This is a genomic window from Rhodopseudomonas julia (genome assembly GCF_030813515.1).
Taxonomy (GTDB): Bacteria; Pseudomonadota; Alphaproteobacteria; order Rhizobiales; family Afifellaceae; genus Afifella; species Afifella julia.
In genome coordinates, this window is the sequence record NZ_JAUSUK010000002.1 from 1 (window position 1) to 903774 (window position 903774).

860 protein-coding genes, 6 tRNA genes, 1 rRNA gene, 3 other RNA genes, 3 pseudogenes, 1 CRISPR repeat array and 3 riboswitches (1 of these 877 only partly in view) are annotated in these 903774 nt (G+C 63.3%); of the genes and pseudogenes, 517 read left to right on the forward strand and 356 right to left on the reverse strand.

Going from position 1 to position 903774, the window contains the following annotated elements; translation table 11 throughout:
* Nucleotides 1-145: 145 nt before the first annotated feature.
* From rrf to J2R99_RS09100, 6 genes and pseudogenes are all read left to right on the forward strand, one after another.
* Nucleotides 146-261: ribosomal RNA gene (gene rrf, locus J2R99_RS09075) — 5S ribosomal RNA — on the forward strand.
* A 95-nt stretch (nucleotides 262-356) separates the two neighbouring features.
* Nucleotides 357-433 (forward strand) — tRNA-Met (locus J2R99_RS09080).
* A 201-nt stretch (nucleotides 434-634) separates the two neighbouring features.
* Nucleotides 635-1795, forward strand: a complete 1161-nt coding sequence (locus tag J2R99_RS09085; RefSeq protein WP_307154193.1) for an efflux RND transporter periplasmic adaptor subunit — start codon at nucleotides 635-637, stop codon at nucleotides 1793-1795.
* Between the two features lie 12 nt (nucleotides 1796-1807).
* The gene (locus tag J2R99_RS09090) at nucleotides 1808-4900 is read left to right on the forward strand and encodes a multidrug efflux RND transporter permease subunit (RefSeq protein ID WP_307154194.1); all 3093 of its coding nucleotides are present in this window, start codon (nucleotides 1808-1810) and stop codon (nucleotides 4898-4900) included.
* A 62-nt stretch (nucleotides 4901-4962) separates the two neighbouring features.
* A pseudogene (locus J2R99_RS09095) lies at nucleotides 4963-5659 on the forward strand (response regulator).
* Complete coding sequence (locus tag J2R99_RS09100) at nucleotides 5652-6722, forward strand: ATP-binding protein (RefSeq protein WP_307154195.1); 1071 nt, start codon at nucleotides 5652-5654, stop codon at nucleotides 6720-6722. Before J2R99_RS09095 ends, J2R99_RS09100 begins: the two are co-directional and overlap by 8 nt.
* A gap of 167 nt (nucleotides 6723-6889) precedes the next feature.
* On the opposite strand, the gene J2R99_RS09105 is transcribed toward J2R99_RS09100, so the two are convergent.
* Nucleotides 6890-8410: an MFS transporter gene (locus J2R99_RS09105; protein WP_307154196.1), complete on the reverse strand. Its 1521-nt coding sequence runs from the start codon at nucleotides 8408-8410 to the stop codon at nucleotides 6890-6892.
* A 91-nt stretch (nucleotides 8411-8501) separates the two neighbouring features.
* On the opposite strand from J2R99_RS09105, the gene J2R99_RS09110 reads away from it, so the two are divergent.
* A complete protein-coding gene (locus J2R99_RS09110) occupies nucleotides 8502-9035 on the forward strand; it encodes a TetR/AcrR family transcriptional regulator (RefSeq protein ID WP_307154197.1) in 534 nt (177 codons plus the stop codon).
* Nucleotides 9036-9076: 41 nt separating this feature from the next.
* Here the strand turns inward: J2R99_RS09110 and J2R99_RS09115 are convergent, their stop codons facing one another.
* Nucleotides 9077-10201, reverse strand: coding sequence for a YbfB/YjiJ family MFS transporter (locus J2R99_RS09115; RefSeq protein WP_307154198.1), 1125 nt, complete (start codon nucleotides 10199-10201; stop codon nucleotides 9077-9079).
* Nucleotides 10188-11087 carry a LysR substrate-binding domain-containing protein gene (locus tag J2R99_RS09120; RefSeq protein ID WP_307154199.1) on the reverse strand — a complete coding sequence of 300 codons (900 nt, stop codon included), beginning with the start codon at nucleotides 11085-11087 and terminating at the stop codon, nucleotides 10188-10190. The genes J2R99_RS09115 and J2R99_RS09120 overlap by 14 nt, the downstream gene beginning before the upstream one ends.
* A 156-nt stretch (nucleotides 11088-11243) precedes the next feature.
* On the opposite strand from J2R99_RS09120, the gene J2R99_RS09125 reads away from it, so the two are divergent.
* A complete protein-coding gene (locus J2R99_RS09125) occupies nucleotides 11244-12419 on the forward strand; it encodes a winged helix-turn-helix domain-containing protein (RefSeq protein WP_307154200.1) in 1176 nt (391 codons plus the stop codon).
* 35 nt (nucleotides 12420-12454) lie between these two features.
* On the opposite strand, the gene J2R99_RS09130 is transcribed toward J2R99_RS09125, so the two are convergent.
* Entirely contained in the window at nucleotides 12455-12997 is a 543-nt protein-coding gene (locus J2R99_RS09130; protein ID WP_307154201.1) for a GNAT family N-acetyltransferase, read from the reverse strand.
* 131 nt (nucleotides 12998-13128) lie between these two features.
* The gene (locus J2R99_RS09135; RefSeq protein WP_307154202.1) at nucleotides 13129-14226 is read right to left on the reverse strand and encodes an N-acetylglucosamine-6-phosphate deacetylase; all 1098 of its coding nucleotides are present in this window, start codon (nucleotides 14224-14226) and stop codon (nucleotides 13129-13131) included.
* Nucleotides 14227-14693: 467 nt separating this feature from the next.
* Between J2R99_RS09135 and J2R99_RS09140 the strand changes: the two genes are divergently transcribed.
* The 11 genes from J2R99_RS09140 to J2R99_RS09190 all read left to right on the forward strand — a co-directional run bounded on the left by J2R99_RS09140 (nucleotide 14694) and on the right by J2R99_RS09190 (nucleotide 24923).
* Entirely contained in the window at nucleotides 14694-16262 is a 1569-nt protein-coding gene (locus J2R99_RS09140) for a DEAD/DEAH box helicase (RefSeq protein ID WP_307154203.1), read from the forward strand.
* A 163-nt stretch (nucleotides 16263-16425) separates the two neighbouring features.
* A riboswitch (cobalamin riboswitch) is annotated at nucleotides 16426-16638 on the forward strand.
* A 159-nt stretch (nucleotides 16639-16797) separates the two neighbouring features.
* Nucleotides 16798-17595 (forward strand): DUF4198 domain-containing protein, encoded by a 798-nt coding sequence (locus tag J2R99_RS09145; protein WP_307154204.1) that lies wholly within the window; start codon nucleotides 16798-16800, stop codon nucleotides 17593-17595.
* A gap of 15 nt (nucleotides 17596-17610) precedes the next feature.
* Nucleotides 17611-18243, forward strand: a complete 633-nt coding sequence (gene cbiM, locus J2R99_RS09150) for a cobalt transporter CbiM (RefSeq protein WP_128290943.1) — start codon at nucleotides 17611-17613, stop codon at nucleotides 18241-18243.
* Nucleotides 18240-18872, forward strand: coding sequence for a NikL family nickel/cobalt ECF transporter subunit (locus tag J2R99_RS09155; protein WP_307154205.1), 633 nt, complete (start codon nucleotides 18240-18242; stop codon nucleotides 18870-18872). Before cbiM ends, J2R99_RS09155 begins: the two co-directional genes overlap by 4 nt.
* Nucleotides 18873-18874: 2 nt before the next feature.
* Nucleotides 18875-19657, forward strand: coding sequence for a cobalt ECF transporter T component CbiQ (gene cbiQ, locus J2R99_RS09160; protein ID WP_307154206.1), 783 nt, complete (start codon nucleotides 18875-18877; stop codon nucleotides 19655-19657).
* 11 nt (nucleotides 19658-19668) lie between these two features.
* Nucleotides 19669-20355, forward strand: a complete 687-nt coding sequence (locus J2R99_RS09165; protein WP_307154207.1) for an energy-coupling factor ABC transporter ATP-binding protein — start codon at nucleotides 19669-19671, stop codon at nucleotides 20353-20355.
* Nucleotides 20356-20529: 174 nt separating this feature from the next.
* The gene (locus tag J2R99_RS09170; protein WP_307154208.1) at nucleotides 20530-20793 is read left to right on the forward strand and encodes a metal-sensing transcriptional repressor; all 264 of its coding nucleotides are present in this window, start codon (nucleotides 20530-20532) and stop codon (nucleotides 20791-20793) included.
* 10 nt (nucleotides 20794-20803) lie between these two features.
* Nucleotides 20804-21688, forward strand: a complete 885-nt coding sequence (locus J2R99_RS09175) for a nickel/cobalt efflux transporter (protein ID WP_307154209.1) — start codon at nucleotides 20804-20806, stop codon at nucleotides 21686-21688.
* Between the two features lie 116 nt (nucleotides 21689-21804).
* Entirely contained in the window at nucleotides 21805-23115 is a 1311-nt protein-coding gene (locus J2R99_RS09180; protein ID WP_307154210.1) for a threonine/serine exporter family protein, read from the forward strand.
* Nucleotides 23116-23271: 156 nt separating this feature from the next.
* Nucleotides 23272-24507: an MFS transporter gene (locus J2R99_RS09185; protein ID WP_307154211.1), complete on the forward strand. Its 1236-nt coding sequence runs from the start codon at nucleotides 23272-23274 to the stop codon at nucleotides 24505-24507.
* Between the two features lie 44 nt (nucleotides 24508-24551).
* Nucleotides 24552-24923, forward strand: a complete 372-nt coding sequence (locus J2R99_RS09190) for a TraR/DksA family transcriptional regulator (RefSeq protein WP_307154212.1) — start codon at nucleotides 24552-24554, stop codon at nucleotides 24921-24923.
* Between the two features lie 57 nt (nucleotides 24924-24980).
* Here the strand turns inward: J2R99_RS09190 and J2R99_RS09195 are convergent, their stop codons facing one another.
* Nucleotides 24981-25523 carry a cytochrome b/b6 domain-containing protein gene (locus J2R99_RS09195; protein WP_307154213.1) on the reverse strand — a complete coding sequence of 181 codons (543 nt, stop codon included), beginning with the start codon at nucleotides 25521-25523 and terminating at the stop codon, nucleotides 24981-24983.
* A gap of 1 nt (nucleotide 25524) precedes the next feature.
* Nucleotides 25525-25809, reverse strand: a complete 285-nt coding sequence (locus J2R99_RS09200; RefSeq protein WP_307154214.1) for a PepSY domain-containing protein — start codon at nucleotides 25807-25809, stop codon at nucleotides 25525-25527.
* A gap of 175 nt (nucleotides 25810-25984) precedes the next feature.
* On the opposite strand from J2R99_RS09200, the gene J2R99_RS09205 reads away from it, so the two are divergent.
* Complete coding sequence (locus J2R99_RS09205; RefSeq protein WP_307154215.1) at nucleotides 25985-26641, forward strand: response regulator; 657 nt, start codon at nucleotides 25985-25987, stop codon at nucleotides 26639-26641.
* On the forward strand, nucleotides 26638-27978 hold the full coding sequence (locus tag J2R99_RS09210) for an ATP-binding protein (protein WP_307154216.1): 1341 nt from the start codon (nucleotides 26638-26640) through the stop codon (nucleotides 27976-27978). Before J2R99_RS09205 ends, J2R99_RS09210 begins: the two co-directional genes overlap by 4 nt.
* Before the next feature lie 17 nt (nucleotides 27979-27995).
* Here the strand turns inward: J2R99_RS09210 and J2R99_RS09215 are convergent, their stop codons facing one another.
* Nucleotides 27996-29522 carry a UbiD family decarboxylase gene (locus J2R99_RS09215; protein ID WP_307154217.1) on the reverse strand — a complete coding sequence of 509 codons (1527 nt, stop codon included), beginning with the start codon at nucleotides 29520-29522 and terminating at the stop codon, nucleotides 27996-27998.
* A 97-nt stretch (nucleotides 29523-29619) separates the two neighbouring features.
* Here J2R99_RS09215 and ubiT point away from each other — a divergent pair, with 97 nt between their 5' ends.
* The 3 genes from ubiT to ubiV are packed head-to-tail and all read left to right on the forward strand — an operon-like array spanning nucleotide 29620 to nucleotide 32127.
* Nucleotides 29620-30180: a ubiquinone anaerobic biosynthesis accessory factor UbiT gene (gene ubiT, locus J2R99_RS09220; protein ID WP_307155664.1), complete on the forward strand. Its 561-nt coding sequence runs from the start codon at nucleotides 29620-29622 to the stop codon at nucleotides 30178-30180.
* On the forward strand, nucleotides 30177-31163 hold the full coding sequence (gene ubiU, locus J2R99_RS09225; protein ID WP_307154218.1) for a ubiquinone anaerobic biosynthesis protein UbiU: 987 nt from the start codon (nucleotides 30177-30179) through the stop codon (nucleotides 31161-31163). Before ubiT ends, ubiU begins: the two co-directional genes overlap by 4 nt.
* Nucleotides 31164-31197: 34 nt before the next feature.
* Nucleotides 31198-32127: a ubiquinone anaerobic biosynthesis protein UbiV gene (ubiV, locus tag J2R99_RS09230; protein ID WP_307154219.1), complete on the forward strand. Its 930-nt coding sequence runs from the start codon at nucleotides 31198-31200 to the stop codon at nucleotides 32125-32127.
* 32 nt (nucleotides 32128-32159) lie between these two features.
* On the opposite strand, the gene J2R99_RS09235 is transcribed toward ubiV, so the two are convergent.
* The 4 genes from J2R99_RS09235 to J2R99_RS09250 form a co-directional block, all read right to left on the reverse strand.
* Nucleotides 32160-32534, reverse strand: a complete 375-nt coding sequence (locus J2R99_RS09235) for a HigA family addiction module antitoxin (protein WP_307154220.1) — start codon at nucleotides 32532-32534, stop codon at nucleotides 32160-32162.
* Entirely contained in the window at nucleotides 32531-32704 is a 174-nt protein-coding gene (locus J2R99_RS09240) for a hypothetical protein (RefSeq protein ID WP_307154221.1), read from the reverse strand. The genes J2R99_RS09235 and J2R99_RS09240 overlap by 4 nt, the downstream gene beginning before the upstream one ends.
* 145 nt (nucleotides 32705-32849) lie before the next feature.
* A complete protein-coding gene (locus tag J2R99_RS09245) occupies nucleotides 32850-33332 on the reverse strand; it encodes a hypothetical protein (RefSeq protein WP_307154222.1) in 483 nt (160 codons plus the stop codon).
* Nucleotides 33333-33412: 80 nt separating this feature from the next.
* Complete coding sequence (locus J2R99_RS09250) at nucleotides 33413-34297, reverse strand: HTD2 family dehydratase (protein ID WP_307154223.1); 885 nt, start codon at nucleotides 34295-34297, stop codon at nucleotides 33413-33415.
* A 425-nt stretch (nucleotides 34298-34722) separates the two neighbouring features.
* Between J2R99_RS09250 and J2R99_RS09255 the strand changes: the two genes are divergently transcribed.
* Nucleotides 34723-35499, forward strand: a complete 777-nt coding sequence (locus J2R99_RS09255; protein WP_307154224.1) for a GntR family transcriptional regulator — start codon at nucleotides 34723-34725, stop codon at nucleotides 35497-35499.
* 33 nt (nucleotides 35500-35532) lie between these two features.
* On the opposite strand, the gene J2R99_RS09260 is transcribed toward J2R99_RS09255, so the two are convergent.
* The 10 genes from J2R99_RS09260 to tkt form a co-directional block, all read right to left on the reverse strand.
* On the reverse strand, nucleotides 35533-36363 hold the full coding sequence (locus tag J2R99_RS09260; RefSeq protein WP_307154225.1) for a tetratricopeptide repeat protein: 831 nt from the start codon (nucleotides 36361-36363) through the stop codon (nucleotides 35533-35535).
* Nucleotides 36364-36426: 63 nt separating this feature from the next.
* Nucleotides 36427-36711, reverse strand: a complete 285-nt coding sequence (rpsU, locus tag J2R99_RS09265) for a 30S ribosomal protein S21 (protein ID WP_370642386.1) — start codon at nucleotides 36709-36711, stop codon at nucleotides 36427-36429.
* A gap of 176 nt (nucleotides 36712-36887) precedes the next feature.
* On the reverse strand, nucleotides 36888-38162 hold the full coding sequence (locus tag J2R99_RS09270; RefSeq protein ID WP_307154226.1) for a tetratricopeptide repeat protein: 1275 nt from the start codon (nucleotides 38160-38162) through the stop codon (nucleotides 36888-36890).
* A complete protein-coding gene (locus tag J2R99_RS09275; RefSeq protein WP_307154227.1) occupies nucleotides 38159-38845 on the reverse strand; it encodes a thiamine phosphate synthase in 687 nt (228 codons plus the stop codon). Before J2R99_RS09275 ends, J2R99_RS09270 begins: the two co-directional genes overlap by 4 nt.
* 76 nt (nucleotides 38846-38921) lie before the next feature.
* Nucleotides 38922-39950, reverse strand: coding sequence for a class I fructose-bisphosphate aldolase (locus J2R99_RS09280; protein ID WP_307154228.1), 1029 nt, complete (start codon nucleotides 39948-39950; stop codon nucleotides 38922-38924).
* A 59-nt stretch (nucleotides 39951-40009) separates the two neighbouring features.
* Nucleotides 40010-41209, reverse strand: a complete 1200-nt coding sequence (locus J2R99_RS09285) for a phosphoglycerate kinase (protein ID WP_307154229.1) — start codon at nucleotides 41207-41209, stop codon at nucleotides 40010-40012.
* A gap of 69 nt (nucleotides 41210-41278) precedes the next feature.
* On the reverse strand, nucleotides 41279-43219 hold the full coding sequence (locus J2R99_RS09290; protein ID WP_370872338.1) for a potassium/proton antiporter: 1941 nt from the start codon (nucleotides 43217-43219) through the stop codon (nucleotides 41279-41281).
* Nucleotides 43220-43275: 56 nt separating this feature from the next.
* Nucleotides 43276-43860: a putative glycolipid-binding domain-containing protein gene (locus J2R99_RS09295; protein ID WP_307154230.1), complete on the reverse strand. Its 585-nt coding sequence runs from the start codon at nucleotides 43858-43860 to the stop codon at nucleotides 43276-43278.
* Between the two features lie 13 nt (nucleotides 43861-43873).
* Complete coding sequence (gene gap / locus J2R99_RS09300; protein WP_307154231.1) at nucleotides 43874-44878, reverse strand: type I glyceraldehyde-3-phosphate dehydrogenase; 1005 nt, start codon at nucleotides 44876-44878, stop codon at nucleotides 43874-43876.
* Between the two features lie 9 nt (nucleotides 44879-44887).
* A complete protein-coding gene (gene tkt, locus J2R99_RS09305; RefSeq protein ID WP_307154232.1) occupies nucleotides 44888-46888 on the reverse strand; it encodes a transketolase in 2001 nt (666 codons plus the stop codon).
* A gap of 255 nt (nucleotides 46889-47143) precedes the next feature.
* Here tkt and J2R99_RS09310 point away from each other — a divergent pair, with 255 nt between their 5' ends.
* The 3 genes from J2R99_RS09310 (at nucleotide 47144) to J2R99_RS09320 (ending at nucleotide 48647) form a co-directional block, all read left to right on the forward strand.
* Nucleotides 47144-47455, forward strand: coding sequence for a DUF4164 family protein (locus J2R99_RS09310; RefSeq protein WP_307154233.1), 312 nt, complete (start codon nucleotides 47144-47146; stop codon nucleotides 47453-47455).
* 4 nt (nucleotides 47456-47459) lie between these two features.
* Nucleotides 47460-47840, forward strand: a complete 381-nt coding sequence (locus tag J2R99_RS09315; protein WP_307154234.1) for a cell division protein ZapA — start codon at nucleotides 47460-47462, stop codon at nucleotides 47838-47840.
* A 63-nt stretch (nucleotides 47841-47903) separates the two neighbouring features.
* A complete protein-coding gene (locus J2R99_RS09320; RefSeq protein WP_307154235.1) occupies nucleotides 47904-48647 on the forward strand; it encodes a sulfite exporter TauE/SafE family protein in 744 nt (247 codons plus the stop codon).
* A gap of 27 nt (nucleotides 48648-48674) precedes the next feature.
* Here the strand turns inward: J2R99_RS09320 and J2R99_RS09325 are convergent, their stop codons facing one another.
* Nucleotides 48675-49409 carry a sulfite exporter TauE/SafE family protein gene (locus tag J2R99_RS09325; protein ID WP_307154236.1) on the reverse strand — a complete coding sequence of 245 codons (735 nt, stop codon included), beginning with the start codon at nucleotides 49407-49409 and terminating at the stop codon, nucleotides 48675-48677.
* 208 nt (nucleotides 49410-49617) lie between these two features.
* Here J2R99_RS09325 and J2R99_RS09330 point away from each other — a divergent pair, with 208 nt between their 5' ends.
* From J2R99_RS09330 to J2R99_RS09340, 3 genes are all read left to right on the forward strand, one after another.
* Nucleotides 49618-51906 (forward strand): putative bifunctional diguanylate cyclase/phosphodiesterase, encoded by a 2289-nt coding sequence (locus J2R99_RS09330; RefSeq protein WP_307154237.1) that lies wholly within the window; start codon nucleotides 49618-49620, stop codon nucleotides 51904-51906.
* 190 nt (nucleotides 51907-52096) lie between these two features.
* Complete coding sequence (locus tag J2R99_RS09335) at nucleotides 52097-53095, forward strand: crotonase/enoyl-CoA hydratase family protein (RefSeq protein ID WP_307154238.1); 999 nt, start codon at nucleotides 52097-52099, stop codon at nucleotides 53093-53095.
* A 9-nt stretch (nucleotides 53096-53104) separates the two neighbouring features.
* Nucleotides 53105-53629 (forward strand): tautomerase family protein, encoded by a 525-nt coding sequence (locus J2R99_RS09340; protein ID WP_307154239.1) that lies wholly within the window; start codon nucleotides 53105-53107, stop codon nucleotides 53627-53629.
* 451 nt (nucleotides 53630-54080) lie between these two features.
* Here the strand turns inward: J2R99_RS09340 and J2R99_RS09345 are convergent, their stop codons facing one another.
* Nucleotides 54081-54263: a YdcH family protein gene (locus J2R99_RS09345; protein ID WP_307154240.1), complete on the reverse strand. Its 183-nt coding sequence runs from the start codon at nucleotides 54261-54263 to the stop codon at nucleotides 54081-54083.
* Between the two features lie 212 nt (nucleotides 54264-54475).
* Here J2R99_RS09345 and J2R99_RS09350 point away from each other — a divergent pair, with 212 nt between their 5' ends.
* The 9 genes from J2R99_RS09350 (at nucleotide 54476) to J2R99_RS09390 (ending at nucleotide 61425) form a co-directional block, all read left to right on the forward strand.
* Entirely contained in the window at nucleotides 54476-54703 is a 228-nt protein-coding gene (locus tag J2R99_RS09350) for a YdcH family protein (RefSeq protein WP_370872416.1), read from the forward strand.
* A 193-nt stretch (nucleotides 54704-54896) separates the two neighbouring features.
* A complete protein-coding gene (gene purE, locus J2R99_RS09355; RefSeq protein WP_307155666.1) occupies nucleotides 54897-55361 on the forward strand; it encodes a 5-(carboxyamino)imidazole ribonucleotide mutase in 465 nt (154 codons plus the stop codon).
* Nucleotides 55351-56460, forward strand: a complete 1110-nt coding sequence (locus J2R99_RS09360; protein WP_307154242.1) for a 5-(carboxyamino)imidazole ribonucleotide synthase — start codon at nucleotides 55351-55353, stop codon at nucleotides 56458-56460. Before purE ends, J2R99_RS09360 begins: the two co-directional genes overlap by 11 nt.
* A gap of 49 nt (nucleotides 56461-56509) precedes the next feature.
* Nucleotides 56510-57073: an elongation factor P gene (gene efp, locus J2R99_RS09365; RefSeq protein ID WP_092816444.1), complete on the forward strand. Its 564-nt coding sequence runs from the start codon at nucleotides 56510-56512 to the stop codon at nucleotides 57071-57073.
* Between the two features lie 16 nt (nucleotides 57074-57089).
* Nucleotides 57090-57884, forward strand: a complete 795-nt coding sequence (locus J2R99_RS09370) for an inositol monophosphatase family protein (RefSeq protein WP_307154243.1) — start codon at nucleotides 57090-57092, stop codon at nucleotides 57882-57884.
* An 83-nt stretch (nucleotides 57885-57967) separates the two neighbouring features.
* Nucleotides 57968-59032, forward strand: a complete 1065-nt coding sequence (locus J2R99_RS09375) for a flagellar motor protein MotA (RefSeq protein WP_307154244.1) — start codon at nucleotides 57968-57970, stop codon at nucleotides 59030-59032.
* 3 nt (nucleotides 59033-59035) lie between these two features.
* A complete protein-coding gene (locus tag J2R99_RS09380; protein WP_307154245.1) occupies nucleotides 59036-60064 on the forward strand; it encodes a peptidoglycan -binding protein in 1029 nt (342 codons plus the stop codon).
* A gap of 38 nt (nucleotides 60065-60102) precedes the next feature.
* Complete coding sequence (locus tag J2R99_RS09385; protein ID WP_307154246.1) at nucleotides 60103-60237, forward strand: hypothetical protein; 135 nt, start codon at nucleotides 60103-60105, stop codon at nucleotides 60235-60237.
* An 84-nt stretch (nucleotides 60238-60321) separates the two neighbouring features.
* Nucleotides 60322-61425 (forward strand): Acg family FMN-binding oxidoreductase, encoded by a 1104-nt coding sequence (locus tag J2R99_RS09390; protein ID WP_307154247.1) that lies wholly within the window; start codon nucleotides 60322-60324, stop codon nucleotides 61423-61425.
* Between the two features lie 3 nt (nucleotides 61426-61428).
* Here the strand turns inward: J2R99_RS09390 and J2R99_RS09395 are convergent, their stop codons facing one another.
* Nucleotides 61429-62238: a DUF2189 domain-containing protein gene (locus J2R99_RS09395; RefSeq protein WP_307155667.1), complete on the reverse strand. Its 810-nt coding sequence runs from the start codon at nucleotides 62236-62238 to the stop codon at nucleotides 61429-61431.
* A gap of 276 nt (nucleotides 62239-62514) precedes the next feature.
* On the opposite strand from J2R99_RS09395, the gene efeU reads away from it, so the two are divergent.
* From efeU to efeO (J2R99_RS09415), 4 genes are read left to right on the forward strand one after another with little or no spacing between them, the layout of a single operon-like run.
* Nucleotides 62515-63381: an iron uptake transporter permease EfeU gene (gene efeU, locus J2R99_RS09400; RefSeq protein WP_307154248.1), complete on the forward strand. Its 867-nt coding sequence runs from the start codon at nucleotides 62515-62517 to the stop codon at nucleotides 63379-63381.
* A 31-nt stretch (nucleotides 63382-63412) separates the two neighbouring features.
* A complete protein-coding gene (gene efeO, locus J2R99_RS09405) occupies nucleotides 63413-64555 on the forward strand; it encodes an iron uptake system protein EfeO (RefSeq protein WP_307154249.1) in 1143 nt (380 codons plus the stop codon).
* Between the two features lies 1 nt (nucleotide 64556).
* Nucleotides 64557-65888, forward strand: a complete 1332-nt coding sequence (gene efeB / locus J2R99_RS09410) for an iron uptake transporter deferrochelatase/peroxidase subunit (protein ID WP_307154250.1) — start codon at nucleotides 64557-64559, stop codon at nucleotides 65886-65888.
* Between the two features lie 29 nt (nucleotides 65889-65917).
* Nucleotides 65918-66754: an iron uptake system protein EfeO gene (gene efeO / locus J2R99_RS09415; protein WP_307154251.1), complete on the forward strand. Its 837-nt coding sequence runs from the start codon at nucleotides 65918-65920 to the stop codon at nucleotides 66752-66754.
* Nucleotides 66755-66880: 126 nt separating this feature from the next.
* Here efeO (J2R99_RS09415) and J2R99_RS09420 read toward each other — a convergent pair whose 3' ends face one another.
* Complete coding sequence (locus J2R99_RS09420; protein ID WP_307154252.1) at nucleotides 66881-68689, reverse strand: ABC transporter transmembrane domain-containing protein; 1809 nt, start codon at nucleotides 68687-68689, stop codon at nucleotides 66881-66883.
* A gap of 209 nt (nucleotides 68690-68898) precedes the next feature.
* On the opposite strand from J2R99_RS09420, the gene rpmE reads away from it, so the two are divergent.
* Nucleotides 68899-69120, forward strand: coding sequence for a 50S ribosomal protein L31 (gene rpmE, locus J2R99_RS09425; protein WP_307154253.1), 222 nt, complete (start codon nucleotides 68899-68901; stop codon nucleotides 69118-69120).
* Nucleotides 69121-69436: 316 nt separating this feature from the next.
* Here rpmE and rcdA read toward each other — a convergent pair whose 3' ends face one another.
* On the reverse strand, nucleotides 69437-69961 hold the full coding sequence (rcdA, locus tag J2R99_RS09430; protein ID WP_307154254.1) for a protease adaptor protein RcdA: 525 nt from the start codon (nucleotides 69959-69961) through the stop codon (nucleotides 69437-69439).
* A gap of 319 nt (nucleotides 69962-70280) precedes the next feature.
* The gene (locus J2R99_RS09435) at nucleotides 70281-70469 is read right to left on the reverse strand and encodes a DUF1192 domain-containing protein (protein WP_128290982.1); all 189 of its coding nucleotides are present in this window, start codon (nucleotides 70467-70469) and stop codon (nucleotides 70281-70283) included.
* A 139-nt stretch (nucleotides 70470-70608) separates the two neighbouring features.
* Here J2R99_RS09435 and J2R99_RS09440 point away from each other — a divergent pair, with 139 nt between their 5' ends.
* The 3 genes from J2R99_RS09440 to J2R99_RS09450 all read left to right on the forward strand — a co-directional run bounded on the left by J2R99_RS09440 (nucleotide 70609) and on the right by J2R99_RS09450 (nucleotide 73247).
* Nucleotides 70609-71613 carry an NAD(P)H-quinone oxidoreductase gene (locus J2R99_RS09440; RefSeq protein ID WP_307154255.1) on the forward strand — a complete coding sequence of 335 codons (1005 nt, stop codon included), beginning with the start codon at nucleotides 70609-70611 and terminating at the stop codon, nucleotides 71611-71613.
* Between the two features lie 139 nt (nucleotides 71614-71752).
* A complete protein-coding gene (locus tag J2R99_RS09445; protein WP_092815458.1) occupies nucleotides 71753-72439 on the forward strand; it encodes a DUF1013 domain-containing protein in 687 nt (228 codons plus the stop codon).
* Nucleotides 72440-72482: 43 nt separating this feature from the next.
* Nucleotides 72483-73247: a TSUP family transporter gene (locus J2R99_RS09450; protein ID WP_307154256.1), complete on the forward strand. Its 765-nt coding sequence runs from the start codon at nucleotides 72483-72485 to the stop codon at nucleotides 73245-73247.
* 93 nt (nucleotides 73248-73340) lie between these two features.
* Here J2R99_RS09450 and J2R99_RS09455 read toward each other — a convergent pair whose 3' ends face one another.
* On the reverse strand, nucleotides 73341-74090 hold the full coding sequence (locus J2R99_RS09455) for a YebC/PmpR family DNA-binding transcriptional regulator (RefSeq protein ID WP_092815465.1): 750 nt from the start codon (nucleotides 74088-74090) through the stop codon (nucleotides 73341-73343).
* Nucleotides 74091-74311: 221 nt separating this feature from the next.
* Nucleotides 74312-74440 carry a hypothetical protein gene (locus J2R99_RS09460; RefSeq protein ID WP_307154257.1) on the reverse strand — a complete coding sequence of 43 codons (129 nt, stop codon included), beginning with the start codon at nucleotides 74438-74440 and terminating at the stop codon, nucleotides 74312-74314.
* Here J2R99_RS09460 and J2R99_RS09465 point away from each other — a divergent pair.
* Complete coding sequence (locus tag J2R99_RS09465; RefSeq protein ID WP_128290985.1) at nucleotides 74439-74696, forward strand: YjhX family toxin; 258 nt, start codon at nucleotides 74439-74441, stop codon at nucleotides 74694-74696. The two genes, J2R99_RS09460 and J2R99_RS09465, sit on opposite strands and share 2 nt — an antisense overlap.
* A gap of 99 nt (nucleotides 74697-74795) precedes the next feature.
* Here the strand turns inward: J2R99_RS09465 and J2R99_RS09470 are convergent, their stop codons facing one another.
* From J2R99_RS09470 to J2R99_RS09485, 4 genes are all read right to left on the reverse strand, one after another.
* Entirely contained in the window at nucleotides 74796-75815 is a 1020-nt protein-coding gene (locus J2R99_RS09470) for a response regulator (RefSeq protein ID WP_307154258.1), read from the reverse strand.
* A gap of 24 nt (nucleotides 75816-75839) precedes the next feature.
* Nucleotides 75840-76259 (reverse strand): response regulator, encoded by a 420-nt coding sequence (locus tag J2R99_RS09475; protein ID WP_307155668.1) that lies wholly within the window; start codon nucleotides 76257-76259, stop codon nucleotides 75840-75842.
* A 39-nt stretch (nucleotides 76260-76298) separates the two neighbouring features.
* The gene (locus tag J2R99_RS09480; protein ID WP_307154259.1) at nucleotides 76299-77771 is read right to left on the reverse strand and encodes a sensor histidine kinase; all 1473 of its coding nucleotides are present in this window, start codon (nucleotides 77769-77771) and stop codon (nucleotides 76299-76301) included.
* A gap of 195 nt (nucleotides 77772-77966) precedes the next feature.
* Nucleotides 77967-78728 (reverse strand): Crp/Fnr family transcriptional regulator, encoded by a 762-nt coding sequence (locus J2R99_RS09485; RefSeq protein ID WP_092815480.1) that lies wholly within the window; start codon nucleotides 78726-78728, stop codon nucleotides 77967-77969.
* 396 nt (nucleotides 78729-79124) lie between these two features.
* On the opposite strand from J2R99_RS09485, the gene J2R99_RS09490 reads away from it, so the two are divergent.
* Nucleotides 79125-79703: a biliverdin-producing heme oxygenase gene (locus J2R99_RS09490; RefSeq protein ID WP_307154260.1), complete on the forward strand. Its 579-nt coding sequence runs from the start codon at nucleotides 79125-79127 to the stop codon at nucleotides 79701-79703.
* Nucleotides 79696-82245: an HWE histidine kinase domain-containing protein gene (locus J2R99_RS09495; protein WP_307154261.1), complete on the forward strand. Its 2550-nt coding sequence runs from the start codon at nucleotides 79696-79698 to the stop codon at nucleotides 82243-82245. Before J2R99_RS09490 ends, J2R99_RS09495 begins: the two co-directional genes overlap by 8 nt.
* 2 nt (nucleotides 82246-82247) lie before the next feature.
* Here the strand turns inward: J2R99_RS09495 and J2R99_RS09500 are convergent, their stop codons facing one another.
* From J2R99_RS09500 to ssrS, 9 genes are all read right to left on the reverse strand, one after another.
* A complete protein-coding gene (locus J2R99_RS09500) occupies nucleotides 82248-82769 on the reverse strand; it encodes a GNAT family N-acetyltransferase (protein ID WP_307154262.1) in 522 nt (173 codons plus the stop codon).
* A 124-nt stretch (nucleotides 82770-82893) separates the two neighbouring features.
* The gene (locus tag J2R99_RS09505; protein ID WP_307154263.1) at nucleotides 82894-83442 is read right to left on the reverse strand and encodes an NADPH-dependent FMN reductase; all 549 of its coding nucleotides are present in this window, start codon (nucleotides 83440-83442) and stop codon (nucleotides 82894-82896) included.
* A 3-nt stretch (nucleotides 83443-83445) separates the two neighbouring features.
* The gene (locus J2R99_RS09510; RefSeq protein WP_307154264.1) at nucleotides 83446-84477 is read right to left on the reverse strand and encodes an aldo/keto reductase; all 1032 of its coding nucleotides are present in this window, start codon (nucleotides 84475-84477) and stop codon (nucleotides 83446-83448) included.
* A 95-nt stretch (nucleotides 84478-84572) separates the two neighbouring features.
* On the reverse strand, nucleotides 84573-85394 hold the full coding sequence (locus J2R99_RS09515; protein WP_307154265.1) for a transglutaminase-like domain-containing protein: 822 nt from the start codon (nucleotides 85392-85394) through the stop codon (nucleotides 84573-84575).
* 64 nt (nucleotides 85395-85458) lie between these two features.
* Nucleotides 85459-86352, reverse strand: coding sequence for a transglutaminase family protein (locus J2R99_RS09520; RefSeq protein ID WP_307154266.1), 894 nt, complete (start codon nucleotides 86350-86352; stop codon nucleotides 85459-85461).
* 153 nt (nucleotides 86353-86505) lie between these two features.
* Entirely contained in the window at nucleotides 86506-86931 is a 426-nt protein-coding gene (locus tag J2R99_RS09525) for a GFA family protein (RefSeq protein ID WP_307154267.1), read from the reverse strand.
* A gap of 63 nt (nucleotides 86932-86994) precedes the next feature.
* Complete coding sequence (locus tag J2R99_RS09530) at nucleotides 86995-87825, reverse strand: TIGR00282 family metallophosphoesterase (RefSeq protein WP_307154268.1); 831 nt, start codon at nucleotides 87823-87825, stop codon at nucleotides 86995-86997.
* The gene (locus J2R99_RS09535) at nucleotides 87822-88409 is read right to left on the reverse strand and encodes a 5-formyltetrahydrofolate cyclo-ligase (protein ID WP_307154269.1); all 588 of its coding nucleotides are present in this window, start codon (nucleotides 88407-88409) and stop codon (nucleotides 87822-87824) included. Before J2R99_RS09535 ends, J2R99_RS09530 begins: the two co-directional genes overlap by 4 nt.
* A gap of 29 nt (nucleotides 88410-88438) precedes the next feature.
* Nucleotides 88439-88597, reverse strand: a non-coding RNA gene (gene ssrS / locus J2R99_RS09540) — 6S RNA.
* A gap of 170 nt (nucleotides 88598-88767) precedes the next feature.
* Here ssrS and J2R99_RS09545 point away from each other — a divergent pair.
* A pseudogene (locus tag J2R99_RS09545) lies at nucleotides 88768-89025 on the forward strand (transposase); the annotation flags it as partial.
* Between the two features lie 172 nt (nucleotides 89026-89197).
* Here the strand turns inward: J2R99_RS09545 and J2R99_RS09550 are convergent.
* Nucleotides 89198-90067: a calcium-binding protein gene (locus tag J2R99_RS09550; protein ID WP_307154270.1), complete on the reverse strand. Its 870-nt coding sequence runs from the start codon at nucleotides 90065-90067 to the stop codon at nucleotides 89198-89200.
* A 275-nt stretch (nucleotides 90068-90342) separates the two neighbouring features.
* Here J2R99_RS09550 and J2R99_RS09555 point away from each other — a divergent pair, with 275 nt between their 5' ends.
* Both J2R99_RS09555 and J2R99_RS09560 read left to right on the forward strand, forming a co-directional pair.
* Complete coding sequence (locus J2R99_RS09555; protein WP_307154271.1) at nucleotides 90343-90756, forward strand: universal stress protein; 414 nt, start codon at nucleotides 90343-90345, stop codon at nucleotides 90754-90756.
* A 99-nt stretch (nucleotides 90757-90855) separates the two neighbouring features.
* The gene (locus J2R99_RS09560) at nucleotides 90856-92769 is read left to right on the forward strand and encodes a propionyl-CoA synthetase (protein WP_307154272.1); all 1914 of its coding nucleotides are present in this window, start codon (nucleotides 90856-90858) and stop codon (nucleotides 92767-92769) included.
* Between the two features lie 120 nt (nucleotides 92770-92889).
* On the opposite strand, the gene J2R99_RS09565 is transcribed toward J2R99_RS09560, so the two are convergent.
* Complete coding sequence (locus J2R99_RS09565; RefSeq protein ID WP_307154273.1) at nucleotides 92890-94317, reverse strand: MATE family efflux transporter; 1428 nt, start codon at nucleotides 94315-94317, stop codon at nucleotides 92890-92892.
* A 179-nt stretch (nucleotides 94318-94496) separates the two neighbouring features.
* Between J2R99_RS09565 and J2R99_RS09570 the strand changes: the two genes are divergently transcribed.
* The 9 genes and pseudogenes from J2R99_RS09570 to ybgC all read left to right on the forward strand — a co-directional run bounded on the left by J2R99_RS09570 (nucleotide 94497) and on the right by ybgC (nucleotide 101675).
* Nucleotides 94497-96311 (forward strand): glycoside hydrolase family 15 protein, encoded by a 1815-nt coding sequence (locus J2R99_RS09570; RefSeq protein WP_307154274.1) that lies wholly within the window; start codon nucleotides 94497-94499, stop codon nucleotides 96309-96311.
* A gap of 193 nt (nucleotides 96312-96504) precedes the next feature.
* Nucleotides 96505-97314, forward strand: a complete 810-nt coding sequence (locus J2R99_RS09575) for an SDR family oxidoreductase (RefSeq protein WP_307154275.1) — start codon at nucleotides 96505-96507, stop codon at nucleotides 97312-97314.
* Nucleotides 97315-97366: 52 nt separating this feature from the next.
* A complete protein-coding gene (locus tag J2R99_RS09580; RefSeq protein WP_307154276.1) occupies nucleotides 97367-98155 on the forward strand; it encodes an SDR family NAD(P)-dependent oxidoreductase in 789 nt (262 codons plus the stop codon).
* 38 nt (nucleotides 98156-98193) lie between these two features.
* Nucleotides 98194-98685, forward strand: a pseudogene (gene ruvC / locus J2R99_RS09585) (crossover junction endodeoxyribonuclease RuvC); the annotation flags it as partial.
* A gap of 221 nt (nucleotides 98686-98906) precedes the next feature.
* Nucleotides 98907-99155, forward strand: coding sequence for an AbrB/MazE/SpoVT family DNA-binding domain-containing protein (locus tag J2R99_RS09590; protein WP_092815531.1), 249 nt, complete (start codon nucleotides 98907-98909; stop codon nucleotides 99153-99155).
* Nucleotides 99148-99564, forward strand: coding sequence for a type II toxin-antitoxin system VapC family toxin (locus J2R99_RS09595; RefSeq protein WP_092815534.1), 417 nt, complete (start codon nucleotides 99148-99150; stop codon nucleotides 99562-99564). The genes J2R99_RS09590 and J2R99_RS09595 overlap by 8 nt, the downstream gene beginning before the upstream one ends.
* Complete coding sequence (gene ruvA / locus J2R99_RS09600; protein ID WP_234629033.1) at nucleotides 99561-100187, forward strand: Holliday junction branch migration protein RuvA; 627 nt, start codon at nucleotides 99561-99563, stop codon at nucleotides 100185-100187. Before J2R99_RS09595 ends, ruvA begins: the two co-directional genes overlap by 4 nt.
* A complete protein-coding gene (ruvB, locus tag J2R99_RS09605; RefSeq protein WP_307154277.1) occupies nucleotides 100184-101233 on the forward strand; it encodes a Holliday junction branch migration DNA helicase RuvB in 1050 nt (349 codons plus the stop codon). The genes ruvA and ruvB overlap by 4 nt, the downstream gene beginning before the upstream one ends.
* Entirely contained in the window at nucleotides 101217-101675 is a 459-nt protein-coding gene (gene ybgC / locus J2R99_RS09610) for a tol-pal system-associated acyl-CoA thioesterase (protein ID WP_307154278.1), read from the forward strand. The genes ruvB and ybgC overlap by 17 nt, the downstream gene beginning before the upstream one ends.
* Nucleotides 101676-101679: 4 nt before the next feature.
* On the opposite strand, the gene J2R99_RS09615 is transcribed toward ybgC, so the two are convergent.
* Complete coding sequence (locus J2R99_RS09615) at nucleotides 101680-101817, reverse strand: hypothetical protein (protein WP_307154279.1); 138 nt, start codon at nucleotides 101815-101817, stop codon at nucleotides 101680-101682.
* Between the two features lie 245 nt (nucleotides 101818-102062).
* Here J2R99_RS09615 and tolQ point away from each other — a divergent pair, with 245 nt between their 5' ends.
* The 16 genes from tolQ (at nucleotide 102063) to J2R99_RS09695 (ending at nucleotide 118223) form a co-directional block, all read left to right on the forward strand.
* On the forward strand, nucleotides 102063-102776 hold the full coding sequence (gene tolQ / locus J2R99_RS09620) for a protein TolQ (RefSeq protein WP_092815542.1): 714 nt from the start codon (nucleotides 102063-102065) through the stop codon (nucleotides 102774-102776).
* Nucleotides 102776-103228 (forward strand): protein TolR, encoded by a 453-nt coding sequence (gene tolR, locus J2R99_RS09625; RefSeq protein ID WP_370872339.1) that lies wholly within the window; start codon nucleotides 102776-102778, stop codon nucleotides 103226-103228. The genes tolQ and tolR overlap by 1 nt, the downstream gene beginning before the upstream one ends.
* 3 nt (nucleotides 103229-103231) lie before the next feature.
* A complete protein-coding gene (gene tolA / locus J2R99_RS09630; RefSeq protein ID WP_307154280.1) occupies nucleotides 103232-104242 on the forward strand; it encodes a cell envelope integrity protein TolA in 1011 nt (336 codons plus the stop codon).
* A gap of 22 nt (nucleotides 104243-104264) precedes the next feature.
* A complete protein-coding gene (gene tolB / locus J2R99_RS09635; RefSeq protein WP_307154281.1) occupies nucleotides 104265-105611 on the forward strand; it encodes a Tol-Pal system beta propeller repeat protein TolB in 1347 nt (448 codons plus the stop codon).
* Nucleotides 105612-105647: 36 nt separating this feature from the next.
* Nucleotides 105648-106436: a class I SAM-dependent methyltransferase gene (locus J2R99_RS09640; RefSeq protein WP_307154282.1), complete on the forward strand. Its 789-nt coding sequence runs from the start codon at nucleotides 105648-105650 to the stop codon at nucleotides 106434-106436.
* A gap of 225 nt (nucleotides 106437-106661) precedes the next feature.
* Nucleotides 106662-107165: a peptidoglycan-associated lipoprotein Pal gene (pal, locus tag J2R99_RS09645; RefSeq protein WP_307154283.1), complete on the forward strand. Its 504-nt coding sequence runs from the start codon at nucleotides 106662-106664 to the stop codon at nucleotides 107163-107165.
* Between the two features lie 140 nt (nucleotides 107166-107305).
* Nucleotides 107306-108283: a tol-pal system protein YbgF gene (gene ybgF, locus J2R99_RS09650; protein ID WP_307154284.1), complete on the forward strand. Its 978-nt coding sequence runs from the start codon at nucleotides 107306-107308 to the stop codon at nucleotides 108281-108283.
* A complete protein-coding gene (gene tilS / locus J2R99_RS09655; protein ID WP_307154285.1) occupies nucleotides 108234-109634 on the forward strand; it encodes a tRNA lysidine(34) synthetase TilS in 1401 nt (466 codons plus the stop codon). The genes ybgF and tilS overlap by 50 nt, the downstream gene beginning before the upstream one ends.
* A gap of 161 nt (nucleotides 109635-109795) precedes the next feature.
* Entirely contained in the window at nucleotides 109796-111712 is a 1917-nt protein-coding gene (ftsH, locus tag J2R99_RS09660; RefSeq protein ID WP_307154286.1) for an ATP-dependent zinc metalloprotease FtsH, read from the forward strand.
* Nucleotides 111713-111905: 193 nt separating this feature from the next.
* On the forward strand, nucleotides 111906-113246 hold the full coding sequence (glmM, locus tag J2R99_RS09665) for a phosphoglucosamine mutase (RefSeq protein ID WP_307154287.1): 1341 nt from the start codon (nucleotides 111906-111908) through the stop codon (nucleotides 113244-113246).
* Nucleotides 113247-113352: 106 nt separating this feature from the next.
* Complete coding sequence (gene ispG / locus J2R99_RS09670; RefSeq protein WP_307154288.1) at nucleotides 113353-114633, forward strand: flavodoxin-dependent (E)-4-hydroxy-3-methylbut-2-enyl-diphosphate synthase; 1281 nt, start codon at nucleotides 113353-113355, stop codon at nucleotides 114631-114633.
* The gene (locus J2R99_RS09675; RefSeq protein ID WP_307154289.1) at nucleotides 114623-115222 is read left to right on the forward strand and encodes a cytidine/deoxycytidylate deaminase family protein; all 600 of its coding nucleotides are present in this window, start codon (nucleotides 114623-114625) and stop codon (nucleotides 115220-115222) included. The genes ispG and J2R99_RS09675 overlap by 11 nt, the downstream gene beginning before the upstream one ends.
* A gap of 18 nt (nucleotides 115223-115240) precedes the next feature.
* On the forward strand, nucleotides 115241-116203 hold the full coding sequence (locus tag J2R99_RS09680; RefSeq protein ID WP_307154290.1) for a transglycosylase SLT domain-containing protein: 963 nt from the start codon (nucleotides 115241-115243) through the stop codon (nucleotides 116201-116203).
* On the forward strand, nucleotides 116200-116847 hold the full coding sequence (locus J2R99_RS09685; protein ID WP_307154291.1) for a DNA-3-methyladenine glycosylase family protein: 648 nt from the start codon (nucleotides 116200-116202) through the stop codon (nucleotides 116845-116847). The genes J2R99_RS09680 and J2R99_RS09685 overlap by 4 nt, the downstream gene beginning before the upstream one ends.
* The gene (locus J2R99_RS09690; RefSeq protein ID WP_307154292.1) at nucleotides 116847-117509 is read left to right on the forward strand and encodes an alpha/beta hydrolase; all 663 of its coding nucleotides are present in this window, start codon (nucleotides 116847-116849) and stop codon (nucleotides 117507-117509) included. The genes J2R99_RS09685 and J2R99_RS09690 overlap by 1 nt, the downstream gene beginning before the upstream one ends.
* A gap of 156 nt (nucleotides 117510-117665) precedes the next feature.
* Nucleotides 117666-118223, forward strand: coding sequence for an HNH endonuclease (locus J2R99_RS09695; protein WP_234629020.1), 558 nt, complete (start codon nucleotides 117666-117668; stop codon nucleotides 118221-118223).
* A gap of 28 nt (nucleotides 118224-118251) precedes the next feature.
* Here the strand turns inward: J2R99_RS09695 and J2R99_RS09700 are convergent, their stop codons facing one another.
* Entirely contained in the window at nucleotides 118252-118764 is a 513-nt protein-coding gene (locus J2R99_RS09700; protein WP_307154293.1) for a disulfide bond formation protein B, read from the reverse strand.
* A complete protein-coding gene (locus tag J2R99_RS09705; protein ID WP_307154294.1) occupies nucleotides 118764-119357 on the reverse strand; it encodes a YqaA family protein in 594 nt (197 codons plus the stop codon). The genes J2R99_RS09700 and J2R99_RS09705 overlap by 1 nt, the downstream gene beginning before the upstream one ends.
* A gap of 266 nt (nucleotides 119358-119623) precedes the next feature.
* On the opposite strand from J2R99_RS09705, the gene J2R99_RS09710 reads away from it, so the two are divergent.
* Together J2R99_RS09710 and J2R99_RS09715 are read left to right on the forward strand one after the other, a co-directional pair.
* A tRNA-Leu gene (locus J2R99_RS09710) sits at nucleotides 119624-119710 on the forward strand.
* Nucleotides 119711-119862: 152 nt separating this feature from the next.
* Complete coding sequence (locus J2R99_RS09715) at nucleotides 119863-120564, forward strand: Crp/Fnr family transcriptional regulator (protein WP_307154295.1); 702 nt, start codon at nucleotides 119863-119865, stop codon at nucleotides 120562-120564.
* Between the two features lie 41 nt (nucleotides 120565-120605).
* On the opposite strand, the gene J2R99_RS09720 is transcribed toward J2R99_RS09715, so the two are convergent.
* The 7 genes from J2R99_RS09720 to J2R99_RS09750 form a co-directional block, all read right to left on the reverse strand.
* Nucleotides 120606-120920, reverse strand: a complete 315-nt coding sequence (locus J2R99_RS09720; RefSeq protein ID WP_307154296.1) for a DUF6522 family protein — start codon at nucleotides 120918-120920, stop codon at nucleotides 120606-120608.
* Between the two features lie 5 nt (nucleotides 120921-120925).
* Nucleotides 120926-121195: a DUF1858 domain-containing protein gene (locus J2R99_RS09725; RefSeq protein ID WP_307154297.1), complete on the reverse strand. Its 270-nt coding sequence runs from the start codon at nucleotides 121193-121195 to the stop codon at nucleotides 120926-120928.
* 171 nt (nucleotides 121196-121366) lie between these two features.
* Nucleotides 121367-122143: a MetQ/NlpA family ABC transporter substrate-binding protein gene (locus J2R99_RS09730; protein ID WP_307155670.1), complete on the reverse strand. Its 777-nt coding sequence runs from the start codon at nucleotides 122141-122143 to the stop codon at nucleotides 121367-121369.
* A gap of 41 nt (nucleotides 122144-122184) precedes the next feature.
* Complete coding sequence (locus J2R99_RS09735; RefSeq protein ID WP_234629007.1) at nucleotides 122185-122850, reverse strand: methionine ABC transporter permease; 666 nt, start codon at nucleotides 122848-122850, stop codon at nucleotides 122185-122187.
* Nucleotides 122840-123937 carry a methionine ABC transporter ATP-binding protein gene (locus tag J2R99_RS09740; RefSeq protein ID WP_307154298.1) on the reverse strand — a complete coding sequence of 366 codons (1098 nt, stop codon included), beginning with the start codon at nucleotides 123935-123937 and terminating at the stop codon, nucleotides 122840-122842. Before J2R99_RS09740 ends, J2R99_RS09735 begins: the two co-directional genes overlap by 11 nt.
* A gap of 176 nt (nucleotides 123938-124113) precedes the next feature.
* Nucleotides 124114-124377 (reverse strand): cytochrome C oxidase subunit IV family protein, encoded by a 264-nt coding sequence (locus J2R99_RS09745; protein WP_307154299.1) that lies wholly within the window; start codon nucleotides 124375-124377, stop codon nucleotides 124114-124116.
* A gap of 5 nt (nucleotides 124378-124382) precedes the next feature.
* Nucleotides 124383-124949 (reverse strand): cytochrome c oxidase subunit 3 family protein, encoded by a 567-nt coding sequence (locus J2R99_RS09750; protein WP_307154300.1) that lies wholly within the window; start codon nucleotides 124947-124949, stop codon nucleotides 124383-124385.
* Between the two features lie 259 nt (nucleotides 124950-125208).
* Here J2R99_RS09750 and J2R99_RS09755 point away from each other — a divergent pair, with 259 nt between their 5' ends.
* The 7 genes from J2R99_RS09755 (at nucleotide 125209) to choV (ending at nucleotide 132790) form a co-directional block, all read left to right on the forward strand.
* Nucleotides 125209-125661: a c-type cytochrome gene (locus tag J2R99_RS09755; RefSeq protein WP_234629003.1), complete on the forward strand. Its 453-nt coding sequence runs from the start codon at nucleotides 125209-125211 to the stop codon at nucleotides 125659-125661.
* Nucleotides 125662-125674: 13 nt separating this feature from the next.
* Nucleotides 125675-127021 carry a cbb3-type cytochrome c oxidase subunit I gene (locus J2R99_RS09760; protein ID WP_307154301.1) on the forward strand — a complete coding sequence of 449 codons (1347 nt, stop codon included), beginning with the start codon at nucleotides 125675-125677 and terminating at the stop codon, nucleotides 127019-127021.
* An 83-nt stretch (nucleotides 127022-127104) separates the two neighbouring features.
* Complete coding sequence (locus J2R99_RS09765) at nucleotides 127105-127914, forward strand: CbbQ/NirQ/NorQ/GpvN family protein (RefSeq protein WP_307154302.1); 810 nt, start codon at nucleotides 127105-127107, stop codon at nucleotides 127912-127914.
* 5 nt (nucleotides 127915-127919) lie between these two features.
* Nucleotides 127920-129827: a nitric oxide reductase activation protein NorD gene (locus J2R99_RS09770; RefSeq protein ID WP_307154303.1), complete on the forward strand. Its 1908-nt coding sequence runs from the start codon at nucleotides 127920-127922 to the stop codon at nucleotides 129825-129827.
* Nucleotides 129828-129953: 126 nt separating this feature from the next.
* Complete coding sequence (locus tag J2R99_RS09775; protein ID WP_307155671.1) at nucleotides 129954-130424, forward strand: pseudoazurin; 471 nt, start codon at nucleotides 129954-129956, stop codon at nucleotides 130422-130424.
* Nucleotides 130425-130754: 330 nt separating this feature from the next.
* On the forward strand, nucleotides 130755-131597 hold the full coding sequence (gene choW / locus J2R99_RS09780) for a choline ABC transporter permease subunit (protein ID WP_307154304.1): 843 nt from the start codon (nucleotides 130755-130757) through the stop codon (nucleotides 131595-131597).
* Complete coding sequence (choV, locus tag J2R99_RS09785; RefSeq protein ID WP_307154305.1) at nucleotides 131594-132790, forward strand: choline ABC transporter ATP-binding protein; 1197 nt, start codon at nucleotides 131594-131596, stop codon at nucleotides 132788-132790. The genes choW and choV overlap by 4 nt, the downstream gene beginning before the upstream one ends.
* Here the strand turns inward: choV and J2R99_RS09790 are convergent.
* Entirely contained in the window at nucleotides 132778-133215 is a 438-nt protein-coding gene (locus J2R99_RS09790; protein WP_307154306.1) for an EamA family transporter, read from the reverse strand. The two genes, choV and J2R99_RS09790, sit on opposite strands and share 13 nt — an antisense overlap.
* A 186-nt stretch (nucleotides 133216-133401) precedes the next feature.
* Between J2R99_RS09790 and ykgO the strand changes: the two genes are divergently transcribed.
* Nucleotides 133402-133527, forward strand: coding sequence for a type B 50S ribosomal protein L36 (ykgO, locus tag J2R99_RS09795; protein WP_092815928.1), 126 nt, complete (start codon nucleotides 133402-133404; stop codon nucleotides 133525-133527).
* Between the two features lie 136 nt (nucleotides 133528-133663).
* The gene (locus tag J2R99_RS09800) at nucleotides 133664-134257 is read left to right on the forward strand and encodes a tetratricopeptide repeat protein (RefSeq protein WP_307154307.1); all 594 of its coding nucleotides are present in this window, start codon (nucleotides 133664-133666) and stop codon (nucleotides 134255-134257) included.
* Between the two features lie 127 nt (nucleotides 134258-134384).
* Here the strand turns inward: J2R99_RS09800 and pyk are convergent, their stop codons facing one another.
* The 3 genes from pyk to J2R99_RS09815 all read right to left on the reverse strand — a co-directional run bounded on the left by pyk (nucleotide 134385) and on the right by J2R99_RS09815 (nucleotide 137324).
* Nucleotides 134385-135821, reverse strand: coding sequence for a pyruvate kinase (gene pyk, locus J2R99_RS09805; RefSeq protein ID WP_307154308.1), 1437 nt, complete (start codon nucleotides 135819-135821; stop codon nucleotides 134385-134387).
* Nucleotides 135818-136234, reverse strand: a complete 417-nt coding sequence (locus tag J2R99_RS09810) for a DUF1036 domain-containing protein (RefSeq protein ID WP_307155672.1) — start codon at nucleotides 136232-136234, stop codon at nucleotides 135818-135820. Before J2R99_RS09810 ends, pyk begins: the two co-directional genes overlap by 4 nt.
* A 163-nt stretch (nucleotides 136235-136397) precedes the next feature.
* On the reverse strand, nucleotides 136398-137324 hold the full coding sequence (locus tag J2R99_RS09815; RefSeq protein ID WP_307154309.1) for a DMT family transporter: 927 nt from the start codon (nucleotides 137322-137324) through the stop codon (nucleotides 136398-136400).
* Nucleotides 137325-137423: 99 nt separating this feature from the next.
* On the opposite strand from J2R99_RS09815, the gene J2R99_RS09820 reads away from it, so the two are divergent.
* From J2R99_RS09820 to glpD, 4 genes are all read left to right on the forward strand, one after another.
* Nucleotides 137424-138248 carry an N-formylglutamate amidohydrolase gene (locus J2R99_RS09820; protein ID WP_307154310.1) on the forward strand — a complete coding sequence of 275 codons (825 nt, stop codon included), beginning with the start codon at nucleotides 137424-137426 and terminating at the stop codon, nucleotides 138246-138248.
* Nucleotides 138249-138259: 11 nt separating this feature from the next.
* Nucleotides 138260-138559: a DUF1244 domain-containing protein gene (locus J2R99_RS09825; protein ID WP_307154311.1), complete on the forward strand. Its 300-nt coding sequence runs from the start codon at nucleotides 138260-138262 to the stop codon at nucleotides 138557-138559.
* Nucleotides 138560-138670: 111 nt separating this feature from the next.
* Nucleotides 138671-138958 carry a DUF2312 domain-containing protein gene (locus tag J2R99_RS09830; RefSeq protein ID WP_307154312.1) on the forward strand — a complete coding sequence of 96 codons (288 nt, stop codon included), beginning with the start codon at nucleotides 138671-138673 and terminating at the stop codon, nucleotides 138956-138958.
* Nucleotides 138959-139070: 112 nt separating this feature from the next.
* Nucleotides 139071-140594 (forward strand): glycerol-3-phosphate dehydrogenase, encoded by a 1524-nt coding sequence (gene glpD, locus J2R99_RS09835; protein WP_307154313.1) that lies wholly within the window; start codon nucleotides 139071-139073, stop codon nucleotides 140592-140594.
* A 96-nt stretch (nucleotides 140595-140690) separates the two neighbouring features.
* Here glpD and J2R99_RS09840 read toward each other — a convergent pair whose 3' ends face one another.
* From J2R99_RS09840 to J2R99_RS09850, 3 genes are all read right to left on the reverse strand, one after another.
* Nucleotides 140691-142508, reverse strand: coding sequence for a peptidoglycan L,D-endopeptidase MepK (locus J2R99_RS09840; RefSeq protein ID WP_307154314.1), 1818 nt, complete (start codon nucleotides 142506-142508; stop codon nucleotides 140691-140693).
* Nucleotides 142509-142661: 153 nt separating this feature from the next.
* Nucleotides 142662-144494, reverse strand: coding sequence for a L,D-transpeptidase family protein (locus tag J2R99_RS09845; RefSeq protein ID WP_307154315.1), 1833 nt, complete (start codon nucleotides 144492-144494; stop codon nucleotides 142662-142664).
* 39 nt (nucleotides 144495-144533) lie between these two features.
* Nucleotides 144534-146075, reverse strand: a complete 1542-nt coding sequence (locus J2R99_RS09850; protein ID WP_307154316.1) for a sigma-54-dependent transcriptional regulator — start codon at nucleotides 146073-146075, stop codon at nucleotides 144534-144536.
* A gap of 243 nt (nucleotides 146076-146318) precedes the next feature.
* On the opposite strand from J2R99_RS09850, the gene J2R99_RS09855 reads away from it, so the two are divergent.
* The 8 genes from J2R99_RS09855 to J2R99_RS09890 all read left to right on the forward strand — a co-directional run bounded on the left by J2R99_RS09855 (nucleotide 146319) and on the right by J2R99_RS09890 (nucleotide 155590).
* Nucleotides 146319-148181, forward strand: a complete 1863-nt coding sequence (locus J2R99_RS09855) for a M3 family oligoendopeptidase (RefSeq protein WP_307154318.1) — start codon at nucleotides 146319-146321, stop codon at nucleotides 148179-148181.
* Between the two features lie 495 nt (nucleotides 148182-148676).
* A complete protein-coding gene (locus J2R99_RS09860) occupies nucleotides 148677-150080 on the forward strand; it encodes an ABC1 kinase family protein (protein ID WP_307154319.1) in 1404 nt (467 codons plus the stop codon).
* Nucleotides 150081-150108: 28 nt separating this feature from the next.
* On the forward strand, nucleotides 150109-150459 hold the full coding sequence (locus J2R99_RS09865; protein WP_092815666.1) for an Omp10 family outer membrane lipoprotein: 351 nt from the start codon (nucleotides 150109-150111) through the stop codon (nucleotides 150457-150459).
* 176 nt (nucleotides 150460-150635) lie between these two features.
* Nucleotides 150636-150923 (forward strand): aa3-type cytochrome c oxidase subunit IV, encoded by a 288-nt coding sequence (locus J2R99_RS09870; RefSeq protein WP_307154320.1) that lies wholly within the window; start codon nucleotides 150636-150638, stop codon nucleotides 150921-150923.
* Between the two features lie 11 nt (nucleotides 150924-150934).
* Complete coding sequence (locus J2R99_RS09875) at nucleotides 150935-152086, forward strand: Re/Si-specific NAD(P)(+) transhydrogenase subunit alpha (protein ID WP_307154321.1); 1152 nt, start codon at nucleotides 150935-150937, stop codon at nucleotides 152084-152086.
* A 10-nt stretch (nucleotides 152087-152096) separates the two neighbouring features.
* Nucleotides 152097-152537 (forward strand): NAD(P) transhydrogenase subunit alpha part 2, encoded by a 441-nt coding sequence (locus J2R99_RS09880; protein WP_307154322.1) that lies wholly within the window; start codon nucleotides 152097-152099, stop codon nucleotides 152535-152537.
* A 60-nt stretch (nucleotides 152538-152597) separates the two neighbouring features.
* Nucleotides 152598-153995 (forward strand): NAD(P)(+) transhydrogenase (Re/Si-specific) subunit beta, encoded by a 1398-nt coding sequence (locus J2R99_RS09885; RefSeq protein WP_307154323.1) that lies wholly within the window; start codon nucleotides 152598-152600, stop codon nucleotides 153993-153995.
* Nucleotides 153996-154255: 260 nt separating this feature from the next.
* A complete protein-coding gene (locus tag J2R99_RS09890; RefSeq protein ID WP_307154324.1) occupies nucleotides 154256-155590 on the forward strand; it encodes a GGDEF domain-containing protein in 1335 nt (444 codons plus the stop codon).
* A gap of 268 nt (nucleotides 155591-155858) precedes the next feature.
* On the opposite strand, the gene J2R99_RS09895 is transcribed toward J2R99_RS09890, so the two are convergent.
* The gene (locus J2R99_RS09895) at nucleotides 155859-156371 is read right to left on the reverse strand and encodes a hypothetical protein (protein ID WP_307154325.1); all 513 of its coding nucleotides are present in this window, start codon (nucleotides 156369-156371) and stop codon (nucleotides 155859-155861) included.
* Between the two features lie 487 nt (nucleotides 156372-156858).
* Here J2R99_RS09895 and J2R99_RS09900 point away from each other — a divergent pair, with 487 nt between their 5' ends.
* Nucleotides 156859-157716 carry an outer membrane protein gene (locus J2R99_RS09900; RefSeq protein WP_307154326.1) on the forward strand — a complete coding sequence of 286 codons (858 nt, stop codon included), beginning with the start codon at nucleotides 156859-156861 and terminating at the stop codon, nucleotides 157714-157716.
* 108 nt (nucleotides 157717-157824) lie between these two features.
* Here J2R99_RS09900 and J2R99_RS09905 read toward each other — a convergent pair whose 3' ends face one another.
* The gene (locus tag J2R99_RS09905) at nucleotides 157825-158217 is read right to left on the reverse strand and encodes a hypothetical protein (RefSeq protein WP_307154327.1); all 393 of its coding nucleotides are present in this window, start codon (nucleotides 158215-158217) and stop codon (nucleotides 157825-157827) included.
* A 230-nt stretch (nucleotides 158218-158447) separates the two neighbouring features.
* Here J2R99_RS09905 and J2R99_RS09910 point away from each other — a divergent pair, with 230 nt between their 5' ends.
* The 4 genes from J2R99_RS09910 (at nucleotide 158448) to J2R99_RS09925 (ending at nucleotide 164588) form a co-directional block, all read left to right on the forward strand.
* Nucleotides 158448-159623: a phosphoserine transaminase gene (locus J2R99_RS09910; RefSeq protein ID WP_307154328.1), complete on the forward strand. Its 1176-nt coding sequence runs from the start codon at nucleotides 158448-158450 to the stop codon at nucleotides 159621-159623.
* A gap of 118 nt (nucleotides 159624-159741) precedes the next feature.
* The gene (gene serA, locus J2R99_RS09915; RefSeq protein WP_307154329.1) at nucleotides 159742-161331 is read left to right on the forward strand and encodes a phosphoglycerate dehydrogenase; all 1590 of its coding nucleotides are present in this window, start codon (nucleotides 159742-159744) and stop codon (nucleotides 161329-161331) included.
* A 240-nt stretch (nucleotides 161332-161571) separates the two neighbouring features.
* Nucleotides 161572-162867 (forward strand): adenylosuccinate synthase, encoded by a 1296-nt coding sequence (locus tag J2R99_RS09920; protein ID WP_307154330.1) that lies wholly within the window; start codon nucleotides 161572-161574, stop codon nucleotides 162865-162867.
* A 41-nt stretch (nucleotides 162868-162908) separates the two neighbouring features.
* A complete protein-coding gene (locus J2R99_RS09925; protein WP_307154331.1) occupies nucleotides 162909-164588 on the forward strand; it encodes a hypothetical protein in 1680 nt (559 codons plus the stop codon).
* 36 nt (nucleotides 164589-164624) lie between these two features.
* On the opposite strand, the gene J2R99_RS09930 is transcribed toward J2R99_RS09925, so the two are convergent.
* Together J2R99_RS09930 and J2R99_RS09935 are read right to left on the reverse strand one after the other, a co-directional pair.
* Nucleotides 164625-165569 (reverse strand): ABC transporter substrate-binding protein, encoded by a 945-nt coding sequence (locus J2R99_RS09930; protein ID WP_370872340.1) that lies wholly within the window; start codon nucleotides 165567-165569, stop codon nucleotides 164625-164627.
* A 40-nt stretch (nucleotides 165570-165609) separates the two neighbouring features.
* Nucleotides 165610-166368: an ABC transporter permease gene (locus tag J2R99_RS09935; protein WP_307154332.1), complete on the reverse strand. Its 759-nt coding sequence runs from the start codon at nucleotides 166366-166368 to the stop codon at nucleotides 165610-165612.
* A 32-nt stretch (nucleotides 166369-166400) separates the two neighbouring features.
* A riboswitch (TPP riboswitch) is annotated at nucleotides 166401-166512 on the reverse strand.
* Between the two features lie 109 nt (nucleotides 166513-166621).
* Here J2R99_RS09935 and J2R99_RS09940 point away from each other — a divergent pair.
* Together J2R99_RS09940 and J2R99_RS09945 are read left to right on the forward strand one after the other, a co-directional pair.
* Nucleotides 166622-167566, forward strand: coding sequence for a DMT family transporter (locus tag J2R99_RS09940; RefSeq protein WP_307154333.1), 945 nt, complete (start codon nucleotides 166622-166624; stop codon nucleotides 167564-167566).
* 10 nt (nucleotides 167567-167576) lie between these two features.
* The gene (locus tag J2R99_RS09945; protein WP_307154334.1) at nucleotides 167577-168524 is read left to right on the forward strand and encodes a DMT family transporter; all 948 of its coding nucleotides are present in this window, start codon (nucleotides 167577-167579) and stop codon (nucleotides 168522-168524) included.
* Nucleotides 168525-168580: 56 nt separating this feature from the next.
* Here the strand turns inward: J2R99_RS09945 and rpoH are convergent, their stop codons facing one another.
* On the reverse strand, nucleotides 168581-169495 hold the full coding sequence (rpoH, locus tag J2R99_RS09950) for an RNA polymerase sigma factor RpoH (RefSeq protein ID WP_307154335.1): 915 nt from the start codon (nucleotides 169493-169495) through the stop codon (nucleotides 168581-168583).
* A 163-nt stretch (nucleotides 169496-169658) separates the two neighbouring features.
* A complete protein-coding gene (locus J2R99_RS09955) occupies nucleotides 169659-170669 on the reverse strand; it encodes an RluA family pseudouridine synthase (protein WP_307154336.1) in 1011 nt (336 codons plus the stop codon).
* Here J2R99_RS09955 and J2R99_RS09960 point away from each other — a divergent pair.
* The 8 genes from J2R99_RS09960 to allS all read left to right on the forward strand — a co-directional run bounded on the left by J2R99_RS09960 (nucleotide 170668) and on the right by allS (nucleotide 179541).
* Complete coding sequence (locus J2R99_RS09960) at nucleotides 170668-171078, forward strand: hypothetical protein (protein WP_307154337.1); 411 nt, start codon at nucleotides 170668-170670, stop codon at nucleotides 171076-171078. The two genes, J2R99_RS09955 and J2R99_RS09960, sit on opposite strands and share 2 nt — an antisense overlap.
* Nucleotides 171079-171498: 420 nt before the next feature.
* Nucleotides 171499-171574 (forward strand) — tRNA-Glu (locus tag J2R99_RS09965).
* Nucleotides 171575-172124: 550 nt separating this feature from the next.
* Nucleotides 172125-173393: an MFS transporter gene (locus tag J2R99_RS09970; RefSeq protein ID WP_307154338.1), complete on the forward strand. Its 1269-nt coding sequence runs from the start codon at nucleotides 172125-172127 to the stop codon at nucleotides 173391-173393.
* Nucleotide 173394: 1 nt separating this feature from the next.
* On the forward strand, nucleotides 173395-175059 hold the full coding sequence (gene fdrA / locus J2R99_RS09975; protein ID WP_307154339.1) for an acyl-CoA synthetase FdrA: 1665 nt from the start codon (nucleotides 173395-173397) through the stop codon (nucleotides 175057-175059).
* A 16-nt stretch (nucleotides 175060-175075) separates the two neighbouring features.
* Nucleotides 175076-176335 (forward strand): YlbE family protein, encoded by a 1260-nt coding sequence (locus J2R99_RS09980; protein WP_307154340.1) that lies wholly within the window; start codon nucleotides 175076-175078, stop codon nucleotides 176333-176335.
* 158 nt (nucleotides 176336-176493) lie between these two features.
* Entirely contained in the window at nucleotides 176494-177459 is a 966-nt protein-coding gene (locus tag J2R99_RS09985) for a carbamate kinase (protein WP_307154341.1), read from the forward strand.
* A gap of 17 nt (nucleotides 177460-177476) precedes the next feature.
* Nucleotides 177477-178442 (forward strand): oxamate carbamoyltransferase subunit AllH family protein, encoded by a 966-nt coding sequence (locus J2R99_RS09990; protein ID WP_307154342.1) that lies wholly within the window; start codon nucleotides 177477-177479, stop codon nucleotides 178440-178442.
* Nucleotides 178443-178542: 100 nt separating this feature from the next.
* Nucleotides 178543-179541 (forward strand): HTH-type transcriptional activator AllS, encoded by a 999-nt coding sequence (gene allS / locus J2R99_RS09995; RefSeq protein WP_307154343.1) that lies wholly within the window; start codon nucleotides 178543-178545, stop codon nucleotides 179539-179541.
* Nucleotides 179542-179636: 95 nt separating this feature from the next.
* Here allS and J2R99_RS10000 read toward each other — a convergent pair whose 3' ends face one another.
* Nucleotides 179637-180158, reverse strand: a complete 522-nt coding sequence (locus J2R99_RS10000) for a hypothetical protein (protein ID WP_307154344.1) — start codon at nucleotides 180156-180158, stop codon at nucleotides 179637-179639.
* Nucleotides 180159-180696: 538 nt separating this feature from the next.
* On the opposite strand from J2R99_RS10000, the gene J2R99_RS10005 reads away from it, so the two are divergent.
* The 3 genes from J2R99_RS10005 to J2R99_RS10015 are packed head-to-tail and all read left to right on the forward strand — an operon-like array spanning nucleotide 180697 to nucleotide 183244.
* On the forward strand, nucleotides 180697-181197 hold the full coding sequence (locus J2R99_RS10005) for an ECF transporter S component (RefSeq protein WP_307154345.1): 501 nt from the start codon (nucleotides 180697-180699) through the stop codon (nucleotides 181195-181197).
* A gap of 11 nt (nucleotides 181198-181208) precedes the next feature.
* Complete coding sequence (locus J2R99_RS10010) at nucleotides 181209-182540, forward strand: ABC transporter ATP-binding protein (RefSeq protein WP_307154346.1); 1332 nt, start codon at nucleotides 181209-181211, stop codon at nucleotides 182538-182540.
* Entirely contained in the window at nucleotides 182537-183244 is a 708-nt protein-coding gene (locus J2R99_RS10015; RefSeq protein WP_307154347.1) for a hypothetical protein, read from the forward strand. Before J2R99_RS10010 ends, J2R99_RS10015 begins: the two co-directional genes overlap by 4 nt.
* A gap of 33 nt (nucleotides 183245-183277) precedes the next feature.
* Here J2R99_RS10015 and J2R99_RS10020 read toward each other — a convergent pair whose 3' ends face one another.
* The 3 genes from J2R99_RS10020 to J2R99_RS10030 form a co-directional block, all read right to left on the reverse strand.
* Nucleotides 183278-183991 carry a response regulator gene (locus J2R99_RS10020; RefSeq protein ID WP_307154348.1) on the reverse strand — a complete coding sequence of 238 codons (714 nt, stop codon included), beginning with the start codon at nucleotides 183989-183991 and terminating at the stop codon, nucleotides 183278-183280.
* Nucleotides 183984-184649 (reverse strand): hypothetical protein, encoded by a 666-nt coding sequence (locus J2R99_RS10025; protein WP_307154349.1) that lies wholly within the window; start codon nucleotides 184647-184649, stop codon nucleotides 183984-183986. The genes J2R99_RS10020 and J2R99_RS10025 overlap by 8 nt, the downstream gene beginning before the upstream one ends.
* Before the next feature lie 128 nt (nucleotides 184650-184777).
* Entirely contained in the window at nucleotides 184778-185407 is a 630-nt protein-coding gene (locus J2R99_RS10030) for a hypothetical protein (RefSeq protein WP_307154350.1), read from the reverse strand.
* A gap of 351 nt (nucleotides 185408-185758) precedes the next feature.
* Here J2R99_RS10030 and J2R99_RS10035 point away from each other — a divergent pair, with 351 nt between their 5' ends.
* The 5 genes from J2R99_RS10035 to J2R99_RS10055 all read left to right on the forward strand — a co-directional run bounded on the left by J2R99_RS10035 (nucleotide 185759) and on the right by J2R99_RS10055 (nucleotide 193560).
* Nucleotides 185759-186673, forward strand: coding sequence for a hypothetical protein (locus J2R99_RS10035; RefSeq protein WP_307154352.1), 915 nt, complete (start codon nucleotides 185759-185761; stop codon nucleotides 186671-186673).
* A 113-nt stretch (nucleotides 186674-186786) separates the two neighbouring features.
* Complete coding sequence (locus J2R99_RS10040; RefSeq protein WP_307154353.1) at nucleotides 186787-187731, forward strand: hypothetical protein; 945 nt, start codon at nucleotides 186787-186789, stop codon at nucleotides 187729-187731.
* Between the two features lie 127 nt (nucleotides 187732-187858).
* The gene (locus J2R99_RS10045) at nucleotides 187859-189856 is read left to right on the forward strand and encodes a hypothetical protein (RefSeq protein WP_307154354.1); all 1998 of its coding nucleotides are present in this window, start codon (nucleotides 187859-187861) and stop codon (nucleotides 189854-189856) included.
* Nucleotides 189857-190225: 369 nt separating this feature from the next.
* A complete protein-coding gene (locus J2R99_RS10050; protein WP_370872341.1) occupies nucleotides 190226-192220 on the forward strand; it encodes a type I secretion system permease/ATPase in 1995 nt (664 codons plus the stop codon).
* Nucleotides 192217-193560, forward strand: coding sequence for an HlyD family type I secretion periplasmic adaptor subunit (locus tag J2R99_RS10055; protein ID WP_307154356.1), 1344 nt, complete (start codon nucleotides 192217-192219; stop codon nucleotides 193558-193560). The genes J2R99_RS10050 and J2R99_RS10055 overlap by 4 nt, the downstream gene beginning before the upstream one ends.
* Nucleotides 193561-193711: 151 nt before the next feature.
* On the opposite strand, the gene cydX is transcribed toward J2R99_RS10055, so the two are convergent.
* From cydX to J2R99_RS10090, 7 genes are all read right to left on the reverse strand, one after another.
* Nucleotides 193712-193858, reverse strand: a complete 147-nt coding sequence (gene cydX, locus J2R99_RS10060) for a cytochrome bd-I oxidase subunit CydX (protein WP_307154357.1) — start codon at nucleotides 193856-193858, stop codon at nucleotides 193712-193714.
* A gap of 19 nt (nucleotides 193859-193877) precedes the next feature.
* Nucleotides 193878-195032 carry a cytochrome d ubiquinol oxidase subunit II gene (gene cydB / locus J2R99_RS10065; RefSeq protein ID WP_307154358.1) on the reverse strand — a complete coding sequence of 385 codons (1155 nt, stop codon included), beginning with the start codon at nucleotides 195030-195032 and terminating at the stop codon, nucleotides 193878-193880.
* A gap of 5 nt (nucleotides 195033-195037) precedes the next feature.
* The gene (locus J2R99_RS10070; RefSeq protein WP_307154359.1) at nucleotides 195038-196615 is read right to left on the reverse strand and encodes a cytochrome ubiquinol oxidase subunit I; all 1578 of its coding nucleotides are present in this window, start codon (nucleotides 196613-196615) and stop codon (nucleotides 195038-195040) included.
* Between the two features lie 81 nt (nucleotides 196616-196696).
* Nucleotides 196697-198394 (reverse strand): amino acid ABC transporter ATP-binding/permease protein, encoded by a 1698-nt coding sequence (locus J2R99_RS10075; RefSeq protein WP_307154361.1) that lies wholly within the window; start codon nucleotides 198392-198394, stop codon nucleotides 196697-196699.
* The gene (gene cydD / locus J2R99_RS10080) at nucleotides 198391-200109 is read right to left on the reverse strand and encodes a thiol reductant ABC exporter subunit CydD (RefSeq protein ID WP_307154362.1); all 1719 of its coding nucleotides are present in this window, start codon (nucleotides 200107-200109) and stop codon (nucleotides 198391-198393) included. The genes J2R99_RS10075 and cydD overlap by 4 nt, the downstream gene beginning before the upstream one ends.
* Before the next feature lie 29 nt (nucleotides 200110-200138).
* The gene (locus tag J2R99_RS10085; RefSeq protein WP_128291818.1) at nucleotides 200139-200663 is read right to left on the reverse strand and encodes a GbsR/MarR family transcriptional regulator; all 525 of its coding nucleotides are present in this window, start codon (nucleotides 200661-200663) and stop codon (nucleotides 200139-200141) included.
* A gap of 310 nt (nucleotides 200664-200973) precedes the next feature.
* Nucleotides 200974-201930 carry a LysR family transcriptional regulator gene (locus tag J2R99_RS10090; protein ID WP_307154363.1) on the reverse strand — a complete coding sequence of 319 codons (957 nt, stop codon included), beginning with the start codon at nucleotides 201928-201930 and terminating at the stop codon, nucleotides 200974-200976.
* A gap of 177 nt (nucleotides 201931-202107) precedes the next feature.
* On the opposite strand from J2R99_RS10090, the gene J2R99_RS10095 reads away from it, so the two are divergent.
* From J2R99_RS10095 to J2R99_RS10110, 4 genes are read left to right on the forward strand one after another with little or no spacing between them, the layout of a single operon-like run.
* Complete coding sequence (locus J2R99_RS10095; protein WP_307154364.1) at nucleotides 202108-203286, forward strand: CaiB/BaiF CoA transferase family protein; 1179 nt, start codon at nucleotides 202108-202110, stop codon at nucleotides 203284-203286.
* Nucleotide 203287: 1 nt separating this feature from the next.
* Nucleotides 203288-204448, forward strand: a complete 1161-nt coding sequence (locus tag J2R99_RS10100; RefSeq protein WP_307154365.1) for an acyl-CoA dehydrogenase family protein — start codon at nucleotides 203288-203290, stop codon at nucleotides 204446-204448.
* An 8-nt stretch (nucleotides 204449-204456) separates the two neighbouring features.
* Nucleotides 204457-205872 (forward strand): MmgE/PrpD family protein, encoded by a 1416-nt coding sequence (locus tag J2R99_RS10105; RefSeq protein ID WP_307154366.1) that lies wholly within the window; start codon nucleotides 204457-204459, stop codon nucleotides 205870-205872.
* A complete protein-coding gene (locus J2R99_RS10110) occupies nucleotides 205865-206719 on the forward strand; it encodes an HpcH/HpaI aldolase/citrate lyase family protein (RefSeq protein ID WP_307154367.1) in 855 nt (284 codons plus the stop codon). Before J2R99_RS10105 ends, J2R99_RS10110 begins: the two co-directional genes overlap by 8 nt.
* Nucleotides 206720-206744: 25 nt before the next feature.
* Here the strand turns inward: J2R99_RS10110 and J2R99_RS10115 are convergent, their stop codons facing one another.
* The 5 genes from J2R99_RS10115 to J2R99_RS10135 all read right to left on the reverse strand — a co-directional run bounded on the left by J2R99_RS10115 (nucleotide 206745) and on the right by J2R99_RS10135 (nucleotide 211962).
* Complete coding sequence (locus tag J2R99_RS10115; protein ID WP_307154368.1) at nucleotides 206745-207506, reverse strand: ABC transporter permease; 762 nt, start codon at nucleotides 207504-207506, stop codon at nucleotides 206745-206747.
* Nucleotides 207503-208429, reverse strand: a complete 927-nt coding sequence (locus J2R99_RS10120) for an ABC transporter ATP-binding protein (protein WP_307154369.1) — start codon at nucleotides 208427-208429, stop codon at nucleotides 207503-207505. Before J2R99_RS10120 ends, J2R99_RS10115 begins: the two co-directional genes overlap by 4 nt.
* A 136-nt stretch (nucleotides 208430-208565) precedes the next feature.
* Nucleotides 208566-209042, reverse strand: coding sequence for a homoprotocatechuate degradation operon regulator HpaR (hpaR, locus tag J2R99_RS10125; protein WP_307154370.1), 477 nt, complete (start codon nucleotides 209040-209042; stop codon nucleotides 208566-208568).
* 300 nt (nucleotides 209043-209342) lie between these two features.
* Complete coding sequence (locus J2R99_RS10130; protein WP_307154371.1) at nucleotides 209343-210593, reverse strand: NAD(P)/FAD-dependent oxidoreductase; 1251 nt, start codon at nucleotides 210591-210593, stop codon at nucleotides 209343-209345.
* A gap of 247 nt (nucleotides 210594-210840) precedes the next feature.
* Nucleotides 210841-211962, reverse strand: a complete 1122-nt coding sequence (locus tag J2R99_RS10135; protein WP_307154372.1) for a 5-methyltetrahydropteroyltriglutamate--homocysteine S-methyltransferase — start codon at nucleotides 211960-211962, stop codon at nucleotides 210841-210843.
* A 187-nt stretch (nucleotides 211963-212149) separates the two neighbouring features.
* Between J2R99_RS10135 and J2R99_RS10140 the strand changes: the two genes are divergently transcribed.
* Nucleotides 212150-213451: an O-antigen ligase family protein gene (locus J2R99_RS10140; protein WP_307154373.1), complete on the forward strand. Its 1302-nt coding sequence runs from the start codon at nucleotides 212150-212152 to the stop codon at nucleotides 213449-213451.
* Here the strand turns inward: J2R99_RS10140 and J2R99_RS10145 are convergent.
* The 4 genes from J2R99_RS10145 to J2R99_RS10160 form a co-directional block, all read right to left on the reverse strand.
* Nucleotides 213378-214403, reverse strand: coding sequence for an MraY family glycosyltransferase (locus J2R99_RS10145; RefSeq protein WP_307154374.1), 1026 nt, complete (start codon nucleotides 214401-214403; stop codon nucleotides 213378-213380). The two genes, J2R99_RS10140 and J2R99_RS10145, sit on opposite strands and share 74 nt — an antisense overlap.
* 8 nt (nucleotides 214404-214411) lie before the next feature.
* The gene (locus J2R99_RS10150; RefSeq protein ID WP_307154375.1) at nucleotides 214412-216346 is read right to left on the reverse strand and encodes an SDR family NAD(P)-dependent oxidoreductase; all 1935 of its coding nucleotides are present in this window, start codon (nucleotides 216344-216346) and stop codon (nucleotides 214412-214414) included.
* A 166-nt stretch (nucleotides 216347-216512) separates the two neighbouring features.
* Nucleotides 216513-217568, reverse strand: a complete 1056-nt coding sequence (locus J2R99_RS10155) for a coiled-coil domain-containing protein (RefSeq protein ID WP_307154376.1) — start codon at nucleotides 217566-217568, stop codon at nucleotides 216513-216515.
* Nucleotides 217569-217707: 139 nt separating this feature from the next.
* A complete protein-coding gene (locus tag J2R99_RS10160) occupies nucleotides 217708-218328 on the reverse strand; it encodes a DUF1134 domain-containing protein (protein WP_307154377.1) in 621 nt (206 codons plus the stop codon).
* A gap of 182 nt (nucleotides 218329-218510) precedes the next feature.
* On the opposite strand from J2R99_RS10160, the gene chpT reads away from it, so the two are divergent.
* Entirely contained in the window at nucleotides 218511-219155 is a 645-nt protein-coding gene (gene chpT, locus J2R99_RS10165) for a histidine phosphotransferase ChpT (RefSeq protein WP_307154378.1), read from the forward strand.
* Nucleotides 219156-219274: 119 nt separating this feature from the next.
* On the opposite strand, the gene ctrA is transcribed toward chpT, so the two are convergent.
* Nucleotides 219275-219976 carry a response regulator transcription factor CtrA gene (gene ctrA / locus J2R99_RS10170; RefSeq protein ID WP_092815812.1) on the reverse strand — a complete coding sequence of 234 codons (702 nt, stop codon included), beginning with the start codon at nucleotides 219974-219976 and terminating at the stop codon, nucleotides 219275-219277.
* Between the two features lie 354 nt (nucleotides 219977-220330).
* Between ctrA and J2R99_RS10175 the strand changes: the two genes are divergently transcribed.
* Entirely contained in the window at nucleotides 220331-220741 is a 411-nt protein-coding gene (locus J2R99_RS10175; RefSeq protein WP_307154379.1) for a flagellar export protein FliJ, read from the forward strand.
* 42 nt (nucleotides 220742-220783) lie between these two features.
* Here the strand turns inward: J2R99_RS10175 and J2R99_RS10180 are convergent, their stop codons facing one another.
* From J2R99_RS10180 to sciP, 3 genes are all read right to left on the reverse strand, one after another.
* On the reverse strand, nucleotides 220784-221548 hold the full coding sequence (locus tag J2R99_RS10180) for a sulfotransferase-like domain-containing protein (RefSeq protein WP_307154380.1): 765 nt from the start codon (nucleotides 221546-221548) through the stop codon (nucleotides 220784-220786).
* A gap of 188 nt (nucleotides 221549-221736) precedes the next feature.
* Nucleotides 221737-222663: an aminotransferase class IV gene (locus tag J2R99_RS10185; RefSeq protein WP_307154381.1), complete on the reverse strand. Its 927-nt coding sequence runs from the start codon at nucleotides 222661-222663 to the stop codon at nucleotides 221737-221739.
* Nucleotides 222664-222769: 106 nt separating this feature from the next.
* On the reverse strand, nucleotides 222770-223045 hold the full coding sequence (gene sciP, locus J2R99_RS10190) for a CtrA inhibitor SciP (protein WP_092815821.1): 276 nt from the start codon (nucleotides 223043-223045) through the stop codon (nucleotides 222770-222772).
* 160 nt (nucleotides 223046-223205) lie between these two features.
* Here sciP and mnmA point away from each other — a divergent pair, with 160 nt between their 5' ends.
* The 3 genes from mnmA to J2R99_RS10205 all read left to right on the forward strand — a co-directional run bounded on the left by mnmA (nucleotide 223206) and on the right by J2R99_RS10205 (nucleotide 225291).
* Complete coding sequence (gene mnmA, locus J2R99_RS10195) at nucleotides 223206-224357, forward strand: tRNA 2-thiouridine(34) synthase MnmA (protein ID WP_307154382.1); 1152 nt, start codon at nucleotides 223206-223208, stop codon at nucleotides 224355-224357.
* A 134-nt stretch (nucleotides 224358-224491) separates the two neighbouring features.
* On the forward strand, nucleotides 224492-224857 hold the full coding sequence (locus J2R99_RS10200) for an ElaB/YgaM/YqjD family protein (RefSeq protein ID WP_128291105.1): 366 nt from the start codon (nucleotides 224492-224494) through the stop codon (nucleotides 224855-224857).
* 5 nt (nucleotides 224858-224862) lie between these two features.
* A complete protein-coding gene (locus J2R99_RS10205; protein ID WP_307154383.1) occupies nucleotides 224863-225291 on the forward strand; it encodes a phage holin family protein in 429 nt (142 codons plus the stop codon).
* 104 nt (nucleotides 225292-225395) lie between these two features.
* Here the strand turns inward: J2R99_RS10205 and J2R99_RS10210 are convergent, their stop codons facing one another.
* On the reverse strand, nucleotides 225396-226070 hold the full coding sequence (locus J2R99_RS10210) for a YjbE family putative metal transport protein (protein ID WP_307154384.1): 675 nt from the start codon (nucleotides 226068-226070) through the stop codon (nucleotides 225396-225398).
* Nucleotides 226071-226456: 386 nt separating this feature from the next.
* Between J2R99_RS10210 and J2R99_RS10215 the strand changes: the two genes are divergently transcribed.
* The 4 genes from J2R99_RS10215 to J2R99_RS10230 all read left to right on the forward strand — a co-directional run bounded on the left by J2R99_RS10215 (nucleotide 226457) and on the right by J2R99_RS10230 (nucleotide 228735).
* A complete protein-coding gene (locus J2R99_RS10215) occupies nucleotides 226457-226939 on the forward strand; it encodes a PilZ domain-containing protein (protein ID WP_307154385.1) in 483 nt (160 codons plus the stop codon).
* Between the two features lie 424 nt (nucleotides 226940-227363).
* Nucleotides 227364-227864: a hypothetical protein gene (locus J2R99_RS10220; protein ID WP_307154386.1), complete on the forward strand. Its 501-nt coding sequence runs from the start codon at nucleotides 227364-227366 to the stop codon at nucleotides 227862-227864.
* A 75-nt stretch (nucleotides 227865-227939) separates the two neighbouring features.
* Complete coding sequence (locus J2R99_RS10225) at nucleotides 227940-228419, forward strand: Dps family protein (RefSeq protein ID WP_307154387.1); 480 nt, start codon at nucleotides 227940-227942, stop codon at nucleotides 228417-228419.
* 121 nt (nucleotides 228420-228540) lie between these two features.
* Entirely contained in the window at nucleotides 228541-228735 is a 195-nt protein-coding gene (locus J2R99_RS10230; protein ID WP_307154388.1) for a hypothetical protein, read from the forward strand.
* Nucleotides 228736-228822: 87 nt separating this feature from the next.
* Here the strand turns inward: J2R99_RS10230 and J2R99_RS10235 are convergent, their stop codons facing one another.
* On the reverse strand, nucleotides 228823-229161 hold the full coding sequence (locus J2R99_RS10235; protein ID WP_307154389.1) for a DUF1289 domain-containing protein: 339 nt from the start codon (nucleotides 229159-229161) through the stop codon (nucleotides 228823-228825).
* A 173-nt stretch (nucleotides 229162-229334) separates the two neighbouring features.
* Here J2R99_RS10235 and J2R99_RS10240 point away from each other — a divergent pair, with 173 nt between their 5' ends.
* The 3 genes from J2R99_RS10240 to J2R99_RS10250 all read left to right on the forward strand — a co-directional run bounded on the left by J2R99_RS10240 (nucleotide 229335) and on the right by J2R99_RS10250 (nucleotide 236107).
* Nucleotides 229335-231797 (forward strand): PAS domain S-box protein, encoded by a 2463-nt coding sequence (locus tag J2R99_RS10240; RefSeq protein ID WP_307154390.1) that lies wholly within the window; start codon nucleotides 229335-229337, stop codon nucleotides 231795-231797.
* Nucleotides 231798-231917: 120 nt separating this feature from the next.
* Nucleotides 231918-233018, forward strand: a complete 1101-nt coding sequence (locus J2R99_RS10245; RefSeq protein ID WP_307155674.1) for an efflux RND transporter periplasmic adaptor subunit — start codon at nucleotides 231918-231920, stop codon at nucleotides 233016-233018.
* Nucleotides 233015-236107 (forward strand): efflux RND transporter permease subunit, encoded by a 3093-nt coding sequence (locus tag J2R99_RS10250; protein ID WP_307154391.1) that lies wholly within the window; start codon nucleotides 233015-233017, stop codon nucleotides 236105-236107. Before J2R99_RS10245 ends, J2R99_RS10250 begins: the two co-directional genes overlap by 4 nt.
* A gap of 38 nt (nucleotides 236108-236145) precedes the next feature.
* Here the strand turns inward: J2R99_RS10250 and J2R99_RS10255 are convergent, their stop codons facing one another.
* From J2R99_RS10255 to J2R99_RS10265, 3 genes are all read right to left on the reverse strand, one after another.
* Nucleotides 236146-236622 carry an RrF2 family transcriptional regulator gene (locus J2R99_RS10255; RefSeq protein ID WP_307154392.1) on the reverse strand — a complete coding sequence of 159 codons (477 nt, stop codon included), beginning with the start codon at nucleotides 236620-236622 and terminating at the stop codon, nucleotides 236146-236148.
* A gap of 135 nt (nucleotides 236623-236757) precedes the next feature.
* Nucleotides 236758-237267, reverse strand: coding sequence for a MarR family winged helix-turn-helix transcriptional regulator (locus tag J2R99_RS10260; RefSeq protein ID WP_307154393.1), 510 nt, complete (start codon nucleotides 237265-237267; stop codon nucleotides 236758-236760).
* A 64-nt stretch (nucleotides 237268-237331) separates the two neighbouring features.
* Complete coding sequence (locus J2R99_RS10265; protein ID WP_307154394.1) at nucleotides 237332-238030, reverse strand: Crp/Fnr family transcriptional regulator; 699 nt, start codon at nucleotides 238028-238030, stop codon at nucleotides 237332-237334.
* Between the two features lie 317 nt (nucleotides 238031-238347).
* Between J2R99_RS10265 and J2R99_RS10270 the strand changes: the two genes are divergently transcribed.
* Both J2R99_RS10270 and J2R99_RS10275 read left to right on the forward strand, forming a co-directional pair.
* Complete coding sequence (locus J2R99_RS10270; RefSeq protein WP_307154395.1) at nucleotides 238348-240558, forward strand: HWE histidine kinase domain-containing protein; 2211 nt, start codon at nucleotides 238348-238350, stop codon at nucleotides 240556-240558.
* A gap of 155 nt (nucleotides 240559-240713) precedes the next feature.
* Entirely contained in the window at nucleotides 240714-241097 is a 384-nt protein-coding gene (locus tag J2R99_RS10275; RefSeq protein ID WP_370872417.1) for a response regulator, read from the forward strand.
* 49 nt (nucleotides 241098-241146) lie between these two features.
* Here the strand turns inward: J2R99_RS10275 and J2R99_RS10280 are convergent, their stop codons facing one another.
* Nucleotides 241147-242301, reverse strand: a complete 1155-nt coding sequence (locus J2R99_RS10280) for a PQQ-dependent sugar dehydrogenase (RefSeq protein ID WP_307154397.1) — start codon at nucleotides 242299-242301, stop codon at nucleotides 241147-241149.
* A 504-nt stretch (nucleotides 242302-242805) separates the two neighbouring features.
* Between J2R99_RS10280 and J2R99_RS10285 the strand changes: the two genes are divergently transcribed.
* From J2R99_RS10285 to J2R99_RS10300, 4 genes are all read left to right on the forward strand, one after another.
* The gene (locus tag J2R99_RS10285) at nucleotides 242806-244581 is read left to right on the forward strand and encodes an N-acetylglutaminylglutamine amidotransferase (protein ID WP_307154398.1); all 1776 of its coding nucleotides are present in this window, start codon (nucleotides 242806-242808) and stop codon (nucleotides 244579-244581) included.
* A gap of 12 nt (nucleotides 244582-244593) precedes the next feature.
* The gene (gene ngg, locus J2R99_RS10290; RefSeq protein ID WP_307154399.1) at nucleotides 244594-246384 is read left to right on the forward strand and encodes an N-acetylglutaminylglutamine synthetase; all 1791 of its coding nucleotides are present in this window, start codon (nucleotides 244594-244596) and stop codon (nucleotides 246382-246384) included.
* The gene (locus J2R99_RS10295; RefSeq protein ID WP_307155675.1) at nucleotides 246384-247538 is read left to right on the forward strand and encodes an osmoprotectant NAGGN system M42 family peptidase; all 1155 of its coding nucleotides are present in this window, start codon (nucleotides 246384-246386) and stop codon (nucleotides 247536-247538) included. The genes ngg and J2R99_RS10295 overlap by 1 nt, the downstream gene beginning before the upstream one ends.
* Before the next feature lie 98 nt (nucleotides 247539-247636).
* Entirely contained in the window at nucleotides 247637-247849 is a 213-nt protein-coding gene (locus J2R99_RS10300; RefSeq protein ID WP_307154400.1) for a hypothetical protein, read from the forward strand.
* Between the two features lie 168 nt (nucleotides 247850-248017).
* Here J2R99_RS10300 and J2R99_RS10305 read toward each other — a convergent pair whose 3' ends face one another.
* On the reverse strand, nucleotides 248018-248857 hold the full coding sequence (locus tag J2R99_RS10305) for a universal stress protein (protein WP_307154401.1): 840 nt from the start codon (nucleotides 248855-248857) through the stop codon (nucleotides 248018-248020).
* 238 nt (nucleotides 248858-249095) lie between these two features.
* On the opposite strand from J2R99_RS10305, the gene J2R99_RS10310 reads away from it, so the two are divergent.
* Nucleotides 249096-249737, forward strand: a complete 642-nt coding sequence (locus tag J2R99_RS10310) for a Crp/Fnr family transcriptional regulator (protein ID WP_307154402.1) — start codon at nucleotides 249096-249098, stop codon at nucleotides 249735-249737.
* A 129-nt stretch (nucleotides 249738-249866) separates the two neighbouring features.
* On the opposite strand, the gene J2R99_RS10315 is transcribed toward J2R99_RS10310, so the two are convergent.
* Nucleotides 249867-250523: a hemerythrin domain-containing protein gene (locus J2R99_RS10315; RefSeq protein ID WP_307154403.1), complete on the reverse strand. Its 657-nt coding sequence runs from the start codon at nucleotides 250521-250523 to the stop codon at nucleotides 249867-249869.
* Between the two features lie 175 nt (nucleotides 250524-250698).
* Here J2R99_RS10315 and ccoN point away from each other — a divergent pair, with 175 nt between their 5' ends.
* From ccoN to mtnK, 11 genes are all read left to right on the forward strand, one after another.
* The gene (ccoN, locus tag J2R99_RS10320; protein WP_307155676.1) at nucleotides 250699-252300 is read left to right on the forward strand and encodes a cytochrome-c oxidase, cbb3-type subunit I; all 1602 of its coding nucleotides are present in this window, start codon (nucleotides 250699-250701) and stop codon (nucleotides 252298-252300) included.
* Nucleotides 252301-252337: 37 nt separating this feature from the next.
* Nucleotides 252338-253069 carry a cytochrome-c oxidase, cbb3-type subunit II gene (ccoO, locus tag J2R99_RS10325; RefSeq protein WP_307155677.1) on the forward strand — a complete coding sequence of 244 codons (732 nt, stop codon included), beginning with the start codon at nucleotides 252338-252340 and terminating at the stop codon, nucleotides 253067-253069.
* A 4-nt stretch (nucleotides 253070-253073) separates the two neighbouring features.
* Entirely contained in the window at nucleotides 253074-253280 is a 207-nt protein-coding gene (locus J2R99_RS10330) for a cbb3-type cytochrome c oxidase subunit 3 (RefSeq protein WP_307154404.1), read from the forward strand.
* Nucleotides 253281-253282: 2 nt separating this feature from the next.
* Entirely contained in the window at nucleotides 253283-254215 is a 933-nt protein-coding gene (gene ccoP, locus J2R99_RS10335; protein ID WP_307154405.1) for a cytochrome-c oxidase, cbb3-type subunit III, read from the forward strand.
* 355 nt (nucleotides 254216-254570) lie between these two features.
* Nucleotides 254571-256103 (forward strand): cytochrome c oxidase accessory protein CcoG, encoded by a 1533-nt coding sequence (gene ccoG / locus J2R99_RS10340; protein ID WP_307154406.1) that lies wholly within the window; start codon nucleotides 254571-254573, stop codon nucleotides 256101-256103.
* Between the two features lie 8 nt (nucleotides 256104-256111).
* A complete protein-coding gene (locus J2R99_RS10345) occupies nucleotides 256112-256609 on the forward strand; it encodes a FixH family protein (protein ID WP_307154407.1) in 498 nt (165 codons plus the stop codon).
* Nucleotides 256606-258912, forward strand: coding sequence for a heavy metal translocating P-type ATPase (locus J2R99_RS10350; RefSeq protein WP_307154408.1), 2307 nt, complete (start codon nucleotides 256606-256608; stop codon nucleotides 258910-258912). Before J2R99_RS10345 ends, J2R99_RS10350 begins: the two co-directional genes overlap by 4 nt.
* A complete protein-coding gene (ccoS, locus tag J2R99_RS10355) occupies nucleotides 258909-259109 on the forward strand; it encodes a cbb3-type cytochrome oxidase assembly protein CcoS (RefSeq protein WP_307154409.1) in 201 nt (66 codons plus the stop codon). The genes J2R99_RS10350 and ccoS overlap by 4 nt, the downstream gene beginning before the upstream one ends.
* A complete protein-coding gene (locus J2R99_RS10360; RefSeq protein ID WP_307154410.1) occupies nucleotides 259102-259533 on the forward strand; it encodes a hypothetical protein in 432 nt (143 codons plus the stop codon). The genes ccoS and J2R99_RS10360 overlap by 8 nt, the downstream gene beginning before the upstream one ends.
* Nucleotides 259534-259658: 125 nt before the next feature.
* A complete protein-coding gene (locus tag J2R99_RS10365; protein WP_307154411.1) occupies nucleotides 259659-260351 on the forward strand; it encodes a glutathione S-transferase N-terminal domain-containing protein in 693 nt (230 codons plus the stop codon).
* A gap of 92 nt (nucleotides 260352-260443) precedes the next feature.
* Nucleotides 260444-261739 (forward strand): S-methyl-5-thioribose kinase, encoded by a 1296-nt coding sequence (gene mtnK / locus J2R99_RS10370; RefSeq protein ID WP_307154412.1) that lies wholly within the window; start codon nucleotides 260444-260446, stop codon nucleotides 261737-261739.
* Between the two features lie 128 nt (nucleotides 261740-261867).
* Here the strand turns inward: mtnK and J2R99_RS10375 are convergent, their stop codons facing one another.
* Both J2R99_RS10375 and J2R99_RS10380 read right to left on the reverse strand, forming a co-directional pair.
* Nucleotides 261868-262233: a cupin domain-containing protein gene (locus J2R99_RS10375; RefSeq protein ID WP_307154413.1), complete on the reverse strand. Its 366-nt coding sequence runs from the start codon at nucleotides 262231-262233 to the stop codon at nucleotides 261868-261870.
* Nucleotides 262234-262376: 143 nt separating this feature from the next.
* Complete coding sequence (locus J2R99_RS10380) at nucleotides 262377-263114, reverse strand: NAD-dependent epimerase/dehydratase family protein (protein ID WP_307154414.1); 738 nt, start codon at nucleotides 263112-263114, stop codon at nucleotides 262377-262379.
* 69 nt (nucleotides 263115-263183) lie between these two features.
* On the opposite strand from J2R99_RS10380, the gene J2R99_RS10385 reads away from it, so the two are divergent.
* A complete protein-coding gene (locus J2R99_RS10385) occupies nucleotides 263184-263657 on the forward strand; it encodes a MarR family winged helix-turn-helix transcriptional regulator (RefSeq protein WP_307154415.1) in 474 nt (157 codons plus the stop codon).
* A 15-nt stretch (nucleotides 263658-263672) separates the two neighbouring features.
* Here J2R99_RS10385 and mtnA read toward each other — a convergent pair whose 3' ends face one another.
* Complete coding sequence (mtnA, locus tag J2R99_RS10390; RefSeq protein ID WP_307154416.1) at nucleotides 263673-264779, reverse strand: S-methyl-5-thioribose-1-phosphate isomerase; 1107 nt, start codon at nucleotides 264777-264779, stop codon at nucleotides 263673-263675.
* Between the two features lie 140 nt (nucleotides 264780-264919).
* Between mtnA and J2R99_RS10395 the strand changes: the two genes are divergently transcribed.
* Entirely contained in the window at nucleotides 264920-265591 is a 672-nt protein-coding gene (locus J2R99_RS10395) for a class II aldolase/adducin family protein (protein ID WP_307154417.1), read from the forward strand.
* A gap of 46 nt (nucleotides 265592-265637) precedes the next feature.
* On the opposite strand, the gene J2R99_RS10400 is transcribed toward J2R99_RS10395, so the two are convergent.
* The 4 genes from J2R99_RS10400 to J2R99_RS10415 all read right to left on the reverse strand — a co-directional run bounded on the left by J2R99_RS10400 (nucleotide 265638) and on the right by J2R99_RS10415 (nucleotide 271076).
* Nucleotides 265638-267296: an ABC transporter ATP-binding protein gene (locus J2R99_RS10400; RefSeq protein WP_307154418.1), complete on the reverse strand. Its 1659-nt coding sequence runs from the start codon at nucleotides 267294-267296 to the stop codon at nucleotides 265638-265640.
* A gap of 1 nt (nucleotide 267297) precedes the next feature.
* Nucleotides 267298-268431 (reverse strand): ABC transporter permease, encoded by a 1134-nt coding sequence (locus J2R99_RS10405; protein WP_307154419.1) that lies wholly within the window; start codon nucleotides 268429-268431, stop codon nucleotides 267298-267300.
* A gap of 8 nt (nucleotides 268432-268439) precedes the next feature.
* The gene (gene oppB / locus J2R99_RS10410; RefSeq protein WP_307154420.1) at nucleotides 268440-269363 is read right to left on the reverse strand and encodes an oligopeptide ABC transporter permease OppB; all 924 of its coding nucleotides are present in this window, start codon (nucleotides 269361-269363) and stop codon (nucleotides 268440-268442) included.
* 126 nt (nucleotides 269364-269489) lie between these two features.
* Nucleotides 269490-271076 (reverse strand): peptide ABC transporter substrate-binding protein, encoded by a 1587-nt coding sequence (locus J2R99_RS10415; protein ID WP_307154421.1) that lies wholly within the window; start codon nucleotides 271074-271076, stop codon nucleotides 269490-269492.
* A 162-nt stretch (nucleotides 271077-271238) separates the two neighbouring features.
* Here J2R99_RS10415 and J2R99_RS10420 point away from each other — a divergent pair, with 162 nt between their 5' ends.
* Complete coding sequence (locus J2R99_RS10420) at nucleotides 271239-271955, forward strand: fumarylacetoacetate hydrolase family protein (protein ID WP_307154422.1); 717 nt, start codon at nucleotides 271239-271241, stop codon at nucleotides 271953-271955.
* Nucleotides 271956-271964: 9 nt separating this feature from the next.
* On the opposite strand, the gene J2R99_RS10425 is transcribed toward J2R99_RS10420, so the two are convergent.
* Complete coding sequence (locus tag J2R99_RS10425) at nucleotides 271965-272975, reverse strand: NAD-dependent epimerase (RefSeq protein WP_307154423.1); 1011 nt, start codon at nucleotides 272973-272975, stop codon at nucleotides 271965-271967.
* Nucleotides 272976-273369: 394 nt separating this feature from the next.
* Between J2R99_RS10425 and bchE the strand changes: the two genes are divergently transcribed.
* Both bchE and bchJ read left to right on the forward strand, forming a co-directional pair.
* A complete protein-coding gene (bchE, locus tag J2R99_RS10430; RefSeq protein WP_307154424.1) occupies nucleotides 273370-275139 on the forward strand; it encodes a magnesium-protoporphyrin IX monomethyl ester anaerobic oxidative cyclase in 1770 nt (589 codons plus the stop codon).
* Nucleotides 275140-275148: 9 nt separating this feature from the next.
* A complete protein-coding gene (bchJ, locus tag J2R99_RS10435) occupies nucleotides 275149-275817 on the forward strand; it encodes a bacteriochlorophyll 4-vinyl reductase (protein WP_307154425.1) in 669 nt (222 codons plus the stop codon).
* Between the two features lie 84 nt (nucleotides 275818-275901).
* Here the strand turns inward: bchJ and J2R99_RS10440 are convergent, their stop codons facing one another.
* Nucleotides 275902-278661, reverse strand: coding sequence for a bifunctional acetate--CoA ligase family protein/GNAT family N-acetyltransferase (locus J2R99_RS10440; protein WP_307154426.1), 2760 nt, complete (start codon nucleotides 278659-278661; stop codon nucleotides 275902-275904).
* A gap of 149 nt (nucleotides 278662-278810) precedes the next feature.
* Here J2R99_RS10440 and J2R99_RS10445 point away from each other — a divergent pair, with 149 nt between their 5' ends.
* Complete coding sequence (locus J2R99_RS10445; protein ID WP_307155678.1) at nucleotides 278811-279794, forward strand: zinc-dependent alcohol dehydrogenase family protein; 984 nt, start codon at nucleotides 278811-278813, stop codon at nucleotides 279792-279794.
* 8 nt (nucleotides 279795-279802) lie between these two features.
* On the opposite strand, the gene J2R99_RS10450 is transcribed toward J2R99_RS10445, so the two are convergent.
* On the reverse strand, nucleotides 279803-281374 hold the full coding sequence (locus tag J2R99_RS10450) for a bifunctional aminoglycoside phosphotransferase/ATP-binding protein (protein WP_307154427.1): 1572 nt from the start codon (nucleotides 281372-281374) through the stop codon (nucleotides 279803-279805).
* Between the two features lie 262 nt (nucleotides 281375-281636).
* On the opposite strand from J2R99_RS10450, the gene mgrA reads away from it, so the two are divergent.
* Entirely contained in the window at nucleotides 281637-282674 is a 1038-nt protein-coding gene (mgrA, locus tag J2R99_RS10455) for an L-glyceraldehyde 3-phosphate reductase (RefSeq protein ID WP_307154428.1), read from the forward strand.
* Between the two features lie 10 nt (nucleotides 282675-282684).
* Here the strand turns inward: mgrA and J2R99_RS10460 are convergent, their stop codons facing one another.
* Together J2R99_RS10460 and J2R99_RS10465 are read right to left on the reverse strand one after the other, a co-directional pair.
* A complete protein-coding gene (locus tag J2R99_RS10460) occupies nucleotides 282685-283401 on the reverse strand; it encodes a D-lyxose/D-mannose family sugar isomerase (protein WP_307154429.1) in 717 nt (238 codons plus the stop codon).
* A 29-nt stretch (nucleotides 283402-283430) separates the two neighbouring features.
* On the reverse strand, nucleotides 283431-284513 hold the full coding sequence (locus J2R99_RS10465; RefSeq protein ID WP_307154430.1) for a LacI family transcriptional regulator: 1083 nt from the start codon (nucleotides 284511-284513) through the stop codon (nucleotides 283431-283433).
* A gap of 179 nt (nucleotides 284514-284692) precedes the next feature.
* Between J2R99_RS10465 and J2R99_RS10470 the strand changes: the two genes are divergently transcribed.
* From J2R99_RS10470 to J2R99_RS10500, 7 genes are all read left to right on the forward strand, one after another.
* Entirely contained in the window at nucleotides 284693-285955 is a 1263-nt protein-coding gene (locus J2R99_RS10470; protein ID WP_307154431.1) for an ABC transporter substrate-binding protein, read from the forward strand.
* A 108-nt stretch (nucleotides 285956-286063) separates the two neighbouring features.
* Complete coding sequence (locus J2R99_RS10475; protein ID WP_307155679.1) at nucleotides 286064-286963, forward strand: carbohydrate ABC transporter permease; 900 nt, start codon at nucleotides 286064-286066, stop codon at nucleotides 286961-286963.
* Nucleotides 286960-287844: a carbohydrate ABC transporter permease gene (locus tag J2R99_RS10480; RefSeq protein WP_307154432.1), complete on the forward strand. Its 885-nt coding sequence runs from the start codon at nucleotides 286960-286962 to the stop codon at nucleotides 287842-287844. The genes J2R99_RS10475 and J2R99_RS10480 overlap by 4 nt, the downstream gene beginning before the upstream one ends.
* A 2-nt stretch (nucleotides 287845-287846) precedes the next feature.
* Complete coding sequence (locus J2R99_RS10485; RefSeq protein WP_307154433.1) at nucleotides 287847-288965, forward strand: ABC transporter ATP-binding protein; 1119 nt, start codon at nucleotides 287847-287849, stop codon at nucleotides 288963-288965.
* A gap of 183 nt (nucleotides 288966-289148) precedes the next feature.
* Nucleotides 289149-290057 (forward strand): LysR family transcriptional regulator, encoded by a 909-nt coding sequence (locus J2R99_RS10490; protein ID WP_307155680.1) that lies wholly within the window; start codon nucleotides 289149-289151, stop codon nucleotides 290055-290057.
* Nucleotides 290058-290339: 282 nt separating this feature from the next.
* The gene (locus J2R99_RS10495; RefSeq protein ID WP_307154434.1) at nucleotides 290340-291173 is read left to right on the forward strand and encodes an IclR family transcriptional regulator; all 834 of its coding nucleotides are present in this window, start codon (nucleotides 290340-290342) and stop codon (nucleotides 291171-291173) included.
* 113 nt (nucleotides 291174-291286) lie between these two features.
* Complete coding sequence (locus J2R99_RS10500) at nucleotides 291287-292186, forward strand: CehA/McbA family metallohydrolase (protein ID WP_307154435.1); 900 nt, start codon at nucleotides 291287-291289, stop codon at nucleotides 292184-292186.
* A gap of 19 nt (nucleotides 292187-292205) precedes the next feature.
* Here J2R99_RS10500 and galE read toward each other — a convergent pair whose 3' ends face one another.
* Together galE and J2R99_RS10510 are read right to left on the reverse strand one after the other, a co-directional pair.
* On the reverse strand, nucleotides 292206-293243 hold the full coding sequence (galE, locus tag J2R99_RS10505; RefSeq protein WP_307154436.1) for a UDP-glucose 4-epimerase GalE: 1038 nt from the start codon (nucleotides 293241-293243) through the stop codon (nucleotides 292206-292208).
* Nucleotides 293244-293477: 234 nt separating this feature from the next.
* On the reverse strand, nucleotides 293478-294485 hold the full coding sequence (locus tag J2R99_RS10510) for an SDR family oxidoreductase (protein ID WP_307154437.1): 1008 nt from the start codon (nucleotides 294483-294485) through the stop codon (nucleotides 293478-293480).
* 339 nt (nucleotides 294486-294824) lie between these two features.
* On the opposite strand from J2R99_RS10510, the gene J2R99_RS10515 reads away from it, so the two are divergent.
* The 3 genes from J2R99_RS10515 (at nucleotide 294825) to J2R99_RS10525 (ending at nucleotide 296557) form a co-directional block, all read left to right on the forward strand.
* Nucleotides 294825-295043 carry a cytochrome c oxidase subunit 3 family protein gene (locus J2R99_RS10515; RefSeq protein WP_307154438.1) on the forward strand — a complete coding sequence of 73 codons (219 nt, stop codon included), beginning with the start codon at nucleotides 294825-294827 and terminating at the stop codon, nucleotides 295041-295043.
* Nucleotides 295040-295168 (forward strand): hypothetical protein, encoded by a 129-nt coding sequence (locus J2R99_RS10520; protein ID WP_307154439.1) that lies wholly within the window; start codon nucleotides 295040-295042, stop codon nucleotides 295166-295168. The genes J2R99_RS10515 and J2R99_RS10520 overlap by 4 nt, the downstream gene beginning before the upstream one ends.
* Nucleotides 295169-295303: 135 nt before the next feature.
* Complete coding sequence (locus tag J2R99_RS10525) at nucleotides 295304-296557, forward strand: glycerophosphodiester phosphodiesterase family protein (RefSeq protein WP_307154440.1); 1254 nt, start codon at nucleotides 295304-295306, stop codon at nucleotides 296555-296557.
* A 6-nt stretch (nucleotides 296558-296563) separates the two neighbouring features.
* Here J2R99_RS10525 and J2R99_RS10530 read toward each other — a convergent pair whose 3' ends face one another.
* Entirely contained in the window at nucleotides 296564-297658 is a 1095-nt protein-coding gene (locus tag J2R99_RS10530) for a class I SAM-dependent methyltransferase (protein WP_307154441.1), read from the reverse strand.
* A 175-nt stretch (nucleotides 297659-297833) separates the two neighbouring features.
* Nucleotides 297834-298601 (reverse strand): phosphonate metabolism transcriptional regulator PhnF, encoded by a 768-nt coding sequence (gene phnF / locus J2R99_RS10535; RefSeq protein ID WP_307154442.1) that lies wholly within the window; start codon nucleotides 298599-298601, stop codon nucleotides 297834-297836.
* 74 nt (nucleotides 298602-298675) lie between these two features.
* Here phnF and phnG point away from each other — a divergent pair, with 74 nt between their 5' ends.
* The 17 genes from phnG (at nucleotide 298676) to J2R99_RS10620 (ending at nucleotide 314204) form a co-directional block, all read left to right on the forward strand.
* Nucleotides 298676-299191, forward strand: coding sequence for a phosphonate C-P lyase system protein PhnG (phnG, locus tag J2R99_RS10540; protein ID WP_307154443.1), 516 nt, complete (start codon nucleotides 298676-298678; stop codon nucleotides 299189-299191).
* Nucleotides 299191-299790, forward strand: a complete 600-nt coding sequence (phnH, locus tag J2R99_RS10545; RefSeq protein WP_307154444.1) for a phosphonate C-P lyase system protein PhnH — start codon at nucleotides 299191-299193, stop codon at nucleotides 299788-299790. Before phnG ends, phnH begins: the two co-directional genes overlap by 1 nt.
* A complete protein-coding gene (locus J2R99_RS10550; RefSeq protein WP_307154445.1) occupies nucleotides 299790-300902 on the forward strand; it encodes a carbon-phosphorus lyase complex subunit in 1113 nt (370 codons plus the stop codon). Before phnH ends, J2R99_RS10550 begins: the two co-directional genes overlap by 1 nt.
* On the forward strand, nucleotides 300899-301783 hold the full coding sequence (locus J2R99_RS10555; protein WP_307154446.1) for an alpha-D-ribose 1-methylphosphonate 5-phosphate C-P-lyase PhnJ: 885 nt from the start codon (nucleotides 300899-300901) through the stop codon (nucleotides 301781-301783). The genes J2R99_RS10550 and J2R99_RS10555 overlap by 4 nt, the downstream gene beginning before the upstream one ends.
* Nucleotides 301780-302568: a phosphonate C-P lyase system protein PhnK gene (phnK, locus tag J2R99_RS10560; protein WP_307154447.1), complete on the forward strand. Its 789-nt coding sequence runs from the start codon at nucleotides 301780-301782 to the stop codon at nucleotides 302566-302568. The genes J2R99_RS10555 and phnK overlap by 4 nt, the downstream gene beginning before the upstream one ends.
* A gap of 3 nt (nucleotides 302569-302571) precedes the next feature.
* Nucleotides 302572-303276 carry a phosphonate C-P lyase system protein PhnL gene (gene phnL, locus J2R99_RS10565; protein ID WP_307154448.1) on the forward strand — a complete coding sequence of 235 codons (705 nt, stop codon included), beginning with the start codon at nucleotides 302572-302574 and terminating at the stop codon, nucleotides 303274-303276.
* A complete protein-coding gene (locus J2R99_RS10570) occupies nucleotides 303273-303896 on the forward strand; it encodes a DapH/DapD/GlmU-related protein (RefSeq protein WP_307154449.1) in 624 nt (207 codons plus the stop codon). The genes phnL and J2R99_RS10570 overlap by 4 nt, the downstream gene beginning before the upstream one ends.
* Before the next feature lie 132 nt (nucleotides 303897-304028).
* Nucleotides 304029-304907, forward strand: a complete 879-nt coding sequence (gene phnC, locus J2R99_RS10575; RefSeq protein WP_307154450.1) for a phosphonate ABC transporter ATP-binding protein — start codon at nucleotides 304029-304031, stop codon at nucleotides 304905-304907.
* A 57-nt stretch (nucleotides 304908-304964) separates the two neighbouring features.
* Nucleotides 304965-305972, forward strand: coding sequence for a phosphonate ABC transporter substrate-binding protein (phnD, locus tag J2R99_RS10580; RefSeq protein ID WP_307154451.1), 1008 nt, complete (start codon nucleotides 304965-304967; stop codon nucleotides 305970-305972).
* 63 nt (nucleotides 305973-306035) lie between these two features.
* The gene (gene phnE / locus J2R99_RS10585; protein ID WP_307154452.1) at nucleotides 306036-306845 is read left to right on the forward strand and encodes a phosphonate ABC transporter, permease protein PhnE; all 810 of its coding nucleotides are present in this window, start codon (nucleotides 306036-306038) and stop codon (nucleotides 306843-306845) included.
* 23 nt (nucleotides 306846-306868) lie between these two features.
* Nucleotides 306869-307576: a DUF1045 domain-containing protein gene (locus J2R99_RS10590; RefSeq protein ID WP_307154453.1), complete on the forward strand. Its 708-nt coding sequence runs from the start codon at nucleotides 306869-306871 to the stop codon at nucleotides 307574-307576.
* Complete coding sequence (locus J2R99_RS10595) at nucleotides 307573-308712, forward strand: alpha-D-ribose 1-methylphosphonate 5-triphosphate diphosphatase (protein WP_307154454.1); 1140 nt, start codon at nucleotides 307573-307575, stop codon at nucleotides 308710-308712. The genes J2R99_RS10590 and J2R99_RS10595 overlap by 4 nt, the downstream gene beginning before the upstream one ends.
* Nucleotides 308697-309293 (forward strand): phosphonate metabolism protein/1,5-bisphosphokinase (PRPP-forming) PhnN, encoded by a 597-nt coding sequence (gene phnN, locus J2R99_RS10600; RefSeq protein ID WP_307154455.1) that lies wholly within the window; start codon nucleotides 308697-308699, stop codon nucleotides 309291-309293. The genes J2R99_RS10595 and phnN overlap by 16 nt, the downstream gene beginning before the upstream one ends.
* A 70-nt stretch (nucleotides 309294-309363) precedes the next feature.
* The gene (locus J2R99_RS10605) at nucleotides 309364-310353 is read left to right on the forward strand and encodes an ABC transporter substrate-binding protein (protein ID WP_307154456.1); all 990 of its coding nucleotides are present in this window, start codon (nucleotides 309364-309366) and stop codon (nucleotides 310351-310353) included.
* A 40-nt stretch (nucleotides 310354-310393) separates the two neighbouring features.
* Complete coding sequence (locus J2R99_RS10610; protein WP_307154457.1) at nucleotides 310394-312082, forward strand: ABC transporter permease; 1689 nt, start codon at nucleotides 310394-310396, stop codon at nucleotides 312080-312082.
* Nucleotides 312070-313122: an ABC transporter ATP-binding protein gene (locus tag J2R99_RS10615; RefSeq protein ID WP_307154458.1), complete on the forward strand. Its 1053-nt coding sequence runs from the start codon at nucleotides 312070-312072 to the stop codon at nucleotides 313120-313122. Before J2R99_RS10610 ends, J2R99_RS10615 begins: the two co-directional genes overlap by 13 nt.
* Nucleotides 313122-314204: an MBL fold metallo-hydrolase gene (locus J2R99_RS10620; RefSeq protein WP_307154459.1), complete on the forward strand. Its 1083-nt coding sequence runs from the start codon at nucleotides 313122-313124 to the stop codon at nucleotides 314202-314204. Before J2R99_RS10615 ends, J2R99_RS10620 begins: the two co-directional genes overlap by 1 nt.
* Nucleotides 314205-314207: 3 nt before the next feature.
* Here J2R99_RS10620 and J2R99_RS10625 read toward each other — a convergent pair whose 3' ends face one another.
* From J2R99_RS10625 to J2R99_RS10765, 29 genes are all read right to left on the reverse strand, one after another.
* On the reverse strand, nucleotides 314208-315329 hold the full coding sequence (locus J2R99_RS10625; protein WP_307154460.1) for an ABC transporter permease: 1122 nt from the start codon (nucleotides 315327-315329) through the stop codon (nucleotides 314208-314210).
* A 1-nt stretch (nucleotide 315330) separates the two neighbouring features.
* A complete protein-coding gene (gene rbbA, locus J2R99_RS10630; RefSeq protein WP_307154461.1) occupies nucleotides 315331-318102 on the reverse strand; it encodes a ribosome-associated ATPase/putative transporter RbbA in 2772 nt (923 codons plus the stop codon).
* Complete coding sequence (locus tag J2R99_RS10635; protein ID WP_370872344.1) at nucleotides 318099-319223, reverse strand: HlyD family secretion protein; 1125 nt, start codon at nucleotides 319221-319223, stop codon at nucleotides 318099-318101. Before J2R99_RS10635 ends, rbbA begins: the two co-directional genes overlap by 4 nt.
* A gap of 210 nt (nucleotides 319224-319433) precedes the next feature.
* The gene (locus J2R99_RS10640) at nucleotides 319434-320270 is read right to left on the reverse strand and encodes a CheR family methyltransferase (RefSeq protein ID WP_307154462.1); all 837 of its coding nucleotides are present in this window, start codon (nucleotides 320268-320270) and stop codon (nucleotides 319434-319436) included.
* Nucleotides 320267-321382, reverse strand: a complete 1116-nt coding sequence (locus J2R99_RS10645; protein ID WP_307155682.1) for a protein-glutamate methylesterase/protein-glutamine glutaminase — start codon at nucleotides 321380-321382, stop codon at nucleotides 320267-320269. Before J2R99_RS10645 ends, J2R99_RS10640 begins: the two co-directional genes overlap by 4 nt.
* 74 nt (nucleotides 321383-321456) lie before the next feature.
* A complete protein-coding gene (locus J2R99_RS10650) occupies nucleotides 321457-321834 on the reverse strand; it encodes a response regulator (protein ID WP_092810289.1) in 378 nt (125 codons plus the stop codon).
* A gap of 27 nt (nucleotides 321835-321861) precedes the next feature.
* Nucleotides 321862-322332: a chemotaxis protein CheW gene (locus J2R99_RS10655; protein WP_234628815.1), complete on the reverse strand. Its 471-nt coding sequence runs from the start codon at nucleotides 322330-322332 to the stop codon at nucleotides 321862-321864.
* A complete protein-coding gene (locus J2R99_RS10660) occupies nucleotides 322329-325088 on the reverse strand; it encodes a hybrid sensor histidine kinase/response regulator (RefSeq protein WP_307154463.1) in 2760 nt (919 codons plus the stop codon). The genes J2R99_RS10655 and J2R99_RS10660 overlap by 4 nt, the downstream gene beginning before the upstream one ends.
* A 36-nt stretch (nucleotides 325089-325124) precedes the next feature.
* The gene (locus tag J2R99_RS10665; RefSeq protein ID WP_307154464.1) at nucleotides 325125-326804 is read right to left on the reverse strand and encodes a methyl-accepting chemotaxis protein; all 1680 of its coding nucleotides are present in this window, start codon (nucleotides 326802-326804) and stop codon (nucleotides 325125-325127) included.
* A gap of 113 nt (nucleotides 326805-326917) precedes the next feature.
* On the reverse strand, nucleotides 326918-328405 hold the full coding sequence (locus J2R99_RS10670) for a HAMP domain-containing methyl-accepting chemotaxis protein (RefSeq protein ID WP_307154465.1): 1488 nt from the start codon (nucleotides 328403-328405) through the stop codon (nucleotides 326918-326920).
* A gap of 224 nt (nucleotides 328406-328629) precedes the next feature.
* Nucleotides 328630-330306 carry a methyl-accepting chemotaxis protein gene (locus J2R99_RS10675; RefSeq protein ID WP_307154466.1) on the reverse strand — a complete coding sequence of 559 codons (1677 nt, stop codon included), beginning with the start codon at nucleotides 330304-330306 and terminating at the stop codon, nucleotides 328630-328632.
* Nucleotides 330307-330386: 80 nt separating this feature from the next.
* Complete coding sequence (locus tag J2R99_RS10680) at nucleotides 330387-332069, reverse strand: methyl-accepting chemotaxis protein (protein ID WP_307154467.1); 1683 nt, start codon at nucleotides 332067-332069, stop codon at nucleotides 330387-330389.
* Between the two features lie 65 nt (nucleotides 332070-332134).
* Nucleotides 332135-333811: a methyl-accepting chemotaxis protein gene (locus tag J2R99_RS10685; protein WP_307154468.1), complete on the reverse strand. Its 1677-nt coding sequence runs from the start codon at nucleotides 333809-333811 to the stop codon at nucleotides 332135-332137.
* A gap of 41 nt (nucleotides 333812-333852) precedes the next feature.
* Nucleotides 333853-334308 (reverse strand): hypothetical protein, encoded by a 456-nt coding sequence (locus J2R99_RS10690; protein ID WP_307154469.1) that lies wholly within the window; start codon nucleotides 334306-334308, stop codon nucleotides 333853-333855.
* The gene (locus tag J2R99_RS10695) at nucleotides 334308-334685 is read right to left on the reverse strand and encodes a flagellar protein FlgN (protein ID WP_307154470.1); all 378 of its coding nucleotides are present in this window, start codon (nucleotides 334683-334685) and stop codon (nucleotides 334308-334310) included. The genes J2R99_RS10690 and J2R99_RS10695 overlap by 1 nt, the downstream gene beginning before the upstream one ends.
* Before the next feature lie 13 nt (nucleotides 334686-334698).
* The gene (locus J2R99_RS10700) at nucleotides 334699-335262 is read right to left on the reverse strand and encodes a rod-binding protein (RefSeq protein ID WP_307154471.1); all 564 of its coding nucleotides are present in this window, start codon (nucleotides 335260-335262) and stop codon (nucleotides 334699-334701) included.
* 49 nt (nucleotides 335263-335311) lie between these two features.
* The gene (locus J2R99_RS10705; protein WP_307154472.1) at nucleotides 335312-335710 is read right to left on the reverse strand and encodes a hypothetical protein; all 399 of its coding nucleotides are present in this window, start codon (nucleotides 335708-335710) and stop codon (nucleotides 335312-335314) included.
* Between the two features lie 4 nt (nucleotides 335711-335714).
* Entirely contained in the window at nucleotides 335715-336470 is a 756-nt protein-coding gene (gene fliR, locus J2R99_RS10710) for a flagellar biosynthesis protein FliR (protein WP_307154473.1), read from the reverse strand.
* Entirely contained in the window at nucleotides 336467-338557 is a 2091-nt protein-coding gene (gene flhA / locus J2R99_RS10715) for a flagellar biosynthesis protein FlhA (RefSeq protein WP_307154474.1), read from the reverse strand. The genes fliR and flhA overlap by 4 nt, the downstream gene beginning before the upstream one ends.
* A gap of 42 nt (nucleotides 338558-338599) precedes the next feature.
* Nucleotides 338600-338866, reverse strand: a complete 267-nt coding sequence (gene fliQ / locus J2R99_RS10720) for a flagellar biosynthesis protein FliQ (protein ID WP_128291196.1) — start codon at nucleotides 338864-338866, stop codon at nucleotides 338600-338602.
* 1 nt (nucleotide 338867) lies between these two features.
* The gene (gene flgD, locus J2R99_RS10725; RefSeq protein WP_307154475.1) at nucleotides 338868-339269 is read right to left on the reverse strand and encodes a flagellar hook assembly protein FlgD; all 402 of its coding nucleotides are present in this window, start codon (nucleotides 339267-339269) and stop codon (nucleotides 338868-338870) included.
* A gap of 69 nt (nucleotides 339270-339338) precedes the next feature.
* Nucleotides 339339-339749, reverse strand: coding sequence for a flagellar biosynthesis repressor FlbT (gene flbT / locus J2R99_RS10730; protein ID WP_370872346.1), 411 nt, complete (start codon nucleotides 339747-339749; stop codon nucleotides 339339-339341).
* Nucleotides 339746-340093: a flagellar biosynthesis regulator FlaF gene (flaF, locus tag J2R99_RS10735; protein ID WP_234628801.1), complete on the reverse strand. Its 348-nt coding sequence runs from the start codon at nucleotides 340091-340093 to the stop codon at nucleotides 339746-339748. Before flaF ends, flbT begins: the two co-directional genes overlap by 4 nt.
* A gap of 23 nt (nucleotides 340094-340116) precedes the next feature.
* Nucleotides 340117-341157 (reverse strand): flagellar hook-associated family protein, encoded by a 1041-nt coding sequence (locus J2R99_RS10740; RefSeq protein WP_307154476.1) that lies wholly within the window; start codon nucleotides 341155-341157, stop codon nucleotides 340117-340119.
* 4 nt (nucleotides 341158-341161) lie between these two features.
* The gene (gene flgK / locus J2R99_RS10745; RefSeq protein WP_307154477.1) at nucleotides 341162-342628 is read right to left on the reverse strand and encodes a flagellar hook-associated protein FlgK; all 1467 of its coding nucleotides are present in this window, start codon (nucleotides 342626-342628) and stop codon (nucleotides 341162-341164) included.
* A 34-nt stretch (nucleotides 342629-342662) separates the two neighbouring features.
* Entirely contained in the window at nucleotides 342663-343919 is a 1257-nt protein-coding gene (locus J2R99_RS10750; protein ID WP_307154478.1) for a flagellar hook protein FlgE, read from the reverse strand.
* Nucleotides 343920-343993: 74 nt separating this feature from the next.
* Nucleotides 343994-345316, reverse strand: a complete 1323-nt coding sequence (gene fliI, locus J2R99_RS10755; RefSeq protein ID WP_307154479.1) for a flagellar protein export ATPase FliI — start codon at nucleotides 345314-345316, stop codon at nucleotides 343994-343996.
* Between the two features lie 44 nt (nucleotides 345317-345360).
* On the reverse strand, nucleotides 345361-346083 hold the full coding sequence (gene flgF / locus J2R99_RS10760; RefSeq protein ID WP_307154480.1) for a flagellar basal-body rod protein FlgF: 723 nt from the start codon (nucleotides 346081-346083) through the stop codon (nucleotides 345361-345363).
* 3 nt (nucleotides 346084-346086) lie between these two features.
* Entirely contained in the window at nucleotides 346087-346866 is a 780-nt protein-coding gene (locus J2R99_RS10765) for a DUF1217 domain-containing protein (RefSeq protein ID WP_307154481.1), read from the reverse strand.
* Between the two features lie 164 nt (nucleotides 346867-347030).
* Here J2R99_RS10765 and motA point away from each other — a divergent pair, with 164 nt between their 5' ends.
* From motA to J2R99_RS10870, 21 genes are all read left to right on the forward strand, one after another.
* Nucleotides 347031-347921 carry a flagellar motor stator protein MotA gene (motA, locus tag J2R99_RS10770; RefSeq protein ID WP_307154482.1) on the forward strand — a complete coding sequence of 297 codons (891 nt, stop codon included), beginning with the start codon at nucleotides 347031-347033 and terminating at the stop codon, nucleotides 347919-347921.
* A 3-nt stretch (nucleotides 347922-347924) separates the two neighbouring features.
* The gene (locus J2R99_RS10775) at nucleotides 347925-348854 is read left to right on the forward strand and encodes a flagellar motor switch protein FliM (RefSeq protein ID WP_307154483.1); all 930 of its coding nucleotides are present in this window, start codon (nucleotides 347925-347927) and stop codon (nucleotides 348852-348854) included.
* Nucleotides 348855-349048: 194 nt separating this feature from the next.
* A complete protein-coding gene (fliN, locus tag J2R99_RS10780) occupies nucleotides 349049-349426 on the forward strand; it encodes a flagellar motor switch protein FliN (protein WP_307154484.1) in 378 nt (125 codons plus the stop codon).
* Between the two features lie 10 nt (nucleotides 349427-349436).
* Nucleotides 349437-350465 carry a flagellar motor switch protein FliG gene (locus J2R99_RS10785; protein ID WP_307154485.1) on the forward strand — a complete coding sequence of 343 codons (1029 nt, stop codon included), beginning with the start codon at nucleotides 349437-349439 and terminating at the stop codon, nucleotides 350463-350465.
* Between the two features lie 11 nt (nucleotides 350466-350476).
* Complete coding sequence (flhB, locus tag J2R99_RS10790) at nucleotides 350477-351562, forward strand: flagellar biosynthesis protein FlhB (protein ID WP_307154486.1); 1086 nt, start codon at nucleotides 350477-350479, stop codon at nucleotides 351560-351562.
* A complete protein-coding gene (locus J2R99_RS10795) occupies nucleotides 351540-351992 on the forward strand; it encodes a BspJ family T4SS effector nucleomodulin (protein WP_307154487.1) in 453 nt (150 codons plus the stop codon). The genes flhB and J2R99_RS10795 overlap by 23 nt, the downstream gene beginning before the upstream one ends.
* 103 nt (nucleotides 351993-352095) lie before the next feature.
* Nucleotides 352096-352479 (forward strand): flagellar basal body rod protein FlgB, encoded by a 384-nt coding sequence (gene flgB / locus J2R99_RS10800; RefSeq protein WP_307154488.1) that lies wholly within the window; start codon nucleotides 352096-352098, stop codon nucleotides 352477-352479.
* Complete coding sequence (gene flgC / locus J2R99_RS10805) at nucleotides 352479-352898, forward strand: flagellar basal body rod protein FlgC (RefSeq protein ID WP_307154489.1); 420 nt, start codon at nucleotides 352479-352481, stop codon at nucleotides 352896-352898. Before flgB ends, flgC begins: the two co-directional genes overlap by 1 nt.
* Nucleotides 352898-353221, forward strand: a complete 324-nt coding sequence (fliE, locus tag J2R99_RS10810; RefSeq protein WP_307154490.1) for a flagellar hook-basal body complex protein FliE — start codon at nucleotides 352898-352900, stop codon at nucleotides 353219-353221. The genes flgC and fliE overlap by 1 nt, the downstream gene beginning before the upstream one ends.
* A 10-nt stretch (nucleotides 353222-353231) precedes the next feature.
* Nucleotides 353232-354020, forward strand: coding sequence for a flagellar basal-body rod protein FlgG (gene flgG, locus J2R99_RS10815; protein WP_307154491.1), 789 nt, complete (start codon nucleotides 353232-353234; stop codon nucleotides 354018-354020).
* A gap of 8 nt (nucleotides 354021-354028) precedes the next feature.
* Nucleotides 354029-354559, forward strand: coding sequence for a flagellar basal body P-ring formation chaperone FlgA (gene flgA / locus J2R99_RS10820; RefSeq protein WP_307154492.1), 531 nt, complete (start codon nucleotides 354029-354031; stop codon nucleotides 354557-354559).
* The gene (flgI, locus tag J2R99_RS10825; RefSeq protein WP_307154493.1) at nucleotides 354556-355755 is read left to right on the forward strand and encodes a flagellar basal body P-ring protein FlgI; all 1200 of its coding nucleotides are present in this window, start codon (nucleotides 354556-354558) and stop codon (nucleotides 355753-355755) included. Before flgA ends, flgI begins: the two co-directional genes overlap by 4 nt.
* Before the next feature lie 65 nt (nucleotides 355756-355820).
* Entirely contained in the window at nucleotides 355821-356486 is a 666-nt protein-coding gene (locus J2R99_RS10830; RefSeq protein WP_307154494.1) for a MotE family protein, read from the forward strand.
* The gene (flgH, locus tag J2R99_RS10835; RefSeq protein ID WP_307154495.1) at nucleotides 356483-357193 is read left to right on the forward strand and encodes a flagellar basal body L-ring protein FlgH; all 711 of its coding nucleotides are present in this window, start codon (nucleotides 356483-356485) and stop codon (nucleotides 357191-357193) included. The genes J2R99_RS10830 and flgH overlap by 4 nt, the downstream gene beginning before the upstream one ends.
* Nucleotides 357193-357702, forward strand: coding sequence for a flagellar basal body-associated FliL family protein (locus J2R99_RS10840; RefSeq protein ID WP_307154496.1), 510 nt, complete (start codon nucleotides 357193-357195; stop codon nucleotides 357700-357702). The genes flgH and J2R99_RS10840 overlap by 1 nt, the downstream gene beginning before the upstream one ends.
* A 39-nt stretch (nucleotides 357703-357741) precedes the next feature.
* Nucleotides 357742-358521: a flagellar type III secretion system pore protein FliP gene (gene fliP, locus J2R99_RS10845; RefSeq protein WP_307154497.1), complete on the forward strand. Its 780-nt coding sequence runs from the start codon at nucleotides 357742-357744 to the stop codon at nucleotides 358519-358521.
* Nucleotides 358522-358685: 164 nt separating this feature from the next.
* On the forward strand, nucleotides 358686-360380 hold the full coding sequence (locus J2R99_RS10850; protein ID WP_307154498.1) for a methyl-accepting chemotaxis protein: 1695 nt from the start codon (nucleotides 358686-358688) through the stop codon (nucleotides 360378-360380).
* A gap of 302 nt (nucleotides 360381-360682) precedes the next feature.
* Nucleotides 360683-361966, forward strand: coding sequence for a flagellin N-terminal helical domain-containing protein (locus J2R99_RS10855; RefSeq protein ID WP_255701295.1), 1284 nt, complete (start codon nucleotides 360683-360685; stop codon nucleotides 361964-361966).
* 187 nt (nucleotides 361967-362153) lie between these two features.
* Nucleotides 362154-363806 (forward strand): flagellar basal-body MS-ring/collar protein FliF, encoded by a 1653-nt coding sequence (gene fliF, locus J2R99_RS10860; protein WP_307154499.1) that lies wholly within the window; start codon nucleotides 362154-362156, stop codon nucleotides 363804-363806.
* A complete protein-coding gene (locus J2R99_RS10865; RefSeq protein WP_307154500.1) occupies nucleotides 363803-364477 on the forward strand; it encodes a FliH/SctL family protein in 675 nt (224 codons plus the stop codon). Before fliF ends, J2R99_RS10865 begins: the two co-directional genes overlap by 4 nt.
* Nucleotides 364470-365750 carry a flagellar motor protein MotB gene (locus J2R99_RS10870; protein WP_307154501.1) on the forward strand — a complete coding sequence of 427 codons (1281 nt, stop codon included), beginning with the start codon at nucleotides 364470-364472 and terminating at the stop codon, nucleotides 365748-365750. Before J2R99_RS10865 ends, J2R99_RS10870 begins: the two co-directional genes overlap by 8 nt.
* A 1091-nt stretch (nucleotides 365751-366841) precedes the next feature.
* Here the strand turns inward: J2R99_RS10870 and J2R99_RS10875 are convergent.
* A complete protein-coding gene (locus J2R99_RS10875; RefSeq protein WP_307154502.1) occupies nucleotides 366842-367171 on the reverse strand; it encodes a hypothetical protein in 330 nt (109 codons plus the stop codon).
* 27 nt (nucleotides 367172-367198) lie between these two features.
* Between J2R99_RS10875 and J2R99_RS10880 the strand changes: the two genes are divergently transcribed.
* Genes J2R99_RS10880 through J2R99_RS10890 form a run of 3 tightly spaced genes read left to right on the forward strand, consistent with a single transcriptional unit; the run spans nucleotide 367199 to nucleotide 370576 of the window.
* On the forward strand, nucleotides 367199-368374 hold the full coding sequence (locus J2R99_RS10880; protein WP_307154503.1) for a MotC family chemotaxis protein: 1176 nt from the start codon (nucleotides 367199-367201) through the stop codon (nucleotides 368372-368374).
* A 2-nt stretch (nucleotides 368375-368376) separates the two neighbouring features.
* A complete protein-coding gene (locus J2R99_RS10885; RefSeq protein ID WP_307154504.1) occupies nucleotides 368377-369993 on the forward strand; it encodes a flagellar hook-length control protein FliK in 1617 nt (538 codons plus the stop codon).
* On the forward strand, nucleotides 369944-370576 hold the full coding sequence (locus tag J2R99_RS10890; protein ID WP_370872349.1) for a transglycosylase SLT domain-containing protein: 633 nt from the start codon (nucleotides 369944-369946) through the stop codon (nucleotides 370574-370576). Before J2R99_RS10885 ends, J2R99_RS10890 begins: the two co-directional genes overlap by 50 nt.
* A gap of 89 nt (nucleotides 370577-370665) precedes the next feature.
* On the opposite strand, the gene J2R99_RS10895 is transcribed toward J2R99_RS10890, so the two are convergent.
* Entirely contained in the window at nucleotides 370666-371523 is an 858-nt protein-coding gene (locus J2R99_RS10895; protein WP_307154505.1) for a DNA adenine methylase, read from the reverse strand.
* Entirely contained in the window at nucleotides 371523-372932 is a 1410-nt protein-coding gene (locus tag J2R99_RS10900; RefSeq protein ID WP_307154506.1) for a hypothetical protein, read from the reverse strand. Before J2R99_RS10900 ends, J2R99_RS10895 begins: the two co-directional genes overlap by 1 nt.
* A gap of 1243 nt (nucleotides 372933-374175) precedes the next feature.
* Here J2R99_RS10900 and J2R99_RS10905 point away from each other — a divergent pair.
* On the forward strand, nucleotides 374176-376791 hold the full coding sequence (locus tag J2R99_RS10905) for a putative bifunctional diguanylate cyclase/phosphodiesterase (RefSeq protein WP_307154507.1): 2616 nt from the start codon (nucleotides 374176-374178) through the stop codon (nucleotides 376789-376791).
* A 10-nt stretch (nucleotides 376792-376801) separates the two neighbouring features.
* Here the strand turns inward: J2R99_RS10905 and J2R99_RS10910 are convergent, their stop codons facing one another.
* Entirely contained in the window at nucleotides 376802-377251 is a 450-nt protein-coding gene (locus tag J2R99_RS10910) for a GNAT family N-acetyltransferase (RefSeq protein ID WP_307154508.1), read from the reverse strand.
* A gap of 158 nt (nucleotides 377252-377409) precedes the next feature.
* A complete protein-coding gene (locus J2R99_RS10915; protein WP_307154509.1) occupies nucleotides 377410-378207 on the reverse strand; it encodes a helix-turn-helix domain-containing protein in 798 nt (265 codons plus the stop codon).
* Between the two features lie 155 nt (nucleotides 378208-378362).
* Here J2R99_RS10915 and J2R99_RS10920 point away from each other — a divergent pair, with 155 nt between their 5' ends.
* From J2R99_RS10920 to J2R99_RS10930, 3 genes are all read left to right on the forward strand, one after another.
* The gene (locus J2R99_RS10920; RefSeq protein WP_307154510.1) at nucleotides 378363-379334 is read left to right on the forward strand and encodes a threonine dehydratase; all 972 of its coding nucleotides are present in this window, start codon (nucleotides 378363-378365) and stop codon (nucleotides 379332-379334) included.
* A gap of 292 nt (nucleotides 379335-379626) precedes the next feature.
* A complete protein-coding gene (locus tag J2R99_RS10925; RefSeq protein ID WP_307154511.1) occupies nucleotides 379627-380253 on the forward strand; it encodes a hypothetical protein in 627 nt (208 codons plus the stop codon).
* Between the two features lie 64 nt (nucleotides 380254-380317).
* Complete coding sequence (locus tag J2R99_RS10930) at nucleotides 380318-380977, forward strand: DUF2971 domain-containing protein (RefSeq protein ID WP_307154512.1); 660 nt, start codon at nucleotides 380318-380320, stop codon at nucleotides 380975-380977.
* Nucleotides 380978-381247: 270 nt separating this feature from the next.
* Here J2R99_RS10930 and J2R99_RS10935 read toward each other — a convergent pair whose 3' ends face one another.
* Together J2R99_RS10935 and J2R99_RS10940 are read right to left on the reverse strand one after the other, a co-directional pair.
* Nucleotides 381248-381619 (reverse strand): SecDF P1 head subdomain-containing protein, encoded by a 372-nt coding sequence (locus J2R99_RS10935; RefSeq protein ID WP_307154513.1) that lies wholly within the window; start codon nucleotides 381617-381619, stop codon nucleotides 381248-381250.
* Nucleotides 381620-381720: 101 nt separating this feature from the next.
* A complete protein-coding gene (locus J2R99_RS10940; protein ID WP_307154514.1) occupies nucleotides 381721-382389 on the reverse strand; it encodes a hypothetical protein in 669 nt (222 codons plus the stop codon).
* 179 nt (nucleotides 382390-382568) lie between these two features.
* Here J2R99_RS10940 and J2R99_RS10945 point away from each other — a divergent pair, with 179 nt between their 5' ends.
* A complete protein-coding gene (locus J2R99_RS10945) occupies nucleotides 382569-382982 on the forward strand; it encodes an ASCH domain-containing protein (protein ID WP_307154515.1) in 414 nt (137 codons plus the stop codon).
* A 10-nt stretch (nucleotides 382983-382992) separates the two neighbouring features.
* On the opposite strand, the gene J2R99_RS10950 is transcribed toward J2R99_RS10945, so the two are convergent.
* A complete protein-coding gene (locus J2R99_RS10950; protein ID WP_307154516.1) occupies nucleotides 382993-383820 on the reverse strand; it encodes an arylamine N-acetyltransferase family protein in 828 nt (275 codons plus the stop codon).
* A 174-nt stretch (nucleotides 383821-383994) separates the two neighbouring features.
* Between J2R99_RS10950 and J2R99_RS10955 the strand changes: the two genes are divergently transcribed.
* Together J2R99_RS10955 and J2R99_RS10960 are read left to right on the forward strand one after the other, a co-directional pair.
* Nucleotides 383995-384465 (forward strand): pyridoxamine 5'-phosphate oxidase family protein, encoded by a 471-nt coding sequence (locus J2R99_RS10955; RefSeq protein ID WP_307154517.1) that lies wholly within the window; start codon nucleotides 383995-383997, stop codon nucleotides 384463-384465.
* Nucleotides 384462-385829 carry a pyridoxamine 5'-phosphate oxidase family protein gene (locus J2R99_RS10960; protein WP_307154518.1) on the forward strand — a complete coding sequence of 456 codons (1368 nt, stop codon included), beginning with the start codon at nucleotides 384462-384464 and terminating at the stop codon, nucleotides 385827-385829. Before J2R99_RS10955 ends, J2R99_RS10960 begins: the two co-directional genes overlap by 4 nt.
* A gap of 190 nt (nucleotides 385830-386019) precedes the next feature.
* Here J2R99_RS10960 and ptsP read toward each other — a convergent pair whose 3' ends face one another.
* Genes ptsP through dhaK form a run of 3 tightly spaced genes read right to left on the reverse strand, consistent with a single transcriptional unit; the run spans nucleotide 386020 to nucleotide 390286 of the window.
* Nucleotides 386020-388560 (reverse strand): phosphoenolpyruvate--protein phosphotransferase, encoded by a 2541-nt coding sequence (gene ptsP / locus J2R99_RS10965; protein ID WP_307154519.1) that lies wholly within the window; start codon nucleotides 388558-388560, stop codon nucleotides 386020-386022.
* Entirely contained in the window at nucleotides 388557-389216 is a 660-nt protein-coding gene (dhaL, locus tag J2R99_RS10970) for a dihydroxyacetone kinase subunit DhaL (protein WP_307154521.1), read from the reverse strand. The genes ptsP and dhaL overlap by 4 nt, the downstream gene beginning before the upstream one ends.
* Before the next feature lie 2 nt (nucleotides 389217-389218).
* Nucleotides 389219-390286: a dihydroxyacetone kinase subunit DhaK gene (gene dhaK, locus J2R99_RS10975; RefSeq protein WP_307154522.1), complete on the reverse strand. Its 1068-nt coding sequence runs from the start codon at nucleotides 390284-390286 to the stop codon at nucleotides 389219-389221.
* A 712-nt stretch (nucleotides 390287-390998) separates the two neighbouring features.
* Between dhaK and J2R99_RS10980 the strand changes: the two genes are divergently transcribed.
* Nucleotides 390999-391622, forward strand: a complete 624-nt coding sequence (locus J2R99_RS10980; protein ID WP_307154523.1) for a hypothetical protein — start codon at nucleotides 390999-391001, stop codon at nucleotides 391620-391622.
* Nucleotides 391623-391694: 72 nt separating this feature from the next.
* Here the strand turns inward: J2R99_RS10980 and J2R99_RS10985 are convergent, their stop codons facing one another.
* From J2R99_RS10985 to J2R99_RS10995, 3 genes are all read right to left on the reverse strand, one after another.
* Entirely contained in the window at nucleotides 391695-392357 is a 663-nt protein-coding gene (locus J2R99_RS10985; protein ID WP_307154524.1) for a cytochrome b/b6 domain-containing protein, read from the reverse strand.
* Nucleotides 392358-392451: 94 nt separating this feature from the next.
* On the reverse strand, nucleotides 392452-392910 hold the full coding sequence (locus J2R99_RS10990; protein WP_307154525.1) for a c-type cytochrome: 459 nt from the start codon (nucleotides 392908-392910) through the stop codon (nucleotides 392452-392454).
* Between the two features lie 325 nt (nucleotides 392911-393235).
* Entirely contained in the window at nucleotides 393236-393922 is a 687-nt protein-coding gene (locus tag J2R99_RS10995; protein WP_307154526.1) for a protein phosphatase CheZ, read from the reverse strand.
* A 172-nt stretch (nucleotides 393923-394094) separates the two neighbouring features.
* Between J2R99_RS10995 and J2R99_RS11000 the strand changes: the two genes are divergently transcribed.
* Both J2R99_RS11000 and J2R99_RS11005 read left to right on the forward strand, forming a co-directional pair.
* Complete coding sequence (locus J2R99_RS11000) at nucleotides 394095-394478, forward strand: response regulator (protein ID WP_234628742.1); 384 nt, start codon at nucleotides 394095-394097, stop codon at nucleotides 394476-394478.
* A gap of 664 nt (nucleotides 394479-395142) precedes the next feature.
* Entirely contained in the window at nucleotides 395143-395811 is a 669-nt protein-coding gene (locus tag J2R99_RS11005; RefSeq protein ID WP_307154527.1) for a response regulator transcription factor, read from the forward strand.
* Nucleotides 395812-395877: 66 nt separating this feature from the next.
* Here the strand turns inward: J2R99_RS11005 and J2R99_RS11010 are convergent, their stop codons facing one another.
* The 6 genes from J2R99_RS11010 to J2R99_RS11035 all read right to left on the reverse strand — a co-directional run bounded on the left by J2R99_RS11010 (nucleotide 395878) and on the right by J2R99_RS11035 (nucleotide 401582).
* A complete protein-coding gene (locus J2R99_RS11010; RefSeq protein ID WP_307154528.1) occupies nucleotides 395878-396681 on the reverse strand; it encodes a response regulator in 804 nt (267 codons plus the stop codon).
* 340 nt (nucleotides 396682-397021) lie between these two features.
* The gene (locus J2R99_RS11015; RefSeq protein ID WP_307154529.1) at nucleotides 397022-397447 is read right to left on the reverse strand and encodes a response regulator; all 426 of its coding nucleotides are present in this window, start codon (nucleotides 397445-397447) and stop codon (nucleotides 397022-397024) included.
* The gene (locus tag J2R99_RS11020) at nucleotides 397447-399195 is read right to left on the reverse strand and encodes a sensor histidine kinase (RefSeq protein ID WP_307154530.1); all 1749 of its coding nucleotides are present in this window, start codon (nucleotides 399193-399195) and stop codon (nucleotides 397447-397449) included. Before J2R99_RS11020 ends, J2R99_RS11015 begins: the two co-directional genes overlap by 1 nt.
* The gene (locus J2R99_RS11025; RefSeq protein ID WP_307154531.1) at nucleotides 399185-399547 is read right to left on the reverse strand and encodes a putative pterin-binding protein; all 363 of its coding nucleotides are present in this window, start codon (nucleotides 399545-399547) and stop codon (nucleotides 399185-399187) included. Before J2R99_RS11025 ends, J2R99_RS11020 begins: the two co-directional genes overlap by 11 nt.
* Before the next feature lie 689 nt (nucleotides 399548-400236).
* Entirely contained in the window at nucleotides 400237-400782 is a 546-nt protein-coding gene (locus J2R99_RS11030; protein ID WP_307154532.1) for a hypothetical protein, read from the reverse strand.
* A gap of 98 nt (nucleotides 400783-400880) precedes the next feature.
* Nucleotides 400881-401582, reverse strand: a complete 702-nt coding sequence (locus J2R99_RS11035; protein WP_307154533.1) for a GntR family transcriptional regulator — start codon at nucleotides 401580-401582, stop codon at nucleotides 400881-400883.
* 158 nt (nucleotides 401583-401740) lie between these two features.
* Between J2R99_RS11035 and J2R99_RS11040 the strand changes: the two genes are divergently transcribed.
* Nucleotides 401741-402154 (forward strand): DUF3830 family protein, encoded by a 414-nt coding sequence (locus J2R99_RS11040; RefSeq protein WP_307154534.1) that lies wholly within the window; start codon nucleotides 401741-401743, stop codon nucleotides 402152-402154.
* 91 nt (nucleotides 402155-402245) lie between these two features.
* On the opposite strand, the gene J2R99_RS11045 is transcribed toward J2R99_RS11040, so the two are convergent.
* Complete coding sequence (locus J2R99_RS11045) at nucleotides 402246-403232, reverse strand: aldo/keto reductase (protein WP_307154535.1); 987 nt, start codon at nucleotides 403230-403232, stop codon at nucleotides 402246-402248.
* A 438-nt stretch (nucleotides 403233-403670) separates the two neighbouring features.
* Here J2R99_RS11045 and J2R99_RS11050 point away from each other — a divergent pair, with 438 nt between their 5' ends.
* From J2R99_RS11050 to J2R99_RS11065, 4 genes are read left to right on the forward strand one after another with little or no spacing between them, the layout of a single operon-like run.
* Nucleotides 403671-405077, forward strand: coding sequence for an arylsulfotransferase family protein (locus J2R99_RS11050; protein ID WP_307154536.1), 1407 nt, complete (start codon nucleotides 403671-403673; stop codon nucleotides 405075-405077).
* Entirely contained in the window at nucleotides 405074-405370 is a 297-nt protein-coding gene (locus J2R99_RS11055; protein WP_307154537.1) for a hypothetical protein, read from the forward strand. Before J2R99_RS11050 ends, J2R99_RS11055 begins: the two co-directional genes overlap by 4 nt.
* Nucleotides 405357-406073, forward strand: coding sequence for a hypothetical protein (locus J2R99_RS11060; RefSeq protein WP_092810442.1), 717 nt, complete (start codon nucleotides 405357-405359; stop codon nucleotides 406071-406073). Before J2R99_RS11055 ends, J2R99_RS11060 begins: the two co-directional genes overlap by 14 nt.
* 19 nt (nucleotides 406074-406092) lie before the next feature.
* Nucleotides 406093-407244 carry a sulfotransferase gene (locus J2R99_RS11065; protein ID WP_307154538.1) on the forward strand — a complete coding sequence of 384 codons (1152 nt, stop codon included), beginning with the start codon at nucleotides 406093-406095 and terminating at the stop codon, nucleotides 407242-407244.
* Nucleotides 407245-407280: 36 nt separating this feature from the next.
* Here J2R99_RS11065 and J2R99_RS11070 read toward each other — a convergent pair whose 3' ends face one another.
* Entirely contained in the window at nucleotides 407281-408219 is a 939-nt protein-coding gene (locus tag J2R99_RS11070) for a ring-cleaving dioxygenase (protein ID WP_307154539.1), read from the reverse strand.
* 191 nt (nucleotides 408220-408410) lie between these two features.
* On the opposite strand from J2R99_RS11070, the gene J2R99_RS11075 reads away from it, so the two are divergent.
* From J2R99_RS11075 to J2R99_RS11120, 10 genes are all read left to right on the forward strand, one after another.
* The gene (locus J2R99_RS11075; protein WP_307154540.1) at nucleotides 408411-408848 is read left to right on the forward strand and encodes a DoxX family protein; all 438 of its coding nucleotides are present in this window, start codon (nucleotides 408411-408413) and stop codon (nucleotides 408846-408848) included.
* Nucleotides 408849-408924: 76 nt separating this feature from the next.
* Nucleotides 408925-409872 carry a LysR family transcriptional regulator gene (locus tag J2R99_RS11080; protein WP_307154541.1) on the forward strand — a complete coding sequence of 316 codons (948 nt, stop codon included), beginning with the start codon at nucleotides 408925-408927 and terminating at the stop codon, nucleotides 409870-409872.
* A 134-nt stretch (nucleotides 409873-410006) separates the two neighbouring features.
* Nucleotides 410007-411242 carry an extracellular catalytic domain type 1 short-chain-length polyhydroxyalkanoate depolymerase gene (locus J2R99_RS11085; protein ID WP_307154542.1) on the forward strand — a complete coding sequence of 412 codons (1236 nt, stop codon included), beginning with the start codon at nucleotides 410007-410009 and terminating at the stop codon, nucleotides 411240-411242.
* Nucleotides 411243-411329: 87 nt separating this feature from the next.
* Entirely contained in the window at nucleotides 411330-412427 is a 1098-nt protein-coding gene (locus J2R99_RS11090) for a T6SS phospholipase effector Tle1-like catalytic domain-containing protein (protein WP_307154543.1), read from the forward strand.
* A gap of 257 nt (nucleotides 412428-412684) precedes the next feature.
* On the forward strand, nucleotides 412685-413080 hold the full coding sequence (locus tag J2R99_RS11095; protein WP_307154544.1) for a carboxymuconolactone decarboxylase family protein: 396 nt from the start codon (nucleotides 412685-412687) through the stop codon (nucleotides 413078-413080).
* Nucleotides 413081-413180: 100 nt separating this feature from the next.
* Nucleotides 413181-414056, forward strand: a complete 876-nt coding sequence (locus J2R99_RS11100; protein ID WP_307154545.1) for a DUF1028 domain-containing protein — start codon at nucleotides 413181-413183, stop codon at nucleotides 414054-414056.
* A gap of 76 nt (nucleotides 414057-414132) precedes the next feature.
* Nucleotides 414133-414525, forward strand: coding sequence for an MbcA/ParS/Xre antitoxin family protein (locus J2R99_RS11105; protein ID WP_307154546.1), 393 nt, complete (start codon nucleotides 414133-414135; stop codon nucleotides 414523-414525).
* Entirely contained in the window at nucleotides 414522-415229 is a 708-nt protein-coding gene (locus tag J2R99_RS11110) for an RES family NAD+ phosphorylase (protein ID WP_307154547.1), read from the forward strand. The genes J2R99_RS11105 and J2R99_RS11110 overlap by 4 nt, the downstream gene beginning before the upstream one ends.
* A gap of 235 nt (nucleotides 415230-415464) precedes the next feature.
* Entirely contained in the window at nucleotides 415465-416085 is a 621-nt protein-coding gene (locus J2R99_RS11115; RefSeq protein WP_307154548.1) for a hypothetical protein, read from the forward strand.
* A gap of 14 nt (nucleotides 416086-416099) precedes the next feature.
* Nucleotides 416100-417779 carry a methyl-accepting chemotaxis protein gene (locus J2R99_RS11120; protein ID WP_307154549.1) on the forward strand — a complete coding sequence of 560 codons (1680 nt, stop codon included), beginning with the start codon at nucleotides 416100-416102 and terminating at the stop codon, nucleotides 417777-417779.
* A gap of 241 nt (nucleotides 417780-418020) precedes the next feature.
* Here J2R99_RS11120 and J2R99_RS11125 read toward each other — a convergent pair whose 3' ends face one another.
* From J2R99_RS11125 to J2R99_RS11145, 5 genes are all read right to left on the reverse strand, one after another.
* Nucleotides 418021-418992 (reverse strand): branched-chain amino acid ABC transporter permease, encoded by a 972-nt coding sequence (locus J2R99_RS11125; RefSeq protein ID WP_307154550.1) that lies wholly within the window; start codon nucleotides 418990-418992, stop codon nucleotides 418021-418023.
* Entirely contained in the window at nucleotides 418989-419879 is an 891-nt protein-coding gene (locus tag J2R99_RS11130; RefSeq protein ID WP_307154551.1) for a branched-chain amino acid ABC transporter permease, read from the reverse strand. The genes J2R99_RS11125 and J2R99_RS11130 overlap by 4 nt, the downstream gene beginning before the upstream one ends.
* Nucleotides 419880-419961: 82 nt before the next feature.
* Entirely contained in the window at nucleotides 419962-421176 is a 1215-nt protein-coding gene (locus tag J2R99_RS11135) for an ABC transporter substrate-binding protein (RefSeq protein ID WP_370872418.1), read from the reverse strand.
* A gap of 57 nt (nucleotides 421177-421233) precedes the next feature.
* The gene (locus J2R99_RS11140) at nucleotides 421234-421947 is read right to left on the reverse strand and encodes an ABC transporter ATP-binding protein (RefSeq protein WP_092810471.1); all 714 of its coding nucleotides are present in this window, start codon (nucleotides 421945-421947) and stop codon (nucleotides 421234-421236) included.
* Nucleotides 421944-422705 (reverse strand): ABC transporter ATP-binding protein, encoded by a 762-nt coding sequence (locus J2R99_RS11145; RefSeq protein ID WP_307154554.1) that lies wholly within the window; start codon nucleotides 422703-422705, stop codon nucleotides 421944-421946. Before J2R99_RS11145 ends, J2R99_RS11140 begins: the two co-directional genes overlap by 4 nt.
* Before the next feature lie 350 nt (nucleotides 422706-423055).
* Between J2R99_RS11145 and J2R99_RS11150 the strand changes: the two genes are divergently transcribed.
* Nucleotides 423056-423451, forward strand: coding sequence for a VOC family protein (locus tag J2R99_RS11150; protein ID WP_307154555.1), 396 nt, complete (start codon nucleotides 423056-423058; stop codon nucleotides 423449-423451).
* An 88-nt stretch (nucleotides 423452-423539) separates the two neighbouring features.
* On the opposite strand, the gene J2R99_RS11155 is transcribed toward J2R99_RS11150, so the two are convergent.
* The 10 genes from J2R99_RS11155 to J2R99_RS11200 form a co-directional block, all read right to left on the reverse strand.
* Nucleotides 423540-423767 (reverse strand): formate dehydrogenase subunit delta, encoded by a 228-nt coding sequence (locus tag J2R99_RS11155; RefSeq protein WP_307154556.1) that lies wholly within the window; start codon nucleotides 423765-423767, stop codon nucleotides 423540-423542.
* On the reverse strand, nucleotides 423757-424596 hold the full coding sequence (gene fdhD / locus J2R99_RS11160) for a formate dehydrogenase accessory sulfurtransferase FdhD (RefSeq protein WP_307154557.1): 840 nt from the start codon (nucleotides 424594-424596) through the stop codon (nucleotides 423757-423759). The genes J2R99_RS11155 and fdhD overlap by 11 nt, the downstream gene beginning before the upstream one ends.
* 26 nt (nucleotides 424597-424622) lie before the next feature.
* On the reverse strand, nucleotides 424623-427502 hold the full coding sequence (fdhF, locus tag J2R99_RS11165; protein WP_307154558.1) for a formate dehydrogenase subunit alpha: 2880 nt from the start codon (nucleotides 427500-427502) through the stop codon (nucleotides 424623-424625).
* Between the two features lie 17 nt (nucleotides 427503-427519).
* On the reverse strand, nucleotides 427520-429094 hold the full coding sequence (locus J2R99_RS11170) for a formate dehydrogenase beta subunit (RefSeq protein ID WP_307154559.1): 1575 nt from the start codon (nucleotides 429092-429094) through the stop codon (nucleotides 427520-427522).
* Entirely contained in the window at nucleotides 429091-429570 is a 480-nt protein-coding gene (locus tag J2R99_RS11175; protein WP_307154560.1) for a formate dehydrogenase subunit gamma, read from the reverse strand. The genes J2R99_RS11170 and J2R99_RS11175 overlap by 4 nt, the downstream gene beginning before the upstream one ends.
* Before the next feature lie 121 nt (nucleotides 429571-429691).
* Nucleotides 429692-430603: a LysR family transcriptional regulator gene (locus tag J2R99_RS11180; protein ID WP_307154561.1), complete on the reverse strand. Its 912-nt coding sequence runs from the start codon at nucleotides 430601-430603 to the stop codon at nucleotides 429692-429694.
* Nucleotides 430604-430786: 183 nt separating this feature from the next.
* Nucleotides 430787-432517: an OFA family MFS transporter gene (locus J2R99_RS11185; RefSeq protein ID WP_307154562.1), complete on the reverse strand. Its 1731-nt coding sequence runs from the start codon at nucleotides 432515-432517 to the stop codon at nucleotides 430787-430789.
* Between the two features lie 310 nt (nucleotides 432518-432827).
* Nucleotides 432828-434903 carry a sensor histidine kinase gene (locus J2R99_RS11190; protein WP_307154563.1) on the reverse strand — a complete coding sequence of 692 codons (2076 nt, stop codon included), beginning with the start codon at nucleotides 434901-434903 and terminating at the stop codon, nucleotides 432828-432830.
* 15 nt (nucleotides 434904-434918) lie between these two features.
* A complete protein-coding gene (locus J2R99_RS11195; protein ID WP_307154564.1) occupies nucleotides 434919-436337 on the reverse strand; it encodes a sigma-54-dependent transcriptional regulator in 1419 nt (472 codons plus the stop codon).
* 150 nt (nucleotides 436338-436487) lie between these two features.
* Nucleotides 436488-437711 (reverse strand): ROK family transcriptional regulator, encoded by a 1224-nt coding sequence (locus J2R99_RS11200; RefSeq protein WP_307154565.1) that lies wholly within the window; start codon nucleotides 437709-437711, stop codon nucleotides 436488-436490.
* Nucleotides 437712-438088: 377 nt separating this feature from the next.
* Between J2R99_RS11200 and J2R99_RS11205 the strand changes: the two genes are divergently transcribed.
* Entirely contained in the window at nucleotides 438089-439033 is a 945-nt protein-coding gene (locus tag J2R99_RS11205; RefSeq protein ID WP_307154566.1) for a carbohydrate kinase family protein, read from the forward strand.
* A 65-nt stretch (nucleotides 439034-439098) separates the two neighbouring features.
* Here the strand turns inward: J2R99_RS11205 and J2R99_RS11210 are convergent, their stop codons facing one another.
* On the reverse strand, nucleotides 439099-439350 hold the full coding sequence (locus tag J2R99_RS11210; protein WP_307154567.1) for a DUF1127 domain-containing protein: 252 nt from the start codon (nucleotides 439348-439350) through the stop codon (nucleotides 439099-439101).
* 294 nt (nucleotides 439351-439644) lie between these two features.
* Here J2R99_RS11210 and J2R99_RS11215 point away from each other — a divergent pair, with 294 nt between their 5' ends.
* The 18 genes from J2R99_RS11215 to J2R99_RS11300 all read left to right on the forward strand — a co-directional run bounded on the left by J2R99_RS11215 (nucleotide 439645) and on the right by J2R99_RS11300 (nucleotide 459280).
* Complete coding sequence (locus J2R99_RS11215; protein WP_307154568.1) at nucleotides 439645-440556, forward strand: LysR family transcriptional regulator; 912 nt, start codon at nucleotides 439645-439647, stop codon at nucleotides 440554-440556.
* Nucleotides 440557-440937: 381 nt separating this feature from the next.
* Nucleotides 440938-442251 (forward strand): ABC transporter substrate-binding protein, encoded by a 1314-nt coding sequence (locus J2R99_RS11220; protein WP_307154569.1) that lies wholly within the window; start codon nucleotides 440938-440940, stop codon nucleotides 442249-442251.
* A gap of 165 nt (nucleotides 442252-442416) precedes the next feature.
* Nucleotides 442417-443289, forward strand: coding sequence for a carbohydrate ABC transporter permease (locus J2R99_RS11225; RefSeq protein WP_307154570.1), 873 nt, complete (start codon nucleotides 442417-442419; stop codon nucleotides 443287-443289).
* A gap of 3 nt (nucleotides 443290-443292) precedes the next feature.
* Nucleotides 443293-444123: a carbohydrate ABC transporter permease gene (locus J2R99_RS11230; RefSeq protein WP_307154571.1), complete on the forward strand. Its 831-nt coding sequence runs from the start codon at nucleotides 443293-443295 to the stop codon at nucleotides 444121-444123.
* Between the two features lie 83 nt (nucleotides 444124-444206).
* Nucleotides 444207-445208, forward strand: a complete 1002-nt coding sequence (locus tag J2R99_RS11235) for an ABC transporter ATP-binding protein (RefSeq protein ID WP_307154572.1) — start codon at nucleotides 444207-444209, stop codon at nucleotides 445206-445208.
* Nucleotides 445205-445978 carry an L-iditol 2-dehydrogenase gene (locus J2R99_RS11240; protein WP_307154573.1) on the forward strand — a complete coding sequence of 258 codons (774 nt, stop codon included), beginning with the start codon at nucleotides 445205-445207 and terminating at the stop codon, nucleotides 445976-445978. The genes J2R99_RS11235 and J2R99_RS11240 overlap by 4 nt, the downstream gene beginning before the upstream one ends.
* 222 nt (nucleotides 445979-446200) lie before the next feature.
* Nucleotides 446201-447676 carry a mannitol dehydrogenase family protein gene (locus tag J2R99_RS11245; RefSeq protein WP_307154574.1) on the forward strand — a complete coding sequence of 492 codons (1476 nt, stop codon included), beginning with the start codon at nucleotides 446201-446203 and terminating at the stop codon, nucleotides 447674-447676.
* A 268-nt stretch (nucleotides 447677-447944) separates the two neighbouring features.
* The gene (locus J2R99_RS11250) at nucleotides 447945-449744 is read left to right on the forward strand and encodes an IlvD/Edd family dehydratase (protein ID WP_307154575.1); all 1800 of its coding nucleotides are present in this window, start codon (nucleotides 447945-447947) and stop codon (nucleotides 449742-449744) included.
* A 147-nt stretch (nucleotides 449745-449891) separates the two neighbouring features.
* Nucleotides 449892-450644 (forward strand): SDR family oxidoreductase, encoded by a 753-nt coding sequence (locus tag J2R99_RS11255; protein WP_307154576.1) that lies wholly within the window; start codon nucleotides 449892-449894, stop codon nucleotides 450642-450644.
* 34 nt (nucleotides 450645-450678) lie between these two features.
* Nucleotides 450679-451671 (forward strand): D-erythronate dehydrogenase, encoded by a 993-nt coding sequence (gene denD, locus J2R99_RS11260; protein ID WP_307154577.1) that lies wholly within the window; start codon nucleotides 450679-450681, stop codon nucleotides 451669-451671.
* Nucleotides 451671-452570, forward strand: coding sequence for an NAD(P)-dependent oxidoreductase (locus J2R99_RS11265; RefSeq protein WP_307155685.1), 900 nt, complete (start codon nucleotides 451671-451673; stop codon nucleotides 452568-452570). The genes denD and J2R99_RS11265 overlap by 1 nt, the downstream gene beginning before the upstream one ends.
* Nucleotides 452554-453345 carry a GntR family transcriptional regulator gene (locus J2R99_RS11270; protein ID WP_307154578.1) on the forward strand — a complete coding sequence of 264 codons (792 nt, stop codon included), beginning with the start codon at nucleotides 452554-452556 and terminating at the stop codon, nucleotides 453343-453345. Before J2R99_RS11265 ends, J2R99_RS11270 begins: the two co-directional genes overlap by 17 nt.
* An 83-nt stretch (nucleotides 453346-453428) precedes the next feature.
* Nucleotides 453429-454175, forward strand: coding sequence for an SDR family oxidoreductase (locus tag J2R99_RS11275; RefSeq protein WP_307154579.1), 747 nt, complete (start codon nucleotides 453429-453431; stop codon nucleotides 454173-454175).
* A gap of 40 nt (nucleotides 454176-454215) precedes the next feature.
* On the forward strand, nucleotides 454216-455058 hold the full coding sequence (locus J2R99_RS11280; RefSeq protein WP_307154580.1) for a fumarylacetoacetate hydrolase family protein: 843 nt from the start codon (nucleotides 454216-454218) through the stop codon (nucleotides 455056-455058).
* Between the two features lie 214 nt (nucleotides 455059-455272).
* On the forward strand, nucleotides 455273-456259 hold the full coding sequence (locus tag J2R99_RS11285) for a tripartite tricarboxylate transporter substrate binding protein (protein WP_307154581.1): 987 nt from the start codon (nucleotides 455273-455275) through the stop codon (nucleotides 456257-456259).
* Nucleotides 456260-456307: 48 nt separating this feature from the next.
* Nucleotides 456308-456781: a tripartite tricarboxylate transporter TctB family protein gene (locus J2R99_RS11290; RefSeq protein WP_307154582.1), complete on the forward strand. Its 474-nt coding sequence runs from the start codon at nucleotides 456308-456310 to the stop codon at nucleotides 456779-456781.
* Nucleotides 456782-456786: 5 nt separating this feature from the next.
* Nucleotides 456787-458307, forward strand: a complete 1521-nt coding sequence (locus J2R99_RS11295) for a tripartite tricarboxylate transporter permease (protein WP_307154583.1) — start codon at nucleotides 456787-456789, stop codon at nucleotides 458305-458307.
* Nucleotides 458308-458338: 31 nt separating this feature from the next.
* On the forward strand, nucleotides 458339-459280 hold the full coding sequence (locus J2R99_RS11300) for a 2-hydroxyacid dehydrogenase (RefSeq protein WP_307154584.1): 942 nt from the start codon (nucleotides 458339-458341) through the stop codon (nucleotides 459278-459280).
* Between the two features lie 270 nt (nucleotides 459281-459550).
* On the opposite strand, the gene J2R99_RS11305 is transcribed toward J2R99_RS11300, so the two are convergent.
* The 7 genes from J2R99_RS11305 to J2R99_RS11335 all read right to left on the reverse strand — a co-directional run bounded on the left by J2R99_RS11305 (nucleotide 459551) and on the right by J2R99_RS11335 (nucleotide 466539).
* Complete coding sequence (locus J2R99_RS11305) at nucleotides 459551-459751, reverse strand: hypothetical protein (protein WP_307154585.1); 201 nt, start codon at nucleotides 459749-459751, stop codon at nucleotides 459551-459553.
* Between the two features lie 231 nt (nucleotides 459752-459982).
* Nucleotides 459983-460699, reverse strand: coding sequence for an aspartate/glutamate racemase family protein (locus tag J2R99_RS11310; RefSeq protein WP_307154586.1), 717 nt, complete (start codon nucleotides 460697-460699; stop codon nucleotides 459983-459985).
* A 34-nt stretch (nucleotides 460700-460733) separates the two neighbouring features.
* Complete coding sequence (locus J2R99_RS11315; protein WP_370872352.1) at nucleotides 460734-461633, reverse strand: carbohydrate ABC transporter permease; 900 nt, start codon at nucleotides 461631-461633, stop codon at nucleotides 460734-460736.
* An 11-nt stretch (nucleotides 461634-461644) separates the two neighbouring features.
* Complete coding sequence (locus J2R99_RS11320; RefSeq protein WP_307154587.1) at nucleotides 461645-462574, reverse strand: carbohydrate ABC transporter permease; 930 nt, start codon at nucleotides 462572-462574, stop codon at nucleotides 461645-461647.
* A gap of 118 nt (nucleotides 462575-462692) precedes the next feature.
* Nucleotides 462693-464009, reverse strand: coding sequence for an ABC transporter substrate-binding protein (locus J2R99_RS11325; RefSeq protein ID WP_307154588.1), 1317 nt, complete (start codon nucleotides 464007-464009; stop codon nucleotides 462693-462695).
* Nucleotides 464010-464144: 135 nt separating this feature from the next.
* Nucleotides 464145-465209 carry an ABC transporter ATP-binding protein gene (locus J2R99_RS11330; protein WP_307154589.1) on the reverse strand — a complete coding sequence of 355 codons (1065 nt, stop codon included), beginning with the start codon at nucleotides 465207-465209 and terminating at the stop codon, nucleotides 464145-464147.
* Between the two features lie 244 nt (nucleotides 465210-465453).
* On the reverse strand, nucleotides 465454-466539 hold the full coding sequence (locus J2R99_RS11335; RefSeq protein ID WP_307154590.1) for a S1C family serine protease: 1086 nt from the start codon (nucleotides 466537-466539) through the stop codon (nucleotides 465454-465456).
* Between the two features lie 216 nt (nucleotides 466540-466755).
* Here J2R99_RS11335 and modA point away from each other — a divergent pair, with 216 nt between their 5' ends.
* The 15 genes from modA (at nucleotide 466756) to J2R99_RS11410 (ending at nucleotide 483171) form a co-directional block, all read left to right on the forward strand.
* Complete coding sequence (gene modA / locus J2R99_RS11340; protein ID WP_307154591.1) at nucleotides 466756-467532, forward strand: molybdate ABC transporter substrate-binding protein; 777 nt, start codon at nucleotides 466756-466758, stop codon at nucleotides 467530-467532.
* The gene (locus J2R99_RS11345) at nucleotides 467529-468323 is read left to right on the forward strand and encodes an ABC transporter permease (RefSeq protein WP_307154592.1); all 795 of its coding nucleotides are present in this window, start codon (nucleotides 467529-467531) and stop codon (nucleotides 468321-468323) included. The genes modA and J2R99_RS11345 overlap by 4 nt, the downstream gene beginning before the upstream one ends.
* Entirely contained in the window at nucleotides 468320-469912 is a 1593-nt protein-coding gene (gene modD / locus J2R99_RS11350) for a ModD protein (RefSeq protein WP_307154593.1), read from the forward strand. Before J2R99_RS11345 ends, modD begins: the two co-directional genes overlap by 4 nt.
* Before the next feature lie 137 nt (nucleotides 469913-470049).
* Nucleotides 470050-471069 (forward strand): NAD(P)H-binding protein, encoded by a 1020-nt coding sequence (locus J2R99_RS11355; protein ID WP_307154594.1) that lies wholly within the window; start codon nucleotides 470050-470052, stop codon nucleotides 471067-471069.
* A 144-nt stretch (nucleotides 471070-471213) separates the two neighbouring features.
* Nucleotides 471214-472500 (forward strand): glycosyltransferase, encoded by a 1287-nt coding sequence (locus J2R99_RS11360; RefSeq protein ID WP_307154595.1) that lies wholly within the window; start codon nucleotides 471214-471216, stop codon nucleotides 472498-472500.
* Between the two features lie 258 nt (nucleotides 472501-472758).
* Entirely contained in the window at nucleotides 472759-473076 is a 318-nt protein-coding gene (locus J2R99_RS11365; protein ID WP_307154596.1) for a DMT family transporter, read from the forward strand.
* Nucleotides 473077-473395: 319 nt separating this feature from the next.
* Nucleotides 473396-474379, forward strand: coding sequence for a LysR family transcriptional regulator (locus tag J2R99_RS11370; protein ID WP_307154597.1), 984 nt, complete (start codon nucleotides 473396-473398; stop codon nucleotides 474377-474379).
* 720 nt (nucleotides 474380-475099) lie between these two features.
* Nucleotides 475100-476407, forward strand: coding sequence for a CitMHS family transporter (locus tag J2R99_RS11375; protein WP_307154598.1), 1308 nt, complete (start codon nucleotides 475100-475102; stop codon nucleotides 476405-476407).
* Between the two features lie 48 nt (nucleotides 476408-476455).
* Entirely contained in the window at nucleotides 476456-477796 is a 1341-nt protein-coding gene (locus J2R99_RS11380; protein ID WP_307154599.1) for an acyclic terpene utilization AtuA family protein, read from the forward strand.
* Nucleotides 477793-478107 (forward strand): AtuA-related protein, encoded by a 315-nt coding sequence (locus tag J2R99_RS11385; protein WP_128291323.1) that lies wholly within the window; start codon nucleotides 477793-477795, stop codon nucleotides 478105-478107. Before J2R99_RS11380 ends, J2R99_RS11385 begins: the two co-directional genes overlap by 4 nt.
* A 96-nt stretch (nucleotides 478108-478203) precedes the next feature.
* A complete protein-coding gene (locus J2R99_RS11390) occupies nucleotides 478204-478866 on the forward strand; it encodes a CoA transferase subunit A (protein WP_307154600.1) in 663 nt (220 codons plus the stop codon).
* A complete protein-coding gene (locus J2R99_RS11395) occupies nucleotides 478859-479515 on the forward strand; it encodes a 3-oxoacid CoA-transferase subunit B (RefSeq protein ID WP_128291325.1) in 657 nt (218 codons plus the stop codon). The genes J2R99_RS11390 and J2R99_RS11395 overlap by 8 nt, the downstream gene beginning before the upstream one ends.
* Nucleotides 479516-479630: 115 nt before the next feature.
* Entirely contained in the window at nucleotides 479631-480806 is a 1176-nt protein-coding gene (locus J2R99_RS11400; protein WP_307154601.1) for an acetyl-CoA C-acetyltransferase, read from the forward strand.
* Nucleotides 480807-481001: 195 nt separating this feature from the next.
* Nucleotides 481002-481943, forward strand: a complete 942-nt coding sequence (locus tag J2R99_RS11405; RefSeq protein ID WP_261214573.1) for a bifunctional enoyl-CoA hydratase/phosphate acetyltransferase — start codon at nucleotides 481002-481004, stop codon at nucleotides 481941-481943.
* 13 nt (nucleotides 481944-481956) lie between these two features.
* Entirely contained in the window at nucleotides 481957-483171 is a 1215-nt protein-coding gene (locus J2R99_RS11410; protein WP_307154602.1) for an acetate/propionate family kinase, read from the forward strand.
* A 276-nt stretch (nucleotides 483172-483447) separates the two neighbouring features.
* Nucleotides 483448-485005: direct repeats of the CRISPR family, unit length 32 nt; unit sequence GTCGCCCCTCACGCAGGGGCGTGGATCGAAAC.
* A 56-nt stretch (nucleotides 485006-485061) separates the two neighbouring features.
* Here J2R99_RS11410 and J2R99_RS11415 read toward each other — a convergent pair.
* On the reverse strand, nucleotides 485062-485949 hold the full coding sequence (locus tag J2R99_RS11415) for an AraC family transcriptional regulator (RefSeq protein WP_307154603.1): 888 nt from the start codon (nucleotides 485947-485949) through the stop codon (nucleotides 485062-485064).
* 131 nt (nucleotides 485950-486080) lie between these two features.
* Here J2R99_RS11415 and J2R99_RS11420 point away from each other — a divergent pair, with 131 nt between their 5' ends.
* The gene (locus J2R99_RS11420; protein ID WP_307155686.1) at nucleotides 486081-486788 is read left to right on the forward strand and encodes an SDR family oxidoreductase; all 708 of its coding nucleotides are present in this window, start codon (nucleotides 486081-486083) and stop codon (nucleotides 486786-486788) included.
* A gap of 39 nt (nucleotides 486789-486827) precedes the next feature.
* Here J2R99_RS11420 and J2R99_RS11425 read toward each other — a convergent pair whose 3' ends face one another.
* A complete protein-coding gene (locus J2R99_RS11425) occupies nucleotides 486828-487865 on the reverse strand; it encodes a zinc-dependent alcohol dehydrogenase family protein (RefSeq protein WP_307154604.1) in 1038 nt (345 codons plus the stop codon).
* Between the two features lie 179 nt (nucleotides 487866-488044).
* Between J2R99_RS11425 and J2R99_RS11430 the strand changes: the two genes are divergently transcribed.
* From J2R99_RS11430 to J2R99_RS11440, 3 genes are read left to right on the forward strand one after another with little or no spacing between them, the layout of a single operon-like run.
* Nucleotides 488045-488299 (forward strand): FitA-like ribbon-helix-helix domain-containing protein, encoded by a 255-nt coding sequence (locus tag J2R99_RS11430; protein WP_307154605.1) that lies wholly within the window; start codon nucleotides 488045-488047, stop codon nucleotides 488297-488299.
* A complete protein-coding gene (locus J2R99_RS11435; RefSeq protein ID WP_307154606.1) occupies nucleotides 488296-488718 on the forward strand; it encodes a type II toxin-antitoxin system VapC family toxin in 423 nt (140 codons plus the stop codon). The genes J2R99_RS11430 and J2R99_RS11435 overlap by 4 nt, the downstream gene beginning before the upstream one ends.
* Nucleotides 488700-489596 carry an SDR family oxidoreductase gene (locus tag J2R99_RS11440; protein ID WP_307154607.1) on the forward strand — a complete coding sequence of 299 codons (897 nt, stop codon included), beginning with the start codon at nucleotides 488700-488702 and terminating at the stop codon, nucleotides 489594-489596. The genes J2R99_RS11435 and J2R99_RS11440 overlap by 19 nt, the downstream gene beginning before the upstream one ends.
* 441 nt (nucleotides 489597-490037) lie before the next feature.
* Here the strand turns inward: J2R99_RS11440 and J2R99_RS11445 are convergent.
* Nucleotides 490038-490127 (reverse strand) — tRNA-Ser (locus J2R99_RS11445).
* 533 nt (nucleotides 490128-490660) lie between these two features.
* On the opposite strand from J2R99_RS11445, the gene J2R99_RS11450 reads away from it, so the two are divergent.
* The 15 genes from J2R99_RS11450 to J2R99_RS11520 all read left to right on the forward strand — a co-directional run bounded on the left by J2R99_RS11450 (nucleotide 490661) and on the right by J2R99_RS11520 (nucleotide 503355).
* Entirely contained in the window at nucleotides 490661-491365 is a 705-nt protein-coding gene (locus J2R99_RS11450) for a 50S ribosomal protein L21 (RefSeq protein ID WP_307154608.1), read from the forward strand.
* Between the two features lie 2 nt (nucleotides 491366-491367).
* Nucleotides 491368-491637, forward strand: a complete 270-nt coding sequence (gene rpmA, locus J2R99_RS11455) for a 50S ribosomal protein L27 (protein WP_307154609.1) — start codon at nucleotides 491368-491370, stop codon at nucleotides 491635-491637.
* A gap of 179 nt (nucleotides 491638-491816) precedes the next feature.
* A complete protein-coding gene (locus tag J2R99_RS11460) occupies nucleotides 491817-492407 on the forward strand; it encodes a GNAT family N-acetyltransferase (protein ID WP_307154610.1) in 591 nt (196 codons plus the stop codon).
* Nucleotides 492404-493435, forward strand: coding sequence for a GTPase ObgE (obgE, locus tag J2R99_RS11465; protein ID WP_307154611.1), 1032 nt, complete (start codon nucleotides 492404-492406; stop codon nucleotides 493433-493435). Before J2R99_RS11460 ends, obgE begins: the two co-directional genes overlap by 4 nt.
* A 96-nt stretch (nucleotides 493436-493531) precedes the next feature.
* Nucleotides 493532-494647: a glutamate 5-kinase gene (gene proB / locus J2R99_RS11470; protein WP_092810597.1), complete on the forward strand. Its 1116-nt coding sequence runs from the start codon at nucleotides 493532-493534 to the stop codon at nucleotides 494645-494647.
* Between the two features lie 96 nt (nucleotides 494648-494743).
* Nucleotides 494744-494956, forward strand: coding sequence for a hypothetical protein (locus tag J2R99_RS11475; RefSeq protein WP_307154612.1), 213 nt, complete (start codon nucleotides 494744-494746; stop codon nucleotides 494954-494956).
* A 34-nt stretch (nucleotides 494957-494990) separates the two neighbouring features.
* On the forward strand, nucleotides 494991-495599 hold the full coding sequence (locus J2R99_RS11480) for a Fic family protein (protein WP_307154613.1): 609 nt from the start codon (nucleotides 494991-494993) through the stop codon (nucleotides 495597-495599).
* 74 nt (nucleotides 495600-495673) lie between these two features.
* The gene (locus J2R99_RS11485) at nucleotides 495674-496960 is read left to right on the forward strand and encodes a glutamate-5-semialdehyde dehydrogenase (protein WP_307154614.1); all 1287 of its coding nucleotides are present in this window, start codon (nucleotides 495674-495676) and stop codon (nucleotides 496958-496960) included.
* Nucleotides 496961-497011: 51 nt separating this feature from the next.
* Entirely contained in the window at nucleotides 497012-497608 is a 597-nt protein-coding gene (locus J2R99_RS11490; protein ID WP_307155687.1) for a nicotinate-nucleotide adenylyltransferase, read from the forward strand.
* Between the two features lie 227 nt (nucleotides 497609-497835).
* Nucleotides 497836-498222: a ribosome silencing factor gene (gene rsfS / locus J2R99_RS11495; protein ID WP_092810605.1), complete on the forward strand. Its 387-nt coding sequence runs from the start codon at nucleotides 497836-497838 to the stop codon at nucleotides 498220-498222.
* A gap of 19 nt (nucleotides 498223-498241) precedes the next feature.
* Nucleotides 498242-498721: a 23S rRNA (pseudouridine(1915)-N(3))-methyltransferase RlmH gene (gene rlmH / locus J2R99_RS11500; protein WP_307154615.1), complete on the forward strand. Its 480-nt coding sequence runs from the start codon at nucleotides 498242-498244 to the stop codon at nucleotides 498719-498721.
* Between the two features lie 43 nt (nucleotides 498722-498764).
* The gene (locus J2R99_RS11505; RefSeq protein ID WP_307154616.1) at nucleotides 498765-500237 is read left to right on the forward strand and encodes a murein hydrolase activator EnvC family protein; all 1473 of its coding nucleotides are present in this window, start codon (nucleotides 498765-498767) and stop codon (nucleotides 500235-500237) included.
* Nucleotides 500234-501562 (forward strand): S41 family peptidase, encoded by a 1329-nt coding sequence (locus J2R99_RS11510; protein WP_307154617.1) that lies wholly within the window; start codon nucleotides 500234-500236, stop codon nucleotides 501560-501562. The genes J2R99_RS11505 and J2R99_RS11510 overlap by 4 nt, the downstream gene beginning before the upstream one ends.
* A 51-nt stretch (nucleotides 501563-501613) precedes the next feature.
* On the forward strand, nucleotides 501614-502831 hold the full coding sequence (locus J2R99_RS11515; RefSeq protein WP_307154618.1) for a divergent polysaccharide deacetylase family protein: 1218 nt from the start codon (nucleotides 501614-501616) through the stop codon (nucleotides 502829-502831).
* Between the two features lie 8 nt (nucleotides 502832-502839).
* Nucleotides 502840-503355, forward strand: a complete 516-nt coding sequence (locus tag J2R99_RS11520; RefSeq protein ID WP_307154619.1) for an RNA pyrophosphohydrolase — start codon at nucleotides 502840-502842, stop codon at nucleotides 503353-503355.
* A 49-nt stretch (nucleotides 503356-503404) separates the two neighbouring features.
* On the opposite strand, the gene J2R99_RS11525 is transcribed toward J2R99_RS11520, so the two are convergent.
* The 7 genes from J2R99_RS11525 to J2R99_RS11555 form a co-directional block, all read right to left on the reverse strand.
* Complete coding sequence (locus tag J2R99_RS11525) at nucleotides 503405-504856, reverse strand: M48 family metalloprotease (RefSeq protein ID WP_307154620.1); 1452 nt, start codon at nucleotides 504854-504856, stop codon at nucleotides 503405-503407.
* A gap of 76 nt (nucleotides 504857-504932) precedes the next feature.
* Nucleotides 504933-505724: a thermonuclease family protein gene (locus tag J2R99_RS11530; protein WP_307154621.1), complete on the reverse strand. Its 792-nt coding sequence runs from the start codon at nucleotides 505722-505724 to the stop codon at nucleotides 504933-504935.
* Nucleotides 505725-505732: 8 nt separating this feature from the next.
* Nucleotides 505733-505939 (reverse strand): hypothetical protein, encoded by a 207-nt coding sequence (locus J2R99_RS11535; RefSeq protein WP_307154622.1) that lies wholly within the window; start codon nucleotides 505937-505939, stop codon nucleotides 505733-505735.
* Complete coding sequence (locus tag J2R99_RS11540) at nucleotides 505936-507288, reverse strand: amidase (protein WP_307154623.1); 1353 nt, start codon at nucleotides 507286-507288, stop codon at nucleotides 505936-505938. Before J2R99_RS11540 ends, J2R99_RS11535 begins: the two co-directional genes overlap by 4 nt.
* A gap of 18 nt (nucleotides 507289-507306) precedes the next feature.
* Complete coding sequence (locus J2R99_RS11545) at nucleotides 507307-508728, reverse strand: TRAP transporter large permease (protein WP_307154624.1); 1422 nt, start codon at nucleotides 508726-508728, stop codon at nucleotides 507307-507309.
* Nucleotides 508725-509429: a TRAP transporter small permease subunit gene (locus J2R99_RS11550; protein WP_307154625.1), complete on the reverse strand. Its 705-nt coding sequence runs from the start codon at nucleotides 509427-509429 to the stop codon at nucleotides 508725-508727. The genes J2R99_RS11545 and J2R99_RS11550 overlap by 4 nt, the downstream gene beginning before the upstream one ends.
* Before the next feature lie 70 nt (nucleotides 509430-509499).
* Nucleotides 509500-510633: a TRAP transporter substrate-binding protein gene (locus tag J2R99_RS11555; protein ID WP_307154626.1), complete on the reverse strand. Its 1134-nt coding sequence runs from the start codon at nucleotides 510631-510633 to the stop codon at nucleotides 509500-509502.
* Between the two features lie 409 nt (nucleotides 510634-511042).
* Between J2R99_RS11555 and J2R99_RS11560 the strand changes: the two genes are divergently transcribed.
* The 3 genes from J2R99_RS11560 (at nucleotide 511043) to J2R99_RS11570 (ending at nucleotide 512211) form a co-directional block, all read left to right on the forward strand.
* Nucleotides 511043-511119: transfer RNA gene (locus J2R99_RS11560), tRNA-Arg, on the forward strand.
* 196 nt (nucleotides 511120-511315) lie between these two features.
* On the forward strand, nucleotides 511316-511750 hold the full coding sequence (locus J2R99_RS11565; RefSeq protein WP_307154627.1) for an Xre family toxin-antitoxin system antitoxin: 435 nt from the start codon (nucleotides 511316-511318) through the stop codon (nucleotides 511748-511750).
* Entirely contained in the window at nucleotides 511750-512211 is a 462-nt protein-coding gene (locus J2R99_RS11570; RefSeq protein WP_307154628.1) for an RES family NAD+ phosphorylase, read from the forward strand. Before J2R99_RS11565 ends, J2R99_RS11570 begins: the two co-directional genes overlap by 1 nt.
* Before the next feature lie 35 nt (nucleotides 512212-512246).
* Here J2R99_RS11570 and J2R99_RS11575 read toward each other — a convergent pair whose 3' ends face one another.
* A complete protein-coding gene (locus J2R99_RS11575) occupies nucleotides 512247-512627 on the reverse strand; it encodes a tautomerase family protein (protein ID WP_307154629.1) in 381 nt (126 codons plus the stop codon).
* 97 nt (nucleotides 512628-512724) lie between these two features.
* On the opposite strand from J2R99_RS11575, the gene J2R99_RS11580 reads away from it, so the two are divergent.
* A complete protein-coding gene (locus J2R99_RS11580) occupies nucleotides 512725-513603 on the forward strand; it encodes a LysR substrate-binding domain-containing protein (protein WP_307154630.1) in 879 nt (292 codons plus the stop codon).
* On the opposite strand, the gene J2R99_RS11585 is transcribed toward J2R99_RS11580, so the two are convergent.
* Nucleotides 513596-513997: a DUF2177 family protein gene (locus J2R99_RS11585; RefSeq protein ID WP_307154631.1), complete on the reverse strand. Its 402-nt coding sequence runs from the start codon at nucleotides 513995-513997 to the stop codon at nucleotides 513596-513598. The two genes, J2R99_RS11580 and J2R99_RS11585, sit on opposite strands and share 8 nt — an antisense overlap.
* Nucleotides 513998-514190: 193 nt before the next feature.
* On the opposite strand from J2R99_RS11585, the gene J2R99_RS11590 reads away from it, so the two are divergent.
* The 3 genes from J2R99_RS11590 to J2R99_RS11600 are packed head-to-tail and all read left to right on the forward strand — an operon-like array spanning nucleotide 514191 to nucleotide 517593.
* On the forward strand, nucleotides 514191-515579 hold the full coding sequence (locus tag J2R99_RS11590; protein WP_307154632.1) for an NAD(P)/FAD-dependent oxidoreductase: 1389 nt from the start codon (nucleotides 514191-514193) through the stop codon (nucleotides 515577-515579).
* Entirely contained in the window at nucleotides 515576-516379 is an 804-nt protein-coding gene (locus J2R99_RS11595; RefSeq protein ID WP_307154633.1) for a DUF1365 domain-containing protein, read from the forward strand. Before J2R99_RS11590 ends, J2R99_RS11595 begins: the two co-directional genes overlap by 4 nt.
* The gene (locus tag J2R99_RS11600) at nucleotides 516376-517593 is read left to right on the forward strand and encodes a class I SAM-dependent methyltransferase (protein ID WP_307154634.1); all 1218 of its coding nucleotides are present in this window, start codon (nucleotides 516376-516378) and stop codon (nucleotides 517591-517593) included. Before J2R99_RS11595 ends, J2R99_RS11600 begins: the two co-directional genes overlap by 4 nt.
* 3 nt (nucleotides 517594-517596) lie before the next feature.
* Here J2R99_RS11600 and J2R99_RS11605 read toward each other — a convergent pair whose 3' ends face one another.
* The 8 genes from J2R99_RS11605 to J2R99_RS11640 all read right to left on the reverse strand — a co-directional run bounded on the left by J2R99_RS11605 (nucleotide 517597) and on the right by J2R99_RS11640 (nucleotide 526382).
* Nucleotides 517597-518382, reverse strand: coding sequence for an SDR family NAD(P)-dependent oxidoreductase (locus tag J2R99_RS11605; RefSeq protein ID WP_307154635.1), 786 nt, complete (start codon nucleotides 518380-518382; stop codon nucleotides 517597-517599).
* A gap of 110 nt (nucleotides 518383-518492) precedes the next feature.
* The gene (locus tag J2R99_RS11610) at nucleotides 518493-518984 is read right to left on the reverse strand and encodes a TlpA family protein disulfide reductase (protein ID WP_307154636.1); all 492 of its coding nucleotides are present in this window, start codon (nucleotides 518982-518984) and stop codon (nucleotides 518493-518495) included.
* Nucleotides 518984-519709: an ABC transporter ATP-binding protein gene (locus J2R99_RS11615; protein WP_307154637.1), complete on the reverse strand. Its 726-nt coding sequence runs from the start codon at nucleotides 519707-519709 to the stop codon at nucleotides 518984-518986. The genes J2R99_RS11610 and J2R99_RS11615 overlap by 1 nt, the downstream gene beginning before the upstream one ends.
* A gap of 3 nt (nucleotides 519710-519712) precedes the next feature.
* Entirely contained in the window at nucleotides 519713-520885 is a 1173-nt protein-coding gene (locus J2R99_RS11620) for an ABC transporter permease (protein ID WP_307154638.1), read from the reverse strand.
* Nucleotides 520872-522164, reverse strand: a complete 1293-nt coding sequence (locus tag J2R99_RS11625) for an ABC transporter permease (RefSeq protein ID WP_307154639.1) — start codon at nucleotides 522162-522164, stop codon at nucleotides 520872-520874. The genes J2R99_RS11620 and J2R99_RS11625 overlap by 14 nt, the downstream gene beginning before the upstream one ends.
* A gap of 2 nt (nucleotides 522165-522166) precedes the next feature.
* Nucleotides 522167-523654: a Fe-S-containing protein gene (locus J2R99_RS11630; protein ID WP_307154640.1), complete on the reverse strand. Its 1488-nt coding sequence runs from the start codon at nucleotides 523652-523654 to the stop codon at nucleotides 522167-522169.
* A gap of 69 nt (nucleotides 523655-523723) precedes the next feature.
* Nucleotides 523724-524257 (reverse strand): iron transporter, encoded by a 534-nt coding sequence (locus J2R99_RS11635; protein WP_128291362.1) that lies wholly within the window; start codon nucleotides 524255-524257, stop codon nucleotides 523724-523726.
* A gap of 82 nt (nucleotides 524258-524339) precedes the next feature.
* Nucleotides 524340-526382, reverse strand: coding sequence for an FTR1 family iron permease (locus J2R99_RS11640; protein WP_307154641.1), 2043 nt, complete (start codon nucleotides 526380-526382; stop codon nucleotides 524340-524342).
* A 131-nt stretch (nucleotides 526383-526513) separates the two neighbouring features.
* Between J2R99_RS11640 and J2R99_RS11645 the strand changes: the two genes are divergently transcribed.
* Nucleotides 526514-527287, forward strand: coding sequence for a HugZ family pyridoxamine 5'-phosphate oxidase (locus J2R99_RS11645; protein ID WP_307154642.1), 774 nt, complete (start codon nucleotides 526514-526516; stop codon nucleotides 527285-527287).
* Between the two features lie 12 nt (nucleotides 527288-527299).
* Here the strand turns inward: J2R99_RS11645 and J2R99_RS11650 are convergent, their stop codons facing one another.
* From J2R99_RS11650 to J2R99_RS11660, 3 genes are read right to left on the reverse strand one after another with little or no spacing between them, the layout of a single operon-like run.
* Nucleotides 527300-527692: a Fur family transcriptional regulator gene (locus tag J2R99_RS11650; protein ID WP_307154643.1), complete on the reverse strand. Its 393-nt coding sequence runs from the start codon at nucleotides 527690-527692 to the stop codon at nucleotides 527300-527302.
* A 4-nt stretch (nucleotides 527693-527696) separates the two neighbouring features.
* Nucleotides 527697-528524 (reverse strand): zinc ABC transporter permease subunit ZnuB, encoded by an 828-nt coding sequence (gene znuB / locus J2R99_RS11655; RefSeq protein WP_307154644.1) that lies wholly within the window; start codon nucleotides 528522-528524, stop codon nucleotides 527697-527699.
* Nucleotides 528517-529359 carry an ATP-binding cassette domain-containing protein gene (locus J2R99_RS11660; protein WP_307154645.1) on the reverse strand — a complete coding sequence of 281 codons (843 nt, stop codon included), beginning with the start codon at nucleotides 529357-529359 and terminating at the stop codon, nucleotides 528517-528519. The genes znuB and J2R99_RS11660 overlap by 8 nt, the downstream gene beginning before the upstream one ends.
* Nucleotides 529360-529456: 97 nt before the next feature.
* Here J2R99_RS11660 and znuA point away from each other — a divergent pair, with 97 nt between their 5' ends.
* Nucleotides 529457-530458, forward strand: a complete 1002-nt coding sequence (gene znuA / locus J2R99_RS11665) for a zinc ABC transporter substrate-binding protein ZnuA (protein WP_307154646.1) — start codon at nucleotides 529457-529459, stop codon at nucleotides 530456-530458.
* Nucleotides 530459-530509: 51 nt separating this feature from the next.
* On the forward strand, nucleotides 530510-531433 hold the full coding sequence (locus J2R99_RS11670; protein ID WP_307154647.1) for an alpha/beta fold hydrolase: 924 nt from the start codon (nucleotides 530510-530512) through the stop codon (nucleotides 531431-531433).
* A 392-nt stretch (nucleotides 531434-531825) separates the two neighbouring features.
* Here J2R99_RS11670 and J2R99_RS11675 read toward each other — a convergent pair whose 3' ends face one another.
* The 3 genes from J2R99_RS11675 to J2R99_RS11685 form a co-directional block, all read right to left on the reverse strand.
* Nucleotides 531826-533031 (reverse strand): porin, encoded by a 1206-nt coding sequence (locus tag J2R99_RS11675; protein ID WP_307154648.1) that lies wholly within the window; start codon nucleotides 533029-533031, stop codon nucleotides 531826-531828.
* 366 nt (nucleotides 533032-533397) lie between these two features.
* A complete protein-coding gene (locus tag J2R99_RS11680) occupies nucleotides 533398-535962 on the reverse strand; it encodes a sensor domain-containing protein (RefSeq protein WP_307154649.1) in 2565 nt (854 codons plus the stop codon).
* Between the two features lie 326 nt (nucleotides 535963-536288).
* The gene (locus J2R99_RS11685) at nucleotides 536289-538823 is read right to left on the reverse strand and encodes a transglycosylase SLT domain-containing protein (RefSeq protein ID WP_307154650.1); all 2535 of its coding nucleotides are present in this window, start codon (nucleotides 538821-538823) and stop codon (nucleotides 536289-536291) included.
* 116 nt (nucleotides 538824-538939) lie between these two features.
* On the opposite strand from J2R99_RS11685, the gene dapA reads away from it, so the two are divergent.
* Both dapA and smpB read left to right on the forward strand, forming a co-directional pair.
* On the forward strand, nucleotides 538940-539818 hold the full coding sequence (dapA, locus tag J2R99_RS11690; protein WP_307155689.1) for a 4-hydroxy-tetrahydrodipicolinate synthase: 879 nt from the start codon (nucleotides 538940-538942) through the stop codon (nucleotides 539816-539818).
* A 23-nt stretch (nucleotides 539819-539841) separates the two neighbouring features.
* Nucleotides 539842-540315: an SsrA-binding protein SmpB gene (gene smpB / locus J2R99_RS11695; protein ID WP_128291372.1), complete on the forward strand. Its 474-nt coding sequence runs from the start codon at nucleotides 539842-539844 to the stop codon at nucleotides 540313-540315.
* A gap of 18 nt (nucleotides 540316-540333) precedes the next feature.
* Here smpB and J2R99_RS11700 read toward each other — a convergent pair whose 3' ends face one another.
* From J2R99_RS11700 to J2R99_RS11710, 3 genes are all read right to left on the reverse strand, one after another.
* Nucleotides 540334-540693, reverse strand: a complete 360-nt coding sequence (locus J2R99_RS11700) for a hypothetical protein (protein ID WP_307154651.1) — start codon at nucleotides 540691-540693, stop codon at nucleotides 540334-540336.
* 103 nt (nucleotides 540694-540796) lie between these two features.
* Nucleotides 540797-541489 carry a uracil-DNA glycosylase gene (locus J2R99_RS11705; protein WP_307154652.1) on the reverse strand — a complete coding sequence of 231 codons (693 nt, stop codon included), beginning with the start codon at nucleotides 541487-541489 and terminating at the stop codon, nucleotides 540797-540799.
* Nucleotides 541486-542124, reverse strand: coding sequence for a LabA-like NYN domain-containing protein (locus J2R99_RS11710; RefSeq protein WP_307154653.1), 639 nt, complete (start codon nucleotides 542122-542124; stop codon nucleotides 541486-541488). Before J2R99_RS11710 ends, J2R99_RS11705 begins: the two co-directional genes overlap by 4 nt.
* Before the next feature lie 185 nt (nucleotides 542125-542309).
* Here J2R99_RS11710 and rpoZ point away from each other — a divergent pair, with 185 nt between their 5' ends.
* From rpoZ to J2R99_RS11785, 15 genes are all read left to right on the forward strand, one after another.
* Nucleotides 542310-542681: a DNA-directed RNA polymerase subunit omega gene (rpoZ, locus tag J2R99_RS11715; protein ID WP_092810689.1), complete on the forward strand. Its 372-nt coding sequence runs from the start codon at nucleotides 542310-542312 to the stop codon at nucleotides 542679-542681.
* 181 nt (nucleotides 542682-542862) lie between these two features.
* Nucleotides 542863-545061, forward strand: coding sequence for a RelA/SpoT family protein (locus tag J2R99_RS11720; RefSeq protein ID WP_307154654.1), 2199 nt, complete (start codon nucleotides 542863-542865; stop codon nucleotides 545059-545061).
* Between the two features lie 94 nt (nucleotides 545062-545155).
* A complete protein-coding gene (locus J2R99_RS11725) occupies nucleotides 545156-545704 on the forward strand; it encodes a DUF2062 domain-containing protein (RefSeq protein WP_307154655.1) in 549 nt (182 codons plus the stop codon).
* Nucleotides 545701-546462: a pyridoxine 5'-phosphate synthase gene (locus J2R99_RS11730; protein WP_307154656.1), complete on the forward strand. Its 762-nt coding sequence runs from the start codon at nucleotides 545701-545703 to the stop codon at nucleotides 546460-546462. Before J2R99_RS11725 ends, J2R99_RS11730 begins: the two co-directional genes overlap by 4 nt.
* Nucleotides 546459-546860, forward strand: coding sequence for a holo-ACP synthase (gene acpS / locus J2R99_RS11735; RefSeq protein WP_307154657.1), 402 nt, complete (start codon nucleotides 546459-546461; stop codon nucleotides 546858-546860). The genes J2R99_RS11730 and acpS overlap by 4 nt, the downstream gene beginning before the upstream one ends.
* Nucleotides 546861-546976: 116 nt before the next feature.
* Nucleotides 546977-547747, forward strand: coding sequence for a signal peptidase I (gene lepB / locus J2R99_RS11740; RefSeq protein ID WP_307154658.1), 771 nt, complete (start codon nucleotides 546977-546979; stop codon nucleotides 547745-547747).
* A complete protein-coding gene (gene rnc, locus J2R99_RS11745; RefSeq protein ID WP_307154659.1) occupies nucleotides 547744-548445 on the forward strand; it encodes a ribonuclease III in 702 nt (233 codons plus the stop codon). The genes lepB and rnc overlap by 4 nt, the downstream gene beginning before the upstream one ends.
* The gene (era, locus tag J2R99_RS11750) at nucleotides 548436-549386 is read left to right on the forward strand and encodes a GTPase Era (RefSeq protein WP_307154660.1); all 951 of its coding nucleotides are present in this window, start codon (nucleotides 548436-548438) and stop codon (nucleotides 549384-549386) included. The genes rnc and era overlap by 10 nt, the downstream gene beginning before the upstream one ends.
* Nucleotides 549387-549682: 296 nt before the next feature.
* Complete coding sequence (ppa, locus tag J2R99_RS11755) at nucleotides 549683-550225, forward strand: inorganic diphosphatase (protein WP_307154662.1); 543 nt, start codon at nucleotides 549683-549685, stop codon at nucleotides 550223-550225.
* Nucleotides 550226-550373: 148 nt separating this feature from the next.
* Nucleotides 550374-551114, forward strand: coding sequence for a DNA repair protein RecO (gene recO, locus J2R99_RS11760; protein ID WP_307154663.1), 741 nt, complete (start codon nucleotides 550374-550376; stop codon nucleotides 551112-551114).
* Between the two features lie 89 nt (nucleotides 551115-551203).
* The gene (locus J2R99_RS11765) at nucleotides 551204-551908 is read left to right on the forward strand and encodes a metal-dependent hydrolase (RefSeq protein ID WP_307154664.1); all 705 of its coding nucleotides are present in this window, start codon (nucleotides 551204-551206) and stop codon (nucleotides 551906-551908) included.
* 155 nt (nucleotides 551909-552063) lie between these two features.
* The gene (gene gatC / locus J2R99_RS11770; RefSeq protein WP_307154665.1) at nucleotides 552064-552351 is read left to right on the forward strand and encodes an Asp-tRNA(Asn)/Glu-tRNA(Gln) amidotransferase subunit GatC; all 288 of its coding nucleotides are present in this window, start codon (nucleotides 552064-552066) and stop codon (nucleotides 552349-552351) included.
* A gap of 3 nt (nucleotides 552352-552354) precedes the next feature.
* Entirely contained in the window at nucleotides 552355-552834 is a 480-nt protein-coding gene (locus tag J2R99_RS11775; protein WP_307154666.1) for a GNAT family N-acetyltransferase, read from the forward strand.
* 10 nt (nucleotides 552835-552844) lie between these two features.
* Nucleotides 552845-554326, forward strand: coding sequence for an Asp-tRNA(Asn)/Glu-tRNA(Gln) amidotransferase subunit GatA (gene gatA, locus J2R99_RS11780; protein WP_307154667.1), 1482 nt, complete (start codon nucleotides 552845-552847; stop codon nucleotides 554324-554326).
* Nucleotides 554323-554712, forward strand: a complete 390-nt coding sequence (locus tag J2R99_RS11785) for a RidA family protein (protein ID WP_307154668.1) — start codon at nucleotides 554323-554325, stop codon at nucleotides 554710-554712. Before gatA ends, J2R99_RS11785 begins: the two co-directional genes overlap by 4 nt.
* 9 nt (nucleotides 554713-554721) lie before the next feature.
* On the opposite strand, the gene J2R99_RS11790 is transcribed toward J2R99_RS11785, so the two are convergent.
* Together J2R99_RS11790 and J2R99_RS11795 are read right to left on the reverse strand one after the other, a co-directional pair.
* Nucleotides 554722-556143 carry an MFS transporter gene (locus J2R99_RS11790; RefSeq protein WP_307154669.1) on the reverse strand — a complete coding sequence of 474 codons (1422 nt, stop codon included), beginning with the start codon at nucleotides 556141-556143 and terminating at the stop codon, nucleotides 554722-554724.
* Nucleotides 556144-556621: 478 nt separating this feature from the next.
* Nucleotides 556622-556963, reverse strand: coding sequence for a DUF6455 family protein (locus J2R99_RS11795; protein WP_307154670.1), 342 nt, complete (start codon nucleotides 556961-556963; stop codon nucleotides 556622-556624).
* Between the two features lie 213 nt (nucleotides 556964-557176).
* Between J2R99_RS11795 and J2R99_RS11800 the strand changes: the two genes are divergently transcribed.
* The 8 genes from J2R99_RS11800 to J2R99_RS11835 all read left to right on the forward strand — a co-directional run bounded on the left by J2R99_RS11800 (nucleotide 557177) and on the right by J2R99_RS11835 (nucleotide 565005).
* Nucleotides 557177-557485, forward strand: coding sequence for a hypothetical protein (locus tag J2R99_RS11800; protein ID WP_307154671.1), 309 nt, complete (start codon nucleotides 557177-557179; stop codon nucleotides 557483-557485).
* Between the two features lie 267 nt (nucleotides 557486-557752).
* Nucleotides 557753-559249: an Asp-tRNA(Asn)/Glu-tRNA(Gln) amidotransferase subunit GatB gene (gatB, locus tag J2R99_RS11805; protein ID WP_307154672.1), complete on the forward strand. Its 1497-nt coding sequence runs from the start codon at nucleotides 557753-557755 to the stop codon at nucleotides 559247-559249.
* Nucleotides 559250-559317: 68 nt separating this feature from the next.
* A complete protein-coding gene (locus J2R99_RS11810) occupies nucleotides 559318-559668 on the forward strand; it encodes a hypothetical protein (protein WP_307154673.1) in 351 nt (116 codons plus the stop codon).
* A gap of 159 nt (nucleotides 559669-559827) precedes the next feature.
* A complete protein-coding gene (locus J2R99_RS11815) occupies nucleotides 559828-560184 on the forward strand; it encodes a hypothetical protein (protein ID WP_307154674.1) in 357 nt (118 codons plus the stop codon).
* A gap of 392 nt (nucleotides 560185-560576) precedes the next feature.
* Nucleotides 560577-561038 carry a GNAT family N-acetyltransferase gene (locus J2R99_RS11820; protein WP_307154675.1) on the forward strand — a complete coding sequence of 154 codons (462 nt, stop codon included), beginning with the start codon at nucleotides 560577-560579 and terminating at the stop codon, nucleotides 561036-561038.
* Between the two features lie 58 nt (nucleotides 561039-561096).
* Nucleotides 561097-562680, forward strand: a complete 1584-nt coding sequence (guaA, locus tag J2R99_RS11825; RefSeq protein WP_307154676.1) for a glutamine-hydrolyzing GMP synthase — start codon at nucleotides 561097-561099, stop codon at nucleotides 562678-562680.
* Between the two features lie 38 nt (nucleotides 562681-562718).
* Nucleotides 562719-563384 carry a transglycosylase domain-containing protein gene (locus J2R99_RS11830; RefSeq protein WP_307154677.1) on the forward strand — a complete coding sequence of 222 codons (666 nt, stop codon included), beginning with the start codon at nucleotides 562719-562721 and terminating at the stop codon, nucleotides 563382-563384.
* 289 nt (nucleotides 563385-563673) lie between these two features.
* Complete coding sequence (locus J2R99_RS11835; protein ID WP_307154678.1) at nucleotides 563674-565005, forward strand: sodium-dependent transporter; 1332 nt, start codon at nucleotides 563674-563676, stop codon at nucleotides 565003-565005.
* Between the two features lie 144 nt (nucleotides 565006-565149).
* Here the strand turns inward: J2R99_RS11835 and J2R99_RS11840 are convergent, their stop codons facing one another.
* Nucleotides 565150-565650, reverse strand: a complete 501-nt coding sequence (locus J2R99_RS11840; protein WP_307154679.1) for an Lrp/AsnC family transcriptional regulator — start codon at nucleotides 565648-565650, stop codon at nucleotides 565150-565152.
* A gap of 99 nt (nucleotides 565651-565749) precedes the next feature.
* On the opposite strand from J2R99_RS11840, the gene J2R99_RS11845 reads away from it, so the two are divergent.
* Nucleotides 565750-566157, forward strand: a complete 408-nt coding sequence (locus J2R99_RS11845) for a DUF2000 family protein (protein WP_307154680.1) — start codon at nucleotides 565750-565752, stop codon at nucleotides 566155-566157.
* Nucleotides 566158-566368: 211 nt separating this feature from the next.
* On the opposite strand, the gene J2R99_RS11850 is transcribed toward J2R99_RS11845, so the two are convergent.
* Entirely contained in the window at nucleotides 566369-567268 is a 900-nt protein-coding gene (locus J2R99_RS11850; RefSeq protein WP_307154681.1) for an SDR family oxidoreductase, read from the reverse strand.
* Nucleotides 567269-567365: 97 nt separating this feature from the next.
* Between J2R99_RS11850 and J2R99_RS11855 the strand changes: the two genes are divergently transcribed.
* Both J2R99_RS11855 and J2R99_RS11860 read left to right on the forward strand, forming a co-directional pair.
* Nucleotides 567366-568202: a helix-turn-helix transcriptional regulator gene (locus tag J2R99_RS11855; protein ID WP_307154682.1), complete on the forward strand. Its 837-nt coding sequence runs from the start codon at nucleotides 567366-567368 to the stop codon at nucleotides 568200-568202.
* 391 nt (nucleotides 568203-568593) lie between these two features.
* Complete coding sequence (locus J2R99_RS11860; protein WP_307154683.1) at nucleotides 568594-569436, forward strand: hypothetical protein; 843 nt, start codon at nucleotides 568594-568596, stop codon at nucleotides 569434-569436.
* 16 nt (nucleotides 569437-569452) lie between these two features.
* Here the strand turns inward: J2R99_RS11860 and J2R99_RS11865 are convergent, their stop codons facing one another.
* The gene (locus tag J2R99_RS11865) at nucleotides 569453-570265 is read right to left on the reverse strand and encodes an IclR family transcriptional regulator (protein ID WP_307154684.1); all 813 of its coding nucleotides are present in this window, start codon (nucleotides 570263-570265) and stop codon (nucleotides 569453-569455) included.
* A gap of 98 nt (nucleotides 570266-570363) precedes the next feature.
* On the opposite strand from J2R99_RS11865, the gene J2R99_RS11870 reads away from it, so the two are divergent.
* The 12 genes from J2R99_RS11870 to J2R99_RS11925 all read left to right on the forward strand — a co-directional run bounded on the left by J2R99_RS11870 (nucleotide 570364) and on the right by J2R99_RS11925 (nucleotide 586608).
* Nucleotides 570364-571944 (forward strand): M81 family metallopeptidase, encoded by a 1581-nt coding sequence (locus J2R99_RS11870; RefSeq protein WP_307154685.1) that lies wholly within the window; start codon nucleotides 570364-570366, stop codon nucleotides 571942-571944.
* A gap of 66 nt (nucleotides 571945-572010) precedes the next feature.
* On the forward strand, nucleotides 572011-573594 hold the full coding sequence (locus J2R99_RS11875) for an ABC transporter substrate-binding protein (protein WP_307155690.1): 1584 nt from the start codon (nucleotides 572011-572013) through the stop codon (nucleotides 573592-573594).
* Nucleotides 573595-573691: 97 nt separating this feature from the next.
* Nucleotides 573692-574633 (forward strand): ABC transporter permease, encoded by a 942-nt coding sequence (locus J2R99_RS11880; RefSeq protein WP_307154686.1) that lies wholly within the window; start codon nucleotides 573692-573694, stop codon nucleotides 574631-574633.
* 94 nt (nucleotides 574634-574727) lie between these two features.
* The gene (locus J2R99_RS11885) at nucleotides 574728-575522 is read left to right on the forward strand and encodes an ABC transporter permease (RefSeq protein WP_307155691.1); all 795 of its coding nucleotides are present in this window, start codon (nucleotides 574728-574730) and stop codon (nucleotides 575520-575522) included.
* 1 nt (nucleotide 575523) lies between these two features.
* Nucleotides 575524-577209, forward strand: coding sequence for an ABC transporter ATP-binding protein (locus J2R99_RS11890; RefSeq protein WP_307154687.1), 1686 nt, complete (start codon nucleotides 575524-575526; stop codon nucleotides 577207-577209).
* On the forward strand, nucleotides 577206-578375 hold the full coding sequence (locus J2R99_RS11895; RefSeq protein ID WP_307154688.1) for a M20 aminoacylase family protein: 1170 nt from the start codon (nucleotides 577206-577208) through the stop codon (nucleotides 578373-578375). The genes J2R99_RS11890 and J2R99_RS11895 overlap by 4 nt, the downstream gene beginning before the upstream one ends.
* Nucleotides 578376-578456: 81 nt before the next feature.
* Nucleotides 578457-579593, forward strand: coding sequence for a M20/M25/M40 family metallo-hydrolase (locus J2R99_RS11900; protein WP_307155692.1), 1137 nt, complete (start codon nucleotides 578457-578459; stop codon nucleotides 579591-579593).
* Nucleotides 579593-581158 (forward strand): gamma-glutamyltransferase, encoded by a 1566-nt coding sequence (locus tag J2R99_RS11905; protein ID WP_307154689.1) that lies wholly within the window; start codon nucleotides 579593-579595, stop codon nucleotides 581156-581158. Before J2R99_RS11900 ends, J2R99_RS11905 begins: the two co-directional genes overlap by 1 nt.
* Before the next feature lie 3 nt (nucleotides 581159-581161).
* Nucleotides 581162-582685 (forward strand): amidase, encoded by a 1524-nt coding sequence (locus J2R99_RS11910; protein ID WP_307154690.1) that lies wholly within the window; start codon nucleotides 581162-581164, stop codon nucleotides 582683-582685.
* 166 nt (nucleotides 582686-582851) lie between these two features.
* Nucleotides 582852-583472, forward strand: coding sequence for a biliverdin-producing heme oxygenase (locus J2R99_RS11915; protein WP_307154691.1), 621 nt, complete (start codon nucleotides 582852-582854; stop codon nucleotides 583470-583472).
* Between the two features lie 296 nt (nucleotides 583473-583768).
* Complete coding sequence (locus J2R99_RS11920) at nucleotides 583769-586243, forward strand: ATP-binding protein (RefSeq protein WP_307154692.1); 2475 nt, start codon at nucleotides 583769-583771, stop codon at nucleotides 586241-586243.
* Entirely contained in the window at nucleotides 586240-586608 is a 369-nt protein-coding gene (locus J2R99_RS11925) for a response regulator (RefSeq protein WP_307154693.1), read from the forward strand. The genes J2R99_RS11920 and J2R99_RS11925 overlap by 4 nt, the downstream gene beginning before the upstream one ends.
* 25 nt (nucleotides 586609-586633) lie before the next feature.
* Here the strand turns inward: J2R99_RS11925 and J2R99_RS11930 are convergent, their stop codons facing one another.
* The 3 genes from J2R99_RS11930 to J2R99_RS11940 form a co-directional block, all read right to left on the reverse strand.
* Entirely contained in the window at nucleotides 586634-586933 is a 300-nt protein-coding gene (locus tag J2R99_RS11930; RefSeq protein ID WP_307154694.1) for an Hpt domain-containing protein, read from the reverse strand.
* Between the two features lie 244 nt (nucleotides 586934-587177).
* The gene (locus tag J2R99_RS11935) at nucleotides 587178-587888 is read right to left on the reverse strand and encodes an HAD family hydrolase (protein WP_307155693.1); all 711 of its coding nucleotides are present in this window, start codon (nucleotides 587886-587888) and stop codon (nucleotides 587178-587180) included.
* 36 nt (nucleotides 587889-587924) lie between these two features.
* A complete protein-coding gene (locus tag J2R99_RS11940) occupies nucleotides 587925-588962 on the reverse strand; it encodes a LacI family DNA-binding transcriptional regulator (protein WP_307154695.1) in 1038 nt (345 codons plus the stop codon).
* Between the two features lie 511 nt (nucleotides 588963-589473).
* Between J2R99_RS11940 and J2R99_RS11945 the strand changes: the two genes are divergently transcribed.
* The 5 genes from J2R99_RS11945 to J2R99_RS11965 all read left to right on the forward strand — a co-directional run bounded on the left by J2R99_RS11945 (nucleotide 589474) and on the right by J2R99_RS11965 (nucleotide 595236).
* Nucleotides 589474-590379: a substrate-binding domain-containing protein gene (locus J2R99_RS11945; RefSeq protein WP_307154696.1), complete on the forward strand. Its 906-nt coding sequence runs from the start codon at nucleotides 589474-589476 to the stop codon at nucleotides 590377-590379.
* Between the two features lie 132 nt (nucleotides 590380-590511).
* Nucleotides 590512-592029: a sugar ABC transporter ATP-binding protein gene (locus J2R99_RS11950; protein WP_307154697.1), complete on the forward strand. Its 1518-nt coding sequence runs from the start codon at nucleotides 590512-590514 to the stop codon at nucleotides 592027-592029.
* Nucleotides 592026-592985 carry an ABC transporter permease gene (locus tag J2R99_RS11955; protein WP_307154698.1) on the forward strand — a complete coding sequence of 320 codons (960 nt, stop codon included), beginning with the start codon at nucleotides 592026-592028 and terminating at the stop codon, nucleotides 592983-592985. The genes J2R99_RS11950 and J2R99_RS11955 overlap by 4 nt, the downstream gene beginning before the upstream one ends.
* Before the next feature lie 14 nt (nucleotides 592986-592999).
* Nucleotides 593000-593950, forward strand: coding sequence for a tagatose kinase (locus tag J2R99_RS11960; RefSeq protein WP_307154699.1), 951 nt, complete (start codon nucleotides 593000-593002; stop codon nucleotides 593948-593950).
* A complete protein-coding gene (locus J2R99_RS11965) occupies nucleotides 593947-595236 on the forward strand; it encodes a D-tagatose-bisphosphate aldolase, class II, non-catalytic subunit (protein ID WP_307154700.1) in 1290 nt (429 codons plus the stop codon). Before J2R99_RS11960 ends, J2R99_RS11965 begins: the two co-directional genes overlap by 4 nt.
* A gap of 98 nt (nucleotides 595237-595334) precedes the next feature.
* On the opposite strand, the gene curA is transcribed toward J2R99_RS11965, so the two are convergent.
* A complete protein-coding gene (gene curA, locus J2R99_RS11970; protein WP_307154701.1) occupies nucleotides 595335-596348 on the reverse strand; it encodes an NADPH-dependent curcumin/dihydrocurcumin reductase in 1014 nt (337 codons plus the stop codon).
* 134 nt (nucleotides 596349-596482) lie between these two features.
* Between curA and J2R99_RS11975 the strand changes: the two genes are divergently transcribed.
* From J2R99_RS11975 to J2R99_RS11990, 4 genes are all read left to right on the forward strand, one after another.
* The gene (locus tag J2R99_RS11975; RefSeq protein WP_307154702.1) at nucleotides 596483-597040 is read left to right on the forward strand and encodes a flavin reductase family protein; all 558 of its coding nucleotides are present in this window, start codon (nucleotides 596483-596485) and stop codon (nucleotides 597038-597040) included.
* A gap of 4 nt (nucleotides 597041-597044) precedes the next feature.
* Nucleotides 597045-597617 carry an HD domain-containing protein gene (locus J2R99_RS11980; RefSeq protein ID WP_307154703.1) on the forward strand — a complete coding sequence of 191 codons (573 nt, stop codon included), beginning with the start codon at nucleotides 597045-597047 and terminating at the stop codon, nucleotides 597615-597617.
* Nucleotides 597618-597728: 111 nt separating this feature from the next.
* Nucleotides 597729-598940 (forward strand): putative DNA modification/repair radical SAM protein, encoded by a 1212-nt coding sequence (locus tag J2R99_RS11985; RefSeq protein ID WP_307154704.1) that lies wholly within the window; start codon nucleotides 597729-597731, stop codon nucleotides 598938-598940.
* Nucleotides 598940-600403, forward strand: a complete 1464-nt coding sequence (locus J2R99_RS11990; RefSeq protein WP_307154705.1) for a UdgX family uracil-DNA binding protein — start codon at nucleotides 598940-598942, stop codon at nucleotides 600401-600403. The genes J2R99_RS11985 and J2R99_RS11990 overlap by 1 nt, the downstream gene beginning before the upstream one ends.
* A 22-nt stretch (nucleotides 600404-600425) precedes the next feature.
* Here J2R99_RS11990 and J2R99_RS11995 read toward each other — a convergent pair whose 3' ends face one another.
* Nucleotides 600426-601133, reverse strand: a complete 708-nt coding sequence (locus J2R99_RS11995; protein WP_307154706.1) for an LrgB family protein — start codon at nucleotides 601131-601133, stop codon at nucleotides 600426-600428.
* Complete coding sequence (locus J2R99_RS12000; protein WP_307154707.1) at nucleotides 601117-601539, reverse strand: CidA/LrgA family protein; 423 nt, start codon at nucleotides 601537-601539, stop codon at nucleotides 601117-601119. The genes J2R99_RS11995 and J2R99_RS12000 overlap by 17 nt, the downstream gene beginning before the upstream one ends.
* A gap of 91 nt (nucleotides 601540-601630) precedes the next feature.
* On the opposite strand from J2R99_RS12000, the gene J2R99_RS12005 reads away from it, so the two are divergent.
* The 6 genes from J2R99_RS12005 to J2R99_RS12030 all read left to right on the forward strand — a co-directional run bounded on the left by J2R99_RS12005 (nucleotide 601631) and on the right by J2R99_RS12030 (nucleotide 607037).
* Complete coding sequence (locus J2R99_RS12005) at nucleotides 601631-602539, forward strand: LysR family transcriptional regulator (protein ID WP_307155694.1); 909 nt, start codon at nucleotides 601631-601633, stop codon at nucleotides 602537-602539.
* Between the two features lie 100 nt (nucleotides 602540-602639).
* The gene (locus J2R99_RS12010; protein ID WP_307154708.1) at nucleotides 602640-603095 is read left to right on the forward strand and encodes an RrF2 family transcriptional regulator; all 456 of its coding nucleotides are present in this window, start codon (nucleotides 602640-602642) and stop codon (nucleotides 603093-603095) included.
* A gap of 105 nt (nucleotides 603096-603200) precedes the next feature.
* Nucleotides 603201-604217 carry a sulfate ABC transporter substrate-binding protein gene (locus J2R99_RS12015; RefSeq protein WP_307154709.1) on the forward strand — a complete coding sequence of 339 codons (1017 nt, stop codon included), beginning with the start codon at nucleotides 603201-603203 and terminating at the stop codon, nucleotides 604215-604217.
* Nucleotides 604218-604230: 13 nt separating this feature from the next.
* Nucleotides 604231-605079: a sulfate ABC transporter permease subunit CysT gene (gene cysT, locus J2R99_RS12020; RefSeq protein WP_307154710.1), complete on the forward strand. Its 849-nt coding sequence runs from the start codon at nucleotides 604231-604233 to the stop codon at nucleotides 605077-605079.
* The gene (gene cysW / locus J2R99_RS12025; protein ID WP_307154711.1) at nucleotides 605069-605962 is read left to right on the forward strand and encodes a sulfate ABC transporter permease subunit CysW; all 894 of its coding nucleotides are present in this window, start codon (nucleotides 605069-605071) and stop codon (nucleotides 605960-605962) included. The genes cysT and cysW overlap by 11 nt, the downstream gene beginning before the upstream one ends.
* A gap of 7 nt (nucleotides 605963-605969) precedes the next feature.
* Complete coding sequence (locus J2R99_RS12030) at nucleotides 605970-607037, forward strand: sulfate/molybdate ABC transporter ATP-binding protein (protein WP_307154712.1); 1068 nt, start codon at nucleotides 605970-605972, stop codon at nucleotides 607035-607037.
* Between the two features lie 177 nt (nucleotides 607038-607214).
* Here J2R99_RS12030 and J2R99_RS12035 read toward each other — a convergent pair whose 3' ends face one another.
* The 5 genes from J2R99_RS12035 to J2R99_RS12055 form a co-directional block, all read right to left on the reverse strand.
* Nucleotides 607215-608375 carry an HlyD family secretion protein gene (locus J2R99_RS12035; protein WP_307154713.1) on the reverse strand — a complete coding sequence of 387 codons (1161 nt, stop codon included), beginning with the start codon at nucleotides 608373-608375 and terminating at the stop codon, nucleotides 607215-607217.
* A gap of 5 nt (nucleotides 608376-608380) precedes the next feature.
* Entirely contained in the window at nucleotides 608381-609970 is a 1590-nt protein-coding gene (locus J2R99_RS12040) for an MFS transporter (RefSeq protein ID WP_307155695.1), read from the reverse strand.
* A gap of 300 nt (nucleotides 609971-610270) precedes the next feature.
* Entirely contained in the window at nucleotides 610271-610717 is a 447-nt protein-coding gene (locus J2R99_RS12045; protein WP_307154714.1) for a MarR family winged helix-turn-helix transcriptional regulator, read from the reverse strand.
* Nucleotides 610718-610864: 147 nt separating this feature from the next.
* Nucleotides 610865-611323 (reverse strand): MarR family winged helix-turn-helix transcriptional regulator, encoded by a 459-nt coding sequence (locus J2R99_RS12050; protein ID WP_307155696.1) that lies wholly within the window; start codon nucleotides 611321-611323, stop codon nucleotides 610865-610867.
* 29 nt (nucleotides 611324-611352) lie between these two features.
* On the reverse strand, nucleotides 611353-611772 hold the full coding sequence (locus J2R99_RS12055) for an organic hydroperoxide resistance protein (protein WP_370872357.1): 420 nt from the start codon (nucleotides 611770-611772) through the stop codon (nucleotides 611353-611355).
* Nucleotides 611773-611898: 126 nt separating this feature from the next.
* Here J2R99_RS12055 and J2R99_RS12060 point away from each other — a divergent pair, with 126 nt between their 5' ends.
* Nucleotides 611899-612375, forward strand: a complete 477-nt coding sequence (locus J2R99_RS12060) for a MarR family winged helix-turn-helix transcriptional regulator (RefSeq protein WP_307154715.1) — start codon at nucleotides 611899-611901, stop codon at nucleotides 612373-612375.
* Complete coding sequence (locus tag J2R99_RS12065) at nucleotides 612372-612818, forward strand: hypothetical protein (protein WP_307154716.1); 447 nt, start codon at nucleotides 612372-612374, stop codon at nucleotides 612816-612818. The genes J2R99_RS12060 and J2R99_RS12065 overlap by 4 nt, the downstream gene beginning before the upstream one ends.
* Nucleotides 612819-612905: 87 nt before the next feature.
* On the opposite strand, the gene J2R99_RS12070 is transcribed toward J2R99_RS12065, so the two are convergent.
* The 4 genes from J2R99_RS12070 to J2R99_RS12085 form a co-directional block, all read right to left on the reverse strand.
* Nucleotides 612906-614390, reverse strand: coding sequence for a methyl-accepting chemotaxis protein (locus tag J2R99_RS12070; protein WP_307154717.1), 1485 nt, complete (start codon nucleotides 614388-614390; stop codon nucleotides 612906-612908).
* Nucleotides 614391-614498: 108 nt separating this feature from the next.
* A complete protein-coding gene (locus J2R99_RS12075; RefSeq protein WP_307154718.1) occupies nucleotides 614499-615494 on the reverse strand; it encodes a CAP domain-containing protein in 996 nt (331 codons plus the stop codon).
* A gap of 145 nt (nucleotides 615495-615639) precedes the next feature.
* Nucleotides 615640-616023 carry an EF-hand domain-containing protein gene (locus J2R99_RS12080; RefSeq protein ID WP_307154719.1) on the reverse strand — a complete coding sequence of 128 codons (384 nt, stop codon included), beginning with the start codon at nucleotides 616021-616023 and terminating at the stop codon, nucleotides 615640-615642.
* Nucleotides 616024-616378: 355 nt separating this feature from the next.
* Nucleotides 616379-616918, reverse strand: coding sequence for a cytochrome b (locus J2R99_RS12085; RefSeq protein ID WP_307154720.1), 540 nt, complete (start codon nucleotides 616916-616918; stop codon nucleotides 616379-616381).
* Between the two features lie 182 nt (nucleotides 616919-617100).
* On the opposite strand from J2R99_RS12085, the gene J2R99_RS12090 reads away from it, so the two are divergent.
* A complete protein-coding gene (locus J2R99_RS12090) occupies nucleotides 617101-617469 on the forward strand; it encodes a PH domain-containing protein (protein ID WP_307154721.1) in 369 nt (122 codons plus the stop codon).
* A gap of 272 nt (nucleotides 617470-617741) precedes the next feature.
* Here J2R99_RS12090 and J2R99_RS12095 read toward each other — a convergent pair whose 3' ends face one another.
* Both J2R99_RS12095 and J2R99_RS12100 read right to left on the reverse strand, forming a co-directional pair.
* Nucleotides 617742-617915, reverse strand: coding sequence for a hypothetical protein (locus J2R99_RS12095; RefSeq protein ID WP_307154722.1), 174 nt, complete (start codon nucleotides 617913-617915; stop codon nucleotides 617742-617744).
* Nucleotides 617916-617973: 58 nt separating this feature from the next.
* Complete coding sequence (locus tag J2R99_RS12100) at nucleotides 617974-618348, reverse strand: Plus-3 domain-containing protein (protein WP_307154723.1); 375 nt, start codon at nucleotides 618346-618348, stop codon at nucleotides 617974-617976.
* Nucleotides 618349-618500: 152 nt separating this feature from the next.
* Between J2R99_RS12100 and J2R99_RS12105 the strand changes: the two genes are divergently transcribed.
* Nucleotides 618501-618992, forward strand: a complete 492-nt coding sequence (locus J2R99_RS12105; RefSeq protein ID WP_307154724.1) for a class I SAM-dependent methyltransferase — start codon at nucleotides 618501-618503, stop codon at nucleotides 618990-618992.
* 84 nt (nucleotides 618993-619076) lie between these two features.
* Here J2R99_RS12105 and J2R99_RS12110 read toward each other — a convergent pair whose 3' ends face one another.
* Entirely contained in the window at nucleotides 619077-619565 is a 489-nt protein-coding gene (locus J2R99_RS12110) for a YciE/YciF ferroxidase family protein (RefSeq protein ID WP_307154725.1), read from the reverse strand.
* A gap of 411 nt (nucleotides 619566-619976) precedes the next feature.
* On the opposite strand from J2R99_RS12110, the gene J2R99_RS12115 reads away from it, so the two are divergent.
* The 5 genes from J2R99_RS12115 to der all read left to right on the forward strand — a co-directional run bounded on the left by J2R99_RS12115 (nucleotide 619977) and on the right by der (nucleotide 625153).
* Complete coding sequence (locus J2R99_RS12115) at nucleotides 619977-620552, forward strand: NnrU family protein (RefSeq protein WP_307154726.1); 576 nt, start codon at nucleotides 619977-619979, stop codon at nucleotides 620550-620552.
* A 64-nt stretch (nucleotides 620553-620616) separates the two neighbouring features.
* Nucleotides 620617-621444 carry a 3-methyl-2-oxobutanoate hydroxymethyltransferase gene (gene panB / locus J2R99_RS12120; protein WP_307154727.1) on the forward strand — a complete coding sequence of 276 codons (828 nt, stop codon included), beginning with the start codon at nucleotides 620617-620619 and terminating at the stop codon, nucleotides 621442-621444.
* A 125-nt stretch (nucleotides 621445-621569) separates the two neighbouring features.
* Nucleotides 621570-622373 carry a tetratricopeptide repeat protein gene (locus J2R99_RS12125; protein WP_307154728.1) on the forward strand — a complete coding sequence of 268 codons (804 nt, stop codon included), beginning with the start codon at nucleotides 621570-621572 and terminating at the stop codon, nucleotides 622371-622373.
* 36 nt (nucleotides 622374-622409) lie between these two features.
* Nucleotides 622410-623726 (forward strand): PQQ-binding-like beta-propeller repeat protein, encoded by a 1317-nt coding sequence (locus J2R99_RS12130; RefSeq protein ID WP_307154729.1) that lies wholly within the window; start codon nucleotides 622410-622412, stop codon nucleotides 623724-623726.
* A 20-nt stretch (nucleotides 623727-623746) separates the two neighbouring features.
* On the forward strand, nucleotides 623747-625153 hold the full coding sequence (gene der, locus J2R99_RS12135; protein WP_307154730.1) for a ribosome biogenesis GTPase Der: 1407 nt from the start codon (nucleotides 623747-623749) through the stop codon (nucleotides 625151-625153).
* 37 nt (nucleotides 625154-625190) lie between these two features.
* On the opposite strand, the gene J2R99_RS12140 is transcribed toward der, so the two are convergent.
* From J2R99_RS12140 to rpsF, 9 genes are all read right to left on the reverse strand, one after another.
* A complete protein-coding gene (locus tag J2R99_RS12140) occupies nucleotides 625191-625937 on the reverse strand; it encodes an SDR family NAD(P)-dependent oxidoreductase (RefSeq protein WP_307154731.1) in 747 nt (248 codons plus the stop codon).
* A gap of 2 nt (nucleotides 625938-625939) precedes the next feature.
* The gene (purF, locus tag J2R99_RS12145; protein WP_307154732.1) at nucleotides 625940-627409 is read right to left on the reverse strand and encodes an amidophosphoribosyltransferase; all 1470 of its coding nucleotides are present in this window, start codon (nucleotides 627407-627409) and stop codon (nucleotides 625940-625942) included.
* Nucleotides 627410-627412: 3 nt separating this feature from the next.
* Nucleotides 627413-628036: a CvpA family protein gene (locus J2R99_RS12150; RefSeq protein WP_307154733.1), complete on the reverse strand. Its 624-nt coding sequence runs from the start codon at nucleotides 628034-628036 to the stop codon at nucleotides 627413-627415.
* Between the two features lie 55 nt (nucleotides 628037-628091).
* Nucleotides 628092-629483, reverse strand: a complete 1392-nt coding sequence (gene radA, locus J2R99_RS12155; protein ID WP_307154734.1) for a DNA repair protein RadA — start codon at nucleotides 629481-629483, stop codon at nucleotides 628092-628094.
* Entirely contained in the window at nucleotides 629483-630613 is a 1131-nt protein-coding gene (alr, locus tag J2R99_RS12160; RefSeq protein WP_307154735.1) for an alanine racemase, read from the reverse strand. The genes radA and alr overlap by 1 nt, the downstream gene beginning before the upstream one ends.
* 35 nt (nucleotides 630614-630648) lie before the next feature.
* Nucleotides 630649-632136, reverse strand: coding sequence for a replicative DNA helicase (locus J2R99_RS12165; protein ID WP_307154736.1), 1488 nt, complete (start codon nucleotides 632134-632136; stop codon nucleotides 630649-630651).
* 228 nt (nucleotides 632137-632364) lie between these two features.
* The gene (gene rplI, locus J2R99_RS12170) at nucleotides 632365-632979 is read right to left on the reverse strand and encodes a 50S ribosomal protein L9 (protein ID WP_307154737.1); all 615 of its coding nucleotides are present in this window, start codon (nucleotides 632977-632979) and stop codon (nucleotides 632365-632367) included.
* A gap of 79 nt (nucleotides 632980-633058) precedes the next feature.
* Nucleotides 633059-633307 (reverse strand): 30S ribosomal protein S18, encoded by a 249-nt coding sequence (rpsR, locus tag J2R99_RS12175; protein WP_026379016.1) that lies wholly within the window; start codon nucleotides 633305-633307, stop codon nucleotides 633059-633061.
* A 4-nt stretch (nucleotides 633308-633311) separates the two neighbouring features.
* On the reverse strand, nucleotides 633312-633689 hold the full coding sequence (gene rpsF / locus J2R99_RS12180; protein WP_307154738.1) for a 30S ribosomal protein S6: 378 nt from the start codon (nucleotides 633687-633689) through the stop codon (nucleotides 633312-633314).
* A gap of 390 nt (nucleotides 633690-634079) precedes the next feature.
* Between rpsF and J2R99_RS12185 the strand changes: the two genes are divergently transcribed.
* The 8 genes from J2R99_RS12185 to gmk all read left to right on the forward strand — a co-directional run bounded on the left by J2R99_RS12185 (nucleotide 634080) and on the right by gmk (nucleotide 643439).
* Nucleotides 634080-636866 (forward strand): mechanosensitive ion channel domain-containing protein, encoded by a 2787-nt coding sequence (locus J2R99_RS12185; protein WP_307154739.1) that lies wholly within the window; start codon nucleotides 634080-634082, stop codon nucleotides 636864-636866.
* Between the two features lie 132 nt (nucleotides 636867-636998).
* Nucleotides 636999-637952 (forward strand): ACP S-malonyltransferase, encoded by a 954-nt coding sequence (gene fabD / locus J2R99_RS12190; RefSeq protein ID WP_307154740.1) that lies wholly within the window; start codon nucleotides 636999-637001, stop codon nucleotides 637950-637952.
* Nucleotides 637953-637994: 42 nt separating this feature from the next.
* Nucleotides 637995-638732, forward strand: coding sequence for a 3-oxoacyl-[acyl-carrier-protein] reductase (gene fabG / locus J2R99_RS12195; RefSeq protein WP_307154741.1), 738 nt, complete (start codon nucleotides 637995-637997; stop codon nucleotides 638730-638732).
* 179 nt (nucleotides 638733-638911) lie between these two features.
* Complete coding sequence (locus J2R99_RS12200; RefSeq protein WP_092810884.1) at nucleotides 638912-639154, forward strand: acyl carrier protein; 243 nt, start codon at nucleotides 638912-638914, stop codon at nucleotides 639152-639154.
* Between the two features lie 29 nt (nucleotides 639155-639183).
* Entirely contained in the window at nucleotides 639184-640446 is a 1263-nt protein-coding gene (gene fabF, locus J2R99_RS12205) for a beta-ketoacyl-ACP synthase II (RefSeq protein WP_307154742.1), read from the forward strand.
* A gap of 79 nt (nucleotides 640447-640525) precedes the next feature.
* Complete coding sequence (gene mltG, locus J2R99_RS12210; RefSeq protein WP_307154743.1) at nucleotides 640526-641794, forward strand: endolytic transglycosylase MltG; 1269 nt, start codon at nucleotides 640526-640528, stop codon at nucleotides 641792-641794.
* A 68-nt stretch (nucleotides 641795-641862) separates the two neighbouring features.
* Nucleotides 641863-642744, forward strand: coding sequence for a YicC/YloC family endoribonuclease (locus J2R99_RS12215; RefSeq protein WP_307154744.1), 882 nt, complete (start codon nucleotides 641863-641865; stop codon nucleotides 642742-642744).
* Nucleotides 642741-643439, forward strand: coding sequence for a guanylate kinase (gene gmk, locus J2R99_RS12220; protein ID WP_307154745.1), 699 nt, complete (start codon nucleotides 642741-642743; stop codon nucleotides 643437-643439). Before J2R99_RS12215 ends, gmk begins: the two co-directional genes overlap by 4 nt.
* Here the strand turns inward: gmk and rsmA are convergent.
* The 6 genes from rsmA to lptF form a co-directional block, all read right to left on the reverse strand.
* A complete protein-coding gene (gene rsmA, locus J2R99_RS12225) occupies nucleotides 643409-644263 on the reverse strand; it encodes a 16S rRNA (adenine(1518)-N(6)/adenine(1519)-N(6))-dimethyltransferase RsmA (protein WP_370872419.1) in 855 nt (284 codons plus the stop codon). The two genes, gmk and rsmA, sit on opposite strands and share 31 nt — an antisense overlap.
* 8 nt (nucleotides 644264-644271) lie before the next feature.
* Complete coding sequence (pdxA, locus tag J2R99_RS12230) at nucleotides 644272-645279, reverse strand: 4-hydroxythreonine-4-phosphate dehydrogenase PdxA (RefSeq protein ID WP_307154747.1); 1008 nt, start codon at nucleotides 645277-645279, stop codon at nucleotides 644272-644274.
* A gap of 6 nt (nucleotides 645280-645285) precedes the next feature.
* Nucleotides 645286-646227 carry a SurA N-terminal domain-containing protein gene (locus J2R99_RS12235; protein ID WP_307154748.1) on the reverse strand — a complete coding sequence of 314 codons (942 nt, stop codon included), beginning with the start codon at nucleotides 646225-646227 and terminating at the stop codon, nucleotides 645286-645288.
* A gap of 66 nt (nucleotides 646228-646293) precedes the next feature.
* Nucleotides 646294-648699: an LPS-assembly protein LptD gene (locus tag J2R99_RS12240; RefSeq protein WP_307154749.1), complete on the reverse strand. Its 2406-nt coding sequence runs from the start codon at nucleotides 648697-648699 to the stop codon at nucleotides 646294-646296.
* Between the two features lie 23 nt (nucleotides 648700-648722).
* Nucleotides 648723-649796, reverse strand: a complete 1074-nt coding sequence (gene lptG, locus J2R99_RS12245) for an LPS export ABC transporter permease LptG (RefSeq protein ID WP_307154750.1) — start codon at nucleotides 649794-649796, stop codon at nucleotides 648723-648725.
* Entirely contained in the window at nucleotides 649793-651007 is a 1215-nt protein-coding gene (lptF, locus tag J2R99_RS12250; protein WP_307154751.1) for an LPS export ABC transporter permease LptF, read from the reverse strand. The genes lptG and lptF overlap by 4 nt, the downstream gene beginning before the upstream one ends.
* 172 nt (nucleotides 651008-651179) lie before the next feature.
* Between lptF and J2R99_RS12255 the strand changes: the two genes are divergently transcribed.
* Nucleotides 651180-652673, forward strand: a complete 1494-nt coding sequence (locus tag J2R99_RS12255; RefSeq protein WP_307154752.1) for a leucyl aminopeptidase — start codon at nucleotides 651180-651182, stop codon at nucleotides 652671-652673.
* 29 nt (nucleotides 652674-652702) lie between these two features.
* Entirely contained in the window at nucleotides 652703-653152 is a 450-nt protein-coding gene (locus tag J2R99_RS12260) for a DNA polymerase III subunit chi (RefSeq protein ID WP_307154753.1), read from the forward strand.
* Nucleotides 653153-653181: 29 nt separating this feature from the next.
* Here J2R99_RS12260 and J2R99_RS12265 read toward each other — a convergent pair whose 3' ends face one another.
* Together J2R99_RS12265 and J2R99_RS12270 are read right to left on the reverse strand one after the other, a co-directional pair.
* Nucleotides 653182-654144 (reverse strand): CHAD domain-containing protein, encoded by a 963-nt coding sequence (locus J2R99_RS12265; protein ID WP_307154754.1) that lies wholly within the window; start codon nucleotides 654142-654144, stop codon nucleotides 653182-653184.
* A gap of 36 nt (nucleotides 654145-654180) precedes the next feature.
* Nucleotides 654181-654651: a CYTH domain-containing protein gene (locus J2R99_RS12270; protein ID WP_307154755.1), complete on the reverse strand. Its 471-nt coding sequence runs from the start codon at nucleotides 654649-654651 to the stop codon at nucleotides 654181-654183.
* A 183-nt stretch (nucleotides 654652-654834) separates the two neighbouring features.
* Between J2R99_RS12270 and J2R99_RS12275 the strand changes: the two genes are divergently transcribed.
* The gene (locus tag J2R99_RS12275; RefSeq protein WP_307154756.1) at nucleotides 654835-655629 is read left to right on the forward strand and encodes a bestrophin-like domain; all 795 of its coding nucleotides are present in this window, start codon (nucleotides 654835-654837) and stop codon (nucleotides 655627-655629) included.
* The gene (locus tag J2R99_RS12280; protein ID WP_307154757.1) at nucleotides 655626-656225 is read left to right on the forward strand and encodes a LysE/ArgO family amino acid transporter; all 600 of its coding nucleotides are present in this window, start codon (nucleotides 655626-655628) and stop codon (nucleotides 656223-656225) included. Before J2R99_RS12275 ends, J2R99_RS12280 begins: the two co-directional genes overlap by 4 nt.
* 131 nt (nucleotides 656226-656356) lie before the next feature.
* Here the strand turns inward: J2R99_RS12280 and J2R99_RS12285 are convergent, their stop codons facing one another.
* The 4 genes from J2R99_RS12285 to J2R99_RS12300 form a co-directional block, all read right to left on the reverse strand.
* The gene (locus tag J2R99_RS12285; protein ID WP_307154758.1) at nucleotides 656357-656635 is read right to left on the reverse strand and encodes a high-potential iron-sulfur protein; all 279 of its coding nucleotides are present in this window, start codon (nucleotides 656633-656635) and stop codon (nucleotides 656357-656359) included.
* Between the two features lie 72 nt (nucleotides 656636-656707).
* Nucleotides 656708-659029 carry an MtrB/PioB family decaheme-associated outer membrane protein gene (locus tag J2R99_RS12290; RefSeq protein ID WP_307154759.1) on the reverse strand — a complete coding sequence of 774 codons (2322 nt, stop codon included), beginning with the start codon at nucleotides 659027-659029 and terminating at the stop codon, nucleotides 656708-656710.
* A 133-nt stretch (nucleotides 659030-659162) separates the two neighbouring features.
* Nucleotides 659163-660092, reverse strand: a complete 930-nt coding sequence (locus J2R99_RS12295; protein WP_307154760.1) for a DmsE family decaheme c-type cytochrome — start codon at nucleotides 660090-660092, stop codon at nucleotides 659163-659165.
* Nucleotides 660093-660863: 771 nt separating this feature from the next.
* Nucleotides 660864-662750 carry an ABC-F family ATP-binding cassette domain-containing protein gene (locus J2R99_RS12300; protein WP_307155698.1) on the reverse strand — a complete coding sequence of 629 codons (1887 nt, stop codon included), beginning with the start codon at nucleotides 662748-662750 and terminating at the stop codon, nucleotides 660864-660866.
* A gap of 100 nt (nucleotides 662751-662850) precedes the next feature.
* On the opposite strand from J2R99_RS12300, the gene J2R99_RS12305 reads away from it, so the two are divergent.
* Entirely contained in the window at nucleotides 662851-663630 is a 780-nt protein-coding gene (locus tag J2R99_RS12305) for a dimethylarginine dimethylaminohydrolase family protein (RefSeq protein ID WP_307154761.1), read from the forward strand.
* A 46-nt stretch (nucleotides 663631-663676) separates the two neighbouring features.
* Here the strand turns inward: J2R99_RS12305 and speB are convergent, their stop codons facing one another.
* The 5 genes from speB to J2R99_RS12330 form a co-directional block, all read right to left on the reverse strand.
* Nucleotides 663677-664630, reverse strand: a complete 954-nt coding sequence (gene speB / locus J2R99_RS12310) for an agmatinase (RefSeq protein WP_307154762.1) — start codon at nucleotides 664628-664630, stop codon at nucleotides 663677-663679.
* A gap of 239 nt (nucleotides 664631-664869) precedes the next feature.
* Nucleotides 664870-665109: a hypothetical protein gene (locus J2R99_RS12315; protein ID WP_307154763.1), complete on the reverse strand. Its 240-nt coding sequence runs from the start codon at nucleotides 665107-665109 to the stop codon at nucleotides 664870-664872.
* A 114-nt stretch (nucleotides 665110-665223) separates the two neighbouring features.
* Entirely contained in the window at nucleotides 665224-665703 is a 480-nt protein-coding gene (gene rpsI, locus J2R99_RS12320) for a 30S ribosomal protein S9 (protein WP_307154764.1), read from the reverse strand.
* Complete coding sequence (gene rplM / locus J2R99_RS12325; protein WP_092810924.1) at nucleotides 665704-666168, reverse strand: 50S ribosomal protein L13; 465 nt, start codon at nucleotides 666166-666168, stop codon at nucleotides 665704-665706.
* A gap of 175 nt (nucleotides 666169-666343) precedes the next feature.
* Nucleotides 666344-666781: a PaaI family thioesterase gene (locus J2R99_RS12330; protein ID WP_307154765.1), complete on the reverse strand. Its 438-nt coding sequence runs from the start codon at nucleotides 666779-666781 to the stop codon at nucleotides 666344-666346.
* A gap of 203 nt (nucleotides 666782-666984) precedes the next feature.
* On the opposite strand from J2R99_RS12330, the gene J2R99_RS12335 reads away from it, so the two are divergent.
* Nucleotides 666985-667413, forward strand: a complete 429-nt coding sequence (locus J2R99_RS12335; RefSeq protein WP_307154766.1) for a CoA-binding protein — start codon at nucleotides 666985-666987, stop codon at nucleotides 667411-667413.
* 22 nt (nucleotides 667414-667435) lie between these two features.
* On the opposite strand, the gene J2R99_RS12340 is transcribed toward J2R99_RS12335, so the two are convergent.
* Nucleotides 667436-667918: a GNAT family N-acetyltransferase gene (locus tag J2R99_RS12340; protein ID WP_307154767.1), complete on the reverse strand. Its 483-nt coding sequence runs from the start codon at nucleotides 667916-667918 to the stop codon at nucleotides 667436-667438.
* 147 nt (nucleotides 667919-668065) lie between these two features.
* Here J2R99_RS12340 and J2R99_RS12345 point away from each other — a divergent pair, with 147 nt between their 5' ends.
* Nucleotides 668066-669346: an O-acetylhomoserine aminocarboxypropyltransferase gene (locus J2R99_RS12345; protein WP_307154768.1), complete on the forward strand. Its 1281-nt coding sequence runs from the start codon at nucleotides 668066-668068 to the stop codon at nucleotides 669344-669346.
* A gap of 81 nt (nucleotides 669347-669427) precedes the next feature.
* On the opposite strand, the gene ndk is transcribed toward J2R99_RS12345, so the two are convergent.
* The 7 genes from ndk to J2R99_RS12380 all read right to left on the reverse strand — a co-directional run bounded on the left by ndk (nucleotide 669428) and on the right by J2R99_RS12380 (nucleotide 677472).
* Nucleotides 669428-669850, reverse strand: coding sequence for a nucleoside-diphosphate kinase (gene ndk, locus J2R99_RS12350; RefSeq protein WP_092810934.1), 423 nt, complete (start codon nucleotides 669848-669850; stop codon nucleotides 669428-669430).
* Between the two features lie 69 nt (nucleotides 669851-669919).
* Nucleotides 669920-670837: a hydrogen peroxide-inducible genes activator gene (locus J2R99_RS12355; protein WP_307154769.1), complete on the reverse strand. Its 918-nt coding sequence runs from the start codon at nucleotides 670835-670837 to the stop codon at nucleotides 669920-669922.
* A 224-nt stretch (nucleotides 670838-671061) separates the two neighbouring features.
* Nucleotides 671062-672177 (reverse strand): AbrB family transcriptional regulator, encoded by a 1116-nt coding sequence (locus tag J2R99_RS12360; protein ID WP_307154770.1) that lies wholly within the window; start codon nucleotides 672175-672177, stop codon nucleotides 671062-671064.
* Nucleotides 672178-672339: 162 nt separating this feature from the next.
* Entirely contained in the window at nucleotides 672340-673407 is a 1068-nt protein-coding gene (locus J2R99_RS12365) for an NAD(P)H-dependent flavin oxidoreductase (protein ID WP_307154771.1), read from the reverse strand.
* Between the two features lie 41 nt (nucleotides 673408-673448).
* Nucleotides 673449-673901 carry a BLUF domain-containing protein gene (locus J2R99_RS12370; protein WP_307154772.1) on the reverse strand — a complete coding sequence of 151 codons (453 nt, stop codon included), beginning with the start codon at nucleotides 673899-673901 and terminating at the stop codon, nucleotides 673449-673451.
* Complete coding sequence (locus J2R99_RS12375; RefSeq protein ID WP_307154773.1) at nucleotides 673898-675511, reverse strand: putative bifunctional diguanylate cyclase/phosphodiesterase; 1614 nt, start codon at nucleotides 675509-675511, stop codon at nucleotides 673898-673900. Before J2R99_RS12375 ends, J2R99_RS12370 begins: the two co-directional genes overlap by 4 nt.
* A gap of 197 nt (nucleotides 675512-675708) precedes the next feature.
* Entirely contained in the window at nucleotides 675709-677472 is a 1764-nt protein-coding gene (locus J2R99_RS12380; protein ID WP_307154774.1) for a SulP family inorganic anion transporter, read from the reverse strand.
* A 308-nt stretch (nucleotides 677473-677780) separates the two neighbouring features.
* Between J2R99_RS12380 and J2R99_RS12385 the strand changes: the two genes are divergently transcribed.
* Nucleotides 677781-678773: a KpsF/GutQ family sugar-phosphate isomerase gene (locus J2R99_RS12385; RefSeq protein WP_307154775.1), complete on the forward strand. Its 993-nt coding sequence runs from the start codon at nucleotides 677781-677783 to the stop codon at nucleotides 678771-678773.
* Nucleotides 678774-678812: 39 nt separating this feature from the next.
* On the opposite strand, the gene J2R99_RS12390 is transcribed toward J2R99_RS12385, so the two are convergent.
* The 3 genes from J2R99_RS12390 to J2R99_RS12400 all read right to left on the reverse strand — a co-directional run bounded on the left by J2R99_RS12390 (nucleotide 678813) and on the right by J2R99_RS12400 (nucleotide 684421).
* Nucleotides 678813-680606, reverse strand: coding sequence for an SLC13 family permease (locus J2R99_RS12390; protein ID WP_307154776.1), 1794 nt, complete (start codon nucleotides 680604-680606; stop codon nucleotides 678813-678815).
* A 96-nt stretch (nucleotides 680607-680702) separates the two neighbouring features.
* Nucleotides 680703-682859 (reverse strand): glucans biosynthesis glucosyltransferase MdoH, encoded by a 2157-nt coding sequence (gene mdoH / locus J2R99_RS12395; RefSeq protein WP_307154777.1) that lies wholly within the window; start codon nucleotides 682857-682859, stop codon nucleotides 680703-680705.
* Nucleotides 682856-684421: an OpgD/OpgG family glucan biosynthesis protein gene (locus J2R99_RS12400; RefSeq protein ID WP_307154778.1), complete on the reverse strand. Its 1566-nt coding sequence runs from the start codon at nucleotides 684419-684421 to the stop codon at nucleotides 682856-682858. Before J2R99_RS12400 ends, mdoH begins: the two co-directional genes overlap by 4 nt.
* A 281-nt stretch (nucleotides 684422-684702) precedes the next feature.
* Between J2R99_RS12400 and ettA the strand changes: the two genes are divergently transcribed.
* Nucleotides 684703-686361 carry an energy-dependent translational throttle protein EttA gene (gene ettA, locus J2R99_RS12405; protein ID WP_307154779.1) on the forward strand — a complete coding sequence of 553 codons (1659 nt, stop codon included), beginning with the start codon at nucleotides 684703-684705 and terminating at the stop codon, nucleotides 686359-686361.
* Between the two features lie 60 nt (nucleotides 686362-686421).
* On the opposite strand, the gene J2R99_RS12410 is transcribed toward ettA, so the two are convergent.
* Together J2R99_RS12410 and J2R99_RS12415 are read right to left on the reverse strand one after the other, a co-directional pair.
* Nucleotides 686422-687741, reverse strand: coding sequence for an APC family permease (locus J2R99_RS12410; protein WP_307154780.1), 1320 nt, complete (start codon nucleotides 687739-687741; stop codon nucleotides 686422-686424).
* Between the two features lie 106 nt (nucleotides 687742-687847).
* Entirely contained in the window at nucleotides 687848-688825 is a 978-nt protein-coding gene (locus J2R99_RS12415; RefSeq protein ID WP_307154781.1) for an MBL fold metallo-hydrolase, read from the reverse strand.
* A 232-nt stretch (nucleotides 688826-689057) separates the two neighbouring features.
* Here J2R99_RS12415 and J2R99_RS12420 point away from each other — a divergent pair, with 232 nt between their 5' ends.
* From J2R99_RS12420 to J2R99_RS12430, 3 genes are all read left to right on the forward strand, one after another.
* Nucleotides 689058-690164, forward strand: coding sequence for an alkene reductase (locus J2R99_RS12420; RefSeq protein ID WP_307154782.1), 1107 nt, complete (start codon nucleotides 689058-689060; stop codon nucleotides 690162-690164).
* A gap of 106 nt (nucleotides 690165-690270) precedes the next feature.
* Nucleotides 690271-691452 (forward strand): lytic murein transglycosylase, encoded by a 1182-nt coding sequence (locus tag J2R99_RS12425; RefSeq protein WP_307154783.1) that lies wholly within the window; start codon nucleotides 690271-690273, stop codon nucleotides 691450-691452.
* Nucleotides 691453-691592: 140 nt separating this feature from the next.
* Nucleotides 691593-692273, forward strand: a complete 681-nt coding sequence (locus J2R99_RS12430) for a hypothetical protein (RefSeq protein WP_307154784.1) — start codon at nucleotides 691593-691595, stop codon at nucleotides 692271-692273.
* A 69-nt stretch (nucleotides 692274-692342) separates the two neighbouring features.
* Here the strand turns inward: J2R99_RS12430 and J2R99_RS12435 are convergent, their stop codons facing one another.
* On the reverse strand, nucleotides 692343-692966 hold the full coding sequence (locus J2R99_RS12435) for an ATP-binding protein (protein ID WP_307154785.1): 624 nt from the start codon (nucleotides 692964-692966) through the stop codon (nucleotides 692343-692345).
* 213 nt (nucleotides 692967-693179) lie between these two features.
* On the opposite strand from J2R99_RS12435, the gene J2R99_RS12440 reads away from it, so the two are divergent.
* The 3 genes from J2R99_RS12440 to J2R99_RS12450 are packed head-to-tail and all read left to right on the forward strand — an operon-like array spanning nucleotide 693180 to nucleotide 695886.
* Nucleotides 693180-694157, forward strand: a complete 978-nt coding sequence (locus J2R99_RS12440) for an ABC transporter substrate-binding protein (protein WP_307154786.1) — start codon at nucleotides 693180-693182, stop codon at nucleotides 694155-694157.
* Nucleotides 694158-694159: 2 nt separating this feature from the next.
* Nucleotides 694160-695089: an ABC transporter permease gene (locus tag J2R99_RS12445; RefSeq protein WP_234628484.1), complete on the forward strand. Its 930-nt coding sequence runs from the start codon at nucleotides 694160-694162 to the stop codon at nucleotides 695087-695089.
* Entirely contained in the window at nucleotides 695089-695886 is a 798-nt protein-coding gene (locus J2R99_RS12450; RefSeq protein ID WP_234628483.1) for an ABC transporter ATP-binding protein, read from the forward strand. The genes J2R99_RS12445 and J2R99_RS12450 overlap by 1 nt, the downstream gene beginning before the upstream one ends.
* A gap of 123 nt (nucleotides 695887-696009) precedes the next feature.
* On the opposite strand, the gene J2R99_RS12455 is transcribed toward J2R99_RS12450, so the two are convergent.
* From J2R99_RS12455 to J2R99_RS12470, 4 genes are all read right to left on the reverse strand, one after another.
* A complete protein-coding gene (locus tag J2R99_RS12455; RefSeq protein WP_370872359.1) occupies nucleotides 696010-697191 on the reverse strand; it encodes an alanine racemase in 1182 nt (393 codons plus the stop codon).
* Nucleotides 697192-697358: 167 nt separating this feature from the next.
* On the reverse strand, nucleotides 697359-697733 hold the full coding sequence (locus J2R99_RS12460) for a hypothetical protein (protein ID WP_307154787.1): 375 nt from the start codon (nucleotides 697731-697733) through the stop codon (nucleotides 697359-697361).
* 419 nt (nucleotides 697734-698152) lie between these two features.
* Nucleotides 698153-699046: a methylenetetrahydrofolate reductase [NAD(P)H] gene (gene metF / locus J2R99_RS12465; protein WP_307154788.1), complete on the reverse strand. Its 894-nt coding sequence runs from the start codon at nucleotides 699044-699046 to the stop codon at nucleotides 698153-698155.
* A complete protein-coding gene (locus J2R99_RS12470) occupies nucleotides 699043-700053 on the reverse strand; it encodes an ArsR/SmtB family transcription factor (protein ID WP_307154789.1) in 1011 nt (336 codons plus the stop codon). The genes metF and J2R99_RS12470 overlap by 4 nt, the downstream gene beginning before the upstream one ends.
* Nucleotides 700054-700259: 206 nt before the next feature.
* On the opposite strand from J2R99_RS12470, the gene J2R99_RS12475 reads away from it, so the two are divergent.
* Entirely contained in the window at nucleotides 700260-700838 is a 579-nt protein-coding gene (locus J2R99_RS12475) for a TrmO family methyltransferase domain-containing protein (protein ID WP_307154790.1), read from the forward strand.
* A gap of 242 nt (nucleotides 700839-701080) precedes the next feature.
* On the forward strand, nucleotides 701081-701284 hold the full coding sequence (locus J2R99_RS12480; protein ID WP_092810980.1) for a cold-shock protein: 204 nt from the start codon (nucleotides 701081-701083) through the stop codon (nucleotides 701282-701284).
* A gap of 94 nt (nucleotides 701285-701378) precedes the next feature.
* On the opposite strand, the gene J2R99_RS12485 is transcribed toward J2R99_RS12480, so the two are convergent.
* A complete protein-coding gene (locus J2R99_RS12485) occupies nucleotides 701379-701699 on the reverse strand; it encodes a c-type cytochrome (protein ID WP_307154791.1) in 321 nt (106 codons plus the stop codon).
* Between the two features lie 124 nt (nucleotides 701700-701823).
* Between J2R99_RS12485 and J2R99_RS12490 the strand changes: the two genes are divergently transcribed.
* A complete protein-coding gene (locus J2R99_RS12490; RefSeq protein ID WP_307154792.1) occupies nucleotides 701824-702057 on the forward strand; it encodes a KTSC domain-containing protein in 234 nt (77 codons plus the stop codon).
* On the opposite strand, the gene J2R99_RS12495 is transcribed toward J2R99_RS12490, so the two are convergent.
* The 3 genes from J2R99_RS12495 to msrB form a co-directional block, all read right to left on the reverse strand.
* Entirely contained in the window at nucleotides 701996-702538 is a 543-nt protein-coding gene (locus J2R99_RS12495; RefSeq protein WP_307154793.1) for a hypothetical protein, read from the reverse strand. The genes J2R99_RS12490 and J2R99_RS12495 overlap by 62 nt on opposite strands.
* A 123-nt stretch (nucleotides 702539-702661) precedes the next feature.
* Complete coding sequence (locus tag J2R99_RS12500) at nucleotides 702662-702862, reverse strand: DUF2905 domain-containing protein (RefSeq protein ID WP_307154794.1); 201 nt, start codon at nucleotides 702860-702862, stop codon at nucleotides 702662-702664.
* Between the two features lie 29 nt (nucleotides 702863-702891).
* Nucleotides 702892-703344, reverse strand: a complete 453-nt coding sequence (gene msrB, locus J2R99_RS12505; protein ID WP_307154795.1) for a peptide-methionine (R)-S-oxide reductase MsrB — start codon at nucleotides 703342-703344, stop codon at nucleotides 702892-702894.
* A gap of 209 nt (nucleotides 703345-703553) precedes the next feature.
* Between msrB and J2R99_RS12510 the strand changes: the two genes are divergently transcribed.
* Nucleotides 703554-703742: a hypothetical protein gene (locus J2R99_RS12510; RefSeq protein WP_128291516.1), complete on the forward strand. Its 189-nt coding sequence runs from the start codon at nucleotides 703554-703556 to the stop codon at nucleotides 703740-703742.
* A 63-nt stretch (nucleotides 703743-703805) separates the two neighbouring features.
* Here the strand turns inward: J2R99_RS12510 and J2R99_RS12515 are convergent, their stop codons facing one another.
* The gene (locus J2R99_RS12515; protein WP_370872360.1) at nucleotides 703806-707522 is read right to left on the reverse strand and encodes a hydantoinase B/oxoprolinase family protein; all 3717 of its coding nucleotides are present in this window, start codon (nucleotides 707520-707522) and stop codon (nucleotides 703806-703808) included.
* 113 nt (nucleotides 707523-707635) lie between these two features.
* Between J2R99_RS12515 and J2R99_RS12520 the strand changes: the two genes are divergently transcribed.
* The 5 genes from J2R99_RS12520 to rnpB all read left to right on the forward strand — a co-directional run bounded on the left by J2R99_RS12520 (nucleotide 707636) and on the right by rnpB (nucleotide 711559).
* Nucleotides 707636-708622, forward strand: coding sequence for a TRAP transporter substrate-binding protein (locus tag J2R99_RS12520; protein WP_307154797.1), 987 nt, complete (start codon nucleotides 707636-707638; stop codon nucleotides 708620-708622).
* Between the two features lie 57 nt (nucleotides 708623-708679).
* Complete coding sequence (locus J2R99_RS12525) at nucleotides 708680-709237, forward strand: TRAP transporter small permease (protein WP_307154798.1); 558 nt, start codon at nucleotides 708680-708682, stop codon at nucleotides 709235-709237.
* Nucleotides 709237-710541: a TRAP transporter large permease gene (locus J2R99_RS12530; RefSeq protein ID WP_307154799.1), complete on the forward strand. Its 1305-nt coding sequence runs from the start codon at nucleotides 709237-709239 to the stop codon at nucleotides 710539-710541. Before J2R99_RS12525 ends, J2R99_RS12530 begins: the two co-directional genes overlap by 1 nt.
* Nucleotides 710542-710544: 3 nt before the next feature.
* The gene (locus tag J2R99_RS12535) at nucleotides 710545-711075 is read left to right on the forward strand and encodes a winged helix DNA-binding protein (protein ID WP_307154800.1); all 531 of its coding nucleotides are present in this window, start codon (nucleotides 710545-710547) and stop codon (nucleotides 711073-711075) included.
* 50 nt (nucleotides 711076-711125) lie between these two features.
* Nucleotides 711126-711559: RNase P RNA component class A (rnpB, locus tag J2R99_RS12540), an RNA gene on the forward strand.
* A 14-nt stretch (nucleotides 711560-711573) separates the two neighbouring features.
* Here rnpB and J2R99_RS12545 read toward each other — a convergent pair.
* From J2R99_RS12545 to J2R99_RS12555, 3 genes are all read right to left on the reverse strand, one after another.
* Complete coding sequence (locus tag J2R99_RS12545; protein ID WP_307154801.1) at nucleotides 711574-712275, reverse strand: lytic transglycosylase domain-containing protein; 702 nt, start codon at nucleotides 712273-712275, stop codon at nucleotides 711574-711576.
* A gap of 129 nt (nucleotides 712276-712404) precedes the next feature.
* Nucleotides 712405-713163 (reverse strand): peptidoglycan recognition protein family protein, encoded by a 759-nt coding sequence (locus tag J2R99_RS12550; protein WP_307154802.1) that lies wholly within the window; start codon nucleotides 713161-713163, stop codon nucleotides 712405-712407.
* Nucleotides 713160-713876 carry a TerB family tellurite resistance protein gene (locus tag J2R99_RS12555; RefSeq protein WP_307154803.1) on the reverse strand — a complete coding sequence of 239 codons (717 nt, stop codon included), beginning with the start codon at nucleotides 713874-713876 and terminating at the stop codon, nucleotides 713160-713162. The genes J2R99_RS12550 and J2R99_RS12555 overlap by 4 nt, the downstream gene beginning before the upstream one ends.
* Before the next feature lie 627 nt (nucleotides 713877-714503).
* On the opposite strand from J2R99_RS12555, the gene J2R99_RS12560 reads away from it, so the two are divergent.
* The 20 genes from J2R99_RS12560 (at nucleotide 714504) to ligA (ending at nucleotide 739480) form a co-directional block, all read left to right on the forward strand.
* Nucleotides 714504-714959, forward strand: coding sequence for a division/cell wall cluster transcriptional repressor MraZ (locus J2R99_RS12560; RefSeq protein WP_246008381.1), 456 nt, complete (start codon nucleotides 714504-714506; stop codon nucleotides 714957-714959).
* Nucleotides 714959-715981, forward strand: coding sequence for a 16S rRNA (cytosine(1402)-N(4))-methyltransferase RsmH (gene rsmH / locus J2R99_RS12565; protein WP_307154804.1), 1023 nt, complete (start codon nucleotides 714959-714961; stop codon nucleotides 715979-715981). Before J2R99_RS12560 ends, rsmH begins: the two co-directional genes overlap by 1 nt.
* A complete protein-coding gene (ftsL, locus tag J2R99_RS12570; protein WP_307154805.1) occupies nucleotides 715978-716334 on the forward strand; it encodes a cell division protein FtsL in 357 nt (118 codons plus the stop codon). Before rsmH ends, ftsL begins: the two co-directional genes overlap by 4 nt.
* 137 nt (nucleotides 716335-716471) lie before the next feature.
* Entirely contained in the window at nucleotides 716472-718085 is a 1614-nt protein-coding gene (locus J2R99_RS12575; protein ID WP_307155700.1) for a peptidoglycan D,D-transpeptidase FtsI family protein, read from the forward strand.
* Nucleotides 718086-718096: 11 nt separating this feature from the next.
* Nucleotides 718097-719611: a UDP-N-acetylmuramoyl-L-alanyl-D-glutamate--2,6-diaminopimelate ligase gene (locus J2R99_RS12580; protein WP_307154806.1), complete on the forward strand. Its 1515-nt coding sequence runs from the start codon at nucleotides 718097-718099 to the stop codon at nucleotides 719609-719611.
* Entirely contained in the window at nucleotides 719608-721083 is a 1476-nt protein-coding gene (locus J2R99_RS12585; protein ID WP_307154807.1) for a UDP-N-acetylmuramoylalanyl-D-glutamyl-2,6-diaminopimelate--D-alanyl-D-alanine ligase, read from the forward strand. The genes J2R99_RS12580 and J2R99_RS12585 overlap by 4 nt, the downstream gene beginning before the upstream one ends.
* A 5-nt stretch (nucleotides 721084-721088) precedes the next feature.
* Nucleotides 721089-722171: a phospho-N-acetylmuramoyl-pentapeptide-transferase gene (mraY, locus tag J2R99_RS12590; protein ID WP_307154808.1), complete on the forward strand. Its 1083-nt coding sequence runs from the start codon at nucleotides 721089-721091 to the stop codon at nucleotides 722169-722171.
* Nucleotides 722172-722178: 7 nt separating this feature from the next.
* Complete coding sequence (murD, locus tag J2R99_RS12595; protein ID WP_307154809.1) at nucleotides 722179-723600, forward strand: UDP-N-acetylmuramoyl-L-alanine--D-glutamate ligase; 1422 nt, start codon at nucleotides 722179-722181, stop codon at nucleotides 723598-723600.
* Nucleotides 723597-724745, forward strand: coding sequence for a putative lipid II flippase FtsW (gene ftsW, locus J2R99_RS12600; RefSeq protein WP_307154810.1), 1149 nt, complete (start codon nucleotides 723597-723599; stop codon nucleotides 724743-724745). Before murD ends, ftsW begins: the two co-directional genes overlap by 4 nt.
* Nucleotides 724742-725860, forward strand: a complete 1119-nt coding sequence (gene murG / locus J2R99_RS12605; protein WP_307154811.1) for an undecaprenyldiphospho-muramoylpentapeptide beta-N-acetylglucosaminyltransferase — start codon at nucleotides 724742-724744, stop codon at nucleotides 725858-725860. The genes ftsW and murG overlap by 4 nt, the downstream gene beginning before the upstream one ends.
* The gene (gene murC, locus J2R99_RS12610; RefSeq protein WP_307154812.1) at nucleotides 725857-727269 is read left to right on the forward strand and encodes a UDP-N-acetylmuramate--L-alanine ligase; all 1413 of its coding nucleotides are present in this window, start codon (nucleotides 725857-725859) and stop codon (nucleotides 727267-727269) included. Before murG ends, murC begins: the two co-directional genes overlap by 4 nt.
* Before the next feature lie 28 nt (nucleotides 727270-727297).
* Complete coding sequence (gene murB / locus J2R99_RS12615) at nucleotides 727298-728239, forward strand: UDP-N-acetylmuramate dehydrogenase (protein ID WP_307154813.1); 942 nt, start codon at nucleotides 727298-727300, stop codon at nucleotides 728237-728239.
* A 133-nt stretch (nucleotides 728240-728372) separates the two neighbouring features.
* A complete protein-coding gene (locus J2R99_RS12620) occupies nucleotides 728373-729305 on the forward strand; it encodes a D-alanine--D-alanine ligase (RefSeq protein ID WP_307154814.1) in 933 nt (310 codons plus the stop codon).
* Nucleotides 729293-730207, forward strand: a complete 915-nt coding sequence (locus J2R99_RS12625) for a cell division protein FtsQ/DivIB (protein ID WP_307154815.1) — start codon at nucleotides 729293-729295, stop codon at nucleotides 730205-730207. Before J2R99_RS12620 ends, J2R99_RS12625 begins: the two co-directional genes overlap by 13 nt.
* The gene (gene ftsA / locus J2R99_RS12630; protein ID WP_370872361.1) at nucleotides 730204-731529 is read left to right on the forward strand and encodes a cell division protein FtsA; all 1326 of its coding nucleotides are present in this window, start codon (nucleotides 730204-730206) and stop codon (nucleotides 731527-731529) included. Before J2R99_RS12625 ends, ftsA begins: the two co-directional genes overlap by 4 nt.
* An 85-nt stretch (nucleotides 731530-731614) precedes the next feature.
* Nucleotides 731615-733375, forward strand: coding sequence for a cell division protein FtsZ (ftsZ, locus tag J2R99_RS12635; RefSeq protein WP_307154816.1), 1761 nt, complete (start codon nucleotides 731615-731617; stop codon nucleotides 733373-733375).
* A gap of 243 nt (nucleotides 733376-733618) precedes the next feature.
* Nucleotides 733619-734575, forward strand: a complete 957-nt coding sequence (lpxC, locus tag J2R99_RS12640; protein WP_307154817.1) for a UDP-3-O-acyl-N-acetylglucosamine deacetylase — start codon at nucleotides 733619-733621, stop codon at nucleotides 734573-734575.
* A 144-nt stretch (nucleotides 734576-734719) separates the two neighbouring features.
* A complete protein-coding gene (locus tag J2R99_RS12645; RefSeq protein WP_307154818.1) occupies nucleotides 734720-735580 on the forward strand; it encodes an outer membrane protein assembly factor BamD in 861 nt (286 codons plus the stop codon).
* A gap of 15 nt (nucleotides 735581-735595) precedes the next feature.
* Nucleotides 735596-737275, forward strand: coding sequence for a DNA repair protein RecN (gene recN, locus J2R99_RS12650; protein WP_307154819.1), 1680 nt, complete (start codon nucleotides 735596-735598; stop codon nucleotides 737273-737275).
* 30 nt (nucleotides 737276-737305) lie between these two features.
* Complete coding sequence (gene ligA, locus J2R99_RS12655) at nucleotides 737306-739480, forward strand: NAD-dependent DNA ligase LigA (protein WP_307154820.1); 2175 nt, start codon at nucleotides 737306-737308, stop codon at nucleotides 739478-739480.
* A 77-nt stretch (nucleotides 739481-739557) separates the two neighbouring features.
* Here the strand turns inward: ligA and J2R99_RS12660 are convergent, their stop codons facing one another.
* A complete protein-coding gene (locus J2R99_RS12660; protein ID WP_307154821.1) occupies nucleotides 739558-739815 on the reverse strand; it encodes a DUF1127 domain-containing protein in 258 nt (85 codons plus the stop codon).
* Nucleotides 739816-739951: 136 nt separating this feature from the next.
* Here J2R99_RS12660 and J2R99_RS12665 point away from each other — a divergent pair, with 136 nt between their 5' ends.
* A complete protein-coding gene (locus J2R99_RS12665) occupies nucleotides 739952-740878 on the forward strand; it encodes a LysR substrate-binding domain-containing protein (RefSeq protein WP_307154822.1) in 927 nt (308 codons plus the stop codon).
* On the opposite strand, the gene J2R99_RS12670 is transcribed toward J2R99_RS12665, so the two are convergent.
* Nucleotides 740875-742725 (reverse strand): aminopeptidase P family protein, encoded by a 1851-nt coding sequence (locus J2R99_RS12670; RefSeq protein WP_307154823.1) that lies wholly within the window; start codon nucleotides 742723-742725, stop codon nucleotides 740875-740877. The genes J2R99_RS12665 and J2R99_RS12670 overlap by 4 nt on opposite strands.
* Before the next feature lie 144 nt (nucleotides 742726-742869).
* Here J2R99_RS12670 and J2R99_RS12675 point away from each other — a divergent pair, with 144 nt between their 5' ends.
* Nucleotides 742870-743085, forward strand: a complete 216-nt coding sequence (locus tag J2R99_RS12675) for a hypothetical protein (RefSeq protein ID WP_111328822.1) — start codon at nucleotides 742870-742872, stop codon at nucleotides 743083-743085.
* Between the two features lie 36 nt (nucleotides 743086-743121).
* Here J2R99_RS12675 and J2R99_RS12680 read toward each other — a convergent pair whose 3' ends face one another.
* The 3 genes from J2R99_RS12680 to J2R99_RS12690 all read right to left on the reverse strand — a co-directional run bounded on the left by J2R99_RS12680 (nucleotide 743122) and on the right by J2R99_RS12690 (nucleotide 748382).
* Nucleotides 743122-743985 carry a 50S ribosomal protein L11 methyltransferase gene (locus J2R99_RS12680; RefSeq protein WP_307154824.1) on the reverse strand — a complete coding sequence of 288 codons (864 nt, stop codon included), beginning with the start codon at nucleotides 743983-743985 and terminating at the stop codon, nucleotides 743122-743124.
* On the reverse strand, nucleotides 743982-745847 hold the full coding sequence (locus J2R99_RS12685) for a cation:proton antiporter (RefSeq protein WP_092811048.1): 1866 nt from the start codon (nucleotides 745845-745847) through the stop codon (nucleotides 743982-743984). The genes J2R99_RS12680 and J2R99_RS12685 overlap by 4 nt, the downstream gene beginning before the upstream one ends.
* 126 nt (nucleotides 745848-745973) lie before the next feature.
* Nucleotides 745974-748382, reverse strand: coding sequence for an ATP-dependent helicase (locus tag J2R99_RS12690; protein ID WP_307154825.1), 2409 nt, complete (start codon nucleotides 748380-748382; stop codon nucleotides 745974-745976).
* 259 nt (nucleotides 748383-748641) lie between these two features.
* Here J2R99_RS12690 and J2R99_RS12695 point away from each other — a divergent pair, with 259 nt between their 5' ends.
* Complete coding sequence (locus tag J2R99_RS12695; RefSeq protein ID WP_307154826.1) at nucleotides 748642-749115, forward strand: GFA family protein; 474 nt, start codon at nucleotides 748642-748644, stop codon at nucleotides 749113-749115.
* 59 nt (nucleotides 749116-749174) lie between these two features.
* On the forward strand, nucleotides 749175-749840 hold the full coding sequence (locus J2R99_RS12700; protein ID WP_307154827.1) for a cupin domain-containing protein: 666 nt from the start codon (nucleotides 749175-749177) through the stop codon (nucleotides 749838-749840).
* A gap of 117 nt (nucleotides 749841-749957) precedes the next feature.
* Here the strand turns inward: J2R99_RS12700 and J2R99_RS12705 are convergent, their stop codons facing one another.
* The gene (locus J2R99_RS12705) at nucleotides 749958-750590 is read right to left on the reverse strand and encodes a PRC-barrel domain-containing protein (protein WP_307154828.1); all 633 of its coding nucleotides are present in this window, start codon (nucleotides 750588-750590) and stop codon (nucleotides 749958-749960) included.
* Nucleotides 750591-751011: 421 nt separating this feature from the next.
* On the opposite strand from J2R99_RS12705, the gene J2R99_RS12710 reads away from it, so the two are divergent.
* On the forward strand, nucleotides 751012-752847 hold the full coding sequence (locus J2R99_RS12710) for a chloride channel protein (protein WP_307154829.1): 1836 nt from the start codon (nucleotides 751012-751014) through the stop codon (nucleotides 752845-752847).
* Nucleotides 752848-752893: 46 nt separating this feature from the next.
* Here the strand turns inward: J2R99_RS12710 and J2R99_RS12715 are convergent, their stop codons facing one another.
* Nucleotides 752894-753382 (reverse strand): thioesterase family protein, encoded by a 489-nt coding sequence (locus tag J2R99_RS12715; protein WP_307154830.1) that lies wholly within the window; start codon nucleotides 753380-753382, stop codon nucleotides 752894-752896.
* Nucleotides 753383-753494: 112 nt separating this feature from the next.
* Here J2R99_RS12715 and J2R99_RS12720 point away from each other — a divergent pair, with 112 nt between their 5' ends.
* Together J2R99_RS12720 and J2R99_RS12725 are read left to right on the forward strand one after the other, a co-directional pair.
* Nucleotides 753495-754898: an FAD-binding oxidoreductase gene (locus tag J2R99_RS12720; RefSeq protein ID WP_307154831.1), complete on the forward strand. Its 1404-nt coding sequence runs from the start codon at nucleotides 753495-753497 to the stop codon at nucleotides 754896-754898.
* A 67-nt stretch (nucleotides 754899-754965) separates the two neighbouring features.
* The gene (locus J2R99_RS12725; RefSeq protein ID WP_307155702.1) at nucleotides 754966-758748 is read left to right on the forward strand and encodes an AsmA family protein; all 3783 of its coding nucleotides are present in this window, start codon (nucleotides 754966-754968) and stop codon (nucleotides 758746-758748) included.
* Between the two features lie 3 nt (nucleotides 758749-758751).
* Here the strand turns inward: J2R99_RS12725 and J2R99_RS12730 are convergent, their stop codons facing one another.
* The 8 genes from J2R99_RS12730 to J2R99_RS12765 form a co-directional block, all read right to left on the reverse strand.
* Nucleotides 758752-758970, reverse strand: coding sequence for a ribbon-helix-helix domain-containing protein (locus J2R99_RS12730; RefSeq protein WP_307154832.1), 219 nt, complete (start codon nucleotides 758968-758970; stop codon nucleotides 758752-758754).
* 30 nt (nucleotides 758971-759000) lie between these two features.
* Nucleotides 759001-759783 (reverse strand): hypothetical protein, encoded by a 783-nt coding sequence (locus tag J2R99_RS12735; protein WP_307154833.1) that lies wholly within the window; start codon nucleotides 759781-759783, stop codon nucleotides 759001-759003.
* 7 nt (nucleotides 759784-759790) lie between these two features.
* Nucleotides 759791-759991, reverse strand: coding sequence for a DUF4169 family protein (locus J2R99_RS12740; RefSeq protein ID WP_307154834.1), 201 nt, complete (start codon nucleotides 759989-759991; stop codon nucleotides 759791-759793).
* Nucleotides 759992-760001: 10 nt separating this feature from the next.
* Nucleotides 760002-761396: a class II fumarate hydratase gene (gene fumC / locus J2R99_RS12745; protein ID WP_307154835.1), complete on the reverse strand. Its 1395-nt coding sequence runs from the start codon at nucleotides 761394-761396 to the stop codon at nucleotides 760002-760004.
* Between the two features lie 111 nt (nucleotides 761397-761507).
* On the reverse strand, nucleotides 761508-762086 hold the full coding sequence (locus J2R99_RS12750; protein WP_307154836.1) for an SspB family protein: 579 nt from the start codon (nucleotides 762084-762086) through the stop codon (nucleotides 761508-761510).
* A gap of 92 nt (nucleotides 762087-762178) precedes the next feature.
* Nucleotides 762179-762570, reverse strand: a transfer-messenger RNA (tmRNA) gene (ssrA, locus tag J2R99_RS12755).
* A 68-nt stretch (nucleotides 762571-762638) separates the two neighbouring features.
* On the reverse strand, nucleotides 762639-763280 hold the full coding sequence (gene rrtA, locus J2R99_RS12760; protein ID WP_307154837.1) for a rhombosortase: 642 nt from the start codon (nucleotides 763278-763280) through the stop codon (nucleotides 762639-762641).
* Nucleotides 763280-765397 (reverse strand): VIT and vWA domain-containing protein, encoded by a 2118-nt coding sequence (locus J2R99_RS12765; protein ID WP_307154838.1) that lies wholly within the window; start codon nucleotides 765395-765397, stop codon nucleotides 763280-763282. Before J2R99_RS12765 ends, rrtA begins: the two co-directional genes overlap by 1 nt.
* Before the next feature lie 176 nt (nucleotides 765398-765573).
* On the opposite strand from J2R99_RS12765, the gene J2R99_RS12770 reads away from it, so the two are divergent.
* From J2R99_RS12770 to J2R99_RS12800, 7 genes are all read left to right on the forward strand, one after another.
* The gene (locus tag J2R99_RS12770; protein ID WP_307154839.1) at nucleotides 765574-766167 is read left to right on the forward strand and encodes a TetR/AcrR family transcriptional regulator; all 594 of its coding nucleotides are present in this window, start codon (nucleotides 765574-765576) and stop codon (nucleotides 766165-766167) included.
* 83 nt (nucleotides 766168-766250) lie between these two features.
* Nucleotides 766251-767045 (forward strand): thymidylate synthase, encoded by a 795-nt coding sequence (locus tag J2R99_RS12775; RefSeq protein WP_307154840.1) that lies wholly within the window; start codon nucleotides 766251-766253, stop codon nucleotides 767043-767045.
* The gene (locus J2R99_RS12780) at nucleotides 767042-767554 is read left to right on the forward strand and encodes a dihydrofolate reductase (RefSeq protein ID WP_307154841.1); all 513 of its coding nucleotides are present in this window, start codon (nucleotides 767042-767044) and stop codon (nucleotides 767552-767554) included. Before J2R99_RS12775 ends, J2R99_RS12780 begins: the two co-directional genes overlap by 4 nt.
* 223 nt (nucleotides 767555-767777) lie before the next feature.
* Nucleotides 767778-768920, forward strand: coding sequence for an FtsH protease activity modulator HflK (gene hflK / locus J2R99_RS12785; RefSeq protein ID WP_307154842.1), 1143 nt, complete (start codon nucleotides 767778-767780; stop codon nucleotides 768918-768920).
* A complete protein-coding gene (gene hflC / locus J2R99_RS12790) occupies nucleotides 768917-770098 on the forward strand; it encodes an SPFH domain-containing protein (RefSeq protein WP_307154843.1) in 1182 nt (393 codons plus the stop codon). The genes hflK and hflC overlap by 4 nt, the downstream gene beginning before the upstream one ends.
* Nucleotides 770095-770280, forward strand: coding sequence for a DUF2065 domain-containing protein (locus J2R99_RS12795; protein WP_307154844.1), 186 nt, complete (start codon nucleotides 770095-770097; stop codon nucleotides 770278-770280). Before hflC ends, J2R99_RS12795 begins: the two co-directional genes overlap by 4 nt.
* 44 nt (nucleotides 770281-770324) lie before the next feature.
* Nucleotides 770325-771845, forward strand: coding sequence for a DegQ family serine endoprotease (locus tag J2R99_RS12800; protein ID WP_370872363.1), 1521 nt, complete (start codon nucleotides 770325-770327; stop codon nucleotides 771843-771845).
* A gap of 3 nt (nucleotides 771846-771848) precedes the next feature.
* Here the strand turns inward: J2R99_RS12800 and J2R99_RS12805 are convergent, their stop codons facing one another.
* Together J2R99_RS12805 and serB are read right to left on the reverse strand one after the other, a co-directional pair.
* Nucleotides 771849-772415: a GNAT family N-acetyltransferase gene (locus J2R99_RS12805; protein ID WP_307154845.1), complete on the reverse strand. Its 567-nt coding sequence runs from the start codon at nucleotides 772413-772415 to the stop codon at nucleotides 771849-771851.
* Complete coding sequence (serB, locus tag J2R99_RS12810; RefSeq protein WP_307154846.1) at nucleotides 772412-773326, reverse strand: phosphoserine phosphatase SerB; 915 nt, start codon at nucleotides 773324-773326, stop codon at nucleotides 772412-772414. The genes J2R99_RS12805 and serB overlap by 4 nt, the downstream gene beginning before the upstream one ends.
* Between serB and miaA the strand changes: the two genes are divergently transcribed.
* Nucleotides 773325-774239 carry a tRNA (adenosine(37)-N6)-dimethylallyltransferase MiaA gene (gene miaA, locus J2R99_RS12815; protein WP_307154847.1) on the forward strand — a complete coding sequence of 305 codons (915 nt, stop codon included), beginning with the start codon at nucleotides 773325-773327 and terminating at the stop codon, nucleotides 774237-774239. The two genes, serB and miaA, sit on opposite strands and share 2 nt — an antisense overlap.
* Nucleotides 774240-774248: 9 nt before the next feature.
* Here miaA and J2R99_RS12820 read toward each other — a convergent pair whose 3' ends face one another.
* Nucleotides 774249-775691: a sensor histidine kinase gene (locus J2R99_RS12820; RefSeq protein ID WP_307154848.1), complete on the reverse strand. Its 1443-nt coding sequence runs from the start codon at nucleotides 775689-775691 to the stop codon at nucleotides 774249-774251.
* Between the two features lie 119 nt (nucleotides 775692-775810).
* Here J2R99_RS12820 and J2R99_RS12825 point away from each other — a divergent pair, with 119 nt between their 5' ends.
* The 6 genes from J2R99_RS12825 (at nucleotide 775811) to J2R99_RS12850 (ending at nucleotide 781389) form a co-directional block, all read left to right on the forward strand.
* The gene (locus J2R99_RS12825; RefSeq protein WP_307154849.1) at nucleotides 775811-776212 is read left to right on the forward strand and encodes a response regulator; all 402 of its coding nucleotides are present in this window, start codon (nucleotides 775811-775813) and stop codon (nucleotides 776210-776212) included.
* A 207-nt stretch (nucleotides 776213-776419) separates the two neighbouring features.
* The gene (locus J2R99_RS12830) at nucleotides 776420-778177 is read left to right on the forward strand and encodes an acetolactate synthase 3 large subunit (protein WP_307154850.1); all 1758 of its coding nucleotides are present in this window, start codon (nucleotides 776420-776422) and stop codon (nucleotides 778175-778177) included.
* Nucleotides 778178-778354: 177 nt separating this feature from the next.
* Nucleotides 778355-778915: an acetolactate synthase small subunit gene (gene ilvN, locus J2R99_RS12835; RefSeq protein ID WP_307155704.1), complete on the forward strand. Its 561-nt coding sequence runs from the start codon at nucleotides 778355-778357 to the stop codon at nucleotides 778913-778915.
* 56 nt (nucleotides 778916-778971) lie between these two features.
* Complete coding sequence (locus J2R99_RS12840; RefSeq protein WP_307154851.1) at nucleotides 778972-779565, forward strand: LysE family translocator; 594 nt, start codon at nucleotides 778972-778974, stop codon at nucleotides 779563-779565.
* A 93-nt stretch (nucleotides 779566-779658) separates the two neighbouring features.
* Entirely contained in the window at nucleotides 779659-780108 is a 450-nt protein-coding gene (locus J2R99_RS12845; protein ID WP_307154852.1) for a hypothetical protein, read from the forward strand.
* A 144-nt stretch (nucleotides 780109-780252) separates the two neighbouring features.
* The gene (locus J2R99_RS12850; RefSeq protein WP_307154853.1) at nucleotides 780253-781389 is read left to right on the forward strand and encodes an ATP-dependent DNA helicase; all 1137 of its coding nucleotides are present in this window, start codon (nucleotides 780253-780255) and stop codon (nucleotides 781387-781389) included.
* A 72-nt stretch (nucleotides 781390-781461) separates the two neighbouring features.
* On the opposite strand, the gene J2R99_RS12855 is transcribed toward J2R99_RS12850, so the two are convergent.
* The 3 genes from J2R99_RS12855 to J2R99_RS12865 all read right to left on the reverse strand — a co-directional run bounded on the left by J2R99_RS12855 (nucleotide 781462) and on the right by J2R99_RS12865 (nucleotide 783342).
* On the reverse strand, nucleotides 781462-781704 hold the full coding sequence (locus J2R99_RS12855) for a hypothetical protein (protein WP_307154854.1): 243 nt from the start codon (nucleotides 781702-781704) through the stop codon (nucleotides 781462-781464).
* A 70-nt stretch (nucleotides 781705-781774) separates the two neighbouring features.
* A complete protein-coding gene (locus tag J2R99_RS12860) occupies nucleotides 781775-783004 on the reverse strand; it encodes a S8 family peptidase (RefSeq protein ID WP_307154855.1) in 1230 nt (409 codons plus the stop codon).
* 74 nt (nucleotides 783005-783078) lie between these two features.
* Entirely contained in the window at nucleotides 783079-783342 is a 264-nt protein-coding gene (locus tag J2R99_RS12865) for a hypothetical protein (RefSeq protein WP_307154856.1), read from the reverse strand.
* Nucleotides 783343-783515: 173 nt separating this feature from the next.
* On the opposite strand from J2R99_RS12865, the gene crcB reads away from it, so the two are divergent.
* The 4 genes from crcB (at nucleotide 783516) to ilvC (ending at nucleotide 785927) form a co-directional block, all read left to right on the forward strand.
* Complete coding sequence (crcB, locus tag J2R99_RS12870) at nucleotides 783516-783929, forward strand: fluoride efflux transporter CrcB (RefSeq protein WP_307154857.1); 414 nt, start codon at nucleotides 783516-783518, stop codon at nucleotides 783927-783929.
* A gap of 4 nt (nucleotides 783930-783933) precedes the next feature.
* On the forward strand, nucleotides 783934-784344 hold the full coding sequence (locus tag J2R99_RS12875; protein WP_307154858.1) for a fluoride efflux transporter FluC: 411 nt from the start codon (nucleotides 783934-783936) through the stop codon (nucleotides 784342-784344).
* Between the two features lie 3 nt (nucleotides 784345-784347).
* A complete protein-coding gene (locus J2R99_RS12880; protein ID WP_307154859.1) occupies nucleotides 784348-784692 on the forward strand; it encodes a DUF190 domain-containing protein in 345 nt (114 codons plus the stop codon).
* A gap of 215 nt (nucleotides 784693-784907) precedes the next feature.
* Nucleotides 784908-785927 carry a ketol-acid reductoisomerase gene (ilvC, locus tag J2R99_RS12885; RefSeq protein ID WP_307154860.1) on the forward strand — a complete coding sequence of 340 codons (1020 nt, stop codon included), beginning with the start codon at nucleotides 784908-784910 and terminating at the stop codon, nucleotides 785925-785927.
* Between the two features lie 101 nt (nucleotides 785928-786028).
* Here ilvC and J2R99_RS12890 read toward each other — a convergent pair whose 3' ends face one another.
* The gene (locus J2R99_RS12890; protein WP_307154861.1) at nucleotides 786029-786283 is read right to left on the reverse strand and encodes a PilZ domain-containing protein; all 255 of its coding nucleotides are present in this window, start codon (nucleotides 786281-786283) and stop codon (nucleotides 786029-786031) included.
* Nucleotides 786284-786417: 134 nt separating this feature from the next.
* Between J2R99_RS12890 and J2R99_RS12895 the strand changes: the two genes are divergently transcribed.
* From J2R99_RS12895 to J2R99_RS12910, 4 genes are all read left to right on the forward strand, one after another.
* The gene (locus J2R99_RS12895; RefSeq protein WP_307154862.1) at nucleotides 786418-787662 is read left to right on the forward strand and encodes a cation:proton antiporter; all 1245 of its coding nucleotides are present in this window, start codon (nucleotides 786418-786420) and stop codon (nucleotides 787660-787662) included.
* An 8-nt stretch (nucleotides 787663-787670) separates the two neighbouring features.
* On the forward strand, nucleotides 787671-788573 hold the full coding sequence (locus J2R99_RS12900) for a PhzF family phenazine biosynthesis protein (RefSeq protein ID WP_307154863.1): 903 nt from the start codon (nucleotides 787671-787673) through the stop codon (nucleotides 788571-788573).
* A gap of 363 nt (nucleotides 788574-788936) precedes the next feature.
* On the forward strand, nucleotides 788937-790499 hold the full coding sequence (locus J2R99_RS12905; RefSeq protein ID WP_307154864.1) for a 2-isopropylmalate synthase: 1563 nt from the start codon (nucleotides 788937-788939) through the stop codon (nucleotides 790497-790499).
* Between the two features lie 11 nt (nucleotides 790500-790510).
* Nucleotides 790511-791365 carry an acetyltransferase domain-containing protein gene (locus tag J2R99_RS12910; protein ID WP_307154865.1) on the forward strand — a complete coding sequence of 285 codons (855 nt, stop codon included), beginning with the start codon at nucleotides 790511-790513 and terminating at the stop codon, nucleotides 791363-791365.
* A 117-nt stretch (nucleotides 791366-791482) separates the two neighbouring features.
* On the opposite strand, the gene recQ is transcribed toward J2R99_RS12910, so the two are convergent.
* Both recQ and betB read right to left on the reverse strand, forming a co-directional pair.
* The gene (gene recQ / locus J2R99_RS12915; RefSeq protein WP_307154866.1) at nucleotides 791483-793294 is read right to left on the reverse strand and encodes a DNA helicase RecQ; all 1812 of its coding nucleotides are present in this window, start codon (nucleotides 793292-793294) and stop codon (nucleotides 791483-791485) included.
* Between the two features lie 89 nt (nucleotides 793295-793383).
* A complete protein-coding gene (gene betB, locus J2R99_RS12920) occupies nucleotides 793384-794838 on the reverse strand; it encodes a betaine-aldehyde dehydrogenase (RefSeq protein WP_307155705.1) in 1455 nt (484 codons plus the stop codon).
* 199 nt (nucleotides 794839-795037) lie between these two features.
* Here betB and J2R99_RS12925 point away from each other — a divergent pair.
* Nucleotides 795038-795113 (forward strand) — tRNA-Lys (locus tag J2R99_RS12925).
* Nucleotides 795114-795230: 117 nt separating this feature from the next.
* Here J2R99_RS12925 and J2R99_RS12930 read toward each other — a convergent pair.
* Entirely contained in the window at nucleotides 795231-796199 is a 969-nt protein-coding gene (locus J2R99_RS12930; protein ID WP_307154867.1) for a bile acid:sodium symporter family protein, read from the reverse strand.
* A gap of 557 nt (nucleotides 796200-796756) precedes the next feature.
* Here J2R99_RS12930 and nifA point away from each other — a divergent pair.
* The 25 genes from nifA to J2R99_RS13055 all read left to right on the forward strand — a co-directional run bounded on the left by nifA (nucleotide 796757) and on the right by J2R99_RS13055 (nucleotide 819453).
* The gene (gene nifA / locus J2R99_RS12935; RefSeq protein ID WP_307154868.1) at nucleotides 796757-798478 is read left to right on the forward strand and encodes a nif-specific transcriptional activator NifA; all 1722 of its coding nucleotides are present in this window, start codon (nucleotides 796757-796759) and stop codon (nucleotides 798476-798478) included.
* Between the two features lie 230 nt (nucleotides 798479-798708).
* The gene (gene nifB, locus J2R99_RS12940; protein WP_307155706.1) at nucleotides 798709-800133 is read left to right on the forward strand and encodes a nitrogenase cofactor biosynthesis protein NifB; all 1425 of its coding nucleotides are present in this window, start codon (nucleotides 798709-798711) and stop codon (nucleotides 800131-800133) included.
* A gap of 17 nt (nucleotides 800134-800150) precedes the next feature.
* The gene (locus J2R99_RS12945; RefSeq protein WP_092811139.1) at nucleotides 800151-800345 is read left to right on the forward strand and encodes a 4Fe-4S dicluster domain-containing protein; all 195 of its coding nucleotides are present in this window, start codon (nucleotides 800151-800153) and stop codon (nucleotides 800343-800345) included.
* A 107-nt stretch (nucleotides 800346-800452) separates the two neighbouring features.
* Nucleotides 800453-800788, forward strand: a complete 336-nt coding sequence (locus J2R99_RS12950; protein WP_307154869.1) for a nitrogen fixation protein NifZ — start codon at nucleotides 800453-800455, stop codon at nucleotides 800786-800788.
* Complete coding sequence (nifT, locus tag J2R99_RS12955) at nucleotides 800785-801000, forward strand: putative nitrogen fixation protein NifT (protein ID WP_092811143.1); 216 nt, start codon at nucleotides 800785-800787, stop codon at nucleotides 800998-801000. The genes J2R99_RS12950 and nifT overlap by 4 nt, the downstream gene beginning before the upstream one ends.
* Entirely contained in the window at nucleotides 800997-801872 is an 876-nt protein-coding gene (locus tag J2R99_RS12960; RefSeq protein WP_307154870.1) for an SIR2 family NAD-dependent protein deacylase, read from the forward strand. The genes nifT and J2R99_RS12960 overlap by 4 nt, the downstream gene beginning before the upstream one ends.
* 325 nt (nucleotides 801873-802197) lie before the next feature.
* Complete coding sequence (nifH, locus tag J2R99_RS12965; protein WP_092811147.1) at nucleotides 802198-803097, forward strand: nitrogenase iron protein; 900 nt, start codon at nucleotides 802198-802200, stop codon at nucleotides 803095-803097.
* Nucleotides 803098-803167: 70 nt separating this feature from the next.
* Complete coding sequence (gene nifD / locus J2R99_RS12970) at nucleotides 803168-804667, forward strand: nitrogenase molybdenum-iron protein alpha chain (RefSeq protein ID WP_307154871.1); 1500 nt, start codon at nucleotides 803168-803170, stop codon at nucleotides 804665-804667.
* Between the two features lie 33 nt (nucleotides 804668-804700).
* The gene (gene nifK / locus J2R99_RS12975; protein WP_307154872.1) at nucleotides 804701-806236 is read left to right on the forward strand and encodes a nitrogenase molybdenum-iron protein subunit beta; all 1536 of its coding nucleotides are present in this window, start codon (nucleotides 804701-804703) and stop codon (nucleotides 806234-806236) included.
* Between the two features lie 26 nt (nucleotides 806237-806262).
* The gene (nifE, locus tag J2R99_RS12980; protein WP_307154873.1) at nucleotides 806263-807708 is read left to right on the forward strand and encodes a nitrogenase iron-molybdenum cofactor biosynthesis protein NifE; all 1446 of its coding nucleotides are present in this window, start codon (nucleotides 806263-806265) and stop codon (nucleotides 807706-807708) included.
* Nucleotides 807709-809106: a nitrogenase iron-molybdenum cofactor biosynthesis protein NifN gene (gene nifN / locus J2R99_RS12985; protein WP_307154874.1), complete on the forward strand. Its 1398-nt coding sequence runs from the start codon at nucleotides 807709-807711 to the stop codon at nucleotides 809104-809106.
* The gene (gene nifX, locus J2R99_RS12990) at nucleotides 809078-809572 is read left to right on the forward strand and encodes a nitrogen fixation protein NifX (protein WP_370872364.1); all 495 of its coding nucleotides are present in this window, start codon (nucleotides 809078-809080) and stop codon (nucleotides 809570-809572) included. The genes nifN and nifX overlap by 29 nt, the downstream gene beginning before the upstream one ends.
* A gap of 2 nt (nucleotides 809573-809574) precedes the next feature.
* Nucleotides 809575-810051, forward strand: a complete 477-nt coding sequence (locus J2R99_RS12995; RefSeq protein ID WP_307154875.1) for a NifX-associated nitrogen fixation protein — start codon at nucleotides 809575-809577, stop codon at nucleotides 810049-810051.
* Nucleotides 810052-810094: 43 nt separating this feature from the next.
* Nucleotides 810095-810391 (forward strand): ferredoxin III, nif-specific, encoded by a 297-nt coding sequence (fdxB, locus tag J2R99_RS13000; protein WP_128291599.1) that lies wholly within the window; start codon nucleotides 810095-810097, stop codon nucleotides 810389-810391.
* A gap of 4 nt (nucleotides 810392-810395) precedes the next feature.
* A complete protein-coding gene (locus J2R99_RS13005; protein WP_307154876.1) occupies nucleotides 810396-811016 on the forward strand; it encodes a nitrogen fixation protein NifQ in 621 nt (206 codons plus the stop codon).
* A gap of 156 nt (nucleotides 811017-811172) precedes the next feature.
* Entirely contained in the window at nucleotides 811173-811493 is a 321-nt protein-coding gene (locus J2R99_RS13010) for a HesB/IscA family protein (RefSeq protein ID WP_128291600.1), read from the forward strand.
* 11 nt (nucleotides 811494-811504) lie between these two features.
* The gene (locus J2R99_RS13015) at nucleotides 811505-811975 is read left to right on the forward strand and encodes a NifU family protein (RefSeq protein WP_307154877.1); all 471 of its coding nucleotides are present in this window, start codon (nucleotides 811505-811507) and stop codon (nucleotides 811973-811975) included.
* 10 nt (nucleotides 811976-811985) lie between these two features.
* Nucleotides 811986-813188, forward strand: a complete 1203-nt coding sequence (gene nifS / locus J2R99_RS13020) for a cysteine desulfurase NifS (protein WP_307154878.1) — start codon at nucleotides 811986-811988, stop codon at nucleotides 813186-813188.
* Nucleotides 813181-814335, forward strand: coding sequence for a homocitrate synthase (gene nifV / locus J2R99_RS13025; RefSeq protein WP_307154879.1), 1155 nt, complete (start codon nucleotides 813181-813183; stop codon nucleotides 814333-814335). The genes nifS and nifV overlap by 8 nt, the downstream gene beginning before the upstream one ends.
* Nucleotides 814336-814383: 48 nt before the next feature.
* Nucleotides 814384-814725 carry a nitrogenase stabilizing/protective protein NifW gene (nifW, locus tag J2R99_RS13030; protein WP_307155708.1) on the forward strand — a complete coding sequence of 114 codons (342 nt, stop codon included), beginning with the start codon at nucleotides 814384-814386 and terminating at the stop codon, nucleotides 814723-814725.
* 204 nt (nucleotides 814726-814929) lie between these two features.
* Nucleotides 814930-815784, forward strand: a complete 855-nt coding sequence (locus tag J2R99_RS13035; protein ID WP_307154880.1) for an electron transfer flavoprotein subunit beta/FixA family protein — start codon at nucleotides 814930-814932, stop codon at nucleotides 815782-815784.
* Between the two features lie 12 nt (nucleotides 815785-815796).
* Nucleotides 815797-816897: an electron transfer flavoprotein subunit alpha/FixB family protein gene (locus J2R99_RS13040; protein WP_128291606.1), complete on the forward strand. Its 1101-nt coding sequence runs from the start codon at nucleotides 815797-815799 to the stop codon at nucleotides 816895-816897.
* Between the two features lie 10 nt (nucleotides 816898-816907).
* A complete protein-coding gene (locus J2R99_RS13045) occupies nucleotides 816908-818215 on the forward strand; it encodes an FAD-dependent oxidoreductase (RefSeq protein WP_307154881.1) in 1308 nt (435 codons plus the stop codon).
* The gene (locus tag J2R99_RS13050) at nucleotides 818212-818511 is read left to right on the forward strand and encodes a ferredoxin family protein (protein WP_307154882.1); all 300 of its coding nucleotides are present in this window, start codon (nucleotides 818212-818214) and stop codon (nucleotides 818509-818511) included. The genes J2R99_RS13045 and J2R99_RS13050 overlap by 4 nt, the downstream gene beginning before the upstream one ends.
* Nucleotides 818512-818667: 156 nt before the next feature.
* Nucleotides 818668-819453 (forward strand): metallophosphoesterase family protein, encoded by a 786-nt coding sequence (locus tag J2R99_RS13055; RefSeq protein ID WP_307154883.1) that lies wholly within the window; start codon nucleotides 818668-818670, stop codon nucleotides 819451-819453.
* On the opposite strand, the gene menA is transcribed toward J2R99_RS13055, so the two are convergent.
* The 6 genes from menA to J2R99_RS13085 form a co-directional block, all read right to left on the reverse strand.
* Entirely contained in the window at nucleotides 819440-820366 is a 927-nt protein-coding gene (gene menA / locus J2R99_RS13060) for a 1,4-dihydroxy-2-naphthoate octaprenyltransferase (protein ID WP_307154884.1), read from the reverse strand. The genes J2R99_RS13055 and menA overlap by 14 nt on opposite strands.
* 139 nt (nucleotides 820367-820505) lie before the next feature.
* The gene (gene cysN / locus J2R99_RS13065) at nucleotides 820506-822404 is read right to left on the reverse strand and encodes a sulfate adenylyltransferase subunit CysN (protein WP_370872365.1); all 1899 of its coding nucleotides are present in this window, start codon (nucleotides 822402-822404) and stop codon (nucleotides 820506-820508) included.
* Nucleotides 822404-823306 (reverse strand): sulfate adenylyltransferase subunit CysD, encoded by a 903-nt coding sequence (cysD, locus tag J2R99_RS13070; RefSeq protein ID WP_307154885.1) that lies wholly within the window; start codon nucleotides 823304-823306, stop codon nucleotides 822404-822406. Before cysD ends, cysN begins: the two co-directional genes overlap by 1 nt.
* A 22-nt stretch (nucleotides 823307-823328) precedes the next feature.
* Nucleotides 823329-824678: a UDP-glucose dehydrogenase family protein gene (locus tag J2R99_RS13075; protein WP_307154886.1), complete on the reverse strand. Its 1350-nt coding sequence runs from the start codon at nucleotides 824676-824678 to the stop codon at nucleotides 823329-823331.
* Between the two features lie 125 nt (nucleotides 824679-824803).
* Nucleotides 824804-825001 carry a CsbD family protein gene (locus tag J2R99_RS13080; RefSeq protein WP_307154887.1) on the reverse strand — a complete coding sequence of 66 codons (198 nt, stop codon included), beginning with the start codon at nucleotides 824999-825001 and terminating at the stop codon, nucleotides 824804-824806.
* Nucleotides 825002-825110: 109 nt separating this feature from the next.
* Nucleotides 825111-825995: a formate/nitrite transporter family protein gene (locus J2R99_RS13085; RefSeq protein WP_307154888.1), complete on the reverse strand. Its 885-nt coding sequence runs from the start codon at nucleotides 825993-825995 to the stop codon at nucleotides 825111-825113.
* A 178-nt stretch (nucleotides 825996-826173) separates the two neighbouring features.
* Between J2R99_RS13085 and J2R99_RS13090 the strand changes: the two genes are divergently transcribed.
* The 3 genes from J2R99_RS13090 (at nucleotide 826174) to J2R99_RS13100 (ending at nucleotide 827878) form a co-directional block, all read left to right on the forward strand.
* Complete coding sequence (locus J2R99_RS13090; protein WP_307154889.1) at nucleotides 826174-826578, forward strand: hypothetical protein; 405 nt, start codon at nucleotides 826174-826176, stop codon at nucleotides 826576-826578.
* The gene (locus J2R99_RS13095) at nucleotides 826575-826847 is read left to right on the forward strand and encodes a hypervirulence associated TUDOR domain-containing protein (RefSeq protein ID WP_307154890.1); all 273 of its coding nucleotides are present in this window, start codon (nucleotides 826575-826577) and stop codon (nucleotides 826845-826847) included. The genes J2R99_RS13090 and J2R99_RS13095 overlap by 4 nt, the downstream gene beginning before the upstream one ends.
* 119 nt (nucleotides 826848-826966) lie before the next feature.
* Nucleotides 826967-827878: a diacylglycerol/lipid kinase family protein gene (locus J2R99_RS13100; protein ID WP_307154891.1), complete on the forward strand. Its 912-nt coding sequence runs from the start codon at nucleotides 826967-826969 to the stop codon at nucleotides 827876-827878.
* On the opposite strand, the gene J2R99_RS13105 is transcribed toward J2R99_RS13100, so the two are convergent.
* On the reverse strand, nucleotides 827872-829032 hold the full coding sequence (locus J2R99_RS13105; protein ID WP_307154892.1) for a baeRF3 domain-containing protein: 1161 nt from the start codon (nucleotides 829030-829032) through the stop codon (nucleotides 827872-827874). The two genes, J2R99_RS13100 and J2R99_RS13105, sit on opposite strands and share 7 nt — an antisense overlap.
* Before the next feature lie 148 nt (nucleotides 829033-829180).
* Between J2R99_RS13105 and J2R99_RS13110 the strand changes: the two genes are divergently transcribed.
* From J2R99_RS13110 to J2R99_RS13125, 4 genes are all read left to right on the forward strand, one after another.
* On the forward strand, nucleotides 829181-829444 hold the full coding sequence (locus J2R99_RS13110; protein ID WP_307154893.1) for a DUF7218 family protein: 264 nt from the start codon (nucleotides 829181-829183) through the stop codon (nucleotides 829442-829444).
* A gap of 78 nt (nucleotides 829445-829522) precedes the next feature.
* The gene (locus J2R99_RS13115; protein ID WP_307154894.1) at nucleotides 829523-829660 is read left to right on the forward strand and encodes a hypothetical protein; all 138 of its coding nucleotides are present in this window, start codon (nucleotides 829523-829525) and stop codon (nucleotides 829658-829660) included.
* Between the two features lie 323 nt (nucleotides 829661-829983).
* Nucleotides 829984-830205, forward strand: coding sequence for a NepR family anti-sigma factor (locus J2R99_RS13120; RefSeq protein WP_307154895.1), 222 nt, complete (start codon nucleotides 829984-829986; stop codon nucleotides 830203-830205).
* Between the two features lie 11 nt (nucleotides 830206-830216).
* Nucleotides 830217-830765, forward strand: coding sequence for a sigma-70 family RNA polymerase sigma factor (locus J2R99_RS13125; protein ID WP_092811201.1), 549 nt, complete (start codon nucleotides 830217-830219; stop codon nucleotides 830763-830765).
* A 74-nt stretch (nucleotides 830766-830839) separates the two neighbouring features.
* On the opposite strand, the gene J2R99_RS13130 is transcribed toward J2R99_RS13125, so the two are convergent.
* The 3 genes from J2R99_RS13130 to J2R99_RS13140 all read right to left on the reverse strand — a co-directional run bounded on the left by J2R99_RS13130 (nucleotide 830840) and on the right by J2R99_RS13140 (nucleotide 833492).
* A complete protein-coding gene (locus J2R99_RS13130; protein ID WP_307154896.1) occupies nucleotides 830840-831319 on the reverse strand; it encodes a pyridoxamine 5'-phosphate oxidase family protein in 480 nt (159 codons plus the stop codon).
* 28 nt (nucleotides 831320-831347) lie between these two features.
* Nucleotides 831348-832412 carry a DNA topoisomerase IB gene (locus J2R99_RS13135; RefSeq protein ID WP_307154897.1) on the reverse strand — a complete coding sequence of 355 codons (1065 nt, stop codon included), beginning with the start codon at nucleotides 832410-832412 and terminating at the stop codon, nucleotides 831348-831350.
* 126 nt (nucleotides 832413-832538) lie between these two features.
* Complete coding sequence (locus tag J2R99_RS13140) at nucleotides 832539-833492, reverse strand: DMT family transporter (RefSeq protein ID WP_307154898.1); 954 nt, start codon at nucleotides 833490-833492, stop codon at nucleotides 832539-832541.
* A 118-nt stretch (nucleotides 833493-833610) separates the two neighbouring features.
* Here J2R99_RS13140 and J2R99_RS13145 point away from each other — a divergent pair, with 118 nt between their 5' ends.
* Both J2R99_RS13145 and J2R99_RS13150 read left to right on the forward strand, forming a co-directional pair.
* A complete protein-coding gene (locus tag J2R99_RS13145; RefSeq protein ID WP_307154899.1) occupies nucleotides 833611-835932 on the forward strand; it encodes a xanthine dehydrogenase family protein molybdopterin-binding subunit in 2322 nt (773 codons plus the stop codon).
* A 63-nt stretch (nucleotides 835933-835995) separates the two neighbouring features.
* Nucleotides 835996-836922 (forward strand): DMT family transporter, encoded by a 927-nt coding sequence (locus J2R99_RS13150; RefSeq protein WP_307154900.1) that lies wholly within the window; start codon nucleotides 835996-835998, stop codon nucleotides 836920-836922.
* A gap of 12 nt (nucleotides 836923-836934) precedes the next feature.
* Here the strand turns inward: J2R99_RS13150 and J2R99_RS13155 are convergent, their stop codons facing one another.
* The gene (locus J2R99_RS13155) at nucleotides 836935-837171 is read right to left on the reverse strand and encodes an Lrp/AsnC ligand binding domain-containing protein (protein WP_092811211.1); all 237 of its coding nucleotides are present in this window, start codon (nucleotides 837169-837171) and stop codon (nucleotides 836935-836937) included.
* Nucleotides 837172-837270: 99 nt separating this feature from the next.
* Nucleotides 837271-837381: riboswitch (TPP riboswitch) on the forward strand.
* Nucleotides 837382-837436: 55 nt separating this feature from the next.
* On the opposite strand from J2R99_RS13155, the gene thiM reads away from it, so the two are divergent.
* The 4 genes from thiM to J2R99_RS13175 are packed head-to-tail and all read left to right on the forward strand — an operon-like array spanning nucleotide 837437 to nucleotide 840793.
* Nucleotides 837437-838258, forward strand: coding sequence for a hydroxyethylthiazole kinase (gene thiM / locus J2R99_RS13160; RefSeq protein WP_307154901.1), 822 nt, complete (start codon nucleotides 837437-837439; stop codon nucleotides 838256-838258).
* On the forward strand, nucleotides 838255-838908 hold the full coding sequence (gene thiE / locus J2R99_RS13165; RefSeq protein ID WP_370872368.1) for a thiamine phosphate synthase: 654 nt from the start codon (nucleotides 838255-838257) through the stop codon (nucleotides 838906-838908). Before thiM ends, thiE begins: the two co-directional genes overlap by 4 nt.
* Nucleotides 838905-839711, forward strand: a complete 807-nt coding sequence (thiD, locus tag J2R99_RS13170; RefSeq protein WP_307154902.1) for a bifunctional hydroxymethylpyrimidine kinase/phosphomethylpyrimidine kinase — start codon at nucleotides 838905-838907, stop codon at nucleotides 839709-839711. The genes thiE and thiD overlap by 4 nt, the downstream gene beginning before the upstream one ends.
* Nucleotides 839708-840793, forward strand: a complete 1086-nt coding sequence (locus J2R99_RS13175) for a TRAP transporter substrate-binding protein (protein WP_307154903.1) — start codon at nucleotides 839708-839710, stop codon at nucleotides 840791-840793. Before thiD ends, J2R99_RS13175 begins: the two co-directional genes overlap by 4 nt.
* Before the next feature lies 1 nt (nucleotide 840794).
* On the opposite strand, the gene J2R99_RS13180 is transcribed toward J2R99_RS13175, so the two are convergent.
* From J2R99_RS13180 to J2R99_RS13190, 3 genes are read right to left on the reverse strand one after another with little or no spacing between them, the layout of a single operon-like run.
* Nucleotides 840795-840944, reverse strand: coding sequence for a hypothetical protein (locus tag J2R99_RS13180; protein WP_307154904.1), 150 nt, complete (start codon nucleotides 840942-840944; stop codon nucleotides 840795-840797).
* A gap of 7 nt (nucleotides 840945-840951) precedes the next feature.
* Complete coding sequence (locus tag J2R99_RS13185) at nucleotides 840952-842154, reverse strand: YeeE/YedE family protein (RefSeq protein WP_307154905.1); 1203 nt, start codon at nucleotides 842152-842154, stop codon at nucleotides 840952-840954.
* A gap of 40 nt (nucleotides 842155-842194) precedes the next feature.
* Nucleotides 842195-843196 carry a sulfurtransferase gene (locus J2R99_RS13190; RefSeq protein ID WP_307154906.1) on the reverse strand — a complete coding sequence of 334 codons (1002 nt, stop codon included), beginning with the start codon at nucleotides 843194-843196 and terminating at the stop codon, nucleotides 842195-842197.
* Nucleotides 843197-843693: 497 nt separating this feature from the next.
* On the opposite strand from J2R99_RS13190, the gene J2R99_RS13195 reads away from it, so the two are divergent.
* Nucleotides 843694-844959, forward strand: coding sequence for an OmpP1/FadL family transporter (locus J2R99_RS13195; RefSeq protein WP_307154907.1), 1266 nt, complete (start codon nucleotides 843694-843696; stop codon nucleotides 844957-844959).
* A 143-nt stretch (nucleotides 844960-845102) separates the two neighbouring features.
* On the opposite strand, the gene J2R99_RS13200 is transcribed toward J2R99_RS13195, so the two are convergent.
* Complete coding sequence (locus J2R99_RS13200; RefSeq protein ID WP_307154908.1) at nucleotides 845103-845879, reverse strand: SDR family oxidoreductase; 777 nt, start codon at nucleotides 845877-845879, stop codon at nucleotides 845103-845105.
* A gap of 150 nt (nucleotides 845880-846029) precedes the next feature.
* Between J2R99_RS13200 and J2R99_RS13205 the strand changes: the two genes are divergently transcribed.
* The 3 genes from J2R99_RS13205 to J2R99_RS13215 all read left to right on the forward strand — a co-directional run bounded on the left by J2R99_RS13205 (nucleotide 846030) and on the right by J2R99_RS13215 (nucleotide 848924).
* Nucleotides 846030-846830 carry a UDP-2,3-diacylglucosamine diphosphatase gene (locus tag J2R99_RS13205; protein WP_307154909.1) on the forward strand — a complete coding sequence of 267 codons (801 nt, stop codon included), beginning with the start codon at nucleotides 846030-846032 and terminating at the stop codon, nucleotides 846828-846830.
* Between the two features lie 10 nt (nucleotides 846831-846840).
* A complete protein-coding gene (locus J2R99_RS13210) occupies nucleotides 846841-847863 on the forward strand; it encodes a glycosyltransferase family 4 protein (RefSeq protein WP_307154910.1) in 1023 nt (340 codons plus the stop codon).
* A 134-nt stretch (nucleotides 847864-847997) separates the two neighbouring features.
* Nucleotides 847998-848924, forward strand: a complete 927-nt coding sequence (locus tag J2R99_RS13215) for a threonine ammonia-lyase (protein WP_307154911.1) — start codon at nucleotides 847998-848000, stop codon at nucleotides 848922-848924.
* Here the strand turns inward: J2R99_RS13215 and J2R99_RS13220 are convergent.
* Complete coding sequence (locus J2R99_RS13220; RefSeq protein ID WP_307154912.1) at nucleotides 848921-849349, reverse strand: hypothetical protein; 429 nt, start codon at nucleotides 849347-849349, stop codon at nucleotides 848921-848923. The two genes, J2R99_RS13215 and J2R99_RS13220, sit on opposite strands and share 4 nt — an antisense overlap.
* A 29-nt stretch (nucleotides 849350-849378) precedes the next feature.
* Here J2R99_RS13220 and J2R99_RS13225 point away from each other — a divergent pair, with 29 nt between their 5' ends.
* Nucleotides 849379-850575: an MFS transporter gene (locus J2R99_RS13225; RefSeq protein WP_307154913.1), complete on the forward strand. Its 1197-nt coding sequence runs from the start codon at nucleotides 849379-849381 to the stop codon at nucleotides 850573-850575.
* A gap of 42 nt (nucleotides 850576-850617) precedes the next feature.
* Here the strand turns inward: J2R99_RS13225 and dgcA are convergent, their stop codons facing one another.
* Both dgcA and dgcN read right to left on the reverse strand, forming a co-directional pair.
* Entirely contained in the window at nucleotides 850618-851592 is a 975-nt protein-coding gene (dgcA, locus tag J2R99_RS13230; RefSeq protein WP_307154914.1) for an N-acetyl-D-Glu racemase DgcA, read from the reverse strand.
* A complete protein-coding gene (gene dgcN, locus J2R99_RS13235; protein WP_307154915.1) occupies nucleotides 851589-852596 on the reverse strand; it encodes an N-acetyltransferase DgcN in 1008 nt (335 codons plus the stop codon). Before dgcN ends, dgcA begins: the two co-directional genes overlap by 4 nt.
* 124 nt (nucleotides 852597-852720) lie before the next feature.
* Here dgcN and J2R99_RS13240 point away from each other — a divergent pair, with 124 nt between their 5' ends.
* From J2R99_RS13240 to map, 5 genes are all read left to right on the forward strand, one after another.
* Nucleotides 852721-853848, forward strand: a complete 1128-nt coding sequence (locus tag J2R99_RS13240) for an ABC transporter permease (RefSeq protein WP_307154916.1) — start codon at nucleotides 852721-852723, stop codon at nucleotides 853846-853848.
* A gap of 7 nt (nucleotides 853849-853855) precedes the next feature.
* Nucleotides 853856-854677 carry an ABC transporter ATP-binding protein gene (locus J2R99_RS13245; RefSeq protein ID WP_307154917.1) on the forward strand — a complete coding sequence of 274 codons (822 nt, stop codon included), beginning with the start codon at nucleotides 853856-853858 and terminating at the stop codon, nucleotides 854675-854677.
* Nucleotides 854678-854679: 2 nt separating this feature from the next.
* Entirely contained in the window at nucleotides 854680-856542 is a 1863-nt protein-coding gene (locus J2R99_RS13250) for an MlaD family protein (protein ID WP_307154918.1), read from the forward strand.
* A 65-nt stretch (nucleotides 856543-856607) separates the two neighbouring features.
* Complete coding sequence (locus J2R99_RS13255; protein WP_307154919.1) at nucleotides 856608-857237, forward strand: ABC-type transport auxiliary lipoprotein family protein; 630 nt, start codon at nucleotides 856608-856610, stop codon at nucleotides 857235-857237.
* A gap of 82 nt (nucleotides 857238-857319) precedes the next feature.
* A complete protein-coding gene (gene map, locus J2R99_RS13260; RefSeq protein WP_092811243.1) occupies nucleotides 857320-858069 on the forward strand; it encodes a type I methionyl aminopeptidase in 750 nt (249 codons plus the stop codon).
* A 192-nt stretch (nucleotides 858070-858261) separates the two neighbouring features.
* Here the strand turns inward: map and J2R99_RS13265 are convergent, their stop codons facing one another.
* Nucleotides 858262-864528 carry an apolipoprotein A-IV repeat region-like domain-containing protein gene (locus tag J2R99_RS13265; RefSeq protein ID WP_307154920.1) on the reverse strand — a complete coding sequence of 2089 codons (6267 nt, stop codon included), beginning with the start codon at nucleotides 864526-864528 and terminating at the stop codon, nucleotides 858262-858264.
* A 412-nt stretch (nucleotides 864529-864940) separates the two neighbouring features.
* Here J2R99_RS13265 and J2R99_RS13270 point away from each other — a divergent pair, with 412 nt between their 5' ends.
* The 3 genes from J2R99_RS13270 to J2R99_RS13280 all read left to right on the forward strand — a co-directional run bounded on the left by J2R99_RS13270 (nucleotide 864941) and on the right by J2R99_RS13280 (nucleotide 866701).
* Nucleotides 864941-865258: an Hpt domain-containing protein gene (locus J2R99_RS13270; RefSeq protein ID WP_307154921.1), complete on the forward strand. Its 318-nt coding sequence runs from the start codon at nucleotides 864941-864943 to the stop codon at nucleotides 865256-865258.
* Nucleotides 865259-865355: 97 nt separating this feature from the next.
* Nucleotides 865356-865676 (forward strand): 2Fe-2S iron-sulfur cluster-binding protein, encoded by a 321-nt coding sequence (locus tag J2R99_RS13275; protein ID WP_307154922.1) that lies wholly within the window; start codon nucleotides 865356-865358, stop codon nucleotides 865674-865676.
* On the forward strand, nucleotides 865673-866701 hold the full coding sequence (locus J2R99_RS13280) for an NAD(P)/FAD-dependent oxidoreductase (protein ID WP_307154923.1): 1029 nt from the start codon (nucleotides 865673-865675) through the stop codon (nucleotides 866699-866701). Before J2R99_RS13275 ends, J2R99_RS13280 begins: the two co-directional genes overlap by 4 nt.
* A 136-nt stretch (nucleotides 866702-866837) precedes the next feature.
* On the opposite strand, the gene J2R99_RS13285 is transcribed toward J2R99_RS13280, so the two are convergent.
* From J2R99_RS13285 to J2R99_RS13315, 7 genes are all read right to left on the reverse strand, one after another.
* Nucleotides 866838-868055 (reverse strand): GNAT family N-acetyltransferase, encoded by a 1218-nt coding sequence (locus tag J2R99_RS13285; RefSeq protein WP_307154924.1) that lies wholly within the window; start codon nucleotides 868053-868055, stop codon nucleotides 866838-866840.
* A 73-nt stretch (nucleotides 868056-868128) separates the two neighbouring features.
* Nucleotides 868129-868707, reverse strand: a complete 579-nt coding sequence (locus J2R99_RS13290) for a hypothetical protein (RefSeq protein WP_307154925.1) — start codon at nucleotides 868705-868707, stop codon at nucleotides 868129-868131.
* A gap of 59 nt (nucleotides 868708-868766) precedes the next feature.
* On the reverse strand, nucleotides 868767-869816 hold the full coding sequence (locus tag J2R99_RS13295; RefSeq protein ID WP_307154926.1) for a YcjF family protein: 1050 nt from the start codon (nucleotides 869814-869816) through the stop codon (nucleotides 868767-868769).
* Nucleotides 869813-871309, reverse strand: coding sequence for a YcjX family GTP-binding protein (locus J2R99_RS13300; RefSeq protein WP_370872369.1), 1497 nt, complete (start codon nucleotides 871307-871309; stop codon nucleotides 869813-869815). Before J2R99_RS13300 ends, J2R99_RS13295 begins: the two co-directional genes overlap by 4 nt.
* 64 nt (nucleotides 871310-871373) lie before the next feature.
* Nucleotides 871374-871892: a SixA phosphatase family protein gene (locus tag J2R99_RS13305; protein WP_307154927.1), complete on the reverse strand. Its 519-nt coding sequence runs from the start codon at nucleotides 871890-871892 to the stop codon at nucleotides 871374-871376.
* A 59-nt stretch (nucleotides 871893-871951) separates the two neighbouring features.
* Nucleotides 871952-872839, reverse strand: a complete 888-nt coding sequence (locus J2R99_RS13310; RefSeq protein ID WP_307154928.1) for a COG3904 family protein — start codon at nucleotides 872837-872839, stop codon at nucleotides 871952-871954.
* Nucleotides 872826-874142 (reverse strand): hypothetical protein, encoded by a 1317-nt coding sequence (locus J2R99_RS13315; RefSeq protein ID WP_307154929.1) that lies wholly within the window; start codon nucleotides 874140-874142, stop codon nucleotides 872826-872828. Before J2R99_RS13315 ends, J2R99_RS13310 begins: the two co-directional genes overlap by 14 nt.
* A gap of 301 nt (nucleotides 874143-874443) precedes the next feature.
* On the opposite strand from J2R99_RS13315, the gene J2R99_RS13320 reads away from it, so the two are divergent.
* Nucleotides 874444-875778, forward strand: coding sequence for an NAD(P)/FAD-dependent oxidoreductase (locus tag J2R99_RS13320; protein WP_307154930.1), 1335 nt, complete (start codon nucleotides 874444-874446; stop codon nucleotides 875776-875778).
* A gap of 5 nt (nucleotides 875779-875783) precedes the next feature.
* On the opposite strand, the gene J2R99_RS13325 is transcribed toward J2R99_RS13320, so the two are convergent.
* The gene (locus J2R99_RS13325; protein WP_307154931.1) at nucleotides 875784-876137 is read right to left on the reverse strand and encodes a hypothetical protein; all 354 of its coding nucleotides are present in this window, start codon (nucleotides 876135-876137) and stop codon (nucleotides 875784-875786) included.
* 213 nt (nucleotides 876138-876350) lie between these two features.
* Here J2R99_RS13325 and dksA point away from each other — a divergent pair, with 213 nt between their 5' ends.
* Nucleotides 876351-876767 (forward strand): RNA polymerase-binding protein DksA, encoded by a 417-nt coding sequence (gene dksA / locus J2R99_RS13330; RefSeq protein ID WP_092811269.1) that lies wholly within the window; start codon nucleotides 876351-876353, stop codon nucleotides 876765-876767.
* 117 nt (nucleotides 876768-876884) lie between these two features.
* Here dksA and J2R99_RS13335 read toward each other — a convergent pair whose 3' ends face one another.
* Nucleotides 876885-878801 carry a flagellar biosynthetic protein FliO gene (locus J2R99_RS13335; protein WP_307154932.1) on the reverse strand — a complete coding sequence of 639 codons (1917 nt, stop codon included), beginning with the start codon at nucleotides 878799-878801 and terminating at the stop codon, nucleotides 876885-876887.
* A 201-nt stretch (nucleotides 878802-879002) separates the two neighbouring features.
* Between J2R99_RS13335 and cckA the strand changes: the two genes are divergently transcribed.
* The 4 genes from cckA to alaS all read left to right on the forward strand — a co-directional run bounded on the left by cckA (nucleotide 879003) and on the right by alaS (nucleotide 886750).
* On the forward strand, nucleotides 879003-881504 hold the full coding sequence (gene cckA, locus J2R99_RS13340) for a cell cycle histidine kinase CckA (RefSeq protein ID WP_307154933.1): 2502 nt from the start codon (nucleotides 879003-879005) through the stop codon (nucleotides 881502-881504).
* A 119-nt stretch (nucleotides 881505-881623) separates the two neighbouring features.
* Entirely contained in the window at nucleotides 881624-882277 is a 654-nt protein-coding gene (locus tag J2R99_RS13345) for a carbonic anhydrase (RefSeq protein WP_307154934.1), read from the forward strand.
* Nucleotides 882278-882403: 126 nt separating this feature from the next.
* Nucleotides 882404-883492, forward strand: coding sequence for a recombinase RecA (gene recA, locus J2R99_RS13350; RefSeq protein WP_307154935.1), 1089 nt, complete (start codon nucleotides 882404-882406; stop codon nucleotides 883490-883492).
* Between the two features lie 588 nt (nucleotides 883493-884080).
* Nucleotides 884081-886750, forward strand: coding sequence for an alanine--tRNA ligase (gene alaS, locus J2R99_RS13355; RefSeq protein ID WP_307155712.1), 2670 nt, complete (start codon nucleotides 884081-884083; stop codon nucleotides 886748-886750).
* Between the two features lie 85 nt (nucleotides 886751-886835).
* On the opposite strand, the gene J2R99_RS13360 is transcribed toward alaS, so the two are convergent.
* From J2R99_RS13360 to J2R99_RS13370, 3 genes are all read right to left on the reverse strand, one after another.
* Entirely contained in the window at nucleotides 886836-887537 is a 702-nt protein-coding gene (locus J2R99_RS13360) for a Crp/Fnr family transcriptional regulator (RefSeq protein WP_307154936.1), read from the reverse strand.
* A gap of 148 nt (nucleotides 887538-887685) precedes the next feature.
* Nucleotides 887686-888996 carry an NnrS family protein gene (locus J2R99_RS13365; protein WP_307154937.1) on the reverse strand — a complete coding sequence of 437 codons (1311 nt, stop codon included), beginning with the start codon at nucleotides 888994-888996 and terminating at the stop codon, nucleotides 887686-887688.
* 100 nt (nucleotides 888997-889096) lie between these two features.
* Nucleotides 889097-889894 (reverse strand): AraC family transcriptional regulator, encoded by a 798-nt coding sequence (locus J2R99_RS13370; RefSeq protein ID WP_307154938.1) that lies wholly within the window; start codon nucleotides 889892-889894, stop codon nucleotides 889097-889099.
* A 125-nt stretch (nucleotides 889895-890019) separates the two neighbouring features.
* On the opposite strand from J2R99_RS13370, the gene J2R99_RS13375 reads away from it, so the two are divergent.
* Nucleotides 890020-891264, forward strand: a complete 1245-nt coding sequence (locus J2R99_RS13375; RefSeq protein WP_307154939.1) for an MFS transporter — start codon at nucleotides 890020-890022, stop codon at nucleotides 891262-891264.
* Nucleotides 891265-891327: 63 nt separating this feature from the next.
* Here the strand turns inward: J2R99_RS13375 and J2R99_RS13380 are convergent, their stop codons facing one another.
* Entirely contained in the window at nucleotides 891328-892542 is a 1215-nt protein-coding gene (locus tag J2R99_RS13380; protein ID WP_307154940.1) for an NADP-dependent isocitrate dehydrogenase, read from the reverse strand.
* Between the two features lie 476 nt (nucleotides 892543-893018).
* Between J2R99_RS13380 and J2R99_RS13385 the strand changes: the two genes are divergently transcribed.
* Together J2R99_RS13385 and murI are read left to right on the forward strand one after the other, a co-directional pair.
* Nucleotides 893019-893828, forward strand: a complete 810-nt coding sequence (locus J2R99_RS13385; protein WP_307154941.1) for an RNA methyltransferase — start codon at nucleotides 893019-893021, stop codon at nucleotides 893826-893828.
* 5 nt (nucleotides 893829-893833) lie between these two features.
* The gene (gene murI, locus J2R99_RS13390; protein ID WP_307155713.1) at nucleotides 893834-894616 is read left to right on the forward strand and encodes a glutamate racemase; all 783 of its coding nucleotides are present in this window, start codon (nucleotides 893834-893836) and stop codon (nucleotides 894614-894616) included.
* An 82-nt stretch (nucleotides 894617-894698) separates the two neighbouring features.
* Here murI and J2R99_RS13395 read toward each other — a convergent pair whose 3' ends face one another.
* Complete coding sequence (locus J2R99_RS13395; RefSeq protein ID WP_370872370.1) at nucleotides 894699-896051, reverse strand: esterase-like activity of phytase family protein; 1353 nt, start codon at nucleotides 896049-896051, stop codon at nucleotides 894699-894701.
* 351 nt (nucleotides 896052-896402) lie between these two features.
* On the opposite strand from J2R99_RS13395, the gene rpsD reads away from it, so the two are divergent.
* Together rpsD and ttcA are read left to right on the forward strand one after the other, a co-directional pair.
* Nucleotides 896403-897023: a 30S ribosomal protein S4 gene (gene rpsD / locus J2R99_RS13400; RefSeq protein ID WP_307154942.1), complete on the forward strand. Its 621-nt coding sequence runs from the start codon at nucleotides 896403-896405 to the stop codon at nucleotides 897021-897023.
* Nucleotides 897024-897121: 98 nt separating this feature from the next.
* A complete protein-coding gene (gene ttcA / locus J2R99_RS13405; RefSeq protein WP_307154943.1) occupies nucleotides 897122-897997 on the forward strand; it encodes a tRNA 2-thiocytidine(32) synthetase TtcA in 876 nt (291 codons plus the stop codon).
* 70 nt (nucleotides 897998-898067) lie between these two features.
* Here ttcA and J2R99_RS13410 read toward each other — a convergent pair whose 3' ends face one another.
* The 4 genes from J2R99_RS13410 to purL form a co-directional block, all read right to left on the reverse strand.
* A complete protein-coding gene (locus J2R99_RS13410; RefSeq protein ID WP_307154944.1) occupies nucleotides 898068-899303 on the reverse strand; it encodes a multidrug effflux MFS transporter in 1236 nt (411 codons plus the stop codon).
* Nucleotides 899304-899594: 291 nt separating this feature from the next.
* Nucleotides 899595-899924: a Grx4 family monothiol glutaredoxin gene (gene grxD, locus J2R99_RS13415; RefSeq protein ID WP_092816324.1), complete on the reverse strand. Its 330-nt coding sequence runs from the start codon at nucleotides 899922-899924 to the stop codon at nucleotides 899595-899597.
* A 47-nt stretch (nucleotides 899925-899971) separates the two neighbouring features.
* Nucleotides 899972-900205, reverse strand: coding sequence for a BolA family protein (locus J2R99_RS13420; protein ID WP_092816322.1), 234 nt, complete (start codon nucleotides 900203-900205; stop codon nucleotides 899972-899974).
* A gap of 109 nt (nucleotides 900206-900314) precedes the next feature.
* On the reverse strand, nucleotides 900315-902546 hold the full coding sequence (purL, locus tag J2R99_RS13425; protein ID WP_307154945.1) for a phosphoribosylformylglycinamidine synthase subunit PurL: 2232 nt from the start codon (nucleotides 902544-902546) through the stop codon (nucleotides 900315-900317).
* 192 nt (nucleotides 902547-902738) lie between these two features.
* Between purL and J2R99_RS13430 the strand changes: the two genes are divergently transcribed.
* Nucleotides 902739-903197 carry an Rrf2 family transcriptional regulator gene (locus J2R99_RS13430; RefSeq protein ID WP_307154946.1) on the forward strand — a complete coding sequence of 153 codons (459 nt, stop codon included), beginning with the start codon at nucleotides 902739-902741 and terminating at the stop codon, nucleotides 903195-903197.
* On the forward strand, nucleotides 903187-903774 hold the 5' portion of the coding sequence (locus tag J2R99_RS13435) for a class I SAM-dependent methyltransferase (protein ID WP_307154947.1). Its footprint extends 114 nt past the window's final position; only the first 588 of its 702 coding nucleotides appear in the window; it begins with the start codon at nucleotides 903187-903189; its stop codon lies off the right edge, out of view. Before J2R99_RS13430 ends, J2R99_RS13435 begins: the two co-directional genes overlap by 11 nt.

Consider the following 903774-nt stretch of genomic DNA (forward strand, 5'->3'; position numbering starts at 1 on the left):
ACTAATCGCTCGATCGGCTTGATCGTTCTCATTAATCAATGCCCGCCTGATAACTCAGGCTTGAATACCAGTGTCACATGAGCCTCCGGGCAGCATTCCTCACCGAAACCGCTGCCCCAAGGCTCTCAGTTCTGCAATTCGCCGGCCTGGTGGTCCTAGCGAGAGGCATAAAACCCGATCCCATTCCGAACTCGGCCGTTAAACCTCTCAGCGCCGATGGTACTTCGTCTTAAGACGCGGGAGAGTAGGTCGCTGCCAGGCCTGCCAATTGCAGAGCACACGAGATCCCCTTCTCTTCAACGATCGTCCCCCGACCCGCGCAACACGCGCCTCTCAATGGTCGGTACTCACCTCTCCGCGGGGTGGAGCAGTCTGGTAGCTCGTCAGGCTCATAACCTGAAGGTCAGAGGTTCAAATCCTCTCCCCGCAACCATCTCTATACAGATACTCAAAAGCCCCGCTCCCGCGGGGCTTTTTGCGTTTGGGGGCTACCCTGGCCTCCCGTTGACAGATCGCCCAGATGCCAGATCAGCGGACGTCGGGCAGCGTCTCCATGAAATCTCCACCAATTCTCGACGCTGCGTCGAAGGGCGCATGTCAGTGAGGGGATCCGATCCCCAAACGGACACCCTCCATGTCGCCGCGTCTTTCGATCATCGCCTTCATCCTTTGCGCCGCCGGGCTGGCGTTGTTTCTGACGTTTCGAGGCGAGGCGGTCTCCGAGCAGGAAGGTGCGCCGTCTGAGGCGCAAGGTCCGGCGCAGGTCACCACGATGACGGCGGCGCCGGAGCGCGTCGTCTTGATCGACGAATTGCCTGGACGCGTGGCCGCCTATCGAAGGGTCGAGATACGGCCGCAGGTCGGCGGCATCATCAAGAAGCGTTTTGCGGAAGGCGGGACACAGGTCGAGGCCGGCGAAATCCTGTTTGAAATCGACCCGGCCCTGCTGCTGGCCGATCTCGAGACGGCGCGGGCGGGCGTGACGCGTGCCGAAGGGGCGTTGGAGCATGCGCGAAGCGGCCTGAAGCGGGCCGAAAAGCTCGTGGCGAGCAAGGCGACGAGCCGCAAGGATTACGAAGACGCCCGCAATGAGCTGACCATGGCGCAGGCCAATCTCGCCGAGGCGCGTGCGGTCTTCCATCGCCGCCAGCTCGATCTTGATTTTGCGACGATAAGGTCGCCGATCAAAGGTTATGTCGGGCGTACGCTCGCCGACGAGGGGGCTCTTGCATCCACCTCCAGTCAGACAGAGCTCGCCGTGGTGCAGGAACTGGACCGCGTTTATGTCGATCTGCGCCTGCCCGCAACCAAGCTCGACGGCTTGCAGTCTGCTGCAAGGCAAGGATTGGGGCCGGTCGAGATCCTGGACGCGGAGGGCAAGCGACATCCCCGTCCCGGCAAGCTGGCGCTGTCGGATGTGACGGTCGATGCGGGGACCGGCAACACGACGGTCCGGGTGGAGGTGGAGAATCCCGGCTTGCGGCTTCTGCCGGGCATGTATGTGCGCGCCAGGATACCGCGCGGGCTCCTGCCCGATGCGCTGCTCGTGCCCGAGGAGGCCGTCGTCCGCAACGGTGCCGGCGAGGCGCAGATCGTGGTCGTCGACGATGACGGGCGCGCCTGGCGGCGGGACGTGGTCCTTGGCGACGCCATCGGCAGGCGTCTTGTCGTCACGTCCGGCCTGAAGGCGGGCGAAGCGATCGTCATTCGCGGTCAGGACCGCGTGCAGGACGGGATGCGGGTGACCCGGGTCACCGCCGCGCAAGCTGCCCTGCCGGCAGCCGACAAGCTCTAGAGATCCGATTCCATGCCACAATTTTTCATCGATCGCCCGGTCTTTGCCTGGGTCATTGCGATCTTCATCGCGCTGGCTGGACTTGTCGCCATTCCGCAGCTGCCGGTGGCACGGTTTCCCGTCATCGCGCCGCCGAGTATCAGCATTTTCGCGACCTATACCGGCGCGACGGTTCAAACCGTCAATGACAGTGTGGTGACGCCCATCGAGAAGGAGCTCTCGAGCGTCAAGAACGTGCTCTATTACGAATCCACGGCCGATTCGACCGGCGGGGCCAGCATCACGGTCACGTTCAAACCCGGAACCAACCCGGAATTGGCCCAGGTGGATGTTCAGAACCGTCTGAAAAATGCCGAGCCGCGCCTCCCGGAGGTCGTCCGGCGCGGTGGCGTCAGTGTCGAGGCCGCAGAAACCGGCTTTCTGATGGTCATCACATTGAAGTCGCGCAGTGGTGAGACCGAGGAACTCGCTCTCGGCGACTATCTGACCCGCAACATCAGCGAGGAATTGAAGCGCGTGCCGGGCGTCGGCCGTGTCCAGCAGTTCGGCTCCGAACGCGCCATGCGTGTCTGGGTCGATCCGGCGAAGCTGGCCGCCTACGACCTCACCATGGCCGACGTCACGGAGGCCATCACGCGCGAGAATGCACAGGTTTCGCCCGGCCGGGTCGGAGACGAGCCGACCGTCCCGGGGACGAAGATCTCCACGCCGCTGACGGTGCATGGCCAGTTGACCACGCCGGAAGAGTTCGCCGCGATACCCCTCAGGGCGCAACTCGACGGTTCGCGTCTTCTTCTGTCGGATGTCGCGCGGGTGGAACTCGGCGCTCAGACCCTTGCCTTCAGTGTCAGCAGCAATGGCAAGCCCGCAGCCGCCGCCGCGATCCAGATGACGCCCGGCGCCAATGCGGTGAGCACCGCGGCTGCGATCGAAAAGCGCCTGGCCGAACTGCGGCCCTCAATGCCCAGGGATATGGCGATCACGGTCTCCTACAACACCGCCCCCTTCGTGAAGGTGTCGATCAGCAAAGTCGTCCAGACGCTGATCGAGGCGATGGTGCTGGTCTTCCTGGTCATTTTGCTGTTCCTGCAGAAGATCCGCTACACGCTGATCCCAACCATCGTCGCGCCCATCGCGCTTCTGGGCACCTTCGCGGTGATGTTCGTCGCGGGCTATTCGATCAACGTCTTGACCATGTTCGGCATGGTGCTCGCGATTGGCATCATCGTCGACGATGCCATCGTCGTCGTCGAAAATGTCGAGCGGATCATGTCCCGGCAAGGCCTCTCGCCGAGGGATGCCACCCGCCAGGCCATGCGCGAGATCTCAGGCGCCATCATCGGGATCACGCTGGTCCTGGCCGCCGTCTTCATTCCAATGGGCATGGCTGGCGGTTCCGTCGGTGCGATCTATCGCCAGTTCACCTTATCGATGTCGGTGTCGATCCTGTTCTCCGCCTTTCTTGCGCTGACACTGACACCCGCACTCTGCGCGACGATCCTGAAGCCCTCGAACGAGCATGCCACACGCGGATTCTTCGGCTGGTTCAACCGAAAGTTCGATGCCCTGAGCACCGGCTACACCGGTGTCGTCGGCTGGATGCTGCGGCGTGGTGGGCGGGTGCTGGTCATCTATGCCGTGCTGCTGGGGGCGCTCGGCATCGGCTATTCGCGGGTGCCAACGTCGTTCGTGCCGGAAGAGGATCAGGGAAACTTCATGGCGATGTTCGAGCTGCCGGCCGGCGCCACCGCCGAACGCACACGCGAGATCGTCGCAAAATATGAAGCGCACACCGCCTCACGTCCCGATATTGTCGAGAGCATCGTGATTTTGGGCTTCGGCTTTTCCGGCTCCGGTCCCAATGCGGCGCAAGCCTTCACCAGCCTGAAGGATTGGAGCGAGCGCACAACCACGGTGAGCGAAGAGATCGCGGCCGCCGAGGCGGCGATGGCGGATATTCCCGAAGGCACGGCGATGATCATGAAGCCTCCAGCCATCGAATCTCTCGGCACCACGTCCGGTTTCGCTCTCCGGCTCGAGGACCGTGCCAATTCCGGTCCGACAGCGCTGAAGGCGGCCGAAGATCAGCTGATCGCGCTCGCATCGGAAAGCAAGCTGCTGACCGACGTGATGACGGAGGGCCTGCCCGATGGCCAAAGCATTGCGCTCAGGATCGATCGTCAGAAAGCGCTGGCGCTTGGCGTCTCCTTCTCGGCAATCAGCGACATGATTTCGACGGCGATCGGATCAAGCTACGTCAACGACTTTCCCAACAAAGGCCAGCTTCAGCAGGTGGTGGTGCAGGCGGATGCGCCGGCCCGGATGCATGTGGAGGATGTCCTGCGTCTGCAGGTTCGCAACATCGAGGGCGGCATGGTGGCGTTGTCGGAAGTCGTCGAACCCGTCTGGGAAACGTCGCCCCTGCAATTGGAGCGTTACAACGGCTACCCGGCTGCGCGCATCTCGGGCTCGGCCGCGCCGGGGGTGTCGAGCGGCGCGGCGATGACCGAGATGGAGCGTCTGGCGCAACAATTGCCAAAGGGCTTTGCGCTCGAATGGACCGGGCAATCGCTGCAGGAAAGGCAATCGGCGACGCAGGCTCCGATGCTCCTGGCCGCCTCGATGCTGGTCGTATTCCTCGTGCTTGCGGCCCTTTACGAAAGCTGGTCGATCCCGCTGGCGGTCATGCTGGTCGTGCCCCTCGGCGTCTTAGGCGCGGTCGTGGCCGTCCTGGCGCGCGGGATGGAGAATGACGTGTTCTTCAAGGTGGGCCTGATCACCATCATCGGACTTTCCGCCAAGAACGCCATTCTCTTGGTCGAGTACGCCCGACATCTCAGGAACGAAGGAATGAGCCTCTATCGGGCGGTGCTGCGGGCATCTCGGCTGCGGCTTCGGCCTATCGTGATGACCTCGCTCGCTTTCATCCTCGGTGTCGTACCGTTGATGATCGCACATGGCGCCGGTTCCGAAATCCAGAATGCCATCGGGACCGGTGTGTTTGGCGGGATGTTGTCCGCGACGGTGCTGGCGGTTTTCTTCGTGCCGGTGCTTTACGTTGCCGTCAGCAAATTGCGGATGCCGAAATCGTGGAGAAAAACCTGAAAAAACACGGTCCCGGACAAGTGAACATGCAGGCGGCGTGCTTCGGGGTTTGAAAAGTGGCCATGAACAATGCGTTGATTCTTATTGTTGAAGACGAGCCCGAGATTGCTGAAATCATCGCGACCTACATGTCGCGGGAGGGTTTCCGGACCATCACCGCAGGCGATGGGCGGGTCGCGCTCGAGCATCACCTGCGCTTGCGACCCGATCTTGTGGTGCTCGACATCAAGCTGCCAGGGCAGGACGGGTATGAGGTGCTGGCGGCGATCCGTCGGCGCGGCGATACGCCGGTCATCATGGTCACGGCGCTGGCAGAGGATCTCGACAAGCTCCAGGCTTTGCGCATCGGTGCCGACGATTATGTCGTCAAACCGTTCAACCCCCTCGAGGTCGTGGCCCGCGCCAAGGGCCGTCTTGCGACGAACCATGGGGCGCGGCAGCGAGCAGGTGCTGCGCGTCGGGCCGCTCACGATCAATCCCCAGGCATATCGCGCGGAGGTTCAAAGCCCGACGGGAGCCGTGACGCTCGATCTGACGCGGACCGAATTTCGCATTCTCGCTCATATGGCCGCGAGCCAGGGCAGGGCGTTCGAGCGCTCGGAGCTGGTCGATGCCTGCCTGCCGGAAGGCGAGGCCCTCGACCGCACGGTGGACAGCCATGTCAGCAATCTGCGCCGCAAGCTGGCGGCGGCTGGAGCGGATGGCATGCTCACCGCTGTCCGTGGCGTGGGCTACCGGCTGGACAACACCTGTGGCTAAGAACCTGAATTCCCTGATCGTCCGCGCGATGATCGCGTTGACCCTCTTGGCCTTCGCCGTCGTCTATTTCGGGCTGACCGCGTATTTCTTCTTCATCTACGAATGGCTCTATCCGGAGTTCACCGACGACGATTTTCTGCGCACCGGCGATGTCGTTACGTTGGGCCTGCTTCTGGGGATCGGCATATCGACCGCCTCATTGCTCGGCTGGATCCTCGCACGACGGATTGTGGAACCGTTGAAATCGGTTGCCGGGGCCGCGCGCCGGGTCGCGGAAGGGGATTTCTCCGCGCGCGCCTCCTTGCGTCGGGGCAATTTCGGCGAGGCCAGCGATCTGGTCGATGACTTCAACCAGATGGCGGAACGGTTGCAGCGCGCCGAGGCCGAGCTGCAATATTCGAATTCGGCGGTTGCGCATGAACTGCGCACCCCTTTGACCATCCTGCGCGGGCGGTTGCAGGGCTTGCTCGATGGCGCCTTCACCCCGAGCGCCGCGCTCTATGGACGGCTCATCGAGCATGTGGACGATCTGTCGGCGATCGTGGAGGAATTGCGCACCTTGGCGCTGAGCAATGCCGGCCAGCTCGATGTGCAATGCTCGCGTCTCGATCTGGCGGTGGAGGCGGAGGCGGCGCTGACTTCGCTCGAGGATCAGCTCGGCAAGGCCGGGATCGCCACGACCGTGGCGTTGAGCAGCGCCGTCACGAGCGCCGACCGCTCGCGCGTGCGACAGGCCTTTGTCGCACTTCTCGAAAATTGCTGCCGCTACGCGCCGCAAAGCGCAGTGCATGTCGAGACCGGCGTTGCCGCACAGCACGTCTTCTTCCGCTGCACCGACACAGGACCCGGCCTTTCCGACGAAAACCGCATGCGCGCTTTCGAACGGTTCTGGCGTGCCGACGATTCGCGGGGGCGCAGCGGCGGCGGTTCCGGTCTCGGCCTGCCGATCGTCAAGGCGATCGCGCAGGCGCATGGAGGCGACGCGCTGATCCTTTCATCCGATGGCCCTGGCCTTGCCGTCGAAATCCGGCTGCCGCGCCGGGAGCAGCCCGCTTCCATCTGAACGTATCAAGGCGTGCTCCGCCGGGATTTCGATGATTGTGACGGGCTTGCCGCGCGGCATGTCTGCGGGAGGAACCGGGGAACGCTCTCTTCGGAACCATCTGCCATCGCTCAATGCCGTCACAACATCTGGCGCTGTCGCTGAGGCGAGATGCGCGACCGGTCCGATCAATGCGCGGACTTGCCGGTCGGGTGATAGCTCGCCAACAGGATGTAGACGGCAATGGCCAAAGAGGCGATCACCGTGGCGGCCACATAAAGCAAGGTGACGTGGGCGGCGCTGAAGGCGAGCTTGCCGGCTGCGATGAGGGCTGCACCTTGTTCGGCCGAGAGCTGGGCGGCCACCAGATAGGTGTCCCCGATCGACTGGCTCGCCTGTCGGGCCAACGGCAATGCCAGGTCCGGAGGCAGCTCCAACGCGCGGCTGAACACGACAGCCATGAACACGCCGAAAAGGGTGATGCCGAGGCCGCTGCCAAGTTCGTAGCCCGTGCCTTCCAGCGAGCCGGCCGCGCCGCCTTTTTCAGGCTCCACAGACCCCATGATGGCGATCGATGACGCCGTCAATCCGATGCTGAGGGTGAGCCCGGCAACGGCCAGTGCGGCCGGGACGACGAAACCTGGGAAATGAAAGTCGGCGTTGCCAAGACAGGCCAACGACGCGGCGCCGATCAGCAGCGACATCGTCGCCACCAGACGCAGCCCAAACAGGTTCGACAACCAGCCAGCGACGGGGCCGCCGATTGCTGCCGCAGCCATGATCGGGACCATGAAGACGCCCGCTTCGAGAGGTGTCTTGCCGAAGACGTATTGCAGTTCCTGGGCCAAAGTGAGCTCGACGCCCGCCAAAGCGCCGGTCGCGACGAGCGCCATGATGATGCCGGCCACAATCGCGGGATGAGAGAACAAGGAGAGGTCCAGCATCGGATTGTCCGTCCGGAACTGCTTTCTCACGAAGAGCGACAGCATCACGATGCCGAACGATGCGATGGCAAGAGCGATCGAGAGCGGCTGGCCGCCGCCAATTCCTGCCTTGATGCCGTAGACGAGCGAAATCATCCCGGCGATCAGCAGCAGAGCCTGGCCGAAAGCCCACTTGCCAGGCGTTGTGATTTCCTTGCGAGGCAAGAGAAAATAGCATGCGGGGGCGACCACCAGCATGATCGGAACGTTGATGAGGAACACCGAACCCCACCAGAAATGTTCCAGAAGGCCGCCACCGATGAGTGGGCCAACCGCGGCGCCAGCCGATCCAACAGTGCCCCACAATCCAAGCGCAATCGCACGCTCGCCATCGTCCTCGAAGGCCCGGCGAATGATCCCGAGCACGCAGGGCACGATCATCGAACCACCGAACGCGAGCAGGATGCGCGCTCCAATCAGCATCGCTGCACTTTGAGAAAAGGCGGCAACAACAGAGGCGACGCCGAAGATCGCCAGGCCCGACAGGAGCACCTTCCGATTTCCAACCCGGTCGGCCAAGGTGCCCATGGGGACGAGCAGGCCCGCCATGAGGAGGGGATAGATGTCGATGATCCAAAGCACTTCAGTGCTGGATGCCCCGAGAGACTGCGTCAGTCTCGGGATCGCCACATGGAGCACGGTCATATCAATGATGACGGGGAGGAAGGCGAGCGTGACGGCGACGAGGACGAGCCACCGCGTCGGATCGCGAAATTGGGCAGACATGGATGCTCCGGGGAAAACCGTGACGTGCTCTATATAAATACATACGTATGGATTTCATCTGTGGCGCTTGCGTGTTCACAAAGGACGGGGAATGGGCAGGAAACCGACGATCAGCCGTGACCGGCTTTTGACGATCGCCGAAGATATCGTGAATGCAGAGGGGCCTCAGGCACTTACGATCGACGCCCTGGCAAAGGCGGCGGGCATATCCAAGGGCGGCGTTCAATATTCATTTTTGTCGAAAGACGAACTGGTGAAGGCGTTGGTCGATCGCTGGACCGCCCAATTTGACGCCCTGGTCGTCGATATCGAGAGTGCGGGGCCGCTCGGTTTCGTGCGCAGTTACATCGCCGCCATGCGCTCGTCGCAAGGGGCCATCGACGCCAAGCTGGCGGGCCTCATGATCGCTTACATGCAAAACCCGCAGAACCGCATGAACACAGCGGATTGGTACCGCTCGATCCTCTCCAGAATGGACGGTTCCGCAGAGGCGCGCGCGGCCAGAACCGCTTTTCTCGCTGTAGAGGGGTTGGTGACGTTGCGTATCTGGGGCGTCGAAGACGGCGTGGATTGGCAATCGCAGTTGGATGATATCGAGGCGGTGTTACTCGCCGAGATCGCCTGACAGATGGCGGCGTATGAGCGTCATCATCTTTCGGGCGTCGCTCATTTCATGGAGATCAGTGCGGCGATGAAGAGCGCGGCGCTTGCGATCAGGAGCGACGCGTCGAAGGAGTGGCTCTGCCGATAGAGCGCATTGGTGACGAGTGGCCCGACGATCTGGCCGACACCGTAGGATGCCGTCATCACCGCCAGGATGTTGAAGCGTGCTTTTGCTGCGATCTTGCGGGCGGCGGGCATGGCGATGGTCACGGTCCCCATAAAGGTTCCCCCGACGAGAAGCGCGCTCGCGATCGAGGCTGCCGGCATATGAATGACGGGCAGGCCGACGCCGACGGCCTGGACCAGCAGATTGGCGACGAGGCTCTTTCCGGTTCCGAGCCGGCGATGAAGGCGGTGCCAGAAGAAGCAGGACGGCACGGCGCCAAGTCCGAAGACGGCCCAGATATGCAAAGGGTCGACGCTCTCGAACGAGGTGCGCACGAGGAGCGGCAGGTAGGTCGCTGTGATGATGTAGCCGAAGCCCGCGAGCCCGTAGATGAGAACGAGGCGGGCTGCTCCGAGAGAGGTCGAGGCATCGCCATCAGCCGCATGCGGTACCGTTGCAGGCTTTGAGCCGTCGACGCGGCGCTGCAGGAATAAGGTGACGATCGTGAGCGCCAGTGCCGCAGCCGCAAGAACCAGCCAGATGGCAGGGCTTTGCAGAGCCAGAAGATCGCCTGCGGCGATGATTTCGGCGGAGACGAGGATGCCGATGCCGACGCCGGCGAAGAGGGCGGGGGCGCCGTCGTGATGCCCGCGTTCATGGATCAGCCAATGGGAGGCGGCGACCATGGCGACGGCGCTGAAGACGCCGGCGAAGCCGCGCACGGTGACGATCAGCCATTCCGGCAGCGGCAGGCCGAGCGCCGCCAGCGAGGCGACCGTCGCGATGGCGGAAAAGGCACAGAGCTTGCGGCCGGCTGCGCCCGTCACGAGGCCGAGAAGCAGCGCTCCGATGAGATAACCCGCATAATTGGCCGAAGCGGCATAGGAGCCGCCTTCGACGGAGATCTGGCCGTCACCGACCATCAGCGGGTAGAGACCGGTGAAGGCGAAGCGGCCGAAGCCCATCCCGATGACGAGTACGAGTGCGGCGGCGATCCCCGCCAGCCGTTCATTGCGTGGCATCGTCGACGTCTGCGATGTCGGAGAAAGCGTGCAGCGTTTCGCGAAATTTCAGGAAGGCAGGCGTCCTGAAACCCGGCCTCGTGGCCAACGAGGTATCGACCGTCATCAACGGCTTGAGCGTGAAACGGCCGGCATCCGGGACGAGATCGAGAACGCTGCGCGGCAGCAGCGAGAAGCAGGTCCCGGCCGCGGTTAGGGCGATCATGGCGTGGTAGGACCTGACCTCCTGGAACTGGAGCCGGGCGGTTCTGGACCCGTAGCCCGTCAGCCATTCCTCGGCGAGCAGCCGATAGGTGCAACCGGGCGCGAATGCGGCGAGGGCACGGGGCCTGATTTCTTCAGGGCCCTGGATCTCCGGGTGCCCGGGCGGCAGCAGGAGGACGAGCTCTTCGCGGAAGAGCCGTGTCGTCGCCACCGCATCGGCGGCAAACCACATTTCGTCGGGCGGCACGGCGACCAAGGCGCAGTCGATGCGGTGGGCGAGCAGGGCGTCGATGAGCTGGCGCGTCGGCGCCGTCGAAAGATCGACCGTCACGTCCGGCCATTGCGCATTGAACTCAGACAACGGCAGGGGCAATCGGGCGGCGACGGTCGATTCCATCGAACCGACGCGCAGAGTGCCTGCGGGCTCCCCCGGACGGACGACCTGCTGCGCTTCCTCGGCGAGATTGAGGATGCGGTCGGCATAGTCCAGATAAGTCACGCCCTCGGCCGTGAGCGTCATGCTTTTCCTGTCGCGCTGAAACAGCGGCACTCCGATCTCGGCCTCGAGTTGCTGAATGCGCGTGGTGACGTTGGAAGGCACCCGCCCGAGGAGGTGAGCGGCGCGGGTGATGCTCTCTTGCCTGGCGACGGTGCGAAAAATGGCAAGCGATGCCAGGTCCAAGAAAATTCTCCAAAGCGAAATATGACGGCCCTTTTATTCGTGAATCGAGAATAGGAGTCAACGGCATTTTCCGAAAAGAGAATGTCTCCCGCCACCGCTGGACAGGTGAGCCGGTCTGCTAGATGTCAGGAAAGAAAAGAACGCTGCGGGAACGGAATGAGTCGTTTGGACAGGATCAGCATGGCCGAGGCGCGCCGGATTGCGCTCGCGGCACAGGGATTTGGCGGAACCCGCTCGGCCAATCCGACCTCGGCCAGTCTGCGCCGGGTGCTTGATCGGGTTCAGCTTCACCAGATCGACAGCGTCAATGTTCTGGCGCGGGCGCACTATCTTCCGGCCTTTTCTCGGCTGGGCGCCTACGACCGCAGTCTTCTCGACAAGCTTGCCTGGGGACCGAAGCGGCAGCGCAAATTGTTCGAATACTGGGCGCACGAAGCCTCGCTCGTGCCGTTCGAGATTCAGCCTTTGCTGCGCTGGCGCATGGCGCAGGCCGATCGCGGCGAGGCGGGCTGGACCTCGATGCGCCGATTTGCGCGCGAGCATCGTGCGGAGGCCATGGCGGTGCTTCAGCGGATCCGCGAGGAGGGGCCGCTGTCCGTCTCCGACTTCGATGCGCATAAGGGGCGTCCGGGCTGGTGGGAATGGAGCGGAACCAAGCGGGCGCTCGAATGGCTCTTCTGGGCCGGTCACCTGACGACGGCGACGCGGCGCGGAAACTTCCAGCGGGTCTACGACCTTCCCGAGCGCGTGCTACCCGCCTCTATCCTCGATCAGCCGACGCCTTCGGAGGCGGATGCGCATCGCGCCTTGATCGAACGTGCCGCACGGGCGCACGGCATCGCGACGGATCGGGAATTGCGGGATTATTTCCGGCAACCGCCGGGGCCGGCACAGGAGGCGATATCCTCGCTCGCCGAGGAGGGCGTTCTTTTGCCGGTGAGCGTGCCGGGCTGGCGGCATGCCTGGCTCTACCGCGATGCCCGCCGCCCGCGCCGGATCAATGCGACGGCTCTCCTCGCCCCGTTCGATCCGCTCGTCTGGGAGAGAGATCGTGCCGAGCGGCTCTTCGGCTTCCGCTATCGGATCGAGATCTATGTCCCGGCGGACAAGCGACAGTACGGCTATTACGTGCTGCCATTCCTGTTCGGCGACCGGTTGGTGGCGCGCGTCGATCTCAAGGCCGATCGACCGAACGCACGGCTTCTCGTGCAGTCGGTGCATTTCGAGGAGGATGCGCCAGACGAAAGCCGCGACGCACTCTCCGGCGAACTCGAAAAGATGGCGGCCTGGCTCGGGCTCGAGGAGGTGTCGTTGCCTTCCGGATGGTCGTGACGGCAGGGCGCCGGAGGGTGGTCCCGCCCGCTGTGTCAGAGCCCGGCCTTGCTCTCCCATTCCTTGCGCAGGATCGCGTATTGCATGGTGTTTTCGAAGATCGGATTGCCGGCCTCGTCGTTCATGAACGAGATGTATTCGATGAAAAGCCCCTCCTGGCGCATGCCGAGGCGCTCGCAGAGACGCTGTGAGGGAAGATTGGTGTCCTCCACATAGGCATAGAGACGGCGCGCCCCTTCTTTCGTGAAGAGATGGGCAAAGAGGGCCCTCGCGGCCTCCGTCGCAAATCCCGCTCCGGAGAAGGCCTTGTTGAAATTCCAGCCAAGCGTGTAGGTGTCGTCGCCTTCCCGGACGGCGAAGAGATCGCCGATCAGCTCTCCCGTGTCGCGCAGGCAGACGGCGATCTCGCTGTCGCTTTCGGCGCGCTTTTTCACCTCTTCTTCCGCCGCCGCGAGGTCGGCGAGCCGCATGGAGAAAAAGCAGCTCACGGCTGGTTCCTTCAAATAGGCCAGGAGACCGGGGGCGTCGCGCATCTCAAAACGCCTGAGGATCAACCGGTCCGTCTCGATAGGCTGCATTCGTCTCTCTCTGCGTGGTTCGCTCGATGCCTCGATGAAAACGAGGCTTGGCGCGCGATCATGTCAGCGGTGGGGCAGCCCGATCGGTCGAGATGTCCGCTCGCACGGAGGTTTGGGGAGGACGTCGTTTGTCAGATTTCGATGCGGTTGAGATCCGCGTCGAGGGCAAGGACTTCGTTGACGGGGCGGCCGGGCTCGACCTCCGGGGGGATGAGCCGCATCGCCGCGTTCGGAATGTCGGTTGCCATCGCGACGGCCTCTTCGAGCGGCAGGCCGACATGGAAGACGGCGTTCCTGAGGCAGGTGAGAAGGTCGACATGGGCGCCGGCAAGGGCGCCGGCCGCGTTGACGAGGGCGCCGTCGCGGACGCGGATCTCCTCGCCATAGAGGACGAAATGGTCGGGGCCGCCGACCGTCGCCATGGCGTCGGAGACGAGGAAGGTCCGGTTCTTGACGGGGCGGGCGCGGCAGGCGATCGCGACCATCGGCCAGGCGACATGATGGCCGTCGACGATGATGCCCGCAAAGGCATCGCTTGCGAGTGCCGTGCCGAGGATGCCGGGCGCGCGCGAGGTCATCGGCGGCATGGCGTTATAAAGATGCGTGAAGCAACTGATGCCGGCGGCAAGGCACGTCTCTGTCTCCGCGGCGTCGGCGGCGCTGTGGCCGGCTGAGACGACCACGCCCATCGCCGCGATCTCACGAACGAGATCCGGCGGGACGATTTCGGGCGCGAGCGTCAGCATGACCGGGATATCCGCCGCGCGAAGGCGCTCCAAAATCGACAATGTGTCGCGATCCATGGGCCGCATATGGGTGGCGTCGTGAGTGCCCTTGCGCTCCGGGTTGAGATGCGGGCCTTCCAGATGCAGGCCGAGGAGACCCGGCATGCCCCAGGCCTCGATGATCGCCTCGGCGGTCGCTCGCATGCGCTCGGCCGTCGTGGTGATGAGCGTCGGCATAAGGAAGCTGGTGCCGAGTTCGCGTTGGGCCGCAATGATCGTCTCGATCGCGGCGGGGCTCGCATCGGAATTGAGCATGATTCCACCACTGCCGTTGACCTGAAGATCGGTGAGGGCAGGGATGAGGAGATGCGGGGCGAGATCGGGCGTCTCGTGGGCGGCAAGCGGCCGGATGCGACCGATCGCGCCCGCCTTGATCTCCACGGCGAGGCCGCTCTCAAAGCGGCCATCCTTCCATAGACGGGTCGGAGCGATCAGGCGGGTCACGAAACGAGATCCTCTGAGAGACCAGGGCGGACGCATGTTGCAGTGGCGCCGAGGTTGCGAAAGGCTGTGGCTCGCGCGCCGCTTCGGGCGAGAGCGTGCGAACAGACCCCGAGATACGCGCGCCGGCCGGTGCCGGCAAGAGAGCGGGCAAGACGGGGCCGGGGATCGCTGCGGCTGTTTGCAAGCTCGGATCCACAAATCAGGCCGCCTTGAGCGCCTCCTTTCAGGGGCAGGGAACGCGATTGCGGTTGCTAATTGCCGCCAGGCGTGGTTCAAGGGCGTGATGACCCCGCGCGTAGAGGCGTTCGTCGCCGTCGGTGGTCACAAGCAACTTTCCGTATCGATCGTTGCCCTGAAGGCGCCTTTTGAGGCGCAAGCTCCCGGCAGCTGATCTACGCAGGCTTCCAAAACCAAGTGACATAGCTCGCGCCGGCCGTCTCAGGCTGGCCGCGACGAGAAAGCTCATATTGACACTTTTCAATGAACTCGGCCTGGCCGAGCCCATCCTTCGTGCCGTTGCCGCCGAAGGCTATACCAATCCGACTCCGATTCAGGAGCAGGTCATCCCGACCATGCTTGCCGGCCGCGATCTCCTCGGCACGGCGCAGACGGGAACCGGGAAGACGGCTTCCTTCGTGCTGCCGGTTCTCGATAAGCTCAGCCGCACCATGGTTCCGGCCGCACCGCGGACCTGCCATGCCCTCATCGTCGTGCCGACGCGCGAGCTTGCCCAGCAGGTCGCCGACAGCGTGCGCAATTACGGGCGCTTCGTGAACATGTCGTCGGCGGTCGTCATCGGCGGCGCCCGGCCCGGACCGCAGGTGAAGGCGCTTTCACGCGGCGTCGATTTCGTCATCGCAACGCCTGGGCGGCTTCTCGACCATATGCAGACCGGTGCCATCAGGCTCGATCAGACCGACGTCGTCGTGCTCGACGAGGCCGATCAGATGCTCGATCTCGGTTTCATGCCGGCGATCCGCAAGATCCTGGCGAAGATGCCGCGTGAGCGTCAGACGGTTCTCCTGTCGGCGACGATGCCGCCGGCGATCCGCAAGCTTGCGGGCGATTTTCTCCGTCAGCCGGCGGAAATCTCCGTCGCTCCGGTGTCTCGTCCGATCGAGCAGATCGCACAAAGCGTCATCAACGTTGCGAGCGCCGCCAAGCGTGACATGCTCGTCGATATTCTCGGCGCATCCGATATGGAGCGTGCGATCGTCTTCACGCGCACCAAGCGCGGTGCCGACCGGGTGAGCCAGCATCTCGACAAGGCCGGCCTGCGCTCTGCGGCGATCCACGGGAATAAGAGCCAGAATCAGCGTGAGAAGGCGCTTGGTGCCTTCCGCAACGGTCGTGTGGCTGTCCTGGTCGCCACCGATATCGCGGCGCGCGGCATCGACATCGACGACGTTTCGCATGTCGTCAACTTCGAGCTGCCGAACGTGCCGGAGGCGTATGTGCACCGCATCGGGCGGACCGCGCGCGCCGGCAAGAGCGGTATTGCGATCTCGCTGTGCGATCATTCCGAGCGGGGTCTTCTGCGCGATATCGAGAAGCTGATCGGCAAGAGGATCGATGCGCATGGCGCGGCACCTCGTAGCGAGGCCCGCGGCGAGGCGATTGCGAACCAGGTTGCGGGCGGCGAGCCGGTCGGCGAAGCCGACGAGGCTCCGGCCGCAAGCGTGCGCCAGCAGGCGGGCGAGCGGCGCGACGAAAGATCACGCCAGCCCGGCAAGCGCAATTCTCCCTCACGCAATCGCAGGCGCTCGGGCAAACCGGTCGCCTTCGAGGCGCGCAGTGAAGGCCGGAATGGCGATGCCCCGAAAGAGGGTCGCAACCGCAGGCCGGAAGGTGCGGAGGCAGGCCGTTCGGCGAAGCGGACGGAAGCCGGCGCGCATAAGAGCCGCAATGGTGGCGCGAATGGCCGGCGAGATGCGGGCCGCGGCAACGAGGGCGCTCAGGCCGGTCTGGAACGGATGCTGCGTAAGAGCAGCAAGCCAAAAGCCGGAATGGGCGAGAAGCGGATGGCCGCGCGCTGAACGCAGCCACGCTGCGCAAGTTTGAGAGGGCCGGCCGCTATATGCGGTCGGCCTTTTTTTATGCCGTAGGGCGCTCTTCGACCGAACATGATGCCGGCAAAGGGAAGCCATGCCCAGCATAGCTGCCAGCACTGCACGGCATTGACAATTGTGGCCATTCGCCGGCAGATGGGGTGTCAACGGTTTCCGGACGCAAAGCGACCGGATTAAAAGGGAACACGGTGAGGCGTACCCAGCAGGGACCGAAACCGTGGCTGCCCCCGCAACTGTGAGCGGCGAGCAGGGCTTCAACATGTCACTGGCGCATCTGCGCTGGGAAGACGAAGCCACGCTGTGACCCGCAAGCCAGGAGACCTGCCGCTGACGCGCGACGCCGGGCCACCGGTGCCGCACCGCAACGGACGCCGGGGTGAGCGTCTGGCGGTGGAACGGCGCCATGAATCCCTTTTGCGCCCAATCCTCGCCAAAACCCCGATCGTCCTTTCCGCATCACTGTCGCGGTTCTCCCGCAACAGTCATTGGAGAGACGATACGAATGAAATTTCGTAAGTTTGCCTGTGCCGCCCTCACATCGGCGGCGTTCCTTCTTCCCGCCGCAGCCGAAGCGCATTTTCAGCTGATCTACACGCCCGAGGTGAACCTCGCCGAGCCGGGCGATGTGCCGCTGAAGCTCATCTTCTGGCACCCGTTCGAGAACGGCCATGTCATGGATATGGGCGCGCCGGAAGAGTTCTACGCCGTCTTCCGCGGCAAGAAGATCGATCTCAAGGACAGCCTCAAGCCGATCACCTTCGAGGGGCTCGAAAACAGCGCCCAAGCCTTCGATGCCACGCTGCCGGCCAAGCGTGCCGGCGATTACACGCTCGTCGTCGTGCCTCAGCCCTATTACGAGGAGAGCGAGGACATCTACATCCAGCAGATCGCCAAGGCCTATCTCAACCGGGCGCAATTGCCGACCGATTGGGCCGAGCCCAAAGGGCTTGCGACGGAAATCGTGCCGCTCGATCGCCCGACCAACATTCTGGCCGGTTCCAGCTTTACGGGCCGGGTGCTGTCGGAGGGCAAGCCTGTCGCGGGTGCCGAGATCGAAGTCGAATACATGGCGGCCGAACCCTCCATGGACGACAACAAGCCCTCTGAGCCCAAAGCCTCGCCGATGCCGGGCGGTGCCGTCGTCGCGATGAGCGACGAGAACGGCTACTTCACCTTCGGCGTTCCGAAGGCCGGTTTCTGGGGCTTTGCCGCGCTCGGCACGGGCCCGCAGACGGAGTTCGAGGGCAAAGAGCTCTCGCAGGACGCCGTCATCTGGGTGCGCGCTTACGACGTCGAATGACGGCAGGAGGGATCGATGCATATTGTCGACGGTGCGCTCGCCAATGACGTCGTCATCGGGGGTGCGGTGCTCGCGGCCGGGGGCATCGCGCTCGGCCTTAAATCGCTGACGGCGGAAAAGATGCCGGCAGCCGGGGTGTTGAGCGCGACGTTCTTCGTCGCCTCGCTCATCCATGTCCCGATCGGTCCCTCCAGCGTCCATCTCATCATGAACGGTCTGGCCGGGCTGGTGCTCGGCTGGGCCGCCTTTCCGGCGCTTTTCGTCGGGCTTCTCCTGCAAGCGGTGTTCTTCGGTTTCGGAGGGCTCACCGTGCTCGGGGTCAATACGCTCAACATCGCGCTGCCGGCGGTGATCGTCTATTATCTGTGCCGACGCGGGATCGCCTCCAATTCGCTGACGGTTGCCGCGATTTCAGGCGCCATCGGCGGGGGGCTCGCGATCGCGCTGACGACGGCGTTTGTCGCGATCGCTCTCGCACTTTCGGGCGACGAATTCATTCCGGCCGCCAAGCTCGTCTTCTTCGCCCATATCCCGATCATGATCATCGAAGCCCTGGTGACGGGGGCGGCCGTGGTTCTCGCCCGACGCGTCAAGCCGGAGCTTTTCGCCACCTTCAATCGATCCGCCGCCGAGGAGGTCGCATTATGAAAAAACTCTGCGCAGCCCTCGTTTTCCTGGCTCTTCTGCCCGCACCGCAGGCTCTCGCCCACAAGGTCATCGCCTCCGTCTATGCGTCCGGCGATGTCGTGGAAGGCGAGGTCGGCTTTTCCAACGGCGATATGGCGAGCGATGCGACGGTCGAGGTTTTCGACGACAACGGCAACAAGCTCGGCGAGACGGTAACCGACGAGACCGGAGCCTTCACCTACAAGCCCGAAAAGGCGGTGCCGCTCGTCTTCAAGGCCAATCTGGGTGCCGGCCATGTCGCGCAGGTGCGGATGTCGGCCGAGGAGCTGCCGGAGATCGGCGGTGCGGAGGCCTCATCGCCGGCGCTGGTCGCTGCCGAAGCTGCGGCCGGTGCCGCCGAGCCGGCGTCTTCCGGGACTGTGGGGGCGACCGCCCAAAGCTCCGGCGTCGATCTCGCCGCGCTTCTTGAAGCGCAGCACAAGATGATCACCGAGGCGGTGCAGAAACAGGTGATCCCGCTCAGGCGCGATATCGACGCCTATAAGGAGAAGCACGACATGCAGAGCATCCTCGGTGGGATCGGCTATATCTTCGGCATCTTCGGCGTCGCGTTCTATATCGCGGCCCGGCGCAAGATGACGGCGGCCTGACGATGAGCCACGTTCTCTCAGCCGGACGGCGCGCGCTCACCGATACGGGCGAGGCCCGGGGCACGCTGATCGATGGCATCGACGTGCGCACCCGCATCGTGGTTGCTGTCGCCTTCGCCATCGTGATGGTGAGCCTGCAGGATCTCGCCGTGCTGACGACGGGGCTTTTGGCCGCGTTCTTTCTGATGCTGTCGGCGCGGCTGCCTGTTGCGCGGACGCTCAAACGCATGGCGATGATGGACAGCTTCATCATCTTCCTGATCGCCATGCTGCCGTTCACCGTGCCGGGCGATGCGATGTTCACCGTCTTCGGCTTCGCGGCGAGCTGGCAGGGGCTGCGGCAGGCGGCTGAGATCGCGCTGACGGCGAACGCCGTGATCCTCGCCTTGATGGCGCTCGTCGGCTCCACCGAGCCGGTGACGCTCGGCCATGCGCTCAGGCGTTTGATGGTGCCGGAAAAGCTCATCTACCTCCTGATGTTCACCGTGCGCTATGTCGACGTGCTCCAGCAGGAATATCAGCGCTTGCGCATGGCGATGAAGGCTCGCGGATTTCGCCCCTCGAACAACCGGCACACCTATCGCTCCGTCGGTTATCTCGTCGGAATGATGCTGGTGCGGGCGATCGAGCGGTCGGAGCGCATTCTCGGCGCCATGAAATGCCGGGGCTTTACCGGCCGGATGCCGCTGTTCGACACGCTCGCATTCACTTACCGCGACGTTGTGTTTGCCACCGGCGTGACGGTCTTCCTCGCCTGTCTCATCGGCGCGCAGGCGATGCGCTGAGGGAAGAACACATGTCTGAGCTGATCGCCCTGTCAGATATCCATTTCGCCTATCCTTCGGGACCGCCGGTCCTCAAGGGCGTCGATATGTGTCTGATGCCGGGCGAGAGGCTTTGCATCGGCGGGCATAACGGTGCGGGCAAGTCGACGCTCCTGCACATCATCGTCGGGCTGTTGCGGCCGTCGCGCGGCCGCATCACCGCCTTCGGAGCTCCGCGGCGCGACGAGAAGGATTTCCACGAGGTGCGCTGTCGCGCGGGCTTCGTCTTCCAGGATCCGGACGATCAGCTCTTCTGCCCAACGGTGGCGGAGGATATCGCCTTCGGGCCGCTCAATCTCGGCAAGAGCCGCGACGAGGCGATGGCGATCGTCGACGATGTGCTCGAGCGTCTCGATCTCGTCAGTTTCCGCGACCGCATCACCCACAAGCTCTCGGGCGGCGAGAAGCGGCTCGTGACGCTCGCCGCCGTTCTGGCGATGGAGCCGGAGGTCCTGCTTCTCGACGAGCCGACCAATGCGCTCGACGTCGACAACAAGGCGCGGCTGAAAGAGATCCTCCTGTCGCTGCCGCAGGCGATGATCCTCGTCTCCCACGACCATCGTTTTCGGGGCGATGTCTCCACTCGCACCGTCGTCATGTCGCATGGCCGGCTGGTGGAGCGCGACATGCATTGCACGGCAACGGACGAGACCGGCTAGAACGTCAAGTTGAGGCGAGAAGCGACGATCGCGACGTCTGACGCCTGCGTGCTTTTCATCGCGGCTTCGGCCTTTCTCCCGGCATCACCATTCCATTCATGAGTTCCCAGACCGACGACGGCCGCTGAGATTTTTGAATTGCCTATATCCCCTCCCGGGGGATAGGATTGTCGGATGAAGCACAGTTCACACGGCGATGTCGTCAAGCGGCTGAAACGGGCCGAGGGGCATCTCAGGCATACGATCGCGATGATCGAGGAGGGGCGGCCTTGCCCCGATGTGGCGCAGCAGCTGCACGCCGTCTCCAGGGCGATCGAACAGGCCAAGCGCCTCTACATCCACGACCATATCGATCACTGCCTCGACGGCAGCATCGAAGACGGGGCGGATCGTGCGAGCCTCGTCGAAGAGTTCAAGGAAATCTCGAAGTACTTGTGAGGGAATCGCCATGGATATGAGCGGGATGATCGCCGCGGGCGGCAGCAATCCGGTCCTGCTTGCGGCCATGGCGCTCGTTCTCGGCGCGCTGCACGGGCTGGAGCCTGGGCATTCCAAGACAATGATCGCCGCCTATATCGTTGCCATCCGCGGCACGGTGGGGCAGGCGGCCCTTCTCGGCGTCGCGGCGGCGCTTTCCCATTCGCTCATCGTCTGGGTTCTGGCGATCCTCGGCATGCGCTTCGGCTCCGAGATGATCGGCGAACAGACAGAACCCTTCTTCGTGATGATTTCGGGGGCGATCATCCTGGCGATCGCCATGTGGATGCTGTGGCAGACGCAGCGGGCCACCAGGACGGCCAAGACACATCCGCTTGGGACACATCCGAATGGGGCGCATGACCACATGCACGGGCACGATCATCCGCATCCGCACGAGCGCCCGCATCCTGATCCCCATGAGCACCCGCACAGCCATGGACACGCGCATGGTCACGATCATGGGGCGCTCGATGCGCATGCCGCCGCGCATGCGCGCGATCTGGAGGCGCGGATCGGGGCGGGCAAGACCTCGACATGGCAGACGATCCTGTTCGGGCTGTCCGGCGGGCTCATCCCCTGTGCCGCGGCGATCACCGTGCTGCTTCTCTGCCTGCAGATCGGCAAGTTCTGGCTCGGCATCACGCTGGTCGCCGCTTTCAGCACCGGCCTTGCCTTGATGCTCGTCGCCGTCGGTGCTGTCGCCGCGCTCGGCATCGGCTTCATCTCCGCCCGCTCGTCGCGCTTCGATGCGGTGATGGCGAAGGCGCCTTATCTTTCGGCCATGCTGGTGGCCGCGATCGGCGTCTTCATGATCGTCTCCGGCTGGAGCCACGCAGATATGCACCTCCTCTGAGAAAATTTTCCGTCTTCGTCATCAGCGATCTCAATCCTGCGCCATCTTGTGCTAGGCGGCAGGCGTGGGAGGGCGCCTTCGGATCAATCCGCCTTGTGGCGGACACAGGAGACGAAATGACGGACAGAAACGATCCGGTCGTGATGCGCCACAGGAATTTGGAAAAGATCGCCATGACGGCATTGGCTGTCGGGCGGACGCTCGTCGAAACCGGGGCCAAGACGGATGTGGTGCGCCAGGGCATGACGATGGTGGCCGAGGGGCTCGGCGCGGATCAGATCCACGCGCGCATCGGCTTTGCCTCGCTGTCGCTGACGGTAACGAGCGGCGAGAACACCATCACGCGTATGCGCACGGTCGGGGCGCATGGCGTCAATCTGCGCCTGAACCACGGCGTGCGCCGTCTGTGCACGCAGGTGAAGCATCATGACATGACGGTCGCCTCGACCATCGAGGCGCTGACACATCTCATCGCCAAGACGCCGCGGCATCCCTGGTATCTGGTGGCGCTCGCCGTCGGGCTCGCCTGCGCCTCCTTCGGGCGCCTTCTGGGCATCGACTGGTCGGCCTTCATGCCGGTCCTCGTCGGCGGAGCGCTCGGCCAGGCGGTGCGGCATTTCCTGCTCAAGGCGCACACCAACCCCTTCGTGGTCGCGGCGATCGTCGCCTGCGTCGCCGCCACCACGGCCGGCTTCGGCTCGGAGCTCATGGCAAGCCCGATGCTGCAGACGGCGATGTTCTCCTCCGTGCTTCTCCTCGTGCCGGGCGTGCCCGTGCTCAATGCGCAGACGGACATCATGGAGGGCTATCCGACGATGGGCAGCGCCCGCGCCATGACGGTCCTGATGATCCTCGTCTTCGTCACTGTCGGTGTCTGGGCCGCGCAGATGGCGCTCGGCGTCGGCGGGCCGAAGACGCCACCGATCATGCACGGCGTTCTTCATCAGGCGCTCTTCGGAGCAACCGCGGCCTTCGGCTTCGGCATTCTCTTCAATTTCGGCTGGCGGACGCTGTTCTGGGCGGCGCTGGCCGGCGGGCTGGCGCTCAGCGTGCGCACGGTCGGGCTCGAGCTCGGCTGGAGCCTTGCCGCCGCCTCGTTCATGGCGGCCGCCGCCGTCGGCGTCGCCGTGCGGCTCCTCAATCTTCTGCCGGACCGGTTCGGGCCCGCCGGAAACGTTCTGGCCGTCGCCGGCTGCATCCCGATGGTGCCGGGAAGTGCCGCATCGCAGGGAATCATGGGGCTCATGGAATTGACGGCACAGGCGCCGGTCGATGCCCATGCGACGCTGCTCTTCACGGTGGAATACACCTTGCGTGCCATCTTCACGATGGGCGCGATTGGGGCGGGGCTCACCATCGTGACCTCGGTGCTGCGGCGGCCCGATTTTCCCGCCTGGAGCGAGAACGTCGGCCTCGGCGCGCGGTGAGGGGAGCAAGACTCGCCGGTGCCAGGGGTTGGCTGCGGCGGAAATTGGTTTAGGTCGTTGAGTGGCGGTGGCCGGAAGCGGTCGCCGCCCGCTTAGCCTTATGCTCTTCTCCTAGTATTTCCCGGTGCTCCGGGCCGCCCTCTCTTTCCGGATCTCATGCTTTCCAGACATCTGCAATTGTTTCGCGCCGAGCCGCGCATTCTCGCTTTCGGGGCCTCCGCGGCCTTTCTGTCGAGTCCGGGGCAGACTTTCTTCATTGCGCTCTTCGTGGCGCCGATCGCCGCGAGCCTCAGCTATTCGAGCGCCGAGATGGGCGGGATCTATCTCGCCGCGACGCTGACGTCTGCGAGCCTGTTGCCGGCGGTCGGGCATTGGATCGATAGGGTCGATCTCCGGCTTTACGTGACGATCGTGCTCGCCGGCCTCGCCGCCGCCTGCCTGTCCGCATCGATGGCGGAAAACGGCCTCATGCTCTTCGTCTCGTTCCTGTTTTTGAGGATGTGCGGGCAGGGGCTGATGACGCATATCCAGGCGACCTCGGTGGCACGCTACTTCGTCAATCGCCGTGGGCTGGCACTGTCGATCACGGCGATGGGGCTGCCGCTCGCCATCGCCGTCACGCCCAATCTCGCCGCCTTTCTGATCGGCGAGATCGGCTGGCGCGCGGCCTATGTGGTCGTCGGCGTCTTCCTCATCGCCGTCGCCCTGCCATGGCTTTTGTGGCTGACGCGCCACCAATCGCGCTTCACGACGCCGCTTGCGCGTGCGGCGGGTACGCCCGCACCGCGGGTTCTCGACGGGCTCAAGATCGTCGCCACGACGCGGTATTTCTGGCTGGCGCTGCCGATCCTCGTCTACATGCCGTTCACGGCGACCGCGCTCACCTTCCACATCGTACCCATCGGCGAGGCGCAGGGATGGCCGGGCGGATTGATCGCGACCGGTTTCACACTCATGGCCTTGGGCGATCTCTGCGGCCTCATCGTCTCCGGTTTCATCGTCGACAGGCTGACGGCGCGGCGCATGGTGCCGCTGATGAACCTGCCGTTGTTCGTCGGGATCGCCGTGATGGGATCGTCGTCGAGCACGCTTGCGCTCATCACCTTCTTTGTCTGTCTCGGTTTGTCGTCAGGCCTCGTGCAGACGACCTTCGGCTCGGTCTGGGCGGAGGTCTATGGCGTTGCCCGGCTTGGGACGGTGCGGAGTTTTGCGGCGATGCTGATGGTGGCGGGGACGGCCGCGGGGCCCGCGGCGCTCGGCCTGGCGCTCGACAGCGGCCTGTCTATCGCTACGATCGCGACGGGCTTCGTCGCACTCGGTCTCGCCGCGGCGCTGCTTTCTGCCTTCGGCGTGTCTCAGAAAGTGGTGCTGCCGGCCGAGGACATTGTCTGAGGCCGCGCGGCAAAACTTTCGATACGAAGAGTTCCGGGGGAAGCATGGACGATCTCGATCCGACACAGATCGCCGAATTGCGCCAGCGCATCGAGAACGAGCTCGCAGAGCTCGAGGCTCTGTCGCAGGCGAGTGCGGAGGGAAGCCGGCCGGTCGAACTCGACCAGCAGAGCGTCGGGCGAATTTCGCGCATGGATGCGATGCAGGTGCAGGCAATGGCGCTCGCGTCGCAGAAACGCCGGACCGCCCGCATCGACGGGCTGAAAGCGGCGCTCAGGCGGCTGTCTGACGGGCGCCTGTCTCAAGGAGAATACGGCTATTGCGCGAGCTGTGATGAGCCGATTGCCTTCGGGCGCCTGAAGGCCGATCCGATGGCACGGCTTTGCCTTGCCTGTGCGCGTCTTGGAGAAACCTGAACACGGCGAGAGACATGAAAACGGCGCCCCGGCAAGGCCGGGGCGCCGCAACGCTCATCAAGCAATGTCGGCGGGGCGGGGGGCACGTTTGCTGCCGCCGATCATGGCTTTGACGAGGTTCTCTTTGTGGCGATAGCTCTCAAAGAGCACGCCGGCGATATGAGCGAGCACCAGGGCCAGCATGATGTTGGCCAAGGCCTCATGGGCTTCTTCCACCCATTCCACACCCCAATAGGCATCGAGCGTCATCATCCAGCCGGTGGCGGCCGTCGCGGCCATGGCGAGGATGAGGGTCAAAACCATCAGGGCGCCGATCGGGTTGTGGCCGATGTAGCGGGGCTCTTCGCCACCGAATGCGGCCTTCAGGTAGCGCACCACGTTGCCGGGCGAGCGGACGAACTGGCCGAAGCGGGCATATTTCGGGCCGACGAGACCCCACATGACGCGGAAGGCGACGAGGGCGCCGGCCGCATATCCCGCCCATTCATGCACCGACATCAATTCGTCGCCGGTCAACCAGGCGATCGTGAAGCTCGCCACCAGGCTCCAGTGAAAGAGCCTGACGAGGGGGTCCCAGACCTTGATCGTCGGTTCATCCATCTCAGTCGCGATCCCCGCGGCCCTGGCGGACCATCTCAAGGGTCTTAGGATCGAAATAGGCTTCGACGCGCTTGCCCTGGTCGTCGATCGCATAGGCTTCGTAGCAGCCGTCTTCGGTCTTGATCTGGCGCACTTCCCAGCCCTTGCCCTCAAGCTGCTCCTGCAGCGCTTCGCGCGGCTGCCATTCCGCCATCGGGGCGTTGCAGCGTGCGTCGTCGCTCGCAAAAGCGGTGCCGGCGGTCATCGCGCCGAGGGCCAGAACGGTGACGGTCATCAGCTTCTTCATCTTGCTCTCCAGTTGGATCGGCCTGTTCGCATCGGCCATGGGAGCAAGATGGGGGTGGTGCCTGAAGCCAGCCTGAAGCAGGATCGCTCAAGCTTCAGGTTGACTTCAGCTTCCCCGCTTATCGAGGGAAGTTTCGCGCATAAGGAAGCTTCGCGCACAAAGTTCGGGGGCGGCGATGCGGGTTCTGCTCGTGGAAGACGATCGGCTTCTCGGCGATGCCGTGCATGAACACATTGCCGATGAGGGACACGCGATCGACTGGGTCGAAGGGATTGCGGATGCGGAAGCGGCGATCCATTCGACGCCTTACGATCTCGTGCTTCTCGATTTGATGCTGCCGGACGGGCCGGGACTCGGATTGCTGCGTCGGCTGCGCAGCGGCGGAGACGTGACGCCCGTCATCATCCTGACGGCGCGGGACCAGATTTCCGACCGGATCGCCGGGCTCAATTCCGGGGCCGACGATTATCTCGTCAAGCCGTTCAATCTGTCGGAGCTGTCGGCGCGGCTTGCCGCCGTGTCGCGGCGCTATGCCGGCAATCCCAATCCGCTCGTGACGCTCGGCGACATCGAATTCGATCTCGCCGGCCGCTGTGTCTACCGCAGCGGGCGCCCGGTGGAGGTGACGGCGCGCGAATGGGCGCTGCTCGAAGGCCTTCTCCAGCATCCCGGAACGCTCCTGTCGAAGACGCAGCTCGAAGAGCGGCTTTATCCCTTCGGGGCGGAGGTGGAGAGCAACACGATCGAGGTGCATATCAGCCGCCTGCGCAAGAAGCTCGGTCATGACAGGATCGAGACCGTGCGCGGCATGGGCTACCGGCTGAAACGATGATGCAGCGGATATGGACGGGTGCACCCAGCCTGCAGCGCCGCTTGAGCCTCGGTCTGGCGATCGGCGTCACGGCGATGTGGCTGGCGGCAGCGGTCGCGGCCGGCCTCGTGATCCGCGAAGAGCTGGACGAGGCCTATGACAGCGCGCTGCAGGAGACCGCGCAACGGCTGTTGCCGCTCGCCGTCCTCGATATCGTGGAAAGAAGCGCAGGGGCGGGTGGGCGCCGGGTCACGCCAATCGGCGAGCACAAGGAGTTTTTGACCTATCTCGTGCGCGATTCGAAGGGCCGGATTCTGATGCAATCGCACGATGCCGTCCCGGCCGACTTCCCCGACACGCCGGCGCACGGTTTCCGCACGACGAAGACGCATCGCATCTATGGCGAGAAGGCGGTGAGCGGCACGATCATCATGGAGGTTGCCGAAACGCTCGAGCATCGCCGCGAGGCGGCGATCGAGGCCGCGGGGACGCTGTTCCTGCCGCTCCTCGGGCTCATCCCGGCAAGTCTTTTTGGTGTGTGGTGGTTCGTGCGGATCAGCATTCGGCCGATCCGGTCTCTCCGTGGTGCGATCGAAGCGCGTGGCGAGGGCGATCTGTCGCCGATCGCGGCCTCAGGATTGCCGGCAGAGATCGAACCGATCGCCGATGCCGTGAACCGGCTGATGGAGCGGCTGCGGCGGGCGCTCGAAGCGGAGCGGAGCTTCACGGCGAACAGCGCCCATGAGCTGCGCACCCCGATTGCTGCGGCACTCGCCCACACGCAGCGGCTCATCGCCGTCAGCAAGGATGAGGCAGTGCGCGAACGCGGTCGCCACATCGAGGCGGGGCTGACGCGGCTGTCGTCCTTGTCGGAAAAGCTGATGCAGCTCGCGCGCGCCGAAGGCGCCGGGCTGATCGCCGAGGCCGAGCAGGATCTGACGACGGTTCTGGAGCATCTCGTCGAAGAATTCCGGCGCGCCGAGCCTGAAAACGCGCGCCTCCGGCTTACGGCGGCCGGCAGCCTCGTCTCGCATATGGATGCCGACGCCTTTGCGATCCTTCTGCGCAATCTGATCGAGAATGCGCTGAAGCACGGCGATCCGGAGGGGGTGATCGAGATCGATGTTTCGAGCGACAATGTCGTGCGGGTCGTCAATGGTGGCGCCGTCGTCGGCACCGACGAACTAAAGCGTCTGCGCGGGCGCTTCGAGCGCGGTGCGACGCGCGCCAAGGGCGCAGGGCTCGGCCTCGCCATCGCGCAGGCGATCGCGGCAGGTTCGGGCGCGGAGCTCACGCTTTCCTCGCCGGCGACGGGCCGCGAGGACGGGTTCGAGGCGAAGCTTCGATTGCCGGAGTAGCGAGAGGCCTTCTGCCCTCAGCCCGTCCTGCGCAAGGACCGGATCTGGTCGAGGCCCGAAAGGCCGAGTTTCGGCCACATCTGATCGACGCGCGCCTTCACCTCCGGCGACATGTCGAGAACCGTGCCCCATTCGCGGTGAGTCTCTGCGCCGATCTTGTTGGTCGCATCGATGCCGAGCTTGCCGCCGAGACCGAATTCCGGTGATGCGAAATCGAGATAGTCGATGGGGGTCGATTCCAGCTGCACGAGGTCGCGTGAAGGGTCCATGCGCGTCGACAGGGCCCACAGGACGTCGGCGCCGTTATGGACGTCGATGTCGTCGTCAACCACGACGATGCCCTTGGTGTAGCTGAATTGCGGCAGCATCCCCCACATGCCCATCATGACGCGGCGCGCCTGGCCCGGATAGCGCTTCTTGATGGAGACGATGGCGAGCCGGTAGGAGCAGGCGTCCGGCGGCAGCCAGACATCGGAGATTTCCGGCATCTGCTGAATGATGAGCGGCTTGGCGAGGTAGTTGAGAGCCTCGCCCATGACGGAAGGCTCGTCCGGCGGCCGCCCCGTAAAGGTCGACAGATACAAGGGATCGCGGCGATGGGTGATCGCCGTCACGCGCATCACCGGGAAGGGCTCGACGGCGTTGTAATAGCCAGTGTGGTCGCCGTAAGGCCCCTCGGGTGCCGTCTCTTCGGCCGACACATAGCCCTCGATGACGATCTCCGCTTCCGAAGGCACGGGGAGGGGGACGGTCAGCCCCTGCACCACTTTCGGTCGTTCGCCTCGGATGAGACCGGCGAAATCGAGCTCCGACAGGGTCTCGGGGATCGGCATCACGGCCGAGAGGATGGTGGCGGGATCGGCGCCGATGACGATCGCCACCGGCATGTCTTTGCCCTGTTTCGCCCAGGCCCGATGATGGGCGGCGGCACCGCGGTGCGCGAGCCAGCGGGTGATGAGATGCGTGTCGTCGAGAACCTGCAGCCGGTAGACGCCAACATTGAGCGAGCCGTTGTCGGGCGGGCGGGTGATGACGAGCGGCCAGGAGATGAGCGGTGCCGGCTCGCCCGGCCAGCAGGTCTGGATCGGCAGGCGGGAGAGTTTTGCATCCGCTCCGCGCAGCACTTCCGCCTGACAGGGTGCGTTGCGCACGGTGTCGGGGCGCGTGTTGAGCGCCGCCTTCAGCATCGGCAGATGTGCGATCGCATCGCGCAGGCCGCTCGGCGGCTGTGGCGAGCGCAGCGACGCCATCATCTCACCGAGCTCCCCGAGGCGCTCCTTCTTCACGCCGAAGCCCGCTGCCACGCGCTCGACCGTGCCGAAGAGATTGACGACGACCGGCATCGAGGCCGGCTCGCCGGCCGCGTCTCGCGCATTGTCGAGCTGCAGCGCCGGTCCGCCGGCCTGCAAGACGCGGCGGTGGATCTCCGTGACTTCGTGCACCATGGAAACCGGCGCCGAAATGTGCCGGAAGTCTCCCGCGCCTTCGAGATGCCTCAGGAAGTCTCGCAGATTGCGGAAATGTGGCAGGTCTCGAAAGGTCACCGGCGCCTCCTCTGTGGCTCGATGCGGCAGGGGCAGGACGGCTGCTTTGAGCTAGATCAAGGACGTTCCCGTTTGTTTGTCGCTGGATTGGACGGTGATGCAAACTTCCCCCAATATCGTCGCAGTGCCGGCGCCCGTGCGCCTGCTCATGCGTCCTTTGCCGCTTCTGCCGTTGCGGCTCATGCTGGAAAGACTGGTTTCCGGGCTGATTCGTCGTCGCCCGGGGCTGTTTCTGCGGCTCGATCATCATGCCGAGAAGGTGTTTTTGATCGATCCGACGGACCTGCCCTTCGTCTTTCGCCTGAAGCCCGATCCGGAGCATCCGACCGTGGAGCCGCTGCGGCGTGAGCGGGCAGGCGCCTGGGATGGCCGAATCGCCGGGCCGCTCGGCGCGCTGATGGGCATGATCCACGGCACCTTCGATGGCGACGCGCTGTTCTTCTCGCGCGATATCATCATCGAGGGCGACACGGAGGCGGTGCTGGCGCTGCGCAATGCGCTCGACGACGCCGAGATCGACCTGATGGAGGAGGCGGCAATCGCCTTCGGACCGTTCCGTCCCGCGATCGAGCCGTTTCTGCGCGGTGTGACACCCGTTGCCGCCCGGATCACCGGGCTTCCCCTTTCCCGCAGCGATGAGAACGAGGTCTTTACGTGAACCCCCTTGAGCTCGTCTGCCCGGCCGGCACCCCGGCCGCGCTTCGTGCCGCCGTCGAGGCGGGCGCCGACACCGTTTATTGCGGCTTCCGCGACGAAACCAATGCGCGCAACTTCCCCGGCCTGAATTTCTCACGGACCGAGATGGAAGAATCGATCGACTACGCGCATCGGCGCGGCTCGAAGGTTCTCGTCGCCATCAATACCTTTCCCCGCGCCGGCGCGCCCGAACTCTGGCGGGCGGCCGTTGACGATGCGGCCCGGTTCGGCGCCGACGCGGTGATCCTTGCCGATGTCGGGCTGCTCGATTACGCCGCCAACCACCAGCCGGGGCTGCGCCGGCATCTTTCGGTGCAGGCGGCGGCGGCCAATCCCGACGCGATCAATTTCTATGCGGAGACCTTCGGCGTGCGGCGCGTTGTGCTGCCGCGTGTTTTGACCGTTCAGGAGATCGCCGCGATCAATCGCGAGATCGAATGCGAGACGGAGGTGTTCGTGTTCGGCGGGCTGTGCGTGATGGCGGAGGGGCGCTGCGCGCTGTCGGCCTATGCGACCGGGCGCTCGCCCAACATGAACGGCGCCTGTTCGCCGGCAAGCCACGTGCATTACAAGGAAGAGGGCAGCGAGCTCGTCTGCGGGCTTGGCGATTTCACCATCAACCGGGTGAAGAAGGACGCGCCGGCACCTTATCCGACATTGTGCAAGGGCTGCTTCCAGGCCGGCGATTATCAGGGGCATGTGTTCGAGGATCCGGCAAGCCTCGATGCGGCGACGCTGATCACCGAATTCGCCTCCGCCGGCGTGACGGCGCTCAAGATCGAGGGCCGGCAGCGCAGCCGCTCCTATACGAAGGCCGTGGTGCACACCTTCCGCAAGGCGGTGGAGGCGCAGGCGAAGGGCCTGCCGATCATGGCGAACGAACTCAAGCGGCTGACGGAGGGCCAGACGACGACCTCCGGCGCTTACAGCAAGACCTGGCGCTGAGCGCCGGTCTCACAAAACGATAAGAGGTGTAACCGTGGCCGGACAAGCATTGCTCACGCTCGGACCCGTCCTGTTCAACTGGCCGGTGGAGAAATGGGCGGACTTTTACGCCCGCATCGCCGACGAAGCGCCGGTCGATCGTGTCTGTCTCGGCGAAGTCGTCTGCTCCAAACGGCTGCCGTTCTACAACGACGTCATCAGCGAAGCGGTGGAGCGGCTGGAGGCGGCGGGCAAAGAGGTGGTCCTGTCGTCGCTGGCGCTCATCACGCTGCCGCGCGAGCGCAAGGCGGGCGCCGGGCTCGCCAAAGACGAGGAGCATGTGATCGAGGTCAACGACCTCACCATGCTGCGCTATCTGGAACCGGGGCGGAAGATTGCCGTCGGTCCGCTGGTCAACGTCTACAATGAGGGCACCCTGTCCTGGCTCGCCGGGCGCGGGGCCAAGCATGTCTGCCTGCCGCCGGAGCTGCCGATCGCCTCGGTGGAGAGCCTGGCGAAGGCCGGCGCGGCCCTCGATCTCGACACGGAAGTGTGGGCCTTCGGGCGCGTTCCGCTCGCCATTTCCGGGCGCTGTTATCACGCGCGCATCCATAAAGTGTCGAAGGATTCCTGCCAGTTCGTCTGTGGCCTCGATGCCGACGGGCTGCCGGTGAAGACGCTCGACGGCGGGGATTTCCTTGCCATCAACGGCGTGCAGACGCTGTCGTTCGCCTATGGCAGCGCACTCGGCGAACTCGATATCCTGACTCAGGCCGGCGTCAATTCCTTCCGCCTGTCGCCGCATGATTGCGACATGGTGGCGGTGGCGGAGCTCTATCGCCAGCGCCTCGACCGCAAGATTTCGGGAGACGAGGCGCAGGCGAATCTCGCCGCGCTGTTGCCGGAAGCGGAATTCGCCAACGGCTTCCTCTTCGGCGATTACGGTGCGGAAATGGTGAAAAAGGCCGAGCGTCAGGTCGCCTGACGCATCAAAGAGCTTTTTCGGTCGGCTGCCTTTTATGCACAGGCGGCCGATTTCGCGCGGCGTCGCTCGCGCTCGCGCCAGAGATCGTAGACCATCTGGGCGCGCAGCCAGAACTCCGGCTCATTCTTTGCCGCTTCCGCAAGCCCGAGCGCCGTGCGCGCCGTGATCGGCGCGTCGCCGCGCAGAATCCGGTGCAGCATCTCGCGGGAGATGCCGGCAAGACGGGCAACGTCAACGACCTTAAGATTGCGCCGCTCCATCACCCAAATGCGGTAAAGTTCGCCCGGATGCATCGGGGTGACGTCGTCTGCAGAGCGGTAATCGGCAAGAATGTCCTCGACGTCCTGCGCCGAGATCTCTTTCAGATCGGCCTCTCGGGCAGGGCTGATGTCTGTCTCGGCATTCATTTGATGTCTCCGCATACGAACTCCGCATTCTCGATGTAGGGATCGTTCCACCTGAAACGCAGAGAAGCGTTCTTTCCCACGCTCACGTAATAACCGTCCGCCTGGCCTTTGATCGGGCGAGCATCCAAGGTCGCAAGCGAGCCCCTTTGCAGGAGGATGTTGATCGCCACCTCAAGCTCAATGTCGACGCAGCCGTTGCAACGTTGGCACGCCGCTCGCCAAGTGCCAAAGTCCGGAACTTGTCTCAACTTCACGATATCAACGTACCGGCTGATGTGTCAACTAATGGTTGACAGATTGGTTCCATCCGACATCTCAATGGTGGTCTCCCCGAACCGCTTTGCTGGTTCGCATCTCTGCCAGCAGCCTCTCGATCTCGGCACGTCTCGGCTTGATTGTGTCGCGCAGATCCGCGCGTAGCGCGAGATTGAGGACGAGCGCGGCGAGTATCGGCAGGAAGCCTGAGACACAGATCCAAAACGCAAGAAGGTTGGGAATCTCCAATTGGGCAAAAAACGTCGCAACAAGCAGGAATGCGACATATAAACCGACCGTGACGGCGCACGCCGCAGCGACGGTTTCGTCTTTGTCCCGAAAACGGCCGATCCGATCTTGCATAAGGCCGGTCGCATCATTGATCCTGGCGCCGATGTCCAGTGACCGCGGAGACATGCTGTCCCAAATTTGGGAAAGCTCCCGCAGCGCATCTTCCTCGTGGCGGACTGCAGGCGTGCGGATCTCGTGTAGACCCAGATAGATCGTGTTCATTGCAGCGGCCAATTGAATGACCGACTGCATATCGCCCCATTGCAACGCCGCCCCCGCAGTTGAATATTTGAGTTTACTGCGGGAGGGCGCGTTTCGGCAAACGATATTGCCTACCAGGCGGCGGTGGCCTGCATGGTGGGGGCGCCGTCTGCGGCGACCCAGAGGGAAAGGCCGTCGTCCTTTTTCGTGGCGTTGAGGGTCGCCGGAATGCCGTCGAAGAACGGCTTGACACCGCGGAAATCGAAGGTTTTCGGGAGCTTTCCTTTGAGCTCGGCGGCGTAATGCAGAAGCCAGGTCGCCTGCAGGGGACCGTGCACGACGAGGCCCGGATAGCCTTCCTCTTCGATGCAATAGCGGCGATCGTAATGGATGCGGTGGCCGTTGAAGGTGAGCGCCGAATAGCGGAAGAGGCGCACAGAATCCGCGGTGACCGGCTTTTGCTCGTCCGATTGCGGAGCCTCTTGCGAGGCCTTTGCCGCAGCCCCCTCGGGGCCACGTGAAGTCGAGGCAGTCTTCGGGGCGGCCTCGCGATATACGAGATCCTGGCGCTCGCGGATGGCGCGCCCGCGGCTTGTCGAGATCTCGTGGTCGACCGTGACGAAACAGAGTTCGCCGGTGCGGCCTTCTTTGCGCACGACGTCGCGCACGAGCGAGCGGCGCTCGACCTCGTCGCCGACGAGAAGCGGACCTTCCAATTCGAGGCGACCGCCGGCCCACATGCGGCGCGGCAGCGGCACAGGCGGCAGAAAGCCTCCGCGGCTTGGATGTCCGTCCGGACCAAGTCCGGACATCGGCACAGTGGCCGGCGCCAGGCACCAGTGAATCGCGGCTGGAGCCTCATCGCCCGGTTTCGGGGTGCCGGGCTCCACATCCAACGTGGCGCGGAAGGCGGCGACGAGATGCGGCGTGACGATGTCGCGCACTGTCTCGCTGCGACCGATCCATTCGCGAAGATGCTCAAGATCGAGCGTTCCTGCGGCAGTCGATGGGGGCATGAGAGAACCTTTCAGGCGTTTCCTTTTATGATGAGGCTGTCTAGCGGAAAGGCGACGCGAGCTGAACGGCCTTTGGAATTTATTCTGCGTTCACTCGTCCGATTAAGATTCAATCCGCCAATGGTCGCAGGCGGTAATCAATCAGGAATATTGATCCAGTCATTCAGCAGCAGTAAAAGGCTTATTGCGGCGGGACATAGAAATACAAAAACGCTCCAGGGGGATATGACCTTCCTTCCAAAGAGCCGGCAGGCGTCAGCGGCTCCCGCATTCTATGGAGCAGGCCGACTGCGGGCCTGTTCCGACGTATCACTTCATCGATTGGGCACGTGCAGGATTGCTGGTGCCGGCGTTGTCTCGAAGCGAGCGAAAGAGACAGTTGTACTGCCGTGGCGACGTGTCGGTCGCAGCGCGGGGGGGGCCCTATGCTGACGAGAATCGTCTCCGACGTCGCCTCCGCGACGCCGCTGCGCGCGCGGCTGACGGAGCGGTTGCGTGAGGCCATCGCCTCGGGCGAGCTTCCTCCGGGCACGCCCTTGCGCGAGCGCCATCTCTGCCAGACCCTCGGGATCAGCCGAACCTCGCTGCGCGAGGCCCTGCGCGCGCTCGAGAGCGAGGGGCTCGCCGTCTCGGTGCCGCACAAGGGGGCGATCGTCGCGCCCTGCGGCCGGAAGGAAGCGGAAGATATTTATGCGACCCGCGCGGTTTTGGAGGGCCTCGTTGCGGCGCAGTTCGCCGACAAGGCCAGCAAGAGGGCTCGCGTCGAACTCCGCCACATCGTCGAAGAGCTCGCCGATATCGAGCCGCCCCTCGATGGGCCGGGCTTTTTCGAAATCAGCGGCCGCTTCTGCGCGATCATCATGGAGGGAGCCGGCAATCAGCTCGCGGGCAGTGCGCTGCGGTCCATCTATCTGCGGCAGCGGCAGTTGCGCGCGGCAGGCGTGGGCGGCGAACGCTATATCGAGGAATGCCGGAGCGGGATGGTGGAAATCTCTGCGGCGATCGGCAGACGCGACGCCATTGCGGCGGAGGCTGCCTGCCACCGCCATTGCGCGAGCCTTCTCAAGATCGCGCTTTCCTGTCTCGCGGAGAAGAGCGGCAGTCGTCACGTCTCGTCTGAGAATTCGAGAACGCTTTCAACAAGCGATGCCTGCCAGGCAAGCCTGCCGGCGGATCATTCGGATGTCGATGAAGTCGTCTGAATTCGGATCAACGAGACGACGAAAGGCCGCGGCTCAGGTCGAGCTGGTGCGGTGCATACCCTCTTTGGCGGGCTGATAGCGCGGATTGAGGGTCGATGCGCGGGCGAAAGAGTTGAACGCCTTCTTGCGGTCGCCGAGGGCTTCCAACGCCTGACCCTGATTCGTCCAGGCGATATAAGAATTGCGGTCGCGCTTCACGGCTTCATCGAAATCGTCGAGCGCCGTTTTGTAATCACCGATGGCCATATAGCTCTGACCGCGGCCGTTGAAGGGCTCGGAGGCGAGAGGCGAGAGGCCGATCGCCTTGGTGAAGGCTTCGATCGCCGCCGTGTGGTTGCCCGATGCCTGATAGGCGAGGCCTTGATTGTGGAAGGCCTGGGGGTCCGTCGGATCGAGGCGCACGGCCGTGCTGTAATCCGACAGAGCCTCGTTGAGGCGACCCTGCTGGCGATAGATCGTGCCGCGTCCGACATAGGCCGTGGCATAATTCGGGTCGGCTTGAATCGCCCGGCTGTAATCGTTGAATGCCTCTTGGGTGTCGCCGCGCAGGCGGTGAATCAGACCCCGATTGGCATAGGCCGGCGCAAAATTCGGATCGAGCTGCAAAGCGGTGTTGAAGTCGTCCAACGCCCGCTTGTATTCGCCCGCCTTGCCGTACGCTGCGCCGCGCACATTGTAAGCCGCCGGATCGCGCGGATTGCGCTCGATGACCGAAGTCAGCGATCCGATATTGGCTTCCGACCCCGTATCGGGATCGACCGACATGTTCGACAGCCCGTTATTGCCGAGCGACTGACAGCCGGCCACGGCCAGTGCAAGAGCACCGGCGGCCAGCCAAGAACGCAAAGAGGATGCTTTCCCCATGGAAGCGGTGTTCCTCAAGTCGCGAGCCCAAAGCGAATAAGGGCGGATGTGTCGAAGAGAAGCTTAGCGGCCGCGCCGCTTGCCGGGAATAAGGCCCTCACGCTGCGCCCGCTTGCGGGCCAGCTTGCGCGCCCGACGGATCGCCTCGGCCTTCTCGCGCGCCTTTTTCTCTGACGGCTTTTCGTAGAAATTACGCAGCTTCATTTCGCGGAAGATGCCTTCACGCTGCATCTTCTTCTTCAGCGCTTTCAGCGCCTGATCGACATTGTTGTCTCTGACGACGACTTGCACGTTGATCCCGTTCCTTTCGTCTCTTTCACTTGCCACAGAAACCCGCGGCGGAAGTATCGGGCAGGTGACGGACCGCGTCCGCCGCCGCATATGCCCAAAGAATAACAGTTGGAGTGCCCGCTGCCGCCGTACGACCGGGCGGACGCGATATAGCCCTATTCGCCTGGCTTGTCCACAGTGGCTCCCGTTTCCTCAGGAGGCTGCGTCACTTTCGGCGGAACCGCCGTCGGCAGTTAGTCAGGCTGCCTGGAGCCGGGGCCGTCACTCCCGCTTGGAGAACCGGTCGCTGCCGGTTCGGGTTCCATTTTTCCTCGTGCCTCTGGGTCTTGGGGACCTTGGCGGTTTGCTGCGGCGGCACCCGCCGAGGCGGAGGCGGGCTGCGGGGTCGGCACGCCCGGCCACGTGGCGACCCGGGCGTCGGCTTCCTTGCGGATGCCGGAGGGAAGCCCCATCAGCCAGCCTTCCATGAACGGCTCCTTGAGGCCGTGCGAGCGGGCGATGAGATACCAGCGTGCAGCTTCGACCTCGTCCTTTTCGACGCCGCGCCCATCCTTCAGGAGCTTGGCGTAGCGCAATTCGCCCACCGGATTGTCGGCAAGAGCGGCCTGACGAAACCATTGCGCGGCCGTCTTCTCGTCTTTTCGCAGGCCCTCGCCGTTGAAAAGCATGATGGCGTATTCGATCTGCGAGGCGATATGGCCGTTGCGGGCGGCCGTCGCGTACCAGCGCGCGGCTTCGGCCGGATTGCCGACGACGCCCACGCCCTCGCGGTAAAGGCCGGCCAAGGCGTATTGCGCATCGCTGTCGCCGGCGCGCGCGGCATTGCGCAAATGCGCCGCGGCAAGCATCGGTTTTTTCTCAACGCCCTTGCCCTGCAAGAGGAGATAGGCGAGCTCGCGCTCGGCGACCGACTGTCCGAGATCCGCCGCGCGCTGGAAATAGGTGGCTGCCTTGGCATCGTCCTGCTCGACACCGCGTCCGTCGAGATAAAGCCGGCCGAGGGCGTAGAGCGCCTCGCGGTCTCCGGCCTTCGCCGCAAGTTCGTACCAGCCCGCGGCTTCCTTGTAGTCCGTCTTGACGCCGAGACCGCGTGACAGGAGTTCGCCGAGGAGGGTCTGGGCCGCCGTTCTGCCGGCTTCCGCCTGCCGCAGGGCAATCGCGAAGGCTGTCAGAAAATGACCGCGCTGGAACGCGCCATAGGCCGGATCGACATCGCTGTCGGGGACGAGACCGGCATCCTTCAGAGACTGGTCGATGCGGTTTTCGAGCTGGCGGCTGTCGATCTCTTCCGACGGGATCTGTGCGCCGAGGCCTCCAACCGTCGGGGTGCCAGGGGCCTTGGGTGGAATGGGCGAAGGCAGCGTTCCGCCGGAGCTTCCAGGTGCCTGCGCGTCGGTTGCGCCGGGTGGTGTCAGCGGCGTGCCGCTTTGAGCGAATGACGACGGCGCAAAGCCGGTCGAAAGAAGCGTTGCGGCCACGAAAAGGGCAGGGACTGCGACTGGCTTCATGCCGGCACCGACCGCCGCAGGACGATGTCGGAGACCCGTCGCATGGCTTCCGTCGGGCCTTCCGGGGCTTCCCAAACGGCGCGGCGAAGGGCGACAAATTCCGCCCCCGTCGCCAGGGCCTCCGGCAGGGTCTCAAGGCTCGCGCCGGCCATGATCACGGCCGGAACCTCCATCATGCTCGCCCACCATTCGGCAAGGGCGAGCGCTTTCGGATGCGGCTCGTCGTGGCTGTCGCCGTCGGGTTCGCCGAAGAAGAGATAATCGACGTCGAGTTCACCGGCGAGCATGGCGATGTCGCGCGTCTTGAGCTTGCCGGCGCCGACGATGCGCTGCGGGCGAAAGTTCTCCGCGGCGATGACGAGATTCTGGTGGCCGTTTGCTATATGCACGCCGTCGGCGCCCACATGGCCCGCCGCACGGGTGAAATTCTCAAGGATTGCTGCAGCGCCTGCCGCCTGGATCACCGGCACGAGGCGGCGGGCGCGCGCTTCCGTCTCGGTCTCGCTCGCCGAGGCGGTGATGAGAACGGCCGCCACGGGCGCGACGGAAAGAGCGGCTTCGAGCGCCTCGACGTCTTTCGTATCGTCGCCGGAAGACGGCGCGACCAAAAATAGTTGTGGTGGAAGCGCCTCGTCGTCCGCGGCCCGGGGCGTCATCTGATCGGCATGGGTTTTCTGGGTCATCGTCCTGGCACATAAACGAAAGGAGGCGTCACCGCCTCCTCAACGTCGCAAATTCGGCGATTGTTTGAGAGAGGCCTCAGGCGGCCTTCTTCTCCTCCGTTTCGCTCCACCGGCCCGTCGCCGCAAGCGAATTCATGCGCGCACGGTGGTTGAAGGCGCGCTGAGCGGCGGCCTCGTTCTCCATCTTGCCACCCCAGGCGTTGAGAGCCGCCGTCTGCAGGGCGCGGCCATAGGAGAAGGTGAGCTTCCACGGAAGCGGGCCCATGGCGTTCATGGCAGAGAGATGCGCCGTCGCCTCTTCGTCCGACTGGCCGCCGGAGAGGAAGGCGATGCCCGGAACGGCCGGCGGCACGCAGGATTTGAGGCAACGCAGCGTCTTCTCCGCGACCTCTTCGACGCTCGCCTTCTGGCCGGAATGGTCGCCTGGGACGATCATATTCGGCTTCAAGATCATGCCCTCAAGCATGACATTGGCGTCGTAGAGTTCCGTAAAGACCGTCTTCAAGGTCCACTCCGTGACCTCATAGCAGCGGTCGATGTCGTGTTTGGCGCGGTCGCCATCCATCAGCACTTCCGGCTCGACGATCGGGACGATGCCGTTTTCCTGGCAGAGCGCCGCATAGCGGGCGAGCGCATGGGCGTTCGCCTTGACGCAATTCCAGGAGGGCAGCGGGCCGTCGATGGTGATGACGGCGCGCCATTTGGCGAAACGCGCGCCGAGCTCGTGATATTCCTTGAGACGGCCGCGCAGACCCGTCAGGCCTTCCGTGACCTTCTCGCCCGGCGAGAGCGCCATGTCCTTGGCGCCCTGATCGACCTTGATGCCGGGCACCGCGCCCGCATCCTGGATGATCTTGGAAAACGGCGTGCCGTCGCGCGCCGCCTGACGGAGGGTTTCGTCGAAGAGAATGACGCCGGAAATGTAGTCCTTCATCGCGTCGGCACGGAACAGCATTTCGCGATAGTCGCGGCGCGATTCCTCCGTCGAGGCGAGGCTGATCGTATCGAAGCGCTTCTTGATGGTGCCGGTGCTTTCGTCGGCGGCAAGGATGCCCTTGCCTTCGGCTACCATCTTGTTGGCGATGTCTTCGAGGCGTTCCGTCATTCAATCCTCCGTTCCAAGCGCCCGCAGAATGCAGGCCGGTGTGGCCAATGTTGGGCCGATCAGGCCTTCTTCAAGGCCGTAACACCCGGCAGTTCCTTGCCTTCCATCCATTCCAGGAAGGCCCCGCCGGCCGTGGAGACGTAGGAAAAATCGTCCGCGACGCCCGCCTGATGCAGTGCGGAGACGGTGTCGCCGCCGCCGGCGACCGAGATGAGCGAACCGGCCTTGGTGGCCTCCGCGGCATGGCGGGCGCAGGCGACCGTCGCCTTGTCGAAGGGCTTTGTCTCGAAAGCGCCGAGCGGGCCGTTCCAGACGAGGGTTTCGGCCTTGTCGATCCATTCGTTGACGGCGGCGATGCTCTCAGGCCCGACGTCGAGGATCATGCCGTCGTCGGGCACCTTGTCGAGGGGAAGCGTTTCGCAGGCCGCGTTCTCTTTGAATTCCTTGGCGACCACGACGTCCTGCGGCAGCACGATGGCACAGGCGGAAGAGGCGGCTTCCGTCATGATGCGGCGAGCGGTTTCGGCAAGATCCGCCTCACATAGCGACTTGCCGACGGCGACGCCCTTGGCATGCAGAAACGTATTCGCCATGCCGCCGCCGATGACGAGTGCGTCCACCTTCTTCACGAGATTGGCGAGAAGATCGATCTTGGTGGAAACTTTGGCGCCGCCGACGATGGCGAGAACCGGACGCTTCGGACGGCCGAGCGCCTTCTCGAGAGCCTCAAGCTCCTCCTGCATGGCGCGGCCTGCAAAGGCCGGCATGTGGTGGGCGAGGCCTTCGGTGGAGGCGTGGGCGCGGTGGGCGGCCGAAAAGGCATCGTTGACATAGATGTCGCCGTTCTTGGCGAGTTCGGCGGTGAAGTCCGGGTCGTTCTTTTCCTCGCCCGCATAGAAGCGGGTGTTTTCCAGAAGCACGATGCCGCCATTGCCGAGGCTGTCGATGGCGTGGGCCGCCTTGTCGCCGATGCAATCCTCGCAGAACTCCACGGGCTTGCCGAGCACTTCGGCCACATCGCCGGCGATCTGGCCGAGCGACATTTCCGGCACGGGCTTGCCTTTGGGACGGCCGAAATGGGCGAGAAGGGCAACGCGCGCGCCCTTGTCGGAGAGCTCGCGAATGGTGCCCGCCACCCGCTCGATGCGGGTGCGGTCGGTGACGCGCCCGTCATGCACCGGCACGTTGAGATCGACACGCAGCAGGACGCGCTTGCCGGTGATGTCACCGGCATCGTCGAGTGTGCGGAAACTGGCCATGAATTCTCCCCCATCGCATTGAGATTTGCCCGGGAACATACAGGCAGGACAGGCGAAGGCAAGCGGCGCTCAAGCTTCCTCGGCGGGGGCTGCGCGCGTGGGTCGCGCCTCTTTCTGCAGGCTGTCGAGATGGGCCTTCTTGCGCGTCTTCTCCTCGCCTTTGCTGCGGCGAAAGGGAGTGGTGAGCCAGTGCCAGATGCCGCCGAAGCTCAACATCGTCACGATGCTCTCAGATGGTTTCGGCGGGTCGAGGGATACGCCGACAGAGACGATGCGGCCCTCCGGATTGGCGTCGCGGACGATCAGCTCGATGTCGCCGAAAACGACGCGGTCGCCGTATTCGGGGGCGCCGCCGACGCGCGCCGAAATGAGTTCCGCGATCGTCCAATCCGCTTCTTCCGCGGCCAGTTTCAGCTCATAGGCTTCGGCCAGTTCGCGCGCCGGGCGTTGCGGATCGAGGGTGAAGTCGCCGAAGAATTCGACGTCCTGTGGGTCGAGTTCGGCGCGGCTGGCGAAAAGCCGGTCGAGAAGATGCGGGAAGGCGCCGGGGATGACGATGTAGACGTAGTCGCCCGGTTGCAGCCGACCGGCATCCTGGAAGGAAAGCGAGCGGCCGTTGCGCAGAACGAGCGAGGGGCGCGCCCAGCGCGGAATGCGCTCGCCGCGTGCGACCGGGCTGTCGGCGATGACGCGGTAGGTCAGGAGTTCGTGATGGCGCGTGCCTGGAAGGTCGAGGGTGATCTTCTCCAGCGGGCCGAGGCGCGGCGGCAGAACAAGGCCGAGGCGGCGCGCGACCTTGCCCACCGTCCAGCCCTGCACGATGAGCGAGACGAGCACGATGATGAAGGCGAAGTTGAAAAGGGCGCGGCCGTTCGGGATCTCCGAGATGAGGGGCGTGATCGCGAGCAGGATGGAAACGGCGCCGCGCAGGCCAACCCAGGAGACGAACGCCGTCTCCGCCCGGGGAAAGCGAAAGGGGATCAGACACAGTGCGACGGCGAGGGGGCGGCCGATGAAGATCAGAAAAAGTCCGATGGCGACGGCGTCGCCGACGATGATCGGAAATTGCGAGGGCGTGGCGAAAAGCCCGAGGACCAGGAACATGATGATCTGGGCGAGCCAGGTCATGCCGTCCTGGAAGCGCAAGAGGCTCGCGGCGGCGCGCAGCCGTGCATTGCCGGCAATCAGCCCGGCGATATAGACGGCAAGGAAGCCGGAGCCGCCGATCGCGCCGGCGGCCGCGAAGACCATCAGGGACAGCGCCAGAACGAAGATCGGCATCAGGCCGCGGTCGAGGTCGAGCTTTTCGACGAGCCACAGGATGAGCCGCCCACCGACGAGGCCGCCGGCGACGCCAAGCCCCATCTGCACGAGGAAGCCGGTGAGGACGTCGCCCGCGAGCTGTTGCGGCTTGATCGCCTCGCCGGTGGCGAGAACCGAGACGAGCGTCAGCGTGAGGAAGATGGCGATCGGGTCGTTGGAGCCGGATTCGACCTCAAGCGTGGAGCGCACGCGGTCGCGGATCGAGATGTTGCCGACGCGCAGAAGAAAGAAGACGGCCGCCGCGTCGGTCGAGGCGACGATGGAGCCGAGAAGGAAGGATTCCAGCCAGGAAAAATCGGTGAGATAATGCGTGCACACCCCGACGAGGCCTGCCGTCAGAACGACGCCCAAAGTGGCGAGCGACAAGGCCGGCAGAGCTGCCTGTTTGAAGGCGGCGAGGGGGGTTCGGAAACCGGAATCGAACAAGACGACGGCAAGCGCGAGCGAGCCGACGAAATAGGCGACGGGCGCATTGTCGAAATCGAGGCCGAGCCCGTCCGTGCCGGCGGCGAGGCCGATCAGGAGAAAGATGAGCAGGAGGGGTGCGCCGAAGCGGAAGGCGATGAGGCTCGAAAACGCCGCGACCAGCACGAGTGCCGTGCCGATCAGGATGACGAGATAAATTCCCTGCTCGTAGATGCCGCCCTCCCTGCCATTGCGCGCCGTGAACCGATACGGCCGATACACCCCACTCCTTGTTGCGGGAGGGTGTGGCAAAGGCAAGGCCTTGTGGTGTTCACACTTTACGAAATGTCGACGGAAATTCGCCTGAACAAGGTCGGGTAATCGAGAACGAGACCGTCGTCATCGACGGGAAGCTCGGCCTCGAAGGAGCGATCGGCGGCTTCGTAGCGATAGAGCGATCCCGCCGTCAGGCAGGTGTAGATCTGGTGGTCGGACACCGGCTTGAACGTGTCGAAGGGCACGTAGACCATGGCGAGGGTGCCGGAGCATTCGCCTTCGGCGAGCTTCAGACGGCGGATCGGCAGGGTGTTGGTGAAGGCGGAACCGGCGAGATCGATATCGATGGCACCGTCGAGATCATCAAGCGGGCGTCCGCCCGCTTCGTGCCAATGGCCTTGGCGATCGGAACGGATGTCGATGCTGCGGCCGGAGGTTGCGTTAAGGATCAAGGAGCGCGTGCGCCAGGCTTCGTCGCAGCTGATGCGGTAGAAGACGCCGTACGGAATCCCACCGCGCTCGCCGATAATGGTGCCACGGATCAGAAATCCGGTTGGGGCCGGCCCCAAGCTCACATGCTCAAGGCCGATCCCCTGTTCGGGTTGCCAGCGCGCGGCGCGCGCCGGCAAAGAGCGGAAGCCGCCCATGGCAGGGGTTGGCTTAGATGGTCTTCGCCATGGCAACCGCCGTGTCGTTCATGCGGTTGGAGAAGCCCCATTCGTTGTCGTACCAGGACATAACCCGGCACAGCGAGCCTTCCATGACCTTCGTCTGATCCATGTGGAAGACGGAGGAATGGCTGTCATGGTTGAAGTCGGAGGAGACGAGCTTCTCGTCCGTATAACCAAGGATGCCCTTGAGATCGCCATCGGCGGCGGCGCGGATCGCGTCCTGGATCTCTTCGACCGAGGTGGAGCGCGACGGCACGAACTTGAAGTCGACGACGGAGACGTTCGGCGTCGGCACGCGGATGGCGACACCGTCGAGCTTGCCGTTGAGCTCCGGCAGGACGAGGCCGACGGCTTTCGCCGCGCCCGTCGAGGTCGGGATCATGGAGAGCGCCGCGGCGCGGCCGCGGTAGAGATCCTTGTGGAGCGTGTCCAGCGTCGGCTGGTCGCCCGTATAGGAATGGATCGTCGTCATGAAGCCCTTCTCGATGCCGATGGCGTTGTTGAGCACATAGGCGACCGGGGCGAGGCAGTTGGTGGTGCAGGAGGCGTTGGAGACGACGACGTGGTCCGACGTCAGCTTGTCGTGGTTGACGCCGTAGACGACCGTGAGGTCAGCGCCGCTTGCCGGGGCGGAGACGAGGACGCGCTTGGCGCCGCCTTCCAGATGCAGCGCCGCCTTGTCGCGGGCGGTGAAGATGCCCGTGCATTCCATGACGATGTCGACGCCGAGCTCGCCATGGGGAAGCTTCGTCGGATCGCGCTCGGCCGTCACCTTGATCGGGCCGCGGCCGACATCGATCGTGTCGCCGGAGACCTTCACTTCGCCCGGGAAGCGGCCATGGACGCTGTCATAGCGCATCAAATGGGCGTTGGTTTCGACCGGGCCAAGGTCGTTGATGGCCACGACCTCGACGTCGGTGCGGCCAGATTCGATGATGGAGCGCAGAACATTGCGCCCGATGCGGCCAAATCCGTTGATGGCAACCTTAACCATTTGCGTCTCCTAATTCGTCTCTTCTGGTTCAAGCCGGGCAATTGCCTTTTCGCAGATCGCCTCGGCGGTAATCCCGAAATGCCGATATAGCTCCTGATAGGGGCCGCTCGCGCCGAAGCCCGTCATGCCAACGAAAAGGCCGTGTTCCCCGATGATCGCGTCCCATCCCTGGCGAATGGCGGCCTCGACGCCGATGCGCAAGGGGGCGGTCCCGATTATTTCCTGACGGTAGACATCGCTTTGCTGCGCAAAGAGATCGAAGGAAGGGATCGAGACGACACGGGCCGGATGGCCGCGCTCGTCAAGCAGATCCTTGGCGGCCACAGCGATTGCGACTTCCGAACCTGTGGCGAAAAGGCTCACCTCGGCGTCCCCGCTGCAATCTGCGATGACATAGGCGCCGCGGCGGCAGAGATTGTCTTCCTCATACTCACCGCGCAGGGGCGTAAGGTCCTGTCGCGTCAAAACGATGACGCTCGGCCCGGTCGCCGTGGAGAGCGCAAGCTGCCAGCATTCGGCCGTTTCCACGGCATCGGCCGGGCGCAGGACCGTCAGGTTCGGGATTGCCCGCAACGCCGCCAGATGCTCGACCGGTTGATGAGTGGGGCCATCTTCGCCGAGGCCGATGGAATCGTGCGTCATGACGAAGATGACGCGCTGACGCATCAGGGCGGCCAGGCGGATCGCCGGACGGCAATAATCGGAGAAGGTCAGAAAGGTCCCGGAGAAGGGGATCAGGCCCTTGTGCAGAGCCATGCCGTTCATGGCTGCCGCCATGCCGTGCTCGCGGATACCCCAGTGAATGAAGCGGCCGGAGAAATCGCCCGGCGCCACCGCCTTCATCTCGCTGGTGCGCGTGTTGTTGGAGCCGGTCAGATCGCCCGAACCGCCGATCATTTCTGGGACGACGGGAACGATGCATTCCAGCACCGCCTGCGAGGCCTTGCGGCTTGCGAGCGTCGGCGGCTCGCCTGCGTAGTCCCGCTTCAGCTCGGCAATGGCGCGGTCGAGCCGCGGCGGAAGGTCGCCTGCCATGGTGCGGGCGAATTCTCCGCGCAATTCCGCGTCGAGACCTTCAAAGCGCTCCTGCCAGGCTTTGCGGCGGGGGCGGGCTCTGAGGCCGGTGATGCGCCAAGCATCGAGGATGTCGGCGGGAATATGGAAGGGCTCATAGGGCCAGTCGAGCCGCTCGCGCGCCTCCTGCACTTCCTTTTCACCGAGCGGGCTGCCATGGGCCGAGGATTTGCCGGCCTTGTTGGGGGCGCCGAAGCCGATGGTGGTGCGCGCGGCGATCAGGGTCGGCCGATCCGACTGCCGCGCATCCGTCAGCGCCCGGTCGATCTGCTCGGGGTCGTGGCCGTCGATGCGCACGGCATTCCAGCCCGAGGCCTCCACACGCGCCACCTGATCGGTGGAATCCGACAACGAGATGTCGCCGTCGATGGTGATGTGGTTGTCGTCGAAGATGACGACCAGGCGGCTGAGCTTCAAATGGCCGGCGAGCGCGATGGCTTCCTGGCTGATGCCTTCCATGAGGTCGCCATCGGAGCACAGGACGTAGGTGTGATGATCGACGATGCCGTCGCCGAAACGCGCATTCAGCATGCGCTCGGCGAGCGCCATGCCGACGGCATTGGCGATGCCCTGACCGAGCGGGCCGGTGGTCGTCTCGATGCCTGGTGCTTCGCCGACTTCCGGATGCCCGGCCGTCTTGGAGCCGAGCTGGCGGAAATTCTTCAGCTCCTCAATCGTCATCTCGTCGTAGCCGAGAAGATAGAGGAGCGAATAGAGAAGCATCGAGCCGTGCCCCGCGGACAACACGAAACGGTCGCGGTCGGGCCAGTTCGGATCGGTGGGATCGAACTTCAAATGTCGGGTAAACAGGACGGTGGCAATGTCGGCCGCACCCATCGGCAGGCCGGGATGCCCCGATTTTGCTGCCTCCACCGCGTCCATGGCGAGCGCCCGGATCGCATTGGCCATGGATGCGTGCTTTTCGGCCTCTGGCATGGAAAACTTCCGAGATCGTGCCGGACATCAGGCCGTTCAGGCGCTGACCCGCGCTTCTTATCGTCCGGCGGGCGCGGCGAGACATACACGGCTCTCAAGGCGAGTCAACGCCGCAGCCATCAAGCCGCCGCGTATCATGCATCTTGAGCAGTTGACTGCTCTTTCAAGCGCTGCATAACCTCTCGGCCCCAATCCGTTGATTTTTGACGGCTCGGGGGTGAACCTTTGGCTCAAAGACGTGCATAGTGTGGTGCCATGGATCCTGCTTCCCCAGCCAATTCGACGACCGGCCATACGCCGAGCCGTTTCGCGCAAGCGACGGAGCTTTTCGAGAAAGCGATGAGCGAGCTCGAGCTTGCGGTGGAACGCAGCGAATCGCGCGGCGGCCATCACGAGACGCTCGTGCAGCAGCTTCACGATTCCGAACAGGACAGGGCGCGGCTCGCCGAGGAGCTGGATGCGGCGGGTGACCGCTGTGTCAGGCTGGAGCGGGCCAATCACGAAGTGGGCCAGCGGCTCGACCGTGCCATCACCCAGCTGAAATCGGCTCTCGGAGAGGATTTCTGACATTATGGCGACCGTAACGGTCAGCATCGGCGGACGGCGTTTCCGGCTCGCATGCGAGGACGGCGAAGAAGAGCACGTCATCGAACTCGGCGAGCGGTTGGATCAGACCGTCACAGAACTGCGCGCCAATGTCGGCGAGATCGGCGACCAGCGCCTGACCGTCATGGCGGCGATGCTGATGACCGACCGTCTCAGTGAGGCGGAAGGCCGCATCGCCGGGCTTGAAAGCGAAATCTCCGAATTGCGCGAAAGCCGCAACGAGGCGCTCGATCGCTTCGAGGCGCTGGAGAGCGAGGCGAGCGAGGCGATGGAGCGGGCCGGCCGACGCATTGCGCGGCTCGCACGCGCGTTGCGCGGCGGCTCAGCCAGCAGCGAAGAGGAGTGACGTGGCGCGGGCGAGCCTGACCCTGCGAATTCCTGCGTGATTGAAGATCCGTTTTTTTATCTGGTGGCTGTCCCGGCCGTCATCATGATCGGCCTTTCCAAGGGCGGGATCGGCGGTGCCGGGGCGATGCTCGGTGTGCCGCTCGTCACGCTCGCCATCGATCCGGTGCGCGCGGCCGCCATTCTGCTGCCGATTCTCGTCGCCATGGATCTCGTCAGTCTCTACGCCTGGCGCGGGGTCTATCAGACGAAGAGCCTCGCCATTCTCCTGCCGGGCGCGGTCCTTGGTGTCGGCATCGGTTGGATGCTCGCCGGGTCGATCGGGGAAGAGGAGATCCGCCTCATCGTCGGCGGGATCGGCCTCGTCTTTTCTCTCGACCATTATCTCGGGCATTATTTCGGCGGAGAAGCGCGGCGGGCACCGCGCTCGCATCAGCCGGCGAAAGGCGTGGTCTGGGGCTCCGTCGCGGGCTTCACGAGCTTCGTCGCTCATGCCGGCGGGCCGCCATTTCAGATGTATATGCTGCCGCTTCGGCTGCCGCCGCCGCTCTATGCCGGCACGTCCGTGATCTTCTTTGCGGTCGTCAATGCTCTCAAGCTCGTGCCTTATTTCATGCTCGGGCAATTCTCGGCGGCAAACCTCGAAACCTCGCTCGTTCTGATGCCGTTGGTGCCCGCCGCGACCTTGACCGGCGCCTGGCTGGTGAAGGTGGTGTCGCCGAAATTCTTCTATGCGCTGAGCTACGCGCTGGTCCTTCTGGTGTCGCTCAAGCTCATCTTCGATGCGGTCATGGCGCTGATCGTCTGAGACGCCGGCTCGGGGGCATCGGCGATCTCAAAGCAGGGCGTCTGCGAACAGCTTGACGGTGATGATTGCGAGGATCGTCAAAATCAAGCGATCGAAGCTGCCGGGTTTCATGTCTCGGCCGAGCCATTGGCCGAGACGCATGCCGAGGAATACCGGCACCAGGGCTGCGGCGCTGAGCATGAGGCGCTCCCAGGTGAGAATGCCGGCGAACGCGAGCGATGGCAGCTGTGCGGCGGCAAAGCTCGTGAAGAGAACGGACACCGCGAAGACGAATTTCGGCCGCTCCAGACGCAGGGCGTTCATGAAGGTAACGCTGACCGGGGCGGAGATGCCGGTCGCGCCTTGAAGGGTGCCTGCCAGGAAACCGATCGCCGGGGCGATTGCCGTGGCGCGTGCCATTGCGAGCTTGACCTGCGGGTGCAGGAGGCGGAGCGCGATATAGGCGAGCATGACGAGCGCGAGCCCGAGGGACAGGAGCCGGGCGGGCAGGCTCGTCAGGAGAAAGGTACCGGCAGCAATGCCGATGAGGCTCATCACAACAAGTCGCGGCAGGAAGGGGAGGTCGGCGCTGTGCGCGCGGAACCGCCAGACCTGGGAAAGGTTGGCCGTCAGGATCGGGATGGTCAGGATGGCGATCGCGTAAGGAACGCCGAGAAAAGCCGCAATGCCGGGTATCGCAACGAGCGGCAGTCCCATGCCGGCAACGCCTTTGATGGTGCCGCCTGCCGCAAGGCACAAGAAGATGATAAGAAGTTCGTTCAACGTGGGTCGCTCTCGATGAGTTGTCTTTGCCCTGTCGAATGGGTCGAAGGCGTCACCGCTGTCGCCCCACTTGCCTGATGGGCTGCCTGCATGGCGGGAAATCTTAGAAGTGTTGCCGGCCGGGATATGGTCTGACAAAATCGAGCGAGCTTAGCGGTTTTTTCATCCTCCCGTCCGATCGTTAGCATGAGAGCGTCCGACAGCCAGGATGATGGAGCACGGTTCACACATATATATCGATCGCCGCGCCGAGCCGGATATCTATGTCTCGCTGGTCAATTCCCTCTACAGCTCGATGCGATCTCTGGTCGCAGGGGCCATCGGGGGGACGGCGGCCGTCCTTGTCACGGCGATCCAGATCGGCGGATCGCCTCTCTATGTGTGCGCTGCTGTCATTGCCGTCGTCGGTTTCGTGCGCGTGGCCGTGGCCTTCGCCTTTCGCAGGCGTGGCGGCGACACGCTGCCGGTGGAGAGGCCGGTGCTGTGGGACGTGCTCTACGGCATCGGGGCATGCGCGTTCTCCTTTCTCCTCGGCGTCTGGTGCTACATCTGTCTGACGTTCTATGACGATGTCACCGCGCAGCTCGTCGCCGTGTCGGTGACGATCGGTTATTCCGCCGGCATCGCCGGACGCAATGCGGGTCGTCCGCAGCTCGTTTCTCTCCAAATCCTGTTTGCCTGTCTGCCGCTCGTCACCGGTTTCGTGGTGCATGGCGAGACGCCTTATCTGGCCCTCGGCATGCTGCTCGCCTTCTTCTTCTGGAGTATGCGCGGCGTTTCGATTTCCATCAGCGAGACGCTGCTTGCGGCGTTGCGGGCCGAAAAGGTGATGACGCTGCTTGCGGGACGCCTGGAAGCGGCGCTCTCAAGCATGTCGCATGGTGTGCTGATGATCGATGCGGACCAGAAGCTGCGGGTCTACAATCAGCGTGCTCTCAGCCTCCTCGGGCTTCACCCCGAAGCCATCCGGCATGGCATGCCGATCGGCGAGCTGGTCCAGGCCTGCGTCCGCGAGGGCGTCTTCTCGCGCTCGGAGCTGAAGCGGCTGCAGGAGGAGTTCACGGTCGGGCGCACCTTGCAGATCGTGACCAACGACCGGCGCACCATTTCTCTCACCAGCGAGCCCGCGAAGGACGGCGGCGTCGTCATCGTCGCGGAGGACGTGACGGAGCGCAAACGCACCGAAGCGCGCATCTCCTATATGGCGCATCACGACGACGTCACCGGCCTGCCCAATCGCGTCCGCCTGAAAGAGGAGCTGGAGCAGTTCCTGCGCAAGAGCGCGGAGACGAGCTCGGCCTTTGCGGTTTTCTGCGTCGATCTCGATCACTTCAAGAGCGTCAACGATACGCTCGGTCATCCGGTCGGCGACAGCCTGTTGCGCGCGACGGCGCGGAGGCTCGCCTCCATGACGCGCAAGAGCGACCTTCTCGCCCGCTTCGGCGGTGACGAATTCGTGCTTCTCGCCTCGGGCGTCACCGACGCCGAACAGGCCGAGCAGTTCGCGACGCGGATCATTACCGCCTTGTCGCGTCCTTATGCGCTCAACGGCCACAGCATCGTTGCTGGTGCAAGCGTTGGCGTGGCCTTCGCACCGAAGGACGGTTCGAACGCCGATGCCCTCATCAAGAATGCCGACATGGCGCTCTACCGGGCCAAGGCGAACGGACGCGGCACGTTCTGCGTCTTCCAGCCGGAGATGGATGTGCGGGCACAGGAGCGCCGCTCGCTCGAGATGGAATTGCGCAGCGCCTTCGCCAACGAGGAGCTGCAGCTCTATTATCAGCCGCTTCTCAATGTGCGCAGCCGGACGATCTCCACCTGCGAGGCGCTGTTGCGCTGGCCGCGTGCGGGGCGGGGGATCGTTTCGCCCGGCGAGTTCATCCCGCTCGCCGAAGAGATGGGGCTGATCGTCGAGATCGGCGATTGGACGCTGGTGCAGGCCTGCCGTCAGGCCGTGCAATGGCCGGAAGAGATCCGCGTCGCCGTCAATGTCTCGCCGATGCATTTTCGGCGCGGGGACATCGTTCGCTCCGTCGAAGCGGCCTTGCAGGATTCAGGACTTCCGGCCGACCGGCTGGAGATCGAGGTCACGGAATCGGTGCTGCTCGAGCAGACCGAGCGCACGCGTCAGGCGCTCGGAGAGCTCGCCGAGATGGGGATCCGCATCTCGCTCGATGATTTCGGCACCGGCTATTCGAGCCTCGCCTATCTGCAAAATTACCCGTTCCACAAGGTCAAGATCGACCGCTCCTTCCTCTCCGGGCTCGATGCCGATCCGCAGCGCCTCATCATGTTGCGCGGCGTGGCGCGTCTTTCCGCAGAGCTCGGCCTGGCCGTCACGCTGGAAGGGGTGGAGCGCGACGACCAACTCGCCATCGTCATGGCGGACGGATATGTCGACGAGGTGCAGGGCTTTCTGATCAGCTGCCCGGTGCCGGCGGAGAAGCTTGGCAGGCTTTTTGCATCGCGAAAAGAAAAGCAGGCGGCGGCGTAGGTTCAGCCACTCGCCGGCGGGAGGGTCTCAGCCAAATCGTAGTTTGCGGTGCAGCATGGGTTTTCATTTCACAGGTTAAATGTTAACCTTAACAAAATGCTGCAAGCTTGCTGCTACCCTAAAGTTTATATTAACGTCATGAAGAGTTTTGTAATAAGTGTCAGTGTTCCTCTGCGGCGGGGGGTGGAATATGGCCAGATTTGACGCAACGGCGTGCGACGTGCGCGGCGAAGATATTGTCGGCGATGAGCGGAGGACGGCTGGACCTGGTGCAGTTGGCGTCGCAATGCCGGCGAAGGGCTCCGTGGAAAGTGTTCGTTCCGCGGTTGCTGAGATTGCCGAGGATGTGCGGGAGGTCGTTCTTTCTTTTGAGGCCGAGACCGCGACCTTGTGGTCGACCATGGTGCCGCCAGGCCGACCGTGTTTTACGCGGCGGCTTGTCAGCGAATACATCCATCTGTTTCAGTCGCTGAATGCGCGCTTCGCAGATGCGGAATCGCTTGCGCTCAAATACATCGTCTATCAATCCGGGACGCCGTCCATCTTCAGCCTCGGGGGCGATCTCGACTTGTTCTCGCGGCTGATCAGGGCGCGCGACGATGAGGGATTGCGCGATTATGCGCATGCCTGCGCCAAGATGACCTACCTCAATTCCGTCAGCGCCGATCTGCCGATCGTGACCATCGCGCTGGTGCAGGGGCAGGCGCTTGGAGGCGGGCTGGAATCGGCACTGTCCTGCAACCTCATCATCGCCGAAAAAAGCGCCACCTTCGGGCTGCCGGAGGTGCTCTTCAATCTCTTCCCCGGCATGGGCGCCTATTCGTATCTGAGCCGCAAGGTGTCGAGCCGGGTCGCGGAAAAGCTGATGCTATCCGGGCGCACCTATTCGGCTGACGAAATGCTTGAGGCCGGCGTCATCGACGAGGTGGTGGAAGACGGCACCGGCGAACAGGCCGTGCGCGACCTGATCGAGCGCTCGCAGCGACGTCACAACGCGCAGGTCGGCGTCTATCGCACCCGCCGCCGCGTCATGCCGCTCAGCTACGAGGAATTGCGTGATGTCACGGATATCTGGGTCGAGTGTGCGCTCGGCATTACGGATCTCGATCTGCGCAAGATGGAGAAGCTGGTGAAAGCCCAGGACCGGCTCAAAGGCGCTGTGGCCATGCCCGCAGCCGCGCATTCATGAGGATGATCCATGCCTCTTGCTGAATTGAGACTGACGCGCGGGGCGCTGTCGGACGCGAAGCTGGATATTCTGGCGCGCGACCTGACGGCGATCCTTCTGGAGCACCAGGGCGCGCGGCCGGGCAGTGCCGTGGCGCGCTCGATCACGCGCCTGGAAGTGACGGAGTTCGAACCGCGCCGCACCTATGTCGGCGGCAACCTCTCCAATGCGCCGTGCTACCGGCTCTCCTACACGGTGCCGCTCGGCGCCTTGAACGAGGACAAGAAGCGCTCGCTCGTCGAGAAATCGACGAATGCCATCCTCGCGGCGGAAGGCACGCCTTTCACCGAGGACGACGCTTACCGGGTCTGGTGTTTGATCGACGAGGTGCCTGACGGAAACTGGGCGAGCGCGGGCAAAATCTGGCGCTGGCGCGATATCATGCGCTGGGTCGCCCGACGCGAGATCGCCGCACGACGCCAGGAGCGCGACAACGGCGGAGGGCAGCTTCCGGAGCGGGAACGCAAGACCGGCAGAGCCGGGATCGCCGCCTGATCGCCGGGAAGCTGAAGCTTCCCGAAGCCCAGCTCAGGGCGCGAAAGGTGCCGTGAGGCTCAAGACACCAAGGCTGCATCGCCGCCTCCGGCGACGCAGATCGATGCGACCAGCACATCGTGCATGGGCCGTTTCAGGCGCACTGAAAGGGTCGAGCCTGCGGGTCGAGCAGATTGCCGTGCATCGGCCCTTTCGGCACCTGTTTCGTGCAAGGCGGCTCGTTGCACAAGTCGATGCGAGCCAAGTCGACCCGCAACGAGGCACGGCCCAAAGTGGGAGCCTCAAAGCGAAACCGGCTATCGAAGGGAAAGGGGATGCGGGCGACTGACGACGTTCGGAACATCCTGGACAGGAGGAGCGTCGGCGGGTCATCGCGGCCTCGCGCCCGGCGGGCCATTTTCAGCCCTTCCGGCCGAGAGCCGGAAGGACCTGTCAAGCGTTTGAGAAGGCTCTAGAGAGCACCTTCCTGCTGACCTTTCAGACGCGCAATCTCGTCCTTGAGTTGCAGCTTGCGCCGCTTCAGCTCAGCGACTTCAAGATCGTCGCTGGCCGGGTGGGCCACGGCTTCCTCGATCTCTTTTTCGAGTGCCTCATGGCGCCGCTCGAGCTCGGCAAGGCGCGCTTCAAGGGGCATATGCGTCTCCATCTATGGTGGGGGAGTTAAAGTGTGACATAGCTTCACCGCTCTGTCTAACGGAGCGGCAGGGTCCGTTAATATCCGCTGATCATTTGATCACGCATTTTTTTCGCTTCAAGCTGCGGCTTTTCGAACCGCACCCTGGCATCCGCGGCCGATAGGCTGCATGAGACAATTCCTCGTGATAGATTGCCGCCCTGGAGGTGATGATGGATGGTAGCGACAACGTCGTGGAGTTGACGCAGAAGGAAATCAGGGCGGAACTCGCTCTCCTGCGTCAGGAACACCGCGATCTCGATCATGCCATCGAAGCCATTCATACGGCCTCTCCCCAGCCCGATTACCTGCAATTGCAGCGCCTGAAGCGAAAGAAGCTCGCTTTGAAGGATCGCATTCTGGCGCTCGAAGACAGGCTTCTGCCGGATATCATCGCGTGAGACCTGCTCCCGGGCGACCCTTCGTGGTGGCGTGTCGGCCTCGCCGCTCTCTCGCTGCCTGATATTTGGGCCTGAAGGTCGTCTTGCGGGAGGCTCCTGCATTCGTTAATCCGGCGTCTTCCCGGTTTTCTTTCCCTGCCAAGCGGACATTGTCACCTTGACCGCATCATCTTCCGTTCCTGTCGCGCTCGTCATGGGCAGCCGTTCCGACTGGGCCACCATGCAGCGGGCTGCCGAAAAGCTCGACGAGCTCGCCATCGGCTATGAGGCGCGCATCGTCTCTGCGCACCGCACTCCGGAGCGGCTCTACGAATTCGCCAAAGGGGCCGAAACGAGCGGCTTCAAGGTGATCATCGCGGGTGCCGGAGGGGCGGCGCATCTGCCGGGCATGGTCGCCTCCCTGACGCGACTGCCGGTGCTCGGCGTGCCCGTGCAATCGCGGGCCTTGTCGGGGCAGGATTCGCTTTATTCGATCGTGCAGATGCCGGCCGGCATTCCGGTTGCGACCTTTGCGATCGGCGAAGCCGGGGCGGCCAACGCCGCGCTCTTCGCCGCGTCCATCCTGTCGCTTGGCGATGCGGCTCTGGCGGAGCGGCTCGCAACCTTCCGGTTGCGGCAGAGCGATGCGGTCGGCGAGGATCCGCGCGATGCCGGCTGATCGCACAGGAGCACTCGCGCCGGGCGCCACCATCGGCATTCTGGGCGGCGGGCAGCTCGGCCGGATGCTGGCGGTTGCCGCCGCACAGCTCGGCCTTTCGACGCATGTCTTCTGCCCGGATCCCGACAGTCCGGCCTTCGACGTGTCGGCACATTACACGGTCGCTCCATACGACGATCTGCGCGCTCTCGAAGCTTTTGCGGCCGACGTCGACGTCGTCACCTACGAATTTGAGAACATCACGGTCGATGCCGTCGAATTGCTTGCCGCGACCTGCCCGGTGCGGCCGGGGCCGCGCGCGCTGGAAGTGGCGCAGGACCGGTTCAACGAGAAGAGTTTTTTGACCGGGGCCGGCGTGCCGGTCGGCCCTTATGCCGCGATCGACGATCTGGATGATCTAAAAGCCGCGCTGCAACGCCTGAAGACGCCGGCGATCCTGAAGACGCGTCGCTTCGGCTATGACGGCAAGGGCCAGGTGCGTATCGATGACGCCAAAGATGCGGAGGCGGCCTATGAGGCGATCGCGTGTGCGCCGGCGGTTCTGGAAGCCTTCGTGCCGTTCTCGCGCGAAGTCTCCGTGATTGCGGTGCGCGGGGTGAACGGCGAGACGGCGGTCTACGACGTGCCGGAAAACGTCCACCGCAACCATATCCTCCACACCTCCACCGTGCCGGCCAATATCGCGCTTGCGACGCGGCAGAAGGCTGCGGAAATCGCCGCCACCATCGTCGATGGTCTCGACTATATTGGTGTCATCGGCGTGGAGCTCTTCGTCGTCGAGGAGGGGGGCGTGGAGCGGCTCGTCGTCAACGAGATTGCGCCGCGCGTGCACAATTCCGGCCATTGGACGCGCGATGCCTGCGTCTGCTCGCAATTCGAAAATCATATCCGGGCGATCGCCGGCTGGCCGCTCGGTTCCGTTTCCCGCCACAGCGATGCGGTGATGACCAACCTGATCGGCGAAGAGGCCGAGCATTGGCAGGCACTTGCGGGCGAGAACAATTGTTGTCTGACCCTCTACGGCAAGCGCGAAATCCGGCCCGGCCGCAAGATGGGGCATGTGACGCGGCTTCAGCCGCTTACCAAGGCGCCTTGCTAAGCCCCGCAAAGTGTGGTGCAAGGCCGCCGATCTCTCGACAGGATTAGCGATGAAAATCAGCGGTAACGACATCCGCCCGGGCAATGTCATCGAATATGACGGCACGCTCTGGGTGGCGGTGAAAACCAATAAGGTGAAACCCGGCAAGGGGCCGGCCTACAATCAGGTCGAACTCAAGAACCTGATCGACGGGCGCAAGCTCAACAATCGCTTCGGTTCCGACGAAAAGGTCGAGCGCGCCCGCATCGAGACCAAGGATTTCCAGTTTCTCTACAAGGATGGAGATGTGCTGGTGTTCATGGATTCTGAGAGCTACGAGCAGATCAATCTCGCCGAGGAATTTGTGGGTGAGCGCGCCGCCTTTCTGCAGGACGGCATGACCGTGACCCTCGAAATGCATGAGGAAAAGCCGATCGGCATCGCGCTTCCGGACCAGGTGGTGCTCGCCATCACCGAGACGGAGCCGACGATCAAAGGCCAGACGGCCGCCTCCTCCTACAAGCCGGCGATGCTGGAAAACGGTGTGCGCGTGATGGTGCCGCCCTTCATCACCGCCGGTGAGAGGATCGTCGTCGACACCAACGAGATCGCTTACATCAAGCGGGCCGAGTAGGTACGGCTCACACGACATGGCAAGATCGGCAATTCTCAATGTGATGGTGCGCGCCGCCACCAAAGCGGGGCGCGTGCTCGCCCGCGACTTCGGCGAGGTCGAGCATCTTCAGGTGTCCCGCAAGGGACCGGCGGATTTCGTCAGCGCTGCCGACCGGCGCGCGGAGGAGATCATCCGCGAGGAACTGGAGCGCGCGCGGCCCGGCTATTCCTTCCTGATGGAGGAATCCGGCGAGAAGATCGGCGAGGATCCGCAGCACCGATGGATCGTCGATCCGCTCGACGGCACCACGAACTTCCTGCACGGCATTCCGATGTTCGCCGTCTCGATTGCGCTCGAGCGCCAGGGGCGGCTGGCGGCGGGTGTCATCTACAATCCTGTCACGGACGAGCTCTATACCGCGGAACGTGGTTCGGGGGCCTTCTTCAACGATCGACGCCTGCGCGTCGCCCAGCGCCGGGTCTTTGCGGAAACGGTCATCGCAACCGGCATTCCGCATTTCGGTCGTGGCGAGCATGGACCGTATCTGCGCCAGATGGCTGCGGTCATGGCGGAGGCTGCGGGTATCCGGCGCTTCGGTGCGGCTGCGCTCGATCTCGCCTGGGTCGCCTCCGGCCGCTTCGACGGCTTCTGGGAGAGCCATCTGTCGCCCTGGGACATGGCGGCGGGCATTCTCCTCATCCGCGAGGCGGGCGGCTTCGTCACCGACATCAAGGGCGGTGAGGCCATGCTTGCCTCCGGCACCATCGTCGCCGGCAACGAGGCGGTGCACCAGCATCTCGCCGGACTGCTCAAGGGTGCAGGCGGATAATTCGCCGGAATCGGCCGCGACTGTTTCGTCCTTCCGGCAAATCACGCTAGATTGGACCAGAGCGCGGCCGAACCCTGGATAATATGGCGAAAGAATACGACCCCTACCGGCTTTCTTCGCCCCGAATCTTTCTGGTTCGGATGCTGATCTTTCTGGTGATTGCGGCCTTCGTGCCGCTCATCCTGTATCGCCAGATCGCCGTCGGCTTCATGTCCAATCCGGGCCTCAACGGGCTCATCATCGGTGTGCTTCTGATCGGCGTGCTGCTCGCCTTCCGCAGCGTCGTCATGCTGATGCCGGAAGTGCATTGGGTGAATTCCTTCCGCCGGCAGGAAGCCGGCTTTTCCGAGGATTCGCCCAGGCTTCTCGCGCCGATGGCGACGCTTCTGCGCGACCGGCGCGAGGCGATGCTGTCGACCTCCACCTGGCGTTCGATCCTCGATTCCATTGCCACGCGTCTCGACGAAAACCGCGAAATCCTGCGCTATCTGACCGGGCTTCTCGTCTTTCTCGGGCTTCTCGGCACGTTTTGGGGGCTGTTGCGCACGGTCGGCTCCGTCAGCGAGACGATCCAGTCCTTGCGGGTCGATTCCGGCGAGGCGGGCGTCATCTTCGAGGATTTGAAGGCCGGGCTCGAAGCGCCGCTTTCCGGCATGGGCATCGCCTTTTCGTCCTCGCTCTTCGGCCTTGCCTCCTCGCTCGTCCTCGGCTTTCTCGATCTGCAGGCCGGGCAGGCGCAGAACCGCTTCTATACCGAGCTCGAAGACTGGCTTTCGACGATGACCGACCTTGAGGATTTCGACCTCGAGGATGCTGAGACCGGCAATACGGTTCAGGAGATCCGGCTCGCGGTGGAGCGTCTGTCGCGTAATATGGAGGGCGGAGGACGGCCTTCGATCGCAGCGATGGCCAATCTCGCCGAAGGCATCCAGGGTCTCGTCCAGCATATGCGCAACGAACAGCAGATGGTGCGCGACTGGATGGAGGGGCAGGCCGAACAGCGCGAATATCTGCAGAACACGCTCGATGCCATCGCCGAGCGGCTCGGCCATGACGGTGCCGAGGAGAAGACGCGGCGGATGCGTGAGGCGGAGAAGCCTTATCCGCAGCGCATGCCGGGCCTGACGGAAACCGGCAGGGAGCGCTGATCCATGGCGCTCGCACGCGCAAGGCGCATGCAGCGCACGGATTACTGGCCGGGCTTCGTCGACGCCATGGCGACGCTGCTTTTGGTCTTCGTTTTCCTGCTGACCGTCTTCTTCATCGCGCAGTTCTTCCTCTCGCAGGAGATTTCCGGGCGCGACGAAGTCTTGAACCGGCTCAATGCGCAGATCGCCGAGCTGACCGAGCTTCTCGCGCTGGAGCGCACCGACAATCGCGACATGACGGAGACGATCGCCTCGCTGCAGGCGAGCCTTTCAAGCGCTGAAGGCGAGCGCGACCGGTTGCAGGGGCTGTTGTCGTCCTCATCTGGTGCCGCCGGCGAGGCGGAGGAGCGCATCTCCGGCCTCACGAGCGATCTCGCCAACGAAAAGGAAGTGAGCCAGCGCGCGCTGGCGCAGGTAGAGCTTCTGAACCAGCAGCTTTCCGCGCTTCGCCGCCAGATCGCGGCACTGGAAGATGCGCTCGAAGCCTCCGAAACGCGCGATCGGCAGAGCCAGACCAAGATCGCCGATCTCGGGCGGCGGCTCAACGTGGCGCTCGCCCAGCGGGTTCAGGAGTTGTCGCGCTACCGTTCCGACTTTTTCGGGCGGCTGCGCGAAATTCTCGCCGGGCGCTCCGACATCGAGGTGGTGGGCGACCGTTTTGTGCTGCCTGCCTCCGTGCTCTTCCCGACGGGGACGGACGAGATCACCGATTCCTTCAAACCCGATCTCAATGAGCTCGCAGACGCCATCAAGGAGCTCGAGGCGGAGATCCCGAAAGAGATCAATTGGGTGATCCGGGTGGACGGCCACACCGACAAACGCCCGGTTTCCGGCACGGGACGTTTCCAATCAAACTGGGATCTGTCGGCGGCACGCGCCATTTCTGTCGTGCGCTATCTGATCGACCAGGGGGTTTCGCCGCAACATCTCGTTGCTGCCGGCTTCGGCGAATATCAGCCGCTCGACGAGGGCGACACGGAAGCCGCCTATCGCAGAAATCGGCGCATCGAGTTGAAGCTGACGGAGCGGTGAGGGGTGATCGAGCGGCTCGACCTGGAGGATTATCACTGATGGCGATCTATTTCGAAAAAGCCTTTGGCGTCAACGCCGAGACCTTGCTTCGCATTCAGGCGGCGCATGACCTCGCCGGGGCGCGGCTGCGCGACGACGAGATCAAGGTGGAGCTTCTCACTCGGGCGGCCTGAGGCATTCCCGGCTGCTTGACCCGCATCAAGGCTCAGCCGCCCGCTGCCTGTTAGCCTCCGCTGTGAAGCTCGCGGAGGCATACGATGCTTTCGAGGCGCAATATCATCGTCGGTTCCGGTGTGGTCCTCGCTGGGGCGGGCATTGGCTATTCTCTCTGGCCGGGCACCGACCCGGCCTATGCCGCAGCGGTGGACGCCTCTCGCCGGAGGCTCGACGTCGAAGCTGCGGGAGCCGGCTCCGGTGAGGCATTTTCCGGCCTCATCCGCTACGCCACCCTTGCCGCGAACAGCCACAACACGCAACCCTGGCTCTTCGGCGTCTCCGGCCGCGAGATCCGCATCACGCCGGATTTTTCGCGCCGCTGCCCCGCGGTCGATCCCGAGGACAGGCATCTCTTCGCTTCGCTCGGCTGCGCTGCCGAGAACCTCATGCTGGCAGCCGGCGCGGTGGGCTTTGCCGCGGAGGCGCGCTTCGACGACGATGCCCAGGCGGCCGTCATCTCGCTGACCCCCGCAGCTGCGCATAGCTTGCCGGCGTTCGAGGCTATCCCGCGCCGCCAATCGACCCGCGCGCCTTTCGATGCCTCGCCCCTCTCCGTCGAAGAGCTTCACGCCCTGGAGGGGGCGACCGACCGGCCCGGCGTGCGCACGCGGTTCCTGACCGCCCGAACCGAGCTCGACGAGCTGAAAGACTTCGTCGTTTGGGGCAACACGGCGCAATGCGGGGACGCGGCCTTCGTCGAGGAGCTTCGGAGCTGGGTGCGCTTCAACGAGAGCGACGCGGTGCGTCGGCGCGACGGACTCTTTGCCGGCGCCTCGGGCAATCCGGTGACGCCGTGCTGGCTTGGGCGAGCGATCTTTCCTTATGTCTTCACTGCCGCAGCGGAGAACCCGAAATATGTCGCCCAGATCGACGGGGCGGCCGGTGCGCTCGTTCTTTTCGCCGAGAAGAACGATGCGGCTGGCCTCTTCGCGGTCGGGCGCGCCGCGCAGCGCTTCATGCTGGAGGCGGAGGCGCGCGACATCCGCACGAGCTTCGTCAACCAGCCGGTGGAGGTCGCCTCGGTGCGGCGCGCCTTCGCGTCCTGGCTCGGCGAGGGGCTGAGGCCGGCGCTCGTCCTCCGCTTCGGCCGGGGCGCGAAAGTGCCGATGTCGCTCAGAAGACCCGTCGCCGCTGTGACGGTGTGAGGCTCAGGTCGTCGCCGGCCCTCCCATCCTGGAGCCGACGACCTTTTCGAAGAGATGCCAGGTGGCGTGGCCCAAGACCGGCAGGACGATAAAGAGACCGAGGAAGGCCGGCGCGAGCGCGAGGAGGGTGAGCGCACCGACGATGACGCCCCAGGCGAGCATCGGGCGCGGATTCTTGCGCACCGTCTTAAAGCTCACGATCATCGCCGAAACGAAGTCGAGCTCGCGGTCCAGGAGGAGCGGCATTGCGATCACCGTCGACGAGAAGAGGACGAGCGCCAGAAAGGCCCCGACGGCGCTGCCCACGAGGAGGAAGCCGAGCCCTTCCGGCGTCGTCGTGACGACACTGAAAAAGTCGGCAAGGCTCGAAAAGCTCTTGAAGCCGAGGAAGAGGGCGAGAAGCAGTCGCACCTGATAGATCCAGATCCAGAAGATGAAGAGGATGACGAAGGCCATCCAGCTCATCTGCCGCTGGCGCTGGCGGGAGACGGTTGTCAGCACGCGCCGCCATCCCGGCCTCTCGCCGCGGGCGCGGCAGCGGCTCACCTCGTAGAGCCCGGCGGCCACGAAAGGACCCAGCAAGGGGAAGCCCACACCGAAGGGCAGGATCATCCAGGGCATGTCGAGAGCGATGAGGAGGCCTAAGACGATGAAGCCGCCGGCCACGAAAATCGCTGCAAAAAACAGGCCGTAGAGAGGCTCGGCGAGGAAATCGGCAAGCCCGTCTTTGAGCGCGCTCTTGAGGTCGGCAAAGCCGATCTCGCGGACATCCGGCATGCGCGGCACCGCGGAGGCCCGCGGTTCTTCCGTCATCGTCACAGCGTCCCTCCCAGGACAGTATGGACTGTTCTCAGCGGCCGTTCCGGCTCGTCTTCCTGAAAAATCTAGAGCGGTTCGCGTTCTGGCGGAAGCTCTCCTGTGCTGCGCGATACGGGCGGAGCCAGTCGTGAGGCTGTGAACCGACGGCTCCCGAAGGCGCGCCGGGGGCGGGTATGCGCCCTCCTTCGCGAGCCGGCAGTTTCGAAATTTAATTATTGCATTTTAAAGTCGGATTTTTTAGCTGTGCCCGTGATCTTCCAAAGGACGGGTATGCTCGCTTCCTTCCTCATCATGCTGCGCGAGGGCCTCGAAGCCGCTCTGGTGACCGGCATCATCGCCACTTATCTGCGTCAGACGGGGCGTTCCGCATGGATGCCGCTCGTCTGGGTCGGGATTTTTCTCGCTGTCGCTCTGTCGCTTTTCGTCGGCGCCGCCCTGCAATGGGTGAGCGCGGAGTTCCCGCAGAAATACCAGGAGCTGTTCGAGGCCTGCGTCGGTCTCGTCGCCGTCGTCATCCTGACCTCGATGGTCTTCTGGATGCGCAAGGCTGCGCGCTCCATCAAGACGGAATTGCACGATTCCATCGATGCGGCTTTTTCCGCCCCCAAAGGCGCCGCCTGGGCGCTGATCGCCATGGTCTTCTTCGCGGTGGCGCGGGAAGGCCTTGAATCGATCTTCTTCCTTCTCGCCATTTTTCAGCAGAGTTCCGGCCCCGGCGTGCCGCTTGCAGCGCTTGCCGGCGTGCTCGTCTCCGTCGCTGCGGGCTTTGCGATCTATGTGGGCGGGCTCAGGCTCAATCTCCGCCGCTTCTTCCGTTGGACGGGCGTCTTCATCCTCTTCGTCGCCGCCGGCATCCTGGCGAGCGCCCTCGGCAATATGCACGAGGCGGGGCTGTGGAACGAGCTGCAGACGCCGGCCTATGATCTGAGCCGCGTTTTGCCGGTTTCCAGCGTCGTCGGCACCATCCTGTCCGGTATCCTCGGCTACCAGGAGAGCCCGAGCGTCGGAGAGATCCTTCTCTATGTCATCTTCCTCGGCGGGAGCCTTTTCTTCTTTCTGAAGCCTGCACGGCCAGAGAAGGAGGCGAGCGTCTACGCGCCGAGCCCAACCGCGGAGCGTCCCAATGCCGGCGCCTGAGCCTCAGCCCAAAACGCCTCGTTCGGGGCTCATGTCCCTTGCCATCGCCGGCGCAGCGCTTCTCGCCATCGCCGGCGGCGCGGCCTTCTATTATGCGAGCCAGCATGCCGCGGGGCGGGCAGACACAACCGATCAGTTCCGCGTCGCCGTCAGCGCCACGGCCTGCGAGCCGAACGAAATCACGGTGCCCGGCGGCAAGCGCTCGTTTGAGATCCTCAACACATCCGAGCGGCCGATCGAATGGGAAATCCTCGACGGCGTCATGGTCGTGGCGGAGCGCGAGAACATCGCGCCGGGCTTCAAACAGACGCTGACGGCGCAGCTTCGCCCGGGCGATTACGAGATCACCTGCGGCCTTCTCTCCAATCCGCGCGGCGTCCTGCATGTGACGGAATCGGAAGAGGCGCGGACGGCGGCGAGCACGGTCGGCCTCAGGAATTTCCTCGGGGCCTTGTCGGAATACAAGGTCTACCTCGTGCAGCAGGGGATGGCTGCGGTTGCCGCCAGTGAAGCGCTCGCTGCGGCGATCAAGGCCGGCGATCTTCAAGAGGCGCAGGATCTGTGGGTGGCCGCGCGGCTTCCCTATAAGCGCGTGGAGCCGGTCGCCTACCGCCTGTCGGATCTCGAAAACGCCATCGATCCGGTCGCGGATTATCTGGAAAAGCGCGAGGCCGACCCGGCGTTCACCGGCTTCCATCGTCTCGAATACGGGCTCTTTTCGGAAGAGACGACCGAGGGGCTGGCGCCGGTCGCCGACGAACTCGTCGCCAATATGGGCGAACTCAAATCGCGCCTCGGCAAGCTCAAGCTCGATCCGGCGCTGTTGATGGCGATCCCGGGCGATATGGCGCGGCAGCTGTCGGACGGGAAAATCAAGGCGGGCGAAGACCATTACGCCCACACCGATCTTGCCGATTTTGCCGCGAATTTCGAGGGCATCGCCAAGATCACGGGGCTTTTGCAGGCCGTCGTGGAGCCGGTCGATCCGGCTCTCGAGAAGGAGATCGATGCGAAGTTGAAGGCGGTGGAGATGAAGCTCTCAGAGCTTTCCGGGCCGGATGGCTACCCGTCCTACGACAGCGTCGACGAGGCCGCGCGCGCCTCCCTCTCTGCGGCCTTCCAGGAACTCGCCGACGTCCTCGACCGGCTCGACCAGGTGATCGGAGTGAGCTGAGATGACAGATAGGATCAAGGACAACACGGCGCGTTTGGGCTTCGGCTGCCCGTTTGCGAGCCGCCGCCAAGTGCTCCTCGGGCTCGGTGGCGCCGGCAGTGCGCTTGCCTTGGGAGCGGTCCCGGCACTGGCCGAAGAGGGCGACGGGCATCAGGTCACCGATGCGCCGACGGGTCTCAACAGCACGTCGGAGCGGGTGCCGTTCTATGGCAAGCATCAGGCGGGGATCGTCACGCCGCGACCGGCGACCGGCATCATGGCGGCTTTCGATGTCGTCGCACGCACGCCGGACGACCTGGAGACGATGCTGCGCAAATTGACGGAGCGCATCGTCTTTCTGACACAAGGCGGCGAGGTGCCGGAGCTCGATCCGAAGCTGCCGCCGCCGGATTCCGGGATTCTGGGGCCGGTGGTGGCCCCGGACAATCTGACCATCACCGTCGGGCTCGGCGCCTCCTTGTTTGAACGCCGGGAGTTTTTGACCCCTCTGAAGCCGCGCACGCTTCAGCGCATGACGCAGTTCCCGAACGACGCGCTCGATGCGGAGCGCTGTCATGGCGATCTTTCGCTGCAGTTCTGCGCCAATCTGCAGGACACCAATATTCACGCGCTGCGCGACATCGTGAAGAACCTGCCGGAATATCTGGTGCTGCGCTGGATGCAGGAAGGCGATGTCCCGGTCATTCCGCCAAAGCCCGACGGGGAGACGGAAAGCGCGCGCAATTTCCTCGGCTTTCGCGACGGCTCCGCCAACCCGGATTCCAACGATCGCGACCTCATGCAGAAGGTCGTGTGGGTCGGCGAGGGCGATGACGAGCCGCAATGGGCCCATGGCGGCACCTATCAGGCGGTGCGCATCATCCGCAATTTCGTCGAGCGCTGGGATCGCACGCCGCTCAAGGAGCAGGAAGAGATATTCGGGCGCAAGAAGGACAGCGGCGCGCCCTTCGGCGGGACGCGCGAAAGCGATGTGCCGGATTACACGCGCGATCCACAGGGCGAGCTGACGCCGCTCGATTCCCATATCCGGCTCGCCAATCCGCGCACGCCGGAGGCCGACGACAATCTCATCCTGAGGCGACCGTTCAATTATTCGAACGGCGTCACGAAGTCCGGCCAGCTCGACCAGGGGCTCTTGTTCATCGCCTACCAGGCGGATCTGGAGAAGGGCTTCATCGCCGTCCAGACGAAGCTCAATGGCGAACCGCTGGAGGAATACATCAAGCCCGTCGGCGGCGGGTACTTCTTCGTCCTGCCCGGGGTCTCAAGCCCCGATCGATATCTCGGACAGGACCTCATCGAAGCGGTTTCGACCGCCGATACCCCCATCTGAACCGACCTAGGGAAAGGAAAGATACCCTTATGAACTTCACCCGACATCTGCGCGCAGGCGCCCTGGCATTCGCTCTCAGCACCACGGCTCTCACCGGGGCCATGGCGCAAGACGCCTCGCTCGACCTCGTTGAGCCGCTTGCCCAGTACAAGATCTACGTGGCCGAAAACACCGCAGAGCTGGTGAAGGACACGCAAGCTTTCGTCGCAGCGATCAAGGCCGGCGATGTGGAGAAGGCGAAGGAGCTCTTCGCGCCGACGCGCACGAGCTACGAGGCTGTGGAGCCGATCGCCGAGCTCTTCTCCGACCTCGACGTCTCCATCGACGCCCGCGCCGACGATTACGAAAAGGGCGAACAGGACCCGACTTTCACCGGCTTCCACCGCCTTGAATATGGCCTGTGGGAAGAGGGTTCCACGGACGGGCTCGACGAATACGCCGATCAGCTTTTGTCGGACGTGAAAGACCTCAACAGCCGTATCAACGAGCTGACCTTCCCGCCGGAAGTGGTCGTCGGCGGCGCGGCCGCGCTCATGGAAGAGGTTGCGGCAACAAAAATCTCGGGCGAGGAAGACCGCTACAGCCGCACCGATCTTTGGGACTTCAAGGCGAATTTCGACGGCGCCTACAAGATCTTCGATCTCTTGAAGCCGGTCCTGGAAGAGAAGGATTCGGAGGAGTTCCTCAAGACGGTCCAGGGCAATTTCGACGATGTCTATGAGGTGCTCGAAGAGTACGAGACCGACGAGGGCGGCTACGTCTCCTACACGAAGCTCAGCGATGAAGATCGCAATCTCCTCTCCACCAAGGTGAATACGCTGGCGGAAGATCTTTCCACGCTGCGCGGCAAGCTCGGCCTCGGCTGAGCCCTCTGCGAAGAGTTGGGAAGGCCGTCTCTGACGGCAACACGCGTGAAACAGGAAGCCCCGCTGCGGTTGGTCCGCAGCGGGGCTTTTTCGATGCGTGCCTCGGAAGCGGTGTGACGCGCCGTCCTATTCGGCGGCGGCAGATTCCGGCTCGCGGGCGCCGTCATTGAACTGCAGCTCGGCGAGACGCGCATAAAGGCCGCTCTTGGAAATGAGCGCCTGATGCGTGCCTTCCTCGACGAGCGCGCCGTTCTCCATCACCAGGATGCGATCGGCATTGCGCACGGTCGCCAGCCTGTGGGCGATGACGAGGCTGGTGCGGTCCTTCATCAAGGTTTCGAGAGCGGCCTGGACGGCGACTTCGCTTTCGGCGTCGAGCGAACTCGTCGCCTCGTCGAGGAGCAGGATCGGGGCGTCTTTCAAAAGCGCGCGGGCAATGGCGATGCGTTGTTTCTGACCGCCGGAAAGCGTGATGCCGCGTTCTCCGAGCACCGTGTCGTAACCTTCCGGGAGCGCGCGGATGAATTCGTCGGCATTGGCAGCCCGGGCCGCCGCCTCCACGTCCTCGCGGCTCGCGGCCTCGTTGCCAAAGCGAATATTTTCGAAGGCTGTGGCGGCAAAGATCGCCACGTCCTGCGGAACGAGCGCGATGCGGCGGCGGACCTCTTCCGGATCTGCCTTGGTGATGGGAACGCCATCCACCACGACCGAACCCGTCTGCGGGTCGTAAAAGCGCATCAGGAGCGCGAAGACCGTCGATTTGCCGGCGCCCGAAGGCCCGACAATCGCCACGCGTTCGCCCGCCTTTATGTCGAAGACGACGTTGTGGAGCACCGGCCCTGAACCTTGCGGATACGCGAAGGAGACGTCGTCGAAGCGCACCTCGCCGCGGGCCGGGGTGGGCAGGGCCACAGGATTTTGCGGCTTCTTGATTTCGGGTTCCGTCTCCAGAAGCTCGACGATCCGCTCGGTGGCGCCGGCGGCCTGGCTGATCTCACCCCAGACCTGGCCGATCTCGCCGAGGCCCGCGGCTGCAAACACCGAATACAGCACGAACTGGCTGAGCCGACCGCCCGTCATGGTGCCGTCGACGACTGCCTGCGCGCCCCACCAGAGGACCACGACGACGCTCGCAAAGACGATGAAAATGGCAAAGGCGGTGAGGGCCGCGCGCGCCGCCGTGGCGCTGCGGGCGGCCTGGAAAGCATCCTCGATGCGCACGCCGAAATAGCGCCGCGCCGGGGTCTCCTGATTGAAAGCCTGGACCGTGCGCACGCCCGAAATCGCTTCCGAGGCATAGGCGGATGCTTCCGCCAGACGATCCTGGGCGAAGCGCGAACGCTGGCGCACGCGGCGACCGAACCACAGGATCGGTACGACGATGAAGGGGATCGCAGCCAGAACCAGCGCCGACAGGCCGGGGCTCGTCACAACCATCATCACGACCGAGCCGAGGAACATCATGATGTTTCTGAGCGCGACGGAGGCGGCGAAGCTGATCGCCGCGCGGATCTGCGTCGTGTCGGCAGTGAGGCGCGACAGAATCTCGCCCGAACGCGCCGTATCGTAGAAGCCCGCGGAAAGCTGCATCATCCGCGTGAAGAGTGCGTCGCGCAGGTCTGCGACGATGCGCTCGCCAAGCGTGGTGACGAGATAAAAGCGCGCAGCGCTCGCCCCCGCCAGGACGCCCACCACCACGAGCAGCATGGTGAAGTAACTGTCGATGAAGCCGACGTTGTCGGCGGAGAAGCCGAAATCGACGACGCGCCTCACCGCCATCGGGATCGCGAGTGTTGCCAGTGTCGCAAGGATCAACGCGGCAAGCGTTGCTGCGACACGTCCGCGATATCTGGCGAAATAGGGGACAAGCGCCTTGAGAGGGCGCAACGACGAGCGGCCGGCCTTGCGGGGCCTTTTAGAAGAGCGATCGGTCATTTGTTTTTGCAGGGAGCACGATTGGACATGTGGTGCAAGGGTTGCGGCACGGACTTGATAGCGCATGCCGGCTTCTGTATATCGCCGACGACAATTGCCTTTCTGCGCGGCGACAGCCGTGGCGTGACGATGGGCGCAGCGACGAAGGGCACGGGCCTTGGGCGAGAGAGCCGAAGGCAGGCGGGCCGCTCCAACCGACGAGACGAGACATGAAGAAAGACATCCATCCGGATTATCATCCGGTCAAGGTCGTGATGACCGATGGCACGGAATACTGGACGCGTTCGACCTATGGCGAGGATGGTGCCTCGCTGCAGCTCGACATCGATCCTTCGACGCATCCGGCCTGGACCGGCGGCGGCCAGCACCTCATCGACCGCGGCGGACGCCTGTCGCGCTTCAAGAACAAATACGCCGGCTTCCTCAGCTAAGTCGCGTTGCCCGCTCCTGTCGGAGCGACAAGACGCGGCCGCTGACAAACGCCGCCAGCGTTCGTGGAACGCCAGAATCGAAAAGGCCGCTCCGAAGGGGCGGCCTTTTTTGTTGCGGCGCGCTTGGTCGGCGCTGTTTTTGCGGGCGGTGTCTTTGCAGATGGTGTCTTCGCAAGCGCTGGTTGGGGCACACGCCCGTAATCTCGGTGCCTCGGACGAGACGTCGTCTTTCCGCGAGATTGCGCCCATCCGTAAGATTGCGGCTGGCCGAGATGTCGCTGTGGGGGCGCTTCGCGCCGGCTTTTGCCCGTGGGCCTCAGCCGACACGTTTCTCGAAGGCGTCCTGGAGGACGGCAAGCTGGCTTGCCACCGGGCTTGGAGCTTCTTCCAGGGTCGAGCGTCCGTCGTCGAAAAGCGCCGTGTCGATCATCTGCACCCGCTTCTGCAGGGAAACGGAGCGGTTGATCAGTGCCTTGAAATCTTCCGGCAGTTCGTCCCAGCCTGGCCCTCGCATGGAGGTCAGAGCTTGATCGAGGCGGATCTTGTGCTTTTCTTCCGCCGCCTGGTCGAGTGTCATCTCGCCTTCGTTCACCGCACGATGCAGAAGGAGCCAGGAGGCGAGCTGCATCAGCCGCGTGGTGAGGCGCATGGATTCGGTTGCGTAGACGATGGAAGCGGGTCGATTGAGCCCGGACGCGGCGACGCGACCTTCTCCATCGAGATAGGCTGCCGTCTCCTCGACGAGCTGCATGCCCGCCTGGAACAATTCGCTGAATGTCTGCGAATGCGCATAAGCGCGCCCGAAAGACAGTGGCTCTTCGCGGCTACCCGTTTGACGCATGGACTTGATCCCTTTTGGCTATTCAATGCCGAGGGCCGCGCCTCGGCAAGTGCGGGAGCCGGGTTCTCCACCGGCTTCTCGATCGCGGAGCCATTTCGACACTCCGACGAGGTCGAATTCAAACGGATTGTAATCAAATAGTAAAGATCGCGACGCGGCCCAAAAAAAGAGCCGCTGGGCGGCTCTTAGGCTGATACAGGGAGGCGTCAAACAGAGTGAACAGGATCACTCAGATCCAAACCTGATTGGATAGCGTCATTAGAAATTAGAAAGGTTAATTCGCAGTTAAGCGTCGAGCGACAAGCTTAGCGATCGCCGACTAGCGCTTGAAAACAGCATCGGCCGCGGCGCGCCCGCCTTTTTTGCGCGTCAGCTCCTGTTGGATGCGCGCGATTTCCGCCTCGCACAGCGCGATGCGCTCCTCGAGCTCGTGTTCTGAAAGGAGCGAAAGATCCTCTCCCACCGTATGGACCGGCTTTTTGACCGGCCTGTCGTCGTCAGCAAACATCGTCGCCCATCTGGTTTCGGCCTTTGGCGCGAAGGATAACGCTGCATCCGCTGGCTGTCAGCGTTTCATTGCCGGTGCTTCACCCATTCAAAATCCGACTTTCACGCGCTAGGTTCACTGCAGATTGTGGGGAGGATGCATGAACATTCCGCAGACGATGGAAGCCGTCGCCATCACCGAGCCGGGCGGGCCGGAGGTGCTGGCTCTCGAAGAGCGCGCTGTGCCGCAGCCGGGAGAAGGCGAGCTTCTCGTCAAGGTCGCGGCGGCGGGCATCAACCGGCCTGACGTTTTGCAGCGGCTCGGTCGTTATCCAGTGCCGAAGGGAGCCTCCGACATTCCGGGGCTCGAAATTTCCGGCCATGTGGTGGCGGCGGGCGAGGGCGCGGAACGTTTCAGCGTCGGCGACGCGGTCGTGGCGCTTCTGCCCGGCGGCGGCTACGCCGAATATGCGACCGTGGCGGAAACGAACGCTCTGCCTCTGCCCCAGGGGTTGTCGCTTATCGAAGGCGCGGCCTTGCCGGAAACGACTTTTACGGTCTGGCACAATGTCTTCGAACGGGGCTCGCTCAGGCCCGGCGAGACGCTTCTCGTTCATGGCGGCACGTCCGGCATCGGCACGACGGCAATTCAGCTCGCCAAGGCGTTCAACGCGCATGTTCTGGTGACGGCAGGCTCGGATGAGCGCTGCGAGGCGGCGAGGCGCATCGGCGCTGACCGGGCGATCAACTACAACAGCGAAGATTTCGTCGAGGTGGTGCGCGAGTTTACCGGCGGCGAGGGCGCCGACGTCATCCTCGATATGGTCGGCGGCAGCTATACCCAGCGCAATTTGCAGGCGGCGGCGGTCGACGGACGGATCGTGCAGATCGCCTTCCTCAAGGGGCAGCGCGCGGAGGTCGATCTCGCGCTGATCATGCAGAAGCGGCTCATTCTGACGGGCTCGACCTTGCGGCCGCAATCGGTGGAAGCGAAGGCGGAACTCGCGCGTATGCTGGAGGAAACGGTGTGGCCGGCGATCGCGGCTGGACGCTACACGCCGGTCATTCACGCGGTGGTGCCATTTGCCGATGTCGTGGAAGCACACCAGATGATTGATGCTGAACATGTCGGCAAGATCGTCTTGAAAGTCGATCCGCGCGCATAGCTTTGCGACCTCAAGCTTATCGCAACGGCGCATTGCGTGCTTCGTCGGGTGCCCGTATATGTCGGGCAACTTCCCGTCCACCGACGTGAATCACGCTCTGCCGGAGACCCTCCGGCAGAGAACACAGGAGGATCATGCCATGGCGTCAACGCCTCTGATGCCGAAAGCGACCGCCGTATGGCTGGTCGACAATACTTCGCTCACCTTCGAGCAGATCGCACATTTCTGCCGGCTGCACCCTCTCGAAGTCAAAGCGATCGCCGATGGTGACGCCGCCCAGGGTATCAAGGGTATCGATCCGGTGATCGGCGGACAGCTGGCGCGCGATGAGATCGAAAAGGCCGAGCGCGATCCGACCTATCGGATGAAGATCCTGGTCTCCAAAGTGCGCGTGCCGGAGACGAAGCGGCGCGGACCGCGCTATACGCCCGTTTCCAAGCGGCAGGACCGGCCGAACGCCATTTTGTGGCTGGTGCGCAATCATCCGGAACTGAAGGATTCGCAGATCATCCGTCTCGTCGGCACCACCAAGCCGACCATCGAGGCGATCCGCGAGCGCACGCATTGGAACTCGGCGAACCTGCAGCCGGCCGACCCTGTCACTCTCGGCTTGTGCTCGCAGCTCGAACTCGACCTCGAAGTCCGCAAGGCGGCGAAAAACGCCCCCGCCGTGGAAGAGGAAGGCGCACGCCTTCTGTCCGCGGAAGAGACGACACGCCGTCCGCAGCCTTCCGAAAGCGATACGGGACACGAGCGCGAGCCCGACATCGATCCGGATTCGGTTTTCGCCAAGCTGAAGAATTTGAAGTCGAGCGACGTCACCTGATCTCGCGTGAGCTCAGTTGAGAGCAGCTGAGTTTTCGGGAGGCATGGTGGAAAAATTTCTGACGGTGGCGGGTGATCCCGCCACCCTCTCTTTGACCCTGGTGGTGCTCGTTGCCGGCACCGTCAGAGGCTTTGCCGGGTTCGGCGCCGGCCTCGTCTTCGTCCCCTTTGCGGGATCTCTGATCGGACCTCGCGCCGCGGTCATCGTCTTGTGGGCGATCGATTCCCTGCCGACGCTTCCCATCCTTATTCCAGCTTTGCGCGTGTGCAATTACCGCTCCGTCCTGCCGGCAGCCGGCGGCGTGGCACTGTGCGCGCCTTTCGGTGCCTATCTCCTTGCGACGGCGGACCCGCTTGTCTTGCGCTGGGGCATGTCGGGGGTGGTTCTCGCGCTCGTCGTCCTGCTCGGCTCCGGCCTGCGCTTCACCGGGCCACGGCGCCCCGCCTCCGCCTTCGGCGTCGGCATGCTGTCGGGGCTTCTCGGCGGTGCGACGCAGCTCTCCGGGCCGCCGGTCGTCGTGTATTGGATGAGCGGGCACGAGGCGGCGGCGGAAATCCGCGCCAATCTCATCGTCTTCTTCGCGCTGTCGACGGTGATCACGGGGCTGTCGTTCTGGGCGAACGGCATCTTCAGCGAGGCGGCTCTGATGCGCGCAGCGATCGCCGCGCCCGTCTATTTCGTCGCGCTCATTCTCGGACAGAAGATGTTCGGTTTTGCCTCCGAAAAGGTGTTCCGGAGGGTGGCACTCGGCCTCATCGTGGCAGCCGCCATCATGGCCTCGCCCGCCTTCGACGGGGTGCTGCGGTAGGCGTGGGAGGCAGCCGGCCGGATGCCGGCTGCCCGTTTTCCGTGGGCTTTTTCGTCTGCGCGATCTTCGCGTCGACGGGCTCTTTCCGAAGGCTCAGGCGGCGGAGAGCCGCTCCATGACCTCGGCATCGACGTCGAAGTTCGCATAGACGTTCTGCACGTCGTCATCGTCTTCGAGCGTCGCGATGAGCTTCATCAGCGTACCGGCTTTCTCTTCATCGACCGGCGTCAGGGTCTGCGGCTTCCAGATGGCGCGCACGGATTCCGCGTCGCCCAGCGTCTCGGCAAGCGCGGAGGAGACGTCGCCCAGATCCTCGAACTCGGTGAGGATGGTGTGGCCTTCCTCGTCGCTTTCGACGTCGCTGGCGCCGGCCTCGATCGCGGCTTCGAGTACCTTTTCCGGATCGCCGGTGGAGGCCGGGTAATAGATCTCGCCGACGCGCTCGAACATGAAGGCGACGGAGCCGGTCTCGCCGAGGGAGCCGCCGTTCTTGGCGAAATAGGAGCGCACCGCGCCGGCCGTGCGGTTGCGGTTGTCGGTCATCGCCTCGACGATGAAAGCAACGCCGCCCGGGCCATAGCCTTCGTAGCGGATCTCTTCGTAATTGTCGCTGTCGCCGCCGCTCGCCTTCTGGATCGCACGCTCGATGTTGTCCTTCGGCATCGACTGCGCTTTGGCATTCTGCACGGCCAGGCGCAGGCGCGGATTGGTGTTGGGATCAGGGTCGCCGACCTTGGCGGCGACGGTGATCTCCTTCGACAATTTGGAGAACAGCTTGGAGCGGGCCGCATCCTGGCGGCCCTTGCGGTGCATGATGTTCTTGAACTGTGAATGGCCCGCCATTGCGGTTTTACCTGCGTCTTGTCGTGAATGTCTCTGGGGAACGGAGGATATAATGGGGAGTGGCGAAGGCGTCTAGGTGGGGAAGGAGACGATCGACTGTTGCCCCGCCGCATTTTGCGCCTGCGGCATAGCGGTCACTTGCCGCAATTGATGCCGGTGAGTAGGTGCTGAGGCAACGCGCGGGGTTTTGCCGCGCGATGGAGCCTTGATGCTGGAGATTGTCAGAGCCCTCTGAGGCTCCCCTGGTCGTTGATCCAGGTGGAGACGCGAAGCGGCAGAACGAACGGGCGCGGCCTGAGGGCGGCGCGTGCGCTCTGCCCCGTGCTTTCTCCGATCCAGGCGTTTTCCATGAATATCTCGAAGTTCGAGCAGCGCGTGTTGCACGCGCTCGCTCAGGGCGGACGCATCCGTCATGAACGAAGCGGTGGTCGCAAGATCACCCACGTCACCTGTTTCACCCGCGACGGTTTCGTGCTCTCCGATTGCACCTTGCCGGTCTTTTCCCGGCTTCTGTCGAAGGGGCTGATCGAATCGCGCGGCGGCGCGCCCTATCAGATTTCTGAACGGGGCCGCCGCAGCGTGCGGGCACAGCTCGACAATCGGTGAAGACCCGCGGGCGGTGAAGACCCGCGGGCGGTGAAGACCCGTGGGCGGTGAAGACCCGTGGGCGGTGAAAAAAATCGGCCGGCGAGGCGCTTTCAGGCGCTACGCCGTTTTGACCAGCATAATGCGGGTCGGCGGCCCGCCTTCATAAGACATCTCGGCATTCAGGCTCCTCGCCATTGCGGTGACAAGCTTGGTGCCGAGACCCGTGCCGGTGGGGGTCGCTGCGCCGTTGAAGCCCTTGCCGTCGTCCTCGACGCTGAGGCGGAAGCCGCCAGGCAGGGTCGTGAGGTCGACGCGGATGTCGCCGTCCTCTTCCTCGCCGTAAGCGTATTTGCAGGCATTGGAGACGAGCTCGTTGACGACGACGCCAAGCGAGACGGCCTGATCGGTGGTGAGGCGCAGCCCGTCGGTGGTGAGATGGACGCGGCGCGCCGCGGTCTCGCTCGACCAAGTCTCTTCCAGGCCGGCGGTGAGCGCGCTCAGATAATCGCCCATCTCGACGCTGTTGATATCCTGCGAGGTGTAGAGCCGGCGATGCACCTGACCAATCGCATAAACGCGCTGCTGCGTGTCCTTGAGTGCGATCTTCGCCTCTTCCGCTTCGACGGCGTTGGCTTGCATCTGGATGAAGGAGGAGACGATCTGCAGCGAATTGGCGACGCGGTGATTGGCCTCCCGCAGAAGCGCCGTGAGGCGCTCGTTGGAGGCTTTGAGCGCATGCTCCGCCTCATACTGTGCTGCGACCAGACGCTGATGTTCGAGTGTCGTGGTGAAGGAGGAGGCCAGAAGGTCGAAGAATTCCTCACCGACCGTCTTCACCACGTAATCGCGGGCGCCCGCCTTGAGGGCTGCCACCGCAACGGAGCTTTCCTCCGAACCCGTGACATAGACGACCGGGGGAGGCGAGGGCAGCGCGTTGATGAGAGGAAGCGCGTCGAGCCCCGTCTTGCCGGGCATGTAATGGTCGATGGCGACGAGGTCGAACGTGTCTTTCTGAAGAAGGGCGAGCCCTTCGTCGGCGCTGGCGGCGGTGGTGAGTTCGTAACCGCGGCGGGCAAGCGCGCGGCGTGTCAGGCGCCGTAGCCCCTCGTCGTCGTCGATATAGAGAATGCGCGGCATTTCATCCGGTTCTTCAAGGGGTAATCAGGCTTCGATCTCGGGTTCGGGAACCTGGATAACCGAAATGAACAGGCCGAGCTGACGGATCGCCTGGGCGAAGGATTCGTACTCGACGGGCTTGGTAATATAGACGTTGGCGCCGAGATCGTAGCAGCGCTCGATCTCCATCTTGTCGTCGGTGGTCGTCAGAACCACGACGGGCGTGCGGCGCAGCGGGCTGTTCTCCTCTTTCATCCTTATCAGGATGTCGGTGCCGCTCATGTCGGGCAGGTTGAGGTCGAGAAGCACCAGTGCCGGGCCATTATGGGTCGGGCCCTCGGGGCTGTTGAAGAGGAATTCGACCGCGGCCGTTCCCTCGACGAAATGGCGGACCGGGTTGTTGACGCCGGCGCGCCGGATGTTCTTTTCGATGAGACGCGCATGCCCCTCATCGTCTTCGATCATGATGATGGTGACCGGTTGATGGCTCGACACGACGGGTCCCTACGCTTTCTGCAATTCCGGCGGCATTGAAAGGCGGAAGGTGGCGCCTTCGTCAAGCGTCGAATCGCACTCGATCGTTCCACCAAGGCGGTAGGCCAAAGCACGGACATGTGCGAGGCCTATGCCCTCGCCCGGCTGATCTTGCGATCCGGAACGGCGGAAGAGGTCGAAGATGCGTTCGTGATCCCTCGGATCGATGCCGCGACCGTTGTCTTCAACTTCGATGATGATGCGCCCGGAATGCTGACGGCCACGCACCTTGATCAGGCCGGGGCGCCCCGGTTTCAGGTATTTGACGCTGTTCTCCACAAGATTGGAGATGATCTGCTCGATGGCCAGGCGATCGGTCACCAGGGTCGGGATCGGTTCGATGCGGATTTCCGCGTCGAGCTCCTGAAGGCGATGCTGCAGCGTGTCGGCGATGCCGGCGACGAGGGCGTTCATGTCGAGCTTCTCGGGCGAGAGAACGCGGCGCCCGGCCCGCGACAGATGCAGGATGGCGTTGATCAGGCGGTCCATCTTCTGCGTCGACGAGCGGATGAAGCCGATGGCTTCGGGAAGATCCTCTTCGATCGTCAGTCGCACCTCTTCGGTGACGAGATCGGGCGCCTCTTCACGGGCTTTTTCGATCAGCTCGGTGAGCGGCTTCGTCGCCACCTCCAGCTCGCTGGTGAAGCCCATGACATTGACGAGCGGCGAGCGCAGGTCGTGGGAGACGATGTAGGCGAAGCGCTGGATCTCGTCATTGGCGCGCTGCAATTCCGTCGTGCGCTCGGCCACAGCCGATTCCAGATCCTCGTTGAGAAGCTGCAAACGCGCACCGGCCGTCGCCAGCGCATGGACGTTGCGGCGCGTCGCCCAAATCGTACCCGCCGCGAGCGCCACGAACACGAGGCCCGACAATGCCAGCACGACATAGGATAGCTGCACGTTGCGGAATTGGCGGGCGCGCCGCTCGACGAGCAGAGCCTCTTCCGCCTTCAGCATTTCGGCTGCCGCGGCACGGGCCCGGCGAATGACGTCGACGTCGTCGCGGTCGAACGTCATCTTGGGGGTCGCGTCGTCTCTCGCCCGGCGGCGGTTCTGAAGCGTGTCGCGGGCATAGGCGAGGTGGGTGGCGACGAGTTGCCGCAATTCCGCGAGGCGTTTCTGCTGGTCGCTGTTGTCGGTGATGCGGGCATCGACCGCATCCATGCGCGTCTCGATCTCGCCGGCGAGCTGTTCGAAGGCATTGGCGAAACGCTCGTCCGCCGAGAGGAGATAGCCGCGCCGCGCCGTCTCCGAACGTTCAATCGCGGCACCCAGTTCGGCAAGGCTCGCAGCGACTTCCTGTGTATGCGCCACCCATTCCGCGCTGACCTGGGTCTGGCGCAGCACGACCAGGAAGCTGACACCTACGGCAAGCAGCATGAGAAAGCCGCCGACGATTGCAGCCAAGATGAAGCGGCTGATGCGCCGTTCCGAATTTTTCATGGTTCTGGGTCACCCGGCAGGAAGAGAAGAGGCCATAGCCCGCTTGCAGGCGCGGCTCAATCGGTGGGAGGGACGCCGGCTAAGTTGCGCGCCTGATCGATCCAGGGCGGCGCGGGCGAAGGATCGGTGGCGGGCTCGTCCTCTCATCGCCGGTTTGGGTGCAGTGACCACTTCGTGCGGCCAGGCCGGTCGCCCTCAATGGACGTCCTGGTCGGGCTCCGGATAGACGTCTTTGAGCACGGCGTCGAAATGATGTTTCACGGCATCGTTGCACTTGCACGAGCGGGCATGGAGTGCGGAATGATCGCGCACCAGCAGCGAGCCGCGCTGTGTTTCCAGAATGCCTTCCGCCTTGAAGGTCTGCATGACGCGGCTCGTATAGGAGCGGCCGACGCCAAGCATGCGGGCGAGCTGCTCATGCGTCAGAGGAACGGTGTGATCACCGGTCCGCTCCATCGTGGCGATGATCCATTTCGCGGCCCGCTGATCGACGGAATGGATGGCGTTGCAGGTGATCGACTGCAGCATCTGCGCGACGAGGCAATCGGCGTAGCGCGCAAAGAGCTGCCGCACAGCCCGCGATTTCTGCTTCGCCGCCTCCAGCTCCGTGAGCTTCAGGCCGACGAACGGGCCTTCGAATTTGACGATGATACGCGAAAACGCCGGGAGACGACCGGCGCTGACGATGCCGCCGACGGCGCCTTCGCGGCCGATCAGAATGGTCTCGGTATCCTCACCGTCCTCGTTGGCGACGAGAAACGAAGCAAGCGCCGGTCCGCAAGGAAAGTAGACGTTGTCGACGTTGTCGCCCGGATTGTACATGACATGGTCGCTGTTGCGGTGCAGCAGCTGGAAATGCGGTTCAAGGAGGCCGTAATCCTCGTCCTTCAGGACCCTCAAGAGATTGTTGAGGGGGCGCGTCTCTGCCGGATGCTCCCGGGCAGGATTGTGTAACATGGGCGCTCGTCCCGCACGTGTGGTCAGTCTCCGCTTTTATGTGCTGTAGTGAACACAGCGCAACCCGTGATCTGTGGCGATTGTGCCGCACTCCGTCGCCTCCAGAAGGACGAGTTTGTCGCCTCATTGCGCAGGGCTGCCGGGGACATCGTGAACCGCGTGGAATGGTCGAAACCGGCAAAAGGCCGGTTTTCCGGCCGTTTGCACGCAAAATCGGCAACTTCGCTCATTCCTGTGTTCACAAGTGAACAGACAGGGGCGCGGAGTTCGTGCTTGCTAGCCATTCAGAGCTGGCTGAATTCATGCATCAGATTCGGCCCGCTGACCGCATCTGGGCGTAAGGCCAGTGGCACGTGAATGCGGTTGCACCCGACCGTTCATTAGGAAATTCTTTCATTGAGGTCTGTCCGCGCTCTTTTGCACGCCGCTACGGCCGAGCTTCATGCCGAGGTCGAAGCGCGTCTCAATCCCATGCTCGTGCAAGGCGAGACGGGCTACGCGTCGTTTCTGCGGGCGAATGCGGCCGCGATCGTGCCCGTGGAGGAGACGCTGGAGGTGGCCGGCATCGCAGCGCTGCTCTCGGACTGGGATATGCGGCGGCGGAGTTCGGCCCTGCTTGACGACATTGAGGCTTTGGGGGCGGAGCGCCCGCAGCCCGTCTCTTCGCCCGACATGCAAGGGGAAGCCTTCATGCTGGGCGCGGCCTATGTGCTGGAAGGCTCGCGCCTCGGTGCGAAGATCCTGACCCGTGACATCCTCGCCGATGCGGGGCCGCGCATGAGAGTGGCCTCCCGGTTTCTTCGTCATGGCGAGGGCCAGCAATTGTGGCCGAGCTTCGTCGTCAGGCTGGAAGGATCGCAGGCCGTGCAGGACGCGCCGGACGAGGCCGTGAAGGGCGCCGAAACAGTTTTCGCTCTTTTCGATGCGGCCGCGCGAAGCGTTGCACAGGCCGATGGGGTGCTCACCCATGTCTGATCCGACCCAATTCGAAGTCGACCTGACGAATTGCGATCGCGAGCCGATCCATCTGCTCGGTGCGGTGCAGCCGTTCGGATTCCTTGTGGCCGTGTCCCGTTCAAGCTGGGTGGTGACGCGGGTGTCGCGCAACGCGGCGGAGTGGCTCGGGCGTCCGGGTGAGGATCTTCTCGGCCTGCCGATCGACCACGTCTTTCTCGGGCAGGCCGTGCACACGATCCGCAACCATTTGCAGGGCGCGGTGATGGGCGAGACGGTGGCGCGCGCCTTCGGCGTGACGGTGACGGAAGCGGGCCTCCTCTGCGACATCGCGGTGCATCTGTCCGGCGACGAGGTGGTGGTGGAATGTGAGCGGTCGGTCGCCGAGCCCGCCGCCAATGCGGCCGCCATGGTGCGAGGCATGGTGGCGCGGCTGCAGCGCACGGATGATCTCAGAAATTTCTATCGCATCGCCGCGCGCGAAATGCAGGCTTTGACCGGCTTCGACCGGGTGATGATCTATCGTTTCGATCATGACGGGTCGGGCGAGGTGATCGCAGAATCGGCGCGCTCCGGCATCGGCTCGTTTCTCGGCTTGCACTATCCGGCGACCGATATTCCGCGCCAGGCCCGCATTCTCTACGAGAAGAACTGGCTGCGGATCATACCGGACATTTCTGCGGAGCCGTCGCCCGTCGAGCCGGCGCTCGATCACAACGGTCAGCCGCTCGATCTGTCGATGAGCATTCTGCGCAGCGTTTCGCCCATCCATATCGAGTATCTGCAGAATATGGGGGTCGATGCCTCCATGTCGGTGTCGATCCTGCGCGAGGGGCGGCTATGGGGGCTCTTCGCCTGCCATCATTACACGCCGCATCACGTCACCTTCGAGCGGCGGACGGCCGCCGAACTCTTCGGTCAGATGTTCTCGCTCCTGGTGGAAAATCGTGAACGCCAGACCGAAGCGGAATACGAGGAACGCTCCAATACGCTGCACAATAAGCTCGTTGCCGTGATGGCGGCCGAGGCGACGCGGTTTGAGAGCATCGTCGATCATCTCGACGAGATCGCCGATCTTCTCGTCTGCGACGGGATCGGGCTGTGGGTGGAGGGACGTGCCACCTTGAAAGGTCTGACGCCGAACGAAACCGATTTCGCCGGACTTGCGGGGCATCTGCGTGAAAAAGGCGTCGGCGAAGTCTATGCCCAGCACGAAATCGGCGCAGAATATGAAGCCGGACGTGCTTTTGCCGATCGTGCCGCCGGTATGCTCGTCGTGCCGCTGTCGCGGCAGCCAGGCGATTATCTGATCTTCTTCCGCAAGGAGGTGACGCGCAGCGTCAACTGGGCGGGCAATCCGGAGAAACCCGTGAGCGTCGGACCGCTCGGGGCCCGGCTCACCCCGCGCAAGAGCTTCGACATCTGGAAGGAAACGGTGAGCGGTCAGTCGATGCCGTGGTCTCCCGTGGAGGAACGGATTGCCGAGGGTCTGCGCGTCAGTCTTCTGGAAGTGATCCTGCAGCTGTCCAATCTGACGGAGGCGGAGCGCCGCCGCGCGCAGGAGCGTCAAAAGCTCCTCATCGCGGAACTCAACCATCGCGTCCGCAATATCCTGAGCCTCATTCGCGGCGTCATCAACCAGAGCAAGGATGCGACCAGCATCGAAGCCTTCACCGAAGTCGTGGGCGGACGCATCCAGGCGCTCGCACGCGCACACGACCAGATCACCTCGGACGATTGGAGCCCCGCCTCCTTCCGCAATCTGGTGACGACGGAGGCGGGCGCCTATCTCGGCGGCAAGGCCGACCGGGTCGTGCTGACCGGCTCCGACGTGCTCGTGCAGCCGGAGGCGTTCACGACCGTCGCTCTCGTGATCCACGAACTCATCACCAATTCAGCGAAATACGGTGCTCTCTCCGACAGCCGTGGCCAGATCGACATCATGACCGATTTCGATACGCTCGGCCGCCTCACGATCGATTGGGGCGAGCGCGGCGGCCCGCCGGTCAAGCCGCCGAAGCGTTACGGCTTCGGCTCCACGGTGATCGAGCAATCGATCGTGCACGATCTCGGCGGCGAGGCGAAGGTCGATTACGAGCTGACCGGCCTCAAGGCGCGCTTCGTCATTCCACCCAAACACTTTCATCGCAGCGAGATCGTCGTGGACAGATTGAATGAGGCCCCGAGGCTCGACGAGGCAGGCGACGCCTTGCCCGCTGACGTTCTCGTCGTGGAAGACAACATGATCATCGCGCTCGACACCGAGCAGATGCTTCTGTCGCTCGGTGTCGGAAATGTCCGCACCGCGAGCGGCGTGAGCGATGCACTCAAGGAGATCGAGCGTCAGGCGCCGGATTTCGCGCTTCTCGACGTCAATCTCGGCGCGGAAACGAGCCTCGAAATCGCCGAACGGCTGGCGGAGATGGATGTGCCATTCGCCTTCGCGACCGGCTATGGCGAGCAGGCGGCCCTGCCTGCGCCCTTCGATGCCACGCACAAAGTGCGAAAGCCCTACAGCGCGCAGTCGCTGCAGGCGGCGATGCTCGAGACCGAGCGCGCGTAGTTCTAGGAGGTCGCCTGAAAGGCCTCGTCAAAGACGATTTCGCCTGCCGGCAGGGTGTCGGTGAAGGGGAGGGCGAGCAGGTTTTCCGCCGGTATGCCCGGCACTCTCAGCTGCGGAGACTTCTCGAAGCCGAAGCGCTCGTAGTATGCGGGATCGCCGACGAGCACGCAGCCCGCGCTGCCGAGCGCACGCAGCTTCGTCAAGCCTACTTCCATGAGCACCGAGCCGACGCCTTTTCTCTGCACCTCGGGTAAGACGGCGATGGGGCCGAGCCCGTGCCAGCCCGTCGTCACCTGACCGTCGTCGCCGGTAATGGTGACAGGCGAGAAAGCGGCCTGGCCGAGGATATGGCCATCGGCTTCGGCGACGAGGGCAATCGTCGCCTTGCCGCGCCTCCATAGAGCATCGATGAGGAAGGCTTCTGTGCCCGTCGCGTAGGGCTTATGAAGGAAGGCCTGCCGCACCAGTTCCTTGACGGCCGTGCGGTCCGCCTCGTTTTGATCCCGGATCTGCAGCTCGCCCATTGTCCTCATCCGCCAGACAGCGCTCGGGGCAGATAAAGGCAATTATTTCAACGTGCAAGCGGGCGCGTGGCCGCGGGGGGAGGGCGGTCAGAGGGAGCGCCTTGCGACGCCCCTCGATATGGGTTCAGCCTGCGATCACGGCTTGCAGGCGTTTGAGGCCATCGCGGGCGAAATCGAGGATGGCAGGATCGACGAGACGGCCATCCCGCACCTTGTCACCGACATTGCCGATGACGATCTGCGGCCCGCCGACGAGGCGGCATTCTGCAGCGTGGAGCGTCTCGTTGAGCTGTGCCTGCGCGCGCACGCCGCCGGTGAAGGCGGGGGAGGCGGAAATGACCAGAACCGGTTTGCCCATGAGCGACGACGAGCCGCGCGGACGCGAGGCCCAATCGAGTGCATTTTTCAAGACGCCCGGAATGCCGTGATTGTATTCCGGCGTGGCAATGACGAGGCCGTCGCTTGCCGCTATCGCCTGGCGCAGTTCCTGGACTGGCGCGGGGGCGTCTTCGCCGTCGAGATCGGCATTGTAGAGCGGCAGGTCGATATGGCCGATCTCAAGCTCGACGGTGTCATCGTCCTCAGCGGCAAGGCCCTCTAGAACGGCGCGGGAATAGCTCTCGCGGCGAAGGCTCCCCGGCAGGCCGAGGAGTTTCGTCTTGTCGGATGGCATCGCTCAGACCCTCGGCATGGCCGGACCGTTGCCGGCCCCGGTTGTTTCGATGGCTTTGGCGATGTCAGCGAGATCGTCCTTGGTCAGTTCGAGCGTTGCCGCATCGATCCAGCCATCGACCTGACCCGGATTGCGGGCGCCGACGATGGCGCCGGTGACGCTCGGCCAGGCGAGGGTCCAGGCGACGGCGACGGCGGGCACCGTGGTGCCGTGCTTTTCTGCGATCGGCTTCAGGCTATCGGCAAGGGCGAGGTTCTTTTCAAGCTTTTCGCCGGTGTAGTCAGGATTTCTGGAGCGCCAGTCATCCTCTGGCAGGGCCCGTGCCCGCTCGACGCTGAAGCGGCCGCTCAGAAGGCCCGACTGCATCGGCGAATAGACGATGACGCCCGTCTCATGCGCGTCGCACCAGGGCAGTTCCTTCTCCGCCACCTCGCGTTTGATCGCCGAAAACGGCGGCTGCAGCGTGTCGACATGGCCGACGGTCTCCGCTTTTTGCAGCTGCTCGGCATTGTGGTTGGAGAGGCCGGCGGCGCGGATCTTGCCTTCCTTCTTCAGCTCCAGCAGCGTCTGCCAGTATTCTTCCACCGGCGTGCCGTCATTGGCGGGCCAGTGCATCTGATAAAGATCGATGCGCTCCACGCCGAGGCGCTTCAGCGAGGCTTCCACCTCGCGGCGCAGGCTGTCGGCAGCGCCGATGCGCGCCGGCATCTTCTTGCGGTCGTTTTCGTCCCAGACGAGACCGCATTTGGTGAAGACGTAAGGGCGTTCGCTGGCCGGGACATCGGCGAGCGCCTTCTTCACCACCTCCTCGGAATGGCCGAGACCATAGACGGCGGCGGTGTCGACCCAGTTGATGCCGCGGGACACGGCGTGACGGATGGCGGCAACGGATTCCGCATCATCCTGTGCGCCCCAGCCGACGGCCCAGTCGGGACCGCCGATCGCCCAGGCGCCGAAGCCGACACGGGTGATCTGCATATCTGTGCGGCCGAAGCGTTTCGTCGGCAGATTCGTCGTCGCTGGTGTGTCGAGCATGAAGAACTCCCGTTGTTTCCGTTGCGGTGCACATAAGGTCGGAACGGGATTCTTCAAAGCGGGAGGCTGGATTGCATGACCGGCTGGTGCGGCTTTCAGGCCGCGGCCTTTCCAACGATTTCGTCGGTGATCACCTTGAAGCCCGCAAGACGCGAGGCGCCGAAACTCGTGGAGATCGCCACGTCGGTCGCATCACGTCCGCGCGCCATCAGAATGCGCCCGATGCGCGGGTGATTGTGGCGTGCGTCGAAGGTGTACCAGCGGCCGTCGAGATAGGCCTCAAACCAGGCGCTGAAATCCATCGGGTTGACGTCTTCGGGAACGCCGATATCGCCGAGATAACCCGTGCAGTAGCGCGCGGGAATATTCATGCAACGGCACAGGGCGACGGCGAGATGGGCGAAATCGCGGCAGACACCCGTCTGTTCGTAATTGCCGTTCACGGCGCTGCGCATCGGATCGGCCTTCATGTAGTCGAAGGTGATGCGCTCATGGGCGTAGTCGCAGATGGCCGCGACCATCTTCCAGCCCTGCGGCACATGACCGAAGAGCGACCAGGCGAGATCGGTCAGCCGGTCCGTCTCGCAGTAGCGACTGCCGAGCAGGAAGAGAAGCACGTCGTCGGGAAGTTCGTCGACCGGCGTCTGGCGCGCATCCGGCGCCACCTCGTCGGGGAGGCCCTCGTCGCGGATGGTGAATTCCGTCGACATGCGCAACAGCCCGGCGGGGGCCACGATGCGCGTGCAGATATTGCCGAAATCGTCACGATAGTCGCGCGACGGGATCTCCGGTTCGAACGTGATGTGATGTGGCGTTTCAAGGTCGCGCAGCCGCGAGGGATGCACCGATAGGGCAAGCAGCATCGGCGTCGGCTGCTGGCACTCATATTCGATTTCGAAACCGGCTCTGATCTTCATTTTCTCTCAAGTGCTTGGAGGGGCGGGCGGTTCCCTCCGAAACACGAGGAATTTTAGGAAAACCTCACCTTTCCTCCTCGCGCACGACCTTGACCATCACCTCCATGCCGAGATCGTCGTCCGGCATGCCGATATATGAGCCGGACAACGGCAGGACTTCGCTCGGCTCGCGGGCGACGGCGATGCGGATCAAGCCTTCATTGCCGAGGATGGCATTCGTCGGGTCGATGTCGACCCAGCCTGCGCCGGGGAGATAGACCTGCACCCAGGCATGGGTGGCGCCGCCGCCGTGAATGTCGTGGCTGTCGCGCGCCGGCACATAGAGATAGCCGGAGACGAAGCGCGCCGGCAGGCCGAGGGCGCGCAAGGCTTCAATCATCAGTTCGGTGAAATCGCGACAGGTGCCGCTGCGCAGTGTGAGCGTTTCGGCGGGATCCTGGATACCGTGGTCGCGGCGAATATAGGCATGGTCGTGCCGGATCGCGTGGATCATCGCGGTCAGCAGCTCGAAGGTCGGAAGCGGCTCCGAAGGGTCGAGAAAGCTCTCCGCCCAGCGCAACAATGTGCCGTCGGGGTCGGGATAGCGCCGGAAAAGGAAGGGACGAAGATCCTCTTTTTCCTCATCGCTGAGCGAGACCGGCAGGAAGCGCGCCTCCTCGTCCAGATTGATGCCGGCGGGATGCGAGCGGAAATGCGCGACGCGGATGACGCTTTCGAAAACGAGCGATGTGGCCAGGACCGAATTGCTGCCGCCACTGAAGCGCGCGACGCCGACGCGGTTGCCGAGCGCATCGTCGTGCCAGCGCAGGCTGACCGGCTCCGGCGTGATGGTGAGGGTGGAGGAGAGCAGGTGCTGGTCGTGCCCCTCGCGCGGCAGGAACATCATGCGATGCTCCCCGAAGCCGACCCGTTTCTGGTACCGATAGGTCGTGACGTGTGTGACTGTGTAGATCGGCACGACGGTGCGATTACCTCTCCTGAAGCGTTTCCGGCCGGGTGTCGGCGGGCGCTTCGGTTCCTGCATCCCCCACCATAGACCTAAAACGCTTGCGCCGGCGTGGAGATCGCAGCGAACCGCACACTCCGTGCGACAGGTGCCGAGGATGCGGCGTCAGGGGTGGGGCACGTCCGGCCGGTGGCGGGTGTCGTCGTCGTACTTTGCCAGAGTGTCGTCGAGATGCAGCCAGAAGAGTTTGGCCGTCACATAGGCGTGCCTGTCCGGCACGAGACGATCGGCTTCGTCGAAAAGCCCAGCATGGATGTAGATTTCGCCCGGGAGGCGGGAATCCAGATAGGTCAAGGGCGTGCCGCAATCGGGGCAGAAGGAGCGGGTGACGCCCGGAGAGGATTGCCGATCTTTCGGTGCGCCGTGCCAGGCGACGAGATCGCCCGGAAAGCCGGCCCAGACGACGGCCGGCGCGCCCGTCTGACGACGGCAATCGCGGCAATGGCACCAGGAGACCTGAAGAGGTTCGCTTTTCGCCTCAAAGCGAATGGCGCCGCAAAAGCAGCGCCCGTGCAAAGGCAGGTCGACCATTTCACGCGCCTTTCTCTCGACGTCCATTCCGGGGCGGCGAGTGCTCGCTCAGTCTTCGGCGGCTCAGTCGTCGTCGGTCCAGAAGGTCGGGACGGATCTTTCCAGATGCGGTCCGACCCTCACGGCCGCGACCTTCCTCGCCAGCCCGGTCGCATCATCGACGTCAACGGCGATCCCCGACAAGGTCGCTTCTTCCATTGCGGGCCCGAGACGACCGGAAGAGATTTTCGTCACAGCGCGATGCAGAGGTTCGTCTTTCTGCATGCCGATGATGGAATCGTAATCGCCGCACATGCCGATGTCGGTCATCATGGCCGTGCCGCCCGGCTGAATGCGGTAATCGGCGGTCGGCACGTGCGTGTGCGTGCCGACGACGAGGCTTGCTTTGCCGTCCAGAAAAGCCGCCATGACCTGCTTTTCGCTCGTCGCCTCGGCGTGGAAATCGACGATGATGGCGTCGCAGTCGCGGCCGAGCGGCATCGCGGAGATTTCTCTTTCCACGGATGCGATCGGATCATCGAGGGCCGTCATGAAGAGCTGCCCCATCACATTGATGACGAGGACGCGGGCACCGGACCGGGCCGTGTAGATGTTGGCGCCGCGGCCCGGCGTTTGCGGCGGATAGTTGAGCGGGCGCAGAAACCGTTCCTGCCGTTCGGCAAAAACGAGCGCCTCCTTCTGGTCGAAGGCGTGGTTGCCTGTCGTGATGCAATCGGCGCCGGCGTCGAGGAGCTCCTGGAAGATCTTTTCGGTGATACCGAAGCCACCGGCGGCGTTCTCGCCGTTGATGACGACGAAATCGAGCTTCCAGCGCTCGACCATGGAGGGGAGGTTGTGTCTGACCGACTTGCGGCCGGAGCGGCCGACGACGTCACCGAGAAACAGGATCCTCACAGGGCCTCCGTAGGCTTGGCGGTGGTGTCGATGAGCTCGTCTTCGGTGGCGATGAGGGGGAGGGGGATATCGTGATCTTCCATGGGAACAATATCGACCTCCTGACACGAGAAGGCGAGCCCCACAAGACGGGGTACGTGGCCGCGCGCCCGAAGCTCCGCCACCGCGGTGTCGTAATAGCCGCGACCATAGCCGATGCGCCCACCCGCGCGATCGAAGGCGGCAAGCGGCGCAACGATCAGATCGGGCGTCGCTTCGCCGTGATGAGGCGAGGGGTGACGGGTGCCGAAGGTGCCGGCCTCCAGGCTTTCCTCATCGAGAAAATGGCGGAAGACGAGGCGGTGGTCGACGATTGCCGGCAAAGCCGCTGTGCCGTCCTGTGCCGCGATGAGCGGCAGGAGCGGCCGGGGATCGATCTCGTCGCGGATCGGCCAGAAAAGCGCCACCGTCTCTCCTCGTCGCAGGAGCTTTTCGATGTGGCGGACAGCGTGGGCGGAGCGCAGGCGCCGCTCGCTCTCGCCGAGGGCTGCGCGCCGCAGCAATGCCTGCGTGCGAAGCTTGGCCTTGGCTGAGGAGACGTCCATGAGAAAGATCGACGAGGAAGGGGGTTGAGAGCGCGGCCGCCATGGCCGGTGGAGTGTACGATCCCGGGAAACCTACAAAGTAGGTGGGCGCCGTTTTGGTCAAGCCCACGGGCAAGACCAGGGACAGCTCCCTTCGAGATCGATAAGGCCCCGGGGAATGTGACTCCTGTCGAACCGGGCAGCCGCGCGAAGGCGAGATATAGGGAGCACCTGGAGCCTCGGCAAACGAAACCTGACAGACAGGTTTCGATATCCTCCAAAGAACCCCGAACGCAATCATGGGGTGTAACATCGCAAGGTTTGCACGTGTGACGGGGGCGGGGCATCATGCCGCGCCAGCGCGATCGGGCAGCACCCGTCAGAACCGACGGCGAACCAGTTGCGCCTATTCCTGCATGTTGGCGCCTACTGGCTGATGTGGGGCCTGCGCGCCGCGATGCCAAAGCGCTCGCACCTCGCCGTCGCGCAGTTCGACACCTTGCGTCTGCGCCTCATCAAAATCGCCGCTCGAGTTGTCGGATTGAAGACGCATATCCGCCTGCACATGCCGACATCCTGCCAGGACCAGAGCATCCTGCGTGTCGTCCTGGGCCGGATGCCGCGCCTCATCGCCTGATCGACGGGGCCGCGACGCCCCCGAACCAACCCTCGACCGCAACCTGTAAACCTCGTCTCTCCGCCACGCAGGGGCATCCCCGGCGAAGAGAAAGCCATGTCGAACTGCGATCCCAGAAAGACAAATTCACTGGTTCAGAGCACCCAAACCCGATCGCTATGAATTAAACAGGCTAGAAGATAAATGTTATGTCATTGATATCTTCTAGTTCCATGTCGTCGATCTCGATCGTTGAGCCTCCGCCTAGATTGATGACGACGTTCGTATGGTAGGTTGTCTGAACCTCATGCGCCCGAGCGCTCACCGCGCTGTTCGAGCTGAAACCGTAGGCGCTGATATCTATTCGGTCTTGGTCGATGTCGAAAAGATAGATGGTGTCGGCCCCCGAGCCATTTACGAACGCCATCGTCGTCGGGCCAAAGCCTTTTGAACTGCCGTAGAGCCAGTCGTCTCCGGCACCACCCCACAACGTTGTGTTGCCATTCCCGGTAAAGAGGACGTCGCTTCCGTCTCCTCCGAAGAGGATGTCGTTGCCGTCTCCAGCGTAGAGGAAGTCGTTGCCCGCGCCCGCATAGATTGTATCGTTGCCGGCACCTGCGTAAAGCGTATCGTTGCCGGCATCCCGCCCGCCGAAGAACACGTCGTTGCCACCGCCACCCTCAATGTAGTCGTTCCCGTCGCCGCCGCCGAGGAAGTCGGAGCCCTCTGCGGGCGCGATACGGTCGTCGCCGGCGCCGCCAAAGACGTGGTTCACGTTGGCCGCCGTGTCGGGGATGTCTTCACCAGAAACTGCACCATCTGGATCAAGCTCGTCGGCCCCGTCACCGCCGAAAATCGTGTCGTTGCCCGACCCGCCGCGAAGATCATCATCGCCGAGCTTGCCAAAGATAAGGTCATCTCCGGCGCCCCCGAAGATGTTGTCATCACCGGTATCGCCTGGGCCGGCGAAAATCGTGTCCGCGCCACCATAGGCCAGCGCACGGTCGTTCCCCGGCCCAAGGACCATCGTCTCGGAATTTTCGGTTCCGTAAAATGTCGCCATCACACGCTCCCAGAGATCGGCAAGCCGGAATTTCAGTTCGCAAGTCGCAATAATCTCGCCTTCTTAGGACGATGCGTTACCGCTACATTTATATTCAAATGTAATATTTTTCACTGTTCAAGCTAAAAAAATTAGCGCAACCCGCTTTTCTAGCTAGAGAAATGCATTCTCCCGCTACGGTCGTATCCGTTTTCGCTCTCGACTGCGGAGCCCGCAGGTTTGGCAGTCGATATTTTGGGCTAGGCTTACGGACAACCACGACCAGGGAGGCTTAGATGTTTCGAACCATTCTCGTGCCAGCGGATCTTGCCCATGCGGACAAGCTCGAGAGAGCCCTGGAGGCGGCTGCGAGCCTTGCCAAGCAACATGGCTCGCGCCTCATCCTCGTCGGGGTCTCGGCGGCTCTTCCCAGCTCTCTTTCCCATAATCCGGCCGAGTTCGCCGAAAGACTTAATGAATTCGCAGCCCGGCAGAGCGATAAGCACGGCGTTACATTTGAAGCCAAGGCGGTGACGAGCCACGATCCGACGCGAGATCTAGATCAGACGTTGAGCGAACAGGTTCATGAGACGGGCGCCGATCTCGTCGTCATGTCTTCCCATGTGCCCGGTTTCGCCGAACACGTTTTTTCGTCACGTGCCGGCTATCTTGCGACGCACAGCGAGGTTTCCGTCTTCGTCGTTCGCTGACCGAGGGGCGGAGGCAAGGGCGCGGCGAAGCTGGAGCTACCTGGAGGTGATTGCCGACCGGGCCTGCTGAATGTACCAATTATCGGGGAGGAAACACATATGACGAGCCGTTATCACGAGGTTTACAAGTCCTGGGAAGAGGATCCGGAAGCCTTCTGGGCCAAAGCCGGCGAAGAGATCGACTGGTCGAAGCCTGCCGAGAAGATCTTCGATCCCGAAATGGGCATGTATGGGCGCTGGTTCGCCGGCGCCGAAACCAACACCTGTTACAATTGCGTCGATCGCCATGTGGAGCGAGGCCGTCCCGGCCAGCCGGCGATCATCTACGACAGCCCCATCACCGGTGCGAAGCGTACGATCACCTACCAGGAGCTTCTCTCCGAGGTGGAGGCTCTGGCCGCGGTGTTGCGCGAGAAGGGCATCGAGAAGGGCGACCGCGTCATCGTCTATATGCCGATGGTGCCCGAGGCGCTTTTCGCCATGCTCGCCTGCGCCAGGCTCGGCGCCGTGCATTCGGTGGTCTTCGGCGGGTTCGCGGCAAACGAGCTTGCGACGCGCGTCAACGATTGTGAGCCGAAGGCGATCATCTCCGCCTCCTGTGGCATCGAGCCGAATCGGGTCGTGAAATACAAGCCCCTTCTCGATCAGGCCCTCGACATCGCCCGCCACCAGCCGGAATTCTGCCTGGTCGTGCAGCGCGAGCAGGGGCCGTGCGAGCTGACGGAGGGGCGCGACTACGATTATCTGGAGCTCGTCGAAGCGGCCAAGAATGCCGGCACGAAGGTGCCGCCGGTGCCGGTTGCGGCGACCGACCCGCTCTACATTCTCTACACCTCCGGCACGACCGGACGGCCGAAGGGCGTCGTGCGCGACAATGGCGGGCACATGGTGGCGCTCAAATGGTCGATGAAGGCGATCTACGACATCGATCCGGGCGAGGTTTTTTGGGCCGCATCCGATGTCGGTTGGGTCGTCGGCCATTCCTACATCGTCTACGCGCCGCTTCTGCACGGCTGCACGACGATCGTCTTCGAAGGCAAGCCGGTCGGCACACCCGATGCCGGCGTCTTCTGGCGCGTCATCGAGGAGCACAAGGTTTCCGCCCTCTTCACGGCACCGACGGCCTTCCGCGCGATCAAGAAGGAAGATCCGCAGGGCGAGCATGTCGGCCGCTACGATCTCAGCCAAATGCGTACGCTGTTTTTGGCGGGCGAGCGCGCCGATCCAGATACGATCCGCTGGGCGCAGGATCAGCTCGGCGTGCCGGTGGTCGACCATTGGTGGCAGACGGAAACGGCCTGGGCGATCGCTGCCAATCCGGCAGGTCTCGGCCTGTTGCCGGTCAAGTACGGCTCGCCGACGGTTGCAATGCCGGGCTACAAGATCGAGATCCTCGACGATGCCGGCCATCCGGTCGGCCCGAATACGCTCGGCAATATCGTCGTCAAACTGCCGCTGCCGCCTGCGTGCCTGCCCACTTTGTGGAACGCCGATGAGCGCTTCAAGGAGAGTTATCTCCTGGAGTTCCCGGGTTACTACAAGACGGCCGATGCCGGCATGCTCGACGACGAAGGCTATGTCTACGTCATGTCGCGCACCGACGACATCATCAACGTCGCTGGCCATCGCCTGTCGACGGGCGCGATGGAAGAAGTTCTTTCCAACCATCCGGACGTTGCCGAATGCGCCGTCATCGGCGCCGCCGATGCGCTCAAGGGCCAGATGCCGATGGGCTTCGTCGTCTTGAAATCCGGCCGCGACCGCGATCCGCTGGAGATCCAGAAGGAGTGCATCCGTCTGGTGCGCGAGGAGATCGGGCCGGTGGCCGCCTTCAAGACGGTGCATGTCGTGCATCGCCTGCCGAAGACGCGCTCGGGCAAGATCCTGCGCGCCACGATGCGCCACATCGTCGATCACGAGGATTTCCGCATGCCGGCGACGATCGACGATCCGGCGATCCTCGACGAGATCAAGGGCGTCGTGGAACATGTCGATCAGATGCGGGTGAGCTGAGAGCTGAGAGGGCCGCCAGGGTTTGCGGCGGCCTCTATGGGTTCTTCGTCGCTTGAATGACGTCGAAGCGGCCGCTTTCTGGCGGCCGCTTTTTCTTCGCCTGCCGTGCCGTGCGCCTCGTCACGCCGGCTCGAAGCCGACGAGGCCATAGCGCTCGCGGCGCAGATAGCGCGCCGTCAGAAGCACGGCTGCGGCCGCAAGCCCCGCAGCCAGGCCCCACCAGACCCCGACACCACCCCAGTTCAGGACGAAGCCGAGGACATAGGCGGTCGGCGTGCCGATCACCCAGTAGCTGACGATCGCGATGATCATCGGCACCCGCGTGTCCTTGAGGCCGCGCAGGATGCCGGCAGCCACCGCCTGCAGCGAATCGACGATCTGGAACACACCGGCTACCAGGAGCAGCGGCACCGCATAGGCGAGAACTTCGTCGGCATTGACGTTGGCGGGGTCGAGATAGAGCCCGATCAGCTCCTCCGGCAGCAAGCGGAAGGTGGTCGCGGCGCCAACCGCGATCGCCGCACCCATCACCAGGGCGACCGTGCCGGCCCGACCGAGCCCGATCCGGTCGCCGCGCCCGGCCGCCAGGCCAACGCGGACGGTGGCCGCACTCGCCAGCCCAAGCGGAACCATGAAGGTGATCGAGGAGATCTGCAGGGCAATCCCGTGGGCGGCCAGCGGCACGGCGCCGAGCCAGCCGATCATCACCGAGGCGGCGGCGAACAGTCCGACTTCGGCGATGATCGTGGCGCCGATCGGCCAGCCCAGCCGCACGATCTCGCGAAAGCCGTACCAGTCGGGGCGCCAGAACCGGACATAGAGTTCATAGCGGCGCAACCCTGTCGCCCGCGCCGTATAGGCCGCAAGCAGGCCCGCCATCAGAAGATTGGACACCAAAGTTGCGATCGCCGCGCCCACCAGGCCAAGGGCGGGGGCGCCGAGATGGCCGAAGATCAGCACGTAGTTCAAAAGCGCGTTGGCGAGTGCTCCGACGATGATGACGGCGAGCACCAGATAGGCGCGGCCCACGACCGTCAGATAGGAGCGCAGGCCCATGATCAGGAGGGCAGGAAACATCGACCACTGCGCCACATGCATGTAATCGGCCGCCATCGCGGCCAGATCCGGCTCCTGACCGAAGGCGACGAGGATCGCCTCGATCTCCCACAGCGGGAACATCATCGCTGCGCCGTAGAGCCAAAGAACCCAGAGGCTCATCCGGACCGAGCGGCGCACGCCGCGCACGTCGTTGCGGCCCTCGGCATTGGCGGCCAGCGGCAGCGCGGCCTGGGCGAAACCGACGCCGAACATGAAGCACAGGAAGAAGGCCTGGGTGGCGAGCACCGCCGCGGCCAGCTCGCGCGCGCCCAGCCAGCCGACCATGACCGTGTCGGTGACGTTCATCGTCACCTGCGCGAGCTGGGTGCCGATCAACGGCAAGGCCAAGACGACGGTCGCGCCGGCGTGGCCTGGCCACGACAGCCTGCCACCGCCGGGGACATCGGTCGGGACTTCGCGTTGGGAACGGAAACGATTCAAGGGCTGCATGATTCACCACCAGGAGCCGGGGGAGTACATGGCGAGACCCGTGAAAGCCAACCGCCTTTCGGTTGCACGGAAAGGCCGTCTTCAGCGTATCCGTCGGAGAATGCCTTTCCGCCCTGGACGGTGGGAAGGCGAGCGCTAGGCTAGTAAGCCGGCTCTTCGTCCTTCACATATCATCCCTCATGACAGACAAAACCTTCACGCCGATCGAAGATCACGCCATCATTGGCGACATGCAGACGGCGGCGCTCGTCGCGCTCGACGGCACGATCGACTTTTTCTGCTATCCGAATTTCGATTCGCCCACGGTGTTCGCTTCGCTTCTCGACCGGGAGAAGGGCGGACATTTCAAGTTGAGTGCAGCGTGCGACGGGTTGCGTTCGCGCCAACTCTATCTGCCCGACACCAATATTCTGATCACCCGCTTCCAGGGCGAGGAGAGCGTTGCGGAGGTTTCCGACTTCATGCCGCTCGACGGGTCGGGGCGGATCGTGCGGCGGGCGAAGGCGATTCAGGGCGAGGTCGATTTCACGCTCTCCTGCGCACCACGCTTCGATTACGCGCGCGGCACGACGAGCGCGGAGGCGATCCCCTACGGGGTCAAGTTCTCAGACGGGGAGAGGCATCTCTTTCTCTACAGTCACGTCCAGCTCGGCATATCGGAAGGGGCCGCAGAGGCACGTTTCCGCTTGAAGGAAGGCGAACATGCCTTCGTCGTCCTCTGTCCGGGACGCGCCGACGCCCCGCCGATCGATGCCGATTACGTTTCCAGGAGTTTCATCGAAACGAGCGATTTCTGGCACGATTGGGTGGCGAACGGCCATTATCCCTCGCGCTGGCGCGACGTCGTGGTGCGCTCCGGGCTGGTCCTGAAACTCCTCTCCTCGCAGAAACACGGCTCGATTGCCGCGGCGGCGACCTTTGGCCTGCCGGAGGTGGCCGGAAACAGTCGCAACTGGGATTACCGCTATTGCTGGGTCCGCGACGCGGCATTTTCCGTCTACGCCTTCACCCGTCTCGGCCGTTACGAGGAAGCGCATCAGTTTACGACCTTCCTTCTCGGTCTGACCGAGGGACGCGACGATGGTGAGATGCAGATCATGTACGCCATGGACGGGCGCCACGATCTCGAAGAAGTCTCGCTCGACCATCTGGAAGGCTGGAAGAACTCGCAGCCCGTCAGGATCGGCAACGCGGCCTACGAGCAATTGCAGCTCGACATTTATGGCGAGCTTCTGGACACGATCTATGTGGCGGCAAAATCGCTCGGCCAGCCATCGGTCCGAGCCTGGCGAGAAATCGTCAAGATGCTCGACTGGCTCAAGGAGAATTGGCACCGGCCGGACGAGGGCATCTGGGAGGTGCGTGGGCCGCGCCGGGAGTTTCTGTCTTCGCGGCTGATGTCATGGGTGGCTTTCGACCGCGCGGCCCGCATGGCGGTGAAATATTCTCTGGCGGGGCCGGTGGAAGCCTGGCGGGCCGAGCGCGACACCATCTATCGTTCCATTATGGAGGAGTTCTGGGACGAGGAGATCGGCGCCTTCGTGCAGTATAAGGGCTCCAAGACGGTGGATGCCTCCGTCCTCTTGATGCCTCTCGTGCGCTTCATCAATCCCCGCGACCGCTATTGGCTCAGAACGATGCGTGCCGTGGAGCACCGTCTCGTCAAGGATTGCCTCGTCCTGCGTTACGACGACGAGGCGGAGGGCGCCGAAGACGTCGACGGGCTTTCCGGGCGCGAAGGTGCCTTCACCACCTGCGCCTTCTGGTATGTGGAGGCGCTGGCACGGACAGGCGATCTGCCGCGGGCGCGGCTCATGTTCGAAAAACTGCTCTCTTACGCCAACCATGTCGGCCTCTATGCGGAGGAGCTCAGCCCGTCCGGGGCGCATCTTGGGAACTTCCCGCAAGCGCTCACGCATCTCTCTCTGATTTCGGCCGCCCACTGGCTGGAACGGGCTCTCGACGGCGATGAGGGAACCCGGTTCGCAGCCTGACGTTCGCCACCCAGGGACACAGTCTCAGTGACACGTTTCATAGGGGGAGACGTTCTAGAGAGACGCTCCAAAGGGACGCAGGACGGTGCAGGGTGCCGGTGGCTTCTCTTCAGGCGATACGCCTTCGACGCGAAAGGCCGCTCGGCCGACATCGCTTGCGTCCTTCCACCCATTCACGCTCAGGAGGGGCTCAGTGGCAGCTCAAAACGGACTAAGCCTGGAAGGACAGAACGCCGTCGTGACGGGGGCGAGCTCGGGCATCGGAGCGGCCGTCGCCGCGGGCTTGGCGAAGGCGGGGGCCGATGTCGTCATCAACTACCATTCCGACGAGGAAGGGGCGGCCAAGACACTCACCGCTGTCGAACGAGCCGGAAGCCGAGGCGTCATCATCGGCGGCGATGTCGGGTGCGAGAGCGATGTCCACAAGCTTTTCGATTGCTGCGAGGCGGAGCTCGGTCCGGTCGATATCGTCTTCTCCAATGCCGGCATCCAGCGCGACTGTGCCTTCGGGGAGATGTCGCTTGCCGATTGGGAAGCGGTCATCTCCACCAATCTCACCGGCGCCTTTCTGGTCTCCCGCGAGGCCGTCAAACGTTTCCGCAAGAAGGGACTGCGCGAAGAGGTGAGCCCGGCACTCGGCAAGATCGTCTTCAATTCCTCCGTCCATGAGCGCATTCCCTGGGCCGGGCGGGTCAATTATGCGGCCTCCAAGGGGGGCGTTTCCCTCCTCATGCAATCGCTCGCCCAGGAGGTGGGCCATGAGAAAATCCGGGTGAACTCCGTGGGGCCCGGCGCCATCGCCACCGACATCAACGCCGATGAGCGTGCCGACGATGCGGATGCGATCCGCAGCCTCATCCCCTATGGCCGGATCGGCGAACCGGAGGATATCGCTCAGGCCGTCGTCTGGCTCGTGTCGGACGCCGCCGATTATGTGCACGGCCATTGTCTGTTTGCCGATGGAGGCATGACGCTTTATCCCGGCTTCATCGGCAACGGCTGAGGCGACTCGGTCTCCGCCGTTCGGGCCGGACGGGCCAAAAGGGAAGATGCCAATGTCGCTGGAAAACAAGGTCGCCATCGTGACCGGTGGAGCGAAGGGAATTGGGCGTGCCGTCGCCAAGCGCTTCCTGTCTGAGGGGGCGCGGGTGGTCCTCGCCGATATCGACGACGATGCGGGCAGCGCTTCGGTGGAGGCGCTCGGCGATCTCGGGCCTGTGCGTTTCGTGCATTGCGACGTCGCCGAAAAGCTCTCGGTACGCAATCTCCTGGCGACGACGGTCGACGCCTATGGCGACATCGACGTCCTCGTCTCCTGTGCTGCTATCGCGCTCAAGGCGGATTTCCTGGCGTTGACGGAGGATGAATTCGACCGCGTCCTCAATGTCAATCTCAAGGGGGCGTTTCTCGTCGGCCAGGCCGTCGCCAAGCGCATGGTCAAACAGATCGAAGCGGGCGGCGATCCGGGCGTCATCATCCATATGAGCTCGGTCAATGCCGTCGTCGCGATCCCCGACCAGGTGCCGTACACGATCTCCAAGGGTGGCGTGAACCAGCTCACCAAGGTGATGGCGCTGGCGCTCGCGCCGCATGGCATCCGCGTCAACGCGATCGGGCCGGGCTCCATCATGACCGACATGCTGGGGCATGTCGCCGACGATGCCGAAGCCCGCCAGCGCATTTTGACACGCACGCCGCTGCGCCGCATCGGCGAGCCGAGCGAGGTGGCCGCGGTCGCAGCCTTCCTCGCCTCCGACGATGCGAGCTACATGACCGGGCAGACTGTCTATGTCGACGGCGGGCGCCTGCCGCTCAATTTCACGGTTTCGACCGAGGATTCGTAAGCTGCGCTGTTTCTCCCGGTCTTCGCTATGATCGGCCGATGAAGCAGACGATTCGCATCATCGGCATCGATCCCGGCCTGCGCCGCACCGGCTGGGGCGTCGTCGATATGTCCGGGACACGGCTCGCCTTCGTCGCGGCCGGCACGGTGCGCTCCGACGAAAAAGACGCGCTGTGTGACCGGCTCGCCGCGCTCTATGACGGGCTCGTCGCCGTGATTTCCGAACACAGCCCCGGCGAAGCGGCGGTGGAAAACACCTTCGTCAACCGCGATGCGGGCGCCACTTTGAAGCTCGGGCAGGCGCGCGGCATTGCCCTTCTGGCGCCGGCGAAGGCGGGGCTCGAAGTGGCGGAATACGCCCCCAACATGGTGAAGAAGTCGGTCGTGGGCGCCGGCCACGCGCAGAAGGGGCAGATCCGCACGATGGTCTCCATCCTGATGCCGAAGGCGACCTTCGACAGCGACGATGCCGCCGACGCGCTCGCCATCGCCATCTGCCACGCGCATCACCGCGGCAGCGCCGTGGCCCAGGCGGGGACAAACCCTGCGGTCGAGGCGAAGAGCCGGCGTGGCGGTCGGGGGATCGAGGTGATCAAAGGCTCGCGCACCGCGAACGAACATCTTTCGTCGGACGAACTCATGCGGTTGGTGCGCGGGCGGGGGTGAAGCCCAGGAGAATGCGCCTCGTCGCCTTGCCGACGTTTCTGTAATGTTCTATTTCTTACCTGGGTAGCATTACAAGGGTGGCTCCGATGCGCATGACCTCGAAGGGGCAGGTTACCGTGCCCAAGCACTTACGCGATCTCGCCGGCTTGCGACCGGGCAGCGAGGTTCGCTTCAGCTTTGAGGAAGGCAGAGTTACTCTGAGCAGAGCAGATGCTGAGGAGCGCCCGGGCAAAACGCGCGGCGACCGGGCTGTAGAAGCGATCGTTGGCACCAGGACGGTCAATCGTGGGCTCTCGACCGACGAGATCATGCGGCTCATGCGCGGCGATGCGTGACACGCTCGTCGATACGAATGTCCTTCTCGATATTTCGGAGGCGAACCAAGTCTGGTTCGGATGGTCTTCGATGGCGCTGCGCGATGCAGCCAACCGAGGTGAGCTTGTCGTCAATCCGGTGGTCTATTCGGAGCTTGCCAGCGGATATGCACGGCGGGAGGAGCTCGAGGCGATGCTGATGCATGCCAGCATCCGCAAGGAAGAACTCCCCTGGGATGCCGCTTTCATGGCCGGTTTGGTTTACAGGACCTATCGGGGAAAAGGCGGCGAACGGACACGGCCTCTTCCAGATTTTTATATCGGCGCGCATGCTTCGGTCCGAGGCTACCGGCTTCTTACGCGCGACCGCGGCTATTATCGCGGTTATTTCCCAACGATCGAGATCATCTCGCCGGACACCCATCCATGATTGGCAAACTCAAAGGGCGCATCGATTCCTACGGACCCGACTGGGTCATCGTCGATGTCGGCGGCGTCGGCTATGTCGTGCATTGCTCGACGCAGACGCTGCAGGCGCTGCCGTCGCCCGGAGAGGCGGCGACGCTTTCGATCGAGACTTATGTGCGCGAGGACCAGATCCGGCTTTTCGGTTTCGCCTCGGATGTGGAGCGCGAATGGTTCCGGCTGTTGAATTCGGTGCAGGGGGTGGGCACGCGGATGGCGCTGGGCGTGCTCGGCACGCTGCGGCCGGCCGATCTTTCCTCCGCGATCGCGCTGCAGGACAAGGCGATGATCGCGCGTTCGCCCGGCGTCGGGCCGAAGCTTGCCGGGCGCATCTGTTCGGAGCTCAAGGACAAGGCGCCGGCGCTCGGCAGTGGCATCGGTGGCGATCCGTCGCTGTCGCGCCTGCAATCGGATCTCGGCGATCAGGTCGCGCCGCAGCCGATCGCCGATGCGGTTTCCGCCCTCGTCAATCTCGGCTATGCCCAGGCACAGGCCTCGGCCGCGATCGCCAAAGCGATGCGTGATGCGGGCGAGGGGGCCGAAACCGCGAAATTGATCAGGCTCGGCCTGAAGGAGCTCAGCCAGTGAGCACAGACCGTCTCGTCAGCGCCGATGCGCGCGTCGAGGACAGCGATCCCGACGCCTCGTTCCGGCCGGAGCGGCTCGCCGATTTCGTCGGCCAGGAGAAGGCGCGGGGCAATCTCAAAGTCTTCATCGAGGCGGCGCGGTCGCGCTCGGAGGCGCTCGATCATGTGCTTTTCGTCGGGCCGCCAGGGCTCGGCAAGACGACGCTCGCCCAGATCGTGGCGCGCGAGCTCGGCGTCAATTTCCGTTCCACGTCGGGACCGGTCATCGCCAAAGCGGGCGATCTCGCAGCCCTTCTCACCAATCTCGACGAGCGCGACGTGCTCTTCATCGACGAGATCCACCGCCTCAATCCGGCGGTGGAAGAAATTCTCTATCCGGCAATGGAAGATTTCGAGCTCGATCTCATCATCGGTGAGGGGCCGGCGGCGCGCTCGGTGAAGATCGATCTCGCGCCCTTCACCCTGATCGGCGCGACCACGCGGCTCGGGCTTTTGACGACGCCTCTGCGCGACCGCTTCGGCATTCCCGTGCGGCTTGATTTCTATACCGAGGCGGAGCTTGAAAAGATCGTGCGCCGGGGGGCGCGCATTCTGGGGGCGCCGATTTCCGATGAAGGGGCGAGCGAAATTGCCCGGCGCGCGCGCGGCACGCCACGGGTCGCCGGCCGGCTGTTGCGGCGCGTGCGCGATTTTGCGGCCGTGGACGGAGCGGAGCGTATCGAACGGTCTCTCGCAGACAAGGCGCTTCTGGCGCTCGAGGTCGACGCCCGCGGGCTCGATCTCCTCGACAGGCGCTATCTCGTGATGATCGCCGAGAATTTCGGTGGCGGGCCGGTCGGAATCGAAACGATTTCGGCAGCCCTATCGGAGCCGCGCGACGCCATCGAAGACATCGTCGAGCCCTATCTCATCCAGCAGGGATTTATCCAAAGAACACCGCGCGGGCGCCTGTTGACGCCAAGGGCCTTCCAGCATCTGGGCCTCGCCGTGCCGACGCAGGACCGGGCCGCGCAGATGGGGCTTTTTCTGAATGACGACGACAGCTGACGCGCCCGCCGAACTTTCCGGCCGGCTGACGGCGGACGGGCATATCCTGCATCAGCGGGTTTATTTCGAAGACACGGATTTTTCGGGCCTCGTCTATCACGCCCGCTACCTGCATTTTCTGGAGAGGGGTCGCTCGGATTTCCTACGCCTTCTCGGCGTGCATCATCGTGTGCTCGCCGAGGACGGCCTTGCCTTTGCCGTGCGGCGGATGACGATCGAGTTCGAAAAGCCGGCGCGCATCGACGATATCGTGACCGTCCTCACGAGGCCCGAGAAAGTGGGCGGGGCGCGGGTGACGTTGACGCAGGAGCTGCGCTGCGGCGAAACTCTTCTGGTCAAGGCTGTCGTGGAAGCGGCGTTGCTGACCACTGAAGGTCGTCCGGCGCGCCTGCCGGGAACCGTGCGAGAGGCCTTGAGCGCCTCTTTCAGACAAAGTCCGTAAAAATTTAAGCGGCAAGTCCGCCAAGAGCGACCAGGAACACGGAGAGGCCAAGTGCAGAAACGACCAAGGCGTCGGTGAAGCGCGAGTCGGTCTCGGTCGGTTGATCTGCAGTCTGATCAAGGCGGGCGTCGAAGCGCGACATGGGATTCCTCTTGGCCTCAACGGCCTGCTGTTTGGAATATCAAACGCCTTCCGACTCCAACGGTTCCAATCGTTTATGGCGAACAAGAAAAGTTCGCTATGAGGACCCGCTCCTAACGGTTCGTTAACCGTGATGATCTCTCATCCTTTAGACTGGTTTCATCGGGGCAGGCTCTCTCAGGCCGTGCTTTTGTCACATTCGGCGGTCAAGAGCCGCCAAGATCGAACAAAGAGCGATCTCATTCCATGGATCAAGTTGCCCAGACAGCGCTCGCCGATCCGGCGGGTGGCTTTTCCCTGCTATCTCTATTCTGGCAGGCGCATATCGTCGTGAAGATCGTCATGCTTGGCCTGCTCGGAGCTTCCGTGTGGTGCTGGGCGATCATCATCGACAAGACGCTGCTCTACCGCCGGATGAAGGGCCAGCTCGACAAGTTCGAAGATACGTTCTGGTCGGGCCAGTCCCTCGAACAGCTCTATAACCAGGTGTCGGCGCGTGAAGCGCACGGCATGGCGGCCCTCTTCGTTGCCGCCATGAAGGAGTGGAAGCGCACCTATGAGGGGGGCGCGAAATCGCTCGCAGGCCTCGGCCAGCGCATCGACCGGGTGATGGATGTCACGATCGCACGCGAGGTCGACCGGCTCGAACGGCGGCTTCTGGTGCTCGCGACTGTCGGCTCGGCCGGCCCCTTCATCGGCCTTTTCGGCACGGTGTGGGGCATCATGACCTCGTTTCAGGCGATCGCGGCCTCGAAGAACACCAATCTCGCCGTCGTGGCGCCGGGCATCGCCGAAGCGCTTCTTGCGACGGCGTTCGGCCTCTTCGCGGCCATTCCGGCGGTCATGTTCTACAATAAATTCGCCAGCCAGGTGTCCCGGCTCGCGACCCGGATGGAGGGCTTTGCCGACGAGTTCGCGGCAATCCTGTCACGCCAGATCGACGAGCGGAGAGCGGCCTGATGGGTGCTGGGATGATCGCACCGAGCAGGGGCGGCAGCAGCCGCCATCGTCTGCGCCGCCGCCATGCGCTGGTGGCGGAGATCAACGTCACGCCTTTCGTCGACGTCATGCTGGTGTTGCTGATCATCTTCATGGTGGCGGCGCCGCTTCTCACCGTCGGCGTGCCGATCGACCTACCGGAAACGCAGGCCAAGGCGATGGATGCCGACACGGAGCCCTTGACGGTGTCGGTCAATGCCGATGGGTCGATCTATCTGCAGGAGGAGGAGATCTCGTCCGACAAGCTCGTGGCGACGCTGCAGGCGCTTGCCAAAAACGGGCTCAACGAGCGCATTTTCGTGCGCGGTGATCGCAATGCCGATTACGGCACGATTATGCGGGTGATGGGCCGTCTCAATGCGGCCGGCTATCGCCGGATCGGTCTCGTCACCCTGCAAGAGACTGATGGGTAAGGAATGCGTGTCGGCCTCGGCGTTTCACTTGCGGCTCACCTGGCGCTGATCTCGCTCGGGCTCTTCGCGTTTCCGGACGCGAAGCCTTTCAGCGTGGATCACACGGAGGCCTTGCCTGTCGATCTCGTGCCGATTTCCGAGGTGACCGATCTCCTCGCCGGCTCCAAGACGGCGAAGCCGAAGCCTGACGAAAAGCCTCAGCCCAAGCTGCAGGCCAAGGCCGATCGGCCGGACCCGAAGCCGGCGGAAAAGCCGGCGCCGAAGCCCGTTCAATCGGTGAAGGAACCGACGCCGCGGCCGACGCCGAAGGTCGAAGAAAAGCCGAAGCCGGAAGAGACCAAGGTCGCCGCCGTGCCGCCGGAACCAGAGCCCGAGCCGGAGCCTGCTCCGCGTCCCGACGCGCAACCGGAGAAGGCGCCGGAGGCCACGCCGCAAGAGGCGGCGCCTGCGCTCGACACCCTGCCGAAGATGCGCCCGACGCCACCCAAGGACATCAAACCGCCGAAGCCTGCAGAGACGAAGCCGGCGCAAGAAAAGCCCGTGCCGGAAAAGCCGAAGGTGACGCAAAAGCCTGAGCCGAAGCGGGATTTCCGGCCCGACGACATCGCGGCACTTCTCGACAAGCGCGATCCGACGGGCGGCGGGGACCCTGATCCGTCACCCGATCCTCAGACGTTCGGCGCGCGCGAGGGCAAGGCCGAGGCGGCGATGACGCAAAGCGAGATCGAGGCTCTGAAAGCACGGCTTTATCAGTGCTGGAACCCGCCGATCGGCGTACGTCAGGCGGGCGGGCTCCGGGTGACGGTCGCCATCAGCCTGCAGCCCGACGGAACGCTTGCCGCCCCGCCCCGCCCGGTCGGCGGCGGTTTCGACGAGCTTTCACGGGTCGCGATGGAGAGCGCCATCCGCGCCGTCCACGAATGCGCGCCTTACGACATACTACCGCCAGAGAAATACTCCTTGTGGCGGGATATCGAATTCACCTTCGACCCGAGCGAAATGCTCGGCGGATGAGATTTGACGGAGCTTCACGCCCATGTCCTTTACCGACCGCTTGAGAAGTCGGGCCTTCCCCTTCGCCATCGCCGCGGCGCTCGCCCAGTTTGCGCTGATCGGTGCTCTTGTCGGCAGCGCATCGGCGCAGCTGCGCGTCGACATCACGCGTGGCACGATCCAGCCGATGCCGATCGCCATTCCGTCCTTCGTCGGGACGGGCGGGCAGCCCGATCAGCTCAGCCAGCAGATTTCCGACGTGATCACCGCGGATTTGAAGAATTCGGGGCTGTTCGCCCCGGTCGATCCGGCCGCCTTCATCCAGCCGACGATTCCGCCGGACGTGACGCCCGATTTCGCCAATTGGCGGCCGCTCAACGCGCAGGCCCTCGTGTCCGGGCGGGTCGAAGCGACTGCGGACGGGCGGGTGCAGGCGGAATTCCGGCTGTGGGATATCTTTGCCGGCCGGCAGCTGACGGGTCAGCAATTCGTCGCAAGCCCCGACAATTGGCGGCGGGTGGCGCATATCATCGCCGATGCGATCTATGAGCGCCTGACCGGCGAGAAGGGCTATTTCGACACGCGCATCGTCTTCGTCGACGAATCCGGTTCCAAGGAACGGCGCATCAAGCGGCTCGCCCTGATGGATCAGGACGGCGCCAATGTGCGCTATCTGACCGACGGCAGCGATCTCGTGCTGACCCCGCGCTTCTCGCCCACGCGGCAGGAAATCACCTATGCGGCTCTCTCGGGCGATCAGTGGCAGGTGTTTCTCCTCAATACAGAGAACGGGCAGCGGGAGAAGATCGGCAATTTCTCCAACATGACCTTCTCGCCGCGCTTTTCTCCGGACGGGCAGAAGGTCGTCCTCTCGCTCGCCCAGGGCGGCAATTCCAACATCTATCTGCTTGATCTCAGGAACCGGCAGATGACGCGGCTGACCGATTCGCCGTCGATCGATACGGCACCGTCGTTTTCGCCGGACGGACAGCGCATCGTCTTCGAATCCGACCGGGGTGGCACGCAGCAGCTTTATGTGATGGGCGCCAATGGCGGCCCGGCACAGCGGATCTCCTTCGGACAGGGGCGCTATGCGACCCCCGTATGGTCGCCGCGCGGCGATCTCATCGCCTTCACCAAGCAGGAAGGCGGCCGCTTCGGCATCGGCGTGATGACGCCGGACGGATCCGGCGAGCGCGTCATTACGGAAGGTTTCCACAATGAGGGTCCGACCTGGGCGCCCAACGGCCGCGTCTTGATGTTCTTCCGCGACCAGTCCGGCGGCGCCGGCCCGCAGCTTCTTTCCGTCGACATCACCGGCTACAACGAGCGGGTCGTGCCGACGCCGAATTATGCCTCCGATCCGGCGTGGAGCCCGCTCCTCGATTGATGCTGACAGGCCGGTCCCGGAGGGCAGGCGAATTCCATGAGCTCATATTGCGATGAACGCCTGGCGAGCCTTTACGACCTGCTCAATCCGCCAGGCGAGGATACGCGCTTCTATATTCAGCTCGCCGGGCAGCTGAGAGGGCAGCTCGCCGAGCAGTCCCCGGCTCTGCCTGAAGGGGAGACTGGCGGGCGTGAGGCGGCTCTGGCGATCCTCGACATCGGCTGCGGTACGGGAGCGCTGGCGCGTGCGCTCGCTCGGCGCGGGCACACAGTGACGGCGGCCGATCCGGCGCCGGCGATGCTGGCCGTGGCACGGCGCGGCGCGGGAGCGGAGCGCGTCGATTGGGTGGAGGGTGATGCCACCACCCGTCATACGTCGGCGCCTTTCGACCTTATCCTGATGACCGGACACAGCTTCCAGTGCCTGTTGAGCGACGAGGTCATCGAAGCCACGCTCCAAGCGGTGCGTGCGCAGCTTTCACCGGGCGGCCGGTTCGCTTTCGAAAGCCGCAATCCGGTCGTCGAGGGGTGGCGGCAATGGACGCCCGGGCGCAGCCGTCGCCTCATTCGTCCGATCGGCAGCGCGAGCGTGGAAACCTATCTGTCGCTGGTCTCGGCGGAAGACGACATCATCGCCTACCGCACGCATCTGCGCTTTCCCGGTGAAGAGGAAGTCATCCTGGAAGATCAGTTGCGCTTTACGTCGTGCGATCTTCTCAAGGAGAAGCTCGCTGAGGCCGGTTTTTCGGAGGTGAGCCTCTACGGCTCCTTTGACCGCAGCGACTTCGGCCCGAAGAGCCCGGAGATCATCGTCATCGCCGGATAAGGCCTCGCCAATCGGAAATTGAGGCCTCACGGCTTCGCTTTTGTGGCCGAAAAGGTGCGGTCCCGCCAAGCTTCCGCCGCATTCGGTGGCCACCGCTCTCTTCGGACTTTTTGTTTTGCGTCGCCCGTCTGTCTGCGTTCACGCCTTCTTAACCCTAATCGTTCACTAGGCCTTAACCCTGTCAGGGTTATCAAAGCCCTTCGATTCCACCAGGAGCTTGCGGCGATGAGCTTTCGCCTGAATATCCGCATTCTAGCTGCCGCGTTTGGCGCAGCCCTTCTTCTGACGGCTGGCGGTTGCGCCAACCAGCAAAAGGCGTTGGATCTTGCCGGTTCTGGAGCAGGGGCAGGGGCGGCGACGCCCGGCAGCCCGCAGGACTTCCAGGTCAATGTCGGCGACCGCGTCTTCTTCATCGTCGATTCCTCGTCGCTGACGCCGGAAGCACGGGCGACGCTCGACCGCCAGGCGGCGTGGCTGAACCAGTATCCGAATTACACCGTCACGGTCGAAGGCCATGCCGACGAGCGCGGCACGCGCGAATACAACCTCGCCCTCGGCGCTCGGCGCGCGGCCGCAACCCGCGATTATCTCGCCTCGCGCGGCATCAATCCCGGCCGCATGCGCACGATTTCCTACGGCAAGGAGCGTCCGGTCGCGGTCTGCGATGCGGCCTCGTGCTGGAACCAGAATCGCCGAGCGGTGACGGTGGTGGGCGGCGCCGGCAGCTGATCGCCGTCGCAACCCTGCCACAGAGGTTAAGAAAAGGCGGCCCCGGCCGCCTTTTTTGCGTTCTTGTCACAAGTGTCGAAGTTTGGCCGAATTGATCTGGAGGTGGTGGAGCCTCACTCAGTCATGCTAGCGACCTTGTCATGAGCGGACGTATTCTTTTTGTTTTTGCCGGCCTTCTCCTTTTCCCGGGTCTTGCCCAGGCACAGAGCCCGCAGGAGATCGGCCAGATGCGGCTCTACATCCAGCAGCTGGAAGAGCGGGTGCGCCAGCTGACCGGCGAGGTGGAGCAGCTTCAGCACGAGCTTCAGGTCACCCGCCGCCAGGCCGGCATCGCCGGTCCGCCGCAAGGCGGCGAAGATGCCCCAATGGATCAGAGCTTCGGCTGGAACGACGGCCAAGCCGGCGCGCAGCCGAATGGCGGCCAGCAATTCGGAACGGGCATCGGCAATGCCGGCCCCACGTATGGCGGAGCCGTGGGCGGCAGCGTCAATCCTTCGAACAATTCCAGCAGCGTGGCGGGCGCGCCACCCCAGGATCTCGGGACGTTCGGCATCTCGCCGGATGATCCGCGTATTGCGCAGGATGGCGCGGGCGGCTTCGATGCCGGCGCTCCGATCGACCTGTCGACGCTTGCGGGCGGCGGCCCGGAGGGGCCTGCCCCGGCAGTCGGTCCGACCAATGACATGGGCACCGGGGCCGAACAGCCTCAGGGGCCGGCGCTTGCCTCCCTGTCCGGCGATCCGCGGCAGGATTACGATTTCGCCTATGGCTATATCCTGACCGGCGATTATTCCGAGGCGGAGCGGAGTTTCGCCGCCTGGCTGGAGCGTTTCCCCAACGAGGCTCAGGCAAACGACGCACGCTTCTGGCTGGGCGAAAGTCAGCTGCAGCAGAACAAGGACAGGGCGGCGGCCAATACGTTCCTGGAGCTTTACAAGACCGCTCCAAAGAGCCGAAAGGCGCCGGACGCTCTGATGAAGCTCGGCATCGCTCTTGCCGCGCTCGGCGAAAAGGACGCTGCCTGTGCCACCTTCGACGAAGTCGGCCGCAAATATCCGGACGCGTCCGGTGCGCTCACCAACCGCGTTGCAGCAGAAGCTAAGCGCGCCGGCTGCTGAGGACGCGATCGATGCGGCCGAGGCCGAGCCGCTTCTTCGCGAATGGCTCGATCGGGGAGCGCTGATCGCGGTCTCCGGCGGTCCGGATTCGATGGCGCTCATGGCGCTCGCGGCAGAGATCGCCGCGCATCGCGGGGCCCCGGCGCCGCAGGTCTTCACCTTCGACCACGGCCTGCGGGCCGAGAGCGCGGCCGAAGCGACGATGGTGGGGGAGGTGTGCGCTCGGCTTCACCTCCGGCACCATGTGCACCGCTGGCCGGAGGCGGAACGGCCGCACAGCGGGATTGCGGCAGCCGCTCGACTGGCACGCTATGCGGCGGCCATCGACGTGGCGATGAGGACGGGCTGCCGTGCCATCCTGACGGCCCATCACGCCGACGATCAGGCCGAGACGGTGCTGATGCGCATGGCACGTACCGCAGAGCCGCGCGCGCTCAAGGGGATCGAACCGGAATTGAGGCGCGAGGGCTGGCCGACGATCGCGCGACCGTTTCTGCAGGTGTCGAAAGCCCGGCTGCGTGTGAGCGCGAAGGCTCTCAAGCTGCCGTTTTGTGATGATCCGACGAATTCTGATCCCGCACAGGAGCGGGCGCGGGTACGCATTGCCGCGCCGGAGCTTTGTGCGATCGGGCTGACAGCGGAACGACTTTCCGCCTTCGCCGCGCGTGAAGGGGACATCCACGCGGTTTTCGAGCGCGTGGCCCTGCAGGCTGCCGAAAACGCCCAGGTGAGCGAGGCCGGCGTAATCACGATTTTGCGACCGGTTTCGGTGCGCCGGGGGATGGATTTCGAAGCCTGGCTGGCTTTGCTGCGGCGCCTTTTGATGGCCGCCTCGGGAAGCGTGGCGACGCCCTCGCGAGAGGCCCTCGTTTCGCTCGAGGAAAGGACGACAGACGGCGCGATGGGGGCGCGCGGGCGCCCGCTCGCGGTGACGCTGCACGGGGCGCGCCTGCGTTTCAGCGACGATCGTCTTGTCGTCAGCCGCGAATGGGGTCGGCAGGGGCCGGCGGATCGCGCCCTCAAAGCCGGGCGCGATGTCGTCTTCGACGGGCGCTATATCGTCGCGCCGCATGCGTTCGCCGGGGAAGGCGTGCGTCTTCGCGGCTTCGGATGGTGCGGCCGCGGCAATGAGTTCGAGCGCGCATTGCCGGCACTCTTTGCGCAGGAAACCTGCGTCGCCGTTCCGGCTCACCTTGCGGCCAAGGCGGATGCCGGATGCCGCACAGATCTCGGCATTCGACAAATTGTCGAAGAACGGCTCTGCGATCCCCATATTGGAGGTCTCTACGATCGGCTGATGGTGGAAAACCGCTTGCCGCCAAGACCGGCCGAGATGCACAATATCAATTAGTTGAGCGGCGAAAGGCCACGTCGCCTTGCCGGAAGCTGGCGTTTGCGGGCCGCGCTCCGTTTCTGTGCCTTCACATCAACCCCCTCGCAACCTATCTAGGGGATGTTTGACGGGACGCCCTCACGGATCCGGCGCCGGAAGCGCCATCGGGGAAAGCCAGAATGAACCAGAATTTCCGGAATTTCGCGCTGTGGATCGTGATCCTGCTCCTCTTGGTGGCGCTCTTTAACTTGTTTCAGAGCCCGTCTCGCCAGGGGACGACGCAGGAAATCACATATTCGCAGTTCCGCAGCGAAGCGATCGACGGCAACATCAAGAACGTCACGATCAGCGGCCAGCAGATTACTGGCACCTATAGCGACGGCAAGCGCTTTACCACTTACGCGCCGGACAACTCAGAATATGTGACGCTGCTTGAAGAAAAGGGTGTCACGATCAAAGCCGAGCCAGACGAGAACGAGATGTCGTTCTTCTCGGTGCTGATTTCCTGGTTCCCGATGCTGCTCCTCATCGCCGTGTGGATCTTCTTCATGCGACAGATGCAAGGCGCTGGCGGAAGAGCCATGGGCTTCGGCAAGTCCAAGGCAAAGCTTCTGACGGAAGCGCATGGCCGCGTGACCTTCGAGGACGTGGCTGGCGTCGACGAAGCCAAGGAGGATCTGGAGGAGATCGTGGAATTTCTGCGCGATCCGCAGAAATTCCAGCGGCTCGGTGGCCGTATTCCCCGTGGCGTTCTGCTCGTCGGACCTCCGGGAACCGGTAAGACGCTGATCGCCCGCGCCGTGGCGGGTGAGGCGGGCGTTCCCTTCTTCACCATCTCGGGTTCCGACTTCGTCGAGATGTTCGTGGGCGTCGGCGCGAGCCGCGTGCGCGACATGTTCGAACAGGCGAAGAAGAATGCGCCTTGCATCATCTTCATCGACGAAATCGACGCCGTTGGCCGGCACCGTGGCGCAGGTCTCGGCGGCGGCAACGACGAGCGCGAGCAGACGCTCAACCAGCTCCTCGTCGAGATGGACGGCTTCGAGGCGAACGAAGGCATCATTCTGATCGCCGCGACGAACCGTCCGGACGTGCTCGACCCCGCGCTCCTGCGGCCGGGCCGCTTCGACCGCCAGGTCGTGGTGCCGAACCCGGATGTCGTCGGCCGCGAGAAGATCCTGAAGGTGCATGCGCGCAAAGTGCCGCTCGCACCGGACGTGAACCTCAAGACGGTGGCGCGCGGTACGCCGGGCTTCTCCGGTGCCGATCTCATGAACCTCGTGAACGAGGCGGCGCTGCTTGCGGCACGACGCGGCAAGCGGCTCGTGACGATGCTCGAGTTTGAAGACGCCAAGGACAAGGTGATGATGGGTGCCGAACGGCGCACGCTCGTCATGACCGAGGACGAGAAGCGGCTGACGGCCTATCACGAGGGCGGCCACGCCATCGTGGCGCTCAACGTGCCGTCGACCGATCCCGTGCATAAGGCGACGATCATCCCGCGCGGACGTGCGCTCGGCATGGTCATGCAGCTGCCGGAGCGCGATCAGCTCTCCATGACCTACCAGCAGATGACCTCGCGGCTCGCCATCATGATGGGCGGTCGCGTGGCCGAGGAGATCACCTTCGGGCATGACCGGGTCACCTCGGGCGCTGCCTCCGATATCGAGCAGGCGACGAAGCTTGCGCGAGCGATGGTGACACGCTGGGGTTTCTCCGACGAGCTCGGTCGCGTCGCTTACGGCGACAATCAGGAAGAGGTGTTTCTCGGCCATTCCGTGGCGCGGCAGCAGAACATCTCCGAGCAGACGGCGCAGAAGATCGACCGCGAGGTTCGCCGTCTCGTCGACGAAGGTTACGACAAGGCGCGGGAGATCCTGACCACGCAACACGACCAGCTGGAAACGCTGGCGCAGGGGCTCTTGGAGTTCGAAACCCTGTCGGGCGAAGAAATCCGCGCACTCCTCAATGGCAAGCGTCCGGTGCGCGAAGATCCAAGCGACGATCTTCCGCCGGCGAAGGGCTCGGCCGTGCCCACCACGGGTTCACGGCCGCGTCCGGGCAGCGATGGTGGCCTGGAGCCGCAGCCCACGTGATGCGTTCACCGCCCTTTGCAGTCATGCTTCAGAGGCGCTGACACATTCGTATACACAAAGTGAGGCCCGGAGAACGCTCCGGGCCTTTATTGTTCCTTGAGAAAAATGCTGCACCCTGCCGTCTTTAGGCCGGTGCAGACCGACGAGCCGGAGCGCGAGCGACCGCGCAGCGCAGGAGAGGGCGCAGGCAAGAATGACACGAAGCTATTTCGGAACGGACGGCATCCGCGGCACAGCGAATGCCTTCCCGATGACGCCGGAGATCGCCATGAAAGTGGCGCAGGCGATCGGTCTCTATTACCGCAACGGCCATCGTCAGCGCGTCGTCATCGGCAAGGATACGAGGCTCTCCGGCTATATGCTGGAAAATGCGCTGGTCGCGGGCTTCACGTCTGTCGGCGTCGACGTGTTTCTGCTCGGGCCGATCCCGACGCCGGCCGTTGCCATGCTGACGCGCTCCATGCGCGCCGATTACGGCGTCATGATCTCCGCTTCGCACAATCCCTTCGACGACAACGGCATCAAGATTTTCGGGCCGGAAGGTTTCAAGCTCTCCGACGAGGTCGAAGTCGCAATCGAAGAGCTCGTCGAATCCGATCTGTCGCGCCGGCTTGCCGGCCCGCGTGAACTCGGCCGCGCCAAGCGCGTCGACGGGGTGGTCGACCGCTATATCGAATTCGCCAAGCGCACGCTGCCGCGCCACCTCGACTTCGACGGGCTGCGGGTGGTCATCGATTGCGCCAACGGTGCCGCCTACAAATCCGCTCCGAACGTTCTGTGGGAACTCGGCGCGGAAGTCATCCCGATCGGCATCGAGCCGGACGGCTTCAACATCAACCGCGATGTCGGCTCCACCGCGCCGGCGGCGCTCGCCCGCAAGGTGCACGAGGTCCGCGCCGATCTCGGCATCGCGCTCGACGGCGATGCAGACCGCGTCGTCATCGTCGATGAAAAGGGCAACGAGGTCGACGGCGACCAGCTGATGGCCGTCGTGGCGTCGTACTGGCAGGCTGAGGAACGGCTGGCCGGGAACGGCATCGTCGCCACCATCATGTCCAATCTCGGCCTGGAACGCTTTCTCGGAGGGCTCGGCCTGTCGCTGGCGCGCACGCCGGTCGGTGACCGCTATGTCTCGGAATATATGCGCCAGCACGGCTTCAATGTCGGCGGCGAGCAATCCGGCCATATCATCCTGTCGGATTATACGACGACGGGCGACGGCCTGGTGGCCGCGCTGCAGGTTCTCGCCGTCGTCTGCAAGGAGGCCAAGCCGGTCAGCGAAGTCTGCCATCGTTTCGAGCCCGTACCCCAGGTGAAGAAGAACATCCGCTACAAGGGCAATCTGCCGCTGGAGCAGGAGCAGGTGCAGAAGCTCATCATCGCGGCGCAGACGAAGCTCGGAAATTCCGGGCGTCTCGTCATTCGCCCCTCGGGCACGGAGCCCGTGATCCGTGTGATGGGCGAGGGCGATGACCGCGATGTCGTCAACTCCGTGGTCGACGATATCGTCTCCGTGTTGCAGACTGCGGCCTGAGCGCGCAATTCTTGCAAAGCTGCCATTCCCTTATGGCTTGCGACACAAGGACGGCGCGACGCAAACGACGTTGACTTCCAGGAACGATTTCGCCACGAGTTCGCGCATGCAAGAACGTCCGAGCCTTAGCGATTTCGCGCTGCCCGCAGGCCCCGCTCAGCGGCGCCAGTCGGTTGCCGTCAACGTCGGCGGTGTGATGGTCGGAAGCGATCATCCGATCGCCGTCCAATCCATGACCAACACCGATACGGCCGATATCGATGCGACCGTTGCACAGGTGATAGCGCTGGCCAGGGCCGGCTCCGAACTGGTGCGGGTCACCGTCGATCGCGAGGAGGCGGCCGCGGCCGTCCCGCATATTCGCGACAAGGTGCGCGCGGCCGGCATCGACGTGCCTTTGATCGGCGATTTCCATTATATCGGCCACAAGCTTCTGGCCGAATATCCGGGCTGCGCCGAGGCGCTCGACAAATACCGCATCAATCCGGGCAATGTCGGCTTCCGCAAGAAGCGGGTGAGCCAGTTCGATGCGATCATCGAGACGGCGCTGCGCTACGACAAGCCGGTTCGGATCGGCGTCAATTGGGGCTCGCTCGACCAGGAGCTTCTGACGCTCCTCATGGATGAGAACGGCCGCCAGGCGCATCCGATCTCCGCCACTGCGGTGATGCGCGAGGCGATGGTGCGGTCCGCGCTTCTGTCCGCCGGGCGTGCCGAAGAGATCGGCATGCCGCGCGACAAGATCATTCTGTCGGCGAAAGTCTCCGACGTTCAGCAGCTCATCACCGTCTACCGCATGCTGGCGCAGCGCTGCGATTACGCGCTGCATCTCGGCCTGACGGAAGCCGGCATGAGCTCCAAGGGACTGATCGCCTCCTCGGCCGCCATGGGCATCCTGCTGCAGGAAGGCATCGGCGACACGATCCGCTATTCGCTGACGCCGGAGCCGGGCGGCGACCGCTCGCTCGAGGTGAAAGCGTGCCAGGAGCTCCTGCAGAGCATGGGCTTCCGCCAGTTCCTGCCGATCGTCTCGGCATGCCCCGGATGCGGGCGCACGACCTCATCGCTCTTCCAGGAGCTTGCACGCGACATCCAAAACCACATCGCCGCGCGCATGCCCGTCTGGAAAGAGACTTATCCGGGCGTTGAGGCCATGTCGGTTGCCGTGATGGGCTGTGTGGTCAACGGACCGGGTGAATCCAAGCACGCCGATATCGGGATCTCGTTGCCGGGCACGGGCGAGCAGCCGGCCGCGCCGGTCTTCATCGACGGCGAGAAGGCGACAACCTTGCGCGGGCCGAAGCTTGCGGAAGATTTCACCGCGCTCGTCGAAGACTATGTTGCGCGCCGCTATGGCGGTGCCGCCCGGCAGGACGATGCGGCCTGAGGCGGAGCGCCTCGCGGATCGTTTTCTCGAGGTCATCGAGACCGATATCCTGCCGTTGACGGAGGCGGGGGTCGCCGCCGGCAACAAAGTGTTCGGCGCGGCGATCCTCAAGAAATCCGATTATTCTCTGGTCGTTGCCGCCTCCAACCAGGAGCGGACGAACCCGCTCTTTCATGGCGAGGTGGCAGCCCTCAACGCCTTCTACCGATTGCCGGATGCGACGCGTCCGGCGACCGCCGATTGCCTGTTTCTCGCCACGCACGAGCCCTGTTCGCTGTGTCTTTCGGCGATCACCTGGGCGGGCTTCGACAATTTCACCTATCTCTTTCCCTACGAGGTGACGCGCGACGCCTTTGCGATCCCGCACGACCTCGCCATCCTCAAGGAAGTCTTCGGGATCAAGGACGGGGCCTATCGCGGCACCAATGCCTTCTGGACCGCGACGGCGCTCGTCGAACTGATCGATGCCTCATCCGATGATGCGCAGGTCGCCTTCGCCGAGCGGGTCGCGCGGATCAAAGACGCGTATCAGCGGCTTTCGAGCGCCTATCAGGCGGAAAAGTTGGGCTCCGGTATCGCGCTTTCCTGAAAGAGGCCTCCGGCGCCCTTGCGCGCGGCAGACGACGGTCCAAATTTCCGCCCGGATCCGGTTGAAGATTTCGGGGCGATGCGGCATTTCGGCAAAACACTTCTGGCTTTCGCGATCGTGGGGCTTTCGGCACCACGGGCGATCGCGTGGGAGGAAGGTGCCGTCGTCGGCATAGGGCCGCCGGCGAAGGTGCCGCCCGCCTTCGAAAAAGTTGCAGCCGAACCGGAGGCCATCTGCGCGTCGATCGAGTTGCAGGCAAAACGTTTCGGGCTCGATGCCGCTTATTTCGCCCGGCTCATCTTCAAGGAAAGCCGGTTTGACGCCGGGGCCGTCAGCCCGAAAGGCGCTGAAGGCATCGCCCAATTCATGCCGGCGACGGCGCGGGCGCGCGGCCTTGTCGATTCCTTCGACATTGCCCCGGCGCTCTATCATTCGGCCTCGTATCTGCGCGAAAACTGGAGCCTCTTCGGCAATTGGGGATTGGCGGCGGCGGCCTACAATGCCGGGCCCAACCGTGTGAGAAGCTGGCTTGCGGGTGACAGCGGCCTTCCTTTCGAGACGCAGAACTTCGTTCTCTCAATCACCGGCGAGCCGGCTGAACGCTGGAAGGAGAGAGCGGCAGAGCTCGGTGATCTCAGCCTCGACCCGGATCTCTCCTTCCTGGAGGCGTGTCGGAAGCTGCCGGCGGCGCGCACCAGCCCGCGCATGGCGATCGCCTCCGGCGATTGGAAACCCTGGGGCGCACAGGTCGCGGGGAGTTTCTCTCAGGCGGCGGCTCTGTCGCAATTTCAAAGGCTGAAGGGGCGCTATGCTTCGCTCTTCGGCGACGAGCCGCCTATGGTCGTGCGGGCGAAGACGCCGGCGCGCGGCCGTGCCTCGATCTATGCCGTGAGGCTCGGAGCCGACAGCAAGGCGGAGGCGAGCCGGATTTGCGACCGACTTCGTGCCAAGGGAGGGGCCTGCGTGGTGATGAAGAATTGAGCCGCATCGACAGCGCCGAGGATATCGCCGAAGGCCTCGCCCAACTCACCCGCATCGACGAACGGCTGGTGCCGGTGGTGGCACTTGCCGGCGACGTGCCGTTGCGCCGCCATCACGGCGGCTATGAAGGGCTCGCCTCCATCATCGTGGCGCAGCAGGTCTCCAAGGCGGCAGCCGATAGCATCTGGCGACGTCTTGCCGACAAGCTTCAGGAGGTCGGGCCGCACACGGTGCTCGCCGCCGACGAGGAAGAGCTACGGCTTTGCGGCCTGTCGCGGCCGAAGATCCGCACGCTGCGGCGGCTTGCCGAGAGCTGTATCGCCGATTTCCGCTTCGAGGGGCTGGAAGACCTGCCGGCGGAGGAGGCGATCGCCGAGATGACGGCGCTTCACGGCGTCGGGCGCTGGACGGCCGAGGTCTATCTGCTCTTCTGCTGCGGCCATCGGGACATCTTCCCAGCCGGCGACATTGCGTTGCAAAATGCCGTGCGTCACGCCTTTGCGGCGGCGGAGCGGCCGTCGGAAAAGGAATTGCGGGGGATCGCTGAAGCCTGGTCGCCCTGGCGCGGCGTCGCCGCCCGCCTGTTCTGGCGCTACTACGCCGTCACTACCAAAAAAGACGTACTTCCTCTCGGAGATTCCTGATGCCTTTAACCCTTCTCGACGGACCGCGAATCGCCCCAGCCTCGGGAGGCGCGGCAAAAAGTCTCGTCGTCTTCCTTCATGGCTTCGGCGCGGACGGCAACGACCTCATCGCGATCGGTCGCGAATGGGCGCGGGTTCTGCCCGATACCGCCTTCGTCGCCCCGCACGCGCCGGAGCCGTGCGCGGCCGCGCCGATGGGTCGGCAATGGTTCGACCTCACCCGCCAGAACCCGGAAGTCTATAAACTCGGTGTGGCAGAGGCGGCGCCTTCGCTCGACCGTTTCCTCGATCAGGAAATGCAGCGGGTCGGCGTCGACGAGACGAAGACGGCGCTCGTTGGCTTTTCGCAGGGCACGATGATGGCGCTCCATGTCGGGCCGCTGCGTCCGAAAAAGCTAGCTGGTATCGTGGGTTTCTCCGGTCTTCTCGCCGACAAGGCGGCGATCGCGGCGCCCGAGGCGCAGAAGCCGCCGGTGCTTCTCGTGCATGGCGATAGCGACCAGCTCATCCCGGTGCAGGCGCTCTTCATGGCGAATGAGGGGCTGACGGAAGCGAAGATCCCCGTCGAATGGCATATCAGCCAGGGGATCGGCCACGGTATCGGGCCGGACGGGCTCAGCCTGGCGCAGCAGTTCCTGCAGCGGGTGCTCGGCGCCGCCTGAGCCGCTCCCAACACGCAAGCGCTGCCTCTTCGCGGCGCTTGCGCGATCCTTATTCGCCGACGTGACAGATGAGCTTCACAAGCGTGTCACAGAGCGTATAGACTATGCGCGCGACTAAGAGGAGGCCGTTGAATTCGATGGCATTAGCGCAGCGCCATGACGATACACGTCTCGCCTAACGCGCATCCCGCACTCGTTCTGAACGCCGATTACCGGCCGCTCAGCTATTACCCTTTGTCGCTCTGGTCGTGGCAGGACGCCATCAAGGCGGTGTTTCTCGATCGGGTGAACATCGTCTCCGAATACGACTTTCAGATCCGAAGTCCGAGCTTCTCCATGAAGCTTCCTTCCGTCGTATCCTTGAAGACCTACATCAAGCCTTCCCGAAATCCCGCCTTCACACGCTTCAACGTCTTTCTCCGCGACCGCTTCGAATGCGCCTATTGCGGGTCGCCCGACGATCTCACCTTCGACCATGTGATCCCGCGCTCGAAGGGCGGCCAGACCACCTGGACCAATGTCATCACCGCCTGCGCGCCGTGCAATCTGAAGAAGAGCAACAAGAGCTGCGAAGAGATCAAGATCTGGCCGCGGCATATGCCGTTCGAGCCGACGACCTACGATCTGCATCGCAACGGCCGGCTCTTCCCGCCGAACTACCTGCACGAAAGCTGGATGGATTATCTCTACTGGGATACCGAGCTGGAGCCGTAAGCCGCTTCGGCGTTCGATCGTTCCTGCCTCAGCGTCGCGCCGCCAGCGTCCGGTAAAGCGCGTAAACCGTCAGCGCGACAAGGAACAGCGAGGCGACCGCATTCCAGCCAGCGAAGGAGAGGCCGAAGAGGTGCCACAGCGCCTCGTCACAGCTCGGCCCCGACACGCCGCCCTGCAGGGAATTGAACATCGACGCGGCATCGCCCGGACCGCCCGTCTGCACGCAGGTGTCCGGCCCTTTCCACCAGTGATATTCGACGCCGGCATGGTGCACGCCGAGCCCTAAGCTGACGGCCCAGATGACTGCGAGAACGCCGAAAAGAGCCGCGAGGAGGCCGCGGGGCGCGCTCCGCCAGGCCGCCAGCACCGTCACCAGCGTGATCGGCAGAGCGACGTAATAGGGCAGGCGCTCGCGCAGGCAGAGCGCACAGGGCTGATAGCCCGCGATATGTTCAAAGCCGAGTGCGGTCAAAATGGTGGCGCCCGCCGCCAGAAAGAGGAGGAGGGCCAGAAGGCGCAGGGTGCGATCGTTTGCAGCCATCAATGTGAGCCTGGCAGGATGTATTTGATGATGATGAAGCCTCCCACCAAGAGCAGCAGGAAGACGGTGAAGACGAGCCCGAGCCGCTTTTCGATGAAGGTTCTGATCGGCGGCCCGAAGGCATAAAGGAGCCCGGCGACGGCGAAGAAGCGGATGCCGCGGGCGATGACGCTCGCCACCATGAAGACGACGAGCGACAAATGTGTGGCGCCCGAGGCGATGGTGATCACTTTGTAAGGAAAGGGCGTGACACCGGCGATCAAGACGGCCCAGGCGCCCCATTCGTTGTACTTGGCGGCAAATGCCTCGAAGGCATCGCCATAGCCGTAGAAGGCGAGAATGGGCGCCGCGACGGCCTGATAGAGAAAGGCGCCGATGAGATAGCCGAAGAGGCCGCCGATGACGGAGGCGAGGGTCGCGACGGTCGCGTAATACCAGGCCTTGGACCGGTCGGCGAGGATCATCGGGATGAGAAGCGCGTCCGGCGGTATCGGAAAAATCGAGCTCTCGACGAAGGAGACACCGGCGAGCGCGGCCGTCGCATGGCGGCTCGCGGCGAGGTTCATCGTCCAATCATAGAGGGCGCGAAGCATGGATTTGACCGGTCGGGGAGTGACGAGCGCCCAGCCTTATCACCTTCCGCTACGGCGCGCTCAAGCCCTAACTTGGGGATGGCGAATTTCGAGCCGATGCCTTCACGCTGCTGAGACAGGGACACCGCCCGTTTGGTTTTCCCGGCATCACTTTCTTTGCCGTTCCGGGCGCGATCATGTGGAAGACCATCTTGCGCTGACGGCCGGCAACGCCTAAGCATCTGCGCGGATTTCCGGATGCCCTTCGCGGGTCGGCCGGAACCCTTGCGGGCGTGGCGGAACTGGTAGACGCGCTGGACTCAAAATCCAGTTCTGGTGACAGAGTGTCGGTTCGATTCCGACCGCCCGCACCATCCTCTCTCTCTCAGACCCTCAGAGCTTTGTCGCGCCGCCTGGCGCCGATGCGGATGAACCATCTGGCGCGGCACGACTTTTTACCGTGCAACGAAGCTCGCGATAAGCTCTGGTGATGTCTGTCGCGGCGCACGCCGATGCCGGAGGAAGAATGCCCGCCCCACATCTCGATCGCTCGCTGGTGAAAGATCTCGGCGTCTTTGCAACGCTTTCAGACGAGGATCTCGATGCGGTCCTCGCCTCGGCCACGACGCGGCGGATTCCGATCAACACCGCGGTCTTCAATCAGGGCGATCCGGCGGGAGAGTTTTTTGCCCTCTTGCATGGGCGCCTCAAGGTGACGCAGTCGACGCCCGACGGGCAGCAGATCGTCGTGCGCCACGTCAATCCGGGCGATATTTTCGGCATCGCCAAGGCCATCCGCCGGGCGGATTATCCGGGAACGGCGACGGCGGTGGCCGACAGCCTGACGCTCGCCTGGCCGATGAGCCAGTGGGAGATGCTCGTGGCGCGCTGTCCGGCGCTTGCCGTCAATGCGCTGGCGACGGTCGGGCAACGGCTCCAGGACGCTCATACGCGCATCCGCGAACTTTCCACCGAAGAGGTGGAGCGGCGCGTCGCACATGCCCTTCTGCGCCTCGTCAAGCAGGCGGGCCGCAAGACGGATGAAGGCGTTCTGATCGACTTTCCGATCACCCGGCAGGACGTGGCGGAAATGACCGGCACGACGCTGCACACGGTGAGCCGGCTTTTGAGCGCCTGGGAGGCGAAGGGCCTCGTCTCGAGCGGCCGCAAGAAGATCGTGGTGTGCGATCCGCATGCCCTCGTCGTCATCGCCGAGGGGACCGAATAGCGCCGAGGACGCCGAATAGCGGGGACGAAACCCGCCTCGTCTTATTGAGGTGCCCTGGGGCTGTGGGCCGCCGCGAGGTCGGTGAGCGTGAAGCAGGTCCGGCGGAGGAGATGTCCGTCCTCGTCGACCACGAAGGTCGCGCGCCGGTCGTGATGGAAGAAGACGAGCCGGAAGGTGCCGGCGTCGCGGTCCTGGCCACGTTCGAGCCGGCTCTTGATCTCGCCCTGGCGCATGAGCGTGCGCACCTCTTCGACGTCGAGCGCGAAGGCATCGGCGAGAAGGCCGGCATCGATGTCGAAGCCCTGATCGGTGCGTGTGATCGTCTTGCCGGTCTCGGCGTGATTTCTCGTGTGCATGGGATTCAAGGCCCCTCCTTTCGCGGCTCGGCCGTCTTGGCCCGGTGCTCCGGGCGCTCATGCGGCGTCACGTGGTCTGCAAGCTCGCGCAGAAGCGGTTCCGGCTCGATCCCGTGCTCGGTGCAGGCATCACGCACGGAGTGCATGTGGCCGAAGGGGCAGCCGATGCACAAGAGCCGGCGACGCATGAAGACCGGGATGGCGTTTTTGTAACGGGTGAGGAACTCGTCGACAGCCATGTCGGCGAAGTTCAACGACAAAGGCGGTGCGGGCATTGGTGTCTCCTCTCGAACCGAAAGGATCCTATGCCGGGTCGCGGTCGCTCTTCTTTGTCGGGCGACAATCTCGAGGGCGGCTTTTGGGCTTGCGTCGCAGAGGTCGCAGGAGATTGCCGACGCGGCGCTGAACGCTCCGCGTCGGCGATTCTCAGAGATGACGGCTCAGCCTCACCAGGAGGCGATGACGGCACCATTGAAACGCTCGTTGATGAAGTCGCGGATTGCCTCGTCGTGATAGGCTTTGACGAACCGCTTCACCCACTCCGCGTCCTTGTCTTCGCTGCGCACGGCGATGACGTTCACGTAAGGCGATTTCGCCGATTCCTTGGCGATGGCATCGGCGCGCGGGTCGAGGCCGGCTTCCAGCGCATAATTGGTGTTGATGGCGGCCGCATCGACATCGGGCAGGGAGCGGGGCAGCTGCGCCGCGTCGAGCTCGATGATGTCGATGTTCTTCGGGTTGTCGGTGACGTCGAGCGGCGTCGCCTTCAAGCCGGCATCCGGATCAAGCGTGATGAGGCCGGCATCCTGAAGGAGGAGAAGCGCGCGGCCGCCATTGGTCGGATCGTTCGGGATGGCGACCTTGGCACCTTCCGGAAGGTCGTCGATCTTTTCGACCTTGTTGGAATAGACGCCCATCGGCGTGTTGATCGTCGGCGCGACGGCGACGATGTCGAAGCCGCGATCGGCGATCTGGGCGTCGAGATAGGGCTGATGCTGGAAGGCGTTGGCGTCGAGCTCGCCGTCGGCCAGCGCCTGGTTCGGAACGACGTAGTCTGAGAATTCCAAGACCTTGATGTCGAGGCCGTCTTTGGCGGCGATTTCCTGGACCTTTTCCATGATCTCGCCCTGCTCGCCGGGCGTCACGCCGACGGTGATGGTTTCTGCGAGAGCGGGAACGGCGAGGCCGAGGGCCAGCGAACCTGCGAGGAGGAGTGTTTTCAAAGCCATGACGATACTTTCCGTTTTGAGAGGGTCTTTGAAGCTCAGTTGCTGCGGCTGCGCTTGTCGAAATGACGGGCGAGCTTGTCGCCCGTCGACTGCACGGCCTGAACGAGGACGATGAGGACGACGACCACTGCCAGCATCATCTCGGGCATGAAGCGCTGATAGCCGTAGCGGATGCCGAGGTCGCCGAGGCCGCCGCCACCGACGGCGCCGACCATGGCGGAATAGCCGATGAGGCTGACGACGGTGAGGGTGAGCCCGAGGGTGATGGAGGGCCGCGCTTCCGGCACCAGCACTTTGAGGACGATCTGCAGCGGGCTCGCGCCCATGGCCCGCGCCGCCTCGATCAGCCCCGGATCGACCTCGCGGATGGAGGATTCGATGAGGCGCGCGACGAAGGGGAAGGTCGCCACCGTCAACGGCACGATCGCCGCGGTGGTGCCGATCGAGGTGCCGGTCAGAAGCCGCGTGAAGGGGATGATCGCCACCACCAGGATGATGAAGGGCGTGGAGCGCACAGCGTTCACGATCGCGCCGAGGATGCGGTTGACGGCGGGGGCGGCGAAGAGCTCGCCCTTGCGGCTGGTGGCGAGAAAGATGCCGAGCGGCGCGCCGATGGCGACGCCGATGAGGGCGGAGACGGCGACCATGAAAAGCGTGTCGAGCGTCGCCGACCAGAGCAGCCAGAACATGTTAGCGGACATAGCCGAGGACCTCCGAGGTCAGGCCGCGCTCTTCGATGAGCGCCTGCGCCGGTGCGAGCGCCGCCTGGTCGAGCGCGACGACGAGTGTGCCGAACGGCTTGCCGGCGATTTCATCGACTGCGCCGGCCAGAATGTTGACGTCGGTCGCGAGCGTCTTGCCGATTTCGGCGAGGATCGGATCGGTCGCGGTCGGGCCGGTGAAGACGATTTTGACGACTGCCTCGGCGTCTGGCTCCGGTTCGCTCGTCATCTTTTCCGTGACGAAGGCGGGCAGACGCACGCCCGTCACGCCTTCCAGGAAGGTGCGCGTGACCGGATGCTGCGGCCGGGCGAAGACCGAATAGGTGTCACCCTTCTCCACGATGCGGCCGCGGTCGAGAACGGCGACATGATCGGCGATCTCGCGCACCACCTGCATTTCGTGGGTGATGAGCAGGACGGTGAGGCCGAGCTCGCGGTTGACCTGTTTCAGGAGTGCCAGAACCGAGCGGGTCGTCTCCGGATCGAGCGCACTCGTCGCTTCGTCCGACAGGAGAACCTTGGGGTTGGTGGCGAGCGCGCGGGCGATGCCGACGCGCTGCTTCTGGCCGCCCGACATTTCGGCCGGGTAACGGTCGCGCTTGTCGGCGATGCCGACGAGCTCGAGGAGCGGCGTGACGCGTTTGGCGATCTCGGCCTTAGAGACGCCCGCAATTTCCAAAGGCAGCGCCACATTGGCATAGGCCGTTCGCGCCGAGAGCAGGTTGAAATGCTGAAAGATCATGCCGACCGACCGCCGCAGCGTGCGCATCTTGCGCTCGTCCATCGCCGCCACGTCGATGCCATCGACGATGACATGCCCGGAGCTCGGCCGTTCCAGGCCGTTGACCATGCGGATGAGTGTCGATTTGCCGGCACCGGAGCGCCCGATGATGCCGGTGATGCTGCCTTCAGAAACGGTGAGATCGATGTCTTCGAGGGCGACGAATTCGGCGCCACCGTCCGGTGCCGCAAAACGCTTGCCGGCCGAGGCGAAGCGCACGATGGCAGCGTCGTCTGCGGACCCGCCGGGCGCGTCTCTATCTGAATGTGGGGAAAGCTGAAGCATAAGATCTCGGCTATTAGCAGCGCAGCGGCCGGTTAAGGAAGCGGCCTCGACCGCAGCGCCCGCACCTTTTGTGCGCGAAAGCCTGCGCGCACAAGGAATGGCTTTTCACGAGCGGAACCAGGCTTTCGAAAAACTTGCCGCAGAGCCGAGAATTTTGAGACCTCGGCGTGCGGGCTTCATCCCGCCTCGGCAAATTGACCCGCGATCACGAAGATGCCGGCGATGGTGCTGCAGATGGCGACGACGTAGAAGTCGAGCAGGAGCCTCCAGCCTCGGGATGCCTCACCGCTCTCCAGAAACCAGCGCAGCACCGCCATCGCCTTGGCCGCGGCAAGGGCGAGGATGAGGGCTGCCGACACGGCACCGGCGGTGCTGCTGGTGCCGAGCGACAACAGCGTCAGCGCGACGAGCGCGAGCCATGCCAGATCGATATCCCGCATTGCCCTCACCGCAGCAGATAAAGGGTCGGGAAGATGAGGATCCAGACGAGATCCACCATGTGCCAGAACGCGGTCCCGGTTTCGATGTTCTCGGCACTGTTCTGCCACGCGACGATGGCGAGCACGATGATGCCCATCACCACGTGGAGCGCATGGAAGCCGGTGATCAGAAAATAGAGGGTGAAGAAGGTGTCGGTCTCGATGCCAATGCCGGCCGCAAACTCCCGGCCGTATTCGATGCCCTTCAGGACCAGGAAGCCGCTGCCGATCAGCATCGCCGCGACAAGCTGCGGGCGCCCGCTCTCTCCGCGCCGGACGCAGTGAAGCGCATGAGCTGCAAGCCAGCCGCTGGTGACGAGCGTGATCGTGGCGAGGCCGGCGAGGAGTGGGTCGAGATGCGCCTGCGAGGCCGCGAACTCCGCGGGATGAAGCGCTCTCGCAATGCTGAAGCCGGCGAGGAGAATGGCGAAGACCAGCATTTCTCCCAGGATCAGGATCCACATCATCGGATTGCCGGGCAAGCCGTCGAGCGGGCCCCAGCCTTCCGCAATCTCCTCTGCCGCATCCGTCATCGCCGCCTCCGTCATCGCCGAAGTCCTCTGATGTTCCGTAAGGGCGGGTAGCAGGGGCGAGCGCGCGCGACTTTGCGCAAACACAAGCTCGTGGCCCCGCCGCATATGGCGCCGTTCCGAGCACGAAACTCCTGCCGCTTCCAAAGTTTGCGTTTCTGCAAAGAGCGCCGGGGCGTGGCTGCGTAAGTCGTCTGCCCATCGACACGAGTGCCTGCAGCAAGAGGAACGCCATGCCTGCCTGTCACCGGAGCCACGCGCGATGAGCGAGCGCTTCACCAAATCCGCGGCCCGCAACATCTTCTATGGCGGGTCGATCTTCTTTTTCGTCGCCTTCGTCGGCCTGACGGCGGAGAGCCATTGGCACATCGTGAGCCAATCGACCGATACGGCGACGCTCACGCCGGCCGTCGCGCATGGCAAGAGGGTGTGGGAAAAGAACGCCTGCATCGACTGCCACACGCTCCTCGGCGAAGGCGCCTATTTCGCGCCCGAGCTCGGCAATGTCTGGGTGCGCTACGGCGGGCGCGACGATCCGGAGATCGCGCGCGAAGGCCTCAAAGCCTGGATCCGCTCCATGCCGACCGGCATCGAAGGACGCCGGCAGATGCCGCACTTCGATCTCAGCGAAAAAGAACTGAACGATCTCATCGACTTCCTGGAATGGACCAGCCGCATCGACACGCAGGACTGGCCGCCGAACGACGCCGGCTGAAGGAACAAAGCCCATGAAATACGCATCGCAAAGAGTGGCGTACTGGTACTTCGCCGGTGCCATGAGCCTCTTCGCCGTCCAGCTTCTCGCCGGCGGGCTGGCTGGGACCGTCTACGTCCTGCCGAACTTCCTGTCGGAATTGCTGCCGTTCAACATCATCCGGATGATTCACACCAACGCGCTGATCGTCTGGCTTTTGATGGGCTTCTTCGGCTGTGCCTATTACCTCGTGCCGGAAGAGGCGGAGCGGGATATCGAAAGCCCGTTCCTCGCCTATGTGCAGCTCGGGCTCTTGATGTTCGGGGCGCTGTCGGCCGTCGCCGGCTACACGGTCGGTATCCATGAGGGCCGCGAGTTCCTGGAACAGCCTTTGTGGATCAAGGTGGCGATCGCCGTCGTCGCGGTGATCTTCCTCTACAATATTTCGATGACGGTGCTGCGCGGTCGCAAGACGGCGGTCACCAATGTCCTGCTTCTGGGCCTCTGGGGCATCGCCGTCTTCTGGCTGTTCGCCTTCTACGAGCCCACCAACATCTCCCTCGACAAGGTCTATTGGTGGTACATCGTCCATCTGTGGGTCGAAGGCGTGTGGGAATTGGTGATGGCCTCCGTCCTCGCCTTCCTGATGATCAAGATGACCGGCGTCGATCGCGAAGTGATCGAAAAGTGGCTCTATTCGATCGTCGGACTGGCGCTGTTTTCGGGGCTTCTGGGCACCGGCCACCATTATTACTGGATCGGTGCGCCGGGCTACTGGCAGTGGGTTGGCTCGATCTTCTCAGCGCTCGAAGTCGCGCCCTTCTTCGCCATGGTGATCTTCGCCTTCTCGATGGCCTGGCGCGGTCGGCGGGATCATCCGAACAAGGCCGCAATGCTGTGGTCTCTCGGCTGCACGGTGGGTGCCTTCTTCGGCGCGGGCGTGTGGGGCTTCCTGCACACCCTGTCCTTCGTGAACTATTACAGCCACGGCACGCAGCTCACCGCAGCTCACGGGCATCTCGCCTTCTTCGGCGCCTATGTGATGCTGAACCTTGCGCTCATCACCTATGCGATGCCGTATCTGCGCGGCCACAAGCCCTACAACCAGTCGCTCAACATCCTCTCCTTCTGGATCATGACGACGGCGATGACGGTGATGACCTTCGCGCTCACCTTCGCGGGCATCGTCCAGATCCAGCTGCAACGCGTGATGGGCGAAAGCTATATGGAGGTGCAGGACCAGCTCGGGCTGTTTTACTGGATCCGCCTCGGCTCCGGCGCCTTGGTGGCCGTGGCCGCGATCCTTTATCTCTATTCGATCTTCGGGCCCGTGCGTGAGCGCAAGGCACGCCCTGCGCCGGTGATGCAGCCCGCCGAATAGATCATACCTGTGCCGGGCGGCGTGCTCCGCCCGGCATCTCTTCCCGAGCAGCCGAAATCTCCCGAACACTCGCCGGAGCCATCATGTCCGCGCTGATCAACACAGCCCCGTCCGAAACCGAGCTTCCGTTCTATGCGCCCTCGGGCTCTGAATGTCTTCTGTTCGAGCATGCGTATCGCAACCAGCTGCCGGTGCTTCTGAAAGGGCCGACCGGCTGCGGAAAGACCCGCTTCGTCGCCCATATGGCCGAAAAGCTCGGGCGGAAGCTCTACACCGTCTCCTGCCATGACGACCTCACCTCGGCGGATCTCACCGGGCGCTATCTTCTGAAGGGCGGGGAGACGGTCTGGGTCGACGGACCGCTGACGCGGGCGGTGCGCGAAGGCGCGATCGTCTATCTCGACGAGGTGGTGGAGGCCCGCAAGGACGTGACCGTCGTGTTGCATCCTGTTACCGACGACCGGCGCCTCCTGCCGCTTGAACGTACCGGCGAGCTGATTGCGGCCCCGCCGGAGTTCATGCTCGTCGTCTCGTACAATCCCGGCTACCAGAATGTCCTGAAATCCTTGAAGCCGAGCACGCGCCAGCGTTTTGTGGCGCTTGAGTTCGGCTTTCCGGCACCTGAGAAAGAGGCGCGCATCGTCGCCAGCGAAAGCGGTTTGCCGCGCGAGCGCTGCGTGCCGCTCGTGCGGGTCGCCAATGCGCTTCGCGAACTCACGGGCCAGGACATCGAGGAAGGCGCCTCGACGCGTCTCGTCATCCATTGCGCCAGCCTGATCGCAAGCGGCATCAAGCCGGAGATCGCGATCGAGGCGGCGTTGTTGCAGCCCCTGACCGACGATCCCGAGGTGATGATGGCGCTTGCCCGCATCGCCGAGATCGCGCTCGGCTGACGGCGATGTCGATCTTCGAGCCTGAGGAGACGGTCGGGGTTTTCTGGCACCGGCTTGTGGGCGGCGTCAGCACCTATCGGCATTATTCGGAGGCTGCCGTCCGTCTCGACGAGGGGCGCAGGCGGCTCGGCGTCATGTTTCGTGCCTTCGGCGGCAGCGGTGCCGTCCGCATCACGGAAGGGGCGGCAAGCGTCTCCGGGCATCGGCTGCCTCTCCTGCAAAAGGTTGGGCTCGGAGCGGAAAAGATGCCCCAGGCAATCCTCGATGCTGAGACGTTGCGGCTGCCGGAGGTCCTCGACGTTTTTCCGGCCCGCGCCGACAACGAGGCGCTTTATGAATGGCTTGCGGCCTGGTTCGCGCATGCCGGCGCGACACCGATGGCCGCCGATCCGCTCGTTGCGGACGTCTTGCGGCTGCGGGCGGCGGTCGCTGCCATTCGTGCGACGCTTGTTGCCTGGCCCGGATTGAGGGTGACCTATCAGCGCTTGCGGCAGGCGACGCTCGAAGTGCGTCCGCGCCGGGCTCTCTCCGGCACTGAGGCCGAGATCGAGGCTGCGATCGTGAGCCTTCTGGGTGGCCGCCGGGCCGATGGCGGACGGTTTCTGGCACTGATCGAGGACCCGCATGTTGCCATTGCCGGCCTCTCAGCCCCGCGGGGTTACCGGCCGTTTCTGCCGGTGCCGCTCTGGGGCGAGGTGATGGCCGGCGACGGGTTGGCCCGCGCGGAGGAGGGCGACGAGCCGGGCGGGGAATCCGTCACGGTCGATGCCAAGCGCCGGCGGGCCTCGCGCCACGAGAGCGAGCAGAGCGACCGCGGCGATCCTCTGATCCTGCACCGGTTCGAGACGATCTTCAGCGTTGCGGAAATGGTCAACGTCAACCGCAAGGTCGAAGACGACGACGAGGATGGCGCAAGGCAGGCGGCCGACGATTTGCCCGAACTCAGCATCGGCTCGAACCGGCAGCGCGCCGCAAGTCGGGTCAAAATGGATCTCGATCTGGCGCCGGCAGCGGTCGAAGGGGAGGTGCTTTCTGCGAGCCTCACCTATCCCGAATGGGACTTTAAGCGGCAGAGCTATCGCCGCAATCATTGCCGGGTGATCGCGGGACCAGCGGCCGAAGAGGGCGAGGACTGGACGCCCGACGCGGAGATGCAACGGCGCATTCGCCAGGTCCGGCGGCAGTTCGAGGCGCTCCGTCCGAAACGCCAGATCTTTTATGGCGAGCCGGACGGCGAGGAGATCGATCTCGCCGCCATCGTCCGCGATGTCGCCGAGCGCCGCGCCGGTGGGGCGGGGTCGGAGCGGGTCTTCACCACTGCGCGCGCCAACGAGCGCGACCTCTCCTTGGCCGTCCTCATGGATGTGTCGCTGTCGACGGATGCGTGGCTTGGCGGCCACCGCGTGCTCGACGTGGAAAAGAGCGCGCTCCTCGCCCTGACGCATGGGCTCACCGCCTGTGGCGACGAGCATGCGATCTTCACCTTCACCTCCAGGCGCCGGACATCTGTGAGCGTTGCAAGCGTCAAGGATTACACCGAACCTCTCAATGCACACGTGATCCGGCGGATCGAGGCGCTCAGACCCGGCCAGTATACGAGGATGGGTGCTGCCATCCGGCATGTTGCCGCCGGCCTCAAAGAGCGGCCGCAGCGGCACCGGCTGCTCCTGCTTTTGACCGACGGCAAGCCGAACGACATCGATTATTACGAGGGTCGCTACGGCATCGAGGATACGCGCATGGCGATCCGGGAGGCGCGCAAGGAAGGCATTCGGGTCTTCGGCGTCACCGTCGATGAGGCGGCGCGCGATTACTTCCCCTATCTCTTCGGCCGCGGCGCCTATGCGATCGTCCCCTATGGCGAGCGGCTGCCGGCGGCGCTGCCGGCGATCTATCGCCATCTCACCGCCTGAGAGACGGGCCAGTGGCGCCACGTCAAAGGTCCAAGTGTTTGTGATTGCACAAAGTTCGTCGGTCGGAAGGGCTCTATCAAGACGCCATGGCGCACCCCCGGGCGCCGCAACGACAGGACCATGATCATGACCCTCGCCAAGACCTCTCTCGCCGCTTTCGCCGCCAGCCTCGCGCTCGCATCCTTTGCGCTCCCGGCTCAGGCGGACGAGTTCGATGTGAAGATGCTCAACAAGGGCGAAAAGGGCGTCATGGTCTTCGAACCGGATTTCGTGCGGGCGCAGCCGGGCGACACGATCAATTTCATCGCCGCCAATCCTGGGCACAACGCCGAAACCATGAAGGGCATGCTCCCGGAGGGTGCTGAAGCCTTCAAGAGCAAGACGAGCAAGGACTTCTCCGTGACGCTCGATAAGGAAGGCGTCTACGGCGTTCGCTGCACACCGCATTTCGCCATGGGGATGGTGGCGCTCATCGTCGTCGGCGATCCCTCGAGCAATCTCGAAGAGGCCAAGGCCGTGAAGACGCCCGGCATGGCGAAGAAGAAGTTCAGTGCGCTCTTCGATCAGGCGGCCGAGCATGACGTCGCGGCCAAATAAGCCGCGCCCGAGAGAGACTGGCTCGGAGGGACGCCGCCCCTCCGTCCGCTCGGCCCTCGCCGGCGAAATCTACCCCCGACGAGGCGTCGCCTCTGTGACAAAGCCGCGCTGTGGAAATCGGGCGTTCCCGTCTTGGCCAGAAAGCGAGGTTTCGAGCGACTTCACGGCCGCGTGAAGAGGTGTTTTCGACGTCCGGGCGCCACGCCTGAAGACGGTACGAGGCGGGGCCAGTCGTGCGATTGCACTTGGAAGTCGCCGAGGAGTCTGGTTTCTTGCGCCCCCATGGCCGGCGCTGTTTCGCACGGCGAAGCAAGGGGGAACGAAGAGCGTATGGAGTGGCTGACAGAGCACAAACTGCCGATCGGCGCATTGGCGCGCGACGGTGTCGACTGGCTGACAGCCAACGCCTCCGGCTTCTTCGATAGTATCTCTTTCGCCCTCAGCTATGTGATCGACGCGATTTTGTTCGCCCTGCAAAAGCCACCTGCTTTTGCAGTGATCGCATTCACAGCGCTGCTGGCTTTTTTCCTGCGGCGCTCGCTGGCTTTTGCGATCTTCGTGGCGGCAGGTCTCCTGCTCATCGTCAATCAGGGCTATTGGGAAGAAACGACGGAAACGCTCGCTCTCGTTCTTTCCTCCGCCATTATCTGCATGGTGATCGGTGTGCCGATCGGCATTGCGGCGGCGCGTCGGCCCTGGCTGATGCAGGGGCTGCGGCCAATCCTCGATCTCATGCAGACGATCCCGACCTTCGTCTATCTCATTCCGGCGCTCATTCTCTTCGGGCTCGGCATGGTGCCGGGCCTCATCGCAACCGTCGTCTTTGCCATTCCCGCGCCCATACGCCTGACGCAGCTTGGCATCGTGTCGACGCCGAAGCCTTTGATCGAAGCGGCCGATTCTTTCGGGGCCACCTCCTGGCAGCGGCTCTTCAAGGTGGAGCTTCCCTATGCCCTGCCGCAGATCATGGCAGGGCTGACGCAGACCATCATGCTGTCGCTCTCCATGGTGGTGATTGCCGCCCTCGTCGGCGCTGACGGGCTCGGGGTGCCGACGCTGAGAGCGCTCAACCAGGTCAACATCGCCCGCGGCTTCGAAGTGGGCGTGGCGATCGTCCTCGTCGCGATCATCCTCGATCGCCTATGCCGCGGCCAGACGGACAAAAAGGCATGAGCGCGACATCCTCACGCCAGCCGGTCGTCCGCTTCAAAGGCGTCGACATCGTCTTCGGCGACAATCCGGCGAAAGCGCTGCCTCTGATCGATGCCGGTAAGAGCCGCGCCGAGATCCAGGACGAGACCAACCAGATCGTCGGCGTCAAGAACGCCGATCTCGACGTATATGACGGCGAGGTCGTGGTTCTGATGGGGCTTTCGGGCTCCGGCAAGTCGACGCTGCTGCGCGCCGTCAACGGCCTCAATCCGGTGACGCGCGGCGAAGTCTTCGTGCATGACGGCGAGAGCGACGTGCCGGTGCATTCCTGCGGAACGCGCCAATTGCGCAAACTCCGGCGCAACCGCGTCTCCATGGTGTTCCAGCAATTCGCGCTGCTGCCGTGGCGGACGGTGCGCGAAAACGTGGCGCTCGGCCTTGAACTCTCGCATGTCGGGCGCCGGCGGCGGCGCAAGGATGTCGAGCGCCAGCTCGAGCTCGTCGGTCTCGGCGGCTGGGGCGACAAGCGCGTGGAGGAATTGTCGGGCGGCATGCAGCAGCGCGTCGGGCTTGCCCGCGCGCTTGCCAACGATGCGCCCATTCTTCTCATGGACGAGCCGTTTTCGGCCCTCGACCCTTTGATCCGCGACCGCCTGCAGGACGAGCTTCTCGATCTGCAGCGCCGGCTCGAGCGCACCATCATCTTCGTCAGCCACGATCTCGACGAGGCTTTGAAGCTCGGCAACCGCATCGCCATCATGGAAGGCGGCATCATCGTTCAGGTGGGCACGCCGCAGGAGATCGTGCTGTCGCCAGCCAGCGAATATGTGCGCGCCTTCGTCTCGCATATGAACCCGCTCAACGTCCTGCGGGCGCAGGAGGTGATGCGGCCTGTCCACACGAATGGGGGTGGCGCGACGGCTGCGGGCGAGAGGGCCGGCGGTGACAGCTTCGAGCTCGTCTCGGACGGGATCGTCCGCAACGGCGAGACGCTGCCGCTCATCGAGCTGCAAAATCTCCGCTCCGGTTCTCTGGCGCCTGGCAGCCTGGTGCGGGTCGGCCGCGAGACCGGGTTGCGCGATCTGATCGATGCGCGGCTCATGCATCGCGGGGATTTCATCGTGGTCGGCGACGACGGCGTCAAAGGCGTGATCGGCGACGAGGAGCTCTTCGGGGCGCTCATTCGCGGCCGCAGCGAGCTTCAGGCGCGATAGGCGACGAGGAAGGTGCCGCCGGCAATGGCGGCGATGCCGAGCCAGTTCAGGGCGCTCAGCTTCTCTCCGAGGAAGGTGACGCCGAAGATTGCGACCAGAAGCACGCTCAATTTGTCGATCGGGGCCACCTGTGAGGCGTTTCCGAGCTGGAGCGCGCGGAAATAGCAGAGCCAGGATGCTCCCGTGGCGAGGCCCGACAGAACGAGAAAGGCGTAACTGCGTGCCGGTATCTCCGGCAACGTGCGAAATTCGCCGAGCGCGATGAGGATCCCGCCCAGAGCCACCAGGATGACCACCGTGCGGATGAAGGTGGCGAGATCGGAATTGACGTTTTCGACGCCGATTTTGGCGAAGACCGCTGTGAGCGCGGCGAAAACGGCGGCAAGAAGCGCCCAGACCTGCCAGGAGAGAATGGGTGAAGGCATGTCGGTTCTCCTGGCATGTTGCAGGGGCGGCACCAAAGAGGGTGAGCATAGGTGGTGGCGAGGCGTGCGTCATGCCCGCAAGGTGTTGTTTCTCCCGCCCGCGGATTGACAAAAGGCGCTGCCCGCGCCTATCTCACCGCCGAAAACGAGCACGGGCGCGCGCCTGAAGGGCGCTGCGAGAGATCAATGAAAATTCGCAATTCGCTGAAGACGCTGAAGAACCGTCACCGCGAGAACCGCATGGTTCGTCGCAAGGGACGTATCTACATCATCAACAAGACGCAGAAGAAGTTCAAAGTCCGCCAGGGCTGAACCCTTCCGGTGGCCGTCTTCGTACGGCCTCTTGTTGCATTTCCCCTTTGACGCCGATGTCGGCAGGCTCTAGCTTTCCGGCATGAGGAATCTTTTGTGCCTGAGTGCCGGCTGCGCCGCGCTCCTTGCAGCTCTCATGATCCCGTCTCAGGGCGGGGCGCAGGAGCTGCCTCGGGCCAGCCCGTCTCCTGGCCATCCTTCTGCGGGCCATCCTTCTTCCATCATGCGCCATGAGGCGCCTGCGCTGCGCGATCTCTCGCAAGATGAACTCTTCGAGATGCTCAAGGTCGCGCCGAACGAGGCATCCGCCAAGCCGGCGGAACGAGAGCTTCTGCGCCGTTTCCGCGATTCCGACAGCGACACCATCGATCTGTTCATGGGTTGGGCGAGCCAGGCGATGAACGGCGAGGAATGGGGCGCCGCTCTCGACGTGCTGGATCGGGTGGTGATTCTGGATCCAGGTTTTGCCGAAGGTTGGAACAAGCGGGCGACGGCGCATTTCGCGCAGAAGGAATACGGCAAGTCGATCGCCGATATCGAGCGCACATTGCAGATCGAGCCGCGTCATTTCGGGGCGCTCGTGGGGCTCGGTATGATCCTGCGCGAGCTCGACGAGAAGGACGAGGCGATCGCCGCGTTCAAGGCCGCTCTTGCCATTCATCCCCAACTCACAGAAGCACGCGAGGCGCTCGAAGAGCTGGAGAAGGAACAGGCCGGCCAGGACATCTGACCGCCGGCGGATCGTTTGCGGCGCCAGATTTCTGCTGTGCCAGGTGTCTGCTGCGTTTGCCCGGTAATAAGGCGCCGAAGAGTTCGGCGCCTTTTGTCTCTCCGTATGCCGGCGTTCAATGCCGAGCTTACATGCCTGAATGGCCGTCCGGGCTGACGAAAGCGAGGCGCAGGAGATTGGTCGAACCGGGCGTGCCGAACGGAACGCCGGCCGTCGTGATGATCCGCTCTCCAGGAGCTGCGAAGCCCTCATTGTGGGCGACGGAGCAGGCACGGTCGACCATTTCGTCGATGTTCATGACGTCGTCGCTGACGACGCAATGCAGCCCCCAGACGAGCGAGAGCCGGCGGGCGGTTTCGCGCACGGGCGACAAGGCCAGGATCGGCACAGTCGGGCGTTCGCGCGAGGCGCGCATACTCGTCGAACCTGATGACGTGAAGCAGACGATGGCCGCAAGCGACAGGGTCTCGGCGATCTGGCGCGCCGCGGCGGTAATGGCATCGGCGCCGGTTGCCAGCGGTTCGGCCCGCTGGGCGTTGATGATCATCGGATAATATTGATCGCGTTCGACCGCTTCGGCGATGGAATTCATCACGCGCACGGCATCGACGGGATGCTCGCCTGACGCCGATTCGGCCGACAACATGACGGCATCGGCACCTTCGAAGACGGCGCCTGCCACGTCCGAGACCTCGGCGCGCGTCGGGGTCGCCGCGCCGATCATCGATTCCAGCATCTGCGTCGCCACGACGACCGGCTTGCCGGCGGCCCGGCCGGCCCGCGTGATGCGCTTTTGAATGCCCGGCACCTGCTCGAGCGGGATTTCGACGCCGAGATCGCCGCGCGCCACCATGATGGCATCGGCGAGTTCGATGATCTCGTCGAGCTGTTCGACGGCCTGGGGTTTTTCGATCTTGGCGAGCACGCCGACACGCCCGCGCGCCAACTTGCGCACTTCGGCGATGTCGTCCGGGCGCTGAATGAAGGACATTGCCACCCAATCGATCGGCTCCTCGAGCGCGGCTTCGAGATCGCGCCGGTCCTTCGGCGTGAGGGCGGAGGTCTTGAGCGTCGTGTCCGGCAGGCTGACGCCCTTGCGGTTGGAAAGCTGCGAGCCGGCAATCACCTCGGTCACCGCCTGGTCGGGAGCGTTTGAGACAACGCGCAGTTGGACGCGGCCGTCATCGAGGAGAACACGGGCGCCGGGGCGCAGGGATTCCATCACGTCGCGATGCGGCAGCTGCACGCGATTCTTGTCGCCAGGGGTCGGATCGCTGTCGAGGATGAGTTTCTGGCCGACTTCGAGCGCGATACGGCCTTCGGCGAATTCGCCGATTCTGAGCTTCGGGCCCTGCAGATCGACAAGAATGCCGATCGGGCGGCCGTGCTCGGCCTCTACGTCGCGAATGAGGCGCACCAGACGGCGCATTTCCTCATGGGTGGCGTGGCTCATATTGATGCGAAAGATATCCGCTCCGGCCACGAAGAGCGCGCTGATCGTTTCAGCGGTGTTCGAGGCAGGACCCAGAGTTGCCAGGATCTTGACCTTGCGATTGCGCCTCATTGGCTATCCACGCCCCCGCTCGTCTGTTCTGTCAATTGTACTGTCCAGCTTGCCTGTTCGCCGGTGTCGACCTCGAAAAAGCCCGTTCTTTGGAAGCCGCGGGCTACGCAGTCGCCAACACTGGTGATGGTGAATTCCTTGTCCCGCGTGCACATGAAGGCCTTGCCGCCCCATTCGCCACCGCGGTCGTAGTCGACGGCGTAGATGTAATAGTAGCGGGCTGAGAGGGCCCCGGCGAGAAGCGTTTCGCATACGCCGGGATCAATGTTCCACCAGCCTTCCGTCTGCCAGTCGTCGGCTCCTTTGTAGCCGATTGCAACCCCGACGCGGCTCGAGGTCTTATTGCACAACCGGAGGTCGGCCAAAGCAGTTCCGGCTGTTGCGGCAAGGAAGGCGGTTAGTGTGGTGACCATCAGCCCGAGACGTACTGGCGTCATAAGGTCTCTCGACGTTCTCACATTCTCGGCTGCCCCAGCGCGGGTTTTGCGCAGTGAGCGCGGCTTGTCAACGAGGTGGTGCGGCAAAGTCGTTGCTGGAAAGGCGAGATTTTGGGCAGAGGCGGTTGCGGTGGAGCACTCAGAGCGGCTTGGTGACCGGGCGATGCGTGCGGGGCCTGGCAAAGACGACGCCGGCAAAGATCGCTGCGGCACCGACGGCCTGGAGGGCCCCGAGCGATTCGTCGAAGACGAGATAGCCAAGGAGAGCCGCGGCAACTCCCTCCAAAAAGATCACCAGTGCCGAGAAGGCGGCCGGCAGATGGCCGAGGGCGAAAGCGAGGAGCCCCTGGCCGCCGGAATGGCTTATGATGGCTAGCGACAGGAGCGCGCCGATCGCAGCGCCGCTCTGCGGCCAGAGCTGCGTTTCCATCGAGAGGGCTTCCACCGCAAGAACGGACGCGGTGACGATCGAGGAAAGAAACAGGGTCCGGCCGCCGCCGAGGACCCGCCGGGCACGGCGAACGGCGATGAAATACCCCCCGAAGAAGAGCGAAGTGATGAGGCCGTAGATATCGCCGACGAGATTCTCCGGCGAGACGGAGAGGCTTTCGCCGATGAGGAAGCCGCCACCGAGGAGACACAGACCCAGTCCGACGACAAGCCGGCGGTCCACCGGCTCGCCCAGGAAAAGACCGGAGCCGAGCGCCACCCAGACCGGTGCGAGCGTCGCCATGAAGGTGGCGTTTGCGACCGTCGTGTTGAGAACGGCGAGATGCCAGAAGGTGAGGTCACCGGCAAAGAAGATGCCGGCAAGCGCGAGCGATCCGGCGACCGGCCGCCAGGAGGGGGCGGTACGGCCGGAAGGGGTTTCGAGCCTCGCCCAGATCCACAACAGTGGCAGGGCCAGCGCCACGCGCCAAAAGGCGCTCGTCAAAGGGCCGACTTCGGCAAAACGGACAAAGATCGGAGAGGCGCCCATGGCAAAGGCGCCAAGCACCAGGGCCGACATCGGTACGATATCCGGCATTGCGGTCACGAGACCGCTACGTTCACCAGCTTCGCTCAAGACAATCTCCGGCACGCCTTGGCCTCGAAGCCCGGCGGCGTTATGGATGGCTGGCCCTATCATGGCCGGGCCCCTTGCGAAACTGCTTCACACGGACAGATGAACGATACGAATGCGGCGCGGGCCGTGACCGAGACCGCGCCCGCCGATTCCTACAAGGTTGTCCCAGGTGATCCGGGCGGCGGAATTCTGATCCTCTGCGATCACGCTTCGCGGCGCATGCCTCCGGAATATCGTGATCTCGGCATGCCGGCGTCGGAGCTTGAACGCCACATCGCCTACGATATCGGTGCCGGTGCGTTGAGCGAGGAGCTCGCCGAACGCCTGGATGCGCCGGCGGTTCTCACGCAATTCTCCAGATTGCTGATCGACCCCAATCGCGGCGAGGACGATCCGACCCTCGTCATGCGGATTTCGGACGGGGCGGTGGTGCCCGGCAATGCCCGCATCGGAGCCGATGAGCGCGCGCGGCGTCTTGAGCGCTTTTATCGGCCGTACCATCAGAAGGTGTCGGAGACGATCGATCAGATGATCGAGGCGGGGCGCCCGCCGGTCATCTTTTCCGTGCACTCCTTCACGCCCGACTGGAAGGGAACGCGCCGGCCCTGGCATGCGGGTATTTTGTGGGACAAGGATCCCCGCCTGCCGCTGCCGCTCTTGGAGGCGCTCCGGGGCGAGCACGGTCTCAGGATCGGCGACAACGAGCCTTACACGGGGGCTCTCGCCGGCGACACGCTTTACCGGCACGGGACTTTGCGCGGTCTCGCGCATGCCCTCGTCGAAGTCCGCAACGACCTTATCTCCACCGCTTCCGGCATTGCGGAATGGGCGGAGCGCCTGGAAGCGCTTCTGCGCCCACTTCTCGCCAATGAAGAGCTCTACGAGATCCGCCATTACGGCTCGCATGCCGATGCGCAAGCGTGAAAGGAGAGACAGTGAGCGAAGACAGGGAGCGTAGCGAGATCGAGGCGGCCGTCTTCCGCCGTCTTGTCGAGCATTTGCGCGCACGCAGCGACGTGCAGAATATCGACCTCATGAACCTCGCCGGATTTTGCCGCAACTGCCTGTCGAACTGGTATCAGGAGGCGGCGGAGGAGAGGGGCCTTGCTCTCAGCAAGGCCGAAAGCCGCGAGATCGTCTACGGCATGCCGTACGAGGAGTGGAAGAGCCGCCACCAGACGCCGGCGAACGCCGAGCAGCAAGCCGATTTCGACAAGAACAAGCCACAACATTGAGGGCGAGCCGGCCCCGCCGCGTGGAAAACGTGGATGAGGCCTTTCCGGCATTGACCGAAGCGGGCATCACCTGCACGCGAAACCCAAGAATTTGAATCTCAGGAGAAAATCATGGCCGAAGAGGCATCCGGACCGGGCGGGGTGGCCGCCGGCCAGCTGCGCGCCTTCATCGAGCGTATCGAGCGGCTGGAGGAAGAAAAGAAGACCCTGTCTGAGGATATCCGCGAGGTTTATGCGGAGGCCAAAGGCAATGGCTTCGACACCAAGGTGATGCGCCAGGTCGTGCGTCTCAGGAAGCAGGACGCGGCCGAGCGGCAGGAGCAGGAGGCGATCCTCGACCTCTATATGCACGCGCTTGGCATGGCGCCCGCGGCGCTCGATGACGACGAGGCCGCCTGATCCGTCCAATGAACGAGCATTGCTGCACGCCCGTGTCTGAGACGCGCGACGAGAGATGGGCGCGACCGACCGTTCTCTCCCGCAACTTTCTTCGCCCGCCGCAGGAGCTTCTATGACGACGCCGAGCTACGATATTCTTGTCATCGGAGGCGGCGTCAATGGCTGCGGCGTCGCGCGGGATGCTGCCGGGCGGGGCTGGTCGGTTCTCCTATGCGAGATGAACGATCTCGCGAGCGGCACCTCGTCCTGGTCGACGAAGCTCATTCATGGCGGTCTGCGCTATCTCGAATATTATGAGTTCCGCCTGGTGCGCGAAGCGCTGATGGAGCGCGAGCGGTTGTGGGCAATCGCGCCGCATATCATCCATCCCTTACGTTTTGTGCTGCCGCATCATCGCGGATTGCGGCCTGCCTGGTTTCTGCGGCTCGGACTTTTCCTCTACGACCATTTGGGCGGGCGCAGGCGCCTGCCGCCGACGAAGACGCTCGATCTCAGGCACGATCCGGCCGGTGAGCCGCTTGCCGGCGATTATCGCCGCGGCTTCGAATATTCCGACTGCTCCGTCGACGACGCGCGTCTTGTGGCGCTTAACGCCTGCGATGCCCGTGACCGGGGAGCTGCGGTGGCGACGCGGACCAAGGTCGTCAGGCTGGAGCGCGTCGTGGACGGGTGGAAGGCCACCCTGCGCAAGCCAGACGGCGAGGAGAGTGACGTTCTCGCCCGGCTCGTGGTCAACGCCGCCGGACCCTGGGTCGATGACGTGCTGGAAACGGCCGCGGATGCGAAGCAGCAGCCGATCCGTCTCGTGCAGGGCAGCCACATCGTCGTGCCGAAACTCTACGAACACGACCGTGCCTATATCTTCCAGAATGCCGACGGGCGCATCGTCTTCGCCATCCCCTATGAGGGCGAGTTTACGCTGATCGGCACGACCGATCGCGATTACGATGGCGATCCCGCCAAAGTCCGTATCACGCCCGAAGAGACCTCCTATCTCTGCGAGGCGATCAGCGCCTATTTCCGCCGGACAGTGCGTCCGGAGGAGGTGGTGTGGTCGTTCTCCGGCGTCCGCCCGCTTGTCGACGAGGGGAGCGGATCGGCACAGGAAGCGACCCGCGATTACGTCATCAAGGTCGACGGCGGCGATGGCCGCGCGGCGCTTGTCAATGTTCTTGGCGGCAAGCTGACCACCTACCGGCGTCTCGCCGAGACGGTTCTCTTGCGCATCGAGGCGGCGCTTCACGAAAAGCGGGGGGCTCCCTGGACGGCCGATGCGCCACTGCCGGGCGGCGATTTTCCCGTCGACGGTCTCCTCGCGCTCGAAGAGAAGGTGGCCGGCGCGCATCCAGACCTGCCTCGTCCGCTGATCGCCCGGCTTGTGCGTGCCTATGGCACGAAGACGTTCGAGTTACTGGAAGGGGTGGCCTCGCCCGCCGATCTCGGACAGCATTTCGGCGCCGACCTCTATCAGAAGGAGGTCGAGTATCTTCGCCGTGCGGAGTTCGCAGTGAGTGCGGAGGACATCCTCAACCGCCGTTCAAAGCTCTGCCTGCACGTTTCGGAGGAGGAACGAGAGGCGCTCGATCGCTATCTCGCCGAGAACGGCGCGAACGCGGTCGCGGCGTCCACCTCTTGAGCCGAGGCGCCCACGCTCACCGTTGAGTGTACTCCGGGGTCCAGCGCACTCCGGGTTCGAGCGCGCTGTCGGGACGAGTGAGCTCTGGGATCTGCGTCAGTCGAGCGATGCGACGAGAAGATAGACCTGATCGGGTTCGTCGATGAAGGCGAGATCGTCCTTCGTGGCGAAGCGATCGGTGCGCAGCTGCTCTGCCTTGCTGATTGCCCGGGCAACGCCCTCATTCACCGGAATGGCGAAGAACTCGACGGCGCCGGAAGGCCGCGGGGCCTGCAAAAGGGCGAAGATGAAGGTCCGTGTCGTATCCTTGCCCATCAGTCGTGACAGGTCGCCGGCATCGGGCTTTTGCGTGATGAGCCGGGCGACAGGTGCAGCCGGTGCCTGCATTTCCACGGTTGCAGCGAGGCTCAGCGGCGTCTCTTGGGGTATGGCGAAGCCGGCGGCTTCTTCGAGTGCGGCCGGTGCCTCAAGCCGTTCTTGAGGCGAGGCATATGCGAGCGTCTCGTCCTCTTCGGCGGTGATCCCGGTCTTCGATCCGGCGAGACCTGCCGCGGCGTCGATGGCGTCAAAACCCTGCGGCTCGGAGCCGAGCGAGGCCGTCACGATCGGGCGGGCAGCAGGAAGAGTGATTTCTCTGGTGCTGTTGGACGGCGTCATCACGGCATTCGCCAGGACAAGGCCGGCCGTTGCCTGCGCATCGCGCGGGGAGGCCGTGGCCGGGTCGGCGTTCGCAAGGGCACGTTCATAAAGGGCCGTCAATTCGGTGGCGTCCTCAGCCGTGGCCAAGCGTGCCGTCCCTGCCATCTCAGGCGATGACGTCCCGGGCATTGCGGCTGGCAGACCATCGGGACGGGCCTGTGGCATTGTCGCGTAGGCGAGAAGACCGACAGTGTCCTGCTCGGCGATCTGAGGCGCCGCAGATGCCGTCGGGTCCGCCGTTTCCGTCCGGGTCGCAACTGCGATCGCCCGGATGGCGGAAGGAGCGGCGCGCGGCAGCATCTCCGGAGGAGACAGCTCTTGCGGCGCAACGCTTGCGACCTGAATTTCCTGAGGTGCGGAGCGTGCCGTCTGGACCGGGGCAAGGGCCCGCGCCGGAGCCGTCTTGGAGCGCATCGGGCGGGACTGATCGCCCTCATCCTCGTCGCCGTCGAAGACATTCTTCAGCCAGGCGACGACGGTCGCTTTCTCGTTCGAACTGGATGACCCGCGGGAGGTGCCAAGCGTCTCCTTCTTGCCGCTGCGGCCATATTCGGCGAGCACGATCTTGTAGCCCGGCAAAGGCTTGCCGTCGGATGGGATGTGCAGCGTCTTGCCGTCCGGGAAGAGCGCCAGAAGCTGCTGGCGCGTCATGCGCGGCCAGTGGCGGACGCTGCCGACATCGAGATGCACGAAAGGCGAGCCGGAGGTCGGATAGTAACCGACGCCGCCGACCTGCTTCCTCAATGCGATTTTCCGGAGTTTTTCGAGAGGCACACCCGGGATGAAGAAATCCATCGCCTTGCCGGCGGTGTGCTGGCTGCGCTTGGCGACGCCGGAGGAGCGCTTGCGCAGCATATTGTTGGTCTTCAGGGAGCGGAAAGCGGAGACGACCGTGACCGGGTTCTGCGCGCCGACCTCTTGGTAGACCTCCCAGACGAGGTCGAAGAGGCGCGGATCCATATCGGTCGGCTCGTCGGCACGCCAGTCGCGCAGGAAGTAGTTGAGGCGCTTCAGCTCGCGCTGGTCGTAGCGGCCATTGCGGCGGAACGTGAACTCGCCGTGTTCGCCGGTATGGGCGAAATAGAGTTTTAGGGTTCGGTCGCCGGAACGCGAAAGAGACGGATCGGAACCTCCGAGAAGGAGGGCGAAGGCCAGCGTCAGGCACATCATTGGGCCGCGCAGGCGCGAGAGTTTGGACTCGGCCGGTATCAGCAAGCGTGATCGCCTTCTCTTGAGGGAAGCCCCTTCCCCATCCCCAGGCACGAGAGCGAATTCTCGCTTCTCTTGCTTAACGCTCAATTACAAAATGGAAAGCTATGGCGAAAATGCGACTGAGGCGCCATTTTCTCGCCTCAGCCCATGTCATGGTTACAGATTCAGTAATTTAGCTAGCTTCTCGTCATAGCCATAAACGTCGGGAACGGTCTTCAAGCTTCCGTCCGCTTCTGGGATCATCGTGAAGTACGCAAGAAAAACCGGCAGTTTCCGCTGCAGATTGATGCGCACTTCCTGGTTCGAAAACATTCTTTTCAGCCGCTTGGAATTCCATTGGTCATCATCGGCCAGAATGGCGTCCGCGAACGCCATCGGGTCTTGCACGCGCACGCAGCCGTGAGAAAAAGCCCTAGAGGATCGCGTAAACAGGCTCTTTGCGGGCGTGTCGTGCAGGTAGACGGCATGACGGTTCGGGAACATGAACTTGATGCGGCCGAGCGCATTGCGGTCGCCCGGCGGCTGGCGAATACGAAGCTGTCGCGTGTCGACCGCGTACCAGTCGATCAGCGTCGGATCGAGCCGGTACGTCTTGCCACGAATGTCGGCGAGGAGCTGGTAACCGGTCGAGGCGAAGTATCCATAGGGATCCTGCCGGATCTTGGGCAGCATTTCCGCGGTGACGATCGAGTTCGGCACGTTCCAGTACGGATTGAGGATGAGATGGTCCATCTGATCGCCGAACAGCGGCGTCGGATGCGCCCGCTGGCCGACGACGACGCGCGCCTCGTGGTTGAGCGCACCGTCGCGGTAAACGCGGACCATGAATTCCGGCACATTGACGAAGATATAGTCGTCGCTGAATTCGCGCGGCATCCAGCGCCACCGCTCCATATTCACGACGACTGTCTTGATGCGGTTCTCGCGGCTCGCGCCGTTCAGGGTCTGAAGCGTCTGCGGACCGACCATGCCGTCGACCGAAAGGCCGTTTTCGCGCTGGAAGGCTTCGACGGCGGCGACGACCGTGTCGTCGTAGAGCATCGCGTCGTTGCCGGCGCGAAAGGCAGCCGGCGTCGGATCGAGCTTCAGATCGGCGCTGTAATCGTGCGCTTTCTCCAGGAACCCTGCCGGGGGCTGTGACCTCGAGGCCTCATCCATCTTGCTGGAGGAAACGCTCTGCGCCAGCGAGCCCGTCGTCTTCGGCTCCGGCATATCCGCGGCGGGGGCGAACACCGCTTTCTGCGGCGCTTCCGGGATCTCGATGCCAAGGCGCTCGCGCAATGTGACGACGCGCGGATCGCGCTGGCCGGCCTTCAGGGTCGGTCCCTCGGCGATGTGCGGCAAAGGCTTGCCGTCGCTCTCGCGCAGTTTCGCGAGCTTCGCCTTCAACGCCTGATATTGCGGATGCGGGGGCGCAAAGGCGGAGATCGTGGCGTCGACATCCTTCGCCATGGTCGTCTTGGCCAGGGCTTCGCCGAGATCCGGCAGTGCCGGGGTGTAATAGACTTCCTTGTCGACCGATTTCGGCAGAACCCGGCCGATCGCAAGATGCGTGATGAAGCGGGCCGCGTTCTCGCTGAGTGCCACATCCTTCGCCGCGATGGCGTCGGTATCGGTGAGCGCGTCTTGCGGCAGCTCGATCGCCTCGTAGTCGGAAGGAGCAAGACCGTCTTCGGCCGCCCGCGCCATGCGGTCGAGCAGAGCACGGGCCTGCGCTGTCGCTTCGCCGTTGTGAATCCACACGGGCGCAAAAGACCGCTCCTCGTAGAAACTGCGCACCGCCGCGGCGATGTCTTTGGCGCGAGGATCGGCAAATTGCGGCTGATGGGCGAGAGCGGCCCGGATCGCTGCGGCCTCTGTGGTGATGGCCGGTGACGACGTCTCGGCGGCGTCTTCGACGCCGATCGTGGCAACCGTTAGGGCAGGTGCCGCTGCGACAGGTGTCGCCGCCATCAACGCCAGGAAAACCGCCGTACCTCTCAACCGCATCAAACTCTCCAGCTTGTCATTCTTCGGCGAACCTGCGCCTCAGGCCGCATCGGCGGCGGCCGTCTCGATCCCGTAGTCTTTCAGCTTCCGATAAAGCGTCGAGCGGCCGATGTGCAGGCGCCTTGCCACTTCGCTCATCCGGCCGCCGTAATGCTCGACAGCAAAGCGCACAGCTGCCTCCTCGAGCGCATCGAGCGCCCGCATCTCACCGTCCCGATCCAGAAGATGCAGGAGACCATAAAGGGGGGGCGAGATTTTGTCAGCCGATGCAAAGGACTTGTCAGGTGTTTCCCTCTCGCGATGGTGCGCGCGTGCAACATGGCCCGTTCCGGACGCCCGTGTGCGGGCTGCGGCTGCACCTTCGTTTTGCCAGGCTTTGACCAGTTCGGGGATGGCGCCGGCGTCGAGAGCTGTCTGGATCTGCGGGAAATCCCAAGGGCGCAGAAACTCTCCCTCGCACAGGATGACGGCGCGGTAGACGGCGTTTTCGAGCTGGCGAATATTGTCGGGCCAGTGGAAGGCGGCGAGAAGCGCTTCCGTCTCTGGTGCGAGGCCCTTGAGCCGGGGACGGCCCTCTTCGGCGGCGAAGCGGGCGAGGAAGGTGGCCGCGAGCGGGAGAAGATCCTCGACACGGTCGCGCAGTGGCGGCAGCCAGATCGGGAAGACGTTCAGCCGGTAAAACAGGTCCTCGCGGAAGACGCCCTCGGCCACGCGGTCGACGAGCCTGCGGTCGGTCGTGGCGATGAGGCGAAAGTCGCAGCGCGTCGCACGTTCGCCGCTGAGACGGGGGAGGGTGCCCTCCTCGAGAACGGCGGCAAGGCGCGCCTGCACACTGGCCGGCAGATCCGCGATCTGCCGCAAAAGCAGTGTGCCGCCCTGAGCTTCGTGGATGCGGCCGCGAAGGGCCGGTGACGTGCCTGTCGCGGGACGGCCGAAGAGAAGGACCTCGATATCGTCGGCGGGGACGGCGCCGCAATCGACGCTGACGAAGGGCCTCGCCCGGCGGGCACTCTCGCCATGGATGGCGTGCGCAAACCATTCCTTGCCGGTGCCGGCCTCGCCCTCGATGAGGACGGAAATGGTAGAACGTGCCGCACGCTGGCCGAGCTCCATGGTGCGCATCATCGCCGGCGCGGATGCGATCATGTCGTCGAAGGAGACTGTTTCTTCGCGCCGGTGGCGCAGGCGCTGCACCTCTCCCTGGAGCGCCGAGAGTTTGAGTGCGTTGGAGATCGATACGCGCAGGCGTTCAGGAGCTGCCGGCTTGACCAGGAAGTCGAAGGCGCCGGCACGCATCGCCGAGACGGCAGTGTCGATGCCGCCTTGCGCCGTCTGGACGATGACCGCCGGAGGCGCGGGCCTTTTCTTCAATTCCTCAAGCACCATCATTCCGTCGACATCGGGCATGACGAGGTCGAGGATCACGACATCGATGGGGGCAGAGGAGGTGTCGTTGATGCGGTCCAGAGCGGCCTGACCGCCGGAAACCGATTCCGACAGATAGCCGAAGGATTGCATCATGCCTGCGAGCAGACGCAGGGTGATCGGGTCGTCATCGACCAGAAGCATACGAGCTGGCATCAAGCGTCTTCGTGGGCACGAGAGCGTTTCATTTCGCACCAAGCTGCCCCGACTCAGGTTAAGGGGTTGTTACCCATGACGCCGGACCGGCGGAAATCTTGCGTTCCGCGATCACTTTCGCGGCGCGGGAATTCTCGGCCACGCTCGTGAGGCGCGCCCACAAAGCTTGCTCTTGCCGCACAAATTGCCAGATGAGAGGCTGAGCGTTACGTCGTCTGCACCAGCTATCAAGGAGAGTTATTGATGCGCACCGAGCAGAGTTTGCTGCAGTTCCAGCCTGGCTTCGATGTGACGAAGGAGGGTGCGCAGGTCGCAGACGAGGGCCTCGGCGCCCTGCCGGAATGGGATCTGTCCGACCTCTACCCGTCGATGGATGCGCCGGAAGTGGCCGCCGACATCGCCAAGGTCGACGAAAAGGCGACGGCTTTCGAGGGCGCCTATAAAGGCAAGCTCGCCGAGATCGCGCAAAGTCCCGAAGGCGGCAGCCGCCTTGCCGGGGTGATCGAGGAATTTCAGGCGATCGAAGAGATCATCGGTCGGCTGATGAGCTATGCGGGGCTCGTCTATGCCGGCGATACGAGCGACCCTAAGCGGGCAAAATTCAATGGCGATCTGCAGGACAAGCTGACCGGGGTTTCGACCAAGCTCTTGTTCTTCCCGCTGGAGCTCAACCGGATCGACGATGCGGTGCTCGACAAGGCCATGGCGAGCCCGGAGCTTGCGCATTGGAAGCCGTGGCTCGACGATCTGCGCGAAGAGCGCCCGTATCAGCTTTCAGATGAGATCGAGCGGCTTTTCCATGAGAAGTCGCTGACAGGCCGGGGCGCCTGGAACCGGCTCTTCAACGAGACGATGGCGGCGCTCCGCTTCAAGGTGAACGGGAAGGATCTCACCCTGGAGCCGACGCTCAATCTTCTGACCGACCATGACGAGGCGCAGCGCAAGGCCGCCGCAACCGCGCTTGCCGACACGTTTCGTGAGAATCTCCGCACGTTCTCCCTGATCACCAATGTGCTTGCGAAGGACAAGGCGATCTCCGACAGCTGGCGCGGCTTCACGGATGTGGCTTCGGCGCGCCATCTCGCCAACCGGGTGGAGCCGGAGGTGGTCGATGCGCTGGTGCAGGCCGTTGCGACCTCCTATCCGAAGCTGTCGCACCGCTACTACGCCATGAAGGCGAAATGGCTCGGCAAGGACAAGCTCGACCATTGGGACCGCAATGCGCCCCTGCCTGAGACGTTGAAGCGGACGATCGACTGGCAGGAAGCGAAAGAGACGGTGCTTTCCGCCTATGGCAGTTTCGATCCGCGCATGGCGGAGATTGCCGAGCACTTCTTCGACAAGAGCTGGATCGATGCGCCGACGCGTTCGGGCAAGGCGCCAGGCGCCTTCGCGCATCCGACGGTGCCGAGCGCGCATCCCTATGTGCTCCTCAATTATCAGGGCAAGGCACGGGATGTGATGACGCTCGCCCACGAGCTCGGGCATGGCGTGCATCAGGTCCTCGCCGGGGAGCAGGGGCTTTTGATGGCGCAGACGCCGCTGACCTTGGCGGAAACGGCGAGCGTTTTCGGCGAGATGCTGACCTTCCGCTCCATGCTCGACAATGCCGCGACGCCGAAGGAGCGGAAAATCCTTCTCGCCGGCAAGGTGGAGGACATGCTCAACACGGTCGTGCGCCAGATCGCCTTCTATCAGTTCGAGCGCCGCGTCCACACGGCGCGCCGCGACGGCGAATTGCCAGCGGAGGCGATCGGAGAGATTTGGATGGAGGTGCAGAAGGAGAGCCTAGGCCCCTCGATCCGGCTCGGCGAAGGGTACGAAGTGTTCTGGGCCTATATCCCGCATTTCGTGCATTCACCCTTCTACGTCTACGCTTATGCCTTCGGCGATTGCCTGGTGAACTCGCTCTATGCCGTCTATCGCGATGCCGAGACCGGTTTCCAGGACCGCTATTTCGACATGCTGAAAGCCGGCGGCACCAAGCGCCACAAAGAGCTTCTGGCCCCCTTCGGGCTCGATGCCTCCGATCCCGCCTTCTGGATGCAGGGCCTTTCGGTTGTCGAAGGGCTGATCGACGAATTGGAGAGCGTGCAGGCAGCATGATCTGCAGCAAACAGCGCGTATGAGCGCTTTTTCATCGGGCCTAGAAAATTTGCGGACCCTGCAAATTTTGCGCTTGCCAAGCGGTCGCTTGATGAAGAAACTCAGAATCGGTCGAAACAGCTTGAAAGGAGGTGATCCAGTGTCGAGTGAGAATGGATGGGGTATTTGCCTGATCGGTCTCGGGACGGTGGAGCAACCTCTGTCGCTTTCGTGAACGAGTAAATTCTGGGCAAATTGCCCGCTTCTCGCGGAGGGCCGCCAATCTGGCGGCCCTTTTCCTTTTTGGCGATCCGTTTTGCAAAGCGCTCCGGAGTGCCTCTGCGGGGCAGCCTTGGCGTGGCGGCCCGCCCGCCGAAGAGCGCCTGCACTTTCTCGTCGCTGTGCCGGAGAAGTTTCAGCCTGGCGATGTGCGATTGGCGGATGAAGGTCAGCCTCAGGCACCCTATCTAGCGCATACGACGATCCCGCTTGCCGTATGACGTGAAGGTTATCTCGATGCCTGTTGATCCGCCTCGTGACGATGAACGCAACCGTTTTACCGGCCGTATGACGCGATATGCGCGTGTGGGTGCGGGAATGGGTGGCATCGCGGCCCGCATGGTTGGTTCGCGTGCATTGGGTCGCGAGATCGATCCGAGCCGCAACGCGCAGGAGCTGGCGCAGGCGCTGGGCGGGCTCAAAGGTCCGATCATGAAGGTGGCCCAGCTCATGGCCACGATCCCCGACGTGCTGCCGCCGGAATATGCCGCCGAACTCACGCAGCTTCAGTCCGACGCGCCGCCGATGGGCTGGGCGTTCGTCAAGCGGCGCATGACGGCGGAGCTCGGGGCGGGCTGGCAAAGCCGCTTCAAGGAGTTCGAGCATCAGCCGGCCGCCGCCGCCTCGCTCGGCCAGGTGCACCGTGCCGTCGATCACGACGGGACGAAGCTTGCCTGCAAACTGCAATATCCGGAGATGGCGAGCGCGGTCGAAGCCGATCTCGGTCAGCTTTCCGTTCTGTTCTCGCTGCACCGGCGGATGGATACGGCGATCGATACGCGCGAGATGGCCGAAGAGATCGCCGCGCGGGTGCGCGAAGAGCTCGATTACGAGCGCGAGGCCAAGCATATGGCTCTCTACGACGCGGTCCTTGCCGACGAGCCGCGGGTGCGCGTGCCGAAATTGCGGCCTGAGCTCTCCACCCGCCGGCTTCTCACCATGACCTGGCTCGAGGGTAAGAAGCTCCTCGACTACCGTGACCATTCACTGGAGGAGCGCAATCATCTCGCCGCCTCCATGTTCAAGGCGTGGTGGCAGCCTTTCAGCCATCAGGCGATCATCCACGGCGATCCGCATCTCGGCAATTACACGGTCTTTGAGGAGGAGGGGCGCCCCGCCGGCATCAATCTCCTCGACTATGGCTGCGTGCGCATCTTCCCGCCGCATTTCGTGGAAGGCGTGATCGAGCTCTATCGCGGGCTGCAGAGCGACGACCGCGAGCGTATCGTCAGCGCTTACGAGACCTGGGGCTTTCGCGGGCTTTCCAACGAGCTCATCGATATCCTCAACATCTGGGCGCGCTTCATCTATGGGCCGCTTCTCGACGATCGGACGCGGGCGATCGCCGACGGCATCTCGCCGGCGCAGTACGGACGGGGCGAAGCCTACCGGGTCCATATGGCGCTCAAGGAGAAGGGGCCGGTCACCGTGCCGCGCGAATTCGTATTTATGGATCGTGCGGCGATCGGTCTCGGCGGGGTCTTCCTGCATCTGCGCGCGGAGATGAATTTTCACCGTCTCTTCAACGACGAAATCGACGGATTTTCCGTCGACACGGTCGCCCGCAACCAGGCGGCGGCGCTTCAAGCCGCGAACCTTGTCGTGGAATCTGCGGGATCAAATTCGCGGCAAGGGCATTAAAGCAGCAACGAACTGCTGGAGGCTCAATTTGCATACCCGTTACATTACCGCTGCCGTCCTTCTTTCCGCGGCCTTCCTCGCCGGCTGTCAAACAGGCATCGGGGGACGAGAGATTTCCTCGCCTGTCGAGGGTCGCTGGATGTCGAGCGACCGGGTCTTCGTCTCGACCTTCTCGAACGGCGCCATGACCACCGAAGACGCCAAGACGGGCGCTCAGCTCGCCACCGGCAGCTACAACATGGCCGGTCCGCAGACGGTCGAGATCAGCTGGTACTCCATCGCCACGAAGCAGCAGCGCGCGGCCACCTGCACGCTAGCAGGCTCGAGCAGCATGACCTGCCGCCAGCCGGGGGCGTCCTTCACCCTGCACCGCGTCTGAGATATCACCTCTGATCTTCCTTACGACGGCGCCCAAGTGGCGCCGTCTTCGCATTCTCTTTCGCCTCTCTTTGGGGCCCCTGCGGCATTTGGAGGTTTACCCGCCGTTGCCCTTGTCTAAGATGGCGTGGTAAGGCCGGCGATATATCCCGCCAATCTATGCAAGGGCAGTAGCGCATGGCTGAACAGGTGATGGCGTCGGCAGGTTCCGCAATGGATTACGAGCACCACGAGAAGACGTACGACAGATTTCTGTCGCTGCTTATCTTGGGCATCATACATGTCGTCACGATCGTCCTGATCGTCGCTATTTTCGGCCTCGGGGGTGCCCTATGGCTCGGCTCTATCGCGCTCGCGCTGACGATTGGCACGCTGTTCTACGGCCTGTTCAGGCAGAGCAGATGGGGGCCCTCCGCGGTCGTCCTCGGGATTACTTTCGTCTTCTTCCTCTTCGCAGTGGCCTGAGCTAAATCATTATGCGCATTGCAGTTCTTAAGGAACCGCGGGACGACGAGCCGCGTGTCGCGGCAACTCCCGAATCGATCAAGAAGTTCAAAACCCTCGGCGCCGATGTCGTCGTGGAGAGCGGGGCCGGGGCAGGCTCTTCGCTTGCCGACGAGGTCTTCGCCGAGGCAGGCGCGGAGATCGCGCAAAACCGGCAGGCGGCGCTTCAAGCTGCCGACGTCGTTCTCACGGTCCGCCGTCCGGAAGATTTTTCCGGCTTTCCGCAAGGCGCGGCTGTCGTCGCCCTCATGGATCCTTACGGCCATGAGGAGGCGCTGAAGAAGATGGCGGACGCGAAGCTTTCAGGCTTTGCGCTCGAACTTATTCCGCGCATCACCCGCGCCCAGTCGATGGACGTCCTCTCCTCGCAGGCGAACCTTGCGGGCTACCGCGCCGTCATCGAGGCTGCGGAAACTTACGGGCGCGCCTTGCCGATGATGATGACGGCTGCCGGCACGGTGCCGGCCGCCCGCGTCTTCGTCATGGGGGCTGGCGTCGCCGGCCTACAGGCGATCGCCACCGCCAAGCGCCTCGGCGCCGTGGTCACGGCGACGGATGTGCGCCCGGCCGCCAAGGAGCAGGTGGAATCCTTGGGCGGCAAATTCATCGCGGTCGAGGACGAAGAGTTCAAGGCGGCGGAAACGGCCGGCGGTTACGCCAAGGAGATGTCGGCGGAGTATCGTGCCAAGCAGGCCGAGCTGGTGCGCGAGCACATCGCCAAGCAGGACATCGTCATCACCACGGCGCTCATTCCGGGCCGTCCGGCCCCGAAGCTCGTCGATGCGGAGATGGTGAAGTCGATGAAGGACGGTTCCGTCATCGTCGACCTCGCCGTGGAACGCGGCGGCAATGTCGAGGGCGTGGAAGCCGACAAGCAGGTCGTCAAGGACAACGTCACGCTCATCGGCATCGTCAATATGGCGGGGCAGATCGCAGCGTCCGCTTCGGCGCTTCTTGCCCGTAACATCTATGCCTTCGTCGAGCCGATGGTCGACAAGGAGACGAAGGCGCTTTCCATCAACCGTGAAGACCAGATCGTGGCGGCGACGCTGCTCACCCATGGCGGGGCCGTCGTGCACCCGCAGTTCGGTGGCGAGCCGGTGAACGCGCCGAACGAGAAATAGGGGATAGCCGATGGCTGAAGAAACAGTAAGGCAGGCTGTCGAACAGGCACAGTCGGCCGCCGAGGCGGCGCGGGAAGCCGCCTCACAGGCGCTCAATGCGCTGGGAGACGGGGAGGCCGTGGGTCAGCTCGCGCATGCGGCGAGCGGCGGCATGATCGACCCGTTCGTCTTCCGCTTCTCGATTTTCGTGCTGGCGATTTTCGTCGGCTATTACGTCGTCTGGTCCGTGACTCCGGCGCTGCACACGCCGCTCATGTCCGTGACCAATGCGATCTCGTCGGTGATCGTGGTCGGTGCGCTTCTCGCCGTCGGCGTAGATCTCGTCGCGGCCGGGTCGAGCACGGCGCGTTGGTTCGGATTCTTCGCGGTGATGCTGGCGAGCGTCAATATTTTCGGCGGCTTTCTCGTCACACACCGCATGCTGTCCATGTACAAGCGGAAAGAGCGGTAAAATGAGCCAGTTTTCCAAGGCTCGGGCGGCAGGCGCCGCCGGTGAGGGAGTGCGCGCCTGATGTCTGCCAGCGTCACAGCCTTTCTTTATCTGATCGCGGGTGTCCTTTTCATTCTGGCACTGCGCGGTCTTTCACACCCGGAAACCAGCCGCCAGGGCAACCAGTTCGGCATGGCCGGCATGGTCATTGCCGTGCTCACCACCCTGATCGGGCATCCCCCGGCCAGCTTCGGATCCTGGGGTCTCATCATCCTGGCGATCGCCATCGGCGGCGGCGTCGGCGCGGTGATCGCCAAGCGCATCGCCATGACGGCGATGCCGCAGCTCGTCGCTGCCTTCCATTCGCTCGTCGGCCTTGCCGCCGTGCTGGTGGCCGCCGCCGCGCTTTATGCGCCGCAGGCCTTCGGCATCGGCGATACCGGATCGATCCACGGGGCGAGCCTCATCGAGATGTCGCTCGGCGTGGCGATCGGCGCGATCACCTTCACCGGCTCGATCATTGCGTTTTTGAAGCTCGACGGACGCATGAGCGGCAAGCCGATCATGCTGCCGATGCGCCATCAGGTGAATATCGGCCTCGGCGTCTTCCTGCTGCTGTGCATCATCATCTTCGCCGCCACGGAAAGCCACACGGCCTTCTGGCTGATCACCATCGTCAGCCTGGCGCTGGGTGTCTTGATCATCGTCCCAATCGGCGGGGCGGACATGCCCGTCGTCGTGTCGATGCTGAACTCCTATTCGGGGTGGGCGGCCGCCGGCATCGGCTTCACGCTCGGCAACACCGCGCTCATCATCACCGGTGCCCTCGTCGGTTCCTCGGGTGCGATCCTGTCCTACATCATGTGTAAGGGCATGAACCGCTCCTTCATCTCCGTCATCCTCGGCGGTTTCGGCGGCGAGACCACGGCTGCGAGCGGCGGTGCCGACGATCGTCCGGTCAAGCAGGGCTCGGCGGAAGATGCGGCCTTCCTGATGAAGAACGCCTCCAAGGTCATCATCGTGCCGGGTTACGGCATGGCGGTGGCGCAGGCGCAGCACGCGCTTCACGAAATGGCGGCGGCTCTGAAAAAGGAAGGCGTGGAAGTGAAATACGCCATCCATCCGGTCGCTGGTCGTATGCCTGGCCATATGAACGTGCTGCTCGCCGAAGCGAATGTGCCGTATGATGAGGTCTTCGAACTCGAAGATATCAACTCCGAGTTCAGCCAGGCCGATGTCGCCTATGTCATCGGCGCCAACGACGTCACCAATCCGGCCGCGCGCGACGATCCGCAATCGCCGATCTACGGCATGCCGATCCTCGACGTCGACAAGGCGGGCACGGTGCTCTTTGTCAAACGCTCCATGTCCTCGGGCTATGCCGGCATTCAGAACGAGCTCTTCTTCCTCGACAAGACGATGATGCTGTTCGGCGACGCCAAGAAAATGACCGAAGCGATCGTCAAATCGCTCGGCTAGGTTCGATGGATTTCGTTTGTTCTGACGGCCGCAGCTCGCGCTGCGGCCGTTTTTTTATTGTCTGACAAAACTGCCGGCCGGCGCGCGAACACGCGGACAATCCGACAAGATTGCTCATGTTTTAATCAAGTTTTTCACTTGGTTTGATCCCGCACATCGGATTTATGGGCTCACTAAGGGTCGACGAGCCGCCGTCCCCTCTGGTCTCGGTGTGAAGCGCCCGGCCCGAGGGGCGGACGGCACCATTGAGGGATCGCCTCATGGATTTGATGAATGTTCTTCTGCTGGTTCTGGAACTGACCGTCTATTTTTCGGTCATGGCCGGTCTCTTCAGGCTGCGCCATCGGCTCGGGATCGGCATCTTCTTCTGTGCCCTCGGCACGATGCATTTCCTGGAGACCTATCTCGCGGCGATCCTTTATGTGCCCTTCGCGGAGGGGACGGCAATTTCTCCGGGTTCGACGGTCCTGTTTGCCGGCAAGCTCGTCCTCCTTCTCCTCGTTTATATCCGCGAAGACGCCTCCACCGTTCGCCAGCCGATCTACGGCCTTCTCATCGGCAATTTCCTGACCGTCGCTCTCGTCTTCCTGGCGCGCCATCACATCGTCGCGCCGGCCACGGGGCAGTTGCCCGATTTCAGCTTCATGAACGACATGGGCTGGCTGATGGTGTGGGGAACGGTGCTTCTGTTCGTGGACAGCATCCTCATCATCCTGCTTTACGAGCGGCTCGGTCGGATCATGCGGCAGAGCGTTGGTCTGCGCATCGCGCTCTGCGCCATGGCCATCCTCACCTTCGACCAGATCGGCTTCTATTCGGCGCTCTGGGCGCTTCTCGATGCGCCGACGAACGTGCTGATCGGCGGCTGGCTCGCCAAGATGGTGACGGCCTGCATCTACGGCGTGCTTGCGTGGATTTATCTGCGCTATCTCGAGCGCCCACCGCTCGTCGCGCCTCGGCAGAAGCGGATCTCCGACATCTTCGACGTCCTCACCTATCGTGAAAAATACGAGGATCTCCTGAAGCGTGTCGGGCGCGACGAGCTGACCGGTGTCTTTGATCGCAGTCGGTTGCCGGGCGAAGGCAAGGATACGCTCAATTGCACGCCGGAGGCCGGGAGGCCGTTCAGCGTGCTCATCGTCGACATCGACGAATTCAAGGCGATCAATGACGATTTCGGCCATGCGTGCGGGGATCTCGTTCTCAAAGAGATGGCCGCGACGATGCAGGGCGTCCTGCGCAAGGATGACGTCCTGGTGCGTTATGGGGGAGACGAGTTCGTCATCTGTTGCAACGATCTCGACCGCTGGGAGGCGACCTCGCTCGGCGACCGGCTGATGCGGCGGGTGGCGGCGTTGCAATTGCCCCCGCTCGGCCGACCCGTGACGATCAGCATCGGCCACGCGACATCGCCCGATGAAGGACGGACGTTCGAAGAATTGTTCGCGGCCGCCGATCGCTCGCTTTATCGGGTGAAGCGAAGGCGTCATGGGGAAAGCTCGAGGCTGCGGGCGGAAGGAGATCTGGCGCAAGACCCCGGCACGCAGGCCAGCGGCGCTCAGGATCCCGAGGGCATCGGGACCGAGCTCGTCTGAGCCCTAGAAGTCGCTGTCATCTGTGAGTGGCTGGCTCGTGAGTGGCGCTCTTTTGCCGGCAGGCGGCCACGCTGTCCGGCCCGCTCGATGCGCGGCACGCCGGCGCCTCGGTGCTTTTGATCCAGGCATCGATGCTGATCACGGTCGGCAGGGGGAGATGATTGAAACTCGCGTGGGCATAGCCCGCGACCGACGCCAACGTCAGCGCAGTGGCAGCCAGAATTCGAATCAACATTTGGAGCTCTGTTCGCTCGCCTTCCGAAAAGGCTCAATGGTAGGTGCGGGTGATCTGTCGCTCAGATTCCGGCGGCTCGATCAGGCCCCGGACCACTTCGCAGGGGACCGACATCAGTCGCTGGCCATGTGACTCGAGCGCCGACGCGAAGCCGAGCGCCGCTTCCAACGGTTCGCGATGATCGGCAAAGCCGCAAAAGCGCTCCAGACAATAATCGAGGCAGGAGCCGTCTCGATGCTGACAGGCGGCGATCATTGCCACGGCCAGGCATTCGTCGCGACAGATGTGGGGGCAGCCGGAGCTGAAGCACTGGATCGGATCCGTTCGCCACAGAAAGACGGAGCGCACCCAATGGGCCAGCTGGGTGACGGAATGGCGTGCCGGGCCGTGACCGAATTTCTCGGAGAAGAGGGTCCAGGCCTCGCTCCAATGCTCGATGTCGCCCGTCTGATAGCCCGCGACCCACAGCCTGAAGCCGTTGACCACGAGAGCTTCCGGAGGACGCTTGAGATAGCCGCAGGCCCCGGCGAAAGGACATTCGTGCATGGCTATTCCCGCTCTCGAAGATTTGGATTTGAAGCTTGGAGATGCGACGCACGCCTCGGTTCCGGGCCCTGGGCCGAACCGTCCGCGTGAAGGAGGGGCGGATGCGCCTGATCCGCTGCGGTCGCGCAGAAAAATCTCATTCATTTCCTCCAATCGAAAGGGTTCAAGGCCCTGACATCAAAGGACGTTGCGACGGGTGCCGCGACTTTGCGAACGAACCAGAAGGCCGGCGCAAAATCAAATACTATGTTCTGGATCTATTCTAAAGAAAGCCACGCCCGTCCGGCCTTCGGTGCGGATGGCCCTGGCGCGGTGGGGCGGCTCCAAAACGTTGCTGATCTCATTGCTCTCGGTAGTCTTTTGTTAAGGTTTAGAGGTGTGGTTAAGCTTCATAGTTAAGCCCTTCTTAAGTGATCGTGGCTAAACCTTGTCAGCATCAGTGGGTGATTTCGGGCTGCCGGATGCGCCGCAAAAGACGAGGACCACTATGTTGAAACGCGCCACTCTCGCGCTTGCTGCCAGCGTGACGGCCTTGACCACGGCACCGGCAGCCTTTGCCGCCGATCTACCGCTTCCTCCTATCGTCGAGCCGGAACCGCTGCCGCCGGCCGCGCCTTCCTTCAGCGGCTGGTATTTGCGTGGTGACATCGGCATCACCAATCAGCAGGTCGACAAGATCACGAGCAGCCTCATCGATCAGGCGGTGGCGAATGGCGATACCGTCAGCTTCGTCAACGATCCGGAATTCGACAGTGGCGGCTTCGCTGGCATCGGTATCGGCTATCAGATCAATCCCTGGGCCCGTGTCGACCTGACCGGCGAATATCGTGGCAAGACGAGCTTCTCCGCTTTCGACACCTATGTCGGCGCCGATCCGGCTTTCATCGGTTCGAACGAATATGAGGCGATGAAGTCGGAATGGCTGTTCCTGGCGAACGCCTATGTCGATCTCGGCAGCTGGCACGGCTTCTCGCCCTATGTCGGCGCGGGCATCGGCGCGTCGCGCAACACGATCAGCGGCATGCGCGATATCAACACCCCGAACGCTTACGCCTCCTATGGCGGGGATCACAGCGAGTGGAACCTCGCCTGGGCGCTGCATGCCGGTGTCGCCTATCAGGTGACACCCAATCTCGCGCTCGATCTCGGCTATCGCTACGTCAACCTCGGTGACGCGGAATCCGGCGACATGGTCGGTTACGACGGCAACAACGAGAATGTGAACCCGATCAAGTTCAAGGACATCGATTCGCACGATGTGAAGCTCGGCGTGCGCTACACGTTCGGGGGGCCGGCCGCGGAACCCGACCTGTATTACGGCGAGCCTGCGGTCGTTAAGTACTGAGCCTCTCTCTGGCTCTGCTCCAGGAACGGGTCGGCTTTGCCGGCCCGTTTCGCGTTCTGAGCCCGTTTTTCATCCCGCACGGTAGAGGCCGTGATGCGCAGGCCATCTTCAGCCCGGGGAGGGCGGCAGGCGGCTCGGGGACAGGAACGCCGCGAGGCGCCATGCCGCCAGCGTCGACAGGCCGGCGACGGCTGAACAAGCCCGCACGATCGACCACGTCTCGATTGCGTGAAGCGGCATTTGCAGCGCGACCAGAGGCGAAATCGCGAAAAAGACGATGGCAGGGGCGAGAAGTCCCAAAAGGCCGAAGGCGAGTGCCAGTTTTGCCAGAAGGCTCGCCAAAAGAACTAGAAATACGACGATCAGGACAAGCGCGATGAGCCGCTCGGTGAGGGGCGGCGTGCGCCATTTCCAGCTTACCGGATCATGCAGTTCCGCCACTGCGGCGCCGCATGCCAATGCGGCGGCCGAATAAAGCAGGAGCGTCACGCCGCTCGACATCTCGTCTTCCCCAACCCGCGTCTCTGCCACCTCGACATGGTGAGATCGACGCTTCCCCGACGACCGTCTTTTGAAAACTCATTCTCAATATTGAGGCAAGCGCGCAACAGGCATAGCTGGTCTCCGTCTGCCCACAATAAGTCGGTTGCGTTGGGGTACCCATTTCTGTAAAGGCGGCGGCGGGACACTCCGCCCCAACGCGGAGCGCCTATCTGAAAGGGTAGACTGACATGACAATGATCTCGCAGCCGGCAGAGCGCCCGGCCAATCCCCGCTTTTCTTCTGGCCCGACTGCCAAGCGCCCCGGTTGGACGCTTGATGCACTTTCCGACGCCTTCCTCGGCCGTTCGCACCGCTCCAAGGGCGGCAAGGCCAAGTTGAAGCAGGCGATCGAAGAAACCCGCGAAATTCTCGGCGTTCCCGCCGACTATAAGATCGGCATCGTGCCGGCCTCCGATACCGGCGCCGTGGAAATGGCGCTGTGGTCGATGCTGGGTGCGCGTGGCGTCGACGTTCTTGCCTGGGAGAGCTTCGGCTCCGGCTGGGTGACGGACGTCGTCAAGCAGCTGAAGCTTGAAGATACGCGCACGCTCAAGGCCGAGTATGGCGCGCTCGTCGACCTCGGCGAGGTCGATTTCGCGCGTGACGTGGTCTTCACCTGGAACGGCACGACGTCTGGTGTGCGCGTGCCCGATGGCGAATGGATCCCGGCCGACCGCGAGGGGCTGACGATCTGCGACGCCACCTCCGCCGCCTTTGCGCAGAAGCTGCCGTTCGACAAGCTCGATGTGGTCACCTTCTCCTGGCAGAAGGTTCTGGGCGGCGAGGCGCAGCACGGCATGCTGATCCTGTCGCCGCGCGCGGTGGAGCGGCTCGAGAGCTATACGCCCGCCTGGCCGATGCCAAAGATCTTCCGCATGGTGAAGGGCGGCAAGCTCAACGCCGAGATTTTTGAGGGTGCGACGATCAACACGCCCTCGATGCTTGCCGTGGAAGATTATCTCGACGGGCTCGCCTGGGCCCGTTCCGTCGGTGGCCTCAACGGCCTCGTCTCGCGTGCCAACGCAAATTTCGCCGTCATCTCCGACTGGGTGGCCAAGACCCCCTGGGTCGATTTCCTGGCGCATGAGCCGGCGATCCGCTCCAACACCTCCGTCTGTCTCGTCATCGTCGACGACGAGGTGAAGGCGCTCTCCGAGGCCGAGCAGGCAGCCTTTGCCAAGGCGCTCACTGCCCGTCTCGACAAGGAAGGCGTCGCCTTCGACATCGGCGCCTATCGCGATGCGCCGGCCGGCCTCAGAATCTGGTGCGGCGGCACGGTCGAAAAGGCCGATCTGGAAAAGCTGACGCCCTGGCTCGATTGGGCCTTCGCGACGGAAAAGAGCGCGCTCAAGAAAGCCGCCTGAACCTTTCTTCGCCTGCGGGACAAGCGCCCGCGGGCGCTTCCCCGATGTTTCACGAATTTACCGGCCTTCCGGCGTGGCGAAATAACCACCGCTGCAGGCCTCGACGAGGATTTTCGCCATGAGCAAACCCCGCGTACTCATTTCCGATGCCCTTTCCGAAACCGCCGTCGCCATCTTCCGCGACCGCGGGGTAGAGGTCGATTTTCAACCCGCCCTCGGCAAGGACAAGGATGCTCTTATCGCCGCCATCGGCGAATATGACGGTCTCGCCATTCGCTCCGCCACGAAGGTGACCGACAAGGTGATCGCCGCCGCCAACAAGCTGCGGGTCATCGGACGCGCCGGCATCGGTGTCGACAATGTCGACATCCCGGCGGCGACCGCCAAGGGCATCATCGTGATGAACACGCCTTTCGGCAATTCCATCACCACGGCCGAGCATGCGATCGCCATGATGTTCGCCTGCGCCCGGCAGATCCCGAAGGCCGACGCCTCGACCCAGGCCGGCAAATGGGAGAAGTCGAAATTCATGGGCGTCGAGATCACCGGCAAGACGCTCGGCATCATCGGCTGCGGCAATATCGGCTCCGTCGTGGCACGACGCGCGCTCGGGCTTTCCATGCGTGTCGTGGCCTACGATCCGTTCCTGTCGGAAGATCGGGCGGCCGATCTCGGCGTGGAAAAGGTCGAACTCGACGAGCTTTTCCGGCGTGCCGATTTCATCACCCTGCATACGCCGCTCACCGACCGGACGCGCAACGTCATCAGTGCCGAGGCGATTGCCAAGATGCGCGACGGTGTACGCATCATCAATTGCGCGCGCGGCGGGCTGATCGACGAGCAGGCACTGCGCGATGCGCTGGACAGCGGCAAGGTCGCGGCGGCCGGCGTCGACGTGTTCGCCCAGGAGCCGGCGAAGGAAAACGTCCTCTTCGGCGCACCCAACGTCGTGTGCACGCCGCATCTTGGAGCTTCCACAATGGAGGCGCAGGAGAATGTGGCGCTGCAAGTCGCCGAGCAGATGGCCGATTACCTGACGACCGGCGCGGTGACGAATGCTCTCAACATGCCGTCGATTTCGGCTGAAGAGGCGCCGCGGCTCACGCCCTTCGTCAAGCTTGCCGAGCAGCTCGGCTCTTTCGCCGGTCAGCTGACAGAAACGGGCGTGCGCCGGATCCGCATCGAATATGAAGGCACCGTCGCTGGGATGAACACCAAGGCGCTGACCTCGGCGGCGCTGACGGGCTTCCTGCAGCCGCTCCTGCAGACCGTCAACATGGTCTCCGCGCCGGCCGCCGCCAAGGAGCGCGGCATCCAGGTGGAAGAGACGCGGCGCGAGCAGCACGGCGCCTACGAGACCTATATCCGCCTCACCGTCGTGACCGACAAACAAGAGCGCTCCGTCGCCGGTACCGTCTTCGCCGACGGGAAGCCCCGCATCATCCAGATCAAGGGCATCAATATGGAGGCGGAGCTGTCGGAGCGGATGCTCTACATCACCAACAACGACAAGCCGGGCTTCATCGGCCGGATCGGTTCGCTTCTCGGAGAGAACGGCATCAACATCGCCCGCATGCAGTTTGGCCGCGACTTCGAGGGTGGCAACGCGATTGCCCTCGTCTCTGTCGACCACGCGATTTCGCCGGAGCTGATGGAGGCGATCAACCGGATCGAGAACGTGCAGCAGGTGAAGCCGCTCGTCTTCTGACGAGCTTCCATGATCGATCGGCGGTCGGCTCGGCCGGCCGCCGTCATTCAGAGCCGGCGCCGCGATGCGGGGTCCGGCTCTTTTGTTGACCGCAGGCCCCCGTCGCGGGCGGCGCTCGTCGCCATGCCCTGCACCTCAGACAGGGCCGCCATCCGCTGCGACGCTTGACGGAAGGGGCCAAAGCAGGGCACTCGCGATAGGAATTCCTGAAAGACGCTGGACGCAGAAAGGCCTCGTGTCATGGCCAATGTGGTGGTTGTCGGCTCGCAATGGGGCGACGAAGGTAAGGGCAAGATCGTTGATTGGCTGTCGGAGCGCGCCGATGTGGTGGTGCGGTTTCAAGGCGGCCACAATGCCGGTCATACGCTCGTCATCGATGGGGTGTCGTTCAAGCTGAGCCTGTTGCCCTCCGGAGTGGTGCGGCCGGGCAAGCTTGCCGTCATCGGCAATGGCGTGGTGCTCGACCCGCACGCCTTGATTGCCGAGATCGATCGGCTCGCCGAACAAGGCGTGACCGTCACACCCGAGACGCTTCGCATCGCCGACAATGCGGCACTCATCCTGTCGCTGCATCGCCGCCTCGACGGGCTCCGGGAAAACGCCGCGGCGCCTGAGGCCAAAATCGGCACGACGCAGCGCGGCATCGGGCCGGCCTATGAGGACAAGGTCGGCCGGCGCTCGATCCGGGTCATGGATCTTGCCGAACCGGAGACGCTGCCGGCCAAGATCGACAGACTTCTCGTCCACCACAACGCCCTTTTGAAAGGTCTCGGCGAACCGGAAGTGTCGCGCGAAGACATTCTCGCCGAGCTCGAGGAAGTGCGCGAACGGGTCATCCCGTTCTGCGATACCGTGTGGGCACTGCTCGATAAGCGGCGCAAGGCCGGCGACCGCATCCTTTTCGAAGGCGCGCAGGGTGCGCTCCTCGACATCGACCATGGCACCTATCCCTATGTCACCTCCTCGAACACGGTGGCAGGACAGGCCTCGGCCGGTTCCGGTATCGGGCCTTCGGCTCTCGACTATGTGCTTGGAATCACGAAGGCCTACACGACCAGGGTCGGGGAGGGGCCGTTCCCGACCGAAGACAAAGGCGAGATCGGCAATTTCCTTGGCGAGCGCGGCCGTGAATTCGGCACCGTCACGGGCCGCAAGCGGCGTTGCGGCTGGTTCGATGCGGCGCTCGTGCGCCAGACGGTCAAGGTTTCCGGCATCGACGGCATCGCCTTGACGAAGCTCGACGTGCTCGACGGCCTCAACGAGATCAAAGTCTGTGTGGGCTACGAGGTGGATGGCCGCCGCGTGTCTTGGCTGCCGGCGGGCGCTGCGGCGCAGGCGCGGCTGAAGCCGATCTACGAAAGCCTCGAAGGCTGGCAGGAATCGACAGCCGGCGCACGAAGCTGGGTCGATCTTCCGGCTCAGGCGGTGAAATACGTCCGGCGCATCGAAGAACTTATCGAAGCTCCGGTCGCTCTTCTGTCGACGAGTCCAGAACGAGCCGATACCATCCTTGTCCGTGACCCATTTCAGGACTAAGCCTTGCCGTTAATCCACGGTTACACAGTTCTTCAAGCGTTATGCCCGATTACGTAGCGATCCTTAAACGCTCCATCGCCAGTCTTCCCGACGACGGGCCGGACATGCGCCAGGCGGTCTATGACCGCGCCCGCTCTGCGTTGGCGCGCCAGCTCACCGCCGTGGAACCTCCGCTGCCTCCGGAAGATATCGAAGGGCATCATGCGGCGCTCGAAGACGCGATCGCCGTCGTGGAGGAGGATTTCGCGGCCGAGAGTGCCGGTGTGCAGGAGCCCGACGAGGAGCCGGCACCACCGCCGCCTCCACCCCCTCCGCCACCACCTCCTCCTCCGCCGCCACCTCCGCCCCCGCCTCCTGCAAAAGAGGCGCCTCGGGCGGAGCCGCCGCACGCCCGGGCTGTGCCCCAGTATGGGGAGCGTGACCTTCGCGGTGGCGATTCTGTGGGAGGCGATTCTTCGGCAAGCCGGGAGCCGAAGCGACCGGATGCTGCGGCCGGGGCCGGTCCAGCTGGCGCGCCCGTGCCGAATGTGACGTCAGAGGGCAAAGACACTCACGCCCAGGACGCTCGAATTCAGGACGGCGATACTGAGGATGCGGCACCTTCTGCCCGCACGTCGCGGTGGAAGAAGGAGAAGAAGCCGAAAGCCAGGGACGAGGCCGTGGTGACACCGCGGCATGACGACGGCTCGGAGAAGGTGCGGACGTCGCGCGCGCCGGCGATGATCGCGACCATTCTGGTTTTGTTGATCGCGCTCGGCATCGGGGCGGTCGTCTATTCGCAATGGGATACGATCGTCACTGCGTATGACGATATCTCCGGTCAGGTTTCCTCCGACGAAACGGCACAGGGCACGGCCCCGGGAAGCGCTGAGGACGACACATCCTCGTCGCCTCTGACGGGTCTCATCGAGAGCCAGGGCGAGCGCGTGGAAGGCAAGGACGAGGATCGTCTCCTCTCCGGACCGGAAGCCGATACGCCGGGTGCTGGGCCTTCCACGAGCCAGGAAGAGCCGATGGATGCGCCTCTCGACGGCGCGCCGAGCGATGAAGGTCTGCCTGACGACACGGGCGAAGCAGACGGTGCTGGCCTGCCGGCCGACGAGACGCCGCCGGCGACGCCAGGGACGCCGGACGAACTCTCCGAGACGGCGCCGTCCAACGGTGATGCCGCGGGACAGGCCGCGAGCGGTTCGCTCGTCGGGCAAAGGGCGATCTTCTACGAGCAGGGAGCCGACGGTGCCGCCGGCAAGGCGGTGAACGGTGCCGTGTCGTGGTCGACAGTCCAGCGCGATGACGGCGGTTCTGCCATCCAGGCGAAGATCGACGTGCCGGAGCGTGACGCCGAGGTGACGATCACCATCTCCAAGAACAACGACGTCGCTCTGCCGGCGAGCCATCTCATCGAGATCGCCTTCTCCGGTGCGCTCGATGACACTGCGGCCGTGCAACGTGTGCCGGCTTTGGTGATGAAGCCGAACGAGCAGGCACGCGGGCAGCCGCTCGCGGGTGCTGCCGTCGACGTGACCGGTGATCTCTACTGGATCGCGCTGTCCGACACGCCCGATCAGGTGGAGCGCAATCTGGAGCTTCTGCGCAGCGGTTCCTGGTTCGACCTGCCGATCCTGTTCGAGGGCGGCAAGCGGGCCCTGATCACCTTCGAGAAGGGCATTCCGGGCGACAAGGTGTTCGAGAACGTGATGCAGAGCTGGGGCGATTCCTGATCGCCCCAGCCTGCCTGGTCGTTACCGAACGGGCCTTTACCGAACGGCCTGGGCGTAGCTTTCCAGCTCCGGCACAGTCTCGATCAGTCCCTGGTCCTTCATGAATTCCGCGAACCGCTGATAGCGGCCGGCGTCGAACGCCCCGGGGCTTTTCGAAAAGCGCGCCACCGTGTCCATGAAGGCGCGGCGGTTGAGCTCGTCACCGAGATCGGGATGCGCCTTCGCGAAGATCTCGAGAGCTTCCTCGGGATGGTTGGTGAGATAGAGCGTGGCGCGCTCAATCGCCTTCAGGAAGCGCGGCAGCCTGTCGTCGTCGAGCTTGTCGGAACGCGCGATGAAGATGAGTTCATCATAGGGCGGCACGCCGTGCTCTTCGGGATAGAAGGCGCGGCCGGGCTTGCCTTCGATGTCGAGCTGATTGAGTTCGACATTGCGGAACGCGCCGATGACGGCATCGACGCGCCCGGCGAGCAGGGCCGGCGACAGAGCGAAGTTGACGTTGACGAGCTCGACATCGTCGAGGGTCACGCCGCTTTCTCCGAGCATCATCTTGAGGAGCACGTCCTCGAAGCCTCCGACCGAGAAACCGACCGTCTTGCCTTTGAGGTCGGCGAGCGTCGTCACATCGCTGTCTTCCAGAACCACGAGCGAGTTGAGCGGCGTTTCGACGAGCGTTCCGAAGCGCGTGAGCGGCAATCCCTCGGCAACCTGAAGATAGAGGTTGGGCTGGTAGGAAATGGCGATGTCGCCTTCACCCGCCGCCACGAGACGGGGCGGAGCGCTCGGATCGGCCGGCGGGATCATTTCCACATCGAGGTCCTCCTCGGCGAAATAGCCTTTTTCTTGTGCGACGACGAGCGGTGCGTGATCGGGGTTCACGAACCAATCGAGCAGCACCGTCAGGTGGTCTGCAGCCGCGGCGGGGGAGGCGGTCAAGATGAGCGCCAGAAGCGTCAGGCGCAGGCGGTCGAACATGCTCATTTCCTCTCTTTTGGGATCGTCTCGGGTTTTGGGGATCGTCTCAGGCTGCGCGGGCTTCTCCCGGCACCCAGCCGAGGAGGCGGCGCAGGATGAGATCGATGAGCGCACGCAGCAGGATCGCCATCGCGGCGAGAAGGAAGAGGCCGACGAAGACGCGGTCGGTCTGCATGCGGGCATTGGCCTGCAGCATGACGAAGCCGAGGCCGGCGGACGCGCCGACCCATTCTCCGACAACGGCGCCGATCGGGGCGATCGCCGCGGCGACCCTGAGCCCGGAGGCAAGGGCAGGCAGGGCTGCGGGAATGCGGATGTAGCGGAAGGTGTCGCGACGCGAGGCGCGGTTGAGCCTTGCGAGGGCGAGAAGGCCCGGATCTGTGCGCTTCAAACCGTCGGCAAAAGAGGTGGCAACCGGAAAATAGATGATGAGCCCGGCCATCACGACTTTGGACGCCATGCCGAAGCCAAACCAGATGACGAGAAGCGGCGCGATGGCGAAGACAGGAAGCGCCTGGCTCGCCGCCAGAAGCGGCATGGCGAGCCTTTCAAGCGCCGGTGACGCGACGACCAGGATTGCCGTCAGCGCGCCGACCAGCGCCCCGACGATGAGCCCGATGACGATTTCCGTCGCGGTGACGGCGGCGTTGCCGAGATAGTAAAAGGGGAGGGCGGAGAAGGCCGCCACGAGGTCGCTCGGCGCTGGCAGGATAAAGCGCGGCACGCCGGTTGCGCGTACGAGGCCTTCCCAGACGGCCAGAAGCGCGATCGCGATTGCAACACGGATTGCGAGAATGCCCAGCACGCGCCCCTTTCATGGCAGAGATCATGCGTGCTGGAGAGACTGAGGCCCGTCCCTTCGCCGGCATGATCCGGATCAGGTTCAAAGGGTTCGGCCGCCATCACGGCCATCTCAGCGCGGTTTGTCCGCACACCCCTCGGAAAGGTCCACCATAACTCTCCGGCCGATGCTTGCAAGCCGTCTAACCGTCGTCCCATGGTCGTCTGTGGGGCCCCAATGGGTGACAAGTTTGCCGCGGAGGGATAGAGGCGGGGAAATGCGTGTCCTCTTTGCCCCTTTTCGTTGGCTCTTCGATCAACCTTACCTGCTCTTGACGCTGACCTCGCTCTTCTGGGCCGGCAATGCCGTGGTCGCGAGGGCGGTGATTGATGATTTCTCACCAATTCTCTTGGCGCAGCTGCGCTGGGGCGGCGCGGCGCTGTTGATCCTGCCGTTCGCGATGAAGACCCTGCGCGCGGATTGGCCGGTGATCCGCCGTCATCTCGGCGTTCTGACGCTGATGGCTTTGTGTGGCATCACGCTCTTCAACACGCTGCTCTACTGGGCTCTTGAATATACGACGGCGCTCAACGTCGTGCTTCTTCAGGCGACGACGCCGCTTGCCATCGCCTTCGTCGTTTTCATGCTTTTCCGCGAGCGGCTCACCTTCGGCCAGCTTGCCGGGATCGTCGTTTCCCTCATCGGCGTGGTGGTCATCGTTTCGCGCGGCCAATTGCAGGTGCTGGCGCATCTGCGGCTCAATCCGGGCGACGTGATCATGCTGATCGACGTCGTCATCTATGCCACCTATTCCGCCCTCTTGAAGCGGCGGCCGCCGCTTCACTGGCTGAGCTTTCTGGCGATTACGGTGGGGTGGGGGGCCATCATGCTCCTGCCGGCAAGTGCGCTCGATCTCATGCGCGGCGGCCATGTCGACATCAATGCGGCGAGCCTTGCGGCACTCTTCTACGTCGCCGTCTTCCCCTCGGTGCTCGCCTATATCTGCTTCAACAGGGGTGTCGATCTCATCGGTCCGAACCGTGCGGGCCCCTTTTTCCATCTGGTGCCGCTCTTCGGCGCCATTCTCGCCGTCTTCGCCCTCGGGGAGAGTTTTACCTACGCCCACGCCTTCGGCGGCGTGTGCATTCTCGGCGGCGTCTTCCTGGCGAGCCGCAGGCAGCGCCTCAAGAAACGGGTGGAGCCGGAGAGAAGCCTCCCCTAGAGCTCGTCAGATGAAAGCCGAAACCCTCCCTGCAGGATCTTCTCCTGCCGCGTCCGCTGAGACCTCTCTCGACCTTGGCAGCCTGACGCTTCTCGTCCTTTTGTCGATCCTCTGGGGCGGGTCGTTCCTGTTCATGCGCGTCGCTGGAGCGGAAATTCCGGTCTTCACGCTCGTGCTCCTGCGCGTCGGTATCGCCGCTGCCGCGCTCTGGGTCGTCATCATCGCTTCGGGCCGGCGTCTGCCGAGCCGGGGTGGGATTTATCTGCGCGCGCTTTTGATGGGGTTTCTCAACAACGCCGTGCCGTTTTCGCTGATCACCTTCGCGACGGTCGAAATCGGTGCGGGTGCCGCCTCCATCCTCAATGCGACGACGCCGATCTTCACCGTTCTCATCGCGCATCTTCTGACGGCGGACGAGAAGATGACGACGAACAAGGTCGCTGGCGTCGTTCTGGGCTTCCTGGGTGTCGCGGTGATGATCGGCCTGCCGGCCCTGCGCGGCCTGTCGGCCGACTTTCTGGCCGTTCTGGCGATGCTTGCCGCGGCGACGTCTTACGGGTTTTCAGCGGTCGTCGGAAAGGGATTTCGGGCGACCGATCCTGTCGTTTCGGCTGCCCTGCAGCTGTCCGCATCGACCCTTCTCATGGTGCCGGTGGCGTTCCTGGTCGACCGCCCCTTCGCCATGGCGATGCCGGACATGGCCGCGATCCTTTCGATCCTCGGCCTGGCACTCCTGTCGACGGCCTTCGCCTATGTGCTGTTTTTCCGGATTCTGGCGCGTGCCGGCGGGACGAACGCGATGCTCGTCACGCTTCTCGTGCCGGTGAGCGCGGTGACGCTCGGCGTCGCACTTCTTGGGGAAAGCCTGTCGGCGGGGCAGTTCGCCGGCATGGCCATGATCGGCGCAGGGCTCGTCGTCCTGGACGGGCGGGCCCTGCGGCGGCTGCGGCGCGGTTAGAGCGTCTCATCTTTTGAGCGAAACATTTTTGTTTCGCGTCGGAGGGGAGCTGCGCCTCAAGCGTCGGCGAGGAGGCGTTGCTGGGCGCCGCGGTCGCGTTCCTTGGAGGCGCGGATCATCGCCTTCTGCACCTTTTCGAAGGCTCTGACCTCGAGCTGGCGCACACGCTCGCGCGAGACGCCGAACTCGCCCGAAAGTTCTTCGAGTGTCAGCGGCTCGTCGGAGAGACGACGCGCCTCGAAGATCCGCCGTTCACGCTCGTCGAGCACCTCGATCGCGTCCTTCAGCATGGCGCGGCGCTGATCGAGCTCGTCCTGGGCAATGAGGTTCGTCTCCTGGCTTTCCGTCTCATCGTCGGACAACCAGTCCTGCCATTCGCCGCCTTCGCCTTCATTGGCGCGGATCGGGGCGTTGAGTGAGGCATCGCCGGACAACCGCCGGTTCATGGAGATGACCTCCTCCTCGCTGACATTGAGCCGCTTGGCGATATGTGCCACCTGTTCGGGCTTCAGGTCGCCTTCCTCGAGCGCCGAAATCTGGCTCTTCGCCTTGCGCAGGTTGAAGAACAACCGCTTCTGATTGGCGGTCGTGCCCATCTTCACGAGCGACCAGGAGCGCAGGATATATTCCTGGATCGCGGCGCGGATCCACCACATCGCATAGGTGGCGAGACGAAAGCCCTTGTCCGGCTCGAAGCGCTTGACGGCCTGCATCAGGCCGACATTGCCTTCCGAAATGACCTCGCCGATCGGCAGGCCATAGCCGCGGTAGCCCATGGCGATCTTGGCGACGAGACGCAGATGGCTCGTCACCAGACGATGCGCTGCATCGCGGTCGTCATGCTCCTGATAGCGCTTGGCGAGGATGTATTCCTCTTGCGGCTCGAGCATGGGGAATTTGCGGATCTCGTCGAGATAACGAGACAAACCGCCTTCGGCGGTGGATACGACGGGGATGTTGCCTGTGGCCATCGGGATTGCCTGTCATCAGAAGAGTCGACACCGGGAGGCGCCGCGGAGCGGCCGCATCCTGTGCACTCGTGGATTGTCTTGGAGCAGAGCTTTCGACCCCGCCTGTCTAACTTTTGTCACGTCCTGGCTTGCGTCAAGCCTATCACGCCTCTCGCAATGCTGCCTAATTACGGCCTTGTAAGGCTTCAGAAGGCTTTCTTAAGGCGCTCAGAAGTGTCTCGAAGTCGCTCGGCAGTGCCGAATGGAAGAGCACGGTCTCGCCAGTTTCGGGATGACGAAAGCCGAGCGTGCGGGCATGCAACGCCTGGCGGGCGAGGCTGCCAAGGGCCTCGGCCGCATCCGCGGGAAGCTTCACCACCTTCGACTGAAAGCCCGAGCCGTAAAGTCCGTCGCCCAGAAGCGGATGGCCGATATGCGCCATATGCACGCGGATTTGATGGGTGCGTCCGGTCTCGAGGCGGCAGGTGACGAGGCTTACGAGCCCGTCCTGGAATATTTCTTCCACCCGGTAATGCGTGACGGCATGGCGGCCGCCGCGGCGGACGGCGCGTTTTTCACGGTTTTTCGTATCGCGGTCGAGAGGAGCGTCGACCGACCCGGCGCGCAATTGCGGCACACCCCAGACGAGAGCCCAATATTCCCGCTTCAGCGGGCCCTCGCGGCCGTGATCGGCAAATTGTGCCGAGAGATCGCGATGCGCGACATCGTTCTTGGCGATCACCAACAGGCCGCTCGTGTCCTTGTCGAGGCGATGGACGATGCCCGGACGGCGAATACCACCGATGCCGGAAAGCGTGTCGCCGCAATGGTGGAGGAGGGCGTTGACGAGTGTCCCGTTGTGAGCGCCGGGCGCGGGATGAACGACCATGCCCGCCGGCTTGTCGACGACGACGAGATCATCATCCTCGTAGACGATCGCAAGCGGGATCTCTTCCGGCCGCGGGGTGGCTTCTTCCGGCTCCGGTAGGCCCACTTCGATGGTCTCTCCGGGTTTGACCCGGTAGTTCGGCTCGTCTAATTTCCGCGCGCCGACGCGGACATGGCCGTCCTTGATCAAAGCCTTGAGGCGGCTGCGCGACAGACGATCGGCGCGGGCAGCCAGAAAGGCATCGAGGCGCAGGCCGGTTTCGTCCGGCTCCACAGTGTAATCCAACACGCTTTCGTGATCCTTCATGACGCCTCACGCATCCGCCAAAGAGCGCCCCGGAAAACTGCCGCCGGTTGGCGACGACGACGAAAAGCCTCTCGATCCGGCCGCAGAAAGAGTGCGCCGGCGGCTCGTCCGCCTGTTGATCGTTTCGTTCGGGACCATGGTTTTGGGCTTTGTCGCCGTGTTCGGCGCAATAGTCTACAAGCTCGGTCTCTTTGGCTCCCCGCCAGGAACCGGGCCGAGCATTGCCGAGGTGCGGCTGCCGGTGGGATCCACCGTCACGTCTGCCGCGCTTGACGGCGACAACATCCTTCTGCGGATCAGCGAAGCGACGCGGGGCGACGGCCAGGAGGGTCGGGGCGAAGAGCTTCTCGTCCTCGATGCGGCGAGCGGCGAAATCCTGCACCGTGTCAAATTGCTCCCGGGCGACTGATCGAGAGTCTGCGAGAGCGGTTGGCTGGGGGCAGGGGCTACGTTTGCCGGAATAGGCGGCAAGAACTGCAGGTGGCAGAAACCACACGCGCCAAGCCCCAATGGCGCGCCGCGGCTCCTGCGCCTTGCCGTGCCGTTGTTGTTTTGCTCCTGGCGCTGCTTTGAGTGTTTCGCACCTTGGGGCGCGTTGAGTGTGTCGCACCTTGCAGCGTTGGCGGGGGAGCGAGCCTTTTGCCGTGATTTGCGGCATTCTATGTGGCGCCTCGTCCGCACAACGGGCCGGGTGGATCGGACGCTGTCCGGCTCGCATGCGGGATTTTGATTTCTCGTCTTCTCGCCTCTTGCATCGCCGCGCGGGTCATGCCACATAGCGCCTCCGATGCTTCGTGCGGGCGCTTTCGTCTGCCAGGCTGACGCCGCTGCTCCCTTCGTCTAGCGGTCTAGGACGCCGCCCTCTCACGGCGGAAACAGGGGTTCGATTCCCCTAGGGAGTACCAGCGCCGCAATCAGCTTTGATGCGGGTGGTTGTTGTCGGCTTTCGCCTCGACAATCAGAGCTTTGCCAATCAGAGTTTTGCGCCGTCAGTTCGGATTTTCGGACCTCAGGCCACCCTTTCCCTTACGACGTTCATGCGCCTTCGAATCTGGCTTGTGCTTCATGAGCTGAGCTGGGTGCGAGGCCGCAGAGGTGGCGGCTTCACCGGAGAGCGCATCATGGTTTCCGGAACGGTCTCCGGGACTGCGCGCCCGGTGCTTTGCCCCGGGATCCGCCCGGCGTGAGCTGGCTGTGTGCGGCGGTGCGGCACGTGGGGAGGCGCGGACGGCCTTGCTCCCTTCAACAATCGAGCGACGACTGTTTGAAAGAGTGCCGTTCGAGCGTCGTCGCAGACGCGGCCTTCACAAGTCTGGCGGCCCAGCTTTCCAGGGTTTGTCAGGCCTTTCGCCTCTGTCCGCGGCACGCTCTGTTGGAAAGTTTCGTAAAATCCGGCTTCGAAAAATCACTAGGGTCTCAGGAGTGAAACGAACTCCTTGAAGGGTGAGACCTCGGATGAACGAGCAAGTCCCGATTGATGACCGCAACTCGGCTTCAGCGTCGACAGCGGCCTCCGGAAAAGGTGGAATCCCCGGCTGGTGGATCACCATTTTCCTCTTCTGGCTCGGTTGGGTGTTCATGTACGCCGACCGAACCGTCCTCAGCCCAGTGATGCAGGACATACAGAACGAATTCGGCCTAAATGGGACCGAATTGGGCCTGATCAGTTCCCTGTTCTTTCTGGCTTATGCCGCCCTGCAAATCCCGGCCGGCATCCTCGGCGACCGGATCGGTCGCAAGAAGGTTCTCGTACCAGGCTTTCTGCTCTTCGGCGTCTTCACCGCCGTCAGCGGTATGGTCAAGACGTTCCCGCAGCTCATCGCCGCACGGATCATCACCGGGGTGGGCGAGGGGACCTATTACGGCCCGCAATACGGTATCTCTTCCGAGCAGATCCCGCAGAAATTCCGCTCCCTCGGCAGCGCCATCATCAATTCCGGCATGGCCTTCGGCATTGCGCTCGGACTGATGATGTCGAGCTGGGTGGCTTACACGCTCGATCTCGGCTGGCGCATGCCGTTTTATGTGCTCGCCGTCCTGACCCTGATCACGGGCGTGTTGATCTGGATTCTGGTCAAGGAGCGTCCCCGCGCCGCCAGCGCCGAGGGCAAGTCGCAAGGTTCGTCCTTCAAGTCGCTGATCAAGAACCGCAACCTCCTGCTTACCTATCTGATGGTGTTCTGTTCGCTGTTCGGGTTCTTCATGATCCTGACCTGGCTGCCGTACTACCTGCAGACAGAGCGTGGCATTCCAGCCGAAAACATCGGCAACATCGCCTCGCTCGTGGCCTGGGTGTCGATCCCCGGGGGCCTGCTTTTCGCCCACATCTCCGACCGGCTCGGCAAGCGTCGTCCGCTGGTTCTCGTTCTCGTCCCGATCGCGGCCATCAGCCTCGTCTCGATCGCCTTCCTCGACGATGTGAACCAGATGATCGCGGCGATCTGCGTCTACGGCTTCTTCGGCAAGCTGGCGCTCGATCCGGTGCTGATCGCGAACGTCGCCGACAATGCCTCGAAGGAATCCTACGGAACGGCCTTCGGCATCTTCAACTTCGTCGGCATGTCCTCCTCGATCCTCGCTCCGACGATCGCCGGCATGATCGCCGACGCCACCGGCAGCCTTGCCGCCAACTTCTATCTCTCAGCCGTCATCCTGATCGTGGGCATGCTCGGCATGATGTTCATGAAAGACGTCCGCAACTCTGCGGTCGAAAAGGAAAGTTGAGATGCTCAGTGCTCGACTGATCAAGGGAAACTTCCAGGATTCCGTGACCTTGATGGTTCTCTCCAGGGATCTTTCGTCCCTTGCGGATGTGAACCGGGTCTCGGTGATGATGGGAACCTCCGCCAACAAGGACGTCTTCCGCGAAACCGGCATGTGGCATGACGATCTGGCGGAGGCCACGCCGAACGATCTGTGCATCGTCATCGATGCGGAAGGAGAGGATGCGGGCGTTGCCGACCGCATCGCCGCCCAGGTGGAAGAACGGCTTGCCGCCATGGCCAAGGGTGGGTCGAAGGCCCGCTATCCGGTGGCACGCAGCTTCCGGCGCGCTTGCGACCAGCTTCCGAAAGCCGATCTCGCGCTGATCTCCGTGGCCGGCCAGTACGCCCACGGCCTGGCGAAGGAGGCGCTCGATGCCGGCCTCAACGTGATGATCTTCTCCGACAATGTCAGCGTCGAGGAAGAGCGTGACCTGAAGGAGACGGCGCGTGAGCGCGGGCTCCTGGTCATGGGGCCGGATTGCGGCACGGCGATCGTCGGCAAGGCGCCTCTCGCCTTCGCCAACCGCATTCCGCAGGGGCCGATCGCGGTGGTCGGCGCCTCCGGCACCGGCCTCCAGGAGGTGACCTGCCAGATCGCCCGCGGTGGCATGGGTATCAGCCATGCCCTGGGCCTCGGGGGTCGCGACCTCTCAGAGACGATCGGCGGGCTGTCCGCGGAGACCGCGCTTGATTTCGTGGCGGCCGATGAGGCCTCGAAGGTCGTCGTCTTTGTTTCCAAACCCCCCGCGGCGGCCGTGCGGGCCGCGCTTCTCGACAAGCTGAAGCGCCTTGGCAAGCCGGCCGTCGCCCTCTTTCTGGGCGATCATCCCGACCGTCGGGATTTTGGCGACCTGCACCTGACCCGCACGCTCGACGAGGCGGCAGCCTTGGCCGTCGATCTCGCCAAGGTCGAGGAGCAGGCGGCGAGTGTGCCGGCCCTCACGGCGAAGGGGATCCGTGGCCTCTACACCGGTGGCACCTTGGCTGGAGAGGCGGCGCAACTTCTCGCCGAGGCTCTCGATCTGTCGGCGGATGCCGCCCATGACGAAGGCTTCATGCTGCGCACGGCGGAGCATCGCATCATCGATCTGGGCGATGATCTCTACACCAGAGGTCGACCGCATCCGATGATCGATCCCTTCGGGCGCAACGAGATGATCCACGCGCTCGCCGGGGACGCCGATGCCGGCATCCTGCTGGTCGACGTGGTGCTCGGCTTCGGCAGCCATGCCGATCCTGCCGGCGAACTTGCCCGGGCGGTGGAAGAGATGCGGGCGGCGCGCGGCGACAAGGCGCCGATCACCGTCATCGCCAATCTTACCGGCGTGAGCGAGGATCCACAGGATTACGCCGCGCAGGCGAAGACGCTCGAGGATGCCGGCATCCTCATCGCAGACAGCGTGCGCATGGCCGTCCTCCTGGCGCTTCGGCTGATCACGCCGGCCAAGGTCGAAACGGCGACCCTCTCGCCGCTTCTGAGCGAACCGCCTGCCGTCATCAATATCGGGCTTCGCGGCTTTGCCGACGATCTCGCCAGCAACGACGTCGATGTCGTCCACCTCAAATGGGAACCGGTCTCCGACAAGACCGAGAAGCTGCGCCGCATGGCCGCGTCCCTGATCTGACTCTGGAGTTTTCAAAATGTACGCAACGATCAACGAAGCCAATGCGGCCGTTCTCGACGAAATGCGCAGCGCGCGGCCCTATCTCGTCGATGTCCGCCCGGCGCATGAATGCATCCCGGCGCTCGCCGAGGGGCATGTCCTGATGCATGCCGGCCCGCCCATCGAATGGGCGGCGATGACCGGTCCGATGAAGGGGGCCGTCCTCGGCGCCTGCCTCTTTGAGGGCTGGGCCAAGACGACCGAAGAGGCCGAGGCCTTCGCACAAAAGAGCGTCCGCTTCGTGCCGTGCCATGATCAGTCGGCCGTCGGCCCGATGGGCGGCATCACCTCGGCCAATATGCCGGTTCTCGTCGTGCGCAACGCCAATCAGGGGAACGTCGCCTATTGCAACCTCAACGAGGGCATCGGCAAGGTGATGCGCTTCGGTGCCTTCGAAGGCGAAGTGCAGACGCGTCTTGCATGGATGCGCGACGTGCTGGCCCCGGTCCTGTCGGAGGCCTTGAAGCGCAATTCCGAGGGATTGGAGCTGACAGCCCTTATGGCCCAGGCCATCACGATGGGCGACGAGTTCCACCAGCGCAACATCGCCGCCTCGGCGCTTCTGTTGAAGGCGCTTGCTGCCGACATCGCAATCGGCAGTGCGGCGGCCGCCGACAAGGAAGAGGTTCTGCGCTTCCTGGAGCGGACCGACCAGTTCTTCCTGAATGTGGCCATGGCCTATTGCAAATGCGTCATGGATGCCGGGCACGCCGTTGGCGAGGGCAGCATCGTTACGGCGATGACCCGCAACGGCCGCGATTTCGGGATCCGCGTCTCCGGCCTCGGCAAGCAATGGTTCACGGCGCCGGTCAACACGCCGGTTGGCCTCTTCTTCACCGGCTATTCGCAGGATGACGCCAATCCCGATATCGGCGACAGCGCCATCACCGAGACGTTCGGTGTCGGCGGTGCGGCGATGGTCGCGGCACCCGGTGTCACCCGCTTCGTCGGATCGGGCGGCTTCAGCGACGCGCTGGAGACCTCTGAAGAGATGCGCGAGATCTACGTCGAAGCCAACACGACGCTGCAGATCCCGACCTGGGATTTCCAGGGCGCCTGCATGGGTCTCGATGTACGGCGTGTGGTGGAAAGCGGCATCACGCCGGTGATCAACACCGGTATCGCGCACCGCGAGCCGGGCATCGGCCAGGTCGGCGCCGGTGTCGTGCGCCCGCCGCTCGAATGCTTCGAACAGGCGTTCGAGGCTCTCGTGGAAGCGCGTTCCAAGACCGCCTAGGCCGCATCGGCTGAGACGGGGCGGGCGCTTTAAGGGGCCCGCCCCGTTCTTTTCGAGCCGTCTTTCCAATCGGGTTTTCCCTCGTCCGCTGTCGCGGCCGGGAACGGGCCCGGATTGTTTCAAGTCCAAGCAAATCTTCATACAACCAGGAGGTCGAGATGACCGAGGGTATCCCTCCGCGCCTGCTGATTGCCATTGGCGGAAACGCCACCCATCCCGAAGGAATTCGCGGAACCCCAGAGGAACAGTTCGAGGTGGGCGCGCGTCTGGCGACAACGCTCTTGCCCTTGATGGAGCTCAACACCGAGCTCGTCCTCACCCATGGCAACGGGCCAGTGGCGGGAAAAATCCTGATGCGCAACGCGATCGCGCGCGACCGCGTCACGCCGATGTCGCTCGACATCTGCGGCGGCCACAGCCAGGGCGGCATCGGCTATGTCCTCATGCAGTCGTTTGAGAACGCGCTCAGGCGCGCCGGGATTGCGCGCGAAGTCGTCTATATGCTGACGCAGGTGGTGGTCGATGCCGATGATCCCGCCTTCGACAATCCGACGAAGCCCATCGGTTACTTCTATGACGAGGAAGAAGCGCAGGCTCTGACACGGGAAATGGGTTGGGAGATGCGCGAGGATTCCGGGCGCGGCTGGCGCCATGTCGTGCCGTCGCCCGAGCCGCGTCACATCGTGGAGACGGCGATGATCGGCACGGCGGCTGCGGCGGGTGCCGTCGTAATCGCCGGCGGCGGTGGCGGGATTCCAGTTGTGCGAGACGCAGAAGGCGATCTCCACGGCGTGGAGGCGGTGATCGACAAGGACAGGACGTCCGTCCTCATGGCGAACCTTCTAGGCATTGACGATTTGATGATCCTGACGCCGGTGCCGCGGGTGGCGGTCGATTTCGGCAAGCCGACACAGCGGCCGCTTAAGCAGGTCACTCTGTCTGAGATCCGCCGTCACCGGGCCGACGGACAGTTTCCTCCAGGAAGCATGGGGCCGAAGATCGATGCGGCCATCACATTCCTGGAAAACGGCGGCAAGCGCGTCCTCATCGGGCGCATCGAAGATGCTCTCGCCATGCTGCGGGGCGAGGCTGGAACGTCCGTTACTGCGGACGATCCCGCCTAGGAAAGGAACCGGCGGTGATGCGTCTCTTTCCGGTCACGACGGCGGGTGCCGGGGCCGCCCGTGTTCTCCCAGCGGGCGGCGAGGGGCGGATCATCGCCGTGTTCCGTCGCAGCTTCTACGCAGCTTTCGACGCGGGCCTTGTCTGCGTCGGGCCACCGGGTTTCGGCCCGGGGCCTCTGCATCTACTAGCCCCGATGGCCGGCATCGTGTCGTGGCAGGCCTGGCTTGACGTCGGGCAGAGAGCTGAGGCCGAGGCGGGCAGGCTCTTCGTCGGCGATCTCTGCTTCGATGCGCGGAGTGTCAGGCCATGGCGGGCTTCTCCGCCCTGGCTCATTCCCGCGGACAGCCTTGCCCGCGGCCTTGCCCGGCTGTCAGCCGCGGCGAATGAGGCCCGCCCCACAGGTTTCGCCCGCCCGACAGGTTTCGGTAGATTGATTGCGCCTTTGAGCGGGTCTGTATCGGCAGTCACGGTCGCCGCGGAAGATCCCGTCATCGCAAAGGCGCTGCCGATCATCGACGCCCTGATGGCGTGGGCGGGTCGTGCGGAGATCGCCAGGGATGCGCCGGTGCCTCCCGTGACGGGGATGCTCGGCCTCGGGCCCGGCCTGACGCCCTCCGGCGACGATCTTCTTGCGGGTTTTCTGGTCGGCCTCCAGCGCCTCGGCGCCTCGCACCTCGCCGACCGGCTCGCCGCCTCCGTTCTGCCGCTCGCCGCAACGGAAACCAACGCGATCAGCGCCGCCTATCTGGCCTGGGCCGCGAAAGGCGAGGCTGCGGCAAGCCTCATCGATGCCTTTACCGAAATCTGTGCCGGTGGAGACAATCTCGCCCCGCATCTCGCGCGTATTGCGGAGATCGGCCACAGTTCCGGATGGGATTGCCTTGCCGGAATGACGTTTGCCGCACGCGCGATGCTGCCGGCATTGGTTTGCCGCGACCAAAAAGTTGCGGAGGCATTTGGTCGCGATGCGGGTGCGCTTTAAGCATTCCCGAGCTAATCTTTTTGCCGCTTGCGGCGCGGATCGCTACAGTCTTCTGAGATTGTTCTTTCCGCCGCATTTTGCGCAAAGAGATGCTGCCACCATGAACTCTGGTCTGCCCAATCTCGATCTTGAGGCCATTCGCACATTCGTGGCGGTGGCCCGGCTGAAGAGCTTTTCGGCCGCGGCTCAGCACCTGCATCGCACGACGTCCGCGATCAGCTATCGGATCAAGGCGCTGGAAGATCGCGTCGGCACGCCGCTTTTCGTGCGCACGACCCGTCAGGTGACGTTGACTTCGGCCGGCGTGGTCCTCCTGGAGAAAGCCACGCAGATTTTCGAGTGGCTCGAAGAACTGCCCGATGAATTGCGGCAGGTTGGCAACAATGTCGAGCCGCATTTCAAGCTCGTGATCAACAATCTCCTCTACGATGCCGGCGCGGCTGCGGCGTTGCTCGACAATTTGAGCCGCGCCTTCCCTTATACGGAGTTCGAATTCAGGCTCGCCGTCTATATGGGGGTGTGGGACGAGTTGCTGCACAATGGAGGGCATATGGCCCTCGGCGCGCCAGGCTTTCATACGATCAACGATGATTTCGCCACGCATGCGCTCGGAACGATCCACTGGATTTTCGTGGTGTCGCCGGACCATCCGCTCACGCAGGTTCCAGAGCCGCTGAGCGATGACGACTTGCGGCGCTTTCCCGCGATCAACGTCCAGGATACGGCGATCCGGCTGGTGAAGCGTGTCGCTTGGAAATTGTCGGGTCAGAAAGAACTGCTCGTACCCGATCTCCAGACCAAGCTTCTCGGGCATCTGACCGGAGCCGGCATCGGCTTTCTGCCTGAGGTGATGGTGCGGGAGCATCTGCGGGCCGGGCGCCTGGTCGCGCGCCGCGTGGTGCATCCGCGGTCGTCCTCGCCCCTGTCGCTGGTGTGGCGCCAAGGAACGACCGGCCGGGTGTGCTCGCACCTGCAGGAGCTCTTCGTGCGCAAGGCCGATGTCGTGATGCCACTTCTGAGAAATGTGGACGTTGAGGACGCTGGCGAAATCCCGCAGGCGAGCGACCAGAGCCTTCGTCTTGCGACGGTTCTCGATTGAGCGGTGATATCGCTTCCGGAGCCCTCACTCGGGCCGACAGTGGAGCTGGGGACAGTTGCACCGGAGGTCTTGAGCGCGACGGCCGGCGCTGATCCTCACGGGAAGAAGTTGATGTGGACGATGCCGGGTTGGATGCCCGTGGTCATCGGTGCGGCGATGATCTGTCCGCCTTGGTAGGGAACGGCGTATCCGCCTTCGCCGTAATCGGCGAAGGGCTCGACGGAGGAGATGCTTGGGCCGGTCTCGCCGGCGAAATGGTCTGCCAACGCCTTGCTCAAGGCCATGGCGTCTCCCGCTCCTATGACGATGATGCTGCAATGATCGGCGATGCTCGAGAAGCCGATTTTGACCGAGGCGTTGATGCCGTCAGGGCCAGTGAAGCTTGCATATGTGATCCTTCCGGCGTTCGTGCCGGATTGATTTCCGAAAGTCTTGGAGCCCGCGAAGGCCGCGATCGCCTGCGCGAGGTTTCCGCCGTTCGTGAGGCAATACTGCTCGAAATAGGCGGCGGCCTGAGCGGGGCGGCCGCTCAGTGCGGGAGAGGCGGCTGCATTTGCAGAAGAGATCGTTCCAGCCAGGAACAGGCCGGCCAGGCCCAAGGCGATCTTTTGCATCATGAATTCACTCTCAGTCGGGCTGGGTATGGCAGTTTGAGCGTCGCCGTTCGGGTGAGCGATTTCGGCGGGCTCGTGGCGCGGTGCAGGACGTCATCGATCCGCCTCCGCCGCGAGAGATCGCGCCATCGGGTTTGGGTTGCCGGGCGTCTGGCGCGAGCGGTTGCCCTCGGGCGAGGGCTTTCCCTGAAAGGATGTTAGGCGGCTCGCCGGCCTTGGGGCAAGGGAGAGACGCCATCGCGCCGGGTCTTGCCGGGCAATCCTTGTGGAAATTCGAGCCTTGTGGAAATCCGAGGCAATCACGGCTTGGGCGCCACGATGTCCCGACCGTCGCAGCGCCGTTCCGCTTCCACCACGGCCATGCGCGCGGGTGAGCGCTGGTGGGTCCAAAAGACCGGTTCTTTCCATGCGGCGTTGGCGGCTATGCAGGTCGCGCGGCTTGACGTGCGGAAAATGTTCGGCAAACCCTTCCGCCCGCATCCGAAATCGGCTTTCGCCGCTTGCCGTGCGTTTCCTCCCTCCAAGGCTCCCGGTGCCTTTCATGCGTTCCTCTCTTCCCCGCTCCCTGATCATCGTCGCCGTCTTCTCGCTTTTGTCGTTTCTCCTCGGCTTCGTGAAATTCGGCGGTGCGAGCTCCATCGCCCTCGACGCCTTTCCCTCCTATTTCGTCGCCGGCTTTTACGGACCGCTTCTCGGCGCGCCGGTCGCCGCCGTGGCGCATCTTCTCTCAGCCGTCTCGGGCGGCTTTCCCTTTTCGGTGCCTGTGCATCTCTTCATCGCGGCGGAACAGGCGCTCTGGGCGTATCTGTTCGGCGCCATCCTGCGCTATTCCAACAATGTGTGGTTCCTGATCGTCGCCATCCCGGCCGGCATCGTCTGCAACGGCTATGTCGGGCCGAAGCTGATCGGGTGGGTGTTTCCGGCTCTGGAGGTGCCGGTGAGCGGCCTCATCCCGGTTCTGCTGGTGGCGAGCGCCGTCAATGTCGTGCTGGCAGCGGCGGCGATCCTCGCCCTGCGCAAGACGCCGATTGGCCATATGTGACGCCGTCGGGGATGCACCTTCGTATCCAAGCCGGCACGGCCGAGATTGCCGGTCACGCCTTCTCGGTGCCGCAAGACATCGACTGGGAGACGGGCGACATCGTCTATCTCGATGCCGTGTCGTGCGAGCGTCCCTCCTTGTTCCTCGAGCTCTTGTCGGGGCTTGCGCGCTTTTCCAATTATTCGCAGCCCGTCGAAGGGCGGGCGATGGTGCGGCGTCCGTTTCCGGTGCGCGGGCTTGAGCTCTTTTCTTACGACCTCTCGGACGGTTCGCGTTTCGAGCTCACCATGTCGGACGCGGATTGTCCGGCGGGTCTCGATTTTCGTCTTCACCGCGCACAGACGATCGGCTTCGTCTTTGGCGAGCCGAAGCAGTACAGCGTTGGGCGCAACGTCGCCGAGGAGATCCGATACTCGTTCGCCGCTCTCGGGCGGGAGGCGCCTTCGGATCTTTCCGCCTTCGACAAATACGGTCTGACGAAGATCCTCGCCCATCCGACGCAGTCGCTCTCCGGCGGCGAAAGCCACCGCCTCAATATCGCTTGCGCGGTGGAAACCGGCTCGCCGTTTCTGATCCTGGATTTGAGCGCCGCCAACCTCGATCGCGATTTCAAGGCATTCCTGAAGGGGCTGCTGCAAGAGATCCGGGAGACTCGCATCGTGCTCATCTATGATGGTGGGCGGGGGGATTTCGTCGATCTGTGCCGCCGGGCAGCGAGGATTTCGAGCGGAAGGGTCGAAGCTGCCGACGCGGCAAGCGTGCAACACGCACGCGCCTCACGCGCGGCGCTCCTCCTCACCGATCCAGCCCGCGACGATGCCGCGCCCGTTCTTGTCGCCGAGGGGTTTTCTCATGCGGGCCTGGCGCATCCGTTTTCGGCCGCCTTGCGGGAGGGCGAGCACGCGCTTTTTCTGGCCCCGAACGGAACGGGTAAGACGTCGCTCGCCCGCGGCCTCGTCGGCATCAATGCGGCCCATAGCGGTCGGCTGTGGCGACGGGAGGGAAGCCGGATCGCTGCGACCTTCCAATATCCCGACCGTCTGCCGGTGCATCTTACAGTGGGCGAGCTCGACCGGGGCGGGGTCTTCCGTTTCCATTTTCCCGAGCTTGGGCGGGATGCGTGCGTCGCTGATCTTCCCCTTTCCCGGAAGAAGCTTCTCTATGTGCTCGCCTTCCTCGCGATGCCGCTCGACATTCTCGTCCTCGACGAGCCGTTCGCCGGGCTCGACCGGCCCGAGATGGAAATCCTGCTTGCGCAGATCAACGCGGCAACCGGGCTGTCGGCGATGATTTTCAGTCACGAGGCGGAGATCGACGCCGAGACGATGCGCCATCTCATATGATCTTCTTCCTCGCACTTGCTTTCGCCTGCGGCGCGGCCACCGATCTTGGCGACTTCGTTTTGCCGGCGCTCGGCGTGGTCGTGCGAAGCCTCTATTGGCGCAAGAGCTTCAGGTTGCCGGCCTATGCGCTCCTGCTTCCGGCGATTTCCGCTTGCGTCCTCGTCGCATCGGCTTTCGGCGTGTCGGTTGTCCGAGGTGCCACGCCGGGCGCCGCCTTCCACATGCTCGCGGGAGACTTCCTGTTTCTTCGTATTCCCTGCGCGATGCTGCTTCTCCTCGTCTTCGTGCACAACAACCGCGACGAGCTCGTCGATTTTCTCGGCCGTGTGCCGATCGTCAATTACGTCGTGCATTTCATGGAGAGGGCTCAGGACGTTCTGGCCGAGGCCATGCGAGAGACGAGCTACACAGCCGATGCGCTGGAGGCGGCAATGCCCGCCGGTCGCGGCCGTGGACCGGTCTCGGCGCTGCAGCGCCTGTCGCGTCGTATCGATACGCTGATGGTGTTCCTGGTGATCTATGTGGAACGGGTGACGACGGTGATCGAGGCGCGGGGGGCGCTGCCGCCCATGCTCCGCTGGCGCGACTATGGGGGCGGTGCTGAAATCGTTGCCGATTGTCTCGTCTGCGGCGCCTATCTCGCCTGGATCTGGGGGCCAGATGCGCTCCGGCATTTGGTCGGGGCGGGCGGCCTTGCGGGCTGATGGGACGTGGCGCCCAATCCTCGCACCGCGATGTCAGAAGACCGAGCGTCCGCGATGCGAGGTTGAGGCTCCCGCGGAGCCGGCGATCCACGCATCCGGCTTGCGATCGAGCGCGGAGAGGTGTGAGCGGTCGAGGTCCAGCCAGCCGCGATCGATCGCGAAACGGACGATATCGGCCCGGCTTTGCAGAGAGAGCTTTTGCGCGGCGCGACGTTTATAGGTCTCGACCGATTTCGGACTGACGCAGAGCTTTCCGGCGATCTCCTTGATGCTGAAGCCGAAGGCCGTGAGCTTCAACGTCTCTTCTTCGCGCCGGGTGATCTCGGTCTCCTCGCTGTCATTCTCAGCCTCGCCGACATAGGGCAGCAGCTCAGTGGCGAGGCAGGGGTCGATGTAGCGCCTGCCGGAGAGAACGAGACGCAACGCGTCGATGAGATGGCGCGCTTCGGAGCTCTTGAGCACGTATCCGGTGACTCCCAGGGCGAACACACGCTGAAGAATGCGCGCATCCGCATGCATGGTGTAGGCGAGGATCGGGAGAGACGGTGCCCTTGCGATCGCCTCTTGAAGCCAGGCACCTTCTGCGCCGCCAGGAAGAGTGAGATCGGCGACGAGCGCATCGAGGGTGCCGCTTTCCGCGAGCGCCAAAGCCTGCGCGGCTGTGCGCGCCTCACCGGAAAATTCAAACCCCTCTTCATATTCCAGGGCGGCACGGATGCCTGCGATCACGCAGGGATGATCATCCACGACGCCTATTCGGTACGCTTTCGTAGCTGCTTGCATCGTCTTTTGCCTCCAGGGAGATGGAGAACCGAGCATTCTGCCCATTCACGGGTCGGATCTCGACTCTGAGTGGTGAGAATTCTTCTCTTGTCTTCTGTATGGCGGTCGAAAAAACGAAGTCTTCTAAAGAGCCTTCCGGATTTTCCCATCCATCATTAGCTTTTGCTTCAATATGCGCTGCAACTTTAAATCGGTCCACCGCTGACAGGCTGACTGCGACAAAAGCATCGTCATGCGTGAGACAGCGTGCAGCAGCGACGACCCGCTCGATCGCGGAGGCGACGACAAGGCAGAAGGGCAGTCGGAAAAAGCCGGCGCTTTGTTTTGATGAAAGAACATAGATCTGCAAATGGTGGCGGGCAGCGATGATCGGCGCCATCGCCCGCACGAATTCGTCAAGGGATATGGCGCAGGCGTGCGAAAGTTGCGCGGCAGAATAGATGCGGTGGATGAGTGGGGAAAGTTGATCGACATCCCGGCCGAGGCCTGCGATCAGTTCGTCATCGGTGTATTTGTGCGTCAGCTGCAGAAGCTTGAGATTGAGCGAGCTCAGAGACGCGCCGACGATGTCGTGCAGCAGCGATATCTCTTCACACAGCGCGCATTCCTGTTCCGCTTGCATGCTTCCCCCTGAGCAGAGGCACGTTCTGCGTGTGCCTTTCACACTCCATAAGTAGAGATTATTCTAATTAAAAATTAGAATCTATATGTTTTTACAAGTTTATTTGTATCTTCGGTCGTTTCGTATTGTCATTTGTCGGCTGAGGGAGGGCGCCCGCCGGAATCTTTTCGCCTGTTTGCGCGCAAATGGCGCTCGAGCTCGGGCAGGAATTGCCAGATGTCGCGGTTGAGTTCGGTCATCTCGCGCGCCGTTTCGTTCATCTCTTCCAGGCGCCGGTCATCAAGCGGGCGCTCGCGTCCAAAGCAGATGCGGCCCCGCTTCTCTTCGATCCGCATCAGGTTGGTGTGGGTGATCTCGCCGAGCTGGTCGACTGCAAACATGGAATGGTTGAGCTCGTTGCGCAGCTTTGTCGCCGCCTCGAAGCGTTTCACGAGAAGCTTCAATCTCCTGGCGATGGCCTCATCACGAAGCTTGGCCTTGGCCAGCCGGTTGACGAGATCGAGCCTCGCCCGAGTGGTGTTGAGTGTTCCGAAAACGATGACAGAGGTCGGATGATCGGTTTCCATCAGCAGCATGAGGACATGGACGAACAGGCTCTCGTTGTTCGACCAGTTGAGCACGAGGTTGCCGATGGTGGCGAAGATGCGCATCCGCCGTTCCTGCAGACCGCGAGTCGGGGCGGAGAACGGCTCGAACGAGGGGGGATCCGGTAGGTTCGAATCAGCAACGGCAATGTCGTGCGGATGCGTATCGTCCACCGGTCGACCCTCCTTGAGTTTATCTCTCGGAGGCTAAAGTCGGCGCCTTCCAGATTCAAAGTCAATGTAGCAGAAACAGCGTTACGTCAGGTTATTCCTGACAAGCATTCGGGTAATACCTGTTTTCGGTATGGGAAAAACTCTGTCATGTCAGGATTTTTTACGAGGAAACGGGGAATTTCCTGAGAGACAATTTGCCTTTGTGTCGACCACCATTGGCGCAGTTGCTGGATGTTCCGGCAACCGGGCTCGCAAGGGCTCCGACCAACGCGAGAGGCCGCTGAAGCCGTTCAATCCGCGTAGATGACGGGTTGCGGTCACCCATCGGTTTCTCGACCAGAGGAAGTGAAAATGGCTACTGACCGTAACAATCTGGCATTTGCCAATGCCGGCGTCGCCGGCGCGTTCCAGGACAGCTGGGGTAACGGCGTCGATGCGTCCGTGACGAACCAGGATTTCGACGTTCTCAGCAACAACGATGCGAGCGACGACGACAACCTTGATCTCGACGATCAGGACGTGGTCGACATCGACGACAACGACGGTGGCGACGACATCGACGTCGCGGTGCTGGGTTCCGGCAATTCGAGCACGACCGATATCGACACCGACGAATCCTACTTCAGCGGGAATGAATCGACCTACACGTCGGACACGACCGTCGACGTCTCCAATGTCGGCAACGAATCGTTCTCGTCGGACATCAGCTCGGACGTCTCCTCGACCAACACGTTCAACTACTCCGACGATGACGTGAACACGACAGGCAGCAACAACACTGCCAATGTCAGCGTTACCGACAGCTTCAACGAGAAGATCGACAACGTCGGCAACTGGTCGGACACCGATATCCATACCAAGATGGAGCAGATCGGCGACGGTGACCTCGTCGATATCGATGGCCTTTGCGGCAATGTCGATGATCTTTTGTCGCTCGGTGGAGACGGCAACGTCTTCGCGCTCGACCAGGTCCAGACGATGATGGATAGCGATTTCATCGCCAATCCGACCGTCGCCAACAACGGTTATCTCGGCCAGTCCGCGTACAACGTCGATGGCGGTGCCGCAGACGCGACGTCTGGTGTCGGGAATGTCGACGGTGCCAGCGATGTCGGCGGCAATGCCAATGCCGGCGCGGACGCGCTCGCGGACCTCAGCGGCTTCGACCAGAGCATCAGCATGGGCGGCAACATTCAGTACGCCAGCATGAATCTCGATGTGGTCGGCGGCAGCGCGGATTCCGACATCATGGGCGACGACACCTGACCGCATGCTCACGGCTTCGGCCGGACACGCATTCTTTCAACATGCGCTTGCGGGCATTGCCCTGAACGCTCCGGCTTTGCCTGTGCGAGCGACGACTTTCAAAGGAATACGCTATGTTTAACTTCAATCCGGCTCCTCCGGCGGCCGAAGAAAACAACACCGGCAGCACCAGCGCCGGCGTTGTGGGTGCCTTCCAGGACAGCAACAACAATTTCGTCGACGGCTCCGAGAGCAATCTGAGCTCCTCGTTTATGAGCGGCAACGATCTGTCGGATGACGACAACCAGGACATCGACGATCAGGACGTGGTCGACATCGACGACAACGATGCTGGTGACGACATCGACGTGGCGGTGGTCGATTCCCTCAACACCTCCTCGTTCTCGGTGGACAAGGACGTGTCGGTCGGCAGCGACAACACCAATACGGTGTCGAAAACGGTCGATATCGATGTGGAGGATTCAGGAAATTCTTCGGTCAATATCGAGAAGTCCCTGGACTACACGGAAGAGAACACGATCAATTGGTCGGACGACGATGTGAACACGACGAACAGCGGGAACACGCTCAACGTCAGCATCGACGATGTCGGCAACAAGACGCTGACCGATTCCTTCAATGCGAGCTCGCATACCGAAACCTTCAACGAGTACTGCATTGACGACAGCGATCTGGTCGACCTCGACGGTCTCCAGGGCCGCATCGACGACATTCTGAGCGTCGGCGGAAGCGGCAACGTCCTCAGCGGTCTGCAGGATCAGCTCCTCACCGACAACGATCTGGTGATGAGCCCGTCCGTGTCAAATGGCCATTGGGCTTCCGTCAGCCAGGATGCCGGTTGCATCGACGGCGGCTTGGCCGATTCCGACGCAACCGTCGGAAATGTCGGCGGCGACAGCGATGTCGGAGCAAATGCGACGGCCTCTGCGGATGCTTCGGCCAATCTCTCTGCGTTCGGCCAGACGATCGAGACCGGCCTCAACACGCAGTATGCCCGCATCGATACGAGCGTCGTGGGCGGTTCCGACGACGGCGATATCTCGGGCGACGACGCCTGAGCAGCCGAGCCAGCTGATGGTGTTCGAAGGCTGAGGAGACTCGAACTTCGAGCAACACTGACACTGAGAGCCGCGCCATGTCGCGGCTCTCTCTGCCTCAACTCGGTCAGAATCTCGGAGCCAGGCCGTGCGTGCCAATGCCGTCGCAGAAGCCATATCCAGATTCATGGGGTTCTTCGAGCCGGTCGAGGAGACCGCGAAGTTCCGCATCGCGCATCCAGATTTCGATTTCGAAAGCCGGCCTGTCGCGCTGACGCCGGATGCGCCGGGAACGCCGCCCAGCGTGGCCCCCGAAGATGGACTTGCGGGTGGGGGAGGCGTTTCGCTTCGCCTCGGCGGATATCCTTCCGTGTCGGTGGACCCCGCCGGACATCACCCGGCGCCCATGCCGTCGGGAGGTGGGCATGAGCCCGTCTTTCTGAACGATAGCGGTGCGCTCCTCGTGCGCGCCGGCCAATCCGCCGGCGTCAGTGCGCCGGGCACTTTCATCGAGCCGGACGTGCGGGTGGTCTATGACGAGGCCGTCGGCTCGAGCTTCGGGGTTATCCGTCAGCACGGTCTGCTTCAGGATGGCGACAAGCTCTCGCTGGTCGATGGGGTGGAGCCTGTCTCGCTCGTCCCCGATGCGGATGAGAACCTCCAGACGATGGTCGATGCCGCGCAGACATGGCGCGAGGAGCTCTGGCGCGCGGAAATACCCGGCGGGGACGCATCGCAGCAAATCTGGAACGGCGAGACCGGCGGGCTGCACAACCCCGCGGAGATCCGCCAAGCGCTTCTCACCTCGGCCCATCACGATCCGGAAAGCGCCGGGCCAGTGACTGGCCATGACGGCGCTTATGTGAACGGGCAGGCATCCCTCGATTACCCGAGGGCCAATGAGATTTTCGATCGGCTCGGTCTCGGTGAGGACGATGCGGACGAAGCCCCGAAGGATCCCCTCGATGCGGCGGTGACGGCGGAGATCGACCTCGGCCACAACACCGTCGTCAACGAGGCGACGGTCCTGCAGGCCGACACCTTCGCCCGCACGACGATCGTCCTGGGCGATTATTACGAGACGAATGCGATCAACCAGCTGACCGTGCATCTCGATCTCGACGAGCGGCCCGGCGGGGCCAGTTTCGATGGCGCCGGCAGCTCTTACACCGACGCCTACAACGTCGCCGTTTTCGATCGCAGCGAAGGTGTGACCCCAGGGCCCGCCGATCCCGCCAACTACTTCGTGCCTTACGACTACGAGGTGGATGTCATCCACGGCGACCTCGTCACCTCCCGCTTCATCGAGCAGATCCGTGTCGTCCTGGACAACGATCAGGTCGTTCTCACGTCGGTCAGCGAGGATACGGCGATCGAAACGGGCGGCAACGTTTCATACAGCTCCGTCGATTTCACGGCTCTCCAGGATTTCTACGATGTCATCATCTTCGGAGGCAGCGTCTACGAAGGTAACTATATCGATCAGGTCAGTATCCTTCTCGACAATGATTACATCGCGCCCGAGGCGGCGGCCGGCGGCAGCGTCGCGAGCTCGGGAAATCTCCTTTATAACTTTGCATCCATCAACAATATCGGCGGAACCGATTTTCGTCCGGTGTCGGAGGCGATGACGGATCTCGTCTCTGCCTTCAGTCGCGGCGAGGAGACCTTCGATCGTTCGCTCGGCGAGCCGCTCGACTTTCTCGGCAGCTCGCATCTGCGCATCCTCTACGTGACCGGCGACCGGGTCGAGCTCACCCATCTCAAGCAGACGACCATCCTCTCGGATGCGGATACCGTCGATTATGCGCGGAAGACGGCGGCGGAGCTTGTGACGAAATCCGGCCCGGACGCACCCTGGCATATCGAGACCGGTGGCAACGCCGTCGTCAATGCGGGTCAGATCATCGACTACGACACGGCCGGTTCGGTGCGCTTCCTCGGCGGCGACTACTACTCCGATTCCATTCTCGCGCAGGCTGATCTCGTTCCGAGAGGCAACATGTCCGTCTTCGACACGGCGACGCTTGCGCCGGAAGTGATCGCCTTCACGAGCACCGACATGGACGTGCCTGACGAGGAGGGCGGTTTTGCAATCCACTCATACGACCTGCCTGGCGATGGCCTGGCGAGCTTTTTCGGGTGAACCATGAAGTTGATGTCTACGGAAATGTCAGGTGGGGGCGGCACCGGCGATCTCGGCGAGGATGCTTTGAGCGAGCGCAAGCGCGCGTCTGTGCAACAGCCGCGGGCTGCGGCACCTGCCGCAACTGAGGCCACCCGAGCCCGCAGTCTTCAGATGACGCCCGAAGCCAAAGCGGCGATCGCGCGGATGGAGGAGGACATTTTTCGTGAGGTTGCGGTGGCCGCAAGGACGCCGCGGTTGAGCGGGCAGGCGAGAGAGCCCAGAGCTTCGTGGCGAGGTCTGCCGAGAGCGGTGCAGCTCGACGATTTTGCTCCGGCTTCCGCAGCCAAAGCCGGTCACCCATTTCCTCGCGAAGAGCCCAAGAAGGCTATGCCTTCATCAGTGCCGCGGTCGCAAGAAGGGGCAGACCGCAGCCGCGGAAAGCTCGACGAAGTCAGTCCGGCGAAGTTCCGGGAGCCGGAACCTGCAAAGGCGAAATCTCCGCCCTTTGCGCCTGTGATCGAGATCGAGAAGAACGACCGCACCGAGTTGCCCGTGCAAAAGGGAGGCGGCGGCAAGCCGCCGACGCCTTCGGGCAGCGGTGGGGGTGGCGGCGGCGGTTCAGATGGCCGGCCGAAGATGCAGGAGCGCGTCTCGCAGCCGAATTTCCGCCAGGCGCTCGCGCTGACGGTCGCGAAAGTGAAGATGAACATGCTCGTCGTGTTCGTCTTTACGATTGCGATGAACGTTCTCGTTCTCGCCGTGCCGATCTATCTCTTCCAGATCGCCGACCGCGTTCTGACCAGCCGCTCAGTGGACACGCTCGTCATGCTGACGCTGATCACGGCGGGCGCGATCGTGGGGCAGGTGCTTCTCGACGTCTTTCGCCGCCGCATTCTGATGCGCACCGCCTCGGAGATCGAGACGCGGCTGAGTTCGCCGATCTTGAGCGCGGCCGCGCGGTCAGCGCTCGGGGGAAGCGGCCGCGATTATCAGGTGCTGGGGGATCTCCAGCATATCCGCAACTTCGTCACTGGCGGCACGCTTCTGGCGATGCTCGACGCGCCGCTTGCGCCGATCTTCATCCTGGCGGTTTTCCTCGTCCACCCACATCTCGGTTTCATCGTCTGCACGTCAATTCTGCTGTTGATGGTCGTTGCCTTCGTCAACCGCCAGATCACGGCCAAGCCTTTCGCCGAAGCCAATGCGCATCTGACGATGGCCAACCTCAATCTGGAATCTCTGTCGCGCAATTCTCAGATCATCAATGCGCTCGGTATGATCCCTGAGGCCGTGCGCATGTGGGGGCGTGCCAACGCCAACTCGCTCCGCCACCAGGTAACCGCGCAGGATCGCAACGTCTTCTTCACCGGCGTGTCGAAGGGGGTTCGCCTCTTTGCCCAGATCGCCATGCTCGGCTGGGGCGCGCATCTCGCTCTCGACGGGCGGCTGACGGGCGGCATGGTGATTGCCTCCTCGATTATTGCGAGCCGCGCGCTCGCACCGGTCGAAGGCACGATCGAGGGATGGCGCACCTATATCCAGTCCCGCGCGGCCTATGACCGGATCGCCAACTTGCTGCGGACTTCACCGCTCAATGTGGAACGCCTCAGACTGCCGCAACCGACGGGCCGCCTCGACGTGGAGCGCGTGCTCTTCGTGCCGCCGCCCAACAAGCGGGTCATTCTGAACGGCGTCACCTTCAGCCTGGAGCCCGGTGAGACCCTGGCGATCATCGGGGATTCCGGCGCCGGCAAGTCGACTTTGGGCAAAATGCTGGTCGGATCGATCGTGCCGACGGCCGGAAGCGTGCGGCTCGATCTCATGGAACTGAAGAACTGGGATCCGCGGCAGCTCGGCGAGAATATCGGCTATCTTCCGCAGGACATTCAGCTGTTTCCTGCCTCCATCAAGGCGAACATCGCTCGCATGCGCGAGGATGTGACCGACGAGATGATTTTCGAGGCCGCCTCCCTCGCCGGGGTGCACAAGCTGATTGCCTCGCTCCCGCAGGGCTATGAGACCATGATCGCAGGCGATGGCGCGCCGCTGTCCGGCGGCCAGAAGCAGCGCATCGGTCTGGCCCGCGCTTTCTTCGGAAATCCGCGCCTGGTCATCCTGGACGAGCCGAACTCCAATCTCGACACGGCCGGTGAGCAGGCTCTCGCTCAGGCAATCGAGAAGGCAAAGACGGTCGGCACGACCGTCATCGCAATTACCCAGCGCACGGCACTCCTGCGTTGCGTCGACAAGATCATGGTCATGAAGGACGGCACCGTGCAGGCGATCGGTGAGCGGCAGGCGATGCTTCAGGCGCTTGCCGGTCCCAAAAAGCCCGGGCCCGGGGGTGCGCCCGGCGGTGAGGCTAGGGGAGAACAGGCATGAGCAAGAAAGCTGGCGGAGACTACCTGCTGGAGGAATGGTATGCGCCCGTTCCTCGCTCAATCGCGTCGGCCTCTCTTGCCGGCGCCCTTGTGATCGGGCTCGCATTCGCCGGCTTCGGGGGCTGGGCCGCTACGGCACCGCTCGCCGCGGCGGTCGTGGCGAGCGGCACCTTCGTGTCCACCGGCCAGAACAAGCTCGTGCAGCATCTCGAAGGCGGCATTATCCGGGAAATCCGGGCGCGAGAGGGTGATCGGGTCGATGCCGGCCAAACCTTGCTCGTGCTCGATTCGGTTGCTCCGCGTGCCAATGCACGGCGCCTGTCGATCCGGCTGGCGCGTCTGCAGGCGGCCAGCGACCGGCTCTCGGCACAGGCGGCCGGGCGTGAAGCCCTGATCTTCCGCGATGTGCGTTTGAACGATGCGGATAACGAGGAGATCCAACAGATCCAGGATATGCAAAGACGCTTGTTTGATGCCGCTCTGGCGCAGCTGAAGGGCAATGAGCACATCGTCGAAGGCAGCATCCAGGCGCTTCGCGAACGGCTGAAGGGCGTGGAAGCGCAAAAGGCCGCCGTTTCCGAGCAGCTGCGTCTCATTCTCAAGGAGCGCGAAGGCAAGGCGACGCTTCAGCAGAAAGGGCTGCTGCCGCTGAGCCGTCTGTTCGAGATGGACCGGGTGATTGCCGAAGCGCGGGGTATGGTCGGCAAACTCGAGGGGGATGAAGGCGACCTCAAAAGCCAGATCGCCCGCCATCAGGCGGAGATTGCCCAGCTCCGCCAGGAAACGCGGCAGCGGGCGGGCGACGAGTTGCAGACCGTCAACAGCGATCTCGACGATATCCGCGAACAGCTGGCCGCGGCTTCGGACGTGCTCGGTCGCGTTGAGATCCGCTCGCCGGTTGCCGGCATCATCGTCAAGTTCAACTACAATACGATCGGCGGCGTTATCGAAAGCGGCAAAGACATTCTGGAGATCCTGCCAGAGAACGAGGATCTCATCATCGAGGCGCCGGTGAAACCGTCCGACATTGACGATGTGGCGCTCGGGCAAGCAGCGACCGTCAACCTGACGAGCTTCAACCGCAGGACGACGCCGGCCTTCACCGGCACGGTGATCTATGTCTCCGCCGATACGATCCGCGGCAAAGATCGCGACAATCCTAAAGACGTCTATCTTGTTCGCGTTCTGCTTGACGACAAGCATCTGGCACAGGCGCAGGAGCTGCACATCACGCCGGGCATGCCGGCCGAGATCTTCATCGAGACGGCCTCGCGCACGTTCCTCGATTACATCACGAAGCCGGTGAGAGACAGTATGGGCCGCGCCTTTCGGGAAAGCTGAGCCCCGGAGAGCCGAGCCGCCGCCGGAGGGGCTGAGCCGGCGGTCCCCTTCGCATTGCGTCGTCTCAGGGGGATCCGGCGCGTGCGTGTTGGGATGATGGCTGGCAGGAGGGGGTGTCCTCCCGGCGGTTTGCCGCCGGGAGGACTCGATTTCAGGCCGTCGGTTGTTCGGTGGCCGGCTTTTGAGGCGAACGCGCCTCGTGGCGCTCATCATCCTCCATGAGTTCGAACCACATGGCGTTGAGGACGGCAAAGGCGGCTGCCAGCGGCAGGCCGAGAAGCCAGGCGAAATACCACATCTCAATCTCCTCCTGTCGCTTAATAGGCGTGGCTCTTGCCGCCGCTGATTTCGTCCTCGTCGACCTTGCCCCACAGCACCCGGTAGACCCAGGTGGTGTAGACAAGGATGATCGGCACGAAGATCCCTGTGACGACGAGCATGATGAAGAGTGTGAGATGGCTCGAAGAGGCATCCCAGACGGTGAGGCTCGCCTTTGGCATAAGCGACGATGGCAGGATGAAGGGAAACATCGACGCACCGACGGTTGAAATGATGCCGACGATCGAAAGACCGCTGACGATCACGGTCAGGCCTTCGAGGCGAACCCTGAGCAGGATGAACGCCAGGAAGGCCGCGACGATGCCGAGGATCGGGGCCGCCATCATCCAGGGATAGGTCTGGTAATTGCCGAGCCAGATGCCTTCGCCCATCTCGACCGATTTCACGAGCGGATTTGAAGGACCGGTCGGATCGATCGAGCCGACGATCCGGTAGCCGTCGACGAATGCCCAGATATAGGCGCCCGCAAGCACGAAGAGAGCGATCGTCGCGATCGCGGCGATGCTTCCATAGTTGCGGGCGCGCTCACGCACGTCACCTTGCGTCTTCAAGACGAGCCAGGCGCCGCCGTGCATGATGAGCATCGAGACGGAGACGAGACCGCACAAAAGCGCGAAGGGGTTGAGCAGTCCGAAGAACGTGCCTTCGTAGAAGATGCGCAGATCACTGTCGAAGTGGAAGGGGACGCCCTGAAGGACGTTGCCGACGGCGACACCGAAAATGAGCGCCGGCACGAACGAGCCGATGAAAAGTGCCCAATCCCAGTTCCGACGCCATGCGACGCCGTCACGTTTGGAGCGATATTTGAAGCCCACCGGCCGCAAGATGAGCGCGAACAGGATCGCGAACATGGCGAGATAGAAGCCGGAGAAGGAGACCGCATAAAGCGGCGGCCAGGCGGCGAAGATCGCACCGCCTCCGAGGATCAGCCAGACCTGGTTGCCTTCCCAGACCGGGCCGATGGAGTTGATGACGACGCGTCGTTCCAGATCGTTCCTGGCGACGAAAGGCAATAACGTGCCCGTGCCAAGATCGAAGCCGTCGGTGACGGCAAAGCCGATCAACAAGATGCCAAGAAGCCCCCACCAGATGAGGCGAAGGACATCGTAGGAGATGAGTTCGTGAAGGATCATAGCTGTCACTCCGCCGGTACGACGTGGGAGGAGATGGCCGGGCTCTCCGGCTCTTCCTCGGGATCGGGCCCCTTGCGGATCGCCGCCACCATCAGGCCCATCTCGATGATGAAGAGGGTCGTGTAGATCAGGACGAAGCCGATGATGGTCATCAAGACCGTGCCGGCACCGAGATCCGAGACGGCTGCGGCGGTCGGCAGCACACCCTCGATGATCCAAGGCTGACGCCCGAATTCGGCGACGAACCAGCCGCTTTCGGCCGCGATCCATGGCAGCGGGATGGAAAAGACCGCGACCCAAAGGAGCCAGCGGCGCTTCTCCAGCGTGTGCTGGGCCGACAAGACGAAAAAGACGCCCATCAGCAGGATGAAGAAGAAGCCGAGGCCCACCATGATGCGGAAGGTCCAGAAGAGCGGCATGACGCCTGGAACCGTGTCCCACGCCGCCTTGGTGATCTCGTCTTCGCTGGCATTGCGCGGATCTTCGACATAGCGCTTCAGGAGAAGCGCGTAGCCGAGCTCGTGACCGTTGTCTTCGAAGGTCTTGCGGAGGTTGCCCGGAACCGTTTCACCCGGCGGCAGGCTGCGGATCTGCTGCAAAGCGTCGAAGGCCGTAATGCCTTGCCGGATGCGTACCTTTGCGAGTTCGACGAGCTCCTCGATACCGGGGATCTCGGTGTTGATCGAGCGCGTGCCGATGAGGCCCATCACCCACGGAATATGCACGGCGTAGTGGGTTTCGCGATCTTCCTGGTCTGGGATGCCGACAACGGTAAAGGCCGCGGGAGCGGGCTCGGTGTGCCACATGGCCTCGATCGCCGCGAGCTTCATTTTCTGATGTTCGGTCGACAGGTAGCCGCTCTCATCGCCCAGAACGACGACGGAGAGGGCGGAGGCGAGGCCGAAGGAGGCCGCGACCGCCATGGAGCGCTTGGCAAGCGCGATGTGGCGGCCCTTCAAGAGGTACCAGGCGGAGACGCCGAGCACGAAGACGGCCGCCGTCACATAGCCGGCGGAGACGGTGTGAACGAATTTTGCCTGCGCCACCGGGTTGAAAAGGACGGCAGAGAAATCCGTCACCTCCATGCGCATCGTGTCAAAGTTGAAGGCCGAACCCACCGGGTTCTGCATCCAGCCATTGGCGATGAGGATCCACAAGGCGGAGAGGTTCGAACCGATCGCCACCGCCCAGGTTGCGGTGAGGTGGCCGCGCTTCGACATCTTGTCCCAGCCGAAGAAGAAGAGGCCGACGAAGGTCGCTTCCAGGAAGAAGGCCATCAGGCCTTCGATGGCGAGAGGCGCGCCAAAGATGTCGCCGACATAGTGGCTGTAATAGCTCCAGTTCATACCGAACTGGAATTCCATGACGATGCCGGTCGCCACGCCGACGACGAAGTTGATGCCGAAGAGCACGCCCCAGAACTTCGTCATCTGCCGCCAGATCGGGCGGTCGGTCATGACGTAGACCGTCTCCATGATGGCAAGCATGATGGAGAGGCCGAGGGTCAGGGGCACGAAAAGGAAGTGGTAAAGCGCCGTCAACGCAAATTGCAGGCGCGATAGATCTACAATGTCGAGTTCCATCGGCGGTAACCGGTTTGCCCGGTCTCCTTTCTCTGCCGGCCCCCATCGGGTGCGAGGCCGGCGGTTGATCCCGCGTCGCTCCTAATCGGGACGGAGGGCTTCGAGCGCCTGCTCAAAACCCGGTTCGTTGCGCCGCGGGGCCGCAACGATCTGCCCCTGTTCGAGGATGACGAGACGGTCGGCGATCTCCGCCTCCCGCCGCAAATGCGTGCTGATGACGAGGCTGCGGCCACGTCTCTGGCTTTTGAGACGCCGCATGATTTCGCGTGCAGTCGGTCCGTCGAGGCCTTCGGTCGGCTCGTCGATGAGCCAAAGAGGCGTGCCGCGAAGGAAAAGACGCGCCAGCGAGAGGCGCCGTGCCTGCCCGCCGGAAAGGCCGAGCCCGCCTTCGCCGAGCCGGGTTTCAAGCCCTGCAGGGAGAGTTTCGACGTCCGCGCGAAGCCCAGCGGCCTCGAGTGCGCGCCAGAGCCTCACCGCGCTCGCGTCGGGATCGGCAATCTGAAGATTGCCGGCGAGGGTGTCCTGAAAGAGCTCGGTGCGTTGCGTCAAAAGCGTGGCAGGAGAATGGGTGACGTCGCCGGCCTCAGGTGTGGCTTCGTCGGCCAGGAGAGCGAGCAACGTCGATTTGCCGGCGCCGCTCGGGCCTACGATCGCGAGGATTTCGCCTTCCGTGAGGGTGAGTGAGATATCGCTCAGGCAAAGTCTTTTCGCATCGGGATAACGGAAATCGACGGCGCTGAGGCGCACCGCTTCCCCCTCGGTCGGCATGGATGGAGATCGTGCCGGTTGCGCGGGGCGTATCTTGAGGCGCGGTGCGAGACGGCGTGCCGCGAGCCGTGTACGGCCAAGCTCGACGGCACCGCGTTTGAGGGCCGCGAAGGGTTCGACGGCCGCAAAGACGACGAGAATTGCAAGAGCCGCAGCTGGCGCGCCGATCTCGTTCGCCTCGGCGAGGTGCGCCGCGACATAGAGCGTGCCGGCAAGAAGCAGGCTACCGGCTACGCCGAAAGCGATGGAGGCTCTCGTCTCGATGCGGTTCAGGCGGTCATCAGTGGCGACAAGACGCTGGTCCGTACGTTCGATCGCACGGCGCTCTGCCGTGAGACGAGCGGCCATTGCGAGTTCGGTCTGGCCGGCGACGAGATCGATGGTGCGGGCGCGCAACGCTTCCGTCAGATGCGCGCGCCGAAGGCCCGGAGCGAGCGCGGCTGCGGCCGTGCGAAGGGGAATGACGAGGCCGAGGACGGCAAGCCATAGAAAGGCGGCGAGGCCGAGCCAGGGGTTGAGGACGGTAAGGACGAGCCCGGTCGCCGTTGCCACTGCAAAAGCCGCAAGGAAGGGCACCAGGATGCGCAGATAAAGGGAATCGAGCGCGTCGATGTCGGCCGTCAGGCGGAAGAGAAGCCGTGCCGGGCGCTCCAGAAGGTGCCGTGCCGCGCCGGGCGGGGCCCAACCGCGAAAGAGTTTCTCGCGCAAGGCGGCAAGCGCGCTCAGTGTCGCTTCATGCGTCGTCAGCCGCTCGCCGTAGCGGCCGGCGGTGCGGGCGATCGCCAGGAAACGGATGGCGGCGGCGGGGGCGAAGACGTCGAAGGCGAGGGCCGTGGCCGTCGAAAGGCCGGCGATCGCCGTTGCGGTGATGAACCAGCCGGAAAGGCCGAGAAGGCCGACGCCTGCCAGAACCGTCACGGCGGCAAGGGCAGCACCCGCCGCCAGCATTGGCCGGCGCTCGGCGAGGAGAACCGCGAGAACGGGACGAAAATCCTGCCAGGCGGTCCTCATGCCACCGCCCTCATGGCCGATTTCGGCAGATAGACAATGCGGTCCATGCGATGCGCCAGAAGCGGGTCGTGCGTTGCGACGATCAGGGTGCGGCCTTTGGCGAAGGCGAGGAGATGGTCGGCGATGTCTTTGGCGGTTTGGCTGTCGAGATGAGCGGTCGGCTCGTCGGCGAGAATGAGCGAGATGCGGGGATCGGCCGTGAGCCGCGCCAGCGCCACGCGCAGGGCTTCTCCGCCGGACAGGCCCGAGCCGCCTTCACCGAGATGGCCGTCGCGGCCTTCAAGGATATGGGAGAGGCCTGCCGCGGCGAGAGCCCTCTGTGCATTGTCGGCACCGATCCAGGGGCGGTGAAGCGTGACGTTGGAAATGAGGTCGCCGGCGAAGATGTGCGGTGTCTGGCCGATCCAGGCGATCTGACGGCGCAGCGATCCGGCGTTGGTCTCATCCAGAGATTGCTCTGAGATGCGGACGCAGCCGCGATCGGCGGGCGCAAGCCCGGCGATCAGAGCGAGGAGCGTCGACTTGCCAGATCCGCTCGGCCCAAAAAAGGCGATTTTTTCGCCGGCCTCGATGGAGAGAGAGAATTCCTCGATGGCAGCCTGCTCCGCTCCGGCATGGGCGAAGGCGAGATTTTCGAGCCGCACGGCCGGTGCGGGCGCGCGCGCGCCTTTTCGCTGGTCATCGGCATCCGCGTTCAGGACGGCCACATCCATTGCGGAGAGGTCATCGAGCGCCTTCAAGGCGGCTTCGCCGGCGGCCCGATCGTGCCAGATGCTGGACAGATCGCGCAAAGGTTCAAAGAAGGCGGGCGCCAGAAGGAGCACGAAGAGCCCTTCGCCGAGACTGAGCCGGCCGCCCCAGGCGCCGAAGGGGAGCTGGCCGAGCAGGTGGAAACCGATATAGACGGCGACCATGGCGACGCCGAGCGCGGCGAAGAGCTCCAGAACGGCGGAGGAGAGAAAGGCGATCCTGAGAACCGCCATGGTGCGCGTTCGCAGGGTTTCAGCCTCCTGGCGTAGACGTTTGGCGGTGCGATCGACCGCGCCCATCGCTCGGATGGTTGCAAGGCCGCGCAGCCGGTCGAGGAGAAAGCCGTTCATGCTGCCGAGCCCGGCAAGCTGGGCTTCGCTCGCCGCCTGCGCGCGCCAGCCGATCAACGCCATGAAGACCGGGATGAGAGGGGCTGCGATCAAAAGAACGATCGCCGCCGCCCATGAGACCGGGAAGACGGCAAGGACGATCGCAAGCGGCACGATCACGGCTTTGAGGCGCGCCGGGCGATAGCGAGAGAGGTAGGGCACGATCGCCTCGCCCTGTTCGCCCAGAATGCTGGCCGCCACGCCTGAGGCTGGACGCCCGGAATCGAGTGGCGAGCGTGCGGCGAGGGCTTTTGCGGCCTTGGCTCGCCGCTCGGAGAGGATTTGACGCGCGCGGCGGAAGCAAAGCCGGCCGGCATAGCCATCGAGAAGTGCCCGGACGATGCCGAGGATGGCGACGGCCAAAGCGGACGTCGCGGCGTTCAGCCCGAAATCCTCAGGCGCGCGCCCCTGACCGGCCAGATCGCCGATGACGAGGGCGATCAACGCGGCCTGGGGGAGCCAAAGCAGCGCAGCGAGCACCTGCAACCCCGCACCAAGGCGCATCGGCGGCAGAGGCTCGGTCCGCGCCTTGCGGGGGCGGGAGCGTGGGCTTCTTGCGACCGAGCTCTCTCGCATATGCGGACTTTCGTGCGTCGCCTGGCGGATCACGTCTTCCGGCCATTCCTTTTAGAGGAGCCGAGGGCGACAATCTTGTCCTTGGTCTCCAACAATTTCGTGACCCGGGCGCCGAGCGCGAGCAACGTTGCGAGACGCTCCGTTTCGAGCGTCTTCACGTCGTCGTACCAGCCGGTGAGCTGCTCGATGAGGGCATGCATATCGCGCATTTTCGCCTGCGCATGCGCTTCCGCCTCATTGGCGGGCGGCTCCATCAATGCCTCGCGCAGAAAGGTCAGGGTGGGATCGATCTCGCGGCGCTTGCGGCCTTCGGCCAGGGTTCTGAGGATCTCCCAGACATCGTCGGGCGTCGTGAAGAAATCGCGCCGGTCGTCCGGCAGATGGCGCAGCAGGACGAGGTTCCAGCTCTGCAATTCGCGCAGGCTCATGGAAACGTTTGAGCGCGAAACGCCGAGAGCATCGACGATGTCGTCGGCGCAGAGCGGTCGCGGCGAGATGTAGAGAAGCGCGTAGATCTGCCCGACCGTCCGGTTGATGCCCCACCGGCTGCCCATCTCGCCAAAATGCAAGATGAAGGACTGGACCGGAGGCGAAAGGTCTGGGTGCAAGGTGATTTCTCCAGTTAGTTCAGAAATCTTTGAAATTCATAAAGACGAATTCGTTCGGCGGCAACGCGGGCAGGACGAAGGGGATATGCGTGATCATTGGGCGCCCGCGCGACCGATCAAGCCCCAGGCGCACGGAAAGGTGCAAATATTAGAATTACTTCAGGCTGCCGCATCACGCTTCGCGAGGGCTTTCCTCAGGGAGCTATGCAGAAACCTATGGGCTGATATGAGCGGGCAAACGGACTTCGCCGGCGTCTCAAGCCCGAGCAGACGGAGAGTTGGGGTGCGGGCGTGCCTGACCCGCCCGCCATGCGGCAAGCCGGTTGTCCTGTGGTGAGGAGACCGCATCGGCAAGGCGCCGAACCAGATTCGACACGGGCCGATCGCGCGGCAGGCAGATGACGAGATCGCGCTGCGACCAGTCGTCGGAGATGGCGATGACCTTGGCACCCTTTTCCAAGGTTTCCGCCGGGATGACGCTCGCCGGCACGATCGACACGCCGGCACCGGCGGCCACCATGCGGCAGACGCTACCGAAGCTTCTGACCCGGATGCGGATGGTCAATTCGCGGCCGAGCCGGTGTGCATGCTTTTTCAGATGCGCGGAAATCGCCGAGCGGGTGTCGAGCGTGATGAAGCTCTCGTCGAGGAGATCCGTGAAGGTGACGGCGCTGCGCTGCGCCAGGGGATGCCCGGCCGGGGCGATGAAGACAAGGCGGTCGGAGAGGATCGGAATGGTCTCGATGCCATCGAGCTGAGCGTTTTCCGCCGCGATGCCGATATCGGCTTCGCCGGAACGCACCGCGGTGGCGATCTCATCGGAGGTGTCTTCCTCCAGATCGACGATCACATCCGGATGGCGGGCCAGAAAACTCGCCAGCACGTCGGGCAGAAAGCTGGTGATGGCATTCGAATTGGCACGAAGCTTGATGAGGCCGCTTTCGCGCTGCTTCCAGGCTTCCACTGCGCCGTCGAGGCGTTCCGCTTGCAACAGGACGGCGCGGGCGTGGCCGGCGACCATGAGCCCGGCGCGCGTCGGTTTCGAGCCTCTGGCGGTACGCACCAGCAGGGGCACCCCGGCGCGGCTCTCCAGAATCTTCATGCGCTCGTGCAGAGCGGAGACGGAGATGTGATGGAGACGTGCCGCCTCCGCCATGCTGCCGAGCTCGCTCACCGCCACGAAGAGCCTGAGATCGGTCAGGTCGAAATGCATCCGGCTTTCTCCATTGCCGAAAGCAGCATCCAGAGAATACGACTGGTCCGCAAGCTCTTTCCTGTCGTAGGCGGCATGGATTGTCCTGAGCCCGCCGCAGAATGCGGGCCGGCGACGCCCCTGCGAGGAGAGGAAAGCGAACCATGAGAGGCTGCGTATGAGAGGCGAGGCGACGCCGTGACGAGGCCGCTCGATGGAATTCTCGTTGTCAGCATCGAGCAGGCGATCGCCGCGCCCTACGCGACGCGGCTCCTGGCCGATCTCGGGGCACGCGTCATCAAGGTGGAGCGGCCTGATGGCGGCGATTTCGCCCGCGAATACGACAAGCGGGCGCGCGAGATGGCGAGCCATTTCGTCTGGACGAACCGCTCCAAGGAAAGCCTCACGCTCGATCTGAAGCGCGAAGAGGGCGTTGCCGTCCTGAAGCGGCTTTTGAAGAAGGCCGACGTCTTCGTGCAAAATCTCGCGCCGGGGGCCGCCGAGAGGCTCGGTCTCGGAGACGAGACGCTGCGGGCGGAAAACGAGAGGCTGATCACCTGCGCCATTTCCGGCTACGGAGAAGGCGGGCCTTACGGCAAGAAGAAAGCCTATGATCTTCTGATCCAGGCCGAGGCCGGCTTTGTTTCGGTGACGGGCTCGCCCGGCCAGCCCGCCAAGGCCGGCATTTCGATCGCCGATATCGCCGCGGGCGTCTCCGCCTACAACACCATCCTGGCAGCGCTTCTCAACCGCCACAAAACCGAGCGCGGCGACCATATCGAGATCTCCATGTTGGAGGCGATGGCCGAATGGATGGGCTATCCGATGTATTTTGCGACCGATGGGGCGCCGCCGCCGCCGCTTGCCGGCGCGGGACACGCCACGATCTTCCCCTACGGGCCCTATCGCACGGCCGACGGCACGGTGATTTTCGGCCTGCAGAACGACCGCGAATGGGCGGCCTTCTGCCTGACGGTTCTGCAGCGGGAGGATCTCGCCGGCGATGCCCGCTTCAAGGGCAATGCCGGGCGTGCGGCGCATATGGATGAGATCAACGAGGCCATCAATGGCGTCCTCTCCCGCCTGACCACAGCCGAGGCGATGGCGCGGCTCGAGAAAGCCAATATCGGTACGGCGAGCCTCAACGACATGGCGGCGCTCTGGGCGCATCCGCAGCTTGCCGCCCGCAATCGCTGGCAGGAAATCGCCATTCCGACGGGGACGATTCCGGCCCTTCGTCCGATCTCCGGCGCGGCCTGGCAGCCACGGCTCGATCCGGTGCCCGCGCTCGGCGAACATACCCGCGCCATCCTGGATGAACTAGGAATCACACAAGAGGAGGCTGTGGCGCTCGCGGCCTCCGGAAAAGACGAGTGACATGATTGCAGACGAGGAAGACCACCGCGATCTGCGCGACGCGCTGCGCGCGCTCTGCGCCGAATTCCCGGCCGAATACCACCGCAAGCATGGGGCTGCGGAAACCTATCCGGAAGAGTTCATCACGGCTCTGACGGAGGCGGGCTGGCTCGCCGCCATGATCCCCGAGGAATATGGCGGCTCCGGGCTCGGGCTGACGGAAGCCTCCATCATCATGGAGGAGATCAACCGCTCGGGCGGCAATGCCGGCCATTGCCACGGCCAGATGTACAATATGGGCACGCTGTTGCGGCACGGCTCGGAGGCGCAGAAGAAAGAGTTTCTGCCGAAGATCGCGTCGGGTGAGCTCCGGCTGCAGTCGATGGGCGTGACGGAGCCGACGACGGGCACCGACACGACGAAATTGAAGACGACGGCGGTCAAGAAAGGCGACCGTTATGTCGTCAACGGCCAGAAGGTCTGGATTTCGCGCATCCAGCATTCCGACCTGATGATCCTCCTCGCACGCACCACGCCGCTTGCCGAAGTGCAGCGGAAATCGCAGGGCCTGTCGATCTTTCTGGTCGATCTCAAGGAGGCAATCGGCAACGGCCTTTCGGTGACACCCATTCGCAACATGGTGGGTCACGAGACCAACGAGCTCTTCTTCGACGATCTGGAAATTCCGGCTGCGAGCCTCATCGGCGAAGAGGGCCGAGGCTTCAAATATATCCTCGACGGGCTCAACGCCGAGCGTACGCTGATCGCCGCCGAATGCATCGGCGACGGCTATTGGTTCGTCGACAAGATGGTCGCCTATGCCAATGAGCGCACCGTCTTCGAACGCCCGATCGGTCAGAACCAGGGCGTGCAATTCCCGATCGCGCGCGCCTATGTCGATATCGAGGCGGCCAATCTCATGCGTTTCAAGGCGGCTCGAAAGTTCGACGCACATGCCGATTGCGGTGCGGAAGCGAATATGGCGAAGCTTCTCGCCGCCGATGCCTCCTGGCAGGCGGCCAATGCCTGTCTGCAGACTTTCGGTGGTTTCGGTTTCGCCGAAGAATACGACGTGGAACGCAAGTTCCGGGAGACACGGCTCTACCAGGTGGCGCCGATCTCCACCAACTTCATCCTCTCCTATGTCGCCGAGCATGTTCTCGGTCTGCCGCGCTCCTTCTGAGGTTCCGAATGGCTGATGCCGGACAGCGCAACCCGCTTTTGAAACAGGCGACGGGCCGGGAAAGTGCCGAGCTCGCGGCCTTCGCTGCCGGCCTCGATCTCGACACCGTGCCCGAAGAGGTGGTGGCGCGAGCCGTCGATTTCTTCGTCGACTGGGCGGGCTCGGCTCTCTCCGGGCGCGGGCATCGCGCCATCGGCGTTCTGGAGCGCTATGCCGAGATGATGGGCCCCGCCGACGGGTGCGCTGAAATTCTCACGAATCGACGTGCTACGTCTCCCGTCTTCGCCGCGATCGTGAATGCGGCGGCGAGCCATATCTCCGAGCAGGACGACGTTCACAACGGCTCCGTCTTCCACCCGGCAACCGTCGTCTTCTCGCCGGCTCTGGCCGTGGCGCAGACGATCGGCGCCTCAGGTCGCGACTTTCTGGCGGCAGCGATCGCCGGCTATGAGGTCGGTATCCGGGTCGGCGAGTTTCTCGGCCGCTCGCATTACACGGTCTTTCATACGACCGGAACGGCCGGAACTTTTGCGGCGGCAGCGGCCGTCGGCCGTCTTCTCGGGCTTTCTGCCTCCGAGATGGGCGAGGCCTTCGGTTCCGCCGGCACGCAATCGGCGGGGCTTTGGGAATTCTTGCGCGATGCCGCCGATTCCAAGCAGCTGCATACGGCGAAGGCGGCTGAAAACGGTCTGATGGCTGCCTATCTGGCGCGCGACGGGTTCACCGGCGCAAAACGGATCCTGGAAGGAAAGCAGGGGCTTGCCGCGGGGGCGTCATCAGATGCCGATCCGGCGAAGCTTGTCGACCGGCTTGGTGAGCGCTGGGCGCTCGCCGAGACATCGTTCAAGTTTCACGCCTCGTGCCGGCACACGCATCCGGCGGCCGACGCGTTTTTGAAGGTTGTCGTCGAGCATGATCTGGCCCCAGGCGATATCGCCGCCGTCACAACCCATGTGCATCAAGGCGCGATCGATGTTCTGGGCGCCGTCACACAGCCGCAAAGCGTGCATCAGGCGAAGTTTTCCATGGGCGCCACGCTCGGCCTCATCGCCACACATCGCAAAGCGGGGCTTTCGGAGTTTGCCGGCGTGCTCGACGATCGCAGTGCGCTGTCCTTCATCGACAAGGTGGAAATGGTGCTCGATGCGGAAGTCGATCAGGCCTATCCGGGACGCTGGATCGGCAAGGTTACGGTGACGACGTGCGATGACAGGCGGCTCGAAGGGCGTGTCGACGTGCCGAAGGGTGATCCCGGCAACACGCTGAGCTGGGCCGAAATTACCGAGAAGGCGCGGGCGCTGGCATTGTCGTCCGGTGCGGTTGAGCGAGGCGAGCTGGACCCACTGATGGACCGGCTTTGGTCCATCCCTGAGGCCGAGAAGATTGGTTTTCTTCTTCCTCGAAGGAGAAGCGAGGATGGGTGACACGCGTTTTCCGTTCCTGCCGCTCTTCGTTCCGGCCGACCGGCCGGAGCGTTTCGGCAAGGCTGTCGCGTCTGGCGCCGACGCCGTCATCATCGATCTCGAAGATGCCGTTGCGCCTGCGGCCAAGGCGGCGGCGCGGGACGGGATTGCACAGGGTCTCGCGGGGCTCAAGCCGGGTGATACGGAGATCTATATCCGCGTCAACGGCGCCGATACGGGATATTTCGCCGACGATCTGGAAACCGTTGCCGCTTTGCCGCTGACGGGTATCGTTTTGCCCAAAGCCGAAGATCCCGCCATCCTGCGCATCGCCAGAGAGACGTTCGGGACAAATGTTCGCGTTATCGCTCTCGTGGAAACGCCGCTCGGCATCGTTCGGGCGCGCGAACTGGCGCAGGTCGCCGACCGCCTCGCTTTCGGCTCTCTCGATTATGCCGTCGCGATCGGCGCGCGCCATGTCCGGTACGCGCTGGAAGCGGCCCGTCAGGAGCTCGTCCTCGCCTCTGCCTCTGCGGGGCTGTCTGGCCCGATCGACGGGGTGACCACGACCTACAGGGATGAGCAGGCTGTCGTGGATGATGCCGCTTACGCAGCCGATCTCGGCTTTGGCGGCAAGCTTCTCATCCATCCGGCGCAGATCGGACCGGCCATCCGTGGCTTTTCGCCGACGGACGAAGAAATTGGCAGGGCAGACAAGATCCTTTCGGCTCTCGGGGATGGGGGTGCCGTGGCTCTCGATGGAGCGATGGTGGACGCGCCCGTCGTGAAATGGGCGAAAACCGTCAAATTTCGGGCGCTTCGGCTTCAGTCATTGCAGACGGACGGCGAAGCGGGCGCCGAGGCCTGAGCTTAGGCACAAAGGCCCGAGATGTTCAGCTCTTCAGGCGCCAGCCCGTCTTGAAGATCCACCAGATCGCCGCCAGGCAGACGAGGAGGAAGATTGCGGTCATGATCAGGCTGACGGTGACCGAGACGTCGGCGATACCGTAAAAACTCCAGCGGAAGCCGGAGATCAGATAGACGACCGGGTTGAACAGCGTCACCTTCTGCCAAAAGGGCGGCAGCATATCGATCGAATAGAAGCTGCCGCCGAGGAAGGTCAGAGGCGTGATGATGAGAAGCGGCACGATCTGCAGCTTCTCGAAGCCATCGGCCCAGATGCCGATGATGAACCCGAACATGGAGAAGGTGACGGCGGTCAGCACCAGAAACGTCACCATCCACAGCGGATGTTCGATCCTGAGCGGCACGAAAAGCGTGGCGGTCGCGAGAATGATGACCCCCAGGATGACCGATTTCGTGGCCGCAGCACCGACATAGGCGATGACGATCTCGAGGAAGGAGACCGGTGCCGACAGGTGCTCGAAGATCGTTCCGGTGAACTTCGGAAAATAAATGCCGAAGGCGGCGTTCGTCACGCTCTGCGTCAGAAGCGAGAGCATGACGAGGCCCGGGACGATGAAGGCGCCGTAGCTGACGCCCCCCACTTCGTCGATGCGCGAGCCGATGGCGGAGCCGAAGACGACGAAATAGAGCGTCGTCGACAAGACCGGCGCCAGAATGCTCTGCATCAGCGTGCGGGCGGTGCGGGCCATCTCGAACTTGTAGATGGCGCGAATGGCGTAAATGTTCATGCCGCCTCGTGGACCAGACTGACGAAGATTTCTTCGAGTGTGCTCTCGCGTGTCTCGATGTCGCTGAAACGGATGCCCGCCTCGGTCAGATCGTGCAGCAGGGACGTGATCCCTTTGCGGTTCTGAGCCGTCTCGTAGGTGTAGGTGAGGTAGCTGCCGTCTGCGGAAAGCTCCAGCTCGTAAGATGCGAGCGATTCCGGCACAGCGTCGAGGGGATGCTGCAGACACAGGCGGAGCTGCTTGCGGCCAAGCTTGCGCATCAGCTCCTTCTTCTCCTCAACGAGAACGATCTCGCCATGATTGATGACGCCCACGCGGTCGGCCATCTCTTCGGCCTCCTCGATGTAGTGCGTCGTCAAGATGACGGTGACGCCCGTCTCCCTCAGGGAACTGATCAGCCGCCACATGTCGCGGCGCAGCTCCACGTCGACGCCGGCCGTCGGCTCGTCGAGGAAGAGGATTTCAGGTTCATGTGACAGCGCCTTGGCGATGAGGACGCGCCGCTTCATGCCGCCTGACAGCGTGATGATCTTGGAATTGCGCTTTTCCCAGAGAGAAAGATCGCGCAGCACACGCTCCAGATGGGCCGGGTCGGGCTTCTTTCCGAAGAGGCCGCGTGAAAAAGAGACGGTCGCCCAGACGGTTTCGAATGCGTCGGTCGAAAGTTCCTGCGGCACGAGCCCGATCTTGGAACGGGCGGCCCGGTAATCGGAGATGATGTCGTGGCCGTCGACGATGACGGTGCCCGTGGTCGGATTGACGATGCCGCAGATGATGCCGATGAGCGTCGTCTTGCCGGCGCCGTTCGGACCGAGGAGCGCAAAGAGCTCTCCCTTTTCGATCTCAAGATCGATGTTTTTCAAAGCCTGAAAGCCGCTGTCATAGGTTTTGGACAGGCCGGAAACGGAAAGGACGTTCGACATGGGGTGCGGGCGACATCCGGAAAGGAAGGATTGGTAAGCCGGCATTTAGGCCGCCGGCGACAAAGGGCCAGAGCAGAAAGGCGCAAGGAGCGACGATCAATCTCGCCCCAATGCGCAATCAAGGCGAAACGCCGCCTCAGGCGACGGCTTTGCGCAGTTCGTCCGGGCGATGTTGAAATTCGGCGGCGTGGCCATCCATGGCCAGTTCCTCCAGCATATCGAGCAGCATTTCCATCCTTTCTTCGCCGAAGGCTGCTTCCATGCGCCTGTAGACGTCTTCGATATCGGGCGAGGCGAGCCTGATGAGACTGCGGCCATTCTCCGTAATGTCGATCTTCAAGCGGCGGCTGTCCTGACCGTCCTGGCAGCGGGTGATGAGGTCGCGTTCTTCCAGGGCTTTCAGGATTCGGGTCATGGAGGGGGTGAGAAGACACGCCCGAGCCGAAAGGGCCGTCGCATCGAAGGGGCCGGCTTCGTCGAGAATTCGTAGAACGCGCCATTGCTGCTCGGTGCAGCCATATTCGGCGATGATCGGCCGCAGATGCATCATGAAAGCTTCGCGGGCGCGTAGAAGTGCCACCGGCACGGAACGACCTGTCTGGCGTAGGGTCATGATGGCGACGTCTCCCGGCGATCGTTTCCGCCATTGTAGCGGGAAGTCGTCGTGGGCCAAGGGTGCGGCCTTCTCAAGCTTCCGCCGTGGCAAGGGGCACGGGCGTCGGACGGCTCCGCCGGCATACTACCAGATTGTCGGTGTCTCGTGCTGCGACGCTTCGGCGTTCCCTCTGCGCCGGCTCTCGCGGACTTATCCGATCCGGATGGAGGGGAGGCAAGATGCGCCTGCCGACAGCCCTTCAGAGTGTTCCTCTGAAGGGGCGGGTCTGATCTGCAGAGATCCCGCTGGAGGCGGGCCTCAGGCCTGTGCGGCGGCTTTGCGCTGGGCCTGGGTGAAGGCACGAAGATCGAAATCGGGATCTTCGACCTGATGGGCGCGGATTTCGACACCGAGTTTCATCAAGGTTCGCACGGCCATATGGTCGGCCGGTCGATTGACCGATTCCACTGCGATCAGGCGCCCTTCCTTGAAGCAGAAGACGGAAAAGGTTTCGGCTTCCGGATCGCCGCGCAGGATCGTCTGATCCGTACCAAAGGGAAGTCCGACCATCTGCAGCTTCAGGTTCGCCTGATCGCTCCAGAACCAGGGAACGTCGCAATAGGCGGCCGGTTTGCCGACAAGGCGAGCGGCAAGACAGCGGGCCTGATCGACGGCGTTTTGCACCGATTCAAGCCGCATGGGGGTCCCCGCCTGCACGTTGGGGTGGTTGGCCACGTCGCCGATCGCGGAAATGGCAGGATCGGAGGTGGCGAGAAACTCATCGACGACGATGCCGTCCTTCACCTCCAGACCGGCGGCTTCGGCGAGCTCGGAATTGGCGAGGACGCCGATGCCATAGAGGACCAGATCGGCGGCGATGTTGCGCCCATCGGCAAGCACCACGCTGGTGACGTGGTCGTTTTCACCTTCGAGCCGCTGGACGCGCGCATCCGTGATGATATGGACGCCGCGGCGACGATGGGCGTTTTCGAAGAATTCCGACATTTTCGGCGTAACGACGCGCGCCATGACACGCGGAGCGAGTTCCACGACCGTCACGTTCTTGCCAAGCTTGGCCGCGACGGCGGCAAGTTCCAGACCGATGAAGCCGCCGCCGACCACGACAAGATCGGATGCCGCGTCCATACGTTCGCGCAAACGGTTGGAATCGGCGAGCCCGCGCACGGCGAAGACGCCGTCGAGCTCGGCGCCCGGCACCGGCAGCGGACGATTGCGAACGCCGAGCGCCAGCGTCAAGTGATCGTAGCGCAGGCGCCGTCCCGATTGCAGCTCGACCTCGCGAGCCGCGCGGTCGATGGTCGTGACCGCTTCGCCGAGAATGAGCTCGATGTTGCGGTCCTCATAGAATTTCTCGCCGCGGAGAAGCAGTCCGTCCGCACTGACGGAGCCGATCAGATAGCCTTTCGACAGGGGCGGCCGCTGATAGGGCAGATCGGTTTCTTCGCCGATCAGAACGATGCGCCCGGTGAAGCCAAGCTCGCGCAGCGAGGCGGCGAGCTGGACGCCCGCATGGCCGGTACCAACGATGATCTGGGTTTCTTCGGACATTTCGAACATTCCTTTCGGCGCTGCTTTTGGCGCACCGTCTGGCGAAGCGCAACGATGCCGTTCTGGTCTCTCCTCAAATAGGGAGGTCTAAGAGGCAATCGCGGGCCATAAGGCGGATCGGCGGCAGGGGGAACCGATACGGTGTCGCGGGCAACGGCGCGCGAAACACGACGGGTGCCGACGTTGGGGGGGCGCGCCGACGTGCTGGTCCGCCCATCGTTCGTCGATCAGGCGGAGGTCTCGTCTCTCACGCGTGATAGTTCCAGACATCGCGAGCAATCTCGACGCAGCGGTCGAGTTTGCGCCACTGGTCATCCTCGCTGAGGTCGTTGCCATGGGCGGTGGAGGAGAAGCCGCATTGGTGGCTGAGGGCGCATTGTTCCAGGGGGATGTATTGCGTCGCTTCCTCCAGGCGTTGCTTGATGAGATCGGCTGGTTCGACGGCGGCGTGCTTTGAACTCATCAAACCGAGGACCACGGTCTTGCCCCTGGGCACGAAGCGCAGCGGTGCGAAATCGCCCGAACGTTCGTCGTCATACTCCAGGAAGAAGCCGTCGATATTCATTTCGTTGAAGAGGATGTCGGCGACCGGCTCATATCCGCCGGCGGCGACCCAGGCGCTTTTGAAATTGCCTCGGCACAGATGCACGCAGACGACCATGTCGTCGGGGCGATCCTTGATCGATTCATTGACCAGACGGCAATAGAGCCTGGTCAGATCGTCGGGGTCATCGCCACGGCTGCGGGCCGTTTCGCGGATCGTCGGGTCGCAAAGATAGGCGAGATTGGTGTCGTCCATCTGCAGATAGCGGCAACCGCGGTTTGCCAGGTCTTCGATTTCCGCGCGGTAGGCCGCGCTCAGATCTTTGTAGAACTCCTCAAGATCCGGATAGACCTCCGAACTGATTGCGTTCCGCCCGCCTCGGAAATGCAGCATCGAGGGGGATGGGATCGAAACTTTTGGCGTGCGTTCGACGACGGATTGCAGGAATTCGTAATCCTCGCCTTGAATGGTGTGGGCGTGGCTGATCTTGCTGCCGACATGCATGACGGGAGGGCGAAAGCCGACCTCTTTTCCATCCTGCTTACGAAACTTGGCGGCAAAATCACCGTAGGTGACGCTCACGCCATTGAGCTTTTGCAGAAAGTCGATGTGGAAGAAGGTGCGGCGGAATTCGCCGTCGGTGATCGCGCGAAGACCGATCGCTTCCTGTTTGCGCACAACTTCGAGAATGCACTCGTCCTCGATTTCGCGCAGTGCCTCATCACTGAGATCGCCTTCGATATGGCGCTTGCGTGCCGCGATAAGACGTTGTGGCCGCAAGAAGCTGCCGACATGGTCGGCCTTGAAGGGCCCCGCTTTCGCCATCTTGGCTCCCCTTTCCTAAGAACACTCTAGAGTTTTGTAGCCGACGCTGGGGGTGGCGCAAGGCGGGAGCTTGCTGGCGCGGTTGTGTTTGTGCCATCTCCCTTTCGGGATCGGCTCCAGATCGCATGGTGGTTTCTGGAGCCTGCGGATCTTGCCGCGGCAGCCCGGCGGCCGAAGGGGGCCTTGATTGCAAAGAAAACGTGTCCTGTCCGCGAAACGCCCTTCGATCGCTTCCTTCATCGGTCTCGCTCTCGCCTTCGTCTTCGTGCCGTTCATCACCTTTCTGTCGACGCGTTCGGCGCCCGCGGTGTTGAGCTTTGCGACGCTTTTTTTGCTCCTCGGGGCCTATTGGCGATCAGAGTCGTGGCAGGATTTCGCGGGCCGCTTCACCGCCGTGGCGCGCCAGCCTTTGGCGATCGCGATCGCTTCTTTTGTGCTTGCCGCTTTTGCGAGTGTCTCATGGTCGGTCGAGCCGGTCATGAGCCTTCAATATGCGTTCCGCCTCTTGGGGAACTGCCTGCTTGGTTTCTCTTTCGTCGTCGTCATTGCTGATGAGCCCCGACGCAAAATCATGAAATTCCTGGTGGTCGGGCTCGTGATCACGCTGCCGCTTCTCGCTAACGAGCTGCACGGGCCTTTCCAACTCCGGCAACCCTTCTCCGATACGCTCGGCTCAGAATCGCTCAACCGGGCGGTTCTCGTGACGAGCATCCTGGCTGCGCTCTTCCTGGCCCTCGCATGTTCTGAGAAATGGCTGTGCTGGTTGGCGCTTTTTCTCTCGATCGTGGCGGCTGTCGTCGCGGTCCTCTCCTCGTCGCAGTCCTCCGTCCTCTTTTGGGGCGTGGTGGCGATCGCCTGGCCGCTTGCGATTTACGCGCCGCGGGCAACCGCACGTGCCGTCACCGTGGCGGCCTTTGCGTGTCTCGTCCTCTTTCCATTCTTCGCCATGCTCTACACGCCTTGGATGCGCGAGCTGCTCGGTGGCGTTCCAGAGGATGTCGTTCACGCGACGAGTGCAGAAATCCGTCTTTCCATCTGGGAGAATTTTGCCGAGCTCATCCCGCATGAGCCTCTTCTCGGCTGGGGCTATTATGCCGAACGCGCCATGAGCAAGGGGCTTGCCGGCCCCGCCGCTTCAGCCGTGATCGGCAGCGCCCATCCGCATGACGTCGCGATCCAATTGTGGGTCGATTTCGGTCTTCTGGGCGTCTTCGTCGCCGGTCTTATCGGTTTTGCCTGGCTGCGGCGTCTTTTGCAGGCAGACACTGCCGTTCTGTCGGCTGCAAGCGCTTTGACCGCGGGTGTCTTCGCTGTGTGGATGGTGAGCCACGGCGCCTGGCAGGAATGGTGGCTGGCGATGATGTCGCTCGTCTTCGCAACGCTTCTGCGCAGCGCTCCAGGGAAAGGGGGCGAGGCTATTTCCTTCTGGCGGAAAGCCGAAACGCCAGCGCATCGAACATCCCAAAACGTAACGCCACCCAAAACGTGAGCGAACTCGCATAGGCCATGGTGAAAGCCGCGTACGGGGCTCTCGTCGAGATGAGGGCGAGCGCGATGCAGACGCCGCTGTTGAGGGCGAGGGCGAGCACCACCTGATCGTGCCGCCATCCGCGGCGCACGGCCTTCTGGTAGGCGTGTTCGCTATGGGCGAGCCAGATGCGCTCGCCACGGCGCGCGCGAATGAAGAGGGTGAGGCCGGTGTCTGTCAGATAATAGGCCGGCAGAATGAGGGCCGCGGCAAGCTCCCCATCAAGGGCGAGTGCGACCAAGAGAGAGCCCACACAAAAGCCGGCGAAGACACTTCCCGCATCGCCCAGAAAGATCTTCGCGGGATGCCAGTTGTGGAGGAGAAAACCGAGGCTCGCTGCGATGAGAAGGCAGGGCAGGAGCGGCAGGTGGCCCGCCGGAGCGGCGATGAGCAGAAACCCGATCGCGATCGCAATCGTCGTTACGCCCGTGATGCCGTCGATGCCGTCCATGAAGTTGTACGCATTGACGAAGCTGAGCAGGAAGAACCACAGGACGATGCGTTCGACGAGAAGAGGCAGTTCGGGGCTAAGGCTGAGCGAGAGCGGCAGCGACGCGACCGCAGCCGCCACAAGGCCCGCCTGGGCGATAAAGCGCGTGGCGGCCCTCAGTCCGATCAAATCGTCAAAGGCGGAGACGATCGCCAGCGCAACGGCGATCGCGAGGAATGACATCTCGCTTGCCGCTGGAAGGCCGGTCGGCAGCCCGAACACGAGGCCGATCGAAAGGCAGAGTGCAACGACCGGAAAGAGTGCGAATCCCGCACCCCGGGGGATCGGAGTTTTATGATTGCGGCGTGCGTCTGGCAGGTCGAGAAGGGCGCGGCGGATGAGCGCCGGGATGAGACTGCGGATGCCAGCCCACGTGACAGCGAAGGCCGCAACCGACAGCCCCAAGGCAATGATCGGATCCATCGTGCGGCTCAGCCGGGGGCTCTGTCCATCAGAGAGCGCACATTGTTGGTCGGTCTGGTGCTCAACTCGGTGACGCCGCTGCGCAAGAGGGTCACGCAGCCGGCATTGTCGCCGCGCATCGCGGCGGTTTGGAGATCTGTCAGATAGATGTCGAGACGCTCGGGCAGGATCGCGGGTGCGCTGGCGAGGAGGACACCCGCAACGGGCGTATGCGTGACCGTCTCGTTCTCGCTGACGAGATCTTCATGCAGCTTCTCGCCCGGACGCAGGCCGGTGAAGACGACCGGCACGTCGACGTCTGGCTTCCTGCCGGCAAGGCGAATGAGGTTTTTTGCAAGATCGGCGATGCGCACCGGCTCGCCCATGTCGAGAAGGTAGATCTTGCCGCCTCCTTCGGGGTGGGCGACGCCATAGGCGGATGCCTGCAGAACGAGCTGTGCCGCTTCGCTCGGCGTCATGAAATAGCGCGTGACATCGGCATGAGTGACCGTCAAAGGCCCGCCGTTTTTGAGCTGCTCTTCGAACAGCGGGAGGACGGAGCCCCGCGAGCCCAGAACGTTGCCGAAGCGCACGATCATGAAGCGCGTGCCTTTCTGCTCGCGGTCGAGCTTTTGGCAGTAGCGTTCGGCGAGTCCCTTGGTCAGACCGAGGATGTTCTTGGCGTTGGCAGCCTTGTCGGTCGAGATCATGATGAAGGCGCTGGCGCCGGAGGCACAGGCGGCGTCTGCCGCGTTCTTGGTACCAAAGACGTTGGAAAGAACCGCCTCGACGGGATTTCTCTCCACGATCGGCACATGCTTAAGCGCCGCGGCATGGAAGACGAGTTCCGGCCTCTCGCGCATGAACAGCGCCTTCAGCGCTTCGCGGTCGCGGATATCGCAGAGGATCGGGACCACCTGCGCCTGAATGCTCGGATTCTTCCGGATCCGGCGATCGATCTCATAAAGATTGTGCTCGCTGTTCTCCACCAGGATGAGACGCGATGCGCCGAAACGCACGACCTGCTTGACGATTTCGGAGCCGACCGAGCCACCGGCACCCGTGATGAGGACGCTGCGCCCGGCGATCAGACGGTTGATTCCCTCCTCGTCGAGAACCACGGGCTGACGGCCGAGCAGGTCTTCGATCTTGACCGCTTCCGGCTCCACATTCTGCTGGGACCCCTGCAGATCCTGAATGTTCGGCAGCCGGTTGACGGTCAGCCCGACCTGTGAGGCGGCGTCGACGAGCTCGTTCAGGACATCGCGCGGCGTGTTCACGCGCGCGACAATGATCTGCGTCGGGGGCGTTGAAGTGCGCCTCAGCTGCGTGACCTGCCGCGCCATGCCCTCGATCGTGCTCAAGACCGGAACACCATGAAGCTGGCGCCCGACGTGCCGGGGGTTTGTCTCGATGATGCCGACGATGAGGAAGCGGGATTTGCGGTCGCGCTTCACGGCGCGGATGAAGACGTCGGCTTCGTCATTGAAGCCGAAAAGCAGCACCGGCTCGAGCGGGTTGCGCGGGTCATGGCTGGAGCGGCCGATGAGGCTGTCGCGATAGAGCCGGTAGGCCATGCGGGGGGCACCCAGCATGACGGTCAGGACGAACCACTCGATGACGAGAACGGAGCGGGGCAGGGCACCACCGCGCTGGATAAGGAAAATCACCAGCAGAAAGATGAAGATGGAAGCGGTGACCGCTTTGGAGATCGCATAGATGTCGCGCACGGACGCATAGCGCCAGGAACCGCTGTGCAGGCGAAACATCGGAAAGACGAGCACGCAGACGAGCGTGAAGATGCCGATCAGGCTCACCACCTCGCCGGGAGCGAATGTCGGTTCTGTTCCCGTGCGCAGATAATAGGAAAGACCAAGAGAGATCGCTGCGGCCGAAAAATCATAGCCGTAGATTATCCAGCTGCGCATGCGCCGGGAGATGCGTCTGACCACCTGATCGATCACGTCCGGCTCCCGGTTTGATGCTGAGGCGCATAAAGCGATGGCAGGTCAAAATCGCTGCCCTGTCGCGCGTTCCCATGCGAGGTCTCGCACGGATCATACAATCTCGAAGCTATGTCAAAGCTATGGCAGAAGCGCATACCGTTTCTTGCCGCCCCCTCTCGGAAAGCTACTCGGCCGGGGTCTTGGTCGAGTGCTGTTTCAACTGGCGGATGTCGGCAAGGGCTTGAAAGAAGCGGTCTTCGGCCGCCCTTGGCTTTTCCTCTGAGGAACCGTCCGAGGCATCCGAAGAGGCCTCTGTGCGGGCCGAAGCATGACCGTTCTTCGCTTCGGCGTTGCCGTCCGTCTGTGTGCCGTTCTTGTTTGTGAAGCCGTTGGCGCCCGCAGGCTGCATCGGTCGGTCGGCAGCCATGCGGCGAATGTCTTCGGCGATGCGTGCCACTTCCTCGGCGCCGATCGGCTCCGCGTCTTTGGCTGTGTCTCTGGAATTTTGATTTCGAGGAAGATGGCGGGCAGCCTGCGTGCGGTGGCCGGGCGCGCGGCGCGCCTCGCTGCGACGCTGCGCGGCTTTCGCCTCTTTCCGGCTGGGCCTCTTGCTCTCTTCCGGAGCCTCGGCGTTTTCCGTTGAAGGCTCGCGTTTGCCGGCCTCCGGCTCCGCCTCAGAGGCGGCATCACCGATGACGGAGCGAAGGTAATCGATTTCCGCGCGCATGCCGATCAGATCGACGCGGCGATCCTCCGCCAAGCTCTTCAAATCCTGGATCTCATCTTGCAGAGCGAGCCGGCGCTCCATCTCTGCTTCCAATGCGTTGCGGCCGGCGCGAAGCGCCGTGCCGGTTTCTGCCAGGCGCTTCTTGGTTTCGATGAGTTCGGAGTTCGTCTGTTCGAGGCGCGTGCCAAGCTCGCCGATTTCTTCGTCTCGGGACGCGAGATCGCTTCGCAACGCCGCGATCTCCTGCGTCTTGAGGTCGGAATCGAGGCGATAGGCGGTGACGCGGTCGCGAAAGGTGCTCGCGTCACGCTCCAGCCGGCGTATGGCGATCGCATTGCGGGCGCGCATCTCGTCGCGCTCCGTATCGAAATCGGCTCTCGTTATCGCCAGGCTCGCCTTCAGACGCTGTTCCGTCACGCGCCGGATGCGGCGAGCAAGGACCGTGAAAAACGCAAGACAGAACAATCCGCTCGCAAATGCGCCAAGGGCGAACAGCATAGCCGCTTGTATCATCACCGGCTCCGTCCGCGGCAGGCCCTTAGAAATAGAGGCAGGTTGCGCAGACGGCAACAAGAGCTTGGCCGGGGCGTGCGCGTGTCGGCAATACTATCGCAAAAATGTCACGGCCTGTTCAAGCTTTGCGTCGGCTTGCTCAGAACGGATTCCAGGTCGGCCTGGAGGTGAACTTGAGATAGCCGAGATTGACGCCCAGCCGGGCGCCGACGCCGGTGCGGATCGGCACGACATAGATCGGGTCGTGCACCCCGGTGTGAGAGAGAACCGTCATGCCGAGGCCGCCGACCATATAAGCGGAGCCGTTCACGCCTGCGAAGCGCTGGTAAATGGAGTTGTAGCTCGGCAGGTTGTAGACGAGCATCATCGTGCGATTGCCGTCACCGCCGAAATCCCAGCCGACCGAGGGGCCTTGCCAGAAGATGTGGCTGGGCGGTGCGAGTTTGGTGTAAATCGTGCCCTCGCCGTAGCGCAGGCCGCCGATCAGGGCACCGGAGCCTTCCTGGCCGATGATATAGCCGTTGGGAAGGCCGTAACGCTGGATGGCCTTTTCCACGAGGGTCGCCAGGCCGCCGGAGGCTGCGCCAAAGACGTGGTGGCCCGCTTCCACGACCTCAGCCGCCGTGTAATTGATGCTGCCCGGTTCTCCGGCCTGAGCCGATGCCGGCTGGACCGCACCCGCCGGAGTGGCGAAAGCGGCTGGAGCGACAGCGATCTGAACTGCCAGCGCGCCGGCGGCAAGAAGTCTGGCTATGGGCATGGGCCCTCCTGCGACGGCTTGTTAATGAACTCGATTGGTCCACAGGAAACGGCAGAATGGTAAATGTCGGGTAAACCCCCGAGAAATGGGGCGCGGCGGCTGGTCCGCGGCAGGCGCGGTCGATACGATGCACCACCCATGAGCGACGAATCGCTTTCTGACCCACTTTCGGATTTCAGCCGATGACCAGCCTTAAAATTGCGCCAGTCGACCTCGCCGCCTTGATCGCGAGCCGGGTCTGCCATGACGTCATCAGCCCTGTCGGCGCCATTGCGAACGGACTCGAAGTCCTCGACGAGGAAACCGATCCGAGCATGCGCGACTTCGCGATGGATCTCATTCGCAAGAGCTCCCGTCAGGCCTCGGTGAAGCTGCAATTTTCGCGCTTGGCCTTCGGCGCTTCGGGCGGCGCGGGTGCGCAGATCGATATGGCCGATGCGGGCCGGTGTGCGGGCGAGTTCCTGGAGCGTGAGAAAGCCAATCTCGACTGGCAGGTCGAGGCGCAGCTGCTGCCGAAAGCCGAGGCGAAGATCCTGCTCAATCTTCTGCTTCTCGGGGCCAACACGATTGCCCGGGGCGGCACTTTGACGGTCGGCGCCACGCAGGCGGAGAACGGGGTGACGATCAGCGTGGTGGCGGCCGGCGACCGCGCCCGTCTTTCCGACAGTGTGCGTACGGTGCTTCTCTCGGGCGAAGTTCCCGAGCAGCTCGATGCGCATTCGGTGCAGCCGCTTTATGCGGTCATGCTCGCCGAAGAGGTCGGTCTCGCTTTCGAGATCGCCGAAGAGGAGGGGAAGGTCTCTTTCCTCGCTCGCCCAAGGGCCTGAGCGAGGGTCCTCGCGCACAGGTGGACGCACGCCTTCCGCGTGCTACGGAAAGTCCGCGCGCAACGAAAAGCCCCGCGACCTTGCGGTGCGGGGCGATCGAAGGGAATTGAAAAGAGACTTCAGGCGCTTTCGCGGAATTCTTCCTGATCGGGCTCGCGCAGCACGTAACCGCGTCCCCATACCGTCTCGATATAATTCTCGCCGTCGGTTGCAGCCGCGAGCTTCTTTCTGAGCTTGCAGATGAACACGTCGATGATTTTGAGCTCCGGCTCGTCCATGCCGCCGTAGAGATGGTTGAGGAACATCTCCTTGGTCAGCGTCGTGCCCTTTCTGAGGGAGAGGAGTTCCAGCATCTGGTACTCCTTGCCGGTCAGATGCACACGCTGGCCGGCCACTTCCACCGTTTTGGTGTCGAGGTTGACCCGGAGATTGCCGGTCTGGATGACCGATTCCGCATGCCCCTTGGAACGACGGACGACGGCGTTGATGCGCGCGACCAGCTCGTCCTTGTGGAAGGGCTTGGTCATATAATCGTCGGCGCCGAAGCCCAGGCCGCGGACTTTGTCCTCGATGCCGCCCAAGCCTGAAAGGATCAGGATCGGCGTCTTAACTTTGGCGACACGGAGCTGCTTCAAGACATCGTAGCCGGTCATATCCGGCAAGTTGAGGTCGAGAAGGATAATGTCGTAGTCGTAGAGCTTGCCGAGGTCGACACCTTCCTCACCGAGGTCGGTCGTATAGACGTTGAAGCTTTCCGACTTCAGCATCAATTCGATCGACTGTGCGGTGGCGCTGTCGTCCTCGATCAGAAGAACACGCATGCCAATCCCCTCCTAGCCCTTTTCGTGCCGCTCGAGTGATGTGTGGCCCGAGCCGACTGAGCAGGCAAAACCGCAGCCACATTTACGTCGGAATGGTTAACAGAGTCTGACTCCAACCAGCAAGCCCATAACGTCAGCTGCTTAAAATAGAGTCTTGATTCCATTCCGATTCCGCTGCGTCACCTGCATCGAGAAACGTTGTGGTGCCGATGCGGCTGGACGCCTTCGCGCCGGCGCCGAACCGGCCAACTCAAAGCAAACGGCATCAAGCGATTTACCGTGCCTTAAGTCCTCGTCCCTATCATTAACGTCAGTCGTAAACGAACGGTTACCGCCGCCCGTTGCCGGTGTCATGTGGAGCGGGTGGACCCTCGGGGCTGGGGAGTATTGAGTATGAAGTCGCGAGACGCATCCATCCGGCAAAAACGCTTTAAAGTTGAAGATTGCGAGCGGCGGCTCGGCCAAATCGACGCCATGATCGAAGAATTCAGCCGGATGGCGGCTGATCTAGAGCATGAGATAGCGGCTGAAAAGCGGCGGACGGGGATCGAAGACGAAAAGCATTTCGCCTATTCGACCTTTGCGCGTGCCGCAGGCCAGCGGCGGAGCAATCTGCTCGCTTCGGTTGATGATTTGAACAGGCAGCGCGAAGCCGCCCAGGCTGCGCTGGAAACCGCGCGTGCCGAGCTTCAGCGCGAAGAGGGACGGCTCGGCCGTGAAAACCCGAGCGCAGCTTCTTCCGGCCACGGTCGTCTGGCGAGCTGAAATTTCATCCGGCGCCCTCGGCCACGCCGGGGGCGCCGCCGATCAGGGCCTCAGCTTTTGTCGGGCGAGTTGCTCGTAGATCGGCAAAGCCTCGGCTTCCACTTCCTTGAGCCCGTGATCTTCCAGTTCTGGCAGCGGAGCCGGCGGCTGAAAGCCGGTCGAGCGGTGCACCGCATCGTACCAGTGAGCGGCCCAAACACCGTCGCTGTCGCGGGGTCCGGCGGGCCAGGCGAGCATCGCGGGTGAAAAATCGATCCGCAGCGCCGCGCAAAGGGCGCGCAACATCGCTTCCGGGTCGGCGAGAAGATCGTCGGCATCGATGACGGGCGGGACGCTCCCGCTCGCTTCTGTCGCGAGGCGAAAGAGCTCTTCCTGTTCGACAAATCCGATATCCGACAGGCTCGGGCCGGCGCGCTTGCGGGCATAGGAAACGAGTACGCGCGCCGGATGGCGGATCAGGAATGCGTGCCGACAGCTGCGCATCCAATCGCGGCCGATCTCCGCGATCATGTGATGCGTCATGTGCTTCTGGTAGAAAATGCGGCTGCCGAAGGGCGGCGCTCCGGCAAGCCGTTCCGCCACCTTTTGCCAATCGGCTTCATGGGTGGCACAGATTTCCTCGCGCATCGGATGATCGATGCCGGTCACCTTCAGCCATGCAGCATAGAACGGCTCGTCCCACACTTCGGTGTCGGGGCGGTTCTCGAAGGCGCGCATCATCGCGGTCGAGATGTTGCGGGGTCCGGACCACATGGCGATGCGGATCGTCTCGTCGCTCATGGCGGGAGAATGGATCTCAGGCGCCATCACGGCACCGGCAATGCTGGGAAAATGGAGACCTGACCGCGGACTCGAACCGCAGATCTTTGACGCTGCACCGCCAACGGGTACCCGTTCCCCCATCAGGTCGATGAGAGCTTAGGCGAACACGAATGCGTGAGAAATCCATCACGTGCCGATGTGGTTAAAATCTTAGTCTTTGCCTGAGAGGCGGTTCAAGACAAGGGCGTGGCGAAGCTGCGGATGCGCTCGCGGTAGAGCTGCGTCAGTCTCGGCAGGAGCTTCGGCCTTTCGGGATGAAGTGTGCCGATCTCCCGTCCGTCGACGGAGCGAACCGGAACCAGCCCGGCAAACGTACCCGTGATGAAGGCCTCGTCGGCCCCGTAGACGTCGGTCAGTGAGAAGCGTCTTTCATGCGCCGGGATTCCGGCCTCCCGGGCAGCCTTCAGCACCTGTCCGCGGGTGACGCCGCCGAGACAGTAATCACCTGTCGAGGTCCAAAGCTCGCCGTTGCGAATGATGAAGAAATGCGTGGAATTGCAGGTGGCGACGAAGCCCGCCGGATCGAGCATTAGCCCTTCGTCCGCGCCCGCCTTTGCCGCTTGAATGCAAGCGAGGATGCAGTTGAGCTTGGAATGGGAATTGATCTTCTGGTCCTGCTCGGCGGGCCCGGTGCGTCGCACATGGACGGTGAAAAGCGTGACGCCTTCGCTTGCGATTTCAGGCTTCGGGTTCTTGTATTCGGGAATGACGACGATGGTGGGCGCGCCGATCGTCATGCGCGGATCCTGATAAGGGGTGCGCTTCACGCCGCGCGTGATCATCAAGCGCACATGCACCCCGTCGCGCATCTGATTGGCCGCCAGGCACTCCATCACCCGTGCGGTGAGACCAGCCCGGTCGAGCCCGATATCCATGTCGAGCGCGGCTGCACCCTCGAAGAGACGGTCGAGATGCTCGTCCAGAAAGGCGATGCCGCCCTCGGTGACGCGCAAACCCTCCCAGACGCCATCGCCCAGAATGAAACCGGAATCGAAGACGGAGACGACCGCCTTGTCACGCGGCAAGAGCTCGCCGTTGACCGAAATCAGGATTTCGGCATTGCGCGGATCGTCTTCGTATTCGTGGGTGCCTGTCGCCATTTTGCCGCCCGATCATTGGAAATTTCCATGAAACGATTCCGGCAAAGCCGGGGCGCGGGCGGCTGTCAAGGGCAGGGGATGGCGAAGCCCCGCGCGAGGCGGGACATCAATTGCGGTATTGCTGAATGCGGGTCGTGCGGAGCCCCGCAAGACCGTGAGACTCGATCGACATCTGCCAGGAGAGAAACTCCTCGACTGTCAGGGTATAGCGCGAGCAAGCTTCATCGAGGCTCAATAAGCCGCCGCGGACGGCAGCAACAACCTCAGCCTTGCGGCGGATCACCCAGCGTTTGGTATTGGGGGGTGGAAGATCAGCAATCGTGAGCGGGCTTCCATCCGGTCCGATAACGTATTTCACTCGTGGTCGGACATGCTCGGCCATGGCAGACTCTTATACAAACTCACCAACTGAGCTCGTTATAAGGTGGCACGGCTTAACAAGCGTCTAACCATCCGTAACGGAAATCTTAAGCGCGACCGGAGCATTTTTTTAGAAACAGCAGGCGCTTGACAGAAGGTCGCAAGCGCTGCAACCAAAGCCCATGCTGGACATCGATCTTGAGCTGCCAGGTCCGCGCAGCAAAGCCCGCGTCCTCGTCGCTATGTCCGGCGGGGTCGATTCCTCCGTTGCTGCCGCGCTTGTCAACGCGGCTGGCTACGAAACCATCGGCGTGACCCTGCAACTCTATGATCACGGGGCGGCGACCCATCGCTCTGGGGCTTGCTGTGCGGGGCAGGACATTCATGATGCCAAACGCGTGGCGCAGGCGCTCGGCATTGCCCATTACGTTCTCGATTATGAAAGCCGTTTCCGCGAGGCGGTGATCGAACCTTTTGCGGCGAGCTATCTGTCGGGCGAGACGCCGGTGCCTTGCGTCGCCTGCAATCAATCGGTGAAATTCCTTGACCTCTTAGACACGGCCCGCCAGCTCGGGGCCGCTGCCATGGTGACCGGTCATTATGTGCGCACGCGCTCCGTCGGGGCCCGACGTGCGCTTTTCCGACCCGTCGATGCAGATCGCGACCAAAGCTACTTCCTTTATGCCACGACGGCCGAGCAGCTCGACTTCCTGCGCTTCCCTCTGGGCGATTTCACCAAGCCCGAGGTGAGGGCTCTGGCGGCCGAGATCGGTTTGAGCGTGGCGGAGAAGAGCGACAGTCAGGACATCTGCTTCGTGCCGCAGGGGCGCTACAGCGACGTGATCGAAAAGCTGAAGCCCAATGCGGCCGACGAGGGCGATATCGTACATATCGACGGGCGGGTGCTCGGTCGCCACCGAGGGATCATGCATTACACGGTCGGACAGCGGCGCGGGCTCGGCATTTCGGCTGCCGAGCCGCTGTTCGTCGTGCGGCTGGATGCCGCAGCAAAGCGCGTCATCGTCGGTCCCCGCGAGGCTTTGGCGACGCGCCGTTTCCGGCTGCGCGACCTGAACTGGCTCGGCGACAGCGACCCCTCCACCTGGACGGATGGGCAGGATGTCTATGCCCGGGTGCGCTCCACGCGCCCGCCGGTCAAAGCGTCACTTTCCGTGCAAGCCGGTGAAGCTTCTGTCATTCTCGACGATAGCGAGATGGGTGTGGCGCCGGGGCAGGCCTGCGTCTTCTACGATCGAGATGCCTCCGATGCGCGTGTTCTGGGCGGCGGCGTGATCGCCCAGGAGACGACGAACGAACAAGCCTGCGCCGCCTGAGCGGATCGTTTGGCGGCTCCAGGCTGGCGCACGCGGCCCGACTGTGCCGCCAAAACCCCCGTTTCTGCTTGGAACTCCGCTCGCAGCGCCACGTTACCTGAGCGACCCACCCAATCGATAGAAGGAGGCATCCCATGGCAGAAACGAATGTGCCCGGCGGCAAGAGCGAGACGGAACGCAAGGCCGATGAGACCAAGCGCAAAGCCGAAGACGTTCGCCACGATCTCAACGCCGAATTCGAGATTTTGAAGGCGGATGTCGCCGAACTCAGCACCCGGATATCAGATTTGCTGCGCACCGGCGCCCGCGAAGGAAAAGACATGTTGAACGAACGCGCCGATTATTACCGCCGCGAAGGTCGCAGGCGTGCCGATGCAGCCATGTCCGAAGCCGAGGCTCTGTCTGATGATCTGAGCCAGTCGATCAGTCGCAATCCCTTCACTGCCGTTCTTGTGGCGTTGGGGCTGGGCTTTCTCGTCGGCGCCATTTCCCGGCGCTAGTTTTCATGCTCAGGCTGCTTTCTTCGATCAGCTTTGCCTACGGCGCTGCAAATCTGCGGCGCCGTATCCGTGTCATGGCGCGACAGGCCATTCTCATGGCGATCGGCGCCGTCATTCTGCTTTACGCGCTCGGTTTCGGGCTGGTGACACTTCATATCTGGCTCTCCAGCCTGTGGGGTTCGCTTGTGTCCGCGGGCGTGATCGGCGCCGTGCTTTTCGTCATCGGGCTTATCGTGCTTCTTCTGGCGCTGAGGCCTCACCGGGAGCAGGCGCGTTCCGTTGAACAGCCTCTCAGCCAGATGAGCGCAACCGCGCATGATACCTATGACCGGATGCAGCGCTCGCTTCGGCAAAGCGGTTCGCCGCTCGCCAACCCGGTCGTGCAGGCGGCGGGCATCGCCCTCATCATCGGCGTCCTTCTCGGCCGCCGCTAACCTTCGCGCAATTGTGCCGGCTTGTGCTGGTCACACTCACACATGTTTGGGCCGCTCGTCTCTCGTTGAGGCGGGCGGCCTTTACAGTTTCGTGCTTTGAAAATTCACGGTCGATGCAGCAGCAGAACGAGATCGCCGAAATCTGAAAGTTCATCCGCCAGTGGCAGATGCGCCGCCGTCGCAAGATCGATACCGCCCTCCCAGATCATTCCACCTGCCACATAGACCAGGAAGACGAGGCCCACATAGGAGATCCAGCGGTGGCGAACGAGAAGCTTCACAATGAGGCTTGCTGCGAGCGCCATCAGCGCGATCGAGAGCACGAGACCAAAGACGAGGAGAAGCGCGTTGCCCCGGGAGATCGAGGCGACTGCGAAAACATTGTCGATGGACATGGAGACGTCCGCAACGGCGATGGAGACGAGCGCCTGCATGATCCCGGCTCCGTCTGCTTGCCGCTCGTTTTCCGTCGTTTTGGCGTTGGCCATCTCTGCTCCTGTCGGGCCCTTCTCGCCGACGTCGCGGTAGAGCCGCCAACAAACCCATAAGAGGAGCAAACCGCCGGCCAGCACGATGCCTGGTATGCCGAGGAGATAGGTGAAGAGGATCGCGCCGAGGATTCGGATGGTGGCCGCCAGACCGATGCCGCAGAGGATGGCGGGTCGCCGCAATTGCGGCGGAAGTGCCGAGGCCGCAAGGCCGATGACGAGTGCATTGTCCCCGGACAGGACGACATCGAGCCAGACGATCGACAAAAGCGCGAGGAGGCCTTCCCACATCAGCTCATCCCCTCAACTGTGTTCGCAGGGGGCATTGCCGCTGTGGTTGTTCGCGGCTCTTGAGGTGTGCGCAATCGGACGGGCGCATCGGGCGACGAAGGCAAAGGGTGAGGGAAGGCTATCAAAGCCTCTCTCCGACATCGTGGCGGCGGGCTCCGATTTCCAGTGGGTGCGCCCCAATGAAGCATTAGGGAAGCATTTGAGGTCGCAGCGACAATCTAGCCGTGTCCGGATGCTGCGCTTGGCTCCGCGGGAGAACCGCCAAAATGCTTTCCGATCTCTTTCCGCCTCCGAGATAGCCGGGTTCTGCGCGGTAACCTTCCTCTCATTTTCTCGCGCTATAGTCCTCCTGCAGGCCGTGCTCAGCCCGGTCCGGAGGGGATACGATGCTTCACTCGAAGGCGCTGCCTGGCAGCGCGTCCGATGTGCCAATCGCAGAAAATCCAGCCGATGCTCGGTTGGAGGGATCCCGCTTTGGGCGGCACACCCAATTGCAGCGGGAGGATGGTGCGCCACGTGAGGCGGAGACACGCGCCGCGGAGACGCCCAATGCCGTTGCCGACAAGGTGACGGATCTTCTCGACTTTCGCCGCCGGGGAGCCGTGCGGCTGCAGACGGCGATCGACGCCCATCTGGTGTTTGCGGAAAACAGCGTCTCGCGCTGCATCATCCGCGACCTTTCCACCGCCGGGGCGCAGCTCGAGGTCGAGGAGGGCGTCAAGCCGGACAGCGAGATGATCCTCGCAGTGCCTCAGGTGAATATCGCGATCGTTTGCGAGCTCGCCTGGCGGCGCGGCAAACGCATGGGCGTTCAGTTCTGCCGCGGGCGTATTCCATCCGACAAGATCGCCGAGATGATGAAGCTCTGACAGGGACGATCGCGCATCACGCGTTCGTCCGTGCGGTTCTTCCTTCAGCCAACAGGATCGTCGGACTGGTTTAAGCCGCCCCTTGAGAGCCAGCAGCGCCGGGATCCAGCTGTTGTCGGCACACCGGCCGTCGCACGAATTCCACCCGGCCACCGAGACGCACAAACCTCGCACTTGCGGCAGACAACGGGTGCAAGGGGCGCAGGATCGTCGCCTCGGCATACCCCGCAATCTGTCTGGCAAAAGCGTGACGCAGAAGCGTTAGGTCTCGTTCGTCCAGACGATTGACGCCTCAGGCTTCGGATTGCGGTGCGGTGAAACGCGTTGTGCCGCCGAATGCCTTTGAAAACCGGAGTCTTATTGTCTACTTTATGTCCGTTCAAAAGTGCGATCCTATTGTCAGGCGCTTGCGCAGAGAGGTTTCATGGCACTGAGGCACGGGCAGGGTAGTGAAGCTGCGGAGATGGTCCCCGCTGAACGGGAGACGAATATCGTCGCCTTTCCCGCCTGCGAAGCCTTCGGGCCGAGGGCATCGGATGCGCGCGGTCTGACGCAAGCGGAAGAGATCGAACTCGACCGTCTGCGCTGGTTCGTCCTCAAAAGCCTGTTGTCGTCTCAAACCGATCTCGAGCGAGCCTGTTTCGTGCTTGCCGCCGAACCGGATGCGTCGCTCGAGCGCTTCGCGATCGCCTTCTTTCGGGCGATGTCTTCAAAGGCGCGCCGGCAGCTCGTTTTCTATCGACCGGGCACGCGCAATTTCTCCACGGATGAAGCCTGGCTTCTGCGACTAATGGGGGCATGGCGCTCAGGCGACGAAATGAGCGTTCGCGCGTTAATCGCCTGGAGGGTCAAACCCGAAGGGCATCGCTGGCTGCGTTTCTTGTCGCGCGGGCTGGCATTTGCTCTCGTTGCGGAAACCCCTTGAAGCTGGAAAGCAGCTGGTCTAGTTTAGAGGTATTCTAATTTAGGCAGACGCCGAATCGTACCGATGGAGGGCATAATGGGTCTGGTGGCAGCAAAGATCGAACCGAGCGCGAAACAGGATATCGTCGAGGGTCTCACGCAGAGTCTCGCCGAGACCGCTGTGGAAATGACAAAGGCGCAGAATTTCCACTGGAACGTCACCGGCATGGCTTTTGGCCCGCTGCACGAGCTGTTCCAGAAAATGTATGAGGACCACTTCGAAGCGATGGACGTCCTCGCCGAGCGGGTCAAGGCGCTCGATGCGCATGCGGAAGGCCGCTATTCGAAGTATCTGGAACGCAGCGCCGTGGAAGAGCATGACGGCCATGCGACCGATCGCGAGATGGTTGCAGCACTCCTGGCCGACCAGGAAACGCTGTCGTCGACGCTTTCGGCTCTCTGCAGCGTTTCAGAAAAGCACGGCGATTGGGCGACCAACGACCTCGCGACCGAGCGCGTCGCTGCGCACGACAAGTTCGCCTGGATGCTGCGGTCTCATCTCGGCGAAAACGCCTGATCTTCTTCTGAGTTCGAGGGGGGCGTCAGTCCCCGCTTACTGTTCTTCGTCAGGGGCTGGTGCGAACGCGCCGGCCCCTGATGCGTTTATTTGTCCCGTGATGCAAGCGAAGGAGGCTCGAATGAGCAGCCAGGGGTTTTATGGGCATGCTGGCCGGCCACCAGCCGAAGTGTTCCCGGTGGCGCGAGAAAGCGACAAGGCGCGGCTCGCCGCGGAAAGGCTTGAGAGGGAGCTCGAGGAAGGGCTTGAGGAGACATTCCCCGCAAGCGACCCGCCGGCCCCGACGCAGCCGCACAAGAAGGTCGACGAGGATTGATTCATGCCAAGCGGCGGCGGGGCTCAGGACGTGCCGATCCGAAGACGCGTCCTTGCCTCACGCCTCGAAGCCTCACGCCTCCAGGCCTCACGCGTCGACGGTGAGCTTGTCGAGCGGGCAGGGGACACCCTGCTTTTCGCATTTTCGACGATAGGCGGTTGCCCAAAAGGGAAGGCCGCCCTGTTCCTTCAGTCTCTCAACCAGTGCCGTCAGGAAGGCCTTCTTGTCGTCCTTGCTGTCGAGCCGCTTGAATGAAGCCTTGTCCTCCCGCGACATGCTGCAGCCGATGCAGCGGCCTTTGCGCTTAAATTTGCACACGTCAATGCACGGCGAAGGTGCATTCTTCCACGTCTTGGTCATGCGGCCCTGGCGGTCTCGGTCAATCAATGAGGGACATCTCGCAATCCTGCGAGCAGCCTGAAACATTTGTCGAGCGGCTGCCTACGTCAAGTGGGGACAATTGTCCTGCGCAACCGTTTTAACGGCCTTGCTTGCGCGCTATCCCTTCCGTTGGCAGGTTGACGCGAGAGGCCAAGCGACAAGCGGGCCCATCACGGCAGATTTGTCGACGCAAGATTCCGGGAAGGCAGAAGCTACAAGTGGTCGTTGCAGAAAGTGAAGCCAGATTCAGAAGGATTGCCGACAGCGCCCCGGCCATGATCTGGGTGACCGACGCAGAAGGCCGCGTCATCTTCGCCAATCGCTACTATGAGACGGTTCTGGGCGCTCCTGCTGTGACAATGCTTGGCGATGGCTGGCAGCGTGCGGTGCTGCCGGAGGATCTGCCGAGCTTCTATGCCGCCTTCATGACCGCCTTTGCTGCTCGACAGTCGTTTCGCGTCGAGATCCGCTTCATCGACAAGCATGGCCAGGCCAGATGGTACCGCTGCGCGGGTGCGCCGCGATATGATTCCCTTGAGCGCTTCCTCGGTTTCACCGGCTGCAACCTCGATATTTCTGAGGGCAAGCGCGCCGCTGAAGAATCGCGCCGCAACGAGTTGCGCTTCAGGGCCATCGCGGAATCGATGCCGCAGATTGTCTGGTCGGCCCTGCCGGACGGGCGCCTCGATTACTTCAATCAGCGCTGGACGGAATATACCGGCCAAACGGGTGCGGACGCCGTCGAGAACTGGCCGCAGATCATTCATGCGGACGACAGGGACCGCACCGGGCGGACCTGGGAGGCGTCGCTTAACACCGGGGAAACCTACGAGATCGAATACCGCTTGCGTCGCCATGACGGCGTCTACCGGTGGTCGCTCGCCCGGGCACTGCCGGTCTATGACGAGGCGACCGGGGAGATCCTGCGCTGGTTCGGCACCTGCACCGACATCGAAGATCAGGTGGCGGCACGCCAGGCTCTCGCCCGCTCGCAGGAAGAGCTGGAAAAGGTCGTCAGCGAGCGGACCGCCGCTCTTCAATCTGCCAATGAGCAATTGCGCAAGGAGATCATCGAGCGCGAGCATGCGGAAGAGGCCTTGCGCCAGGCCCAGAAGATGGAGGCGATCGGCCAGCTCACGGGTGGCGTCGCGCACGATTTCAACAATCTTCTGACGGTGATTTCCGGCAATCTGGAGCGGCTTCTGCGGCGTCTCGACGACGACGCGCCCGATCTCGGGCGCATCCGGCTTGCGGCAGAACACGCCATGCGGGGTTCGAAAAGGGCGGCCGAGCTCACCGAAAGGCTCCTCTCGTTTGCCCGCCGGCAGCCGCTCAGACCGAAGCCTGTCGACGCGACGCAATTGGTCATGGGCATGGCGGATCTTCTCGAACGCACGCTCGGCGAGCAGATCGAATTGAAAACCGAGGTCGATGATGATGTGTGGCCGGCTACGGTCGATGCCAATCACCTCGAAAGTGCCATCCTCAATCTGGCCGTCAATGCACGCGATGCCATGCCGGGGGGCGGGGTCCTGACGATCTCGTTGAGCAACCAGGCTGTTGAGGCTAAGGGCTCCGCCGATGTCGATCCTGATATGCTGCCGGGCGATTACGTGCGCCTGTGCATCTCCGATACGGGCACCGGGATGAGCCAGGAGACGCGCGCCCATGCCTTCGATCCGTTTTTCACGACCAAAGAGATCGGTGCAGGAACCGGCCTTGGCCTGTCGCAGGTCTATGGCTTCTTGAAGCAATCGGGCGGTGGCATCACGCTCAACTCGGAAATGGGCGAAGGAACGGAGATCTGCCTGTTCCTGCCGCGCTCCAGTGAGAACCTGCAGAATATCTTGGGTGAGAGCCTTGCTGCGACGACGGCGCTTTCTGCAAAAGCCGGCGAAGGAACCATCCTTGTCGTCGAGGACGACGACGATGTTCGTCGCCATTCCACCAGCCTTCTGGCCGAGTTGGGCTATCGCGTTTTAGAGGCAGGGGACGGAGAGAGGGCTCTTGCGCTCTTGCGCGACAACGCGGACGTCGACCTGCTCTTCACCGATGTCGGGCTTCCCGGCGGCTTGAACGGTCGCGCGCTTGCCGAAAGGGCGCTTGCGGAAAGGCCAGATATCCGCGTGCTTTTCACCTCCGCTTATGCGCATGAGGTGTTCAAGAGCGAAGACAATCTGGGCAAAAGGGCTGAGATCCTGGCAAAACCTTTCGACAGCGCACTCCTGGCGGGGCGGCTTACAGCGCTTCTTTCCGAAGAGCCGCCGGCCGGAAAGCCTGGCGATCCGGCACACGAGCCCGTCATCTTGCTCGTCGAGGACGAAATGCTGATCTCGATGCTGGCAACGGAGCTGCTTGAGGAACTCGGCCTCGGGGTCGAAACTGCGACCAGCGCGGCCCAGGCGATGGGGGTGCTTTCGCAAGATCCCGCGCGGTTTGATGTTGTGATGATCGATATCGGGCTGCCGGACCGCAACGGTGATGAGCTGGCGGACGACGTGCGCGCTCTTCGTCCTGAGGTGCCGATCATCTTTGCGTCCGGCCGTTCCTCCTCCGAGCTGGAGGAGACCTACCGCCACGACCGAAAGATTCGGGTCGTCTCAAAGCCTTATGATGGTCGGGCCTTGGCCGCGAAGCTCTCCGAGCTTGGCGTTTGCGTGCGCCCTGCGGCGCCCTTCTGACAGAAATTTAAGTCGCTCTTCCTGCTTGCGGCGCGGTAACATGAAATCTCTTTATGTGCCTGGTCGGCCCCCGCGTCGGCTGTTTAAAGGTCGCGACAGCGGAGCGCCTCTTTGTCCTTTGTGAAGCAGGTCATTGTCGTCGCTTTGATCGGAGCGACCGCGCTCGCAGGCTATGCAGCCTTCGATACATGGTTCAATGGGAGCCGCGGCAGCGAGGAGGCGCGGGCCGCGCGCGGGCCTGCGACCATCGCTGTAGAAGTCGCAGATGCCAAGGCGCAAACAATCGAGCGCAGCTTCGATGCGGTCGGCTCCACGCGTGCCCGCCGTTCCGTCGAGATCGTGCCCCTCGCTTCGGGCCGGATTACCGAGCTTTTCTTCGAAGCGGGCCAGAAGATCGAGGCGGGCGCGCCGCTGTTGACGCTCGACGACGATATCGAGGCAGCTGACGTCAAGGAGGCGGAGGCGAAACTGCGTGAGGCTGAGCTTGCGCTGGAGCGAGCTCGTTCGTTGCATCAGTCGAACACGGTCACGGCTGCGACCGTGGACAGTCTCACGGCGGCACGTGTGACAGCGGAGGCTGAGCTGGAGCGAGCGCGGCGCCGGTTTGCGGACCGCACGGTGCGGGCGCCGTTTTCCGGCATTGCGGGATTGCGTCGGATCGACCTTGGCGCACGGGCTGACGACCAGACCGTGATCACCACACTTGACGATCTCTCCTCCGTGGAAGTCGAGTTCGGTCTGCCGGAAACCGCCTTCGGCGAGGTCAAGAGCGGGTTGCCGGTTTTTGCACGTAGCGCGGCTTTCCCCGACAAGACCTTTTCTGGTGAGATCATCGCCATCGATAGCCGCATCGATCCGGCTTCGCGCGCCTTCAAGGTCCGGGCGTCCATTCCCAATGAAGATTTCGTTCTGCCGGCCGGTATGTTCATGACGCTCTCGGTGGTCCTCGATCAGCGCATCGGGGTGATGGTGCCGGAAGAGGCGGTGATGGTGGAGGGCGATGGCGCCTATCTGTTCGTGGCAGAGGGTGAGACGGCGCGGCGGCGTGCCGTTCAACTGGGCCAGCGCCAGAGAGGCGCGGTGGAAATTTCGAAGGGGCTCGCGGACGGTGAAGCCGTCATCGTGCGCGGCGTGCAACGCCTGCGCGACGGGTCCCAAATCCGCATCGTCGAAGATGCCGATGACAGCAAGGCGGCGGCGGACGCTGACGGTATCGGATGATTCTCTCCGATATCAGCATCAAGCGGCCGGTTCTCGCCGCAGTCGCCTCGATCCTGATTGTGGTCTTCGGGCTTGCGGCGATCTTGAGCATTCCGATCCGAGAACTGCCGGACGTCGATACCGCCGTCGTCACCGTCACCACGTCTTATGCCGGGGCGGCGCCTGAAATCGTCGATACGGATATCACCGAGACGATCGAGGGGGCGGTGGCCGGCATCAGCGGCGTCAAATCGATCAGCTCCGAAAGCCGTCGCGGCCGCAGCCGCACCACAATCGAATTCGTCATCGGCCGCAACATCGACGAGGCGGCGAACGATGTCCGGAGCGCTGTTGCGCGCGTGCGCGGCGACCTGCCGGATGATGTCGACGAACCGCAGGTGGTCAAGAACGACGCCGATGCGGACCCCGTCATCCGCCTTGCGGTGACCGACCCCCATATGTCGTCGGCGCAGATCACCGACTATCTGCAGCGCTATCTCGTCGACAGGCTGGCGACGCTCGATGGGGTCGCCAATGTCGAAATTTTCGGCGAGCGCAGCTATGCGATCCGCATCTGGCTCAATCGCGAAGCGATGGCGGCGCGCAATCTGACCGTTGCCGATGTGGAAGATGCGATCCGCCGCAACAATGTCGAATTGCCGGCCGGAGATCTGGAATCCTCGCGTCGTCAGCTCGCCGTGCGGGTCGACAGTCGCGTCGCCGGCGTGGACGCCTTCTCCAATATCGTCGTCGATCGTATCGCCGGTTTTCCGGTTCGGCTGAAGGATATCGCGCGGGTTGAACTCGGCGTGGAAGATGACACGACGCTCGTTCGCCTCAACGGCGTTGAGGCGGTCGGTCTCGGCATTTCGCGTCAGTCCCAGGCCAATACGATCGCCATCTCGCGTGCCGTTGCCGGCGAGCTGGAGCGTATCCGCCCGACTCTGCCCGAAGGGATGGAAATCACCGTCGGCTCCGATGATGCCGTCTTCATCCAGGCCTCAATCCGGGAAGTTCTGACGGCGCTTGTGATCTCGCTTGTCCTCGTCGTGCTCGTCATTCTGGCGTTTCTGCTTTCCGTGCGCGCGACGCTGGTGCCGGCCGTCACCATCCCGGTGTCCTTGATCGGCTGCTTCATTCTCATTTCGGCGCTCGGTTTTTCCATCAATGTGTTGACGCTGCTCGCGCTCATTCTTGCGATCGGGCTCGTTGTCGACGACGCGATCGTGGTGCTGGAGAACATCCAGCGCCGCATTGATGAGGGGGAGACGCCGATGGTGGCGGCATTCCTCGGCTCCCGGCAGGTGACGTTTGCCGTTCTCGCAACCTCGCTCACTTTGATCGCCGTCTTCATCCCGATCTCTTTTCTGCAGGGACAGGCGGGACGGCTCTTCACCGAATTCGGCTTCGTCATGGCGAGTGCCGTGGCGATCTCCACCTTCGTCGCTTTGACGCTGTGCCCCGTGCTCGCGTCGCGGCTCTTGAAGCGGCACCGACATCCGGCGGGCCAGGACGACAGCGGTCGGCCATCGCGGTTCCGACGTGGGTATGAAGCGCTGCTGAAGCGTGCGCTCAACATGCCCCTTGTGGTGATCTCTGTCGCTCTCGTCGTCGCGGCAGGCGGCATTCTTCTTTATCAGGAGCTGCCGCGCGAGCTGACGCCCAAAGAGGATCGTGGCGTCATCTTCATTCCGCTGACCACGCCGCAGGGATCCACCACCGCCTATACCGACGGCGAAGTGCGCGTGCTGGAGCGGGAGCTCGAGCCGCTTCTTCAAGGCGCGGACGTGCGTTCGGTTTATTCGATCGTCGGCTCCTGGGGCCGACCGTATCGGGCTTTCGTGCTGGTGCGCCTGGCGCCCTGGGAGGAGCGCGAGCGGGGGCAGGCGGAGGTGCAGCGCGACATCGTTCCGGCCGTCGGCAAGGTGATCGGAGCGACCGGATTTCCGGTAACTCCTGCGGGCCTTGGGCTTCGCGGTAGCAGCACGCCTCTGCGTGTGGTGGTCGGCGGCCCCGACTTCGAAAGCGTGAAGGAATGGGCCAATGCGCTCTTGGACAAGGCGCGGCAGAATGAGGGGCTGCGCAACGCCGAGCTCGATTTCGAAGAAAATCAGCCGCAGGCCGACATTCGCATCGACCGCGAGCGCCTGGACGATCTCGGTGTCAGCGTTCAGACGGTCGCGCAGACGTTGCAGACCATGTTCGCCTCGCGCGAAATCTCCGACTGGGTCGACCGCGGGCGCGAATATCCGGTGATCCTGCAGGCGCGCGAGGAAGACCGCCGTGTGCCTTCCGATATCGGCAACATCTTCATGCGCGCCGGTGACGGGGAGAACCTCTTCCCCTTGTCATCCGTCGTGAGCGTCAAGGAGGCCGCGGCCGCACCAGAGCTGCGCCGCTACAATCGCCTGCCGTCCATCACATTGGAGGCGGCGCTCGCAGAGAACTACGATCTCGGCTCCGCCATCGATTTCATCCGCGAGGCGGCCGCCGAAAGCCTGCCGCCGGAAGCTCAGATCGCGTTTGCCGGCCAGTCGCAGCAATATCTCGAAACGTCGAGCGGCGTTGCCGTCACTTTCGGCCTTGCAATCCTGATCGTATTTTTGGTGCTGGCGGCGCAGTTCGAGAGCTTCATCCATCCGCTCGTGATCATGCTCTCGGTGCCGCTCGCCTTCGCAGGTGCCATCTATGCGCTCTATTTTGCCGGGCTTTCGCTCAATATCTACAGCCAGATCGGCATCATCCTGCTGGTCGGTCTGATGGCGAAGAACGGTATTTTGATCGTCGAATTCGCCAATCAGCTGCGCGACGAAGGCATGGAGGTGCGCGAGGCGGTGATCGAAGCGTCGATCCTGCGCTTTCGCCCGATCATCATGACGGTGATTTCGACGGTGCTGGGGGCCGTGCCGCTGGTGCTCGCCTCCGGCGCCGGAGCCGAAAGCCGAAGCGCGATCGGCGTCGTCATCGTCGGGGGGCTGATGCTCGCGTCGCTGCTGACGCTCGTCGTGACGCCCGTGCTCTACGATCTTCTGGCGCGGTTCACCGAGCCGAGGGGCGCGGTTGAAAAGCGGCTTGCGGCCGAACTGCCGCCCAGCGGGCGCCGTACATAACGCCCGCTCGGAGCTGCGAAACGAGAGAGATGCAGCTTCTAGGTTGACATCATCCGGGGGATTTCGACCCCCATCGTCAAACGATCGATCTCGTCACCTGCGTCGCCGCTGTGCCCTGGATTGCGCACCATCAGGTCTTCGAGTGTGTGCTGGTCGAGCACTTCCGTGAAGGCACCAAGAGCCTGGCTGAAGATACGGTTGACCGGGGAGAGCGGCCGGATGGAGCAATCGATCGTTTCGCCGAAGCAATCCGCCTCCACGCTCGTCGCCTCGGTGAGGCGCACGACATCGCCGAGATGGATTTCAGCCGGCGCGCAGGCGAGACGCACGCCGCCTGTGCGGCCGCGCATGGTCTTCAAGAAGCCGCCCTGCACCAGGAGTGCGACGAGCTTGGCGACGTTGTGCTCCGTGATGAGGGTCGCGCGCGCGATCTCTCCGGCATTCGTCTGGCGTCCGAGACGCGCGCAATGCAGCAAAATCCGCAGCGCCTGACTGGTCTGTTTCGTGAGCCGCATGGGATTGCGCTCCTAAATGTTCGGCATGTCCGGATTCGGGACGGACACGCTCCTGTCTGCAATATGCCTTCGGCCCGAAGAGCGTCAACGGGTGCGTCAAAATACCGTGCCGGTAAGTTGTGAAAACAGCAGGCTTTAGCGCAGACGATGCAGCGCCGTTGCGAGGTTCTCTTCCATTTGCTCCAGAACGGCGGCGGCGCTTCTGAGGGCTTCCGGCGAGAAGTCGCGCGTGGCGATCTCCGCGAGTCTCCTCCAGACGGCATCGATGGAGCCGAGCCTCGCTTCGCCGTCGCGGCTCAAGCGCACGACGCTTCTCCGGTGATCGGAGCGGTGGCTGTCGCGCTCGATCAGGCCGACCGCCTCGAGTCGTTCCAGCATCTTGCTGATTGTCGGGGGGCGCACGCGCAACTCCCGGGAAAGCGAGGAGGGCGAGTGTTCGCCATTCTCATATAAGGCGCGCAGCAGCTTGTCCTGGCCGGGATGGATGCCGATCTCGGCCAATTCGATGCCGAGAAGGGCACGGCAGAGTTTGGCGGCTTCGACGAGCATTGTAACCGCGTCGAGACGGAGTTCGTCGCAACCGAGGACGGCGGTGGAACTGGAAGCCGTCTCTCGAGGATTGCCGTCAGGATCGGATGGATTCATTCACGCTCAGAGTTATCGTGTGCCGCGTCATCCTCGGTGATGTCGCGGCGGCGGCTGGCGCGCATTAAAGTGCTTTAATTCGCTGTTCGCCTCCTGCGCCCTGAGGGCCGGGGAACCAGCTCGTGTCGATCTCATAATAATGGTCTGCGAAATCTATCAGCGTCATTGCGCGCTCTTCGCTCGGAAACGAGATCCAGCGTCCCTGGCGAGCGACGAGGCCATCCTCTTTGAGCTGCTTCAGGGCATTGCTGACGGAAATGTTGCTGAGACCGATCATGTCGCCGATCACATCCTGCTGCAGAGGCAGCTCGAATGCGTCGGCATATGAGGGCTCCATGATCCGCAGGCGCGCCCGACATTGCAGAAGAACCAGGAGGACCCGAAGGGCGGCTGGCATGCGGCCGGTGGCCCGCAGGCGGTCGAGAACCGCTGCATGGTCGATCATGGCAAAGGTGTAGAAGAGCGCCGTGAGCTTCGAAGATTTCGAGAAGACGCCACGGAGACCCGATTTGGGGAACGGACAGATCACCCCATCGGTCGCGGCCGCGATGCCACAGGTGCTCTCGGCGAAGGCGATCTGATTGGTGCCGACGATGTCGCCCGGGAAATGCAGGTCGAGGATCTGACGGCGGCCGTCGGGGGTATGAATGAAGGTGTAGACCCAGCCAGAATCGAGAACGAAGAGACGGTTCGGCTCGCCTTCGTCGACCAATGTCTCGTGCCGCCTTACCGTGCGGCTTTCGCGTTCTAATTCGCTGAGCAAGCGTTTCTCGGCGTCACTCAGGACGACGTAATGGGATATCTTGCGAGCGAGGCAGCTTTCGTCCCCATGCATGGTGCCTGTTCCGTTCCCCCTGCCAGGCGATCGAGGCAAGGCAAAGCCCCGGAGGCTCCTGGTCACATGAAGTTGGTCAAGCCGCCGAAATCCACCGAGCCGTGGAAGCTTCAAACCAGCGACAAACGCTCTAAAACTATTCTATGGACGATTCTTCTAGCATGATTTGATGTTTCCCGCCCAATCGTACAATCCTGGAAGAGTCTGCCCCTTCGTCTCCCGCCCGCCCCATAGGTGACGCCAGCGTGCCGCTTTCCAGGCTTTTGTACGAACCGCCGGCTTCCCAAGAGCCGCCACCGTCCCCGCCGAGCCCTTCGCTCGCCCGCACGGCTGCGCTCGTCGGTGTCCTCGGGGCATTCATCGTTCTCGCTGCCGTCGCATCGATCTCCTACCTGCAGTGGCGCGATCTGACGGAGAATATGCGTAGCTCCACGGCCAGCTCGGCGTTTTTTCTGGCTGACCATGCGGCGAGGCTTTTCGAAGTCTCCGATCTCGCGCTTCGCAAGGCGGCGGACGCCATCGGTGAGCGCGATTGGGACGAGATCGAAGCCTCGCGTTCCCTTCAGGACGAGCTCGTCGCCCTGCGTGCCGACCTTCCCTATGTCGATGAATTGTGGGTCAATGACAGTACGGGAGAGTTGCGTCTCACCACCTTTCGCTTCCCGGCCCCCAAGGCCAATCTCTCCGACCGCGATGTGTTTCAGGCCCACCGCACGCAGGATGCGGGTCTCTTCGTCGGCCAGCCGATTATCGGGCGGGTGACGGAAAGGCCGACATTTCTTGTCAGTCGCCGGCTCGGCGGGGAGGAGTTCAAAGGCATCGTTTCGGCGAGCCTGGCACTCGACTATTTCAACACCTTCTGGAAGCGGATCCCGTTGCCACCCGATGCGAGGGTCGCGCTCTTCAGAAAGAGCGATCAGTCGGTTTTGGCAAGTTTCCCACAGGCGCCCTCCGACGCGGCGCCGATCCCTTTCAATGCGGCGCTCGAGGGGATGATCGCCCAAGATCCGGTGGAGGGAAGCTACACCAACCTCGCGCAGGAAAAGGACGTCAGGTTCGGTTCCTATCACCAGGTTGGCACTCTGCCCCTTTATGTTCGTGTCAGCGTGCCGCGGCAGGCGCTCTTTTCGTTCTGGGTGCGGCAGGCCCGACCGAACGCGTTTTTCGCTCTCGCGGCGATTTTGTCGCTTATCGCTCTTACGGTTTTCGCCCGCCATCAGGCTCGGCGCGAGGATGAAAGCCGCACCTTCCTCAAGGACGAGGTCGCCCGACAAACGGTGGCATTACGGGAGGAAACCCAGGCTCTCGAGGCGCTCAACGGCGCAAGCCGCATCCTTTCCGCCGAACTTGACCCCAGCCGCGCGATCCGCACCATCGTCCAGGCGAGCGTGGTGATGAGCGGGGCGCGCGCCGGCGCCTTTTTGCCGGCAGATCAGAAGCGGGCGGAGAGAAACGAGAGCGACCGTATCGTTGTCCGAAACGAGGATTTTCGGGCTGGTTTTCTCCGCTTTGTCGATGATCATCGTGGCGAGCTTCTGCGTTCCGGCCACAATATTTTGCGGGTGGACGAGACGCGCGAATGGACGGCGGAGGACGAGGCATCCGTTGTCGGCAGCTTCTTGGCCGTGCCGATCATCTCACGCTCGGGCGAAGTGCACGGCGAGCTCTTCCTTGCCCATTCGAGCCCGCATGCCTTCGGGGCGCGCGCGGAACGGTTGTCGGTCGGGCTTGCCGCTCAGGCCGCGATTGCGATCGACAATGCCAATCTTTTCGAGGCCGCGCAGAAGGAAATCGCGGCCCGCAAGGAAACCCAGGTCAAGCAGGAGCTCCTCATCCGTGAACTCCACCATCGGGTGAAGAACACGTTGGCGATCGTCCAGGCGATCGCCGGCATGACGGCACGTTCGGCCGAGAATATGGGCGCCTTCAACGATGCCTTCGCGGGCCGGTTGTCGTCGCTTGCCTCCACACATACCCTTTTGACGGAATGGGCCTGGCAGAAAGCGCCTCTGGGGGATCTCATCCGCGGGCAGCTCGAGCCCTATCTGGAGCGGGTTCAGCTTGAGGGCCCGAACCTGGAGGTTGGCGCTGCTCAGGCTGTCCCGATCGGCATGGCCATTCATGAGCTCGCGACCAATGCGATCAAATATGGCGCGCTTTCGCAGGCCGAGGGCCATCTCTCCGTCGTCTGGCGCGTCGATGATGATGCAAGCGGAGAAACGCTCGGAACGTTGTTTCTGGAATGGCGCGAAAGCGGGGGACCTCCCGCCGAACCTCCGACGCGTCGCGGCTTCGGCTCGCGGCTGTTGCGGGATGTCCTGAGGGTGCAGCTTCGCGCCCGCACGGAGATCCGCTTCGAACCGAAAGGTCTGGTTTTCGAGCTCGAAGTCCCCATTGCACCGATCGTCGTGACCGACTACCCTGGCGGAGCCGTCGAGGAGAGTGCTCATTCGTGACCGAACACGGTCCGATGTGCGCAATAAAGAACGGTCTTCCGAAAAAATATCTTCTCGCCGGAACCACTTTCGTTCCGTGGCGTTAAAAACGAGCTGCGTATTGCCGTTTGCCAGCAGAAGACTTTTTTGCAGGAGAAATAGCCCGTATGCCCGCCATGTGTGCAGGAGAGACAGCGGCACCTCTCCGCGATTGCCAGATCTTATTGGTAGAAGACGAAGCTTTGGTTGCAATGGACCTCGCCTACGAGCTCGAGAAGGCCGGGGCCGAGGTGACTTTTGCGTCGACGCTCGCGGAGGCGCTCGCCATCGCCAACAGCGACGATCCTCCTCATTCCGCGGCTGTGCTTGATATCAATCTGCGGGGTGAAGAGGTTTATCCGGCGGCCGAAAGGCTCGCCGAAACAGGCGTTCCCTTTCTGTTTTGTACAGGGCACGGCAAGCTGGAAGATGTCGCACCGCGCTTTCCAGACGCGCCGGTGCTGAACAAGCCGATCATCGGACGCCAGCTCGTTTGCGCCCTCGCGGCACTGCTCCCTTAAGAGGCTTGTCGGTCTAGCGCTCTTTCGCGCGTTGTCCCTCTCGATGTGCTCAGCTGGCCTTGGCCTTGTGCACCCGCCAAATGGCTCCGTTCGCTTCGTCCGTCAGGAGGTAGAGAGCTCCATCCGGCCCTTCGACGACGTCACGGATGCGTTGCGCGCGGTCGTGCAGGAGACGCTCCTCATGGCTCACTTCCTCGCCGTCCAGTTCGAGGCGAACGAGGGCCTTTGAGGCGAGGCCGCCGACGAAGATGTCCCCCTGCCATTCGGGAAACATGTCACCCTCGTAAAAGACCATGCCGGAGGGGGCGATGACCGGTGTCCACTGATAAAGCGGATCGACCATGCCTTCGGCCTGCGCCTTGCCGGAGCCGACGGGCGTGCCGTCATAATTGACGCCATAGGAGATGACGGGCCAGCCGTAATTCTTGCCGGGGCGGGCGATGTTGAGTTCGTCGCCACCCTTCGGGCCGTGCTCGATCTCCCAAAGCTCACCCGTCTCGGGATTGAGTGCGGCAGCCTGGACGTTGCGATGGCCGTAGGACCAGATCTCCGGCCGTGCGCCATCTCGGCCGACATACGGGTTGTCGTCTGGAACGGTGCCGTCCGGATTGAGGCGCACGATCTTGCCGAGATCTGAATCAAGCTCTTGCGCCTGCCCGCGGAAAGCGTCTGCAAATCGTTCGCCGAGTGTCACGAAGAGATGGCCGTCGCCGTCGAAGACGAGGCGCGAGCCGTAATGCGCGGTGCTTGCGACCTTCGGCTCTTGCGAGAAGATCACCTCCACATTCTGCATCGCCGTCCGGTCGTCGGAAAGTTTGCCGCGGGCGACCGCCGTCGACGTCGTGCCGCCGTCACCGGCTTCGGCATAGCTCCAATAGACGAGCCCGTTTTCTTCAAAGGCGGGATCGAGGGCGACGTCCAGAAGCCCGCCCTGACTGCGGTTGTCGACCTCGGGCAGGCCTGAAATCGGCTCCGATACGTCTCCGGCGGGCGTGACATGGCGCAGGTTTCCGGACCGCTCCGTCACCAGCATCGAACGATCGGGCAGGAAGGCGAGGCCCCAGGGGTGGGAAAGACCCTCCGCCACGGTTTCCACGGCGATCTGCGGCCCCTCGGTGGTGATCGTTTCCTGGGCAAGGCTGGTGTTGGCGAGAAGCGTCGCGGCGAGAACTCCGCCCGTCCGCAAAAACATGCCTTTGATCATGCTGATCCTCCGAAACTTCGCGGCGGGTGCGCGTCCGCCTTTGCGAACCAATCGGCGGAGAAGCCCCCAGTTCCCGTGGGTATGCCGGGAGCGGGATAACGTTCGCTTGAATGCCGGCGGCAAGCGTCGCCCTTACGGCCTTGTGCGCGGCTGGTTCATGCAGGACTGGCGCGATGCGCAACGACGTCGCGGGTCGGCCGGCGCATTTCAGCTTCTCGCATCGCCACCGGCGACCCGCCGGCGCTGAAGCCTGCAGGGGGCGGGGATGAAACTCAACGTATCTCTGTGAAATGCAAAAGATTTTCCGGCCGGCCTCGGCGAATTTCGTGCCGCTTTGCGACGTGAGCCGAAGGCATTCTGCGCCAGCGATCGGGAAAGCCGATTGAGGTCTGAAGGAAGACGATCAGGCCAAGCGCCGTCGCTGCCGTTTTGACCTTTGCGCCAGGTTCTCTAAAACCAGAGGCAACGTTTCATTCTCATTCCTCAACCAGCAGAGATAATTTCATGTGCGGCATTTGCGGCGAAGTGAGCTTCACCGGCTCGCAGGCCGATCCCTCAGCAATCGGGCGTATGCTCGATGTCCTCTCCGCCCGTGGCCCCGATTCCTCCGGGGCCGTCATCCGAGGCCGCGTCGGCCTCGGTCATCGCCGGCTCAAGATCATCGATCTGTCGGCGCGCTCCGAACAGCCTCTCGTGGATTCCGATCTCGGGCTCTCGATCGTCTTCAACGGCTGCATCTACAATTACCAGGAGCTGCGGACCGAGCTCGAGGCGAAAGGCTACCGGTTCTTCTCCACCGGCGACACGGAAGTGATCCTGAAGGCCTGGCATGCCTGGGGCGAGGATTGCGTCAACCGCTTCCACGGTATGTTCGCCTTCGCCATTCATGAGCGCGAAAGCGGCCGCGTGGTGCTGGCGCGCGACCGTTTCGGCATCAAGCCGCTCTATTTGTCGGAGACCGCGGGGACATTGCGTTTTGCCTCGTCGCTTCCGGCTCTCGTCAAGGCTGGCGGTGTCGACACCACGATCGATCCCGTGGCGCTGCAATTCTACATGTCGTTTCATGCGGTGGTGCCCGCGCCCTACACCATCCTCAAGGGCGTGCGGAAACTGCCGCCGGCCACGATCCGCGTGATCGAGGCCGACGGGACGAGCCGTGAAAAGGTCTACTGGGATCCGCGCTATGAGCGCACGAGCGAAGAGGTGACGCGCTCGTTTGGCGAATGGCAGGAGATGGTGCTCGATGCGCTGCGGACGGCCGTCGACCGCCGTATGGTCGCCGACGTGCCCGTCGGCGTGCTTCTTTCAGGCGGTGTCGATTCCTCGCTGATCGTCGGGCTTCTCGCCGAGGCCGGACAGAAGGATCTGATGACCTTTTCGATCGGCTTTGAGGAGGCGCATGGCGAGAAGGGTGACGAATTCGTCTATTCCGACATCATCGCCAAGCATTTCAACACCGATCATCACAAGCTGTTCGTGCCGTCGTCCGACCTCCTGAAGGAGCTTCCGGGCGCGATTTCGGCGATGTCGGAACCGATGGTGTCCTACGACAATATCGGCTTCTATCTGTTGTCGCGGGAAGTCGCGAAGCACATCAAGGTCGTTCAGTCCGGGCAGGGCGCGGATGAGGTTTTTGGCGGCTATCACTGGTATCCGCCGCTCGCGCATTCGAACAACCCGGCTGCTGATTACGCCAAGGTCTTCTTCGACCGCGATCACGACAAGCTGGGGCAGCATCTCTCTCCCGACTGGATGGCGGCCAAGGACGAGGCGCGTGCCTTCGTGGAGGCGCAATTCAACAAAGCCGGGGCAGAGGATCCGGTCGACAAGGCGCTTCGGCTCGATTCCACCATCATGCTCGTCGACGATCCGGTGAAGCGGGTCGACAACATGACGATGGCCTGGGGGCTGGAAGCCCGCGTTCCGTTCCTCGACCACGAGCTTGCCGAGCTTGCCGCGCGCATTCCGCCGGAGCACAAGCTTGCCGACGGTGGCAAGGGCATCCTGAAGGCCGTGGCGCGCGAGGTCGTGCCGAAAGAGGTGGTGGATCGCGAAAAGGGCTATTTCCCGGTTCCGGCGCTCAAATACATCGCCGGCGACACGCTCGACATGGTGCGCGATACGCTGACGAGCCAAGCCGCGCGCGAGCGCGGTCTCTTCCGAGAAGACTATCTCAACGCGCTCTTCGATGATCCGAGCGCTCATATCACGCCGTTGCGAGGGTCGGAGCTATGGCAGGTGGGGCTCCTGGAGCTCTGGTTGCAGAACCACGAGCTTTGATAGGGGGCTCTCATGGCACGCCGACCGGACAAGAAGGGCCAGGGCAAACGCGCCAATGTCGTTGGCCACAGGCTATTGCGCATGCGCGAGCAGGGCACGCGGCCGCATCTCGAGCAGGATAGCGACCGGCCGCACCCCAATGCGGTGATCGATTGCGGCTGGGGACGCGTCCTCTTCACGCAGACATTCGAGACGAGCGAGGCGATGATCGACAAGCTCGGGGCGGAGGGGCCGGACAGGCGCGACATCGCCTTTTACGTGCGCGATCCGCATGTCGTGCTGGCTGCTGCCCCGAACGAGCTCTTCCTCGATCCCTCCCACACCTACCGGCTCGATCTCACCACGTACCGCGCGAAATGGCGCAAGCTGCCTGGATTTTTCGTGCGGCGGCTGACGTCGCTGGCCGATGCGGAGACGGTCAACCGCATCTATGCGAGCCGCAACATGGTGCAGGTGGACCCGGAGTTCTTCTGGTCGAACCGAGACAGCCGGGCGCTCACATATTTCGTTGCCGAGGACGAGACGACGGGGGAGGTGATCGCCACCGTCACCGGCGTCGATCATCAGCGCGCCTTCAATGATCCGGAGCGGGGATCCTCGCTGTGGTGTCTCGCCGTTGATCCGCAGGCGCGTTATCCGGGCATCGGTGAAGCGATGGTGCGCCGGCTTGCGGAGCATTATCAGGCGCGCGGGGCCGCCTTCATGGATCTCTCGGTCCTGCACGACAACGACAAGGCGATCAATCTCTACGAAAAGCTCGGTTTCCGGCGCATTCCCATCTTTGCGGTGAAGCGCAAGAACCCCATCAACGAAAAGCTCTTTTCCGGTCCCGACCCGGCGGAAAACCTCAATCCCTACGCTCGGATCATCGTTGACGAAGCGCGGAGGCGGGGCATCGATGTGGAGGTGATCGACGATCAGGCGGGGTTCTTCCGCCTCTCATCCGGCGGTCGATCGGTGCGGTGTCGCGAAAGCCTGTCGGAGCTCACGAGCGCTGTCGCCATGTCGCTTTGCGATGACAAGGCGGCGACGCGTCGGATCGTGGAAAGGGCGGGGGTGAAGGTTCCTGCCCAGATGGAGGTCGGTGACGACAAAGAGCTCGAAGCCTTCCTCGCCGAGCACAAGAGCGTGGTGGTCAAGCCCGCGCGCGGTGAGCAGGGGCGGGGTGTCGCCGTCGATCTCGACACGCTCGATGACGTCAAGGCCGCGATCGAAGAAGCCAAAAAATCGGCCGATCGCGTGGTGCTCGAATCGTATTTCTCCGGCACCGATCTCAGACTGATCGTGATCAATTTTCGGCTTGTCGCGGCAGCGATTCGCGTGCCCGCGCAGGTGGTGGGCGACGGCAAGAGCTGCGTGCGCGATCTGATCGCCAAGCAGAGCCGGCGCCGTGAAGCGGCCACCGGCGGAGAATCGAAGATCCCGCTCGATGGAGAGACCGAACGCTCCGTCGGGCGCGCGGGCTATTCGCTCGATTCCGTTCTGCCCGAGGGCGAGTCGCTTCAGGTCAGGAAATCTGCCAATCTTCACACCGGCGGCACCATTCACGACGTCACGGCCGCGGTTCATCCGACGCTCGTCGAGGCCGCGATCTCGGCGGCACGTGCCATCGACATTCCTGTGGTCGGCATCGATCTGATGGTGACGGCACCGCATCTGCCAGAATATGTGTTCATCGAGGCGAATGAGCGACCGGGCCTTGCCAATCACGAACCGCAGCCGACCGCGCAGCGCTTCGTCGATCTCCTGTTTCCGCTCTCGATGCCCGCCTCCGTCAGGATGGCGCAGGAAAGGAAGGGATGATGACGCGGCTCGCGATCGATACGGACTACCTGGCCGACTGGCTGGCGCGACTTCTCGCGACGCCGAGCCCGACCGGATACACCGACACGATCGTGCGCGATTGCTGTGCGGAGCTGGAGAGGCTCGGGGTCGGCTACGAGATCACCCGCCGTGGCGCCATTCGTGCCATCTATCAGGGCTCTCGGCGCAAGGCGGCCCGCGCCATCGTCGCCCATCTCGATACGCTCGGCGCGCAGGTGAAGGGGCTCAAGGAGAACGGACGTCTTGAACTCGTGCCTGTCGGCCATTGGTCGGCGCGGTTCGCCGAAGGCGCGCGGGCGACGATTTTTACCGATCACGGTTCCTATCGCGGCACGATTCTGCCGCTGAAAGCTTCGGGCCATACCTTCGCCGATGAGGTCGACACCCTGCCGGTCGGTTGGGATTACGTGGAGCTTCGCATCGACGCGCCGGCGACCGACAAGCTGTCTTTGGAAAAGCTCGGTGTGGAGGTCGGCGATATGGTGGCGATCGATCCGCAGCCGGAATTCGTCGAGAACGGCTTCATCGTTTCCCGCCATCTCGACAACAAGGCGGGCGTGGCCGTCATGTTCGCCGCGTTGGACGCGATGGTGAAGGAAGGTGCGATCACGCCGGTCGATATCCATTTCCTTCTGACCATTGCCGAAGAGGTGGGGGTCGGTGCCTCTGCCATCCTCTCCCACGACGTCGCCTCGATGGTGGCGGTCGACAATGGCACGACGGCTCCCGGCCAGAATTCTTCGGAATTTGGTGTGACCGTCGCCATGGCCGACCAGACCGGTCCGTTCGACTACCACCTGACCCGTAAGCTCGCCCGTCTCTGCCTGGAAAACGATATTCGCTACCAGAAGGACGTCTTCCGCCATTACCGCTCCGATTCCGCTTCTGCGATCGAATCGGGGGCGGATGTCCGCACGGCACTCATCACCTTCGGCGTCGATGCGAGCCACGGCTATGAGCGCATCCACATGCATGCGTTGCGGTCTCTCGCAGAACTCATCACCGCCTATGTGACAAGCCCCGTCGAAATCCAGCGCGACAGCAAAGAGCTCGGCAGCCTCCAGGGCTTCACGACCCAGCCGACCGAGGACGAGGCGGCTGAGGAGGCAAAGGACGAACCCGTCGTGCTGTGACACTTTGCGCCGGCCGGCTGCTTCTTAGTCTGGCTTCTCGCGCTTGACCCGCTTCCATGTGGAGGCGCGATATCGCGTCCTTTAGGAAGGGACGTGACATGACAGAAAAACCCCACGACGCCGAGACTGTAGAAGATCGCTGCTGCCAGGATCAGGCCGCAGGTGAGCGGGAGGGCTGCGGCTGTGGTGGCAAAGGCCACGGCAAGCACAAGGATCATGAGCACGGGGGCCACAAGCATGGCTCGTGCGGCTGCGGCGGCCACGGCCACAAGCACGCGCATGGCGCGGGCGGTTGCGGCGGCGATCACTGAAGATTTCGAGCTAGATCACTCCGCGCGACAAAGCCTGGACTGGGGTGAGCGCCGCATCCTGAGGCGGCGTCCTAGAGACAAATTAAAAAAGGCGGGCGCCGGTTCTTCTGCCGGCTGCCCGCACATCAGACGCCCCGCCAAGCGGGGCGCGCCCTCAACCTCGTCGATTCAGTGCGACATCAAGATCGGGACCGTCATCTGGTCCATGATCGATTGCGTGGCGCCGCCGAAGACGGTCTCGCGCAGGCGCGAATGGCCGTAGCAGCCCATGACAATCAGATCCGCGCCGAGGTCGGAGGCGCGGTTCAGGATCTCTCCGCCGACCGAGGTGCGGTCGGGCCGCGACGTCATGTTTTCCACGTCGAGCCCGTGACGCGAAAGCGTGCGTGCCAGAGCGTCGCCCGGTACCAATCCCTTGCCGGGTTCGTTATGGCCGGCCTCGACACAGAGGATGTGGACCTTGGCACCCTTCTGGATGAGCGGAAGGGCGTCGAAAGCCGCCCGGGCTGCCTCGCGACTGCCGTTCCAGGCGATCAGCACCGTATGACCCACATCGGTGTAATTGCCCGAGGTCGGCACGACGAGGACAGGCCGGCCCGCACCGAGCACCAGATCCTCCGGCCGGTAATAGGAGGGGAGCTCTTCGGAGGCCTGCGCCGTCACCACCAGATCTGCATTGCGGCAGGTGCGGCAGGCGAGCTGGGTGGCGTTGACGTCGCGCGCATCGAGCTGAAGCCAGGAATTCGAGATCGTTTCCGCAGCGGCCGCGCGATTGAAGGCCGCCCCGACTTCTTCCGCCAGCTGGTTGTCGCGTTCCATCTGCATCGACAACCATTCCCCACCGAGGGGGTCGACGACGTCGGGCGGAATACGCGGGATCAAATGCAGGCCGACGATGTGAGCAGAATGATCGCGCGCAATCGGTACCGCGACGTTCATGAGGCGCGGGATGACATCCACCGTCGGGAGGTGGATCATAATCGTTCCGAGAGGATAACGGCTGCTCACGGCTCTTTCCTTTCAAACGTGTGGAGGAAGGCAGGGGCAGGGTTTAACCAACAGTCTATTATAGACCCTAGCGCCGAATTGCCGCGTTGATCAGGATCAAGCCCCCCTGGAAGTGACGCGGTTTCATCGCTAAGACTGCGGTATGATGAAGCTGGTGCCAATCGCCCCCCTTGAGACGGATCCCGTGCCCGATCTTTGTCGGGCTTGCAAGGCTCGAAACAGGGGGATCTGCGGCGCGTTGAACGCATCGCAGCTTTCGGAGCTGACCCGTCGCTCCCATAGACAGGTGGTCGAGCCGGGCAAGACCCTGCTCGATGCCGAACAGCCGACGTCCACCTATTCCAATGTGCTTGCGGGCGTTGTGAAGCTGTCAAAAATGCTGCCGGACGGTCGGCAGCAGATCGTCGGTCTCCAGTTTGCGCCAGATTTTGTCGGCCGGCCGTTCTCGCCGGAGAGTTCGCTCAAGGCCGAGGCGGTGACGAGCACGGTTCTGTGCACATTTCCCCGGCAGCTTCTGGAGCGGATGATCAGCGAATCACCGGAGCTGGAGCACAAGCTCTATCTTCAGGCGCTCGACGAACTCGATGATGCCCGCGATCTTCTCTTGACGCTCGGCCGCAAGACGGCGCGCGAACGTGTCGCGACGTTTCTTCTGATGATCGCCCGCCATTCTCCGCATGCGGAGGGCAGCGAGGATGGTGGCACCGGTTTCGAACTGCCGCTGACACGCGCCGAAATTGCCGATTTCCTCGGGCTCACCATTGAAACCGTAAGCCGGCAATTGACCAAGCTGAAGGGCTCCGACGTGATCCGCGTGGAACAGAATCGGCGCATTCGTGTCCCCGATATGGAGCTCCTCGAAGCGGAGACAGGCGACTGAGGTCCGGCGTCTGACAGCGCTGCTCGGTCTTAAAACCGCGGGTCGCGCTTCAAGAAGCTTCGGCCCGAGGCTTTTCGACCCCGTAACTCTCGGCGGCACAGCTTTCGTCCGTCTGGGATGAACCGCCGGTCAGCCGGCCTGTGCCTGGCGACCGTCCTTGCTCGGGGAACGTCGTGCGACGATTCGAGCCTCGCCAGCCAGTAGGATGGCGAGAGGCTGGCTGTCGCAGCGCATGCGGTGGCGGAGCAGCGCAGCTGCGAGATCCGCCCGTGCCGATGGCGAGAAGCAAGAGCGAGCCATGGGGAAGACCACCGTCTCCTCCCAGGCGATATGTCGGCGCTGCGATTCGAAGAATGAACGCAGAAGATAGCCGAGAGCCTCGGCCTCGCGGTAGCCACCTTCCTCATCATGCGCGTCGAGGGCGTCCGCCAGCTCCAGTGCCGCCTGTTCGTCGGCATCATGCTCTGAGCGGGCGAGGGCGATCGCTTCGCGGATGCCGCGATCGGCCCGGCAGGGCGCGGCGAGAGCCGGAAACAGGATGTCGTTTTCCAGCCGGACATGGGCGGGAAAGTAAAAGCGCAGCGTCAAAGCCGCAGCGCGCGCCGTCTCCTGGATGACGTCTCTCGGGAGTGCATCGGCGATCGCTTCCAGAAGATCGCACAGACGCTCCTGCAGGGCATGCTCGTAAGCGATCAGCTGGAAGGGGTCTTCCCGAATCATTTCTGCCGTGGGCGCGTCCGCCGCGCAGGCGAGCAGCGCCTCAAGATGGCGTCTCTGCGGCCGCATCTTGGGAAATCCTTCCCAACCGTTCCCCTTGATTTACTAAGTGTGCCGGAACTCCCCCCTTTCCAACTTGATCTGAATCAAGGATCAGTTTCCCCTAAAGTCGATAGCTACTTTGGAAGCCTTCTAGCGCGTCGCTTGGGCGCACTTGGCAAGTTTATAGGAGATGGCCATGGGGATGGCACAAGCCGGCATCCTGTTTCTGATCGCGCTGGTTGCCGTCATAGCCTCTGTGAAGGCTCATGACATGCAGTTCGCGGTCCATATGGGACTGGTTGCCTTGATCGCACTCGGCGCTGCCATCTGGCGGCTGCGCACCATGGATGTCTCGGGCAAACGCGTTCCGGTTCGCGATCGTCCCGACGGCTACATGGACGAGGTGATTCGCTACGGCGCCGTGGCCACAGTCGGCTGGGGGGTCGTCGGCTTCCTGGTCGGTGTTTTCATCGCGTTCCAGCTCGCCTTTCCCCACCTTAATATCGAGCCTTATTTCAACTTCGCGCGTCTGCGCCCGCTGCACACCTCTGCGGTGATCTTCGCCTTCGGCGGCAACGCGCTCATCTGCACCTCGTTCTATGTGGTGCAGCGGACCACCGGCGCCCGCCTCTTCGGTGGAGGCCTGCCGTGGTTCGTCTTCTGGGGCTATCAGCTTTTCATCGTGCTTGCCGCCACCGGTTATCTCCTCGGTGTCACGCAGTCGAAGGAATATGCCGAGCCGGAATGGTACATTGATCTTTGGCTGACGATCGTCTGGGTCGCCTATCTCGTCGTCTTCGTCGGCACCATCGCCAAGCGCAAAGAACCCCACATCTACGTGGCGAACTGGTTCTATCTGGCGTTCATCGTCACGATCGCGATGCTCCACGTCATCAACAACCTCGCCGTGCCGGTCTCCTTCCTCGGTTCGAAGAGCTACTCGGCCTTCTCCGGCGTGCAGGATGCGCTCACGCAGTGGTGGTACGGCCATAACGCCGTCGGCTTCTTCCTCACGGCCGGCTTCCTCGGCATGATGTATTACTTCATTCCGAAGCAGGCCGAGCGGCCGGTCTATTCCTACCGGCTTTCCATCGTCCATTTCTGGTCGCTGATCTTTCTCTACATCTGGGCCGGCCCGCACCATCTGCATTACACGGCGCTGCCCGACTGGGCGCAGACGCTCGGCATGGTGTTCTCGGTGATGCTGTGGATGCCGTCGTGGGGTGGCATGATCAACGGCCTGATGACGCTCTCGGGCGCCTGGGACAAGCTTCGGACCGACCCGATCATCCGCATGATGGTGATCGCCGTCGCCTTCTACGGCATGTCGACCTTCGAGGGTCCGATGATGTCCATCAAGGCGGTCAACTCGCTGTCGCACTACACCGACTGGACCATCGGCCACGTTCATTCCGGCGCGCTCGGCTGGGTCGGCATGATCTCCTTCGGCGCGATCTACTACCTGGTGCCGAAGCTGTGGTTCCGGCCGCGGCTCTATTCGGTGCGGCTCGTGTCCTGGCACTTCTGGCTCGCCACGATCGGTATCGTCCTCTACGCCGCCTCCATGTGGGTTTCCGGCATCATGCAGGGCCTGATGTGGCGTGAGTACAACCAGGAAGGCTTCCTCGTTTACTCCTTCGTGGAAACCGTCGCGGCCATGCATCCCTACTACATCATCCGCGCTCTCGGCGGCACGCTCTACCTCGCCGGCGGGCTGATCATGGCGTTCAACATCTACAAGACGATCCGCGGTGATCTCCGTCAGGAGACCCCGATCGGCGCTGCCGTAGAACCGGCCGAGTGATAGGAGACACAACGTGCTCGACCCGTTTACGAAATTCATCCTGCGCAACCATGACAGGGTGGAACGGAACATCACCGTTCTGTTCGTGCTCTCCTTCATCGTCGTTTCGATCGGCGGCCTCGTCGAAATCGTGCCTCTGTTTTACGTGCAGAACACGATCGAGAAGGTCGAAGGGATGCGGCCCTATACGCCGCTGGAGCTTGCCGGCCGCAACATCTACATCCGCGAGGGGTGCTATCTGTGCCACTCGCAGATGATCCGTCCGATGCGCGACGAAGTTGAGCGTTACGGCCATTATTCGCTCGCCGCGGAATCCATGTACGATCACCCCTTCCAATGGGGCTCTAAGCGGACGGGACCGGATCTGGCGCGTGTCGGCGGGCGTTATTCCGATGCGTGGCACGTGGAGCATCTGACCGATCCGCGCTCCGTCGTGCCGGAATCGATCATGCCCACCTACGGCTTCCTCGCGAAAACACCGCTCAAGGCCGATGACATCGCCGAGCATCTCAAGGTGAATGCCGTCGTCGGCGTGCCCTATTCTGAGGACATGATCTCCAATGCGCAGGCGGATCTGCGGGCGCAGGTCGATCCCGACGGCGATCCGAGCGGATTGGAAGAGCGCTACCCGAAGGTGAAGGTGCGCGACTTTGACGGCAATCCGTCAGAGATCACGGAGATGGACGCTTTGGTGGCCTATCTTCAGATGCTCGGCACGTTGGTGGACTTCACCACTTACGAGCCGCTCACCGAAGACAATCTCAGGTGAGGCCATGAGCACCTACGATACCCTGCGCCATTTCGCGGACAAATGGGGGCTTCTCTTCATGCTCCTGGTCTTCGCTGCGGCGGTGCTGTGGGTCTATCGCCCTGGCGCCCGCGCATCCTACCGCAGCCAAGGCGATATTCCCTTTAAACATGAAGAGCGGCCGGCTCAGGAGCAGCCACCGCGTGACCAGACTCCTGGACGTGGAGAGTAATGATGGCCACCAACAAAGATGGCGCTTCGAACGAGCCGCGAGGCCATGGCGTCGAGATCGACAAGGTCACCGGAACGGAAACGACCGGTCACGAATGGGACGGGATCAAGGAACTCAACAATCCTTTGCCGCAGTGGTGGCTCTACATCTTCTACGGCTGCACGATCTTCGCCCTTGTCTATGTCGTGCTCTATCCGGCGATCCCGCTGATCAAAAGCGGCACCGACGGCCTTCTCGGCTGGCATTCTCGCTCAGCGATTGCGCGTGAGCTGACCGCAGTGGAGCAAAGCCGCCAGGCGGTGATGAACCAGATCCGTGACACGCCTCTGGAAGAGATCCGCACCAACAACGAGCTGATGCAGGTTGCCTTCCGCGGCGGTGAATCGGCGTTCAAGGTCAATTGCGTGCAGTGCCACGGCTCCGGTGCCGAGGGCGGCTATGGCTATCCGAACCTCAACGATGATGCCTGGATCTGGGGCGGAACGTTAGAGGATATCCACACCACGCTCCAGCACGGCGTCCGCTACGAACAGGACGATGAAACCCGGATCTCCGAGATGCCGGCCTTCGGGCGAGACGGGCTTCTCGATTCAAGCCAGATCGAACAGGTGGCCAATTACGTCCGCTCGCTGTCCGGGCTCGAGCACGACGATGCTCTCGCCCAAGAGGGCGCACAGGTCTTCGCCGACAATTGCGCTGTCTGTCATGGCGAAAACGGGCAAGGCCAGCACATGCTGGGAGCGCCCGCGCTCAACGATCAGGTGTGGCTCTACAGTCCCGATCTCGAGCAGATCGAATCGCAGGTGAACAATCCCAAGCACGGCGTCATGCCGGCCTGGTCCGGCCGCCTCGATGAAGTCACCATCAAGCAGCTGGCGCTTTATGTGTGGTCGCTGGGCGGCGGTCAGAACGTGGAAGCGACCGCCTCCAACTGAGGGGCCTGCACCATCTGAAGTGTTTGAAACGGGCGGCCGGTGGCTGCCCGTTTCTTTATATCGCGGTTCCCTGATATGATCCTTCGAACGGGACGGTTTGCCGGTCTATTCGTCATCGACGCAGGCGCGACTTTCTGGCATCCAGGTCTTGTCGTAATCACGATCTGCTGGGTTGAACCGGCCGGAATGTGCGCATGGCTGCGTCGCGTGTCGCTTTGGCGTCTCAGCCGTCTATTGTCGCATGCGGCGAATGCGCTCAGTCCGCTCCGGCAGCCTGGATTGACTTGGGTCAAACGGATTAGACCGTTTCCAAGCTATCCACGACGCATGCTGTCGCGGCAGCAATGGAATTTACATGGCCAAGATGAATCAGGACACCTACGCGGGGGGCGGGGTTGTCGACCAGGTCGAGGCCGATCCGGTCAATAGCCGAAACGAACGGTCGCTTTATGCGGCGCGTCTCAAAATTTTCCCTCAGAAAGTCTCCGGTGCCTTCCGGCGGCTGAAGTGGCTGATCATGTTCGTCACCCTTGGTATTTACTGGGTGACGCCATGGATTCGCTGGGACCGGGGGCCGAACGCGCCCGACCAGGCGGTGCTCGTCGATCTCGCCAGCCGCCGCTTCTATTTCTTCTCGATCGAAATCTGGCCGCAGGAATTCTACTATGTGGCGGGCTTGCTCATCATGGCGGGCCTCGGCCTCTTCCTGATCACGTCGGTCGTGGGGCGTGCCTGGTGTGGCTACACCTGTCCTCAGACGGTGTGGACCGACCTCTACATGGCGGTCGAACGGCGGATCATCGGCGACCGAAACGCCCAGATGCGCCTCGACAAGGCGCCCTGGGGCTTCGCCAAGATCCGCAAGATCGCCACCGTTCATGCGATCTGGCTCCTCATCGCGATCGCGACCGGCGGTGCCTGGGTGTTTTATTTTGCCGACGCTCCGGGGCTCGCCGTTGATCTCGTGATGCTGAAGGCGCCGCCCGCCGCCTATGTGACGATCGCGGTTCTGACTTTCACGACCTATGTCTTCGCCGGCTTTATGCGCGAGCAGGTGTGCACCTATATGTGCCCGTGGCCGCGCATCCAGGGCGCCATGCTCGACGAAGATTCGCTCATCGTCACCTACAATGACTGGCGTGGCGAGCCGCGCTCGCGCCACCGCAAGAAGAGCGAACAGCAGGGGCTCGATACCGGCGATTGCGTGGATTGCAACGCCTGCGTCGCAGTCTGCCCGATGGGTATCGACATTCGCGACGGTCAGCAGCTGGAATGCATCACCTGCGCTTTGTGCATCGATGCCTGCAACAACATCATGGACAAGGTGAACCAGCCGCGCGGGCTCATTTCCTATTCGACCCTGCAGGATTACCAGGTGCATGCCGCCGCCGCGACGAGCAAGGGCCGCGAAGTGGCGAAGGAAGAGCAGCGTCGCTTTTCTGTGTCCCATATCGTGCGTCCGCGCACGATGATCTACTTCACCTTGTGGTCGCTCATCGGCGTTGCCATGCTCGTCACGCTCGCCATGCGCGACCGTCTCGACATCAATGTTCTGCACGAGCGCAATCCGCTCTTCGTGACGCTTTCTGACGGTTCTGTGCGCAACACCTATACGGTGAAGCTTCTCAACATGCTGCCGGAGCTCAAGACCTTCTCGGTGACGCTCGACGGGCTGCCCGGGGCGGAGATGTGGTACGCCGGCGCCGAAGAGGAAAAGAGCCGGAACCTGATCATCGAAGTGCAGCCGGACCGCGTGCGCGACCTGCGCGTCTTCGTGGTGATGCCGGAAGGCGCTCACGGGTCGCAGAGTTTCGATTTCGTTGTCACGGACCCCGAGACGGGTCAAAGTTCTTCGGCTGACTCGCAATTCCATGGGCCGACGCCATGAGACGGGTGATGACTGCTTTCTGGCCGAATGAGGATAATCCCCTCAACGGCTGGCATTTCTTCGGCATCATCTCGCTGTTTTTCGGCACCATCATCATCGTGAATTTCACGATGGCCTTCTTCGCGACGTCGACCTTTCCGGGGCTCGTCGTCGAGAATTCTTACGTCGCGAGCCAGAACTACAACAAATGGCTGGAGGCGAGCCGGGCGCAGGACGCGCGCGGCTGGGATGCGAAGTTCGATACGAGCGACGGTATTCTGACCGTCGATCTGCGCGACAAAAGCGGGTCGCGGATCACAGGTCTCGATGTCTCCGCCATCATCGGGCGCGCGTCGGACTGGAACGAGGATCGCCTTGTGAACCTGCAGCAGGTCGCTGACGGCTATCGCGCCGACGAGCCCTTGGGCCCGGGGCGCTGGATGGTGGAACTCAAGGTTCGCTCGGGCGAGGATCTCGTCTTTCGCACGACCGAGCCGGTGATGGTTGCGAGCGGACCAGCCTCATGAGCTGCTGCGGGGAAGGCGCCTCGCTTGCCGCGATCGAGCTTGCCCGATCGCAACCCGACCCTGTTGATGATCACGTCGATCCGGCTTTCCTGCGCGAAGCAAAAGATGGCGCCACCGAGCTCACGCTGATCGTGCCGGACATGCATTGTGCCGGCTGCCTGTCGAAGGTGGAGAAAGCCCTCCACTCGGTTGCGGGCGTTTCGCGGGCGCGCGCCAATCTGACGGCCCACAAGGCGGTCGTCGGTTTCGATCCGCAGACGGCAGAGCCAGAAGAGCTGATCGCGGCCGTCCGGGCCGCCGGTTATGCAGCAAGGCCCGTCGATCCGGCCGTGTTCAACAATGTCGCCGACGAGGAGGCGGGCGCGGAGCTGTTGCGCTCACTCGCCGTTGCCGGATTTGCCGCCGGCAATGTCATGCTCTTGTCCGTTTCCGTCTGGTCCGGTGCCGACGAAGCGACGCGCAATCTCTTTCACTGGATTTCGGCGATGATCGCGCTGCCGGCGATCGCCTATGCCGGGCGGCCCTTCTTCCGCTCTGCGGCGCGGGCGCTTTCTGCCCGCAGTCTCAATATGGACGTGCCGATCTCGCTCGCGGTCGTGCTGGCGGCGTTGATGAGCCTGCACGAGACCATCATCGGCGCACCGCATGCCTGGTTCGATGCGTCGATCACGCTGCTTTTCTTTCTCCTGATCGGCCGGGTGCTCGATTTCCGCATGCGTGGCGTGGCGCGGGCCGCGGCGACGCGGCTGTTGTCTCTGTCGGCCGACAGTGCGCGGCTCGTCGGCGAGGATGGCCGTATCACCCTGGTGCGGGCGGGGACGGTCAAGCCCGGAGATGTCGTGGAAGTGGCGGCCGGGGAGCGTGTGCCGCTCGACGGGACCGTCATTTCCGGCTGGAGCGACGTCGACAAATCGCCGTTGACGGGCGAGCCCTTGCCCGAAGCGGTCAGCGACGGGAGCGCCGTCTTCGCCGGCACACTCAACGTCACCGGCCCTATCCGCCTCAAGGTGGAGAAGGGGGCGGGCGACAGCCTCCTTGCCGACATCATTCGACTGATGGAAGGGGCAGAAGCGGGACGCGGCCGTTTTGTCGGGCTCGCCGACCGTGCTGCGCGCATCTACGCGCCTGCCGTCCACATCCTTGCCGCTCTCGCCTTCTTCGGCTGGCTTCTCGTCGGCATCGGCTGGCACGATTCCCTGATGATCGCCATTGCCGTTCTCATCATCACGTGTCCCTGCGCGCTCGGCCTTGCCGTTCCCGCAACCCAGATCGTGGCGAGCGGGCGACTTTTGAGGGAAGGCATCATCGTCAAGGACGGTGCTGCGCTCGAACGCCTTGCCGGCGTCGATACCGTTGTCTTCGACAAAACCGGCACCTTGACCGGCGGGGATCCCCGTTTGGCCGAGGAGCCGGAGGTGGACGACAGGAGCTGGGCGCTGGCCGCTGCCCTCGCCAGCAAGAGCCGCCATCCGCTCGCCAAGGCCCTTGCCGCGGCGGCTCAAGACCGCGGGGTCACGCCTCTTTCCGTTGAGGCTGTGCGCGAGGAGCCGGGTGCGGGCATGGAAGCGCGCTTCGAAGGCCGTCGCGTGCGTCTGGGGCGACGGGAATGGGTTGCGGAGACTGCGCCGGTCGAAAACCGCGGTGCTTTTTCGGAAATCTGGCTCGAGATCCCGGATGCGGCTCCGAAGCCCTTCCGCTTCGTCGATCGGTTGCGGCCCGATGCAGCCCCGCTCGTAGCCCGTCTCAAGGGGATGGGCTTCGGTGTGCATCTTCTCTCAGGCGATCGGCCGGAGGCGGTCGCGGCAGCCGCTCGCGGCCTTGGCATTGCCGAATGGAAGGGTGGGGTGACGCCCGCCGACAAGGTCGCCGAAGTGGAGCGTCTGCAGGCGGAGGGCCGGCATGTGCTGATGGTCGGCGACGGCATCAACGATGCGCCGGCGCTCGCGGCTGCGTCGGCTTCGATTTCTCCTGCGACCGGGTCCGATATTTCGCAGGTCGCGGCCGATTTCGTCCTCTCGTCCGGAGCTCTCTCGCCGGTCGCCGAAGGCATCGTCGTCGCGCGCCGGTCGAGGCGTATCATCCTGGAGAATTTTGGGATCGCGCTCGCCTACAATGCGATTGCCGTGCCGGTGGCGCTCGCCGGGCTTGCGACCCCGTTGATTGCCGCGGTCGCCATGTCGAGTTCGTCCATCCTGGTCACGGCCAATGCGCTCCGCCTGTCTTTCGGTGCTGGCAAGCGTGCGGCCGCAAAGCCGCAACCGCGCAATGTGCTCGCCGATACCGGTCGGGAAGCCGCGGCGTGACCATCCTCGTCATTCTCATTCCAGCGGCGTTGTTTCTGGGCGCGCTTGGCCTTGCCGCGTTTCTATGGTCTCTAAAGAGCGGACAATACGACGACCTCGACGGTGCAGCCGCCCGCATTCTCCTCGACGATGAGCCTGCGGATGGGGAACGCCGAAAAGAGGCGCGCGAGGAAGAGGACGCAGCCCAACATGTATGAAATTCTGCGCATGGCGCATCTGATCATGATGGCGATGGTCACCGGCATGGCTGTCTCCCATTACGTTATGCTGCGCGCCAGCGCCGGCCGCGAAGGTGAAGGCGGGCGGGCACTGGCCCTTGCCCGACGCACGCTCGGCAATTTCACCACCATGGTTCTCGCCTTCGTCTGGCTCACCGGCGTTCTGCTTCTGTGGAGCCATTACGGCATGACGGAGCGGGAGGTGAGCGCCTGGTTTTACGTGAAGATCCTCTTCGTGGTCGTTTTGACTGTCGCTCATATCGCCCAGCGCGTTACCGCCGGCGGCATGCGCGGCATCACGGTCGAAGGTCGCAGGATCATCGAGCGCTACGTCTCGATCGTCTGGCTGGCGGCGCTTCTCTCCATCTGCTTTGCCGTGATCTCGTTCACGCCGTCGCAGTAATGCCCTCGAAGTAACCCCGCCGCGTGTCGCCGCTTCCTCGCGGCGTTGCGTCCGTCTTCCTAGAAAATCGGAACGACGTTAACCTTCGCCGGCTTTCCAACGCGCCGGTTTTCGAGGGGAGAACAATGACGCGAAGGCTTTTCGATCTGTGCGGGCGAGACCGCAATCTGCGCTTCAGCCCGTATTGCTGGCGCGCGAAAATGGCACTCGCCCATAAAGGCCTTGAATTCGAGACCGTGCCGACGCCGTTTCTCGGCGTCGCGGCGATCGAGCCCGACGTGGTGCGCACGGTGCCCGTGCTCGACGACCATGGCGTGCGGGTGCGCGATTCCTTCGAGATCGCGGTCCATCTGGAACATGCCTATCCGGACCGGGCGCCGCTTTTTGCCGCCGCGGATGGGATCGCGGCAGCGCGTTTCATGGAAAGCGCCACATTCGCCACGCTGCATCCGCCGATCCTGCGCATGATCGTGAAGGATATCCACGATCAGCTCGACGATGCCGATCAGGCGTACTTCCGCGAAAGCCGAGAAAGCCGGCTCGGCCTGCCTCTCGAAGAAGCGCAGCAGGATGTCGGGCTCGTCAGCCCCGAACTCGATAAGGCGCTGGCGCCGCTCCGCCGGACGCTGGAATTCCATCCCTGGCTCGCGGGCGAGCAGCCGGGCTTTGTCGATTATATCCCATTCGGAACGCTGATGTGGCTGGCCGTCATCCATGGCGGGTTGCCGATCGATCCCGACGATGCCGTTGCCGACTGGTTCGGTCGCTGCCTCGATCTCCATGATGGCCTGGCGCGCGGCGCACGCTTCGCCGCCTGAGGCAACGCGCGGTCTTGCGGGACGTGCCGCAAGGGCGTTGCATCTCCTGACATGAGGTCGAGCCCCCGCCGCACGGGGGCGGGGAGGATGAGATGACCGCACCCTTGCAAGTCCCGCCGGGCTATCGCGCCCATGATCCGGAAAGCCTTCGGGGCTATCTCGCCGAGATTTCCGCCGTGCGTGACCGGCTCGGCGGAGATCCCGCTGCCTGGACGATCGAAGAGGTCGGTGACGGCAATCTCAATCTCGTTTTCAAGGTTCGCGGGCCGGCGATGGGTGTCGCGGTCAAACAGGCGCTGCCCTATCTCCGTCTCGTCGGCGAAGGCTGGCCGCTGCCGCTCGAACGCGCGCATTTTGAACATATGGCCCTCAGCCACGAAGCGCGGCATGCGCGCGGCCTCGTTCCGGAGATCTACCATTACGACGAGACGCTGGCGCTCATCGCCATGGAGCTTCTGGAGCCGCATATCATCATGCGGCACGGCATGATCGCCGGCACGGTCTATCCGAAATTCGCCGACGATCTCTCCACTTTCGCCGCCAATACGCTCTTCTTCACCTCCGATCTCGCGCTCAAGGCCGCAGAGAAGAAGGCGATGGTGGCGGCCTTTGCTGGCAACACCGAGCTCTGCAAGATCACCGAGGATCTGATTTTCACCGAGCCCTATATGGTGGCGGAGCGCAACCGCTGGACGGCGCCCTATCTCGATCCGCTTGCCGCCTCGATCCGCGACGACGGCGACCTCAAGGTCGCGGTCTCCCGCCTCAAGGTGAAGTTCATGTGCGATGCGGAGGCGATGCTGCATGGCGATCTCCACACCGGCTCCGTAATGCTGACGCCGCAGGAGACCCGCGTCATCGATCCGGAATTCGCTTTCATGGGGCCGATGGGCTTCGATACCGGTGCGGTGATCGCGAACCTTCTGATCGCCTATTTCTCGCAGGTGGGCCACGAGAGCGCGCCGGGCGGGCGCGACGATTATCGTGCCTGGGTGCTTCAGGCGACCACCGATTTCTGGAACGGCTTTCGCGCGAAGTTCAAAAAACTCTGGGAGGAGAACGGGACAGGCGACGCCTATCCCGCGCCGCTGTTCGCCTCCGAGGCGGGCCAGAAGCGGCTCGCGGCAGAACGCGAAGCCTATCTCGACCGGCTTTTCGCCGACACGCTCGGCTTTGCTGCCGCCAAGATCATCCGCCGCATTCTTGGGCTCGCCCACAACATCGATCTGGAAAAGATCACCGACGAGCGCGTGCGGGCCACCGCGGAGGCCCGCTGCCTGCGGCTCGCGCGCGACATGATGGTGAATACGGGCGCCTATGGCTCGATCGAGGCCGTCTGCGGCCAGGCCGAGCGACTGAATGGTTGGGAGCCGAAGCTTGGGGGGTAGGGCTGATTGTCGAAAAAGGCGCGAGCAGGCCGACCGGCGGTGCTTGCATTGCCTCGTCGAGAGGCGCCGGATGCGCTGATTTTGCATGTGGTAAGTGGCTCTTCCGTCCCTTCCACGTCTAAAGACGGCTACCTGAAAATGGTCAGTGGACCGCAATTGTCATCCGCAATGAAGATCGCCAAGAGATCCGCTGTTTTGGTCGAGCTGGCGTTCTCCGCAAAAAGATGGATGGCACCTGGAGGCTCGAACCAAGTCTCGCCGGCGGCGTAGGTGCCGGTGCTTTCTCCGGCCAGTCGGGAACGAATGGTGCCGTCAAGAACATAGGCCGTGACCGAGCCGGGATGTTGATGCTCGGGTGTGAAGGCGTTTGGCGGGAAATGCACGAACGCCGTCGTGATCGACTTGCCTTCGACGTCTGGCAAAGACGTGCATGCCACGATCCTCGTGGAAGTCTTGGGGCGCGCCGATGCGCCGGGCTCGGCCGTGTTGCTCATCTCGTTCATCTGGTGAAAGCGAAACTGGGGCGGGGGGTAGAGGGAGGCCGCAGCAGCGGCAGCGAGGAGGATACCCACGGTCCAACTCCGACCGGGCGACGTGGAACGCTCCAAGGGGCGGTCATGGGACCGAAGCATCAAGCTCATATCGGGGTTTCCCCCATACGCAAGTCGGCGGACCAGGCGAGGTTATGCCTCGCCTTCTCGCTGAGAACCGTGCCGTCGTCCTCGGCGATGTTGTAGATGCCTGCTTCGCCCCGATCGGCGGCGAGAAGAGCAGCATATGCCGCCGCGTCGACATGCACGGGCGCTGCCCCGGCCGCTTTGGCGATGCCGGTTCCGGGGCCGTAAAGCCGCCCGTAGCGTAGGATCACACCTTCGAACGGACTCGTGAGGACCTGCCTTTCCAAACTTGCCACGCCGCGCGCGGAAATGCCCGCCCGGCCTGATGCCTCGATCGCAAGCGCATCGCCCTCCCGGTGAGGCAAAGGTCCATCTGCGTAGGCGAAGGCAACGCTTTGCGCGATGAAGCGCTGAACGTGTCCCGCCGTCGCGGCGGCGACGAGATTGCGCGTGCCCTCGTCGCGGATCCGGGCATTTCGTGCGGTCGCCTCTTCCATCTCCGCCGGATCGATGCCGGGCGGAAGGTCGGTCAGTTGATGGATGACGATGTCGGGCCTTGCGTGCGTAACGGCTTCTTCGAGGCATGCCGCGTCGAACACGTCGCCGACGACAGGCTCAGCCCCAAGTGCTGCAAGCTCTGCACATTTCTCTTTATGGCGTGTCAGACCAACGACCCGCCAACCTTGAGCTATGAGCATCGGAACCAGTCGGCGCCCGACCGCGCCGCTTGCTCCCGCCACAAAAACCTTTCCCGCCATACCGCACACCCTTTCGTCTCGCCCGGATCTTAATTATCATAGCTCTGATAATATATCAGGGTACTGATAATGAGCAAGAGTGCCGATCAAGCGAAATTGCCCGAGACTGGTGAAGGCAAACGCGGTGAGGACGGATATCTTGGCTATCTGCTGCGACAGGCCGCTGCGGCTCATCGCTTGCGCATGGATCGCGCCTTGGCCGACCTTGAGGTCACGCCGCCACAATTTGCGGTGATGACGATGGTGAAGGCGTATCCGGGCCAGTCCAACGCCGACATCGCGCGTATGGCCCTCCTTACGCCCCAGACGACGAATGTGATCGTGGCGAACCTGGAGCGCGCCGGACATATCCAGCGCCGGCCGCACGAGGTGCACCGCAGGATTCTGCGGATCGACCTGACCCCATCTGGGCACGACCTACTGCAAGCGTGCCGTTCGCGCGTGCAGGCGGTGGAGGCGGAACTTGCTCAAGGCTTCAGCGAGGAAACCACAGCCGAAATCCGCCGCTGGTTGGTCGCCGTATCGCGGCTGAATGCGGGTTGACGGTGGGATCGCCGCTCAAGCCGCCACCCGCACTCTTTCCGGGAACGCTGCGGCGATCGCCTCGGCTGTCGGCTCGATGACGCCGCGTTCGGTCACGAGGCCGGTGACGAGGCGGGCGGGTGTCACGTCGAAGGCGTAATTGGCAACCGGTGAGCCGTCCGGGATGATGGTGACGGTTTCGATTTCGCCCGCCGCCGTGCGCCCGGTGATTTTCGCCACTTCGTCGCCGGAGCGTTCTTCGATCGGGATTTCTTTGACGCCGTCATGGACGCGAAAATCGATCGTCGGCGAGGGCAGGCCGACATAAAACGGCACGGCATTGTCGCGCGCGGCGAGCGCTTTCAAATAGGTGCCGATCTTGTTGCAGACGTCGCCCGAAGCCGTCGTGCGGTCGGTGCCGACGATCACCATGTCGACCAGCCCATGCTGCATGAGATGGCCGCCGGTGTTGTCGGCAATCACCGTATGCGGCACGCCGTGATGGCCGAGTTCCCAGGCGGTCAGTGAGGCGCCCTGGTTGCGGGGCCGCGTCTCGTCGACCCAGACATGGACGGGAATGCCCGCCTCATGCGCCATATAAATCGGCGCCGTCGCCGTGCCCCAATCGACGGTCGCCAGCCAGCCGGCATTGCAATGGGTGAGGATGTTGACCGTCTCGCCCGGCCGCTTGCCCGCGCAGATCGCCTCGATGATGGGAAGACCGGCGCGACCGATACCGCGGTTGATCTCGACATCCTCGTCGGCGATTTCGGCGGCACGCTCGTAGGCGCGCGCCGGTCGCTCGCTCGGCGATAGCGGCGACAGGGCCTGCATCATCTCGTCGAGCGCCCAGCGGAGATTGATGGCCGTCGGGCGGGTCGCATGAAGTTGGTTGTAGGCGGTGGAGAGTGCATGGTTGGAGGGATCGCTGCGGGCCGCGAGCGCCATGCCGTAGGCGGCGGTGGCCCCGATCAGGGGGGCGCCGCGCACCAGCATGTCCTTGATGGCGGTTGCCGCGTCCTCCATCGTCTCAAGGCGTGCGATCTCGAAACGATGCGGCAGCTTCGTCTGGTCGATGATCTCGACGGTCTCACCGTCGTCACCCAGCCAGATGGTGCGATAGGGCGTGCCATCGACCTGCATCTCGTCCTCCTGCAGAATACACCGAACATGGTCGGAGCGCCGCGCCGGCCTGTCAATGAGGCGCAGATGCAGGGCGCATCCCTGCGCGCCGCATGGCGGGGCATGCGTGTCCGTGCTAGCCACCGGATCGGAGGTGGGAGATGAGCAAGACAGAGAAAGCGCTGAGGAAGGCGATCATCGCCGCCTGTCGCGAGATGAATGCAAGCGGCCTCAATCAGGGCACGGCCGGCAATATTTCGGCACGCTACAAAGACCGGCTGTTGATCACGCCGAGCGGCATTCCCTATGACGAGCTGGAGCCGGAGATGATCGCGGCCCTGCCTCTTAATGGCGAATACGGCGCCTTTGAGGGGCCGAATAAGCCGTCGAGCGAGTGGCGGTTTCATCTCGACATTGCCAAGGCACGGCCGGAGATCGGCGCCACCGTGCACACGCATGCACCCTATGCGACCACGCTCGCGATCGCGCGGCGCGAGATCCCGGCCTGCCACTACATGGTGACCGCCTTCGGCGGGGCGGAGATCCGCTGCGCCCCCTATCGCAAATTCGGCTCTAAGGAATTGTCCGAGGTCGCGCTCGAAGCTCTTCAGGGCCGAAAAGGCTGCCTTCTCGCCAATCACGGCATGATCGCGATCGGCGCCGATCTGGAGCGGGCGATGTGGCTTGCCGTCGAGCTCGAAGCGCTCGCCCGGCACTACTATCAGGCACTTCTGATCGGCGGCCCGGTGCTTCTCTCTCAAGAAGAGATTGCCGAAGCGGGCGAGCTCATGTCCGGCTACGGGCTTGCCGTGGAGCAGGCGCGCGACGCCTGAGACGCCGCGCGCAAATATCACTCACGGAACCAGGGGTGGGGGAGGCTTAGGACGCCTCCGCCTCTTGCGTTGCAGCGGCTGCCTGTTCCGCCTCTCTGCGGGCTTCCTGGCTCATGAAAGCCGCGGCCATCAGCTCTTTGGTGTAGTCCTTCTTCGGGCGGGCGAAGACGTCTTCCGTCAGCCCTTCTTCCACGACCTTGCCTTCCTTCATGACGATGACGGTATCGGCAAGCGCCCGCACCACCGAGAGATCGTGGCTGATGAAGAGATAGGAGAGGTTGTGCTCGCGCTGCAATTTGCGCAACAGGTCGACGATCTCCTTCTGCACCGAGCGATCGAGCGCCGAGGTCGGCTCATCGAGGACGAGCACTTTCGGCTTCAAGATCATGGCGCGGGCGATCGCGATCCTCTGCCGCTGGCCGCCGGAGAATTCGTGTGGATAGCGGTTGCGCATCGCCGGATCGAGCTGCACTTCCTTGAGCGCCTCCACGGCGCGGCGGTCGCGTTCTTTGCGGCCGAGCTCCGGCTCGTGGACGAGAAGCCCTTCGGTGATGATCTGGCCGACCGTGAGGCGCGGCGACAGCGAACCGTAAGGGTCCTGGAAGACGATCTGCAATTGTCGGCGCAAAGGTCGATCACGGCGAAGATCCGCGCCGGTCAGATCCTGACCTTCGAAAATGATGTCGCCGCGGCTTGAAATGAGGCGCAACAGCGCGCGCCCGAGCGTCGATTTGCCGGAGCCCGATTCGCCGACGATGCCGATCGTCTGCCCCTGCCTCAAGGTCAAAGACAGGTTGTCGACGGCTTTCAATTCGAAGGAATTCTTGCCGAAGAGGCCTTCCTTGATCTTAAAGGAGACGGAGACGCCGCGCCCCTGAAGGAGCACGGGGGCGGTATCGGGGACCGGCTCTTTGTGTCCCTCCGGCTCTGCGGCGAGGAGCATTTTCGTATAGGGGTGCTGCGGACGTACGAAGATCTCGCTGACGGCGCCCTGTTCCACCACTTCGCCTGCGCGCATGACATAGACGCGGTCGGCGAAGCGGCGAACGATGCCGAGATCGTGGGTGATGAAAACGATCGCCATGCCGAGACGATCCTGAAGATCCTTCAGAAGCCTGAGGATTTCCGCCTGGATCGTTACGTCGAGGGCGGTCGTCGGTTCGTCTGCGATGAGGATGTCGGGATCGTTGGCGAGTGCCATGGCGATCATGACGCGCTGGCGCTGGCCGCCGGACATTTCATGCGGATAGGCGTCGAGACGGCGTTCGGCATTCGGAATGCGCACGAGTTTCAGAAGTTCGAGCGCTTTTGCCCGCGCCGCCTTGGCGCTCAGCCCTCCGTGATGGATCATCGGTTCGGCGATCTGCCGGCCGATCCGATAGAGCGGGTCGAGCGAAGACATCGGCTCCTGGAAGATCATGGTGATCTTGTCGCCGCGGATGCGGTTGAGCCGGCGCGGGGAGAGGCGCAGAAGGTCCTCGCCGCGATAGAGCGCCTCGCCACTGGCCCGGCCGTTTGAGGCCAGAAGCCCCATCAGCGACATGACGGTCTGGCTCTTGCCGGAGCCGGATTCGCCGACGATGGCGACGGTTTCGCCAGAGGCGACATCGAAATTGACGCCGCGCACGGCATCGACCTGACCGTCGGCGAGCTTGAAGCTCACCTTGAGATCGCGGACGGACAGCACGTTTTCATTGGTGCTCATGTCAGCGGTCCTTTGGATCGAGCGCGTCGCGCAGGCCATCGCCAATGAAGTTCAGCGAAAACAGGATGAGGGCAAGCGCGATCGAGGGATAAATGAGGAGCCAGCTTGCCCCTTGCATGTTCTTGGCGCCTTCGGAAATGAGCACGCCGAGGCTTGTCAGAGGCTCCTGGACGCCGAGACCGAGGAAGGAGAGGAAACTCTCCAGGAGGATCACCTTCGGCACCAGGAGCGTCATGTAGACGGCGACCGGACCCAAAACGTTCGGGATGATGTGGCGGCGCACGATACCTGCGTTGGAGACGCCCAACGCCTCCGCCGCCTCGACGAATTCACGTCGTTTCAGGCTCAGCGTCTGACCACGCACGATACGCGCCATGTCGAGCCATTCGATGGCGCCGACTGCGATGAACATCAGCACGAAATTGCGCCCGAAGAAGACCACGAGCAGGATGACGAAGAAGATGAAGGGCAGCGAATAGAGCACATCGACGAGGCGCATCATGACGTTGTCGACGCGCCCGCCCAGATATCCGGCGGTGGCGCCGTAGGCGACCCCGATCACCAGGGCGACAACCGTCGCCAGAAGTCCGATGGCGAGCGAGATGCGGATCGCCATGAAGATACGCGCCAGGAGATCGCGCCCGTTGCCGTCGGTGCCAGCAATGAAATAAAGCCGCGCGACGTCGGCTTCGAGCACCGCGGAACGGCCATTGGCCGACGTCTCCGTGATCTGGGCGTTGGAGAAGAGGTCGGAGCGGTCGACATAGCGCGTGATGCGCGGATCGACTTCGTCCTCATCGGTGATCTCGGCGCGCACTTTGTCGCCTTCGACCTCGACGGAGGCGACGTCGACACGGGCGCGGGCAAGCGAGCGTTCCATCTCCGGCACGATGCGCTCTTCATGCGGGTAAGCTTCAAGGCTCGCCGGCACGCGCACATATTCCGAATAGACGCGGTCATAAGGATGCGGCCACACGAGAGGCCCGACAATGGAGGCGGCTGCCATGACGACGAGAATGAACAGGCTCGTCATCGCCGCCTTGTTGCGCCTGAGGCGCACCAGCGCGTCCTGCCACAGCGAGCGGCCGGAGATCGTCGGCTCGTCGAGTGTGATGGGTTCTTCAGCGATCGACATGTTCTGGCTCAATCGTAGCGGACGCGCGGATCGAGCCACGCGTAGACAAGGTCGACGATCATGTTGAACACGACCACGAAGATGGAGACGACCACGACGGTGCCCATGACGAGCGTGTAGTCGCGATTGAGTGCCGCCTGGACGAAATAGCGACCGATGCCCGGAATGCCGAAAATCGTTTCCACGACAATGGAGCCGGTCAGGAGTGCCGCAGCGGCGGGCCCGAGATAGGAGACGACCGGCAGAATGGCCGCCCGGAGGGCATGCACCATGACGACAACCCGGGTCGGCAGGCCATAGGCTCGCACCGTGCGCACGTGATCTGAGCGCAAGGCCTCGATCATGGCGCCACGGATGAGGCGCGCGACGATGGCGATCTGCGGCAGAGCGAGCGTCACGATGGGCAGGATCTTGTTGGGAAAAGCGCCATTGCCCCAGCCGCCGGCCGGGAGCCAGCCGAGCGACACGCCGAAAATCAAGGAAAGCACGGGCGCAACGACGAAGGGCGGAATGGTGATGCCGAACGTGGCGACGCCGACGACGAGATAATCGATCGTGGAATTCTGTTTGAGCGCGGCGATGGAGCCCAAGACCGTGCCGATGATGAGGGCGAGCGTCAGCGCCGATGCACCGAGCTGGATCGATACCGGCAGACCTGCTGCGAAAAGATCTCCGACGGAGAAATCACGATAGACAAAGCTCGGCCCGAGATCTCCGTGCAACAGGTTGTTCAAGTAAAGCAGATATTGTCGCCAGAGCGGTTCGTTGAGGTGATAGATGCGGTTCAGATTTTCCATCACCTTGGCTTCGAGGGGACGTTCCAGATTGAACGGTCCGCCCGGCGCCACGCGCATCAGGAAAAACGACATCGTTATGATCACGAAGAGCGTCGGAATGGCTGTCGCCAACCGGCGCAAAACATAGCTCAGCATCGCCGCTCCGTCGGTGGAAGGCGAAGCCTGCCTATCGTTCAGGCAGCTTCTATGATTTCAGAAAAAACCAGACGAGGCTCGAGGTTCCCGCCCATCCTGTGCACGGGAACCTCTGCGTCAGTCCAATTACTGCTCGAGGGACATCCACCGCGTTCCGTGGACATTGACGAGGTTGTCCTCCCAACCCTGCAGCTTGTCTGAAACCAGGCTGAGGGAAGAATAATAGAGGATGGGGATAAAGGGCAGGTCACGCATGAAGATCGCCTCGGCCTGCTTCAGGACTTCTGCGCGTTTTTCGAGATCGCTGATCCCCTCGGCCTTCTCCATCAACGCGTCGTATTCCGGGTTTTCGTAGTTCGCGTAATTGAACCCCGGATTGTTGCTTTCCACCAGGAACAAGAAGTTCTGTGGGTCGGAATAATCGCCGATCCAGCCGGCACGCGCGATATCGAAGTCGCCCTTGTCACGCAGATAGGCGTAGTGGGTGGCGCCATCGGCGTTCACGAACGTCGTCTTCACACCTATATTCTTCCACATATCGGCGATCGCCGTCGCCGTGTTCTGGTGGTTTTCGCCGGTGTTGTAGCGGATCTCGATGCTCAGCGGGTTGTCCTGCCCGTAGCCTGCCTCTTCCAGCAGCTCGATGGCTTTGTCTTCCCGGTCGAGCGGATCCATGTCCTTGTAATCGGCATAGGCCGGTTCGTCGTAATTGCCGATGCCCGGGGGGACCAGCGAATAGGCAGGCAGCATGGTGCCGGCCCAGATCTCGTCGGCGATGAATTCGCGATCGATGGCCATCGACAGGGCCTGGCGGACGCGCACATCGGAGAGTTTCTCCTTGTCGGTCCTCACGGCATAATAATAGGTGCCGAGATAAGGCGCGACGTGGACCTTGTCGCCCAGTGTGTCCTTCACATACTTCATCTGCTCGGTCGGAATGTCGGAGCAGGATTGCACTTCGCCAGCCTCGAAGCGCCGCAGGCAGGCTGAGCGATCCTCGAAGGGAATGTAGATCACCTTGTCGATGGCGACGTTGTCGGCATCATGGAAATTCTTATTCTTGACGAGGACGATGCGCGAGTTCGGCGTGAATTCCTGAAGCGTATAGGCGCCGTTCGACACCATGTTCTCCGGCTGCACGAAATCGGTGCCGAACTCCTTCACCGCCGGCGGATAGACGGGCAGGCTGGTCTGATGGGTCAGCAGCTCGAGGAAGTAGGGCGTCTGGTTTTCCAGGGTGAACTGGAGGGTGTGCTCGTCGAGCGCCTTAACGCCAATCTCTTCGGGCGGAACCTTGCCGGAATTGGCCGCTTCGGCGTTTTTGATCGGATAGAGGATGTTGGCGTATTTGGCGCCGGTCTCCGGGTTGATGATCCTCTGATAAGAGAAGACGAAATCTTCCGCCGTCAGAGGTTCGCCGTTCGACCATTTGGCATCGTCGCGCAGGTGGAAGGTCCAGGTCAGACCGTCATCGGATGTCTCCCAGCTCTCCGCCACGCCGGGAACGACTTTGGCTGAAGAGCTATAGACGACGAGGCCTTCATAAAGGTCACGTAGGACATTCGCTTCCGAAATGGTCGACGTTTTGTGCTGATCGAGCGTCTCGGGGTCGGCGTCGTTGCCGCGCGTGTAAGTGACCTCGGCACTGGCGCTCGCGGCCATCAATGCTACCGCGGCTGCGCCCAGAACGAACCTGGACAACAATCTGCGCATTCCTGATCCTCCTTGAGAGGGCGGACTTCAAAAGCCCAGCCTAACGTGCGGGGACACTACGCGCGGAATCGTTTGTATGGCAACTTGCCGCCACGGAAGCGTCGAAATCCTGTGCGGCGGTGTCCACAGGCCTGTCGCCGCACGCGCAAAGGAGACCCCCTTATGAGCTCATCGGAGGCAAAGCCGCACTTCGTTTTCCCGCCGCCCTCTCCGGTGGGGGTGCCGATCGCGACATCTGTGGCGACCTTCCCCGTGCGGCGGATTTTCTGCGTTGGTCGCAATTATGCGGACCATGCACGGGAAATGGGCGCCGAGGTCGACCGCGAGGCACCGTTTTATTTCACCAAGCCCGCCGATGCGGTCGCCCTGTCGGGAGCGACGATCGCCTATCCACCGGGCACGCAGGATTGCCATTACGAAGGAGAGTTCGTGGTGGCGCTCGGCGGTTCTGCCTTTCGGGTCCCGCCGGACGAGGCGATGGGTTGCGTCTTCGGCTATGCCGCCGGCATCGATTTGACGCGGCGCGACCTGCAGGGCGCGGCAAAGGCCAAAGGCCGCCCGTGGGATCTCGGCAAGGCGTTCGAGAATTCTGCCCTGATCTCGCCGATTACCCCGGCTTCTGATTTCGGTGGGATCGGCGAGCAGACGCTTATGACGCGCGTCAATGGCGAGGTGCGGCAGCAGGCGAGACTGTCGGACATGGTCTGGAGCGTGCCGGAGCTGATCGCTCATCTGTCACGCTATTATCACCTGGAGCCCGGCGATCTTCTCTATACGGGCACGCCCGCCGGTGTCGCGGCGGTGAAGCCGGGCGACAAATTGTCCGTCAAGATCGAGGGGCTCGAGGAGCTGGCTATCGCGATCGGGCCGGCGGAGTGACAGCGCCGCTCAGGCTTGGCTGTAAAAATCCCGGTACCAGGCGATGAAGCGGGCGATGCCTTCCTTGATGGGCGTCTTCGGCCGATAGCCGAGATCGTCGGCGAGCGCGTCGATATCGGCGTAGGTGGTCGGCACATCGCCCGGCTGCATCGGCAGGAAGACCTTTTCCGCCATGCGGCCGAGCGCCTCTTCGATCGCGGCGATGAAATCCATGAGCTCGACCGGCTGGTTGTTGCCGATGTTGTAGAGCCGGTAGGGCGCCGAAGAAGAGGCGGGGTTCGGCGCGGTGCCGTCCCATTTTTCGTCCGGCGCGGCCGTGTGATCGAGCACCCGCACCACGCCTTCGACGATGTCGTCGATATAGGTGAAATCGCGGGAATGATGGCCGTTGTTGAAGACTTCGATCGGCTCGCCCGCGAGGATTTTTCGAGTGAACAGAAAGAGCGACATATCCGGGCGGCCCCACGGCCCGTAGACCGTGAAGAAGCGCAAGCCCGTCACCGGCAGGCGGTAGAGATGCGCATAGGAATGCGCCATCAGCTCATTCGCCTTTTTCGTCGCCGCATAAAGGCTGAGCGGATGATCGACGTTCTGCGCGACGCTGAACGGCATCGCCGTGTTGGCGCCATAGACTGAGCTCGACGAGGCGTAGGCGAGGTGGACGACGCCATTGTGGCGGCAGCCTTCGAGGACGTTCAGGAAACCGACGAGATTGGCGTCGGCATAGGCGTGCGGATTGGTGATGCCGTAACGCACGCCCGCCTGGGCCGCGAGATGGATGACGCGGTCCGGCCGCTCCTCGGCGAAGAGCACGGCACTGCCTTCGCGATCGGCGAGATCGAGGCGGCGAAAGTGAAAGTCGGGCATGGATTGAAGGCGGGCAAGCCGCGCCTCTTTCAGTGTCACGTCGTAATAATCGTTGAGATTGTCGACGCCGATCACCGTGTCGCCGCGGGCCAGAAGGCGGCTTGCCGTGTGAAAGCCTATGAAGCCCGCTGCGCCGGTGACGAGAACCTTCATCGCACTCTCCTCCGGTCGGTAGCCGGCCGGGCCGGGGCGGCTGCGAAAACGTGGCCTTGGGTCGGGACACAGAAAAGCATGGGACGGGTCTTCGATCGCGGGTGCCGGGAGCTCCGGCTCCTACCACCCGGCATGCGACAGGCAAAGAGCTGCGGGTGGCGGACATGGTTCTATGCGCGGCGACTTACCGCAACGCTGCGGCGCTTCTGCCTCTCGCGCCGCCGCCGAAACAGTGTCAATTCCGCGCGACAGATACGTGCGACCACGTCCAGGCCGACGTTTAAGTGGGTGCAAGAAAGCCCGCTCTGCGTGTCATTTGATCGACATCAAAGTGAAGTGTCACGCAGACCTTACAATGGAAACTGTCAAGCGACCTCTCCCGGAGACGGAATCGATGCGCATTCTCATGATTCATCCGAACTACCATTCTGGTGGTGCGGAGATCGCAGGTAACTGGCCACCCGCATGGGTTGCTTATCTGGCGGGCGCTCTGAAAACGGCCGGTTTTACCGATGTCCGTTTCATTGACGCGATGACCGACCGCATCGAAGATGAGGAGCTCAGACGGATCATCCGTGAAGAGAAGCCGGATGTCGTCGGTGCCACCTCGATCACGCCGTCCATCTATAAGGCCGAGCGTGTCCTTCAGATCGCGAAGGAAGAGCATCCGAACGCGTTGACCATTATCGGCGGCGTGCATGCGAGCTTCATGTATCGCCAGGTTCTGACCGAGGCGCCATGGATCGACGCCATCATCCGAGGCGAGGGCGAAGCCGTCATCGTCAATGTGATGAAGGCGCTTCAAAGCGGCGACTGGAAAGAAGCGCGGTCGAAGGTTCTCGGCATCGCCTACAGCGAGGATGATCAGGTCGTGGCCACGCCGGCCGAGCCGCCGATTGCCGATGTCGACACGATCAAGCCGGACTGGAGCGTGCTCGACTGGGAAAAGTATATCTATATCCCGCTCAACACGCGCGTCGCTGTGCCGAATTTTGCGCGCGGCTGTCCCTTCACCTGCTCCTTCTGCTCGCAGTGGAAGTTCTGGAGAAACTACCGCGTCCGCGATCCGCTCAAAGTCGTCGACGAGATCGAGGATCTGGTTCGCAACCACGGGGTTGGCTTCTTCATCCTCGCCGACGAAGAGCCCACCATTCACCGCAAGAAGTTCATCCGCTTCTGCGAAGAGATGGTGAAGCGCGACCTGCCGGTTTTGTGGGGCATCAACACCCGTGTCACCGACGTCATTCGCGACGAAAAGCTTTTGCCGCTTTATCGCAAGGCCGGCCTCATTCACGTGTCGCTCGGCACGGAAGCCGCTGCGCAGCTGAAGCTCGATCTCTTCAATAAGGAGACGACGGTCGCTCAGAACAAGCGTGCCGTTCAGCTTCTGAAGAAGAACGGCATCATGGCTGAGGCCCAGTTCATCGTAGGTCTCGACAACGAGACGCCGGAGACGCTGGAAGAAACCTATCGCATGGTGATCGACTGGGGCGCGGAGATGGCCAACTGGTCCATGTACACGCCGTGGCCGTTTGCCGACCTCTTCCAGGAGCTCGGCGACAAGGTCGAGATCTTCGACTACGAGAAGTACAATTTCGTCACGCCGATCGTGAAGCCGGCGGCGATGGATCGGGCTACCTTGCTCGATCGTGTCATGCACAATTATCGCCGCTTCTACATGCGCAAGATGCTGTTCCATTATCCGTGGATCCGCGACAAGACCTTGCGGCGTTACATGATGGGCTGCCTCAAGGCCTTCATGCGCTCCGGCATGCGGCGTGAGTTCTATGACCTTGGTCGTGTGAACTATTGGGGTCCGCAATCGAAGAAGAAGGTCGACTTCGGTTTCGACGAGACCCGCACGCTCGATCGGCGCCAGCTTGCCGATCTGAAGAGCGCGCCGCCGCCGCGCAAGCTGAAGAAGAAGCGGGTTCCCGCAGAGATTGCCGCCAACGGTGTGAACGGGGCCAATGGCGCAAACGGTCATGCCGAGGAAATCGACGAGGGCGATCAGTACGACGAGGCGGTGATGACGCCTGCCGCCGTCAGCGCTTGCGGTGCTCCGAAGGGACTGCCGGAGGATGGAGACGATTATGATGAGGCGATCACCTCATCCAATCCCGCTCCGGCCGAGACGGAGAAGCCTCGGGCGACAGTGCATTAGGGCGCGGCTATGGCCGTGACCGACGAGCCGACGCGAGTCGGGGGGCGAGAGCGGGACGTGGACGTGGTTTCGGCCGCGGATCACGTCCCGTCTCAACCGGCCGCGCGAATTGGACCAAATGCCATCATCCGCATGGGTGAGGCGTTGAACTCAATTGTGGGGCGAGAGGCCTGCCAGAGCGTGTTCGCTCAGGCGGGCCTTTTGCATTATCTCGGCACTCCGCCCAGCAAAATGGTCGATGAGCGGGAGGTGATGCGGCTCCATGATGCGGCGCTTGCCGTGCTGGCCCCGCAAGAGGCCGAGGACGCCGCCTTCAGGGCCGGCGAACTCACCGCGACCTATCTTCTGGCGCACCGAATTCCGAAGCCTTTCCAGCGCGTCATGCCGTTTCTGCCGCCCTGGCTCAGGGCGCGCCTATTCCTGGCGGCGATCCGGCGCCATGCCTGGACCTTCGTCGGCAGCGGTACCGTCACCTTCGTGCCGAGCCATCCGGTCGTGGTGTCGATTGCGGGTGGGCCGGTGCGGGGAACGCCGACCGACGCCGTGCTCCTTGCCTATTACAGCGGCTGTTTCCAGGAGCTTTTCCGCAGTCTCGTCCACCGCGCGACGCAGGCCGTCGTTCGGCGCGAGGGCGAGGGTTTCCAGCCGCGCGTCGTCTTCGATCTGCGCTGGCGTTAGCTGTTCGAGAGCCAATTGGATTGGTCTGGATCGTAACGGGCGCCTTTCAGGGGCGCCCGTTTTTCTTGGGCTTTGAAGCGCCGCTTAGGACGGGATCAACCGTGGGCGCTGGGAGCCCACGGAAGCTTCCGCCTCTTCTTCGGAGGCGGGCGGCTCCAGATGAATGACGACATGGCGAAGGCCATCGGCTTCGGGGCTCGAGACGGCCACGAAACCAAGCTCCCGGCACATCGACAGCATCGTGTGGTTCTCCGGCAGGATGACGCCGTAAAGCCGTTCGATGCCATCGGCAGCCGCATATTCGATGATCTGCTTCATCAAAAGCCAGCCGATGCCGCGACCCTTCATGTCGCTTCGGACGGTCACGGCATATTCCGCCTCGACATGGTCGGGATCGGCGGCAAGACGCGAGACGCCGAGAAGCTCGCCCGATTCCGGATCGAGAGCGACGAAGGCCATATCGCGCGCATAGTCGATCTGGGTGAGCCGCGCGACCATCTCTTCCGGCAGCGTCTTCAACGGCGCGAGGAAGCGCATGCGGATGTCTTCGGGCGACAATTTGCCGAGGAATTCCGGATAAAGATGCACATCCGTCGGCATCAGAGGCCGTAGGATCACACTTGCACCGCTGGCGAGGTCCGCCGTGCTGTCCCAGCCGCTCGGATAGGGCCGGATCGCCATGTCGCGGTTGGGTCCGGATTTGTGCACCTGCTTCGGATCGAAAGCGACGCGCGCATCGAGCGCCACCACGCCGTCGCTCGAAGCGAGAAGCGGGTTGATGTCGAGCGACGTGATCGAAGGCAGGTCGACCGCCATCTGCGAGAGGCGGATGAGGCTCAGCTCCAGCGCATTCATGTCGGCGGGGGGAATGTCCCGGTAACCGTCGAGAAGGCGCGAGATGCGGGTCTGCTCGATGAGATCACGGGCCAGGTTGCGATCGAGAGGCGGCAGGCCCGTGGCGCTGTCGGCGATGACTTCGACTGCCGTCCCGCCAGCGCCGAAGACGATCGTCGGGCCGAACAGGGGATCGTTGCCGATGCCGACGATCAGCTCGTGGGCGGCGGTGCGGCGGATCATCGGCTGGACGGTGAAACCTTCAATATGCGCGTCGGGTCGGCTGCGTTCCACCCGCTTGGTGATGATGCGCACGGCGTTGACGGCTTCTTCGGGCGTCGAAAGGTTGAGAACGACGCCGCCGACATCGGATTTGTGCGTGATTTCCGCCGACAAGAGCTTCACGACGACCGCCTTGTGGTCGCGCAGGAGCTCCCGTGCCGTCTCTTCGACCTCTTCGATCGTGCGGGCGATCACCGTTTTGACGATCGGAATGCCGAAAGCCGCGAGAACCTCCTTGGCCTCGGGCTCCGTCAGGACGCTTCGGCCTTCTTCGGCCGCCTTCACCATGACGGCACGGGCGCGCTCGGCATCCCAGGTGAAATCATCCGGCAAGCTCGGCGGCGTGCGCATCAACAGGGCCTGAGCCTTGTGCCAGTCGGTCAGATAGCCGACGCTGCGGATCGCATCCGAGGGGCTCAGGAAGGTCGCGACGCCTGCTGCTCGCAGTCGCTCACGTGCCTTCATCACCGTCTCGCCGCCGAGCCAGCAGGTCAGAACCGGCTTCGGGTAGGGATGGCGGGCACGGTCGGCCTTGACGGTCGAGATGACGGCTTCGGCCGCGCCATCGGCAGAGGAAAGCGCCGTCGGGCAATTGAGCACGAGAAGCGCGTCGACATTCGGGTCGGCAAGGGCTGCTTCCGTCGCCGCCACATAGCGCTCGGGAGGGGCGTCGCCGATCAGGTCCATCGGGTTGGTGCGCGACCAGGTCGGCGGCATCACTTTGTCGAGTTCTTCGATCGTCTCCGGGGACAATTCGGCGAGGACGCCACCCTCATCCATCAGCTGGTCGACGGCGAGCACGCCCACACCACCGCCGTTCGTAACGATGGCGACACGGCGGCTCTTGGTTGGTTTGAGGCGCGTCAGCGTTTCGGCGGCGTCAAAGAGCTGTTCGATTTGCCCGACCCGCAGAAGACCGGCACGTCGGAAGGCGGCATCGGCAACCGCATCGGCGCCGGAGATCGCTCCGGTGTGGGTGAGGGCGGCCTTGGCTGCGGCCGCGTGACGGCCGGCCTTGACGACGACGATTGGCTTGGCGCGCGAGGCCGCGCGGGCGGCGGACATGAATTTCCGACCGTGCGGCACGGTCTCCAGATACATCAGGATCGCCGTCGTATCGCGATCCGTCGCGAGCTGGTTGAGGCAGTCGCCGACATCGACATCGCCCATATTTCCGAGCGTGATGATCTTCGAGAAGCCGATGGCGTGATTGCCCGCCCAGTCGATGATGGAGGAGGCGATGGCACCGGATTGCGACAATAGAGCAAGGCGGCCTGGGCGCGGAGAAATGTGGGAGAAGCTGGCGTTGAGCCCGATATGCGGCAGGAAGATGCCGAAGCAATTCGGGCCGATGATGCGCAGCGTATAAGGCCGAGCCGCGTCGAGCATGGCCTGCATCAGGCCGTTGCCTTCCTCGATGCCAGCCGTCAGCACAACGGCGGCGCGGGTGCCTTTTTCTCCCAGCTCTCCGATCAAGCCAGGCACAGCCTCCGGCGGCGTGGCGATGATGGCGAGGTCGGGTGCGTCAGGCAGATCCTTGATCGAGGGGAAGCAGCGTTCGCCGTCGATCGAGGGATATTTCGGATTGACGGTCCAGATCGGGCCCTTGAAGCCAGCGCTGTGGAGATTGGCGAGCACTTTGGCCCCGACGGAGCCGGGGCGGGGCGTTGCACCGATAAGAGCGACGGAAGTCGGTGCGAAGGCCTTGTCCAGGTTGCGGATGGTCATGGAAATGTTCCTTGCGGATGCGCTGCCGTTCTATGCTCCTAACGAGGCGCGGCTTTGACCGGCGTCAAGCCAGAGAGTGGCAACAACGTGAAATTTACCGCGGTGCAGCATTTTCCACCGGATGGCGGAGGGTGATCATGACGGCGACGATGCGCGCAATGGTTCTGGAGCGCCCCGGCGCTCCTCTTCTTCTAAAGGATGTTACCCGCACAAGGCCAGGACCTGGAGAGGTGTTGATTGCTGTTTCCGCCTGCGGCGTCTGCCGGACGGATCTGCACGTGGTCGACGGAGAGCTTGAAAATCCCAAGCTGCCGCTCATTCCCGGCCACGAGATCGTCGGGCGCGTCGCGGCCTGCGGGCCGGGCGTCAGAGTGCTCCGCGAGGGCGACCGTGTGGGGGTGCCCTGGCTCGGCCATACCTGTGGGAATTGCGCTTATTGCCGCTCGGGACAGGAGAATCTCTGCGACCGGCCGGGCTTCACAGGCTACACGATCGACGGCGGTTATGCGGAATTCTGCGTCGCCGATGCGCATTTCGTCTTCGCTCTCGGGGAGACAGGATCAGATGCCGAAATGGCGCCCCTTCTGTGTGCCGGGCTGATCGGTCATCGTTGTCTCCGGATGGCGGGGGAGGCCGAACGTCTTGGCCTTTATGGCTTCGGGGCGGCGGCGCATATCGTGGCGCAGGTGGCCCGTCATCAGGGACGCTCGGTCTATGCCTTCACTCGGCGGGGAGACCTTCAAGCGCAGGCCTTTGCTCGCGAGCTCGGCGCCGTTTGGGTCGGCGATTCCTCCGATCAGCCGCCAGACGAACTCGATGCGGCCATCATCTTCGCCCCTGTGGGCGCGCTCGTTCCGGCAGCCTTGAAGGCGGTGAAGAAAGGCGGGGTCGTCGTTTGCGGCGGCATCCATATGAGCGACATTCCGAGCTTTCCCTACGAGCTCTTGTGGGGCGAACGCGTCGTTCGCTCGGTCGCCAATCTCACGCGAGCCGATGGTGAGGAATTCCTGACGTTGGCGCCGGAAGTGCCGGTGCAGACGACGACGGTTTCCTATCCCTTGGACAAGGCCAATGAAGCCCTTGCGGACCTACGCTCGGGGGCGCTCACGGGAGCTGCCGTCCTGATCCCTTGAGCGGCGCGTTATCGATCGGAGGAGAAGCCGAGCGTTTCCAGTGCTTGGGCAACGGAATCGTCCACGCTTCCCGTCACGGTGATCTGCGGCCAGGCGATCTCGCCGATCTCGTAGCCCGTCTGGCGGCGGACGATTTCGGCGGTGGCGTCGGAGGCATCGTTGCTGCGGTGGCGCACGCGGTCGATCAGGGTCTCGATCGGCGCCTCGAGCCAGAGGCCCGCGAAATCGGCGCCATTGTCTCGGGCGACAATCTCCACCTGTCGCCGCTCTTCCGGCGTTGCGTGGACGGCATCGACGATGACGCTCGCACCGGCCTTCAGTGCCCGCTCCGCCTTGTGCCGGAGGGTGTCGAAGACGCGGGCGGTGAAATCCGACGAATACGCGCTATCCGGCAGACGCTCCGTCTCGCCGACACCGGCGAGGCGCTTGCGCTCGATATCGCTTCGCAGATGCACCGCGCCCGGCGCGCGGCCGAATTCCGGCGCGATGCGAGCCGCAAGCGTCGTCTTGCCGGAGCCTGAAAGACCGCCGATCGCGACAAGGCGTGGCCGTACCGGCTGAAGGAACGCTTCTGCGGCAGCAAAATACCGGCGGGCTTCGGCTGCCTTTGCCGCTTTTTCCTCCCCGTCGAGGTGAGGAAGCGCGGCGGCGATGACCTTGGAACGGATGGTGGCGCGGATGGAGAGAAACAGGGGTAGGGCGGCGAGCCCGTCGATGTCGGTCGCGTCACTCCCCCACAAATAGCGATTCAAGATGGTGTTCGCCTCGCGGTGGAGCCCGCGCTCCCATAAATCCATGAGCAGGAAGGCGAGGTCGTAGAGGACGTCTCCCGTCGCAATCGCTTCGTCGAATTCGACAGCATCGAAGATCGTCGGCCTGCCTGCAATCAGGACGATGTTGCGCAGATGCAGATCGCCGTGACAACGCCGCACGAAGCCGGCCTCTCCGCGTGCCTGGAGGAGCGGCCTGAGCGCGGCGAGAGCCGTCTTCGAGGCCTCGGTCAGAGCGGCGGCGCGGTCCTGCGGATAGAGCTCGGGGTTTTCGGCGTAAGCCTCGCTGTTCTGCTCGAGATAGGAGGCGAGGGAGGCGATCGCCGGACCGGCGTCGCGTTGCGGTGCCCGATTGTGGGCGGCGAGGATCGCTGTCACGAGGGACTTCAACAGCTCCTGAGCGAGCCCCTCTTTTTCGGCGATGAGATCGAGCGTTTTCGTCTCGTCGAAGCGGCGCATATGAACCGCCCATTCGATGGGCTCGCCCTCGCCGCCAAGCTTCAGAGCCTCTCCATCCCGGGTGATCGCCACGACGCCGAGATAGATGTCCGGCGCAGCTTCCTTGTTGACTGCGATTTCCCGCTCGCAGGCGATCTTACGCAATGCGCGCGTGGAGTAATCCATGAAGGGGAATTTGACGGCGCGCTTCAGCTTGTAGACGTCCTCGCCGGCGAGAAAAACGACTGCGCCATGCGTGTCGATGCGTTTGACCTCGCCCTCAAGGCCATGCGTGGCGGGATCGTCGAGGAAGGCGAAGACGGCGCTTTGGTCTTCCACGACATGCGCGGGCAGGCCGTTGCTCTTGTTCATTCTATTCCCGTGCTTTGCTTTCCATCAGGCGCAGCCCGTGAGGCTCCGATCGTTCCGGCACCTTCATATCGCGGGGTTTCCGTTGGGTCATCCTTCAGCCCCCAACCTTTTGCGAGAAAGCCATGGCCGTGCGCCGGACGAGCTGCGGGTGTCGTCCGCTCGAACCATGCGCTATGTCCTTCTCCACAATCAGCGTGGATGCTCCGAGCCGATGAGGCTTTTCGGAGGGTATTCGCGGGCTGGAGAAACGAGGGGAGAGGTGATGACGAGCGCTAGCTATCGGCCCGCGCCGAACCGCTACGAAGACATGACATATAATCGCTGTGGTAAGAGCGGGCTTCTATTGCCTGCCCTGTCGCTCGGCCTTTGGCACAATTTCGGCGAAGACGCGCGCGAGGACGTGGCGCGGGCGATCTGCCGGACGGCCTTCGACCAGGGCATCACTCATTTCGATCTTGCCAACAATTATGGCCCGCCGCCGGGTTCTGCGGAAGTGTTCTTCGGGCGGATGCTGAAAAGCGATTTCGCGGCGCACCGCCACGAGCTCGTCATCTCCACAAAGGCGGGCTATCGCATGTGGCCGGGGCCTTATGGCGAATGGGGGAGCCGCAAATACCTCCTGTCGAGCCTTGATCAGAGCCTGAAGCGCCTCGGTCTCGACTATGTCGATATCTTCTACTCGCACCGTTTCGATTCCGAAACACCGCTTGAAGAGACGATGGGGGCGCTCGCCTCGGCCGTGCAGCAGGGCAAAGCGCTCTATGTCGGGCTTTCCTCCTACAATTCCGAGCGTACGCGTCAGGCGGTCGCCATCCTGCGCGAGATGCGCGTGCCCTGCCTCATCCACCAACCGAGCTACTCGCTCATCAACCGCTGGATCGAGGAGGACGGGCTTCTTGATACACTGCAGGGAGAGGGCATGGGTACGATCGTCTTCTCGCCGCTCGCCCAAGGCATGCTGACCAACAAATATCTTGGCGGGGTGCCGAAGGAGAGCCGTGCCGCGCAAGACAAGACGCTCTCCTCCGACTTCTTGAGCGAAGACAATCTCAGCCGTATCCGCGGGCTCAACACCATCGCGCAGCGCCGCGGCCAGAGCCTGGCGCAAATGGCGATCTCCTGGGTTTTGCGCGACCCGCGGGTGACGACGGCGCTGATCGGCGCCAGCCGTCCCGAACAGGTGAGCGAGCTCGTCGACGCGCTCGAGAAACGCAAATTCTCGCAACAGGAACTCGCCGAAATCGACCGCTACGCCGTCGAGGGCGGGGTCAATTTGTGGGCACGTTCCGCGGAGCGGTGAGAGGCTGCGCTTACGAGCTGGCGGCCGTCCGGCCCGAAGAATTTTCCAGCCAGGCCGGATAATCGGAGACGAGGAGGTGAAGCGGCTCCTCGTCCTCCTCGATCGTTGAAAAGCGGCTGACGGGATCGCGGAAAATGTTGTCCGTCAGGTCGTCGTTGACGGTGGAGACTTCGCCGATGAGCGTGTCTTTGCCCTCCGCCCAGAAGGCGTGCCACATGCCAGGCCGCAGGGTGACGCTTTCGCCCGGCTGCAGCAGCAAGGTGCCGCCCGCCGGCAGATGCCGCCAGAGCCCGTCCGTGGCCACCAGCACGTCGGCTTCCTGGTCGATGTTGCCCTCCGGGTCGGAGGTGAACAGCTCGAGGGCCAGGGTGCCACCGCCGCGGTTGATAATGTCTTCCGCCTTGATCACATGGCGATGCATCGGAGAGATCTGATCGCGCCGCGAGATCATGATCTTCTCCGCATAAAGCATGCCGCAACCGCGGGCGAGATCGGCCGTGTCGCCGTTTCTGACGGTGAAAAGGAAAAGCCCGAGCTTGTCGAAATCGCCGCCGCCGTAATCTGTGATGTCCCAGCCGAGGCGGCCGGAAACGATGCCTTCGATCTCGCTCAACCGCGCCTGCGTCTCCTCCGGGCGCCAATAGGCAAAGGGCGGGAGTAGAAAGCCGAAAGAGCGGATGAATTCGTCCGATTGTTTGATGATGGCGTTGATGTCTGAACGTCGCATGGGTGCCTCTGAGAAGTGCTTAGGCTGGATCAAACGGTGCGCTTCCAGACACAGGGATGGCCGGTGCGCTGGCGGAAGCCCGGAGTTGCGAGGGAGGTGAGGGTGTCCACCGGTGCTCCGCGCATACGCGCGAGCAGAAAGCTCGCAAGCTCCTTGCCGGCGAGGACGAGGTCTTCGCAAAAGGAATCGATCGGCGGCCAGACATTGTCGAGAAGATCCGACGTTTCCTTGGCGATCACATCGACGTCGCGGCCGACGATGCGTCCGGCATCCTTGAGGCCCGCCATCAGCGCGACCGAGCGGGTTTCGCTGGCGCAGATGAAGCCGTCGAAGGGATGTTCCTCCTCGCCAAGCCGCATTGCCGCCTTGCGGAAGGCCTGCGATCGCGAATCGAGATCGAGACCCGGCATCAGGTCATGTTCGACCTGGGCGCGGCTCGCGGCTTCGCGGAAGCCTTTCAGCATGAATTCCGCATAGGTGAATTCCGGGCGCGGCGTGACGAGCGCGAGACGTTTGCGGCCGCGCGAGACGAGGTGCTCCACAGCGAGGCGGGCGAAGGTCTCGTTGTCGAAATCGTGGAAGGGGTGCGGATGCCCGAGCCGGGTGCGGCCGTGGGTCACAAAGGGGATGCCGCGCTCGAGCAGGAGCTTCCCCCGCGGGTCTTGCGGCCGCGTATGGGTGAAGATCACGCCATCAGCGGCTACCGTCTCAGCGATATATGTGATCGGCTCCATCGGGTCGCTGCCCATCACCTGTGGAAAGACGACAAGGTGATAGGGCGTGTCGCGCAATATCTCCGAAATACCGAAGATCATGCGGCGGGCGAATTCGGCAATGGCGTCGCTTTGATCGAGGACGAGGGCGATGACGAGGGTCTTGCCGGTGCGCAGACGAATCCCCGCCCGGTCCGGCCTGTAGCCGATCTCCTCAGCCAGGGCGCGCACCCTTGCCTTGGTTTCAACCGAAAGCTCCGGAGCGTCCTTTAAGGCGCGCGACACCGTCGTGACACCAAGCCCCGTCAGCTCCGCCAAAGTGCGCAAGGTAGGGCGCGCAAAGCTGTCTTGTTTCTTGTTATCGCTGCTCTTTTGGAACTCGGGCCGCTTCGGCGGCATGTCGTCACCTCCTCATGGGGGGTGGCATCCTATGCCGCGCATTCCCGCTTCTGCAAACGGCTTGTAGCGTTTGACTTGCGGCGATCTGTAACGTTACAGATTGGACTACCGCCGCGGTCGGTTCGAGTAATCGGCCGGAAGCCACACGACGGTGGATTATTCGGGAGGTTTTCCAACTCATGTACAAGAAATTCGTATCGACGTTCGCTGGCCTTGCTACTGGCGCGGCGTTGTTTGTGGGAAGTGCTGCGGCACAAGAGACCGTCGAAGTGCTGCATTGGTGGACTGCCGGCGGTGAAGCTGCGGCGCTCAACGTTCTGAAGAAACAGCTCGAAGACGAAGGTGTCATCTGGGAAGACATGCCTGTGGCCGGTGGTTCGGGCGTTCAGGCGATGACGGTGCTGCGCTCGCGGGTGACTTCGGGCAATGCGCCGACAGCCGTGCAGATGCTTGGCTACGACATTACCGAATGGGCAGACCAGGACGTGGTCGCCGATCTCTCCGATCTGGCATCCAAGGAAAACTGGGACAACGTCGTTCCGAAGGCGCTGCAGAAGTTCTCCAAGAACAGCGAAGGGCAGTGGATCGCAGCCCCCGTTAACGTCCATTCGACCAACTGGATGTGGGCCAACAAGAAGATCTTCGACGAGGTTGGCGTCGAAGGTGACATTAAGGACTGGGATCAGCTGATCGAGGTTCTCGATAAGATCAAGGAAGCCGGCTACACCCCGATCGCTTACGGCGGCCAGCCCTGGCAGGATGCGACTGTGTTTGAAGCCGTCGTGCTCGCCACTGGCGGGCCGGACTTTTACCAGAAGGCGCTCAACGATTTCGACGAAGAGGCGCTCGGATCCGATACGATGAAGCAGGCCTTCGACCGGATGTCGAAGCTTCACGATTATGTTGATCCCAACTTCTCCGGCCGCGATTGGAACCTTGCCACCGCCATGGTCATCAACGGCAAGGCTGCGGTGCAGTTCATGGGCGATTGGGCGAAGGGCGAATTCCTGCGCGCCGACATGAAGCCGGGCGAGGACTTCGTCTGCCAGCGCTTTCCTGGCACGGAAGGCTCGGTTCTCTTCAACTCCGACCAGTTCGTGATGTTCAAGGTCGGCGAAGACAAGCGCGACGCGCAGCTGAAGCTCGCTTCCGCCGTCATGTCGCCGGAGTTCCAGATCGCCTTCAACAAGGTGAAGGGTTCGGTGCCGGCGCGCACCGACGTGGCTCCGGACGAGTTCGATGCCTGCGCTCAGAAGGGTATGAAGCAGCTCGCCGAGGCCAACGAGAACAACCACCTCTATGGCTCGCTTGCGCATGGTTATGGCGCGCCGTCGGCCGTGAAAAACGCGGTCTTTGACGTCGTCACGGCGCACTTCAACGGCGAGTACACGTCCGAGGAGGCCGTCCAGGCTCTCGTCGACGCCGTCGCGTCGGCCCGCTGACGCTTCTGATGATCTCGCCCCGGCCGCCTCAGGCCGGGGCTTCCCATCATCTTCAGCGTTGAGGGCGCCCCAGTGACCGCGACTTCCACCACCGCCACGGAGCCGCTTGTGCGTCCGCGCCGATCGAGCGCGTTCCGACGCGGCCTGCAGGACTGGCTGCCGCGCATCGTTCTTGCGCCGAGCTTTGCCGTCATCGTTCTCTTCGTCTACGGCTTCATCATCTTCACCGTCTATCTGTCGATGACGAGCTCGACGCTTCTGCCGCGCTTCGACTTCATCGGCCTCGGCAATTACGTCAAACTCTTCGATCTGCCGAACTGGTGGATCGCGCTCAAGAATCTGGCGATCTTCGGGTCTCTCTACATCGTCATCTGCTGCGTGCTCGGCCTGCTGCTCGCCATTCTTCTCGACCAGAAGATACGCGGCGAGGGCGTTTTGCGGCCGATCTATCTCTATCCGATGGCGCTCTCCTTCATCGTCACCGGCACGGCCTGGAAATGGTTTCTCGATCCCGGAATCGGGCTCGACCACACCATGCATGCGCTCGGCTGGACGAGTTTCCATTTCGGCTGGATCAAGGACCGCGAAATGGCGATCTACACCGTCGTGATTGCGGCCGTCTGGCAATCTTCGGGCTTCGTCATGGCGATGTTCCTGGCGGGCCTCCGGGGGATCGACACGGAAATCATGCGTGCCGCCCAGATCGACGGGGCGGGGCCCTGGCAGCTCTATCGGCGGATCATCATTCCGATGCTGCGGCCGGCCTTTCTGTCGGCCTTCGTCGTCCTCGCGCATATGGCGATCAAATCCTACGACCTCGTCATCGCGCTCACCAATGGCGGGCCGGGACGTGCGACCGAGCTGCCGGCGACATTCATGTATTCCTACACCTTCACGCGCAGCCAGATGGCCGTCGGTGCGGCCTCCGCGGTGGTGATGCTGATGATGGTCGCGTCCATCATCGTGCCTTACCTCTATAGCGAGCTGTCGACGGAGCGAGAGCAATGAGTACGGCAACCGAAGGCCCGCAGCTGGGGTCGGGCTCTGTCGTCGGAAGGGCGATCCTCTATGCGGTGCTGATCGTCTTTGCGGTCTACTATCTCCTGCCGCTCGTCATCATGCTTTTGAATTCGGTCAAGCCGCTCGAGGAGATCCGCTCCGGCAATCTCATCGCACCGCCGCAGCACTGGACGCTTCAGCCCTGGCTTTCAGCATGGAGCGAGGCGCAGGTCGGCGTGCAGGCGACGGGCCTCAAACCCTATTTCGTCAATTCGTTCCTGATGGTGATTCCGGCCGTCACCATTTCCATGGTGCTCGGTGCGATCAACGGCTACGTGCTGACGAAGTACCGGTTCAAGGGCGATTCCATCGTCTTCGGGCTGATGCTTTTCTCCTGCTTCATCCCGTTCCAGATTGTTCTCATTCCGATGGCGAAGGTGCTTGGCACACTCGGCATCGCCGGCACGGTGCCGGGCCTCGTTCTCGTGCATGTGGTCTACGGGCTCGGCTTCACGACGCTCTTCTTCCGCAATTATTACGCGGCGTTCCCGACGGAGCTCATCCGCTCCGCTCAGGTCGACGGGGCCGGCTTCTTCCGCATCTTCTGGCGCATTCTCCTGCCGAGTTCCGGGCCGATCATCGTCGTCACCATCATCTGGCAGTTCACCAATATCTGGAACGACTTCCTCTTTGGAGCTTCGTTCTCCGACTTCGATTCGCAACCGATGACGGTGGCGCTCAACAACCTCGTCAGCTCGTCCACCGGCGTGAAGGAATACAATGTCCATTTCGCCGGGGCCGTGCTGGCCGCTCTGCCGACGCTCGTCGTCTACATCGTGTCGGGGCGTTATTTCGTGCGCGGGCTGATGGCCGGCGCTGTGAAGGGCTGAACATGGCGTTTCTTGAAATCGACGGTCTTTATAAATCCTTCGGCCAGACCGACGTTCTGAAGGGTATCGATCTCGCTGTGGAGGAGGGCGACTTCCTCGTGCTTGTCGGCCCCTCGGGCTGCGGAAAGTCGACGCTCCTCAATACGATTGCCGGGCTTGAAAGCGTGACGAAGGGCGAGATCCGCATCGCCGGCGAGCGCGTCAACGAGCTGAAGCCTTCGGAGCGGGACATCGCCATGGTGTTCCAGTCCTATGCGCTCTACCCGAACATGTCGGTGGCGAAAAACCTTGCTTTCGGGCTTGAGATGCGTGGGGTGCCCAAAGAGGAACGCGATCGGGCGATCCAGGAAGTGGCGGAGATGCTGCAGATCGAGAAGCTTCTCAATCGCCGTCCGGGCCAGCTTTCCGGCGGCCAGCGCCAGCGTGTCGCCATGGGGCGGGCGCTGGTGCGCAAGCCGCAGGTCTTCCTGTTCGATGAACCGCTGTCGAACCTCGACGCCAAGCTGCGCGTCGACATGCGCATGGAGATCAAACGGCTCCACGCTTCGCTCGGCACCACCATTGTTTATGTGACGCACGATCAGATCGAGGCGATGACGCTTGCGAGTACGATTGCGATCCTGAAGGACGGCATCCTGCAGCAATTCGGCTCGCCGGATGAGGTCTACAACAATCCGTCCAATCTCTTCGTTGCCGATTTCATGGGCTCGCCGGCGATGAACCTCGTTCCCGCCGAAGTGCAGAAACAGGACGGGGCGATCGGCGTCGCATTGAAACAGCGCTCCAACGGGGCGCTTTTCCTGCCTGTGCGGGAAGGCGTGGCCGATCAGCTCGGCGATTGGGTGGGCCGCACCATCACCTTCGGCATCCGCCCCGAAGCTGTCACGGATCCCGATGCGGCCGACCAGAAAGAGGGCCAGCTCGTCGAGGCGACCTGCCGGGCGGAAATGGTGGAGCCCACGGGTGCCGACACCTATGTCGTCACGCATCTCGGCGGCAAGGAGTTCACGGCGCGTCTTCGGGCCAACAGTCCGATCGAGGAAGACGGGCATGTGAAGCTCGCCTTCAACATGACGCGTTCCGTGTTTTTCGATCCGCAGGACGGCACGCGGATCGCCTGACATAACGGGTCGCCGGGGCGGAGACCCGCCGCCTTCGGCCGGGATTTCTGGCGTCGTTCCGCAGCCATTTTGTGACTGCGGATCGTACCCATCGCGATGTTGGATGAACGGCGCCGGCGCTCCAATTCATCGAAATTTCAGATGCGTGTTGCCCGACCGAGCATTTTCGTCGATCGTTGCGGCATGACCCTCGATCAATTGCGCGTCTTCGTGGCCGTCGCCGAGCGGCGGCATGTCACCCGGGCGGCGGCCGCCCTCGGGCTGACCCAGTCGGCCGCCTCTGCGGCGATCGCTGCCCTGGAGAAGCGCTACGGTGCGCGGCTGTTCGACCGGGTCGGGCGCGGCATCGAGCTCACGGATACGGGAGAGCGGTTTTTGCCGGAGGCGCGGGCGGTGCTCAAGCAAGTGGCCTCGGCGCTGAATGTGCTCGAGGAAATCGCCGACCCCGCCCACGGCAGCGTGGCCATCGCGGCCAGCCAGACGATCGCCAATTACTGGCTCCCGCGCCGCCTTGCAGCCTTTCAGGAGGCCTTTCCGGGCGTCCGCCTCGACGTCGTCATCGGCAATACGCGTCAGGTGGAGGATGCTGTCGCCGAAGGGCGGGCGGATCTCGGTCTCGTCGAAGGGCCGATCCGACATACCGAGCTCATTCGCCGCCTCGTCGACCGAGACAGACTGGTCCTCGTCGTGGCCGCCGGTCATCCTCTGCCCTCTGCAAAGGAGGCGGGCCGGGTGGATTTGAGATCCGTCTCCTGGGTCATTCGGGAAGCGGGCTCCGGGACGCGTGCCGTGCTGGAAGAACTCGCCCTGCGGGATGGCATCAAGGTCGACGATCTCGCGATCTCGCTCGTCCTGCCGAGCAACGAAGCCGTGCGCGAAGCTGTCGAGGCCGGGGCCGGCGCAACCATTATCTCCGAGCATGTCGTTGCGGCATCACTCGGCTCGGGACGGCTTCAATCCGTCCCGATCGATCTGCCTCGGCGGGATTTTTCCCTGTTGCGCCATCCGGACCGCTATGCCAGCAGCGCGGCTCGCACCCTGACCGAGCGATTGACCGATCGGTCAAGGGATGTTCTTTTGTCGCACAATTGAGCATTTTGTGACGAAAACGCGCATCTGCCGCGGTGCTGGAGGGAAAAACTAACCTTCAGGTCAGCCTCGACCTAGTCAGATTGCATCAATTTCACCATCTGATACTTGAAATTTGATCAGAAGAATGGCTCATTCCTCCTCGTCTTTGCTGGTGGCCGGGCTGTGTGGCTGCGTTTGCAAGGGCGAATGCGCGTGCAGCCGTCCATGCGAGACTGCATGAACGGCGCGATGATTGGCCTATGAGGGTGCCGACTTCCTGCGGCACGTGTCGGGATTGAGAAAATGAGCGGTGTCACGGCGGATCAACTCAAGGGCGACGAAAGTGCCGGAAACGGGCGTACTTCGTCGGGATCTTCCATCCAGGTCCTGCATCGCTCGCTCGGTATCCTGGAAGTGCTGGCCGCGGCCGAAGAGCCGCTTTCCCTAACGGAAATCAGCCGCAATGTCGGGCTGCATAAAAGTACTGTTTTGCGCATTTTGCGCAGTTTGGCCGATGGCGGCTATGCGCTGTGGCGGCCGAAGATGCGCACCTGGAGTATCGGGCCGAGCCTGGCGCGTCTGCAGCCGGGTGCCCAGTCGCGCGGCGAGCTGACGAGCCTCGCGCGCCCTGTCATGCGCGATCTGTGCGCCACGATCGGTCAGACGGTCCAAATCGCGACGCTGGTCGATGGCCAGATCTGCTATCTGGAAAAGGCGGAGCCGCAGGGACGCCTTCCATCCCACACGCTGAGCCATCGCCCCGCCCATTGCACCGCGCTCGGCAAGGTGCTGCTCGCGGGGCTTTCACCGGCCGCTCTAGACGCGCTTCTGGCGCGCGTGGAGATTCGCTCCTACACGGACAACACCATCACCGACGAGGCGAGATTGCGTCGTGAGATCGCTGCCGTCGCCGTGCAGGGCTATGCCGTCGACGACCGCGAATTTCGTCCGGCGACGGTGTGCACCGCGGCGCCGATCCGCGATGCGAGCGGCAATGTGCTCGGAGGGCTTGGTGTTTCGGTCGCCGGTATGGATGCGCGCGGTGCTGCTTTCGCCGCCATCATCCAGCGCAACATGGCCGCGGCCCGGCAGATTTCGAGCCAGCTCGGCTGGAATTTGACGAGCGAAGCCGCCTGAAGCGGCGCTCGCTGAAGCTGATTTCATTGGCGCTCGTGCCGATCCTCCGCCTGTCATTGCCTTGCCACGGACGCGCCATATCGCTTCTCCTCAACTGAGCGAGAGGTTTCCTCATGGGTATGCGGGCATTTCAGGCGCCGGGCCGTTTCTGGCGGGGCAATCTTCACACACATTCCAACCGCTCGGACGGGGCGCTGTCGCCGGAGGCGGTCTGCGCCCACTACCGCGACGCCGGCTACGACTTTCTCTGCCTGTCGGATCATTTTCTCGCCCGTTTTGATTTTCCCGTCACCGATACGCGGCCGTTTCGCAGCGCGGGTTTCACGACGCTTCTCGGCGCGGAACTGCATGCCGATGCGACCAGCCATGGCGAGCTGTGGCATATTCTGGCTGTCGGCCTGCCTGAGGATTTCGAGGCGACCGGCAGTGCCGAGGACGGGCTGGCGCTCGCGAAAAGGGCCCGCGAGGCGGGCGCCTTCGTCGGCATCGCCCATCCGCAATGGTCCGGACTTACGATCGAAGATGGTCGTGCGATGGCGGCGCATGCCCATTCCGTCGAGATCTACAATTACACCTGCGATCTCGAAACCGCGCGTGCAGACGGGACCTATCTTCTCGATGAGCTTCTGAACGAAGGTTATGCGCTCTCCGCCTATGCGGCCGACGATACGCATTTCAAATATGAGGAAGGGCTCGCAGCCTGGGTGATGGTGAAGGCGGAGGAGAGCACACCCGAAACGCTTTTGGAGGCACTGAAGGCCGGCCTTTTCTATTCCAGCCAGGGTCCTGTGATCGAAGGGTTTTCCATCGCCGATGGTGAGGTCGCGGTGGAATGCTCGCCCGCGGTCAATGTCGCCCTTGTCGGTCGTGGCGCGAAATCGGAGAACCAATGGGGGCGGGACCTGACGCGCGTCCGCCTCTCGAGTGAGCGTTTCGAAGGTGATTGGTTCCGCCTCATCGTTGCCGATGCGGCCGGGCGTCTTGCGTGGTCGAATCCGGTCCGGCTCGATTGAGCGTCTTCTGCATTCAGGCTCATTCTTCCGTGTAGCCGTTCGGGTTCTGGCTCTGCCACCGCCAGTGATCGCGGCACATGGCGTCGAGGTCGAGATCGGCCTGCCAGCCGAGAAGTTCGGCTGCGAGCTTCGGGTCGGCGTAGCAGGTGGCGATGTCGCCGGGACGGCGTTCCACAATCTCGTAGGGGATCGGCCGGTTGGTGGCTCGCCGCCACGCTTTCACGGTGTCGAGCACGCTGTAGCCGCGGCCGGTGCCGAGATTGATCGGCTGGTGCGTCCCCGCAGCGATGCTGTCGGCAAGAAGGGCTTCCGTTGCCTTCACATGTGCCCGTGCGAGGTCGACGACGTGGATGTAGTCGCGCACGCCGGTGCCGTCATGGGTCGGATAATCGCCGCCGAAGACGCGCAGATGTTCCCGCCGGCCGACCGCGACCTGGGCGATATAGGGAAAGAGATTGTTCGGAATGCCCATCGGGTCTTCACCGATGAGCGCGCTCTCATGGGCTCCGACAGGATTGAAATAACGCAGGCTGATTGCCTGCCAGGCCCGGTCGGCGGCGACCGTGTCGGTGATGATCTCCTCGATCATCATCTTGGTTCGGCCATAGGGGTTGGTGACGCCGCCCACCGGAAAGCTCTCGTCGATCGGCACCGTCTGCGGGTCGCCATAGACGGTGGCGGAGGAGGAAAAGACGAGGCGCGTCGCCGCGTGGCGGGCCATCGCCTCAAACAGCGAGACGGCACCCCCGACATTGACGTCGTAATAGGCGAGCGGCTTCTCCACCGATTCACCCACCGCTTTGAGCCCTGCAAGGTGGATGACGACGTCGATTTTGTTCTCGCAGAAAACCCGATCGAGAAAAGAGGTGTCGCGAATGTCACCGACGAGGAGTGGGATCTCCGTCCCGGCGATTTGGCCGACACGGCGCGCGGCCTCGGGATGCGAATTGGTGAGATTGTCGACGATGACGGGTCGGTAGCCCGCCCGCGTCAGCTCGACGACGACATGGCTGCCGATATAGCCGTTTCCGCCAGCGACCAGAACCGTGGCCTGCATGCCCCCTCCCTAAGAAGCTTGTTCTTGCGGCGCTTTCCCTAACAGCAAACGCTTAGGTTTGTATTTCGCTGTCTCAAAGCTCTCCGCGCTGCGCGCCCTGATTTGCCGCCATAGCGGCGGCCTGTCGAAATCGGGCAGACTCAGCCATTCGAAGGCGTTCCGAAGACGAGGAACGCCGTACAGCCGCCGCCGATCAAGCCTCCGTCGTTGATGGAAGGTGTTCAGGCCGTGCTGTCAGCGTCTCGACAACAGCATTCGTCCGATGAACCAGCCGAGCGCACCCGCAGCAGCGATGCCCGCACCTTTGCCGATTGCCTCGCGGTGTTCCGTTGCCCAGAGAGCAGGTGCCGTATTCTGGGCCCTGCTGTCGAACCGGCCATGTGCAGCGTAGGAGCCGGTGACGGGCTCGAAGAGGTTGTCGGGCCGCTCGGTCTCCGCCTCGGCGGCCATCTGCCCGCCATAGGCTTTTTCGGCCATCATCCTGTCGAGCAGGCCGGGCGCCACCCTTTGCCCCAGGATCGCCTGATAGGCGGAACGGCCGACCCAGAGTTCGCGACGCGGATGGTGGGCGGCGAAATAGATGCCGTCGGCGGCTACTTCCGGTTGGAAGATCGGCGGCAGCGGTTGCGCCCGACGCGGCATCTTGTTGCGCGCCCAGTCGAATTGCGGCGTGTTCAGGCCCGGCAGATGCACGACGGTGAGCTTGATGGCGGAATTGTCGTGGATGAGCTCGCTGCGCAGCGAATCCGTGAACCCGACGAGCGCGTGCTTGGCTGCGCAATAGGGCGCCTGCAGTGGGATCGAGCGATAAGCGAGCGCCGAGCCCGTCTGGACGATGGTGCCGTAATTGCGCGGCTGCATGCGCTTGAGGGCGGCCAGTGTTCCGTGCACGCAGCCGAGATAGGTGACTTCGGTCACGCGGCGGAATTCCTCCGGCGTCGTCTTCGCGACCGGCGCCATAACCGTCACCATCGCGACGTTGATCCAGATGTCGATCGGGCCGAAACGCGCTTCCACCTCTTCGGCAGCCATATCGACCTTCTCGGCATCCGCCACGTCGATTGGAAAGATCATTGCTTCGCCGCCGAGGACGCGCACCTCTTCGGCCGTTTCCTCCAGGCGTCCACGATCGCGCGCGATCAGCCCTATGCGCGCGCCATCTCGTGCGAAACGCCTTGTCACGGCGCGCCCGACACCGGCTGAGGCTCCCGTGATGACGACCGTCTTCTCGGTTCTGGCCAAGTCTGTTTCCTCTTTGTCGTGATTGGTCACGCACCTTCAACACGGTGCGGGAAAAAAGGTTCGACGCGGGGACTGGCCTCGCTCTGGCGTGATCTTTGAGCGGAGGCGCGACATAGAAACATCGAGCTTGCCGGCCGAAATGCGCTCCGTCGTCATGCTCTGACGTCGTGGCCTGCATCCTCACAGCCGGAGGCTCTCTGCCGGGGGCGCGATCGGACGAGATCACGGGGTTCATGCGCGCTGTGGCCCTTGCTGAGGCTTTAGGGCTACGAACACCACCACGACATCGAGAGCCTTTTCGTGCCGGGCGGTCCGCTCTTTCGCCTCTCGGAGCATGCGGTGATCTTCGTTTCGTTCTACTGGGCCATGACCGGCATCCACGCCATCCATACGGCGATCGGGCTCGGTACCTGGGCGGTCGTGGCGCTTCTCGTCCATCGCGGGCGCGTCATTCCCGACAAGACCGGGAGGATCGAGGTCGCAGGCCTCTGCTGGCATTTCGCCGATACGATCTGGATCATCCTCTCCCCACTTCTCTACCTCGTGGGACGGTCATGAGGGCGTCGACGCGGAGCGGTCGGTGTGCTCCCGGCTTTTGTGAGCTTCTCTTTCCGGAGGTCGTCGTCTGGGCGGCGCTGATGGCGCTCTTCGTCCTCACCTTCAGCGATTATTCTACGCGTTGAAGGTTGCCGCGCGACGGCGCTGGCCTCGATGCTTCATACTTCTGTCATGGCGGCGACACTGCGCTTTTGTGCCGGGCGCTTATGCGAGGCATCGGCGCTGTGCCGCCCGCTCTGTCATCGAGGAAGGTTCCGCCTATGAAGCACATTCTCGTTCGTTCAGCTGTCGCTGCCGGCGCCCTCCTTGGCGCAGCCTGCGGCTTTGCAGCCGATGCGCTTGCCCAGGATGCGCGGCCACAGGCCGAGCTCGGCCCGCGGCCCTTCTATCTCGTCAACGACATGGACGAGGGAGAACTCAAAGACGCCCTGAAAGCCTGTGAGGAGGGGCCCTTCTACCGCACAGCCTTTTCCATCGGCCATCGGGGTGCGCCGATGCAGTTCCCCGAACATACCCGCCAGTCCTATCAGGCGGCGGCCGTGATGGGGGCGGGTGTCATCGAATGCGACGTCGCCTTCACCAAGGATCGCGAGCTGGTCTGCCGGCATTCGCAATGCGATCTCGCCACGACCACCGACATTCTCGCCCATGACGATCTTGCCGCGAAATGCACGACGCCGTTCAGCCCGGCCTCCGGCGATAAGAAGGCGGAGGTGACATGCTGCACGTCCGATCTGACGCTCGCCGAGTTCAAGTCACTCAAGGGCAAGATGGATGCCGGCAATCCGGATGCGACGACGGTCGAGGAATTCATGGATGCGACGCCATCCTGGCGCACGGACCTCTACGCCACGAATGGCGAGTTGATGTCGCACAAGGAATCGATCGCGCTGTTCAAGGATCTCGGGGTCAAGTTCACCCCCGAGCTCAAGGCGCCGAGCGTCGAGATGCCGTTCGAGGGCGATTACACCCAGGACGATTACGCCCAGCAGCTGATCGATGAATATAAAGAGGCGGGCGTCGATGCGAGCGACGTCTATCCGCAATCGTTTCAGCTCCGCGACATTCTCTACTGGATCAAAAACGAGCCGGAATTCGGCAAGCAGGGTGTCTTCCTCGACGATCGCGACGAGACGCTCGAAGGCTTTGATGCCAACAATCCGGAGACATTTGAGCCGTCGATGCAGGATCTCGCCGAGGATGGCGTGAAGATCATCGCACCGCCGAGCCATATGCTTCTCACCCTCGACGAGGCGGGAGAGATCGTGCCCTCCGCCTATGCGAAAGAGGCGAAAAAGGCCGGACTCCAGATCATCACCTGGTCGCTCGAGCGTTCCGGCACGCTCACCGACGGCGGCGGCTATTACTATCAGTCGGTCAAGGATGCGATCTCCCATCCCGGTGACGAATACGAGGTGATCGACGTTCTCGCTCAGGATGTCGGCGTCATTGGCATGTTCTCCGACTGGCCGGCGACGGTCACCTATTACGCCAATTGCATGGGCCTGGAGTGATCCGACCTAGCCGCGCCGCGGCAGCCAGCTTCGGGCCACCCGACGAAGGCTGCTGCGGTGTGGTCCTGTGCTGCTGGCGGCACGTTGGGACGAGGATTTCCGCACGACGCATCCGTCTAATCGCCCGGCTGTAGCCGCTGGCGTGAAGCGCACGAGCTCCAGGCCGGGAGGGAGAATGTGCTGCTGCAGGTACTCGGTCGTCATGAACATGAGCCCCCAATCCTCCGTGGTGGCACCTTCGAGCTTCCCGAGGTCGCCCTGCGTGCGCACCGTGGTGTAGGGCCGGAAGAAATGCCCGTCTCCGCGCAGGCCGGCGATGACGGCTTCCAGGAAAGACACCTTGTCCGGAAACTCGCCGTTGGCGATGTTCGGGTATCGTGGCCTTGGAAAGTCGAAGACGAGCCTGTTTGCCACGTCGTGCGGGCCATGGATCGTGAAGAAGAAATGGCCGCCGGGCTTCAAGATCCGCGTGATCTCTTCCATCCATGCGCGTGCCGCCCTCGGTGAAAAGTGCGTCCAGATGCTCTTGGCATAGGCGAGATCGAAGCTTGCCTCGTCATAGGGGAGGGGCGGCTCCTGCTGCGAGACGGCAAACTCGGCGCCTGGGACGTTCTCCTTCGCCCATTCGATCGATGAGGGGACCGGATCGGCTCCGAAAACCTCCAGACGATCCAGGCCGGCGCGGGTGATGACGGCAGTATTGCGTCCACTGCTGCAGCCGAAATCGAGGATACGGCCTTGCAGCTCGGCGCCGGCGAGCTGCAATTCGGTGAGCGTTCTGTCGGTGTTGACGAAGTCGTAGAATAGGTTGTCACCTCCATCGACGAAATGGACGCCTTGCGGGGGCGTAAGATCCAGCTTCGCCTTACGGAGCCGATCTTTATCCGCTGTCTCAACGAAGGCCTTGAGCCGGGTATAGGCGTCGAGAGCGCTTACCACGCCTGCGCCTGGCTCAAGCGAGCGGAGGATGGGTAGGGTTGCGATCGGCTTCCAATCCGGCCCCTCCATAGTCAGGTGGCCTTGGTCGTCCAAGTGAATGCGGTCGGCGAATTTCGAAATCAGTGCGACAAGCAATTGTCGCTCGACATCAACCACTTCCATTTATCTTCTCGGGCGGTGCTTGGGCTTTCTCAACGTTGATCGACCCGCTGGATGGGAATGCGCCGGCAGCGAGGGATCTTTGGATGATGCCTCAGCGGAGCATGTTCTTCCAGTGTGACGAGAGGGCAGGATCATGCGGGCGATGAGGTTGCCGGGCAGGATCCCTACGACTCTCCTAGAGGTCGTCCGCCTCGATGACGATCTCCATGCGTTCGGCGGCGAAGCTCGTCAGCGACAGGTGCAGAGGCATGCCGTTCGGTTCGACGTTGAGCGATTCCGTCACGAGGACGGTCGCCCCGCGCGGCAGGGCGAGCTTCTCGTTTTCGGCGGGCTCTGCGGGCCGTGCACGTACCTTGGTCCAGCGGCGCACATAATCTTCGACGCCGTGATGAGTGAGTGCCCGGGTGATCGATCCGGTCTCGGCGTAGATCGCCACGAGATTGGGAAAGCGTTTGGCAGAAAACCAGCTTCTTGCCGTTGAGATCGGCACCCCGTCGGCCACGCTCAAGGTTTCGAGCGTGATGAGCGGCGTGCCTTGCGCGAGTTTCAGATGGTCGGCGAGCCAGAGGGGTGCCGGCTCGATGCGGCTTGCGATCAGGCGGCCGCCCGGCGCGCGCGCCTGACGGCTGACGATCTCGGAAAAGCGGGTGCGCCGCGAGATCGGATAGGCGAGGCGCTCCGACGTGACGAAGGTGCCGCGGCCCTGGTCGGAGCGCACCAGCCCCTCTGCGGCAAGAGCCGCAAGCGCGCGGCGGAGCGTGTGGCGGTTCACGCCAAAACGCTCCGACAAAGCGGTTTCGGAGGGCAGGGCCGTGTCGGACGGCCAGCGGCCCGAAAGCACCTCGCCGCGTAACAGATCTGCGATCTGGCGCCACAGCGAGACGCCGGCTCCGCGATGCACATTCTCCATCGTCGTTTTCGTCTCCAGGCGTGCGACCGTCATCGTTGTGTCAAACTTGTGCGCGTATTGTATGCTTGTATATAACACTAGACAAGTCGAACCTTGAGGATCACGCAATGGCATACAGCGCCGGTGCAACTCTCGATCCGGACGCGGCCATTGCCGAGGACGCGAAGGTCGCCGCGGAAAAGCTCAAAAGCCGGCGGCGCGACGTGCTCTCCATCCTCGTGCGCGCCCGTGCCGACGAACTCGACGGGGCCTTGAACGCACTTGAGCCAGCGCCTGAGTTCGAAGTGCTGCGGGCCCCGGAATTCGGTCTTGCCATGACGCGCGGGCGGATCGGCGGCGGTGGCGCAGCTTTCAATCTGGGCGAGGTGACGGTGACGCGGACGGTCGTTCGGCTTGCGAGCGGCGAGGTGGGCTATGGTCACATCCTCGGGCGCGATCGCAAGCGGGCGCATCTCGTCGCCGTCTTCGACGCTCTTTGGCAGAGCGGGGCGACGCGCACCTTCGTCGAAGATCGACTGGTAGCCCCAGTTACGGCGCGCGCCGCCGAAGAGGATCGTTTTGTACAAGCGAAAACGGCGGCGACCCGGGTGAATTTCTTCACGATGGTGAGGGGAGAAGATTGATGGCAGACGCGCTCGGCGGTGGTTTCAAGGATCCGGTTTTCGCATCGCAGGCGGTGTTTCGGCGGCTTCTCGATGCTCTCTCGCGGCCTGGCCGCGTGGTCGACATGCCCCAGCTTGTGGGACCTCCGCATCCCTTAAAGCCGGCGGCAGCCGCCGTTCTCTCGGCGCTTGCCGATGCTGATACTCCGGTCTTTCTCGACAAGGTGCTGAACGCGAGCGGCGAGGTGCGCGGATGGGTCGGCTTCCATATCGGCGCGCCGATCGTGGTGGTGCCGGCGCGCGCGCTCTTTGCCGTAATCGCCGATCCTGAAAAGATGCCGGCGCTCTCCGAGTTCGGGCTCGGGACCGAGCAATATCCAGACCGCTCCACAACGCTCATTGTGCAGGTCGCCGGCTTCTCCCGTGGCCGAAATCTCTGGCTCTCCGGTCCAGGCATCGAGGATGTGGCGGGCGTACAGGTCGAGGGCCTGCCGGAAAGGCTCGTCGAAGAATTCCGCTCCAATCGTGCGCTCTTTCCTCGCGGCGTCGATCTCGTGCTCGCCGCGCCTTCGGCGATCCTTGGATTGCCCCGCTCCACTCGGATCATGGGAGAGGCCTGATGTATGTCGCGGTGAAGGGCGGCGAGGCGGCGATCGCCAATGCGCACCGCCTTCTGGCTGAGAAGCGGCGTGGCGACCCGAATGTCCCATCGCTCACGGTTGCGCAGATCCTGGAACAGCTGTCGCTCGCGGTCGACCGGGTGATGAGTGAAGGCTCGCTCTATGACCGCCGGCTTGCGGCGCTTGCGATCAAGCAGGCGCGTGGCGATCTCGTCGAAGCGATCTTTCTTGTGCGCGCCTACCGCACAACGCTGCCGCGCTTTGGTTCGACACGGCCGATCGAGACGGACACGATGCTTGTCGAACGGCGCATTTCGGCGACCTTCAAGGATCTGCCGGGTGGGCAGCTTCTTGGGCCCACCTTCGATTATACGCACCGACTTCTCGATCCAACCCTTGAGGAGGACGAAACGGTCGAGGAGGCGGTGAGCGCCGAGGATCCGGGAACGGAGGCGATGCCCCGGGTTACCGATCTTCTCGGCCAGGCCGGGCTGATCGAGCCCGATCCCGAGGGCGAAGATGAGCCTTCCGATCTCACGCGCGAGCCCCTGTCGTTTCCGGCCGGCCGCGATCTCCGCCTGCAGGCGCTCGCCCGCGGCGATGAAGGCTTTCTCTTGGCGCTCGGCTATTCCACGCAGCGTGGCTTTGCCCGCTCGCACCCTTTCGCGGCGGAGATCCGCATGGGCGAGGTGGATGTCGAGATCGACGTGCCGGGCCTCGATTTTCCGGTGCCCGTCGGACGCATCAAGGTGACGGAGTGCCAGATGGTCAATCAGTTCAAGGGCAGTGCTGAAGCGCCGCCGCAATTCACGCGTGGCTACGGCCTCGTCTTCGGACATGCGGAGCGCAAGGCGATGGCGATGGCGCTTTGCGACCGGGCACTTCGGGCGCGCGAACTCGGCGAAGATCAGACGGCAGCGGCGCAGGACGAGGAATTCGTGCTGTCGCATGCCGACAACGTCCAGGCGACGGGCTTCGTGGAACATCTGAAGCTGCCGCATTACGTCGACTTCCAGGCCGAACTGGAGCTGATCCGGCGGCTGCGAGCGGAGTTCGAGGCGGGGCGTGGCGTCGTCACGGACGGGCAGGAAGATCGGGAGGCGGCGGAATGAACGCCCCTGCCGACTCCCCCTACAATTTCGCCTATCTCGACGAGCAGACGAAGCGGATGATCCGCCGTGCCATCCTGAAGGCCGTGGCGATCCCGGGCTATCAGGTGCCGTTTGCGAGCCGCGAAATGCCGATGCCCTATGGCTGGGGCACCGGCGGCGTGCAGGTGACGGCCTCCGTTCTCGGCCCCAACGACGTCCTGAAAGTCATCGATCAGGGCGCCGACGACACCACCAATGCCGTCTCCATTCGCGCCTTCTTCGCCAAGGTCGCGGGCGTCGCCACCACAACCCATACGGCCGACGCGACCATCATCCAGACACGCCACCGCGTGCCGGAAACGCCGCTCGAAGCCGGGCAGATCCTCGTCTTCCAGGTGCCGATCCCGGAGCCTTTGCGCTTTCTCGAACCCCGCGAGACGGAAACGCGCGTCATGCACGCGCTCGAAGAATATGGCCTCATGCATGTGAAGCTCTACGAGGACATCGCCCGGCATGGCCATATCGCCACGACCTATGCCTATCCGGTGAAGGTCGAGGACCGCTACGTCATGGACCCTTCGCCCATTCCGAAATTCGACAATCCCAAACTGACCCATTCGCCGGCCCTGCAGCTTTACGGCGCTGGGCGGGAGAAGCGCATTTATGCGATCCCGCCCTTCACCCGGGTTGAGAGCTTGGATTTCGAGGATCATCCCTTCGAGGTGCAGCATTTTTCCGAACCTTGCGGGCTTTGCGGTGCGGAGGGCGTCTATCTCGACGAGGTGATTTTGGACGACCAGGGCGGGCGCATGTTCGTCTGTTCCGACACCGATTTTTGCGAAGGCCGACGTGAGGAAGGGCATCGCGGTCCTCTCGGCGCGGCGCTGGAGGAGGCCGAATGAGCGCGTTGTCGGGCGATGCGCCGCTACTCACCGTCGATGGGCTGACGCGCTTCTACGGGCCGCGCGTCGGCTGCCGCGACGTCTCCTTTGACCTCTATCCGGGTGAAGTGCTTGCGGTCGTCGGTGAATCCGGTTCCGGCAAGACGACTCTGTTGAACTGCCTTGCCGGACGTTTGCCGCTCTCCTCGGGCAAAGTTTCCTACCGCATGCGCGACGGCGTCGTGCGCGATCTCGCGGCGCTCGGCGAGGCGGAGCGGCGCTTTTTGATGCGCACCGATTGGGGCTTCGTGCACCAGAACCCGGCCGACGGCCTGCGCATGAACGTCTCAGCTGGTGCCAATGTCGGCGAGCGGCTTATGGCGATCGGCGACCGAAATTACGGCAACATCCGCGGCTCGGCGCTCTCCTGGCTCGAACGCGTGGAAGTGCCCGCCGACCGCATCGACGACGATCCGCGCGGCTTTTCCGGCGGCATGCGCCAGCGCCTGCAGATTGCCCGCAACCTCGTCACGGCGCCACGGCTCGTCTTCATGGATGAGCCGACGGGCGGGCTCGACGTTTCCGTGCAGGCGAGACTCCTCGATCTCATCCGCGCGCTCGTTGCCGATCTCGGCATGGCGGCGCTCGTCGTCACGCACGACCTCGCCGTCGCCCGGCTCCTCTCCCACCGCATCATGGTGATGAAGGCGGGGGAGGTGGTCGAGGAGGGGCTGACCGATCGTGTCCTCGACGATCCGCATGCGCCCTATACGCAGCTTCTCGTCTCTTCGATCTTGCAGGTGTGAGCGATGCAGCCCCGTCTTGAACTTGCCGACGTTGCCAAGAGCTTCACGATGCATTTGCGCGGCGGCATCCATATCCCCGTGGTGGAGAACGTCTCCTTCACCCTGATGCCCGGCGAATGCGTTGTGCTCGGCGGGCCGTCCGGTGCCGGCAAGAGCTCCATCCTCAAGATGATCTATGGCAATTATTCAGCCGATCGCGGCACGATCCGTGTCGCCGGCGAGGGGGATGTGACCGACATCGCCGTTGCCGATCCGCGGCGTGTGCTGGCGGTTCGTCGCGACACGCTCGGCTATGTCAGTCAATTCCTGCGTGTCGTGCCGCGCGTCGCCTCGCGCGATCTCGTCGCCGAACCGCTCGTGGAGCGCGGCGCGTCCCGTGAGGAGGCGCTCGCCAACGCCGACGCGCTTCTTGCCCGCCTCAACCTGCCGGAACGGCTCTGGCACCTGCCACCCGCCACGTTTTCCGGCGGCGAGCAGCAGCGGGTGAACATCGCCCGGGGCTTCATCGCCGGCCATCCGCTCCTGCTTCTCGACGAACCGACGGCCTCGCTCGATGCCAAAAACCGCGATGTGGTGGTTGCCTTGATTGCGGAGGGAAAGGCGGCGGGGCGCAGCTTCCTCGGCATCTTTCATGATGGCGAGATGCGTGCCGCCGTGGCCGATCGTGAGATCGACGTGAGCGCGTTCTCTCCCGGGCTCGCCGCATGACGAAGCTTTCGGAAACGCCGCTGATCGCGCCGGATGCGGTGGTGAAGGACAGTCGCCTCGGGCGCTATACGGCGATAGGCGCGCGCACGCAGTTCCAGAACTCAAACCTCGGCGATTATTCCTACATCACCGAGGACGGCAACGTGGCACGCGCGACGATCGGCAAGTTCTGCTCGATTGCTCAGAACGTGCGTATCAACGCCTCCAACCATCCGGTGTGGCGGGCAAGCCAGCATCATTTCACCTATCGCTCCGACGATTATTTCGAGGATGCCGAGCCGGACGAGGACTTTTTCGCCTGGCGTGGCGACAATTCGGTCGTCATCGGTCATGACGTGTGGATCGGCCATGGGGCCATCCTTCTACCCGGTGTGAGGGTCGGCGATGGGGCGATCATCGCGGCCGGCGCGGTCGTCTCCCGACCTGTCGGCGCCTATGAAATCGCGGCGGGCGTGCCTGCGCGCCTCATCAAGCGGCGATTTCCCGAAGAGGTCGCGGCCCGGCTCCAGGGACTTGCGTGGTGGGACTGGCCGCATGCGCGACTTCGTGTGGCACTTGCCGATTTCCGGGCGCTTTCGGTCGAAGCATTTCTGACAAAGTACGAAGAAAACGGAATTTGATCAGTCTCTTGGCACTTCATCTCGGGGGCTTTCCCACCGACTTCGAAATGTCATGAAAGCGAAATCGGAGCGATAAGGTCGGCTGTTAGGGAACGGTTATCGATCAGCCCGGCAGGCGGGCAGGTGAGGCCGATGCCCGTAACCGCTTCTTTGAATGTCCCTGCAGTCCGTGTTGAGAAGCTGTCGAAGCGCTACGGCAAGACGCTCGCCTTGCGCAATGTCAGTATCGATGTCGCACCGGGTGAGATGGTGGCGCTGATCGGCGCTTCCGGCTCCGGCAAATCCACGCTTATCCGCCATATCGCCGGTCTTGAGCGGGGCAGCGGAGACGCCTGCCGCGTGACTGTGCTCGACCAGGTGATGCAGTCGGAGGGCCGGCTTTCGCGCGATGCACGCCGCATCCGTCGCGAGATCGGCGTCATTTTTCAACAGTTCAATCTGGTCGGGCGTCTGTCTGTCCTGACCAATGTGCTTGTCGGCTGTCTCGGCAGCGTGCCGGCCTGGCGCGGCACATTCGGCCTGTTCACTAAAGCCGAACAGCAAGAGGCGATGCGCGCCCTTGCCCGCGTCGGCATTGCCGAGACGGTGCGGCAGCGTTCTTCCACGCTGTCCGGCGGCCAGCAGCAGCGGGCCGCGATCGCCCGCGCTCTCGTTCAGGGTGCCAAGGTCATTCTTGCCGATGAGCCGATCGCCTCGCTCGATCCATCGTCCGCGCGGCGCGTGATGGAAGCGCTCGGCGAGATCAACCGCGCCGACGGCATCACCGTTATCGTCTCGCTGCACCAGGTGGAATATGCGCGCCTTTATTGCCCGCGCACCCTGGCTTTGCGGAATGGCGAGGTCGCTTTCGACGGGCCGTCCGCGGCTCTCACCAACGATTTCCTGCGCGAGATCTATGGCGATGCGAGCGAGGAGCTCGTTCTGCCGGGCGCGCCGGCCGAACAGCCGCAGCCAGCGAAGCGCCCCGAGCCTGCTGTCGCCAAGATAGCCCGCCAATTGGCTGTGACTTGATCCGCCACGAGGCGGTGAACTCCCGCCCCCCGCGGCGGAGCAATCGAGGAGTGAGACATGAATCGACTGACGAAAGGTATTGCCGCCGCTGCCCTCCTGGCTGCGTTCGGCACCTCCGGCGCCTTTGCGCAGGACCAGAAGGAACTGAACTTCGGCATCATCTCGACGGAATCGAGCCAGAACCTGAAGACGGTCTGGGATCCGTTCCTGGAGAATATGTCCGAACAGACGGGCCTCAAGGTGAACGCCTTCTTCGCCTCTGATTATGCGGGCGTCATCGAAGGCATGCGCTTCGGCAAGGTCGACGTTGCCTGGTACGGCAACAAATCCGCGATGGAAGCGGTCGATCGCGCCAATGGCGAGATCTTCGCGCAGACCGTCGATGTGGAAGGCAACCCCGGCTATTGGTCGGTTCTCATCACGCAGGCCGACAACGACAAGATCAACTCGCTCGACGATGTGCTGAAATGCGACAAGTCGCTCGATTTCGGCATCGGCGATCCGAATTCCACCTCCGGCTTCCTGGTGCCGACTACCTTCATCTTCGCCAAGAACAGCGTGACGCCGCAGGATTGCTTCAAGACGGTGCGCAACGCCAATCATGAGGCGAACGCCATGGCGACCGCCAACGGTCAGGTCGATGTCGCCGCCAACAACACGGAAAATCTCCGTCGCCTGGAAGTGACGGCGCCGGAAGCGCGCAAGAAGATCAAGGTGATCTGGCAGTCGCCGCTGATCCCGTCCGATCCGCTCGTCTGGCGCAAGGATCTCGACGAGGAGACCAAGCGCAGAGTCTACACTTTCATCATGAGCTATGGCCGTCTCGGCTCGCCGGAAGAAGTCGCCGGTGCGCGCGAAGTCCTCGAGGGCCTGGGCTGGGCGCCGTTCAAGCCGTCTTCCGATGCGCAGCTTTATCCGATCCGCATCATGGAGATCACCAAGCAGGAAGCGAAGATCGAGGCCGCCGACACGATGTCGGACGATGAGAAGAAGAGCGAACTTGAAAAGCTCGATTCCGAGAAGGCCGAGATCGAAAAGCTGATGGACAAGGTTCCGCAGGCCTGAGGCTGAAACCTTTGTTGATCTGGCGCCGGACCCTGGGTCCGGCGCTTTTCACTGGAGAGACGAATGGCGATAGCCACACAGGCTGAGAAGACGGTTTCGGTCCCCCCGCGCAGTTTCACCGACCGGCTCTACAGCTATCTCGTCTGGGGCGGCATCGTCCTGGTGCTGATCTGGAGCTGGGGACCTGCCGAGATGGTGCGCTTCCTCAACCTCTTCACCGATGCCGGCAATATGGCCGACTACGCTGGCGGTTTTCTCTCACCGAACTTCCGTGACTGGCATTATTACGTCGAGGAGATGATCCTCACCGTGCAGATCGCTGTCTGGGGCACGGTGCTTGCGATCTTCTTCGGCATCCCTTTCGCGCTTCTGTCGTCGTCGAATATCGCGCCGATCTGGATTGTGCAGCCGGTGCGCCGCCTGATGGATGCGACCCGCGCCATCAACGAACTCGTCTTCGCCGTTCTCTTCGTCACGGCCGTCGGGCTTGGCCCCTTTGCCGGGGTGATGGCGCTTTTTGTGCATAATACAGGTATTATCGCGAAGCTCTTCTCAGAGGCCGTGGAGGCGATCGATCCGAGACCCGTCGAAGGCATCCGTGCCACCGGGGCGAGCCGATTGCAGGAAATCGTCTTCGGTGTCGTGCCGCAGGTGGCGCCTTTGTGGATCTCGTTTTCGCTCTACCGGTTCGAGACGAATGTGCGCCAGGCAACGGTGCTCGGCATCGTCGGGGCGGGCGGTATCGGCCAGGTGCTGTTTGAATCGATCCGCTCTTTCCTCTACGCGGAGACCGCGGCGATCATCCTGATCGTCATCGTCACCGTCTCCATCGTGGACATCCTTTCGGCACAATTGCGCAAAGTGGTGATCTGAGGAGATACCAACGAAAGATCCCCATGCGCGTCGCCCTTTATTTCACCCCGGCCCTCGATCATCCGGTCACGCAGGCCGCCAATGACTGGATCGGCCGCGACCTTTCCGATGGTCCGGTCGAGCAAAAGGCCGTGGGTGCCTTGAGCGCCGAGGAGGTGCGGGCCGTCACCGATGCGCCCCGGCGTTACGGCTTCCACGCCACTTTGAAGCCGCCTTTCGCCCTTCACGACGGCGTCTCGCCGGAGGATGTGGAGCAGGCGTTGCGCAGCTTCTGCGCCGAACATGGCGTTATCGAACTCGGGCCGCTCGAAATCCGCGCCATCGGGCCTTTCTTTGCGCTCGTGCCGCAGGAGGACGTCCCCGCCGTTCGAGCGCTCGCGGATGCTGCGGTGGAGGCGTTTGAGCCGTTCCGCGCGCCCTTGAGCGATGACGATCGCGCACGCCGCCGGCCGGAGGAGCTCACCGAACGCCAGCGCGAATATCTCGATCGCTGGGGCTATCCTTATGTCTTCGATGAATTTCGCTTCCACATGACACTGACCGGTCCGGTCTCAGAGGAGCGACGCTCTATCGTGGAGGGCGCGCTTCACCAGCATTTCGGCTCCGTCATCGAAACCTCGCTCGCGCTCGACGGCGTTTCGCTTCTCACCGAGCCGGAGCGCGGCGCCTTTTTTCAAATTCACGCCCGCTGCAATCTGCGCGGGCCTAGCGAGAGAAAATCCATCCCATGAGCGAAATCGTTTTTCGCAACGCACGTATGGTTCTTGCCGATTCCGTTGAGGACGGCGATCTGATGGTCGCCGGAGAGACGATCCGTGAGATCGGTCATCCCGGAATCGGGTCTGGTGGTATCGATCTCGAAGGTGACTGGCTGTTGCCGGGGCTTGTGGAACTCCACACCGATCATCTCGAAGGCCATTTCGCACCGCGCCCTGGGGTCCGGTGGAATCCGGCCGTTGCCGTGCAAGCTCATGATGCGCAGGTCGCGACCTCCGGCATCACAACGGTCCTCGATGCGCTTCGTGTCGGTGCGGATGAAGATGCCCGCGTCCAGGTCCAGGAAATGCGCGGGCTCGCCGATGCGATCGAGGAGAGCCAGGACAAGGGCCGGCTCAGAGCCGAGCATTTCGTGCATCTCAGATGCGAAGTCTCTGCTTCCGACGTGATGGACGGTTTCGCGCTTTTCGAGAACGATCCACGGCTCAAGCTCGTCTCGCTGATGGATCACACGCCCGGACAGCGGCAGTTTGCGAGCTTTGACGCCTACAAGATCTATTACCAGGGCAAGACCGGTATGGATGACGAAGCTTTTCAGAGCTTCGTCGATCGCCGAATGGCGGAGGGAGGGCGCTGGTCTGCCGAGCACCGCAAGCTCATCTCCGACCTTTGTCGTGAGCGTGGTATCCGGCTGGCAAGCCATGACGATGCGACGGAGGCCCATGTCGCCGAGGCCGTCGAGTTCGGTGTGCATGTGGCGGAGTTTCCGACCACGGTCGCGGCGGCTCGTGCCTCCAAAGAGGCGGGCATGCAGGTCTTGATGGGGGCGCCCAACATCGTGCGCGGCGGTTCGCATTCCGGCAATGTCGCCGCAGCCGAACTCGCCGCGGAGAACCTCCTCGACGTGCTTTCTTCGGATTACGTGCCTTTCAGCCTCATCCAGGCGGTGTTCGCGATATCGGAGATCGTCGAGGGTGTGGATCTGCCGCAAGCGGTCGCCATGGTTTCGGCCAATCCGGCAAAGGCGGTCGGGCTCGACGACCGCGGCGTGATTGCACCTGGCAAGCGCGCCGATTTCGTTCAGGTGCGTTTCGACGATGGCGTGCCCGTCGTGCGGTCGGTCTGGCGCCAGGGGTGTCGCGTCGCGTGAATGGTCCACAGCCTTTTCGCTCCGGCACCTTGGTGCTGGTCGTCGGTCCGAGCGGGGCCGGCAAGGACAGTCTGATCGACTATGCGCGGCAGAGGCTTCTGGATGTGCCTTACATGGTCTTCCCCCGTCGCACCGTGACGCGGAGCGAAAGTGATTTTGAAGACAATCTCACCTTGAGCGAAGCGGAGTTCGACGAAGCCGCCGCAGCGGGTGCCTTCGCCCTGTCCTGGCGGGCGCATGGGCTCGCCTATGGCATCCCGAGGGCGATCGAGGCGGATCTTGCCGGCGGCGCCTCCGTCGTCGTCAATGTCTCGCGCATGGCGATTGAGCCGGCGCGCACAAAATACCGGCCGCTGCGCGTCGTCGTGGTGACGGCGCGCCGAGACGTTCTTTTTGAAAGACTGAACGCGCGCGGGCGCGAGAGCTCGGAGGAAATCGCGCGCCGTCTCGATCGGGCCGATCTCGTCTCGGTCACCGGCGACGACGTCACCGTCATCGACAATTCAGGTCCGCTCGAAGCGGCCGGGGAGGCGTTTGTGTCGCTCTTGCAAGGCTGTATCGGAGGCCGGCAAGAGCGTTAGACAAGTGTCACATGCCTCTGTTAGCCGGTGGCGGGTTTTCGCTCGCCTCTACCTCAAAAGGACGTCCAACATGATTAAGCCAATCCTCGGGCTTGCGGCTGCGGCCTTTGCCCTCGGTCTTGCCGACAGTGCAGCCGCCGAGCCCTCCGGCACGCTCACGGTCTACACCTCGCAGCCGAGCGAGCAGATGCAGAGCGTGATCGAGGCCTTCAACAAAGACTATCCGGACGTTCAAGTGGAGCTCTTTCGCTCCGGCACGACCGAGGTGATGAACAAGCTGCTCGCGGAATTCGCTGCAGGTTCCTCGCCCGCCGATGTCGTGCTCATCGCCGATGCCGTCGCCATGACGCAGCTCAAGAACGACGACCGGCTGATGACCTATGACGATGCGCCGATCGCCGATATTCCCGATGCGCTCATCGATCCCGACCACACCTTCTTCGGCACCAAGCTCATCACCACCGGCATCGTCTACAACACCAATCTCGTCGATGAGGCGCCGACCTCCTGGGCGGACCTGAAGGCTGAAGACGTCGCGTCCAAGACGACCATGCCGTCGCCGCTTTATTCGGGTGCCGCCGTCATCCATGTCGGCACGATGGTGCAGCAGCCCGAGTTCGGCTGGGATTATTACGAGGCGCTCGCCGATAACGGTGCGATCGCCGGTCAGGGCAATGGCTCCGTCATCGAAGCCGTCGCCCGCGGCGAGAAGGCCTATGGCATCATGATCGAATACATGGCCTTCAACGCCAAGAAGAAGGGCTCGCCGGTCGAGTTCGTGTTTCCGCAAGAGGGCGTGACCGCGATCTCGCAACCCGTGGCGATCCTGAAGTCGACCGACAATGCGGAAGCCGCCAAAGCCTTCGTCGACTGGCAGCTTTCCAGGAAAGCGCAGGAACAGTCCGTGGCTCAGGGCTATTTCCCGATCTTCGACGATGTGACGCCGCCCGAGGGCTATCCGAAGGTGGGCAGCCTCAAGATCCTGCCGACAGACGCCGAGACGCTGCTTGAAAACGACCAGGCCAACAAGGAGAATTTCGCTGAGCTCTTCGGCGGTTGATGCCGGTGCCGCGGGCGCGGCCTCCTCGCGCCTGCCCCTCATGCGCTTGTTTGAGCGCCATTTCCTCCTCGTTCTCGTTGCCCTTTATCTCGCGGCCTTCGCTTTGTGGCCGCTTGGACAACTCTTCGCCGAGGCACTGGCGCCCAACAAGGACGGTGTGCTGTTCGGCACGTTCTTCGATCAGTGGGAAAGCCGTTCAGCGATCCGCGCCCTGAGCCATACGCTCGAGGCGTCGTTTCTCTCCACGCTTGTTTCCGTCGTCATCGGGGCCGTCGCCGCCACGCTCCTCGTTCTCACCGATATGCGGTGGAAGGGCGCGATCGTCTTCATGCTGCTTTTGCCGCTCCTGATCCCGTCGCAGATCATGGCACTCGCCTGGATCGAGCTCACGGGACCGACGAGCCCGATCCTGGCGCCGCTCGGACTTGCACCCGAGCCCGGCACGACCAACCCGCTTTATTCCAAATGGGGTATCGTCGTCGTCATGGGCGTGGAGCATGCGGCTCTCGTCTTTCTGACGGTGCGCGCGGCGCTTTCTTCGTTGCCCATGGATATCGTCGAAGCGGCGCGGCTTGCCGGCGCCAAGCCTCTTCGCATCGTCACGCGCATCTTGATGCCTCTCGCCTTTCCCTCCGTCCTGAGCGGGGCTGCGCTCGCTTTCGTCGCTTCGATCGGCAATTTCGGCGTGCCGGCACTTCTCGGCATCCCCGGCCGCTACACGATGCTGACGACGCTCATCTATCAGCGCCTGCAAGGTTTTGGGCCGCAGGTACTTGGTCAGGTCGCAGCACTTGCCGTCATTCTGACGCTGATCGCCGCTGCCGGTCTTCTCCTGCGGAGCCTGATCGCACGGCGTTTCGGGGCTGCCATCGAACGCTCCAGCTCACCGCTCGTGCCATTCCCGCTCGGCCGCACGCGTTTGCCGATCGAGGGTGCGTTTCTCGCCTTCCTGGCCGTCATCGCCATCCTGCCGCTCTTCGCCCTCGTCGGCACCTCGCTGTTGCCGGCGCTTGGCGTGCCACTGTCGCTCGAGACGCTGACGCTGGAGAATTACCGCTTCGTGCTTTTCGGCTACGAGGCCGCGCAGCGGGCTTTTATCAACAGTTTTGCTCTCGCGCTTTCGGCCGCGATGATCAGCGCGGCGGTGGCCCTGCCTCTCGCCTATCTTTCGGTGATCGAGCGGCGTCCGCTTGCGCGCCTTCTCGACCTTTTTGCCGATGCGCCCTATGCCATTCCCGGCACGGTGCTCGCCATCGCCATCATCGTCGTCTTCCTGCCGCCGCTGCCTGGCCTCGGCGTCAGCCTCTACAACACCGGCTGGATCATCTTGGTCGCCTATCTCGCCCGTTTTCTCGCTCTCGTTCTGCGCCCGACGGTCGCCGCCATGAAAAGCCTCGATCCGGGCATGGACGAGGCGGCGCGCGCTGCGGGTGCCGGTATGCTCACGCGCCTCAAGTCGGTCCTCGCGCCGCTTCTTGCCCCGACGCTTGCGGCCGGTGGGCTTCTCATTTTCATGCAGGCCTTCAACGAACTCACCGTCTCGGCCCTTCTGTGGTCGAGCGGCTGGGAGACGCTCGGCGTCATGGTCTTCTTCCTGCATCGGGAAGGAAACACCACTGCTGCCGCCGCGCTTGCGACGCTCGCCTTGATCGCGGCCCTCGGGCTTGCCGGCATTGCGGCGCTCTTTGCCCGCAGACTGCCTTCCGGAGTTGTGCCATGGCGGGGATGACAGCTTTCGGGCTCGGCAAGCGTTTTGGCGAGACGGACGCCCTGCGTGCGGTCGACCTTGCCATCGAAAATGGAGAGTTCCTGGCGCTTCTCGGGCCTTCCGGTTGCGGCAAGACCACGCTTTTGCGCTTGATCGCCGGCTTTGAAGTGCCGGATGCGGGCGAATTGCACCTCGGTGACGCGGTGGTGGCCCGGGCGGGCTGGGCGTTGCCGCCGGAAGAGCGCAATGTCGGCATGGTGTTTCAGTCCTATGCGCTCTGGCCGCACATGTCGGTCGCCGACAATATCGGGTTCGCACTCAAGGTGCGCGGTCTAGAGGCTGGTGAATGCCGGCGGCGGATCGAGGATGCGCTTCAACTCGTCGGACTTGGCGGCCTCGCCAAGCGCAAGCCGGCGGAGCTCTCAGGCGGACAGAAACAGCGTGTCGCGCTTGCCCGCTGTCTCGCCATGCAGCCCTCTGTTGTGCTTCTCGATGAACCGCTCGCCAATCTCGACGCGCATCTGCGCGAGGCGATGCAGATCGAATTTCGCCGCTTTCACCGTGAGATCGGCGCCACCTTCGTCTACGTGACGCATGACCAGAGCGAGGCGATGGCGCTTGCCGACCGGGTCGCGGTGATGGATCGCGGCGCCTTGCAACAGATCGCCGCGCCGCGGGAGCTCTACGCGGAGCCTGCAACCGAGATGGTGGCGCGGTTCGTCGGACGCGGCATGGTCCTGCCGGTCACGGTGATCGGGCAGGAGGATGGGATCGTCGTCGCGGAGGCTTTTGGTGCGCAGATGCGGGTGAGGGGGCAGGCGGCGGCTGGTGAAGAGCGCCTTCTCTGCGTACGCCCCGCCGATCTTGCGCTCGACGGTACCGGTATGGAAGCGCGCGTCACCGCAGCAGCTTTTCAAGGAGCGGCGACCATCGTGTCGGCGCAAATCGACCAAGGAGAACATGTTTTGAGGCTCGAATGCCATGGCTTGCCGCCTGAGGAAGGCGCTGCCGTCCGGATTTCCGTGCGTGATGGTTGGTTGCTGCCGGCGGGGCGCGCCTGATGGGATTGACGTTCAAGGCGCTCTCAGGGCTCGGCCCGAAACAGCCGGCGACATTTCTCGTCGAGGCAGAGGGGCGACGCATCATCTTCGATCTCGGAGAGGAGAAGGCGACCGGCCGACGTGCCGATCTCTCGAGCGTCGGCAAGATCGATGCCGTCGTTATCAGCCATGGCCATTTCGATCATATCGGCGCGCTCGACGGCCTGGAGGCACTCGGCCATCCGGCGCTTTATGCGAGCGGATCGGTGCTTGCCCGTATCGACCGGCCGGCCAACGCGCATGAGCTGCCCGCCCATGGTGCGACGGAAATCGCCGGTCTTCGCGCGAAGACCGGGCGCGACGGACATGCGATCGGCGGGGTGTGGACCTTCCTCGATGTCGCCGGCGGCTTCATCTATATGGGCGACCATACGGATGAATCGAACGTCTTCGCCTTCGATCCGCCGCCGCAAGCGGCGACGATTGTGCTCGACGCCTCCTATGGCGATGCGAACGAGCCGCGGTCGGCTCAAATCGGCGACGTTCTGGAGCTCACTGCAAAGGGGCGTGTGCTCATCCCTGTCCCTCCGGACGGGCGCGGCATCGAGATGGCGCTGATTGCCGACGAGGCCGGTCGCAAGATTGCGGTCGACGAGAACGTGCGGAGATATCTTCGGCGCATCGCCGGTCCCGATAGCGAGTTTGCCGCGCCGGGCGTTGCGGAACGCGCCGGGCACCTTGCCGAAAACGCGGGTGATGCGGGCGATCCCGGGGCCAAGGCCGACGTCTTTCTCGCCGCTGACGCTGATGGTGATTCTGGCGTGAGCGGGGAGATTATCGATCGCCATATGCGCGATCTCTCCGTGGTTTTTACCGGTCATCTCCCAAAAACGACGCGCGCGTACAAAATGGTGAAAGACGGGGAGGCGGCCTTCCGCCGTTACAACGTCCATCCGACATTGCCGCAGAACGTGCGTCTGGCTCGTGCCGTGAACGCCACCACAGTCGTTCCGGCCTTTGCCGATCCGGGGCATCTCTCAGTCTTCGAGACCGCCTTCGCGACGGCCCGTGTCGATCTCTCCGGCGCGTTTACGACTGGTTGAGGCTCAGGCCATTTCCGTGATCGTCTTGCGAAAGCGGGTCAGCGCCAGGGTGAAGAGGACCGCTCCGATCGCTGCGATCGCCAGGAATTGCGGCCACACGACGCTGAATCCCGCGCCGCGATAAAGGATTGCCTGCGCCAGCATGACAAAATGCGTGTTTGGTGCCGCGAGCATGATCGTCTGGACGATATCGGGCATGCTTTCGCGCGGTGTCATGCCGCCCGACAGCATTTCGAGAGGCAGAAGGACGAGGATCAGCAAAAGCCCGAATTGCGGCATCGATCGTGCCAGCGTTGCCAGGAAGATGCCGATCGAGGTCGAGGCGAAGACGTGCAGTGCGGCGCCGACCAGGAAAAGAGCGATCGAGCCTTCGATCGGCACCGACAGAAGCCCCTCGATGATGACGGTGAGCGACAGGAAGCAGGATACGACGACGACGAGGCCCATCGCCCAGATCTTCGCTGCCATGATCTCAAACGGCGTCACGGGCATGACGAGGAGATGCTCGACCGTGCCATGCTCCCGCTCGCGGATGAGGGCCGCTCCGGTCAAGACGATCGACAGAAGCGTGATGTTGTTGATGACTTCCATGATGGAGCCGAACCAGGCGCGGTCGAGGAGCGGATTGAAGCGGGCACGCAGCTCCAATTCGACCGGGAGCTGGTCGATGGCGCGGTAGTGGCGGGCGAAATCCTCCACCTCGCCGAGGACGATCGATTGGATATAGCCTGATCCCGTGAAGGCCTGGGTGACGAGCGTCGCATCGACATTGAGCTGCAAAGTGGGTGTGCGTCCGGCCAGCATGTCGCGTTGGAAATCGGGCGGAATGACCAGCGCGAAGGTGTCGAGGCCAGCATCCATCCGTTGGTCCATTTCCGACGCGGTGATCATCTTCGGAGGAACGAAATAGGGCGGATAGAAGTCTGAGACGATGCGCGTCGAGAGCGGCGATCGATCTTCATCGACGATGCTGATGGTGGCCCGATTGAGGCTTTCCGGCATCGACGTGGCTGCCGCGTAGACGCCAAGCGTGAAGGCATAGACGATGAGGACGAGCATCATCGGGTCGCGCACCAGGCTGCGGAGTTCCTTCACCCCGAGATTGCCGATATTGGCGAGCCGCATCTCACCGCTCCTGTTTTTTGAGGAGAAGCGTGGTGGCGGCAAGGAGGACCGGGGTCGCAAGCGCCAACGGCAGGAAAGCTCCGCTCAGTTCCGAGAATCCGAGGCTTTTTGAGAAGGTGCCGCGCGCGATCGTGAGGAAATGCGCCGTCGGATAGATCTCCCCGACCAATCTGCCGATGCCTTCGAGTGCCGAGACCGGGTCTGTCAGCCCGGAAAAGTTGACGGCCGGCAGGATCGTGAGGATCGCCACGCCGAAAATCGAGGCGATCTGGCTTTTCATGAAGGTCGACATGAAAAGGCCGAGGGCCGTGGCCGAGCAGACGTAAAGGAAGGCGGCAGTCGCAAGGGCGAGAAAACTGCCTTTGAAGGGGACGGCGAAAACCGTCACGGCGAGTGCCGTCAGAAGCAGAAAGCTCAACCAGCCGAGAACGATATAGGGGATCTGCTTGCCGATCAGGAACTCCAGCTTCGTCGTCGGCGTCACGTAGAAATTGACGATGGAGCCGAGCTCTTTTTCGCGCACGACGCTCAAGGCGGCGAGCATCGCCGGGATCAGCATCAACAGGATCGGGATCACCGCAGGTACCATGGCGACGATGCTCTTTACGTCCGGATTATAGCGGAAGCGGGTCTCGAGATCGACGAGACTGGCAAGCGCGGTCGAGCGGCCGGTTTCCTTCGCCTTGGCGAGCAGCCACTGGGTGTGCATCCCTTGCACGTAGCCTTTGATCGTCTCTGCCCGTGTTGGCATGGCGCCATCGATCCAAGCACCAATCTCGACATTGTCGCCGCGCGCGACATCCCGGGCGAATCCTGGCGGAATTTCGATCGCCAGGCCGATTTCGCCGGCGCGCATACGCTGATCGAGGTCTTCGTAACTCGTGATCGGCGGTTTCTCGATGAAGTAGCGTGAACCGGAGATGTTGAAGGCATAATCCCGCGACAGGCCGGTCTGGTCGCGGTCGAGGACGGCGAAGCTCAAATCCTCCACGTCGAGGCTGATGCCGTAGCCCATGATGAACATCAAAATTACGCTGCCGATGATGGCGAGCGTCAGACGGATCGGGTCGCGGCGCACCTCCTGGCTTTCGCGGCGCGAATAGCTCGCCATGCGGCGCAGATCGAAGAAGCGGCGCGGGGGTCGCATCTCGGGGGCCGGCCTCTGGGCGATGAGAGCGGTTTTCTTTGGGGCCTGTTCCTCGTCGGCGCCCGCCTCTTCCAGATAGGAGATGAAGGCATCTTCGAGGGAAGCGGCACCGCGCTTTTCGACCAGGTCTTTAGGCCTGTCGGTGACGAGCACCTTGCCGGCATGCATGAGTGAGATGCGGTCACAGCGTGCCGCCTCGTTCATGAAGTGCGTCGAGATGAAGATCGTCACCCCGTCGCGGCGCGACAGCTCCACGATCATCCGCCAGAACGCGTCCCGGGCGACGAGATCGACGCCGGAGGTGGGCTCGTCGAGAATGAGCATCTCCGGCTTGTGGATCATGGCGACCGCGAGCGACAGGCGCTGGCGGTGCCCGAGCGGCAGCGAATCGGGAAATTCATCGATGATGTCGGCAAGCTCGAAACGCTCCACCATCTCGCGGATACGCGCCAGAATATCCGCCTCCGGAACACGAAAGAGACGGGCGTGGAGCTCGAGATTCTGTTTCACCGAAAGCTCGGTGTAGAGCGAGAAGGCTTGCGACATGTATCCCACCCGTTCGCGGGTGGCGAGGTCTCGCGGGTCGACCTCTTCGCCGAACAGAAAGGCTTTGCCTTCTGAGGAGGCGAGCAGGCCGGTCAGCATCTTCATCGTCGTGGTCTTGCCGCAGCCATTGGAGCCGAGGAAGCCGAAGATCTCGCCGCGCGGAATGCGGAAGCTCACATGGTCGACGGCGGTGAAGGTGCCGAAGCGCATGGTCAGCCCTTCCGCCTGGATGGCGGGGACGCCGCCGTCCTCTTGTGCCTGCGGCGGGATGACGACGGGCTGATATCCAGCCTGTTTTTCTGCAGGCAAGAGCGCGATGAAGGCGGCCTCCAGCGTCGCGGTCCCGGTTTTCGCGAGAAGCTCGTCCGCCGTCCCCGTTGCCAGGATGTGGCCGCCATCCATGGCGACGAGCCAGTCGAAACGTGCGGCCTCCTCCATATAGGCGGTGGCGACGACGACGCTCATATGCGGGCGGTCAGCCCGGATCTGGTCAATCAGCTCCCAGAATTGACGGCGCGAGAGGGGATCGACGCCGGTCGTCGGCTCATCAAGGAGAAGGAGGTCGGGATCGTGAATGAGCGCGCAGCAAAGACCGAGCTTTTGCTTCATGCCGCCCGATAATTTGCCTGCCGGCCGCGTCAGGAAGGGGGCGAGGCCGGTGGCTTCGGTCAGCTCGTGGATGCGGCGTTCGCGCTCCGCCTTTGCATGGCCGAAGAGGCGGGCAAAGAAATCGAGATTCTCGAAGACCGATAGTGTCGGATAGAGGTTCTTGCCGAGCCCTTGAGGCATGTAGGCGATGCGCGGACAGATTGCGGCGCGGTGGCCGGCATCCTTCATGCTGCCGCCGAGAACCCGGACCTCGCCTTTCTGGACGCGACGGGCTCCGGAGATGAGAGAAAAGAGGCTCGATTTGCCGACGCCATCGGGCCCGATGAGCGCAACGGCGCGTCCGGCCGGTATGTCGAGCGTGATATCGTCGAGTGCCTGCGTGGCACCAAACCGCAATCCCACATGCGCGAGGGTTGCGACGGGTGGATGCGTCTCGCTCTCTGGGGGAAAGGTCGGCAGGGGCGGCTTCATTCTGCGCCCGTCAGCGCTCCCCCGGGCTCAGGCTCGGGCGCGCCCTTTTTCGGCACATTGACCTTGAGGTCATCCGGCCAGTCGGCACTGCCGTCCGTTTTCACATAGGCCATCCCCGGCAGACCCGTTTTCACGTAGCGGATATGCTCCTTGAGAAGCTCGGCAGGGATTTGCGCTTTGATACGGAACATCAGCTTCTGCCGCTCTTCGACCGTCTCCACGGTCTTCGGCGTGAACTGGGCGACATCGGCCACGTAGGAAATGGTCGCCGGGATCACATATTGCGGGGCGGCGTCAAGCACGATGCGGGCTTCGGCACCCAGTGCCACACGACCCGCCTGAAGTGTCGGCAGGAAGAACGTCATATAGACGTCCGAGAGGTCGACGAGGTTCAAAATCGCGCTGCCGGCATTGACGACTTCACCGGGCTCGGCGATGCGATACTGCACGCGGCCCATCCGTGGCGAGGTGAGCGTGCTGTCGTCGAGATCGGTCTTGATCCGCTCGACCGTGGCGCGCATCGCGTCCACCTGCGCTTCCGCTTTGACGACGCCCGAGCGTGCATAGCCGAGAGCCGCATCAGCGGCCGCCACCTTGGCCTTTGCCGCGGCAAGGGCTGCCTTCGCACCTTCGTAAGCGGCCTTGTCGTCGTCGTATTGCTGAACGGAACCGGTGCCTCGTTCCTGCAAGGTCTGGCTGCGGGTGAGGCGTTTTTCAGCGCCTTCCAGCGTGGCCTCCTGTTGCGCCACGGTGGCTTCGGCCGCCTCCTTTTCCGCCTGGCGCTGCGTGACCTGGCTGTTTGCCGTCTCGATACCGATCTCGGCAGAGCGCAATTGTGCCTGGGCCTCGCGCAGCTGCGCCGCGAGCGAGGCGGTGTCCATCTTGGCGAGTTTTTCGCCGGCGGCGACGTAGTCGCCTTCCCGGACATAAACCTCCTGCAGGCGGCCGGCCGTCTTGCTGGCGATGTCGATCTCGACCGCTTCGATCCGACCGTTGCTCGAGGCGATTGCGGCGTTCTCGTTCCCGCCCGTCACCATGGCCTTGATCTTAGGCCAATAGGAATAGCCGACGCCGACGAGGAGTGCCGCGACGATGAGGACGAGCAGGAGCTTTCTTGGCATGGAGACAGGCCGGTCTTAGCTGGCGGCGTTGGGGGTCGCGACAGATGCCGCAGCTTTGCCGCTTCGCCTAAAAGGTACTCTAGCGGACCTATCCTGGCAAGCTGAAGCTTGAGTTCCTCATACGCCTTGATCGCTTATAGATCAGCCGATCTGACGACGGGATGCACGTCAAAAAAATGCCGCTCCGCCTTGGCGCGGAGCGGCTTTCGATTAGGCCGCGACGACAGCCGATTGGCTGCCCGCGAGGCCGTAAAGGTTGCGCTGGCCGGGAACGAGCGTGAACTTGCTGCTCACGCCAACCACCGTCTCGGCGCCGCCGAGCACGAGATAGCCGTCCGGCCGCAAATTGCGCGAGACCCGATCGAGAATGTCGCCTTTCGTGGCCGCGTCGAAGTAGATCAGCACATTGCGGCAGAAGACGATGTCGAGCATTCCGAGGGTCGTGAAGGAATGCAACAGGTTGAGATTTCGGAACGTCACCATGCGTCGGATGTCTTCGGAAATCTGCCAGTTTTCCCCATTCTTCCTGAAGTATTTGAGGAGGAGCTGGACCGGGAGTCCGCGCTGAACCTCAAACTGCGTGTAGATACCAGCGCTCGCTCGTTTCAACATGTCGTCGGAAATGTCGGTCGCAACGATTTCGATTTTGCGTCCGGCGACGATTCCCACTTTCTCGCGAAGGATCATGGCGAGAGAATAGGGCTCCTGACCGGACGAGGCCGCCGCGCACCAAATGCGCAATGGCTGCGTGACCGGACGATTGCGCAAAAGCGTCGGCAGCATCACGTCGCTGAACAAATCGAACGGCGTTTTGTCCCGGAAGAAAAAGGATTCGTTGGTCGTCATCGCGTCGACGACCGCCTTGCCGATCTCCATGGAACCCTGCCGCAGTTTTGCGGCAAGTGCTGCGATGCTCGGTAGCCCGAAATGCGTGGCCACCGGAAGAAGGCGTGACTCGAGCAGATAGGTCTTACCCTCCTGCAGCACCAGGCCCGATTGCGCCTTCAGATATCTCTGGAAGAACTCGTAGTCCGCAGGTGTGATCATGAGCGTCCCCCTGAGATTCGTCGAACCACGCGGGGCCCGATTTCCGTTATCGGTAGAATTTCGGAGCAGGCTCCGACCTCTGCGGTCGCGCCTGGCATGCCCCAGACCACGCTCGAAGCTTCGTCCTGCGCGATGACGGCACCGCCGCCGTCGGCGATGATGGTCGCCCCCTTGGCTCCGTCGGATCCCATGCCGGTGAGAACGAGAGCAAGGGTGGCGCTGCCATAGATGTCAGCGATCGATTGAAACATCGGATCCACTGCCGGCTTGCAGAAGTTGACGGGCGGTGCATCCGAGAGCTTGATCACCGTCGTGCCATTCGATTTTGCCACCAGCATGTGCTTGCCACCGGGAGCCACGTAGATGTGACCGGGACGCACGGGCTCGCCATCGATCCCCTCGGCGGCCGGCCGGCCCGAAGCCTTGGCGATGTGCTCGGCGAGGATCGTGGTGAAGGTCGGCGGCATGTGCTGTGTCACGAACACCGGGATGGTTGTCAGTGCACTGCCGGCATCGGTGAAGAAGCGGGTCAGCGCCTGCGGACCGCCCGTGGAGCTACCGATCGCCAGGGCACGCACTGCACTCATTGAAGCGGGGCGCAAACGCACCTTGGGCTTGGCTGCGGCGGGAATCGCTGCCGCACGTGCGGTAGTCGGCGCGGATGTGCCCGGAGACTGCCGGGCCGTGGCCGGAGCAGGCGTGCGGAAGCTCTTGCCGCGACGCACCCCGGCACCAAGGCTGCGCACCTTGGAAATGAGGTCATGGCGGAAGTCCGCCGCCGCAAGCAGTCCGTTGGTGGAATCGGGCTTCGGAACGTAGTCGGCAGCCCCCAAGGTCAGAGCACGAATGCTGACCTCGGCGCCGCGACGCGTGAGCGTCGAGGCCATGATGACGGCTGTGCCCGGCCGCTTTTCGAGAATGAGCGGCAGAGCCTGCAGCCCGTCCATCTCTGGCATCTCGATGTCGAGAATGGCCACATCGGGCTGCGAACGGATGACGTCATCCACCGCGCGCCGCCCGTTGGGGTGGGAGGCGATGAGAGTGAGGTCCGGCTCTTCTGAGATCCAGCGGGCGAGGATGCCGCGAATGAAAGCGGAATCATCGACCACCATAACGCGGATGGGTTCGTCGCTCTTCGGGCGGACCGCCGCGGGACGGGCGCCGGGTGGAGGTGCGGCGATCGCGTTCATGTCGCCCTCGCCAGAATGCCGACGGACTCCAGCTTTTCGCGCAGGATTTCGGCGTCGTAGGGCTTCATGATGTACTCGTCGGCACCATCCTCGATGGCGCGCGCGATGTGATCGAGATCATTCTCTGTCGTGCAGAAGATCACGCGCGGTGCTTCTCCGTCCGGCCGCTTGCGCAGAGCCCGGAGGAAGTGCGGACCGTCGGTGACCGGCATGTTCCAATCCAGAAGGATTGCGTCTGGCATCGCTTCCTGGCACCGCTCCATCGCGGTCTCGCCATTGTCGGCCTCGCGCACTTGGAAGCTCATCTCCTCCAGCATGCGCCGGGCCACCTTTCGAACAACGGAGGAATCATCCACCACAAGACAGGTTTTCATCGCGGGCTCCTTGGAAAGCTGCTTGTGTCAGGCAGCAAGAGCGACAGTTACGCGGGCAAGGGCTGCTTCGACGTCCAGGATCAGCATGAGTTCGCCCGAGACGTGATAGACACCCTTGACGATCTCGGCCCAGCGCGGATCGAGGTTCGGAGGGCAGGGCTCGAGTGTCTCCTCCAGGTGCATGACCTCGCCGACCTCATCGATGATGAGGCCGAAGGATTCGCTCTTGTACTCGATGCCGACGGCCATCTTTTCCTTCGCATCGCTTGGCGGGAAGCCGAGCAGCTGACGAAGGTCGATGGTGGTGACGATGCGTCCACGCAGATTGAGGACGCCTTCCACTTCCTTGGGCGCGAGGGGAACACGTGTCACCTGTTCGGGGACGAACACCTCGTGGACCGCTGCGATCGGCAGGCCGAAGCGCTGGCCACCGATGCGGACGGTGACGTACTGATTTGCGGCCGACGTCCGCACGTCGTGAACGTTATGCTGGCTCATGCTGCTTCTCCATAGATCGGGGCGCATTGCTTGATCGCCGCGATGAGTTCGCTGCGATCGACCTTGGTGGCGATGCGATCGAAGCCAATGAGGTTTTCCTCACCCGGGCGGACCCGAGACTTCGCGCTGCCGAGCGCCATCAAGGGGACATGCTGCATGTCCGTCTGGCTGCGAACGGCGGCCGCGAAGGCGGCCGGGTCCATCGCCGGAGTGTCGAGGTCGGTGACCACGAGGTCGAAGCGGTGCCCTTCCGTAATCTGAGCAAGTGCATCTTCCGCGTTCGAGGCTAGAGACACCCGATATCCGGCACTGCGCAGGATCGGCTCGACCATGTTGCGGTAGAAGACGTTGCCGCCGACGAAGAGAAGCTTCTTGCCTTTGCGTTCGGCCTGTTCGGGAGCGTCCCGGAAGGCGATCTCGAGGAAGTGCGAAATGTCGACGATATCCGTCGCCTTGCCGCCGAGCACAGCGCTGCCGAGAAGCCCCGGCGTTTCGGAGGGAAGCTCGATGTTGAGCGGCTCCTGGACGATGTCGACGATTTCGTCGACCACGAGGCCCATCGTATTGCCGTTGTCGGAGAAGACGAGCATCGGCTGGGTTCCCGTCGTGCGCTGTTCCACCTCGTGGTTGACGTAGACGAGCGGGATGAGCGCACCGCGGTAGTTGAGGATCGGCTGACCGCCGGCCCATTCGACCTTTTCCGTCTCGAATTCCTCAAGGCGCGTGACGAGTGAAAGCGGCACCGCTTTCGGCTCGCGGCCACCCGCTCGGAAGACGAGCATGGAAACGGCGTCGTTCGATTCCTCCTGCTCTTCGGCGTCGGCGGTGGCGGCGGCGATCGTCTGATCGATGCTGCTCGCCGCCTGCTGGGCGACACCGTTCGGATCGACGATCATGATCACGCGTCCATCGCCAAGGATTGTCGAGCCGGAGAACATGCCGATGTGGCGCAGCATGGACGACATCGGCTTCACCACGATTTCCTCCGTGTGGAAGACCGCGTCGACGATGACGCCGAAGATCTGATTGCCGACCTGCATGACGGCAATGAAGCCGCTCTCCTGGTCTGCGACCTCGTCCTTGACGCTTCCAAGAAGCGCACCGAGATGGACGATCGGCAGGAGCTTGTCACGCAGGCGAAGGACAGGAGCGTCCTTCAGACGTTCGATCTTGTGCTCTGAATCCGGCTGGATGCGGACGAGCTCGACCACGGCCAGCTGCGGCACCGCAAAGCGCTCACCGGCAACTTCCACGATCAGGGCCGGCACGATCGCCAGGGTGAGCGGGATCTTGATGACGAAGGTCGAACCCTTGCCCTGGGTGGAGCGCACGTCGACATTGCCACCGATGATTTCGATGTTGGAGCGCACGACATCCATGCCGACGCCACGGCCCGACACGCTCGTCACCTTCTCTGCCGTCGAGAAGCCGGCGTGGAAGATGAAGCGATGGATCTGGGCATCCGACATCTTGGCCAGTTCGGCTTCCGTCGCCAGCCGGTTTTCCAGCGCTTTTTCGCGGATGCGGTCCGTGTTGAGGCCGCGACCATCATCCGAGATCTCGATGATGATGTGGCCGCCCTCATGGAAGGCGGAAAGCCGCACCAGGCCCTTCTCGGGCTTGCCAACGAGGCGTCGCTCTTCCGTCGTCTCCAGACCGTGATCGGCCGAGTTGCGCACCATATGTGTGAGCGGATCCTTGATCAGGTCGAGGACCTGGCGGTCAAGCTCGGTCTCCGCGCCAACCATCTCCAGCTCGATCTGCTTGCCCAGATCCTGCGCGAGGTCGCGCACGATGCGGGGCAGCTTCTGCCACGCATGGCCGATCGGCTGCATGCGCGTGCGCATGACGCCTTCCTGAAGCTCTGCTGTCACCGTCGACAGGCGCTGCAGCGACACCTTGAAGTCGGAATCTTCCTGGCGACGCGCGATCTCCATGAGCTGGTTGCGGGTCAGAACCAGCTCCGAGACCATCGTCATCAGATGCTCAAGAGCATCGAGATTGACCCGGATCGACTGGGAAGAGACGCTCGAGCTGTTATTGTTGTTGGCGCTCGGCTGCTCTTCGGCAGGTTTTTTCACCGCAGCCTCGGCCGCCTTGGCGACCGGTGCCTTTGCCGCAGGCTCTTCCTTCTTCACCGGCGCGGGCGCGGGAGAAGGCTTCTCCTCGCTCGAAGATGCCTTTTCTTTGGCTTTGGCCGGGGCCTTTTTCGCCTTTGTCTTCCCCTTGGCTGCGGGGTTTTCCACTTCCGTCTCGCGGAAGATCCGCTCCAATTCGTCGAGTGGGATCTCGCCCGGCATCAGCGGACGTTCCAGGACCTGGTCGACGATGGTGCCGACGGTCACCTCGGCCTCTTCGACGACCTCCTCTGAAACTGCTTCGCCTGCCGCCATCTTTTCCAGAAGCTCGATGAGGTCTGCGTCGCTTCCTTCGGGCTCCTGCCCACCATTCTCTTCGAGCTTCGCCAGGATCTCCTTGATCCTGTCGATGGTCTTGAGCACCAGGCTCACCGCTGCCGGCGTGACGGGCACGCCCTCGCGGAACTTGTCCATCAACGTCTCAGCCGCATGAGCAAGCTTCGCCAGGCGAGGCAGGCCGATAAAGCCGCAGGTGCCCTTGATCGTGTGCACGAGACGGAAGATGTTGTTGAGAATGGCGGCGTTGTTTGGTTCCTGCTCGAACTTCACGAGCTCGACGTCGGCGACGTCCAGGCTCTCGTTCGTCTCAGTCAGGAACTCGCGAAGCAGTTCATCCATTGCGGGGGCTCCGATTGGCTTTCGGGTGGGAGGGGCCTAAGCGGCCCGCACCCTGTCGATGAAGGTGTCGACCTGCTGACGCAGGTTCGCAGCCTGGTTGTCGAGGTCGTTGGCGGCATGGACGATCTCGCTCGAGACGCGTCCGGTGTCATTGGCTGCAGTCGTGACGGCGACGATGTTGGAGGACACCTCCTGCGTGCCCTGCGCGGCCTGCTGGACGTTCTGGGCGATCTCGCCGGTGGCCGAGCCCTGCTCTTCCACCGAGGAGGCGATCGTCGAGGAAATTTCGTCGATCTGCTTGATCGTGCCGGTGATCGATTCGATCGCCTTGACGACCTCGCTGGTGGCTTCCTGCACGGCCGTGATCTGCTGCGAGATCTCGCCGGTGGCCTTGGAGGTCTGTTCTGCGAGCGTTTTCACTTCCATGGCGACGACCGCAAAGCCCTTACCGGCCTCGCCGGCGCGGGCTGCCTCGATGGTGGCGTTCAGGGCCAACAGATTGGTCTGCGAGGCGATATCGGTGATGAGGTTGACGACCTGGCCGATGCGCTGGGCACTGGCGGCAAGACCGCGAACCACTTCGCCGGTGTTGGAGGCCTGACCGTTCGCCTGTCCGGCGACATTGGCGGCCATCGACACCTGCTGACCGATCTCGCGGACCGAGGCGGCAAGTTCTTCAGCGGCCGAGGCAACCGTCTGGACGTTGGTCGTCGCCTGTTCGGCAGCGGCCGCGACGACTGTCGACTGACGATTGGTTTCTTCAGCGGACGAACTCATCGTGGAAGCCGACTGCTTCAATTGCGTGACGGCGGAGACAACCGAGCGAACAACGCTTGAGACTTCCCGTTCGAAGTCGTCCGCCATGGCGTGCATGGCCTTGCGCTTGTCTTCTTCGGCACGAGCCGCATTCTCTTCCTGTTCGCCGCGCAGGCGTTCAGCCTCGGCGAGACCATCGCGGAAGACAGCGATCGCCTTCGACATTTCGCCAATCTCGTTCTGCTTCTCTGCATACGGGATCTCGGTGTCGAGCTTGCCAGCGCTCAAATCGGTCATGACGCTGGTGATGCGGCCGATCGGGCGGATCACGCCGGTGGAGACGTAGACCATTGCAGCGCCGGCGATGATGACGCCGAAGGCGATGGCTATGAACATCTGCAGGCGCGCAGAATTGTAGGCCGACACCGATTTTGCGTAGTCGCTTGCAGCGCCGTCGTTGTTGATCTGGACGGCGCTCATCAGGTCGTTGGAGAAGGAATCGAAGATCCGCTTCATCTGACCGCGAAGCAGGTCGTTGGCTTCCGTGGTCTGTCCGGCTGTGATGAGGCGGGCGACCTGCGGCTCGAGGCTGAGATACTCGGTGAACTTGGCGGAGAAATCCTGATAGAGCTTGCGCTCTTCATCGGAGGAAATCAGCGGCTCGTACTTCGCGCGAAGCGTGGCGATTTCTCCGATATTTTCCGCGATTGCAGCTTTCAGAGTCTGCTGGTCCTGCGGGTCGGTGGCCAGGAGATTGGCAATCTGTGCGATGCGCAGGTCAGAGGTGGCGGTGTTGATCTTATTGATCGTGTCGATGCTCGGGACCCAGTTGGTTGCCTCGTTCTCGACGTTCGCCTGAATCTGGGCGAGTTTGCTGACGGACGTCCATCCGAGGGCGACCATAAGGACGACCAGGACGCCGAAAATTGCCGTCAGCGTTGATTTCAAATTCAGCTTCATCACGTTCTCCGTTGCCGGCTTGCCCTGCATCTAGCTTTCAAAGCTTGCTCGTGGCTGGCCGCTGATTGCTTGCCTGTTGGTGCGTTGGGGCGCCCCTGCGGGCGCCCGGGTGTTCATGCTGCCCGCACGCTCTGGATGAAGGTGTCGACCTGCTGGCGGAGCATGGAAGCCTGGCCGTCGAGATCTCCGGCGGCCTGGACGATCTCCTGCGACGCCCGACCGGTGTCGTTGGCGGCCTGCGAAACCGAGCCGATATTGTGGGAGACTTCCTGCGTGCCTTGAGCCGCCTGCTGGACGTTCTGGGCGATCTCGCCGGTTGCCGCGCCCTGCTCCTCGACGGAGGAGGCGATGGTCGTGGAGATCTGGTCGATCTGCTTGATCGTCCCGGTGATCGCCTCGATCGCCTTCACGACCTCTGTCGTCGATTCCTGGACGGCTGCGATCTGCTGCGAGATGTCGCCCGTGGCCTTCGAGGTCTGCTCGGCGAGCGTCTTCACTTCCATGGCGACGACCGCAAATCCTTTGCCGGCCTCGCCAGCGCGAGCGGCTTCGATGGTGGCGTTCAGGGCCAGAAGGTTCGTCTGTGAGGCGATGTCGGTGATGAGGTTGACGACCTGACCGATGCGCTGCGCGCTTGAGGCCAGACTGCGCACGATCTCGCCGGTGTTGACGGCCTGCGTGCTCGCCTGGCCGGCGATCGTGTTGGCAATCGCAACCTGCTGGCCGATCTCCCGAACCGAGGTCGCAAGCTCCTCCGCTGCAGAGGCGACCGTCTGGACATTCGATGTTGCCTGCTCGGCCGCGGATGCGACTGCCGTCGACTGGCGGCTGGTTTCCTCGGCCGACGAACTCATGGTGGACGCCGATTGGTTCAACTGGGTCACCGCCGACGCCACGGATTTCACGACGCTTGAAACCTCATCGTCGAAGCGGTCTGCGAGCTCGTGCATCAGCCTGCGCCGTTCTTTGTTGGCGCGGAAGGAAACCCAGAAGCCTGCGAGAGCGATGAGGATTCCGAAGAGAATGCCCGCAATCATTTCCAGGCGCGTGAAGGAGTAGGCGTCCGTTGCGTCGCGGAAGTTCTGGTCCGCCCCGGCATTGACGCGGACCACATCCGCTTCGAGGTCATCCGAGATGGCCGAGAACTGCTCTGCCATGCGGCCGGTGAAAAGGGCCATGGCAGCGTCGGTCCGACCGGATGTGGAGAGATTGATCACCCGCTCGTGGGAGGCGAGGTATTCCGCGAGATCCGCCTGAAACCTATCATAAGCGGCACGCTCTTCATCGTTGGTGATGAGGGAGCGGTACTTCTCGCTGTTGTCTGCGATGCGGGAAAGCGTCGTGGCGATCTTCGTCTCTGCGAGTTCGCGCTGTTGCTCTGTTTCCGCCGTCAGGTAATTCCACTCACCAAGCCGCAGATTGGAGACGTTGGTGTTGATGTGATTGATGGCATCGACACTCGGCAGCCAATGCGTCGCTTCGCTTTTCACGTCGCGATAGATCGCCCCGATATTCCAAAGGGCGAGGACACCTTCTGCTACGATGACAATCATCAGAAGGGCGATGAGCGCAGGCAGAGATGCCTTCATTTTGGGGCGCATAATGGACCTCTTGCGGTTTCGCGTGGCGGCACGAAACCACTCGATCCTTGCGTGTAGCTGGGATTTATCTCTCGTTTTGAATGTAAAATTCGACTGTGGTCTTGATGCCGAACTGGGCGTGAAGGCGGCTCCAAAATGCGAACAGGCTCGCCTTGCGACGAGCCTGCCGGAGCTGCTGCCCGGGCCGTGCTGGCCCAGGCTCGAGATGTGTTGAAGTGATGCTGTCAGGCAGCGCGCACGCGGCCGATGAAAGCATCGACTTGGGCACGGAGATTCTCCGCCTGGCTGTCGAGATCGCCTGCCGCTTGAACGATCTCTCCGGAAACCCGTCCGGTCTCGTTGGCTGCCCGTGACACCGAGACGATGCTCGTGGACACCTCCTGCGTGCCCTGCGCGGCCTGCTGGACGTTCTGGGCGATCTCGCCGGTGGCCGAGCCCTGCTCTTCCACCGAGGAGGCGATCGTCGAGGAAATTTCGTCGATCTGCTTGATCGTGCCGGTGATCGATTCGATCGCCTTGACGACCTCGCTGGTGGCTTCCTGCACGGCCGTGATCTGCTGCGAGATCTCGCCGGTGGCCTTGGAGGTCTGTTCTGCGAGCGTCTTCACTTCCATGGCGACGACCGCAAAGCCCTTACCAGCCTCGCCGGCGCGGGCTGCCTCGATGGTGGCGTTCAGGGCCAACAGATTGGTCTGCGAGGCGATATCGGTGATGAGGTTGACGACCTGGCCGATGCGCTGGGCACTGGCGGCAAGACCGCGAACGACTTCGCCGGTGTTGGAGGCCTGACCGTTTGCCTGGTCGGCGACGCTGGCGGCCATCGACACCTGCTGACCGATCTCGCGGACCGAGGCGGCAAGTTCTTCAGCGGCCGAGGCAACCGTCTGGACGTTGGTCGTCGCCTGTTCGGCAGCGGCCGCGACGACCGTCGATTGCTGGTTCGTCTCTTGGGCCGATGCCCCCATCGTGGAGGCAGATTGCTTAAGCTGTGCGGCGGCTGACACGACCGAGCGAACGACGCCTGAGACTTCCCGTTCGAAGTCGTCAGCGAGCGCGTTCATCATCTGGCGCTTCTTCTCTTCCGCGTGCGCTTCCGCCTGTTGCTGTTCAGCGCGCAGACGTTCGTTCTCACGCAATTCCTGAAGGAAGTGCTCCGTTGTGCCCCACAGCTCGCCGATCTCGTCGGAGGAGCGGTTCTGCTCGATTGTGACGTCGAGATCGCCAGCTGCCATGCGCTTCAGCGTGCTGCTGACGCGGGTGAGCGGACGGCTGATCTGGCGGGTGCCGATCCACACGGCGATCGCAGCGCCTGCTGCGAGCCCGATCAGCATGGTGGCCACGATCAGAAGCGTCATGCGCTCACCGAGGGTGGCCATCTCAGCGAGGATCGGCTTGAGCTCGTGTTGAAGATCGGCTCTCACCTCGTCGACGTCGGTTTGCAGAGCCTTGCGGTTCGCGCGGTTTTCTTCGTTGTTGCCTTGTGCATTGGCTGCATCCGGCGAGACTTCGAGGCCGAGACGGGCGGTTTCTGTGCGGTAGTCGCGGAATTCGGCGATTCCGGCGAGAACCTCGTCGAATGCTTTGGCTCTCTCCGGGGTCCTGACGTAACTCCGCGCTTCGGCGGCAGCGGCGTCGAGTTCGTCGAGGCTCTGCATGAGGCCCGCGGCGAATGCTTTTGTCTTTTCCGGTGTCTTACTCACATAGATGCCGCGTGAATCCATCACGACTTTGGAGATAAGCCCGTTAACCCGTTCCATGCGGATCGTCATTTCCGCATTGCGCGCGTAGCGTTCGGCCAAATTTTCGCTACGCTTCAAAGCATAAAGACCCATTCCCCCGACGAAGATGCTTGCAACGCCTAGGACGCCCAGCATCATATATATTTTATGACTTATTTTCATTTTCCGAACTCCTGCAAGGGTCGCGCCGGCCCCTACGGGCCGACGCAAGTCAAAAAGGCGAGCATTGCAATGCTCTGTTATTAGGCAGCCCGTACGCGGCCGATGAAGGCATCGACCTGGCTGCGTAAGTTCTCGGCCTGGCTGTCAAGGTCACCGGCAGCCTGCACGATCTCACTCGAGACGCGTCCGGTCTCGTTGGCCGCCCGTGATACCGAGACGATGCTCGTCGACACTTCCTGGGTGCCTTCGGCAGCCTGCTGAACGTTCTGGGCGATCTCGCCGGTGGCCGAGCCCTGCTCTTCCACCGAGGAGGCGATCGTCGAAGAGATCTCGTCGATCTGCTTGATCGTCCCGGTGATGGATTCGATGGCCTTGACGACCTCGTTGGTGGCTTCCTGTACGGCCGTGATCTGCTGCGAGATCTCGCCCGTGGCCTTGGAAGTCTGCTCGGCGAGCGTCTTCACTTCCATGGCTACGACCGCGAAGCCCCTGCCGGCTTCACCGGCGCGGGCTGCCTCGATCGTCGCGTTCAAAGCCAGGAGATTTGTCTGCGCCGCAATGTCGGTGATGAGGTTGACGACCTGGCCGATGCGCTGGGCACTGGCGGCAAGACCGCGAACCACTTCGCCGGTGTTGGAGGCCTGGCCGTTTGCCTGACCGGCGATCGTGGCCGACATCGCTACCTGCTGACCAATCTCGCGGACCGAGGCGGCAAGTTCTTCAGCGGCCGAGGCAACCGTCTGCACATTCACGGTCGCCTGTTCGGCCGCGGCTGCGACCACCGTCGACTGATGGTTCGTCTCATCAGCAGATGCGCCCATCGTCGAAGCCGATTGTTTCAGTTGCATTGCCGCGGAGACGACCGAGCGGACGACGCTTGAGACTTCGTGCTCGAAATCGTCGGCGAGCGCATTCATCATCCGGCGCTTGTCCGCCTCGGCACGCTCTTCGGCTTGCTGCTGCTGCTCGCGCAGCGTCTCCGTCTCCTTGAGCGCGACGACAAAATGCTCCGTCGCTTCCCAGATTTCGCCGATCTCGTCACCGGAGCGCTTCTGCTCGATAGAGACGTTGAGATCGCCGTTGCCCATACGCTTCAGTGTGCCGGTGAGGCGGACGAGGGGACGGCTGATCTGACGGGTGCCAATCCACATGGCGATGCCGACGCCGATGAACAGGCCAACCGCGATGACGGAGCAGATCAGGATCAGCATGCTCTCGTTGAGAGACAGCATGTGGGCACGGAGCGGATCGAGGCGTGCAGCGACATTCTCGACACCCGCTGCCAGGCTCGCTTGCAAGCCTTTGCGCCCGCCGCGAACTTCATCGCTGGTGCCGTAGGCGCGCGCCGCATCCGGACTGATTTCGACACCGCGACGCACCAACTCCGTCCGTTCCGCGCGGTAATTGGCGAGGTTCTTACCGAGCTCCTCGACCACGGGCATGTCTTCGACAGGCGTAAGGTTCTCCAGCTGGCCAAAGGCGGCGTCGATTTCATCGAGCGCGGCCATGACCTCCTTGCCGTATTTGGCGGCATCGGCCGAGCCTTCGGCGAGGTAGACCCCGCTCGATGACTTGCTCGCCTGGATGACCTGGGTGCCGATCTGCTGCATCAGGAGTGCCCGTGAGGATGTTCTGTCGAACTCCTCGGCGGTGCTGTGCATTGCATTGATCGCATAAATGGCGATGGCGCCGACACCTATGGTTACGATGCCGAGTATGGCCACGATGGCGTTGATCTTGCCGGTAATTCTCATGGGTCTCATTCCGTTTCCGGCCCTGAGGCCGACGTCAGTTGGGGGGGAGGGGGCCCTTTGAGGGCGGCTTGCGATCAGGCTGCTCGCACCCGTTCGATGAAGATATCGACTTGCTGGCGTAGGCCTGCGGCACGGCTGTCGAGGTCGTTCGCGGCGCGCACGATCTCGCTTGAAACACGTCCGGTATCGTCTGAGGCCGCCGTGACGGCCATGATGTTGGAGGAAACTTCCTGAGTCCCTTGAGCAGCTTGCTGGACGTTCTGAGCGATTTCGCCTGTTGCGGAACCTTGTTCTTCCACTGAGGAAGCGATCGTCGATGCGATCTCGTCGATTTGCTGGATGGTCGTGCTGATCGACCCGATCGCCTCGACAACCTCGTTGGTGGCTTCCTGCACGGCCGTGATCTGCTGCGAGATCTCGCCCGTTGCTTTGGAAGTCTGCTCGGCGAGCGTCTTCACTTCCATGGCGACGACGGCAAATCCCTTGCCCGCTTCGCCAGCTCGCGCTGCTTCGATAGTGGCATTCAAGGCGAGCAAGTTCGTCTGTGCCGCAATGTCGGTGATGAGGTTGACGACCTGCCCGATGCGCTGGGCGCTGGAGGCGAGACCGCGGACGATCTCCGTGGTGTTGACTGCCTGGCCGTTCGCCTGCCCGGCGATGCTTGCGGACAATTCGACTTGCTGGCCGATCTCGCGGATGGAGGCCGCCAGCTCTTCGGCCGCGGAGGCGACCGTCTGGACGTTGTGCGTCGCCTCCTCGGCCGCAGAGGCGACAACGGTCGCCTGGTGGTTCGTCTTCTCGGCCGATGAGCTCATCGTCGAAGCCGATTGCTTGAGCTGGGTGACGGCGGAAACGACGGATCTCACTACGCCTGAGACCTCCAGCTCGAACTCGTCCGCCAGAGCGTGCATGGCCTTGCGCTTGTCTTCTTCCGCCCTTGCGGCAAGCTCTGCCTGTTCGCCGCGAAGGCGTTCGGTTTCGCGAAGCTCGGCGAGGAAGCGTTCGGTCGTCGCCCAGATCTCGCCGATCTCGTCGTTGGAGCGCCCGGTCTCAATCTCGACGTCGAGTTCGCCAGCCGCCATACGCTTCAGAGCATTCGTTACGCGGATGAGCGGGCGGCTAATCTTGCGGGTACCGATGAAGATTGCGATCGCGACACCGATGAGAAGTCCGGCGGCCGCCGCGGCGATGATGGTGGTCATCATCCGGCTATCGGCGGTTGCTATTTCGTGTTTGATTTCTTCCACCTGCGCTCGTCGCGCATCGATGAAGCCGTCAATGTCGGCCTGCAGGGCAAGCCGGTTGGCCGTATTTACCTCGTTGTTTCCGACGGTTTTGGCCGTCATCGGCGAGATGCGGGTTGCGAGCTGCACGAGGCTTACGCGGAAGTCTTTGAAAACCTCGAACTCTTCCTTGAGACTGTCGAGCTGCTCGAGGCTCTGCGGGTCGAGGAGCAGCGGGCGTGTTTCCGCGAGGAGGACGTCGAGTTCGGCGAGACTTTGGTTGATTGCTTGGCCGAAGGCTTCGACGGCCGCGTCGTCGTCGGCGGAGTAAATTCCACGCGAATCCATGACGACTGCGGTGATCAGCCGGTTCATCTTCTGGCCATTGATCGCGGCTTCGGCGAGCCGTTCCAGGTCGACCGTCCGCTCCGCGCTTTGTTTCAGCGCGAAAGTCGCCATGGCGGCCACGAGGACGGTGGCAAGGCCGAGTACCGCCACGATCGTGTAGATCTTTCCGCTGATTTTCATTTCGCGTCCTCTTTAACCTCCAGTGTTAATTCTATGAGGTTTTAGGATTGACCCATGCTCCGTCGATCGACGTAGTTTATTTCTTCCACAAGGATATCTTGTATGAATCCGGGCCCTAGTCGTTTGTTGGTGTTTTCTTTGATGTTGTTGATCAAACGATCGAGATTGTATTTTGCCAGGCGACCGAATTCGACTTTGCCGTTGTTGTAGAACTCGCGAAATGCTTCGTCAGTGACGAAAGGGGCCGGATCCATAGAGAGCTTGCTCATCGCGCCGGCATCGGCGGTGAATACGAGGCGGGCGAGGATGTAACCTTGCAAAACGCCGTCCTGAATGACGGGCACGGTCATCGGTTCGAGCTTGCGGTGCTCCAGTCCGACAAGGGCCGGACCCTCATCGGGAGCAGGCTTCACATCCGCCTTCCATTGCGCGGCAAAGAAGCTTGCAAGCAGCGCGACGACGCATGCCCACATGCCGATACCGAGGGTCTTGACCATCAGACGCGGGCTCCAAGCGGAGCCGAATAGGTGCCATCGGACTCTGCGTCCGACATCGCCTGGGCGATCAATCCGGCCACCGTCTGCACGGCGCTGATATGGGTCTTGAGCAGTGCCTGATTGCGCTCGAGCTTTTCGCGCAGGCGGATAATGCCGATCCGGGCGTCGGTGCTGATGTTCTCGGTTGGAACCGTGCGTGCCATGCGCGACAGCTCCAGAAGTGCGCGGCTCTTGCGGTGGTTGAATTCTTGAAGATCGATCGTCTGATTGTGGCTGAGCGCCTCGCTCTCCTGGTCGACAAGCTCCTCAAGACGTCCGATGCAGGTCGTCAGGGCGCGGCTTGCGGCCGGATTGGCCGAACGTGACATCGCATTCATGGCTGGCTCCTCTCTAGATCAGGCCATTCGCGTTTTCGGGTAGGGCAGGGGTGGTCTCGGCGGTGCGCACGGTCTCGGCGATGCCGATGCCGCCGGCCGCGGCCATCTGCGTGGCGATTTGCTGGGCGAGCATCGAACGCCACATCTCGCCGGCCTGGCCGCCGCCGAACATCGCATCCGAGCTCGCCGGGAGCATCGTCTGCACGAAGGTCGACAAGAACATCGCCTCGAAGCCGGTCATTGGGTCGTTGCCCACCTTGGAAGACGACAGGCTGGAATGGGCGAGTGAGGTGCTCGTCTTCAATCGCGACAGGGCCTGCGCGGAATCGAAGGGCATCTGGATGACCGGCGAAATCGGCTGCTCCGCCGTCTTCGTTTCCCCCGGCCCCGTTGCGCCAGGTTTCGTGACCTGGTCGAAGACGTCTTCAAAGGCGTCGTTGGCCGCGGTGTATGCGGCCGGGGTAGTGCCGGATGAAGGAGAAAGGCGTGTCAGCCGCGCCGCGGCCTCTTGATAGCGGGTCGGGCTTGCGGCGCGGGCAACGTCCAGAACGATGTCGGATGGCGGGCTGATCGACATAAGTCACCTGCGACAGATTAAGTCTTCGCAGGCTTATTGCGGTTTTTCCTTACGCGGGGCTTGCATCCGTCGGACGTGCGAACGCCTCTAAAAGGAGCTGAAAACTGCGGCGTTCTTCGGCTTTGCGGGTCTCGCGTTCAAGCTTGCCGGAGAGCCGTTCGGTGGTCTTCAGGCGGCGCGCCTGAGCGAGCACCTGAGCGGTCTGCTCGGCCTGCCGACGGGCCAGCTGATCGGCCTCGCTGCTGAGGCGTGACAGACGTTTGACCTTGGCGTCCACGAACAGGCCGTGGAAGGTGTCATCGTCGTTCAAGGCTTCGATCAGCGCACGGCGCTCCTGATCGAGGGCGCTGCCTTGCCGCGAAATATCGGCAAGCTCCCATTCTGCCACTTCGTGCATTTTCTTTTGCACTTGCAGAATGCGCTCGATCTTCTTGCTGCGGTCTTTCATTGGATTAGCCTCCCACCAGCCAGATGCCGAAGGCATCGATGAAATTCGCCAGGAACTCGTGCGCAACCGTCATCAGGAGGATGAGGCCGCCCGCCGTTACGAACGGCATGGAAATGAAATACACCGGGATCTGCGGGCTCAGCTTGTTGGTGATGCCGATCGCGAGATTGATGACGATTGAGTAGACGAGAAATGGGCTGCCGATCCGCAAGACGAGAAAGAACACCGCCGAAAGCTGATCGGTCAGATTGATGAGCGCGCCTTGCGCGTCGAAGCCCTGCGCCGCCGGTAAGGTGTGGTAGGAATCGATCAGCCCCGACAACAGCAGCCAGTGCTGATCGGTGATGAACATGATGGTGATTGCCGTCAGCGAGAAGAGCGACGCGACGGTCGGCAGCTGGGAATCTTCCTCGACCGCAATGCCGGGCATGGCCGAGAGGCCGATCGACTGACTGACCGCCACGGCAATCGTTTGCAAGCCCAGGAAAAAGACGCGGCCGACGAGCCCGATCAAGACGCCGATCAGAAGCTCCGAAACGATCGCCTGCAGCATCGCGGAAGGTGTGCCGTCGCCCACCAGCGGGCGGGTGTAGCCGATCAGCATCGGCGACAAGGTGAGCGTGATCGCCACGGCAATGAAGAGTCGGAACTGCACCGGTATGCGCGAACTCGAAAAGCCCGGCATCAGCATCAGGCAGCCGCCAATCCGGCAAAAGATGAGGAAGACGGCGAGCACCGTCTCCGAGGCGAGCTCGCTCACGAGATCGATCCGAGCGACTTAATCTCAATGCCACGGGCGATCTCCAGATGTGAGAGGACCGCAAGCGAAGGAAACATGCGTTCGATGATCATGCGCACGTAGATCCGTGCTTCCGGCGCGGTCACCAGAACGATGCTTTCGTTTTCCGCAAGGCGTGCACGCAACACCTCAGATGCCTCGGCGGCGAATTCCTCCACCAGGCGCGGATCGATGTCGAACTCGATGACCTCGCCCTTGGCATCGCGCTTTAGGCTCTGATGGAATGCGAGATCCCAGCGGTTGCCTAGTCTGAGAACGTTGAGCACACCGCCCTGGGCAAGGTCGCCGCAGATCTGCTGCGCCATGCGCATGCGTACATGCTCGGCGATCTGTTCGGAGCGGCGGGCATGCGGGACGATCTCCGCCAGTGCTTCCAGAATGAGATGCAGGTTGCGGATGGACACGCGTTCCGTGAGCAGGAGCTTCAAAACTGCCTGAAGCCCCGAATAGGTGATGTGGCTCGGGCAGATGTCGTCGACCAGGCGCTTGTATTCCGGCTCCAGCCGGTCGAGCAGCATACGCACATCCTTGTAGGACAGGAGCTGCGCCAGGTTGTTGCGAATGACCTCGCTCACATGGGTGAGCACCACGGAGAGATTGTCGATCGGCGTATAGCCTTCGCGGCGGACTTCTGTGGCGAAGGCGTCGGAGATCCACATCGCCTGCATGCCGAAGGCGGGTTCGCGGACGACATCGCCGGGGACGTCGGGTCTCGCATTGTCGCCGGTGACGACGAGCAACTCGCCGATGCGCATTTCGCAGGTCGCAAAGACCGTGCCGTGGATACGGATCTCATAGCTCTTGGAGGGGACGTTGAGGCTTTCCGTCAATTTTATCTCGGGCACCACGAAGCCGTATTGCTGCGCGAACTTGCGCCGCATGCGGCTGACGCGATGAGCGATCTCGGGCATGTTGGAGAGGATTTGCGTCGCGAGTTGCTTGCCGATGCACAGCTCGATCTCGCAAGTGCGCAGCGATTCCTTGACGGAATTGCGCGCTTCCACCTCTGCAGCTTCCTTCTTCTTTTTTTCCTTCGTCTCCGCTTCCTGACGTTTTGCCTCCTGCTGCCGGGGAATGGTGTAAGCGACGAAAGCAAGAAACCCGCCGAGCGCCCCGAAAGGCAGGAGCGGCAGACCGGGCATCAAGGCGAAGACGAACATGAGCGCAGCCGCGACGCCGAGTGCTTTCGGATAGGCGCCGAGCTGGCCGAAGACGGCCTTTTCTGCCGAACCGCGCGTGCCGCCCTTGGAAACGAGCAGGCCTGCTGCGAGGGAGACGACGAGAGCCGGAATCTGCGCCACCAGACCGTCGCCCACCGACAGCCGCGTGAAGACGTCAGCGGCCTCGTCGAGAGGCATGCCGTAGCGAGTGGTAGCGATGATGATGCCGCCGAAAATGTTGACGGCGATGGTGATGAGGCTGGCGATCGCCTCGCCGCGAACAAACTTCGACGCGCCGTCCATGGAGCCGAAGAAGGAGCTTTCCTCCTCCAATTCGCGCCGACGCAGCTGGGCTTCCTTGTCGTCGATGAGGCCGGCATTGAGATCGGCGTCGATCGCCATCTGCTTGCCGGGAATGGCGTCGAGCGTGAAACGTGCTCCGACTTCGGCGATACGCGTTGCGCCCTTGGTGATGACGAGGAAGTTCACCGTCACGAGAATGAGGAAGACGACGATGCCGATGACAAAGTCGCCGCCCATGACGAACATGGAAAAGCCGTTGATGATGTTGCCCGCCGCCGTCACACCTTCATTGCCATGGGCGAGGATGAGGCGGGTCGTCGCCACACCGAGCGCCAGGCGCAGCACGGTCGCGATCAAGAGCACGGTCGGGAAGGAGGAGAATTCGAGCGGCTTCTGAATCCACAGCGCCACCATCAGGATCAGCACCGAGAAGGCGATCGACAAGGCAAGACCGAAATCGATCAGAAAAGTGGGGATCGGCAGGAACAGGATGACCAGCATGCCGATGATCAGGGTGGCGAAGCCGATATCTCGTTTCGACTTCTTTTCGAGCCCGTCGCCCGCAGTAAGCAGCATCTCCGACATGATCAATTCTTCCCCGGATATGGTCCGTCGTGAGAAGGCGCGCTAAAAGCCGGTGGCAATGCGCCCGTAAACCTCGTTTGTGAAGGCGAAGATCTGAGCGCCGATGAAAGGCGCGCTGATCGCTGTCATGAGCAGGATCACAATGATCTTCGGAATGAAGGTCAGGGTGACTTCCTGGATCTGAGTGAGCGCCTGGAACAGTGCGATGCCAATGCCAACGAGCATGGCTGCGCCGACGGCTGGCCCCGCGGCGATGATGATCGTCCAGATCGCCTGGCGGACGACCTCAAAAGCGTCGGCTTCGTTCATCTCAGGCGACTGTCACGCCGGCGCCGATCAGCATCTCCGTGCCATCATCGAGGTTGGCGACGAGGCCGTTGGAGGTGATGCGCACGGAAGCGACGGTGCCCGTGGCGCTGCCGTCGGGCGAGGTCACGGTGCGTCCGATGAGTTCGTTGGCCTGGCCGATGGCCGAAGAGGTCAAGATCTCGTCGAGCTTGTTGTTGGTCTGGATCGTTTGCTCGACCTGCGAAAAGCTTGCGAGCTGGGCCATGTACTGGGTGGTTTCCATGGGCGAGGTCGGGTCCTGGTTTTTCAACTGCGTGACCAGGAGCTTCAGGAAGGTGTCGTAGTCGACCGTCGAGCCGGACTTGTTGGTATTGCTGTTTGCGGCCGCAGTCGTGCCTGCGCCGACGCCAGAGGTGGAATTCATGTCAGATCTCCAGATGTTCGCCGGGCCCCGCTCAGAAAAGCGGGACTGCTCTCGCTCGTGCGGGCCGCCTCAGGCGGCGCGGGCCGACTGCTCGGAGCTCTCCAGGATGCGGCTCTCCGCTTCGAAGAGGTTGCGCAGAGTGCGCAGCGCCTCGAAGCTACGACCGCCATTGACGAGCCCTGCAACCCCCTCCAGATCCTCCAAGATCGCATCGTTCTTGAAGGTCGTCTTCAAACGCATATGCATGTCGTCGAAGAGGCGACGGGCCGCTGCGGCTCCGTCAGGGTCGATCAGCATCGTCTGGATCACGAAATAGAGTTGCCGAAGCGGCGTCGTCGTCTCGTGAGCCTGGAGGATGTGGTTGTCGAGCAGGAAGGTCGCGTCGTTGAGGAGTGTGAACGTGACCTTGCGGTCAACGCGGATCACAGCTCCATTCAAGAACAGTCTCTGCCCGGGCCGGAGCGAGATCCGCATGGTCATTTGAGACCGTCCCGGATCGTCTGGTTGACCTCGATGAGCGCGGCGAAGTTGCGCGATGGATCGACGAGGACGTTTTCTGCCTCGCGGATGATCCAAAGTCCCACCGAGATGAGATCACGGCGAAGCTCCTGACCGAGCCCGTTTTGCGGGCTGGCGAGATCGCGGATCATGAAGTTCCAGAGCTTGTTCACATAGCCAAGCGCCTCGGCGGCTTCTGGGCTGCCCGAGCCACGGATCTCGGCCACGTGCAGGAGCTCCAGGGCGTGATCGAGAGCCATCTGCTCGCGAGCACGCGATTCCCCGCCGGAATCATCGAGGATCTCCGCGTAAGAGAATTTGTACATTTGAACCTCCACCCACGCCTGAATCAGGCGTACTTCAAAATGCTCAAGTTCATGATCTTCGTTGTCAGTGCGTAGGACATCTCGATCTGTGTCGTGAGCGTATCGAAGCGAACTTTCGCTTCGGCCGGATCGACATTCTCCAGTGACTGAATGCCCTTGGAGATGAGATCTTTTTCGGCTGTCATCCTCTCAGTCGCCGCTGTCACACGCTGCTGTGTGAAGCCAATTGCGCTTTGCATGTCGGTGAGCTGAGGCAGAGCACCGCCGATCAGCTCACGGGCCTTATCGACGACCACCTGGATGGTTTCCGGTCCAAGTTCTGTCGTTCCGAGTTCGGCTACCATCGTATAGGCCATGGCGAGGTTGCGCAGAGCTTGCGTGTTGCCGTTCACGGAGGTGGTCAGCTCTTCGTGTGGAGAGATCCGGCTCGTGATGTTGGTGTCGGAGGCGTTCGACCAAGTCGTCCCCCATGACGGGTCGTCGAAAAGTGCCGCGAAGTCGCCGTCCAGGAAGGTCTGCATGTCGCTCGCAGTGATGTTGGCGACCGCCGGATCGCTCTGCGAGAAGCCGAAGAAGGTAGCGAAAGCGCCATCGACTGCGGCCTTCGGACCGCCGGCATCATAATCGTTGAAAGGTGCCGCGCCGGTGTTGATCCCGGAAAAGAGATACTGGCCGTCAGCGGCCGTGTTGCCGAGGGAAATGAGCCCGGAGAGCGCGGCTTTCGCCGAGGCCTGGAACTCTTCGGAAGCAACATAGGGATCTGACACGGAGACGAAGACTGCGAGGGTCTTGTTCGCCGTGTCCGCGATCCCATCCATCGTGATCTGCGTACGTTGCAGCTGAGAAGAGAGAAGGCCATTGGTGGCGATGAAGGATTCCGCCTGCGTAAAATCGTGGCGGAACGACAAGGTTCGAGCCGTCGAATAGCCAAGGGTGAGCCCGACATCGGCGTGCCGGCTCGTAGCCATCTCGACGCCGGCCTTTGCAAGCTCTGACTGCATGCGCGGAACGCTCGAGCGCAGGTTGTTGGCGAGAGCGTACGTGGAGACGAAGGTCGTTTTCATGGCGTCAGCGCGCGTTCATGAGCAGGGTGTCGAAAAGCTCGTTGATCACCGACAGAACCTTGGCGGATGCCGCGTAGCTTTGTTCCAGCTGCAGCTGCAGTGCATATTCGTCGTCGAGATTGACCCCCGTCGCGTTGGAAAGCGCGTCGGAGCTGTGAGCAACGAGCGTGTTCTGGTATTCCACCTCGGCGGTCGCCGCCTGGCGCCTGCCCTCCAGCCAGCCGGAGGAGGACGTGGTGAAATCGATCAGGCTCTGGCTGTCCTCGAGCTGCGTTGCAGGATCGAAGCTGCGTGCCGTGCCCATACCGGTCACGAGCGCATCGAGCCGGTCCGAGAAGGCGGCCGCGCCGGTCGAATTGTAGGCGTAGGCCGCCCCGTTGACGCCACCGTCGCGCAACCGCGACAGCGTTCCGCCCTGCAAGGGATCAATGGCCGAGTTGACGGTAATCGAAGCAGCGAGGCCGGATACTGCCGTACCGCTTGCCGGAACTCCGGGACCGCCAGGATAGGTGAAAAGCCCGGCCTGATCGGGGGCGCCGCCGCCCGTTTGATCGGATTCCGCAAACACCTCGATGAGGCCACGGGCGACTTCGTCGAGCTGGTTTTGATAGGTGAGGGCGACGTCGTCGCGCAGTGTCGTCAGACCGACGAGAGCGCCGCCGTGAAGCGGCATGGTGGCGTTCGGACCAGTCACCGGGACGCCGTCGACGAAGACCGCATTGCCGGGCGAGCCAGCCGTCAGGGCAGGCGAGGCGGCAAAGGTGACGCTCCGGGCCGTCGTTTCGAACAAGGTGGCGCCGCTATCGGTATAGAGCACCATATCGTTGTTGGCGCGCGTGACCACCGAGACACCCATCTGCTCGGAGATCTGGGCGAGCACGGCATCGCGTTTGTCGAGGGGATCGGTGACGTCGGCTCCCGCGAAGGAGCCCTGGACGACGAGATTGTTCAGGGTCTCGAACTTGTCGAGAAGGCTGTTGAGGTTGCTGACCGCATTGGCGATATCGGCATCGGCGTCCTGACGGACTTCTGCGATCGTCTCCGCCGCTGATTGGAGCTTCGTTGTCAGCGCGTTGGCGCGGGTGACGACATTCTGCGAGAGAATAGAATCGTCCGGCCGATTGGAATATTCCTGCAGCGTGATTTGCAGCTGGCTGAGCTGTGCTGCCGGCGAATACTCCGATTCTGGATCGCCGATCGTTGCCGACAGCCGGTTGAGACCGGCGACGAGAGCATCTTCGCTCGCGGCGCGCGATGTCGCGCCGAGCATGGTCGTATAGAGCGCGCGGTCTGTTGCGCGGCTCGTGGTGACGACGCGCACGGCGCCATCGGGCGTCGTCACGGACGGCGCCAGCTTGCGTGAATAGGTCGGATCGCCCGCCCCGGAGACATTCTTGGCAGAGACAGAGATCTGTGCCGCGGTTGCCTGCAAGGAGGAACGCGCCGTCGTCAGCGCGGCCTGAAGGCTCATGGCTAAACTGCCCTTTCAGTGGGAGAGGACGCGATTAACGCTTGAGGTTCATCAGGACGTCCAGAAGCTCTGAGCCTGTCTGGAAGACCTTGGAATTGGCTGAATAATCCCGCTGAGCGACGATCATGTCGGTGAGCTCGGAGGCCATGTCGACATTCGATTGCTCAAGAGCCCCGGACACGATCGCGCCGCGTGATCCTTCCGTCGGGAAGCCGACCTCGACCGCACCCGATTCCAGCGTCACCGAAAAGACGTTGCCGGACAGGGCTTCGAGCTTGTCGGGGCTCGGCACGTCGGCGAGCGGCAGGCGGAAGGCTGGGGTCATCGCGCCATTGGTGTAATTGGCGTAGACTGTCCCATCCTCGGAGATCGTCACATCCTTGATCGTCGCCGGCGCGTTGCCGTTCACGACCGCCGTCATCGGCGTGTATTCGGCGGCAAGATGCGTCGTGCCGGTGAGATCGAGCGTGATCGCTTCACCGCCCGGCACTGTCAGTGCGATTTCGGCAGGTGTGCTCGTCAGGGCTCCAGCGTCATCGAAGGTCACTGTCTGGGTCGACAACGCGGCTGATGCGTAAGGAAAGCCACCGTCGGTGGCGCCGGCGTGATCGTAGACCGTGTATTCCCATTCCGCCGGGCTGTCGCTCGTCTTCGACATGTAGATGTCGAGCGTCACTTCGTTGCCGACCTTGTCGAAGACGGTAATGGACGACTTGGCGGTATAGGCTGAATCCGCCGCGTTGGCGGACGGCAGGTTGCCTGTCACGACCTCTGCGCTCTCGGGCAGGTTGACCTTAAAGACGCCGCTGGTGGTCGGATTGGCGGTCATGTTCATGCCGCCGAAATTGACGGGCTGAAGTCCCGTGAGGCCGTTCAGGACAACACCCGGATCGCCGCCGCTGATGTCGTAGCCCATCAGTGTGAAGCCGGCCGTGTTGACGAGATTGCCGGTGTTGCCGTCGAGGGTGAAGGCGCCTGCCCGGGTCAGATACGGATTGCCGTTCGGGTCGTTGACCACGAAGAAGCCGTTGCCCTGGACGGCGAGGTCGGTGTTCGACGTCGTGTAGGTCAGCGGTCCGCGATCGCTGATGGCATGACGGATATCCGTCTTCACCGCACCTGGATTGTAACTGCCTTTGCCGCTGTTCAGGAGCAGCGATGAGAACTGGGTGTCAGCGCGCTTGTAACCGATTGTACCGCTGTTGGCGATGTTGTCGGAGACCGTGCCAAGCAGGTTCGATTGGGCATTCATGCCCGAAACGCCGGTGCGGAGCATCCCATAGAGGCTCATCAGCTTAATCCTTTTCCTCAACCCTTGTGTGGCCTGTTTGGCCCGGTGAGCTTGCGTGAAGCTGTCGGCGGCGGCTACTGACGCAACAAGACAGCGAGGTCTGCAAAGGCGTCCTGGGCAAGCGGGCTCGAGGGGTCCTGGCGCAGCGCATCATAGACGCGTGGCACGAGCTGAACGGCCCGGTCGAGCTCAGCGTCGGCACCCTGGTGGTAGCCGCCCATGAGCCTCAAATCGCGTGTGTCTTCGAAACGAGAGATCAAGGTGCGAAGCTTGCGCACCAACTCGCGCTGGTCAGACGTCCAAACGATCTGCGCCAGTCGCGAAATCGATCCGAGCACGTTGATGGCCGGGTAGCGGCCTTGATCGGCAATGGAGCGATCGAGAACGATATGACCGTCCAGCGTGCCGCGGATGGCATCGGCAACGGGATCGTTATGGTCGTCACCGTCGATCAGGACGGCGAAGATGCCGGTGATCGATCCGGCTCCTTCCTCGCCGGGGCCTGCGCGCTCCAAAAGTTTTGGCAGATCGGAAAACACGCTCGGCGCATAACCGCGCGCCACTGCCGGTTCGCCGGCGGCGAGAGCGATATCACGTGCCGCATGCGCGTAACGCGTGACGGAATCGACGATGAGCAGAACGGAATCGCCCTGATCACGAAAATATTCGGCGATTGCCATGGCCGAGAGCGGGGCGAGACGGCGCATCATAGGACCTTCGTCGCCAGTCGCCACGACCGTTACGGCGCGGGCACGATTGCCGTTGAGCGCACCTTCGATGAATTCCCGGACTTCGCGGCCGCGCTCACCAACCAACGCCACGACGACGGTGTCGAAGCCCTGCGAATGGGCGATCATCGATAGAAGAGTGGACTTGCCGACGCCGGAGCCGGCGAAAATGCCGATGCGTTGTCCCTCGCAGATCGGCGTGAAAATATCGATCGCCCGCACGCCCGTCGTCAGAGGCCGGTGCAAGCGCGCGCGGGTCATTGCAGGCGGGGGCTCGGCGTCGACGTTCATCATGCGCTCGCCGTGGGCAAGGGGACCGAGACCGTCCACCGGCTCGCCCATGGCATTGATGACGCGGCCTTTCCATTCGTCGCGGGGAGCAAGCCCGATCGCGCCGATACGATGCGCCTCGGTGCCGATGCCGAAAGGCATTCGCGTCTCGAACGGTTTGACGATCACGTCACGCCCGTCGATGCGCACGACTTCGCCAAGCGCGCTCAGCTTGTCCCACGAGAAACGCACTCGCTCGCCGAGCCGCACGAAGGGCGAAAGGCCGGCGACGCGGCAATAAGTGGGGGCTACCTCCGTCACAAGGCCGCCCACACGCACTGGGGGGATTTCAACGGCCGCACTGTCGATCGCGGATTTGAGACGCGCGAGAGCGGTCATTCAGCCATCCCCCATGATGCCGGATCTTCTGCTTTCCTGATGGATCAGGACGGGCCGAGCGAGCGGATCGCTTCTTGCTGCGTAGATTCGCTCTTTTCCACGGCCGAAGCCGCACTGTCGAAGGCGCGTTGCAGCATGATCAGCTTGCTGATCTCAGAGATCGGATTAACGTTGGCGCCTTCGACATAGCCCTGACGCAGGCCATTGACGGTCATATCCTCAACCGGCTGGGCTGCTTCGCTCGGGACTACCCCAGAGTTTTCATAGCGGCTCAGCTTGGCTGTTTCGGGGATCGAGAACAGTCCGATCGCGCCAACCTGGTTGCCACCCTGGGAAATGGTGCCATCCGCCGCGATGGAGACCTCGCCCCCGCGCGGATCGAGAAGGATCCCTGCTTCGCCCGGATCGAGAACGGGATAGCCGGCGGTGCTCAGGAGCTCGCCGGTTGCGGTCATCTGCAGACGACCGTCGCGGGTGTAGACCGTGCCGTCTGGTGTGGAAAGCGCGAGCCAGCTTTCTCCCTGCACGGCAACGTCGAGTGGGTTGCCCGTGTAGGAAACGGCGCCGGGGCTGCGTGAAATGTAGGTGTCGCCGGGCGACGAGAAGGCGACCTTCTCGGGACCGGTCCGCGTCATCACGGCATCGAACTTCACCTCTTCGGCACGAAAGCCCGCTGTGTTCATATTGGCGACGTTGTTGGCGATCGTCGTCAAGCGTCGGTCGAGTGCCACCTGCGCGGAAAGTGCGACGTAAGTACTTGTCGGCATGTCTCAAGTTCCGCCGTGCTTCAGCTGGTTCAAAGTTAGGAGGAGATCGGCGCTGACTGATGTCGAGCGACTGTTGGAGAAGAGATTGAGGATCGGATCCGCTGCCACGTTCTCCGTTGCGTCCCACATGATCGTGAAGCGCTGGACAAGCTTGGCGAGTTTTTCGGGGTCCTTCAGATCCTCAATGTTCAGACGCTGTTCGACGGCCTTGGCCTGCTTTTCGATGTCGGCATTCGCCATTTCGGCTGGAAAGCCGAAGGTCGTTCTGACGACAGCCCACAACGCATCATCCGCGAGGAGGCCGTAGGCGGACTTCACCTCGGGAGCGGCGCGCTGGAAATACAATGCGAGCCGGACGCCCTCATTATCGTCGCCGGCTCTCTCTTCGAGTGTCTGACGAGTATAGAGATCGACGACGCCCTGCTGCGCCTCTTTTGCGGCTGTGGTCGTCTCGCCGTTCTCAGCGAAATTGAAAACGGTCGCGAATTCCACGAAACGATCGTCCGACATCCGATTGGCAAAGCTCTTCGGGTCGCTCACGCCCTCTTCCAAAACTTTGCGGATCAAGCCCTTCGCGTAGGCCATATCCTCAAGGCCGAAGGCCTTCATCGCGTAGTTGTAGACGCGGCGATCTTCAAAGAATTCGTCGATCGATGTGATCTTGCCGATATTGGCGAGGTAATAATTGGTTTCCCGTGTCACCGTCCGGTCGCTGGAGACGCGGTTCAGGGACTTGTCCATGTCGGCGGCGATGCGCTGATAGCTGATAGATGTCGAGATCACTGCGGCCTCACAATTGAGATGAGGCTCTAGGTCGGCAAGCTTGTGTGAAGCTGGCTATATCTTGCCGTTATCGGCCTCTTGGCGATGCGCCCGATGCTCCAGCTTCGCGCAAGCCAAATCGAACAGTGAGGGCTCCTAACGAAATCACTTCATGGAGCAAGCTCTTGGCTATCCTACTCGGCTTGGTGATCGGCATCGGTTCGATGCTCGGCGGCTTCATGGCAATGGGCGGCCATGTGGGCGTCATCTGGCAGCCTTTCGAATACGTGATCATCGTCGGCATCGCTCTTGGCACTTTCATCATCGCCAATCCGATGGCGATCATCAAAGATGCCGGGGCCGGTATCTTCGAGGCGATGAAGGGCACGGCTCCGAAGCGGAGCGATTATCTCAGCATTCTGAGCCTGCTGTTCGCGTTGATGCGAGATCTCAGAACGCGGCCTCGCAACGAGGTCGAAGCACATATCGACGATCCGGCGAATTCGGTGCTTTTTCAGCACTTTCCGTCGATCCTGAAGGACAAGGAACTCACGGCTTATATCTGTGACTATGTCCGTCTGATCATCATCGGTAACGCGCGTTCGCACGAGATCGAGGGGCTGATGGAGCAGGAGATCTCGACGATCAAAAAGCACAAGCTGAAGTCCGCCGGTGCATTGGGGACAGTCGCTGAAGCGCTCCCGGCGATCGGCATTTGCGCCGCAGTGCTGGGGATCGTGAAGGCGATGGGCGCCATTGATCAGTCGCCGGAAATCCTTGGTCACTACATCGCCTCGGCGCTGATCGGCACGTTCGTCGGTATCTTCCTGTCCTACGCAGTGCTTTCGCCCGTCGCGGGCAAGATCAAGATTTTGCGCGAGAAGCAGTGCCAGCCTTTTGTCATCGTCAAGCAGACGCTCATTGCCTTCATGAACGGTGCGCTGCCTCAGGTTGCGCTCGAGCATGGCCGTAAGACGATTTCTTCCAAAGAGCGCCCGACCATCGACGAGGTGGAAAACGAGGCGATTTCCAACACTCCGAGCTCCTCGGCAGCTCCCATGCAGCAGGCGGCCTAATCCATGTCCGAAGCACAAAAAGGCACTGATATCCGTGACATGCTGCTCGATGCAGCGGGTCTGTCGGTTGATAAGCTGCCGATGCTGCAGATCATCTTCGACCGCATGGCGACCTTCTGTGCCGACAGCCTGCGCACGCTGGCCGCATCTCAGGCCTACTACTCTCTGAGCCATGTGGAGAGCGGTCGTATCGGTGACATCCTGGAGATGTATGAGGCGAATGCCGTCGCCGGCATTTTCCATGCTCCGACCTGGGACAACCACATCATCGTCGGTTTCGACCGTGATTTCATCTTCTCGATGGTGGAAGTGCTCTTCGGTGCAGACGGTTCGGAACCGCCTTTCGATGACGAGAGGAACTTCTCGACCATCGAAAATCGCATCGCGCAGATGCTGTTCGAGCAGGCGGGCAAAGCGCTGCAGGCTTCTTTCGCGCTTGTCTCGGACACCCCGTTCAAATTTGAACGTCAAGAGACCCGCATGGACTTCGCCGTCATCGGGCGGCGCAACAACATGGCGGTCGCGGCGAAGTTTCTGCTGCAGGCGCTCGGACGCGGCGGCGAGATGTTCGTGATCATCCCACAATCGGCGCTGACTCCGATGCGGCAGGTTTTGTCGCGCGTGATTTCCGGCGAGTCGAATGCCGGTGATCCCAATTGGTCGCGCCAAATTCGTACCGAGGTGAAGAAGGCGAGTGTGCCTCTCCGTGCCGTGCTCGAAGAGCGCAGCATCATGCTCGACGAAGTCGCTCACTTCAAAGTGGGCCAGGTGTTGGAACTGCAGGCCACGCCCGCGAGCCGTGTCAAGCTCGAGGCCAATGAGCAACCGCTCTTCTGGTGTCAGCTGGGTCAGACGGAAGGCTCGTACAAGCTCCGTGTGGAAGAGGTCTTCGATCCCGAAAAGGAGTTCATCAATGACCTTCTTACTAGCTGATCTGGCGGTTCTGTCCGCCTTTGCTGGGGCGAGCGCAGCTGCGATCGCTTTGCAGGTTTGCGAGCGACGTGAAGAAGCCGTCGCGAGGATTGACGCATCGCGCCGCAGGGAACTGGCGCGCCGGCGCTGAAGGGGGCTGGTCCATCGCAGGAGAGCGTTAGGGCCCGCAGGATTGAATCGAGAGGAGCGTTTTCATGTCTGGAGATCCTTTGAAGGATATGCAGGAAAAGTTGAACGAAACTTCCACGCACGAGGATGACTTTACTGCGGATATAAAGGTTGGCCAGGGCGAGACTTTCGGTACCGGTCGCAATCTTGAATCCGTGATGCGGATTCCGGTGCTGATGCAGGTCGTACTCGGCTCCGCCCGTATGCCCGTTGCCAATCTCATGAAGCTTGGTCGAGGAGCCATCGTGCCGCTGGACCACCGAGTCGGCGAACCGGTCGAAGTAGTGGTCAACGGTCGCGTCATTGCGCGCGGCGAAGTGGTGGTCGTCGAAGACGACAATTCTCGCTTTGGTGTGTCGCTGACCGAGATTGTTGGTCCGGCTGGCGCTGAGCTGACAAACTAAGCAGGGCGAGATGGCAGCCACCGCAAACAAGCCGCCTGCGATGCGGCCCCTCCAGGGGCCGGACCGGGTTGCCGCGCTGCTCATGGCGATGGGCAAGCCTGCAGCTGCCCGCGTGATGAAGCATTTTGATCCTGACGAGATCAAAGTCATTACGCGCTCCGTTGCGACGCTCAAATCGGTTCCGCCGCAGCAGATCGAACAGCTGATCGAGGAGTTCGCCTCAAATTTCCTGAACGGCGCGCAACTTGTGGGCACGACGGGAGAGGTTGAAAAGCTCCTGGAGGGCGTTCTGCCTCCCGATCAGATCGGCGAGATCATGGCCGACGTTATGGGCAATGCCAGCCGTTCCATTTGGGACCGGATGTCCAACGTCTCAGAGAACCTGATCGCTGCCTACATCATGAAGGAGCATCCGCAAACGGCGGCCCTTATCCTCTCGAAGGTGAAGCCAACTTGCGCGGCGAAGGTCATGGGCCATTTGCCGCCTGATCGCCGAAATGAGGTCATGCGGCGTATGCTCGGCTTCAAACCTATGGTGGACGAGACGATGCGCATCATTGAGCGCGTTGTGCACGAAGACTTCATGACCAATCTCTCTCGGAATCAGGGTGCGGATCCGCACGCCAAGATGGCCGATATCGTCAACAAGATGGAGCGCGATCACATGGAAGACGTGCTCAATAGTCTGTCGGAATCTCGTCCGAAATCGGCGGAAATTTTGAAGAGCCTTTTGTTCACCTTCGACGATATCTCGAAGCTCACGCCGAAGGCCCGGACCACCCTCTTCGATCGCGCGCCGACCGACAAGGTGGTGATGTCGCTCAAAGGCACCGATGCTGAATTCCGCGAGATCATTCTATCCTCTCTGTCCTCGCGCGTGCGGCGCATGGTCGAGCAGGAACTCAGTAGCAGCGAGCCGGCGCCACATCGCGAGGTGACCGACGCTCGCCGTGTCATCACCGACATGGCGCTCGATATGGCAGGAAAGGGTGAAATCGACCTCAATTCGGACAACGAGGAAGACGCCTACGTCATGTAGGCGCACTCGCTATGTCGGAGAAGCCGGACAAGGACAGCCAAACCGAGGAGCCGACAGAGAAGAAAATCTCGGACGCGGTGGAGAAAGGCAATACGCCGCATTCGCGTGAAGCGGCGATCTTTACCTCTATCCTCGCGATCCTCATCATCATGACGCTGCTCATCCAGGGCGCAGCCCGCGATCTCAGCGCCATCCTGATTCATTTCATCGACAATCCGGGAGGCTTTTCCCTGTCGAACGGGACCGAAGCGACGCTGTTCCTTTGGCGCGTCGCCTGGGACTGCGGGCGGCTCCTCCTGCCGGCCATCTTTGTTTTGGCGCTCTTCGGCATCGCCGCGTCGCTCTTTCAGAATGTGCCGAGCCTGGTTCTGGAGCGCATCCGGCCGCAATGGTCGCGCATCTCCCCTGCTGCCGGATGGAAGAAGATTTTCGGTAAGCAGGGCGCTGTCGAGTTTCTGAAAGCGCTTTTCAAAGTCACAGCTGTAGGCATCACGTGCCTGCTCGTTATCAACGCGGATCAGAACGCCCTCATGAGCGCCATGTACAGCGACCCGACCCTGGTTCCGCAGTTGATCCTGTCGATCTCCGTGCGCCTTGTTTCCACCATCTGTGTGGCCACTATTGTGCTTGTCGGCGCAGATATCGTTTGGTCTCGCGTGCGCTGGCGCAACGATCTCAGGATGACACGTCAGGAGCTCAAGGAGGAATTCAAACAGGCGGAAGGAGATCCGATCGTGAAGGGGCGTCTGCGTGCCATCGCGCGCGAACGCGCCAAGCGCAGGATGATGGCGGAAGTGCCACGCGCCACGCTCATCATTGCCAATCCGACTCATTTCGCCATTGCTATTCGCTACGAGCGTGCCGAGGGCGGGGCGCCTTTGGTCCTCGCAAAGGGAGCCGATTTGGTGGCGCTAAAGATTCGCGAAATCGCAACTGAGCACGATGTCCCCATCATCGAGGACAAGCCATTGGCCCGCGCAATGTACGATGCTGTGGAAGTCAACCAGTTCATTCCGGCAGAGTTTTACGTCGCCGTCGCTAAACTCCTCCATTATATCTATTCGCGTGAGAGTAATGCACATCACCACTCAGCGTAGAGTGATCGAACGGTGCCCGGAGAACGAGCAGGACTTCCTTGCCTGTGAGAAAGTCCTCGCGGAAGCGCTGAAGCCGTTCATGGCGGAATTCTACCTCATCAACGCCGGCGTGATGGCCTATTACATCTACGCAGAGCGTGAGGCGAATATTCGCGATATCGTCGATTCCTCGGCTGAAATGCTGCGGCGGCCGGAGCTTTTGCGCTATGCAAGGCAGGCGGCTGTGCAGTTCGACTGGCACAATGCTTTCGCTATCGCCCTGCGAATGGAGTTCGTCCACGACAAGGTCACGGCCTTGTTCGATCTCGTATTCAATACAGATTATGTTGGCCTCGATATCCTCTCCATTGTTTTCCACGGAGAAGGTGAGGAGGATTTCTATGAGCGTTTCCGGCAGGCTGTCGCCGATCTGACCCGAACCGACGCCTGACGAGAGGCGGGTGCCCACCGCCATTCCCTTTCGCTTCCCACGCCAGCTTCGGGCAAGGCTCGATGTCTAGCTAGGGTCGCGTAGAGCGAAAGGGAGGTTCCTCTTGCAGCCCGTTCATTTGTTTGATCTCGCTGCCCGTCAGGCGCAATGGGCGTCCGTCCGGCAGTCGCTGATCGCTGGCAATATTGCCAATGCCAATACGCCGGGATACGTCGCCAGGGATATCGAGCCTTTCTCCAAGATCTTGGATTCCACGCATCTTGATATGACGCGTACCGCGTCGGGGCACATCGATACTTCCGGAACGTCTCTCGGGACAGGCAAGATCAAGTCCGAAGATAGCTGGGATGTCAGCTTCTCGGGCAATTCCGTGAGCGTTGATCAGGAACTGGTCAAGGCCGGCGCGACCGATCGCGCCTTCCAGCTCAATGCCAGCCTCGTGAAGGCTTTCCATCGCATGTTCCTGATGAGCGTGAGGTCGAGCTGATGATCGATCCGCTTGCCAGCGCCTCCCAGATCGCGGCCTCGGGGCTCAGAGCCCAGTCGACGCGCCTCAGGATCGTCGCGGAAAACCTCGCCAATGCGCAGTCGACGGGTACGACACCCGGCGCAGATCCTTACGTACGCAAGACCGTTTCTTTCGAGAGCGTGCTCGATCGCACCATCGACGCCGCCAGCGTCAAGGTGAAAGCGCTCGGTGTCGACAACGCTCCGTTTCGACTGGAGCATGATCCGAGCCATCCGGCGGCCGATGAAAACGGCAACGTGAAGATGCCGAACGTCAACCCGATCATCGAGATGGCGGACCTTCGCGAGACGACGCGCTCCTACGAAGCGAACCTGCAGGTGATGAAGCAGGTGCGCAACATGTTCTCCACCACGATCGATCTCTTGAGGAATAGCTGATGGTTTCTCCGGTTCAGTCGCTGTCCTTTATGGTCGACAGCACGGCGTCTTTGAGCGCCACGCGCTCCACAGCCGCGACGTCTCAAGTCGCCGGTGCAGCGGGGGAAGCCGATTTCGGCGCCGTCCTCGCCAATATTTCGGGTGAGGCGCTCAATACTTTGAAGGCCGGCGAAGCTGCGGCGATCACCGGCATCAACGGCGCGATGCCTGTCCAGGACGTGGTCCAGGCCGTGATGGCGGCCGAGCAGACCCTGCAGGCATCTCTGGCGATCCGCGACAAGGTCGTGGCGGCTTACCAGGAAATCAGCCGGATGCAGATCTAAGGAGATTGAGATGAGAGCGCTCGCAATCGCAGCGACCGGCATGGCGGCTCAGCAGATGAATGTCGAGGTCATCGCCAATAACGTCGCGAACATCAACACCACCTCGTTCAAGCGCGCCCGCGCCGAATTTTCCGATCTTCTGTACCAGACGGAACGGACGGCGGGTGTGCCCAATGCGGGCGGCGGCAACCCTGTTCCGGAAGGCGCCCGTATCGGGCTCGGCACGCGCACGATCGGCGTGCGCAACCTTCATATCCAAGGACCGCTCGGCCAGACCGGCAATCCGCTTGATCTTGCAATTAACGGCGGCGGCTGGTTCCAGATTACCAACCCAGCAGGCGAGACACTCTACACGCGCGCCGGCTCCTTCAACAAAGGTCCAAACGGCGAGCTCGTGACGATCGACGGTTACACCGTCGAGCCGGCGATGACCTTTCCCGCTGATACAGTCGACATCACCGTGAACGAGTCTGGCGAAGTCTATGCGACCGTCGCAGGACAGGCCGATCCGCAGCTTCTTGGTCAGCTGACCCTTGTGAATTTTGCCAATGACGCGGGTCTTGAGCCTCTCGGCAGCAATCTCTACCGCGAGACGACTGCTTCAGGTCAGCCGACCACGGGCGTTGCGACCGATCCGGGATTCGGCAAGATCAATCAGGGATATCTTGAAGGCTCCAACGTCGATCCGGTGAAAGAGATCACCGAGCTGATCGCTGCCCAACGTGCCTATGAGATGAACTCCAAGGTGATCCAGGCAGCCGACGACATGTCGGGCACGGTCTCCAAGGGCATTCGCTGAGCAAGCCGATGATGGGGAGGAACTTCATCGGCCTTCGGCGTAAGGCAACGAACGCACTCGTGCGCGTCGTTCCCGTCCGACGCATTCTCGCCGCCTGCGCATTTGTGTTCGCGGCGAGTGTACCGGCTGCCGCTCAGCAGCAGGCTCAATCCTACGATCTCCTGCCTGTTCCCTCCGTTACCGTTTATCCGGGCGATGTGATCGATCGGGACATGCTGAAGGAGATGAACTTTCTTCCGAATACGCGTTCGCGCTATCCGGTGGTCGACAATATCGACGCCCTCGTCGGCAAAGTGGCGCGCCGGACTCTCGTGCCGGAGCGACTCATCCCGTCGAACGCGGTGGAGGAGCCGGAAATCATTGCACGTGGCTCGCTCACTCGGGCCGTCTACCAGTCCGGCGGACTGTCGATGACGGCAGGCGTCCTTGCTCTTGAAGCAGGTTCGCTTGGAGATGTCATCCGGGTTCGCAATGTCGATTCCGGTCAGGTGATTGCAGGCGTCGTACAGGCGGACGGAAGCGTGAAGGTGGGACAATGAAACGGCTTGCCGCCCTTCTTTGCGCTGTCGCGCTCGTTGCCGCCGACACGGTTTGGGCCGCAGATCTCGTTGGCGCAGATCTCGTTGGCGCAGATCTCGTTGGCAATGTACCTATCGGCGATCCCAATCAGATTGCTGGTATCGATCCGTCCTCCGGGGCGCGCATCAAGGACATCACCACGGTTCAAGGTGTGCGCGAGAACCAGCTGATCGGGTATGGCCTGGTCATCGGCCTGCAGGGCACGGGCGATTCCATGCGCAATTCGCCCTTTACCGGCCAGGCCCTGGAATCGATGCTCGACCGCCTCGGCATCAATGTGAGTGGCGCTGCCCTTCGTGCACGCAACGTCGCGGGCGTGACGGTGACTGCCAATCTCCCGCCCTTCGTCGGGCGCGGTAGCGAGATTGATGTGAATGTCGCTTCTATCGGCGATGCGACCTCCCTTAAGGGCGGCACGCTTTTGATGACGCCGCTCTCTGCCGGCGATGGCGAGATTTACGCCGTTGCGCAGGGACCGGTTGCCGTCTCCGGCCTCAGTGTGGGTGGGGAGGCAGAAACAGTGACCCAAGGTGTTCCGACTGTCGGACGTATTCCGAACGGGGCGATTGTGGAGCGTGAGGTTGCCGGCTCGATGGAAGACCTGGGCGAGCTCGTCCTGGTGCTTAACAATCCGGATTTCAAAACGGCCGCGATTATGGCGGATGCGGTCAATGCCTATACGAGCCGCCAATTCGGGCGCCCGCTCGCCGTTGAACGGGATCTGAGAAGCGTCGCCGTTCGAAAGCCCGCCGGCGTCACCTCGGCTCGCTTCATGGCTGCGATTGGCCAGTTAAGGGTCGCACCGGATACCCCTGCACGTGTCGTCGTCGATCAGCGCACAGGTACGGTCGTCATCGGCTCCAATGTGCAGATCTCGCAGGTCGCTTTGACCCATGGCAATCTCACGGTGCGGGTCACTGAGATGCCGCAGGTGTCTCAGCCGGAGCCCTTTAGCGACGGACAGACTGTTGTCACGCCGTTGACCCAGGTCGACGCGACTGAGGAAGACGGTCATCTCGCCATCATTGGCGGGACCGACCTGAAAACCCTCGTGCACGGGCTTAACCAGATCGGACTGAAACCGAGCGACATCATCGCGATCCTTCAGGCGATCAAGACTTCCGGCGCGCTTCAGGGCGAACTCGTCGTTCAATAGCACAGCCCGCCTGGCTTTGAGCCGGACCCGGCCCCTGAGAATAATCTGGAGAAAGGCAGCCGAAGATGAGCACGCCTGTCCGAGAAATTCGTCTATCGCTCGCCTGTCTGCTCGCAACGAGCGCCTTCATTTTGGCGCCCGCTCTTGCCGAGGCGCAGACGTCGAGTGCAGCACAGCAGGCGCAGGATATCGCCAATGTCCTGCCCATCCCGTTGGATGCGGAACCGCCTTCGACCGGAGCGGTCGCAGGCGAAGACGATGCTGCCTCCGTTTTACAGAATGAGCCTGAACCTATTCCCGCGCAGAGCGCGGCTGCCGTGCAGTCTGAGAATGCGCGGCAATACTGCAGTAACATCACCGACGAGGCCACGGATGCGCGTTATGCGCGCCAAGTCGCCGCGCTGAAGAAGCTCGAAGAAGACGTCAATGGACGCATTGAAGCTCTCGAAACGAAGCGAGCGGAGTATGAGGAGTGGCTAAAACGTCGCGAGGACTTCCTGCGCAAGGCTGAGGAAAGCGTCGTGGCGATATTCACGCAAATGCGCCCGGATGCGGCCTCTCAACAGATGGCCGTCATGGCACCGGCCGCTGCGGCCGCAATACTGGTCAAGCTCAAGCCGCGCATTGCAAGCGCGATCTTGAACGAGATGGAGCCAATCAAGGCGGCGCAGCTCACGACCACAATGGCAGGGCTCGCAAGGGCGAGCGATGAGGCGAAAAACCCAGGATGAAAAAGATCTGCACAATCGCGGTGATGCTCGTCATGGGCGGCTGCGCAGCACGTGACAATATCATCACAGGTCCCGAGCTGAGCCCGGTGGGTGAAGGGATCGTTGTTAACCGCCAACCTCTGCCCGTCAGCTTTGTCGAGCCGGAGCCGAAAACATTCCAGTCGCTTTGGAGTGGAAACAAGCAAGTCCTCTTCACCGATCGTAAGGCACGGCAGGTGGGCGATGTCATCACGGTCAATATCCAGATCAACGACAAGGCTCAATTCGACAACCAAAGTGACCGGTCGCGGGATTCAAAGTCCGATCTTAGCTTCGGCGGGTTCTTAGGATTCGGCGGCTTTAACGTCGAAAAGGAATCGGGTGAGGGCTCCGGTGGCCTCAATATTGCGTCGAAAACTTCGACCAAAGGCGAGGGCTCGATCGATCGTTCGGAAAAGCTGCGCTTGTCAATTGCGGCGCTTGTCACCGAGGAATTGCCGAACGGCAATCTGATGATCAGCGGATCACAGGAGGTGAAGGTCAATAACGAGGTCCGCGTGCTCAACATCGCAGGCATTGTCAGACTTTCCGACATCTCCACGGACAATTCTGTCTCCTATGACAAGATCGCTGAGGCGCGCATCTCGTATGGCGGCCGCGGCCGTATTTCCGACGTACAGCAGCCGGCCTGGGGCCAGCGGATTTACGACAAGGTGGTGCCCTTCTGATGAGCGACGTATCTGCGGCTTCAGTTGACGAAGAGGCGAAGCCCAAGAAAAAGGGCTCCTTCTTGATAGGCCTTCTTGGTGTGCTGGCCGTGACGGTGATTGCCGGCGGGGCTGGTGCGGGTATCGGGATCTATCTGGCTGGCGCTATCGAGGCGACGGTCACCGAAAAACTCAAGGAGAAACCGAAAGAGGAGCCACAGCTGCTCTATTCGGGCGACATGGTCTTGCAGCCGGTCGGGCCTGTCGTGGTCAATGTGGCCGATCCGGCGGATGTTTGGGTTCGCCTCGAAACGGCGATCGTGTTTCCGAACGGCGCCCTTGAAAACCCCGAAGTCACGGCTGGCGAGATCCGCGAGGACATCATGGCCTTCGTACGGACCATGCCCCTGTCGCAGTTCCAGGGTCCGAGCGCCTTGCAGCACCTGCGCGATGATCTCAACGACCGCGCCGCTGTAAGGACCAACGGCAAGGTGAGCGAGCTGATCATCGAGACGATGGTTGTTCAATAAACACCAATGGCGGTCCCCCCGCCTCGTGAGACAGTTTTGATGAAGCGCTTGTTCTTCGCCCTTCTGCTGGTGCCCTTCCTTGCCGTTGCGGCCCATGCACAAGTGCCCGATCTGGGAAGTCTCATTCCCTCTGGTGATGCGGCGGCGACCGGCCGCATCGTGCAGCTCGTTGCCATTTTGACAGTTCTGTCGATCGCGCCGGGCCTTCTCATCATGGTTACGAGCTTCACGCGTTTCATCATCGCTCTCTCGTTTTTGCGCTCCGGCCTCGGCCTGCAGGGCACTCCCGGCAATCTCGTCTTGATTAGCTTGTCCCTCTTCATGACCTTTTATGTGATGGGGCCGACCCTTGATCGTGCCTGGACCGAAGGGCTTAAGCCGCTCACAGACAACGAAATCACCGAACAAGAAGCGTTCGAACGGATCACTGATCCGTTTCACGACTTTATGCTGACGCAGGTCCGGCCGAAGGATCTCCAACTTTTCGCCGATCTTGCCGCCAGCAAGCCGGGTGCCGAAGAAACGACGGAGCTTGTTTTGCCGGATACGGGAGCCAATGCGACGCAAGCGGAATCCGTGCCGTTGCGTGTTCTCATTCCAGCTTTCATGATCTCAGAACTGCGGCGCGGTTTTGAGATCGGTTTCTTGATTGTTCTACCATTCCTGGTGATCGATATGATCGTCGCCACTCTCGTCATGTCCATGGGCATGATGATGATGCCGCCAGCGGTTATCGCTCTGCCCTTTAAGATCCTGTTTTTTGTTTTGATCGACGGCTGGAATCTTTTGGTCGGCGGCTTGGTGCGTTCATTCTTCTGACGTTCCGAGCGTTGGCGTCGTCTCAAATCCGTCGGAAAATTAACCGCAACTTCGATCAAGCCGCTCTGACGCTTCCGTGAACGTCAGAGGAAGTTTGACGCAAGCCCGGTGCAAGCTGACTGAAGCCTTGTGTGCTCACGTAACGTCACTAGGGGGCACACTCAATGAAAAGAGGACTTCGTCTGAAGCTGGGGCACAAGATCTATGCGGTCCTTGCTGTCGGCTTTATAGGTTTTTCTGCTATCTCTGGGTTTCAGCTGCTTGAGCTGGGCCACGCGCTCGAAGATCAGAAAGGCCGCGAGCTTTCGCACCTGACGGAACTCGCGCTCGACATTGCCAAGGAAGAAGAAGCATCAGTCGCTAGAGGTTCTCGTTCGCTTCAAGAGGCGCAGGCGGATGCGGCTCGCCGTATCGGAGCGCTACGTTATGGCGACAATGAGTATTTCTGGATCAAGGACCGCAATGCCCGCATGGTCATGCATCCGATCAAGCCGGAGCTCAATGGCACGGATCTGACCTCCATCACGGACCCCTCCGGTAAGCATCTCTTTGTCGAGATGCTCGATCTGGTCGCTAAAGAGGGCAGAGGTTTCGTCCGTTATGAATGGCCGAAACCTGGCTCAGTCGAGCCGCAACCGAAGCTCTCGTATGTCGATGAATTTGCACCCTGGGGCTGGGTGATCGGCACTGGCGTTTACATTGATGATTTGCGCGCGCAGACATGGGCAACGGCAAAAACCGTCCTCATGATTGGCGGTCTGGTGCTCCTCGTCGTGGCGGTAATTTGCGGTTTCGTTGCAAGGCGTATCTCGCAGGCAATGCATGCGACCACGGCGGCCATGAACGAGCTTGCAGGCGGCAATTTCGAGATCGTGTTGCCTGGGCTCGATCGCGGCGATGAAGTGGGCGAGATTGCTCGAGCCGTTGAAGTGTTCAAACAAAAAGCCATCGAAAAGGCACGGCTCGAAGCCGAAGAACGTGAAAACAAGGCGCGCCAGGCAGAGGCAGAGAGGCGCCATGAAATGCAGCGTCTGGCGGACATGTTCGAAAATGCCGTTGGCGAAGTCACCGAGGGCGTGTCGTCCGCGGCGACGGAACTTGAAGCGGCCGCCGGCTCTATGACGGAAACTGCGGAACGCACCGAGAGCCTCTCCAGCACTGTCGCGAGCATTTCCGGTCAGACCTCGTCCAACGTGCAGTCTGTCGCCTCGGCGTCGGAGGAACTCGGAGCTTCGGTAGGAGAGATCAGCCGTCGAGTTCAGGAGAGTGCGAAGATTGCCGGTGAAGCGGTGGAACAGGCAGGCAGCGCCAATCGACGGGTCATCGATCTCGCCGACGCCGCCCGTCGCGTGGGTGCGGTCGTGAACCTGATCACGGCGATTGCCGAGCAGACCAACCTGCTTGCCCTCAATGCCACCATAGAGGCAGCCCGCGCCGGTGATGCTGGAAAGGGCTTCGCGGTTGTCGCCATGGAAGTAAAAACCCTCGCTGCCCAGACGGCGAAGGCGACAGAAGAAATCGTTGGTCAGATCACCTCGATGCAGAAGGCGACAGGCGAGGCGGAGACTTCGATCCGTTCCATTACCGAGACTATCGCGCGCATGTCTGAGATTTCCGCGGCGGTCGCCGATGCTGCCGAGCAGCAATATGTAGCGACCCGCGAGATCGCCGAGAACATCCAGGAAGCGGCGCATGGCACGGCGCAGGTCGCAACCAATATCCTCGATGTGCAGGAGGGTGCGGGCGCGACTGGTGCTGCCTCCTCACAGGTTCTGGCTTCGGCGCGCTCTCTGTCTCAGGAAAGCCACCGCCTCAAGCAGGAAGTGCAGAGCTTCCTGGCCACGGTGCGTGCCGCGTGAGGTCGCGACAATCCTTTTTGACCCTTTGCGGCGGGGGCTTCCCCGCCGTTTTGTTTTGAGAATCGGCTGCGACCAGAGACTTTTTCGCGCAGCCGTTCGAAAAACCGGCGCGCCTGCAAGCCTCGCGCAAGCTTGCGCTGCTACACCTTCATGCATGGCAGGTTGGTTGCTCGACACGGGCAGCAGATACGGAAGCCGAGTGCTCCGTCCCACCAAAGGCATGATGCCGCCCTGCCATGCCGGTGAAAGCCCGGCATGTCCCCATCAATATCTCTGACACTTAGTCTGAAGGGACATCAATTATGTCTAGCCTTATCACCAATACCTCCGCAATGGTCGCCCTGCAGACCCTGCGTTCGATCAACTCCAACCTGGACGAGACGAACAACCGGGTTTCCACCGGCCTGCGGGTGAACACCGCTTCCGACAACGCCGCCTACTGGTCCATCGCCACGACCATGCGTTCCGACAATCAGGCCATGTCGGCCGTGAAGGACGCTCTTGGCATGGGCTCGGCCACCGTCGATGCGGCGTATACCGGCCTCTCCAAGGCTGAAGAAGTCCTGACCAAAATCAAGGCGAGCCTTGGTGCTGCGACGGGCGAAGGTGTCGACCGGGCGAAGGTTCAGGAGCAGATTTCGGCTTACCAGGACCAGCTGAAGACGATTGCGGAATCCGCTTCGTTCTCCGGCCAGAACTGGCTGAGCACGGGCTCCAGCACGGCCTTCAACAAGGAGATCGTGTCGTCTCTGTCGCGTGATGCCAACAACAAGCTTGCGATTGGCACCATCGACGTCGATATCACGGACACCCGTCTCTATGGCGATGGTACCTCTCAGTTCGGTATCCTCGACAAGACGATCGACCTGAATACCTACACCTCCAATTCGTTGGTTGCGGCGACGGTCGAGACGACTGCAGTGGACTTTGCTGCGGCGGACGACAAGATCAGCTTCAGCGTGTCGCAGAACGGCGCTCCGGCCAAGACGGTCGAGATCACTCAGCAGACTCTGGCGGATGCCGGCCTGTCTGACACCTCGATCCGTTCGAATGCCGATCTTGCGGCGGTCTACACTCAGGCCCTGAAGGATGCCGGTATTGAGGGCATCAACGTGGTTCTGGACGGCTCCGACCAGGTTGAGTTCTCGTCCACCGACAACTTCAGCATCTCTGGTGCTACGACTGCCGGCACGACCGGTATCACTGTCGCTTCACTCGGCCTGTCGGCCACCGACGTAACGACTTCGGCGGCTTCGGCCGGTGCTGCCTCCGTTGCCACGATCGACATCTCGTCGGCCTCCGGCACCGAAGTGCAGAACTTCATGAAGGTCGTCGATGAGGCGCTTGGTCAGGTGACCTCGGCTGCGTCTTCTCTCGGTACGGTTCAGACCCGCATCGACATGCAGACGGAGTTCGTGAAGACGCTGATGAGCACGATTGACACGGGCGTTGGCGCCCTGGTCGACGCGGATATGGAAGAGGAATCCACGAAGCTGAAGGCTCTCCAGACCCAGCAGCAGCTGGCTGTGCAGTCGCTCAGCATCGCCAACTCCTCGAGCCAGAACATCCTGTCGCTCTTCCGTTAAGCGAGGTGAAGATAGCGAGGTAAGAACCTTCCAAGGTTTCGCCTCACGCTCCTCCCCCGTGAAGGCGGACCAAGAGAGCCACGCTCCGAAAGGAGCGTGGCTTTTTTCGTATGCAACGCTGAGGCAAGCTTATCACGTCAAATCCCCATGAGACGCAATGCAAGACTGTATGGCGTGGGGAGACTTGATGAACGCGCGCGAGCAGATGGATAAGCTGTGGGCCAATCTCGCTGGGCTCGGCGGCCGGCGGCTTGCAGCCCTGGGAATTGTGGGCGCGACCGTGCTTCTGGCGATCGGTCTCGGTGCCTTCTACCTGAGCAAGCCGGAGCGGGAGATCCTTTACAGCGGTCTCAGTCGCGAAGATGTCGGGCAGATCGGCTCCGTGCTGAAAGATAGTGGCATCGGTTTCGACGTTGCACCAGACGGTACGTCCGTGCTCGTCGGTCACGCCGACACGGCCCGTGCTCGGATGCTTCTCGCCGAAAAGGGCCTGCCCCAGAGCACTCATTCCGGCTACGAGCTTTTCAACGAGCTCGGCTCCTTCGGCCTCACATCGTTTATGCAGGATGTCACGCGTGTGCGGGCCCTCGAAGGCGAGCTTGCGCGCACCATCCAGACCATGGATGGGATCAAGGCGGCGCGCGTCCACATCGTCCTTCCCGATCGCGCGTCGTTCAGGCGCGACCAGCAGAAGGCATCCGCTTCAGTCGTTATCCGTACGCGCCTTCCCGACGATACGACGGCTGCCAACGCCATTCGCCACCTCGTTGCCGCGTCGCTGCCAGGCATGGATACGAATGCCGTCACCGTCCTCAATACCGACGGGGTTGTGCTCGTCTCTGGCGATGATCCTTCCGCCTCAGGCGGTGGTCTGATGGATGATCTCAAGCGGCGAGTAGATCGCGAACTGGAAGAAAAGATCCGACGCACGCTGACGCCCTATCTCGGTTACGACAATTTTCAGATCAGCGTTTCCACTCGTCTCAACACTGACCGCAAGCAGGTGAGCGAAGTCATCTTCGATCCGGAATCCCGGGTGGAGCGCTCCGTGCGTGTCGTGAAGGAAGCTGGCACCAGTCAAAATAGCACGACCGATTCCGCTGCGACCGTGCAGCAGAACATCCCGGTCGCGCAGATGGCCGCTGGCGGCGGAAATAGCTCCAACGAGGAAAATGAGCGGCGCGAAGAGCTCACGAACTTCGAGATCTCCTCGAAGAAGGTTGAGACCGTTCATGACGGCTATGAGGTGGAGAACATGTCCATTGCCGTCCTCGTCAATCAGGCGCGGTTGCAGGCAGATGAGGGGCAGCCGGACGTGATGCCGATCGAAACTCGGCTCATGGAAATCGAGCAGCTCGTCCAGTCGGCCACAGGCTTCGATGAAGAGCGTGGCGATCAGCTCAAGGTGTCTTCCGTCGTGTTTGCCGATGGTGGCAAAGACCTTGAGCCCGTGGCAGGGCCTTCGATTGGTGAAGTTCTGATGCGTCAGAGCGGCACGCTGATCAATGCCGGGACTATCTTGATTATGGCCATATTGCTGATTTGGTTCGGGCTTCGTCCAACGCTGAAGACGGTCCTCGGTCGCGGTCAGGCCATGGAGGCCGGTGCACTCGCTCTTGAAGGCGACGCGGCTGCTGGGATGCTTCCTGGCCCGGATGAAACGGATATGGCCGATGGTCACGTCGCAGGTCTTGCACCTCCGGAACAGGTTAATCTGATTGAAGATCTGACCAGCAAGAAGAACCGCACGCCGCAGAAACGTCTCGAGCAGATTATCGACTTTGACGAAGAGCAGGCGGCGACGATCCTGCGGCAGTGGATGCGCGTGGAAGGAGCATGATGATGCACGCTCTTGTCCGCCTTCTGCCCGACTTCGATGAGCCCGAGGCAGGCCGCAGCTTGCGCAGGGTTCTTCCGGAGTTTCCTGCAGAAAAGCCGCGTGTTGAGCCGACCCTGGCGAGCATTTTCGCTGCGAAGCCTCCTAAAGAGGATCCTGAAAAGGCCTTGGCGGCAGCGAGAGAAGCCGGGTTTGCGGAAGGGCTTGTCGCAGGTCGCCGCGAAAAGGAGATTGCCGTGACGGAGGCACGGTCCGACTTCGCTGCAGAGCTCGAAGAAAAGCGCGCGAATTGGGTGGCCGAGGAAGCAGAAAAGATCGCAGAGCGTATCGGTCTCGCTTTTGGCGAACTCAATGCAAGCCTCAGCGAAGCTGTTGCCGCGATTTTGGTGCCTCTGATCGGTTCCGCAATTGCCCAAAAGGCCGTCGCCGACCTGTCCGCCATGATCCTCGACATGAAGAGCCGGGAGGACGAGCCGGTCTTCGAAGTGGTGGGTCCGCAGGATCTTCTTGATGCGGTGAAGGATCGCCTCGGCGAGATGGGGAACGGGATCGATTTCAGTATGGGGGAGGGGCCGGATGTGCGGGTGACCGCCGGCGCCACCATCATTGAGACACAGTTGCAAGCTTGGCGCGAGCGCGTGTCGCTGGCGATCAGCGAGGCCGGAAATGTCTGACGACGCAAAGGAACATCAAGAACTCATCATCATCAAGCGTTACGAGGACGAAGAGCATGAGGCTCACTCGAGCGCGTGGAAGGTTGCGCACGCTGACTTCATGACCGCGATGATGGCCTTTTTCTTGATCATGTGGTTGATCAACGTGACCGACGAAGAGGTGAAGAAGTCGATCGCGAATTACTTCAATCCCGTCAAGCTTTCGGCCAGCATCACCGATCGGAAGGGGCTCAACAATCCGGAGGAGATTGGGGAAGGCGATAGCGAGAGCAGGCGTACCGGCGATGGCGATGAGCGCGGTACCCCGGGTCCGCTCGAAGGCGGACACGGTCAGGATGAAGAAGCAAAACGTGACGCTGCCGCTCAAGAGGAGGCCCGAGGCGAAAGCGCCGGAGGTGCCGAGGGTAACGCGCCTCCGATCGACCGTCCTGCGGTCGATGCGACGATGACCGCTGAGCAGGCGGCCTTCAGCGATCCATATCTCGTCCTGGCTGAGCTTGCCGATGAGGTGCCGCCGGCCGATCCCGCGACTATGGAAGCGCCTGTTGGCGAGACGGGTATTGTCGGTGTGACGGGCGGCGAAGTCTATCGTGATCCCTTCGATCCGGTCTATTGGCAGATGCAGCCAGCGTCTCAGTCGAAGACGAAAAAGCCGGGCGACGTCAAAAAGATCGCTGAAAGACCGAGCGATCGGCGGCTAGACGCCACTGCGGCGAGCGACAAGGATATAGCAGACGCTTCCTATGATCAGCCTGCGCTCTTTCCTCAGGTCGTGCCGGCTTCCGCTAAGGGCGTGAGCCAGGCCGAGAGGATTGAAGCTGCCCAGATGGAGGCTCAGCTTCAGGCGGAGCTCAAGAAAAAGCTCGGCGAGCTCGATGCGCCGAACATCAGCGTGCAGGCGACGCCTGAGGGAATCCTGATCAGCCTTACCGATGAAATGAACTTCTCCATGTTCGAAATTGGTTCGGCCATTCCGAAGCCTGTCGTCGTGGTCGCGATGGAAAGCGTCTCGGAGCTTCTGGTGGATCGTCCGGGGGATATCATCGTTCGAGGCTATACCGACGGACGCCCCTTCCGTTCGCCGACCTATGACAATTGGCGTCTGTCAACGGCACGTGCCCATATGGCCTATTATATGCTGACCCGGGGGCGTCTTTCGGAGACACGCATCCGTGCGATCGAAGGTTTTGCCGATCGCAACCTCAAAAATCCTGAAGACCCGAATGCGGCAGAAAATCGCCGTATCGAGATCCTTCTCAAGGAGCCGGCGTGATGCGTGTCATGAGGTGCAAGCACGTCGGTGCTGCGCTGCTGCTTCTTCTCTTAGCCGTGCCGACTGCTGTTTTCGCGCAGACGGGCTCGGATCGTTTGCGCCCGGCGCGTGTGCTTGATCTGCCGTCATCCACGGATGGAGGCAACCGGGCGTCGATTTTCTCGCGAGGTCTCAGGCTTTTCGGACGTGAGCAAGAGCCGCCCGCGCCGATGCCGGCACCGAGCTTTGATCCCGGGCTTGAGACTAACGACCAGCCTGCGAAGGCAAGCCGGCTAACCCCTGCGGCAGCACCCCGGCTGCCGCGCGCACGACCGATCGCCGCTGAAGCGAACGAAGGTAATATCGCTCAAAACGCCGTCGCTGGGGCTGATGTTGACGCTGAACCTGTCTTGGAGGCTCGGGGAGAGGCTACGTCTTCTCAGAGCATGGAGGAAGGCGCTGCGGCACGCGTACCGGACGCTCAAGGTGACGCGGCACTCGGTGACGGCCTGCAATCTGAACCCGTGGAAGACGATATTGCCGTCACAGATGCCGCCGAGCAGAACGCCAAGGCTGCCTATGCCGAGCGTGCGGGTGCTGAGCAGCCTGTAACCCAGAGCGAAGAGCCGACCCCTATCGTTCCGGAGGAAACGATGGGCGGTGAAATGCTCTTGGCTCCCAGCTCTGATAGTGACGTGTCGGGTCTGGCCGAAGCCGGGGCGGCCGGGGCTCCCGGTTCTGGTGAGGACGTCGCTCCGGTTTCCGTTTCGGGCTCAGGCGATGATGCGGCGGACCCGTTCTCTCGTAGGCCGGACGATGGAAGTGCCGAAGTTGCGGGCAGGCCCGGAATTGCCGAAGGCGCCCACACTGAAGATGGTCCAGCGTCTGAAAAGCCGGCTGACCAACAGGCATCTGAACAGACATATGAAAACAGCATTGGAGATGAGAATCCCTCTGCTCCTGCTGCTGGAGCGGTCGAAAGCCACAGTGCGAGCGTCTATCCTGAGGAAGATACACCCCACGACGTCTCTCATGAGGTCGGCGATGCCTCGAAAGCCCAGGATGGATCACGGCCGAGCGAGACCGTGCCTGCCATCGAAGCGCCAGGCCATCTAACGACGGATGATCGCGCTCATTTGGACTCGGCCCAGCATGATGCGCCTGGCGAAGCGGCCGACGCCGACACTGGCGATACGGGCACTCATCAGGCGGAGGCTGGCCGGAGCGATCATGGCTCTAAGGATGCGCACGCTCAGGAAGGCATCAAGACGGAGGCTAGCCACAGCGCTGACGGCGTCGACCACGACCAGAGCAGCCAGCACGCCGGCGACAAGGCCGAAGGCGGCGCCGATGAACACGCGGCGAGCGATACGCATGGAGGAAACGAAGCAGGTCATGGTGAAGGTGAAACGGAGCCTGCGTCCGGTGGCGATGATGGTCATGGTGGTGCAGCGGAGACGTTCGAGCCGTTGCCAGTCACCGCACGTCCCGGGCTGGATGCTGCCTCCCTGTTCCGTGACCTGCAGAGTGCGCAGGATCGGATCGCTCAAGGATCTACGGAGGCGCTGGCCGAACAGCGTCAGGTCCTCGATCGTATTGAAGTCGAGTTCCGCAAGGCGCCACCGGAGACCTGGCAGGATTCACGCAATGCAGTGTCGCTCGTTGGCTATGTGCTGAGCGGCGGCAGGCCTGCTGTGCTGCGGGACATTTTGCGCTCGGAACAACTGCCGGCCATCGACGAACAATTGATGCGAGGTGCGCTTGCCTACGCAGAGGGGCGGGCGCAGGCTGCGAAGGAAGCACTGGCGGAGGTGAAGGCCAGGAACTTCACCTCGATGGGAAGTCAGGTCGCCATCGCCCAGGCCGCTCTCGTCGTGGCGGAAGACCCTGTGCGCGCAGCCGCGCTCCTCGACGAGGCGCGTTTGCTCGCCCCGGGCACCCTGGCTGAGGAAGCGGCTTTGCGGCGCGAGATCCTCGTCGTCGCGGAGCTGCAGCAGGTTGAGAAATTCGCTCTCCTGTCGCGCCAGTATCTGCAGCGCTTCCGTCACTCGGTCTATGCGGGCAATTTCCGGCAGCGTTTCGCGACCGCGCTCACGCGCATGAAATTTGTCGATAATCCTGAGGAATTACCGAGGCTTGACGACATTTTGAGCGACATGGAACCGGAGGCGCGTCAGGAGCTCTATCTGATCATCGCCCGCGCTGCCGTCGTGCAGGCAAAGGCGCCGATCGCACGCTTTGCGGCCGACCGGGTTCTCGCCATGAGCGATCTCGGCGAGACCGCCAAGGAGCAGGCGCGCCTTTACAGGGCGGCTGTTTCTGTTGTCGGGGTGGAGACGTTCGACGGCGCAAGCGCCGCTCTCAAAGAGATCGACCGCAATCTTTTGGAGGAGGCGGACCGGGATCTTCTCGACGTGGTTTTGGGGATTGCCGACAGCATCCGTAGGGCACCGCAGGTCACACTGGCGGATGTGGCCGCCGATCGCCCGGCGGACGAAACCGCTGCGGATGCGACCCCGGCGAGCGCCGCTGCGTCGCCGCAAGCTGCTGAATTAAAAGATGAATTTTCTCAGACAAATCCCACCATCGCGCGCGCCCAACAGGCGGTTGAGGCGGCCGATGAACTGCTCGGGGGAGCCCAATGAACGTGGCTGATCTACCTTTTCTCACAGGGCCGGCGCGGCCGGATGGCAAGGCGAGTGCGGGCGGGAAGGGCGCGGCGGAGGCGGGGGACGGCTTCGCGAAGCTCATGCAGAACGGCGCTGCGGAGCCGGAGAAAAGCCCGCAAACGCAGAGCCAAGATGCTGATATTCCTGCGAAAAACGGCGCTGCGCATGGCGATGACGCAACCGCGGCCGACGAGGCCGGCGGCGCCGAGGATGCGGCGGCGCGGCTGAGGCGGCGTATCGCCGGTGCGGAGGGCCAGGAAAACCAAACGAAAACAAAGACTTCCGACGAAGACCCGCGGATCGCCATGCGTCGGGCCGAGGCGCAAAAACGCGACAAGGAAGCGGCGGCGAAGGCGGCCGGGGAGGCCGCGGCGGATAAGGCCGCCGAGGTCACGGAAGACGGCGCTAACACACTGACGGATAAAGAGATTTCGTCAGACCTGCAGGCGTCTGCCCCCGCCGAGGAGAGCGCAAAAACGCAGGATAAATCTCGCCCTGAAGAGGCGAAATCGGGCGAAAAATCTGCGCAAACCATCGATTTTGCGGCGGATGCGCTCGCGAACATCGTGGAGGCGGGAAAAACCAACGAGACAGGCGGAGCAAAAGCGCAGAATGGCGCCACGGGGCTCTTCCCCGGCGCCCGTGCCGTCACGCAAGCCTTTGAAGGATATAAACTTTCCGGCGAGGCGGGGACAACTCCCTACGTCATGCACCGCGTCGACGTGATCCAGCAGGAAACGAACTTCGCGCCGGTGCTGACGCCCGGATCGCGCTTCGCACAGGCGCTTTCGACCGCCGAGCTGTCGCAGAAAACCGTGTCTGCGGAAGGGCTTAGCACGCAGGCGGCGGGGCCGGAGCTGGTGCTTGGGCGTGAGGCGCGCGGTCAGGGCCGGGCGGGCACGCAGGAGCGGGGAGAAGCCGCACTCTCGGCGAAGTTGGCCGAGACTCGCGCTGCAACGGCCCGGACCGCGGACCTGGCCGAGGCCGGGGCCGACGGGGACAATGCCGGGCTTCCGGGCGGCGAGTTGAAGCGGATCGCGGATGCGATCGTCGCAGAAAACCGCGGGGGCGGCGGATCGCAGACCTCGGAGACGGGGCGCTCGGCCAATTCCGCGGCGTCGGCCAATTCGCCGGCGCAGCAGGCGTTCAACAGCCCGGCGCGGCTGTTGCGCATCCAGTTGCAGCCGGAATCGCTCGGCACCGTTCAGGTGGAACTTCGCATGCGCCAGGGCGAACTTTCGGTGACGTTGAAGGCGAGCCGGCCGGAGACCGCCCGCATGCTGGAAGAGGACAGCCACAAGCTGTCGGAGATCTTGAAGGCGGCCGGGCAGGAGCCCGACAGCGTGACCATTCAGTCTGAACGCGCGCTGCCGCAGATCGATACATCGTCGAATGCGGCACGCTCCGGCATCGCGTTTGCGATGGGCAACGGCTCCGCGAACGGCGGGCCGCAGGCCGGCACGCAACAGGGCGGGGCCGGCGAGAACGGAACCGGCGGCCAGAATGGCGGCGGACAACAGACCCAAACCCCAGAGGAGCAGAGACATGGCCAGGCTTCTGAGGAAAACCGCTCTCGCGGCGGCCTGTTCGTTTAGCCTGATTGCGGCGACCTGCGGGGCGGCGGGGGCGGCCGCCACGCTCGGCGACGGGGCCGGCGCGGCCGGCAAGGCTGCGGGGAAGGCTGCGGGCGGCAATATCTGCGAGCGCGAAATGGCGGTCGCGGCGAAGAAATATGGCGTGCCGCTCGGCGTTCTTTATGCCGTCGGGCTGACGGAGACGGGCCGAAAAGGCTCGCTGCAGCCCTATGCCATGAACATTCACGGCCGCCCGTTTTTCGGCAAGAGCGTGGCCGACGCGCTGGAGGAATTCAAACGCTCGCGCGCCGCCGGCTCCAAGCTGATCGACATGGGCTGCATGCAGATCAACCACCATTTCCATTCCGAACATTTTGCCTCACCGGCGGACATGTTCAATCCGAAGAAGAACGTCGATTACGCGGCGCGGTTTTTGACCAATCTTCGCAAGCGCGAGGGCAGCTGGACGCTCGCGGTTGCCCGCTACCATGCCGGGCCCAACAACAACCCGGCGCAGAAGCGCTATGTCTGCGCCGTCATCACCAACATGGTGGCGACGGGGTTTGGCGCCTGGACGAAGGAGTCGAAGGAGTTTTGCGGGTAGGGGTGATGCTAGAATAGGTTGAAAGGACACCGACAGATCTGGATTAGAAACTGACAGAAAGCTGCTGCTCTCGTACCGCAGCGAGGGAGTCAAGCGGCGGCGCTTCCCTCAAACCCCTTCACGCAGGGCGCCTTCAGTGCGTCGCTGAAAAAAATAACTTCCCTGCCTGCAGGATTGCTGCCGGCGCTGTAGTTCAGGGAATACGAGATCGGTTCAAAGTGCTTGTAGATCTCTCGGATTTGCGGAACGTCATCATAAGATACGACCCACCTGGCATGTCGGTTCAGTTCGAGTAGCATCAGGATCTCGAGATGATCATCATGTCTATAGAAATTTCGATAAAGTTTGCTACCCTTTGAGTAGTACGGAGGATCCAGATAGCAGAATGTGTCTGGCTGATTGAACTGAAGGGCCACGAAATCGAGTGCATCTTTGTTTGAGATCTCGATTTGGTTGCGGAAAAACTGCAGTGCCTGGATGTGTTTGATCTGCTGTGGCTTGTTCAGCCTGACGCCTATTTTCCATGGCCCTTCTTGTGCATAACCGCCGATCGGACCCGCACCTTCAATGATTCCGGAGCGGTTCGTACGGTTCAGGAAGAACGCGGAGAAACCGAGATGCAGCGGATCGGACAGGTCGCGGGCTCGCCATATCTCCTGTTGCCGCCGCCATTCGTCAATCGTCAGCGGAACGTCTTCGATCAGCGAGCAGAACGCGTCAGGGGTGTTGAGGACGGCCTGCCAGAACGCGTATATCGATTCGTCGATGTCATTCAGAGCAATTCGCTCGATGAAGCCGGCGGAGAGGAGCTTGAGCGCCAGTCCGGCGCCACCAGCATAGGGTTCGCAATAGGTCATCCGATACAGATCGTTTGCCTTGATCGCTTCTGCAAAGTATTCAAACAATTTAGATTTTCCGCCTGGATAGCGGAGGGGCGAGACTAGCACTATATGTTCCTCATCACGAACTGGTCTATGCAGTCTCTGGCGGCAATCAAACGCGTGTGGTTTGGAATAATTGTTGCGTGCGTGCCGAGATTTACGTAGTCAATGTGACTTTTCTTAAATTCTTTTAAGGTTTTTCTGTCATCTGCACCGAGGGAGACCTTATTTCCTAGGCAGATATCAAGTGCTGTATCGAGGCTGAGAAGGCTCTTGGCTGGATTGGCTCCTTGATCCTCTATAATGCCTTTGAGGATGGCTTCGAGGATGCTGCGTAACAAGGCCGTCCCGGCCGCCGGATAGTTGATCGTGTTGAGAGATCCTGCCTCCTTCATTAGCTTTGTGTGGAGCAAATTGTTGCTGTTGACGGTATAGTTAAACAGCGCGCCCTTGGAGAGTTTCTTACCCTTCTCCGTCCCCTTGACGTTTCCGCCAGCATCGGGGGGCGTGTCATCCCCTTCCGCGGCCGAGTTTGAGCCGGTGGTTCCGCTGGAAGCGCCTTGGGCTTCTTGTTGGCTATTGTTTTGTTTTCCAGTTTTCCCGTCCGCGTTGCCATTCTCATCGCTGGCTGGCGTCGTGGGAGTATAGTCGGCGAAGACTTCCTTGTAGGTCGCCGTGGCGCCCAGTCCTCTTTCGGGGTTCACCACGAGTTTTTTGACGAGGTGCTTGAATCGGTTCCTGGCCTCCTCGGACTCGAAGGTGACGGTCAGATTGATGCGGTCGAAATTGACGCCGACGGCTGAAAGATGTCCCTTGCTCTGGAGAAAGCGGACGGGCGGGTTAAATTCCACCGCGGGGCTCAGGAGTTCCTGCTTTTCAGCTTCCGTCCAAGGCAGTTTGAGTGCTTCCAGATAGAGCTGGTACTCGAGGATTAGATCGCGGATCTGACCTTGCTTGCGATCGAATGCAGAGGCCAGTTGTGCGATGCTGCGTCCGGACTTCCTCTCGTCGTAGACGGCCTTTCGGCTGCCGAGATAGCCCCATTTATTTTTATCCCCGACGCCGAAATGCGCTGATGCCATGATGGGCAGTAGGGCATCGCGGGATGGTGCGATTGTGCAATCAACGCTGAGCATGTCCTCCTTCACTGCGGTTGGAAGGTGGGGAACGGTGTTGGCGAATTCGTCGGGCGGAGTTAGTTGGCCGGTGATGAGCTTGTAGGTGGCGATACGCGTATTGCCTTCGATGACGACGTATTCCTTTCCTGACCGTACAACGTAGGGTCGCTCGGCGCCCTGGTTCCGGCCTTCGGACCCGATTTTCTTCAGGAACGCCGCAAGCCCTTCGTGCTCGTAGAAATAGCGGACGATCTCGTCTTCGCTCTGCAGGAGCTGCTGGGTAACGATGCGCGGGTTACGAAGATCGAGTTTGATTAATGATAAAGGAATTCGCTCATATTTGAATTTTGAGAACATGCTGCTTCCCCCCCGAGTAGGGCAATAGAAGGACATACGGACAGCCGCCTTCGCAAGGCGGTTTCCGATTTTCTATCCAGTTGCGGCAATCCGCATCCCCACCCGCACCGACCCACGAGAGGCCGACTGATCGTGGCAATTCCAAGCAAACGGAATTGAGGTTTAAGAGCCATGTCAAGGACCTCTAAATCTCTGACAGGGGCAGCAAGAGTGAGCGTAAAGCGAATTTGGTCTATTGCATCTCAATTATCTTAAAGTTGTGATTCTGAAATGATCCGAGGCCCTGCGTAAAGCCGTCACATGTGGCTGGGGCGCCCGTTAACCCGTCGGGCGAATCACGTAGGCGCGGCCGTGCCGTAATTTACGAGTGGCCTCAAACTGTCCTTCCCTAATGCGACCCACTGTGCTCCGGCTAGTGTCGCGTGCGGGTTTCGGACCGGGCGGTGCTACCCTCGGCCCTGCGGGGACGGGTGTTGGCGGGTTTCGTTTGTTTGCCGGAGCCGTGCCGTAATCCGGCTCGGAGTTGCCTCTCACCCGGCTGCCGGTGGCTGTCTTTCTCACTTATCGAACAAGTTGTTCAACGGTTGCCGCCGGAGTTGAGCGTTGGCGCTTGCTTTGAGCAGAGGGCGGGATTCCCCTCCCCCTTGCGGGGAGGGGTTAAGGGAGGGGCGTCGGCGGCGTTTGTTTGGCTTGGCCGTGCCCTGAGCTGGCTCGGAGTGACCCCTCACCCGGCTGCCTTTGGCAGCCACCCTCTCCCCGCAAGGGGGCGAGGGTAGGTTGTGCCATTGGCTAGTGGCGTGCGCGGCAATCGGCGCCACCCCGCACCCGCCGCTTCTCGGCGATCTCTCCAGCCTGTGTTTCTTTGGGGGGAGAGGAACTGGCCGTGCCCCGGGGGGAGCCGTGCCCGTGAGTGGGGCCGTGCCTGACACAGACGTCCCCCTCACCCGACCGGCTTCGCCGGCCACCCTCTCCCTCAAGGGGAGAGGGTGGAGCCCGTAGCATTGGTTGGTGCTGTGCCGGAATGTCGTGCGGCCGGGGCCGTTTTTGAGAAAATTTGCAAACTGGCTCGCCTCTTCGGATGGGGTCTTCGGAATATACGAGCGCTGCGTGTATTGTGACAGTTTTATTGCAGTAAACTCTTACGGTTTGGTCAGAACTCGCCGTTACGTCTGTCGATATCCTTGGGGCGTTGGGGTGGCTCAAGTGATGTCGATACTGAGGTCAAGATTATCGAAGCGGTGAGATGACCGGACACGAGAGAGAGACTGGGGCGGCGAAGGCGGGTTTGCGTCTCGACAATCCGGTGCAGCATTTTTTGCGGCGTTGGGCTTCGGAAATTCGGCCGGGCGAGACGTTGCCGTCTTATGAGAGCGTGGCGCTCGGGCATCTCGGGCGCCTCATCGAGATGAAGGCGCTGGCGTTTCGCGATGCCGGCGAGGCGGGGGATTTGCGGCTTTTGCGCATCGGCCCCGCCTTTGCTGCCTGGGCCGATACCGCTGGCGATGTCGATGGCGGGGAGACCGGTGCGGCGGTGGTCTCGGCGCTTCGCCGCGACCGCGCCCGCGCCATTTGCGAGGTCATCGCGCGCGCCGAGGAAAGCTGCCGGCCGGAGCGCGTCGAGACGCATATGATCGTCAACGGGGCGATCGCCACCTACGATCTCTGGGCGCTGCCGCTCTCGAACAGGTGGGGGCCGGTGAGCTTCATCCTGCTTCTCGACGAGCACGCGGCGCGGCAGGATCTTCTGGAGACGATGTTCGGCGCCACGATGGAGGGGATGCTGGCGCTGCAGGCGATCCGCGACCGGGGGGGGAAGGCGGTCGATTTCGAGATCATCGCCTTGAACCAGGCGGCAGCGAGGCTTCTCGACTGCGAGGCGGGGGCGCTCTCCTGGCAAAGAATGTCCGATCTTGCGGGGCTGTTTCCGGGGCAGGATCTCGTTTCGGCGCTTCTCGCCTGCGTCTGCGACGGGGGGCGGACGCATTTTGAAGCGACGTTCCAGGGGGCGACGTTTGAGGGGGCGACGTTCGAGGGGGAGGCGGGGGCGCGGCATCTGCGCTTCGGCGTGGCGCCGACGGGCGATCTCGTCTCGGTGACCGTGAGCGACATCGCCGATATTCGCGCCCGCGAGGAGGCGCTGCGCACGCTCTTCGACGACAATCCCGTGCCGATGTGGCTCGTCGACAAGGAAAGCCGCCAGATCATCCGCGTCAATCGGGCGGCGAGCGCGCATTACGGCTATGGGCCTGAGGACTTTCTGGCGATGGATGTGCTCGATGTCGCCGCCCCCGGCGACCGCACGCGCATGCGCGAGTTTCTGGAGACGCTGTCGGAGATGCGCTCGGGGGCGGGCCAGGCGGCGCGGCCGGTGGAGCAATCGTGGATCCATGTGACGGCGGACGGGCGGCGGATCGAGGTGTTTCCCTATGCGCGCGAGCTTCTTGTGGAGCGGCGGCCGGTCATTCTCCTGTCGGTGATCGACGTCACCGAACGGCGCAAGGCGGAGGCGCGGGTGGAGCATATGGCCCATCACGACGCGCTGACCGATCTGCCGAACCGGCTTCTTTTCCGCACGCGGCTCGAAGCCGACCTCGTGCGCGCTAGGCGGACGGAGGGGGCGCTTGCCGTCCTCTGCCTCGACCTCGATCATTTCAAGGGCGTCAACGACACGCTCGGCCATCCGATCGGCGACAAGCTGCTGCAGGCGGTGGCGGAGCGCTTCAACCGCACGCTGCGCGAGACGGATTTCGTCGCGCGGCTCGGCGGCGACGAATTCGCCATCATCCAGGCCGATCTCGACGATCCCTCGGATGCGAGCGGGCTTGCCGGCCGGCTCATCGAGGCGATCGAAAAGCCCTTCGATATCGACGGCCATCAGGTCGCCGTTGGCACCAGCATCGGCATCGCGTTCTCGCCCTTGGACGGGTGCGAGGCGGATACGCTGTTGAAGAACGCCGATATGGCGCTCTACCGCGCCAAGGCCGACGGGCGCAGCACGTTTCGCTTCTTCGAGCCGGGCATGGATGCGCGGCTGCAGGCGCGGCGCGCGCTCGAACTCGATCTGCGCAAGGCGCTCGTGAACCAGGAATTCGAGCTCTATTACCAGCCGCTCCTCAATGTCGCGACGCGGCGGGTGACGGGGTTCGAGGCCTTGTTGCGCTGGCCGCATCCCGAACGCGGCATGATCCCGCCCGATGCCTTCATTCCGGTCGCCGAAGAGATCGGCCTCATCGTGCCGATCGGCGAATGGGTGTTGCGGCAGGCCTGTGCAGAGGCGGCGGGCTGGCCGGAGATGATCAAGATCGCCGTCAATCTGTCGCCCGTGCAGTTCAAGAACAAAAGGCTCGTGGAGACGGTCGTGGAGGTGCTTCAGGAGACCGGGCTCGATCCCGCGCGGCTTGAACTCGAAATCACGGAATCGGTGCTTTTGCACGGCAGCGCGGGGAATGTGGCGGTGCTGCAGGAGCTCAAGGATCTCGGCATCCGCATTTCCATGGACGATTTCGGCACCGGCTATTCGTCGTTGAGCTACCTGCAGAAATTCCCCTTTGACAAGCTCAAGATCGACCAGTCCTTCGTGCGCGAACTCTCCGACCGGCCGGAGGCGATGGCGATCATCCGCGCCGTCACCGGGCTCGGGCGCAGCCTGCAGATGCTGACGACGGCGGAGGGGGTGGAAACGCCCGAGCAGCTGGAACGCCTGTCGCGCGAGGGCTGCACCGAGGTGCAGGGCTATCTCTTCAGCGAACCGCGGCCGGCGAGCGAACTCGCACGCCTTCTCGCCTGCGGCACGCAGCCGTTCGAACGCCTGGCGAAGGCGAGGGAGACGGGAGAGGAAGAGATGGAGGCGGTGGCGTGAGGGGTCCGCCTCAGGAAACCGGCAAGCGCAGGCGGGCGTTCTCGAACGGAAAGCCCTCATCGTCTTGGGGGCGGCGCGAGATTTCCTCAAAGCCTTGCGCCAGATAGAAGCGCAGGGCGCCCGCGTTTTCCGTATAGACTTCGAGGGTGAGTTCGTCGCAGCGCGTGAGGGCATGGGTAATCAGGCGGCGGCCGATGCCTTGTCCCTGGTGCGCGGGGGCGACGAACAGGCCGCCGATGAAATTCTCCATCAGACTGATGAAGCCGACGGGCTCTTGGCTGCGACACGCGACCCATGTCTCGGCCGCGGGGAGATATGTCTCTTCGATGAGACGCCGCTGTTGCAAGAGCCGGGCGCGGCCGATGAAGGGATGCGCCAGGAGCGAGGCGTCGAGCCAGATCTTTGAGAGTTTTTCAGTGTCCGTCGCCGGGTCGAAGGCGCGGATCGTGACATCGTGCATGAACCCCTCGCAAAAGACGATGCCCGGAGCAGGTCGCCGGTCTTAACTCCGGCGCCGGACCGCGATGAACGAGCTGCGGTTAGTGGGGCGGGGAGATGCGCGTCAAGACGCGGGACGCGCGTTTTGCTGTAGGGCCGCAGAGCCTGCAGCCATCGACGTCATCGCCGCCGAAATTGGCTTGGGCACATGCCCAGTCTTTGGCCGAACTGTGCCGTCATATGGGCGTGAGAGGAGAAACCGCTCGCCAGGGCGATTGCGGCCAACGGCGCATCGCTCTTCAACAGCAGATCTCGCGCATGGCGAATGCGGCGGTCGATGATGGCGTCGCGCGGGGTCCGGCCGAAAGCCGCGCGAAAGGCGCGGGTGAAAAAATCGGCAGATAGATTAAGGGCCTCGGCCAATTCCGCGACAGTCAACGCCTGGGCAAAGCGGGCTTCGATGATCGCCTCGACACGCGTCATGCGTCTCTGCGTCATCCATTGCGCCGCCACATCGCGAGGTTCCGCCCCATCGATGATCGCCGTTGCGGCACGCTCGAGGTCGAGGGCCAGCGCTTCGATCGTGAGGGGATCGCGGGTGTCTTGAAGCAGGATTTCCCGGCGCAAACGGTGGGCTGAATTTGTCGCCGCCCGATGGGCCATATCGCTGAAGTGCCGCTCGTGCGGCCTCGCATATTGGCCGTTCTTGCGCAGAATTCTGAGATATTCGCCGCCGCCTTCAGAGCGCGAGTAGATTTCGCAGCCGGCGGGCAGATAGGCGAAGCCGTTCGCACGCGCCGCAAAATCACGGTTCCTGTCGCCCGCAAAGGCATGGACGCCATTCTGGCGATCAAACGCAAAGCCGATCACCGGCCGTTCGGGCGTGTAGCGCGTTTCGTAGGCCTGCCGGGGGAGGAGCTCCACCCGCCATGTCGCGTCTTCGTACGTTCTGACCGGCTCGGTGGGGTAAGCGCCCATGCTGTGCGTCGTCGTCATGCCGCAGCGTAGCATTTTGCGGAGGCATCCTCACCCGCAGTTCCTGGGCGCAGGCGATTTCGCATCGGATTCATGAAAGCCCGCCGGGGCACGCGGGGGGCATGATCCGAGAGCCATTGCCACGCAAGGATTTTGCAATGCTCTTTTCCCTGAAGGACCTGGACGCCGCCGTTGCCGTCGTCGGCACGACCGTCAAGCCGACACCTGCCTATGCCTGGCCTCTTCTGGCGAGCCGAACCGGGGCGGAGGTCATCGTCAAGCATGAAAACCACACGCCCACCGGCTCGTTCAAAGCGCGGGGCGGGCTGTTTTATGTCGAAAACCTGCGCCGCGCCGGCGCCCTGCCGCCCGGCCTGGTGACGGCGACGCGCGGCAACCATGGCCAATCCATCGCCATCGGCGCCGCCCGAGCCGGCATTCCGGCCAAGATCATCGTTCCGGAAGGCAATTCGCGCGAAAAGAACGCGGCGATGGCGGCTTTCGGCGGCGAAGTCATCGTTGCGGGCAAGGATTTCGACGAAAGCCGGGAGATTGCGACGGGCTATCAGGCCTCGCACGGCTTTATGTTCGTCCCCTCCTTCCACCGCGATATCGTTGCGGGCGTCGCCACCTACGCCCACGAATTGTTCACCGACCATGCCGACATCGATGCCGTCTTCGTTCCGGTCGGCATGGGATCGGGGATTTGCAGCCTGATCACGCTGCGCGATCTGTTGGGGCTGAAGACGGAGATCTGGGGCGTGGTCGCCCGAAACGCGCCGGCCTTTGCGCAATCCTTCGAGGCCGGCCGCCCCCGGCCGACCCCGACCGCGCGCACATTTGCCGACGGCGTGGCCTGCCGCGAGCCTCAGCCGGAGGCGCTGGAGATCATCCTGAACGGCGCGGCGGGCATCTTGCAGGTCGGCGAGGACGAAATCGCCGAGGCAATCCGCATTCTCTACACCGACACGCACAACATGGCGGAAGGGGCGGGTGCTGCGCCTTTGGCCGCGCTGATGGACGCGCGCGAACGTTTTCGCGGCAAACGCGTCGCCCTCATCCTGACCGGGGGCAATATCGACATGCCCGTCTTCCGGCAGGTTCTTTCGGGCCAAACGCCGGTCGCTTAGAGGCGGTGGAGATTAAGCCGGGGGCGGTGGTGGGCATGTCGAGATCGCCGGGCGGGATTTTGCCGAGGGGATGGAGGTCGCCGCGCGAGGCGATGGAAACGGAGAGTGGAGCCGGAGGGGTGGGTGGAAACGGGCTGGTAGCTCCAGAGCAGGGACTGGCGGAAAGCTGCCATTCCGAGGGAGTCTTCTTGGTCGCTCCCTCCCCTGGCCAAGGTGGGGCGGGCTGCTGGACTGGGAGGTTGTTGATATAGTTCTCAACATACCTGCGACGCAGTTCAGGGAGGGTTGTGAGATGAGCAAGGAAGAGGACGAAAGCCGTTGGCTCCGTACCGATGAGCCGAGGGACGTGGCGGGCTCGATCCGTCATGCACTTCGCAGCGCAGATTTCGCAAACGAAGACCCACAGGCATGGAAGTGGGTATTGCTGGCCCTGCACTCGGCGCTGCAAGGGGCATGCGTCTGTCACCTAACGACAACTGCGCAGCCAGTGGGTGCACTCACGAAGAAGAGCACGAAGGCGTGGCGGGACTATCTGAACACTCAAGGCGCTCAAGGTGCCCGTGAATTGCCGGAAACGCGGCTATTGGAGTTCTACGATCTGCTGAAGGCCATACGTAAACCCAACAGTGTTGGCAGTGGGGCACAATCCCCCGGAATCGCGATCAGCGACGTCGAGCTGAAGTGGCTGAAGCGTGTCCATAAAGAGATTCGCAATCAGTTTATTCATTTCGAACCGACGGGGTGGTCGATCGAACTGTCAGGCGTGCCCGAACTTGCTCGATTGATCGCGCGGATCGTCAACGAAGTGCTCGATGCCGATTGGGCCTTTCGTCATCTTGAAGACGCCGAACGCGGAGCCTTGCAAGCCGACATTAGCCGACTGGCGGCGAACAATTGGCTGCCCGATATCACCAAGTAGGATTGAACGAGAATGGCCCGGCCCATCTCCTGGTGCAGCCGGTACGGGCCAGCATGAGGCATCCATGCGACTCTATCACTTCACCTCCGCCAAATACGGCCTCGAAGCTATCAGGAAGCGCCGGCTCAAGGTGGCGGAAATCTTGGAACTCAACGATCCGTTCGAGTTTCTCGGGCCTGTCGTGGATACGCCCGAGGATCGCCGTGCTCTACAAAAGTGGAAGAAACAACTCGCAATCTCCTTCGGCATCATCTGCATGAGCGATAACTGGAGGCATCCGCTTCTCTGGGGGCACTATGCCGAGAAGCACAAGGGGGTGGCATTGGGCTTCGATGTTTTGAACCCGGAGCTGTTTCAGCCGGTTCGCTACGTGGAGCGCCGTAAAACTGTCGACGACTACGGAGTGGCAGCCCTCAGTGCGTTTGGCGAAGCCGAGATGAGAACTACGCTCTATGAGAAGTTTTCCGCATGGCAATACGAGGCGGAATACCGAGCGTACGTGAAGCTAGACCAGAAGGATCCGAAACTGGGTCTGTATTTCATGGACTTCGTGCCGGTGTTGAAGCTTGCAGAAGTCATCGTTGGCAGCAGGAGTGATCTGAAACGTCGAGACGTGCAAGACGCGCTCGGAGACTACGTCGAGCACGTGGACGCTTTCATGTCGCGTCCGGCGTTCCGCAGCTACAATGTCGTGCGGCAGAAGAATGACCGGATGTGGAAGTAAGCGACCGGCATAAATGTCCTGCCACTTCGCCGTTACCCCTATCTCCCCCGGTCAAGCATCCGCCTGAGCGGTCCTATATCGCTAGGTCGGCTCGTCCGCGAGCCCCGAGGCCAACCGGGACTGTGCCATCGCCGACCAACCTCTAGCCCCGCCCATGTTGCGGGCGAGGCCCGGCTTTCTGCTGTGCGGAAAGGGTGGTGCCGAGAGATTGGCCCCGGAGAGGTTCTGGGCGCCGCGGAATGGTCGCGGATGCGGGCCGCGTGGCGGTTGCTATTTTGCCGGGGCGAGGGTGAGGATGGAGCGGCCGCTCTGCAATCGCTTGGCCAGATCCTGGCTTTTTGCTGCGCTCTCCGATCCGCCGATCGGGAGAGGGCCGCCGTAGATCGGTGAGCGGATCATCGGCGTGACGAGCACCTCGCCGTCGACCGTGACGGCGATCTTTTCTTGCTGATGCGCCTGCGTGAACCGGGCGAAGGCTTTCGCGCTGTCATCGTCGAGACGGATGACGACCTCCCATTGCCGGCTCGCCTCGTTGAACATGGTTTCGGCCTCTGCCGGCGACAACACGAGCGTGTCCGCGAGGGAGGGCGTCGGGAGAAGGCCGGCCAGGAGGGCGGCGGCGAAGATGTGTCGTATCCGCATCGGTCTTTCCGGGTTCAGTCGTCAGACATATGAATGCGTAAAAGGGGATCGGGCGCATATATGGCGGCCATCGGAGGCGCCGGCACGATCGATGCGTCCGCCTAGTCTCCGAGAATGATTCCGGCCCGCCTCAGCCATGCTTCGGGGGCGGCGGATTGCAAGGTTCCGCCGCTCGCGCAGACCAGGGGACGGACCTCTCGGTTGGAAGGCCATTCGACCTTCGCCTTGTCGAGCGCCGCGAAGTCGCAAAAGACCGGGCTCGTTTCAACGAACTGGGTGGGAAAGCCTTCGATGGCGCCCGTCACACAGGAGAGCCTTTCCTCTCCATGCCCGGGGCACAGCAGCCAGACGAAGCTCATCAGCACGACGTCGCTGCGATAGCGAAAGGAGCCGTCGGGATCGACGATTCGATCGCCCAGTTCCGGCCCCATGGATCTTGAGACGTAGAAGCTGAAGAGAGCGGATCGTTGCGTTTCGGCGAGCTCAAGGGTGCTGCTGGTGACGACGTTGAGGATGGCGCGGACCGTGGAGCTCGGGCAATTCGCATCCGGCGCGGGCGAGCGGCCATTGCGCAGGCCGCTGAAATGGTCGAGCCACGGGCCGACCTCCTCGATGCGTTCCAGGACGAAAGTCTGCCGCTCGCAGAACGCCTTCGCCGCATCGAACGGCTTCGCCTCGGCGGCTTGTGCCTGGATCGCGAAGAGGGCCGCGGGTATCGCCACAAACAAAGCGGCTGCCCACGAAACAAACGGCTGCTTTGGCGGGGGCATGGTTTCCTTCCTGCTGTCCGAAGAGGGGGTGCCGGCGAGGGGTCTCGGTTTTCTGTCATAAACGTCAAGGTCGCGACTCGGTTATATGGCGAAGCGATATTCATGGCTTCGGATGGGCCGCATGCGGCGGGGCCGAGCGGGGCCCCGCGGGCCTTGGGAGGCTGGAGGGAGATGCGCTGATGTCTGAGGAGTTGGCGACGCTGAAGCGGCGGTATCCGGGGGCGGAGACGTTCAAGTTCGGCGACAGCGCCGCGTTGTGCGACACGCTTCTTGCGCTGGTGCGCGCCGGCAGGAAGGTGGCGACCTGCGGTGCGCTGCGGGACTTTGAGGCTGGCGAGCCGATGCCCGCCATCGGGCGGCGGGACATCGCGCTCAACTGGGACGACACGCCGGCGCTCGTCATCGAGACGGTCGAGCTCGTGGAATGCCGCTTCGACGAGGTGACGGAAGCGATGGCACTCGCCGAGGGCGAGGACGACAGCCTGGAGGGCTGGCGCGCGGGCCATCGCGGCTATTTCGAACGCAATGGCGGGTTTTCGCCGGATCTGCCGATCCTTTGGGAGCGGTTCGTTCTCATTGAAGATCTGGCCTGAGAGGGGCGGGTCAGGCGGCGAGTTCGAGCCGCTGCGTGTAGAGTTTTTCCCACAAGGCGCCGATTGTTCGGCGTTCGTAATTGAGGCCGAAACCTTCCACGACGAGGCGTTCGAGCTCGGCCGGCGAGGCGATCTGCCAGTCTTTCGTGACGCCGTCGGCGCTGACGCGCTTTGCCGTCCGGTTCATCAAGGTGAGCTGGGCTTCGGGGCGCGTCAGGCTCAGCATCAGATTGTCCGCGAAGGGGGCGCCCGCCCGCCAATGGGTGCAGAGATAATTGGCGCTTTCGATGTCGATGGCGGTGAAGGGGCTGTCGTCGAAACCGAAGAGTGAGAGAAACTGCTCGCCCTCGCGCCGCTGGAGGAGCGTCTCGCCGGTTGCCGCGTCATAGCCGAAGCGGAAGGTGGCGCCGGCGACCGTCTGCTCCTCGTTCATAACGAGTTCGAGCGGGCCGAAGGGGCCGGGACCGCCGAAGCCGGCATCGACGAGAAAATCGCGCCCTTCAAGCGTTGCGATGAAGGCGAGATGGGCGCGGATGCCGCCCGTTTCAGCGCCCATGCGCACGCGGGCGAGAACCGGCCTTGCGGTGAAGCCGAGCGCCTTCAGCGCCGCGCCGAAGAGGCCGTTCAGTTCGAAGCAATAGCCGCCGCGCCGCTGGACTATGAGTTTCTGCCAGATCGCGTCCGGCGCAAGGTCGGGGACGATGCCGAGATAGGGCTCGATATCCTCAAAAGCGATCGTCGCCATCTGGGCGCGCTGGAGCGCGGTCAGGCCTTCCAGGGTCGCCGGGCCTTGGCTGAGCCCGATGCGGGCGAGATAGGTCTCTAAATTGAAAGACATGGGTTGCTTCTCCCGGTGGCGCGCCTTGGACGTGGCGTGGCGCGGTCGGACGGCTTTTAGAAAGAGGGGCGGGCCGGCGCTTCCTAAATGCCTCTTAAGGGCGGCGACGCGATCCTAAAATTCGCCTAAGCTTGCGCGGTGCCGGCGCGGGCCGGGATTCGGGCTTTGCGGGCCATGCGGATCGACCAAGAGCTTGCCGATTTCATTGCGAGCCCCGTGATGATGATCGTCGGAACACGCGACCCGGCGAACCGGGCGGAGATCGGTCGCGGCGTCGGGGCGTGGCCGGTGCCGGACGGACGTGCCGTCGAGATCGTCGTCTCCGCCTGGCAATGGAGCGCGACGGTCGCCAATCTCCGCGACAACGGGGCTGCGGCGATCACCTTCACGCGGCCGGTCGATTACGTCTCCTACCAGGTGAAAGGCCGGGCGCTGGTGGGCGAGGCATCGCCCGCCGCCCGCGACCGCTCGGCCCGCTATATCGCGGCGATGACGGAGGCACTTGCCGCGCTCGGCGTGGCGCCGGCGATGAGTGCTCTCTGGCTTTGCGAGCGCGAGCCGGTTCTCGTGCGCCTGGCGATCGAGGCGGTCTTTCACCAGACGCCCGGGCCGCGCGCCGGCAAGGAAGTGGAGGCGGACAGGTGAGCCTCAGACTGTCAGATCTCTCCGGCTGTTTCGAAGGGGTCATTCCCTCGGTCGTCGCGACCGTTGCCGAGGACGGGACGCCCAACATTTCCTATCTCTCGCATGTGGTGATGGTGGACGAGGCGCATGTGGCCCTGTCGAACCAGTTCTTCACCAAGACCGCCGCCAATCTGCGTGCCAATCCCGTCGCGACGCTTCTCCTGGTCGATGGTCGTGACGGACGGCAGTTTCGCCTGGGCCTCAGCTTTCAGCACCGGATGGAGGAGGGGCCGCTCTTCGTGCGGGTCGCAGCGCAGCTTGCGGCGACGAGCGCCCAGGTCGGCATGGCCGGCGTGATGCGCCTGCGCAGTGTCGATGTGTTTCGCGTCGAGGATATCGTCGAATGTCCCTCGCCCGAAGGTGACGTGCCGGCGCCCGTTGCCCGCGAGCCGAGCCTTGCCGAGGTCGCGGCCGTCGTCGAGCGGATTGCGGGGGAAAGCGAACTCACCGGGGTGGTCGATGAGATCCTGCACGGGCTCAATCGGTATCTCGGCTATCGCCATGTCATGGTTCTGCTTGGACCAAATGGGGGCGTGCATGGGGGCGCGGGCGCAGAAGGGAGTGGCGGGACGCTGACGACGATCGGCAGTCTCGGCTACGAGCGCTCCGGCATCGGTTCGGAGGTGACGGTCGGCGAGGGCGTGATCGGCATGGCCGCCGCCCGGGGCCATACGGTGAAAGTCAGCGATATGAGCCGCGTCCGCCGCTATGGCGCGGCCGTGCGCCAGGCGGGCGCCGACGAGGACCGGCTGCGCATGATTCAGCTGCCGGGCCTTGCCGATGCGATGAGCCAGATCGCCGTGCCGATGATGGCGCATGGCAGCGTGCAGGGCGTGATCTTTGCCGAAAGCCGCGAGCGCCTCGCCTTCGGGGCCGTCGCCGAGATCGGGCTTGCGATCGTCGCGCATCAGGCGGCGCAGGCCGTCACGCTTGCCGAAATGCTGGCGCGCGAGACGGCTTCGGGCCGCGAGCCGGATGCCGCCGAGGAGCCGCCCGAAGCGGCGTTTCAGGTCGATCATCACGCGTTCGACGACAGCGTCTTCATCGACGGCAGCTATGTCATCAAGGGCGTGGCGGGGCGGGTGCTCGTGCATCTCCTGGAGGCCTATCTGCACCAGAGACGCACGGATTTCAGCAATCGCGAGATCCGCCTGGCACGGGATCTCAAGCTGCCGGACTACAAGGACAATCTGGAGACGCGCCTTCTCCTCCTGCAACGCCGGCTCGACGAGCGGGCGATGCCGGTGCGGCTCCTGCGCCAGGGCCGCGGGCAGATCCGGCTCGTCCTCAAGGGTCAGCCGGTTCTGCGCCGCCTCGACAGATAACCGCGGTTCGCGCTTTTGAGCGCGCTCGCCTGGCTGCGGGATCAGCCGGCGCTTCAGGCGCGCGCCGACCACCTTTTCGACGTGATCGCCGGCGCCATCCTGACGAAGGGGTGAGACGCCGGCGGGTTTGTCTTCGGGGTGGGCTCAGGCCCGCCTGTGGCCTGGCCTGAGCCCAGCCCAGGCCAGGTTTTCAGTCCGTCTCGATGTCGTCGAGGAAGGCCGCGACGCGTTTGCGGACGGCTTCCGCGCCGTCGAGTTTCAGGACTTCGGCTGCGAGATCTTCGCAGGCGGGCTTTGCGAGGCGGCGGACGGTGAGCTTGAAGGTGCCGATATCGACGGGCTTCATGCTGAACTCGTCGAGCCCGAGGCCGAGAAGGATCGGGGCAGCGAGGCGGTTGCCCGCCATCGCTCCGCACATGCCGATCCAGATGCCGGCCTCGTGGGCCGCCGCAATTGTGCGGGCGACCATGCGCAGGACCGCCGGCTGAAGCGGATCGGAGAGCTTTTGCACCTTCGGGTTCGCCCGATCGGCCGCCATCATATATTGCGTGAGGTCGTTGGTGCCGATGCTGAAGAAATCGACTTCCGGGGCGAGGCGATCGGCCATTTCGGCGGCGGCCGGCACCTCGATCATGATGCCGATTTCGAGCTTGTCGTCGAAGGGCTGGCCGGCCTTGCCGAGCCGGTCCCTGACCGCCTCAAGCCGATCCTTTGCGGCCCGCAGCTCCTCAAGCGTGGAAACCATCGGGAACATGATGCGCACGGGACCCTCGGCGCTCGCCCTGAGGATCGCCGCGAGCTGGGTGTCGAAGAGCGCCGTCTCGTCGAGGCTGTAGCGCAGGCCACGCCAGCCGAGATTGGGGTTTTCCTCCGCCGGCCGATCCATATAGGCGACCGGCTTGTCGCCGCCGATATCCATGGTGCGCACGGTGAGGGGTTTGCCCTTCAGGCCGGCGATGATGCGCTTGTAGATCTCCGTCTGCTCGTCCTCGTCCGGCGCCGCATCGCGGTCCATGAAGAGGAATTCGGTGCGCATCAGGCCGATTTCTTCCGCGCCGCTGTCGGCGACGGCGGTGAGCTCTTCGAGCGCGGCCATGTTGGCGGCGGCACGCACGAGGTGGCCGTCTTTGGTTTCGGCCGCGAGGTCTTTGGCCGCTTCCGCTTCGGCGCGAAGAGCTTCGAAGGCGGCGCGGTCGCGCTCCATCCTGGCGATATCATCCGGATCGGGCCCAAGGTCGAGGCGGGCCTTGCCGCCGTCGAGCAGGACTTTCTGCCCGTCTTTTACGGCGTTCAGACCCTCGCCGAGGGAGAAGACGACGGGGATCGACAGATTGCTGGCCAAAATGCCGGCATGAGAGGTTTCGCCGCCGACCGCGGAACAGATGCCGAGAACCGACGTGTCGGCGAGGCGAAGGACGTCGGAGGGGCGCAGTTCGTGGAACGCCAGAATGGCCGGCTCGTCGGGGAGAGCGGAGGCCGCCTCGTCTCCGATGAGAAAGCGCAGGACGCGCTGGCCGACATCGACGATATCGGCGGCCCGGCCCTGCAGGAGCTTGTCTTCGAGCCCGGAATAGGTGTCGGCGAGGTCCGACATCGTCTCCTGCCAGATTGAGGCCGCGCCGAGCTTTTCGGAGCGGATGCGTTCGCGCACGCCGCCGGTGATTTCCGGGTCGTGGAGATAGGTGATGTGGGCGGAAAAGATCTGGCGATCGTAATCGCTCAGGCCTTCGCCCATCGCCTGCATGGCGGCCTCGATCTCCGCTTCCGCATCTTGCAGCGCCTTGTCGAAACGCGCGATTTCGGCGTCGAGATCGTCGATTGCGGCCACCTCGATCTTCGGCATTTCCTGGCGGACATGATGGAGCGGGCCGAGGGCGAAGCCGGGCGCGATGGTGATACCGGTCAAAGTGTCGGTCGCCTCCGGTGCCTCCGACGTGCCGGGAGAAGAGGCGGCCTGAGCCTTGGACGGGGCCGGCTTTGAAGGTGCGGGCGCCTCGGCCGGCATCTCGTCGTCTTCGCCGAAATTGTCCTCGACGAGGCGGCGCATCGCGGCAAAGACCGCGTCTGCTTCTTGCGGTGACGCGGTGAGACGGACACGGTCATTGCCGGTGACGGCCGAGAGCATGATGCCGTTGATGCTCTTGGCGTTGACCGGCTTCTTGCCCTTGGTGAGGTTTTCCAGACGGATGTCGCCGTCAAAGCCGTTCATCGTCTGAACCAGCAGCGAGGCCGGGCGGGCATGCAGGCCATGCCGGTTGCGGATGACGAATTCCTCGGCCTTGGCGTCGCTGTCGTCCTTGGCTGCAGCCGCGTCGGTGTCCGCCATTTCCGCTTCGGGAGCGGTGACGGCACCGGCTTCCTGGGCCTCGCGCATGACGTCGGCGAGCTTGCCGCCAGAGGCGATCTGCACGGCGGCGGCGAGGACGCCTTCCACCAGCGGCGCGTCGCAGAATTTCACCTTTTCCTGCTCTTCGGGCTCCAGGAGGTCGATCGCCATGTCGGCGCTGAGCTTTGCCGAGCCGAGATCGGCGAAGATCAGAACGCCTTCATCCGACATGACCTCGTGGATCGCCTCCAGGACACGGATGCCATCCGTGCCCAGAGGGTTTTCCGGATCATCGACGCCGCCAGCCGCGGCGATCGGGATCTCGACCTGGGTCATCCCATCGGCGAGTTCCTTCACGCCCTCGGCAAGCCTGGCGCTGTGCGAGACGACGACGATGCCGATCATTGCGATGTCTCGGCGACCGCATCGGCGAGCGCACGGATGATCAGGTAGCTCGAGGTCGCGCCCGGATCCTGATGGTCGATGCTGCGTTCGCCGAGATAGCTCGCCCGGCCGCGCTGGGCCTGCATCGGGATCGTCGCCTTCATGCCTTCTTCCGCGGCTTCGGCGGCGGCTTTCAGCGCTTCGACGGCGCTCTTGCCCTCGGCCACGGCCGCCTTCAGCGCTTCGGCGGCCGGGATCTGCGCATCGAGCATGGTCTTCATGCCGGGTTCGGCGCGGCCGCGCTTCTTCACCCCGGCGATGCCGTCCTCGAACATCGTCACGAGATCGGCCGGCTCAAGTTCGGCCTTGCCCGCAAAGGGTTTTCCGGCGTCGAGGAAGAAGGTGCCGTAGAGCGGCCCGGAGGCGCCGCCGACCTTGGAGATCAGCGTCATGGCGACGGCCTTCAGGACCGCGCCGACATCTTCCTTGTCGGAGAGCGTCGCAACCACGGCCTTGAAGCCGCGGTCCATGTTGTTGCCGTGATCGGCATCGCCGATCGGGGAATCGAGCTCGGTGAGATAGGCGCGCTTTTCGGCGAGCACGTCGGCGCTCTTCTGGAGCCAGAGGCGGATGGCGGCGGCCGAAACGGCCGCCTCGCTGTTCGTGGTGTCGCTCATGGTCACACACCCCAACGCAGAGCCGGCGTGTTCACCGGCGCATCGTAAAGGCGCAGGATCTCCTCGTCGGCCTTTACCAGCGTGATCGAGACGCCAGCCATCTCCAAAGAGGTGATGTAATGGCCGACGAGCTTGCGGACGATCTTCACGCCGTGCTTTTCGGCGACTTCGGCGAGCTTGGCGTAGACCGTGTAAAGCTCAGAGATCGGCGTCGCGCCCATGCTGTTGACGATGGCGATCGCCTCGTCGCCGGACTGGAAGGTGATGTCCTTCACCTCGACATCCACCCAATCGCCCTTTTCCGGATCCCACTCTGTGAGCTCGCGGGTGTAGGCGCCGTCTTCCAGAATGCGGGTGGCGAGGATTTCGGTGATCTCGTCGGCGCTCTTGATCGGCATGCGCTCGGTTCCCGGCTCGCCATGAATGCCGATGCCGATTTCCATCTCGTCATCGGCGAGTTCGAAGCTCGGCGTGCCGTTCTGCGGCGTGGTGCAGGGTGTGAGCGCCATGCCCATGCTCTTGCCGTGGATGTTGACCTTCTTGCAGAGGGCGGCGAGCTGGTTGAGATCGTAGCCTTCCTGGGAGGCGGCGCCGCAGACCTTTTCGGCGATGACGGTGGTGCCCAGGCCGCGGCGGCCGGCGGTGTAGAGCGAATCCTTCAAGGCGACGTCGTCGTCGATGACGACGTTGCGGACTTCGATGCCCTCGTCGCGCAGGAGATCGGCGGCCATGCGGAAGTTCAACACGTCGCCGGTGTAGTTCTTGATGATCTGCAGGATGCCCTTGCCGCCGTTCACGGCCTTGCCGGCTTCATACATCTGATCGGGGGTCGGCGAGGTGAAGGTCTGGCCGGGGCAGGCCGCATCGAGCATGCCCATGCCGACATAACCGCCGTGAAGCGGCTCGTGGCCGGCACCGCCGCCGGAGACGACGGCCACCCGGTTCTGGACGCCGCCGGCGACGGCAACGTAATTCGGGTCGAAATGGACCTCGATTTCAGGATGGGCGAGGCCGAATCCCTTGAGCTGTTCCAGCGTCACGTCTTCGGCGTTGTTGATCAACTTCTTCACGGCTTGTCTTCCTTTTCAGGAGTGGGGAGCTTGGGTGGCGCGCAATAAACGCGCCTCTGCGCCGGGCCTCGGGCCATGGCGCAGCATCTGCCTCTCGGCAAACGACGATCTCCTTGAAACGCGGAGGGTGAACCGCGGAAGGTCGTCGGGCCCGAGATGAAGACAGGGGAGGAGAGGGCGTTTCGAAGACCCGCGCTGCGCCTCGCCTTCATATGTGGCGGCGCGCCTTTGCCATCCGGCGGGCCTGCGTGCGGCCGGTCATCGGAAGATGAGGCGGAAGAGGAAGCTGCGGACGGGCGACGGGACGCGCGGGCAAAAGCGGCGCGGGCAATCTTGGAGATGAAAAGGGCGGGGGAGATGGGAATGGCGGGTCTGGCGCCGGATTTTCCAAAAAATAACGTCGATATCGGGGGCTTTGCGCCCGCTGAGCTTACTTTTTCAAGTATAGATCCCGACACCATACGCCTATTCTCTACGATGACATCAATTTTCCCGCGGAGATTGAGATGTCATGCGTATGCACCTAGCGTAATAGATCTTCGTAACTGTCATATAGTCATGCAAAACCCGGGGCAAGGTGTAATTGATTGAAATCAATTGGACATCTCGGGGCCGCGCTCGGCCTTTTCGTTGGCCGGCGCGTGCGTGTGCGGGGGCGCGTACGGGTTGCGGTCCGGAGGAAACCTTGCCGCGCCGCGGGCGTTCACGAGCGATGACACGCTTTCCTTCCCTTCCCGTTCTCCCCCTCGCTCTTCCCCTCGCTCTCATCTTCGCGCTTTCCGCCTGCTCTCCGGACGCAGATCAGCAGGAGGCGAACGGGACGGCTTCGAAAACGTTCGAAAGTGCGGCGGCGAGCGGGCCGCAAGAGACGAGCGGGTCGCGTTCCTCTCCCGAAACCGGGCCTGCGAAGGTGATCGGGCTCGATGGGCTCGGCGATCTTAGGATCGGCAATCCGGTGCCGGAAGGGGGAAGCTTTGCGGAGCGGGGGGCGCAGACGAGCGATGCCTGCCGCACGGTGAGTTCGCCCGATTATCCCGGGGTCTATGCGATCGTCGCCGACGGCAAGGTGCAGCGCATTACGGTCGGGCAGCGCTCAGACGTCAAACTGGCCGAAGGTGTGGGCGTCGGCTCCACCGAGACAGAGGTGCGGAGCTGGTTCGGCGGCTTTCGCGAAGAGCCGCACAAATATGAAGAGGCGCCGGCGAAATATCTGACCGCGCCGAATGCCGAAAGCGGCACCTCGGCCCTGCGCTTCGAGATCGGGCGCGAGGGGAAGGTGAAATTGTTTCATATCGGCGTGATGCCGTATCTCGCCTATGTCGAGGCCTGTGCGTGAGGCTGCGTCAGGGGAGAAGCGTGATCAGTCCGGGTGAGACGGCCCGCGGGGGGAGCCCGCGGACCGGGTTTCTCACAGGCCTTTCTTGCGGCCGGTGAACATCGGCGTGATCAGGTCTTCGTGCTTGTAGAGCTTGTAGAAGACGATCGAGGCGATGTGGACGCCGACCATGATCAACAAGAGCGTCGACAGGGGTTCGTGCCATGAGAGCGCCTGCCGCGCCGTCTCGATGGAGACGTATTTGGCGAGCGGTCCGGCATTGATGTAATCCTCCGGATCGGCCAGGAGGCCGGTGCCGATCTGCATCGCGAGGACGATCAGAACGCCGACGATGAACAGCGCGCCGAGAGGATTGTGTCCCGGGCAGTTCGACGGTTCGCGCGAGGCGAAGTGGCGGGCGTAATGCAGGATTTTGCGCGGGCCTTTGACGAAATTCACGAAGCGCGCATTGGCGGACCCGACAAAACCCCAGACGATGCGGATGACGACGAGAGCCGCCACCGTGTAGCCTGCGTAAAAATGCAGCGTCATCTCATCCGGGCCGAATTTGCCGAGCCCCCAGGCGGCCGCGAAGGCTGCGACGAGGGCCCAGTGAAAGATACGCACCACCGGATCCCAGACGCGGATCTCCTCGCCGGCCCGCAAGGGCGCGTGATCGGAGGTTCCGGCCTGGTGCGGGATATCGCCGGAGGGGCGGGGGACTGCGCCCCGGCCCGGTTCGCTCATTGTCGACATGTCTCAAATCCCTTGGGTTTTGTGTTCCTCGGGTTCGAGGATCGCCTGGTCCAGAGAGGCTCCGAACCAGGCGTCCCAGGCTTCAAATTCCGGCTCAAAAGTCCTTGGCGCGGAAATCGTCGTGGCAGGATTTGCAGGTGCCGCCGAGCTTGCCCACGGCCGGACGCAGCTGATCGAGGCCTTCACCGGCGACGGAATTGAGGTTCTGAACGGCGGCGACAAAGGCTTCGCCCTTTTCCTGCATGCCGTCCATGTTGTCCCAGATCGCCGGCAGAGCACGGGTCTTGCCGGGCAGGTCGGCGTTGGAGGTGCCGGGGGCAAAGAGGGCTGCCGTCGAATAATGCGTCAGCGCCTCAAGGTTCGCGGCATTGGTCTTGGCTGCTTCGGCGTCGTAATCCTTTTCGCCCTTCGCCATCGCGGCGAGGTCGTGCATCTCAAGACCGAGCAGGCGGAAATAACCGATCCGGGCATCGGCCACATCCTGCGGCGACTGGGCGAGTGCCAGGCTCGGAGCGGCAAGGACGGCGAGGGAAAGGAGAAGTCTGCGCATCATAATATCCTTCGGGTAATTTCTTTTCAGGTGCGAGTTCGCAAAGCTGCGAATTCCGCGGAGGTGCCCCGTCCCCGCCGTGCCGGTTTTGCCAATACATATCGGGACCGGAATGCGACACCGGGACACCCCACGAAAGGCGTAGGGCCGGAAATCGCGGATCTCTGCGGAAGTCTCTGCCGTCGCTCACGAAGTTGTGCGGCACCCGTGATGCGCCAAAAGAAAACGCCCGCGCGAGGCGGGCGTGTGCGAAGGCTTGAAGGCGGGCCCGAAGGTTTTTCAGGCGGCTGCCCCGGACGGTTGCGACGCGTTCGGCCGGGGGAAGATGTCAGTTGAAAAGGGAATCGATGTCGTCCTGCGAGACGACGTTCTCGTCGCTCTTGAGCGCCGGACCGTTGAGGAGCGCCTCGTCGCCCTCTTCCTCCGGCTCGTCCTCGGCATGCTGCTCGAAAGCCGTGGCCTCGCCGGACCAGATCTTCAGCATCTTGTCGATGCGGCTTTCGATGAATTGCAGGAGGTTGACGACCTTGGAGATGCGCTGGCCGGTAATGTCCTGGAAGTTGCACGCCTCGAAGATGGCGATGCAACGGTCATTGATGCCCTGGAGCTGGGCGCGCTCGTCATCACCGAGCGTCTTGCCGAGCTTTCTCGCAATGTCGTCGATCTCCTCGGCGGAGGTGAGGATCGTCTCGGTGGCGCCCTCGGTGTCGGCGACGACGGCATCGAGCTCGTCGGCAGCGCGGTTGAACTGCTTGGAATCGACCACTTTGGCATGAATCGAGGCGATTTCGCCACGCGTGTCGCGGATGGCGTGCTGAATGGCCTCGACGCCCAGCCAAAGCTTCTGCTGATCGGCGACGACTTCATCCTGCTTGCCGGCGATCTGCCGAAGCTCGGAAAGCTCGGTGAAAATCTTGTCGAGGCGAAGTGCCAGGCTGAGCTGCTCTGTGGCGTGCTGTGCCCAAGCTTCCTGCTCGGTCACATCCTTTTTCGCGGTGGCGCGCTTTGCGGACATACGTGAACCCTATCCCATCAAAGAAAGTGGCGACTGTATATTCGAAGGCCCGAAAAGAGAAAAGATAGCGGGGGTTTGCGGCGCAAGCCTGGCGCAAGTCAGTTCAATTTAAACACACCTCGATCCCGCCGGAGATAGCGGTGCAGTCTAGATTCTATATGGAGCGCGGCGAATGTCGTTGAACCTTTCTATGCCGATCCTTGTCGTCGACGATTACAAGACGATGATCCGGATCATTAAGAACCTGTTAAAGCAGCTCGGCTTCGAAGATATCGACGAAGCGGCCGATGGCAGCGAGGCGCTCAACAAGATGAAGGAGCGCGACTATGGTCTCGTCATATCTGACTGGAACATGGAGCCGATGACCGGTTACGAGCTTCTGAAGCAGGTGCGGGCCGACGACAAGCTGAACGCGACGCCGTTCATCATGGTCACTGCCGAGGCGAAGTCAGAAAACGTCATCGCCGCCAAGAAAGAAGGCGTGAGCAATTATATCGTGAAGCCGTTCAATGCGCAGACGCTGAAGGGCAAGATCGAAGCCGTCTTCGAGAACTGATCACGTTGCCGAGGCCCGACCTCCATGGTTCGGGCATGGCACGGCTCGGGCTGACGCACCGATCTAGCTTCCAGATTGTCTTTCTGGAGGCTTTCGGCGCAAACGTTTCAACGACCGCCGCTCCTCTCACTCTCGCGGTCGTCCGCGCGGCTGCTTCGGCAGCCGCGCGCCCCTCACACGCAAACCTCTCTTTACTCTCTCTTCCTCCTCGCGACCCTCTCTTCCGGCCCGCATCCCTCGTCCTCACGCCTTTGTGAGCCTCGGGTTCCCCACGATCGTTCCTTTGTGAGTCCAAAAGACAATGCAATTGCCCCGCTTCCGGGGTGATCGGGCGCGATCGACGACCTTTTCGGTCGAAAAACCGTGGCGCATCGGCAACAATCCGCCCCTCGGAACGCCCTGATCGGTCTCCTCTCGCGCTAATTTCGTCCTGCACGAGGCCGGTGTCTCGCCGAAAACCGCAGAAATCCGCGGGTTTTTCGGCTGCGAAACGATAACCTTTCATTATCCAGCAATTTGGAGCGAAACGTCTCCGGCAACGGATTCAGTTCTGATTGAGTGGAGTGAAGTTGATCGGTACTTCGAAACCCATCGGAGCCGCAGTTCTCCTGCAAGCAATACTGCGGAATACGAAAAATTTTAATTTAAATACCGAGGGTGCGAGATGTACGTCGTTGTTGATCCCCGGGCAGAGGTCGCTGCCGGTTTCACGTCCATGTTCAGCCGCGAAGGGCTTTCCGCCGTCGGTTTCGACTCCGAAGAGTTCCAGGAATGGCTGACGACGGCCGCTGAGCGGGATCTGTCGGCGGTGCAGGGCTTCCTCCTTGGAGAGTTCGCCGAGCGGCCGAATTATCCGAACCTCATCCGCAGCCATTCGCGGGCCCCGATCATCGCCCTGAGCGATGTGCGTTCGCTGGAGCAGACGCTGGAGCTTTTCACCGCGGGCATCGACGATGTGGTGCGCAAGCCGATCCATGTGAAAGAGATCGTGGCACGCTCCGATGCCGTGTGGCGGCGCATGAACGGTCCGAAGCAGGAAGTTTCCAGCGACCGGCTGAAGATCTTCTTCGACGGCCGCGACCCGGAAGTCGACGGCGAGCCGCTCGCCCTGCCGCGCCGCGAGCGCCACATCCTCGAATATCTGGCGAAGAACCGCATGCGTCGCGTGACCAAGACGCAGATCTTCAACGCCATCTACGGCGTCTTCAACGACGATGTCGACGAGACGGTCGTGGAGGGTCACATCAGCAAGCTGCGCAAGAAGCTACGCCTGCGCCTCGGCTTCGAGGTGATCGATGCGAAGCGCTATCTCGGCTATCAGTTCGTCGCCTGAGCGGCGGCGAAGTTTTCGGACGAGCACAGATCGGGGAAGACACCCCGGGAGAGGTCTTTGGCCGGTTCAGCCGACCTTGAGACCGAGACGAGCGGCCTGACGCTCGACAAAAGCATGCATGCGCTCAAGACCGGTTTCGGTCAGGCGGACGAGGGTGCGACGACGGTCGGTCTCGTCTGGGAAACGCATGATGAGATCCGCTTCCTGCAATTCGTCGATACGGCGCAGCGCCGTGGTCGTGGCGACACCGGAGGCGAGACACAGGCTCGTGACGGACACGAAGCGGCCGGTGGCTTCCGCGACGGCGAGATCAAGCATCATATCCCAGGCGGGATCGGAGAAGAGCTTCGCCTTGAAGATCGCGTCGCGATCGGTGCGTGCTGCGACCAGGGCGCGAAGATAATCGGATTCCGTCGCGGACTGGGACGGTTCGGGGCTCGTGCGACCGGTGAGGTCGAGAGCCCTGCGGATGGCGATCGCCACTTCTTCCGCAGAAACCGGCTTTTGAAGAAAATCGACGGCATTGAGGCGCAGCGCCGCGACGGCGCGATCGAGCGACGCATTGCCCGTCATGACCACAGCGGTGAGAGGCCGGCTGTGCCGCCTCGCCGTCAGCTTCTGCAGGAGCTCGATCCCGTCGATCTGGGGCATCTGCAGATCGGTGACGATGACGCGCAAACCTGGGTTGCGCTGAACGATCGCCAGAGCTTCGACTGCGGTGCTCGCCTTCAGCGGCGGCAGGTCAAGCGCGGCCAGGCCTTCGGCCAGCTCATCGAGGATGTCGACATCGTCGTCGACGAGGAGAATCTGCGGCTGGGAATTGGTTCTGGCACCAGGTTCCTTGGTATCCATATCGTGCTGATACCTCACGATGCCTCCTTCCGTTTCACGGCGGAGATTGAGAGGCACTTCCTAAGACGGGGTTTAGTCAATTGATCCGAAACGCGCGAAGCTTGCTAAGCTTTTATTGACGATACACCCATCGGGTCGTCCGGTCGAAATCGGCCGGCCATAGCCCGAGCACCCCGAAGAGGGACTTAATCCGTTGGTCCGCATCGTGTAAACAGCCTGAAGGTCCGCATCATTCTTGCCCGAAGGCATTCTGCCCCCTGAGATCGGAGACAGAGGCTGTAGCAACTAAAGGGCGTTCTGCGTCCTTTTGTTGCATTGGGGCAAGTCTCTCAGCTTTGGACGACAGGGGCAAGAGGCTTCAACGCGAAGCTGCATTCCGGCGCGCGGCGGAAAGCGGCCAGCGGAGGATCTTGCAGTCCACGAATCGCGCCTCCAGATCCGCCAGCATTTCGAACGGGTCGACGGGCTTGAAGAAGAGGACGTCGGGGCCGAAAGGTTCGCCGAGCACAACGTCTGTCGCCTCGCCGGTGATGAGGGCAATAACCCGCGGACGCAGCGGTTTCGGGAGCCTTCGGGCCCGCCCGATGAGGTCGAGACCGCTCATTTCGCCAAGGCGCAGATCGGTCAAAAGGCAGTCGGGCGCAAGGCCCTGTACAAGCAGGGCGTGCGCCTGCGAAACGCTCGCGCACAAGGTCGGACGCCAGTCCTCGGCTTCCAGGAATTCGGCGATCTCGGCGGCGAGCTCGCGCTCGTCCTCACAGATCAAAATTGAGCGAGGTGCCATCAGGCGGCTTCTTCAAGAGACAGGGCGTCAGAGGCAATGGGCAGGCGGATGGTGAAGCATGCCCCGGCCCTGACGTTGCGGGCGACGATCTCGCCGTTCATGTCGCGCACGATGTTGCGGACCATGGAAAGGCCGAGACCGGTGCCTTTGCCGACGGGTTTCGTCGTCACGAACGGATCGAAGATATGGGCGATGATGTCGTCGGCGATGCCGCCGGCATTGTCTTCGAGTTCCAGGACGACAGTGCCGGCCTGGACGCGGCCACGCACCTGGAGAACGGGCGTTCGATCGACATCACGATCGTGGAGCGCGTCGAGGGCATCGCGCGCATTCACCAGAATGTTGACGATGACCTGCTCGAACATGGTCTGTTCGCCGGCCACAGCGAGATCGTTGGGAAAATCGAGGTCGATGTCGAGGCGAATGCCGGCGGCGCGATATTGCTCGGCGACGAAGCCGATCGCGAGCTGAACGGCGTCGTGAAGCGCGAAGGGCTCGCATTGCTGGGAGGTGAGGCGCCCATATCTGCGGACCTGGTCGGTGATGCGTTTCACCCTTTCCACCTGGTCGCTGATGCGGGTGAGTTTGCCTGCCAGCGCCTCGCCGGTCTCGCCATTCTCCAACAGGCGGCGGGCATTGGCGATGGCGAGCCGGATCACGGCGAGAGGCTGATTGGTTTCGTGAGCGATGGCCGTCGCCATTTCGCCGAGGGTCGCAAGCTTGGCGGCCTGCATGACCTTGAGTTCGGCATCGCGCAATTTGGTGACGTCGGCGAGCGCCAGCATCCGCAGCCGGCGGCCGCGCCAGCGCGCGGACGAGATGGTCCCGCGCAGGGAGCTGATCTCGCCGTCGCGGCGACCGAAGCTCATGATGATGGAGCGGGCATCACCCTGATCGGTCGCCTTGGACACATCGATCGCTGCCTGGATGAGGCGCGTCCAGTCCGGATGGGAGAGTGGGGCGCCGACCAGCCCGACCGCCTCGTCATTGGCGAATTTCACTTCATGGTTGTCCGGATCGAAGATCAAGGTCACGAACGGCATCGCCTGCATGGCCTTCTCGAAGCTCGTTTCGACCTCGATCTGGGCGCGCCGTGCCTCCAGGACGTCATGAAGACGTCGGCGATCGCGTCGCGCCTGCACGACCAGAAGCAAAATGAGGCCGCCGCCGCTGATGAACATCAAGGTGAGGGGGAGCGCTGCCGTTTCTCGCGAAAGCTCGGCTTCGCGGCGATTGATTTCGTCATTGTCGACGACGGCCGCTTCCAGGATGGTTTGCAGGTCGCGTCCGAGAGGAACGAGTTCGCTGCGCCATTGCGAGATGATGCGCCCGCTCTTCGGCGGTGGCGGAAGCGGGTCTTCGAGGCGGGCGAGATAGGCGTCGATGCGCGTCCGATAGGCCTTGAGGGCCGGGGTGAATGTATCGATGCCCGCAATCAGACGGCCTTCCTTCGACGCATAGAGAAGCGGCAGGCGCGAATCGAGAAGCTCCAAGCGCAGCTTGAGCTGGTCGATGATGCGAGGAGAGGGCTTTTCGCGGGCGATATCCAGGGCGGAGGTGGTTTTGACGTATTCGAGCTGCGCCTGATAGGCGACCCAGCCCGAGCTGCGGATGGACATCGCCAGGAGCTGGCGCTGCTCGGACTGTCGCAGATAGAGCATGCCCGTTGCCATGAAGAGGCCGAGCGTCGTGACGACGAGGGCGCCGGCAAGCAGCCTGCGCGCGATTTTTGCCTTCTTACTCAACACGGAAGTCGATGCTCCGGATCTGCCAGATCATCCGGCTGTGGTAGAGATGGCTTTTAAGCTCCGGATACGCATCGACGGGATAGACGATGCGGAAGGGGCCTTTGTCGCGGATGCGCATTTCCTGCCCATCCTGGCGCACCGCCATGATGACGTCGTAGAGCGCCCAGTCCGATTGCGGGATTTCGGCGGAGTAATCGTTGAGCGCGACCAGAGCCGCTTCGACGACGGGGAGGCCCGCAAGGTCGGCAAGGGTGGCGAGAAGCGGACCGCTGAAGGCCTGGTTTCCCGCTTCCCAGGGCGTGTGCGTGACGATCACCTGCTGTTGCAGCGCCTCGATGTCTTCGCGGCTCATCAGCTTTTCCGCGAGTACTGCGCCGCTTTCGCCAAGCCAACGCAACGTCAGTTCCTGTGCTGCGACAGGACTTCCGGAAACAATTGAAAGTGCGACGGCTAAGAAAAGTGAGAGGCGGGACATTAGGAGGCCTGCGATTTGTATTTTGCGTGCATTGTCGTGCAATCTTGAAAATTAGGTTTATTCGAGAAGATATTTTGTCGCGATAGAGTTTGCCGAGAGATCCGGTATCTCTTCGCCGTATTAAAAACTACATCGTCTCTAAATTGGCAGCTGTGTCGTGGTTATCGTGGATGATCGTGAGGCTGTGGGCCTTCGTGTCCTGCTTGCCCGCGTTATGTTGCAGTTTTCCGAAGCTGACGCAGCAGAACAGAAACACTTGATTTTGCAGTTAAGGAGCCCGACTCGAAGAGATTAAAAACTGATGGGTTTGCAAAGTCTGGAACGGTTCCAAAGGGGGCGAGCGTGCCGGGCATAAGGCGGAAAACCGCCTGTCGAAGTGACGGCGGAAAATCCAATTGGCCCCTGAGAGGCCTGCGAGATCTGGAGCTGCGACCTGGCGTCGCGGTTTGGCGTCGGGTGTCGCAATGCGGCCCGGGGCGAGGTGAACGCCCCCTCGACCGGGCCCGACCGGGCCCGACCGGGGCTCGATCGCCGCCGGGGAGACGCCTTGAGGATGTGTGGCGGGGCTACCGGCTCATCTCGCGACGCCCGGCCCGAAAGGAATCCTCCACGCCTTCGACCACCCGGTCGTAAGTGTCGCGCATTGACGCCGGATATTGCAGGCTGAAGCCCTGCACGGTGTCGCCGCGCACGAAGAATTTTTCGTAGAAAATGTCTGAACCGCGATAGCCGGAGACGACCAGCCAGTTTCGGCCCTGAGGCGAGTAGGTGACGTTCTCGTAGCCATCGGTGCCGCGCATGAGGGCGCGCAGATCGACAGCCCCGTCGACACCTTCGACCACACGGGCGGAGATTTCGAGCCGGGCCCCGTCGCCGACGAAGGCCGTACCGTAGGCGAGGGGCGTCTCTTTCGGGAAGAGCTTTTCAGGATAGGCGATGCGGGCGCCCGAGCGAGGATCGGCGTAAGTCGTCCAGCCCTGCCCGCTTTGGGGCGCGGCGACCACGGAGGCCGGCATAAGGATGGCTGCCGTGGCGAGAGACGTTGCGGCGATGAGCAAGGCGGTTGCGGTGGCGCCCAAAATCGTGCGCAGGGTGGCGGCGAAAGCCCTCATGATGGCGTCCTTTCCACTGTGCGAGTGGAGACGAACGGCAGGGGGAGGGCATCGTTCCGAAATGGCGGGCCGTCTCACGCCCCGCCTCACTCCCGATCTCACTCTCCGGCGAGCGAGGCGATCATGTCTTCCATGCCGGCGGTGTTGTGCATGCGCAGGATGGCGGCGCAGGCGGCGAAATCGTGCCGGCGAAGCGCATCGACGAGGAGGCGGTGTTCTTCGATCACGGAGGCGAGCCGGTTCGGCCGGTAGCCGAGGCGCCGGCGCAGCGCATAGATGAGCTCCCAGCCGAGTTCGAAGAGGCGGGTGGCTTCCGCATTGCCGGCCAATTCGAAGAGCCGCATGTGCAATGTGCGGTTCGCCATGATGATCTCTTCGAGGTCGGCTCTCTCCACGGCCGCGGCATGAGCCGCTTGCAGACTGGAAAGCTCGTCGAGCATGGCAAGGGTGATACGCGGCATGAGCCTTTGCACCGCGAGCGTTTCGAGCGCGGTGCGGACCTCGTAGACGTCCTTCAGGAATTTTTCGTCGATCGGGCGGATGACGGCGCCGCGATTGGGCAGGATGGCGACGAGCCCTTCGCCCTCCAATTTGCGCAACGCCTCGCGCACCGGCATGGCGCTGAAGCCGAAGCGCCGCGCCGCATCGGCGACCTTCAGGCGCTCGCCGGGCCTGTATTCGGCGGTGACAATGGCGCGCCGGATGAGCGCCGTCGCCTGTTCCACCGAGGTCGGACCAACCTCCTCCTCCTGCGCATCCATCCCGATCACAACCCGAGCCTTGCGGCTCTTTTCCCCCAACCTGTTCTCTTTGCCACAGAAGAAGCACTTGCTCCATTGGTCAAACGGCGCGCGCGGAGAGTTTCCCGGTGAAGGGGCTGCAAGCACCGGCGCCGGGTGCTTGTGGCTGTCGCAAAAGTGGGGGAAAAGCGGCCGGTTGCGAGGAATGGGAGAAGGCGATGTCGAAGCTCGTCGTGAGTGCGGGGCCGTACCGGTTCGATGCGAGGCTTGAGGAAGAGGCGGCGCCTCAGACCTGCGCGGCGTTCCGCAAGGTGATGCCGTTCGAAAGCAAGATCGTGCATGTGCGCTGGAGCGGCGAGGGCGTGTGGATCCCGCTCGGCGACATGCAGTTCGGCGTCGGCTACGAGAACCATACGAGCTATCCGGCGCCCGGCCAGATGGTGCTCTATCCGGGGGGCATCAGCGAGACGGAGATCCTGCTTGCCTATGGCGGCGTGCATTTCGCCTGCAAGATGGGCCAGCTCGCCGGCAACCATTTCATCACGCTGACATCGGGCCTCGACGATCTCGCCAAGCTCGGCCCGATGACCTTGTGGGAAGGCGCGCAGCCGATCCGCTTCGAATTCGCCTGAGCCGCTGGGGCTCAGGCTTTCGGTCAAAATTCCGCGAAGGCCGGATCGGGAGGCGGTGCCTTGCGATCCGGCCTTTTTGCGTTTGCGGTCCTCAGCGGCCGGTGGCCGCCATCAGATGTTCGGGATAGCGCTCGCCTTCGACGTCGATCTCGGCGAGAGCGGCACCGATGCGGCTCAAATCGTCCTCGCCGAGCTCGATCTCGGCCGAGGCGAGATTTTCCTCAAGCCGGTGGAGCTTGGTGGTGCCGGGGATCGGCACGATCCAGGGCTTTTGCGCAAGGAGCCAGGCGAGCGCGATCTGCGCCGGCGTCGCCTCCTTTTCCGCGGCGACCTGTTTCAGAAGCTCGATCAGCGCCTGGTTCTTCTCCATCGCTTCCGGCGTGAAGCGCGGCAGGAGGGCGCGGAAATCGGTCTCGCTGATCTTCGTATCCTTGCTCATGGCGCCGGTCAGGAAACCCTTGCCGAGCGGAGAATAGGGAACGAGGCCGATGCCGAGCTCCTCGCAGGCCTTAAGGATGCCGTTGGTTTCGACGCCCCGCGTCCACAGTGAGTATTCGTTTTGCACGGCGGTCACCGGCTGCACCGCATGCGCCCGGCGCAGGGTTTCCGCGCCCGGTTCCGACATGCCGAAATGCTTCACCTTGCCTTCGGCGATCAGGTCCTGGACGGCGCCGGCCACCTCCTCGATCGGCACGTCCGGGTCGACGCGGTGCTGATAAAAGAGGTCGATCTCGTCGATGCCGAGCCGCTTCAAGGATGCCTCGGCGACCTCCTTGATGTGTTTCGGCCGGCTGTTCATCCCCGCCTGCTTGCCGTCCACGATGTGGAAGCCGAATTTGGTGGCGATCACGACCTTGTCGCGCATGGGGCGCAAGGCCTCGCCGACGATTTCCTCGTTTGTGAAGGGGCCGTAGACCTCGGCCGTGTCGAAGAAGGTGACGCCCCGCTCCACGGCGGCACGGATGAGGGCCACGGCGTCGTTCTCTTTCGGGAAATCTGTGAAGCCGAAATTGAGGCCCATGCAGCCGAAGCCGAGGGCGGAGACCTCAAGGTGGTCGGCAAGCTTGCGTGTTTTCACGGTATCTCTCCATTGGAGGCTTTTCGAACTGGGCGGGATTCTCGAACGGGTATGTCCAGGGTGGCGTTTTTGAGGGGCGCAGAACCCAGTATCTTGTCGGTGGGTGCGGCCGGCGGGTGCGTGGGGTGGCAAGATGTATCCTGCCCTGGGCGGGCATCGATGTCATGCGCGGAAATCAGGTGAACGCGGGTTGGCGACCAGACGCAGGTCTCCGCTTACGCCTGTGCGCCTTCTTCATAAGTGAGCGCCGGCGGCGGGGCTTTGTCGGCGAGGGAAAGGCGTCTTGTGATGCTGCGCGCGGCCCGCGGTCTGTGCCGATTGCCGCAGCGCTGAGAAGGCCCGCAAAAAGGGCGGTGTTAGCCGTTTTGTGACCATATTGTTGCCCGAGGAGGCCGTTCTTCTTCCGCGATGTTCGCGGATTTACGGAGCGGGACAGGAATGGGCAGTTTGCCCCCCGAAAGGGGGATGGGGGAAGGCGACGACGGATCGTCCGCAGACCGGATTTTCAAGGCGGGATTTTTCATTTCGCTCGTGTTCATCGCCTTCGTTGCGGGGGCGATCATGACAACGGCGGGGGTGACGCCCGGCCCGCAGATCAGCGATGCCTATCTCGGCGGCAAGGCGCTCTATGATCGCGCCACGACGACGCAGAATCTCTACCTGACGGATCTCTGGTATCCCGAGCGCCGGTCCGACAAGGGCGTGACGGTGAACGATGCGGCACGCACCGAGCAGGGGCTGACGCTCTACACCTCGGGCGACGATGCGGTGGCGCGGCTGATCGCCATGGACGGGACGGTCGTGCACGAATGGCGGCGGCCCTACAGCTCCGTCTGGCACGAGGGCGCCGCCGTGAAGCGCCCGCAGCCCGACGCCTTCGTCTATTTCCGCAAGGCGATCGCCTATCCGAACGGCGATCTTCTCGTCGTCTACGAGGGGGCGGGCGACACGCCCTACGGCTACGGCGTCGCCAAGCTCGACAAGGATTCCAACGTCATCTGGAGCTATCTCGCCAACGCCCATCACGACATCGATGTCGGGCCGGACGGGCGGATCTACGTTATCACGCATGAATTCGTGAACGAAAAGCTCGACGGATTCGACAATTTCAAGCAGCCGCGGCTCGACGATTTTCTCGTCATCCTGTCGCCCGACGGACAAGAGCTGAAGAAGATCGCGCTCATTCAGGCGGTGGCGCGATCGGAATTCCGGCAGATGCTCTACACCGTGTCGGCCTTCGCCGTGTCGGACCCGCTGCACACCAACAATGTCGATTACATCACGGCGGAAGAGGCGGCGAATTTCCCCTATGCCAAAGAGGGGCAGCTTCTCGTTTCCTTCCGTGAACTCGGCGCCGTGGCGGTCCTCGACCCCGATGAGGAGACCATCACCTGGGCGAAGCGCTCCGACTGGCTCGGCCAGCACGATCCGGACATTCTGCCGAACGGCGATCTCATCCTTTTCGACAATTTCGGCAATTACGAGCGCGCCAATGCCCGCTCGCGCGTCATCGAGGTCAATCCGCGCACGTCCGAGATCGTCTGGGAATATGGCGGCACGCCCGAAGCGCCGCTCGACAGCATGATCCGCTCGGCGCAGCAGCGGCTCAAGAACGGCAATACGCTCATCACCGAATCCTCCGGCGGGCGGCTTCTGGAGGTGACGCGCGAGGGCGACATCGTCTGGGAGTACATCAATCCCGTGCGGGCCGAGACGCTCGCCGGCGAGACCGTGCCGCGCCTCTCCATCCTGTGCTGGGGGCAGCGACTGCCCCCCGATTATTTCGACGCCTCTTTCACCAGCTCGTTGCAGGCGACGAGCCAGACCGGGAAGAAAACGATATGAGACGGTTTGTGTTTTTTGCTGTGACCGCAGCACTCCTGCCTTCTGCCGCTTTCGCCTATGTGGGCCCGGGCGCGGGGCTCAGCCTTCTCGGCGCCTTGTGGGCGCTTGTCGCCGCGATCGGCCTTGCGATCAGCTTCGTCGTCGCCTGGCCGGTGCGTAAAATGATGCGCAATCGCCGCAAGGCGGGCGCCGCGCGACAGGAGAATGCCCCCGGTGCCGCGCCGCTTTCTTCCCAGGCCGCGACCGCAGAGCCGGCCGGCGTCAGCGAACGGACGGCGAATGGGGCTTCTTGATCTGCCGGCGCCGCTGTTCGGCTGGATCGACGGACAGCTGTCGCACATTCTGCCCTCCTTCCTGGTGGTCTTGATCTGGGCGTCGGTCGCCTCGATCGCCTCCATGGAGCTCTATCGGCTGTTGTCGCCGCAGGCGCGGATTGCGGAATTGCGGGTTGCGCTGAAAGGCGCGCAGGAACGGCTTGGCGAATTCGACGGGCCGTTCGAGGAAGCGGGCGGGCTCATCCGCAACATGCTGGGGCTTGCCCTGAAGCGGGTGTTTCTGGTGCTGCCATCGACGCTGATCGCCTCGCTGCCGCTTCTCACCCTCATTTTGTGGCTCGATTCCTCCTATGCGCGCACGATGCCGCCGGAGGGCCAGAGCGTCACCGTGCGGGCCTCGGGCAATTACGGCGGCGAATGGGTGGAGGACCGGCCGGCGCCGCGGGCGATCGTCAAGGATGCGAACGGGACGACGATCGCCGACGTGCCGGTGAAGGCGCCGGTGCCGGTCGTGCACAAGAAGCAATGGTGGAACTACATCATCGGCAATCCGATCGGCTACCTCGCCGACGAGGCGCCGGTCGACGAGATCGAGATCGATTTGCCGAAGCGGGAGATCGTCACGGCCGGGCCGTCCTGGGCACGCGGATGGGAGATCATCTTCTTCCCGGCGCTGATCCTGATGTCGTTTGCCGCAAAATCCATCCGCAGGATCGAATAGATGGCGCAGGATCGAATAGATGGCAAAGTCTGAGACGAGCGGCCCGAAGGTCAGCGGCTGGATGGATTTTCTGAGCGGCCTCGTGGAGCGGCATCCGAAGGCGTTTATCCGGCTCGGCGACTTCGAGACGCGGATGGCGCGCGAGCGCATCGCGGAGATGCGGGTGGAACGGCCGATCTATGTGACGGGGCTCGCGCGCTCCGGCAGCACGATGCTTCTCGAACTTCTTGCGACCCATCCCGATGTCGCGACGCATCGCTACCGCGATTTCCCGGCCGTGATGACGCCCTTTGCCTGGAACTGGTTCACCGACCATGCGGCGAGCGGCGAGGCTCCGGCGGAGGAACGGGCGCACAAGGACCGCATCCTGGTGACGCCGGAAAGCCCGGAAGCTTTCGAAGAGGTGATGTGGATGGCGTTCTTTGCCGGCCTGCACGATCCGGCGACGTCGGCCGTGCTCGACCGGGCGACCGCGCATCCAGAGTTCGAGCGCTTCTACCGCGAGCATATCGCCAAGCTTCTCGTGCTGCGTGGGGGGCGGCGCTATCTCGCCAAGGGCAATTACAACGTCACGCGGCTTTCCTATCTCCAGAAACTCTTTCCCGATGCGTGCTTCCTGGTGCCGGTGCGCGACCCGGTCTGGCATATCGCTTCTTTGATGAAGCAGCACCGGTTCTTCGTTGAAGCCGGCAAGGCCGATCCGCGCATCACGCGGCATCTGAGCCGCACCGGGCATTTCGAATTCGGCCTGGAGCGGCGGGCGATCGGGCTTGGCGACGGGCAGGCGCCCGAGATTATGCGGCTGTGGGCTGAAGAGCGGGACGTGGAAGGCTGGGCGCGTTACTGGGCGGCGCTCTATGGGCATGTCGCCGACAAGCTCGACGCCGATCCGACGGTCGCGGCGGCAACCCGCATCGTGCCCTATGAGCGGCTTTGTGCCGATCCGGCGCGCGAGATGGCGGCGATCGCCGGCCATTGCGGGCTTCAAGGCGGCAATCTGCCGGCGCTTGCGGCCGAGCGGATCAGCGAGCCTTCCTATTATCGGCCCGATTTTACGCCAGACGAGTTGAGGACGATTGCGGCGATCACCGAGGAAACCGCGATGCGCCTTGCTCGGCATGCCGCGGATGTGCCCGCCAAGGCGGAGGTGCGCGCCGTCGCAATGGCCTGAGGTGCCGGCGCGCCGGGGAGGGCGCGCCGGAGTTTTTCAGGCGAGCTCAGGCAGGACGGCTTCGATCTCCGTCCGCCGGGCCTCGTATTGGTCGGGCAGTTTCAAGGCCTGGCCGAGGTCCGTCTCGGTCTCGTCGATGGCAAAGCCCGGATCGTCGGTTGCGATCTCGAAGAGGACGCCGCCCGGCTCGCGGAAATAGACCGAGCGGAAATATTTGCGGTCCTTCTGCTCGGTCGTGGCGATGCGATGCACCTCGCGCAGGCGCCGCGCCATCGCCGTCTGGCCGTCCTCGTCGGCACGGAAGGCGATGTGATGGACGGAGCCCGCGCCCATGCGGCCGCGCAGGAACTCGCCGGCGGCATGCAGATCGACGAGGGTTCCAGGCGTTGCCGGGCTGCCGCCCTTCGCCTGAAAGCGCGCAAGCGAGCCGTCTTTGCCGGCGGCTTCAAAGCCCAGCACATCGGTCAGGATCTCCGCCGTCGGCTCCGCGTCCTTGAGGAGGAGCTTGACGCTGTGGATGCCGCGGATCGCGTGTTCCTGCGGGATCTCGCCATCCGACCAGCCGGGCTCGGCCTCCGCGCCCGCAACGCCGACGAGCGAGAGATGCGTGCCGTCGGGATCGGTGAAGGAGATCGCCGTGTCGCCGAAGAGTTTCGTCGGCGCCTCATGGGCGACGCCCTTTTCGACGAGGCGCTGCGCCCAGAAGCCGAGCGAGGCCTCCGGGACAAGAAAGCGCGTTTCCTGCGTTTCGCCGATGCCGGCGCGACCGGGAGCGGCATGCTCCAGCGGGAAGAAGGTGAGGATGGTGCCCGGATGGCCGGCTTCGTCGCCATAATAGAAATGGTAGCCGCCGGGATCGTCGAAATTTACCGTCTTCTTGACAAGGCGCATGCCGAGGATGCGGGTGAAGAAATCGAGATTGCGTCGCGCCGAAGCCGCGATCGCGGTCACGTGGTGGATGCCGTTGTGGCGCATGGTGAAGCTCCAATCAGACGCGCCCCGTGAAGAACGCGTTCTTTCGTTACCCCGACAGATAGTCCGGGGGCGGGCGATTGCGATGGGGAAGACATTGCGCTGATGCAATGATATATGTGCAAAGAAGCCGTTTGAATTGCATGTGGGGAATGTTCAGTTTCGGGGAAGAACAACCGAAATTGGAGCGACAGATGATCGATACCCGCCTTGCCCCCTATGGCGCCTTCCTCCTGCGCATCGCGCTCGGCGTGATGCTCATCGCCCATGCTTATATGAAGATCGTGACCTTCACCGTTCCGGGCTTTGAAGGCTTTTTGAGCCAGCTCGGCCTTCCGACCCTCTTCGCCTGGCCGATCATTCTCGGCGAACTTTTTGGCGGCCTGGCGCTGATCGCCGGCGTTTACAGCCGCCTCATCTCCATCCTGGTTCTGCCGATCCTGTTGGGCGCCATCTGGGTGCATGCGCCGAACGGCTGGAGCTTCTCCGCGGCCAATGGCGGCTGGGAATATCCGGCGTTCCTGTCGGTGGCGGCTCTCGTTCAGGCGCTGATCGGCGATGGTGCTTTTGCGCTTCGCCGCACGGTGCTGCCGGTGTCCGCCCATGCGGGCCGGGTCGCGGAAGCCGCATGAGGCTTCGCGACAAATTTCGAAAAGACCGGCCGCGCTCTCTTCGGGAGCGCGGCCGCAATTCTGTTTGAGGGAAAGATTGGTCGAGCCGTTCAAGAATCTCGCCTGGGATGATTTTCGCCTGATCAAGGCGATTGCCGAAGCCGGCCGGCTTCCGGCCGCGGCCGAGCTTCTCGGTATCAACCATTCGACCGTGTTTCGCCGCCTCGGGCAGATCGAGGCGACGCTCGGGGTGAGCCTCTTTGAACGCCATCGCACCGGCTATGTGCCGACGGCGGTGGGCGAGGAGATGGTGGAGCTCGCCAGCGACATCGACGAGCGCATCACCGGCTTCGGACGCAAGGTCGCCGGCGCCGAGGTGGTGCCGGAGGGCGAGGTGCGCGTGACGACGAGCGATACGCTTCTGACGCATCTCTTCACGCCGCTGTTTGCGCGCTTTCGCGAGAAGGAACCGCGGGTGCGTCTCGACATCGTCGTTTCCAACCAGGCGCTCAATCTTTCCAAGCGGGATGCCGACGTGGCGATCCGGGCGACCGACAATCCGCCCGAGAACCTGGTCGGGCGGCGCGTGGCCCGCATCAATTGGGGGCTTTACGGACGGGCGGCCGATTTTGCCGATGCGGAAGAGGTGGAGGTCACGAACCTGTTCGAGCGGCCATGGGTGGCGCTTGGCGATCGGATGGCGGGGCTCAAGGCGGTGCGCTTCGTCCACGAGCACGTGCCGGCGGAGAAGATCGTCTACCGCATCAGCAGCGTTCTCGGCCTTGCCGAGGCGATCGCGGAGGGGATCGGCATCGGGCATCTGCCCTGCTTTATCGGCAATGCCGAGCCCGGTTTGACGCGGCTTGCCTCCGCCGAACCCGCGTTTGCCACAGATCTCTGGCTTCTGACGCATCCGGATCTGCGCCATGCCGCACGCATCCGCGCACTTCTCGACTTTCTGGCCGCGGAAATCGCGCGCGATCGCGATTTCATCGAGGGCCGGAGCGGGGAAGGGCGGCAGGCTGGCACCAGCGCCGGCGGGTAAGATCCTCTCCGATCATTAATTTGGAAAGAGTTTCACCTCTGGTTGCAGCGCGCTATTGTGCACTGCAGCAACCTTATTGATGCGCCGGCGTTTTCCTGTGCCGTCACAGAAAGCGCGGCTGCAGAGGAACGACGTTGAGAAACCTGTCTGACACGATTGCCCGGCTTTCCGCTTTGAAGGGATTTCATGTTCCGCGCGGGCCGGTGGTGGACCGCCTTTTTGACATTGCGCGCTTCGGGTCCAACCCGGGGTCGCTGCGTGCGCGGGCCTATGTTCCCGACGACCTTCCCGAAGAGGCCGCGCTCGTCGTGGTGCTGCATGGATGCACGCAAAGTGCGGCCGGCTATGACCACGGCTCGGGCTGGTCGCGGCTTGCCGACGAGACAAAATTCGCCCTTTTGTTTCCCGAGCAGACGCGCGGCAACAACCCCAATCTCTGTTTCAACTGGTTCCAGGACGGCGATATTCGCCGCGGTTCCGGCGAGGCGCTGTCGATCCGCCAGATGGTGGAGCATATGGTCGTGACCTACCGGCTCGACCGGCGTCGCATCTTCGTCACCGGCCTGTCGGCGGGCGGCGCGATGGCGGGCGTGATGCTCGCGACCTATCCGGAGGTTTTCGCCGGCGGCGCGCTCATTGCCGGAATTCCCTATGGCAGCGCCACCTCCATGCCGGCCGCCTTCGACCGGATGCGCGGCCACGGCCTGCCCGGCGAAGAGGAGCTGCAGGCGGCCGTGCGCGGCGCTTCCGACCATGACGGGCCCTGGCCGATCATTTCGCTGTGGCATGGCACCGGCGACCGGACCGTCGATCCGATCAATGTGGAAGCCACGCTGGCGCAATGGCGGGCGCTGCATCACGTCGCCGCCGAACCCGACCGGACGGACGAGGTCGAAGGCTATCCGCACCGGGTCTGGCACGACCGCAACGGCCGCGAAGTGATCGAGGAATTTTCCATCACCGGCATGGGTCACGGCACGCCCATCGAGGCGGACGGGCCGAACGGCTACGGCGCGCCGGCGCCCTTCATGCTCGACGTCGATATTTCATCGACGCTGCATATTGCGCGCTTCTTCGGGCTGGTCACGGAAACTGAGGGTGCGCGCAAACGCAAGGCGATCATGCGGATGGCTGCGACGCCTTTGCGGGCGGCGGCGCAGCCGCTCCAGAACGGCGTCGCCCCGACACCAGAGATGCGGACGCCAGAGATGCGGACGACACAGAGGCGCGCGGCTGGGGAGCGGGGAGCCCAGGAGCGCATGGCCGAGGATGGTGGGCGCGCCAGCCGGAACAAAGGCTCCGGACCCTCCGTCTCCGGTGTCGGCAAGGTGATCGAGGATGCGCTGCGCAAGGCCGGATTGATGCGCTGAGTTTCGGGTGCGGCGTGTGCCGGTCTTTCGCCGCCTGACATCTGCGATCTTGTGATAAATTCCCTCCGGGAGACGCCGGAGGGGGCAATGCCCAAGAATATCGTCATTCTCTTCGACGGAACGTCGAACGAAATCTCCGAAGATCGTACCAATATCCTGCGCCTTTACGGCACGCTGGAGAAAAGCGACGAGCAGCTCGTCTGGTACGATCCGGGCGTCGGCACGCTCGCCGCCGACAATTCGTGGGTGCGCTGGTGGCCGCGGGTCGTCGAATTCTGGGGCATGGCGACGGGCTGGGGCCTCGATGAGAACGTCAAGGAAGCCTACCGGTTTCTCGCCGAAAACTGGGAGACAGGCGACCGGATCTATCTCTTCGGCTTCAGTCGGGGCGCCTATTCGGCCGCCGTGCTCGCCGGCTTCATCCACGCGATCGGCGTTCTCGAGACGCGCAATTTCAACCTCCTCGACTATGCCTACCGCGCCTATCGCAGCGTCGGGGCCGAGCGTGAGACGAAGCTGGACGAGATCCGGCTCTACAACCGCGTCCTGCAGACCGAGCATCCGCCGATCCGGCTTCTCGGGCTCTTCGACACGGTCGCTTCCCTCATCGAGCATGGCGGCTATCGCATCCGGCTGCGCTCGCATGCCTTCACCACGGCCAATCCGAGCGTGGAAAGCGTGCGCCACGCCGTGGCGATCGACGAGATCCGTGTCATGTTCCGTGCGCAGCTCTGGCCGGAGACGGAGAGCCAGGATGTGCGCGAGGTTTGGTTTGCCGGCGTGCATGGCGATGTCGGCGGCGGCTATCCGGAGGCGGAGAGCGGGCTCGCCAAGGTACCGCTCGCCTGGATGATCGGCGAGACGGCGGATATGGGGCTCGTCTATTCCGAAGAGCTGGTGCGGCGCCTCGTCTGCGGCGAGGGAGCAACGAAATACGAAGAGCCCGATCCGCTCGGCAAACGGCACAATTCGATGAACTGGTTCTGGGCGATCTTCGAATTTCTGCCGCGGCTGTGCGCGCCGGGATCGGGCGGGCGGCGCTTTCTCGGTCTCGCCTGGCCCGCCTTCTTCTCGGGCCGCAAGATCGCGTCGGGCGCCCGCATTCACCGCTCGGTCATCGTCCGCCGCGACCGGCTCGGCGAGATGCACAAGAACCTGCCGGAGGAGTTCGTGGTGGAGGGCTAAGCCTCGGTCACGTGGCTCAAGGATTGCGCAGTTCGATGGGCCATCCGACCTGCGTCACCCTTAGACCTTGCTGTTGGCGCCATCTGCGGAAATGCTTCTCTTCGCCGACATGGCCTCTCTTCGGCGGGTGCCGAAGATGCTTTGTATGTGTCTTCCTGCCGCGGCCGAAACAGGTCCGCCGTGGTTGCGCTCCTGTCTGGCGAAGGCAGCGGTGCATCATGCATTTCCAGGCAGGCTTGCCCGTGGGGTGGGCTGAGATGAATCTGACCGAAGAAAAAATAAAATGCAGTGTCGCTGAAAGAAAGAGATCGCATCTGAAGCTCCTTCGGCACGCCGCGACCTATGAAAGCTTTCTCGATGTCGAGAAGGCTGCATTCAAGGCAGGCGCGCTTGATGTGAAAGCGAAAGAACTGATGGCTTTGTCGATTTCGATCGTTACGAAATGCGAGCCGTGCATGGAGTGGCACCTGCATCAAGCGCTGACGCACGGGGCGAGCGAGGCGGAAATCTACGAGACAATCGACGTGGCCATCGAGATGGGGGGTGGACCAGCTGCGGCCTATGCCCGGTTTGTCGTCACTGCTCTTGAGCTTGCACGAGGCGAGACGAAGGATTCCAGTTCCGCGGACGAGGACGAACTTTCCCGCGGGTGAGACGGAGTGCCGTCTGCGCGAGAGCGCTGAAAGTCGGTTGCGTGCGCTGGCGAGGGCGGGCCGGCCTTTTGGGGCCCGCCGTCATCGGCTATCACAGGCCATGACCTATTCCATTCTGGCCCGAGAGCCCGAGACCGGGGCGCTCGGCATCGCCGTGCAGTCGAAATTTCCGGGCGTCGCCAATCTCATCTGCCATGGACGGGCGGGCGTCGGGGTGATCGCGACGCAGGCCTTTTCCAATCCAGATCATGGGACGAGGGGGCTCGACCTTCTGGCGCTCGGCGTGCCGCCGGAGACGGTGCTCGATCTGCTTTTGGCCGAAGATGCGGCCGCCGGTGAACGCCAGATCGCCATCCTGTCCGCCGATGGGCGGGCGGCGCAGCACACCGGCGAGGCGGTCGAGAGCTGGGACGGGGCCGCCTCGGTTGCTTTCGGAGACAATGCGATCGCGCATGGCAATTCGCTCACCTCCGAGGACGTGCCGGCGGCGATGGTGGCGCGCTTTGAACGTGGCGAGGGCGATTTTCAGGAGCGGCTGATTGCGGCCCTTGTTGCCGGCGAGGAGGCGGGTGGGGAACTGCGCGGCGTGCAATCGGCGGGATTGCAGGTGTTTCTGGCCGGGGCCGGCTATGGCGGGCGGCAGGGCAAGGCCGTCGATATCTCCATATACGATCATACCGATCCCATTTCGGAGCTATCGCGCTGCTACCGGCTCCACCGTCTTTCCTATTTCGGATCCGATCCCGACAATCTCGTTCAAATTGACGGCAAAATCGCTCCATATTTAATTCGATTGCTGATGCGCGAGGGCTATCTCGATCCGGATAGCTCCAATTCGGCGGGTATCTGGGGGCCGGAGAAGATCGCCGCGATGGCGCGCTTCATGGGTGTCGAAAATTACGACAATCGCATCCGCGACGACGATCTCATCGATACGGAAGTGTTGAGCGACATCCGGGCGCGCAAGGGCGGCTGAGGGCGTTCGCCGGAGATTTTGCTCATATGGTCTTGTCAACTGGGTCATATGACCTAGTTTTGCGTGTCGGGAGACCATGATGGAAGACGCGCTCAAAGAGCCTTCGACGGAAGATGTGCGGGCGGTCGCCTTGAAGGCGGTGGGCCGCATCGCCGATTCATGGTCGCTGACGGGGCGCGAGGCGGCCTTGCTCGCCGACATGTCGGAATCGACCTGGAAGCGGGCGCGCAGGCCGAGCTTTGCCGGCGATCTTACCCGCGATCAGATGCTCAGGCTCAGCGCCATCGTCGGCCTCTACAAATCGCTCGAACTCTATTTCAATCCGCCGATCGCGCGCCAATGGGTCAGGCTCCCCAACAAGGGGCCGGAATTCGACGGGCGCCGGCCGATCGATGCGATGATCGCAGGGGGGCTGCCGAAAATCCTGCGCGTGCGCAATTACGTCGATGCCCTGCGGGGCGGGGCGTGAGGGTCACCGCTCTCGATGCGCGCGGGCTCGTTCGTCTCATTTCGCAAACGCATCACAAGCCGCCGGTGCTGCGCGGCCTCGTCGACAGCGACGAGGAGGCGGAGATTTTGGCGGAGCTCGAAGGCGAAACCAGCGCCCGGCTGATCGCGGAGCGTGAGGGGAGCCCGGCGCTCGATCGCCGCGAACTGGTTTTCGCCCGCCGCGCGCACGATCTCAAAGTCTATGGCGAGAGCCATATCAACGCCGCCTTCACCTATACGCGCCCGACCGGCAACCGCTTCAATTCCGGCGAGCGCGGCGCCTGGTACGCGGCCGACGACGTGGTGACGGCGACCGCCGAGGTCGGCTTCCACCGCACGCGAGAGCTCGGCTTCATCGGCCGCTTCGACGACGAAGCGCATTATGTTGAGCTTCTCGCCGATTTCATCGGCGATTTTCCGGAGATCGAGACGGGTAAAGCGGTGCGGGAGAGGGAGGCGGCGGCGCTCGATCCCGATCCCGCGGTCGGCTATCCGGCGGGACAGGCGCTCGCTGCTCAACTGTGCCGCGACGGCTATCGCGGCCTTCTCTATCCGTCCGTTCGCCGGCCAAGCGGGTGCTGCTTCGTCGCCTTCGATCCGGGCATCATCCAGAACGTGCGGCCTGGCGCGGCCTGGACGCTCGTCTGGCATGGCAGCCCGGAGTTTTCCGTGGAGGGGCGCTAGAGCGTGTCGTTCCTGGGCGGCGGAGATTCTTGTTCCAGCAAAGATGTGACGCGTCCGGGCCTGACTGTCTGATTGCTGGCGGCGTGATTTGGCGCGCGCCAAGAGATGCCGTCAGGATCGGCTCAAGAAAAACGTACAAAAGCGGCCGTAACTCTCGGAGAAAACCTCCAGCCTCACGACAGCCTGAGATTTTATGGGTGCCAAGACCGAATTCTTTGCTTGGAATGAGACGCCCATGCTCCGACTTGCCATGGCCGCCCTTGTGGCGGTTCCAGCCTTCGCCGCAAAAGCGGAACCTGTCCCGTCCGGTTCCGTGGCGCCCGATCCAAAACGGCTCATCGACGCCCAAGTGATGGACGACATCCGGACATGGATGGATTCGGAAGTCGTGCGTCTCTCTGTTCGGACCCAGAACCAGCGCTATGGCGCGCTCGACCAGGCCATGATCGATCAGCTCGACACGCAATGGAAAGCGGAGCGCGAGGCGGCCGACAAGCCGTTGATCGCGGCGACGCTGTCGAACCCGCTGTCGGTCTATCTGACGCGGATGCAGGGCCAGTCGGCCGGCCTCTTCGTCGAGATCTTCGTGATGGACGACAAGGGGCTGAATGTCGGGCAGTCGTCGATTACGGGCGATTTCTGGCAGGGCGACGAGGCGAAGTTTCAGGAGACGTTCCCGAATGGCGCAGGCGCCGTCTTCATCGACGAGCCCGAATGGGACGACGCGCTGAACATCTGGCGGGCGCAGGTGAACATGACGCTTGCCGAAGAAACCGACAAGACGCCGATCGGTGCCGTCACTGTCGAAGTGAATCTGACTGAGCTGGCGCGCCGCAAGCTCGCCATCGCCCAGTGATCGGAGATCTGACCGTGCTCAACAACATGTCCGTCACGCTGAAAGCGATCCTGGCCTTCACGGTTTTGACCGTGATCGGCCTCGCGCTCAACACCGTGATCTATCTCCAGGCCGTAGAGGCCGAACGCGCCGTTGGCAATTACGGCGAGCTTCAGAATTCGATCATCGAGATCAGCAAGCTCGAGGGCGTCATCGACGACCAGTCCGTCGGCCTCAAAAACTTCCTTCTGACAGGCGACCGCGACTGGGTTGACCGGATCGAGGCGAAACGAGCGGACACCGAGGCCCTCGCGGCCGAGATCGCGCCGATGCTCGCCTATCTGGAGGTCGCCGACCATATCGGCGACGCCATGACGAAGTGGCGCCAATGGTATCAGGATTTCGTCGTGCGCCAGATCGCTCTGATGCGCGATCCGATGACCGTCGATCTCGCCAAGGCGATCGAAGCGGCCGGCAACGGTCAGGCGGCCTTTCAGGCGGTGCGGGCCGATATCAAGCTGGCTCTCTCAGAGCTGGCCGAGCAGCAGAGCGTTCTGGCGAGTGCCCAGAACCGCGCCTTGTCGATGGTGGAAACGGTGGCGATCGTCAGCGCCGTGATCAGCGCGCTCTGCGCCGTTCTCTTCGGCATCTTCAATCATCTGAGCGTCGTGCGTCCGCTCGGCAGCCTCGCGAAGGTCACCCAGGCCCTGTCTGAGGGCGAGACCGGCATGACGCTGACGGAGGTGAAGCGCGCCGACGAGATCGGGCGGATGCACAATGCGCTGTCCATCTTCCGTGCGAGCCTGGTGCGGGCGCGGGAATTGGAGACCGCCTCGGCCGAAGAGCGCGAGGCCGCGAACCGGCAGCGCCGCGAAGCGATGCTGCGTCTGGCCGATGAGTTCGAGGCCTCCGTTCTCAGCCTTTCCAGCGAGATCAGCTCCGCCTCGCAGCATCTGGAGGAGACGGCAGGTCTTCTGCAGGAGGTCTCAAGTTCCACGAGCGAGCAGTCGCTGACGGTGTCGTCGGCGGCCGAGCAGGCGACCAACAATGTCCAGACGGTGGCCAGCGCCACCGAGGAATTATCCGCCTCCACGCGCGACATCAGTGCCCAGATCGAAGCCTCCTCAAAGGTTGCCCGCACGGCCGCCGACGAGGTGGAGCGGTCGAGCCAGGCGGTCGACGGCCTCAATGCGGTCGTGCGGCGGATCGGCGACGTGACGCAGCTCATCACCGACATCGCCTCGCAGACCAATCTTCTGGCGCTCAATGCGACGATCGAGGCGGCGCGGGCCGGCGAGGCGGGCAAAGGCTTTGCCGTCGTCGCCGCCGAGGTGAAGGCTCTCGCCGAGCAGACGGCCAAGGCGACGGAGGAAATCAACCGTCAGATCGCCGACATCCGGTCAGCGGCGGACGTGTCCATCGAAGCGACGCAGTCCATCGCCGAGATGGTGCGCGACATCGCCCAGCGCTCCGACGAGATTGCGGCCTCCACCGAGCAGCAGAACGCCGCCACGAGCGAGATCGCCCGCAACATCACCGAGGCCGCGACCGGCACTCAGGAGGTCAGCGCGTCGATCGGCAAGGTGTCGGAATCGGCGATGCGGACCGGCGATGCGAGCACCGAACTGCGCAAGTCGGTCGGCGATCTCGATACGCGGCTCGGCTCGCTGCGTGGCGCGATGGACCAGTTCCTGGAAAATGTTCGTGCCGCATAAGGCCCGACTCGGGTAAGGCCGGAGTGACAGTGGAGCGGGCGTCGGCCCGCTCCGGAGCATCGCTCATTTTGAGGGAAACGATTCTTTTTCGCGTTCGGCAAGGCGATCCGGCAAGAGAGGCGCAAAGCGCGATGCGGGCACCGGGCGAGCGGCTTGAGGCAGCGGATCGCCGCCGACGCGAAATTTAACTGGCTCGGGTGCAACCCCAAGCCCCGCGATAGAGTGGTTCATCCGAACCGCTCTATCGTCGCGTCCGGGCTAGAATTTCGCCGACGATGCCGCGGCGGAAGGTGAGGACGCAGATGACGAAGATCGCGCCCATGACGACCGTCACCCAGGAGCCGATCGTCGACAGATAGTTCTGCAGCGCGATGACGATGCCGGCGCCGACGACGGGTCCGAGAATGGTGCCCATGCCGCCGATCAAAGTCATCAGCACGACTTCCCCCGACATATGCCAGTTGACGTCCGTCAGGGTGGCGCTTTGGAAGACGATCGCCTTCGTCGCGCCGGCAAGACCGGTGATCGCGGCCGACATGGTGAAAGCGAGCACTTTCAGGAGCGCGACCGGATAGCCGAGCGAGATCATGCGCGGCTCGTTCTCGCGGATGCCTTTCAAGGCCTGGCCGAAGGGTGAATGGACGGTGCGGTAGAGGACGAAGAAGCCCGCGGCAAAGATCACGGCCACGAAATAGTACATGGTCAGCGTGTCGCGCAGATCGATGAGCCCGAAGACCGTGCCGCGGGGGATGCCCTGGATGCCGTCCTCGCCATGGGTGAAGGGCGCCTGCAGGCAGAAGAAGAAGACCATCTGGGCGAGCGCCAGCGTGATCATGGCGAAATAGATGCCCTTCTGGCGGATGGCGATCGCCCCGAAGACGAGGCCCATCACCCCGGCCGTCACAGTGCCGGCCGCAATGCCGAAGACGGTGCCGAGCTCCCAGACCTTGACGGCATGGCCCGCCACATAGGCCGCCATACCGAAGAAGGCGGCGTGGCCGAAGGAGAGAAGCCCGACATAGCCCAGCATCAGATTGAAGGCGCAGGCGAAGAGGGCGAAGCACAAAAGCTTCATCAGGAAGATCGGATAGATGCCGAGGAAGGGCGCGACCGCGAGGGCGGCGATGCCGACGGCTGCAATCAGATAGCCGGCGAGGCGGTGCCTGCGAAACGTGTCGTCGCTGAGTTCCACATTGGATGTGGTGTCGGTCATTCGCGGGGCCTCCCGAAAAGGCCGTTCGGCCGCAAGATGAGAACGATCGCCATGATGACGAAGACGACGGTGGAGGAGGCCTCCGGGTAGAAGGTCTTCGTCAGGCCTTCGACGATGCCGATGCCAAGCCCGGTGAGGATGGAGCCGAGGATGGAGCCGAGGCCGCCGATGACGACGATGGCGAAGACGACGATGATGAGATGCTGTCCCATGATCGGGCTCACCGTATAGACGGGCGCGGCGAGAACGCCGGCAAAGGCCGCCAGCGCCACGGCGAAACCGTAGGTGAGCGTCATCATCAGGGGCACGTTGATGCCAAAGGCACGCACCAGCTCACGGTTTTCGACCGCGGCGCGCAGATAGGCGCCGAGACGCGTGCGCTCCACCAGAAGCCAGGTGCCGACGCAGACGAGAAGCGAGGCGACGATGACCCAGGCGCGGTAAGTCGGCAGGAACATGAAGCCGAGATTGTGTCCGCCGGTCAGGATCTCGGGCGGGGCGTAGGGCTGGCCGGAGACGCCGTAGAAATTGATGAAGGTGCCCTCGATGATGAGGGCGAGGCCGAAGGTCAGAAGCAGGCCGTAGAGATGGTCGAGGTCATAAAGGCGCGACAGCATGGTGCGCTCGATGACGATGCCGAAGACGCCGACGATCAACGGGGCGACCAGGAGGCTCGGCCAGTAGCCGATGCCGAGATGATGCAACAAGAGCCAGGCGACGAAGGCGCCCATCATATAGAGCGCCCCATGGGCGAAATTGATGACGTTCAAGACGCCGAAGATGACGGCCAGGCCGAGGCTCAACAGCGCGTAGAACGAGCCGTTGATGAGCCCGATCAGGAGCTGCCCGAACAACAGGGGCGCCGGCACACCCAGGATTTCCTGCATAAGAGCCTTTCCTTGGTTGGGGGGACCCGGCGTTAGAGAGAGGCCCGGGCGGCGACGCCGCGCCGGGCCGTTTTACGGGCGATCAGTTGCTGACGAGCTTGCAGCTGCCCTTGTCGAGCGGCTGGAAGGCCTCATCGCCAGGGATCGTCTTGACGATGTTGTAGTAGTCCCACTTGCCTTCCGACTGGTCCGGGCTCTTCACCTCGACGAGATACATGTCGTGGACCATGCGGCCATCCTCGCGGATCTTGCCGTTCTCGGCGAAGAAGTCGTTGACCGGCATCGTCTTCATCTGGGTGACGACGGCTTCGCCGCCGTCATCGTCGATCTCGTCCACGGCTTTCAGATAATGCGTGACGGCGGAATAGACGCCGGCCTGCACCATCGTCGGCTTCTGGCCGTTCATCTTCTCGGCGAAGCGATCGGCGAATTTGCGCGTCTCGTCGGTGCGGTCCCAGTAGAAGCCCGTCGTCAGCGTCAGACCCTGCGCGACATCGAGGCCGAGGGCGTCGACATCGGTGATGAAGCCCAAAAGTGCCGCGAGCTTCTGGCCGCTCTGGACGATGCCGAAAGAGTTCGCCTGCTTGATCGCGTTGGTGGTGTCGCCGCCGGCGTTGGCCAGGCCGATGACATCGGCGCCGGAGGCCTGCGCCTGCAGGAGGAAGGAGGAGAAGTCGGAGGTGGAGAGCGGGTGATTGACGGAGCCCAGAACCTCGCCGCCATTCTCCTTCACGACGGCGGAGGTGTCCTTTTCGAGCTGATGGCCGAAGGCGTAATCGGCGGTCAGGAAGAACCAGCTCTTGCCGCCCTGTTCGACGACCGCCTTACCGGTGCCGACCGACATGGCGTAGGTGTCGTAGGTCCAGTGCACGAAGGTCGGGGCGCATTGGTCGTTGGTGAGCGCGGTCGAGCCGGCGCCGGAATCGAGGAAGGCCGTGTCCTTTTCCGAGGTCACCTGCTGCACGGCGAGTGCCACCGACGAGGTCGGCACGTCGACGATGACATCGACGCCGTCCTGGTCGATCCATTCGCGCGCGATCGATGAGCCGACATCGGGCTTGTTCTGATGGTCGGCGGAGACGACTTCGATGTTGGCGTCGCCGACCTTGCCGCCGAAATCTTCCACCGCCATGCGGGCAGCGACGACGGAGCCTTCGCCGGAGAGATCGGCATAGAGGCCGGAGCGGTCGTTGAGGACGCCGATCTTGACGACGTTGTCGGAAATCTCTGCCTGCGCTGCGCCCACCATCGCGGCAAGTGCGGCAAGCGCTGTTGAGGCCAGTGCGACCGATTTGATGCTCATTGAGTTTCTCCTCTCGCTTGGACTTTTTGTCTTGTTCCCGGGCGCCGTCCGTTACACGCCCAGAAGTTCGTTGAGTTCGCCCATGCGCGTCTTGATGTCGTCGCGCTGGTAACGGTCGACGACGCGGCCATGCTCGATGACGTAGTGACGGTCGGCGAGGCGGGCGGCGAAATGGAAGTTCTGTTCAACCAGCAGAACGGTGAAGCCGAGCTCCTGCAGGCGACGCACGCTGGCGCCGATCTGCTGGACGATGACGGGGGCGAGGCCCTCCGTCGGCTCGTCGAGCAGCAGGAGCTTCGCTCCGGTGCGAAGAATGCGGCCGATCGCCAGCATCTGCTGCTCGCCGCCGGACAGGCGGGTGCCGGAGGCGCCGAGAAGCCGCTCCTTCAGGTTCGGGAAGAGCTCGTAGATTTCCGGGATGGGCAGGCCGCCCTTCTGCACGACGGGGGGCAGGAGAAGGTTCTCCTCCACGGTGAGGCTCGCAAAGATGCCGCGCTCTTCCGGGCAATAGGCGATGCCGCGGCGGGCGACCTTGTCGGGCTTCAGGTCGATGAGTTCCTGGTCGTCGAAGCGGATCGAGCCGGTGCGCCGCCCGACGAGGCCCATGATGGAGCGCAAAGTCGTCGTTTTGCCGGCGCCGTTGCGGCCCAAAAGGCTCACGACCTCGCCTTCGCGGACTTCGAAATCGACGCCGTGGAGAACGTGGGATTCGCCGTACCAGGCATTGAGATCGGAGACTTCGAGGATGGTCTTGCGCACGCTCATGCCTCCGCCTCGTCGCCCGTGCCCATATAGGCCTCCCGGACCTCGGGGTTTTGTGAGACCTCGTCGTAGCTGCCCTCCGCCAGGATCTGGCCGCGCTGCAGGACCGTGATCGTGTCGGAGAGGTTGGCGACGACTTCGAGATTGTGTTCCACCATCAAGACAGTGCGGTTTTGCGCCACCTGGCGGATGAGATCGGAGACGCGGGCGATGTCCTCATGGCCCATGCCGGCCATCGGCTCGTCGAGGAGCATGACCTTGGGTTCGAGGGCCAGCGTCGTGGCGATCTCGAGTGCGCGCTTGCGGCCATAGGGCATCTCGACCGCCAAAGTGTCGGTGAACTCCGACAGGCCGACGGCTGAGAGAAGCTCGTAGGCGCGCTCGTGCAGCCGCTCCAGAACCCGGCTCGATTTCCAGAAATGGAAGGAGAGGCCGGTCGGGCGCTGCAGCGCGAGACGGACGTTTTCGAGCGCCGTCAGATGCGGAAAGACCGCGGAGATCTGAAACGAGCGCACGAGGCCGTCGCGGGCCACGTGATGCGGCGTCGACCGGGTGATGTCGTGGCCGGCGTAACGGATCGTGCCCGAGCTCGGCTGCAGAAATTTGGTGATGAGGTTGAAGCAGGTCGTCTTGCCGGCGCCGTTCGGACCGATGAGAGCATGGATCGTGCCCTCACGTACCCCGAGATTGACGCCATCGACCGCCGTGAAGCCGGCAAAATACTTCGTGAGATTCTCGGTTTCGAGAATGAATTCCGACATTTCCCCGCCTGGTCACAGTTGCCCATTGCGCAGCGGGTTTGCGGGGAAGCACTTCAATCCTCCCTGCGGCCCCGCCGTCTTTTGTTCACAGCAGCCGCGGAGCGGTTCTTTGTTTTATTCCGCTCGGTGCATGTTGTCGCATCGGTTTGCCTGAAACTTCAAGTCAGATTGGGTGAGGGATGCAGAGATTTTCTGAGAAACACCGGCTGACGTAGGGTCGCGAAAGGGTTTTTCTTGCGCCTTCCCGGTTCGTTGACGGTGATGAGGGCGCGGTGGCATATCGGCCAGCAGCCGGCCTGACGAGACGCCGGCGCGAGCCCAGAAAAAGCGGCGAAGGCAGCGAGGCGAAGGTGGCCAAGAATATTCACATGATGATCCGCGTGCTCGAAGAGGAGCGCTCGGTGGCATTCTACGACAAGGCGTTTGGCCTCAAGATCGCCGACCGTTACGAGTTCGACGGCTTCACGCTCGTCTATCTGGCAAACGAAGAAAGCGAATTCGAGCTGGAGCTGACGATCAACAAGGGCGAAAGCACACCTTATGATCTCGGCAACGGCTACGGGCACATGGCCGTATCCGTCGGCGACCTCGATAAAGAGCATGCGCGTATGCGTGAGGCCGGGCTAGCGCCGAAGGACATCAAGGAAATGGTGCATCAGGGCGCGCCCTTCGCGCGCTTCTTCTTCATCGAAGATCCCGACGGCTACAAGATCGAGGTTCTCGAGCGCGGCGGCCGGTTCAAGTGAACTCAGCGCGCAGCTGAAACCCGGCCTCCGGCGCGAACCGGGCGTCGGCTTTCGGGATGGTGTTCGAAAGGGGCGGGTGCGCCCCTGTTCAGGCGCGCTCGGGCTTCGGCTGGCGGATCATCGGGGCGGCCTCGACGACGAGGGGGTCGAGGCCGGTGCCGCCCGCATCCAGGATCTCGAAGAGTTTTGCGCGCATGCGCGGTTCCCAGAACGAGTTGATGTGGTCGGCGACGCCGGCGGCGGCCTCATGTTCCGGCCGGCTCTTGAAGAAGGTGGCGATCTGGTTCGCCATATAGGCGAGTTTGTCAGGCGACATGGGTGAGCCTCGCCGAGGTTTCGGGCGTGCCGGTGATGCGGCCCGGATGGGTGAAGACTTCAAAGTCGCGGTCGCGGACGATGGCGACGAGGGTGATGCCGGCGGCCTCCGCCATGCGGACGGCAAGTGCCGTGGGGGCCGAGACGGCAAGCAGGATCGGGCTGCCGGCGACGGCCGCCTTCTGCACCATTTCGACCGAGACGCGGCTCGTCAGCACGATGGCGCCCTGGGCGGCAGGGATCTCGTGGCGGGCGAGGGCGCCCGCGAGCTTGTCGAGAGCGTTGTGGCGGCCGACGTCTTCGCGCACCGCGACGAGGCCTTCGCCCGGAACGTAAAGGCCGGCGGCATGCACGGCGCGCGTTGCGGCATGCAGCGGCTGGGCGCGGGAGAGCGCGCCCATGGCTCGGGCGATTTCGGCGGGCGACAGGGTGAGATCCGAGGCGGGGACCGGCGGCGGCTGGCGCACGGCGCCTTCCAGGCTTTCGATGCCGCAGAGCCCGCAGCCGACGGGACCGGCAAGGCGACGGCGGCGTTCGGCGAGATTTTCGTCCGCATCGTCGGCAAGCATGATCTGCACGTCGATGCCGGCTTCGAGTTCGACGATGTCGACGGCGTCGATCGCTTCCGCCGTATCGATGATGCCTTCCGTCAGTGTGAAGCCGACGGCGAAATCGACGAGATCGGCAGGTGTCGCCATCATCACCGCCTGGGTGGTGCCGCCATAGGTGAGGGCGACGGCCGTCTCTTCCGGCAGATCGCGTTCGCCCGGCCGCGCCTTGCCGAGGCGGTGGGCGATGCGGGCGACCGGGTGATGGGTCTTTTGCGTCATCCTCGCTCCCTCATTCGGCGCCTCTCTCACTCGGCCGCTTCCATCGCCGGGGCGATGCGGCGGGCCTGGCGGGTCTGCTCCTCATATTCCTGCTGCCAGTCGCTCGGTCCGTTCGACAGCGCGACCTGGACGGCGGTCACCTTGTATTCCGGGCAGTTGGTGGCCCAGTCGGAGAAATCCGTGGTGATGACGTTCGCCTGCGTGCCCGGGTGGTGGAAGGTCGTGTAGACGACGCCCGGCGCGACACGGTCGGTGATGCGGGCTTTCAGCGAGGTCTCGCCGGAGCGGCTGGCGAGCCGCACCCAATCGCCGTCCTTGATGCCGCGCTGTTCGGCGTCGTGGGGATGGATTTCGAGGCGATCTTCCTCATGCCAGACGGTGTTCGCGGTGCGCCTCGTCTGCGCGCCGACATTGTACTGGGTGAGGATGCGGCCGGTCGTCAGAAGGAGCGGGAAGCGCGGGCCGGTCTTTTCGTCCGTCGCCACATATTCGGTGACGACGAATTTGCCCTTGCCGCGCTGGAAGCCGCCGACATGCATGACCGGCGTGCCCTTCGGTGCCTTGTCGTTGCACGGCCATTGCACCGAGCCTTCCTTTTCCAGGAGGTCGTAGGTGACGCCTGCAAAGCTCGGCGTGGTCGCCGCGATCTCGGCCATGATCTCGCGCGGATGGGTGTAGTTCCAACCGCAGCCGAGCGCGTTCGCCAGAAGCTGCGTCACCTCCCAATCGGCATAGCCGTTCTTCGGCGCCATGACGCGGCGGACGCGGTTGATGCGCCGCTCGGCGTTCGTAAAGGTGCCGTCCTTCTCCAGGAAGGTGGAGCCCGGCAGGAAGACATGGGCGTAATTCGCCGTCTCGTTCAGGAAGAGGTCGTGGACGACGACGCATTCCATGGCGGCGAGGCCGGCGGCGACATGCTTGGTATCGGGGTCGGACTGCAGGATGTCCTCGCCCTGGATGTAGATGCCGCGGAAGGAGCCGTCGACGGCGGCATCGAGCATGTTGGGGATGCGCAAGCCCGGCTCGTCGTCGAGCGTCACGTTCCAGAGCTTTTCGAAGATGTCGCGCGTCGCCTCGTCGGAGATGTGGCGGTAGCCCGGCAGCTCATGCGGGAAGGAGCCCATATCGCAGGAGCCCTGAACGTTGTTCTGGCCGCGGAGCGGGTTCACGCCGACGCCGGCACGGCCGAGATTGCCGGTCGCCATGGCGAGGTTGGCGATGGCCATGACGGTGGTCGAGCCCTGGCTGTGTTCGGTCACGCCGAGGCCGTAATAGACCGCACCGTTGCCGCCGGTCGCATAGAGACGTGCCGCGCCGCGGATGGCGGCGGCCGGCACGCCGGAGATTTTTTCCACCTCTTCCGGTGAGTTGCGCGGCTCGGAGACGAAGGCCGCCCAATCCTGGAACTCGTCCCAGTCGCAGCGCTCGCGGATGAAAGCCTCGTCGAAGAGGCCTTCGGTGACGACGACATGGGCGAGCGCGGTCAGGACCGCGACGTTGGAGCCCGGCTTCAGGGGCAGGTGATAGGACGCCTCGATATGCGGCGAGCGCACGAGATCGATGCGGCGCGGATCGATGACGATGAGTTTTGCCCCTTCGCGCAGACGCTTCTTGAGGCGGGAGGCGAAGACCGGATGGCCGTCCGTCGGATTGGCGCCGATGAGGATGACGACGTCGGTCTTCTCGACGCTGTCGAAATCCTGCGTGCCGGCGGAGGTGCCGAAGGTGGTCTTGAGGCCGTAGCCGGTCGGCGAATGGCAGACGCGGGCGCAGGTATCGACATTGTTGTTGCCGAAGCCGGCGCGCACCAGCTTCTGGACGATGAAGGTCTCTTCGTTGGTGCAGCGCGAGGAGGTGATGCCGCCGAGCGCGCCGCGGCCGTATTGATGCTGGATGCGGCGGAATTCCGACGCCGTATGGGCGAGCGCCTCTTCCCAGGAGACCTCGCGCCAGGGATCGGTGATTTTTTCCCGGATCATCGGGTTGAGGATGCGATCCTTGTGATTGGCATAGCCATAGGCGAAGCGGCCCTTGACGCAGGAATGGCCGCGGTTCGCCTTGCCGTCCTTGTAGGGGACCATGCGGATGAGTTCCTCGCCGCGCATCTCCGCCTTGAAGGAGCAGCCGACGCCGCAATAGGCGCAGGTGGTGACGCGCGCATGCTCCGGCAGGCCGTTGTCGATCACCGATTTTTCCTGGAGCGTCGCCGTCGGGCAGGCCTGGACGCAGGCGCCGCAGGAGACGCATTCCGATGCCAGGAACTCTTCGTCCTGGCCGGCGGCGACCACGGAGCCGAAGCCGCGGCCTTCGATCGTCAGCGCGAAGGTGCCCTGCACCTCCTCACAGGCGCGCACGCAGCGCGAGCAGACGATGCATTTCGTCGGATCGAAGGTGAAATAGGGATTGCTCTCGTCCTTCGGCCGGTAGCGCGGGTTCGCCTCGCCGTTGTTCCTCGCCTTGACGTGGTTGGCACCGTCATAGCCGTAGCGCACGTCGCGCAGGCCGACCTCGCCCGCCATGTCCTGGAGCTCGCAATCGCCGTTCGCCGCGCAGGTGAGGCAGTCGAGCGGGTGGTCGGAGATATAAAGCTCCATGACGCCGCGGCGGATCTCCTTGAGGCGCGGCGTCTGGGTGTGCACGACCATGTCGGGGGCGACCGGCGTGGTGCAGGAGGCGGGCGTGCCGCGCCGTCCCTCGATCTCGACGAGGCAGAGGCGGCAGGAGCCGAAGGATTTCACCATATCGGTGGCGCAGAGTTTCGGCACCTGGATGCCAGCTTCTGCGGCGGCACGCATCAGCGACGTGCCGGCCGGGACTGTGATCTCGAAGCCGTCGATGGTGAGGGTCACCGTCTCTTCGGAGGTGGAGGCGGGGGTGCCGTAGTCGATTTCGTGGATGAGGCTCATCAGGCTGCTCCTCGGCTCTATTCGGCGGCTTCGGCGAAGGGGGTGGGGCGGAAATCGTCGGGGAAATGTTCGATCGCGCTCAGGACCGGAAAGGGCGTGAAGCCCCCGAGAGCGCAGAGCGAACCGAAGCGCATGGTCTGGCAGAGGTCGGTCATGAGGGCGATCTGCGCGTCAGGATCCTCGCCCGCCGCGATCCTGTCGACGACCTCGACACCGCGGACGGAGCCGATGCGGCAGGGGGTGCACTTGCCGCAGGATTCAATGGCGCAGAATTCCATGGCGAAGCGGGCCTGCTTCAGCATGTCGACGGTGTCGTCGAAGACGACGATGCCGGCATGGCCGATCAGGCCGTTCTTCGCGGTATAGGCTTCGTAATCGAAGATCGTGTCGAAGAGGGCGCGCGGAAAATAGGCGCCGAGCGGGCCGCCGACCTGCACCGCCTTGACCGGGCGGCCGCTTCTGGTGCCGCCGCCGATCTCGTCGACGAGTTCGTGCAAGGTGAGGCCGAAGGCGATCTCGAAGAGGCCGCCATTCTTGACGTTGCCGGCGATCTGGATCGGGATCGTGCCATGCGAATGGCCGACGCCGAAATCGCGGAAGAATTCCGGCCCGTGGTCGAGGATTGCCGGCACGGTGGCAAGCGAGATGACGTTGTTGACGACGGTCGGGCGGCCGAGAAAGCCTTCATGGGCGGGAAGCGGCGGCTTGGCGCGCACGACGCCGCGCTTGCCTTCCAGGCTGTTCAGGAGCGAGGTCTCCTCGCCGCAGACATAGGCGCCGGCGCCCATGCGGATTTCCATGTCGAAGGCGTGGCCGGAGCCCAGAATGTCGGGGCCGAGAAAGCCGTGGCTGCGGGCAATGGCGATCGCGTCGCGCATCGTCGCAATCGCATGCGGGTATTCGGAGCGGGTGTAGACGTAGCCGCGCGTCGCGCCGGTGGCGAGACCCGCGATCACCATGCCCTCGATCAGCATGAAGGGGTCGCCCTCCATGATCATGCGGTCGGAATAGGTGCCGCTGTCGCCCTCGTCGGCGTTGCAGACGATGTATTTCTGCTCGCCCCTGGCTTCGGCGACGGTCTTCCATTTGATGCCGGTCGGAAAGCCGGCGCCGCCACGACCGCGGAGACCCGATTTGATCATCGTCTCGACGATCTCTTCGGGCGTCATCATGACGGCGTTGCGCAGCCCCTTCAGGCCGCCATGCGCCTCGTAATCGGCCGGATCGAGCGGATCGATGATGCCGCAGCGCGCGAAGGTGAGGCGGGTCTGCCGGGCGAGAAAGGGGATTTTTTCCGTTTCGCCCTGGGCGAGGGGGTGGTCGGCGCCCGTGAGAAAGCCCGCATCGAAGAGGGAGGCGACGTCGCCCGGCGCGACCGGGCCATAGGCGAGGCGGCCTTCCTCGGTCGCGACCTCCACCATCGGCTCCAGGAAGAAGAGACCGCGGGAGCCGTTGCGGATGAGGCGGATATCGAGACCGCGGGCCTCCGCCTCGCGGGCGATCTCGGCTGCGACCTTGTCGGCGCCGAGCGCCAGCGCGCCGGCATCGCGCGGGACGTAGACCTTCACGGGGTCTTTGACGGGATCGGTCATCGCTGGGCCTCGTCGAGAAGCGGGGCGAGGCGGGTTTCGTCGAGGCGTCCGGTCACCTCGCCGTCGAGCATCGCGGCTGGGGCGCAGGAGCAGAGGCCGAGGCAGTAGACGGGTTCGAGCGTGACGGCGCCGTCGGGCGTCGTCTCATGCCAGTCGATGCCGAGCGCTGACCGCACGCGGTCGGCGATTTTTTCGCCGCCCATCGACTGACAGGCCTCGGCGCGGCAGACTTTCAGGACATGGCGGCCGGAGGGGGTGTGGTGGAAGTCGGGATAGAAGCTGACGACGCCATGGACTTCGGCGCGGCTCAGATTGAGGCGGTTCGCGATGACCGGCACGGCCTCTTCCGGCACGCAGCCGAACTCTTCCTGCAGGTCGTGCAAGATCGGCAGGAGCGGGCCTTCGAGGGCGGCATTGTCATCGACGATCGCTATGGCACGGACGGCAATGTCCGCTGCGCCTGACTGGGCAGTCATTCTTCCTCCCATGGCCGGCGATTGTTTTTGCCGGATTTCTTATTGCGGTAATTTTGACGCGCGACGTCATGTCTTATCAATAGCGTTATCCCGTCGACTGATCGGGAAAACCTATCGAGCGCTAGGCAGAGGGCTGTTTGTCTCGGGGCAGAAGCTGCGAAACCTTGCGGGCTTCCGCGAGAAGTGCGGCGAGAACCGGTGTGTGCGGTTCGCGGTAGGCGGCGACGAGGCCGATGCTTTCCGCGGCTTCCGGCTCCACGATCGGGATGGCCGTCAGATTGTCCAGGCGGCCGAAGGCGTCCACCAGCCGCCAGGGCATGACGCTCGACCAGCGGCCGGTGCGCACATGCGAGAAAAGGGTGATGACGGAATTGGATTCGAGCGTCGGATTGGCGCTCGCACCGGCCTCGCCCATCTTCTGGTTGACGATGCGGCGGTTCTGCATGTCGGGCGTCAGCAGGCAGAGGGGTGCGTCCGCGACCTCTTTCCAGGTGATGCTCTTTTTGCCGGCATGCGGCCCGTCCGCCTGGGTGACGAAGGCGTAGCGCTCCTCGTAGAGCGGCACGGTGGTGACGCGGCCGAGCGGCTCGTTGTCGAGATAGGTGATGCCGACATCGATCTCGAGATTTTCCAGAAGCGACAGGATCTCGATCGACGTGCGCGACAGGACGGTGAAGGTGATGCCGGGATGCGCCTCGGCGAAGGGCGTCGTCAGCTCGGAGACGGCGGAGAGGGCCGTCGGGATCGCGGCGATGCGCAGATGGCCCGAAAGGCCGTGGCGCGCGGTCCTCAGATCCTCCTGCATGGAGCGGACGTCGCCGACGATGCGGCGCGCCCATTCGAGCACCCGCTGGCCTTCCGGCGTCAGCCCCTGATAGCGCGAGCCACGGAACACCAGCATGACGCCGAACTGATCTTCGAGCTGCTTGATGGCGGAGGAGAGCGTCGGCTGGGTGACCCGGCAATCCTCGGCGGCACGGCCGAAATGCTTCTCGCGGGCAAGCGCGATGAACATTTCCAGCTTGTCGATCATAAGCGTCTCCCGCCGCCTGGCGGATCTTCGGTCCGCCCGCGACGTGCCCACGATACAGGATGCGGGCGTTGAGAAAAGGCGGCCGAGCCAAGCGCCCGGCAATGGCAATGAGAGAGGGCCGGGCGTGACGCCCCGCCTGGGAGACAAAAGACGGCCGGGCATGACGCCCGGCCGCAAGTTCCGTCATTCGGCCGCGGCGACGACGCGCCCTTCGATCTCTTCCGTCGTCTCGTCGATGTGATGCTTCTCGTGCACCGGACGGACGAGCGAATTGGCGATGAGCGCGAGCACCAGGAGCCCCGCCATGCAGTACATGGTGGTGTTGTAGAGGCTCGGCGTCGGATCGACGGTGCCGGCGGGGGCGATCTCCATCAGCCGGCCGATCGTCACCGTATGGGTGGCGATCAGCTGGTCGAGCTGGTCGATGCCGGCGCCGAATTTCTCCCGGAAGACGGAAGGATCGATGCGGGCGGCGACATCATGGATGGCGCTCGACAGGGACATTTCGCGCAGCTGCGTGATGGCGAGAGGGCCGAGAACGCCCGCCGTGCTCCAGGCCGTCAGAAGCCGACCATGGATGCCGCCCACATATTTGGTGCCAAAAATGTCGGCGAGGTAGGCCGGGATGGTGGCGAAGCCGCCGCCATACATGGTGAAGATGATCATCGTCGCGGCGTAGAACATGACGAGCCATGTCACCGCCGGATCGACGCTCACCTGCTGGGCCGCAAACGGGATCGACAGATAGAGGATCGTGCCGAGAACGAAGAAGCAATAATAGGTGTTCTTGCGGCCGATATAGTCCGACGCCGAGGCCCACAGGAAGCGGCCGATCATGTTGAACACCGAGATCATGAAGACGTAGGTCGCCGCGAAGGCGGAATTCACGATCAAGGGCAGGGTGGTGCCAAAAATCTCCGTCATCATGGTCTTGGCGACGCCGATGACGCCGATGCCGGCCGTGACGTTGAAGCAGAGCACGATCCACAGAAGATAGAATTGCGGCGTCTTCAGCGCCTGGTCGATGTGGACGTCGTTGTCGGAGATCATCTTGCGCTGGGCGACATGCGCGGCGGCAGGTTCCCAACCGGCCGGCTTCCAGCCCTCCCGCGGTACGCGGTAGGAGAAGGAGGCGATGACCATGACGATGAAATAGATGATGCCGAGGGTGAAGAAGGTCATCGCCGCGCCGGTGTTGCCGGTGCCGGCGACGTAGATGCCGGGCTCGATGGCGACGGGTGCCGCGGCAACCTGCTTGGCGCCGGCGACGACGACCTCGACCATCTGGCCGTTGACCTCGGCCATGCGGCGGCCGCCTTCGGTGACGAGGGAGACGGCGCTTTCCGGCCCGAGATAGGTCGGGACCTCGTAGAAGGTGCGCAGCAGAAATTCCTTGATCGGCGTGGCGATCATGGCGCCGCCGCCAAAGCCCATGATGGCCATGCCGGTCGCCATGCCGCGCCGGTCCGGGAACCAGCGGATCAAAGTCGAGACGGGCGAGACATAGCCGAGGCCGAGGCCGCAACCGCCGATGACGCCGTAGCCGAGATAGACGAGCCAGAGCTGGTGGGTGACGATGCCGAGGCCGCCGACGAGGAAGCCGCCGCCCCAACAGGCCGCAGCGACGACGCCGACCATGCGCGGGCCGACTTCTTCGAGCCACTTGCCGGCGAAGGCCGCGGCAAGGCCTAAGAAGACGATGGCGACGGAGAAGATCCAGACGACGGATTGCAGGCTCCAATCGCCGGCGGAGGCGGCGACGACGCCGAATTCACGCGTCAGCGGCGGGTTGAAGATACTCCAGGCATAGACGGAGCCGATGCACAGATGGATGGCGATCGAGGCCGGCGGGACCTTCCAACGGTTGAAGTTCTCGCCAGCGACGATGTGTTCCTTCTTGAGGCTGTCGAACATGTCGCGATTTTCCCTCCCGGGCCCGCCCCGCCGTGCCGCGTGACCGCGGTCTTTCGGCAAGTGAGCGCCCCTTGTCGTTTCCTCCCTGCGCAGGACGTGGCTGCGCAGCGCCCGCCCGTTTTTTCGGCGTGGCGCGAGAAGGCTACGCAAGAGGGATGCCAGACCGGGGGAAGCGAGAAAGCGGCGGTTTTCCGGGATTTTTGTCGAGGGGCAGAGGGACAAAAGGTCCCTCGGGCGGGAAGCGACGTCAGCAAAAATAGGACAAATTGTCTCTGTGACGCCGAGATTGTCGCGACGTGACTTGGAGCCGTCAGCGCGCCTCGGGCAGAAAAATCACGAAGATCGTGCCTTCGCCCGGCGTGCTTGTGACCGTCAGAGTGCCGCCCTGCTGGACGATCAGCGTCTGGCTGATCGAGAGGCCGAGGCCGGTGCCTTCCTGGCGCTTGGTGGTGAAGAAGGGATCGAAGATTTTCGAGAGCACCTCCGGCGGGATGCCGATACCGGTGTCTTCGACCGCGATCTGAATGCCCGGCGTGCCGTCGCGATCCGTATCGGAGGTCGCAATCGTCAGCCGGCCGCCGTCGGGCATGGCGTGGATGGCGTTGACGATGAGGTTGACCAGCACCTGCTGCAGCTCGGTGCGGTTCATGAGGACGAGGCGGGTGGCGGTGTCGCGGCGCGCGACCTCGATCTCCGCCTTGTTGAGGAGATGCTGGACGAGGGGCAGGCAGTCGGCGACGACGTCGGCGGGGGCGTGGCGGTCGACGAAGCCCGCATATTCCTCCGGCCGGGCGAATTGCAGGAGTTTCGTGACGATCTGGCCGATGCGGTCGATCTGTTCGTCGATGAGGCGGATCTCCGTTTCGGCGGGGACGGCGGCCTCGCCGAGGATCGAGCGCATGACTTCGAGATTGCCCTGCATGACGGCGACGGGATTGTTGATCTCGTGGGCGACGCCGGCCGTGATCTCGCCGATGGCGGCGAGCTTTTCCGACATGATGAGCTGTTTCGTCGTCGCCTCGAGCTGGCGGTTCGCTTCGCTCAGCTCGCGCGTGCGGTCCGCGACGCGGGCGTTGAGCTCCTCGTTCCAGGAGCGGAGTTGCCGGTCGCGCTCCTGCACCTGATCGAGAAGCCCGTCGAGATGGGCGGCGACACGGGCGATCTCGTCTTCATTGTCCGGAAGGGCGGTGCGGGCGCTCATATCGCCGGCCTCTACCTTGGAGATCGTCTCCGTCATGCGCTCCAGCGGGCGGAAGACGGAGCCCGCCCAGCGCAGGAAGAGCGGCACGCTCAAGGCGGTGACGGCGGCGAAGGCGGCGATGAGGGTGAGAAGCGAGACGAGCTTGGTGCGCTCAAACGGAGCTTCCAGGAAACCGACATAGAGCATGCCGACGCGGCGCCCAAAACTGTCGGTGATCGGCTCGTAGGCGGAGATGTACCAGTCGTTGACGACGAAGGCGCTGTCGAGCCAGACGCGGCCTTCGCCGAGGACGGCGGAGCGCACGGCGGCGGAAACCCGGGTGCCGAGGGCGCGCTTGTCCTCAAAAAGCCGGACATTGGTGGAGACGCGCACATCGTCGAGGAAGAGGGTCGCCGTGCCCTGGCTGCCGGCGGGCAGGCTTTCAGCGCGATAGACGAGGTCGTTGATCGTATCGATGAAGACGAGGTTCTGGTTGAGGAGAAGGCCGCCGACGAGGGCGGCGGGGCCCTGCCCGGGTAGGCGCACGGGACTTGCCGAATGCACGACCATGCCGCGGGTTTCGGCCGTCTCGTCGGTCGGCACGGCGTTGGGCGTGTCGATGAGGGGGAGACGCGCCTGCGCGGCAAGCGCCGGCGAAATGGCGGCGAGCTCGTCGCCCGAAAAGATGTCGATCGCCGTCGTGGGCTTGCCGGCAAGGGCCTTTTGGACGACCGGCCGGTCGCCCGAAAGGTTCGGGGCTGCGCCTGCGGGGGAGGTCGCGTGCACACCGTCGCCGGTGCTGACGAGATAGAGGAAATCGAGGCCGAGCGCCTTGCGGCTCTTCTCCAGATAGGCGGCGAGGGGGGCGGGGGCATCCGCCTCGATCACATCCCGGAATTCGGCGGACCGGCCGAGCGCGTCGATCTCGTCGCCGGTCGTCTCCAGGATGCGGTTGAAATACTGGTCGGCGATGGTGAGGTCGCCATGCACCTTCGACTTCAGAAGCTGGTCGAATTTCGCGTTCCAGCGAACGATGGTGACGCCGAGAAGAAGCGGCAGGATGACGAAGGTCGGCAAAAGCGCGATCGCCAGGAGGCGGAAGCGAACGGAACGGTGGCGGCCGATTTTTTCGGGACTGGACCGCGCAAGGTCGGGCCGCGCAAGGTCGGGCTGCGCAAGAGCGGGCTGCGCCGGCTCAGACGTCATCTCAGCGGCCCCAGCTCAGATGTTCCAGGCTGAGCATTTGCGGTCGATGGTCTTGCGCGAGACGCCGAGACGGCGGGCGGCTTCGGCGCGGTTGCCGCCGGTCGCTTCGAGAATGCGCAGGATATGGCGGCGCTCCACCTCTTCGAGTGCTTCTCCGGGCTCGCCGGCGACTTCGGGGGCGTGCGCGCCTTCTGTGCCCGTGGCGGGATCGCCGCGAAATTCCGGCGGGAAGCGGCCGAGGATGAGCGAGCGCTCGATGAGGTTTCTGAGCTCGCGGACATTGCCGGGCCAGTCATAGGCGGCGAGGCCCGCGCGCACGGCGGCATCGATTTCGACCGGGGGCATGCCGAGCTGCTTCGACAGGCGCTGCATGAAGAGGGTGGCGAGCTCGATCACGTCCTCACCGCGGGCGGCGAGCGGCGGCATGGCGATCTGCATGACGTTGATGCGGTAGAAGAGATCGGTGCGGAAACGGCCCTCTTCGACAGCGGCTTCGAGGTCGGCATTGGTGGCAAAGATGAAGCGCACATCGACCGGCACCTCGCGCTCCGAGCCGACCGGGCGCACACGCCGGTCTTCGATCGTGCGCAGGAGCTTGCTCTGCATGGCCAGCGGCAGTTCGGCGATCTCGTCGAGAAAGAGCGTACCGCCATGGGCATGGATGAAGAGGCCCTCGCGGCCCGCATCGGCGCCGGTGAAGGCGCCTTTCAGATGGCCAAAAAGCTCCGCCTCCAGCATGTCGGTCGGCACGGCGGCGCAATTGACGGCGACGAAGGGCTTGTCGGCGCGCTCGGAGAGGGCGTGGATGGAGCGCGCCGCCACCTCCTTGCCCGTACCGGACTGGCCGGTGATGAGAACCGAGGTCGGCAGGGGCGCCACGCGGGCGATGGTGTCGCGCACCTCGCCGATGCCGGGGGAATGGCCGATCAGCTTGTCGCGCAGAAGCATGTGATCGGCGGTGGAGCGCAGTTCGTGGCGCAGGACATGGATTTCGCGCTGCAGACGGATGCGGTCGAGGCAGCGCGCGACGGCGTTGAGGATCTGGTTGGAGCGAAAGGGTTTCAGGACGAAATCGACGGCGCCGGCGCGCAGCGCCTGGATCGCCGTTTCGAGATCGGCATAGGCGGTGATCAGGATCGCATCGGCGAAAAGGCCGATCTCGCGCTGTTCTGTCAGCCATTCGACGCCGCTCTTGCCGGGCATGATGTTGTCGAGAATGACAACGTCGAAATGGTGCTCGTCGAGCCTTCTGGAGGCTTCGGTGGTGTCGGCCGCCTCTTCCAGGCGCTTGCAGCGGGGCTTCAGCGTGCGGACGAGAAAATTGCGCATGCCCGGCTCGTCGTCGACGACGAGGATCGAGGCCTGAGCGAGCCAGGGTCCGAATTCGGGAACGCGCGGCGCAGGCTCAACGCTGCGCGCGGCAGTGAGGCTCATGGGGCGAGGCTCATGGACGGTCCTCAAGCGGGTTTCCTCGGTTTCTCCCGAGGAGACCCCCCGAGAGAAATCGTTTTCTTGTTTGCAGCCATGATGGGCACAAGCCGGCCGGAATGCAAAGAGCGGGCGGACAGTGCGTGTGGGAGGCGGCTAGTCCGCGAGCGAAGACGCGGCTTCGGCGTCGCTCTGGCGCGCGATCGTCTGGCGCACGAGGAGGTCGGTGTTGGGTGAGAAGCGCGCCTGGAGCGGCAGCATTGCGGCGCCCAGAACGCGGGCCATCGGCCCGACGGAGCCGGAGACGATCTCGGCGGGGGTGAGGCCGAGACGGTTGAAATGCTGCACCGCTTCGGCGAGGCGCTGGGTGATGCGGGTGCGCCAGGCCGGCGGCAGCAGGCCGTCGACCACGATCGTCTCAAAATCGATGACGCTCATGGCCGATATGACGGCGCGCGCCATTTCCTCCGCCGCCTGTGTCGCCCACGCGTCGAAGATCTTTGTAGCACCTGGAATGTCGTCGCCGCGCAGAAGCGCCTCGCCCGGGTCGATCCCCTCCTCGGTGAAGGCCTGTTGCAGCTGGATGATGGAGGCGGTGTGGATGAGCTGCTGCGGCGCGCCCGTGGCGCCTTGATGGGCGGTCGGCATGGAGCCGATGGCGCCGGCGTTGAACTGCTCGCCGCGATAGAGCTTGCCGTCGATGACGATGCCGCCACCGATGAAGGTGCCGAGATAAAGGTAAAGCGCACTGCGGCGGGTGACGGCATCGCCCAGGATCACTTCCGCGGCACAGGCGGCCGTCGCGTCGTTGTGGAGGGAGGCGGGGAGGCCGGTCGCCTCCTGCAAGGCGGCGGCGACATCGATGTCGCGCCAGGCGTCTAGGGCGCCCGGCGCCAAATCGAGTTCCGTCGCCCAGGCCTCAAGCTCGCTCGGCATGGCGATGCCGAGGCCGACGACGCGCTTTCTGGAGGAGGCGTCGAGGGAGGTGAGAAGATCGCTCGCCTGGGCGATGGCGAGACGGACCGTCTCCTCCGGCAAGGGCGCGTAATAGCTTTCCTGGGCGGAGCCGATCACCTCGCCCAGAAGATTGACGAGGATCGCCTCGACGCTGCGGCGGCCGATCTTGACGCCGAGCGAGAAGGCGCCCTGCGGATTGGGTGCGATCGGGGTGGACGGCTGGCCGACCTGGCCGCGGACCTTGTCGCGCTTGATGAGGAGACCTTCGGCCAGGAGACGGTTGACGATGACGGAGGCGGCCTGGCCGGAGAGGCCGGTCTCGCGCGCGATCTCCGCCTTCGACAGGGCGCCGGCGCGCAAGAGCGCGTGGATGATCAGCCGCTCGTTGTAGGCGCGCAGCCCGGTTGTGTCTCCGCCTCGCATCTCGCCGTGCCTTCGCAGTCCTTGCGGTTCGTCCTCTTGCGGCAGCGCAGGCTAGCCGAAAGAAAATTAAAAAACCAATGTGATTTAGTTATTGACTTTGAAGATCCGATGTGGATGGGTGCGTGAGCCATGGCTGCCGGTCAGGCGGCGCTGCGCTGCCTATCTCTGGGGGCCGGCTCGTGTGGAAGCCGCCGGCCCGAGCGCGGCGCCGCCCGCTCGCCCGGCCTGTCGAGTGCGGCTTGGGGCCATGTTCTATGGCCTAGGACGCGCGACCCGGCGGAAATGACAAGGCGGGGTGATAAGGCCTACAAAGAGGCCGCCGGAGGGGAGGAGAAGATGCAGCGAGGCTTCGTTCAAACCCCGGCGGGAGCGGCCTGATGTTCGTCGTCTGCGGCGAGGCGCTCTGGGATCTTTACGGTTCGGACAAGGGCGAAGGGCTCTCCTTTGACGCGCGCATCGGCGGATCGCCTTTCAACGTCGCCGTGGGGCTCGCCCGCCTCGACCAGGAGGCGGCGCTTTTCACGGGACTTTCGACGGATCTTTTGGGCGAGAAGCTCTTTGCGGCGCTCAAGACCGAAGGTGTGGAGACCGGATTTCTTCTGCGCTCCAGCCGACGCACGACCTTGAGCCTGGTGACGCTCGGCAAAGACGGCTCGCCCTCTTACGCGTTTTATGGAGACGGGGCGGCGGACCGGGCCGTCAACCTTTCCGATCTGCCGGTCTTCAGTCGCGACATCTGGGGCGTGCATGCCGGCTCGTTTTCGCTTGTCACCGAGCCGATCGGCACGAGCCTCCTGTCGCTTCTGGGGCGAGAGGCGGGCGAGCGGCTGGTGACGCTCGATCCCAATGTGCGGCTCAATGTGGAGCCGGATCTCGCGCTCTGGCGCGAACGCCTGGACGCCTTCCTGCCGACGACGGATCTCGTCAAGGTGAGCGAGGAGGATCTGGGGCTTCTTTATCCGAGCGCGCCGCCGGCCGAGACCGCCGAGCGCTGGCGCGCCGCGGGCGCGACCCTGGTCGTCGTCACCTATGGCCGGGAAGGGGCGGAAGCCTTCGGTTCATTCGGACGCGTGTCCGTCAAAGGCTCCGAGGTCGACGTGGTCGATACGGTCGGCGCTGGCGACAGCTTCATGGCCGCCTTGATTGCCGGCCTGGCGGAGCGCTCGACGAAATCGCGCGAGGCGCTTTCCAGGCTGCGCCGGGACGAGGTGGAGGCGCTCATCGCCTTTGCCACTGAGGCCGCCGGCATCACCTGCGGACGCCGCGGTGCCGATCCGCCCCGGCGGGCGGAGCTTGGTGCGGCCGCCAGCCAGGACGGGTGATGGAGGTTTTCGGGCGGCCGTTTTACGGGCGGTCCGGGGATGGCCGGCCGCCGGAGATCGGCAAATCAGGCGCGGGAGCGGCCGTAGGCACCCTCATAGGCCACGCGGCGGATCTCGCTGCGGTCAAAGCCCATATCGGCGAGGTCGCGGTCACGATAGCCTTCCAGCTCGCGAACGAGTTCGCCGTACTGGTAGCGCTGCTTCACGGATGTCCAGGCGCGCGAGAAGAGGGTGCGGGCGCCTTCGCCCATCGATACGGTCGAGGCCGGTGCGCTGAGGGGCCCGGAGGCGGGGCGTGCGAGAGTGAGGGTCTTCATGTGGCTTCTCCATCATGGGACGGCAGGGGGAATTGCCGTCTGAAATTCCGGTTCGTGTGCCGGCAGCATGCCTTCGGTGGCTTTTGCCGGCCTGTGTTGCAGTGCGGTGGTTGCTTGCAGCCGTTCTTTGGTGCGCTTCCACGAACCCGTTTTTATCTTGATGGTGTCGGGCCCTACGCCGACATTGCGGCGCATCATAATCGTGCTGTGTTGCACAAATAATGACGGCGGAGGCGCTTGCGAAGGCGTCCTTGGGTCAAAGGGGCTGTGACCCAGCTGCAAAGCCGAGGTGTGATGGAACTTCCGAGCCAGATGATCCTGTTTGCGACCGTGGTCGAGAGTGAGAGCTTTTCGGCGGCCGCCCGCTCGCTCGGCCTGACGCCATCGGCCGTCAGCCGGCAGATCGGCTTTCTGGAGGATCGCCTGAAGGTAAGGCTTCTCAACCGCAGCAAGCACGGCCTGTCGCTGACAGAGGAGGGGCGCGCCTTCTACGAGCGCTGCGCCGATCTCGCGGCCAGGGTGTCGGAGGCGGAAAACCTTGCCACCGCGATCAGCGGTCAGCCGGTCGGGGTGTTGCGGGTCGCAGCCACCGTCGCCTTCGCCAAGGCGCAGCTTCTGCCGATCATGCCGGAGTTCATGGCGCGCTATCCGGAGCTCAAAGTCTCGCTCGAGGTGACGGACCGCCCGATCGATCTCGCGGCGGAGGGGATCGACGTCGCCATCCGCTTCACCGAGCAGGTGGAGGACAGTTTTGCGGTGGCGCGCAAGCTTGCCCGCAACCGGCGGGTGATCTGTGCCGCGCCGGCCTATCTCAAGCGCGCCGGCACGCCGACGACGCGCCAGGATCTCGCGCATCACAATTGCCTGCGCCTGTCGACGGTGACGCGCTGGAACGACTGGCATCTGGAAGGGGCGGAGGGGACCGATCCCGTTCCGCTCACCGGCAATTTCGAGGCCAACAGCGCCGATGCGATCTATCACGCGACGCTTTCAGGCCTCGGGATCGCCCGGCTTTCGACCTATCTCGTCGGCGAGGATATCAAGGCCGGGCGGCTCGTCAGGCTCCTGCCGGATTATGCCGACGACGGGTCGGACATTCTGGCGCTCTATTCGGAGAAGCGGAATCTGTCGCCGCGGGTGCGCGCGTTCATCGATTATCTGAGTGCACATTTCGGCAGCGTGCCGCCCTGGGAGCGCGAAGAATAGATGCGCCCTGCCGCATCAGGAAACTTGAGAGTTTCAATTTCGTAGGGCTGTGCGACAATGCGGCTAAGTTACCGGAAGGACAGGATTTATTCTGCGCTTGCGTTAATTGCAAAATCAAAGTGATTTATTTATTTGACAGCGGCAAACCCGCGTGATCTAGTCTTCCGCAAGTTGCCGTCGGGTCTTTCCCTTCGCGCTTCTGACGACAATTTAGATATCCGAAGATGAGGCGGAGGCCGCGGTTTCGCGCAACTTCGTCCTTAATGTCCGTGCCTTTCGGCGCGGGCAGAGGGATGCGATCTCGACATCCGATGTCGCGTCTTTCCTGTATTGATAAGCCGCGCGGCCTTTGGGCCGAAGACGCGGAACGGAGGAAACCTGATGAGACGCTCCATTTGGGCGGTCGGCGCTGTATCCGCCGTCGCCTTCACTGCCGCCGCTCATGCCGAAACGATCACGATCGCCACCGTCAACAACGGCGACATGATCCGCATGCAGAAGCTCGCCGAGGATTTCACCAAAAATCATCCCGATATCCAGTTGGAATGGGTGACTTTGGAAGAAAACGTGCTGCGCCAGCGCGTGACGACGGATATCGCCACCAAGGGCGGTCAGTACGACGTCATGACCATCGGCAATTACGAGGTGCCGATCTGGGCGAAGCAGAATTGGCTCGTCGCTCTCGACGACATGCCGGACGGCTATGATGCCGACGATATCCTGCCGGCGATCCGCAGTGCGCTGACCTATGAGGACAAGCTCTACGCGGCGCCGTTCTACGGGGAATCGGCGATGGTCATGTACCGCACCGACCTTGCCGAGAAGGCCGGCGTGGAGATCCCCGATCAGCCGACCTGGTCGGATATCCAAAAAGCCGCCGAGGCGATGACGGACAAATCGAACGACGTCTACGGCATCTGTCTGCGCGGCAAGCCGGGCTGGGGCGAGAACATGGCGTTCTTGACGGCCATGGCGAATTCCTACGGCGCGGCCTGGTTCGACAAGGACTGGAAGGCCCAGCTCGACAGCCCGGAATGGAAAGCGGCGGTCAACGACTATCTGACCATGATGAACGATTACGGGCCTCCAGGAGCCTCCTCGAACGGCTTCAACGAGAACCTGTCGCTCTTCCAGCAGGGCAAATGCGGCATCTGGATCGATGCGACGGTGGCTGCCTCGTTCGTGACCGACCCCGATGAATCGACGGTCGCCGACAAGGTCGCCTTCGCGCAATTCCCGAACAAGGAAGGCGTCGACAACCACGGCAATTGGCTGTGGTCGTGGAATCTCGCCATTCCGACCTCGACGGATTCAGAGGATGCCGCCAAGCAGTTCATCGCCTGGGCGACGTCGAAGGATTACACGAAGCTCGTCGCCGAGAACGAAGGCTGGCGCGCCGCACCTCCGGGAACCCGCACCTCGCTCTATGAGAACGAGGAGTATCAGAAGGCGGCGCCCTTCGCGGAAATGACGCTGAATTCCATGCAGGCGGCGACGCCTGACAAGCCGTCCGTTCAGGACGTGCCGTATACGGGCGGACAGTTCGTCGCCATTCCGGAATTCCAGGGCATCGGCACGGCCGTCGGACAGATGTTCTCTGCCGCTCTCGCCGGTCAGATGAGTGCGGATCAGGCGATCCAGAACGCCCAACAGCTGACGACCCGCGAAATGGCGAAGGCCGGCTATCCGAAGTGATGCGCCGCGCGTGATCGGCCGCATATCGTCGGCCGTACGCAATTGCCTGGGGCGGTCTCCTTCGATGTGACCGCTCCGACATGATCGGCACGGACGGATGTCCCTCTGGCGTCCGCCCGTGCCTTCTTCACCGGCTCGTTTCTCATCGCCCGAAAGGGTTCGCTCATGGCCACTGCGCATTCGCGTTCCGCCGCGCGACTGATGATCTCTCCCGCCGTGCTTGTTTTGCTCGGCTGGATGCTGATCCCCTTGTCGATGACGCTCTACTTCTCGTTCCTGCGCTACAATCTTCTGATGCCGGGAACGCACGATTTCATCGGCTTCATGAATTACCGGTTCTTCCTGACCGATCCGGCGTTCTTCTCCGCCCTCATCAACACGCTTCTTCTCGTCGGCGGCGTTCTCGTCATCACCATCTTCGGCGGCGTGCTTCTGGCGATCCTGCTCGATCAGCCGATGTGGGGGCAGGGGATCGTGCGGGTTCTGGTGATCGCGCCGTTCTTCGTCATGCCGACGGTCTCCGCGCTCGTGTGGAAGAACATGTTCATGAATCCCGTGAACGGGCTCTTCTCGAACATTTTTCGGGCGCTCGGGATGCAGCCCTTCGACTTTCTCGGGCAGGCGCCCCTCGCCTCCATCATCCTCATCGTCTCATGGGGGTGGCTGCCGTTTGCGACGCTCATCCTGCTGACTGCGCTGCAATCGCTCGACCGCGACCAGCTGGAAGCCGCCGAGATGGACGGGGCGGGGCCGTTGAGCCGCTTCTTCCACATCATGCTGCCGCATCTGGCGCGCGCCATCACCGTCGTCGTTCTCATCCAGACGATCTTCCTGCTCTCGGTGTTTGCGGAGATCCTCGTCACGACCAATGGCGGGCCGGGCTATGCCACGACCAACATCACCTATCTCGTCTACGCCCAGTCGCTCCTGCAGTTCGACGTGGGCGGCGGGTCGGCCGGCGGCATCGTCGCCGTCATTCTCGCCAATATCGTCGCGATCTTCCTGATGCGGATGATCGGCAAGAACCTGGACGTCTGAGCCATGGCCCACACTCCGACAAAAGGTCGAAAGCTGCTCTTCACGCTGATCGCCTGGACGATCGGCTTCCTGATCTTCTTTCCGATCTTGTGGACGATCCTGACGAGCTTCAAGACGGAGGCGGAGGCGATCGCTTCGCCGCCCTCCTTCGTGTTCTTCGACTGGACGCTCGACAATTATGTCGAGGTGCAGGAGCGCTCCGCCTATTTCCGGCATTTCTGGAATTCGGTGGTGATCTCGCTCGGCTCGACGGTTCTGGGCCTCCTCATCGCCATTCCGGCGGCCTGGTCGATGGCCTTCGTGCCCAGCAAGCAGACCAAGAACGTCTTGATGTGGATGCTGTCGACCAAGATGCTGCCGCCCGTCGGCGTCTTGATCCCGATCTACCTCATCTTTCGCGATGCCGGCCTCCTCGACACGCTGACCGGCCTCGTCATCGTGGTGATGCTGATCAACCTGCCGATCATCATCTGGATGCTGTTCACGTATTTCCGCGAGATTCCGGGCGAGATCCTGGAGGCGGCGCGGATGGACGGGGCGGGGCTGCGCTCGGAGATCCTTTACGTGCTGACGCCGATGGCGGTGCCGGGGATTGCCTCGACGCTTCTCCTCAACATCATCCTCGCCTGGAACGAGGCGTTTTGGACCTTGAACCTGACGGCCGCGAAATCGGCGCCGCTGACGGCGTTCATTGCCAGCTATTCGAGCCCGGAGGGGCTCTTCTACGCCAAGCTTTCGGCCGCCTCGACCATGGCGATCGCGCCGATCCTGATCCTCGGCTGGTTCAGCCAGAAGCAGCTCGTGCGCGGCCTCACTTTCGGTGCGGTCAAATAGGGGCGCGGCCAATACGCGGCTGCCGCCCCGGCGGCACCCGACAATAAACGGCGCGGTGACAAACGCGGCGAAAAGGGACGGATATGGGACACATCTCGCTCAACCAGATCACCAAGACTTTCGGCAATGTCCAGGTGATCCCGCCGCTCGATCTCGAGATCGAGGATGGCGAATTCATCGTCTTCGTCGGTCCGTCCGGCTGCGGAAAGTCGACGCTTCTGCGCCTGATTGCGGGGCTCGAAGACGTGACGTCCGGCGAGATCAAGATCGACGGGCGGGACGCCACGGAAACGCCGCCGGCCAAGCGGGGCCTCGCCATGGTGTTCCAGTCCTATGCGCTCTACCCGCATATGAGTGTGCGGAAGAACATCGCCTTTCCTTTGAAGATGGCGGGGTTCGACAAGGCCGAAATCGACCGTAAGATCGACGATGCGGCGCGCGTTCTGAACCTCACGGATTATCTCGACCGGCGGCCGGGGCAGCTTTCGGGCGGCCAGCGCCAGCGTGTCGCCATCGGGCGGGCGATCGTGCGCGAACCGGCGGCGTTCCTGTTCGACGAGCCGCTGTCGAACCTCGACGCGGCGCTCAGGGTGAATATGCGCCTGGAAATCTCCGAGCTGCACAACAAGCTCGAGACGACGATGATCTACGTCACGCATGATCAGGTGGAGGCCATGACCATGGCCGACCGCATCGTGGTCCTGCGCGCCGGCATCATCGAGCAGGTGGGCACGCCGCTCGAACTCTATTCCAAGCCGCGCAATCTCTTCGTCGCGGGCTTCATCGGTTCGCCGAAAATGAATTTCATCGAGGGTGCGGTGGCGGAGCGGCGCGACGCGGCGAAGGTCGGCATCCGGCCCGAGCATATGGAATTGTCTCTCGAAGAAGGCCGCTGGGAGGGTCGGGTCAGCGTCTCCGAACATCTCGGCTCCGACACGTTTCTGCATGTGGAGACGGAGCGTGCCGGCATGCTGACGGCACGCGCCGACGGCGAGTTTCCCGTGCGCCACGGCGACCGGGTCTTTCTCACGCCGCAGGACGACAAGATCCATCGCTTCGACGCCGACGGCATGGCGCTGTCATGAGGCGGCTGGAAGGCAAATCCGCCATCATCACCGGCTCGGCACGCGGCATCGGGCGCGCCTTTGCGGAAGCCTATGTGCGCGAGGGGGCAAGGGTCGCGATCGCCGACATCAACCTGGAACGCGCCGAGGCAACGGCGGCCGAGATCGGCGAGGCGGCCTATGCGGTCCATCTCGACGTCACCGATCAGGCCTCGATCGACGAGGCGGTCGCCCGGGTTCTCCAGCGTGCGGGGCGCATCGATATTCTCGTCAACAATGCAGCCCTTTTCGATCTGGCGCCGATCGTGGAGATAAGCCGGGAGAGTTTCGACCGGCTCTTTGCGATCAATGTCTCCGGCACGCTCTTCATGCTGCAGGCGGTGGCGAAGGCGATGATCGCCAAGGGCGACGGCGGCAAGATCATCAATATGGCAAGCCAGGCCGGGCGGCGCGGGGAAGCGCTCGTCGCCGTCTACTGCGCGACGAAGGCGGCCGTGATCAGCCTCACCCAGTCGGCGGGCCTCGACCTCATCAAGCACAAGATCAACGTCAATGCGATCGCGCCGGGCGTGGTCGACGGCGAGCACTGGGACGGCGTCGATGCGCTCTTTGCAAAGTATGAAAACCGGCGGCTCGGCGAGAAAAAGCGGCTCGTGGGCGAGGCGGTGCCTTACGGGCGCATGGGGCGCGCGGAGGATCTGACCGGCATGGCCGTGTTCCTGGCAAGTGCGGAGGCCGATTACATCGTCGCCCAGACCTACAATGTCGACGGCGGCAATTGGATGAGTTGAGGGGGGCATCCCTGCTGCGGGTCCGCCTGTGCTTGCGAATTCATGCCGGCACGCCTTGTGACGGGCGACCCCCACCCCTGTCCCCTCCCCACAAGGGGGAGGGGGACGCATGACGATCCGCCTTTCGGCCTGTCTCGCGGGGCCGGGAAGTGCGGACTTATCGAATGGGGCGCGGCCCCGGAGGGGTTCGGCAGGACGTTCCCGAGCCCCGGAAGGAGTGACATGACGACGAAGCTTGCAGCCGAGAACCTCACCGAGATTTCGTCCAGGGTGCATGTCCCTGGCTATGACCGGGCCGGGCTGTCGGCCGGGATTTTGCATTTCGGCATCGGCAATTTTCACCGCGCGCATCAGGCCGTCTATCTCGACGAGCTGTTTGAAACCGGGCGCGACCACGATTTCGCGATCCTCGGCGCCGGCGTCATGGCGGGCGACGAAAAGATGCGCCAGGCGCTCGGCGGTCAGGACTTTCTGACGACGGTCGTCGATCAGTCGGCGGCGGCTTCCAATGCGCGCGTCACCGGCGCCATGGTTGGCATGCTGCCCGTGGGCGATGCGCAGGCGATCATCGAAAAACTCGCCGATCCCGCGATCCGCATCGTCTCCTTGACCGTGACGGAGGGCGGCTACTTCATCGATTCCACCGGACGCTTCAATCCGGAGCATCCGGCGATTGCGGCCGACGGCAAGACGCCCGACGATCCGAAGACCGTCTTCGGGCTGATCGCGGCGGGGCTCAAGGAACGGCGGGGACGCGGGCTTTCGCCCTTCACCGTGATGTCGTGCGACAACATCCCCCACAATGGCGTGGTGGCGAAAAATGCCGTCGCGGGGACGGCGCGGCTTTCAGACCCCGCCTTCGCCGACTGGATCACCGAAAACGTCGCCTTTCCGAACGGCATGGTCGACCGGATCACGCCGGCGACGGGGGACCGGGAGCGGCGGCTGCTCGAAGAGGAATTCGGCGTCGAGGATGCCTGGCCGGTGTTCTGCGAGGATTTCAAGCAATGGGTGCTCGAGGACAATTTTCCGGCCGGCCGCCCGGCGCTTCAGAATGTCGGCGTGCAGTTCGTGCCGGACGTGACGCCCTTCGAGATCATGAAGATCCGCATCCTGAACGGCGGGCATGCGGTGATCGCCTATCCGGCGGGGCTTCTCGACATCCATTTCGTGCATGAGGCGATGGAGCATCCGCTCGTTGCGGCGTTCCTGGAGAAGATCGAGCAGGACGAGATCGTGCCGGCCGTGCCGCCGGTGCCGGATACGGATCTGCAAGTCTATTTCGGCGAGATCAAGCGCCGCTTCGCCAATCCGAAGATCGGCGACACGGTGCGCCGTCTCTGTCTCGACGGCTCCAACCGGCAGCCGAAATTCATCGTTCCGACGATCGCCGACCGGCTGAAGGAAGGCCACGACGTGACCGGCCTCGCGCTCGAATCCGCGCTGTGGTGCCGCTATTGCTTCGGCGAGACGGAGAGCGGCGCCGTCATCGAGCCGAACGACCCGAACTGGGATCTGCTCGTGCCGAAGGCGCAGGCGGCGCGCGCCGATCCCGGCGAATGGCTCGGCATGGACGATGTCTATGGCGAGGTCGGGCGCTCCGACGTCTTCCGCGAGCTTTTCGCCCATTGGCTGCGAACTTTGTGGGACGAGGGGACCGAGAAGACGCTCAAGCGCTATCTCGACGGCACGCGCTAGCCGAACATCGACATTTCGCTCTTTGCAGGGGCCTGCCCGCACCGGCTGCGGGCGGGCCTTTTCTTCCTCAACTTTTTGGGGGATTTGCGCCGCAGACGCGTTAGGCGGAGCGGGCTTTCGTCTGCATTTTGCGTATGCAGTAGGATTTCCGCTTCGCCAGTTCTCTACCTAAAGGCCGTTGAAAGGCCCCAACAATGAGGTATACGTTGTTGGCAATCGGGCGACCCGCAACGAGCCTTTCCGGCGGGTCAAACCCTTTGGAGAAGAGATGACCGACGCTGCCAATCTGCCGCAACTGCGCTCGCGCGCCTGGTTCGACAATCCCGACAACCCCGATATGACGGCGCTTTATCTCGAGCGCTACCTGAATTTCGGCCTGTCCCAGGAAGAGCTGCAATCCGGCAAGCCGATCATCGGCATCGCGCAGACGGGGTCCGACCTGTCGCCGTGCAACCGGCATCATCTGGAGCTCGCCAAGCGCGTGCGCGACGGCATTCGCGAGGCGGGCGGCATCGCGATCGAATTTCCGGTGCATCCGATCCAGGAGACCGGCAAGAGGCCGACGGCGGCGCTCGACCGCAATCTCGCCTATCTCGGGCTCGTCGAGGTGCTCTACGGCTATCCGCTCGACGGCGTGGTTTTGACGATCGGTTGCGACAAGACCACGCCGGCGTGCCTGATGGCGGCTGCGACGGTCAACATTCCGGCGATCGCGCTCTCCGTCGGGCCAATGCTGAACGGCTGGTTCCGCGGCGAGCGGACGGGCTCTGGCACGATCGTGTGGAAGGCGCGCGAGTTGCTGGCCGCGGGCGAGATCGACTATCCGGGCTTCGTCAAGCTCGTCGCATCCTCGGCGCCTTCGACCGGCTATTGCAACACGATGGGCACGGCGACGACGATGAATTCGCTCGCCGAAGCGCTCGGCATGCAGCTTCCGGGGTCCGCCGCGATCCCGGCACCCTACCGCGACCGGCAGGAGGTGTCGTATCTGACGGGGCTTCGCATCGTCGACATGGTGCGCGACGACCTGAAGCCGTCGGATATCCTGACGCGCGATGCCTTCATCAATGCGATCCGTGTGAATTCGGCGATTGGCGGCTCAACGAACGCACCGATCCATCTCAACGCGCTCGCGCGGCATGTGGGCGTGGAGCTTTCGATCGACGACTGGCAGACCTATGGCGAGGACATTCCGCTTCTCGTCAATCTGCAGCCGGCGGGCGAATATCTCGGCGAGGATTATTATCACGCGGGCGGCGTGCCGGCGGTCGTCAACCAGCTGATGGGAGCGGGGCTCATCAACGAAGGGGCGATCACGGTGAACGGGCAGACGATGGGCGACAATTGCCGCGGCGCCGAGATTGCCGATCTCAACGTCATCCGCCCGTTCGACCAGCCGCTTCTGAAAGGGGCGGGGTTCCGCGTCCTCAAGGGCAATCTCTTCTCCTCGGCGATCATGAAGCTCTCGGTGATCTCCACCGAATTCCGCGAGCGCTATCTCTCCAATCCCGACGATCCGATGGCGTTCGAGGGCAAGGCGGCCGTCTTCGACGGGCCGGAGGATTATCATCACCGCATCGACGATCCCGCACTTCAGATCGACGAGAACACCATCCTGTTCATGCGCGGGGCGGGGCCGATCGGCTATCCGGGCGCGGCGGAAGTCGTGAACATGCGCGCGCCCGATTATCTCCTGAAGCGGGGCGTGCATTCGCTGCCCTGCATCGGCGACGGGCGGCAATCGGGCACGTCGGGGTCGCCCTCGATCCTCAACGCCTCGCCGGAGGCGGCGGCCGGTGGCGGTCTCGGGCTGTTGAAGTCGGGCGACCGCGTGCGCATCGATCTCGGGCGCGGGGAGGCGAATATCCTCATCAGCGACGAGGAGCTCGAACAGCGGCGCGAGGCGCTGAAAGAGGCGGGTGGTTATCCCTTCCCGGAGAGCCAGACGCCCTGGCAGGAGATCCAGCGCGCCATGGTCTCGCAGCTCGAAACTGGCATGGTTTTGGAGCCGGCGGTCAAATACCACCGCATCGCCCAGACGAGCGGCATTCCGCGCGACAACCACTAGAGGTCACGGCTTCGTGGGCTCCGCGTCTGGCGCGGCGGCCGGCGCCAGACGGGCGGCGAGGCAGCGTGAAAAGCAAAGCATCTCAAGAACATGTGGAGGGGCTAACCCTCCCGCAAAACCCAATAAACAAGGAACGGAGGAAGCCTGATGGGGCGGCGACTTGAGGGAAAGATCGCAGTGTGCACGGCGGCGGGGCAGGGGATCGGCCGCCGCGTGGCGGAAAGGTTTCTGGAAGAGGGGGCGCGTGTCTACGCCACCGATCTCGACGCCGAAAAGCTAAAGGGGCTCGAGGCTCTGGGCGAGGTCGATACGGCGGTGCTCGACGTGACCGACGGACGCGCTGTCGGCTCCTATATGAAGACCGTCGACACGCCCGACATTCTCTTCAATTGCGCGGGCTTCGTGCACCACGGGACGGTGCTCGATTGCGACGACAAGGACTGGGATTTTTCCTTCGACCTCAACGTCACCTCCATGCACCGCACGATCTCGGCCTTGTTGCCGCGCATGCTGGAGAACGGGGGCGGGTCGATCATCAACATGTCGTCGGCGGCCTCCTCGATCAAAGCCGCGCCCAATCGCTACGTCTATATGGCGACGAAGGCGGCTGTGATCGGACTGACGCGCTCGATCGCCATCGACTTCATCCGCAAGGGCATCCGCTGCAACGCCATCTGCCCGGGTACGATCGAGAGCCCGTCGCTCGAGGCGCGCATCTCAGCGCTCGGCGAAGAGGTGGGCGGCGTGGAGAAGGCGCGGGCGATGTTCGTGGAGCGCCAGCCGATCGGCCGGATCGGCACACCCGACGAGATCGCCGATCTCGCCGTCTATCTCGGCTCCGACGAGAGCCGCTTCACGACCGGCACGACGCAGGTGATCGACGGCGGCTGGTCGCTTTGAACGATAAAAGGCCCGAAGGGTCAGGGAGGATTTGATGCGGATATTGGTGCTCGGCGCGGCCGGCATGGTCGGGCGGCGCCTGGTCGAAAGGCTTCTTGCCGACAAGGAGCTCGGCGGGCGGGCGATTGCGGCGATCGATGCCTTCGACGTGGTGGCGCCGGACTATCCGGATGTGCCGGAGACGATCACGGTGACCTGCGAGGCGGGCGATATCGCGTCCGCGGAGACGGTCGAAGGGCTGATCACGCGCCGGCCGGACGTGATCTTCCACCTCGCGGCCATCGTTTCGGGCGAGGCGGAAGCGGATTTCGATAAGGGCTACCGCATCAATCTCGACGGCACGCGCCATCTCCTGGAGGCGATCCGGCAGGCGGGCGAGGCCTATCGGCCGCGGCTCGTCTTCACCTCGTCGATCGCCGTCTTCGGCGCGCCGTTTGAGGACAAAATCTCCGACACGTTTCTGTCGGCTCCTTTGACGAGCTACGGCACGCAGAAGGCGATCTCGGAGCTCCTTCTCGCCGATTACACGCGCAAGGGTTTCGTCGACGGGGTGGGCATCCGCCTGCCGACGATCGTGGTGCGGCCGGGCAAGCCGAACAAGGCGGCGTCGGGCTTCTTCTCGGGCATCATCCGCGAGCCGCTGGCGGGGCTCGAGGCCGTGCTGCCGGTCGAAGACGATGTGCGCCACTGGATCGCGAGCCCGGCAGCGGCCGTCGGCTTCCTGATGCATGCGGCGACAATGGATACGTCGACGCTCGGGCCGCGGCGCTCGCTCAACATGCCGGGGCTTTCGGTGACGGTCGGCGAGATGATCTCGACCCTGCAGGAGGTGGCCGGCGACGAGGTCGCGGGGCGCATCCGCCGCGAGCCGGACGAGGCGATCCGCGACATGGTCCACGGCTGGCCGCGCGACTTCGACACAAAGCGGGCGCGCGAGGCGGGCTTTTCCGCTGATGCCGATTTCGCCTCCATCATCCGCGCGCATATCGCCGACGAAGAGGCGCGACGCGCCAAGGAGACGGGATGATGAGCGAGAAACCGCAGATCGGCTTCATCGGCGTCGGGCTGATGGGCCAGGGCATGGCGAAAAACCTCGTCGAAAAGGGCTATCCCCTGACGATCCTCGGCCATCGCAACCGCGAGCCGGTGGAAGATCTGAAGGGCAGGGGCGCCAAAGAGGCGGAGGATGTCGCGGCGCTGACGCAGGCCTCCGACGTCATCTTTCTGTGCCTGCCGGGAAGCCCGCAGGTCGAGGCGGTCGTCGAAAAAATCCTGGCGGTGGGGGCTTCGGGCAAGACGATCATCGACACCTCGACCAGCAATCCGGTGTCGACGCGCGCCCTCGTCGAAAAGTGCCGGGCGGAAGGCGCGACGCTCATTGATGCGCCTCTGTCGCGCACGCCGAAGGAGGCCTGGGAAGGGCTTCTCGATGCGATGGTGGGGGCGAGCGAGGCGGATTTCGACCGCGTTCAGCCGATCATCGCCACCTGGGCCGGCAAGATCGTGCGCGTCGGCGAGCCCGGTGCCGGCCACACGATGAAGCTTCTCAACAATTTCCTGTCGCTCGGCTATGCCGCGATCTATTCGGAGGCGCTGGCGATCGGGGCGAAGAACGGCATCGATGCGGCGACGTTTCATTCCATCATCGGCGGCGGGCGGATGGATTGCGGCTTCTACCAGACTTTCATGAAATGGGTGGTGGAGCGCGATCCCGAGGCGCACAAATTCGCGCTCAAGAACGCGCATAAGGATATGCGCTATGTCGTGTCTCTGGCGAACGAAAGCGGCATCGCCTCGCATGTCTCCTCGGCGGTGAAGAACAATTTCGCCACCGCCGATGCGACCGGGCATGGCGAGGAATATCTGCCGCGCATCGCCGACATCGTGGCGGAGCTCAACGGCATCAGAGATGAGACAGGATCGTGACAACGAAGCGGGCGGTGAGCCCCTGGACGCGGCGGGCGTGAGAGCGCCGACCGACAATGCCCGGCGGCGGCCGGTGCCGCCGGCGGTGACCGGTGCGCGCGGGCGGCCGAGCCTTGAAGGCGTCGCCGATATGCCGGCGCGCGAGCGGGCCTATCACGAGCTCAAATTCCGCATCATGGAAGGCCGGCTGCCGCCCGGAACCACGCTTCTCGAAGCGGAGGTGGCGAACCTTCTCGGCCTGTCGCGCACGCCGGTGCGGGAGGCTCTGATCAAGCTCGAAGAGGAAGGGCTCGTCGATGTTCGCCCGCGTCACGGCATCAGTGTGCGGGCGCAGTCGATCGACGATCTCTCCGACATCTACGACGTCTTTTCGACGCTCGAAGTGAAGGCCGTCGAGCTTGCCGCAAGGCGCGGCATCGAGACGAACGACGGGCGGCGGCTTTCCGGCATTCTCGACCAGCTGGAGCGGGCGACGCAGCGTGAAGACCCGGTGCGCTGGTCGCATCTCGACGATCAGTTCCATTCCGAACTCGTCAGCCTCAGCGGCAACAACCGGCTGTGCGCGACCCTGCGGCAATATTGGGACCAGCAATACCGGGCGCGCATGGCGATCGTGCATATGCGGCCGAGCACGGCGCAGTCGGACCGCGAGCATCGCGCCATCCTTCAGGCGGTGGTGGAGCGCGATATCCGTCGCGCGGCGCATCTGCATCAGCAGCACCGCGACCGCGCCGACCGGCTGGCGCTCGAACTTCTGCGGCGGGGGCCGGCGTGAGGCTGCCCGCATCGAACTTCTTTCCCGACAACGTCCAAGCCGCAGCAAAGCGGCGACCATAAACGCTACGAGGAACACGCCCCATGAACAGGATCGACCTTGAAAACCGCACGGCCGTCATCACCGGCGGCGCCCGCGGCATCGGCTTTGCGACGGCGAAACGCGTGCTCGAGAGCGGCGGGCGGGCCGTTATTTGGGACATCGACGGGGCGGCGATCGAGACGGCGCTCGGCGAACTCGGTGAGAAGGCGAGCGGCGCCGTCGTCGAGCTGACGGATGCAGGCGCTGTCGCGGAGGCCGCGAAAGAGGCGGCCCGGAAGGCCGGCGGCATCGACATTCTCGTCAACAATGCCGGCATCACCGGCGGCAACGCCAAGACCTGGGAGCTCGATCCCGACACCTGGCGCAAGGTGATCGAGGTCAATCTCGTCGCGCCGTTTCTCACAAGCCATGCCGTCGTGCCCTTGATGCTCGAAAAGGGCTATGGGCGGATCGTCAATGTCGCCTCGATCGCCGGCAAGGAGGGCAATCCCAACGCCTCGCATTATTCCGCCTCGAAGGCGGGTCTGATCGGGCTCACGAAATCGCTCGGCAAGGAGCTCGCCGGCCACAACATCCTCGTCAATTGCATCACGCCGGCGGCGGCCCGCACGGCGATCTTCGATCAGATGACGCAGGAGCATATCGATTACATGCTGTCGAAGATCCCGATGAACCGGTTCGTGGAGCCGGCCGAGGTGGCGGCGATGATCTGCTGGCTCGCCTCAGAGGATTGCTCGTTTTCGACGGGCGCCGTCTTCGACATTTCCGGCGGCCGCGCTGTCTATTAATTCTGAAATCCCCCAAGACGAAAATCCCAGAAAGGATGCCATGAAGCTCGTTCGCTACGGCCCTGCCGGCCAGGAAAAGCCCGGCCTCATCGATGACGAGGGCGCGCTGCGCGATCTGTCCGGCGAGGTCGACGACATCGCCGGGGAGGTGATCTCCGATGCCGGGCTCGAGAGGCTTCGTGCACTCGATCCCACCTCGCTGCCGAAGGTTGCGGGCAATCCCCGTTTCGGCCCCTGCGTCGGCCATGTCTCGAAGATCCTGTGCATCGGCCTCAATTATTCTGACCATGCGGCGGAGACGGGCGCCGAGCCACCGAGCGAGCCGATCATCTTCGCCAAGGCATTGTCGGCGCTCTGCGGGCCCAATGACGACGTGGAGATGCCGCGCGGCTCCAAGGCGCTCGACTGGGAGGTGGAGCTTGCCGTCATCATCGGCAAGCGCGCCAAATACGTGTCCGAAGACGAGGCGATGCAGCATGTGGCGGGCTTCGCCATCATGAACGACGTCTCCGAACGCGACTTCCAGACGAAGCGCTCCGGCCAGTGGACGAAGGGCAAGAGCCACGACACGTTCGGCCCGCTCGGACCGTGGCTCGTCACACGCGATGCCGTTGCCGATCCGCACAATCTCGACATGCATCTCGACGTCAACGGCGAGCGGCGCCAGAGCGGCAACACCAACACGCTCATCTTCAACGTGCCGCATGTCGTCTCGTATCTGTCGCAGTTCATGACGCTGATGCCGGGCGACGTCATTTCCACCGGCACGCCGCCGGGCGTGGGCATGGGCATGAAGCCGCCCGTCTATCTGAAGGTCGGCGACGTGATGGAGCTGGCGATCGAGGGGCTCGGCACGCAGCGGCAGACAGTCGTCGCCGCCTGAGGTTGAGATCCGCTGGCCGGTGCAGCCCTGTGCTGCGCCGGCGCCTCAAAAAAGCGTTCCGGTGCTTGCCGACGCCACAATGTATACGTTGACATCTTCGGTCGACGCAGGAGATAGTCTCTCCGTGAACAAAAAGAGCTGCGCATGACGCAGCCGGGCAGAGCCTCCGCAGAAGAGGCCTGCCGCGAACAGACATCGCGCACCGGGAGGACATATGCGCAAAAGAACCTTTCTCGCCGCCGCCGCGGCGCTTCTCGCCACAGCCGTGTTCGGCGCTCCTGCCGCCCTTGCGCAATCCGATTATCCGGATCGTCCGATCCAGATGATCGTGCCTTGGGGTGCGGGCGGCGGTACGGATGCCGTCGGACGCATCTTCGCTTCGATCCTGCAGGAAGAGCTCGGCGTGCCGGTCAACGTCGTCAACCGCACCGGCGGGTCGGGTGTCGTCGGCCACAGCGCCATCGCGATGGCCAAGCCGGACGGCTACACGATCGGCATCGTGACCATCGAGATCGACATGATGCATTGGCAGGGGCTGACGGATCTCACCTACAAGGACTTCGATTTCCTGGCGATGGTGAATGCCGATCCGGGTGGCGTCATGGTGTCGGCCGATTCCGATTACGAGACGGCGCAGGATCTTCTCGACGCGATCAAGTCCGAGCCGAAGGGGTCTTTGAAGGCCTCCGGCACCGGGCAGGGCGGCATCTGGCATCTCGGCCTTCTCGGCTGGATGTTGTCGGAAGATTTGCCGCCCGATCAGATCACCTGGGTGCCGAGCCAGGGTTCGGCCGCGGGCATCACCGATATGGTGGCGGGCGGCGTCGACCTCGTTCCCTCGTCGCTTGCCGAAGGCCGCTCGATGATCGAGGCCGGCAAGGTGCGCCCGCTCGCTTCGATGTCGGAGGAGCGCCAGGAGATGTTCCCGGACGTGCCGACGCTGAAAGAGGCGGTCGGTTCGGACTGGACGCTTGCGGTGTGGCGCACGGTTGCGGCGCCGAAGGGGCTGCCGGACGACGTGAAGGCGAAACTCGCGGGGGCCGTCGAGAAGGCCTACAACAGCGAAGAATACACGAAGTTCATGGCCGATCGCGGGTTCGGCATGCGCTGGGCAGGGCCGGAAGAGGCGACTGAGATCGTCGGTTCCGACGATGAGAGCCTTGGGCGCGTCATGAAAGAGGCCGGGCTCGCGGCCGAATAAGGGCGATCGGCGGCGCCTGCGGGCGCCGCCATCTGCCGGGACCCTGCGATGAAATTCAACGATTTCGTGCTCGGCGTGCTGGTGCTGATCGGTGCCGCCGCGATCCTCGTTTCGGCGAGGAACTTCTCTCCCATTCCGGGCCAGGCCTATGGGGCCGAAACCATGCCGAACGCCATCGGCATCGTGGCGGCGGGGCTCGGCATCTTCATGATGGCGAAGAGCGCGCTCGCGGGCTTTCCGGGGCGGGCGGTGGCGCTCGCCGATTGGGTGCGCTCGCCGGGATCGCTTGTCGGGGTGGCGACGGCCTTGGCGCTGATCGGCGTCTATATCGTCTTTTCCGAGCGCGTCGGCTTCGTGCCGATCGCCTTCCTCATTCTCCTCGTCTTCATGCTGACCTTGCGCACGCGGATCATCGTCGCCGTGCCGGTGGCGATCTTCGCCACGATCCTGGTGCAGCAGACCTTCGGGCGGCTTCTCCTGGTGCCGCTGCCGCGCAACGACTTTCTTTCCTTTCTGTGGTGATGGCGATGGATGTTCTCGCGCAGGCCGCAGGCCTCGTCTTTCAGCCCTATGTGCTTCTCGTCATCTTTGCCTCCGCCTGTTTCGGGCTTTTCGTCGGTGCGATCCCGGGGCTGACGGCGACGATGGCGACGGCGCTTCTGGTGCCGATCACCTTCTTCATGGACCCGGTGCCGGCGATCGCTGCGATCGTGACGGCAACCGCGATGGCGATTTTCGCCGGCGACATTCCGGGCGCGCTCTTGCGTATGCCAGGCACGCCGGCAAGTGCGGCCTATGTCGAAGACGCCTATCGGATGACGCAGGACGGCCGCGGCGACGAGGCCCTCGGCGCCGTCCTCGTGTTCTCCTCGATCGGCGGCATCTTCGGCACGATCGTGCTCGTCACGACGGCGCCCACACTCGCCGAAATCGCGCTCAAATTCTCCTCGTTCGAGTATTTCTGGCTGGTGCTTTTGGGGCTCTCCTGCGCCATCTTCGTGTCGCCGAGCTCCGTCACGCGCGGCATGATCGCGCTTCTGATCGGGCTTTTTGCGGCGACGATCGGCATCGACAATCCGGCCGGGCAGCCGCGCTACACTTTTGGCAATGTCGAGCTTTTGGCCGGCGTGCAGTTCATCCCGGCGATGATCGGGCTCTTTGCCGTGTCGGAGGTTCTGCGCTCGATCGTCTATTCGAAGGAGCGTCCACGCGTCGATCGCTCCGGCAAGCACACCGTCTTCAAGCGGCAATGGACCAATATCCGCCGCTATCCGATCCAGATGCTGCGCGGCAGCGCGACGGGTACGGCGATCGGCGCGTTGCCGGGGGCGGGTGCGGATATCGCGGCCTGGATTTCCTACGCCGTCTCCAAGCAGTTCTCACGGCAGAAGGAGAAATTCGGACGCGGCCATGTGGAGGGGCTGGTGGAAGCCGGGGCCTCCAACAACGGCGCCGTCTCGGGCGCCTGGATCCCGGCGCTCGTCTTCGGCATTCCGGGCGATTCCATCACCGCGATCGTGATCGGCGTCCTCTACGTCAAAGGCATGAATCCGGGCCCGACCGTGTTCATCAACGATCCGCAGCTGATCTATGCGGTGTTCATGGTGTTCTTTCTGGCAAACATCATCATGCTGCCGCTCGGCTGGGTGGCGATCAAAGGCGCCTCGACGCTGTTGTCGATCCCGAACCGGGTGTTGATGCCGGTCATTCTCCTGTTTTGCATCGTCGGCTCTTTCGCCATCAACAATTCCGTCTTCGGCGTTCTCCTGATGCTGATCTTCGGCGTGCTCGGCTTCATCATGGAAGAGAACGACATTCCGATCGCACCGGCGATCCTCGGCCTCGTCCTCGGGCCGATGCTGGAACAGAATTTCATCACCTCGATGATCAAGGCCGACGGCAGCTTCCTCGCCTTCTTCGAGCGGCCGATCGCGGCTGGGCTCGGCATCTTTACGATCGTGGTCTGGTCGATCCCGATCATCCTCTATCTGCGACGGCGATGGGCGGGCTCCGAGGCCTCCCCCAAGGAGGATCTCCCGCAAGGATGAGGATCGCCCCTGAAAACGAATGGAAGATGTCATGACGCGACCCGAGCTTTTGATGGTCGGCCCTCTCGCCGACGCCGTGACTGCCGAGATCGAGAAGGATTTCACCGTCCACCGCTATTTTGCGGCGGACGACAAGGACGCCCTTCTGGCCGAGGTGGGCGAGGGGGTTCGCTTCGTTGCGACGGGCGGGCACCATGGCTGTTCGGCGAAGATCATCGAGGCGCTGCCGAAGCTCGAAATCATTTCCTCCTTCGGTGTCGGCTATGACGCCGTCGATGTGGAGGCGGCGAAGCGGGCGGGGGTGCACGTGACGAACACGCCCGACGTTCTCAACGATTGCGTGGCGGAGATGACGGTGGGGCTGATGATTGCGCTCGCCCATCGGCTGCCGCAGACCGACCGTTATGTGCGCGAGGGGCGCTGGCCGGGCGGCGATTTTCCGCTGACCGACGAACTCCGCGGGGCGCGCGCCGGCATTCTCGGCCTCGGGCGCATCGGCAAGGAGATTGCGAGGCGCCTGCAGGTGTTCAAGATGGAGGTCGTCTATCACGGCCGCCACAAGCAGGCGCACGAGCCCTATCCTTACTTTGCCGATCTCACCGAGATGGCGAAGGCCTGCGACTGGCTGGTGGTGATCGCGCCGGGCTCCAAAGAGACGCAAGGCATCGTCAGCCGCGGCGTGATGGAGGCGCTCGGGCCGAAGGGTATGCTCGTCAATATGGCGCGCGGTTCGCTCGTCGACGAGCCGGCGATGATCGAGCTCCTGCAATCGGGCGGGCTCGGCGGTGCGGCGCTCGACGTCTTTGCCGACGAGCCGAATGTGCCGGACGAATTGAAGGCGCTCGACAATGTCGTCTTGTCACCGCACCAGGGCAGTGCCACGCACAAGACGCGGGCGGCGATGGGGCAGATGGTGGTCGACAATCTGCGTGCGCATCTCAGGGGCGAGCCGCTTCTGAGCTCCGTCGCCTGAGGCGGCCGGGGAGGTTCGGGCGGCGGTCTCCGGGGTGACGAACGGCCCCGCCGGTCTCCGTTGAACTTTCGGACGCGACGAGGTTCGGGCCCACGACGCATTTGGGTCCACAACGCATTCGGGCCCACGACGCAAAAGGGCGGCATGCATGCCGCCCCGTCGTCCTCAGGCTGTCATCGTCAGACTATTCCGTCAGCCCTTTGAAGGAGGCGCAGCGCCAAGCTGCGCCCCGTTGCGCGTCCTAAGCCGCGCCATGCGCGTTTCGCAAAATCAGGCCGCCAGGCCCTCCTTTGCGAAATGGCCGCACCAATCGCTCTCTTTCACGACCGGCCAAAGCCCAACGGCATCCGCCACGGGCTGCGTGACGGGCGGGTTGAACCGGCAGAGACCTGCATCTTTGATCTCGTGGTCGTCGTTGGCGTGGTGATCTTCAAAGAAAGCGCAGCTGCTGCATACGGGTTTGTCAGCCATGGCTCTCTCCTTTGCTTTCGGGTTTCAGATGGCTTTTTCCGAAACCAACAAGTGTATTATAAGAGCATCGTCTAACTTATTCAAGAACTGTCTTTTGTAGTTATTCAAAGGGGTGGTTGTATTCGACTGAAGTGTAGGTGTTTTTTGTCATCTGTCGCTGAATTAAATTATATCTTGCTCAGCGAGCGCTCCGCGTTTGGCCGCCTCGCCAGTTGCCGGCCCTTTGCCTTTTCAGGGGCTCCCATCGGGCTCGGCTCGATCCAATGCCAATGCGACAGCCGCCCGACAATGAAGTTCCGTCGTGGAAAAGGCTGGTAGCGGCGATTCCTCTGGTGCGAGAAGAAGCGGGATTTCGGTGCATGCAAGCGCAACGCAATCGGCACCGCGCGCTGCGAGATCTCGAATGATCTTCTGGTATCTGGCGCGGGTCGTATCCAGGAATCGGTTGTGTACCAGTTCGTCATAGATGCTGTCGTGGATGTCGCGTTTCTCATCCTCGTTCGGCCTGATCGTCTGAAGGCCATTGCGTGTAAAGATCTCAGGGTAGAAGTCCTCCTCCATCGTCTTGCGCACGCCGAGAATGGCCACCTTTCGCAAGTCTTTCGCCTTTATCGCTTCGGCTGTGACCTGGGCGATGTGCAGGAAGGGAATGTCGAGAAGCGGTTCAATCGCGGGAACGAAACGATGAACGTCGTTACAGGTGATGACGATGAAGTCCGCTCCGGCCGCTTGCAGGGCGCGGGCGGCGTTTTCGATCTGCCTGCAGGCCGAGACTTCGTCCTGGCGGTCGATTACCGCCTCGACGTATTCCTGCCGATTGACGCTCTCCAGCACAATCCTGGCAGAGGTCACGCCGCCTTCAATGGCCTGCATAATCTCGTTGACGCGTCTGTAATATTCGACGGTTGAAACCCAGCTCAGCCCGCCGATCATCCCGATCTTCTTCATGTGTCGTCCGTTGTTTGCGGAACGTGACCGCCGCCTATTCCTTCACGGCGCCGGTCATCGACGAGACGTAATAATCGACGAAGAAGGAATAGAGAATGACGACCGGCAGCGAGCCCAGAAGGGCGCCGGACATCAGCGCTCCCCATTCGTAGATATCGCCGCGCACGAGCTCGGTGAGGACGCCGACCGGCACCGTCTTGTTCTCCGAGGAGGAGATGAAGGTGAGGGCGTAGATGAACTCGTTCCACGACAGCGTGAAGGCAAAAATGCCGGCTGAGATGAGGCCGGGGACGGCGAGCGGCAGGACCACCTTCGTCAGGATCTGGAAGCGCGAGGCGCCGTCGACGAGGGCGCTTTCCTCAAGCTCGAAGGGGATGGTGCGGAAATAGCCCATCAAAAGCCAGGTGCAGAACGGGATGAGGAAGGTCGGATAGGTGAGGATGAGCGCGAGCCTGGAATCGAAGATGCCGACCTGGAAGACGATGAAGGCGAGCGGAATGAAGAGGATCGACGGCGGCACCAGATAGGCGAGGAAGATGAGGAGCCCGGTGGTGCGCGCCCCGGTGAAGCGGATGCGCTCGATCGCATAGGCGGCGAGCACGGAGGCGAAGAGCGATAGGAAGGTGGAAGCGAAGGCAACGAGCATCGTGTTCCACAGCCAGCCCGGATAGGACGTCTCGAAGAGCAGGTAGCGGATATGGTCGAGCGTCGGCTCGACCACCCAGAAGGGGCTGTAGCGGTCGTAATTGGTGAGCTGATGATCCGGTTTGATGGCCGTGATCGCCATCCAATAGAACGGGAAGAGCAGCACGAAGATGAAGACGGCGAGCGGCAGATAGACGACGAGTATGCGCCGCGTCACCGTGTTGAACTGGTCCATGCCCTCGGTGTCGTCGCGGGTGCCGGCTGTCGGGCTGAGGTTTTTCTTTGCCATGGTGGGTTTCCTCAGTCGTTGCCCTGCTGCCAGCGGCGGCGCTGCAGCCCGAAGAACGAGAACAAGATTGCGGCGAGCAGGAAGGGGATCATGGCGACCGCGATCGCCGCGCCTTCGCCGAGCTGGCCGCCGGGAATGGCGCGCTGGAAGGAGAGGGTGGCCATGAGATGGGTGGCGTTGACCGGGCCACCGCGCGTCAGGACGTAGATGAGCTGGAAATCGGTGAAGGTGAAGAGCACCGAAAAGGTCATGACGACGGCGATGATCGGGGTGAGAAGCGGCAAGGTCACCTTGGTGAAGCGCTGCCAGGAGGTGGCGCCGTCGAGCGCTGCCGCCTCGTTCAGGGATTGCGGGATCGTCTGCAGGCCGGCGAGAAGCGAGATCGCCACGAAGGGAATGCCGCGCCAGACATTGGCGGCGATCACCGAGGCGCGGGCATGGTTCGGCTGGCCGAGGAAGTTGATCGGCGCATCGATCAGCCCCCATTGCATCAAGACCCAGGAGATAATCGAGAACTGGCTGTCGTAGATCCACCAGAAGGCCAGCGCGGACAAAACCGTCGGCACCACCCAGGGGAGAAGGATGATCGCCCGGAAGAAGGTCTTGAAAGGCAGATGCTCGTTCAAGATGAGGGCGAGCCAGAGGCCGAGGCCGAATTTCAGGACCGAGGCGACGACGGTGTAGAGAATGGTGTTGTAGACCGACAGCCAGAAGATCGGGTCGTCGAAGAGCCAGATATAGTTCTCAAGGCCGATGAATTCGCCGGTGCGGCCGATGCGCGTGTCGGTGAAGCCGAGCCAGACGCCGAGACCGAGCGGATAGGTCAGGAAGCACAGAAGGAAGACGGCCGCCGGCAGCATGAAAAGAAGCCCGAGGCCGTTGCGGCTCTCCAGGAACCTTGCCAGGAGCGGGCGGCGTGGGGTCAGCGGCACATCCGTCATTGTGAGCCTGTCTCATCTGGTGGTCGGCGCGGCGGCCTAAGGGCGCGCGCTCACTGTCTGAGGGGGCTTTGAGATAACGGGCGCCGGCCGAAGCCGACGCCCGGCTCCCCCCGTTAACTCAGCTGTAGTAGCGCTTGGCGCGACGTTCCGCGTTCGCCATGGCGTCTTCGGGCGAGCGCTGGCCAGTGACGGCCTCGGCGAACATGTCGACGAGGACGTAATCGGCCATGACGCCGGCAGAGGCCGGTCCGAGCGGACCGGCATAGCCGTTCGGCCGCAGGCTTTCAGACGCGCGCGAATAGGGCTCGTGCACCGGGTTCGACGTCCACACCGGATTGTCGGCGAATTCTTTGAGGGCCTGACAGCAATAGGCGCTGGCGCCTTCGATCCAGGCGTTCATCTTGTCCGACTGGTACATGAACTCCAGATAGGCTTTGGCCGCCTGCGGATATTTGCAGTGCTTGAAGATCGACAAGGTCGAGGTCTGGTGCAGCTCCACCGATTTTCCGACCGGGCCGACCGGCAGGTTCACCGTGCGGATGTCCTCGGCGATCTCCTTCATCGCCGGGTCCTTGGCGGCGGCGTAATAAAGCGAGACGCCGTTTGCCGTCAGCGAGATCTGCTCGGCGAGGAAGGCGCGGTTGTTGTTGATGTCGAGCCAGCTTTCCGTGCCCGGAATGAAGGTCTCGTAGAGCGCCTTGGCGTATTCGATCGCAGCCTTCGTCTCGGGGCTGTCGATCGTCACCTTGCTGTTTTCGTCGACCATCATGCCGCCATGGCTCCACAGGAGCCAATGGGCGTAATTGTTGCCGTCGCCGACGGCCTTGCCGTGCGGGAAGCCGGCGGGCGTGCCGTTCGCCTTCAGCGCCTTGCAGAGTTCCAGGAAGCCGTCCGTATCCTTCGGGAATTCGGAGAAACCGGCTTTCTCCATGTGGCTCTGGCGGTAGCAGACGGCGTTGCCGATGGCGCAGAGCGGCACGGCGATGAAGCTGTCGTCCTGGCGGGCATAGCCTTCGAGGCCTTCGTACCAGCCGCCATGCGCCTCGCCGAGCTTGGTGGCGAGATCGGTCACGTCGACGAGCTTGTCGGGATACTGGAAAGGATCGTCGAACCAGCTCATCACCATGTCCGGGCCCGAGCCGACATTGGCGGCAACCGCAGCTTTCGGACGGACATCCTCCCAGCTTTCCTGGTCGATGCGCACCTCGACGCCCGTCGCCTCGGTGAAGGCCTTGGTGTTGGCGTTCCAGGCCTCTTCCTCGCCGGTGACGAAGGGAACCCAGCGCAGGAGGCGAAGCGAGGCGCCTTCTTCCGGCTGGAAGCTCAGGGATGACGATTGGGCAAACGCCCGGCGGGCGCCCGGGACGCCGGAAAAGGCGGCGCCGGCAGCAAGGCTCGCCGTGCCGCTCAGAAAGGTTCTGCGATCGATTGGCATTGTCGGTTTCCTCCACGTTGCGGGATGTTTTTTGATGCGCTTCTTGCGGCTCCCGCGACCGCAGCGACGAGGGCTTTCTGCCCTTCTGGCCGGCCTTCGGGCCGGAGATCTCACCCATTCACATCTCAGGAGCTCTCAGACGGAGAGCCGGTCGCCCTCCCTGGCATCGAAGAGATGGACGGAACCGGCGTCGATGGTGACTTTCAATTCGTCGCCCGGGCCCGCCGAGATGCGCTCGCGGAAGACGCAGACGACCTCCGTCTCGCCGAGGAAGGCGACGACATGGGTCTCCGAGCCCGTCGGTTCGACCACTTCCACGCGGAGCGTGGTGTCGCCGCCGAGCTGAAAGTGCTCCGGACGAACGCCGTAGATCATCTCGCGCCCGGGTTCCGCATTGCCGGGCTCTGCGATCGGCAGGCGCTGACCGTCGCCGGTGACGAAGATATTGCGGTCGTTCGCGTCGAGGGTGCCCGTCACCATGTTCATCGCCGGCGAGCCGATGAAGCCCGCGACGAAGAGGTTTTCCGGCCGGTCGTAGAGATCTAGCGGTGCACCGACCTGCGCGACGATGCCGTCATGCATGACGACGATCTTGTCGGCCATGGTCATCGCCTCGATCTGGTCGTGGGTGACGTAGACGGTGGTGGTCTTCAGGCGCTGGTGGAGGTTCTTGATCTCCGTGCGCATGGAGACGCGCAATTTGGCGTCGAGGTTCGACAAGGGTTCGTCGAAGAGGAAGACCTGTGGCTTGCGCACAATGGCGCGGCCCATGGCGACGCGCTGGCGCTGGCCGCCGGAGAGCTGGCGCGGATAGCGGTCGAGGAGATGGGAGAGACCGAGCATTTCGGCCGCAGGCGAGACGAGGCTCTCGATCTCCTTCTTGGAGACGCCCTTGAGCTTCAAGGAGAAGCCCATGTTCTCCGCCACCGTGATGTGGGGGTAGAGCGCGTAGTTCTGGAACACCATGGCGATGTCGCGCTCTTTGGGCGGCAGCGCGTTCACGACGCGATCGCCGATTAAAATCTCGCCGGCGGTGATGTGTTCCAGACCTGCCAGCATGCGCAGGAGTGTGGACTTTCCGCAGCCCGAAGGGCCGACGAGCACGACGAACTGGCCTTCCTCGATGTCGATCGAGACGCCGTGCAACACTTCCACCGATCCGAACGCCTTGCGGACGTCGCGGAACGTCACCGATGCCATACGTTTCCTCGCCTTGGATTATTAATGTATTCGTTATGGCTATAGTGGCGGCTCTTCCGGCGCTGTGCAACCGTTTCCTGTTTGATGAGGAAAACGATCAAAAAACCTTGGAAATGCTGGAAGATGACGCCGCGGAAGCGGGCGGCAGAACGCTTCTGGCGCTCTGTGAGGGTCCACGTATACGCACTTTGTGCGATGTCTTCCGGGCGTGGCGGGGCGCTGCGAGGGATGTTGTGGCGGAGCGCTATTGCTGGCCGATATCGACCACGTCGACGGTGACGTCGCGGGTGCGGCCGTCGCGTTCGAGCGTGAGCTCGACATTGCCGCCGACGCCTGCCGCTTCGAGTTTTTGAGTGAGGCCGGTGAGGCCGCGGACGTCCTCGCCGTCGATGCCGACGATGACGTCGCCGATGGTGCCGCGGTACTGGTTGAGGCCTTCGATGCCGGCCCGGTCGGCGGGCGAGCCCGGCACGATTCCGGCGATGACGACGCCCGATATGCCGAGATGGGCGGCGATCGATTCATCCGCCGCCAGAATGCCGATGCCGGGTGTCGGCACGCGCCCCGAGGAGATGAGGGAGGGGACGACGCGGTTCGCCACATCGACGGGAATGGCGAAGCCGATGCCGGCATTGGCGCCGGATGGGGAGAATATCGCCGTGTTGATGCCGATGAGCCGGCCGGCGGAATCGAGCAGGGGGCCGCCGGAATTGCCGGGATTGATCGCCGCATCGGTCTGGATGACGTCGGCGATCTCACGGCCGCCGCTCGTCGGCAGGCGGCGCTTCAGGGCGGAGATGATGCCCATCGTCAAGGACTGGTCGAGGCCGAAGGGATTGCCGATCGCATAGGCGGTCTGGCCGACCTTCAAATCGTCGGTGGTGCCGAGCGGCACCGGCGGCGGCAGGCGGGTGCGCGGGGCAAGGCGGAGGACGGCGAGATCGTAATTGGGGGCGCGGCCGACGAGGGTGGCCGACACCACCTCGTCATCGGCAAGACGCACGGAAAGGGCCACTGCGTTTTCGACCACATGGTTGTTGGTGACGATGTGGCCGGCCTCGTCCCAGACGAAGCCGGTGCCCGATTGCAGGCCGTTGCTCTGGCCGAAACTCGCTCCCCGCGGGCGCGCCACCACCTGGACGACGGAGGGGGCGATCTCCTCGAAAACGGAGACGCTGGAACGCTCGAAATCGGAAAGCTCGGCGCGCGGTGCGATCGGACGCGGCGCGGTCGCCGAGAAGAGAAGGCGGTCGACATAGGGTTGCAGCAAGAGAAGGGCGAGAAGAACGACGAGAAGCGCCAGAAGGGCGCGGGTGCGGGTTTCGTTCACGTCCAATCTCCGGGCGGCCTTTCCAGATGATTGGCACCGGCTTTTCGGGGAGGCAACCGCGCAGGCGCGGATTTAACGGACGGAATCGCCGTGCGCGCCGGCAAAGGCGCCGGGACATCGCTTTCCCGGATACGACGAAGGGTGGTCTTGCGTTATCGCTGTATAGTTGAACTATATATCGGAGAATTTCTCATCGAGCGGGGGGGCAGCTGAGAAATGGCGAAGAGACATTTTCTGCCAGGAGTGGCGCTGGTTCTGGCACTGGTTCTGGTGCTCGTGGCGCCGCGGGCCATGGCCGACGAGCTTCATGTCTATGCCGGCGCCGGGCTGCGCCAGCCGGTGAGTGCGATCGCCGATCTGTTCAAGGCGGAGACCGGCACGAATGTCGTCATCGAATTCGGCGGCTCCGGCCAGATCATGGCGCGCTACGCGGAGGCGGGCGAAGGCGACGTCTTCGTTCCGGGCTCGACCTTCTACAGCGACAAGCTCGAGGCAAAGGGGCTCGTGCGGTCGATGCGGCTTCTCGTCGAGCATGGGCCGGTGCTGGCGGTGACGAAGGCGAAGGCGGGCGAGATCACAACGTTCTCCGATCTAGCCAAGCCGGGCGTCCGCCTCGGGCTCGGCGATCCGGAGGCGATGGCGCTGGGGCGTACGGCGGAAGACATTCTCAAAGCCTCCGGCATGGCAGAGAAAATCCTGCCGAACGTCACCGTGCGGGCGGCGACAGTGAAACAGCTCGCCCTTTACGTGTTCGACGGCGATGTCGATGCGGCGATCATCGCGGCGAGCGACGCGGCGATGAACCCGGACAAGGTCACTGTCGTTGCGATCCCGAAGGAATGGTACACGGTCGAGATCGTGCCGGTGGTGGTTCTGACGACCGCCAAGGAGCCCGACGCGGCCGAGGCCTTTGCGGAGAAACTCGCCTCCGACGAAGGGCGCGCGGTGTGGAAGCGCTTCGGCTTCACGCCGGTCGCAAGCGACGGCGAATGAGCGGGCGGGCGCCACGGCTGCCCATCCCGCTCGATGTGCTGCTTGCGGTTCCGCTTCTCATCATTGCCGCTGCAATCGGGCTCGTCATTCTCGGGCTCGGGGCAAGGCTCACGCCGCACGAACTGTTTCGGGCGCTGAGCGAAGCGGAGACGCTGTTTGCGCTGCGCCTGTCGTTTTCGACGTCGCTGATCTCGCTTGCTCTTTCGCTTCTTCTCGGTGTGCCGGCCGCCTATCTTCTGGCGCGGCGGCGGTTCCGGGGCATGGCGCTCGTCGACACGCTTCTCGACCTGCCGCTCGTCATGCCGCCGCTCGTTGCCGGGCTCGGGCTCCTCTTCGTCATCGGGCGCTCCTCGCCGCTGCCGCCGCTTGCGGAAATCGGGGCGGTGTTCCTGTTCTCGCCGGCCGGCATGGTGCTCGCCCAGACCTTTATTGCAACGACCATCATCGTCCGGAGTGCGAAAGCGGCGTTCGAGGCGGTGGATCCCGGCTATCGCGACGTCGCCGGGACGCTCGGTCTCACACCCGCGCGCGTCTTCTTCGCCATCGATCTGCCGCTGGCCGCTGGCGGCATCGTCTCCGGTGCCATTCTCGCCTGGGCGCGGGCGCTCGGCGAATTCGGCGCGACGCTGATGGTCGCCGGCGCGACGCGCTTTCGCACCGAAACCTTGCCGATGGCGATCTATCTCAACATGGCGACGGGCGAGGTTGAGGTGGCGGTCGCCTGTGCGCTGGTGCTGCTTGTGACCGCTTTCGCACTGCTTCTCATGATGCGCGGGCTGAAACGGGCATGACGGGCGGGCTTACCCTCGAAGGCGTACGCAACGGCATTCTGCACGACGTCGATTGCCGGATCGAACGCGGCGCCTTCGTCACGCTGATCGGGCCGTCGGGGGCCGGGAAATCCACGCTTTTGAAGGCGATCGCCGGGCTCGTGCGCCATGCCGGCCAGATCCTGTGGGGCGGGGCGGCGATCGAGAGAGCGGCGCCGCATGAGCGGGCGATCGGCTATGTGCCGCAGGATCTCTGCCTCTTCCCGCATCGCAGCGTCGCCGGCAACCTTCTGCTCGCCCTGGAGCGGCAGCGGCTCGATCCGGCGGCGCGGCAGGCGCGGATCGCGAAACTCCTGGAACAGTTGCGGATCGGCCATCTCGCCAAGCGGCGCCCAACACGGATCAGCGGAGGCGAGAAGCAGCGCGTGGCGCTTGCCCGTGCTTTGATAGGTGCGCCGTCGCTTCTCCTTCTCGACGAGCCGTTCAGCAGCCTCGACGATCAGACGCGCCGGCATCTGCAAGGCGAGGTGAAGCGGCTCCACGACGAGTTCGGCCTGACGACGCTCATGGTCACGCACGACCTCGATGAAGCCTTCGCGCTCGGCGACGAGGTGCTGGCGATGCACGAGGGGAGGCTGAAGGCCGCAGCGCGTCCGGCTTCCCTCGAAGATGTTCGTGGCGATCATGGCGGGTGCGGGCTCGTGCTGCCGGGAAAGAGGCTCCCGACGGTTTCGCCTGCAGTGCCTCTCCCCAGTCAGAAGGAATCCCACATGCCTGATCTTTCCGATGCCGATCTCAACCGGCTTGTCGCGCAGGATGCGCCTTATGGGGACCTCACCACGCAGGCGCTTCAGATCGGCGGGAAGGCCGGGCGCATGAGCTTTGCCGCCCGGGATAAGATGGTTCTGTGCGGGTCGGAAGAGGCGGCGCGGATGATCCGGTGCGCGGGCGGCGAGATCGCTTCGGCGTTGCCGAGCGGCTCGAAGATCGCGGCGGGGACGGTGTTCTTGAGTGCGGTCGGGCCGGCCGCAGCGCTGCACAAGGCCTGGAAGGTGTCGCAGACGCTCGTCGAATACGCCTCCGGCATCGCCACGCGCGCCAACCGGATCGTCGAGGCGGCGCGGGCGGAGGCGCCGGAGATCGTCGTCGCCTGCACGCGCAAGAATTTTCCCGGCACCAAGGAGATTTCCATCAAGGCGGTGATGGCCGGCGGGGCCGGCATCCACCGGCTCGGACTGTCGGAAACGATCCTGGTCTTTCCGGAGCATCGCGTGTTTCTGGGCGACGATATGGCGGGGTGGATGACGGCGCTGAAGCGGCGGGCGCCGGAGAAGAAGATCGTGGTGGAGAGCGATGACCTCGACGAGGCCGAGGCGCTCGCGAAGGCCGGGGCCGATGTCATCCAGCTGGAAAAGCTCGAGCCAGAGGCGGTTGCGGAGATGATGCGGCGGGTGGCCAGCCTGACGCCGCGGCCGGTGGTGGCGATGGCCGGAGGCGTCAACGAGGCGAATGCGGCGCGCTATGCGGCGACGGGCTGCGACGTGCTGGTGACGTCTGCACCCTATTTCGGCCGGCCGAGCGACGTGAAGGTCACGATCGAACGCGGGTGAGGGTGTTCTGGCGGTCGCGTCCAGCGCCGTGGCAGGTCCGCAGCGAGGTCTTGTCCCATTGCGTTCAGTCGGTTCGGTCCGCTAGCTGACGCGATGCACGACTTTCTTTGCGCCATGCCAGTCCTGCGGGCGAAGCGATGACGGATCCACAGAATGCGAGCGATCTGAGGCCCAAACGCATCCTCGTTCTGGGCGCGACTGGCACGATCGGTCGTGCCACGGCGAGGGCGCTCGTTGCCCGCGGCCATGAGGTCGTCTGCTTCGTGCGGCCGAAAGCCGGTGTCGGCGGGGCGCTGACGCCGGAGGGGACGGCGAAGCTTCTGGAGGGGGCAAAACTGCGCTTCGGCGAGGTGACTGACCCGGCTTCGCTCAGACGCGACGGGTTTTCCGGCGAGCCTTTCGACGTTCTCGTCTCCTGCCTTGCCTCGCGCACCGGCGGAGAAAAAGACGCCTGGGCGATCGATTATCAGGCGCATTCCGACGCCCTTGCCGCGGCGCGGGCGGCGGGTGTGAGCCAGATGGTGCTTCTGTCGGCGATCTGCGTGCAGAAACCGCTTCTCGCCTTCCAGCAGGCGAAACTCGCCTTCGAGAAGGAATTGATCGCGTCGGGGCTCACCTATTCGATCGTGCGGCCGACGGCCTTCTTCAAATCGCTCGCCGGCCAGATCGACCGGCTGCGCGCCGGAAAGCCCTATCTTCTCTTCGGCGACGGGCGGCTGACGGCGTGCAAGCCGATCAGCGACGACGATCTCGGGCGCTATCTCGCCGAATGCGTGGATGACGACAACCGCCACGACAAGATCCTGCCGATCGGCGGGCCGGGCGATGCGGTGACGCCGATCGAACAGGGGGAAAGGCTGTTTCAGCTTCTGGGTAAGGAGCCGAAATTCAAGCATGTGCCGGTGGCGCTGATGGATGCGATCATCGCCGGGCTGAGCGGGCTTGGCAGGTTCTCGCCGAAGCTGCGCGCCAAGGCGGAGCTCGCCCGGATCGGGCGCTATTACGCGACGGAATCGATGCTGCTCCTCAATCCCGAGACCGGGCGCTACGACGCGGCGGCGACGCCGTCCTACGGCACCGAAACGCTGTTCGATTTCTATGCGCGGCTCGTCACAGGCGAAGCGCGCGTGGAACGCGGCGACCACGCAGTGTTTTGACGGCCAGTCCGGCTTTTTTCCGCTTCCCCGGCAGGCGGGCTTTGCCGCCACGCTTTACAGGCGCTCGGCGATGACGGAACGATCGTCGCGATGAGATGCGCGCACGAGACCGATCGCTTTGCGGAAAGCCCATAGGAGACGCACATGAAAGTGCTCATCCTCACCTATGGATCGCGCGGCGATGTCGAGCCCTATGTGGCGCTGGGCCTCGGGCTCGAGGCGCATGGCCATGACGTCGTGCTGGCGACGAGCCGGCGGTTTCAGGGCTTCGTCGAGGCGCATGGATTGCGCTTCGGGCCGCTCAGCGACGCGCTTCTTGCGATCCTCGACACCGATCAGGGCAAGGCGCTGTTGGAGAAGGGCGGCGGCCTCTTTCAGGTCGTCAAAAGCAGCCTCGAGATGTGGCGGCAGCTGAAGCCCTTGCAGCAGGCGCTGATACAGGAATGCTGGGAGGTTGCCCGGGCGTTTGATCCCGAGATCATCGTCTATCATTCGAAAGCGGCCGCTGCGCCCTCGATCGCCGACAAGCTCGGCTGCGCCTGCGTGCTCGCGACGCCCGTGCCGATGCATGTGCCAACGCGGGCTTTCCGCTTCGCGATTCTGCCGCGACTGCCCCTGGGGGGCTGGGTCAACAAGGCGAGCTACGGGCTCACCAATGGCGTCGTGAAAAGGGTTTTCGGGCCTCTCATCCAGGATTTCAGGGGCTCGCTCGATCTGCCTGCGATCAAGAGCTACGAGCCGCTGACGCGAAGCGACGGGAGCGATATCCCGGTGCTGCACGGCTTCAGCGAGGTGGTGCTGCCGCGCCCCGAGGACTGGCCCGAGAGCGCCCATGTCACCGGCTATTGGTTTCTGCCCGACGACGCCGATTGGACGCCGCCCGATGCGCTTGCCGCATTTCTCGCGGCCGGCCGGCCGCCCGTCTATGTCGGCTTCGGCTCGATGTCGGTGCGGCAGCCGGAGACGCTCGCCCGGCTCTCGGTGGAGGCTTTGGTCGCCGCCGGCGTGCGAGGCATTCTGGCGAGCGGCTGGGGGGCGTTGAAGGCCGAGGACTTGCCGGAGAATGTGCTCCTCATCAAGGAGGCGCCGCATTCCTGGCTGTTTCCCAAAATGGCGGCGATCGTGCATCACGGCGGTGCGGGAACGACGGCCGCCGCGCTTCGAGCCGGAAAGCCGTCGCTCGTCGTGCCGTTTTTTGGCGATCAGCCGTTCTGGGGCGCGCGGGTGCATGCGATCGGCGCAGGCCCGAAACCGATCCCAAGAGGAAAGCTCACCGCGGGGCGGCTTGCGGCGGCCCTTCGCGTGATGACGCAATCGCAGGAGATGCGGGAGAGGGCGGCGGAGATTGGGGCGCTGATCTCCAACGAGGACGGTGTGGCGGTGGCGCGGGGGCTCATCGAGAGCGCGGGGGCCGGGCCCGCTCGCCGGTAAGTTCGGGGGGATTTTCGCACGAGGTCTTGGCGGAGGCGGTGGCGGGAGATAGATCCCGCGTCAAAAGGAGGACGACCTCCCCCCAGCCTGGTTTGGCCCCAGCCTGGTTTGGCCCCAGCTTGGGATGCCCCAGCTCGGGCTGCCCCAGCTCGGGCTGCCCCAGCTCGGGCTGCCCCAGCTCGGGTTGCCCAAGCTCGGGTCGCCCATTTCGGGCTGCAATGTCCAGGACGGCCTGGCCCATCAATCGTGGAGGGGCTCGTGCCTTGGATCTATCTCGTCGTCGCCGGTATTCTCGAAGTCATCTGGGCCTTTGCGATGAAGCAGTCGTATGGCTTCAGTCGGCTCATTCCGTCACTCATTACGGTGATCGCCATGGCGGCGAGCCTGTGGCTTTTGGCGGTCGCCATGCGCAGCATCCCGCTCGGCACCGCCTACACGATCTGGACCGGCATCGGAGCGATGGGCGCCTTCGTCGTCGGGATCGTCTTTCTGGGTGAGCCGGTGAATGCGGCGAGGATTTTGGCCGCGCTCCTGATCGTTTCGGGGCTCGTGCTGATGCGGGTCGCAAGCGCTTGAGGTTTCCGTTCTGCCGGAGTGTGGACCCGGCGCCGTTCCGATGAGGCAGCGGTCGCGGGTTCGGCGCAAAAAAACGGGGCGGATCAATCGGTTCGGAGCCGACCTGCGACATTCTGCGTCTTTGCGATCACTCCGGAACGTTTCTTGCGTGGAAAGAATGAGTTAGAAGGGCCGCGCGGTTCTTTCTGGTGCTCTTCGCGCAACTTTGGCGCCAGTATTCGGGACCGAAAACGTCCGGTCGATCCGGTTGCTAGCGCCTGTCGCCGAGGGCGGGCAGCATCGGCGCCAATCGGCGTTCCTTGGGTTCAGCGAGGCTGAAATGGCGAGAGTTTCTCCGGTACGGACGCCCAATGTCCGCCAGATTCGGGCCTTTCTCGCCGTTGCGAAGCATCTGCGTTTCACCCGCGCGGCGGAAGACCTCAACATCTCGCAGCCGGCGTTGACGGTGCAGATCAATCAGCTTGAAGAGGTCCTCTCCATCAAGCTCTTCGATCGCAACAAAAGACAAGTCTCGCTGACGCCGGCGGGGCGCAACCTTTTGCCGATGTTTGAACGCATCGTCACCGATCTCGAAGACGTGGTGATCGCCAGCACCGATCTCGCCTATGCGCGGCGCGGGGCGGTACGCGTGGCCGCCCTTCCTTCCGTCTCCGCCAGCCTGCTGCCGAAGGCGCTCGTTTCGTTTCGGCGCACGCATCCCAATATCAGCGTGCGCATCCGCGACGTGGTCGCCGACGACATCATCAATCTGGTGAAGGCCGAACAGGTCGATTTCGGCATCGGCATCCGCCTGACGCCCGACCGCGACATCAAGGTCGAGAATTTCATCACCGACCATATCTGCGCCTTCTTCCGGCGGGGGCACCCGATCGAGGACGCGCCGCCCGTTCTCACCATCAAGGATTGCGCGCCCTATCCGCTCATTTTGACGAGCCGCAACAGCAGCGTGCGCGTGCTCTTCGAACGAGCGCTGGCGCGCGAGGGGGTGGAAGTCCATATCGCCGGCGACGTGAATTACATGTCGACCGCGCTCGGAATGGTGCGGGCGGGCTATGGCATCGGCATCCTGCCGACATCGGCGGTCGATTCCGGCCATACGATGGGCCTCGGCTTCAAGCGCATCGACGCGCCCTGGCTCAACCGCCGCGTCGGCATCATCCGCAAATCCGGGCGCTATCTGAGCCCGGTCGTGGAGCATTTCATCCAGGCCGTGCAGGATACGGCGGGCAATCTCCCGAGCGCGAATTTCCGCTCCGTACGCCGCTCCGAGCCGATCGGGGCGGTGGAACGCAAGGCCTCCTGATTCAGGACAGAAGGAGCGAAGAGGGGGATCACCCCAGCGTCTTCGGTCGCTTCAACAGGACGTCGTCCGCATCAGACATTGCGGCGAAAAGGCGGCGAGCCGATGGCCGTTCGAGGCCGTCGGCGTGGCAGAAACCTTTTTACTTCCTTGGCAATAGCTCTGCCGGCGGGGGGCATGCGTCGGCGCCCGCGCGTTTTTTCAGCAAAGAGCATTTCCTGTGCAGTCGCGCCGGCTCCCGCTTTGGTCTTCGTTCCTCGGCCCCGCGCAAAGGTGCAAATGCCTGCAAAGCTCCATCCCGATTCTGCGGCTGGTGAGCCGGCTGACGTCGAGTGTACTCAATTCTGCTGTGAGAACATGCCGGCTTTCGGCGTGTTCGCCGGGCGGAGGCTCGGAACAGCGTGCCGCCGGCGTAAGGCGCTCATTTTTCGGGCATTCTTCGCCAGCTCAGAGCGAGACCAGGGTGCTCACTTATAATCTTTTCCTATTAGTCCGTTCCAATAAATTCAATTCCTTAAACGTCGTTCTTCTGACACATTCTTTAACCGAGATGAGGTTGCCTCAGATCAAAAGCAGTTAAGCGACGTATATCTTCCTCATGCGGATCGTAAATCCGCGTGGAAAGTGGCGCCTGTATTTTCTGTTTCATCAGTAGATCCCAAAAAACGGGCCCCTGGAACCAAATTATACGTTGCTTGGGGGCAAGCCAGTTGAGGTCAAGCCATGTTGGCTCTACTCGGACTCATAACAATCCTCGTTCTGCTCACGTCGATCATGACCAACCGGCTTTCGCCACTGGTCGCTCTGATCCTCGTGCCTTTGGTTGCCGCCCTGATCGGCGGTTTCGGTCTTGATACCGCGAAGTTCATCGTCGATGGGCTCAAAGGAATTGCGCCGGTCGCGGCGATGTTCGTCTTTGCGATCGTCTTCTTCGGCATCGTCACCGACGCCGGCATGATGGACCCGATCATCGACCGGATCCTGAAGGCCGTCGGCCTGCGGCCGACACGCATCGTCATGGGGACGGCGCTGCTTGCGCTGATCATCCATCTGGACGGGTCGGGTGCGGTGACGTTCCTTATCACCATCCCTGCCATGCTGCCGCTCTATGACCGGCTCGGCATGGATCGTCGCGTTCTGGCTCTGGTCGCGTCTCTCGCCGCCGGCGTCAACTTCCTGCCGTGGACCGGCCCGGTGCTGCGTGCCTCGGCTGCGCTCAGCGTTCCCGTCACCGACATCTTCAACCCGCTCATTCTGGTGCAGGTCGTCGGCCTCCTCTTCACCTTCACGACCGCCTATCTTCTGGGTCGGCGCGAAGAGAAGCGTCTCGGCCTGACCGGCGGCGCGGATGCCCCCGGCGAAGCCGTCGTCACGGGCCGGGTGCTCACGGAAGCGGAACAGAAAACCCGCCGTCCGAAGCTCTTCTGGGTCAACATCCTGCTCACCCTCGGCGTGCTCGGGACGATGATGTCGGGTGTGGTTCCTGCCGCGATCATGTTCATGATCGGCACCGTCATCGCTCTCATCATCAACTATCCGAAGGTCGACGATCAGAAGGCGCGGGTCGATGCCCATGCCAAGGCTGCTCTGATGATGGCGACCATCCTCTTCGCCGCGGGCTCCTTCACCGGCATCATGCGCGGGACGGGCATGTTGACCGCGATGGCGCAAGGTGCTGCCAGCTTCGTGCCGGAGGCGATGGCCCAGCATATCCCGTTCGGTCTCGGCATCATCGCCATGCCGCTCAGTCTCCTGTTCGACCCGGACTCCTATTACTTCGGCGTCATGCCGGTCGTGGCCCATGTCTACGAGAACTTCGGTGGTGCCCCGATCGAAATCGCCCAGGCTTCCATCCTCGGCCAGATGACGACCGGTTTCCCGGTGAGCCCGCTCACCCCCGCCACCTTCCTGGTGGTCGGTCTGACCGGCATCTCGCTCGGCGAACACCAGAGATTTGCGATCCCCTTCCTGTTCGGCGCCTCCGTCCTGATGACGTTCTGCGCCGCCCTGATCGGTGTCTTCCCCTTCTAACGCCCGGCCCGCTCCGAGCCTGACGTTTCATTCCAGGAGTATTTCATCATGAAAACCATTCGTATCGGTGCCGGTGCCGGGTATTCCGGAGACCGCATCGAGCCGGCGCTCGAGCTCGCCCAAAAAGGCAAGATCGACTACCTCGTCTTCGAGTGCCTGGCCGAGCGCACGATCGCCATCGCCCAGAAGGCGAAGCTCGCCGATCCCAGCAAGGGTTACGACGCTCTCTTGGCAGAGCGCATGGAGACCGTTCTCAAGGTCTGTGCCGAAAAGGGCATCAAGATCATCACCAATATGGGCGCGGCGAACCCGCAAGCCGGGGCCGAGAAGACCCGGGAAATCGCGGCTGCACAGGGGCTTTCCCTGAAAATCGCCTCCGTGTCCGGCGACGACGTTCTGGAGACCTTGAAGTCCGGCGACATCAAGATCACCGAGACCGGGCAGCCGGCGGCGTCGATGTCGAATGTGCTCGTCTCCGGCAATGCCTATCTCGGCGCCGCGCCGATCGTGGAGGCGCTGGAGCAGGGGGCCGATGTCGTCATCACCGGCCGCGTTGCGGATCCGGCGCTGTTTCTTGCTCCGCAGATCAAGGAGTTCGGCTGGGCCTTCGACGATTGGGCGCATCTCGCCAAGGGGACGGCCGTCGGCCATCTTCTGGAATGCGGCGGCCAGGTCACCGGCGGCTATTTCGCAGAGCCGGGCCGCAAGGACGTGCCGGGTCTCGGCCGTCTCGGCTTTCCGATCGCGGAAGTCAGCGAGGACGGCAGCTTCGTCATCACCAAGGTGGAGAGCGCGGGCGGTCACGTCACGACCGACACCTGCAAAGAGCAGATCCTCTACGAGGTGCATGATCCGAAGAGCTATCTGACGCCCGACGTGACGGCCGATTTCTCGCAGATCACCTTCACCCAGGAAGGCCCGGACCGGGTGCGGGTCGAGGGCGTGACGGGCCGCGAGAGGCCGGCGACGCTGAAGGTCTCCGTCGGCTATGTCGACGGATATATCGGCGAGGGGCAGATCTCCTATGCGGGACCGGGCGCCTTGGCCCGGGCGAAGCTCGCTCTGGAGATCGTCCAGGAGCGGCTCGGCATCATCGGGCTTAAAAGCAGCGAGCTGCGCTACGACCTCATCGGCGTCAACGCCATCCATCGCGACGTCCTCGCGCCCCAGCCGGAACCCACAGAAGTGCGTGCCCGTGTCACCGGCCGTTGCGAGAGCATGAAAGAGGCCGTGCGCATCGGCAACGAGGTGGAGACCCTCTACACGAACGGCCCGGCCGGCGGCGGCGGTGCGACCAAATCGGCCCGCCAGGTCGTGGCGATGCTTTCCGCCCTCGTGCCACGGGCAGCCGTGACCCCGCGGATCCAGATCATTGAGGTGCAATCATGAAACTCTTCGACATTGCCCATTCGCGTACCGGCGACAAAGGCGACATCTCCAACATCTCGGTCATTGCCTATGACGAGAAAGATTATGCGCGGCTTGCCGCCCATGTGACGGCCGAACGGGTGAAGGAGCATTTCAAGGGCATCGTTCACGGCGACGTCGTCCGCTACGAACTGCCCAGCATCGGCGCCCTGAACTTCGTCATGTACGAAGCGCTCGGCGGCGGCGTCACCCGCTCTCTGGCTCTCGACCCGCACGGCAAATGTCTCGGCTCCGCGCTTCTGGCGCTGGAAATCCCCGACAGCGACGTCTGAGCCCCTCTTCGGGGGAGGAACTCCCCCCTTCCGGCAGGCCTTCGGCGCAGACCGGTCCTCCCCCGAAGAAACCCTCTCGCAGGCAAGGAAAATATCATGTGCGAAGTCATCTGCGTCGACGATGCCGTTGAACGGATCGAAGACGGCGCGGTGGTGATGATCGGCGGTTTCATGGGCTCCGGCACGCCGCCGCGGCTGATCGATGCCCTGGTTCGGCAGAAGAAGTCCGATCTCACGATCATCTCAAACGATACGGCGAAACCCGGCATCGGCATCGGCAAGCTCATCGATGCCGGCCTCGTGCGCAAGGTCGTCACCAGCCATATCGGCACCAATCCGGTCACCCAGAAGCTGATGATCGCCGAGGAGCTCGACGTGGAGCTGGTGCCGCAGGGCACGCTCGCCGAGCGCATCCGGGCGGGCGGCTTCGGCCTCGGCGGGGTTCTCACCCGCACCGGCGTCGGCACGCTGGCGGCCGAAGGCGAGACGACGCTCGAGGTCGACGGCGAGACCTATGTGCTCGCCAAGCCGTTGCGCGCCGATGTGGCGCTCATCAACGCCAAGCTCACCGATTATCTCGGCAATCTCACCTATGCGCTGACGGCGAGGAACTTCAATCCGCTGATGGCGATGGCGGCCGACAAGGTGTTCGCCGAAGCCGAAGCGATCGTCCCGGTCGGAACGCTGGCGCCCGATGTGATCGCCACGCCGCATGTCCTGGTCGACTATCTGGTCTCGAAGGAAGCCTGCCATGGATAACAAGGTTCTGATCGCCAAGCGGATCGCGCAGGAGCTGAAATCCGGCGATCTCGTCAATCTCGGCATCGGCATGCCGACGCTCGTCGCATCCTATCTGCCGAAGGATCTGGAGGTCTTCTTTCAGTCCGAAAACGGCATCATCGGCATGAGCATGCTGCCGCATCCGGGTCTGGAAGATCTCGATCTGACGGATGCCGGCGGCAACCCGATCGGCGCGGTTCCGGGAGCGGCGGGCTTCGATTCCGGCTTCTCCTTCGGCCTCATCCGCGGCGGTCATCTCGACGTGACGGTGCTCGGCGGCCTGCAGGTCGACGAGCGCGGCTATCTCGCCAACTGGATGGTGCCGGGAAAGATGGTGCCGGGCATGGGCGGGGCGATGGACCTCGTCGCCGGGGCGAAGAAGGTGATCGTCGCCATGACGCACACCGCCAAGGGCGCGCCGAAGATCGTCAAGGAATGCAGCCTGCCGCTGACGGCGGAACGCCGCGTCGATCTGATCGTGACGGAAATGGCGGTCATCACGCCGACGGCCGACGGCCTCGTCCTCAGCGAGGTCGCACCCGGAACGAGCGTCGAGGACGTCCTTGCGGCAACCGAAGCGAGCCTCATCGTTCCCGACGCCGTGGGCGAGATGAAGGTGGCCGCCTGAGCGACCGCCGACAACAATCCTCTCCCGGCACCGTCGGCCGCCCGGCACAAAGCACCGGCGCCTTCAACGGGGCGGGGAGGGGGCGCAGCAACCTCTTCTCATGGGACATCCCATCATGACTGACATCGTAATCACCGCAGCCGCACGCACCGCCATCGGATCGTTCGCAGGCGGGCTTTCCACGGTTCCGGCGGCAGAGCTCGGCGCGGTCGTCATCCGCGCGCTTCTGAGCCGAGCGGGCCTGGCCCCACAGGAAGTCGACGACGTGATCCTCGGCCATGTGCTGACGGCGGGGCTCGGGCAGAATCCGGCGCGGCAGGCGGCGATCCAGGCCGGGCTGCCGGTGACCACGACGGCTTTGACCGTCAACCAGGTTTGCGGCTCGGGGCTGCGCGCCGTGGCGCTCGGCCTGCAATCTCTCACCTGCGGCGACGCCAATGTCATCATCGCCGGCGGGCAGGAGAATATGAGCCTCGCCCCGCATGCCACCTATCTGCGCAAGGGCGTCAAGATGGGGCCGGCCGAGATGGTCGATACGATGATCAAGGACGGCCTGTGGGACGCCTTCAATGATTATCACATGGGCATGACGGCGGAGAACGTCGCCGACGGTTACGGCATCACCCGCGAGATGCAGGATGCCTTTGCCGCCGCCTCGCAGCGCAAGGCCGCAGCGGCCCGTGACGAGGGTCGTTTCGCCGCCGAGATCGTTCCCGTGAGCGTGCATTCGCGCAAGGGTGAGACGATCGTCGACGCCGACGAGTTCATCCGCCCCGACACGACGCCGGAAGGCCTTGCGAAGCTCAGGCCCGCCTTCAGCAAATCCGGCAGCGTTACGGCCGGCAATGCGTCGGGCATCAACGACGGTGCGGCCGGCGTGGTTTTGATGACGGCGGCGAATGCCGAAAAGCGCGGCGCGATCCCGATGGCACGCATCGTCTCCTGGGCGACCGCCGGCGTCGATCCGAAGATCATGGGCACCGGCCCGATCGCCGCATCGCGCAAGGCGCTCGACAAGGCCGGCTGGTCGGCCTCCGATCTCGATCTGATCGAGGCCAACGAGGCCTTTGCCGCGCAGGCGATCGCCGTCAACACCGAGCTCGATTTCGACACCGACAAGGTCAACGTCAATGGCGGGGCGATCGCGCTCGGCCATCCGATAGGGGCCTCCGGTGCCCGTATTCTGGTGACGCTTCTCAACGAAATGCAGCGCCGCGACGCCAAGAAGGGCCTCGCCACGTTGTGCATCGGCGGCGGCATGGGCATGGCGCTCTGCGTCGCCCGCGATTGAGGCGCTGAACCACCCGTCATCCTCTTCCCTCGCTCCCCCCGACCTCCGGCCCGACAGCTCCCTCCCATTCCAGATCGGTCCGGCGGTCGCGCCTCCCGCCCGTCCACACTTCCGGGCGGGAGGCGGCAGGGAGCCCGCTTCCTCCGCCCGTTCGTCCCCCCGTTCATGCCCCCCGCTTATCCCAGGACTTTTCCCATGACCGCCTTTTCTCAGATCCCCGAAACGCGCTCGCAGCTCGCCCGCCTCAAAGAGCTTTGCGCGCATCTGCCGCCGCTGCCGACCTCCGTCATCTATCCGTGCGATGAGACCTCTCTGCGCAGTGCGGCCGACGGTGCGCGCGAGGCGCTGATCGATCCCGTGCTCGTCGGTCCGAGCGCGATGATCGAGAAGCTCGCGCTCGCCCATGAGATCGATATTTCGGGCCTGCGCATCGTCGAGGCGCCGAATGCGGCGGCCGCTGCCGCGCGCGGCATCGATCTCGCCCGGGAAGGGGAGACCGGCGCGGTGATGAAGGGGGCGCTGCATTCCGACGAATTGATGGGCGCCGTCGTCAAGCGCGACCGCGGCCTGCGCACGTCAAAGCGCATCAGCCACGTCTTCATGATGCGCGTTCCGACCTATCCGAAATCGCTGATGATCACCGACGGCGTCGTCAACATCGCGCCGACGCTCGAAGACAAGGCGCATATTGCGCAAAACGCCATCGACCTGGCGCGGGCGCTGGGCGTGGAGGCGCCGCGGGTCGCGGTTCTTTCCGCAGTCGAAACCGTCAATCCGAAGATCCCGTCGACCGTCGATGCGGCGGCGCTCTGCAAGATGGCCGATCGCGGCCAGATCCGCGGCGGCATCATCGACGGGCCGCTCGCCTTCGACAATGCCATCTCCGCAGAGGCGGCGCAAACCAAGGGCATCGTCTCGGAAGTCGCGGGCCGTCCCGACATCCTGCTCGTCCCCGATCTCGCGGCCGGCAACATGCTCGTCAAGGAACTCACTTTCCTCGGGCGCGCCGAGGTCGCCGGCATCGTTCTCGGCACCGCCGTTCCGGTGATGCTGACGAGCCGCGCCGACAGCCTCGATTCCCGCCTGTCCTCCTGTGCGCTCGCCTCTCTCGTCGCCAACCATGCCGCGGTTGCGTGAAATGGAGTCTGCCATGTCGTCAGAAATGTCGCGCGAAGGCGCCCTCCTGGTTCTCAACAGCGGCTCCTCCAGCATCAAGTTCACCGTCTTCCAAGTGGGCAGGGAGGGCGAGAACATTTCTCCCGTGTTTTCCGGCCAGGTGACCGGCATCGGCACGGCGGCGGAATTCTCCGTCAAGGATGTGTCAGGTGCTTCGCTTGCCCGCGAATCCTGGGCGGAGCGGGATACCGGCGACGTCGCACCTCTCTTGCGCGATCTCATCGCCTGGATCCGCGCCCGCCTGCCGGATCTGCCGCTTCTCGCGGCCGGGCACCGCGTGGTGCATGGCGGGGCCGGGTTCCATCATCCGGTCCGCGTGACCAACCGAGTGCTCGACGAGCTGGAATCTTTGGTTCCGCTTGCGCCTCTGCATCAGCCGCAGAACGTTTCGGCGATCCGGGTGCTGGCCGAGAGCTTCGATGGCCTGCCGCAGATCGCCTGCTTCGATACGGCGTTTCACCATTCGCAGCCTTTCATGGCGAAGACTTACGGTCTGCCGCGGCGATTGAGCGAGAAGGGCGTGCAGCGCTACGGGTTTCACGGCCTGTCTTATGAATACATCTCCGGCAAGCTGCGCGAGACGCTGCCGGAGGTGGCCGAGGGCCGTGTGGTCGTTGCCCATCTCGGCAACGGTTCGAGCCTTTGTGCCCTCAAAGACGGGCGTAGCATCGACACGACGATGGGCTTTTCGGCTTTGGAAGGCGTGCCGATGGGGACGCGCTCCGGCAGCCTCGATCCCGGCATTCTGATCTATCTGATGCGTGAGATGGGCATGGATGCCGATACGCTCGAACATCTCCTTTATCAGGAATCCGGGCTTCTCGGCGTCTCTGGCATTTCCAACGACATGCGCGTGCTTCTGGAGAGTGACCGGCCGGAGGCGAAAGAGGCGGTCGATCTCTTCTGCTACCGGGTGGCGAAGGAGATCGGGGCGCTCTGCTGTGCGCTGGGCGGTCTCGACGCGCTCGTCTTCACGGCGGGCATCGGCGAGCATTCGGCTCCGGTTCGGGCGCGGATCTGCGACTACCTCGCCTTCCTCGGGATCTCGATCGACGCGGCGGCGAACGAAAGCGGAGAGACCCTCATCTCCGCGCCGGCGACGCTTCCTGTCGCGATCATCCCGACGAACGAGGAATTCATGATCGCCCGCCATGCCGTCGATCTCATGAATTTCCGCAACGCCGCATAAGACGGCATTCCGATCCGGCAAGGCGGAGCCGCCTTGCCGGGAAGCTTAGGCGGGCTTTGCGCAGGGGCTCTTCGACCCAAAGGTGTCGGCCTGAGCGGCGCGAACCGCAAGCGTGTCGGGTTTTTCTGGGAGGTTCGCGCTCGCGCCAAGGCGTTGAAAAACTGGGGTCGATGAGCGGAGAAGGCTGCAAACATCCGCCGCGGCGCGAGCCGACGGCATCGTTTCGCGCAGACGGCGCCATTTCCTCTGCCGTTTCGCTGGCTTATCCTGGGGACCGTCGCCCCTCACGCAGGGGCGTGGATCGAAACGAAAGAGACACTAAACTTCCTCCGTTTGAACATGGTCGCCCCTCACGCAGGGGCGTGGATCGAAACTCTCAGAATAGGCGGCGGCGTACGCGTCCGTGCTGTCGCCCCTCACGCAGGGGCGTGGATCGAAACAGACCTGGTCCTCGATAGACCCACGGAGGGCTCGTCGCCCCTCACGCAGGGGCGTGGATCGAAACAGTGTGGCCGCAAACGCTGTTTGCAGCAGAGCCGGTCGCCCCTCACGCAGGGGCGTGGATCGAAACTATGTCAAACATCGCGATCTCGATGGGCGCGAAGGTCGCCCCTCACGCAGGGGCGTGGATCGAAACGGAGATCCTGTAGGGAGTCCCTATTCAAAAATTCTTGAGTCGCCCCTCACGCAGGGGCGTGGATCGAAACGTCTCGCCTGGTGCGGATGACACGGGTCTTCGCCGTCGCCCCTCACGCAGGGGCGTGGATCGAAACGACGCCGGCACCGCCGCGCGCCAGGGTTACCAGGTCGCCCCTCACGCAGGGGCGTGGATCGAAACCAACCGGTCATGTCGAAGCCAGTACCACCGTCTAAGTCGCCCCTCACGCAGGGGCGTGGATCGAAACATGTAATCGGCAGAGCCCGAATCGGCGTTGTCCTGTCGCCCCTCACGCAGGGGCGTGGATCGAAACGCGCGCTGCGCGATTGCAACCGGCGCGACGATCGAGTCGCCCCTCACGCAGGGGCGTGGATCGAAACCAGATAGCGGCGCAGCGCCATCCCATGCCGGCCCGTCGCCCCTCACGCAGGGGCGTGGATCGAAACTCGTCGAGGCGGCGGTGATGCGGCTTTCCGCGTTGTCGCCCCTCACGCAGGGGCGTGGATCGAAACGGGCTACCCTTTCTCGCCAGTAGCATAGGCTCCACGTCGCCCCTCACGCAGGGGCGTGGATCGAAACCGCCAAGGAGCATGCGGTCGGCGACCTGACAACCGTCGCCCCTCACGCAGGGGCGTGGATCGAAACATGACATCCGCGGTTTCTGGGTCCGCGTTGCTGTGTCGCCCCTCACGCAGGGGCGTGGATCGAAACCCCGCCGACGGCGAGCGGCTGCGCATGCGCCCCGTCGCCCCTCACGCAGGGGCGTGGATCGAAACGGGGTCACGCTGTCGATGAAGGATGGCGTCTTGAGTCGCCCCTCACGCAGGGGCGTGGATCGAAACTTGATCTGTATAGCGAGACGGTCGTTCCAGCTCGATCGAGTCGCCCCTCACGCAGGGGCGTGGATCGAAACCCGAACCCACATCTGGTCGCGCTGTGCTTCGCAGGTCGCCCCTCACGCAGGGGCGTGGATCGAAACGTCGAAATAGTCGCCAATCCCGGTGTAGAGGTTGGTCGCCCCTCACGCAGGGGCGTGGATCGAAACCACGGCGTCGACCCGCAGGTGATGGCGGCCCGCGGTCGCCCCTCGCGCAGGGGCGTGGATCGAAACGCGACGCGAGCCGGGTTGAAACCGACCGCGATGGTCGCCCCTCGCGCAGAGGCGTGGATTGAAACGATGTGTTGCGACCCGGCGAGGTGCGCTGCGTGCGTTTGAGGCGGGGGAGGTGATATCAGCCGCCTGCGCTCGGCGTTTGGCCGAAGGTTCGTTTGAAGGCATGTGAGAAGGCGCTTTGTGAGCTGTAACCCACCGCGGCCGCAACGGCTGCGACGCTCTCGCCGGCGCTGAGCTGGCGCTGTGCCAGAACCATGCGCCAGCGGGTGAGGTAATCGAGCGGCGGGCGGCCGACACGATCGGCAAAACGCTGCGCAAAGGCTGAACGCGACATGCCGACCTCCGACGCCAAGATCGGGACCGTCCAACGGCGCGCGACATCGCCGTGCAGCAGCGTGAGTGCTTTGCCGATGCGCGGATCCGCCAGCGCGGTGATCCAGCCGACTTTGTTTGCAGGACGGGTGGCGACGAAGGCGCGGACCGCCTCGATGACGAGAATTTCCGCCAACCGCTCGGCGACGAGGGCGCCGCCGAGCTCCTTGCTGTCGACCTCATGTCTCAAGGATTTCAGCGTCGTTGCGACAGATGCGGCGGCGGGTGAGGTCCGGTCGATGCGCAGAAACGCCGGCAGCGCGTCGAGGACGAACGCGGCGCTGCCACCGGAAAAGCCGCTGCCGCCGCCCATCATGACCGTCTCGTCGCCCGCCCCGAGACGCACCACGTCCTGGCCTGGGTTCTCATAGAGCGGCATGCCTTCGATCGGCTCGACCGCCGGATCGCTGGCGACGACATAGCGCGTGTTGGCGATCAGGACGACATCGCCTTCCTCCAGCATCTCCGGTGGCCGGTCCGGAAGGAGGAGAAAGCATCGGCCGCGGGTCACCGCCACGAATTTCAGCCGGGCGCGCCCGTCGAAGGCGAGGGCCCAGTGTCCAGCGGCTTCCAGGCCCGTTCCCCGAACGCTCCGAGCGCCAAGCGCGGCCAGAACCTGCGAGAAGGGATCCACGGATATTTCGGCGTATCGCGACGAAGACATGGATTTTCGAGCATAGATCACCCGGAAATGGCCGCATAGACTCGTGCTTCCAATTGGGAGACGGAGCCTTCACCGTGACCATCGCCAACAAAGTCGTCGCAATGACCGGAGCCGGACGCGGCATCGGCCGGGCGACCGCCCTTCATCTTGCCGCACACGGAGCGCATCTGGTGCTCGGCGCACGAAGCGAGGCGGAGATCGCTGCCGTGACGCAAGAGATCGAGCGAGCGGGCGGCGAGGCCGTCTATCGTGCGACCGACGTCACCCGGCGCGCGGACCTCGACGCGCTGGTTGAGCTCGCCTGCGAGCGTTTCGGCCGGCTCGACGTCATCGTCAACAATGCGGGCATCGGCCCGATTTCGCGCTTCGACGCTCTGCAGGTCGATGACTGGGACGCCATGATCGACGTGAATTTGCGGGGCGCGCTTTACGGCATCGCCGCGGCACTTCCCGTTTTCGGCCGTCAGGGAAGCGGGCATATCGTCAACGTCGTTTCGACGGCGGGCCTCAAAATCGTGCCGACAATGGGCGTCTACGCCGCAACCAAGAACGCGCTGCGCACCGCCACCGAAGCGCTGCGGCAGGAATCGCCCAATCTGCGTACGACGGAAGTCTCTCCGGGTTTCATCGACACGTCGTTTGCAGAGCGCGCGATCAGCGATCCCGACATCAAGGCCGCGATCCAAAAGCGCAAGGACGAGCTGGCGATTTCGCCCGATGCGATCGCACGGGCGATCGCCTTCGCCATCGACCAGCCTGAGGATGTCGAGATCGGCAGCATTGTCGTGCGTCCGACCGCTCAGGATTGATGACGCGGAACGATGCGCTGACTTGAGCTTCGGCCTGTCTCAGAAGCGGGTGATGACGGTGGCGCCGACGGACTGGAATTTGTCCATGGCCATCAGGGCCTCGGGCGCGTCGGCAAGGCTGATCTGATCGCCCACCAGGCGGGATGGATCGAGCTTGCCGCTTGCCACCATGTCGAGCATGGCGCCATAGCGGTGCGCCTGCATCCCGTGAGAGCCGATGAGCTCGATCTCCTGGCCGACGATCTTGGGCATGGGGATGGCGGGGGCGGCATGTTCGCCGAGCATCAGCCCGACCTGAATGTGTCTGCCCCGGGGCCTGAGGCCCAGGATGGAGTTCGTCATGGTCACCGGATGGCCGAGCGCATCGAGCGAGACATGCGCCCCGCCGCTGGTGATCTCTTTGATCGCGGCGGGCACATCGGCCTCCTGGCCGTTGATGACGGCGACGGCCCCGAGGTTTTTCGCGAGATCGAGTTTTGCCGGATCGAGATCGACGCCGATGACGTTCGCCCCGGCCGCCGAAGCGATCATCACGGCCGACAGACCGACACCGCCGCAGCCATGCACGGCCACCCACTGGCCCGCGCGCACCTTGCCCTGATCGATCACCGCCCGGAAGGACGTGGCAAAGCGGCAGCCGAGGCTTGCTGCGGTCGCAAACGCCATGCCTTCGGGCAGCGCGACGAGGTTCAGATCGGCCTGGTGGATGGCGACGTATTCCGCGAATGAGCCCCAATGGGTGAAGCCCGGCTGCTCCTGGTTGAGGCAGACCTGCTGATGCCCGGCGGCGCATTCCGGACAGCTGCCGCAGCCGCAGATGAAGGGCACGGTGACCTTGTCGCCCACCTTCCAGCGGGTGACATCGCGGCCCACGGCCGCAATGACGCCGGCGAGCTCGTGACCTGGAACATGCGGCAGCTCAATGTCGCTGTCATGCCCCATCCAGCCATGCCAGTCGCTTCGACAGACGCCGGTCGCCGCGACCTTCAGCACGACCCCATGCGTTTCCGGGCTCGGGTCATCCACCGTGACCAGCCTGGGCGCTTCTTGAAATTTTTCGAACAGGACGGCTTTCATCGCAGGGGGCTCTCCGTTTCGCCGAGAGCTTTAGGGCGAAATCGCGGGCGTGAGAATGCCTTTGCCGATGTCGTGGGTCCGCTCACGCCCCGCCGCCCGATAACGGTCACAGCTTGTCGGTTGATATCACATTTCCTATTTTGATATCGCTGCCATCGCTGGGTCGGAGATGCCATCACATGCCCGCCGTGACCATTCGCAACCTTTCAGACGAGACCCATCGTGCCCTCAAGGTGCGCGCGGCGCAGCATGGCCGCAGCACCGAAGCCGAAATGCGCGACATTCTGGAGGCGGCCGTGCGTCCCGCCGAGCGCCTGCGCCTCGGCTCCGCCCTGTCTGCGTTGAGCCGCGAGGCCGGGCTGACGAATGCCGATTTCGAGGCGCTGGAACAGGCCCGCGACAAGACGGCCGCCACGCCGATGAGCGTTGAATGATCGTTCTGGATACGAACGTCGTCTCCGAGGCGATGAAGCCGGAGCCGGACCCTGCCGTGCGCGACTGGCTGGACGAACAGGTGGCCGAAACCCTCTACATCTCCAGCGTGAGCGTCGCAGAACTCCTGTTCGGCATCGGCGCGCTGCCGGAGGGACGGCGCAAGCAGACGCTCGCGGCGATGGTCGACGCGATGCTGCCGCTTTTTGAGGGGCGAATCCTCGCCTTCGACACCGATGCCGCCCGTCATTATGCCGATCTCGTCGTTGCGGCCCGCAAGGCCGGTAAGGGCTTTCCAACGCCGGATGGCTATATCGCTGCGATTGCGACCGCCCATGGTTTCACGGTCGCGACACGCGACGCCAGCGCCTTCGATGCGGCAGGCGTTCCGGTGATCGACCCTTGGACGGCCCGGCACTGAGAAGGGACGTTGCCCTTCTAGGAGATGATACGATCATAGTTCTTGTCACAGGCGGTAATGGGAGACTCGGGCGTGCGCTGTCATTGATTGGCGGCCCCGCTGTGAGAGGGTTTTCGAGTGCAGAACTCGACGTCACCGACGCCGTAGCATTTCATCGCGTTCTTGGGCGATTACGCCCCGATGCTGTAATCAACGCAGCGGCACTTGGCGTTGAGGCATCCGAAGTGGAACCGCAACGCGCCCATCATGTTAACGCTATTGCGCCTGGGCATATGGCTCAAGCTTGCCAACTTGCCGGAACGCCGTTCATCCATATTTCGACCGATTATGTATTCGGTGATGTGCCCGATCGGCCATGGCGCGAGTCCGATCCAGTCTCGCCCCTGAACAGCTATGGCCACCTAAAGGCAGAGGGTGAGCATAATGCTCTGGCTGCCGCCGGTGGGGTTTGCATCTGTCGGGTGGCTTGGTTGTTCGGTGATCAAAAGGATTTCATCGCTCGGTTGCTGCAAGGAAATGATGACCCCGTAAGGGTCGCATATGATCAGATTGGTTCCCCGACACCAATTTTTCATGTCGCAAAGAGGCTCTTGGAACTGGCGAGCCGTATGGTCGCCGGCGATGTCATTCCCGAAATCCTCCATCTGGCCGGTTCGCCGCCAGTGTCGCGTGCCGATTGGGTTGCCACGGCGTTTGACGCGCGTCGGCGTGCAGGCAAGCGAACCCCTAAACTGGTGCCGGTTTCGATGTCAGAATTCGGCTCCCAGATACCCCGACCGAGCCGCAGCGCCCTCGATTGCACGCTGGCCACTCAGATTTTTGCCGACCAACTTGATTGGCAAGAGCTAACGATGAGAGCTGACACGTTCTCCGGCTAGAAGCGCGACAGCGGCATTGCTGTTTGTCGCGAAGTCCCGACAGGCCACTACAGATAGGCTGGCCCGGAGAATCAAGGCCTTTCGTTTTGCAAATTTTCGTCGCCAGTCGCGGAAAGCGAGCGGCATGATTTGCGACCACAGGTGCCCGTTTATGGCGTTGCCCTTCGGGCCGGGCTTTCGGCTGTGCCGGAACCACGCCCATGGGGGATTTCCGCCATTCGGCTTCAATCCCCAACGCAAGGGCGGCGACGGCCATTCCGCGGTAGGCGCCGCCCGGATAAATGGGAGCGATCCAGGGGGAGGGGTGTCGATCTCGGTCGCCGCCTGGATTGAAACCAATGCTAGGCGTAGCCCGTGGCATACCAGTCGAAAATCCAAGACCACCTCGGACATTCGCGGTCAGCGAGGTACGGAAATCGACAAGTGGAAATCAGCGGGAAATGGCGGAGGGGCAGGGATTCGAACCCTGGGTACGCTCGCGCGCACAACGGTTTTCGAGACCGCCCCGTTCGACCGCTCCGGCACCCCTCCGCGGGCGCTGAAATTCGAGGCGCCGCGTATCTACGCATGCATGATGCGTCTGACAAGGGTGTCGGAACGATTTCCTGGAAAAGTGCAAGCCTGTCGCAAGATCGGCCGTTTTCGTGACAGCGTTTCGGGCTGGTTCGGCCGCTTCGGGGCGCGCCTATAAGGGGCGCCTGGTCGGGCGCCCAAAGAGACGCTCAAAGAGGAGCGTCCGGGGCGTCCCGCAGCAGGGATGTCGGAAGGAGCGCCCAAGGGTACGCTCACGGGGAACGCCGAGCGCGGACGATTCGCGGGGAGTGCCTAATGGGGCGGCCAGAGGGGACACTCACAGGCGACTCCTAAGGAAGTGTCGAGGGAGCCGCCTCAAGGTGCCGGCGGTCTTGACTTTCGGGGCTCGCTGATCTTTATGCGGCTGAAATCGGCGTGGGCTCTGCCCGGCGCCGTTTTGCTTTGGCCGCAAGCGGCCCCATATCAACCGGTTCAGACTGAACAAAAAGCCGATCCGGCGGGCCACCGCCAGGACGGGAGTCGAGGACGAAATGTTCGCAGTCATCAAAACCGGCGGCAAGCAATATCGCGTTGCCGCCGATACGCTTCTGGAAGTCGAAAAGCTCGCAGGCGATGCCGGCGACACGGTCACCTTCGAAGAGGTGCTCATGGTCGGCGGCGAGGGCGATCCGAAGATCGGTTCGCCGTTTGTCGGCGGCGCCGCCGTCACCGCGGAAATCGTGGAGCATACGCGCGGCCGCAAGGTCATCATCTTCAAGAAGCGCCGGCGGCAGAATTCGCGCCGCAAGAACGGCCATCGCCAGGATTACACGCTCATCCGCGTGACCGACATCCTGACCGACGGCAAGAAGCCGTCGAAGGCGAAGAAGGCGGCGCCGAAGGACGAGGCGAAGCCGGCCGAGACGAAGGCGGAAGCCCCGGCGGAGACGAAGGCCGAGGCGAAAGCGGCCGAAAAGGCGGAAGCCAAGAAGCCTGCCAAGGACGCCGAGACGGACGGAGCCGTCTTCGAGGCGCCGGCGGGCGAGCCGGACGACCTGAAGAAGCTGAGCGGCGTCGGCCCGGCCATGGAAAAGAAGCTGAATGCGGCCGGCGTCACGCGCTACGACCAGATCGCCGGCTTTTCGAAGGACGACGTTCAGAAGCTGGACGAGGCTCTGAAGCTCAAAGGCAAGGCCGAGAACGAGGATTGGGTCGCACAGGCCAAGACCCTCGCTGACGAATCGAAGGAGAAGTAACCATGGCGCACAAAAAAGCAGGCGGCTCGTCGAGAAACGGTCGCGATACCGCTGGTCGGCGCCTCGGCGTCAAGAAGTTCGGTGGCGAGGCGGTCGTCTCCGGCAACATCATCGTTCGCCAGCGCGGCACGCAGTGGCATCCGGGCCAGAATGTCGGTCTCGGCAAGGACCACACGATCTTCGCGCTGACCGATGGACATGTGGAGTTCCACAAAGGCCTCAAGGGGCGCACCTATATTTCGGTGCTGCCGCCGGTGGAGGCTGCCGAATAGCTGCGTTGCGACGCGGCCTCCCGCCGATCCAGCGCAAGTGATGAAGGGGAAGCGGGCGACCGCTTCCCCTTTTCGATTCGGGGCCCTGTTTTTGCGAATTCGTCCGTGCCGGGTGCTTCCGGGCAGGGAGGTTCGTGTCTGCGGCCTTTGCCGAAATCTCAGAAGAGGCCGCAAGGTTCTTGGCCCGCAAGGTTTACGAGACGATGCACTCACCGCTCAGCGATTTGACCACTGACCGGCTCGTATTGACGCCGAAGCGCGCCCGTCATCTCGCCACCCTCGATCACCTCAAGAACGATTGGGAGGTGGTGCGCATGCTGGCGATGCCGGCCTGGCCGTTCGTGCAGCGCTCCGAGCAGGTGGAGCAGGACGAAGGTTTTCATCATCTCACGATGCTCTGCGGCAAGGAGATCGTCGGCGAGGTGACGGTGAAGCGCGCCGGATCGGGCACGCCGCCACGCGCGATGCCGCGGCTCGGCTATTTCGTCGGCCGCGCGTTCTGGGGGCGCGGCTATGCGACGGAAGCGCTGGCGGCGACGGTGGCGGCGATCTTCGATCGACCCGGCTTCGGCGGCGATGCGCCGGCCGAACGCGTGGGGGCCGGCGTCTTCGTCGACAATCCCGCCTCGCGCCGGGTGTTGGAAAAGCTCGGCTTTACGAAGGCGGGCAGCTATTCGCTTTATTGCCGGGCGCGTGACAGTGACGTCGATGTCGACGACATGCAGGTGAACCGGTCCGAATTTGCGGCCGTTGGAGGCAGAACGCCATGAAGTTTCTCGACCAGGCGAAGGTCTATCTGCGCTCCGGCGATGGCGGCTCGGGATCCGTCTCGTTCCGGCGCGAAAAATTCATCGAATTCGGCGGGCCGGACGGCGGCGATGGCGGACGCGGTGGCGATGTGTGGCTTGAGGCGGTCGACGGGCTCAACACGCTCATCGACTATCGCTACCAGCAGCATTTCAAGGCGGAGCGTGGCGGCCACGGCATGGGACGCAACCGCACCGGCGCCGGCGGCAAGGACGTCGTCTTGAAGGTGCCGGCGGGCACGCAGGTTTTTGCCGAGGACAACGAGACGCTTCTCGCCGACCTCGACCGTGTCGGCGAGCGGGTGAAGCTTCTCCATGGCGGCAATGGCGGCTTCGGCAACATCCATTTCAAGAGCTCCATCAACCAGGCGCCGCGGCGTGCCAATCCCGGCCAGGAAGGCCAGGAGATGTGGGTGTGGCTGCGCCTGAAGCTGATTGCCGATATCGGGCTCGTCGGGCTTCCGAACGCCGGAAAGTCGACGTTTCTCGCGCGCGTTTCGGCGGCAAAGCCGAAGATCGCCGATTATCCTTTCACGACGCTGCACCCCAATCTCGGCGTCGTGCGCCACAAGGGCGGCGAATTCGTGCTCGCGGACATTCCAGGCCTGATCGAAGGCGCGCATGACGGGGCGGGGATCGGCGACCGGTTTTTGGGCCATATCGAACGCTGCCGCGCGCTTTTGCATCTCGTCGATGCTGCGGGCGACCCGGCAACCGCGTATCGCACCGTGCGCGAAGAACTCAACGCTTACGGTCACGGTCTTGCCGAAAAGCCGGTCATTGTCGCGCTGTCGCGTGTCGATCTTCTCGACGAGGATGCGCGGGAGGTGGCGATTTCGGAGATTGTAGACGCGTCGGGCAAAGAGCCGTTCCTGGTTTCCGCCGGGACGGGCGAAGGCGTCTCCGAGGTTCTCGACACCTGCCTTGCCGCGCTGCCGCACGGCGGCAAGAAGGAAGCGGATGAGGACGGGGAGTGGACGCCGCTCTCATGAGGCGCGTTCTGTCATGAGGCGGGTTCTGCCTGGCGTGGCCATGTGGGCAAGCGTGGAAAGGCCTGGCTGCGGAGCCGAGGCTCGGGCGAGGGGGCAATGAGAAAGCTATCGGGTTACAAGCGCATCGTCGTCAAAGTGGGCTCGGCACTTCTGGTGGAGCGCGGCGGCGGCGTGCGCCGCGACTGGCTCGGCTCGCTTGCCGCCGATCTGGCAGCTTTGCGCCAGGAAGGGGCCGAATGTCTCGTCGTCTCGTCCGGGGCGATTGCGCTCGGGCGCGGGCGGCTTTCCCTCAACGGCCGGCGTTTCAAGCTGGAAGAAGCGCAGGCTGCCGCGGCCGTCGGCCAGATCGCGCTTGCGAAAGCCTGGGCGGAGGAGCTGCAGACGCGCGAGATTCACGCCGCGCAGGTGCTTCTGACATTGGGCGACACCGAAGAGCGGCGGCGCTATCTCAATGCGCGCGCCACTTTGACGACGCTTCTCGGCATGGGCGTCGTGCCGGTCGTCAACGAGAACGACACGGTGGCGACCACGGAAATCCGCTACGGCGACAATGACCGGCTGGCGGCGCGCGTCGCGGCCATGGTCGGCGCCGATCTTCTGGTGCTTTTGTCCGACGTCGACGGGCTTTATTCGGCCCCTCCGGCGCAGGACGCCAATGCCCATCTCATTCCGGAGGTGACGGCGATTACGCCCGAGATCGAGGCGATGGCAGGCGATGCCGGCTCGGAATTGTCGCGCGGCGGCATGCGCACCAAGGTCGAGGCGGCCAAGATAGCGGTGGCGGCCGGTGCTGCCATGGTGATCGGCTCCGGCCATCACCTCAATCCGCTGACGCGGATCGACAGCGGGGCGCCCGTCACCTGGTTCCGGCCGCAGACGACTCCCGCCACGGCGCGAAAAGCTTGGATTGCCGGTCATCTGGAGCCGAAAGGCTCGCTCAGCCTCGATGCGGGGGCGGTGAAGGCGCTCAGGGCCGGACGTTCATTGCTGCCGCCGGGCGTCAGCGGCTTTTCCGGTCATTTCGCACGCGGCGATACGGTGCTTCTCGTCGATCCGGACGGCATCGAGATCGGCCGCGGCATCGTCGGTTACGATGCCGACGAGGCGGCGCAGATCATCGGGCACCAATCGAAGGAAATCTCCGAAATTCTCGGCTATGTGCGGCGCTCGGCGATCGTCCATCACGACGATCTCGTGCTCCGAGAGACGTGAGTGGCCGACAAGCAAAGGGGATACGCTGCCTGACGCGTGTCACTTGCCGGCAAGGGTTGTTGGGATATGGTTCTTTAGGACTTGTTGGAGGGACGGATGGCCGAACGAAAGGCAGCCCTGAAGCGTGCGCCCGATCGACCCGAATTGCGTGCGCGCTTGGAGCAAGCGAAGAATGTCGTGATGACGGATGAGCAAATTCTCGAGCAGCGGGCCAGTTTCGCCTATGGGAATGCGCCACGAGGATCTCGAATAACCAAGGAATCCGCCAAGGAGGCGGCCGGACATATTCGGATCCGAAACCCCGCCTGATTAAGTGGTTCGGCTTCCTGTCGAGGTCGATGATATGCTGGTCCTGGAAGAAGAGAACGGCGATCTGTACGTGCGGATGCAGGAGCAAAATCTTCTGCGCCAGTACGACTACATGACAAACTGCATCGAGATCGGGCTGCAGCAGGGACGTGCCTTCGACAAATACATGTTGTGGGTGCTCAACCATATCGCGGTTGCCAACATCTCGGCATTCGGCGGGCGCTATCGGGAGGAGCCCATTTACGTTGGCGACCACAAGCCGCCGCATTTCAAAGATGTCGGCGAGTGGATGGACCGTTTCATCTCCAACGTGCATGAAAACTGGTACATTTGGAGCCCGACCGAACTCGCTGCATACGGGTTATGGCGTTTGAACTGGATACACCCGTTCGTCGAGGGCAACGGCAGAACCGCGCGAGCGGCCAGCTATTATCTTCTTTGTGTTCGCGCGGGGGCTTTGCTGCCGGGCCGGAAGATTCTCCCAGAGCGCATCCGCGAGGACCGGCGTGGGTATGAAAACGCTTTAGCCGCAGCCGATCAGGCTTGGGAAAAGGGCCATCTCGATTTCACCGAGATGGAAGATTATCTGGCTGCGCTGGTGCAGGCGCAGCTGGATGACGAGGGCCTGCCCTATCAGCGATAAGGCGCCGCGCCTTGCTCCTCTTGCGCCTGCCGCGCTAACAGCACTTGTTCCCCTCCAAAAACGTGGAGACGAAGATGGTTTTCGCAGCCCTGCGACAGAACAACGACGCCGCTGCCTTGATGGCTGAGATGGGCATTCGTGCCCGTGCGGCTTCGCGACCGCTGGGGCTTGCGACGACGGAGGAGAAGAATACGGCGCTTCGCGCGATGGCGGATGCCGTACGCGGACGGGCCGATGAAATTCTGGATGCCAATGCGCGCGACATGCAGCGCGGCGAGGCGGACGGGCTCGCCCCGGCGATGCTCGACCGGCTGAAGCTCGATGCGGCGCGCATCGAGGCGATCGCCAGGAGCCTTGAAGAGGTGGCGGCGCTTCCCGATCCGGTCGGCGATGTGATCGCCTCCTGGGAGCGGCCGAACGGGCTCAAGATTTCGCGCGTGCGCACGCCGCTCGGCGTCATCGGCGTGATCTATGAGAGCCGGCCGAACGTCACCGCCGATGCGGGTGCGCTCTGCCTCAAGGCAGGCAATGCCGTGATTTTGCGCGGGGGCTCGGATTCGCTCGAGAGCTCTTCGGCGATTCATGCCTGCCTCAGCGAGGGGCTGCGCGTCGCGGGGCTGCCGGAGGATGCGATCCAGCTCGTGCCGCTGCGCGATCGTGCGGCCGTCGGCGAAATGCTTGCAGGCCTCGCCGGCAATCTCGACGTCATCGTGCCGCGCGGCGGGCGCAGCCTGGTGGAACGGGTGCAGAAGGAGGCGCGCGTGCCGGTCTTCGCGCATCTGGAAGGCGTCTGCCACGTCTATGTGCATGAGGCGGCGGAGCTGCAGATGGCGGTGGACGTGACCGTCAATTCCAAGCTGCGGCGCACGGGCATCTGCGGCGCGGCGGAGACGCTTCTCGTCGATCAGGCCGTTGCCAAGACGCATCTCGAGCCGATCCTGTCGGCGCTTTCGATGGGCGGATGCGAGATCCGCGGCGACGAGAGCGTGCGGGCGCTTTTCCCGCAGGCCCATGCGGCGAGCGAGGAGGACTGGCCGAAGGAATATCTCGACAAGATCATCGCCGTGAAGGTGGTGGACGGCGTCGAGGCGGCGAGCGAGCACATCGCCCGCTACGGCTCTGGGCATACGGAGACGATCATCACTGAGGATGAGGCGGCAGCCCGCCGTTTCATGGCGCTCGTCGATTCCGCCATCGTGCTGCACAACGCCTCCACCCAATTTGCCGATGGCGGCGAATTCGGCATGGGGGCGGAGATCGGCATCGCGACGGGGCGGATGCATGCGCGCGGGCCCGTGGGCGTGGAGCAGCTGACGAGCTTCAAGTATTGCGTCTTTGGCAGCGGCCAGACGCGGGCCTAGGCGCGAGGCGAAGCGATCTCCCGTTCGTTCCACACTGCCCGCGACAGCCGGATTTACGAGGGCCTCCCGCCGCATGGGCGGGGGCAGCGGATCGGGCTTTATGGCGGCTCGTTCAATCCGCCGCATATCGGGCACCGGCAGGTGGCGCTCCGGGCGCTGCGGCTGTTGCAGCTCGATCAGGTGTGGTGGCTGGTGACGCCGGGCAATCCTTTGAAGGCACCGCATGGCTTAAAGCCGTTGCGGGAGCGCCTGGAAGCGACGGCGCGGATCGCGAGCCATCCGCGTTTCAAGGTGACGGCGATCGAAAATCGCTGGCACATCCGCTTCACGGCCGATCTCGTGGCGCGGCTTGCGACACGCGAGCCGGCGACGCGCTTCGTCTGGATCATGGGCGGCGACAATCTCAAGAACTTTCACCTATGGGAAAGCTGGCAGGAGATCGCCGCAAGCGTGCCGATCGCCATCGTGCCGCGGCCGGGTTCTTTGAGTGCGCCGCTTGCCGCGCCGGCGGCTCGGGCCCTCGCGCCTTATCGCCACGGCAACGAATCGGCGGCCTGCCTCGCCGACCGGCCAGCCCCCGCTTTCGTCGTTCTGCCGGGTCCGCGCACGCCTGTCTCGTCGACGGCGCTGCGTGCCGCGAGTGGCTGATGTGTGCTAAGACCATGCCGCAAAGCGCGATTTTTCGCGTCACATCGTCCATGACAGGCCTCTCCGTGAGAGATTGGACTTGAAACTGTCATGGTCTCGTTTCTATCTTTATGGGGTGACACAACGTCACCGTAGGCATGTGGCTTACTTTTGGCCCGGCCTATTCACGGCAGGAAGGAAAGAGGATCTTACTCCTGACTACTAGCCAGAGCGAGGCGAGCATTCCGATGTTTGCGCCTCACGCGTCTCATGCCGGCGCCAACCTTATAGCGGCGGATGAGCTGAAAACCGTCCTCTCGAGCCTGGATGATGCGAAGGCCGAGGACGTTGTGACCATCGACATCGCCGGGAAATCCGCTTTGGGGGATCACATGGTGGTCGCCTCGGGGCGCTCGCATCGCCATGTCGGCGCCATCGCCGAAAGGGTGATCAGCGAGCTCAAGGGCCTCGGCCACAACATTCCCCGCGTCGAAGGGCTGCCCCATTGCGACTGGGTGCTGATCGATACCGGGGACGTGATCGTCCATGTCTTCCGTCCGGAAGTGCGTGAGTTCTACAACCTGGAAAAGATGTGGTCGGCGGAGCCCTATGCGGAGCGTCGCGTCCAGGGCTGAGTAGGCCGGGTCACAAGCGTTGCAGATCTTTGTTCTCGCGGTCGGCCGGATGAAGGCCGGACCGGAAGCCGACCTTGCGGCCCGCTATCTCGAGCGGGTCGGCAAAGGCGGCCGATCGGTCGGTATCAGCGGGATCAGCGTGCGCGAAATTGCCGAATCCTCCGCCTCCCGGGCAGACGACCGCAAGGCGGAGGAGGCTGCGAGCCTGAAGAAGCTCGCGGCGGGATATCCGATCGTGGCGCTCGACGAGACGGGTCGCAATCTCTCATCGGAAGATTTTGCTGGGCTCATCGGCGGCGAGGCGGAAAAGGGCGTTTCCGGCCTTTGTCTCGTGATCGGCGGGCCGGACGGGCTCGATCCGAGCTTGCGCGAAGAAGCGATCGCGGCCATCGCCTTCGGGCGCATGACATGGCCGCACAAGCTCGCCCGTGCCATGCTCGCCGAGCAGGTCTACCGGGCCGTCACCATCTTGAGCGGGCATCCTTATCACCGCGCATGAGAGGCGCCGGCGAGAACGCACTTGACCGAAAGAGCGTCCACGAGTGTCTCTCCAAAAGGCGTGGCGCAAGGCCCTGATCGACTGGCATCGTGAGACGGTGACGAATCACTCTCCGACATATCGGGCGCGGATCCTGAGGAACGGCATTCGGGCGATGGCGCTCGTCTGCGTCGCTCTGCCGCTCGCGCTCGGGCCGAGTTTCGCCACCGAGACGGAGGTGCCGGACGAGGCGGCAATCCCGGCTGATGAGGCGGCGGTCACGGGGGAGGGGGTGACAGAGGGAGGCATGTCTCTGTCCGCGGAAGCCCGGCGCCGGGCGCGAGCGGCCGAGCTCGAAGCGGTGCGCCGGTCGATCGAAGTCTCCAAGAAACGGCAGGAAGCCTTGCGTCGCGAAATCGAGGCGGTGGAAGCCGACCGGGCGAAGCTCAGCAGCGAGCTGATTGCGACGGCGCAACGGCTGCGCCGGGCGGAAAACAGCATCCAGGACACCGAAATCCGCCTCGACCGGCTGCAGGCCAACGAGGACGGGGTGCGCCAGTCGCTGGAAGCGCGGCGCGAAGTCTTGGGCGAAGTGCTCGCGGCCTTGCAGCGCATGGGCGGTACGCCGCCGCCGCCGATCCTGTCGCGGCCGGAGGATGCCTTGAAGGCGATCCGCGGTTCGATCCTCGCCGGTGCCGTTCTGCCGGATATTCGCGTGGAGGCGGAGGCGCTTGCCGCCGATCTCGCCGAGCTCACACAGCTCAAGGCGCGGATCGAAGAAGAGCATGAGGACCTGAAGAAGCAATATGCGACGCTCGGCGAGGAGCAGACGCGCATCAACCTGTTGATCGAATCGAAGAAAGAGCAGCGCCAGAGAACCGAGGCCGCACTCACCGACGAACAGAAGAAAGCGTCGGCGCTCGCCGAAGATGCGAGCGGGCTTGAAGACCTGATCGGTTCGCTGGAGAAAGAGGTGGAGGCCGCGGCAAGGGCCGCCGAAGAGGCGCGCCGGGCCGAGGAAGCCGCCCGCAACAAGACGCCCGAACAGGCGGCGCGCGACCTCCAGGACACGGCGCGCATGGCGCCGGCCGTTGAATTCGACAAGGCGCGCGGGATTTTGCCGCTGCCGGCGGCGGGCCCGATCCTTACGCATTTCGGCGAAAGGGACGAATTCGGGGCGCATGCCGGCGGGATTTCGATCGCCACACGCCCGGATGCGCGTGTTGTCTCACCCGCAGACGGGTGGGTCGTCTATGCGGGCCCGTTCCGCAGCTACGGGCAGGTCTTGATCCTGAACGTCGGGAGCGGATATCATGTTGTTCTGGCTGGGCTTGAGCGCATAGATGTGGCACTTGGCCAGTTCGTGCTGGCCGGAGAGCCGGTCGCGGTTATGGGCGCAGAGCGGCTTGCAAGCCTTAGTGATATTGACCACACTTCCGCCCAGCCCGTTCTATATGTCGAGTTTCGCAAGGATGGACGGTCGATCGACCCGGATCCGTGGTGGGACCGGCGCGAGCAAAAAGAGGTTCGAGGATGATGCGTAAGATGGGCCTGCTGGCCGCAGGTGCGGTGGTTGGCGCGGTGGCCATGGGCGCTGTCGTGCAAGTCGGGCAGACCGGTTCGGCGACGGCCGCTTCCTCTGAAACCTACCGCCAACTCAACCTTTTCGGCGACGTCTTCGAACGGGTGCGCAGCGATTATGTCGAAGAGCCTTCCGAGAAGGATCTGATCGAGGCTGCGATCGACGGGATGCTGACCTCGCTCGATCCCCATTCGAGCTATCTCGACCCGAAGAGCTTCCGCGACATGCAGGTGCAGACGCGCGGCGAGTTCGGCGGCCTCGGCATCGAGGTGACGCAGGAAAACGATCTCATCAAGGTCGTGACGCCGATCGAAGATACGCCTGCCGACAAAGCGGGCGTGCGCGCCGGCGACGTGATCACGCATCTCGACGGCGAGCCGATCGCCGGTCTGTCTCTGCGTGAGGCCGTCGATCAGATGCGCGGTCCGGTGAATTCCCCGATCACGCTCACGGTCCGCCGCGAGGGCGTCGAAAAGCCGCTCGACATCAAGATCATCCGCGACATCATTCAGGTGCGCTCGGTGCGCGACCGCGCCGAGGAGGATGTCGGCTATATCCGCATCACGCAGTTCAACGAGCAGACCGCCGACGGCCTCAACGACGCCTTCAGCGAGCTGAAGAAGGAAATCGGCAAGGACAAGCTCAAGGGCTATATCCTCGATCTGCGCAACAATCCGGGCGGTCTTCTGGATCAGGCGATCGCCGTGTCGGACGACTTCCTCGACAAGGGCGAGATCGTCTCAACGCGCGGCCGCAAGGAAGACGACGTGCAGCGTGCGACGGCGCGGGCCGGCGACAAGGCCGACGGCAAGCCGGTCATCGTTCTCGTCAACGGCGCTTCCGCTTCGGCTTCGGAGATCGTGGCCGGTGCGCTGCAGGATCATCGCCGCGCGACGATCGTCGGGACGCGCTCCTTCGGCAAAGGCTCGGTGCAGACGATCATTCCGCTCGGCCGCAACGGGGCAATCCGGCTGACGACGGCGCGCTACTACACGCCTTCGGGCCGCTCGATCCAGGCGAAGGGCATCGAGCCGGACATCGAGGTCGTGCAGGAGCTGCCGGAAGAGCTGAAGGGCAGCGAGGAAGCGACGGGCGAGGCCAATCTGCGCGGCCATCTGTCGAGCGAGGACGGCGAGGAGGAGAAGGTCTCCGCGGCGTCGGCCTATGTCCCGGCGGAGGCCAAGGACGACAAGCAGCTGCAATATGCGCTCGATCTTCTGCGCGGCATCCAGGTCAACAACCGGTTTCCGGCAGACCCGTCCCAGGGTATACCTAACTGACGAATCAGCGGGGCATTTCGCCCCGCTGCATGAGCCAGCCGACGGGAATCGATGGCGGCCGACGAGCTCAATGCACCTTTGAAGCGCCCGGCGCGGCCGGTCCGAAAAGGACGGCTGCGCTGGCTTTTCTATGTTCCGCTGGTTCTTGCCGGGGTGGTGTTCGTCACCGCCTTGATGTGGACGGCGCTCGTCGATGATCCCGATGGCGGGCGCGCCTTCGCGGTCGCCGAAGTGAAAGGCGCCGGGCCCGAAACCACCGGCAGCATCGACAAGACCTCCGTCAAGGATGCGCGCCGTCAGGCGCTCGCGGCCCCCGGCTGGGAGATGGAGGCGGGCGTGACCGCCCCGTCACATGCGGGCTCGCTCTTCACCGACCCGGTGCCGTCTGACGCGGCCGCTTCTTCCGAGCCGCAAACGGATTTTGAACGCATGCAGGCGGCGTTGCAGCAGGCGCCGACGAGCACAGCCTTCTTTGCCGGTGCACCGCTTCCCGAATTGCAGGAAAGCTCCGCCTATGGGCCGCTGCCGCGCATCGGCGACGATGGCACGCTGCCGCGCGAGGCCTATGCGCGCCCGGCCTATCTCGCTCCCGATCAGCCGCATATCGCCATCATCGTCGGAGGCCTCGGCATCAGTCAGACCGGCACGCAGCGCGCCATCCGGGCCCTTCCGAGCGACGTTACCTTTGCGTTTGCCGCGACCGGATCGAGCCTCAATCGCTGGGCCGGCGATGCGCGCGCCGACGGACACGAAATCCTGCTGCAGGCGCCGATGGAGCCTTTCGGCTATCCGAGCACCGATTCGGGCGAGCATACGCTGCTCGTCAGTGCCAAGAGCGGGGCCAATGCGGACAGCCTTGCCTGGATTTTGAGCCGGACGGGCGGCTATACCGGCATCATGAATTATCTCGGCGGTCGGTTCACGGCCGAGGCAGATGCGATGCGGCCGCTTCTCGCCAGTCTCGGCGAGCGCGGCCTTCTTTATGTCGACGACGGCAGCTCGGATTTGAGCGTTGCCGGGCGGCTCGGCCCGTCTCTCGGCACGCCGGTCGTGGTGGCCGACCGGATTATCGACAAGCAAAGGCAGCCGGCTCTGGTTGCGCAGGCGCTCGACGATCTGGAGACGATCGCACGCCAAAAGGGGTGGGCTGTGGGCGTCGCTTCGGCCTTCCCGTCGACCGTTTCGGCACTGGCGGAATGGATGCCCGAAGCGCAAGCGCGCGGGATCGCATTCGTGCCGGTGAGCGCGCTGGCGCAGCAAGAGGAATGAACGGAAACATGTTGCATGAAACCGGCTTTGCGGAGCCGCTTGAAGGTTATCGCCCGTGTGTGGGCCTCGCCGTTTTCAACGCCGACGGGCTCGTCTTCGTCGGGCGCAGGACCGGCGGCGAGGAGAGTGTCTCCTCCGGCTATGCCTGGCAGATGCCGCAAGGCGGCATGGACCCTGGCGAGACGCCGCTGGAGGCGGCCAAACGCGAGCTCTATGAGGAGACGGCGATGCGCTCCGTCTCGCTTCTCGCCGAATCCCCCTTGTGGTGGCACTACGATCTGCCGGAAGAACTCTGTCGTTCCGCCTGGAAAGGGCGCTATCGCGGACAGACGCAGAAATGGTTCGCCTTCCGCTTCGAAGGCGATGAGGGCGAGATCGACGTCGGCCCGCGCGACGGCCACAAGGCGGAATTCCTGCAATGGCGCTGGGAGCGCCTGGAGAATACGCCGGAATTGATCGTGCCGTTCAAGCGCGACGTCTATGAGCGGGTCGCCTCAGCCTTCGCCGGGTTCGCGGCTTCCTGACCGGCGGCGCAGGCTCTCTCAAAGGGCGCGCCGCCCGAAAATCCCTACCTCAATCGGAAATGACTTTGACCATGCGGCCGGCGCCGAGAGGCTCGTCGTCAGTGAGGCCGTTGAGGATGCGGAACAGCTCTTCGCCTCTTTCAACGCCCTTCATGCGGGTGGCGAGGCTTTTCACCGTGTCGCCGGGATTGGTGATGACGAGGTCTATCCTGAGCGGCCGCAGGCGCGCCACCTCCGCCGGATCGAGGCGGTGGAAGCTCGTAAGCGTCTCAGACAGGGCCGCATCGATATCCCCGGCGCTGCCGCGCTGAGCGAAGATGAAGCGGTAGATGGATCTGCCGAGCCGGATCGCGCCGATGCGGAACTGCCAGTCGCCGGCAACGGCATTGGCGACAGCGGCGGAGAGGCCGTTGACGGTGCGCGGCTCGATCGATCCTTCTTCCAGACCGTTGATCCAACCGGAGGCGAGATAGGATTCAGGGCTCTGGTTGTCGGCGGCCTTCACGCCGTCGAAGCGCATGGCCGTATCGCGGCCCGCCGCGGCCAGAACCGCCTCGCGCGTGTTTTCCAGGCGATATGGCGGGGGCACCTTGAAGCCGATGGCAAGGCGCGGATGCAGGAATTCGCGGCCGCGCACGAAGCCTTCGGACGGATCGTCGCCATAGACGAGGCCGTCGATCGCCTTGAGATAGGGAATCCGCCCCTGTTCGCCGACGCCCGGCGCCCCGAACTGGCGCGCCGCCTTGACGACGAGCGCGCGCCGTTCAAGGGCCGCCGGATGCGAGGACAGGAAGTTCTGCGCATCGTCCTTCTCGCCGCTTGCCGAGCGGAAGGCCGCATAGCGCTGCAATTTGTCGAGGAAGCGGGAGGCTGCGAAGGGGTCGTAACCGGCGCGGCCGGCGATCTGCACGCCAGTTCTGTCGGCCTCGGCCTCCTGATCGCGGGAGAAGCTCGCCAGCGTCATGCGCGAATTGAGACGCGCGGACTGCCCGGCCTTGGAATCGGAGAGGACGTCGGTCGCGACGCGTTCCACGAGTTCGCTCGTCTGGGCCTTCTGGGCGCGCGCGATGGCGTGCTTCAGGATGACATGCGCCATTTCGTGCGACAGGACGGCGGCCACCTCGGCGCGGTCGTCGGCAAGCGCGAGCAGGCCGCGGGTGACGTAGACATAGCCGCCGGGCAGCGCGAAGGCATTGGCGACCGGCGAATTCAGGATGGTGACGCGGTAGCTGCGGCCGGGCTCGTCGGAAGCTTCGACCAGGCGTTTGACGATCTGCTCGGTCTCGCGCTGTACGTCGGGATCGCTGTAGACGCCGCCATATTGGGCGAGAACGCGCTGATGCTCGCGCGCGCCGATGGCGCTTTCGGCCGGCGACACTGTGGGGCCCGCCTGAGGCAGGGCTGCGACCGGTTCGACACGGCCGAGCTGGCTCGGAGACGGTCCCAATTGGCAACCGCCGAGCAAGGCGACGACGAAAAGAGAGAGCAACGACCTGCGCATACCAACGCCCATGCGCGTCTTTCGGTCGCAAATCAAGCTCTTGAACATCACCCTTGGGGCCCTCTGTTGCGAAACCTCAGCGGTGTTGCAGCCCGTCCATCATTTCAAGCTGCGAGGACCTTCGCAGCAGCAGCATCGGGCCGCCTTTCTCCTCCAGGAAGCCGCGCAGACGGACCGTCTTTCCGGCCAGGCCCAGAAGTTGCTGCTCCCCGCCGAAAACCGGGACGTCCCGGCCGTCAATCTCCGCCGTGAAATCGTGCGACCAGTCGCGTCCGAAATTCAGATAGGTGCGATAAGGCCGGTTCCCAACAGAAATGATGGTCCCTTCCACTATGCCGTAACGGCCATATTGTGACGAAAGCGCCGCTGCGTCTCTTGCCTGGCGGACGAGGCCCGGGGTTTTCCAGATGCCGCGGCCGGCTTTTCGTGCCTCTTCTTCCGCCGCGAAGAGACGTGTGGCGCAGGTCTCGCCGAGAGCGTCGCCCGCAAAAGGAACCGCGACGGCAAGGCCTTGCCGGAGAAGCTCCTCCTGCAGGAAGACGCTGTCGGTCATGATCCAAGCGGGGATGCGGTTCCAGCGGTCGGGCTTTTGCGAGAGCGGGACCGCCCGGGCGGTTGGCGAGGCCAGGAATTTGTTGATTGCCGCCAACATCGGCTCGTCCGGCAGGCTTTCGGCGAGAAGCGACGGCGGAGCGATGCCGGCGAGCGTATAGCTTGTCGTTTGCGTGACGATCGTGCGCGGCTCTGTGGCGTGAGCGGTCGCGAGACTTTCACCGCCGGAGAGGGCGCAATTGTCCGCCCGCGCCGGCAGGGGGGCGGCGAGAAGCATGAGGCAGAGAAGGGCGACATGCGTCCCTGGACGGGGCATCTCAGAATTCAGGCGTCGCTCTCGCCTTGCGCGCGCTCTTCGGCCCGCCGCTGCCGCCATGGATGGCCCCAGAAATCATAGGCCGCCATTGCGACCACAATGGTGAGGACGATGATGAGGTCCGGTTCGCGCACCCACCAGGCGATGATGAAGAGGAAGAGGGCGAAGCCTGCCAGCGCCAAGAGGGCCAGGATGCGGTTGCTCCAAGCGTTCATGAGCGTTCCTCCGGCTCGGGAGATGCCGCGACATGATCCATCAGCCAGCGCGCGGTGCGCAGGAGACGCCCTTCCTGGCCGCGGGCACCGACGATCTGGATGCCGAGCGGCATGCCGTTTGCCCCGTTTGCCAGCGGCAGGCTGAGAGCCGGCACGCCGCAGAGCGACCAGATGGTGTTGAAGACGGGATCGCCGGTCGTCGTCAGATCCGCAGGCGCCTCGCCGGGGGCGGCCGGCGTCAGGATGGCGTCGTAGCGCGCGAAGACGCGATCGAGCCCGGCATTGAGGATGTTGCGCCAGTCGAGGGCTGCGAGATAGTCGACGGCCTTGATTTCGCGGCCTTCGTCGATCGCGTCCTGCATATGCCGGCTGAGCTGATCCCAGCCGCGCTCCGCCCAGGGGCGGAGATTGCGCGCAAAGCCCGCCATCATCAGCCGGCGATGGGCCGGATGGGCGTTGGCGAAGGCGGCGGGAAGCTCGACCTCGTCGCATTGATCGCCGAGGAGGCCGGCGAGCTCCTGCATGGCGCCCTGCATATCGGCATCGGCCTTGTCCCAGACAGGCGTCTTGATGAAGGCGAATTGCGGTTTGACCGGAGGCGCGCTCCGCGCCGTCTCCAGAAGCCGGTCGCGGGCGATCGGATGCGTGTCGTGGTCGCCGGCATCGTAGCCCTGGAGCACCTCGGCGAGGAGGGCGGTATCTTCCACCGAGCGGCCGAAGACGCCGATCGTGTCGAGTGGTTCCGATTGCACGATGAGGCCGGTGCGCGGGATGACGCCGTGGCCCGGCTTGAAGCCGACGACGCCGCAATAAGAGGCCGGCCGCAGCATCGAGCCGTTGGTCTGCGTGCCGACCGAGAGCGGCACCATGCCGGCGGCGACGGATGCGGCGGAGCCGGCCGAGGAGCCGCCCGGCGTGCGTGTCGTGTCATGCGGATTGTGGGTCTTCGTGGGGGCGAAATAGGCGAGCTCGGTCGTCGTCGTCTTGCCGAAGAGGACGGCGCCTTCCGCCCGCAATTTTGCGGCGACGAAGGCATCCTGGCGCGGGCGGCGGCCGGCATCGAGCACGGTGCCGTTTTCCGTCGGCATATCGGCGGTGTCGATGATGTCTTTGAGCCCGACCGGCAGGCCGTGGAGGCGGCCGATCGGCTTGCCGGCCTTGCGCCAGTCGTCGAGACGCTGCGCCTGGGCGAGGACATGGTCGGCATCGAGGAAGGCGAAGGCTTCGATTTCGCCTTCCTTCTCTGCGACGCGGGCAAGACAGGCCTCGGCGACGGCAAGCGCGCTGATTTCGCCGCGGGCGATGCGGTCGCGCAACTCGCAGGCATCCAAGGTTCGTTCGGCCGTCATCTCGTTCTCCCCATTCGCTCACCGTCCGTAAACGAGATTCGGCAGCCAGAAGACCACCCCCGGGAAGACGTAGATGAGCGCCATGGCGAGGATGACCATGCCGAGGAAGGGCATGCAACCCTTGAAGATCTCGACGAGCTGCACGTGCGGCGGGGCGATGCCCTTGAGGTAATAGGCCGACATCGCCATCGGCGGGGTGAGGAAGGAGGTCTGCAGGTTGAGCGCGACGAGAATTCCGAAGAACAGGGGATCGATGCCGAAATGCGGCAGGAGCGGCAGGAAGATCGGCACGAAGATGATGATGATCTCCGACCATTCGAGCGGCCAGCCGAGCAGGAAGATGATGATCTGGGCGAGGATCAGAAAGACGATCGGCGAGATGTCGAGGCCGGTGACGAAATCGGAAATGACCTGTTCGCCGCCGAGATAGGAAAAGACGGAGGAAAACGTCCACGAGCCGACGAAGAGCCAGCAGACCATGGCCGAGGTTCTGACCGTCAGATAGACGGATTCCTGCAACCGCTGCCAGGTGAGGGCACGGTAGGCGAGAGCGAGAATGAGGCCGCCGAGGGCGCCGACCGCTGCGGCCTCCGAAGGGGTGGCAAGGCCGAAGAGAATGGCGCCGAGCACCGAGAGGATGAGGATCGCCAGCGGAAAGAAGGAGGTGATCAGAAGCCACAACAAGGCGAAGCCGGAGACCTGCATTTCTTCGGTTTCGGGCGGGCGCGGTGCGATCTTCGGATTGAGCCAGGCGCGGCCGACGACATAGAGGACGTAGAGGCCGGCAAGCAGCAGCCCCGGCAGGAGCGCGCCAGCATAGAGCCGGACGATGGAGACGCCCGAGGTCGCCGCATAGACGATCAGCATGATCGAGGGCGGGATGAGGATGCCGAGCGTGCCGCCGGCGCAGATGACGCCCGAGGCGAAGCTCGTATTGTAGCGGGCGTTGAGCATCGCCGGGAAGGCGAGGAGTCCCATCAGCGTGACCACGGCGCCGACGATGCCGGTGGCGGTGGCAAAGAGCGCGCAGGTGATGAGGGCGGCAACCGCCATCGAGCCCGGGATGCGCTTGGCTGCGATCTGAAGCGTGGAGAAGAGGCGGTCGACGATGTTGGCGCGCTCGACCACATAGCCCATGAAGAGAAAGAGCGGCACGGCGGTCAAGACGTCGTTCGACATGACCGAATAGGTCTGATTGACGAAGAGATCGAAGATGCGGTTGTTGAAGAAGCCGCTGAGCCAGGTCTCGATGCGGGTCCACAGATCGGCCCCGTCGGTGAGGGCGCGCTCGTAGAGGCGCCATTGCCGGTCGGCGTCGAAATAGGCGTAGTAGCCAAAGCCCACACCAAGCGCCATCAAGGTGAAGGCGATCGGAAAGCCGAGCATGATGGTGAAGATGAAGATGCCGAGCATCGCCACGGCGATTTGCGGGTCGGTCATCTTTCGCGTTCCGTGCCGGGGCTGTTTCGTGACCGATCGGGCGGCCCGTCATCGTCGCGGCGGCCGCGGTGCAGGCTCTGGCGGGTCTGACCGGCCGGCAGGACGATGTCGATCGCCTCGCCACCATGGTGGAGAATGTCGCGCTCATGCTCCTTGATGAGCTGCTCTTCGAGTTCCTCCACATCGCTTTCATGCTGCGGCCAGGCGCCCCGGCGGATGCACAGGATGCAGCGGAACACCTGGGCGATGCCCTGCTGGAAGAGCAGGATGCCGGCGGCGACGATGATGAGCTTGAACTGGAAGATCGGCACGTTGGCCGGGCTCATCACGCTCACCTCCATGTAGCGGAGCGAGCGCGAGGCGTATTTCCAGCCGGCGAAGATGAGGGCGAGAATGCCCGGAAAGAAGAACAGGAAATAGAGGACGAGCTCGACGATCGCCTGGGTGCGCGGGCGCCAGAGCCGATAGACGACATCGCCGCGCACATGGCCGTCGCGCGACAGGGTGTAGGCGCCGCCCATCATGAAGAGCGCGCCGTACATCATGTAGGAAATGTCGAAGGCCCAACTCGTCGGCGTGCCGAGCGCATAGCGTACGAAGACCTCGTAGCCGACGCCGAAGGTCATGACGAGGATCGACCAGGCAAAGGCCTTGCCGAACCAGGCGGAGACCCTGTCGGCGAAACGGATATAGGCTTCCATCGGAAAACCGCTTGAGATCGGGCTGCGGATCGGGAGAGGGGCGGGGGCATAAAACCCCCGCCGGACGGTCTCAGAAGCCGAGCTTGCCGGGGAAGTAATGCTCGTAGGCGAGCTTGTAATTCGCCTGGTTCATCAGGCTGTAGAAGGCGACGCGCTCCGACCACGCCTTCTGGCTGTCGACCACCTTGGCGAAGAACTCGTCCTGCATCAGGCCTTCGAGAACGGTGTCCCAGGATTCAAGCTGGGCTGCCATGATGGCGTCCGGCGTGCGCGAGACGGTGACGCCGTCTTCGTTGATGAGGCCCTGCAGGTCCTTCGAATACTGATCCATGGCGAGGCCGTAATTGGCGGTGTTCGCCGCCTCCGCACCGTATTCCAGGATCGCCTGGAGATCGGGATCGAGGGAATCGAAGAGATCCTTGTTGAAGGCGATCTCGAAGAACTCCGCCGCCTGGTGGTAGGAGCCGAGCATGTAGTTCTTCGACACGTCCTGGGCGCCGAAACGTCGGTCGGAGGTCGGGTTGTTGAACTCGAAGGCCTCGATGACGCCGCGTTCCAGCGCCGGCACGATTTCACCGCCCGGAAGCTGCGTCACCGACAGACCCATGCCCTGCATGATGTCGGTGGCAAGGCCGACCGTGCGGTATTTGAGGCCCTTCATCTGATCGACGGAGGTGATTTCCTCATTGAACCAGCCGAGCGGCTGGGTCGGCATCGGCAGGGCAAAGAAGCCGACGATGTTGAGGCCCAGAACGTCCTGGACGAGCTCGCGGTAAAGGTCCTTGCCGCCGCCGAAATGGATCCAGGCAAGGATCTGCGACGCGTCGGCGCCGAAGACCGGGCCGGTGCCGAACAGGGAGGCGGCCTTGTTCTTGCCGTACCAATAGGCGGTCACGGTGTGGGTGGCGTCGATGATGCCGTCGGCGACAGCATCCTGGACCTGGAAGGCCTGAACCACGGCGCCCGCCGGCAGAAGGTCGATCTTCAGTCGCCCGCCCGACATCGCTTCGACGCGGTCGGCATATTGCTTGGCCATGTCCTGGAAAACGTCCGAGGCAGGCCAGGACGACTGCATCTTCAAGGTTTGCGTGCCCTGGGCGGAGACGATGGCCGGAGCGGCGAGAGCGCCTGCTGCGCCCCCCGCGGCGAGGGTTCCGGCCTTCAAGAAAGATCGGCGCGATACGGGCGTTTTGTTCTCAGACATGTTTCCTCCCGGATGTCGTTTCCGGCTTTTGTCGCCGGTCTTTTGCTTGCCGGCATATCTGAGCCTGGAAAACGCCCGAGTTCAAGTAGAAGTCTTGAACGAATGTAGAAAGACAATGTCACGGAGCGGTGAAGAGGGACTGTAATGGGTGGCGAATCCGCGGAATATTCTAAGATAACGATCGGTTTCTTTAACTCGTAAACGGTTTGACTTACGGTGCTGTGTGGAGGTGAACAGCCTGAGTGATGCGGGGGCGACGGCCGCGCGGTAAGATCCCGACAAATCTCTGCGGGGCGCGACAGAAGAGGAAGCCCGCGGGGCTTGTTCGCTCTTCTTCGAGACGGTAGATAGCAGGGGCTTGGCGCCTGTGCCCGTCGGCCGCGTGCCGGGGCTCGGGTGCGATCGATCAGGCCCCGTAGCTCAGCAGGATAGAGCATCGGATTCCTAATCCGAGGGTCACAGGTTCGAATCCTGTCGGGGTCACCATCTTTCCCAGAATTGCAGCCCGCAGCGTCATCGTCTGCGCATTCTTTGCTTGATGCCCTGGAGTGCTCCCGCTCCGGTATCGAGAACGGCGCGCGTTCTTCGGGTCAGGCCTGGGCTAATGCCGTATCGTTCGTCTTGATTGCGGCAAGGTGCCGACTTATTCTCGGCAAATTGCCGTTTTGATGCGAGGTGCAGCATGTCGATGTTGGTTGAGGAGGTCGCCCGCAAGCTCGGAGGGGCGTCCGTCCTCGGCAGCGCCGTGCGGACGCAGGCGGAGCTCGCGCTGGCGGTTCAAAACAGGTTGCCGCTCGCAGCCTTGAAGGGGCTGGCTGAGGCCGGATTGAGCGAGCAGGAAATCGAGCGCTTCGTTCTTCCGCAGCGCACGAGACGCCATCGCAGCGAGAAAAAGCAGAAGCTGACCGTTGAGGAGTCCGACCGCGCGGTGCGGCTGCTCCGCATCCAGACCGTCGCAGAGGAGACGTTCGGGGACAGGGAGACGGCCCATATCTGGCTTCGCCGGCCCCTTGCGGAGCTTCACGGCGAAACGCCGCTCGTGATTGCGCAGACGGAAGCCGGCGCGCGCGTCATCGAGACGATTCTTGGCAAGATCGCCTGGGGTGCGGCGGCGTAATGCTGCTGTGGCGGCTGTCGGGCGAAAGTCATGCGCAGGCCTTCGACGGTGGATACGGCCTTCTCTTCGACGGGCGCTGGAACAGCGTCGGGCATGCCGTGACTTACTGCGCCACCTCTCCGTCGCTCTGCGTCTTGGAAAAGCTCGTCCATGTCGAAGATCCGGCTTTGCTGCCAAAGCTGGCGATGGTGCGCTACGAGGCGCCTGACGATATGGCCGCGGAGACGGTGGAACTCGCCGAGATGCCATCCGATTGGCGGCGCCGGGAGAGCTGGACGCAGCAGCGCGGCGACATCTGGCATCGCGCGCTGTCGTCCCCGCTTTTGAAAGTGCCCTCCGCGATCGTGCCGATCGAGGGATCGCCGGACGTGAACGTTCTCATCAATCATCGGCACCCCGAGGCCTCAGACATCAGAGTGATCGGCTTTGAGCCGTTCGTGCTCGACGTGCGTCTGTTCTGAGGTCGCGGTGGCGCCAGGACACGAGCTTCCCGCCCTCAGACGAGCTGGGCCTCGCCCCGGCCAAAGGACCAGTTTTCCGTCTCCACTTCGACGAGGCTGATGAAGACGTCTTCCGGACGCACGCCTGGAGAGCGGGCGAGGCGATCGGTGATGCGGCGGTAAAGCGCCTTCTTCTGCTCCCGCGTGCGCGTGCGGCTCACCGTCATCTGAATGAGCAGGAAATCATCCGATCGCTCGATGCCGAGATAGGAGCGCCCGAACCATAGCGTGTCCTCATCGTGTTCGCAGAGGGCCATGAAGCGATCGTCTTCGGGGACATCAAAGGTCTCGCGCATCGCCTCGTAGACCTCCGCCATCAGCGCTTTCTTGTAGGTCTGCGTCTTGCCCTTGCGCAGGGCGATCCTGGTCACCGGCATCGATCTCTCTCCTCGACTGATTGCGATTGTCGAAGGTTATCGTCGGCACTATGATCGGAGAAACGAATTTATACTATCTCAGAAATTGGAAAGTCGAATGATAAAGGGCCCCAGCCTCGATCTCGACTGCGTGCGGGCCTTCGCCGTCGTCGCCGATGCGAAGAGTTTTACCGCCGCGGGCAAGGCGCTCGGCGCGACGCAGTCGACGATCAGTATGCGCATTCGCAAGCTCGAGGAGCGTCTCGGCAAGAGGCTTCTGGAACGCAATCCGCGCTCGGTCGCGCTGACCCGCGCGGGTGCGGATTTTCTTGAGGATGCGCGGCGCGTGCTGGAGGTGCATGACGAGGCGGCGCAGCGCGCGCTCGGCCAATCGACGAAGACCTCCTTCGTGCTCGCGATCAGCGACCATGCCGCGGGTGGCCTGCTGCCGCCGATCCTGGCGGCGTTTCGGCGGGATATGCCCGACATTCGCCTTGCCGTTCATGTCGGTTCGTCGAACATCCTTTTTCGCGCCTTCGAGGAGGGGCGTTTCGATGCCGTCATCGGCCGATCCGGCGATCTCGGTAGTGAGGGCCGGCATTTGATGGACGATCGGCTCGTCTGGCTGGCGGCGGCCGATTTCGTCTGGGCAGCGCCGGAGCCCTTGCCGCTTCTGGCGCTCGCCTCACCCTGCGAGATCCGCGATATCGCCGTCTCGGCGCTTGCTTCGGCCGGCGTGCCGTGGCGGACCGCGTTTCTCGGGACCGGCGTAGGTGCGATCCAGGCCGCGGCGGAAGCCGGGCTCGGCGTGGCATGCCTGGAGGCTCGCAATGTGCCGAGCCATTGTCGCGTTCTCGCCGCCGAAGACGGCCTGCCCGCTCTTCCGCCCACTCGGATCGTGCTGCGCATGCGCGACGAGAGCACCCAGGCGAAGGCGATTGCAGATGCACTCGTCGCGGCTTTTGCGAACGTTCTGGAGAGGCCGCGGCTCAGCTGATCCAGCGGGTCAGAAGATAGCCGATCAGCGCCGAGAAGCCGGTGAGGAAGGTGCCCCAGCAGATGTCGACGATGCTGACGGAGACCGGCCAGTCGCGCAGGGTGGCGAGATTGGTCATGTCGTAGGTGCCGTAGGCGATGAAGCCGAGGATGGCGCCGGCGACGAGCGCCGTCGTCCAGCCGCCGCCGTTGATGGCGGGCCAGACGGCGAAATAGATGATGCCGAAGACGTAGACGAGATAGAAGAGCCCGGCGACGGCGAGATCCGGTTTTGCCGCCATCAGGTCGCCCAGCCGGTCCTTGTAGAAGGTGCCGCCCATCTGGCTCAGCCACACGAAATCGAGGCCGAAGAAGACGACTGCCGTCGCAATGTAGGCGGTGAGAGATGTGGGCATGGAAGATCCTTTCGGGACGGCCTGGCAGATGGGGCGACATGATTTGAAGTGCGGTCTTGAGAATACATACGCGCAGCGGTCCGTGCCAGTTCAGGAGTTTCTAGAAAATCGACCGGCTTTTTCACGCGCCACCAAAGTCGGAGGCAGGATTTTTACCTGAAGCCGTTATCGTGGCCGTACGGAAGGGGCGGATATGCAACGATTCGTGGATGACGGGCCGGGGGCTGCGGCGGAGGGTGCCGGGGTCGGCAAGGTCGCGGTAATCGGCAGTGGGATTTCGGGCCTGTCGGCCGCCTGGCTTCTGCGCCGGAGCGGGCGGCAGGTGGTTCTTTATGAGGCCGAGGCGCGGCCGGGCGGGCATTCCAATACCCTCGTGCTGCCGCCGGACAAGGGCGGGATCGCCGTCGATACCGGTTTCATCGTCTACAACGCCGCCAATTATCCCAATCTCGTTGCCATGTTCGACCATCTCGGCGTGGCGACTGAGGCCTCCGACATGTCGTTTGCCGCCTCGCTCGACGGGGGGCGGCTTGAATATTCCGGCACCGGTCTCAACGGGCTCTTCGGCCAGCGCAGCAATCTCGTGAAGCCCCGCTTCTGGTCGATGCTGCGCGATCTTCTGCGCTTTTACCGCGAGGCGCCGGCGCTGATCGGGCAGGAGAGGGCGCGTTCTCTGACGCTCGGGGATTACCTTTCCGAAGAGCGTTACGGAAAGCCTTTCGTCGAAGACCATCTTCTGCCGATGGCAGCCGCGATCTGGTCGACCACGGCGGAGGAAATGCGCGCCTATCCGGTGCTCGCTTTCGTGCGCTTCTTCGTGAGCCACGGCCTGTTGCAGCTGAAGGACCGTCCGGCCTGGCGCACGGTGAGCGGCGGCAGTCGTGAATATGTGACACGCATGCTCGAGGGTTTCGGCCCCGATCTCAGGCTTGGCACGCCGGTCGCGGAGGTGACGCGGCAGGCGGACGGTGTCACCATCGTCGACGACAAGGGCAACAGGGAGCGCTTTGCGGCCGTCGTGATCGCAAGCCATGGCGACCAGGCGCTCAAAATGCTGGGCGATGCCGACGATGACGAGCGTGCCACGCTGTCGGCCTTCTCCTACACGCAGAACCGCGCCGTTCTGCACCAGGATGCGGGCCTGATGCCGCGACGGCGGCGCGTCTGGTCGAGCTGGAACTATGTCGGCGAGACAGTCGCGGAAACGGCGGAGGGGGCAGACCCGAAGCTCTGCGTCACCTATTGGATGAACCGGCTGCAGAACCTCGATCCGGCCTGTCCGCTGTTCGTGACGCTCAATCCCGTGCGCGAGCCGGCTGCCGAGAGCGTGATCGAAGAGTTTTCTTATCAGCATCCGCTGTTCAATTCGGCCGCCTTGCAGGCGCAGCGCGAGCTCTGGCGTCTGCAGGGGCGCCGCAACACCTTCTTCTGCGGCTCCTATTTCGGTTACGGCTTCCACGAAGACGGGCTGCAGGCGGGATTGGCGGCCGCGGAGGCGCTTTCCGGGGCGCGCCGGCCGTGGAAGGTTGTCGCACAATCTGGTCGGATCACACTTTCGCCCCATCTTGAAGTGGCGCAATGACGTTTCGATCCGCCATCTATGCCGGCGATGTGGTGCACAGCCGAATGCGGCCTCGCCGCCACCGCCTGCATTATCGTGTGTTCTCGCTGCTCGTCGATCTCGACGAACTCGAGAGCCTCAGCCGGCGCTTGCGGTTTTTCGGCTATAACCGCTTCGCGCTGTTCAGCTTTTACGATGCCGACCATGGTCGCGGGGAGGCCGGCGGCTTGCGCGGTTGGGTCTCAGAGCGCCTCAAGGAGGCGGGCATCGATGCCGAAGGCGGGCGGGTCGCGCTCCTCACCTATCCGCGGGTCTTCGGCTATGTCTTCAACCCGCTCAGCGTCTATTTCTGCTACGACATGAACGAGCGGCTCGTCGCGATCCTGCACGAAGTGTCGAACACGTTTTCCGAACGGCACACTTATGTGATCCCGGTGACGGGAGAAAAGCGGGAGACGATCGAGCAGGCCTGCGACAAGCTCATGTATGTGTCGCCGTTCATCCCGATGGATTGCCGCTATCATTTTCGTATCACGCCGCCCGAGGACCGGGTTCTCGTGCGCATCGCCGAGGAAGACAGCGAGGGACCGCTTCTCATCGCCTCGTTCGCCGGCGAAAAGCGCGCCATGAGCGACCGGGGGCTCTTCAGGGCCTTCCTGTCCTATCCGCTGATGACGCTGAAAGTGACGGGCGGCATCTATTACGAGGCGCTGCGCCTGTGGTGGAAAGGCATGCCGCTCTTCCGCCACGAAAAGGCGCCGCAGCGTTACGCCTCCACAATCGTCCTGCCGCAAGCCCAAAATGGAGACAATCCGCAATGAGCCACGCCGAACGCCGGTCCTCCGCATGGCCGGCGCTCCCCGCCGCTCTTTGGTCGCGCCTTGCACGCCAGATCGTCGACCGGATTGCGGTCGGCGAGCTGACGCTGCATTTCCCCGATGGCAGCCAGATGACAGCTGCCGGCGCCGCCGCCGGCCCGCATGCCGTCATGCATATCCATCGCGGCCGGTTCTTTCTGCGCCTCATCAACAGTGGCGCGATCGGGCTCGCCGAGGGCTATATCGCCGAGGATTGGTCGTCGCCCGACCTTGAAGCGGTGCTCGAACTCGCGCTCCTCAACGAGCCGGCCGTCGGCAACGCCGTGGCACTCAACCGCCTGCAAGGGGCGTGGGAGCGCCTGCGTCATCTCGGCCGTGCCAATACGCGGCGCGGCAGCCGGCGCAACATCGCCGCGCATTACGATCTCGGCAATGCCTTCTACCGGCAATGGCTCGACGAGACGATGACCTATTCGGCGGCGCTGTTCGGGCACTCCGACATGGATCTCGCCGAGGCGCAGCGGGCGAAATACCGCCGCATCATCGATGCTTTGAAGCTGAAGCCGGGAGAGCGAGTGCTCGAGATCGGCTGCGGCTGGGGCGGCTTTGCGGAGCTCGCCGCGAAGGAGGCGGATTGTCATGTGACCGGCCTCACCTTGTCGCGCGAGCAGGCGGCCTTCGCACGCGAGCGGCTCGCCGGCGCGGGGCTGGGCGAGAAGACGGAAATCCGTCTGGAAGATTACCGCGATACGGCCGGCTCCTACGACAAGATCGTCTCAATCGAGATGTTCGAGGCGGTCGGCGAGGCCAACTGGGGCACCTTCTTCAACGTCGTCCATCGCCGGCTGAAGGAGAACGGGCGTGCGCTCATCCAAGTGATCACCATGGACGAGACGCGCTTCCAGCATTACCGCAAGAATGTCGATTTCATTCAGCGCTACGTCTTTCCGGGCGGCATGCTGCCGCCGCGCTCCACTTTCGAGAGCCATGCGCGCGAGGCGGGCTTCGACGTCGGCGATGCCTTCTTCTTCGGACGCGATTATGCCGAAACGCTGCGGCGCTGGGAGAAGGCGTTTCTCGCGCACTGGCCGGCGATCTCCGAGCTCGGCTTCGACGAGCGCTTCCGCCGCCTGTGGCGCTATTATCTGACCTATTGCGCCGTCGGCTTCAAAGGCGGGCGCGTCGATGTCGGCCAGTTCCTTTTGGCGCGCGGGTGAGCCTCATTTGGGGATCATGAAGCGCGTCAGAAGAAAGAGCAGCGGATAAGGCAAAGCGCGCAGGAACTTCATCGAAAGCGCCATTTGCCATGGGAAGACGATCTCGAAGCGCCTCTTCTCAAGCCCCGAGACGATGGCATCGACGGCGCGATCGACCGGGATCAGGAAGGGCATCGGGAAGCTGTTTTTTTCGGTGAGCGGCGTGTCGACGAAACCCGGATTGATGACGGTGATCGCGACGCCCTTGCGCTTCAGCTCCGGCTCAAGCGATTCAGCCAGTGCGATCAGCCCCGCTTTGGTGGCGCCGTAGGCGCCAGCCGTCGGAAGGCCGACATAGCCGGCGACGGAGGCGACGATGGCGATATGACCACGGCCTCTTTCCATGAAGCGCGGCAGAAGAGGCGCAAGCCCGTGGACCGTGCCCATCAGATTGACTTCGACCGTCTGGCGGAATTCGTCGACCGAGAAATCCTCCACCTTGCGCTGATCGTAGGTGCCGGCGTTGAGAACGGCGAGATCAAGGGGGCCGAGCGCGTCTTCGATCGCGGTGACGGCCTCGGCGGTCTTGTCCTTGTCGGTGACGTCGAGGGGGAAGGCGAGAATGTCTCCCTCAAGCCCAGAAGCTTCTGCGGCGAGCGATTCCAGCTTGTCGGCGCTGCGGGCGCTTGCCGCGACCTTCCAGCCTTCGCGCGCCAGCCGGAGCGCCAGGGCCCGGCCGATGCCGGTGCTCGCGCCCGTGATCCAGGCATTGCGCTCTGCGTGTTGACCCCGCGTCGATCCGATTTCCATGCAGCCTCCCGTTCGCGCGCCCGAATATGCGGCCGCTTCGGCCTTGAAAGTGTCGCGGCGCGGGGCGAGGGCAATGGGGAGGCGTGCAATGCTCCCGCGCAGATTGCAGATCAGAGCAGCGCTTCGACGTTTTCTTCGAGTTCGTCCTCGGTCATCGGGCCGGGCTTCCAGGCGCGCACGATGCCCTCGCGGTCGACGATGACAGAGGTCGGAACGGCGATGACGCGGTAGCGGCGCGAGGTGATTTCGAGCTCGTCGGAGAGGAGCGGGAAGCTCACGCCGATGCGCCTTTGCGCGTCGTGGATGACCTTCTGGCTCTGGCCGACATTGACGGCGAGGATTTCAAAGCCGTCCTTCTTCAGGCGCTGATAGACCTTGTCGTGCTCCGGCATTTCGCGCAGGCAGGGGCCGCATTCGGCGCGCCAGAAATTTACGAGCACGACCTTGCCGCGATAATCGGCGAGATCGACGGGTTCGCTGTCGTCGTTGAGCGCGGCGATCGCCGGCGCTTCCTGGCCGACTTCCGCCGTCTCGTCCTTCTTGTTGCAGCCGCAAAGGGTGACGGTGGCCGACAAGGCCAGAACGCAGATGAGCCGGATCATCACGCCACCTCGGACGCACGGCGGACGCGGCGGCCGTGTTCGAACCAGATGGTGCGGTCGGTGAGGCGGCCGAGTTCCGGATTGTGGGTGATGAGGACGATGACGCGGCCTTCGCGATGAAGCTCGGAGAAGAGCTCCATGACAAGATGTTCGTTCTTGGCGTCGAGATTGCCGGTCGGCTCGTCGGCGAGGATCAAGGACGGCTCGTTGATGAGCGCGCGCGCGATGCAGACGCGCTGCTGTTCACCGCCCGAAAGCTGCGAGGGCAGGTGATGGGCGCGGTCGGCGAGGCCGACACGTTCGAGCGCCCGCGTCGCCCCCTCCGCATCCACGACCGAATGGTAGTGCTGCGCCAGCATGACGTTTTCCTGAGCGTTGAGATACGGGATCAGGTGGAATTGCTGGAAGACGAGGCCGATGCGCTCGCGCCGCATCACCGCGCGTTCCTTCTCCGTAAAGGTCGACACGTCGATGCCGTCGAGGAGGTAGGAGCCCTCCGTCGGCGTGTCGAGGCAGGAGATGAGATTGAGGAAGGTCGTCTTGCCGGAGCCCGACGGGCCCATGACGGAGACGAACTCGCCGGCGCGGATGGTGAGGTCGATGTGATCGAGCGCGGTGACCGTGCCGAAGCGTTTGGTCAGGCCGCGCGTCTCGATAACGGGACGGGCATGGCTTTCGGAGTTCGCCTCGAACTCCTCCAGCTCGTCGCTCGAAGCCTGGAGCATGGTCTACTCTCCCTTCAGCACTTGCGCAGGAACGATGCGGATCGCTCTGCGGATCGGGACGATGGCGGCAGCAAGCGCCGCAACAAGCGAAATGGCGAGCGTCGCCGGCACCACGATGGCACGGAACGAGATCGCCGTCGAAAAGACGGCCTGACCGAGAAGCTGGGCGAGGCCGAAGCCGATGACGAGGCCGGCCGCCACGCCAATCAGGGACAGGGTGACGGTTTCGATCAGGAACTGGCGCATGATGGCGGAATCATCGGCGCCGAGCGCCTTTTGCAGGCCGATCTCACGCCGCCGTTCGACGATCATCGCGGTCAGGGTGGAATTCACGCAGACGGCCGTGATGACGAGAATGATGCCGGCGACGAAGGCCATCAGCACCTTGATCTTGTCGAGAAGCTCGCCGTCGGATTGCGACACCTGGCGGATGGGGCGGATGTCGAGGCCGGGGAAGTCGGCTTCGATCGTGCGCGCCAGCCGGTCGGCCTCCTCGCCCTCCGCCTGGATGCTCAGCATGGCGAGGTTGATGACGTTCGGCATGCCGAGAAGCTTCTGGGCGAGCGAACGGTTGACGAGGATCTGATCGTCCTCCGCCTCGCCGGTCTCCACGATGCCGCGCACGGTGAGCTCGGTCTTAAAGGAGCCGTCGTCGTTGGAGATTTCGATCGTATCGCCCGGGTGAAGGCCGAGGCTTGCCGCAAGACGTTCGCCCAGCATGCAGCGGCGCTCGTCGAAATCGACCCCGATCCAATTGCCTTCGACCTGCCAATAGGGCGAAATCTTCTGCGCGCCGGCAAAATCGAGGCCGGCGATGACGGCTTCGCGCTCGCCGACCCGGGCGACACCGTAAAGGAAGGGCGAGGCGCCGACGAGCCTGTCGGCAGGAAGTTCTGCGATGAGTTTGCGGTAGGTCGCTTCGCTGAACGTCTTGTCGCCCTCCGCAGTGTCCGGCGCGACGATGAAGTTCGCGCCGTAGGCTCTGAGCTCGCGGCTCATCTTGGCGGAGATGTCGAAATAGAGGCTCGCGAGCGCCGCAATCACCGCCGCGCCGACGGCGATCGCGGTAACGGCGGCGAGCACGCGGCTGCGGCGCACCAGAAGCGCCCGCCAGAGAAGGCGCGCGCCCATGCCGCCACGACGGGCGGAGGTCTTTGGACGGTCAGCGGCGGCCATAAAGCGTCTCCACGGGAGCCAGAGCGGCAATGGTCCGCGAGGGCAGGACGGAGCCTGCGAGCGCGATCAGGATCGAGGCGATGACGACGACGAGCACGACGACGCCGGGGAAGGTGATGGTGGCACCGAAGACGGTGAGGCCGATGATCTGCGACAGGCCGGCACCGAGGGCGGCGCCGATCAGCCCGCCGATGATGCCGATGACGACCGCCTCGCCGAGGAAGAGCGACAGAATTGCGGCTTGAGAGGCGCCGAGCGCCTTCATCAGGCCGATCTCGCGGCTGCGCTCCATGACGGAGGTGTTGAGAAGCGAGGAAATGGCCATCGCCGAGGAGGCGAAGGCGGCGAGCGCCACGACCGCCATCAGGAGCTGGATTTTGCCGATCACCACGCCTTCACTATCGGCGACCTGCCAGATGGGGCGGGCCGAGGCGTTGGGCAGAGCTTCTTCGATCTGGTGCACGATGGCGCTCACATAGGCGCTGCAATACCAGGTGTCATATTGCTGCGCGTCGAGCGAAGAGGGATCGCTCCGCGCCTTCCGGGAGAGCGAGTTCTCCGGGATCGTCAGCGCGCTGACGCTGACCGAGCCGACCTTACCGGACAGGCCTGCGAGATCCTGCGCGAGAGCGAGCGGGGCGACGATGCCGCCGGCTTCTTCCTCGCTCGCCGCGACGATGCCGCTCACCGTGACGTTGCGGCTTTTGCCCTCGGCGGCGGTGAGCGTGAGCGTCGCGCCGGGCTTGAGGCCTCGCCTGTCCGCGAGCGTTTCGCCGACGAGGACCTGGTCGAGCGAATCCTCCTCCGGCCAGGTGCCCGTCACCTGCCAGAACGGATGCGTGACGGTGACGCCGGTGAAGAAATTGTCGAAGCCTTCGACCGGCATCAGCTTGTGAAAATAGGTGCCGATCAGGGGCACATGGTCGTCTTCGGCGCTGCCGAGCGTGACCGGCAAAGTGAGGAAGGGAGTGAGGCCGGTGATGTTGTTGCGCCAGAAGATGTCCTTGATCTTCGGCAGGTCGGCCTCGTTCAGATAATCACGGCCGCTCAGGGGGTTGTAATTGACGCCGCCGATCGTGAGCGGGATGGAATCGCTCTTCGGTACGACCTTGATGTTGGAGCCGTAGGCCTTCATCTCGCGGGCCATCTTGTCGCCGACGTCGATCGAGAGGCTGGCGAGCGCCGTCATCAGCGTGGTGGCGAGAACGATGGTGAAGATCGCCAGAAGCTTGCGGCGCCAATCGCGGCGGAAAGATTGCTGGAGGAGGCGTGTGAACATGATCAGTCCTCCGGCTGCCAGCTGACGCGGGCAGGTGCGAGTGGCTCGTGGCCGTATTTATCGGGCGCGTCGCGGAACGTGTCGTAGGATTCCTCGCCGGTGAAATAATAGGTCCGGCCTTCGAATTCGAAGCTGAAGGGGGCGTCGGTGTTGACGAGGGTCTCGCCCGTGACGGGATCGGTCACATTGGTGGAGACGACTTCGGAGAAGAAGCGGGCGCCTTTTTCGAGCTCGAGCTGAGCGATGACGATGTCGCCGTTCGCTTCCTCATGTTTCAGGGGGATCGGGTTGCAGCCGCCGGCCTTGCCGATCGACGGCACGAAGATGCGCACGTTGCAGGCGATGCAGATGATTTCGTTGCCGCGCTGGATATAGCCTTTGTCGCCACAGATCATGCAGGCATCGTAGACCACGCCGATGGCGACATGCTCTGCGTCAAAGCGGTTGATGAGGAAGAACCGCACCCGGTGGCCGTCGCTCGAGACGTAGGCGAAACGGTGCAGCGTGCCGTCCTTCACCTGATCGACCGGGATGCGGACGGTGCCGTCATCGTCGACCGTGACGGGCGTCGCCTCCGAAAGGCGCGGCGGCTGCGAGGCGTAAAGGTCGTAATAGAGCATCGAGGCGACGATGAAGGTCATCGCCGCGGCCAGTCCTCGGAACCAGCGCCGCTCGCCGAGCGCAAAGGCCTTCAGCTTGCGGCGCTCGGTGCGCGCATGGCCGGCGAGGTCATCGCTTAAGGAGGCGGGGCGCGGCGCGCGCAGAAGGAAGGCGGCGCCGAGGACGAGGGCCAGGGCGAGTTCGGCGTAAACGGCGGCCTCGGCGTAATAATCGGCCTTGGCGACGAGCGAGACGCGGGCCGAGGTGACCTGCAGCCAGCCGACCTGCAGAAGGCCGAGCATGACGTCACCGCCCCACACCGCGGCCTCGATGAGGACGGCCAGAACGAGGAGGCCGAGGCCGATGATCGGCGTGCGGCTTGCGGCGTGACTGACGGCGGTGGCGAAGGCGCCGAGGGCTGCCGCCGCGATGGTCACGGCAAGGACGTTGAGGATGAGCTCGGTGTTGAGGACGCTCGTCGCCGTCAAGGCATGGGTGGTGGTGTCATCGGCGAAGACGAGAGCCGACTGCGCCGTCAGGATCGCGACGAGAAGGGCGAAGATCGGCAGCGCGACGAAGCGGGCTGCCGAAAAACGCAAGGCGAAGGGGGCGGAGAGAAGGGCGAGGAGGGCGGCGGCCAGACACGCGCCCTCCATCACCATCTTCGCTTCCGTCAACGACGCCGCGCCGTCCGCCCAGAAAAAGGCGAAAGCGCCGATCGCAATTCCTGCGATCAGCGCCGGCACGGCGATGAAGATGAGGTGACGACGCAGCCTTTCTTCTGCGGCGAGCGTCGTTCTTGCCGCTTTCAGAAGAAGGCCCGCATAGAGCGCCGCTATGAACGTGGCGGGCCCGAAGGCGCGAAACATATCGGCGAGATAAAAGCTCACGTCATCCCTCACTCACGCCCCAGGCTCCGCTTCGAAAAGCGGAGCCTGACACGCTTCATGTCGTTGTGCTTAGTCCTTGAGCGGGACAAAGCTGAATTCGTATTCCACGTCGAGCGGCTCGAACCAGCGGCCGACGCCCGTATCCTCGTCGGTGTGGCGGCCGAAGCCCTGCCGCGACGGCGGATCGATGTGATAGCTGAGACGGTAATTGCCGGGGCCCGACATCTTGATGTTGGAGCCGTAATGCGGCCCGTCGATGGCCACCATCGGCATCAGGTTGCCGCTCGTCACCTTGCCGGTGTCGAGGTTTTCAAGCGTATAGCCGATGGTGAGGTAGGGAATCCACTCGCCGGCACCGAAACCGTTCGGATTGCCCTGCGTGGCGTGGATGTCGGCCTCGATATGAATGTCCGCCTGATCGGCCGGAAGGTCGATGCCGCGCGGCTCCATGTCGATCGGCGACAGATAGACGGCCGCGATCTCCATGTTCGCCATCTCTTTGGCCTCGCCGGCCGGATATTCCTTGAATTCGGCATGGGCGGCGCTGGCCATACCGGCGGAGAAAATCACCGCGGTCAATAACTTCGTACATCTTGCAATCATCGCCAATTCTCCTGTCTGGCGGGTGAGAAGCTTGGTCGTTGTCAGGCGGACTTTCGTCCGAACTCGACGCCACAGGGGAAGGTCAGCCGGCATGGGCGGGCCTCCCGGAGCGGCGGACGAGGGGGATGGCCAGAAGCGCAAGCGCGATCAGCACAAGCTGGGGCGCGAGCGTCTGGACGTAGGGGAAGATGCCGAGGAGCGGGACTTGCGGCACCCAGGCGACGAGCGTCGGCTCCAGGATCTTACCTTCGATCAGCTCCATGACACCTTTGCCGGCGAAGACGAAGGCGAGGTAATAGAGGAGCGCGCTGGTGAAGATGAAGAACGGCCGGATCGGCAGCTTCAGGGCGCCGTAGCTCATGGCGAAATAGATGATCGCGAGCAGGCCGAGGCCGATGATGAAGCCGGCAAGGATCGACGAGCCGCCGCTGGCATCAGCGCCGACGGCGAGCGCCTTGTAGAAGAGGACGGTTTCCGCACCTTCACGGTAGACGGCGAGGAAGCCCGCGAGCCAGAGCGCCGTCAGGGAGCCGGTCGACAGGGAATCGCCGATCTTGCCCTTGAGATAGGCGGTCCATTTCTGCGCTTCGGCCTTGGAGATCAGCCAGTAGCTCATGGTGAAGAGGACGACGGTCGCAATCAGCATCGTCGCGCCTTCGAGGATCTCCTGCTGGGAGGCGGCGATGTCGAAGACCCATTGCACCAGGATGGCGGTCGCGACGCTGAGGACGAGGGCGACGATGACGGAATTGTAGACGACGCGCTTCTTCTCGCGGTGGCCGATCTTCTCAAGATAGGTGAGCATCGCGGTGACCACGAGCATCGCCTCGAAGCCTTCGCGGAGGATGATGGTGAGCGAATAGACAAAGAGCGTCCAAGGGGAATCGGCCGTGCCGCCACCGAGCTGTTCGGCCGCGGTCTTAAAATCCGTGTTTGCCGTGGCGAGATCTTCTTCGAGCGCCGCCGGCTCGAGGCCACCGCGCATGGCGCCGACGAGCTTGGTGAAATGGCCTTCGAGCTTTGTCTTGAAGGCCGTGTCGCGGGCGCCGATCGCGGCTTCCATGCCGCTGCCTTCGAAAACGTCGAAATAGGTGTCCTGAACCTCTCCGATCGCCTTTCGGATGTCGCCGGTGCGGTAGGTTGCGATCGCGGCCGTGAGCCTATCGTCGATGGTGGCGATGACGCCCTGCCAATCCTTGGAGCTTGCGGGCGATGCTGCGGCCATGCGGCTTTCCATGCCGGGCAGGAGAGGCAGGCCCGGAAGATCGTCTTCGATGTCGGCAACCAGAATGTCGCCGGACGCGCGCACCATGCGCGGCGGCTTGCCGGCTTCGACGAGGCCGAGGATGCGGGTGAACTCGGCGTTGAATTCGGCGTCCTGGCGCTGCGAGACGTGACGGCGAATGACGGTTTCGAGAAGCGAATTCTTGTAGCCTTCGAACTGCGCCTGCGTGATCAGCGTCTTCGCCTTGTCGGCATTGCCGTTCTCATAAGCGTCGGCCGCGTCCGACATCAGCTTGCCGACATGATCCACAGCCTGCTGCCAGTAAGGCTCGACGGTTTGCGGAGCGGCGTTTGCAGGGGCATTTGCGGAGGCGTCGGCCGTTGTGGCGGCATGGCCGGTCTCCGCCTTGATGTGCACGCCCTCTTCGAGCTGCGGCACGACATCCTCGAGAGCCGCAATCTGGGCCTCGATGCGCTGACGCACCGTGGCTGCGGGGACGCCGTCGATGATCGCCTGGCGAATATCGCCGAATTCCGCCTCAAGCTCGTAACTGCGCTTGGCCGAGATGTTGATACGGATGGGGCCTTCGAGATTTTCGAAGATTTCGAAATAGGACCCCTGGACGAGATCTTTGGCCGCTTCCGCATCGCCGGCTTCGTAACTGTCGGCGGCTTTGGCAAGACGCTCTTCAATCTTTGTCACCAGACCGCGATAGTCGGGCTCGGCGGCATAAGACGGTGCGGCAAAGAACACGGCAAGCAGAAGCACGACCAAAAGCGCCGGCCAGGCAAAAGCCGAAAGCGGGGGGCGTGCCTTCGTCTTTCGCCTGCCGGTGCCGGGAAACGCACTGCAATCGGGTGCGACAGCCGCAAGCGGCAGGGGTTGCGTTTCCGATAGCATTTGAGACCTCGTCCAAAGAACAGTTTGGGGTTAGCTCTTCTTGACTTTTAGAGTCAACATTGGTTTGCAGCGACCAAATGTCCGTCGCGCAAGACGTCGCGATGTTGGGGAAATCGGAGGGCCGCAGGCCGATGAACGACAAGAACAAAGTGATCCGGCCAACGGACGACGAGGCGCGCAGTCTCGCCAAAAGGCTTATCCGTATGGCGCGTTTCGGGGCGTTGGCGACGCTCGAGGCGGAAACCGGTCATCCGCTTGCCACCCGCACGGCGCTTGCCACCGACATGGATGGTACACCGATCATCCTGATCTCGGAACTCTCCGCGCATCGGCATGCCCTGGAGGCAGATCCGCGCTGTTCGCTGATGGTGGGCGAACCCGGACGGGGCGACCCTTTGGCGCATCCGAGGCTGACCATGGTGGGCGAGGCGCGCCGGGTGAACCCGGAGGATCCGGCGCATTCGCGGCTTAAGCGCCGCTATCTCGCGCGCCAGCCCAAGGCGCAGCTTTATGTGGATTTTGCCGATTTCGCCTTCTTCCGCATCGAACCGAAACGGGCGAGCCTGAACGGCGGCTTTGGCAAGGCGTTTCTGCTTGAGCGCGACGATTTCGTGCTGCCGGCGGATCTCGTCGCGGAGCTGGAGCCGGTCGAGTATGGCGCGGTCAAGCATATGAACGAGGATCACCGCGAGGCGATCGGGCTCTACGCCACGGTTCTGTGCAAAGGCAAAGCCCCGGCCGATGAATGGTGGATGGCCTCGCTCGATCCGGAAGGGGCCGATCTCGTCTCCGGCGACCTCGTGGAGCGTCTGGTCTTTCCGGAGAGACTTGCCTCCCCGCAGGATTTGCAGCCGATGCTGGTGCGCCTTGCGAAAGAGGCGCGAACGCGGCAGCCGGCGGCCTGATGCGGCGCCGCCTCAGTGGCAGGCGGCGCAGCGTCCCTTGATCTCCAAAGTGGTGCGGCTCGGGATGAAATCGTGCTCGCGGCTCCAGGCGGCGAGCCGCCTCTGCAGGACGGGATCGCAGAATTCCTCCACCCGGCCGCAGGCTTCGCAGATCGCGAAGGCAACCATTTCGCCCCCATGCTCGGCCGCATGCGAACAGGCGACGAAGGCGTTCAGCGATTCGATGCGATGGACGAGCTTGTGCTCGGTCAGCTTGTCGAGGGCGCGATAGACCTGAAGCGGCGCCCGCAACCCTTCGGGGCGCAATTCGTCGAGGATCTGATAAGCGCTGAGCGGGCTCTTGGCATCGCTGAGAACCGACATCACCAGGGATTGGTTTTTGGTCAGGGCGGGCACTTCGCTCATTTTCTCACTCCGTTCCCGTGGCTTCTTCGGCCTTGATGCGATCCGGTTCGACCATCCTCCATGTGAGGCTTGCCAGAAACAGGATCAATGCGGCGACGACGATGGAGGGGCCGGAGGGCGTGTCGAATTCAAGCGAGGCGAAGAGGCCACTTGAGGCCGCAAGCGCGCCGACGATCGCCGCGATCACGGCCATGCGCTCCGGCGTCGTGGCGAAGCGGCGTGCGGTCGCGGCCGGGATGATGAGGAGCGAGGTGATGAGGAGAACGCCGACGATCTTCATGGCGCCGGCGATGACGGCGGCCATCAAAAGCATGAAGACGAGGCGGGCGCGTTCGGTCGCAAGGCCTTCGGCGACGGCGATTTCCGGCGAGATCGTGCCGGCAAGAAGCGGACGCCAGATGGCGACGAGAATGGCGAGGACGACGGCGCCGACGCCATAGATGAGCATCACGTCGGTGCGCGAAACGGCCAGGATGTCGCCGAAGAGGTAGCTCATCAGATCGATGCGGATCCAGGTCATGAAGGCGATCAGGACGAGGCCCAGGGCGAGCGTCGAATGGGCGAGGATGCCGAGAAGCGCATCGGCGGGGAGCGAGCGGTTGCGCGACAGGGCGACGAGACCGAGGGAGGCGGAAGTGGCGACGGCAAAGACGCCGAAGGTCAAGTTGATGTCGAAGAGAAAGGCGATGGCGACGCCGAGAAGGGCCGAATGGGCCATCGTGTCGCCGAAATAGGCCATGCGCCGCCAGACGACGAAGCAGCCGAGCGGGCCGGCGACGAGCGCAACGCCGATGCCGGCGAGGAGGGCGCGGACGAAGAAATCATCAAGCATGGCGGTGACCTGAAGCGGTGCCCGTACGGGCCGGCTGAGAGAGGGGGGTCTCCTCGCCATCGTCGCTGTTGGCCGACAGGGGGGCGTCGGCGGCGGCGTGACTGTGGGCGTGATGGTGGCGGTAGACGGCAAGCGTTTCGGAGGCGCGCGGCCCGAAAAGACGCTGATAGGCTTCGCTCGCCGCCACCTGTTCCGGCGGCCCCGAGCAGCAGACATGGCCGTTGAGGCACAGAACACGGTCCGTCTGCGCCATGACGATGTGAAGGTCGTGGGAGATCAGGAGGATTCCGCAATCGAGCCGGTCGCGAATCTGTCCGATGAGATCGTAAATGGCGATCTCGCCGGTGAAATCGACGCCCTGAACCGGCTCGTCGAAGACGAGGAGATCGGGCTTGCGAATGAGCGCACGCGCGATCAGGACACGCTGGAATTCCCCGCCCGAAAGCTGCTGCAGGGCGGCGCCTGCGAGATGCGCCACACCGGTTTCGGCGAGGGCTGCGTTGATCGCATCGGCCGGAAAACGGGCGGTCAAGGCCATGAAGCGGCTGACCGACAAAGGCATGGTGCGATCGATCGTCAATTGTTGCGGCACGTAGCCGACCGTCAGCTTCGGGGCGCGACGGATTTGGCCTTCGTCGGGAGCGATGACGCCGAGGAGCGATTTCGCCGTGGTGCTCTTGCCGCTGCCGTTCGGCCCGATGAGCGTGACGATCTCGCCGCGGCGGATCGTGAGATCCACCCCCCGTACCAGCCATTTGCGGCCCCTGCGGACACCGAGGCCTGCAATGTCGACGAGGAGGTCGGCGTCGTTCCCGAATTTTTCGCTGCGCATCATCGTCTCCGGTTGCCGCGCTCTATGGCCCATGTTATAGGGTTACGCAAGATATGTAATGTAATAACATATCTACACGAGATAAATCAGAGGTCGATTCATGCGCAAAAGGAATCCTCTTGCATCCCTCGCTCAGGGGCTTGCGGCAGGGCTCGTTCTATCCTGGGGGACGCAGGCGATGGCCGCGGCTCCGGATGTCGCAGTCTCCATCAAGCCCGTGCACTCACTCGTCGCCGCCGTGATGGAGGGGGTCGGAAGTCCGCATCTCATCGTCGCGAACGGTTCGCCGCACGATTACGCCCTGAAGCCATCGGATGCACGGGCCTTGGAGGGGGCGGACATCGTCTTCTGGGTCGGGCCGGAAATCGAGGCGTTTCTGAGCGAGCCTCTTGAGACGATCGCGCCCGATGCGAAGAAGATCGCGCTGTCGCGGGCGCCCGGCGTCACCCTTCTGCCGCCGCGCGAGGATGGCGCGTTCGAGCCTCACGACCACGGTCATGATGAGGAGGCCGGGCATGATCATGAGGGCGAAGACCATGCCGACGATGATCACGGCGACCACGATCACGCCGACCACGGGCATGAGGGCGAGATCGACCCGCATTTGTGGCTCGATCCGGAGAATGCGAAGGCGATGGTGAACGCAATCGAGACGGAGCTTGCCGATGTCGATCCCGACAATGCTGCGACCTATGCCAGGAACGCCGACAAGACGCGCGAGCGGCTCGACAGCCTCTCCTCCGAACTTTCTGGCGAACTCGCCGGATTGAAGGGCAAGCCCTTCATCGTCTTCCACGACGCCTACCAGTATTTCGAAAAGCGGTTCGGGCTCGAAGCGGCCGGTTCCGTCACGGTGAGCCCGGAAGTTTCTCCCGGTGCGCAGCGGGTTTCGGAGATCGCCGCGAAGATCCGCAATCTCGGCGTCGTCTGTGTTTTTGCCGAGCCGCAGTTCACGCCGAAGCTGATTGCGGTCGTCACAGAAGGCACGGACGCCAAGAGCGGCGTGCTCGATCCGCTCGGTGCCGACCTTGAGGCGGGGCCGGATCTCTATTTCGAGCTGCTGCAGCGCAACGCCGATGAGCTTCAGGACTGCCTCGGCTGACGCCGCGCCAATCCTTGAACGGATTGCACGAAAGGCGCTATTGCCTGTCCCATGAGCGAAGAAGCGACGGCCGGGACAGGCGAGGGAGAAGGACGCGTCTTATACGTGAAGGCGCAGGATGGGCTGACGCTCGCCCTGCGCCTTTATGGCGACTGGCAGAGCCCGGGGCTGCCGCTTGTCTGCCTGCCGGGTCTGTCGCGCAACGGGCGCGATTTCGACAGGCTGGCGCGGTTTTTTTCGGCCCATGCCGACACGCCCCGGCTGGTCGCGGTTCTTGATTACCGCGGACGGGGATTGTCCGGCTACGATCCCGACTGGACGCGTTACACGCCGATGGTGGAAGCCGACGACGTTCTCGCCGTCACGACGGCGCTCGGCATTGAGAGGGCGATCTTCATCGGGACCTCGCGCGGCGGCCTCATCACGATGATCATGGGCGCCATGCGGCCCGGCCTCATCGCCGGCGTCGTTCTCAACGATATCGGCCCCAAGATCGAGGGCACCGGTCTCGCACGCATCAAGAACTACCTCTCCAATATGCGCACGCCGCGATCGATGGCGGAAGCGGAGAAGATCGTTCGCCAGATTGCCGGCCATTCCTTCACCGCGCTCAGCGACGAGGATTGGCACGCCTATACATGTGCGCTCTTCGTGGAGCGCGACGGAGAGATCAAAGCGGATTTCGATCCTAAGCTTCTGAAGACTGTCGGCAAATTCGATCTCGAAGAAGCGGTGCCGACGCTCTGGCCGCAATTTGACAGCCTGCGGCACGTTCCGCTGCTGTCGGTTCGCGGGGAGAATTCCGATCTGTTGAGCGCTGCGACCGTAGAGGAAATGGCCTGGCGCCATCCCGGCATGGAGCAGGTGACGGTCGAGGGGCAGGGGCATGCGCCTTTGCTTCGGGATCAGCCGACGCTCGATCGGATCGCGGCCTTCGCCCGCCGCTGCGACGCGCATCAATCGCCGAAGCCATAGAGACGTCGCGGACGTTCAGCTGACGTTCGATCAACGCCGGCAGGACAATTCGTCCGCGGCTCGAGCGTTTTGGCCTGGCGGAAGATCGGAGTTTGCTGCCTGCGGTTTTGCCGGGCACTCTGAAGATCAAGCGCGGCTCTGCCCTCTGCAGTTTTGCCTGCGGAGTTTGCCGGCCTCGTTCTGCCCCGTTCAAACCTGCGTATCTCTCGGGACGTTTGCCGGTGCTGCTTATCGGGCGGGCCGATCGGCTCCGTGTCGCGAAGCGTGGCGCGATGGAGCCTCTGCGTCATCGCGTAAAGTCCAAAGTGCCCGGCGATGCAGTGTCGTGCAGCCAAAAAGAAAAGGCCCGGCGTTGCCGCCGGGCCTTCCCGAATTCCGATCGCTTGAAGCGATTAGAACGTGCGCTGAGCGCGGAACATCACGCCCCAGATGTCGTCCGGAGAGTCGGAGTCCGCAAACTCCCAATCGACGTTGTTGTAGGCAACTTCGACGCCCATCAGGAAGCCAGAAACCGGCGTCCAGGCGACGTTACCGGTGATGGCGTAGAAGTCGAGATCACCGAGAGCCTTGTAGTCGATGTCCGTGTAGGACGCATTCAGAGACGCGGTCCACTGCGTGGCGAAGTCAGCCGAAATGCCGCCGCGGATGTTCCAGGCCTTCGTCAGCTCGATGGAGCCATCGTCGTCGAGGGTCACGTCAGAGAGCGTGTTCTCGAGGATGAGGCTGTTCACGCCGGCGGTGATGTAAGAAACAGCACCCTGCGTGTAGTTGGCCTGAACCGAAGCCTCGAAGCCCGTGCCCGGGATGCCGGCGGTCACGCCAGCGCCGATGGCCCAGCCGAGATCGCTGTCGTCATCGCCATTGAAGAGGGCGTCGTCGACATTCTCAACACCGGTGTCATGAATGACACCCATGATCTGAGCAGAACCCCAGCCCTGATCGACGCGCACGTTGGCGACGACGTCCGGGAATTCCTGACCGTCGATGGTCACGCCATCGAAGTGCGCACGACGGCCGCCGGAAGCGGCGTCTTCGAACGACAGCGTGGCGGAAACGCCATTGCCGACGTTGAAGGTGTACGCGAACAGCGTCTGCTCGGTCGTGTTGTCATCGATGCCGATGCGCGTGCCGTAGCCGTAGGTGCCGAAGAAGTCGAAGAACGACGAGGCATGACCGACGGTGAGGGTGCCCATGTCATTCGAGAGCTGGATGAAAGCGTTCTCGAGGTACTGACCCTCAGTGTAGTTGTCGGCGAAGCTCGACGGGCCGATCTGGAGCGAAGAGCTCACATAGGCACGCAGAAGGCCGAAATCGGTCTGCGTACGGGCGTCGAGGCGGACATAACCACGAGCACGCGAGGTGAACTCGTTGAACGTGTCGCCCTGGTCGTCGCCATTGACGTAATGAGCTTCAACGCGGACCCGACCGCCGACCTTCAAGCAGGTGTCGGTGCCCGGGATGTAGTAGAATCCAGCGCCAAACGCATCGCAAATCCGCACGTATTCGACCGGCTCTGCGACCGGCAGATCGGCGGCCTGTGCTCCGGTGACGGCCATCACAGCAGCCGCCGAGCCGAAAAGAAGGCTCTTGAGTTTCATTTGTAGACCTCCAGTCCAAGTTGCACGAGCCGGGGGATGATGCGTTCAGTCCGCGCCTTGTTGGCGTCGGTTCTGAGTGGCGTCCCCCGCCCCTCAACCTTCTCCGTTTCGAAGAAGTGGGCTGCCTCGTGGCTGCCTGAGGCCACACTATTCATCCGCCTTGCACAGGCAACATCAGAATGCCCGCACTGCCGGCTTTGGCAGTCGATGTTGCACAATTGCCACGAAGCGGGCCCCAAACCCTAAGAAAAGCTTAAGAGAGACGCCGTTTGGGGCCTCTTCAGGCAGTGTGTGCGACCGGTGCGAGCATGTCCGCGGAGAGAATCGTGCGCCAAAGCCACACTTTCAGACGGGCGCAAATGGGGATCAGGCGAATCTCTGGTGCCGCGGCGGGGCCGTCCGGAGGGGAATCACCGACGGACCGAATCTCTCTTCAAAGGCCTGGGGCATCATCGGCGCGCCGGACAGAGGGCCCTGAATGTGATCGCAGCCCGCGGCTGCCAGCGCTCGTCTCTGTTCCTCGCTCTCCACCCCTTCGGCGATGACCGTCAGGTTGAGGCTATCGGCGATGCGCACGACCTTGCGGATGAGGGCGGGCGGTTCGGCGGCGATCGCGCGGAGATCTGCAGCGTCGATTTTGATCTCGTCGAAGGGCAGCGCTTTGAGCTGGGCGAGACGGGTGAGGCGGCCGCCGAGGCTCTTGAGCGTGAAGCGCACGCCGGAACGGCGCAGCCGATGCATCTTGTCGGCGAGCGCGACATCGTTCTTGCCGACGATGATCTCCGGCAATTCGAGCGTGAGGCGCCTGGGATCGGCGCCGGCATCCAGAAGAAAGCGGTTGATCCGCCTGACCGCGCCGCGTTCATGCAGCATGCGCGCGCTGACACCCACCGACAGCGACAGCCCGCAGAGCGACGGCCGCGTGGCCCAGCCGCCGAGGAGAGCGCAGGCCTGGGCAATCGCCTGGCGTGTCAGGACCTCCGCCTGTCCAGCCTCTTCGGCGAAGCTTGCAAGCTCCTGGCGGGTGAACGCCCCCCATCTTTCATGGCGCCAGCATGGCAGGAGCTCGGCGCCACGGCATGTGCCGTCGACATTATATTGACCCTCGAGCAGAAACTCGATGCCGCCCGTGTCGATGGCGCGGCGAAAATCGGCCACCGCGCCGACATGTTCGCGCACGGGGTTCCGCTTCGCAGAGCTGAAGACGCTGAGACCGTTGCGCCCGGCGGCCTTGGCTTCATACATCGCGAGATCGGCGCGCTTGAGGAGTTCTTCCGGATCGCTTTCGCGTCCATCGAGCAAGGTGAGGCCGATCGAGCAGGTGGTCTGGAAGCGCTGTTCGTTCAGGAGGCAGGGCTGATCGACCGCCTGCAGGACCTTGCGCGCGACCCGGTCTGCGTGGCGGATCGCCTGCGCTTCGGTATCCCCCAGATCCTGCAGGAGGACGACGAACTCGTCGCCGCCGAGCCGGGCGACCGTATCGATCTCGCGCAGGCATAGACGCAGACGCTGGGCAGTGCTTGCCAGGAGCAGGTCGCCGACATCATGGCCGTAGCTGTCGTTGATGACCTTGAAGTTGTCGAGATCGATGAAGAGGAGGGCGCCGAAGCTCTTGCGGCGCCGGCTTGCAGCCAGCGCCATCGCCAGCCTGTCGCGCAGCATCTGCCGGTTCGGCAGTCCGGTCAGCGAATCGAAATAGGCGAGCTCGTAGATCTGCCGCTCATTGGTCTTGAGGGCGGTGACATCCGAGACGAGGCCGTGCCAGAGGACGGAGCCATCGGGTTCGCGGTCGGGCACGGCGCGACCGGAAAGCCAGATCGTGCCGCGCTGCGGATGATTGACACGAAATTCCAGGGTCCAGGGCGTCATGCGCGTCGCCGAGCGCAACAGGCTGGCCGACAGGCGGGGGCGGTCGTCTCGGTGTACCGCGGCGAGAAGAGCCGACGCATCGTCGCGCACATCCTCGGGAGCCAGCCCGAAAAGGGGCTCCAGGCCGAGACCGGCATAGGGGACGGCGCTGGTCGCGTTCGGGCGGCGACGCAATTGAAAAAGACAGGCCGAAATGACGGCGCCGATCCTTTGCAGGCGCTCATGCAGCCTGAGCTGTTCGACCGTGCCGGTCACCTCGCGAACGGTGCCCTCATAATAGAGTGTCGCGCCGGTTGCCGGATCTCTTACGAGGTGGGCGTTCTCCTCCACCCAGATGCGCTCGCGCGTCTTGTGGCGGTAGACCTCGGAGATGAACCTCTCCACCCGGCCATGTTCGCGGAGAGCAGCCTGGAATTCGGCCCTGCGTGTCGGGTCGACGTACCATTCCGTGGCGATGTCGTGGACATTCGCCAGCATCTCCGCCTCGCTGTCGTAGCCATTGAGGCGCACGAGCGCTGGATTTGCCGCGAGCTGGCGACCATCGATGGAGGAGCGGTAAACCCCTTCCTGAATGTTCTCGTAGATGGCGCGGAACGTCGCTTCCGGCTCCTCCTCTCTCCGGGGCGCTGCGGCCTCGGGAGAGACGCCGTGAAGGATGGCGACGCATTCGTCGGCGCGCGTGCCGCCGCTCGTAAAGGCGCTCAGCGTGAGATTGATCCGCACAGGACAGCCATTGCCCCCTATGCAGTGCATTTCACCGCTGCATTCCGAGAGCGCCCCGCAGCTGAGGCTCGTCAGACGCTCTCCCCATAGATTGCGCTCGTCTGGAACGGCCAGAGACAGCAGGGTGCGGCCGGCCAGCCCTTCCGGCTCGAAGCCGAGAAGGGCGGCGCAGCGGTGGTTGATCCGGGTGAAGCCGCCGTCGATAAAGCGAATCTGGGCCGCGGCGACGACATTCTGATCGAAAAGAGAGGCCGGCGCGCTCGTCTGCGAACACGCGGCACTGCGCGGAGGCGGTTCAGAAACCGCCACATCCTTCGCACTCGCCGCTTGTTCCCCCATCGGCTCGTCCTCTCCAACCACTGGCGCAGGTTCCCCCAGGCTTATGACCAATTCCCTAGGGGAACTGTGCGTCCTGAACCTGTTTGGTTAGTAGGTGAATATAATGTTAATTCTGTCCGTGTATTTACATTGTCTCCATCTGAGAATGTAAAACAGATGGCACTCGCGTATCAATTGTTCTTTTGTACAATTATCGCGTCGCCCAATAATGTCGGGTGGGGCGACGATAGGAGGGCCGATGCAGGTCGCACCGCGTCGTGTCGCAAATATTGGCGGGGCTGGCTCCTATGGCGCACGGGGCCCGGTTTCGCAGGCAGAGGCGCGGGCTAACGCACCGGATCGCCGTGCGCCAAATCCTTGGAGATGGAGAGCGTGTGGCCGAGGCGGCTGCGATAGGCCTGCAGGTTCTCCATCACTTTCTGGACGTAGTTGCGCGTCTCGTCGAAGGGGATCCGCTCCACCCAGTCGACGGGATCGGTCTCCGCACCGCGGGGGTCGCCGTAGCGTTTCACCCAGTCGATGGCGCGGCCGGGGCCGGCATTATAGCCCGCGAATGTCATAATATATGAGCCGCGCAGATTGGTTAGGAGCTCGCCGAGATGGGCGGCGCCCAAAGTGGCGTTGTAGGCGGGGTCGCTCGACAGGCGCACGAGGGAGAAGGGCAGGCCGATCTGCCGCGCCGTATAGCGCGCGGTCGCCGGCATGAATTGCATCAGCCCGCGCGCCCCGACATGGCTGGTGGCCGAAGGATTGAAGGCGCTCTCTTGCTTGGAGACCGCATAGAGAAGTGCGCGATCGACGATCGCCGGCTGCGGAATGTCCGGCGGGACGACGATGAGCGGCGCACGCAGGGCTCCGACCTCGACGCCGCGGGCATCGGCGCGGGCGGCTGCGAGCATGCCGTAATGGGGCTCGTTGATGCGCCGCGACAGGGTGTCGAGAAGCGAAAGCTCGCCCGGGCTTTCGAGCTTGTCGCCGAGCGCCATGAAAAAGGGACGCGTGCGGAAATTGTGCTGTGCCGCCGCGAGGCGCTGGATGGCGTGGACTTCCGGGCGGGCGGCAAAGCGCAGCCTGTCGAGGGCGGTGGGACGCGGCCGGAGTTCCAGCCCCGTATGGGTGAGGCCCAGCGCCTCGCGCGACAGCTGACCATAATATGTGGCGCCATGGCGGGCCGCGACGGAATAGGCCTTGGCCGCCTGATCGGCATGGCCGCTCGCTGAATGGGCGCGGCCGAGCCAGTAATAGCCGCGCGCGATGGATCGCGGCTGCGTGGCGACGGCGGCGATCCTGGCGAAATGGGCCCGCGCGGCACGCGGGGAATCAAGGTATCTGAGCGCCAGCCAACCGGCATGGAATTCCGCTTCGACGATCGCCTCGGGCGATTGCGCGGCATGGGTGGCGGCGACCGAATAAGCGAGGGCGGGATAGCCTTCCTCGAGAAGCATGCGCGCCAGATCCTTGCGCAGCTCCCACCACCGGTCGGCATCGCCGAGCCTGGTGCCGTCGCGCTCCACCAGGCTCATGCGCAGCGCGGCCTGCACCAGCCGGTCCTTGCGAATGAGCATGAGGATGCGGGCGTATTCCCAGGCAGGTTCGCCACGGAAACGGGTCTTGATGGCCATCAAGCTCGCGGTCGAGCCGCCACGGTCGACGGCGGCGGCGACCGCACGGGCCAGCTGGTCGTACCCCGGACCTATCGCCTGGCCGACGCGGATCGCCTCGCTGGTGCGCTTGTGCAGGAGAAGCCGGCGAAAGCGATAGAGATGGTCGTCTTGCGTCAGCGCATCCCCATGCTCCGCCAGGATATGCGCCATCTGCGCACTCGACAGCGATTCCTCGCGCCAGATCCGGCGAACGATTTTTCGGCTGCGCTTGTGCCAGCCGCGTTCTGAATAGATGTCGGCGAGCCGCAGCCAGCCGTCATCCGTCATCGGCGCCCCTTCGGCATAGAAGGCGAGAATGGCTTCGCCTGTCGGATGCGTGCGCAGAAGCGCCTGTTCGGCTCGCAGCCTCAGAAGGTCGGGATCGGGCCAGTCCGGATGGTTTTTCGCGACGTCTTCGATCGTGGCCGGTGGAAGGCCGGAGAAGGGGGCGCGGGCGACGAAGAAGCGGATCAGTTCGCGGTCGAAGGCGTTCGGAAGGGTCTCCGCGTAGGAGAGCGCGCTCGTATAGGCATCGGCCGTCACGAGATCGAGGCCGCGTTTCAGGAGGGTGGCCTGCGAAAACCCATAAGGCGGACGATCGTTCTTGATCCGGTTCAGCCGTTCGGCGGCGACACCCGTCGGGTCGGGACGCGGGCGCGGCGCCAGGAAGGCAACCTCCTGCGGTGCGCTCCCCTGCGATGCGCTCTTTTGTGACGTGGCGGGCTCTGCTCCGGTTTGGGCCGATGCCGTCTCGCTGTTTCCGATCGATCCTGTCTCGATCGAATCGGTCGTCGCTTCGGGCTCGACGCTGGCCGGTGCTTCGCCCTCTGCCTGCTCGGCTGGGCTTTCGTCGGCCCCGCTGGATGCCGTGTCTTCGGGGGAAGTGCTGTCGGGGGCCGTACCTTCGGATGCAGCTTTCGCCGGCGCGGCTTTTACAGGGGCGGGGGCGTCGGTGGCGGGTGTTGTCTCCGCTTCCGCGATATCGTCAGGCTTTGCCTCAGCGGCGGACGTTGCGGCGGCTTCTGCGTCAGGACGTGGCGCGGGCACGGCCTCAACGGCCGCGGTTGCCTTTTCCGCCGGGCGCGGCTTCGGCAGCATCGGCTTTGCGGGCGCGGCGATTGCCGCAGGGGAAGCGAGCACGAGCAGCGACTCCCCGGCGGCGAGGGCCAGGGCGAGCGCTGCGGCGATTGCCGCGAGTTTCCTGCTCGGCAAGATCACGTGTTCGGTTCTGCTTCCTTGCGGCCCCAGAGCGGAGGCGGTGCGCTTGCTCTTGCCAGGATGCGCCACTATCGTCCGCCGCCACAGTCAAAAGGACAGAATTTTTGGGCCAAGTTATGTTCAAGGGGTCAATTCCGGCGCTGGTGACGCCCATGCGCAACGGTAATGTCGATGAAGAGGCGTTCCGCAACTTCCTGGAATGGCAGATCGGCGAAGGCAGCCACGGCTTCGTGCCTGTCGGGACAACCGGCGAATCGCCGACGCTGTCGCATGCCGAACACAAGCGGGTGGTGGAATTGTGCGTCGAGGTCACGGCCAAAAGGGTGCCGGTGATCGCCGGTGCCGGCTCCAACAATACGCGCGAGGCGATCGAGCTTGCCGAACATGCGGAAAAGGCGGGTGCCGATGCCGTGCTGGTGGTGACGCCCTATTACAACAAGCCGAGTCAGAAAGGCCTCTACGCGCATTTCAAGGCTGTGGCGGATGCGATCTCCATTCCGATCATCATCTACAATATTCCGCCGCGCTCGGTGATCGATATGAGCGTGGAGACGATGAAGCAGCTCTTCGAGGATTGCCCGAACATCACCGGCGTCAAGGATGCGACCGCCAATCTCGTGCGCGCCAGCCTGCAACGCCAGGAGATCGGCACGGAGTTCAATCAGCTCTCCGGCGAAGACCCGACAGCGCTCGGCTTCATGGCACATGGCGGGCATGGCTGCATTTCGGTGACGGCGAATGTGGCGCCGAAGCTTTGCTCGGACTTTCAGAAGGCCTGCATGGCGGGCGATTTCGCCGCCGCGCTCGAGTACCAGGACCGGCTGATGCCGCTCCATCGCGCATTGTTCCTTGAGCCGAGCCCGGGACCCACCAAATATGCTCTCTCGGTGCTCGGGAAGATGAGCGAGGAAGTTCGCTCGCCGATCACCACGATCGGAGAGGAGACCAAGAGCGAGGTGCAGGACGCGCTTCGCCATGCCGGCCTCCTCAATTAACGCAAGGTTGCAGTTGGATTTCGATGGCGAAGAAGACGACGACGAACAACAAGGTTGTGGCCGACAATCGGCGCGCCCGTTTCGATTACGAAATCGGCGAGACGATCGAGGCTGGCCTGCAGCTCGTCGGGACGGAGGTGAAGAGCCTCAGGCAGAACAAAGCCAATATCGCGGAATCCTATGTGAGCCCGGAACGCGGTGAGGTGTGGCTGATCAACGGCAACATCCCGGAATACGTCCAGGCGAACCAGTTCAACCATGATCCGCGGCGCAAACGCCGGCTGCTCTTGCATCAACGCGAGATCGACCGGCTGTCGCAGAGCGTCGACCGCGAAGGTATGACCATCGTGCCGTTGCGGCTCTATTTCAACGATCGCGGTATTGCCAAGCTCGCGATCGCGCTCGCCAAGGGCAAGAAGACCCACGACAAGCGCGAGACCGAAAAGAAGCGCGACTGGCAGCGCGAGAAGAACCGGTTGTTGAAGGAGCTCGGCTAGGCGGGCTTTTCCTGCGGCTCAGGAGCGGATCTGGCCTGAGCTTGCGCTTCTCTCTGCGAGATAAAGCGCCCGGGGCGGAACGGCGACGCCGGCGAGCAGGAATGCGAACACCATAAAAGCTGCTGCGATCAGATTGAAGCGCCGCACCGGCGCGCCGAAACCTTTTAGAATTTCCTGAGCGTCCTCAGCCTGGCTCGCCGGCACGCGCAAGGCGACGCCGCCGAGTGCAACGCTGTAATGCCAGGCGACGGAGATGTGCTGCGGCCCCACCGGCACCACGACGATGCCGTGGGCCTTGAGCATGGAGATGGCGAGCGATGTCTGGCTCGGACCATAGACATGCGCGATCGTCGTCAGATCTTGTGTCGGCTCGGCCATGCCATTCCCCCAAACGCCCTGAAGGCGCCGCCTTTAAAACAATGTCTCCGAAACGTTGCGTGGATGCCTTAACGCCGACTGGAATTTCTTGGTTACCGAAAGATTAACGCGGCGCGCCCAACAGATTGCGGATCTCTGCAAACACGCCTTTGAACATCTTTTCCGTCAGAACACCGGTGTTCGTGTTGTAACGCGAGCAATGGTAGCTGTCGAAAAGGCGCAGGCCGCCTGACGTCTCGCCCGGGATTTCGTGCGTCGCGCCATGGCCGAAGGGCGCGTCCTTCAGGCGAAGGCCGAGCGTGCGCACGACACTGTCATGGGCGATGCGACCGAGCGCCAGAATTGCCGCAAGGTCGGTGTGGCGGGCGATGGTCGCTGCGAGGAACGGCCGGCAATTGTTGATCTCCGCACCGATCGGCTTGTTCTGCGGCGGCACGCATCTGACTGCGTTGACGATCGCCGCATCCACCAGTTCAAGCGTGTCGTTCGGATCGGCGCGGTATTCGCCACGCGCGAAGCCGTATTCGATCAGCGTGTCGTAGAGGAGATCGCCGGCGTAATCGCCGGTGAAGGGGCGACCCGTGCGGTTGGCTCCGCGCAGGCCCGGCGCGAGGCCGATGATCAAAAGCCTGGCCGAAGACCGGCCGAAGGTCGGGACCGGGGCGTTGTGCCAGGAGGGCTCCTTGGCACGCCATTCGTTGCGGAATTCGACGAGGCGAGGACATAAAGGGCAATCGCGGGAGGGTTGCGAGGGTGCGACAACGCCGCCCGCGGCCGGGGTTTCAGAGTATTTCACCGGGCGCTCGTGTCCACTTCATCGTCGTCGTAATAATCGAACTCGTCGTCCTCGTAGGTGCCGGGGGTGCCGCCGTTCTCGTCATCGGAGGCTGGACGCGTCCGGGCTGGTCCGGCACGCCCGAATTCGGCCGCCATGTCGGCGAGTTCCAGAAAATGGTCGGCCTGCCGACGCAGGTCGTCGGAGATCATCGGCGGCTGCGATTTCAAGGTGGAGGCAACGGTCACCTTCTTGCCCTTTCGCTGCAAGGCGTCGACCAGGTAGCGGAAGTCTCCATCGCCGGAAAAGATGATGAGATGGTCGATATGCTCAGCGATCTCCATGGCATCGACCGCGAGCTCGATATCCATGTTGCCTTTCACCTTCCGCCGTCCTTGTGCGTCGGTATATTCCTTCAGCGGTTTGGTGACGATGCGGTAGCCGTTGTAATCTAGCCAATCGATCAGCGGGCGGATTGAGGAATATTCCTGATCTTCGGCCAGAGCAGTATAATAAACTGCCCTTAAAACATAAGCCTTCTTGCGAAAACTATCGAGAAGACGACGATAGTCGATGTCGAAACCAAGGGAGCGGGATGTTGCGTAAAGATTGGCTCCATCCAGAAATAAGGCGACTTTTTCACGCGCATCGAACATCGTGAACCTCCTCTAAGACAATGTGTTTTCTTGGAAATTTTTGCCGCACCAAGAAAGTTGCCAAGGGGTAGGCGAGGGATTCGGCGCTTTCAAGGCAGGCTGTTCGTAAACCTTGCGAGACTGTTGAAAAAGGCCTATGGGAATCCCAATTCCCGTTTTCGAATGATTTTTGAGGAGGTGCATCCATGGCGCGCGTCACCGTGGAAGATTGCGTCGACAAGGTCGATAACCGGTTCGATCTCGTGCTTCTGGCGGCGCACCGCTCGCGCACGATCTCGAATGGTTCACCGCTGACCGTGGACCGTGACAACGACAAGAACCCCGTCGTTGCCTTGCGGGAGATTGCCGACGAGACGATTCAGCCGGAGGATATGAAAGAAGATCTCATTCATTCCTTGCAGAAATTCGTCGAGGTCGACGAGCCGGAGCCGGCTCCGGAAGAGATCGAAGCCCAGAGCGGCGGTGCAGAAGACGAAATGACCTTCGATCGGATGAGCGAAGAAGAGCTTCTGCGCGGTCTGGAGAGCCTCGATCCGCCCGAGCGGCGCGACGACTGAGCGAGGCCTCAGCGATATCGGCGGCGGGGCCTTTGCCCCGTCGTGACGACAAAGCCCTGCTCAAGCGGGGCTTTTTTTGTCGCATGGATGCGCTCAGCCTTTGTAAAGCCTATATCCGGCAAAATGCAGAGAAGCGGTTCACTAGCCGCAAAGGGCTACAAGGCCGCGAGGACGTCTGGGGATGATGCGCCAATACGAGCTGGTCGAGCGGGTCGCCGCCTACAATCCAGCCGTCAATGAAGATCTGCTCAACCGCGCTTATGTCTATGCCATGAAGAAGCATGGCACGCAGAAGCGCGCCTCCGGCGATCCCTACTTTTCCCATCCCCTCGAAGTCGCCGCCATCATCACCGAATTGCGCATGGATGATGCTTCGGTCGCCGTCGCGCTGCTGCACGACACGATCGAAGACACGAGCGCGACGCGCGACGAAATCGACAAGCTCTTCGGCACTGAGATCGGCCGCCTCGTCGACGGGCTGACGAAGATCGACCGGCTCGACCTCGTCTCGCGCGAGGCGCGGCAGGCGGAGAGCCTCAGGAAACTGCTTCTCGCCGTCGCCGACGATGTGCGCGTGCTTCTCGTCAAGCTCGCCGACCGTCTGCACAATATGCGCACGATCCAATACGTGCCGGAGGCGAAGCGCGGCCGCATCGCCGAAGAGACGATGGAGATCTATGCGCCGCTTGCCGGGCGCATGGGCATGCAGGCCGTGCGCGAAGAGCTGGAAGAGCTTTCGTTTCGTACGCTCAATCTGGAAGCCTATGCGACGATCGCAGCGAAGCTCGTCGATCTTCGCGAGCGCGCCGGCGGCGACATCGAAACGATCCAGGCGGCGCTTGAAAAGAGGTTGCAGGACAGCGGCATCAAGGGCGAGATCCGCGGCCGGCAGAAGCGGCCCTATTCCATCTTCGCCAAGATGCAGCGCAAGGCCGTCGGGTTCGAACAATTGTCGGATATCTTCGGCTTCCGCATCTTCTTTCACGACGTGAGCGACTGCTACCGGGCGCTCGGAGCCGTGCACACGGAATGGCGGATGGTGCCGGGGCGGTTCAAGGATTACATCTCCACGCCCAAGCAGAACGGCTATCAGTCGCTGCACACGACCGTGGTCGGGCCCGGCAAGCAGCGCGTCGAGCTGCAGCTTCGCACCTATGAGATGGACAAGATCGCCGAATACGGCATCGCCGCGCATCCGCTCTACAAGGACGGCATCGCGGCCGACCGCGATCGGCTGGCGCGCGAATCCTCCGCCTATGCCTGGCTGCGGCAGACGGTGGAACACATCGCCCATGGCGACGCGCCGGAAGAGTTTCTGGAAAACACCAAGCTCGAGCTCTTCCAGGACCAGGTCTTCTGCTTCACGCCGAAGGGGCGCCTCATCGCGCTGCCGCGCGGCGCCACCCCGATCGACTTCGCCTATGCGGTGCACACCGATATCGGCGACACCTGCGTCGGGGCGAAGGTCAACGGCAAGCTGACGCCGCTCGTGACGCCCTTGGAAAACGGCGACGAGGTGGAGATCGTGCGTTCCGAAGCGCAGCGGCCACCGCCCGCCTGGGAATCCGTCGTCGTCACCGGCAAGGCACGCGCCGCCATCCGCCGCGCCACGCGCGCCCATGTGCGCAAGCAATATGCGGGGCTTGGCCGCCACACGCTGCAACGCGCATTCGAACGGCTCGAGGAGCCGTGGTCGGAAGCGCGCCTCAAGGAACATCTCGGCCATTTCGGCTTCGAAGACGTCGAAGATCTCCTCGCCGCCGTCGGGCGCGGTCAGGTCAATGCCGAAGCGGTGATGAACTCCGTCTTTCCCGAACGCATGGCGGCGACGCAGGCGGGAGCGCGCACCAATACCTGGCACGATACCGCGCGGGCGAGCCTCGGCTTTAGCCTGGACGAAGAAGGCCGGCGCGGCGCACATGACGACAATGCCCTGCCCATCCGCGGGGCGAGCGGCGACATGCCGATCCGTTTCGATCCGGAGGGCGGCGCCGTACCGGGCGACCGCATCGTGGGCATCCTCACACCAGGTGAGGGGATTACCATCTATCCGATCCATTCTCCGGCTTTGACGGAGTTCGAAAACGAGCCGGATCGGTGGGTCGATGTGCGCTGGGACATCCCGGGAGGCTCTGCGGAGCGGTTTCCTGCCCGGATTCGTGTGTCGACGCTCAACGAGCCGGGATCTCTTGCCGAGATTGCAGATTCGATCGGCCGCAGTGACGGGAATATCGACAATCTTCGCATGCTGCAGCGCCGTCGTGACTTCACCGAACTTGAAATCGATCTAGAAGTCTGGAACCTCAAGCATTTGAACCACATCATGCGGAACTTGAGGGCGAAATCGGTGGTGAGTGGCGTGGTGCGCGTCAACGGATAGGGCGGATTTCAACCGGCTGCGGTATGCGGGCGGAGCGATCAGAAGGCGAAAGATGCTGTTTCGCAGACGTATAGAGGAAGGTCGTTTTCAGCGCTTGCGCGTCTGGCTTTGGCCGCGTTCGAGCTGGCGACGGTCGTTTCTCTATTTCACCAAGCGGATTCTCAGGCTTTCCGCGACGCCGCATGCGATCGCCGCCGGCTGTGCGGCGGGTGTCTTCACCTCGTTCACGCCGTTTCTCGGCCTGCATTTCGTGATTTCCTTCGCCATCGCCTGGTTGATCGGCGGCAACCTCATCGCCGCGGCGCTCGGCACGTCGATCGGAAATCCGCTCACCTTTCCCTTCATCTGGGCGGCGACCTACAAACTCGGCCATCTTCTGTGGCGTGGCGCGCACGAACTGCCGCCACCCCGTCTCGGCCACGATCTCGTTGAGAAATCCTTCGAGCAGCTCCTGCCGATCCTGAAGCCGATGACGGTCGGAGCCATCCCGCTCGGGCTCGTCGCCGGTATCATCACCTACACGATTGTCTACAGGCTCGTGGCGGCCTATCAGGCGGCCCGGCGGGAACGTTTCGTTGCACGGCGCAAGCCGGCGGCGGGCGACGCCCCGCAAAACGGTGCAAGCTTCAACGGAATTCAATGACCTCTTCGCTTCGGCTCGGTATCAACATCGATCACGTGGCAACGGTGCGCAATGCGCGCGGCGGTGACCATCCAGACCCTCTGAGAGCGGCGAAGATCGCCCAGGAGGCTGGCGCCGACGGCATCACCGCACATCTGCGCGAGGATCGCCGCCATATTCGCGACGGCGACATCGATCGGCTCATGAGCGAGATTTCGCTGCCTCTCAATCTGGAGATGGCGGCGACCGAGGAGATGCTGGAAATTGCGCTGAAGCACGGCCCGCATGCGGCGTGTCTCGTTCCCGAACGGCGCGAGGAGCGCACCACGGAAGGGGGCCTCGACGCGGCCGGCAGCATCGCACGGCTCGCGCCGATCGTCGCCGCGCTCAACGAAAGGGGCGTTCGCGTCTCGCTGTTCATCGAGCCGGCCAAGGCGCAGCTCGACGCGGCGCGTACGCTTCATGCGCCCGTCGTGGAACTGCATACCGGCCGCTTCTGCGACCTCTGGCGGGACGGCGACGAGGCTGGCGCTGAAGAAGAGCGACGGCGGATCGCGGAGATGGCGCGCTACGGGGCTTCGATCGGGCTCGAAGTGCATGCCGGCCACGGGCTCGGCTACGACAATGTGGCGCCGATCGCCGCGCTTGCCGAAGTCCGCGAGCTCAATATCGGCCATTACCTCATCGGCGAGGCGATCTTCGTCGGGCTCGGCGAGAGCATCCGCGAAATGCGTCGGCTGATGGATGCGGCCCGCGCGCAAGCCGGAGAGGCGTCGTGATCATCGGGCTCGGTTCCGACCTCATCGACATTCGCCGCGTGGAACAGACGCTCGACCGCTTCGGCACGCGCTTCGTGGAGCGCGTCTTCACCGAGGTGGAGCGCACGAAATCGGAACGTCGGCGGATGCGGGCGGCCTCTTACGCCAAGCGCTTCGCCGCCAAGGAGGCCTGTTCGAAGGCGCTCGGCACCGGATTGCGGCAGGGCGTGTTCTGGCGCGATATGGGCGTGGTCAATCTTCCCTCCGGCAAACCGACCATGCGGCTGACCGGCGGGGCGGCGGAAGTCCTTGCCCGCATGACGCCCGAGGGCTACGAAGCTTTCATCCATCTTACCATCACCGACGACGGCCCGCTGGCGCAGGCCTTCGTCGTGATCGAGGCGGTGCGTGCAGGCTGACGGCGCTGCCGTATTCAGGCCTCAAAGACAGAATTAATGCGCAGCGAAGACGGCCCGGCGTTGCAGGCGGGGGACGCTGCCGTTAAACCCGCGAGCAATTTCCCAAGGACGGAGCCATGAACGTGGCCGAACGCAGCGCCGAATCGGAGAAAGCCAAATCGAGCGGAGGCCTGGGCGAAACGCTCAAGGTCGTCATCCAGGCGCTCTTGATTGCGCTCGTCTTCCGCACCTTTCTCTATCACCCTTTCAACATTCCTTCCGGATCGATGATGCCGACGCTTCTCGTCGGCGATTATCTTTTCGTCTCTAAGTTCAGCTACGGATATTCGCGCTACTCTTTCCCGATCGATCTGTCGTTCATCCACGGCCGCATCTGGGAAGGGGACGGGCCCAAGCGCGGCGATGTCGCCGTCTTCCGGCTGCCGCGCGATCCCAAGACCGATTACATCAAGCGCGTGATCGGGCTGCCGGGCGACAAGATCCAGATGAAGAACGGCCTTCTCTACATCAACGGCACGCCGGTGGAGCGCGAACGCGTCGAGGATTACACCGGCCAAAACGCCTTCGGTCAGGAGATCAAGGTCGCGCAGTACCGCGAGACGCTGCCGGACGGCGTCAGCTATATGACGCTCGACCTGACGCCGAACGGCGAGAAGGACAATACCGGCGTCTACGAGGTGCCGGCCGGCCATTATTTCATGATGGGCGACAATCGCGACAATTCCTCCGACAGCCGGTTCCTGAATTTCGTCGGCTTCGTGCCGGAAGAAAATCTCGTCGGGCGCGCCGAGGTCATCTTCTTCTCGGTCGAGGAGGACAGCCATGTGTGGGAATTCTGGCGGTGGCCGTGGTCGTTGCGCTACAATCGGTTGCTTGAAGCATTATGAGCGGCAAGGCTTCGCTCGGCGATCTTGAAGAGCGGATCGGCCATCATTTCACCCGCCCGGACCTTCTGAAGCGCGCGCTGACGCATGCGAGCGCCATCGGGGACGAGCGGCGCGGCGATCCGCTGAACACCTATGAGCGGCTGGAATTCCTGGGCGACCGGGTGCTCGGCCTCGTGATCGCCGATCTGTTGATCGAGGAATATCCGCAGGCGCCGGAGGGTGAATTGTCCCGCCGGCTCGCACGGCTCGTCAATCGCGACACCTGTGCGGAAGTGGCGGAGGAGATGCATCTCGCCGAGCATTACCGCGTCGGCGAGAGCCTGGCGCGGGCGACGGAGCGGACGGCGCGGTCGATCCTCGCCGACACATGTGAATCGGTGATCGGCGCGGTCTTCCGCGATGCCGGCCTGGATGCGGCCAAAGTCATCATCCATCGGTTCTGGATCAAGCGGCTGCGGACGATGCAGGGCCCGCTGCGCGACGCCAAGACCGAGCTGCAGGAATGGGCGCATCGCAACGGCCACGGCACGCCGCGCTATCAGGAGAGTGGACGCAGAGGTCCGGACCATGCGCCGGAATTCTCCGTCAAAGTGTTGATTGAAGGCGCCGAAGGGGCGGAGGGCCAAGGCCCGTCGAAGCGAGAAGCCGAACATGCGGCCGCTTCCGCCATTCTGCGTCGTGAGGGGGTATGGCTGTGACAACCGAGCTTGAGAGCCCGGCATCATCTGAAAGTGCAGAGCGAACGCGGGCCGGCTTCGTCGCCCTGATCGGCGCGCCGAATGCAGGCAAGTCGACGCTCTTGAACCGGCTCGTCGGCACCAAGGTGGCGATCGTCACCCATAAGGTGCAGACGACCCGCTCCGTCATTCGTGGCATCGCCATGCATGCGGGCGCGCAAGTCGTGTTCGTCGATACGCCCGGTATTTTCGTGCCCAAGAAGCGCCTGGAAAAGGCGATGGTGAGCACCGCCTGGGCGCAGGCGGCCGATGCCGATATCACTGCCGTTTTGATCGATGCGCGCGCCGGGCTGGACGAAGCGGCCCTTGCGCTTATCGATCGGCTGGCGGAATCGGGGGCGCGGGACAAAGAACGCGTCCTGATCTTGAACAAGATCGACCTCGTACGCCGCGACGCGCTCCTCGCCATCACGGCGGAGGCGAATGCACGGCTGCCTTTTTCGCGGACCTTCATGGTGTCGGCCACGAACGGCGATGGCGTCGACGATCTTCTCACCTTCTTCGCCGGAGCAATGCCGGAAGGGCCGTTCCTCTATCCCGAGGATCAGGTTTCAGATTTGCCGCTCCGTGCGATCGCGGCCGAGGTGACGCGCGAGAAGCTGATGCTGCGCCTGCATCAGGAGGTGCCGTATTCGGCGACCGTCGAGACGGAAAGCTGGGAAGAGAAGCGCGACGGATCTGTGCGGATCAGCCAGGTGATCTTCGTGGAGCGCGAAAGCCACCGCAAGATCCTCCTCGGCAAGGGCGGCGAGACGATCAAACAGATCTCGATCGCCGCACGCCGCGAGCTGCATCACATGCTGGAGCGCAAGGTGCATCTCTTCCTGTTCGTGAAGGTGCGCGAGGGCTGGACGGACGATCCCGAGCGCTATCGGGAGATGGGGCTGGAGTTTCCGAAATAGGGCTGTCGCGACGCTCTTCGTAAATCGAAATTCACCTTCCTCAGCCTATAAGATCTTCGATTCGATGATGCCGATCCCAGCCGAAAGGTGCATTGAGCCCGATCTGCTGGCATGGCAGAGCGCATTTCTTTCGGCGGCAAGGCCATCTCGCGATTGGTTTTGTCGGCGCAGCTGTCGCCCAAGCGGCGCTGCGCGCCGGAAGCTTCCTGAATCGTCTCAAAGGGCTGGCGGGCGATTTTAAACTTATGAATCTACTTTAAGAAGGGCAGCACGAGCAGCCCGCTGCGAGGATCTTCATGGACCTACGTCATATCTCTGTTGGCAAGAACCCGCCTCGGGATCTTCATGCCATCGTCGAAATTCCGCTCGGCGGCATTCCGGTGAAATACGAGCTCGAGAAAAAGTCGGGCGCGATCTTCGTCGATCGCTTTCTGCATACGGCGATGTTCTATCCGGGCAATTACGGCTTCATCCCGCACACGCTGTCGCCGGACGGCGATCCTTGCGACATCATGGTGGTGAGTCAGGTGCCGGTGGTGCCGGGTGCGGTCATTCGCTGCCGACCGGTCGGGGCGCTGATCATGGAAGACGAATCGGGTGGCGACGAGAAGATCATCGCCGTGCCGGTCGACGAGCTGCATCCGTTCTATACCGGCGTGCGCAGCTATCTCGATCTGCCGCAGATCATGTGCGAGCAGATCGCCCACTTCTTCCAGCATTATAAGGATCTGGAGAAGGGCAAGTGGGTCGATGTGGGCCGTTGGGTCGACACCGAGGGTGCCGAACAGCTCGTCCTGGAAGGCATCGAGCGCGCCAAGGCCAAGGGCGCCGAAAAGTAAGCATCGACGAGACGCGGCGCGACGCCCGGTGCGTCGCGCCGCTTGCTCTATGCCCGTGTCGCGCTTGCCTGTGTTCCGGCCGGATCGCCCCATCGCGGGCGAACGAGAAGTGTTTCCGTCGCCGGATGAAACGCTCTAAGCCTGCGCCATGGAATGGTCGGAGCACGGTATCGTCCTGTCCACGCGCCGGCATGGCGAGGCGGACATCATCCTGGAGGTGATGACGGAAACGCGCGGCCGTCATCTCGGCCTCGTCAAGGGTGGGCGTTCACGCCGCCAGCGGCCGATCCTGCAGCCGGGCAATACCCTGTCGCTCACCTGGCGGGCGAGGCTCGACGCGCATCTCGGCAATTTCCGCGCCGAACCGATCACCGAACGCGCCGCGGCCATCATGGCCGACCGGACCGCCTCCTACGGCATGCAGCTCCTCTCGGCGCATTTCAGGCTCCTGCCGGAGCGCGACCCGCATCCGGCCCTGCATGCCGCACTCAGGACGCTCCTCGACGGGGCGCTCAGTGCCGATGCCGAGCGCGCGGGCTTTGCCGCGGGGATGGTGCATTTCGAGATCATGCTTCTGGAGGAGCTCGGCGTCGGGCTCGATCTCACCGCCTGTGCCGCGACCGGCACGACGGAGCAGCTCATCTATGTGTCGCCGAAATCCGGCCGCGCGGTGAGCGAAGAGGCGGGCGCGCCTTACCGGGACCGATTGCTGCCTTTGCCGGCGTTTCTGCGCGCAGGCGGCGACGAGACGCCGCCCGACGAGGAAGATCTGGCGGCGGGCTTTGCCATTACCGGGCTGTTCCTCGAGCGGCATGTGCTGGCGCCCAGAGGCCTCGGCCTGCCCGAGATGCGTCAGGCCTTTATCCGCACGGCTCTGGCTCGACCCTGAACCTTGCCTTGCCGGTGCGCTTTGTCCGGGGCCCTCGTCATGTCGTGAAAGCCCGCTAGAGTTATCGCCGAACAAGGGAGGCTTATCTCATGAAAGTGACCTGGCTCGGACATTCCGCATTCCGTCTCGAATTCGCCGACAAGGTGGTGATGATCGACCCGTTCCTGTCGGACTCGCCCGTCTTCGAGGGCGACCCGCTGGATGTGGCGAAAGGGGCGACGCATCTTCTCCTGACGCATGGCCACAGCGACCATACCGGCGACACGCTGCCAATCCTCAAGGAGACGGGGGCTATGCTCGTCTCCTCTTTCGAGGTGTGCATGTATCTCGTTGCGCAGGGCGTCGACGAGAACAAGATCAATCCCGGCAATCACGGCGGCACGGTCGATTGCGGCGGCTTCACCGTCTCCTTCGTCAACGCGCTGCATTCCTCCTCGCTGATGGTCGACGGCAAGCCGGTCTATCTCGGCAATCCGATGGGCCTCGTCATCAAGGTGCCGGGCGAGAAGGTGCTCTACCATATGGGCGACACCGACATTTTCGGCGACATGGCTCTCGTCCACGAGCGGCACAAGCCGAAAGTCGGCATCGTGCCGATCGGCGATCGCTTCACGATGGGTGGCGAAACGGCGGCGCTCGCCTGCCAGCGCTACTTCGAGTTCGAGAAGATCTTCCCGTGCCATTATCGCACTTTCCCCCTCGTCGATCAGACGCCGGACAAGTTCCTGGCGGCGCTCGGCGACGATGCCGGCAAGGTGCTGGTGCCCGAGGTCGGAGAGACGATGGAGGTCTGAGGCCTGCCGGTTATGAACGACTGGGGGCGTGGGCGGCTTTCATCATCCGCCCTCTGCATCTCCTGCCGGCATGGGATGGTTCGAATGGCGGGGCGCGGGGGCGTTGCCGCGCAGGTTTCTGCGGTCTATAGCGGGCCGGAGAAGAGGGGTTTTTTATGTCCGTCGATCTTTCCACCGTCAAACGCGTGGCACATCTCGCCCGCATCAAGGTCACCGAGGAAGAGGCCGAGGGCCTGCGCGGTGAACTCAACACCATTCTCGGCTTCGTGGAGCAATTGCAGGAAGTTGATGTCGAGGGCGTCGAGCCGATGACCTCCGTCGCCGCCATGACGCTCAAGATGCGCACCGACGAGATCACCGACGGGGCCAAGGCCACCGACATCGTCGCCAACGCGCCTTTGAGCGAGGACAATTTCTTCCTGGTTCCCAAAGTCGTGGAATGAGCCGTGACGGCGGTTCTGGAACAATCGGTTTCTATTGCTGCGGAGCCTCCCGATCAGGCGGAGGTGCATGCGCTCATCGCCGACCTCAACGCCTATCTTCTGTCTTTCTACCTTCCCGAGGCCTGCCACCACATGACGGTAGCGGAGTTGTCGGAGCCCAATATCGTCTTCTTCGTCGCCCGTGAGCGGGGGAAAGCCGTCGGCTGCGGCGCGCTGCGGGTTCTGTCCGAGGAAGAGGGCGAGGTGAAGCGGATGTATGTGGCACCGGGTCAGCAGGGGCGGGGCCTCGGCCGACTGATCCTCACGGCGATCGAAGAACGCGCCCGCGACATGGCGCTTGCCAGGCTTCTCCTGGAAACCGGCGACCAGCAACCGGCCGCTCTCAATCTCTACCGTTCGGCCGGCTTTGCCGTCCGCGGTCCTTATCTCGATTATCCCGATGACGGCGTCTCCATTTTCATGGAAAAACGCCTTTCCAACTGAGCCGATTTCGATGACCGATCTTACTTCCCTTACCATCGCCGAGATCGGCGATGGCCTCGCCGCCAAGTCGTTCTCCGCCGTGGAGCTGACGGAGGCGTATCTGTCCGCCATCGAAGCGGCGAACGATGCGCTCAACGCCTTTGTGGCCGTGACGCCCGACAAGGCCCGCGAGATGGCGAAAGCTTCCGATGCGCGCCTCGCCAAGGGCGAGGGAGGGACGCTCGAGGGCGTGCCGCTCGGCATCAAGGATCTGTTCTGCACCGAAGGCGTGCATTCGCAGGCGGGCTCGCACATCCTCGATGGCTTTCGACCGCGCTACGAATCGACGGTGACGGCCAATCTGTGGGCCGACGGCGCGGTCATGCTCGGCAAGCTCAACATGGACGAGTTCGCCATGGGCTCCTCCAACGAGACCTCGCATTACGGTCCGGTCGTCAGCCCGTGGCGGGCGAAGGGCTCGAACACGGATCTCGTGCCCGGCGGTTCGTCCGGCGGCTCGGCGGCAGCGGTCGCCGCCAATCTCTGCGCCGGTGCGACGGCGACCGATACGGGCGGGTCGATCCGCCAGCCGGCGGCCTTCACCGGCACCGTCGGCATCAAGCCGACCTATGGGCGCTGCTCGCGCTGGGGCATCGTCGCCTTCGCGTCCTCGCTCGATCAGGCGGGCCCGATCGCGCGCACCGTCAAGGACGCGGCGATCATGCTGAAATCCATGGCCTCGGTCGATGCCAAGGATTCCACGTCGGTCGACATCGCCGTGCCGGATTATCCGGCCGCGCTCGGCGAAAGCGTCAAGGGGCTCAAAATCGGCGTGCCGAAGGAGTACCGCGTCGAGGGGATGCCGGAGGAGATCGAGAAGCTCTGGCAGCAGGGCATCGACTGGTACCGCGACGCAGGTGCCGAGATCGTCGAAGTGTCGCTGCCGCATACCAAATACGCGCTGCCGGCCTATTACATCGTGGCACCCGCCGAGGCGTCGTCCAACCTCGCGCGCTATGACGGTGTGCGCTACGGCCTGCGTGTCGACGGCGACGACATCATCGACATGTACGAGAAGACGCGCGCGGCGGGCTTCGGCCGCGAGGTGAAGCGGCGCATCATGATCGGCACCTATGTGCTCTCCGCCGGCTATTACGACGCCTATTATCTGCGCGCCCAGAAGGTTCGCACGCTGATCAAGCGCGATTTCGAGGATGTCTTTGCGGCGGGTGTCGACGCCATCCTGACGCCGGCGACGCCGTCGGCGGCCTTCGGTGTCGCCGATCAGGATATGAATTCCGACCCGGTGAAGATGTATCTGAACGACGTCTTCACGGTGACGGTGAACATGGCCGGGCTTCCCGGCATCGCCGTGCCGGCCGGCCTCGACGCCAAGGGCCTGCCGCTCGGCCTGCAGCTCATCGGCCGTCCCTTCGACGAGGCGACCTTGTTCAAGGCGGCACAGGTGATCGAAGACGCCGCAGGCGCTTTCAAGCCGGAGAAGTGGTGGTGAGCCGCAGGAACATCTCTTCTGCGAGCCCGTTCGAGCCGGTCATCGGTTTTTCGCGGGCGGTGCGGATCGGCAACCGCGTTCTGATCGGCGGTACGGCGCCGATCGGCGAGGACGGCAAGGCGTTCGCCGTCGGCGATCCGGCGGCGCAGACGCGACGTTCGATCGAGATCGCCAGGATCGCGCTCGAAGCGGCGGGGGCGAGCCTTGCCGATGTGGTGCGCACGCGCATCTTTCTGACCCGCCGCATGGATTGGGAAGAGGTCGGGCGCGCGCATGGCGAGGCGTTCGGCGAGATCAGGCCGGCTTCCACGATGGTGGTGACCGCGGGTCTCATCGATCCCGACTGGCTCGTCGAGATCGAGTTCGAAGCGGAAATCTCCGAGTAAACGACGTGCTCAGAGCTTGCTGAGGCCGCCGCCGCTGCCTGCGGCGGGGCTCGCGAGATGGCCGCTCATCTCAGAGCCCGCATCATCCGGCAGGCGCAGGAAGAAGAGCATCGAGAGCGCGGAGACGAGCGCCACGCCATAAAAGGCGAAGTGGAAGTCGCCGACCGCGATCCCTCCGCCGTGGCTGAGCATCGAAATTTCCAACAATGTGCCGCCGACGGCCACACCGGTCGCGAGCGAAATCTGCTGTGCCGTCGCCCATAGGCTCGTCGCATGGCTCATACGCTCGTGGTCGATGTCGGCAAAAGCCAGCGCGTTGAGCGAGGTGAATTGCAGCGAGCGGGCGAAGCCGCCGGCAAGCAGCAGCCCCATCATGACGAGCGCCGGCGTCTCTTCGGTGAAGAAGCCGATGACGCCGAGGAAGCCTGCGCCGATCAGCGTGTTGGCAACGAGAACGACGCGAAAGCCGAGGCGGCGCAGAATGGGCTGCGCCAGAAACTTCATAAAAAGGGCGCCGGCCGCACCGGTGAAGGTGATGAGACCGCTGTGAAAGGGGCTCAAGCCAAAACCCATCTGCAGCATCAAGGGCAGGAGAAAGGGCATGGCGCCCACACCGATGCGAAAGAGTGTGGCGCCGCCGAGGCTCAAGCCGAAAGACGGCACGCGGATGAGGGAGAGGTCGACCACGGGATAGGCGACACGCCGTGCGTGGCGGAGATAGGCGAGAGCGGAAGCGCCGCCGATGACGATCATCGCCTGCCAGGCGAACGCGGGCAGCACGCCGAGACTTGCGACTGAAAAGCCGAAGACGAGGCCTGAACTGGCGAGCCCCATCAACACGACGCCGAGCGCATCAAGCGGGCGCGTCTCCTCCGATTTCAATTCCGGCACGAAGCGGAGCGCGAAGAAGATGCCGAGAATGCCGATCGGAATGTTGATCAGAAAGATCCAGTGCCAGGAGAAATAGGTGGTGATGAAGCCGCCGAGCGGCGGACCGGAGATCGGTCCGAGCAGAGCGGGAATGGAAAACCACGCCATGGCATTGACGAAATCGCGCTTTTCGACCGTGCGCATGATCACGAGGCGGCCGACCGGCGTCATCATGGCGCCGCCCAGCCCCTGCAGAAAGCGCGCGCCGACGAAGTTCATGAGCGAATTGGACGCGGCGCAGGCGAGCGAGCCGATCATGAAAACGACGATCGCCGAGGTGAAAACCCGGCGCGCGCCGAAACGGTCTGCCGCCCAGCCGGAGACCGGGATGAAGATCGCGAGCGACAGAAGATAGACCGTCAAGGCGAGCTTGAGCGCGATCGGCGTGGTGCCGATATCGGCCGCGATCTGCGGCAGCGACGTGGAAATCATCGTCGCGTCCATGTTTTCCATGAAGAGCGCGACCGCGATGATGAGCGGGATGAGACGGTGGGCGGGCATTGAAAAAGAGAGGCTGGGAAGAGGTGTTATTCCCGCGTTTTGTCGCAGGGCGCAATCCTTTCAATGCCTGGCTGGACGCATAACGGCTCTCTGGGGGCCTGGGTGAGCCGGGTTGTGTGGCCCGCGAGCAGAGGCGGCGCGTGTTGCGAGAATCGGTTTATGCGCGCGGTAGTCCCGCAAAGGTTGTGCTCGGCCCGCGCACAAGGCGCCTGAGCGAGAGATGCGCGACCGAGAGATGTGCGGCCGAGTGATGTGTGATGCTGGCGGTCGCAGCCGGGCCGATGCGGGCCGTCGCCTGCCTGGCGTCCAATCGACGATCGGGCCCATTTATGAGGGGCCCACGCATAATGGGGCAGGCGGAGACGGAGCGGATCCTTGGCACGAGACCGAAGTCCCGAGCTCCCCCCAAGCCGCTCACGTCACCGCCTACCCCGGCCCCCATCCGGTGGGCGTATTCGCTTTGGCTGCCCTCCGAGGTTCAGGCAGAGGCGCCGAAGCGGACGCCGCGCTGATCTATTGAATGCCAGGCACTCAGATCGGCGCTTTCGGACCGGGCCTGTCTCGGATCACCGTCCATCTGGGCGGCGAGTGCCTCGATAAGTTGCAGGTTCGGGCAAAAAGCTGGCGCGTCCGTATTCTCACCGTCTGCAAGGTATGCCTCGCAAGGGCATACGGAGTCGCAGGTGATGCAGCGGCCGAGGGCGTTGCGCGTCTCGTGGTCGCCGAGCATGTTCGTGACATCGCTCGGGCCCAAACCGTAGATCGCCATCATTCGACGCATCCGGTTCAGGTGTTCGAGGTAGCGCTTCTTGAGTGCCATGCTCGCCTCCGCCGTGCTGCGGGCTGCCCGCTTTTGGCGAAATTATGGCCGAGACCGAAGCCCAACATTGATCAGGATCAATTGCGGCGACTGCGCGCGTTAACCGAAAATTTACGCTGTCGACAACCCGGCCGGGAACACTTCGCCTTGTTAACCATTTCCAACTCGATTTGCCTCAATTTGGGCAAGGTTGATCGAGCGCTGGGGAGTTTCATGCGGAGAGAATACTGGCGTACGGCGCGGCAGGTGCTCGCCGTGGCTGCATTGTCGGCGGCGGCTATCGGAATGCTGGCAGCGAGCGTCTCTGCCGCAAGGGCCGCTGATCTCGATGTCGGCTATTATCCCCCGGTCAATCCGCAGCCGCAGGTCGTCGTGTGCCCGATCGGCGGGGAGACTGTGAAGCTCTTCGACAAAGACGGGCGGCCGACCGTTCCGGCGCGCACGCCCTACTTCTACTGCGCGACCGGTGAGACGCTTCTGCCGGGAGATATCCCGCCTCCGCCGGAATATTGCTGCTACTGAGTTTGTCTCTCAACCGCGAAGAGCGTGCAGCGGTCCGCTCTGATGCCCGGACCGGCCGCTGAGGTCGCCTTGTCCACAGGCGGTCTGTTCACCCGATGATATGGTCGTGGGCGGTTCCCTCCAGACGAGCGGCGCGCAGCGGTTGCGCCTGAGCGCCCAGCCCTCATGGCGCGCCTTGAGGGCGCACAGCCGTCCAGGGGCCGACTGACCTCTTTCCTTTCGGCGAAACGGTGGTCTATAGCGGGCGCAACGCTGGAGCCTTTGCGAATGATCGCCGAAAACCGCAATACCAATCCCAAGAACCTCATTGCCGGTGCCACCGGTGACTGGGAAATCGTCATCGGCATGGAAGTCCATGCCCAGGTCGCCTCGAACTCGAAGCTCTTTTCGGGCGCCGCCACGGCATTCGGCGGTGAGCCGAACGATCATGTGAGCCTCGTCGATGCGGCGATGCCCGGCATGCTGCCGGTGATCAACGAGGAATGCGTGGCACAGGCGGTGCGCACGGGGCTCGGCCTCAAGGCTGAGATCAACCATCGCTCGGTTTTTGCCCGCAAGAACTACTTCTATCCCGATCTGCCGCAGGGCTATCAGATCTCGCAGTACGACCAGCCGATCGTCGGCGAGGGCGAGATGATCGTCGAGGTCGGCCCCGACAAGAAGGGCGAGTTCGAAGAGATTACGGTGGGCATCGAGCGGCTGCATCTGGAACAGGATGCCGGCAAATCGCTGCACGATCAGCACGAGACGATGAGCTTCGTCGATCTCAACCGCTCGGGCGTGGCCCTGATGGAGATCGTCTCCAAGCCGGATCTCAGGTCTTCCGACGAGGCCAAGGCCTATCTCGCCAAGCTGCGCTCGATCCTGCGCTATCTCCGGACCTCCGACGCCGATATGGACAAGGGCAATCTCAGGGCCGACATCAACGTGTCCGTGCGCCGGCCGGGCGAGCCTTTCGGAACGCGCTGCGAGATCAAGAACGTCAATTCCATTCGCTTCGCGGGCCAGGCGATCGAATACGAGGCGCGCCGCCAGATCGGCGTCATCGAGGATGGCGGCAAGATCGATCAGGAGACGCGGCTCTTCGACCCGAACAAGGGCGAGACGCGGTCGATGCGCTCCAAGGAAGAGGCGCATGATTACCGCTATTTCCCCGATCCCGACCTTCTGCCGCTCGAGATCGACGCCGCCTATGTCGAGGCGCTTGCCGCCGATCTGCCGGAACTTCCCGACGACAAGCGCGTGCGGCTGATTAAGGCTTTCGGCCTGTCGGCCTATGATGCGTCGATCCTCGTCTCGGAGCGCGCCATCGCCGATTATTTCGAGCATGTCGCGGAAGGCCGTGACGGCAAGCAGGCGGCGAACTGGGTGATCAACGATCTTTTGGGTGCGCTCAACAAGGACGGCCGAACGATCGAGGATTCGCCCGTCTCGCCGGCGCAGCTCGGCGAAATTCTCGACATGCTCAAGGAAGAGGTGATCTCCGGCAAGATCGCCAAGGACCTCTTCGAGATCGTCTACAGTGAGGGCGGGGATCCGCGCGACATCGTCGAGGCGCGGGGCATGAAGCAGGTGACCGACACCGGCGCTATCGAAAAGGTGGTGGACGAGGTGATCGCCGCCAATCCCGACAAGGTGGAGCAGGCGAAAGCGAAGCCGACGATGATCGGCTGGTTCGTCGGTCAGGTGATGAAGGCGAGCCAGGGCAAGGCCAATCCGCAGGCCGTCAACGCCCTGCTGAAGGAGAAGCTCGGCATCGAGTAGGTTGAGCTGAAAACGAGAGCGGAGCGGCGGCGAAGCCCGTCCTCCGCCTTTCCCGGGGGGCGTTTTGCATGAACTCGCAGGCTCTCGCGATGACCGCGCGCTTTTGTTCGCTCATTGCGTTCCTTCTCGGCGTGCTCATCTGGGCAGCGGGTGCTTCCGACCTCGCGCTCAACTTTCACATGATCGCCGGCGGCATTTTTCTCGCCGCGTTGTGGATGTTGAGCCGCCGCTTGCTGACGGCGCGGCCCTGGATCGCGGCCGCGGGCTTCATCTTGATCCCGTTCGTCGTGCTGGCCGGCATCGCGCCGATTTTTGTGGCCATCGATGGGCGGCTGACCGGTGTCCTGCATCTCGGGCTCGCTCTTGCCGCCATCGCTGTCGCGGAGATGACCGCCAAAAGGTTGAAGCTTGCGGTTTGAGAACGCGATCCTCGGCGGTCTGAAGGTCGGGCAGAACGTCTTTCCCGCCCAATGCATCACGCGGACAGGATCGGCTTCAGCGGCCCGGCGAGCGATGATCGTCGGCTTCGGGCAACTGGCGTTTCGACAGACACCAAATTCTGAATTGGAGAGCGAACGATGACGAAAATGCTGATCATGGCCGCACGGGTGCTGGCCCTCGTCGCGCTGGCCCTCGGGGCGGCCTGGTGGTTCGGCTATTACGGGCTGCCCATCCATCTTCACATGACCTTCGGCGGGCTTTTCGTGCTGACCTTGTGGGCGCTCGCCCTCAAAGTGATGCCGGTCTCTAAGGGGGTGGCCGCAGCAGCTTTCCTGCTCGGTCTCGTTCTGCCCGTCGTCGGATTTGCGCAGCTCCACATGCCGGTCGCGAGCACGCCCTGGCTCCTGCAGCTCGTACATGTGGTGGTCGCGCTCGCCGCCATCGGCATTGCGGAAGCGGCAGCAAAGCGCGCCAAGCTCGTGGCAAATGCGTGAAGGCGAGGGGTCGCCGAAAGTCGATGTGCGGCCGTCTCGCGATCTCTGCGCGGAAACCTGGATTATTCTGAGGTTTTAAGAACAAAAAGGCGGCTGCACTTGTGCGCAGCCGCCTCCACAATACCTGGACTGGAAGAGATTACTTCTTGCCGCCCTTACCGCCCTTCGGATCCTTCGGGCCCGGCTTCGGAGTATTTGCCATCGTCTCTATCCTGAAAGCATCGGCGGTGTTGGCTGGGCCGGAATTGGCCTTTAGAGCTCACCGTCGATAGATGAAATCTTGTTTTTGACTTGTGTCCGCGTTGAGGCGGAAATGCGGCACAAATCCGGCAACGTGAAGGTAATGCCGCGATTTTGCGCCGGCGAATGAATGGACGAGAGGACGGAATGAGATGGTCGAATTGGTGATCCGCCGAGCCAAACGGGGTGACCTTGCGGCGTTGATCGCCATCTTTGCGGCCGATGATATCGGCGGCCATGGCGACACGCTGCATCCTGCGGCTTTGCCGTCCTACCAGAAGGCGTTCGAGGAGTTGGCGGGCAGCCCGGACGAGTGTCTTTATGTTGCCGAACAGGACGGCGAGGTGATCGGCACCTTCCAGCTCGGCTTTCGCTATTCGCTGCCCGATCGCGGCGCCCTGAAAGCCACGCTCGAAGCCGTCCAGGTGCGCCCCGCCGAGCGGGGGCAGGGGATCGGCGGCAAGCTCGTGCGCTTTGCCATCGCCGAGGCGCGGCGCAAGGGGGCGCATTCGCTTTCCCTCACCTCGAACAACGCCCGTCGCGACGCGCACCGCTTCTATGAGCGGATCGGGTTTCAGAACACGCATCGCGGCTATAAGCTTTTTCTGGACTAAGGCTTTCTCCGCCGATTGGGTTATTGAGCTCACGCGCACATGCGCCTAAAGGCGTGCCATGAAAGAGCATCCCTCCGAACAGCACGATACGCTGCTCATCATCGATTTCGGTTCGCAGGTCACCCAGCTCATTGCGCGGCGGGTGCGCGAAGCCGGCGTCTATTCCGAAGTCGTGCCCTTCCAGAAGGCCGAAGAGGCGCTCGAGCGGCTCAATCCCCGCGGCATCATCCTTTCTGGCAGCCCGGCGAGTACGACGGAAATCGACACGCCGCGCGCGCCGCAGGCGATCTTCGAGGCCGGCCTGCCGGTGCTCGGCATCTGTTACGGCGAACAGACGATCTGCCGGCAGCTCGGCGGCGAGGTGGAGCTTTCCGACCATCGCGAATTCGGCCGCGCCTTTGTCGAGGTGAAAGAGGCCTCGCCGCTGTTCGAAGGCGTGTGGGACAAGGGCTCGCGCTACCAGGTGTGGATGAGCCACGGCGACAAGGTGACGGCCATCCCCGAAGCCTTTCGCGTCATCGCCGCCTCGAGCGGGGCGCCGTTCGCCGCGATCGCCGATGAGAGCCGCAAGATCTACGGCGTGCAGTTCCATCCCGAAGTGGTGCACACGCCGGATGGCGCCCGGCTCATCGCGAATTTCGCGCACAAGGTCGTGGGCCTCAAAGGCGACTGGTCGATGGCGGCCTTCCGCGAGGAGGCGATCTCTCGCATTCGCGAGGATGTCGGCTCCGGCCGTGTCATCTGCGGGCTCTCGGGCGGCGTCGATTCCTCCGTTGCCGCGGTTCTCCTGCATGAGGCGATCGGCGACCAGCTCACCTGCATCTTCGTCGATCACGGCTTGATGCGGCTCGGCGAGGGCGAGGAGGTCGTCTCGCTCTTCCGCGACCATTACAATATCCCGCTCGTGCATGTGCGCGCCGAGGACATGTTCCTCTCGGCGCTCGAAGGCGAGGCGGACCCGGAGACGAAGCGCAAGACGATCGGCCGCCTCTTCATCGAGACCTTTGAAGCCGAGGCGGAGAAGCTTGCGGCCGACGGGCGCAAGGCGCCGGAATTTTTGGCGCAGGGCACGCTCTATCCGGACGTGATCGAATCCGTTTCCTTCACCGGCGGGCCTTCGGTGACGATCAAATCGCACCACAATGTCGGCGGGCTGCCGGAGCGGATGAATCTGAAGCTCGTCGAGCCGCTGCGCATGCTCTTCAAGGACGAGGTGAGGGCGCTCGGGCGCGAGCTTGGACTGCCGGAGAGCTTTGTGGGGCGCCATCCCTTCCCGGGGCCGGGCCTCGCCATCCGCTGCCCGGGCGGTGTGACACGCGAAAAGCTCGACATCCTCAGGAAGGCCGATGCGATCTATCTCGACGAGATCCGCAAGGCCGGGCTCTATGACGCGATCTGGCAGGCCTTTGCCGTGCTTTTGCCGGTGCAGACCGTCGGCGTCATGGGCGATGCGCGCACCTACGATTTCGTCTGCGCCCTCAGAGCCGTCACCTCCGTCGACGGCATGACGGCCGACTTCTTCCACTTCGACATGGACTTTCTGGGCGCGGCCGCGACGCGCATCATCAACGAGGTGAAGGGCATCAACCGCGTCGTCTACGACGTGACGTCGAAGCCGCCGGGAACCATCGAGTGGGAGTGACGGATACGAACCCGCGGCACCTAGGATAAGCAAATAGAATGACGCGGATACTGAAATATGCGGTCATCGTATTTGCTCTCTTGCTTATCGGCCTCGTGGGTTATGGCGCCAAGGGATATTGGGATGCGGTATCGGATGCCGAGAGCTTGCGTGCTCGCGCCGACGCAGCGATTGCTCAAGGGCGCGGCGGGGGCTCCCTGGGGGCGGCCCACCGGGATATCCTGCTCGCTGTCGAAGACCCGAATTTTTCAACGCATACCGGCGTGGATTTCTCCACCCCGGGCGCCGGCTTGACCACCATCACCCAATCCGCAGCCAAACGGCTCGCCTTTGAGGAATTTCACCCCGGCATCGGAAAGATACGCCAGACCGGCTATGCGCTTGGGATGGAGAGCCGTCTTTCCAAGGAGCAGATCCTTGCCTTGTGGCTGGAGACGCTGGAAATGGGCACCGGTCCCGATGGCTGGATGGTCGGCTTCCATTCGGCAAGCTCAGCGATTTATGGGCGGCCTCCAGCCGAACTGACCGACGCCGAGTTTATCCGGCTCGTGGCGGTCCTGATCGCGCCGGCGTCTTATGATCTCGTTGGAAGAGACGCCAAGCTCGACGAACGCGTTGCCCGAATCCAGCGTTTGGTGGCGGGGGCGTGTGCGCCTTCGGGCTTTTCGGATGTTTGGCTCGAGGGATGCCGGCAACCCGAGTGAGCCCCGGCTCAGGCGCTCGCCGCATGCGCACGCCGCCGGCCTTTGAAAGCCGACATGGGACGATGTGCCTAATCGTCGCGACCCGGCAAAAATGCCCCTCGAAAGCGGGGATCGCCGAACTTTTTTGCTTTCGGTCATCGACTTTCGGCTCCGGACCGGGTTTTTAGTCCGCCAGCCTGAGCCGGTCACGCGATGATCCTTCCCTGTGCCGGCATCAACTCACACCAGCGCATCCGTTTCGGCCCTCAGACGGCCGGTCGGCATGCCAAGAGCCCCACAGGATCGGTTCATGAACGCTCCGCGCGAAAAGTGGCATTCCCGCATCGGCTTTGTCGTTGCCGCTGCCGGCTCCGCCGTCGGCCTCGGCAATATCTGGAAGTTTCCCTACATCACCGGCGAGAACGGCGGTGCTGCTTTCCTTCTGCTTTATCTCGCGATCGTCTTCACGATCGGCCTGTCCGTGCTGCTGGCTGAAGTCGCCGTCGGGCGCGCCAGCCAGAGTGATGCGCTGTCGGCCTTCAAGGTGCTCGGCCACAAGGGCTGGACCGTGGTCGGCGCGATCGGCCTCACCGTCGCCTTCCTGATCCTGTCGTTTTATTCCGTCATCGCCGGCTGGACGATCGCCTATGTGATCAAGTCCGCCGACGGCGCCTTTAGCGGCCTCGACATCGGCGGGATCGGAAACTCCTTCGTGGGCTTCATCTCCGATCCCTGGCAGCCGTTGATCTATCAGGCGGTGTTTGTCGCGCTCACCGTCTTCGTGGTGTTGAAGGGCGTCGCCTCCGGCATCGAACGGGTCAGCAAGATCCTGATGCCCGTTCTGTTCCTGATCCTGCTCGCCCTCGTCGCCCGCTCGATGACGTTGCCGGGCGCGGAAGCAGGCCTGAAATTCTTCCTGTCGCCGGACTTTTCCAAGATCAACGGCACCGTCTTCATGGCCGCCCTCGGCCAGGCCTTCTTTTCGCTCTCCATCGGCATGGCGGCGATGCTGACCTACGGCTCCTATCTCGACCGGGACACACGCATCGGTCGCTCGGCCTGGTACATCGTCTCCCTCGATACGATGGTGGCGATCCTTGCCGGCCTCGCCATCCTGCCGGCGGTCTTTGCCTTCGGTCTCGACCCGGCGGCCGGCCCCGCGCTCACCTTCATCACCTTGCCGACGGTGTTCCAGGCAATGCCCGGCGGCGCGATCTTCGGCCCCGCCTTCTTCGTGCTGTTGCTGATCGCGGCGCTGACCTCCTCGGTCTCGCTCTTGGAGCCGCTCGTTGCCCTGTTCCGCGACCGCGGTTTCGGGCGGGTGCCCACGACGATCGCCATCGGCGTCGTCACCTTCCTGCTTGGCGTTCCGTCCTCGCTGTCGCAAGGGATCTGGGCCGACTACAAGCTGTTCGGCATGGGCTTCCTCGATCTCCTCGACTTCCTGACCGCCAACATCATGCTGCCGATCTCCGGCCTGATGGTGGCGATCTTCGTCGGCTGGGTGATGGGGCCGCGGGCCGCCAACGAGGTGACCGTGGACGGCGAGCATCCCGGCATCTTCCTGACCCTGTGGATCTTCATCCTGCGCTTCGTGGCCCCGGTCGCGATCCTGGCGATCCTCATCAACGGCCTGATGTAGGGACATCCGGCTTTGCCGGGATGAGAGGCGAGGGGACGCGCGAAAGGTGCGCCCCCTTGCGGACGGAATGGGTGTCGGTGCCTGCCAGGCGCCGTCATCTCCGTGATTTCGGGACCGGTGCGGTATTCCTGTCGGCCGATACGCCTAATCGTCCGCGACCGGGCTCGGTCCTCGTTCGAGATAGGTCGACAAAGCGATGTAGCTGCGGGTGCCCTTGAAGCCCTCGATGGAATGGATCTGCTCCAGAAGGTCCTCCAATGCCTGCGTGTCGCGAGTCCTCACCTTGAGGAGCATGGCGCTTTCGCCCGTGACAGTATGGATCTCTTCCACTTCGGGAAGCTCCTGTAGCGCCAGGAGCTGGCGCGTCACCGCCCAGCTCGTCGTGTCGATATGCACGAAGGCCAGGAGGGGTCTTCCGAGCCTTGCGCCGTCGAGAACCGCGATATTGGCCTTGATCACGCCATCCTGCCGCAGGCGCTTGACGCGCTCGTGCACGGCCGGGGGCGAGAGGTGGAGCAGCTTGCCGAGCTCAGCATAGCTCCGCGTGGAATCCTCAGCCAAAAGACCTAACAGGGTTCGGTCCTTGTCGTCCAAACGGGCCGGCGGTGCGAGCCGCTGCCGAACGTGGTTCGTATCTTTGGTCATCGCCCGGAATGCCTTTGGTGCGGAATATCATTCGGCATTATGATGTTTGGATCTTACGAAATGCAATAAATACCCGCTTAGTCTGAGGGAAAGTAAGGCATGTTCGACACGAAGGTCGCCATTCTGGTGCTGGACGATCTCGCGACCTGGCAGAAGCTGAACGTCACCGCGTTCCTCGCCACCGGCGTGGCCACTATGGCGCCGGAGGCGATGGGCGAGCCCTACGAGGATGCAGCGGGACGCCGGTTCGCCAGTCTCCTCGGACAGCCAATGCTGATCTTTGCGGCGGGAGAAAGCGAGCTCAAGCGCGCCCACCGCATTTCGGGAGAGAAGGGGCTTCTCACTGCCGCCTATGTCAGGGCGATGTTCTCGACGGGCCACGACGCGGCAAACCGCGAGGCGTTCCGGGCCGAGCCCGCCGATGCCCCCGATCTCGTCGGGATCGCGATCCGCGGTCCGAAGAAGGACGTCGACAAGGCGATAAAGGGAGCGAAGCTGCATCCATGATCGAAGCTTCGGCTGTCGTCTTTCCCAGCTCTTGGCCTTCGTGACCTTCAGCTCTTTGTGTCGCGGGCGCGACGCCGATGGTTTTGCGCAAGGCGAGGACGTCTGTGCGATGATCCGCCTTTCCTGAAACTCGCCGGCCTGAATCCCGCCGACATGAAGGCCGGCGGGATCGAGCAATGTCATGCCGTGAGACGGCGCGGTCGTTCGTGGATCAACCGGCGCTGGCCGAGTAATCCATCCGAGCGAGGTCTTCCAAAAGCGTCGGTCCCGTAGGCCGCCAGTCGAGCCGTTCGCGGGTGAGGGAACTGGAGGCCGGCATGTCGAGACTGGCGAAGCCTGAGAGCCATCCAAAATGGGTCTCGGCCTCGTTCTTCGTCACGGATTGGACCGGCACATTGAGGCCGGCACCGATCGCTTCAGCTATGGCGCGCATCGGAATGGCTTTCTCGGCCACGGCGTGCCAGCGGATGCCCGGCTCATGACGATCGAGCGCCAGGACATAGAGGCGGGCGACGTCTTCGACGGCGGCAGCGCACCAGCGGTTGCTGCCCTCGTCCACATAGGCCGAGACGCCCTTTTCGCGGGCGATGTCGATCAGTGGCGAAATCAGGCCCTGTTTGACGGGGTCATGGACCTGGGGCAGCCGCACGACGCCGACGGAGACGCCCCGTTCCCCGACGGCGACGCCCGCGAGCTCGCTCTTGATCCGGGGCAGAGGATGCTCGCGATCAAAAATATCCTCGCGGGCGAACTGTCCCGGCCCGGGACTGCCCATCGCGATGGCCGAGGTGATGAGGAACGGACGATCCGAACCGGCAAGCACGTCGCCGATCGCCTCGATCACCCGCCGGTCCTTGTCGCAATTCTCCACAAAGTGCGAGAAATCGTGGTCGAATGCCGTGTGGATCACAGCGTCGACGCCCTCGGCGCCCTTTGCAAGCGTTGCCGGGTCGTCGAGATCACCGCGGTGGACCAAGGCGCCAGCCTCCTGCAGCCTGCGAGCGCCCCCCTCGGAGCGGGCGTTGCCAAGCACCTGGTGCCCTTCCGCAAGCAGGTTGGGCAGGATTCGCGAGCCGATAAAGCCGGTTGCACCAGTCAGAAATACACGCATCAGGGTCTTCCTCTTTGAGAGGATGCGTATTTCGCGAGTTGCCGATACCTGTTAAAGTAGTGAGCTTATCATGGTATAATCCACAACAGGTTCGACCGTGCCCGACGAGACGCCCAATCAGCTCGGCATTTACCTGCGCGATCGTCGTACCCGGCTCGATCCGGCGTCGTTCGGCTTCGTCGGCGGCAGGCGCCGCACGCCTGGGCTGCGCCGCGAGGAGGTCGCCGCTCGCGCGAACATCAGCCCGACCTGGTACACCTGGCTCGAGCAGGGCCGCGGCGGCGCGCCCTCGGCCGACGTGCTCGACCGCATCGCCAAGGGTCTGATGCTGACGGAGCCCGAGCGCGAGCACCTCTATATGCTGGCCCTCGGCCATCCGCCGGAAGTGCGTTACCAGCCGGTCGAAGGCGTCACCCCGCGGCTCCAGCGTGTGCTCGACGCGATGCCGCTCAGCCCGGCCATCATCAAGACGGCGCTCTGGGACGTTGTCGGCTGGAACAGGGCCGCGGCGGCGCTTTTGACCGACTATTCCAAGCTGCCGCGCGAGCGACGCAACATCCTCCGCCTCATGTTCAGCAGCTGCCGCGTGCGCGCCAAACAGGAGGATTGGGAGAGCGTCGCTCGCTTCGTCGTCGGCGCGTTCCGGGCGGACGTGGCGCGAGCGGGGGCGAGCGGCAGCGCCGAGGTGATGCGGCTCGTTGCCGAGCTGTGCGAGATGAGCTCGGAGTTCGAGGCGCTGTGGCGGGACAACGACGTGGTGGCGCACGGCGAGGGCGTGAAATGCATTCATCACCCGGAGGCCGGACTGCTCGATCTGGAATTCTCCTCGTTCGCCGTCGAGGGGCGGCCCGAGCTCGGCATGATCGTCTACAACCCTGCATCGCCTGCGGACGCCGAGCGCTTGCGAGTGCTCATCGACGCGAAACTGACATGACGCATATCCGAACGGGCACGTGCCGCTCTGCCTGCCGACATGTCTGCCTGCCGAAATGTCTGCCTGCCGACATAGGTCGCCAGCTCATCAGCGTGCTGGCGCATGCGTCGGCATCACGATCAGGCTCTCGTCCGGGTGCGGATTGACCTCGATGAAGATGTTTGTGTGATCTGGCGCGGAGCCAAGTTTGTATTATAGTCAACATTAAATAATAATTGAATTTTGCAAATATTATTGGAATGATGTCTAGGCTTTCTGCCTGGATCCCTCCCTCGATGTGGCGGGTGATGATGTCGGAATCTGTTGTTCTTCGAGTTCATCGCGTCTCGTGGCTCGCCCTTCCAAATTCGGCGAAGCTGAAGGGTGAGAAGTTGCCGGCGAGTTTCCTCGCATGTTTCGCCTGACAAGCAGCCGAGGGGGCGCGGGGGCGTCGCGGCCGGGTGGCCTACGTGTTGGAAGCTTCTTCGTCGTCTCGCTCGTCTCGTCCTTCTTCATTCCCGATTCTGCGGTTCTGGCCGGCGCGTGGACGCTCGAGGAGGGAGCCGGTCAGGCGATCTGGTCTTTCGTGTTTTCGAAGAGCCCCTCCGATCTTTCCGGCGGTTTCGACAGCCATCTTGACGACACCACGAAAACGGAACTCACGCTGCTCAGCGAATATGGCGTGACGCGCGACCTGACCGTGATTGCTGCGCCTGGTTTCCGGCGGGCTACGGTCGGGGCTTCAACGAGCAGCGGACCTGGATATCTCGATCTCGGGGCGCGCTATCAGGTCTTCAGGAAAGGCGGGGCGGTCGCATCGGTTCAGGGGATCGCGCGCATTCCGGGCGCTTCGGATTCCACGGTGTCTGCCAATCTCGGCTACACCAACGCGGAATATGATCTGCGCGGGCTCTTCGGCTACGGCTTCAAGCTTGGCGAGAACGACGCTTTCTTCGACGTTCAGGCCGGCTATCGGTACCGCACGGCCGGGCCGGCAGACGAGATGCGGGCCGATCTCACGTTCGGCTGCCGCTTGCGGCCGGACTTTCTTCTGTTGGCGCAGTCCTTCAATACGGTAAGCGTCGGCGCCGCGCAGGGCGTCTTTCGGCGCATCCGAGAGCATAAGCTCCAGGTGAGTGCCGTCTACGATATCAACGAGCGCCTCTCCCTTCAGGCCGGCAGCTTCGCGACCGTCCATGGCGAGAACTCGCTTCGCGAGCGGGCGATCTTCTCCGCCGTCTGGGTCCGCTTCTGACCGTCCCGCGTTTCGTTCAGAGGCTGCCCATGATCGCCCGCGCCGCTTCCATGGCAAGTGGAGAGGCCTGTTTGACGAAATCCTCAGGCGTCCATTCCGACAGCGATCCCGCCACATGGATTGCGCCGAGGGGGACACCGTCGCCGCGCGAGATCGCCACGCCGAGCGCCACTTCGCCCTGCAGAAATTCCTCCACGACGACGGCGTAGCCGTCGGTGCGGGCCGTCTTGATCTTCTCCATGATCGCGTCGGGCTCGACGATGGTCTTGGCTGTGTAAGGGTGCAAAGGCGTGCGCAGGACGATGTCGCGTGCGGCCTCGTCGGAGAGGAGCGACAGGAGGGCCCGACCCCCCGCCGTGCAATAGGTCGGCACGCTATGGCCGACGAGGGTGGCGTGGAAGGTCTCGCGTTTGCTCTGCATACGCAGCGCGTAGACGACGCGGGTCTCGTCATAGAGGCTGAAATCCACGCGCTCGCGGATCGTCTTGCGCAGCTCCAGGAGCACGGGCGTCGCCTTCTGCACCACGGGATCGAGCCTGAGCACGTCGAGCGTGTGGTCGAGAAGGCGGATGCCGGGGAGGTAGCCGCGATCACCCGGGCCGCGCCGCAGATATCCGAGCTTTGAGAGGGTGTGGACGAGGCGCTGCGCGGCCGACCTGTCGATGCCGGCGCGACTTGCGATTTCCGACAGGCTGAGCGGGCCTGGTGCGTGATGAAATGCGCTCAGAACCTGCATCGCGCGACCGGCGGCGCGGACGAAGAGATTGTCGTCTTCATAAGGGCGGGAATCTGTCGGCTGGGCGGGCTCGGCCCGGAAACGCCTGTTCATGGATAGCTTGACGGCTCGTTTGAGGGGGTTACTATGATCGTTGTGCAATATAGTTGTATTGCTTGACGATACACAACCTCTTTTCACGGTGTGTGCGAATGGACGGGCGACGAGCGGGGACGAAGTTCAGGGTCGCAGTGGCCGGCTTCCTCCATGAGACCAATACTTTCGCTCCGGTTCGGGCGGATCTCGAGGCTTTCCGGGTCGGCGGAGGCTATATCGGGATGACGCGGGGGGCCGCGCTTCTCGATGCGGCACGAGAGGTCAATCTCGGCATTGCCGGCGCGCTCGACGTTGCCAGAGAACAGTGCTGGGACGTGGTGCCGACGCTGTGGGCCGGGGCGATTCCCTCCGGCTATGTGACGCGTGGAGCGTTTGAGGCGATCGCAGACGAGATCGTGCAACGGATCGCCGAGGCGGGGCCGCTCGACGGCGTCTTTCTCGATCTCCATGGCGCCATGGTGGCGGAGCATCTCGACGACGGGGAAGGCGAGATCGCGCGCCGCGTCCGTGCGGTGGTCGGCAACGCCGTCCCGATCACATCGGCGCTCGATCTTCACGGCAATATTTCATCGTCCTTTGTGGAGACGGTCGACGCGCTCGTCGCCTTCCGCACCTATCCGCATGTCGATATGGCGGCGACCGGTGCGCGGGCGGCCAGGCTTCTCCATCGGATGATGGAGACGGGTGAACGGCCGGCGAAAGCCTTTCGGCGCATGTCCTATCTCGTGCCGATCCCGTTTCAGGCGACGGAAATGGCGCCGGGAGACGCGCTTTACGCCGAGATCGATACGCTGGAGCGGGAGGGCGTGCACTCGGCCTCGCTCTTCATGGGCTTTCCGGCTGCGGACATTCCTGATTGTGGGCCCACGGCCATGGCGTTCGCGGCGACGCAGGCGGAGGCGGAGCGTGCCGCCGACCGTATCGCGGCAGCCTATGACGCGGCCGAGCCGCTCTTCGACAACCGCACTTTTACGGCCGGGGAAGCCGTGGCGGAGGCGGCCCGTCTCGCCGCCGGCAAAACGGGGCCGGTGGTCATTGCAGATACGCAGGACAATCCCGGGGCGGGGGGCGTTTCGGCGACGACCGGGATGTTGCGGGCGCTCATCGCGGCCGATGCCCAGAACGCTGCAATCGGCCTCATCGTCGATCCGGCAAGCGCGGAAAAGGCGCATCAGCTCGGCGAGGGTGCGACGGCGCGTTTTGCGATCGGCAGTCATCCCGGGGTGCCCGGCGATCATCCGGTCGAGACGGAGGCGGTGGTGGAGCGTCTCTCCGACGGCAAGGTTCATGCGACGGGCCCCTATTACGGCGGCGCGCGGCACAATCTCGGACCCTCGGCGTGCCTCCGCATCGGCGGTGTGCGCGTCGTCGTCACGAGCGGGATCGCGCAGATGGCGGACCGGGAAATGTTCCGTTTCGTCGGCATTGTGCCGGAGGAGCAGGCGATCCTGGTGGTGAAAAGCTCCACGCATTTCCGCGCCGATTTTGCGCCCATTGCGTCAGAGATCCTCGTGGCGCTGGCGCCTGGCCCCATGCCTTTCAATCCTGCCGATCTGCCGTTCACGCGGCTTCCGGCCGATATGAAACTCTTCCCGAACGGACCTCTGTTCGGAGAAGCGAGCGCCGCGAAGGCGCATTCCGACCCAGGCGGGGAGAACATCGCCGCGGTCCAATAATGACAAAGCACCAAGAGATCGAATCCGAGAGAGGGATGTATGCAGAGCTTGAAACCACTTTCTTGCATGAAGCGTGGCCTCGCCGCCGCGCTTCTTGCAGGCGGCGTGCTGTCGGCACCCGCTGTCGCCAACGCGCAGGATGACGGCAAGACCATCACGGCGGTGATGCATTCGGGCCTGCGCGTGCTCGATCCCGTCATCACGACCGCCCATATCACCCGCGATCACGGCTACATGATCTATGATGTCCTGACGGCCGTGGACGAGAATTTCGAGCCCCAGCCGCAGATGGCGGATTGGGATATCTCCGACGACAAGCTGACCTATACCTTCACCCTGCGCGACGGGCTGAAGTTTCATGACGGTGCGCCGGTCACCGGCAAGGATGTCGTCGCCTCGCTCAACCGCTGGGGCAAGCGCGATTCCGGCGGTCAGATGATCTTCGACGTGACGGAAAGCCTAGAAGCGCCGGACGACAAGACCATCGTCTGGAAGCTGTCGGAACCTTTCCCGCCGCTCCTCAACGTGATCTCCAAGCAGTCCGCCGTGCCGCCCTTCATCATGCCGGAGCGGGTGGCGGAAACCTCGCCGGACGAGCCGATCACCGAATACATCGGCTCCGGCCCGTTCGTCTTCAACAAGGACAAATACGAGCCGGGCGCTTCGGTCACCTACGACAAGTTCGAGGATTACGTGCCGCGCGACGAGCCGCCTTCGTGGATGGCCGGCGGCAAGACGGTCAAAGTCGATCATGTCGTCTGGACGACGATGCCGGATAATCTGACCGCGATGAATGCGCTCGCGGCCGGGGAGATCGACTATCTGGAGCAGGTGCAGGTCGACCTTCTGCCGGTGATCGAGAACGCGCCGGACGTGACGGTGGAGATGCGTGATCCGCTCGGCTTCGTCACGATAGGCCGGCCGAACTTCCTCCACCCGCCCTTCGACAACAAGAAGGTGCGTCAGGCGGCGCTTCTGGCTCTGAGCCAGGAAGACGTGCTCGCCACGATGATGGGCTCCGACAAGTACTACAAGGTCTGCGGCGCGATCTTCGGCTGCGGAACGCCGCTCGGCGATGAATCCGGCTCCGAGCCGATCACTACGGGTGCGCATCCGGAAGAAGCCAAGAAGCTTCTGGAAGAGGCCGGTTACGACGGCACGCCGGTGGTGCTCATGCAGCCGACGGATGTCGTCAGCCTGACCAATCAGCCGGTTGTCGCCGCGCAGGCGCTTCGCCAGGCGGGCTTCAATGTCGACATGCAGGCGATGGACTGGCAGTCGGTCGTGCAACGGCGCGCGCAGCAGAACCCGCCCTCAGAGGGCGGCTGGAACATCTTCTTCACGAACTGGATGGTGCCGGAGATTTCCGATCCGCTCATCAACGTGATGGTGAACGGGCGTGGCGACGATGCCTGGTTCGGCTGGCCCGATGATCCCGAGATCGAAAAGCTGCGCGATGAATTCGCCCGTGCGGAGGATCAGGAGGCGCGCAAAGCGGCCGCCGTCGCGATCCAGAAGCACGTGATGGACAATGTGAACTACATCCATCTCGGCGAATACAACATGCCCCAGGCGCGGCGGAATTCGATCCAGAACATGATCCCGTCGCCGGTTCCGGTTTTCTGGAACATGACGAAAGAGGCGGAGTGATCCACCTTCGGAGACGCGCTCATAAGCGCGTCTCCGGCCGTCCTGTCTCGAAATTTGCGCTGAGGCTCAAACAGGCCTCGCGGCAAGGAGACCGATCATGTTCGGCTATATCCTGAAGCGGATCCTCGCCACGATCCCCGTGATGGCGATCGTTGCGGTCTTCGTCTTCCTTCTGCTTCGCCTGACGCCCGGCGATCCGGCGGCGATCCTCGCCGGCGATGCCGCCACGCCTGCGCAGCTCGAGCGCATCCGTGACCGCCTCGGCCTCAACGACCCTTTGCATATCCAGTTCTTCACCTGGATCGGGCAGATGCTGCACGGCGATCTCGGCACCTCTCTCATTTCCAGCACACCGGTTGCAGGAATGATCGGAGACCGGCTCGGGCCGACGATCAGCATCGCCATCATGACCATCATCATCTCGGTGCTTCTGGCCGTGCCGATGGGCGTGATCGCTGCCTGGCGCCACCGCACCTGGGTCGATTTCCTGGTGATGTCCTTCTCGGTTCTGGGCTTCTCCGTTCCCGTCTTCGTGATCGGCTATATCCTGATCCAGATTTTCGCGATCGAGCTGCGTTGGGTGCCGGTGCAGGGCTACGCACCGTTGTCTGACGGGATTGGTCCGTTCCTGACGCGGGCAATCCTGCCGTCGCTGACGCTCGCCACGATCTATGTGGCGCTGATCGCCCGAATGACGCGCGCCTCCATGCTCGAAGTGCTGGGCGAGGATTACGTGCGCACCGCCCGCGCCAAAGGCGTGCGCGAAAACGTCGTGCTTTTCCGCCATGCGCTGCGCAATGCCGCGGTGCCGATCCTGACGATCATCGGCACGGGCTTTGCGCTCCTCATCTCAGGCGTCGTGGTGACGGAAAGCGTCTTCAATATTCCCGGGATCGGCCGGCTCACCGTCGATGCGATCCTGGCGCGCGACTATCCGGTGATCCAGGCGATGATCCTTTTCACCGCCGGCATCTACGTCTTCGTCAATCTGATCGTCGACGTCTCCTATTCCTTCTTCGACCCGAGGATCCGCTACTGACATGGCTGAGATTTCCCCCTCCCGCCATAGCGCCTTCCAGGTCTTGACCGGGCTTTTCTCGCTCCCGGCCGGAGCGCGTCTCGGCGCAGGTCCGATGATCGCGGCCGCGATCCTCGTGGCGATCGTGCTCGCTTCGCTGCTGGCGCCGCTTTACGTGCCCTACGATCCGCTGGCGATGGATTCCATGTCCCGCCTGAAGCCCCCTTCGGAGGTGCATCTCCTCGGCACGGACCAGTATGGGCGCGATACCTTCAGCCGGGTGATGACCGGCGGGCGCGTGTCGCTCCTCATCGGTGTCGGCGCGGCTCTCGTCAGCGTCGTCATCGGCCTCATCATCGGCCTCGTCGCCGGCTTCTTTCGCGCCGCGGACGGCATCATCATGCGCATCATGGATAGCCTGATGGCGATCCCGGCGATCCTTCTCGCCATCGCGCTCGTCGCCCTCAACGGTCCGAGCCTCGGCTCGGTGATCATCGCCATTACGATTCCCGAAGTGCCGCGCGTCGTCCGCCTGGTGCGTTCCGTCGTGCTGTCGGCGCGCGAGGAGCCCTATGTGGAGGCCGCCATCGCGCTCGGCTCGTCGATGCCGAAGATCCTGGTCCAGCATTTGATGCCGAACACGCTCGCGCCGCTCATCGTGCAGGGGACATATGTGTGTGCCTCGGCAATCCTGATCGAAGCGATCCTGAGCTTTCTCGGCGCCGGCGTCTCAACCGAGATCCCGACCTGGGGAAACATCATGGCCGAGGGGCGGAGCTATTTTCAGGTGAAGCCCGGTCTCATTTTCTGGCCGGGACTTCTCCTGTCGCTGTGTATCCTGGCGATCAACCTCCTCGGTGATACCGCCCGCGATCTTCTCGATCCGCGCATGAAAAAGCGGGAGGGCTGAGATGCAGTTTTCATCGCGAGACTTCTCGAATGCCCATCGCGTCCTCAAAATCCGCGGGCTGAAGGTCGGCCTTACAGGGCGGCCCAATGCGGCACCGGTGCTAAACGGCATCGATCTCGATATCCGGGCGGGGGAAACCCATTGTCTGGTCGGCGAAAGCGGCTCGGGCAAATCGGTCACCTCGCTCGCCGTCATGGGGCTTCTGCCGAAAGGGGCTCTCGAAGTGCAGGGCGGCGAGATCGACGTCGAAGGCTTCGAGATCACCACCGCGACGCATGCGCAGATGCGCGAATTGCGGGCCCGCCGGATCTCCATGATCTTTCAGGAGCCGATGACGGCACTCAACCCGGTGCTGCGGGTCGGCGAGCAGATCGAAGAGGTGCTCAACATGCACACCGATCTCTCGCAGGCGGAGGCCAAGAAACGCACGCTCGACATCATGGAGCAAGTGCATTTGCCGGATGTGGCGCGGATTTACCAATCCTATCCGCACCAGCTTTCCGGCGGTCAGCGGCAACGCATCATGATCGCCATGGCCTTGGTGCTCGATCCGCATCTGTTGATCGCGGACGAGCCGACGACGGCGCTCGATGTCACGACGCAGCTGCAGATTCTGAAGCTCATCGCGGAAATGCAGGAGCGCAAGGGAACGGCGCTTCTGTTCATCACGCACGATATGGGCGTGGTGGCGGAAATCGCCGACACGGTGAGCGTGATGCAGAACGGCCGGATCGTGGAGAAGGCGCCGATCCGCGACCTGCTGACGAACCCGAAAGAGGAGTACACCAAGAAACTCCTGACCGCCGTTCCGAACCTGGCCCCGCGGCCGGCGCGGCCAGCTGCCTCGGCCAAGGACGTACTCGACGTCCAGGATCTCGAAATGGTCTACGGCGGCGGCGGCCTTCTCAAGCGCCAGGGCGGCGTGAAGGCGGCGCAGGAGGTGAGCTTTACCATTGCGCCAGGCCGCACTCTCGGCATCGTCGGCGAAAGCGGCTCCGGCAAATCCACGGTGGCGCGCTGCATCATCCGCCTGATCGATCCGACTGGCGGCAAGGTGAACGTCGCCGGCACGGATATCTCGACGCTGTCGCGCAGGCAGCTTCGACCGCATCGCAAGCATCTGCAGATCGTCTTCCAGGATCCCTACCGCTCGCTCAATCCGCGCTGGACCGTGGCGCGCAGCCTTTGCGAGGGGCCGATCAATTTCGGCACGTCGAAGGCTGAGGCGATGGAGCATGCCGCGGAGCTGATGGAGCTCGTCGACCTGCCCCGCGATGCCCTGAAACGCTATCCGCACCAGTTTTCGGGAGGACAGCGGCAGCGCATTGCGATCGCCCGCGCCGTCGCCATGAAGCCCGATTTGCTGATCGCCGACGAGGCGGTTTCCGCGCTCGATGTGAGCGTGCAGGCGCAGGTGCTCGACCTTCTGGACGATGTGCAGGAGAGGTTCGGCATCGCGATGCTTTTCATCACCCATGATCTGCGGGTCGCCGCACAGATCTGCGACGAGGTGCTCGTCATGCAGAAGGGCAGGGTGGTGGAGCATGGCGCTGCCGGCGACGTCCTGCAGAACCCGCATGATCCTTACACCCGCAATCTGATCGAGGCCGCGCCCGGCCGGGAATGGGACTTCGCCAATTTCCGCGCGCTCGGCACGCCGCCGCTTACCGAAGGAGCCTCCGCATGAGCGTCATCCCGAAGATCGAAGAATTCGCAGCCGAACTGACCGCGATCCGGCACGACTTCCATTCGCATCCGGAACTCGGCTTCGAGGAGACGCGCACCGCTGGAATCGTTGCGGAAAAGCTGCGCGCCTATGGCGTCGACGAGGTGCATGAGGGCATCGGTGGCACCGGCGTCGTAGCGCTGATCAAGGGAGAGGGCGGCGGCAACCGCAGGGTCGGGCTGCGCGCAGATATGGACGCGCTGCCGATCGAGGAGGCGTCGGGGGTTCCCTATGCCTCGCAAAATCCGGGGCGGATGCATGCCTGCGGTCATGACGGGCATACGACGATGCTTCTCGGTGCGGCGCGATATCTCGCCGAAACGCGCGATTTCGGTGGCACCGTCGTGTTGATCTTCCAGCCGGCCGAAGAAGGGCTCGGCGGGGCGCGCCGGATGATTGCCGAAGGTCTCTTCGAGAAATTCCCGTGCGACGAGGTCTACGGCATGCACAACGATCCGAATGCCGAGCCCGGGATCGTCACCGTGGCGCCGGGGCCGGCCATGGCGGGGGCGAGCTTCTTCGACATTACGGTGAAGGGCACCGGCAGCCATGCCGCCATGCCGCATCAGTCGAAGGATCCGATCGTCATCGGCACGGCGCTGGTGCAGCAATTGCAGAGCGTCGTCAGCCGCAACGCGCCGCCGACGAAGCCGGTGGTGATCTCGGTGACGACGTTCCATGCCGGCGCCGCCTACAATGTCGTGCCGGACACGGCGACGATTTCCGGCACGATCCGCTATTTCCACGACGACGTGGCGGAGATGGCGCACCAGCGGATCAAGGATCTCTGTGCGGGCTTGAGCCAGGCCTATGGGATCGAGATTACGGCCGATCTCCGCAATGTCTTCGACGTGCTGATGAACGACCCGGAACTTTCCACTGCCTATGTCGATGCGGCGAAAGAGGTGGTCGGCGCCGATATGGCCTTCGAAACCAGCGATCAGATGACCGGTTCGGAAGATTTCGCCGACATGCTGAAGGTGGTGCCGGGAGCTTATTGTCGGGTCGGGCATGCGGGGTCGATCGGGTTGCACAATCCGGCCTTCGTGCTCGACGACGCGATCCTTCCGGTTGGTGCCTCGATCTATGCGCGCATCGTCGAAAAGCGTCTGAAGCGCGGCGCCTGACGCACCCTCGCTCTTTTCTTCTCCGACATCCAACCAGCCCGACCCGCCGGAAGCGGCGGCCGCTAGAGGAGCTATCCGATGATGAATCCGCTCGATCTACCGTTCAATGCGGAGGAGATGCTCGCGGGCCTCAAGCCCTGGATCGAGACCGAGAGCCCGACCTTCGATGCGGCGGCGGTCAATCGCATGATGGACGTCGTGCAACACGAGCTTGCAGCGCTCGGCGGCAAGGTCGAGCGCATTCCGGGCCGCATGGGGCTCGGCGACAGCGTGCGCGCGACGATGCCGCATGCGCGGGCGGGCGAAGGGGGCATCCTGCTTCTCGGCCATCTCGACACGGTGCATCCGCTCGGCACGATCGATGTCCTGCCGTTCAAGCGGGAGGGCGAGATATGCTACGGCCCCGGCCTGATGGATATGAAGGGCGGCAATTACGTCTATCTCGATGCGCTTCGGAAGCTCTTTGCGGCCGGGATCGAGACGCCCCTGCCGGTGACCGTCCTGTTCACGCCCGACGAAGAGATCGGCACGCCTTCGACGCGTGAGCTGATCGAGGCCGAGGCGAAGCGTCACAAATATATCCTGGTTCCGGAACCGGCGCGGCCCGACGGCGGTGCGGTGATCGGGCGTTATGCGATTGCCCGCTTCAATCTGACGGCGCGCGGCAAGCCGAGCCATGCCGGCTGGCAGCTCGCCGAAGGGCGCTCGGCGATCGCCGCGATGGCGAAGAAGGTCGCCGAGATCGAAGCCATGACGACGGAAGACTGCACGTTCTCGGTCGGCGTCTTCAATTCCGGGCGATGGGTGAATTGCGTCTCCTCCGTCTGCGATGCCGAGGTGCTGAGCATGGCGAAGACGCAGGAGCTTCTGGATGAAGGCATCGCCAAGATGATGGCCTTCAATTCGACCGAAGGCGATGTGACGCTGGAAGTCACCCGCGGCGTCACCCGGCCGGTCTGGGCGCCCGATCAAGCCGGTACGATGGAGATGTTCGGGCTCGCCCAGGAGATCGCCGGCGAGATCGGCTTTGAGCTGAGCGGCGCGTCCGCCGGCGGTGGCTCGGACGGCAATTTCACAGGCTTTCTCGGCCTGCCGACGCTCGATTCGATCGGCGTGCGCGGCAAGGATCTGCACACGCTCAACGAGCATATTTTTATCGACAGCCTGGTCGAGCGGGCCAGGCTCGCCGCTGCGCTCTACTGCCGGTTGGGTGCGTGATGTCGGAAGCTCTGTCGCGGACGATGGAGATCCGCAAACATGTTGTTGAGACGGAACGCGGCGTCGTTGCCTCGCAGCATCGTCTCGCGTCTGAGGCTGGCGCCGAAGTGTTGCGGGCGGGCGGCGATGCCGTCGATGCGGCGGTCGCCTGCAGCTTCGTCTGCGGCGTGCTCGAACCGTGGATGAGCGGACCGGCCGGCGGCGGTGCGGCGATGCACTGGCGCGCCGACAGCGGCGAGGCGCATGCGCTCGATTTCGGCATGCGTGCGCCGGCGGGATTGAAAATCGAGGATTTTCCTCTGTCGGGCGAGGGGGCGGCCACCGACCTTTTCCCCTGGGAACGCGTCGTCGAAGATCGCAACGTCATCGGTGCGAAAGCCGTGGCGGTGCCGGCTGTCGTCGACGGGCTGGAGGCTGCCCATCGGCGCTGGGGGCGCCTGCCCTGGGCCGAGTTGCTGGCGCCCGCCATCGCCCATGCCCGAGAGGGGATGAGGGTCGATTGGTATGCGGCGCTCATCATCGCGACGGCGACCCGCGATCTCGCGCGCGATCCGGACGCTGCGGCGATGTTCCTCGCCGACGGCCAATGGCCGCGGCCCTTCTCCTGGACGGGGATCGCGGAAGACCGGATCGATCAGGGCCGCATGGCCGACAGTCTCGAGGTTCTTGCCCGAGAGGGCGCGGCCGCGTTGCATGGCGGCGATCTCGGGGCCGCGATGGCGCAGGATATCCGCGACAAGGGCGGCTATCTCACGGTGGATGATCTCGCCGGCAATCGCGCCAGGTTCAAATCGCCGATGTCGGTCGCCTACCGCGATGCGCTCTTTCACGTCATGCCCGGACTCACCGCCGGCCCGACCTTCGCGCGTGCCATGGGCGAGCTTGCTGGCGAGCAATTGTCGTCACAGGAGCGGGCCTATCCCGCCTATGCGCGGGCCCTCTTTGCGGCCTATCGCGACCGGCTCGAACATATGGGGCATGACGGAGAGATTCCCGAATGCGCCGGCTCGACCACGCATTTCTCGGTCGTCGACCGCGACGGTAATATGGTGGCCCACACCCAGACCCTGCTGTCACTCTTCGGATCGCGCGTGGTGTCGCCCTCGACCGGCTTTCTGATGAACAACGGCATCATGTGGTTCGATCCGGTCGCGGGGCGGCCGAACTCGCTCGGGTCCGGCAAGACATGTTTGATGAATGTCTGTCCGGTGCTGGGCGAGGCGAATGGGCGGCGCTTTGCGCTCGGCGCCTCGGGCGGGCGCAAGATCGTTTCGGCGGTGACGCAGCTTGCGTCTTTCATGGCGGATTTCGGCATGGATCTCGGCGCGGCGTTTCGGCAGCCGCGCATCGATGCGTCGAGCGGGGAGCAGATCGTCGCCGATGCGGCGCTGCCGGCGGAAATCGTCGCGGCTCTGGAGGCTATCGCGCCGGTCAAAACCGTGCGGCGGTCGATGCTGCCTTATCCCTTCGCCTGTCCGTCGGCGGTGATGGATGAGGGCGACAGGCGCTTCGGCATGACGGAAACGATGAGCGCCTGGGGCGACGCCGTCGCCGAAGGGGAGTGAGCCGTGGTTACGCCCGCCGATTCCAAGCCGGACGCCTGCGATCCGGCCGATCTCAGCGCCAGGGAGGCGCGGCGTCTGGTCGGGCGCGGAGAGCTTTCCGCCGAAGAACTCGCGCGGGCCTCGATCGCGCGCGTCGAGGCGATCGATCCGGCGGTGAACGCGCTGGTGGCGCGCGATTTCGACGCTGTGATCGAAGGTGCGCGAAAGGCGGATGCGGACAGGGCGGCTGGGAACGCTCTCGGTCCTCTGCACGGCCTGCCCGTCGCCATCAAGGATATGAGCGATGTCGCGGGTCTTCCGACGACATTCGGCTCTGAAATTTTTCGCGACAACGTGCCGAAGCGGGACGATGCGCTCGTTGCAGGACTCAGAAAAGCCGGTGCGTTGCCGCTCGGCAAGACCAACAATCCCGAATGGAGCGCCGGCGCCAATACGCGCAACCGCGTCTACGGCACGACGGCCAATCCGCATGACCTCACCCGCAATTGCGGCGGATCGTCGGGCGGGTCCGCCGTCGCGCTCGCCTGCGGCTACGCACCTCTCGCCTCGGGGTCGGATCTCGGCGGTTCGCTGCGCACGCCCGCCGCATTTTGCGGGGTCGTCGGGTTTCGCCCGAGTTTCGGCGTGGTGCCGGGAGACGCCCGTCGTACGAGCCTGTTGCCGCTTGCGACCTCCGGGCCGATGGCGCGCAATGTCGCCGATTGCGGCTTGATGCTTTCGGTCATGGCGCGGCCCGACCCGCGCGATCCGTTTACGGCCGTCGTGAATGGCGAGACGGCGTGGAGGCCAGAAGATTTCGCCCATCTGCCGCGCAGCGATCTCGTCTCCCTGCGCTTTGCCGTGACAGAGGATTTCGGCTTTGCTCCAGTCGAGGCGGCAAGCCGGCGCACGTTCCGAAAAGGGATGAACGCGCTGTTGCCGTTTATCGGCGCGTGCGATGAGACATGCCCCGATTGCGCGGATGCCGATCGCATCTTCGCGGTGCTGCGCTCGGTCATCTTCCTGTCCACGCATGCGGCCTTCGTCGACAAGACCCCCGAGCTCGTTGGCGAGAACGTGACAGAGAATGTCCTCGAGGGGCGGTCCTACAGCGCCGAAGACGTGGCGCAGGCGCTGGTGATGCAGGGCAATTACGACCGGCGGTGGCAGCGCTTCTTCGACGATTGCGATTTCATCCTGTCGCCGGCGGTCACAGCGCAGCCGCGCGACTGGCACGAGGCCTATCCGAAGGAGATCGATGGGCGGCCGACGGCAAGCTATTACCATTGGCTGGCTTCGGCTTATGCCTCGACAATTGCCGGCTGCCCTTCGATCACGATCCCCTGCGGGCGGGATGACAACGGCATGCCGTTCGGCCTGCAGATCATCGGGCGACGACATGACGATCTCCGGCTGCTTGCCGTCGCGGCCGAATTCGAAGCGGTGATTGCCGGTCTCTCGGAGCTTGCGCCGACAGGCCCCGATGTCGCGGCCCTTTCGAGCGCTCCGAAGCTGAGCGAGGCTGAGGGGTTCTGGGATGTCCCCTGAGGCCGTGCGGGTGTGTATCCGCCTTTGTCCGGCCCTCAGGCGTTCTTTCTCGATGGTGCCGGCGTTTGCAATTGGCTGAGAGCTGCCGGTGCTGCGTCAGCCGGTCCTCCCGGATCTGACGAGTTGAAGGGGGACGCGAGGTCTTTCACATGTTATGGCCGGTCTCATGAGTGCCACCGATTTCGCGCAATGTGTGGAACCGAGCCGGGCGAAAAGGCTCAAGGCGGCGACGCACGAAACGCATATGCGGCTCGACCAGACGGTCATGGCCTGCGATCCGTTTTCCAGCCTGGAGCGCTACGCGCTGTTTTTGAAGATGCAGCACCGTGTCTTCTTCGATGTCGACGCGCTGTGTTTTCATTCCGACCTCCGGGCGATTCTCCCCGACCTTCCCGAGCGGCGACAACTCCATCTGGTGGAGCAGGATTTCGCCGATCTCGGGCTCGTCCTTCCTCGACCGGAATTGGAGCCCGTGTTCGGCGAAGGCGCGATCGATGTGCCGACGGCGCTCGGCTATCTCTATGTGACCGAAGGCTCCAATCTGGGCGCCGCTTTCCTCATCAAGGAAGCCAAGAAGATCGGTCTTTCGGAGAGTTTCGGGGCGCGCCATCTCGCCGGTGCGGAAGAGGGCAGAGCCCGATCCTGGCGAGCCTTCACGAATGCGCTCGACGCCGTCGAGCTCTCACCGGCAGAGGAAGCCCGGGCCGTGGTTGGGGCGGAAGCCTCCTTCGCCCGCGTTTTCGCACATGTCGAGAGCGCTTTCGGCAAGGTTCAGGCGCTCCGCTAGAGGCGATCTTGATCCGCCGGAGTTGCGCGTGCGTGGCGTCGGCAGGCGCGGCCGAAGCCCTCGCGTGGCGCTTTGCCTACGTCGCGCTCGTCCTGCACCCTGTCGTTGCTTTTTCGCCTCGCGGCCAGTCGCGCTGCCATTTTCGCGTCTTTGCGCCGGCAAGATAGCGCTCTCGGCCAGCATGTTGTTCGCACGCGGTTTACGAGCTTGGCGGATAGAGCGAAGCTGGCCTTGTATTCTTGAGCCTTTCCATCAACCTTGACGGGTGAAGATGCGCAGGCGGCGAAGATATTAGAATGCTCCAGTTTATCCATATGATCGAGAGTGCGGCTCTTGTGACGCTCGCCATCCTGGCGCTGTCGTTTCTCGGGCCGCGGCTCGACCGGTCGCATTGGCTGAAGGGCGGCGTCACCGGTCTGATTTTCGGATTGACGGGATTGTTGAGCATGGCGGCGCCGATCGTGCTTGCGCCGGGCATCGTGGTGGATGCGCGCAATGTCGTGATGGCGCTCTCTGCTGGTCTCGGCGGGCCGATCAGCACGGTCGTCACGGGCGCGATGCTCGTTGCCATGCGCGTCTGGTTCGGCGGGGCCGGGATGGTCGCCGGCATTTTCGCGATCCTTGTCGTGGGCGCTGGCTCGACGGTCGTCTGGTTCGTCATCAACCGGCGATATCAGGGGCAGCTCAACATCGGCGGGCTCTTTGCGCTTGCCGCGATCGCAGCGGCGACGCCGGCGCTGCTGCTCGTCTTCATCCCGAATCTGTCGGCCGATATGGCGTTCTCCCTTCTGTCGCTGCTGGTGCCGACCAACTTCGTCGCTGTCATCGTGCTCGGGCTTTTGTTTCTGGGCGATCTGCAGAGACGCTGGGCGATCGCCGCCTATGGCGAAAGCCGGCTTTTGCTGCAGGCGATGGTCAACAACGCGCCGGGGGTTCTCTTTCAGCTCAAGGAGGAGCGGCCGGGCTCTGCCTCGTTCACCTATGTGTCGGCGGGTGTGAAGCGGTTCCTCGGCATCGGAGTGGAGGAATTGCTGGCGAATTCCTCGCATATCGACCGCCTGTTTTCGCCCAACGATCTGGCCCGGGCTCGGGAAAAGCTCGCCACTTCGGCGAGCAGCATGCAGTCCTGGGTGATGGAAGCCGAGCTCGCCGTTCGCGGTGGTGGCAAGGTGTGGGTGCGCATTGCCGCCAAACCCCGCATGGATCCGAGCGGCAAGGTGATCTGGGACGGCTCGCTCTTCGACATCACCGACCGCAAGCGCATGGAGCAGATGAAGAACGATTTCATCTCCACGGTCAGCCACGAATTGCGCACGCCGCTCACCTCGATCCGCGGCTCTCTCGGCCTTGTCGCCGGCGGTGCGGCCGGCGAGCTGCCTAAGAAGGCCGCGAGCCTGATCAACATCGCGCATTCCAACTCGGAACGGCTCGTGCGCCTCATCAACGATATCCTCGATATCGAAAAAATCGAATCCGGGCGCATGCCCTTTGAGCCGATACCGGTCGGGCTTCATCCCGCCGTCGAACAGGCGGTGGAGGCGAGCCGCGACTATCTTGCGGACCGGAATGTCGAGATCAGCGTCGTCGACGATGCACCGGATGCGAATGTCTACGTCGATCCCGACAGGCTGCATCAGGTGCTGACGAACCTCTTGTCGAATGCCATCAAATATTCGCCGGAAGACGGGACGGTCGTCGTCAATCTGTGCCGCAAGGGCGACAACCTGCGCATCTCCGTCATCGACAACGGGCCGGGCATTCCCGAAGCGTTCAGGAGCCGCATTTTCCGCCGGTTCGAGCAGGCCGATTCCTCGGCGACACGCCAGAAGGGCGGCACCGGGCTCGGCCTCAACATTGCGAAAGCCATCGTGGAGCGTTCCGGCGGTGACATCAGCTTTGAGAGCGAGCCGGATGTCCGCACCGTCTTCCATGTCGATCTTCCCGAATGGCACGTCACGCGCGAGGCATCGCCGGCGGTTGAGATGTCTTTGCCTGCCGAGACGTCGCGGACGGTTTTGATCTGCGAAGATGCCGAGGACGTTGCGGAACTGATTGCCGAGAACCTGCAGCAGGAAGGCTTTCAGAGCACGATCGCCCGCAATGTAGCAGCTGCACGCCGCGACATTGCTGCCAAGGATTATCTGGCCGTGATCGTCGATCTCGATCTGGAGAACGAGGCAGGTTTGTCGCTCATTCGCGAACTCTGCGATGCGACCGCCGACCGAGGCATGCCGGTCATCATGATTTCGGCCAGCATCGACGATGCGCAGCGGGTGCTCAACGGCTCTGCCGTCGGGGTGGCCGCGTGGCTGGAGCGGCCCAGGAACATGGAGGAGTTGCGGCGGGCGGCGTCAGTGATCGCGGCGCGTCTGTCGCACCGGCGCCCCTCCATCCTGCATGTGGAAGACGACGACAGCCTTCTGGAGGTGATGGCGGCCGAACTCGGCGAGGAGATGCAGGTCGTCAAGGCGCGCACGATTGCGGAAGCGAAAGCCGCCTTGTCGCGCACGACGTTCGATCTCGTCATCCTCGATCTCGGGCTGCCGGACGGGCAGGGTGCGTGCCTGCTCGGTACGATCCCGAGTGGGACGGCGGTGATCATTTTTTCCGCGGCCGATGCGGAAAAGGATGTCGCCAAACGGGTGCAAGCGGCGATGACGAAAACGCGAACGTCGGAGAAGGCGATCGCGGATCTGGTGCGCAAGCTGGCCTTCGAGCATCGCGAGAAGGAGGGGGCTGCGCAACGCCGCGAAATGGGAGCCGTCAGATGAACTTTCGTGTGCTTTACGTCGACGACGAACCGGACATCCGCGAGGTGGCGGCGCTGTCGCTCGAACTCGACGACACGTTCACCGTGCGCACCTGTTCGTCGGGGACCGAAGCGCTTGCCGAGGCTCCGAAATTCGAACCGCATCTCATTCTGCTCGATGTGATGATGCCGGGTATGGACGGGCCGGAAACCTTGCGACAGCTGAAAGCCGATCCGCGGACCGCGGACGTGCCGATCGTGTTCGTCACGGCGAAGACGCAGACGACGGAGATCGCTCGCTTCATGGCGATCGGTGCGGCCGGCGTCATCCGGAAACCCTTCGATCCGATGACGCTTGCCGAGCAGGCGCGAGATTTTCTGAGCTGAATGCGACGAGGTCTGGCGCCGTCGTCTATTCCTGGGTCGCGGCCTCAAGGGCCTGAAGCAGGGCTTCGACGGCCTCGCGGCTTTCGGGGCTGGTGCAGGATGTTTGCCGCATCACCTGCTCGGCACGCAAAGCGCGCTCGCTGATTTCGGGATAGCCGAAAGTTCCCCCCGCTCCGGCGAGCGAATGCACACGCAAGATCAGCTCGGCCTCTTCGTCGGACGAGAGAGGCTCATTGCGGTTGGTGAGTTCGTCGATCCAGTCGTGCTCGCGCCGGCAGCGCTTGCGAAAGCGGTCGCGGATCGATCCGGAAGTGAGGCCCGACATCTGCGCTCCTGGAGACGGTGTCTCGCCTGTTGCGATCTATGGCGCTGGCTGGCGGAGACCGCCTGCCAGAATGTCTCTCTGGGAATGCCATCGCCCAAACTGCCGGGCCACCACGACAGGCATACGCAGTTGGAGTTAAAGAAAGACTGGTAAGTCTCTTAAATGCCTATAGATTTGCCGGCTTAGGATCGGCGGGAGCATCTGCCGCGGAGACCCTCTCGCGGGGCGGCGGAGGGGGCGGCCCTCAGCCTTCGATGCGGGAGAGCAGGAAGGGCCGCAGGCGCGGATCGTGGTAGTCGCGGATCGCAAGTGCCGCCCCCGCCTGCAGCAAGGTTTCCTCGGGAAGGCTGGTGCGAAGGCCGATGGTCGGGACGCCGGCTCTCACGGCCGCCGTCAGGCCCGGAATTGCATCTTCGAAGGCGACCGCGTGTCGCGCATCGACGCCGAGCCGTTCCATCGCCGTCTGATAGGGCAGCGGATCCGGCTTGCCGCGGGGAAGCTCGTCGGCGGAGATCAGGATATCGAAAGCGTCGGACAGTCCGACACCGGCGAGGATCGCCTGCTGATTGGCGATCGGTGCATTGGTGACGAGAGCGAGCCCCCAGTTTTTCGCCCCGGCCCAGGAGAGGAGCTCGGGCAGGCCGGCGATCGGCTGCGCACCCTGTTTCAGAAGCTCACGAAACAACGCTTCCTTTTCGTCGGCAATTTCGGCGTGCCGCGATGTGTCGATATGGGGAAAGAGCTCGGCGCAAATCTCGTCGTTGGTGTGCCCGGAGATGCGGGTGCGAAAAATCTCCTCGTCGATCTTCGCGCCGTATTTGGCGCAGGTCCTCTGAAAGGCTTCGTAATGGTAGGGGTCGCTGTCCATCACCGTGCCGTCGAGATCGATGAGAAGAGCGCCGTTGCGCGAGCGGGAGGGGGACAGGATGGCCTCGTCTGGGTGAGAGGTTGAGATGTGTGCGGCCCAGTGTGCGAACCGTGAGCGCGCGCCTCAGGCGGAATCGCGCATGATCAGTTTTGCTTCAAGAAGCGTCGGCCTGACGGGTTCCGTTTTCGGCGATGCCTCCTCGGATTTGCCGATCATATCGAGAAGAAGCTTCAGGCTCGCGGTCGCAAGACCGGAATAATCCTGCGCGACCGTCGTGAGGGCAGGACAGGTGTAGCGGCTCAGCGGATGGTCGTCGTGGCCGGCGACCCTGAGATCGGCGTCGGCGCTGCGGCCGATCTTGAGACCGCGCTGAAAGGCGGCGGCCATGACGCCGAAGGCGAGGCGGTCGTTGGCACATAAAACCGAGCGTGTCGGAAAGCCGCCCTGATCGAGGATCTTGTTGGTTTCCTCAAACCCGACGCTTTCAAAATCCCAGTCGGCGGACTCGACGGACAGTACATGCGCCTCGAAGCCGAGATTGGCCATCGCCCGTTCATAGGCGGCGCGTCGTTCCGTGGCGTTGCGGTTGACGCGCGGCATTTCGAGGAAGCAGGGGCGCTCGCCGGTGCGGCAGAGATATTCGACCATCAAGGAGATGCTCTGCGCATTGTCGGTGCCGACGAAGGGCTGGTCTTCGGCCGCGCGCGAATCGAGGAAGACGAGCGGCATCGCCTGGCGCAGCTCGCGGATGAGGCCCGCATCGGATTCGTAGCCGAGCGGTGCCACGACGGCGCCGGAGAGTTTCAGCGATTGCAGCATCTGGATCGCCTTCGCCTCCAGATCCGGCTCGCCGTGCGAGCTCAAAACGATCGCCCAATAGCCCTGGCGGAGGCTCGAAATCTCGATCTGTCGCACGATCTCCGCATAGAACGGATCGGAGATATGCGGGACGATGACGCCGATGTTGCGTGGATTGCGGCGGTTCAGATTCACCGCAAAAATGTTCGGCTGATAATTGTGGCGCGCCAGCGCTTCCTCGATGCGCTGCCGGGTCGAGGCGCGCACGGAATTCGGATCCTGAAAGTACTTGGAGATCGTCGGGCGGGAGATGCCGGCGGCGGCCGCGAAATCCTCCATGTTCCTGATTTTCTTGCCGCTCATGAGGAGGTTCCGCAGCTGTCTCTGTCGAGGTTGGCGTTGCTTTGGGCCGCCCAGGAGATTCGGACGGCGAACGAATTCGGTGTGATTGAACCGATTTCTGGCTCAATCCAAAACGAAGACAATCGGCCACGCTCCTTTTTGCCGTGACGAGAGGAGAGCGGTCACGGACAATCTATCTGGCACGCGACATTTCAATTCTTTACGCGCGACAAATTTAAATTGACATTTTGTCCCATGAAGTGTCATCTGGCGTCAATAACAATCTGATGAAAGGAGGCGCGGCCCGTGCCCGCGCATGTGCCGGTTCAGGTTTCTCGCGGTCCCGCTTCCGCTTTTCGCATGCACGGTTTTCGCCGCTGCCACTGCCGGGCGGGCAGATGACCCGAAGATCAGAAGCTGGCACCTCAGCGTGACGAAATAAGCCGTTCGCGGCAAAGCCAGTGATCGGGCGCCGTTCGTGCTCGCCATCAGAAAAGGCGGAGCGCACCGCCCGATAATCAGGAGGAAGCCTATGTTCAAAAGTTTCGTTTCGAAGTCCCTGCTCGCAGCCGGGATCGCGCTCGCCGGGTTTGCCGGCCCGGCATCTGCCGAGGGGATCGGGGCCTCGCTCCTGACCCAGCAGCATCCCTTCTATATCGCGCTCGCCGATGCCATGCGCGCCGAAGCGCAGGCCGAAGGCGTGCCGCTCGAGATCAAGATCGCCAACCAGGATCTCAACAAGCAGTTCGCCGACGTCGAGGATTTCATCACCAAGGGCGTCGACGTTCTCATCATTTCCCCGGTCGATTCCACCGGCGTGCGCACCGTTATCGGGCGCGCCCAGAAGGCCGGCATCAAGGTCATCACCGTCGACGTGCCGGCGAAGAACGTCGATGTCACCTCCTATGTCGGCACGGACAATTACGCCGGCGGCGTCAAGGCCGGCGAGCTGATGGCGAAGATGATCGGCGACAAGGGCAAGGTCGCCATCATCGACTATCCGATGGTCGCCTCGGTGGTCGCCCGCACCGATGGCTTCAAGAAGGCGATGGAATCCCATCCCGACATCGAGATCGTGGCGCAGCAGGCCGGGATCACGCGCTCTGAGGCCCTGACGACGGCGCAGAACATCCTGCAGGCGCATCCCGACCTCGACGGCATTTTCGGCTTTGGCGATGACGCGGCTTTGGCCGCTGCTTCGGCTGTCGCTTCCGCAGGGCTTGAGGACCAGGTGAAGGTCATCGGCTTCGACGGCATGAAAGAGGCCCGCGATGCGGTCGCCAACAATCCCGTCATGGTGGGCGTGATCGCGCAGTATCCCGACGAGATGGGCAAGGTCGCGGTCGAGACGGCCGTGAAGGTCATGAACGGCGAGGATGTCGCGGCCGAACAGCCGATCGAGCCGGGCGTCGTCACCAAGGACGGCGAGACCAAGTAACGAGACCACGTCAGGAGAGAGCCGCCCCCCACTCTCTCCTTTTGTGCCCCGCGCCCGCCGCATAATCTGGTGGGCGCGGGCACATCCTCGTCCCTTGCCAGCCTTCCTGCCAGCATCGGCGGAGCTTTCGCCATGACCGCCCCCCAAGACGAGACGGTTCTCGACATCCGCAATGTGACCAAGACCTTCGGGCCGGTCACGGCGCTCAAAGATATGACGCTCTCGGTGAAAAAGGGACGCGTCCACACGCTCATCGGCGAAAACGGTGCCGGCAAGAGCACCTTGATGAAGATCCTCGCCGGGGTGCATCCGCAGACCTCCGGTGAAATCACCTTCAAGGGCGAGCCTTATCGACCGAAGAGCCCGCGCGAGGCGCGGCTTTCGGGCCTGACGATCGTCTTCCAGGAGCTGAGCCTGTGCCGCCACATGACGGTGGCGGAGAACATTTTCGCGACGCACGAGCCGAACCGCTTCGGCTTCATCGATGACGCGGAATTGGTGCGCAAAGCCGAAGAGCTGATCGAAGAGCTCGGCCTGCCGATCAAGGCTCGCGCCAAAGTGAGCCAGCTTTCGATCGCCCGACGCCAGCTCGTCGAGATCGCCAAGGGGCTGAGCTATCCCGCCGATCTCGTCATCCTCGACGAGCCGACGTCGTCGCTGTCGGAAAGCGAAGCGGAAATCCTGTTCTCGCTGATTGGGCGCCTTAAGGAGAAGGGCGTCACGGTCATCTATATCTCGCACCGCATGGAAGAGATCATGCGGCTGTCCGACGACATCACCGTCATCCGCGACGGTGAACTCGTGGGCACGATGACGCGCGAAGAGACGAGCATCGACAAGCTGATCGCCATGATGGTGGGACGCGAGATGCACGACATCTACCCGCCGCGCGTGGCGCCGAAGCCGGGACCAGAGGTCGAGCCGGTCCTGCGCGTCGACGGGTTGAACGGCGGGCATCTCTTCCACGACGTGACGTTCGATGCCCGCCCCGGGGAGGTGCTCGGCTTCTTCGGGCTGGTCGGCTCGGGGCGCTCCGACGTCATGAACGCGCTTTTCGGCGTGAAGCGGCCGGAAGGCGGCGAGATATTTCTCGATGGCACGAAGATCGCCCCGCGCTCGCCCGACGACGCGATCCGGCACGGCATCGCCTTCCTGACCGAAAACCGCAAGGAAGAGGGTCTCGTTCTGGCCCATACGGTGGAGCGCAACATCAACATGGTGTCGCTCGGCGAGGTGTCGAACGCCTTCGGATTTGCGAGGCGCTCGGCCGAGCGCCGTGGAGCCGAAGACGAGGTCGCGCGGCTGACGATCAAGACCGACACGATCGACACGCCGGCCGCAAACCTTTCCGGCGGCAACCAGCAAAAAATCGTGCTCGCCAAATGGCTGCGCATCAAGCCGCGCATCCTGATCCTCGACGAGCCGACGCGCGGCGTCGATGTCGGGGCGAAATTCGAGATCTACCGGATCATCCGGCAATTGGCCGCCGACGGGGCCGCCATCTTGATGGTGTCTTCCGATCTGCCGGAAGTGCTCGGCCTCTCCGACCGGCTCGTCATCATGCACGACAAGAAGGTCGCCAACATCCTCGACGGGGAGGGGCTCACGCCTGAGACCGTCATGACCTACGCCGCAGGGATGCAATCATGAAGAGCTTCGTCTCGAAATTCACCTCGGCGCCGGCCGTTCGCGAATATGGCGGCATCGTCGCTTCGCTGATCGTCCTCTGTGTCGTCTTTTCGGTGCTGAGCCCGCGCTTTCTCGTCTTCTACAACCTGCTCAACATCGTGCAGCAGGTGTCGGTGGTGGCGGTGCTCGCCTTCGGCATGACCTATGTCATCCTGCTCGGCGAGATCGATTTGTCCGTCGGCTCGATCCTGGCGGTCGCCGGCATGGTGGCCGCGCAATGTTTCGCCATCGGTTTGGGCTTCTGGCCGACGCTCGGGCTGACGCTTCTGTCCGGCGCCATCATGGGTGCCTTCAACGGCGTGCTCGCGGCCTATCTGTTGCTGCCGTCGTTCATCGTGACGGTGGCAACGATGGGCATTTTTCGCGGGCTCGTGTCGCTGCCGACGGGTGGCCTGCCGGCGCCGATCAACAACGACGCCTGGCTTGCGATCGGCGCGGAGAACTGGCTCGGCCTGCCGATCATCATCTGGATCGTGCTCGCGCTCTTCGTCTTCAATTTCGTGCTGCTTGCAAAAACCGTGTTTGGCCGCCGTGCCTATCTCGCCGGCGGCAACAAGGAAGCGGCCGTCTATTCCGGCATTCGCGTCAAACGCATCAAGGTGATCATCTTCACCATCTCAGGCGTGATGGCGGCCGTCGGCGGCATTCTTCTGTCGTCTCGCCTCGGCTCGGCGCAGACCAATGCCGGTCTCGGCTACGAGCTCGATGCGATTGCGGCCGCCGTGCTCGGCGGCACCAGCCTGGCCGGCGGCGTCGGCACCATGGTTGGCACGCTTCTCGGCGCACTCATCATCGGCATCATCAACAACGGCATGAGCCTTCTGTCGGTGCCGTATTTCTACCAGCTCATCGTCAAGGGCCTCGTCATTCTGCTGGCGGTGTGGATCGACGTGCGCTCCAAAACCAACCGCGGCTGAAGCCCGCTCATCTCATGAAGAAGATCGTCACCATCGGCGAGGTGCTCGTCGAGATCATGGCCGAGGAGCGCGGCAACGGCTTTCTGGAGCCGATCACGCTCGTCGGCCCGTTCCCCTCTGGCGCGCCCGCCATCTTCATCGATCAGGTGGCGAAGCTCGGCCAGCCTTGCGGCATCATCAGTGCCGTCGGGCCAGACGATTTCGGCGCCGTCAATCTGGAGCGACTGAAGGCTGACGGGGTCGATGTCTCCGCCATCGCCGTCATCCCCGATGCCGTCACCGGCTCCGCCTTCGTGCGCTACCGCGAGGACGGCAACCGCAATTTCATCTTCAATATCCGGCAATCGGCCTGCGGGCAGGTGAGCCTCGATCAGGGCGTCGAAAAGATGCTGGGCGAGGCGGACCATCTGCATGTGATGGGGTCCTCGCTCTTTTCCGACAAGATCATTTCCCTCATCCGCACTGCGGTCGAGCGGGTGAAGGCGAAAGGCGGCAGCGTCTCCTTCGATCCCAATATCCGCAAGGAGATGCTGGATTTTCCGGGTATGCGGGAGGCGCTCGTCCATATCTTCGAGAATGCCGACATTTTTCTGCCGAGCGGCGACGAGCTCTTCCTCTTTACCGAGGCGAAGGAGGAGGAAGCGGCGATCGCCGAAATCCTGACGCGCGGCACCAAGGCCGTCGTCATCAAGCGCGGCGCCGAGGGAGCGAGCTATTTCGACGCCTCCGGCGAGACGCGCGTGCCGGCGTTTTCCGTCGAGGAGATCGATCCGACCGGGGCCGGCGACAGTTTCGGCGCCACCTTCGTGACCTTCTGGCTGCGCGGCGTCTCGTCCGGAGACGCGCTGTTGATGGCGAATGCGAGCGGGGCGCGCGCCGTCGGCGTCAAAGGGCCGATGTCCGGCACGTCGACAGGCGCCGAGCTTGAAGACTTCATCGCAAGACACAAAGGCGAACGGGCATGAGCACGGCCTATCTGGCGAGCCTGCCAAGGCGGCATCAGGCACATGAGAATGTCGGCATTTCCTCCATCTGTTCGGCGCATCCGATGGTCATCGAGGCGACGCTTCGCCATGGCCTCACGAGCGACGGACCGGTTCTGATCGAGGCGACCTGCAACCAGGTCAATCACGAGGGCGGCTATACCGGCATGACGCCGGCTGATTTCCGCCGCTTCGTCGAAGAGATCGCCGCAAAGGTCGGCTTCGACACGAGCCGGCTGATCCTGGGCGGCGATCATCTCGGTCCCAATCCGTGGAAGAGCCTTCCGGCCGAAGAGGCGATGGGCAAGGCCGAGGCGATGGTGGACGCCTTCGTGAAGGCCGGTTTCACCAAGATCCATCTCGACACCTCGATGGGCTGCGCCGGGGAGAGCGTGGCGCTCGCTGATGAGGTGACGGCGGAGAGGGCGGCGCGGCTTGCCGCCGTTTCGGAGGCTGCGGCGAAGGAATCTGGCTTCGACCTTCCCGTCTATGTCATCGGCACGGAAGTGCCGATCCCGGGCGGGGCGATGGAAGAGATCGAGGAGCTTGCCGTCACCGATCCTGAGGCGGCGCTTGCAACCGTCGAGGTGCATCGTGCGGCTTTTGCTGCGCGTGGACTTGAGGATGCCTTTGCACGCGCGATCGGCGTCGTCGTGCAGCCGGGCGTCGAATACGGCAACGAGAACATCGTCTTCTACGACCGGGCGAAGGCGGCCTCGTTGAGTGCGGTCCTGTCGAAGATGCCGCAATTCGTCTTCGAGGCGCATTCGACCGATTATCAGCCGGTGGAGCTTCTGGCGGGCCTGGTCGACGATGGCTTTCCGATCCTGAAGGTCGGGCCGGCGCTCACCTTCGCCTATCGCGAGGCGCTTTACGGGCTCGATCAGATTGCGGTCGAGCTCGACGGGCTTTCGCCTGAAGAGACGCTGAAGCACGCGATGGAAGAGGTGCTCGTCGGCGATCCGCGCGAATGGGCGAAATATTACCACGGCAGCGACGCGGAGAAGCGCATCAACCGGCATTTCAGCTATTCCGACCGCATCCGCTATTACTGGCCGCAGCCGAAGGCCGTTGCCGCGGTGACGACGCTTCTGACGCGTCTCAAGGGCCGGCAATTGCCGCTGCCGCTCATCAGTCAGTATCTCGGCGCGCTCTACCCGGCGGTGGCGGACGGACGGCTTGCGGCGACGCCCGAGTCCCTGATCCTCGCCAATATCGACCGCGTCGTGTCCACCTATGCCGCGGCGGCGCGCACACCCGCGGTGTGATTGTTCAGGCGTTGCGGTCTGAGCCGCAGCGTCTTTCCGTGATGATTAAGCCCCCGCCGCGGCGGGGGCTTTTTTCGTAATGGCGTGTGTTCGTCGGCTCAGGCGACTTTGACGATCAGCTTGCCAAAATTCTTGCCTTCCAGAAGGCCGATGAAGGCGTCCGGCGCCCTGTCCAGACCCTCGACGATATCTTCCTTGTAGCGGATGCGTCCGTCCGCGACCCAGCTGCCCATCTCCTTGACGAAGTCCGGCATCTGATCCTTGAATTCCGTCTGGATGAAGCCGCGGATGGTGAGGCTCTTCGTCAGGATATCGCGCATCAAGCCCGGCAGCTTGTCCGGGCCCTCGAACGGGCCGGTGGCGTTGTATTGCGAGACGAGGCCGCAGACGGGCACGCGCGCATAAAAGTTGAGGAGCGGGCGCACGGCCTCGAAGACGGGGCCGCCGACATTTTCGAAATAGACGTCGATGCCGTCCGGGCAAGCGGCCTTCAGATCCTCCGCGAAGCTTTCGGAGCGATGGTCGATTGCCGCGTCGAAGCCGAAGTCTTCCGTGAGCGCCCGGCATTTTTCCGGTCCGCCGGCGATGCCGACGGCGCGCGCGCCCTTGATCTTGGCGATCTGGCCGACGGCGGAGCCGACAGGTCCGGTCGCCGCGGCGACGACGACCGTTTCGCCTTCTTTCGGCTTTCCGAGCGTCAGAAGCCCTGCATAGGCGGTGAAGCCCGGCATGCCGAGGACGCCGACGGCGGTCGTGACGGGCACTTTTTCGGGATCGAGTTTGCGCAGATGAGCGGCCTTTGCGACCGCATGCGTCTGCCAGCCGGAATAGGAGAGGACCATATCGCCGGAGGCAAAGTTAGGGTCGAGGCTTTCCACGACCTCCGCCACAGTCCCACCTTCCATCACGGCGCCGACCTCGACCGGGGCGGCGTAGGATTTCGCCGCGCTCATCCGCCCGCGCATATAGGGATCGAGCGAGAGGTAACGGATCTTGAGGAGGACTTCGCCCTCCTTCGGCGCCGGCACGGGCGCGGTCTCCGTGCGGAAATTCTCTGGCGTCGGCCGGCCCTCGGGGCGTGACGCGAGGAGGATCTGCGTGCTTTCTGTCATGGAATGAACCTGATTGAGATGTGATTGGATGTGTTGCTGCATCTATGCCGCAGGTGTGCCTTGGCGAGGCCTGAGCGGGTCTCAGACGGCATTCGGTGGCGGGATGGAGCCATGCCATTTCGGGGAGGCAGAGGATGACGGCGGTGAAGAAAATCGATTTCGACGTGTCGGATGTGCGGCGCTATCTGGAGCCCGGGCCCGTCGTGCTCGTCTCGTCCGCCCATCGGGGCGCGCACGACATCATGACGATGGGCTGGCACACGATCATGGAATTTTCGCCCTCTCTCGTCGGCTGCATGATCTCCGCCGGCAACCATTCCTTCGAGCTCATCCGTGCGAGCGGCGAATGCGTCATCAATCTGCCGACGACGGCGCTCACCGATACCGTCGTCAAGATCGGCAACACCTCCGGAGAGCGGATCGACAAGTTCGAGGAGTTCGGTCTGACGGCCGAGGCTGCCGAGATGGTGGGCGCGCCGATGATCGGCGAATGCCACGCCAATTTCGAATGCCGGCTGTTCGAGGATGCGCTCGTCGGGCGCTACAATTTCTTCGTCTTCGAGGTGGTGAAGGCGCATGTGGCGCCGGAGCCGGAACATCCCGAGACGCTGCATTACAAGGGCGGCGGCATCTTCATGGTCTCCGGCGAAATCATCGACAAGAGCGCGCTCTTCCGTCCGGGCATGCTGTGAGGGGATGATGAGGCAGGCGGACCTTTCCTGCGCGCTCGATTTTCTGCGCGCGGCGGAGCGGCTCAAGGACACGTTCCGCTCAGGCTTTACGGCGGAGGGGCGGCCGGAGAGCACCGCCGCGCACACCTGGCGGCTCGCCCTGATGGCGATCGTCTTCGAGAAAGATCTCGGCGAAATCGACTTCGGCCATCTCCTCAAGATCCTCATCGTGCACGATCTCGCCGAAGCCCTCTCAGGCGACGTGCCGGCGGTTGCGCAAATGCCGGGCGAGGAGAAGGCGGCGCAGGAGCGCGCCGATCTTATGGAACTGACCGCACCGCTCGATCCGCCGCGGCGGCAGACGATCCTCGATCTCTGGGAGGAGTATGAGGCGGGGGCGACGCCGGAGGCGCGGCTCGCCAAGGGGCTCGATAAGCTCGAGACGATCCTGCAGCACAATCAAGGGCTTAATCCACCCGACTTCGATTATCGATTCAATCTCGCTTATGGCCGCAGCGCCACCGATGCTCATCCTTTGCTTCAAGAGATCCGCGCGGTGCTGGACGCGGAGACGGAGGCGCGGGCCGAAAATTCCTGAATCGATTGAAGCCGATGGGCCGAGCTTCGGAGATCGTGATTCAGACACGGCGTTGGTTTCTCGCCGCATAACAGTATTGCGAACAAAAGAAGAACATGGCATCATCCCGGCATGGATGAGAAGCTCGCAACCAAGCTCGGCATTCTGGCGGACGCGGCCAAATATGACGTGTCCTGCGCCTCGTCGGGCGCGCCGAAGCGCAAGGCTGGCAAGAACGGGCTCGGCGCGACGGCGCCGTCCGGCATTTGCCACGCCTTCACGCCGGACGGGCGCTGCGTCTCGCTTCTGAAAATCCTTCTGACGAATTACTGCCTGTTCGACTGCGCCTATTGCATCAACCGGCGTTCCTCGAACGTGCCGCGGGCGCGTTTTTCGGTCGAGGAGGTGGTGCGGCTCACGCTCGAATTCTACAAACGCAACTATATCGAAGGCCTGTTTTTATCCTCCGGCATTGCGCGCTCGCCCGACCGGACGATGGAAGAAATGATGCGGGTGGCGAAGACGCTCCGGCGCGTTCACGGATTTCAGGGCTATATCCATCTCAAGGCCATTCCCGAGGCGAGCCCGTGGCTGATCGAAGAGGCGGGGCGGTACGCCGACCGGTTGTCGATCAATCTGGAGCTTGCGAGCGGGGCGAGCCTGAAAACGCTCGCGCCGGAAAAGAACGACCGGACGATCACTCACGCCATGGGGCAGATGCATGAGCGCATCTTGGAGGCGCGCGACGAGCGACGGCGTTTCTCTCCGGCCGGACAGAGCACGCAGGTGATCGTCGGGGCGGACGATGTGAAGGATGCTGCGATCATTCGCACGAGCGCCAGGCTCTACGGCGATTACGCGTTGAAGCGGGTCTATTATTCCGCCTTCAGCCCGATCCCCGAGGCGAGCGTCCTTCTGCCGGCGAAGGCGCCGCCGCTTCGCCGGGAAAACCGGCTTTATCAGGCGGACTGGCTGATGCGGTTTTACGGGTTTTCGGCCGACGAGGTCGCCGACAGCGGCGAGGACGGCATGCTGGCGCTCGATGTCGATCCGAAGCTTGCCTGGGCGCTGAAGCATCGCGAGCGCTTTCCCGTCGACGTCAATTGCGCGGAGCGGGAGATGCTTTTGCGGGTGCCGGGGCTCGGGCAGAGGGCCGTGGAGCGCATTCTCACCTCGCGCCGGCACCAGAAGCTGCGACTTCCAGATCTCGCGCGGCTGACGGCGGGCCTGAAACGGGCGCTGCCGTTTCTCGTCACGCCGGACCACCGGCCCGTCTCCCTCATCGACCGGCTCGATCTGCGGCAAAGGCTCGCCGAGCCGGCCCAGCAAATGAGCCTGTTCTGATGGCCCGCGTCCGCATCGATATGAAGGCGGGGGCGGATCTCGACGGTTTCCGCAAGGCATTGCGCGCCCTCGTACGCGACGGGGTCGCGCCCGACGATGTCGTCTTCGCGGCCGAGGGCGCGCAGGATCTCTTTGGTGAGCCGTTTGTCGGTGAGGCGCCGCCGGTCGCCCTGCCGCGTGTGGTGACGCGGCTCATCGCCGATGTCGTCTGCCACCGCGACCACGAACGCTATGGGCTTCTCTATCGGCTCGTCTGGAGAGTTCTGCACGGCGAGCGAGCGCTTCTCGAGGTGGCGAGCGATCCGCTCGTCTGCCGTCTTGCGCGCATGCAGCAGGAGGTGCGGCGCGACATCCATCATATGCATGGTTTTCTACGCTTTCGCCGTGTGGTGACGAAGGGGGGCGTGACGGAGAGTGAGACTGAAGGCTCTGGCATCGAGGACAAGGAACGCTTCGTCGCCTATTTCGAGCCGGGGCATTTCACCTTGGTTGCAGCTGCGCCCTTCTTCACCGAGCGCTTCGCCAATATGGCCTGGTCGATCCTGACGCCCGATGGCTCGCTGCATTGGGACGGCAAAGAGCTTGTCGAAGGGCCGCCGGCGCGCCGCGACCCGGCCGCTGCCGGCGACGGTTTCGAAGAGGGGTGGCGGACCTATTATGCGGCCACGTTCAATCCGGCGCGGGCCAATCCCAAATTGATGGCGCAGCATATGCCGCGGCGCTACTGGGCCGACATGCCGGAGGTGGCGGCGATCCCGGAACTCGTCAGCTCCGCGCCGGCGCGGGTGCGCGAGATGATCGCGCGCGAGGCAGCCGCGTCGCCCAAGCGCGCGCCGGAGAAGGCGCTCCAGAAAATGCGTGAGGATCGTCCGAAGAGCCTGCAAGACCTCAACGCATTGATTGCCGCCTCGGAGCCGCTGGTGTCGGGGGCGACACGCGCGGTGCTCGGCGAGGGCCCTCTAAATGCCGACATCGTCTTCGTCGGCGAGCAGCCGGGCGATCAGGAGGACCGCGAGGGCCGGCCCTTCGTCGGACCGGCCGGCCAGCTTCTCGACCGGGCGCTGGCGGAGGCTGGGATCGAGCGCGGCTCGGTTTATCTCACCAATGCCGTGAAGCACTTCAAATTCGAGATGCGCGGCAAGCGCCGCATCCACCAAAAGCCAAGTGTGTCGGAGGTGAAGCATTACCGCTGGTGGCTGATGGCGGAGCTCGAATTTCTGTCACCGCGCCTCGTCGTGGCGCTCGGCGGAACGGCGGCGTTGGCGCTTTCAGGCCGACAGGTTTCGGTGACGAAGACGCGGGGCCGGCAGGAGTTTCCACCGTTTGCCGGCTTTCTCACAGTGCACCCGGCCTATCTCCTGCGGTTGCCGGATGCGGAGGCCAAGGCGAGTGCCTACCGTGCCTTCGTCGACGACCTTCGGCAGGTGCGTGTGATTGCGGGGAAGAGACGGGAGGCGGCCTGAGGAAACGGGTTGAGGCGGCGGCTCAGAGATAGGGGAGACCGTGGGCGATCAGCGGTGCGACGAGGACGTTCAAAAGGCCGACGAGCACCATGACGAGGCCGGCGACGGAGCCTTCTTCGTGGCCGATCTCGTGGGCCTTGGCGGTGCCGCTCGCATGGGCTGCGACGCCGAAAAGGGCGCCGCGGGCGAGCGCCGATTTGACCGGCAGGATCGTCAGCATCAATTCGCCGAGGATGGCGCCGAAGACACCGGTCAGGACGACGAAGACGGCGGTCAGATCGGGGGCGCCGCCGATGTCGGAGGAGACGACCATGGCAAAGGGCGTGGAAACGGAGCGTGGCAGAAGGCTGAGGCGCAGGGCGTCGTCGAGACCGACGAGGCTTGCAAAGGTCCAGCCGGAGAGAATGGCCGTGGCGGTGCCCGCCAGCATGCCGACGACGAGGACCGGCCAGTGGCGCGCGATCAGGGCGCGCTGCTCGTAGATCGGCACGGCGAAGGCGACCATGGCCGGGCCGAGCAGGCTGACGAGCCAGCCGGTGGAGCGGATATAATCGCGGTAGGTCTCGTCGGCGGTGACGACGATCAGGATGAGAAGCGCCGGGGTGATCGCGAGCGGCATCAAAAAAGGCTGCCGCCAGCGCAGATAGATGCGCTTTGCCAGAAAATAGGTGCCGATCGTCAGAGCCGACCAGAAGAGGCCGTGGAGCAGGATTTCACTCGAAGAGAGCATTGCGGTCCTCCGCGGCCAGGCGGCGGCGATAATAGAGGTCCGCCGTCAGCGCCGTGACCGCCATGACGGAGGCTGTTCCCGCCAGGATGACGAAGAGGATCTTGAGGCCGAGCAAGCCGACGAATTCGCGGTGATCGACGACGGCGAGGACGGCCGGCACGAAGAACAGGATCATCTCCGCCAGAAACCACTGGGCGCCGCGGCGCATGCTGAAAAGGCTGAGACGGCCGGAGATCAAAAGCGCGAGGACGAGCGCCATGCCGACGATGCCGCCGGGCACGGGAAGCCCCGCAAGGCGCACGATCGTCTCACCGATCCCCCAAAACACGAAGATCGCCGCGATCTGTGCAAGACGGCTGTTGTGAAGGCTGCGGCGGAAGCGAAGCGCGAGGCTGCGGGGGGTCATCGATCTCTCCTGGAAGGAGCGGCATATAGTTGCACCTGATCGATCGACAAAATGAATTGACTGAATGGACTTCATTCCATATCGGAATGTCATGGAATTTCGCAATCTGCGGGCCTTTGTCGAGGTGGTCCGTCAAGGCGGTTTCACGCCCGCCGCGAAGGCGCTTTTCGCCACGCAATCGACGATCTCAAAGGCCGTGCGGCAGCTCGAAGACGAGATCGGCCTGCCGCTTCTCGATCGCATCGGCCATCGCAGCCACCTGACCGCGCCGGGCGAGGTGGTCTATCGAAGAGCCGTGAAGCTTCTGGCAGAGCGCGAAGATCTCGCGCGCGAGCTCGACGAGATCCGCGGCCTGAAGCAGGGGTCTTTGTCTCTCGGCCTGCCGCCGGTGGCGAGCAGCGCGTTGTTTGCGCCCCTGTTCGCGATCTATCGCCAGCGCTTTCCGGGCATCGATGTGCGCCTCGTCGAGCATGGCAGCGACCGGCTGGAGGAGATGCTGCGGACGGGCGAAATCGAAATGGCCGCCTCGCTTCTTCCTTTCGGGGAGGATTTTGAATGGCAGGGCGTGCGGCGCGAGCCGCTGATGGCGGTCATGCCGCGAGCCCATGCGCTTGCCGGGCGCCAGACGATAAAGATCGAGGATGTGCGCGAGGAGCCGTTCATCCTTTTCGAGGCCGGTTTCGGCTTGAACCGGATCATCGGGGACGCCTGCCGCCGACATGGGTTTTCGCCCGCGGTCGCCGCACGCAGCAGCCAGATCGAGTTCATCGTCGGCCTTGCGGCGGCGGGCCTCGGCATCGCCTTCCTGCCGCAGATCATTGCACCACGCTCGGAGGCGGGCCATGCTGCCTCGGTGCTTCTCGACGAGCCGGGGACTGCCTGGCATATCGCCATGATCTGGCGGCGCGGCGCCTATCTGTCCCATGCGGCCCGGGCCTGGCTTGCCCTCGTCGAGGAAATGCACCCCGATGAGGGGCGCGCCGAGCCGCCGCAGAGCTGACTGGAACGATCGTGCCGATGTCCCCCGCAAGCTTGCCGCAACGGCTTCAATATACTATCCAATTAATAGGAAATAGCCCAGCCCAGAGGTGCCCGCGCGGATGATTTCCCAGAAGGCCAAATACGCCCTGCGGGCGCTGCTTGCGCTCGCAGAAATGGAGAGCGATTCCATTTCCGCGGGCGAGCTTGCCAAGGGGGAGCGTATCCCGCGCAAGTTCCTGGAACAGATCCTGATGGAATTGAAGCGCGACGGACTGATCCAGAGCCGGCGCGGGGTCAATGGCGGCTATTTCCTGCTGAGGCCGGCGGATACGATCACCTTTGGCCATGTTCTGCGGCTTTTCGACGGTCCGATCGCGCCGCTTCCATGCCTCAGCCGGGTGGCCTATCGCCGTTGTGCCGATTGCAAAGACGAAGGCGCATGCCGTGTGCGCCGGGTTTTCGCCCATGTCGCCAATTCCGCGCGCGCCGTTCTCGACCAGACCACGCTCGCCGATGCGATCGCCGATCCCGATAGCGTGGATCGGATTGCCGGGCTCTCGATCGGCGCTTCCTGAGCCTTCTGCCGCCTCCGTGTCGCGGGCATTCCGCCTCCGTTGACATAGCCTACCAAATTGGTAGGCTATTAATCTCTACCGAAACGGTAGGTGATGGAGGTTGGTATGCAAACGATGCGACGATCTCTTGCGGCGGGCCTTGCCGCTGTCTGGGCGATGGCGGCACCGGCCTTCGCCGACACCACGCTTCTCAACGTTTCCTATGATCCGACGCGCGAGCTCTACGAGGCGTTCAACGCCGCCTTCGCCGCGCATTTCAAAGCCGAAACCGGCGAAACCGTCTCGGTGCGAATGTCGCATGGCGGCTCCGGCAAGCAGGCACGGGCGGTGATCGACGGGCTGAAAGCCGATGTCGTGACGCTGGCGCTCGAAGCCGATATCGATGCGATCGCCAAGGCGACCGGAAAGATCCCGACGAACTGGCGCGGCCGGCTGCCCAATCACAGCGCGCCCTACACCTCGACCATCGTTTTCCTCGTCCGCAAGGGCAATCCGAAGGAGATCCGCGACTGGCCCGATTTGGTGAAGGAGGGCGTCGACGTCATCACGCCCAATCCGAAGACCTCGGGCGGCGCGCGCTGGAGCTATCTCGCGGCCTGGGCCTATGCCAACGAAGCCTTTCATGGTGACGAGGAGGCGACGCGTGGCTTCATGAGCGAGCTTTTTCGGCATGTGCCGGTGCTCGACACGGGCGCGCGCGGCGCCACCACCACCTTCGTGCAGCGGGGCATCGGCGACGTCCTGATCACCTGGGAAAACGAGGCTTTTCTGGCACTCAAGGAGCTCGGTCCAGACAAGTTCGAGATCGTGGCGCCGTCGATTTCCATCAAGGCGGAGCCCCCCGTCGCCCTTGTCGACGGCAATGTCGACAAGGCCGGAACGCGCCAGGCGGCCGAAGCCTATCTTGCCTATCTCTATTCGCCGGAAGGGCAGCGATTGGTGGCGAAGAATTTCTATCGCCCGGCGGAGCCGGCCTTCGCCGATGGTTCGGACATGGCGCGGTTTCCCGATCTCAAACTCGTCACCATCGACGATCCGCTCTTCGGCGGATGGGAGAAGGCTCAGCCGATGCACTTTGGCAATGGCGGCGTTTTCGACCAGATCTATCAGCCTGCGCGATAGGGACGGCGGAGAAATGCGCGGGCGCGCTCGAACCTGGCGGAAGCGAAGCGTTCTGCCGGGTTTCGGCCTCTCACTCGGCTTCACGATCGCCTATCTGGGGCTCGTCGTCCTGGTGCCACTTGCGGCTCTCGTCATCAAGAGCGCGGGTCTCGGCGCGGCCGAATTCTGGCGTCTCGCCACCGATCCACGCACGCTTGCCGCCTTGCGGTTGAGTTTCGGAGCGGCGCTCGTCGCAGCCTCCATCAACGCCGTTTTCGGGGCTCTCATCGCCTGGGTTCTCGTGCGTTACCGCTTTTTCGGACGGCGGTTTTTGGATGCCGTCATCGATCTGCCCTTCGCTTTGCCGACGGCGGTGGCGGGCATCGCGCTCACCTCGCTTTATGCGCCCAATGGCTGGGTGGGGCAGTTTCTCGAGCCGTTCGGATTGAAGATCGCCTATGCGCCGGCCGGTATCGTCGTCGCGCTCACCTTCGTCAGCCTGCCTTTCGTCGTGCGCACCGTTGAACCCGTGCTCGGAGAAATCGACCGCGAGCTCGAAGAGGCTGCAGCGACGCTCGGGGCCACGCGGTGGCAGACGATCTTCAAGGTCATGGTGCCGGCCCTGGTGCCGGCGCTTCTGACGGGGTTCGCCCTGGCACTCGCCCGGGCTGTCGGCGAATACGGCTCCGTCATCTTCATCGCCGGCAACATTCCTTATGTGTCGGAGATCGCGCCGCTTCTCATCGTCATCCGGCTGGAGGAGTTCGATTATGCCGGGGCGACGGCAGTCGCTGCGGTGATGCTCGCGATCGCCTTTGTCATGCTCTTCCTCATCAATCTGCTGCAGGCGTGGAGCCGCAGGAGGTTCGGCTATGGCAGCTGAAGTCTCGCGCGGGGCGTTGCAGACCCCGAAGCCGGTGCGAGCGGGCCGCTCGGCGACGACGGAGGCGCCCGCCGTGCGCGCGGCGCTGGTCGGCCTCGTCTTCGCCTTTCTCGGCTTCTTTCTCGTGATGCCGCTTGTCGCCGTCTTCGTGGAAGCGCTGCGCGGGGGCATCTCCACCTATCTTGCGGCGATCGTCGAACCGGATGCGCTCGCTGCCATCCGGCTGACGCTGCTGGTGGCGGCGATCGCGGTGCCCGCCAATATGGTCTTCGGGGTCGCAGCCGCCTGGGCCGTCGCCAAATTCGAGTTCAAAGGCAAAAGCCTGCTCGTGACGCTGATCGACCTGCCGTTTTCCGTCTCACCCGTGATCTCCGGCCTCGTCTACGTGCTGCTTTTCGGTGCGCAGGGCTATCTTGGTCCGTGGCTCGACGCCCATGGTGTGGAGATCATTTTCGCGGTGCCCGGTATCGTTCTGGCGACGGTCTTCGTCACCTTTCCCTTCGTGGCGCGCGAGCTCATCCCGCTCATGCAGGAGCAGGGGAGCGGCGACGAAGAGGCCGCGCTCTCGCTCGGAGCTTCGGGCTTCACGACCTTTCTGCTCGTCACTCTGCCGAACGTGAAATGGGCGCTTCTCTACGGCGTTCTCCTCTGCAACGCCCGCGCCATGGGGGAATTCGGGGCTGTGTCCGTCGTTTCCGGCCATATCCGCGGCCTCACCAATACGATGCCGCTGCATGTGGAGATTCTCTACAACGAGTACAGTTTCGCGGCGGCTTTCGCGGTCGCCTCGCTGCTCGCTCTCCTGGCGCTTTTCACCCTTGCCCTGAAGACCTTCCTGGAATGGCGTTTCGCCGGTGCGATCGCCGCCGAACGCGCGCATTGAGGCCCAGATGGATATCGTTCTTCAAAACATCTCCAAGGCTTTCGACGATTATCCGGCGGTGCACGACATTTCGCTCGCCATCCGGTCGGGCGAGCTCATCGCGCTGCTCGGACCTTCGGGTTCCGGCAAGACGACGCTTCTGCGCCTCATCGCCGGGCTCGAATTTCTCGATCGCGGCCGCATTCTCTTCGGCGACGAGGATGCCTCGGCCAAGAGCGTGCAGGAGCGCAATGTCGGCTTCGTTTTTCAGCATTACGCGCTCTTCAAACAGATGAATGTCGCCGACAATGTCGGCTTCGGCCTGCGGGTGCGCCCGCGTGGAAGCCGGCCCGGCCGGACGGAAATCCGTCGCCGCGCTCTGGAGCTTCTCGATCTCGTGCAGCTTTCAGGGCTCGAAAAGCGCTTTCCGATGCAGCTGTCCGGCGGGCAGCGGCAGAGAGTGGCGCTTGCCCGTGCGCTCGCGATCGAGCCGGCGGTTCTGCTGCTCGACGAGCCTTTCGGCGCGCTCGACGCCAAGGTGCGCAAGGAGCTGCGGCGCTGGCTGCGCGATCTCCACGATCGGACCCGCCATACGACGGTCTTCGTCACCCATGATCAGGAAGAGGCGCTTGAACTTGCCGACCGGGTCGTGGTGATGAATGCCGGCCATGTCGAGCAGGTCGGTACGGCCGATGAAATCTACGATGCTCCGGCCTCGCCTTTCGTGCACGGCTTCATCGGCGAATCCTCGAACCTCCCGGTGATGTTGTCGGGCGGTGCCATCCTCGTTGCGGGTCGCCCGAGCGGACTTGCCGGCGCGGGGGCTGGCGCGGCGCGGCTCTTCTTCCGTCCGGGCCATGTGGATGTGCTCCGGCCGGGCGAGCGCGGCATTGCGGGCGTGGTGACGGGAAGCCGACGCCTGACCGACCGCAGGCGGCTCGAGATTGCGGTCGGTGAGGGCCACCCCGTCGAGATCGACGTGCCCGCGCTGGCGGACGCCGGCAGCATTCTGGAGCTGGGACGCGAGGTGGTGTTTCGCCCGCGTGAATTCCGGCTTTACGGGGAAGGCGAGACGCCCAGGCGGCAAGCGGCGTGACGCGCGTCGTTGCCTTTTGCCGACGCAATCGGCTCATGCGCGAAGTGCACCGACCTACAAATGAGATCGGCCGGCCCTTTGAGAGCCGGCCGATCCAGGCCTCGACGCGAAGGGAGGTCCGCTCCAGGTCGAGACCGGGCGCGCCGATGGCCGCGGCTGGCCTTCGGCGTGCCGAACTCAATTGGTTTCCAGGCGCGCTCCTGCCGCTCGGGGTTCCGTGCGGCCGAGCCTGACGGGCTTTTGGCCTGGAGCTTCCCCGGACATTGATCGATCTCCGTCATCGGCGATCTCGGGATCGCTCTTGGCCGCGGTATCGACCGTCGCCACCACCGACATCCCGGGCGCAAGGCGTTCAGACAAAGGCTGCCCCGGATCGATGGCGATGCGTACGGGCAGACGCTGCGCCACCTTGGTGAAGTTACCGGAGGCGTTGTCGGATTTGATGACGCTGAATTCAGACCCCGTCGCTGGCGAAAAGCGCTCGATATGGCCTGCAAGGCTTGCTCCTTCGAGCGCGTCCACGGTGAAGGTGACCGGCTGGCCGATGCGCATCTTGGCCACCTGGGTCTCCTTGAAATTCGCCACGACCCAGATGTTCTCCGGCACGAGCGCCACGAGTTGCGTGCCGGCGGAGACATATTGGCCGATGCGCGTGCCGACCTGGCCGAGACGCCCGCTTGCCGGGGCAGTGATGTGGGTGTTGTCGAGGTCGATCTCGGCAAGGTGCACGGCGGCTTCCGCACCCTCGACGGCCGCCTTCAGAGACGCGCGATTGACGATGGTCGATTGCAGCTCCTGTCTCGCCACTTCGATCTCCGCCGTGGCTTCATCGTAGGCGGCCTGCGCCTGATCGCGTGTCGAGCGGGTTTGATCGCCGGTCGCCTTGTTGACGACGCCGCGCTCGACCAGGGGCCCGACCCGCTGCCAATCCGCCTCCGCCTGATCGAGAGCGGCTTTCTTGCCGGCGAGCTGCGCCTGGGTGGAGCGGAGCTTTGCTTCCGCCGAACGGCGGCTCTGCTCGGAATTGGCGAGCGCGGCCTTTTGGGCATCGAGTTCCGCGCGCGCCTGTTCGAGCTTCTGCCGGTAGATGCGATCGTCGAGCTGAACGAGGACATCGCCTTTTTCGACGGTCTCGAAATCCTGTACCGGAACCTTGCTCACATAACCCGCCACTTGCGGTGCGATGATGGTCACCGGCCCGCGCACATAGGCGTTCTCGGTCACCTCCACGACGCTGGTGAAGGGGGGAAGACGCCAGGCGTAGAGCACGACGCAGATGCCGAGGAGGCCGATCGTGACGGCGAGGATTGTCGAGAATGAACGCAGGAAATTGAACATCGGGATTACGAAGACTGGGGTTGGAGGGCCAAAGCGGGCTGCCGCTGTTTCATCAGCCAGGCCACGGCGACATGGATCGTGAGTGCCAGAAGAGCCGTTGCGGCGAGCGCGGAGACGGCCAAGAAGGCATCGTTGTAGGCGAGGATGTAGGCCTCTCGGGATGTCGCTTTGGCGAGGAGGGTTGCACCTTCCGCGTGGAGAAGCGTCTGATCGCCGAGGATTCCGGCATAGCTTCTGGATAGCTGTGCGATGCGTTCCGCAACGATCGGATCGGTCGATCTCAGTCCTTCGATCAGCGCTTCGGAGTGAAATTTCTCCCGGATCTGAACAAAGGTCCCGAAGAGGGCCGATCCGAAGAGGCTTCCGAGGCTCTGCGTCGACAGGAAGACGACGACGAAGCTCAAGATATAGTTCGGACCCTTCGTGAACGCGGCGACGATGCCGCGGGCCATCGCCGCGGGCAGGAAGAGAGCGCCACCGAAGGCGACGAGCCCCTGGCTCACCATCAATTGTGCGGGCCGGGTGAGATTGCTCGATTGGCCGTCGAGATAGGCGCCCACACACAGCGCGGTAAGCGCAACGGCATGAATGGCCGGCTCACGCCCCGGTTTCAGGAACATGGCCGAGAGCCAGCCGCCGGCCACCATGCAGGCGAAAACCACCCAATAAAGCGGCATCGCCTGATCGTTGGTGATGTCGAGCTGGCTGAAGAGGCCGCGAATGCCAGCCGATTGTTCCGCGAGCACGGTGCGGAAAATGATCAGTGCGCCGGCGAAATGCAGGATCGGCGGGCTGCAGATCCAGCGGATATCGACGAGAGGATATTTGCGGTTGAGCTCGATGACGGTCGCCAGCGTGAGCGAGGCGAGCGAGATGACCAGGAGCCAGCCGAGCCAGTCGCGCTCGAACCACCAATAGACGCGCCCAAGCGTCAGGAAGACGGCCATACAGCCGAAGCCCACGGCGATCAGGGGATAGCTGATGAAATCGAGAGGATCGACGACCTTCGCCTGGGGCGGTGAGGTGAGCGGCAGCATGTAGACGCCGCAAAAGCAGATCATCGACAGGCCGAGTTCGAAGGTTGTGAGACCGTGCCACTGATCGATGCCGAAGAGCGTCGGCGAAATCAGCCGGGCGATCGGCATCGCCAGAGTGAGGTTGGTCATCGCGAAGGAGACGCCGATCGTCAGCTTCTTTTCGCGCGGCAGCACCTCCATCATGTAGAGGAAGCTCAAGGCAGAGAGGGGTGCGGCGGAGATGCCGGCGATGAAGCGGAGAATGACGGCGCTCTGAAGGTCGCGGGCAAAGGAATTGAGAAGCGCCACGACGACGAAGACGAGGATGGAAAGCTCGGCGAACCGTCGCAGGCCGAACTGGCGGCGCAGCTTCACGAGCGCGAGGGAGAGGGAGGCGTAAGGCGCCATATAGGCGGCCATCAGCCACATCGTCTCCGACTGCGTGGCGCCGATCGAGCCCTGGATCTGGAAAAGATTGGCCCCGACCATTTGCGTGCCGAGGCCCTGGGTGATGCCAAGAAGAGCGGAGGTCGCGATATAGGCGGCCGCCCGTGCCGGATGCTTCGGCACATAGGGCATGGGCTGAATGACGGGTGGCCGCTCAGGCTCGGCCGGTGGGGGCGGCGCGGCCGTGCGGTCGTCGGGGGCTGACGCGTCAGCGGTCTCGGTTTTGTCGGGCGCGGCGGTTTGCCGTGCTTTCGTTGACGGTGTCTCAGAATGCGCGACCTGCGGCTCGCTGGGTGTTCCGTCGGCCACTGCCCTTTTGCCCAGGGGCGGCCGGCGGTCGAGCTTCTCCGCCCGCGGTGCCGGCGTGTGGGCCGCGCCTCTTACGAGGGGGTCCGAGCCCTGGTCGCTCATGCGTCTTTCAGGCATGGGAGCTCACGACTGCGCCGCGATATTGGCGGCGACTTTTTGCAGCGTGAGCGTCGCCTGCCGCAGCTCTTCGGCGTCGATGCCTTCCAGGACCGTGGCTTTCAATTCGCGCGCGAAGGGAAGGATTTCACCGGCTTTTTCGCGACCGGCGTCGGTCAGATAGATGTGCTTGGAACGACGGTCCTCTTCTGCCGCCTGTCGTTCGATGAGGCCGCATTTTTCCAGACCATCGACCAGGCGGACCATGCTCGGTTGTTCGACTTCAAGAAGCTCGGCAAGCTCCGCCTGGCTCGCGCCTTCATGACGGGCGAGGAGCACGAAAAGCCGGGCGCGGGAAAAGGTGAGGCCACGGCTCTTGGCCATGGCGTCGAAGCGGGTGCGCAGCTTGCGCGTGACGTTGGTCACAGCTTCGATGAAGGCGTCATGCGCGGGGGCGTTTTGGGAAGGTGGCATAATACATAGCAAGCTAATTGTGTGTTTGCTATGTAAGGCGTTATCGATGCGACGACAAGGCGCCTTGTCCGAGAGTCGTTATGCTGAATGAAGCAGTCAGGGTTGCGCGATTGGGGGCGCGTCGCGGCTCGCGGGGGGGTAGCCCGATTAGGCTTTCGGAGCGTCGTTCTCGTCAAGCGCCGCGTTCAGCTGTTTCAGAGCGGTGCGAAGCGACACCATGGTTTCGCGCGGCAGGCCGACGCGGCAGATGATTTCTTCGGGCACTTTCGAAGCCGGCATACGCAGGGCGCGCCCGGCCTCGGTGAGGTCGACGATGACACGGCGTTCGTCTTCCGGATCGCGGCGGCGGTCGACGAGACCCTGCGCTTCCAGCCGCTTCAGAAGAGGGCTCAGGGTGCCGAAGTCGAGGCCGAGCGCCTCCTTGAGAGCGCCCACGGAGCGGGGCGCCTTTTCCCACAGAGCGAGCATGGCGATATATTGCGGGTAGGTGAGGCCGAGAGGCTCCAGAAGCGGCCGGTAGAGCTTCGTCATCCGGCTCGACGCCGAATACAGCGCAAAGCATATCTGCGCGTCGAGGGTCGTCGCCCGAAGCGCGTCGGGCGACAAATCGTTCTCAGACGTGTCGTGCGTGTCGCTCACTTCGCCTCGACGGTGATCGCTACGTCCACATTGCCTTTGATGGCTCGCGAATACGGGCATCCCTCATGGGCGAGTGCGACGAGATCCTCGGCCGCTTTCCGGTCGAGGCCGTTCGTCTCGGCCACGAGATCGACATCGAGCCCAAAGGCGGTCTCGGAAACCGATCCCAGGCGCACTTTGACGGTGACCGATGCGCCTTTCAAGGGAAGCTTCTGTTTGCCGGCGAGGAAGCGCATGGCGCTTTCGAAGCAGGCGGCATAGCCGGCGGCAAAGAGTTGTTCCGGATTGGTGGCGCCGCCCTGGCCGCCCATCTCTTTCGGCGTTGCGAGATCGACGCTGAGGAGGTGGTCCGGCGTCTCGGCGTGGCCCTGGCGGCCGCCAACGGCACGGGCTTCGGTTTCGTACAGGACTTTCATGGGAATCCTCGTGTGATATTAAATCGTGTACGATGTAAATAGGCGATTGATCCCGAGAAACAAGCGGCGACGATCAAAAGGAAAAAGACAATTGACAGTATGCTGCTATAATGTATGTATGCTGTCATGATAGAAAAAACGCCTTACCCCTTCGAACATCCGCTCAACGCCCTGGTGCTGGAAGTCTTCCGGCTCAACGGTGCGCTCATCGCGTCAGGCGACGCACTCGTCCGGCCTCTCGGCCTGACGAGTGCCCGCTGGCAGGTGATGGGATCGGTGGCGCAGGGGAGGGGTGGTTTTTCCGTGGCGCAGCTCGCCCGGAATATGGGACTCGCGCGCCAATCTGTGCAGCGCATCGTCGACGAACTCGTCGCGGCCGGCATCTTCGAGCTTACCGACAACCCGCATCACAAGCGGGCGAGGCTCGTGCGGCTGACCGAGAAGGGGGAGGCGCTGTTCGAGGAGGCGACTGCGCGCTGGCTGCCGCATGCCGACGATCTCGCCGCCGTTCTCGCCCCCGGCGAACTGGCGCGGCTGACAGAACTTCTGGCGCAGCTCAGGACCCGGCTGGAAGAGGGGCCGCTTTCTGGAGGTGAAAGATGATCCGCAAACTGCACCCGGCGGCGGGAGGGACCGCCTTTCTCATCATTCTGACGTTCTGGACGTCGACCGTCATCGCCGAGCTCTTCGGCAGCGAGGCCGCGGTCCTCGCGGTCAAGACGGCCATCCTTTGGGGCATGCTTGCGCTGATCCCGGCGATGGCCGCGGTCGGTATGTCGGGTTTCCGGCTCGGAGCAAGGTCGCGCCATCCAAGGATCGCGGCCAAACGCCGGCGCATGCCGGTGATCGCCGCAAACGGGCTTTTCGTGCTCGTGCCGTGCGCGTTCTTTCTGCAGGCAAAGGCGGCGGCCGGCGAGTTTTCCGGCTCGTTCATCGCCGTCCAGGGGATCGAGCTTCTTGCGGGCGGCCTCAACCTCGTTTTGATCGGGCTCAGCCTTCGCGATGGTCTTCTTGTTGCGCGCGAACGCCTGCCGCGCCCGGCATGAGACGATTTATGCCGGTCCTCGCCGTCGAAAACGCGAAAGCCGCCTCCCTGTCGAGGCGGCTTCCAGATCTTGTTCAGCTTGTGGCGGTCAGGCCGCGATCGACTGCGACACTTCCTTGACCTGGCGTGTGGCCTGGTCGATCTGCGCGGCGCTCGAGGCGATCTGAGACATCGACTGCGTGATTTCCGAGACGCCCTGAGCTGCGGTGTGCATGTTGGAGGAGATTTCGCGCGTGACGGACGCCTGCTGCTCGACGGCGGCCGAGATGCCGGACGAGATCTCCTTCACCTGATTGATGATCTGGGAGATCGCTTCGATGGCGCTGACGGCGCTCGAGGTCGATCCCTGCACTTCGCTGATCTGCGTGCTGATCTCGCCTGTGGCCTTGGCCGTTTGACCGGCGAGATCCTTCACCTCGGCGGCCACAACGGCAAAGCCCTTGCCGGCTTCCCCGGCACGCGCCGCTTCGATCGTGGCGTTGAGGGCGAGAAGATTCGTCTGGCCGGCGATATTGTTGATGAGGTCGACGATGTGGTCGATCTTCTGCGCGGAGGTGGCAAGGCCGGAGACGATCCGGTTGGTCTCGTCCGCCTGTTTGACCGCTTCGATCGAAATGGCGAGCGCGTCGGTGACGCGGCGGCTGATTTCCGCGACCGAGGCGGCCATCTCTTCGGCGCCGGAGGCCACGGCCTGCACGGTCGTCGAGGTCTCCTCCGAGGCGGACGCCGCGGTCGATGCCTGACGATTGGTGTGTTCGACGGCCTGCAGGATTTCGCCGAGGTCGATGTCGATGACCTCCTGCGCCTTGGCCCGGCGGAGACGATCTTTGACCTGCGCCGTGCGGTCGGTGGCGAATTTCACCACTTTAATGACGCGGCACTCGCTGTCGAAAATCGGATTGTAGGAGGCCTGGATCCAGACTTCCTTGCCGCCCTTGCCGATGCGCTTGAACTCGCCGGCCTGGAATTCGCCGCGGCGCAGCGCTTCCCAGAACGCCTGATAGCTGGGAGAGGCGACTTCGGACGCCTCCATGAAAATCTTGTGATGTTTGCCCACAATCTCGGAGAGCTCGTAGCCCAGAGCTTTGAGAAAGTTCTGGTTGGCGGTGATGACCGTTCCGTCGGTCTCGAACTCGATGATCGCCTGGGATTTGTGGATGGCGGCAAGCTGGCCTTCATGGTCGAAGCTTTTGAGCTTCGATTGCGTGATGTCGCTGGCGAGCTTCATCACACGATAAGGCTTGCCGTCGCGCCCCATGATCGGGTTGTAGGAGGCCTGGATCCAAACGTCATTGCCGTTCTTGGCTTTGCGCTTGAACTCGGCGGAGAAGTATTCTCCGCCCCGCAGACGCTCCCAGAATTCCCGATAGGCTTTGCTGTCGCGGTCTTTCTCGTCGACGAAGATTGCGTGCTTGCGGCCTCTAATCTCCTCGAGCGTATAGCCCATCGTCTTCAGGAAGTTCTCGTTGGCCGTGATGATCGTGCCATCGAGCTCGAATTCGATGATCGCCTGCGAGCGATTGAGGGAGGCAAGTTGGTCGCTCAGAGCGTTCATATTGCGAAGGAAAGCCATGGGGTGCCATTCAGTTGATCCACTGCCTCCATTGCCTGCGAAAGCTGGTGCGGGGCTTAACGCTTCGGCAAGCCGCGGCGGGAATATCTTGGCGCGGCACACAAAGCCCTATTCGCCGGCAAGAATCGCAACGGCTATCTTCTTGCCTTCACCATCGGCGACAATGACCAGCCCAATTCCTGTCAACGCATTATTGAGAAGCATCTCTCGGTAGTCGTCGTTTTTGAGCCATTGTCCGATGAAGAAGCGCACGTCCGCATCCGTCGCCTCTGCCCCGCATCCGCTGCAGCTTCCAGCCACCACCCGGAACCGCCGAAAGGTCGTCTCGGCCGGCAATGCGTTTTGAAGGTTGCGGAGATCGTCGAGCGACGCACCTTTCACTGTCTCGGGCAACATCTCAGATGCCGTCGCAACCAGAGCATCGTCGGCAAAGACGCTCTTTTCGTCTGAACGGGCCGCATTGATGAGTTCTGCGGCCAGTTCCGTCTGAGCTTCTGGAGCGAGCGGTTCGGCTGCTCCTGCATCTCCATCCGCCCCACTTGTCCGCGGTGTGCCGGGACCGGCGAAATTCTGTACCGCGTAGCGGCGCCCATCGGCATTTTCCGCAAGGCCGAAGCCATATTCTGTGAGGCCCTTGCGCAGGATGTTGGCGCGGTGTTTTGGGCTTTGCATCCAGCCTTCGTGGAGATCTGCAACCGCCGCGGCATCGGCCGGAACCGCGCAGCCGCTACATTTGGCAATATTCTCGGCGACGAGCCGACCGGGATTGCCGCCTGCCGCCTGATAGCGGTCCATGACGGTGCGTCCCTCGGGCGTGGTGTGGCTGTAGTAATTCCGCTCAAGCATGTCACGCGCGTGAGCCTGTGCCGCCTGGTTCAAGGTCTCGCTCAGCGTGAGCGGCGGGAGACTGGCCTCAGCGCGGGCTTCGTTGACGAGACGCAGGCTCTCCTGCCGCAGAGCATCCATCTCGTTCGGTCTCGCGGCCGGTGTCCTGGCCGGTGTCTCTGCCGGTGTCTGGGCCGCAGCCGTATCGAAGACGCCGGCGAAGGAGAAGAGAAGCGCGAGTGAAAGGGCGCGTGCGGTGAGGAGGGCGGAATGAAACATGGCATGCCTTGGACGGAGTGTTGACCAGGGGTCAACACTTCAGATGACGCCATGCTCCGTGGGAACGGCGACCAAGTGTCGTTCGAGACTTGGATCCTGCCGCGTGGGCGGCAGGATCGACGTCAGATGGAAGCTGCCTCGACGCTCAGAAATTGCGGGATGCCGCAAACTCCGCCGGCGTCACGCGGCCGTCTTTGTTGTAGTCCGCCGCGGCAAAACGGCTCTTGCCCGAGGCCATGAACTCGTCCTGCGACAGGCGACCATCCTTGTTGGTGTCGGCCTGCGTGAAACGCGCTTCCTTGCGCTGCGTCATCTGGGCCGCACGCGGGCCCTGGCCGCCGCCCGGACCGAAGGCGAAGCGGACGGACATGTATTCGTCCTTCGTCAGCTGGCCGTCGCCGTTGCTGTCCATCGTATCGAAGACGGACTGGTGCCAGGCGGTCGCTTCGCCCAGCGAAATCACGCCGTCGCCATTGGTATCCATGGCGTCGACGCGGGCGGCCATGCCCTGGCCCATGCCTTGACCCATGCCGCGTCCCATGCCTTGGCCCTGACCCATTCCCTGGCCCATGCCTTGACCGGGACCCTGCTGCGCCCATGCGGGCGACAATGCCATTGCAGCAGCCAGCACAGCAGGCGCTGCAATCTGCACAAATGCCCGTCTCGGTGCGGTGCGATCGTTTCTCATTTCGCTCTCCTTCCGACACGTGCCCCCTCAAGCCTACATACACCTTCTGCGTGGCGTTGCCTTGACGGAGGGCAAGGTGCTCTGCGTCTTATTCACGCGTACGAATAGAATAATATCAAGAAAAGAAAGCCGGATGACGGTCGGTCATCCGGCTCAAGTTGGTCCAATGAAGAGGGATTTCGAAGAGACGGCGCTCTCAGCGGCCGGGAGCCACCATGCGCAAGAGAGACGGGCGCGTGACCCAGAGCTTCAGAGCCCCCAGGACATGCACCAGGAAGAGAACGAGGATCACCTTGCTCGTGACGACGTGCACCGTCTCGAACACCTCGTGCAGGGCGTGGTTTTCGGCAAGCGGGCTCGGGATCGCGAACAGGCCGAAGACCGGCAGGGAGTGACCTGTGGTCCAGATGGTCAACGGACCGGAGACGATGAGGATCGTCAGGCAGAGGAGGAGCCCGACCTGAACGGCGCGCGCGAAAATACGCAAGGCGGGCGCTTCGTCCGGACTGTCGGGCAAGGTGCTGAAGAGCCGCCAGAGGACCCGTCCCGCCAGAACGGCGAATAGGACGACACCGACCGAAACGTGCAGATCGAGCGCCGCGGTCCTTTCCGGTCCGCGGGGCAGGTCTTCCATCTGATTTCCAAGGAGCCAGAGGGCGATGATGCCCGCGGCTGCAAGCCAATGGATGGCGAGCGAGAGCGCGCCATAACCGCTTCGAGTATCTTCAACCTGCATGCGCGTGCTTCCCTAAAGGAATGGCGATGCGGGCGTCATATATCCGAACGCGAATATCAGCCAATGAAGCTTTGGTAAGGAAGAAAGCTGCGGCATAAGGAGCGATCGCGGAACATGCCGTAAATCGGGCCGTTTTTCCTGGGACCCACCGCTTTTTGCGACATCCTGCCCCGGAGAACAGAATGCCCACTCAAGCCGAGCCGCTTTATTCCGCCCATCCCTCGATGTTCAAATCGAGCCCGCTGCTCTTCATCATCTGCGTCGTCACGATTCCGGTCCTCGTTGGCCTCATCGTGATCCTCGGGTGGTACATCAAGACGCGCTCGGAGCGCTTCACAATCACGGCCGATGAGGTGCAGTACGAGGTCGGGCTGTTCTCCAAGCAGATCAAAGAGATGAAGCGCAGCTCCGTGCGCTCTGTGAACGTCGACCAGTCGTTTGTCGACCGGATCGTCGGCGCTGCCAAAGTGACGATCTACTCCGCGGGCGATGAGCCGGAGATCGTGGTCAGCGGCTTGCCCGAGCCCGGACGGTTGCGTGAGCTCCTCTAGGAGAGGGCTCCTGGCGCAAAGCCGCGAGGCCGGCAGCGCGATCAGCGCCTGCTGGCTGCGCTTTGCGTGAGACGCTTTGAGAGAGAAATTGCGGCTGAACGAGCGAGAGCCGGGAGATCGTCCCGGCTTGTACGGCTCATGCAGTTCCGGCCTCTCCAGCTGTGGTCAGGCGCGGGTGCGCTCTGCCGGCAAGAGAGGTTCGGCCGGCAAGGAAGATTCGGCCGGAAATGAAGCTCGGCCGGAAAAGAGAAACTCGGCCGGAAAAGAGAGGCTCAGAGGCCCGGCTTGGCGCTCGTCAGACCTTGTGCGGCCTTTGCCGATCCGACCGGCGCCCGACCTTTTGCCCGCGATACGACCGGCGGAATGCTGGCCGCCAGCTGCCTGTCCGCGTTGTTGCCGTCGAAACGGGTGGATCGCTCCGTGAGAAATGTCTGCGTCGTCTTCATGCTGTTCCCTTTCCAACACTGATGGTGAGGCTTCTTGCGAGGAAAATTTTTCCTCGTTTCAGCCTTCTCCTGCCATGCCCGGAAAGAGCGGTTCCTCCTGGCCCGTCTGTCCGTTGATCTGGTCGAGCCAGGCGCGGACATGTTCTTGGGTGTAGGCTTGGTGGCTGAGCTCGTTCTCGTCGATGCGTTCCGTGATGTCGTCGAAGAGAAGCTCATGCGTCGTGCCGGAAAAGGCCGCCGCATCGATGCCGTCGGTCGTGCCGATCTGATAATTCGGATCAAGGCCGTGTTCGGTCTTCACCAGCCGAAGCTGCAATGTGTCCGTCGCCGCGCCGAGCGCCTGAGAGGCAAAGTCGAAATTGCGCAAAATGCCGGTGACGAAGGCTTCCGGGTGGTGCAGTCGACCGACTTGCGGAATCTGAAAATCACTCATGATGGTCCTGTATTTGCAGGTCTTCATGGGCAATGGCGGCGGGGCCGCTCCGGTTCCCGAGGAGACCTGCTCGTTGTCGCCAGCTCTGCAGGCTTGGCGCGCAGCTCTGTTCATGCCACAGCGGGCTTGCGCCGAACTGAAGGAAAATGCCGATGAGCCGCCTGGAAAGCACGATCAACCGCCTCATTGCGCAAAAAGTGCTTCTCGATCACGCGGCGGCGTTGATCGACACGCGGGAAGGGCCGGTCTTCGAACTCGGGCTCGGCAATGGCCGCACATTCGACCATCTGCGCCAGATTTTTCCGCAGCGGGACATCTTCGCCTTCGATCGATCCATACGCGCCCATGCGGGCTGTATTCCGGATGCGGAGCATATGGTGGTCGGCGATATGCGCGACACGCTGCGGCTCGTTCACCCGCGCGTCCCAGCCAAACCTGTGCTCATTCATGCGGATATGGGGGCGGGTGATCCGACCGCCGATCTCGCGACGCGCGAATGGCTTTCGCCGCTCGTCGCAGCCTGGGCGGCTGATGGTGGCTATGTGCTGAGCGACAGACGTCTCGAATTGCCGGGCTTTACGGAGATCGAGCGTCCGGCCGAGGCCCCCGTCTCGCCGCATATTCTTTATCAGAAGGTCGCCTGAGTCGCCTAAAGTCGAGACGCAGAAAGCCCCGGCTGAGCCGGGGCTTTGCAGGGTTCGGCCTGTGCCGGACGAAGGCTCGACTGATCAAGCCGCCTTCTTGTTGAGCTCGCTCTCGCCGACCTTACTGAGCTTGGCGTCGGCGCTCTTTTCTTCCTCAAGGGTTTCCCCGAGGCGCTTCGCGGCTTCCTTGTGGCCGAGAAGATGGGCCCAGGACTCAAGAGTGCCGTAGCGGGCGATCTCGTAATGCTCGACGGCCTGCGCCGCGGCGGCCATCGCTGCGTCACGCGTTTCGCCGTCGGAGATCTCGCTCATCAGCTCTTCGGCTTCGGTGATGATGCCCTGGATCGCCTGACAGGTTTCGCCTTCCGGCTTGACGCCGACGAGGCCGAAAACCGCCTCCAGACGATCGACGTGACCCTTGGTCTCTTCGAGATGCGTTTCGAAGAGGTTCTTCAAGTCCTTGTTTGTCGCCTTGTCCGCCATTTTCGGCAGAGCCTCGAGAATTTGCTTCTCGGCGAAATAGATGTCTTTCAGCGTGTGAACGAAGAGTTCTTGCAGATTCTGAATAGCCATTCTCGTCTCCTTGTCTTCGTTGCGAAGAGGTCACGAGGAAAACTTGTGGAACGGGCTCTCGTTCCGGGGGCGACGGCGTTTTTCGTTTAGCCGTCGTGAGAGGCCAGAAATCCGCCAGTGAATGTGTCAAATAATTGGCACAACGATATTTTTGAGTTTCGTCACGTGTTCGGGGATGGCGATTTCATGGGCCTTTGCACGTGTGCGAAGGCGTGCACCGACGCGCTCGGCTTCGCGCAAGTAATTTTGGCCAGTGCGGTGCGTTTTCTTCTGCGCAGGTGAGGGGCTTGCGCCAGGGAGACACCCCGCCTCATTGTTTGTCGCAGCCAAAGAAGCTAGCCCCTATCTCGAACCGTTCTATGCGGGCCGTGACGGCGGTCCGCTTCATGCGGCGTTGAGGAGCCTCGTCACATGTTTGTTCTCATCCTGGGCCTCATCCTCTTCCTCGGCGCCCATTCGGTGCGCCTTTGGGGAGAGGATTTTCGTGACCGCATGATCGCCGAGCGCGGCGACGGGATCTGGAAGGGCGTCTACTCGCTCGCCTCTGTCGTCGGGATCGTTCTCATCGTGTGGGGATACGGCCTCACGCGTCTCAACCCGATCGATGTCTGGTATCCGCCGATCTGGACACGCCACCTTGCCATTCTGCTCAACGCGGTCGCCTTCGCCCTGGTGGCGCTCAACGGCTCCACGGGTCCGATCCGCGCGGCGGTCGGGCACCCGATGGTGCTCGGCGTGAAGGTCTGGGCTTTCGCCCATCTCCTCGCCAACGGCCGTCTCGGCGACATCCTCTTGTTCGGCGCTTTCATGATCTGGGCGATCGTCGACTACGCCGGTTCGCGCCGTCGCGACAAGCGCGAAGGCGTCGTGCGCATGGCCGGTCCGTGGAAGCCTGAGCTTATTCGTATGGGTATCGGGCTTGCGCTTTGGCTTGTGTTCCTGCTCTTCCTGCATCAATGGCTGTTCGGCGTCTCGCCGCTTGGATGAGCGCGGGCTGCGCTGGCGCTCTAAGAGGGCGCTCGAAGAGACAGTGACGGATTGAGGAGGCAGCTTGTCCAAACATACGGTTTCGCGCCGCCTGACGGCGGTCGATATCGCACGCCGCAAAGGCGGCGAGAAGGTTGTCTCGCTGACGGCCTATCACGCCCATACGGCCGGGATCGTCGATCCTTATGTCGACTTCATCCTCGTTGGTGATTCGCTCGGCAATGTCATGCATGGGCTCGAGACGACGGTTCCCGTCACCCTCGACATGATGATTTTGCAGGGGCTCGCCGTGATGCGCGGCTCGAAACGGGCGCTGGTCGTCGTCGACATGCCTTTCGGCTCCTATGAGGAAAGCCCGCAGCAGGCGTTTCACAACGCGGCGCGCATCCTGAAGGAAACCGGTGCCGGCGCCGTGAAGCTCGAAGGCGGCACCCACATGGCGGAAACGGTCGCCTTCATGACCAAGCGCGGCGTGCCGGTGATGGGCCATGTCGGCCTGACGCCGCAATCGGTGAACACGATGGGCGGTTTTCGCGTGCAGGGGCGTTCCGAAGAGGGTCAGAAGGCGCTCGAGGACGATGCCATGGCGATCTCCGATGCCGGCGCCTTTGCCATCGTCATGGAAGGCATTGTGGAGCCGGTGGCGCGACGCATCACCGAGAAGGTCCCTGCGGTGACGATCGGTATCGGTGCCTCGCCGGCCTGCGACGGGCAGGTGCTCGTGCTTGAAGACATGCTGGGCCTGAATGAATGGGTGCCGAAATTCGTGCAGAAATTCGGTTCACTCAGGGCGCATATCGAGGAAGCGGTGACGGCTTATGCCGAGGCGGTGCGTGAAGAGCGCTTCCCGGGGCCGGAGCATGTCTACCAAGAGACCAAGAAAGAGGCGTGAGGGCGATCCGGGACGGCCGTTGCGCGGTGTGCGCAAAGTGGCTAGGTTCCGGCGCGCTTCGCAAGGCTCAACGTCAATCCACTGAACAATAATCGGCAGGCCGGGACGATTCCCCGAAGAGGTAGATGACCCACGACGACCGTACATCTGACCACTTCATCCGTGAAGTGGATGAGGAGATGCGCCGCGAGCAGCTGAAGACGCTTTGGGAGCGCTTCGGCCTCGTGATCATTGGCGTCTGCGTTTTGATCGTCGCCATCACTGCAGGCTATCGCGGCTATGTGTGGTGGCAGTCGAAGAAGGCCGCCGAGGAAGGCGACCGCTATCTGACGGCGCTCGAAGCCATCGATGCCGGCAATGAGGCGGAGGGCCGCGAAACGCTTGCGGCTCTCGCGAAGGACGGCGGCGGCTATGGCATGCTCGCCCGGCTGCGCGACGCTGAACTTCTGGCCAAGACCGACGAGACGGCAGCGATCGCCGCTTATGACCAGGTCGCCAACGACGACAGCGTTGCGCCGGTGATGCGCGATCTGGCGCGCGTACGGGCCGGGTTCCTGGCGCTTGATGCCGGTGATCTCGACGGTGCGGAACGCCGCGTCGCCTCTCTGGACGAAGCCGGCAATGCCTGGCGCCACACGGCGCGGGAAATTCTCGGCATGGTCGCCTATCAGCGTGAGGCGCTTGAAAAGGCACGCGATTATTTCGTGGCCATCGATCAGGATGTGCAGGCGCCGCAGGGCGTGCGCAATCGCGCCGGCTTGATGATCAGCGTGATCGACGGCCAGCTTGCGCCCTCGCCGGACGCTGCCTCTGGCGACGGAGCAGCCGAATCTGCGGCCCCGGCATCCGGGGAAGAGGGTGCGGAAAGTAGTGAAAACGGGTCTGTCGATGCGAACAGCGGCGAATCCGACACACAATCGACGCAATAGAGCCGTTTTGAGCGAGCGAGAAAGCGGGCGGGAATCATGACCACGCAGACGAAATTCGCGGTCCGACTTGCGGGCCTCGCTCTAACGGCGGCGCTGCTTGCCGGTTGCAGCAACTTCATCAACCCCTTCAGCAGCAAGGAGGAGGTTCTGCCGGGCGAACGCCGCGCGATCGTTGGCGTCGACGATGCAGACCGCGCCGACGGCTCTCCTGCGGTCGGGGGGGCAAGCGCAATGCAAGACTGGACGCAGCCCGGCGGCAACGCCGCCAATGCGCCCGGCAATGTCGCGCTTTCAGGCAATGCCTCGCAGACGGTCTTCCGTGCGCGGGTGTTCGGCAGCGGCAAGCGCGCGGCGCGCGCCTCAGCCGCGCCACTGATCGTCGGCGGAAACATCTACATCTATGATGCGGCCGGGACCGTCACGGCCCTTTCGACGGGTGGCGGCAAGGCCTGGTCGGTCTCGCTCGCTCCGGAGAAGGAAAACAGCCGTTCGCCGGGCGGCGGCATCGCCTTTGCCAATGGCATGTTGATCGCTGCGACCGGCTATGGCGAGATGGTTGCGCTCGATCCGGCAACCGGTGGGCGCGCCTGGTCGTATGATCTCAAGGCGCCGGCACGCTCGGCCCCGACGGCGGCCGGGGGCAAAGCCTATGTGGTCACCTCCACCAATGTTCTTCATGCCGTCAATCTGGCCGACGGCTCGGAAGCCTGGACCTATCCTGGTATTCCGGAAAATGCCGGCGTGCTCTCGGGCGCGAGCCCGGCCGTTGTCGGCAATACGGTCGTCGTGCCCTATTCGTCGGGCGAAGTGATCGCGTTCGACGCCAATAAGGGCGATCTCAAATGGGCGGATGCGGTCATCCGCTCGACGCGGACGCTCGCGGTTTCGGGCCTCACCGATGTCGCTGCGAGCCCGGTCGTTTCCGACGGTGTCGTCTATGCCACCGGCGTTTCCGGGCGGACGATCGCCGTCAGGCTCTCCAACGGCGAACGGCTCTGGGAGCAGAATCTCGGTGGCTCGTCGACGCCGGTCGTCTCCGGCAATGCGCTCTTCCTGATCGATCTGCAGGATCATATGGTGGCGCTCGACCGGCGCACCGGCAAATTGTTCTGGGAGACCGAGCTGCCGGTGGTGCGTAAGAAGCGCTTCTTCTCCACCTGGGTCGGGCCGATGCTCGCGGGTGGGACGCTTTGGGCGGTTTCGAACGATGAAAAGCTGATCGGCGTCGATCCGGCGAGCGGCAAGATCGTCGGCGAGCGCGCCATCCCGGCAAAGGGTCTCCAGCGCCCCATCGCCGCCGGTGGCAGGCTCTATATCGTGACCAGCGACGGATCCCTGTCGGCGCTGCAATAGAAGAGACGGTGCGCTCCGCGATGTCATTGACCGTCGCCCTCGTCGGGCGCCCGAACGTCGGCAAATCGACGCTCTTCAACCGCCTCGTCGGACAGAAGATCGCGCTCGTCGACGATCGGCCCGGCGTCACGCGCGACCGGCGCGAGGCTCCGGCCAAGCTCGGCGATCTCGACTTCATCCTGATCGATACGGCCGGCCTCGAAGACGCCGCCGACGAGACGCTCCAGGGGCGCATGCGTGCGCAGACGGAGCGGGCCATCATCGATGCCGATATCTCCGTTTTCATGGTCGATGCGCGCGTCGGCATCACGCCCGACGACGAGCATTTCGCCCGGCTGATCCGCCAGGGTGGCAAGCCGGTCGTCCTCGTCGCCAACAAGGCGGAGGGGCGCGCGGCGGAGTCCGGGCTCCTCGAAGCCTATTCGCTCGGCTTTGGTGAGGCCGTCGCGGTGTCTGCCGAGCATGGCGTCGGGCTTCCCGATCTTTATGAGGCCGTCGTTGCGACGCTCGGCGACAAGGCTGCCGATTATCTTCCAAAAGACGAGGTGGAAGAGGACGACGAGGGTGAACCCGTCGAAGGCGCTGGCGAAGAAACCCGGACGCTAAAACCTATTCGGGTCGCCATCGTTGGGCAGCCGAATGCCGGCAAGTCGACCCTGATCAATCGGATGATCGGCGAAGAGAGACTTCTGACCGGGCCGGAAGCCGGGATCACGCGCGATTCGATCGCCGTCGACTGGACCTGGCGCGGACGTCCGTTCCGGCTCATCGATACGGCCGGGATGCGGCGCAAGGCGAAGGTCATCGACAAGCTCGAAAGGCTGTCGGTCGGCGATGCGCTGCGCGCGATCCGCTTTGCGGAGGTCGTGATCATCGTCATCGACGCGACCATGCCGTTCGAAAAGCAGGATCTGCAGATCGCCGACCTCGTGGCACGCGAGGGGCGGGCCTTGGTTCTCGCGCTCAACAAATGGGATGAGGTACGCGATCCTGACGGGCTGCGCCGCGAATTGCAGGCCGATCTCAGCGAGACTCTTGTTCAGGTGCGCGGCGTGCCGCTCATCCCGATCTCGGCGCTTACCGGTTCCGGCATCGATCAGCTGCTCGAAGGGGTGTGCCGGATCTACGAGACGTGGAACCGGCGCGTGGCGACGGCGGCGCTCAATCGCTGGCTCGATCACCTGATTTCGCGCCATCCGCCTCCTGCGGTGGCCGGTCGCCGCCTGAAGATCAAATATCTGACGCAGTCGAAGACCCGGCCGCCGACGTTCTTCCTCGCCTGTTCGCGGCCTGAGGCGTTGCCGGAGGCGTATAAGCGCTATGTCGTCAACGGGCTCAGAGAGGATTTCGACCTGAAGGGCGTGCCGATCCGGCTGATGACGCGCGGCGCAAAGAATCCATACGAGGGAAGAGGCAGGAAAGGCTGAGAGCCGACCGGCCGCTTCTCAAGCTCGGTTTCTGATGTCAGGCCGGGGTGTGGAAGTTCTGAAAAGCCTTTGAGCGGAAGTCGAAGAGGACATCGGTCCGTTCGAAATCCGGTGCTGCGAGCTTCACGAGGTCCGGTGCGATCTCCGAAGGGTGGGGCAGCGTTTCGGGATCTTCCCCCGGCATCGCTTGCGCCCGCATCGCCGTGCGCATGGCGCCCGGATCGACCATTACCACCTTGATCGGCGACTTCTGCGTCTCGTGCGCATAGGTGCGCGCCAGCGCCTCAAGCGCTGCTTTGGAGACGGCGTAGGGCCCCCAGAACGGCTTCAGACTGTGGGCGACGCCCGACGAGATGAAGATCGCCCGTCCGGCCTCGGAGCGCTTCAGAAGCGGATCGAGTGAGCGGATGAGACGCCAATTGGCGGTGACGTTGATCGCCATCACCTTGTCCCAATCTTTCGCCTGCACGTGACCGAGCGGCGACAGGGTGCCGAGGATGCCGGCATTGGCGAGGAGAATGTCGAGGCGCCCCCAGCGCTCGTTGATGGCCCCGCCCAGGCGGTCGATGCCCGGCCCGTCGGTCAGGTCGAGCGGCACGAGGGTGCAAGCACCACCGGCCGCGCGAATCTCGTCGTCGAGCTCCTCAAGCGCGCCTTGCGTGCGGGCGACGGCGACGACATGGGCGCCGGCTTCGGCCATGGCTTTTGCCGCGAAATAGCCGATGCCGCGCGTCGCCCCGGTGACGACGGCGATACGGCCGGCGAGCGATTTTTTGTCAGTCATGATTACCCGGCTTCCGACAACAGGTTGAGCTGGCGGACGGTGCCGACCGATTCGCGATCGGTGAGGCGCGTCGGATATTCGCCCGTGAAGCACGCATCGCAATATTGCGGCTGCTCCGCATTGCGAGCCTCTTCGCCGACGGCCCGGTAGAGCCCGTCGATCGTCAGAAAGGCGAGGCTGTCGACGCGGATGAAATCAGCCATCTCTTCGATCGACATGCGCGAGGCGAGGAGCTTTGCCTTTTCCGGCGTATCGACACCGTAGAAGCAGGGGTTGGTCGTGGGCGGGCTCGCGATGCGCATGTGCACTTCGGCGGCGCCTGCATCGCGCACCATTTCCACGATCTTGAGCGAAGTCGTTCCGCGGACGATGGAATCGTCGACGAGCACCACGCGCTTGCCCTTGAGGATCGCCGAATTGGCGTTGTGCTTCAGCTTTACGCCCATGTGGCGGATCGAATCGGAGGGTTCGATGAAGGTCCGGCCGACATAATGGTTGCGGATGATGCCGAGCTCGAAGGGGATGCCGCTCTCTTTGGCAAAGCCGATGGCGGCCGGATTGCCGGAATCCGGCACGGGGACGATGAGATCGGCTTCGGCCGGCGCTTCGCGCGCGAGTTCCATGCCGATCTTCTTGCGCGATTCGTAGATCGACGCGCCGGCGATGACGGAATCGGGCCTGGCGAAATAGACATGCTCGAAAATGCAGAAGCGCGGGCGCTCCCGCTTAAAGGGCCGCAGCGAATCGATCGAATGGTCGGTGATGACGATCATCTCGCCCGGCTCGATCTCACGCACGAACCGCGCACCGATGATGTCGAGCGCGCAGGTCTCTGAGGCAAGAACATGGGCGCCGTCGAGATCGCCGAGGACGAGGGGACGCACGCCGAGCGGATCGCGGCAGCCGATCATCTTCTTTTCCGATAGGGCGACCAGCGAATAGGCGCCCTCGACCTGGGTGAGCGCATCGATGAGACGGTCGATCAGCGGCGCCTTCTGGCTCGTGGCGATCAGATGGATGATCGTCTCGGTGTCGGAGGTCGACTGGAAAATCGAGCCGCGGTTTTGCAGGTCGCGCTGCAAGGTGCGGGCATTGGTGATGTTGCCGTTGTGCGCGACCGCGAAACCGCCGCCGGCGAATTCGGCAAACATCGGCTGAACGTTGCGCAAAACCGGCGCACCGGTGGTGGAATAACGGTTGTGGCCGATCGCCTTGTCGCCCTGCAGGCGCGCGATCACCTCCGGCGCAGTGAAATTGTCGCCGACATGGCCGATGTGGCGCTCCACATGGAACTGGCGCCCGTCATAGGAGATGATGCCCGCCGCCTCCTGGCCGCGATGCTGGAGCGCATGCAGGCCGAGCGCGGTCAGCGCTGCTGCCTCGGGATGACCGAAAATGCCGAAGACGCCGCATTCCTCGTGGAATTTGTCGTCGCCGGCGGCCTGGAAGGGATGTGCGGGAAGGATCTGCATGGCCTATTGCGAGAGCTGGCGGTTGAGGGCGTTCTGGTCGTCGGCATCATAAGTACCGGCCGAGCCGGTGGCGTCGCTGCTGTTGCCCGCGGGCTGGGCGCGGCGTTCGGCGTCTTCCTGACGGAAGCGTTCGATGATCTCCGCTTCCGGATCTTCCGGCAGCGCATTCATCAGATCCTGACCCATGGAATCGAGCCAGGGTTTGGAGCGCGCATCGGCGATCCAGGTCGGCTGATGCTCGGGTGATATGAAGAAGTTGAGGAAAAGCACCGCGATCACGACGAGAAGGAGGCCGCGTGCTGCTCCGAAAATGAAGCCGAAGGTGCGGTCGAGAGGACCGGCCTTGGAATCCAGGATGAAGTCGGAGATGCGCATCGTCACCAGCGAGACGACGATCAAGGTGATGAAGAAGATGCCAGCCACCGTCAGGCCGAGCGCCACGGTGCGGTCGTCCACATATTGCTGGGTGTAGGGCAGGAGGTCCTGCCAGAACATATAGGTGACGACCGCTGCCACCACCCAAGAGGCGATGGAGAAGACCTCACGGGTGAAGCCGCGGATCATGGCAAGAACCGCGGAAATGAACATGATCAGCAGGAGAACGCCGTCGAGTAGCGTTATCGGCATTGCAGGTGGTTCCCTCGTCCGCGATAGATGACGGCGCGTCGTGGCATCGCCGAGCTCACTGATGGTTGCGGTCCCGGCCGCTTTGTTCCTGGGCGCGTGCCGCAAAGGCGGCCACCATATCGGCCAAGGTCGCGATCTTGTCCAGAGCCAGCCCGGTCACTGTGTCCTCGCTGCCCGCTTCGGGCAGAAATGCTGTGCGAAAGCCAAGTTTTTCCGCTTCCTTCAGCCGCTGTTGGCTTTGTGCGACGGCACGGATGGTGCCTGAAAGGCTGACCTCGCCGAAATAGATACTGTCGGGCGGCGTCGCAACCCCGGTGCGCGAGGAGATGAGCGCGGCCGCAATCGCCAGATCGGCAGCCGGTTCGGCAATACGAAGTCCGCCGGCGACGTTGAGATAGACGTCGAACTGGCCGAAACGAAGGCCGCAACGCGCTTCGAGCACGGCCAGAAGCATGGCGAGGCGATTGGGGTCCCAGCCGACGACGGCGCGCCGCGGCGTGGCGAGGCTCGATTGGGAGACGAGCGCCTGCACCTCGACGAGAAGCGGACGCGTGCCTTCCATGCCGGCGAAGATCGCCGTTCCCGGGCTTCGTGCATCGCGTTCGCCGATGAAGAGGTCGGACGGATTGGCGACCTCGCGCAGGCCGTCGCCCGCCATCTCGAAGACGCCGATTTCCGAGGCCGGGCCGAAGCGGTTCTTGACGGCACGCAGAAGACGGAAGCGGTGGCCGGCATCGCCTTCAAAGTAGAGGACCGCATCGACCATGTGCTCGACGACGCGCGGTCCCGCGATCTGGCCGTCCTTGGTGACGTGACCGACGAGAATGACGACGGCGCCAGTCGATTTGGCGAGGCGGATGAGGTTCTGCGAGGCAAGCCGCACCTGCGTGACGGTGCCGGGCGCGCTTTCGGCGAGATCCGTCCACATCGTCTGGATGGAATCGACGATGACGACATCGACCTTCGGGCCGGTCTTCAGCGTCGCCAGAATGTCCTCGATATGGGTTTCGGCGGCGAGCTGGACGGGCGCATCGACAACGCCGAGGCGTTCGGCACGCAACCTGACCTGGTCGATCGCCTCCTCACCAGAGACATAGATGACATGCCTTCCGTCTCGGGCGAGCGAGGCCGCAGCCTGGAGGAGAAGGGTCGATTTGCCGATACCCGGATCACCGCCGACGAGGAGGGCCGAGGCCGGTACAAAGCCACCGCCGGTCACGCGGTCGAGCTCGGCGATGCCGCTCGTCAGGCGCGGCGGGCTCTCCGTCTTGCCCGAAAGCGGACGCAGCGCAACGACATTGCCACGCCCGGCTGCCGTGGAGGCGGGGGCGGCCGGACCTTCCTCCTGCAACGTGTTCCACTCTCCGCAGGCGTCGCAACGCCCCTGCCAGCGCGGCCAGACGGCCCCGCAATTCACGCAGACATATTGCGTCTTCGGGCGCGCCATCAGGACGGGCCGCCGCTTTCGACGCCGCCGATATAGCGGCGATGGGCGCGGCGGGAGAGATTGGTCAGGAGTTCGTAAGAGATGGTGCCGGCATGGCGGGCGACGGCGTCGATATCGACATTCGGACCGAAGAGCTCTGCCTTTTGCCCCGGCAGGGCGAGGCCTTCCGGAATGTCGGTGACGTCGACGGAAATGAGATCCATCGAAACCCGCCCGAGCAGAGGCGCAAGATGTCCGCCGATGGAAACGAGAGCACCTGACGCCGTGTCGGAGGAGCCGGCGGCGCGCAGATAGCCGTCGGCATAACCCGCGGAGAGGATCGCGATGCGGGTCGTCCGCCGCAGCGTTTCAAGCGCACCATATCCCACCGTCTCGCCGGTATGGCCGGTGCGCACCTGCAGGATGCGTGCGTGCGCGGTGACCACCGGGTCGGAGATCGCCTCCGGATGCGAGGCGCCGCCATAAAGGGCGATGCCCGGCCGGCAGAGCTCGTGGTGGTAGGCACGACCCATATGGATGCCGGCCGAATTGGCGAGCGAGGCCCGTGGCAGGCCGAGCAGTGCCTTGGCATGCGCAAAGCGCTCGCGCTGCTTCTCGTTCAAGGGCTTTTCGGGTTCGTCGGCGCAGGCGAGATGGCTGATCATGAGATCGATGCCGGGTCCCGGCCCACCGGCCTCGGCAAGGGCCTCGGTGTCCGCGAGCGAGAGGCCGAGGCGGTTCATGCCGGTATCGACGTGGAGCGCGGCCTTGTCGCGGTCCTGCCATTTGCGCCAGCTCTGAAGTTCGCCGAAATGGCCAAGCACCGGATAAAGGCGGGCCTCGCGGTAGAGCTCGGCCGCGTCCGCGAAAAAGCCGGCGAGCACATAGATCGCCGTGCTCTCAGAGGGATCCTGGTCTGCCAAAGCCGCGCGCAGAGCCGCACCTTCCTCGGGAACAGCGACGAAAAAGGTCCGGCAACCGGCTGCAAACAGGGCCGGCCCGGTCATCGCAATGCCCGTGCCATAGGCGTCGGCCTTGACAACGCCGGCACATTCGGCCGGCGCGACGCGTTCCTTCAGCCGCCGCCAATTGCCGACGAGGGCGTTCAGATCGATGGTCAGGCAAAGCCCGGCGGCCGCCTCTTCGCTCACGTTTCCAACCTCACGCAAACTGGAATCATCAAGGCTCAATCGTAGCGTACCGGAAGCCGCTCTTCATGGGCCAGCGACGAGAAGCGCGTCACGTCGGCCTCGAAGGCGAGATCGATCGTCCCGGTCGGGCCGTGGCGCTGCTTGCCGACGATGACTTCGGCGCGGCCTGCGACGCCTTCCATCTCCGCCTGCCATTTGAAGAACTCCTCGGTGCCTTCCTTCGGCTTCTTGTTCTTCAGGTAATATTCCTCGCGGAAGACAAAGATGACGACGTCGGCATCCTGCTCGATGGAACCCGATTCGCGCAGATCCGAGAGCTGCGGGCGCTTGTCGTCGCGCGCCTCGACCTGACGCGAGAGCTGGGAGAGGGCGAGCACCGGAACGTTGAGCTCCTTGGCGAGGGCTTTGAGGTTCGTGGTGATCTCGGTGATCTCCTGCACGCGGCTGTCGGAGGAGCGTTTCGAGGAACCCTGGATGAGCTGAAGATAGTCGATGACCAGAAAATCGAGACCGCGCTGGCGCTTCAGACGACGGGCGCGGGCCATGAGCTGGCCGATGGAGATGCCGCCGGTCTGGTCGATGTAGAGCGGCATTTTCTGCATTTCCTGCGCCGCGACGACGATCTTGTCGAATTCTTCCTCGTGAATGTCGCCGCGCCGGATCTTCGATGAGGGGACGGCAGCCTGCTCGGCGATGATACGGGTGGCGAGCTGTTCCGATGACATTTCCAGCGAGAAGAAGCCGACGATGCCGCCATCGATGGTTTTCATCGTGCCGTCGCCCTGCTGCTCCCCGCGCCAGGCGCGCGCGACGTTGTAGGCGATGTTGGTGGCAAGCGCCGTTTTGCCCATGCCCGGGCGACCGGCGAGGATGATCAAGTCCGAAGACTGCAGACCGCCCATGAGGCGGTCCATGTCGTCGAGACCGGTGGCGATGCCCGACAGGTGGCCGTTTCGCTCGTAGGCGGCGGCGGCCATGTCGATGGCGGTCTTCAGCGCGTCGCCGAACCCCTGGAAGCCGGTTGCTCCGCGGCCCTTTTCGGCGAGTTCGAAGAGCGATCTTTCGGCATCTTCGATCTGGTGGCGGGGCGTCATGTCGACCGGCGCGTCATAGGCGACGTTCACCATGTCCTCGCCGATGGTGATCAGCGAACGGCGCAGCGCCAGATCGTAGATCGTGCGGCCGTAATCCTGGGCATTGATGATCGTCGCCGCCTCGTAGGCGAGGCGGGAGAGATATTCAGCGATGGTGATCTCGCCGACCCGCTGTTCCTCGTTGAGGAAGCTCTTGAGCGTTCGCGGATCGGCGATCTTGCCGACACGGATCAGCTGGCGTGCGACTTCGTAAATCCGCTGGTGTAGGGGATCGTAGAAATGAACGGGTTCGAGGAAATCGGAGACCCGGTCGAGCGCGTCGTTGTTGATCAGGATGGCGCCAAGAAGCGCCTGCTCGACTTCAATATTATGAGGCACCTGGCGAGGCGAAATGGATTCGGCATCGCGTAAACGGGCTGCGGCTGTCATGGGACCGTCGTTGGTTAATCGCCCCTTACTAGCAGGCCTGCCGGGCGTCGGGGCGAGACGGTGCAGGGTATGAGTCTTTTCCTAGTTGTTCCTCTCGAGGAACCACAAAACACGACTTGAGGCTTGACCGCGATGTTGTGGTCGCAGCGCCGACTCATACCGAACAAAAGAGCAACAAAAAAGGGGCGCCCGCAAGCGCCCCTTTCGGAAATCCTCAAAAGAAGGCGATTACTCGCGCTCCTCGTCCTCCGCGTCGACCTCGGTCGGCTCGAGCTGCAGATCCTCGGGATTCTCGAAGACTTCTTCGAGAGCCGCGGCCTCCGTATCCTCGGTCTCTTCGTCATCGAAGCGATCGCGGCCGGAGAGATTCTCGCCACGTGCCTGACGCTCGGCCTCATCGGCGTTGCGGGCGACGTTGAGCGTGATCGGAGCCTCGACCTCGGGATGCAGCGAAATCAGGATCGGATGCAGACCGAGCGTCTTGATCGGACGATCGAGCCAGACCTGGCTGCGCCCGACGGTGAAGCCGTCCTCGCCGAGAATATCGGCGATGTCGCGGGTCGAGACGGAGCCGTAAAGCTGGCCCGTTTCGCCGGCGGAGCGGATCACGCTGAAGGTCTTGCCGGCGAGCTTTTCGGCCACCGCATCGGCTTCCTTCTTGGCTTCCAGGTTGCGCGCTTCGAGCTGCGTCTTTTCACGCTCGAAACGGGCCTTGTTGGCCTCGGTGGCGCGCAGAGCCTTGCCTTTGGGCAGGAGGAAGTTGCGGGCGTAACCGTCGCGCACGCGCACCTCGTCGCCCATCTGGCCGAGCTTGGCAACGCGCTCCAGAAGAATGACTTGCATTTCTATCTCCTTGCTGTCCCGCCGGATCTGGCCGGCGGTTAGAGGCGTCAGGCAGACTGACGCCCCAACGGGTTGGATCTTACTTCAGGACGTAAGGCAGCAGGCCCAGGAAGCGGGCGCGCTTGATGGCCTTTGCGAGCTCACGCTGCTTCTTTGCGGAAACGGCGGTGATGCGCGAAGGAACGATCTTGCCACGCTCGGAGACATAACGCTCCAGAAGCTTGACGTCCTTGTAGTCGATGCGCGGCGCATCCTCTCCCGAGAACGGGCAGGATTTGCGACGACGGTGAAAGGGCCGACGGGTCGGCAGCTGTGCGATATCGACCATGTGCTTATTCTCCATCCTCGCGGCGGCGTTCGCGCTCGCGACGGCGACGCTCATCGCGCTCACGCTTCTGCATCTGCACGGAGGGCTCTTCCTCGTGCTCGTCGACGCGGATCGTCATGAAGCGGATGATGTCTTCATTGTAGCGCATCTGACGCTCCATCTCGGCCACCACCGGGAAGGGGGCATCGATGTTCATCAGCGCGAAATACGCCTTGCGGTTCTTTTCGATGCGGTAGGTGAGGGACTTCATGCCCCAGTTCTCCGTCTTACCGACAGAGCCACCACCCTGCTCGACGACACCTTTGTAGTGTTCGACGAGCTCATCGACCCGCTGGCCCGACACATCCTGTCGGACCAGGAATACGTGCTCATAAAGTGACATAACTGGCCTTTCCATTCAGCGACCCGCCTGGCGCGGAGCCTCACCGAAGCCTCGGCCGGATCTTTCGAAAAAGCCGGAGAAAGGCTCAAGAGTGCGTCTTCAGGAGCGGAGACACCGGGAACCGACCGGTCTTGCCGGTCTCGGCCACCTTTTCGGGCAGCCGTCCCCATTCAGCCCCCGGCCGAAGCCGGTCGCGTCGCTGCGTTATAGGGATTTTTCCTTGCGGTGCAAGCCTGTGGGTGACCTGCCGGGGACATCTGCGGGGCAAAGAGCTCAATTGCGGGCATTCATGCCCCTTGCCCTTACAGCCGGCTGCCTCATTCTAGTCCCATCCAACGCCCATGAGGCGGCTTTCCGCCACTCGCCCATGCCCTTTCCGACCGGACACCGATGCTTTTGACCGATCTCTTTCCCGCGCGTCTCCTGCGCCTTTCCGCCGTCCTGCTTGTGCTTTTCACGCTCGCAGGCCTGGCGCCGAGCAGTGCTGGCGCACAATCCCTGTCGATGCCGACCGTGTCTGGCACGTCTGATACGTCTGGCGCTTCGGATACAGCGGGTGAAGGCGAGGGGGAGACGAGCGGTGACAGCGCTCTCCGTGCCAAGCTGCTCGCCGACATCTTGAAGGACGAGAAGGCGCGCCAGGCCCTCATCGACCAGCTCGAGCAGCTCGCAAACCCGCAGTCGCCAGCGGCAGAGGCTGCCGCGCCGCAGGAAGAGGAAGACCAGTCGCTTGCCCGGCAGCTCGCCGACGCCACCAAGGGTGCGGCCGAGGCAAGCTACGGGGTGGTCGAGCGCCTGTTTCGCGATCTCAGAGGGCTTGGGGCTCTCGCCGAGCAGGCGGGCAATCTCGATTGGGGTGCCCTGCAGGTCGCTATTTTGCGTCTCCTCGGAACGATCGCGGTCACTGGTGTGGGCCTCGTCGTCTTCAGTTACCTCCTGCAGCGGCTCACGCACCTTGTGACGCGACGATTGTCCGGCCCGCACGCGGTCATAAAAAGCGTCTCCTTCGTCGTTGAGACGCTTGCCGACATTCTTGCCTTGGCGATCGCCTATGCTGTCGGCAGCGGGCTTGCGGTCGGTGTCTTCGGCGATGGCGGGCAGATGCAGATCGAGCAGTCGCTCTATCTCAACGCCTTTCTCATCGTCGGCGGCGTGCGCGTCTTCCTGCGTGCGATCATCGCCTCGACGCCGGAGACGACCTCTCTCATCCCCTATCGGGAAGGCATCACCGACTACGCCTATGTCCGGCTGATGGTCGTGGCGGCGCTGCTGATCACCGGCATCGCCTTCCTGGTGCCGGTCGTGAATACCAGCCTCTCTTTCGTGGCCGGGCGCGGGCTGCGGGTCACCGTCATGCTGGTGGCGGCCTTCCTCGCGCTGACCTCCATGCGGACGCTTGCCGCACGCATCAAAGAGCAGCGCGGGCCGGACACGCAAGGCATGGGCGGTCAGGTCGTGACCATGTTCGTGCAGCTCTGGCCCTGGATCGGCACGCTTTACGTGCTGGCCGTTCTCTCGATCGGGATTACCCGGCCTTACCTGCTCGTCTCGTTCGTCGTCGGCGCTTCCGTGCGCACGGCAGTGGCGATCGGAATCGGTGTGGCGCTGGTGGCGTTGGTGAAACTCGCCCTTCGTCGTGGCGTGCGCCTGCCGCAATGGATGGCGCGCGAAGTGCCGGTTCTGGAGCGGCGGCTCAACACACTGATTCCGGCGATCCTGAAGATCGTCCGCACGCTCGTGATCGTCGCCGTGATCCTGGCGATCATCGATGCCTGGCAGGTGCTCGACATTTCCGGGTGGATTGCGACCGAACGGGGCGCCGATCTCGTCGCGCGGATCATCAGCGCCCTCATCATCGTCGTCGTCACCTATCTTCTCTGGATCGGCATCTCTTCCTGGATCGAGCATCGGCTGAATTACGGCAAGCAGGGAGCGATGCCGAGCGCGCGTGCGCGCACGATCCTCTCGCTCATGCGCAACGGGCTTTCCATCACGCTCTTCGTGATTGCGGGCATGCTCGCCTTGTCGCAGCTCGGTGTGAATATCGGACCGCTTCTCGCCGGTGCCGGTGTTCTTGGCCTCGCCGTCGGCTTCGGTTCGCAGAAGCTCGTTCAGGACGTCATCACGGGCGCCTTCATCCAGTTCGAGAACGCCATCAACGAGGGGGATGTCGTCACGGTCGCCGGTATTTCCGGCGTCGTGGAGAAGCTGACGGTGCGCTCGGTCGGTATTCGCGACCTGGCGGGCGTCTATCACATCGTGCCGTTCTCGTCGGTCGATGCCGTCTCCAACTTCATGCGCAAATTCGCCTATCACCTCGCCGAGATCGGCGTCGCCTATCGCGAGAATATCAGCGAGGTGAAAGAGGCGATGCGCGAGGCCTTCGATCGTCTCAAGGCGAGCGAATACGGCACTGACATCATCGATGATTTCGAGATGCACGGCGTGACCGAGCTCGGCGATTCGGCGGTCGTGGTGCGGGCGCGCATCAAGACGCTGCCGGGCAGCCAATGGGCGGTCGGTCGTGCCTATACGGAGATCGTCAAAGAGGTCTTCGACGAGCGCGATATCGAGATCCCGTTCCCCCATCGCACACTCTATCTCGGCGTCCACAAGGACGGGCGTACCGATACCTTGCCGATTGCGATCGAAGAGCAGGCCCGCCGCAAAGCGATGGAAGAGGTGGGCAAACCGCAGATCGAAGAGACGGCCATTTCGTCCGACGGCGAGAAGGCGGGCGAGAAGGCGATCGAAAATGCCGGAGAGGGGCAAACAGCGAAAGCCGCCGAGCCCTACAAGGTGCCGACGCAGGATCTGCCGGCAGAGGAGGGGCAGGCGAAAGCTGCGGCCCTCAAGGCTGCGGCCTTGTCCGGCGGCAAGGTTTCCGAGGGTGAGCCGTTTGCGGACCAGTTCACGCCGGATCAGGTGCCCGATACCGACGATTCGCGGAAGGCTGCGGCCTCCGTCGATCAGCCGACCGAGGACAAACCGGCAGAGGAGAGGCGAGACGACGAGAAGACGTCCGAGAAAACGCCTGCAAGCCGGCGCGCGAACGGTGAGAGCGGGAAGAGCTCGCGCTCGCAAAATCGCAACCGCAGACCGCGCCGCCGGCGCAAGGACGAGCCGAAGCTGCCCGATCCGAAAAGGGATGCGGAGGACGATTCCGACGAGCAATAAAGGCTGCGACGATGTTCTGGAGGGGCGTGAGCGCGGGCGTCATGGCGCCTTGACAGTCCACGCGCACCGTGATCACACCCGCTCAACTGACGTAGCGGCCTTTTGGGCGGCGAGAACAAAATAGGAGAAGCCATGGCCACCGTGTTCGCTTTCCCGGGGCAGGGCAGCCAGGCCGTCGGCATGGGAGCTGCGCTCGCAGACGCTTTTCCGGAAGCGCGCGCGGTTTTTCAGGAGGTCGACGACGCGCTCGGTGAGGCTCTTTCCAAAACCATTTTCGAGGGGCCGGAAGACGCGCTCACTTTGACGCGCAACGCGCAGCCGGCGCTGATGGCGGTTTCCATGGCGGCATTGAAGGCGCTGGAAACGAAGGGAATTTCCGTTTCGGCGCATGCCGATTTCGTCGCCGGGCATTCGCTCGGAGAATATTCCGCGCTTGCGGCGGCCGGCAGCCTTTCGATCGCCGATGCGGCCAGGCTCTTGCGCATTCGCGGCGATTCCATGCAGGCGGCGGTGCCGGTCGGGGAGGGGGCCATGGCGGCCATCCTCGGTCTCGACATCGAAGCCGTGCGCGAGATCGCCAACGAGGCGGCGCAGGGCGACGTCTGCGAGGCCGCGAACGACAATGCGCCGGGGCAGGTCGTCGTCTCCGGCACGAAGGCGGCCGTCGAGCGGGCGGCGGAGATCGCCAAGGCAAAGGGCGCAAAGCGCGCCATGCTTCTGCCGGTTTCTGCGCCCTTCCATTGCGCCTTGATGCAGCCTGCGGCCGAACGTATGGCCGAGGCGCTCGCCCAAACCGAGATTGCGCCGCCCTCGGTGCCGGTCGTGGCGAATGTCACGGCGCGCCCGCTGACGGAGGTTTCGGACATTCGTCAACGGCTCGTCGAACAGGTGACGGGCGCCGTCCGCTGGCGCGAATCAGTTGCCTGGATGGGTGAGAACGGTGTGACGCTTCTGGCCGAGATCGGCGCCGGGCGCGTGCTTTCCGGTCTCGTTCGTCGTATCTCGCCTGGAATCAGCGCGCTTGCCGTCGGCAAGCCCGAGGAGGTCGAGGCGGCCGTGGCGGCTCTGAAAGCCGCGAAAGAATAGGCGCCGCGAGAGAATAGACAGAGAAAGAAGAGGGGAGAGGGCATGTTCAGCCTCGAGGGAAAACGCGCGCTCGTCACCGGTGCGAGCGGGGGAATCGGCGGCGCGATCGCGCGTGGGCTTCACGCTCAGGGCGCGACGGTGGCCCTGTCGGGCACCCGTGAAGAGCCGCTGAACGCGCTTGCCGCCGAGCTCGGCGACCGCGCGCATGTGCTGCTTGCCAATCTCTCAGATTCGGCGGCCGTCGATGCGCTTATCGGCCAGGCCGAGGCGGCGATGGGCGGGCTCGACATTCTCGTCAACAATGCCGGGCTCACGCGTGACGGCCTTGCCATGCGTATGAAGGATGCCGACTGGGAGATCGTCCTCAAGGTCAATCTGGAGGCGGCGTTCCGCCTGTCGCGCGCTGCGCTCAAGGGCATGATGCGCCAGAGGGCCGGGCGGATCATCAACATCACCTCGGTCGTCGGGGTGACCGGCAATGCCGGGCAGGCGAATTACGCCGCCTCGAAAGCCGGCCTCATCGGCATGTCGAAGGCACTGGCGCAGGAGGTGGCGAGCCGCGGTATTACCGTGAATTGCATCGCACCCGGATTCATCAGTAGCGCCATGACCGATCAGCTCAATGAGAAGCAGCGCGAAGGAATTATGTCGAGCATTCCGGCCGGCCGGCTCGGAAGCGGCGAAGACATTGCTGCGGCTGCAGTTTTCCTGGCGAGCCAGGAAGCCGGCTATGTCACGGGGCAGACGCTGCACGTCAATGGTGGCATGGCCATGATTTGACGCCAAAGAACCGCACGACCACCGTCTTTCGACTGCTGGTCAAGGCCATAGAAACATGATAACGGACCGCGCGACCATCCCCGTTCGACCCCTCGACCGCGCGGCAAACCGGGTTTTTCAGGGGATAAGGACTGTTTTTCACGGTCGCACCAGACCAGGCAATCGAGGAAGCTGAGGCTATGAGTGAGAGCAATATCGAGGAGCGCGTCAAAAAGATCGTCGTGGAGCACCTTGGCGTTGAGGAAGAAAAGGTCACCAAGGAAGCCAGCTTCATTGATGACCTCGGCGCCGACAGCCTGGACACGGTCGAGCTTGTGATGGCGTTCGAAGAAGAGTTCGGCGTGGAAATCCCGGACGATGCCGCAGAGACCATCCTTACGGTGGGCGATGCCGTGTCGTTTCTTGAGAAGAACGCCGGCTGACCTTCACTCGTGATTTTCGGTACAGTGGAATGAGGCGCGTCGTCGTCACGGGTCTCGGCATGGTCACTCCCCTCGGTTGTGGGGTGGAGGCGAATTGGTCGAGACTTCTTGCTGGTGAGAGTGGTGCTGCACGCATCGGGACCTTCAAGGTCGACGATCTTGCGTGCCAAATCGCTTGCCAGATCCCGCGTGGCGACGGCTCCGAGGGCACCTACAATCCGAACGATTGGATGGAGGTGAAGGAGCAGCGCAAGGTGGATGAATTCATCACCTTTTCCATGGCCGCTGCTGCCCAGGCACTGAAAGATGCCGAGTGGGAACCCGACGAATACGAGGACCAGATCCGCACAGGCGTGCTGATCGGGTCCGGTATCGGCGGGATTCGCGGCATCGTTGAAGGCGGGCTGTTGTTGGAGGAGAAGGGACCGCGACGCGTGTCTCCCTTCTTCATCCCAGGCCGCCTCATCAACCTTGCGGCCGGTTACGTCTCCATCCAGCATAATCTCAAGGGCCCGAATCATGCCGTCGTGACGGCGTGCTCCACGGGTGCCCATGCTATCGGTGACGCTTCGCGCCTCATCGCGCTGGGTGACGCCGAGGTGATGGTGGCCGGCGGTACCGAATCACCCCTCAATCGCGTCTCGGTGGCCGGCTTTGCCGCCTGCCGGGCGCTATCGACGAATTTCAACGAGGCGCCGACGAAGGCATCGAGACCCTATGATCGCGACCGTGACGGCTTCGTCATGGGCGAGGGGGCGGGTGTCGTCGTTCTGGAAGAGCTCGAGCACGCCAAGGCGCGCGGCGCGCGCATCTATGGCGAGATCGTCGGCTATGGCATGTCGGGCGATGCCTATCACATCACGGCTCCGGCCGAAGATGGCGACGGTGCCTATCGCTGCATGGCTGCCGCTTTGAAGCGGGCCGGGGTTACGCCGGACGAGATCGACTATATCAACGCGCATGGCACGTCGACACCGCTCGGTGACGAGATCGAGCTGCGTGCGGTGGAGCGCCTGACAGGACAGCATGCGTCCGAGATGACGATGTCTTCGACCAAGTCGGCGATCGGTCATCTTCTCGGAGCTGCCGGCGCGGTCGAAGCGATCTTTTCGATCCTCGCCATTCGCGACAATGTCGCGCCGCCGACGATCAATCTCGACAATCCGTCGGTCAACACGCCGATCGATCTCGTGCCGCATCAGCCGAAGGAAAAGCCGATCAATGTCGCGCTTTCCAACTCTTTCGGGTTCGGCGGCACGAACGCCTCGCTCGTCTTCCGGCGTTTCAATTAGCTGATCGGCCGGCAGCGGCCCTCTTTCGCCATATTCGAGCTTAGTTGTCGGATCGACGGCGACGTGGGAAAAGCGGGCAATGAACGAAAAAGTGCCGAGCGAGGAAACAGGGATTCCTGCGGCTGACGCCGCCAACGGCGACGCGCGGCCTGCGGACCACAATGGCGCACGCTCAGGGCGCCGAATCAATCCGAAGAGCCCGCGCCAGGCAATCCAGCCGGAGCCGGCACCGCCGCCTCCGCCGCGGTCCAAGCAGGCCAGACACCCGCTCGTGGTGACGCTCAACTTCTTTCTGATGACTGCCGTGCTCGCCGTCCTGTTCATCGGCGGTGCGCTTTATTTCGGCAAGCAGCGCTTCGTTGCCGATGGGCCGCTCGAAGAGCCGCGGACCGTGCTGATCACACGCGGTTCGGGCGTCGATGCGATCGCCGCGCAGCTGAAGCGCAACAACGTCATCGACAGTCCGCTCATTTTTAACGTCGGAGTGCGCCTCAACGAGGCGGCGAGCCGGCTGCAATACGGCGAATATCTCTTCCAGCCGCATGTCTCGATGCGTGAGGTGATGGAAATCCTCACCTCCGGCAAATCGATCCTGCATTCCGTGACGATTCCGGAGGGTCTCACCAGTCAGCAGATCGTCGACAAGCTCCAGGCCGACGATGTGCTCGTCGGCGATATCGAGACTGTGCCGCCCGAGGGCTCGCTGCTGCCTGAAACATACAAGTTCACACGCGGGGCGACGCGCCAGAAGATCCTGGAGCAGATGGAGCGGGCGCAGGACAGGCTTCTGGAGGAGGTTTGGGGACGGCGCTCGCCGGATCTGCCCATCGAAACCCCGGAAGAGCTCGTCACACTCGCCTCGATCGTGGAGAAAGAGACGGGCAAGGCCGATGAACGGCCGCGCGTTGCCGCGGTCTTCATCAATCGGCTGAAGCGCGGGATGCGTCTGCAATCGGATCCGACGATCATCTATGGGCTTTTCGGCGGCAAGGGAAAACCGTCCGACCGCCCGATCCTGGCCTCCGATCTGGAGAAGGAAACGGATTACAACACCTACCAGATCAGCGGGCTGCCGCCGGGCCCGATCGCCAATCCCGGTCGCGCGGCGCTGGAAGCGGTGGCCAATCCTTCACGCACGGACGATCTCTACTTCGTTGCCGACGGGACCGGTGGCCACGTCTTCTCGACGACGCTCGCCGATCACAATCGCAATGTCGCGCGTTGGCGGCGCATCGAGCGCACGCAGCGGGCGGCCGAGGAGGCGGAAGCCGCGGCCGAGGTTCTTCAAGAGGAGCCGATGCCCGGCGCGGAAAAGCTCATTCCGCGTCCGCGTCCTCAACCGGAATGATGGGCAAGGCTTGTCCGGGCGGCGCGCCCGCGCTACGCCCCTCCCACACCTACAGCTGATTACGGCACATGCGCATTCAAAGCATGACGGGTTTCGCCCGTCAGGTCTTCACCGTCGGCTCGTCGAGCTATGTCTGGGAACTGAAAAGCGTCAACGGGCGCGGTCTGGAGCTGCGCTTTCGTCTGCCGCCCGGCTTCGACGGTCTCGAGCCTGCGGCGCGAGAAGCCGTGCGCAGCCATCTTTCACGCGGCTCGTGCTATCTGAACCTTCAGGAAGAGGGCGGTGGCGCGGAAGCCGGGGTGACGATCAACGAGGCGGCTCTGCGTCTTGTTCTGGAGCGGGCGAAGCGCCTGGCGCAGGAAGACGAAGTGCAGCCGGCGCGGGCCGACGGACTTCTGGCGCTGCGCGGCGTGATCGTTCAGGGCAGCAACAGCGAAGGAGCTGCCGATGGGCCGATCGCCGAGGCGGCAGTCGCGGCCTTGCATGAGGCGCTCGAGGCGCTCGTGACGACGCGGCTTGAAGAAGGCGAAAGGCTGCGCGCGCATCTCACGGAGATCATCGACCGTATCGAAGGGCTGGTCGAGGCCGCAGAAGCGCGTCTGGGCGGCATGGTGGAGCGTCTGCGGGCGCGGCTTCGCGAGCAGGTGGAGTTCATTTCCTCCGAGACCCAGCTCGACGAGGGGCGCCTCTATCAGGAAGCGCTCATGACCGCGACGAAAGCCGATATCCGCGAGGAGATCGACCGGCTCAAGGCGCACACCGCCGAGGCGCGCACGCGGCTTGCGGAAGGCGGCGTCATCGGGCGCAGGCTCGATTTCCTGTCTCAGGAGTTCAACCGCGAAGCCAACACGTTGTGCTCCAAATCGAGCGATCACGAAACGACGGCGATCGGCCTCGATCTCAAATCCGCGATCGATCAGTTCCGCGAGCAGGTGCAAAATCTCGAATGACCGCCGATCCGATCAAGCTTGTCCGTCGTGGCCTCATGTTCGTCCTGTCCTCGCCTTCGGGGGCAGGCAAATCGACACTCGCGCGGCAGCTTCTTGAAGCCGACAGCGGCCTCGAATTGTCGGTTTCGGTGACCACGCGTCCCCGCCGGCGCAGCGAGCGCGAAGGCGTCCATTACCATTTCATCGATGATGTGCATTTCAACCGCATGGTGGAGCGCGGCGATCTTCTGGAATGGGCGACGGTGCACGGCAATCACTACGGAACGCCGCTCGAACCCGTCGAGGACGCCTTGTCCGGGGGGCGGGACGTGCTTTTCGACATCGACTGGCAGGGGACGGCGCAGATCGCCGAGAAGCTTCCCGACGATCTCGTCCGGGTGTTCGTGCTACCGCCTTCCATGCGCGAATTGAAGGCGCGCCTGGAGCGGCGGGCCGAGGATTCACACGAAACCATCGGCCGGCGGCTCGTGGGATCGCTCGAGGAAATCGAGCAGTGGAGCCGCTACGATTACGTCATCGTCAATGACGATTTGCAGCGGGCCTTCGAGGCGGTGAAGGGCATCCTGACCGCCGAAAGGTTGAAGCGCGAGCGCGTGTTGGGCCTGCGGGCCTTCGTCAGCCAGCTCCTCTCGGAGGGGCGCGATCTTGTCGATCATCTTCAGGCTCAGGACGAAGAGCGGCCGAGCTCCTCGTAAATCCGCGCCAGATCGAGAAAACCCGCGACCGGGATTTCTTCGGCGCGCTGCGTCGGCGCGATGCCGCATGCTTCCAGAACCGCTTCCGGCTGCCGAAATGCCTGCTTCAGGCTTTGGCGCAGCATTTTGCGCCGCTGGCCGAAGGCCGAGGCGGTGACCGCCTCAAGCGCCGAGGGCGCGACCGCAACGGCATCGGGTCGCGGTTCCAGCCGTACGACGGCAGACGTGACTTTGGGCGGCGGCAGAAAGGCGCGCGGCGGCACCTCGAAGAGGATATGGGCGTGGCAGCGCCACTGAGCGAGCACGGCGAGGCGTCCGTAGGCCTTGGAGCCTGGCGCCGCGACGATCCTCTCCGCCACCTCCTTCTGGAACATGAGCGTCAGACTGCGCCACCAGGCCGGCCAGTCGGGCGGCGTCAGCCAGCCGGTAAGAAGAGGTGTTGCGACATTGTAGGGAAGGTTGGCGACGATGCGGCCGCCATCCGGCCCGACGAGATCCGGATAATCGGTTTCAAGCGCATCGCCCTCGATCACCTCGAGGCGACCCTGCGCAGCGGCCGCGATTTCCTCAAGGGCCGGAAGCGCCCTGTGGTCGCGTTCGATCGCGATCACCTTTGTCGCGCCTTCAAGAAACAGGGCTCTCGTAAGGCCGCCGGGTCCCGGGCCGACCTCGACGATCGTCTCACCCCTGGCGCTCCCCTCGCGGGCGATGCGGCGCGTCAAATTGAGGTCGAGCAGAAAATTCTGGCCGAGGGACTTCTGCGCCCAGAGCTCGTATTTTGCGAGAACGTCGCGCAGCGGCGGCAGGGCCGCCACGCGTTCGATGACGTCGCTCACGCCTGGACGGGAGAACGGCTCATCTCGGCTGCCATATGCAGCGCCGCCATCAGGCTCGACGGACGTGCACGGCCTGTGCCGGCGATCTCCATGGCCGTGCCATGATCCGGCGACGTGCGCACGAAAGGCAGACCAAGCGTCACGTTGACCGCATGATCGAAGGCGAGGGCCTTGACGGGGATGAGCGCCTGGTCGTGGTACATGCACAGCGCCAGGTCGTAGCGGCGGCGGGCCGCGGGATGGAACATGGTGTCGGCCGGCAGCGGCCCCTCCGCTTCGATGCCAGCCTGGCAGAGCAGGTCGACGGCCGGACGGATGACCTCGATGTCTTCCTTGCCGATGACGCCCTTCTCACCGGCATGCGGGTTCAGGCCCGACACGGCGATGCGGGGGGAGGAAATGGCAAAGCGGCGCTTCAGCTCCTCCGCGGCGATCTTGCCAGTTTCCACGATGAGTTCGGTGGTCAGAAGACGCGGCACGTCGCAAAGAGGCACATGAATGGTGACGGGCACTGCACGCAGGTCGGGCCCGGCCAACATCATGACCGGCCGGCGCTTCTCCCCGAAGAGCTGCTCGCCGAGATCGGCGAGATATTCGGTGTGACCCGGATAGGCGAAGCCCGCTTCGTTGAGCGCGTGCTTGGCGATCGGATTGGTCACCATCGACGAGCAGCGGCCATCGGCCACGAACTCCGCGGCCTGACGGATCGACTGGATCGTCAGCGCTGCGTCTTCGCGTGCGATCAGGCCGGGCTCGGCCTTCGCCTCCGGGAAGCCCGGCAGGCACGGTAGAGCCATCGGGAACACGAGAGCGGCTTCTTCCGGCTCCACTTCGCGGGTCGGGCAGTCGATGCCGAGGAGGATCGCTCGCTCGGCAATGTTGGCGGCCGAGCCGAGAAAAATAAACGGCGGCAGGCGTTCGCGCTCGCGCCGCGCCCAGGCTGCAATGGTGATGTCGAGGGCGACGCCAGCCGCCTCTCCGAGGGTCAGTGCAATTGGAAGCATCGGTTCCTAACGGTACTCGATTATCGCGTCGGATTTCAGATCGCGCAGATAGCGTCGGGCGAGAAGCTGACCACGCTCATTGGTCAGCTCATCGCGGACCTCGTCGGCCGCCTGTGTTTTGCCGGCGACCGCCTTCTTGTTGCAGATGCCGAGAACCTGGAAACCCTCATCTACCTGCGTCGGTGGAAGCGCCGTACCAACCTTGGCTTTGCTGAGGCTGCCCTGCAGGGAATCGGGAAAATCGCCGCTCTCCCGGCGAACCGTCGGTTTCACGAAGACGCCGGCCATGCCGCGGGTCTGTTCCAGTGTCGCGTCGCAGTTCCTGAAGCGGCTGCGGAAGGCTTCGGCTTCACGCTTGCGCTGAGCAGCGATGCCGCTCTTGCCCTTTTTGGGGACGATGAAAAGAACCGGCTGAACGTCGTATTCGGTGACGGTTCCAGACGCCTCGGCGTCGTCGTCGCGGCCGAGCATGGCCTGGGCGACGTCCGATTCTGTGATACGCACCGTGGCGCGGAAGCGGGCACGGACCACGTCACGCCAGGCGAGCTCGGCACGAATGCGGTCCTTGAGGGTGTCTGGATTGACGCCGTTCTGACGCAACGCCGCCTCGAGCTTGGACGGCGGCAGCTTGGCGCGGCTCGCAATGGAGGCGAAGGCGCGGTCGACTTCGCTTTGCGAAACTGTGACATTGCGGCGCTTGGCTTCCTGCAGTTTCAGCGCTTCTTCGATCAACTCGTCCGTCGCCTGTTTCGCACCCGCCTGGCCACGTGAGGTCAGGCGAAGGAATTTGGCACGGTTGTTGATGTCGTAGGTCGTGATCGGCTGATCGTTGACCAGAATCTTGATGGAGCTTTGAGCCTGCGCGCTGTCGGCGACGGGCAAAGTGGCCATGGCCATCAAGGCGCTTGCCGCAACAAGCCAAGCGGTTTGCGTGAGGGTTTTAAACATCGATGTTCGCATCGTTCCGTTGCAGCTTCTGATGGCGCTCTTAAGCGCGAATTATGGCGCTAATTTTTAAAAGAGCCCAGAGTAGAGGTCTTCCTCGTCATCGTCGTAGTCGTCGCCCGATGCGGCGAAGCTCACCTCGCTGTCGCCAAGGGTGCGCAGATTGAAGCGCACAAACACCTCACGGCCGGAGACGATGTCCGTATAGCGGTCGCGCGTCTCGCTGTAGACCACCGATAGATTGAAGCATTCGTCGTCATAGGCAAGGCCCAAGGCGTGCTTGACGCGGCTCATCTGGTCGATGTCGAAGGTGATGCCACCCTTGACGGACCAGAAATCGCTCACCGCGAACTGGCCGGTCGTCGAGATCTCCGATTGATCATCGTCGATGCCGAGCTCGGGAACCTCGCGACGATAGAAGTAGGTGAGGGCGGCGCTGTTGCGCCGTCCCTTGGATACGCGCGCCGTCGCTTCCGCACGGTTGACGTCGAAGGTGTCGTTGTCGAAGCGGCCGCGGGCCGTCAGCGTGAGCCCCTCGCCTGAATCCAGGGTGACGCGTCCGACATAGTCGGAATCGTCGGTCGAAAGCCCCGAGCCGATGCCTGTCAGCGTCACGTTGCTCTTGGAGAAGGAATTCGCTCCGGCGAGCTGGAAGGATTGGCCGAAGAGGGCGTCGATGCTCGCCTTGCCCAGCATCGCATGATAGGTGAAGCCCACATTGGCTCGGGTGCCGCCCTCCTGGCGGTCATAGCCGGAGAATTTGTCCCATTCGAACAAGTTCGTGTCATCGAAGACGAGGCTCTGCGCGTCTTCGTTCGGCAGATCGTTGATGTGCTGTTCGTCGGGACGAACGATGATTTGGGCAACCGGGCTGAATGTCTGCGAGATCGGACCCATCTGCGCCAGGAACGGATAGCGGTATTCCAGGCCGACGGCGGGCATGCCGCGCAGATAGGTCTCGTCGCCCGCCAGACCCGTATCGGTGTCATCGGCCTGGACGTTGTAAATGTCGCCTTTGAAATAAGCGAAGGGCGTGAAGACCTGCCCGAGCGGACCGACGATCTTGCTCTTCCAGGTTACGTCCGTGCTGGCCCTCGTGAAGGTGCCGGCCACGCCCGCATAATACTCTTTCTGCGTCCGATTGCCCGCATCGTCATACTGGAAATAGGCACGCTCATCGGTGTCGCCGCGGGTGAGGCTCGTGAAGTTCGAGGTCAGGCTGAGTTCACCGCCCAATATCGGCTGGTCGAAAATGTAATTGTGGTCGAGCACCGGGTGCACGACGGCCTGCTCGTCCTGATAATTGCGGGTGGAATTCACCGGGTCGTTGCGCTGGATGCGGAACGCATAACCGCGCAGGTCGAAGAAGTTGCGATCGCTGAGGCCGGTCAGGAAGATGGTGTTGACGACTTCCGTGTCGGTCAGCCCGCGAATGTCGTAATCGCGCCCAAAAGTGCGGTCCGTAGTCGTGGCGAGATCCCAACCCCAGTTCCAGCGCGAATTGATGTTGAAGCGGCCCTTCGTGGCGACACTGCCGCGGAAGTCCCTGACGCCGGAGGAGACGAAATTGCCGAGCTCGAACTCGTCCTTGTTCTGCTGCAGAATCCCGGCGAGGCGAATGCTGTAGGAGCCGTTCATCAGCCGATGCCGCCATTCCGTCTCGGCGAGCAATCCCTGCTTTGAATAAACGGTCGGGGTGAAGGTGATGTCGTAGTTCGGTGCGAGGTTCCAGAAATACGGCGTGCCGACGCCGTAGCCGAGGGGCGAGCTTTGATGAAAGTGCGGCGGCAGGAAGCCGCTCTTGCGCTTTACCGTCGGGTCCGGATGGTAGAAATAGGGAATGTAGACCATCGGAATGCCGAAGAATTCCAAGCGGGCATTGCGATAGTAGACGGTCTTTTCTTCCTTATTGTGGACAATTCGCGAGGCCTTGATCTGCCACAGGGGCGGGCGGTCCGGATTCTCGCGGCACTGCTCGCAGGCGGTGTACACGCCCTGGCGGAAAATCAAGAGGTTGTTGCCCCGCCGCTCGGCGCTGTTGGCGGCGAAGCGGGCGCGGTCCACCGTGAGGACGTTCAGGCTCTCGATGAAGCCGTCGCTGAACGTGTCGGTGATGTCCATTTCGCGGGCGGTGATGACGTTGCCGCCAGGCTCCGTCATGCTGACGCCGCCTGAGGCGATGAGCCGGCTGTCGCTCTCGCGGTAGGTCACCTGCGGCGCACGCAGCGTATAGCCTTCGTAATAGATTTCGACGCCGCCGCGGGCCGTGACGATGTGCCGGTCGAAATCGTAGACGAGTTCGTCCGCCTCCAGGAGCATCTTGGCGTTGGGGTTTTCCGTGACCTGCTCGGCGAAATTCAAATCCTGCGCCAGGGCAGCAGGCGTCCACGGATTCGCCGCAAAGGCGACCAATGCCAAAGCGGAGACGGCCGCCAGCCGTCGCGCAAGCCCCCAGCCTGCGCGCCTGCGCGTCACCCTTTCTCGTGTGTGGACGGGAATCATCCGTCCTCCTGATAAAGCAGCGCCGTGGCTCCGAACAACATCGCGAGAACGGCAGGACTCCAGGCAGCCAAGATAGGATCCAGGATCCCGTTGCTGCCCATATCGCTGACGATCTCGGTGGCGACATAAAGCAGAAAGCCGATGATGATGCCAGTCAGGGCGAGCTTTCCCACGCCACCGTAGCGGGAAAGCCTCAGGCTGACGGTGGCGGCGACGGTGACCATGGCCATCAGGAAGAGGGGGCGAGCGAGAAGGCTATGGAACGCCAGAGTGAAGCGTGCGGTGTTCAGCCCGGTCTGTGCGGCCGTGTCGATGAAGCGGCGTAAAGTCCAGACGGAGAGGCGATCGGGGCGCAGAAGCGTCAAATTGACCTGATCGGGCGTCAGCGATGTCGGCAGGATGTAGCGATCGAATCGATCCGAGGCGCCTTCGCCGGAAATGTACCGAGTTTTGGCAAAGATCCACCGGCCCGGACGGTAGCTGGCGGAGAGGCTGACGAGCTTGGCTTGAAAGCTGCCGTCGGGATTGAAGAGGAAGGCGGTGACGCCGCGCAATTCCTTCGCGGAACTGTCGTAGTTTGCCGCACGGATGATCGACGGCCCGTCGAGACCTTCCTGGCGGAACCAGATGGCGTCGGAGGAACTCGCCGCGATGCCGTCGGAGAGCGAGGCCTCGATTCGATCCGAGCGCTCTTTGAGTTCCGTCGCGAGCGGGTTGAAGAGGAATGTCGACGCCAGACCGATCACCAGAGCGAGAAAGAACGGCGCGCGCAGGAACCCCCACACAGAGACCCCGGCACCGCGCGCCACCACGAGCTCCAGCTTTCTAGACAAATTGAGGAAACAGATCGTTGCCGAAAACAGGAAAAGGAAAGGAAGGATATCTTCCAGCAATGCCGGTGCGCGCATCAGGGCGAGCTTGAGCCCGAGAAGGGAGGTGAACGCCTCCGCATCGGAGAAGCGGCGCAAGAGTTCGACGTAGTCGACCAGAAAGACCAGGGTGAGAAGGGCGATCAGGATCGTGCCCAGGGAGACGAGGAAGCGGCGGCCGATATAGGTTGCAAGGATCATGCGTGCCCGGTGCTCTTGCGGTGAAACAAAGCAAGGGGCGAAAGCTTCAAGAGCTTGCGGCCCTGCCGGGCGAGAGTGTCGAGAAAGCGCGCAATGCCGACCGGGGTGCGCCAGCGATAGCCGCGCTTGAGCGCGAGTGCCGACACGACAATGCCGGAGATGGGCACGGCGTAGAGAAGCGGAATGAGGTTCGCGTCGTTGGTTGCGGCGGCCAACACGCCGAATCCGAGGCCGCGCAGCGTGAAGCCTGAGACCACCGCGAGCGCCGTCGCATAGCCGCGATCCTGTCTGTTGGTGCGCGCGCGCCCGCAAAAGAGAAGTGCGATAAACGCGAAAGCGATGGTGTAGAGCGGTGCGGTGATGCGGTCATGCAGCTCCGCCTTCCAGCGCGTTGGAAACTCCTCGCGGTACGGATTGTCGGGGGCCGGGCTGAGGAGCTCGCGCGTCGTCAGCTCGCGCGGCTTGCGTGTGGCGTTGACCTCGCCTGCCTTGAATTGGCTGAGGTCGAAACCGTAGGTGTCGAACTCGACGACGCTCGTCTCGCCCTTCATGCGGTTGTCGCGGACGAGCTCGCCATCCTTCATGATGAGATAGGCATTGCCGCCGCTTTCCACGAGCACGCCGGATTTGGCGATGTATTGGGTGGAATCGCTCGGGATGCGATCGTCGCTGACGAAGATATTCTTGAAGCTCCCATCCGGCGCCTTGGCACGGATGTGAAGGGTGAGGCCGTTGTCGACCGTGCGGAAGCCGCCGTCTTTGACGAGAGTGGCGAGAAGATCGGCGCGCACATGCGCCACGATCTCCCGCAAGGCGCCGAGGCTTGCCGGAGCGACGATGTGATAGAGCAGGGTGACGGCGACGAAAATGACGGCGCCCAAGACGATGATCGGTCGGGCAACGACCCTGCTTGAGGCACCCGCCGCCGCCATCACCGGCAATTCGCTGTCGGCGTTGAGATTGTTTAAGGTGACCGTCGCTGCAATGAGGTAGGCGATCGGGGCGATCACCTGAATGAGGGCGGGCAAAGCCAGGAGCGTCATGAAGACGAACATCCAGATCGCCTGGCCCTTGGCCGTTACCACGTCGAGCTCGCGCAGCACCTGGGTCATCCACATGGTGGCGACGAGCGCCCCCAGAACGAGCAGGAGCAGCATCAATGCGCGACGAAAAACGTAGCGTTCCAGAAGGGGAAGCCTGAAGATTTGCATCCGGTCCTTGTTCGGCAAGATCGGGCTCGCGAGGTCAAGCCTTACGCAGGCATGGATAAAATTCACCCAACAAGCATGGTTAACGGGAATTGGCCTTGACGGCCCGGCTCTCACGGCTAATCCAAACCCACCCCCACTTTCCATGACAAAAGCCGAGGATCGAGGCAACAGCATGGTCGCCAACACCACCATCACTTTTAAGAAACCTGCCGTTCCCGAAAAGGGAACCGCCGTCCTTTTGACCGGCAAAGAGCTCGCTCTTGGGCCTGTTGCAAGCTCGCTCGACGAGGCTGCCGGCTCGCGATTTGCGGTGGCGGCGAAAATCAAGGGCTACAAGGGCGCCCTGCGCAAGACGCTCGAACTCGTCGCTCCGTCCGGTGTCGATGTGGAACGAATCATCTTCGTCGGCCTCGGCGACGTCGATTCCGACATCGACTGGCTGCGCCTCGGCGGTGCGACGGCCAAGGCCTTGCCGGATGAGGGGGAGGTGACGGTCGTCCTGCAGGATGCGGAAGGCCGTGGCCCGAACGGCGAAGATGCGGCCGCCTTCGCTCTCGGCCTGGTGATGCGCCGCTACCGCTTCGACCGCTACAAGAGCCGCAAGGACGACGAAGATTCGCCTCGCGGGCCGATGACGGTCACGATCGGTGTCGACAACCCGGAGGCTGCAGAGGCGGCCTGGAAGGATGCTTCTGCCGTTGCCGAGGGCGTGGAACTTGCACGCAATCTCGTCAATGAGCCGGCCAATATCCTGGGTCCGGTCGAATTTGCCGACCGTCTCGGCGAACTCAAGGCAAAGGGGCTCGACGTCGATGTGCTCGACGAGAAGGCGCTGACAGACTTGAAGCTCAACGCGCTTTTGGGAGTGGCGCAGGGCTCGGTGCGTCCGCCGCGGGTCGTCATCCTGCGCTGGAATGGCGCTGGCGACGAGGCGCCGATCGCCTTCGTCGGCAAGGGCGTCGTCTTCGATACGGGCGGCATCTCCATCAAGCCGGCAGCCGGCATGGAAGACATGAAGGGCGATATGGGCGGCGCGGCAGCCGTCTCCGGCGTCATGCTGGCGCTCGCCGCCCGCAAGGCCAAGGTGAACGCCATCGGCATCGTCGGCATCGTGGAGAACATGCCCGACGGGAACGCGCAGCGGCCGGGCGATATCGTGACTTCGCTCTCCGGCCAGACGATCGAAGTGATCAACACCGATGCCGAAGGCCGGCTGGTGCTCGCCGATATCCTGACGCATGTGCAGAATGTCGCCAAGCCGAAGGCGATGATCGATCTGGCGACCTTGACCGGCGCCATCATCGTGGCACTCGGCCACCATTATGCCGGGCTCTTCTCCAACGACGATGCGCTCGCCTCGGCTCTGCTCGATGCCGGGCAGGCGACCGGGGAAAAGGTGTGGCGCATGCCGCTCGGCGAGGAATACGACAAGCTCATCGATTCCAAGAACGCCGATATGAAGAATGTCGGCGGGCGCTGGGGCGGTTCGATCACGGCCGCGCAATTCCTCAAGCGTTTCGTGGAAAACGACACGCCCTGGGCGCATCTCGACGTCGCGGGAACGGCGATGGGATCGCCTTCGAGCGACACCAACGATTCGTGGAGTTCGGGCTTCGGCGTCCGGCTTCTCGATCAGCTGGTGAAGTCGAGTTACGAAAAGGCCTGAGGCCCTGGGTGACGATGTGAGGGAGCGCCTTGCCTGAGATCCTCTTCTACCATCTGGAGACGAGGCCTCTCGACAGGGCGCTTCCGGACCTTTTGCAGCGCTCGCTCGATCGCGGCTGGCGGGCGGTCGTGCAGGCCGGCAGCGACGAGCGGCTGGCTTCTCTCGATGCGGCGCTCTGGACGTTCGATGACGCGTCGTTTCTGCCTCACGGAATGGCCGAAGACGGCCGTTCGGAAGATCAGCCGGTCTTCCTCACCACGACGCCGGAAAACCCGAACGGGGCGGCGATCCGATTTCTCCTCGATTGTGCCGAGGAGGGCGATTTTTCAGGCTATCAGCGTGTCGTCTATCTTTTCGAGGCAGCAAACGAGGCCACCATGCAGTGGGCTCGGCAGGCATGGAAACGTCTCAAGTCCGAAGGCGCCGAGATGACCTATTGGAAACAGGATTCCGACGGCCGCTGGAAGAAGCAGGGTTAAGCCGCGCAGCCGTCGAGGGCTTTCGCCCGTCAGCTGGTTTCGGCGCGCTCGTCTTGCGCAGCCGATGTCGCCAGATGCTCGCGCGGCTTCTGCGCTTCCTCTTTTGCCGCCTCCCAGTAGGAGACCATGCGCGCTGAAAGAGCGTTGGGGGATTCCGCACAAAGCTTGGCGCCGATATCGAGAGCGGCGGAGCGCAGCTCGCTCTGACGGCGGTCGAGGAGTGCGAGCAAAAGCTCCTGGACCTTCTTCTTGCCGAAGAGTTTCGGCTCCTCAAGCAGTGTGCCGCGATAGACTGCAAGATCGTGCTCGTCTCCGAGGATATCGGCGAGCGCCTTGGCTTCGGCCCGGCGCGCCTTCATCGGCTGCGGCCAGATCTCGCGCAGAAGCTTGAGATGCACCCAGTGATATTTGGCGCGCTTGCGCCAGTCGTGAAACACCGCTGAATCTTCAGAGGTCTGTGCCTTGCGGTAGCCTTTGTCGAGCCGCTTGTAGGTCTTCGCAAAACCCTCTGCGATCGTCTCGAAATCATCGGGGAAGGAAAGTTCGTCGAGCCGCTTTTCACCGGCATCGAGCGCTTTCATCGTGGCTTTGATGCGCTCGTCGAGATCGGTGACCTCGTCCGTCATTTCCGCCCGGCGGTCGTCCAGCCTCTGGCGTGTGCCGTAGAGAATGCCGTCTTCGATGCGGTCACCGAAATGGCTGGTGAGGGCGTCATGCGTCTCAAGGAGAGCGGTTGCGTCGCGGATGACGGAGAGCTCTCGTGCGATGTCGCGCCAGCGGGCATTCTCCTCCGCATAATCCTCTCCGAGGCCCGGCCGTGCGAGGCGCAAGAGACCACGAAGTTTCTTGAACCGTTTGCGCGCCAGATGCACCGCTTCGTGGCGATCCTCGGCCTCGTCGGACAGCTCGGCGCGCGCCCGCTCGATCTGTTCGGCGGCGGCGCGCTTCAGTTCTTCGGCAATGGACGCGGAGGGATTTAGAGAAAAGCTCATGACATCCATATGGGTGCGCACCCAGTGCGCCTCAAGTCATGTCCAGTCGTGATAAGGGTGCTGCGACAGAGAGGCATTGGTGTAGCGGCCGTCGCCGGTGACCTCTTCGCCCAACCATTCGGGATGTTCGAATTCCTGATCGGGATGGTCGAGCTCGATCTCTGCCACGACGAGGCCGGCATTGCGATCCTCGAAGACGTCGATTTCCCAAGCGAGATGACCGTGACGGATAATGTGGCGGGTCTTCTCGATCAGGCGTCCGGCGCATTTGGCGATCAGCTCCTCACCGTCTTCGAGCGGGATCGCGTATTCGTATTCGTCGCGGCTGATCGCCGCCTTGCCGCTCTTGATGGTGAGATAGGCCTTTTCGTCATCCACGATGCGAACGCGCAGGCTCGCCCGCTCGTCATTGCACAGATAGCCCTGCCGGATATGCCGGGTTTCGTTGACGGACTTCCGCCAGTCATCGCTGGCAAGAAGGAATTTGCGTTCAATTTCGAGTGCCATGTCTCTGCAAGCTCAAACGTGCCCTGGCGGTTCCCCGCTTTGACGATTCGTCGCGGCAAAATCTTGTCCACCGGTCGGATGCTTGTCGAATGGCTCGGAGCGAGGATGCGCCATTCGGTTGGAATTTCATTCGTGCGCCGGTTATGGAGCTAGGTAAATAAGCTTTATCGAACAAGGATCGGGATGATCGGCTTCGTTCCCGCCCCGCTCATGGGGTTCATTGTTGTCGTCGGGACGATAGCGATCGCTTTTGCGAGCTATTTTGTTGCGCGCACCTTGCTTTCCTCGCGCGGCCCGGAGGAATCGAAGGATCTCGCCGGTTCCGTAGTGATCCGGGTGTCGGCGCTGCACGGACTCATCCTGGCGCTGGTTTTCGCTCAAGAACTGGCGAATTTCGACCAGATCGGAGACGGGCTTTCGACAGAGGCGGCGCTGATCGGCGATGTCTTCCACGACCTCGAGCGCTTCGATGCCGACCTCACCAAAGAGGTGCGGGACGATCTTGCGACTTACACAAGGATCGTTCTCGACGAGGAGCTGCCGGCGCTGGCGGACGGCAAGCCTCTGCTTCGTAAGGCCTGGGAGAGCTGGGACGACGTCTATAATGCCATCCTCGATCTCGAGCCGCAGAATGTGCGCCAGACGGCTTTGAAGCCGATACTCATCAAAAATGTGGGGGAGGTGTCGCAGCTGCGGCTGAAGCGGGAGGAAGCCGCAGAGGACGGTGTGAACGGGCTTTTCATGCTGGCAGCGCTCCTCGGTGTCGCGCTGACGGCCGCCGCCTATTTCGCTTTTCCGCCCACTGTCCCTAACCTTTTGCTCCTGACGATCTTCGGCACGTATACGGGGCTGATCGTGTTTTTCGTCATCGCCTTCGCGTATCCCTATTCGGAGCCGGGGGAGGTGCGCCCGGTCGGGCTCCAAAAACTCTACGCTTCTGAGATGCAGGGACGTTTACCTGGTCAATCCTACCCATGAATGCAGCACTTGCCGGCTTTTCGCTCGGGCTCGGCCTCATTTTGGCGATCGGCGCGCAGAATGCCTTCGTGTTGCGCCAGGGCCTGGTGGGTCGCCACGTTTTCGCCGTCTGTCTCGTCTGTGCGCTTTCCGATGCGGTTCTGATCTCGGCCGGGGTCGCTGGCGCATCAGGCTTGATGAAGGTTTTGCCGTGGCTCGAGATGGTGATGCGCTATGGCGGCGCGTTGTTTCTCATTACCTATGCGCTGAAGAGCTTTTACTCCGCGCTGAAGCCGGGGCCAGGGCTGCAGCCACTGGATGCCAATGGACGGGGCCTCGGTGCGGCCGTGGCGACCTGTCTCGCCTTTACCTGGCTCAACCCGCATGTCTATCTCGATACGCTCGTGCTCCTCGGCTCGGTGTCCTCGCAATATGAGGGGGAGAGACCGGCCTTTGCTTTGGGCGCGGTGACGGCGTCCTTCTCATTCTTCTTCGCGCTCGGTTATGGCGCGCGCTTCCTGCGGCCGATCTTCGCCGATCCGCGCGCCTGGCGGGTGCTCGATCTTCTGATCGGCATCATCATGGGTGTGATCGCGGTGAGCCTCCTGCGGGGATGAGCGGCGAAGGGGCCGATGGCGAAACGCGGACGGCGGACATGAAAATGCGGGACGTAAAGTCCCGCATGGATTGAATGGTGAGGCGAGGAGCCCTGAAGAGGCTGTCACGCCTGTTCCGGGTTCGGCCCGCGCTACTTCTTGGCGTAGAGGCGGCACCAGCCCTTCGGTGAAATCGGCCCCTGCACGACCTGACAGGCGTCCGGCGCCTGGAAGTGCCGGCAGTTGTCGCATTCCTGCCGGCCCTTCGGCGTAGTCTGATAGCCGGCGATGCTCTGCTTGGCCTTGTTGGCGATTTGCGCATTCGCTGCACCCGTCCCGACCAGAGCCAAAGAGCCGGCTGCGATCGCGCAGGCCCCGAGAAGCTCGCGCCGGGACATGCCATTGTTCGATGTCTTTGAGTCGTCTCTCATTTTGGGTTTCCCTCCTTGGTTTTTCTTTGAATGTGCCCTGATGCGTCGTGTCGATGGCGCTGGGGGCTTTCCTCACCAGCGGTAGACCAGCGAGGCCATGACGGCGTGGACGTTGTAGTTGGTGTCCCAAAAGCCCATCGCGTAGCTCGTGGTCACGCCGTCCTCGATGAGATGCTGATAGGGCGTGTCGAGCTCGTCCTGCCAGTTGTCGACGAAGTTGCGTTCCCAGGAATATTTCAGCGTCAAAGTCAAATCGCCGTCGAGGCCAAGAATACCTCCCGCTTCCGGGTGATAATTCAACGCCGCGTCGAAGCGATTGTAGTTTGTCACCACGTCTGGGAAGGGCAGGCAGTTGGTGTCGCCCGGGCAAAGAGGCGTGGCGATCGGCGTGCGTGAGCTTGCGGTCGCGGTCCATTTGGAGACGCCGCGGGCGAAGCTGTCATAGAGCTCAAGGTCCAGAACGCCCGGGATGATCTCGATATTGGCGCCGGCGACAAGCGTGTGCACCTGTTCGGTCATCTTGCTGTCCCAGCCGCCGGTGACGAGGGCTGCGCCGCCGCCGGTGATGCTGGCGCCGACCATGTCACGGTCGAAATCCTCGTAGACATAGGCGGCCATCAGGTTGATGCCGGGGGTAGGCGAGAATGCCACCTCGATGCCACCGTCCCAGCTGTTGTCCTTCAAAAGCCCGTATTCCGGGATGGCGGGATCGGTCAGGTAATCGTCGAAGCGCAGGCCGAACGACGGCGTGATGACGAGATTTTCAAGGGCTTCGTATTCCAGCGAGACCTTCGCCTTGTGACGGTCCCGGTCGGCCATGTCATATTTGCGCACGCCCGGATCGGAATTGGTGCCGAGCGGAGCGCTCACCATGGCATCGAGCACTGGCCCCAGATCGTAGCTGTCGTAGCGGCGCTGCGAATACTGGTAGCTGGAACGCAGCTGCGCGCGATCCGTGATGCGGGCGTCGAGCGTGACCTTGCCCAGATATTCGTCGGTCACGTTGACGGAGCGCCTGTCACGGTCCCATCGCTCCCAACCGAACTCGCTGCCAAGCGTGATGCGGTTGGTCGCGAGCCAGCTCACCTCGGCGGAGGCGTTTTGCTTGGTGTATTGATAGGCGAGGGCTCTCAAGCCACCGGTTGCCGGTGTGGCCGTCGTTGAATCGCCCATGATGTACTGGTCGATCAGCCATTCGGGCGTGCGATTGTCGAGATCGTAATAGCGGTAGCGCAGCGTCGTGGAGACATCCTCGGCGATCTGCGTGCTGATCTTGTTGTTGATGAGGAGCGTGTTGATCTTCGCTCTGGCATCCGTGGTCGGCAGTGACAGCGCCGGGGCGTTCGGGTTGATCGTATACGGGATGAGCGTGTCGCTCTGCTCCATCGTCGTATAGGAGACCGTGCCCATGTAGCGGCTCTTCCAGGGCAGATCGATGCCGGTCGTGACGCCGAGCGAATAGGCTTCGTTGTCCGGCGCGAGGCTGACGCGGCCATATTGCGGAAAGGTGGTGCCGGGGACCTGGTAGTACGGATTCTGGAAGGTGAAGGAATCGTACTTGTTCTCGTAAGTCGAGGCGTGGCCCGTCACCGATACGTTGAAGCGACCTCCCCAAGGTGTCTTGGAAAAATACTCGCCGCTTGCCTTGAGGTTTTGCGTCACGTCGTCGACCGGACGGGGCACGTCGACGCGATGCACCTCGCCGGCGCCAAAGCCGTTCATCAAGATGCCGGCGGGCTGCGTTCCCTCGCGATGGTCGTTGAGGTAGCTCGCCTCAAATTCCCAATTCGGACTTGGCGTGTATGTCTGGTCATAATGGATGCGGCGGCGGTCGATGCCGATGTCGATCGGATGGACGGCACCCGAGATCGCCGCATCGTATTCTGACGGACTTGGCGGGCTCTCCGGAAACGACACGTCGGTCGACAGGAAGTCGGTGCCGACGCCCTGCCAGATGCTCTGCGCGGTCGTCGAGTAGAGATGCGGGATCTCGTCCCACATGAAGGTGCCGTTTAAAAGCCCGGTTCGCGACCAGTCGAAGATATAGCGGCCGTTGTTCTGGCCGACGTTTTCGGCCCGAACCTCGCCGGAATAGAGGCCGTCGCCCGATTGCCAGCCGAACATCACCTTTTCAAGGAGCAGGCCGGAAGGCACATCGCCATATTCCTCGAACTTGGCGGAGCTGTACCTTTGCGGCGACAGGATGCTCGGCGTGTCCCAGACGGTGGCGTGATCGGGCGCCTCGTCGATGAAGACGCGGACGCCCAATTCGATCTCGCCCCAGGTGACCGCCTCGGTGTCTTTGTCGTCCTGTGCCTTGGTTGCCTGCGGCAGCGCCGCGCCACCGGCGAGGAGCGCCATCGTGGCCAGCGTCAATCGGCGTTGAACCTTCATCGTTTCCTCCCCCCAGAGAAATGTCTTCAGGCCTTGGTGTGTGAGCGAAGCTCCTTGCGTGTCGTTGCTGTTCGGGTGGCTGCGGGGCGGTGCTTGCGAAACCTGCACGCACCCCGCGCCTCCCCCCCTAAGGCTAGCGGTGCCAGCGCCTTCCGGACGGGCTGTTGGAGCCATGGATGTTCGTGTGGCAGTTCTGGCAGGCGCTGTTGACCATGTAGCGGTTGGAGCTGATGCCGAGCGCGGGGTTGCCGAGATGGCGACCCGGCGTGTGGCAGCGCTGGCACAGCCGCGGCCGCATCACCGTCAGAAGATTGCGGTTCATGGAGCCGTGCGGTTCGTGGCAGTTGAGGCAGTTCTCGCGCACCGGCGGATGCTCGAACAGGAACGGCCCGCGCTTGTCGGCATGGCAGGTGTAGCAGACGTCGTTGACGGTCGCTTCCTTCAGCATCTTGTCGTGCGGACCGCCGTGTGGGTTGTGGCAGCTGCCGCAATCCATCTTGCCCTCGCGCATCGGCATGTGGGCGGTGCGCACCGAGTGGGCGCGGCGATCCTTGTGGCACTGAAAGCAGGTGTCCATGACGTTGCCCTTGGCCATCTGCATGCGGGGCGAGGTTCGACGCATCACCGTGTGGCAGCTGGTGCAGGCGACACCGCGGGTTTGGTGGACGGAGCCGCGCCAGTAGGTCCGATCGCCCTTTTCGTGGCAGGACAGGCAGATACCGTTGATGTCGGCCGCCGAGGAACGCGGGTCGTTCGCACGGAAGGAACGAATGACGCCGGTGCCGATGTCGTTGCGGCCGCCGCCGGCGTTGACATGCGAAGAGCCGGGTCCGTGGCAGCTCTCGCATTCCATCTTGCCGCCGACAGTGTGATGGCCGGTCTCCAGGAGGCGGCCCATCACCGTCAGCTTGAACTCGTCGAAGGAACCCGCATGGCAAAGGCGGCACGGCTCGGAGCCGACGTAATGGGCCCCGATCGCGGCACCGCTCCCCTTGACCTGCAGCACGTCCTGGCGCGGCAGGTCCTTCAGCGTGTCTTCACGCGAAAGAAGATCCATGGCCATTTGGGCGGTGTCTGCCGTCTGCGTTTTAGCGGAATCCGGGACGAATACCGCTGCAGCGAGCAAGACGATCGGAATCAGGAAAACAGCAATCGCTGGTCGCCGACCTGCCGATAAGGCAATAGAGATCGCGCGGCCTACACCGCTTCCAAGTATCATCGATTTCCCCCCTCATCTAGCGCTTGAGCGCTAGGGCAATTCTGTCCAGACTTATTTTATCTGCGAAAAAACATGCAAAAAGACACAGTTTATCCGCAGGCTTTTCTGGATAAGATTGCCGTTTCATTGCAGGTTAAGGGGCGTAGTTTGGAATTGTCAATTGTGAAATTAGAAAATTTGTATGTTCGCAAGTGCAAAATGGAGTTTCTTGGTTATGTCGCGTAGAAACTTTGATGAATTCTAAGAATATATATAAAGAGCTCTATGCCGTCAGCGCGTTGTGTTTGTTTCACAAGGGTTTGGCGGCGTGTGCGAGAGCGACTGAGCCTGCGAGGAGAGGCGTTTCTGGTGGCTCGTTTTCCCCCGGAGGGGGGGGCGGCGCGCAAAATTTCGGGCCACGAGATGGGGCAGGGTCGCGTCCGCGCCGCGCCGGGGCCGAACTCGCCCGATTTCACGCCTTCCTCGATCGCCGCCGTCGCCGCGCCGAGCGTTTCTTCAGAGAGTCCAAACACTTCGGTGTGGATGGCGAGCTTTCGGGAAAAGCGAGGCCAAAGGTCTCGCTCTCGGCAAGCGCGCTTGCCTCAAAAAATTGGATTCGGGCTCGGAATCGGCCGCTTAGGCCGCATCGGGCTCTCGGCCGAGCTCCTCCAGCATCGCGCCAAGTTCGATCCAGCGCTCTTCCAGGCGTTCCAGCATGGCCGCTTTTTCACCGCGCTTCTTGGCGAGCGTCGCGGCCTTTTCGGGCATGGCGCGATGCAGCGCGGTCGATGCGAGTTCCTCGTCCAGGGCTTCGATCTCGCTCGTGAAGACGTCGATCAGCCGCTCGCATTCCTTGAGCTTCTGGCGCAGGGGTGCCGAGGTGCGGCGTTTGTCGGCCTGTTTCTGGCGGCCGGCCGCCGGGGCCGCAGCGGTCTTTTCCGCTGCCGGCTTCTTCGCCGGACCTTCGAGCACTTCGCGGCGATAATCTTCGATGTCGCCGTCATAAGGGGCGACGGTGCCTTTCGAGGTCAGCCAGAGCCTGTCGACGGAGGCTTCGATCAAATGGCGATCATGGCTGATCAGAATCACTGCGCCGGAATAATCGTTGAGGGCATGGATGAGCGCCTCGCGGCTGTCGACGTCGAGATGGTTGGTCGGCTCGTCGAGGATGAGGAGATGCGGCCGGCCCAGCGTGGCGAGGCCCATCAACAGGCGCGCCTTTTCACCGCCGGAAAGATCCTTCGCCTTGGTGTCCATCTTCTGCGTGGCGAGCCCCATCTGCGCGACGCGGGCGCGAAGCTGCGGCTCTGAAAGGTCGGGGAGGCGCGCGCGGATATGCTCCACGGCCGACTGGCCCGGAATGAGCTCGTCGAGCTGGTGCTGAGCGAAAAAGCCGATCTTGAGCTTGTTGGAGCGCTTGAAGGTTCCGGCTTCGGCTTCGAGCTGGCCTGAAATCAGCTTGGCGAAGGTCGATTTGCCGTTGCCGTTGGCTCCGAGGAGCGCGATGCGATCATCGTCGTCGATCCTGAGGTTGAGGTTCGTCAGGATCGGGTGGCCCGGCTCGTAGCCGACCGAAACGCCCTCGAGCTGCAGGATCGGCGGGGCGGCGCGCTTTTCCGGATCCGGGAAGCGGAAGGGCAGGACCGTCTCGTCGGCGATGGTGGAGACCGGCTGCAGCTTGGCGAGAGCCTTCAGGCGCGACTGCGCCTGCCGCGCTTTCGACGCCTTGGCGCGGAAGCGGTCGACGAAAGCCTCCATGTGCTTGCGTTGCGCTTCCTGCTTGTCTTTGAGCTTGGCCTGCAGGGCCTGACGCTCGGCGCGCTGGCGCTCAAAACTGTCATAGCCGCCGGAATAGGTGGTGAGCTTCTGCTCCGACAGATGCACGATCATGCGCACGGCGTTGTTCAGGAGATCGCGGTCGTGCGAAATCAGGATCGCCGAATGCCGATAGCGGGCGATGTAGCGCTCCAGCCACAACGAGCCTTCAAGGTCGAGATAGTTCGTCGGTTCGTCGAGGAGGAGAAGGTCAGGCTCGGTGAAGAGAACCGCGGCGAGGGCCACGCGCATGCGCCAGCCGCCAGAGAATTCCGAGCAGGGCCGGTTCTGCGCCTCTTCGTCGAAGCCGAGGCCTTTCAGAATGCGCGCGGCGCGAGCCTCCGCCTCATGGGCGCCGATTTCGGCAAGGCGGGTGTGGATCTCGCCGATGCGCCCGCCTTCCTTGGCGGTTTCGGTTTCGGCCAGAAGCCGGCTGCGCTCTTCGTCGGCAGCAAGCACGGTTTCAATCAGTGTTTCCGGGCCGCCCGGCGCTTCCTGCAGCACGCGGCCGATGCGGGCGCGCTTGGGAAGGATGATTTCGCCCTCGTCGGGGGCGATGTCGCCCGCAATGGCACGAAAGAGCGTGGTCTTGCCGGCACCATTCTTGCCGACGAAGCCCACCTTCGAGCCCGCGGGAAGGTTGAGGCTCGCCTTGTCGATGAGGGTGCGTCCGGCAATGCGGAGCGTGATGTTTGAAAGCTGCAGCATGCCGAGGGCATAGAGGCTCCGCTGGGCGGAAGGCAAGCGGTTCGCGTCACGCGCGCTCTTGGCGCTTGCAATGCGCATGAGCGGCGGCTACCGCCGTTGCATGTCACACGATCCTTTCCCTGCTTACCGTTTCTCTCGCGCGCTTCTGCGCGAGCCGGCGGCAAGCGTCGTTTGCGGTCTGCGTGCGGTCGACCGCGGCGATCCGAGCCTTGAACTTTTCCATCTCGAGCATGCCGCCTATCGGGCCATCCTCGAGAATGCGGGAGTTGAGACGCATCTCCTGCCGGCGCTTTCCGACTGGCCGGATTCCGTCTTCATCGAGGATCCCGCGATGGTGCTGCCGGAAGGCGCCATTCTCTTCCGGATGGCGGCGCCGAGCCGTGCCGGCGAGCCGGACACGGTGCGCGAGGCGCTTGAGGCGTTCGTGCCGGTGACGCCGCTCGACAACGGGCATGTGGACGGCGGCGACATCCTCGTCACCGGGCCCAAGATCTTTGCGGGCCTTTCCAAGCGCACGGACAGGGAAGGGCTCGATGCGATGGGGGCGATCGTGTCCGGCTGGGGCTATGAGCTCGTCGGCGTCGACATGCCGGAGGGGCTTCTGCACCTGAAGACCGGTTGCGCGCTTCTCGACGAAGAGACGATCCTAGCGGTTGAGCCGCTCAAGGAGACGTTTTCAGATTTCCGCGTCCTGACGTTGCCGGAAGGCGAGGAGGCGGCGGCAAACGCCATCCGCGTCAACGATATCGTGCTTCTCGCTGCCGGTTATCCGCGTACCGAGGAGCTGTTGAACCGCTGGGGCTACAATGTGCGCACCACGAAGGTGAGCCAGGCGCAGCTTCTCGACGGCGGGCTGTCCTGTCTGTCGATCCGGTTCTGAGGTTCCGGGCGCTCAGCGCCCGGAATATTCTCGCGCCCGGATAATCTCAGCGCCCGGCGCGTTTCAGAGCCAAGAGGCCGAGATAGTGCTGCGCCACCGTGGAGGCGGCGATCGCCGTGATGTCGGCGTGGTCGTAGGGCGGTGAGACCTCCACGACGTCGCCGCCGACAAAGTTCACGGTCTTGAGGCCGGCGAGCGTCATCAAGGCCTGGGCGGAGCTCGGTCCGCCGGAGACTGGCGTGCCGGTGCCCGGCGCAAAGGCCGGGTCGAGGCAGTCGATGTCGAAGGTGAGATAAGCGGGCTGGTCGCCGACGCGCTCGGCGATGCGATCCGCCGTTTCGTCGGCATGCATGCGCTGCCAGTCATAGGCGGAGATGATCTCGATGCCGCAGGTCTCCGGCGCATGCGTGCGGATGCCGATCTGGATCGATCTTTCGGGGTCGATGATGCCTTCGCGCACGGCGCGCAGCACGAACGAACCATGCGAGAGTTTCGAGCCGTCGTCGTCCCAGGTGTCCTGGTGGGCATCGAACTGGATGAGGGCGAGCGGTCCGTGGCGTTTGGCATGCGCCTTCAGGAGCGGCCAGGTGGAATAGTGATCGCCACCGAGGGTGAAGAGATGCACGCCCGCCGACAGGATCGTCTCGATCTCCGCCTCGATCGCGGCCGTGAGCTTCTCCGGATGATGCAGTGGCAGATCGACATCGCCGTAATCGACGACGGCGAGATTTTCGAAAATATCGATGCCCCACGGATATTGCGGATCGCCGTCGAAGATCGCCGAGGCGCGACGGATCGCCTGCGGGCCGAAACGGGCGCCCGGACGGTTCGTCACGGTGATGTCGAGCGGTATACCGAGGATGGCGACATCGACATTCGTGAGGTCGCGCGAATACTTCCGCCGCATGAAGGAGAGGGCGCCGGCGTAGGTCGGGTCGGCAGCGCCGCCTTTCAGGTCCGTGGCGCGGAAGGCGTGGTCGATTGAAGGCTTCTCAGACATGGCTCGCCTCTAGCAGGTGTGGGCGCCGGAAACCAGCGGCGGCGCCGCCAAGAGAGAGGAAACCGGAAACGGAAGCTTTGTTTCGGTCCAACGCGGGATGTCCGTCCGACTATTCGGCGGGGCCGTGGCGATGGCGCAGCTCTGCCTCGCGCCGGTCGAGCCGGCGGCCCCAGACCCAAAAAACGAACAGGCCAACAAACCCAAAAATGACGGCCGCAATCGGCGGCCAGAGCGGGAGATCAGACACTTCCTTCCTCCGCAGGCATCAGCCGGATCACGCTCTGCGCGACCATGTGTAATGTAATGCTTAGGGCGATCCAGGACCAGCGAATGGTAGGACTTGGGTCGTGCGCTATTAAAGGCTGGATCAGCCCGCCGCCGAAGATGACAAGACCGATTGCGTTCACCGTCGACGAGAACAGTTTTACATGCTCGTTGAAGCGCTTCGCCTGAAGCTTCATCTGGGTTTCTGCGCTCACCGGTTCGCCCCCTGAACCTGCTCCATCGGTGAATAACAGGCGAGGGGAAGTCTTCACAACAAAAAGGGCGGGTCCGAAGACCCGCCCTTTGAGAACCCAAAAGAGAAACGCCGATTAGCGCTTGGAGAACTGGAACGAACGACGTGCCTTGGCGCGGCCGTACTTCTTGCGCTCGACCACGCGGGAGTCGCGGGTGAGGAAGCCGACCTTCTTCAGAATGGCGCGCAGCTCCGGCTCATAATACGTGAGCGCCTTGGAGATGCCGTGACGCAGTGCGCCCGCCTGGCCCGACAGGCCGCCGCCGGAGACGGTCGCCATGATGTCGTACTGGCCGTTGCGGTCGGCGACGAGGATCGGCTGCTCGATGATCATCTGCAGCACCGGACGACCGAAGTAATCCGTGTAGTCCTTGTCGTTGACGGTGATGCGGCCGGAACCCGGCTTCACCCAGACGCGAGCGACGGCGTCCTTGCGCTTGCCGGTGGCATAGGCGCGGCCGAATTCGTCCAGCTTCTGGACATGGACGGGAGCCTCCGGCTGGGCCGCAGCCTCGGTACCGGCGAGCTCCGAGAGGTCTTGAAGCGTTTCAGCCATTTAGAAAACCCTCACATTTTTCTTGGAGAGGGTGGCGACGTCGAGCGTCTCCGGCTGCTGGGCGGCATGGGGATGCTCCGGCCCTGCATAGACCCTCAGATTCTTCAGCTGCTGGCGCCCGAGCGGGCCGCTCGGAAGCATGCGCTCCACGGCCTTCTCCACGACGCGTTCCGGGAAACGACCTTCGATCAATTTGCGCGCGGTGCGCTCCTTGATGCCGCCCGGATAACCCGTGTGCCAATAGTACTTCTTCTGGTCGAGCTTCTTGCCGGTGAAAACGACCTTGTCGGCGTTGATCACCACGACATTGTCGCCGTCGTCCATATGCGGCGTGTAGCTCGGCTTGTGCTTGCCGCGGAGATGCATCGCGACGATGGTCGCCAGACGACCGACGACCAGGCCGTCGCCGTCAATGACGATCCACTTCTTCTCGATGTCCGCCGCTTTTGCGGAATAGGTTTTCATCTTCGTCCTCTTTCGGGGAACCTCAGCAATGAGGTAAGGGCGACCTCAGCCGGCCGGTGAGCCGATGGCTGGCGCCCGATCGCGCGGCAGATAGGCGGAGAGGCCCGTCATTGTCAAGCGCTACTGGAGAAAAAGCCCAAAAATCAGAAGCTTGCGGAGGTGGTATTATAATACCCTAAGTGCGATCCGGAGGAATCGAATAGGTGGCGGTGGCATGTGCGACAAGAGCGTCGTCGTCGGGTGGGGCGATTGCGATCTCGGTCACGGCAAGTCGTTTGCCGAGCTTCAGAATCCGGCACGTGCCGAGGAGTGCGCCGGGTGACGGCATGCGCAGGAAATTGATCGAAAGGTTGGTCGTGACGGCGAGCGCGACAGGGCCGATATGGGCGAGAATTGCGGCATAGGCGGCCAGATCGGCGAGCGAAAAAAGTGTCGGACCGGACACCGTGCCGCCCGGTCTTAGGTGGGCTTCCGACGCGTCGAGGCGCATCACCGCTTCCCCCGGCGCGACTTTGACGACCGTAAAGGCGCGCCCATGCAGATGGATCTGCGGGAATTCCTTTTCCAGGAAGGCTTCGACCTCCGCTTCGTTCATCACTGGCGCAAAATTCATTCTTCCTCCCCTTCCACGTCTTCTTTGCAGAAGGAGAGTAGGTCACGACAGCGGGCCTGCGCCAGCGCGGCGAGACATTTGATGGAAGCCAGGCCGAGATCCGGGCGGGACCGGCCCTGTCGTGCAGGCAAGATCGATCACAGGCTCACCTGGATGGCGAGCCAAGGCTTGCCGTGGCGTTTGCGTAGGCCAGATGAAGAGGCATGAGCCAGCTTTCCTATTCCGACGAATTCATCCGCTCCATCCTCAAGGACACAAAGACGATTGCTGTCGTCGGCGCCTCGCCGAAGGCGGTGCGGCCGAGCTACGGCGTCAGTCAGTTCCTGATCCGTCAGGGCTACGAGATCTATCCGATCAATCCCGGCGAGCCGGACGAGACGATCGAAGGGCGGGAGTTTCTGCCGTCACTCGCCGATGTGCCAGTGGCGATCGATATGGTCGATGTCTTCCGCCGCTCGGAGGCTGTCTGTGGTGTCGTCGACGAGATCCTGAAACTTCAGCCGCTGCCGAAGGTGATCTGGATGCAGCTCGGGGTGCGCGACGATGAGGCGGCCGCGCGCGCCGAGGCGGCCGGGATCAAGGTCGTGATGGACCGCTGTCCGAAAATCGAGTGGCCGCGTTTGCTCGGCTGAGGCTCTTCTCTATGGGGCGCGATCAGCCGCGGTCTTCGGCAAGGTCGAGGAGGGCTGCGCCTTCCGAGCGATAATAGACCTTTGCGATCGGCGTCATGCCGACGCGTACGTAGAAGCGCTGCGCCGCCTCGTTGTCGCCCGCCGTCGTCAGGTCGAGCCTGGCCCCGCCTTCCGCCAGAGCAACGCGAGCGGCTTCTCGCAGCAAAGCCTCGCCGATGCGCCGCCCGCGCGCGGAGGCGGCAACGTAGAGTTCCTTCAACAGCCATGCCGGCAGCATGTGCGGGCCCGGAAAGACCTCGTAGAGGCAGGCAAGGCCCAGCGCCTCGTCTTCGAAGGCGCCGAGGATGGCGCGGCCGGGCATGGGCTTCAGGGCCGCGAGAAGTCGCGGCCGCGCCGTCTCGGCGTTGATGGCGGCTCCCCCTTCGTAATGGTGCTGCATTTCCACGAAGAGTGGGAGAAGCGTGTCGGTGTCGGTTTCCTCGGCACGGCGGATGGTAACGGTCATCTTTTGCTCCCAAGCCCCGGATTTCGGCTGCCTTAGCAACATTTCCTCTTTGCGGCAGTCTCTCACAGAAAATCCGTCCTTTGCTCCGCCTGCCGCTTGCCGCTAAATCGGCTGACCGCGATCAACGAGAACGAAACGGGGAAGATCATGTCCGAAGACCGCACGCCCGGCTTTCACACACTTGCCATTCATGCCGGGGCGCAGCCGGATCCCACCACGCATGCGCGCACGACGCCGATCTACCAGACGACCTCCTATGTCTTCGACGATGCCGAACACGCCGCCAATCTCTTCGGGTTGAAGGCCTTCGGCAACATCTACACCCGCATCATGAACCCGACGACGGCAGTGCTGGAAGAGCGCGTCGCCGCGCTCGAGGGCGGCACGGCCGCGCTGGCCGTCGCTTCCGGCCATGCCGCGCAGATGCTCGTCATGCACACCTTGATGCAGCCGGGCGATGAGATCGTCGCGGCGAAGAAGCTCTACGGCGGCTCCATCAACCAGTTCGGCTTTTCCTTCCAGAATTTCGGCTGGAAGGTGAAATGGGCCGACACCGACAATCTGCAGAGTTTTGAAGAGGCGATCACGCCGCGCACGAAGGCGATCTTCATCGAATCGATCGCCAATCCGGGCGGCGTCGTCACCGATATCGAGGCGATCTCGGCGATCGCCAAACGGGCCGGCGTGCCGCTCGTCGTCGACAACACGCTGGCGAGCCCGTATCTCTGCCGGCCGATCGAACACGGCGCCGACATCGTCGTGCATTCGCTGACGAAGTTCATGGGCGGCCACGGCAATTCGATGGGCGGCGTGATCGTCGATGCCGGCACCTTCAACTGGTCGCGCGAAGGGCGCTACCCGATGCTGTCGGAGCCGCGGCCGGAATATCACGGCCTCGTCCTGCACGAGACGTTCGGCAATTTCGCCTTCGCCATCGCCTGCCGCGTGCTCGGCCTGAGAGACCTTGGACCGGCGCTGTCGCCCTTCAATGCCTTCCTGATTTTGACCGGCATCGAGACGCTGCCGCTCAGGATGCAGCGCCATTGCGACAACGCGCTCAAGGTGGCGGAATGGCTTTCGGGTCGGCCGGAGGTGTCCTGGGTCTCCTATGCCGGCCTGCCGGGCGACCGCTATCACAATCTGCAGAAGAAATACGCGCCGAAAGGGGCGGGTGCCGTGCTCACCTTCGGGCTCGAAGGCGGTTACGATGCGGGCGTGAAGCTCGTCGAAAGCGTGAAGCTCTTCTCGCATCTCGCCAATATCGGCGATACGCGCTCGCTCATCATCCATCCGGCCTCGACGACGCACAGCCAGCTCACCGAAGAACAGCTTCGCGCGGCGGGCGCCGGCTCCGATACGGTGCGCCTGTCGATCGGGATCGAGGATGTCGAAGATATCATCGCCGACCTTGAGCAGGGGTTGAAGTAGAGCCTCCAAGCTCTTCTTCGTAGAATCAAAAAGGGCGAGGCCGCGGCCTCGCCCTTTGCATGTCTGGAGAGCCGTCTGGCGTCAGCCGACGATCTCGTTGCCGGCGAAGAACTGGGCGATCTCGACGGCGGCCGTCTCCGGCGCGTCGGAGCCGTGCACGGAATTCTCGCCGACCGATTGCGCATGCGCCTTGCGGATGGTGCCTTCGGCGGCGTTCTCCGGATTGGTGGCGCCCATGACCTCACGGTATTTGGCGATCGCGCCTTCGCCTTCCAGAACCTGGACGACGACCGGGCCCGAAATCATGAAGTCGACGAGCTCGCCGAAGAACGGGCGTTCCTTGTGCACGGCGTAGAAGGTCTCCGCCTGCTCGCGGGTCATCTTCACGCGCTTCTGAGCGACGATCCTGAGGCCGGCAGCCTCGATCATGGCGTTGATCGCGCCGGTGAGGTTGCGGGCGGTGGCATCGGGTTTGATGATCGAAAAGGTGCGTTCTAGCGCCATCGGTGCATGTCCTTGCGGGGTTCGAAAAGGAGAAAGGAAGCGGCTCTATAGCCTTGCCGCGCGCTCCGCTCAACCGGTGGCCGAAACGGGGCTTTCGCTCAAGCCGGCATGCCATCCGGCAATCTGTGCCGCAAGGTCGCGAAACTGTGCCGCGCCCGGATGGCTCGCACGCCAGGCCAGCCCGATCTGACGCTTGGGTGCCGGCTCGGCAAAGGGAAGAAGGCGAACGCGGCGGCTCTCAAGCCCGTTCGAGGACGTGAAGAGGGCCGGCAACAGCGAAACGCCGCCGCCCGTTTCGACGAGCTCGATGATGGTGGTGAGGTTGGTGACGCTAAGCTGCTCGGTATCCGGCGGAATGCGGCAGAAGGAGAGGATCTGGTCGCGCAGGCAATGACCTTCCTCGAGCAGGATCATCTCCACATCTTCGAGCGCGGCCATGTCGGCGCTTTGCTTGCGCCCGAGAGGGCTGTCGGCGGCGACGGCGAGATAGAAGGGATCGTTGAAGAGGGGCGCCGCTTCGAGCCGCGGCTCACCGGTCGGAAGGCTGATGATGACGCAGTCGAGCCGGTCGGCGAGAAGCTCGCGCATCAAGGTTTCGGTGATCGTCTCGCGCAGGCGGAGTTTCAGCTCCGGCAGGTTGTCTTTCATGAAGGGGAGAAGGCGCGGCAGAAGATACGGTCCGACCGAGGGGATGATGCCGAGGCGCATTTCGCCCGACAGCGGACCGCGGTAGCGTTCAGACAGGCCTTCGATGGCGCGCACCTCTGCGAGGACCGAAGCGGCACGCTCCACGACCTCTTTCCCGAAGCCCGTCAGGCGCGCGCCAGAGGACAATCTCTCGACGAGATCGAGGCCGAGTTGCTCTTCGAGCTCGCGGATCTGTGCCGACAGGGCCGGCTGCGTGACGCCGACGCGTCCGGCGGCCCGGCCGAAGTGCTCAGTCTCTGAAAGTGCTTGCAGGTAGCGCAATTGGCGAAGGGTGATCATCGATAGGGAAATCTAATCGGCGTTGTTTGGATTAAGCATTGGACATTATGACGATCCGGGTTCATAAGAACAGTTAAAATCTGCAAGCTCCAGGAAGGCGAACCAGGCTAAGACCCGAATGCCTGATCGATCGATGGAGCAGGCCGAAGATTTCAGCCGAATAAGGCTCTTCACGCCCCCCGAAGAGCCCTTGGCCGCGGAGAGCAATCTCCGCGGCCTTCTTTTTAGGCTACAGGCGGTGCCGTCTTTCCCCGTTTGTCGATGCGCTCGGCGATCAGGCGCGCGAGACTTGGGCCGACCAGCAAGACCGCGATGAAGCGGGCGATCTGCATGGCCATGACGAAGGGCATATCGACGTCGGTCGAGGCCGCGATGATGGCGACGGAATCGGCGCCGCCCGGGCTGGTGGCGAGATAGGCCGTGAGAGGGTCGATGCCTGTTGCCAGCGACAAGACAAAGGCGAAGAGCCCGCAGATGACGATCAGCGCGACGATCGCTGTGATCAGCCAGGGAAGGGCGCGCAGGGCGTAGAGCAGAAGAGGCCGCGTAAAGCGCAGGCCGATCCCCCATCCGACGAGAAAATAGCTGATGGCGAGAAGCCAGGGTGGCAGCTCGATCTGAAGGAGGCCGAAATCCTGCAGGAGGACACCGAAGAGCATCGACAGGATGAGGCCGCCCGCCGGGATGTTGAAGGCGAGCGCGAGGCCGGCGCTGACGACAGCCAAGGCGAGGGTTTCGCCAAAAGCCAGCCAATGGATTGCTGGAAACCAGACTTTTCCCGCAAGCGCGGCCTCAGCCGCCTGCGGCACCCAGATTTCCGCCACCAGAGACGCGACGACGACGACGCAGACGACCCGCAGATATTGCATGAAGGCGACGAGGCGGGAGTCGGCGCCATAGGCATCCGCCATCAGCACCATGGCTGTCGCGGCTCCTGGAAATGCGCCCCAGATCGCCGTGGTGCCGGGAAGGATCCTGAACCATGTAAGTGCTGCACCGAGCGCGACGCTTGCGCCAACCACCGCAATGAGCGTCACCAGAAAGACCGGCCAATTGAAGAGCATCTCGCGCAAAAGCGGCGGCGTGATGCTGGTGGCGATCAGACATCCGATGGCGCCTTGCGCGAGATAGAAGGCGGTGCGCGGGACGTTGAGATTGGCCCCCGCCGCCGCCAGGAAAATGGCGCCCGCCATCGCCCCCATCAAAACGCCGGCGGCAAGATCAAGGCTCTCCAGGCCGGCCGCGAAGACGAGAGAGAGGACGAGGAGCGCCAGCCATTGAGCCGAGGGCGGCCACCCCGCGAGGTGGAGAAATCGGGACTGACTGGAGCGCTCTGGCATGAAGGGTCCGGCCTTGGCAGCGCCTGGAGGGGAAGGCGCGAAAGGGGAAGCGGCGGGGTCGTATGCTTCTGAATAGAGTGGGGTATTGCGGGCTATTTCAAGACCCGCGGGTTTCTTTGGTGTCGATCGCGCATGCAAGGAGCCTCGGCGAGGCTTGTGCGCTCAGCCGTCCAGGTCGCGGACGAGATCGGCGATCAAATCGGCGGCCGGAAGAGCCCGGGCAAGCGGGGCGCCCTGGCCGGCCCAATATGCGCCGAAGCTTGTGTCTCCGGCCGCTTTCGCGGCAGCATTGAGCGCCTTTCCGGCGTCGTAGGCGATCGGATAATCTGGGATCTCTTCCGGAGCGATGGTCTCGCCAAGCCTTGTGAAAGCGTTGGCCATGGAGCGCGCGGGGCGACCCGAAATGGCACGCGTCATGACGGTGTGATGGGATTTGTCGCTCAGAAGCGCTGCCCGATAGGCGGCGTCGGCAGATGATTCCGGACAGGCGATGAAGGCGGTTCCAAGCTGTGCCGCCGCGGCACCCAGTGCCAAGACCGCGCGGATGCCCGCACTGTCCATGATGCCGCCGGCCGCGACGATGGGAACATCGAGCGCGTCGACAAGCTGGCGCGTGAGGACGGAGGTCGGCAGGCATTCGTCTTCGCCGTCCGCATCGAAGATGCCGCGATGACCGCCCGCCTCGTAGCCCTGGGCCACGATCACGTCGATGCCGGCCGCCACCGCGGATTGTGCCTCCGGCAGGCAGGTAGCTGAGGAGAAGAGCAGAATACCTGCGTCTTTCAGTGCGGTGATGAATTGCGCCGGGGGCAGGCCGAAATGAAAGCTGACGACAGCCGGCCGCTCCTCCACGAGCATGGCGAGGAGGTCGGGATTTGCGGCAAAGCTCGGATAGACCGCGCGCAGCGCCCGCGGCGGTTCGGCGCCGAAGCGGTGGAATTCTCGCCTCAGACGATCGACCCAGCCGCTTTCGCGTGCTGGATCGGCACGCGCGGGCCGATGGCAGAAGACGTTGACATTGAAGGAAGCGCCGGTGGCGGCGCGCGTTTCGCCGATCATCTGCTGGGCGGTTTCCCGGTCGGCGGCGCCGATGCCGAGCGAGCCGAGGCCGCCGGCATTCGAGACGGCAGCCGCCATAGCGGGCGTGGAAACACCCGCCATCGGCGCCTGAATGATCGGCCATCTGAGGCCGAGCTGATCTTTCAGGCGAGGGTCGGTGACGTGCGGCATGGATAGCAGGGTTGTTCGTCTTTTCTCGAAGTCCGGCAATCTCAGGCTTCGATAAGCTCCTCATCGATTGCGATCTCGCGCATGATGGAGAAGAGCCGCTCGCCTTGAAGCCGCGCTTCTTCGAAGCCGGTCTTGTCGGCGAGATCTGCAAAGAGGTTCTGGCCTCTGCGAGACCTGCCGATAAAAGCCATCGACCAGTTCGGAAAGGCGCGTTCCGGCACGGGAAAGAAAAAGAGCACGTGCACGTCGCTGTGGCGAGGATCGCGCTGGATGCGTTCGAACCCCTTTTCGATCGCAGATCTGCGCCCCTCGAGGACTTGCGCAAAGACGCCGGAGTTGAAGATCAACGCTCCGGTGAGTTCGTCTGCGGTATTGTTGATTTGAGAAATTTCTAAAATGGCCGCTATTTCCCGGCTGACGACATCATCGGAGCCTTCGATGCGGTTGCGGCTGTAATAGACGAGACGATAAAGGTCTTTATTGTCCGCTGTCATTCGCTTTCAGCTAAGCCGGCGTTTCCTTCGGATTGATCGGTCCACATGTTGAAGCTTCGCATCGCCTCCTCGGCCAGAAAAGCTCCAATGCGCTCAGGAGGCAACGGATAGCTGACGAGAAAACCCTGCGCCGCCGTGCAACCGGAAGCGATAATCCGCCGCCATTGTTCCTGCGATTCCACACCTTCTGCAAGAGTCATCATGCCGAGGCTTCGCCCGAGTGCGGCGATTGCGCTGACAATTGCATTACAGCTTGAATCTTGAGGATCGGCGCGGACGAAGGACTGATCGATCTTGATCTTATCGAAGGGGAAACTGCGCAGATACGACAGCGACGAATAGCCCGTGCCGAAATCATCCATGGAGACACGCACGCCCATCTTGCGGGCGAGATGCAGTGTCTCCAAAGCCGCCGGATGATCGGCGATGAGGGCGCTCTCCGTGATCTCCAGTTCCAGACGGTGCGCGGGAAGCTCCGAGGACTTAAGGGCCTGTTTGAGCGTATCGGCGAAGTTGGGCATGCCGATCTGGATGGCCGAGACATTGACGGCAACGGTGAGCGGCTCCTGCCAGCCCGCGGCTTCGTGGCAGGCCGTGCGCAGAACCCATTCTCCGATCGGGACGATCAACCGCAATTCTTCAGCGATTGGAATAAACTCCGCCGGCGACACGGAACCGCGTGTCGGGTGATTCCAGCGCAAGAGGGCTTCGAAACCGCTGGTACGGCCTGAAGCGAGATCGCGCTGGGGCTGATAGACCAGCGAGAACTGGCGCAGGCCGAGCGCGCGGCGCAGATCGGTCTCCAGCTCGCGGCGGGCCTGCATCTGTCGGTCCATTTCCGGCTCGAAGAAGCAATAGCTCCGGCTTCCAGTGCTGCGGCTGCGGCGCAGGGCAAGGTGGGCGTTCTTCACAACGTCGTTGGGAGAAGTCCCATCGGTCGGCAGAAGCGCAATGCCGATGCTGACGTCGATGTCGATCAAATGCCCGTTGATGAGATAGGAGCGAGCCAGGAGATCGACGAGACGCTTCGCCAGTCTGTGGGCCGATGCCGGTTGCGGCACCTTTCGCTGCAACACGACGAACTCGTCGCCTCCAAGCCGGGCGGCGAGATCGTCTTCTCCGAGAGCCGATCGGAGGCGCTCTGCCACCAGCGCGAGAAGCGCGTCGCCGTAGGACTGTCCCAGGGATTCGTTGATGGTCTTGAAGCGCTCCAGGTCGATGGCGATGACGGCTGCCGTGCCCAAACCCTGCTCGCCAGACGACAGCTCGGTCGTCAGAGCCTCGCGTATGGCAAGTCGGTTCCCGAGACCCGTGATCGGGTCTGTTCGGGCGATCTTTGCGGCCCTGGCAATCTCCGCCATGCGCTCCGACGTGTCCTGGGCGACGACGAGCCAGCCATCCGGGAGCTGTTTGCGCTCCAGCACATAGGTCCGACCATCATCGGCCTCGAATGAGCGACTTTCGCCTGACGCGAGGAGCGCTGAGGCTTCGAGGCGGATCCGCTCGCAATTTTGCGGAAAGCTCCGGTCGAAGGCGGAATTGGTGATCGTCAGTCGGCCGTCAAGGTCGAAAACGGCAAGCGCGCAGGGAATGTTGTTCAGGACGCTCAATGCCAGTTCGCCGCCTTCGCGGTCAGCGGGCCTGGTACAGTCGTCTGATCGTGAAAGGGCGGGCATGAAGGGGCACGATCCGGAGGGATGGAGTTTCTCAGAAAAGGTGTTCCTGCGGGAACGTTGCCTGAAGCTGGAGAGATCAAAATTCGTGTGCTTCAAGGTAAACGAAGTCTGAAACTCCTCCTGGCCCTTTTTTACCGCGGGTCGTTTTCCTGCGCCTGGAATGCCTCTTTGGTGTTTTCTGCGCTTCGTCTTTGCAGGTGGCGAACAGCACTTTCTGGTGTGCGACCGAAGCGCGTCTGCGGCGGGCGGACGCCGTGGGTGAAAAGTGTTCGGCGGATCGCGGGTGAGGTGCCGGTGATGAAGAGTTCGACACCCGCCTGGTGCGCCTTGCGCGCCGCCCCGGCGATGGTGTTCGCCGCCGTGGAATCGAGCACCGGCACGGCCGAAAAATCGAGGACGAGCGCCTTGCGCTGATCGGCGATGCGGTCGAGGACGGCGCCGACGGTCGATGCCGCGCCGAAGAAGAAGGCGCCCGAGATGCGATAGACGACGATGTCGGGATCGGTGACCAAGCTCGGATCGTAGGGAACGCGCTCGCGGGCGCTGTCGGCCACATCCGGATCGATGAGCGGCGTCTGGTATTCCACGGTGATCGTTTGGGCCATGCGGTTGATGAACAGCATGGCGCCGAGTGCGAAGCCGACCACGATACCTTCGGTGAGATCGCGGAAGACGGTGAGAAGAAATGTCGCCAGGAGAACGAGGGCATCGCCGCGGGAAGATCTGATCAGCGCCGCGAAAGCGTGCTTTTCAATCATGTTCCAAGCGACGACGACGAGCACACCGGCGAGGGCTGGCAACGGGATATAGGCCGCAAGCGGGGCCGCCAGCAGCATGAAGAGAAGCAGAAAGACGGAATGCGCCATGCCGGCGATGGGACCGCGCGCGCCGGCGCGGACATTGGTGGCCGTGCGGGCGATCGTCCCGGTCGCTGGAACGCCGCCGAAGAGCGCGGAGAAGATATTGGCCGTGCCCTGCGCGGCAAGCTCGCAATTGGAGCGGTGGCGGCGCCCCGTCATGCCGTCTGCGACGACGGCGGAGAGAAGCGATTCGATCGCGCCGAGAAGCGAGAAGGCGAGGGCGCTCGGCAGCACGGCCTGGATTTTCTCGATGGATAGAGGTGGCAGGGCAGGCATCGGCAGCGTGCGCGGAATGCCGCCGAAGCGGCTGCCGATGGTTTCGACGGGAAGGCCGATGGCGAGTGCCAGAAGCGATGCGATGACCACCGCCATGAGCATGCCTGGCCAGCCGGGCCGCCACCGCTTCGCCAGAACGATGATGGCAACCGTCACCACGGCGAGAAGGAGTGCGGCGGGGCTCGCCGTCGGCACTGCGGCTGCAAGGACTTCGAGCTTGTCGAGGATCGGTCCGGGCTCCGGGCCGGCGAGCGTGAGGCCCAGAAAATCCTTCAACTGGCTCGTGAAGATGATGATGCCGATGCCGGCGGTGAATCCGACCGTGACCGGATAGGGAATGAACTTGATGTAAGTGCCCAGGCGCAGAAAACCGGCGATGACGAGGAAGATGCCGGAAATGAGCGTGGCCAGAAGGAGCCCGTCGATGCCGTGCAGTTGCACCGTCGTGGCGACGAGAACGATGAAGGCTCCGGCCGGGCCGCCGATCTGAAAGCGGCTGCCGCCGAGCATCGAAATGAGGAAGCCCCCGACGATCGCCGTGTAGAGCCCGCGATCGGGCGTGACACCGCAGGCAATGGCAATCGCCATAGAGAGGGGGAGGGCGACGATCGCGACAGTCAAGCCGGCGATGAGATCGCTCTTGAATGCCGTGAGCCCGTAACCTTCACGCAGCACCGTGATGAGCTTCGGCGTGAACAATTCGGCGAAACTCGGCTCGGCGAAATCGACGGGAATGCGCTTGTCGGCGTTTATGGTCATGGAACGTGGCTTGTGAAAGTGCCTTGCATACGCCCCTGGGCAGCCGCCGCAATCCAATTTTCGTCGGAGCCCAATTTGGTCGGAGACTGTTCCCTCACGCGGAACGGGGCGTTGCGACGGTCAGTGAACTGGTGGCGCAAGAGGGCGTATCAGGCGAGAACCCTCAAGCGCGAGCCTGATGCCGCGACGGCCGAGGCGCCCTCAATCCGGGTCGTTCGCCGCGGTTTGCAGGGCCGCTCTGCATGCCCTTGCCATTGACCCGCTCAATGCCGCGCAATAGAGCGGCGAAAAGGATCGGCGGAGTACCTATGCTGAAGCTCTCAGCCACCTCCCACGACGCGCTCGATGCCTCGATCAAGAAGACGATCGAAATCGCAGCCGCAGGTCTCGGCGAGGTGCAGAACCAGATTTCCGAGGGGCCGCTCGGCGACCAGATCGAAAGCGCGGTGCGCTTGATCTTGTCTCTGAAAGGCCGTGTCATGGTGGCCGGTATCGGCAAGAGCGGCCATATCGGTCGCAAGATCGCGGCGACCCTCGCCTCGACCGGAACGCCCGCCTATTTCGTTCATCCGACCGAGGCAAGCCACGGCGATCTCGGGATGATCACCCGCGAAGATGCGATCCTGGGCCTTTCCTGGTCGGGAGAGACTTCGGAATTTGCGAGCCTTCTTGCGTATTCCGAACGCTTCTCCGTGCCTTTGATCGCGCTCACCTCCGGCGGGAATTCGACGCTTGCGAAGGCGGCGACGATCCCGATCGTCCTGCCGAAGGTGACGGAGGCCTGCCCGCACGGGCTCGCGCCGACGACCTCCACGCTCATCCAGCTTGCCGTCGGCGACGCCATCGCCATGGCGCTCCTGGAGGCACGCTCTTTCGGCGCGCAGGACTTCAAAGTGTTTCATCCCGGCGGGCAAATCGGGGCGCAATTGCGCCAGGTCGCGGAAATCATGCATGGCGAGGAGAGCCTGCCCCTGTGCGGCCTCGGCTCCGGCATGGGCGATGCGATCCTGACCATCACCGAAAAGGGCTTCGGTACGGTCGGCATCGTCGATGAGGCTGGCAAGCTCGTCGGCATCATCACCGATGGTGATATCCGCCGTCACATGGCCGACAGGCTCGTCGACAAGAAGGTCGAGGAGGTGATGACGCGCACGCCGAAGACGGTCGCGGCGGACGCTCTCCTGGCGACTGCCATGCGCGAGATGGAAGGCAAGAAGATCAACGTGCTTTTCGTCGTCGACGAGGGCCGGCCGATCGGCATCGTGCATATGCTCGATCTTCTGCGGGCGGGGGTCGCCTGAGCTCACATGAGAGCTGTCACCTGCTCCAAGGCCCGCTGATCAGCCCTCGAGCGGCCAGATCAGCGGAATGGTGAGGATGCTGGCGAGGCCGACGATAATGTTCATCGGCAGGCCGATCTTGACGAAATCCGTGAAGCGATATCCGCCGGCGACGTAGACGAGCGTGTTGGTCTGGTAGCCGATCGGCGTGGCGAAACTCGCGCTCGCGCCGAACATGACGGCAACCGCAAACGGGCGAGGGTCAAGCCCGAGCTGCGCTGCGAGGCCGATGGCGATTGGGGTGATAACGACCGCCACCGCGTTGTTGGTCACCATCTCTGTCAGGATCGAGGTGAGTGCATAGACGGCCGCCAACAGGACGATTGGCGGCAGCACCTGCAAATAGGGCAGCGTCGTATCGATGATGAGCTTGATGGCGCCCGACCTGTCGATGCCTTCGCCGACCGCGAGCATGCCGAAAATGAGGATGAGAATGCGCCCGTCGATGGCGCCGAAGGCTTCGTCGGGATCGATGCAGCGGCTGAGGAGGACGGCCGCGACGCCGAGGATGGCGAGGCCGGCGATCGGCATCAGATCGAAGGCCGCGGCGGCGACCACGAGGGCAAGGACAAGCCCTGCCACAGGCGCCTTTGTGCGCCGATAGGGGCGGGCCTCCGGCTGATCGATGTTGAAGATCCCGCCCTCTCTGACGAGCTCCGCAAGACCCTTGGTGTTGCCTTCAAGAAGCAGCGCGTCGCCCGGCTGGAGCGCGACCGCGTTGAGATTGTGGCCGAGCCAGCGGCGGTGGCGGCTGACGGCGAGAGCCGATACGCCATAGCGGCTGCGCAAAGCGAGATCGGGAATACGCAGGCCGGCATATTGGGAATCCGGCGAAATCAGCGCTTCGACCAGTTCCGGCGGCTTGCCTTCTTCGTCCGGCTTGGGCGGTTCGCTCGTTCCCATGCGGATGCCGGAGGTCTGGCGAATGCCGAGGAGTTCGCTGAGGGAGGCGCTGACGGCGACACGGTCCCCCTCCTGCAACGGTTCTTTTTGCAGGTTGCGACGCAGGACCCGGCCGCCGCGACGGATCGCGAGCAACGCCACGCCAGGTTCGTTGAGGCTCGCGATCTCGCCAAGCGTCCGACCGATCAGCGAGGAGTCTTTCGGAATGCTGAAGTCGCTGATGAAGGCTGCACCCTCCTGCGCGCCCATCACGTCGCCGAAGGTCGGACGTTCCGGCAGAAACCGTTGGGTCACGAAGAGATAGAAGCTGCCGACGGCGGCGACGACGAGCCCGACCGGGGCGAGCGAAAAGATGGTGAAGGGTTCAAGGCCCAGATCGCGTGCCACACCATCGACCAGAATGTTGGTGGAGGTGCCGATGAGCGTGCAGGTGCCGCCGAGAATGGCCGCGTAGGAGAGGGGTATGAGGAGCTTCGAGGGAAGCGAGCCGACGGAGCGAGCGAGCCCCATCACGACGGGGATCAAGACCATCACCACGGGGGTGTTGTTCAGGAAAGCCGAGGCGGCGATCGTTGCGCCCAGAACGCCCACGATCGCGTAAACCGGTCGCCGTGTCGCCCGGCTCAGAATGAAGCGGGACATGGCATCGAGCGCACCGGTGCGAACGAGCGCTCCGGAAAGAACGAACATCGCCCCGATGGTGATTGGAGCCGGATTGGCAAAAACGCTCAAGACCGTCTTCGTGTCGAGGATGCCGAGAGCGAGAAACGTGGCGGCGCCGAGGGTTGCGACCACTTCCGGAGAAAACCGCTCCCACATGAAGAAGACGAACATCATCGCCAGGATCGCGAGAGCGATGACGGCCTGATTGGCGTGCAGAAACTCCATCATGATCGAGCACGCGATCTCAGATCGCATGGATCGGCAGGGCCCATATGACCCGGCACGGATGGCACCTTCATGGGATGGTCCGGTATCAGGGTGAGGTCAGGCTGCTTCTTCGCGCGAGCGACTTGCCGCTGCGAGCTTCGCCAGCCGCTCCATCTCTGTCGGATGCGCGGCGACGGCGAGGCGCTCTTGCGGGTCGAGCCAGGCGAGTGCTTCGGACAGATTTGTGGCATCCGAGATCTTCTTGGCGGCGCTCAGGAGGAAGCGGTCGACCTGACCGCGGTCCTTGGGGGCCGGGGGCGTCAACCATGCGACATAGGCCTGACGCAGATCGGTCGATTGCGCGATCGCGGCCAGCGGGTCGTCACCGAGATCGGGCTTTTCGGAAAGAATGGCGTCGCGCGCGCAGGCGATCTCGGGCCGCTCGACCTCTTCCGGAATGAGGAGAAGCTTCATTTCGCGAAGGGCGTTGCCGATATCCTCACTGGCACTCCAGCGCGACAAAAGCGGCGAGAAGACGAGGCCGATGACGATCGGCGACAGCCAGGCGAGGATGGCAGGCGAGACGAAAATCGCGGCGGCGGTGAGGAAGATGCCGAAGAGAACATGGGTGCGGTGCGTCGCCCAGAGCGCCGACCAGGCCTCGGCATTGCCGCCTTTGCGGCTTTGCGGCGCCCAGCCGGAATCCTTGCGCCGCAAGATGTCCCAGACATGCCGGCTCTGCAGGAGCATCATGATCGGCGCGTAAAGGGTGGAGGCGGCGATTTCGAGGAGCATGCTAAGCGTGACCGCCGCAGCGCCGCCATGGGCGCGCCGCAGGCGCCGGGAGAAAATCACACGCAGCGTACCGAAGATTTTGGGAATGAACAAAATCACGAGCGTGAAGACGAACAGCGTCAACATGCGCTCCGAATCGAAGACCGGCCAGTTCGGAAACAGCTGATGATCGTCGCCGAAATAGACCGGCGTCACGAGCTTCGCCTGCACGGCGAGGACCAGGCCGACAAGGATCAGGAGCAGCCACAAGGGCGAGGAGAGGTAGCTCATGATGCCGATAAAGAAGTGCAGCCGAGAGGGTGCGGCAAGGCCCTTGGCGCCGATCACTTTGGAATGCTGCAGATTTCCCTGCGCCCAGCGCCGGTCGCGTACGGCTGTCGCCAAGAGAGAAGGCGGGCTCTCCTCCCACGAATCCACGAGGTCGGTCGCCATCTCGACCTTGTAGCCGGCACGGCGCAGAAGCGCCGCCTCGACGAAATCGTGGCTCAGAATATGACCACCGAAGGGCGGGTCGCCCGGCAGAGGCGGGAGGCCGCAAGCCTTGGCGAAAGCCCGGGTGCGGATGATCGCATTGTGGCCCCAGTAATTGCCGTCGGAGCCCTGCCACGCCGCCATGCCGCCGGCGACGACCGGGCCATAGACCGCTCCGGCGAATTGCTGCATCCGCGCGAAGAACGAGTTTCCGTCGAAGAGCCGCGGTACGCTCTGGAAGAGGGCGAGATTGGGATCCTCCTCCATGCGCGCCACCATGCGCAGGACGGTGTCCGCCCGCATCAGGCTGTCGGCATCGAGGACGAGCATGAAATCGTAGCGTCCGCCCCAATTGGCGACGAACTGCTCGATGTTGCCGGCCTTCTTGGCCGAGTTGATCGCGCGTCTGCGATACCAGACCGGCAAGGTGCCGGCGAGCGCGTCGGTCAGCCGGTGCATGGCCAGCGTCTCGCGCACCAGGGATTCGGCGCGGTTGGAATCCGATAAGACGACGATTTCGAAGGCGTGCGCCTGGCCTGCGCGCGCAATGTCCTCGGCCATCGCCTGCAGGCTGGCGGCGACCATGTCGGCATCTTCGTTATAGACCGGCATGACGATCGCGGTGCGACTGGAGAGCGGGCGCTGCGGGACCGGCGGGGTCGGCTTCTGGCGTGGGGCCAGGAGCCCGGCGACGGCAAAGCTCGTCGACATCGCGATCCAGGAATAGGTGATGGCGAAGAGGATCGTCATGATCCCCTCAAGGATGGTGACGCCGCCAGCCGAGACGACGGCGATCATCTCGTGCACGCCGTAGTAAATCAGGCCGCCCGCGGTCAGGATCGCAATCAGCCGCGCATAACGTGCCGCGGCAGGATTGCTGCGCGGCAAAGCATCGACCGGCTCCTTCGAAAAGTCTTGCTGCGGCATCGCCAGCGGATGCTGCGGCGGCATCGGCCCGAAGGGCCGCAAGACCCGCTCGTCAGGATGGTCGTGCTTCTGCTCGCTCATTGGGGGACCCAACGGTAGAGCCAGGTTTCGCTGGCGGGCTCGCCGTTTGCGGCGAGACGCACGCGGAATTCCGTCAACTGATCCTCCGGCTCAAAGAGGAACGTCGCTCTGACACCCCCGACAAGGGGGTTGGGCTGCAACACCTGTCCCTTGATGGTGCCGTGATTGGCAGAGACCTCCAACGACAGGCCGTCAAACGCCGGAAGAGTGCCCTCTTCGGGAATGAAATCGATGACATAAAGGTTGCTGGTGTCGTGAAAGTTCCGTCCGGCGCGGCTGTCGGCGGCATAAAGCGAGCCGGATGGAGCTTTCGGCCGGTCGGTCCAGCGCATGCGGTAGGCGAAGGAATAGGGCGCACCCGGGCTGACGTCGTAAGACGGACGCCAGAAGGTGACGATATTGTCGTGGATTTCCTTGTCGGTGGGGATTTCCAGAAGCTCCACCTGACCGTTTGCCCAGGTGCCGATCGGCTCGATCCAGACGCTCGGGCGGCGCTCGTAGCGGGCTTCCAGATCCTGGAAATCCTGAAAGTCGCGCGCGCGCTGGACGAGACCGAAGCCGCGTGGGGCGGGATCCATAAAGGACGAGGATTGCAGCGTCGGATAGTTCGAGAGCGGCCGCCAGATCCACTCGTTGTTGCCAGTCAGCATCTGCAGGCCGTCGCTGTCATGGACCTGCGGGCGGTAATCGTTGAAGCCCGTGCGGTTGAGCGGTCCGAAGAGGAACATCGATGTGAGCGGCGCAAGGCCGACATGATGCAAGGGCTGGCGCGGGAAAAGCTCACCCGTCACCTCGATCACCGTGTCGCGGCCCGGACGCACGACAAAGCGATAGGCCCCCGTCGTCGACACGCTGTCGAGGAGCGCATAGATGTTCAGAACCTCTTCACCAGGCTCAGGCTTCTCGATCCAGAACGCGGTGAAACGGGGAAATTCTTCGCCTTCCGGATCGCCGGTCTTGAGGGCGAGGCCGCGCGCAGACAGCCCGTAATATTGCCCCTGGCCGACGGCGCGGAAGTAAGTCGCGCCCTGAAAGACCAGGAACTCGTCCCACACATTCGGGCTGTTGATCGGATTGTGGACGCGGAAACCGGAGAAGCCGATATCGACACCTGCGGGTGGCTGCGGCGCCTGACGGAAATTGTACATCGACGGGTCGTAGGCGACCTGATGGGCCTCGCCGTTGTCGACGATGAAGATATTCACCCGCTCTTTGAAAAGCGCGCCGCGATGGAGGAAGTCCAGCTGGAAGGCGAGGCCTTCGTCGCGCCAGAGTCTGGCTTCCCGCCGGAATTCGATCTCGCGGAACTGCGCGTAGTTGAGATCGGCAAAGTCGGCCGGAAGGTCTTCTTCCGCCTCCTTGAAAGGGCGCTCGGCAAGAGCGCGAGCCTGAGACTTCAGGCCATCCCAAGAAAACGCGTTGTTGCTGGGGGGCGGCGCTGCGATTTCGGGCGCCGGATTTTCGGGTGTGTCTGAGGAAGCGCCCCGTTGGGCGAATGCGTTGCCGCTTGCGCTTGATGCCGCGGCCGCGAGAGAAGCAACGAGAAAGGCCCGCCTGTCCATACTCAACTCATAATTATCGGAAAGGACGCGGGCCGAACGCCCGCGTTCCTAACGCGCCTCATAGCACTCGGTTGCCACGGAAACATGCTTTTTTTGGCGTTGCAGCATGGTTATGCGCGCGGTGAAAGGCTTCGAAATCGGGTCTGCAGCCGTTCGATAGGAAGAAGTTGTGGCAGAGATGGGGCGCAAGCACGGGGCGTGCTGCCATTGCTCCCAGCCGCTGCCTCGCTTATGTGGGCTGAAATTCCCTCGCATCCCGAAGACAACGGAGATCGGCGACCATGGCGCGCCAGTTCATTTATCATATGTCCGGCCTGTCCAAGGCCTATTCCGGCGGCAAGAAGGTTTTGGACAACATCCACCTGTCCTTCTATCCGGATGCCAAGATCGGCGTTCTCGGCCCGAACGGCTCGGGTAAGTCGAGCCTTCTGCGCATCATGGCCGGGATCGACAAAGAGTTCACCGGCGAAGCCTGGGCGGCCGACGGCGCACGCGTCGGCTATCTGCCGCAGGAGCCGCAGCTCAACCCCGCCAAAGACGTCAAGGGCAACGTGATGGAAGGGGTCGCCGCCAAGCAGGCGATTCTCGACCGCTACAACGAGCTCATGATGAACTATTCCGACGAGACGGCGGAAGAGGCGGCAAAGCTTCAAGATCAGATCGATAGCGCCAATCTTTGGGATCTCGATTCAAAGGTCGACATGGCCATGGAGGCGCTGCGCTGCCCGCCGGGCGAGGCTGACGTCAATGTCCTCTCAGGTGGCGAACGCCGCCGCGTGGCGCTGTGCAAGCTGCTTCTGGAAGAGCCCGACCTTCTCCTCCTCGACGAGCCGACGAACCATCTCGATGCGGAGACAGTGGCGTGGCTCGAAAAGCATCTGGAGCAGTATCCGGGCGCCGTCCTGATCGTCACCCACGATCGTTACTTCCTGGACAATGTCACGGGTTGGATCCTCGAGCTCGATCGCGGCCGCGGCATTCCCTATGAGGGCAATTACACGGCCTATCTGGATTCCAAGTCGAAGCGCATGAAGCAGGAATCGCGCGAGGACGAGGCACGCCAGAAGGTCATCGCACGCGAGCGCGAATGGATGGGCCGCTCGCCGCAGGCGCGTCAGGCGAAGTCCAAGGCCCGCATCAAGGCTTATGACGAGCTTCTGAAAGCGAATCAGGAACGCATGGCAAGCCGCGATGCGCAAATCGTTATTCCGCCGGGCCCGCGCCTCGGCGACGTCGCCATCGAGGCGGAGGGGCTGACGAAAGGCTTCGGCGATCAGCTGTTGATGGAGGACCTCTCCTTCAAGCTGCCGCCGGGCGGCATCGTCGGCGTCATCGGTCCGAACGGTGCCGGTAAGACGACGCTCTTCCGCATGCTGACGGGGCAGGAGACGCCAGATGCCGGCGAGATCCGTCTCGGCGACACGGCCATCCTCGGCTATGTCGATCAGAGCCGCGACGACATGGACCCGAATGCGAGCGTTTGGCAGGAGATTTCCGGCGGGGCGGAGGTGATCCAGCTCGGCAAGCGCGAGATGAATTCGCGTGCCTATGTCGGCGCCTTCAACTTCAAGGGCGGCGATCAGCAGAAGCCGGTCGGCAAACTCTCCGGTGGTGAGCGCAACCGTGTGCATCTCGCGAAGATGCTGAAATCGGGCGCCAACATTCTGCTGCTCGACGAGCCGACCAACGATCTCGACACGGAGACGCTCGCGGCGCTCGAAGAGGCGCTCGAAGATTTCGCCGGCTGCGCCGTGGTCATCAGCCACGATCGCATGTTCCTCGACCGTCTCGCGACGCACATCCTCTCCTTCGAAGGCGACAGCCATGTCGAATGGTTCGAGGGCAACTTCGAGGCCTATGAAGAGGACAAGAAGCGGCGGCTCGGCACCGACGCTGTCGAGAACCCGCGGCGGATCAAATACAAGCCGCTGACGCGGTGAGGATCACACACGGTCTTGGCTCGGGGCGCTTCGGCGCCCCTTGCTTTTTGCGGCTTTCGGCTAGGCTTTTGTCTCGCTCTGCGGGCCCGTATGGCGCCGCTGGCCGCGGCGCCAGATGAGAACCGCTTCCACGAGGATGGCCGCGAGATAGGCGCTTACGAGCCAGGCGAGGCTCACCTTGTCCTCCTGCCAAGTGTGCCACATCAAGACGGCGAAGCTCGCCGCGGCAAGGAGGCTGCCTGCGGCCGGCAGGAGCGGCGACATCTTGATCCGCCGCGCGAGGCGGAAGGCCGCGAGGTTCACGGCGGTGAAGATCACCAGGAAGGTGGCACTCGCAAAGGTCGAGATGACCTGCAGGGGCGCGGCAAGCGTGAAGCCGATCGCAAGCGCCGTCAGGACGATCAGGGAGACGAAGGGCACCGGGCGGGTGCGTTCGCGCATCGAGAAGATTTTCGGCAGGGCATGTTCGCGTGCCATCACCATGGCGAGGCGCGCCGCACCGAAGAGCGTGGCGTTGATGGCCGAGGCTGTGGAGAGGAGGGCGGCGATGCCGATCAGCGTGAAGCCCGCCGCACCGAGTGTCGGGCGGGCGGCGACGGCGAGCACGTATTCCTGATCCTTCTGGATCTCCTGGGGCGTCAGATTGCCGAGAGCCGCGATCGCGACGACGACATAGATCGCGGTGGTGACGAGGATGGCGATGACGATCGCCCGCGGCAGGTTTCGCTCCGGGTTCGCCATTTCATCGACGGCGTTCGGAATGAGTTCGAAGCCTTCATAGGCGACGAAAATGAGCGCGATCGCGGCGATCGGCGCTGTGATGCCGAGATTGAAGACCGGCACGAAATGGTCGGCCTTGATGCCGCCCATGGCGACGGCTGCAAACAGCGCCAGAATGGCGAGCTTGATCGCCACGACACCGAGCTCGACGCCGCCGGAGATTTTCGCCCCGATGAGATTGATCGCGAGGAAAAGGCCGAGGACGAAGGCGCCCAAGGCGCCGGGTGCCCAGGCCGGATCAGCCGTCGCAGGCAGAAGGCTCGCGCCATATTCACCGAAGGCGCTCGCATAAAGGGCGAGCGTGCCGACATAGCCAGCCACAAGCAGCCAGCCCGCGACGCCGGCGATTGCGGGTGCGGCGAATGCCTTCTCGATATAGGTGAAACTGCCGCCGTCATCACGGAACGTGAGGCCGAGGCGGGCGTAGGAGAGGCCCGTCAGAAGCGCGATCGCGCCACCGCCTGCGAGCGTCAAGGCGACCGCGTGGCCGGCTGTCGCCATCGCCAGGCCGAGAACGGCGAAGATGCCGCCGCCAATCATGCCGCCGATGCCGAGAGCGGTCACCTCGACGAGGCTGAGCTTTTCCGATTTTTGCGCCATCTTGTCCGTTCGCCAGGAATTGCAGCTCTGCTTCGCCCCACGGCAAGTGATAACGCCGACGGAGGGGGAAGGTGCAACTGCGGACCAGATCTAGACGATTGAGGGCCTAGTGTCCCGGCAGCACCAGCACTTTCGGGTCGAGCGGCAGGGTGGCGACGGAGACCGTGGTTTCTGCGCTCGGATTGATCTCGACGGCAAAATCCTCGCCGAGGCGCGAGAGGAAGCGCTGCAGTGTCCCCATGCCGAAATAATGCATGGGAAGGATGAGGCGGGATTTCAGCACTTTCAGCGTTTCCACGACGGCGTCCTGGCTCATCGTATAGGAGCCGTCGACCGCCACCATGACGATGTCGAGCTGGCCGATGACGCCGAGATCTTCCGGCGCCAGCACGTGATGGAGGTGGCCGAGATGGCCGATGCACATACCGGCCGTCTCGAAGATGAAGATGGAATTGCCCGCCGTCTCGCGGCCGCCGAAGCTGCGAATGTCGGTCGGCACGTTGCGGATGAGGACGTCGCGGAGGGTGAGGTTGTGGTGCGCTTCGCCGCCTTGCGGGTTCCAGCCGCGCAGCACATGGGCGATCGCCGGATCGGGCTGGTCGGTGTAATGCGAGGAATGGGCGTGGTTCATGGTGACGACGTCCGGCGTTACGCCGCCGGCCCAGCCGTCGTAATCGGTGGCGATCGTCACACCCTCGGGGCTTTCGATGAGAAAGGTGGCGTGACCGAGGAAGCGGATCGTCACCTCGCCCTGGTCGGGCGGCGTCAGGGCGAAGGGTTTGCCCTGGATGAGGCGCCGCGCTGGCACGTCGAGGCGGCGATAGCTCGCATAAAGCGTGGGCGGGGCGGCTTTTGCGATCGCGAGGCAGCGGCTCGGCGTCTGGCGCGCGGTCTGCTCCTGAGCCGGCAAGGGCGCGGCGTTTGCCGCCCCGCCAAGGGGCCCGATCAAGGCGGCAAGCGTGATGATCGCAGCGCTGATCTTGCGGGCGATCTTACTGGCGACCGGGCGGGCGATCGCGCAGGTAAAGGCAGGGGAGGCTGCTCCCCTCATCCACAGCCGGCGGAGTGGCGAAAGCGGCCGCATGCCATCTCTCCGATCATGCCTTCATCTGATGGAATGTAGCGGCGGGTGCGTGTGACGCAACGCCGGCTGGACCTCTACACGGCAACTTGACCGAACCGGGAGGTTGCGGCCTTTGTTGGTGTCGGCCTGGCGGGCGGGGGATTTTGCGCGGCAGTTATGCCTGGCGGGATTTTGCGCTGCACCTAGTTAGAGGCGGACCGACACCCGCCCGCCGTTTTAAGAAGGGAAGTTCATGTCTGAGACGCTGCCGAAACTCTTTCAGCCTATCGATCTCGGTCCCGTACCGCTTGCCAACCGCATCGTCATGGCGCCGTTGACGCGCAGCCGGGCCGACGAGGACGACGCACCCCGGGACTGGCATGTGGAATATTACCGCCAGCGCGCCTCTGCCGGCCTCATCATCGCCGAAGCGACGCAGATTTCCCCGCAGGGCAAAGGTTATGCCTGGACGCCGGGCATTCATTCAGACCTGCAGGTGGAGCGCTGGCGTGCGGTGACCGACGCCGTGCACGACGCCGGCGGGAAGATCGTCCTGCAATTGTGGCATGTCGGGCGCATCTCGCATCCCGATCTGCAGCCGAACGGCCAGTTGCCGGTCGCACCGTCTCCGATCAAGCCGGACGTCAAAGCCTTCACCGAGGACGGGTTCAAGGACGCCGTGGAGCCGCGGGGGCTCAGCGCCGATGAGCTGCCGGATATCGTAGACGACTACCGCAAGGCGGCCGCGAACGCTCAGCGTGCCGGTTTCGACGGCGTCGAAATCCATTCCGCCAATGGCTATCTGCTCGACCAGTTCTTGCGCGACAAGACCAACAAGCGCCACGACACCTATGGTGGCTCGATCGACAATCGCATGCGGTTCCCGCTGCAAGTGGTCGATGCCGTCGTCGATGTCTGGGGTCCGGAGCGCGTCGGGATCCGCATTTCGCCGGTCAGTCCCGCGAACGATATTGCCGATTCCGATCCGGAGATGCTTTTCCGCGCCTATGTGCGGGAACTCTCCGAAAGACGGCTCGTCTATCTGCACGTCATCGAGGGTGAGACGCGCGGTGCCCGCCAGCCCGACGGGCAGTTCGACGTCACGACGTTGAAACGGGATTTTTCCGGCCTCTACATCGGCAACAACGGCTATACGCGCGAGCTCGCGATCTCGGCCGTCGAAGAGGAGAAGGCCGATCTCGTCGCCTTCGGGCGGCCGTTCATCTCCAATCCCGACCTCGTGGAGCGGCTCAAGCGGAATGCTCCGCTCGCCGAGCCGGACCAGGCGACGTTCTATGGCGGCGACGAGCACGGATATACAGACTATCCGACGCTTTCCGCCGAGCCGGCATCCGCCTGAACGAAAGTTTTGACAGATCCGCGCTCCGCTTCTTGAAAAGGCCCACTTCTTGAATCGTTTGGGGGCCGCGCCAGGTTGCGGGGCGCGGGAATCAGCAGGAGATCTCATGCGCGCGAAATGTATGTGGACGGCGGCCGTCTTCGGTCTCGTCCTTGCGACGCCGGCTGCCGCTCAGCAATGCGGCGGCGACTTTTCGACCTGGCTCAACGGCGTGAAGCGGGAGGCGGCCGCCGCTGGCGTGTCCGATCGGGGCCTTTCCGCCCTTTCCGGTGTGCAGCTCGATCGGCGGGTCATTTCGCGCGATCGCGCGCAGGGCGTGTTCACTCAGACTTTTGCCGAATTCGCGGGCCGTATGGTCAACGATTATCGGCTGAAGAACGGACGCTCGCTTCTCAACAAATATGCCTCGACCTTCTCGCGCATCGAGCAGCAATACGGCGTTCCAGGACCGGTGATTTCGGCGTTCTGGGCGCTGGAGACGGATTTCGGCGCCAATCAGGGCGATTTCGATACGCTCAACGCGCTTGCCACGCTTGCGCATGATTGCCGAAGGCCGGAGCTTTTCAGGCCGCAGCTCATCGCCGCCTTGAAGCTCCTCGATCGCGGCGACCTTGCACGCTCGGAGATGAAGGGTGCCTGGGCGGGTGAGCTCGGCCAGACGCAGATCCTGCCTTCGGATTATCTCGCCTCCGGCGTCGACTTCGACGGCGACGGACATGTGAACCTGAAGAAGAGCGTTCCCGACGTGCTCGCGACCGCCGGCAATTTCCTGAACCGCCTCGGCTGGCGTGCGAACGAGCCGTGGCTGCAGGAGGTCGTGATTCCGGCCGATCTGCCTTGGGCGGAGGCCGGGCTCTACAACAAAGTGCCGGTGAGCAAGTGGGAATCCTGGGGCGTGAAGGCGCGTTCGGGCAATCTTCCGGGCGGTTCTTTGCCCGCCTCTTTGGTCCTGCCGATGGGACGCAACGGGCCAGCCTTCCTCGCCTATCCGAACTTCCATGTCTTCCTGGAATGGAACCAGTCGCTCGTTTACGCCACCACGGCCGCTTATCTCGCGACGCGTCTCGATGGGGCTCCGCGTGCGGATATGGGCAATGCCTCCTCCGGTCTGTCGTCTGCGCAGATGAAGCAGCTGCAACAGGCGCTTCTCGACAAGGGTTATCAGGTCGGAAAGGTCGATGGCATTCTGGGCGCGATGACGCGTGACGCCGTGCGCTCCGAACAGCTGCGCCTCGGCCTGCCTGCCGATGCCTGGCCGACAGAAGAGCTGCTCGCCAAGATTCGCTAGATGTGAGCGTTCGCTGTCCGGATGATGGCCTGAGTGCTGTCGCGGCGAAACAAACCCTTCATGATCTCAAGGCTAAACGACCTCCGCAGGGATGCGCGAAGGGGGCCGTTTGGCCGCGAGAGTGTTGGGGAGAGCGCCAGTTGCCAGAATACCGGGTCGCACAGGTGTGCTTTTCAGAGGGTGGCAAGGCCTATCCCGTCAATTCCAAATACGCCGTGGAACCCGGTCAGTTTGTGATCGTCCGGGTGGAGGGGAAGTTTACGCCTCTCCAGAAGGCGAAGGTCGTCTCGGTCGATTACTGGAAGGGTGCCTGCAAGCACAGCGTCGTATGTCGGGCCGAGCGCGCCGAAGAATACGGAAGCGGCCCTGAGGGCGTTGCAACCGAGGAGGATCTCGATCGCTTTCTTCTCGGCTTTATGCGGATGACGAAATGCGCTGTCGTTCGAGAGATGCCTCAATCCCAACGACAATATGAACCGCATCCGCGCTGGGATGTTGCGTATTATTCCGAGAGATCTTTTCAAAGCGTGCGCCCGGATGGCTACGGCACGGCCGGAAAGCTCGTGATCATCGGTCGTGGCGAGCTCTGTTACCGGGCGCCCGATGACGGGCAACACATCTGGATGGCCGATGGCGCGCTTCTCGCAGACAAGGTCGGGGCTTTGCCGCTTCCCATCCGTGACGGCAACGTTTACCGCCGGGCAGCGGAGAACGCTGAGTGGCCGCTCGCCGTCGATCTGCGTCCCGCTGACCGGAGCCTTGCCGACATCAAGTCCGTCATTGGCGGCAACGGATATCTGTCCGACGATGTGTATCTCTGATCGCCAGGCGCGGGGCCGACACCGCGCCCGATAAGGGGCGTTCATTTCCGACGGGAAGGCCGACCTCGATTAAAAGCGTTCGAGCGCCTTTGCTACATCGTCTGCCAATTCGTCGCTCGGGCGCTTGCCGGAAAGACGGAGAACGGGCGCGGACTGCGCGCTCAACCACCGCTCGTGCTGCGCGATGTTGCGGCCCGTAAACGAGGGGTCGTCATAGCGTGAAGCCCAATCTCGGAATGCCAGATGCGCTTCGTGCATGTCTCCGCCCGGCAGGATGCGTGCGCCATGTCGCTCAGCTTCGCGCTGATCCAGACGTTGGAGTCGAATGCTGGTGGGTGTCTTCAGAAACACGATGAGATCGACGTCGTGGATCAAGGCATCACCCCATCCGATGAATGACCCCGTCAAGATCCATCCCTGAGAAGCGGCCTGTCTTTCCTGGATAAGGCGCACACGATCTTCCGCGGGGCGTTTCGTGCTGAAAGGAGGATCGGTCGGCATCCAGTAGAAGTCGTCGACATCGAGATGCGGAACACCGAACCGCCCGGCCAGGAGAATCCCAAGCGTTGAAACGCCAGAGCATGATGCCCCCGTCAGGTACAACCGCGGTCTATCCATCTGACTGTCGCCCCAAACGAAAGCGGGGCTTTTATCGTGGCGGGCGCCCGTGCTCAATGATGGAGAGCTCCGCATAATTCACGCTCGGACGAACAACCGCAGGCTTTAGTCTCGGAAGGCGTTGATCGCAGCTTCTGCCGTGCTATTGCGTGAAACCTTGAAAATCGAACTCTTTGGCAGGACGTTCGATGTGCCCGCCTTGGGGGGCGGCGGCAAATTTGCCGGCATCGGGTCTGCCACGGGGCAATAAGGCAGATTTCCTTTCTCTCAATCTTGAAAGGCGTTCATATGCAGACCCTCAAAGCTCTTGCTTTGGCCGCGCTCGCACTCGGCATTGCCGGCGCCGCGACCTTCGAGGAAGCCAAGGCGCAGGACACGAAGACCGTCGCCATCACCTATATCGTCGAGCATCCGGCTCTCGATGCCGTGCGCAAGGGGATCATCGAAGGTCTCGCCGAGCGCGGTTACAAGGAAGGTGAAAACCTCAAAATCGTTTCGCGCTCGGCTCAGGGCAATATGGCGACGCAGGCGCAGATCGCGTCGGAATTTGCCGGGCTGGAGCCCGATCTCGCCGTCGGCATTTCGACCCCCTCCGCCCAGGCCGTCAAACACGCGCTCAAGAACACGCCGGTGATCTTTGCCGCCGTCACCGATCCGGTCGGTGCGGGCCTTGTGGAAAGCCGCGAAAAGCCGGGTGGTCTCGTCACGGGAACAAGCGACCAGCAGCCTTACGAGCCGATGCTCGAGCTCATCAAAGAGCTGATGCCCGACGCCACGAAACTCGGGGTCATCTACAATCCCGGTGAGGCCAATGCGGCCAAACAGGTGGAAGATCTCAAGACCGCGGTCGAGCCTTTCGGCATGACGCTCGTCGAGGCGCCTGCGGCGCAGTCGACGCTCGTCGCCGACGCTGCGCGCAGCCTTGTCGGCCGCGCGGACGCCGTGCTCTTGCCGGTCGACAACACGGTCGTCTCGGTGCTTGAAGGCGTCGTCACGGTCGGCGAACGGGCCGGTCTGCCGGTGTTTGCTTCCGACGTCGATTCCGTCAATCGCGGCGCCATCGCCGCCCTCGGCTTCGACTATTACAAGATGGGCGTCCTGTCCGGCGAAATGGCGGCCGATATCCTGGAAGGCAAGTCGCCGGCCGATATCCCGGTTGCCGTCTCCGACAGCCAGGACCTTTATCTCAACGCCAGCTCGGCCGAGAAGATGGGCGTCACCCTTCCTGACGACATGCTTGCCAAGGCGAAGAAGGTCGTTCGCTAATTATGAGTCTTTTCGCCTTTGCTGGCGCCCTTGAATCGGGACTTCTGTTTTCGCTCGTCGCGCTCGGGGTGTTTCTCTCGTTCCGCGTGCTCGACTTTCCCGATTTGACGGTCGACGGCAGTTTTCCGCTCGGAGCGGCGGTCGCAGCTGCCGCTCTCGCCTCCGGTGTCGATCCGTTTCTTGCAACCGGGCTTGCGATCGTCGCAGGCTGGGGGGCAGGGCTCGTGACAGCGCTTCTCAACGTGCGCTTCGGCATTATGAACCTTCTGTCCGGCATCCTGACGATGGTGGCGCTTTTCTCCATCAATCTCAGGATCATGGGCGGGCCGAACGTGCCCCTCTACAATGTCGATACGGTGTTCGACGTGGCGCAATCCTGGTTCGATTTCGGGCTTTGGACAAATACGGTCCTGATTGCGATCGTGGCTTTTGCGGCCAAGTTCCTCGTTGACTGGTTCTTGAAGACCGAGCTGGGGCTCGCCTTGCGTGCGTCCGGTGAGAACCCGGCCATGGCGGAGGCGCAGGGAATTGCGGTTGGGCGCATGGCGCTCGTCGGCATGGCGATCAGCAACGGCCTCGTCGCGCTTGCCGGCGCCCTTTTCGCGCAGCTGCAAGGCGTGGCGGACGTCTCCATGGGTATCGGCACGATCGTGACCGGCCTTGCCGCCCTCATCATCGGCGAGGCGATCCTCGGCCGGCGCATGGTCTTCGTCGCCACGCTCGGCTGCATCGTCGGCGCGCTCGTCTATCGTCTCTTCATTGCCCTGTCGCTCAGTGCCGGTTTCATCGGCATCCAGCCGCAGGACCTCAATCTCGTGACGGCGATCGTCGTTGCGATCGCGGTCGTCCTGTCCAAAGGGCGCGCACAAAGAAACCGTCGCAGGGCCGGCATGACGCCACGCCGTGCGGCCGCCGCCAAGAGGGCCGGCTGATGCTGTCCTTGAATAACATCCACGTCACCTTCAATGCCGGCACGCCGACGGAGGTGAGGGCGCTCAGCGACATCAACCTCAAGATCGCGGATGGTGAGTTCGTCACCGTCATCGGGTCGAACGGTGCCGGCAAATCGACGCTTCTGTCGGTCGTCGTCGGAACGGTGAAGCCTGAACGCGGCAGCGTGCATCTCGATGGCGAGGACGTCACCGCATGGTCTCCGCACCGGCGGGCGATGCATGTCGGCCGGGTCTTTCAGGAGCCGCGGCTCGGCACCTGCTCGTCTCTGTCGATCGAGGAGAACCTTGCGCTCGCGGCTGCGCGCGGCAAAAGCCGGGGTTTGAAGGGCGCGCTCGGCACCCGGCAGAACCGCAAATGGCTCGCCGACCAGGTGGCGAAGCTCGAGATCGGGCTGGAAGACCGCATGACGCAGCCGGTCGGCACCCTGTCGGGCGGGCAGCGCCAGGCGATCAGCCTGTTGATGGCGACGCTTCTGCCGATGAAGATCCTCGTTCTTGACGAGCACACCGCCGCCCTCGATCCGGGTGCTGCGGCAAAAGTCCTGGCGCTGTCCACAGAGATCGCCGAGACGCGCAAACTCACCACCTTGATGGTGACGCATTCGATGCGCGATGCGCTGGCCGTCGGCCACCGCACCATCATGATGGATTCCGGCCGCATCGTCCTCGACTTCACCGAAGAGGAGCGAGCGAAACTCACCGTTCAGGATCTCTCAAGCCTGTTCGGGCGTGCGATCGGCAAGCAGCTCGACGACGACAAGCTGATGCTCGCGTAAGAGTTTTTCACAGGCTGTGAAGAACGGCCTGTGGAGAGCGGTGGAGCGGCGTGAACAAGGCGTGGATTGCCTGTGCACGCATTGTGGACGAGTTGTCGATAAGTTTGCGGCTGAGTGGAGAGCTCAGTCGGCCATCGTCTCGATCGCGGCAAAACCTTCCGGCTTGTCGCCTTCGTCGAAGGGGGTTTTCACTTCCACGACCGTATCGGGATAAAAGCCGTTGAAGCGGCTTCGAAGCGACAGAGAATAGGCGCCGATATGGCCGATCTCGATCCAGTCGCCGGTGTCGACCGTCTCCGGCAGCCAGAAGGGGCGCGAGAGGATATCGACCGAATCGCAGGTGGCGCCGCAAACCTTGAAGGGCACGATCTCGTGCGGATTGCCGGAGCGGCGCTTGCGGGCCGGATCGGGAATGAAGCGGGCGGGAAGGGTGATCTTGCCCGTCCAGGAATCTGAGAGCGAAGCCCAGATGCCGTCGTTGATGTAGATGCGCTTGCCCTTTTTCAGGAGCACGCGGACGATCAGCGAAATGGAGCGGGCGACGATGACGCGACCCGGCTCGGCAATGAGGGGCAGGTCGGCAAAGCCCCATTCCGTCAGGTCTTTTCGAAGCCGCGCCATGATCTCGTCGCGGTCCGGCATGATGCGCTTCTTGCGGCGCGGATCGTAGCCGTAGGGCGCCGGAAATCCGCCGCCGACATCGAGCGCCGTCAGCTCGACACCGGAGCGGGCACGCACCCAATCGGCGGAGCCGAGGGCGCGCTCGTAGATTTCCGGGTCTTCGATCTGGCTGCCGACATGGAAACAAAGGGCGGGCTTGAACCCGATGCCGGCGATGCGCTGCAAAAGCTCCACCGCATGGGCGGGGGTGGCGCCGAACTTCTTCGACAATTCGTAGGTTGCCGAACCCTTGGTCTGCAGGCGCACGAACAAGGTCAGATCTGCCGGATCGAAATCGAGCGCCCGCACGATCCGCAGAATTTTTGCGACCTCGTCCTCATGATCGAGAGAGAGGGTGCGGATGCCGTAGCTTTCGAGCGCCAGGCGAATATCCGACTGCGCCTTCACCGGGTGCATGTAGAGGAGTTCGGCGTTGGGCGAGGCTTCGCGCGCAGCCGCAAACTCGGCGGGACTGGCGACGTCGAAGGTTTTCACGCCGGCATCGGCGATGGCCTTGAGAACGAAGGGCTCGCCATTGGTTTTGACGGCATAGGCCGTCTTGCCAGGGAACGCCTGCGCAAAATGCGCAACGTCCTCGGCGAGGACCTGTGGATGGAAACAATAGACCGGAACATCCGGCCGCATCTCCAGCGCAGCCTCGCGTGCGTCGGTGAAAGTTTTGATCGTTTTGGCCCCGTCGTCTTCAGGAATCGCCGTTGGCGGTGTTTAGCAGGACAGGGCGGCCGGGCGAAGACCCGGCGTCATATTATCCGCTGCGTCTTCTCCGCTTCGGCGCACGGTCTCGATCGGCCTTAGCGCAGCTCGTCCATATCGTGGGTGCGGGGTCTGCGCCTTGCGCCGGCGATGGCCAATGCCGGGCGGGGGGCCGGGCGCGGAGACAGAGACGGGAGCGCCATCAGGCGCAGCCGCCGGCGTCGTTTTGGGCCGATCGGCGGTTCATCGCGCTCGTCTGCCGACAGAAGGACGCCGCTTGCGGTCACCGCGCCACCGAACGTCAGAGCAAAGAAAGCAGCGAGAAGGCTGAGCGGCAGAAGGGGCGTGGAGGAGTGAGAGATCAACGTCCACAAGCCGCCGGTGTCGAATCCCAGCAGCACCGCCAGAAACAACCAGCCGACGAGGGCGCCGAGGGCAATGTGCACGAACAGGAAGCGCAAAAGATGGGGCACGGTCGCGTCCTCCGTAAAAGCAGAACTCTATAATACTTCTAAGTTGATATCTAGGCACGAAAACGGCGCTGGAAAGCAGTTCTCGGACCCTTGCCGGGGCGAGCGCGCAAAAAAAATCTATGTCGGCTTAAGGGGATTGTCGCGTCGCAACACGCCTAAGCAGCTGGTATTTATGATAAAAAACTCCTGCGGCGACCTGCCGCATGAAGAGAACAATGCGTCGCAATGACGAAAATCGTTCCTGTCAGCAATGTTTGGCGTTAGACTTTAGGCGTAAAAGATGCGGGAGGATGCCATGAACCTGGCGAAATCAATCAACATGATCGCCTTGATATCTGCCTTTGTCTTTATCTGCGCGATTGTGCTGGGCGCGGTGTGATATCGGCGACGTTCAACTCTTCTTCGGCTGCGCGGCGGGATCATGCCGCGCAGCATGTCCTTTCCCCTTCGAAAACCCCTGCCGCCTGCAAGACCGCTGAGACGAGGCGGTGCTGGTTCATCGTGTAGATGTGAAAACCGGAGACGCCGCGTTGCGCGAGATCGTCGATCTGGCGTGCGGCGAGGTCGACCGCGGCTTCGAAATGCGCCTCACCTGAAAGCTCCGATAGCGGCAGAAGATGCGGCGGGATGCGCGCGCCGCAGCGGCCGGCAAAGGAATGCACGGCGGCGAAACGGTGCACCGGCAGGATGCCCGGCACGATCGGGATCGTGATGCCGGCCGCCGCAACCTTCTCCACGTAACGTTCGTAATCGTCGTTGTCGTAGAAGAACTGCGTGAGGGCGCGTGTCGCGCCGGCATCGACTTTGCGCTTCAGAATGTCGATCTCGGTGTCCCAGTCGGGGCTTTCCGGATGGCGCTCCGGATAGGCGCTGACGGAGATCTCAAAATCGTCGATGCGTCGCAGCCCGCGGATCAGGTCGGCCGTATCGGTATAACCTTGCGGATGCGGCGCATAGGGCGTGCCGGGCCCCTCGGGCGGGTCGCCGCGCAGCGCCACAAAATGCCTGACGCCGAAGGTCTCAAAGGTTGCGATCGCCTCATTCGTGGCGGAGCAGGCGGCAGCGACGCAGGTGAGATGCGCAGCCGTCGGCAGGCCGATTTCCTGCGTCAGCATCTCCACCGCCGCGAAAGAACGATCCTTCGACGAGCCGCCGGCGCCATAGGTGACGGAGACGAAATCCGGCGCAAAGGCCTTCAGCCGCTCTGCCGTGTCTTTGAAGGCGGCGAATTGCTCGGGCTTTTTGGGCGGAAAGAACTCGAATGAGAGCTCAAGCCTTTCAGGCCCGACGGCGTGGTGTGCTGCAAGCGTCATGCGAGCGCTCCTTCGTGGAGGGGTTCCGCCTCTTCGTCGGCTTCGGCCTTGAAGGCTGTCGCGATGGTGACCGTCAAATGCTCGTCCTCCTTGGTCGGAGAATCGGGGGCGAGGTGCTGGATGGAAAATTGCTTGAGGGCGGTGGCCGACAGCCATTGCGTCAGCTGCTCGTCGGAAAAGCCGAGCCTCAGATGCGCATGCTTCTGGCGCAGGAATTCCAGATGATGGGGCGCGAAGTCGACGACGAGCAGCATCCCACCCGGCGCCAGGACTCGAGCCGCCTCTGCCAGCGCTGCCCGCGGTTCTTCCAGAAAGTGCAGAACCTGATGGATGACGACGACGTCAAAGGACGCGCGCGGCAGGGGAAGGTTGAGCGCGTCGCCGCTGCGCAACCGCACATGCGAGAGACCAGCGCGTTCAAGGCTCGTCCTGGCAAGCGCGAGCATCTGCGGCGATCGATCGATGCCCGTCAGCCGCTCGGCGCAATCGGCGAGGAGTTCGAGCATGCGGCCGGTGCCGGTGCCAATGTCGAGCAGGGAGCGATAATGGTGGCCGCTGAGAGCCGCGCGGATTGCCGCCTCGACCTCCTTTTCCGGCACGTGCAGGGAGCGCAGCCGATCCCATTCCTCGGCATGGCGCGCAAAATAGAGTTCTGCCGTTTCCTGATTGCGGCGGCGGATGAGTTCCAATCTGTCGCGATCGCGGCGCAAATCCGTCTCGTTGCGCAACGGATCTGTCTGCATGGCAGCAAGGGCCGCTCGCGCCAATGCTGCCGCTTCGCCATCGGAGGCCAGCCGGTAATAGACATGCGCGCCTTCCGGCAGCCGGCGAATGATGTCAGCCTCGGTCAAAATTTTCAGATGCCGGGAGATCCGCGGCTGCGACTGTCCGAGGATTTCGACGAGCTCCTTGACGGGACGCTCGCCCTCGGCAAGCAGCGCCACAAGGCGAAGCCGGGTTTCGTCGGCAAGCGCCTGGGCGGCGCGCATGAGCTTCGTCAGGCCCATCGAGACCTCTTTCAAAAAGATATAAAGATAACATTATATCTTTTTCCTGGATGGTGCAACGGGCGGTGTCCCAATGCCGGGCGGAGCCGATCGTCGCGTCGCGCCCGCCCTATCGCCTCATGGTCTCATCGCCTTGTGCTTGCGACGCTCTCACGCTTGAACCGCGCCGCCACCTTCGCCTTAACTCCTTCGAGAGGAGAAGGCGCATGGCGGAAGACAGGACGGATTTCGGGCCAGCAGGTTCTGGCTCGCGGCAGGAAAAGCCGGATGTCGGGGCCCGCTCGTGGGAAAACCCGACGCGGGAGGGTGAGATCGCACTCGGCTTCGATCCCGGGAAGCAAGCGCCCGATGCCGGCGTCGTCTATATCGGTCATGCCAGGACGCCGTGGACGGAACGCGGCGAATGTCCGCGCAACATCCGCCAGGCGCGGGAGCGAGCCGAGAGCGAGCCGCATCTGCGCTTTTTCCTTCAAATCGACGAACCCTATCGGCCAGGACTTGCCGATTATCGCCCGGGCCAGGCGGCCTTCGTCCTCATGTGGATGGACGGTGCGCGACGCGATCTGATCGTCCAGGCACCGAAGCACCGCGAGCGGCCGGCCGGTGTCTTCTCTTTGCGTTCGCCAGTGCGGCCCAATCCGATCGGGCTGTCGCTCGTCTCTATTGCGGAGGTCGACCAGGAGAGCGGCGTCATTCTCGTCGATGCCCTCGACTGTCTCGATGGCACGCCGATCATCGATTTGAAGCCCTGGACCCAGACGGCGGACATTCCGGCAGCACGCTGAATTTTGGCTCGCACCCCAAGGTTTCCGCGGCCGTGCCCAAGGTGAGGGCCGGTCGTGTTGCCGCAGGCCTTGAAACCGCCGTCTTCGGCATCCATATGGTTGGCATCTGAGGGGCGGCTTCTGGGCTGCCCGCGCCGCAAGCCCCGCGAAAGCCGGGCGGCGCATACTCCCAATCAATCCATCACATCGCTGAACGCAGCCGCGGAGCGCGGCGCGAAAGTGAGTCAAAGGACACCCGAATTATGCACACAGGCAACGTTGTCTGGTTCGACACCCGCAGAGGCTTCGGCTTCATTCGCCCCGATGAGGGCGCCGACATTTTCGTTCATCGTACCGCGTTGGAGCGCGCCGGGCTGGCGACGCTTCAGCCCGACCAGATCGTCTTCTTCGACGTCGAGATGCGCGATGGCGCTCCGACGGCGACGGATCTGACCGCCCTCAATTGAGGGCGGGCCCCGGTCTCGGGGACACGAACACTTTCCATGGACGGGCCGCCGCGTGCGGCCCGTTTCGATTCCGGCTGCCTCGTTCGGCCAGGCGTCAGCCGCGAAGCCCTTCGATATAGGCCGTGAGGTCGCGGATTTCCTGCCGCGTCAGGCTCATATCCGGCATCACCGGATGCGGATCGGCGAGAAAGGCTGCAAGCGCGGAGATCCCGTTCCGGTATTTTTGCCCAATCGCGGCGAAGCTCGGGGCCGCGGGCGTGGCGCTCGTCTGCGTCTCCGAGACGACGTGGCAGGTGGCACACCATTTCTCGGCGATCGCCCTTCCCTCCTGCGGATCTCCGGCCGCGAGGGCAGGCGGGGCGAGAGATACGAATATCGCGCAAGCGCAGATCGAGCGATGGAGGGGCAAGGACATGGAGGCCTCCGAAGAGTTTCTTGGCACCGTGCGCATGTTAAACCGCAGATCGGCGTTCTTCAGCGGACGCTTCGCCGCTTGCCCGTCTCGCCGACACCCGGCCAGGGCCTAGATAGGCGCTGTCATGGAGGTCCTGGAGCATGTCTTTCAATCGGAGGCGTTGAAGCTGGCGCTCTACGTGCCTGCCGACAGGACGCTCTACATCGCCTTCCATACGGGCCGCATTTACCGCTACGACGACATCCCCGAAGCGGTCTTCACCGGGCTCACGGAGGCGCAGTCGGCGGGCGTTTATTTCAATGCTGTCGTTCGTCATTATTCGTATCGGGAGGTGGAGACGACGTCTCTGCAGCGCTAGGGGACGGGCGCGGCCGTGGCTTCAGCGTGAGCGAGCCGGTATATTCCAGCGCCGTCCGGTCCTTCAGGTTGAGAATATAACGGATGGTCCCGCCGCCGCTCAGCCCGCGATATTTGCCGGTGCCATCGATGGCGGCCCATTCGCCGCCGCGCTCTCCGTCCGAGGTCCAGGAGAGCCACCAGAGATCGCGGTCATGGTCGATGGTCGTGCAGATCCCGGCCCCAAATGGCGCCTCGCCTTCGGCGGTGTAGAGGGTGCCCACACAATCCTGAGCGCTCAAATGCAGCGGGCTCGCCTCCTTCTTGTCCTTGACGATGCCTTTCTGGACGATGGTGGTGAGGCGGCGCCCGTCGCCGAGCCGCGTCTGCCGGTTGGTCGTCGTGTAGACGACGGTGCCGTCTGTCTCCAGCGCGGGGACTTGCGCCTGGGCTGCCGTGGGCGCAATCACCGTCAACACCAGCACAAAAATGGCGGCTCGCATGAGATCTGCCTCCCCCCGGTACGGTCTCGACCAAAGCGCAGGATGAGGCAGCTTATGGTTGCAGGCAAGCCGGCTGTTGCGAAGAGCCGCGCGAGCCCTTTGCCTCCGCTTTTCGTCCGCCGCTCAGCGGTTGAAAAACCACAGGATGAGCGACAGGACGAGGCTTACGATCACCATCGTGGTGATCGGAAAATAGAACGAGACATTTTCCCGCTCGACCGCGATGTCGCCGGGCAGGCGGAAGAGGTCGAGCTTTGAGACGAGCGGCCAGAGGAGGCCCGCCGCGACGAGGGCGAGCCCAATGACGATCAGTGTCTTCGACATGGTTTGTCTCGGCTCTCACGCGGTGTGCGTCAGCTCTTTTCGAATTCGAGCGCGGCCGAATTCATGCAATAGCGCAGACCCGTCGGTCGTGGCCCGTCGGGGAAGACGTGACCGAGATGGCTGTCGCAGCGGGCACAGCGTGTCTCAATGCGGCGCATGCCGTGGGAATTGTCCTCGATCTCGCGCACATGTTCTGGATCGACGGGCTCGTAGAAGCTCGGCCAGCCGGTGCCGGATTCGAATTTCGTCACCGAGCGGAAGAGCGGCAGGCTGCAGAGCTTGCAAGTGTAGACGCCATCTTCTTTGTTGGTGAGAAGACCGCCGCAGAAGGGCGTCTCCGTGCCGTGGTCGAGCATGATGTGGCGCTCTTCCGGCGTCAGCTTTTCAGCGAGCCTGTCGCGTTCGGCGCCGCGGATCGGCGTCAGATCGTAGCCGGATTGCGAGACATGGCGGCCATCGGTCTTGGCGGCGGTGTCGGTCATGAGAATTCTCCCTGTTTCAAAAGGCATATAGGGAGCGATTGCCGGCTGCGAAGACGGTACCCGGCGATCGGCTGCATCTTCTGGTCATGAGGATGGTCGATGTGCGTGTCGATCAGCGCCGGTCCTGCGGGGGGAGGAGAGGCGCCTGGCGGCGGGAACGAACCCTGTGCGCCCTGCATTGTGGCACGGAACATAAGACGGAGAACGAAATGGCTGAAAGCTCGGGCGGCAACACCTTCCTCGCCTTCATCGTCGGGGCGCTTCTCGTCCTCGTCGTCATCCTCTTCCTGGCACTCGGCGGCGTGAACCTCTTCACCGGTGGTGGCGGCGGTGGGCCAGACGTGAACGTCGACATCCAGGCGCCTGCGCCGGGTGGTGGCGATGGCGGTGGCAACTGAGCAGGTCGCAAGGTTTTCTCTCAAGACGGCGCGGAGGATTTCCGCGCCGTCCGTGCATGAGCGTCAGGCTGCCCCAAAACCCCCGCCGGTCGGGGTGGTGACGATCACCGCTTCGCCGGCCTTCAGGAGGGTCTGATCGGCGCCTTCGAGTTCTTCGAGGCTTCCGTCGAGGCGGCGGACTTCGGTTTTGCCGACATGTCCGGCCTCGCCACCCTTGAGCCCGTGCGGGGCAACTTTTCGGTGGGAGGAAAGGATGGCGCAGTCCATTTCTTCCAGGAAGCGGATGGTGCGGCGCGTGCCTGATCCGGCGGAAAACGCGCCGCGGCCGCCCGAGCCGTGGCGGATGTGGAAATCCTCAAGCAGCACCGGATAGCGCATCTCCAGAACTTCCGGATCGGTGAGCCGCGAATTGGTCATGTGCACATGGACGCCATCGGTGCCGTGGAAGCCGGTGCCGTCATTCATTGTGCCGGCCGGTGAGCCCGAACAGATCGTCTCGTAATATTGATAGGTGGCGTTGCCGAAGGTGAGGTTGTTCATCGTGCCTTCGGAGGCGGCCATGGCGCCGAGCGCGCCGAAGAGGGCGTTCGTCACCTGCTGGCTCGTCTCGACATTGCCGGCGACGACGGCGCGGGGATATTCCGGCGACAGCATCGAACCTTTCGGCAGCACGATCTCGATCGGCTCCAGGCAGCCGGCATTCATCGGGATGTCGGCCTCCACCATGACGCGGAAGGCATAAAGCACGGCCGCGCGCGTCACAGGGGCAGGGGCGTTGAAGTTGTTCTCCTTCGCCTCAGACGTGCCGGTGAAGTCGACCTTGGCGGAACGGTTCTCCTTGTCGACGGTGATCGCGACCTTGATCACGGCGCCCTGGTCGGTTTCGACGGAGAATTCCGAATCCTTCAGGCTCTCGATGACGCGGCGGACGCTTTCGGCCGCATTGTCGCGAACATGGCGCATATAGGCCTGGACGACGTCGAGGCCGAACTCCGCCACCATCTTGCGCATCTCTGCCACGCCCTTTTCGTTGGCAGCAATCTGCGCCTTCAGATCGGCGATGTTCTGGTCCGGGTTGCGGCAGGGATAGCGATGGTCGGTCAACAGCTCGCGGAGCGCATCTTCGCGGAATCGGCCCTGATCGACGAGTTTGAAATTGTCGATCAGAACGCCTTCCTCGTCGACATTCGTTGCTCGCGGCGTCATGGAGCCCGGCGCCACGCCGCCGACATCGGCATGGTGCCCGCGCGAGGCGACCCAGAAGAGGATCTGGTTGCGCGCCTCGTCTCCCGATTCGGCGAAGACCGGCGTGACGACGGTGATGTCGGGCAGATGCGTGCCGCCGTTGTAGGGGGCGTTGAGGGCGTAGACGTCGCCGGGTCGAATGTCCGGATTCTTCTCGCGCACCGTCTCCACCGAGCGGTCCATGGAGCCCAAATGCACCGGCATGTGCGGGGCGTTGGCAACGAGCGTACCGTTCGGTCCGAAGACGGCGCACGAGAAATCGAGCCGTTCCTTGATGTTCACGGAATAGGCGGTGTTCTGCAGCGTCACGCCCATCTGCTCGGCGATCGACATGAAGAGGTTGTTGAAGATCTCCAAGAGCACCGGATCGGCCTTGGTGCCGATCGCGTGGTCGCGCGCCATCGCTTCGGTGCGCGTCAGGATGACGTGGTTTTTCGCCGTGATCTCCGCCGACCAGCCGGGCTCGATGACGATCGTCTGGTGATCCTCGATGATGAGGGCCGGGCCCTTCAGACGAGCGCCGGGGAAGAGCTCGGCGCGCTGCGCAATCGCCGCGTCGTGCCAGGCTCCGGCCGAAAAGAAGCGGATGGTGGTTTGCGGCTGTATGTCCTCAGAGGTTGTGTCCGTTTCCGGCTCGTCGATGTCGGCGCCGCCGCCGACGGCCTCCACTTCCACCTGCTCGGCGATCAAAGGCTTGTCGTCGTAGATGAAGCCGAACTGGGCGCGGTGGGCGTCTTCGAAGTCGGATCGCATTTCGGCCGCCCTGCCGAAAGGCACGGGGATCGGCGTGTCGGTACCCTCGTAGCGCAGATGCGCCTTGGCGATAATCGTGATGGCTGAATCGCTTATCGCCTGGTCTTGAAGCTCTCTACGCGCCTCTTCCTCAAGTTCTGATTCAACGCGTTGAAGTTCTGATTCAGCGTCCGCTGCAAGCGGCAGGACCGTGGCGCGGCTTTTGTTGGCGCGCACATCGGCGAGGCCCATGCCGTAGGCGGAGAGGACGCCCGAAAGCGGGTGGATATGCACCTTCTGCATGCCGAGCCGGTCGGCGATCTGGCAGGCGTGCTGGCCGCCGGCGCCGCCGAAGCAGGAGAGCGCGTAATGGGTGACGTCGTGGCCGCGCTCGACGGAGATCTTCTTGATGGCGTTCGCCATGTTTTCGACGGCGATCTTGAGGAAGCCGTCGGCGATCTCCTCAGGCGTTCGGTGCCTGCCGTTCTCGTCTGGTCCGATCTCCTCCGCGAGCGCTTCGAACCCCTGTTTCACCGCCTCGATATCGAGCGGTTCGTCCTGGTTCGGGCCAAAGATCGCCGGGAAATTCTCCGCCCGGATTTTTCCGGCCATGATGTTGGCGTCGGTGACGGTGAGGGGGCCGCCGCGGCGGTAGGCGGCTGGTCCGGGATCGGCACCGGCGGAGGCGGGCCCGACCTGAAAGCGGCCCGAGGCGTAAGAGAGGATCGAGCCGCCGCCGGCGGCCACCGTGTGGATGCGCATCATCGGGGCGCGCATTCTGACCCCCGCCACTTCCGTCTCGAAGGCGCGTTCGAGATCGCCCGCATAATGCGAGACGTCCGTGGAGGTGCCGCCCATGTCGAAGCCGATGATCTTGTCGAGCCCGGCCATCTTCGCGGTCTCGGTCGCGCCAACGACGCCGGCGGCGGGGCCTGACAGGATCGCGTCCTTGCCGGCGAAGAGTTCGGCCGCCGTCAGGCCTCCCGAAGACATCATGAACATGAGGCGCGGCGCATCGGGATCATGCGGCTCGGCGGGATCGGCCGTTTCCTTGATGCCGAGATCGCGGGCGACGCGGGCGATGTAGCGGGCGAGGATCGGCGAGAGATAAGCGTCGACCACTGTGGTGTCGCCGCGGCCGACGAGCTTTACGAGGGGCGAGGTTTCGTGGCTGACGGAAACCTGGGTGAAGCCCATGTCGCGGGCGATTTTCGCCACGGTCGCCTCGTGCTCGGGGTATTTCCAGGCATGCATGAAGACGATCGCCAGCGCGTCGAAGCCGTCGTCCTTCAAGGCCCGAAGCGTTGTGCGGATCGCCGCCTCGTCGGGCGCCGCCTCGACCGTGCCGTCGGCACGCACGCGCTCGTCGACCTCCTCGACGCGATCATAGAGGAGGTCCGGAAGGATGATCTTCTTGGCGAAAATATCGGGCCGCGCCTGGTAGCCGATACGAAGCGCGTCGCGGAAACCTCTGGTGATCAAAAGCGCGGTGCGCTCGCCCTTGCGCTCCAGAAGCGCATTGGTGGCGACCGTCGTGCCCATTTTGACGGCGCCGATCTTCTCCGAGGGCATCGTCTCGCCCGCCGGAACCTCAAGAAAGCGGCGGATCGCTTCGATCGCCGCATCGTCATAGGCGCCGGGATTTTCCGACAGAAGCTTCATGGCGGAGAGGGTGCCCGCGGGATTGCGGGCCACCACATCGGTGAAGGTGCCGCCCCGGTCGATCCAGAAGTCCCATTTCCTGCCGGCTTCCGATTGTGTCACGATCGTCTCTCCCGTCGCACGATTGGCTATCGGAAGCATGTCGGGAAGAAAACGTCAACACAACGTTGACAAATCGTCGGGGTGCGAACAGTCTCGGCGCAGCTGCGGGACGCCGGCTCGGGCTCTCGCGAAAACCAAGAGGGAGAGCATCGATGTACAAGACATTTCTGGGGGCGCTCGCGGCCGCCGGCTTCACGGTCACGGGCTTCGCGCTGACGGCAGCGCAGGCGCAGACCGCCTGGGACATGCCGACACCTTATGGCGACAGCAATTTCCACACCCAGAACATCGCCCAGTTCGCCGAGGACGTGAAAGAGGCGACGGGCGGCGATCTCACCATCACCGTCCATTCGGCGGGATCGCTTTTCAAGCATCCGGAGATCAAGGATGCGGTGCGCAAGGGATTGGTGCCGATCGGCGAGGTGCTCGTCTCGCGGCTGTCGAACGAAGATCCGATCTTTGGGCTCGATTCGGTGCCCTTCGTGGCGACGAGCTATGACGACGCCAAGAAGCTCTACGACGCGCAGAAGCCGGAGCTTGAAAAGGTGCTCGACCAGCAGGGCCTGACGCTTCTCTATTCGGTGCCGTGGCCGCCGCAGGGCCTTTACACCATCAAGGAAGTGATGAAGGTCGAAGACCTCGCCGGCCTTAAGATGCGTGCTTACAACGCTGCGACAGAGCGGCTTGCCCAGCTTGCGGGCGCGGTGCCGACGCAGGTCGAAGTGCCCGATCTGCCCACCGCCTTTTCCACGGGCCGCGTGGAAGCGATGGTGACCTCGCCCTCGACAGGCGCCAATTCCAAGGCCTGGGATTACGTCAAAATCTATACGAACACGCAGGCCTGGCTGCCGAAGAACATGGTCTTTGTGAACAAGCGGGCCTTCGAGAGCCTGCCGGAGGAAGACCAGAAGGCCGTGATGGAAGCGGCGGCGGCTGCTGAGACGCGTGGCTGGGAGGCCTCCAAGACGGAGACTGAGGAGAAGACCCAGGAGCTCAAGGACAACGGCATGACGGTCGCTGAGCCGACCGACGAGCTGATGAGCGGTCTGAAGAAGATCGGCGAGACGATGGCCTCGGAATGGGGCGAGGAAGCGGGTGAACCCGGCAAGGCCGTCCTGGAAGACTACAAGAGCATGTGAGGCAACGCGGCCGGCTCAGATCTGAGCCGGCCGCTCCCGTTTGAGCGGAGGATAACGATGCGCAAGGCGCTCGACATGCTCTATGACGCCTCCGCGATCGCAGCGGCTCTTGCGATCGTGGCGATTGCGGTTCTCGTCTCCGTGCAGGTGCTCGGGCGCGTGGCCGACAAGGCGCTGCAATTTCTGGGCTATCCCGTCTACGGCTTTCTCATCCCGTCGCTTGCCGAAATCTGCGGCTTTCTGTTGGTAGCGGCATCATTTCTGGCGCTCGCCTCGACGCTGCGCCATGGCGTGCATATCCGCGTCAATCTCCTCCTGCAGTCCGTGCCGGAAGCGGCACAGCGCCCGCTCAACGCTTTGGTTCTCACAGCGGGCACGGCGCTTTGCGGCTTCCTCGCCTTTCAGGGGGTGAACCTCGTCCTTGAATCCTATCGGTTCGGGGAGGTTTCTTTCGGCATCATCCCGATCCCGCTGTGGATCCCGCAGACGGCGATGGCGGCAGGTCTCGTCATCCTGACGGTTGCGCTTCTCGACGATCTCCTCGTGCTTCTTCGCGGACAGGTTCCGGTCTTCGCCCAGCACGAGGGCGAGGATCTCGTGGAAGGACGCGAGTGATGGGTCTCGGCACAATCTCCGCGCTTCTCGCTTTCGGTCTCCTCGGCGCGCTCGGTCTCGGCCTATGGGTGGCGCTGTCGCTTCTCGGCGTGGCGCTCGTCGCCATTCTTCTGATGACCAACGTGCCGGCCGGCGCCGTGACGGCGACGGCGGCCTGGGGTGCGTCGAATTCCTGGGATCTGACGGCGCTGCCGATGTTCATCTGGATGGGCGAGATTCTCTTCCGCACGCGCCTGTCTGAGGACATGTTCGCTGGCATCTCGCCCTTCATGCGGCGCATTCCGGGGCGGCTTCTGCACGTCAATATCGTCGGCTGCGCCATCTTTGCCGCCGTCTCGGGCTCCTCGGCCGCCACCACGGCCATGATCGGGCGCATGTCGTTGCCGGAGCTGCGCGGTCGTGGCTACGACGAGAAGATGGCGATCGGAACACTTGCCGGGTCTGGCACGCTCGGGCTTTTGATCCCACCCTCGATCATCCTCATCGTCTATGGCGCGGCGACGGAGCAGTCGATCGCGCGTCTCTTTATCGCCGGCATCCTGCCCGGCGCGATGCTCGCCTGCCTCTTCATGGGCTATGTCGTCGTCTGGTCGCTCCTGCGCCGTTCCGGCATGCCGGAGGCCGATCCCTCGACGACCTTGCGGCAGAAGTTTTCGGCTGCGCGCCGGCTTCTGCCCGTCGTTCTCCTCATCGTCGGCGTCATCGGCTCGATCTATGCGGGGCTCGCGGCGCCGACGGAGGCGGCGGCGATCGGCGTCATGCTGGCGCTTCTGCTCTCCTGGGTGACGGGCACTCTGACGAGGGCAAGCTTTGCCGAAGCGCTGATGAGCGCCACGCGCACCTCCTGCATGATTGCCTTCATTCTCATGGGGGCGGCGGTTCTCACCGTTGCTATGGGATTTACGGGCATCCCGCGGGAGCTCGCCTCGGCAATCGGTGCGATGGATTTGTCGCCCGCCGCACTTCTGGCGGCACTCACGCTCCTTTTCATCGTTCTCGGCTGTTTTCTCGACGGCATTTCGGTGGTGGTGCTGACGACCTCCGTCATCCTGCCGATCGTGGAGGCCGCCGGCTTCGACCTCATCTGGTTCGGCATCTATCTCGTTCTTGTCGTGGAAATGAGCCAGATCACGCCGCCTGTTGGTTTCAATCTCTTCGTTCTGCAGGGCATTACGGGCCACAACATCTTCAAGGTGGCGGTGATGGCGCTGCCCTTCTTTCTCATCATGGTCGTGGCGGTGGCGCTGATCGCAGCGTTCCCAGAGATCGCGCTCTTCCTGCCGCGCACCATGCTCGCAAGGTGATCCATGGCGGCGACCCCTAAACGAAACACGGAGATCGGCCCGATCGTGTCGGCCGCGCATCTCGCGGAAGGGGGGATGCCCGCGCTTTCGGAAGTCGAGTTCGCGCTGGAGATGGCGAACAACGCCTTTTCGCGCTGGATGGTGCGCGGCATGGCCGCCGCCGGTGTGGACGGATTGTCGGCGCTCGACGTCCTCGTTCTTCACACGGTCGCGCATCGCGCAAGGATGAAGACGGTCGCCGACATCTGCCTCGTTCTCAACATCGAGGACACGCACACCGTCACCTACACGCTGAAGAAGCTGGAGCGGCTCGGCCTCGTCTCCTCCAGCCGACGCGGCAAGGAGAAGGCAGTCGCCGTCACGAGCGAGGGCGAAGCGGCGTGCTTGCGTTACCGCAAAATCCGCGAGATCCTGCTTGTGGAGGCGGTGAAATCGCTCGGCCTCGACGAAGCGGAGATGAGCCGGCTTGCCGCGCTGCTCAGGGCACTCTCCGGCCATTACGACCAGGCGGCGCGTTCAGCCGTGTCATTGTAGTCATGGCTCCGGCATTGACGCCGCCTTCCGCCAATGCCACCTGTCGCGCGCCAGCCGGCCGGACGGCCGCTCCGCCAAGTCTCGAAAGGGCGGCGGGGAGGAAAGTCCGGGCTCCATGGAAACACGACGCCGGGTAACGCCCGGCGAGGGAAGCTGCGCCGCAAGGCGCAGATGAACCTCAGGGAAAGCGCCACAGAGAGCAGTCTGCCTCTCCGCTTCGGCCGAGAGGTGAGGGTGAAAGGGTGGGGTAAGAGCCCACCGCGGACGCAGCAATGCGGACGGCACGGCAAGCCCCGTCGGGAGCAAGACCGAGAAGGGGCGGCAGGGACGAGCGTCTTCGGGCGTTCACGTCCAGGCCGGTTTTCAGGCCAGCCGCTCGGGTGGGTCGCGAGAAGCGCCGGGTAACCGGCGCTCCAGATGAATGGTCGTCACGTCGCGGGAAACCGCGGCCGTACAGAACCCGGCTTACAGGCCGGCTGGCATATTTCCCGGATCAGGTCAGACGGTTGGATCGGCGGAGGCCAAAGCCGTCTTCACGCGTCCGCAATAGGCTGCCGCGCCGGAGGTCATCCGCGTTGCGTAATGGCCGGCATTGTAGCGCAGAAGCGTGCCGCAGGTCGTGCCGCCGCCGAGTTCATAGGCCCGGGCGAGATAGCGCATGCCCCATTCGAGGTTGGTTTCCGGATCGTAGAGGGCCTGGATGGAGCCGGTGTAACCGAGGCCGCGTGCCGTCGCCGGTTTGATCTGCATGAGGCCGATCTCGCCGGCGCTGCCGGTGGCGCGTGGATTGAAGCGGCTTTCCACCATTACCACGGCGCTCGCCAGTTCCACCGGCACGCCATGCTTTGCGGCCGCCTTGGCGACGAGCGCATGCAGGTCGCTGGCCGGCTTTGCGGTCTTCCCGGCCGTGTCCTTCTTCACTTCGGCCGTTTTCTCGGTGCGCGCAACGGCTTCTGTGCTGCCTGTGGTTTTGGGTGCCGCGTCGTGCGCACGGGCGATGATGAAGGCTTTCGAGCTGTCACCCGAGGTGGCACGTGGCGTATGCGCGGTCTTTTGCGTGCCGGTGTCGCTCTTTTCGGTTTTGGTTTCGGATGCGGCCTGCCGCTGTGCGCCGATGATTAGATCTTTGGAGGCATCATCTGCGAAGGCAGGCTGGATGAAGGCGGCCCCTAGCAGGACCGCTGCAATCGTTCTCTTCAACTTTGACCCCTTTGCCGGTCTCTTCCGGGCGGGGCGGGTAAAAAGCGCAGATGGCCAGAATGTGCGGGTTCCAAGGTCATTTGATGGAACGCGGCATGTGACGCAGGGGCCGGCAAGCCCCTGAACGGACTAAATTTCGTCGATGGAGGCGAGGAGCTTGTGCAGCGTGCGGAATGTCGAATGATCGACGATGCCGTCGATGCGCTCGGGCCGGAAGTGCCTCTGGAAGGCGCCGACGACCGTCCGGGTGCGCTCGTCATAAACCCCGGTGACGGCGACGCAATAGCCATAAAGGGCAAGGAGGCTCTGAATGTCGGCGACCTCCTCGCCTTCGGCGCCAGGAGCGAGGAGCGGTTCGGGCGAGGCGGGCTCCGGCGAGACGAAATGGCCGATCCCCGCCTCCGCGAGACGATGCCAGGGAAAGAGTTCGCCCGGATCGAGCTTGCGATCGGGGGCGACGTCGGAATGGCCCAGAACGCGCCTCGCCGGGATCTTGTGGCGTTTCAGAATATCCTGGCAAAGGGCGATGACGCTGTCGATCTGTCGGTCGCCGAACGGCGGCAGCGTTGCGCCTTTCTCAAGTGCGGCATGGCCCCAATTGGCGATCTCGATGCCGATCGAGCGGGCATTGATATCGCTTGCCCCATTCCATGAAGAGCGGCCGGCGTGCCAGGCGCGCTCCTTTTCGTCGACGAGCCGGAGACGCGTGCCATCCGTGCGGACGAGATAGTGGCAGGAGACTTGTGCGTGCGGATCGCGCAGCCGGGCGAGGGCTTCGTCCTCTTTCTCCATGCCTGTATAATGCAGGAGAAGGATATCGACCGGCTCGCCATTGCGGGAATTGAAGTTGGGGGACGGTTGCCATTCACCGAGGAGGCTGTTTCTCATCGCTTCGCGGTCGAGCCTCGCGAGGCGAGGGAGCGCCCGCGGCCGATTTCCTCCCAGGCGGCGTTGATTGCGGCAAGTCGGTCATTGGCGATCGCGATGAATTCCTCCGGCACGTTGCGGGCAATCAGGCGATCGGGATGGTTCTCGCGAACGAGCTCGCGGTAACGGTCCCGCAGCCGTTTTTCGTCCCATGAGGGATCCGCGCCGAGAACCAGCCAGGGATCGGCCTCACCCATATGCACATGGCGGGCCCGAATGCGCTCGAAATCGCGCCCTTCGAAGCCGAAGATGGCTCCAACCTGCTCCAGATAAGAGAGTTCGCGCTGATGCACGGCGCCGTCCGCCTTGGCGATCGCGAAGAGGGCGTCGAGGATATCTTCCAGCATCGCCGGATCGTCTTGCAGGAGGCGCGCGGCATCCTGCGCATAGGCTTCGAACCCTGCAATGTCGGCGCTCGCCAGACGGTAGATGCGAGCAACGCTCTTCTCGTCTGCCGGTGGGACGGTGAAGAGCCTCTCGAACGTCTCAATTTCCTCGAAGGAGACGATGCCGTCAGCCTTCGCCATTTTTGCGGACAAGGCGATCATCGCGATCGTGAAGGTGATCTCCTTGCGCCTCTCGCTGCCTGAGAGCTGCAGCAGGACATCGCGCAGGCCGGCGATTGCCTCGCCCGTGCGATCAAGGAAATCGGACAGACGCGACCAGATGCTCATGGATGTCCTGCCGAGGTGGTGAAGCGAGCTGCCAGCGGCACCAGAGCCGCTTTTGTGTCCCTAGCGGGGCAAAAGTGTCCAGGCAAGAACAAGCGAACGCCCGAACGAGACCCCAGGTCTGGCATCGAGACATGAGCCTCGATGGCCTGCCTCGATCCTGAAGCTCCGAGATTAAGCGAGCAAGGCAGCGCGACGCGAACGTCGCGCTGCCTCGGGCCGCCAGGCCGGCACCCGATCGGCCGGCGGCCAACCCTTTGCCCGCTCGTTCTGTAACGGTCGCAGAGAGCTTTGCGTTCCGGTGTCGTCTCTCTCTACGCGCCTCTCCCACGGTGAGGGAAATGCTTGCCGGCAAAGGACTTAAGCGATCGGGCGCGCGCCCGCTTACCGCTTGTTTACCTTGAGGGCGCATGTCTCCCAGACCATCCGAGCGGTGCTTGCGCCCGCCAGATTCCATTGCAAACCATGGCATCCCATGCTATCCCATGAATACCCGGAATGGCTCGGTCATGGTGATGCGCGTGGGGTCTTCGGCGCGCTGCACCTTTGACGTTTGCTGAATGCCGTGACGTTGCCGGGAGAGGGCGGCTCGATGACCGCTATGGGGTGTGCAGGCGTATGGATGGGTTCGTGGCAACCTTCACCAACCGGCTCGATGCGAAGGGCCGGGTGTCGGTGCCTGCCCAGTTTCGTGCAGTGCTTGCGCGGGAAGGGACGGAAGGGCTGTTTTGTTATCCCTCACTCGACCAGGACGCGATCGATTGCGGCGGCGCTCGTCTTCAGGACGAGATCAGCAAGCGCCTGCAAGCCTTCGAGACGTTCTCGGAGGATTACGAGACCCTTTCCACGGCCTTCTACGCCGACAGCCGTCTCCTGAAGATCGATCAGGACGGTCGCATCATGCTCCCCGAGGAATTCATCGAGTTCGCCGGCATCAAGGATGCGGCCGTGTTTGCCGGTCTCGGCCTCAAATTTCAGATCTGGGAGCAGGAGAAATTCCAGGCGCGCCGTCAGGTCGCCCGCTCCAGGCTGCGCAGCATCATTCGTTCGCTCGATGGCAAGCGGCCTTCCGAGGACGACGCGTGATGGGCGGGTCGGAAAGCCTGCCGAACAATTCTCTGCATGTGCCGGTAATGCTTCAGCCGGTCATGGAGGCTCTCAACGTGCGCGCCGACGGGCGCTACATCGACGGAACTTTCGGAGCCGGCGGCTATAGTCGCGCGATCCTCGAGGCGGGCGGTGCGGTTCTGGCGATCGACCGCGATCCGAGTGCGATCGCCGGTGGCGCCGCGCTTCAGGAAGAATACGGCGCGCGTCTGCGCCTCGTCGAAGGCCGTTTCTCCGAGCTTGAGGCGATCGCCGAAGACAACGATTTCATGCCCGCCGATGGCGTCGTTCTCGATATCGGCGTCTCCTCCATGCAGCTCGATCAGGCCGAGCGCGGCTTCTCCTTCCGTTTCGATGGGCCGCTCGATATGCGGATGGGTGCCGACGGTCCCTCGGCCGCCGACGTCGTCAACCGTGCGTCGGTCAACGATCTTCAGCGCATTATCGGCCACCTCGGCGAAGAGCGTCGGGCCGGACGTATTGCGCGCGCGATCGTCGCCGCCCGCGACGAAGAGCCGATTACCCGCACGGCTGCGCTTGCCGCCATCGTCGAGAAGGCCGCCGGTGGGCGTGCCCCGGGCTCTCATATCCATCCTGCGACACGCACATTCCAGGCGTTGCGCATCTTTATCAACCGTGAACTCGATGAGCTCGTCGAGGCGCTGGCGGCAGCCGAGCAGGTTCTGGACGAGGGCGGCCGGCTGGTCGTCGTCGCCTTCCATTCGCTCGAGGATCGCATCGTCAAGCGCTTCCTGCGTTTGCGCAGCGAGGAGCTGCGCGGTTCGCGTCACCAGCCGCTGAACGTCGGCCCGGCGCCGAGCTTCAAGGCGCTCAATCGCGGCCTCAAGGCCGATGATGCGGAAACTGCGCGCAATCCCCGGGCTCGCTCCGCGGTGCTGCGTGCGGCCGAACGCACCGCAGCTCCCGCTCACCCTCTCGATATCACGCGCCTCGGCGTGCCGCGTCTTGTCGGTGTCGCCGGGCCGGAGGCCTTCGCATGATGCGTGTTCTCAACATCGTCGCCATCGCCGCGGCGCTCATCGCGGCCTTTTCCGTTTTCAATCTGAAGTACCAGGCTGAGGGCGTCGCCAAAGAGGTCGCGGAGCTGCAGCGGAGGGTCGATCAGGAGAAGGAAAGCCTGTCGCTCCTGCGCGCCGAGTGGAGCGTTCTCAACCAGCCGGAACGCGTTGAGGAACTCGTCACGCGGCATGCCGAAGCTCTCGACCTCGCGCCCGTCGAGCCGGCGCAACTTGCTGATCCAAGGCAGATTCCCATGCGAAGCATCGCTCCGAGCGAGCAGGACCGTGACCTTCTGACCGGCCTCGCCGGCGACCTTGTGGAGAAACTCCAGTGAGCGTCACGACCGAAGCCTTCAAGCCGGACAATTCATGGCGGGAGAGCAGCTGGAGGCATCTTGCTTCGCGCCCGCGCCAGCCCTCGATCACCCGAGCCGGCGACAATGAACGTCTGCGCTGGCGTGTCGTCTTCGCGATGGCAGCCTTCGGCGTGCTTTACGCAGTTCTCGCCGGGCGGCTCGTGCATTTGGGGCTCGCTGCCAACGGCGATGATATGCGCACCGCCGGTGCGGCGAGTGCTGTCGCGGCTGCGCGGCCCGACATCGTCGACGAGAACGGCGAGATCCTTGCAACCGACATCAAGACGGCGTCGCTTTACGCCGAGCCCCGCCGCATCGTCGATGCCGACGAAGCCGCAGAGCAATTGTCTCTGGTTTTCCCGGAATTCGATCGCGACCGGCTGCGGCGCGATCTTGCCACCAATGCCGGCTTCCTTTGGCTGAAGCGCGAAATCACGCCGGATCAGCGCCGGCGTGTGCATGAACTCGGTCTGCCGGGCATCGGTTTCGTCTCTGAAAACCGCCGCTTCTATCCCGGTGGCCCGACCGTTTCCCACATCCTGGGTGCGGTCAATGTCGACAATCAAGGCATTGCCGGCATGGAAAAGTATATCGATGACAGCGGCCTTGCGGATCTGCATCAGGCGGGCTTTGCCACCGAACACGGCCTGGAGCCGGTCAAGCTCTCCATCGATCTGCGCGTCCAGCATGCGGTTCGCAGCGAGCTCGAGACCGCGATGGGCAAGTACACCGCCAAAGCCGCCATCGGCATCGTGCTTGATGTGAAGACCGGTGAAGTCGTCGGCATGAGCTCGCTGCCGGACTTCGACCCGAATATCCCCGCTCAGGCTCTCGACAAGGATCGGCTCAATCGCGCCACCGTCGGCGTCTACGAGATGGGCTCGACCTTCAAGACGTTCACGACGGCCATGGCCCTCGATTCAGGGCTCGTGCACCTGAACGACACGTTCGACGCGAGCAAGCCGCTGCGCATCTCGGGTTTCACCATTCACGATTTCCACGGCAAGCACCGCGCCCTGAGCGTGCCGGAGATCTTCATCTATTCGTCGAATATCGGCACGGCGAAGATGGCGCTCGAATGCGGCATCCCCATGCAGCAGGAATTCCTGGGCAAGCTCGGCCTTCTCGACGAGTTGCGCACCGAATTGCCGGAGGCCGGTGCGCCGCTGAAGCCGAGGGAATGGACGAAGCTCTCCTCGGTCACGATTTCCTTCGGTCATGGCATCTCGGTGTCGCCGTTGCAGACGGCAGCGGCCGGAGCGGCGCTGATGAACGGCGGCTATTATATTCCGCCGACGTTCCTGCCGCGCGACGAACGGACCGCGGCGGAGCTCTCGCGCCGGGTCGTCAAGCCGGAGACGAGCGCCGACATGCGCAAGCTGATGCGGCTCAACGTCCTCAAAGGTTCTGGTCGCCGTGCGGCCGTTCCGGGCTACCGCGTCGGTGGCAAGACGGGTACGGCCGAAAAGGTGGTGAACGGCAAATACGCGAACGACAAGCGCCGCAACGCCTTCCTGTCGGCTTTCCCGATCGACGATCCCCGCTATCTCGTCCTGGTGGTCATCGACGAGCCGAACCCGGAGAAGCCTGGGTTGCCCGCCACGGCCGGTATGAATGCCGCCCCCACGACCGCCGCCATCATTCGCCGGATCGCCCCGATGCTCGGCATCAAACCGCTGCTCACCGATCCTGAAGAGGATCTGGCGACGACCATCGCAGCGATCGAGTAGGTGACAGGTCTATGGCTTCCGACAAGGCCACCCCACCGCGCCGGCTCGGCAAGCTCTTCGGCGACGAGGCTTCCGTTGCCGACGATGCCGCCGAGGTGTGGATCTCCGGACTGACTGCGGACAGCCGCGAGGTGGTCCGGGGAACGCTCTTCGCTGCGTTGCCCGGCACGAAATCCGACGGCGCTTCCTTCATTCCGGATGCAGTGAAGAAGGGTGCGGCCGCGATCCTGACCGGCACGAAGCCTCTCGCTGAAGACCCTGGCGTGCCGGTCATCCGTGCTGCCGATCCGCGTCGTGCTCTGGCGGTCGGTGCCGCCAATTTCTTTGGGCGACAGCCAGAGCGCGTGGTCGCCATTACCGGGACGAGCGGCAAAACCTCGGTCGCCGTCTTCACGCGGCAGATTTTCGCCCATGCGGGCCTAAAGGCTGCGAGCCTCGGGACGATCGGGCTCGTGACATCGGATGGACAGACGAAACCGGGTCTCACGACGCCGGACCCCGTTTACCTGCATCGCACGCTTGCCGAGCTTGCCAAGTCGGGCATCACGCATCTGGCGCTCGAGGCCTCCAGCCATGGCCTCGATCAGCGCCGGCTCGACGGCGTCAAGCTCGCGGCAGGCGGCTTCACCAATCTGTCGCGCGATCATCTCGATTATCACCGGACGCTCGAAGACTATCTTCTCGCCAAGCTCAGGCTTTTCGAGACGCTCCTGCCGGAAGGTGCGGCCGCCGTGGCCGATGCCGATCAGAAGGAAGCGATGCGGGTGAGGGCGATCGCCAGGCGCCGCAATCTCTCCTATCTGTCGATTGGCAAAGCCGGCGAGACGCTGCGACTTCTCTCCGTCACGCGCATGCCGGACGGGGCGCGGCTGCTCCTCGAGGTGAACGGCGAAAAACGCTACGTGCCACTGCCTCTCATCGGAGAGTTCCAGGTTTCAAACGCCTTGATGGCCGCATGCCTTGCCATGGGGGCTGGGCTTTCGGTCGATCAGGCGCTTGCGGCTTTGCCGGAACTCAAAGGCGCGCCCGGGCGGCTGGAGCTTGTCGGGAGCCATCCGAACGGGGCGCAGGTTTTCGTCGATTACGCGCATAAGCCGGGTGCCATCACGGCAGCACTTCAGGCGCTTCGCCCGCATACGCAGAACCGTCTTGTCATCATATTCGGGGCTGGCGGCGATCGCGATCCCGGCAAGCGCGAGCTGATGGGCGAGGCGGCGCGGGAGGCTGCCGATCGGGTCATCGTCACCGACGACAACCCCCGCAGCGAAGATCCGGCTTCAATCCGCCGTGCCATCATGGCTGCCGTGCCGAATGCACGCGAGGTCGGTGACCGGCACGAGGCAATCCGACAGGGGATTGCCGGGCTCGAACCCGGCGACGTCCTGCTTGTGGCCGGCAAGGGGCACGAGACGGGCCAGACGGTCGGCGATCAGGTGCTGCCCTTTTCTGATCAGGAGGAGGTGCGCAAGGCGCTGGCGGAACTTGCCAGCGAAGCTCCGCAAGAGGTGAAGGGACAGCCATTATGAGTCCTTTGTGGCGGATAGCCGAATTTCTGGCCGCCACGGAGGGGCGCCTGGAGGGCGGCGTGCCTCAACCGGCCTGGTCCGACGACGAGACGGCCGGCGCGATTTCGCCCATGAGCATCACCGGCATCTCGATCGACAGCCGCACGGTCGGCCCGCGAGAAGCCTTTTTCGCCATCAAGGGCGATCGGTTCGACGGCCATGATTTTGCCGAGGCTGCCCTGAAGCGGGGCGCCGCGCTCGCCGTCGTCTCCGAAGATCGTCGCGAGGAACTTTCCGGCGGACCTTTCGTGGTCGTGCCGGACGATCCCCTGAAGGCGCTCGAACGCCTCGGCATCGCTGCACGTGCGCGCTCGCACGCCAAGATCGTCGCGGTGACGGGCTCTGTCGGCAAGACCGGCACGAAGGAAATGCTGCGGCTTGTCTTCTCGCTCCTCGGCGAGACACATGCGCCGGTCGGCTCCTTCAACAATCATTGGGGCGTGCCGCTGACGCTCGCACGCCTTCCGGAAAAGGCGGCTTTCGGGATTTTCGAGATCGGCATGAACCATGCCGGCGAAATCAGTCCGCTGACGCGAATGGTGCGGCCGGACGTGGCGATCATCACGACCGTGGGACCCGTCCATATCGAGTTCTTCGGGACGGTGGAGGCGATTGCCGATGCCAAGGCAGAGATTTTCGAGGGGCTCGAGCAGGGCGGAACGGCGATCCTCAATCGCGACAACGACCAGTTCGACCGTCTTGCCGGAGCGGCCCGAGCAAGAGGCGCGCGGATCGTCAGTTTCGGCGAACATCCCGATTCCGATGTCAGTCTCGTCGGCCTCATCGAAGAGGCGTCGGGCAGCCTGGTGACTGCGGATGTCTTCGGCGACAGCGTGCAGTATCGGCTGGGTGCACCCGGTCGGCATCTGGCGACAAATTCCTTGTCCGTGCTTGCGACGGTCGCCGTCCTTGGCGAGAGCCCGTCGGCCGCCGGTCACGCGCTGTCCGGCTTTTCAGCTCCTGTCGGGCGCGGGGCGCGCACGCGACTTCGCATCGGCGAGGGGTCGTTCACGCTCATCGATGAAAGCTACAACGCCAATCCGGCGTCGATGCGTGCCGCGATTGCGCTTCTCGGTGCGGCCGAGCCCGCTTCGAACGGTCGCCGCATCGCCGTCCTCGGCGATATGGGAGAGCTCGGCGATCAGGCACCGGCTTTTCATGCCGAGCTTGTTGATAATCTTGCAACAGCGCGCGCCGATCAAATCTTTCTGGTCGGACCGCTCATGCATCATCTTTGGAATCACTTGCCGGAACGGGTACAGGGAGCCTATGCCGAGACTGCGGGTGAAATTGAGCCGATTCTTCTCGATGCGATCCGGCCGGGCGACGTGGTGATGGTGAAAGCCTCCCTGTCCACCGGCCTCGGCCGGCTGGTTGCGGCAGTGAAAGAGCGGTTTCCCGCAAGAGATCCAAGCGAAAAAGAAGAGAGCTGAGACGGATGCTGGCCTATCTGCAGAACTTCGCGGATGACTTCTCCGTCTTCAATATCTTCCGTTACATAACCTTCCGAACAGGGGCGGCGACGATGACGGCGCTGCTCTTCGTTTTTCTGTTCGGTCCGATGATGATCGAGGTGCTGCGCTTTCGGCAGGGCAAGGGCCAGCCGATCCGGGCCGACGGGCCGCAGACGCACTTCAAGAAGGCCGGAACGCCCACGATGGGCGGGCTGATGATCCTGACGGGCGTCGTCGTTTCGGCGCTCCTGTGGTCTGACCTTTCCTCGCCGTATGTCTGGTGTGTGCTCCTGGTCACGCTGGGTTTCGGCCTGATCGGTTTCTACGACGATTATCTCAAGGTGAAAGGCGCCTCCTCGAAAGGGTTTTCGGGGCGGGCGCGGCTCGGCTTCGAGGCGCTGATTGCCGGTGTCGCCGTCTATGTGATGATGCGCGCGGGCGAGGGCAGCAGCGCAACGGCGCTGACTTTGCCGTTCTTGAAAGAGACCGTCATCCAGCTCGGTATCTTCTTCATCGTATTCGGCGCCTTCGTGATCGTCGGCGCGGGCAATGCCGTCAATCTCACGGACGGGCTCGACGGGCTTGCCATCGTCCCCGTGATGATCGCCGCGGCGTCCTTCGGACTGATCGCCTATCTCGCCGGCAATATCCGCTTCGCCGATTATCTTCAGATCCACTACGTCGCCGGAACCGGCGAGCTTGCGGTTCTCTGTGGTGCGATGATCGGCGCCGGCCTTGGCTTTCTGTGGTTCAACGCACCACCGGCCGCAATCTTCATGGGCGACACCGGCTCATTGGCGCTTGGCGGCATGATCGGCGCCGTCGCTGTCGCCACCAAGCACGAGATCGTGCTCGCCATCATCGGCGGAATTTTCGTCCTGGAGGCGCTGTCGGTGATCATCCAGGTCATGTCGTTCAAGCTCACCGGCAAGCGCGTCTTCAAGATGGCGCCGATTCATCACCATTTCGAGCAGATCGGCTGGACCGAACCGCAAGTGGTGATCCGGTTTTGGATCGTCGCTGTGGTCCTTGCCCTGATTGGCCTGTCCACGCTGAAACTCCGCTAGGCCGGCGATGTCGATCCCTCTCGTCCATCTCAAAGACAAAAGCCTCGGGGTCTTCGGGCTCGCTCGCAGCGGGCTCGCTACGGTCAAGGCGGCTGTCAGCGGCGGGGCGCGCGTCTATGCCTGGGACAACCGGGAAGATGCGCGTGCGAAGGCTGCGGGCGACGGCGTCACGCTCCAAGAGCCTGCCGAATGGCCCTGGGAAGAGCTTGCCGCTCTGGCGCTCGCCCCGGGAGTACCGCTCACGCATCCCGAACCGCATCCGATTGTCGGCATGGCAAGGGGCGCAGGCGTCGAGATCCTGTGCGATGTGGAGCTTCTGTTTCGCGAACTTGAAGGCAAGGCCCGCTTCGTTGCCATCACCGGAACGAACGGCAAGTCGACGACGACGGCGCTCATCGGCCATCTCTTCGGCGAGGCTGGCATTTCGGTGGAAGTGGGCGGGAATATCGGACGCTCTGCGCTCGACCTCGCCGCACCTTCCTCGCCTGAGCACGTCTATGTGCTGGAGCTCTCCTCCTATCAGCTCGATCTTTGCCACCGCCTTCGGCCCAACGTTGCGGTCTGGCTCAATTTGACGCCCGATCATCTCGACCGCCATGGGGACATGGCCGGCTATCGTCTCGCCAAGGAGCGGATCTTTGCGAAGATGGGTGCGGGCGATCTCGCCGTCCTCGGTATCGACGAGACGGATATGGAAGAGGTTGCCCTCGCGCTCGTCGAGAGGGCTTCGGCACCTCGTATCGCCCGCGTCACCGTGCGCGAGCGGGACGCGGCCGATATTCGCGTCGACGATGCCGGGCAGATGACGGATGCGCGCAGCGGCGAGACGCTCGACCTTTCGACTTTCCCCTCCCTGCGTGGGCGCCACAATTGGCAGAATGCCGTCTGCGCTTATGCGGCGGTCCGAGAGCTCGGCGTTCCGGTCTCTGCGATCACCGAGGGAATGGCAAGTTTTCCGGGTCTCGAACACCGTATGCAGATCGTCGGCCGGCGCGGCAAAGTGCTTTTCGTCGATGATTCCAAGGCGACCAACGCCGATGCTGCCGCGCCCGCTTTGGCGACCTTCCAGCCTGTCTATTGGATCGTCGGCGGACGCCCGAAGGCGGGCGGCATCAACGGACTTTCCGGCTTCTTTCCCCGTGTCGCCAAGGCCTATCTGATCGGCGAAGCGGCCGACGAATTCTCCGCTACGCTTGCCGCGCGGGTCCCGCATGTCATCGCAGGAGAACTCGCACGCGCCGTCAGGATGGCGGCCGAAGATGCGGCCCTCGATCCGGAGAGCGAGCCTGTCGTTTTGTTGTCGCCGGCTGCGGCGTCATTTGATCAGTTCGCCGATTTCGAGGCGCGGGGACGGGCGTTCGTCGCCGCCGTCAACGCGCTGGACGATGCATCCGCGCAGCAGGCTGCGCTCTCGGAGACCGCGTCATGATCAGTCGTCGCGATCGTTCCCTGATTGCCGAATGGTGGTGGACCGTCGATCGCACGACGCTCTTCCTGGTGCTTCTTCTGCTCGCGGCTGGCGTCGTCCTGTCCTTTGCGGCGAGCCCGCCGGTTGCGGAACGCCTCGGCCTGTCGACCTATCATTTCGCACTCAGGCAGGCGATGTATGCGCCGACTGCGACAGCGATCATTCTCGGCATCTCGCTGCTCACCCCGCGCCAGGTTCGGCGGCTTGCGCTTCTCATCCTCCTCGTCTCCTTGTCGATGATGGTCGCCGTGCTGTTCATCGGCGACGAGGTGAAAGGCTCGCGGCGCTGGGTCTATATCGCGGGCATGTCGTTGCAGCCGTCGGAGTTTTTGAAGCCCGCCTTCATCGTCATCGTCGCCTGGCTGTTTGCCGAGGGTTCCAAGCATCCGGAAGTGCCGGGCAAACTTCTCGCCGTCATCCTGCTCATCATCACGGCGGCACTCCTCGTGGCCGAGCCGGACCTCGGCCAGACCATCCTGATCTTCTCCGTCTGGGGTGCCGTCTTCTTCCTCGCCGGCGTCTCTCTGCCGCTGGTCGGTGGGCTCGCGGGCACGGCCGTGGCCGGTCTCTTCGCCGCCTATTTCATGTTCCCGCACTTCACCTCGCGCATCGACCGCTTTCTCGATCCGGAAGGGGGCGACACCTATCAGGTCGATATCGCCATGCGCTCCTTCGAGCGCGGCGGCTGGTCGGGATCGGGACCGGGCGAGGGCGTGATGAAGCGGATCCTGCCGGATTCGCACACAGACTTCGTCTTCGCCGTGATCGCGGAGGAATTCGGCATCATCCTATGCCTCGCCCTGATCTGCATCTTCGGCTTCATCGTGATGCGGGGGCTCATGCATGCGCTTAGGCGCAAGCAACCGTTCGAGCGCATGGCAATTGCCGGCCTCTCGATTCAGATCGGCCTGCAGGCCTTCATCAATATGGGCGTGAACCTGCAGCTTCTGCCCGCCAAGGGCATGACCTTGCCGTTCATCTCCTATGGCGGCTCGGCGTTGCTTTCGAGCGCCGTCGTCATGGGCTTTATCCTGGCCCTGTCGCGCGAGCGCGCGGAGCGGAAGGTGACCGTCATGCCGCATTCGAGCTTTGCTGAGCAATTATGAGCGATAAGACCAGGCCGTTGGCCTTGCTGGCCGCCGGGGGAACCGGGGGGCATCTCTTCCCGGCAATCTCTTTGCGGGCCGAGCTGAAAAAGCGCGGCTATGATGTGGCCATCGTCACCGACAAAAGAGCTGGGCAATACGCGACCGATCTGCCTGCAGACGAGCTCCACGCCATCGACGCGGCGACGCTTTCCGCCGGCAATCCGGTGCGCGCCGTCTCCTCCATGTGGAAGCTCTCGCGTGGCGTGATGCAGTCGCGCGGCCTGTTGCGGCGCCTCGGTGCCGATATCTGCGTCGGCTTCGGTGGCTACCCGACCGTACCGCCGCTGCTCGCCGCGCGCATGGCGCGCGTGCCCGCTCTCGTTCACGAGCAGAATGCGGTTCTCGGCCGTGCCAACAGGCTGCTGGTGAAGGCCGGTGCGGCGCTCGCCACCGGGTTTCCCGATCCGAAAGGTGCAGCCTCTGCGAAGCGCCTCGCTTTCACCGGAAATCCAGTCCGCGAAAGCGTCATCGATGCCGGCAAGATGCCCTATGAGCCTGCCGGCGAAGAGGACAGCATCCGCCTTCTCGTCTTCGGCGGCAGCCAGGGTGCGCGTGCTCTCTCTTCGCTGGTGCCCGAAGCGATCGCGCTTTTGCCGCGTGCGCTGCGCGCCAGGCTGCAGATCGTGCAGCAATGCCGGCCGGAGGATCTCGACACCGTGCGTCTTCTCTATGGTCGTCTCGACGTTTCGGCGGAGCTTGCGTCGTTCTTTCAGGATCTGCCGGCGAAGATCGGCGCAAGCCATCTCGTCATCAGCCGGGCCGGGGCGTCGACGGTGTCGGAACTCGCCGTTATCGGCCGTCCGGCCATCCTCATTCCTTTTCCGCATGCCATCGACCAGGATCAGGCGGAGAATGCGCGCCTTCTCGCCGATGTGGGCGGCGGCTGGATGATGGAAGAAGCCTCCTTGACCGCTGAGGGCCTTGCCTCGCGGCTGAAGGAGCTGATAGCGCATCCCGACGAACTGGCCGCAGCGGCCGCAGCCGCGAAAAAGGCCGGGAGGCCGGACGCGGCCGAAAGGCTCGCCGATCAGGTCGACGAGCTCGTCAGCCTGACGCGAGGACATCGCCAATGAAAATGCCTTACAACATCGGCCCGATCCATTTCGTGGGGATCGGCGGCATCGGCATGAGCGGCATCGCGGAGGTGCTGATCAATCAGGGCTGCCAGGTCCAGGGTTCCGATGTCTCCGACAGCCCCAATGTCGCCCGCCTGCGCGCGAAGGGGGCCGAGGTGATGATCGGGCATGCGGCGGAGAACCTCCGCAATGCGGCGGTCGTCGTCGTCTCTTCGGCCATCAAACGCGACAATCCGGAGCTGCAGGCGGCGCGTACGCAAGGCCTGCCGGTGGTGCGCCGTGCCGAGATGCTGGCTGAGCTCATGCGCCTCAAATCTGCGGTCGCCATCGGCGGTACGCATGGGAAGACCACGACCACGTCCATGGTGGCCGCGCTGCTCGATGCCGGCGGTCTCGACCCAACCGTCATCAATGGCGGCATCATCAACGCATATGGCACCAATGCCCGCATGGGTGACGGCGAGTGGATGGTGGTGGAGGCGGACGAGAGCGACGGCACATTCGTCAAGCTGCCGGCCGATGTCGCTGTCGTCACCAATATCGATCCGGAACATCTCGACCATTACGGTTCGTTCGAAAAGGTGCGGGAGGCCTTCATGGCCTTCGTGGAGAATGTGCCCTTCTACGGCTTTGCCGTGATGTGCCTCGATCATCCAGAGGTGCAGTCCCTGGTGAAGCGTATCGAAGATCGGCGCATCATCACCTATGGCTCCAATCTTCAGGCCGAGGTGCGGTTTCACTCGGTGAGCTTCGTGCCGGGTGAATCGCATTTTTCGATCGAGCGGCGCGACCGGCTGACGGGCGAAACGGAGACGCTTTCCGACCTCGTCCTGCCGATGCCGGGCATCCACAACGTCTCGAACGCGACGGCTGCGATCGCGGTCGCCCGTGCGCTAGGCGTGTCTGAGGCGGATGTGCGCAAGGGGCTCGCTTCCTTCGGTGGCGTCAAGCGGCGCTTTACGCTGACGGGGACCTGGAACGGCGTCGCCATCTATGACGATTACGGCCACCACCCGGTGGAGATTTCCGCGGTCTTGAAGGCTGCGCGCGCGAGCTGCCGCGGCCGCGTCATCGCCGTCGTGCAGCCGCACCGCTACAGCCGCCTCCACAACCTCTTCGATCAGTTCTGCGCCTGCTTCAACGATGCCGACACCGTCATCGTGGCCGATGTCTATTCCGCAGGCGAAGACCCGATCGAAGGGGCCGATCGCGACGGTCTCGTCGACGGGTTGCGGGCCGGCGGACATCGCGATGTGCGACCGCTTCCAAGCGAAGCGGAGCTTGCTCGCATGATCGCCGATATCGCGAAGCCGGACGACATGGTCTTGTGCCTCGGCGCGGGCTCGATCTCGAAATGGGCCAATGCTCTGCCGGGCGAACTCAATGCGCGAGACGAGGCCGCGTGAGCCTCAAGCTCGATCGGCGGGGATGGTGATGCGCGCTCAGGAACTCGAGGGCCTGCTTGAAGGCTTCCGTGGCAAGCTGAAGGCGAACGAACCGCTCGCGCCGATCGTCTGGCTGCGGGCCGGCGGGCCGGCGGATCTGCTCGCCATGCCGGCCGATGTCGACGATCTCGCCTTTCTCTTGAACGCTCTGCCCGAAGAGGTGCCGGTGACCGTGATCGGGCTCGGCTCCAATCTTCTCATCCGCGACGGCGGGATCGAAGGCGTTGTCGTGCGCCTATCCGGCAAAGCGCTGGGGAAAATCGAGGTCGATGGCGATCTCATTCGCGTCGGCACCGCACTTCCCGACAAGCTCTTCGCCAAGGCAGCGCTCGAGGCGGGGCTCGGCGGTTTTGCGTTCTATCACGGGATACCGGGCGGGCTCGGCGGGGCGCTCAGGATGAATGCGGGCGCCAATGGCGGAGAAACCTGCGATCGGCTGATCGAGGCTGTGGCGCTCGACCGTCACGGCAACCGCCATGTGCTGACGAAGGCTGAGATGGGCTATTCCTATCGCCACAGCGACGCGCCCAAGGATCTGATATTCGTCGAAGCGCTCTTCAGGGGCGAAAAGCGGCCCGAGGACGAAATCCGGGCCGAAATGGATGCGGTACAAAAGCATCGCGAAGAGGCGCAGCCGATCAAAACCCGCACCGGTGGTTCGACCTTCAAGAATCCGCCCGGCCAGCGCGCCTGGGAGTTGATCGACGCGGCCGGTTGCCGGGGGCTCAAGATTGGCGGAGCGCGCGTTTCCGAGATGCACTGCAACTTTCTCATCAACGAGGATGAGGCCAGCGCCTACGACCTCGAATGTCTGGGCGAGACGGTGAGGGCGCGGGTTCTCGCCCATTCCGGCGTGCGGCTCGATTGGGAGGTCAGGCGCCTCGGCCGCTTCGGAGAGACGGGCGAGGTCGAGCCGTTCCTGGGTGCGTGAGAGGCGTCTTTCAAAGAATTGCCGATCCATCTCTTAGTTAACGATTTCTAACCCTTTCGGGTCGAGATTGCGGCTTCGTTCGAATGCGGACCGAGCGCCAAGCGCGCCGGTTGGAGCAGAGGGAGGCGCTGCCGTGACCCGCAACACCCATATCGCCGTCTTGATGGGAGGCTGGTCGTCGGAGCGATCGGTGAGCCTTTCCTCCGGCAAATCCTGTGCCGATGCCCTCGAGGAACGGGGCTTTCGGGTGACGCGCGTCGATGTCGGACGCGACATCGCAAAAGTTCTCAGCGATTTGCGCCCAGACGTTGCCTTCAACGCTCTGCACGGGCCATTCGGCGAAGACGGCAAGATCCAGGGCCTCCTGGAAACCCTAGAGATTCCCTACACGCATTCCGGTGTGCTCGCCTCCGCGCTCGCCATGCACAAGGTCAAGGCAAAGGCCGTCGTCGCGAATGTCGGCGTGCCGGTCGCAGAACAGCGGGTCGTCACCCGCGAGGAAACGGCGCGCGAACACGTCATGGCGCCCCCCTATGTCGTGAAGCCGATCAACGAAGGCTCGTCCTTCGGCGTGACGATCGTCCCTGAGGATCAGGCCCATCCGCCGCAATCGCTTCTCGGCGATGCCTGGACCTATGGCGAGGAGGTGCTGGTCGAGCATTATGTTGCCGGCAAGGAGCTCACCTGTGCCGTTATGGGACGGCCCGGCGAGGAGGAGGCCTTCGACGTCATCGACATCGTTCCCGTGGGGCACGGCTTCTATGACTTTGATGCAAAATATCTTCAGGGGGGCTCTAAGCACATTCTCCCGGCCAATCTTAAACCATTTGTTTACCAAAATATCCGCAGGTTCGCTTTGGAGGCGCATCGTGCCATCGGGTGTCGCGGAGTGTCTCGCAGCGACTTCAGGTACTGCGAGGAAAGCGATGAGCTCATCTGGCTGGAAGTGAACACACAGCCGGGCATGACGCCGACCTCCCTGGTCCCGGACATGGCGGCCCATGCAGGCCGCAGTTTCGGTGATCTGGTGACGTGGCTTGTGGAGGATGCATCGTGCCGACGATAGGGACGTGGCTGGCAGATCAGGGGGCTCGGGTCGACGCGTTGAGCGCCGGTCTCGGCCATACCCTGAATCGCGCCGTGCCGCCGCGCCTGCGTCGCATCGTGGAAAAGATGCAGACCGGCCGGCAGCACCATTACGGCCAGGTCGCCGCGATCGGTTTCCTGGGCGCCACCATTCTTTACGGTCTGATCGCAGGCGGCCACATGCTGACGCTGCTCGACCGCACTGTCGCGGCCGCCTTTTTCGGCATCCAGGAAATCCGTATCGGAGGCGAGATCGAGACGCCAGAATCCGCGGTCGTCGATCAACTCGACATTCGCGGCGGATCTCTCTTGGGCTTTGATGCCAGCGATGCGCGTGAGCGGTTGATTGCGCTGCCCTGGGTGAAAGACGCCGACATCCGCAAGTTCTATCCGAACCGCCTCGACATCACTCTCACTGAGCGCGCGCCCTTCGCCCTTTGGCAGAATGACGAGATGATCTCGATCATCGACCGCTCCGGCGTGGTCATCGGGCCGTACAAGGATGTGCGCTTCGCCGGACTTCCGTTTGTCGTCGGCAAGGGTGCCGACAGCCGCGCCGACGGGTTCATGACCATGCTGCAGCGGCACCCGTTCCTGGCAGAGCGCATGCGCACGGCCGTGCTCGTCTCGCAGCGCCGCTGGGATCTCGTCACGAAAAACGGCATCACGGTTCAGCTGCCGGAGAACGGCGTCGATGAGGCGATCGATCGTCTGAAGGCCCTGCAGGACAAGGACGACGTCCTGTCGCGCGAGATCGTTACCGTCGATCTGCGCCTCAAGGACCGTATCCGCATCGGCCTTGCGGACAACATGGCCGAAACCGTCATCAAGGAGAACGAATCGGTGATCCGGCGTCTCGCCAAAGCTGGGGGCGAGATTTGAACGCCATCACTGAAAACGCCGGCTCCCGCATCAAGCCGCTTTCGCCCCGCCGCACCGCCGTGGTGAGCGTGCTCGATGTCGGCTCCTCGAAGACCACCTGCCTCATTGCACGCTTGAAGCCGCTCGAAGGCGATCATCAGGCGGGCCGCACCCACCATGCCGAGGTGATCGGCTTCGGGCTGACGCGCTCGCGCGGTATCAAATCCGGTGCTGTCGTCGATCTGGAGGAAGCGGAAAAGTCGATCCGTATCGCCGTCGATCAGGCTGAGCGCATGGCCGACATGACGATCGGCTCGGTCATCGTCAACGTGTCGAGCGGGCGTCTGAAGAGCGATACTTTTTCCGCCACGGTCGAGCTGTCCACTTCGGGCGTGTCCGAGATCGATATTCAGCGCGTCCTGGGTGCGGGCTGCGCCAATTCCGTCGCCGATGGACGTGTCGTCGTTCATTCTCTGCCGATCGGCTATGCGCTCGACGGGCACAGGGGGATCGCCGATCCGCGCGGCATGCTCGGCAACGAGCTCGGGGTCGATATGCATGTCGTCACCGCCGACGAAGCGCCACTGACGAACCTCGAACTCGCCGTGAACCGCTGCCACCTCGAAGTGGAGACGGTGGTTGCGACGCCCTATGCGTCGGCGCTTTCAGTTCTCGTCGAGGACGAAGCGCAGCTTGGCGTCGCCTGCCTCGATTTCGGTGGCGGCACAACGAGCCTGTCGATCTTCTACGAAGGTCAGTTCATTCATGCTGCGAGCGTGCCGATCGGTGGCAACCACGTCACCATGGATATCGCGCGCGGCCTTTCCACCCGGCTTGCCGATGCAGAGCGTCTGAAGGCGCGCCACGGCTCGGCGCTGCCTTCGATCTCTGATGAAAAAGATATTCTGACGATCCCGCCTGTCGGCGAGGACGAGCGAGATGCCCCAAATGCGGTGCCGCGCTCGACGCTGACGCGCATCATCCGGCCGCGCATCGAGGAAACCCTCGAAATGGCGCGCTCGATGATCGACGAATCGGGATTTGCCGAGATCGTCGGCAAACGCGTCGTTCTGACCGGCGGGGCGAGCCAGCTCACCGGACTGACGGAAACGGCGCGGCGGGTGCTTGGACGCAATGTGCGTCTCGGCCGCCCGCAGCAGGGGACGAATGCTCTGCCTGAGGCGGTCAAGGGACCGGCCTTCGCGGCGGCGCTCGGCCTTATCACCTATCCCCAGGTCGCCCGCATCGAGCAGTTCAGGACGCGACGTCCGAGCCAGTTCGCGATGACCGGGACGGATGGATACTTCGCCCGCATGGGGCGATGGATCAGGGAGAGTTTCTGACGCGCGGCGCGGGCCGGGCGGGAGTGGAGAATAGGCGCGGGCAAGGCAGATGCCCGACGCGAGGACAGCGGCGAAAGGACAACAGATGGCCATCAACTTGCATATGCCGGACCTTACCGAATTGAAGCCCCGGATCACCGTCTTCGGTGTCGGCGGGGCGGGCTGCAACGCGGTCAACAACATGATCGAAGCAGGCCTGCAGGGCGTCGACTTCGTCGTCGCCAACACCGACGCCCAGGCGCTGACGATGTCACGCGCCGACCGCGTGGTGCAGATGGGGGTCGCGGTCACGGAAGGCCTCGGCGCCGGATCGCAGCCGGAGATCGGGCGGGCCGCTGCCGAAGAAACGATCGACGAGATCAACGACCATCTGACCGGCGCGCACATGGTCTTCATCACCGCCGGCATGGGTGGCGGCACCGGCACCGGCGCCGCACCGGTGGTGGCGCGCGCTGCACGCGATGCCGGTATCCTGACCGTCGGTGTTGTCACGAAGCCGTTCCAGTTCGAGGGCCAGCGCCGCATGCGCCTCGCCGAGGCCGGCATCAACGAGCTGACGCAGCACGTCGATACGCTGATCGTCATCCCGAACCAGAATCTGTTCCGCATCGCCAACGAGAAGACGACCTTCGCGGACGCCTTCGCCATGGCCGATGAAGTCCTTTATTCCGGTGTTGCCTGCATCACCGATCTGATGGTCAAGGACGGGCTCATCAACCTCGACTTCGCCGACGTCCGCTCCGTCATGCGCGAGATGGGCAAGGCGATGATGGGCACCGGCGAAGCCTCCGGCGACAAGCGCGCCGTGGAAGCCGCCGAGAAGGCGATTTCCAACCCGCTCCTCGACGAGGTCTCCATGCGCGGTGCGCAGGGGCTTCTGATCTCGATCACCGGCGGTAAGGACATGACGCTGTTTGAGGTCGACGAGGCGGCAAGCCGCGTTCGCGAAGAGGTCGATGGTGATGCCAACATCATCTTCGGCGCGACCTTCGACGAGAGCCTGGAAGGCGTTATCCGCGTCTCCGTCGTCGCCACCGGCATCGATCAGGAACAGCGCCAGTCGGAGAACACCGAGCAGCGCATGCAGGAGTTGAAGCAGCGCCTGAAGAGCGTCGGCGGTCCCGCCGGACATGCCCGCCAGGCTCCCGAGCAGGTGGCGGCGAAGGCCCCTTCTTTCGAGGAGGCGATGGCTGAGGATCTGGAGCGTGAGCTTGCCGCTCCGCGTCAGCAGGTCGAGCGCCAGGTCGCCGCGGCAGCCGCCGCGGTGCCGCACACGACCCAGCAGCCGCGCGCCGAAGTTCGCCAGGAGAAAGGCATCAAAATCGGCCCGTTTCGCCCCGAACCGTCCCTGATCGCGCCACGTGAGGCGCATGACGAGATGGAGACGCGCGAGGCCCCGGTGCGTCGCCAGGAGGCTTTCGTTCCGCAGGCTGCAGAGCGGCCGGAGAGCGTGCAGCCCCGCATGCCGAAGGTGGAGGATTTTCCGGCCATCGCGCAGCGGCAGATCCATGCCAGCCGTGGTGCAGCCAATGAGGAAGAAGAGCGCCGTCCGCGTTCTCTCCTGCAGCGTCTGACGCACGGTCTCGCCAAGCACGGCGAGGGCGAGGAAGGTCAGGCTCCGCGTCAAGCTCGCGACATGGAAATCGAGCCGCGGATCGCTGCCGCCCCCGAGCGGGCGCCGGCTCGTCCGTCGGCGGCCGAGACCTTCGGCCGGCCGCAGCAGCGGCGTGCCGTCGATCAGGCGGCGCGCGGCGGTCTCGACCCGCATGGTCGCCCGGCAGCTGCTGGGCACAACGAGGACGACCAGCTGGAGATTCCGGCGTTCTTGCGGCGCCAGACCAGCTGATAGGTGCTCACAGCCTGTAACGTTCTTGCGGCCCCGGCGTTTTTCGCCGGGGCCGCTTTTCTTATAAGCATCTGTTTTTGTGAAAAAAATCCGGGCGGCGCCGAATCTCAAATCGGTAACAAAAGGTAAGAAAGCTTGATTGGCGAAACTGTGATCGCTGCTGCTAGCTTCCGGCGCGTCGGGTGAGGGCCGGTCCCCTCCGATTCGCGATGCGACCGGCACGACAACATGAAAGATGGCTTGATGACACAGACCGCCCAGGGCGCCCAGAAGACGGTCCGCAGGGATGCGACACTTACGGGCATCGGCACGCATAGCGGTAAGCCGGTTACGTTGCGGCTGTGTCCTGCCGACCCGGATACGGGTATCGTCTTCGTTCGCCGCAACGAGGCGGGCGAGGAAGTTTCCATTCCCGCGCGGTCTTCCTCCGTCGTCGGCACGCAGATGTGCACGATCCTGGGCGATGGGGCCGGGCTTTCGGTCGCCACCGTCGAACATCTCTTGGCGGCTGTTTCCGCGCTTTCCATCGACAATCTCTTGATCGAGGTCGATGGCGCCGAAATCCCGATGATGGACGGAAGTGCGGCGGCCTTCGTTGAGGCGATCGACGAGGCGGGGATCGCGATGCAGCCTGCACGGGCGCGCGCGATCAAGGTTTTGAAGCCGGTACGCCTCGAGGTCGGTTCGTCCTGGGCCGAGTTTCTGCCCTATAGCGGACGTCGCTTCACCGTAGAGATCGATTTCGACTGCCCGGTCATCGGCCGGCAGAAGCATGCTGCCAATATCACCGCGAACGGCTTCCGCCGCGATATCGCGCGGGCGCGGACCTTTGGCTACATGAAGGATGTCGAGGCGTTGTGGGCCAAGGGCCTCGCTCTCGGCTCCTCGCTCGACAACGCTGTGGTGATTGCCGACGACAAGGTCGTCAATCCCGAAGGCCTGCGCTATCAGGACGAATTCGTGCGCCACAAGCTGCTCGATGCCGTCGGCGATCTCGCCCTCGCCGGGGCGCCGATCATCGGTCATTATCGTTCCTATCGCGGCGGCCACAAGGTCAACGCCATGGCGCTTGCGGCGCTTCTGGAAGACCGTTCGGCGTGGAGCTGGCTGGTCTCTTCCGATCCGGCGCCGCGTCGCAGTGAACAGGCGGAAGGCCTGCCCGGCTATTTCGCCCCAGCATTCGCCCCGGACCGTTCTTAAGCCATCACCACATGGCGGCCATTTTTGCGTGCTGTTGCCCATCGCAGCCGGCCGGCATTTGCAATTGCGGTGTGCATGCGGCTTTGCAGTCGGCCGGATCTTCGATAAGGAGGCAGCCCGTGCCCTTTTGCTCCGTGTGGATGCATGACTTTCTCTGAAGCTACCAAGCCCGGGCTGCGCATCGTCGCCGCCAGTCTCCTCATTGCCTCGATCGGCGCTTCGCTCGGAGCCTGCTCGAACTTCGGCGATCGTACGAAGATCATCGAGGAGGAACCGACCGTCCCTGCCGACGTCCTCTACAACGAGGGCCTTGCGGCGATGAAGGAAGGCGAGACGACCAAGGCGAAAGAGAAGTTCGCCGAGATCGATAAGCAGCATCCCTATTCGGATTATGCGCGCCGTTCGATGATCCTGTCGGCCTATCTCAACTACAAGCGCGGCAATTACACGGATGCGGTGACCGAGGCGAAGCGCTTCGTGACACTCTTCCCCGCAAGCGATGATGCGGCGTACGCCCAGTACATCATCGCCGAATCATATTACCGGCAGATCCCTGACGTGACGCGCGATCAGGAGATGACGCAGCGTGCGATCCTCGCCTACGGGCAGATCCTCAGCAAATATCCCGATTCGGAATATGCCGATGACGCTCGCCGCAAGATCGAGGTGGGTCGTGATCAGCTCGCCGGTAAGGAGATGCAGACCGGTCGCTACTACCAGGAGCGCGGCGAGTATCTGGCCGCGGTGAACCGATTCAAATCGGTCGTGGAAGCCTATCAGACGACCCGTCATGTCGAAGAGGCGCTGCATCGTCTGGTCGAGTGCTATCTGGCTCTCGGTCTCGTCGATCAGGCGCAGACGGCGGCTGCGGTGCTCGGACATAACTTCCCGGACAGCCCCTGGTACAAGGATTCCTATCGGCTTCTGGCCGGTCGGGGTGTTGAGCCGTCGGAAAGCAAGGGATCTTGGATCTCACGGGCCTTCCGCTCGGGGCAGGCCACCTGATAGCTTCCGGCGGCCATGCTGGCCAACCTGACCATCCGCGACATCGTTCTCATTGAACGCTTGTCTATCGATTTTGCCGCCGGTCTCAGCGTCCTGACGGGCGAGACCGGCGCGGGCAAATCGATTCTGCTCGATTCGCTGGCGCTCGCTCTCGGCGCGCGCGGCGATGCGGCGCTGGTGCGCTCCGGCGCGAGCCAGGGCCAGGTGACGGCCGTTTTCGATCTCGTTCCGACGCATGCCGTCATCCGCACATGCGAGGACAACGGCATTGACGTCGACGGTCCCCTCGTTCTTCGCCGGCTGCAGTCGGGCGACGGTCGCAGCCGCGCCTTCATCAACGACCAGCCGGTGTCGGTTTCGCTGTTGCGCGAGATAGGCCATCAGCTCGTGGAAATTCACGGCCAGCACGACGAACGGGCGCTGGTCGCGCCCGAAGAACATCGCAGGCTCCTCGATGCCTTCGGCGGGCTCGAGCGCGAGCGGGCGGAGGTCGCCGGCCACGCCCAGGTTTTGAGAGAGGCAGAGCGGCAGGCCGAAGAGCTGCAAGCATCCATCGAAGCGGCGGAGCGGGAAGCCGATTTTCTGCGCGCCGCGGTGGAAGAGCTCGAAGCGCTGTCGCCGGAACCCGGCGAAGAGGAACGGCTTGCCGATCGCCGACGCCTTCTCATGCAGGCGGAAAAGGTCGCGGGCGACCTCAACGACGCGCTCGACATGCTGGGCGGCAATATCTCGCCCGTGCCGGATCTGGCCGCCCTGATGCGGCGCCTGGAGCGTAAGAGCGCCGAAATGCCGGAGGTGATGGACGCGATCGTGGAAGCGATCGGGCAGGCGCTCGATCGTCTCGAAGATGCACGTTCAGGCCTCGCCGCGGCGATCACCGAGCTCGGCCATGATGCGGGCGAGCTCGAGCGCGTCGAGGAGCGGCTTTTTGCGATTCGGGCGGCGGCACGCAAATATCGCTGCGAGGCCGACGAGCTCCCGGGTGTCGCGGCGGATTTTGCGGCGAAACTCGAAGATTTCGAAAGCGGTCACGACCGGCTGGCGCGCCTGCAGAACGCGGTGCGGGAAGCCGAGGAAAGCTATGTCGCGGCGGCGCGCCTTCTGTCGGAGCGACGGGAAGAGGCCGCGCGAGGTCTCGAAGAGGCTGTGACCGCCGAATTGCCCGCGCTGAAGCTCGAAGCCGCGTCGTTCCACGTGCATCTGCAGCGTGACGATGCGCGGCGGAGTGCGGATGGCTTCGACACGGTGTCTTTCGAGGTCCAGACCAATCCGGGCACGGCGCGCGGGCCTTTGATGAAGGTCGCGTCCGGCGGCGAGCTCGCGCGTTTTCTTCTGGCGCTCAAGGTGGCGCTCGCCGACCGGGGGTCCGCTCCAACGCTCGTCTTCGACGAGATCGATTCGGGTGTCGGTGGGGCCGTGGCGGAGGCGATCGGGCGGCGGCTTGCCCGGCTCTCAGAACGCGTGCAGGTGATGTCGGTCACCCATGCGCCGCAGGTTGCGGCCCGCGCCAACGGCCATTTTGTCATCTCCAAACGCGTGACCGACGAAGGGCGCAAGACGTCGACGGCCGTGACCCGCGTTGAGGCTGAAGATCGGCGCGAGGAGATTGCGCGTATGCTCGCGGGCGCCACGATTACCGACGAGGCCCGGGCAGCGGCTGAACGGCTCATCGTGGGTGAGAGCCAAGCCTCTTGAGCTTGGCGCGTCTTTGCGCGACAGGACGGCATGGCACCACGCTCCAAAAAGTCGTCCGAAGGCGAAGAGGCGCTTGCCGCCGAGCCCGTCGACAAGCTCACCCTCGACGAGGCGCAGGCGGAACTCGCCAGGCTCGCGGCGGAGATCGCCGAGCATGACCGGCGCTATTACGAAGACGACGCGCCTGCGGTGTCCGATGCGGCCTATGATGCCCTTCGGAACCGCAATACGGCGCTCGAGGCGCGTTTCCCGGAGCTGAAGCGCAGCGATTCTCCTTCAGAAAAAGTCGGTGCAAAGCCTTCCGGCCGCTTTGCCAAGGTGCGCCACAGCGTGCCGATGCTGTCGCTCGACAACGCCTTTTACGACGAGGACGTCCACGATTTCGCGGCGCGGATCCGGCGGTTTCTCGGGATGAAGCCGGAAGAGGCGATCGAGGTTCTGGCCGAGCCGAAGATCGACGGGCTGTCAGCCTCTCTGCGTTACGAAGACGGCGTTCTGGTGCGTGGGGCAACCCGCGGCGACGGCACCGAAGGCGAGGACGTCACCGCCAATCTCCGCACCATCGAGGATATTCCCGAGCGATTGCCGAAGGGCGCGCCGGAGGTGATGGAGGTGCGCGGCGAGGTTTATATGAGCCACGCCGATTTCGAAGCCCTCAACCAGCGCATGGAAGAGGCGGGCGAGCGCGTCTTCGCCAATCCCAGAAACGGCGCGGCAGGTTCCCTGCGCCAGCTCGATGCCAGGGTGACGGCAAGCCGGCCCTTGCGCTTCTTCGCCTATAGCTGGGGCGAGGCGACGGCGCTGCCGGCGGACACCCAATGGGGTGTGATGGAGGTGTTTCGCGACTGGGGCCTGCCGACCAACCCGTTCATGAAACTCTGCGCCAATGTCGAAGAGGCGCTTGCGCATTACCGTCACATCGAAGCGGAGCGGGCGCTGCTCGGCTACGACATCGACGGTGTCGTCTACAAGGTGAACCGGCTCGATCTGCAGGAGCGTCTCGGCTTCGTGTCGCGCTCGCCGCGTTGGGCGATCGCGCACAAATTCCCGGCCGAGAAGGCGACGACGGTTCTGGAAGGCATCGAAATCCAGGTCGGACGCACCGGGGCGCTGACGCCCGTCGCGAAGCTGAAGCCGGTGACCGTCGGCGGCGTCGTCGTTCAGAACGCGACGCTGCACAACGAGGATTACATCAAGGGGATCGGTCGCGACGGCGAGACGATCCGTGATGGCAAGGATATTCGTGTCGGCGATACGGTGACCATCCAGCGGGCCGGTGATGTCATTCCGCAGGTGCTCGACGTCGACCTGTCGAGGCGGCCCAAGGATGCGAGGCCCTTCGAGTTTCCGACGGAATGTCCGGAATGCGGTTCCGACGCGGTGCGCGAACACGATCCCAAGACGGGGCGCACCGATGCCGTGCGCCGGTGTACGGGCGGGCTCATCTGCCCGGCCCAGGCGGTGGAGCGGCTCAAGCATTTCGTCTCGCGCGAAGCCTTCGACATCGAGGGGCTCGGCTCGAAACAAGTCGAGGCGTTCTGGCGGGATGGCCTGATCATGCATCCCTCCGACATCTTCACGCTTTCCGCGCGCGACGAACGTTCGCTGAAAAAGCTCAAGGATCGCGAGGGGTGGGGCGAGACGAGCGTGCGCAATCTATTTGCGGCCATCGACGAGCGGCGGCAGATTTCGCTCAACCGCTTCATCTATGCGCTCGGCATTCGCCATGTCGGCGAAACCAACGCCAAACGCCTGGGGCGCCATTACGGCACCGTCGAGGCTTTCCTGGAGGGAGCCCGCGCGGCAACGGATCAGGAAGGTCAGGCCTGGCAGGAGCTCAACGACATCGACGGCATCGGCCCGGTGGTGGCGGAAGCGATCACCCAGTTCTTCGGCGAAGAGCACAATCTTGAAGAGATCGAGCGGCTTCTGCGCGAGGTGACGCCGGAAGAGGCGGAGAAGGTCGCCTCGGCCTCGCCCGTTGCCGGCAAGACGGTCGTCTTTACGGGCTCACTCGAAAAGATGACCCGCGATGAGGCCAAAGCGATGGCGGAGCGGCTTGGTGCGAAGGTTTCCGGATCCGTCTCCGGCAAGACCGACCTCGTCGTCGCCGGGCCGGGCGCCGGCTCGAAGCTCAAAAAGGCCGCCGATCTCGGCGTCGAGGTCATCGACGAGGATGGCTGGTTCAAGCTTATCGGGGAATAAAGCTGCGAGAGGTGCGGCGCGGTTCGGATGGTCGTTCCGAAAGCTTCCGCGCCGCCGGTAAAACCTGTCTCGGCATGTCAGGCTGGCCGGCATGTCGGCTTTCTGTCGGGCACCTGACCGGGCCAATCGATGGGCATGAACAGAGCCGCCTTGAAGAGAAGCGCGTGAGGCTGCGATGGCGGTGGCTGGTCGCTCGACAGCATTTTCGCGGCCACCTTGTCGACCTCGGCCGGATTGATGCCGATATCGTTGAGAAGATCGGGCGACAGGCCCCGAAGCTCGTGCGCGGCGTTCCGCTTGCGGCGGGCCCGGAGTAGCTGCTGTATGAATCTCATTCATTGCCTCCATGAACAGTGATCAGCCTTGCCTCCTGGCTATGCCGATCGAGTGAGGCTAAGGTAGCTGTGCTCGTGCGGTTATTCGAACGCGCAGAGTGCAAGGCAGATTGAATGAGATTCATGTGAGGGTGGCATGGACAAGACGAAGCTCGCGGCGTTGCCGCCACTGCACGCTCTAAGAAGCTTCCATGCGGCCGCCCAATGTGGGCGCTTTCGCGACGCGGCGAGCGCCCTCGGACTGACGGAATCGGCCATCAGCCACCAGGTGCGTAAGCTGGAGGACTATCTCGGGGTGCGGCTGTTCGAGCGGCGCGGCAATGCCGTGCGGCTGACGGCTGCGGGCGAGACCTATTTTGAGGGTATCGATCCGGCCTTCGCGGCTATCCGCCGGGCAACCGAACGGCTTGCAGGGCCCGGTGGTCGGGTGACGCTGACTTTGCCGACCTCGCTCGTCACGATGTGGCTGATCCCGCGGCTGATGGAGCTCGAGGCGGCGCTTCCGGAGATCAAGCTGCAGCTCGCGCCGTCGAACCGCATCATCGATTTGAAGCGCGAGCAGATCGATCTCGCCTTGCGGCACGGCAAGGGAAGCTGGCCGGGCATTTCCTCGGTGCATCTCTTCAACGAAGAGACCTTTCCGATCTGTCGCGCCGGCCTTCTGCCGAAAAACCCCGATCCGCAGGAGGTGCTGCGATCGGTCCGCCTCATCGTCAATGCCTCTCACAAGGAAGAATGGGCGGAATGGGCGCAGGCGCGTCAGATCGAGCCGCCGCCGCTCGACAATGCGATGGTTTTCGATGGCACCGAGCAGATCATCGAGGCGGTGGCCGGCGGCGTCGGGCTCGGCATCGGACGGCGGCCGATGATCGATCGCTGGATCGATGACGGGCGGGTGGAGGCGCCTTTCGGCACGGCCGATGAAAGCGGCTTTGCCTATTATCTCGCCTGGCGTGAGGATGTCGAACTCAGCGTCCCAGCGCGTCAGGTGGCGCGCTGGTTCGTTGCTGCCTGCAAGGGCAAGAAGGCCGCTGAGGCGATGTTCGCGCCGGTCGCCGCTTAGCGGACGATCGGGCGGCAGGATTCCTCGAGGAACTTGCGCTCCGCGTCGGTGTAATGCGGCCAGAAGGAAAGGCTTGCTCGCACCCTTGCATGGTAAAGGTCGAGCCAGGCGATCTCCGCCGCCGTCAGAAGTGCCGGCGAGATCAGGCGGAGGTCGATCGGCGCGAACGAAATCGTCTCAAAAGAGAGCATCGGCCTGTCGCCGCCGACCGGGACTTTTGGCTCGCGCACCACGATCAGGTTTTCGATGCGGATGCCGAAATCGCCCGGGCGGTAATAGCCCGGCTCGTTGGAGACGATCATGCCCGGCTCCAGCGCCACATGGCCGCTCTTGGCGATGCGCTGCGGGCCCTCATGGACGGCGAGGAAGGAGCCGATGCCGTGGCCGGTTCCGTGATCGAAGTCGAGACCGGCCTGCCACAGAGGGGTGCGTGCCAGGACGTCGAGCTGCGCGCCCGAGGTGTCCTTCGGGAAATTCGCCATGGCAAGCGCGATATGGCCCTTGAGGACGCGCGTGAAGCGGTCGCGATAGAGCGTCAGGCGATCACAAGTCGCTTCCTCGCCCACCAGCACGGTGCGGGTGATGTCGGTGGTGCCGTCGCGATATTGCGCACCGGAATCGATGAGATAGAGCTCGCCGACTTGAAGCGTGCGGTTGCTCTTCTCGGTGACGCGGTAATGGTTCATCGCCGCGTTCGGTCCCGTCGAGGAGATGGAATCGAACGACACATCTTCGAGCTTGGAGCCGTCGAGCTCGGCCGTTTCGGTGCGGATCTCTTCGAGCTTCTTCGCCGCGTCGATCTCGCTCACGCTGCCGGCCGGCTGAAGATCGAGCCAGGCGAGGAAGCGGGTGACGGCGACACCGTCGCGAATATGCGCGGCGCGGCTGCCGGCGATTTCAGCGGCGTTCTTGCGGGCCTTGGGAAGCGCGATCGGGTCGGAGGCTTCGACGATCTCGGCGCCGCCTTCCTCGACGAGAAGCGCGACGGCTTCAGCCGAGCCCGCCGCATCATAAAGGGCCTTTGTTCCCTTTCCGAGAGCGCGCAGAGCGTCGGCGAATTCGGCCGGCTCACGGAGGCCAGCGAGGTCCGCGAGCGCGTCACGCACCGCATTGGAGAGCTTGCGCCCGTCGATGAAAAGGTCCGGCGCCTTGTCCTGGTGGACGATCGCGAAGGAGAGCGCCAGCGGCGTGTGCGGAACGTCGCTGCCGCGAATGTTGAACAGCCACGCGATCGAGGAAGGATCAGTCAGGACGACCGCCTGTGCCCGGCGTTTGGCAAGCGCTTCCCTCTGCTCGGCGATTTTCTCCGCGGCGCTGCGTCCGGCGAGTTCGTCGGGGTGCAGACGGACGGCGCCCGTCGGCGTTTCGGGACGGTCGCTCCAGGCGAGATCGATCGGATTCTCCGAGAGGGCGACGAGTTCGGCGCCAGCATTTTCGAGCTTCGCCGCCATGGAGCGGCGCTGGCTCCTCGTCGTGAGCCAGGGATCGAAGCCGATGCGGTCGCCTTCCTTGATCTTTTCGACGAGCCAGTCCGTCGGGCTCTTGTCGCCGATGAAGACGACCTCGAAGGCGTCCTTGTCGACCTGCGCGGCCGCCTGCACGGTGTAGCGGCCATCGACGAAGAGCGCGGCTTCGTCGGCAAGCACGATGGCGGTGCCGGCCGATCCGGTAAAGCCTGTCAGCCAGGAAAGCCGCTCGGCCGCGGGCGGAACATATTCGCTCTGGTGCTCGTCGGCCCGCGGAACGATGAAGCCCGCGAGTTTCTGCTCTTGGAGAGAGGTGCGCAGCGCGGCCAACCGTTCAGCCGAATGGGTGGCGTCGCTCTTGTCGTCATAGGTCTGAAACATGGCTTTCCTTACCAGCGGGCGCCGTCACGCGCCACTCTCGGCAGAGCCGCGACAGGCGAGGGGCTGACATGCGGGTGACGGCATTTTCGATCGCCGCGTTGAGGCGTATTTCGCACCCGAAGTTGCAACCGGGACTTGTGCATCATGTCTCTCACTTTCGATCAGAGCGGCCATCTCGCACATCGGTCCAGACCAGCGCTGTGGCGGCGTATTCTGGATCGGCTGATGGCGGCACGGCTTGCCGAAGCACAGCACGCGGTGAACCTCTGTCTTTCGAAGCTCGACGATGACGAGCTTGCGCGTCTTGGCTATCGCCGCACCGACCTTGCGGCGATGCGGGACCGTTCGTCGCGGTTCTGATTTCCGACCAGGTGACCGCCGCACCCGCAGCGTCGGTCACATGCGGTGCGACAGGACGAGCACGCTCCACTCGCCGAAGCGTCGATGTGTCTCGAGAGCAAAGCCCTGATTGCGGTAGGCCGCCGTCACGCGCGAGGCCTGGCTGTTGAGAATGCCGGAGAGCACCACGACGCCGTCCGTTTCGCTGGCGCGCGCCATTTCCGGCGCGAGCGCAATCAGAGGTGCGGCCAGAATATTGGCGACGATCAGATCATAAGGTGCGCAGGCGGCGATCCTCGGATGGCGCAAGCCCATGGCGGTCATGGTCTCGACGAGATGGCCGACGCCGTTGAGGGAGGCGTTTTCTGCCGCGATTTTTGTTGCGATCGGATCGATATCTGAGGCGAGAACGGGCTCACGCAAGAGCCTGGCGAGCGCGATCGCCAGGAGGCCGGTGCCCGTGCCGACATCGAGCGGACGGTCGAAGCGCCGGTATTTCAGCAATTCGTCGAGCGTTTCCAGGCAGCCGAGCGTCGTTGCGTGATGACCGGTGCCGAAGGCCTGGCCGGCATCGATTTCGATCCCCGTCCGTCCGGCCGGTATGGCGCTGCGATCATGGGCGCCATAAACGACGAAGCGCCCGGCCGGGACGGGCGCAAGCCCCTTCAATGACTGAGCCACCCAATCGGTCTCAGGAAGGATTTCGATGTCGAATTTCGATGCGTCCGCGCCGAGGGCGTCGCTGAGTCTCGCTCCGAGCGGGTCGAGTTCGTCGCCTTCGAGATAGAGTTCGACCTGCCAGTCCGTACCGGCTTCGCTCAAGGCGACGACGCCGCCTTCCTCTTCAAACGCCGCGTCGAGCCGATCCGAGAGAAGCTCCGCTTCCTCCCGGCCGCCTTTGAAACTGATACGTGCCGTCATGTCTTGGTTTTGTCTGTCTCTCGCTGGACCTTGCGACGCACGGATTTTTCCGTCGTGCGGTCCTGGTTTTCTGTCTCTGGCGGCACCATCGCAAGGATGCGCCCGGCATTCGAGGCGGCACGCTCCTGCGCCTGTTCAGCGAAAAAGAGGCTACCATCGGGTGCGACATACAACAGAATCTCCAGATCGTCGCCGCGCTCGTTGCGATAATCCTCGAAGGTGTATTCCTTCGTGAGCGGGGTCGATTGGATCTTCCAGCCGCTCGAAAGGCGCCGCTCGAGTTCCCAGTAGGAAACGCCGGAGGCGAGCAGGGGACGGCCGCCGACCGTGACGGCCATGTTCTTCTTGCTGCCTGAATCCTCGTCGCGCTGACGGCCGATCTGAAAGACGTCGGTGCGGCCGAAATGCGGGCCGAAATCGGTGCAGACGAGAGCGTTGTAGGCGTCGTTGTCAGTCGCTGCGATGAGGTAGTCGTAGCGGTTGAACTCGACGGAGAATTCCGCGGGCTCCGAGAGGATTTCGCCGTAATAGGTCGGGATTTCCGTCTGGCGCAAAAGGCGCAGGCGCGACCAGTTGCGGTCGGCCACCATCGTCGGGATCTTCATCTCCTTGAGGCGGGCCGTCAGCGCCTTTGTGAAGTTCGATGCGCCGACGACGAGGATCCCCGAGCGGCGATCGGCAGCAAGACCCAGATGGCGCGCCAGCCAGGGGAGGGTGAAGCCGTGGACGACAACGGTGACGAAGACGAGCGCGAAGGTGATCGGCACCATCAGCGGGCCGTCGTCGACGCCGATCGCAGCAAGCTCCGTTCCAAACAAACCTGCGACCGCGACCGCCACGATACCGCGCGGGGCGATCCAGCCGACGAGCAGGCGTTCTGAGAGTTTGAGTCCACTGCCGATCGTTGCCACGAGCACGGAGAGCGGCCGCACGACGAGAAGCAGGACGACGATGAAGGCTGCGAGGCGCCAATTGAGGGCCGTGAGATCCGCCCAGGTGAGCGTCGCCGTGAGCAGCACGAAGACGCCCGAGACGAGGAGGACCGTCATCGTCTCCTTGAAGCGCTTCAGTTCGTCGAGGCTCGCGATGCGGGAATTGCCGAGCGTGATGCCGAGAACGGTCACGGCGACGAGGCCGGCTTCGGCCACCAAAAGATCGGTCGCGGCATAGGCGACGAGAACGGCCGCCAGGATGAGAGGCACTTTCAGGTATTCGGGCACCCAGCCGCGGGAGAAGACGGTGACAAGACCCCGGCCGAGAAGATAGGCGCCGGCGAGCGCCACGACGGCCGCCGCGACGATCGACATGGCGAAGTCGGAAAAAGCCTGCTCGTGATGGTTGATGAGAATGACTTCGAAGGCCAGAACCGCAAACAGGGCGCCGATCGGGTCGTTGATGATGGCTTCCCAGCGCAGGAGTGACGCGGGTCGCTGGGCAAGCCGGGCCTGGCGCAGAAGCGGCATGATGACGGTCGGCCCCGTCACCACGAAGAGGCCGGAAAGAACCGTCGCCGTCGGCCAGCTGAGATCGCCCACGAAATGGGCGGCGATCGTGCCGAGGAGGAAGGCGAGCGGCCCACCCAACAGGACGAGGCGCCGCACACCCATCGAAGTCTCTCGGATCTCGTGGAAATGCAGCGTCAGGCCGCCTTCGAACAGAATGATGGCGACGGCAACCGCGATGATCGGGCGCAAGAAGTCGCCGAAATCCGATTCCGGATCGATGAGGCCTAGCCCCGGTCCGATCAAAAGACCGGCGAGCGACAGGACGACGATCGCCGGCAGGCTGAAACGCCAGGACAGCCATTGGGCGGCAATGCCGGTGGCGCCGATCAGCGCAATCTCGGTGATGATGTCGTGCATGAACCCGCTCTGCGCTGGAAGAGCGGGATTAAAGAGCAACTGCAGCCGCTTTCAAGCGCCGTTGGCGGAACTTTCGTCGAAAGTCTTTTGCTCAGAAGGCGGTTTGGACAGCTTGGACCTGCTTGCTCAGGTCGCTTCGACAAAACTGTCGACCACGCGCTTGCGGCCGGATTTTTCGAAATCGATCGTGAGTTTGTTGCCGTCGATCGTGTGGATGGTGCCGTAGCCGAATTTCTGGTGGAAGACGCGCTCGCCGACCGAATAGCGGCTCGTGCCGCCGATCACCGATTTGGCGACGAGTTCTCCTTCAAGGGTCGTCGGCCCGCGCCCGGTGCGGTTTCTCGGATCGGCGCGATCCCGGTTGGATTTCGCGCGCTGCCATCCCGGCGTCCGATAGGCGGAATCGAAGGGCTCCATCCGCTCAAAACGTGAGCCGCCATAGCCGCCCGATCCGTAATGGCCGGCACCGCCATAGCCGCCGTAGCTCGCAGGCTCTGCCACTTCGACATGGTCTTCCGGCAGATCGTCGATGAAGCGGGAGGGCAGGGTGGATTGCCACAGTCCGTGGACGCGGCGATTGCCGACAAACCAGATGGTGGCGTGGCGACGGGCGCGCGTCAGGCCGACATAGGCGAGGCGGCGTTCCTCTTCGAGGCCGGCCTTGCCGCTCTCGTCGAGCGCACGTTGATGCGGGAAGAGACCTTCCTCCCAGCCGGGCAGATAGACGACGTCGAATTCGAGGCCCTTCGCCGAATGCAATGTCATGATGGAGACGGCTTCTTCGGTCTCGCCGCCCTCCGTGTCCATGACCAGCGAGACATGCTCCAGGAAGCCGCCGAGGGAATCGTATTCGCCGAGATTGTTGACGAGTTCCTTGAGGTTCTCGAGCCGGCCCGGGGCTTCCGGCGAGCGGTCGCGCTGCCACATCTCGATGTAGCCGGATTCCTCCAGAATGATCTCCGCGAGCTCAGGATGCGGCGTGTGCTCCAGCATCTCCGACCAGCGGGCGAAGTTTCGGACCAGGTCACCGAGCGCCTGGCGCTGGCGTGGCTTGATCTCTTCGGTCGCCGCCAGCTCTCCGGCCGCCGCCAGAAGCGGGATGTCGCGGCTGCGCGCATGCGAATGGATGAGCTGGATGGTGGCCGCGCCAAGGCCGCGCTTCGGCGTGTTGACGATGCGCTCGAAGGCGAGACCGTCGGCCGGATTTTGCGTGACGCGCAGATAGGCGAGCGCATCGCGGATTTCCATGCGCTCGAAGAAGCGTGGGCCGCCGATGACACGGTAGGGAAGGCCGAGCGTGACAAAGCGGTCTTCGAATTCGCGCATCTGGAAGGAAGCCCGCACGAGGATGGCAATCTCGTTGAGAGATATGCCTTGGCGCTGCTTTCTTTCGATGTCTTCGCCGATCGAGCGCGCCTCTTCGGAGGAATCCCATCCGGAGGCGACCATGACCGGCGCGCCCATATCGTCGGTCGCCGGAAACAGCGTCTTGCCGAGACGGCTCTCGTTCTGAGCGATGAGGCGTGAGGCGGCGGCGAGGATATGGCCCGTCGAGCGATAATTGCGCTCCAGACGGATCACCTTGGCGCCGGGAAAATCGTGATCGAAGCGGAGGATGTTGGCGACTTCGGCGCCGCGCCAGCCATAGATCGACTGATCGTCGTCGCCCACGCAGCAGATATTGGCGCGCTCGCCTTCCGGACGCTGGGCGAGGAGGCGCAGCCAGAGATATTGCGCGACGTTGGTATCCTGGTACTCGTCTACGAGAATGTAGCGGAAGCGCTGCTGGAAGCTTGCGAGCACATCGGGATGCTCGCGGAAAAGCCGCACGCATTCCGTCAGAAGATCTCCGAAATCGACGGCATTCAGCGTCTTCAGACGCTCCTGATAGGCGGTGTAGAGTTCGCGCCCGCGCCCATTGGCAAAAGCGTAAGCGTCGGAATCCGGAATCTTGTCAGGCGACAAGCCGCGGTTCTTCCAGCCGTCGATGAGGTTGGCGAGCTGGCGCGCGGGCCAGCGCTTGTCGTCGAGACCGGCGGCCTGGATCACCTGCTTCATCAGCCGGATCTGGTCATCGGTGTCGAGGATGGTGAAATCGGAGCGCAGTCCGACGAGCTCGCCGTGGCGGCGGAGAATCTTGACGCCGATCGAGTGAAAGGTGCCGAGCCACGGCATGCCTTCGGTCTGTTCGCCGCCGATCAAGGCGCCGATCCGCACCTTCATCTCGCGCGCCGCCTTGTTGGTGAAGGTGACCGCCAGGATCTGCGAAGGAAATGCGCGACGTGAGGCGAGGATATGCGCGATGCGCGTCGTCAGAACGCGCGTCTTGCCGGTGCCCGCACCGGCCAGCACGAGAAGCGCGCCTTCCGTCGTCTCCACCGCATCGCGCTGCTCGGGATTGAGGCCTTGCAGGTAGCGCGCGGGAGACGAGACCTGTGCCGCCTGGGCGCGGGCCGCGATCCCACCAGCCCGCGGGGCAGGCGTCGGCGGGTCAAAAAGGGGATCGTCGTGTCGGTCGGCGTTTGAATGGGTCATCAGGTTTCGATTCGCTTAAGCCCAAGATAGGGCAACGATCCCTGTCTTGCGAGGCGGCCGCCTGGCTACCGGATTGTACTATTGTTCTTGACCCGTTCTCTGCGTCTACCGATCAGGCCGCAAGGGGGCGTGGCAAAAAAATCCGTGTCGCTAGCCGAATCTCTGCCACATGATCGAACTCGGGAGAGGGAGGGCGACGAACCTTCAGAGGTTCTTCTAAGACCGCACTTCCGGCCAGTTTGGGTTCTGGGGGAAAGATATGTCTGTGGAGCTTGAAGGGGGATGCTCCTGCAAGCACGTGCGCTACCGGCTCACATCGCTGCCGATGTTCGTGCATTGCTGCCATTGTCGGGACTGCCAACGCGAGACGGGCAGCGCCTTCGTCCTCAACGCGCTCATCGAACGCGACCGGATCGCGCTATTGAAGGCGGAGCCGGTCGTCGTGACGCTACCGACGGGGAGCGGGCTCCCTCATGACGTCTATCGCTGCCCGAACTGCCAGATTGCGCTGTGGAGCGACTACGGACGCCGTGGCATTCTGAGTTTCCTGCGGGTCGGAACGCTCGATAATCCGGATGTGCTCGTGCCTGACGTCCACATCTACACGCGCTCTAAGGTTCCGTGGCTCGAATTGCCGGCCAATGTTCCCGCCTTTGAGGAATATTACGATCTGAAGGAGCTGTGGCCGGCCGCCAGCCTGGCGCGCAGAGACGCGCTGCTCAAGACAGAATAGCGAACTGATCGGCCTTTCTCTGCATTGGGGTTGAGACACCCCAAGAGTGGAGACATCGCATGGCAACGCACGACCTCGACCTCAGCGTCGCAGTCGAATCCTATGATTTTGAACCCTCAAGCGGCATCCCTAACAGCAAGCTGCCGACGCTTATCTATCGCGGCGGCCTTGACGAGCCGGTCCGTATGGCCGGCGCTGCCGATACGATCCTGACGCGGAATATGTGGCAGGGTGTGTGGGTCTGGTCGATCTATCCGTTCTGGCACTTCCACACGAAGGGCCATGAGGTGCTGGCCTGTGTGTGTGGCTCGGCCCGCGTCGGGCTCGGCGGCGATGACGGCATCGAAACCGATCTCAATGCCGGCGACGTGGTCGTCATTCCCGCCGGTGTCGGCCACAGAAGACTGTCGGCGACGGAGGATTTCTCGGTCGTCGGCGCTTACCCGAAAGGGCAGGAGGGTGACATCACCAAGCCCGAGGAGATCGATTTCGAGGAAGCCAGGAAGAAGGCGGCAAGCGTGCCTCTTCCAGACACCGATCCGATCTATGGCCGGGAAGGTCCGCTCTTTGAGTATTGGAAAGGCAGCAGTTCGGCCCATACGGACGACGACGCCTCTTCGGACGTTCAGCAGGAAGACGCCGTCGAAGGCGAAGACGAAAATGCCTCTTCGGATGTGCATGAAGCGAGCGACGCCGAGAAGACCGGCGCGACGAACGAAAAATAAGGAAGAGCGCGGGCGAGCGAATGTTCGCTGCGCTGCGGGCGTAAGAAAGTTCAGCCGAAAAAAATGCCGCCCGCATGGTGCGGACGGCATCTTTCAAACCCGAGGAGATGTGGGCGGTTACTGCGACTGGGCCGGTTCGCCGGTCGCCGGAGCACCGCCGGTGCTGGTGCCCATGCCGCCGCTCTCAGTCTGTGACTGCTGGGCCGCGGCTTCGGCCTGCGCCTTCTGGTCGTCGAGGTCAACAAAGTCAGGGGCCGCTTCAAGCGCCTCCTTCGATCCGTCGATCACGAGGTGCAAGTCACCATCCTCATCGGTCTGGATGTCGATCTCGCTGAACTTGACCGCCACGTTCTTCTCACCGATGCCGAGGAAGCCGCCGACACCGATGATGGCGCCGTCAATGCCGCCTGCCTTCTTGAAGAGGAGGTCGTTGATGTCGCCCACCGCTTCGTCGCTCTGGTTGTAGACCGTCTGGCCGATATAGCTGCTCGCCTGGACCTGATCTTCGCTCTGCTCAGTCAGGAAGACGGAGGCATCCATGGGCTTCGCCGGAGCCTCGGCAGCCTCGCCTGTCGGGGCGCTCATGCTGTCGTTCGGCTGCGCTTCCATGCCGCCAGCAGGGGCCTTGTCCGGGCTTGCCGGCTGTTCCGCCATCGGCTGGTTGGTGGTGTCGGTCTCGGTCGTCTGCGCCATCGCGCCGGTGGCGATCATCGCCGAGATGGCCGTCGTTGCCAAAAGCTTCTTCAACATTCTCACTCTCCCTGTTGGGGGCTCGCCTGGGTGGCGGCTCGCCCCGTTCGTGTAGTGGGAGGGCAATGCCGTGGCGGCTGAAGGGTTCGTTCAAATAACGTTGCGAAAGGCTTGCAAAATGTGATCGCATCTGCGGGAACCGTTTTGGCTCACGGTCAAGCCTTTTCGGCAGCTTCGCCTTCGCTCGCTGTGCCGAAAACATGCCGCCGGGTGCAGGTCTACGGTGAGCTTTGCGGTCCGATCGTTTCGCCAACCGTCAGCGATGGCGCATGGGAGAAAGCCGGCGCGCAACCTTGACCTTGCGGCTTGCTTGGGTGCAGGAGACGAGGGCTTCCCGGTGCCCGCGACAGATTAACCTCTTGTTCTTCTCAGTGTGACGCTCCGTTCGGAAGCGGCACCCGAGATGGAAAGAAGCGAGATCGTGACCGACACTTCGGCCGAGGCGAAGCCGACAAATTCAGCGCCAGTTTCCGCGTCCGGTACGGAAGAAGAGAGCCAGGAACCCGTCTTGAGCGCTCCCGCACTGTGTGTGGTCGCATTCACGATCGGTGTGGTGGCGGCCGTTGGCGCAGTCCTTTTTCGCTACATGATCGCCTTCGTGCACAATCTCGCTTTCAACGGGCGCATCAGCTTCTTCTACGATGCCAACCATTTCGAAGCGGCGAGCGTCTGGGGCCCGTTCATCATTCTCGCGCCGATCATCGGCGGGCTCATCGTCGTCTTCCTGGTGAAGACGTTTGCGCCGGAGGCGAAGGGTCACGGCGTTCCGGAAGTGATGTACGCCGTCTATCACAACAACGGCGACGTGCGCGGTGTGGTGGCGATCGTCAAGTCGATCGCCTCCGCCATCTCCATCGGCAGCGGCGCTTCGGTCGGTCGCGAAGGCCCGATCATTCAGATCGGTGCCTCGTTCGGTTCGACGATTGCACGGACATTGAAGCTGCCGCGCTGGCAAAAGATCACGATGCTTGCCGCCGGCGCCGGTGCCGGCATCGCAGCGACATTCAACACGCCCCTCGGTGGTGTGCTCTTTGCGGTGGAACTTCTCCTGCCGGAGGTGAGCGGACGGACCTTTCTGCCGGTTGTCGTGGCGACGGCGACTGCGACCTATATCGGCCGTATTGCTCTCGGCCTCGATCCGGCATTCTTGGTGCCACTTTCTGCGGTCGATCCGCAGCATGCGATCAATCTCGCCGAGCTCGTCGGTTTCGCCTTCCTCGGCCTCGTGGCGGGCGTCGCCTCCTGGGCGTTCATCCGCTTCCTCGCCTTCTGCGAGGATTTCTTTCCGAAGCTGCCCGGCAACGATTACACGCGCAACATCATCGGCATGACGCTGATCGGGTTGCTCGCCTATGGCTTCTTCGTCACGACGGGCCAGTACCACACCGCTGGCGTCGGCTATGCCACGATCCAGTCGATCGTGAGCGAGAGCAATTACAGCTACACGCTCTTCCTTCTCGTCGCCTTGCTGATCGGCAAGCTGGTGGCGACGAGCGTCAGCCTTGGCGCGGGAGCGTCCGGCGGCGTTTTTTCTCCCTCCCTCTTCATCGGCGCGACGCTCGGCGGCGCTGTCGGCGCGCTCGGCGCGTGGCTCTTCCCGGGAGAGGGCTTCAACATGGCCGAATTTGCCGTCGTCGGCATGGGCGCACTCGTGGGCGGTGCGACCGGTGCCTCAATGACGGCGATCGTCATGATCTTCGAGATGACGCGCGACTATAATGTGATCGTCCCGCTCGTCCTGGCGGTGGCGCTCTCGGTCGGCGTGCGGCGCTGGTTCATCGCCGCCGACATTTACACGATCAAGCTGCGCAATCGCGGCCGCCCGATCCCGTCGGTGCGGCACACCAACATGTATCTGGTGCAGCAGGCGCGCGATCTGATGAACCGCAATTTCGTCGTCCTGCCTGCGGCGACGAGCGTTAGGGATGCGATCAAACTCGTCGGCCAGGAAGGTCAGCGCAAGCATGTCGTCGTCAGTGAGGAAGGCCGCATCGTCGGTTATGCTCGCTTCGGTTCGGTGCTCTACGCGCCGTCGATCCGGGCCGATCAGACGCTTGCCGATATCATCTCCGACGATTTCGTTGTCGCGCCGGAAAACAACATTCTCAATTCCATCATCACGCGCATGAACCGACGGGCGCGCTCTTTCGCGATCGTCGTGCGGGCTGGCGTGGTGGTGCCGCGTCCGGAGGATGTGGTCGGGGTTATCGATTCTCCCGAGATCGCAGGGGCCGTCATCCGCAACCATTATTCGTAATCGCCTGACAAACTGATTCAGCCCTCATCTCCAGGGGGCTGATCCGTCAGCGTTTATCGAGGGTGATCGCCGCGCCTGCGCTTTCCGGCCAGGGGAGTCTCCGGTGGGCCTTGAAGGTGGCTTCGATGTTTGCCTGAATGTGCGGCGGGAAGGCGGCCGCCCGCCGCGCGGCCATGTCGACATGCAGATGCAGGTGCTCGGACGTCGCGGCTACCAAGCCGTTGTCGGCATCGCGGAGCTCCATGTAACTGCGCAACCGCTTATCGTCGGCGGACAGGAGCTGCCAGGTCGAATAGACCTTCGCGCCGGTTTTCAATTCTCGCAGATAGCGTACATGCATTTCGACCGCGAAGAAGGAAGCGTCATGGCTCTGGCGGTAATCGGGGCCGAGGCCGAGAGCTTCGAAGGCTTCGTCGATGCCGCGGTCGAAAAGCAGGACGTAATACGCGACATTCATATGGCCGTTGTAATCGATCCAGGCGTCCTCGACGGTCTGCGTCGTCACCTGGAACGGAGCCTCAATTGTCCTGGACATAAGCCACCTTTTTTCGCATTGCAGGGGATAGTCGCGCCGCCCGAGAGCCAGCGCGGCAACTTGTTATGCTTTCAACAAGCTTGAGGATTTGCTCCGGCATCGGGAGCCGAATATGGCCATCGCAGACGCGCTTTCTCGCAACGAAGACGGTATTTCTACCGCGCTTGGTATTCTCGCTCAGCGTTTCGGGGAGCGCTTTTCCACCTCCGCCGCGGTCCGTGAGCAGCACGGCCACACCACGACCTGGATCACCAATCAGCCGCCCGACGGCGTGGTCTTCGTGCATTCCACCGAAGAGGTCGCGGAAGTGGTGCGCGTCTGTGCCGAGCATCATGTGCCGATCATCCCGTTCGGCACCGGATCGTCTCTCGAAGGCCATCTCAACGCGCCGGCGGGGGGTGTCTCGATCGACTTGTCCGGGATGAAGCGGATTCTCGCGGTGCATGGGGAAGATCTCGATTGCGTCGTCGAGCCGGGGGTCACCCGTAAACAGCTGAACGAGCATCTGCGCGACACCGGGCTTTTCTTTCCGATCGATCCGGGCGCGGATGCGAGCCTCGGCGGTATGGCCTCGACGCGCGCCTCCGGCACCAATGCGGTCCGCTACGGTACCATGAAGGACAATGTCCTCAACCTTACGGCTGTCATGCCGGACGGCTCGATCGTGCGCACGGCGCAGCGGGCCAAGAAGACCTCGGCGGGCTATGATCTGACCCGGCTTCTCGTGGGAGCGGAGGGGACACTCGGCGTCATCACCGAATTGACTTTGCGGCTGCAGGGAATCCCGGAGGCGATCTCGGCCGGCGTGTGCAGCTTTCCGGATGTGGAATCGGCCTGCAACACCGTTATCGCCACCATCCAAAGCGGCATCCCCATGGCGCGCATCGAGCTCCTCGATACGCTGCAGATGCGTGCCTGCAATGCCTATTCCAAGCTCGATTACCCCGAGGCGCCGACGCTCTTTTTGGAATTCCACGGCACCACCGCCGGCGTGAAGGAGCAGGCGGAGCTCTTCGGGGAGATCGCGGAAGAATTCGGCGGCGGCAATTTTTCCTGGACGACACGGCAGGAGGACAGAGCAAAGCTCTGGCAGGCGCGTCACGATGCGTATTGGGCGGCGATCTCGCTGCGGCCGGGGACGCGAGCCTTCGCAACCGACGCCTGCGTTCCCATCTCCCGACTTGCCGATTGTGTGCGCGGAACGATGGACGACATTGCCGAGCTCGGCCTGATCGCGCCCATCGTCGGCCATGTCGGCGACGGCAATTTCCATGTGTCGGCGCTGATCGACATGGACGATCCCGCGGAACTCGAAAAGGCGCAGCAGCTTTCCGCGCGCATCAGCGCCCGTGCGATCGGGATGGATGGAACATGCACCGGTGAACACGGAATCGGTCAGGGCAAGCGCGCTTATCTGGAGCAGGAACTCGGCCCCGCTCTCGATGTCATGCGGGCGGTCAAACGCGCGATCGATCCGCAGAACATCATGAATCCGGGTAAGATCATTCGTCTCTAGATCGGATTGAGACCGTCGCGCAGAGGGGCGGAGAGGGAGAGTTGTTCTGGGAAGGCTTTACGTCGCGATAGGCCTCGCCATCATTGCGGTGCTCTTCACCGCCTTGATCGGGCCGTATCTCGTTGATTGGAGCGCCTACCGGCAGGAGTTCGAGGAAAAAGCCTCGGCGAGCCTGGGCGTGCCGGTCAAGGTGCGCGGCGATGCCGACCTTTCGATCCTGCCCACGCCGAGCTTGCGCCTCGCGGAAGTGCGCATCGGACCTTCCGACGCGCCCATCCTGACGCTCGGGCGCCTGCGCGCCAAGGTGGAGCTCACTGGTCTCCTCAAGGGGGAGATCAACATCATTTCCGTCCAGCTCGATCGGCCGCGCTTGATGCTGGATGTTGCCGATCTCGCTCAGCCGGGAAGGCGGCTGCGTATCGGCCGCTTCGGGCCAGAGCAGATTTCCCTCGACGCGATGGAAATTCGAAACGGCGAGATCGACCTCAAGGACAGCCGACGCGGCGCGTCCTGGCGGATCGGCGATATCAATGCGCTGATGCAAGCGCGCTCGCTCGAAGGGCCCGGGCATTTGCAGGGCGGCTTCCGGCTCGGGGGCGACGCCTACAGCATCGATGTCGGGGTTGGACGCCTGGCCGATGGCCGCATGCCATTGAAGGCGAGCCTGACGCCCGCGGCGAAACCTCTGGTGTTGTCGGTTGCCGGCGATCTCGTCACGGATGGTGAAGAGGGGCTCGCCTTGAAGGGTACCTTCGACCTTTCCGGTCTCAAGCCGGATACGGAAGCGGGGCCCGAGCAATCTCTCTCGCCGCTCGCGCTTTTGCGGACGAAGGGCGAGTTCGAGCTCACCAGCGAGAAGCTCGCCTCGGAAGACTTCACCTTTGCTTACGGGCCGGAAGCGAACGCGGTTCAGGCGGCGGGTCATGGCGAACTCGCATTCGTGCCGGAACCGCGCTTCGCCATTGCGCTCGATGCGCGGCAGATCGATCTCGATCGGGCGCTCGGGGCCGGTGGAGGCAAGCCGGTCGCCATCGAAAAAGCGGCCGAAAGGCTCGTCGCCGGGCTCACAGATCTGCCGAGGCCCTCGGTTCCCGGCACCCTTACGCTCGATGCGCAAGGCGTCGTTGTCGGCGGCAGCGTCATTCAGGCGGTCGGGGCGGATGTGAAGCCCGCAGAGAATGGCTGGAGGGTGGATATCCTGTCCGCGATGCTGCCGGGGGCGACACGCATCGATGTCAGCGGCGATATCGACACGACCACGCCAACTTTCCACGGCCACGGGCGGATCGCTTCCGAGCGTCCCGCGGCCTTTGCTGCCTGGTGGCGCGGCGATGCCGGAGACGCGCTGCGCCTCGACCATTTCAAGGTGGAAGCCGATCTCGACCTGTCACAGCGCCGGCAGACGGCGCAGAATCTGGTTGCGGAGATCAATGACGGGACGATCGACGGCGCGATTTCCATGCGCCGGTTCGCGCGCACCGGAGAAACGTTCGCCGATGTGACTCTGAGCGCCGAGAATGTGGCACTCGAAGAGGCGGAGGCGGTCACGGGCCTTCTTGCCGGAGACGATCTGCGCAACGGCAATTTCGCACGTGTGGCGATGTCGCTTGCGGCACAGAACCTGTCCGTGGGCGGGGCGGAGGCGGCCTTCGTCAATCTGGAAGGGGTATTGAGCGGCGACAGTCTGGACATTGCCACCTTGTCGATCGCCGATCTCGCCGGCGCCGATATCAATGCGTCGGGACGGATCGAGAATTTCTTCGCGGCACCGCGAGGCCGGCTTTCGGCCGATATCGTGGCTGAGAACCTAGCAGGTGCTGCCGCCTTTCTGCGGGGGCTTCTGCCGCAGAGCCAACTTGCGGAACGTCTGGTGGCGCGCGCTCAGGCCTTGTCGCCTGTCGATGCCAGTCTCGTGGCGACCGCTGAGACGGATGGGGCGCTGACGCTGGAGCTTTCCGGTAATTTTGCCGGAACGCGGCTGACGCTGACCGCCGACGGGCGGGGCGGCTTCAACGATCCGGAAGAGCTTTCCGGGCAGGCCGATCTCCTCGTGCAATCGCAGGATTCGGCCTCACTCCTCACTCAATTCGGCTTCGACGTCGTGCCGTTGCCCGGAAGTGGGCCGGCTCGGTTGAGCGTGAAAGCGAACGGGTCTGTCGGCCAGGGTGCCGATCTCGACGCGAGGGGACGTATCGCCGGCATCGATTTCGGCTTCGACGGGCGCGGCGAATTCGGCGGGGATGCGCTTTCTCTTGCGGGTCCGTTGTCACTTTCGACCGAGGACGTCGATTCCGTCCTCCTTCTTGCCGGTGTGGCGCTGCCTGGGATCGGCGAAGGCCACGCTCTTGCAGCGAGTGGGCCGTTCAAGCTCTCGGGCGGCGTGGCCGAGCTCGATCTCGAGAGCGCGTCTTTCGCCGGTCAGAATGTCAGTGGCAGCCTCATGCTCAAGGCGGGCGACAGCCTGGCCATCGGCGGCGACCTTCGCCTGCAGACCGTCTCCTTGCCGCTTCTCTTGGCCGCGCCGTTCGGGATGACGCCGGCCTATGCGGTGGGGCAGTGGCCGACCCAGGCTTTCGCCCCGGCTCTTCCAACCGGGATTTCTCTCGATCTCGCCGTCAAGGCGCAAGAGGCGGCGACGGGCCTCGTCATGCCTCTGCGCAATCCGGCCTTCACGCTGCGCTACGACGGGGGACGCCTGCGTTTCGACAATCTCAGCGGCGGTTTTGCCGGCGGCGAGCTCGCCGGGGTTCTCTCGGCGGGAGGTGGCGAGGGCGCACAACCGCTGACATTGCAATTGTCTCTCAAAGATGCGGTTCTCGCCGAACTCGTCTGGCGCGAAGATGGTCGTCCGGTTGCCTCGGGGCGGCTTTCCACGTCGCTCGAACTGATGGGACGCGGCCGGTCTTTCTCGGGCATGGTCTCCGCCTTGAACGGGAGCGGTTCCTTCACCCTGCGCGACGGCCTCCTGCGGTATTTGAATCCGCAGGCTTTCGGCTCCGTCATTCGCGCCGCCGACGCCGGGCTGAAGCTTGAAAGCAAGCCGGTTGCGGCTGCGTTTTCGGGACATCTCGATGCGGGGACACTTTCCTTCGATGAGGCGACGGGCTCGTTCTCAGTCACCTCCGGGACGGTTCGGCTGTCGACGCTGCAGGTGGCGGGGAGCGAAAGCGCGACCGTCCTCGGCAACGCGTCTCTCGACCTCAACCGCATGGAGCTCGCCTCCGACTGGTCTCTGAAGGTCGATCCCGGTCAGGATGCGGTGACGGGCGCGCAACCCGAAGTCGGGATCGTCTTTTCCGGGCCTCTTGCCGATCCCGGTCGCCATATCGACGTCACGCCGTTCCTCGGTTTTCTGACGGTGCGCGCCTTCGAGCAGGAGGTGGAACGGGTCGAGAAGCTTCAGGCGGAAATCCTGGAAGGCGAGCGGCTGCGCCGTGAGTTGAAGCGCCAGCGCGAAGAGGAACAGCGCCAGGAGCGCGAGAAGGCGGCGCAGGCTGCTGAAGAGAAAGCTGCTGCCGAGAAGGCTGCGGCGGAGGAGGCGGCTCAGCGGGCCGAAGAGGCGGCTGAGGAAACGGCTCCCGGCGCGCAGCACGGTGAGCCGGGCGCGGCTCGGCCCGACGCTCCATCAGCGGATGGAACGCAAGGGGATGGAACCCAAGGCCGCCCGGAAAAACCCGAAGCGCGAGGTTCGACGCCGAAGCCGCAGGGTTCGGAGAGAGATCAGGAGACGTTTGGGCGTCGGCTCGGCCGCATCCTTGACGAACCGGTTCCGGAGGCCCCCAAAGCGGTCGCGCCGGAGCGTGGCGGCAGCGGCGCGCCGCTCGACCTCCTGCCGTCGCTGTCGGAATAAGCCTCAGCCGTTCTCTTCCAGCCGCTGCCGGAGATCCTCAAGAACGGCAATGCGCAGGGCGGATGAGAGGTTATCGGTCTCCCGCCGCGCATCGATCTCCTCGATCAAAGCGGCGAGCGGCATTTCTCGTGTTTCGGCCATCGCCTTGAGCTCAGCCCAGAAGGGATCTTCCAGGCTGACGCTCGTGCGATGTCCGGCGATGACGACGGAGCGCTTTTTCACATCGTCACGACGGGCAGGGCCGCGCTCCGTTCAGTTCCCGGAGCCCGGCAGCGGCAGAAGCGCCTCAGGCGGGGGCGGCGGGGTGATGCGGATCGTCGGATCGGGCTCCACCGAACTGTCCGGTTGCAGGGGCGCCGGTTCTTCCGAGGCGGGTGGTACAGGGGTCGATGCCGGCGTGGTGCAGGCCGAGCGCATCGTGCGCAGCGCGGCCGCAGACCCCTTCAAGGTGAGATCGAGACGCTGCTGACCGACGGCGACATTGAGGCTTTCGCCAACGGACAGGGCGTAAAGCAGAGGATCGCTGTCCTTGATCGTCACTTCCGGAAGAAAGCCGCCATAGAGCTCGCTCTGGTGCAGCCGCCCGTCGCGGCGGAAGATATCCCGATCGACCTCGAAGGCGACTTCGACGAGATCGCCTTCAAGCGCGCTCTCGATGGCAATGGTCGGGCGAACGGTGATGTCGCCGCCTGCAAGCGTGCAGCTGATGTCGAGAGGCACGTCATCGCACTGATCGCAACCGGCGATGAAGGCGGCAGCACCACTGTCGGTGAGGGATGAGCGCCAGGAATAGGAATCGCCGCTCGTTTCACTGGACCCTGACGCTGCAGGCGCACTCATACCGCTTCCATCCGTGTTCTCGGTCTGGGATTGCGGCTGTTGCTGTGGTTGCGGCTGCTGGGTCGGCGAAGGCTGCGTCTGAGATGGCACCTGCATCGGAATCTGCCGGATGGTGCCGGGAGCCTGATCCTGCGCGAGCGCCATCGTCGGTGTGGCGAGGAGTGAGAAAGCGACAAGGCGAGACATCATCTGCATGGCAACCTCATGGTTTTTCCTCGCCCTCAGGCGGTGCGCCGCGGAAATGACCTTCCAGCCGGCGCGTCTCTTTGGCGAGCACGTCACGCTCGGTCTGCCGTTCTGCCGCACTGCGGCCATGCCGCCGGCGGTTTTCCGCAGCGTCTTTTTCCTTGGCCTGACGCGCCGCCCGTTTGCGGGCGGTGCGCAGATTGACGATCTCGGCCATAGGTTCTTTCTCAGCGTGGCCCGATCATGTTTTCCGGGCGGACGATCTGGTCGAATTCCTCCGGCGTGACGAAACCGAGGCCGACCGCCTCTTCCTTCAAGGTCGTGCCGTTCTTGTGGGCCGTCTTGGCGACTTTGGTGGCGTTGTCGTAGCCGATCTTCGGCGCAAGCGCGGTCACGAGCATCAAGGAACGCTGCATCAATTCTGCAATGCGCTCTTCGTTGGCCTGAATGCCCACCACGCATTTGTCGGCGAAGGACCGGCAGGCGCCGGCGAGGAGGTCGATCGACTGCAGCATGTTGTAGGCGAGGACCGGCTTATAGACGTTGAGCTCGAAATGCCCCTGGCTTCCGGCAATGCCGATCGTGGTGTTGTTGCCCATCACCTGAGCGCAAACCATGGTCATCGCCTCGCACTGGGTCGGGTTGACCTTGCCCGGCATGATCGAGGAGCCCGGCTCGTTTTCCGGCAGGATCAATTCGCCGAGACCGGAGCGCGGGCCGGAACCCAGGAAGCGAATGTCATTGGCGATCTTGAAGAGCGACACGGCGAGCGTGTTGATCGCGCCATGGGCCGAGACATAGGCGTCGTGGGTTGCAAGCGCCTCGAACTTGTTGGGCGCGGTGCGGAAGGGCAGACCGGTCGATTCGGCGACCGCGGCTGCAAATTTCTCGGCGAATTCCGGCTTGGTGTTGAGCCCGGTGCCGACCGCCGTCCCGCCCTGGGCGAGTTCGAAGAGATAGTCGACGCCTTCGCGCACGCGGCGCAGGCCGTAATCGAGCTGGGCGACGTAACCGGAGAATTCCTGGCCAAGCGTGACGGGCGTCGCGTCTTGCGTATGCGTGCGGCCGATCTTGATGATATCGGCGAAGGCGCGTTTGCGGTCGCGCAGAGCCTCGCGCAGATGCTCGACCGCGGGAATGAGGTGGTGCACGATCTCTTCCGCCGCCGCGATATGCATCGCTGTCGGGAAGGTGTCGTTGGAGGACTGGCTTCGATTGACGTGGTCGTTCGGGTGGACCGGATCTTTCGAGCCGAGCGTGCCGCCGAGCATCTCGATCGCGCGATTGGCGATGACCTCGTTGGCATTCATGTTGCTCTGGGTGCCCGAACCCGTCTGCCAGATGACGAGCGGGAAATTGTCGTCGAACTTGCCGGAAGCGACTTCCTGGCCGGCCGCGGAAATCGCGTCGGCGAGGCGAGGCTCGAGGTTGCCGAGGTCCTTGTTGACCTGCGCGGCAGCGCTCTTGATCAGGCCGAGCGCGCGGATGAGCGGCTTAGGCATCCGCTCATGGCCGATTTCGAAATTCTTGAGCGAGCGCGCGGTCTGTGCGCCCCAATATTTGTCGGAGGGAACTTCCAGGGGGCCGAAGGAATCGGTCTCGGTACGCGTGCTCTCTGTCATGGTCGGGTCCGCCAGTTTTTCGGCCTTTTCCCATTGGCGGGCGCCGCAGGCAAGAGCCGGAGGCGGGAAAGAGGCTTTCAACCGACGAGGAACAGAAAAAGACGCGGACGCTCAGCCGTTTTTCTTGCGAAATGCGTCGAGAGAGACGACTTCGGCACCCTCTTTGCCGTCCTCGCCTTCGGCCGGCGCCTCTGCAGTCTCCGCGCTTCCTTCCTTGCGCTCCAGGACCGCCGGCGGAAGAGGGCTGGGCATGAGGCCCGGCTGTTCCTCTTCACCAGGGAGAAGCCCCGGCATCGCCTCAACTTCCGCAGAGGCGAGATTTTCGCCCTCCGTCTCCGGCACATCGAACTTCAGGCCGAAGCTCGCATGCGGATCGACGAAAGCCTTGATCGCGCGGAAGGGGACGAGAAGACGTTCCGGCACGCCGTTGAAGGAGAGGCCGACCTCGAAGGTCGTCTCCGTGACGTTGAGGTCCCAGAATTGGTGCTGGAGGACGATGGTCATCTCTTCGGGATATTGCGCCCTGAGACGCGAGGAGATGCGCACGCCTGGGTGACGGGTCTCGAAGGTCACGAAGAAATGGTGCTCGCCGGGCAATCCGGTCTGCGCCACCTCGCCGATCACCTTACGGATGACCTGCCTCAGGGCGTCCTGAGTGAGAATGTCGTAACGAATGAGGTCGCTTGCCATTGAGCGAAACTATGTTGGCCGCGCGCAACGGGCAATATGCGCCAGGACGTTTCGGCCCCTCTGACACCGATTTGCAACGGCATGGAAAACGAAATGGAGGCTTCTGTTGCCAGGTGCCTCCGGACCCCGCCTGACGGGGCTAACCGCCAGGGCTTGAATCGAAGCAGTCAGGCTGCATTACGCAGCGAGACGAGCCTCAGCATAGTTGTCATTCGCAACTACAAGTTTTAGTCCGATAACGGTGGAACCATACCGAGCGAAAGTTCAGCCTTTACACCCTCGTCGATCCTATTTCGCCCCCATCAACAGCGGCCCCTTGCAGGGATTCCGGCTCTTCCAGGCACTCTGCCCTGGGCCGTTGATGGTGGAGGCGCCGGGTACCGCCCCCGGGTCCGATAGGCTTATTCCGCAGACCATTTATCGCCATAGTCGGCTTGCGCCGACGCGAGCCAATATAAGCGGTCCTGGCTGAATTTCAAAGGCTTGCCTGCACCCACTTTTGAGACGCGACGGGATTTGCGTGGCGCGCCGCCGGTCAAAGGAGGAGTCTTCTCAGGCGTTTGCATGTGCCGGCTGCGAAAGAGATTCAGAGTGTTTACCCGGAATCCGTGACTGCCCGGCAAGAGCGATCCCACAGCCGGCCAGAAGCCCTGCGACATGGGCGCCGAGATGCGGTGGCCAGACGAGGTCTGCTGAAAAAATCGGTCCGAAGGCCGCCTCCCAGGCGATCTTGGCGACGTTCGCGCCGAGGGCAAGAAGCCAGATCTTGTCACGCGTCTCTTTCCAGAGGCCGAGGGTGAGCGCCGCATAGAGCGTGTTGAGAACGGCCGAGAGGCCGCAATAGCGGAGCGTTTCGGGGAAGAGGGCGAGGAGGGTGGCCGTGACCGCCAGGCCGCCGAAGCCGAAGACGTGGAGAGCGAGCCGGCGCGAGCCGCCGAAGGGGGAGAGCTCGTAAGCGATGCCGAGCGCCAGAAGCGCGCCCAAATTATAGCTGAGATGGTGAAGGTCGAGATGGACGAGATGGCCGGTCACGAGCCGCCAGACTTCGCCGGCTTCGATCGCCCCGCGATCGTAGACGAGGCCGGAGGGCGCGCCACCGGCGAGGGCGTAGAGAGTGCCGATCAGAGCAGCAAGGCCGAGGGTGAACCACGGCAGGCGAGGCCTGCCGTGGAACACATTAGCGAGCGCCTGCATCAGGCGGCCTCCCGCCGGCGCAGGCGGAGGGTGCCGCAGAGCACGAGGATCGCGAGGATCAGGCCCGGCAGGCCAATGGCGCCAGAGCCGCCGGAACCGCCGCCCGAATGGGAGGGGCGAGGGGCATCGAACATCGGCGTTTGGGTATCGACCCGGGTCGTCTGCGCCGGCGTGTTCATGCGCTTCTGGCGGGCTGTGTCTTCCACGGCGAGGCGGTCGCGGTTGGTACGATCGATCGCCAGCTCCTCGAACCGCTCGTCGCGCACCACCAGCATGGAGGTGAAAGGGGAGAGGATGCCGTATTCCTTGGAGGTGTCGATGACCGATTGCTTGACGTCGGCGTCGCTGCCCAAGAGGTCGAGTTTGCGAAGCTCCCGCTCGATTTCGGCAAAGGCCCAAAGCCGCTCAAGCTCGGGGTTGAGGTTCACGGTCTCGGGGAAGGCGAAGCGAGTCTTATAGGAAACCGGCTTGCCGGAAATCTCGCCGGAGAGCGTCAGGTCAGCTTCGCCAGCGCCGCGGTAATGGCCGAAGAGGACCATCTGTTCGCCGCGATAAAGGGTGCGTATGCCCTTGCGGCGGAGATCGTCGATGGTGAGGTCGCTGCCTGACGGGTCGAGATCGAGCTTCACGCCGTGAAGCGCCTCGTGGGTCACTTTTGTCGTTGCCTGCAAGAGAACGCCGATGATGTCGTCGGAATTGGAGACCGCGCTCGCGAAGCCGCCGGATTCCAGTGTCATCGGTTCAAGCAGCGGGCGATTGACGCTGTTGCCCATGATGGCGGTGAAGAGGCGCACATCCTGCTCTTTCACCAGAGCGAGAAAGTCCTTCACCTCCGTGCGGCCGACATTGGCGACGCCGTCGGTGACGAGGACGAGGGCGCTTGTGCGGTCGGCATCCGCCGCGTCGAGGCCGAGCTTGAGGCCGTCGTAGAGATTGGTGCCGCCCGAGGCGTCGACGCTCCGCACCCATTCGAGTGCCTTGGAGATGCTCTCCTGGCTGGCATTCATGAAGCCTCGGGTGAGCTCTTTGGCGCTGTCATTGAAATAGACGATGCGGAAGCGGTCGTCGGGATTGAGCTGGCCGAGGGCGCGCGAGACGCCTTCCGTGAGGCTCGACATCTTGCCGCCCATGGAGCCGGAGCGATCGAGCACGAAGATGAAGTCGCGGCCTTCGGTGATCGGCTTCAAATCCATGCCGGGCGTCAGCGTCAGCATGAAGGTGCCGCGGCCATCGCTCTCAGGCTTGTAGGCGAGCATGTCGACGCGAGCCGGCTCGTTCTCGGCCTGGCGCCAATAGACGACGATGTCGGTGTCGAGTTTGAAGTTTTGTTTGGCTTGTGCCGGCGTCGAGGCCGGCTTGTCCTCATCGGCTGGGGCCGCGTCTTCGACAGCTTCGGAACCGGCGTTGGGGGCGGCGGTCGCGTTGTCGATATGGACGCGCCAGCTGCCATCCAGATCCTTTGAGATGGCGGCGCCCGGATGGGCCGGGAGGCGCAGGGCCTCGACCGTATAGTCGGTGCGCAGGTGGAGATCGAAGCTGAAGCTGCCGGTGACCGTCTCGTTCGCCGTCCAGAAGGCGAGCTTGTTGTCGTCAACGCCGCCTTCTTCCAAGGGATAGACGAAGCGGCCGATGCCGGTGTCGAGCTTCGCCGGCTGGATGTAGGCGAGGCGGATCTTGACGTCGCTTCCCGCCCGCACGGGCCAGACGGTCATGTCGAAGGTCTTGTAGGCGTCCTGCTCGGCAAGTGCGGTCTCGCGACCGGCCGCCTTCTCGCCCTCGTAGATATTGCGGGCCTCCTCCTTCTCCATGACTTCCGCCGTCACCGGCTTGCCGTCGATCCAGTAGGTGAATTCCGACACAGCCGCCCGTTCGGGAACCGGGAAGGAATAGATCGCCTCCATGTCTTCGGCGTTCGGATTGGCGAAGGTCTGCTCGACCGTGACGACGGCATAGCCGCCCCCCACCACCACATCGACTGCCTGGTCGCGCAGATCGAGAGCCGGCGTACCGTCTTTCGGCGTCATCAGACCGGCTGCGTCGGCGGCAGGGGCTGCGACGACTGCGCCGAGCGCCAGACCGGCTGCGAGCGCGAGCCGTTTCAGGGAGTGCATGATCATCCTCGTCTCCATTCTTGAACAACGTTCATGAACATCGTTCACTCGTATCCTATCTGTGAACATTGTTCAAGTCGGAGTGGTGACGTTGTGCAATCTGCGCTAATCGGAAGGCAGGAGGGTCGGATTTGGCCGAGAGTTCTAGCCCGCGGCGGCGAGCCGCCGACATCAGGTCCGCCATGATTGACGCGGCGGAGCGCATCGTCAGCGAGGAGGGGGTGTCGGCCGTCACGGCCCGGCGCGTCGCCTCCGAAGTGGGCGTCGCCGTCGGCACCACGTACAACGTCTTCGACAATCTCGGCGCGCTCATCGCGGCCGTGAATGCGCGCACCTTTGCCGCCCTCGCCGAGACGATGTCAGAAGTGACGGTGGAAGGACGTGCGACGCGCGAGGTGCTGCTCGACTTCGCCGATCGCTACGCCGACTTCGTCCACGAGAATGAGCGCCGCTGGCTCGCCGTGTTCGAGACGGAAATGCCTGCCGATGGTGCCGAGCCACCGAATCAGCCGACTGTCGACCGACTGTTCGCCACGCTGGAGCAGGCGATCCGCGCACATGACCGGCGTATCGACGACAAGCTTGCCCGGCAGTCGGCGCGCGGCCTTTGGGCGGCCGTGCACGGGCTCCTCATCCTCTCCGCCTCCGGACGTCTCGGTGCGATCCGCCTCGACAGCGTGCGGCCGACCATCGAGCATCTCGTCCAATGCCACCTTGCCGGGCTCGAAGAGCTGGTGAAGCGGCGCAAGGACGGCGACCAGCTGCCGATGTTCTGAATTCTCTTGTGAACTGGGCCATCGTGACGGCCCGTGGAAGATCGGCACTCGGACGGGGCCCAGAATCGCGCTAGGTAATCTCGATGCAGCAATATCTCGATCTCCTCCGGCGCGTGCTCGATGAGGGCAGCGTCAAGGGCGACCGCACCGGAACCGGCACGCGCTCCGTTTTCGGGCACCAGATGCGCTTCGATCTCGCGGCGGGATTTCCGCTCCTGACGACGAAGAAGCTGCATCTGAAATCGATCATCCACGAACTTCTGTGGTTCCTCGCCGGCGACACCAACATCCGCTATCTGAATGACAACGGCGTGCGGATCTGGAACGAATGGGCCGACGAGAACGGCGATCTCGGACCGGTCTATGGCCGGCAATGGCGCTCCTGGGCGACCCCCGACGGGCGCCAGATCGACCAGATATCTCAAGTGGTTGAGACGATCCGTTCGAAACCCGATTCACGCCGGATGATCGTCACGGCCTGGAACCCGGCCGATGTCGATCAGATGGCGCTGCCGCCCTGTCATTGCCTGTTCCAGTTCTACGTCGCCGACGGGAAGCTCTCCTGTCAGCTGTATCAGCGCTCGGCGGACGTGTTTCTGGGCGTGCCCTTCAACATCGCGTCCTATGCGCTTCTCACCTTGATGATGGCGCAGGTGACGGGACTCAAGCCGGGCGACTTCATCCACACCTTTGGCGATGCGCATCTTTACGCCAACCATGTGGAGCAGGCGCGGTTGCAACTGTCGCGCACGCCGCGGTCGCTGCCGCAGATGCAGCTCAATTCCGAGGTCGGCTCGATTTTCGATTTCACCTACGACGATTTCCGCCTGGAGGGGTATGATCCCCATCCGCATATCGCGGCGAAGGTGGCAGTGTGACTGCGCCCAAAATCTCTCTCGTCGTTGCGGTGGCGCAAAACGGCATCATCGGGCGAGATGGCGCGCTTCCCTGGCGCGTGCGCGGCGACATGAAGCGCTTTCGCGCCGTCACCATGGGCAAGCCCATCATCATGGGGCGTCGGACGTGGGAAAGCCTGAAGGGTCCGCTTCCCGGCCGCAGCAATCTCGTCGTCACCCGCCAGGAAGGCTATGAGGCGCCGGGCGCGACGACGGCGCCTTCCTTCGATGACGCGCTTTCTCTCGCCGAAGATGCGGCGGCACGGCTCAACGCCGATGAAATCTGCGTGATCGGCGGGGCCGAGATCTTTGCCGCGGCCCTGCCTCGCGCCTCGCTTCTCCACTGGACGGAAATTGCGGCAGAGCCAGAGGGAGACGTTGCGTTTCCGCCTTTCGAGCGGGCGGCGTGGCAAGAGATTTCCTGCGATCGCCTGCCCGTGCATGAGGGCGATACGGCGGAAGCCATCTACCGGCTGTTGGAGCGGAGATGACGCAATCGCGTCGGCGACGCTTGCGCTGGCATTCCCACTATCCCATGTGGCCCGCGGCACCCGCATTTCTGCATGGCAAGTCGGTCCCGGCGATTGACCCAGCAGCATGACGGTGGCCAGCGGATCAGCGGTTCGCATCCGCAGACGGGCGGGCGTTGATGGGCGGGCAGGGCTCGCCTATAACCGCGCGCAAGGCGCGGATGGGGTCAAACGAGGAGGCTAAATGCCCTGGAGTAACAACAATAACGGCGGTGGCCCGTGGGGAAATCCCGGCGGTGGCAACCGCGGTGGACCTTGGGGGTCCGGGCCGCAGCCGTCCGGCCCGCAGCAGCCGGATCTTGAAGATCTCATCCGGCGAGGCCAGGACAAGCTGCGCGGGATGTTTCCTGGCGGCGGTCGAGGCAATCTCGCCATTGCGGCGGTCGTCGTCGTCATTCTGATCGCCGTGTGGTTGACCAATGCGATCTACACCGTCCAGGCCGATGAGCTTGGACAGGAGCTGGTGTTTGGCAAGCCGAAGTCGCAGGTCGAGCAGCCGGGACTGCATTTCCATTTCTGGCCCTTTGAAACCGTAGAGATCGTCACGATCCGCCAGCGCCGCGAAACCATCGGCACCAGCACCCAGCGTCAGGGCGATCCGATGAGCCTGATGCTGTCGGGTGACCAGAACATCGTCGACGTCGTTTTCTCGGTGATCTGGCGAGTGAGCGATCCGAAGGCCTACCTCTTCAACGTCGCCGATCCAGAAGGCTTCGTGCGGCGTATCGCCGAGAGCGCTATGCGCGAATATGTCGGCCGTTCACGGGCCGAGGATGTTCGCACAGAACGGCGTGCCGAAGTCGAAGAGCAGGTTCGTGCGTTGCTGCAGGGAACGCTCGACAATTACGGCGCCGGCATCACCATCGTCGGTGTGCAGCTGGAACGCGCCGATCCCCCGTCTGAAGTCGCGGATGCCTTCGAAGAAGTGCAGCGCGCCCAGCAGGATCTCGATCGCTATCAGCGTGAGGCGGAGCAGTACGGCAACAAGCGGCTCGGTGAAGCGCGCGGTGAGGCGTCGAAGGTCCGCGAGGCAGGTCGCGCCTATAAGGAATCGACCATCGCCGAAGCTCAGGGTGAGGCCCAGCGCTTCTTGTCGATCTACAATGAATACCGCCAGGCGCCGGAAGTGACACGCAAGCGTATCTATCTGGAGACGATGGAAGGCGTGCTGCGCGATTCCAACAAAGTCATCATGGAATCGGAGGACGGTGGCTCGGGCGTCGTGCCCTATCTGCCGCTCAATGATCTGCCGCGCGGCACTGGGCGGAGTTCTTCCGCAACAGGTTCAAACGGCTCGCGCACGAGCCAGCAAGGGAGCAACCAATGAGGCGCCTGTGGATAATTCTACTCGCGGTGGTGGTGCTCCTCATCCTGCTTTACTCCTCCGTCTTCGTCGTCAACGAGCGTCAGCAGGCGCTTGTCCTGCGGTTCGGTGAGATCAACAGGGTGATCGAAGAGCCCGGCATTTACTTCAAGGTTCCGACCAATTTCGTCGAAACGGTTCAGATCATCGAAGATCGACTTTTGTCCTTCGATCTGGAGGATATTCGCGTGCAGGTGCGCGATGGGCGCCGTTATCTGGTCGACGCTTTTCTCGCATTTAAGATCGTCGATCCGCGCAAGTTCAGAGAGAATGTGTCCGGGTCTTTGGAAATCGCGCAGCAGAACCTGCGCACGCGGCTCGATGCATCTTTGCGGCGTGTCTACGGTCAGCGCTCCTTTGAAGCGGCGCTTTCGGAAGAGCGTGTCGCCATGATGGTCGAGGTGCGCGATCAGCTTCGTCCTCTCGCCGTCGATCTCGGTATCGAAATCGTCGATGTGCGCATCAAGCGGACCGATCTTCTTCCTGAGGTCTCGCAGCAGACCTTCGATCGGATGAAGGCCGAACGCCTTGCGGAAGCTGCGGAGTTGCGTGCGCGCGGCACCGAGCAGGCAGCCCGAATCCGAGCCGAGGCCGATCGCGAGGCACAGGTGACGGTGGCGGAGGCCAGCCGGGATGCAGATATCCTGCGCGGTGAAGGTGACGCACAGCGCAACATCATCTTTGCGCGTGCCTATGGCCAGGACGAGAACTTCTTCGAGTTCTACCGCACGATGAAAGCGTATCAGACGGGCATCCAGGGCACGGGTACCACCATGCTCCTGAAGCCGGATTCGCAGTTCTTCCGCTACTTCCAGCAAGCTGTCCCGGAGGGAACCTTGCCCGCCCCGCAGCCGGCGATCGATCTGCCGGACATCTTGGACCTGAATGGAGAAGGCGGGCCGGACGCGGCAGATTCAGACGAGTCTCGGGCTCCGGCTATGGAAGATGACGGTGCGGCGATCGAGGGAGAAGGCGACACGGCTGCGTCGCCTTCGGATGCGATCGAGGTGACACCTTCTCCTCGTGCGGGCGACCAGTCGGAGGCCGGCGACACCAGCCCCGAGCCGTCTGGCTCTGCGGATGATGCCGGTGAACCGGGTGTGCCGACAGGCGAACCGACGTCGACCGCCATCCCGCAATGAGCGACTTGTTCACCGCCTTCGGCCTCGTTCTTGCCCTGGAAGGTGCGTTATACGCGCTATTTCCTGACTTCATGAAGCGAGTGGCCGAACAGGCGGTGGCCAGTCCGAGCGACATGCTCAGAACCGTCGGCCTGGTTTCGGCGGGTTTCGGAGTTGCCCTCGTCTGGTTGGCTCGAGGTTGAGCAAGCGAGGCGGGGGCGTAACGTCGGCTTGAGGAGGTTGTTTGATGGGTGAGCGCAATTCGGTCAGCATGGTCGCGCGGGCTGGCATGGGCCTTGTCCTTGCGGCGATGGTGACGCTGACGGCCAGCCTCGCCTCCGCCCGACCCGTGCCGGAGAGTTTTGCCGATCTCGCGGAAAGCCTCCTCGATTCCGTCGTCAATATATCGACCTCGCAGCGCGTGCGCGCCTCGCGGGGCATTCCGGTCCCCGAGGTTCCCGAAGGCTCGCCCTTCCAGGAATTCTTCGAGGATTTCTTCAATCGCAATCAGAGCGAGGGCGAACAGCCCTCGCGACGAGTGCAGTCGTTGGGCTCCGGCTTCGTGCTGGATTCCTCCGGCCTCATCGTCACCAACAACCACGTCATCGCCGATGCTGACGAGATCGTCGCCAACTTCGCCGACGGCACCAAGCTCGAAGCGGAGGTCGTGGGGCGCGACACCAAGACCGATCTCGCTCTTCTCAAGGTGAACCCGCCGCACCCGCTCAAGGCGGTCGAGTTCGGCGATTCCGAGCATCTGCGGATCGGCGATTGGGTGATGGCGATCGGCAATCCCTTCGGGTTCGGCGGCACCGTCACGGTGGGTATCGTCTCGGCGCTCGAACGCGACATCAATTCAGGGCCGTACGACAAGTTCATTCAGACCGATGCCTCGATCAATCGCGGCAATTCGGGCGGTCCCTTGTTCAACCTCGACGGCAAGGTCGTCGGCATCAACACGGCGATCATCTCGCCGACCGGCGGGTCGATCGGCATCGGATTTGCCGTTCCCGCCGAAATCGCCATGCCGGTCATCGAGCAGCTTCGCGAATTCGGCGAAACGCGCCGCGGCTGGCTCGGCGTGCGCATTCAGGAAGTGACGGATGAGATCGCTGAAAGCCTCGGCATGGACAAAGCCGAAGGTGCGCTGATCGCCGGCGTGACCGACGGCGGACCTGCTGCTGAGGCGGGCATCCAGGCCGGCGACGTCATCATCGATTTCGACGGCCGCGAGGTTGCATCCATGCGCGAACTGCCGAGCATCGTGGCCGATACGCCGGTCGGCAAGGACGTCGAGGTCACGCTTCTTCGCAAGGGCGAGAAACTGACGGTTACCGCCAGGCTCGGTCGGCTCGAGGAAGAGCAGACGGTCTCGACGCTTTCCGGCGACGACACGCCCGGCTCCGAGATGGACAGCGACGAAGCGGTCCAGATGCTCGGCCTGACGCTCGAACCTCTGAGCGACGACGCGCGGAGCGAATACGGGATCGCCGACGATATCGAGGGTGTTCTCATCTCTTCGGTGGAGCCTGGAAGTGCCGCGGAAGAAAACCAGATCGCGGCCGGCGATGTCATCGTCGAAGTGAGCCAGGAGGCCGTCACCGAGCCCGAAGATGTCACCGCGCGCATCGAACGGCTGCGGGCTCAGGACCGGCAGTCGGCTCTCTTTCTGATCGCGAGCCCGGATGGGGACCTGCGTTTCGTCGCGATCCGGCTCGACGATCTGCCGTCAGACAATGCCCCGGCCGAGGAGAGCCCTGAGCAATAAGTCTCAGGCTCCTTGGCGTTGCTGGGCCTCCCAGGCCTTGCGCGTGATCGAATAGGCCACGTGCGGCCTCAGAGCCGAGTTTTCGCGCAACAGCGGGTGGTCGAAATCCTTGGCTCGGTCACGCAACATGCCGATGCGCTCCATGACGCGGCGCGATTTCACGTTGGTCGGGACGGTGAAAGAGATCACCTCGTTGAGGGCAAGCGGGCCGAAGGCATAGGCCAGGCTCGCAACCGCCGCTTCCGTGGCATAGCCCTTGCCCCATTCGGCGCGTTTCAGCCGCCAGCCGATTTCGACGGCCGGTGTGAAGGGAGCGTCGAAATCCGTGTGCTGCAGCCCCGCGAAGCCGACCGGCTCGCGGTCCGCCTTCCGCTCCAGCACCCAAAAGCCCAAGGTGTGGACCAGAAAATGTCCCTTCAGGCTCTCGAAGATGGCGTCCGATTCCGCGCGGCTGCGAGTCGTCTCGAAGAAGCGCATCACCTCCGGATCGGCGTTGAGATCGGCCCAGAAATCGCGATCGCTCTCTTTCCACGGGCGCAGGACAAGACGTTCGGTTTCAAGTCTGGTCATGGCTCACGCGCTTCCGCCTCGTGGAATTCCTCACGCTTGTAGCCCTGGAGATAAAGAAGGGCGGTGAGGTCGCCATAACGAATGTCGGCATCCGCTTCGCGCACCAGGGCCGGCTTGCCGTGGAGAGCGACGCCGAGCCCGGCATGGGCGACCATCCCGACATCATTGGCACCGTCGCCGACGGCGATGGTTTCCTCAGCCGAGAGGTTGTGGCGGGCGAGGGTCGCCTTCAGCGTTTCGACCTTGGCATTGCGGCCGAGGATCGGTTCGGCCACCTTGCCGGTGAAATGGCCGTCTTCGTGAAGAAGGCGGTTGGCGTGGAATTCCTCGATGCCGAGCATTTTTGCGATTTTCTCGGCAAAGATGGTGAAGCCGCCGGACACGAGAACGGTGTGGGCGCCTGCGGCGCGCATCGTGGCGACGAGCGTCCGCCCGCCCGCCTTCAAGGTGATGCGTTCCGCCAGAACACGGTCTGCCACGTCAACAGGGAGACCTTTGAGAAGGCCGACACGCTCTCTGAGTGCCGGCTCGAAATCGAGTTCGCCGGCCATCGAACGTGCCGTGATGTCTGCCACATGTTCGCCGATGCCCGCTTCGACCGCGAGCTCGTCGATACATTCCTGATCGATGAGGGTGGAATCCATGTCGGCGATCAGCAGCCGCTTGCGCCGGTTCGCCGCCGGCGTTGCGGTGACGTCGATGGCAGCCGGGCCGACGACCTGCCGTGCGGCGGCAAGGGCCGATGCGCTTATGCCGGCAAAGGGCAGGTCGCAGGCTTCGCCTTCACACAGCCATTGCGGGCTGCCTGCCGCAAGGCCGGCTCTGCCGAGCTCGGCCGTCACTGCGACGATCAGATCTTCGGTGACAGGCGCTTTCCGTTTCGAGCCGATCAGCGTTAGGACGGACTGCATGAGAATTGATCCTGAACATGTGGCGGAAGGCGAGGTCGTGCTGATAGCGGGGCCTACGGCGAGCGGCAAGACACAGCTTGCTCTCGATTTGGCCGAGGGGTTTCAAGCGCGGGGCCGGACCGCAATGGTCGTCAACGCCGATGCCATGCAGGTTTACCGGGATCTCCTTGTGCTCACGGCACGTCCGCGACCCTCCGAGATGCGCAATCTGGAGCATCGACTTTTCGGCCATGTCGACGCGGCGGAGCGCTATTCTGTCGGTCGCTGGCTGGCTGAGGTGCAGGGTCTCCTGGCCGAAGCGCGGGAGGACGGCGCGGCCGCCATATTTGTGGGCGGGACAGGTCTTTATCTGAAGGCTCTGACGGAAGGCCTTTCTCCGATTCCTGATATTGTGCCGGAAATCCGCGACGAGGTGCGGGCGCGCGCCGAGCGGGAAGGCAGAGATGCGATGCTCCGCTGGCTAGAGGCCCTCGACCCGCAGGCGGCGCGAGCCGTCAAGCCGGGCGACACCCAAAGGGCGGTGCGTGCGGTCGAAGTGAAGCTTTCGACAGGCCGCTCGATCATGGACTGGCAGAGCGAGCCGCGCGAGCCGGCGCTCGTAAGCGAGGCGCAACGCTTCATCCTGCTGCCGCAGCGCGAGACGGTCTACCGGGCGATCGATCAGCGTTTTGGCGCGATGATCGATGAAGGCGCGCTTGAAGAGGTCGAAGCACTGATGGCACGCGAGCTCGCGACCGATCTGCCGGCGATGAAGGCGATCGGCGTGCGGCCGCTTTCGGCCTATCTGCGGGGCGAGATCGCTCTTGCGGACGCGATCGAGCGGGGAAAGGCGGAAAGCCGTCGCTATGCCAAACGGCAGCTGACCTGGCTGCGCCACCAATGCGGTGCGGGCTGGTGCGAGCTCCACACGTGATGGCACCGCTCAGGCGGTGGCAGGCGGTGTCGCCTTGCGCGGTACGAACAGCCGGTGTTTTGCGCCTGGGCGTTGTCCTCCCGGTGCCGCCGGTGTCGCCTCCATTTCGGCACCAAGGCTGCGCGACATCGAGGAGACGATGACACGACCGAGGCCGGGCCCGTCGCTCTGATCGAGCGCGTAACCGATGCCATTGTCGACGATCTCGATCACGCAGCCCTTGTCGGGTTCTTCCACGGCATAGGAGCGAATGAGAATTTCGCCGTTCTCGCCGTCGGGGAAGGCGTATTTGATGGCATTGGTCACGAGTTCGTTGACGATGATGCCGATCGATACCGCATCCTTGCTCGGCAACTGGAACGGCTCGGCCTCAAGTTTCAGCGTGATCGGCTTGCCGGCCGACAATTCCTGCAAGTCTTCCACAAGCGGTTCCAGATAGCCGTCGAGGCGGACCCAGTCGCGTCCCGCCAGGAGATGCAGGCGGCGCTGCGCCGAGGCGATGGCGCCGATATGCTCGCGAGCGCCGTCGAGCACCGCTTTGGCTTCTTCGTTGTCGCTTTGACGGGCCTGCAAGGCGAGGATGGAGGAGACCATCGACAGGTTGTTGCCGACGCGGTGATTGACGTCGCTCAACAAGGCTTCGGCGCGCTGGCGCTCGATATCGAGCTCCGCCGTCCGCTCACGCACGCGCATTTCGAGCGACGCATTGGTCTGGTTCAGTTCCGCGATGTGCAATCGCTCGGCCCGCAGGATGGCCGTCGCAAGCCCGGCCGTTGCGAGAAGCGAGGCGGTGATGGCGAGAAGGAGCAGGTTGCGGTTGCGCCGCTGCTGTGCCTGTCGCTGAGCAAGATGGCGGACTTCCTCCGCATCGAGCTCACGCAATTGCTGGACGATGCCATTGGAAATCGTGCGTCCTTGCTGCTCGACCTGGGCGCGGGCGGCCGCCTGCTGACCGGCTGCGAAGAGCTCGATCGTCTCGTCCATTTGGTCGAGACGCTGTCGAATGAGGGCATTGGCCGCGTCGAGACGGGCGGTCTGGCCGGGACTGTCGGAGAGGAGGTCGTGAAGTTTCTGCACCTGATCGGGCAGCAGTGCCACGGCTGGCCGGTAAGGGTTCAGATAGGTTTGATCGCCCGTGAGAAGATAGCCGCGTTGGGCGCCTTCCGCTTCCCGCAATGACCCCAGAAGGGATTCGATCTCGCTGCGTACGCGCAAGGTATGTTCGACCCAGTCGTCGGTCCGGTCGGCACGCAGGGTCAAAAACAGAATTGCGGCCATCGACAAGAGCAGCAGGCCGAAAAGCGCCATGCGCGCGAGCATAATGCGGTTGCGGGCTCGGCCGAGTGCTGCGCCCCATCTGGAGTGGCGCTCGGGCGTCATGGTTACGTCCATCGTTCCGTCGATGCTCATCCGAGCCTGCCATCCCTCATCCTTGTCTGAGGCGGAACTCATCACGCATCGCGCCATTGGCAATAGTGACAAGGAAAGATGACAGGGAAGGGGCGAGACAAATTGCGTTGTGTCCTCATGCTTAACCGCAGCAGGGCGGCAAAGGCAATCTCGCCGGTGTTATGATGGTGCAACAGGCTCGTATTCTTCTCGCCGAGAACCAGCCTTTGGTGGCACTCGATTTCGAATTTGCGCTTTGCGATGCGGGCTACGAAGTGCTCGGCCCCGTCGATGAGCTGACGGAAGGGTTACGGCTTGCCGAGAAGACGAGGCCCGATGCCGCCGTTCTCGACGTCCAGCTGGCGGACGGGCGCGTCTTCCCGCTGGCGCGGGCGCTCATGGCCGCGGGCGTGCCGATCATGTTCGTTACGGCGCATGTCGCGGAGGAGCAGATCTGGCCGGCGAGTTTCCGCCATTGTCCACGCCTCGGGAAGCCGGTCGATCCGGAGGTTTTCCGGCGCACGGCGGCAGGGCTTCTGGCGGCTCGTGAAGACGGGCAACCGGCAGGCGTGGCTGTGGCATAAAATTCTATCGCTTGACCTTGCAGCCGCATCGCCCTAGAAGCCGGCTCATGTATATCTCGTCGCTTATCGTAACGTTGCGCGCCACCGGGGCGACCTCCTAGGTCGCTGCGATTACGGTGGTGCGTGCCAAGGCTCCTTCGGGGGCCTTTTTTATTGCCTCAAGAAACGAGATAACGGTGAGCCCGAGCGGCCAGGCGGAGAGGATTGATGGGCAAGGAAATGACCGGCGCGGAGATGGTCCTGCAGGCGATGAAGGACCACGGGGTCAAGCATATCTTCGGCTACCCCGGTGGCGCCGCGCTACCGATCTATGACGAGATCTTCCAGCAGGACGATATCCAGCACATCCTCGTTCGCCATGAGCAGGGCGCCGGCCATGCGGCGGAAGGCTATGCGCGCTCGTCCGGCAAGCCCGGCGTCGTTCTCGTGACCTCCGGGCCGGGCGCGACCAATATGGTGACGGCGCTCACCGATGCGATGATGGATTCCATCCCGCTCGTCTGCATTACGGCGCAGGTCCCGACCCATCTCATCGGCTCCGACGGTTTTCAGGAATGCGACACGGTCGGCATCACGCGGCCGTGCACCAAGTACAATTGGCTGGTGCGCGACGTGAACGATCTCTCGCGCGTCCTGCATGATGCCTTTCATGTCGCGACGACGGGCCGTCCGGGCCCGGTGGTGGTCGACATTCCGAAGGATGTGCAGTTCGCGACGGGCATCTATCACACGCCCGATCCGGCCGGACGGTCGAGCTATCAGGGCTACGAGCCGCGCATGAAGGGCGACGAGAACGCGATCGCCCATGCCGTGGAGCTCATGGCGCATGCCAAGCGTCCGATTCTCTACACGGGCGGCGGCGTCATCAATTCCGGTCCCGAGGCGAGCCAGCTCCTGCGCGAACTGGTGGCGGCGACGGGCTTTCCGATCACCTCGACGTTGATGGGGCTCGGCGCCTATCCGGCATCGGGTAAGAACTGGCTCGGCATGCTCGGCATGCACGGCACCTACGAAGCCAATATGGCGATGCACGATTGCGATGTGATGGTGTGCATCGGCGCCCGTTTCGACGACCGGATCACCGGGCGGACGGATGCCTTCTCGCCCGGCTCGAAGAAGATCCATGTCGATATCGATCCGTCCTCGGTCAACAAGAACATCCGTGTCGATGTGCCGATCATCGGCGATGTCACCCATGTTCTCAAAGACATGCTCGCCATGTGGAAGGCGCGTGCGCCCGAGCCCGATCTCAAGGCCTGGTGGACGCAGATCGAAACCTGGAAGGCCCGGCACTCGCTGGCCTATCGGGCGAACCGTGACGTGATCATGCCGCAATATGCGATCGAGCGGCTTTATCAGGCGACGAAGGACCGCGACACCTACATCACGACGGAGGTCGGCCAGCATCAGATGTGGGCGGCCCAGTTCTATCACTTCGACGCGCCCAATCGCTGGATGACGTCCGGTGGTCTCGGCACGATGGGCTACGGCCTGCCGGCGGCTCTCGGCGTGCAGGTCGCCCATCCCGACAGTCTCGTCGTCGATATCGCTGGCGATGCCTCTGTGCTGATGACCATGCAGGAGATGTCGACGGCGGTGCAGCACAACCTGCCGATCAAGATCTTCATCTTGAACAATTGCTATATGGGCATGGTGCGGCAGTGGCAGCAGCTTCTGCACGGCAATCGCCTGTCGAACTCCTACAACGAGTCGCTCCCCGATTTCGTGAAGCTCGCCGAGGCGTATGGCTGCGTCGGTCTGCGCGCGGACAAACCCAGCGAACTCGACGGTGCGATCGAAGAGATGATTGCCGTGCGCCGGCCCGTCCTGTTCGACTGTCGCGTGGCCAATCTCGAAAACTGCTTCCCGATGATTCCATCCGGCAAGGCACACAACGAGATGATCCTGCCGGCTGAATCAGACGGGGCGGAAGAGGCTTTCGCCGGCGGTAAAGCACTGGTTTGATGGTGCTGGTTGGAGGGGCCCGGCTTTAAGGGCCCTGGTTTGAGGTGACGGCGGCCCGTAAGCTGGCCGCCAGGCGGATGACATTCGGCGGGCGCTTTCGCGAGAGGTGCCTTCGCCGTTCGATGAAGGATACGAAGGACAATGAACGATTCCTCGACCATGACCGGCAAGCCCGCCATGACGCCGCCGGCCTCGACCTATTTCATCGAGGATCGCCAGGACCCGGAGGAGGCACATACCCTCTCCGTTCTCGTCGACAACGAGCCGGGCGTCCTGGCGCGTGTCATCGGGCTTTTCTCCGGGCGCGGCTACAATATCGAAAGTCTCACCGTTTCTGAGACGGAACACGAAAAGCACCTGTCGCGCATCACCATCGTCACGCGCGGCAGCGTTGCCGTTCTTGAGCAGATCAAGAACCAGCTCGGCCGTCTCGTTCCGGTCCACCGGGTGACAGATCTCACGGAAGTGGCGGTGGCCCGCAATCAGGAAAAGCCGCTGGAGCGCGAGCTGGCGCTGGTGAAGGTCGCGGGCCACGGCGAGATGCGGGTGGAGGCGTTGCGCCTTGCCGATGCCTTCAAGGCCGAGGTGATCGATGCGACCCGCGAGCATTTCGTCTTCCAGATGACGGGACGTTCCGCCAAAGTGGAGCAATTCATCTCGATCATGCAGCCGATGGGGCTCATTGAAGTATGCCGTACTGGGCTTGCCGCGCTGTCGCGCGGGCCTGAATCCTCCTGACCGTCCGCGGGCACAAGCTCCCGGGCGCCTTCTGACACCGGCTCGGGAACTGCGCCATGTCGACGGAAATCGTCTCCGCTCTTGTCGTCTTCGCCGTCGTTGCCTCGGTGACGCCGGGGCCGAACAACCTGATGCTTCTGGCCTCGGGGGTGAATTTCGGCTTCCGCCGAACGCTCCCGCATCTTCTCGGCGTTCTCGTGGGCTTTGCCATTCTCCTGACGGCCGTCGGGCTCGGCATCGGCGCTCTGGTGGAGCGCTTTCCTGCGCTCCACACCCTGCTCAAGGTCGTGGGCGGCGCCTACCTTCTCTATCTCGCCTGGAAGATTTCGATGTCGCGTGCGCTGCACGAGGAGAGTGCTGGGCAGGGACCTCTTACCTTTCTGGAGGCAGCGCTCTTCCAATGGGTCAATCCGAAGGCCTGGATGATGGGGCTCGCCGCCATGGCCGCATACACAGACCCCGACCATTATACGCTGACGCTCGCCATCGTCGTCGCCGTCTTCTGCCTTGTGGGAATTCCTTCGGCGTCGATCTGGGCAGGTTTCGGGTCAGCCTTGAAGGATTGGCTCAACCATCCCGTCCGCATCAAATGGTTCAATATCGGCATGGGGCTCGCGCTCGTCGCTTCCCTCTGGCCGATGCTGAAGTGAGTGCGGCCGTGTCATCTTGAAAGCCGATCTCGCCCGCGTCACCTTCTTTGCGGCAGGCTCGCGCGATGCGTGCAGCCGCCGTGGGGGAGTGGCATGCGCAGTCTTTTCGGCAAGATCCTTTCGCCAATCATGATTGCTGTCGCGGTTGCGGCGGGCGGCGTCTTTGTCGCCGCTCCCGCGAGTGCCGGCGATCCCTGCCTTGACATCACCTTCACATGCCGCGGCGCGGAGCCTTTTTGGAGTTTTACGACGGGCGTCGATGCCGAGGGGCGCGACGTGGTGCGCTTCTCCGATCCGGAGAACCAGGACGACCAGGAGAGCCCGCTCGTGATCGAAGGCTGCGTCGAGCAGGGCGCGCCGAACGATTTCGAGCTGACGACGGAGGCGCCTCTCGACCTGATTGCCAGTATCGTCGGCCAGAGCTGCACCGAACCGAGCGGCGAGAAGACCGATTTTTCCGTGATGGTGTCGTTCAAGCTGGGCGCGCAGACCGCGACGCCGCGGGAGGTGAGCGGCAAGGGCTGTTGCGTGCGTGAGAAGTGAGCCGCCGGCCTTTCGTCCTTCGCATGTTCTTATTGTGTTCTTGTTGATGCGCAGTTAGCCTGGTGCGGTTGGGGTCGTTTTCTGCCCGGTGGCGTGCGAGTGTCCGCGGCAGAATCCCCCAAGAGCCGTGATACCCGAAAGACGATGCAGTTTTCCCCGCAGCAGGAACAGGCGCTGAAGGCCGTTTCGAAATGGCTGAAGAAGCCCGACCAGCAGATTTTCCGGCTTTTCGGCTATGCCGGCACCGGCAAGACGACGCTCGCCCAGCATCTTGCCGAAGGCGTCGACGGGGAAGTGCTGTTCGGTGCTTTCACCGGAAAGGCGGCGCAGGTTCTGCGTGCCAAGGGCGCGGAGAATGCCCGCACCATCCATTCGCTCATCTACCGGCCGCGCGGCGAAGAGACGGTCGAGGACGAGGAGAGCGGCAAGACCAAGGTCTCGCCGACCTTTTCGTTGAACCGCGGCAGCCCGGTGGCGCAGGCGGCGCTCGTCGTCATCGATGAATGTTCCATGGTCGATGAAGCGCTCGGCCGCGACCTTCTCTCTTTCGGCACGCCGATCCTGGTCCTCGGCGATCCGGGTCAGCTGCCGCCGGTCAAGGCGGGCGAGGGGGGCGGCGGCTTCTTCACTGAAGCCGAGCCGGACATGCTCCTCACCGAAGTACATCGCCAGGCGCGCGACAACCCGATCATCGATCTCGCCATGCGGGTGCGCGAAGGCGATCGCATCGATTACGGCTCCTATGGCGAAAGCCGCGTCATCTCCAAGAACGATGTCGATCAGGACATCGTCATGTCGGCGGATCAGGTGCTTGTCGGGCGCAATCGCACGCGCCGCCTCTACAATCATCGTCTGAGGACGTTGAAAGGCTTTTCCGGTTCGCTGCCGGAGGCGGGCGATCGGCTCGTCTGTCTTAGGAACGATCCGAAGAAGGGCCTGTTGAACGGCTCGCTCTGGGATGTCGCCTCCGTCGGCACGCCGCGCGGCCCCGGCCTGCAATTGATGGTGAAGGCGGTCGATGAAGTGCCGCGCTCGCCGACGGCGAAGATCAAGGTCTTGAAATCGGCCTTCGAGGATCCCGATTCCGATCCGGGCTGGGCGGTGAAGCGGCGTTTCGACGATTTCGATTACGGCTATGTCTTGACCGTGCACAAGGCGCAGGGTTCGCAGTGGGACGAACTCGTGCTGTTCGACGAGAGTTTTGCCTTTCCCGATACGCGCGAGCGCTGGCTCTACACCGCGATCACCCGCGCGGCGGAGAAGATCACCATCGTCAAGTGATGGCGCTGGTAAAGGGATGGCGGCTACTGCGGGCTGTCGCGGCGCGCCGGAAGCGGCGAAGGGTGGGGCTGCCTATTGCGGCACGTTCTCTGAGCATGGCGGCAGACAGAAGTTCGTTTCCTTGTCCACCTTCTGGACGCCTTCGACTTTGGTAAGGCTCGCCAGCAGCGTCTCGTCGCCCGTGCCGTAGATCACGCCGATCTCAGGCACGATCGATTCCACGCGCATGCCAGCCTTGACGGCCGAGCGGCTCACCACATCGGTCTTGCCGATGTGTGCCTCGTCGACAACGACTTTCAAGGCAATGTCCGCCATGGCGACCTCGCATCGGGTGCCCGTCTCGCCACCCGTCTTTCGCTGCGTGTTAAGATAGGGCGGCGGCAGCTCAGACGCCAGCTTGGCCCTTCGGCGCTTGAACAAGGCCCGCACCGACGTCGCGTGCCGGCGCGTCGAGCCCGCGGGCCGTTTTTGTCAGCTTGTCCCACAAATTTTTGCCGCGCAGCGCCGGGTCGGTCTCGGCCCAAAGAGCCGCGACGCCTGCGACATGCGGGCAAGCCATACTGGTTCCCTGCATCTTTCTGTAAAGCTCGGGCTGTGGGACCGCGGAAAGGATGCCCACGCCCGGGCCGGCGATATCGACCTCGCCGCCATCGGGGTTGATGGCGCCGCAGGAAAACTCCGCCACGTCCAACGACTGGTCGACGGCCGCTACGGCCATGATCGAGGGCGAATTCGCCGGGGCGTCTACGGGGGCGATAAAGCCATAGCGGCGCGAACTTTCGTTGCCCGCCGCGGCGACGATGAGCGAGCCCTGCCGAAGCGCCAGCTGGCCGATGCGTTCGTATTCGGGCGCCGGTTCTTCGCCGGGCTGTACGGGCCGACCGAGCGACATGGAAATGATGCAGCAGCCCTGCTGAATGGCCCAGACCATGCCGGCGATGATGTCGCGTTCGTGCCCAGATCCGGCATTGTTGAGCACCTTGCCGACATAGAGTTCGGCATTTGGGGCGAGGCCGTAACGCAGCGGGCTTTGTGTGGCGCGACCGCCTGCCGCGGTGCCGACGCAATGCGTGCCGTGGCCATGTCCGTCCTGCACGTCCTGTCCCGAGACGAAGCTCCGCTTAACGATGCTGCGGCCGGCAAAGTCCGGATGCGTCAGATCAAGGCCGGTGTCGAGGACTGCGAGGCGCACGCCTTCGCCCGTCTGCGGGCTGTTGGTGGCCCCGACCGCGCGGACGCCCCAGGTCGCTTCAGTCGTGTCCGCAAAGGTCTCGATTGCGAACATATAGAATTCCGGCCGCACATTTTGCACGCATTCGGTGTCCATCAGTCTGGCCCGGATTGAGCTTGTCGCCTCCAGCCCGAAGCGTTCGGAGACGAAGGCGACGCCGAGTTCCTCGAAGACAAGGGCAGGCTCGCCGTCGAGTGCCTTGATCTCGGCTGCCTCCGACAGCGCCACGGACCGCACCCCCGAGCCGATGGCATTCTCCAGGGCCGTCACCTCGTCGCGGCCGGCGGGCTCTGCAAAGGAGACGACAAGGCCGCCGGTCGCCTTCGGTCGCAATAGGTCGAGGACGGAGTTGCCATCCGTCGTGGGTTCGCCGGTAGTTGCCATTTCTGCCCCCTGCGTCATGGCCCGCGCTTGCCGCGCGCACTGTTGCTGAGGGAAGTTTAGGATCCTCAAATCTACTATGAAAGTATCATTGAATAAATTCGGATATTTGAATCGTGCGATCGTGTAAAAATATTTTCTGATTCAACAGACTGACGGTGCGATTTGGAGGGGTGCTTGTCTGTTGCTTCGCGCTCAGGCGAATGCTGCCTCTCTCTGGCGATCACCGTTGCGGCGGAGGAGGTCACCATCGTGACGGCAAGGTGGCGCTCGATCAGGTCCGCGGATCGCGCTTTTGCGCCGAATTCGTTTTCACGCCGATGCGCGGGTTCCATCAGCATGGCCTCTGCCGTCCCAAGCGGAAGACGTTGGTCGCTTTTTTTCCGGAGCGCTTTGTTCTATCCGGGGAGGGGACGGTCGTCATGCCGTCGCGCCCTTAGGCTCCATCACCGGACCGCGTCTTGCCTTCGTCCTTCTCCTCCTTTCCCCGGATCTCGTTGCCCGTCCTGAGGGCATGCTGACCGTGACGTCCTTTCTCCTGACGTGCGTTCTCGTTTTTCTGGGGGGCGCTATCGGCGGCCTCGGCCGCTTTTTCGTGTCGGGTTTCGTGGCGCGCCGCTTCGGCGAGACATTTCCGTGGGGCACGCTCACGGTCAATGTGATCGGCTGCGCGGCGATCGGCATCCTTGCTGCCCTTTTTTTCGATCCGGCGAGGCAGGGCCCGTCGAACCTGCCGCTCTGGGCGCTGTTCGTCACGGGCGGCCTCGGGAGTTTCACGACCGTCTCTTCCTTCGCATTGCAGACATTGGCGCTGGCGCGGGCGGGCGAGCCGCTCGATGCCGTCCTCAACATCGCAGTGTCGCTTGCCGCCTGTCTTCTCGCGGCCGCTTCCGGCTTTGGCGGCGCCTATGCGCTGCTGGGGGGCTGAGGTCATGCCGCGCCAGGTGCGCCTCCTCATGGCCGTGGCGCTCGGCGCCGCCAGCGGCTCGCTCTTGCGCTATCTCTCATCGCTGGCCGCGCTTGCGCTTTTCGGCTCCGGATTTGCGTGGGGGACGCTCTTCGTGAACGTCGTCGGCTCGTTTCTGATCGGGCTTTACTCCACCCTGACGGAGCCTGATGGGCGCATCATGGCGGGGCCCATTCTGCGTCAGGGTGTGCTCACCGGCTTTTGCGGTGGTTTCACAACCTTCTCCGTCTTCAGCCTGGAGACCTTTCTTCTCCTTCAGGCGCAGGCTTTCGGGGTTGCCGCGCTCAACGTCGCGGCGTCCGTCATTCTCTGGCTCGTCGCCGTTTGGATCGGGTACCGTATCGGCGTGCGCCTCAACCGTCTGAAAGGAAGCTGAGCCATGCCTGACACCAAGGATGCGCGCCTCCTACGCCTTTTCATCGGCGAGAGCGACGAGCATGAAGGCCGTCCACTTTACGAAGCGATCGTGCTGAAAGCGCGGGAGATGGGTCTCGCCGGGGCGACGGTCCTGCGCGGGCCGATGGGGTTCGGCCGCTCCAGCCGACTGCATACCTCGAAGATCCTGCGCCTCTCGGAGGATCTGCCGCTCATCATCGAGATCGTCGACACGGCTGAGAGGATCGAGAGCTTCGTTCGTGCCGCTGAGCCGATGCTGGGCAGCGGTCTCGTCACGCTGGAGAAGGTCGAAGTCGTGCGCTACGGACACGATGCCGGGCTGGAATAGGGGGCTGAAAGGCACCTTTGCAGCTCGCGCAGCCGGCTTTTGGACGCAAGGGAAGCCCGGTTCGACGAAGCTGTTTTGCGGTTTCGTCGCCCTGGCCATTCGATCGGGCGCGCGCGTGGTTGCCCGCCGCTCTTCTGCCCGCTAGAACGCCGCGATTATATCTTTGTGGCTCGCCGTGACGCGAGCCCCTCTCATCTTCAGGAAGGGTGCCGGAAATGCGCGTTTACTACGACCGCGATGCGGACGTGAATCTCATCAAAGACAAGAAGGTCGCCGTCGTCGGTTATGGCAGCCAGGGCCATGCCCATGCGCTGAATATGCGCGATTCAGGTGTCAAGGACGTGGCTATCGCGCTGCGCGAAGGCTCCTCCTCGGCCAAGAAGGCGGAAGCCTCCGGCCTCAAGGTGATGTCGGTTGCCGATGCAGCAGCCTGGGCCGACCTCATCATGATGTGCACGCCCGATGAGCTGCAGGCCGACATCTACAACGAGCACATCGCTCCCAACATCAAGGACGGTGCGGCGATCGCCTTCGCCCACGGCCTCAACGTGCATTTCAATCTGATCGAGCCGAAGGCGAGCGTCGACGTGATCATGATCGCGCCGAAAGGGCCGGGTCACACCGTGCGTTCGGAATATCAGCGCGGAGCGGGCGTTCCCTGCCTTGTCGCCGTTCAGCAGGATGCGACCGGCAATGCGCACGACGTTGCGGTCGCCTATGCGTCGGCGATCGGCGGCGGCCGTGCCGGCATCATCGAGACGACCTTCAAGGAAGAGTGCGAAACCGACCTCTTCGGCGAGCAGGCCGTTCTGTGCGGTGGTGTCGTGGAGCTGATGCGTGCCGGTTTCGAGACGCTGGTGGAAGCCGGCTATGCACCGGAGATGGCGTATTTCGAATGCGTTCACGAGATGAAGCTCATCGTCGACCTCATCTATGAGGGCGGCATCGCCAACATGAACTACTCGATCTCCAACACCGCCGAATACGGCGAGTACATGTCCGGTCCTCGGGTGATCACCGACGAATCCCGGCAGGCCATGCGCGCTGTCTTGAAGGACATCCAGACCGGCAAGTTCACCTCCGATTGGATGACCGAGTGCCGCGCGGGCCAGCCCCGCTTCAAGGGCACGCGCCGCATGAACGACGCGCATCAGCTGGAGTCGACCGGCGCGAAACTGCGCGAGATGATGCCCTGGATCAAAGAGAACCAGCTCGTCGACAAGGCGAAGAACTGAGGCTGCGGCGAGGGTGACAATCCTCGCCTCGCGTCACGGTTTCGAGGGGGTCGGCATGCCGGCCCCCTTTTTCGTTCGGTGTTGTGTCTGAGGGGCTACCGCTAGCGGATAAATTGCACGCCGATCTGATCGCCCTTGCGCCAGATGACTTCGGCTTGCAGCATCACGTTGTCTGATTCCAGGAGAAGCTCGAAGCTCTCCGGGACGGCGACGGGGTTCGTAACCTTGAGCTTCGCCCCGCCCTTCGACAGGTCTCGCACCACACAATCGATCGTGGAGTGACGGTCGTTCAGCACGATTTTTGCGGATTTGAGGGCCCTTGCGCGGTGCTCGGACCGCTTTTCCTGATCTTCCATCCTTGTCAACCCAGGGTTTCTCCGTCCAAGAATACCTTTCACCCGTTCATCAGGCGTAAACGCAAGCCCTTTCACGCAACGATCGGAAAGGGATTTGGCTGACCGGATCGGGGTTGCGACTGCCAGGAAAGCCGATGCTCAGCCTCTTTGACATTTCTGCCCTTCTGCTCGTGCTGTCGGCCCTCTTCGGGTGGGTCAATGTGCGCTTCATTCGCCTGCCGCATACGATCGGCATGCTGCTGATGGCGCTTTTCGCCTCGCTCGCCATCGTGGCCTTCGACGTGGTCGTACCCGGCTCGCATGTGCGCGAAGCTTTTACGGAGACGATCCGGCAGATCGATTTTTTCGATACACTGATGCACGGCATGCTGGCGTTTCTCCTCTTCGCGGGTGCCCTGCATGTCGATTTCGGGCTTTTGAGATCGGAACGCTGGGCCGTCGGCCTGATGGCGAGCCTCGGCGTCCTTATCTCCACCGTCATCATCGGCTTCGGCTTTTATTTCGGCGCGAACCTCTTGGGCGTCGATCTCTCGCTTCCCTGGGCGTTCGTCTTCGGCGCGTTGATCAGCCCGACGGATCCGGTCGCGGTGCTGTCGCTGTTGAAGTCGGTGCGCGTGCCCGAGACCCTCGAAGTCAAGATCGCCGGCGAAAGCCTCTTCAATGACGGTGTCGGCATCGTCGTCTTTACGGTTCTTCTTGCGATCGCAGCGGGGGGAGGCGAGATCGAACCGCTCCATATCGGCGAGATCTTCCTTCTGGAAGCGGGCGGGGGCGCGCTCCTCGGCTTCGTCGGCGGATGGATCGCCGTGCGGCTGATGCAGTCGATCGATCATTATCCCGTCGAGATCCTCCTCAGCCTCGCGCTGGTGACCGGGCTCTATGCGGCGGCGCTCGCTCTCCACATGTCGGGACCGATCGCGGTCGTCGTGGCCGGTCTTCTCGTCGGCAATCGCGGCCAGCGCACGGCCATGAGCGAGGAGACGAAGACCTATCTCTTTCATTTCTGGGAGGTGATCGACGAGCTTTTGAACTCAGTCCTGTTCCTCCTCATCGGGCTTGAGGTTCTTATCGTCGCGACCGATCCGGAGCTTGCGCTTTTTGCTTTGGCTGCAATCCCGCTCGTGCTTGTGGCGCGCTTCGTCTCCGTTTTCCTGCCGATCACGCTGCTCGCTTTGAAACGCACATTCACGTCGGGTTCGATTGCCGTCCTCACCTGGGGCGGCGTGCGTGGCGGTATCTCGGTTGCGCTCGCGCTGTCGCTGCCGGATGTGCCCGCGAAACAGCCGATTCTCCTGACCACTTATGCGGTGGTGATTTTCTCCATCGTGGTGCAGGGTCTGACGATCAGAAGTCTCATACGTCGCGTCGTATTCACTTAGGAGGGGATGTGGAACGCCGTTATCAGATCTACGACGTCTTTACCGACAAAGCCTTGGCCGGAAATCCGCTGGCGATCGTGATCGACGCGGATGGGCTGGAGACCAGCCAGATGCAGGCGATCGCACGTGAATTCAACTTGTCGGAGACGGTCTTCATTCTCTCTGCGGACAATCCGGCGCATTCGGCCCGGGCTCGAATTTTCACGCCTTTCAGCGAATTGCCCTTCGCAGGCCATCCGACTGTCGGCGCGGCCGTCTGCCTCGCCTCGGCGCGTTTCGGCGGGCAGCCGAGCGGTCAGGACGCCGTCGTGGTTCTGGAAGAAGGCATCGGGCCAGTGCGCTGCGGCGTCAAACTTTCCGAGCAGGCGGGTTTTGCCGAGTTTGACTGTCCGAAGCTGCCCGTGGAAATGGGACCTGCCCGTGAGATCGACGAAATCGCTGCGGCCTGCGGACTGACGACCGGCGAATTGCTGTTTGAAAACCACAAGCCGACGGTCTGGTCGGCGGGATTGCCGTTTCATTTCGTGCCGGTGCAGGATCGCGCCGCACTCGCTGCCGTCGATCCGGCGCATCCTGCCTGGGCCGAAACCTTCAGCCAGGACGGCGTCTATCTCTATTGCCGCGATCCGGAGGCTCGCGACAATCATTTCCGGGCGCGCATGCTCGCGCCTTCGCTCGGGATCGCGGAAGACCCGGCGACAGGCTCTGCCGCGGCGGCCTTCGCCGGCCAGCTTCTGAAGTTCGATCAATTGCCGGATGGAGATCATGCCGTGCGCATCGAACAGGGTTTCGAGATGAGCCGGCCTTCCATCATTCGCCTCGAAGTCAGCGTCACGCGTTCCGCCATCACGGCGGTGCGAATCGGTGGGTCTGCGGTGAAGGTGATGGAGGGCTTTCTCCAGGTCGGATGAGGCCTCAGTTTTCGTACCCAAAGCGAGGCTTTGATGCTGGTCGCGCCCTGCGGCTTCACCGGCATTTGCTTTTGCGCCACGCTGAGGTTAAAAAGCCTGACGTGTTGACGTTGTGGAACGCCGTTCGAATGCGCTCGCCGACGAAGCATTGCGACATTTCCTTCTCCCGTGCCCCTTCGGGCGCGGCGCTGTCGCTTACCCTTCTTCCCCTCGACCTTCTTCTCCTTAGGCGCCCCTGAGCGTCGACAGCCCGGGCCGGTTTCGACCGAGCCGCACAGGGCGGGCATTCAGGGGAGACGCGAACAAGCCGAAACGTTCAGCGCCTCGATGAGGCCAGCCGGGAGACCGGCAAGGAGAATTCAAATGACCATTACCGACGAAGTCCGATCCGAAGGCGACCGCGTCGTCATTTTCGACACCACTTTGCGCGACGGGGAGCAATGTCCCGGCGCGACCATGACGTTTGAGGAAAAGCTCGAAGTCGCTGCCTTCCTCGACCAGATGGGTGTCGACATCATCGAAGCGGGCTTTCCGATCGCCTCGCCGGGTGATTTCGAGGCGGTCTCGGAAATCGCCCGCCGCTCGAAGAATTCCGTCATCGCCGGTCTCGCAAGGGCCAATCCGGGCGACATCGACCGGGCCGGCGAGGCCGTGCGGCACGCGAAGCGCGGGCGGATCCACACCTTCATCTCCACCTCGCCGGTGCATATGAAGTTCAAGCTTCAGAAGGAGCCGGAGCAGGTCCTGCAGCTCGTCACCGATTCCGTCACCCGCGCGCGCAATCTGATCGACGATGTGGAATGGTCGGCCGAGGACGGGACGCGCACGGAATTCGATTTCCTGTGCCGCTGTGTCGAAGCGGCGATCCGTGCCGGCGCCGGGACGATCAACATCCCCGATACCGTCGGCTACACCACGCCCGACGAATACCGCGATCTCTTCATTCGCCTGCGCGAGGCGGTGCCCAATTCCGATCAGGCGGTCTTTTCCGTCCATTGCCACAACGATCTCGGCATGGCGGTGGCAAATTCACTCGCCGGCGTCACCGGCGGCTGCCGTCAGATCGAATGCACCGTCAACGGCATCGGCGAACGGGCCGGCAATGCGGCGCTGGAAGAAATCGTCATGGCGATCGAAACGCGCCGGGACGTTCTGCCCTATCACACCGGCATCGATACGAAGATGCTGACGCGCGCCTCGAAGATGGTGTCTTCGGCGACCTCCTTCCCGGTGCAGTTCAACAAAGCGATCGTCGGTCGCAATGCCTTCGCGCATGAAAGCGGCATCCACCAGGACGGCATGCTGAAGCATACCCAGACGTATGAGATCATGACGCCGGAATCCGTCGGCGTTCAGAAGACCTCGCTCGTCATGGGCAAGCATTCCGGCCGCAATGCCTTCCGCTCCAAGCTGAAGGAGCTCGGCTACGATCTGGGCGACAATGCGTTCGAGGATGCCTTCAACCGCTTCAAGGCGCTGGCCGATCGCAAGAAGCATGTCTTTGACGAGGACATCGAGGCGCTGGTCGACGAGAAGCTGGCGAATGCGGCCGATCGTATCCGGCTGGAAGCGCTGACGATCATTGCCGGCACGATGGGCCCGCAAGCCGCGACCCTGACTGTCAGCCAGGACGGGCAGCATCGCACCTTTCAGGCGACGGGCAACGGCCCTGTCGATGCCGCCTTCAATGCGATCAAATCGCTCGTTCCGCATGAGGCGACCCTGGCACTCTATCAGGTGCATGCGGTGACCGGCGGCACGGATGCGCAGGCGGAAGTCTCCGTCCGCGTCGAAGATCGCGAGGGCCGCGCGGTGACCGGCCGTGCCTCCGATCCCGACACGCTCGTTGCCTCCGCAAAAGCCTATCTCGCGGCGGTCAACAAGCTGATCGCGCGCGGCGAACGTCTGCACGCGCAGGCCGGCTGACGCGGCTGCCCTTGGCACACGAACACACGCACGACAGCATCTCCGGTCCGGCGGACACGCCGGGCCGGAATGTTCTGGACGGGACGGGTGCCTCGCTCGGCGAAAAGGCCGGGCGTCTCGACCCGCCGGCTGCCGGCGCGCGGCTGCCGCGGCTCATCTGGATCGACGTCTTTCGCGGCATCGCGCTCGTGGCGATGGCGGTCTACCACTGCTCCTGGGATCTCGCCTTCTTCGGGTTTTCCGATGCGGGCGTGGCGAGTGCGCCGGGCTGGATTCTGTTCGCGCGCATGATCGCCGGATCATTTTTGTTCCTCGTCGGCGTGAGCCTCGCGCTTGCGCATCATTCCGGGCTTCGGTCTCGGCCGTTCCTCAAACGTCTTGTGATGGTCGCGGGCGGCGCGGCGGCGATCACCCTCGTCACCTATCTGGTCTTCCCGGAGGCCTATATCTTCTTCGGAATTCTGCACGAGATCGCGCTGGCGAGCGTGCTCGGCCTTCTCTTCCTGCGGGCGCCGTTATGGCTCGTCGCGGCTGTGGCGGCTTTCTTCCTGTTCGGCGCGGATTTCCTCGCAGGGCCCGCTTTCAACGGCCGCTATCTGCAGTTTCTCGGGCTGATGACCTACCGCCCGTTCACCAACGATTACGTGCCACTGTTTCCGTGGTTCGGTGTCGTTCTCTCGGGCCTCGTCGGTGGACGCCTGCTTTTGAAAAAGCAACAGGTTCTCAGACTTCTGGCAAAGCCCGCACGTGATCCGATCTCGCAGGCGCTCGCCTTCGGCGGACGCCATTCGCTTGCCTTCTACCTCATCCATCAGCCGGTGCTGTTCGGCCTCGTCTATGCGGCGGCATGGCTGATGATGCGCTGAGCTCTTAGCCCTGCGCCCTGCGCGCGAAGGGGAACCGAGGCTCGCTGCGGTTTCGCCATCGGGGGCAGCATGGAGGGAGTCAGACGAAGAGGATTCGTCTGCGCTCGCGTCCGAGGCTTACGAAGAACGCCCTGAAAAATCGGCGATCACCGCCACGAAGGCGCTGCCGTAGCGACCGAGCTTGGCTTCGCCCACACCGGGGACATTGGCCATCTCGGCGCGTGATCGGGGACGCGCCGCCGCGAGCTCGATCAGCGTCTTGTCGTGAAAGATCACATAGGGCGGCACGTTCTGCTGCCGCGCGATCTCGAGCCGTTTTTCTCTGAGCGCCTGAAAGAGATCCCGGTCGGATTCCGGCACGACAGACTGGGCCGTGCTTTGCGTGCCCTTGCCGCGCCAGCTTCGGCGAGGGGGCGGCACGCGCAGCATGAGGGCCGGCTTGTCGCGCAGGAAGTCCCGGCCGGCGGGCGCGATCGACAGGCCCCCGTGGCCGGCAAGGTCGACGTCGACGAGGCGCAGGGCGATCAGCTGGCGCAGGATTGCGCGCCACAGGCGGCTGTCGTGTTCCTTGCCGATGCCGAAGGTGGAGATCCGGTCATGGCCGAACTGGGCGATGCGCTCACTCTCTACTCCGAGAAGGACATCGACGATATAGGCCTGCCCGAAACGCTCACCGGTGCGATAGATGCAAGACAAGGCTTTCTGAGCCGCGATCGTGCCGTCGAAGAGCTTTGGCGGCTCGGCGCAGGTATCGCAATTGCCGCAAGGCTCGCAATGATCGCCGAAATAGGCGAGCAGCACCTGGCGGCGGCAACCCGCCGTCTCGGCCAGCCCCAGCAGCGCGTCGAGCTTTTGCCGTTCGGTCCGCTTGCGCGCGTCGGGCGCGTCCGATTCCTCGATGAAGCGGTTGCGCAGCGCGACGTCTTCAGGGCCGTAGAGCATCAGCGTCTCGGCCGGCAGACCGTCCCGCCCGGCGCGGCCGGTCTCCTGGTAATAGGCCTCCAGGCTGCCCGGCAGATCGATATGGGCGACGAAGCGCACATCCGGTTTGTCGATCCCCATGCCGAAAGCGATGGTGGCGACCATGACGACCGCCTCGCCATGCTGGAAGCGCTGCTGGTTGGCTTCTCGCTCGGCCTTGTCCATGCCCGCGTGATAGGCGAGAGCGTCGTAACCTTCGCCGCGAAGCCAGGCGGCCGTCTCCTCGCATTTGCGTTTGGAGAGGCAGTAGACGATGCCGCTTTCGCCTTGATGGCGCTTCAAGAAATCCTTCAGCTGGGCGCGGGGATTGTCCTTTTCGGCGATGGCGTAGCGGATGTTGGGTCGGTCGAAACCGGCGATGAAGGCGTCGGCTTCGACGATCTCGAGATGCGACAGGATCTCGGCGCGCGTCGGCGCATCGGCCGTTGCCGTCAGGGCCATGCGCGGCGTTTTCGGGAACTGGCGCACGAGCACGTCGAGCTGGCGGTAGGAGGGGCGGAAGTCGTGGCCCCATTGCGACAGGCAGTGGGCCTCGTCGATGGCGATCAGCGACAGGGTCGTCTGCCCAAGCCGCTGCAAGACCCCACCGCGCAGGAGCGTTTCGGGCGCGACATAGAGGAGATCGAGTGCGCCGGCCTCAATATCGCTCCACAAGGCGCGCCGCTCTTCCGGCGGAAGATCGGAGTTGAGCGCGGCGGCTTTGACCCCCGCCTGGCGCAAGGCCGCGACCTGATCGGCCATCAGCGCCAGAAGCGGGGAGACGATCAGCCCCATGCCGGGGCGGGCGATCGCCGGGATCTGGTAGCAGAGCGATTTTCCGCCGCCGGTCGGCATCAGCACGAAGGCGTTATGCCCGCCGATCACATGCTCGATGATGCGCGCCTGCGGGCCACGGAACGCATCATAGCCATAGACGGCCTTGAGGATTTCGACGGCTTTCGTGGGCATGTGAGGTCGCGTGGAGAATCGTGGGAGCGCTCTCCATAGCAGTTTCGCCCGGGTCACGATCAATGGGCCGTGTCGACGGCGGAGGATTCCTAGTAGGGCGCCTCGACCTTTCCGAGATTCACGTAGACGCTTTTCCGCTCGGTGTAGAAATCGAGCGCGGCGAGGCCGTTCTCGCGGCCAATGCCGGACTGCTTGGTGCCGCCGAAGGGCATGGCGATCGGCGTCAGATTGTAAGAATTGACCCAGATCGTGCCCGCCTGCAGCGCGGCCGCGACGCGGTGGGCGCGCGCAAGGTTCTGCGTCATCAGCCCGGCCGCGAGGCCGAAGGGCGTCGCATTGGCGCGGGCGACGACGTCTTCCTCCTCGGAGAACGAGAGGACGCTCATGACGGGGCCGAAAATCTCCTCGCAGACGATCGTCATGTCGTCGCGTGTCTCGGCGAAGATCGCCGGGCGCATGAAGAAGCCGTTCTTGAAGGCGTCCGTCGTCAGCCGCTCGCCGCCGGTGACGAGCTTTGCACCTTCGGAAACGCCTTTTTCGACATAGGCGAGGACTTTTTGCAGATGCGCCTCGGAGATGAGCGGGCCCATCTGCGTGTCGGGGTCGAGAGGATCGCCGATGCGGATTTTTTCCGTGCGCTCCGTGAGTCTTGCGAGGAATTCCTCGCGAACTGATTCATGCACGAAGACGCGTGTGCCGTTGGAGCAGATTTCGCCCTGCGTATAGAAGTTTGCAAGGAGCGCCGCAGAAACCGAATCATCAATGTCGGCGTCATCGAAAACGATCAGCGCCGATTTGCCGCCGAGCTCCATCGTGACGTGTTTGAGCGTCTCCGCGGCGGCCGCCATGATGCGCTTTCCCGTCGGCACGGAGCCGGTCAGCGACACTTTCGCGATGCCGGGATGGGCCGTCATTGCGGCGCCCGTTTCGCCGGCGCCGAGGACGACATTGAAGAGACCTTTCGGGGCGCCGGCCTCTTCGACGATCTCGGCCAGTTTGAGCGCGGTGATCGGCGTCAATTCGCTTGGCTTGAAGATCATGGCGTTGCCGGCGGCAAGCGCCGGCGCCGTCTTCCATGAGGCGATCTGGATCGGATAGTTCCAGGCCCCGATGCCGGCGCAGACGCCGAGCGGCTCGCGGCGCGTATAGGCGAAGGCATCCTCGCCGAGCGGCATGTGCTCGCCATGGACGATCTGAGTGAGCCCTGCGAAGAACTCGAAGCAATCGGCGGCCGAGCCGATATCGGCCTCCGGGGCCTCCTGGATGGGCTTTCCGGTGTCGAGAACCTCCAGGCGAGCAAGTTCGTCCGTGCGGGCGCGCAGGAGATGGGCGACACGGTTGAGGATGCGACCGCGTTCAGCCGGCGGCATAGCCAGCCATTCCCGCTGCGCGGCGTGGGCTGCGCCGACGGCGCGGTCGATTGTCGCGCTGTCGGCGGCTGCAAAGCGAGCAAGGATCGCGCCATTCGCGGGATTGATCGTGGCGATCTTGTCGCCACCGCCGGCCACCATTTCTCCGGCGATATGGGAGGCGAGGTCGGGCATAAGCGTATCGGGCGCGGTCATCGGCATCACACGGTCTTGGGGGTGGAAGGGGCGTGAGCCGGCGTCGCCGTCATTCAGGCGGGTGCCGGCAGGGGACAAATATCCTGACGAAAATCGATGCGTTGTGCAATTCTGCACCGATGCCGCGCCTGATGGCTTGCACAGCGCGGCTGGCCCCACTATACAGCGCCCACGCTTCGGGTGTGTAGCTCAGTTGGTAGAGCAGCTGACTCTTAATCAGCGGGTCCAGGGTTCGAGTCCCTGCTCACCCACCAATCTCATCGACAACGATTGAGCGCGCTGTGGAGACCCTTCTCCGTCTGGCGCGCCTCGGCACAAAAAACCCGGCCTTGCGGCCGGGTTTTCGCTTTTCAGGGCTTCTTCGACGCCGATCAGTTCGAACGAGCAGGTGCCATCTCGCTGCGCAGCGTGCGCCCGTCATCGAGTTTTGAATAGAAGTTCGCGACGATCGCGCCGGCGATGTTGTGCCAGACGCTGAAGATGGCGCTCGGCACGGCAGCGAGAGGCGAGAAATGGGCGCTGGCGAGCGCCGCCCCCAGGCCGGAATTCTGCATGCCGACCTCGATCGAGATCGCCTTGCGTTTGGCCACCGGCATGCCGCTCATCCGCGCGAGCCAATAACCGAGCGCCAGGCCGATGCCGTTGTGCAGGGCGACGACGGCGAAGATCAAAAGCCCGGTCGTGGCGATTTTCTCCTGATTGACCGCAACCACGGCGGCGATGATGAGGACGATGCCGGTGACGCTGACGAGGGGCAGGGCCGGAAGTGCTGCCCGCACCAGCGTCGGCGCCAGCTTCTGCATGGCGAAGCCGAGCCCAAGCGGCAGGAGAATCATCTTCACGATCGAGATGAACATGCTCACGGCATCGACCGGCAGATACTGGCTGGCGAAAAGCCAGACGAGGAAGGGGGTGACGATCGGCGCGACCAAAGTCGTGACGCTGGTGCAGGCGACGCTCAAGGCCACGTCGCCGCGGCACAGATAGGTCATCACGTTGCTTGCCGTACCGCCTGGGCAGCAGCCGACCAGGATGACGCCGGCCGCCACTTCGGGAGACATGGGAATGATCGATGTGAGGGCGACGGCGACGAGCGGCATGATGAGGAATTGCGCGCCGACCCCGATCGCAACGTCCTTCGGCCGACGCACGACCTCGCGGAAATCCTTCAGCGAGATCGTCAGGCCCATGCCGAACATGATCATGCCGAGAAGCGGGACGATATAAGGGACAAGGGTGCGGAAGACGTCGGGCAGGACGAATCCGAGGACAGCGAAGGCGATGACCCACAAGGCAAAGGTGCGCCCAAAGAACGCGGACACAAGCGCAATAGCTCTCACTGTTTCCTCCTGATGGCAGCGACTGCTGGGGAGCTGCCAATGGCTTGCTTCTAAAAGCAAAACCCGATGGGGAGCGGTCATGCACCCACGCATGCGGCCGTGTCTAGCGATGGAACAAATTAGAGCGATTTTTGCCGTCGAATTGAAAAATTGTTTTTCAGATGACCGGAATCTCGCGCGTTCCGGGGGAATCAATCCAGAGATGGCCGCCTTTCGGAAAATGGACTGTTTCCATGGTTGCCGCACTGCGGGAGGTTTCGGCCGGCGCGTCCAGAATCGCGCCTCTACAGCAGGTGTCGAAGTCTTCCAAGGACTGGCACGGATCATGCAAAGAAGATCTATAGAATGGCTCTATGGAAGCTGCATGGCTCTTATGCGAAGCCTGTTTTCGCGGTTTTCTTTAGGGCCCGACAAAAGTCGAACCTGTGCGAGCCTTCGCATTGGTCTAACTATTTAGCAGATGCAACATAGGTAGGCGGAATCTTGGAAGGTTTGGGGGCCTTCCAGCCTGCGTATTCGATGCATGCGCATCGAGATCGTCATGGAGGGCGGAGACCGTGACAGTGCACAGCCCCGGAAACGGTACGAATGGGCGGACAAGCCGCGCTGATATCGAGCTCATTGGAATCTACGAGATCTCCAAGCTCCTCAGCGCGCCGAACCGGCTGGAGACGACGCTTGCCGGCGTGCTCACGCTCCTGTCCAGCTTTCTCGATATGCGCCACGGTCTGATCGCGCTTCTCGACGGCGATGGGGAGCCGGAGATCGTCGTTGGTTCGGGATGGAGCGAGGAGAACGCCAAGCGCTATTTCAAACGCTTGCCCGAGCAGGCGATCGGGCAAATCGTGGCCACCTGCATGCCGCTCGTGGTGCCAGATGTGCGCAGCGACCGTCTGTTTGCGGGGACCGATCTCGATGGCTGGGGTTCGGAGGACGGCAAGCCGTTTTCCCTCATCGGCGTGCCGATCAAAAACGGCGAGGCGGTGGTCGGCACGTTGACCATCGACCGCAGTTACGAATTCGCCGACCAGACCCCGTTCGATCAGGATGTCCGGTTTCTGACACTTGTCGCCAATCTCCTCGGTCAGACGTTGCGCCTGCACAAGGCGGTGGCACGCGACCGCGAACGGCTGATGGCCGAACAGCGGCGGCTCGAAAAGCAATTGTCGGCGGGCCGTGACGACGGCGTGGCCTCCGGCAAGATCGAAGGCATCGTCGGCGAGAGCCCGGCATTGCGTGCGGCCCTCGACAAGGTGCGGATCGTCGCCCGCAGTCGCTCGACCGTGCTGCTGCGCGGCGAATCGGGCACCGGCAAGGAGCTCTTCGCCTCGGCGATCCACGATCTGTCACCGCGCAGTTCCGGACCCTTCGTCAAACTCAATTGCGCGGCACTTCCGGAAAGCGTCCTCGAATCGGAGCTCTTCGGCCATGAGAAGGGCGCCTTCACCGGCGCCATCCAGCAGCGCAAGGGGCGCTTCGAGCTCGCCCATGGCGGCACGCTCTTCCTCGACGAAATCGGCGAGATTTCCGCCGCCTTTCAGGCCAAGCTCTTGCGGGTGCTGCAGGAGGGCGAGTTTGAACGTGTCGGCGGCACGCGCTCGCTCAAGGTCGATGTGCGGCTCGTTTGCGCCACCAACCGGGACCTGGAGGCCGCCGTCAGCAAGGGCGAGTTCCGCGCGGATCTCTATTATCGCATCAGCGTCGTGCCGATTTTCCTGCCGCCGTTGCGCGAGCGGACCGGGGACATCCCGCTTCTCGCGCAGGAGATCCTGCAACGCTTCAACAAGGAGCACGGCACCGATCTCACCTTGACGGGCGAGGCGCTTCGGGCGCTTTCCGGCTGCTACTTTCCCGGCAATGTGCGAGAGCTGGAAAATTGTATCCGGCGCACGGCGACGCTGGCACGCGACCAGCAGATCGTGGCGCACGATCTCGCCTGTCAGAATGACGGGTGCCTTTCCTCCGTTCTCTGGCAGGGAAGCCCCAGGGCGAGCCATTCTCCCGGATTCCAGCCGCTGCCGGTCATCCAGCCGCAGCCGCAGATGGGCGGGACGGTTTTTGCCGAGGCGGAAAGCCCTGCTTCAACGCCGCAATCCTGCCCGTCGCCCGGCGCCTGCCCGGTGCCTGGAGGAGATACGCGCTCGGAGCGTGACCGGTTGATCGAGGCGATGGAGACGGCTGGCTGGGTGCAGGCGAAAGCGGCGCGCATTCTTGGCATGACGCCGCGCCAGATTGGCTACGCCCTTCGCAAGCATTCGATTCCGATCAAGCGCTTCTGAGTAAGACGGCCCGGCCCGCCAATGTCGGAGACCCGACACGATGTCGGAGCCGCGACAGGGTTTTGTCTCTCGTTGCTGGATACCAAGTCCTTGTAAATACGTAGCTTTCACTCTGGCATGGGGCTTGCTCAACGGTTCCTGAAAGACGCTTTGGACGTGTGTCGCGGAGGGATCGATTGGCTCAGCTCATCTCGCTTGGCAGCCTGAAGGCGCCGACATCTGCCGCTCAAATGCGGGCTTCGCTCGCCAAGTCCGGCTGCGCCTCCTCAAGCTGCGGCTCTTCTGACGGACCCGCCGATATGTCGCCGGAATTGTGGGAGCGGGTGAAGGATCACCCCTGTTACTCGGAAGAGGCGCATCATTATTTCGCGCGCATGCACGTCGCCGTCGCTCCCGCCTGCAACATCCAGTGCAATTACTGCAATCGGAAGTACGATTGCGCCAATGAAAGCCGGCCGGGCGTCGTCTCCGAGCGGCTCGACCCCGACCAGGCGGTCAAGAAAGTCATCGCGGTCGCCAACGAGGTGCCGCAGCTTTCCGTCCTCGGCATCGCCGGCCCCGGCGACGCCTGTTACGACTGGCGCAAGACGAAAGAGACGTTTGAGCGCGTCTCCAAGGAAATCCCGGACCTCAAGCTCTGCCTGTCGACCAACGGTCTGGCGCTGCCGGATTACGTCGACGAGATCGCCGACATGGCGATCGACCATGTAACGATCACCATCAATGCGATCGATCCGGAGATCGGTGCGAAGATCTATCCCTGGGTCTTCTACGATCACCGGCGCTGGACCGGCGTGGAGGCGTCTCAGATCCTGCTTGAGCGGCAGATGCTCGGCCTGGAGATGCTCGTCGCCCGCGGCATCCTGGTGAAGGTCAATTCCGTCATGATCCCTGGGATCAACGACGAGCATTTGATCGAGGTGAACAAGGCGGTGAAGGCGAAGGGCGCCTTCCTCCACAACATCATGCCGCTGATTTCCGACCCTGCCCACGGCACACATTTCGGGCTGACGGGTCAGCGTGGGCCAACGCCGATGGAGGTGAAGGCGCTGCAGGACAAGGTGGAGGGCGGCACCAAGCTGATGCGCCATTGCCGCCAGTGTCGCGCCGATGCCGTCGGCATCCTTGGCGAGGATCGCGGCCAGGAATTTACCATGGACCAGCTGCCCGAGACGGTTTCCTACGATCCGGCGCGACGCGAGGAATATCGCTCCGTGGTCGCGACGGTGCGCGGCGAACATGCCGCAACCAAAGAGGCGGCCAAAGCAGATCTTGCCGAAGTGGGCGATGCGCCGGCGCTTCTTGTCGCGGTGGCAACAAGAGGTGGCGGGCGTATCAATCTACACTTCGGTCATGCGCAGGAATTCCAGGTCTTCGAAGTTTCACCTGGCGGCGTGACCTTCGTGGGGCATCGCAAAGTCGAGCAATATTGCCATGGTGGACACGGCGAGGAGAGGGCCTTCGACGGCATCGTCGAAACGCTGCAAGGCGTCTCTGTCGTCATGTGCGCCAAGATTGGCGAAGCCCCAAAAGACCGACTGGAGAAGGTCGGCATCAAGGCGAGCGACGCCCATGCTTATGACTGGATCGAGGCAGGCATCGCTGCCTGGTACGCCGCCGAATACGGCACCCAGCCTGCCGTGCTGACAGCCTAACCGAGAGGAGAAATCAAATGGCCTACAAGATCATCAAGTCCCAGTGCACCGTTTGCGGCGCCTGCGAATTCGAGTGCCCGAACGCGGCCATCAAGTTCAAGGGCGATACCTACATCATCGACCAGGACAAATGCACCGAATGCGAGGGGCATTTCGATGCCCCGCAATGCGTTGCCGTCTGCCCGGTCCCGGACACTTGCGTCCCGGCCTGAGTTGAATTGGCCGCCGGCGGGCCGGGTTCGGCCTGCCGGCGCTGTCTTGTGCGCCTCGCACGGATCACAGCCGACCTGACATTCGCCATGTCGCGAAGGAGACTGCGATGGGACTTGCCCGCGAAGACGAGGTAGAGATTTACGATCAGCCTCTCTTCATGCCTGGTGCCAAGGTGCGCGCCCGGAAGGCCGTCAAGAACGACGGGACGATGCCCGGCTGCGAGATCGGCGAGATCGTCGTGCGCAAAGGGGATGAAGGATATGTGCGCGACGTCGGCACCTATCTGCAGCGGTATTACATCTACGCGGTCGAGTTTCTCGATTGCGGCAGGATCGTCGGCATGCGCGGGCGCGAGCTGATCGCCGTCGACGCAACCGAAATCAACGACTCCGGCGACGGAGCGGCGAGCGACATTTCGGACGAGCAGGAGACAGCAGCATGAAGGTGATGATCCGCAGCACGCCCAAGGGGCTTTCCGCCTATGTCGCAAAGAAGGATCTCGAAGAGCCGATCGTCGAATGCGAGCACGAGGCGCTGTGGGGCGGCTGGGTGAAGCTGAAGAATGGCTGGATTCTGGAGCTGCCGGAGATGGAGGCCGACACCAAGCTGCCGATCACGGTCGAAGCGCGGCGCCGCCCGGAAAGCGTTTCATGAGTGTTGAGGCGGCTTTGGACGAGCTGGTTGTCCGCAACGCCGAGCCAGTCCTTGACGACATCGTCCGCCGCCTGAAGAGCGGCGGTATCATTCCCTATCTCGGTCCCGGCACGGTGCCCGTCGATGCGGGCGTTCCCGCGAGCTATGCGGCATTGGCCGCGTTCTTCACCTCGAAAGTCGCGCTGCCGAGACGTGCGCGTGGCAATCCCTGGGCCTCGGCGCAGTTCATCGAAGGGCGCAAGCATCGCAAGACGCTCGACGCTTTGATGGCGGAGGCCTTCGCCGCGCCGGTGGCGCCGACGGCGCTTCACGAGGCGCTCGCCTCATGCCCACAAATCCCGATGATCGTCGACAGCTGGTATGACGGAGCGATGCGGTCTGCGCTCGCTCAATGCGGCAGCCGGGGCAGCGATTGGGGCGAAGTGCAGGGGATCACCCGCGCCGGTATCGGCGAATTTCTCTGGTTCCGCTTTTACGACGCTGAGGGTGACGAGGTGGCCGCGCCGGAAGATGAATGGCGAACGCTCCTCTATAAGCCGCATGGCGGCGTGACGCCGGCGCACAATTATCTCATTGCCGATTCCGACTATGTCGAAGTGTTGACGGAAATCGACATCCAGACGCCGATCCCTGAGATCGTGCGCACACGACGGACAAATTGCGGTTTTCTGTTCATCGGTTGTCGCTTCGACGACCAGATGCTCCGGCTCTATGCCCGGCAGATCATGAAGCGCTCCAAGGGCCCGTATTTCGCACTGGTGGAGCCTGAAGGGCTCACGCGCAACGAGCTGCGTTTCTTTGAGACGGAAGCGATCACGCCGCTCGCCGTTTCTCCGGCAAGACTTGCCGAACGCCTCGCCGAGACGGTCTGAGTCTCTTCTTTTCCTGACACGATTTTCAAGCGGCTGACCGCTCGACGGCGCTTTGGCCTGTCGCTGCGCCAGGTCATGGCGAAACGCGACATTCGCAATGTCGTGTCGGTTTTGTCGGTTGTTCGGCTCTCTTCCCTCTGTCGTCTTTTGTCGGAGATCGGACAGCGACTGTCGGAGGTCCGGTCCTTTGTCGAATCTCATAACTGTCTCATAAATAAGAGAAATATCATTTTCTCCAAGTTGGCACGCCCTTTGCGTAACCGAGGGTACGCGGCCGAGAGCGCCCGCTGGAACAGTTTTGAACCGGACAACCTGGAGAGATACTATGAGTTCACTTCGCCAGATTGCGTTCTACGGGAAGGGCGGCATCGGCAAGTCGACCACTTCTCAGAACACCCTCGCGGCACTTGTCGAAATGGGTCAGAAGATTCTGATTGTGGGTTGCGATCCGAAAGCGGATTCCACCCGCCTCATCCTCAACACCAAGATGCAGGATACCGTCTTGAGCCTCGCGGCCGAGGCGGGCTCTGTGGAAGATCTCGAGCTCGAGGATGTTCTGAAGCTCGGCTACAAGGGCATCAAGTGCACGGAATCCGGTGGTCCTGAGCCCGGCGTCGGCTGTGCCGGCCGCGGCGTCATCACCGCCATCAACTTCCTCGAAGAAAACGGTGCCTATGACGATGTCGATTACGTCTCCTACGACGTGCTCGGCGACGTGGTCTGCGGCGGCTTTGCGATGCCGATCCGCGAAAACAAGGCGCAGGAAATCTACATCGTCATGTCCGGCGAGATGATGGCGCTTTATGCCGCCAACAACATCGCCAAGGGCATCTTGAAGTACGCGCATTCCGGCGGCGTGCGTCTCGGCGGCCTCATCTGCAACGAGCGCCAGACCGACCAGGAGCTGGAGCTGTCGGAAGCGCTGGCCGAGAAGCTCAACACCAAGCTCATCCATTTCGTGCCGCGCGACAACATCGTCCAGCACGCCGAGCTGCGTCGTCAGACCGTCATCCAGTACGCGCCCGATTCCAACCAGGCGAAGGAATACCGGACGCTGGCGGAGAAGATCCACGCGAATTCCGGCCAGGGCACGATCCCGACGCCGGTTTCCATGGACGAGCTGGAGCAGATGCTGCTCGATTTCGGCATCATGAAGACCGAGGAGCAGGCGCTCGCCGAACTCCAGGCCAAGGAAGCCGCGAAGGCCGCCGAAGCCGCGGCCTAATTGTCCCCGCCCGGCCGCCGCAGGGCGGTGGCCGGGCCCATCTTCAACATTGTTCGATGAGGAGAGCGCTATGAGCCTCGACCACAAGAACGACGCCGAGTTCCACGCCAGCCTCATTGAGGAGGTGTTGAAGGCCTATCCGGACAAGGCCCAGAAGAAGCGGAGCCGGCATCTGAGTGTCGCCAAGCCCGCGGAGGCCCCCGAAGAAGGCGGCGAACAGAATCTGTCGGAATGCGCCGTCAAATCCAACATCAAGTCGATCCCGGGCGTCATGACGATCCGCGGCTGTGCCTATGCCGGATCCAAGGGCGTGGTCTGGGGCCCGGTGAAGGACATGGTCCATATCAGCCATGGCCCGGTCGGTTGCGGCCAGTATTCTTGGGCCCAGCGCCGCAATTATTACACTGGCACGACCGGCGTCGACACCTTCGTGACGATGCAGTTCACCACCGATTTCCAAGAGCGCGACATCGTCTTCGGCGGTGACAAGAAGCTCGAAAAGGTGATCGACGAGATCAACGAGCTGTTCCCGCTCGCCAACGGCATTTCCATCCAGTCGGAATGCCCGATCGGTCTGATCGGTGACGATATCGAGGCCGTGGCGCGCAAGAAGAAGAGCGAAACCGGCAAGACTGTGGTGCCGGTGCGCTGCGAGGGTTTCCGTGGCGTGTCGCAGTCGCTCGGCCACCACATCGCCAACGATACGATCCGCGACTGGGTGCTCGACAAGAGCGAACGCGAGTTCGAGGCGACGGATTACGACGTCACCATCATCGGCGACTACAATATCGGCGGCGACGCCTGGGCCTCGCGCCGGCTTCTGGAAGAGATGGGCCTCAGGGTTATCGGCAGCTGGTCCGGCGACGGCACGCTCGCCGAACTCGAGCAGGCGCCGAAGGCGAAGCTCAACCTCATCCATTGCTACCGGTCGATGAATTACATCTGCCGCCACATGGAAGAGAAGCACGGCGTGCCGTGGACGGAGTACAATCTCTTCGGCCCGACGCAGATCGCCCAATCGCTGCGCCATATCGCCAGTTATTTCGACGATACCATCAAGGAAGGTGCGGAGCGCGTCATCGCCAAGTACCAGCCGCTCGTCGATGCCGTCGTCGGCAAGTACAAGCCGCGCCTCGAAGGCAAGACGGTGATGCTCTATGTCGGCGGCCTGCGTCCACGCCATATCGTCAATGCTTATGACGATCTCGGCATGGAAATCGTCGGCACCGGTTATGAATTCGCCCACAACGACGATTATCAGCGCACCGGCCATTACGTGAAAGAAGGCACGCTCATCTACGATGACGTGACCGGCTACGAGCTGGAGAAGTTCATCGAGCAGATCCGGCCCAATCTCGTCGGCTCGGGCATCAAGGAAAAGTACCCGGTGCAGAAGATGGGCATCCCGTTCCGTCAGATGCATTCCTGGGACTATTCCGGCCCCTATCACGGCTACGACGGTTTCGCGGTCTTCGCCCGCGACATGGACCTCGCCATCAACAACCCCGTCTGGGATCTGTTCGACGCTCCCTGGACCAAGACCGAGCCGCTGGCGGTCGCCGCCGAATAGCGCGCGCGCCGAGCCTCAAGAAGGAATGGACCCATGCCACAATCTGCAGAGAAAGTCCTCGACCACAGCCTTCTGTTCCGGGAGCCGGAATACAAGGAGATGTTCGCCAAGAAGCGTGCGGACATGGAAAACATGCCTGCCGCCGAGAAAGTGCAGGAAACCGCCGACTGGACGAAGAGCTGGGAGTATCGGGAGAAGAACTTTGCCCGCGAATCCCTCTCCATCAACCCGGCAAAGGCTTGCCAGCCGCTCGGTGCCGTCTTCGCGGCGGCGGGTTTTGAGAAGACGCTGAGCTTCGTGCACGGCAGCCAGGGCTGCGTCGCCTATTACCGCTCGCATCTCTCCCGCCACTTCAAGGAGCCGTGCTCCGCGGTTTCCTCCTCGATGACGGAAGATGCGGCCGTGTTCGGCGGCCTCAACAACATGATCGAGGGCTTGAAGAACGCCTATGCGCTCTACTCGCCGAAGATGATCGCGGTGTCGACGACCTGCATGGCCGAGGTGATCGGCGACGATCTGCAGTCGTTCATCATCGGCGCCAAAGAAAAAGAATCGGTGCCGCAGGGTTTCCCAGTGCCCTTTGCCCACACTCCGGCCTTTGTCGGCAGCCACACGACCGGCTACGACAACATGCTGCGCGGGATTCTCGAGGGCTTCTGGGCAGATGCCGAGGTCACGAAGAACGAGACGATCAACATCGTGCCGGGCTTCGACGGGTTCGCGGTCGGCAACAATCGCGAGCTGAAGCGCATCCTCGACCTGATGGGCGTGGAATACACGATCCTCTCCGACGTCTCCGATCAGTTCGACACGCCTTCGGACGGCGAGTTCCGCATGTATGACGGCGGCACGACGCTTGAAGCGGCCAAGAACGCGGTCAATGCCAAGGCGACGATCAGCCTGCAGCAATACTGCTCGGTGAAGACGCTTCAATACGCAAAGTCCCTCGATCAGGAGACGGCGAGCTTCCACTACCCGATGGGCGTGGCGGCGACCGACGAATTCCTGATGAAGGTGTCCGAGATCACCGGCAAGGAGATCCCGGAAGAGCTCAGGATGGAGCGCGGCCGTCTCGTCGATGCGATGGCCGACAGCCAGGCGACCCTGCACGGCAAGACCTACGCCATCTACGGCGATCCGGACTTCGTCTATGCGATGGCCCGCTTCGTGCTGGAGTTCGGCGGCGAGCCGCGCCACTGCCTGGCGACCAACGGCACCAAGCCGTGGGCGAAGAAGATGCAGGCCCTGTTTGATAGCTCGCCCTTCGGCGCGGAATGCAAGGCCTATCCGGGCAATGATCTGTGGCACATGCGGTCGCTTCTCGCCACCGAGCCGACGGACTTCCTCATCGGCAATTCGCACGGCAAGTTCCTGGAGCGCGACACGGGCGTGCCGCTCATCCGGCTGACCTTCCCGATCTTCGACAGGCACCATCACCACCGCTTCCCCGTCTGGGGCTACCAGGGCGGATTGCGGGTTCTGGTGACGCTGCTCGACAAGGCGTTCGACACGCTCGACGCGGCCGGGCTGGAGCCGGGCGGTGACATTTCCTTCGATTTGACCCGCTAAAAGGCGGGCGGCGCCGGGAGGCGATCATGGGCGAAGTCTTGAGGTCGAAAACAGCCGAACTCTTCAACGAGCCGGGCTGTGCGAAAAACCAGGCCAAGAGCGAAAAGGAGCGCAAGAAAGGCTGCTCCAAGCCTTTGGTGCCGGGCGCCGCCGCAGGCGGTTGTGCCTTCGACGGTGCCAAGATCGCGCTGGAGCCGATCGTCGACGTCGTGCATCTGACGCACGGGCCGTCGGCGTGCGAAGGCAACAGCTGGGACAACCGCCATGCTGCCACCTCGGGGCCGAGCACTTACCGGCTCGGCCTCACCACCGATCTCTCCGAGCTCGACATCGTCATGGGCAACGGAGAAAAGCGACTGTATCGGGCGATCAAGGACGCGATCGCCCGTTACGACCCGCCGGCCGTCTTCGTCTATCAGACCTGCGTGCCGGCGATGATCGGCGACGACATCGAGGCCGTCTGTCGGCATGCGGCGGAGAAGACCGGCACGCCCTGCATTCCGGTTCTGTCGGCCGGGTTTTCGGGCAAGAAGAATTTCGGCAACAAGCTCGCCGGTGAGGCGCTCTTCAAGCACGTCATCGGCACCATCGAGCCTGAATATACGACGCCGACGGACGTCAACATTCTGGGCGAATACAACATCGTCGGCGAGATCTGGCAGATCAAACCGCTTCTGGAAAAACTCGGTATCCGGCTTCTCGCCAACATCACCGGGGATGCGCGCTACCGCGATATCGCCGGCGCGCACCGCGCCCGCGTCAACATGATGATGTGCTCGGCGGCTCTCATCAATCTGGCGCGCCAGATGGAGGAACGCTGGGGCATCCCGTATTTCGAAGGGTCTTTCTATGGCATCGCCGATACGTCGGCAGCTTTGCGCATGCTTGCCCGCATGCTCGTCGAGCGCGGAGCCCCTGAAGATCTTTTGGAGCGCACGGAAGCGTTGATCACGGCGGAGGAGGCGCGGGCCTGGGCGCGCATCGAACCTTACCGCGAGATCCTCAAGGGCAAACGCGTCATTCTCTATACGGGCGGGGTCAAATCCTGGTCGATCGTCTCCGCTCTGCAGGAGATCGGCATGAAGATCGTCGCCACCTCGGTGCGCAAGTCGACGGAAGGCGACAAGGAGCGGATCAAGGAGATCATGGACGATCCGCATATGGTCGGCTCCGTTCCGGCACGAGAGATGTATGCGAGGCTCGCCAATGACGAGGCGGACATTCTCCTGTCGGGCGGCAAGACGCAATATGTCGGGCTGAAGGCGCGCAGGCCGTGGCTCGATATCAACCAGGAGCGCAACTACGCCTATGCCGGCTATGACGGCACCGTGGCGCTCGTGGCGGAACTCGCCAAATCCTTGTCCAATCCTGTGTGGGAGGAGATCCGTCGGCCTGCGCCCTGGGAAATCTCCGCCGATATCGTCCCGCTCGATTGCGGACCGCAATCGCGTTCCGGCGTCGGGGAGGCGTAGATGGCCACGCTCCTCCAGCCGAAAAAGAACGGCTCGATCAATCCTTTGAAGTCCTCCGCGCCGCTCGGCGCGGCGCTTGCCTATCTCGGCGTCGATGGCGCCGTGCCGCTCTTTCATGGTGCGCAAGGGTGCACCTCCTTCGCCCTGACGCTCGCCGTCCGCCATTTCCGCGAGGACATGCCGATGCAGACGACGGCGATCGCCGAGGTCGAGACGATCTTGGGTGGTGCCGACAATCTGGAGGAGGCGCTCGTCAATCTGCAGGCGCGGATGAACCCGAAGTTCATCGGCATCGCCTCGACGGCACTCATCGAGACGCGCGGCGAGGACATCACCGGCGATCTCCTGTCCATCATGCAGCGCCGCCACGAACTGGCGCGCACGGCCATCGTCTATGCCTCGACGCCCGATTATGTCGGGGCGCTCGAAGACGGCTGGGCGAAGGCGGTGACGGCGATCATCGAAGGCCTCGTCGTCCCGGGGGAACGCCGGCAGAAGAGCCTTCGGCAGATCAACATTCTGCCTGGCGTGCATCAGACCGCTGCGGATATCGACCAGCTGCGCGACATGGCGGCAGCCTTCGGTCTCGATGCTGTCGTCCTGCCGGATCTTTCCGGGTCGCTCGACGGCCATGTGAACGCCGAGTTCACGCCGATCACATCCGGCGGCACGAAACTCGAAGACATCGCCGACATGGGCGAGGGGCTCGCCACCATTGCGATCGGCCAGCATATGACCCCGGCGGCAGAGGCTCTCGAAGGGCTGACCGGCGTGCCGAGCACGGTTCTTGCGAACCTGACGGGGCTTGCGGCAACCGACGAATTGGTGGCGCTGCTGTCGCGGATTTCGGGCGTCGCGGTCCCCGAAAGCCTCAAGCGACGCCGCAGCCAGCTCGTCGACGCCATGCTCGATTGCCATTTCTATCTCGGTGGCAAGCGCATCGCCATCGCGGCCGACCCGGATCTCACTTATCAGCTCGCCGTCTTCTTCAAGAGCCTCGGCGCGGAGATCGTCACGGCGGTGACGACCACCCATCATTCGGCGCTTCTCGAGAGAGTACCGGCGAAGGAGGTCGTTGTCGGCGATCTCATGGATTTCGAAGAACGGGCGGCGGCCGCACAGGCCGATCTCCTCGTCACACACAGCCACGGACGACAGGCCGCGGAGCGGCTTGGCCTGCCGCATCTGCGCGTCGGGTTCCCGATCTTCGACCGGCTCGGCGTCCAGCACCGCTCGATGATCGGCTACGCGGGAAGCCGCGATTTTCTCTACGAGGTCGGAAACATCTTCCTCAGCCTCATCAAAGAGAAGAAGCCCGAGGATTTCACCTCGGCCGAAGTGCCTCCCTTCAAGGTTCAGGAGAAGCGCGATGTCGGTCAGACACTTGCAATTGGTTGAACGGGAGGAAGTCATGTCGGTGACCGCTGAGAGCGACGAGCCGCGGCTGCGCGTTGCGATCGCCACGCAGGATATGAAGGGGCTCAACGCGCATTTTGGCTCGGCCCGCAAATTCGCCATCTACGACGTGACGCCGACGGCGTCGCGCTTCGTCTCCGCCGCTGCCTTCGATGATGTATCGGATGAAAGCGGCAAACACCGCCTCGAGGGCGACGACCGCATCGGACCGAAGATCGAGGCGTTGAACGGCTGCCACCTTCTGTTCTGCCTGGCGATCGGGGGGCCTTCGGCCGCGAAAGTCATCAATGCGCGCATCCACCCGGTCAAATTGCCGGCGCCGGAGCCGATCGACGGCCTCATTGGGCGCGTGCAGACGATGATGTCGACCAATCCGCCGCCCTGGCTGCGGAAGGTGATGGGCACGGCGCAGCCGCGGTCGATGGATTTTCTCGACGAGGAGGATTGAGCATGGCGGAAGCGCTGATGTCTGCTGCCGAAGCGGAGGATAAGGCGATGGGCTCGCCTTTCCTCAAATCGCTCGTCGCGCTCTATCGGGCGGAGGATTCCTATGGCGCCTGGGAGAGCAAGAGCGATGCCGAGCTCCTCGATGAGTTCATCGTCACCGCAGAAGAGCGGCGGGCGAAGCCGATCATCGACGATCCCGACCCCGATCTTCTCGACCGGGTCGACAAATTCTATCGCGCCGTCGGTCTGACGGTGGAGCGAGAGACGGGGCTCATGGCCTCGCCGATGATGAGCATGCATTGGGAAGGTTTTGGGCGCGTTATTCTGACGGCCGGCAAGCTCGTGATCTTCGCGAAATCGCTGCGCGACGTGCACCGCTTCGGTTTCGAAAGCCTCGGCGATCTCGCCGAGGCCGGCATGAAAATCGTGCGCCAGGCGCGCGAGACGATCGACACCTATCCAGAGGTGGCCCGCGCCTGAGGCGTGGCCGATGAAAGGGCTTGGGCGAGCCCGGGGGGACATGATGAGCTTCGTGACACGTGACGGACGGGATTGGACGCCGGAATATCTTCTTTCGATCGATCCGAAGAAGTGCATCGGCTGCGGTCGCTGCTACAAAGTCTGTGCGCGCAACGTGATGACGCTTCGCGGCGTCACCGAAGACGGTGAGTTCGTCGACCTCGAGGACGAGGATGACGACGAGCTGGAGCGCAAGGTGATGGTGCTCGGCGATGCCGGAAACTGCATCGGTTGCGGCGCCTGCGCCAGGGTCTGCCCGACGGGCAGCCAGACGCACGGAGCCGAAGCGCTCGCGGCCTGAGACCATGGAAGCCGCGGACGTCTACGATTTCCTGATGGAGGGCGGCGAGCGGCCGCTCTGCAATGCGTTCGACGCGCATGTCATCGCCTCCGTGCTGGCGCTCGCCATTTCGGAAAGCCGCAAGGAGGAGGTTTCCGTCGTCGAGACGCTCGGTCTCGACAGCGACACTCTCAAAGACCTTGTCGGCGCGCTCTTTCCGCATGCGGCGGCGATTTTCGAGGGCCTGCCGGCCGATGTCGTGCCGACGAGAAGCGAAGACGAGGTCTGCCTTCTCGACCTCTTGATGAACGGCACGACAGAGGACAGCTCTCTTGAAATGCGGCTTGCCGAGATCATCGCCCGGCGCTGCCAGAGGCCGAACCATCTCTGGCAGGATCTCGGTCTGCGCAACCGGCGCGAGCTGGGCTGGCTGATGGAGCGGCATTTCGAGATGCTGTCGGAGGCGAACAGCCAGGACATGAAGTGGAAGAAGTTCTTCTACCGCATGATCTGTCGCGACACGGGCTATCAGATCTGCACGGCGCCGACCTGCAACGAATGCGACGACTTCGATACCTGCTTCGGCGATGAGAGCGGCGAAAGCCTGCTTGCCCGCGTCAAGCGCGATGCCGAGAAGGCGTCCTGAGGGTATTCATCCTTCCCGCTGTTGCGAAGACGCCTGTCGGCTTTGTGACATTGGTGCGGAATGCGACATTCCGTCCGGCCGCGAATCTCTATTGAAAACAGAGCCTTAGGTTTTGGCACGCGGCTTGCTGCGCTCCTGGTAACGAAGGAGCGAGGCATGATCCAACTGACCGAGGCCGCCGTGGATGCGCTGCGCACAGCGATCGCCGGGTCCGAAGAACCGGTCGAGGGCCTGCGCCTGATGGTCGAGAGCGGCGGCTGTGCCGGCCTCAAATACATGATGGGCCTCGTCGGTGAGGCCGAGCCGAGCGATGTGCTGGTGGAGCAGGCGGGCATCAAGGTCTTCGTCGACCCGATGAGCATCGCCTACCTCGAAGGCACCACCGTTGATTTCGTCACAAGCCTGGAAGGCGCCGGGTTCACCTTCGACAATCCGAAGGCGACCTGGAGCTGCTCCTGCGGCAAGTCCTTCGGATGATGGAGAGCCCCATGACTGATTTTACCCCCCTTTATCAGGATGAGCTTCTGGAGACGGCTGGCGAAGAGCGAGAGGAGCGCTGCGAAGGTGCGGCCGGTCCGGGTGAGAGGCCGATGGTGCGGCTAACGCTTCTCAACCGCACGCAGATGCCGAAGAGGCCTGCGTCGTCGCCCGAGGCGCCTGTGCAGAGCGCCGACGGCGAGGCCGGCTCGCGGAAGGCGGCGACGTTTGGGCTCGGCCTCAGTCGCGAGGAGAAATTCGCTCTTGTCGAGGACGCGCTGCAGGATGTCCGCCGCTACATCGCGGGCGATGGCGGCGACTGCAAGCTCGTCGATATCGAAGACAACAAGATCATGGTGCGGTTGACCGGTGCCTGCGTCGGCTGCCAGCTCGCGGGCGTTACCATCGGTGGCATTCAGATGCGGCTGATGGCGAAGCTCGGCGCGCCCATCCGCGTCATCCCGGTTCAGCCAAGACATTGAGGAGGCGGTGATGCGGCCCGTCTATCTCGATGCCAATGCGACGACGCCCGTCGATCCAGACGTGCTGGCGGCGATGCTGCCCTTCTTCACGGAGCATTTCGGCAATCCCTCTTCGCTGCATGGCTTCGGCTCAGTGGTGGCCACGGGGGTGAAGCGGGCGCGCGGACAGTTGCAATCGCTTCTCGGTGCGGAATCCGACCAGGAGATCATCTTCACCTCCGGCGGGACGGAATCCGACACGACCGCCATCCTCTCGGCGCTCGCCACGCAGGAGGGCCGCAACGAACTGATCGTCTCTGCGGTGGAACACCCGGCTGTCCTCGCGCTCGCTCAGGATCTGGCGAAACGGGCAGGTGTGGTCGTCCATGTCATACCGGTCGACGGGCGGGGCCGGCTCGACATCGATGCCTATGAGAAGGTGCTCGGCCGTCAGACGGCTCTCGTCTCCATCATGTGGGCGAACAACGAGACCGGCACGATCTTTCCGGTCGAACGGTTGGCTGCGATGGCGCACGAGGCCGGCGCGCTCTTCCATACCGATGCGGTGCAGGCGGTCGGCAAGATCGCGATGGATCTTCAATCCGGCCCAATTGATATGCTGTCTCTCTCGGGGCACAAGTTGCACGGGCCGAAAGGCATCGGTGCGCTTTACGTCCGTCAGGGCGTGCCATTTCAGCCGCTCATCCGCGGCGGGCGGCAGGAGCGGGGACGCCGTGCGGGCACGGAAAACGTGCCGGCGATCGTCGGGCTCGGCAAAGCCGCGGAACTTGCAGCCTTCCATCTCTATGACGAACAGACGCGCGTGCGCGAGCTGCGCGATCATCTGGAAGCCGGCGTGCTGGCCGTGATCGACAAATGCATCGTGACCGGTGACGTGGACAATCGCCTGCCGAACACGAGCAATATCGCTTTCGATGGCGTCGAAGGCGAGGCGATCGTGCATCTTCTGTCGCGCGATGGCGTCGCCGTTTCGTCCGGCTCGGCGTGCAGCTCCGGCGGCATGGACGCCTCGCATGTGATCCGCGCGATGCGCCTTCCCTTTACGGCGGCGCATGGTGCCGTGCGTTTCTCCCTGTCGCGCGACAACGAGAAAGCCGATGTCGATCGGCTGATCGAGATCCTTCCCGACATCATCGAAGAGCTGCGCGCCGTGTCTCCGTTCTGGCGAAAGGCACGGCAGCCCGCAAAGCCACAGGAGCGTCTCTATGCTTGAGGAGCGCATTGTCCCCCGTCACATCGCCTTCAACGATTCCACGCTTCGCGATGGCGAGCAGGCGCCGGGTGTCGCCTTCTCGATCGAGGAGAAGGTGGCGATCGCGCGGGCCCTCGATGCGGCCGGTGTCGACGAGATCGAGGCGGGCACGCCGGCGATGGGGGAGGCCGAGATCGAGAGCCTTGCGGCGATCGGCGAGGCGGTGACGGGCTCGCGGGTCATCGCCTGGTGCCGGATGACCAAGAACGATGTCGATGCCGCGCTGAAGACCGGCCTCAAAGAGGTCAATCTCTCCGTGCCGATGTCGGATCGGCAGATCAAGGCGAAGTTCGGCACCGATCGCGCCGATGTTCTCGACCGCATTCGCAGCGTCATTCCCCATGCCCGCGCGCATGGGCTCCGGGTCGCGCTTGGCGGGGAGGATTCAAGCCGGGCCGATCTCGATTTCATTCGTCGGGCCATTGCGGTCGCGCAGGAGGCGGGCGCCGTCAAATTCCGCTTCGCCGATACGGTCGGCATCCTCGATCCGTTCACGACCTTTGCCGTCTTTCAGCGGCTGCGGGCGATGAGCGATCTCGATCTGGAATTTCATGGCCACGACGATCTCGGTCTCGCCACGGCCAACACGCTGGCCGCGATCCGCGGGGGAGCCACGCATGCCTCCGTCTGCGTTCTCGGCATCGGCGAGCGTGCCGGCAATGCGGCTCTCGAAGAGGTGGCGACGGCGCTCGATCATATCAGCGCCCATAAGAGCCGGGTCGACCTTACGCATCTGACGGGGCTCGCGGAGCTCGTTGCGGGGGCGGCGGGCCGTCCGATCCCGGAATCGAAGCCGATCGTCGGGGCCGCCGCCTTCATGCACGAATCCGGCATCCACGTTTCCGGCCTTCTGCGCGATCCGGCAACCTATGAGGGTCTCAATCCGGAGCGGCTCGGGCGCGCGCGCACCATCGTTCTCGGCAAGCATTCCGGCATCTCCTCGATGCGCCATGCGCTCGAGACTCTTGGACTTGTCGCCGACGACACGCAGACGCGCACGCTGCTCGATCTGGTGCGGGCAGAGGCCGCCAAGGCCAAGCGCGCGGTCGGCCTTCACGAAGTTGCCGCTCTTCATGCGGCGCTGACGGCACGCGAACTCGCGGCCTGACCGGTTCTCAAGGGAAAGCGCGGGCGCGAAGCTGCCGCTGCGGAGGATATCATGGGCGTTTTGGACGAATTGCGGGAGCTGTCGGCCGCGGAAGAGTTTTTCGCGTTTCTCGACGTGCCGTACGATCCGAAGGTGGTGCATGTCGCGCGCCTGCACATTCTGCGGCGCATGGGCGAATATCTCGCCGCCGACCATCTCGACGATCTCGATGATGAGGTCGCGCGCGAAGCGTGCCGCACGCATCTGGCGCACGCCTATGAGGACTTCACACGGTCGTCGCCCCTCGAACAGCGCGTCTTCAAGGTGCTGAAGCAGGCCGCGGGTGGCCCGAAGCCGAAATCAAAGCCCTTCGTGGCGCTCAACACCCTGACAGGACGCGCCAGCCAGTGACACTTCTGTCGGGTTTGCGACAGCTCCCGTCTGCTTTTGATCGTGTCGTGCAAACCCGACAATCTATAAAAGACCATAAATATCAGTTGTTTGGATGGGTTTCGAGATTGGCACGCTGCTTGCGAGAGGCCTGATGAGGTCTTGAATTCGGCACCGACCACCAGATGCAAGCTGGTTCCGGTGCGCATGAGGAAGGCAGGAACGATGCAGATCGTCGTGTGTATCAAGCAGGTTCCGGACAGCGCCCAGATCCGCGTTCATCCGGTCACCAACACCATCATGCGCCAGGGTGTGCCGACCATCATCAACCCTTACGATCTTTTCGCGCTCGAAGAGGCTTTGCGGCTGCGCGACAAGTCCGGCGGAGAGGTGACGGTGCTCTCCATGGGGCCGCCGATGGCCGAGGATTCGCTGCGCAAGGCGCTGACTTTCGGTGCCGATCGTGCGGTCCTCCTGACGGATCGCTTCTTTGCGGGCTCCGACACTCTGGCGACGAGCTTTTCGCTGTCGCAGGCAATCAAGAAGATCGGTGAAGTTTGGGGCGCCCCCTCAATCGTCTTTACCGGCAAGCAGACGATCGACGGGGATACGGCCCAGGTGGGGCCGGGGATTGCGACGCGTCTCAACCTCAATCAGCTCACTTACGTCGCCAAGATCGGCCCGATCGACCGTGAGGGCGGCACTATCGAGGTAGAGCGGCGCGCGGAAGGCGGTGTGCAGGTCCTGCAGACGAAGCTTCCCGTTCTCATCACCATGCTCGAAGGCACCAATGAGATGCGGCGCGGCTCGCTTTCGGCCGCGCTCTCGGCGGCCAAGGCCGATGTGACGGTGTGGAATGCGGCCGATATCGGCATCGAGGATGTCACAAAATGCGGCCTGCGCGGCTCGCCGACGGTCGTCAAGCGCGTCTTCGCGCCGACGCCGCGCGAAGAGAAAGCCGAGCAGCTTCCCGTCAGCGGCAAGAGCCCCGACGAGATCGCCGATACGCTCATGAATGAAGTTTTCAGCCGGCATCAGACGATCGAAGACGATCTGATGAATTTCGCGGCCGGGCAGTAGGAGGCAAAGCCGATGGCAAACGCGCCAAAGCAGCAAGCCCGCCCCGCAGGCGGTCGGGCCGGCATGAAGAAGGAACTGCCGGAGCATTTCAAGGCCTACCGGCATGTCTGGGTCTTCATCGAATACGAGCACGGGCATGTGCATCCCGTGTCGCTGGAGCTTCTGGGAGAGGGCCGAAAGCTTGCCGAGAAGCTCGACGTGGAGGTCGTGGGCGTCCTTTTGGGCGGCGACAAGAGCGAACTCGAGGCGGCCGCGAGGGAAGTCTACGAGCACGGTGCCGACGTTCTCTATCAGGTCGCCGATCCGATGCTCGCACATTACCGCAACGAGACCTACACGAAGTGCCTGACCGATCTCGTCAACACCTACAAGCCGGAGATCCTGCTGCTCGGTGCGACGACGCTCGGCCGCGACCTCGCAGGCTCGGTGGCGACGACGCTCGCAACGGGGCTGACCGCCGATTGCACGGAGCTTGCGATCGACGACGATCGTTCGCTCGCCGCGACGCGGCCGACCTTCGGTGGGTCGTTGCTGTGCACGATCTACACGCTCAATTTCCGCCCGCAGATGGCGACAGTGCGGCCGCGTGTCATGGCCATGCCGAAACGCGAGCCGGGACGCACAGGACGCCTGATCGAGCATCCGCTCAACATGGCTGAGGAGGATGTCGTCACCAAGGTTTTGCGTTTCGTGGCGGACCGCGATTCCAACAAGGTGCAGCTTGCCTTCGCCGATATCGTCGTGGCCGGCGGGCTTGGGCTTCGCTCGGCCGAGAATTTCCAGCTGGTGAAGGATCTGGCCGAAGTTCTCGGTGCCGAATATGGCTGCTCACGGCCGCTCGTGCAGAAGGGGTGGGTGCCCGCGGAACGCCAGATCGGCCAGACCGGCAAGACCATCCGGCCGAAGCTCTATATCGCCGCCGGCATTTCGGGCGCGATCCAGCACCGCGTCGGTGTGGAAGGGGCGGATCTCATCGTCGCCATCAACAGCGACCCGAATGCCCCGATTTTCGATTTTGCTCATCTCGGCGTGGTGGCCGATGCCCTTGAAGTGCTTCCGGCGCTGACACGGGCATTTGCGAAGCACCTCTCCGTCAACCGCCTGGCAGGCTAAGGAGGCAGCCATGGTCGAACAGCGTTTCGATGCGATCGTTGTTGGTGCAGGGCCCTCGGGCAACGCCGCGGCCTACACCCTGGCGAAGGAGGGATTGAACGTCCTGCAGCTGGAGCGCGGGGAATATGCCGGCTCCAAGAACGTCCAGGGCGCGATCCTCTATTCCGATGCGCTCGAGAAGCTCATCCCGAACTTTCGCGAGGATGCACCGCTCGAGCGCCATGTCATCGAGCAGCGTCTGTGGATGCTCGACGACGCGTCCTACACCGGCATGCATTACCGCTCGGAAGAGTTCAACGAAGAGAAGCCGAACCGCTACACGATCATCCGCGCGCAGTTCGACAAATGGTTCAGCCAGAAGGTTCGCGATGCCGGCGCGACCGTCCTCTACGAGACGACGGTCAAGGAACTCATCCGCAACACCTCGGGCAAGGTGATCGGTGTCCAGACCGACCGCGAGGATGGCGCGGTGATGGCCGATGTCGTCATTCTTGCGGAAGGCGTCAACGGCCTCGTCGGGCAGCGTTCGGGGCTGCGCGATGAGCTGAAGCCGGACACCGTGGCGCTTGCGGTCAAAGAAATGCACTTCCTGCCGCGCGACGTCATCGAAAGCCGGTTCAACCTCAAGGGCGACGAGGGCGTCGTCATCGAGGCGATGGGCAGCGTGACGCTCGGCATGACCGGGACCGCCTTCCTCTACACCAACGAGGAATCGATCTCCGTGGGCATCGGCTGCCTCGTCTCCGACTTCACGGAGAAGCGCGAGGCGCCCTACGAACTCCTGGAGAGGTTCAAGTCGCATCCGGCGATCGCGCCGCTTCTGGCGGGCTCCGAGGTGAAGGAATATGCCGCTCATCTCATCCCGGAAGGCGGCTACAACGCCATCCCCTCGCTCTTCGGCGATGGCTGGCTGATGGTCGGAGATGCCGGGCATTTCGTGAATGCGGTGCACCGCGAAGGCTCCAACCTTGCCATGACCACGGGCCGCGTTGCCGCGGAAACCGTCGTGCGGCTGCACCGCATGCGCAAGGAGATGACGAAAGCCAATCTCGCCGAATATCAGGAGCGGCTGGAGAAGACGTTCGTCCTCAAGGACATGCGCAAATACCGCAAAATCCCGGCCTTCCTGCACGGCAACAAGGAGACGCTCTTCGGCCTCTATCCGCGTCTCTTGAGCAAGGCGGCGCAGACATGGTTCCGCGTCGATGGGCTGGACAAGAAGGCGAAGGAGAAAGCGATCGTCTCCTCGTTCCGCCAGGCGCGGACATTGAGGGGCATGATCGGCGACGCATTCAAACTGGCGAGGGCCTGGCGATGAGCACGGAGACAGATAGCGTGAAGGTTGAGGAAAAGCTTTACTACAACCGTTACGTGGTGGATGCAGGCCGTCCGCACGTCAAGATCCGCCCGCATGAGGTGCCGTCTCAGGCGCTTCTGGCGCTGACGAAGATCTGCCCGGCCGGCTGCTATGCCCTCAACGACAAGGGGCAGGTCGAGGTGACGCCGGACGGCTGCATGGAATGCGGCACCTGCCGCATCGTCTGTGCCGATACCCACGACATCGAGTGGAATTATCCGCGCGGCGGCTTCGGCGTGTTGTTCAAGTTCGGCTGAGGCTCGCCTCGGTCGGGCAGGCTGTCATGGACGGTGCCAGGGGGCTTCGGCCGGACATGCAGCCTGCCTATCCTTTTTCGCTCGCGAAACTGACAGGAGCGAGGTCTGAAAGAGCGGGGCGGCTGATTTTGTCGGGCGTCACCCTATATCGCGGGAATGGCCTTTTTCTCCGCAGCACGAAGTGCTCCGCTACACGCCGTGCCGGATGGATGTCGCGTCTATGCGATTGGCGACATCCACGGGCGGTTCGACCTGCTTCTCGATCTGCAGGATCAGATCAAAGCCGACCTTGAGACGTCCCCTCCGGAAGAGAGCGTCGAGATCTTTCTGGGCGATTATATCGATCGTGGTCCCAATTCCCGCGCCGTGCTGGAGTATCTGTTCGCAGGCGAAAAGCTCTGCGACCGGCGCGTCTGCCTCAAGGGCAACCACGAGGCGGTGCTTCTCGAGGTCCTCTCCGATCCGGGCATGCTTCCCTATTGGTGCGGGCAGGGCGGGTCGGCGACTTTACGGTCGTTCGGCGTTGCGCCTCCTTCGGGCGGAGATCAACGCTCGCTTGTCACCTGCCATCAGGCTCTGCTGCAGGCGCTGAGCGGCGGTTTCGAGCAATTTCTGCGTTCGCTTGCTTTGAGCGAGAGCGTCGGCGATTATTTCTTCGTTCACGCCGGGATCGATCCCAGACGTCCCATGCGGGCGCAGCGGGAGGAGGATCTCGTGTGGATCCGCGAGCCGTTCCTCTCAAGCGGGCGGGATTTCGGCTTCTGTGTCGTGCATGGGCACACGCCTTGCGACGAGGTCGACATCCGCGCCAACCGCATCGACATCGACACGCGCGCCTTTGCTTCCGGTCGGCTGACCTGCCTCGTTCTGGAAAGCGGCGAGCGCCGCTTTCTGCAGACGCAGGATGTGGCAGAGCCCGAAGCTGCCGTCAGGCAGCCGTGAAGATCAGACCAAGGCTAACGGTGAGACAGAGAGCGGCCTGAACCGAGGCCGTTTGCCCGAGACAGCCGTTGAAATCGGCAGGCGTCGTGGCATTGCGGAAAGCTACGTGGGCCTTCCAGGCAAGCGGAATGCAGACGAGCCCCAGGAGAGCGCCGGTCAGGTGTTCGCCGACGAGGGCCAGAAGCGTGATCATCACAAAACTCGCGGCCAGAAGACGGCCGTAGAGCCGTCCGGCGCCCAGAGGCCCGACGCGGATGGCGAGCGTCTGACGGCCGGCGAGCGTGTCGGTTTCGCGGTCGCGCGTATTGTTGACGAGGAGAACGGCGGCTGCCGGCAATCCGATCGCCAGTCCGAGAAGAATGGCGGGGAAGTCGATGAAACCCGTTTGCAGATAGAAGGTCCCGTCAACGGCGACGAGGCCGAAAAAGGTTATCACGAAGGCTTCGCCCCACGGGCTGCGCGAGATCGGCCAGGGTCCGGAGGAATAGGCATAGCCGGCGATCAGCGACAGGATGCCGACAATAAGGATCGGGATGCCGCCGGCCTGGATGAGATAAAGGCCGCCGAGGGCTGCGATAAAGAAGGCAAGATGGGTGGCGTGGAAGACCTCGCGCGCGGTCGCCCATCCCTTCTGCGTCACCCGGGGTGGGCCGATACGGCCGGAATCATCTGTTCCGTTCAAAGCATCGACGGCGTCATTGTTGAGGTTGGTGCCGATCTGGATGGCAACGGCCGAGATCAAGGTCACCAGAGCCAGGAGCAGGTGAAAATCGCCATTCTGCGCCCATGCGAGCGTCAGGCCGGCGACCACCGGCGAGACAGAGAGCGCCAGCGTGCGCGGACGAATGGCGTACCACCAAATGGCGAAGGGAGACGGTTTTTCCGGGGTCATCGCATCGACCATAACCATCATGCTGTCGCCGAGCTGTGGGCGGCGCCGATGGTATTTGTATTGCAAGATTGGCCCGGTGTAACGAGCCGTTGACACTAGGGTCAACGGCTCTTTCTGTCCTTCAGGGTGCGGCCCTTTGGAGCGGCGCTTTAGCCGCCGCTCAGCTAAGTCGGCCGTTCTGGCGCAGGTAAGCGATGATCTCGTCGGCCAATTCTTCCGGCGTAGCCGAGGTCGTATCGACCGTGATTTCGGCGTTTTCCGGCACCTGATAGGGTGAATCGATGCCCGTGAAATTCTTCAGCTGTCCGGCGCGCGCCTTTGCGTAGAGGCCCTTGGGGTCACGCTTTTCGGCAATGTCGAGAGGCGTGTCGACGAAGACCTCGACGAATTCGCCCTCCATCATCAGCTGACGTGCCATCTGCCGCTCTGAGCGGAAGGGCGAGATGAAGGAGACGAGCACGATCAGGCCGGCGTCCGTCATCAACCTCGCCGTCTCGGCGACGCGGCGGATGTTCTCCACCCGGTCGGCGTCGGTGAAGCCGAGATCGCGGTTGAGACCGTGGCGGACATTGTCGCCGTCGAGCGTGATCGTGTGCCTGCCGGCCGCATAGAGCTTCTTCTCGACCCAATTGGCGACGGTGGACTTGCCGGCGCCGGAGAGCCCGGTGAACCACAACACCGTCGGCTTCTGGTTCTTGAGACGCGCGCGGGCATTGCGGTCCACATCGAGCGACTGCCAGTGGATGTTGGCGGCACGTCTCAACGAGAAATCGACCATGCCAGCGGCAACCGTCGAATGGGTGAAGCGGTCGATCAGGATGAAGCCGCCGGTTTCGCGGTTCTCGCCGTAAGGATCGAAAGCAATCGGGTGCGCCAGTGATAGGTTGGCAAATCCGATCTCGTTCAGTTCCAGGACCTTGCCTGCCGTCTCTTCGAGGGTATCGACGGAGAGGTGATGCTTGAGTTCGCTCACCTGCGCAGAGACCATGCGGTTGGCCGCCTTCAGCCAATATGGCCGGCCCGGCAGAAGCGGTTCTTCCGCCATCCAGACGAGATGGGCGGCGATTTGATCCGTCACTTCCGGCCGGTTGTCCGCCGGCACCAGAACGTCGCCGCGGGCGATATCGACCTCGTCGGCAAGCCGCAGCATGATCGACTGGCCGGCGACGGCCTCTTCAAGCGAATTCTCGCCGATGTCGATCGCCGTCACGCGGCTCTTCTTACCAGAGGCAGCCACCACGACTTCGTCGCCGACGGCGATGCGCCCGGATGAGATCGTGCCTGCGTAGCCGCGAAAAGTATGGTCGGGCCGGCACACCCATTGCACGGGAAAGCGCAACGGCGTTTCGACAAGCCCCGGAGCCGACGGCGCCTCCTCCAGAAAGGGCAGAAGGGCCGGACCCTGCCACCATGGGAGGCGGGAGCTCGGGCCCGTGACGTTGTCGCCTTCGCGCGCAGAGAGCGGGATCGGTGTGACGCTCTCGATGCGCGTGCGCTTGGCAAAGGCCGCAAAATCTTCCGCGATCTTCTCAAAAACGCTCTCATCGTAGCCGACGAGATCCATCTTGTTGACGGCGAGCACGACCTGTTTGATGCCCATCAGCGAGCAGATCAGGGCATGGCGCCGTGTCTGCCGCGACAGACCCTTTTCGGCATCGACCAGGAGAATGGCGAGCTCGGCGGTCGATGCGCCGGTTGCCATGTTGCGGGTGTACTGCTCGTGGCCTGGCGTGTCGGCGATGATGAAGCGGCGGCGGGGCGTTGCAAAGAAGCGCCAGGCGACGTCGATGGTGATGCCTTGTTCGCGCTCTGCCTCGAGCCCGTCGACGAGAAGTGCAAAGTCGATGTCGCCGCCGGTCGTGCCGTGGCGGCGGCTGTCGCGCTCCAGATCGGCGATCTGGTCCTGCAAGAGCAGCTTGGAATCGTAAAGCAGGCGACCGATCAGGGTCGATTTGCCGTCATCGACGGAGCCGCAGGTCAGAACGCGCAGGGTGTCGGGCGCGGCAAGCGTGCCGGCGAGCGTCTGCATGCTCGCGGGATTGGTGTCGGCGGTGTCCATCAGAAGTAGCCTTCCCGCTTCTTGCGCTCCATGGAAGCCGAGGCCTCCCGGTCGATGGCGCGGCCGCCACGCTCCGACTGGGTCGCGCCCATGGTTTCCATGACCACTTCGGCAAGCGTGGTCGCCGTCGATTCCACAGCTCCTGTCAGGGGATAGCAGCCGAGCGTGCGAAACCGGATGAGCCGTTGTTGCGGGACTTCGCCCGGCATTAGCCGCATGCGCTCGTCATCGACCATGATCCATTGGTCGTCGCGCTTCACGACAGGCCGTTCTGCCGCGAAATAAAGCGGCACGAGCGGAATGTTTTCGCGCTCGATATAGGTCCAGATGTCGAGCTCGGTCCAGTTGGAGAGAGGGAAGACGCGCATCGATTCGCCCTCGTGGATGAGGGTGTTGTAGAGCCGCCAGATCTCCGGGCGCTGATTGCGCGGATCCCAGCCATGGCTCTTGGAGCGGAAAGAGAAGATCCGCTCCTTGGCACGTGACTTTTCCTCGTCGCGGCGGGCGCCGCCGAAGGCTGCATCGAAATGATGCCTGTCGAGCGCCTGCTTCAGACCTTCCGTCTTCATGACGCGCGTGTAATTGGCGCCGTGGTCGAAGGGGTTGAGGCCGGCGGCGACGCCTTCCTGGTTGACGTGGACAATGAGCTCCATGCCCGCCTCGGCCGCCATTCGATTGCGGAAGGCGTACATGTCACGAAACTTCCAGGTCGTGTCGACATGCAGGAGCGGGAAGGGAGGCGGAGCCGGATGGAAGGCCTTGCGCGCGAGATGCAACATGACCGACGAATCCTTGCCGATCGAATAGAGCATCACCGGGTTGCGGCATTCTGCTGCCACTTCCCTGAAAATGTGCAGGCTTTCTGCTTCCAACCGGTCAAGGTGGGACAGATTTGCGGACATGTGTCTTACAGTTCGAGAAATCTCAGGAGGATACAAGACGCGGACGTGCCGGGCTCTTGGGCTCGGCAGTATGCGGCTTGCGGCCAACGCTGTGATAGTTGAAGGCGTGAGGTGCCACTTCTTCTGGCGGATAGATATTTCGCAGATCGATTAGGACATTGCCCCGCATCGTCCGCGAAAGCGTGGCGAGATTAAGGGCGCGGTACTCGTTCCACTCCGTCATGATGACGAGGCCGTCGGCACCTTCGGCTGCGGCATAAGGCGAATTGCACCAGGTTACATCCGGCAGCAGCGGTTTTGCCGCCTCTGCCGCCTGGGGATCGTGGGCGCGAATGGTGGCTCCCGCCGCCTGGAGCGCGGGAATGGCGGTCAGGCTCGGGGCCTCGCGGATGTCATCGGTGTTCGGTTTGAAGGCGATGCCGAGCACGGCGATCGTCTTGCCTTCGACGCTGCCGCCATGTGCGGCAATCACCCGGTCGGGGATCGAGCGCATGCGCTCCTCGTTGACGGCGATCGTGGTTTCGACAAGACGGATCGGACTGCCCAGACGGCGCGCGGTCGCGGCAAGCGCCCGCGTGTCCTTCGGGAAGCAGGAGCCGCCATAGCCCGGCCCCGGATGCAGGAATTTCGGACCGATGCGATTGTCGAGACCGATACCGCGGGCGATGTCCTGCACGTTGCCGCCAACGGTTTCGCAAAGGTCAGCAATTTCGTTGATGAAGCTGATCTTCATCGCCAGGAAGGCGTTCGCCGCGTATTTCGTGATTTCCGCGTTTTCCAGGCTGGTGAAGACGATCGGTGTCTGACGCAGATTGAGTGGGCGATAAAGCGCCTTCAGAACCTGTTCGCCGCGCTCGTCCTCCACGCCCACGACAACGCGGTCCGGGCGGAGGAAATCTTCGATCGCCGCACCTTCGCGGAGGAATTCAGGATTGGAGGCGACAGAGAATTCTTTGTTCGGGGCCGTCTCCTCGATGATGCGCCGCACTTCGCGGCAGGTCCCGACGACGACCGTCGATTTGATGACCACGACGGAGCCGGAGCGCATGGCTTCGCCGACTTCACGAGCTGCGGCATAGACATAGGAGAGGTCGGCTTCGCCATCGCCTCGGCGTGTCGGCGTGCCGACCGCGATGAAGATGACGTCGGCGTTCTCGACGGCGCCGGGGAGGTCGGTGGTGAAGGTCAGCCTGTCGGCATTTTTGACCATCAGCTCGGCGAGGCCGGGCTCGTAGATCGGCACTTCACCCCGCTGCAGAGCCGCGATCTTTGCCTGATCCTTGTCGACACAGGTGACGTCGAAGCCAAACTCCGAAAAGCAGACACCTGAGACCAAGCCCACATAGCCGGTCCCAATCATCGTGATGCGCATGGCGGTCTTCCTCGCGAACGCGGCTCTTAAGCCACGTCGGGGCGGTTATTGCAATTGCGAGAAAGACACAAAAAGGGCCGGCACGAAGCCGGCCCTGGACTTGTTAGCCCTATAGCTTGTCCGTCTTAGTGACGGGCAAGCCAATCGTCGATTTCCCGCTCGGCTTGGTCCTTGGCGATGCCATAGCGTTCCTGGATCTTGCCGGCGAGGACTTCGCGGTTGCCCTCGACCTGGTCGAGCTCGTCATCCGTGAGCTTGCCCCACTGAGCCTGAGCGTTGCCCTTGAACTGCTTCCAGTTACCTTCAACACGATCCCAATTCATGACTTTCTCCTGTCAAGTTCGATGGCTGGAAAACGAGGATCGTCGTCGCCTGGTTCCGGAAACTATCTTTTGGTGAAGAAAATTTCTTACCCTGGCTAATGAGGGCGCTCTATTTGATTTCCTCTTTCACTTGCGCATAGGCAAGGAGAGCGAAAAGCGCCGTACCGCCTATGATGTTTCCAATTAATACGGGCACTGTGAAGTGCCACAGCATTGTGAAGATGCTGATATCTCCATGCGCGACGAGCAGGAATGCCTCGACGCTGCCGGCGATGATATGGGTAAACTCGGCGATCGCGATGATATAGGTGAAGAGCACGATCACGAGGAACTCGCTGCCGGAGGCGCTCGGCAGAATCCACACGATCGCAGCGATGAGAAAGCCCGCACCGATGGCGCGCACGAACATCGTGAACCAGCTCTTGTCCATCATCTCCTGGCTGATCTCCAGCATCGCCTGGAAAACTTCGGGATGGGTGCCGGGAAGAGCTGCGTTGAAGAGCGCGACACCCAGCGTGCCGACCATGTTGGCGACGAAGACGACGCTCCATAAGCGTATGACACACAGGACATTTTTGCGTGTGAACTCTGCTGCGAGCGGTAGGATCGGGGCGATGGTGTTTTCGGTGAAGAGTTGCTGGCGCGCGAGAATGACGAGCAGGAAGCCGACGCAATAGCCGAAGTTATCGACCAGCGGTCGCCAGGGCGCGTCGGGCAGGTGCTCGCGCAATGCCGCCTCGGCGACAAGCGAGAAACCGATCGACAACCCTGCCGCTATGCCCGACCACCAGAGGGAGGAGGTGGGGCGTTCCATTTCCTCTTCGCCCTCCTGCCGCACCACTTCATAAATCGCCGGCACGGACAGACGCAGTCTTTTCTCGACGGTCTTGGCTTCGCGCTGAGTGAGACCGCGCGAATCCTGGGCGCGCTCAGCTCCTCTGTTCGCGCGCTCCTCGTTTCGCTTTGTGGGCTTTTCGTCCTGAGTGTCGCTCATCTTCGCTCGATTCCGCTTCTCGCCATAATCCCGTCACCGGCGCAGCAAGATTGCGCTGCAAGAGCGGTCTTCAAGGTAGAGCGGCCAATCTATCGCGAAGTTCGCGGGGCTTGGACCGAGCTACCTCGTGTGGGAACTCAGCAGCCTTCGGGGACATTCACTGGTCATGGAGGACGATATGACAAACCGTCTCGATGGGCCCGGAGTGCCTTTCTCGTCGGACTATGACGTCGGTGGAGACGCGGACGAGCCCGGCCTGGCCCAGCCGATTACGACCGACGACCTTGATGCCCTGGCGCATTCGGCGCGTGGCACGGTCGAGGAGCGCCGCGAAGCTTTGCGCGGGGCGCTCGATGAACTCGAGGCGCGCCGTTCCATGGATCTTTCCCACGATGTCGACGGCGTTATCGCCTACGGCCGAGATCTGCTTAAGTCGCTTTCAGGAACCTCTCCGGTCTCTTCTGTCGAAACCGGAGATCCGGAGGCTTTCGGGTTCGCTCCCGAGGACCGGCTAGATCAGCCGGACGAAATTTTGGAGCGAGCGCAAGACTCGGTCAAGGAAGAAGGCGCAGAACGCGAGTGAAGTTGACCGCCATGCCGGCGGAGATCAAAGAGGTTTTGAAGAAGAAAATGGCGCAAACCTATCGCAAGGGTGAGAGCGTTGAGTGGCGTTTCGGTGGCTGGACCAGCCGAGGCCGGATCGTGGAAGTGTTCACGCGTCCCGTCGCGCGCAGCCTGGAAGGGCACGAAATCGTGCGCAATGCGGATGCCGAGAACCCGGCCTACCTGATCGAGCAGGACGACGAGAGCCGGGTGATGAAGTCGCATTGCGAACTGAGCGGCCTCCGCTGAGAGATAATTTGAGCGTCTCACAAGACGCTGGCGTGGGGGCGAGCGGCGCAATGTCCGGGAACGAAAAAGCTTCGGCCGAGGCTTCCCAAACGCCTGGGTTGTCCAGCGGATCCATGAGGGTGGCGCTGGTTCTCAATAGCGATTCAGGGACCTTGCGCACGTGCGAGCCGTCCGCCGGCGAAGAGATCGCCGATATTTTCCGAGAGGCCGGGCACGATGTCAGCCTTCATTGGAAGGCGGGCAAGGAGGCGATTGCCGCCATCGAGGCGGCCTTTGCCAATGACGATTACGACACGGTCATCGTCGGTGGTGGAGACGGCAGCGTCTCGTTTGCCGCCTCACAAGCCTATGAGCACGGTAAAGTGCTCGGCATCTTGCCGCTTGGCACGATGAACCTTTTCGCCCGGGCCTTGGGTGTCCCGCTCGACATGCACGAAGCGGCGAGGGCGCTTGCTGCGGGCGAAGTCTCTCGCGTCGACATCGCCGATGTGAACGGGCGGCTGTTCGTGCACCACGTGACGCTCGGGCTGCATCCGAAGATGATCCGGCTGCGCCAGGAACTCGATTACGGCTCGCGTTTCGGCAAGCTCATGGCGAGCGCAAAGGCTTTGCGTCTCGCTTTACGGCGGCCGCCCATCATCCGTGCGCGCCTATCGCTCGCCAATGAAGAGATCGACGTGGAGACCGCGGCCCTCGTCGTCAGCAACGGACCTCTGGGAGACGGGCATCTGCCTTATGCCGATGATCCCTGCGCCGAGACGCTCGGCATCTATTTCGCGACCTCACGCAAATGGACCGACCTTTTGGAGCTCGCCGCAGCTTTCGCACTGGGGCGCATGAGCGACAATCCGATCCTGTCGATGCGACGGTCTCAAAGAGTGACGATTTCCATGCAGCGTGCCGAGGCGAGAGCATCTGTCGACGGGGAAGTGGTGACACTCAAACCGCCGCTCAAAATCCGGCAGTACCCCCGCGGGCTAGCCGTGTTGGCGCCCGCGGGAGATGTCGCGAAGGATGCTCCGGCTCAGTAGCGCGTCAACGCGGCAACCGGCCCGAGCGTGTCCGCTGTTTCGCCTTCCATGCTGTAGATCGATCCGCCTGCCTGGAGAGCTCTCACGGCCACGAAATCGATGAGGTCGGACTGGCCAGGCCCCGGTTCTTCGACGACATGCACGGCATGCTCGTCGGAATTGTAGGTACCCCACAGATGAGCGGACCGGGCGATGAAGACGGCTTCCAGCCGTCCTTCGATGGAAGCTCGTGCGATCTCGTTGATATCGCGCAGCGCACCATCGGAGCTCTTGTCCTTGAGGCGTGCCTTGAGACGCTCCAGCGCATCGCGCCGATCGCCCTCGACTTCCTTCTGCATCAAGGACCAGGAAGCCTGGTGCAATTCGGGCTCGCTCTTGGAGGCCGGATCGACCTTGAGGTTGTCCTCCGAGACCCCCTTGTAGTGCAACTTGTTCTGCAGGTGACCCAAGGTGCGTGGCTCGGCCGCGATCACCAGCGGCGCACCGGCCCCTCCCAGCTTGTGATCGACCGCTTTGGCGATCTGTCCCAGAAATTCCTCAAGCTCGACCTCGTTGTAATCTTCCGGGCTCGGCCCAAGCGAATGGTATTGCGGCACACCGGCCGAACCGCCCTGTTGGCCGCCGGAGGCATTGGAATGGAAGCCGACATTGCCGTCGAAATCCGTCATGCCGCGGAATTTGGCGAGGCTTTTCGGCATGTTCGGCACGTCGACAGGGCGCAGATCGTGCTTGCGTACCTTATAGAACTGCACGTCGTCGCGCGTGACACACAGAAGGTAGCCGTGGCCGGCGGATGAGAAGATGCGGATGAGCGGGCGGAGATAAAATCGCTCGCCCACGAGCGAGAGCTCTTCAACCTCGCCCGGCAGCTTGATCCATTGCGTGCCGCTCTCGTCGATTAAGACGGCTAGCGACTGGTCCTGGTGCTGCCAAAAGTCGAAATCTTCCAGCCGTTCCTCCGCCGGCCGCAGGAGCGCGTCGACATCCTTGGTTTCGTTGGCCGCCTGCAGATTGCGCCGCGCTTCTGCCAGCGCGTTTTTGAGGCGCGTCGGATTTTGCAGGGTTTCGGCGCTGCGCATCTCCATCGGCAGGTAGATGCTGATCTTGGGAAAGCCTGTGCGCTCCGCCAGGTCGCGTATCCAGTCGCGTTTCATTGTTATCTCCCTGTGGGTTGCAGCTTTCTGAGGAATGGTCGCCGGGCACCGCGGGTTCCTTGGCGTCCCGGTGCACGTTGTCACATTTCTTTCGCAACGCATGGGCGCCTTCGCCGTTGTGTCCTCGAATGGCAACGCGAGCAGAGCCATGGCGAAGAATCACGGCAACCAGATCAAAGATGACAAGCTCTATGAGGATTTACGCGATCGCGGCGAGTCCAAGGAAAAAGCCGCTCGGATCGCCAATGCGCGCGCCAATCCGTCCATGCATCCCTCCAAGAAAGGCGGGACGAATCCGCCCTATGAGGAATGGAGCAAGGACGATCTTTACGCTCGTGCGCAGGAACTCGGCATCGATGGGCGCTCGAAGATGGACAAATCCGAGCTCATCGACGCCCTCCGCAATCACTAGTTTTGCGCAAAATCAAAGGGTGCAGACGGAGAGAGACCTCGGCCCCTTTGCAACCCACGGCACTTTTCAGGAGCGCTCATGCCCCGGGATGACGAAAATAACGAAGTCGAAGTGACGCAGGCGGAGGAGAGAAACACCAACCGCCATGTCCTTATCTGGGGGACGGTGTTGGCGATCGTCGCTCTGGGCGCGATTGCCCTGTGGTTCGGGCGTTAAGCCCTGCGATTTCGCACGCTGACAGTTTCTTCCTTGCGGCCAGATGCCTTTGCTGCAGCGCCAAATTCGGCCGCATTTGTGTTTGACAACCGGCCTGAAGTCGTGGAAGCCGAGGCTATAAACGGCCTGCTAACCTTAATCATGGTAAATGCCTTACAGGTTCAAGACTGTGGTTGATGTCGCGTTCCCATGGGATGCGACCGGGCCCTCCGGCACCTTTGCATCTGGCCGTGGCGTCGGATGTGGCGTTTCGTACCGGAAACTGCTTTGCCGGAACAAAAACCGAGCATCCGAATTAAACCTCGTGACGGAGTTGAAGTGACATGGATCAATCTGACCGGGAGGGGAGCGGTCGCTCGCAGGAGGATATGATGTTGGCGGACAGCAACGGCCGCGAAAATGGAATGCACCCTCTGGTTCAGTCTCAGATCGGGAAGCACCTTCGCGCCGTTTACGATGACGTGGTGAACGAGCCGGTTCCGCAGCGCTTCCTTGATCTCCTGGAGCAGCTGGAAGAATCCTCAACCAAAAACCGTCGCAGTTAGGCCGCGCCCATATGGCCGTATCCGAGGCTCTTCGACAGGAGCTCCTGTCAGCAATTCCCAATCTTCGTGCTTTTGCCGTCTCTCTTTGCGGCAATGGCGAGCGTGCGGACGACCTCGTCCAAGAGACGCTCATGAAGGCGTGGGCCAAATTCCATACATTCCAGGAAGGCACCAATCTGCGCGCCTGGCTTTTCACCATCTTGCGCAACGAATTCTATTCGCAGGTGCGCAAGAAGGGTCGAGAGGTGGAAGACGCGGAAGGCGCCTATGCCGCAAAGCTGGCCTCGCAGCCGGCCCAGAACGGGCATATGGACCTTCGAGACTTCAACGAGGCGCTGTCGCAGCTGCCTGACGACCAGCGTGAAGCGCTGGTGCTCGTGGGTGCATCCGGTTTCTCCTACGAGGAAGCTTCCGAGATCTGCGATTGTGCGGTCGGTACGATCAAAAGCCGGGTCAGCCGCGCGCGCACGCGTCTGGCCGAACTCCTCGCCTTGGAAGAGGGGGAGACCTACGGCTCCGACCCCATGGCCACAACAGTGATCACGCGCAGCTTCAGTTGATCTTTCACGATAACGAAAAAAGGCCGCTCGGATCGAGCGGCCTTTTTTTATCTTACGATCATCTGGCGTGAAGTCTAAAGGGCGACTTTGCGGTTTTCTCCAAGGCGCGGCTCTTCGCCCGACTGCTTGGCCTTGATCAGATTCCATCGTCGCTGCAAGGCGTTGAAACCTTCCCAATATTCCCCGCTCGACGGCACCACGCGAATGACGGCGACATCCGGGTCTTCCTTGCCGCCAGGGAACCAGCTTTCGGCATCGTCAAACCATACCGCATCGATGAGACGCTTGTCGGTGGTGAGATAAGCCTGTCCTGAAACCGAGACATACTCTTTCCGCCCCGGCCGCGCGAAAGACAAGTTGACCTCGGGATGAGCCGCAAGCTCATCCGCCTTATGGGACGATTTTCGCGTCAAGAGATGGAATTCGTGGGTCGATTTGTCGACATCGAAGCCCATCGGACGGGAGCGCAGTTCGCCGCCGTCGCGGCTCGTCAGCATGCAGACGGTCACGTCTTCGATGAGATCGAAGAACTCCTCGATCGGCGCATCTGTCATCGGCGTATCTCCTTGTTTCTCGGAAGATTCAACGTCTGGTCTCCGATTGGTGTTCCCGCTTCATGAGGGCCTCTTCGCCCTCCAAGAACCGCATGAGACCGGTTTCCGCCGCCGACAGATGCGCGCGGTGTGGTCCGCGCAGCAGGTCGGCCTTGAGACGCTCCTCCTGGAAGGCTTGGACGACCAGAGGGTGCACGTAGCTCGAACGGCATACCGCCATCGTATTGGCGAGCTTGTCGCTGACCTCGCGCATCACGGAGGCGATTGCGCGCTTGCGCGCAGCGTCACTCGCCGGCTTCTCGCTTGCGAGGAAGAGTTCGAGCGCTGCTGCGCTCGCGGCGAAGGTTCGGAAATCCTTCGACGTCACCTGCGCTCCGGCAGCGTTCTTCAGATATTGATTCAAGTCCCGGGCGTTCAAATAGGCGCGGCTTCCGTCGCTTTCCCGGTAGGCGAAGAGACGGCGCTTGCCGATTGCCTTGAGCTTGCGAAGGCGTGACGGAAGATGGGCGTCGGGGATCACCTTGTGGATTTTCTTTCCCGATTTGCCGACGAAATCGAGTGTCACGGTGCGGCCGTTGAGCCGCACATCCTTCTTCAAAAGGGTGGTGGCACCCCGGGCTCCTTCGTCGCCGGCCGGCTCGCTACGATGACCCGACCGTAACAGGGCTCGGTCGACGAGCCGCGCCGCCACCGCCGCAGAGTAACGTCGGTCTATGCGGCGGCGGTCGAGATCGCGGGTGATACGCTCGCGGATTTTCGGCAAAGCGCGACCGAAGCGTAGGAGACGCTCGGCTTTGATGGCGTTGCGGACCTCCGTCCAATCCTCGTGATAGCGGTATTGCAGGCGACCCTCCTGGTCGCGCCCGACGGCTTGCAGATGCGCGTGCGGGTCCTCCGCGATGCAGACCGAGGTCCAGGCGGGCGGGATGACCAGATCGATGAGGCGCTGGCGCAGCCGAGGGTCGCGGATGGTCTTGCCGTTACGCTTATAGGTGAAGCCACGCCCGCTGCGGCGGCGCTCTATCGTGAGATTGTCCGCGCAGATGTAGTTGAGCCCGCACAATTCGGCTCGTTCCTGAAGCGTGTCGACCATCGTGCCTCCGAAGGACTGGCACGAAACGGGTGGGAGAGAGCGCAAGTTCCGCCGCTGGGCGGGGAGCTTTCTAAGCCGGCAATCCTATGTTTCTCAGAGACTTGCCACTCAGACCGTCGTTGTCGCTCAGTTCGTGTAGCCGCGGCCGGCCGGCGAACGTGCGAGCCTCTGACCGCGTCTTGCTTCGCGATGGATGGTGTAAAGGGCGGCCGCGATGACGATGCCGGCGCCGATGAAGGTGCGCATGGCCGGGACCTCGCTGAAGATCAGGATGCCGAGGATCGTTGCCCAAAGCAGGCGCGCGTAATCGAGCGCCGCCAGCACGGTCGCTTCGCCGGCTCGAAATGCCTGTATGTTACAGCTTTGCGCGGTGACTGAGACTAGACCGATGGCAACGAGCAGGCCGAATTCCGTCCAGCTCGGCCACACCCATTGCCAGATTGCGAGCGGTGTCAGCAAAACACCCACGAAAACCGTCTGGTAGGCGAGGATGGTGATCGCGAGATCCGAGCGCGACAAGAGCCGAATGATCACCATGACGAGGGCAGCCGACGCGGCGCCCGCCACGGCGAGAAGACCGTAGCCGTCGATACCTGCGCCGGTCGGGTTGAGCATCACCATGACGCCGATAAAGCCGACGATGATCGCACCCCAGCGGCGGGGTCCGACCGCCTCTTTGAGGATGACGATGGCAAAGAGCGGGATGAAAAAGCTCTTGGCGAAAGCGATCGCCGTTGCATCTGCGAGCGGCAGATGAACAACCGCTGTGAAGCCGCAGAACATGGCGATGACGGCGAACAGGATGCGTCCCGCGTGAAGGAGAGGGCGCCGGGTCGTCAACGAAGCCGGAAAGCCCCGGATGATGAGCGGCAGAGCGGCGAGAAACATCACCGACTGACGCACGACCAGGATTTCAGCGACCGGCAGCCTCGTGCCGATGAGCTTGATCAGCGTCATCATGATGGTGAAGAGAACGGTGGCGACGATGATCCAGGCGGCACCGCGGAGATTTCCAGGCAGAGCCTGAAAGCGCTTCGTCAGTCCGGCAGATGTTTCGCCGAACCGGCCCGTTCCATCCATGGCTGTCTATTGACGCTTCGTCACATTCTCCGTCAAGCTGTGTGCGGTTTTTGCTTCATCGGCGCAGCTTCCCCGCTCGCGCCTGTCTCACCTGCTTTCATGACGGATAATTGCGCTAATGACCGATATGGCACCGCCAAAGTTTGGCATGGGCGCGCGGGTGCGCCGTGTCGAGGATGAGGCTCTCATTCGTGGTGAGGGCCGCTATACGACCGACGTGAAGCCGGCCGGCACGCTTGCCGCCTTCGTCCTGCGTTCGCCGCTCGCGCATGCTCGCTTCGAGGCGCCGCGTATTGGTGAGGCGCAAAAGGCGGATGGCGTGAAGCTCGTGTGGACAGCGGCGGATGTCGCCGACATGGCCGCCATGCCCTGTCTCGGATCCGGGCCGGTCAAGGGCGAAATGCGCAAGGCCGAGGTGCCGGTTCTTTGCGATGGCGTGGTCCGGCATGTCGGTGATGCTGTCGCTTTCGTTGTTGCCGATACAATCGAGAATGCGCGCGCGGCGGCGGAACTGATCGAAATCGACTACGAGCCTCTGCCTGTCGCGATCGGCACCGATCGGCTGCTTGAGGCGGATACGCCCCTCGTCTGGCCCGAGCACCGGACGAATCTTGCCTTCGAGTATGAGGTGGGAGATGCGGCGGCGACGGAGGCGGCTTTCGCCAAGGCCGACAAGGTCGCGCGGCTCAGCCTCGTCAACAACCGCCTCGTCTGCAACTATATCGAGCCTCGTGCGATCGTTGCCGAATACGACCTGGAGCAGGAACGCTGGACGCTGACGGTCGGCTCGCAGGGCGTGCATGGCATGCGCAAGGCGATCTCCAAAGCGATGCAGGTGGACCCGTCGCGCTTTCGTGTCGTCACGCCGGAGGTCGGCGGCGGCTTCGGCCCCAAAATGTTCGCCTACCGGGAATATCCGCTCGCTGCCAAAGCGGCCTCAGTGCTCGGACAACCGGTGCGCTGGGTCTGCGACCGCAACGAGCATTTTCAGTCGGATGTGCAAGGCCGCGACAACCTCGCGGAGGCGGCCATGGCGCTTGATCGAGACGGCCGCATCCTCGCCATGAAGGTCGATCTCACAGCCAATATGGGCGCCTATCTCTCGCAGTTCGGGCCATACATTCCGTGGGTCGGGATTTCGATGACGACCGGCCTTTACGATATCGACATCGCCCATGTGAGCGTCAAAGGCGTTTATTCGAACACTGTGCCGGTCGATGCTTATCGTGGTGCTGGGCGCCCCGAAGCGGCGTTTCTCTTGGAGCGGCTGATCGACGAGGCTGCCCGGGTGGCCGGTCTCGCTCCCGAGGAAATCCGGCGGCGCAACTTCATTCGGCCGGAGCAATTGCCCTACGAGACTGTCACCGGGCGGTTGTATGATACAGGCGAATTTGCCGGGCATCTGGAACGGGCGCTGGAGATGTCGGACCGTCTCGGATTCGAGGCGCGAGCTGCAGAGAGCAAGGCGCGCGGGCGGCTCAGGGGCATCGGGATGGCGAGCTATGTCGAGGCCTGCGCCTTCGCCGGCTCCGAACCGGCGAAGGTCGTTCTCGAAGACGACGGCCATGTGGCGCTCTTCATCGGCACGCAGGCGAGCGGGCAGGGACACCGCACGGCCTATGCCCAGTTCGTGGCCGAGCGGCTCGGCCTCGATCTCGATCAGATCCGGGTGCATCAGGGCGATACCGATGCGCTGGAGACCGGCGGCGGCACGGGCGGCTCACGTTCCATCCCGCTCGGCGGTCCGTCCGTGCGGATCGCATCGGACAATCTTGCGGAAAAGCTCAAGGATCTGGCGGCCGATGCGCTGGAAGCGGCTGCGGGCGATATCGAGCTTGCCGCCGGAGAGGCGCGGATCGTCGGGACCGACCGGACGATTTCCTTCGCCGATCTCGCGGCGCAAGCGGGCGACCGGGAGAAGGTGGCCGCCGTCGGGGAATTCAAGCAGGCGGAAGCCACTTACCCCAACGGCACGCATGTCTGCGAATTGGAGATCGATCCGGAGACGGGCAGCGCACGCATCGAACGCTACACCATCGTTGATGATTTTGGGGTCACCGTGAATCCCATGCTGCTCGAGGGCCAGGTGCATGGCGGTGTGGTGCAGAGCATCGGCCAGGTGCTTCTGGAGAACACGGTCTATGACGAAGACGGGCAGCTTCTGACGGCAAGCTTCAGCGACTATGCCATGCCGCGCGCCTGGGACACTGTCTCCTTCCATTTCGAGACGCGCAACGTGCCTTCCACGCACAATGCTTTGGGCATCAAAGGTGCCGGCGAGGCGGGAACGATCGGGGCGACGCCCGCGGTCATGAATGCCGTTGTCGATGCGCTTTATCGAGAGTACGGGATCCGCCATCTCGACCTGCCGGCGACACCGCTGCGGGTGTGGAATGCCATTCAAGCCGCGAAGGCGGCGCTCCCCGGACAACGAGGCTAGGGTGACCAAAGACGAAGCGGACTGCCGGCGTAGAGCGCGGCAGAGCCGAGGCGGTGGCCCATCGTGACCACAGCGACCCGTGCCATCATTCTCAAGGTCAGCTCGACCATTGCTTTCGCGCTCATGCTTTCATGCATCAAGCTCGTCGGCGAGCGCGTGCCGACCGGGGAGATCGTGTTCTTTCGCTCCGCCTTTGCGCTCGTTCCGCTTCTCGGCATGCTCGCCTGGCAGAACAAGCTCAAAGAGGCGGTGCGCACCAAGGATCCCTGGAGCCATGCCCGTCGCGGCCTCATCGGGGTGACGACGATGATGCTGTGGTTTGCCGGCGTCCAGCGTTTGCCGCTGCCCGAATCCATGGCGATCAGCTATGGCGCGCCTTTGATGATCGTCGTCTTAGGCGCAGTGATCCTTCACGAAACGGTGCGCATTTATCGTTCGACCGCCGTGGCGGTCGGTTTCGTCGGCATCATGATCGTGCTGTGGCCACGCTTCGACCTTCTGTCGAGCGGTGAACTCGGCGGACGCGAGTTCGTCGGTTCGCTCTGCGCGCTCGGCTCCATGGTGCTGACGGCGGTGGTCGCGATCCTCATCCGGAAGATGACGGCGACGGAATCGACCTCCGCCATCGTCTTCTATTTTTCGGTGACGTGCACGGTGGTGGCGCTTCTGACCATCCCGTTCGGATGGGTCATGCCCGATAGGGAAGAGATGATCCTTCTGACCCTCTGCGGGCTCTTCGGCGGCCTGGGGCAGATCACCCTGACGGCCGCCTATCGTCATGCCGAGACGTCGACGATTGCGCCTTTCGAGTACGCCTCGATGATTTGGGGCACGATCGCCGGCTATCTGCTCTTCAATGAGATCCCGGGAATGAACGTCGCCGTGGGCGGCGCGGTCGTCATCGCTGCCGGCATCTTCATCATCTACCGCGAGCACCAATTGGGGCTGGAGCGGCGAAAGATGCGCAAGTTGTCGACGCCGCAGGGTTGAGGCGGATGAGCCTCAGAATGCCTTGAAGGTGGGAATCGTTTTTGTGTCCTGGATGCCCTCGATGACGTGCACTTTCTCCTGAACGAAGCGGCCGATGTCATCGTCTGGGTTCAGGTAGAATTTCGCCAGAAGGTCGTAATCGCCTGCTGTGGAATAGATTTCGGATGCGATCTCGGCATCGGCCAAGGCGGTGGCGACCTGGTAGGCCTGGCCGAGCTGGCATTTGATAAGTACGAAAAACGGGGTCATGGGCTGTCTCCTTGGCGCGGAGAAAACCGCAACTGTCCGGTCCCGGCAAGTGCCAAGCCGCCGATGCTTGCAAAGCGCCTCACAGACCACTAGATCGGGAGGCGTCTCAGGGGGTGCCGCTGCAATCTGCGGGCGGCTGAGAGGCGATCCGGCCAACCCCTCGAACCTGATCCGGTTAACACCGGCGGAGGGATGGGATGATGCCGAGAAATCCTCGTCGTTCATTTGCTTCCGCTTCGGGCCGGGTCCGAAGTGGGAGAATTCAATGGCTATGACGATCGACGAGGTTTTTGTGGCGCTGACGGATCTCCGGGCGCGCCAGCCTCTCGTCCAAAACATCACCAATTTCGTTTCGATGAGCGTCTCCGCCAACGCGCTCCTCGCACTCGGGGCATCGCCGGCTATGGTGCATGCCGAGGAAGAGGTCGGCGATTTCGCCAAGCTCGCGGATGCGCTCGTCGTCAATATCGGAACGTTGTCGCCTGCCTGGCTGCGCGCCATGAAAAAGGCGGCCGAGGCGATGGGGGAGCAGCAGAAGCCCTGGGTGCTCGACCCGGTGGCGACGGGCGCGACGCCTTATCGAAGCGAGGCCGCGAGCACGCTTTTGTCGCTGCGGCCGACGATCGTGCGCGGCAATGCGAGCGAGATCATGAGCCTTGCAGGCGAGGCCGGCGCACTCGGCAAGGGTGTCGATTCTCTGGCCGGGTCCGACCAGGCGGTCGAGGCGGCGAAGGCGCTGGCGCGGACATCGGGAAGTGTCGTCGCCGTCACCGGCACGACCGATTACGCGACGGATGGGGAAGAGGTGGTTTCGGTCACCGGCGGGCATGCGCTCATGCCGCGCTCAACCGCCCTCGGCTGTGCACTGTCTGCCTGCGTCGCCGCTTTCTCGGCCGTGCGGCCGCCACTTGCAGCGGCCACCGCTGGGCTCGCCGTTTATGCTGCCGCGGGGCGGATCGCCGGGGAGCGATGCGACAACGGGCCCGGGCATCTGCCGGCAGAGCTTTGCGACGCGCTTTTCCGCATGGACAAGGATCTTCTTGCTGCCCATTGCGCTATCGGAGCCGGAAGCGGGGAGGCCGAATGATGCGCCATCCCTTCGATCTCTCGCTTTACCTCGTCACCGATCCGAAGCTCTGCGGTTCGCGCGATTTCTTCGAGACGGTCGCTGCGGCCGTTGAAGGCGGCGTGACGCTGGTGCAGCTGCGCGATCCCGATGCCGGCACGCGCGAGCTCGTTGCCATTGCGCGCCGGCTCAAGGCCTTGCTGCAGCCCACGGGCGTGCCGCTCATCGTCAATGACCGCATCGATGTGGCCCTCGCGGCCGAGGCTGACGGTGTGCATCTCGGCCAGAGTGATATGGATGGCGCCGATGCAAGGCGGCTGATCGGCGAGGAACGGATCCTGGGCATTTCCGTCGGCAATGCGTCGGAACACGAGGCGTCCCGAGACGCTCTCGCCGGCGCCGATTATATCGGGGTCGGGCCGGTCTACACGACGGCCACCAAGCCCAATGCCGGGGCTGCCATCGGGCTGAAGGGTCTCGCCGCGGTCACGCGAGCCGTCGGGCTTCGCTCCGTCGCCATCGGGGGGATCGGCACTGCCAATGCCGCGGAATGCATCGCTGCCGGGGCCGAGGGCGTTGCCGTCGTATCTGCCATCATGGGCGCCGACGACCCACAAGCCGCCGCCCGGACGCTTCTGGAACACATTCGTACAGCGAAGGACACACAATGACTGCCATCGCACTTTCGATCGCAGGAACGGACCCGACGAGCGGCGCCGGCATCCAGGCCGACCTCAAGACTTTTTCCGCGCTCGGCGTCTACGGCGCGACGGTGATCACGGCGCTGGTCGCCCAGAACACGTGTGGTGTGAGAGCCATTCATGACGTGCCCGCGGATTTCGTGGCGGCCGAGATCGATGCGGTCTTCTCCGATCTTGCGGTCGGGGCGACCAAGATCGGCATGCTTTCGAAGCCTGAGGTCATCGAGACGGTGGCCGAGGGTCTGACGCGTTGGGAGCCCGGCCCCGTCGTGCTCGACCCGGTAATGGTTGCCGCTTCCGGCGATCCGCTCATCGCCGATGAGGCGGTCACGAGCCTGCGCGAGAGACTTTTCCCGCTTGCCGCCGTGATCACGCCCAATCTGATGGAAGCGGCGCGCCTTCTCGACGAGGAACTCGCGCAAGATGCCGACGCCATGCTGCGACAGGCGAAGGCGCTTGCAGATTTCGGCGCCGGGGCTGTCCTTCTCAAAGGCGGGCATGGCAATGGCGACGAAGCCGCGGATCTGTTGTGGGTCGACGACGCGGCCCATTGGTTCAGCGCGCCGCGCATCGAAACCAAGAATACGCACGGCACGGGCTGCACGTTGTCATCGGCCATCGCGGCCGGACTTGCCAATGGGCTCGGCCTGCCGGAGGCGGTCGATGCCGCCAAGGCCTATGTCCACAACGCCATTATCAATGCGGACCTCCTGGAGGTCGGGAAAGGACATGGACCGGTTCACCATTTCTACCGGCAATGGAGGAACGGATGAGCTCTGGCAACGCCCTGAGCCGGCGCAGCCTTCTTGCCGGAGGGGTGGTGGCTGCAGGTGCCGGCGCACTCGCCCGGCCGGCGATCGCGCAAAGTCGTATCGAATGGTCGATGGTCACGTCGTGGCCGAAGAACCTGCCGGGTCCCGGCGTTTCGGCGGAACGGATCGCGCGCGATATCGAGATCGCGTCCGGCGGGCGCATGGTCGTGCAGGTGCATGCCGCCGGCGAGATCGTCCCGGCACTTGCTGTCTTCGATGCGGTGTCTGAAGGCACTGCGGAAATGGCGCACACCGCTTCTTTGTTCTGGGCCGGCAAAGCGAACGTCGCTCCCGTCTTTACAGCGGCACCTTTCGGCCTCACGCCGTTGGAGCATATCACCTGGATCGACCATGGCGGCGGCCAGGCGCTGTGGGACAAGCTCTATCGTCCTTTCGGGGTGAAGCCGTTCATGGCAGGAAACACCGGCTTTCAGATGGGCGGCTGGTATCGGCGCGAGATCAACTCGCTCGACGATTTCAAAGGCCTCAAGATCCGCATGCCGGGCCTCGGTGGCGAGGTCGCGCGCCGGCTTGGGGCGACGCCCGTGTCGCTGCCGGCATCGGAGATCCTGCCGGCACTGCAATCGGGTACGATCGACGCGACGGAGTTTCTTGGGCCCTGGTCGGATCTTGCCATGGGATTCTGGCAGGTTGCCAAGAATTATTACTGGCCCGGCTTTCACGAGCCGAATGGTACCGGTGAGGGCCTCGTCTCGATCTCCGCCTGGCAGACATTGCCGGACGATCTCAAGGCCGTCGTGCGCCATGTCCTCGCGGTGGAGAATATCCGCGGCCTGGGCGAGGCCGAGTGGGAGAATGCTCGAGCTCTCGAGCAGCTCAAGCAAGACAAGGGTGTCGTGCTCAGACGTTTCCCGGACGATTTTCTGAGCGCCGCGCGGCAAGCGTCCGACGAGGTCTTCGATGACCTTGCCGAGGACGGTGGCGTGTCGGGTGAGATCGTCGACAGTTACCGCTCCGCACGGGCACGGATGCAACCCTGGTCGGAAGTGAGCGAGGCGGCGCTTCTCGCCGCCCGCCGCTGATTTATCGCGTCGAAGGGCAGGGAGCGCCGCAAGGGGCGCAGGCCACGACGTCGCTGGTGCCGCTCTGACTAAGAGGGGGCGACAGGAGATGGTCGGCAAGAACGAGCAGCAGCCCGAGCGTGACGAAGCCGAAAAGAAGATAACGCGCCATCACCGCCTCAATTCGCCAGACCGAAAGCCGGCCGCAGCCGAATGCCGATCAGGGTGCCGAGGAAAGCCGAGGCGAACCAGATCCAGCCATGCAGCGAGCCCGAGGCGATGCCGCCGAGGAAGGCTCCGATGTTGCAGCCGAAGCCGAGGCGGGCGCCGTAGCCCATCAAGAGCCCACCGATGACGGCGGCAAGCGCGGATTTCGCACTCGGGAGAGGCGCCTTGGCGAAAGACCCTGCAAGAGCCGCAGCCGCCATTGCGCCGAGCACGAGACCGATATTCATCACCGACGTGACATCGGCGAGAAGCGAAGTGTGCAGCGCCTGATCGCCTTTCGGCCACTGCCAGAACTCATAAGCCGACATGTCGATGCCGATCGCCTGCGCCGCCTTCGCGCCCCACAGAGCGAAACCATAAGTGATCGTCCAGGGATGGCCGGCGATGAGGAGCGTCAGAAGGTTGAGTACGACGAGTGCGCCACCGGCCCACAGAAGCGGCCAGGGTCCGCGCCAGAAATGCCCGGGCTTCCTGGCGGGGGCCATGAAGTTCGCCCGCTTTTCCATGGCGAAGGTGAGGGCGCCGACAAGCGCCAGACCTACGAAGATCGCGACGATCGCGCCCGGTACGGTCAAAAACTCGGCGAGATTGACCGGATCGAAGCCCGGCTGGTCGAGCCACCAGGGGAGCTGAATAGAGCCGACGACCGAGCCGATGATGAACGCGACGAGCGTGATCAGCATCCGCCCCGAGCCGCCGCCGAGGGTGAAAAGCGTGCCCGACCCGCAGCCATTGGCGAGCTGCATGCCGAGACCGAAGAGGAATGAGCCGACGATGAGCGAGGTGCCGACCGGTGCGATCGCGCCCTGGACGGTCAAACCAGGCACCATCCCGTTGATCAAGGGGATGAATAAGAGCGCCGTGAAGGCAATCACCCAGAGCTGGGCTCGGAGCCCGCGCCCATCGCTCTTGGTCACGCAATTGCGCCATCCGGCGGTGAAGCCGAAGGCGCCATGAAGGAGCGCCGCGCCAAGGCCTGCGCCGATCAAGAACAGCGAGGCCATCTTCGGTGAGACCTCGTAGCCGATGATCAGCGTGCCGAGGAGGAGGGCGGCGGCCGCGAAGGCGAGGGCGGAGCGGTCGATCGCGGCGACGATTTCGGCAGCGGACGCGGGCGCTCCGCTCGCTCGCGCCGTTTCAGCTGAGACGGACATTCAATCTCTCAGGTTGTGACGTAGACGGGAGATGGTGGGGTCAGCCGTTGCCGTTCCACCAGGCCTTGATGTCGTCGAGGCGGCTGCGCTCGCTCTCGACCGGATTGTCGGGATTTTCCGTCCAACCCACCATGGAATCATCGTAGAGCGTCACGTTCTTGTGGCCGAGAACTTCCGACAGAACGAACCAGTTCATCGATGCCCAGTGGCCGGTGTTGCAATAGCTCACCACCTCGGCCTTCGACTGCGCCGCGGCCTCCGGCAGCAGCGATGCGGCGACCGTCTGCGGAACGAGCTTGCCAGTTGCTGGATCGAAGAAGACCGACTGGTCGAGATTGATGGCGCCCGGGAGGTGGCCGAAGCGCTTCGCCGCCGGGTGCTTTTCCTTGCCCTTGAACTGTTCGGGCGGACGTCCATCGAGGAGAACGGTCGAGCCGTCATCGAGATGCGAACGGACGTCATCGCTCGAGACAAGCAGTTCCGGCCGCAGATTGGCCTTGAAGTCGGCCGCGACGACATCGGGCTGGTCCGTCTCAAGCGTGGTGCTCGGGTCGGCATTCCAGGCGCGGTATCCGCCATTCAGAATGGCCAGATGATCGAGCCCGGCGAGCTTGAGCGTCCAATAGATGCGCGTGGCACCGCCGAATTCGCTAGAGCTCGAGGCAGATGGAACGATGACGACGGTTTCGTCGCCGGAGATACCGAGACTGCCGATATGTTTTTCGAGAGCTGAAAGCTCCGGAAGCTGCCCGGGAACGCCGTCCCGCGTCGCACGCCAGCCACCGGGATAGGGTGCGTTGACGGCGCCCGGAATGTGGCCTTCCGCGTAAGGATCCGATCCGTCCGCCTGGCCCCTCGTATCGAGAATGACGAGATCTGGCTGGTCCAGATTGGCTTTGAGCCAGTCGACCTCCACAAGTGGCCCAGGAACTTCGGCCGCGTGGGAGTGGCCGACGAAGCTGAAGCACGCTGCGGCCGTGAGAACGATAGCGGCCGCCAGTTCCACAGGAACCAGCCGGCCGAAAAAGCGATGATGGGTCAATGTGACCTCCGAAAATTGACGAGGCGCCCAACCAGGGGGGAGGAGTGGCGCCAACCAGCGTCATCGGTGATGACGGAAACTGAGAACGGTTCTCAATGTAGGGCGGAGATAGTGCCCTCCCAAAGCATGCCGATGCGCCTTGCGGCGACAGAGCGCATCTCTGTCCTGCCGAGCGGACAATCGGGAGAAAGTTATTCGCTCACTCGCGGTGAGGCATTCCGCGCGCCGCTTTGCCGGCGCACTTCTGGCTTGTCTGACCCGAGTTGTATGTGTGTGGCGCTTCTGGGTGAAGCGTAGAGATGTGCGAGCTCAACGCGCCGAACTCGAAGAAATATTGCTTCACTAGACTTACGCGACGGCAATTGTGGCGGTTTTGTCACAATCGCTTACCGAAGACGCTGAGCACGTCGGGTGTCAGCGTTCCGCGATTGCTTGTCCTAAAGACGCATGGCTTAGTGCCGCCACATATGAGCCATACGAATCGGGGGAGGGAGCGAATGCACAATCTGAAGAGGCATCTTGGCCATAGCGTGGCCGTCGCCGCACTCGTCGCGGTGACGACGACCAGCATGGCGCATGCGGGCGCATTCGCGCTGCGTGAGCAGAGTGCTTATGGCCAGGGTATGGCCTTTGCAGGCATGGCCGCCGGCGGCAGCCTGTCTTCGATGTTCTGGAACCCGGCGACCTTGAGCGCCGTAATGGGCTTCCAGAGCGAGAGCGTGATTTCCTATATCGCGCCGCGGTCGGAGGTCGATGTTCTCTCGCCATTCCCGCAGAACGAAGGGGATATTGCCGAGAACGCGGCGGTGCCCGCTTCTTATTATGGCTACCGGGTGAACGACAACGTCATCCTCGGCCTCGGCATCAATGCGCCCTTCGGGCTTGCGACGAAATACGATTACAACTCGCTCATTCGCAGCAGCGGTATCGCGGGCACGACCGAAGTCTTTACGATGGCAGCCAACCCGGTCGTTGCCTACCAGTTCAATGATTACCTCACCGTCGCCGTCGGCGCCGTCGTGGAATACGCCAATGTCCGCCTGACCGGGCAGGCTCTTCCTGTCTTCGGCGTCTCGGCTCTCGACGATGCTGACGATATTGGTTTTGGTGTCACCGCCGGTATCCAGATCAAACCGATGGATGGTACGGAGATTGGTATCGGTTACCGCTCCCGCATCGATCACGATATCGAGGGCCCACTCGTCACCCAGATCGGCACGTTCAATGTCGAAGCGGACGGCTTCGATCTGCCGGACAAAGTGAGCGTGGGTCTGCGTCAGCGTATCATGGACGGTTTCCGGCTGACGGCCGGCATCGAATGGGCGAACTGGAGCCGTTTCGAGACCGTCACGTTGAGCGGCGCGCCGGCGGAGATCCCGCTCGGTTTCGAGTACGAAGACAGCTGGTATTTCGCCCTCGGTGGCGAATATGACGTCAATCCGGACCTGACGGTGCGAGCCGGCGTGGCACGTGAATTGTCGCCGAACGACAATGCCAACCGCTCCTTCCGCCTGCCGGACAACGATCGCTGGTGGTTCTCCGCTGGTGCGAGCTACCAGGCGACCGAGCGGTTCTCCTTCGACGTCGGCTATTCCTACATCATGGCCGATGACACGGACCTCGTTTCGGCGGCCGCCGGGGGCCCGCTCTCCAACGGACCTTTCAGCGGCACTTCGGATGGCTCCGTGCACATCCTGTCGGCGGCTTTGAAGATGAAGTTCGGCGGCCCGCGCGCAGAAGAGCCGATCGTCGCCAAATACTGAGACTTCGTCGGAGTCCTGGGATTCGGAAGGGGCCGGGTGACCGGCCCCTTTTTCGTTGCTGCGGCAGATCAAAGCGCAGCTTTTGCCGGTATGCCTCCATCCGCCCGAAATGCCTCGCAGCGTTCGACTGTGCGTTTCGGGGCTCAAAAGGCGGTCGGGAGGAGACCTCCGTCGACCCGGAAATTCTGCCCGGTGATGTAGCCGGCATTTGCCGAACAGAGGAACGCCGCGAGCTGGCCGAATTCTTCCGGCGTTCCAAAGCGCCCTGCGGGAATTGCGGCAGCCTCGCGCTTTGCTGCTTCGTCTTCGCTGATCCCAGCCTTTTTCGCCTGCCAGGAAAGTCCCGCGCGAAGCCGGTCCGTGTCCATCTTGCCAGGCAGGATGTTGTTGACGGTGACGTTGTGGGAGGCAAATTCGCGGCAGACACCGGCGAGGAAGGCCGTCAAACCAGCACGGGCGCCGGAGGAAAGGTCGAGCCCCGGGATCGGCATCAGCACCGACAGGGAGGTGATGTTGACGATCCGCCCGAAGCCGCGTTCGACCATGCCGTCGGCGACGGCCTGAATGAGTTCGATCGGGGTCACCATGTTCTGGGTGACGCCCTTGAGCATGTCGTCGCGGGTCAACTCGCGGAAGCCGCGCCGGGGCGGGCCGCCATTGTTGTTGATCAAGATATCCACCGCTTTTGCCGCAGCAAGGACACGTTCCTGTCCCTCGCGGCTGCTGATATCGGCGGCGACCGTGGTGACGTCCGCGCCCAAACGGCGGAGATCGCTTGCCGCTTCCTCCAGGCTTGCCTCGTTGCGCGCGTTGATCACGAGCCGGCAGCCGGCTTTGGCGAGTGCTTCCGCACAGCCTTTGCCCAGCCCGCGGCTTGAGGCGCATACGACGGCTGTGCGTCCTTCGATGCCGAGATCCATGACGTTCTCCTGTCTTTGTTGTCGTTTCCTAGGGGAGGCGGCTCTTCATTCCAGCGCGGGACGCCCTGCCGCAGCTTTGCGTCGACCAATGTCACACAACTGATACCTGAATCGGGTTTTTCATGCCTGAAAGACATGGGAAGCACGGCGATGGCTCCGCCAAATCATTTCCGGACATTGTTTCTGTCCGACATTCATCTCGGCACGCGAGGATGCCAGGCCGAGCTCTTGTTGGAGTTTCTGAAGGTGCATGACGCCGAGACGATCTATCTCGTGGGAGATATCGTCGATGGCTGGCGCCTGCGCCGAGGCTGGTACTGGCCCCAGCACCACAACGACGTGGTGCAGAAGCTTCTGCGCAAGGGCCGGAAGGGCGCCAAACTCGTCTATATCCCGGGCAACCACGACGAATTCTTGCGCGGCTATCTCGGCAGCCATTTCGGTGGCATCGAAGTGTGCGACAGCGTCATCCACGAGACGGCCGACGGGCGCCGCTTCCTGATCATTCACGGTGACCAGTTCGACGTTGTCGTACGCCACGCCAGATGGCTCGCCTTCCTGGGTGACTGGGCCTATGTCACGGCTCTCGGCGTCAACACCTATGTCAATCAGATGCGGCGCGCGCTCGGCTTTTCCTACTGGTCGCTGTCGGCGTGGGCGAAGCTGAAGGTCAAGAACGCCGTGAACTTCATCGGTGCGTTCGAAGAAGCACTCTCGGCCGAAGCGCAACGCCAGGGCGCCGACGGGGTCGTGTGCGGGCATATCCATCACGCGGCCATTCGAGACGACAGCAATGGCGTCAAATACGTGAATTGCGGTGACTGGGTCGAAAGCTGCACGGCGGTTGCGGAACATCATGACGGTCGGATGGAGATCATCCGCTGGTCGGAAATGATGCGGGCCGCCACGTTGAACGAGCCGCATCACGCTCCCACACCGGTTGCTGCCTGAGCATGACCCGATGAGGCTTGTCATCGTAACCGACGCCTGGTTCCCCCAGGTCAACGGGGTTGTGCGCTCGCTCAAGCGGGTCGTCGACATTCTGAGTGAGGGCGGGGACGAGGTCACCGTGATCGCGCCCGAACGCTTTTCCACGCTGCCGATGCCCACCTATCCGGACATCCGCCTTTCCGTGACGACGAAGACGCGCGTCGGCCGGATGATCGAGGCGGCGCGCCCCGATTGCATTCACATCGCCACCGAGGGGCCTCTCGGTTTCCTTGCGCGACGCCATTGTCTGAAGACAGGACAGCGCTTCACGACGAGCTATCACACCAAGTTTCCCGAATATGTGCGTGCGCGAGCGCCCGTTCCGCTCGGGGCGCTCTATGGGATGATGCGCTGGTTCCACAATGCCGCCGCCGGCTGCATGGTCGCGACCCCCTCTCTCGAGGCCGAGCTGACTGCACGTGGCTTTCACAATCTCATGCGCTGGTCGCGCGGGGTCGATTCGCATCTTTTCCATCCGCGTCCAGGGGCCGACCTCGGATTGCCGCGCCCGGTGTTTTTGAATGTCGGACGTGTTGCGGTGGAAAAGAACCTTGCGGCATTCACCTCGCTCGATCTGCCGGGTTCCAAGGTTGTGGTCGGCGACGGACCGGCTCTCGCCGATCTGAAGGCGCGCCATCCGGACGTGCATTTCCTTGGAGCCCTGGAAGGCGAGGACCTCGCCCGTGCCTATGCGGCCGCCGACGTGTTCGTCTTTCCGAGCCTGACGGACACGTTCGGGAACGTCCTCCTCGAAGCGCTCGCCTCCGGTTTGCCGGTGGCGGCATTTCCCGTCACCGGCCCAAACGATGTGATCGTGGAACCGGAGATCGGGGCTTTGAGCCAGGATCTGCGGGCTGCGGCGCTTCAGTGCCTGGATCTTTCGGGAGAGGCGGCGCGCGCTTACGCGACGCGCTTCAGCTGGGATGCGAGTGTGCAAGAATTCCGGGAGAACCTCGTCAAGGCACAGGGGCCCGACTGCCAGCTCGCTGCCTGAAGCTGCAGAATAGCGGATACGAGACTTTTCTACCTCTTCAAAGAGGACGAAAAAGGCCTTAAGGGCGATCCATGACCCTGCCGGTTTCTCTCAACGATATCGAGGCTGCGGCCACTCGCCTACAAGGCCGAGCCATGCGCACGCCTCTCATTGCTGCGCCAGCCTTGTCGGAGCAATTCGCCGCCCGCGTCTTCTTGAAACCGGAATGCATGCAGCGGACCGGCTCCTTCAAGTTTCGCGGCGCCTATAATGCGCTGATGGCGGCGGGCGATGCCGCTGCTGGTGGTGTGGTCGCCTGTTCGTCGGGCAATCACGCCCAGGGCGTTGCGGAGGCCGCGCGCCTTGCTGGCGTTCCGGCGACAATCGTCATGCCGGAAGACGCACCGGTGGTGAAGGTCAATCGCACGCGCGCGGCCGGTGCCCGCATCATCACCTATGACCGTGCCAGCGAAGACCGCGAAGAAGTGCTTGCCGATGTCATTCGCCGTGAGGGCGGGTTCCTCATCCACCCCTACAACGACACCAAGGTCATCGCCGGGCAGGGAACGATCGGGCTCGAGATCGTTTCGGAACTTGCCAATATGCGGCTTGTCCCAGACGTCGTCATGATGCCCTGCAGCGGGGGCGGACTTGCCGCCGGCGTGTCGCTTGCGGTCACCGAGCGTGCCCCGAACTGTCGCGTCCTTGCCATGGAGCCAGAAGGCTTCGACGATTATGGCCGGTCTCTGGCCGCCGACGAGATCGTCAGCAACGAGCGAACCAGCGGCTCCGTCTGCGATGCGCTGCTGGCGCCCGCGCCGGGGGCGATCGGCTTCACCATCAATCGGGAGCGTTTGTCGGGAACGCGCACCGTGAGCGACGATGCGGCTCTTAATGCTATCGCCTTTGCTTACGAGCGTTTTCGGCTGGTGCTGGAGCCCGGTGGCGCGCTCGCGCTTGCGGCGTTGCTTTCAGGCTCTGTCGATGTGCGCGGAACGGTCGTCGTTTTGGTTCTTTCAGGTGGCAATGTCGACGACGCGGTCCTGGCGCAGGCGCTCGCCCGCTATCGCTCGGCGGCTTAGTGATTTTCCTCCGAGGCGCGGTCGCGGTCGTCCCGGCTTTCCTCCGAAGCGGTGCCGAAGGGGCGGAACTGCTTCAGTCGCTCAAGGATGTCCGCGGTCTGTCCGGCGGTCGCCGCCGCATCGGGCGCTGCATCGTGCAGCCCCGCGGCGAGCACCATCAGATCCTGGCGCGCCCGTCCCGGCGGCACCTCGCCTGCAATTCGGGTCAATTCGCGCGCGATCTGGCTCGGCTTCAACTGGGTGCGCAGGGTGCTGACATTCGTCGCAAGCCGCGTCATCGCGGTCATCAGCGAGCGGGTTTCGGTGCGACGCGAACGGCGCACATACTCCTCGAGGAAAGCGCGTCCCTTGGACGTGCTGGTCAGCGCCGACAGCATCGTCTCGTATTCGATGTCCGTCAGGCCCTTTTCGATCAGGCGCGCCATGCCTCTTCCTCTTCCAGAACGCAATCGCGTTGACGGGTCCGAAGATGGACCCGAAGAGCTTAGAAAGAGCTAATGACGACGGCAAGCGCCGTGCACGACGCCTTTTCGGACTGAAGAGCGCAGGGTTCCTTGCTGCGGTCTTCTTCGCGCTCGGCGTTTATCTACCTTTCTTCCCGGTCTGGCTCGAAGCGCAAGGCCTCTCCGACGGACAGATCGGGGTAGCCGTTGCTTTGCCATTGCTCGTGCGTGCGGTCTTGAGCGGGACGCTTGCCGCGGCAGCCGATCGTCTCGGCGAACTGCGCGTCGCCGCAGCACTCTATGCCGGCGTCGCGACCATCGTCTTCTTCGCGCTCAACTTCGTCGGAGGTGCTGCGGCGCTGCTGTTGATCTCCTCTGCCGCTCTCATCTTCTGGAACGCGCTCATCCCTCTGGGGGACGCCGTGGCGCTCACGGGCGTGCGCCGGCACGGCAATGATTACGGGCGCATCCGGCTGTGGGGATCGGTCGCGTTCATCGTCGGGAATTTCGCCGCCGGGCAGATCATCTCGAGCGTTTCGGTCGATGCCGTTTACGGGCTGCAGCTCGCAGCCTTCGCTTTCGGGATTCTTGCCGCCCTGTCTTTGCCGCTCGTCGGGCGGGCCGCCAAGCTCGCCAAGGGCAGCGGCATGATCGGCGTCCCGCGGGATCGGCGCCTCGTCCTGACCATCGCTGCGGCCAGTCTCGTGACCGGCAGTCACGGCGCTTATTACGCTTTCGGCAGCCTTTATTGGCGCTCGCTCGGCTTTTCCGACATCGTCATCGCAGCGCTATGGTCGCTCGGCGTCGTCATCGAAATCGCGTTGTTCTGGTTCGCAAGGCATTTCGTCGGCTGGGGCGCACGACGTTTCCTCATTGCGGGTGCCACGGGGGCGCTTCTGCGATGGTCGCTCTTTGCCTTTGCGACCGACGTCACATGGGCCTTCGCCTTGCAGATCCTGCATGCGCTCACTTTCGCCGCCACCCATCTCGGTGTGATGATGGCGCTCGCCGCGGTTGCCGAGGCAGGTCATACGGCGAGGCTTCAGGCCGCCTACCAGTTGAGCGCAGGCCTGGTCATCGGCAGCGGCACCCTGACCGCCGGGCTGCTTTACGGCGTCGCGCCGTCTCTGCCGTTCTTGCTCATGGCCGCTTTCGGCGCCTGCGGTCTTGCGATCGCGTGGCGCCTGCCGCGTGGCCTTAAAGCTTAGGCCCTAAAGGCGAGAGATCCATCTCAGCTCTGGTCTCAGGCCTCAGCCCCAGAGTTGCGGTGTCGGGGGTTCGACGAGCGCGCCGACATAAACGAGGCCGGGCTGACGATCCCGCGCCAGCAGGAGAGGGCCGTCCAGATCGACGATATCGGCATCCTGGGCGAGAATGACGGCCGGCGCCATCGCGAGCGACGTGCCCACCATGCAGCCGATCATAATCAGATAGCCGCGCCGGCGCGCCTCGCGGACGAGCTCCAGAGCTTCTGTCAGGCCTCCGGCCTTGTCGAGCTTGACGTTGACGGCGTCGTACTTGCCGGTGAGGCCGTCGAGATCGGCGAGCGTGTGAAGGCTCTCGTCGGCGCAAATGGGCGCCACATGCGGCATCTCTCGCAACATCTCGTCTTCGCCCGCCGGCAGCGGCTGCTCGATGAGCTGGACGTGAGATTCTGCGCAGGCGCGCATGTTTTCGAGGATGTTGTGCTCGCTCCAGGATTCGTTGGCATCGACGATCAGCGGAACATGGGGCATCGCCGCCCGGACAGCGCGGACGCGCTCCGCATCGCCTTCTCCGCCGAGCTTCAGCTTGAGCACATGATTGTGACCCGCACGGTGGGCGGCGCTCGCCATGTCGCTCGGGCTGCCGAGCGAGATGGTGTAGGCGGTCTCCAGCGGGCGGGCGACCATGTGGCCGCAGCGATCCGCGGCGGATGTGCCGTCGCGCTTGGCTTCAAGATCCCAGAACGCGCAATCGATCGCGTTGCGCGCGGCACCGGCCGGCAGCCGCTTTCTGAGATTCTCGCGGTCGAGCCCGTCGAGATCGACGCCGCGGATCTGCTCCGCGACGCTTTCAACCGTCTCGCCATAACGCGGATAGGGGACGCATTCTCCCCGGCCGGTATGGGGGCCGTCCTTCAGATGTGCGACGATGACCTTCGCCTCGGTGCGCGAACCGCGCGAGATCGTGAAGCTGCCGGCGATCGGCCAGGATTCGACGGCGAGATCGAGCGACAGGCTCATGCGACGAACTCTTTGAGAAGGCGGTCCACGAGATTGGCGACGCCGGTGCGGATCGGATCGCAGGCCGGCAGCCCGTAGCGTTCTTCCGCCTCTGCGAGACAGGCTTTCGCATCTTCTTCAGAGAGCGCCTGTGTGTTGATCGAGATGCCGAGCGGCGCGATCGCCGGATTGGTGAGCCGCCCGAGCCGCATCGTTTCCTCGATCACCGCTTCGATCGTCGAAATCGGCGCTTCGACATTGCGCATCTTCGTGCGCGTCGGCTCGTGGCAGACGACGAAGACGTCCGGCTGTGCACCGTGTAGGAGGCCGAGACTGACGCCTGCAAAGGAGGGGTGGAAGAGCGAACCTTGCCCTTCGATGATCTGCCAGTGATCCGGCTCGGTCGCAGGCGAGAGCCATTCAGCCGCGCCGGAGATGAAGTCGGCAACGACAGCGTCGATCGCAACGCCTCGCCCCGAGATCATGACGCCGGTCTGGCCGGTTGCGCAGAAGGTCGAGTCGACGCCGCGTCCGTTAAGCTCGCGATCGATGGCGAGTGCTGCGTATTTCTTGCCGACCGAGCAGTCGGTGCCGACGGTCAAGAGCCGCTTGCCGGGACGCTTCGTGCCCTTGCCCGTGGCAAAGCGGCGATCTGCGTGGCGTGTGTCGTGGAGCTTGACGCCCTTGCGTTCAGCTGCCTCGCGGATCGCGTCGACCGAAGCAAGCCGCACATGCAGGCCGCTTGCGATATCCATTCCGGATTCGATCGCCTCCACGATCGTCGATGTCCAATGCTCCGGCAACACACCGCCGGGATTGACGGCTCCGATGATGAGAGTGCGGGCGCCAGCTTCGGCCGCCTCGGCAATCGTCATATCCTTCAGACCCGTATCGGCCTGGCAGCCGGGGAGACGCAGCTGACCGACACACCATTCTCGGCTCCAGTCGACGACCCCATAGGCCGTCTTGGCCGCGAGTTTGTCCGGGACGTCGCCGAGGAAAATAAGATAAGGACGCTCAATCATTTGAAATGTGTGGCCTCGTTGCGCTTGTGATGCCCATGCGGTGCGGGCAAAGTCCGCCCGATGAAGGCCGCACCGTTAGCACGCTGCAAAGGCAGCGTCAGCTGTTGTTACGTCACGTGAGGTTATGACGTCCGATCTCTCTTACGAACTGGTCGGCGAGCGTTTTGTCCTGCGGCCCAAGGGTGTGTGGGCGATCGACCAGGCCGCCAATATCGACCGCTCGTTGCAGAAGGCGGCGGGCGATGAGGACAGCCGTGCGCGCCGTCTGGAAATCGATCTTTCCGGCCTTGAGACGCTCGACACGGCAGGCGCGTTTCTTCTCGTGCGTTTGGAGAAGGCCTGGCGGCAATCGGGCCGGGACGTCACCTATGTCGGCGCGGAGGAGGGGCGCGAGACCCTGATCGCCCGCGTGCGCGAGGCAGTTAAAGCAGACGAGACGCTGCCGCATCCCAAAAAGCAGACCCTCTTCGTCGATGTCGGGCAGACCGTCCTGTCGATCGCCGCTGATGCGAAACGCGTCATCAGCATGCTCGGCTCGGTCATTCTCGAGATTTTGCACGTCATCCTGCATCCGGGCTCCGCTCGGTTTTATGCGATCATCAATCAGATGGAGATGATCGGGCTTCGTGCGGTGCCGATCGTGGTGCTGATGTCTTTCATCATTGGCGCCATCCTCGCCCAGCAGTCGGCTTTCCAGCTGCGCTATTTCGGGGCCGAGGTCTTTTCCGTCGATCTCCTTGGCATTCTCGCTTTGCGGGAAATCTCGCTCTTGTTGACCGCCATCATGGTTGCCGGCCGCTCGGGCAGCGCGATCACGGCGGAACTCGGCTCAATGCAGATGCGCGAGGAGATCGACGCGTTGCGGGTGATGGGCATGGACCCGATCAGCGTTCTGATTTTGCCGCGCATCCTGGCGCTTTTGATCGTTTTGCCGTTGCTGTCTTTCATCGCCGCGCTGGCGACGCTGGGCGGCGGCATGATGATGCTGTGGCTTTATTCGAGCATCACGCCAGACGCCTTCATCGCCCGCCTGCACGACGCCATCGATATGTCGAGCCTCCTGTCTGGCCTCTACAAGTCGCCTTTCATGGCTCTCATCATCGGTCTCATCGCCTGTACCGAGGGCATGGCGGTTGGGGGCAGTGCGGAATCACTCGGTCGGCGGACGACCGCCTCCGTCGTGAAGGCGATTTTCATGGTGATCGTCGTCGACGGGCTGTTTGCCGTTTTCTACGCCGCGATCGGCTTTTGAGGTCTTGATGGAGCAGACGTCCAACAAAAGCGGCAAACGACCCGACGGACACGGCGGCGGCAAAGCCAAGCAACCGATCATTTCGGTGCGCGGTCTCACGGTTGGGTTCGGCGACAAGCCGATCCTTCAAAATCTCGACCTCGATATCTATCGCGGCGAGGTGCTTGCGGTCGTGGGTGCGTCGGGTGCGGGAAAATCGGTGCTGACGCGCGCCATTCTCGGTCTTCTGCCACGCCGCGAAGGGCAAATCGTTGCTTTCGGACATGATCTGACCGAGGGGGGCAATCCGGAGCTCGAGCGCCGATGGGGCGTTCTCTTCCAGCAGGGTGCCTTGTTCTCGGGATTGACCGTCGCCGACAACATCATGGTGCCGATGCGCGAATACCTCGATCTTCCGGAACCTCTGATGGAAATTCTGGCGACGATGAAGGTCGAACTCGTCGGGCTGCGAGCCGCGGACGGGATCAAATATCCTTCAGAACTCTCCGGCGGTATGATCAAGCGCGCCGCTCTTGCACGTGCACTCGCCCTTGACCCGGAGATTGTTTTCCTAGACGAGCCGACGTCTGGGCTCGATCCCATTTCGGCGGCGGCTTTCGATCGCCTTATCGCCGATCTTCGCGAGACTTTGGGTTTGACCGTCGTCATGGTAACCCATGATCTCGACACTCTGCATGCCATCGTCGACCGTATTGCCGTGGTCGGAGAAAAACGCATTCTTGTCGAAGGCGACATCGCGGCGATGGAGCGCTTCGACCACCCCTGGGTCCGTGATTACTTCAGCGGCGAGCGCGCGCGGGCGGCCGGTCTTTCGGAAGTGAGCCGATAAACATGGAAAGCAAAGCCAATACAGCCGTCATAGGCGCCTTCACACTTGCTGTTTTGGTTGCAGCCTTCGGCTTCATTTACTGGATGGCAAGCTCGGAGGGCTCGCAGGAGCAGCAGCCGCTGCGCATCGTCTTCTCCGGCTCCATCACCGGGCTCACCAAGGGGGCTTTGGTGCTCTTCAACGGCATCAAGGTGGGCGACGTGAAGGCTCTTGAGATCGATCCAACGGATCCGTCGCGCGTTTATGTGCGCGTCGCGGTGGGCTCGAATACGCCAATCAAGTCCGATACTGAAGTTTCGCTCGGGTTCCAGGGCGTGACCGGTGTCGGCTATATCGAAATGGTGGGCGGCTCGGCGAACGAGCCCGACGTGTGGGAGCAGACGGACGACGAGGTTCCGGTGCTCGTTGCCAAGCAGTCCAATATGCAGGATCTTATGGCCTCTGCCCGGGAGATTGCCGGACGGGCGGAATCCACGCTCGATTCCCTCGATGGGATCGTTGCCGACAATCGGGATGGCATCAACCGGATCATCGGCAACATCGACACATTCTCTGAAGCGCTGAGCCAGAATTCGGAGCAGATCTCGACCTTGATCCAATCTGTCTCGCGCGCCGCGGATGGAATGGCCGGCATGTCGGGAAAGCTCGATGGCATTGTCGCCAAGGCGGATGAACTTCTTGCGGCCGTGCAGCCTGACAAGATTTCCCAAACAGTCGACAACGTCGCCGAGTTCAGCCAGTCGCTCGGAGACACGAGCGCCGAAGTGCGCAAGTTCGTCGAGAATCTCTCCGGCGTTTCCGACGACGTGCGCGAGTTCTCCGACCGCATGCGCAGTGTCGGTGAAAAGGCGGACATACTCGTCGGCGAGGTCCAGGCTAAGACGGGCCCAATCCTCGATGCTATCGATCCTGACAAGCTCGCACGCACGCTCGACAATATTGACCGGGTGAGCGGGGCTATCGAGCCGGAACAGGTGCGCACCGCCGTCAAGGGCGCATCCGATCTCGCTGCGACGCTGAGCGCCAGGCAGGAAGACATCGACCAGCTCGTCACGCGGCTCTCGGCGGCCAGCACGCGCCTCGATGACGTGCTGGCCGCCGTCGATCCGGAGCGCGTGCGCAGCGTCGTCGATCAGGCCGAAACGATCGTGGCGAGCGTCGACCCGGCGAAGATTTCCGCGACCGTCGACAATGTCGATCGCATCAGCGCCGCCATCGACCCCGAGCGTGTACGCACCACCGTCGAAGGCGTGTCCGACCTAGCGGCGACGCTCAAGGCGCGGCGCGAGCAGATCGACGAGCTGGTGACGCGTCTCGCCTCGGTCAGCCGTCAGACCGATAATGTGCTTGCTGCGGTTGATCCGCAGAAGGTCCAAACGATGGTGAACGATGCCAGCGAGGTCATGGCGAGCGTCGATCCTCAGAAGATCACCGACACTGTCGACAGCATCAACCGGGTTGCAACGACGGTCGACGAATCGCGCGAGGACATTCGCGTCATCATTGCCAATGCCCGGCAGGTTTCCGATCGCCTCGGTGTGCTGAGCGCGAAGGCCGAAGGGCTTTTGGGGACACTCGACGACACCGCCTCGAGCGAAGAGGGGCAGGGGCTGATCGCCCAGGCGCGGGCAACGCTTGCCGAAATCCAGACGGCTGCGGCGACGTTCAACGAACAGGCGAAGACGATCGGCTCCGGGGCCTCGGATTTTTCCAGCCGAGGACTTGCCGATATCCGCCAATTCGTGAACGAGGGCCGGCGAACCGTATCAAGGCTGGATTCGCTGATTTCCGAACTTGAGAAAAATCCGGGCCGCTTGATCTTCGGCGGAGACAATGCGCCCACTTATCGCGGCCAAAGACGATGATTGCAGCGATGATGGCGACGATGACTGCAAAGTCCCCTTGTGGGACAGATCGCAAGGGCGATTGGATGAAGATGCGCAAGGACATCGGGACGGGCCACGTTCAACGCGGGCGCCACTTCGGAGGTGCGGCCGGTGCTGCGGCGCTCGTCTCGCTGTTGCTGCTCGGCGGCTGTGCCGTCCTGCCGAAGACGCCCGATTCCATTTATGATCTGACCGCGCCGCAGGACGTCTCCGTGCGTGCCGGCACATCTGCGCAGATTCTGGTTCCGGTGCCTGCCGCTCTGGCAAGCCTCGACACGACGCGCATTGCGGCACGCCCGACGCCTGCCGAACTCGCCTACCTGCCGGGGGCAGCCTGGCCCGACACGCTGCCGCGGTTGTTGCAGGCGCGGCTCATGGAGACGCTGCAGAATACGGGGCGTGTGAAAGCCGTCGGCCTGCCCGGGCAGGGGCTTTTGATCGATTATCAGATCGTCCTCGACGTGCGCGCCTTCGAGCTCAGGAACGGCGTCGCTGTCGCCGATTTCAACGTCAAACTTCTCAACGACCGCAACGGCCGCGTCGTCGCCTCGCGCGTCGTGCATGCGGAAAGCCCCGTCGCAAGCAACGACAATGCAGCGATCGTCGCCGGCCTCAACCAGGCGATGGATCAGGCGTTTGCCGAGATCGCCAACTGGACGCTGACGAGCGTTTAGGGCGCCGCGTTTTCAGTCCTCCCGGCGGGAGATCGCCGGTGCTGCCGCCATGTGATTTTTCTTCCCCCACGAGATCCGAAGCGTGACGATCACCAAACAAGACGAACTGGACGGGCTGAAGGAAATCGGGCGGATCGTGGCCAATGCCATGCGCTCGATGGCGAAAGCGGTGGAGCCCGGCATGACGACCAGGGAATTGGACGAGATCGGTCAGGCATTTCTCGAGCGTGAGGGCGCGGTGTCGGCGCCGCAAAGCTGTTACGATTTCCCGGGCGCGACATGTATCAGCGTCAACGAGGAAATCGCGCACGGCATTCCTGGCGACCGGGTGATCGCTCAAGGTGATCTGGTCAATATCGACGTTTCGGCTTCGAAGAACGGCTATTTTGCCGATACCGGGGCGACATTTCGTGTGGGACCCGTCGAGCACTCGCTGGAGCGCCTCTGCAAAGACGGTAAGCGGGCCATGCAGATCGGCATCGCGCAGGTCGGCAGCGGACGGCCGCTCGCGGCCATCGGAGATGCCATAGGGCACTTCGCCTCGCAGCGCGGCTATACGCTCATCCGCAATCTCGCCAGCCATGGGGTGGGCCGCTCCCTGCACGAATACCCCGGGGAAATCGCGACCTGGCCGACGCGGAGCGACAGGCGGCGCATCAACAAGGGGCTCGTGCTCACCGTCGAGCCGTTCCTGTCGAAGGGCGGTCTCTGGGCTGCCGAGGGCGATGACGGATGGACACTTTACAGTGAGCCCTCCGCCCCCGTGGTGCAGTACGAGCACACGATCGTCGCCACCGATCGAGATCCGATCATTGTGACACTACCGGGCTGACGGTCTTTGGGCCTTGCGGGGCCGCAGGTCCGAAAGGCTTAAATGGTGCTCCCTCGACGCCGTCCTTAGCGTCGCCTGGCCATAACGTTCCCTGGCAATAGTATCGCCGGGCCTCAAGGTTCTCCTGGCCCCTTGCAGACAACAAAAAGGGCGGCTCGTGGCCGCCCTTTCGTGTCTTCGTGATTGCTTGCTTTAGCTCAAGCGGCCGGCCGCGTGCGCGAGCATGGTGTAGACCTTGCCCGTGTCCGAGGCGAGGTAGCTTTGCGCCATCGCCGGATCCTTCTGGCGCTTCGCCAGCTGGTCGAGAAGCTTCTCGAAATCGGCGATGTAATGGTCGACCGCACGGCGGAATTCGCCGTCGCGCTCGTATTTGCGCCGGATCTCGTCGAACGTCTTCTGGCCCTGGATCGTGTAGAGCCGCCGCGTGAAGACGTTGCGCTCACCCTTGCGATAGCGCTCCCACAGCTCGACTGCGGCCTGGTGGTCGATCGCCCGGGCGATGTCGACGGAAAGCGAGTTGAGGCTTTCCACCATCTGGGAGGGCGAGCGGCCCGGCGTCGCGTTCTGAGTGGCCGGAGCGGGCTGAGGCGTCGGGGCGGAGGCAGGCTCCGGCCCGGTGTCGTATTCGCTTTCGTCGCTCGATGCGCGCCGCAAGAGATCTGCGACCCAGCCGCGACGCTCGCCCTGCGGACGCGGTTCCGGCTTCGGCTCGGGCTGCGGCGCTGCGGGACGGGCGAAACGCTCGCTCCACTGGGTCTGCTGAGCTGCGGGCTGAGCCGGGGTCGGCGTAGACGCAGGCGCTGCCGCAGGTGCCGCAGGGGTGCTTGCCGAAGCCGTGCCAGTGGAGCGCGGCGTGATCGGGGCGCGGTCGGAAGTGCTTTCCGTCTCCAGATTTGCGGCACGAGGCAGGCTGCGCGGCTGCGGTGCTGCCTCGACGGGTTCCTCACGCCGGGGCGCGGTCGCCGCCGGTTGGGCGGTGCGCTTTGCAGCACCTTCGCGGCGCGAGACGATATCGGTCAGAGCCGAGATCGCTTCGATCTGCTCGGTGATGGCGCGGCGCATCGCCTCCGAAGCGTGACGGGCTTCTTCCGGCATGTCCTTGACGCCGCGGCGCAGATCTTCGCGTGCCGATTCAAGCTCGCTCTTCATGTCGCGGGCGGCATGACGCATTTTCTCCGCGGTCTCGGCGAAACGCTCTGTGGCGCTTTCGACGGCCTCGGAGATTTCCGACATGAGCCGCTCGCTTGCCGCGCGGACCTTCTCGTCGGAGCCGTTCGTCACGTCGGCGAGGCGTTCGCTCAGTTCAGCGCGGGCCTGTTCCACGCTCTCCACCGTCCGCTGGCCTTCGGCGATGGCGGCAAGCCGCATCGTCTCGAACTGGCTGATGGCGGCGCGGGCCGCTTCCTCGGCCCGGCGGCCGAGCGCCTGGGCGATCTGGGCGACGCGCTGTTCGGCCGAGCTCAAGGTCTGCTCCAGCTCTTCCGAAGCGCCGGTGGCGGACTGCGCCGCCCGGGCGCTCAGAGCATCGGCAACCTCGTTGATGCGCTGCATGGCCGCCGTCAGGGTCGTCTCCAGCTCCTGCGAGGTGGTCTGCACCGACATCGACGTCTTGGCGCTCAAGGATTCCGCGAGAGAGGCAACGCGCTCTTCTGCCGAGCCGATCGTCCGCTCCAGCTCCTCCGAGGTGCTGCGGGCCGTATCGGAAGCTGCAGACGACAGGGAGCCGGTGAGGGCGGCAATGCGCTCTTCCGCCTGCGAAAGGTTCTCAGCGAGCTCCTGCACGGCCTGACGGGCCGACATGGCGGCGCGCGTGCTGAGCGAGCCGGAGATGGCGTTGATGCGCTCCTCCGCCTCCGCGAGGCTCGCGGCGAGTTCCTCTGCGGCCTGGCGGGCCGAATCGGACGCCGTGGAGGTCAGGGAGCTTGCGATCGCGCTCACCCGCTCTTCCGCGGCCCCCAGGCTCTGAGCCAGCTCTTCGGTCGCCCGCTGCGCCGACAGAGATGCCCGCGAGCTCAAGGAATCGGCGACCGAATTGATGCGCTCTTCGGCCGATCCGAGCGTATCGGAAAGCATCGCCGTGAGGCGCGTCAGCTGCTCTTCGACAGAAGCCGCCTGACCTGTGAGGCCCTGCGCCATCGCTTCCAACGCCTCGGTGGAGCCGCTGATGCGGCCTTCCATCGTGCGGTTGGCCTCGTCGAGCATGCGTCCGGCTTCCGACAGCGATTCAGACTGGCTGTCGAACTGCGAGGCGATTGCCGTGATGTCGCGCAACACGTGGGTCGACACATCGCGCAGCGTCTTGATTTGGTCTGAGAGGATCGAGGTCGAGGTCGAGGTGTCCTGCGCTGCCGCCGAAAGGGCGTTGCGCAAGCTCTCCGCCTGACCGGCGAGGTTGCTCTCGATTGCAGAAAGCTGCTCTCCGCTCGATCCCAGAACTTCCGTCAGCTGTGCATTGGTTTCTTCCATCCGCGTCAGCAGCGAATCGATATCGGTGCGGAAGCGGGCGTTGGTGCCGGTCACTGCATCGATGATGTTGTGGGAATGCGTGCTGAGGTTGGACAGGAGCGCGCGGGCACTGTCGTCCAGGCGGGTGAGCGATTCCTCGCTCGTCGCGCGGATGGCATCGGCCGTGTTGCGGCTGCGATCCTCCATGCCCTCGAAGAGGCTGTCACGCTGCCGTTCGAGATCCTCCATGAGGCCCGAGCGACGGCTGTCCAGCGCCTCTGTGAGGTCGCGGGTGCGCCCCTCGAGGCCTTCCACGAAGCTCTCTGCCTGCGTGCCGAAGGTGTCGGTGAGGATGCGGTTCTGGTTTTCCAGGCCGTCGATGACGAACCGGCCGCGGTTCTCGATCGTCTCCACAAGGATCGACGAACGCGAATCGATGACCGAAGCGAGCTCGTTCTGGCGCTGGGTCAGCATGTTGTTCAGCGTCTCGGTCTTCTCGTTGAGTGCGTCGCTCGTCCCCGTGAGCGTTGCCTGCAGCGAGTTCGCCCGGTCGGCAAAACTATGCTCCACGGCCATCAGGCGCTCACCGAAGCTCGCATTGACGTCGATCATGCGGCTGGCGATCGTCTCGGTCAGCTCCTGCGTCTTGCTGGTCAGGGTCTCGCCGAGTTCGCCGAGGCGTGCGTCGAGGCTCGTCGTCATCTCCGACTGGCCTTCGTTGAAGGCCGTGGCGATTTCGCGGGTCCGCGCCACCAGCGTGTCGCTGATCTGGCGTGCCCGTGTGTCGAGCGCCGTGTTGATGCGTCCGAGGCGATCATCGAGCGTTTCTGAGAGACCATCGGCGCGTTCGCCGAATTCCTGTGTGACCTCGCCGATGCGTGCCGTGACGCGGTTTTCGAAGTTCGACAGTCGCGCCGAGACGGCCATCTCGATCGTCTCGGCCGAAGAGGCGAGGCGGACCGCAACGTTCTCGGCGCTTTCCTTGAGACGCGTCTCGAACCCGCCGAGGCGGCCGTCGAGCGTTTCTCCGACCTGAGCGACGTGACCGTCGATCATGGCGCCGAGAGCCTGGCCGCGCTCGCCGAGCACGGTCGACAGCATCGCCGTCTTCTGGTCGAGCGTTTCCGAAATCGTATTGCCGCGATCGTCGAAGAGGACATTCAGGCGTTCGACATTGCCGTCGACACTGCGCTGCAGTCGGCCGGAGACATGTTCGCCGGCTTCCTCGAGACGACCGGCCGAGGTCCGCAACGTGTCTTCGATGTCGGACAGGCGGCCCGTCAGGCGATCGACATTGTTGTCGAGGCTGGAGCCGAGCCGTTCCGAAACCCGCTCGCCGGCTTCCTCAAGCCGGGTCGCCGAGGCGAGAACCGAGGTTTCCATCTCCGACAAGCGGCCGGCGAGGTGCTCGACATTGACGTCGATGTTCTGACGCAGGCGCTGGCCCGCGCTGTCGCCCGCTTGCTCGAGACGGCCGGCGGAGTTGCGAAGTGCATCTTCCATCTCCGCGAGACGTCCGGCGAGGCGATCGGCATTGTCGTCGAGGCTTGCCCCGAGGCGCCGGGCGACGTCGTCGCCGGTCTCCACCAGACGGTCGGCCGAGCCGCGGACCGAGCCTTCCATTTCGGAGAGGCGGCCTGCGAGACGCTCGACATTGACGTCGATATTCTGGCGCAGGCGTTCGGCCACGCCGTTGCCGGCTTCTTCCAGGCGATCGGCAGAACTCCTGACGGAATCCTCCATCTCCGAAAGACGGCCGGCAAGCCGGTCGGCGTTGCCGTCGATGCTGGTGCCGAGGCGGCGGGCGACGTCGTCGCCAGTTTCCACCAGGCGCTCAGCCGATCCGCGCACCGAATCTTCCATTTCCGAGAGCCGGCCCGCGAGACGCTCGACATTGACGTCGATGTTCTGGCGTAGGCGTTCGCCGACATTGTCGCCGGCTTCTTCAAGGCGAATGGCGGAGCCTTTGACGGTCTCCTCGATCTCCGACAGACGGCTCTTCAGGCGATCTGCGCTCTGATCGAAGCCGGTCTCGATGCGACCCACTTGCTCTTCCACGGTGCCCGCGACACGCTCGCCGGTCGTCGACAGCCGGCGCTCCGCGTCCGTGAGGCGTTGAGTGACGCCTTCGAGCTCGGTGTGCATGGCAACCGAAATCGATTTTCCGGTCTGCCCGAGCTGGTCGATGACGTTGCGCGAACGGGTATCGAGCGTGTTGACGACGATGTCACTCGCCCGCTCCAGGCGGCTCGCGGTTTCCTCGGTCTTTTCTCCGATCCGGTCGGCGATCGCATCGCCACGTGCGCCGAGCTGCTCGACGAGTTCGTCGCCGCGGATGGTGATGCGCCCGGCGATATCGGCTCCCGTGGTGCCCAACCGGTCATTCAGCGCATCGGCGCTTGCCGTGATGCGCGCGGCGACATCTTCGCCGCCGGTCTCGAGCCGCGAAATGAGCTCTTCGCCGGTAGAGGAAATCCTGTCTGTGAACTGCTTGCTCGACGTCGTAATCCGCCCGCTCAGCTCTTCGCTGCTGGACAGGAGGCGGCCGGTCAATTCTTCGCTGCTCGTGACGAGACGGCCGGTCAACGCTTCGCCGGTCTCCGTGAGCTGACGGGTGAGGTGGTCGCTGCTCGACGTCATGCGTTCGGCAAGCTCTTCGCCGCGGCTCGACATGCGTTCGGCAAGCGCCGGCCCATCGACCAGGATGGCGTTTTCGATGCGCTGGCTCGACTGACCGAGGTTTTCAAGAAGCGCGGTGGAGCGCTCTGTCAGTGTGTAGTTGAGCCGGTCCTGCGCCTCGACGATGCGGTCGTTGAGTTCTCCGCCCTTGGAGGCGATGAGCTCGTTCAAGCCTTCGCTGGCGGCACGGATGCGCTCCAGAAGCTCGCTGCCGCGTTCGGTAAAGCTCTCGGTAGCTTCCGACTGGCTGCGGTTCAGACGGCCGACGAGTTCTTCGCCGCGGTGGTCGATCGTGTCGCCGATCTGGCCGCTCACCTGATTGATGCGTTCCAGCAGGCTCTCGGTGCGGCTCGAAATAGATGTGGCGAAATCGTCGCCCGCCCGGGACAGATCGACGGTGACGTTCTTGGTGCGCTCGACGAGAAGATCGGCAATGCGGCGTGCGGCTTCGTCGGCGGTAGAGAGAATCTGGTCGCTGGTCTTTGCGAGATCGGAAGTGAGGGTCTCGTGCGCTCCGCCCATCGCCGCTTTGATGCGGTCGGCGTTCTGCAGGATCGCCTCCCGCTCGTTGACGAGCTCGTCAACGAGACGGCGGACGCGCATCTCGTTGTCGGTGTAGGAGCGCTCCAGAGATGCGACCTCGTTTTGCACCAGCACTTCGAGTTCGCTGGCGCGCGCCAGCGCCCGCTCGATGCCGTCGCCCATCGAGGCGACCTCGCGACGGATCGCCTGGCCGACGGTGACGATTGATTCCTTGGCGATGTTTTCAGGCTCGGCAAGGCGCAGCGCCACCTCTGTCATGGTGCGCGATACGATGCGCATCTCCTGAGAGCGCCAGATCATCAGCGCCATCACCCAGAAGAGGAGGACGGGGACGACGATCGCGACGCCGAGCGCCACCAGATGCGGCGCCTCGCGGAGCTGCTCGATCGAATTGAGCGCCGCGATTTGATCACTCCACAGGGCCATGCCGAAGGCTGTGCCGAGACCGGCCCATACGGCCGACATGAGAAGTGCGGTCCAGAACGGCGCATAGGAAGGCCGTCGCTGCAGGGCATAGAGAAGATTGCCGATGGAACGAACGTCGTCGTTGGCCGCGCGTCGCGCCTTGCGCTCGCTGCTGCGGGACGATTCCGTCTCGGCACGCTTTTCGGCCTTTGTGGGCGCTTCTGTTTTCTTGGAGCGGCCGTTGTCTGCAGGTACGGGCTTCGCCGCCTTCGCACTCCCGGAAGCTCTCGCTGGACTGTTCGCTGCGGCGCCGAAGTCGATCCTCAGCGCTTCTTCGACCGCCGACAGAGCCGCTTCGGTCGATTCCGCTTTTGGTATTTTACCCATGACATTCGCTCCGGTCCGTACGCAACCACTCCAACGGACGCCGTGCCAGTCTCTGCCGGCATGCGAGGGTGACATATGCAGGGGTCACCCGTTCTGGACGATTCCTGCCACCCCCTTGGCTGTAGAACCGCCGCCGCCCGATACTGAACGCAGCCGTGTCGACGAGGACACAGCTGCGCCTTCCCATCAAAATGGGTGAATGCATCCTAATATTTATGTAACGGCCTGAGAAGCCGGAATCGCGGTGTTTCCCGTTTCTGTGCACTTGTTTCATGAACAATATGAATGTGCTGCAGCCTATCGTGCATGTAGCGGGCTAAGATTCGGGCTATTTTGGGGCACCTGCGTGGCGGAAGCGGACGCCACCCGGCTCTTGGGGGTAAAACCATCCGCTCGCACGAAGGAACAGGCCATGGCGGAGGAAGCGGCAATCTTCAATGAGGCCCATCTCGACCGGCAGACGATGCACAATGAGGCTTTGAAGGTTGAGATCCTGGCGCTTTTCGTCACCGAGGCGGACCGGCTTCTCAATCAGATCAAGGAGGCGAAGACCTCATCCGCTCGCGGCGAGCGCGTGCACGCGCTCAAGGGCCTGGCCCGCAATGTCGGCGCCGAAAGGCTGGCTTTGGCAGCAAGTCTCACCGAAGAACGCCTCAAAGCCCAGGGCTGCGACCTTGCGCCGCTCGAAGCCGCCGTGCAAGAGGTTGTGCGCTATCTCGCCCGAACCTGAGCCAGGGCTCACCTGCGACATCCGGGCACCCGTTTTGTGCCCTTCTTGACATCGCCCGCCGCGTCCCTAAACCCGTGCGGCGCAACACGGATCGATCATGCCAAAAATCACTTTTATCGGTTTGGACGGCGACCGCCACGAGGTGGACGCCGAAAATGGCTCCACTGTGATGGAAGCCGCTCTCAAGCAGGGCCTTCCCGGAATCGAAGCTGAATGTGGCGGCGCCTGCGCCTGCGCGACCTGCCATGTCTTTGTCGCCGAGGAATGGTTCGAGCGCACCGGCTCTCCGGAGCCGATGGAAGAGGACATGCTGGATTTCGCCTACGATGTTCGGCCGACCTCGCGCTTGTCCTGTCAGATCAGAGTTCGTGACGAGTTGGACGGACTCGTCGTCACCATTCCGGAGCGCCAAGCATGACTGGAACGCTTGTTGAAACCGACGTCGCGATCATCGGGGCGGGACCTGTCGGGCTTTTCGCGGTTTTCGAGCTCGGATTGCTCGATCTGAAATGTCATCTGGTCGACATTCTCGATCGTCCGGGCGGCCAGTGTGCCGAGCTCTACCCCGAGAAGCCGATCTACGACATTCCGGGCTGGCCGGAGATTTCCGCACAAGGGCTCATCGAAAAACTGATGGAGCAGATCGCTCCGTTCAATCCGGAGTTCCATTTCGGCGAAATGGTCTCCGAGCTCGAGCGGACCGAAGATGGCGGTTTCCTCCTCAGGACCGATGCCGGGACCACGCTCAAAGCGAAGGCGGTCGTCGTTGCTGCCGGTGGCGGGTCGTTCCAGCCGAAGCGTCCGCCGATCCCGGGCATCGAAGCCTATGAAGGCAGCTCCGTCTTCTATGCGGTGCGGCGGATGGAGGATTACCGCGACCACGATCTCCTGATCGTCGGTGGTGGCGATTCGGCTCTCGACTGGACCTTGAACCTTCATCCGATCGCGAAGAGCGTGACGCTCGTGCATCGGCGCCCGGAATTCCGGGCCGCGCCGGATTCCGTCAACAAGATGTTCGCGCTTCAGGAAAAGCACGAGCTGACGTTCCAGCAGGGGCAGGTGACTGCGCTCAAGGGCGGGGACGGAAGCCTGGAGGCGGCTGTTCTCAAGACGCCGGACGGCGAGATCGAAGTCTCCTGCACGCGCATGCTGCCGTTCTTCGGATTGACGATGAAACTCGGCCCTGTCGCCGAATGGGGTCTCAATCTCCACGAGAACCTCATCCCGGTGGATACGGAGAAGTTCCAGTCCTCCGAGCCGGGTATCTTCGCCATCGGCGATATCAACACCTATCCGGGCAAGCTGAAGCTGATCCTTTCGGGCTTCCACGAGGCGGCTTTGATGGCGCAGGCCGCCAAGCACTACATCTCTCCGGATGAGCGCGTCGTCTTCCAGTACACGACGTCTTCGTCGAAACTGCAGAAGAAGCTCGGCGTCATCTGAGACGGCGAGGCTCGATCGACCGCTGCGAAGCGGGCGAGGGGCAGTCTTGCGATTGAAGAAAATCGGCGGCTTCGGCCGCCTTTTTTGTGTCGTGAGTTCTGTCCTGCAGGAGCCTTTGGCGCGTGCGTGAAGCCCGCTAGAGGCGCAGCATCAGATTGGCCAGGCGGGAGCGCAACGGCAGAGGCAGGGCGTAATACAAGCGCTTCAGCCGTGGTTTGCCGTAGCCCAAGACGGCACGCAGGTAGAACTGGCCACGCCAGCTCAGCGGTACGCCGAAATCGTGCACGACGACCTCACCCGTCTCCCATTCGTGCTTGTTGCGGTAGCGTGGCGGCAGCATGTCGTAGCGTGTGACGCCGTTTTGAACGCACCAGCGCAGAACCATTTCCGTCAGCACATTGCCCGGGCCGAAGCGGCCATATTCCGGCGCGAAGGCTCCGAGGAAAAGGAGATAGTCGCCCCCTAGGCGATAGGCGATCTCTGTTGCGGCGGGGCGTCCCCCGACCGTCAGCCGCGAGGCGGTCATGCCGGTTTCCACGTCGGCTCCGCCATGGCGCTCGGCGAAGGCTTCCAGGCACTGATTGGTGCGCTCGTCCAGGAATGCGCGGCTTAGGAGGCCTTTTTCCGTCAGCCATGCACGCTTCATCTCGGTCGCCTCGCGGAGCCATTGCCGCGTCGTCGGACCATCGGGCGCCACTTCGAGGCGGAGCTCACCTTCTTCGGCAAGCGCTGCAATGCGCTTTCTCTGGTGACGTTTGACTTTGCCTTTGCGGGAGGCAAGCACCTTCTCCACGTCGCCCGAGGAAAGGTCAACGAAGGGCGCAGCGTCTTCCTCACTCAGTGCTTCGACCTGGGGCGGCAGCACCGAGGCGAGTGCGGAATCGGCACGCACGCGCTCCATGAGGATGAGATCGATGCCGGCTCGCTCCACTTCGGCGAGGGCCGGAGCGAAGAGGGATGCAGCCTCCTCGTTGTGTTCGAGCAGGATGTCTTCGTATTGCGCAACGGGTGCGCCGGCCGTCTGCGCCAGCCGCAATGGGCCTATTTTCCAGAAGGCGAGAGGCCAGATCAGCGCGACCTTACCGTTGCGGCGAACGACGACGCATTTGAAACCGACTCTGGGATCGCTCGCAAAATGTTCCGCCCATATCGCCAGATGCTGCGGGGTCTGGAAAATTCGGCCTCGAGGAGAGGCATCGATCAGCCTTTGCCAATCGGACGTGAGCGACAGCAGCGCGGCGGCACCTTCAACGATCGTTGCTTCGAGCGCGGGTGCGGTTGTCGGAGCGAGAGGCTCAGCCTGATCTTCAGGTTCGGACTTAACGACGAGTTCCAACGATTGTGCGGTTGACATACGGCTTCCCCTCCGATCGCCGGAAGGTGAGGGCGAAACGTGAAGATTCCCAAAAAGCCGGGCTCTATGTCCTCTATTTGTTGCTCGACTCGATCGAGCCCGTAATGGCCGGATCGTAGATCGGCAGAGAATCAGAGCCGGCTCTCGCAAATCCCATTGCGGCAACCGGAATAGAGCGTCGCGAGGCCGGATCATAGAGCGAAAGGAGGATGGTCATTTTCCCTTCGCCTGCCGGTTCGGCATCCAAGAGCCCTTGGAGTTCGCCGCGCATCAGCTTCAGCATGAAGCCTTCGCCGTCGCGTTCGCCGACGATGTTGGCACCATCGCCCTCCGCGCCATCCATGAAGGAACCGAAAAAGCGCTTCTGGTCGCCGTTGTAGCGCAGCCTCGCGTAAACCGGGGCGGAGAGCGAACCGGTCCAACATTTTCCGGTCATTCCGAAGGCCATCATGCTGCGGCTCGGATCACCGTTCAGCGCGCAATGGAAACGAAGGCCGCTTTCCGGACCGATCAAAAGACGGCCGCTGCCGCGCCATTCACCTCCGAAGCGCTCCATGAAGGCAACAGCGTCCTCGTCGGCGGCTGCCGCCGGCTGAGGGGCAAGCGCAGGGATGCAGATTGCAAGAGCTGCAACGAAAAAAGCGCGCAACATCAATGGCTCCGAATGTAGCGTGGCCTGAACTGGTGATCAGCCTAGGAGCCAAATGCCAATCATTCGTTAACCCTACGAGCATTTCGTGGGGATGTTGCGACGACCTCCTGGCGGGAGGCGGAAAACGAAATCAGGTCGCCCGCCAGATCCTTGAGGCGCGGCCTAGGCTGCGCCACGAACGGCACCGGCCGGCAAACGTCGAGCGCCGACAAGCCGATGCGGGCCGTCATCAGCCCATTGACGACGCCTTCCCCGAGGCGGGCCGAGAGGCGGGCTGCGAGACCCTGACCCACCACCTGCTGGAGGAGCGTGTCACCGATGGCGATCGTTCCCGTCACCGCGAGATGGCTGACGACGGCACCCGTCAGGCGCATGAGACCGATCAGGCCGGGTCTGCCGCCGTAAATGCCGGCGACGCGGCGAATGAGACCGAGACAGGCGATCAACACATAGGCGACATCGATGAGGGCGCGGGGGCTGACGGCCGTGACCACCGAGACGCGCTGCGCCGCCGTCGAGATCGCTTGTTTGGCGCGCTGGTCGAGCGTTGCGACGAGGTCGCGCTCGGCAAGGCGGATGAGATCGGAACCATCCATGACAGCGCCGAGATGCTCATTGAGCTGCCGGCGACCCTGGGCCGTATCTGCCCGGTCGGCATATTGGTGGATCAGCTCCTTGACCACTTTGCGCGCCTTGTCGGGATCGTTTTCCTGGTAGGCGGCGTCGGCTGTCAGGCGCAGGCGAGCAATCGCCTTGAGCCGGGCGAGCCCGATGATCTCGCGGCCGACGACGGCGCCGAGCGCGAGCAGAAAAAGACCAAGACAGGTCAGGCCGACCCAGCCGAGCCAGTCGGCGCGCGCGAAGAGATTGCGTATGAGATCGTCGATGGCGATGCCGATGGCGAGAGACATAAGCGCTCCGGCCGATGCGACCGCGAGCCGGCCCCAGCGAATGCCGTTCTTCTTCGGCTCGATGATGGTCGAGACGGCCCGATCGGCGTCCGTTTCCTCGGGGTCGAGCTCCTCCCAGACCTCCTCTTCGATCTCGACTTCGCCGGGCTCGTCGAGGCGGAAGGCTTCCGGGGCGCGGCGGGTCTCCGAGGCGGTCATTGCAGCCGGTCTCCGACAAGAAATTGCAGGGCCTGATCGAGGCGTATGTGCGGCAGGGAGAGCTTCAGCCCGGATTCGCTCCGCTCCACCCGCGGGGGGCGGAAGCGCAGATATCGCAGCGCCAGGGTGTCGTCGTGGGCTTCCTCTGCGAGATCCCTCGACCTGGACTGGAACTGCCGGGCAGCTTCGAAAATCGATTCCGGATCTTTTGGTAAGTCACCGGGAAACAAGGCGATTTCGCTCGCGCCGTCATAGACTTCACCGGCGACTTCTTCACCTTCCAGCGGCACTCCGGCAATCGCAGGAAGCTTGCGGCCGCCACGCGTCACCGTCACCTCGCGTGTGGCACGGACCGCCGCCATCGGCATCACGCGCACTTCGGCGCCGGCAAATTCCGCGCGTTTGGCTGCTTTGTCCGTCAGGCGTGCCAGCAGGGCGCCGAGATTGTCGTGGTCGGAGCGATGGACATGGTCGGCCTTCGTCGCCGCGAACAGGATCTTGTCGATCCGACGGCTCAAGATCGAGGTCAGCCAGCTCGCGCGGCCCGGTCGGAAGCAGGCGAGAACGTCGGCCAGCGCCTGTTCGAGGTCGCGCAAGGCCGCCGGTCCCGCATTGAGGGCGGCCAGCATGTCGACCAGCACGATCTGGCGGTCGAGGCGGGCGAAGTGATTCCGGAAGAACGGCTTCACCACATGCGTTCGGTAGGATTCATAGCGGCGCGCCATCATGGCGGCGAGGCTGTCCTGCACCGGGTCGCGGTCGGGCGAGATGTCGAGTGGCGAAAAGGTGAGGGCGGGCGAGCCTTCAAGGTCGCCGGGCATCAGAAAACGACCGGGCGGCAGCATCGAAAGCGCATATTCGTCGGCACGCGCGGCACGCAGATACGAGGTGAAGGCGGCGGCGAGCTCCTGCGCCTTCAATTCATCGGCCGGTGCGTCGGGATCCACACCCTGCAGCCGGTGGTGCCATTCGGCGGCGAGTTCCTGGCGATGCGGCTCGCGGGACATCGCGACCGCCTCTGCCGACCACTCGCCGTAACTCTTGTTCAGAAGGGCGAGATCGAGAAGCCATTCGCCAGGATAATCGACGATGTCGAGATCGAGACGGCCCGGCCCGAAGGTCCGTTTCCAGCCGCTCGCCGATTCGTATTCCAGGGTGACGCGCAATTCGCTGATGCGCCGCGTCGAACGCGGCCAGATGCGGGCATCGACCAGATTGCGCACATGCGATTCGTAATCGAAGCGGGGAACCGCGTCGTCGGGCTGCGGCTGCAGCTTGGCTCCGGCGAGCCTGCCAGACGCATAGGCGTCGAAGAGCGGAAGCCGCCCTCCGTGAATGAGATTGTGGACGAGTGCGGTGATGAACACCGTCTTGCCGGCGCGCGACAGGCCGGTGACGCCAAGCCTCAGGGTCGACGGGCCGCCGAGCACGCCTTCCAGGAGATTGTCGAACGCATATCTTGCTTCGTCGGCGAGGGTGATGATGGATGCCACTGAGATCAGGCTCGTTTTGCGCGCTTTATATGGGCAGGGGCAGTCGTTGGTGCAAAGCGGGCCGTCACGACGTGAGATCGGCCGGCCTGACATATCCCGTCAGGCGTCCTGAGCCGGTCTTTAGCTCCGCCCACGGCGCATCGAATTCCAGAACCGAGAGAGTGCCGCTTGGATATTTCACAGCGAGACGCGCCATGTCGTGCGATGCTCCATCACCTGCAAGGCTCAGCGCCGCTTCATACGTCATCGGATTGTGCCCGACGACCAGACAGCACTCAGCCTCGCCGGCCTCGTTTCGAAGGACCGCCTGATAATCGCTCCCATCCTCTTCATAGAGAGTTTCCGGGAAACGCACGTCGTCCGGCAGCTGCAGGCTTTTCGACACGAGTTCGAGTGTTTCGCGGGTGCGCTTGGACGGCGAGCACAGCACCAGATCCGGCGCCAGCCCCTCCGCAGCCATAAAGGCGCCCATCGCCTCGGCGGCTTCGCGGCCACGCGCATTGAGCGGGCGCTCGAAGTCGGTGCGGGCGCCGGAATGCCAATCCGACTTGGCGTGACGTAGGAGGAGCAATTTCGGCATCATTGCGACTTAGACGAAACGCGGAGGCGGGGGCAAGCTTCACCTCTTTCATGGTGCGGCGTCTATTGTCGCGCAGCCGCAGTCTCGCTCGCGTCCTTCTTGGCCGGATCCGTGACGAGACGGTAGTCGGCGAGCTCTTCTGACGTGAACAGATAAAGCTGGTTCTTCGGCGTTTCCATGGCGTGAATCCAGACGCGCGGATCGACACCGAAGTCGATCAGGAGGGCCTGGGCTTCCGCCGAAACCCGCTGCGCCTGATCGAATCCATCCGAGAGAGAGCCGAGCGCATCAGCACCTTTCATCGCGTAAATCTGATGCACGCCGATCCAGGCTCTCTCGCCGGCATGGCGTTCGACGCCTGACGCGAAAACGAGCGGACAGGACGAGGCGCAATACCCTTCCGCGGCAATACGCGTATTGAACCCATGCTCACGGATCTGGCGGGCCATCGACATGGCGTCGGCGACGGAGCCGCCCGGCGAGTGGAGCAAGACCTCCGTCCCGGCTGCGAAATCGTTGTCCTGGAGGAAGCGCTCGAATTCTCCCGCGCTGCCGGGCACGATCGTGCCTTCGAGCGAAATCGTCTCTTCATCGAGTGCTCGGAAACGAACGGGCTCGGCCTCCTCGAAACTGCGGGGAGGTTGTCGTCTGGGGGCGCCGTCGCGATCGGGCGCGACCGGCCGCGTTTGCGGCAGGTAGGGGCGGACCTGATCGCCGGGGGCGGGCCGTGGCATCGTGACCGGCTCTCTGGCCGGATTGACGAAGGGATCGGCGCGACGTTCCTCGACGATCGATTGCAGATCGAAGCCGACCATGGCCACCGAAAGCGCTACGAGGCCGAAGAAGACGCCCTTGAGGATCGTGCCTTCCGGCAGACGCCGGATGCGTTCTGCAAGCCCTGGCTCTGGTGTGACAGCCTTGCCGGCGCTTGCGGGCTCAGGAGCTGACATTGCCGTGGGCGCCGCCTTTCGGTGTCAAAGTGGCGATGTTGTGCGGCTCCGTCGTTTCCGGGTCGCGGGCAGCCACGGCCGTCGCTTCCACCGGTGTGGCCACCGCCATCTCGGCTGTTCGCGCCGGATCGGCGGCACGCATGCGCTCGTAAAGCCGCATGGCGACGAGCATGTCTCCGGCCGTCATGGCGTGTTCGTCGACATCGGGATCTTCGTGATGGCGGATTGCACCGTGCACGGCGACCAACATCAGAACGAGGACGGCGGGCAGAAGATCGATGGAGATCGCGCCCGCCCAGGAAGGCAGGAAATCGCTCGCATAAAGCAGCACGGCTTCAGGCGTCGACAACGGCACGAAACGCTTCGGCTGAACGGGCGGCTCGGAGAGGATGTTGTCGGCCGCCGTGGCGAGTGCCGCAGATTGCGCCTGTACGGCCTGGGCGACATTGCCAACGACCGCCGTCTGGCGCTGACGAAGATCCGCATCGTCACCATCGGCCACGGGGGCGATGAAGGACAGCGACAGATCCTCTGCGGCGCGTTTGACGGAAGGGGCGACCGAGGTCTGCTGCAAGGAGGCGATGACGCCGGCAAGCGACACCGCTTCTTCGGCGAAGGAATTGGCGCGCGGATCGATCGGCCCGGAGGCCGACACCAGCCGTCGCATCGAGGCGAGGTGCTCGCTACCTTGATCGAAGAGGCTTTTGACGCGTTCGCGCGAGGCCGCCACCTCGTCGGCAAGGCCGCGCAATTGCTGCGACATCTGATTGAGAAGCTGAACCACGGTGCCGGAGCCTGAGGTGCCGGTGAGCGCGCCGGACGAGCGCTCTTCATCGGCAAGGCGGGAGAACCTTTCGGCGGCCATCTGGATGTCGGGCAGCAGCGATTGCGCCGCGAGTGCATTGTTGTGCGCGGCGTCGAGATCCTGCGTGTAATCCTCCACCGTATTGGCGAGATGCTGTTCCAGCGCCGCCGAGCCTGCGAGTGCTGCCGCGTTCAGCCAGGAGGACATGGCGACGATCATGATGGAACCGATGCCCATTGCCGCCCACAAAGCCCGTCTGCCGCCGCGCTCTCGCATGAGCGGCAGGAAGTGCATGAGATAGGTCCAGAACGCGTAGATGCCGACGGAGACCGCCGCGGAATAGATGATCGCGCCGAAGAAGACGATCGAGGCGGAGCCGTCGAGGAGCCCGCGCACACCCAAATAGGTGTAGACGCCGGAGGCCAGCGCCAGCACGGCCAGGGTGACCTTGGTGGTGAGTTCGAGGCGATCGATGCTTTCGCGCAGAGCTCGCGCCATGCGGCTTCCCCTTTGTCGCAAAATAGACAGTGCCGCATATTCCGGCCGAGGGGACCGTGCGACGCGAACGAAAAGTGTTTTGTGGCTTTGGGTTATCTGGGGCCGAAGAGAGGCCGCTTCCAGAGCGGGATGAAGAAACGCTCTATCGACCTCTGCCAGCGCATTCGCCGCAAGCTTTCGATTTGCCAGGCAGGGGGTCGCAGCAGTAGGAGCTGCCCGAAAAGGACGCAATGCTGCCGGCTGCTCTCAAATGAGGCAAAGAGGGCCGATCGCGCGGCAGTGTCGGCGATGAGGTGAGACGATGTCGATGGGTGCTGAAGCGCATGCGGAGAGCTGGTACGCCAGCCGCGAGGAGGGGCCGGTTTTTCCGGTTCTGAACGGCGAGGAAGAGGTGGAGACGGCCGTCGTCGGCGGCGGTCTTGCTGGCATCACCACGGCGTTCTGCCTTGCACGTATGGGAAAGAGCGTCGCCCTTCTGGAGGCGAACCGTGTCGGATGGGGCGCTTCGGGGCGCAATGGCGGTTTCGTCTCACCGGGCTACGCGCAGTCGATCTTTGCTGTCGAAGCACAGCTTGGTCTTCCCAAGGCCAGGACCCTGTTCAACATGGGCCGCGCGGGGACGCAGTTCGTTGCGGAACGGCTTGACGAATTCGGTTTGCAGCATCTCGTCGGCGGACGCGGCTGGCTCAAATGCGTGCGCTATCCGGCTGAGGACGCGCTGAAAGAGCGCGCAGAACGGATGGCGCGGGATTACGGCGTTCATTACCAGGTTTGGCCCCGCGAAGCGGTGCGCGAGACGCTCAAGACCGACCGTTATTTCGGGGCGCTTCACGATCCGGAACCGTTTCATCTCGATCCACTCGCTTATAGCCGCGCCCTGTCTGTCGCTGCGGCCGACAGCGGCGCCAGAATCTACGAGGCGAGCCCGGCAACCGGCTTGTCACGAGAGAGCGGCGGCTGGCGGGTCGCCACGCCGAAAGGGGCGCTTCGGGCGCGCCACGTCGTGCTTGCCGGCAATGCGACACAGGTCGGCCTCTACCCGCCGCTCGAACATGCCGTCCTGCCGGTTTCGACCTATGTGGTCACCAGCGAGCCGCTCGGCGACCGCCTCGACAAGGCGATCCATTTCTCAGGCTGCATCGGCGATACGCGGCGGGCGAGCGACTATTACCGCATTGTCGGCTCAGGCGATGATCGCCGCCTCCTCTGGGGCGGACGCATCACCACGGCGCGCAGCGAGCCAAAGGAGCTCGCTCGGATGCTGACGCGGGACATTTTGTCGATCTATCCCCAGCTTGGTGCGTTCCGCATCGAATATGCCTGGGGCGGGCTCATGGGTTACCAGCGCAACAAGATGCCGATCATCGGGCTCCTGGCAGGCGCACGTGACGCCGGGCTGTGGGGTGTGACGGCATTCGGCGGCCATGGCATGGGGGCGACCGCCACGGGCGGCAATCTCATTGCCGCAGCGATCGCGGCGGGTGACGAGAGCTGGCGGGCGTTCGAGCCGTTCCTGCCGGCCTGGATCGATCGTCTCGTCGGTGGCCGCAACATCTTCGGGCAGGCCGCGACGCAATTGGTCTATTGGCAGCTGCGCCTCATGGACCGCTGGCAGGAATCGCGGGGCAAGTTGTGAGAATGTCAGGCGGCGCGAGCGTGCTGACCGGTGCTCTGGGGTGTATGGGCGAGCGTCGATCTCTCGGAGGGGGCCGAGACGGGTCTCTGGTTCTGAGTCGTGAACACAAGCCCTGCCTCGGAACTCAGACGCGCCGTGGCGAGCGCCGCGAGCTCGACGCGCAGAAGATTCGCAAAAGCCCGGCGCTGTGCTTCGAGGCGTTCGACTTCAGCTTCGCTCGTCACCATGCGCCGCACGGCTCGGAGCGTGTCGATATAGGTACGCGCCGCCTCATTGAGAGCCGTGCCGTAGGCCTTGGCCGCGAGCTTTCTGCCGGCCCGCAAGGCCGCGCGCTGCTGCGCGATCGAATCCGTGACCATAGCTTCGGCTACAGCCATGGCGTGCAAATGAGCCGCAGAAGAGTTCGCCTGATTGTCCATAAAGGGAGAATGCCGATGACACGGTTAACGTGAGGTTAGCCAACCGCTTTGACGCTACGTCATATCAAAGGTTCATATTCGAACGCTTGCGCGGCAGTGGTCTTGACCGTATAGGGCACGCCAAGGGCAGACGCGGCACTGCGGGGAAGACCGATGGTGTTGGAGGCAGAGAAAATCTATTCGCCAAGCGAAGATGAGCCGTTCATGAACGAGCGCCAGCGCGAATATTTCCGTAAGAAGCTGCAGGCTTGGAAAGAGGAGATTCTGGCCGAAAGCCGGGAGACTCTGCAGGCTTTGCAGCAGGAAAACCAGAATCATCCCGATCTCGCGGATCGGGCGTCGTCGGAAACGGACCGCTCGATCGAGCTCCGTGCCCGAGATCGGCAACGCAAGTTGATCGCCAAGATCGACGCTGCGCTGCGGCGGATCGAGGATGGGAGCTATGGGTTCTGTGAAGAAACCGGCGAGCCGATCAGTTTGAAGCGGCTCGACGCCAGGCCGATTGCGACTTTGTCGGTCGAAGCGCAGGAACGCCACGAGCGTCGGGAGAGGGTCTACCGCGACGATTGAGGTTTGCGCGGAGATGTTTTTCCGAGGCGTGAGAATCAAACACCCGGCTGAGCGATCAGCCGGGTGTTTACGTTTTGGATTGCGCAATGGCGCGTGCGTCGTTGAGGGCGCCAGAACCTAACGGTTCTTCAGATCGCCTGTCAGCTCGCCCAGAAGGCGCGCCATTTCGTCTTCGAGCTGCTCCTGCTCGGAAGCCCATTTGCGCTTGGGCTCGAAGGCAACGACGCTTGCCGATTCGTCGCTCTCAAGGTTTGCCGTCGAGCGCCGCTCGCGCTGTGCCTCGTCGCTTACGATATCGTCGCCATCCCGCATTTCTGAAGGGGCGGTGAGAGGTGTCGATGCGATCGCAGGCGCATCCGGCTCCAGCCTTTCGTTAGCGCCATGCGCATCTTCGGGGTGGATTTCCGGAGCCCGTGCCGTCGCGGCGATTTCGTCGCCGTGGCTCTCGGCCTTCGAAACCGTCTCAGGCTTTGCAGGTGAAACGTCGGGGCCTTCCGGTTGCGCGCCGCCCGTCCCCCGGTCTCTCGCGGGATGGCGCTCCGTCAGGCGCTCGGACAGCGCGCTTTCCAGCTGGCTTGCGATCTCCGCAATCGTCGTTGGCTGCGGACGTTCATCTCTCTCGATCTGGACATCGGAAACCCCGACAGGAGCGTCCGCGTGCTTTTCCCTGGCAATCGAGACTGTCGGCCATGTCACATGAGAGGCCGTCGTCCGTGCTTCTCCCTTATCCTCGTTGAGGGCCGGGGGAACGCTGAGAGCGGAGCGGTCCGCTCCTCCCCGCCTTGCATCTGCTGCCTCGCCGCGCTGGGCTGCGAGCTCTCCGAAAGCCTCGCCGATCTCTTCCTCAAGAGAGCGGGTATCGGGCTGGGAAGACGGCGCTTTGGGCGGGGCAATCTCCTCGGTGTTTTCCTTCGAAACCCGGCGGATGTTCTGGAAGAAGCTGACGGTCGCCTTTTCGATCGCAGCACTCTCCGGGCGCGTGGGCACCGCCTCCGGTTCCGGGACCGCATGTGACCCATCGGCTGTGTCCTTGTCTTGCTGCGGGACCAGCCGCTTTGCGAAAGGAAGGGTGTTGGAGGGTGCCTGAACATCCGGCGTCTCCTCCGGTACCGGCTGCCCTGGCTTCGGGGCGGGACTGAAGAGACCTGAGAGCATCCGTGCTCTCAGAGCGGGCGGCATATCGCCGAAGGGCGTCTCTTGCGTTGCCTTGGTTTGCTCCTTCGAGGCGTTTGCCGCCGGATCTTGCGCCGGCGCGTTCCTTATTTCGCGGTCTCTCGCGTCCGACGCTTCATGAAGCGGTTCTCGCTTTTCGTCAGGAACCGTTTTTGAAGTCTCTGCCGGGGAAGAAGCCGGAACATCGTCTTCGTCCATTCCGAAGCGATAGGCCTCAGGCACTGCGCGTTTTGCGCGAGGGGGCTCCTTGTCGGCCTCTGCGGCCTCGGGGCGTGAGGCGGAGGGCGGCGGAGCGAGCGGTCCTGTGTACCCGACACCATGTGCGGGGCCATCTCCGGTGGCACGCCCGATCGCGGGCGAGGGCGCATGCTGTTCGGCCGGAGGACGAATATTCTGTGCCACCGGCTGCCCTGTGGGCTGCCCCGCCAGCTGCCCCATCGGCTGCGAGGAGCTCGTGCTCTGAGGGTATTCGCCACCCGCTGGCTCGGGCGGGCGATGCGTCGTTGGGAAGCCTGGCATTTGTGGGGTGGCTGGCGGATTGGCCGGCCGCCGCGGTGCCGGCTGAGCTGTCGGCCGGCCGCGCACGATCTGCGATTCGACGACGATATCGGCCGGGCCGCCGATCATGACCAGATGTTCGACCTGATCGCGCCGGATCAACAGCAAGCGGCGCTTCTGGTCGATGGCGTGCGTTTCCATGACTTGCAGCCGCGAAACCCGCTGCGCCGCCGCGCCCCGTCCCGGAACGATGCCGCGCCGGGTGATCCAGACGACAAGGCCCAGAATGACGAGAAGGACGGCGATGGCGAGGAGAATGGGGCCGGCAAATGCCCCTGTTGAAAGATCGGTTAAACCGCGCATGGACGCCTCCTTGACTTACGCTACACTCAACCCACGCGGTCGATATGGCACGATAGCCCGGAAATTAAGGCTTTTCAAACGAAGCTGTGCCTTGCGAGTCAGTTGCGAGCTCTCGTCAAGGCTGTCACAAGTCACGCAAAGGCCTGCGGCGTGCTTCGCCGAATCGGCTAATCTCACTCAATGGCCGTAACCAGCGATCCCATGGCAGGCAGGCAGAGCACCGAGGCTGCAGAAGCCGGAGAGCGGCGCGACAGCATGATGCGCATTTTCCTCTTGTCGCTCGGACTTCTCGTCGTGGCGGGGTCCTATCTCTTCATCCCGCCGCAATGGACCGATACCGTGGTGCTCGTGTGCCTGGGTATCCTTTCAACCGTCGGCGTCATGTGCCTGTTCATGGCGGCCGGGGGCCTCATCCGTTTCGTGCGCTCCCGGGTTATCGAAACACGGGTGCCGGGCCTCCCCGAACAGCTCTTCGAGGCGATCGGAGAGGGGGCGTTGATCGCCGACAGCGCTGCGGGCGCCATCAAGGCCAACCGCGCCTATTATCGCCTTTACGGCGACGAGAATGGCGATTTGCGCTCCATCGAACGTCTTTTCGCAGAAAGCCCCGACGCTTCGGAGGCGATCTATCGCCTGTCCGGGGCCGCCGAAAAAGGCCGTCGGGCGATGGAAGAGATTCGCATGCCGGGCGGTATCGGCGGGCTGTCGGGCTCCGCGCGCTGGTACCGCGTAAAGGTGAACCCGATTGCGGGTCGCCCCGAACTCGCCTTGTGGCTCATCTCCGACATCACGCGCGAGCGGGAACACCAAGAGAACATCTTCCAGGAGCTGCAGAACGCGATCGATTATCTCGATCACGCTCCTGCCGGTTTCTTTTCCATGCAGCCGGACGGCCGCATCCGATATGTCAACGCCACATTGGCGGAGTGGCTCGGCATCGATCTCGCCGATTTCGAGCCGGGTGCCGCAGAGATCGGTGATTTCGTCACGGCTGAGAGCCTGTCTGTTCTGGAAGCTTCGGGCCAGCGCGGGGAGACGGCCACGGAGCGCCTCGAGATCGACCTCGTGCGGGCGAACGGGACGCGCAAACCAGTTCGTTTGCTGCACCGCGTGCCGGTCTCGGCCGACGGCACGGTCGGCGCCTCCCGCACGCTCGTGCTTGAAGTTGGGCTTGCCGACGGCGATGCAGGGCTTGCGGCAGAACGACGGTTCACGCGCTTCTTCAACAACACGCCGATGGCGATCGCCTCCGTCGACCGGAGCGGAGCGATCAACCTTTCGAATGCGCGTTTCCTGAAGCTTTTCCGCAAGAGCGGGCCCGCCCGTATCGAGCTCACAAGCGTGGTGAAGGCCACCGACCGGCCCGCGCTCAAGGCCGCTCTCAATGCGGCGATCAACGGTCAAAGCGATATTTCCCCGGTCGACGCGCAGTTCGAGAGCGACGAGGAACGAAGCGCCCGCTTCTTTGTCAGCCCGATCGTCGAAGGCGAGCCCGGCGAGGACGCGGCGATCGTCTATGCGCTTGAGACGACCGAGCAGAGAGCGCTCGAGGCTCAGTTCGCGCAGAGCCAGAAGATGCAGGCGGTCGGGCAGCTCGCCGGTGGTATCGCGCATGATTTCAACAATGTGCTGACCGCCATCATCGGCTTTTCCGACCTGCTTTTGTCGAACCACCGGCCATCCGATCCGGCGTTCGAAGACATCATGAACATCAAGCAGAACGCCAATCGTGCCGCGGGGCTGGTGCGGCAGCTTTTGGCGTTCTCCCGCCGGCAGACGCTGCAGCCGCGCGTCATTCGCCTCGACGAGGTGTTATCGGATCTCACCGTGCTGCTGGACCGCCTCCTTGGCGAGACGGTCGAGCTCAAGACGGATCACAAGAGCGGGCTCTGGCCCGTCAAGGCTGACCTCAACCAGCTGGAACAGGTGGTGGTGAATCTCGCCGTCAATGCGCGTGATGCTATGCCGAACGGCGGAACGCTTACGATCCGGGCCAGCAATTTGGCCGAAGCCGAGAGCCATCGCTTCCGCCAGGACGGCTTCCGACCCGCCGATTACGTCCTGATCGAGATCACCGACACCGGCACCGGCATGACGCCGGAGGTGATAGAAAAAATCTTCGAACCTTTCTTTTCGACGAAGGAGATCGGCAAGGGAACCGGCCTCGGACTTTCCACGGTCTACGGCATCATCAAGCAGACGGACGGCTTCATCTTCGTCGACAGCGAGCTTGGCAAAGGTACGACCTTCTCGCTGCTTCTCCCACGCTATGTGGCGGAGCGCGAAGCGGAGGAGGAGGTCACCTCGGCAAAGGCCGAGCCGACCGATCTCACCGGCAGCGCCACCATCCTTCTTGTCGAAGACGAAGAGGCCGTGCGCGCCTTCGCCTCGCGCGCGCTCGCTGCGCGCGGCTATGAGGTGCACGAAGCTGCCTCCGGTCCGGAGGCGCTTCGCATCATGAAGGATATGGACGGTGCTATCGATCTCGTCGTGTCCGACGTCGTCATGCCGGAGATGGATGGGCCGACGCTCCTGAAAGAGCTGCGCAAGACCAATCCCGCCTTGAAGATCATCTTCGTCTCCGGATATGCGGAGGACGCCTTTGCACGGCATCTGCCCGAGAACGAGGATTTCCACTTTCTGCCGAAGCCGTTCTCGCTCAAGGATCTGGCTGTCACGGTGAAGCGTGTCTTGCAGCCTTAGCGGGCGGGGGCATGACCGAGCGGTCGATGGCCCGGGGGAGACGGAGTGGGGATGAGCTGCCGTTCTCACTTGCCTGTTCATGTGTTTTCGGCGAAGTCGCCGGCCTAGAGGTGTGTCACATGCGTTTTCCCGAGCGTCTCCTTCAGGGCTATCAATCTTTCCGCGATGGTCGACTGCCGATCGAGCAGCATCAATATGCAGAGCTTGCAGAGGTTGGGCAGAGTCCCGAGATCATGGTCATCGGCTGCTGCGATTCGCGGGTTTCGCCGGAAGTGATCTTCGATGCGCGGCCCGGCGAACTCTTCGTGGTGCGCAATGTGGCCAATCTCGTGCCGCCCTATTCGCCGTCGGCTTCGCAGCACGGTGTTTCCTCGGCGATCGAATTCGCCGTCGAGGCCTTGAAGGTGAAGCATATCGTCGTTCTCGGACATGCCAGATGCGGCGGCATCCGCGCGTTTGCCGATGATGAGGTCGGACCGCTGTCACCCGGTGATTTCATCGGCAAGTGGATGTCTTTGATCGCGCCTGCTGCCGAAGAGCTTGGCCCGCGTGGTCCAGAGCCTCTCGAGGAGTATCTGCAGCGTTTGGAGCAGGTATCGGCGGTGAAGACGCTCGATAATCTGATGACGTTCCCGTTCGTGCAGCGGCGCGTGGAAGAGGGCTCGCTCGCACTCCATGCGGCCTATTTCGCGGTGGCGACGGGGCTTCTGATGGTGCGGCGCCCAGACAGCGATGTCTTCGAGCCGATCAGCACGGCGAAGCCCTCAAACTGAGCTGTCGGGCACACTTCTTTCGGCCCGCCGAGACGGGATCCCTCGGTGTTGACGGTATAGAACAAATAGAGTACGAAATTCTCTGAGGAGCGGGTAGTCATCCGCTGAACTTTAGAGGATAGTCCGATGGCGAATCCGTTGCGCGTACTCGAAGGAGGCAAAGAATCTATGGATCGAACCAAGGCTCTGGATGCTGCTCTCAGCCAGATCGAGCGCTCCTTCGGCAAGGGGTCGATCATGCGGCTCGGCAAGGAAGGGCAGGTCGTCGAAGTTGCCACGATCCCGACCGGCTCACTCGGACTTGATATTGCGCTTGGCATTGGCGGTCTGCCGCGCGGGCGCGTGGTCGAAATCTATGGGCCGGAATCCTCGGGTAAGACGACGCTCGCTCTGCACACGGTGGCACAGGCACAGAAGAAGGGTGGCATTTGCGGCTTTATCGATGCCGAGCATGCGCTCGATCCGATTTATGCGCGCAAGCTCGGCGTCAAGCTCGACGACCTCTTGATTTCGCAGCCGGATGCGGGCGAGCAGGCGCTCGAAATTGCCGACACGCTGGTGCGGTCGGGAGCCATCGATGTGCTTGTCGTAGATTCGGTCGCCGCTCTCACACCGCGCGCCGAGCTCGAAGGCGAGATGGGCGATTCGTTGCCCGGCATGCAGGCGCGGCTGATGAGCCAGGCGCTCAGGAAGCTCACGGCCTCGATCTCGCGCTCGCATACGATGGTCATCTTCATCAATCAGATCCGCATGAAGATCGGCGTCATGTTCGGCAGCCCGGAAACGACGACGGGCGGCAATGCCTTGAAGTTCTATTCCTCCGTGCGCCTCGATATTCGTCGGATCGGTGCCATCAAGGATCGCGACGAAGTCGTGGGCAACCAGACCCGGGTCAAGGTGGTGAAGAACAAGCTCGCACCGCCGTTCCGCGAGGTGGAATTCGACATCATGTATGGGGAAGGCATTTCCCATACGGGTGAGCTTCTCGATCTCGGCGTGAAGGCCGGTATCGTCGAAAAATCCGGTTCCTGGTTCTCCTACGACAGCCAGCGTCTCGGTCAGGGCCGGGAGAATGCGAAGAACTTCCTGCGCGAAAACGAGGATGTCGCCAACGCCATCGAAAAGGCGATCCGCGAGAATGCCGGTCTCATTGCGGATGAGCTTCTGGACGGTCCGCGCCAGGAGGACGAGGGCGGCAAGGCGGCGAAGGCCTGAGGCAGGCTCGTCGTTTTATCCTCATCGCTTCGCCGAGATGGGCGAGCGGGCACGGGATGAGTGAGCAATATTTGTGTTTCTGGAGAGCCCGCTTCTGGCGGGCTTTCTGGTTTTCGTTCTTAGCCCAGTGTGATTGTTCGCGACGCCTGTGACGGCATTTCGGACCGAGATTCTCAGGCAGCCGGTCCGTGCGTCGGTGAGGCTGCCTTGCCCGCGAGGCCTTTTCTGGTCCGGGGCCGGTTTCTTCGACGTCGCCAATTCCGGCCAGTCGCACACGGGATGAGAGGTCGGTTGCGGCGGATGGACGCCGATGATTGGGAGTGGACCGTTTCTCGCCGGACGGCGACGCACATTTTCGGTGTCGCGCGTGACTGACAGGATAGTTGCGCGCCTTCGGGCTTCCGGTGTTGTTTGGCGTAGGGTTCAGCCATGTGGACAGTTCTCCGGCCCGTCGCTAAAACCACCGCCTGCGGGCTTTCGGTGATCCGATGACGGCGGTGATCCGACGACAGCCCGGAAATCCCATTACTTCGGTGCCGGCCGTAGATGTTCGGTGGCCATGAGGTCCAACCACAGGTGTTTCGCCAGATGATCGGCGTCAACGAGATCCGCTCTGCGTTCCTCGACTATTTTTCCAAGCACGACCACGAGATCGTCGCTTCCGGCCCGCTCGTGCCCCGCAACGACCCGACCTTGATGTTCACCAATGCGGGCATGGTCCCGTTCAAGGACTTCTTCACGGGGCGGGCGAAGGCTCCTTATCCGCGCGCAGTCACCTCGCAGAAATGCGTGCGGGCGGGCGGCAAGCATAACGATCTCGACAATGTCGGTTACACGGCGCGTCACCACACCTTTTTCGAGATGCTCGGGAATTTTTCCTTCGGGGATTATTTCAAGGAGCGCGCGATCGAGCTTGCCTGGAACCTCGTCACCAAGGAATTCGAGCTCGACCCGAAGCGGCTTCTCGTCACCGTCTATGCCGACGACGAAGAAGCGTTTTCGCTGTGGCGCAAGATTGCCGGCCTGCCGGAAGAGAAGGTCATCCGCATCGCGACCTCGGATAATTTCTGGCAGATGGGCGAGACTGGACCCTGCGGTCCATGTTCGGAGATTTTCTACGATCACGGTGCGGAGATCCCCGGAGGGCCTCCGGGCTCGCCCGACGAGGACGGCGACCGTTTCATCGAGATCTGGAACCTCGTCTTCATGCAGTTCGAGCAGGTGGCAGGCGGCGAGCGCCACAACCTGCCGCGGCCTTCGATCGATACGGGCATGGGGCTTGAGCGGATCGCGGCTGTCCTGCAGGGCGTGCACGACAATTACGACATCGACCTCTTCCGGCATCTGATCGAGGCCGTGGAAGGGGCGACGCGCGCCAAGGCGACCGAGGCGAACCGTGCGAGCCATCGCGTGATTGCCGATCATCTGCGCGCGACGAGCTTTCTGATTGCAGACGGCGTGCTGCCGTCGAACGACGGGCGGGGCTACGTGCTGCGTCGCATCATGCGGCGGGCAATGCGTCATGCGCATCTCCTCGGCGCCGAGGAGCCGGTGATTTATTCGCTGGTCCCGACCCTCATGCGCGAGATGGGCGGCGCTTATCCCGAGCTCATGCGCGCTGAGGCTCTCATCACCGAGACGATCCGTCTGGAGGAGAGCCGTTTTCAGCGCACGCTGTCGCGCGGGCTGAGCCTTCTCGACGAGGCGGCGGGTTCGCTTCACAAAGGCGACATGCTCGATGGCGAGACCGCCTTCAAGCTCTATGACACCTATGGGTTTCCGCTCGATCTGACGCAGGACGCGCTCAAGAACCGCGGCATCAGCGTCGATCTCGCCGGCTTCACCGATGCGATGGAGCGTCAGCGGGCGGAGGCTCGCGCAAGCTGGGCGGGCTCCGGCGAGGCGGCGACGGAAGAAGTCTGGATGGCGCTCAAGGAGGAGCATGGCGCCACGGAATTCCTCGGCTACGGCACGGAAACGGCCGAGGCCGTCACGCTTGGTTTCGTCAAGGATGGCGAGCGCGCGTCGGAACTGAATGCCGGCGATGCGGGCGCGGTCGTTGTCAACCAGACGCCCTTTTATGGCGAATCGGGTGGTCAGGTCGGCGACACCGGCGTCATTCGCAGCGAGGCGGGCGGCGTCTTCCGCGTGGAGGATACGCAGAAGAAGGCGGACGGGCTTTTCGTCCATTTCGGGCGGATGGAGGAGGGCAAGCTCTCCCTCGGCGACAATGTCCGTATGATCATCGAAGGCAAGCGCCGCACGACGATCCGGGCCAACCACTCGGCGACGCATCTTCTGCACAAGGCGTTGCGCGACACGCTTGGTCCGCATGTCGCCCAGAAGGGGTCGCTCGTGGCGCCCGACCGGCTGCGGTTCGATTTTTCCCATCCGAAGCCAATGAGCGAGGAAGAGCTTCGGCTCGTCGAGGACCGCGCCAACGCCGTTATCTTGCAGGATGCGCCGGTGACGACACGGCTGATGGATCGCGAGGCGGCAATTTCCGCCGGGGCTATGGCGCTCTTCGGCGAGAAATACGGCGATGAAGTGCGGGTTGTCTCCATGGGCACGGAGGTCGGTGGAGATGCCGGCGAGACGAAACCCTATTCGGTGGAGCTTTGCGGCGGCACTCATGTCGGCGCGACGGGCGAAATCGGCCTGGTGAAGGTTTTGAGTGAGGGTGCGGTTGCCGCGGGCGTACGTCGCGTGGAGGCCCTGACGGGCGAGGCGGCACGCCGCTATCTCGCCGAGCAGGACAGGCGCGTGAAGGATCTCGCTGGTCGTCTCAAGGTGCGTCCGGAAGAGCTTGTCGAGCGCGTCGACGGTCTCATGGAAGAGCGCAGACGGCTTGAGCGCGAGCTCGCGGAAGCCAAGAAGCAGCTGGCCATGGGCGGTGGCAAAGCGGGCGCCGAGCCTGTCAGAGAAATCGGCTCAATCAAGCTGATGGCACGCCTCGTGGAAGGCGTCGCGCTCAAGGATCTGCGCGGAATCGTCGATGAGGGCAAACAGGCGGTCGGCTCGGGCGTCGTCGCCATCGTCGGCGTCAACGACGGCAAAGCAGGGCTCGCTGTCGGCGTTACGAGCGATCTGACGGACAAGTTCAACGCCATCGACCTGGTGCGGCTCGGATCTGAGGCCTTGGGTGGCAAAGGTGGCGGCGGGCGGCCGGATATGGCGCAGGCGGGCGGTCCGGATGCCGGCCAGGCGGAAGCCGCGCTCGCGGCGATCACCGCGCGGGTCGAAGAACTCGCGGCATAGGTCTGTTTGCCAACAATGCGGGCGCGGCGTCCTCGAAGAACGCCGGCCCCTTTTGGGCCTGTTGCTGACGGCCTGTTTGGGCGGCCTATTTCTGGTGCCGGTTTTCGGCGATCTTCCGTAGACCTTCCTGATCGACGATCGTCACCTTCTGACGGCCGCTCTTGACGAAACCTGCCTCTTCCCAAGAACTGAGGAGCCGGCTGACCGTGTGAAGCGTGGTCCCGGTCATCTCCGCAATGTCCTGGCGGGTGATCGGGAAATCGATTTCCACCCCATCTTCGGTCGGGCGTCCGGCCTGTTCGGTGAGGCGCAGAAGCGCCTGCGCCACGCGCTGCTCGACCTGCTGGGTGGCCATCTCCACGACGCGGGCCTGCGTTTCCTGCAGGCGGGCGCCGACCGTGCGCGAGGCGTTGTCGGCAAAGGCTGGAAAACGCGCCGCAAAATCGGCCCAGAGATGGGTCGGCCAGGTCAGCACCACGCAATCGACGGCGGCCACGGCGCTCGCGGGATAGGATTTGCGGCCGATCGCCGGTGCGATCCCGAAAAGCTCACCATCGTTGATGTACCGAGTGATCACCTGATCGCCGCCGGGCGTGGTGCGGACCACGCGCACATGTCCGTTCAGGAGGAGGTGGAAGGAATGCGCATCCGCCTCCTGCTCGAAGATCGTCGCCTCGCGGGGATAGCGGGCCGAGCGTGCCGCCTTGAGAATGACGTCGAGATCATCCGGCTGCAGTCCCGTAAAGAGCGGCAGACCCTGGATGAGCGATCGATCGAGAGCGGGCAAACAGATCTCCGTCGCAAACCGCGGAAGGCGGTGTCGACCTCCGTTCTAAACGGCGTTGCCGGCTGAGGAAAAGCGGTTGGCGAAGAAGTTCTGTCACCGGGAGAGGTGAGGCCTGTGGGGAGGGGGGAACGCCGCGCGTTTGACGGCCTCATTGTGTCGCGTGGCGGCGTCGTCCCCACAGGATCGGCGCGTAGCGGAGTGCGAAGGCGAGGAAGGCGAGGCTCCAGATGACGCCGCCGAGCGTGACGAGCACCGCATAGAGGCCGATCGCGAAGGTCGCGGCGATTCGGAGGACGGCGCCTAGGCTGACGGCTCCATAGAGCGCGCGCGTCCAGCGGTCCGCGTGGATCGCGCGACCCGTATGGCCGAGGCTTGCGCGCGTCATGATGGCGAGCGTCATGGTGCCGATCGCGCCCGCCGTCAGAGCATGAATGGCCGCACTCGGCGTGATGAGCGCTGGCGCAAGAATGGAGGCGCCGATGAGGGCAAGCGAAATTGCGAGCCAGAGATAACCGAGATGCAGAACGAGGACGATCGGCTCGCCGAAGGTGGCGCTTCCCCGCCAGCGTGACAGGCGCAGACCGAGAAGGAGGCCTGCAACGAGCCAGAGGATGCCGGTCGCGGGCGCGTAGGGGAACACGACCCAGGCGGGGATGGCGGCGAGTGTTGCGACAAGTGCGACCTTATCGATCCGGCCGAAAGGCGCGGGGAGGTCTTTGTCGCCATTCTTCACGAGCCAGTTGCGTGTGAAGCTCGGGGTCACGCGGCCGCCGATGAGGGCGATGAGAAGCGCGATGACGCCGAGCGCCAGACGTACGGCGTAGCCGGAGGGGAGAAGCCCTGCGGCCTCTGCATGGAAAAGTGCGTTGGCAAGAGCGAAGACGGAGAGAATGAACGCGACAGGCATGTTCTTCCAGTTCTTGCCGGCAATGACTTCGCGAATGATGGCGAATGCGAGCGAGACCGGAAAGGCGAGATCGAGCACAAACGCAAGCGCGGGCGCTGCCACGAAGGCTGAAGCAATGCGCCCGACGAGCCAAAGTGCGACGAGGCCGAGCAACGGTTTCCCGCTCAAGGGGAGGCGGCCCGTCCAGTTGGGCACGGCCGTCAGAATGAAGCCGGCGATGATGGCTCCGACATAGCCGAAGATCATCTCGTGTTCGTGCCAGGCGAGCGCATCAAAGGGGCCGGCAGGGCTGCCACCGGCAAAATACATCCACAGCCAGAAAGGGATGGCGAGACCGGCGAAAAGGGTCCCGGCGAAAAAGAAGGGGCGGAATCCGTAAGACAGGATCGGGGCGACGTCGAGGCTGCGGCCGCGCGTGTCTTTGTTGCTGACGCCCTCCGCCCGCTCGCGTCGCGGGACGGAACGGTCGATGAGGGCGGCATTAATCCTGTCGGTGATCGGGCACATGATCGTCTCTCGCTTGCTTGCGGCGACCATAGCGGGATCAGCCACGGCGTCTTTGCGCTCCGGCAAACTGACGGAAGGGTGTGCTTCGCTCAAAACACGCCGGGCACTGAGCCGGTGTCTGGCCGCCATGATCGACAGGGATGGCCTATGTTTCGGCCCTGGTTGCGTGGCGCTCCAGATAAGTGCGCGGTGGCGTGCCGAGGACGCGCTTGAACATCGTCGTGAAGGCCGCCGGATTGTCGTAGCCGAGATCGATCGCGACCGCCGTCACGGCCTCGCCGGCGGCCAGCCGCGGCAGGGCCGCCATCAGACATGCCTGCTGGCGCCAGGCCACGAAACTCAAGCCGGTCTCGCGGCGAAAGAGGCGTGTGAAGCTTCGCCGCGACAGGCTCAAGGCGTCGCTCCATTCATCGATCGTGCTGTGTGGTGTCGGGCGAAGCAGGAAACCACGGCAGAGCCGCAGCAACGGGTCGGTCCTGGGCAGGGGGAGCGAGAGCGGCAAGGCCGGCAGACGGTGCATCTCGTGTTCGACGAGCCGCATGAGTGCTGCGTCTCGCTCGTTGAGCTCGCCATCTCGCGGCAGTGCCACCGCTTCGGTGAGGAGATTGCGCATCAAGGGCGAGATGCCGACGACCTGACATCGGGCCGGCATCGCTTCGGCGGCCTCGGGGAGGAGATAGAGGCTTTGGATCTTCACTCGGCCCAACATGTGGACCTCATGGACCACTTGAGGCGGGATCCACATGCCGCGTTCGGGCGGCATCACCCAGGCTCCGTCGCGGGTGACCATCATCACGACGCCGGTCGAACCGTAGAGGAGCTGGCCTCTGCGATGATTGTGCGGCGCGATGATCTGGCCGTCCGGATATTCGGTGCCGAGAGCGATCACGCGGCGCGGAATGTCATCCGCGAAAGGGAGAAGAGGAGGCTTTTTAAGGATCATGGCCCAGTCTCGTAGGATAATGACCCTAATGCGGTGGCGGGCCGCAGTCGATCCGGTTTGCTAGACGGTCTCCCCAAAAGCCGGCAGCTCGCCGGCTGATCCTCACAGGCTCGAAAGGCCCCCGAATGACCTCCGTCACTGTCTCCCGTTCCGGTTCCGGCGGCACTGCCTTTGCGGTGCTGGGCGCGGCGAGCTTCTGCCATCTCCTCAACGATATGATGCAGTCGCTGGTGATTGCGGCCTATCCGATCTTCAAGTCGGAGTTTGATTTGAGCTTTGCACAGCTCGGGCTTCTTACGCTCACCTATCAGGCGACCGCTTCTATGCTGCAGCCGCTCGTCGGTCTCTACACCGATCGCCGGCCGCAGCCTTATTCGCTGCCTGTCGGCATGAGCTCCACATTGTGCGGGCTTCTCGCGCTCGCCTTTGCTTCCAGCTATGCGGGCCTTCTCGTCGGCAGCGCGCTTCTCGGCATCGGCTCGTCGATCTTTCATCCGGAATCGTCGCGTCTGGCGCGTCTTGCCTCCGGAGGTGCGCACGGCCTGGCGCAGTCGATCTTCCAGGTCGGCGGCAATGCCGGAGCCTCGCTCGGCCCGATCGTCGTCGCGTTCTTCGTTCTGCCGCGTGGCCAGGAGAGCATCGCCTGGTTCGCTCTGGTGGCGCTGTGTGGGATCATCGTGCTGACGCGGCTCGGCGGCTGGTACAAGCGCCACGCCGAGCGTCGACCCGTGGCGCGGCGGGGCAGCGGTGAAGAAAGCGGGCTCAGCCGCCGCGAGATCGGACGGGCGCTCTCGCTTCTTTTCGGCCTGATCCTGTCGAAATACTTCTATCTCGCGAGCTTCACGAGCTATTACGTCTTCTACCTGATGCACCGCTTCGGGTTGCCGCAGGGCGAGGCGCAGCTCTACCTGTTCGTGTTTCTCGCGGCCGTGGCGGCGGGCACGCTGATCGGCGGGCCGGTGGGCGACCGCATCGGGCGCAAGGCGGTGATCTGGACATCGATTGCCGGCGTTCTGCCCTTCACGCTCGTGCTGCCCTATGTCGGGCTTCCGGCGACCGCCGTCCTCAGCGTTCTCATCGGTCTCATTCTCTCCTCGGCCTTCTCCGCAATCGTCGTCTATGCGCAGGAATTGATGCCCGGCCGTGTCGGCATGGTGTCCGGCCTCTTCTTCGGCCTCGCCTTCGGTATGGGCGGTATCGGTGCGGCGCTGGTGGGCGTTCTCGCCGATTGGACGAGCATCGAGTTCGTCTACAAGATCTGCGCCTTCCTGCCCGCGATGGGCTTTCTCGCAGCCTTCCTGCCGGATGCGGAGGGGCGCCGGAGGGCGCGCCTGGAAGCCCGCCTGTCGCCCGACGCGTCGGAGCGCTGACGAGCCTCCAAAGAAAAAGGGCGGCTTGCCGCCGCCCTTCGACCTGTCAGAAAGACTGGGCCGTCAGCCCATGGCCTTCTGCAAATTCGTGTCGATCTTGTCGAGGAAGCCGGTCGTCGACAGCCATGGCTGGTCGGGACCGACGAGCAGGGCAAGGTCCTTCGTCATGGCGCCCGATTCGATGGTGTTGACCACCGTACGCTCCAGCGTGTCGGCGAAGTGCTTCAGCTCCTTGTTGTCGTCGAGTTTGGCGCGATGTGCGAGCCCGCGGCTCCAGGCGAAGATCGAGGCCGTCGAATTGGTCGATGTCTCGCGGCCCTGCTGATGCAGACGGAAATGCCGCGTGACGGTGCCGTGTGCGGCCTCCGCTTCGACCGTGTTGCCGTCCGGCGTCATCAACACGGACGTCATTAGGCCGAGGGAGCCGAAGCCTTGCGCGACGGTGTCGGACTGCACGTCGCCGTCGTAGTTCTTCGCCGCCCAGACGAAACCGCCCGACCATTTCAGCGCCGCCGCGACCATGTCGTCGATCAGCCGGTGCTCATAGGTGATCTGGCGTGCCTCGTATTTTTCCTTGAACTCCGCCTCGTAGATCTCCTGGAAGAGGTCCTTGAAGCGACCGTCATAGGCTTTGAGGATCGTGTTCTTGGTCGACAGATACACCGAGTAGCCGCGCATCAGACCGTAATTGAGCGAGGCGCGGGCGAAATCGCGGATCGATTCGTCGAGGTTGTACATGCCCATGGCAACGCCGCCGGCCGGGAAATCGAACACCTCGTATTCCTGCGAATCGGACCCGTCCTTGGCTTCCCAGCGCATTGTGAGCTTGCCGGCGCCAGGGACGACGAAATCCGTCGCCTTGTACTGGTCGCCGAAAGCGTGGCGGCCAATGACGATCGGCTTCGTCCAACCCGGGACCAGACGCGGCACGTTCGAGCAGATGATCGGCTCGCGGAAGACGACGCCGCCCAGAATGTTGCGAATCGTGCCGTTCGGGGAACGCCACATCTTCTTGAGGCCGAATTCCTCCACGCGCGCTTCGTCCGGCGTAATGGTGGCGCATTTCACGCCAACTCCGACCTTCTTGATCGCCTCGGCCGCATCCACCGTCACCTGATCCTCGGTGGCATCGCGGTTCTCGATACCGAGATCGTAGTATTGCAGATCGAGGTCGAGATAGGGGTGGATGAGCTTTTCCTTGATGTAGTGCCAGATGATGCGCGTCATCTCGTCGCCGTCGAGTTCGACGACGGGGTTCTCCACCTTAATCTTCGCCATGGATTTTCCTGTCTGCTTTGCTCGGTGCTATGCGGGTCCGGAGCGGCTTTTCCGCACATTCAGATCAACGGGCCGTATAGCAAACGCCCTTCGCCGCGCAAACACGGCGAAGGGCGAGAAATCGATTCTCTCATCCGGCTCGTCGAGAGCCCGGCCCGTTTACGTCATACGAGGCCGGCGAGAGACAGGATGATAATGACGATCGCGATCAGTCCAACAAGATAGACGATATTGCGCATGGCGGGTGGCTCCCTGTCTGTTGAGGCTTATAAGCGCTGTTGCGTCGAAGATGTCGCTCAGGCGAGGCCGAGAAGCGACAGAACCGCCACGACGACCACGATCAGACCAACGATATAGATAATGCTTCGCATCATGCCCTCTTTCAGTGTGCGTTCAATTCAGCTTTGCGGTGACAATCCCCGCTTTGCGACATGGTTCCGCGGATTTCTTGGCCCGCTCGGTCAAAGGAGGGGCTCGTGAACGGCGAGGGCGGGACAGATTCCCGCCAAGTCACTGGGCCTGCAATCATCCTCGTGGAGCCGCAGCTCGGGGAGAATATCGGCATGGTCGCCCGGGCCATGGCGAATTTTGGTCTGTCCGATCTGCGCCTCGTTGCGCCACGCGATGGCTGGCCGAACGAAAAGGCGCGCGCTGCGGCAAGCCGAGCCGATCATGTGATCGATGCTGTCAGGGTTTATGAGAATGTCGCCGAAGCCGTCGCAGAGCTTCGCTTCGTGCTCGCGACGACGGCCCGCACGCGCGAGATTCCGAAAGAGGTTCTGGGTCCGCGCGAGGCCGCGGCCGCCTTGCGTGAGAAAGAAAGCCTCGGTCAGGAGACGGGCCTCCTTTTCGGTCGCGAGCGCTGGGGACTCGTCAACGAAGAGATCGCCTATGCCGACAAGATCGTGACGTTTCCGGTCAATCCGAGTTTCGCTTCCCTCAATCTGGCGCAATCTGTGCTTTTGATGAGCTACGAATGGCTGCAATCCGGCCTGGGCGAGGGCGAGCTTCCGACGCGTGCAAGGCTCCCCGAGCTCGATGCGATGCCGGCGCCGAAATCGGAGCTCGTCGGTTTGATGGAGCATTTGGAGAGTGCACTCGAGCCGACCGGCTATTATCGCACGGAAGAAAAGCGCCCGGTGATGGTCCGCAATCTGCGAGCGATGCTGCAAAGGCCGGGTTTCACGACCACGGAGATCCGTGCGTTGCGCGGCATCGTGGCCGCGCTCGAAGGGCGCAAAACCAAGCGCGATGTGGCGAAAGCGTCCGGCGAAGAGGATGAGTGACGAGAATGCATGACGCCGGCCCGGTGCTGGTGTTCGATTCCGGGCTCGGCGGGCTCTCCGTCGTTCGGGCGATCAGCCAACAAATACCTCGCATCCGCCTGGTCTACGTGGCCGACGATGCAGCCTTTCCCTACGGGGATTGGGAAGACGACCAGCTGCGCACGCATATCGTCGAGCTGATGGGGCGCCTCATCGCCCAGTATCGCCCGACGGCGGTCGTGATTGCCTGCAACACGGCCTCGACCCTCGTTCTGCCGGCGCTGCGGGCGCGCTACGAGATTCCCTTCGTCGGCACGGTCCCCGCGATCAAGCCGGCCGCTGAACAGACCAAGACCGGGATCATCGCGGTGCTTGCAACGCCGGGTACGATGCGGCGCGATTATACGCGCGACCTCATTCGAAAGTTCGCCTCGCTCGTTCATGTGCGGCTCGTCGGCGCGCCGTTGTTGGCGGCTTTCGCCGAAGCGCGGATGCGGGGCGAAGGGATCGACGAGCGGGCGCTCGCAGAGCAGATCGAACCGTGCTTCGTGGAGGTCGAGGGGCGACGCACCGATATGGTGGTGCTCGCCTGCACGCATTATCCGTTCCTGGCCGATCTTTTCGATCGGCATGCGCCATGGCCGGTGTGTTTCATCGATCCTGCGCCTGCCATTGCGCGGAGGCTGGCAAGCGTTCTCGATGGCCGCCGGGGGGATGAAGGGTCGGGGACTGCCGCATTTACGAGCGGTCGACCGGTGCCGGCGCCGGTCTTGCAGATCCTGCAGCAGTATCGATTGGCTGGAGGTTAAATCCGGGCCGGAATGTTTCGCCGGCACGCCCGCAGGGAGACGGACGCGCCGGCGATGCCGATCGCTCGGCTTTAACGGGAGACTATTCGGCTTTGAGGAAGTCGCCGACCTCCAAGAGCACGAATTCGTTGTCGTCGGCCTTGTCGAGGGACCGGCCTGCCGAGAAGGGCAGGTTGTTGTCGTTGCCGACGACGATATGCGTCGGGTCGACGATGTCGACATCCTCGATCGTCACGAAGGGCATGTCGTAATAGCCTTCGCCGCCGCCTTGCACCTTCTTGCCATCGGTGTCGTCGATCTTGAGAAGGTCGATGTAGCCGATCTTGCGGACCGGTCCGCCTTCCATCTCGTCGGTCATTTCAATCTTGTAGATCCGCTTCAGCCTGGCCGGCTTGGCGAAGCAATCGGTTGCCGTCGACTTCGGATCGTCACAGGCTTCGTCGGCTGAACCGGCGCCGTTGTCGCGCTCGATGACGAGGCCGTGCGTGTCGTCGATCATGTTGAAGTCGCCGATCGCCTCGCCGCCCTCAGCCAGCGGATAGAGCCAGGAGCGGCCGGTCCATGCGCCCTTGGCCACATCGAATTCGATGATGCGCAGCGCTGGATGGCCGTCGACCTTTTCGACTTCGCCGTCGACATAGATCGGACCTTCCAGAAGGCCGTAGAGCTTCGACTTGTCGGGGGCGGAGGCGAGACCCTCGTAACCGCCGGAACGCTTCAGATTGAAGGCGGGCATTTCGGTCGCCGGATTGCCCGGCAGGCGCAGGAAGGGATTGTCCGGCGAGGTGACCGGCTTGTCGCCGATTTTCGTCTCGACGAGCGTTTCGAGTTCTCCGTTCTGATTGAACTTGAGGAGATAGGGTCCGAATTCCTCGCCGATCCAGAAGCCGTCATCGACTGGCTGGATCGATTCGACGTCGAAATCGGCGCCGGTCAGATAGCGGCTTTGCGAGCCTTCGTTGACGATCGGGAAGGGCGCTACCTCGTTCGGATCGGACAGAAAGACGGTGTCGAGGCGGTTCACTTTGTTCGCGTCCCAGTCGAACGACAGGTGATGGATCATCAAGGCTGCGTCGGCGGAATTGATCTTGGAGCCGAAGCCGTTGTCGGAGAGCGACCAGAAGGTGCCGTCATCCATCTTCTTGATGCCCGAAAAACCCTGGATCGGCTGGCCGTCGAACGGCATGTCGAGGCCGGTCGCACGCGCCCCGTCCCTGCCTGCGACTTTTGTGTCTTCGGCGCGATGGTAATCGGAGGAGGTAAACTTTGCGGAGGTGGCGAGGCTCGCCGGAGCGTCCTTCGGCGGCTCGACGAAGGTTGCCGCCGGCAGCACGGCATGAGCCTCGAGCTTCGCCGGGAATGCCTTCTCCTGCGCATTCGCGTGGCTCAGAAGGGCGGCGGAAGCGGTGGCCACCAGAAGGAGTGTGCGCATCATCAAAAGGGCCTTTCATTTCGGGGCGCCTGGGCGCGCCAGGTTCGGCTTCCATGAAGACAGCTTTCGTTGCAGGCCGTTGACGGCGAGATGAAACGACGATGAAGAGCGCCGGAAGGGTCTCGGCTGCGGTTCGTGTTTGACACGGAGCGATAAAACCCATAAGTGAGCCGCGGCTCGGCGCTTTCAGCGCGCGGGGCCCGCACCCGTGGGGTAACTTCCGCCAACTTATGTTCGGATCGGAATTTCGGCGAGCGCTTCGCCGGACCCCTGTCAGTCGTTCTTCCGCATTCGCGGGATGGGCGGCAGAGGAGGGCGCGTTTCGACAACCGAAACGGTAAGGACGATAGCGTCATGAGCAAGCGCCATAGCGCCAAGTACAAACTTGATCGCCGCATGGGCGAAAACATCTGGGGTCGCCCGAAGAGCCCGGTCAACAAGCGTGAATACGGCCCGGGCCAGCACGGCCAGCGCCGCAAGTCGAAGCTTTCGGACTTCGGTGTGCAGCTGCGCGCCAAGCAGAAGCTAAAGGGCTATTACGGCGAGATCCGCGAGAAGCAGTTCCGCAAGATTTACGACGAGGCCGCGCGCCTGAAGGGCGACACCTCGGAGAAGCTGATCGGCCTCCTGGAGAGCCGTCTCGACGCGATCGTCTATCGTGCGAAGTTCGTGGCGACGGTCTTTGCGGCGCGCCAGTTCGTCAATCACGGTCATGTCCGCGTCAACGGCCAGAAGGTCAACATCCCGAGCTATCGCTGCAAGCCGGGCGATGTGATCGAAGTGCGCGAGCGCTCCAAGCAGATCGCCGTCGTGCTCGAGGCAACCGACCTCGCCGAGCGTGACGTGCCGGATTACATCGATGCCGACCACAACAAGATGACGGCGACCTTCACCCGCGTGCCGGCCTTCTCCGAAGTGCCGTATCCGGTGACGATGGAGCCGAACCTCGTGGTCGAGTACTATTCGCGCCAGTAAACGGTTGCGATCACAATGCTTTTCAAGGGCCGCCTTCGGGCGGCCCTTTTTGTATCCATGGGCTTGAGCGAGCGGGCGGCTTCGGTGAAGGTGCGGCGATGACCGAGGTTCTGGACGATATTGACGAATTGCTGGAAGAGGCGGTGCCTGCGCCCGAGCCCGATGAGGCCTCAGAGGCGACGCATCCGCTGTTTCGCAATGCGCCGGGCAGTGTCGCCTTTAAGAAGCTGCGCAAAAGGCTGCTGCGCGAAGTGCGCGAGACACTTTCCGCTTACGGGATGGTCGAAGAGGGGGCGAGGTGGCTCGTCTGCGTATCAGGCGGCAAAGATTCGCATGCGCTCCTTGCCGTGCTTCTCGACCTCAAATGGCGCGGTCTTTTGCCGGTCGATCTTCTCGCCTGCAATCTCGATCAGGCGCAGCCTGGTTTTCCGGCGGAAATCCTGCCCGATTATTTCAGGCGGAACGAGATCCCGCATCGTATCGAGCGCCGCGACACCTATTCGGTGGTGACGGAGAAGATCGCCCCGGGGCAGACGATGTGCGCGCTGTGCTCACGCCTCAGACGCGGTCATCTTTACCGGATCGCGCGCGAGGAACGCTGCCAGGCGGTCGTTCTCGGCCATCATCGCGAAGATGCGCTCGAGACCTTCGTGATGAACATGCTCAACGGCGGCCGGCTTTCCTCGATGCCACCGAAGCTCAAGAACGATGCGGGCGATCTCCTGGTGCTGCGGCCACTTATTCGCTCTGCCGAGGCGGATCTGGAGCGTTTCGCTGCGGGCCTCGAAGCTCCGATCATCCCGTGCAATCTCTGCGGATCCCAGGACGGGCTTGAGCGTCAGCGGGTGAAGGACATCCTGTCGGAATGGGAGCGCGAGCGACCCGGGACCAAGGCGAACATGCTGCGAGCGCTGGCGCATCTGCGCCCCTCGCATCTGCACGATCCGACCCGCTTCGATTTTGCCGCCCTATAATTGAGCTGCGTTTCCTGCGCTCAGGGCGTGGCCGCGTCTTGCCATGCGCTTGCTTTTTCTGTGGGATAGATCACCCATAGCGCTGGCGAAACAGGACGCCATGCTCGGCGATGAGCACGGTTGCGATCGCAAGGCCTGACAGAATGGTGAGACCGAAGGCGAAGGGCGTGACGCTGCCATCGTAAAGGTAGCCGACGAACGCGCCGAAAAAACCGCCGCCGAAGGTCTGCATGAAGCCGAGGACCGAAGAGGCCGTTCCGGCGACATGGCCGAGAGGCTCCATGGCGAGTGCGTTGAAATTGGTGCCGACGAAGCCGAAGAAAAAGAAGGCTGCGCTGATCAGCGGGAAAAACAGCCAGAACGGCATCGGTCCAGCATAGACGAGCGACAGGATGGCCGTAACGAAGCTCAGGGCGCAGAAGCTGATCAGCGCCGTGTGAGCCAGACGGCGCATGCCGAAGCGGCCTACGAGGCGGGAATTGGCGAAAGAGGCGCCCGCGATCAGGACGGCGCTTCCGGAAAAAGCCACGGGAAACCAGGGGCCTAGCCCAAAGACCTCGACAAAGATCTGCTGCGACGAATTGAGGTACGAGAACAGCCCGCCAAAGGCGAGAGCAGTCGCAAAAGCATAGCCGAAAGCCTGCCGGTTGGTGAGCACGATGCGGAAGGCCTCGATGACCTTGCGTCCGTTGAGGGGGCGGCGGTTCTCTTCGGCAAGCGTTTCCGGCAGGCGTTTCCCGGACCACAGCAGCACGATTGCGCCGAAGATTGCCGTGGCGAACAAGATCCAGTGCCAGCTTGCGACGAAGAGCACGAGTTGCCCCATCGTCGGGGCAAAGATCGGCACGGCCATGAAGACCATCATGACGAGGGACATGAGGCTCGCCATCTGCCGCCCGCCGAAGGTGTCGCGAACGACTGAGATTGCGACGACGCGGGTTGCGGCTGCGCCTATCCCCTGGAACATCCGGCAGGCGAGAAGAATGCCGAAATCCGGCGCGAGTGCCGAGGCCGTTCCCCCCGCGACATAGATCACGAGGCCGGCGAGGAGGATCGGGCGGCGGCCGAAACGGTCGGCAAGCGGCCCGAAGACGAGCTGGGCGATGCCAAAGCCCACCACGAAGGCCGTGACGACGAATTGCCGGGAGTTCTGATCTTCGATCGAAAAACTGCCTGCGATGTTGTCGAGTGCCGGCAAAATGATGTCGATCGCCATGGCGTTGAGCGCCATCATCGAGGCGGCGAGGGCGACGAACTCGACATAGGGGATTGTCAGCCGAGAGGCGGCGGGCGTGGAGGAAGGCATTGGAACGGTCTCCCCGGACAGGACACGGTCCCGCGCGGAATGAGTGCGGCAGAATTGTTGGGAGACTGGGTTCTAGGGCCCGCGGCGAACCCCTGCAAGGTCACGGGTACGAGCCGTGTGCCTTTCGCTCTGGACGGAAGAGGGTCGCCTCAAAATGAAAGAGCCGGCTTTCCGCCGGCTCGGTCTTCGCAAATGGGATAATGCGTAGCCCGGTCTCAGGAGCCTGGCAGCTGCAACTCCCGTCAGGCATTGCTGAGCGGCGATGTAGACGCGCGCGAGCTCCGCTTGCCCTCAAGCCGCTTTGGCGACGCCTTTTTCTTCCATCAGGCTCTGCAGCTCGCCGGCCTGGAACATCTCGCGGATGATATCGGCTCCGCCGACGAACTCGCCCTTCACGTAAAGCTGCGGGATGGTCGGCCAGTTGGTGTAGTCCTTGATACCCTGGCGCAAATCGTCGGATTCCAGGACATTGATGCCCTGATAGGCGACTCCGAGATAATCGAGGATCTGTACGGTCTGGCCCGAGAAGCCGCATTGCGGAAAGGTCGGCGTGCCTTTCATGAACAAGACGACATCGTTGGACTTCACCTGGCTATCGATCCATTCGTTGATCGCTGACATGATCGCTGGTCCTCCAGACTGCGGGCGCGGCCACGCAGTCTCGTCGGTTATTCCGGGATGCTGGTCTGCAGGGCGAGGGCGTGCAACTTGCCGCCCATATCGCCCTTGAGCGCCTCATAGACCATCTGATGCTGCTGAACGCGGCTCTTGCCGCGAAAGCTTTCGGACACAACCTCTGCGGCGAAGTGGTCGCCGTCGCCGGCAAGATCCCTGATCGTCACACTCGCATCGGGAAACGCTTCGCGTATCAGACGCTCGATCTCCCCTGCATTCATCGGCATTCGTGGTTGCTCCTCGTGCGTATGCGCCGAATGTGGTCAATCGACCCTCAAAGGTCAATCCGGCGACCGGGAAAGGTCAATCTGGCCTTTCGAATGGGGAAGGGGCCGTTCAAGCCCCCGCCATGTATTTGGGAAACCAGCCCTCGAAAGCTTCTCGCAGCGCCGCGATGGCGGCCGAGCCGGCATTGCGGAACGTGAGTGCATCGCCCGTCACTTTGCCGATCTGAACAGCCGGTACGCCTGCCTCGGCTGCCGCCTGCAAAACTCTTTCCGCCTCTTGCGGCTCAAGCGTCACGACATAGCGAGCCTGATCTTCTCCGAAGAGAGCGCTGTCGGCACGCCCGGGCGCTTCCTCGATCTCGGCTCCGAGATTGCCGGCGAGCGCCATCTCGGCAAGCGCCACGGCAAGCCCGCCATCGGAGCAATCGTGCACGGCAGTGACGTGGCCGTTGTGAATGAGGCCGCGGACGAAGTCGCCGTGCTTTATCTCCCTCGCGAGATCGACGCGCGGCGGGGCACCTTCCTCGCGGCCGAAAATTTCTCGCAGATAGACGGACTGGCCGAGTTCTGAGCCCCAGCTTTCGGCGTCCGCCCCGATGAGGAGGATGAGATCACCCTCTTGCTTGAACGAGATGGTGGCCGCCTTCTTCCAGTCATCGAGTAGGCCGATACCGGCGATCGTCGGGGTTGGCAGGATCGCCTGACCGGAGGTCTCGTTGTAGAGCGAGACATTGCCGGAGACGATCGGGAAGGAAAGCGCCTTGCACGCCTCGCCCAGCCCCTGCAGCGCCTTGACGAAGACGCCCATGATCTCCGGCTTTTCCGGATTGCCGAAATTAAGATTGTCGGTGACGGCGAGAGGCGTCGCGCCGACGGCCGTGATGTTGCGCCAGCATTCGGCGACCGCCTGCTTGCCGCCCTCGAAGGGATCGGCCTCCACATAGCGGGGCGTCACGTCGGAGGAGAGGGCGAGCGCCTTGTCGCCTGTCGCGCCGAAGCTTCGGTCGATGCGGATGACGGCAGCGTCGCCGCCTGGACGCACGACCGTGTTGCCCTGAACGAGGTGGTCGTATTGTTCAAACACCCAGCGTTTCGATGAGAGATCCGGTGTGCCCATCATCTGGATGAGGGCGAGGCCGAGATCGCCGGGAGCGGGAAGGGAGCCGAGATCAAGCGGCGCGGCTTTGGCCGGCTCCACCCAGGGACGGTCGTATTCCGGCGCTTCGTCGCCCAGATCCTTGATCGGCAGGTCCGCCACTTCCTCGTCATAGCGCGACACACGGAAGCGCAGATCATCGGTGGTTGCGCCGACCTCGGCGAAGTCGAGGCCCCATTTCTTGAAGACCGCCTCGGCCGCATCGCGCTTGTCGGGGCGCAGCACCATCAGCATGCGCTCCTGGCTTTCCGACAGCATCATCTCATAGGCCGTCATGGCGCGTTCGCGGGTCGGCACCTTGTCGAGGTCGAGACGGATGCCGAGGTCGCCTTTCGCGCCCATTTCGACGGCGGAACAGGTGAGGCCGGCCGCGCCCATATCCTGGATGGCAACGACGGCGCCCGTCGTCATCAGTTCCAGGCAGGCTTCCAGAAGCCGCTTCTCGGTGAAGGGATCGCCGACCTGAACGGTCGGGCGTTTCGACTGCGTCTCTTCGCCGAATTCGGCGGATGCCATCGAGGCGCCGCCGACGCCGTCGCGTCCGGTTTTGGCGCCGAGATAAACGACGGGAAGGCCGACGCCCTCCGCCTTGGAATAGAAGATCGCGTCCTTCTTGGCGATGCCGAGCGCAAAGGCGTTGACGAGGCAATTGCCGTTGTAGCGCGGATGGAAATTCACCTCGCCGCCGACAGTCGGCACGCCGAAGGAATTGCCGTAGCCACCGACGCCGGCGACGACGCCCGCCACGACGTGGCGCGTCTTTTCATGGTCCGGTTCGCCGAAGCGCAACGCGTTCATCGCCGCCACGGGCCGTGCGCCCATGGTGAAGACGTCGCGCAGGATGCCGCCGACGCCCGTCGCCGCGCCCTGATAGGGCTCGATATAAGAGGGGTGGTTGTGGCTCTCCATCTTGAAGACGGCGACGAGGCCATCGCCGATATCGACGATGCCGGCGTTTTCGCCAGGGCCGCAGACGACCTGCGGTCCGCTCGTCGGCAGCGTCTTCAGCCACTTCTTCGAGCTCTTGTAGGAACAATGCTCGTTCCACATGGCCGAGAAGATGCCGAGCTCGGTGATCGTCGGCGTGCGCCCGATCAGTTCCAGGATCCGCTCGTATTCGTCGGGCTTGAGCCCGTGGGCGGCAATGAGGTCTTCGGTGATCTCGGGCGCGTTCTGTGGATGCATGTCTCTGCCTGATGCTTCTGGCAGCCGTGTCTTAGCGCGTGACGGCGCCGGACACACCCTTCCTTACGAAAAATCCCCATGCGGGCAGGTCCTGGCGCAGGCAGATCCCGCCGCAGGCATGGCGGCCGAGACGATTCTCGGTGGCCTGCGGGTGCGTTGACATTTTGAAAGTTATGTAATTGTAAAAGTTACATGATATTGGATAGCAGGTTGTCGGGTGTTTTGCATGTGCTCCTGCACATGGCGGAGCATGAGGGGCCGGTCACCTCCGAGGTGCTGGCGAAAGCGATGTCGACGAACCCGGTGGTTGTCCGGCGTGTGATGGCGGGACTGCGCGAGCAGGGTTATGTGCGCTCTACGAAGGGTCATCGCGGCGGCTGGGAGCTCGCCCGTCGGCTCGAGGAGATCTCGTTGCGCGATGTCTACGAGGCTCTTGGACGCCCGTCGTTCTTCGCTATGGGCAATCGGAACAACGAATCGACATGCCTCGTCGAGAGGGCGGTCAACGCAGCTCTCGATCAGACCCTGAGCGACGCCGAGGCCCTTATCCTCGCCCGCCTTGATACGGTGACGCTCGCGATGCTTTCAGCCGAATTCCATGCCGGCCTTCCGAAGGACGAAAGGGACGCGGAGGTGTGCCATGCCGTCTGAGACGGGTTCGAGGCATTTTCTCGAGCGGTTCTCCGATCCGCAGGCGATGGCCCAATACGAGGAAGGCGTGCGGCGCTTCGTGCCGGCTCTCGATGCGTTACACCGGATGGCGGGCATCCTCCTTGCCGAGCGCGTCAGGCAAGGGGGCAAGATCCTCGTCCTCGGTGCTGGCGGTGGCCTGGAGGCGAGGGCGCTGGCGAAGGCATATCCCGACTGGAGCTTCGTGGGTGTAGACCCGGCACAGCAGATGCTAGATCTCGCCGAAAGGACGCTGGGCCCCCTCGCGTCCCGGGTCGAATTTGTGACCGGCACGATCGAAGATGCGCCGGAGGGTCCTTTCGATGGCGCGACCTGCCTTTTGACCCTGCATTTTCTCGATGCTCGGGCGCGCCAGCAGACCGCAGAGGCGATCCGCCGACGTCTGCGGCCCGGTGCGCCGCTGGTTGTCGCGCATTCGAGCTTCCCGCAGGGCGAAGGCGAGAGGCATCACTGGCTGGCGCGTTACGCCGCCTATGCCAAGGCTTCGGGGGCTGATCCTGGCGATGCCGAAAACGCTCGTGCGGCGGTGGCGGCCAGT

Bases quoted from the DNA above. Each gene is read 5' to 3' on its own strand.
- J2R99_RS09085 (WP_307154193.1), top strand. From the start codon at position 635: ATGTCGCCGCGTCTTTCGATCATCGCCTTCATCCTTTGCGCCGCCGGG.
- J2R99_RS09090 (WP_307154194.1), top strand. From the start codon at position 1,808: ATGCCACAATTTTTCATCGATCGCCCGGTCTTTGCCTGGGTCATTGCG.
- J2R99_RS09105 (WP_307154196.1), bottom strand. From the start codon at position 8,410: ATGTCTGCCCAATTTCGCGATCCGACGCGGTGGCTCGTCCTCGTCGCC.
- J2R99_RS09110 (WP_307154197.1), top strand. From the start codon at position 8,502: ATGGGCAGGAAACCGACGATCAGCCGTGACCGGCTTTTGACGATCGCC.
- J2R99_RS09115 (WP_307154198.1), bottom strand. From the start codon at position 10,201: ATGCCACGCAATGAACGGCTGGCGGGGATCGCCGCCGCACTCGTACTC.
- J2R99_RS09125 (WP_307154200.1), top strand. From the start codon at position 11,244: ATGAGTCGTTTGGACAGGATCAGCATGGCCGAGGCGCGCCGGATTGCG.
- J2R99_RS09130 (WP_307154201.1), bottom strand. From the start codon at position 12,997: ATGCAGCCTATCGAGACGGACCGGTTGATCCTCAGGCGTTTTGAGATG.
- J2R99_RS09145 (WP_307154204.1), top strand. From the start codon at position 16,798: ATGAAATTTCGTAAGTTTGCCTGTGCCGCCCTCACATCGGCGGCGTTC.
- cbiM (WP_128290943.1), top strand. From the start codon at position 17,611: ATGCATATTGTCGACGGTGCGCTCGCCAATGACGTCGTCATCGGGGGT.
- J2R99_RS09155 (WP_307154205.1), top strand. From the start codon at position 18,240: ATGAAAAAACTCTGCGCAGCCCTCGTTTTCCTGGCTCTTCTGCCCGCA.
- cbiQ (WP_307154206.1), top strand. From the start codon at position 18,875: ATGAGCCACGTTCTCTCAGCCGGACGGCGCGCGCTCACCGATACGGGC.
- J2R99_RS09165 (WP_307154207.1), top strand. From the start codon at position 19,669: ATGTCTGAGCTGATCGCCCTGTCAGATATCCATTTCGCCTATCCTTCG.
- J2R99_RS09170 (WP_307154208.1), top strand. From the start codon at position 20,530: ATGAAGCACAGTTCACACGGCGATGTCGTCAAGCGGCTGAAACGGGCC.
- J2R99_RS09175 (WP_307154209.1), top strand. From the start codon at position 20,804: ATGGATATGAGCGGGATGATCGCCGCGGGCGGCAGCAATCCGGTCCTG.
- J2R99_RS09180 (WP_307154210.1), top strand. From the start codon at position 21,805: ATGACGGACAGAAACGATCCGGTCGTGATGCGCCACAGGAATTTGGAA.
- J2R99_RS09185 (WP_307154211.1), top strand. From the start codon at position 23,272: ATGCTTTCCAGACATCTGCAATTGTTTCGCGCCGAGCCGCGCATTCTC.
- J2R99_RS09190 (WP_307154212.1), top strand. From the start codon at position 24,552: ATGGACGATCTCGATCCGACACAGATCGCCGAATTGCGCCAGCGCATC.
- J2R99_RS09195 (WP_307154213.1), bottom strand. From the start codon at position 25,523: ATGGATGAACCGACGATCAAGGTCTGGGACCCCCTCGTCAGGCTCTTT.
- J2R99_RS09200 (WP_307154214.1), bottom strand. From the start codon at position 25,809: ATGAAGAAGCTGATGACCGTCACCGTTCTGGCCCTCGGCGCGATGACC.
- J2R99_RS09205 (WP_307154215.1), top strand. From the start codon at position 25,985: ATGCGGGTTCTGCTCGTGGAAGACGATCGGCTTCTCGGCGATGCCGTG.
- J2R99_RS09210 (WP_307154216.1), top strand. From the start codon at position 26,638: ATGATGCAGCGGATATGGACGGGTGCACCCAGCCTGCAGCGCCGCTTG.
- ubiT (WP_307155664.1), top strand. From the start codon at position 29,620: ATGCAAACTTCCCCCAATATCGTCGCAGTGCCGGCGCCCGTGCGCCTG.
- J2R99_RS09235 (WP_307154220.1), bottom strand. From the start codon at position 32,534: ATGAATGCCGAGACAGACATCAGCCCTGCCCGAGAGGCCGATCTGAAA.
- J2R99_RS09245 (WP_307154222.1), bottom strand. From the start codon at position 33,332: ATGCAGTCGGTCATTCAATTGGCCGCTGCAATGAACACGATCTATCTG.
- J2R99_RS09250 (WP_307154223.1), bottom strand. From the start codon at position 34,297: ATGCCCCCATCGACTGCCGCAGGAACGCTCGATCTTGAGCATCTTCGC.
- J2R99_RS09255 (WP_307154224.1), top strand. From the start codon at position 34,723: ATGCTGACGAGAATCGTCTCCGACGTCGCCTCCGCGACGCCGCTGCGC.
- J2R99_RS09260 (WP_307154225.1), bottom strand. From the start codon at position 36,363: ATGGGGAAAGCATCCTCTTTGCGTTCTTGGCTGGCCGCCGGTGCTCTT.
- J2R99_RS09270 (WP_307154226.1), bottom strand. From the start codon at position 38,162: ATGAAGCCAGTCGCAGTCCCTGCCCTTTTCGTGGCCGCAACGCTTCTT.
- J2R99_RS09275 (WP_307154227.1), bottom strand. From the start codon at position 38,845: ATGACCCAGAAAACCCATGCCGATCAGATGACGCCCCGGGCCGCGGAC.
- J2R99_RS09280 (WP_307154228.1), bottom strand. From the start codon at position 39,950: ATGACGGAACGCCTCGAAGACATCGCCAACAAGATGGTAGCCGAAGGC.
- J2R99_RS09285 (WP_307154229.1), bottom strand. From the start codon at position 41,209: ATGGCCAGTTTCCGCACACTCGACGATGCCGGTGACATCACCGGCAAG.
- J2R99_RS09295 (WP_307154230.1), bottom strand. From the start codon at position 43,860: ATGGGCGGCTTCCGCTCTTTGCCGGCGCGCGCCGCGCGCTGGCAACCC.
- gap (WP_307154231.1), bottom strand. From the start codon at position 44,878: ATGGTTAAGGTTGCCATCAACGGATTTGGCCGCATCGGGCGCAATGTT.
- tkt (WP_307154232.1), bottom strand. From the start codon at position 46,888: ATGCCAGAGGCCGAAAAGCACGCATCCATGGCCAATGCGATCCGGGCG.
- J2R99_RS09310 (WP_307154233.1), top strand. From the start codon at position 47,144: ATGGATCCTGCTTCCCCAGCCAATTCGACGACCGGCCATACGCCGAGC.
- J2R99_RS09315 (WP_307154234.1), top strand. From the start codon at position 47,460: ATGGCGACCGTAACGGTCAGCATCGGCGGACGGCGTTTCCGGCTCGCA.
- J2R99_RS09330 (WP_307154237.1), top strand. From the start codon at position 49,618: ATGATGGAGCACGGTTCACACATATATATCGATCGCCGCGCCGAGCCG.
- J2R99_RS09335 (WP_307154238.1), top strand. From the start codon at position 52,097: ATGGCCAGATTTGACGCAACGGCGTGCGACGTGCGCGGCGAAGATATT.
- J2R99_RS09340 (WP_307154239.1), top strand. From the start codon at position 53,105: ATGCCTCTTGCTGAATTGAGACTGACGCGCGGGGCGCTGTCGGACGCG.
- J2R99_RS09345 (WP_307154240.1), bottom strand. From the start codon at position 54,263: ATGCCCCTTGAAGCGCGCCTTGCCGAGCTCGAGCGGCGCCATGAGGCA.
- J2R99_RS09350 (WP_370872416.1), top strand. From the start codon at position 54,476: ATGGATGGTAGCGACAACGTCGTGGAGTTGACGCAGAAGGAAATCAGG.
- purE (WP_307155666.1), top strand. From the start codon at position 54,897: ATGGGCAGCCGTTCCGACTGGGCCACCATGCAGCGGGCTGCCGAAAAG.
- J2R99_RS09360 (WP_307154242.1), top strand. From the start codon at position 55,351: ATGCCGGCTGATCGCACAGGAGCACTCGCGCCGGGCGCCACCATCGGC.
- efp (WP_092816444.1), top strand. From the start codon at position 56,510: ATGAAAATCAGCGGTAACGACATCCGCCCGGGCAATGTCATCGAATAT.
- J2R99_RS09370 (WP_307154243.1), top strand. From the start codon at position 57,090: ATGGCAAGATCGGCAATTCTCAATGTGATGGTGCGCGCCGCCACCAAA.
- J2R99_RS09375 (WP_307154244.1), top strand. From the start codon at position 57,968: ATGGCGAAAGAATACGACCCCTACCGGCTTTCTTCGCCCCGAATCTTT.
- J2R99_RS09380 (WP_307154245.1), top strand. From the start codon at position 59,036: ATGGCGCTCGCACGCGCAAGGCGCATGCAGCGCACGGATTACTGGCCG.
- J2R99_RS09385 (WP_307154246.1), top strand. From the start codon at position 60,103: ATGGCGATCTATTTCGAAAAAGCCTTTGGCGTCAACGCCGAGACCTTG.
- J2R99_RS09390 (WP_307154247.1), top strand. From the start codon at position 60,322: ATGCTTTCGAGGCGCAATATCATCGTCGGTTCCGGTGTGGTCCTCGCT.
- J2R99_RS09395 (WP_307155667.1), bottom strand. From the start codon at position 62,238: ATGACGGAAGAACCGCGGGCCTCCGCGGTGCCGCGCATGCCGGATGTC.
- efeU (WP_307154248.1), top strand. From the start codon at position 62,515: ATGCTCGCTTCCTTCCTCATCATGCTGCGCGAGGGCCTCGAAGCCGCT.
- efeO (WP_307154249.1), top strand. From the start codon at position 63,413: ATGTCCCTTGCCATCGCCGGCGCAGCGCTTCTCGCCATCGCCGGCGGC.
- efeB (WP_307154250.1), top strand. From the start codon at position 64,557: ATGACAGATAGGATCAAGGACAACACGGCGCGTTTGGGCTTCGGCTGC.
- efeO (WP_307154251.1), top strand. From the start codon at position 65,918: ATGAACTTCACCCGACATCTGCGCGCAGGCGCCCTGGCATTCGCTCTC.
- J2R99_RS09420 (WP_307154252.1), bottom strand. From the start codon at position 68,689: ATGACCGATCGCTCTTCTAAAAGGCCCCGCAAGGCCGGCCGCTCGTCG.
- rpmE (WP_307154253.1), top strand. From the start codon at position 68,899: ATGAAGAAAGACATCCATCCGGATTATCATCCGGTCAAGGTCGTGATG.
- rcdA (WP_307154254.1), bottom strand. From the start codon at position 69,961: ATGCGTCAAACGGGTAGCCGCGAAGAGCCACTGTCTTTCGGGCGCGCT.
- J2R99_RS09435 (WP_128290982.1), bottom strand. From the start codon at position 70,469: ATGTTTGCTGACGACGACAGGCCGGTCAAAAAGCCGGTCCATACGGTG.
- J2R99_RS09440 (WP_307154255.1), top strand. From the start codon at position 70,609: ATGAACATTCCGCAGACGATGGAAGCCGTCGCCATCACCGAGCCGGGC.
- J2R99_RS09445 (WP_092815458.1), top strand. From the start codon at position 71,753: ATGGCGTCAACGCCTCTGATGCCGAAAGCGACCGCCGTATGGCTGGTC.
- J2R99_RS09450 (WP_307154256.1), top strand. From the start codon at position 72,483: ATGGTGGAAAAATTTCTGACGGTGGCGGGTGATCCCGCCACCCTCTCT.
- J2R99_RS09455 (WP_092815465.1), bottom strand. From the start codon at position 74,090: ATGGCGGGCCATTCACAGTTCAAGAACATCATGCACCGCAAGGGCCGC.
- J2R99_RS09465 (WP_128290985.1), top strand. From the start codon at position 74,439: ATGAATATCTCGAAGTTCGAGCAGCGCGTGTTGCACGCGCTCGCTCAG.
- J2R99_RS09460 (WP_307154257.1), bottom strand. From the start codon at position 74,440: ATGGAAAACGCCTGGATCGGAGAAAGCACGGGGCAGAGCGCACGCGCC.
- J2R99_RS09470 (WP_307154258.1), bottom strand. From the start codon at position 75,815: ATGCCGCGCATTCTCTATATCGACGACGACGAGGGGCTACGGCGCCTG.
- J2R99_RS09475 (WP_307155668.1), bottom strand. From the start codon at position 76,259: ATGATCGAAGACGATGAGGGGCATGCGCGTCTCATCGAAAAGAACATC.
- J2R99_RS09480 (WP_307154259.1), bottom strand. From the start codon at position 77,771: ATGAAAAATTCGGAACGGCGCATCAGCCGCTTCATCTTGGCTGCAATC.
- J2R99_RS09485 (WP_092815480.1), bottom strand. From the start codon at position 78,728: ATGTTACACAATCCTGCCCGGGAGCATCCGGCAGAGACGCGCCCCCTC.
- J2R99_RS09495 (WP_307154261.1), top strand. From the start codon at position 79,696: ATGTCTGATCCGACCCAATTCGAAGTCGACCTGACGAATTGCGATCGC.
- J2R99_RS09500 (WP_307154262.1), bottom strand. From the start codon at position 82,769: ATGGGCGAGCTGCAGATCCGGGATCAAAACGAGGCGGACCGCACGGCC.
- J2R99_RS09505 (WP_307154263.1), bottom strand. From the start codon at position 83,442: ATGCCATCCGACAAGACGAAACTCCTCGGCCTGCCGGGGAGCCTTCGC.
- J2R99_RS09510 (WP_307154264.1), bottom strand. From the start codon at position 84,477: ATGCTCGACACACCAGCGACGACGAATCTGCCGACGAAACGCTTCGGC.
- J2R99_RS09515 (WP_307154265.1), bottom strand. From the start codon at position 85,394: ATGAAGATCAGAGCCGGTTTCGAAATCGAATATGAGTGCCAGCAGCCG.
- J2R99_RS09525 (WP_307154267.1), bottom strand. From the start codon at position 86,931: ATGGTCGACCTGCCTTTGCACGGGCGCTGCTTTTGCGGCGCCATTCGC.
- J2R99_RS09535 (WP_307154269.1), bottom strand. From the start codon at position 88,409: ATGGACGTCTCCTCAGCCAAGGCCAAGCTTCGCACGCAGGCATTGCTG.
- J2R99_RS09550 (WP_307154270.1), bottom strand. From the start codon at position 90,067: ATGGCGACATTTTACGGAACCGAAAATTCCGAGACGATGGTCCTTGGG.
- J2R99_RS09555 (WP_307154271.1), top strand. From the start codon at position 90,343: ATGTTTCGAACCATTCTCGTGCCAGCGGATCTTGCCCATGCGGACAAG.
- J2R99_RS09560 (WP_307154272.1), top strand. From the start codon at position 90,856: ATGACGAGCCGTTATCACGAGGTTTACAAGTCCTGGGAAGAGGATCCG.
- J2R99_RS09565 (WP_307154273.1), bottom strand. From the start codon at position 94,317: ATGCAGCCCTTGAATCGTTTCCGTTCCCAACGCGAAGTCCCGACCGAT.
- J2R99_RS09570 (WP_307154274.1), top strand. From the start codon at position 94,497: ATGACAGACAAAACCTTCACGCCGATCGAAGATCACGCCATCATTGGC.
- J2R99_RS09580 (WP_307154276.1), top strand. From the start codon at position 97,367: ATGTCGCTGGAAAACAAGGTCGCCATCGTGACCGGTGGAGCGAAGGGA.
- J2R99_RS09590 (WP_092815531.1), top strand. From the start codon at position 98,907: ATGCGCATGACCTCGAAGGGGCAGGTTACCGTGCCCAAGCACTTACGC.
- J2R99_RS09595 (WP_092815534.1), top strand. From the start codon at position 99,148: ATGCGTGACACGCTCGTCGATACGAATGTCCTTCTCGATATTTCGGAG.
- ruvA (WP_234629033.1), top strand. From the start codon at position 99,561: ATGATTGGCAAACTCAAAGGGCGCATCGATTCCTACGGACCCGACTGG.
- ybgC (WP_307154278.1), top strand. From the start codon at position 101,217: ATGACGACGACAGCTGACGCGCCCGCCGAACTTTCCGGCCGGCTGACG.
- J2R99_RS09615 (WP_307154279.1), bottom strand. From the start codon at position 101,817: ATGTCGCGCTTCGACGCCCGCCTTGATCAGACTGCAGATCAACCGACC.
- tolQ (WP_092815542.1), top strand. From the start codon at position 102,063: ATGGATCAAGTTGCCCAGACAGCGCTCGCCGATCCGGCGGGTGGCTTT.
- tolR (WP_370872339.1), top strand. From the start codon at position 102,776: ATGGGTGCTGGGATGATCGCACCGAGCAGGGGCGGCAGCAGCCGCCAT.
- tolA (WP_307154280.1), top strand. From the start codon at position 103,232: ATGCGTGTCGGCCTCGGCGTTTCACTTGCGGCTCACCTGGCGCTGATC.
- tolB (WP_307154281.1), top strand. From the start codon at position 104,265: ATGTCCTTTACCGACCGCTTGAGAAGTCGGGCCTTCCCCTTCGCCATC.
- J2R99_RS09640 (WP_307154282.1), top strand. From the start codon at position 105,648: ATGAGCTCATATTGCGATGAACGCCTGGCGAGCCTTTACGACCTGCTC.
- pal (WP_307154283.1), top strand. From the start codon at position 106,662: ATGAGCTTTCGCCTGAATATCCGCATTCTAGCTGCCGCGTTTGGCGCA.
- ybgF (WP_307154284.1), top strand. From the start codon at position 107,306: ATGAGCGGACGTATTCTTTTTGTTTTTGCCGGCCTTCTCCTTTTCCCG.
- ftsH (WP_307154286.1), top strand. From the start codon at position 109,796: ATGAACCAGAATTTCCGGAATTTCGCGCTGTGGATCGTGATCCTGCTC.
- glmM (WP_307154287.1), top strand. From the start codon at position 111,906: ATGACACGAAGCTATTTCGGAACGGACGGCATCCGCGGCACAGCGAAT.
- ispG (WP_307154288.1), top strand. From the start codon at position 113,353: ATGCAAGAACGTCCGAGCCTTAGCGATTTCGCGCTGCCCGCAGGCCCC.
- J2R99_RS09675 (WP_307154289.1), top strand. From the start codon at position 114,623: ATGCGGCCTGAGGCGGAGCGCCTCGCGGATCGTTTTCTCGAGGTCATC.
- J2R99_RS09690 (WP_307154292.1), top strand. From the start codon at position 116,847: ATGCCTTTAACCCTTCTCGACGGACCGCGAATCGCCCCAGCCTCGGGA.
- J2R99_RS09695 (WP_234629020.1), top strand. From the start codon at position 117,666: ATGACGATACACGTCTCGCCTAACGCGCATCCCGCACTCGTTCTGAAC.
- J2R99_RS09700 (WP_307154293.1), bottom strand. From the start codon at position 118,764: ATGGCTGCAAACGATCGCACCCTGCGCCTTCTGGCCCTCCTCCTCTTT.
- J2R99_RS09705 (WP_307154294.1), bottom strand. From the start codon at position 119,357: ATGCTTCGCGCCCTCTATGATTGGACGATGAACCTCGCCGCGAGCCGC.
- J2R99_RS09715 (WP_307154295.1), top strand. From the start codon at position 119,863: ATGCCCGCCCCACATCTCGATCGCTCGCTGGTGAAAGATCTCGGCGTC.
- J2R99_RS09720 (WP_307154296.1), bottom strand. From the start codon at position 120,920: ATGCACACGAGAAATCACGCCGAGACCGGCAAGACGATCACACGCACC.
- J2R99_RS09725 (WP_307154297.1), bottom strand. From the start codon at position 121,195: ATGCCCGCACCGCCTTTGTCGTTGAACTTCGCCGACATGGCTGTCGAC.
- J2R99_RS09735 (WP_234629007.1), bottom strand. From the start codon at position 122,850: ATGTCCGCTAACATGTTCTGGCTGCTCTGGTCGGCGACGCTCGACACG.
- J2R99_RS09740 (WP_307154298.1), bottom strand. From the start codon at position 123,937: ATGCTTCAGCTTTCCCCACATTCAGATAGAGACGCGCCCGGCGGGTCC.
- J2R99_RS09745 (WP_307154299.1), bottom strand. From the start codon at position 124,377: ATGCGGGATATCGATCTGGCATGGCTCGCGCTCGTCGCGCTGACGCTG.
- J2R99_RS09750 (WP_307154300.1), bottom strand. From the start codon at position 124,949: ATGACGGATGCGGCAGAGGAGATTGCGGAAGGCTGGGGCCCGCTCGAC.
- J2R99_RS09755 (WP_234629003.1), top strand. From the start codon at position 125,209: ATGAGCGAGCGCTTCACCAAATCCGCGGCCCGCAACATCTTCTATGGC.
- J2R99_RS09760 (WP_307154301.1), top strand. From the start codon at position 125,675: ATGAAATACGCATCGCAAAGAGTGGCGTACTGGTACTTCGCCGGTGCC.
- J2R99_RS09765 (WP_307154302.1), top strand. From the start codon at position 127,105: ATGTCCGCGCTGATCAACACAGCCCCGTCCGAAACCGAGCTTCCGTTC.
- J2R99_RS09770 (WP_307154303.1), top strand. From the start codon at position 127,920: ATGTCGATCTTCGAGCCTGAGGAGACGGTCGGGGTTTTCTGGCACCGG.
- J2R99_RS09775 (WP_307155671.1), top strand. From the start codon at position 129,954: ATGACCCTCGCCAAGACCTCTCTCGCCGCTTTCGCCGCCAGCCTCGCG.
- choW (WP_307154304.1), top strand. From the start codon at position 130,755: ATGGAGTGGCTGACAGAGCACAAACTGCCGATCGGCGCATTGGCGCGC.
- choV (WP_307154305.1), top strand. From the start codon at position 131,594: ATGAGCGCGACATCCTCACGCCAGCCGGTCGTCCGCTTCAAAGGCGTC.
- J2R99_RS09790 (WP_307154306.1), bottom strand. From the start codon at position 133,215: ATGCCTTCACCCATTCTCTCCTGGCAGGTCTGGGCGCTTCTTGCCGCC.
- ykgO (WP_092815928.1), top strand. From the start codon at position 133,402: ATGAAAATTCGCAATTCGCTGAAGACGCTGAAGAACCGTCACCGCGAG.
- J2R99_RS09800 (WP_307154307.1), top strand. From the start codon at position 133,664: ATGATCCCGTCTCAGGGCGGGGCGCAGGAGCTGCCTCGGGCCAGCCCG.
- pyk (WP_307154308.1), bottom strand. From the start codon at position 135,821: ATGAGGCGCAATCGCAAGGTCAAGATCCTGGCAACTCTGGGTCCTGCC.
- J2R99_RS09810 (WP_307155672.1), bottom strand. From the start codon at position 136,234: ATGGTCACCACACTAACCGCCTTCCTTGCCGCAACAGCCGGAACTGCT.
- J2R99_RS09820 (WP_307154310.1), top strand. From the start codon at position 137,424: ATGAACGATACGAATGCGGCGCGGGCCGTGACCGAGACCGCGCCCGCC.
- J2R99_RS09830 (WP_307154312.1), top strand. From the start codon at position 138,671: ATGGCCGAAGAGGCATCCGGACCGGGCGGGGTGGCCGCCGGCCAGCTG.
- glpD (WP_307154313.1), top strand. From the start codon at position 139,071: ATGACGACGCCGAGCTACGATATTCTTGTCATCGGAGGCGGCGTCAAT.
- J2R99_RS09845 (WP_307154315.1), bottom strand. From the start codon at position 144,494: ATGCGGTTGAGAGGTACGGCGGTTTTCCTGGCGTTGATGGCGGCGACA.
- J2R99_RS09850 (WP_307154316.1), bottom strand. From the start codon at position 146,075: ATGCCAGCTCGTATGCTTCTGGTCGATGACGACCCGATCACCCTGCGT.
- J2R99_RS09855 (WP_307154318.1), top strand. From the start codon at position 146,319: ATGCGCACCGAGCAGAGTTTGCTGCAGTTCCAGCCTGGCTTCGATGTG.
- J2R99_RS09860 (WP_307154319.1), top strand. From the start codon at position 148,677: ATGCCTGTTGATCCGCCTCGTGACGATGAACGCAACCGTTTTACCGGC.
- J2R99_RS09870 (WP_307154320.1), top strand. From the start codon at position 150,636: ATGGCTGAACAGGTGATGGCGTCGGCAGGTTCCGCAATGGATTACGAG.
- J2R99_RS09875 (WP_307154321.1), top strand. From the start codon at position 150,935: ATGCGCATTGCAGTTCTTAAGGAACCGCGGGACGACGAGCCGCGTGTC.
- J2R99_RS09880 (WP_307154322.1), top strand. From the start codon at position 152,097: ATGGCTGAAGAAACAGTAAGGCAGGCTGTCGAACAGGCACAGTCGGCC.
- J2R99_RS09885 (WP_307154323.1), top strand. From the start codon at position 152,598: ATGTCTGCCAGCGTCACAGCCTTTCTTTATCTGATCGCGGGTGTCCTT.
- J2R99_RS09890 (WP_307154324.1), top strand. From the start codon at position 154,256: ATGGATTTGATGAATGTTCTTCTGCTGGTTCTGGAACTGACCGTCTAT.
- J2R99_RS09895 (WP_307154325.1), bottom strand. From the start codon at position 156,371: ATGCACGAATGTCCTTTCGCCGGGGCCTGCGGCTATCTCAAGCGTCCT.
- J2R99_RS09900 (WP_307154326.1), top strand. From the start codon at position 156,859: ATGTTGAAACGCGCCACTCTCGCGCTTGCTGCCAGCGTGACGGCCTTG.
- J2R99_RS09905 (WP_307154327.1), bottom strand. From the start codon at position 158,217: ATGTCGAGCGGCGTGACGCTCCTGCTTTATTCGGCCGCCGCATTGGCA.
- J2R99_RS09910 (WP_307154328.1), top strand. From the start codon at position 158,448: ATGACAATGATCTCGCAGCCGGCAGAGCGCCCGGCCAATCCCCGCTTT.
- serA (WP_307154329.1), top strand. From the start codon at position 159,742: ATGAGCAAACCCCGCGTACTCATTTCCGATGCCCTTTCCGAAACCGCC.
- J2R99_RS09920 (WP_307154330.1), top strand. From the start codon at position 161,572: ATGGCCAATGTGGTGGTTGTCGGCTCGCAATGGGGCGACGAAGGTAAG.
- J2R99_RS09925 (WP_307154331.1), top strand. From the start codon at position 162,909: ATGCCCGATTACGTAGCGATCCTTAAACGCTCCATCGCCAGTCTTCCC.
- J2R99_RS09930 (WP_370872340.1), bottom strand. From the start codon at position 165,569: ATGAGCATGTTCGACCGCCTGCGCCTGACGCTTCTGGCGCTCATCTTG.
- J2R99_RS09940 (WP_307154333.1), top strand. From the start codon at position 166,622: ATGCGTGTCCTCTTTGCCCCTTTTCGTTGGCTCTTCGATCAACCTTAC.
- J2R99_RS09945 (WP_307154334.1), top strand. From the start codon at position 167,577: ATGAAAGCCGAAACCCTCCCTGCAGGATCTTCTCCTGCCGCGTCCGCT.
- rpoH (WP_307154335.1), bottom strand. From the start codon at position 169,495: ATGGCCACAGGCAACATCCCCGTCGTATCCACCGCCGAAGGCGGTTTG.
- J2R99_RS09960 (WP_307154337.1), top strand. From the start codon at position 170,668: ATGACGCCTCACGCATCCGCCAAAGAGCGCCCCGGAAAACTGCCGCCG.
- J2R99_RS09955 (WP_307154336.1), bottom strand. From the start codon at position 170,669: ATGAAGGATCACGAAAGCGTGTTGGATTACACTGTGGAGCCGGACGAA.
- J2R99_RS09970 (WP_307154338.1), top strand. From the start codon at position 172,125: ATGAACGAGCAAGTCCCGATTGATGACCGCAACTCGGCTTCAGCGTCG.
- fdrA (WP_307154339.1), top strand. From the start codon at position 173,395: ATGCTCAGTGCTCGACTGATCAAGGGAAACTTCCAGGATTCCGTGACC.
- J2R99_RS09980 (WP_307154340.1), top strand. From the start codon at position 175,076: ATGTACGCAACGATCAACGAAGCCAATGCGGCCGTTCTCGACGAAATG.
- J2R99_RS09985 (WP_307154341.1), top strand. From the start codon at position 176,494: ATGACCGAGGGTATCCCTCCGCGCCTGCTGATTGCCATTGGCGGAAAC.
- J2R99_RS09990 (WP_307154342.1), top strand. From the start codon at position 177,477: ATGCGTCTCTTTCCGGTCACGACGGCGGGTGCCGGGGCCGCCCGTGTT.
- allS (WP_307154343.1), top strand. From the start codon at position 178,543: ATGAACTCTGGTCTGCCCAATCTCGATCTTGAGGCCATTCGCACATTC.
- J2R99_RS10000 (WP_307154344.1), bottom strand. From the start codon at position 180,158: ATGATGCAAAAGATCGCCTTGGGCCTGGCCGGCCTGTTCCTGGCTGGA.
- J2R99_RS10005 (WP_307154345.1), top strand. From the start codon at position 180,697: ATGCGTTCCTCTCTTCCCCGCTCCCTGATCATCGTCGCCGTCTTCTCG.
- J2R99_RS10010 (WP_307154346.1), top strand. From the start codon at position 181,209: ATGCACCTTCGTATCCAAGCCGGCACGGCCGAGATTGCCGGTCACGCC.
- J2R99_RS10015 (WP_307154347.1), top strand. From the start codon at position 182,537: ATGATCTTCTTCCTCGCACTTGCTTTCGCCTGCGGCGCGGCCACCGAT.
- J2R99_RS10025 (WP_307154349.1), bottom strand. From the start codon at position 184,649: ATGCAAGCGGAACAGGAATGCGCGCTGTGTGAAGAGATATCGCTGCTG.
- J2R99_RS10035 (WP_307154352.1), top strand. From the start codon at position 185,759: ATGGCTACTGACCGTAACAATCTGGCATTTGCCAATGCCGGCGTCGCC.
- J2R99_RS10040 (WP_307154353.1), top strand. From the start codon at position 186,787: ATGTTTAACTTCAATCCGGCTCCTCCGGCGGCCGAAGAAAACAACACC.
- J2R99_RS10050 (WP_370872341.1), top strand. From the start codon at position 190,226: ATGCCTTCATCAGTGCCGCGGTCGCAAGAAGGGGCAGACCGCAGCCGC.
- J2R99_RS10055 (WP_307154356.1), top strand. From the start codon at position 192,217: ATGAGCAAGAAAGCTGGCGGAGACTACCTGCTGGAGGAATGGTATGCG.
- cydX (WP_307154357.1), bottom strand. From the start codon at position 193,858: ATGTGGTATTTCGCCTGGCTTCTCGGCCTGCCGCTGGCAGCCGCCTTT.
- cydB (WP_307154358.1), bottom strand. From the start codon at position 195,032: ATGATCCTTCACGAACTCATCTCCTACGATGTCCTTCGCCTCATCTGG.
- J2R99_RS10070 (WP_307154359.1), bottom strand. From the start codon at position 196,615: ATGGAACTCGACATTGTAGATCTATCGCGCCTGCAATTTGCGTTGACG.
- J2R99_RS10075 (WP_307154361.1), bottom strand. From the start codon at position 198,394: ATGAGGACCGCCTGGCAGGATTTTCGTCCCGTTCTCGCGGTTCTCCTC.
- cydD (WP_307154362.1), bottom strand. From the start codon at position 200,109: ATGCGAGAGAGCTCGGTCGCAAGAAGCCCACGCTCCCGCCCCCGCAAG.
- J2R99_RS10085 (WP_128291818.1), bottom strand. From the start codon at position 200,663: ATGGGCAGCCGGTGGGGCATCAACCGGACGGTCGGGCAGATCTACGCG.
- J2R99_RS10090 (WP_307154363.1), bottom strand. From the start codon at position 201,930: ATGCATTTCGACCTGACCGATCTCAGGCTCTTCGTGGCGGTGAGCGAG.
- J2R99_RS10100 (WP_307154365.1), top strand. From the start codon at position 203,288: ATGATTGCAGACGAGGAAGACCACCGCGATCTGCGCGACGCGCTGCGC.
- J2R99_RS10105 (WP_307154366.1), top strand. From the start codon at position 204,457: ATGGCTGATGCCGGACAGCGCAACCCGCTTTTGAAACAGGCGACGGGC.
- J2R99_RS10110 (WP_307154367.1), top strand. From the start codon at position 205,865: ATGGGTGACACGCGTTTTCCGTTCCTGCCGCTCTTCGTTCCGGCCGAC.
- J2R99_RS10115 (WP_307154368.1), bottom strand. From the start codon at position 207,506: ATGAACATTTACGCCATTCGCGCCATCTACAAGTTCGAGATGGCCCGC.
- J2R99_RS10120 (WP_307154369.1), bottom strand. From the start codon at position 208,429: ATGTCGAACGTCCTTTCCGTTTCCGGCCTGTCCAAAACCTATGACAGC.
- hpaR (WP_307154370.1), bottom strand. From the start codon at position 209,042: ATGACCCTACGCCAGACAGGTCGTTCCGTGCCGGTGGCACTTCTACGC.
- J2R99_RS10130 (WP_307154371.1), bottom strand. From the start codon at position 210,593: ATGTCCGAAGAAACCCAGATCATCGTTGGTACCGGCCATGCGGGCGTC.
- J2R99_RS10135 (WP_307154372.1), bottom strand. From the start codon at position 211,962: ATGGCGAAAGCGGGGCCCTTCAAGGCCGACCATGTCGGCAGCTTCTTG.
- J2R99_RS10145 (WP_307154374.1), bottom strand. From the start codon at position 214,403: ATGGATCCGATCATTGCCTTGGGGCTGTCGGTTGCGGCCTTCGCTGTC.
- J2R99_RS10155 (WP_307154376.1), bottom strand. From the start codon at position 217,568: ATGATACAAGCGGCTATGCTGTTCGCCCTTGGCGCATTTGCGAGCGGA.
- J2R99_RS10160 (WP_307154377.1), bottom strand. From the start codon at position 218,328: ATGCCCATAGCCAGACTTCTTGCCGCCGGCGCGCTGGCAGTTCAGATC.
- chpT (WP_307154378.1), top strand. From the start codon at position 218,511: ATGACCAGCCTTAAAATTGCGCCAGTCGACCTCGCCGCCTTGATCGCG.
- ctrA (WP_092815812.1), bottom strand. From the start codon at position 219,976: ATGCGTGTTCTTCTGATCGAGGACGACAGCGCCACCGCACAGTCGATC.
- J2R99_RS10180 (WP_307154380.1), bottom strand. From the start codon at position 221,548: ATGGCGCCTGAGATCCATTCTCCCGCCATGAGCGACGAGACGATCCGC.
- J2R99_RS10185 (WP_307154381.1), bottom strand. From the start codon at position 222,663: ATGGCGACAGGCACCCACGAATACGAAGACGATCCGCGCAATGCCGAA.
- sciP (WP_092815821.1), bottom strand. From the start codon at position 223,045: ATGGCCGAGCATGTCCGACCACGAGTGAAATACGTTATCGGACCGGAT.
- mnmA (WP_307154382.1), top strand. From the start codon at position 223,206: ATGCTGGACATCGATCTTGAGCTGCCAGGTCCGCGCAGCAAAGCCCGC.
- J2R99_RS10200 (WP_128291105.1), top strand. From the start codon at position 224,492: ATGGCAGAAACGAATGTGCCCGGCGGCAAGAGCGAGACGGAACGCAAG.
- J2R99_RS10205 (WP_307154383.1), top strand. From the start codon at position 224,863: ATGCTCAGGCTGCTTTCTTCGATCAGCTTTGCCTACGGCGCTGCAAAT.
- J2R99_RS10210 (WP_307154384.1), bottom strand. From the start codon at position 226,070: ATGTGGGAAGGCCTCCTCGCGCTTTTGTCGATCGTCTGGCTCGATGTC.
- J2R99_RS10215 (WP_307154385.1), top strand. From the start codon at position 226,457: ATGCTTCACTCGAAGGCGCTGCCTGGCAGCGCGTCCGATGTGCCAATC.
- J2R99_RS10220 (WP_307154386.1), top strand. From the start codon at position 227,364: ATGGCACTGAGGCACGGGCAGGGTAGTGAAGCTGCGGAGATGGTCCCC.
- J2R99_RS10225 (WP_307154387.1), top strand. From the start codon at position 227,940: ATGGGTCTGGTGGCAGCAAAGATCGAACCGAGCGCGAAACAGGATATC.
- J2R99_RS10230 (WP_307154388.1), top strand. From the start codon at position 228,541: ATGAGCAGCCAGGGGTTTTATGGGCATGCTGGCCGGCCACCAGCCGAA.
- J2R99_RS10235 (WP_307154389.1), bottom strand. From the start codon at position 229,161: ATGTTTCAGGCTGCTCGCAGGATTGCGAGATGTCCCTCATTGATTGAC.
- J2R99_RS10250 (WP_307154391.1), top strand. From the start codon at position 233,015: ATGATTCTCTCCGATATCAGCATCAAGCGGCCGGTTCTCGCCGCAGTC.
- J2R99_RS10255 (WP_307154392.1), bottom strand. From the start codon at position 236,622: ATGCGGCTCACGAAACAGACCAGTCAGGCGCTGCGGATTTTGCTGCAT.
- J2R99_RS10260 (WP_307154393.1), bottom strand. From the start codon at position 237,267: ATGAATCCATCCGATCCTGACGGCAATCCTCGAGAGACGGCTTCCAGT.
- J2R99_RS10275 (WP_370872417.1), top strand. From the start codon at position 240,714: ATGTGTGCAGGAGAGACAGCGGCACCTCTCCGCGATTGCCAGATCTTA.
- J2R99_RS10280 (WP_307154397.1), bottom strand. From the start codon at position 242,301: ATGATCAAAGGCATGTTTTTGCGGACGGGCGGAGTTCTCGCCGCGACG.
- J2R99_RS10285 (WP_307154398.1), top strand. From the start codon at position 242,806: ATGTGCGGCATTTGCGGCGAAGTGAGCTTCACCGGCTCGCAGGCCGAT.
- ngg (WP_307154399.1), top strand. From the start codon at position 244,594: ATGGCACGCCGACCGGACAAGAAGGGCCAGGGCAAACGCGCCAATGTC.
- J2R99_RS10295 (WP_307155675.1), top strand. From the start codon at position 246,384: ATGACGCGGCTCGCGATCGATACGGACTACCTGGCCGACTGGCTGGCG.
- J2R99_RS10300 (WP_307154400.1), top strand. From the start codon at position 247,637: ATGACAGAAAAACCCCACGACGCCGAGACTGTAGAAGATCGCTGCTGC.
- J2R99_RS10315 (WP_307154403.1), bottom strand. From the start codon at position 250,523: ATGCGGCCGCAGAGACGCCATCTTGAGGCGCTGCTCGCCTGCGCGGCG.
- ccoN (WP_307155676.1), top strand. From the start codon at position 250,699: ATGGCACAAGCCGGCATCCTGTTTCTGATCGCGCTGGTTGCCGTCATA.
- J2R99_RS10330 (WP_307154404.1), top strand. From the start codon at position 253,074: ATGAGCACCTACGATACCCTGCGCCATTTCGCGGACAAATGGGGGCTT.
- ccoP (WP_307154405.1), top strand. From the start codon at position 253,283: ATGGCCACCAACAAAGATGGCGCTTCGAACGAGCCGCGAGGCCATGGC.
- ccoG (WP_307154406.1), top strand. From the start codon at position 254,571: ATGGCCAAGATGAATCAGGACACCTACGCGGGGGGCGGGGTTGTCGAC.
- J2R99_RS10345 (WP_307154407.1), top strand. From the start codon at position 256,112: ATGACTGCTTTCTGGCCGAATGAGGATAATCCCCTCAACGGCTGGCAT.
- J2R99_RS10350 (WP_307154408.1), top strand. From the start codon at position 256,606: ATGAGCTGCTGCGGGGAAGGCGCCTCGCTTGCCGCGATCGAGCTTGCC.
- J2R99_RS10360 (WP_307154410.1), top strand. From the start codon at position 259,102: ATGTATGAAATTCTGCGCATGGCGCATCTGATCATGATGGCGATGGTC.
- J2R99_RS10365 (WP_307154411.1), top strand. From the start codon at position 259,659: ATGACGCGAAGGCTTTTCGATCTGTGCGGGCGAGACCGCAATCTGCGC.
- mtnK (WP_307154412.1), top strand. From the start codon at position 260,444: ATGACCGCACCCTTGCAAGTCCCGCCGGGCTATCGCGCCCATGATCCG.
- J2R99_RS10375 (WP_307154413.1), bottom strand. From the start codon at position 262,233: ATGAGCAACACGGCCGAGCCCGGCGCATCGGCGCGCCCCAAGACTTCC.
- J2R99_RS10380 (WP_307154414.1), bottom strand. From the start codon at position 263,114: ATGGCGGGAAAGGTTTTTGTGGCGGGAGCAAGCGGCGCGGTCGGGCGC.
- J2R99_RS10385 (WP_307154415.1), top strand. From the start codon at position 263,184: ATGAGCAAGAGTGCCGATCAAGCGAAATTGCCCGAGACTGGTGAAGGC.
- mtnA (WP_307154416.1), bottom strand. From the start codon at position 264,779: ATGCAGGTCGATGGCACGCCCTATCGCACCATCTGGCTGGGTGACGAC.
- J2R99_RS10395 (WP_307154417.1), top strand. From the start codon at position 264,920: ATGAGCAAGACAGAGAAAGCGCTGAGGAAGGCGATCATCGCCGCCTGT.
- J2R99_RS10400 (WP_307154418.1), bottom strand. From the start codon at position 267,296: ATGAGCACCAATGAAAACGTGCTGTCCGTCCGCGATCTCAAGGTGAGC.
- J2R99_RS10405 (WP_307154419.1), bottom strand. From the start codon at position 268,431: ATGTCGATCGCTGAAGAACCCATCACACTCGACGAGCCGACGATCTCC.
- oppB (WP_307154420.1), bottom strand. From the start codon at position 269,363: ATGCTGAGCTATGTTTTGCGCCGGTTGGCGACAGCCATTCCGACGCTC.
- J2R99_RS10415 (WP_307154421.1), bottom strand. From the start codon at position 271,076: ATGCGCAGATTGTTGTCCAGGTTCGTTCTGGGCGCAGCCGCGGTAGCA.
- J2R99_RS10420 (WP_307154422.1), top strand. From the start codon at position 271,239: ATGAGCTCATCGGAGGCAAAGCCGCACTTCGTTTTCCCGCCGCCCTCT.
- J2R99_RS10425 (WP_307154423.1), bottom strand. From the start codon at position 272,975: ATGAAGGTTCTCGTCACCGGCGCAGCGGGCTTCATAGGCTTTCACACG.
- bchE (WP_307154424.1), top strand. From the start codon at position 273,370: ATGCGCATTCTCATGATTCATCCGAACTACCATTCTGGTGGTGCGGAG.
- bchJ (WP_307154425.1), top strand. From the start codon at position 275,149: ATGGCCGTGACCGACGAGCCGACGCGAGTCGGGGGGCGAGAGCGGGAC.
- J2R99_RS10440 (WP_307154426.1), bottom strand. From the start codon at position 278,661: ATGACCATCCGCAACCTGGACAAGGCCTTCGCACCGACTTCCGTCGCT.
- J2R99_RS10445 (WP_307155678.1), top strand. From the start codon at position 278,811: ATGCGCGCAATGGTTCTGGAGCGCCCCGGCGCTCCTCTTCTTCTAAAG.
- J2R99_RS10450 (WP_307154427.1), bottom strand. From the start codon at position 281,374: ATGAACAAGAGCAACGGCCTGCCCGCGCATGTCGTGGAAGACCAAAGC.
- mgrA (WP_307154428.1), top strand. From the start codon at position 281,637: ATGACGAGCGCTAGCTATCGGCCCGCGCCGAACCGCTACGAAGACATG.
- J2R99_RS10460 (WP_307154429.1), bottom strand. From the start codon at position 283,401: ATGCGACGTTCAGACATCAACGCCATCATCAAACAATCGGACGAATTC.
- J2R99_RS10465 (WP_307154430.1), bottom strand. From the start codon at position 284,513: ATGCCGCCGAAGCGGCCCGAGTTCCAAAAGAGCAGCGATAACAAGAAA.
- J2R99_RS10470 (WP_307154431.1), top strand. From the start codon at position 284,693: ATGTACAAGAAATTCGTATCGACGTTCGCTGGCCTTGCTACTGGCGCG.
- J2R99_RS10480 (WP_307154432.1), top strand. From the start codon at position 286,960: ATGAGTACGGCAACCGAAGGCCCGCAGCTGGGGTCGGGCTCTGTCGTC.
- J2R99_RS10485 (WP_307154433.1), top strand. From the start codon at position 287,847: ATGGCGTTTCTTGAAATCGACGGTCTTTATAAATCCTTCGGCCAGACC.
- J2R99_RS10490 (WP_307155680.1), top strand. From the start codon at position 289,149: ATGACCCTCGATCAATTGCGCGTCTTCGTGGCCGTCGCCGAGCGGCGG.
- J2R99_RS10495 (WP_307154434.1), top strand. From the start codon at position 290,340: ATGAGCGGTGTCACGGCGGATCAACTCAAGGGCGACGAAAGTGCCGGA.
- J2R99_RS10500 (WP_307154435.1), top strand. From the start codon at position 291,287: ATGGGTATGCGGGCATTTCAGGCGCCGGGCCGTTTCTGGCGGGGCAAT.
- galE (WP_307154436.1), bottom strand. From the start codon at position 293,243: ATGCAGGCCACGGTTCTGGTCGCTGGCGGAAACGGCTATATCGGCAGC.
- J2R99_RS10520 (WP_307154439.1), top strand. From the start codon at position 295,040: ATGAGGGCGTCGACGCGGAGCGGTCGGTGTGCTCCCGGCTTTTGTGAG.
- J2R99_RS10525 (WP_307154440.1), top strand. From the start codon at position 295,304: ATGAAGCACATTCTCGTTCGTTCAGCTGTCGCTGCCGGCGCCCTCCTT.
- J2R99_RS10530 (WP_307154441.1), bottom strand. From the start codon at position 297,658: ATGGAAGTGGTTGATGTCGAGCGACAATTGCTTGTCGCACTGATTTCG.
- phnF (WP_307154442.1), bottom strand. From the start codon at position 298,601: ATGACGGTCGCACGCCTGGAGACGAAAACGACGATGGAGAATGTGCAT.
- phnG (WP_307154443.1), top strand. From the start codon at position 298,676: ATGGCATACAGCGCCGGTGCAACTCTCGATCCGGACGCGGCCATTGCC.
- phnH (WP_307154444.1), top strand. From the start codon at position 299,191: ATGGCAGACGCGCTCGGCGGTGGTTTCAAGGATCCGGTTTTCGCATCG.
- J2R99_RS10550 (WP_307154445.1), top strand. From the start codon at position 299,790: ATGTATGTCGCGGTGAAGGGCGGCGAGGCGGCGATCGCCAATGCGCAC.
- J2R99_RS10555 (WP_307154446.1), top strand. From the start codon at position 300,899: ATGAACGCCCCTGCCGACTCCCCCTACAATTTCGCCTATCTCGACGAG.
- phnK (WP_307154447.1), top strand. From the start codon at position 301,780: ATGAGCGCGTTGTCGGGCGATGCGCCGCTACTCACCGTCGATGGGCTG.
- phnL (WP_307154448.1), top strand. From the start codon at position 302,572: ATGCAGCCCCGTCTTGAACTTGCCGACGTTGCCAAGAGCTTCACGATG.
- J2R99_RS10570 (WP_307154449.1), top strand. From the start codon at position 303,273: ATGACGAAGCTTTCGGAAACGCCGCTGATCGCGCCGGATGCGGTGGTG.
- phnC (WP_307154450.1), top strand. From the start codon at position 304,029: ATGCCCGTAACCGCTTCTTTGAATGTCCCTGCAGTCCGTGTTGAGAAG.
- phnD (WP_307154451.1), top strand. From the start codon at position 304,965: ATGAATCGACTGACGAAAGGTATTGCCGCCGCTGCCCTCCTGGCTGCG.
- phnE (WP_307154452.1), top strand. From the start codon at position 306,036: ATGGCGATAGCCACACAGGCTGAGAAGACGGTTTCGGTCCCCCCGCGC.
- J2R99_RS10590 (WP_307154453.1), top strand. From the start codon at position 306,869: ATGCGCGTCGCCCTTTATTTCACCCCGGCCCTCGATCATCCGGTCACG.
- J2R99_RS10595 (WP_307154454.1), top strand. From the start codon at position 307,573: ATGAGCGAAATCGTTTTTCGCAACGCACGTATGGTTCTTGCCGATTCC.
- J2R99_RS10605 (WP_307154456.1), top strand. From the start codon at position 309,364: ATGATTAAGCCAATCCTCGGGCTTGCGGCTGCGGCCTTTGCCCTCGGT.
- J2R99_RS10610 (WP_307154457.1), top strand. From the start codon at position 310,394: ATGCGCTTGTTTGAGCGCCATTTCCTCCTCGTTCTCGTTGCCCTTTAT.
- J2R99_RS10615 (WP_307154458.1), top strand. From the start codon at position 312,070: ATGGCGGGGATGACAGCTTTCGGGCTCGGCAAGCGTTTTGGCGAGACG.
- J2R99_RS10620 (WP_307154459.1), top strand. From the start codon at position 313,122: ATGGGATTGACGTTCAAGGCGCTCTCAGGGCTCGGCCCGAAACAGCCG.
- J2R99_RS10625 (WP_307154460.1), bottom strand. From the start codon at position 315,329: ATGCGGCTCGCCAATATCGGCAATCTCGGGGTGAAGGAACTCCGCAGC.
- rbbA (WP_307154461.1), bottom strand. From the start codon at position 318,102: ATGAAGCCGCCCCTGCCGACCTTTCCCCCAGAGAGCGAGACGCATCCA.
- J2R99_RS10635 (WP_370872344.1), bottom strand. From the start codon at position 319,223: ATGCCAAGAAAGCTCCTGCTCGTCCTCATCGTCGCGGCACTCCTCGTC.
- J2R99_RS10640 (WP_307154462.1), bottom strand. From the start codon at position 320,270: ATGATCACACCTGCGGACTACGAGTTCTTCCAGAGATATCTGAAGGCG.
- J2R99_RS10645 (WP_307155682.1), bottom strand. From the start codon at position 321,382: ATGGTGGTCGATGATTCCGCTTTCATTCGCGGCATCCTCGCCCGCTGG.
- J2R99_RS10650 (WP_092810289.1), bottom strand. From the start codon at position 321,834: ATGAAAACCTGTCTTGTGGTGGATGATTCCTCCGTTGTTCGAAAGGTG.
- J2R99_RS10655 (WP_234628815.1), bottom strand. From the start codon at position 322,332: ATGAGCCAGCATAACGTTCACGACGTGCGGACGTCGGCCGCAAATCAG.
- J2R99_RS10660 (WP_307154463.1), bottom strand. From the start codon at position 325,088: ATGGATGAACTGCTTCGCGAGTTCCTGACTGAGACGAACGAGAGCCTG.
- J2R99_RS10665 (WP_307154464.1), bottom strand. From the start codon at position 326,804: ATGAAGCTGAATTTGAAATCAACGCTGACGGCAATTTTCGGCGTCCTG.
- J2R99_RS10670 (WP_307154465.1), bottom strand. From the start codon at position 328,405: ATGCGCCCCAAAATGAAGGCATCTCTGCCTGCGCTCATCGCCCTTCTG.
- J2R99_RS10675 (WP_307154466.1), bottom strand. From the start codon at position 330,306: ATGAAAATAAGTCATAAAATATATATGATGCTGGGCGTCCTAGGCGTT.
- J2R99_RS10680 (WP_307154467.1), bottom strand. From the start codon at position 332,069: ATGAGACCCATGAGAATTACCGGCAAGATCAACGCCATCGTGGCCATA.
- J2R99_RS10685 (WP_307154468.1), bottom strand. From the start codon at position 333,811: ATGAAAATCAGCGGAAAGATCTACACGATCGTGGCGGTACTCGGCCTT.
- J2R99_RS10690 (WP_307154469.1), bottom strand. From the start codon at position 334,308: ATGGTCAAGACCCTCGGTATCGGCATGTGGGCATGCGTCGTCGCGCTG.
- J2R99_RS10695 (WP_307154470.1), bottom strand. From the start codon at position 334,685: ATGAATGCGATGTCACGTTCGGCCAATCCGGCCGCAAGCCGCGCCCTG.
- J2R99_RS10700 (WP_307154471.1), bottom strand. From the start codon at position 335,262: ATGTCGATCAGCCCGCCATCCGACATCGTTCTGGACGTTGCCCGCGCC.
- J2R99_RS10705 (WP_307154472.1), bottom strand. From the start codon at position 335,710: ATGAAAGACCGCAGCAAGAAGATCGAGCGCATTCTGCAAGTGCAAAAG.
- flhA (WP_307154474.1), bottom strand. From the start codon at position 338,557: ATGTCGGAGATGCTGCTTACTGCGGGCGACGGGCTCGAAAAGAAGTCG.
- fliQ (WP_128291196.1), bottom strand. From the start codon at position 338,866: ATGAACGAAGCCGACGCTTTTGAGGTCGTCCGCCAGGCGATCTGGACG.
- flgD (WP_307154475.1), bottom strand. From the start codon at position 339,269: ATGAATTCCACCTCTGGCGTCGGCGCAGGCACGACTGCGGCCGCAAAC.
- flbT (WP_370872346.1), bottom strand. From the start codon at position 339,749: ATGACCATGCGGATCTCGCTCCGGCCCGGGCAGAGACTGTTCTTGAAT.
- flaF (WP_234628801.1), bottom strand. From the start codon at position 340,093: ATGTACAAATTCTCTTACGCGGAGATCCTCGATGATTCCGGCGGGGAA.
- J2R99_RS10740 (WP_307154476.1), bottom strand. From the start codon at position 341,157: ATGAAAACGACCTTCGTCTCCACGTACGCTCTCGCCAACAACCTGCGC.
- flgK (WP_307154477.1), bottom strand. From the start codon at position 342,628: ATGAGCCTTCAGGCCGCGCTGACGACGGCGCGTTCCTCCTTGCAGGCA.
- J2R99_RS10750 (WP_307154478.1), bottom strand. From the start codon at position 343,919: ATGAGCCTCTATGGGATGCTCCGCACCGGCGTTTCGGGCATGAATGCC.
- fliI (WP_307154479.1), bottom strand. From the start codon at position 345,316: ATGACCGCTCTCGCGCGTCTCAAATCCGCGATCGACAGTGCGGCCGTT.
- flgF (WP_307154480.1), bottom strand. From the start codon at position 346,083: ATGCCGACAAGTACTTACGTCGCACTTTCCGCGCAGGTGGCACTCGAC.
- J2R99_RS10775 (WP_307154483.1), top strand. From the start codon at position 347,925: ATGTCCGAAGCACAAAAAGGCACTGATATCCGTGACATGCTGCTCGAT.
- fliN (WP_307154484.1), top strand. From the start codon at position 349,049: ATGTCTGGAGATCCTTTGAAGGATATGCAGGAAAAGTTGAACGAAACT.
- J2R99_RS10785 (WP_307154485.1), top strand. From the start codon at position 349,437: ATGGCAGCCACCGCAAACAAGCCGCCTGCGATGCGGCCCCTCCAGGGG.
- flhB (WP_307154486.1), top strand. From the start codon at position 350,477: ATGTCGGAGAAGCCGGACAAGGACAGCCAAACCGAGGAGCCGACAGAG.
- J2R99_RS10795 (WP_307154487.1), top strand. From the start codon at position 351,540: ATGCACATCACCACTCAGCGTAGAGTGATCGAACGGTGCCCGGAGAAC.
- flgC (WP_307154489.1), top strand. From the start codon at position 352,479: ATGATCGATCCGCTTGCCAGCGCCTCCCAGATCGCGGCCTCGGGGCTC.
- fliE (WP_307154490.1), top strand. From the start codon at position 352,898: ATGGTTTCTCCGGTTCAGTCGCTGTCCTTTATGGTCGACAGCACGGCG.
- flgG (WP_307154491.1), top strand. From the start codon at position 353,232: ATGAGAGCGCTCGCAATCGCAGCGACCGGCATGGCGGCTCAGCAGATG.
- flgA (WP_307154492.1), top strand. From the start codon at position 354,029: ATGATGGGGAGGAACTTCATCGGCCTTCGGCGTAAGGCAACGAACGCA.
- flgI (WP_307154493.1), top strand. From the start codon at position 354,556: ATGAAACGGCTTGCCGCCCTTCTTTGCGCTGTCGCGCTCGTTGCCGCC.
- J2R99_RS10830 (WP_307154494.1), top strand. From the start codon at position 355,821: ATGAGCACGCCTGTCCGAGAAATTCGTCTATCGCTCGCCTGTCTGCTC.
- flgH (WP_307154495.1), top strand. From the start codon at position 356,483: ATGAAAAAGATCTGCACAATCGCGGTGATGCTCGTCATGGGCGGCTGC.
- J2R99_RS10840 (WP_307154496.1), top strand. From the start codon at position 357,193: ATGAGCGACGTATCTGCGGCTTCAGTTGACGAAGAGGCGAAGCCCAAG.
- fliP (WP_307154497.1), top strand. From the start codon at position 357,742: ATGAAGCGCTTGTTCTTCGCCCTTCTGCTGGTGCCCTTCCTTGCCGTT.
- J2R99_RS10850 (WP_307154498.1), top strand. From the start codon at position 358,686: ATGAAAAGAGGACTTCGTCTGAAGCTGGGGCACAAGATCTATGCGGTC.
- J2R99_RS10855 (WP_255701295.1), top strand. From the start codon at position 360,683: ATGTCTAGCCTTATCACCAATACCTCCGCAATGGTCGCCCTGCAGACC.
- fliF (WP_307154499.1), top strand. From the start codon at position 362,154: ATGAACGCGCGCGAGCAGATGGATAAGCTGTGGGCCAATCTCGCTGGG.
- J2R99_RS10865 (WP_307154500.1), top strand. From the start codon at position 363,803: ATGATGATGCACGCTCTTGTCCGCCTTCTGCCCGACTTCGATGAGCCC.
- J2R99_RS10870 (WP_307154501.1), top strand. From the start codon at position 364,470: ATGTCTGACGACGCAAAGGAACATCAAGAACTCATCATCATCAAGCGT.
- J2R99_RS10875 (WP_307154502.1), bottom strand. From the start codon at position 367,171: ATGACCATCATCGCCACCGGACGCAGGCTCCGTTTCACCTTCACCATG.
- J2R99_RS10890 (WP_370872349.1), top strand. From the start codon at position 369,944: ATGGCCAGGCTTCTGAGGAAAACCGCTCTCGCGGCGGCCTGTTCGTTT.
- J2R99_RS10900 (WP_307154506.1), bottom strand. From the start codon at position 372,932: ATGTTCTCAAAATTCAAATATGAGCGAATTCCTTTATCATTAATCAAA.
- J2R99_RS10905 (WP_307154507.1), top strand. From the start codon at position 374,176: ATGACCGGACACGAGAGAGAGACTGGGGCGGCGAAGGCGGGTTTGCGT.
- J2R99_RS10910 (WP_307154508.1), bottom strand. From the start codon at position 377,251: ATGCACGATGTCACGATCCGCGCCTTCGACCCGGCGACGGACACTGAA.
- J2R99_RS10915 (WP_307154509.1), bottom strand. From the start codon at position 378,207: ATGGGCGCTTACCCCACCGAGCCGGTCAGAACGTACGAAGACGCGACA.
- J2R99_RS10920 (WP_307154510.1), top strand. From the start codon at position 378,363: ATGCTCTTTTCCCTGAAGGACCTGGACGCCGCCGTTGCCGTCGTCGGC.
- J2R99_RS10925 (WP_307154511.1), top strand. From the start codon at position 379,627: ATGAGCAAGGAAGAGGACGAAAGCCGTTGGCTCCGTACCGATGAGCCG.
- J2R99_RS10930 (WP_307154512.1), top strand. From the start codon at position 380,318: ATGCGACTCTATCACTTCACCTCCGCCAAATACGGCCTCGAAGCTATC.
- J2R99_RS10935 (WP_307154513.1), bottom strand. From the start codon at position 381,619: ATGCGGATACGACACATCTTCGCCGCCGCCCTCCTGGCCGGCCTTCTC.
- J2R99_RS10940 (WP_307154514.1), bottom strand. From the start codon at position 382,389: ATGCCCCCGCCAAAGCAGCCGTTTGTTTCGTGGGCAGCCGCTTTGTTT.
- J2R99_RS10945 (WP_307154515.1), top strand. From the start codon at position 382,569: ATGTCTGAGGAGTTGGCGACGCTGAAGCGGCGGTATCCGGGGGCGGAG.
- J2R99_RS10950 (WP_307154516.1), bottom strand. From the start codon at position 383,820: ATGTCTTTCAATTTAGAGACCTATCTCGCCCGCATCGGGCTCAGCCAA.
- J2R99_RS10955 (WP_307154517.1), top strand. From the start codon at position 383,995: ATGCGGATCGACCAAGAGCTTGCCGATTTCATTGCGAGCCCCGTGATG.
- ptsP (WP_307154519.1), bottom strand. From the start codon at position 388,560: ATGATCGGCATCGTCGTCGTCTCGCACAGCGCCAGGCTTGCCGAGGGC.
- dhaL (WP_307154521.1), bottom strand. From the start codon at position 389,216: ATGAGCGACACCACGAACAGCGAGGCGGCCGTTTCGGCCGCCGCCATC.
- J2R99_RS10980 (WP_307154523.1), top strand. From the start codon at position 390,999: ATGACACGCTTTCCTTCCCTTCCCGTTCTCCCCCTCGCTCTTCCCCTC.
- J2R99_RS10985 (WP_307154524.1), bottom strand. From the start codon at position 392,357: ATGTCGACAATGAGCGAACCGGGCCGGGGCGCAGTCCCCCGCCCCTCC.
- J2R99_RS10990 (WP_307154525.1), bottom strand. From the start codon at position 392,910: ATGATGCGCAGACTTCTCCTTTCCCTCGCCGTCCTTGCCGCTCCGAGC.
- J2R99_RS10995 (WP_307154526.1), bottom strand. From the start codon at position 393,922: ATGTCCGCAAAGCGCGCCACCGCGAAAAAGGATGTGACCGAGCAGGAA.
- J2R99_RS11000 (WP_234628742.1), top strand. From the start codon at position 394,095: ATGTCGTTGAACCTTTCTATGCCGATCCTTGTCGTCGACGATTACAAG.
- J2R99_RS11005 (WP_307154527.1), top strand. From the start codon at position 395,143: ATGTACGTCGTTGTTGATCCCCGGGCAGAGGTCGCTGCCGGTTTCACG.
- J2R99_RS11015 (WP_307154529.1), bottom strand. From the start codon at position 397,447: ATGGCACCTCGCTCAATTTTGATCTGTGAGGACGAGCGCGAGCTCGCC.
- J2R99_RS11025 (WP_307154531.1), bottom strand. From the start codon at position 399,547: ATGAGCCGCGAAGACATCGAGGCGCTGCAACAGCAGGTGATCGTCACG.
- J2R99_RS11030 (WP_307154532.1), bottom strand. From the start codon at position 400,782: ATGAGGGCTTTCGCCGCCACCCTGCGCACGATTTTGGGCGCCACCGCA.
- J2R99_RS11040 (WP_307154534.1), top strand. From the start codon at position 401,741: ATGTCGAAGCTCGTCGTGAGTGCGGGGCCGTACCGGTTCGATGCGAGG.
- J2R99_RS11050 (WP_307154536.1), top strand. From the start codon at position 403,671: ATGGGCAGTTTGCCCCCCGAAAGGGGGATGGGGGAAGGCGACGACGGA.
- J2R99_RS11055 (WP_307154537.1), top strand. From the start codon at position 405,074: ATGAGACGGTTTGTGTTTTTTGCTGTGACCGCAGCACTCCTGCCTTCT.
- J2R99_RS11060 (WP_092810442.1), top strand. From the start codon at position 405,357: ATGGGGCTTCTTGATCTGCCGGCGCCGCTGTTCGGCTGGATCGACGGA.
- J2R99_RS11065 (WP_307154538.1), top strand. From the start codon at position 406,093: ATGGCAAAGTCTGAGACGAGCGGCCCGAAGGTCAGCGGCTGGATGGAT.
- J2R99_RS11070 (WP_307154539.1), bottom strand. From the start codon at position 408,219: ATGCGCCACAACGGCATCCACCACGTGACCGCGATCGCGGCTTCGGCG.
- J2R99_RS11075 (WP_307154540.1), top strand. From the start codon at position 408,411: ATGATCGATACCCGCCTTGCCCCCTATGGCGCCTTCCTCCTGCGCATC.
- J2R99_RS11090 (WP_307154543.1), top strand. From the start codon at position 411,330: ATGCCCAAGAATATCGTCATTCTCTTCGACGGAACGTCGAACGAAATC.
- J2R99_RS11095 (WP_307154544.1), top strand. From the start codon at position 412,685: ATGAATCTGACCGAAGAAAAAATAAAATGCAGTGTCGCTGAAAGAAAG.
- J2R99_RS11100 (WP_307154545.1), top strand. From the start codon at position 413,181: ATGACCTATTCCATTCTGGCCCGAGAGCCCGAGACCGGGGCGCTCGGC.
- J2R99_RS11105 (WP_307154546.1), top strand. From the start codon at position 414,133: ATGATGGAAGACGCGCTCAAAGAGCCTTCGACGGAAGATGTGCGGGCG.
- J2R99_RS11115 (WP_307154548.1), top strand. From the start codon at position 415,465: ATGCTCCGACTTGCCATGGCCGCCCTTGTGGCGGTTCCAGCCTTCGCC.
- J2R99_RS11125 (WP_307154550.1), bottom strand. From the start codon at position 418,992: ATGACCGACACCACATCCAATGTGGAACTCAGCGACGACACGTTTCGC.
- J2R99_RS11130 (WP_307154551.1), bottom strand. From the start codon at position 419,879: ATGCAGGAAATCCTGGGTGTGCCGGCGCCCCTGTTGTTCGGGCAGCTC.
- J2R99_RS11140 (WP_092810471.1), bottom strand. From the start codon at position 421,947: ATGAGCGTGCGCAAGACCATCCTCGAAGTCTCCGATCTCAATGCCTGG.
- J2R99_RS11145 (WP_307154554.1), bottom strand. From the start codon at position 422,705: ATGTCGGAATTCATTCTCGAAACCGAGAATCTCACGAAGTATTTTGCC.
- J2R99_RS11155 (WP_307154556.1), bottom strand. From the start codon at position 423,767: ATGTCGCCTGACAAACTCGCCTATATGGCGAACCAGATCGCCACCTTC.
- fdhD (WP_307154557.1), bottom strand. From the start codon at position 424,596: ATGACGCAAAAGACCCATCACCCGGTCGCCCGCATCGCCCACCGCCTC.
- fdhF (WP_307154558.1), bottom strand. From the start codon at position 427,502: ATGAGCCTCATCCACGAAATCGACTACGGCACCCCCGCCTCCACCTCC.
- J2R99_RS11170 (WP_307154559.1), bottom strand. From the start codon at position 429,094: ATGACCGATCCCGTCAAAGACCCCGTGAAGGTCTACGTCCCGCGCGAT.
- J2R99_RS11175 (WP_307154560.1), bottom strand. From the start codon at position 429,570: ATGACTGCCCAGTCAGGCGCAGCGGACATTGCCGTCCGTGCCATAGCG.
- J2R99_RS11180 (WP_307154561.1), bottom strand. From the start codon at position 430,603: ATGATCGACAAGCTGGAAATGTTCATCGCGCTTGCCCGCGAGAAGCAT.
- J2R99_RS11185 (WP_307154562.1), bottom strand. From the start codon at position 432,517: ATGTTCGACAGCCTCAAGAAGGAACACATCGTCGCTGGCGAGAACTTC.
- J2R99_RS11190 (WP_307154563.1), bottom strand. From the start codon at position 434,903: ATGACGTCTGAGCCGGCGCAGCCCGCTCTTGCGCAGCCCGACCTTGCG.
- J2R99_RS11195 (WP_307154564.1), bottom strand. From the start codon at position 436,337: ATGAGCCTCACTGCCGCGCGCAGCGTTGAGCCTGCGCCGCGCGTTCCC.
- J2R99_RS11200 (WP_307154565.1), bottom strand. From the start codon at position 437,711: ATGCGAGGCGGAGACACAACCGGGCTGCGCGCCTACAACGAGCGGCTG.
- J2R99_RS11205 (WP_307154566.1), top strand. From the start codon at position 438,089: ATGTTCGTCGTCTGCGGCGAGGCGCTCTGGGATCTTTACGGTTCGGAC.
- J2R99_RS11210 (WP_307154567.1), bottom strand. From the start codon at position 439,350: ATGAAGACCCTCACTCTCGCACGCCCCGCCTCCGGGCCCCTCAGCGCA.
- J2R99_RS11215 (WP_307154568.1), top strand. From the start codon at position 439,645: ATGGAACTTCCGAGCCAGATGATCCTGTTTGCGACCGTGGTCGAGAGT.
- J2R99_RS11220 (WP_307154569.1), top strand. From the start codon at position 440,938: ATGAGACGCTCCATTTGGGCGGTCGGCGCTGTATCCGCCGTCGCCTTC.
- J2R99_RS11225 (WP_307154570.1), top strand. From the start codon at position 442,417: ATGGCCACTGCGCATTCGCGTTCCGCCGCGCGACTGATGATCTCTCCC.
- J2R99_RS11230 (WP_307154571.1), top strand. From the start codon at position 443,293: ATGGCCCACACTCCGACAAAAGGTCGAAAGCTGCTCTTCACGCTGATC.
- J2R99_RS11235 (WP_307154572.1), top strand. From the start codon at position 444,207: ATGGGACACATCTCGCTCAACCAGATCACCAAGACTTTCGGCAATGTC.
- J2R99_RS11240 (WP_307154573.1), top strand. From the start codon at position 445,205: ATGAGGCGGCTGGAAGGCAAATCCGCCATCATCACCGGCTCGGCACGC.
- J2R99_RS11245 (WP_307154574.1), top strand. From the start codon at position 446,201: ATGACGACGAAGCTTGCAGCCGAGAACCTCACCGAGATTTCGTCCAGG.
- J2R99_RS11250 (WP_307154575.1), top strand. From the start codon at position 447,945: ATGACCGACGCTGCCAATCTGCCGCAACTGCGCTCGCGCGCCTGGTTC.
- J2R99_RS11255 (WP_307154576.1), top strand. From the start codon at position 449,892: ATGGGGCGGCGACTTGAGGGAAAGATCGCAGTGTGCACGGCGGCGGGG.
- denD (WP_307154577.1), top strand. From the start codon at position 450,679: ATGCGGATATTGGTGCTCGGCGCGGCCGGCATGGTCGGGCGGCGCCTG.
- J2R99_RS11265 (WP_307155685.1), top strand. From the start codon at position 451,671: ATGAGCGAGAAACCGCAGATCGGCTTCATCGGCGTCGGGCTGATGGGC.
- J2R99_RS11270 (WP_307154578.1), top strand. From the start codon at position 452,554: ATGAGACAGGATCGTGACAACGAAGCGGGCGGTGAGCCCCTGGACGCG.
- J2R99_RS11275 (WP_307154579.1), top strand. From the start codon at position 453,429: ATGAACAGGATCGACCTTGAAAACCGCACGGCCGTCATCACCGGCGGC.
- J2R99_RS11280 (WP_307154580.1), top strand. From the start codon at position 454,216: ATGAAGCTCGTTCGCTACGGCCCTGCCGGCCAGGAAAAGCCCGGCCTC.
- J2R99_RS11285 (WP_307154581.1), top strand. From the start codon at position 455,273: ATGCGCAAAAGAACCTTTCTCGCCGCCGCCGCGGCGCTTCTCGCCACA.
- J2R99_RS11290 (WP_307154582.1), top strand. From the start codon at position 456,308: ATGAAATTCAACGATTTCGTGCTCGGCGTGCTGGTGCTGATCGGTGCC.
- J2R99_RS11295 (WP_307154583.1), top strand. From the start codon at position 456,787: ATGGATGTTCTCGCGCAGGCCGCAGGCCTCGTCTTTCAGCCCTATGTG.
- J2R99_RS11300 (WP_307154584.1), top strand. From the start codon at position 458,339: ATGACGCGACCCGAGCTTTTGATGGTCGGCCCTCTCGCCGACGCCGTG.
- J2R99_RS11305 (WP_307154585.1), bottom strand. From the start codon at position 459,751: ATGGCTGACAAACCCGTATGCAGCAGCTGCGCTTTCTTTGAAGATCAC.
- J2R99_RS11310 (WP_307154586.1), bottom strand. From the start codon at position 460,699: ATGAAGAAGATCGGGATGATCGGCGGGCTGAGCTGGGTTTCAACCGTC.
- J2R99_RS11315 (WP_370872352.1), bottom strand. From the start codon at position 461,633: ATGGCAAAGAAAAACCTCAGCCCGACAGCCGGCACCCGCGACGACACC.
- J2R99_RS11320 (WP_307154587.1), bottom strand. From the start codon at position 462,574: ATGACGGATGTGCCGCTGACCCCACGCCGCCCGCTCCTGGCAAGGTTC.
- J2R99_RS11325 (WP_307154588.1), bottom strand. From the start codon at position 464,009: ATGCCAATCGATCGCAGAACCTTTCTGAGCGGCACGGCGAGCCTTGCT.
- J2R99_RS11330 (WP_307154589.1), bottom strand. From the start codon at position 465,209: ATGGCATCGGTGACGTTCCGCGACGTCCGCAAGGCGTTCGGATCGGTG.
- modA (WP_307154591.1), top strand. From the start codon at position 466,756: ATGGCGAAGAGACATTTTCTGCCAGGAGTGGCGCTGGTTCTGGCACTG.
- J2R99_RS11345 (WP_307154592.1), top strand. From the start codon at position 467,529: ATGAGCGGGCGGGCGCCACGGCTGCCCATCCCGCTCGATGTGCTGCTT.
- modD (WP_307154593.1), top strand. From the start codon at position 468,320: ATGACGGGCGGGCTTACCCTCGAAGGCGTACGCAACGGCATTCTGCAC.
- J2R99_RS11355 (WP_307154594.1), top strand. From the start codon at position 470,050: ATGACGGATCCACAGAATGCGAGCGATCTGAGGCCCAAACGCATCCTC.
- J2R99_RS11360 (WP_307154595.1), top strand. From the start codon at position 471,214: ATGAAAGTGCTCATCCTCACCTATGGATCGCGCGGCGATGTCGAGCCC.
- J2R99_RS11370 (WP_307154597.1), top strand. From the start codon at position 473,396: ATGGCGAGAGTTTCTCCGGTACGGACGCCCAATGTCCGCCAGATTCGG.
- J2R99_RS11375 (WP_307154598.1), top strand. From the start codon at position 475,100: ATGTTGGCTCTACTCGGACTCATAACAATCCTCGTTCTGCTCACGTCG.
- J2R99_RS11380 (WP_307154599.1), top strand. From the start codon at position 476,456: ATGAAAACCATTCGTATCGGTGCCGGTGCCGGGTATTCCGGAGACCGC.
- J2R99_RS11385 (WP_128291323.1), top strand. From the start codon at position 477,793: ATGAAACTCTTCGACATTGCCCATTCGCGTACCGGCGACAAAGGCGAC.
- J2R99_RS11390 (WP_307154600.1), top strand. From the start codon at position 478,204: ATGTGCGAAGTCATCTGCGTCGACGATGCCGTTGAACGGATCGAAGAC.
- J2R99_RS11395 (WP_128291325.1), top strand. From the start codon at position 478,859: ATGGATAACAAGGTTCTGATCGCCAAGCGGATCGCGCAGGAGCTGAAA.
- J2R99_RS11400 (WP_307154601.1), top strand. From the start codon at position 479,631: ATGACTGACATCGTAATCACCGCAGCCGCACGCACCGCCATCGGATCG.
- J2R99_RS11405 (WP_261214573.1), top strand. From the start codon at position 481,002: ATGACCGCCTTTTCTCAGATCCCCGAAACGCGCTCGCAGCTCGCCCGC.
- J2R99_RS11410 (WP_307154602.1), top strand. From the start codon at position 481,957: ATGTCGTCAGAAATGTCGCGCGAAGGCGCCCTCCTGGTTCTCAACAGC.
- J2R99_RS11420 (WP_307155686.1), top strand. From the start codon at position 486,081: ATGACCGGAGCCGGACGCGGCATCGGCCGGGCGACCGCCCTTCATCTT.
- J2R99_RS11425 (WP_307154604.1), bottom strand. From the start codon at position 487,865: ATGAAAGCCGTCCTGTTCGAAAAATTTCAAGAAGCGCCCAGGCTGGTC.
- J2R99_RS11430 (WP_307154605.1), top strand. From the start codon at position 488,045: ATGCCCGCCGTGACCATTCGCAACCTTTCAGACGAGACCCATCGTGCC.
- J2R99_RS11435 (WP_307154606.1), top strand. From the start codon at position 488,296: ATGATCGTTCTGGATACGAACGTCGTCTCCGAGGCGATGAAGCCGGAG.
- J2R99_RS11450 (WP_307154608.1), top strand. From the start codon at position 490,661: ATGTTCGCAGTCATCAAAACCGGCGGCAAGCAATATCGCGTTGCCGCC.
- rpmA (WP_307154609.1), top strand. From the start codon at position 491,368: ATGGCGCACAAAAAAGCAGGCGGCTCGTCGAGAAACGGTCGCGATACC.
- obgE (WP_307154611.1), top strand. From the start codon at position 492,404: ATGAAGTTTCTCGACCAGGCGAAGGTCTATCTGCGCTCCGGCGATGGC.
- proB (WP_092810597.1), top strand. From the start codon at position 493,532: ATGAGAAAGCTATCGGGTTACAAGCGCATCGTCGTCAAAGTGGGCTCG.
- J2R99_RS11475 (WP_307154612.1), top strand. From the start codon at position 494,744: ATGGCCGAACGAAAGGCAGCCCTGAAGCGTGCGCCCGATCGACCCGAA.
- J2R99_RS11480 (WP_307154613.1), top strand. From the start codon at position 494,991: ATGCTGGTCCTGGAAGAAGAGAACGGCGATCTGTACGTGCGGATGCAG.
- J2R99_RS11485 (WP_307154614.1), top strand. From the start codon at position 495,674: ATGGTTTTCGCAGCCCTGCGACAGAACAACGACGCCGCTGCCTTGATG.
- rsfS (WP_092810605.1), top strand. From the start codon at position 497,836: ATGTTTGCGCCTCACGCGTCTCATGCCGGCGCCAACCTTATAGCGGCG.
- J2R99_RS11510 (WP_307154617.1), top strand. From the start codon at position 500,234: ATGATGCGTAAGATGGGCCTGCTGGCCGCAGGTGCGGTGGTTGGCGCG.
- J2R99_RS11515 (WP_307154618.1), top strand. From the start codon at position 501,614: ATGGCGGCCGACGAGCTCAATGCACCTTTGAAGCGCCCGGCGCGGCCG.
- J2R99_RS11520 (WP_307154619.1), top strand. From the start codon at position 502,840: ATGTTGCATGAAACCGGCTTTGCGGAGCCGCTTGAAGGTTATCGCCCG.
- J2R99_RS11525 (WP_307154620.1), bottom strand. From the start codon at position 504,856: ATGCGCAGGTCGTTGCTCTCTCTTTTCGTCGTCGCCTTGCTCGGCGGT.
- J2R99_RS11530 (WP_307154621.1), bottom strand. From the start codon at position 505,724: ATGCCCCGTCCAGGGACGCATGTCGCCCTTCTCTGCCTCATGCTTCTC.
- J2R99_RS11535 (WP_307154622.1), bottom strand. From the start codon at position 505,939: ATGAACGCTTGGAGCAACCGCATCCTGGCCCTCTTGGCGCTGGCAGGC.
- J2R99_RS11540 (WP_307154623.1), bottom strand. From the start codon at position 507,288: ATGACGGCCGAACGAACCTTGGATGCCTGCGAGTTGCGCGACCGCATC.
- J2R99_RS11545 (WP_307154624.1), bottom strand. From the start codon at position 508,728: ATGACCGACCCGCAAATCGCCGTGGCGATGCTCGGCATCTTCATCTTC.
- J2R99_RS11550 (WP_307154625.1), bottom strand. From the start codon at position 509,429: ATGGAAGCCTATATCCGTTTCGCCGACAGGGTCTCCGCCTGGTTCGGC.
- J2R99_RS11555 (WP_307154626.1), bottom strand. From the start codon at position 510,633: ATGTCTGAGAACAAAACGCCCGTATCGCGCCGATCTTTCTTGAAGGCC.
- J2R99_RS11565 (WP_307154627.1), top strand. From the start codon at position 511,316: ATGTCGATGTTGGTTGAGGAGGTCGCCCGCAAGCTCGGAGGGGCGTCC.
- J2R99_RS11570 (WP_307154628.1), top strand. From the start codon at position 511,750: ATGCTGCTGTGGCGGCTGTCGGGCGAAAGTCATGCGCAGGCCTTCGAC.
- J2R99_RS11575 (WP_307154629.1), bottom strand. From the start codon at position 512,627: ATGCCGGTGACCAGGATCGCCCTGCGCAAGGGCAAGACGCAGACCTAC.
- J2R99_RS11580 (WP_307154630.1), top strand. From the start codon at position 512,725: ATGATAAAGGGCCCCAGCCTCGATCTCGACTGCGTGCGGGCCTTCGCC.
- J2R99_RS11585 (WP_307154631.1), bottom strand. From the start codon at position 513,997: ATGCCCACATCTCTCACCGCCTACATTGCGACGGCAGTCGTCTTCTTC.
- J2R99_RS11590 (WP_307154632.1), top strand. From the start codon at position 514,191: ATGCAACGATTCGTGGATGACGGGCCGGGGGCTGCGGCGGAGGGTGCC.
- J2R99_RS11595 (WP_307154633.1), top strand. From the start codon at position 515,576: ATGACGTTTCGATCCGCCATCTATGCCGGCGATGTGGTGCACAGCCGA.
- J2R99_RS11600 (WP_307154634.1), top strand. From the start codon at position 516,376: ATGAGCCACGCCGAACGCCGGTCCTCCGCATGGCCGGCGCTCCCCGCC.
- J2R99_RS11605 (WP_307154635.1), bottom strand. From the start codon at position 518,382: ATGGAAATCGGATCGACGCGGGGTCAACACGCAGAGCGCAATGCCTGG.
- J2R99_RS11610 (WP_307154636.1), bottom strand. From the start codon at position 518,984: ATGATCCGGCTCATCTGCGTTCTGGCCTTGTCGGCCACCGTCACCCTT.
- J2R99_RS11615 (WP_307154637.1), bottom strand. From the start codon at position 519,709: ATGCTCCAGGCTTCGAGCGACGAGCTGGAGGAGTTCGAGGCGAACTCC.
- J2R99_RS11620 (WP_307154638.1), bottom strand. From the start codon at position 520,885: ATGGCCGCCGCTGACCGTCCAAAGACCTCCGCCCGTCGTGGCGGCATG.
- J2R99_RS11625 (WP_307154639.1), bottom strand. From the start codon at position 522,164: ATGTTCACACGCCTCCTCCAGCAATCTTTCCGCCGCGATTGGCGCCGC.
- J2R99_RS11635 (WP_128291362.1), bottom strand. From the start codon at position 524,257: ATGATTGCAAGATGTACGAAGTTATTGACCGCGGTGATTTTCTCCGCC.
- J2R99_RS11640 (WP_307154641.1), bottom strand. From the start codon at position 526,382: ATGCTATCGGAAACGCAACCCCTGCCGCTTGCGGCTGTCGCACCCGAT.
- J2R99_RS11645 (WP_307154642.1), top strand. From the start codon at position 526,514: ATGAACGACAAGAACAAAGTGATCCGGCCAACGGACGACGAGGCGCGC.
- J2R99_RS11650 (WP_307154643.1), bottom strand. From the start codon at position 527,692: ATGAGCGAAGTGCCCGCCCTGACCAAAAACCAATCCCTGGTGATGTCG.
- znuB (WP_307154644.1), bottom strand. From the start codon at position 528,524: ATGCTTGATGATTTCTTCGTCCGCGCCCTCCTCGCCGGCATCGGCGTT.
- J2R99_RS11660 (WP_307154645.1), bottom strand. From the start codon at position 529,359: ATGATGCGCAGCGAAAAATTCGGGAACGACGCCGACCTCCTCGTCGAC.
- znuA (WP_307154646.1), top strand. From the start codon at position 529,457: ATGCGCAAAAGGAATCCTCTTGCATCCCTCGCTCAGGGGCTTGCGGCA.
- J2R99_RS11670 (WP_307154647.1), top strand. From the start codon at position 530,510: ATGAGCGAAGAAGCGACGGCCGGGACAGGCGAGGGAGAAGGACGCGTC.
- J2R99_RS11675 (WP_307154648.1), bottom strand. From the start codon at position 533,031: ATGAAACTCAAGAGCCTTCTTTTCGGCTCGGCGGCTGCTGTGATGGCC.
- J2R99_RS11680 (WP_307154649.1), bottom strand. From the start codon at position 535,962: ATGGGGGAACAAGCGGCGAGTGCGAAGGATGTGGCGGTTTCTGAACCG.
- dapA (WP_307155689.1), top strand. From the start codon at position 538,940: ATGTTCAAGGGGTCAATTCCGGCGCTGGTGACGCCCATGCGCAACGGT.
- smpB (WP_128291372.1), top strand. From the start codon at position 539,842: ATGGCGAAGAAGACGACGACGAACAACAAGGTTGTGGCCGACAATCGG.
- J2R99_RS11700 (WP_307154651.1), bottom strand. From the start codon at position 540,693: ATGGCCGAGCCGACACAAGATCTGACGACGATCGCGCATGTCTATGGT.
- J2R99_RS11710 (WP_307154653.1), bottom strand. From the start codon at position 542,124: ATGTTCGATGCGCGTGAAAAAGTCGCCTTATTTCTGGATGGAGCCAAT.
- rpoZ (WP_092810689.1), top strand. From the start codon at position 542,310: ATGGCGCGCGTCACCGTGGAAGATTGCGTCGACAAGGTCGATAACCGG.
- J2R99_RS11720 (WP_307154654.1), top strand. From the start codon at position 542,863: ATGATGCGCCAATACGAGCTGGTCGAGCGGGTCGCCGCCTACAATCCA.
- J2R99_RS11730 (WP_307154656.1), top strand. From the start codon at position 545,701: ATGACCTCTTCGCTTCGGCTCGGTATCAACATCGATCACGTGGCAACG.
- lepB (WP_307154658.1), top strand. From the start codon at position 546,977: ATGAACGTGGCCGAACGCAGCGCCGAATCGGAGAAAGCCAAATCGAGC.
- rnc (WP_307154659.1), top strand. From the start codon at position 547,744: ATGAGCGGCAAGGCTTCGCTCGGCGATCTTGAAGAGCGGATCGGCCAT.
- era (WP_307154660.1), top strand. From the start codon at position 548,436: ATGGCTGTGACAACCGAGCTTGAGAGCCCGGCATCATCTGAAAGTGCA.
- ppa (WP_307154662.1), top strand. From the start codon at position 549,683: ATGGACCTACGTCATATCTCTGTTGGCAAGAACCCGCCTCGGGATCTT.
- recO (WP_307154663.1), top strand. From the start codon at position 550,374: ATGGAATGGTCGGAGCACGGTATCGTCCTGTCCACGCGCCGGCATGGC.
- J2R99_RS11765 (WP_307154664.1), top strand. From the start codon at position 551,204: ATGAAAGTGACCTGGCTCGGACATTCCGCATTCCGTCTCGAATTCGCC.
- gatC (WP_307154665.1), top strand. From the start codon at position 552,064: ATGTCCGTCGATCTTTCCACCGTCAAACGCGTGGCACATCTCGCCCGC.
- gatA (WP_307154667.1), top strand. From the start codon at position 552,845: ATGACCGATCTTACTTCCCTTACCATCGCCGAGATCGGCGATGGCCTC.
- J2R99_RS11790 (WP_307154669.1), bottom strand. From the start codon at position 556,143: ATGCCCGCCCACCGTCTCATCCCGCTCATCATCGCGGTCGCGCTCTTC.
- J2R99_RS11795 (WP_307154670.1), bottom strand. From the start codon at position 556,963: ATGGCACTCAAGAAGCGCTACCTCGAACACCTGAACCGGATGCGTCGA.
- J2R99_RS11800 (WP_307154671.1), top strand. From the start codon at position 557,177: ATGCGGAGAGAATACTGGCGTACGGCGCGGCAGGTGCTCGCCGTGGCT.
- gatB (WP_307154672.1), top strand. From the start codon at position 557,753: ATGATCGCCGAAAACCGCAATACCAATCCCAAGAACCTCATTGCCGGT.
- J2R99_RS11810 (WP_307154673.1), top strand. From the start codon at position 559,318: ATGAACTCGCAGGCTCTCGCGATGACCGCGCGCTTTTGTTCGCTCATT.
- J2R99_RS11815 (WP_307154674.1), top strand. From the start codon at position 559,828: ATGACGAAAATGCTGATCATGGCCGCACGGGTGCTGGCCCTCGTCGCG.
- J2R99_RS11820 (WP_307154675.1), top strand. From the start codon at position 560,577: ATGGTCGAATTGGTGATCCGCCGAGCCAAACGGGGTGACCTTGCGGCG.
- guaA (WP_307154676.1), top strand. From the start codon at position 561,097: ATGAAAGAGCATCCCTCCGAACAGCACGATACGCTGCTCATCATCGAT.
- J2R99_RS11830 (WP_307154677.1), top strand. From the start codon at position 562,719: ATGACGCGGATACTGAAATATGCGGTCATCGTATTTGCTCTCTTGCTT.
- J2R99_RS11835 (WP_307154678.1), top strand. From the start codon at position 563,674: ATGAACGCTCCGCGCGAAAAGTGGCATTCCCGCATCGGCTTTGTCGTT.
- J2R99_RS11840 (WP_307154679.1), bottom strand. From the start codon at position 565,650: ATGACCAAAGATACGAACCACGTTCGGCAGCGGCTCGCACCGCCGGCC.
- J2R99_RS11845 (WP_307154680.1), top strand. From the start codon at position 565,750: ATGTTCGACACGAAGGTCGCCATTCTGGTGCTGGACGATCTCGCGACC.
- J2R99_RS11850 (WP_307154681.1), bottom strand. From the start codon at position 567,268: ATGCGTGTATTTCTGACTGGTGCAACCGGCTTTATCGGCTCGCGAATC.
- J2R99_RS11860 (WP_307154683.1), top strand. From the start codon at position 568,594: ATGTTTCGCCTGACAAGCAGCCGAGGGGGCGCGGGGGCGTCGCGGCCG.
- J2R99_RS11865 (WP_307154684.1), bottom strand. From the start codon at position 570,265: ATGAACAGGCGTTTCCGGGCCGAGCCCGCCCAGCCGACAGATTCCCGC.
- J2R99_RS11870 (WP_307154685.1), top strand. From the start codon at position 570,364: ATGGACGGGCGACGAGCGGGGACGAAGTTCAGGGTCGCAGTGGCCGGC.
- J2R99_RS11875 (WP_307155690.1), top strand. From the start codon at position 572,011: ATGAAGCGTGGCCTCGCCGCCGCGCTTCTTGCAGGCGGCGTGCTGTCG.
- J2R99_RS11880 (WP_307154686.1), top strand. From the start codon at position 573,692: ATGTTCGGCTATATCCTGAAGCGGATCCTCGCCACGATCCCCGTGATG.
- J2R99_RS11885 (WP_307155691.1), top strand. From the start codon at position 574,728: ATGATCGCGGCCGCGATCCTCGTGGCGATCGTGCTCGCTTCGCTGCTG.
- J2R99_RS11890 (WP_307154687.1), top strand. From the start codon at position 575,524: ATGCAGTTTTCATCGCGAGACTTCTCGAATGCCCATCGCGTCCTCAAA.
- J2R99_RS11895 (WP_307154688.1), top strand. From the start codon at position 577,206: ATGAGCGTCATCCCGAAGATCGAAGAATTCGCAGCCGAACTGACCGCG.
- J2R99_RS11900 (WP_307155692.1), top strand. From the start codon at position 578,457: ATGAATCCGCTCGATCTACCGTTCAATGCGGAGGAGATGCTCGCGGGC.
- J2R99_RS11905 (WP_307154689.1), top strand. From the start codon at position 579,593: ATGTCGGAAGCTCTGTCGCGGACGATGGAGATCCGCAAACATGTTGTT.
- J2R99_RS11915 (WP_307154691.1), top strand. From the start codon at position 582,852: ATGAGTGCCACCGATTTCGCGCAATGTGTGGAACCGAGCCGGGCGAAA.
- J2R99_RS11920 (WP_307154692.1), top strand. From the start codon at position 583,769: ATGCTCCAGTTTATCCATATGATCGAGAGTGCGGCTCTTGTGACGCTC.
- J2R99_RS11925 (WP_307154693.1), top strand. From the start codon at position 586,240: ATGAACTTTCGTGTGCTTTACGTCGACGACGAACCGGACATCCGCGAG.
- J2R99_RS11930 (WP_307154694.1), bottom strand. From the start codon at position 586,933: ATGTCGGGCCTCACTTCCGGATCGATCCGCGACCGCTTTCGCAAGCGC.
- J2R99_RS11940 (WP_307154695.1), bottom strand. From the start codon at position 588,962: ATGAGCGGCAAGAAAATCAGGAACATGGAGGATTTCGCGGCCGCCGCC.
- J2R99_RS11945 (WP_307154696.1), top strand. From the start codon at position 589,474: ATGTTCAAAAGTTTCGTTTCGAAGTCCCTGCTCGCAGCCGGGATCGCG.
- J2R99_RS11950 (WP_307154697.1), top strand. From the start codon at position 590,512: ATGACCGCCCCCCAAGACGAGACGGTTCTCGACATCCGCAATGTGACC.
- J2R99_RS11955 (WP_307154698.1), top strand. From the start codon at position 592,026: ATGAAGAGCTTCGTCTCGAAATTCACCTCGGCGCCGGCCGTTCGCGAA.
- J2R99_RS11960 (WP_307154699.1), top strand. From the start codon at position 593,000: ATGAAGAAGATCGTCACCATCGGCGAGGTGCTCGTCGAGATCATGGCC.
- J2R99_RS11965 (WP_307154700.1), top strand. From the start codon at position 593,947: ATGAGCACGGCCTATCTGGCGAGCCTGCCAAGGCGGCATCAGGCACAT.
- curA (WP_307154701.1), bottom strand. From the start codon at position 596,348: ATGACAGAAAGCACGCAGATCCTCCTCGCGTCACGCCCCGAGGGCCGG.
- J2R99_RS11975 (WP_307154702.1), top strand. From the start codon at position 596,483: ATGACGGCGGTGAAGAAAATCGATTTCGACGTGTCGGATGTGCGGCGC.
- J2R99_RS11980 (WP_307154703.1), top strand. From the start codon at position 597,045: ATGATGAGGCAGGCGGACCTTTCCTGCGCGCTCGATTTTCTGCGCGCG.
- J2R99_RS11985 (WP_307154704.1), top strand. From the start codon at position 597,729: ATGGATGAGAAGCTCGCAACCAAGCTCGGCATTCTGGCGGACGCGGCC.
- J2R99_RS11990 (WP_307154705.1), top strand. From the start codon at position 598,940: ATGGCCCGCGTCCGCATCGATATGAAGGCGGGGGCGGATCTCGACGGT.
- J2R99_RS11995 (WP_307154706.1), bottom strand. From the start codon at position 601,133: ATGCTCTCTTCGAGTGAAATCCTGCTCCACGGCCTCTTCTGGTCGGCT.
- J2R99_RS12000 (WP_307154707.1), bottom strand. From the start codon at position 601,539: ATGACCCCCCGCAGCCTCGCGCTTCGCTTCCGCCGCAGCCTTCACAAC.
- J2R99_RS12005 (WP_307155694.1), top strand. From the start codon at position 601,631: ATGGAATTTCGCAATCTGCGGGCCTTTGTCGAGGTGGTCCGTCAAGGC.
- J2R99_RS12010 (WP_307154708.1), top strand. From the start codon at position 602,640: ATGATTTCCCAGAAGGCCAAATACGCCCTGCGGGCGCTGCTTGCGCTC.
- J2R99_RS12015 (WP_307154709.1), top strand. From the start codon at position 603,201: ATGCAAACGATGCGACGATCTCTTGCGGCGGGCCTTGCCGCTGTCTGG.
- cysT (WP_307154710.1), top strand. From the start codon at position 604,231: ATGCGCGGGCGCGCTCGAACCTGGCGGAAGCGAAGCGTTCTGCCGGGT.
- cysW (WP_307154711.1), top strand. From the start codon at position 605,069: ATGGCAGCTGAAGTCTCGCGCGGGGCGTTGCAGACCCCGAAGCCGGTG.
- J2R99_RS12030 (WP_307154712.1), top strand. From the start codon at position 605,970: ATGGATATCGTTCTTCAAAACATCTCCAAGGCTTTCGACGATTATCCG.
- J2R99_RS12035 (WP_307154713.1), bottom strand. From the start codon at position 608,375: ATGTTCAATTTCCTGCGTTCATTCTCGACAATCCTCGCCGTCACGATC.
- J2R99_RS12040 (WP_307155695.1), bottom strand. From the start codon at position 609,970: ATGCCCTATGTGCCGAAGCATCCGGCACGGGCGGCCGCCTATATCGCG.
- J2R99_RS12045 (WP_307154714.1), bottom strand. From the start codon at position 610,717: ATGCCACCTTCCCAAAACGCCCCCGCGCATGACGCCTTCATCGAAGCT.
- J2R99_RS12055 (WP_370872357.1), bottom strand. From the start codon at position 611,772: ATGAAAGTCCTGTACGAAACCGAAGCCCGTGCCGTTGGCGGCCGCCAG.
- J2R99_RS12060 (WP_307154715.1), top strand. From the start codon at position 611,899: ATGATAGAAAAAACGCCTTACCCCTTCGAACATCCGCTCAACGCCCTG.
- J2R99_RS12065 (WP_307154716.1), top strand. From the start codon at position 612,372: ATGATCCGCAAACTGCACCCGGCGGCGGGAGGGACCGCCTTTCTCATC.
- J2R99_RS12070 (WP_307154717.1), bottom strand. From the start codon at position 614,390: ATGGCTTTCCTTCGCAATATGAACGCTCTGAGCGACCAACTTGCCTCC.
- J2R99_RS12075 (WP_307154718.1), bottom strand. From the start codon at position 615,494: ATGTTTCATTCCGCCCTCCTCACCGCACGCGCCCTTTCACTCGCGCTT.
- J2R99_RS12080 (WP_307154719.1), bottom strand. From the start codon at position 616,023: ATGGGTCAAGGCATGGGCCAGGGCATGGCCGCCCGCGTCGACGCCATG.
- J2R99_RS12085 (WP_307154720.1), bottom strand. From the start codon at position 616,918: ATGCAGGTTGAAGATACTCGAAGCGGTTATGGCGCGCTCTCGCTCGCC.
- J2R99_RS12090 (WP_307154721.1), top strand. From the start codon at position 617,101: ATGCCCACTCAAGCCGAGCCGCTTTATTCCGCCCATCCCTCGATGTTC.
- J2R99_RS12095 (WP_307154722.1), bottom strand. From the start codon at position 617,915: ATGAAGACGACGCAGACATTTCTCACGGAGCGATCCACCCGTTTCGAC.
- J2R99_RS12100 (WP_307154723.1), bottom strand. From the start codon at position 618,348: ATGAGTGATTTTCAGATTCCGCAAGTCGGTCGACTGCACCACCCGGAA.
- J2R99_RS12105 (WP_307154724.1), top strand. From the start codon at position 618,501: ATGAGCCGCCTGGAAAGCACGATCAACCGCCTCATTGCGCAAAAAGTG.
- J2R99_RS12110 (WP_307154725.1), bottom strand. From the start codon at position 619,565: ATGGCTATTCAGAATCTGCAAGAACTCTTCGTTCACACGCTGAAAGAC.
- J2R99_RS12115 (WP_307154726.1), top strand. From the start codon at position 619,977: ATGTTTGTTCTCATCCTGGGCCTCATCCTCTTCCTCGGCGCCCATTCG.
- J2R99_RS12125 (WP_307154728.1), top strand. From the start codon at position 621,570: ATGACCCACGACGACCGTACATCTGACCACTTCATCCGTGAAGTGGAT.
- J2R99_RS12130 (WP_307154729.1), top strand. From the start codon at position 622,410: ATGACCACGCAGACGAAATTCGCGGTCCGACTTGCGGGCCTCGCTCTA.
- der (WP_307154730.1), top strand. From the start codon at position 623,747: ATGTCATTGACCGTCGCCCTCGTCGGGCGCCCGAACGTCGGCAAATCG.
- J2R99_RS12140 (WP_307154731.1), bottom strand. From the start codon at position 625,937: ATGACTGACAAAAAATCGCTCGCCGGCCGTATCGCCGTCGTCACCGGG.
- purF (WP_307154732.1), bottom strand. From the start codon at position 627,409: ATGCAGATCCTTCCCGCACATCCCTTCCAGGCCGCCGGCGACGACAAA.
- J2R99_RS12150 (WP_307154733.1), bottom strand. From the start codon at position 628,036: ATGCCGATAACGCTACTCGACGGCGTTCTCCTGCTGATCATGTTCATT.
- radA (WP_307154734.1), bottom strand. From the start codon at position 629,483: ATGGCGCGCCCGAAGACGCAATATGTCTGCGTGAATTGCGGGGCCGTC.
- J2R99_RS12165 (WP_307154736.1), bottom strand. From the start codon at position 632,136: ATGACAGCCGCAGCCCGTTTACGCGATGCCGAATCCATTTCGCCTCGC.
- rplI (WP_307154737.1), bottom strand. From the start codon at position 632,979: ATGCAAGTCATTCTTCTGGAGCGCGTTGCCAAGCTCGGCCAGATGGGC.
- rpsR (WP_026379016.1), bottom strand. From the start codon at position 633,307: ATGGTCGATATCGCACAGCTGCCGACCCGTCGGCCCTTTCACCGTCGT.
- rpsF (WP_307154738.1), bottom strand. From the start codon at position 633,689: ATGTCACTTTATGAGCACGTATTCCTGGTCCGACAGGATGTGTCGGGC.
- J2R99_RS12185 (WP_307154739.1), top strand. From the start codon at position 634,080: ATGCTTTTGACCGATCTCTTTCCCGCGCGTCTCCTGCGCCTTTCCGCC.
- fabD (WP_307154740.1), top strand. From the start codon at position 636,999: ATGGCCACCGTGTTCGCTTTCCCGGGGCAGGGCAGCCAGGCCGTCGGC.
- fabG (WP_307154741.1), top strand. From the start codon at position 637,995: ATGTTCAGCCTCGAGGGAAAACGCGCGCTCGTCACCGGTGCGAGCGGG.
- J2R99_RS12200 (WP_092810884.1), top strand. From the start codon at position 638,912: ATGAGTGAGAGCAATATCGAGGAGCGCGTCAAAAAGATCGTCGTGGAG.
- fabF (WP_307154742.1), top strand. From the start codon at position 639,184: ATGAGGCGCGTCGTCGTCACGGGTCTCGGCATGGTCACTCCCCTCGGT.
- mltG (WP_307154743.1), top strand. From the start codon at position 640,526: ATGAACGAAAAAGTGCCGAGCGAGGAAACAGGGATTCCTGCGGCTGAC.
- J2R99_RS12215 (WP_307154744.1), top strand. From the start codon at position 641,863: ATGCGCATTCAAAGCATGACGGGTTTCGCCCGTCAGGTCTTCACCGTC.
- gmk (WP_307154745.1), top strand. From the start codon at position 642,741: ATGACCGCCGATCCGATCAAGCTTGTCCGTCGTGGCCTCATGTTCGTC.
- pdxA (WP_307154747.1), bottom strand. From the start codon at position 645,279: ATGCTTCCAATTGCACTGACCCTCGGAGAGGCGGCTGGCGTCGCCCTC.
- J2R99_RS12235 (WP_307154748.1), bottom strand. From the start codon at position 646,227: ATGTTTAAAACCCTCACGCAAACCGCTTGGCTTGTTGCGGCAAGCGCC.
- lptG (WP_307154750.1), bottom strand. From the start codon at position 649,796: ATGATCCTTGCAACCTATATCGGCCGCCGCTTCCTCGTCTCCCTGGGC.
- lptF (WP_307154751.1), bottom strand. From the start codon at position 651,007: ATGCAAATCTTCAGGCTTCCCCTTCTGGAACGCTACGTTTTTCGTCGC.
- J2R99_RS12255 (WP_307154752.1), top strand. From the start codon at position 651,180: ATGGTCGCCAACACCACCATCACTTTTAAGAAACCTGCCGTTCCCGAA.
- J2R99_RS12265 (WP_307154754.1), bottom strand. From the start codon at position 654,144: ATGAGCTTTTCTCTAAATCCCTCCGCGTCCATTGCCGAAGAACTGAAG.
- J2R99_RS12270 (WP_307154755.1), bottom strand. From the start codon at position 654,651: ATGGCACTCGAAATTGAACGCAAATTCCTTCTTGCCAGCGATGACTGG.
- J2R99_RS12275 (WP_307154756.1), top strand. From the start codon at position 654,835: ATGATCGGCTTCGTTCCCGCCCCGCTCATGGGGTTCATTGTTGTCGTC.
- J2R99_RS12280 (WP_307154757.1), top strand. From the start codon at position 655,626: ATGAATGCAGCACTTGCCGGCTTTTCGCTCGGGCTCGGCCTCATTTTG.
- J2R99_RS12285 (WP_307154758.1), bottom strand. From the start codon at position 656,635: ATGAGAGACGACTCAAAGACATCGAACAATGGCATGTCCCGGCGCGAG.
- J2R99_RS12290 (WP_307154759.1), bottom strand. From the start codon at position 659,029: ATGAAGGTTCAACGCCGATTGACGCTGGCCACGATGGCGCTCCTCGCC.
- J2R99_RS12295 (WP_307154760.1), bottom strand. From the start codon at position 660,092: ATGGCCATGGATCTTCTTTCGCGTGAAGACACGCTGAAGGACCTGCCG.
- J2R99_RS12300 (WP_307155698.1), bottom strand. From the start codon at position 662,750: ATGCTGCAGCTTTCAAACATCACGCTCCGCATTGCCGGACGCACCCTC.
- J2R99_RS12305 (WP_307154761.1), top strand. From the start codon at position 662,851: ATGTCACACGATCCTTTCCCTGCTTACCGTTTCTCTCGCGCGCTTCTG.
- speB (WP_307154762.1), bottom strand. From the start codon at position 664,630: ATGTCTGAGAAGCCTTCAATCGACCACGCCTTCCGCGCCACGGACCTG.
- rpsI (WP_307154764.1), bottom strand. From the start codon at position 665,703: ATGGCTGAAACGCTTCAAGACCTCTCGGAGCTCGCCGGTACCGAGGCT.
- rplM (WP_092810924.1), bottom strand. From the start codon at position 666,168: ATGAAAACCTATTCCGCAAAAGCGGCGGACATCGAGAAGAAGTGGATC.
- J2R99_RS12330 (WP_307154765.1), bottom strand. From the start codon at position 666,781: ATGAATTTTGCGCCAGTGATGAACGAAGCGGAGGTCGAAGCCTTCCTG.
- J2R99_RS12335 (WP_307154766.1), top strand. From the start codon at position 666,985: ATGAGCCAGCTTTCCTATTCCGACGAATTCATCCGCTCCATCCTCAAG.
- J2R99_RS12340 (WP_307154767.1), bottom strand. From the start codon at position 667,918: ATGACCGTTACCATCCGCCGTGCCGAGGAAACCGACACCGACACGCTT.
- J2R99_RS12345 (WP_307154768.1), top strand. From the start codon at position 668,066: ATGTCCGAAGACCGCACGCCCGGCTTTCACACACTTGCCATTCATGCC.
- ndk (WP_092810934.1), bottom strand. From the start codon at position 669,850: ATGGCGCTAGAACGCACCTTTTCGATCATCAAACCCGATGCCACCGCC.
- J2R99_RS12355 (WP_307154769.1), bottom strand. From the start codon at position 670,837: ATGATCACCCTTCGCCAATTGCGCTACCTGCAAGCACTTTCAGAGACT.
- J2R99_RS12360 (WP_307154770.1), bottom strand. From the start codon at position 672,177: ATGCCAGAGCGCTCCAGTCAGTCCCGATTTCTCCACCTCGCGGGGTGG.
- J2R99_RS12365 (WP_307154771.1), bottom strand. From the start codon at position 673,407: ATGCCGCACGTCACCGACCCTCGCCTGAAAGATCAGCTCGGCCTCAGA.
- J2R99_RS12370 (WP_307154772.1), bottom strand. From the start codon at position 673,901: ATGACAGCGGACAATAAAGACCTTTATCGTCTCGTCTATTACAGCCGC.
- J2R99_RS12380 (WP_307154774.1), bottom strand. From the start codon at position 677,472: ATGACCATAAACGCCGACAAGCGCATTCCCGTCGATTTCGCCGAGCCG.
- J2R99_RS12385 (WP_307154775.1), top strand. From the start codon at position 677,781: ATGCTGAAGCTCTCAGCCACCTCCCACGACGCGCTCGATGCCTCGATC.
- J2R99_RS12390 (WP_307154776.1), bottom strand. From the start codon at position 680,606: ATGATGGAGTTTCTGCACGCCAATCAGGCCGTCATCGCTCTCGCGATC.
- mdoH (WP_307154777.1), bottom strand. From the start codon at position 682,859: ATGAGCGAGCAGAAGCACGACCATCCTGACGAGCGGGTCTTGCGGCCC.
- J2R99_RS12400 (WP_307154778.1), bottom strand. From the start codon at position 684,421: ATGGACAGGCGGGCCTTTCTCGTTGCTTCTCTCGCGGCCGCGGCATCA.
- ettA (WP_307154779.1), top strand. From the start codon at position 684,703: ATGGCGCGCCAGTTCATTTATCATATGTCCGGCCTGTCCAAGGCCTAT.
- J2R99_RS12410 (WP_307154780.1), bottom strand. From the start codon at position 687,741: ATGGCGCAAAAATCGGAAAAGCTCAGCCTCGTCGAGGTGACCGCTCTC.
- J2R99_RS12415 (WP_307154781.1), bottom strand. From the start codon at position 688,825: ATGCGGCCGCTTTCGCCACTCCGCCGGCTGTGGATGAGGGGAGCAGCC.
- J2R99_RS12420 (WP_307154782.1), top strand. From the start codon at position 689,058: ATGTCTGAGACGCTGCCGAAACTCTTTCAGCCTATCGATCTCGGTCCC.
- J2R99_RS12425 (WP_307154783.1), top strand. From the start codon at position 690,271: ATGCGCGCGAAATGTATGTGGACGGCGGCCGTCTTCGGTCTCGTCCTT.
- J2R99_RS12435 (WP_307154785.1), bottom strand. From the start codon at position 692,966: ATGCGGAGCTCTCCATCATTGAGCACGGGCGCCCGCCACGATAAAAGC.
- J2R99_RS12440 (WP_307154786.1), top strand. From the start codon at position 693,180: ATGCAGACCCTCAAAGCTCTTGCTTTGGCCGCGCTCGCACTCGGCATT.
- J2R99_RS12445 (WP_234628484.1), top strand. From the start codon at position 694,160: ATGAGTCTTTTCGCCTTTGCTGGCGCCCTTGAATCGGGACTTCTGTTT.
- J2R99_RS12450 (WP_234628483.1), top strand. From the start codon at position 695,089: ATGCTGTCCTTGAATAACATCCACGTCACCTTCAATGCCGGCACGCCG.
- J2R99_RS12455 (WP_370872359.1), bottom strand. From the start codon at position 697,191: ATGCGGCCGGATGTTCCGGTCTATTGTTTCCATCCACAGGTCCTCGCC.
- metF (WP_307154788.1), bottom strand. From the start codon at position 699,046: ATGACGCTTGCAGCACACCACGCCGTCGGGCCTGAAAGGCTTGAGCTC.
- J2R99_RS12470 (WP_307154789.1), bottom strand. From the start codon at position 700,053: ATGGGCCTGACGAAGCTCATGCGCGCCGCCCAGGCGCTTGCCGACGAA.
- J2R99_RS12475 (WP_307154790.1), top strand. From the start codon at position 700,260: ATGGCGGAAGACAGGACGGATTTCGGGCCAGCAGGTTCTGGCTCGCGG.
- J2R99_RS12480 (WP_092810980.1), top strand. From the start codon at position 701,081: ATGCACACAGGCAACGTTGTCTGGTTCGACACCCGCAGAGGCTTCGGC.
- J2R99_RS12485 (WP_307154791.1), bottom strand. From the start codon at position 701,699: ATGTCCTTGCCCCTCCATCGCTCGATCTGCGCTTGCGCGATATTCGTA.
- J2R99_RS12490 (WP_307154792.1), top strand. From the start codon at position 701,824: ATGGAGGTCCTGGAGCATGTCTTTCAATCGGAGGCGTTGAAGCTGGCG.
- J2R99_RS12495 (WP_307154793.1), bottom strand. From the start codon at position 702,538: ATGCGAGCCGCCATTTTTGTGCTGGTGTTGACGGTGATTGCGCCCACG.
- J2R99_RS12500 (WP_307154794.1), bottom strand. From the start codon at position 702,862: ATGTCGAAGACACTGATCGTCATTGGGCTCGCCCTCGTCGCGGCGGGC.
- msrB (WP_307154795.1), bottom strand. From the start codon at position 703,344: ATGACCGACACCGCCGCCAAGACCGATGGCCGCCATGTCTCGCAATCC.
- J2R99_RS12510 (WP_128291516.1), top strand. From the start codon at position 703,554: ATGGCTGAAAGCTCGGGCGGCAACACCTTCCTCGCCTTCATCGTCGGG.
- J2R99_RS12515 (WP_370872360.1), bottom strand. From the start codon at position 707,522: ATGCTTCCGATAGCCAATCGTGCGACGGGAGAGACGATCGTGACACAA.
- J2R99_RS12520 (WP_307154797.1), top strand. From the start codon at position 707,636: ATGTACAAGACATTTCTGGGGGCGCTCGCGGCCGCCGGCTTCACGGTC.
- J2R99_RS12525 (WP_307154798.1), top strand. From the start codon at position 708,680: ATGCGCAAGGCGCTCGACATGCTCTATGACGCCTCCGCGATCGCAGCG.
- J2R99_RS12530 (WP_307154799.1), top strand. From the start codon at position 709,237: ATGGGTCTCGGCACAATCTCCGCGCTTCTCGCTTTCGGTCTCCTCGGC.
- J2R99_RS12535 (WP_307154800.1), top strand. From the start codon at position 710,545: ATGGCGGCGACCCCTAAACGAAACACGGAGATCGGCCCGATCGTGTCG.
- J2R99_RS12550 (WP_307154802.1), bottom strand. From the start codon at position 713,163: ATGAGAAACAGCCTCCTCGGTGAATGGCAACCGTCCCCCAACTTCAAT.
- J2R99_RS12555 (WP_307154803.1), bottom strand. From the start codon at position 713,876: ATGAGCATCTGGTCGCGTCTGTCCGATTTCCTTGATCGCACGGGCGAG.
- rsmH (WP_307154804.1), top strand. From the start codon at position 714,959: ATGGGCGGGTCGGAAAGCCTGCCGAACAATTCTCTGCATGTGCCGGTA.
- ftsL (WP_307154805.1), top strand. From the start codon at position 715,978: ATGATGCGTGTTCTCAACATCGTCGCCATCGCCGCGGCGCTCATCGCG.
- J2R99_RS12575 (WP_307155700.1), top strand. From the start codon at position 716,472: ATGGCAGCCTTCGGCGTGCTTTACGCAGTTCTCGCCGGGCGGCTCGTG.
- J2R99_RS12580 (WP_307154806.1), top strand. From the start codon at position 718,097: ATGGCTTCCGACAAGGCCACCCCACCGCGCCGGCTCGGCAAGCTCTTC.
- J2R99_RS12585 (WP_307154807.1), top strand. From the start codon at position 719,608: ATGAGTCCTTTGTGGCGGATAGCCGAATTTCTGGCCGCCACGGAGGGG.
- mraY (WP_307154808.1), top strand. From the start codon at position 721,089: ATGCTGGCCTATCTGCAGAACTTCGCGGATGACTTCTCCGTCTTCAAT.
- murD (WP_307154809.1), top strand. From the start codon at position 722,179: ATGTCGATCCCTCTCGTCCATCTCAAAGACAAAAGCCTCGGGGTCTTC.
- ftsW (WP_307154810.1), top strand. From the start codon at position 723,597: ATGATCAGTCGTCGCGATCGTTCCCTGATTGCCGAATGGTGGTGGACC.
- murG (WP_307154811.1), top strand. From the start codon at position 724,742: ATGAGCGATAAGACCAGGCCGTTGGCCTTGCTGGCCGCCGGGGGAACC.
- murC (WP_307154812.1), top strand. From the start codon at position 725,857: ATGAAAATGCCTTACAACATCGGCCCGATCCATTTCGTGGGGATCGGC.
- murB (WP_307154813.1), top strand. From the start codon at position 727,298: ATGCGCGCTCAGGAACTCGAGGGCCTGCTTGAAGGCTTCCGTGGCAAG.
- ftsZ (WP_307154816.1), top strand. From the start codon at position 731,615: ATGGCCATCAACTTGCATATGCCGGACCTTACCGAATTGAAGCCCCGG.
- lpxC (WP_307154817.1), top strand. From the start codon at position 733,619: ATGACACAGACCGCCCAGGGCGCCCAGAAGACGGTCCGCAGGGATGCG.
- J2R99_RS12645 (WP_307154818.1), top strand. From the start codon at position 734,720: ATGACTTTCTCTGAAGCTACCAAGCCCGGGCTGCGCATCGTCGCCGCC.
- recN (WP_307154819.1), top strand. From the start codon at position 735,596: ATGCTGGCCAACCTGACCATCCGCGACATCGTTCTCATTGAACGCTTG.
- ligA (WP_307154820.1), top strand. From the start codon at position 737,306: ATGGCACCACGCTCCAAAAAGTCGTCCGAAGGCGAAGAGGCGCTTGCC.
- J2R99_RS12660 (WP_307154821.1), bottom strand. From the start codon at position 739,815: ATGAGATTCATACAGCAGCTACTCCGGGCCCGCCGCAAGCGGAACGCC.
- J2R99_RS12665 (WP_307154822.1), top strand. From the start codon at position 739,952: ATGGACAAGACGAAGCTCGCGGCGTTGCCGCCACTGCACGCTCTAAGA.
- J2R99_RS12670 (WP_307154823.1), bottom strand. From the start codon at position 742,725: ATGTTTCAGACCTATGACGACAAGAGCGACGCCACCCATTCGGCTGAA.
- J2R99_RS12675 (WP_111328822.1), top strand. From the start codon at position 742,870: ATGTCTCTCACTTTCGATCAGAGCGGCCATCTCGCACATCGGTCCAGA.
- J2R99_RS12680 (WP_307154824.1), bottom strand. From the start codon at position 743,985: ATGACGGCACGTATCAGTTTCAAAGGCGGCCGGGAGGAAGCGGAGCTT.
- J2R99_RS12685 (WP_092811048.1), bottom strand. From the start codon at position 745,847: ATGCACGACATCATCACCGAGATTGCGCTGATCGGCGCCACCGGCATT.
- J2R99_RS12690 (WP_307154825.1), bottom strand. From the start codon at position 748,382: ATGACCCATTCAAACGCCGACCGACACGACGATCCCCTTTTTGACCCG.
- J2R99_RS12695 (WP_307154826.1), top strand. From the start codon at position 748,642: ATGTCTGTGGAGCTTGAAGGGGGATGCTCCTGCAAGCACGTGCGCTAC.
- J2R99_RS12700 (WP_307154827.1), top strand. From the start codon at position 749,175: ATGGCAACGCACGACCTCGACCTCAGCGTCGCAGTCGAATCCTATGAT.
- J2R99_RS12705 (WP_307154828.1), bottom strand. From the start codon at position 750,590: ATGTTGAAGAAGCTTTTGGCAACGACGGCCATCTCGGCGATGATCGCC.
- J2R99_RS12715 (WP_307154830.1), bottom strand. From the start codon at position 753,382: ATGTCCAGGACAATTGAGGCTCCGTTCCAGGTGACGACGCAGACCGTC.
- J2R99_RS12720 (WP_307154831.1), top strand. From the start codon at position 753,495: ATGGCCATCGCAGACGCGCTTTCTCGCAACGAAGACGGTATTTCTACC.
- J2R99_RS12735 (WP_307154833.1), bottom strand. From the start codon at position 759,783: ATGCAGATGATGTCTCGCCTTGTCGCTTTCTCACTCCTCGCCACACCG.
- J2R99_RS12740 (WP_307154834.1), bottom strand. From the start codon at position 759,991: ATGGCCGAGATCGTCAATCTGCGCACCGCCCGCAAACGGGCGGCGCGT.
- fumC (WP_307154835.1), bottom strand. From the start codon at position 761,396: ATGACAGAGAGCACGCGTACCGAGACCGATTCCTTCGGCCCCCTGGAA.
- J2R99_RS12750 (WP_307154836.1), bottom strand. From the start codon at position 762,086: ATGGCAAGCGACCTCATTCGTTACGACATTCTCACTCAGGACGCCCTG.
- rrtA (WP_307154837.1), bottom strand. From the start codon at position 763,280: ATGCAGGCGCTCGCTAATGTGTTCCACGGCAGGCCTCGCCTGCCGTGG.
- J2R99_RS12765 (WP_307154838.1), bottom strand. From the start codon at position 765,397: ATGATCATGCACTCCCTGAAACGGCTCGCGCTCGCAGCCGGTCTGGCG.
- J2R99_RS12770 (WP_307154839.1), top strand. From the start codon at position 765,574: ATGATTGACGCGGCGGAGCGCATCGTCAGCGAGGAGGGGGTGTCGGCC.
- J2R99_RS12775 (WP_307154840.1), top strand. From the start codon at position 766,251: ATGCAGCAATATCTCGATCTCCTCCGGCGCGTGCTCGATGAGGGCAGC.
- hflK (WP_307154842.1), top strand. From the start codon at position 767,778: ATGCCCTGGAGTAACAACAATAACGGCGGTGGCCCGTGGGGAAATCCC.
- hflC (WP_307154843.1), top strand. From the start codon at position 768,917: ATGAGGCGCCTGTGGATAATTCTACTCGCGGTGGTGGTGCTCCTCATC.
- J2R99_RS12795 (WP_307154844.1), top strand. From the start codon at position 770,095: ATGAGCGACTTGTTCACCGCCTTCGGCCTCGTTCTTGCCCTGGAAGGT.
- J2R99_RS12800 (WP_370872363.1), top strand. From the start codon at position 770,325: ATGGGTGAGCGCAATTCGGTCAGCATGGTCGCGCGGGCTGGCATGGGC.
- J2R99_RS12805 (WP_307154845.1), bottom strand. From the start codon at position 772,415: ATGACCAGACTTGAAACCGAACGTCTTGTCCTGCGCCCGTGGAAAGAG.
- miaA (WP_307154847.1), top strand. From the start codon at position 773,325: ATGAGAATTGATCCTGAACATGTGGCGGAAGGCGAGGTCGTGCTGATA.
- serB (WP_307154846.1), bottom strand. From the start codon at position 773,326: ATGCAGTCCGTCCTAACGCTGATCGGCTCGAAACGGAAAGCGCCTGTC.
- J2R99_RS12820 (WP_307154848.1), bottom strand. From the start codon at position 775,691: ATGAGTTCCGCCTCAGACAAGGATGAGGGATGGCAGGCTCGGATGAGC.
- J2R99_RS12825 (WP_307154849.1), top strand. From the start codon at position 775,811: ATGATGGTGCAACAGGCTCGTATTCTTCTCGCCGAGAACCAGCCTTTG.
- J2R99_RS12830 (WP_307154850.1), top strand. From the start codon at position 776,420: ATGGGCAAGGAAATGACCGGCGCGGAGATGGTCCTGCAGGCGATGAAG.
- ilvN (WP_307155704.1), top strand. From the start codon at position 778,355: ATGACGCCGCCGGCCTCGACCTATTTCATCGAGGATCGCCAGGACCCG.
- J2R99_RS12840 (WP_307154851.1), top strand. From the start codon at position 778,972: ATGTCGACGGAAATCGTCTCCGCTCTTGTCGTCTTCGCCGTCGTTGCC.
- J2R99_RS12845 (WP_307154852.1), top strand. From the start codon at position 779,659: ATGCGCAGTCTTTTCGGCAAGATCCTTTCGCCAATCATGATTGCTGTC.
- J2R99_RS12850 (WP_307154853.1), top strand. From the start codon at position 780,253: ATGCAGTTTTCCCCGCAGCAGGAACAGGCGCTGAAGGCCGTTTCGAAA.
- J2R99_RS12855 (WP_307154854.1), bottom strand. From the start codon at position 781,704: ATGGCGGACATTGCCTTGAAAGTCGTTGTCGACGAGGCACACATCGGC.
- J2R99_RS12860 (WP_307154855.1), bottom strand. From the start codon at position 783,004: ATGGCAACTACCGGCGAACCCACGACGGATGGCAACTCCGTCCTCGAC.
- J2R99_RS12865 (WP_307154856.1), bottom strand. From the start codon at position 783,342: ATGCTGATGGAACCCGCGCATCGGCGTGAAAACGAATTCGGCGCAAAA.
- crcB (WP_307154857.1), top strand. From the start codon at position 783,516: ATGCTGACCGTGACGTCCTTTCTCCTGACGTGCGTTCTCGTTTTTCTG.
- J2R99_RS12875 (WP_307154858.1), top strand. From the start codon at position 783,934: ATGCCGCGCCAGGTGCGCCTCCTCATGGCCGTGGCGCTCGGCGCCGCC.
- J2R99_RS12880 (WP_307154859.1), top strand. From the start codon at position 784,348: ATGCCTGACACCAAGGATGCGCGCCTCCTACGCCTTTTCATCGGCGAG.
- ilvC (WP_307154860.1), top strand. From the start codon at position 784,908: ATGCGCGTTTACTACGACCGCGATGCGGACGTGAATCTCATCAAAGAC.
- J2R99_RS12890 (WP_307154861.1), bottom strand. From the start codon at position 786,283: ATGGAAGATCAGGAAAAGCGGTCCGAGCACCGCGCAAGGGCCCTCAAA.
- J2R99_RS12895 (WP_307154862.1), top strand. From the start codon at position 786,418: ATGCTCAGCCTCTTTGACATTTCTGCCCTTCTGCTCGTGCTGTCGGCC.
- J2R99_RS12905 (WP_307154864.1), top strand. From the start codon at position 788,937: ATGACCATTACCGACGAAGTCCGATCCGAAGGCGACCGCGTCGTCATT.
- recQ (WP_307154866.1), bottom strand. From the start codon at position 793,294: ATGCCCACGAAAGCCGTCGAAATCCTCAAGGCCGTCTATGGCTATGAT.
- betB (WP_307155705.1), bottom strand. From the start codon at position 794,838: ATGCCCGACCTCGCCTCCCATATCGCCGGAGAAATGGTGGCCGGCGGT.
- nifB (WP_307155706.1), top strand. From the start codon at position 798,709: ATGCGGGCTTCGCTCGCCAAGTCCGGCTGCGCCTCCTCAAGCTGCGGC.
- J2R99_RS12945 (WP_092811139.1), top strand. From the start codon at position 800,151: ATGGCCTACAAGATCATCAAGTCCCAGTGCACCGTTTGCGGCGCCTGC.
- J2R99_RS12950 (WP_307154869.1), top strand. From the start codon at position 800,453: ATGGGACTTGCCCGCGAAGACGAGGTAGAGATTTACGATCAGCCTCTC.
- nifT (WP_092811143.1), top strand. From the start codon at position 800,785: ATGAAGGTGATGATCCGCAGCACGCCCAAGGGGCTTTCCGCCTATGTC.
- J2R99_RS12960 (WP_307154870.1), top strand. From the start codon at position 800,997: ATGAGTGTTGAGGCGGCTTTGGACGAGCTGGTTGTCCGCAACGCCGAG.
- nifH (WP_092811147.1), top strand. From the start codon at position 802,198: ATGAGTTCACTTCGCCAGATTGCGTTCTACGGGAAGGGCGGCATCGGC.
- nifD (WP_307154871.1), top strand. From the start codon at position 803,168: ATGAGCCTCGACCACAAGAACGACGCCGAGTTCCACGCCAGCCTCATT.
- nifK (WP_307154872.1), top strand. From the start codon at position 804,701: ATGCCACAATCTGCAGAGAAAGTCCTCGACCACAGCCTTCTGTTCCGG.
- nifE (WP_307154873.1), top strand. From the start codon at position 806,263: ATGGGCGAAGTCTTGAGGTCGAAAACAGCCGAACTCTTCAACGAGCCG.
- nifN (WP_307154874.1), top strand. From the start codon at position 807,709: ATGGCCACGCTCCTCCAGCCGAAAAAGAACGGCTCGATCAATCCTTTG.
- nifX (WP_370872364.1), top strand. From the start codon at position 809,078: ATGTCGGTCAGACACTTGCAATTGGTTGAACGGGAGGAAGTCATGTCG.
- J2R99_RS12995 (WP_307154875.1), top strand. From the start codon at position 809,575: ATGGCGGAAGCGCTGATGTCTGCTGCCGAAGCGGAGGATAAGGCGATG.
- fdxB (WP_128291599.1), top strand. From the start codon at position 810,095: ATGAGCTTCGTGACACGTGACGGACGGGATTGGACGCCGGAATATCTT.
- J2R99_RS13005 (WP_307154876.1), top strand. From the start codon at position 810,396: ATGGAAGCCGCGGACGTCTACGATTTCCTGATGGAGGGCGGCGAGCGG.
- J2R99_RS13010 (WP_128291600.1), top strand. From the start codon at position 811,173: ATGATCCAACTGACCGAGGCCGCCGTGGATGCGCTGCGCACAGCGATC.
- J2R99_RS13015 (WP_307154877.1), top strand. From the start codon at position 811,505: ATGACTGATTTTACCCCCCTTTATCAGGATGAGCTTCTGGAGACGGCT.
- nifS (WP_307154878.1), top strand. From the start codon at position 811,986: ATGCGGCCCGTCTATCTCGATGCCAATGCGACGACGCCCGTCGATCCA.
- nifV (WP_307154879.1), top strand. From the start codon at position 813,181: ATGCTTGAGGAGCGCATTGTCCCCCGTCACATCGCCTTCAACGATTCC.
- J2R99_RS13035 (WP_307154880.1), top strand. From the start codon at position 814,930: ATGCAGATCGTCGTGTGTATCAAGCAGGTTCCGGACAGCGCCCAGATC.
- J2R99_RS13040 (WP_128291606.1), top strand. From the start codon at position 815,797: ATGGCAAACGCGCCAAAGCAGCAAGCCCGCCCCGCAGGCGGTCGGGCC.
- J2R99_RS13045 (WP_307154881.1), top strand. From the start codon at position 816,908: ATGGTCGAACAGCGTTTCGATGCGATCGTTGTTGGTGCAGGGCCCTCG.
- J2R99_RS13050 (WP_307154882.1), top strand. From the start codon at position 818,212: ATGAGCACGGAGACAGATAGCGTGAAGGTTGAGGAAAAGCTTTACTAC.
- J2R99_RS13055 (WP_307154883.1), top strand. From the start codon at position 818,668: ATGGCCTTTTTCTCCGCAGCACGAAGTGCTCCGCTACACGCCGTGCCG.
- menA (WP_307154884.1), bottom strand. From the start codon at position 820,366: ATGATGGTTATGGTCGATGCGATGACCCCGGAAAAACCGTCTCCCTTC.
- cysN (WP_370872365.1), bottom strand. From the start codon at position 822,404: ATGGACACCGCCGACACCAATCCCGCGAGCATGCAGACGCTCGCCGGC.
- cysD (WP_307154885.1), bottom strand. From the start codon at position 823,306: ATGTCCGCAAATCTGTCCCACCTTGACCGGTTGGAAGCAGAAAGCCTG.
- J2R99_RS13075 (WP_307154886.1), bottom strand. From the start codon at position 824,678: ATGCGCATCACGATGATTGGGACCGGCTATGTGGGCTTGGTCTCAGGT.
- J2R99_RS13080 (WP_307154887.1), bottom strand. From the start codon at position 825,001: ATGAATTGGGATCGTGTTGAAGGTAACTGGAAGCAGTTCAAGGGCAAC.
- J2R99_RS13085 (WP_307154888.1), bottom strand. From the start codon at position 825,995: ATGAGCGACACTCAGGACGAAAAGCCCACAAAGCGAAACGAGGAGCGC.
- J2R99_RS13090 (WP_307154889.1), top strand. From the start codon at position 826,174: ATGACAAACCGTCTCGATGGGCCCGGAGTGCCTTTCTCGTCGGACTAT.
- J2R99_RS13105 (WP_307154892.1), bottom strand. From the start codon at position 829,032: ATGAAACGCGACTGGATACGCGACCTGGCGGAGCGCACAGGCTTTCCC.
- J2R99_RS13110 (WP_307154893.1), top strand. From the start codon at position 829,181: ATGGCGAAGAATCACGGCAACCAGATCAAAGATGACAAGCTCTATGAG.
- J2R99_RS13115 (WP_307154894.1), top strand. From the start codon at position 829,523: ATGCCCCGGGATGACGAAAATAACGAAGTCGAAGTGACGCAGGCGGAG.
- J2R99_RS13120 (WP_307154895.1), top strand. From the start codon at position 829,984: ATGGATCAATCTGACCGGGAGGGGAGCGGTCGCTCGCAGGAGGATATG.
- J2R99_RS13125 (WP_092811201.1), top strand. From the start codon at position 830,217: ATGGCCGTATCCGAGGCTCTTCGACAGGAGCTCCTGTCAGCAATTCCC.
- J2R99_RS13130 (WP_307154896.1), bottom strand. From the start codon at position 831,319: ATGACAGATGCGCCGATCGAGGAGTTCTTCGATCTCATCGAAGACGTG.
- J2R99_RS13135 (WP_307154897.1), bottom strand. From the start codon at position 832,412: ATGGTCGACACGCTTCAGGAACGAGCCGAATTGTGCGGGCTCAACTAC.
- J2R99_RS13140 (WP_307154898.1), bottom strand. From the start codon at position 833,492: ATGGATGGAACGGGCCGGTTCGGCGAAACATCTGCCGGACTGACGAAG.
- J2R99_RS13145 (WP_307154899.1), top strand. From the start codon at position 833,611: ATGACCGATATGGCACCGCCAAAGTTTGGCATGGGCGCGCGGGTGCGC.
- J2R99_RS13155 (WP_092811211.1), bottom strand. From the start codon at position 837,171: ATGACCCCGTTTTTCGTACTTATCAAATGCCAGCTCGGCCAGGCCTAC.
- thiM (WP_307154901.1), top strand. From the start codon at position 837,437: ATGGCTATGACGATCGACGAGGTTTTTGTGGCGCTGACGGATCTCCGG.
- thiE (WP_370872368.1), top strand. From the start codon at position 838,255: ATGATGCGCCATCCCTTCGATCTCTCGCTTTACCTCGTCACCGATCCG.
- thiD (WP_307154902.1), top strand. From the start codon at position 838,905: ATGACTGCCATCGCACTTTCGATCGCAGGAACGGACCCGACGAGCGGC.
- J2R99_RS13175 (WP_307154903.1), top strand. From the start codon at position 839,708: ATGAGCTCTGGCAACGCCCTGAGCCGGCGCAGCCTTCTTGCCGGAGGG.
- J2R99_RS13180 (WP_307154904.1), bottom strand. From the start codon at position 840,944: ATGGCGCGTTATCTTCTTTTCGGCTTCGTCACGCTCGGGCTGCTGCTC.
- J2R99_RS13185 (WP_307154905.1), bottom strand. From the start codon at position 842,154: ATGTCCGTCTCAGCTGAAACGGCGCGAGCGAGCGGAGCGCCCGCGTCC.
- J2R99_RS13195 (WP_307154907.1), top strand. From the start codon at position 843,694: ATGCACAATCTGAAGAGGCATCTTGGCCATAGCGTGGCCGTCGCCGCA.
- J2R99_RS13200 (WP_307154908.1), bottom strand. From the start codon at position 845,879: ATGGATCTCGGCATCGAAGGACGCACAGCCGTCGTATGCGCCTCAAGC.
- J2R99_RS13205 (WP_307154909.1), top strand. From the start codon at position 846,030: ATGGCTCCGCCAAATCATTTCCGGACATTGTTTCTGTCCGACATTCAT.
- J2R99_RS13210 (WP_307154910.1), top strand. From the start codon at position 846,841: ATGAGGCTTGTCATCGTAACCGACGCCTGGTTCCCCCAGGTCAACGGG.
- J2R99_RS13215 (WP_307154911.1), top strand. From the start codon at position 847,998: ATGCGCACGCCTCTCATTGCTGCGCCAGCCTTGTCGGAGCAATTCGCC.
- J2R99_RS13220 (WP_307154912.1), bottom strand. From the start codon at position 849,349: ATGGCGCGCCTGATCGAAAAGGGCCTGACGGACATCGAATACGAGACG.
- dgcA (WP_307154914.1), bottom strand. From the start codon at position 851,592: ATGAGCCTGTCGCTCGATCTCGCCGTCGAATCCTGGCCGATCGCCGGC.
- dgcN (WP_307154915.1), bottom strand. From the start codon at position 852,596: ATGATTGAGCGTCCTTATCTTATTTTCCTCGGCGACGTCCCGGACAAA.
- J2R99_RS13240 (WP_307154916.1), top strand. From the start codon at position 852,721: ATGACGTCCGATCTCTCTTACGAACTGGTCGGCGAGCGTTTTGTCCTG.
- J2R99_RS13245 (WP_307154917.1), top strand. From the start codon at position 853,856: ATGGAGCAGACGTCCAACAAAAGCGGCAAACGACCCGACGGACACGGC.
- J2R99_RS13250 (WP_307154918.1), top strand. From the start codon at position 854,680: ATGGAAAGCAAAGCCAATACAGCCGTCATAGGCGCCTTCACACTTGCT.
- J2R99_RS13255 (WP_307154919.1), top strand. From the start codon at position 856,608: ATGAAGATGCGCAAGGACATCGGGACGGGCCACGTTCAACGCGGGCGC.
- J2R99_RS13265 (WP_307154920.1), bottom strand. From the start codon at position 864,528: ATGGGTAAAATACCAAAAGCGGAATCGACCGAAGCGGCTCTGTCGGCG.
- J2R99_RS13270 (WP_307154921.1), top strand. From the start codon at position 864,941: ATGGCGGAGGAAGCGGCAATCTTCAATGAGGCCCATCTCGACCGGCAG.
- J2R99_RS13275 (WP_307154922.1), top strand. From the start codon at position 865,356: ATGCCAAAAATCACTTTTATCGGTTTGGACGGCGACCGCCACGAGGTG.
- J2R99_RS13280 (WP_307154923.1), top strand. From the start codon at position 865,673: ATGACTGGAACGCTTGTTGAAACCGACGTCGCGATCATCGGGGCGGGA.
- J2R99_RS13285 (WP_307154924.1), bottom strand. From the start codon at position 868,055: ATGTCAACCGCACAATCGTTGGAACTCGTCGTTAAGTCCGAACCTGAA.
- J2R99_RS13290 (WP_307154925.1), bottom strand. From the start codon at position 868,707: ATGTTGCGCGCTTTTTTCGTTGCAGCTCTTGCAATCTGCATCCCTGCG.
- J2R99_RS13295 (WP_307154926.1), bottom strand. From the start codon at position 869,816: ATGACCGCCTCGGAGACCCGCCGCGCCCCGGAAGCCTTCCGCCTCGAC.
- J2R99_RS13305 (WP_307154927.1), bottom strand. From the start codon at position 871,892: ATGATGCCGAAATTGCTCCTCCTACGTCACGCCAAGTCGGATTGGCAT.
- J2R99_RS13310 (WP_307154928.1), bottom strand. From the start codon at position 872,839: ATGTCAGCTCCTGAGCCCGCAAGCGCCGGCAAGGCTGTCACACCAGAG.
- J2R99_RS13315 (WP_307154929.1), bottom strand. From the start codon at position 874,142: ATGGCGCGAGCTCTGCGCGAAAGCATCGATCGCCTCGAACTCACCACC.
- J2R99_RS13320 (WP_307154930.1), top strand. From the start codon at position 874,444: ATGTCGATGGGTGCTGAAGCGCATGCGGAGAGCTGGTACGCCAGCCGC.
- J2R99_RS13325 (WP_307154931.1), bottom strand. From the start codon at position 876,137: ATGGTCACGGATTCGATCGCGCAGCAGCGCGCGGCCTTGCGGGCCGGC.
- dksA (WP_092811269.1), top strand. From the start codon at position 876,351: ATGGTGTTGGAGGCAGAGAAAATCTATTCGCCAAGCGAAGATGAGCCG.
- J2R99_RS13335 (WP_307154932.1), bottom strand. From the start codon at position 878,801: ATGCGCGGTTTAACCGATCTTTCAACAGGGGCATTTGCCGGCCCCATT.
- cckA (WP_307154933.1), top strand. From the start codon at position 879,003: ATGGCAGGCAGGCAGAGCACCGAGGCTGCAGAAGCCGGAGAGCGGCGC.
- J2R99_RS13345 (WP_307154934.1), top strand. From the start codon at position 881,624: ATGCGTTTTCCCGAGCGTCTCCTTCAGGGCTATCAATCTTTCCGCGAT.
- recA (WP_307154935.1), top strand. From the start codon at position 882,404: ATGGCGAATCCGTTGCGCGTACTCGAAGGAGGCAAAGAATCTATGGAT.
- alaS (WP_307155712.1), top strand. From the start codon at position 884,081: ATGATCGGCGTCAACGAGATCCGCTCTGCGTTCCTCGACTATTTTTCC.
- J2R99_RS13370 (WP_307154938.1), bottom strand. From the start codon at position 889,894: ATGATCCTTAAAAAGCCTCCTCTTCTCCCTTTCGCGGATGACATTCCG.
- J2R99_RS13375 (WP_307154939.1), top strand. From the start codon at position 890,020: ATGACCTCCGTCACTGTCTCCCGTTCCGGTTCCGGCGGCACTGCCTTT.
- J2R99_RS13380 (WP_307154940.1), bottom strand. From the start codon at position 892,542: ATGGCGAAGATTAAGGTGGAGAACCCCGTCGTCGAACTCGACGGCGAC.
- murI (WP_307155713.1), top strand. From the start codon at position 893,834: ATGCATGACGCCGGCCCGGTGCTGGTGTTCGATTCCGGGCTCGGCGGG.
- J2R99_RS13395 (WP_370872370.1), bottom strand. From the start codon at position 896,051: ATGATGCGCACACTCCTTCTGGTGGCCACCGCTTCCGCCGCCCTTCTG.
- rpsD (WP_307154942.1), top strand. From the start codon at position 896,403: ATGAGCAAGCGCCATAGCGCCAAGTACAAACTTGATCGCCGCATGGGC.
- ttcA (WP_307154943.1), top strand. From the start codon at position 897,122: ATGACCGAGGTTCTGGACGATATTGACGAATTGCTGGAAGAGGCGGTG.
- J2R99_RS13410 (WP_307154944.1), bottom strand. From the start codon at position 899,303: ATGCCTTCCTCCACGCCCGCCGCCTCTCGGCTGACAATCCCCTATGTC.
- grxD (WP_092816324.1), bottom strand. From the start codon at position 899,924: ATGTCAGCGATCAACGAATGGATCGATAGCCAGGTGAAGTCCAACGAT.
- J2R99_RS13420 (WP_092816322.1), bottom strand. From the start codon at position 900,205: ATGCCGATGAATGCAGGGGAGATCGAGCGTCTGATACGCGAAGCGTTT.
- purL (WP_307154945.1), bottom strand. From the start codon at position 902,546: ATGCATCCACAGAACGCGCCCGAGATCACCGAAGACCTCATTGCCGCC.
- J2R99_RS13430 (WP_307154946.1), top strand. From the start codon at position 902,739: ATGATATTGGATAGCAGGTTGTCGGGTGTTTTGCATGTGCTCCTGCAC.